Genomic DNA, 922,746 nt, shown 5'->3' with positions numbered 1-922,746 from the left:
AGTGTCATGCCAAAGGGGGAATTGAGATTTTCCAGGAACACTGTCCGTGTCTCCGCGACGCCGTCGTGGTCGGCGTCACGCAGCAATGTGATGCGATTCGCGCTCGGCACGCCGGCGCCGGCACGGCCCATGACTTTCTCCATGACCCAGCCACGAATGCCCTTGGCGTCGTCCGGCTTGGGCGGCGCGTTGGTTTCCGCCACCAGCACGTCGCCATTGGGCAGCACATACAGCCAGCGCGGATGGTCCAGGCCTTCGGCGAACGCCGCTATTTGGGTGCCGGCGGCGGCCGTGGGCTTCACGCCTTCGGGCCAGCCGATGGCGGGGGCGATATTGACGGTGGGGATCAGGGTTTTGTTCGGTTCGGGCAACTGGGGCGACGGTCCGGTACCGTCGGAGACCTGGAGGGTGGAGCTTTCACCGCAGGCAGCGAGGGTGCCGGCGACCATGATGAGTAGGGCGAGTCTTGTTTTGTGCATGGTGTACTCCTTGATACCTGTAAGGGTAGAGGAGGGCGACGGTGCGATGGTTCAAGTACACCACCAGCTTTAATTGACGCTCCACCCCCAACCCACTAACCTTCGCGGCTTGTTCCAGGTGCTCTGTGGCGTGCGCGTCGACAGAGTGAAACAGGGAAGCCGGTGAGCGAGCGCACTTGTACACAGTGCTGCCGCGATCCCGGCGCTGCCCCCGCAACGGTAAATGAGTCAAGGCGCTGCCTTTATTGCCACTGTATCCATGTGATATGGGAAGGCGCAGCGTTGGCCTGCTGTGCATGCACAGGCCACTCATGAGCCCGGAGACCGGCCTGAAACATCCAACAGCATCACGGTGGGCGATGCTTGGCTGTCTGTTTTTTGTTTTTTCCTGCCCGCCGTTTTTGTCCAGCCCCAACGGAGAGCTGTCATGACCGATTCCCCCGACCGCGACGAACGCCACCTGGCGCGCATGCTGCGCAAAAAAGCCGTGATCGACGAACGCATCGCCAATTCCCCCAACGAGTGCGGCTTGCTCCTGGTGCTGACCGGCAACGGCAAAGGCAAGAGCAGCTCCGCGTTCGGCATGCTCGCCCGGGCCATGGGCCACGGCATGCAGTGCGGCGTGGTGCAGTTCATCAAGGGGCGCCACAGCACGGGCGAAGAGTTGTTCTTCCGCCGCTTCCCCGAGCAGGTACGTTTCCATGTGATGGGCGAAGGCTTTACCTGGGAAACCCAGGACCGCCAGCGCGACATCGCCGCCGCCGAAGCGGCCTGGGCGGTGTCCCGCGCGATGCTGCAAGACCCGAGCATCGGCATGGTGGTGCTGGACGAACTCAACATTGCTCTCAAGCACGGCTACCTCGACCTCGACCAGGTGCTCGGCGACCTGCAAGCTCGGCCACCGATGCAGCACGTGGTGGTCACCGGCCGTGGCGCCAAGCCCGAGTTGATCGAGATGGCCGACACCGTCACCGAGATGGGCATGCTCAAGCACGCATTCCAGGCCGGCATCAAGGCACAGAAGGGCGTCGAACTTTGAATCAGCCCCGTCATTGCCCGGCCGTATTGATCGCCGCACCGGCGTCCGGCCAGGGCAAAACCACCGTCACCGCCGCGCTCGCCCGTTTGCACCGCAACCTGGGGCGCAAGGTGCGCGTGTTCAAATGCGGCCCGGATTTCCTCGATCCGATGATCCACGAACGCGCCAGCGGTGCGCCGGTGTATCAATTGGACATGTGGATGGTGGGCGAGCAGGAAAGTCGCCGGTTACTGTGGGAAGCGGCAGGTGAAGCGGACCTGATCCTGATCGAAGGCGTGATGGGCCTGTTTGACGGAACTCCGTCCAGCGCCGACCTGGCGCGCCATTTCGGCGTGCCGGTATTGGCCGTGATCGACGGCACGGCCATGGCCCAGACCTTCGGCGCGTTGGCGCTGGGCCTGGCGCGCTATCAGCCGGATCTGCCGTTCGCCGGCGTGCTGGCCAACCGCGTCGGTACCCTGCGCCATGCGCAATTGCTCGAAGGCAGCCTCACCGAGGGCCTGCGCTGGTACGGCGCGTTGTCCCGTGAGACCGGTATCGAATTACCCAGCCGCCACCTTGGTTTGGTGCAGGCCAGCGAATTGAATGACCTGGATGTGCGCCTGGACGCCGCCGCCCAAGCCCTGGGCAGCAGTTGCGAAGTCGCCTTGCCGCCGCCGGTGACCTTTGCCGCGCCGGAAGTGATCGAGGCCGAGCCACTGCTCAATGGCGTGCGTATTGCTGTGGCCCGCGACGAAGCCTTCGCTTTTACCTACGGTGCCAGTCTTGACCTGCTGCGGGCAATGGGCGCCGAGCTGAAGTTTTTCTCGCCCATTCACGATCGCGCATTGCCTGATGCCGACAGCCTCTACCTGCCCGGCGGTTACCCGGAACTGCACCACCAGGCGCTGTCGCAAAACACCCCGATGCTTGACGCGATCCGCGCTCACCATGCGGCCGGCAAACCCTTGCTTGCCGAGTGCGGTGGCATGCTCTACCTGCTGGACTCGCTGACCGATGTCGACGGCACCCGCGCCGAACTGGTCGGCCTGTTGCAGGGCGATGCGGTGATGCAAAAGAAACTGGCGGCGTTGGCGTTGCAAAGTGTCGAGCTGCCGGAAGGCACGTTGCGTGGCCATACCTATCACCATTCCCTGACCAGCACCGAATGCCAGCCGATTGCTCGTGGCCTGAGCCCCAATGGTGGGCGCGGGGCAGAGGCGGTTTACCGACAAGGGCGGATGACGGCTTCCTACGTGCACTTTTACTTTCCATCCAATCCATCGGCGGTGGCCGCATTATTTGCGCCGGACCTTGAGACCGCTATCGCAGGCAAGCCAGCTCCCACCTTGGATAGTGTTTCAACTCGGGCAATTGTGGGAGCGGGCTTGCCCGCGATAGGGCCATGACTGACAACGCCTTCCCCCAGGCCGACCGCGACGCCGTTTACCGCGCCATCGCCGAACGCCGCGACATGCGCCACTTCAGCGGCGGCACGGTAGCCCCCGAGTTACTGCACCGCCTGCTCCAGGCTGCGCACCAGGCCCCCAGTGTTGGCTTGATGCAGCCCTGGCGCTTTATTCGCATCAGTGACCGTCACCTGCGTGGGCAAATCCAGCAACTGGTGGAGGAAGAGCGCATCCGCACCGCCGAAGCCCTGGGCGAGCGCTCCGATGCGTTCATGAAGCTCAAGGTCGAAGGCATCCACGATTGCGCCGAAGTGCTGGTGGCTGCGTTGATGGACGATCGCGAGCGGCACATTTTCGGGCGGCGTACCTTGCCGGAAATGGACATGGCCTCGCTGTCCTGTGCCATCCAGAATCTGTGGCTGGCGGCCCGCGTCGAAGGGCTGGGCATGGGCTGGGTCTCGCTGTTCGAGCCGCAGGCGCTCGCCGACCTGCTGGGTTTGCCGCCTGGCGCAAAACCCCTGGCTGTGTTGTGCCTGGGACCGGTGGCCGAGTTTTATCCGGCACCGATGTTGCAGCTTGAAGGCTGGACCGAGCCTCGGCCGCTGAGTGACATGTTGTATGAAAATGTGTGGGGAGTGAGTCAATGAGTGTGGCCTTGCTGTGTGTCGCTGCAGTGGCGCTGGATGCGCTGCTGGGCGAGCCCAGGCGCTGGCATCCGCTGGTGGCGTTCGGCAATTTCGCCGGGCGCATCGAACGACGTTTCAACAGCGGTGGCCGCGGTTGGCGCAGCCATGGCGTGACCGCGTGGTTTATTGCCGTGGTGCCGCTGACCCTGCTGGCCACGGCGTTGTCGTGGGCGCCGTATATCGGCTGGGCCCTGGAGATCCTGGCGTTGTACCTCGCCCTCGGCATGCGCAGCCTCGGCGAGCATGTCGTCCCGGTGGCCCAGGCCCTGCGCAGCGATGACCTTGAAGAAGCGCGCACACGCGTGAGCTACCTGGTCAGCCGCCAGACCAGTGAGCTGGACCGCACCGAAGTCGCCCGCGCGGCCACTGAGTCGGTGCTGGAAAACGGCAGCGATGCGGTGTTCGCCGCGCTGTTCTGGTTTGTGGTCGCCGGCGTGCCGGGCGTGGTGCTGTATCGCCTGAGCAACACCCTCGACGCCATGTGGGGTTATCGCAATGAACGCTTTGAGCGCTTCGGTTGGGCGGCGGCAAAAATCGACGATGTGCTGAACTATATTCCCGCGCGCCTGGTGGCATTGACGTACGCCGTGCTGGGCAAGACGCGCCTGGCGCTGCGTTGCTGGCGCACCCAGGGGCCGACCTGGGACAGCCCCAATGCGGGGCCGGTGATGGCCGCCGGTGCGGGCGCCCTGGGCGTTGAGCTGGGTGGCGCGGCGATCTATCACGGCCACGTGCACCAGCGCCCGCAACTGGGCGAAGGCCCGGCGGCGGATGCCGATTCGATTGATCGGGGCTGGCAACTGGTGCAGCGCGGCGTATGGTTGTGGCTGCTGATCCTCTGCGTGGGAGCGCAATACTATGCTTGAACACGGCGGCCGGCTGCGCAAGGCAGCGATTGAATACGGGATAGCCGAGGCCGAGTGGCTGGACCTGTCCAGCGGCCTCGCGCCCTGGCCCTGGCCGATCCCCGAGATTCCTCTGCGGGCCTGGGCGCGTCTGCCGGAAACCGACGACGGCCTGGAGCAGGCCGCCAGCGCCTATTACGGCGCTGCGCACCTATTGCCGGTGCCAGGCTCACAGGCGGCCATCCAGTTGCTGCCACGCCTGCGCCGCTCCGGCAAAGTCGGCGTACTCTCGCCGTGTTATGCCGAGCACGCCGAGGCCTGGCGCCGAGCCGGTTACGTGGTGCGCGAAGTGCAAGAGCAGGAAGTCGATTTCTTCCTCGATGTGCTCGATGTGCTGGTGGTGGTCAACCCCAACAATCCCACGGGGCTGAGCCTGGCTCCCCAGCGTTTGCTCGACTGGCATGCCCGGCTGGCCCAGCGCGGCGGTTGGTTGGTGGTGGACGAGGCGTTCATGGACGTAACGCCCGAACTGAGCCTCGCGGGCCAGGCGCATCAGGTCGGCCTGATTGTGCTGCGCTCGTTCGGTAAGTTCTTCGGCCTGGCCGGCGTGCGGCTGGGCTTTGTATTGGCCGAGCGCAAGCTGCTCAAGTTGCTGGCCGAACAGGTCGGCCCTTGGGCGGTCAGCGGGCCGACGCGGGTGCTGGGCCAGGTATGCCTGCGCGACAGCGCCGGGCATGCACGGCAGCGCGCGCGGTGCACCGAGGCCGCCCAGCGCTTGTTCGACATGCTTGAGGGGCACGGCTTCCACCCCCAGGGTGGCTGCGCCTTGTTCCAGTGGCTGATCACGCCTCACGCCGAGCGCATGCACGCGTTCATGGCCCAGCGCGGCATCCTGCTGCGCCTCTTCGTGCATGACAGCAGCCTGCGTTTCGGCCTGCCCGGCACCGAGGCCGACTGGCTGCGCCTGGACCAGGCCCTGGCCGCCTACAAGGCCGCGACATGACTACGCTGATGGTGCAAGGCACTACCTCTGACGCCGGCAAGAGTACGTTGGTGACGGCGCTGTGCCGCTGGCTGGTACGCCAGGGGGTGGCGGTCGTGCCGTTCAAGCCGCAAAACATGGCGCTCAACAGCGCGGTGACCGCCGAAGGGGGCGAAATCGGCCGCGCCCAGGCGGTGCAGGCCCAGGCCGCCAACCTGGCGCCGCACACCGACATGAACCCGGTGCTGCTCAAACCCAACAGCGACACCGGCTCCCAAGTGATCATCCACGGCCGCGCCGTGACCAGCATGAACGCGGTGGCCTATCACGACTACAAAGCCATCGCGATGCAAGCAGTGCTGGCCTCCCATGCGCGGTTGAGCCAAGCCTACCGCGTGGTGATGGTCGAAGGCGCGGGATCGCCTGCGGAAATCAACCTGCGCGCCAATGACATCGCCAACATGGGGTTTGCCGAAGCGGTGGATTGCCCGGTATTGCTGATCGCCGATATCAATCGCGGCGGGGTGTTCGCCCACCTGGTCGGCACCCTGGAGCTGCTTTCGCCGACGGAGCAGGCGCGGGTCAAAGGTTTCATCATCAACCGTTTTCGCGGTGACATCGCCCTGCTGCAGCCGGGCCTGGATTGGCTGCAAGCGCGTACGGGCAAACCCGTGGTGGGTGTGTTGCCCTACGTGATGGACCTGCATCTGGAAGCCGAAGACGGCATCGACAAACGCCAGGTCGACAAGGCTGCCCAAGTGCTCAAGGTGGTGGTGCCGGTGCTGCCGCGCATCAGCAATCACACGGATTTCGACCCGCTGCGCCTGCATCCGCAGGTGGACCTGCAATTCATCGGGCCGGGCCAGCCGATCCCCGCTGCCGACCTGATCATCCTTCCCGGCTCGAAAAGCGTGCGCAACGACTTGGCCTATCTGCGCGCCAATGGCTGGGATGTCGCTGTGTCACGGCATCTGCGCTATGGCGGCAAAGTGCTCGGCATCTGCGGCGGCCTGCAGATGCTCGGCGAGCAGGTGCACGACCCGCTGGGCCTGGAAGGGCCGGCCGGCTCGAGCGACGGCCTGGGGTTGCTGGCGTTCAGTACCACACTTGCGCAAGAGAAACAGCTGCGCAATGTGCGCGGGCGCCTGTTGCTGGAGGATGCCGAGGTCAGTGGTTATGAGATCCATGCGGGCGTGACGTCCGGCGAGGCCTTGGCGAATGCGGCGGTGCGCCTGGACGACGGGCGCAGCGATGGCGCCCGGAGTGACGACGGACAAGTTCTCGGGACGTATCTGCATGGCCTGTTTGAAACCCCGGCGGCGTGCAGCGCCTTGCTGCGCTGGGCGGGGTTGCAGGACGTGCAGAACGTGGATTATCACGGCTTGCGCGAGCGGGATATCGAGCGCTTGGCGGATCTGGTGGAAAACCATCTGGACACTGAATTGTTGCGCAAGCTATGCGGGGTTTGACTGTGTGTGGGAGCTGGCTTGCCTGCGATGCGGGCAGCTCGGTGTATCAGGAGCAACCGGTTGATGCCATCGCAGGCAAGTCAGCTCCCACATTTGACCGCGTTGTAAATAGAGGTGTGACGCCATGCTGCAACTAATCCTCGGCGGCGCCCGTTCCGGCAAAAGCCGTCTCGCCGAAAAGCTCGCCGGCGACAGCGCCTTGCCGGTCATTTACATCGCCACCAGCCAGGCGCTGGACGGCGAGATGAACGAACGTGTCGCCGTGCATCGCCAACGTCGCCCCAGCCACTGGGGCCTGATCGAAGAGCCCATCGAACTGGCGCGCGTGCTGCGTGAAAATGCGGCGCCCGGGCAGTGCCTGCTGGTGGACTGCCTGACCCTGTGGCTGACCAATCTGCTGATGCTCGAAGATCCCGCGCGCCTGGCGTTCGAGCGTGACCAACTGTTGGAGACCCTGGCTGTGTTGCCGGGTGAAATCATTTTTGTCAGCAACGAGACCGGCCTGGGCGTGGTGCCAATGGGCGAATTGACGCGCCGCTATGTGGATGAAGCCGGTTGGCTGCATCAAGCCTTGGCCGAGCGGTGTCAGCGTGTGGTCCTGACCGTTGCCGGCCTGCCCCTGACTTTGAAAGGTACTGCGTTATGACGGACAGCTGGTGGCTCAACCCTTGTAAGGCGCTTGACGCTCAAACGTACGAAGAAGCCCTGGCGCGCCAGCAGCAATTGACCAAGCCGGCCGGTTCCCTTGGCCAATTGGAAGCGCTGGCGGTGCAATTGGCCGGCCTGCAGGGCCAGGTCAAGCCGTCGGTGGATCAGCTGTGGATCGCCATCTTCGCCGGTGACCATGGCGTGGTTGCCGAAGGCGTGTCTGCGTTTCCCCAGGCAGTCACCGGGCAGATGCTGCACAACTTTGTCACCGGCGGCGCGGCCATCAGCGTATTGGCGCGGCAGTTGGATGCACCGCTGGAAGTGGTCGACCTGGGCACGGTGACGCCAGCCCTGAACCTGCCCGGTGTGCGTCACCTGAATATCGGCGCGGGCACCGCCAACTTCGTCAACGGCCCGGCAATGACCGAGGCCCAGGGGCAACTCGCTCTGCAGGCCGGTCGCGACAGTGCGCGGCGCGCGCTGGCAGCGGGGGCTCAGCTGTTTATCGGCGGCGAGATGGGCATCGGCAACACCACCGCCGCCAGCGCGCTGGCCTGTGCGTTGCTCGATTGCCGGGTCAGTGACCTCACGGGGCCAGGCACCGGTCTGGACGCTCAGGGCGTCAGCCGCAAGGTGGCGGTGATCGAGCGTGCATTGGCCTTGCATGCCGGCCAGCGCGGTGATGCGTTGCACACCTTGTTCAATCTCGGCGGCTTTGAGATTGCTGCGCTGGTGGGTGCGTACCTGGCGTGCGCCCAGGACGGCATGGTGGTGCTGGTGGACGGGTTTATCTGCAGCGTCGCGGCGCTGGTCGCTACGCGCTTGAACCCGGCCTGCCGTGAGTGGCTGGTGTTCGGCCATCGCGGTGCCGAGCCTGGCCATCATCATGTGCTGCAAAGCCTTGACGCGCAGCCGCTACTGCAACTGGGCTTGCGCCTGGGCGAAGGCAGCGGCGCGGCGTTGGCGGTGCCGTTGATGCGCCTGGCCTGTGCGCTGCACGGGCAGATGGCAACCTTCGCCGAAGCCGCCGTGGCGGACCGCCCGGCATGACCTTGCGCCTGGACCTGCTGCGCCACGGCGAAACCGAGCTGGGCGGCGGCTTGCGCGGCAGTCTGGACGATGCCCTTACCGCCAACGGCTGGGCGCAGATGCGCGCGGCGGTGGAGCAGCAGAGGCCGTGGGACCGCCTGGTTAGTTCGCCGCTGCAACGGTGCGCACGGTTTGCCGAGGAATTGGGCGCGCGGCTGAACCTGCCGGTGACGTTGGAAAAAGACCTGCAAGAGCTGCACTTCGGCGCTTGGGAAGGGCAGAGTGCGGCGGCCTTGATGGAGACCGACGCGCAAGGGCTGGGTCTGTTCTGGGCCGATCCCTACGCTTTTACGCCGCCCCAGGGCGAGCCTGTCGCTGAGTTTTCCCAGCGGGTGCTCGGCGCAATCGCACGCTTGCATCGAGCCCATGCCGGTGAGCGTGTGTTGCTGATCAGTCATGGCGGCGTGATGCGGCTTCTGCTGGCGCAGGCGCGCGGCTTGCCTCGGGAGCAACTGTTGAATGTCGAGGTCGTTCACGGTGGGTTATTCGGCCTGCACGTTTGCGCGGGCGGCGTCCTCAAGGAAGCGGTGTAAGCATGCTGCCGTTCTGGATCGCCGTGCAATTTCTCAGCAGCCTGCCGATTCGGCTGCCGAGCATGCCGCAACCCCAGGAGTTGGGACGCTCCCTGTTGTTTTATCCCGTGGTCGGCTTGTTGTTCGGCCTGTTGTTGTGGGCCTTGAATACGGCTTTGATGGGCGCACCGCTGTTGCTGCACGCCGCGCTGCTGCTGACGGCCTGGGTGCTGCTCAGCGGCGGCCTGCACCTGGACGGCCTGGCGGACAGCGCCGATGCCTGGCTCGGCGGCTTCGGTGACCGCGAGCGTACCCTCACGATCATGAAAGACCCGCGCAGTGGACCGATTGCCGTGGTCACGCTCGGGTTGGTGTTGCTGCTTAAATTCACCGCGCTGGTGGCCTTGATCGAGCAACACAACGGCGCTGCACTGATCCTGGCGCCGCTGATAGGGCGCGCCTCGATGCTCGCGCTGTTTCTCACCACGCGCTATGTGCGTGTCGGCGGATTGGGCCAAGCGTTGTCGGATCATTTACCCAGGATCGTCGGCCAACAGGTACTGATCCTCAGTGGCCTGGCCTGCATGTTGATCGGCGGTTTCAACGGCGGGCTGGCCGTATTGTTCGCTGCCCTCTGTTTTGTGGCGCTGCGCCGGCTGATGATCAAGCGCCTGGGCGGCACGACGGGCGACACCGCTGGGGCGCTGCTGGAGTTGCTCGAAATGGCGGTTCTGGTCGCGCTGGCGCTGTAACACTTTCTTGCATTTCCTTAATCGCGGGTATATACACCTTCCATGCTTGCCTCCCAATGTTTGTGCACCAACCTGCGACGTGCCGCCCGTGGCGTCAGCAGGCACTACGACGGCGCCCTCGATGGCTTCGGGATCAACGTCGCCCAGTATTCTTTGCTGTGCAACCTGCAGCGACTTGACCAGCCGAGCATTTCCAGCCTGGCCGACGCCATGGGCTTGGACCGCAGCACCTTGGGTCGCAACCTGCGGGTGCTGGAAGGCGAGGGGCTGGTGCGGTTGGTGGAGGGCGATGACCTGCGCAATCGCCTGGTGATGTTGACCGGGGAGGGTGAAGCACGACTCGCTGCGGCATTACCCGCCTGGGAAGCGGCACAGCGGAAATTGATCGATCGACTCGGCGCGCAAAAACGCGAAACCCTGTTGGCCTTGCTGGACGAACTCGCCTGAACGCGGGTTTGTCGCCTACAAACGGGTATATACCCGCAGCGGAGAATAAGAAATGACCTCGATGTGGCGCACCAGTGGCTGGATTCTTTTAGGAAGTGCGCTGATCCTGGCACTGTCGTTGGGCGTGCGGCATGGTTTCGGCCTGTTCCTGGCGCCGATGAGCAGCGAGTTCGGCTGGGGCCGTGAAACTTTCGCCTTCGCCATCGCCTTGCAGAACCTGATCTGGGGCCTGGCGCAGCCGTTCACCGGCGCCTTGGCCGACCGTTTTGGTGCCACCAAAACAGTATTTGTCGGCGGCGTCCTGTACGCGGTGGGCCTGGTGTTGATGGGTATGTCCGATTCGGCGTTGACGCTGTCCCTCAGTGCGGGCTTGCTGATCGGGATTGGTCTGTCCGGCACTTCGTTCTCGGTGATCCTGGGCGTGGTCGGCCGTGCCGTTGCGCCGGAAAAACGCAGCATGGCGATGGGCATCGCGAGTGCCGCCGGCTCCTTCGGTCAGTTTGCGATGGTGCCGGGCACACTGGGGTTGATCAGTTGGCTGGGCTGGTCGGCCGCGCTGCTCGCGCTGGGCCTGATGGTGGCGTTGATCCTGCCGCTGGTCGCCATGCTCAAGGACCGGCCGTTGCCGGCAATGGTCGGTCAGCAAAGCTTGCGTGAAGCGTTGAAGGAAGCCTGCTCCCACTCCGGTTTCTGGCTGTTGGCCTTCGGCTTTTTTGTCTGTGGTTTCCAAGTGGTGTTTATCGGCGTGCACCTGCCGGCCTATCTGGTGGATCAGCACCTGCCGGCCACCACCGGCACCACGGTGCTGGCGCTGATCGGCTTGTTCAATATCTTCGGCACCTACACCGCCGGCTGGCTCGGTGGGCGTATGTCCAAGCCGCGCTTGCTGACCGGTTTGTACGTGCTGCGGGCAGTAGTGATCGTGCTGTTCCTGTGGGCGCCGGTCACCGAAGTCACGGCCTACCTGTTCGGCATGGCCATGGGCTTTTTGTGGCTGTCCACCGTACCGCTGACCAACGGCACCGTCGCGACGCTGTTTGGTGTGCGAAACCTCTCGATGCTCGGTGGGATCGTGTTCCTGTTTCACCAGATCGGTTCGTTCCTGGGTGGCTGGCTGGGCGGAGTGGTCTATGATCGGACCGGCAACTACGATTTGATCTGGCAGGTGGCGATTCTGTTGAGCCTGCTCGCCGCCGCCCTGAACTGGCCGGTGCGCGAGCGGCCAGTGGCACGATTGCAAGCGCAGATGGAGGCGGCATGAGCATAGCGATACGCGGTGTGATACTCCTGGCGGGGCTGGGTTTGCTTCTGCTGGGCTGGCTGGGCTGGCAACACGGCGGGCTGGCGTTGATGCAACTGGGTATGTCGATCTGTTAAGTTCGTAGCCTGAACACTGACAAGGACATAACCATGCCGATGCGTTGGCTCGCTGTACCCGTCCTCATGGCCGTTGCGAGTGCCGCAATGGCCGCCGGTTGCCCGCCGTTGCTGGAAGGGCAATTGCCCAAGCTGCGTGCCAAGGAATCCATCGACCTGTGCCAGCGCTTTGCCGGCAAGCCCCTGGTCATCGTCAATACCGCCAGCTTTTGCGGTTTCGCCCCGCAATTCAAAGGCCTTGAAACCTTGTATCAACGCTACAAGGACGAAGGGCTGGAAGTGATTGGCGTGCCGTCCGATGACTTCAAGCAGGAAGCCAAGACGGGCGAAGAGACTGCCAAGGTGTGTTACGTCAATTACGGCGTGACCTTCACCATGACCGAGCCCCAGAAGGTCAAGGGGCCGGATGCGGTGCACCTGTTCAAGGTATTGGCGCAGCAGAGCAACGCGCCGAAGTGGAATTTCTACAAGTATGTAGTGGATCGGCAGGGCAAGGTGATTGCCGACTTTTCCAGCTTGACCAAGCCGGACAGCCCGGACCTGATCAAGGCGGTGGAACAGGCGATAGCGTCCAAACGTTGAGGGTCAGCCATTAAAAAGCCCCGCTTCCTTCGCAGGAGGGCGGGGCTTTTTTACACCGGTCTGTGTCAGAAGGTGTAGGTCATGCCCAGGCCGAAACCGTTGGCACTGTTTTCGTACTTGGCGCGGTAGCTGGCGGTCGAAGGTGCATCGGCGGTCTGGTTGACCTTGATGTCTTCTTCTTTCAGGTAGGAGTAAGCCAGGTCGACGGTCATGTTATCCATGACTTTGTAGCCCAGGCCGACGCTGAAGATCGTACGGTCGCCCGTCGGGATGCGCGGCGAACGATCGGTGTTGTTGGTCGGCGACTGGTCGAACGTCAGGCCGGTACGCAGCACCACTTGCTTGGTCAACTGGTACGAGGTACCCACCGCGTAGGCCCAGGTGTCGTGCCAGTTCTGTTCTTCGGTAATGGAAGTGAGTTGGCCGGGCGCCAGCAAGCCGCCGGCAGCCGACACGCCTTCGTTGTCGACGGTGATTTCCTTCAGGCGGCTCCAACGCGTCCAGGTCGCGCCACCATAGAGTTTCCAGGCATCGGTCAGGTCTTGAGTGACCGACAGATCGTAGGACTCAGGGGTATCGATCTTCAGGGAAGCGTCGTAGCGGTTGTTACGCAGGAACGGCTGAGTCGCCGCCGGGCCGCTGACGGTGGTGTGGCCTTCCAGCTTGTATTTGACCTTGGAGTGGTAGGTCAGGCCGACACGGGTGGTATCGGTGGCCTGGACCAGTACGCCGACGTTGAAGCCCAGCGCAGTGTCGTCGCCCTTGATTTTGACGTTGGTATCGCTGACGGCGGGGTTCAGCGTCCGATCCGATTCCAGCACGCCGGAAATCCGGTTGAAAGTCGGGCCAAAACCGATGGATACGCGGTCGTTGAACGCATAGCTGACCGTCGGCTGGAAGGTCATCACCTTCACTTCGCTCTTGCTGCCGAAGCCACGGCCCTGGAAGCCGTTTTCATAGTCGGTCACCAGGCCGAACGGCGCATAGACACCGAAGCCGACAGCCCACTGATCGTTGAGTTTGTTGGTGTAGAAACCAAAGGGCACCGCGGTGAACGGAACCATGTCACCTTTGTTGGAGCCGCGAGAGTTGCCGCCGGTATCGCTGATATCGGTCGACGCATCAATCGCCGCAACACCACCGGTGATCTGCTGGCCGTTGAGGCGAGCCATACCGGCAGGGTTGCCATACACAGTGCTGGCATCATCGGCAGAAGAAGAGCGACCGGCGAAACCCGTACCCATCCCGCTGACGCTCTGTTCGTTCAGTGCGAAACCGCTTGCAAACAGGTGGGAGGATGCCATGGCAACGGCGAGGCTAAGTGTGGTCTTGAGCATTACTTTTTTCATTATTAGAACTCCGTGGTGATCACCGCTGCGGAAAGTAACAATAATTTTGAGATCGCGCTATAGGCTGTAATGCAGGAGATAGAGCGTTTTTGTAGGACAATCCGACCAGAATTCTGGGTTTTTGGCGAATCTTGCAAATTGCCCGGTCAGCAAACCACGTGATTCATGGGCGAAACACAGGTCTGCCACGCTTGAGTGAAATCACGCAGGCGGCCTTGAGGGTGAAATATTTCTTTCCAGATACGCGCCATGGCCAGCACATCGCCGGGCGGTGGCAGTGCGGGGCTGTGTTGTTCCACCAGAAGCCAGGCGATGGCGGTGGCGTAACGCAGGTTCACCGTCAATTCGAGTTGCGGCGCGCTGAGGAACGCATGCTGGCTCGCCAGTCCGCGTACCAGGCTGGCGCGCTCGGGATCCAGCGCCAAGTAACCATCCCACAGGGCGCGGTGGCGCGGTTCGGTGATGCTGTACAGGCCGTGCCCGCGACGGTCATGCAAGGCGGAACCCAATTCCGACTGGCTGGCGGCAATGCCCAGCAGCAAGGATTCAGCCGTGGGATCCTGCCGGCCGAGGTACGACAAGGTTGGCCGGATCACATAACGACACAATTCGCTGGCAGCGATACCCATAGACGCCTCAACCCAAGAAAGTGGTCGGCGAGGCCTGAGAGGGGCTTGGCAGCGGTGGATCGGGTCTCAGGCTCGCCGGAAGCGGATCATGCCGCTTGAGTTGAAGTGTAGTGTCATATTTGTGATGTAAAGGATTGTTTTTAAAACATCTTAGCCATTCAGTTATAACGGTTATATCGTTCTGAACTTAGTGCAAAAGCTCAATACACAAATCACAGGCAATAAAAAACCCTGCTTGTTAAACAGGGTTTTTGTGTTTCAGCGACTCGGTCGATCAGGCGGTCAATGCCTGACGGGTACGCTCGATCACGGCCTGCAGCGGTTCTGCGCTGGAGTATTGATCGGGGTACAGGCGTTCGCTGTGACGAGCGATGCCGTGTTCGTTGACCAGGGTGAAGCTGAAGCAGCCTTTGCGAGCGGCCATGATCAGGCAGTTCATTGGAGCAAAAGCGTTGGTGAGGGTGCGGATGGCATCCTGAGTATGGATTTGAGCGTTCATAATTATTGGTGTTCCTACAAATGACACAGATAAGAACCGTGCCGTATTAAAACGTTCCAGTGACGTTGATCACCATTGATCAAACGAAGAACCCGACTGGAACAAAGCAGCCAGTTTGAAGCGCTATTAAATGAGGCGCGCTTGGGCTGGCAGGTAGGTACTTAGGAGGGCAGGCAACACAACAGGGGCAAAGGTTCTGGGCCCAGGGTGAAGATCCTGATCAATTTGCAGGTTGGTTCGGTCAGAGTATTGAAACTTCGCGACACCCTTTGCTTGTTCAAAGGCAGTGTCGTCGCAAGTGATACCTGGAAACCATCGAGGTGGTCGATCCCGTGTGGTACAAGGGAGTGGTTCGACCAGAATTGACTTTCAGCTTGGTACTAACGCCGCGGATAGTAACGGATTGAAACGGGCAAGGGAAGCGTATTGGCAAAAAAACTTCAATCAGCCGCCCAGCAGGCCCTGGTACACCAGCACCGCCGTCGCTGCCGCGAGTGAGCAGCCCAGCCCGTACGCGGCGAGGGTCAAGCGCAGGGACTGGCCGGTCTCGACCACTTTCATCACGTCGCCCATGTCATTGATCCGGCCTTCACCCAGTTCGATGCAAAGGCTGACGGCAGTAAAAGCTGCCGACAGCAGGATCGCAATGGCGAACAGCGCCCCGTCCGGTGACGGTAGCGCCGCATTGATCCCCAGGGAGACGGCGCAGATCGCCAGTAGCAACACGGCGAACACCAGCATTCCTTTCATCGACTCACCCCACCGTTTCGCTGTAGGGCGGGGAGTGTGGCGAGCCGGAACCGATTTGAAAAGTCTTTGCTTTGCCCATGCCGTAACAATTTTTGCGGCAAACGGCTTCAAAGAATGCCGTTGATATAACCATCGGATGGGTACTTGTGCACATTCGTGGCGATGCGTGTAACCCTACCGCCAGTTGCGCTGCAATGCCGCCATTTGCCTGTAATGGAAATTTAAGTCAATGAAAAATCGGGCTTTTTTTTATTGGTGAAAAAATCGTCAGTTTGACTGCGGCCCCCGTTCCATGGGGCTTTGCGCGGGTTGGAAGAGGGTTGTCCACTGAGTTATCCACAGCTTCTGTGGATTGTCCCGAGCGCTTGCTCTAGCACGGGCGTGCAGGGTTTTTCAGCTTTACCTGTGTGAAAAAAAGAGTAGAGTGGCGCGCCTTCCGTCCCGTCCCACAGTGCTTTATGAAGTTTCGCTCAGTATCACCTTCTGTTACCGACAACCCCCAGATTGTTACCGTCCCTAAGCGCTTTTCGTTGAAGGTCGCTTTGTGGTTACTCGACAGTCCACGCCTGGGCCATAGCACCAACGTCAAGCACTTCGCCGGGCGTTTGCTCAAGCAGCCGGCCCGCGAGGGCGTGGTTGTCGCTCAAAGCCGCCTGGGCCAACTGATGTGCCGTGAGTGCGGGAATGCCCGTGACCGCCGCATCGGCCATGACCTGCTGCGCCTGGCGGCGCGTGCCGGCGACCTGCGCGCCCAGCGTGAACTGGGCCAGGTCGAAGACTGAGCTGTCCTCACGCCCTGTGCTCCGTTAACCTTGTTTTTTTTCGGTAATGGCAGAATCGTCTATGGTTTTTGACTGGACCAGTATTGCCTTGGGCCTCGCTGGCGCTGCCGTGCCTTTATTGGCCGTATGCTGGCAACTCCAGCGACGACTGACCGCGCGTATGAACGGCTGGGAACTGCTTGAAGAGCGCCTCGCCACCGCGCTGTTGGCCCAGGAAGGCCTCGCCGCGCAGTTGGATGCCAGCCGCGATGAGATCAGTGACCTGAGCCAGGCTAACGCAGCCAAGCAAGCTGACCTGGCCGCCGTGCGCCGCGAAGTCGAATTGCTGCAGATCGACCGCGACAATGCCCGCGACGCCGCCCACGCCTGGAACCTCGACCGCAGCGCCAAGGAGACCGAGCTGCGCCGCCTCGATGCATTGTCGGCGGCCTTGCGCGCCGAACTGCGTGAGCAGCAGGAGAGCCATCAACAACGCCTCGCCGACCTGCAGGGCTCGCGGGATGAGCTGCGTGCACAGTTCGCCGAATTGGCCGGCAAGATTTTCGATGAGCGCGAGCAGCGCTTCGCCGAAACCAGCCAGGAACGCCTGGGCCAGTTGCTCGACCCGTTGAAGGAGCGCATCCAGTCGTTTGAAAAACGCGTGGAAGAAAGCTACCAGAACGAGGCGCGCGAGCGTTTTTCCCTGGCCAAAGAGCTGGAACGCCTGCAGCAACTGAACCTGCGCCTGTCAGACGAGGCCACCAACTTGACCCGTGCCCTCAAGGGCCAGAAAACCCAAGGCAACTGGGGCGAGCTGATCCTGGAGCGGGTGCTGGAACACGCCGGCCTGGAAAAGGGCCGCGAGTACCAGACCCAGGTCAGCCTCAAGGGGCCGGACGGCGAGCGCTTCCAGCCCGATGTGTTGATCATGTTGCCCGGCGACAAGCAGGTGGTGGTGGACTCCAAGGTCAGCCTCACGGCTTATCAACAGTACGTGGCGGCGGATGACGAGGTGATTGGCCAGGCAGCGCTGAAACAGCATGTACTGTCGCTGCGCAATCACGTCAAAGGCCTGGCCGGCAAGGATTACAAGCGCCTGGAAGGTCTGCACAGCCTGGATTTCGTGTTGCTGTTCGTGCCGATCGAAGCGGCGTTTTCCGCCGCGTTGCAGGCTGAACCGAACCTGTTCCAGGAAGCGTTCGACCGCCACATCGTGATCGTCAGCCCGACCACTTTGCTCGCCACCCTGCGGGTGATTGACAGCCTGTGGAAGCAAGAGCGCCAGAGCCAGAACGCCCGGGAAATCGCCGAGCGTGCCGGTTGGTTGTACGACAAGTTCGTGCTGTTTATCCAGGACCTGGATGAAGTGGGTAACCGTTTGCAACAGTTGGATAAGGCTTACAGCGCGGCGCGAAACAAGCTGACAGATGGGCGCGGGAATCTGGTCAGCCGGACCGAGCAATTGCGCTTGCTCGGTGCTCGGGCAAGTAAAAGCTTGCCGGCGGATCTGTTGGAGCGGGCGATGACCGATTCCGATGGCGTGGCGCATTTACCTGAATAGAATGCGGTCCTGTGGGAGCTGGCTTGCCTGCGATCGCAAGGGTGAATTCAACACCGCCATCGCAGCATGGCTATCGCAGGCAAGCCAGCTCCCACCTGCTGACCGATCAGGACCTGATTACAACGGCAAATGCCGACTTAACAAGGCCCGCAACGCCGCCGGCTTCACCGGCTTGGCCAGGTAATCCAACCCCGCCGCATGCACCTTGGCGACCGTCTCCGGGCGGCCATCGGCGCTGATGACCACGCCGGGAATCGGCTCGGCCAATTGCGCGCGCAGCCACCCCATCAGCTCCGTACCGGTTTCTCCATGGTCCAGGTGGTAGTCCACCAGCGCCAGTTGCGGGCGCATGCCTTCGGCCAGCAGCGCCGCGCATTGCGCCTGATCGGTGGCGGTCCATACTTCACAGCCCCAGCGCGTCAACAGGCTGCGCATGCCGATCAGGATGCTCTCTTCGTTATCCACGCACAGCACCTGTGCGCCGCTCAATGGCAAACCGGTTTCCTGGGGTGCCTTGAGCGCCGGGCTGGCCTGGTTACGCGCCAGCGGCACGCGCACGCTGAATACGCTGCCCTTGCCCGGCCATGAGCGCACGCTCAGCCGGTGGCCCAGCACGCGGCACAGGCCATCGGCGATCGCCAGGCCAAGTCCCAGGCCTTTCTCCGCGCGGGTCTGGTGGCTGTCCAGGCGCTTGAACTCTTCGAAGATCACCTTCTGTTTGTCCAGCGGGATACCCGGGCCGCGGTCCCAGACTTCCAGGCACAGTTCGCCCTTGCGTCGGCGTACGCCAAGCAGCACCGGGCCGTCGGCATAACGGAAGGCGTTAGTGAGAAAATTCTGCAGGATTCGCCGTAGCAACTTGATGTCGCTGTCGATACGCAACCGACTGCCGCGCAACCGGAAGCGCAGGCCTTGTTCCTGGGCGAGCGCCTTGAACTCCGCGCCCAAGGTGTCGAACAGTTCGTTAAGCATAAACGGCTGACGCTGTGGATTGATCTTGCCGTTTTCCAGGCGCGAAATATCCAGCAAATCGCTGATCAAGTCTTCGGCGGAGCGCAGCGAACTGTCCAAGTGTTGCACCAGTTGCCGGGCTTCGCTGGACAGGCCATCGTTCTGGTGGGAGAGGGCGGCGGAGAACAGACGCGCGGCATTCAGCGGCTGCATCAAGTCATGGCTGACCGCCGCCAGGAAGCGGGTTTTCGACTGACTGGCGGACTCGGCCACGCCCTTGGCGTCGGTGAGTGCCACGTTGAGTTGCGACAGTTCATGGGTGCGCTCGGTGACCCGTTGCTCCAGGCCTTCATTGGCCTCGGTAAGCGCCTTCTCGGCTTCGCGGAACGCGGTAATGTCAGTGAAGCTCATGACGAAACCGCCGCCGGGCATCGGGTTGCCGATCAGCTCGATCACCCGTCCATTGGGGAACAAACGCTCGGAGGTATGCGCGCGACCCTGGCGCATCCAATGCAGCCGTCGCGCCACGTGCACCTCGGCCTCGCCGGGCCCGCACAGTCCGCGTTCAGCGTTGTAGCGGATAATGTCGGCAATCGGTCGGCCTACGCTGATCAGCCCCTCCGGGTAGTTGAATAGCTCCAGGTAGCGTCGGTTCCAGGCCACCAGCTTGAGGGACTGGTCGACCACGCTGATGCCTTGGGTGATGTTCTCGATGGCGCCTTGCAATAACGCGCGGTTGAACTGGAGCACCTCCGACGCTTCGTCGGCGATGCGAACTACGTCCTCCAGCTGCATTTCCCGCCCTTCAATGGCGGCTTTCACCACGGCTCGTGTCGACGACGCGCCAAGTACACCGGCCAGCAAGCGTTCGGTGTGGGCGATCCAATCGTTGTCGGCATTCTGGTTGGGGTTGAAGCCTTTGCCCTGGCGATAGGCGAAGCGGATAAAGCTCTGCTGGGCGCGTTCTTCGCCGACAAAACGTGCGGCCAGGCTGAGCAGGTCGCTGATCTGCACCGACAGCATCGAGCGGGCATTGGCGCGCTGGCTGATTTCCTGGCCGATAAAACGCCCGGCTTGCCAGTGCTCGGACACCCGCGTGCGGGAGAACATCGACACCCAGACAAACAGCGTGAAGTTACCGGCCAGGGAGAACACGGTGCCTAGGGTCAGGGAGGTGACTGACAAACCGAACGGGTGGGAATGCAGCCACGTCAGGCCTGGGAAAAGGCTGAGGGACCAACCCAGGCTCCTCGCCGTGACCGGTAGGACGAGGGTGTAGAACCACAGAAAAGTGCCCGCCGCCAGCCCGGCGAACACGCCGCGTCGGTTCGCCTGTTTCCAATACAACGCACCGAGCATCGCCGGCGCCAGTTGAGTCACGGCGGCGAAGGCGATCTGGCCGATCGTTGCCAGGCTGGCGGTGGAACCCAGCAAGCGATAGCTCACGTAAGCCAGCAACAGAATGATCACGATACTGACCCGCCGCACCGACAGCATCCAGTGGCGGAACACTTCGAACGGGCGCTCGGCGCTGGAGCGGCGCAGCAGCCAGGGCAACAACATGTCGTTGGAAACCATGGTCGACAAGGCGATGCTCGCCACGATCACCATGCCGGTGGCCGCCGAAGCGCCGCCGATGAACGCTAGCACCGCCAGGGCCGGATGAGCTTCAGCCATTGGCAGGCTGATCACGTAGGAATCCGGCAGTACCGAGCTGGGCAACATCATCTTGCCGCCCAAGGCGATCGGTACCACAAACAGTGCGGCAAGAATCAGATATGCGGGGAACACCCATTTAGCCAGGCGCAGATCCTGGGGGTCGATGTTCTCCACGACCGTGACATGGAACTGGCGAGGCAGGCAGATGATCGCCATCATGGCCACGCCGGTCTGCACCACCATCGATGGCCAGTTGACGGTCTCTTTCCAGTATTCCTCCAGGCGGGGCGCCAACATGGCCTGGCTGAACAGGTCAGCGAAACCGTCATATAAGCCATAGGTCACAAACGCGCCAACGGCAAGAAAGGCGAACAGCTTGACCAGCGACTCAAACGCAATCGCCAGCACCATGCCACGATGGTGCTCCGTGGCGTCGAGGTTGCGCGTGCCAAAGACGATGGTGAACAGCGCCAGCACCAGCGACACGATCAAGGCCGTGTCCTGTGCGCGGGTGCCCGTGGTGTCGGCGCCGGCGCCGATCAGCAGGTTGACCCCCAACACGATGCCTTTGAGTTGCAGGGCAATATAAGGCAGTACGCCCACCAGGCAGATCAGCGCGACCACCACCGCCAGGGACTGGGATTTACCATAGCGCGCGGCGATGAAGTCGGCGATGGAGGTGATGTTTTCCTGCTTGCTGATCAGGATCATCTTCTGCAGCACCCAGGGTGCCAACACCAGCAGCAGCACCGGTCCCAGGTAGATCGGTAAAAAAGCCCACAACTGTTCGGCGGCCTGGCCTACGGCGCCGAAAAACGTCCAACTGGTGCAGTAGACGGCCAGCGACAGGCTGTACACCCAGGCACGCATGCGCGGCGGCAATGGCGCGCGGCGGCGGTCACCGTAGAAGGCGATGGCAAACATAATGGCCATATAGGCCAGGGCAACGGCGGCAATCAGCCCGCTGGACAGCGTCATGGTAACTCCGAGCATGGGAACGCCCGGGCATTCCGGGCCCGGTCGGACAGTCTCGCATGATGCCTGGGGTTAGTCAGTGTCGACCAAGGTCGCGTGGGATTTAATGTCGCAGGCGCGCTTAGCGCGGTGGCAGGGTTTTCTGGCGCAGGATGTAAACAGTCACCAGCACCGCACTGGTCAGCATGAACACCCGTGCCCAAGGCAGCGGCACCAGGTAACCGGAAAAGCCGATGCTCAGCCACATCAGGCCGATTGCGTAGACCTTGCCCTTGAGCGGGATGCCGTTGCCGTCAAGGTAATCGCGGATCCACGGCCCCAGGCGCGGGTGTTCCACCAACCAGTGGTAGAAACGCGGGGAACTGCGGGCGAAGCAGGCAGCGGCGAGCAGCAGGAAGGGCGTGGTCGGCAACACCGGCAGGAAAATGCCGATCACACCCAGCGCTACGCTGAGCCAGCCAATGGCCAGCAGCGCGTAACGCAGGAGCGGTGAACGATTGCCCATGGGCCTCACGGGCAAGCGGCTCAGTGGTGACGTGGCTTGAGGATCGCCGGTTTTTCGTCAGGGGCGTTGCACAGCAGGTACAGGGCGGTGAGGGCTTCCGGGATCTGTACGATCATGTCATCCATCAAATTGGCGTCGGCGGCGATGTCGGAGAACTCCGCTTCTTCTTCGAACAGGCCCGAACCGACCATGATCGGCAGCAGCATCTCGCTGACTTCTTCTTCGGCGGATTCGAACCAGGCGGCTTCGCGCAGGAACACGCCCTCCATGAAGCCGATGCACCAGCCGCGCAGGTCGGAATCGTCCGGGTCTTCGCCCAGGTCCAGCTCGCACGGCAGCTCGAATTCCTCATCGGATGCCAGTTGGCGACCGATGTGGGCCTTGAGGGCCAGCAGGGTCGATTCGATTTCTTCACGGTGCGCGTCGTCGGTGTAGTGAGGCTCCTCGGCGAACAGCGCGTCGATCCATTCGCGGTCGGGTACGACCTCGGAGCAGATCGACAGGGCGGTCAGGTAGCCGTGGGCGGCCACGTAGTCCAGCGCCTCGTCATGCAGCTCATCGGCGTCGAGGAAGGCTTGCAGGCGGGTTAGTTGCTCAGCGAAGGACATTGAAGGACTACCTTGGAAATAAACGATGCTGAATTCTAGGCCTTCTTGAGCGCCCAGGCCAGCCGCCATGCAGATTTGCCAGGTTTTAGAGACGGGCTGCAATTCGTCAGCGGCGCCCTTTGCCGGATGACGCTCGGGTATACTGCCGCGTTTTGTGATGCCCTTGCAGGCCAAGCGCCAGTCCGAGAAAAATTCGCTTACGGATTATTTTTCCTGAAACCGTGTTTTTTCGACCAGCCTGTACAGAGCAATTGCGGCACTATTTTGGAGTTATACATGCTCGAGCAGGCACAACGCGTCCTCAAGGACATCTTCGGCTACGACAGTTTTCGTGGCCGTCAGGGTGCGATTATTGAGCGCGTGGCCAGTGGCGGTGACGCGCTGGTCCTGATGCCTACCGGCGGCGGCAAATCGTTGTGCTTCCAGGTGCCGGCGTTGTTGCGCAGTGGCCTGGCCGTGGTGGTGTCGCCGCTCATCGCGTTGATGGACGATCAGGTGGCCACCCTGGAAGAACTGGGTGTGGCCGCCGCCGCCTTGAACTCCACCCTCAGCGCCGAGCAGCAGCGCGACCTGGCGGCGCGGATCAAGCGCGGTGAAGTGAAGATGCTTTACCTCGCCCCGGAGCGCTTGGTGCAGCCGCGCATGCTGGCGTTCCTGCAAAGCCTGGAAATCGCGCTGTTCGCCATCGACGAAGCCCACTGCGTGTCGCAATGGGGGCATGATTTCCGTCGCGAATACCTGCAGCTGGGCCAATTGGCGGAGCTGTTTCCCGATGTGCCGCGCATCGCCCTGACCGCCACCGCCGACAAGCGTACCCGCGAAGAGATCGTCGAGCGCCTGCATCTGCAAAACGCCGAGCGCTTCCTGTCGAGCTTTGACCGGCCGAATATTTTCTACCGGATCGTGCCCAAGGAGCAGCCGCGCAAGCAGTTGCTCGCATTCCTCTCCGAACGGCGCAGCGATGCGGGCATCGTCTATTGCCTGTCGCGCAAGAAAGTCGATGAAGTCGCGGCGTTCCTCTGCGAACAAGGCTACCCGGCGCTGCCCTATCACGCCGGATTGCCCAACGAGACGCGCTCGGCTCACCAGAAGCGCTTTCTCAACGAAGAAGGCCTGATCATGGTGGCCACCATCGCGTTCGGCATGGGCATCGACAAATCCAACGTACGCTTCGTGGCCCACATGGATCTGCCCAAGTCCCTCGAGGCCTATTACCAGGAAACCGGCCGCGCCGGCCGTGACGGTCTGCCGGCGGATGCGTGGATGGTCTACGGCCTGCAAGACGTGGTGATGCTCAAGCAGATGCTGCAGAACTCCGAGGGCGACGAGCGGCACAAGCGCCTGGAGCAGCACAAGCTCGACGCGATGCTGTCGCTGTGCGAGGAGACCCGGTGCCGTCGCCAGACGCTGCTGGCGTACTTCGACGAAGACATGCCCGAGCCTTGCGGCCATTGCGACAACTGCATTGACGGTGTGCAGACCTGGGACGCCACCGAACCGGCGCGTCAGGGCTTGTCGGCCATTTACCGCACCGGCCAGCGCTATGGCGTGGGTCATCTGGTGGACGTGCTGCTGGGCAAGGACAACGAAAAGGTGCGCAGCTTCGGCCACGAGAAACTTTCGGTCTACGGTGTCGGTAAAGCCCGTGCAGAGGGTGAGTGGCGCTCGTTGTTCCGGCAGATGGTGGCGCGCGGCCTGGTGGATATCGACATCGAAGGGTATGGCGGCCTGCGTCTGAATGACAGTTGCCGGCCGTTGCTCAAGGGCGAGGTCACCCTGGAGCTGCGCCGCGACCTCAAGCCGCAGACCACCGCCAAGAGCAGCACCAGTCAGGCCAGCCAGCTTGTCCGGGGGGAGGAGCGAGAACAGTGGGAAGCCTTGCGCACCCTGCGGCGCAAACTGGCGCAGGAACACAGTGTGCCGCCTTACGTTATTTTCCCGGACTCCACCTTGCTGGAAATGTTGCGTGAGCAACCGACCAGCATGGCCGAGATGGCGCGGGTCAGCGGGGTGGGCGCGCGCAAGCTGGAGCGTTACGGTCAGGCCTTCCTCGAAGTGCTCGGCGGCCAGGCCGAAGCGCCGAAGGAAGTCGCCGATATACGCCACGAACTGATCAGCCTGGCACGCGCCGGCATGACGCCGATCCAGATTGCCGGCCAGCTGCAATGTTCGGAGAAGAACGTCTACACCCTGCTCGCCGAATCCATTGGCAAGCAGCAGCTATCGTTGGAGCAGGCCCTTGATTTGCCAGAGGATCTGCTCGGCGAAATCCAGGACGCCTTCCTTGACGGAGAGGGCGAATTGCCACCGGTGGCGGAGATTGCACCGCTGTTTACCGGGCGTGTTCCCGAGGGTGTCTTGTACTGCGTTCGGGCGGCGTTGCAGTCGGAATTCGAAATTTAGGGTGCCAATTACGACAATGTAACAGATCAGTACATAGCACCTCTTGCCTAGCGGCAACGCTCATGCTTAGCTGACTAATAATTAGCCAAACTTTATTTTCAGTCTAAACCAAGAGTTTTTTATGCCGTTAACCGATCAACACCGATTTGGCATGCAGTTGGCGCAGATGTCCCGTGGTTGGCGCGCCGAGTTGGACCGCCGTTTGGCGGGGCTGGGCCTGTCCCAGGCACGCTGGCTGGTGCTGCTGCACCTTGCCCGTTTCGAAGAAGCGCCCACTCAGCGTGAGCTGGCGCAAAGCGTTGGCGTCGAAGGCCCGACACTGGCCCGTTTGCTGGACAGCCTCGAGGGCCAAGGCCTGGTGCAACGCCAGGCAGTGGTTGAGGATCGTCGTGCCAAGCGCATTCTGTTGTGTGACACCGCCCGGCCGTTAATCGAACAGATCGAAACCATCGCCACCGAGCTGCGGCATGAGTTGTTTGAGGGCGTGAACGAAGCCGATTTGAGCGTGTGCATGCGTGTGCACGGGCGCATCCTGGCGAATCTGGAAAAATCCTGACCTGTTAGAGCTGGCTTGCCTGCGATAGCATCGCCGCGGTGTAGCGGACATACCGAGTTGTCTGTATCGCAGGCAAGCCAGCTCCCACACAAGCCAGCTCTCATATTGGGTTTGATGTTGGTTTTTAGAACGTCTGCCCCAGGTTCAGGTACACCGCCTTCTGATTATCATCATTGAACCCATAGCTGAAGTTCAGCGGCCCCAACGGCGTATCAAAGCCCAGGAAAATACTCGCTGCGTTGATGTAGCCGCTGTCGAATTCATTGTCGTTGTTCCACGCCCGGCCACGTTCCAGTGATGCACCCAGGTACAGCGGGAAATCCAGCGGCAAATACGACCGTGGCGTGAGCCTGCGGTAGTACACCGCCCGCATCAGGCTGATGTTCTGGCCCGATATCGCATCCTGACGGAAGCCCGACAACTGCCGGGCACCCCCCAGCAGGAAGCTGGAACTGACCACATTTTCCGAGTCGTCCAAGGTGCGCCCATAGCGTCCGCCCAGCACCAAGGTGTCCGGGCCGTGGCTCATGGCCTTGTCCAGCTTGAACTCCCATTGGCGGTAGCGTTGGTCCGAGCCCAGGCCCGGTTCGAATTCACGGTAGGCCAGGCCGATGTCTTCACCGGTATGGGGGAAGTACACGTTGTCCAGGGAATCGAAGGAATACTTCAGCTCATAGAAGCCCTCACTGAAACTCACGCTGGGCAAATCCCGGTCGCCGATGCGCACATCCGCCTTGCCCCAGGCCTCGCCGACGCCGAAGCGGATCTCGCCGCTGTTGCCAATCTGCCTGCCGACGTTCAGGCCGAAACCGTAGCGTTCAAGGCGGTATTCGGAGATCGGATCGTTGTCCAGGATAAGCTCCACGTTCTGCGCCTGGGCCTTGATGTAAGGCGCGACAAAGTAACGCGAACCGGTGTCCATCGGCTGGTAGAACTCGCTGTACAGCTCTTGGCGGTCACCGATCTGCACCCGCGTCAGCCATTCGGCACCGAGGCGGTTGATGCCATTGATGCGGTAGCTCGCGCCCAGGTTGAAGGCGCTGTCGCCGCGCATGTCATCCGACAGGTTCAGGCCCAGGCGCAGGTAATCGGTGCCGCTGCGTTTGCCGCGCGCGCTGATCATCAAGGTGTTTTGCTGGCCTTTTTTGACCACGCGGTATTGCACCTGCTCGAAGTAATCCAGGCCGTACAGCGTGCCCATGTCCGACTGCAGGCGGCCCAGGTTCAGCGGCTCGCCCAGAGGTTGGCGGATGTAGTAACGGATCACATCGTCGCTGACTTTCGAGTCGTTCTCCACATCGATGGCGGTGATGACCGGCGTGCGTTCGCCCGGGGTGCGTGCGGCGATCAGTTGCGGGTCGACCTGACCGGCGGGGCGCAGGTGGGCGATGCGCGCATCGAGTGCGCGGGTGGCGCGGTAGCCGGCGTCGATCATGTCCTTGGCGCGGCCGAAGTCGGTCACGCCATACGCGGCCAGCGGCGGCTGGATCAGCACGTCCCTGGGGTGCAGGTCCTTGAGTTGTTCTTCCGAGTTGCGCCGGGTCATCAGGGTGATGGACTGGTTAAGCACATCGACCACCGTGGCCAGTTGCTTGCGCGAGCGCAGCGGGGTGCCGATGTCGACGACGATGGCGATGTCCACGCCCATTTCCCGCGCCACATCCAGCGGGATGTTGTCGGTCATGCCACCGTCCACCAGCAGCCGGCCGTCCAGTTCAACTGGCGCGAACACGGCCGGGATCGACATGCTGGCGCGGATCACCTGGGGCAGGTGGCCCTTGCGGAACACCACCTTTTCACCCGTGGTGATATCGGTGGCCACGGCCCTGAAGGGGATGGGCAACTTGTCGAAGTTCCGGGTGTTGCTGCTGTGGGCGAACATGCTTTCGAGCAGCAACGCCAGGTTCTGGCCCTGGATCACACCCAGTGGCAGGCCCAGGCTGCCGTCGTCGCGAAAGCTGAGTTTCTGCTTGACCAGGAAATCCCGATCATCCTGCTTGCGCCGGAACGGCACGTCTTCCCGCGGCGGTGCGTCGGACAGCGCCTGTTGCCAGTCGATGCTCAGCGCCAGCTTTTCCAGCTCGTCGATCTTGTAGCCTGAAGCGTACAACCCGCCGATCACCGCGCCCATGCTGGTGCCGGCAATCGCATCGATCTGGATACCTTGCTCTTCCAGTGCCTTGAGCACGCCAATATGCGCCAGCCCACGGGCGGCACCGCCCGACAGCACCAGGCCGATTTTCGGGCGTGGCGGTTCAATGGCGTCGGCAAAAAGGGGGAAGAGGCACAAAAGCAGGCAGGACCACAGGCGGCGCATCATGAATCTCGAGGCTGGGCGATAAAGGCCGGTATTATAGCCACTCGACCCTCATCCCTCGTTAGGCCTGGAGTCAGTCAAATAATGTCCGTGAGCAAACCCGAGATCGTCATCACCTATTGCACGCAATGTCAGTGGCTGCTGCGCGCGGCGTGGCTGGCGCAGGAGTTGTTGAGCACATTCGCCGATGATCTTGGCAAAGTGTCGCTGGCGCCAGCCACCGGTGGCGCGTTTCGCATCACCTGCGATGGCGTGCAGATCTGGGAACGCAAGGCCGACGGCGGCTTCCCCGAAGCCAAAGTGCTCAAGCAGCGCGTGCGCGACCAGATCGACCCTGAGCGCGACCTGGGGCACAACGACCGTACGCAATAGCCGTCGGCAATCAGGCTGTCGCAGCTGGCTGTTTGGCCTGGCTGGCGCTGCCCATCAACCCCGACAGCACAATCGCGACGATGATCAGCGCGCCGCCCAGCAGCATGCGCAACGTCGGGGTCTCGGCAAACAGCAGCCAGGCCGCGGTGATCCCGTAGACCGGCTCCATGGCAAACACCACCGAAGCGGTGCGCGCCTTGATCACCGCAAGGCTGGCCACGAACAGGCTGTGGGCCAGGCCGGTGCAGAACACGCCGAGCAAGCCGATCCACAGCCAGTCGATCGCGCGCACCTCCGCCAACCCAGGCGCTGCCACCGGCAACAGGCATGCCGCGACCACCACGTTCTGGCACAGCGCCGCCTGCACCGCCGGAATACGCCCGGAACTGGCGCGATTGTTCAGCGACAACAGGGAAAACAGCAGCCCCGAGGCGATTCCCCAGAGCAACCCGGCGGTGGCTTCGCTGGCGAGGTTGAAGTCCGGTGTGACCAGCACCAGACCGATGCTGACCAGCACCACCAGCAGCACCTCATTGGCGCGGATGCGCTCGCGGAAAATCAACCCTTCAAGGATCACGGTAAAGGCCGGGAAAGCCGTGAAGCCCAGGGTTGCAACGGCCACGCCGGCCACTTTGACGGCAATGAAGAACGTCACCCAATGCGCCGCCAGCAACACGCCACTGACCAGCAGCCGGCGCCAGTCACGCAGTTCGAGTGTTCTCCACGCGGTGCTGCTGGCGAACCGTGCGAATATCGCCAGGGCCAGCACGGCAAACACGGCGCGACCAAAGACAATGATGGCCGGTGAGGCGGCCGCCAGCTTGCCGAACACGCCGGTAAGGCCGAACATCAATGCGCCGATGTGCAGGGCGCCGAGGGCTGAGCGGGGGGTCATTGGGATCCTTGTATCGAGCGGGGTGACTGATGCGCAGTCTAGTGGGGCGGCTTGTCGGTGTCTGTCGTCCGGCTCGCGTTTTTTAGCGTCAGGCTCGTCCTACGTGTCGTGTACATATCCATTATTTAGGTAACGGCCACTGGCGGTTCCGCTTTTACAGCGGGTCACTTTTGGAAGGACCCAAAAGTAACCAAAAGGTCCTCGCCCCACCACTCGGTGCCTCGCCTAGGCTCGGCATGCCCGTAATCCGACAGTGATTTGGGGGGCCGCCGCCCACGCGCCATCCCTGGCGCGGGGGCGGCTAAACCGGCATCCCTGCCGGTTTACCCCCCAAATCAATGTCGAATTCCGGCCAGCGTGGTTGACGGGGCGATCCCAGATCAAAAGCAAAAGCGCGGCGGCCTTAGAGCCGACCGGTATTTGCTGTCGGTCTCGGTTCAAAATGTGGGAGCTGGCTTGCCTGCGATTGCATCAACTGGGTGTACCTGATGTACCGAGTTGTCTGCATCGCAGGCAAGCCAGCTCCCACAGAAAAGCAGATCGGTGGAGTGCCACCTAATCGGCTCTGGCTCTGGCTGTGCTTTCGCTTTTGATCTGGCTTTTGATTTTGATCTCAGGCGCCCCGTCAACCACGCTGGCCGAACGCAGGCTTGAATCCGTGGGTAACCCGGCAGGACGCCGGGTTAGCCGTCCTGGGCCATGGATGGCCCATGACGGCGGCCCACGGATTCAAGCCTGCGTTCGGGCATACCGAGCCTAAGCGAGGTACCGAGTGGTGGGGCAAGAGCCCTTTGGTTACTTTGGGGCTTTTCCAAAGTGACCCGCCGTAAGGGCGGAACCCATAGCCGCCGTGACCCAAATAACGGATATTCACACGGTCACCCCCAACGACATGGTCGGCCCAAAGGCCGCCACGGCAACAAAGCCCTACACATAACGCCGCAGAGAACTCGGCGAGGCCCCAAACTCACGCAACATCGCCGCAGCAAACGCACTCTGCGAGGTATAGCCGACCCGTTCGGCAATCGCGCCGATAGGCAACGGCGTCTTGCGCAAAAGCTCCAGCGCCATGTGCAGTCGCCGGCTGCGGATATAATCCATCGGCGTCTGCCCGCATTCGACCATGAAGCGCGCATGCAAACGCGCCACCGACAGGTCGGCAAGGCGCGCCAGGTCAGCCACTTGCAGCGGGTGCGCCGCGTGCCGCTCGATATGTGCATTGAACGCCGCGTACGGCAGGCGCCGCCCGGCCGGCGTCTGCGCCAGCGGATGATTGAGGCTCGCCAGCAACAGCACCGCGCCTTGCTGCACAATCAGCGGGTCCTCCACCGGGCTCTGTGCCAGCCACTGCACCAATTGGTTTTGCCGCGAGTCCAGCGTCAACCGAGCGGGTTGGTCGAGCAGGCGGCGACTGGCATCGGCGTGCTCGCCCAACGATTGCAGCACCCAGTGCTCGGTGGGCACATCCAGCACCAGGCAGCGGCTGCCATCACGGCTGCCGCAGGCGTGGTGGGCGCAGAAGGGCAGCACCATCACGCTGCTTTCGCGAACCTGGCTGCCACGTCCCTCGACTTCCAGGTCCAAATGCCCGGACAGGCCGAACACCAATTGCGCATGGTCATGGCTGTGCACGATTGGTGCTTCGAGGTAATGGCGTAGCGTGAGGGCAGGGCTCATCGCGGTCTCCAGGGCGGCAAGCGGCCAGTCTACAACGCTTCGCGGCTGCCGAGCGCTGTCATCAGACTGACGCATCGTTGTCATGGGCTATTAATCGCGGTGGCGCAAGCTCGCGAAAACACCGTCGAGGGATGCCCATGACCAGTGCCGAGTTCGTCAAGCCCAGCCGCAAGCAACGGGTTCGAACCCTGTGGATTTCCGATGTGCACCTGGGCACCCGGGATTGCCAGGCCGAACACTTATCGCAGTTCCTCAAAGGCTACCACGCCGACAAGGTTTACCTGGTGGGAGACATCATCGACGGCTGGAAACTGCGCGGCGGCATGTATTGGCCCCAGGCCCACACCAACGTGATCCGTCGCCTGTTGACCATGGCCAAGCGCGGCACCGAGGTGATCTACGTCACCGGCAACCACGACGAATTCCTGCGCCGTTACTCCAAGCTGATCCTGGGCAATATCCAGTTGGTGGACGAAGTGGTACACGTGACTGCCGATGGCCGCCACTTGCTGGTGATCCACGGTGACCAGTTCGACGTGATCACCCGCTATCACCGCTGGCTGGCGTTCCTCGGCGACTCGGCCTACGAGTTCACCCTCACGCTGAACCGTTGGCTGAACCATTGGCGTGCGCGGTATGGCTACGGTTACTGGTCGCTGTCGGCGTACCTCAAGCATAAGGTCAAGACGGCGGTGAGCTTTATCAGCGATTTCGAAGAAGCCATCGCCCACGAAGTGACCAAGCGCGAGCTGCATGGTGTGGTCTGCGGGCATATCCACCATGCGGAAATTCGCAAGGTGGGCGAGGTGGATTACCTCAACTGCGGGGATTGGGTGGAGTCGTGCACGGCATTGATCGAGCACTGGGACGGGAGTATCGAGTTGTATCGGTTGGCGGATGCGCAGGCGAAGGCGGCGCTGCTCAAGGCCGAAATGGTTGCGGGCTGAACCTGTGGGAGCTGGCTTGCCTGCGATAGCGGTTTATCAGTGAGCAATGTGGGGCTGACACACCGCTATCGCAGGCAAGCCAGCTCCCACAGTTTGATTCGGTTTATTCAGTTGCAGACGTCGGCGATGGCTTCAGCCAGCGACGCCAGACGCGTCGCATCAACCCCCGCCACATTGGCCCGCCCGGAACTGACCATGTACACGCTGTGTTTCTCGCGCAGTCGCTTGACCTGCTCGGCGCTCAAACCGGTGTAGGAAAACATGCCGCGCTGCGCCCCAATGTGCGCAAACCGCTCTGACAAACCATGGGGCGCCAGCGCTTCCACCAGCCCTGATCGCAAGTGTGCAATCCGCGAGCGCATGGCCTCGACTTCCTCGCTCCAGCGCTTTTTCAGCTCGGCATCGCCCAGGATGGTCGCGACCACTGCCGCCCCATGATCCGGCGGTGTCGACCACAGATTGCGCGCGGTATTCGCCAGCTGGCTGCGCACGTCAGTGAGCTTTTCGGCGTCCGCCGCGCACACGATCAGCGCGCCGACGCGGTCGCTGTACAGGCCGAAATTCTTCGAGCAAGAGCTGGTGATCAGGACTTCCGGCAATTCGGCGGCAAACAGCCGCACCGCCCAGGCGTCCTGCTTGAGGCCATCGCCGAAGCCTTGGTAGGCAAAGTCGATCAACGGCAACAGTTGGCGCTCGCGCACGATCTCGAGCACCTGGCGCCAATCAGCCTGGGACAGGTCGAAACCGGTCGGGTTGTGGCAGCAGGCGTGCAGCAGCACCACATCACCCTTCGGCACGCTGGACAGGGCGGCGAGCATCGCCGTCACGTCCAGGCGATTGTCAACCGCCACGTACGGGTAGTGGCTGACCTTGAGACCGGCCTTGGCAAAGAGGGTCTCGTGGATCGGCCAGGTCGGGTTGCTCAGCCACACGCCACGGCCGGGAAGGTTGTGGGCGATGAAGTCGGCGCTCAGGCGCAGCGCACCGGTGCCGCCCGGGGTCTGGGTGGCGCCGGCACGGCGTTCGCGGATCAGTGCAGAATCGAAGCCGAGTACCAGTTCGCTGATCAGCGTGCCGAACGCGGCATTGCCGTGTCCGCCGATGTAGGTCTTGGTGGCTTGCGTGTCCACCAGGCGCTGTTCGGCGAATTTGACCGCGTGCAGGATCGGCGTAAGGCCCTGGTCATCCTTATACACGCCCACGCCCAGGTCGAACTTGTTCGGGTTGGCGTCCTGGGCGTACAGGTCCATCAACCCCAGAATCGGGTCGCCGGGCACGCGGCCGATGGCATCGAAGTGCATTACTTGCGGCCCTCGGCGTCCTTGGCCACTTCGTCGGTGCGCGCGGCCATGATGAAGTCGTTGCGGTGCAGGCCCTTGATGGAGTGGCTCCACCAGGTCACGGTGACCTTGCCCCATTCGGTGAGCAGGCCTGGGTGATGGCCTTCGGCTTCGGCGATTTCACCCACGGCGTTGGTGAAGGCCAGGGCGAACTTGAAGTTCTTGAACAGGAAAACCTTTTCCAGCTGCATCACGCCGTCGCGCACTTCGATATTCCAGTCGGGGATCTGCTTGAGCAGTACCGGCAACTCTTCGTCGCTGACTTGCGGGGCATCGGCGCGGCAGGCTTCGCAGTGGGCTTGGTTCAAGGTGGTCATGTGAGGTGTCCTGAATTCGAATGATTGAAGATCAGTGGGCGTCACCCTAAAGCAACGCAAGGCCAGGGAAAAGACTCACCTGGCTACAAAACATGGGGTTCACGCAACCTTGGGTTGGGTGGCTGCTTTTGGGGTAAAAAGCGGGGCGTGCAACCCGAGCTGCATGCCGCGCTCGACCATGCCCATGATGTCTTCCTGCGCCACGTCGAACAGGCGCTTGAGTTCGGGCAGCACGAAGTACAACGGTTGCAGGATGTCGATGCGATACGGCGTGCGCATTGCCTCCAGCGGGTCGAACGCCTGGTGCTTGGGCTCTGAAGAAAGGCTGTACACCGTCTCTTTGGGCGACGACAGAATGCCGCCACCATAGATGCGCCGGCCTTCGGGCGTGTCCACCAGGCCGAACTCGATGGTCATCCAGTACAGGCGCGCCAGGTAGACGCGCTGCTCCTTGGTGGCCGCCAGGCCGAGCTTGCCGTAGGTGTGGGTGAATTCGGCGAACCAGGGGTTGGTCAGCAGCGGGCAGTGGCCGAAGATCTCGTGGAAAATGTCCGGTTCTTGCAGGTAGTCCAGTTCTTCGCGGGTACGGATGAAGGTGGCCACTGGAAACTGCTTGCTGGCGAGCAACTCGAAAAAGGTCTGGAAGGGAATCAGTGCCGGTACGCGGGCGACTTGCCAGCCGGTGGTCGCGGCCAACACCTTATTGACTTCGCCGAGTTGCGGAATGCGGTCGTGTGGCAGGTCGAGCTTATCGATGCCGTCCAGGTACTCCTGGCAGGCGCGACCCTCGATCACTTTCAACTGGCGAGTGATCAAGGTGTTCCACACCGCGTGTTCTTGCGGCGAGTAGTGGATAAAACCTTGCGCGTCGGGTTCGCGGGCCACGTATTGCGTTTGCTTCATACGGTTCTCCTGCTAGGCATTCGTTCTTGTTATGTCCTGCTATGGGCTTATTGATAACCCGTGAGCGGCAAGATTCCATCCGCCTGAACAGCCGCCATGTAGGACGAATTACCGGTTATCGTAAAGTATTCGTTACGTTTAGGCGGATGGCCGTGGTGTTGGGCTGGGAAATCCCTCGGAACTGTCACATAATCTTGACGACTATCTGCGCCCAGCGACAAAAAGACGCGGCGCCTATCCACCTTTCGAGCTTCTTCATGCGTATCAAAGTGCATTGCCAGAACCGCATCGGCATCCTGCGGGACATCCTCAACCTGCTGGTGGAGTACGGCGTCAACGTCGCCAAGGGCGAGGTCGGCGGTGAGCATGGCAACGCCATTTACCTGTACTGCCCTAACCTTGTGAACATGCAGTTCCAGGCGCTGCGCCCGCAGTTCGAGGCAATTGCCGGGGTATTCGGCGTGAAACGGGTCGGGCTGATGCCCAGCGAACGGCGGCACATGGAGCTCAACGCGCTGCTCGGCGCCCTGGAGTTTCCCGTCCTGTCGATCGACATGGGCGGCTCCATTGTCGCCGCCAACCGCGCCGCGGCGCAGTTGCTTGGGGTGCGGGTGGATGAGGTGCCGGGCATTCCGTTGTCGCGCTATGCCGAGGACTTCGACTTGCCGGAGTTGGTGCGCGCCAGCAAATCGCGGATAAACGGCCTGCGGGTCAAGGTCAAGGGTGACGTGTTCCTGGCAGACATCGCGCCGCTGCAGTCGTCCGAACACGATGACAGCGAGGCGATGGCCGGTGCCGTGCTGACCCTGCACCGTGCCGACCGCGTGGGTGAGCGCATCTACAATGTGCGCAAGCAGGAGCTGCGCGGCTTTGACAGCATCTTCCAAAGCTCCAAGGTCATGGCCGCCGTGGTCCGCGAAGCCCGGCGCATGGCGCCGCTGGATGCGCCTCTATTAATAGAAGGCGAAACCGGCACCGGCAAAGAACTGCTGGCGCGCGCTTGCCACCTGGCCAGCCCGCGTGGGCAATCGCCGTTGATGGCGCTTAACTGCGCCGGCTTGCCCGAGTCGATGGCCGAGACCGAACTGTTCGGCTACGGCCCGGGCGCCTTTGAAGGCGCACGCGCCGAAGGCAAGCTGGGGCTGTTGGAGCTGACGGCGGGCGGCACCTTGTTTCTGGACGGTGTAGGTGAAATGAGCGCGCGCTTGCAGGTGAAGTTGCTGCGCTTTTTGCAGGACGGCTGCTTTCGGCGGGTCGGCAGTGATGAAGAGGTTTACCTGGACGTGCGGGTGATCTGTGCGACCCAGGTGGACTTGTCCGAGCTGTGCGCCCGTGGCGAATTCCGCCAGGACCTTTACCACCGCCTCAACGTGCTGTCCCTGCACATTCCGCCTTTGCGCGAATGCCTCGATGGCTTGGCGCCGTTGGTTGAGCACTTCCTCGACCAGGCCAGCCGACAGATCGGCTGCCCGTTGCCCAAGCTGGCGCCCGCCGCAATGGATCGCTTGAGTCACTACCACTGGCCAGGCAACGTGCGGCAGTTGGAAAACGTGCTGTTTCAAGCGGTGTCGCTGTGTGAAGGTGGCACGGTCAAGGCCGAGCATATTCGCTTGCCGGATTACGGGGTGCGTCAGCCGCTTGGCGATTTCTCGCTGGAGGGGGGGCTTGAAGCGATTGTCGGTCGGTTCGAGAAGGCGGTGTTGGAAAGTTTGTATGCCGAGCATCCGAGCAGCCGGCAGTTGGGCAAGCGGTTGGGGGTTTCCCACACGACCGTTGCCAACAAGCTGCGCGATTACGACATTCTCAAGGCCGATCGCGGTTGAAAAGTGGGAGCTGGCTTGCCTGCGATAGCCATAGGTATCTACACAACTTTGTAGTGAGCGGGCTTGTCGAATCGTCGCACCGCCCGCGCTGGGTGGCGAAGCCGCCCCAAACCAGGCAACTGTGTTCTATCTGAAACACTGCAGTGTTCTTAGTTGGGCGGCTTCGCCACCCAGCGCGGGGCAAGCCCGCTCACTACAGGGATACTTTTCGGTCGTTGAGAGTTGTGTAGATACCTATGCTGCGATTGCGGTCATTCAGTCACAGATGAGCAATATGACACTTCCCAATCGCAGGCAAGCCAGCTCCCACATTGGATCTTTGGCGCCTTCAAGACCGGCGTTTGCCGTAAGCGGCAGTAGTCCGCCGTTTTTTCGACTCTCACCCAACCCTTAAATCCCCATAGCTGCCCGCAACCCCCCGTCCCGCCTGCACTTCACCGTCTTCTTCAAAGTTGGTTCGCAAATTGCTTAAGCCTCATCAGTACAGCGGTGGGCGGCAAGCGTCCGTCAGAAAGAGGAAGAAGCGTGGACAAGTACCTTTATGTGGCAATGACCGGCGCCAGTCAGAATGCTCTGGCGCAGAAGGCCCATGCCAACAACCTGGCGAACATTTCCACCAATGGTTTCCAACGTGACCTGGAGCAGGCGCGTTCGATGCCGGTGTTCGGTGACAGCTTTCCGGCGCGGGCGTTTGCCCTCACTGAGCGTCCGGCCACCGACTTCACGCCGGGCGCCATGATCGAAACCGGTCGCGACCTCGACGTGGCCGTCAGCGGCGACGGCTGGATGGCCGTGCAAACCCCGGATGGCGGCGAAGCCTACGTGCGCAGCGCCAGCATGAATGTGGATGCGCTGGGCGTGCTGCGTGCCGGCAACGGCATGCCGATCATGGGCAACGGTGGCCCGATTGCGGTGCCGCCCCAGCAGAAGATCGAAGTGGGCGCCGACGGCACCATCAGCATCCGCGCCATGGGTGAAGGCCCACGGGTGATGGCTGAAGTGGACCGCATCAAATTAGTCCAGCCCGACCTGAAGAACATGACCAAGGGCCTGGACGGCACCATCCACACCAAGGATGGCCAGCCGGCCCAGGCCGACGCGAACGTCACGCTGAACTCGGGCTTCCTGCAGGCGAGCAACGTCAATGCCGTGGAGGAGATGACCGCGGTGCTGGCGCTGGCCAAACAGTTCGAGCTGCACATCAAGATGATGAACAGCGCCAAGGAAGATGACCAGGCCATGACCCGCGTCATGCAGATGAGCTGACAGGCGATCACCGAATTCTAATTGTGTAACGCGGCGCCAACAAACAGGCGCGCAGAGGAGAACAGCATGCTTCCGGCTCTATGGGTTGCCAAAACAGGTTTGTCCGCTCAGGACACCAACCTGACCACTATTTCCAACAACTTGGCCAACGTATCGACCACGGGTTTCAAACGTGATCGCGCCGAGTTCCAGGACTTGCTCTACCAGATCAAGCGCCAGCCTGGTGCCCAGTCGACTCAGGACAGCGAGCTGCCATCGGGCCTGCAACTGGGTACTGGTGTGAAGATCGTCGGCACCCAGAAGAACTTCACCGCCGGTAACCTGCAGCAGACCGGCCAACCGCTGGACATGGCGATCAACGGCAAAGGCTTCTTCCAGATCCTGCAGCCGGATGGGACCACGTCCTACACCCGTGACGGTACTTTCCACCTGGATTCCAACGGCCAGATCGTCACCGCCAGCGGCTTCGCCCTGGAGCCTGCGATTGTGGTGCCTGCCGATGCGCAGACCTTCACCGTCGGCAATGATGGCACCGTCTCTATCACCGTGGCCGGCAACCCGGCGTCCCAGGTGATCGGCAACCTGCAGACCGCCGACTTCATCAACCCGGCCGGCCTGCAGGCCATGGGTGGCAACCTGTTCCTGGAAACCGCTTCCAGCGGCGCGCCGCAAATCGGCACCCCCGGCCTGAACGGTTTCGGCACCACGCTGCAAAGCACCCTGGAAACCTCCAACGTGAGCACGGTTGAGGAGATGGTCAACATGATCACCACCCAGCGCGCCTACGAGATGAACTCCAAGGTGATCTCCACCGCCGACCAGATGCTCTCGTTCGTCACGCAGAATCTGTAATCAAGTCTATGGGCGCCCTCGGGGGCGCCGGCAACACCGTGAGGTTAGGGTCATGAATCGCTTTGTTTCTGTTCTGGCATTGAGTGGGATCGCCGTGCTTGCGGGCTGTGTCGCCCCGACGCCGAAACCCAATGACCCGTACTACGCGCCGGTGTTGCCGCGCACGCCGTTGCCGGCGGCGGCCAATAATGGCTCGATTTACCAGGCAGGTTTCGAGCAGAACCTGTACAGCGACCGCAAGGCGTTCCGGGTCGGTGACATCATTACCATCACCCTGAACGAGCGTACCCAGGCCAGCAAGAACGCCAACTCCCAGGTCGGCAAGACCAGCAAGGCAGGACTGAGCCTGACCTCGCTGTTCGGCGCCGTGCCCAACGTCAACAACCCGCTGGGCGATGGCGACCTGAGCTTGAACGCCGGCTACAGCGGTGACCGTGCCACCAACGGCAAGAGCGCGGCAGGGCAGGGCAACAGCTTGACCGGTTCGATCACCGTGACCGTCGCCGATGTATTGCCCAACGGCATCATTGCCGTGCGCGGTGAGAAGTGGATGACCCTCAATACCGGCGATGAGCTGGTGCGCATTGCCGGCATGGTCCGCGCCGATGACATCTCCACCGACAACACTGTACCGTCCACGCGGATTGCCGATGCGCGCATCACCTACTCCGGTACCGGTGCTTTTGCCGATGCGAGTCAGCCAGGCTGGTTCGACCGTTTCTTCCTTAGCCCGCTGTTCCCTTTCTAGGTGGCCACTTTGAAACTCAAACAGCTGATGGCGGCCGCATTGTTGCTGAGCCTGAGCGCCGTTGCCCAGGCCGAACGCCTGAAAGACATCGCCAGCATCTCGGGCGTGCGCTCCAACCAGTTGATCGGCTACGGCCTGGTGGTGGGGCTCAGCGGTACGGGTGACCAGACCACCCAGACCCCGTTCACCCTGCAGACCTTCAACAATATGCTCTCGCAGTTCGGCATCAAGGTGCCGGCGGGTTCGGGCAACGTGCAGCTCAAAAACGTCGCGGCGGTGTCGATCAGCGCCGACCTGCCGGCGTTCTCCAAGCCGGGCCAGGTGGTGGACATCACCGTGTCGTCCATCGGTAACTCCAAAAGCCTGCGTGGCGGCACCTTGCTGATGACGCCCCTCAAGGGTATCGACGGCAACGTCTACGCCATCGCCCAGGGCAACCTGGTGGTGGGCGGCTTTGATGCCGAAGGTCGCGACGGTTCGAAGATCACCGTCAACGTGCCCTCGGCGGGTCGTATTCCCGGCGGCGCCACGGTTGAACGCACCGTGCCCAGTGGTTTCAACCAGGGCAACAGCCTGACCTTGAACCTTAACCGCTCCGACTTCACCACCGCCAAGCGCGTGGTCGACAAGATCAACGAAATGCTCGGCCCTGGCGTGGCCCAGGCCATCGACGGCGGCTCGGTCCGTGTGACGGCGCCGCTGGACCCAAGCCAGCGCGTCGATTACTTGTCGATCCTGGAAAACCTCGAGGTCGACCCGGGCCAGGCGGTGGCCAAAGTCATCATCAACTCGCGTACCGGCACCATCGTGATCGGCCAGAACGTCAAGGTCTCGCCGGCGGCGGTGACCCACGGCAGCCTGACCGTGACCATCACCGAAGACCCGATCGTCAGCCAGCCTGGGCCGTTGTCCAACGGCCAGACGGCGGTGGTGCCACGTTCGCGGGTCAATGCCCAGCAAGAAGCCAAGCCGATGTTCAAGTTCGGTCCCGGCACCACCCTGGATGAGATTGTCCGCGCGGTGAACCAGGTGGGCGCAGCGCCCGGCGACTTGATGGCGATCCTTGAAGCTTTGAAACAGGCCGGCGCCTTGCAAGCCGACCTGATCGTGATCTGAGGCAATGGCCATGGACATGCGCAAAAGTGGTATCAGCAGCACGGCGGACTCGGGGTCTTACTCCGACTTGAACCGGCTTAACCAGCTCAAGGTCGGCGACGACAAAAACAGCGAAGGCAACATGCGCAAAGTGGCGCAGGAGTTCGAGTCGCTGTTTTTGAACGAAATGCTCAAATCCATGCGTTCGGCTACCGAGACGTTGGGCAAAGATAACCCGATGAACACGTCTGCGGCCAAACAGTATCAGGAAATGTACGACCAGCAGCTGGCGGTCTCGATGTCCCGCGAAGGCGGCGGTATCGGCCTGGCCGATGTGCTGATGCGCCAGATGCAAAAAAACAAACCGGTGGAGGCCCAGGCCGCCACCCTGCAGGGCCCGGCAGCGGTTGAGCCTGTGAAGAAGGCCAATGTGCCGACCGAGATTGCTGCCGGTACCCAGGCGCAAGGTCCACTGGGCCGCTCCAACGGCCAGCGGCCGCTGTGGGCGATACGTGTGGCTGAACCGCAGGGCGGCGCCGCAGCCTCCCACAGCAACGACATCGCCTTGATGAACCAGCGGCGTATCGCGTTGCCGAGCAAGCTGGCCGATCGCTTGCTCGCCGGCATCGTGCCGACCACCCAGGTCGCCACCGAAGCCAAGGCCGCGCCGCTGCGCAACAGCGCCTTGCAAGACAATGTGGTCAACAGCGCCGCGCGCCGCGTTGGCGTGCCCAGCGACCGCATGCAGGTTTACAGCCGCGCCGTGGCCCAGCCTCCGTTGGCGCCGGCGAAGAAAGCCTTCAGTTCGCAGGATGAATTTGTCGCCACCATGTTGCCGATGGCCGAAGCGGCCGCCAAGCGCATTGGTGTCGATCCCAAGTACCTGGTGGCCCAGGCCGCGCTGGAAACCGGTTGGGGCAAATCGGTGATGCGCGCCCAGGACGGCACCAGCAGCCATAACCTGTTCGGCATCAAGGCCGGCCAGAGTTGGCAGGGTGAGAAGGCGCGTGCAATCACCAGCGAGTTCCGTGACGGGGCAATGGTCAAGGAAACGGCGCAGTTCCGTTCCTACGACTCCTACCAGGACAGCTTCCATGACCTGGTGACGTTGTTGCAAAGCAATGATCGCTATAAAGACGTGCTGAGTTCGGCCGATAACCCGGAACAGTTTGTACGCGAGTTGCAGAAAGCCGGGTACGCCACCGACCCGGCCTACGCCAGCAAGATTTCGCAGATCGCCAAGAACATGAACAGTTACCAGAATTACGCTGCCGCGGGCGCGACCACTCTTTTATAAGGTCTGAACCATGAGTTTGCTCAATATCGGGATGTCGGGGCTTAACGCCGCTCAAGGATCGTTGACGGTCTTGAGTAACAACATCGCCAACGCCAATACGGCCGGCTATTCGCGTCAGCAGACCACCCAGAGCGCGAATGCGTCGAACCCGTTCGGCGGCGTATTCATCGGCAGCGGCACCACCCTGGCCGACGTGCGCCGGGTGTACAACGAATACTTGGACACGGCCTACCAGAACAGCACCTCGCTCAACGCTGATGCCAAGGCGTACCTGGACCAGGTGAGTGCAGTGGATAAGACGCTGTCGGACAAGACCACCGGTATGTCGGCGGTGCTCAGCGATTTCTTCGCCGCGGTCCAGTCCGCCTCGGCCAGCCCGAACAATACGTCGACCCGCCAGATCCTGCTGACCAGCGCCCAGACGTTGAGCAACCGGTTCAACTCGATCTCCAGTCAGTTGAGCCAGCAGAAAGAAACCATCAACAGCCAGCTGACCTCCCTGACCGATCAGGTCAACCAACTGACGTCGTCGATTGCTTCGCTCAATAAACAGATCAATCAGGTGCAGGGTTCTTCGAACACCACGCCGGCCAACCTGCTGGATGCGCGCGCCGAAGCCGTGCGTTCGCTCAATGAACTGGTCGGTGTCACCGTCGGCGAAAAGAATGGCGTGTTCAGTGTCAGCACCGGCAGCGGCCAATCCCTGGTGCTGGGCGATCGGTCCAACACCCTGTCCGCCGTACCGAGCAAGAGCGACGCCAGCCAGTACACGATCCAGCTCAATGCCGCAGGCGGCGGTACGACCATGGACCTGGGCAATGTAATCAGTGGGGGCAGCATCGGCGGCTTGCTGCGCTATCGCAGCGATGTCCTGACGCCGGCCATCAATGACCTGGGCCGCATTGCGATCGTCACTGCCGACACGATCAACAGCCAACTGGGCCAGGGTCTCGACCTGAACGGCGAGTTCGGTGCGTCGATGTTCAAGGACATCAACAACGCGGCGTCCGTCGCCCTGCGCAGCGTGGGCGCCCAGGGTAACCAGGGCGCCGGTAGCCTGGGTGTGACGATCAAGGACACCAGCAAGCTGACCAACTTCGATTACAAGGTCAGCTTCAACGACCCGGCCGACCTCAACAAGGTCACCGTGCTGCGTTCCGATGGCAAGGCCATGGGTAACTTTGATATCAGCGCCACACCGCCCGCGGTGATCGACGGCTTTACCCTGGAACTCAAGAATGGCCCGATGCAGGCCGGTGACAGTTTCAAGGTCAGCCCGACCGCCAGCGGCGCCAAGGACATCGGTACCGTCCTCACCGACCCGAACAAGGTTGCGTTTGCCGCGCCGTTGAAAGGGGAGGCCAGTAAAACCAACCAGGGCACCGGCAGCTTTACCCCGCCGACTCTGACCCTGCCCCTGGATATCCAGGGCGGCGCCGATACCGCGCAACTGCGCGTCGGCATCGAGAGTTCGATGCCGGTGAAGATGGTCTTCGCCAAGCCTGCGGCCGATGGCACCCAGGCCTATACGCTCAATGACGCCAAGGGCGATCCGATCGGCTCCGGCACCATCATTCCGGGGCAGTCGAACAAGATCACCATCAACGTGCCGATGCGTGATGCCAGCGGCGCCCTGGTGGTGCCGGCCAAGAGCTTCGGCTTTGATACCTCGGTTGCGGGTTCGCCGGCGCCGGGTGACAGCACCACGTTTTCGTTCAATGCCACGGGCGAGTCCGACAACCGCAACGCCCAGCAACTGCTTAACCTGCAAACCAAGGCGACCGTGGGCGTGGCGACGGATGGCACCGGCGGCACCAGCCTGGTGGGTGCCAACAGCAAGTTGGTGTCCACGGTAGGCGCCAAGGCCGCTGCGGCCACCACGGACACCACCGCCACCAACGCGTTGTTGGCGGCCAACAAAAATGCGCGCAACTCCGTGTCCCAGGTCAACCTGGACGAAGAGGCGGGCGACATGATCAAGTTCCAGCAGTACTACACAGCGTCGTCGCAGATCATCAAGGCTGCGCAAGAAACCTTCAGCACGCTGATCAATAGTCTTTAAGGGAGTCTGGGACGATGCGCATTTCTACACAGCAATTTTTCGACACCAGTGCCGCCAAGTACCAGAACAACTATTCCGGTGTGGTCAAGGCACAAGAGCAGGCGAGCTCCGGCGTGCGCGTGCAAACCGCTGGGGATGACCCGGTGGCCGCGCAGCGTTTGCTCATGTTGCAGCAGCAGAAAGATATGCTGGCGCAGTTCAGCGGCAATATCACCAACATCCAGAGTGCGCTGACCAACGAAGAAAGCGTGCTGCAGGCAGTCACCCAGACGATCCAGGCGGCCAGCCAGTTGGCGTTGAAGGCCGGTGGCGTGACCAGCGATGCCGACCGCAAATCCATCTCGGTGGAGGTGGGTGCCCTTGAGGACCAACTGCTGGGCTTGCTCAACAGTAAGGATGCGTCGGGCAACTTTCTGTTCTCCGGCTCCAAGACCGACACCCCGCCGTACGCGCGCAACATTGACGGCACCTACAACTATCAAGGCGACGAAAACGAGCTGAGCCTGCAAGTGTCCGAAACCCTGAGCGTGCGCACGGGCGACACCGGCAAGACCATTCTGGAAGGGGCGGCCAACAACAGTCGCACCCAGACCCAGTACACCACGCCTGCGCCGGTGCCACCTGCGACCACGCCGTCTGCGGTGGATGACAAGAAAGTCTCCATTTCGGCCGGGTTGGTGACCTCCAGTGTCGATTACACCAAGTCGTTCGCCGACGGCCAGCCCTACAAGCTGACCTTCACCAGCAGCACCCAATACGTGGTGCGCGACAAAGACAACAACGACATCACCTCGCAGCTCCCAGGCAACGGTACCTTTGATGCCACCAAGGAAGGCAGCGCCAGCATCAACCTGCGCGGGGTCAAGTTCGATATAGCCGTCGACCTCACCGACATATCCACCGGGCCTGTTGCCGATGCGATGGTTGCAGGCCGCGAGTTCAGCCTGGCGGCCAAGCCGGACGTGTTCAACGTGTCGCGAACCGCGAGCAACGCCTCGGCGACCCAGTTGACCAACGCCACGGTCAGCAGCCCGGCCAACTATGCCAGCACCTTTCCGGCCAACAGCGGTGTGCTGATCAAGTTCAGCGACACTGACCCGTCGGCGTTCCAGGTGTTTGCGCAGCCGTACAGCGCCAACAGCAAGGCGATTGACTCGGGTGTCATCGACACGACGACCACGCCCAATTCCATCACGGCGGCCGGTGTGACCTTTGGCCTGAGTGCCGCGCCTGCGGTCGGCGATCAGTTTTCGGTCGGCGCCAGCACCCAGAAAACCCAGAGCGCCCTCGACACCCTGAGCCAGTTGCGCAAGGCCCTTGAACTGCCGGCCGATGGCATCCCCGGTGCACGGGTGAAGCTGCAGGATGCTTTGAACGCGGCGGTCAGTAACCTGACCAGTTCGGCCGACCAGGTCGACAACGTGCGTGGCTCCCTCGGTGCCCGGCAGAACGCGCTAAATGTGCAGGCCTCCGAGAATCAAAGCGTGGGCCTGGCCAACAAGACCACGATGAGTGCCCTGGCGAACATCGACATGGGCGAAGCGGCGATCAACCTGACCCTGCAGCAGACCATGCTGGAAGCCTCGCAGCTGGCCTTCGTGAAAATCTCGCAGTTGAGCCTGTTCAACAAGATGTAAGCGGCGTTACGTCAAGCGGCCCGCCCTGGAAACAGGGCGGGCCGTTGTCGTTTGTGGGGGTTAATGGTTTGAAGGTTTTGCATAAAGCACACAAAATTAGGTGACCTGCGGGTCATAAAGCGCATCTTCACTGTATCGTGTGAGAAGGACAAGTCGTCACAGGATCCTTGCGGGACGGCTTTCAGCGAGATTTTTATGGGGTTATCCCCTTTATTGTCAGCACGCCGGGCGTAGGTCCTGGGGTGTTCTCCAGCTATTTAGTATTGGGAAGCCACAATGATTGGCATAAAAAGCATCGCCAGTTACGTGCCGGCAGACGGTATCGATAACTACGCCCAGGGTGCGAAGTTCGCCAAGGATGAAGAATTCATCATTGGCAAGATCGGTTCAGCATTCCTGCCGCGCAAGGAAGCTGCGCAGGAAACCTCCGATCTGTGTGTCGAGGCGGTCAACGCTTTGTTTGCCAACAACCCCGATTTGAAGCGCGAGTCGATTGACGCGCTGATCGTCGTCACCCAGAACGGTGACGAAGAGGGCTTGCCCCACACCGCGGCCATCGTCCAGGACAAACTGGGCCTGCCGACGCATGTCGCGGCGTTTGATATTTCCCTGGGCTGCTCCGGCTACGTCTACGGCATCTACGCGATGAAGGGCTTCATGGAAGCCGCCGGCCTGAAAAACGGCCTGCTGGTCACTGCCGACCCGTACTCGAAGATTGTCGACCCGGAAGATCGCAACACCACCATGTTGTTTGGTGATGCGGCCACCGCCACCTGGATGGGCGAAGATGCGCCGTGGTTGTTGGGCAAAGCCAAGTTCGGCACCGACGGCTCCGGCGCGCCGCACCTGAAGGTCAGCAACGGCGTGTTTTTCATGAACGGCCGCCAGGTGTTCAACTTCGCCTTGCTCAAGGTGCCCGCGCACCTGCACGAGCTGCTTAATGAGTCGGATCTCAAGGCTGACGACATCGATGCGTTCTGTATTCATCAGGGCAGTGCGGCCATCGTCGATGCCGTGGCGCGGCGTTTTGAAGATGCGCCGGTGGACAAGTTCATCAAGGACATGGTCGAGACCGGCAACACCGTGTCGTCGAGCATTCCATTGCTGCTGGAAAAGCACGTGATGGACGCCACCTGGAAGCGCGTGGCCATCAGCGGTTTTGGTGTGGGCCTGTCGTGGGGTTCGGCGATTCTTTATCGCCCGTGACACGCTAACAGGCTGTATAAAAAACGCCCATGACCGAAAGGTGATGGGCGTTTTTTATTGGGCGATCGCCCTACATCTCTGTGGGTCTGTGGCGAGCGGGCTTGTTGTGGCAAGCCCGCTCGCCACAAGAGATTCGCAAGCTACTGAAAGTTATGTCCACTCAAGGCAGGCTTATAGGTCAGGAGGTGGGGGAGAGGTGTGAAATGTCGTCCGCCTCAGTGGTGATACTGATCGTGTAATCACCGGCGTTTTTTATTGGCGCCAGAAAGGTCAATGAATCCGGGGCTTTGGGCTGCTGTAACCCATTGAAATGCAAGGGGTGGCACGGTGCTAGTAAAAAATTTCAAAAAAACCCTCAAGCAACCGGCTCCCACGACGATAACTATTACGTAGGTTCTCAGGCCACACCCGGCGGTTGCCAGGGCCGGAAGCCGCAGTATCCATCCAACGAGGATTTCGTCATGGCTTTAACAGTAAACACCAACATTGCTTCGATCACTACTCAGGGCAACCTGAACAAAGCTGGCGGCGCCCTGGCCACTTCCATGCAGCGCCTGTCTTCCGGCCTGCGTATCAACAGCGCTAAAGACGACGCTGCCGGCCTGCAGATCGCTAACCGTCTGACCAGCCAGATCAACGGCCTGGGCCAAGCAGTCAAGAACGTGAACGACGGTATCTCGATCGCTCAGACCGCTGAAGGCGCGATGCAGGCTTCGACCGACATCCTGCAAAAAATGCGTACCCTGGCTCTGTCTTCGGCAACTGGCTCCCTCAGCCCTGACGACCGTAAGTCGAACAACGACGAATACCAGGCTCTGACTTCGGAACTGACCCGTATCTCGCAAACCACTACTTTCGGTGGCCAGAAGCTGCTGGACGGTTCGTACGGTACCAAAGCCATCCAGGTTGGCGCAAACGCTAACGAAACCATCAACCTGAGCCTGGAAAACGTTTCGGCCAACACCATTGGTTCGCAGCAAGTCAAAAGCAAAGCCATCGTGCCTAGCGCAACTGGCTTGGCTGGCGGCGCCATCACTGTTACCGGTAATGGCCAAACCAAAACCGTTAACTACGCTGCTGCTGCCTCGGCAAAAGATATCGCTGCCGGCCTGAACGGTTCTATCGGCGGCCTGACCGCTACCGCCAGCACTGAAGTTAAGCTGGAAGTGGGTGCTGCAACTCCGTCGAACTTCACCCTGGCTGTAGGTTCTAGCGGTGCAGTGAGCTTCGTGGGCGTTACCGACCTGGCTGGTCTGGCTGACCAACTGAAATCCAACGCTGCCAAGCTGGGTATCAGCGTCAACTACGACGAAGCTAACAAGAGCCTGTCGGTTAAGTCGGATTCCGGCGAAAACCTGTCGTTCGCTGGCGCTGATGCCAACGCTCAGGCCAACATCCTGGTTGGCGCGAAAGATGGCGCAGGTGCATTCGCAACCCCAGCTGCATTGGGTGCTGCCGCGATCGTTGTGACCGGTCAGGTCTCCCTCGATTCTGCCAAAGGCTACTCGCTGAGCGATGCCGGTACAGGTGTTTCGGACTTGTTCTCTGCCGCTACCGTGTCGTCGACCAAAACCACCATCGCTCAAACCGACGTGACCGACGCCGCCAAGGCCCAAAACGCCCTGGCTGTCATCGACAAAGCCATCGGCACCATCGACAGCGTTCGTTCGGGCCTGGGTGCTACCCAGAACCGTCTGACGACCACTGCAGACAACCTGCAGAACATTCAGAAGAACTCCACCGCTGCACGCTCCACTGTTCAGGACGTCGACTTCGCTTCCGAAACCGCCGAGCTGACCAAGCAACAAACCCTGCAATCGGCTTCCACCGCGATCCTGTCGCAGGCTAACCAGCTGCCATCCGCTGTACTGAAGCTGCTTCAGTAACACCAGCGCTTGGTAACTAACGGAAGGGCGCGTCTACGTGCCCTTCCGTTTTTTCGGTTTAGAGGAGATTGGACATGGACATGAGTGTAAAGCTGAACCAGTCTTATCCGCCGGTTGCCCCCCAAGGCGCACCTGTGCAGGTGACCGCCGACAAGAGCATTGCCAAGGTTCAGGAAGTGGCGCCCGCAGGCAAAGAGGCTGAGCGTGCCGACCTGGAAAAAGCCGTCACTGATATTCGCGAATTCGTACAAGCTTCCGAGCGTAAACTGGACTTTTCAATCGATGACTCCACTCATCGCGTGGTGGTCAAGGTCATCGCCACCGACAGCGGTGAAGTGATTCGCCAGATTCCGTCGGAAACGGCATTGAAACTGGCCCAGAACCTTTCCAGCGCAAGTCACTTGTTGTTTGACGACAAGGTCTGAGCTGGCATGAAATTTGTTGCTGTACTGTCTTGAGGTGTCATGAGTCAAGATAACGGCAGCCACCGAACAGGAGAGACGAAGATGGCAGGTCCAACCATAAGTGGTATCGGTTCGAACATCGATACGCAAAAGATCGTGACTGCCTTGGTCGATGCCGAAAAGGTGCCCAAGCAATCGCAGATCAATACCGCTTCTGCGAAGGCAACCACTCAGCTGTCTTCGATCGGCAAGATTCAGGCGGCGCTGGATGCCTTCCGTGGCGCCCTGGACACAATGGCCAAGGACAGCAGTTTCACTGGGTTGACCGGCTCGTCCTCGGATGAAAAAGTCGCCACCATGAAGGCCAGCAATACGGCGTCCAATGGCAGTTTCCGTCTGATTATCGATCAGCTGGCCCAAGCGTCGAAGCTGTCGACCACCACTTTCAAGAATGGTACCTCTTCGGTGGTCAATGCCACTGGCGCGGCGACCAAGCTGACCATTGCCCAGTCTGGCAAGAGCTACGACCTGAGCATACCTGCCGGGGCGACCCTGCAGCAGGTGCGCGACTCGATCAACACGCAGTTTTCGACTGCGGGCCTGAGTGCCAACATTCTCACCGACTCGAACGGTTCGCGGTTGATCCTGACGTCCACCAAGATGGGTACCGGTTCTGACATCACCCTGTCCGGCAACTCCGGGCTCGATGTCGGTGCGACCGTGATCGACCCACCCAAAGATGCCAAATACAGCATCGATGGCATTCCGGCTGTTTCCACGAGCAACACCATCACGGGCGCCTTGAGTGGCGTGGACATCACGTTGGTAACGGTTTCGCCGACCAAGATTGCCAATGATCCTGACTCTGAGCGCACTGCCACGCTTATTACCGTCAGCACCAACAACACGGCACTCAAGTCCGGCGTGAAGGGTTTCCTGGATACCTACAATGCGCTGATGACCGCCATAAACGCAGAAACCAAGGTCACCAAGAACGCGGATGGCAGCACGACCCCGGCGACCCTGACCGGCGATTCAACCATGCGCTCGCTGCAGTCTGCGATTCGCAACGAGTTCAACATGCTCTCCGGGACAGGCCAGCTCAAGTCCCTGGCTCAGTTTGGTATGACGACCAGTTCCACCACGGGTTTGCTGACGCTGGATGATAAGAAGTGGGACGCGGCGGTGAAGACCAACGCGGCCGATATCAACAGTATGTTCACCGGCCCTACCGGTATGCTGGCGCGCATGAAAAGTGCTACCGAAGATTACGCCAAGGCCACCACTGGCGTCTTGGCCACGCGCTCGTCATCTCTATCGGATTCGTTGAGAGACATCGGCAAGCAGCAAGCGGCCCTGGAAGAGCGCATGACCCTGCTCACCAGCAGCCTCTCCGCCAAATACAACGCCATGGACACCCTGGTCGCTCAGCTGCGCCAGCAAAGCACCAGCGTCATGACCACGCTCAATGCCTTGAACAACCCAAAGACCAATAATTGATCCCTTGAGTGGATAACGGCCAGACACTTGTCTGGCCTTTTTTTATCGTTGACGACTGGCCCTAAAGCTTTTTGCGGGCCAGTCGACATATTGGTTACTGAATTCCTTTTCGCTGTCGCCTGTCACGAGGTAGAAACATGAATCCCATGAGAGCCCTTCGCCAATACCAGAAGGTCAATTCCCATGCTCAGATCTCCGAAGCCAGCCCGCATCGCCTGGTGCAGATGCTGATGGAAGGCGGGCTGGATCGCATGGCCCAGGCCAAGGGTGCGCTGGCGCGAGGTGATATCGCCGCCAAGGGCCTGATGCTCGGCAAGGCGATCGATATCGTGATCGGCCTGCGTGACGGCCTGGATGCAGAAAAAAGTGATAACCCGGCTTACGTCCAGCAGTTAGAAAGTTTGTATGCATATATGACAAACCGACTGATGGAAGCGAACCTGCATAACGACGCCGACATGATCGACGAAGTGGCGCGCTTGCTGATCACCGTAAAAGAAGGCTGGGACGCCATCGCGGCGCCACAGGCAGCAGCAGAATAAGGCCTCGGGCCTTGAGGAACACGTCATGAGCCAAGCACTGCAACGCATTGATGAAACCCGTGAGGCGCTGATCGGCGCGCTGGCGGACCGTAACTGGGACGCCATCGGCGAGCTGGACATGGGCTGTCGTGGCGTGATTGACGAAGTGCTCAGCGAAGTGCCGGTGGATGAAGATGCGCTGCGCGAGAAGCTTGAGAGCCTGTTGACGGTGTACCAGCAGTTGCTTGAGGTGACGACGGGCGAGCGCCAGGCGATTTTCGAAGAGATGTCGCAGATCAACCAAGCGAAGAACGCGTCAAAGGTCTACCATCTGTTCGGTTGAAGCAGGCGCAGTTAATCCGACCGGCGCGTCATAAATTTGACCGTGCCAGCTTTTTTGACTTAACTAGTGCTGTTTTAAGATTTCAGACGTCTATAGAGTAAGAAGTCCTACAGCCGTCTCGATTGCTCTCACCGAGCAGGAAGTTTTACTAGGGAAGTTGCTATTGCATGTGGCGTGAAACCAAAATTCTGCTGATCGATGACGATAGCGTCCGCCGCCGCGATTTGGCGGTGATTTTGAATTTTCTTGGGGAAGAAAATTTGCCCTGCGGCAGCCATGATTGGCAGCAGGCGGTCAGCTCGTTGTCATCGAGCCGTGAAGTCATCTGTGTGCTGATCGGGACGGTAAACGCTCCTGGCGCTATTTTGGGCTTGTTAAAGACACTGTCTTCCTGGGATGAGTTCCTTCCGGTGTTGCTAATGGGCGATATTTCTTCTGTCGACCTGCCGGAAGACCAGCGCCGCCGCGTGCTCTCCACCCTGGAAATGCCGCCCAGCTACAGCAAATTGCTCGACTCCCTGCACCGCGCCCAGGTCTATCGCGAGATGTACGATCAGGCCCGCGAGCGCGGTCGCCACCGCGAACCCAACCTGTTCCGCAGCCTTGTGGGCACCAGCCGCGCCATCCAGCATGTACGCCAGATGATGCAGCAAGTGGCCGACACCGACGCCAGCGTGCTGATCCTCGGCGAGTCCGGCACCGGCAAGGAAGTGGTTGCGCGCAACCTGCATTATCACTCCAAGCGCCGCGACGGGCCTTTTGTGCCGGTCAACTGCGGGGCGATCCCTGCGGAGCTGCTCGAAAGCGAATTGTTCGGCCACGAGAAGGGTGCCTTTACCGGGGCGATCACCAGCCGTGCCGGGCGTTTCGAGCTGGCCAACGGCGGCACATTGTTCCTCGACGAAATCGGCGACATGCCGCTGCCGATGCAGGTCAAGCTGCTGCGCGTGTTGCAGGAGCGCACTTTCGAGCGCGTGGGCAGCAATAAGACCCAGAGCGTCGACGTGCGCATCATCGCGGCGACCCACAAAAATCTCGAAAGCATGATTGAGATCGGCAGCTTTCGCGAAGACCTGTACTACCGCCTTAACGTATTCCCCATCGAGATGGCTCCGCTGCGTGAGCGCGTGGAAGACATCCCGCTGCTGATGAACGAACTGATCTCGCGCATGGAACACGAAAAGCGCGGCTCGATCCGTTTCAATTCCGCCGCGATCATGTCCCTGTGCCGCCACGCCTGGCCGGGCAACGTGCGAGAGCTGGCCAACCTGGTGGAGCGCATGGCGATCATGCACCCTTACGGGGTGATCGGTGTGGTCGAGTTGCCGAAGAAATTCCGCTATGTCGACGATGAAGACGAGCAACTGGTCGACAGCTTGCGCAGCGACATGGAAGAGCGGGTTGCCATCAACGGCCATACCCCGGACTTCGGTTCCACCGCCATGCTGCCGCCAGAAGGCTTGGACCTGAAAGACTACCTCGGCAACCTGGAGCAGGGCCTTATCCAGCAGGCCCTGGACGACGCCAACGGCATCGTCGCCCGTGCCGCCGAGCGCCTGCGTATCCGTCGCACCACCCTGGTGGAGAAGATGCGCAAGTACGGCATGAGCCGCAAAGAAGGTGATGAACAGGCGGATGATTGACGCCTGTTTTTCAAGCCACTGATTTTGGGTGTCCGGCCTCGCCAATACTGTTCCGTTTTTGACGGCGTCTGTTGCCGTCATACTGCGTTGCAGCTCCTCCCCATAGCCAGCTATGAGTCGTCGCTGCGCCTTGTCTGACGGCAACAGCCACTCGTCAAAACGAAACTGTATTGGCGAGGCCGGGCACCCTGGTTTTTTTTCGGCACGGGTATTGCTACAGCCCTCGCAACGTTCCGTTTAACTGACGGTCAGCCAGCGAGAGAGCATGATGCCCCACGCCGCCCAAGTATCTTCAACCCCAGCCATCCCGGGGCTCGTTCCGTCTGTAGAGCCGCTGGCCCGCCAGGGGCTTGAACACGCGTTCTCGCAGTTCAGCCAGATGTCGAGCCAACTGACCGACTCCTACAGCCTGCTCGAAGCCCGGGTTTCCGAGCTCAAGGGCGAGCTGGCCGTGGTCAGCGCCCAGCGCATGCAAGAACTGGCCGAAAAGGAACGCCTGGCCAACCGCCTGCAAAACCTGCTCTCGCTGTTGCCGGGCGGCGTGATCGTCATCGATGAAGAGGGCCGCGTGCGCGAAGCCAACCCGGCCGCCTGCGACATGCTCGGCCTGCCGCTGGAAGGGCAGCTGTGGCGCCATGTGATCACCCGCTGCTTTGCGCCGCGTGAAGACGACGGCCATGAAATTTCCCTCAAGGACGGCCGCCGGTTGTCCATCGCCACCCGTTCCCTGGACGCGGAGCCCGGCCAGCTAGTGCTGCTCAACGACCTGACTGAAACCCGGCACCTGCAAGACCAGTTGGCGCGCCACGAACGGCTGTCGTCCCTGGGGCGCATGGTCGCTTCCCTGGCGCATCAGATCCGCACGCCGCTGTCGGCTGCATTGATCTACGCCAGTCATTTGACTGACGAACAACTGCCCGCCGCGACCCACCAGCGCTTCGCCGGTCGCCTCAAGGAGCGCCTGCATGAGCTGGAGCACCAAGTGCGCGACATGCTGGTGTTCGCCCGGGGTGAATTGCCGCTGACCGAGCGCCTCACGCCGGCCGAGTTGATGCAGGCCCTGCAAGCGGCCGCCGCCACCCATATTCATGAAGCCCAGGTGCGCTGGCAATGCGACAGCCACCTCGGTGAGCTGCTGTGCAACCGCGACACGCTGGTCGGTTCACTGCTCAACCTGATCGAAAACGCCACCCAGGCCAGCGGCACCGGCGCGCGGCTCAAGGTGCACCTGTACAACCGCGGGCAAACCCTGCGCCTGTGCATCAGCGACAGCGGCAGCGGTATCGAGCCGGCCGTGTTGCGCCGCTTGGGCGAGCCGTTTTTTACCACCAAGACCAACGGCACCGGCCTGGGCCTGACCGTGGTCAAGGCCGTGGCACGTGCGCATCAGGGAGAATTGCAGCTGCATTCGCGCCTGGGGCGTGGTACCTGTGCATTGATGACCTTGCCGCTGTTTTCATGCGCGGCAAGCGCGGAGTAAAGAGGATATGGCTATCAAGGTTCTGTTGGTGGAAGACGATCGCGCCCTGCGTGAAGCATTGGCTGACACGCTGCTGTTGGCGGGCCATGACTACCGGGCGGTCGGTTCTGCCGAGGACGCCTTGGAAGCGGTGGAGCAGGAGTCCTTCAGCCTGGTGGTCAGCGACGTGAACATGCCTGGCATGGATGGTCACCAATTGCTAGGCCTGCTGCGCGCGCGCCAGCCGCAGTTGCCGGTGCTGTTGATGACCGCCCACGGCGCCGTCGAACGCGCGGTCGACGCGATGCGCCAAGGCGCGGCGGATTACCTGGTCAAACCGTTCGAACCCAAGGCGCTGATCGAGCTGGTCGCGCGGCATGCCCTGGGCGTGATCCCGGCCACTGAAGGCGAGGGCCCGATTGCCTTCGAACCGGCCAGCGCACAATTGCTGGAGCTGGCGGCCCGTGTGGCGCGCAGCGATTCCACCGTGTTGATCTCCGGCGAGTCGGGCACCGGCAAGGAGGTGCTGGCGCGTTATATCCACCAGCAATCGACCCGTGCCAAGCAGCCGTTTATCGCGATCAACTGCGCGGCGATCCCCGACAACATGCTTGAAGCCACGCTGTTCGGCCATGAAAAAGGCTCGTTCACTGGCGCCATCGCCGCCCAGGCGGGCAAGTTCGAACAGGCTGACGGTGGCACCATTCTGCTCGATGAAATTTCGGAAATGCCCCTGGGCCTGCAAGCCAAGTTGCTGCGCGTATTGCAGGAGCGCGAAGTGGAACGCGTGGGCGCACGCAAGCCGATCCAGCTGGATATCCGCGTGGTCGCTACCACCAACCGCGACCTGGCGGGCGAAGTGACGGCGGGGCGCTTCCGTGAAGACCTGTTCTACCGGCTGTCGGTGTTCCCCCTGGCCTGGCGCCCATTGCGCGAGCGCCCGGCAGACATTATTCCGCTGGCCGAGCGTCTGCTGAACAATCACGTCAAAAAAATGAAGCATGCCCAGGCGCGCCTGTCGGCCGAGGCCCAGGCGTGCCTGATCGCGTATCCATGGCCGGGCAATGTGCGCGAACTGGACAACGCGATCCAGCGCGCGCTGATCCTGCAACAGGGCGGCCTGATCCAACCCCAGGATTTCTGCCTGGCCATGGGCAGCGGCGCGGCGCCCTTGCCCACGCTGGCGCCCGCGCCACTGGTGGCGGAGGCGGAGCCCGCCGGTGCCCTGGGCGACGACCTGCGCCGCCGCGAATTCCAGATGATCATCGACACCCTGCGTGCCGAGCGCGGCCGCCGCAAAGAGGCCGCCGAGCGCCTGGGGATCAGCCCGCGCACCCTGCGCTACAAGCTGGCGCAGATGCGCGACGCCGGGATGGACGTGGAAGCGTATCTGTTCGCCACCTGACTTCACCCCATAGCCATAGCTCCCTACACACCTTGTAGTGAGCGGGCTCGCCCCGCGCTGGGTGGCGAAGCCGCCCCAATGTAGACACCGCCGAGTACCAGATAGAACAAGGTCGCCTGGATTGGGGCGGCTTCGCCACCCAGCGCGGGCGGTGCGACGATTCGACAAGCCCGCTCACTACAGGGCGATTTCTAGCGGCGTGCCGGTAACCGGGCCGACAAGGTTTGTCGCCTTTTCTTACGAGCTGAACCAGAGCTGGCACCCTTGTTGCTACCTCCCTTAGTAATCGCTGCGTAGTGTCAAAAATTTGCGGGTTGTCGGAGAGAGAAGGTCATGAGCCAAGGTATTGAGTTCAATCGGTTGATGTTGGATATGCGCTCCATGCAAATGGACGCCATGGCTCAGCCGAAATCCGTCGCGCAGGTGCCGCAACTGGGCCAAAGCAGTTTTGCCGACATGCTGGGTTCGGCCATCAATAAAGTCAGTGACACCCAACAAGCGTCCAGCCAGTTGGCCAACGCCTTCGAGATCGGTAAAAGCGGCGTGGACCTCACCGACGTGATGGTCGCTTCGCAAAAAGCCAGCGTGTCCTTCCAGGCCTTGACCCAGGTGCGTAACAAGCTGGTTCAGGCCTATCAAGACATCATGCAGATGCCGGTTTAAGGACGAGATTTAAGTCATGGCAGAAGCAGTCGTGGACAACGTACCCGCCAAGGCAGAAGGCAAGGCGCCGCTGTTTGGCCTGTCGTTCCTGGAAAACCTCTCGGAAATGACCATGTTGCGTCAGGTCGGCCTGATGGTCGGCCTGGCTGCCAGCGTGGCGATTGGTTTTGCCGTGGTGTTGTGGTCGCAGCAGCCCGATTACCGGCCGCTGTACGGTAGCCTGGCGGGCATGGATTCCAAGCAGATCATGGAAACCCTCGCCGCCGCCGACATCGCCTACACCGTGGAGCCCAACTCCGGCGCCCTGCTGGTCAAGGCCGACGATGTGGCCCGTGCGCGCATGAAGCTTGCGGCCGCCGGTGTGACGCCGTCGGATGCCAACATCGGTTTTGAGATCCTCGACAAGGACCAGGGCCTGGGTACCAGCCAGTTCATGGAAGCCACCCGCTACCGTCGTGGGCTGGAAGGCGAACTGGCGCGCACCATCTCCAGCTTGAACAACGTCAAGGGCGCCCGCGTGCACTTGGCCATTCCGAAAAGCTCGGTGTTCGTGCGCGATGAGCGCAAGCCGAGCGCTTCGGTTTTGGTGGAACTGTTTTCCGGCCGCTCCCTGGAGCCTGGCCAAGTGTTGGCGATCATCAACCTGGTCGCCACCAGCGTGCCTGAATTGAGCAAATCGCAGATCACCGTGGTCGACCAGAAGGGCAACCTGCTGTCCGACATGGCGGAGAACTCCGCATTGACCCAGGCCGGCAAGCAGTTCGATTACAGCCGCCGCATGGAAAGCATGCTCACCCAGCGTGTGCATAACATCCTGCAGCCGGTATTGGGCAACGACCGCTACAAGGCTGAAGTGTCCGCCGACGTGGACTTCAGCGCCGTCGAGTCGACGTCCGAGCAGTTCAACCCGGACCAGCCCGCGCTGCGCAGCGAGCAGTCCACCAGCGAACAACGTACCGCCAGCAATGGCCCGCAAGGTGTGCCGGGAGCCCTGAGCAACCAGCCGCCGGCGCCAGCGTCAGCCCCGCAAACCACCGGTGGCGCCGCGGCGACCGCCGGCGCGATTGCGGCGGGCCAGCCTTTGCTGGACGCCAACGGCCAGCAGATCATGGACCCGGCCACCGGCCAGCCGATGCTCGCGCCGTACCCGGCGGACAAGCGTAACCAGTCCACCAAGAACTTCGAGCTCGACCGTTCCATCAGCCACGTCAAGCAGCAGCAAGGCCGCGTCAATCGCCTGTCGGTGTCGGTGGTGGTCGATGACCAGGTCAAGGTCAATGCGGCTGACGGCGCGGTGACACGTGCGCCGTGGAGCGCCGACGAATTGGCGCGCTTCACCCGCCTGGTGCAGGACGCCGTCGGTTTCGACGCCAGCCGTGGCGACAGCGTCAGCGTGATCAACATGCCGTTCTCCGCCGAGCGTGGCGAAGTCATTGCCGAAGCCGCGTTCTACACGCAGCCGTGGTTCTGGGACATCGTCAAACAAGTGCTGGGTGTGTTGTTCATCCTGGTACTGGTGTTCGGCGTGCTGCGTCCGGTGCTCAACAACATCACCGGCAATGGCAAGAACAAGCAACTGGCGGCCTTTGGCGGCAGCGACGTCGAATTGGGTGGCATGGGCGGCCTGGACGGCGAACTGGCCAACGACCGCGTCAGCCTCGGTGGCCCGCAAAGCATCCTGTTGCCGAGCCCGAGCGAAGGCTATGACGCTCAGTTGAACGCAATCAAGAGTCTGGTAGCAGAAGACCCGGGCCGTGTGGCCCAGGTCGTGAAAGAGTGGATTAACGCAGATGAGTGATCGAGCCGCTGTTGCCAAGCTCTCCCGGGTCGACAAAGCCGCCGTGCTGCTGCTGTCGCTGGGCGAAACCGATGCCGCCCAAGTGCTGCGTCACATGGGCCCCAAAGAAGTCCAGCGCGTCGGCGTGGCCATGGCGCAAATGCGCAATGTGCACCGCGAGCAAGTCGAGCAGGTGATGAGCGAGTTCGTCGAGATCGTCGGCGACCAGACCAGCCTGGGCGTCGGCTCCGACAGCTACATTCGCAAAATGCTCACCTCGGCGCTGGGCGAAGACAAGGCCAACGGCCTGATCGACCGCATCCTGCTCGGTGGCAACACCAGCGGCCTCGACAGCCTGAAATGGATGGAGCCACGCGCCGTCGCCGATGTGATCCGCTACGAGCACCCGCAGATCCAGGCGATCGTGGTGGCGTACCTCGACCCGGACCAGGCCGGTGAAGTCCTCGGCCACTTCGACCATAAAGTGCGCCTGGACATCATCTTGCGCGTGTCGTCGCTGAACACCGTGCAGCCGGCGGCCTTGAAAGAATTGAACACCATCCTGGAGAAGCAGTTCTCCGGCAACTCGAACGCCTCGCGTACCACCTTGGGCGGTATCAAGCGTGCGGCCGACATCATGAACTTCCTCGACAGCTCGGTCGAAGGCCAGTTGATGGACTCGATCCGCGAGATCGACGACACCCTGTCCGGCCAGATCGAAGACCTCATGTTCGTGTTCAACAACCTCTCCGATGTCGACGACCGTGGCATCCAGGCGTTGCTGCGCGAAGTGTCCTCCGACGTGCTGGTGCTGGCCCTCAAGGGTTCGGACGAAGGCGTCAAGGAAAAGATCTTCAAGAACATGTCCAAGCGCGCCTCGGAACTGTTGCGCGACGACCTGGAAGCCAAGGGCCCGGTGCGCGTCAGCGACGTGGAAACCGCACAGAAAGAAATCCTCACCATTGCCCGCCGTATGGCCGAAGCCGGAGAAATCGTTCTCGGCGGGAAGGGCGGCGAAGAAATGATTTAAGGCGCCTCTGATGTCGAGCAAAGATGAGGCACCCAGCGACCTGATTCGCGCCCGCGACGTCGGCGGGTTCGACATCTGGTCGCTGCCCAGTTTCGATCCGCACGTGCCGGAGCCCGAGCCGGAACCGGTGATCGAACCGCCGGTGGAAATGGAAGAAGTGCCCCTGGACGAAGTCCAGCCACTGACCCTGGAAGAGTTGGAAAGCATCCGCCAGGAGGCCTACAACGAAGGCTTCGCCGCCGGTGAAAAAGACGGTTTTCGCAGCACCACCCTCAAGGTGCGCCAGGAAGCGGAGGCGGCGCTGAGCGTCAAGCTGGCCAGCCTGGAGCGCTTGATGGGCGGCCTGTTCGACCCCATCGCCGAGCAGGACTCACAGATCGAAAAAGCCATGGTCGGCCTGGTGCAGCACATCGCTCGCCAGGTGATCCAGCGTGAACTGGTGCTCGACTCCAGCCAGATCGAAAGCGTCATGCGCGAAGCCCTCAAGCTGCTGCCCCTGGGCGTCGGCAATGTGCGGCTGTACATCAATCCGCAGGATTTCGAACAGGTCAAGGCCCTGCGCGAGCGCCATGAAGAAACCTGGCGCATCGTCGAGGACGCCGCGTTGCAGCCCGGTGGCTGTCGCGTCGAGACCGAGCATAGCCGCATCGATGCCACGGTGGAAACCCGCATCAGCCAGATCATGGCCAAGCTGCTGGACCAGGCCCACGAGCAGGTGTTGAACCCGGCCGAACCCGACCTGAGCCTGGACCTGGACGCCGCCGATGCGCCTTGATCGCACCAGCTTCGCCAGGCGCTTGAGCGGTTACACCGACGCCACGCAGTTGCCCGGCCAGCCAATCCTCGAAGGACGCTTGTTGCGCATGGTCGGCCTGACCCTCGAAGCCGAGGGCCTGCGTGCCGCCATGGGCAGCCGCTGCATGGTGATCAACGACGACAGCTACCACCCGGTGCAGGTCGAAGCCGAAGTGATGGGCTTTTCCGGCAACAAGATTTTCCTGATGCCGGTGGGCAGTATCGCCGGCATTGCGCCCGGTGCCCGCGTGGTGCCGTTGGCCGACACCGGCCGCCTGCCGATGGGCATGAGCATGCTCGGCCGCGTGCTCGACGGCGCCGGCCGTCCGTTGGACGGCAAGGGCGGCATGAAGGCCGAAGACTGGGTACCGATGGACGGGCCCACCATCAACCCGCTCAACCGCAACCCCATCAGCCAGCCGCTTGACGTGGGTATTCGCAGCATCAACGGTTTATTGACGGTCGGCCGTGGCCAGCGTCTGGGCCTGTTCGCCGGTACCGGCGTGGGTAAATCGGTGTTGCTGGGCATGATGACGCGCTTTACCGAGGCCGACATCATTGTGGTGGGGCTGATCGGCGAGCGGGGCCGTGAGGTGAAGGAGTTCATCGAGCACAGCCTCGGCGAAGAAGGCCTCAAGCGCTCGGTCGTGGTCGCCTCGCCGGCGGACGATGCGCCGCTGATGCGCCTGCGCGCCGCGATGTACTGCACGCGCATCGCCGAATATTTTCGCGACAAGGGCAAGAACGTCCTGTTGCTGATGGACTCGCTCACGCGTTTCGCCCAGGCCCAGCGGGAAATCGCCCTGGCCATCGGCGAACCGCCGGCGACCAAGGGCTATCCGCCGTCGGTGTTCGCCAAGCTGCCCAAGCTGGTGGAGCGCGCCGGTAACGCCGAGGCCGGCGGTGGTTCGATCACCGCGTTCTACACCGTGCTGTCCGAAGGCGATGACCAGCAGGACCCGATTGCCGACTCGGCGCGGGGCGTGCTCGACGGGCACATCGTGCTCTCGCGGCGGCTGGCCGAGGAAGGGCATTACCCGGCCATCGACATCGAAGCGTCCATCAGCCGGGTGATGCCGGCGGTGGTCACCCCGGAGCACATGGCCCGTGCGCAACAGTTCAAGCAGTTGTGGTCGCGCTACCAGCAAAGCCGCGATTTGATCAGCGTCGGCGCCTACGTGGCCGGTGGTGATCGCGAGACCGACCTGGCCATCGCCCTGCAACCGCAACTGGTGACCTACCTGCGCCAGGGCCTCAACGACAACATCAGCATGGGCGAGAGCGAAGCGCACCTGCAGTCGATCTTCGCCCCCGCGCCGGGCGGCTAAGCCATGGCCAACAGCCGCGCCGCACGCCTGGCTCCGGTGGTGGACATGGCCGAGAAGGCCGAGAAAACCGCCGTGCAACGCCTGGGCTACTTCCAGGGCCAGGTGCGCCTGGCCGAAAGCAAGCTGGGCGACCTGGAGCGTTTTCGCAGTGAGTACCAGCAGCAATGGATCGACCGTGGTGCCAAAGGCGTATCGGGCCAATGGCTGATGGGTTACCAGGGCTTTCTCAATCAGCTGGAAACCGCCGTCGGCCAGCAGCGCCAGAGCCTGGCATGGCACCAGAACAACCTGGATAAAGCCCGCGAAAGTTGGCAACAGGCGTTCGCCCGTGTCGAAGGGCTGCGCAAGCTGGTGCAGCGTTACATCGACGAGGCAAGAGCGCTGGAAGACAAGCGCGAGCAAAAACTGTTGGACGAGCTGTCACAGCGACTGCCGCGACAATCGCAGTTCTAACGGTGTGCTGCCTTGCCTGTTGTGGTCCATTTTGTTGTAGTGAGCGGGCTTGCCCCGCGCTGGGTGGCGAAGCCGACCCATAAAGAAGACACCTCGGTGTTTCAGAAAAATCTGAGTCGACTGGTTTGGGGCGGCTTCGCCACCCAGCGCGGGGCAAGCCCGCTCACTACAGATAGCTTATGCGCCTTCCGGGTTTGCTCAGGTCCGGTTCACCTGCTAAACCTTCCTTCATTGCCAATGACAAGGAAGCAGTCGCATGTCAATCGAGTCAGAAGTCTCCCTGGACGGGAAGAAGTTGATAATCGCCATCAAGGGCCGGTTCGATTTCGGCAGCCACCAGGCCTTTCGTGAAGCCTACGAGCGGTTCTACAAGGTGCCTGAGGCATACGTCGTCGATTTGAAGGAAGCCACGTACATCGACAGTTCGGCCTTGGGCATGCTCCTGTTGCTAAGGGACCACGCCGGTGGCGATGAGTCAGATGTCAGCGTGATCAATAGCAACCCCGACGTGCGCAAGATCCTGGCGATCTCCAACTTCGACAAGCTGTTCGACATCAATTGAGCGTCCTGGCCCCCCTCGAGACGCTGACGATTCTGATCGCCGAAGACAGCGCCGCCGACCTGCTGCTGTTGTCGACCATCGTGCGCCGCCAGGGTCACCAGGTACTCACTGCCACCAACGGCGAGCAAGCCGTTGAGATCTTCGCCCGCGAGCGTCCGCAACTGGTGTTGATGGATGCCTTGATGCCGGTGATGGATGGCTTTGCCGCCGCGCGATGGATCAAGCAGTTGGCCGGTGAAGCGCTGGTTCCGATTATCTTCCTCACCTCCTTGCGCGAAAGCGCCGACCTGGCCGAGTGCCTGGATGCCGGCGGCGATGACTTTTTGCCCAAGCCTTACAACCCGCTGATCCTGGCGGCCAAGATCAACGCCATGGACCGCTTGCGTCGGTTGCAGGCCACGGTGCTGGAGCAGCGTGACCTTATCGCCAAGCATCACGACTACCTGCTGCATGAGCAGCGGGTGGCCAAGGAAGTGTTCGATAAGGTCGCGCATTCGGGCTGCATCAATGCCGCGCCGAACATTCGCTACCTGCAATCGCCTTATGCGCTGTTCAACGGCGACTTGCTGTTGGCGGCCTACACGCCTTCGGGTGACATGCACGTGCTGCTCGGCGATTTCACCGGCCACGGGCTGCCGGCCGCAGTGGGCGCCATGCCCCTGGCGGAGGTGTTCTACGGCATGACTGCCAAGGGCTACGGCCTGGCGCAGACCCTGCGCGAGATGAACGCCAAGCTCAAGCGCATCCTGCCCGTGGACATGTTCTGCTGCGCCACGCTGTTGAGCCTGAGCACCCATCGGCGCGTGGTGGAAGTGTGGAACGGCGGCATGCCTGAAGGCTATGTGCATGACATTGCCACCGGCACGCGCACGCCGCTGGAATCGCGGCATTTGCCCTTGGGCGTGCTGTCGGCCGACGCCTTTGATGATCGCACCGAAGTCTGGCCCATGGCCCTGGGCGACCGGGTGTTCCTGCTCTCCGATGGCGTGCTGGACACCGCCGACCCCAATGACCAGCTGTTTGGCGCAGAGCGCTTGCAGCAGGTGTTCGCCGCCAATCGCGAGCCTGATCGGTTATTTGACGAGATCGAGCAGGCCCTGGCGGCGTTTCGAGGTGTGGCGCGCGATGACGTGAGCATGCTGGAAATCACCCTGCAACCCGGCGAGTCGCTTCGCGCGGCGGGGCCGTTGTACGCCGACAGCGGGCAGTCGTGTCCGCTGAATTGGTCGGCGAACTTCGAGTTTCGCGCCGAGACCTTGAAACGCTACAACCCGTTGCCGTACCTGCTGCAATTGCTGCTGGAGATCCACGGCCTGCGTGAGCAAAGCGGGGCGCTCTACAGCGTGATGGCCGAGCTGTATTCGAATGCGTTGGAACACGGCGTGCTGGGCCTGGATTCGCGGCTCAAGCGCGATGCCGCGGGGTTCGCCGAGTATTATCGCCAGCGCAATGAACGCCTGGCGCACTTGAGCAGTGGTCACGTGCGCGTGCAGCTGCAGGTGCTGCCGACGGAAGGGGGCGGTCGCCTGAGCTTGTGTATCGAAGACAGCGGGCCAGGTTTTGACGTGGAACAGGTACTGGCGCGGACGCTGGACATCGACCGTCTGTCTGGCCGGGGCCTGAGCCTGGTGCGCCAGCTGTGCAGCGCTGTACGCTGGTCGGAAGGCGGGCGCCGTGTCTGCGTGGAGTTTTCCTGGGAGGCTCTGGCATAATCCACCGATTCTTGATCAAGGAGCGAACAAGTGGTTGATATGCATCTGGACCCGGCGGTGTTGTCGAGTTTGCAGGAGGTCATGGAAAGCGAGTATCCCAAGCTGCTCGAGACCTTTCTTGATGATTCCGAGAAGCGCGTCGAGGCCCTGCGCACGGCGCGCGATGACGCCAAGGCGTTGGGGCGGATCGCGCATAGCTTCAAGGGCAGCAGTGGAAATCTCGGGGCGGTGCGGCTGGCGCAGTTGTGCCAGCGACTTGAGGCGGAGTCCGCCGGCGCCACTGCGGACCTGGGGGCATTGGTGGACCAGATTGATCAGGAGTTTGCGTTCGTCAGGCCGTTGTATGAGTCGGAGCGCCAGCGCTTTCAGCTCTGACCCAACCGCTTTCAAACCTGGCCCGACTTTTGCTCTATGTCTTCGTACTGCATCCCCGATCCCCATGCAGTGGAGACCTTTACTTATGCCAGTCGCCCCGAATTCGCTCCTTCAGGCTGCCCCTGCGGCCAAGCCTCAAGCGCCCGCCGCCAATCCTCCGGCAGTGGCTGCGGACCCACGGGACAAGGGCCCTGGCTTCGCTCAAGTGTATGCCAGCCAGGGTGCCAAGCCCTCCGCCAAGCCTGACGACAGCGTGGCCAAACCCGCGCGGGACAAGCCGGCCGACGCCAGCGCCAAGCCTGTGGCGGGCGGCGACAAGCCTGCCGCCAGTACGCCAGCGGTTGCCGATAGCGGCAATACCTTGCCTGCCAGCCCGCCGGCCAAGACCGATGACAGTGCCAGCAGTGATGACGACGCAGCTGTCGACCCGAGCCTGGTACAACTGCCCCCGGTTGAGCCGGTGGTCGACCCGGCGTTGATCGCCAGCGTCACCCCGGTGGCCGTGCCGGTTCCGGCGCAAACCCCGGCGCCCGCCGCCACCACGGATGACCAGGCCCTGCCGGTGGTGGCAGCGCCGATCACGGCGGCCGAGCCGGCCAAGCCGACTTTCGATCCGCAAGCCGATCCCCTGGACGCCATGCCGGCTGTACGCCTGGCGATGGAGCAGGGCGGGCACGTGTCGGCCAGCAGCCAGGCCGCGGCGAAAACCGCGCCGCCCGCGTCCCAGGATCAACCAACCGCCGCGCAGAACTTCACCGCAGGTCTGGCCGCTATGGTCGACCAGCAAGCCACCAAGGACAGCACCGAGGGCGGCGATAAGGCCTTCAGCGGGCTGATCGAAGAGGGCCTCAAGGACCTGAAGGGCGCCAGCAGCGACACCCGTGTCGATGATTTCGCCAATCGCCTGGCCGCGCTGACCCAGGCCGCCACGCCGAAAACCGCCAATGCCTTGCCGCCGGTAGCCAACGCACCATTGGCCATGCACCAGAGCGGCTGGACCGACGAGATCGTCAACCGCGTGATGTACCTGTCCAGCGCCAACCTCAAGTCGGCGGAGATCCAGTTGCAGCCGGCTGAACTCGGCCGCCTGGACATCAAGGTCAACATGACCGCCGACCAGCAGGCCCAGGTCAACTTCATGAGCGCGCACCCGGTGGTGCGTGAAGCCCTGGAAAGCCAGTCCGGCCGATTGCGGGAAATGTTTGCCCAGCAGGGCATGGGGCAAGTGGATGTGAATGTGTCCGACCAGTCCCGTGGCCAGGAACAACAGCAACAGGCGCAGGCCCGTGGTGTGAGTGGCGGCGGTGGACGCGGTGGCGACAACGGCGACAGCGGCAATGCCATTGATGTGGCTGAAGCGGTAACGCCGGTGACCTCCACCGTGGTCGGCTCCAGCGCCGTCGATTACTACGCCTGATTTGAACCAAACGCAGGCCAAAATGTGGGAGCGGGCTTGCCTGCGGCCTGTAGTGAGCGGGCTTGCCCGCGCTGGGTGGCGAAGCCGCCCCAAACCAGGCGACTCGGTTCTACCTGGAGGTCGGCGGTGTTTTTATTGGGGCCGCTTCACGCCCAGCGCGGGGCAAGCCCGCTCACTACACACCGCCATCGCAGGCAAGCAGCTCCTACATTGGGTTTGTGGTTTTGCTTCTTCCCTTAAGTGCCAGACAACTCTGGCATAACACTTGCTCTTGCCTTCCCGTAGATCTATGAATCCCCGAATAGTGACGGATTATTGGCATGGCGAAGAGCGACGACGCAGCAGCAAAACCACCCGCGGGCAAAGGCAAGCTCAAGCTTATCCTGATGATTGTCGCAGGCCTGCTCCTGGCCATCGGCGCCTCGGTGGGCGGCACTTGGTACATCATGCACAGCAGCGCCGCCAAACCGGCGCCTGCCGCCGAAACCGCCACTAACGTCAAGCAACCGGCAATCTTCGAGCCGATGCTTCCGGCCTTTGTCGCCAACTTCAATCAGAACGGCCGTCAACGCTACCTGCAGGTGAGCATCACCTTGCTGGCGCGAAACCAGTCGGACCTGGATGCCCTCAAGGTGCATATGCCAGTGATCCGCAACAACCTGGTAATGCTGTTCTCAAGCCAGGGCTTCGACACACTCGCAACGCCAGTGGGCCAGGAAATGCTGCGTCAGAAGGTCACCGCCAGTGTGCAGGAAGTGGCCCAGAAAGAACTCGGCAAAGTCGTGGTCGAGCAGGCGCTCTTCACTAACTTCGTATTGCAGTAGGATCACGACATGGCCGTGCAAGACCTGCTGTCCCAGGATGAAATCGACGCGCTGTTGCATGGCGTCGACGACGGTCTGGTACAGACCGAAACGGCTGCCGAGCCCGGCAGCGTCAAAAGTTACGACCTGACCAGCCAGGATCGCATCGTCCGCGGACGCATGCCGACCCTGGAAATGATCAACGAGCGCTTCGCCCGCTACACCCGCATCAGCATGTTCAACATGCTGCGCCGTTCGGCGGACGTGGCGGTGGGCGGCGTGCAGGTGATGAAGTTCGGTGAATACGTGCACTCGCTGTACGTACCCACCAGCCTCAACCTGGTCAAGATCAAGCCGCTGCGCGGCACCGCGCTGTTCATCCTCGACGCCAAGCTGGTGTTCAAGCTGGTGGACAACTTCTTCGGCGGTGACGGCCGTCACGCCAAGATCGAAGGCCGCGAATTCACCCCCACCGAGCTGCGGGTGGTGCGCATGGTGCTGGAGCAAGCCTTCATCGACTTGAAGGAAGCCTGGCAGGCGATCATGGAAGTCAGTTTCGAGTACATCAACTCGGAAGTGAACCCGGCCATGGCCAACATCGTCGGGCCCAGCGAAGCCATTGTGGTGTCCACCTTCCACATCGAACTCGATGGCGGCGGCGGCGACCTGCACGTCACCATGCCGTACTCGATGATCGAGCCGGTGCGCGAAATGCTCGACGCCGGCTTCCAGTCCGACCTGGACGACCAGGACGAACGTTGGGTCAAGGCCCTGCGCGAAGACCTGCTGGACGTCGACGTACCGCTGAGCGCCACGGTTGCCCGTCGCCAGTTGCGTCTGCGCGATATCTTGCACATGCAGCCGGGCGACATCATCCCGGTCGAATTGCCACAAGAAATGATCATGCGCGCCAACGGCGTGCCGTCATTCAAGGTCAAGCTGGGTTCCCACAAGGGCAACCTGGCGCTGCAAGTGGTGGAACCGATCAACCGTCGGTGATGCACCCTAATCAATTTATGAATGTTTGCTCCGCCGAGGACATGTAATGGCTACCGAACACGAAAACACTTCCGCCGAAGACCAGGCCCTGGCTGACGAATGGGCGGCTGCCCTGGAAGAAACCGGCGATGTTGGCCAAGATGACATCGACGCGCTGCTGGCCGCCGACGCCGCCACCGCGCCGGCCGGCAACCGCCTGACCATGGAAGAATTCGGCAGCGTGCCGAAGAACAACGACCCGGTGACCCTCGACGGCCCGAACCTGGACGTGATCCTGGACATTCCGGTGTCGATCTCCATGGAAGTCGGCAGCACCGAAATCAACATCCGCAACCTGCTGCAACTCAACCAGGGTTCGGTGATCGAGCTTGATCGTCTGGCCGGCGAGCCGCTGGACGTGCTGGTCAACGGCACCCTGATCGCCCACGGTGAAGTGGTGGTGGTCAACGAAAAGTTCGGCATCCGCCTGACGGACGTGATCAGCCCGAGCGAACGCATCAAGAAGTTGCGCTGATATGAAACGCTTGCTGGTGGCACTTCTTGTCGCGCTGCCGTTGGATGCCTGGGCAGCCGAGCCGGTGGCTCAGGCCGCCGCCGCGCCTGCCGTGGGCAGTGTCGGCGGGCAATTGACGCAGCTGGTGCTCGGCCTGTTGCTGGTGGTCGGCTTGATCTTTGCGCTGGCCTGGCTGATGCGCCGGCTACAGAACGCAGGGCCGGGCAACGGCCAGGTGATCGAGATGATCGGCTCCCGTGCCCTTGGCCCGCGCGATCGACTGGTGTTGGTGCAAGTGGGCGAGGAGCAGATTCTGCTGGGCATCACCCCGGGCCGCATCACCCCCCTGCACGTGCTCAAGACACCGGTGGACGTGGCCGAGACCAAGGCCGCCACGCCAGAATTCGCCCAACGCCTGATGGAGTTGCTGGGCAAGGATCAGAAGGATAAGAAGTAATGCGCGTTTTATTGGCGCTCATGCTGTTGCTGGCCGCGCCGCTGGCGTTTGGCGCCGACCCGTTGTCGATCCCGGCGATCACCCTGGGCACCAATGCGGCAGGGGCGCAGGAATATTCGGTCAGCCTGCAGATCCTGCTGATCATGACCGCGCTGAGCTTCATTCCGGCGTTTGTCATGCTGATGACCAGCTTCACGCGCATCATCATCGTGTTCTCGATCCTGCGCCAGGCCCTGGGCCTGCAGCAGACGCCGTCGAACCAGATCCTCACCGGCATGGCCTTGTTCCTGACCATGTTCATCATGGCGCCGGTGTTCGACAAGGTGAACCAGCAAGCGCTGCAGCCCTACCTGGCGGAAACCATCACCGCCCAGGTGGCGATCGACCGCGCCCAGGTGCCGATCAAGGACTTCATGTTGTCGCAGACCCGCTCCAGCGACCTTGAACTGTTCATGCGCCTGTCCAAGCGGACCGACATCGCCACGCCGGACCAGGCGCCGTTGACCATTCTCGTACCGGCATTCGTCACGTCCGAATTGAAGACTGCGTTCCAGATCGGCTTCATGATCTTCATTCCGTTCCTGATCATCGACCTGGTGGTAGCAAGCGTGCTGATGGCCATGGGTATGATGATGCTCTCGCCGCTGATCATCTCGCTGCCGTTCAAGATCATGCTGTTTGTGCTGGTGGACGGCTGGGCGCTGATTATCGGCACCCTGGCCGGCAGTTTCGGCGGGGTATAGGGCTATGACACCCGAAGTCGCCGTCGACCTGTTCCGTGAAGCGCTGTGGCTGACCACCGTGATGGTCGCCGTGCTGGTCATACCCAGCCTGTTGGTGGGCCTGCTGGTGGCGATGTTCCAGGCCGCGACGCAGATCAACGAACAGACCCTGAGCTTCCTGCCGCGCCTGCTGGTGATGCTGGTCACGCTGATCGTCGCCGGCCCGTGGCTGGTGCAGACCTTCATGGAATACATCCTGCAGTTGTACGGCAGTATTCCGCAGTTGATCGGCTGACCCGATGCAGTCCTTGCTGGCATTGACCGACACCCAGATCAGTACGTGGGTGGCGTCCTTCATCCTGCCGCTGTTCCGGGTCACGGCCATGTTGATGGCCATGCCGGTGTTCGGCACGACCTTGGTACCGCGGCGGGTGCGCCTGTACTTTGCGGTGGCGATTACCGTGGTGATCGTGCCGGGGTTGCCGCCGATGCCGCCGGTGAATGCCATCGACCTCAGCGCGTTGCTGCTGATTGCCGAGCAGATCCTGATCGGCACACTCATGGGCTTTTCCCTTTCGCTGTTTTTCCAGGCCTTTGTGATCGCCGGGCAAATTATCTCGGTCCAGATGGGCATGGGCTTCGCGTCGATGGTCGACCCTACCAACGGCGTCTCGGCGGCGGTGATCGGGCAATTCCTGACCATGCTGGTGACCTTGCTGTTCCTGGCCATGAACGGCCATCTGGTGGCCTTTGAGGTAATGACCGAGAGCTTCACCACCTTGCCGGTGGGGTCGGGGCTGGTGGTTAACCATTTATGGGAAATCGTCGGGCGGCTGGGCTGGGTGTTCGGCGCCTCTCTGTTGTTGGTGCTGCCGGCGATCACTGCGCTGCTGGTGATCAACATCGCCTTTGGCGTGATGACCCGCGCGGCACCGCAGTTGAACATCTTTTCCATCGGTTTCCCGTTGACCCTGGTGTTGGGCATGTGGATTTTCTGGGTCGGCCTGGCTGACATTCTCAATCAGTATCAACCGCTGGCGACTGACGCCCTGCAGTTCTTACGTGATCTGGCACGGGCGCGCTGAGCCATGGCCGAGAGCGAGAGTGGTCAGGACAAGACAGAAGACCCCACGGAGAAACGCAAAAAGGATTCCAGGGAAAAGGGCGAGATTGCGCGCTCCAAGGAACTCAATACCGTCGCCACCATGATGGCCGGCGCCGGCGCCTTGTTGATCTACGGCGGCGGCCTGGCGCTGGACTTGATGGAGTTGATGAAGCACAACTTTGCCTTGCCCCGCGAAGTGCTGCTCAACCCTGACGCCATGGGCCAGTACTTGCTGCACTCTGGCAAGATCGCGCTGCTGGCGGTGCAGCCGATTCTGATCACCTTGCTGCTGGCCGCGCTGATCGGCCCGGTCGCCCTCGGCGGCTGGCTGTTTGCCGCGGGCAGCATGGCGCCCAAATTCAGCCGCATGAACCCCGGCGCCGGGCTCAAGCGCATGTTCTCCGCCAAGGCCCTGGTGGAGCTGCTCAAGGCCCTGGCCAAATTTATCCTGATCCTGTTTGTGGCGCTGGTGGTGTTGTCGTCCGACATCGACGACCTGCTGCTGATCGCCCATGAGCCGCTGGAATCGGCGATCATCCACAGTGTGCAGGTGGTGGGCTGGAGCGCGCTGTGGATGGCCGCCGGGCTGATCATCATCGCGGCGGTGGATGCGCCGATCCAGTTGTGGGAGAGCCACAAAAAGCTGCTGATGACCAAGCAGGAAGTGCGCGACGAACACAAGGATTCCGAAGGCCGGCCCGAGGTCAAACAGCGTATTCGCCAGCTGCAGCGTGAAATGTCCCAGCGCAAGATGATGGCGGCGGTGCCCGACGCCGACGTGGTCATCACCAACCCGACACACTACGCCGTAGCGCTCAAGTACGACCCGGAGAAGGGTGGCGCGCCGATGCTGCTGGCCAAGGGCAGTGATTTTACCGCGTTGAAAATCCGCGAAATTGCCGTGGCCAACGACATCCTGCTGTTGGAGTCGCCGGAGCTGGCGCGCTCGATTTTCTACTCCACCGACCTTGACCAGGAAATCCCCGCCGGGCTCTACCTGGCCGTGGCCCAGGTGTTGGCGTACGTCTATCAGATCCGCCAATACCGCGCGGGCAAGGGCAAGCGCCCGGACCCGCTCAAGGACCTGCCGATTCCGCCGGATTTGCGTCGCGATTCCTGACGGTCGCGCTCCTGTAATTGAGCGTTTGCCTGTCAACGTTGACAGTAGCCAATACGCCGCCTGCACGGTTTGATAGAGCGATGAGGCGCGCGGCCCTGCGCGGCTCGGGAGACGGTGATGGAGAGGCCTACGGTCAGGTGGTTTGATGCGGTCAAAGGCATCGGCTTTATCGCCCGGGATCGCGATGGCAACGAGGTTGCCGTTCAGTCTACCGGCACTCAACGCAGTGACGTCCCGCCAGCCCCAACCAAACCGCGAAAACCCCGCAAGCGCAAAAAGTCATCGGATGCATGAAGTGAACCGTGGATTGCCACCGTGCCATTCGTCTTAAACCCCTTCTACCTGTCAACTTTGACAGTAGTCAGCGTTAGACGCTTGCGGTTCCATAACGCCAGATACTGCGCGCGGGTAGTCAAGAGATGCGGGAGGGTGATCATGGAAGTGGTGATGGGCACGATCAGTTCTTATAGCCGCGCCACCGGAGAAGGTTTGATCGAACTGGACGGTGGGCGGGAGCCGGTACTGGTGGACCTGAGGAGCTCGGCAGGTCGGCGGTTTAGAAAGGGCCAGCGGGTTCAATTTTCCAGAATCCATGGTCCCAAGGGCATCTATGCGTTTCGTCTGAAACTCATTCGCATGCCCCGTGCAAATCTTTGAAAGTGACGGCAGGAGAACGGTCATGGCGACAGGTATGGTGAAGTGGTTTAACGCGGAAAAAGGGTTTGGGTTTATTCAGCCCGAAGACGGCAGTGCGGATGTTTTTGTCCACTATTCAGCCATCCAAGGTTCTGGTTTCAAAAGTTTGGAAGAGGGGCAAAGAGTCGAGTACGACACGGCTCAGGGCCCAAAAGGCCTGCAGGCCGAGAACGTGCGTAATGCCTGACCCGGTCTCAAGGCGAACAGGGTCAACCTGTGGGAGCTGGCTTGCCTGCGATAGCGGTGGGTCAGCTAATGCATTTGTTACTGATGCACCGCAATCGCAGGCAAGCCAGCTCCCACACTTGAATCGGGGTTAGCCCGTCGCAGTCGACGGCTCAACGCCCTCCAGCACCCGCTCGGCCAGTAACTGCGCCACTTCAATCAACTGCGCTACACCCAATGCGCCTTCGCGCCGCGAGCTGTCCAGTTCGAAGGCAAAGTTGCAGGTCAGGGCGTGGGCTGACGCCAGTGTTTCGGTGAGGTTGACCAGCAGGTCTTCGGTGGGGATACCGTCTTTTACACGCAATAGCACGACGGGTGCGTCGTTGGCGTCGAGTGGGGGATTTGGGGTGGGTTTGATCATTGTGAAGTTCCTAGAAAGTGGAGCTGCCACTGATCGCCGCGACGCGATGGAGGGTGGCAGCTGTACGCAGGTTCGCGGACCGGTCCAGGAACAACAACCCGGCATACCCGAAGGTATCCCGCGCACAGCCGCCATAGCGCCGCACAGTAGACGATAAAAAACCGCTTACTGAAAGGCAGAGGGTGCTTTTGTTCCGTAGCAAACCGGGCCGCGACGCCCGACCACTGCGTTTGCAGCGGTGTACGGAGACTAGAGATCGAGTTTCCTAGGGGCAACCTCAAAACGCTGTCGGAAATTTCCTCGGCAGCACTGGGCTATACACAAATCCAAAGGTGGGAGCTGGCTTGCCTGCGATAGCGCTGGGTCAGCTAATGCATCTGTCACTGATACACCGCTATCGCAGCATGGGTATCTACACAACTTTCAAAAGCTATCAAATCTCCCTGTAGTGAGCGGGCTCGCCCCGCGCTGGGTGGCGAAGCCGCCCCAAACCAGGCGACTCGGTTTTATCAGAACACTGCGGTGCCCTTATTGGGGCGGCTTCGCCACCCAGCGCGGGACAAGCCCGCTCACTACAAAGATGTGTAGATACCCACGGCTATCGCAGGCAAGCAATCTCCCACACTGGAGCCGCGCCATAGCCGGCAACGTGGACGTTCTACGTGGGAGGGAGCCGCGAAGACTACCGTCCTGCCAATCACCGCCTATCTGAAATTTCATTCGACCTGTCAACGTTGACAGTAGTCCGCTCAAATTTTCTAGGGTTGACTAAGGGAGTGGTGCCGCACACGGGGTGCGGTAACGCAAGTGAACCAAGGAGAGTCATCATGGCAACTGGAACCGTAAGCGTGGTCGATTCAAACAATGGCTTTGTAATTATCTCCCCGCGCAGTGGCGGTGGGGTTATCACCGTCGACGAACAAGGCCTTCGAGAAGCTGGTTTGACCGATCTTAAAATGGGTGATGAGGTGTCTTACGAAATAGGAGCCGGCGGTCAAATTCAGCATCTAAAACGCGCGTAGGTGTTAAACCTCCTCGAGAGAATTCCCCACCGGTATTCCTCTAGAGCAAAAGTTGGAAGGCTTCTTGCAATACCGCCTCCAGGACGCCCCGCGGCGTCAAAACTTTGCTTCAAGGAAACGAGGAATACCGGTGGTGGATCGCTCTCAAATGTTCGGCACGGCCCGTACCACCCTGACTGACCTCTCCCGAGGCAATCTGGGTGTGCCGTTGTTGTTGCTGGTGATGCTGGCAATGATGATGTTGCCGATGCCGCCGTTCCTTTTGGACGTGTTCTTCACCTTCAACATCGCCCTGTCCGTCGTGGTGCTGCTGGTGTGCGTCTACGCCCTGCGGCCGCTGGATTTCGCGGTATTCCCGACGATTCTGCTGGTGGCGACCCTGTTGCGCCTGGCGCTGAACGTGGCTTCCACCCGCGTGGTGATGCTCCACGGCCAGGACGGTCACGCCGCCGCCGGTAAGGTGATCCAGGCCTTCGGTGAGGTGGTGATCGGCGGCAACTACGTGGTCGGTATCGTGGTGTTCGCGATCCTGATGATCATCAACTTCGTGGTGGTGACCAAGGGCGCCGGGCGGATTTCCGAGGTGAGCGCGCGTTTTACCCTCGACGCCATGCCCGGCAAACAAATGGCCATCGACGCCGACCTCAACGCCGGCCTGATCGACCAGAACCAGGCCAAGTCGCGCCGCCTGGAAGTGGCCCAGGAAGCCGAGTTCTACGGCTCCATGGACGGTGCCAGCAAGTTCGTGCGCGGTGACGCCATCGCCGGCCTGCTGATTCTGTTCATCAACCTCATCGGCGGCATCGCGGTCGGTATCTTCCAGCACGGCATGACCTTCGGCGATGCGGGCAAGGTGTACGCCTTGCTGACCATCGGTGACGGTTTAGTGGCGCAATTGCCATCACTGTTGTTATCCACAGCAGCGGCCATCATGGTGACCCGTGCTTCGGGCTCCGAAGACATGGGCAAGCAGATCAGCCGCCAGATGTTCGCCTCGCCCAAGGCACTGGCCGTGGCGGCGGGCATCATGGCGATCATGGGCATCGTGCCGGGCATGCCGCACGTGTCGTTCCTGAGCATGGCGGCCCTGGCCGGTGGCGGTGCCTACCTGTTCTGGAAGAAGCAGAACGCCGTGAAGGTCCAGGCCCTGCAGGAAGTCGCGCGTCAGCAGGAGCTGCTGCCATCCCCGGCCCGCGCCCAGGAAACCAAGGAGCTGGGCTGGGATGACGTGACCCCGATCGACATGATCGGCCTGGAAGTCGGTTACCGCCTGATCCCGCTGGTGGACCGCAACCAGGGCGGCCAATTGCTCGCGCGGATCAAGGGCGTGCGCAAGAAGCTGTCCCAGGACCTGGGCTTTTTGATGCCCACCGTGCATATCCGCGACAACCTCGACCTGGCGCCCAGCGCCTACCGCTTGACCCTGATGGGCGTGATCCTGGCCGAGGCCGAGATTTACCCGGACCGCGAGCTGGCGATCAACCCGGGGCAGGTGTTCGGCAGCCTCAACGGCATCACCGCCAAAGATCCGGCTTTTGGCCTGGAGGCGGTGTGGATCGAAATCAGCCAGCGCAGCCAGGCGCAGTCCCTGGGTTACACCGTGGTGGATGCCAGCACCGTGGTCGCCACGCACCTCAACCAGATTCTGTACAAGCACTCCCATGAGCTGATCGGCCACGAGGAAGTCCAGCAATTGATGGGTTTGCTCGGCAAAGCCTCGCCAAAACTCGCCGAGGAGCTGGTGCCGGGCGTGCTGTCGCTGTCGCAGTTGCTCAAGGTGTTGCAGGCGCTGCTGGCCGAACAGGTGCCCGTGCGCGACATTCGCAGCATTGCCGAGGCCATCGCGAACAATGCCGCCAAGAGTCAAGATACTGCCGCGCTGGTGGCCGCGGTGCGCGTCGGATTGTCGCGTGCAATCGTGCAAAGCATTGTAGGGCTTGACTCCGAGCTGCCTGTGATCACCTTGGAACCCAGGTTGGAACAGATATTGCTCAATAGTATTCAGAAGGCAGGTCAAGGCCAGGAAGAAGGCGTTTTGCTGGAGCCAAGCATGGCTGAGAAGCTGCAGCGTTCGTTGATCGACGCCGCACAGCGCCAGGAAATGCAGGGCCAACCGGTGATCTTGCTGGTGGCCGGTCCGGTCCGCGCGATGTTGTCGCGATTTGGACGTCTGGCAGTACCGAATTTGCACGTTTTGGCTTATCAGGAAATTCCTGACAATAAGCAAGTGACTATCGTCGCGACAGTAGGGCCCAACGGCTGAGGGTAGTGGGTTATGCAAGTGAAGCGTTTTTTCGCCGCCGATATGCGTCAGGCCATGAAACTGGTTCGTGATGAGCTGGGCGCCGACGCCGCGATTATCGGTAACCGTCGTATTGCCGGCGGTGTCGAGCTGACGGCTGCCCTGGACTACACCCCCCAGGCCCTGGCGCCGCGTGTGCCAAACATGGAGCTCGAAGACGAGCTGCGCAAGACGGCCTCGCGCATTGTCTCGGCCCAGGCTGAACTGAGCATGCGCGGTGACAGCGATGCCACCACCAACCGCCAACTGTTCGCCGGCCTGCCGCTGACCGCGGCCGAACCCTTGGTCGAGCCGACGTTCAAGGAGCCGCCGCGTCCGGCAGCGCCTGCACCGGCCGCTGCTGTCGACCCGCGCGTGTTTGACTCGATGCGCTTTGAACTCAACGGCCTGCGCGAGCTGCTCGAAGTGCAGCTTGGCTCGCTGGCCTGGACCCAACTGCAAGGCAGCAAGCCGCAACAGGCCAACCTGTGGCGCCGCCTGCAGCGCATTGGCCTGTCCGGCCCGTTGTCCCGCGACCTGCTGGCCTTGACCACCGAGATCCAGGAACCTCGCCAGGCCTGGCGCATGCTGCTGGCTCACTTGGCGCGCATGATCGCCACGCCGGAAATCGAACCGCTGGAAGAGGGCGGTGTGATTGCCATGGTCGGCCCCGCCGGCATGGGCAAGACCACCACCCTGGCCAAGCTGGCCGCGCGCTACGTGCTCAAGTACGGCGCACAGAATATCGCGCTGGTGAGCATGGACAGCTACCGCATTGGTGCCCAGGAACAGCTCAAGACCCTGGGCCGCATCCTCAATGTGCCGGTGACCCACGTCGACCCGGGCCAATCCCTGGCCAATGCCCTCGACCCGCTGCTGCGCAAGCGCGTGGTGCTGATCGATACCGCCGGCCTGCAAGCCAGCGACCCGGCATTGCGCATGCAGTTGGAAAGCCTGGCCGGGCGTGGCATCAAGTCGAAAAATTACCTGGTGCTTGCAACCACCAGCCAGAAACAGGTTCTTACCGCTGCGTACCATAGCTACAAGCGCTGCGGCCTGGCCGGTTGCATCCTCACCAAACTCGATGAAACCGCGAGCCTGGGCGAAGTGCTGAGCCTGGCCATCAGTCATGAATTGCCGGTCGCCTACCTGACCGACGGCCCGCGGATCCCGGATGATCTGCATCTGCCGCGCCGTCATCAATTGGTCAGCCGTGCAGTCAGCGTGCAAATGCAAGAAGAGCCTAGCGAGGAAGCGATGGCCGATATGTTCGCCGACCTTTACCACAACCCGGCAAAACGGGTGGGATAAGTCAGGATGAACACCGTGAAATGTATCTACATCGATGGTCTGCAAGCGATTCACGCGGCCAAGCCATGTAGCCTGCGTCTAAGCAAGACAAGGTAAAGAAATAAAATGGGCAGCATGCATCCCGTACAGGTGATCGCGGTGACCGGCGGCAAAGGTGGCGTCGGGAAAACTAACGTGTCAGTGAATTTGTCCCTGGCCCTGGCAGAGCTTGGCCGCCGCGTCATGCTGCTGGATGCTGACCTGGGGCTGGCGAACGTCGACGTTCTGCTGGGGCTGACGCCCAAGCACACCCTCGCCGACGTGATCGAGGGCCGTTGCGAGCTGCGCGACGTGCTGTTGCAGGGCCCGGGTGGCATCCGCATCGTGCCGGCCGCCTCCGGCACCCAGAGCATGGTGCACCTGAGCCCGGCGCAGCATGCCGGCCTGATCCAGGCGTTCAGTGATATCGGCGACAACCTCGACGTGCTGGTGATCGACACCGCCGCCGGGATCGGCGAGTCCGTGGTCAGCTTTGTGCGCGCCGCGCAGGAAGTGTTGCTGGTGGTCTGCGATGAACCCACCTCGATCACCGACGCCTACGCCCTGATCAAACTGCTTAACCGTGACTACGGCATGAACCGCTTCCGCGTCCTGGCCAACATGGCCCAGAGCCCGCAGGAAGGGCGCAACCTGTTCGCCAAGTTGACCAAGGTCACGGACCGCTTTCTCGATGTCGCCTTACAATACGTTGGCGCAGTTCCCTACGACGAGTGTGTGCGCAAGGCTGTGCAAAAGCAGCGTGCGGTCTACGAAGCGTTCCCTCGTTCCAAATGCGCCTTGGCGTTCAAGGCTATTGCCCAGAAGGTCGATACCTGGCCGTTGCCCGCCAATCCGCGGGGGCATCTGGAGTTTTTCGTCGAGCGATTGGTGCATCAGACGAGCGCAGGACCGGTGCTATGACAGCGAACGGCTACAACGCCTACAAGAAATCCGCCCGTGACAGCCAGGGCGAGTTGATCGAGCGCTACGCGCCCTTGGTCAAGCGCATTGCCTATCACCTGTTGGCACGCCTGCCCGCGAGCGTCCAGGTCGAAGACTTGATCCAGGCCGGCATGATCGGCCTGCTCGAAGTGTCGACCAAATATGACGCGAGCAAGGGCGCCAGTTTCGAGACGTATGCGGGGATCCGTATCCGTGGCGCGATGCTCGACGAGGTGCGCAAGGGTGATTGGGCGCCGCGTTCGGTGCACCGCAATACGCGCATGGTCAGTGACGCAATTCGCGCAATTGAAGCAAAAACCGGTCGCGACGCTAAAGATCACGAAGTTGCGGCCGAACTCCAATTGAGTCTCGACGATTATTACGGGATTTTGAACGATACCTTGGGCAGCCGCCTGTTCAGTTTCGACGACCTGTTGCAGGACGGCGAGCATGAAGGGCTGCACGAGGACGGCGCGAGCGCTCATATGGAGCCATCGCGCGACCTGGAAGATGAACGCTTCCAGGGAGCGTTGGCGGACGCGATTGCCAATTTGCCGGAGCGTGAGCGGCTGGTGTTGGCGCTGTACTACGACGAAGAGCTGAACCTTAAGGAAATCGGTGAGGTCCTGGGGGTCAGCGAATCGCGGGTCAGCCAGTTGCATAGCCAGTGCGCAGCCCGCTTGCGGGGGCGTTTGGGAGAGTGGCGAGCGCGCTGACAGGCAGTGTGGGGGGCACTGCAGACGATACCGCGAGGGCGCCGAGCCTTCGCGGGTTCGGCCCGTGGAGCCCCCGGCAGTCCTTTTTGTGTAATGCCTGTTGATTGAAATGGCGCGTCCAGGTGCTGGGCGCGTTTAAGACTGCTTGGAGGTCGAATTGGACAAGAACATGAAAATCCTCATCGTTGATGACTTCTCAACGATGCGGCGGATCATAAAAAACCTGTTGCGTGACCTTGGGTTCACTAACACGGTCGAGGCGGACGACGGCATTACGGCGATTCCGATCCTCAACAGCGGGAGCATCGACTTTCTGGTAACGGACTGGAACATGCCTGGCATGACCGGTATCGACTTGCTGCGCCACGTGCGCGCCGACGAAAAACTGCGCAGCCTTCCCGTGTTGATGGTAACCGCCGAAGCCAAGCGTGAGCAGATCATCGAAGCCGCCCAAGCCGGGGTAAACGGTTACGTGGTCAAGCCATTCACTGCATTGGCCTTGAAAGAGAAGATCGAAAAAATCTTCGAACGCATCCACGGCTAATGCCATCGCGGGGGAGCTATGGAGCATAAAGAAACGTCACAGGGCGACTTTGAGTCGACCCTGAAAAAGCATGCTCACCAGTTGGTCGACAGCCTTGAAAAAGGCCAGTTCGGCGACGCGGTGCAGTTAATCCATGAGCTCAACCAGACCCGTGACCGCGGCCTGTACCAGGAAGTGGGCAAGCTCACGCGCGAGCTGCACAGTGCGATCGTCAATTTCCAGATTGACCCGCATATGCCCCAGGCCGAAGAAATCTCGCAAATCACCGATGCCACCGAACGCCTGTCCTATGTGGTCAGGCTGACCGAGGCGGCGGCCAACCGCACCATGGACCTGGTGGAAAACGCCACGCCCCTGGTCAATGGCATGGCCACCGAAGCCCAGGCGCTCAGCGTTGACTGGGGCCGCTTCATGCGCCGCGAAGTCGGGGCTGAAGAATTTCGTGAATTGGCGCGTCGGGTCGAAGGGTTCTTGTCACGCAGCGAGCAGGAAAACCGCACGGTTTCCAGCAACCTCAACGACATTCTGCTCGCCCAGGATTACCAGGACCTCACCGGCCAGGTGATCAAACGTGTGACCCAATTGGTCACCGAAGTGGAAAGCAACTTGCTCAAATTAGTGCTGATGGCAGGCCAGGTCGACCGCTTTGCAGGCATCGAACATGACCGCGAAGCGATCCTCTCGGAAAAAGATCCACAAAAACATCTCGCCAAGGGTGAAGGTCCGCAGATTCATGCCGATAAACGTGAAGACGTTGTATCGGGTCAAGATGATGTCGATGACCTGTTATCCAGTTTAGGCTTCTAAGGAGCACACCCATGAGCTTCGGCGCCGATGAAGAAATCCTTCAGGATTTCCTTGTAGAGGCCGGCGAAATTTTAGAGCAACTGTCCGAACAACTGGTCGAGCTGGAAAGCCGACCGGATGATGCGAACCTGCTCAATGCAATTTTTCGCGGTTTTCACACTGTAAAAGGGGGCGCCGGCTTCCTCCAGCTCCATGAGCTGGTGGAGTGCTGCCACATCGCCGAGAACGTGTTCGACATCCTGCGCAAGGGTGAGCGTCAGGTTGACTCGGAATTGATGGACGTGATTCTCGAAGCACTGGATGCGGTCAACGGCATGTTCAGCCAAGTGCGTGAACGTGCACCGGTTACCGCCGCCACCCCGGAACTGCTGGCCGCCCTGGCGCGCTATGCAGAGCCTGCCGATGTGTCCGCGGCGCCGGTGGCGCAAGCCGAGCCCGAGCCTGTAGTGCAAGCCGAGCCGGATGTGACCGACAGTGAGTTCGAGCAACTGCTCAACTCCCTCAGCGCAGTGAAGGCCGAGGCAGAAGCACCGGCCGCCGTTGCGCCGGCCGCGGCACCGACCAGCGAAGACATCTCCGACGCAGAGTTCGAATCCCTGCTCGACCAGTTGCACGGCAAAGGCCAGTTTGCGGCCGACGCCGTGGCACCTGCGGCTGCCGCTGCCGCCGCTGCGGATGCGCCGGCCGCCAAGGCCAGCACCGACATTACCGATGACGAATTCGAAGCCTTGCTCGACCAACTGCATGGCAAGGGCACTTTCGTGGCCGACGCCTTGCCGAAGGTCGCCGCCACGGCTGCTAGTGCCACTGCTGCAGCGCCTGCCGCTGCCGGTGCCGCCCCGGCTGGCGATGGCCTGATTTCGGATCATGAGTTCGAGTCGCTGCTGGACGAATTGCACGGCAAGGGCAAGTTCAGCGAAGTGGCCCCGGCCGCTACAGCCGCACCGGTTGCCGCCAAAGCGGCCGCCCCGGCGCCGGTGGCCAAGCCTGCGCCAGCGCCTGCGGCCGCACCTGCTCCGGCGCGTGCCGCCGCGGCACCGGTGGCCGACAAGCCCGCCACTGAAGCCGAAACCACCGTGCGGGTTGATACCGCGCGCCTGGACGACATCATGAACATGGTCGGCGAGCTGGTACTGGTGCGTAACCGCCTGGTGCGACTGGGCCTGAGCAGCGGCGATGAAGCCATGCAAAAGGCCGTGTCGAACCTCGACGTGGTCACCGCCGACCTGCAGACCGCCGTGATGAAAACGCGGATGCAGCCGATCAAGAAAGTCTTCGGCCGCTTCCCGCGCCTGGTTCGCGACCTGGCGCGCCAGCTCAAGAAAGAGATCAACCTGGAGCTGGTGGGCGAAGAAACCGACCTCGACAAAAACCTGGTCGAGGCCCTGGCCGACCCGCTGGTCCACTTGGTGCGCAACGCCGTCGACCACGGCGTGGAAACCCCGGAAGAACGCGAAGCCTCGGGCAAGTCCCGTGGCGGCAAGGTGATCCTGGCGGCGGAGCAAGAGGGCGACCACATCCTGCTGTCGATCACCGATGACGGCAAAGGCATGGACCCGGCCATTCTGCGCAATATCGCCGTCAAGCGTGGCGTGATGGACAAGGACGCCGCCGACCGCCTGACCGACACCGAGTGCTACAACCTGATCTTCGCCCCAGGCTTCTCGACCAAGACCGAGATTTCCGACGTGTCGGGCCGTGGTGTGGGCATGGACGTGGTGAAGACCAAGATCAGCCAGCTCAACGGCTCGATCAATATCTACTCGACCAAGGGCCAGGGCTCGAAGATCGTCATCAAGGTGCCGTTGACCCTGGCGATCATGCCGACCCTGATGGTGATGCTGGGCAACCAGGCTTTCGCTTTCCCGCTGGTCAACGTCAACGAGATCTTCCACCTCGACCTGTCGCGCACCAACGTGGTGGACGGCCAGGAAGTGGTGATCGTGCGCGACAAGGCATTGCCGCTGTTCTACCTCAAGCGCTGGCTGGTCGCCTCGGCTGCCCATGAAGAGCAGCGCGAGGGCCATGTGGTGATTCTCTCCGTGGGCACTCAGCGTATCGGCTTTGTCGTCGATCAACTGGTGGGCCAGGAAGAAGTGGTCATCAAGCCTTTGGGCAAAATGCTGCAGGGAACCCCGGGCATGTCGGGCGCGACCATCACCGGTGACGGTCGGATCGCGCTGATTCTCGATGTTCCGAGCATGCTCAAGCGTTACGCCGCTCGGCGTATTTGATTCTGGTGGGTCAGGGCGGTATTGCCCGCCCCACCTAACGGAGTGTTTATGGCAGTCAAGGTCCTGGTGGTGGACGATTCGGGCTTCTTCCGCCGACGCGTCTCGGAAATTCTCTCCGCCGATCCAACGATCCAGGTGGTCGGCACGGCCACCAACGGCAAAGAGGCGATTGATCAAGCCATTGCATTGAAGCCCGATGTAATCACCATGGACTACGAGATGCCGATGATGGATGGCATCACGGCAGTTCGGCACATCATGCAGCGCTGCCCGACCCCGGTGTTGATGTTCTCCTCGCTGACCCACGAAGGCGCCCGGGTGACCCTGGATGCGCTGGACGCCGGCGCGGTGGACTTCCTGCCGAAGAATTTCGAAGACATCTCGCGCAACCCCGACAAGGTCAAACAGATGCTGTGCGAGAAGGTGCACAGCATTTCGCGCAGTAACCGCCGCAGCCTGTTCAGCGCGCCGACGCCCGCCGCAACCCCAGTGCCAGCGCCTGCTCCAGCGGCCTCGACGAGTGCTTATGCACGTCCCGCCCCGGCGCCGATTGCGCGGCCGGCGGCGACCGCGCCTGTGCGTACCGCCGCGCCTGCTGCTCATTCGCCCGCGCCCAAGCGCAAAGCCTACAAGCTGGTCGCCATCGGCACGTCCACCGGCGGCCCGGTGGCCCTGCAACGCGTCTTGACTCAGCTGCCGGCCAACTTTCCGGCGCCGATCGTGTTGATCCAGCATATGCCCGCCGCGTTCACCAAGGCTTTCGCCGAGCGCCTGGACAAGCTGTGCCGCATCAGCGTCAAGGAAGCCGAGGATGGCGACATCCTGCGTCCCGGCCTGGCGCTGCTGGCGCCGGGTGGCAAGCAAATGATGGTGGATGGTCGTGGCGCGATCAAAATCCTGCCCGGCGATGAACGCCTGAACTATAAGCCGTGCGTGGACATCACGTTCGGGTCGGCGGCCAAGTCCTACGGCGACAAAGTTCTGGCGGTGGTGCTCACCGGCATGGGCGCCGACGGCCGGGAAGGCGCGCGCCTGCTCAAGCAGGGCGGCAGCGCCATCTGGGCCCAGGACGAAGCCAGCTGCGTGATTTATGGCATGCCCATGGCCATCGTCAAGGCTGACCTGGCCGACGCCGTCTACAGCCTGGATGACATCGGCAAGCACCTGGTGGAGGCCTGCCTCTGATGGATGTACTGAGCCTGATCGGCATCATCATGGCGTTTGTCGCGATCATCGGCGGCAACTACCTCGAAGGCGGCCACCTCGGCGCCCTGGCCAACGGCCCGGCGGCGCTGATCGTGATCGGCGGCACCGTGGGCGCGGCGTTGCTGCAGGCGCCGATGAGTTCGTTCAAGCGGGCGATGCAGATCCTCATCTGGATCATCTTTCCACCCCGTGTCGATTTGGCCGGCGGCATCGACCGCGTGGTCAACTGGAGCCTCACCGCACGCAAGGAAGGCCTGCTGGGCCTGGAAGGCGTGGCCGATGCCGAGCCGGACAGCTACGCGCGCAAGGGCCTGCAATTGCTGGTGGACGGCGCCGAGCCGGAAGCGATCCGCAGCATCCTGGAGGTGGACTTCTACACCCAGGAAAGCCGCGACATCAACGCCGCCAAAGTCTATGAAAGCATGGGCGGCTACGCGCCGACCATCGGCATTATCGGTGCGGTCATGGGCCTGATCCACGTGATGGGCAACCTGGCCGACCCTTCGCAATTGGGCAGCGGGATTGCCGTGGCGTTCGTCGCCACCATCTACGGCGTGGCCAGTGCCAACCTGGTGTTGTTGCCGGTGGCCAGCAAGCTCAAGTCGATTGCCATGCGCCAGTCCCGTTATCGCGAAATGTTGCTCGAAGGCATCCTGTCGATTGCCGAGGGCGAGAACCCGCGTTCCATCGAATTGAAGCTCCAGGGCTTCATGGACTGATGGCCATGAACCTCTGCTTCCCTGTAGGAGCGAGCTTGCTCGCGAAAATCGTCAACGATAACGCGGGTATCCTGAATAAACGCGTTGCTCTCGGGTTTTTCGCGAGCAAGCTCGCTCCTACAGGTGATTCGTTTTGTGGAGGTAATTGCCTGTGAGCCGTCGCCGTCGCGAACCTGAAGAACACGTCAACCACGAACGCTGGCTGGTGTCCTATGCCGACTTCATTACCTTGCTGTTTGCGTTTTTCGTGGTGATGTACTCCATCTCTTCGGTGAACGAAGGCAAGTACAAAGTCATTTCCGAGGCGCTGATCGGGGTGTTTTCCGATTCTGATCGCGCGCTCAAGCCAATCCCGATTGGCGACGAGCGACCCAAGACCGTGACCCCGGCCAAGCCGCTGGTCAACGACAGCGACGAAACCGCCGCCGGCGTCGGGGGCACCAGCGATCCGCTCAAAAGCATCGCCGATGACATCAGCGCTGCGTTTGGCGATTTGATCAGCTCCAACCAGATGACCGTGCGCGGCAACGAGTTGTGGGTGGAGATCGAGCTCAATTCCAGCCTGCTGTTCGCCAGCGCCGATGCGATGCCCAGTGACCAGGCGTTCACCATCATCGATAAGGTCGCGGCGATTCTGCAGCCGTTCGAGAACCCGATCCATGTTGAAGGCTTTACCGACAATGTTCCGATCAGCACCGCGCAGTACCCGACCAACTGGGAACTGTCGTCGGCCCGCGCCGCGAGCATCGTGCGCATGCTGGCGATGCAGGGCATCAACCCGGGTCGCCTGGCGTCGGTGGGGTATGGGGAGTTCCAGCCGGTGGCCAATAACGCCACGCTGGAAGGTCGCTCACGCAACCGCCGGGTCGTGCTGGTGGTGTCACGCAACCTGGAAGTGCGCCGCAGCCTGACGGGCACCGGCACCGCCAACGCAACACCGGATGCGGCCTTGAAGCGGGCTGGCACACAAACTGCACCGGCCCTTGTAAAGCCGCCGGTTCGTCAGAGTGCCGTCAATTCTCCGTCGCCGGCTCAATAACCTTATGCAATGTCTCGGTCGCGCGTGTGCCTGCCGGGAGGAATCAACCGAATGAGAGTCTGGGCAGTTGCCAATCAAAAAGGTGGAGTCGGCAAGACCACCACCTCCATCGCCTTAGCCGGTTTGCTGGCCGAGGCGGGCAAGCGTGTGGTCGTGGTGGACCTGGACCCTCACGGCTCCATGACCAGCTATTTCGGCTACGACCCGGACGCGCTGGAACACAGCAACTATGACCTGTTCCTGCACAAAGGCAGCGTGCCGGCCGATTTGCCTGGGCAACTGCTGTTGCCCACCAGCCACGAGCGCATTTTCCTGCTGCCGTCCAGCACCGCCCTGGCCACCCTTGAGCGCCAGTCGCCGGGGCAGAGCGGCCTGGGCCTGGTGATCGCCAAGACCCTGGCGCAGCTGTGGCAGGACTTCGACTACGCGATCATCGACAGCCCGCCATTGCTTGGCGTGTTGATGGTCAACGCCTTGGCGGCGAGCCAACAGTTGGTGATCCCGGTGCAGACCGAGCACCTGGCGGTCAAAGGCCTGGAGCGGATGGTCAGTACGCTGGCGATGATCAATCGCTCACGCAAACAGCCATTGCCCTACAGCATCGTGCCGACTTTGTTCGACCGCCGCACCCAGGCTTCGCTCGGCACGTTGCGGGTACTGCGCGACGCCTACCCGCAGAGCATCTGGAATGGCTACATCCCGGTGGACACGCGCCTGCGTGACGCCAGCCGCGCAGGGCTTACGCCGTCGCAGTTCGACGGCAAGAGCCGTGGTGTGCAGGCCTACCGCGTGTTGCTCAAGCATTTGCTGTCGCAGCAGCTTGTGGCGCAGGTGGCGTGATGAATCGGCCTACCGAACTCAAGACCCGGCCGCAACTGGCACTGGAATCCTACCTGGATGCCTTGTTGCAGGAAGCGACCGCGGAAGAACTGCCGGAAGCGATTCTGGTGCTGGAGCCGGCCGTGGAGCCTGCAAGCACGCTGGATGAATTCCAGCTGGCGGTGCTCGAAGAGCAGGCGCGTGATGCGCAGGTGGTGGTGCCGATCACACCGGTTGTGACCGCGCCTGCCGTGGTTGCCCCGGTGATGGTCGAGCCGCTGGTGCAAGTGCACCTGCCGCCGAGCATCACGCCGCCGCCGGTGACGGGCGATGGTCGCCCGAGCTGGGCGGCCGAGCCGTTCGAATGCCTGCTGTTCGACGTCGCCGGGTTGACCCTGGCGGTGCCGCTGGTGTGCCTGGGCTCGATCTATTCGCTCGAAGGCCAGGAACTGACGCCGCTGTTCGGGCAACCGGAGTGGTTCCTCGGCATCCTGCCCAGCCAGGCCGGCAATTTGAAAGTCCTCGATACCGCGCGCTGGGTCATGCCCGACCGCTACCGCGACGACTTCCGCCAAGGCTTGCAATACGTAATCTCGGTGCAGGGCTACGAGTGGGGGCTGGCGGTGCATCAAGTCAGCCGCTCGTTGCGCCTGGACCCGAACGAAATCAAATGGCGCAGCCACCGGGGCCAACGGCCTTGGCTGGCGGGCACCGTGATCGAACACATGTGCGCGTTGCTCGACGTCGCCGAACTGGCCGAGTTGATCGCCAGCGGTGCGGTCAAGACGATGCCGGTGGCCAAACGCAGTTGATTGAACAATAAGGGCCGCACGCGAGTGCGGTCAAAGAAGCACACACGCCGTGTCGAACGGTATTTGAAGGGGTCAGAGAAATGAACAAGTCAGCGTCCGCACAAGGTTTGGATGATCCGATCCTGCAATGGGTTACCTTCAAACTGGACAACGAGTCCTATGGCATTAACGTGATGCGCGTGCAGGAAGTGCTGCGCTACACCGAGATCGCGCCGGTACCGGGTGCGCCCAGCTACGTGCTGGGTATCATCAACCTGCGCGGCAACGTGGTGACAGTCATCGACACCCGCCAGCGTTTCGGGCTGGTACCGACCGAAGTCAACGACAACACCCGTATCGTCATCATCGAAGCCGACAAGCAAGTGGTCGGGATCATGGTCGACAGCGTGGCGGAAGTGGTCTACCTGCGCCAGTCGGAAGTGGAAACCGCGCCGAACGTGGGTAACGAAGAATCCGCCAAGTTCATCCAGGGCGTGTGCAACAAGAACGGCGAACTGCTGATTCTGGTTGAGCTGGACAAGATGATGAGCGAAGAAGAATGGTCGGAACTGGAGAGCATCTGATTGTTTCTTGAGGCCGTGGTAATTGTCCTGGCCCTGTTGTGGGCCGGGACCTTGGCATTCCTGCTGCGCCATGTGCGCCAGCAGCGCGAATTATTGCTGCAGCAGGCCGAGCGTGACGCCGTGCGTGACCGGCGCATTCTCGAGTTGCTCAAGCGTGTGGATCATTACCAGCAGAGTGCGGTGAAGGTCGGTGACGAAGTGCATGAACTGCGCGCCATTCTCGCGCCGTTGCCGGATAAGCTGGCGCAGATCGAGCAGCGTGATCCTTCGAGCGTGTCGTTCGCCCAGGCTGCCAAGCTGGTGGGGATGGGAGCTACGGTGGATGAGCTGACGCAGTCGTGTGGGTTGACCCAGGCCGAGGCGCAGTTGATGAGTAAGTTGCATAAAAGTTGATCAGCCGCCGGTTCGCTGAACAACGTGTCAAACCCTTGAGCCAGAGCCTTCCCGCTCGACCCTGAGGGTGCTGAACGCTGCTGCTTTTGCGGATCATGTCACAATGCTATGTTTTTCATGGCACTTATTCGTCTTTGTGGTGACCAAGCCTGCGCATGTAGGAAGTTTCACTTACAAGGATGCGAAATGTCTTTCGACGCGTTACCAAAAACAAAGCCGTCTGTTTTGCTGCATTCCTGCGTAGCCACCGGTATCACGTTCGGTCTGCTCGCCAGCGTTGCTGCGCTGGCGGCCGAGCCTGTAGCGCCCGCTCAACAACTACTCCTGCAGCAACAGCGTGAGCGTGCGCAGCGCGAACAGTTGGAGCCTTCGCCGGATGTACGTCTGCAAGCGCCGCAAGACACTGACGGCAGCCTGCGGTTGTCGCGCACTGAATCGCCCTGCTTCAAGATAAACCGCGTGATCCTCACCGGCGACCAGGCCGAAGATTTCCAGTGGGCCCTGCGCGCCGCCAACCCGTCGAATGATCCGGTGCAAGGGCGTTGCATCGGTGCCGGCGGCATAAATCTGACGATGAAGCGTATCCAGAACGCAATTATCGCCAAGGGCTTCATCACCACCCGCGTACTGGCCCAAGCCCAGGACCTGAACCAGGGCACCCTGTCGCTGGTACTGGTACCCGGCCGCATCAAGCAAATCCGCTTCGCCGAAGGCACCTCCTCACGCGCCAATTACTGGAACGCGATGCCCGCGTCCGCCGGCGACGTGCTTAACCTGCGCGATATCGAGCAGGCACTGGAGAACTTCAAGCGTGTGCCCACCGCCGAAGCCGATGTGCAGATCAAACCGGCCGAGGGCGAGGATGCGAAGCCTGGGGAGAGCGACGTGGTGATCGCTTGGAAGCAGGCCATTCCGGTACGGGTCAGCCTGTCGGTGGACGACTCCGGCAGCAAGCAAACCGGTAAATACCAAGGCAACGTCGCCTTGTCGCTGGACAACCTGGCGACGCTCAACGACCTGTTCTATATCAGTTTCAACCATGACTTGGGCGGCGGCGAAAGCGGCGACCGCGGCTCCAAGGGACATACCGTGCATTACTCGGTGCCCTATGACTATTGGCAGTTGAGCCTCACCTCCAGCGAATACGACTACCACCAGACGATTGCCGGTGCCAACCAGACTTACTCCTACCAGGGCCGTAGCCGCACCAATGAGATCCAGGTCTCGCGGGTGATCTACCGCGATGCCGTGCGTAAGACCAGTGTGTCCTTCGGCGGTTGGAGCCGCACCTCCAGCAATTTTATCGAAGACACGGAAATCGAGTTGCAGCGTCGGCGCATGGCCGGCTGGCAGGCCGGGATCAACCACCGTGAATTCATCGGTGTCAGTACCCTCGATTTGGGCGTGGGCTATCGCCGCGGCACCGGGGCCCGCGATGCGTTGCGCGCACCGGAAGAAGACACCGGCGAGGGCACCTCTCGCTCCCAGATCATTTCTGCCAACGCGCAATTGCAAGTGCCATTTACCCTGGCCAGCCAACGTCTGCGCTATGTCGCCGGCTGGCGCGGGCAATGGAACCGCACGGCGCTGATCCCGCAGGACCGGTTTTCGATCGGCGGACGTTACACCGTGCGTGGTTTCGACGGCGAGCAGATCCTCTCGGCCGAACGGGGTTGGACGTTCAGCAACGACCTGGGCCTGAGCCTGGCCAACACTGGCCAGGAACTTTACCTGGGCGTGGACTATGGCGAAGTCGGCGGGCATTCCACCCAGTACCTTTCGGGCCGGCGCCTGGCGGGGGCGGTGGTGGGTCTGCGCGGCGGCTACAAACAGTTTTCCTATGACATTTATACCGGCAAGCCCCTGGAGAAACCCAAGGGCTTCCAGACCGCCGACGTAACCAGTGGCTTCAGCGCCAACTGGTCCTTTTGAAGGAGCGCAGCATGCATCGTGGCAGCCTTGAGGTACTCGCCCCCGAACGGGCCGACACCTCCCTCGACGAAGCGCAGGTGCTGGGTTCGGCGGTGTGGCTGTGGATGCACTCGAGCGCCCATCGCGATGCGCCGTTGCACAGCCTGCCGACCTTGCTGCTGCCGGCCATCAAGGCGCGCCAGTTCATTCTGATGAGCGAAGGCGGGCGGCCGGTGTTTTTCCTGTCGTGGCTCAACCTCAGTGCCGAGGCCGAGGCACGTTATTTGAGCGAGCCGGCGGTGTGCCTGCCGCCGGAAGACTGGAACAGCGGCGACCGTATGTGGGTCAACGACTGGGTTGCGCCGTTCGGTCACACCCCACGGGTGATGAGCCTGTTGCGTCGGCGCGTGTGGGCCACGCGTATCTGTCGTTCGTTGTACCACCGGGGCGAAGAGCGCGGTTTGCGCGTGATGAATTTCCAGGGGATCGCCGTTTTGGACCTGGAGGCGAAAGCCTGGTTTGCCACCCACCCGTTACCCAGCGACGCGCTCTGATCTGCCACTGCGCAAAGGACTTGCATGAATAAGCATCTGTATCGAATTGTATTCAACAAGGCGCGCGGCCTGATGATGGTCGTGGCCGAAAACGTCAAGAGCGCGTGCAAGGCACCCGGCACCATGGGCGCTGTGTCGGGCGCCGGCAGCGTGGTGGCGACCTTTACGCCGCTGCGTTTTGCGCTGATGGTCGGCATGGGCTGGGTCGCCCTGGTGGCGCCCGCCCAGGCCCAGGTGGTGGCCGACGGCTCGGCGCCCGCCGGCCAGCGCCCGACCATCGGTGCCGCCGGCAACGGCGCCCCGGTGGTGAACATCACGGCGCCGAGCGGGGCAGGGGTGTCGCGCAACACCTACTCGCAGTTTGATGTGGACAAGCGCGGGGTGATCCTCAACAACGGCGCGACCAACAGCCAGACCCAGCTGGGTGGCTGGATCGAAGGCAACCGTGCGTTGGCCAACGGCAGTGCGCGGGTGATTCTCAACGAAGTCAATTCAAGCAACCCCAGCCAATTGCGCGGGTTTGTCGAAGTGGGCGGCTCCAAGGCCCAGGTGGTGATTGCCAACCCGTCGGGCATCGCCTGCGACGGTTGCGGCTTCATCAACGCTGACCGGGCGACCCTGACCACCGGCCGCGCACAGTTCGAGAACGGCCTGATTAGCGGTTACCAAGTCTCGGGCGGCAAGGTCAGCATCAACGGTGCTGGCATGGACAGCACCCGTGCCGACTACACCGAGATCATCGCGCGCACCGTCGAGGTCAACGCGGGGATCTGGTCCAGGGACCTGAGCATCAAGGCCGGGGCAACGGACAACACACAGTCGGACGTCCCGGCGGTCGCCATCGATGTGGCGCAACTGGGCGGCATGTATGCCGGCAAGATTACCCTGGTGGGCAACGGTGCCGGTGTCGGCGTGCGCAATGCCGGGCAGATCGGCGCCAGTGCCGGTGAAGTGGTGATCGGCAGTGACGGGCGTATCGAGAACCGTGGCCAGATCAGCAGCGCCACGCAACTGACGGCCACGGCCGACAAAGGCATCGACAACAGCGGCACGCTGTTTGCCCAGACCGACCTGCACCTGCAAACCGCTGGGGACATCGACAACAGCGGCATCGTGTCGGCCAAGGGCAATACCCGCGTGACGGCCACGGGCGCGCAGTCAGCGATTCGCAGCCACGCCGGTTCCGCACTGGCCGCCGGTGTCGACAGCGACGGCAAGCTCGGTGACACCGGCTCGCTGACCCTGACTTCGGCCGGAACCTTGAGCGCCAAGGGCCAGAACCTGGCGGCCGAGAAGCTCACGGCCACGGCGGCGCAGGTTGATCTGAGTGACAGCACCACCTCTGCCGGCAACGTGGCGTTGACCAGCACCGCCGGCAACCTTGACCTGAGGCGTGCGCGCATCACTGCCGCGCAGGCCCTCAGCGCAGACGCGAGTCAGACCTTGCTCAGCGATGCGGCGCAGGTCGGCGCGGCGCAGATCACCGTCAACGCGTTGGACTTTTCCAACGTCGCCGGCAAATGGGTGCAGACCGGCAAGACCGGCATGCGTGTCACCGTGACGCGCAACCTGGATAACAGCAGTGGCACCCTCGCCAGCGGCGGGCGCCTGGACGTCACGGCCAATGCCCTGGTCAACAGCGCCGGCCTGGTGCAATCCGGTGGCCTGGAGGACCTGCACGTCACCGCCCATGAGCGGCTGGATAACCAGAGCGGCAAGCTGCTGACCGCCGCGCAGATGTACCTCAATGGCGGCACCCTCGAAAACCGCGGCGGGCAAATCACCGCCGGCGGCACGATGGACGTCAATGCCGGCCAGTTGAACAACAGCGCCGGCACGGTCGCGGCGGCCCGGACCTTGACGGTCAACGCGGACAGCATCCTCAACAACGGCGGCACCCTCGGTTCGGTCGCGGGCGACCTGCTGCTGACCAGCCGCACCCAGCCGTTGGACAACACGGGCGGCCGCCTGGAGTCCACCAAGGCCCTGACCCTCAACGTCCAGGGCCTGAGCAATACGGGCGGCGTGATTACCGGCGCGCAATTGCTGATCGACACCCACGGTCAGCAGTTGAATAACAACCGGGGCACGCTCAACGCCAGCGACACGCTGACGGTCGACAGCGGTGTGCTGCTCAATGACGGCGGCATCGTGCAGGCCAAGTCGAGCCTGTTGCTGGACACCCACGGCCAGTTGCTGAGCAACCGCAACTCGGGCAGCAACGGCGGCATTCTTGGCCAGGACACGGTCACGGTACGCGCCGGGCAATTGCTCAACGACCAGGGCTTTATCGGCAGCGCCAAGGCCCTGGATGTCGGTGCACAATCGGTGAGTAACCAGGCCGGCCTGCTGCGGGCCGACGGCCATCTGCTGCTCACCGCCGGGAGTGTCGACAATAGCTCGACCCAGGGCGCCAACCAGGGCATCAAGGGCCAGTCCATCACCCTCGATGCCGATAACCTCACCAACCGCGTCGGCTCCATCGTTTCCGATGCGGTCATGAGCGTCACCGGTCGCGGCACCCTGGATAACACCCAGGGCGTCGTCTCCGCCGGCATTCTGCTGACCGTGGCCGACCGCGATCTGGCGCAGAAAGCCCTGGCCGTGAGCAACGAAGGCGGCACGCTGATCGCCGGGCAAGCGCTGCGCGTGGACAGTGCCAACTACAGTGGTAGCGGCCGGGCCTTGAGCCTGGGCGACCTGACGTTCCGGCTGGCCGGCGACTTCGTCAACAGCGGCCTGTTCCAGGCCAACGGCGGCCTGACCGTCGAGACCGGCGGGCGCCTGACCAACCAGGGCACCTTCCAGGCCGCTAACTTGTTGCGCGTGAACAGCAACACCCTCGACAACACCGGCAGCGGCCTTATCAGCGCGCGCCAGGTGGAAGTCAATGCGGGCGGGCAGCTCGACAACCGTGGCTTGATCGACGGTGAAATCACCCGGGTCAACGCCGCGACCGTGAACAACCTGGGCACCGGACGTATCTACGGCGATCACCTGTCCATCGCCGCCACCACGCTGAACAACACCCTTGAAGGCGGGGCCGCTGCGACGGTTGCCGCGCGCAACCGCCTGGACATCGCCAGTCAGTACGTGAACAACCGCGAGCATGGCTTGATCTTCAGTGCCGGCGATCTGGTGATCGGCAGCGCGCTGGACGCCAACGGTAACGCCGTCGGCCAGGCGCAGGAACTCAACAACGCGAGCGCCACCGTTGAGGCCCTGGGGAATCTGGGGGTCAACGCCAGGGTGATTCGCAACACCAACGAGCACTTTGCAACCGAGACGGCGGTGGTATCGCGCGGGGTATTGCAGGAGTTCCAGCTATCAGGCTCGACCAACCGCTACGGGCCTGGCGACGTGTCCACCTATAACGACGAAGTGCAGCATCTGGTCACGCCGGAAGGCGTGAGGGACCGCTGGAACCGCTACGACTACACCCGTGAAGTCACCGAAACCCGGATCACCCAGTCTGACCCTGCGCAGATGCTGGCCGGTGGCAACCTCACCCTGATCGCCGATCAGGTCATCAACGACAAGAGCCGGATCATCGCGGGGCAGGCCCTGAACGGCAGCATCGGCAGCATGACCAATACCGAGGTGGATGGCCAGCGCATCACCACCGACAACGGAACCCTGACCAACTTCTATCGCATCCAGCGCAAAGGCCGCGACCGTCAGGGCCGCAGCGTCACTACCTACACCCCGGCACCGCTGATCCAACAAATCAAGCTGACCCCGACCGTGTTCACCGAGTACGCGGCGATCAACGGCAGCGGGACACAGGTCGGTGCGTTGGTGTTGGCCAACGTCACCGATCAGACCGCCGGCACCGGCGACCTGTCGGGGGTTGGTCGAACCTACGCGGTTACGCCGATCAGCCAAGTGCAGGCGCTGACCCAGCAGAATGCCACCAGCGGTGTGGAGCAGATCCGCACCGGCGGTTTTAACCCGGACCTGCCCGACAGCAGCCTGTTCCACACCCACCCGACGAGCACCGTCGGCTACCTGGTGGAGACCGACCCGCGCTTCGCCAATTACCGCCAGTGGCTGTCTTCGGACTACATGCTGCAGCGCCTGAACCTGGACCCGGCGGCGACCCAGCAACGCCTGGGCGACGGCTTCTACGAACAGAAGCTGATCCGCGAGCAAGTGGCGCAACTCACCGGGCGCCGGTTTGTCGACGGCTACGCCAGTGACGAAGAGCAGTACCGCGGCATGATCGACAGTGCGGTGACCCTGGCCGATCAGTGGAAGCTGATTCCGGGCGTGGCACTGACCGCCGCGCAAATGGCCCAACTGACCAGTGACATCGTGTGGCTGGTGTCCAAGGACGTCACCCTGGCCAGCGGCGAAGTCCGCCAGGTGCTGGTGCCGCAGGTGTATGTGCGGGTTCGCGAAGGCGATGTGGACGGTTCCGGTGCACTGATGGCCGGGCGCACGTTGAACCTCGATGTGCGCGGCGACCTGGTCAACTCCGGCAGTATGTCCGGGCGCGATGGCGTAAACATCAGCGTGCAGAACCTCGACAACCTCGGTGGCCGTATCCAGGGCAACGACGTCAGCCTGAATGCCAGCCGGGACGTGAATAACATCGGTGGTGTTATCCGCGCCAACAGCAGCCTGGCCGTCAATGCCGGCAACGACCTGAATGTGCGTTCGATCAGCACCGACAGCCAGAGCGACCAGGGCACGCGCACCGCGTTGTCGCGGGTGGCCGGGCTGTACGTGTCGGCCCCGGCGGCGAACCTGATTGCCACGGCCGGCAACAACATCAACCTGCAAGGCGCCGAGGTCAGCAACACCGGCGTCGGCGGCAAGACCTCGCTGGTGGCGGGCAACGACATCAACCTGACCACGGTGAGCGAGTCCTACACCCAGGCCAACCAGTGGGATGGCAGCAACTGGCGCAAGGAAGCCGGGCGCAATGAAGTCGGCAGCGCGGTGAAAGCCACTGACGATATTCGCCTGGGGGCCGGGCGCGACGTGCAGGCGCGCGGTGCGGTGGTCAACAGCGAGGCGGGGGCCGTGGTGGTCAGCGCGGTACGCGACATCAATGTCGAGGCCAGCGAGCGTTTTGACAGCGCCGATGAGGCGCACAAGGTCACCGGCAGCAACGGCATGTTCTCCAAGAAGACCACCACCACCCGTGACACGGTCAGCCAGACCCGTGCCCAGGCCGCCACCCTGAGTGGCGAGCAGGCGGTGCTGCAGGCCGGCAACAACATCACCCTCACCGGCAGCAACGTGGTGTCGACCTCGGGCACGGTGCTGGCGGCGGGCAATGACATCAAGGTCCTCGCCGCCACCGAACAGTTGGATGAATCCCACAGCAAGGATGTGAAAAAGAGCGGGATGTTCAGCGGCGGTGCGATTGCCGTCACCATTGGCTCGCAGCAGCAGACCAACAAGGACCGCAGTCAGCAGACCACGGCAGCCGCCAGCAGCCTCGGCGCCACCGACGGCAACGTGCTGGTCAGCGCGGGCGGCGAATACCGCCAGGTGGGCAGCAACGTCGTGGCGCCCAAGGGTGATGTGTCGATCCAGGCCTCCGAGGTCAACATCCTCGAGGCGCGCAACCTCAGCTCGCAGCAACAGGAACAACGCTTCAAGCAGACCGGCGTGAGCCTGACCCTGACCAGCCCGGTGGTGAATGCGGTGCAGACCGCGCAGCGCATGAAGCAAGCCTCCGAGCGCACCGACGACAAGCGCATGAAAACCCTGGCCGCGCTGAGCACCGCGTGGTCCGCCAGCGATGCCTACACCCAGGTCGCGGCCGATCCGGCGGCCATGGGCGGAATCAACCTGAGCATTTCCCTGGGCACTAATCAGAGCCAGAGCAAGAGCGAACAGAACGGCAACACCGCCGCCGGCTCGACCGTCGCGGCAGGCAACGACGTCTCGATCATTGCCAGCGGCGGCACGCGCAATAACGACTTGACGGTGCAAGGCAGCCAGATCACCGCCGGCAACGATGCGTTGTTGCAGGCCGACCGCAATATCCTGCTGGTGGGCGCCGAGAACACCATGGAGCAGCACAGCACTAACAAGAGCATCAATGGCAGCATCGGCATCGGTATTTCGTTCGGTGGCGAGAAAAACGGCCTGAGCTTCAACGCCTCGGCGTCCCAGAGCCGTGGCAATGCCGACGGCAACGACCTGGTCTGGAGCAACACCCACGTGACAGCGGGGGATCAGGTCAGCCTGATTTCCGGCAAGGACACGACCCTGCGCGGCGCGGTGGTCTCGGGCACCACGGTCAAGGCCGATGTCGGCGGCGACCTGAATGTCGAGAGCCTGCAGGACACCAGCACCTTTGCCTCCGAGCAGAAGAGCATGAGCGCCGGGATCAGCATCTGCATCCCGCCGGTGTGTGCCGGTGCCGCCACGGCCAGCTTCAGTTCCACGAACACAAAGCAGAAGTCCAACTTCGCCAGTGTCATCGAACAATCGGGCATCCGCGCCGGCGACGGCGGGTTCGACCTGAATGTGCGCGGCAATACCGACCTCAAGGGCGGCGTGATCGCCAGTTCCGACAAGGCCATCGCCGACGGCAAGAACAGTCTGACCACCGGCACCCTGACCGTGTCGGACATCCGCAACGTGTCCGAAGCCAGTGCCAAGACCTCCGGTGTCGACCTCAGCTCGGACATGCTCGACGGCAAGCTCGGCACCGCCAAGGCGCTGCTCGCCAATAGCCTGAACAATGCCTCGGAGTCCGACTCCGAGGCCACCGACACCCGCAGCGCCATCAGCGCCGGCACCCTGGTCATCACCAACGCCGAACGCCAGCGCGTGGTCGCCGGCATGAGCGTCGACGAGACCATTGCCGACCTCAACCGCAACACCGAGGCCGCCCACGCCGCCGTGGATCGTCTGGATGTGGCGGAAATGGGGCGCAAGGTCGAGGCCGAGCAGGAGATCAAGCGTGAGCTGTATCGCCAGGTCTCGTTGCTGGCGGATGAGGCGTATCGCAAGATTTTCCTTGAGAAGGCCAGGGTCTATGAGGTCATGAAGGATGAGAACGGCAATGCGATGCGCGATGAAAACGACAAGGTTCGCTATCGCGAGCTGAGCGCCGAAGAGAAGCAGCACCTCAAGCCCGGCCCGGACGGCAAGGTGCACATCGCCAACAACGGCATCTTCAACGACGCCGACGGTGCGGCCAAATATGCCGAGCAGCACAGCTCGGCTGGTACCGGGCCGCAGTACCTGATCCACTTCGAGAAGGCCAACAACTTCACCTCGGAGCTGATGATTGCGGCGTACCAGAAAAATCTCGAGAACGATTTCTGGGGCTTGTCCAACGCGACCGTGCAGACCAAGGAATACATGGTCCAGTTCGGTCAGGGCGGGCTGCACATCGACGGTCACAGTCGGGGCACCATGACCACGGGCAATGCCATGGAGTCGCTGGCACGTGATCCCGCCAACGTGGGCATGCTGAGCGATACGGCGATGAATTTCTTCGGTGCCGCGTATGGGGTGCAAAAAGCCGATACGTTGCTGGGGGTATTGCAGGATCGCTCCAGCGTGACCTCCGCAGAGCAACGCGAGAATATGGGGCTGCAGTACCAGAATCACAATTTCGACCCGGTGGCCCGCGCGCCCCTCGTCGGTTTCAACCCCGGGACCGGCGGTAACATTCCCGAGGGCAGTAACCGTGTGTGGGAATGGCTGAAGGTCTTTGGTGCCGAACACACCGCGCATAACTGCTATGCCAATGGCGGCCAACAGTGCGCCAAGTACTGGACCAATTCGCCCAACGGCCAACCGGAGTTCATCAGGGTCAAACCGCAGTCATGATGGATACCCCTGTACCAACGTCGCTGATAAGGAAGAGTCCCATGGTCGCTATGAAACTGCTGTTGAGTGTTTGCGTGTTGTCACTGATTGGCTGCACGGGCAGGGGCTTTCAGCCGCCGCCGGGTGAATTCACCCAATGGAAAAAAAGCGGGGTTTCTCAGCAGGGCGTCAAAGACGCCATGCGGGCCTGCGGGTATACCAACCTGGATGGCGCGGGGGACCGTTCGCCCATCGATGAAAAACTTATGCGCTTTTATTGCATGAAGGACGCAGGCTTCAAACGCAACGATGACCTGGACCTGTGCAAGCTTGGCCGCATTGGTGAGTCCCCGGTGTGCGACGGCCGCCGTTAATCTTCGACTAAAAAGGAAGCAAGAGATGAGCAAGATACGCAATGGACTGTACGGCAGCGCACTGCTGCTGGCGGCGGCCACCCTGGGTGGGTGCGCGTCTTCGGCGGCCATCACCGGCGAGCCCGGGGTGAACATGGGTGACAGCTACCAGCAGGTGCTCGCGGTGGTGAGCCGCAACAACGCGGTGACCAAACAGGTCGACGGCCAGGGGTTTCGGGCCGAGGGCTATTCGAAAATGTTCAAGGATTGCCGCATCAAGTACTTCATGTTCCAGGGCACCGATGGGCTGCAGCGCGTGAGCTACGAGCCGGCGCCGCAGTTGTCGGTCAGCCAGAACTGCCGTCAGCCCTGACCGGCGCCTTGTCCTTTTTGAGTTGAATGCCCATGACCGTTTTACCTGCCGTTCCCCTGACGCTGCTGGTGCTGCTCACCGGGTGCGGCCAGGTGGCGAATATTCGCTCCCTCAGCACTGCCTATGCGCCGCCGCAATCGGGTGAGACCGCGCGCGTCCGGGTGATTACCGACGGCATGGTGCGCGCGGTGCCGGGGCGTGATTGCCTGGACTGGAATGTGCCGGGCGCTGGAGTGATGGCGTCGGTGAAATCCGGCTTCCCCGACCATAACGGCGAAACACTCGGCATGCCCGGACCGGTCTACACGTGGAACGCAGCGGTGACGTCGGAGCTGTTGGTGCCGGCGAACAAGCCGATTGCGTTCCACTACCTGGGCCGCCTGCAGTATTCCCGGCAATGCTTCAGCACCATGAGCTTCGTACCGCGCCCCGGTGCGGATTACATGGTGCAGGGCTCAATGTCGGCGAACTGCTCGTTCCAGCTGCATGAACTGCCGGCGGGCGCCAAGCAATGGGTGGCCGTGAACCCCCCGCCCACCGGGAAAATAGCCATGTGCAATGCGATGGACAATTTTTAGCCCGCCAATTAATTTCCAGGCTCACTGACTTTTTCCTACTCCTTAAAGGTCAACATCCTGCATGCACCTATGAACCAGGAGTTTTCCCATGAGCATCCCCAAGGCACTGTTGATCCTCCACGGCAAGCAAGCCCTCAACGAGGACGTGCGAGCGGCCGTGCAGGCCCGGCGCGAGCAGGGTGGGGAGCTGGCGGTACGGGTGACCTGGGAGGGCGGTGACGCCGGGCGGCTGGTTAACGAAGCGTTGGCCGACGGCTATACCCACATCATTGCCGGTGGCGGCGACGGCACTTTGCGCGACGTGGCCGAAGCCATGGCGCTGGCCAAGACCGACGCCAGCCTGGTGTTGATGCCGCTGGGCACCGCCAACGATTTCGCCAAGGCCGCCGGTGTACCGCTGGAACCCGGTCCGGCGCTGGCGCTGCTGGACGTGCCGGCCCGGGCAATCGACCTTGGTCAGGTCGGCGGGCAGATCTTCCTCAACATGGCCACTGGCGGCTTTGGCAGCCAGGTCACCGCCAATACCTCGGAAGACCTGAAGAAGATCCTCGGCGGCGCGGCGTATCTGTTCACCGGGCTGTCGCGCTTCAGTGAGTTGAAAGCCGCCTATGGCGAACTGGAGGGGCCGGATTTTCACTGGAAGGGCGAGCTGCTCGCGCTGGGCATCGGCAATGGTCGTCAGGCGGGTGGCGGGCATGAGCTATGTCCTGGTGCCATGGCGGATGACGGGTTGCTGGACGTCAGCATCCTGCCGGCGCCTCAGGAGGTGGTCGGCACGCTTCGCGAGCTGATGACCAACGGCTGGGGCCTGGACACCATGTTCGTCCGCGCGCGCCTGCCCTGGGTGAATATCAAGGTTGCGCAGGGCCTGTACATCAATCTCGATGGCGAGCCGCTGGAGGGCGATGACCTGCACTTCGAAGCCTTGCCCAAGGCTTTGCGCGTGCACCTGCCGGTCGATTCGCCGCTAGTCGTCAAGGCTGATGATCTGCTCGCGCACCGCGAATAACACCAGGCCCGCCACGTCGAAGATCTGCAGGCGTTTCATGATCTGCGAGCGGTGGGCTTCCACGGTCTTGATGCTCAACCCCAGGCCGTGGGCGATTTCACGCGTGGATTTGCCGCGCACGATCAGGCGCAGGATCTCCAACTGCCGAGCGGTCAGGTTATGACTATGAGCCGCAGGCGTGGTCGGGCCCTGGCTGCGCTCCAGTGCCTGGTTGATTACGGTGTGGGCAATCGCCGGGCTCAGGTAGCGTTCGTTATTGCACAACGCCCGCAGCGCGTGTTCCAGCTCGTTGGCGGTGGTGTCCTTTAGCAGGTAGCCATGGGCGCCGGACTCCAGCGCGCACATGATCAATTGCGGGTCGGTGTGCATCGACAGGATCAACACGCGGCTCTGGGGGTAGGCACGCTTGAGTTGCTGTAAGGCGTCCAGGCCGCCGGTGTGCTTCATCGACAGGTCCAGCAGCACGACATCGGGCAGCAGCGTGCTGAACTGCTCCAGCAACTGCGCGCCATCGCTGGCTTCGCCGATCACCGTGTAGCCGGGAATGTCCTGCACCAGCGCGCGTACGCCGGCCCGGATCAGTGCGTGGTCGTCCACCAGGAGTAATGTGCAGCTCACTCGAAAACCTTAGGGGAACTGGCCCGTTCGAGGGCGCGGGGCGCCCAGGGCAAGAGTACGTCGATCCGGGTCCCTTTGCCCGGTTGGCTGCTGACCGACAAGGTGCCGCCCAACTGATCAACCCGCTCGGACATGCCGGCCATGCCCCGTTGGCCTTCCAGGCCTGGGTCGGCGGCTGGCGAGAAGCCCTGGCCGTCATCGCAGATACTCAGCGACAGGCCCTCGGGCAGGCGTTGCAGGCGGACCAGCAGATTGCGCGCCTGGGCGTGACGCAGCATGTTGGTGACCGCTTCCTGGGTGATGCGAAAGGCCGCCACGGCCATTTCTTCCGGGATGCCGGTCAACCGCTGCTGGCATTCCAGGCTCCAGCACACCGGTGTGTTTTCCAGGGTCTTGAGCAGGTGCGCACGCAGGCTGGCTTCCAGGCCCAGGCTGGCCAACTGGCGGGGGTTGAGGATGGCAGAGACGTCACGCACCTTGGCCAGGGTTTCATTCAACGTGTCGCACAGCACCGTGCACTGGCTTTGCAGGTCTTCGGGCAGGCGACGCTTGAGCCATTCGCTTTGCAGCTTGGCGGCGGTGAGGAGTTGGCCGATATCGTCATGCAGTTCGCGGCTGAGGCGGTGGCGTTCGTTTTCCTGCACTTGCAGCAAGCGGTCAGCCAGCTCTTGGGGCTGGAACTTGATGGACGTGCGTGAACGCCGCTGCTGCAGGGCGAGCACCGCCAGGGTGGCGAGGTTGAGCACAATCGCCAGTAATGGCAGCGGCGCGGCGTGGGAATAGACCCATAGGCTCAGCAACAGCGAACCAAGGCACAGGGCGGTGATCCAGCGGCGTGCATGGCTGCAGGAGGCGGACCTGGCGATGAGGGTCTTGAGGCTGGCAGACATAGCGGATGAAGCCAATGAGGGTTCGCTGCGGGAAGAGCGGTCACGGCGGCTGACCGGGCTCTGTTTGGAATACGTAGTCGAATCGTCTTTATGCATATGAAGTGAGTCACTTCGAGCGGAGCATAGTACCACCACTATTACCGTTGGTCGCCTGATGCTGTGCCCGGCCGAGTTATTAACCGCGCAAATACTCCGGGCGGTATTCCCAGAGTTCTTGGAGTGGGGCGCTCTATTATTTGTGTGTGAAATAGTGGCTAATTGGGATCATTTGCGCGCTATTCCAGCCAGTGAATGGGTTAGCGCTGTCGTTATTCAGATAACATCGGCTCAAGCACGACCTTCAGCCGATCAAGAGACGCGGTGTACAGGCTGCGCAGGTTTATAAATAAACGCTTTCTGCGGGATTTGCAGCGTGACCGTAGCAATCAATTTCGCTTGCTCGCTTTCATCCATGCCCAGTTCGCCCGTGCGGGTATCGATCAGTTCCAGTTGCCAGGCCAGCAACGTCAGGCACGCGTGCAAGGCATCCAGCGCCTGGTCATGCAATTGCAGGGGGCAGGCGGCATTGGCGATCAGGTATTGGATGTGCCGGGAAAATTCGCTGATGGCCTGCAGGGCCAGACTGTCGGCCTTCTCGGCCAGTTTGGCGAGGCTGGACTTCATGCAATCGATGGCATCGCTGTCGTCGCGAATCAGCTGCAGGTGACTCAAGCACTCTTCTGACTTGGCCAGCAGTGTTTGTGCATCCAACAGGAATTCGGGAAGTGTGGTCTGCCATTCATTTGCGCTGTTCATCATGCAAGTCTCCACAACATAAGGTCGGGTGATGAGATGCCGCACCGGGTGAATGGCATAAAACTAGCGCTGAAATATGAATGATATCTGTAGGCTGCTTCTGAGTTTTCAGTAGGACGTTTATGAGAGTGTAGGCGACGGCTATGCGCGACCCTCATGAATGGGGCCGATTGTGCACCTTCGATTGCTGACGTCCGGATGTCTGGGAGACCCGCGGGTCGAGGGCTTGGTATGGCAAACAAAAGCCTGACTCCATTCATGCAGTGAGAATGGCGTCACATTAATGGCTATTAGATATTGCGAATATCAGGTTGGGCCTGATTGCGCATAGGGGAATCCCTTACATGGCGGAACCTTGCGTCGAATCGAATGTCGCGCAACGAGGCTGTACCGCTCTGTGTAGAAGGCAATGCAGTAAACCATGATGTCAGTGTGACATCAATGTATTTACGTGGCATTTTGCAGAGGGTCAAGGTCTGGCGTTCGCCGCCGATAACCACCTCATGTGAACCGCACAACCCCTTTTACGCATCAGGAGCTTTCAATGGCCGGCATTCTCGACACGGTAGATCAACGCACGCAACTGGTGGGTGAGAATCGCCTGGAGATCCTCATGTTTCGCCTGGCCGGGCGCCAGTTGTTCGCGATCAACGTGTTCAAGGTGCAGGAAGTCCTGCAATTGCCCAAGCTGACCTTGATGCCCCAGCGTCATCCCTTCGTGTGTGGCGTGGTCAATTTGCGTGGCCAGACCCTCCCGGTGATCGACCTGTCCCAGGCCATCGGCATGCGCCCACTGGTGCCGGGGCCCAACAGCACCATTATCGTCACCGAATACAACCGTTCCGTGCAGGCGTTCCTGGTGGGCGGCGTGGACCGCATCGTCAACATGAACTGGGAAGCCATCCTGCCGCCACCGGTCAGTGCCGGGCGCCAGCATTACCTCACCGCCATCAGCAAGGTCGACGACCAGTTGGTGGAAATCATCGACGTGGAAAAAGTCCTGGCCGAGATCGTGCCGTACAACGCCAAGGTTTCCCGTGAAAAACTTGAAGACCCGGTACTGGAGCGCGCCCGTGGCCGCGAAGTGCTGCTGGTGGATGACTCCAACGTGGCCCTCTCGCAACTGCGCGACACCCTCGGCCAGTTGGGCGTGAAGATGCACATCGCCAGCGACGGCCTCAAGGCCTTGAACATGCTCAAGGGCTGGGCCGACAGCGGCCAGGTGATGACCGACAAGCTGCTGATGATTTTCACCGACGCCGAAATGCCCGAAATGGACGGCTATCGTCTCACCACCGAGATCCGTAACGACCCGCGCCTGCGCAAACTCTACGTGGTACTGCACACTTCGCTGTCGGGCAGCTTCAACGACTCGATGGTGAAGAAGGTCGGGTGCGACAACTTCCTGTCCAAATTCCAGCCCGACAAGCTGGTGGATGTGGTGCGTCAGCGTTTGATGCTGGACGAAGTGCCCGCTTCGTAGTGAGCGGGCTCGCCCCGCGCCGGGTGGCGAAGCCGCCCCAATAAATCCGCCGCGCAGTTCGAGGAAGGACCGGGCCGCCTGGTTTAGGGCGGCTTCGCCCCCCAGCGCGGGGCAAGCCCGCTCACTACGGGATATAGTGTGGGCTCTATTGGTTCAGGAATGCAGGCCCATGCTTCGTCTCAGCGCGTTGTACCGTTACCCCTTGAAGTCCGGCAAGGCCGAAATACTGCAGCAGGCCCGCCTGGATAAGCTCGGGGTGGACGGCGATCGACGCTGGATGCTGGTGGACGAAGCCAGCGGGCGTTTCCTCACGCAGCGCGCCGTGGCGAAGATGAGCCAATTGTCGGCGCTGTGGAACGGCAGCGGTGGTCTTACCCTGAGTTCGCCGGGTTGCGCGCCGCTGAACGTGGCGCTGCCCGGCGGCGACGCTGCGTTGCGTGGTGTAACCATCTGGCGTGACACCCTGCGCGTGCCGGATGCGGGCGATGAAGCCGCCGCCTGGGTCAGCGACTTCATCGGCAAGCCGACGCGCCTGGTGCAACTCCCCTTGGAACGCGCGCGGGCCACCGATGCCGGATACGGCCAGGACGATGACCAGGTAGGCTTTGCCGATGGCTACCCGTTGCTGTTGATCGGCCAGGCTTCCCTGAACGATTTATGTGCGCGCATCGGTCGCCCGATGGACATGCTGCGCTTTCGTCCCAACCTGGTGATCGAAGGCGGCGACGCCTTTGCTGAAGACGGCTGGAAACGCCTGCGCATCGGCGATGTGGAGTTCCGAGTGGTCAAGCCGTGCTCGCGCTGCATCCTGACCACCATCGACCCGCAGACCGGTGAACGCAGCGCCGACCGCGAACCCTTCGCCACGCTGGAGACCTATCGCAAGACCGAGCAGGGGGCGATGTTCGGCCAGAACTTGGTCAACGATGGCAACGGGCGCCTGGAAGTCGGGATGCCGGTGACGATCCTCGAATAGTGTTCCTGGTCCATGAAAAATGCCCGTCTCTGGGGAGACGGGCATTTTTTATGCCTGCAAAGAAACCTTAGCTGCGGTATTCGCACAGGTAAGCGGTGTCCACGGCGACCTTCAACTGGAACTTGCTGTTGGCCGGCACGTTGAACTGGCTGCCGGCGGCGAAGGTTTCCCACTCGGCGTCAGGCAGTTTGACGACCAGGGCGCCGGAGACCACGTGCATGATTTCCCGTTGGTCGGTGCCGAATTCATACTCGCCGGGGGCCATGACGCCGATGGTCGCCGGACCTTCTGCGGTGCCGAAAGCGATCGACTTGACGGTGCCGTCGAAGTACTCGTTGACTTTAAACATGGGCGGTTCCTCGGAAAAGGGTCTGGAAAGGTCGGCCAGTATGCCCAAGGGCAGGGGAGCTGCCTAGACCGGCAAAATCAGCGGCAGCAGGCGCGCGGTGTTGCGCGCATCTTCCAGCGCCCGATGTTGCTGGCCATGGAACTGCATCCCCGCCAATTGCAGGGCGCCGTTGAGCCCCAGGGGCTTGTCCAGGCGCCTGGCCTTGGCGAAGCGCTGCTTGAGGTTTACATGGCGCGTGTCGGCGAGCGCGCTGGCCAGGCCATGGCGCTGCCACTCCAGCTCCAACTGCCTGCGGTCATAATCGCCCCAACTGGCCCAGCCTTCCAGGCGCGGCCGGTGCTGGCCCAGCCAGCGTTCGAACAATGGCCACACCTCGGTGATCGGCGCCGCGCTATCAATGTTCGCTTGGGTGATGTGCGTCAGTTGCCGACAGAAGGGCGTCAGCAGTGGCCGGCGCAGCGGCCGTACAAAGCGCTGGAAATGATCCAGCTCGCGCCCCTGGCGGTTGACCAGGCTCGCGCCGATCTCGATGACTTCCATCTCCGTCACGGGCCAGCCGCCTTCATCCGTTGTGGCTTCAAGGTCAATAATCAGCCAATGAGGCATCGCGCAGGTTCCCGTACTCTTCCCTTTCTGTTGGGGATAGAGCGTAGCCCGGCCCTGTAGTTCCGCCAAGCGCTTGCTTGGTTGGCCGGCACGGCCTAAATTGCCGGCCAACACGAGCGTAGAAGTAAGGAGAGAGGCATGGATGAGCACAACGCCCTGCGGGTGATGCGCACCATGGTCGACGGCGGCCAATTGACCGACCCCGACAGCGCACGGGGCAAGTTGCTGCAGACGGCGGCTCACCTGTTTCGAAACAAGGGCTTCGAGCGTACGACTGTGCGTGACCTGGCCAGCGCCGTGGGCATCCAGTCCGGCAGCATCTTTCATCACTTCAAGAGCAAGGACGAGATCCTGCGCGCGGTAATGGAAGAAACCATCCGCTACAACACCGCGATGATGCGCGCGTGTCTTGAAGAAACCACCGACGTGCGCGAACGGGTGCTGGCGCTGATTCGTTGCGAATTACAGTCGATCATGGGCGGCAGCGGCGAGGCGATGGCGGTGCTGGTGTACGAATGGCGCTCGCTGTCGACGCAAAGCCAGGCCCAGGTGCTGGCCCTGCGCGACGTATACGAAGGGATCTGGCTGCAGGTGCTGGGAGAGGCCAGGGCGGCAGGTTATATACGCGGCGATGTGGTTATTACCCGGCGGTTTCTCACCGGCGCCCTGTCCTGGACCACCACCTGGTACCGCGCCGAGGGTAGCCTGACGCTCGAACAATTGGCTGAAGAAGCCTTGCTGATGGTGCTCAAAGCCTCGCCTGACGCAAGCTATTAATTTGCGGGTGGAAAGTTGTCTCTCCAGGCAAAAACGCCTAGCTTATCGCCATTAGCCTTTTGAACGGTGTGTGCCTTGATGTTTTCGCCACGGCGGCTGGCTGCAGGACTTACCTTTTGGGCATTGGGCAGCGCTTGGTGCATACCGGCCTCGGCTGCGCAGATGGTGAGGATCGGCGCGGCGCATTTTCCTCCTTATACCGTGCGTCCGGAGCAGGGCGCCGACACCGGCCTGCTGCCGCAACTGATCGTGGCACTGAACGCCTTGCAAACCGATTACCAGTTTGTGTTAGTGCCCACCTCTATCCCGCGGCGCTTTCGCGATTTCGAGCAGGGTCGGGTCGACATGGCCATCTTCGAAAACCCGGACTGGGGTTGGCAGGAAATACCCCACGTTGCCGTCGACCTGGGGCTGGAGGACGCGGAGATTTTCGTCGCCCAGCGTGAGCCCGGTCGCGGCCAGGCCTATTTCACTGACTTCAAAGGCAAACGGCTGGCCGTATTCAGCGGTTATCACTACGCCTTCGCCCACTTCAACCCCGACCCCAAGTACATGGTCGAGCACTTCAACGCCACGTTGACTTACTCCCATGACAGCAACCTGCTGATGGTCGCGCGCGGACGTGCCGATATCGCCTTGGTGACCCGTTCGTACCTGAGTGACTTCCTGGTGCGCAATGCGGATATGGCCGGGCAGTTCCTGGTGTCGGAGCGCATCGACCAGGTGTATCACCACTACGCATTGCTGCGCCCGAAAGCGCCGATCACGGGCGAAGCGTTTTCCGGGCTGCTCAAGCGCCTGCGGGACAATGGCCAGATGCTGAAGATTTTCGAGCCGTATCGCATCGACATTACCCCTGTGCCCTGACGGGCACGGCACCGAGGGTGATTGTGTGTGGGGAGCTACCTATCCTTGTAGTGAGCGGGCTTGCCCCGCGCTGGGTGGCGAAGCCGCCCCAATAAACACACCGCATTATTCCTGACAAAAATTGAGCCGCCTGGTTTAGGGCGGCTTCGCCACCCAGCGCGGGGCAAGCCCGCTCACTACAGAAGATTTGTCAGCTTTTGAGATACCTATGTGCATCGCAGGAAGGCCAGCTCCCACATAGGCTCGCCTGCACGTCAAACCCGCCGCGCGAACGTATCGCTGTGATTGCCCGACACCTTGCGGCAGTGCACCAGCGCATCCCGGATCATGAAGTTCACCAACGTCGGCGACACCCCCAACTCCTTGGCGATGTCCTTTTGCGGCACGCCGTGCAAGCGGTACATCTCGAACGCATAGCGGGTGCGCTGGGGCAGCTCCGTCAGGGCGTCGGCGATGTTTTCCAGGGTGCTGAAATTGATGTGCGAGGTTTCCGGTGAAGCGCCGTGAATAACCACATTCAAGCCTTCCTCTTCGGTCCCTGAGTATTTGAGTTCCAAGGCCTGCTTGCGATAGTGATCGATCGCCAGGTTGCGCACGATCTGAAACAGGTAACTGAGCTGGGCCTTGAATGACGACGTGATCGTCGGCGCTGACTGCAGCCGGAAGTAGGCGTCCTGCACTACGTCTTCGGCACGGGAGCGGCACCCGGTAATACGTGCCGCGATCTTCACCAGGATCAACCGATTATCGACGAATGCCTGGAGAAGCGGTGAGTCGCACCTGCCTGTGGATACTTGTTCCGTCATGGAAATTCACCTTGTCGCAAAAGAGGTTAGGGGAGGGCGTCCTTGCTGAGGCCTCCTACACATCGGGCAACAAATTATGCTTAATGATAATTATTGTCAAATGAGAAGGCGAACTAATCTTATGCTTTCTTGTTCGGTGTGAACCACGTCTCGCACGTACCCGGCGACTAATTATTTGCCGCTGCCGTCCGTTCTTCTGGGTGACAGGCCGTTAGTAAAACGGCCAAGGATCAGCACCCGCAGGAGGACGAAATGGGTTTCTATCGTGCATACAGCGTGTTTCAGTTTGGAGTTGTCGCCGGATGAGTACGCCGACCCGACTGCGCCTGTTCTGCCTGCCCTATTCGGGCGCCAGCGCCATGGTTTACGCGCGTTGGCGGCGAGCGCTGCCGGAGTGGTTGCAGGTGTGCCCGTTGGAATTGCCCGGCCGTGGCATGCGCATGGATGAGCCGTTGCAGCGCGACATCAAGGCCTTGGCTGCGCAACTCGCGGACGAAATCAGTCACGATTTGAGCGGCCCTTATGCCCTGTTCGGCCATAGCCTGGGCGGCCTGCTCGCGTTCGAACTGGCCCACGCGCTGGGGGCGCGCAAGGTGCCGGCGCCGCTGGCGCTGTTTGCCTCCGGCACGGCCGGGCCGGCGTGTCGCGATGTCAGTGAATACGCCATCGAAAAGACCGACGAACAACTGATCGCCCGCTTGCGCGAACTGCAAGGCACCGCCGAAGAAGCCCTGGCCAACCCTGAGTTGATGCAATTGATGCTGCCGATCCTGCGCGCCGATTTCCTCCTGTGCGGCAGCTTCACCTATGGCCAGCGCGCGCCGCTGGACATGCCGATCCACGTGTTCGGCGGCAAACAGGACAGCGTGCGCGCCGACCAGTTGCTCGACTGGCAGATCGACGCGGCCAGCGGCTTTTCGTTGGACATGTTCGACGGCCACCACTTCTTCCTCATGCAACACGAAAGCGCCGTGCTGCGCTGCCTGCGGCGCTACGCCGACGAACACCTGGCCCGCTGGCGCAATGGCTCCGCACGGCACCTGGCTGCCGGTTGAAAGCCCGCCCAATTCCCGAATTTCCCGCAAGCCGATTTCAGGCAGGAACCCCATGATGGACGCCTTCGAACTTCCCCTCACGCTGGCCCAGTCCCTTCAGCGCCGTGCCGCGCAGACCCCGGACCAGGTCGCCCTGCGCTTCCTGGCCGAGTCCGCCGAACACAACGTGGTGCTCAGTTACCGCGACCTGGACCAACGCGCCCGCACCATCGCCGCCGCCTTGCAAACCAGTGCGAGCCAGGGCGACCGTGCGGTGCTGTTGTTCCCCAGCGGCGCGGATTACGTCGCGGCGTTCTTTGGTTGCCTGTATGCCGGGGTCATCGCGGTGCCGGCCTACCCGCCGGAGTCAAGCCGCCGTCATCATCAGGCGCGTCTGCTGTCGATCATCAGCGATGCCGAACCGCGCCTGTTGCTGACCATCGCCAGCCTTGCCGACGGCCTGGCGCAGATCGAAGATGCGCCGCCCATAATGAGCGTCGATCGCCTGGAAAGTGCCGGCGACTGGATCGCCCCCGCTCTGCGCCCCGACGACATCGCCTTCCTGCAATACACCTCCGGCTCGACCGCGTTGCCCAAGGGTGTGCAGGTCAGCCACGGCAACCTGGTGGCCAACGAAGTGCTGATCCGTCGCGGCTTCGGCATCGACCTCAACCCGGACGACGTGATCGTCAGCTGGCTGCCGCTGTACCACGACATGGGCCTGATCGGCGGCCTGCTGCAACCGATCTTCAGCGGCGTGCCCTGCGTGCTGATGTCACCGGCCTACTTTCTCGGCCGACCGTTGCGCTGGCTCGAGGCGATCAGCGAGTACGGCGGCACCATCAGCGGCGGGCCGGATTTCGCTTATCGCCTGTGCAGCGAGCGGGTCAGTGAATCGGCGCTGCAACGCCTGGACTTGAGCCAATGGCGCGTGGCGTATTCGGGCTCCGAACCGATCCGCCTCGACACCCTGGAATGTTTTGCCGAGAAGTTCGCCGCCTGCGGTTTTACGCCGAACAATTTCTTCGCCTCCTATGGCCTGGCCGAAGCGACCTTGTTTGTCGCCGGTGGCACCCGGGGCCATGGCATCCCGGCGCTGCGTGTCGATGAGCAAGCGCTGGCCGCCAACCGCGCCGAGCCCGGGCAGGGCAGCGCAATCATGAGCTGCGGCACCAGCCAGCCGGAACACGCGGTACTGATCGCCGACCCGCACACCCTGAGCGAACTGGCCGACAACCGCGTGGGCGAGCTCTGGGCCAGCGGCCCGAGCATCGCCCACGGCTACTGGCGCAACCCCGAAGCCACCGCCAGGACCTTCGTGCAGCACGCCGGGCGTACCTGGCTGCGCACCGGCGATTTGGGCTTTGTCCGTGACGGCCAGGTGTACATCACCGGCCGCCTCAAAGACCTGCTGATCGTGCGCGGCCACAACCTCTACCCTCAGGACATCGAGCAGACCATCGAGCGCGAAGTGGAAGGGGTGCGCAAGGGCCGGGTTGCCGCGTTTGCCGTGAATGACCAGGGCCTGGAAGGCATCGGCATTGCCGCCGAAATCAGCCGCAGCGTGCAGAAAGTCCTGCCGCCCGAAGCGCTGGTCAAGGCGATCCGTCAGGCCGTCGCCGAGGCGTATCAGCAAGCGCCGAGCGTGGTGGTCTTGCTCAACCCCGGTGCCTTGCCCAAAACGTCGAGCGGCAAGGTGCAACGCGCCGCGTGTGCGCTTCGCCACAAGGATGGCAGCCTCGACAGCTATGCACAGTTCCCCGGTCTGCAAGCGCCGGCGAGCAATGCGGCGCTGGCATCTGACCTGCAAAACCGCATCGCCGCGATCTGGTGCGAGCAACTGCACGTCGCCTCCGTCGCCGCCGATGATCATTTCTTCCTGCTCGGCGGCAACTCCATCACCGCCACCCAAGTGGTCGCGCGCCTGCGTGAAACCCTGGGCCTGGAGCTGAACCTGCGCCTGCTGTTCGAAGCGCCAACCCTGCAAAGCTTTGCCGCCAGCGTCGCGCAGTTGCAGCAGGACGGCGGCGTTGCCCAAGGTGCGATCCGTCCCCTGTCGCGCCAGGATGAACTGCCCCAGTCCCTGGCACAAAACCGCCTGTGGATCACCTGGCAACTGGACCCGCACAGCAGCGCCTACATCATTCCCGGCGCTCTGCGCCTGCGCGGCGAGCTGGATGAAGACGCCGTGCGCACAAGCTTCGAGCAATTGATCCAGCGCCACGAAGCCCTGCGCACCCGCTTTTACGAGAGAGACGGCCAGGCCTTCCAGCGCATCGATGCCAAAACCGCTTTCGAACTGCACGTCATCGACCTCAGCGACCTGCCGACGGCCGAGCGCGAAGCGCGCGCGCAACAGCTGCGCGAGGACGAAGCCCGCACCCGGTTCGACCTGGAAAAGGGCCCGCTGCTGAGGGTGACCCTGATGCACCTCGACGATGAAGATCACCAATTGCTGGTGACCCTGCACCACATCATCGCCGACGGCTGGTCGCTGACTATCCTCATGGATGAGTTCTCACGCCTGTACGCCGCCTTTGTCCAAGGCCAGACCCTGGAACTGCCACCCCTGGCCCTGCACTACGCCGACTACGGCAGCTGGCAGCGCCAATGGCTGGCCGAAGGCGAAGGCCAGCGCCAGCTGGCGTACTGGAAAGCGCAACTGGGCGAGGAGCATCCCGCCCTGAACCTGGCCACCGACCACCCGCGCGCGGCGCAACAGCGCAACAGCGCTTCGCGGCACACCGTGCGTCTGGATGCCGGCCTCAGCCACGCCATTCGCCACACTGCTCAGGCCAGCGAGTCCACCTCGTTTATGCTGTTGCTGGCGGCGTATCAAGTGCTGCTCTACCGTTACAGCGGCCAGCGCGATATCCGCATCGGCGTGCCCAACGCCAACCGCCCGCGCCAGGAAACCCAAGGCCTGGTTGGTTTCTTCATCAACACGCAGGTCATGCGCGCCGAGCTGGACGGGCGCTTGCCGTTCAACGCGCTGTTGGCCGCCACCCGCGACACGGCATTGGGCGCCCAGGCGCATCAGGACTTGCCGTTCGAGCAACTGCTGGAAGCGTTCCCCCAGGCCCGCGAACAAGGCCTGTTCCAGGTCATGTTCAATCACCAGCAACGCGACCTCAGCGCCTTGCGCCGCCTGCCGGGGCTGCTCGCCGACGAGCTGGCGTGGCACAGCCGCGAAGCCAAGTTCGACCTGCAACTGCACAGCGAAGAAGACCGCAACGGACGCCTGAGCCTGTCGTTTGACTACGCTGACGAACTGTTTGACGCCGCCACGATCGAGCGGCTTGCCACGCACTACATCAACCTGCTGCAAGCGATCTGCGAACAACCGCAACACGCCATCGGCGACCTCGCACTGATGCCACGCGACGAACAGCAGCCATGGTGCCAGGCACCGTGTGCGCCGGCGCAACAGTGGCTGCCCGAGTTGCTCAACCAGCACACCACGGACAACACCGCGCTGGTCTGGCAGGACGGCCACCTGACCTTTGCCCAACTGCACACCCAGGCCAATCGCCTGGCCCATTACCTGCGTGACAAAGGCGTCGGCCCGGACGTGTGCGTGGCCATCGCCGCCGAGCGCTCGCCGCAACTGCTGATCGGCCTGCTGGCGATCATCAAGGCCGGGGGCGCGTACGTGCCGCTCGACCCGGATTACCCCGCCGAGCGCCTGGCCTACATGCTCAAGGACAGCGGCGTGCACCTGCTGCTGACCCAGACCGCGCTGCTCGAGCAGGTGCCGAGCGCTGAGGGCGTGTGTGTGATTGCAATGGACAGCCTGCACCTGGACAGCTGGCCGACCCAGCCGCCGGGCCTGCACCTGCACGGCGATAACCTCGCCTACGTGATCTACACCTCCGGCTCCACCGGCCAGCCCAAAGGCGTGGGCAATACCCATGCGGCCCTGGCCGAGCGCTTGCAGTGGATGCAGGCCACCTATCAATTGAATGAAACCGACGTGCTGCTGCAAAAGGCGCCGATCAGTTTCGACGTGTCGGTGTGGGAATGCTTCTGGCCGCTGATCACCGGTTGCCGCCTGGTGCTGGCCGGCCCTGGCGAGCACCGTGACCCGCACCGTATCGCACAGTTGGTGCGGCAACACGGCGTGACCACGTTGCACTTTGTGCCGCCGCTGCTGCAATTGTTTGTCGACGAACCCCTGGCAGCCGAATGCACCAGCCTGCGTCGCCTGTTCTGCGGGGGCGAAGCCTTGCCCGCGGAACTGCGCAACCGCGTGTTGGCGCAACTGCCGGCGGTGCAGTTGCACAACCGTTATGGCCCGACTGAAACCGCGATCAACGTGACCCACTGGCATTGCCACGCCGAAGACGGCGAGCGCTCGCCGATTGGCCGCCCGCTGGGCAATGTGATCTGCCGTGTGCTGGATGAGCAGCTCAACCCCGTGCCGCTGGGCGTGCCGGGTGAACTGTGCATCGGCGGCATCGGCCTGGCCCGGGGTTACCTTGGTCGTGCCGGGCTGACGGCCGAGCGTTTTGTCGCCGACCACTCGGGGGCGCGCCTGTACCGCACTGGTGACCGCGCCCGCTGGAGCGCCGACGGCGTGCTCGAGTACCTCGGTCGCCTCGACCAGCAGGTCAAGCTGCGCGGTTTTCGGGTGGAACCGCAGGAGATCGAAGCGCGCCTGCTGGCCCTGGCCGGCATCGCCCTAGCCGTGGTGCTGGTGCGTGACGGGCAATTGATCGGCTACTTCACCGCCCATGGTGAACTCGACGAACAACAGGTCAAAACCGCCCTGGCCGCCGAGCTGCCGGAGTACATGGTGCCCGCGCTGTTGATACGCCTGGACGCCATGCCCTTGAGCCCCAGCGGCAAGCTGGACCGTCGCGCGCTGCCGGAACCGGTGTGGCAAACCCGCGAACACGTCGAACCCCAAACCCCTTTGCAGCAGCAGATCGCCGCGATCTGGCGCGAAGTGCTGGGCTTGCCGCGCGTTGGTCTGCGTGATGACTTCTTCGCTCTCGGCGGCCACTCGTTGCTGGCCACGCAGATCATCTCCCGCACCCGTCAGGCCTGCGACGTTGAGCTGCCGTTGCGCACCTTGTTCGAAGCCAGTGAGCTGGGTGCATTTGTCGCGCAAGTCGGCCTGATCCAGGCGTCGGGCCAACGCAACCAGCAGACCGCCATTGCCAGGGTCGACCGCAGCCAACCGGTGCCGTTGTCCTATTCGCAGCAGCGCATGTGGTTCCTGTGGCAGATGGAACCGGACAGCCCGGCCTACAACGTCGGTGGCATGGCGCGCCTGCGTGGCGTGCTGGATGTGGGGCGTTTCGAGGCCGCGCTGCAGGCGCTGATCATGCGTCACGAAACCCTGCGCACCACTTTCCCGAGCGTCGACGGCGTAGCGTGCCAGAAGGTCTCGCCGCAGACTGGCCTGCGTATGGACTGGCAGGATGTCTCCGGCCTCGGCGAATCCGAGCGCCAACGGCGTCTGCAGCAACTGGCCGATCAGGAAGCGCATACGCCGTTCAACCTGGAAACCGGGCCGTTGCTGCGTGCCTGCCTGGTCAAGGCCGGCGAGCAGGAACACTACCTGGTGCTGACCCTGCATCACATCGTCACCGAAGGCTGGGCCATGGACATCTTTGCCCGTGAACTCAGCGCGCTGTACGAAGCCTTTATCGACGAACGCGAATCGCCGCTGGCAGCGCTGCCGGTGCAATACCTGGACTACAGCGTGTGGCAGCGTCAGTGGCTGGCGTCCGGCGAACGCCAGCGCCAGCTGGATTACTGGACCGCGCAACTGGGCAGCGAACATCCGCTGCTCGAGCTGCCGGGCGACCGTCCACGGCCGCCTGTGCAAAGCCACCGGGGCGAGCTGTACCGCTTTGATTTGAGCGCTGACCTGGCCGCCCGCGTGCGCGCCTTCAACGCCGAGCGCGGCTTGACCCTGTTCATGACCATGACCGCCACCCTGGCCGTGTTGCTCTACCGCTACAGCGGCCAGAACGACCTGCGCATCGGTGCGCCCGTGGCTAACCGCATTCGCCCGGAAAGCGAAGGCTTGATTGGCGCGTTCCTCAATACCCAGGTGCTGCGTTGCCAGCTCGACGGGCAGATGACTGTCGCGCAGTTGTTCGAGCAGGTGCGTCACACCGTGATCGAGGGCCAGTCCCATCAGGACCTGCCATTCGACCATTTGGTCGAAGCCCTGCAACCGCCGCGCAGCGCGGCCTACAACCCGCTGTTCCAGGTGATGTGCAACGTGCAGCGCTGGGAATTCCAGCAAAGCCGCCAACTGGCCGGCATGAGCGTGGAGTACCTGGCCAACGATGCGCGCGCGACCAAGTTCGACCTCAACCTGGAAGTCACCGACCTCGACCATCGCCTGGGTTGCTGCCTGACCTACAGCACCGACCTGTTCGACGAGCCGCGCATCGCACGCATGGCCGGGCATTGGCGCAACCTGCTGGAGGCGTTGATCGCTGATCCGCAACAACGCCTCAGCGAACTGCCGTTGCTCAGCGTCGCCGAGCAACGTGCATTGCACGACAGCCTGGGCATCGAAGCGGGCGAACGCCGTCTCGACCAGTGCCTGCATCTCCTGTTCAGCCAGCAGGCGGCAGCCCGAGGCGATGCGCCCGCGCTGACCTTTGCCGGCGTAACCTTCAGCTACCGTGAACTCGACGCCCGCGCCAACCGCCTGGCGTGGATGTTGCGCGAGCGCGGCGTCGGCCCGCAGGTGCGCGTCGGCCTGGCGCTGCCGCGCTCCCTGGAAATGGTCGTCGGCCTGCTGGCGATTCTCAAGGCCGGCGGCGCCTATGTGCCGCTGGACCCGGAATACCCGCTGGACCGTCTGCACTACATGATCGAAGACAGCGGCATCGGCCTGCTGCTCAGCGATGCGGCCATGTTCCAGGCCCTCGGCGAACTGCCGGCGAGCGTGGCGTGCTGGTGCCTTGAAGATGATGTGCCGCGGCTTGCCGATTACCCGTGCGATGAGCTGCCGTTTATCAGCCTGGCGCACCATCAGGCCTACTTGATCTACACCTCCGGCTCCACCGGCAAACCCAAAGGCGTGGTGGTGCGCCACGGTGAAATCGCCATGCATTGCCAGGCCGTGATCGAGCGCTTTGGCATGCGCCCGGACGATTGCGAACTGCACTTTTATTCGATCAACTTTGACGCCGCCACCGAACGGCTGCTGGTGCCGCTGCTCAGCGGTGCGCACGTGGTATTGCGTGCCCAGGGCCAGTGGGATGCGGAAGAAATCTGCGCGCTGATCCGCACCCATCGCGTCAACATTCTGGGTTTTACGCCCAGCTACGGCAGCCAGTTGGCGCAGTGGCTGGCGACCCGGCAGCAAACCTTGCCGGTGCGCATGTGCATCACCGGCGGCGAGGCGCTCACCGGTGAGCACTTGCAGCGCATCCGCGCGGCGTTCCAGCCTCAGGTGTTCTTCAACGCCTACGGCCCGACCGAAACCGTGGTGATGCCGCTGGCCAGCCTTGCGCCCGAGCGGTTGGAGGAGGGCGCCGGCAGCGTGCCAATCGGCAGCATTGTCGGTGCGCGCGTGGCCTATATTCTCGACGCCGACCTGGCGTTGTTGCCGCAAGGGGCGAGCGGCGAGTTGTATGTCGGCGGCGCCGGTCTTGCCCAGGGATATCACCAGCGTCCCGGCATGACCGCCGAGCGTTTTGTTGCCGACCCGTTTGCCCGCAATGGCGCGCGGCTGTACCGCACCGGCGACCTGGTGCGCCAGCGCGCCGATGGCCTGGTGGAATACCTGGGGCGCATCGACCATCAGGTGAAGATCCGTGGTTTCCGCATTGAGCTGGGCGAAATCGAAACCCGCCTGCTGGAACACCAAGCCGTGCGCGAAGCGGTGGTGCTGGCGCTGGATGCGCCGAGTGGCAAACAGCTGGTGGCGTACCTGGCCAGCGACGCCGACCACGCCACGTTGCGAGACGCGCTGAAGATGCATCTCAAGGCGCACCTGCCGGATTACATGGTGCCCGCGCACCTGATCGTACTGGACAGCATGCCGCTGACCGCCAACGGCAAACTCGACCGCCGCGCCTTGCCGCAACCCGACCCCGAGGCCAACCGCCAAGCCTATGTGGCGCCGCGCAATGGGCTGGAAAGCAGCTTGGCGGCGATCTGGTGCGCGGTGTTGAACCTGCAGCAAGTCGGCCTGGACGATAACTTCTTTGAGCTGGGCGGCGACTCGATCCTGTCGATCCAGGTGGTCAGCCGTGCGCGGCAGGCGGGCATACACTTCAGCCCGCGTGACCTGTTCCAGCACCAGACCGTGCAGACCCTGGCCGCCGTTGCCACACGCACCGAGCAGGTCACGGCGGAGCAGGGCGTGCTGACCGGCCGCTCGGGCCTCACGCCGATCCAGCATTGGTTCTTCGACACACCGATTCCACAGCGTCAGCACTGGAACCAGGCGCTGGTCCTCAAACCGCTGCAACTGCTGCAGCCCCATCGGCTGGAACAGGCGCTGCTGGCGGTATTGGAACACCACGACGCCCTGCGCCTGAGCTTCAGCAAGCGCGACGCGCAGTGGCACGCCGAACACCTGGCGGTGCCCCAAGGCGGGGTGCTGCTGCAGGCGCAAGTGCGCGACATGGCGGACTGCACCGCCTTGTTCACCGACACCCAGCGCAGCCTCGACCTGCAACGCGGCCCGCTGCTGCGCGCCTTGCTGGTGGAGGGTCCCGAGGGCCAGCAACGCCTGCTGATCGCGATCCATCACCTGGTGGTGGATGGCGTATCGTGGCGCGTGTTGCTGGAAGACCTGCAGACGGTCTACCGCCAACTCAGCGATGGCCAGTCCGTCAGCCTGCCGGCCAAGACCAGCGCGCTGCGCGATTGGGCCACGCGTTTGCAGGCCTATGCCGGCAGCGAGTCGCTGCGTGAAGAGTTGAGCCTCTGGCAGGCGCAACTGGCCGGGCCTGACACGGCATTGCCGGTGGCCCGTGCGCAAGGCTCGCTGCGCCACCGCGACGCCGACAGCGTCAGCGTGCGCCTGGATGCCGAACACACCCGCCAGTTGCTGCAACAGGCGCCGAGCGCCTATCGCACCCAGGTCAACGACCTGCTGCTGACCGCCTTGGCGCGCGTGGTGTGCCGCTGGAGCGGCCACGCCTCGACGCTGATCCAGCTCGAAGGCCACGGCCGCGAAACCCTGTTTGATGACATCGACCTGACGCGCAGCGTCGGCTGGTTCACCAGCGCTTATCCGCTGCGCCTGACCCCGCAAGCGACCCAGGGCGACTCGATCAAGGCGATCAAGGAACAACTGCGTGGCGTGCCGCACAAAGGGTTGGGCTTTGGCGTGCTGCGCTACCTGGCGGACGAGGCGTGTAAACAGAGCATGGCCGCACTGCCGAGCGCGCCGATCACCTTCAACTACCTGGGCCAGTTCGACCAGAGCTTCGGCGCCGATGCGCTGTTCCATCCGCTGGAGGAATCCGCAGGCCTGGCCCATGACCCGGACGCGCCGCTGCCCAATGAACTGAGCGTCGACAGCCAAGTGTACGGTGGTGAACTGGTGCTGCGCTGGACCTTCAGCCGCGAACGGTTTGACCCGCACACGATCCGCGAACTGGCCGATGCCTACCTGGCTGAACTGCAAAGCCTGACCCGGCACTGTATCCGAGACGACGCCGGCGGCCTCACACCGTCCGACTTCCCACTGGCGCGCCTGACCCAGTCGCAGCTCGACAGCCTGCCGGTGCCGGCCAGCGCCATCGAAGACGTCTACCCGCTGACCCCGATGCAGGAAGGCCTGCTGCTGCACACCCTGCTCGAACCGGGCACCGGCCTCTACTACATGCAGGACCGCTACCGCATCAACAGCGCCCTGGACCCCGAGCGTTTCGCCCAGGCCTGGCAAGCGGTGATCGCCCGCCACGAAGCCCTGCGCGCGTCGTTCTGCTGGAATATCGGCGAAGACATGCTGCAAGTCATCCATAAACCCGGCAGCACGCCGATCGACTACCTGGACTGGAGCAACGACCCGGAAAACGAGCACGAACCACGCCTGCAAGCGTTGCTCAAGCAGGAGCGCGAAGCCGGTTTCGATCTGCTCAACCAGGCGCCGTTCCACCTGCGCCTGATCCGCGTTGGCGAGGCGCGCTACTGGTTCATGATGAGCAACCACCACATCCTCATCGATGCCTGGTGCCGTTCGTTGCTGATGAATGACTTTTTCGACCTTTACGCGGCCCTCGGCGAAGGCCGCGACGCGCAACTGGCCGCGCCACCGCGCTACCGCGACTACATCGCCTGGCTGCAACGCCGGGACCTGAATGAGGCGCGCCAGTGGTGGCAACAGAACCTGCAAGGCTTCGAACGCACCACGCCGATCCCGAGCGACCGGCCGTTCCTGCGCGAACATGCGGGCCACAGCGGCGGCATGGTGGTGGGTGACTGCTACACACGTCTGGATGCCCGCGACGGTGCGCAACTGCGCGAACTGGCCCAGGCCCATCAGTTGACCATCAACACCTTTGCCCAGGCGGCATGGGCCCTGGTGTTGCGGCGTTTGAGCGGCGAGCGCGACGTGGTGTTCGGCGTTACCGTCGCCGGCCGCCCGGTGGACATGCCCGAGATGCAACGTACCGTCGGCCTGTTCATCAACAGCATCGCGCTGCGGGTCAAACTGCCCGCGGACGATCAGCGTTGCAGCGTGCGCCAATGGCTGAGCGGCCTGCTCGACAGCAATATGCGGCTGCGCGAGTACGAATACCTGCCGCTGGTAACCCTCCAGGAACACAGCGAACTGCCCAAGGGCCAGCCGCTGTTCGACAGCCTGTTCGTGTTCGAAAACGCCCCGGTGGAAGTCTCGGTGCTGGACCGTGCGCAGAGCCTGAATGCCACCTCGGACTCGGGGCGCACCCACACCAACTTCCCGCTGACCGCCGTGTGCTATCCGGGCGACGACCTGGGATTGCATCTCTCCTATGACCAGCGTTACTTCGACGAAATCACCGTGCAAGGCATGCTCGGCGAGTTCAAGCGCTTGCTGCTGGCGCTGGTGCAGGGTTTCCATGGCGACATGGCCGACCTGCCGCTGATGGGCGAGCAGGAGCGTGAGTTCCTGCTCAACGGCTGCAATCAGAGCGAGCACGACTACCCGCTGCACAGCAGCTACATCGAGTTGTTCGAAGCCCAAGTGGCCGCGCATCCGCAGCGCATCGTCGCCAGTTGCCTGGACCAGCAATGGAGCTATGACACGCTGAACCGGCGCGCTAACGGCGTGGGCCACGCGCTGAGGGCGGCGGGCGTCGGCCTGGATCAACCGGTGGCATTGTTGGCCGAGCGTAACCTCGACCTGCTCGGCATGATCATCGGCAGCTTCAAGGCCGGTGCCGGTTACCTGCCGCTGGACCCGGGCCTGCCGAGCCAGCGGCTGCGCAGCATCATCGAGCTGAGCCGCACGCCGTTGCTGGTATGCACCGAGGCGTGCCGCGAGCAGGCCATCGCATTGCTTGAGGGCTTTGACTGCCAGTTGCTGGTGTGGGAAGAAATACCGGCGCGTGGCGAAAACCCCGGCATCTACAGCGGCCCGGACAACCTCGCCTACGTGATCTACACCTCAGGTTCCACCGGCTTGCCCAAGGGCGTGATGGTTGAACAGCGCGGCATGCTCAATAACCAACTGAGCAAGGTGCCGTACCTGGCCTTGAGCGATGCGGATGTCATCGCGCAAACCGCTTCGCAAAGCTTCGATATTTCCGTGTGGCAGTTCCTCGCCGCGCCGCTGTTCGGCGCGCGGGTGGACATCGTGCCGAATATGATTGCCCACGATCCCCAAGGCTTGCTCGCCCATGTGCAGGCCCAGGGCATCACCGTGCTGGAAAGCGTGCCCTCGCTGATCCAGGGCATGTTGGCCCAGGACCGTATTGGCCTGGATGGCCTGCGCTGGATGCTGCCGACCGGTGAAGCCATGCCGCCGGAGCTGGCGCGCCAGTGGTTGCAACGTTATCCGCAGATTGGCTTGGTGAACGCCTATGGCCCGGCCGAATGTTCCGACGACGTGGCGTTCTTCCGCGTCGACTTGGCCTCGACCCGTGGCACTTATCTGCCGATTGGCACGCCGACCGACAACAACCGCTTGTACCTGCTCGATGGTGCTTTGGAGCTGGTGCCCCAAGGCGCGGTGGGCGAGTTGTGCGTCGCCGGTACGGGTGTCGGTCGCGGCTACGTCAGTGACCCGCTGCGCACCGCCCCGGTGTTTGTGCCCAACCCGTTTGGCGCACCGGGCGAGCGGCTCTACCGCAGCGGCGACCTCGCGCGCCGGCGCAGTGACGGCGTGCTGGAGTACGTCGGTCGTATCGACCACCAGGTGAAGATTCGCGGCTACCGCATCGAACTCGGCGAAATCGAAGCGCGTCTGCACGAACAACCGGAGGTGCGCGATGCGGCAGTCGGCGTGCAGGAAGGCGTCAACGGCAAGCACCTGGTCGGCTATCTGGTGGCGGCGGATGCCTCTCTGAGCCCAAGCGAACGCCTGGACCGCATCAAGCAACGCCTGCGCGCCGAACTGCCGGACTACATGGTGCCGCTGCACTGGCTCTGGCTCGACGGCCTGCCGCTCAACGCCAACGGCAAACTCGACCGCAAGGCCCTGCCGGCCCTGGAGATCGGCCAGCTTCACAGCCACGACTACCTGGCGCCGCGCAATGAACTGGAAACCACCTTGGCCACCATCTGGGCCGAGGTGCTCAAGGTCGAGCGGGTAGGGGTGGCGGACAACTTCTTCGAACTGGGCGGGCACTCGTTGCTGGCCACGCAGATTGCCTCGCGGGTGCAGAAAACCTTGCAGCGCGATGTGCCGTTAAGGGCGATGTTTGAGTGCAGTACGGTGGCGGAGTTGGCGGGGTATATCGAGGGGCTGGCGGGGAATGAGATCAGTGCCGGGACGGTGGATCGGTTGAGTGATTTGATGGCGGAGCTGGAGGGGTTGTGAGAGGGCCGTTGGTCAGTATATGCCTGGTTTTGCGTCAGAACTGTCAATTTTGACAGTAGGCAAAAGAAAGGCAAAAGAGCTTATTGAGGCGAGTCCCTCAGCCTCGGCCGGGCTGAGGGTAGAACCCTTGGAACACGGAGCTCTTGTCATGGCTAAAAAGAAAGCAACGCATGAAATTACGTCAGATCCCGTCGAAGTGACAACGCCGAAACCGGTCAAACTCAACGTATTGGAAGTGGCGGCCCCCCTAATTTCCAGCAAAGTGGACGGAACGATTACCCCGCCCCGAATTCGAGGTTCGACCATGAAGGTCGACGCACGCATGGATGCCGGCGACATCACTTTTACGTTTGAAACAAAAGAGAAGCCTGGACCTGAGTTTGAACCCATTATTGATTCGAGCGGCGAATCGGGGGCGAGACAAACTGCTATTCCACAGAATTACTTGACGTTGGCCATGGGGTTCACGCTCCTTGTTTCGTACAAAGGGACCTCACAAGGCAAACCGGTGCAGTCCCTTGTCGAACAAGCAGGTGTGTCGTTTTACTCTGCAGACGAAAGTAAAGCCCTGGCTCCTAGGTTGCATCATAGGAAAATCGTCCATAACACACCTACCTATGACATGAAGGACCATGAGGGGGATGAGCAGGTTAATTTACCAGTCCATTACCTTGCCAAAGCGGGAAACAAGGTTTACTGCACGATTGCCACCGAGCAGGACGCCGCTCGGCACGTTTTCTACCACTTGGTAGCTGGTTATACGCTGACGGAGGAAGATGCGTCGGGGGACCGTGTACTCCACTTCTTCATTCGACGTGGTTGGTTGGCGCGGCGCAAAGCCTTTAGGGTACTCACGATCCAAACCGGTTGGATCATGAGTGGATTACCGGCCGACGACCCGGCTGATGTTCCTGCCCACCTGGAGACGCAACTACCGGCTAACGCTCTCGAAATCCCGTATCGCGATTCTGTCGCCTTGATTGTAGATCGCGGGATTGATAAGCCGCCGCCACATTTGCGCCAATCGGTGTTGTACAACCTTGAGTGGCACCTTAACCCCGTACTCACTGAAAACGGTGGCGAGGTCGATGCCCCCAACCTGGACACCTATGCAGGCGACCATGTCTGTTTCACCCTGAGCGGGCCTGGGTACGGCTCCAAGCCGCTCAGCTGTGTGACCATTGTCAACGACGGCGATATGGCGAGCGTTGCACTGTCAGCCTGTGACATTGCTTGTTTCTTCAATAAAAAAATGACACTGACCTATACCCTTGAATCCCCGAATAGTGAGGAGCCACAGTCATCACCCGAACAGGTCGTCAATGTGTCATTGCCTGAATTTCCTCATTCTGAAATTGACCAGGCCACGGGCAATATTGTGGGCCTCAATACCTTTAAAGGGGACGCAACGGCTCTGGTACCGATATGGGGGTATATCGAGTGTTCGAAATGTTGCTGGATGTGGATCACGGGTGAGCGTGAGGATGGCAGTGCCTATCGTTTTGATATTTTGATGGATGCGCCTGTAACAGATGCTTGGAAAGCGAATGGCGTCGTTACGCCTATCCCGAGGGCTGAGCTGCAAAAGCTGGCTGATTGCAGCACCTTTGAAGTGCATTTTGCGGCGAGCTTTTGTGAGCACTCTGAGTTGGCGGATGCTCACGAGTTTCCTGCAGAAGCCTTCACAATTGAGCAAGAACCTTTGGTCTTGCCAGAGCCTGAAGTGACGGAAGCGGTGGGCTCCAACTTGACCGCTTACAATGGGCGCATTGGCGTACACGTTGAAGTAAATTACGTCGGCAATAACCCCAAGCACTCCATCAGTCTCTGCTGGAAAAGACCGGATGGCACTTGCTGGCCGTTGGTATCGAAACCGGGCAGCTCCTCGGGAGCTGTCATCTTCGCACCGCCTGCGGAAGCAGTGATCGAGAGTATGGGGGCAACGGTGGAAATCGTTTACACCGTTACGACCGCGTGTAAGGTGCAGACGTCTCCTCCGTTGAATTTGACGATCAGTCTTCCAGTGCGTCTAGAAACTCCGAATGCGTTGGAGGCCGTTCCGGCGAGGACTCAGAACGGTGTTTTGGACCTGAGGACTTTTACCGGAAATGCCAGTTCTCTTGAAGATACGATGTGGTTTTTGCGGGCTGGTCATATCTGTTGGTTGGACGCAACTGGGACGAAAAAGGACGGCACGACCTATTCTTTCCCTGTCTACGCGGCCAGGGTCATTACTGCTGGTGAGTTGACTGCGGGGGTGGCCGCTCCTCTATTGCGACCTGAGTTGGATAAGCTGAAAGACGTTACCAACTTGACCTTGGTGTTTAGAGTGACGACGGATGGCAGTGCAAACAAAAACAATGCGGTCGTCTGTCCATCAAGGGTGTTGATCGTGCGTGTCATCACGATGGTTACGGAAACATTTGAGAGTCTTACGGGAGGCTACTACCCCGCGGGTACCATTTTGAACACGCCGCTCATGACTGTCAGACATAGCTCGGCGACCCTGGGTGTCCATGGTGCTTTCAGCAGCGAACCAGGTATGACTTCTGGAAACGCTATCGCTTTTTCCTGCTCCGCAGGCGAGGGGCATTTGCCACGTCAGCAAGTAGTTTTTGCACTTAAAGCAGGCTACCAGCGGATAGAACTTGCCTATATGCGGCATGTTTATTACGGCAAGTTTGAGTACTTCGATGCTTCGGGAGCCAAGCTCGGCGAGCGCGTGCTTTCGGCAGGCTTTCCCATGAATAGTTGGGTTGATTTCTCAGCTCCAAGTGGGCAACTGATTACAAAAATTGTGGTGTCCACAGAGCAGCACTCGTATACCGATAATTGGAGGCTCTACAGCTAAGTGTTGGATAGAGGCCTCCTTCCAACATCAGAAGGAGGCTTCTATTTGATTAACAGCCCCTTTGGCAGTAAACGGTGGCGCTATTTTGGCCCCATGATCTTGCCTAGTTTCTCCGGCGAAGGCGCCCCCTGCTGTTGTTGCAACCCACCCTTGTCATCCCGGTAGAAAATCGCTGGCGTCGCCGATAACTCCAGCTCTTCCATCAACTTCATATTTGCATCCAGCTTTGCCTCGATATCCGCCGGGATCTTGTCCAGTGCCTGCAACTTGCTGCCCTTGCCGGCGGCTTCATGTTCCTGCAGGGCTTTTTGCGGGTCTTTGGCGGCAAACAGCGCGGCGGATTTGCCGGGGCTGTCTTCGCGGATGATGCCGACCATGATGTGGCGCAGCTGAACCTTGCCGGCTTTTACCCACGGGCGGGCCTGTTCCCAGAACATGTTGCAGTAGGGGCAGTTGGGGTCGCTGAACAGGTAGACGGTGCGCGGCGCGTTGACGTCGCCGTCCTGGATCCAGCTGCTTTTTTCCATCTTGGCCCAGACTTCCTTGGCCATGGGCGCGTAGACCAGCTTGTCCAGGGGCGCGCTGCTCAGGTCGTTGCCCTGGGCGTCGTACAGGTTGCCGGCGATCACGCTTTTGCCGTCGGCGGTCAGGTACAGCGCCATGCCGCGGTTCTGGTATTGCGCGGCGTAGCCCTTGAGCCCGCTGGGCGCGTCGAAGGTGCCAAGGATTTTGGCGCCCTTGGCCTCGATCTGTTTGATCGGTGCCGGCCAGTCTTCGGCGTGGGCCAGGGTGGCGGCCAGCGTCAGTGGCAGCAGGGTCAGCAGGTGGCGGAGGCGGGGCATGTGGGTTTCCTTATCGTAGCGGTGTCGAAGGGTTCCATGGCGCGGGCCAGGCTGGCTTGGGACAGCTCGCCGAGGTGGCTGTTGATCAGGCGGCCGTCGGCGGTGTAGAACAACGTGGTGGGCAGCGCCATCGAACCCACGGCCTGGCCGAGGCGGCCGCTGGCGTCGAACAGCACGTTGTCGAGGTTCAGGCCTTGGGTGGCCAGGTAGGTGCTGACGCTTTGCATGCTTTCGGCCTGGTTGACGAACAGGAAGGTCACATCGGGGCGCTGGTGCTGGGCGCGTTCCAGTACCGGCATTTCGCGACGGCACGGCGGGCACCAGGTGGCCCAGAGGTTGATCACCAGCGGGCCGCCCTTGTAGTCAGCCAGTTGCACGACCTCGCCATCGGCATTGCGCAAGGTGATGTCCGGCAGTTGCGTGCCCTTGTCGTACAGGCTCAGGGACACGCTGGCCATGCCCCAGAACACCAGGCCGGTGATTACCCCAGCGCCCAGCGGCTTGCGCAGGGCCGGGCGGCGCCAGCCGTAGGCCAGTGCGCCGAGGACCAGTGCGATGACGCCGGGCCAGGCGAGGAAACCGCCGTCGCGCAGGTCGACCATCTGCAGCGGGTCGTGGCGGTAGTCGCTCCAGTACATCAGCACAAAGCTGACGCGGGCGACCAGCATGCCCAGCAGGAACAGGCTGAACAGCACCGATTCCGGGTTTTCACCGCCACGCTTGGCCACGCGCCAACCCACCAGGGTGGCCAGAATCAGCGCGCTGATCAGCAGCAGGTGATTCAGGGCGATGGCGAAGGTGCCGATGGTCAGGGTCAGCATTCAGAGGGCGTCCCGGGTTTGCGTCCAGCGTTGCAGGAAGGCGGCGGCATCCACTTCGCCGGTGATGCGTTGGGCGCGGCGTTCTGCGCCGTCCGGGCCGATCCACACGAAGCTCGGTGGGCCAGGCACTTTGTAGCGGCCGAGCAGCTCGCGGCTGGCGGCGTTGTCAGCGGTGACGTCGAGGCGCAGCAGACGCACGTCTTTCAGGGCGTCGAGCACTTCAGGTTTGCCGAATACCTGTTTTTCCATGATCTTGCATGACACGCACCAGTCCGCGTAATAGTCCACCAGCACCCACTGGCCCTGGGCCTTGGCGCTGTCGAGCTGGTTTTGCAGCACGGCAGGGTCGTTGATCGTCATGAAGGCGTCGTGGGCGGTCGATGCGGCGGCGGCCCGCGAGCCGCTGTAGACCTGCAGTGGTTGCCACAGGTCATCGCTGCCACCCGCCGCGCCCACCACCAGCGCGGCGCCCCACAGGCCGAGCACCAGGGAGCCGGCGCCAAACACTTTGGCGGCCAGGCCGTATTCGCGGGCCAACGTCCAACCGCAGTAAGCCATCACCAGCGCGAGTGCGCCCCACAGGCCGATCCACAGGGTGTCGCCGACCACTGGGCGAATCATCAGCACGGCGGTGCCGAGGAACAGGAAGCCGAAGATGCCCTTGAGCACATTCATCCAGGTACCCGGCTTGGGCAGGAAGCGGTTGCCCACGGTCACCAGCAGCAACAGCGGAATGCCAATACCGATGCCCATGGCGAACAGGATCAGGCCGCCATGCAGCGCATTGCCGGTCTGGGCGATATAGAGCAGGGCGCCGGCCAGGGGGGCGGTCATGCACGGGCCGACCAGCAGGCCGGACAGTGCGCCGAGAACGCCCGCACCCACCAGGCTGCCGCCGCTTTGTTGACGACTGACACTGTCGAGGCGGTCACGCAGGAACGCGGGCAGTTGCAGTTCAAAGAAGCCGAACATCGGCAGGGCCAGAATCACGAACAGGGCCGCGAAACTGCCGAGGATCCACGGCGTTTGCAGCAACGCGGCGAGGTTGCCGCCGAGCAATGCGGCCAACACACCCAGTGCCGCATACACCAGCGCCATGCACACCACGTAGCTGCTGGCCAAGGCAAAGCCGCGACGGGGGCTGGCGCCGCTGCCCACCACCAGGCCGGCGAGAATCGGCAGCATCGGCAAGGAGCACGGTGCAAACGCCAGCAGCAGGCCCAGGCCAAAGAACAGCAGCAGGCTCCAGCCCAGGCTGCGTTGCTGCAAGCCGCTGGCCAGGCTCTGGTCCTGGGCTTGGGCTGTGGCCGCCGCCGCGGGGTTGCCGCCCAGGTCCACGGTGATCGACTGCGGCGGGTAGCACAGGCCCGCATCCGCGCAGCCCTGCCAGCCCAGCTTGACCTGGCCGGTGGCGCCGGCCGGAATCTTCACTTCCAGGCCCTGGCGATACACTTGCTGCTCGCCGAAGAACTCATCGCTATGGGCTTCACCCTCGGGCAGCACGGGTTTTTCGGCCAGGCCGTCGAACTTCATGCGCTGCTGGTAAAGGTAATAGCCATCGGCAATCTGCCAATACAGCTGGGTTTCGCCGCTTTCAAGACGTTCGGAGGTAAAGGTGAAGGCTTTGCCCACCGGGAGGAAGTCGGGTTTTGTTTCAAACGGGTTGCCCGGCGCGGCCTGGGCGAACCCCGCGAACAACACCAGCAAAAAGGTAAACAGATGCCGCATGGTCAAGCCTTAGTCGATGCAAGTGAGGCACACAATGTGTGGCGTTGATTAACCGATGATTAACCCAGGCTATTCTAGAGGGAGTGTGGCGGGTTTAGCGGCATAATCTGCGCTTAATCCGCCGCACCTTTAATCACCCCCATCTTTCCTGAAGGGTTCACCATGCACGTACTGGTCTGTGAAGACGACGAACTGATCGCCAGCGGCATCGTGGCCGGCCTGACCGCCCAGGGGTTTACCGTCGAGCGCGTGGCCACGGCCGGCGCCGCGCGGGCCATGCTCAGGGCGGCCACGTTCGACATCATGGTGCTCGACCTCGGCCTGCCCGACGAGGATGGCCTTAAGCTGCTGCAGCAGCAGCGCAGCCAGGGCCTGGAAATCCCGGTGCTGATCCTCACCGCGCGCGACTCGGTGACCAACCGCGTCGACGGCCTGCAAGCCGGCGCCGACGACTACCTGCTCAAGCCCTTCGACCTGCGCGAGCTCGCCGCGCGCCTGCAAACCCTGCTGCGGCGGGTGGCGGGGCGCCGGGTCAACCTGATCGAACATGGCCGCCTGGCCTACGACCCCAGCAGCCGCGAAACTTTCTTGGGCGGCCAGCCGGTGGACCTGTCGCGCCGTGAGCAGGCGCTGCTGCAAGCCCTGCTGCACAACAAGGGCCGCGTGCTGTCCAGCGAGCAGCTCAAGGACAGCGTCTACGGCTTCAATGACGAGTTGGAAAGCAACGCCTTGAACGTGCATATCCATCACCTGCGGCGCAAATTGGGCAACGGCATTGTCGAGACCGTGCGCGGCCTGGGCTACCGCCTGGGCCCGGCTGACGGGGGCGAGGACGCCCCGTGAACAGCCTGCGCCTGCGCCTGACGTTCAAGCTGGGCGCCGCCTTTGTGCTGATCTGGGCCTTCGCGGCGGCCTGGATGCTCAACGATTTGCGCAACCAGATGATGTTCTCCCTCGACCAGCGCCTGGTGGCCTCGGCGCGCATGGTGGCAGGGCTCACCGAGCAGATGCCGGGGTTGGCCAGTGAGAGCGCTGGCGCGCATTCCCATGGCAGCTTGAATATACCGGGGGGCATGGCGTGCCAGGTCAGCTCCTTGCGCGGCGAAGTGCTGGCGCGCAGCCACGCCACCCCGGATGAAGGGCTGGAGTCGCGGGTGAGTGGTTTTCGGGACCAAGTGATCGATGGCGTGAATTGGCGCAGTTTTACCCTGTCCCGTGGCGACCTGTTGATCACCACCGCCGACCGCCAAGTGGAGCGCGAGGCGCTGAACCTGTCGATCCTGCTGGCGGCGTCGGTGCCGGTGGGGGTGGCGATGCTGGGCTGCCTGTGCCTGTTGTGGCTGGGCATCGGCCAGAGCCTGCTGCCGCTCAACCGCATGCGTGATGCGTTGATGCGTCGCAGTGCCGACTCCCTTGAGCCGCTGCAGATCCACCCGCTGCCCAGCGAACTCAAGCCGTTGCTCGACACCCAGAACCAACTGTTGCAACGCATCGCCAAGACCCTCGAGCGCGAACGCCGCCTCACCGGGGACGCGGCCCATGAACTGCGCAGCCCGCTGACGGCGATCAAGACCCACCTGCAAGTGGCGCGTATGACCGAGGGCGCGGCCCGCGATCAGTCCCTGGCCCACGCCGAGGAGGGCGCCGACCGCCTGCATCGCACCCTGGAGCAATTGCTGTTGCTGGCGCGAGTGGAAGGCAGCCTGTCATTCGACGATGGGCTGCAATCCAGCGCCGAAGAAGTGGCACGGCTGGCAATCCAGGACGCGAACGCCGGCGACAACGCGCGCATTGACTTAATCCTGCACGACAACCTCTGCACCACCCCCGTAGACATGCCGGTCGGCCTGGCGGTCGCGGCCCTGCGCAACCTGCTGGACAACGCCTTGCGCCACACCCCGACGGATACGCGGGTGGAACTCAGCGTGTTTACCCACGCCGATAACGTGGTGTTCCGCGTCCGTGACCACGGCAAGCAAATCTTGCCCGAGGACCTGCAATACCTGACCCAACGCTTCTGGCGCAATGGCAACAGCGAAGGCTGCGGGCTGGGCCTGGCGATCGTCCAGGCCATCGTGCAGCGTTGTTCGTGCTCGCTGAAGTTCGACAGCCAGGCGGATGGCCTGCGCGTCGAATTGGGCATGCCGCTGCGGCGCTGATCACTTTTCTTTCGAGTGCCAAATAGTTACCGCCATCCTGAAGATCAAGCCTTCAGGATGGCGGTAATTTCTTTGCGCTTGAACGGGCTGAACGACTCGGCCTGAATTGAAAAGGATGGTTCTTATGTTGGTCATTGATACCAGTTTTCCTGCCACGGGCTTCAACGAACGTAACGGCGAGCCTGTTGAGCAGGTGATTTTGCATTACACCGCGGCGCCCTTTGGCTCCTCCCTGCGCACCCTGACCCGGGACGGGGTCAGCGCGCACTATCTGCTGCCCGATCCAGATGAGCCAAGCTACCGCGCTGCCGGTTATGAAGAGCTGCGGGTGTTTCGCCTGGTGGCGGAAAAACAGCGCGCCTGGCATGCCGGGGTCAGCCATTGGGCGGGGCGCGATAACCTCAATAGCCGTTCGATTGGCGTCGAAATCGTCAACCTGGCGCGGTATGACGGCGGGGTGTTCACTTTTCCGTCATACGGCGAGGAACAGACTGACGTGTTGATAGCGCTGGTTCGCGACATCCTTGGGCGTTATCCACAAGTTGGGCCCACCGACATCCTCGGGCATTCGGACGTGGCGTATGCGCGCAAGAGCGATCCGGGGCCGCAACTGCCCTGGCGTCGCTTGCATGAGGCAGGCGTGGGTGCCTGGTTCGATGAGACGACGCGGGCGATGTATCAACGAAGGTTTTGCACCGGGTTGCCCTCGGAAGTCGAGGTGGAGCGGGCGTTTCAGCGCTACGGCTATGCGCCGGCGAAGAATCGGCAGGGGTTTGAACAGAGAACGCGGGCGTTTCAGATGCACTTTCGCCCGCGTGATTACTGCGGGGTTCTGGACGCAGAGACCTGCGCGATTCTGTACGCGCTAAATGAAAAGTACCTCGGACTCTGAAGCGGAACGCGGCCCAAATGTGGGAGCGGGCTTGCTCGCGAAGGCGGAGTATCAGTCAATACATGCATGACTGAGCCACCGCTTTCGCGAGCAAGCCCGCTCCCACAATTGGATCTTCATCCGTCAGTTAACGATCACGGTCACTAAATCCCTCCCTCACTGGTGCGTTTCCAGAACAGGAAATCCGTGCGCATGCCCCTTGGGCCAGACGCCAGCGGATCGGCAGTTTGGTCATCATCAGCGTATTGAGGGATCGAGAAATGTCAGTCGCTACCAGCCGTATCGAAGACGCCCAGGTGCATGAAACGCTCTACCAGTTCGACGACACCCCGCTGCTCGCCCGTCAGCGCCAGCAGGAGTCCAACGCCCGCAGCTACCCGCGCCGTATACCTTTGGCGCTGAAACGCGCCAAAGGCATCTACGTGGAAGACGTCGAAGGCCGCAGTTTCATTGATTGCCTGGCCGGCGCCGGTACCCTGGCGCTGGGGCATAACCACCCGGTGGTGATCGAGGCCATCCAGCAGGTGCTGGCCGATGAATTGCCGCTGCATACCCTGGACCTGACCACGCCGGTCAAGGACCAGTTCGTGCAGGACCTGTTCGGCCTGTTGCCGCCAGCGCTGGCACGGGAAGCGAAGATCCAGTTCTGCGGCCCCACCGGCACCGATGCCGTCGAAGCCGCCTTGAAGCTGGTGCGTACCGCCACCGGGCGCAGCACCGTGTTGTCATTCCAGGGCGGTTACCATGGCATGAGCCAGGGCGCGTTGAGCCTGATGGGCAGCCTGGGGCCGAAAAAACCCTTGGGCGCGTTGCTCGGCAATGGCGTGCAATTCCTGCCGTACCCTTACGACTACCGTTGCCCGTTCGGTCTGGGCGGCGCGGAAGGTGTGCGGGTCAACCTGCATTACCTGGAAAACCTGCTGAATGACCCGGAAGCGGGCGTATTGCTGCCGGCCGCAGTGATCGTCGAAGTGGTGCAGGGCGAAGGCGGGGTGATCCCGGCTGATCTGGACTGGCTGCGCGGCCTGCGCCGCATCACCGAGCAAGCGGGCGTGGCGTTGATCGTCGATGAGATCCAGAGCGGGTTCGCCCGCACGGGCAAGATGTTCGCCTTCGAACACGCGGGCATCATCCCGGATGTGGTGGTGATGTCCAAGGCCATCGGCGGTAGCCTGCCACTGGCGGTGGTGGTGTATCGCGACTGGCTCGACACCTGGCTGCCGGGTGCGCATGCCGGGACCTTCCGTGGCAACCAGATGGCGATGGCGGCGGGTTCGGCGGTGATGCGCTACCTCAAAGACCACGACCTGGCCGGCCACGCGGCGGCCATGGGTGAGCGCCTGGGTGAACACCTGCGCATCCTGCAACGCGACTTCCCGCACCTGGGGGATATTCGCGGCCGCGGGCTGATGCTCGGCGTGGAACTGGTTGAGCCCGATGGCCTACTCGACATTCAAGGCCACCCACCCATCCATCGCCAACTGGCGCCGCTGGTGCAGCGCGAATGCCTCAAGCGCGGGCTGATCCTTGAGCTGGGCGGGCGGCATGGCAGCGTGGTGCGCTTCCTGCCGCCGCTGGTGATCACCGCCGCCGAAGTCGACCGGGTCGCGGATATCTTCGGGCGCGCGTTGGCGGCGGCGGTCGCCGGCCTCTAATTTTTTGCCAGGGTTGTACGTTTCTACAGATATCAGTGCTGCGCACGGTGCGCAGCCCGTCTTTTAGCGATGGAGAACAGCAATGACCTCAGTATTTGACCGCGACGACATCCTGTTTCAGGTAGTGGTCAACCATGAAGAACAGTATTCCATCTGGCCCGACTACAAGGCCGTGCCGGAAGGCTGGCGCACCGTGGGCAAGAGCGGCATGAAGAAAGAGTGCCTGGCGTACATTGAGGAGGTCTGGACTGATATGCGGCCGTTGAGTTTGCGGCAGAAGATGGATGGTGCTGCCCTGGCTTAATTGCCGCAGATCGAAGGTGGGAGCTGGCTTGGCTGCGATGGCGGACTCTGGTTGGAATGAGTACATATCCGTTATTTATGTAACGGCTGCTTATGGTTTCGCTCTTACAGCGACTCACTTTTGGAGGGACCCAAAAGTAAGCAAAAGGTCCTCGCCCCACCACTCGGTGCCTCGCCTAGGCTCGGCATGCCCGTAATCCGACATTGATTTGGGGGGCCGCCGCCACGCGCCATCCATGGCGCGGGGCGGCTAAACCGGCGTCCTGCCGGTTTACCCCCCAAATCAATATCGAATTGCGGCCAGCGTGGTTGACGGGGCGATCCCAGATCAAAAGCCAAAGCGCGGCGGCCTTAGAGCCGACCGATAATGTGAGTCGATCCCGGTTCAATGTGGGAGCTGGCTTGCCTGCGATGGCATCAACTGGGTGTACCTGATGTACTGAGTTGTCTGCATCGCAGGCAAGCCAGCTCCCACAGAAAAGCAGATCGGTGGAGTGCCACCTAACCTGCTCTGGCTCTGGCTCTGGCTCTGGCTCTGGCTCTGGCTCTGGCTCTGGCTCTGGCTCTGGCTGTGCTTTCGCTTTGATCTGGCTTTTGATCTTGATCTCACGCGCCCCGTTAACCACGCTGGCCGAACGCAGGCTTGAATCCGTGGGTAACCCGGCAGGACGCCGGGTTAGCCGTCCTGGGCCAAGGATGGCCCATGACGGCGGCCCACGGATTCAAGCCTGCGTTCGGGCACACCGAGCCTAGGCGAGGTGCCGAGTGGTGGGGCAAGAGCCCTTTGCTTACTTTGGGGCTTTTCCAAAGTGAGCCGCCGTAAGGGCGGAACCAACAGCGGCCGTGACCGCAGGAATGGATATGTACCCGGTCAAACCCAACTCCCAGACCCCATTGCCTACTGGACACTCTTCTCTTTTCCCCCCGCCCCAGCAGCCCCCGTCACCACCTGCACACTCAACCGCGGCGTCGCCAGGTCCAGCCCGGCTTCATCCAGTTGACGCTTGAGCGACAGGTTGAACGCCCGCGACACTTCCCACTGCTTGATCGGCGCGGTCTTGAAACGTGCACGCAGAATCGCGCTGCCCGACTCGAAGCTCTCCACGCCCTGAATCTCCAACGGCGACCAGATGTTGCGGCGTTGCAGGGGGTCGTTGCGCATTTTCTGGCCGACATCGCGCATCAGCTTGATGGCGTCGTCGATCTCCATGTTGTAAGGGATCGCCACCCGGAAGATCGCGTAGCCGAACTCGCGCGAGTAGTTCTTGATGCTCTTGATCTCGCTGAACGGGATGGTGTGCACGATCCCGTCGATGTCGCGCAGGCGCACCGTGCGGATCGTCAGGCCCTCGACGGTACCGAGGTGGCCGCCCACGTCCACATAGTCATCGATCGCCAGGGAGTCCTCGATGATGATGAACAAGCCGGTGATCAAGTCCGCCACCAGCGATTGCGCACCAAAGCCGATGGCCAGGCCGATCACACCGGCACCGGCCAGCAGCGGCGTGACGTTCATGCCCATGTTCGCCAGGGCGACGATGGCGGCGATGATAAAAATGGTTACGAACAGCACGTTGCGGATCAACGGCATCATGGTCTGCGCGCGAGCGTTGGCCAGCCCTTTGCGCGAACGGGTGAGCGCATGGTGGATCGCGGTGTCGCTGAGAATCCAGATCAGCCAGGCAAACAGCAGGGTCCCCGCCAGGCCGAACAGCTTGACGCTGACCTCATGGCCATCGCCTTCGGTAAAGCGAATCAGCGACAGGCCCCACACCCGCAGCCCCAACTCGATAAACACCAGCCACACCGCCAGGTGCGCCAAGGTGTAGAGGAAGCCTTTGAGGCGCTCGGAGTACAGCGCGTGGCGCTTGTGCCCGCGTTGCGGCTTGAGCGCGTGGCGGCGTACCAGACCGTTGATCACCATGCACAACACCAGCAGCACCGTGCACAGCAGTGACTGGCGCAGGGCGGTGCTGGTGTCGCCGGCCGAGACGAACGTAGCGAACAGCGAAATGCCCACCAGCAGCAACGCGGGGATGTACCAGAACGAACCGATGATTTCGATCGTGTCGCTGAGGGCGCGGCGCGTGAGGCGGCGTGACAACGGCTGGTTGCGGATCAGGTGAGCGATGGGGCGACGGAAACGCAGGATGAACACGCCGGTCGATAAAGCTGCCATCACATTGGCCACGGTCGCGGCGGTGTGGGACAGGTGTTGCCCAAGGGCTTGTACCAGCCTGGGATCGCTCAGGGCTTCACCGAAGGCGGCAAAACTGCCGATCCACCAGAGAGGGCGGAACGCCTGGTGACGCAGGATGTACAACGCGCGATGGCGATGGGGGCCGTCGAGCACGGAAAAGGCAATCACGCAGATGGCGGAGAAGCAGGTGCCGACCACCAGCGCATAGGCCAATACCATCGCCAGGGACTTGCCCAGGGACGAGGGCAGGGCGTAGCTCAGGTACACGGTGATCACCAGGGCGATCAGCCAGGGGCCCAGTTTGCGCAGGGCGAAACGCACCATGTCCCAGGTGCGTGGGTGCTGCGGCAATTCCTCGGGCAGGCCGAAACGTTCGCGCACGCGGTGGCTCAACCAGATCAGCGCAGCGGCGAGCAGGCTCCAGACCGCCAGGATCAGGGCAAAACCGAAAATGATCGGCAGCCATTCCTTGGCCGGCAGCATCAGCGCACTGAGCTCTTCCTTGGCCAGGTCGACCTCGTTGGACCAGCGCCCCAGCGGGCTGTCGGCACCGGAAAACTGCTGCTCAAAGCCCGACAGCGTACTGCCGATCAGCCCCAGCACCCCCAGCTCTGCGGCGGGCTGGGCTTTTTGCGTGGCCGCGCGCAGCTTCTTCAGGTCGCTCAGCAATTGGGTGCGCTGCTGGTCGTTCTCCAAGGTCTTGATGACCTCGTCCAACGACTGGCCCAACGGCACCTCGGCCTGGGGTTGAGCCTTGGTGCCGCCGCCCAGCATGCCGGGCAAGCCGACGGCTTGGGCAGGGGCGCACGGCAGCAGTACGAGCAGGGCAATCAATAGCGAGCAGGGCAGGGCGAACAGACGGGAAAGCACGAGGCGGGCAACCTTGAAGACGGCAGGTCGATCGAGTGTACGAGGGCAAGCGTCATTCGGCCAGTTTGGCGAGAATCTTGTATACCACCGTGCCCAGGATCAGCAGCATGCCGACCCACATGCCAAACACGCCGAGGGGCTTGTCACGAAAGTTGAAACCCACGGCCAGCAAGAGCATGCCGATCAGGATCGGGATCAGCATGGCGTGGAAGGCGGACATGGAAATCATGGGATGACGGCCTTGTCGGAGTGGGAATACTGACAAGTCTAGGCGGGATTGGGGAAAGTGGGGTTGATGTGTATCAGGTAGCGTTCGGTGTTTTTGAAATCGCCATCGCGGGCAAGCCCGCTCCCACAGTGAATTCGTTCCAAATGTGGGATCGGGCTTGCCCGCGATGGCCGCGCTACGGTCTCAAGGCAAATCATGGCTCGCGTAGAACGCGCCCAACACCTTCACCAGATGTGCCAGGTCATGGCTGCCGCACAGCTCCCGGATGGAGTGCATGGCAAACGTCGGCAGGCCGATGTCCACGGTGCGTACACCCAAGTGGCTGGCGGTGATCGGCCCGATGGTCGAGCCGCAACCCATGTCGCTGCGCACCACGAAGCTTTGCACCGGTACTTCCTGGGCCATGCACAGATGGCGGAAGAACCCGGCGGTTTCGCTGTTGGTGGCGTAACGCTGGTTGCTGTTGACCTTGATCACCGGGCCCGCGTTGAGCTTGGGGCCGTGGTTGGCGTCGTGCTTGTCGGCATAGTTGGGGTGCACGCCATGAGCGTTGTCCGCCGACACCAGCAGGGATTTCTGGATCGTGCGTACGAACTCTTCACCTTCGGGCAACAGGCGCCGCAGGGTCTGTTCGAGCATCGGGCCGTCGGCGCCGCAGGCCGAGCAGGAGCCGACTTCTTCGTGGTCGTTGCACACCAGCACGCAGGTTTCTTCGCTGTCGCTGGTGAGCAGGGCTTGCAGGCCGGCGTAGCACGACAGCAGGTTGTCCAGGCGCGCACCGGCGATGAAGTCGCCGTTCAGGCCGATCACCGCGGCACTTTGGGTATCGTAGAAGCTCAGCTCGTAGTCGAGCACCACGTCGGCGTTCAGCCCGTGTTCGCGGGCCAACTGCTCGGTGAGCACAGCGCGAAAGTCCACGCGCTCGTCACCGGCAAATTGCGCGAGGATCGGCGGCAGTTCGGTCTGCGCATTGATCGCCCAACCCTGGTTGGCTTCACGGTTCAGGTGAATCGCCAGGTTGGGGATGATAGCGATGGGCAGCTTGAAATCGATCAACTGGCTTTCGACCTTGCCGTCGCGGCGGAAGGTCACGCGGCCGGCCAGGGACAGGTCGCGGTCGAACCACGGCGCCAGCAGCGCGCCGCCGTAGACTTCCACGCCCAACTGCCAGAAGCCCTGGCGTTGCAGCTCGGGCTGGGGCTTGACCCGCAGGCATGGGCTGTCGGTGTGGGCGCCGACCAGGCGGATACCGCCCTGCAGCGGCGAGTGGCGGCCGAGCTTGAAGGCGATGATCGAGGAATCGTTGCGGGTCAGGTAATACCGGCCGTTAGCTTCGGTGGTCCAGGTTTCGCGCTCGTCGAGGCGCTGGTAACCGGCCGCGTCCAGGCGCTGGGCCATCGCGGCAGTGGCATGAAAAGGAGTAGGGGAGGCCTTGAGAAAGTCGATCAGGCCTTGATTCAACGCTTCGCGCATAAATAGCTCCAGACAGCAGTGTGCGGAGTTTACCGTATTGACCACGTATTTGGAGCGAACCTGCATGGCTGAGAACAACACAACCCTCTGTGGGAGCTGGCTTGCCTGCGATAGCGGTCTATCAGTGAAAGATGTTGGGCTGACACACCGTTATCGCAGCATAGGTATCTACACAACTTTCAAGGCTCACAAATCCCTGTAGTGAGCGGGCTTGTCCCGCGCTGGGTGGCGAAGCCGCCCCAATAAAGACACCGCGCAGTTTCAGACATACGCCATTCGCCTGGTTTGGGGCCGCTTCAGCCCAGCGCGGGGCAAGCCCGCTCACTACAAAAATGCGTAGATACCTATGGTTATCGCAGGCAAGCCAGCTCCCACAGGGTATGTATGCATTTGCAGTTTTAGAACGGCGCAGGGCACTCGAAGCGCAGGCGCTCGCCGCTTTGCGGATGGGTGAAGCTCAACATGCTTGCGTGCAGGCACAGTCGTGGCCACGCAGCCAAGGCTTGTTCATGGGCATACAACCCGTCCCCCAGCAGCGGATGACCGATGGACAACATATGCACGCGCAATTGGTGCGAACGCCCGGTAATCGGCGTCAGCTCCACACGGCACCAGTCGCCGCAACGCTCCAGCACTTTCCAGAACGTCAGCGCATGCTTGCCGAACTCATGGTCCACCACATGCCGTGGCTTGGTCGGCGGGTCGTAGCGCAGCGGCAAATCGATGCCGCCGCTGTCCAGTTCCGGCTGGCCCCAAGCCAGGGCGGTGTAGGCTTTTTCGGTTTCACGGTCATGAAACTGGCGCGACAGTTCGCGATGGGTATCGGCGTCCCGGGCCAGCAGGATGATCCCCGAGGTTTCCCAGTCCAGGCGATGGACAATGCGGGCTTCGGGGTAGCCGTTTTCCTGCAGGCGGGTGATCAGGCAGTCCTTGTTGTCATCGGCGCGACCCGGCACCGAGAGCAGTAGGGTCGGCTTGTTCACCACCAGGACGGCGGCATCCTGATAGAGGATATGGATGTTGGACAACGGCATTAAACAGCCTCGTAACAAACGCCAACGGCGGCTCGCCCACCCGGCCCTTGAAAAGGGTTGCGGGTGAACGAGCCGCCGTGGCGGCCGCCTGTTCGATCAACGATCAGGCAGGGTGATATTGAGTTCCAGAATCGAGCAGCTGCCGTCATTTTCCAGAGCGACATGCACGTCATCGTTGCCGATATTGACGTACTTGCGGATCACCTCGACCAGTTCCTTCTGCAAGGCTGGCAGGTAGTCCGGTGTGCTGCGTTGGCCGCGTTCGTGCGCCACGATGATCTGTAGACGCTCTTTCGCTACCGACGCGGTACTTGGCTTTTTGTTGGCGCGAAAGAAGTCGAGAAATTTCATTGTTTAGTTGCCTCCAAAGATACGCTCGAAGAATCCCTTCTTCTTGACATCGAGGAAGCGGTGTTCCACGGTCTTGCCGAGCAAACGATCAACGGCGTCGCTGTACGCCTGGCCGGCGTCGCTCTGGTCGTCGAGGATCACAGGGACACCCTGGTTGGAAGCCTTGAGGACGGCCTGGGATTCTGGAATCACGCCCAGCAGGGTCACGGCGAGGATGTCCTTCACGTCTTCAACGCCAAGCATTTCGCCATTGCTGACACGCTCAGGGTTGTAGCGGGTGAGCAGCAGGTGCTCCTTGATCGGGTCTTCGCCTTTCTCGGCGCGCTGGGACTTGCTGGCCAGCAGGCCGAGCATGCGGTCCGAGTCACGTACGGAGGAGACCTCCGGGTTGGTCACCACGATGGCTTCGTCGGCAAAATACATCGCCAGGTGAGCACCGGTCTCGATACCGGCCGGCGAATCGCAGACCACGTATTCGAAGGTTTCCTTCAGCTCGGCCAGAACTTTGCCTACGCCTTCTTTGGTCAACGCGTCTTTGTCGCGGGTCTGGCTGGCGGCCAGTACGTACAGGTTCTCAAGGCGCTTGTCCTTGATCAGGGCCTGCTGCAGGTTGGCTTCGCCGTTGACCACGTTGACGAAGTCATACACCACGCGGCGTTCGCAGCCCATGATCAGGTCGAGGTTACGCAAGCCGACGTCGAAGTCGACAATCACTGTCTTGTGGCCGCGCAGCGCGAGACCGGTACCGATAGCGGCGCTGGTGGTGGTCTTACCCACACCACCCTTGCCGGATGTAACCACGAGAATCTTGGCCAAGGTGTTTCACCCCTAAGGAAGAAGGACGTTTCAGTCCCTGAAAAACATCTCTTGGAACTCGCTGCAGGCGGACAGCCTTTGTAGGAAAAAGATGTGGTTTCCCGCAGGGAAACGCCAACTTCCAATTAGTCCTACACAAGTATTGCCGGTTTCGCTGTGCTATCAGAGTTTAGAGATGCTTGGAAAATGCGGCAGTATCCGTTAAAGACGAATGATGTTCAACACATCGCCCGACAGGTTGACCTGCACCGAAGCGCCCCACAGCGGATCACGGCGCAAATCTTCGGCAACCTTGTACTGGCCTGCGATGGATACCAACTCAGCGGTCAACTGCTGGCAGAAAATACGGGCCTTGGTATCACCCTTGATGCCGGCGAGCGCACGGCCCCGCATCGGGCCGTATACATGGATGTTGCCATCGGCAAGAAGTTCCGCCCCCGGGCTGACCGAAGAGATGATCACGAGGTCGCCACCCTGGGCGTAAATCTGCTGCCCGCCGCGTACGGGCGAGGTGATGATCTTTGTAGGCCTGATCGTCGGCTCCGGTGGTTTTTCTGGTTTTTTCTTTTCTTCACCGACCAATGGTTCAAGCGGACGCTCGCGCGCGCCGGACGGTGGCAGTACTGGCAGTTCAATAGCGATGGCGGCAGCGATGTCTTCAATGCGGCTGGCGCGAATCGCCAGAGTGCGCAGGCCATGGGAGCGGCACACGCGCATCAGGCCGGGCAGGTCGATGCTGCCTTGGCCTGCGGGCAGTTTGTCCAGGGCCAGCACCAGCGGGGCATTGTTGAAGAAATTCGGCGCCAGGGCGACCTTGGCGGCGAGCTGGCGGTCCAGGGCGTCGAGGTCGTTGCGGGCCAGTTCCAGCACGGTGATGGCGAGCATGCTGCCCTTCAGCTGGAACACGGGATCTTGGTCTAGCGGTTCGGTTTGGCTCATGGTCGGCAAAAGCGGCTTGTCACGAAAAGTGTCGAGACTTATAACGAGAACATCCACGGGCCGCAAGCCGAGTCGAACCGTTGTAGAATGCGCGGCCCTGTCTTTACCGGAATCTGTAATGGATCGCCCGCGTTTTCGCACTGTATTCTTTCACCCGCGTTTCTGGCTGTTGTGGCTGGGGCTCGGCGTGCTGTGGCTGGTTACCCAACTGCCGTACCGCGCGCTGTTGACCATTGGTCGCTTGCTCGGTGCCGGCATGTACCATGTGGCCGGCGAACGTCGCCGCATCGCCGCGCGCAACCTGGAATTGTGCTTTCCGGAAAAATCCGCCAAGGCGCGTAAGCGCTTGCTCAAGGAAAACTTCGCTTCCACCGGCATCGCCTTCTTTGAAATGGCCATGAGCTGGTGGTGGTCGCGCCAGCGCCTGGCGCGCCTGGCCCATGTCGAAGGCCTGGAGCATCTCAAGCAGGCCCAACTGGATGGCAAGGGGGTGATCCTCATGGCGCTGCACTTCACCACCCTGGAGATCGGCGCCGCGCTGCTCGGGCAAAGGCACACCATCGATGGCATGTACCGTGAGCACGGCAACCCGTTGTTCGACTATATCCAGCGCCGTGGTCGCGAGCGTCACAACCTCGATTCCCTGGCCGTGGAGCGCGAGGATGTGCGCGGCATGCTCAAGCTGCTGCGCGCCGGCCGCGCCATCTGGTACGCACCGGACCAGGACTACGGCGCCAAGCAAAGCATTTTCGTGCCGCTGTTCGGCATCCAGGCCGCCACCGTGACCGCCACCAGCAAGTTCGCACGCCTGGGCAAGTCGCTGGTGGTGCCGTTCACCCAGGAGCGCCTGGCCGATGGCAGCGGTTACCGCTTGGTCATCCACCCGCCGTTGAGCGATTTCCCCGGCGAGAGCGATGAAGTCGACTGCCTGCGCATCAACCAGTGGGTCGAAGCCTCGGTGCGGGAATGCCCCGAGCAATACCTGTGGACCCATCGCCGCTTCAAGAGCCGGCCACCGGGCGAGCCCAAGCTGTACGAAAAACGCCGCTGATCAGGCATACCTTTCCCACATGGAGTGATGCAATGCGCCCAGCTGAACCGGTTACAGGCTTGATTCTTTCCGGCGGCGGGGCGCGAGCGGCGTATCAGGTGGGGGTATTGGCGGCGATTGCCGAATTGCTGCCGCCGGGCGCACCCAACCCGTTCCCGGTGATCGTCGGCACCTCGGCGGGGGCGATCAATGCGGTGAGCCTGGCCAGTGGCGCCATGGACTTTCGGGCCGCGATCCAACGCCTGACCGCCTTCTGGCAGAGCTTTCGCAGTCACTTGGTGCTGCGCAGCGACTGGCCGGGGGTGGTGCGCCAAGCGAGCCGTTTCTTTATCCATAGCCTGCTGGGCCTGGGTGCCCAAGTGCCGGTGGCCCTGCTCAACAGCTCACCGTTACGCGACCTGCTGCAGGAACGCCTGGACCTGGACGGCATCGACGAGGCCATCCGGCACAAGCACCTGCACGCGGTAGCCGTGACGGCCTTCGGCTATGAGTCCGGGCAAGCGGTGACCTTCTATCAAGGCGGCGGCACCATCGACGCCTGGTTGCGCCATCGGCGTATCGGCGTGCCCACTCGGTTGACGGTTGATCACCTGCTGGCCAGTTCGGCGATCCCGTTGCTGTTTGCCCCGGTCAAGCTCGACCAGGAGTTCTTTGGTGACGGCGCCGTGCGGCAATCGGCGCCCATCAGCCCGGCCTTGCACCTGGGCGCCACCCGCGTGCTGGTGGTGGGCGTCAGCGGCAACCCGCGCGGCAATGCCCCGGCAGCGCCGCGCGCCTTTACCGGCCAGGAGCCGACCCTGGCGCAAATCGGCGGGCATATGCTCAACAGCACGTTCATCGACAGCCTGGAAAGTGACATCGAATTGCTCGAGCGCTTGAACCAGTTCAGCGAGTTCCAGCCGACCGGCAGCGCGGCCCAGGGCGTGGCGCCGGTGGAAGTGCTGGTGATTGCGCCGAGCCAGCCCATCGATGAAATCGCCGCGCGGCACCGGCAGGAATTGCCGGCGGCACTGCGCATGTTCCTGCGTGGGCCGGGAGCGACCAAGACGAGCGGGGCGGGGGTGTTGAGTTATCTGCTGTTCGAGGCGGGGTATTGCAGCGAGTTGATTGAGTTGGGGCGCAAGGATGCGCTGGCCAAGCGTGAGGAATTGTCAAAATTCCTGGGCCTGGCATAGATCTAAATGTGGGAGCGGGCTTGCTCGCGAATGCGGTGTCAGCCAATGAATGTGCTGACTGACACACCGCATTCGCGAGCAAGCCCGCTCCCACAGGTTGTGTTTAGAAGTGATACTTGACCAGGAAGCTCGCCGTGTCCTGAGTCGTCTTGAACGCGCCCGAATCTTCGATCCCGTACTTGTTTTTCCAGTAGTCATATTCAAAACCGACATACAACTGTTTGTCGCCCCAATGCAGCGCCTTGCCCAGGTCATATTTAACCTGCGGGTTGAAGTGCAGGTTGGCGTGATAGGTGCCACGGGCATTCTTGTCGTTGTCCACCACCCAGTCCATGAAACCGTCGATCAACACATCGGAGTTGCCCACGGGAAGGGTGTACGACCACACCGGTGTGATCTGCCACACGCCGTCACCCGGGCGGTTGCCTTCGGTCTGGCGCTGGTAGAAGTTCAGTTGGAAGTAGTCGAAACCAGGGATGTTCAGGTCAAAGGCCGGGCCCAGCAGGTACGACTCGTTGTCGCCTTCGCCGAACTCGTAAGTGAAGGCCAGCAGCACATCCTTGATCGGGCCCAAGGACAGGTCTTTATCCAGAATCTTGCCGAACGACAAACGCGGGCTGAACTCGCCGTAGTAAGTATTCGGACCGACGTTGCCGTCTTCCTTGCCGTTGTAAAAGATGCGGTCAAGGAAGAAGAAGTTGTCGCCGTACTTCCACGCGTCGGCATGTTCGAACGTGACGGTCTGCTGGATCTGCGGGTTGACGGTAAAGTTCTTGCCCCACAGGTAAGTCAGGCTGTTGTTCTGCCACTGCAGCAAATCACCGGCCACGGCTTGGCCACCAGCCAGCAGGGATCCCGCCAGCATCAGGCCTTTGAACATAGGTTTCATTCGGTGCTCCCGAGTTAAAGTTTTATGTTTTTTAAGCTGGCGCTCTGGTGTGGCGCCTTTGGATTGGCTGAAAAACTCGTCTGATTGGTCAGCTTTATGGCTATAGCAAAAGCCGCGCCAAGGCGGTAGAAAACCGTCGATTCAAGCGGGCGCGGAGAATACTGGCTCCCACGTCTGGGCTCAAGTGCGCCGTTACAGCGCGCACAGGGCGACAATGGGGCATGCTTCAGGTGTGGGCGTGCTCAGCCGCAGGGCGCTCGGCCCCGCCGAGAATGTTGAAGAGGATATTCAGCGACAACGCGCTGAGGGTGGCCATGGCGATGCCACTGTGGGTAATCGGGCTCATCCACAGTGGCAGTTGCGCGAAAAACTCCGGGCGCACCACGGGGATCAGGCCCATGCCGATGCTCACCGCCACCAGCAATTGGTTGCGACGGTCGGCAATATCGGCCTCTTGCAGGATCTTGATCCCAGTGGCCGCGACCATGCCGAACATGGCGATCGCCGCGCCGCCCAGTACCGCCGGTGGAATCGACGCCACCAGGTACGCGGCCTTGGGCAGCAGGCTCAGCACGATCAGAAAGCCCCCGGCCATGATCGTCACCGAGCGGCAACGCACGCCGGTCATCTGCACCAGGCCGATGTTCTGCGCGAAGGAAGAGTGGGTAAACGTATTGAAGAACCCGGCAAAGAACGATGCGCCGGCGTCACACAGCAGGCCACGGCGCAGCATCTTGGGCGTGACGTCCTGGCCGGTGATCTTGCCCAGCGCGAGGAACATGCCCGTGGACTCGACAAAGATGATCACCACCACCAGGCACATCGACAAGATGGGCGCCAATTCAAACTTCGGCATGCCAAAGTGCAACGGCGTCACCACCTGCACCCACGGCGCCAGGGCCAGGCCACTGAGGTCGACCATGCCAAGCAGGCCGCACAACGCGTAACCCAGGCCCATGCCGATCAGCACCGAGATATTCACCCAGAAGCCGCGCATGAAGCGGTTGATCAATAGGATGGTGCCCAGCACCAGCGCGGCGATCGCCAGGTAGATCGGCGAGCCGAAGGTCGCGGCAGCGCTGCCGCCACCGGCCCAGTTCACGGCGACGGGGAACAGCGACAGGCCAATCGCGGTGATCACGGTGCCGGTCACCAACGGCGGGAAAAAGCGCACCACCTTGGACATGAACGGCGCAATCAGCATGCCAAAGAACCCGGCGGCGATGGTGGCGCCGAAAATGCCCTGCAAGCCGATGCCCGGCATGCCGGCCATGGCAACCATGCTGCCGACGGCGGCGAAACTGGCGCCCATCATCACCGGCATGCGGATGCCCAGCGGCCCGATGCCGAACGACTGCACGAGGGTGGCGATACCGGCCACCAGCAGGTCGGCATTGATCAGGAAGGCGATTTCTTCACGGCCGAGGCCCGCGGCCTGGCCGATGATCAGGGGCACGGCGACGGCGCCGCCGTACATCAGCAAGACGTGTTGCAGGCCTACCAGAATCAGTTGCAAGAGGGGCAGCCGCACCATGGCGGGCGCGGCGGGAATCTGCGGTTCGACTAACTCGGTCATGCAACACCTCGGATCTTTTTATTGTTGTGTGGTTTGGAACGCATCTCAATTGTGGGGGTACTTACACATCTTGTAGTGAGCGGGCTAGCCCCGCGCTGGGTGGCGAAGCCGCCCTAAACCCAGGCGCCTGAGTTCTGTCTGGCAGAACGCGGTGGCTGGATTGGGGCGGCTTCGCCACCCAGCGCGGGGCAAGCCCGCTCACTACAAGGAATTTGTGGCAAGCCAGCTCCCACATGGGAACGGTGTGAAACAGTCAGTTGGTGCGGGCTCCTTGGTTGATCCAGGTGCCGATCAGGTCTCTTTCCTGCTGGGTCATCTGGGTAATGTTGCCCAGCGGCATGATCTGACTCGCCACGGCCTGCGCTTGAATACGCGCCGCCTGTTGCTGGATCTGCTCCGGCGTGTCGAACATCACGCCGGCTGGCGCCGTGCTGAACAGCGGGCTGGTGGGCTTGGCCGAATGGCACACCGTGCAGCGCTGCTCGATCACGTGATGCACCTGGCCGAAATCCGTGGTGGCCTGGGCCGGTGCCGGCTCAGCCGCCGGTGCCGCGGGCGCCGCGGGCTTCAAGCCGCCGCCCAGCGCGGTTTCCGGCAATGGCTGGTACTCGATGGCCGCAGGCGCCTTGGCCACTTCGACGGCCGGCTTGGGACCGGTCACGTAGGCCAGGCAAATCATTGCCAACGCGCCCACCGGCAAGGTCCACGCATACTTCTGGCTGTTGTGGCGGGTGTTGAAGTAGTGCCGCACCAACACCGCCGCCACCGCGATACCCGCCAGGATCAGCCAGTTGTATTGGCTGCCATAGGTGCTCGGGAAATGGTTGCTGATCATGATGAACAGCACCGGCAGGGTGAAGTAGTTGTTGTGGCGCGAACGCAGCAAGCCTTTGGCCGGCAGTGCCGGGTCCGGCGTGCGGTTCTCGGCGATGGCCGCCACCAGTGCACGCTGGGCGGGCATGATGATACGGAACACGTTGCCCACCATGATCGTCCCGATCACCGCACCCACATGCAGGTACGCACCGCGTCCGCTGAACACCTTGCTGAAGCCATAGGCTGCGGCAATCAACAGCACGAACAGGATCAAGCCGAGCAGGGCCGGGCGTTTGCCCAGTGCCGAGTCACAGAGAAAGGAGTAGATGAACCAGCCGACGAACAGTGAGCCGATGCCCAGCAAGACGCCTTCGGTGCCGCTGAGGCTGCTGCCGGGGGCCAGCAGGTACAGCGTCGGGTTCCAATAGAACACCACGCACAGCAGCGCTACGCCCGACATCCAAGTGAAATAGGCTTCCCATTTGAACCAGTGCAGGTTGTCCGGCATGCTCGGCGGGGCCAGTTTGTATTTTTCCAGGTGGTAGATACCGCCACCGTGGATCGCCCACAAGTCACCGGCCAGGCCGTTTTTGGGGTTGACGCGGTTAAGGTTGTTTTCCAGCCAGACGAAGTAGAACGAAGCGCCGATCCACGCGACGCCAGTGATCATGTGAACCCAGCGCACGCTCAGGTTCAGCCATTCCAACAGATGTGCTTCCACAGTCTTTACCTCTCGCCTGTCACCCTTGTTGTCGGGTGATCCGGCCTTCTCTTATTGGTGGGGGGCGAGGATCAACCGCTCATCCTCTTCAAAAAAATGCTCATCGCAGTTATTGCCTGTGCCACTGCGATCAACCACCAGGAAGTCATCCCGCTTTTCGATCGTCAGCACCGGGTGGTGCCAGACGCCGCGATGGTAATTGATGCCCTGCCTGCCGTTGGTGACGAAGGCGCGGACCAAGCCTGATACAGGTGCATCGCCAACTGGCGCGACCACGATCAGAAAGGGGTTGCCGAGCAGCGGGATGAAGGCCTGGCTGCCCAGCGGGTGTCTCTCCAGCATGCACACGGTCAGCGGCATGTACTGCGCGTCGGCGCGGAAGATGCTGATGATGGCGTGGTCTTCAGGCTGTGCTGTTTCGACCGTCGCCAGCTTGTGAAAGCGCATGGTCGACCCGTTGTTGATCATGAAGTGATCGCTGCCGTCGGTTTCGATAACGTCTCCGAAAGGGGCGAAGGCTTCTTTGGTCAGGGGTTCGATCATCAGTGTGCGCATGGCTGTCTCTTATCCGGAGGCTGTGTGTTTGTTTTGCTTCTGTAGTGAGCGGGCTTGTCCCGCGCTGGGTGGCGAAGCCGCCCTAAACCCAGGCGCCTGAGTTCTGTCTGGCAGAACGCGGTGGCTGGATTGGGGCGGCTTCGCCACCCAGCGCGGGGCAAGCCCGCTCACTACAAAGCAGCGTCTATTTCGACACTTTACCCAGGACCCGCAGGCGACTCACACCACCATCCGGGAACACATTCAGGCGAATGTGGGTAATCGGCCCCAGTGCCTTGATCTGCTCGGCGAAGGTATGTTCGGCGTGCATTTCCAGCTTCTGCGCCGGCAGCAGTTCGCGCCAGAACAGCGATTGGGTTTCGATCTGGCTGTCGGTGCCGCCCTTGACGAACGCGCCCTGGATCGAGCAGGTGTCCGGGTAGTTGCCCTTGAAGTGCAGAGTGTCGACGATGATCTTTTCGATCTCGCCAGGGTGGCCTAGCGCGACGATCACCCAATCATTGCCTGGCGTGCGACGCCGTGCGGTTTCCCAGCCATCGCCCATGTTGATGCCACGGCCTGGGTTGAGGATGTTGCTCATGCGCCCGAAGTGTTCATCGGAGCAGGCCAGCGCGCGGCCGCCGTTCAGTGCGGCGGCCAGGTCGACCTGTTCGTTGTCGCCCACCGCGGACCAGTCGCGGAACGGCACGCCGTACACGCGCAGACGGGCCACGCCGCCATCCGGGTAAATGTTGAAACGCAGGTGGCTGAACGCCTGCGCGTTGTTGATCTCGTGATAGTGGTGGCTGTTGCCTTGCAGCTCGACGGCCGACAGCACTTCCACCCACTGGGTGTGCTCGTCAGGCTCGCCCGAGGCCAGGAAGCAGGCTTCCAGCGATGCCGACGGCGGGTAGTTGCCGGTGAAGAATGAAGTGTCGATGTCCACGCCTTTGATCGAACCGGGCACGCCCAGTTGGATCACCGCGCTGTCGTAGCCCTCGAAACGCTTGCGGCGCGACTCCCAGCCGTCCATCCACTTGCCGTTGTCATCGAAAACGCCCTCCTTCCACACGGCCGGGGTCGGCTGGAACAGGCGGTTGGCGTCGGCGAACCAGTCATCGGTTACCGAGATGATCTTGGTGCCCAGGCGGGCGTCGGCCAGGTTGACGAATTTTTCGAAAGGTACGGCGTAAGCTTTCATTCTTCTTGTCTGCCTTAGATGGAGTGGCTGGGGATGGTCGTTAGAGGGTCAGTAATCGGAACAACGCGATCTTGTTGATCTCGGCCAGCGCGCAATTGAATTCGGCTTCAACCGAGTGGTGAATGCGCGTTTCGAACGCCGCCAGGATCTGATGCCGGTTGCTGCCTTTTACCGCCATGATGAAGGGAAACTTGAACTTGGCCTTGTAGGCCTCGTTCAGCTCGGTGAAGCGAGAAAACTCGTCGCTCGAGCATTGGTGAATCCCCGCGCCAGCTTGCTCATCGGTGCTGGCTTGGGTCAGTTCGCCCTGGACGGCAGCTTTGCCGGCCAGGTCGGGGTGAGCGTTGATCAGCGCCAGTTGGCTTTGGTGATCAGCGCTCAACAGGATGTCGCTCATGCGCTGGTGCAGGGTTTCGATCTGGTCGATCGAAGCATCCTGGCCCAGGTCGAAGGCCTTTTCGGCCACCCATGGCGAGTGTTCGTAGATGTCGGCGAAGGCGGCGACGAATTCATCGCGGCTCAGGCTCGACGGCTTGAGGGTCTGGAATGCAGTCATTTCGCGGCTCCCGTGTACGGGTGGGTTTCCTGCCAGTGGCGGGCAATGTCCACGCGCCGGGTGAACCACACCTGTTCATGCCCTTTGGCGTACTCGATAAAACGCTTCAACGACGCCAGGCGTGCCGGGCGGCCGATCAGGCGGCAATGCAGGCCGATGGAAAGCATCTTCGGCGCTTCGGCGCCTTCGGCATACAGCACGTCGAACGCGTCTTTGAGGTACTCGAAAAAGTCGTCGCCCTTGTTGAAGCCCTGCACCTGGGTGAAACGCATGTCGTTGGTGTCCAGGGTGTAGGGGATCACCAGGTGCGGCTTGCCGGTCGGGTTGTTGGGTTCCCAGTAGGGCAGGTCGTCGTCATAGGTGTCGCAGTCATAGAGGAAGCCGCCTTCCTCCATCACCAGCCGCCGTGTATTGGGGCCGGTGCGCCCGGTGTACCAGCCCAGCGGGCGCTCGCCAGTGAGTTCGGTGAGGATGCGGATGGCTTCGAGCATATGCTCGCGCTCCTGGGCCTCGTCCATGTACTGGTAGTCGATCCAGCGGTAGCCGTGGCTGCAGATCTCATGGCCGGCGTCGACCATGGCGCGGATCACGTCCGGGTGGCGCTGGGCGGCCATGGCCACGGCGAAGACGGTCAGCGGAATATCGAATTGCTTGAACAGCTTGAGGATGCGCCACACCCCGGCACGGCTGCCGTATTCGTACAGCGACTCCATGCTCATGTTGCGCGCGCCTTGCAGCGGCTGGGCCGAGACCATCTCCGAAAGAAAGGCTTCTGACTCCTTATCGCCGTGCAAGATGTTGCGCTCACCGCCTTCTTCGTAGTTGAGTACGAAAGACAACGCGATGCGTGCCTTGCCCGGCCAGTGGGGGTGAGGAGGGTTACTGCCGTAACCGATCAGGTCGCGTGGGTAGTCAGCGCTCACTGCAGTCTTCCTTCTTGTTCGTGGTAGCAGGTAGGTGTGGCGGCCGGGCAGTGAAATGACTGGATGGCGTCACAGCGATGAGTGATTGTATACAACTTATCGTCGACTTTGTAAGCCTGCATTTCTGCATTTTTTCCGCGAGGTGCTGTGTTGAAGGTGAAGCAAGAAACTTGCCTGATTGGTCAGCTAATGGACAAAAGGTCGTTAAAAAGCAAGGATTACCTGTCGATTGCAGAGGCAGGCAATAACAATAAGCGGATCCAAAGCTTTGTGATTTTTATTGTGTACAATTTTTTTAAAAAGTGTCTTAATCAGCCATCGCCGACTTTTTCGATGCCCTGAAAAGGTGCGGATCACTCTATGACTAACTTCGGGAGGCGCGTAACCGCCATGGGACGTTTGACCACACACGTTTTGGACGCCGCGCACGGCTGCCCCGGCAGCGCGATCAAGGTTGAGCTGTATCGCGTCGAAGGCACGCAACTGGAACGGGTTGCCACCACCTTGACCAACAGCGACGGCCGCTGTGACGCGCCACTGTTGCAAGGCGACAGCTACCGCAGCGGTGTCTACCAGCTGCAATTCAGCGCCGGTGACTACTACCGCGCCCGTGGTGTGCAGTTGCCCGAGCCCGCTTTCCTTGACGTGGTGGTGTTGCGCTTCGGCATCAGCGCCGAACAGGAGCACTACCATGTCCCGCTGCTGATTTCGCCCTACAGCTACTCCACCTATCGCGGTAGCTAGCGTCACCTCGCTTCACGCCCCCAAAGCGCTTCGTTGGTTGTTTGCCCGCTCACACTGCGGGCTTTTTTTTGCGCACTCAACTATCTAACACCCCTTGAGCACCTGCGTTACCTAGGCTGGTTTTCCCTCAATCAGAGAAAATACCATGGCCTCGGTTACCGAGAACTCGTCCGCTGCTCCCGTTTCCAGCCCTCCGTTCGACACCGACATCTACGAGGTCAACGAAGCTGAGGTATGGGCCATTCGCGACCAATTGACGCTGCAAATTAACGCCTCTACCCAGCCCAGCCGCCTGATCAATCAGATTTGCCTGGCCGACATGCGTTGCAGCGAGTCGTCGCAGACGCTGACACATTTGCTGGGGCGCTCGCCGACAGTCTTGAAGGTGATTCGCGCCGAGCTGCACAAGGCGTTCACGGAGGACCCGGATGACCTGCTGTTTACAGTGCCCGCGAAGGACGATGAGCCCGAGAAAGTCGACAGCCTGACAAGTCGGGCATTGTCGTCGCTCTTCGAGCCCGTGATTGAGCCCCGTGTCACCTCGTCAGCCACCTTGAGCCTCAAAGGCAAGCCCGGCTATCGATTGACGTTGACGCCGTTGCAAGCACTTCAACGGTTGGATGCGATGAGGCTTTTTGAGCGATTGGTCCGCGCGGCCGCTAATTATTGGGACACGTTGGCGTACGGTTCCTGGCTGACACGCCGGGAACGCTGGGTAGCGTTGCACGCGGAACTGTTCGCCGACCGTGCCTTGATCGCGCTGCAACTGGATGAGCTGTCGAATACCGGAATGGCCATGGTCCAGGCCGTGATTGATGCCCCGAGCGCTGAGGCGCGTCAGCGCGCCGGTGCGGATTGGGCCTGTGTGCGAGTGGGCCAGCTACTCTGGCCAGGTACGCCCGCAACAGTGATTCCAGGTGCGTTACATATCTACCGTGAGGGTGACCCCAGCGGTGTGCCTCACATCATTTACCTGCCAGGTATTGCCCGCAATTTCTACGAGTACCCTTCGTTTGTCGCGCTTCAGTGCGGTGTGCTGGAGCTGAGCCAGTCGCGGTTTGACGAACTCTGGCAATGCTTGCCCTTGAATCGTCGCCAAGGGCTGTGCCGCCCTGCGGATTTGTCCCCTGCGTCCACCGTGGCACGTGGCTCGGAGATTCTGGAGGATGCATTGGCGCTGGGGGCGCAAGAGCTGCTGAGGCAGCAATGGAATAATGAATTGGCCTGTGTTTCGACGATTTATCACAAGCAGGTATTTGCCCTAGAGCGACCGAAGCCGCTGGATGTCGGCGCTTTCCTCAAGTATGTGGAGGGCAACAGGAAACGACTGGTCGGCAGAGCTCGGCTCGGCGAGCTGCGTGACGAATTGCTCAAGTGGGACCACCAGCGACGCAGCAAGGAAATTATCTTTGCCAGTACCGCGCCCGGTTTGGCTCTGCGCACGGCAGAGCAGCAGATCAAGCGTTACGAAAAAGGCCTGGTCGCGCTGCTGGATCCGCAAGATCCAAGCGCCGAGACACCGGCCTACCAGGAAATCGTTGCGTTGCTGGGCCAACTCAAGATTCACGCCCAAACCGTGAATGCACTGTCGCAGGGTGCCCGGCAACGGTTGCTCAACCTTGACTTTTGGTCTGCGCGTCCCGGCGGGCACGAGGCGCCCAGGCGGGTTGTGTCGTTTATGCGAGCCCAAACCGAGGCCTTGCGCTGTGAGGTGCAGGTGCAACACAGGCTTAAGCTGCTGAGTACGGCGCATCGTGACTTGGTGATTGAAGTGGTGGAGCAGCCTTTGGCCGCCCGGCGCCTTGGCAGTCAAACCCAGGTGCTGTCGATCGCTATCGGCAGCGAGCTGGATGCCTTTTACTCGCTCCTTAACATCTGGGTGGTGACGACCGCAGCGGCGGTGAGGGTCCCGCTTCGCCAACTTCCCGTGGTGCTATACGCTTTCGGAGAAGAGGGCGGGGTGATACCGTTTTACGGACTGGACGCACTTACCCGCGGTGTCAAGACAAGCCTCGTCAGTCGGGACGGTTCCGTGCTGTGGCGCAGTGTCGCGCGCGATAAGCGTAACGACATACGCGCACATGCGGTGCGTGAAACTCTGGAAGTACGCTACGTGCCCATCCATCAGAAGCCGGCATTGGCCTCCATCAAGAAGCTCCTTGGAAGCTGTGATCGCTTGTACAAAAGCACCGATGACATCACGCGTATTTTCAGCGAGGTCAAAAATGCCGAGCTGAGCCGCGAGCTGCTGCTGACTGAGCTGGAGCAACAATTGCAGGTTCCCGTCAACAGCGCGCTGAGCCGCGCGCAGGCGAATATTGAGTTGCTGCGCAAGGTCGCGCGTGAAGCTAAAAAACTGCCGGCATGGTTGGCAGGGGCAACGCGTGCGCAACGTAGACACTTCAGACGCTCGCAGAAGCTTTATACGATCAGCGCCTGGGCATTTTTAACTCGGCTTGAACAACGTCTGCCGGACTTGAACACGTATGCGCGCCATGCGTTGACCGCCCGTTTGCGTCGTGACGGAATCGCCCTGGGAATTGGGCTGGACGAGCCCTTTATAGCGATGTCCGGTGATATTCACGGCACGTATTGCGATCATAAAGACGCTTGTCTCCTGAAAGACCCGCAAAAAACATTGCCCCCGTCTTCTTCATGCAGAGCCTTCAGTCTGCTGGCGCTGGCGCTGCATAACCTGGACCCGCTGGCACCCTGGACGCAGCATAAATTAAACCGTGCTTGCCCGCTGCGATGGACGTGGCCAGACAGCCTCTCGACGGGTCATTTAAGACAACTCATCTCTTCGCTGGATATCGGCGGCCGGTACGACGCGTTGATCAACGAGGTTTTTTACCCGCCCGTTAATCCCAACCATCCGCTCAGCGAAGGACGTATCCCCGAGTTATTGAATCGCGCATTGCGCGCCGGTGTTGAACACCATCTGTTTTCAGCGGCGCAACAGGGGCTGTCGGCGCAAGCGCAGAGCGTATTGCGCACCGCAATGGCCGCACGCACGCCCCAGGACATGTTGAACAACCAGCACGAGTTACAACTGCACGTGGTTCATTTGGTGGGACATACCCTGCTGCATGACCGCTATGTCGCAGGGATAGTGGTCATGCAGGACAAGCGCTCGCAGCGTTGCGTGGTCTATTGGCCGCAGGCCCCGTTCGCCCTGGCGCTCACTGAGTACAGCAGCCTTGAAAAGGCCAGCGCTGAATTGAACCGTCTCGGCGCATTGCCAGATAACGTCAAGGCGCTGGCACGACAGGTCGCTCCCGGCTGGGCCTTTCAGGCGACCCATTCTCTGTTTGATCCAGCGGCTATCAACATCCTTGACGTATCCCCCGTTATTTCCTTTGTGAAAGGGATTTGGCGATGGACTCGAAGCTCCCGCGTGAAGCATCTGGAACCCTCGCTGTCGCTTGATGTAATAGAGGAACAAGTGCTCGAGCAGATTGCCTGTGATCCGCAGGACTGGCTGGCGATTGTCGCCACATCCAACGGCGATGCCCAGGCGTTGCTATACCGTGGCAAGGTGCAGGAGTTGCAGCGCCAGACACAAGCGGCCAGTTACTCCAGTAAGGCGCTGGAGGAATACCGAATCCGCCGCCTTCGCGACGACAGAGTCGCCAATATTCGGATGCTGTTAAGTACCTTTGTTCCAATACTCGGAATATTTAGTGACATTCATGCGTTATACGATGCGGCGCGGCGTTATCAGCATTCGGGCGATCCCAGTGATAAGCGATTGTTGGCCGATACGACAAAATTCTTTATGGTCAATCTGATCACGACTTTTGTACCGGGCCCCAAGAAGACGGGGGTTGCGGTGGCTTCCGCCATTCGGCCTGCTCTGCCCGCGGCGTTGGGGCGGATCCGCCATTGGCGTGTGGAGCCGGGAGGCATTGCCCGTTCGGCGTCATCTGTAAAGCAACTTCAGGCGCTGGAGCGTTTCAAGATCAAATCGGTGCCTGAGGGTGCCGTGGCGTTGAAAGGGCCGGGTCAAACGGGTGTCTACGCCAAACATGGCGAGTTGTTTGTGGCGGATAACACACACCATTATCCGGTTTACAAACGGGACAGCGAGCAATGGTTTCGCCTGAAAAATCGGCAGTCGCCGGGTCAGGACGAGCTGATTCTGGATATCCACCAGTCCAGGGAGTGGTTACTCGGCGCGGACGCACCTCCACCGGTGGCCGGAACGAGTTCGAGCGTGCTTAGCCCGTGGACAGCCCCGGTACCGCCGCCGCCGGACTGGTGGCCACCCGTGTTGCGCAGGACTACGGAAAGCCAGATACTCCAATCCTCCACCACGTCCACCCACTGGCTGGATTGGCGTACGCAGATTCCGAACCCTCAGCAGTTGACTTCCCCGTCGCCCGGGATCTTTCACGTCCCGGTAGATAATCGAGGATTTTCCTACAATGTTCTTCGTTTGGCCCCGCCCTATACGAGTCTGAACGATCCTTTGAGCGGTTATTACCGATTGCTCCCCCAGGGGGGGCAGGTGTCTCTAGGTAATATCGTGTTTATCACAAAGGATGAACCACTGGTTTCATTGGCCCGCGTTGATATTGAACGTTGGACAAGCACAGCACGGCATGAACAGCCCCTGCCTGCGTCGCGCACGCCAACGGGCGGGTGGCAGCTCCATGCCCCTCTGTTTGATAGGTCGCTGCCGGAGTCTGTCGGCACGGCGTTTCCCACCATGACCATCAAAAGCCGAGATTTTACAGTGGCACGGATGATCGAGTTATCAGGTCCGGAGCGCCCTGCAACGGCCAGTCATATGCTCAATGTGCGTGCGACGTTAGACGACTGGCTGCCCCCGGCCCCCGCGCAACCGGGGCAGACGGATGATTTGCTGAGAATGCTGCGGCCCACCGACAGGCAAGTCAAATCGATATTCATCGGTATGGAAGGCGAGGCGCCGGGCTTTACGCGCGTCGACTTCAGGACCACGGGTTTAGATCCCACGCTTCGATCCCCGTACCCCAAGCGGGCGGCTCAGCGCAACATCGCGATGCGCCAGGCCATCACAGACGTGTTGCAGCAGCAAGGCTTTGACGTGCAAGACGTGTTGGTTAGCCATTTCAATAAGCCCACGCATGAATTGATCGTGACTCATCCTCTTTCCAATAACGTTTACTACTTGTCAATCCATTGGACGTACGGTGGGACGATCGATTTGAAAACGCGCCTGACGGATCGGTGGTTAACTGAGACTATCCGCAGTAATCCGGACGTGCTTCCACTGGCAAGCGTCAACAGCGCCATGGGCGAAAACCGTCTCGTCCCGATCGTTGCGGGTATTCAGTGGAGCAGTCAGGCGGGGCGCGAATCGAGTGTCTATTTTGCCAAAGTCAGCCGGTCCTAGCCTTTATCAGTGCCATTACGCCAGCGCCACCGAATAACCCGGCACTGACGCGGTTGAACCAACGCTGGCCACTGCCGTTGCGCAGGTAGCGCGCTGCGCCCTGTGCACCCACACCGTATGCCAATTTGCAGAGCAGATCGAGCACGACCCAAGTGAAGATCATGCTCAGCAGTTGCGCTAGAAATGGCTGTTCGCTGCTAAGAAACTGCGGCAAAAACGCGGCAAAGAACAGAATGTCCTTGGGGTTGCTCGCGCCCAGCACGAAGGCCCGGCCGAACAGCGCACGAAACCGTGGCACGGGCGCGCTGTACGGTACCTCGGCGGCTTGAGCCGGTTGTCGCGATTGCTGCCAGCTCTGCCAGGCGAGGTAGAACAGGTACACCGCGCCGACAATCTTCAAGGCGCTGAACAACTGCTCCGACGCCAGCAGCAGGGCACCCAGCCCCAGTGCCGAGGCGCTGAGCAGGCAGATCGAGGCAAACACCCCACCGAGAAACGCTGGATACGAGCGGCGCAGGCCATAGTTGAGGCTGTTGCTGATCATCAGCAGGGAGAGTGGCCCCGGTATCAGGATCACCACCAAGGCTGCGCCGCTGAACAGTAGCCAGGTTTCCAGGTTCATCCATTGCTCCTTACAGAAATATGAATTTGGCGATAAAGATCGCACACAGCACCCACAGGCTCACGGAGATTTCGCGGTACTTGCCGGTGCCGGTCTTGAGCGCCACGTAGGTGATAAAACCCAACGCAATGCCGTCGGCGACCGAGAAAGTCAGCGGCATCATGATCGCCGTGACAATCGCCGGAATGCTGTCGGTGGCTTCGTCCCAATTGATATGGGCCATGCTTGCCATCATCAGCATCGCCACGTAGATCAGCGCGCCGGCGGTGGCATAGGCCGGGATCATGCCGGCCAGCGGTGCAAAAAACATCGCCGCCACAAACAACACGCCCACGGTCACGGCGGTCAGCCCGGTACGGCCGCCAGCGGCAACACCGGCGGCACTTTCCACGTAGCTGGTCACCGGCGGCACACCGACCATGGCGCCAAACACGCTGGAAGCGCTGTCGGCTTTCAACGCGCGGGACAGGTTATCGATCTTGCCATCAGCGTTGACCAGGCCGGCCCGTTGCGCGACGCCCATCAGTGTACCTGCGGTATCAAACATGTGTACAAAGAGAAAAGCAAATACAACGCTGATCATGCTGATATTGAATACACCTTTTACGTCCATCGCCATCCAGGTCGGCGCCAGGCTTGGCGGCGTGGCGAGGATGCCATTGTATTGCACCAGCCCCAGGCCCCAACCGGCCAGCGTGACGGCGATGATGCTGATCAGGATCGCGCCGAATACACGGTGATAACTGAGGATGGCGATCAGCAGGAAGCAAATGGCCGCCAGCAACGGTGCCGGTTCATGCAATGAGCCGAGCTTGATCAACGTGGCCGGGCTGTCGACGATGATTCCGGCAGTCTTCAGGCCGATCACCCCGAGAAACAGGCCGACACCCGCGCCCATGGCGTGGCGCAGGCTCACGGGAATGCTATTGAGCAGCCATTCGCGTACCCGCGAAAGGGTCAGGGCCATGAACAGCACGCCGGAAATGAACACGGCCCCCAGCGCGGTTTCCCAGGTGTAGCCCATGGTGCCGACCACGGTGTAGGTGAAAAACGCATTCAGGCCCATGCCCGGCGCCAGGCCCACCGGCCAGTTGGCATACAGGCCCATCAACAGGCAGCCCAGCGCGGCGGCGATGCACGTGGCGACGAACGCGGCACCGTGATCAATGCCGGCGTCGGCCATGATATTGGGGTTGACGAAGATGATGTAGGCCATGGTGATAAAGGTCGTGAGGCCGGCGATCAGCTCGGTCTTCACTGTGGTGCCATGCAAGCGCAGTTTGAACAGGCGTTCCAGCCAGCCGTTGTGGGGCGGGGAAAGATCCAGCGTAGGGGCTTCGGATTTGCGGCTATCCACAGCAAGTACTCCTCAAGAGTTTTATTGTTATTTCCAGCGCGGGCCACGCAAGTGGGTAACCGCGCTGTGAGGTACTGGCGGGCTTTGTTGACCAATAGGTCAGGAACTCGCACGAAGCGAATTATGCTTTTGTATACAAAGAAAGCAAATAATGTTTTCGAATAGTGCGATGAAAAGCTAGTTCACGGCACTCAGTGCCTGATTGACGGCCAGCCACCCGGCCACGGCGGCTTCGCCGGCTTCACTGAAGGCGCGCTGCAACAACTTGACCTGCTCACGGCGCAGCGACTGCTCGAAGCGCAGCCCCTCGTCGGTCAGTTCCAGCAGGCGTTTACGCTTGTCGGTCTCGGACGCCACGCTGTGCACCAAGTGCATTTCCTGCAACTGACGCAGCGGGATGTTCAGTGCCTGCTTGCTCACGCCCAGCAATTCCAGCAGTTCCTTCACGCTTAACGTCGGGTAGCGCGCAATAAAAAACACGATGCGCTGATGCACCCGGCTCAGGCCGCGGCGCTCGAGCATTTCGTCGGCCTTGGCGGTGAACGCCTGGTAGCCGAAGAAGAACGCTTGCATGGCTTCTTGCTGGGCGATGGGGTTTTTAAGGTCAAGCATATTGACGTATCCGTGTGAGTCGTCGTAATTTCGGTCAACCAGTTTGACGTATTTTCCCCAGGCTTCGCTACCGGTGACCTCCATGGCCTTCTCTGAACGTGTTACGCGCCTCAAAAGCTCCTTGATCCGTGAAATCCTCGCGGCGGCCCAGCGACCGGAAGTGATGTCGTTCGCTGGCGGCTTGCCCGCCGAAGCCATGCTGCCGGCGCTGAACTGGGACGACATGCCGCTGAACATCGGCCAATACGGCATGAGCGAAGGCGAGCCGCAGTTGCGTGAACAGCTCGCTGCCGAGGCGCGTGCCCTGGGTATCCACTGTCAGGCCAGCCAGGTGCTGGTGGTCAGCGGTTCCCAGCAAACCCTCGACCTGGCGGCCAAGCTGTATATCGACAACGGCACGCAGATCCTGCTGGAGGGCCCGACTTACCTGGCGGCCTTGCAGATCTTCCAACTGTTCGGCGCCGATTGCCTCACGGTCCAGCTGGAAGCCGACGGCCCCGACCTGGGCGCGTTGCGCAGCAACCTCGAACGCCATCGCCCGGCGTTCATCTACCTGATCCCCACCTTCCAGAACCCGTCTGCGGTGCGCTACAGCGAGGCCAAGCGCGAAGCCGTCGCCGCGCTGCTCGATGAGTTCGGCGTGACGTTGATCGAAGACGAACCCTACCGCGAGTTGACCTTCGACGGCGCCAGCGCCAAACCCATTGTCGCCCGCCTGCAAAAAGCCAGCTGGATCTACACCGGCACGGTGTCCAAGACCTTGCTGCCCGGCCTGCGTGTCGGCTACCTGATCGCCAGCCCAGACCTGTTCCCCCACCTGCTCAAGCTCAAGCAGTCGGCGGACCTGCACACCAACCGCGTCGGCCAATGGCAGGCGATGCAGTGGATCGGCACGCAAAAATACCAGCAACACCTGGTGGAGTTGCGCAGTTTCTATCGCGACCGCCGCGATGCGTTCCAGGCCGCACTGGCGCACCACTTCGCCGACCTGGCCGACTGGCAAGTGCCCCAAGGCGGATTATTCTTCTGGCTGACCTTGAAACAGCCGCTCGATACCCGCACCTTGTTGGCTCACGCGCTCGACCAGAACGTCGCGTTCATGCCCGGTGAACCGTTCTTTTCCGAGCCGGACCAGCACCTGGGCTCGTTGCGACTCAATTTCAGCCATATCGACCCGGCCCGCCTGGACGAAGGTCTCAAGCGCCTGGCCGCGGTGGTCCGTCAAGCACAGCACGCGCAAGCGGCATAAGGGGAGCCCCATGTACAAGGTTTATGGCGATTACAAGTCGGGCAACTGCTACAAGGTCAAATTGATGCTGAGCCTGCTGGGCATCCCGTACCAATGGGTCGATGTGGACATCCTCAAGGGTGACACCCAGACCGCCGAATTCCTGGCCAAGAACCCCAACGGCAAGATCCCCGTGCTGGAGCTCGAAGACGGCACGTGCCTGTGGGAGTCCAACGCGATCCTCAACTTCCTCGCCGATGGCAGTGAGTTCCTGCCCACCGAGCCGCGCCTGCGTACGCAAGTGTTGCAGTGGCAGTTTTTCGAGCAATACAGCCACGAGCCGTACATTGCGGTGGCGCGGTTTATCCAGTTTTACCTGAACATGCCGCAGGATCGCCTGGAGGAATACAAAACCACCCATAAGGGCGGATACAAGGCGCTGAAGGTCATGGAGCGTCAGTTGCAAGCCACGCCATTCCTGGTGGGCGAGCAGTATTCGATTGCCGATATCGCCTTGTATGCCTACACCCATGTGGCGCATGAGGGTGGGTTTGATCTGACGCCTTATCCGGCGGTGCAGGCATGGTTGACGCGTGTGGCCAGCCATCCTAAACATATCGCTATGCTGGATTAAACGCAGGTTCGACTGTGGGAGCGGGCTTGCTCGCGAAAGCTGTGGTTCAGTCAAATCATCAGTGACTGACATTCCGCTTTCGCGAGCAAGCCCGCTCCCACATTAGCGCTGCGCTGTGTCAGATAATTCGTCTTTGAGCAGATCAAAGCAGCGCTGTGCGGCCGGGCTTAGTGCAACCCCGCTGCGACTGATCAACCCGATCTCCCTATTCACCCCAGGATGATCGATGTGGATGCGCTTCAACCCCTCCAGACTGTCCGCCGCCGACTCGGGCAGCACACTGATCCCCAGCCCCTGGCGCACCAGTGCCAACACCGTCGACATGTAGTTGGCTTCCATGCCGGCGTTCATCGTCAGCCGTGTCTCGTCGAATAAGGCATCCACGTGTTCACGCACGCTGCTGTCGCGCCCGGTGAGGATGATCGGCTGGTCCGCCAGTTGCCCCAAGGTCAGTTGGCGATGGCGGGCGAGGGGATGATCCTGCGGTACAAACGCACACAATCGGTCATTCAGCACCGCTACGAATTCCAGGCCATGGCTGAGCCGCGCGCGTACGCCAATGCCGAAATCCACTTCGCCGGAACGCACCTGGGCATGAATGCGATGGGCCACCAGGTCATGCAGGCGCACGTCGATCCCGGCAAAACGCTCACGAAACAGGCGCAGCACCGGCGCCAGCGTGCCGGCGCACACCGAGGGCAGGGCGGCAAGGGTGACCACGCCCCGGCGCAGCGCGGCGAGGTCACGGGAGCCGGTGACGATGTTATCCAGGTCCAGCAGCAGTTTTTCCATCGGCCCGCGGGCTTCCTGGCCCGCGGCGGTGATGCTGACGTGGCGCGGGCTGCGGTCGAGCAGGGCGACGCCGAGCCAGTCTTCCAATTGTTGCACTTGCACCGTGAGCGCCGAGGGTGACAGGTGCAGCTCATTGGCCGCCTTGGTGAAACTGCCTGTGCGCGCCACCGCAAGGAAGGCCTGGATGTGTTGGATGCTGTTCTTCATAGGGAATGCTTCATTTTGTTTTTCCGAACGCCAGCAGGTGAATATTCCAATTTACAAAGACTACCGCGCTTCCAATACTCCGTGGAAAACAATAACCGGCCACCAAGGCCGCCCTGGAGTAACCCATGCTCGCAACCCTGGGTGTCATCACCATCCTGTGCCTGCTCGCTGCCGTCATGAGCAAACGCCTCTCACCGCTGGTGGCCCTGATCGCCTTGCCGATCATCGCCGCACTGCTTGGCGGGTTCGGCCTGCAGACCAGCGCCTTTATCATCACCGGCATCAAGAACGTCGCCCCCGTGGTGGGCATGTTTGTGTTCGCGATCCTGTTTTTCGGGATCATGACCGATGCTGGCATGCTCGACCCCATCATTGATCGCATCCTGCGCACGGTAGGGACGCGTCCTACACGAATTGTCGTAGGTACCGCGACCTTGGCGCTGCTGGTGCACCTCGACGGCTCCGGCGCGGTGACCTTCCTGGTGACGGTGCCCGCCATGCTGCCCTTGTATACCCGGCTGGGGATCGATAAGCGCATCCTCGCGTGTGTCTGTGCGATGGCGGCCGGGGTCAACTTCCTGCCCTGGACCGGCCCGGTGCTGCGCTCGTCGGCGGCCTTGCATGTGCCGGTGGCGGATTTGTTCCAACCACTGATTCCGGTGCAGATCGTCGGCCTGATCTTTGTCTTCGCCTGCGCCTGGTGGCTGGGCCATCGCGAAGAAAAACGCCTGGGCCTCGGCGCCGGTTCCAGCGTGGACGCCATGCCGCAGCGGGTGCTCAGTGACGACGACATCAAGCTGCGCCGCCCGCGTCTGTTCTGGGTCAACCTGATTCTGACGGTGCTGGTGATGGTGGTGATGATCGCCGGCTGGGTCGATCCGGTGGTGATGTTCATGCTCGGTACGGTGATCGCGCTGTGCATCAACTACCCGAACGTCGACGCCCAGCGCGCCCGTATCGATGCGCATGCGAAGACCGCGCTGACCATGGCCAGTATCCTGCTGGCGGCCGGCGTGTTCACCGGCATCATGCAGGGCACCGGCATGCTCAAGGCCATCGCCGAAGTGGCGGTGGCGCAGATTCCGGCCGGCCACGGCAAGCTGATCCCGGCGGTTGTAGGCTTTATCTCCATGCCGTTGAGCATGCTGTTCGATCCTGATTCCTACTATTTTGGCGTGATGCCGGTAATCGCGGAGGTCGGCAAGGCTTTGGGCGTCGATCCGTTGCAAGTGGCCCAGGCCTCGTTGCTGGGCGTGCACACCACCGGTTTCCCGGTCAGCCCGCTGACCCCTGCGACCTTCCTGCTGGTGGGCCTGTGCAAGATCGAATTGGCCGATCACCAGCGTTTTACCATTCCGTTTCTGTTTGCCGCGTCGGTGTTGATGACCCTGACCGCGTTGCTCCTGGGAGTTATCTGATATGAAAACCTTGCGCATCGGTTCCGGCGCCGGCTATTCCGGCGACCGTATCGAACCTGCCGTGGAACTGGCCGAGCAGGGCGACCTCGATTACCTGGTGTTCGAGTGCCTGGCCGAACGCACGATTGCCTTGGCGCAACAGGTGCGAATCAGCGATCCCAGCGGCGGTTACGACCCCTTGCTCAGCGAGCGCATGCGCCGCGTGTTGCCCTTCGTTGGTACGCAGGCCGGGCGTCGCCGTCTGCGGGTTATCACCAATATGGGCGCGGCCAACCCGGTGTCGGCGGCCATTGAAGTGCGGCGGATCGCCGCCGCGTTGGGCCTTGACCTCAAGGTGGTCGCTGTCGTCGGCGACGACGTGCTGAAGGCATTGCAGCCCGAATTTTTGCTGGATAACGGCCAGACCGTCGGCGCCTTGGGCGAGCGGCTGATTTCGGCGAATGCCTACCTGGGCGTCGACGGCATCCTGCAGGCTTTGCGCGCAGATGCCGACATCGTCATAACCGGGCGCGTGGCTGACCCATCGCTGTTCCTGGCGCCGCAGATGTTTGAATTCGGCTGGGCGGAGGACGATTGGCAGCGCCTGGGGCGCGGTACGTTGGTGGGGCATTTGCTCGAATGTGCCGGGCAAGTCAGCGGTGGGTACTTTGCCGACCCTGGTTTCAAGGACGTGGACGACCTGGCTCGGCTGGGCTTCCCCCTGGCTGAGATCAATGCCGACGGTGCAGCCGTGATCACCAAGGTTGCCGGTTCCGGTGGGCGGGTCAGCCGTGCCACCTGCACTGAACAGCTTATCTACGAGGTGCACGACCCGGCCGCGTACCTCACGCCGGATGTGACGGCGGATTTTTCCCGGGTGGGGTTTGTCGAGGAGGCCGTTGATCGCGTTCGCGCCCAGGGCGCCGGCGGTCGTGCGCGACCCGAGCAGTTGAAGGTCAGCGTCGGCTACCTGGAAGGTTGGATCGGTGAAGGGCAGATGTCCTACGGCGGCCCCGGCGCTGTCGCACGAGCCCAATTGGCAAGGGATGTGGTCCTCAAGCGTCTTGAATTGATCGGCGTGAAGATGCAGGACGTGCGCGCCGAGCTGATCGGCATGGACTCGCTCCATGGCCCGCGCAGCGGCGTCGAGCCCTGGGAAGTGCGCCTGCGCGTGGCCGCGCGCTGTGAGGAACGCAGCGAAGCCGTGCGTGTGGGCAATGAAGTGGAAACCCTCTACACCAACGGCCCGTCGGGCGGCGGCGGCGCGAGCAAAAGCGTGCGCCAAGTGGTGGCGGTAGCCTCGTTGCTGCTGCCGCGTAACGTGGTCAACCCGAGGATCGAAGCATGAAGCTGCACACGCTGGCCCATTCCCGCACCGGGGATAAGGGCGACACGTCGAATATCTCGATCATTGCCTATCGCGCCGAGGATTATCCGTTGCTGTGCGAACACTTGACGGCCGAGCGTGTGGCCGAGTTCTTCGCCGGCTTGCTGGAAGCAGGCGCGGCGCCGGTGAAACGCTATGAATTGCCCAACGTGCAGGCGTTGAACTTCGTGCTGCCGGGGATCCTGCGCGGTGGCGTCACCCGTTCGCTGGCGCTGGATGCCCACGGCAAGTGCCTGGGGTCGGCGCTATTGGCTTTGGAAATACAGGATTTAAGACCGGCGTAGATCCTGTGGGAGCTGGCTTGCCTGCGATGCAGACGACGCGGTAGCTCAGGTGTGCCGAGGTGATGCCATCGCAGGCAAGCCAGCTCCCACAGGGGTTTGCAGTGTCTGTCAGACCGCGGCAAACCGCTGGTCCAGGTACTCGATGATCGCCTTGGAGTCATACATCCAGGTGGTCTGGCCATTTTCTTCGATCCGCAGGCACGGCACCTTGATCTTGCCGCCTTGCTCCAGCAGGGTCTGGCGGTCCTGTGGGTTGTTCTTCGCGTCCTTCAACGCCACCGGCACATTCAGGCGGTGCAGGGTGCGGCGGGTCTTCACGCAGAACGGGCACGCGTGGAACTGATACAGGGTCAATTCCTTGGCCGCTGCGTTCACCTGCGCCTGTTGCTCGGCGCTGCGTTGTTTTTTGCGTGGGCGGGTAAGGTAGTCGCCCGCGATGATGAGTTGGCCGAGACCCACTCGAAGTGCTTTGACGAACATGGCTGAAACCTCTTGCCCATGACAGAAGGGGCCGCAGCTTACCTGATTTTTGCCAGGCGAAAAAAAACCGGCGATGAACGCCGGTTCTTTCCTGCGCAGCCCGTTACTTGATCAGGCTGAGAAACTCGCTGCGGGTGGCCGCGTTTTCGCGGAACTCACCGAGCATCACCGACGTGATCATCGACGAATTCTGCTTCTCGACCCCGCGCATCATCATGCACATGTGCTTGGCCTCGATCACCACGGCCACGCCCAGGGCACCGGTCACCTGCAGCACCGCATCGGCGATCTGGCGGCTGAGATTTTCCTGGATCTGCAGGCGACGCGCATACATGTCGACGATCCGCGCGACCTTCGACAGGCCCAGCACTTTGCCGCTCGGGATATACGCCACGTGGGCCTTGCCGATAAACGGCAGCAAATGGTGTTCGCACAACGAGTACAACTCGATGTCCTTGACCAGCACCATTTCGCTGTTGTCAGAGCTGAACAAGGCACCATTGGTGACTTCTTCCAGTGTCTGCTCATAGCCGCGGCAAAGGTACTGCATCGCCTTGGCGGCACGTTTTGGCGTGTCGAGCAGGCCCTCGCGGGAAACGTCCTCGCCGAGCTGGCCGAGTATCGCGGTGTAGTTTTGTTCCAATGTCACAGGGCTGTTTCCGTATGGGTTTCAGAACGGTACGGTGTATGCCTGTACCAATGTGAAGCGCAGTTTTCAGCGGGTGTAACGCATAGGGTGCTGATTGATGGCGCACATAGTAGCTTAGGTGCGCCGACAGTTGTATTCCTTGGCGATCCCGGTGTTAGAGTCAGCCATCTTTGAGGGGGACCTGATGACACCGCTGGAGCGAAGCATTTCTGAACGTGCCGTACTCTTTGCCAAGGCAAATCGTACACAAATAGCCAGGGAATTGGCCTGCCTGAGTCGATATCCGGGTGAAGAGTATCCAGTGTCAGTCTTTATGGCCGGTTCCCCTGGCGCAGGCAAAACAGAAGTTTCGAAGTCTTTCATCCGTTTGATGGAGGCCCATGGATCGACTGCTCTTCGTATCGATCCTGACGACTTTAGAGAATATTTCCCTGAGTACACAGGTGGGAACTCAAGTCTTTTCCAGCGTGGTGTAACAGCCATCGTGGAACGGACCGTCGACCTTGTTTATCAACAGCGCCAGTCGTTCCTTTTGGATGGAACACTTGCGAATCTTGATGTTGCCCGAAAAAATGTTCAGCGTGCTCTCGATAAGAAAAACCGATCGGTTCAAGTGATCTATGTTTATCAGAAACCGACGTTAGCCTGGGAGTTTGTGTTGGCACGTGAAGCTATCGAAGGAAGGAACATTCCCTGCAAGGAGTTTGTTCGTCAGTTTTACGCATCAAAGGCGACGGTTTGTCAGCTAAAGCGCGAGTTTCAGGATCGCCTTCAGGTCGACGTGCTCATCAAGGACACGGACGGTGGTGATGCAGAGGTCGGTATCGACCTTTCGGCTGACGACGTTGACGAGTTTGTCAGGCAGCCCTACCATCCAGATCAACTTGAGCAAATCTTGACCGGAGCAGCCTTATGAAAGGCGGAATCACGGAATCGGTAGAAAAATATCAATCAACGACCATGTCGGACTTTTTCCGCAACTGTTCGGTAGAAGAAAAGCGTGCGGTGTATCGAAGCGCAGCCAATACTGCGATAACGATGCAAAAAGCTGTGATCTCTTTAGCCGAAGAAAAGAAGTCTCAAAAGGTTAATAGCAACTAGACATCCAGCTCATTGAGCCAAAGCCCAGCCTGAGTGCTGGGCTTTTTCATGTTCACTCGTCGCGCCCTTCCATCATGGTGCGCTTGAGCATCACATACACCGCGCCCGCGCCGCCGTGGCGGGCCTGGCACGAGGTAAAGCCGAGCACCTGGGCGTGTTGGCGCAGCCAGGTGTTGACGTGACTCTTGATCATCGGGCGCTTGCCGTCCAGCCGCACGGCCTTGCCGTGGGTGACGCGCACGCAGCGGATTTCGAATTTGGTCGCTTCGGCAAGGAAGGCCCACAGGGTTTCCCGGGCTTTCTCCACGTTCATGCCGTGCAAATCAAGACTGCCCTCGAACGGGATCTGGCCGGCCTTGAGCTTGCGCATCTGGCTTTCCTGCACGCCATCGCGGGCCCACATCAGCTCGTCTTCGGGGCCGACGTCGATCACGAATTGGTCCGACAGGCCGTCCACGGTGGTGGCGTCGGTGCGCACGGTCGCGGCCTGGCGCAGCTTGGCGATCTGCGCCCGGTCGGCCTTGGGTTTGCCGGTGTCGGCACGGTCATGCTTGATCGGCTTGACGCCGCGCAGCTCGTTCTTGAACAGGGAAAAATCGTCGTCTTGCATGGTGGCCTCCGCGAAGGGCGGGCAGTTTACCTAAATCGCGGCGGCCAGGGCGCAGGAAACGCTATCCAAGCGCCATCAGTCGTGCTTTTTCATCAGGTGCGAAGCGATGTTGAGCGACAACGGCTGGCGCATTTTCCGACGGCTGCGCCGCCATAACCACACGCCCAGCCACAGCATCAGCAAGCCGATCGCCAACAGAATCGCCGAGCCGCCAGGGCTGGCATTCAGCTCGCCAAGCGCCGGCGAATGACCAAACAGGCCGGCGCCACCAGCGCCGGCCAACAGCAAACCTACCATCGCCAGCAGCGCGGCAATGCCGGCCACCAGGCGCAGACGCCAGTTGCTCGGGCCCTTGGGGCGCAAGCGACGAGCATCAAAACCATCGGATATCTTCATTCCGACCTTTCCTCCAGGGTATCGGCCCTTCGACCGGACAATACACAGGTTGTTCCGGGGCGAGGGGTAAATGCGCCAAATGAAAGGGCTTTGCGGATGAGCGGGGCAATAAACATTGCCGCGTCGCTCGTCGGCGCTTGTTTAAATCAGATCAGGTCTTTGGTCAGCGCAAGGGTGGCGAAGTTGTCGGCCATGATCGCCATTTCGGTCTGCTGTACATGTTCGGCGCTGAGGACGCCGCCTTTGTAAGGCAGGTCACGGGTGGCGCAGGCATCTTCGACCAGGGTGCAGCGAAAGCCCAGGTTTTTGGCGGCGCGCACTGTTGTGCTGACACTGGAATGGCTCATGAAACCGCAGACGATCAGGTCCAGGGAACCAAGATCCTGCAGATGCTTTTCCAGGCCGGTGCCGTGAAAGGCACTGGGCAACAGCTTGCCGATGATGGTTTCGTCACCTTCAGGTTCGAGCCCCGGGATGAACTCGCCGCGCTCGCCCTGGGGGTCAAACAGGCCGCCCACCGTGCCCAGGTGGCGCACGTGCACAATCGGGCGCCCGGCGTTGCGCGCCGATGATACAAGCTGCTTGATGTTGTTGACCGCCGCGTCCATGCCGGACAGGGCGAGCGGGCCGCTGAGGTATTCCTTCTGGGCGTCGATGATCACGAGGGTCGCATGGCTGAGGTTCGCTGCTGCGTAACCACGACCGCTGAGTTGAAACATCGTCTTTGGAACGGACATTCTGGGGCTCCTGTGAGGGGGGCTTTTGCGACATTGTCCACTGGCTGAGCGGTTCTGTGAATCGCTACCATCGTAAGGTACGCCGTTGCTGGCGTGCAGCCCTGTCAAGAGGTGCGCCTGTTTAACACAATGACGCTAATTCAGATGAAATCCGACGGGTGGCAGAGGCTTTTTCGGACATCGTCGGTACAGGTGAAGGCTGTTAGAATCGCCAGTCGTTTTTTCCAGGAGCTTGCCCCGTGACCACTTCCCGCCTGCGCACCTTGCGCGATCATATCCGTTGGGCTGTCAGCCGTTTCCATGGGGAAGACCTGTTTTTTGGCCATGGCACCGACAACGCCTGGGACGACGCACGGCAACTGGTGCTCGGCGCGTTGCACTTGCCTTGGGAAATTGCCGACAGCTACCTCGACTGCAACCTGGAAGAAGAGGAAGTTGCCCACCTGCAACGGTTGCTGCATCGCCGCATTCACGAACGCGTGCCGACCCCTTACCTGATTGGTGAGGCTTGGTTTTGCGGCCTGTCGTTTATCGTCGATGAACGCGTGCTGATCCCGCGCTCGCCGATCGGCGAGCTGATCGAAAACCGCTTCGCACCCTGGCTGGCGAAGCCGCCGGCACGCATCCTCGACCTGTGCACCGGCTCCGGCTGCATTGGCATCGCCTGCGCCTACGAGTTCCAGGACGCCGAAGTAGTGCTGGGCGACTTGTCCTTCGAAGCCCTGGAGGTGGCCAACCAGAACATCGAACGCCACGGCGTCGACCAGCGCGTCTACACCGTGCAGGGCGACGGCTTCGACGGCTTGCCGGGCCAGCGCTTTGACCTGATCGTGTCCAACCCGCCGTATGTGGATGCCGAGGACTTCGCCGATATGCCCGACGAATACCAGCACGAGCCTGAGCTGGGCCTGGCCTGCGGCGACGATGGCTTGAACCTGGTGCGGCGCATGCTGGCCGAGGCGGCGGACCATCTGACCGAGAAGGGCTTACTGATGGTTGAAGTGGGCAACAGCCAGGTGCACGTCGAGGCGCTGTACCCGGAAGTCGACTTCGCCTGGCTGGAGTTCCAGCGTGGCGGGCATGGGGTGTTCATGTTGACGGCCGAGCAGTGCCGCCAGCATCAGGCGGTGTTTGCCGCCAGGGTCTGACGGCAGGAACGCGGTCAGTTTGGGAGCTGGCTTGCGATAGCCAAAGATATCTACACAATTTCAACGGCTGACAAATCTCTCTGTGGCGAGCGGGCTTGCCCGCGTTGGGCTGCGCAGCAGACCCAGTCAGCAGAATGCGGTGTATCAGACGTTCCGCAGAGCCTGATTTTAGGGCTGCTTCGCAGCCCAACGCGGGGCAAGCCCGCTCGCCACAGAGGAAACCGAAGCTGACCCACCGCTATCGCAGCGATGCGGCGACCCGACAAGCCAGCTCCCACAGGTTGATCGCATTTCAACGGGCTATCGGTGCGTGGCAATCCAGATCAACAACCCCGCCTGAAACACCGTAAACGCCACCAGGCAGGTGATGGTAAAGCGCAGCCCGCTGTCTTCACGCTTGAACTTGGTGACCTTTTCCTCTTCCTTGCGCAGCTTCACTTCCTGCTCCGCGAGGTTGTGATCGGCTTGTTGCAGCATCTGCGCCGCCTCCAGAATCTCCACGAACTGCACCTTCTCGGTGTTCCAGCTCTCCAGCACATCGCCGACTTTGCCCGGCTGCACGGTGCCCTTCAGATGCTGAACATCGGCGTAGGCCACATCAAAACCGTGGATGCGCAGGAAGTGATCGCGGCGCAGGCGCGTGGATTCGTTCAGCGCGTCCTTGTTGGACAGGTCAACGCCGTCGACGCGATAGTGCGACCATTTCTTTTTCGCCCAGGCGGCCCCTTGGGCCACCAGGAAGCGGCCGATCCCACGGTTGACCGGTTCGATTTCCAGGCTGTTGCCTGGGCCGAAATGCACGCGATGCTTGTCGTGGTCGACCCAGATATCCAAGTGATTCTGCTCACGCCGCACGCGCTGTCCCGGCAACTGAATGACCATGCGCAGCAGGCTGTGGTGTTTGTCATGGCGCTCGGCATAGCCGAACTGCACGAACCGCAACGGTCGCACCCCTGTGGCGCGGTCAATGGCCAGGGGCGCCAGGCGCAGCATCTTGAAATGCTCGGCCTGAACATCCGCCCACGGCAGGGCCGCCGCGTCGACGGCCTCGGTTTTTTCAGCCGCGGTTTCGGCGGTAGATTCCGGTGTTGCTTCAGTGGTTGTCATGCGGCGCGATCCTGTCCAAACCCAGCAAGTCGACAGTCTTTTTACTGTCGACTTTGGGCTTATCGGCCGTTTTCCCCAGGACTGGAGGCCAATTGCCGCTTAGTGGGGTTGAAGGCCGTCGATAAAGCGCACCAGGCGGCTGCCCAGCTCGGCGGCGAGGGGCAATTGCGGGTCGTTGTAAGAGGCCAATTGCTGTTTTACATCGTTGGGCACAATGCGCATCACGTGGTTCATGCCTTCGATCACCGCCAACTGTGCGTCGGGCTTGGCCTTTTTCAGTTGCTGGGCGTCGCCCACACCGACCTGAATATCGTGGGTGCCCTGGATGATCAGCGCCGGCATGCGCAGCTTGGCAAAGGCGGCCGACGGGTCGGCGCGGAACAGGCTGATCAGGTACGGCTGCACGCTGGGTCGGAAAATGCCTTCGAGCGGGCCAGGCACATCCGCATCCACTTGGCCTGCCTTGAGGTGATCGAGGATTTGATTGCTGCGCAGCAGCAGGGCAGGGGGCAGGTGATCGGCCAATTGCTGGCGAATGACCTGGTCGACCGGGCGCGCGCTGCCGGACAGTGAAATCACGCCCGCCGGGTCCAGTTGCGGCGCGGCGAGGGCCGCCACCAGGGCACCTTCGCTGTGGCCGAGCACGATCAAGGGGCCCATGCGTTTGTCGGCCTTGAGCAGTTTGCCCCAGGCCACGGCGTCCGCGACATAGGCGTCCAGGGTCAGGTTGCGTTCGTCAGGCGTGGCGGCCAGGCTGGCCGCCACGCCACGCTTGTCGTAGCGCACGCTGGCGATGTTATGCCGGGCCAGTACCCAGGCCAGGCGCTTGAGACTGTCGTTGCGCGCGCCGTCGGCGCTGTTGCCGTTACGGTCGGTGGGGCCGGAGCCGGCGATGATCAGCACCACCGGCACGGGCTTGTCCGATTGCGGCAACAGCAGCGAACCAAACAGCTCGCCGCTGCCGGTGTCCAGGCTGATGGGACGTTGCAGTACCACAGGGGAGGCGGCCTGGGCCACGGCGGTCAACAGGGTGAGGGTAAACAGCAGAACTCGCAGCATCATCGCGCCATCATTGGAGAGGTGCCGGTTGGACCAGGGTCTACCGGTAAGGTTTCGAGGATGAACTAGTCGGTTGGCCTGCGTATACTGGCGGCCTTAAGTTATTACAGTTGACTTGATTCAACTGATTTCACGGAGCGCCCTGCATGTCCGGCAATACCTTCGGCAAGCTGTTCACTGTCACCACCGCGGGCGAAAGCCATGGCCCGGCGTTGGTCGCCATTGTCGATGGCTGCCCGCCGGGCCTCGAGCTGTCTCTGGAGGACCTGCAGCGTGACCTGGACCGCCGCAAGCCCGGCACCAGCCGCCACACCACCCAGCGCCAGGAGCCCGACGAAGTCGAGATCCTCTCCGGCGTGTTCGAAGGTCGCACCACCGGTTGCGCCATCGGCCTGCTGATCCGCAACACCGACCAGAAGTCCAAGGACTACTCGGCGATCAAGGACCTGTTCCGCCCGGCCCACGCCGATTACACCTACCACCACAAATACGGCGAACGCGACTACCGCGGCGGCGGTCGCAGCTCGGCCCGCGAAACCGCCATGCGCGTGGCCGCCGGTGCCATCGCCAAGAAATACCTGGCCACCCAGGGCATCGTTGTTCGCGGCTACATGAGCCAACTGGGCCCGATTGAGATCCCATTCAAGACCTGGGACAGCGTGGACGACAACGCCTTCTTCAGCCCCGACCCGGACAAAGTGCCGGAGCTGGAAGCCTACATGGACCAGTTACGCCGCGATCAGGATTCCGTGGGTGCTCGGATCACCGTGGTTGCCGAAGGCGTAAAGCCCGGCCTGGGCGAGCCGATCTTCGACCGCCTCGACGCTGAACTGGCCCACGCGCTGATGAGCATCAACGCCGTCAAAGGCGTGGAAATCGGCGCCGGCTTCGCCTGCGTGTCGCAACGCGGCACCGAGCATCGCGACGAGCTGACCCCCGAAGGTTTCCTCAGCAACAACGCCGGCGGCATCCTGGGGGGTATTTCCTCCGGCCAGCCGATCGTTGCGCATCTGGCGCTCAAGGCGACGTCGAGCATCACCACGCCGGGCCGTTCGATCGATGTGCACGGCAACCCAGTGGACGTGATCACCAAGGGCCGCCACGACCCGTGTGTCGGCATCCGTGCCACGCCGATTGCCGAGGCGATGATGGCCATCGTGCTGATGGACCATCTGCTGCGCCATCGCGGGCAGAACGCCGATGTGCGCGTAAGTACGCCGGTGCTGGGCCAACTGTGACGGCCTGGCGGTGACCACGCTCCCCTACTGGCGCCTCTCCAGCTTCTACCTGTTCTACTTCGCCCTGCTCGGCGCAACCGCGCCGTTCCTGGCGCTGTACTTCGACCACCTGGGGTTCTCCAGCGCGCGTATCGGCGAACTGGTGGCCATCCCCATGCTGATGCGCTGCGTGGCGCCCAACCTGTGGGGCTGGCTGGGCGACTACACGGGCCGGCGCCTGGCCATCGTGCGCTTCGGCGCGGTGTGCACCCTGGCGAGTTTTTCACTTATTTTCGTCAGCCACACCTACGCCTGGCTGGCGCTGGTCATGGCGCTGCATGCGTTCTTCTGGCACGCGGTGCTGCCGCAGTTCGAAGTGATCACCCTGGCCCATCTGCAAACACAGACCGCACGCTACAGCCAGGTCCGGCTGTGGGGCTCGATTGGTTTTATCCTCACCGTGGTGATCATGGGGCGGCTGTTTGACTGGCTGAGCCTGGATATCTACCCGGTGGTGGTCGTGGTGATCATGGCCGGCATCATCGGCGCCAGCCTCTGGGTGCCGAACGCGCAGCCGCTGGTCCAGGGTAATCGCCTGGCGGGCGAAGGCTTTCTCAAGCAATTGCGCAGCCCCGGCGTGCTGGCGTTCTACGCCTGCGTGGCGCTGATGCAAATGAGCCACGGCCCGTACTACACCTTTCTCACCCTGCACCTCGAACAACTGGGCTACAGCCGTGGCGTGATCGGCTTGCTGTGGGCGCTGGGGGTCGTGGCGGAAGTGCTGATGTTCCTCGCCATGAGCCGCATCCTCTCGCGCTTTTCGGTGCGCCGCGTGCTGCTGGCCAGTTTCCTGCTGGCGGCCCTGCGCTGGTTGTTGCTGGGGGCGTTTGCCGAGTTTTTCTGGGTGTTGTTGCTGGCGCAGGTGATGCACGCCGCTACGTTCGGCAGCTTTCACGCAGCGGCGATTGCCTTTGTGCAGCGCAGTTTCAGCGACAAACAACAAGGCCAGGGTCAGGCGCTGTATGCGGCGCTGGCCGGCACCGGCGGTGCGCTGGGCGCGCTGTATTCAGGCTACAGTTGGAACCTGTTGGGGCCGGCCCTGACCTTCAGCATCGCCAGCGTCGCCGCCCTGGCCGCCGCCGTTATCATCGGTCTTCGATTGCACGAGCAGAACCAAGGAACCCTTCAATGAGTTATGTCGCTGTCTACTCCGCCGCTGCACCGGACACCCCCAACAAAGTCCTGACCCATTTCGATGACATCGCCGCCACCTTGGCCGAGCACGGTGTGCGCTTCGAGCGCTGGCAACCCCGCCCGATTGAGCCGGGCGCCAGCGATGCTGAATTGATCGCGGCATACCAGGCGCAGATCGATGCGCTTGGCTACAACCGTGTGGAAGTGCTGCGCGTCACCGGCGACCCCACGCAGCAAGCTGAGCTACGCGCCCGGTTCCTGGACGAGCGCCGCTACAGTGAAGACGATGTGCGTTTTTTTATTGCAGGCCAAGGATTGTTCGCCCTGCACATCGGCGACTACGTATATGCCCTGCGTTGTGAGAAAAACGACCTGCTGGTGATTCCGGCCGGTACGGCGCACTGGTTCGATATGGGCGAGAACCCGCACTTCGTGGCGTTGCGGCTGTTTGATACAGCACCAGGGTGGGTACCTGCGTTCACGGGTGACGATATTGCCCGGCGCTTTCCCGGATTGGACGATTAGTCGTTCTATCGGGAACATCAATCCCCACATGTTGGAAGTTACTGTGGGAAGAAACCTAAACCTCTGTAAGGCCTTGCTGTTTATCGCGGGGCTTGCGCATGACTGCCGTCCGTTATGTAACTCTCTGCGGCCTTAACGTTTGTATCGCCTGTCAATAGGAGCAATCCGAAAGGTGATGGAGCGTCAGCCATTGAAAAGGAGAGAATTGATGCGAGGTCCAGAGGACGCGTTTCTACCATCGTATTCAGTGCCCAATGCGGTCAGACGACGCTTGAGCTTGTCGGGCAAGCCGCTGACGCCGGCAGAGCTTGAAATCCTGCGCTGGGCTTCGGAAGGCAAGACGGTCTGGGAGATCAGCCAGATACGCGCCACCTCGCAAGCCACGGTGAAATTCCACCTGCGCAATATCTACTGCAAACTGGACGTCAACAACCGCGTGCAGGCGATGAACGAAGCCGCGCGTCAGGGGCTTTGCTGAAGGCATGAAAAAGGGCCGCGACACTCAACGGTGTCGCGGCCCTTTTTGGTGTCGCTTGTCTTAAGCCGAATGGTAAGTCGGCAGGGCAAAGCGATTCTGGCTTTGCAACATCGAAATCTGCGGCAAGTCGCTGGCTTGTTCAGCCAGGTCGCGGCGAATGGCGCTGATAACCCAGGTCAACTGATCGGCAGTGTGCAACTGCTGGTAGGAGATCGAGCGCTTGACCTGTTTGCCTTCACTGTTACGCAGTGTCAACAGGATGCCGCCGTCGGGGCGTGGCTGGGTGGTGACGTCGTAGTTGGAGAATACTGAGGCGAATTTATCTTGGATCAGGCTCATGTCTATCAGCTCCATTGGCTCAAGTTGGCAAGCATGGAGTGATAGGTGCAGTGATTGTGCCAGCTTGTGCTTTATAAAAAATATCTTATAAAACAACAAGTTAAAAAATTGTCCGATTTTCGATTTCGTGCAATTTGCATGAAGGGCCATCATGCATCCTGCATTTTGCGTTGTTGGCCATGAGTGAACAGCGCTGCGCTTACTCTTAAAGACTGTCTTTACGCCGCTAAATTCCCTCCTGCCGCGGTCGCTTATCGGGATACAAAACTTTTCAAATCCTACATGTACAGCTGAAGAGGGGCTGACGTACTTTCCAGCAAGGTTTCAAGAAGAATAAGAAAAAGGACGTTCCCATGAGCCACTCGCCAAACGACATGATCACCTGGGGCAAGATGCTGCGTAAGGTGCCTGCCATTGTGCGTGCCCTGCCGCGCGTCGTGCGCGGCATGCGTGCCGCCAATGTCAGCGATCCCCATCAGCCTTGCGGCCTGGGCTGGCAGTTTGAGCAAGCGACCCTGCTTAACCCGGAAGGTGCTGCGTTGTTGTACGCCGAGCGCGTGCTCAGCTACAGCGAAGTCAACCAATGCGCCAACCGTATCGCCCATCACCTTAAAGGCCGGGGCATCCACAAGGGCGACGTGGTGGCGATTTTTATCGAGAACCGTCCCGAATTGCTGCTGAGCGTGCTGGCCGTGGCCAAGCTGGGCGGCGTCTGCGCCATGCTCAATACGGCGCAAACCCAAGCGGCACTGGTGCACAGCCTGAAGCTGGTCAGCCCGGTGGCGATTGTGGTGGGGGAGGAGTTGGTGGCCGCCTATGAGGCGGTGCGTAGCCAGGTGGCAATCGAGGCGCAACGCACCTGGTTTGTCGCCGAGCAGCAGGGTAATATGCTGCCCCAAGGTTACATCGACCTGGTGGCCGCCAGCGCCGAAAGCCCGGTGGACAACCCGGCCAGCGCCGCGCAGATCTTCTTCAACGACCCTTGCTTCTATATCTACACCTCCGGCACCACGGGCCTGCCCAAGGCCGGGATCATGAAACACGGCCGCTGGACCAAGACCGCTGTCAGCTTCGGCAACATCGCCCTGGACATGGGCCCGGATGACGTCCTCTATTGCACGCTGCCGCTGTACCACGCCACCGGCCTCTGTGTGTGCTGGGGCTCGGCCATTGTCGGGGCTTCGGGGTTTGCCATCCGCCGAAAATTCAGTGCCAGCCAATTTTGGGACGATGCGCGCAGGTTCAAGGCGACCACTCTTGGCTACGTCGGTGAGTTGTGCCGTTACCTGCTCGACCAGCCCGCCCGTGCGAACGACCGTGACAACCGCGTGACCAAGATGGTCGGCAATGGCCTGCGCCCGGGCGCGTGGGCGCCGTTCAAGCAACGCTATGGCGTGGATCATATCTGCGAGTTGTACGCCGCCAGCGACGGCAATATCGGTTTTACCAACGTACTCACTTTCGACAACACCATTGGTTTTTGCCTGCAGCATTGGGCGCTGGTGAACTTCGCGCCTGACAGTGGCGAGCCACTGCGTGGCAGCGAGGGCTTCATGCGCAAGGTGCGAACCGGCGGGCAGGGCCTGTTGTTGGCCCGGATCGATGAAAAATCGCCCTTTGATGGCTACACCGACCCCGAAAAGAACCGCAAGGTGATCCTCTGCGACGTGTTCGCGAAGGGCGATCGCTACTTCAACACCGGCGATCTGGTGCGCAGCATGGGTTTCGGCCATGCGCAATTTGTCGACCGCCTGGGCGACACCTATCGCTGGAAGGGCGAAAACGTCTCCACCACCGAAGTGGAGAACGTCCTGCTGCAACATCCGCAGATTGCCGAAGTCGTGGCCTATGGCGTGGAAATCGACAACACCAACGGCCGTGCCGGCATGGTCGCCATCACGCCGAGCGAGTCCCTGGCCGCCTTGGACATGCACGAGCTGCTGCAATTTGCCCACCGCCAGTTGCCGCACTATGCGGTGCCGTTGTTCCTGCGGATCAAAGTAAAGATGGAAACCACCGGCACCTTCAAATACCAGAAGGTGCGGCTCAAGGAAGAAGCGTTCGACCCGGACAAGACCGGCAATGACCCGGTCTACGCCTGGTTGCCGGGTTCGGATTGCTACGTGCCTGTGACGGGGCCATTGCTCGCGCAGATTCAAGGCGGGCAGTTGCGCTATTGATTCTGCCTATGGCGGTTTTTCGCAAAAAAACCATGACAGGCGGGAACTCCCTCGCGACACTGGCGCCTATCCAGTACCCGCACAAGGAGCCCCACATGTCAGACCAAGCCAAACAAATGACCGATGACGAAGCCGCCGAATTTGCCGAGCAGGTTTTCGACGTGGCCCGCAAAGGCGACGCTGCCATGCTTGCCGCACTGCTGGCGAAGGGTTTGCCGGCCAATTTTCGCAACCATAACGGCGACACCCTGCTGATGCTCGCGGCCTACCACGGCCATGTCGAGGCGGTGAAAGTGCTGCTGGAGTTCAAGGCCGACCCGCTGATTGCCAACGACAAGAACCAGTTGCCCATCGCCGGCGCGGCGTTCAAGGGCAACCTGCCGGTGGTCAAGGCGCTGATCGAAGGCGGCACGCCGATCGAAGCCGCGTCCTCCGATGGCCGCACCGCATTGATGATGGCGGCGATGTTCAACCGCGTGGAGATGGTCGATTACCTGCTCGGCCAGGGCGCAAACCCCAAGGCTACCGATGCCCAGGGCGCCACTGCGTTGGCGGCGGCGCAGACCATGGGCGCTGTGGATACGGCGGCGCAGTTGCAGAAACTGGTGTAGGCTACGCGCCCTTAAAAACCAGCCCGCCACAGGACCACGCCCATGAAAACCGCCCTCGTCGAACTCATCAGCAAAATCAGCGCCGGCGTCATGGGCGAGGACGAGGTGGCGCGTATCGCCGATGAAGCGGCCCAGGCGTACGCGGATCCTGCGGCGTTTCTGGCGGCCAACCCGGACATCAACTACGACGACACCTTCCCGATTCCTTTGGGTGAGTGGATCGTGGTCGGTAGCCTGCCGGATACGGTGCTGTTCCAGGCCGACAGCTATGGCGATCTGTTCGCGCAGATCGTTGCGTCGTTCGGGCCGGGTGTCGCGTTCAACCTCAAGCCCAAACAATTGGCCAAGACCGACGCCCTCACCGCACTGAACCGCATCCAGATCCAGATGAGCGCCCTCAGCGCGGACGATGGCGGCTACGTGCTGCTCGATTTCAGCCAACCACTGGATGACGAGATCCAGGCCGTGCTGGTCTATGGCAACGACCTGCCGCGCGTGCTGGCGTTGTGTGCCGAAGTCGGCATCAAGGGCGAGCCGTCCCTGGAAGCGCTGAAGATCGCCGTTCACGTCTGAAATAATACGGAACCCCTGCCAGGGCTGACTATCCTACAAGTGCATGCCCTCACTTAGGAGCGACACCATGGGTTCCACTTTTAATGGCTTGATCGGTCTGATCATCCTGGCGCTGGACATCTGGGCGATCATCAATGTATTCAAAAGCGGCGCGAGCACAGGTGCCAAGGTGCTGTGGATTCTGCTGATCCTGTTGCTACCGGTGCTGGGCTTGATTATCTGGGCGATTGCCGGGCCGCGGGGTAACGTGCGGATCTGATTGCACTTCACTTTGAAATGGGCTCGGTCAATGTGGGAGCGGGCTTGCTCGCGAAAGCGGTGGGTCAGTCATGAATAGGTTGACTGATCCATTGCATTCGCGAGCAAGCCCGCTCCCACATTTGTTTTTATGTACCCTTGAAATTTTTGTATCGAAATATTGGCTACACAGAATTTTCACACAGCGTTTTAGACAATTCTCTTCGCTTCGCTTTCCTGTAGGACGCTTCTGTCAGTTGCCGGGAAAAACGTTACAACACGGTTTTTCCTCAGTAATCAATAGCGTTGATGGCATTGATCGGGCACCATTTGCGCCAACGCGCTAACCCCCCCCGTTCCTACACGCTTGGCGTGGGCAGAATGCCGCTGCAATATTTCGCAACTTAAACTTCCAATGGGTCCTAAAACGACATGGCAAACCCGGACGCCCTGAATCAGCAGCGTGCTTCAAATCGCCTGCTGCAACCGACCGTCAAATCCCATCTGGCGTACACGCTGCTTTGCGCGCTGGTAATGATGGTGATGTTTTCTCTGCTGCGCCTGGCGCTGCTGGTCTACAACCGCGAAATGATCCTCGACACGCCGGCCTCGACCTTCCTTGAAGCGTTTGCCAACGGCCTGCGCCTGGACTTGCGTCTGGTGGTGTACCTGGTCATCCCGTTGCTGCTGGCACTGTTCAGCGTACGGGCGATGGCCGCTCGCGGGTTCTTCCGTTTGTGGTTGACCGTCGTGTCCAGCATCGCCCTGTTCCTGGGCCTGATGGAAATGGACTTCTACCGCGAGTTTCACCAGCGCCTCAACGGCCTGGTGTTCCAGTACGTGAAGGAAGACCCGAAAACCGTAATGAGCATGCTCTGGTACGGTTTCCCGGTGGTGCGTTACCTGCTGGCCTGGGCCGTGGGCACGCTGCTCCTGAGCATCGCCTTCAAAGGCGCCGACCGTGCGACACGCCCGCGCGGCCCGTTCAGTGGCGGCAGCATCGGCACTCGCCCGGTGGCGCCGTGGTACACGCGTATCGCGGTGTTCGTGGTCTGCCTGTTGATCGCCGTGGTGGCCGCACGTGGCACCCTGCGCCAGGGTCCGCCGCTGCGTTGGGGTGACGTCTACACCACCGATTCGAACTTCGCCAACCAGCTGGGCCTCAACGGCACCTTGTCGTTGGTCGGCGCGGCCAAGGCACGTTTCTCCGAGCATCGCGACAACACTTGGAAAGCCACGCTGCAACAACCGCTGGCGACTCAGACCGTGCGCGACATGCTGGTGCTGCCGACCGAAAAACTGGTCGATACCGACACCGCCGCCGTGCGCCGCGAATTCACGCCACCGGCGGAGAAAACCCTGCCGATCAAAAACGTCGTCGTGATCCTGATGGAAAGCTTTGCCGGACACTCGGTAGGCGCCCTCGGTCGTCCAGGAAACATCACGCCGTACTTTGACAAACTGTCCAAGGAAGGCCTGCTGTTCGACCGCTTCTTCTCCAACGGTACCCACACACACCAGGGGATGTTCGCCACCATGGCGTGCTTCCCGAACCTGCCGGCGTTCGAATACCTGATGCAGACCCCGGAAGGCAGCCACAAGCTGTCGGGCCTGCCGCAGCTGCTCAGCGCGCGTAAGTTTGATGACGTGTATGTCTACAACGGCGACTTCGCCTGGGACAACCAGTCCGGGTTCTTCAGCAATCAGGGCATGACCAACTTCATCGGCCGCAACGACTTCGTCGACCCGGTGTTCTCCGACCCGACGTGGGGCGTTTCCGACCAAGACATGTTCAACCGTGGCCTGGAAGAGCTCAAAGCCCGTGAAGGCGGCAAACCTTTCTATGCTTTGCTGCAAACCCTGTCCAACCACACGCCGTATGCCTTGCCGACGCCATTGCCGGTGGAGAAGGTCACGGGCCGTGGCAGCCTGGACGAGCATTTGACCGCAATGCGCTACTCCGACTGGGCCCTGGGCCAGTTCTTTGAAAAGGCGCGCAAGGAGCCGTATTTCAAGGAAACCCTGTTCGTGATCGTAGGCGACCACGGCTTCGGCAACGAGCAGCAGATCACCGAGATGGACCTGGGCCGCTTCAACGTGCCGATGTTGATGATCGCACCGGGCATGCAGGAAAAGTTCGGCGAGCGTGACCACACCGTCGGCACTCAGATCGACATCGTACCGACCATCATGGGCCGCCTGGGTGGCGAAACCCTGCACCAGTGCTGGGGCCGCGACCTGCTGAACCTGCCGGAAGGCGACAAGGGGTTTGGTGTGATCAAGCCGTCGGGCAGTGATCAGACGGTGGCGCTGGTCACCGGCGATCGCATCCTGGTATTGCCCAAGGAAATGCCGCCCAAGCTTTGGCAATACGAGCTGGGCGCCAATCCGACCGGCAAGGTGATCGCCGAGTCGCCCGACGAAGGCGCATTAAGACAGAAGCTTGAGTCGTTCCTGCAAACAGCGACCAAGAGCTTGTTGGATAACACCGCCGGCGTGGTTGACGGCAAGCCGGACTAATTGACCGGCAATAAAAAAGAGGCCTCTAAAGGCCTCTTTTTTTTACCCGGCGTTTATATCTTACCGAGCAACAACAACACCAGCAGTACGACCAACACGACACCCAGAATACCCGACGGGCCATAACCCCAGTTACGCGAGTGAGGGAATACTGGCAGACCACCGACCAGCAGGAGGATCAAGATAATGATCAGGATGAGGCTCATGGTTTTTCTTCCTTATTGGCTTTCTGCAAAGACCGGTTTATTCAGCAATAGGCCCGACAGCTTGAACGGACGCCTTAACAACTCCGACTCATGCGCTTAATGAAAAATTCAGTATTTTTTTAAAGCATTTCGCGCACTGGCCTATTTCTTTTAATGCGTTCGCAAATTCGCCTTGTTAGTTAAAAAAAAGTGAACTTAGGCTGTACGCAACTTTGCGACCCGGCTGCTGGTTTGCCTGGGGCATTCAGCAGTCTGATGGTGGATGGGAGCCGTCACAACCTTCGCTACACTGGCGGTCACTTCCTCTGTGAACCACAAGGCTATTTCCTATGCAAAATCGCATGATGATCACTGGTGCCGGGTCCGGCCTGGGTCGCGAAATCGCTCTGCGCTGGGCTCGCGAAGGCTGGCAGTTGGCCTTGTCGGACGTCAGTGAGCCCGGTCTGCAGGAAACCCTCAAGCACGTGCGCGAGGCAGGTGGCGATGGTTTTACCCAGCGCTGCGATGTGCGCGACTACAGCCAGCTCACTGCATTTGCCCAGGCCTGCGAGGAGAAACTGGGTGGCATTGATGTGATCGTCAACAACGCTGGCGTGGCTTCGGGTGGGTTCTTCGCCGAACTGTCCCTGGAAGACTGGGACTGGCAGATCGCGATCAATCTGATGGGGGTGGTCAAAGGGTGCAAGGCCTTCCTGCCGCTGCTGGAAAAGAGCAAGGGGCGCATCATCAACATCGCGTCCATGGCCGCACTGATGCAGGGGCCCGCCATGAGCAACTACAACGTGGCCAAGGCCGGTGTGGTGGCACTGTCGGAAAGCCTGCTGGTGGAACTCAAGCAGCAGGAGGTCGGGGTGCATGTGGTCTGCCCATCGTTCTTCCAGACCAACCTGCTGGACTCCTTCCGTGGGCCGACCCCGGCGATGAAGGCCCAGGTGGGAAAATTGCTGGAGAGTTCACCGATCACGGCAGCGCAGATTGCCGATTACATCTACCAGCGCGTCGCAGCCGGCGAGTTCATGATCCTGCCCCACGAACAAGGGCGCATGGCCTGGGCCTTGAAGCAGAAGACCCCGCAGTTGCTGTATGACGAGATGACCACCATGGCCGACAAGATGCGCGCCAAGGCGCAGGCTGTCAGGGGCTGATCAGGTAGTAGTCTGTCAGGTAAGTTACCTGGGCATGTAGGTGGTGCCTGATTTAGCTGCAAGCCATTGATGACCCCACAGCCAGCGCGCATGGTCGACGTCCTGCCACTCCAAAAGGACAACTGCCATGCTGGTCTTAAGCCGCACTGTAGGCGAAGCCATCGCCATCGGTGATGACATCGCCGTGCACATTCTCGAATTGAACGGTACCCAGGTGAAAATCGGCGTTGAAGCGCCGGCCGAGGTGCAGGTTCATCGTGCGGAGGTGTACCACAAAATCCTCAAACGCCAAGCCGCAGAGCTCCACGCAGATCCACACGAATCTCTGTAGTGAGCGGGCTTGCCCGCGCTGGGTGGCGAAGCCGCCCCAAAACCAGGCGCCCCGATTTTTACCTGACACACCGCGGCGGTCCGATTGGGGCGGCTTTGCACCCAGCGCGGGCGGTGCGACGATTCGACAAGCCCGCTCACTACAAGTTAAAGAATCCCCCTCAATCGAACAGATGCTTGGGTACGTCGTGCTTGAGCATCAACTGGCATTGCTCGCTTTCCGGGTCGAACACGATCAGCGCCTGGCCTTTGGTCAGCGCCTGGCGCACGCGCAGCACGCGGGTCTCCAGGGGCGTGTCGTCGCCATTGTCGGTACCGTCACGGGTCACGAAGTCTTCGATGAGGCGGGTCAGGGTGTCGACTTCAAGTGCGTCGTAGGGAATCAGCATACAAGCCTCGGGTGATGGATCCCGGCGATGCTACTGCGCCGGGACCGCAGTTGCCAGTATCAGGACTTGTTACCGACCAGGCTGTCCACCGACGGTACCCGCGTGTCGCTTTCCATCTGCGTCTCATGTTCGATCTGATGACTGAACCGATCCAGGGAACCCTGCGCAGGTTGCGCATCGCTGGCGAACACGGGCGGGCTGAGGATGTAGGCGCCCAACAGGCGGCTCAGCGCCGCCAGGCTGTCGATGTGCGTGCGCTCGTAGCCATGGGTTGCGTCGCACCCGAACGCCAGCAGGGCGGTGCGGATATCGTGGCCGGCGGTGACGGCCGAATGGGCGTCACTGAAGTAGTAGCGGAACATGTCGCGGCGTACCGGCAATTCGTTATCCGCCGCCAGGCGCAGCAAATGCCGCGATAAATGATAGTCATACGGCCCGCCGGAATCCTGCATCGCCACGCTCACCGCGTGCTCGCTGGAATGCTGGCCCGGGGCGACCGGCGCGATATCGATGCCGACAAACTCACTGACGTCCCAGGGCAGGGCGCCCGCTGCGCCACTGCCGGTTTCCTCGGTGATGGTGAACAGCGGGTGGCAGTCGATCAGCAAGGGTTCGCCGCTGTCGATAATGGCCTTGAGCGCGGCGAGCAGGGCGGCGACGCCGGCTTTGTCGTCCAGATGACGCGCGCTGATGTGCCCGCTCTCGGTGAACTCCGGCAGCGGGTCGAACGCCACATAGTCACCGATGCCGATCCCCAGGGAATCGCAATCGGCGCGGGTCGCGCAATACGCGTCCAGGCGCAGCTCCACATGGTCCCAACTCACCGGCATTTCATCCACGGCGGTGTTGAACGCATGCCCGGAGGCCATCAGCGGCAACACGCTGCCACGGATTACCCCGTTATCGGTGAACAGGCTGACGCGGCTGCCCTCGGCAAACCGGCTCGACCAGCAGCCCACCGGCGCGAGGGTCAGGCGACCGTTGTCCTTGATCGCCCGCACGGCGGCACCGATGGTGTCCAAGTGCGCGGACACCGCACGGTCGGGGCTGTTTTTCTGGCCCTTGAGGGTGGCGCGAATGGTGCCGCGCCGGGTCATTTCAAAGGGAATGCCCAGCTCTTCCAGGCGCTCGGCGACGTAGCGCACGATGGTGTCGGTAAACCCGGTGGGGCTGGGAATGGCGAGCATTTCCAGCAGTACTTTTTGCAGGTAATTAAGGTCTGGTTCGGGGATGGTTCGGCTCATAAAGACTCCTGATTGCTTGTAAGGATATGGCGCCCTCAAGGGCCCCATCGCGGGCAGCCTATTTCTCAAGCCGTCGGTTGACTGTGGGGAAACAACAAATCCACAAACCGCTCCGCAGTGGGTTGCGGTTCGTGGTTGGCCAGGCCGGCCCGTTCGTTGGCTTCGATGAACACGTACTCGGGTTGGTCGGCGGCAGGCACCAGCAGGTCCAGGCCCACCATGGGGATGTCCAGAGCGCGGGCCGCGCGCACGGCGGCGTCCACCAGCGTGGGGTGCAGGATCGCGGTGACGTCCTCAAGGCAACCGCCGGTGTGCAGGTTGGCGGTGCGGCGCACGGCCAGGGTCTTCCCACGCGGGAGGATGCTGCTGTAGTCGTAACCGGCGGCTTTCAAGGTGCGTTCGGTCTCGCCATCCAGGGGGATTTTGCTCTCACCGTCAGTGGCAGCCTGGCGCCGGCGGCTCTGGGCTTCGATCAAGGCACCGATGGAATGCTGACCGTCACCCGTCACTTCAGCAGGGCGGCGAATCGCCGCCGCGACCACTTCGAAGCCGATCACCAGGATGCGCAGGTCCAGGCCCTCGTGAAAGCTTTCCAGCAGCACCCGGCTGTCGAACCGCCGCGCCACTTCAATCGCCTGCTGCACCTCTTCGATGCTCTGCAAATCCACCGCGACGCCCTGGCCCTGTTCGCCATCCAGCGGCTTGACCACGATGCGCTGGTGCTCGTCAAGAAACTCCAGGTTGTCATCAGGGCTGCCCGCCAGTTGCTGCGACGGCAGTTTCAAACCGGCCGCTTTCAATACCTTATGGGTCAGGCTCTTGTCCTGGCACAGGGTCATGCTGATGGCGCTGGTCAGGTCGCTCAAGGATTCACGGCAGCGCACGCGGCGCCCGCCATGGCTGAGGGTGAACAGGCCCGCGTCGGCGTCGTCCACGTGCACGTCAATCCCGCGTCGATGGGCTTCTTCGACAATGATCCGCGCATACGGGTTGAGCCCCTCTTGGGGCCCGGGCCCGAGGAACAGCGGCTGGTTGATGCCATTCTTGCGTTTGATCGCAAAGGTGGTCAGTGCGCGAAAGCCCAGCTTGGCGTAGAGGTTCTTGGCCTGGCGGTTATTGTGCAGCACCGACAAGTCGAGGTAGCTCAGGCCACGGCTCATGAAGTGTTCCACCAGATGGCGCACCAGCACTTCGCCCACGCCGGGGCGGGTGCACTGCGGGTCGACCGCCAGGCACCACAGGCTGCAACCGTGTTCCGGGTCGTGAAAGGCCTTTTGGTGGTTCAGGCCCATCACGCTGCCAATCACCGCCCCGCTGTCTTCATCTTCGGCCAGCCAATACACCGGGCCACCCTGATGCCGGGGCGTGAGGCGTTCGGCGTCAACCGGCAACATGCCGCGTCCTTGATAAAGGCGGTTGACCGCCGCCCAGTCGGCCTGGGACTGTACGCGGCGAATACGGAACCCGCGAAACACCCGGGTTGCCGGGCGATAGTCGCTGAACCACAGGCGCAAGGTATCGGAAGGGTCGAGGAACAACTGCTGCGGATCGATCCCGAGGATCTGCTGGGGCGCCGCCACATACAGGGCGATATCGCGCTCGCCGGGGCGCTCGTTGAGCAGCTCCTGGGCCAGGCTCGCGGGCTCGGGAAAGGTATGGCCGATCAACAAGCGGCCCCAGCCGCAATGCACCGCAATCGGCTCGGCGGCCAATGGGCTGCCATCTTCGGCCAGTCGCGCTTGCAAGCGTTCGTAAGTGGGCGCCTGACCCTTGAGCAAGCGTTGGCTGTAAGCCGCTGAATGGGGTTTCATCAATCAGATTCCTTGTTCGCTGAGCCACAGGTTCAGCGCTGCCAACTGCCAGAGCTTGGAGCCGCGCAATGGGGTCAGCTGGCCGTGTGGGTCGGTGAGCAGGCGGTCAAGGGCGCTGGCGTTGAACAAGCCGCGATCCTGGCTCGGGTCCAGCAACAGCTCTCGTACCCAATTCAAGGTTTCGCCCTGCAAATGCTTGAGGCCTGGCACCGGAAAATAACCTTTCTTGCGGTCGATGACTTCGCTTGGAATCACCCGGCGCGCGGCTTCCTTAAGTACCTGCTTGCCACCGTCGGGCAGCTTGAACTTGCCCGGTACACGGGCCGACAGCTCCACCAGGCGGTAGTCCAGAAACGGTGTGCGCGCTTCCAGGCCCCAGGCCATGGTCATGTTGTCCACGCGTTTGACCGGGTCATCCACCAGCATCACCGTACTGTCCAGGCGCAAGGCCTTGTCCACCGCGGCATCCGCGCCAGGCATGGCGAAATGCTCGCGCACGAAGTCACCGGCGGCGTCATTGGCCGTCAGCCATTTCGGCGCGACGGTGGCGGCGTAATCTTCATAGCTGCGGTCGAAGAACGCGTCGCGGTAGGCGGCGTACGGATCGCTTGCGCCGTCCACCTGCGGGTACCAATGGTAGCCGGCGAACAGTTCGTCGGCGCCCTGGCCGCTCTGTACCACCTTGCAATGCTTGGCCACTTCCCGCGACAGCAAGTAGAAGGCGATGCAGTCGTGGCTGACCATCGGCTCGCTCATGGCGCGGAACGCCGCCGGCAGTTGCTCGATGATCTCGCTCTCGGCGATACGCAGTTGATGGTGGCGGGTGCCGTAGTGCTTGGCGATCAGGTCGGAATACTGGAACTCATCGCCACGTTCGCCGCCGGCGTCTTCGAAGCCGATGGAAAAGGTCGACAGATCCTGCACGCCGACTTCGCGCAGCAGGCCGACGAGCATGCTCGAATCGACACCGCCGGAGAGCAACACACCGACGTCCACGGCGGCGCGTTGGCGGATGGCCACGGCTTCGCGGGTGCTGTCGAGGACGCGGTCGGTCCAGTCTTCCAGGTTCAGGTTTTTTTCATCTTCATGGGGACCGTAAGGCAGGGTCCACCAGGTTTTCTGTTCGGTCGTGCCGTTGGCTTCGATGCGCATCCAGCTCGCCGGCGGCAGTTTTTCGATGCCAGCGAGCAACGTGCGCGGCGCAGGCACCACGGCGTGGAAGTTCAGGTAGTGGTTGAGCGCCACCGGGTCGAGGATCGGGTTGATGTCGCCGCCTTTGAGCAGCGCCGGCAGCGCCGAGGCGAAGCGCAAACGCTGGGCGGTGCGCGACAGGTACAGCGGTTTCACGCCCAGACGGTCACGCGCGATGAACAGGCGCTGGGCGTCGCGCTCCCAGATGGCGAAGGCAAACATGCCGTTGAGCTTGGGCAACAGCGCTTCGCCCCAGGCGTGATAACCCTTGAGCAACACTTCGGTGTCACCGCCGGAATAAAAGGCGTAGCCGAGGGCTTCCAGTTCTTGGCGCAACTCCGGGAAGTTGTAGATCGCGCCGTTGAAGGCCAGGGAGAGGCCCAGCTGCGCATCGATCATCGGCTGGGCCGAGCCATCCGACAGGTCCATGATTTTCAGGCGTCGGTGGCCCAGGGCAATCGGCCCTTGGGCATGGAAACCCCAGGCGTCGGGACCTCGGGGCGCCAGGTGATGGGTGATGCGCTCAATGGCCGCCAGGTCGGCAGGTTGGGCATCGAAACGTAATTCTCCAGCTAATCCGCACATAAATTCCTTACCGGTTTTTCCGTTGGGGAGGGTCATGACTTAATGCGCCAAAAGGGCGCGTACCCAGAAACTGACCCGCGCCAATTCGTGGAGTTTTAGATCGATAAGTTATAAGGCGCATAGCCATTTGCCGTGTTGCGCGGCTGTCGAGGCGGCGTGGCGTGCAGCGAAACGGCGGTAAGCCTGTATTTTTCAGCGGCAAAATGTGCGGGTATCGGGACCTGATTCAAGCGGCTATTTGAATCTGTTTTAGTACCGCGCAGGCCTATCGTAGCCAGTCATCACTGACTGCAAATAAGGATTGCTGCGATGACGGAAAAACGTGATTTATATGACCTCGTCACCCCCATGGCCGAGGCCCAACTGGACGCTGCGTTGCTGGACATGACGGGCGATCTCGACAAGGTCAAGGTCTTGCACGCTACATTGCCGCATTGGCTGGTCCGCGCCAGGCCGCAGCTTTTGAGTGATCTGCAGCAGGCCCATGCCGACAGCGCACAGGTGCGCGAGAACCTTCGAGAGCGCTTGAGTCGCCTGCAGCCGCTGGATAAATTCTGCGTCGAGCAACTCAAAACCTGCCTCGCGGCCCATGGCCATACCACCCTCGACGTTGAGCGCGACTATCTGGAAATACCCAGGCGCGAACCCCTGAATTTCGCGCCGAGCATCACCGGTCTGCTGATCGAGACCGCTGCCCTTGAACGGCGCAGTCTGGTCAGGGCGGCCATGCAGAATTTTTCCGCGGCCGAAGCACAGGCAGATGGCCTGCCGCAAGGCTCGGTATTACGAACGGCGCAAGAGGAGCAAGTGATTGCCGGGTTAACCGCCGCGCAATTCGTCCAGCATTGTCGGGCGCTCGACCTGGGCGGTGCCTACCAGGCGCACATTCGAGATGTGTTCGAGTTGCCGGCGCCCGGCGAGACGCCCGTGAGCCTGAGCTATAACCAGGCCGCACTCGCCGTTGGGCAGGGCAAGGCCAGCGATATGCAGGTGGATCTGCACATCGCCTTGGCCAGGGGCCACATCAGTGAAGCGACCCATGCCCGGCTGCTCAAGCTGATCAAGGCCGATCTGCCGGCGGGTCCTGTTGAGTCGGCGCCCCTGGGAGAGCGGCTGATCTGGCAAGGCCTGAATATCGACGGTGCGTGCCTATGGAGCGTGCTGCTGTTTGGCGATGCCGAACCTGGCAAACTGCCGAGCGGCGCGGTCACGGTGTACCTGCCCAACGAGCCCGTGCGGCCCTGGTATGAGTACCCGTCGCTGGACGACTTCAAGCAATACCTGGCGTTGAAACTGCAGGTGCGACCCTACCGGAAGTTCTTCAAGGCTTACCTGAGCGAAGCACAGCGTCTGGATTTTTTCCGGCGTTTTGATCAGGACCACAGCCTGGGGGACGTCACGCCTTCGTCGGTCACCAGTAACTTCAGTGATTTCTTCTTCCGGGCTTGCATCGGCAAGATCCAGCTGGATTCGCAGGTACTGGCCGTGCCGGTGGCGGAGGTTGACGAAGAGGCGCGCCAGCAACGTCTGCTGGACTATTTGAACGTGGGCCTGGATGTGCTCAACCTCGCGGCGTTCGTGGTGCCGGTGCTGGGCCAATTGATGATGGGCGTGGCCGTGGGGCAATTGCTTGGCGAGGTATTCGAGGGGGTGGAGGACTGGAACCACCACGACCATGCCCAAGCGCTGGAGCACTTGATCAACGTGGCGCAAGGCATCGGCAGCATGCTCCTGTTCACTGCGGGAGGACACGTAGTCGGATCGATCATACGGCCGGTCGCCACGTCGGCGCCGTTTTTCGAACAGGTTGAGGCGGTTACGCGACACGATCACCAGCCCCGCTTATGGCGCCCGCGTCTGTCGTCTTATCGTCAGCTTGGCGAAATGCCACAACCCTGGCTGGCAGATGGCCGTGGCGTGCATCAGGCGCAGGGCAAGTCGTATGTGAAGCTCGACGGCGAGGTTTACCACGTTGACTACGACCCCGCCGTTGGCGAATGGCGGATCAACCATCCCACGCGGCCGGGCGCCTATCGCCCGCCCGTGCGGCACAATTTTCAAGGCGGCTGGCAGCATCTGTTCGAACGGCCCGCGCAATGGCAGGAGGCACGCTACAACCTGCTGCGCATCGACCCCCAACTGAGTGATCTGCCCACCGAAGCCCTGGATAGCCTGGCGGCGATCACTGAGCTTGAAGTCGGCGGTCTGCAGCGTCTGGCGCAAGCGCACGAGCCGTTGCCCGAGCGCTTTCATGACAGCGTGGCGCGTTATCGTCAGCATCTTGAGGTGGAAGCGCTTTGCAGCGCCCTGGAGAGTGGCGAAACCCCCGCCGCCCGTACCGGGCGTACGCAGATGCTGGCCTTGCCCCTGGTGGAAGGGTGGCCGCCTGGACGTTTCTTTGAACTGCTCGACAGCCATGGCAATCGGTTGGAAAGCTATCCCGACCTGTCGCCGTTTGATTTTTCGGACCAGAGCATCCACATCACCGAGCAGCAGCTCTACAGCGGGCAAGTGATGTCTACGCTGCTGGAGGCCCTGAGCGTTGAGCAGCGCGAGACCTTGCTCGGCGAAGCGGTTGAGCTTGAGCAGGCGCAACCCTTGCTGATGCGCCGGCTGCTCACGGCGGTCAGGCGCAACCATCGCGAACTTTCGCGCCAGTTGTACGCGCGCCTTAACGGCGCTGCTCTTGGCGAACTTGCGCCGTTGTGCGCCGGATTTGACGGCTTGTCCAATCGGGTTGCCTGGGAACTGTTGGCCGGCGCCTCCACGGCGCAGCGCCGTTATTTGCGCAGCACCGGCCGGGTGCCGCTGATGCTCGCCCAGCGCACGCGCGAAGCCCTTGACGTGATGGCTATGGATCAAGCCCTGATGGGCCTGCATTGGCCGTTCCTGGCTGACGCTGCCACCCATCGAGTGGCGGTCGGCATGCTTGAACGGTTGCAAGGCTGGCCCAGGGACCTGTTGCTACAAGTGCGCGAGGCCAGCCTGGACGGCGAAGTGCTGGAGCAGACCGGTCCGGCCACCGCTTCGGTACGTCGCACCGTTGTGCGTAGCAACCACGGTTTTCAAGCCTTTGACGAGCAGGGTCAAGACCTCGATACCTGGGTGGACGGGCCGTTGGGCTTGTACCAGGCCATCCTGGACAGCTTGTCCGCCGCGCAACGCCGAGCCATGAAGCTGCAGGGTGAAACACCCGCCGAGCAGCTGCGCTATCGGTTGAGTCTCAAGGCCCGTGACGAGCGCCAGCGCTTGCCGCGCTACTTGTGGCCCGAGCGCCCCGTGCCTGAGGAGCTGCCTGACGCCTGTGCACTCGCCCAGGTACGCCCGCCAGCCGAGTTCGCCCCAGCGCTGGTGCGCAAAGTCAAAAAACTCTACCCCGCACTGACTGAATATCAGGTGGCGGACCTGCTGCGTAACAGCGGTGACGATCACCTGAGCCGGGCCAAGGCCATCGAGGCCCTGGAGCAGCAGTTCCAGAGGCTGCACCAGGCGCTCAAGCGCTGGCGCAGCGATACCTCCGGGCACCGTGACCAGGACGGGCCCTTGTGGGATTACCGTTTAAGCCGCCATCAGGCGATGCGGGCCATCGAGCGCAGCTGGCGCGGGCTGTCCATGTGTAAGGACCAGCAGCTCAAGGAGGTGCCTGGGCTGGTACTGGATGGCATCATCCTCGGCGCGTTGCCTGCGCTGCCGCCCGACGTGCGCTTTGACCAGGTGCAGCACTTGTCTTTGCGCGACATGGGGCTGAACGACGATGTGGCTTATTTTCTCAAGCACTTCAAGGGGCTGCGCACCCTCGAACTCAACGGTAACCAGCTCTCACGCTTGCCCGAAGCGCTGTCATTGATGCCTGAGCTCGAGCACCTGTACCTGGCCGGCAATCGACTGTTGCTGACCGAGCACACGCGCAAGAAACTCGCCGATCTGCGCGGGTTGAAAACCCTGAGCATGGCCGGCAACCCGCTGCTGAATGCGCCGGATGTCGGCCATCTGTTCGACCTGCGCGCCCTGATCCTGCGTGATTGCCAGCTCAAGGAGTTTCCCGCCGGGGTGCAGCGCTTGCCGTACCTGGAACATGTTGACCTGCGCCAGAACAACATCAGCACATTGCCTGACTGGTTGCCCAGCCTGCCCCGCAGCGTGGCTCAGGCGTTCAACCTGCGGCACAACCCGTTGTCGGCCACCAGCGAGGCAGGGTTGCGCAGCCTGCGCCGACGCACCGGCCTGGGGTTGGGCTTCGTTCACGATGACATCGGTCGGATCAACGAGCAGAAAGCCCGTGAACTGTGGATGGTCGATGAGCGCATGGTCGATTTTGCCGAGAAGGATTTGGTGTGGACCGGGCTGAAAAACGCGCCGGGTTCTGACGGCCTGTTCAGGCTGCTTGCAGAGATGGGCGGAACTGCCGACGCCCAACAGGTGCGCGAAGATCTACAGCGGCGAATCTGGCGCGTGTTGGACGCGGCGGCGGGCGATGCCGAACTGCGCGAAGAACTTTTTGATCGGGCGGCCACGCCACTGAACTGTGACGACGCCGCGGCCGTCAATTTCAGCAACCTGGAGATAGTGACTGAAATCGGCGAGGCCAGGCGTTTATTGGCCAATGGGCGCATCACCGCGCGGCCTTTGTTGAAGCTGGCAAGAGGCTTGTTTCGCCTCGATCGCCTTGAGCGTATTGCCCGCCAGCACAGCAGTGAGCATCCGGCGAGCGATCCGCTGGAGGTCAGCCTGGCTTATCGAACCGGGCTGGTGGACCGCTTCTACTTGCCCGGTCAGCCGCAGCACATGCGCTTTGCCCGCCTGGGCGGGGTAACGCAAGCGGCCCTGGACAGCGCCGAGGGCGAGGTCAAGACTGCCGAGCTGTCCCCGGAATTGATGACATTCATGCTGGACTTGCCGTTCTGGAAGGACTACCTGCAGCGCACGTTTGCGAGGCGTTTCGAAGCCGTGAACGGCCCTCTAGAACAGCGCATGCTCGAGGTCTTCGAGCAGCGCCTGACCCTGGATGACGCGACCTACTTTGCGCGTGCCAACGATATTCTCGCCGAGCAACAGTTGCTGCAAAAGGCCGAGCTCCAGCGCCTGACCGAGGAGTGCATCCGGCTGGATGACTTGCAGTTGTGCGCCAGCATCGTTCCCTGATCATTCGTGGGCCTCTAATACAGCCTGGTTGATCAGGCTTTGCCCGGCTTGCCCCGGATCAGGCCGCGCACGGCGAAGCGGTTAGGGTGGCAGGCTTCGGCCACGCGGGAGGGCAGGGGCAAGGGTTCGTTGTCGAGCCAGGCGGCGATCAGCTCAGCGCACAACGGCGCGGTGATCAGCCCGCGCGAGCCGTGGCCGCTGTTGATGTACAGCCCTTCCAGCCAGGGGCAGGGCGCGTCAGGGACGTGTCGGGCATCCTTGCTCAACGCGGCGTAGGCGCGCTGGAACGCCTCGCTCTCGGCCAGCGGTCCGACGATGGGCAGGTAATCCGGGCTGGTACAGCGAAAGGCGGCGCGGCCTTGCAACTGCTCGGGCGGCAGTTGGTCGGTGGCCAGGCGCTGGGTCAAATCCTCGGAGATATCCCGCAGCATCTGCAAGTTGCCGACATGTTCGGCGACGCTGGGCACCAGGTCGTCGCTGCTGAAATTAAAGCTCGCACCCAGGGTGTGTTCGCCCAGGCGCGCCGGGGCGACGTAGCCCTCGGCGCAAACGACGGTGGCCAACGCCTGGCTGGCGGGCGTTTGCGGCAGTCGGGTGATTTGCCCGCGAATCCGCTTGAGGGGCAACTCGGCGCTGAACGGGAAACCCTTGATCTCGGCGGCGCCGGCGAGCACCACCACCGAGGCGCTGGCCAGCACGTTGTCGCCGTCGCGCGCCTGCCATTGGTGGTCGGTGCGATGCAACTGCAGCGCATTGTGATGGGTCAGCACCTCGATCAGCGGGTGGGCAGCCTGCCAGGCGCACAGCGCGGGCGGGTGCACCCAGCCGCCTTCAGGAAAAAACAGGCCGCCCTGGGCCAGCCCGATGCCCGCGCGTTGTTGAGCCTCATCGCAGTCGAGCAGGTGCAGCAGTTGCGGCGCGAACGCTTGGGCCAATTGTGCCTGGCGCTCGGCTTCCTTGGCGTCAAACGCCAGTTGCAGCACGCCGCAGCCGTCCCAGTCGACACCCCGGTGCAAATGCTCCAGCAGGCGCCGCGTGTGGCCGAAGCCGCTGAGAACCAGCTGGGACAAGGCCGTGCCATGGGCGGAAAGCTTGAGATAAAGCACGCCTTGCGGGTTGCCCGACGCTTCCTGCGCCAGGGCCGCGTGACGTTCCAGCAGGCTGACGCGCCAGCCCCGGGCCGCGAGGCTGGCGGCGGTGGCGCAACCCGCCAGGCCGCCACCGATGACCAGTGCATGGCGCTCGCCGTCGAGGGCCGGCGGGCGCGCGAACCAGGGCTTGGCGGGCGCGGGACGCGGTGTGTCCTCGGGCCAGTCGAGAAACTCGCCGCGCAGGATCTCCCACTTGTGGCCGATCCCTGGCGTGCGCTTCATCTTGAACCCGGCCGCGTTGATCAGCCGCCGCACCCAGCCGGTGCTGGTAAAGGTGCTGATGGTCGAGCCGGGGGCCGCCAGGCGCGCCAGTTCGGCAAACAGTTCGGCGCTCCACATGTCGGGGTTTTTCGCCGGAGCGAAGCCGTCGAGGAACCACGCATCGATCTGCGCGTCCAGTTGCGGCAATTGCTCCAGGGCATCGCCGATCAGCAGGGTCAGGGTCACGCGGCCGTTGTCCAGCACCAAGCGCTGGAAGCCTGGGTGGATCGCGATGTACTGCGCCAGCAGTTGCTCGGCAAAGGGTTGCAGCTCGGGCCAGAGGGCGAGGGCGCGTTGCAGGTCGGCGTGGCTCAGCGGGTACTTTTCCACGCTGACAAAATGCAGCCGCGCACCCGGCATGGCGTGCTGTTGGAACAGTTGCCAGGCGCACAGGAAATTCAAGCCGGTGCCGAACCCCGTTTCGCCGATCACCAGTCGCCCGCCCGCCGGCAAAGCGGTAAAGCGCGCCTGCAAACGGTTTTGTTCAAGGAACACATAACGGGTTTCTTCAAGGCCCGACTGATCGGAAAAATACACGTCGTCGAACACCCGCGAGTGCGGGCGGCCTTGGTCATCCCAGTCGAGCTGGGCGTGGGTGATGGGGGTCATGGGCGGCTCGGTAAAGACAAGGCGGCCATTCTAGCCGATCAACCGGCAATGAATTGACCCATGGCAAGTGCGAATGGAATTTCCTCTCTCGCCTTGCTGCCCAATCCGCTAGTCTTGAGCCATCTTGAAACGGAGCTGCCCATGTTCGAATCCGCCGAAATCGGTCACGCCATCGACAAAGACACCTACGACGCCGAAGTGCCGGCCCTGCGTGAGGCGCTTCTTGAAGCGCAGTACGAACTGCAGCAGCAGAAGCGCTTCCCGGTGATCATCCTGATCAATGGCATCGAAGGCGCCGGCAAGGGCGAGACGGTCAAGCTGCTCAATGAGTGGATGGACCCGCGCCTGATCGAGGTGCGCACCTTCGACCAGCAGACCGACGAAGAACTGGCGCGGCCACCGGCCTGGCGCTACTGGCGCCAACTGCCCGCCAAGGGCCGCATGGGCGTTTTCTTCGGCAACTGGTACAGCCAGATGCTGCAAGGCCGTGTGCACGGGCAGATCAAGGATGCGCGCCTGGACCAGGCCATTGCCGGCGCCGAGCGCCTGGAAAAGATGCTCTGCGATGAAGGCGCGCTGATCTTCAAGTTCTGGTTCCACCTTTCCAAGAAGCAGATGAAGGCGCGGCTCAAAGCGCTGGCCGACGACCCCCTGCACAGCTGGCGCATCAGCCCGCTGGACTGGCAGCAATCGGAGACCTACGACACCTTCGTGCACTTCGGCGAACGCGTGCTGCGCCGCACCAGTCGCGACTATGCGCCGTGGCATGTGATCGAGGGCGTCGATGCGCATTACCGTGGGCTGACCGTGGGCAAGATCCTGCTCGAAGGCCTGCAAAACGCCTTGAAGCTGCCCAAGCTCAAGGCCAGCGGCATGAACCCGGCGCCCTTGCCCTCGGCGGTTGACCAGATGAGCCTGCTCGACAGCCTCGACATGACGCTGCGGCTGGACAAGGACGATTACGAAGAACAGTTGATTACCGAACAGGCCCGCTTTTCCGGCCTGATGCGCGACAAACGTATGCGCAAGCACGCGTTGGTCACGGTGTTTGAAGGCAACGATGCGGCGGGTAAAGGCGGGGCGATCCGGCGCGTCGCCGCTGCGCTGGACCCGCGCCAGTACCATATCGTGCCGATTGCCGCGCCCACCGAAGACGAGCGTGCCCAGCCCTACCTGTGGCGGTTCTGGCAGAAAATCCCGGCGCGGGGCAAGTTCACCGTATTTGACCGTTCGTGGTACGGCCGCGTGCTGGTGGAGCGCATTGAAGGGTTTTGCACCACGGCCGATTGGATGCGCGCCTACGGTGAGATCAACGACTTCGAGGAGCAACTGCGCGATGCGGGGGTGATCGTGGTCAAGTTCTGGCTGGCCATCGACAAGCAGACCCAATTGGAACGCTTCCAGGCCCGCGAGGAAATCCCCTTCAAGCGCTTCAAGATCACCGAGGATGACTGGCGCAATCGCGATAAATGGGATGTTTATCGCACGGCGGTTGGCGATATGGTTGACCGCACCAGCACCGAAGTGGCGCCCTGGACCTTGGTGGAAGCCAATGACAAACGCTGGGCGCGGGTCAAGGTGCTGCGCACGATCAACCAGGCGCTGGAGCAGGCATTCGCCAAGTCTGATAAGAAGAAAAAGAAATAATCCCTGCCGAACAGGCTTGTAGTGAGCGGGCTTGCCCCGCGCTGGGTGGCGAAGCCGCCCCAACCCAGGCGACTCGGTTCCAGCTGAAGCACCGCGGTGGCTTTATTGGGGCGGCTTCGCCACCCAGCGCGGGGCAAGCCCGCTCACTACACGTCAGTTCGCAGCCATGCTTTTGTATAGATGGGGTGAATGATCGTCGCGGTTGAAGAGAACTGGATCTATCCTCGATCCCTCTCCCAACTATAACAAGATCGAGGTAGCCCATGCGTGAAGTAGTGATCGTCGACAGCGTGCGAACCGGCCTGGCCAAGTCCTTTCGCGGCAAGTTCAACCAGACTCGCCCGGATGACATGGCGGCCCACTGCGTCAACGCGCTGCTCAGCCGCAACGGCATCGACCCGGCAACGGTGGAAGATTGCATCGTCGGCGCCGCCTCCAACGAAGGCGCCCAGGGCTACAACATCGGGCGCAACGTGGCCGTGTTGTCGCAACTGGGTACGGGGACTGCCGGCATGACCCTCAATCGCTTCTGCTCGTCGGGCTTGCAGGCGATCGCGATGGCGGCCAACCAGATCGCCTCGGGTTGCAGCGACATCATGGTGGCGGGCGGCGTCGAGTCCATCAGCCTGACCATGAAAAGCGTCAACACCGACAACCTGATCAACCCGTTGCTCAAAGAGCAGGTGCCGGGCCTCTATTTCCCCATGGGCCAGACCGCCGAAATCGTCGCCCGCCGCTACAATGTCAGCCGTGAAGAGCAGGACCTCTACGCGCTGCAAAGCCAGCAGCGCACCGCCCAGGCCCAGGCGGATGGCTTGTTTGACGATGAAATCGTGCCGATGGCGGTCAAGTACAAGGTCGAGGACAAGCACACCGGTGCGGTGCAGGTCCTTGAAGGTGTGGTGGACCGCGATGACTGCAACCGCCCGGACACCACGTTGGCCAGCCTCGCCGGGCTCAAACCGGTGTTCGCCGAAGACGGCTCGGTGACGGCGGGTAACTCGTCGCAGTTGTCCGACGGTGCGTCGATGACCCTGTTGATGAGCCTTGAAAAAGCCCTGGAGCTGGGCTTGAAGCCCAAGGCGTTCTTCCGTGGGTTTGCGGTGGCCGGCTGCGAACCGGACGAAATGGGCATCGGCCCGGTGTTCTCGGTGCCCAGGCTGCTCAAGGCCAAGGGCTTGCAGGTGGCGGACATTGACCTGTGGGAACTCAACGAGGCGTTTGCGTCCCAGTGCCTGTATGCGCGTAACCGCCTGGAAATCGATAACGCCAAATACAACGTCAATGGCGGCTCGATCTCCATCGGCCATCCATTCGGCATGACCGGCTCGCGGCAGGTGGGGCACCTGGTGCGTGAGTTGCAGCGGCGCGACCTGCGCTATGGCATCGTCACCATGTGCGTGGGCGGCGGGATGGGCGCAACGGGGCTGTTCGAAGCGGTGCGTTAGTTTCCACTGAAGAAACCGGATCAACTGTGGGAGCTGGCTTGCCTGCGATAGGCATGGGTATCTACACAACTTTCAGAGGCTGACTTCACCCCCACACTTGAACGGTGTCGTATCCCAACCCGGTCACTTGCCCCTAGAATGTCTGTTCCACTTCCTCTGGCACTTTGGGGCATTCATGCACATCTCTTCCGGCCGCTGGGTCTATGGTTTTCTCCTGACCCTGCTGACCGCGCTGCTCTGGGGCATTCTGCCGATCAAACTCAAGCAGGTCCTGCAAGTGATGGACCCGGTCACCGTCACCTGGTTTCGCCTGACGGTGGCCGGTGGATGCCTGTTCGTCTACCTGGCGCTCACCAGGCGCTTGCCCAGCCGCAAGGTGCTGGGCCCCAAGGGCGGCTGGCTGGTGGGCATGGCCGTGTGCGGCCTGGTGGGCAATTACGTGTTGTACCTGGTGGGCCTGAAAATGCTCAGCCCCGGCACCGCACAATTGGTCGTGCAGATGGGGCCGATCTTTTTGATGGTGGCCAGTGTGTTTGTGTTCAAGGAGCGTTTCAGCCGCGGGCAGGTGCTTGGGTTGCTGGTGCTGATGGTCGGGTTCGGCCTGTTCTTCAATCAACGCCTGCTGGAGTTGCTTACGTCACTGGGCACCTACACCGCCGGCGTGCTGACCGTCTTGTTGGCCACGTCGATCTGGGTGTTCTACGCCCTCGGCCAGAAACAGTTGCTGACGGTATGGAATTCGCTGCAAGTAATGATGGTGATCTACCTGTTCTGCGCCGTATTACTCACGCCCTGGGCCCACCCCCTGGAGGCGTTGGATCTGAGCCCGTTGCAGGGCTGGCTGCTGTTGGCGTGCTGCATGAATACCCTGGTGGCTTATGGCGCCTTCGCCGAAGCGCTCGCCCACTGGGAAGCCTCACGTGTCAGTGCGACGTTGGCGCTTACGCCTCTGGTGACGTTTGTCGCGGTGGCCTTGGCGGCGTGGCTGTGGCCCGCCTATGTGCACGCCGAAGAGATCAACGCCCTGGGGTATTTCGGGGCGCTGATCGTGGTGCTGGGGTCGGCGATGGTCGCGTTGGCGCCGTCGTTGCTCGCCGGGCTCAAGGCTCGGCGTCTACGCTTGGCGTCCTAGGCGCCGAGCATGTCTTGCGGGCGAACCCACTGGTCGAACTCTGCGTCAGTCAGGTAGCCCAGTTGCAAGGCGGCTTCGCGCAGCGTGAGGCCTTCGGCGTAGGCTTTCTTGGCGATCTCGGCGGACTTGTCATAACCGATATGCGGGTTGAGCGCCGTCACCAGCATCAGGCCCCGTTCCAGGTGTGCGGCCATTTGCTCGGCGTCAGGCTCCAGGCCGGCAACGCAATGCTCCTGAAAGTTGTTGCAGCCGTCGGCCAGCAAACGAATCGATTCCAGCAGGTTGTGGATGATCACCGGCTTGTACACGTTCAACTGCAAGTGCCCTTGGCTGGCGGCCATGCCGATGGTCACGTCATTGCCCAGCACCTGGCAGGCCAGCATCGACAGCGCTTCGCACTGGGTAGGGTTGACCTTGCCCGGCATGATCGAACTGCCCGGTTCGTTGGCCGGCAATTTAACCTCGGCCAACCCGGTGCGCGGGCCCGAGCCCAGCAGGCGCAGGTCGTTGGCGATTTTCATCAGGGCCACGGCCAGGGTTTTCAGCGCGCCGTGAAGGGTGACCAGCGGCTCGTGGCCGGAGAGGGCGGCGAACTTGTTCGGGGCCGTGACGAACGGCAAGCCTGACAGCGCCGCCAGCTCCGAGGCGATCGCTTCGCCAAACCCCTGCGGTGCGTTGAGCCCGGTGCCGACGGCGGTGCCGCCCTGGGCCAGCTCGCACACCGCGGGCAGCGCGCTGCGGATCGCACGTTCGGCGTAATCGAGCTGGGCGATAAACGCCGAGAGTTCCTGGCCGAAGGTAATCGGCGTGGCGTCCATCATATGGGTGCGGCCGGTTTTCACCAGGTTCATATGCCGCGCCGCCAGTTCGGCCAGGCCACCGGACAGTGTCGCGATCGCCGGCAACAGGCGCTCATGCACCGCCTGCACGGCGGCGATGCTCATGGCGGTGGGGAAGCAGTCATTGGAACTCTGGGAACGGTTGACGTGATCGTTGGGGTGCACCGGGCTCTTGCCGCCGCGCGGGTTACCGGCCAGCTCGTTGGCGCGGCCGGCGATCACTTCGTTGGCGTTCATGTTGCTCTGGGTGCCACTGCCGGTCTGCCACACCACCAGCGGGAACTGGTCGTCATGTTGGCCGGCCAGCACTTCGTCGGCGGCCTGTTCGATCAGGCGGGCGATGTCGGCGGGCAGGTCGCCATTGCGGTCGTTGACCCGTGCCGCAGCCTTCTTGATCAGGGCCAGCGCGTGCAGCACCGGCAGCGGCATGCGCTGCTCGCCGATGGCAAAATTCACCAGCGAACGTTGGGTCTGGGCGCCCCAGTAAGCATCATCCGGGACGTGGACTTCTCCCAGGCTGTCGGTTTCGATACGGCTCATCGGGCACACTCCTTCAGGTCGGTTTGCGCAGTTTAGGCCCTGATCGACCCAGCGGGTTCCAAAAAAGACTTTTCATCGGATTCATCCGCCACAAAAGCGGGGCCGACAAGGGATGGGGTTGAGCCGTGGCGTTTTTTAGGCGCAGAATGGGCGCCCTTGGGGTCTTACCTCGCCTGCTAGAAAGGAAACTCGATGATTCGTCTTCGTGCCATCTGTACCGCGGTTGCTCTGGTTTGCGCCAGCGGCCAGGTTTTTGCCGATACCGCCAGCCACAACGCCAGTGCCGAAGCCTTCCTCACCCTGGCCCATGCCGACAAGCTGGGTACCCCGGTGTACATGCAAGTGCAGCAAATGTTCGCCCAGCGTTTCGAACAGACCAAGGCGCCTGCCGCCAAGCAGTCCGTGCTGGACAGCTACCAGGCCAAGGCCAACGCCGCCCTGGACCAGGCCATCGGCTGGCCGAAGCTGAAGCCGGACATGGTCAAGCTCTACACCACCAACTTCAGCGAATCGGAACTCAAGGACCTGGTTGCCTTCTACCAGTCGCCACTGGGCAAGAAAGTCCTGGAAAAAATGCCGCAACTGACCCAGCAATCGGCCCAGATGACCCAGGCCAAGCTGGAAAGCGCCGTGCCGGTGGTGAACAAGCTGTTGGAAGACATGACCAACGAGCTGTCACCTAAAGCCGCCGCACCGGCCAAGAAGAAGTAAGCAGCAATGACCATGCAACAGCGTATCGAAACGGCGCTTGCCGCCCTGGGCTCCGGCCACTTGAGCGTGCTGGACGAAAGCCATATGCACAGCCGTGGGTTACAAACCCATTTCAAGGCCGTGCTGGTCAGCCCGCAGTTCGAGGGGCTCAACCGCGTCAAGCGCCACCAGAAGGTCTACGCCACCCTGGGTGACCTGATGGGCGAGTTCCACGCGCTCGCGCTGCATACCTACACGCCTGATGAATGGGCGAAAATCGACGCAGCCCCGGCCTCGCCGACCTGCGCCGGCGGGCACTGACTCAAGGCACGGGTGTCTCTGACACCGGGCATTTGTTAGAATCCGCAACGCGCCGCTCAGACGGCGCGTTTTTTTTGCATCCGGTTCACCCTTTACGAGGGTAGCCACCTGGAGAGAACACCCATGACTCAACCGATTGTGGTGGCGGCACTGTATAAGTTCGTCACCCTCGAAGATTACGTCGCCCTGCGCGAGCCACTGCTGCAGGCGATGGTCGACAACGGGATCAAAGGCACCTTGCTGATCGCCGAAGAAGGCATCAACGGCACCGTTTCCGGCAGCCGTGAGGGCATTGATGGCCTGATGGCCTGGCTGAAGAAAGACCCGCGCATGGTCGACATCGACCACAAGGAATCCTACTGCGACGACCAGCCGTTCTACCGCACCAAGGTCAAGCTCAAGAAAGAGATCGTGACCCTGGGCGTCGAAGGCGTGGACCCGAGCAAAAAGGTCGGCACCTACGTCGAACCCAAGGACTGGAACGCGCTGATCAGCGACCCGGAAGTGCTGTTGATCGACACCCGCAACGACTACGAAGTGTCCATCGGCACCTTTGAGGGCGCGATCGACCCGAAGACCACCAGTTTTCGCGAATTTCCCGACTACATCAAAGCCAACTTCGACCCGGCCAGGCACAAGAAAGTCGCGATGTTCTGCACCGGCGGCATCCGCTGCGAGAAGGCCTCCAGCTACATGCTCAGCGAAGGCTTCGACGAGGTCTACCACCTCAAGGGCGGCATCCTGAAGTACCTTGAAGAGGTGCCGCAGGAAGAAACCAAATGGCAGGGCGACTGCTTTGTGTTCGACAACCGCGTGACGGTGCGCCACGACTTGAGCGAAGGCGACTACGATCAATGTCATGCCTGCCGCACACCGGTCAGCGTGGAAGACCGCGCGTCCGAGCACTATGTGGCGGGCATCAGCTGCCCGCATTGCTGGGATAAGCTGCCGGAGAAAACCCGGCGCAGTGCGATTGACCGGCAAAAGCAGATCGAGCTGGCCAAGGCCCGCAACATGCCGCACCCGATCGGCTTCAACTATAAGCAAACCCCTTCCGAGGCCTGAGCCATGTCCGCGCGCCTGCTCTATGTGATGGACCCGATGTGTTCCTGGTGCTGGGGTTTCGCCCCGGTGGCCGCCGCGTTGGTGGAGCAGGCCCAGGCGGCCGGGGTGCCACTGCACCTGGTGGTGGGCGGTTTGCGCACCGGCAGCGGTGCGGCGCTGGAACCGACGACTCGGCGCTACATCCTGGAGCACTGGCAGGCGGTCACTGATGCGACCGGCCAGCCGTTCACGCGCGAAGGCGCATTGCCGGAGGGCTTTGTGTACGACACGGAGCCGGCGTGCCGCGCCATCGTCACGGCACGCAGCCTGGCGCCGGATTGTGCATGGACACTGCTGGGGCTGATCCAGCGCGCGTTTTACGTCGAGGGCCGCGATGTGACCCTCGCCAGTGTGCTGGTGGAGCTGGCCGAGCAGGCGGGTATCCCGCGTATCGAATTTGCCGGTGCCTTCGACCGCGCCGAGCAGCATGCCGCCACCGCTGCGGATTTCACCTGGGTGCAGGATTTGGGTATCGCCGGTTTCCCGACGCTGCTGGCCGAGCGCAATGGCCAGTTGGCCTTGCTGACCAATGGTTACCAGCCGCTGTCCGAGCTGTCGCCTTTGCTGGGCCGATGGCTGGAGCGAGCCACCTGTGCATGACCAGCCCAAGCGCACCGACCGACTGACCTGGGCGGAAATTCGCCGCCTGGCCCTGCGTCACAAAAAATCCCTGTGGATCGCCAATGGCGTCGCCGTGCTGGCGACCCTGTGCAGCGTGCCCATCCCTCTGCTTCTGCCGTTGCTGGTGGATGAAGTGCTGCTGGGCCATGGCGATGCGGCGCTCAAGGTGATGAACCATGCGCTGCCGCTGGGCTGGCAGAAGGCAGCCGGTTACATCGGCCTGATGTTGCTGGTAACCCTGTGCCTGCGTTGCGGCGCGTTGGTGTTCAACGTGGTGCAGGCGCGGCTGTTTGCGCGGTTGGCCAAGGACATCGTATACCGCATCCGCGTGCGCCTGATCGAGCGGCTCAAGCGCATTTCTCTGGGCGAATACGAAAGCCTGGGCAGCGGCATAGTGACCACGCACCTGGTGACTGACCTGGACACCCTGGACAAATTCGTCGGCGAAACCCTCAGTCGCTTCCTGGTGGCCATGCTCACGCTGGTGGGCACCTCAGCGATCCTGGTGTGGATGCATTGGCAACTGGCCTTGCTGATCCTGCTGTTCAACCCGCTGGTGATCTATGCCACGGTGCAGTTGGGCAAGCGCGTCAAACACTTGAAGAAGCTGGAAAACGACAGCACCTCGCGCTTCACCCAGGCCCTGACCGAAACCCTGGATGCCATTCAGGAAGTGCGCGCCGGCAACCGCCAGGGGTTTTTCCTCGGGCGCCTGGGCCAACGCGCCCAGGAAGTGCGTGATTTCGCCATCCATTCCCAGTGGAAAACCGACGCGTCCAGCCGCGCCAGTGGCCTGCTGTTCCAGTTTGGTATTGACATCTTTCGTGCAGCGGCAATGCTCACGGTGCTGTTTTCCGACCTGTCCATCGGCCAGATGCTCGCGGTGTTCAGCTACCTGTGGTTCATGATCGGCCCGGTGGAGCAACTGTTGAACCTGCAATACGCCTATTACGCGGCGGGTGGAGCGCTGACGCGGATCAACGAACTGCTGGCCCGCGCCGACGAACCGCAGTACGCCGGCGGTGAAGACCCGTTTACCGGGCATGAGACTGTCGGCATCGAAGTGCGCGGGCTCAATTTCGGTTATGGCGAAGACCTGGTACTGAACCAGTTGAACCTGGCCATCGCACCCGGTGAGAAGGTGGCGATCGTCGGCGCCAGCGGCGGCGGCAAAAGCACGCTGGTGCAACTGTTGCTCGGGCTCTATACGCCGCAAGCCGGCAGTATCCGGTTTGGCGGTGCCACCCAGCAGGCGATCGGCCTGGAGACCATCCGCGAGAACGTCGCCGTGGTGCTGCAACACCCTGCGCTGTTCAACGATACCGTGCGCGCCAACCTGACCATGGGCCGCGAGCGCAGTGACCAGGCCTGCTGGCAGGCACTGGAGATTGCCCAGCTCGATGCTACCGTCAAGGCATTGCCGATGGGCCTGGACAGTGTGGTGGGGCGCTCCGGGGTTCGGTTTTCCGGTGGGCAGCGTCAACGCCTGGCGATTGCGCGCATGGTGCTGGCCGAACCGAAAGTGGTCATCCTCGACGAAGCGACCTCCGCCCTCGATGCCGCCACCGAGTACAACCTGCATCAGGCACTCGCGCGCTTCCTCAGCGGGCGTACTACACTGATCATCGCCCACCGCCTGTCGGCGGTTAAGCAGGCCGATCGAGTATTAGTGTTCGACGGTGGTCACATTGCCGAGGACGGCGATCATCAGCAATTGATTGCCGATGGCGGCTTGTACGCCAAGCTCTACGGGCACTTGCAACAAGTACGTTAATTTAGCCTAGGCTCAGCTATCGGAAGCGGATTTTCGCGTGCGTATCCAGCAGTGCATGTGTAAGGGACTTCATGAAGCAAAAGCGGACTTTCGGAACGCCAAGGCTGTTGGGCATCGTATGGCCTTTCATCGCAGTGGTACTGTTCCAGGCATTGTTGGGCTGTGTCAGTCTCTTCATGCTCTCAGCGGTACGTGGCTATGTGGCCGGCGAGAGCCTGTGGTCCAAAGGCCAGAAAGACGCCATCTATTACCTCACGCTTTATGCCGATAATCGCGATGAAGCGACCTACCTCAAATACCTTCAGGCTATCGCCGTGCCTCAGGGCGGCCATGAGCTGCGCATCGCCCTGGATCGTCCCACACCGGATCTTGCGGCGGCTCGCCTGGGCATTCTCAAGGGCGGCAACCACCCGGATGACGTCTCCAGCCTGATCTGGCTGTACCTCAATTTTCGCCATTTCAGCTACCTGGAAAAGGCCATCGAGCTGTGGACCGTGGGTGACGGCTACCTGGTACAACTCGATGAACTGGCCCGCGAGATGCACGGCGCGATCCGCCGCGACCAGGTCAGCGCCAACGATGTGCGGCAGTGGAAGGCGCATATCATTGCGATCAATGAAGGCGTAACGCCGGCTGCCAAGGCCTTCAGCGATGCCCTGGGCGAAGGCTCGCGGATGATCCTGCGGTTGCTGCTGACCACCAACCTGGCCACAGCCCTTGGCCTGATCGTGCTGGCGCTGTTGCGCACGCATAAGCTGCTGGCCCAGCGCCACGCCTTTGCCGACGCCCTGCAACAGGAAAAAGAACGCGCGCAGATCACCCTGGAGTCGATTGGCGACGGGGTGATCACCACCGACGTCGACGGCGCCATCGCCTATATGAACCCGGCGGCCGAGGCGCTGACCCACTGGAAGTCGGCCCAGGCCCAAGGGCTGCCGCTGGCCGCATTGTTCAACCTGCTGGATGATAATGCCCAGCCCGACGGGTTTACCCTGATCGACCATATCGTCAAGGGCCGGCTCAGTGGCGGCAGCGAACACTCAAAAACCATTCAGCGCCTGGATGGCAGCACAGTCTCGGTGACACTGGTGGGCGCGCCGATCCGCAGCGCCGGCAAGGTCACGGGGGCGGTGCTGGTGTTGCATGACATGACCCAGGAGCGGCAGTACATCGCCAACTTGTCCTGGCAGGCGACTCACGACGCCCTGACCGGCCTGGCCAACCGCCGCGAGTTCGAATTCCGCCTGGAACAGGTACTGCATCCCGCCGCGCAGCAGCAGGGCGGGCGGCATGCATTGATGTTCCTCGACCTGGACCAGTTCAAACTGGTCAACGATACCTGCGGCCACGCGGCGGGCGATGAACTGTTGCGACATATATGCGCGTTGCTGCAGTCGGATCTGCGTGAAGGCGACACCCTGGCGCGGCTGGGGGGCGATGAGTTCGGCATCTTGCTGGAGAATTGTCCGGCCGCGGTGGCAGAAAAGGTCGCTGAGAGCTTGCGCCACACCGTGCAAAGCCTGCACTTTGTGTGGAAGGGCCGGCCTTTCATGACCACCGTCAGCATCGGCCTGGTGCACCTGGGTCAGACCCCGACCACCTTGGAAACTTCCCTGCGCGCCGCCGACATGGCGTGCTACATGGCCAAGGAAAAAGGCCGCAACCGTGTGCAGGTGTATCACGCCGACGACTCGGAACTGTCCGTGCGCTTTGGCGAAATGGCCTGGGTGCAACGTTTGCACATGGCCCTGGAAGAGAACCGGTTCTGCCTGTACGCCCAGGAAATCTCCCCCCTGGGGCAGGTCGATGGAGGTAATGGGCATATCGAGATCCTGCTGCGCCTGCATGATGAGGCGGGCCGCATTATCCTGCCCGACAGCTTTATCCCGGCCGCCGAGCGCTACGGCTTGATGACGTCCCTGGACCGTTGGGTGGTGGAGAATGTGTTCCAGATCATCGCCCGTTGCCTGCAGGAGCGGCCGGGCCGACCGATGGCCATGTGTGCGATCAATTTGTCAGGCATCACCATTGGCGATGACGACTTCCTCGAGTTTCTGCACGAGAAGTTCCAGACCTACAATATTCCGCCGGGCATGATCTGTTTTGAAATCACCGAAACCAGCGCGATCGCCAACCTGGGCAGTGCGATTCGCTTTATCAATGAACTCAAGGCTTTAGGCTGCCATTTTTCCCTGGATGACTTTTGTGCCGGAATGTCCTCATTCGCCTATCTCAAACATTTACCTGTAGACTTCCTGAAGATCGATGGAAGTTTCGTAAAGGATATGCTGGACGACCCGATTAACCGCGCGATGGTCGAAGTGATCAACCACATCGGCCACGTCATGGGTAAGCGCACAATTGCAGAATTTGTCGAGACACCGCAGATCGAACAGGCCTTGCTCGAAATCGGTGTGGACTACGCTCAGGGCTACCTGATCGAACGACCGCAATTGTTTACCTTTGATAGTTTGCAGTGTCGACCTGTGCGGCCGCAGCCTCTGTTATTCAAGGCGCCCGGCACGTTCCGCTGAAACATTTGCTGGTCTGTACAATCACACTTAAAAAGGAGCCTTAACAGTGATCGACACATTCAACAGAACCGGCCCGCTTATGGAAGCCTCGAGTTACCCCGCCTGGGCTCAGCAATTGATCCTGGACTGTAGCGAGAGCAAGCGTCGCGTTGTTGAACACGAACTCTACCAGCACATGCGTGATAACACGCTCAGCGCCAAGACCATGCGCCACTACCTGATCGGCGGCTGGCCTGTGGTGGAACAGTTTGCCTTGTACATGGCACAGAACCTCACCAAGACCAAATTCGCCCGCCATCCCGGTGAAGACATGGCGCGCCGCTGGCTGATGCGCAATATCCGCGTGGAACTCAACCACGCCGACTATTGGGTGCATTGGGCCCGTGCCCACGGTGTGAGCCTGGAAGAGTTGCAGGCCCAGGACGTGCCGCCGGAACTGCACGCACTGAGCCATTGGTGCTGGCACACAAGCTCCGCCGATTCGCTGATCGTGGCCATTGCCGCGACCAACTATGCAATCGAAGGGGCCACGGGTGAATGGTCCGCCGTGGTGTGTTCCACCGGCGTCTACGCGCAGGCTTTCCCAGAGGAAGAACGCAAGCGTGCAATGAAGTGGCTGAAGATGCATGCCCAATACGATGACGCCCACCCATGGGAAGCGCTGGAAATCATCTGCACCCTGGCGGGGATGAACCCGACCCAGGCATTGCAGGTAGAACTGCGCCAAGCCGTGTGCAAGAGCTACGACTACATGTACCTGTTCCTGGAAAGCTGCATGCGCCTGGAGAAAGACAAGGCGCCGGTGGTGGTGCGTGAGCGCCAGGCGCGGGTCGCCAGCGAAGCGTGACGCGAGGCGATGGCGGGGGTTTCTACCCCGCCATCGCCAAGCGGTTGCGGCCTGCGCGCTTGGCCACGTACAAGGCGCTGTCGGCGCGGCGCAGCAGGCTTTCGGCGGACTCAGCGGCCAGCAGGGTCGAACAGCCCAGGCTCACCGTCAATTCGACCCGCGTTCCATCTGCCCAATAATCCTGGGCCTGTGTCGCCTGGCGCAGGCGTTCACCGATCATCGCCGCCGCGTCCCGGCCGGTGTTGGACAGCAAGACCAGAAACTCTTCCCCGCCAAACCGAAACACCATGTCCACGTTGCGCAACTGGCCCTTGATCGCTGCGGCAACGGCGCGCAGTACGCTGTCGCCGGCGGCGTGGCCGTGGGTGTCGTTGATGGTCTTGAAGTGGTCGATGTCCAGCATCAGCAAGGACAGCGGGTTCAGGTGCCGGCGCGCCATGTCGATTTCCCGTTGCAGGGTCTGGTCCATGGCAATGCGGTTGCCGGTCTGGGTCAACGGGTCACGCAGGGCACTGCGGGTGGCGGCGCGGTAGAGCAAGGCGTTGCGCATCGGGTAGAGCAGGGTGGCCAGCAGGGATTCGAGCTGGCCGAGTTCTTCTTCCGACAGGCGCTGGTTGCGACGAAAGATCAACTCGCCCAGGTGCTCGCCTTCATGGCTCAGGCTGTAGCTCATCGAGTGATGACCGCGGTGGCCCAATTCCAGGCGCAGGTCGCTGGCCTGGTGGCGGTATTGCAGGGCGTCCAGGGGCACCAGGCGTTGGATCTCACGAAAGAACACCGCGAGGATGCGCTCCGGCTCCAGGCTGGTTTGCAGCTGCAGGCCCAGTTGCTGGCGCAATTGAGTGACCGTCGTGGGTCGGCGCGGCAGAAGGGATGGCTGACCAAATCCCAGGCGTTGCAATTTGGCACTGTCAAAGTCAATTGCGTTGGTCTGGGTAGGTGTTTTCATAAGCGATCGGCCTCTAAGCACTTAGCTGTCTTACAGGCTCGATGAGAGTGGCGAGTGCCAAGCGTCTTACTGTTCCGTCAGTTCCGTAAAACATTGGTTACAGTCTAGACCGCTTTGCAAAGGGTTATCACCCCTGGGCACCGCCGCACGTCTTGTCATCGCTTGACCTGCTTGAAAAGGGTTAGAGCGATATTCATGCCAAATGTTTTAAATAAATAAAAACCTTATAAATCAATCAACTGTTTTTATCGGGCGAAAACGTTCACCGAACTATGACGCCAGTTATTTGGCAAGTAAGGACCGGCGCTGGGGTTTTTCGCGGATTTAATTGTCTCGCGAATAAACAACGCCGGGATTCACGCCACAGAATGGAGTGGCGTCAGACCAGGGTGGAGCGGTCGATCTGTGCGATGGAGGTGACGCCGGTCAGGGTCATGGCCACGCGCATTTCCTTGGCAAAGATGTCCAGCAAGTTTTCCACGCCGTGCTGGCCATCGGCGGCCAGTGCGTAGGCGGTGGCGCGGCCCAGCAGGCACGCCTTGGCGCCCAGGGCGAGCATGCGTACCACGTCCAGTCCGGAGCGGATGCCGGAGTCCACCAGCACCGTGAGGTCATCGCCCACCGCGTCGGCAATCGGTGGCAGCGCCCTGGCGGTGGACAGCACGCCGTCCAACTGGCGGCCACCGTGGTTGGAAACCACGATGCCGTCGGCGCCGAAACTCACCGCATCCTTGGCGTCCTGAGGGTCGAGGATGCCTTTGATGATCATCGGGCCTTTCCAGAATTCGCGAATCCACTCCAGGTCTTTCCAACTGATCGACGGGTCGAAGTTGTTGGCCAGCCAGCCGATGTAGTCTTCCAGGTGGGTGGGTTTGCCGAGGTATCTGGAAATATTGCCGAGGTCGTGCGGACGACCCATCAACCCAACATCGAACGCCCATTGTGGCTTGGTGACGGCCTGCAAAATGCGCCGCTGTGCCGCGAACGGGCCGGACATGCCCGAGTGAGCATCGCGGTAGCGCGCGCCGGGCGTGGGCATATCCACCGTAAATACCAGCGTTGTCACGCCCGCCGCCTGGGCTCGCTCCAGCGCGTTGCGCATGAAGCCGCGGTCTTTGAGCACGTAGAGCTGGAACCAGATGGCTTGCGGGCTTTGTGAAGCCACTTCCTCGATTGGGCACACCGACACCGTCGACAAGCAGAACGGGATGCCTTTGTTCGCGGCCGCTTTCGCCGCCTGCACTTCGCCGCGCCGCGCATACATGCCGGTCAGGCCCACCGGGCTGAGGATCACCGGCATGTCCAGCGCCTGGCCGAACACCGTCGTCTTGAGGCTCAGGCTGTCCACATTGCGCAGGACGCGCTGGCGCAGACTGATCTCGGCCAGGTCCGAACTGTTCGCACGCAGCGTGTGTTCGGCGTAGGCCCCGCCATCGATGTAGTCGAACAGAAAGCGCGGCAGCTTGCGCTTGGCTGCTGCGCGGTAGTCGGAGGCGGACGAGATGATCATGAAAAAGGTCTCCACAAGGCAAGGCGGATCAGCATAGGTAAAAACATGGCATGATAAAAACAACTTTTATCGCTGCAAGCTAGTCGTCAAAGGAATACTGATGAACCTGAGAACTTTACGCGCTTTTGTCGAAGTGGTGCGCCAGGGCGGCTTCTCCCAGGCCGCCGAGGTGGTCGCCCTGACTCAGTCCACGGTGAGCAAGGCGGTCAAGACCCTCGAAGACGAACTGGGCACGCCGTTGCTCAATCGCCTTGGCCACCGCAACGAACTCACCGCCGCCGGCGAGATCGCCTACCGTCGCGCCCTGGTGTTGCTCGCCGAACATAACGACCTGGTAGCCGAGATCAACGACTTGCGCGGTCTCAAGCGCGGCGTGCTGCGCATCGGCCTGCCGCCGGTGGGCTGCGGCGTGCTGTTTGCGACGATGTTCGCGACCTATCGCAGTCGCTACCCCGACATCGACATCGAGCTCACCGAATACGGCAGCAAAAAACTGCGCGAGTGCCTGGAAGCGGGGGAGGTCGACCTGGCGGCGCTCCTGCTGCCGATAGACGAAGACTTCGACTACCAACCCGTGCGCAATGAACCGCTGATGGCCGTGCTGCCCATCGATCATCCCCTGGCCGGGCGCGGCCGCATCGACTTCACCGACCTGGCGGATTCAGCCTTCATTCTGTTTGAAGCCGGCTTCGCCCTGAACGCCAAGATCCTCGCCGCCTGCGAGCGCAAAGGCGTCACGCCCAGAGTCACCGCGCGCAGCGGGCAGATCGACTTTATCGTCGACCTAGTCGCCGCCGGCCTGGGCGTGGCATTCCTGCCGCGCATGCTGGCGCACAAGCATCAACACGCTGGCATCGCGCTGATCACCTTGGACGAACCCCACACCGACTGGCACATCGCCCTTGCCTGGCGCGCCAGTGCCCACCTGCCGCCGGCGGCCTTGGCCTGGCTGGAGCTGGCCAAGGAGCACGCGGTTTCAACCGACCCTGCGGTTTAGTCGCGGCCAGGGCCAGAGAAGGCTTGACTTCTCCTTTTCAATCAGTAACATACGGCGCATTCCGCGATAGCTCAGTTGGTAGAGCAAGTGACTGTTAATCACTGGGTCCCTGGTTCGAGTCCAGGTCGTGGAGCCAGATAGAGAAAGCCTGCAGAGATGCAGGCTTTTTTTTGCCTTGGATTTTTCTGGGGTGATCAAAGCGCACAGCCTCATCTACAGGAATTCCATAATGAAAAATAAGGAAGCTGAAGATAAGCCTTCAGCGAAATTGGTAAAGACGCTCGCCGTTTTAAAAGAGCTCAGCACCTGTAAGCCTCGAAGAGCATCAGAGCGGCGTACGGGCGCAGAGAAAAAAGCAGAGTTGCTTTCCAAGTGGAGCCTGATTTTAGCAGCGGCGTTCTTGGCTCCGCCGGCGTTGCTGGGCTATTTCATGGATTCAACCAAAGCGTTGTCGGATGGGGTCCAGTTTGCTGCTCTGGTGGCGATAGCGTTGTCTATGTCACTAGCGCTGCTGTCGTTCGTGGCTCCGATTTTTGCTTCAGCGTGGGTGCTCTTCCGATGGGAGAAGGTGACATACGAAAACCTGCGGGGCGACATCATTCATGAGCAAAGCATTGCAAACCGTTTGCGGCGGCACGGCATCGATGCGCTCACCGAAGCTAAAATGTGGCTTGAGCTGAAGATCAAGCGCATTGAGGCGCGTGTGACGTGGTTTTTTGGGGATAAGACGGCGGCACTGGGCTTGCTCGCAACGGCTTACGTATTCTCGGAAAAATTCGGAGGTTTTCCTTGGATAGAAAGAACCCTTCGTGCCGGCCCTGGGCTTAGCAATATTGGGGATACTGTGCTGCTTTGCACTGCGGCTTTGATATTTGGACTTTCGATTGGCGCAGTGTTTATTAAGCGGATTGCTGCCCGGTACGGGTACCAAGTTGAGTTGATTGATCTTTCGCTTCGATAGTGGGCAACGCAGCATGGGAGGGCGCATCGCCCTGCCATCAGTGACGTCGGACCGGGAGCATCGAGCATCAGGGTGGTAAATACCTTACAGTTGATCCTCTTTGAGAGTAGCGCCTGCTGATACCCAGGTTGCCCTGGGAGCGAAAATAGGAGGCAGACCGCCATTCTAATCGTCTCGCTGCCAGGGCAAGGCAGATTCGACTGCCGTAGGCGTTTTGGATCACAAATCACAGTCTTCGACTTGAAAATAGAACCCAACCCAGCGAGAGGGGTCTGCTCCTTTATCAGAACTCGGGAATACATCGAATGTCCGCGCAAAATAGCCTAGTGGTACTTGCTCGGGGAGGCTACGCCGCTCGGGGAGTGCTTTATCTGATCATCGGTATCTTCGCACTGCTGGCAGCACATGATTCGACAAAACCGAAAGACAGCCACAAGAGCCTGGAAGCACTGCTAAACCAACCATTTGGCTATTTTTTAGTTGGGCTTGTGGTGGCGGGTCTGCTCGCATTTTCGGCTTGGCGCGTCCTGCAAGCTACGCGTGATGTCGATCATCACGGCAAAGAACTCAAAGGCCTGGTGATTCGCACAGGTCTGTTGGCGGGAGGTATGGTCAACGGCGCTTTAGCGCTTTTTGCATTGAGCCTGCTCATTAGCGGGATTGGAAGTTCGGGTAAATCCAGCGGGCAGGCCAAAGACTGGCTGGCGCATGTTTTGTCTTGGGATCATTCAAATTTGATGGTGTACCTGATCGCACTCGTTCCGCTTGGCGTAGGTATTGCTCACATCATCAAGGGAGGAAAGGCGTCGTTCGAAAAATATTTTGAGGCCGATGAAGACGTCATGCAGTATGTCCGTCCTGTGTCTCGATTCGGCCTAGTTGCCCGTGGGGTCGTGTTTCTAGAGATTGCGGTGCTGCTGGCAATCAGCGGTTCCACTTATCAAGCCATGGATCCACCTGGTATGAAGGAAGCACTGGACGCGCTCCAAAATCTACCAGCCGGTTGGTTGATTTTGATGGTGATGGCATTAGGGCTGATTGCGTTCTCGGTTTACAGCTTCGCTGAAGCCTTCTGGCGCAAGATCAATATGGATGTGCCCGCAATACCGAGACCGTAGAGTGCCCACCTTGGCAGGGGTTGGGACAATTGCCGTGGTCAGCATGACCCCAATCCCGCCCCCCTTTGTTTCAGGTGAATAGCTATGTGTCGGTCGACACGGGGTTACACCTCGCTCACCTGGACAATCGTCTTGCCAAAATTACGTCCCTTGAGTTGGTCGATCAAGGCTAGCGGCGCGGTATGCAACCCACGGGTAATCTGCTCGCGATACCCCAATTTGCCGTCGACCATCCACTGGCTCGCCTCCTCAAGAAAGTCAGCGAGTTGCGCTTCAGCATATTCCGTCTGGATGAAACCGCGCAGGGTCAGGCTCTTGCCCATAATCTGCGCCATCGTGTTGGACAGACGATCAGTGTTTTCCTGTGAACCGGACGGTTTCTCGTATTGAGAAATAACCCCACAGACAGGCACGCGAGCATAAGTATTCAACAGCGGCAGCACGGCATCCCAGATTTTTCCGCCCACACTTTCAAAATAAACATCAATCCCGTCCGGGCAGGCTTTGGCCAGTTGTTCGGCAAAGTCTGGCGCGTTGTAATCGGCCACTGCGTCGAACTGCAGGTCGTCCTTCACGTAGGCGAGTTTCTGCGCGCCGGTTGTGATGCCTACCGCTCGAGCACCACGCAGACGGGCGATTTGTCCGACCATAGAGCCGACCGCACCGCTCGCAGCCGCAACCACTACGGTTTCGCCGGGCTTGGGCTTGCCAATGTTGCGCAAGCCCGCATAGGCCGTGAAACCGGTCATTCCAAGTACGCCCAGTGCAGTGGAAGGCGGTGCCAATTCTGGATCAAGCCGACGCAGGTCGCTGCCGTCTGAAAGGGCGAAGCGTTTCCACCCGGAAAAAGCCAATGCCCAAGCACCGACTTGCCAATCAGGGTGGCGGGACTCCCTCACGCGGGACACCGTCGCGCCGACGATGACCTGATCGATTTCGATAGGATCGTTATAGGATATTTCAGCCCTCATCCACCAGCGCATGTAAGGGTCGATTGAAAGGTAAATGGTTTCCAGCAGCACTTCGCGCTCGCCAGGTATCGGTACTGCTACTTCCTCAAGGCGAAAGTCGGAGGGCTGCAAATCCCCATTTGGACGTGCCGCCAGCACGACCTGCTGATTCGATGGTTTTGTCATTACATACTCTCTTGCTCAGGGTTGATCAATTGACCGGTAGGCAGCGCTTTCTACACTCACATACACAGTGTATGCGATTAATGTATTAACATACGCAATGCATGTCAATGCATTAGTGATTTACAAGGAGAGCTCGATGGCGCGACAAAAACGTGCAGACATGATTGCGACAACACGCAGCAAACTGATCGCTGCGGGTCGGAAAGCGTTTGCAGAAAAGGGCTACGCCGACACCGCCATGGAGGATCTGACGGCGGATGCCGAGCTGACACGCGGCGCGCTGTATCACCACTTTGGCGGCAAGAAAGGCCTGCTCGAAGCCGTGATTGCCCAGATAGACGAGGAGTCATCCGCGCGCCTGCGTGCGGTCGCAGAACAGGCCAATACGCCCTGGGAAGGCTTCGTTGAGGAGAGTGTCGAGTGGATCAAGCTGGCGCTTGAGCCGGAAATTCAACGTATTGTCCTGCTTGATGGCCCTGCAGTTCTGGGAGACCCGGCGCGGGCTGCCAGCCAAAGCGCTTGCCTGGCCAGCACGATGCACAGCATTGAACTGTTGATCGATCAGAACGTTATCAAACCGGTGGATGCACAGGCGACTGCCTATCTCGTCAATGGCGCAGCCTTGAATGCTTCTCTGTGGATCGCGGGTGCGGCTGATCCGCATCGGGCATCGACGCAAGCAATCGCCAGCTTTCGTGTCTTGCTGTCAGGCCTGCTGCGATAAATGTGCAAGGTGGGCGAGCGGCCCGACAATTATTCATTGGTCGTTGATCGACCCGAATGATCCGTTCAATCACCTACCCACTTTTTTGGAACGCCTGCCTGTGCAGACCCTCGAACCATCAAGCGTTCTTCTTTACGCCGTGGGAGCGGTTCGGGTGATCCATGCATGACAATAAAAGTTCAGGGTTAATGGGAAGGCTGTGGCGCTCGCCCCTCAAGTTGGCGCATGTGCTGATTCTGTGGCTTTCGTCTGCCTTCAGACCCGAGGGGCCCCGTGAGCGTCTGCTGCGGCGTTGCATGAAAGAACGCCGCGTTCGGCCAGAGCATTCGCACAAAGGCCGCAACGCCCATCGCGATAATGACCAGACGAATTGAGCAACACTGACTTAGTATAGGGATCCCTTTCGTTAACGAGGTTTTCCATGATGCGACGTCTTGTTCTCGTGGCCCTATTGCTTCAGTGCTTCAGCGCGTTGGCGGACGACGCGATTGTGCCGGTCAAAAAGTGGACGTTGCTCGACCAGAACGACAAAGCCTATACCCTCGACGACGATGCCCAGGTGCTGCTGGTGGCCCGTAGCATGGCGGCGGCGAAACTGGTGAACGCGGCCATCGAAGACTCACCCGCCGGCTATCTCGAAGCGCGCCACATGATTTATGTCGCAGACATTGAAAAGATGCCTTCCCTGGTCAAGATGGTGGCCGTGCCGGCGATGCGTTCAGCCAAATACCGGATCCTGCTGGACCGTGACGGCCGGGTCGCCAGTGAGTACAAGGGCGACCGTGATTCGGTTCAGTGGCTGACGCTCAAGGGCGGCGCGGTCGTGCAGGAGCAGCGGTTCACCGACGGCGTGGCGCTCAAGCAGGCCATCGCGCAGCGACCACAGCTCTGATCAGAGCGTGATCGTTGCTTTTTTGAAGACCATCGCCATGAAGCCGGCAATCATGTCGGCATCGTCGAAGACCTGACGCAGGTTGCGCTCGGCGTTGGAAAGGTGGGTGCGCAGTTGCTCCCTGACCTTTTCCACGCCGTAGATGGAAACGAAGGTGGACTTGCCCACATCCTTGCCCTGGTCCTTGCCGCTGTCCGGGCAGTTGTCACACAGGTCGTCATACAGCTGGAAAGCCTGACCCAACTCGAGGGCAAAGTTCTGCAAGACCGCTCGTACGCGTTCGTCGCTGTTGCTGATCAGCCAGGCCATGTCCACGATGGCGCCGAATAAAACCCCGGTTTTGAGATTGTTGGTCAAGGCGATCTGTTCGGGACTGCGCAATTGCTGGCCGTCACGCAGGTCCTGAAACTGTCCACGCACCAGCCCCTGCATGCCCACCGCATTGGCAGCCAGCTCGACGAGCTGGGTCCTGATCGCGGGCGCCAATTCGCTGATGGACGCAATCACACCGAACGCGCGGCTCAACAAGGCGACTGCGGTCAGAATCGCCACATCTTCGCCGAATTTCAAATGGACGGTTGGCCGGCCGCGCCTGAGTGACGCGTTATCCATGCACGGCATGTCGTCGAGTACCAACGAAGCAGCGTGGATCAGCTCGACCGCGCAGCCCAGGTCCAGGGCGCAGTTGCCTTTATGCCCGAGGCCGTCGGCGACAAGGATCAGCAGGATCGGGCGCATGCGTTTGCCGGGCGCCAACGTGGATTCGCGCATGGCGAGCGCCACCAGATCGCGCTCGTTGCGGCTTTCGGACAGTAACTCATCCAGGCGCTTCTCGATGGACGCGCGTACCTGAGAAAGGCGCTCGGTAAAACCGAGATCGAGGATGGCGCCGGGTTGCGTGGTCATCGATGTATTTACCTCTGCTGTTGCGAATGGGCGTCCGCACCGGTGGCTTAGACCTGCCACGCTAAAAGTTGGGAACGACTGCGCATCGGAGGTGCCTCAGTCTTAGCGGCAAAAAACTTATGCGGTCATCACTTATTTGTATAAGTTAGCTTAATAACTGACAGCGTCGAGTACAAAATGATTCAAGCAAGGTGGGGCTTGTAATGAGTGATAACGATCTGAGTAGACGCAAGGACGATCATCTGGACATCGTGCTCAACGCAAGCGCCTGCCCAAGCGGCATGGGCACCGGCTTCGACACCGTGCAGTTCGAACACTGCGCGCTGCCTGAGCTGGACCTCGACGCCATCGACTTGGGCAGCGGGCTGGTCGGCAGGGCGTTGCGCGCGCCCTTGCTGATCAGTTCCATGACGGGGGGCGCCGAGCGTTCCACTGCCATCAACCGCCATCTGGCCGAGGCGGCCCAGGCGCTTGGCATCGCCATGGGCGTCGGCTCGCAGCGGGTGGGGCTCAGGAGTGGCAATGACCAGGGCCTGACCCGCGAGCTGCGGCGTCTGGCGCCGGACATTGCGTTGCTGGGCAATATCGGCGCCGCGCAATTACTGGAGCGCGATGGCCTCGACCTGGCGCGCCGGTCGGTGGACACGCTGCAGGCCGACGCCTTGATTATTCATCTCAACCCGTTGCAGGAAGCGGTCCAGGCCGAAGGCGACCGCAACTGGTGCGGGGTGCTGGAGGCGATCCGGCGCACCGTCGAAACCGTCGGGGTGCCTGTTGTGGTGAAGGAGGTCGGCGCCGGGATATCAGCGCAGGTCGCATTGGCGCTGGCTGGTGCCGGTGTGCAGGTTATCGACGTCGCGGGGCTGGGCGGTACGAGTTGGGCCGCGGTCGAAGCTGCGCGCGCCGTGCGGCCGCAGGATCGACAGGTAGCCGAAGCTTTCGCCGGTTGGGGCATTCCCACCGCCACCAGCCTGCAAAACGTTAGGCGCGCATTGCCCGGCATGCCCTTGATTGCCTCCGGTGGCATCCGCAACGGCGTCGACGCGGCCAAGGCCATCTGCCTGGGCGCCGATGTGATTGGCCAGGCGGCAGGCGTTCTGCGTGAGGCCACCCTGTCGACGGCGGCGGTCATCGAGCATTTCGACGTCGTCATCAGGCAGCTGCGCATTGCCTGCTTCTGCACCGGCTCGGCCAATCTTGCGGCACTGCGGCGCGCGCGTCTGCTGTCCACCGCCCCCTTATTGCCCCAGCGCCCATGAGTCATTTCGGGGTCGTCGCGCCGGCGTTCTATAGCCATTTCCAGGCGTTCCAGGCGTTGGCCTCTGCGCTGATCGACCGTGGTCATCGCGTGACGTTTTTTCAGCAGGCCGATGCGCGCCGCTGGCTCACCGACCCTCGTGTAGGGTTTCATGCCCTGGGCGCCGCCAGCCATCCGCGGGGCAGCCTCGCCGGCGTGTTGCGCCGGGCCGCGACATCAAACAATCCTCTGCGGCTGCGTGGTGTGATCCGCGATCTGTGCGCGACCACCCGCATGCTGTGCCGCGAATTGCCCCAGGCGCTGACCCAGAACCGCATCGATGCGCTGCTGTGCGACCAGATGGAAGCCGCCGGTGGCCTGGTGGCGGAGGCGCTGGACGTGCCGTTCATTTCCGTGGCCTGTGCACTGCCGGTCAACCGCGAGCCTGGGATTGCGTTGGCCGTTATGCCGTTTGCCTATGGCACCGATGAGCGCAGCCGACGCCTGTACGAAGGCAGCCAGCGGGTGTATGACTGGCTGATGCGGCCGCTGCGCGACGTGATTCGCGTTGCCTGCCGGGACTTGGCGATTGAACCGCGCGATGCCCTTCATCAGTGCCTTTCGCCTTACGCGCAAATCAGCCAGACGATTGCCGGGTTCGACCTCCCGCGCCAGCAGTTGCCTGCGACCTTTCATGCCGTTGGCCCGTTGCGAACGCCCGAGCATCATGCGCCGGGCGACTGGGCGATCGACCCTGAGCGCCCGTTTATCTTCGCCAGCCTGGGCACCTTGCAGGGGGGACGCATGAACATGTTCCGCCAGATCACCAAAGCCTGCGCACGGCTCGACGCACAGTTAATGGTCGCGCACTGCGGGGGCCTGGACCCTGCGCAGCAAGCGCGCCTCATGCGCAGCGGGGCAACCTGGGTGGTGGATTTTGCGCCGCAACAGTGGGTGCTCGACAAGGCGGATGCGGTGATCACCCATGGCGGCCTGAACACGGTGATGGATGCGATCAAGGCCCGCACACCGGTGCTGGTCATGCCCATTGGTTTTGATCAACCAGGCGTGGCCGCGCGGGTCAGCCATGCCGGCGTGGGCCTGAACCTGAGCCGACGCGCGCGCGCGCCGAAGATTCATGACGCGTTGACCCGACTGCTGGAGCATCCCCTCGAACCTTTGCACCGCCTCGCGGCGGAACTGGACCAGGCGGGCGGCACGCGACGGGCGGCCGATATTATCGAAACGGTTGTGCGCACCGGCAGGCCCGTGTCCGTGGAGACCTTGCCATGACGTATGACTTGATATTGGCCGGTGGCGGTCTGGCCAATGGCCTGATCGGCTGGCGACTCAAGCAACTGCGACCTGAATTGAACGTGCTGTGCATCGAAGAGCAAGCCAGCATCGGCGGCAATCACACCTGGTCGTTTCATGACGGCGACCTGAACCCGGCCCAGCATCAATGGATCGAACCGTTGGTGGTGCGCCGTTGGCCGTGTTATCACGTGCATTTCCCGGCGCGATCACGGCGCCTCTCTTCCGGGTACGCCAGCATCACTTCCGAGCGCTTTGCCGAGGTCATCCAGGCCGCACTCGGTGACAACCTGCGCACTGGCCAGCGCCTAACGCAGGTGACACCGCAGTCAGTGACCCTCGCCACCGGCGAAACGCTTCAGGCCCAGGCCGTCATCGACGGACGTGGCGTGCGGGAAAGCCAGCAGATGGTACTCGGGCGCCAGGCATTTCTCGGCCAATTGCTGCAATTGCACGCACCCCATGGTCTCGAAGCACCGATCATCATGGATGCCCGAGTGGCCCAGGGGCAGGGCTATCGTTTCGTGTATGTGCTGCCGTTCAGCGCGGATACGCTGTTGATTGAAGACACTCACTACGTGGACCGCCAGGCATTGTCCGCCGACCAGCTTCGCGCCCACATCGCCGATTACGTCAGCGAGCAAGGCTGGAGCGTCGCCGCCTGCCTGCGTGAAGAGGCGGGCGTGTTGCCCATCACTTTGGCGGGCGATTTCACCCAGTTCTGGGGTGAAACAAAGGGGCAGCCGCTATCGGGCCTGCGCGCCGGATTATTCCACTGCACCACCGGCTACTCGTTACCCCACGCCGTGCGCCTGGCTGACAGGATCGCGCAACAACGCGACCTGAGTGCGCACGCGCTCGATAAAAGCATACGGGCCTTCGCGCATCAGGCCTGGCGCCGCCAGCGCTTCTACCGCCTGCTCAATCGCATGCTGTTTCTGGCCGGGCAACCTGAAGACCGCTGGCGGGTGATGCAGCGTTTCTATGGCCTTCCAGAAGGCTTGATCAGCCGCTTCTATGCCGGCAACAGCAGCGTTGCAGACAAACTGCGGGTGGTCTCCGGCAGCCCGCCTGTGCCGGTCATCGAAGCCATGCATGCAATGTTCCGTTACTTGCCCAGACACTACGAGAATCGAGAATGACCGACGCAAAAAAGGCCATCGTGATTGGCGCCGGATTTGGCGGGCTTGCCTTGGCAATCCGGCTCCAGGCTGCCGGCGTACAAACGACCTTGTTGGAAAAGCGCGACAAGCCCGGCGGCCGCGCTTACGTGTATCAGGATGAAGGGTTCACCTTCGACGCGGGCCCCACCGTGATCACCGACCCGACGGCGATCGAGGCGCTGTTCACTGCTGCCGGTCGAAGAATGGCGGACTACGTCGAACTGCTTCCCGTGGCGCCGTTCTACCAGTTGTGTTGGGAGGATGGCTCGCGTTTTGATTACGCCAATGACCAGGCGGCGCTGGATCGGCAGATCGCCCAGTTCAACCCACGTGACGTGGCAGGCTATCAACGCTTCCTGGCGTACTCCAAGGCGGTGTTCCACGAGGGCTATCTGAAGCTGGGCGCGGTGCCGTTCCTGTCGTTTCGCGACATGATCCAGGCCGGGCCGCAACTTGCCCGGCTGCAGGCCTGGCGCAGCGTGTACGCCAAGGTGTCGAGCTTTATCGAGGACGAGAGGTTGCGTCAGGCGTTCTCGTTTCACTCGCTGCTGGTGGGCGGCAATCCGTTTGCCACGTCGTCGATCTATACCCTCATTCATGCGCTTGAGCGCGAGTGGGGCGTGTGGTTTCCCAAGGGCGGCACTGGCGCGCTGGTGAACGCACTGGTCAAGCTGTTTGAGGACATCGGAGGGCGCGTTGAACTCAACGCCGACGTGGCCAGCATTGAGGTGGCCAATGACCGCGCCACCGGTGTGCGCCTTGAGGACGGACGACATTTCCACGCCGACTGCGTCGCCTCCAACGCGGACGTGGTGCACACCTACGACCGGTTGCTGGGCGCGCATCCGCGGGGAGAGCAGGAAAGCACTCGCCTCAAGGGCAAGCGCTTCAGCAACTCGCTGTTTGTGATTCACTTCGGGCTCAAGCGCCCGCAGCCGCAGTTGCAGCACCACACCGTGTGCTTCGGGCCGCGTTATCGCGCGCTTATCCAGGAGATCTTCAAGGGCAAGGCGCTGGCCGAGGACTTTTCGCTGTACCTGCATGCGCCTTGCATCACAGACCCAAGCCTTGCGCCACCGGGCTGCTCCAGCCACTACGTGCTGTCCCCGGTGCCGCACCTGGGCAATGCGCCGATTGATTGGGACGTCGAAGGGCCGCGCTATCGGGATAGGATTTTCGACTACCTCGAAAAACACTACATACCGGGGCTGCGCGAGGACCTGGTCACCTGCCGCATCTTCACGCCGACGGATTTTCAACACGAACTGAACGCGCACCTGGGCTCTGCATTTTCCCTTGAACCCATCCTTACGCAAAGCGCCTGGTTCCGCCCGCACAACCGCGACGCCAGGCTCGGCAATGTCTACCTGGTCGGCGCGGGCACGCATCCTGGCGCTGGCGTGCCCGGCGTGATTGGGTCCGCCAAGGCCACCGCCGGACTGATGCTGGAGGACCTGCACCCGTGACCGCTGCTCAAGGTGATGATCAGACATTGCTCGACCATGCGACCCGAAGCATTACCGTCGGCTCCAAGAGCTTCGCGGCGGCGTCGCGGCTGTTCGACCCGGCCACGCGCCGCAGCGCCGTGATGCTGTATGCCTGGTGTCGACACTGCGACGACGTGATCGATGGCCAGGAGGCCGGCCACGCGGCAACGCCCGTTGGGCAGGATGAAGTCAATCAGCGGCTCGCCGCGCTGGTGGCCCAGACGCATGCGGTATTCGCCGGCCAGCCCGTCGAGACCGAGGCGTTCGCGGCGTTTCGTGAAGTGGTAATCCGTCATCGCCTGCACGAGACGTACGCGTTGGAGCATCTGTCCGGATTCGCGATGGACGTTCAACAACGGGATTATCAGCGCATCGAGGACACGCTGGACTATTGCTACCACGTTGCCGGCGTGGTCGGGCTGATGATGGCGCAAGTCATGGGCGTGAGCGACGAACAGACCCTGGACCGCGCGTGTGACCTGGGCATGGGCTTTCAATTGACCAACATCGCCCGGGACATCGTCGAGGACGCAGGCGTGGGCCGCTGCTATCTGCCGCGAGAGTGGCTGGACGAATTCGCGATACCGCAGCAGCACCTGACCGAGCCTGAGTATCGAGCAGCCCTGGCCGTACTGGCGCAGCGCCTGGTCGACAGGGCGGAGCCTTTCTACGTCAGCGCCGAGGCGGGCTTGACCGCCTTGCCGTGGCGCTCGGCCTGGGCGGTGGCGACGGCCAGCGGGGTTTACCGGGAGATCGGTATCAAGGTCAAGCAGCGCGGCAGCAAAGCCTGGGACACGCGCGTCTCGACCTCCAAGCTCGATAAGCTGCGCCTGGTGCTGGTGGGGCTCTGGCGCGCCATCAAGTCCCGTGGCCGCCGCTGGCCGGGTCGACCCGCTGATCTTTGGCAGCGTCCCCGTCACGCTTTTCCAGCGGGCCACCATGCAGCGCGCGAAGCTGGCGCCGAAGTGTCGCAATAGACGGCGCGTACAAAAAACCGAAAGAGACGCACCCGCCCTTGCCGGAAACGGCATGGTGCATCCGATGCGCCTGGTAAAGGCGCTTCAGATAGCCGTTTCTCGGCACGTACCGTAACGGCCAGCGCTTGTGCACCAGGCCGTCGTGGGCGAGGAAGTACAGGAAACCGTACGCCGTCATGCCTGCGCCTATCCACTCGAGCGGGTGCACGCCCTGGCTGCCGAGGGCAATCAACACGATGGCGAACAGCGCGAACACCACCGCATACAGATCATTCTTCTCGAACCATCCCGTCCGGGGTTCATGGTGAGAACGATGCCATCCCCAACCCCATCCGTGCATCACGTACTTATGGGCCACGAACGCGAAGGCTTCCATGCCGATCAGGGTGGTCAGGAACACCAGAGCGTTGAACATCATTTGAGTCACCCATGATAAGTCAGCTGTTCAGACTCGTTTCAGCGCGCAACGTTCTGAGTGTGTGCTCAATGGTAGGCGCTACCGCGTTGCGGAGCACCCAATGTGAGTACCCGCCCCCATTTTACCGCGCCCGTTGCTAACCCCAAGCCCTTCCGCCCGCCGTAAAAGCAGCCCCCTCAATGTGATAAACCTGCGGCTCGTGCGAAAAATATTTCTCCAGGGCCTGCATGAACACCTGATGATCCTCGCTCGCTTCAAACCCCGGTGTGTGGTCCTCGATCGATTGCCACCGCACGATAAGATTGAATTGCTCAGGTGTTTCAATTCCTTGTGCGAGCATGTGACCCAAGTAGCCTTTTGCACGGCTGAGCAATGGCGTGACGTCGGAAAACGCGCGCCTGAACCTGTCGATATGTTCTTTGTGAACGGGGAGCAGGGCGATTTCGTAAATCATAGCGTCACGCCTTGGAGGGGCTCGACGGCAATCGCGATTTTCCCTCGAATCCCGTTGTTGGGGCTCTCCAGCCGCGCATGGGCGAGCGCAATGTCGGCAAGCGCATAGACGGCGCCAACGTGGGGTCGCAGTCGGCCCTGCGCGACCAGTGTGCTCAACTCATCCAGCTTGCCGCGGTTCTGTCGGGTGAACACGAAGTGATAACTCGCATTCTTGCCCCAGGCCTGGATCAGGTTTTGCGGTTGTGCCGTGTCTACGATCGAGACGACGCGGCCCAGTTGTGCGAGGGCGTCGGGGCTGCGCGAAAGGGCATTGCCGCCGAGGGTGTCGAACACCACATCCACGCCACGGCCACCCGTTTCCCGCAGGACGGCGTCAACGTAGTCTTCCTTTTCATAGTCGATGATCACATCGGCGCCCAGGCTTCGGACGAACTCAATGTTGGCTTCGCGCACGGTGGTGAACACTCTGGCGCCGATGGCTTTCGCCAGTTGGATCGCCACATGACCGACGCCTCCTGCACCACCCTGAATCAGGATGCTTTCTCCCACCCGAAGCATGGCACGCACAGCCAGCGCTTCCCATGCGGTGCCGCCAACCAGGCTCAGGCTGGCCGCTTCAAGGTGAGTCAGTGTGGGAGGCTTCTTCGCGACAATGCTTTCGGCTGCCACGTGGTACTCGGCGTAACTTCCGGGACCGTCGAATATCTGCGGGGTGTACCAGACTTCGTCGCCTGGCGCGAAGCTCGTCACGCCCGGCCCGACGGCTTCGACAACGCCGGAGACGTCGTGGCCGGTAATGGCCGGGAGTTCCACCAGGCTGGCGTAGTCGCCACGTCGAACCTGGTAATCCAGCGGATTGATGGAGGTGGCGTGTACGCGGACCAGGACCTGACCAGTGTACGGCACCGGCTTGGACACCTCGCAGAGTTCGAACGAATCCGGGCCGCCAAACGATTTAAGGAGCATGGCTTTCATTGTCATACCTCGTTTCGATAAAAAGGGATATCGGGAATTCTCGATATCATGGGATAAAAAATTACAGATCCTTACCGATGATCTCGGCAAGCGCATTGATGGTTGCTTCGTTTCGTTTGTAGTAGGTCCACTGCCCGATGCGCCGGGTTTCGATCAGGCCGGCCCGATGCAGCGTCGCCAGATAATCTGACACGGTTGACTGCGACAGCCCAACGCCCTCCTGAATACTGCTCACGCAAACGCCCACGGTATGAACGTCCCCTTCATCCTGTGGGGGGAAGTTTTTTTCGGGATCCTTCAAACCTTTCAGGATTTCAAGTCGAGTACGGTTTGAGAGGGCTTTGAATATTTCGAGTAGGTCCATGGCGTGAGGATATCGAGATTTACCGATATGTCAATGCCAATGGTTTGCTGAGCATCGATCTGCTCAGGATCGTGCCGGAGGAAGCCAAACCCAAGCGTATTGCGATTGGTGGTGCTGCCAAGGCTGATGTGGAATCCATCAGCGAGCAGTAAGTTGTACAACTGGAGGCGCCCATTGCGGCGCCTCCAGCTTTTGATGGATTGCGAACCGGCGCATTCCGAACCTCGCAAGCGTCGGCGCCAATGCCAACTTCGATCCCTCAACACCCCCTTTAAATGCCAGAATCTCCCCACAGGATCGTTTTGGAGAGCTCCATGCTTGGCAAATTTGAACAACGGCTCGACCCTTTCCCGCCTGATGAAACACCGCCACCCCCCGACGGCCTGGCGCGGTTTCTGTGGGCCTGCACGCGTGGTGCGCGGGGTTATATCCTCTTGCTTGCGCTGCTCAGTGCCGCTGTGTCGGTTTACGAAGCCTGGCTGTTTTCGTTTCTCGGGCAGGTCGTGGACCTGTTGTCGACCTGGCAGGCCGGCGGCGAAGCGGCGGGGCAGGAAAGCCGTGTGCTGTGGGGCATCGGCATTGTGTTGATGATCAGCATCGGGCTGGTGGCGTTGCGCACGATGGTGCAGCACCAGGTGTTGGCGATTAATTTGCCGTTGCGCCTGCGCTGGGATTTCCATCGGCTGATGCTGCGCCAGAGTCTTTCGTTTTTCTCCGACGAGTTCTCCGGGCGGGTCACGACCAAGGTGATGCAGACGGCGCTGTCGGTGCGCGAGGTGTTGTTCACCCTGATCGAGATCGCGCCGGGGATCGGCGTGTATTTCATCGCGATCATCACGCTGGCCGCCGGTTTCGATCCAAGGCTGATGCTGCCTTTCATTGCGTGGCTGGCGTTGTTCGGGCTGGCCATGCGCTATTTCGTGCCGCGCCTGGGCAAAGTCGGGCAGGAGCAGGCCAATGCGCGGTCGTCCATGACCGGGCGTATCTCGGATGCCTATACCAATATCACTACGGTGAAGCTGTTCTCCCATTCAAAGCGCGAGGCCCATTTTGCGCGGGCGGCGATGGAGGATTTCAAGCAAACCGGCTTTCGCCAGATGCGCCTGGTCAGCCAGTTCGAAATCGTCAATCAGGTATTGGTGGTCGCGCTGATCATGGGCGCTGGCGGGTATGCGCTGTGGTTGTGGCACCAGGGCGAAGTCGGTACCGGCGCCGTGGCGGCGATTACGGCCATGGCGTTGCGCATCAATGGCATGTCGCACTGGATCATGTGGCAGATGACCGGGCTGTTCGAGAACATCGGCACCGTGCAGGACGGCATGCAAACCTTGTCCCGCGGGCCCAAGGTGCAGGATGCGCCGCAGGCGACCGCGCTGGTGACCACCGGCGGCGCGGTGACGTTCGACGACGTGAGCTTCAATTACAACGGCGAGCGCCAGGTGCTCGATGGCCTGAGCCTGAGCATTCGCGCGGGGGAAAAAATCGGCCTGGTGGGGCGCTCCGGTGCCGGCAAATCGACGCTCATCAACCTGCTGCTGCGGTTCTACGACGTGGACAAGGGCGCGATTCTGATCGACGGGCAAAACATCGCCCACGTCACGCAGGACAGCCTGCGCAGCGCCATCGGCATGGTCACCCAGGACACGTCCCTGCTGCACCGCTCGATTCGCGAGAACATCGCCTATGGCCGTCCCGATGCGACCGACGAGCAAATCCGCAGCGCGGCGGCCAGCGCCCAGGCCGATGGGTTCATCAGCCAGTTGAGCGACAAGCAAGGCCACAACGGCTACGACACCCTGGTCGGCGAGCGTGGCATCAAGCTGTCGGGCGGCCAGCGCCAACGCGTGGCGATTGCCCGGGTCATGCTGAAGAACGCGCCTATCCTGCTGCTGGATGAGGCGACCAGCGCGCTGGACTCGGAAGTCGAAGTGGCCATCCAGGAAAGCCTGGATGAAATGATGCAGGGCAAGACCGTGATTGCCATCGCCCATCGGCTGTCGACCATCGCGGCCATGGACAGGCTGATCGTCATGGATAACGGGCGCATCATCGAACAAGGCACCCACGCCGAACTGCTGGAGAAGAACGGCACCTATGCCCGGCTGTGGCATCACCAGAGCGGCGGGTTCCTGGGGGAGGATCAGGGCGTGGCGCAAACCGTGGAATAGGCATGAGTGGGGGGGCCGCTGCCGATCAGTTAAGCGAACGCAATACTCAAAGCAACGACGGTCCAAATGTGGGAGCGGGCTTGCCCGCGATACGTCAGTCCAGCAAACATTGATGTTGACTGGCCCACCGCAATCGCGGGCAAGCCCGCTCCCACAGGGGATTTGCGCTTGACTGACGGGCATTGAGGGAAGGCAGGGCACGGCATTGAAAATTTTTTTGTGAGCCACGCTTGAAAATTTTTCCCCTGAACCTACATAGGTTTTACGCGATGCCGAAGACGGGTCGCGTATCAAATCACTTGGAGAAAACTCAGGAGATTTTGCAATGGCTACTACGCTTTCCTTGGCTCCACTGTTCCGTCATTCCGTTGGGTTTGACCGGTTCAACGACCTTTTCGAATCGGCGCTTCGCAGCGAGGCCGGTACCACCTATCCACCTCACAACGTGGAAAAACACGGCGATGACCATTACCGAATCGTCATTGCGGCCGCAGGCCTGGTTGAGGATGACCTGGAGATCCAGGTGGAGAAAGGCGTGTTGACCGTCTCCGGCGGCAAGCGCGAACACGATGAGAGCATCACCTACCTGCATCAAGGTATCGCCCAGCGCGCGTTCCGGCTGTCGTTCCGCTTGGTGGACCATATCGAAGTGCAGGGCGCACAGCTTGCCAATGGTTTGCTCAGTATCGATCTGATCAGGATCGTACCGGAGGAAGCCAAGCCCAAGCGCATTGCGATTGGTGGTGCTGCCAAGGCTGATGTGAAATCCATCAGCGAGCAGTGAGTTGAACAAACCGGAGGCGCCCATCGCGGCGCCTCCGGTTTGTCGTTAATCCCGATAGGGGGATCCCCAACTTCTCCAACGTCGGTACGAACCTCACAGGTCAGCGCTGACTATATGGTCACGCTGAACCGCTGCGATTTGTTAATCAGTTTGAGCACCGGTGAAGGGCTGTTTCAGCAGATCGTCCTTGAGCAATGCGAGCAATTGCGTTGGTACATTTTTCAAATCGAACAAAGAGATTTCTGCGATCCTGATGCGGACCATTGTATCTTCCACCATGAAGTGTTTGCGTTCACCTTCGAGGTTGCCGGTGCTGGGATCCCAGGGATAAAGCAGAAGGATGGACGCACATTCGTGTCGCCCCGCGTAGGCATACATCTGGTAAATATCAGACTGTAAAACCCCTGCTTTGCGCTGATTGGGTTTCAGCCGTTTCCACTTGGTGTCCACAATACAAGAAATCGCTTCTCCGTCCATGATTACGATATCGGGACGTAATTTGAATAATCGGTGTTGGGTATTTTTGTCTTTCACCAGGAAGCGAGCGGAGTGTTGAAGCTGTACCCGATTTGGATGCTTGCGGAGTATCTGTTGCAGGCTCTTGCCGATGTATCCTTCGAACAAGTCGTTCATGTCGAACAACAGCGCGAATGACTGTTGTCCGCCGCTATAAACATCTGAGGTATTGCCTGCAATAAACAATTTCGCTAATTCCCAGCACATGCGAAAGCGTTCTGAGCTTCGGTCTAGGGCAATTTTTCCAATATCGAGGCGATTAAGCGAGACATCGCTGACGTTTGAGAACAGCGGCATTATTTCCTGTGCTGCCTGACGGGTGCGTTCCGAATGCGCAAGCGTCAGCATACGCATGATCACCCATTTGAAGGCCCAGTTAAGCGCATGATTTTCATCGAGTTCGTCAAACTCGCAGGCCATGCGCTCCTTGTGAATGAAGTTGCGGGAGATCTGCTGTTCAAGCATCAGCCGTCCGCGAACTACAGGAAGGTCATCCTCTTCGACCCGGTAACGTTTTACCAAGCCGTGACGTAGTTGTGTGGCCAGGGTATGACAGAAAAACCGCATCAACAGGTCCAGCCAGCTTCCAGAAGTTTGCGTCAGTGCCGCGAGGTTTGTGTGGCTCAAATCGAGGTCGTGGGTGACTAGTAACATCTTTAGAAGGTTCTGCCGAACAACTGGCAAATCGTGCTCGCCAACGGGCTCTATTTTAGGAAGGAACTCTAGGAGTCGATCACTCACTTGGACACTTCCCACAAACTGGCGCGGGCGCACAAGGGTTCGGGAGACGTGCTCGATTATGCGAATGTTTAATTGCTTGCCGAGCGCTTCCAACCTGTCCAGCTCCACGTAGGTCAATTTCTGATCCGTGGGGCTGTCAAGCTTTGAACACAGTGGAATAGGCTGATATTCACGGAAGCTCACGGAAGTCATTCGTAAACTGCTCGAATCATTTCAGGCGTGAGGCGGGCTGCGATGTCGTAACATGCACGTGTGGAGTGCAGGTCGAAATCCTGGCCAAAAAGTTCCTGAGCATCGTTTTCAAGTTCACGCACGATGTGCAGCTTTTTGGGCTTGGACTCTCCATCCTTGAAGATCATGCGGATCTTGGCCCAATCGTCGAAGAAGTATTCTTGCAATAAAGGAATGATCCGGTTGAAAAATCTATGTTCCAAACCGGCAAAGTCCCGAATGTCAGTCAAATACGCATGCCCCAATGTACTGTTCCGTCCTAGCAGGAAGATTATCCGCCGGTTCATCGTATTGAGCAGAGTTTGCAGATTGACGGTGTCTATCAATTGCTGTGGCAATATCGAGGCATCTGGCATCAATTCGTTGAAATCAAAACGACGGCGCAATGCCGTGTCCAGCAGAGCGATCGAGCGGTCGGCAGTATTCATGGTGCCCAGAAGGTACAGGTTGGGCGGCAGGCCGAATGGTTGTTCTTCCGGGCTGTAAGGCAGGCGCACGGTCAAGGCGTTTGGCATGCCCAGACGCTTGTCATCTTCTATAAGTGTGATCAGCTCGCCGAAGATTTTTGCGATGTTGCCACGGTTTATTTCGTCAATGACCAGCACGTAACGCTTGAGCGGCACCTGGGTCTGGGTGATGGGGGTTCCTAACCGGTTATCCACGTCCTCAAGCAGCTTGAGTGCTGCGTAGTAAAACGATTGGGTGTGATGATCGATGTCGCGAGGTTTGTGGATCGACGCGCGCTGCGGCCAAAGCCTGAGCAGTTGAGAACGCGCGATCTGGAATTGCGTGGGAAACCCGTCCTGACGCATCAACAGGCTCTGGCCGCGCACTGCTACACGCACCTCCACGTTAGCGCCGCGAAACAGGCGGGCATTTATGAAGCCTTCGTCTTGCACTTCTTCCACGACTTGCTTGAACGCGGCATCGAATCGATCGGTATCGCTTGGCGCCCTCCCGGCGGGTTGACGACTTGCTTTCCAGTTTTCGGCAGCGGCGTCTGCAATACGTTTGAGCACACCGGGTTCAACGTCGTAGGACAATTGGCCTGCCGTGGTGGCAGGGCGGATGCCTTCCACAAAGTCCTGATAGGAGTAGGAAGGGTGAAAGGTTACGAACTCAATCTGGCCTGCCTCACGGTAAGCGTCAAAACGTTTTTTGGTGTCCGCGTAGGCCACTGGACTGAGCACGTCGGCGATCTCTACAGCCTCTACGATGGCTACAGCCTGCGCGACTGAGCGGTAGGTTTTTCCTGTTCCCGGAGGGCCGAAGAGAATACGGTTCAATGGCCCGGGCTCAGCCTGCCGAAATTGGTTGCTAGGGGTAGGCGAAGTTGATCCGGCGAGAGGCTTCATGTTCATCAGGTCATCCAGACTTAGATCAAAGTAGGGTTTGAGCAATGTCTGCTCAAATTCCGGCAGTTCGTCCTCGGGAACAGAGAAAAAAGTTGAGTTGCCCTGCGGCGTCCACTTTTTCTTGCTGTCGACGTATGCTGTTGAACGAATCGCGTGCTTGAGCAGTTGATAAGGGCGTTGCAGCCAACCGTCCTCATCTAAAACGGCAGGGCCACAAAAGCGTGCTAGTCCTTGTACGGCGTTGCCATGGCAAAGATAGAACAATGCGTTGTCTGCCTTTTCCCGGAAGGCATCACTTTGACTGGCCTGAGTGTCCTGATGGATCATCGCTAGGCGGCCATTTGCAAAGCTTTCACGCTGCTTCGCGGTGAACGTCTTTGTACCGTGGGAAAGCTTCCATATTCTGGTGTTCGGGGGGGCCAGAGTTGGGTAGTCCTTGTTCTGCTCGTCCATTTCCACGTTGGGCTTCCGATGAATGAATAAGAGTCTCGGTAGAGGGTAGCAAATTGCCTTCCGGCAGCACCTGCACAAATTGATAGACCTTAGTCGTGCTCAGATGATGAGATTCACAAGTCTGTAAGGCGCTATCAGCGATGCGTTTAACGAACTGACTAACTTTATGCTGTATCTGGACGAATGGGCGGTGCGGTAGAGGCGGCAACGTCCCAGGTCAGCAAGAGTTGGCTGATCGCCGCGTCGAGGGTCGCGTGGGGCACATTGTCCCGCGCCAGGATCGAAACACCCTGCAGGAAACTATCGAACACCGCCGCCATTGCTGCCGGGTTGATCGTGTCCGGCAATTGCCCCATACGCACCGCGCGCGCTACGCACGCCACAATCCCGGCCCGCGTGCGTAGCCGCGACTGCGTCAACCCATCCGCTACCCGTGCATTCTCCGGGCTCGGCGCACTCATTACCCCCAGCGCCACCATGCAGCCTTTTGGATGTCCGTCTGCGCATTGCATGCGTACAGACTGGCGCAACGCTGTTTCAACCGCCTGACGCGGTTGCAGGCTTTCATCCCACAAGCATTCGGTGACCTGGGCGTAGGTCGTCAGATAGCGCTGCACGCATTCGTCGAACAGCGCCTCTTTGGAGCCGAACGCCGCGTAGAAACTCGGCGCGGAGATACCGCCACCCAGGCCCGCCTTGAGCTGAGCGAGGGAAGTGGCATCGTAGCCGTGCTGCCAGAACAGGTGCATGGCCTGTTCCACGGCCTGTTCGCGGTCGAAAGTGCGGGGGCGGCCCATTTGTGCCATGTCAGGTCTCCGGTGGATAGCGAGATAAATACTAGTCGATACATAAGTCGTTGACAATGTGCGTCAGCTAGTCGCAACATCTGTATCGATCAGTATTTAAGTTCGCTCAAGGAGTTGCCCGTGACACCCTCACTGACCTTATCGGCGTCATCCGACCGCCTGCCCATCGGTGCCTTGCTCGCCCTGGCCATGACCGGTTTTATTTGCATCGTCACCGAAACCCTGCCGGCCGGTCTCTTGCCGTTGATCAGCGACGGCTTAGCGATCTCCCCGTCGATGGCAGGGCAGATGGTCACCGCTTATGCGTTGGGCTCGGTGCTGGCGGTGATCCCCATGACCATCGCCACCCGGGGCTGGCGCCGGCGCAATGTGCTGCTGCTGACCATCGTTGGCTTCCTGCTGTTCAACTCGATCACGGCGCTGTCCTCCCACTATGGCGTGATCCTGGTGGCGCGCTTCTTTGCCGGCGTGGCGGCAGGGTTGGCCTGGAGCCTGCTGGCCGGTTATGCCCGGCGCATGGTCGCGCCGCAGCAACAGGGCAGGGCGTTGGCGTTGGCGATGGTCGGCACGCCGATTGCGTTATCGCTGGGTGTACCGCTGGGGACCTGGCTGGGCGGGCTGGTGGGGTGGCGCACCACGTTTGGCCTGATGTCGGTGATAAGCCTGGCGCTGATTGCGTGGGTGCTGGTGAAAGTCCCGGACTACGCGCCGCAGCCCGCCCATCAACGTGTGTCGTTGCGTAAGGTACTGACCACGCCGGGGGTACGGCCGGTGCTGGCGGTGGTGGTCAGTTGGATGCTGGCGCACAACATTTTGTACACCTACATCGCCCCATTCGTGGCGCCGGCGGGCCTTGCCGATCGGGTCGACCTGGTGCTGCTGGTCTTCGGGGTGGCTGCGCTGGTGGGGATCTGGTTGACGGCCAAGCGGGTCGAGGCGTTGCTGCGCAAGACCGTGCTGGTGAGCTTGATGATGTTTGCGCTGGTCTGCGCGGTGTTCGGCTTGATGGGCAGTGCGCCTTCGGTGATCTACCTCGGCGTGGCCGTATGGGGCCTGAGTTTCGGCGGCGCCGCCACCTTGCTGCAAACCGCGCTGGCCGATGCGGCGGGCGACGGCGCAGATGTGGCGTTGTCGCTGAACGTGGTGGCGTGGAACAGCGCGATTGCCGGCAGCGGCGTGGTCGGTGGGGTGCTGCTCGACCGCTGGGGCGTAGCGGTGTTTCCGTGGGCGATGCTGGTGTTGCTGGCGGTGGCGCTGATGATCACAGCGGCGGCGCATGCCCATGGCTTCAAACCGGGGCGACGGTCTGCCCATGGGCCGGCGGTGGTGGGGCATTGAGGCGAGCAGGGCCTGAGCGGACGGGCGCAGAGGATCTGCCCGCCGCTGCAGTCAGTCAGGCCGGGTTGAGGTCATCTGGGATCAACCGCGCTGCACGCAATGTGTCGAACACATCGAAAAACGCCTGATCGCTGGCCTGGTAGGCGGTGAACCCCATCATGCGGCTTTTGGACATGTCCGTGACCACTTCGATTGGCCGCCCGAGGTCTGCGTCGGTGTGCCAGGGCGAGATCAGCCGGCTGATATCGGTTTCCTTCAGCCCGTGCGCCGCCGTGATCTGGCGCCAGCTGTCCTGGTCATCGGCCATCTGCTGCTCCAACGGCGCGGGCGTTGCGGGAAAGTCGGCCGGGGTGAGGCCGAAGTAGTCCGCGATCCGGCCCCACATCCATTTCCAGCGAAACACATCGCCGTTGGTGATGTTGAACGCCTGGTTCGCCGCCGCCTGTGTGGTGGCGGCCCACAGCTGCTGTTTGGCCAGTTGCCGCGCATCGGTCATGTCGGTGAGGCTGTCCCACTGCACGCGCGAGCCGGGGAATACGAAGGGGCGCCCGGTGTGTTTGCAGATGCTGGCGTAGACGGCCAGGGTGGTCGCCATGTTCATCGCGTTGCCTACCGCCACGCCAGTGACGGTATGCGGGCGATGCACGCTCCAGGTGAAGCCGTCCTTTTCAGCGGCGGCGAAGACTTCGTCCTCCTGGGCGTAGTAGAAATTTTCCACGTCGAGACGGCCTTGCTCCTCGCGAAACGGGGTTTGCGGCAGGCTGCCCTTGCCATAGTTTTCGAACGGGCCGAGGTAGTGCTTCAGGCCGGTGACCAGCGCCACATGCTGCACCGTCCCGGCGGGGCGCACGGCATCCAGCACGTTGCGCACCATGGCGGCGTTGACGCGGATGTTCTCGGCTTCCGTGGCCTGGCGCGACCAGGTGGTGATGAATATACGGGTAGGTTTGAGCTCGGCCAGGGCCTGTTGCAGCGAGGCCGGGTCTTGCAGGTCGGCGGCGACCGGGATCACCCCCGGTACCGGCGAGGGACGGCGGGACAAGGCGGCGACTTGCCAGTTTTGCTCAAGCAGTAATTGGGTAATGGCGCTGCCAACGATGCCGCTGGCGCCCACGACTAATGCGGTCTGGGTCATAGGATTCTCCCGAGAATGTAGGTTTGTGAGCCTTTGTGTGTAGGAGAGGTTCAACCTGATCTGTAGGGCTGCGCGCACTAAACCTGTTTATGAGGGTCCATAGGCCCCGCACGGTCGTCCCTGGCCGTCTGTTCATCCTCAGGTAAAAAGATCTAAGCATGCTCCTACGCACTTTTGCAGTTGGCCTGTCGGCCCTGGTTCTGTTCTCCACCGCAGCACAGGCGCGTGGCCCGATCGACCTGTATTCCGCTGCGCAACGACAGCTCTCGTTCGACAGCTGCGCCGAGTTGTTCCCTGCTGCCACGCCGATCAAGACGGCCACCGTTCCTGCGTCGATGAAACCCCTGGCGCTGTGCTCCAACAGCTTTGCGGTGTTGTATTCGCAGACCAGCAAAACGCCGTTGCTGGTGGTCGAGCGCCTCAACGCGCGCCAACTGCGCGACGCCAAGGGCGAGGAGCGCACCAATCATTTCTACGCCGACCCGCGCATTCCCGTGGCCGGGCGTGCGCAACTGAGCGACTACCGCGACCAACACCCGGCGATGGACCGTGGGCACCAATCCCCGGCCGCCGACGCGCCGAGTGCCTTAGCCATGGCGCAGTCCTTCGCGCTGTCGAACATGGTGCCGCAAGACCCCACCAACAACCGCAAGATCTGGAGCAAGGTCGAGGCCGACGTACGCAAGTTCGCCACGCGCGCCGGCGGCGACGTGTATGTCTTTACCGGGCCGCTGTTCGATGCGGGCCATGGCACCATTGGCGACAACAAGGTCTGGGTGCCGACGCGGCTGTTCAAGCTGGTGTACGACGCCTCGTCCCAGCGGGCGTGGGCGTATGTGTTGCCTAATGCAGAGACACGCATCCAGCGACCGATGGACTACGAGGCTTTTGTCAAAAGCACGGGGCTGAAATTGCTGGGCAACCTTCCGGTTCGGGGCTCGGTGGGGCGGACGTAACTCGCCAGCGGTGCGGTGCACGGCCAACATTTTCCTCGCCTGACCCACCGCTTTCGCAGCCTCGCTAAAGCTCGACAGCTCCCACAGGGGCGGCTTTTGTTGGTTGGATTTGCGTTGTAGCGTCCGGCGCAATCTCAGGCGCGACGAAGACCAAATGTGGGAGCTGTCGAGCCCCGGCGAGGCTGCGAAGGCGGCGGCATGGTCGACATTTTCCTCGCCTGACCCACCGCTATCGCAGCCTCGCTAAAGCTCGACAGCTCCCACAGTGGGGCGGCTTTTGTTGGTTGGATTTGCGTTGTCGCGGCTGGCGCAATCTCAGGCGCGACGAAGATCAAATGTGGGAGCTGTCGAGCCCCGGCGAGGCTGCGAAGGCGGCGGCATTGTCGACATTTTTCTCATCTGACCCACCGCTTTCGCAGCCTCGCTGAAGCTCGACAGCTCCCACAGGGGGTCGGCTTTTGTTGGTTGGATTTGCGTTGTCGCGGCTGGCGCAATCTCAGGCGCGACGAAGATCAAATGTGGGAGCTGTCGAGCCCCGGCGAGGCTGCGAAGGCGCCGGCATGGCCAACATTTTCCTCGTCTGACCCACCGCTTTCGCAGCCTCGCTAAAGCTCGACAGCTCCCACAAGTGGATATTGCTTCAAAGGGTTATACTTACCCCCCGCGAAATCACCTCTCAAACAGACCGAGATACCCCATGAGCACCTCTGTCCCTCTCATCCACGCGCGCAAACCCGTCGCGCCGCTGGTGGCCTTCATCATTCTGGTACTGGGCGCCCTGTTCCTGCAAAACAGCGTTGGCTCGCGCCAGGTGCTTTTGCTGGTGGTCGGCGCCGCACTGGGCCTGACCCTCTACCACGCCGCCTTCGGCTTCACTTCTGCCTGGCGCGTCTTTATCAATGAGCGCCGTGGCGCCGGCTTGCGCGCGCAGATGGTGATGCTTGCGCTGGCGGTGCTGCTGTTCTTCCCCGCGCTGGGCGCGGGGACTTTGTTCGGCCAACCGGTGGCCGGGCTGGTGGCGCCGGCCGGGGTGTCGGTGGTGTTCGGCGCGTTCATCTTTGGCATCGGCATGCAGTTGGGTGGCGGCTGTGCGTCGGGCACGCTGTTCACGGTGGGCGGCGGTAACGCGCGCATGCTGGTGACACTTTTATTCTTTATCTGCGGCTCGTTGATCGCCACGCACCATGTGGACTGGTGGTTCGCGCTGCCTGCGTTTCCCGCCGTTTCCATCGTCAAGAGCTTTGGCGTATTCCCGGCCTTGCTCGCCAGCCTGGCCATGTTCGCGCTCATTGCGATGGTCACGGTGCGCCTGGAAAAGCGCCGCCACGGTCAGCTGGAAGAGGGTGTGAAAAGCGAGCACCAGGGCCTGCGCCGTTTCCTGCGTGGACCCTGGCCACTGCTGTGGGGCGCGATTGGCCTGGCGTTGCTCAACTACGCCACCCTGGCGCTGGCAGGGCGCCCGTGGGGCATCACCTCGGCGTTCGCGCTGTGGGGCGCCAAGGTGGCGAGCGGGTTGGGGGTGGACGTCAGCGCCTGGGCATTCTGGCAGATGCCCGGCAACGCCAAGGCCTTGGCCGCGCCGGTGTGGGAAGACATCACCAGCGTGATGGACATCGGCATCGTCCTCGGCGCGCTGCTGGCGGCCGGCCTGGCTGGCCGCTTCGCCCCCAGCCTGAACATCCCGGCGCGTTCGCTGATCGCCGCGGTCATCGGCGGCCTGCTGCTCGGTTACGGTTCGCGCCTGGCGTACGGCTGCAACATCGGCGCCTACTTCAGCGGCATCGCTTCGGGAAGCCTGCATGGCTGGGTGTGGCTGGTGGCGGCATTCATCGGCAACAGCGTGGGCGTGCGGTTGCGGCCGTTTTTCTTTGCCGGTGAGCAGCGGCCGAAGGCGGTGCTGAGCGGGTGCTGATCAGTGCGCGGGTTCTCGCTCGCGCTGAAGATCCACCGTGGGAGCTGTCGAGCCCCAGCGAGGCTGCGAAGGGGCCGGCACTGCTGGCGTCTTCATCATCTGCCGGCCGCCATCGCCGTTTGGCTGAAGCTCAAGTCGGTGCCGCACGTTGATCAGCTCTCCCGGGGAAGGCCTGAGTCTTCTGCCGCTTGCGCAGCGAGCTTTTCCCGGTCAGCTTTGCTGATGTACTGATCCTTGCTTTTCGGCGCCAGTTTGGCGCTGGCTTTTTTGGCTTTGGCCTTGAAGAGTTGCTTGAGTTTTTTCTGGCGGTTCATGTGTTCTACCCGAGTGGCAATGGCGCGGGATGATACCAGCTTAAAATCCGACGCCGGCCCTGGGTCGTTTTTTATTGAGTAGCGTTTTCTTTTAATGGGATTTTGTACGGACCAGAAACGCTGTGATCAATTCCACAACCTGCTGCTGAATCGCCTCCCGTGGCCGACCTCCCTGGCCATCCCGGCAAATCATCCCATCCCCCGGCGAGTCCTCTTCAATCAACGCCATGCCGCCCGGCTTGCAGATCGCCATAAAACTGAAGTGGGTCGCATCGCTAATCTCCACATACTGCGTCGACGCTTTGGGCATGCGCCTGACCATGTCAGCCGACTCCAGTTCGGGCGACATATCCTCCGTAGGCACGCCGCCCGCAATCACCAGCGCCGCCACCGGCAACGCGGCCAGGCTGGCGTCGGTGAAGCCGCGCGACAGGCCCAGGTCCAAAGACACGATGGCGGTGACGCGTTTATCGCTCAAGTCCTTTGCCAGTTCGGCCTTCGCGGCTGGGGTGCCGGCAGGGTTCATCTGCTTATAGCCGATGCAGCCGCCTAACTTGGGGTGGATGGCGCAGTCCCGGGCAAACAGCACGGGATCAAAACGCGCACCGGCGATCTCCATCACCGTCCAGCCGCCGATGGAATGCCCCACTGCGGCAATTCGCTGCTTCGCCACCGCGCCAAAGTGCTCTGGCTGAGCCAGTACCGCATCGATGGCGCGGCTCAAGTCTTTGGGGCGTTGCCACAACTGTGCGGCCGCTTGCGGGCTGCGATCCTTGCTGGTGGTGCCGGGGTGGTTGACCGCCGCGACGATATAACCCTGGTGCGCCAAGGCGCTGGCCAGCCACACCTGGTTGCCCCAATTGCCGCCATACCCATGGGAAAGCACCACCAACGGATACTCACCCGCAGCCGGCGGTGCGTCGGGCACGCCGGGGGCACCGACGAAGACGGGGTTGTCGGCGATCAGCTCGGGGGTGGCAGCGGTAGCGGCGGGGTACCAGACCACCATCTGTAATGGGCGATTGTTTTGCGCGTCGGGCAGGGTGGTGCTTCGAAAACCAACGGCGGTTTCCTCAGCCGACGCAGGAGCGGTCAAGCAGAGCAAAAGGAGCGCGGCGAGGGTGGTTTTCACTGTTTATCGTCCTTGATATGAGGTGGCGCAGCATGTACCCAAACAGGCCGTTTGGGTAGAGGGCAGGCGGGACTAGGAAGTAGCTCACGCATTCCTACTTTAGAGTCTGACGGAGTTGTCCTTCGTTATTTTAGGAAGTGCATGGCTTTCTTCGGTTAATTAATCGTGCAATGGTAGAGGCGTGAATCTTACAGCTGGCTTGATTTGAACCTTAAGTGTTAATACATGACTCTATGGTGATGATTATGAAAAGCTTGATGGCGCTTCAAAACAGCAAAGGCGCATGTCAGTTCCCGATAGCCTTGTTTGCAGTTTTTATGATTCTTACACAGGTTGATGCATCTGCTGCGGAGTACACGATTAGTAAAATGAAGGCGCCCAGTCCGGTACTTATATTGTCTAATTCTAATATTGATCCCGGTGTAGGGTTCGCGATCTTCGATATTTTGTACCCCGACATTCCTGCGGGAACACTCGTGGGGCCCAAGCAGCTGTTGGAGATTAGTTGGCGTACAACTTACTATCTTGGCACGATCAATGAAGACGTCGAGTTGTGTTATTTTCTGCCGTTCAGTTCTCAAAACAGCTGTGAAAAAATCTATCCAAATGCTTCCGGGACATTGATGCTTTTTAATGATCAAGCCTTCGGTCATGGTTCAAAGGTTGTAATTAATCATAAAGTCCTAGGTGGCGCGCGACCTTACGCTCGTCCCGCTGGTGTGGACTCGGTAAGTTTTAAATATAGGTACTGATGAGGTGTCGAACGCTCACGCTCGTTTTCGGTGATGCGCGTTTTAATGAATGTTCATAGGTAAGGTGAATACCCATGATTAACGTCAGTTCATCTACGTCCTCGTCTAACACCCGCCCGGCAAACGATGCCGCCAGCGTTGTTGCCCGGCGCCCGGTGTCGCCGGAGGACAGCAAAAATGCCGCATCCATTTCTTCAAATCGTGGCACTTCCACTACGGTTTCAATCCTGGCACTTCAATTGAGTGACGCGGCAACGCGGGCTGCAGCCAGTGTGGAGCAGAAAAGCACCGATCCGCTCGACCCGATCACAGGCGAAGAATATTTCGCCAACAACACGCAACACGACGCAGAAATACCCAATACCACCCACCCGGAACTGTTGGCACGGGCGCGACAGGCGACTGACTTCCTGAACGGCCACGATACAAACCCCTTCAACGGGCTTGGGCGCGATCAACTCAACCTGATCGCCCGCGATGACAGTGGCGCCTTTACTGTTAACGAGCGACGCACAGCTTGGGAAACGATGCACTCGATGGAGTCTCCAACTGCGTCGAGTTCGAAGTCGGTCTCTGTCAATGGCCGTGACATCATGGTTTCGCGCTTGTTCAACAATCGCGAACCCCCCGTCGCCTTGCCACCGGCGACCTTTGAAAACGTCACTCAAAGACGCAGCGAATTCCTGACCCTTGATGATCGCGCCTTGATCGGGGACATGTACGCCTATGCACAGTCGCAAGGCGCGGATCTGGCTTACGTCGATCGATTGGTCATGTCACTCAGCACCTACCGTTATTACAGCGACGGGCGTCAACTCAGTGGCAATAATGGCTACGACACGGACGGGTATCGAGTGATCTTGGATTTCAAGCCGGAGGACGCCGCAACCGCCTCCAGCATACTCAACGGTTCGGCAATCAATAGCACCCGTATCGACCAGGGCTTTTTGCGATACATTCTGAGCCCGGACCACGGATCGTTCATCAACATTGGCGGCATACCTTTCCTGGAGCGGATGGTAAAAAAATTCTCCAGTGAGGGCGCGGATCAACCTCCACTTGGCAGTGAGTTCACCACCTTCAAAAGAGCCAGAGTCGAAGATCATGTCGTCAGCACCACGCACAAGGATATAAGGCTCCCACCTTCCAAAGCAGTCACGCAGGTCGTCAACGGTGTATGGAGCCTCACCGAGTACGGCAAGGCCGAGGGTTACAGGCTGGATAAGGCCACCCGCCAGGTGTACAAGCCCGCCGAGCCCCCAACGGATCAAACGCAACAGCGTTCAACCCTGGACGGTCCCGCCGGCGAGGCGCGCACCAATAGCCTCTTCCAAGCCCTCGCCGACACGGGTGAGCAGCCCAAGACACGATGGCTCTGGCCCGGTCACCTCTTCAAACTGATGAAAAACTTCAAGCCCTGAGGCCTGGCACATTTCGTCGCCTATCGGATAGCTGACCGCCGTTCACGCTTGGTATTGGCCAACACAGCCCCATAACTACCCCTGTATCCATTAAACGCAAGGGCAGACCATGACCAACCAAACCGAAACCGCCATCCTCGCCGGCGGCTGCTTCTGGGGCATGCAGGACCTGTTGCGCCGCTACCCAGGCGTGCTGAGCACGCGCGTCGGCTACACCGGCGGCGATGTGCCGAACGCCACCTACCGCAACCACGGCAACCACGCTGAGGCCATTGAGATTGTGTTTGATCCGGCAGTGATCACTTATCGACAGATTCTCGAGTTCTTTTTCCAGATACACGACCCGAGCACGCCGAATCGACAAGGCAATGACCTTGGGCCCAGTTACCGTTCGGCGATCTATTACCTGAGCGAACAGCAACGGGACATCGCCAACGATACGGTTGCCGACGTTGATGCCTCGGCCTTGTGGCCGGGGCCGGTGGTGACCGAGATCGAGCCGGCGGGGCCGTTCTGGGAGGCGGAGCCGGAGCATCAGGATTACCTGGAGCGCATCCCGAATGGGTACACGTGCCACTTTATTCGGCCGAATTGGACGTTGCCCAAGCGGGCTTGAAGAGAGCGGCACGCTCGGGAAAGGGCGCCGCATTCGGGTTTGTCCGCGCCAGTGCCTACGCGTGGGTCAGCCCGGTCAAGGTGTCCGCAATCGTCTTGGTGCGCTGCGCCGTGCCTTCCGTCTCGCGGCTGGACGCCTCCAGCGCATCGAGCATCTCGCGCAGCGCGCCCACGCCGGTGGACTGGTCTTCGATCTGCTGCGCCACGCGCTGAATCTCACTGGACAACAGGTCAATATCCACACCAATGTCCGCCGCATTCTTACGCGTGATTTCCGCCAGCTTGCGCACCTCGTCCGCCACTACCGCAAAGCCGCGGCCCAGGTCGCCGGCACGCGCCGCTTCAATGGCGGCGTTGAGCGCCAGCAAGTTGGTCTGCCCGGCGATCTGCTGGATCACCTGCACAATCGACTGGATGCGCAAACTCGACCCGGCCAGGGTGCGCGCGCCTTCCACCGCGACATCCGCCTGGCTGGACAGCCCCTCCACCGTGGCCCCGGCCTGGGCAGACACCGTGTTCTGCCGGTCAATGGTGCCTACCAAGTCATCCATTGACGCATGCAACTCACCCGAATAATGCTTGAGCTGCGCGGCGATGTCTTCCTGCTGACGCTCGGCCTGGGCCAACACCAGGCCCAGATCCGCCAGGCCCTCGAACACCGGCAGGATATTGCGGTCCAGCCCGCGGGTATTCAGGGTGGTGCTGAAGTCATTGTTCTTGAACGCGGCAATCTGCTTGACCACCACATGGTTCAACCCCGCCAGCTTCTTCACCTGGCGCCGTAGGAAAAACGCCTTGAACTCGCCGTAATGCGCGATGAAATTGTCCACGTACTCGTCGGTAAAACTTGCACCCTTGGCCACGCGAAAGAAGAAAATCGCCGTCAGCGTCTGGTTCAGGTTCAACCCCAGAATCTCCCCAAAGGTCGAAAACCCCGCAAGTGGCACATCGCCAAACGTGCCGGCCATGCTGCCCAGCTCGGCGCCGTTGTTCAGCCGACGCAAGATGCAGTCGTTCAAGATACCCGCCACCGGCTGGCCACCCTTGCCGCGCAAGAACTGCTCGTAGTCCAACCGCGTCGCCTCGCGCAACGGCGTGCGCCGCACCATCACCAACTCCTCGCCGGGCGCCACGTCGCAAAACAACTGCACAATCTGCTGCTCATAGTCGATGCGCGCAATCGAGCGCACGAACAACTCACTGCCCACCCGAATCGCAAACGAATAATCCGCCAGCTTCGCCTCCAGCGCCGGGGGCGTGCAATTGAACGCATCACACAGCGCCTGCACCATGCTCTTGATACTGCCGTGGCTGTCGATCACCTGGTCAATCGTGCGGTCCTCCACCGACGCCGTCAGCACACTGAAGCTCACATCCGCCGGCTTGAAGTTCTGGCTCTTGAACACCCCAAACCGCACCTGCGCCGCCGTCTTCAAGAACACAATCTGCGCATGGTTCTGATAACTGCGCTGGCCGTCATGGATCAATGTCTTCTGAAAATCCGCCTTCCCCCCGGCCGACCCGCCCACAAACAAACACGGAAACCGCCCCGACTCGTACAGCGCCTCCATGAAAAACGATTCCGACGCCGACAACCCATCAAACACCACATACGCCAACGTATCGCGATGATCGATCGACGTCCGCACCTGCACGCGCTTGATGTTGCTCACCAACTTGGCGATCCGCTCCTGCATCCCCAGGCGCTTGCCACCGCTGCGAATGTCCTCACACTCCAACGGCACCATCACCACCTCGGCCGAAGCGATCACACTGTCGTCGAACAGCTGCAACACGATCCGGTCCCAGCGCTCGCCCGTGGCGCAATACAGCGAATTGGGCGCGTTGCAGAGTTCGCCGGACGTGGTGCAGAGGCTGAGGGTGGCGTGGGGGAAGCGGCGTTTGAGCTTGGCGGCGATCTGGTCGATGTCCAGGTGCGGGGAGATGAAACCGGTGATCAAGGTGGGGCTGATGCGCAGCGCGGCCAGGGACGCGTCGAGTTCTTTGGCGGTGCAGGTGAGGGTGGCGGTGCCTTGGCGGGCGGGGTTGGATTTTTTGAGGAGGTTGAGTGGGTTCATGGTGGGGAGGGGCTCGATTCGTTTGGACACGCGGGGAGGCGTGTGGATAGTCAGGGTATCGGCGGGTGGGGTGGGGTCAGGAGGGGGAGTTTGAGGGGTGCGACGGATGGACGCGGACGGCTAATTACAGCCCCTTTTTGAAAGGCAGAATTCGGCCAGAGGCAGTCCTTAAATCTCGGGATGCTACCGGCTTGACAGCGAAATTTCGCAGTGGACGAGTACATACCTGACCCATTTTCCCTCACACCACTATAGTCCCTTTAACTAACATGACTTTGCGGGGCCGGAGGTCGGCGCCCACCGCGCCCGAGGCGATGCTCGAATGACTCTGGGCGTGCTGTGCTACCTGCAACGTCGCACCAATGGGCGTAAACCAAAAAACTAGTCTATCTTTAGATAACAAGTATATGCTGCCAAAGCTAATTCAATTTTTCACATAGCTAAAAACAAGCGCCTTATATCTATTGAAAGTATTCATCAGTGCCAATAAGATGATTCTGCAACAACTAAAATAAATATTAACCTCAAGGAGAAATATTATGGCGCTTAAACCAGGCCCAAAGCCAATTGCTAAGTCAACCGGTGAACTTGATCAGCGTCGCCGTGATAACAAAGACACGCAGGGAAACAAACCCGACTTGAAACCTAGCAAGTCCTCAAAAAAATAGGTTTTCGCTGGCAGAGGCTACCTTAATGGTAGCTTTCGTCATTGGAGCTTGTAGGGGATGAATGCATAGCCTGTGATTTCGCCTTGGCTGACGATCATTACCCGCTCTATGAGCGCTATAACAACATATTGAATATCATCATTGCTGCATGCCTGAGAGTTAAAATACCCGGGTTTTCTATATAACCTCCAGGCTCGCTGCGGACAATTTTTTCAACTCTAGCGGTGACGAAATTGCCCCTAATTCGCAAAGAAACTGAGAGACCGCTTTTGGGCGATTCTGTTGAAAAAGTCGGCCATGGTTTCCGCGGCAGAAAAATAAGCGCTTGAGATTAAAATCTTTACTTTGTGCAGAGGATTTCGGGCTCAGATTTCGCGTAGCTGCGCGCAAAAAATGCATTTTGAGCAGTCAGTACGAGGGCAGTCTGGAAGTACCGACTTTTTCAACACAATCGGGCGGTTGCTGCCTCTCGCGACAGGCGGCATCGTACAGTATCAGCCGCTCACATCTGACGCCTTTCGGCCAGTAGTTGACCTAGCGTTTCACTGGGTCCATGTCCCCGAATTGGTACCGTACTGTGCCACAGACCGGCATCTCCAGGGTGAGTCAAAACGCTGTAGTGGGGCGTTCAGCCTGCAAGTCAATGACCGACGTGTTGCCAGCCCGTAAAGAACAGCGCATTTACGGCCTTCGCTAGCATGTATGCGCAATCGGGGAACGCACACAACGCGGTTCCGACTAGCGTCAGCATCGTTGCAACGATCATTGTGCCGACCTGTCCTGCCAGCGCGTAGGGAAGTGTAACTTCCTCGTGGTAGCGAATGTTATCGAAGCATAGGCGCATATGCGTTTTCAGCGTGGCAAGCTCAAATGCGGCGCTATCATGCTTATCTTGAAGCGCTCTTAGGTCCTGGCGTAGCGAAGCCAATTCACGGTGCTCCTCGCTAGGGTAATTTCGTATTGCCGTGGTATTGCTGAAGGAGAACGACTTGTTCTCAACGACCGCGGGTGTAGGCACAAAGATTGCGCGCACAGCTTGAATCTTCGCCGTGGCGGCTAAGGCGATGGTGACTAAGCCGGAGAGCACGGCCAGAAACAGGCCAAAACCCAGCATGTAGTTATTTTCGGCGAGTCCGAGCGCCGTAAAGATCGCCGCGACCAGCATTACTATCAGTGCCATCCTTAGAACTGTTTTCATTGACCTCGCCTACGCATTTTTCGGGACGCCAGTATGAGCGGCTCCAAGCGAGGAATCCAGACGACTGAGGCGGAGCGTCAACCTATTGCGGCGTGGCGCACTCCTCAGCCTACTCAGCCGATGCGGGTTATCGCCCGGTCGAGTCCAGACCGTCCTTATTAAGGTTCGTACTCAGTGTGCAAAATTGCACTCTACTTACGCACTCGTTTGCATTTGACCTGACCATTCATTTGCGTTCGATCGGATCACCGATTGCATTGAATTTGACGCAACCCGCGTCTCAAATATAACCGGAAAGAACGACCCGAAGCGGGCGCAGTCGAATGGCTCTATGGGTCGTTAGCAGACGAAATCGAACGGCCGCTTCTGGCCGATTGTGTTGAAAAAGTCGGTACTTCCAGACTGCCCGCGTACTGACTGCTTAAAATGCATTTTTTGCGCGCAGCTACGCGAAATCTGAGCCCGAAATCCTCTGCACAAAATAAAAGATTTCAATCTCAAGCGCTTACTTTTCTGCCGCGGAAACCATGGCCGACTTTTTCAACAGAATCGGCCGAAAGCCCTTCGCGCATATTTGCTTTCGGTAGGGGAGATTTTTTTGACTAGAACAGTCCCCTTGCCAAGAGCTTAGAAGTCGGAATTGTTTACCCGCAGGTAAATCGCCGAGCCGTCGTAATAGTGGTCACAACGCCTCAGCGATCTATCGAGTCCGAAACGTTAGCCACCCGCTCCAGCACCCTCCCGCGCCATCAACTTGTCCACCAACAACACCCCCAGTTCACTCAACTGGTGAATCGCCAACGCCACATCCCGTTGCTTGCCCGTCAGATCATCCGACAGGTCAAGCAACAACGCGGTCACTGAAGAAAAAGTTTCATAGCTATTGGCAATCAGCGTTTCACTGCTGGCATCGTCCGCAACGCTGAATAGCGTTGTCGAAGGCGGGGGAGGTGGCACTGGCGGTTCGGTGCCGGTGTTGAGGTAGTGATCAATCGCACGATGCGCAGCCTGATTCAGTTTCAGGTCGGGACCGGTTGGAGGGTTGGGCGTTATTTTGAACATGGTGCAATTCCTGAGTGGGGCCGCCACCCTTTCGCTACTACACAAGAAGGGTGGCAGCTGTACGCAGGTTAGTAGACCGGGGAATTACACAAAGCCGGCGCACCCGAAGGCGCCCTACGCACAGCCACCATCAGGCACAGATAGGAACGTCTGATAGATGAAGCTCATGCACTAAGTGTAATTGACCCAAGGGCTACTAAACCCGATCACTGAGTTGTCAGCGACCGAGCCACCTTAGAGACGCCCACTCAAGCGCACAAGCCGGCGGATTCTGACGCAACTGTAGGCAATGCGGCAAGGTGCTGAAGTTCGGCGTAGGACACGTCTTAGGCTTTCCTACACGTATTTCAAGGCTGAAAAATTTCTTGTAGTGAGCGAGTAAGCCCGCTCACTACAAAGTGGATTCCATGTACCAGCCTGATCGAACTTCGCGGAAGTCGTGACTTGTGGTTCAGGCAGGATCATCTACACGCCGCCCTCCGACTTACGACCCGTTTCGACAGGGTTTTTCGTCTGACGTAATTCATCGACTGGTAAGTCTGGACCCACCGCTGCATGACTGTCAGAGCTCAGCCGCGACCTTCTCAATCATCTCCCTCGATCCGCTTCAGTACCGTGGCGGTCATGTGGGAAGAGGCGACGATGGCCGGCACCGCAAACATCTGCGGCAGTGTCAGCGCCAGGGTGCGTTGCTTTCCGAGTTGGGCCAATGCCTGATCCACCAATCCGTATCGATCGCCCTCTGGAGAGGCCAGCACATGGGACAGCGCAAGGTAAATGTCTAACTTCGCTCAATCAACGCCGTAGTCAGGGGAAACCCCCTGAGGTTGCGGTCTGATTGATCATTTTTTATGTTAAACATGGGCAATGTTAAATTTTTGGTCTTCATGACCCTTCTAGGGAAGTCCATCAGCGTTGGCGCGGCGCAGCAAAAGCCCTGTCGAAAAGGCTTTCGCTATACCTGCAATCAAACCACGACCTATCAGAGAGCCCGTCCCATGATCGATCTAAGCACTTGGAATCTGACCATCCCGGTCGGCGCGCCTGCCCGAGTCATCGACACGTCGCGCCTGGTGGACGGTTACTCGGATTCGTATTTCCGCTCCGGCAATACGCTGTTTTTCTGGGCGCCGGTGACGGGCGGGACGACATCCAACTCCGAGTTTCCACGTAGCGAACTTCGCGAGACCTACAAGAGCGGTGAACTGCGCAATTGGACGTACCCCGAAGCCGATCACCGGATGACGGCCAGCCTGTCAGTTAACCAGGTGCCGTCGGAAGGCAGGGTAGTGATCGGGCAGATTCATATCTACCAGGGCAATGGCCCGCTGCTGAAGGTCGAGTATGTCTATGACAAGGCCAGGAAGACCGGCAGCGTGATTGCCAACTATCGCCTCAAGCCGGGCAGCACAGACACCAAGGTGGTGGTGGCCGAGGATGTCGAGCTGAACGAGCGGTTCACCTACGAGGTTCGCTTGAGCTCGGCGGGCTATCTGCATGTGAGTTCGCAAGGATATCGGTGGGGCAAGCAACTCAGCAAAAGCTGGCAGAACAAACAGCTGTACTTCAAGGCTGGGGTATACACCTTGGATAACACCGGCTCCAAGACCGAAGGCGGGCAGGTGACGTTCAACAAGCTGGAGGCCAAGCACAGCAAGGGTTGATTGGCATGCTTGACTACACCCTCCTGGACAAGCGGTAACTCGAAATCGATGATGATCGACAACCTGGGCCAGCGCTCGGCTAACCGCAGGCAAATCGCCGAGTCCTCGTAACAATGGTCACTGCGACTCGGCGACCTATCGGGTTCGCGAAACGTTAGCCACCCGCTCCAGCGCCTTCGCGCTCCATCAACTTGTCCACCAGCAACACCCCCAGTTCACTCAATTGGTGAATCGCCAACGCGACATCCCGCTGTTTTCCCGTCAGCTCATCCGACAGGTCAAGCAGCAGCGTGGTCACCGAAGAAAAGGTTTCATAGCTATTGGCAATCAGCGTTTCACTGCTGGCATCGTCCGCAACGCTGAACAGCGTTGTCGAGGGTGGGGGAGGTGGCACTGGCGGTTCGGTGCCGGTGTTGAGGTAGTGGTCAATCGCACGATGCGCCGCCTGATTCAGTTTCAGGTCGGGGCCGTTTGGAGGGTTAGGCGTGACTTTGAACATGTGTGTTGTACCTGTTTTAGGGCCAGCACCTTTTCGCTACTAAACGAAAGGGTGGCGGCTGGACGCAGGTTAGTAGACCGGGGAAACACACAAAGCCGGCGCGCCCGTGGGCGCCCTGCGCACAGCCACCATCAAGCACAGACAAGAACATCTGATTGATGAAGCTCATGCACTTTATGTTGTCACTCGGGCTACTAAACCCGATCACTGAATTGTCAGTGACCGAGCCACCTTAGAGACGCCCACTCAAGCGCACAAGCCAGCGGATTCTGACGCAACTGTAGGCAATGCGGCAAGGTGCTGAAGTTCGGTGTAGGACACGTCTCAGGCTTTCCTACACAGCCTTCACGGCTGAAAATCCCTGTAGTGAGCGGGCTTGCCCCGCGCTGGGCTGCGAAGCAGCCCTAAACCAGGCGACCGGGATTTATCTGGAACACTACGGCGTCTATATTCGGGGCTGCTTCGCAGCCCAGCGCGGGGCAAGCCCGCTCACTACAAAGTGGATTACGGAGGAGGTGACACCAAGGTCACACCACCGCAGTCGCAATCGTCCTGGAACGCCAGGCAAAAGCCAACGCCATCAACAGTCCCAGACCCGCCATTGCCGCTCCTGCCAGGGAAATCGCCGGATAACCCATCCCGGCGTTGATCACCGCTCCGCCCAGCGCGGCGCCAATCGCATTGCCTAAGTTGAAGGCGCCGATGTTCACCGCCGAGGCCAGGTTGGGCGCGTCCTTGGCCGCTTCCATGACGCGCATCTGCAGCGGCGGCACCAGGGCGAAGCTGGCGATGCCCCATATCAGGATGGCAATGGCGGCCGGCAGTGGCCAACGCATCAGTACGGTGAACGCCAGCAAGACGACGATCAACACGCTCAGCGAAACGATCAAGGTGCGATCTATCGAGCGGTCGGCGGCCTTGCCGCCCCACATGTTGCCCAGCGTCAACCCCACGCCGAACAGCACGAGCATGGCGGTGATGTAAGCAGTGGAGGCATGGGTCTCATTGCTGAGGATCGGCGCAATGTAGGTGAAGACGGTAAACATTGCACCCGAGCCGACCACGGTCAGGGCCAACGCGCCCAGTACCGGGCCACGGCCCAGTACTCGAACTTCAGCCAGTACACCGAGGCTTTTGGGCATCTGCAGGTTGGGCAGGGCGAACCACAACGCGGCCATCGTCATCACACCCAGACCGGTAATCCCCCAGAACGCGGTACGCCAGCCGAACAGTTCGCCAAACCAGGCGGCCAGTGGCACACCGCCGATGGTCGCCAGGGTCAGCCCCATGAACATTGCCGCAACCGCCCCGGCACGTTTCTCCGGCGCGACCACGCTGGCCGCGACGATAGAGCCCACGCCAAAGAACGCACCGTGGTTCAGTGAGGTCACCACCCTGGCGACCATGAGGCTGTAGTAATCGGTGGCCAGGGCTGACATCAGGTTACCCAGGGTGAAAATCGCCATGAGCCCGATCAGCAGATAGCGCCGGGGAATCCTGCCGGTGGTCAACGTCATCAGCGGCGCGCCGAGCAGTACGCCCAAGGCGTAAGCACTGACCAACAGACCGGCGGCGGGAATCGAAACGCCCAGATCCGCAGCGATGCCCGGCAACATGCCCATGGGGGCGAACTCGGTCACGCCGATGCCAAAGGCACCGATGGAGAGTGCAACAAGGGGGGGATTGATACGCATGAAAGGCTCCTCATCTGTGCCGTCAATGCTACGATCCAGTCTTTCAACTTAGTAGATGGTATTTTTGGCAATCACCTTTGCGCAGGGAGCACAAGTGGACTTCAACGGCAGGTCAGGTGAAATGGGCGTGTTCGTCACCGTGGCTCAGGAGGGCAGCCTGTCGGCCGCCGCTCGTGCATTGGGGCTCACACCCTCGGCGGTCAGCCGGATCATCGCGCGTACCGAACAACGTCTTGGTACCCGCCTGCTGTTGCGTACCACCCGATCGATTACTTTCACCGCCGAGGGCGAGGCGTTCCTGCGCGGTGCGCGGCGTATCCTGGCCGACATGGCGGAGGTCGAAGAAGCTATCGCCGACCAGGGCGTACCCAGGGGCCGGCTGCGGGTCAGCGCCGCCCTTGGCCATGGGCGGCAGGCCATCGTTCCGTTGGTGGCCGCTTTTAGCGCGCGTTATCCGAACATCGTCGTCGACCTCACCCTCGGCGACGAAGTGGTCGACATCCTCGGCGGGCAGGCCGACGTGGCGGTACGCTTTGGCCATCTACCCGACAGCCCGCTGACCGCGCGCAAGATTGGTGAAATCGGCCAGGTAGTGGTGGCATCACCCGAGTACCTGCAGCGTCACGGCATCCCGCTGGAACCGGAGGACCTGCTGGGGCACAACTGCCTGCGCTTCAACTTCCGGCGGGCTGAACCCAACTGGCCGTTCATCCGCGATGCAAGAGGGTTTTCTCTGAAGGTCAGCGGCAACATCGAATGCAGCAGTGGTGAAGCGTTGGCACAACTCGCGCGCGTAGGGGCCGGCATTGCGCGCATCGGCGAGTTCAGCGTGAGCGAGGATCTGCGGCGCGGCGACCTGGTACCGCTGCTGGAAGCCTGGAACCCCGGCGACCGGGAACCGATCCATGCGGTGTTCGTAGGTGGCCCGGCCATGCCGGCGCGAGTGCGGTTGTTCGTGGACTTCTTGCTGGAACATCACCGGATGTAAGCGGTGGCATCACCTGATGCTGTTCCTTACATGGGCTTTCAGGACACCGCAGACTGTCTTAACCTGCGACTCAACCCAGGCGTGTTACCCGTAACACGCTTGAACGCCCGACTGAACGCCGCCTGAGACGTATAGCCCAAACGCTGCGCCACCTCTTCAATCGGCAGCCTTTCCAGCGTCAGCCACTGGCTGGCAAGCCGCATTCGCACTTCGGTGACGTAGCGCAGCGGGGTCATGCCAATCGTCAGTTGAAAACGCTCCGCAAACACCGAGCGGGACGTATTGCATTGCTCCGCCAATTGCTCGACGGTCCAGTCGCGCCCCGGTTGCTGATGCAGCGCCAGCAGCGCACCTGCCAGGCGCGGATCGCGCAGGGCGGCGACCAGGCCGGAGGCATTGCCGCAGGCGCATTCGACCCAGCCGCGGACGACCATGGCGGCGACCACGTCGGCCAGTCGCGCGAGGATGCCGGCGAAGCCGACGCGCGCGGCGCTGACCTCGCGCTCCATGGTGCTGAGGATAGGCACCAGCCCGGGGTAACGCTGGCCGCCGGCATCAATCAGCATAAGGCCCGGCATCAGTTTGCCAAGGCCATGCAGGCTGCCCAATTCGAATTCCATGCAGCCACTGAACACCAGCGTGGTCGGCGTGGGGCCGGCATCGGTTCCGGTGTCCACCGCGCTGACCGTGTCGCCGAGGGGCTCGCCGTCCAGGAGGTCGATGTCCTGAACAGGTGCGTCCGTATGCGAGAGCAGTTGATGAGCCGCGCCATGGGAGATGAACACGGCGTTGCCGGCTGACAGCGCATAGGTTGTGCCGTCCTCCATGCGCAGCACCGCGTCGCCGACCGCCAGGAAGTGGAACCAGGCATGCCCAGGCTTGGCAGCGAAGCCCAAGCCGAAGGCCGGGCCCGCCTGGATACGCCGGTACTCGACACCGCGCAGGCGCATACCGCGCAACAGCTCGTTGATGAGATCGGAGGAGAGCGCAAATTGATCTGTCGGCATTGTTCAGGTGTTTCAGTCAATAAATCGAGGTTTTCGATCATAGATCATCCAGATCGTCGCGCCTAGACTGCGGGTCGCCATAAAGATTGGGAGATCCGTGCAATGACTGACCTTGTATGCAACGCCGTACCCGACAGCCGTTCTGGCGCCGGGCCGGATGCAGAACCTGCAACCCCCGCGTGGATGGCCGTCTTCTCGCTGGCCATGGGCGTGTTCGGGTTGCTGACCGCCGAGTACCTTCCGGCCAGCTTGTTGACGCCGATGGCGACTGAGCTGGGGGTGTCCGAAGCGCTGGCCGGCCAGGCGGTAACGGTGACCGCCGTGGTGGCGCTGTTTGCCGGCCTGTTGGTGCCGGGCCTGACCCGCAGTATCGATCGCCGCTGGGTGCTGCTGGGGTTTTCCACCTTGATGATCGCCTCCAACCTGCTGGTGGCCATTTCCTCCAGTTTCGCCGTGCTGTTGGTGATGCGTATCTTGCTGGGCATCGCCCTTGGCGGGTTCTGGAGCATGGCGGCGGCGGTGGCGATGCGCTTGGTACCGGGTGCTTTGTTGCCGCGAGCGCTTTCGATCATTTTCAGTGGCATTGCCATCGGGACGGTGGTTGCGGTACCGCTGGGCAGTTTCCTGGGTGGGCTCTATGGCTGGCGCAGCGCGTTCTTTGCCGCGGCGGCGGTAGGCGTGGTGACCTTGGCGTTCCAGTCGTTCACGCTGCCGAGCCTTGCGCCGCGTCGGCCGGCACGCCTGCGTACGGTGCTTGAGGTGTTGCAGCGCCCGGGTATCGCCGTGGGCATGTTGGGTTGTGTGCTGGTGCACAGCGGCCACTTCGCGATGTTCACCTATATTCGGCCATTTCTCGAAGGCACGACCGGCATTGGGCCGCAAGGGCTGTCGCTGATGCTGCTGGGGTTTGGCGTGGCCAACTTTGTCGGCACGCTGGTAGCCGGGTGGCTGCTGCCCCGTCACCCGCTGGCCACCCTGGTGTTGATGCCCGCGCTGGTGGGCGTTGCGGCGCTGGCATTGGTCCTGTTGCCGGCCTCGGTGCCGGGGCAGGCCGTTTTGTTGGCCGTCTGGGGCCTGGCCTTTGGTGGCGTGCCGGTGGCGTGGTCGAACTGGGTCGCCAGCGCGGTCCCTGACCAGGCGGAAAGCGCAGGCGGCATGGTGGTGGCCTCTGTGCAGTCGGCCATCGCCACAGGCGCAGCCGCTGGCGGTGCGATGTTCAGCCTCGGTGGCAGCGCAGGCGTATTCGTCGCGGCGGCCGTGCTGATGCTGCTGGCGGCACTGCTGATTGCGCTGCGTGTGCGGGTCCCTTCCGCCCACGGCGCTGCCCGGGACAGGCCGGCGCTGCACCTTTGATCCAGCTCCCCATGCCGCCTCGATCCCGTCCGTAACCCGGAGATACACCATGAACAATACGACGTCTCACCAAGGACGCCTCAAATCCCTGCGCGCGGCCAGTGTCGGCAATGCGCTTGAGTGGTTCGACTGGACTCTCTACGCAACCTTTTCGGTGTACCTGGCGAGCAATCTGTTCGACAAGACCGATGCCCGCTCGGCCATGCTCGCAACCCTTGCCGTGTTTGCGGTGGGGTTTGTCGCGCGTCCTGTCGGCGGCTGGCTGTTCGGCCGGCTGAGCGACCGATTGGGGCGCCGCACCGTCATGGTGATCACGATGATGCTGCTGGCAATCAGCAGCCTTGGCATCGCGGTAATCCCCGCCTACCAGAGCATTGGTCTGTATGCCTCGGTCGCGCTGCTGTTTTTCCGGCTGATGCAGGGGCTCGCCCATGGCGGCGAGACAGGCGTTTCCTACACCTATGTCGCCGAGATCGCCCCAAGCAAACACCGTGGCTTGTGGTCCAGTTCGGTCTACGTCGGGGTGACGCTCGGCGTGATGGCGGCGACCGCCGTGGCGGCGGCGCTGACCTGGCTGCTGGGCGCGCAGGCCATGGGCGACTATGGCTGGCGGATCGGCTTCGCCATCGGTGGGCTGCTGGGTATCTATGCGCTGTTTTTGCGCCGCGGTGCGCAGGAGTCCCACGTGTTCGTAGAGCAGCAGGGGCTGGCTCGGCCGCCGCGCAAACTTTCCAGGGGCGAAATGCTGCGCGTCGCACGCAATATCGTGATGCTCGCAGCGGCCGCCAATGTCACCTACTACGCCTGGGTCACGTTCGGTGCTTCGACGGCAATTGCCCAGGGCATGGACCCTACGGGCGCCTATGTGGCCAGCCTTTTGGCGCAGGTTCTCTGTGTGTGCTGGTTGCCGATCTGCGGAATGTTGTCCGATCGGGTAGGCCGCCGGCCCATGGTCATCGCCTGGGGCCTGGGCGTGATCGGGCTGACCTATCCCATTTCGATCATGGTGACCACTGAGCCCTACACGCTGTTCCTGGCTCAGGTCCTGGGGCTGGGCGCCTGGTCGTTGATTGCGGCGATCTTCCCCGCCGTGCTCTGCGAGCAGGTGCCAACCCAGGCGCGCGCGCAGGGCGTTGGGTTGGTGTCGTCGGTGTCGGTGGCGATCTTTGGTGGCTCCGCCCCCTATTTGCACAGCTACCTTGGCGGCGCTGACCTTGGCTATCTGTACGTCTGCTATGTCATGGGATTGGGCGTGGTCACCGTGCTGGCAGGTGTGCTTATCGACGAAACGGCGGGCGTCGATCTTGCGCACATCCAGGCGCCCGGCGCCCGGGTGGCTGCAGGCGCACGGTCGTCGATGGCCGCTCAGGACTAATTCAATTGGCGGGTCTATCCGCAGTATCAGCCGACCCAAGGAGTGCAATGTCCATGAACTCAGCAACAAACCTTGAAAACACCGCTGCACGCGGTGAAAGGCCGGGCGCCGGTGTGACGGTCAGCCAGACGTCGGGGCCACGTCAGGCGGCGCGCGAGACCTGGGTCGAAGTCCCTACCGAGTCAGGCCCGGCGGCCGCCTGGTGCTACTCGGATCGCCGCGCCTACAGCCCGGCGGATTCGGTGCGCCTCTATGTGTCTTCGAACCGCTTGCAAGTGAAACTCAGGATCTACCGTGATGGGGCCGTGGCTCGCACGCTGCATGAAACCGGCAGCCTCGCCGCTCGATTTCATCCCGTGCCCGAACGTGCCTATGAGCATGGGTGTGGATGGCCGGTCTTTATGCAATGGTCAATTCCGGCTGATGCCGAGCCAGGTGGCTATGTCGTGGAAGTGCGGGACAGCGCTGACAGCGTGCTCGGGCATCACCTGTTCATCGTCAAGGCGGCGCGCAAGCGTGCCGATGCCTTGGTGCTCGTCGCGGCCACTTCGACCTGGGCCGCTTATAACGACTGGGGCGGCGCCAATCATTACTTCGGTGTTCATCCCGGTACGCCGCGTGGCCGCGCGCCGTTGCTGTCGGCACAACGGCCCTGGGCGCGAGGGCAGGTCTGGCTGCCCGAGGGCGCGCCACGCTCGATCAACGCGACCCGGCAACGCAAGCCTGGGCCGGCGCGTTACGAGTTCATCGAATGGGCCTCGCTCAACGGCTACGCCAAGTACTATGCGCTGGCGGGGTGGGCCTCCTACGAAAGACCGTTCGTGGTCTGGGCCGAACAGCAAGGCTATACGGTCGACATCCTGACCCAGGACGATTTGCACCACGACCCGCATGCGCTCCAGGGCTATCGCTGCGCCGTCTTCGCAGGGCACGACGAGTACTGGACGCGGGAGATGCGCGACCAGGTCGACGCGTTTGTCGAAGGGGGCGGCAATGTTGCGCGCTTCGCCGGCAATTTCATGTGGCAGATTCGTCTGGAGGATGAGGGCCAGCGGCAGGTGGCCTACAAATACGACGCCGGCGCACTGGATCCCATGGCCGCTACCGACCCTCATCGGCTGACCGGCGCGTGGGAAGATCCGAGGGTGGATCACCCAGGCGCGAAGACGTTTGGGGTGAATGCAGTGCGGGGGATCTACGCCGGTTTTGGCGCAATGGCGCCGCGCAACCCTCGTGGGTACACGGTCTTCAGGCACCAGCACTGGGCGTTTGCGGGCACGGGCCTGGGTTACGCCGATATGTTTGGAGACGAAGCCAACATTTTTGGCTATGAGGTGGATGGCCTGGAATACACCTTTGTCGACGGTCTCCCGGAACCGCTCGGCACCGACGGTGCGCCCGTTGGGCTGCAGATTCTCGCCATGGGCTGGGCGACCAACGCCGAGCACGGCCGCGCCGAGGATGCCTATTCATTCATGCTCGGTGATGGCGATGCCCGGTTTCGTGCGTCGATCCTGGCGCCCGACCTTAGTGAGGCCAACATCAGTCTGCATAGCCGCGGTGCTGGCATGGTGGTGCACTTTCAAAAAGGTCGAGGCCAGGTGTTTACCGCCGCCACGTGCGAATGGGTACAGGGGCTTATACAGGCAGACATCTACACCGTAATGATCACGAAAAACGTGCTCGATCGTTTCCTGCGCACGCGGTAGGAGGCGAAATCGCCGGGTTGTTGTGGCGGTGCTCACAACGACTCGGCGAACTAGGGGCCTCAGGGTCTGTCCCTTATTCGCACGCAGGTTCAGCTTGAGCAAACGGGTCGCTCGCCCAACCGTTCTACCAACCTTACAAGATAACCGTCGGGATCCTGGACGATGAATTCGCGCTGGCCTACCTCTACATTTTCAGCCCTGTACCAAGTGTCCTTGCAGGCTCGATAGAGTGGAAAACCCGCCTCATCAAGCTTGCAGATAATGGGGGCAACAGCCTCAACATCTATCTGCAGGTTGATACCCCGTCCAAACGGCTTGACCAATGGCGCAGTCAACCATTGACCCGCGTCCGGATCAATCTGCTCAAGCATGATTTGGGCGCCATCCAAATCCAGATAGGCAAACCCGTCTTCCGGACGTTGATAGGCTATTTTGAAGCCCAGGCAAGAAACCCAAAAAGCCAGGCTGTTATCCAGATGGGTGACCATTAACTCCGGAACCAGTTTGTTACGTTCGAACATAAGATGACGTCCATTTCCCAAGGCTTATTTCAACTACTTTGTCGCGTGGGGCGGCTGTCTGGCACCTTAGTAAAAATCATAATAAAGCGCCCATTCCCCGGTTTTTACGTGCTTCCAGAACATCAGGCTGCCACTGTCGATCACATTCAGGTTGATCTTGGCATCCGATGAAATCTGGAACACAAACTCGAAGCCTTCACCCGGATCCACCCCCGGTTGGCAGAACGAGGGGTAACCGCCGATCTTGTGTTCGTAGGTGTGGGTGACCAGGTCGTAATAGCTTTGTATCGCGCCCGCGCGTTCCAGCTTCACTATCGCTTGCTCAAGGTCCGCCGGAACGCCGCCGCCATCCCACAGCGGATAGTCCTCCAGCACCGCTTGCGCTTTCAGTGGGAACGGCTTTAGAAAAGAACCCTCTACCGGCAGTGCCTTGCGCACCAAGTTGTCATCTGGCCCGTATTCGCGGATGACCCAGTTATCTCCCATCGGCTCGAACTGCTCGGGAAACGGGTTTGAAATAAACACCGTCAGCACACGGACCCCGGCCAACAAGTGGCTGTTGAAGGGCAGGGTGGGCAGATAGAACTGCGCATAGGGAAGCAACGGTTGCCCGGCCTGATTGGTCGGTACATTTTCCTCGGGACGAAACAGAAAGACGCTGCCCAACCAGCTTTCTTCATCGGTACCGGCAGGGCGGAAACCACCGGCGCTGAATTTTACGGCGGGACGGACCAGTTGTTGTTTGATTTGCTGAATGTCCATGGTGATGCTGCCTTCCGTGATTTGTTGACCTACTACTCAGGGGTTGGCTTTCAACCGCCCCAGCACCGCCGTCCGCAGGCAACCCCAGGCGATGAACCCAATAACCAGTACCTCGGCTACACCCATGAGCACATTGAATGAAAAGGCGATCGGTTGCTCAGCCCAGTAGAACGTCGTATACCCCGAGCGAAACCCGTTGATCCGAAGTCGTCCGCTGAGCACCGCGGGCACCAATGCAACAACTTGGGTCAGCTCCAGCACCGCCAGGAAAGCACCCACCAAGGTGAGCAGGGCGCGTAGGGGAATGCCGAGTTGTTCAGTGGGTTCAACCGCAGGCGCGGGACCTTTGGTTTTGCGCAACCTGGCGCTCTTGGCGGGCGACGGGGCAGGTCGATAGGGCGCTGGCTTGCCGGCCGCCGACCCAATGACGACCTCGGTGGGCAGGGCGACGTTCAGGTAGTCGGCCAGCGCCTGCAGCCACGCATCGGTGCGCTTGTTTCCCGGCACCACCGGGACGTTATCGGTGGTCAAGCGCTGCTCGCTGCCGTCGCGCATCACCAGCCATAGCTGGGTGCAGGCGGGCTCGGCCTGTTCGCGGCGGCGCAGTTCGAGGGCGCGTGCCGTGTCGATTCTGAAGACCGACCCGATACGTTCGCGACGCCCGAAGAAGTTTTGCGTGCGCCGCTTGCCTTCACCGTCGGCGCGCGACAACAACAACGACTCGCGCACGCCCATGTACACCATCAGCGCCAGACCCAGGGCAGGCATCAGGAGCAGCGCGAGCACCAGCAGCAGGGTCGACAGTGGGTCCAGGTCCGCCAGTTGTGATTGCCATTCGGTGAGCCAGAATCCGACGCATGCCAAGGGCAGGATGAAGGCAATTGCGCCGACCAGCAGCACGACCATGCTCTGCACTCGGTTGCATGAGTGGATGTGCAGGTCACCGTTGGCGGTGCGTTCGAAGCGGTGCCCAATTAGCATGCCGGGGTCTCTATGCACTGGCTTCAAGGCCGGCGCGCAGGCCGGGGTCGAGGTTGATGCCGCGCAGGATACCCTATGCCGGCCCCGTCGCGATTGCCCTCGATTAGATTGAACACCCGAAAACCCAGGCCGCCTAACCCTGACAGGCCACTTGACTGCATCGCCAGATGCAAGCGGCGTTTACCTGGCTGCGGCTGGCCATGCGAGACAACGCAGGCGCCGACGCAGGCTGCAAAAGGGGGTTTCAATGACCGAGGATTTCGCAGGTTTTTTCACCACGTACACCATTCTGGGCATTTCGCTGGCCAACTGGGCCCTTGCCATTTGCGCCGCTGCGCTCAGTTACTGGCTGGCAAGAACCGCCATCCGTTTTGTTTTTCGCAAGGTCCAGGCCAGGGCAAGTGTCGACAATGGCCATCTGAGTTATATCGCCAGCCAAGTACTGTCGGCGACCAGCACCACATTGCTGCTGTTGGCCTCGATCCTGGTCGGGATTGGTCTGTTGGATTTGCCGGAGCGCTGGCTTGGCCGGGTCAGCAGCCTGTGGTTTGTGGTGGCGGCGTTGCAGATCGGCCTGTGGGCCAACCGCGCCTTGGCGCTTGGGTTGCACCGCTACTTTTCTCGGCACAGCGCCAATGGCACGTTCCAGGCGAGCGCCCTGGCCACCCTGAGCCTGTGGGGCGTCAGGGTGTTGCTATGGGCGGTGATCCTGCTCGCGATGCTGTCGAACCTGGGCGTCAATATCACTGCGTTTGTCGCCAGCCTCGGCGTGGGCGGTATCGCGGTGGCGCTGGCGGTGCAGAACATTCTGGGCGATGTGTTCGCCTCGCTGTCCATTGCGGTCGACAAACCCTTTGAAGTCGGCGACTTCATCGTGGTGGGCACGCTCGCCGGTACGGTTGAGCATGTGGGCCTCAAGACCACGCGCATCCGCAGCTTGGGTGGCGAACAGATAGTCATGGCCAACGCCGATATGATCGGCAGCACCATCCAGAACTACAAGCGGCTGCAGGAGCGGCGGATCGTGTTCGAATTTCGCCTGACCTACGACTGCTCCACCGAGCAGATCCGGCAGGTCACGCAACGGGTGCAGGACATTATCAAAGGTGAAGAACTGGCCAGGTTCGACCGCTGTCATTTCAGGAGTTTTGGTGAGAGCGCGCTGGAGTTCGAGACCGTCTATATCGTTCTGGACGCGAGCTATAACGTCTATATGGATGTGCAGCAACGGATCAACCTGAGCATCATGGAAGCGGTCGCCGAGCTGGGTGCTTGCTTTGCATTCCCGTCGCGCACTGTGCATGTCGCTTCGCTGCCCGAGGCGGCGGCAGTGCCTGCTCGGACGCAGTCTTCAGCGCGCGCCGAGCCTGCATGAAACGGCAGGGTAGGGCGCTCTGATCGGGCGGCCTACCGCGCTTCAGGCTTGCGCTAATACAGTTCAGTTAAGCGCATCTCCTGTGGGAGCGGGCTTGCCCGCGATAGCGGTGGGCCAGTCAACATCATGTTTGCTGGGCTGACGCCTTCGCGAGCAAGCCCGCTCCCACATTTGATCGTCGTTGCTTTGAGCATCGCGTCTGCTTAACCGATCGGCATTAAGGCTTGCGCGTCATCTCCAGGCAAAACATCTTGCGGTACTCAGACGGCGACGTTCCCAGTTGCGCGCCAAAGTGCTGCCTGAGCGACAATGCCGTGCCAAAACCCACTTCTCCCGCGATGCACTCAACTGGCAATTGCGTGGTTTCCAGCAACGCCTGTGCCCGGGCGACGCGCTCAGCGTTCAGCCATTTGGACACGGTGGTCCCGGTGGCTTCCTTGAACCGGCGGGTAAAGGTACGCCGGCTCATCTTTGCGCGTTCGGCCAGGACATCAAGGGACAAGTCGTCGGCCAGGTGCGCGCGCGCCCACGCCAGCACTTCAGACAAATGCGTTTCGCTGGATAAGTGCGGTACCGGATGTTCCACATATTGCGCCTGGCCGCCCTGCCTATGGGGCGGCGTCACCAGCATTTTAGCGGTGCGGTTCGCCACATCGGCCCCCAGTCGCTGGCGCACCAGGTGCAGGCAGCAGTCGATGGCCGCGACGGTGCCCGCGGAGGTAATGATGTTGCCGTCGTCCACATACAGCACTTCCGGGCGGAAGCGAGCCTTGGGGAAACGTCGCGCGAACTCATCGCGAACCGCCCAATGGGTGGTGACTTGCTTGTCGTCCAGCAGGCCCGCGTCGCCCAGCACAAAGGCGCCCAGGCACAAACCTACGATGAGCTTGCCTTGGGCGTTGGCCATTTGCAGCGCGCTCACCAGTTGCGCAGAAGCAACGACTGACTGGTGGCCCCACGCGGGGATGATGATGACGTCGGCTGTGTGCATCAGTTCCAGGCCGAGGTTCACCGACAGGCCGAGGCCTTGGTCACTGCTGACCATGCCCGGCACTTCTGCGCAGTAATCAACCAGGTAGTGAGGCGCATCGGGCGCCGATTGGGCGGTGCCTAACACCATGCCCGGCACGGAGAGATGAAACAGGCTGACGCCGTCAAAAGCGAGCACGGCAACACGTATGGGCGGCATGGGAAAACCTTGGGGGCAGTGAGGAGTGGCGTGGCCCGATTATATCGATATATGTCATCCAGGCCACTGTTGGCTATTCAGGTGTTCGGCAAAAATGAACGCCTCGATACATCAACAGGACCTGACTTATGAAATTCAGCACACTCCCCCTGGCCCTCAGCATTGCCTGTGGCGCAGCCGCTACCCCCGTGTTCGCGGGTTCGAACCTGCCCGATGCTGCCCACGAAGTGGATCTGCAGCAGGTGCGTAACGCCACGGTGAAAATTTCCTACGGCGGTACCACGTTTCTGATCGACCCGATGCTGGCCAAGAAAGGCACCTACCCGGGGTTTGAAAACACCTACCGCAGCCACCTGCGCAATCCGTTGGTGGATTTGCCCGAGTCGCCGGCCGAGGTCATCGCCGGGGTCGATGCGGTCATCGTCACTCACACGCACCTCGACCACTGGGACGATGCCGCGCAACAGGCGCTGCCCAAGGACATCCCATTGTTCGCCCAGCATGAAGAAGACGCGCAGTTGATTCGTTCCCAAGGCTTCAAGAACGTGCGCGTGCTCAAGGACGAAGCGGAGTTCGGCGGCGTCAAAATCACCAAGACCGGCGGGCAACACGGCACCGACGAAATGTACGCGGTGCCGGCGCTGGCCAAGCCGTTGGGCGAAGCCATGGGCGTGGTCTTCCAGGCGCCGGGCTACAAGACGCTCTACCTGGCCGGTGATACGGTATGGCGTAAAGAGGTCGACCAGGCCATCGAGCAATTCCATCCGCAAGTGATCGTGCTCAACGCCGGCAAAGCCATGATGAGCGGCTTCGAAGGCTCGATCATCATGGGCGAGGAAGATGTACTGCGTGCGGCACAGACCGCGAAAGACGCGAAGATTGTGGCGGTGCACATGGACGCCATCAACCATATGTCCCTGACCCGCGAACAACTGCGCAGCTACGTCAAGAAGCAGGGAATTGAGGGGCGGGTGGATATTCCCGAAGACGGCGCTTCATTGGCCTTTTGACCCAAAATCCATGGGACTGTAGTGAGCGGGCTCGTCGAATCGTCGCACCGCCCGCGCCGGGTGGCGAAGCCGCCCCAATGAAGGCGCCACCGAGTTACAGGTAAAACCGAGTCGCCTGATTTGGGGCGGCTTCGCCACCCAGCGCGGGGCAAGCCCGCTCACTACAAGCCTTCGCGCGACCGCTTACCGATTGTTCTTGTCCAGAAACGCCCGAATAACCGGAATGATCTCCTGACCATGCGTCTCCAGTGCAAAGTGCCCGGTGTCATAAAACCGGATATCCGCTTTTGGAAGATCACGCTTCCAAGCCTCGGCCCCGGCCGGCAGGAAGAACGGATCATTCTTGCCCCACACCGCCAGCAACGGCGGTTGGTACTGGCGGAAGTACGCTTGGAACGCCGGGTACATCGCTACGTTCGAGGCGTAGTCCAGCACCAGGTCGAGCTGGATTTCGGCATTGCCGGGCCGGGATATCTGCAAGCCTTCCAGCGTGTAGCCATCGGGCGAGACCGAGCTTTTGTCGGCCACGCCCTCAAGGTATTGCCACTTGATCGAGGCCGGGGTAGGGAAGTCATGCAGGGCTTCACGATTCTGCTGGGTGGGCGCGTGCCAATAACGTTGGATCGGCGCCCAGCCGGCACCCAAGCCTTCTTCATACGCGTTGCCGTTCTGGGAAATGATTGCGGTCACCCGCTCAGGGTGGGCAACGGCCAGGCGCCAGCCCACGGGCGCACCGTAGTCGTGGACCATGAGCGTGTATGTGTTCAGCTTGAGCTGTTCAGTGAACTCACCAATGGTCTTTGCCAGTTGGCTGAAGGTGTAGGCGTATTTGCCGCGCGGCGGAGCTTCGGTGTAGCCGAAGGCCGGCAGGTCCGGCGCGATCACGTGGTAACGGTCGGCGAGTGCAGGCATGAGGTCGCGGAACATGAAGGACGAGCCGGCGAAGCCGTGCAACAGCAGGACGGTCGGCGCGTCCGGGTTGCCTGCCTCACGGTAGAAGACCTTCACGTCGCCGACCTGCGCATGGCGGTAATGCACTTGATTGTCTGCAGCGGACGCACCGCTGATCAGCAGGGAGGCGGTGAGCCCGGCAGCGGCAATGGATTTGGACGAGGTCATGATGGGTTTCCTGTGTAACCGGTTAAGTGGTGGTTTGAAGGTTATGCTTGGGTCTGGTAACCTGTCAAACATATTTTCATTAGTTACAGGCTGCCCATGAATTCGATCAGCACTGCCCCAGGCGCACTTTTTCTGGCTGACAACCTGGCGCTCGACTTCATCAATACGCAGTACGGTGTGGGTGATCAGCGCCATGACTGTTTTATTGATGATCAAGGCGTCATGAGCTGGCTGATGCAGGCGGGACTGTTGCGCGAGCACGCCGAGCCGAAGGCGCCGCCGGGGCTGCTGGCCCTCGCACGTGAGCTGCGCGCGTGTTCAAGCGCTGTGGTGAATGCTGCAATGACCGGCGTTCCCGTTGATCTCACGGTGATCAACCAGGTGCTTGAAGTGGGTCGCCCGGTAAGCAGGCTGGAATGGGCGGCGGATACAGCGGCGTTGCGCGTCGCCACTCAGCCCAAAGACAGCAGTGCGGCCAGCCTGCTCTGGCCGGTGGCCGACGCCTTGGCCAGCCTGGTCACGCACGACAAGTTCGAATTCGTGCGCCAATGCGAGGCCCATGATTGCGTGCTGCTGTTTCATGACTTGAGCAAGTCACACCGCCGCCGCTGGTGCAGCATGGCGACCTGCGGCAATCGGATGAAGGTGTCGGCTTTTCGGGCCAGGAAGAAGGCCTGACGGATCCGTTGGAGGCAAGCTGCAGGAGCGAACCCGCCCCTGCAGGGCAGGTTATTCTTTGCGGGCGCTGTTTCCCGTAGAGGTGGAAACCTTCGCCACACCCACCCGCCACTGCGCGGGCGGCAGCACCCCGTTGACCAGGTAATTGCCCACAACCCGCGACTTGTATACCCGCGGATTGTGGTTCGCCAAGGTGCGCGCATTGCGCCACAACCGGTCCAGCGCTTTGTCGCTGGCGGTGGCACTGGCGCCCAGCGCATCGAACAGCGCGGTGGTGGCCGCCAGCGTCGCATCCACCACCGGGTTGACTGCCAGGCACACTTCCAGCTCCGCCAGCGCCACCTGCGGGTCGTCATCGTGCAGCGGCTGGTCATGGGCGACCACGTAACGCGCCGTGCGCTCCAGGCGTTGCGCCGCCTGCTGCGCGATGGCTTGCGCGGCGTAGGCTTGGCTCGCCACCTCGCCGATCACCTGCAGCAGTTGCACGTCCTGCGCGGCGGTGTCGGCATTGCCGGTGGTAAACGTACGGGCCCGCCGGCTGAGTTCTTCGGCGCCACTCAGTGCAGCGCGGCGGGCGATGCCGGCGAGGGTGCTGAGGTGGTAGAGCTGGAAGAACGATTGGCCGTGGCCAAAGCGCTGCTGGGTCGGGCGTAGGTCGTCGTCCATCACCGGTGCGTTGTCGAACATGCAGGTGCCGCTCGCGGTGAGGCGTTGGCCGAAGCCGTTCCAGTCATCCACGATCTGCACGCCGGGCGCCTTGAGGTCGACGACCACGCTGTAGTGCGTGCCGTCTTCACCGGTAGCGATGGTGTTGATCAGGTCACTGTAGAGCGCGCCGGTGGTGTAGAACTTTTTGCCGCTGATGCGCAACGCACCGTTAGCGTCGCGGTGCAGGCGGGTTTCGAAATCGCCCCGGGCCTGGGTGCCGACTTCGGTGCTGCCGGGGGAGAGCAGGGCGCCCTGGCCGAGGCGATCAAGCCATTTGGCGCGCCAGTCGAGGTCCTTGGCGCTGAGTACGTCTTCGCAAAAACCGAAGTGGCCGCGCAGGGCCTGGGTAATGTTGGAGTCGGCGGCAGACAGCTCGGTGAGCAGGGTGAGCAGCTCGACCAGGGTGGCGTCCTGGCCGCCATAACTGACCGGCAGACGCCAACGGGGCAAGCCCAGGGCGTTCAGTTGCTGGATCACCGAGGCGAGGTTGCCGCGCGTCTGATCCGCCTCGGCGGCCTGCGCGAGAATCTGCGCAAACAGCGGGCGAAACGGCGCGGCCAGTTGTTCGTAGCGGGCGGTGGGCGGTGCGCCCCAGATATTCAAAGCGGGAATCGACATTGCAATGGACCTTGCTGAAAGTGGTTCAGGTGCTGGGGTCCAGTGGTCTGGTGATGGCACCCTAACCCAAGGGTGGCGAAATTTTTAATACGAAAAGTAGCTAGCGAGCTGCAAGCCAGTTCTATCGATAGTGCACAACAGTATTAAACCCGGCGCTTTTATTGCGATAGCTTCTACGGCGAACGACCAGACTGCATGCTCACAGATGGTTGCAACCGACCAACTACCCTGTGGGTGATTTTCATGATCAACCGTCGAACACTGCTCTCTCTGCTGGGCCTGGCCTCGCTCTCTTTGTACGGCGCGTCAACATGGGCGGCGCAGCCTCAAACACTGATTGTGGGCGATCAGTTCTTCTCCAATCGCATCGTGCTGGAGCTCTCCGGCGAGCTCAAAGACCTGCCCTATAAGATCGACTTCAAACGCTTCAACACCGGCTCTCCCGTGGCCTCGGCGGTTGCCAGCGGCGCGCTGGACGTGGGCATCGTCGGCGATACCCCGGTGATCAGCCTCGCCGCCAACGGCGCGCCGGTCAAAGTGGTCGCCAGCACCCAGACCAGCCTCGACGGCGTGGGCATCGTGGCGCGCAAGGGCATTCATTCGGTGGCGGACCTCAAAGGCAAGACAGTCGCCATCTGGAACGGCTCGTGGAGCCAGCAACTGGCGTACAAGGCGCTGGACGAAGCCGGTGTGCCGCGCAGCAGCGTCCATTTCAAATACCTGTTGCCGGCCGAAGCGAGCCTGGCGCTGACCCAGGGCGACATCGACGCCTTCGGTACGTGGGAACCCTACGTGTCGCTGCAGGAAAAAGAAGGCAGCACCCTGATCCGCAACGCCAAGGGCCTGATGAGCGCGCCGACTTACATCGTGGCGTATGAACCGGCCCTGGCGCAGAAAAGCGCGATTATCAAGGACTTCATCGCACGCCTCACCCGTGCGCGGGTGTGGAGCGCCACGCACGTTGATGAGTATGCCGAGGCATGGTCCAAGGCCAATCAGTCGGCGCCGGAAATCGCCAAGGTGTGGTTCAAGCGCGATGCGATCAAGGTGCTGCCCATCTCGCCGAAGATTGTCAGCGAAGCCCAGGCCACAGCGGATTTCCTGGTGGATGCGCAGATGCTGAAGCAGCGGTATGACGTGACGCCGTTGTTTGATCGGGCGCTTTAAACGCGCAGGAAACAAGCACTCATAGTATCGGCCGAACGTTTGTACGGTGCTGAACTAGGATTTTTTCTTCCGGAGCTCATCGGAAACAAAAATTCACTGGCATCGACGAGGAGTAGCCAGTAGGCTACAAGTGATACTTTGACTAACTTAATCGGCAGGACGCCGGAGTTTGATACATGGCTCGACGGCATGAGGGATATTTGTGGGAAAGTGGCTGTTCTGACTCGGCTGGACAGAGCCGAAGAAAACAATTTTGGCGATTGCGAGCCGGTAGGCGGTGGCTTGAGTGAAATGCGGGTGTTCGTCGGGCCCGGCTACAGGATGTACTTTGTACGGACGGGCATCACCGCTTACCTGATGCTGTGGGGTAGCGATAAAACCGACCAGAAGAGAGGAATCAAACGGGCAAAAGAGATTCTCGATGCCCTGAGAGGTAGATGAAATGAGTGAATCGAAATTCAAACCAGAGGACATGCCGATCCTCGATCTTGATACATCCGGCACCAGCGTCTATGAAGCGTCACGCTTCCTCGACAGCCCTGAAACGATCAGCGCGTACCTCGCGCAAAGCATGAGGTCTCAAGACCCTCGAATACTCATGAAGGCGCTGGCCGAGGTTGCCAAGGCGCAAGGAGTGAATAAAGTTGCCGAGGCCGCGGGAGTTAATCGCGAGAGCCTTTACAAGACGCTGAAAGGCGGCTCAAAAACGCGCTATGAAACGATCCAAAAGTTGATGGTTGCGTTGGGGGTCGAGCTGACCGTGCAGCCAATCCAACGACCACTATCCGTAAAGTAACTAAGTCCAAATGTGGGAGCTGTCGAGCTTTGGCGAGGCTGCGAAGGCGGCGGCACTGTCAACATCTTCATCAGCTGACCCACCGCTTTCGCAGCCTCGCTAAAGCTCGACAGCTCCCACAGGGGATTCTGCTCTGCAGCGGGATTTCGGTTGTACCTGCGAGCGCGATATCAGCAACACCAGCGCTCAACTGTGGGAGCTGTCGAGCCCTGGCGAGGCTGCGAAGGCGGCGGCACTGGCAACATCTTCATTGGCTGACCCACCGCTTTCGCAGCCTCGCTAGAGCTCGACAGCTCCCACATTCTTGAGGTATCAGCGAACCAGGCACGGTTGCTTGTTGTTGAAGCGCCAGCCCGGAATCAGGAACTGCATCGCCACGCTGTCATCCCGCGCGCCGAGGCCCATGCCCTTGTACAGTTCGTGGGCCTTGGCCACGGCGTCCATGTCGATGTCCACGCCCAGGCCTGGCTTGCTCGGCACTTTCACGTAGCCGCCTTCGATTTGCAGCGGCTCGCGGGTCAGGCGCTGGCCGTCCTGCCAGATCCAGTGGGTGTCGATGGCGGTGATGTCGCCCGGCGCGGCGGCGGCGACCTGGGTGAACATCGCCAGGGAAATATCGAAGTGGTTGTTGGAGTGCGAGCCCCAGGTCAGGCCCCACTCATGGCACATCTGCGCCACGCGCACCGAGCCTTGCAGGGTCCAGAAGTGCGGGTCGGCCAACGGAATGTCCACCGATTGCAATTGGATCGCGTGGCCCATTTCGCGCCAGTCGGTGGCGATCATGTTGGTGGCGGTTTTCAGGCCCGTCGCGCGGCGGAACTCGGCCATGACTTCGCGGCCCGAGTAGCCGTTTTCGGCGCCGCACGGGTCTTCGGCGTAGGCGAGCACGTGGTGCTGGTCGCGGCACAGGCGGATGGCTTCTTTCAACGACCATGCGCCGTTCGGGTCGAGGGTGATGCGTGCATCCGGGAAGCGTTCGGCCAGGGCGGTGACGGCTTCGATCTCGGCATCGCCGCTGAGCACGCCGCCCTTGAGCTTGAAGTCGTTGAAGCCGTATCTGGCCTGGGCGGCTTCGGCCAGGCGCACCACGGCGTCGCTGGTCAGGGCCGTTTCGTGGCGCAGGCGGAACCAGTCATCATCGCTGTCGGCTTCGTTGCGATAGGCAAGGTCGGTTGCGCTGCGGTCGCCGACATAAAACAGGTAACCGAGCATTTTCACCGCATCGCGCTGCTGGCCTTCGCCGAGCAGCGCAGCCACCGGAACGTCGAGAAACTGACCGAGCAGGTCGAGCAGCGCGGCCTCCATGGCGGTCACGGCGTGGATGGTGATGCGCAGGTCAAACGTCTGCAGGCCGCGCCCGGCCGAGTCGCGGGAAGCAAAAGTGCTGCGCATCTGGTTGAGCACGCGCTGGTACTGGCCGATGGGCTGGCCGATCACCAGGCTGCGGGCGTCTTCCAGGGTTTCGCGGATGCGCTCGCCGCCGGGTACTTCGCCTACGCCAGTGTTGCCGGCGCTGTCCTTGAGAATGACGATATTGCGTGTGAAATAAGGCCCATGGGCGCCGCTCAGGTTGAGCAGCATGCTGTCGTGGCCGGCGACGGGGATGACCTGGAAGTGGGTGACGACGGGAGTGTTCATGGCAAATTCCTGAAGTGACTTAAAGAGGTTTGCTGATGGCAGCGCCGCTGGCCGAGGCGTCGGCTGGCGTCAGTGCGACCGAGGGCTTGGTCTTGGCAAAGAACACCAGGATCGCTGCAAGCACGGAAGTGCCGGCCAGGCCGTAGAGACCGCCCTGGATCGAGCCGGTGGTCTGTTCCAGAAAACCGAAGGTGGTCGGTGCGACGAAGCCACCCAAATTGCCGATGGAGTTGATCAGCGCGATCACGGCAGCGGCGATACGCACGTCCAGGTAACCCTGGGGAATCGGCCAGAACAGCGACGACGCCGACTTGAAACCGATGGCCGCAAAACAGATCGCCACAAAGGCGAAGACCGGCCCGCCGGTGGTGGACATGAACATGCCCGCCGCGGCAATCAGCAGCGCCGCGGCGACCCAGGCCTGCTGGAACTTGAACTTGCCCGACAGCGAGGCGAAGGCGTACATGGCGATGATCGAGATCAGCCACGGGATCGAGTTGAAGAAGCCGACCTGTACGTCACTCAAGTCCCCCATTTTCTTGATGATGCTTGGCAGCCAGAACGTCGCGGCGTAAATCGTCAATTGGATGCAGAAATACAGCGCGCAGAACAGCATGATCTGGCGGTCCCTGAGCAGCTTGCCGATGGTCGGTTTGACGGTGGTGAGGGCCTCGCGATCGCGCTGTTCCTGGTCAATGGCATTGACCAGGGCGTCCTGTTCTTCGCGGGTCATCCATTTGGCGTCGTGGGGTTTGGAGTCCAGCCAGAACCACACAAAGAAGCCGATCACCACCGACGCCAGGCCTTCAATGGCAAACATCCATTGCCAGCCGTGCAAGCCAAACCCTTCGATCTGCAGCAGCGCGCCCGACAGCGGCCCGGAAATCAGCGACGCAATCGCCGAGCCACTGAGGAAAATCGCGATGGCTTTACCGCGCTCCACGCCGGGCAACCAGCGCGTGAAATAGTAGATCACTCCCGGGAAGAACCCGGCTTCGGCCACGCCCAGCAGGAAACGCAGGATGTAGAAGTGGGTTTCGTTCTGGATGAAGGCCATCAGGGTCGCGACGATGCCCCAGGTGAACATGATGCGGGTCAGCCAGATACGCGCGCCGACCTTTTGCAGCAGCATGTTCGAGGGCACTTCGAACAGCGCGTAGCCGATGAAAAACAGCCCGGCGCCGAAGCCATAGGCCGCTGCGCCGATGCCCAGGTCATGCTCCATGTGCGTACGCACGAAGCCGATGTTGACCCGGTCGATGTAGTTGAGGATGAACATGATCACGAACAGTGGGAGCACATGGCCCTTCACTTTCTTCACGGCGCGCGCGAGCACCGGATCACTGTCTGGTACGGCAGATACCTGGCTTGAGTGGCTCACAATTGAAACTCCCCCTGATTTATTTTTATGCGGGTTTGCGTGTCTTGTTGAAGGACATCATACAAGTAGGATTCTTTTGGCTGCAATGTGTTAGTGATTGTTTTGTTCGTTTGATGGCAGGGTAGGGTCGTTAAATTAAGATTTAACTTAATAATTACAGATATTTAGATTTGTTTTTCAAGGCGGCGCATTCTTTGGCGTCTCCAGAAGCTGGCGCTTGGAGAGTAGGTCGGGAGCTGAGTTGTCATACAAGGTAATGGTTTGTTGAATCGACCTGAGACCATCCCCAGGCCGGATGTTAAGCTCCCCCAGCTCAACCCCCGTGGACCTCCCGCAATGCCCATTGAACGCGCAGCCCCGCCCCGTAGACGCTCCACCAACCTGGCCCAGGGCGTGGTCGATGCCCTGACCCAGCGCATGTTGCTCGGCCAGTTGAAGCCGGGTGAAAAACTGCCGTCCGAATCCACCATCGTGCAGGAGCACGGCGTGAGCCGAACCGTCGTGCGCGAAGCGCTCTCGAAGTTGCAGGCGTCGGGATGGGTCGAGACCCGTCACGGCATCGGTACCTTTGTACTGCAGCAGCAAGCCCAGCAAGGTTTGCGTCTGCACGTGGATACCGTGGCGAGTGTGCGCAACATGCTGGAGCTGCGCCTGGGCCTGGAGGTTCAAGCCGTGGCGCTGGCGGCGTTGCGTCGAACCGATGAGCAACTGGGCCACATGCGCCAGGCGCTCGACGACTACCAGGCCTCCCTGGCCAACAACGACAGCTGCGTGGAGGAAGACAAGCGCTTTCACCAACTGATCGCCGAAGCCACCGGCAATACCTTCTTCACCGAAATCATGCTGCACCTGGGCAATGCGATGATCCCGCGCACCCAAGTGAAGGTCGATGAGCGTGGCGGTGCCGACTTTGCCGAATTGGGGCAATTGGCGAACCTGGAACACGAGGCGATCTTCAATGCCATCAAGCGCCAGGACCCGGACGCCGCCCGCGCTGCCATGGTGCTGCACCTGACCAACAGCCGGGACCGTTTTTCGGGGGAGCAGCGTCGGTGAACGAACACACACTATCGATGCGCCTGGAACGCGTGGCGGCCAACGTGCCCTCGGGCGCGCGCCTGGCCGATATCGGCTCCGATCACGGCTACTTGCCGGTGGCGTTGATGCGCCGGGGGGTAATCGTCGCTGCGGTGGCGGGGGAGGTGGCGACGACGCCCTTCCATGCGGCGCGGCGCAAGGTGCGCGACAACGGTCTGGAGCCACGGATAACGGTGCGCCTGGCCGATGGCTTGGCCGCAATCGAACCCGACGACGGGATCACTGCGATCAGCATGTGCGGCATGGGCGGCGAGACGATTCGCGACATCCTCGAGCGTGGCAAGGCGCACCTGAGCGGGCAGGAACAACTGATCCTGCAACCGAACGGTGGCGAGCAACCGTTGCGGCAATGGCTGATGGACAACGGTTATTCCATCGTCCGTGAAGAGCTGCTGCGGGAGAACCGTTTTTATTACGAAATCATCGTCGCCGAACGCGCCGAACCGGTGGCGTATACCGCTGAGCAGTTGTATTTCGGCCCGTTGCACATGCAGACGCGCAGTCCCGTGTTCCTGGCCAAGTGGCAGCGCATGCTGAGCCAGAAGAGAAAGACCCTGGCCAGCCTGGGGCGGGCGCGGCAGGCGGTGCCGGAGGAGAAGGTGCAGGAGATTGCCAGGCAGGTCGGTTGGATCGCCGCGATACTCAGTGGCTATAAGGAGGTAGAGGCGGGCGGGTGAGGTGAGCGTGTAGTGTTCTGTTAACGTGCACCAATAGTTACAGAAACCCTCAGTTCACTGGGTCCTTTTGCCCCATTTATGTGCGCGCCGGGTTATTTATTGGGCGCCGGCCCCGCTGGTTCGGGGCACTCAACCAACGGCCCATATCTTGCTTGTGCTTGCCAATCAATGACATGGCATTTTGCCGTTAGTCATTTCAAGGCTTGGCCCAACGGTGCACCGTCTGGGTTGTTTTTGGGAGTGGTCGGACATGCACAGCCTTTTATCACCCGGTATCCGCCTGCTCGGCCGTTTCGGTTTTGCGCGCAAGTTCCAGATCCTGTTTTTCCTGTTCATGCTGCCCCTGGCGGGTAGCCTGTGGATGATCGGCTCGGACTATCGCGACAAATTGGCCGTGATTTCCAGTGAGCAGTCCGGCATTCGCCAACTGTTGGCCCTGGACGCGTTGGATGGCCAGTTGACTGCCCAGCGCAACCTGGCCGCGCGTTGGAAAGCCGCGGATATCCTGCACGCCCCGACCCCGGCGGCGAAGGCGGCGATGGACAAGGTCGATGCCAACTTTCCGGTGATCCAGCAAAGCCTGCAAGCCGTGGGCGATTCACTCAAGGCCCAGAACGCGGGTGCCGATGTCATGGCGCGCTTCGATGCGCTGCAGGCCACAGTCAAGGGCATGGACTCCCCCTCCCTGCGCACCGTAGGGTGGTGGCCGGACGGTTACGACCGTTTCACCTCTTCCCTGACGGCGATGCAAGCGCTGCGCGAGCAGATCACCTTGGACGCGGGGCTGATCCTCGATCCCTGGCTGGAAACCTACATGCTCATGCAGATGGGCACCCAGCAAACCCCTGACCTGATCGAGCGCATCGGCCGGATGGCCAGCGTCGGGCAGTCTTCGATCTCCTCGGGGCAGTTCACCCTGCAAAGCCGTTTGCAGATGCGCGACTTGCGCAGTCGCATCGGCGATGCGCGGGACCAGTTGGCCAAGGCCGCGGCCTCGCTCAAGGCCAAGCAATATTCCGGGATGGAACCTTGGACGGCGCAGTACGATACCAGCCTGCAGTTGCTCGATAATGAACTCAAAATGCTCGACGACGGTGTGTTCGGCGGCAGCATCAAGCTCGACACGGCCGGTTTCGAGCGCAGTATCGACGCGATGCTCGACTCGCTCGGCGCACTGCGCGTCCAATCGCTCACGTCCATGGATGCGCGCCTGGGCTACTACCGCGAACACGCGAACCGGCAGTTCATCCCGTTGGCGGCGACATTCAGCCTGCTGGCCTTGGCTGCGCTGTACCTGTTCATGTGCCTGCAAGCGTCTATTCGTCGCAGCGCCAGTGGCATCACCACCCTGGCCGAGTCCCTGCGCGACGGCAATCTGTGCGTCGAGGTAGCAGTGGAGGGGCGTGACGAACTCGCTGCCATCAGCACGGCGCTGAATGTCGCGGTGGTGCAATTGCGCGCCAGCCTGCTGGGCGTCAATCACGAGACCCAGCAACTCGGCTCAGCCGTGCTCACGCTCAATGCGCAATCGGGCAGTACCCTCACCGAAGTCGAAGACCAGCAACATCAGATCAGCCAGATCGCCGCGGCCGCTACGCAGTTGGCCGCCACTTCCCTGGGCGTCGCGCGCAGTTGCGAGCAAGCCTCGGGCAGTGCCCAGCACACCCGGCGCATCGCCGAAGACAGCAGCCGCGACAGCCAACGCACCACCGCCAGCATCCAGCAACTCAACCAGCGCCTGACGGACACCGCGGATGCGCTGGCGCAAGTCAGCCAGCAGGGCCAGCAGATTCAATCGGTGGTCGACACCATTCGCGCCATCGCCGAACAGACCAACCTGCTGGCGCTCAACGCCGCCATCGAAGCCGCCCGCGCCGGCGAGCAAGGCCGTGGCTTTGCCGTGGTGGCCGATGAAGTGCGCAGCCTGTCGCAACGCACCCAGGCCTCCACGGCGCAGATCGCTGGCACCGTGGACAGCCTGCGCGCGACCGTGAGCCAGGCGGTCACCCTGATGGGGGCGGCCTGTGAACAAGCGCTGACTGACGCCGCGTCCGTCACCGGGCTGGGCACGCGCCTGGGCGAGATCGCCGGCGCGGTGCAGAACGTCACCGACACCCTGGCGCAGATCGCCACGGCGGTTGAGGAGCAAGCCGCAACCGCAGACGAGGTGAGCGGCAATATCCAGCAAGTCGACCAGGCGGCCGGGCGCTTGCTCGACGGCGCAAGGGCCGTCAACCGAGCGGCCGACACCCTGAGCAAGGGCAGCCAGGCGCTGAGTGACAACACCGCGCGGTTTCGTCTGGGCTGAGCTGGTTTCAACTCCCTGACCCAACCCCTGTGGGAGCGGGCTTGCTCGCGAAAGCGGAGTGTCAGTCACTGCACCTGACACTGACCCACCGCTTTCGCGAGCAAGCCCGCTCCCACATTGGGCCTCCAGCGTTTTCACTACCTTCTCAGGCCAGCCATCTGAACCTTCGGCCGCTACAGGGCTCACTTGTTAAGTCCCTTGCCGAAAGGAATTCGCATGCCTGCAACGACCCTCGCCCCCGTGACCCGCGAACTGAGCCTGCGCGCCGTCATCACCGGCACCGTCCTCGGCATCCTGCTCACGCCGTCCAACGTGTACGCCGGCTTGAAGATCGGTTGGTCGTTCAATATGTCGATCATTGCCCTGTTGGTCGGCTACGCCATCTGGCAAGGCTTGGCCAAGCGCTCCACCGAGCAATTGCCGTGGACGTTGCACGAAAGCAACATCAACCAGACCGTGGCCTCGGCTGCCGCGTCGATCATTTCCGGCGGGCTGGTGGCGCCGATCCCTGCCTACACCTTGCTCACGGGCAACCAACTGGACGCGCTCCCGATGATTGCCTGGGTGTTCTCGGTCAGCTTCCTGGGCATCTGGATCGCCTGGTACCTGCGCCCGTCATTGCTCAATGACAAGGCGCTGAAGTTTCCCGAAGGCATGGCCACCCTCGAAACCCTGTTGCACATCTACAACCACGGCCGCGAAGCCGCGACGCGCTTGAAGGTGCTGCTCAGCGCGGCGTTGCTGTCGGGGTTGGTCAAGTGGGTGGACACCTTCCTGTGGGCCTTCCCGCGTTGGTCGCCCAGCGCTCAGTTGGAGCGCCTGACCTTTACCGCCGACCCTTCGCTGTTGCTGGTGGGCTTCGGCGGCATCATTGGCATTCGCGTGGGGCTGACCCTGCTGTTCGGTGCCTTGCTTGCCTGGGGCGGCCTGGGGCCGTGGCTGTTGGCGCAGAACCTGGTGACCTTGCCCGCAGGCAGCCAAGGCCCGCAATTTGCCGCGCTGGTGGAGTGGTTGCTCTGGCCGGGCGTGAGCCTGATGGTGTGTTCCACCTTGGCGTCACTGGCGATTCGTCTCTGGGCCTTGCATCGGTCCACCCGGTCCCTCGGCGGCCCGACCTGGACGGTGCCAAAACCTGGGCCCGCGGCAGGTTTTGTCGTCTCGATCATCCTGGTGGTCAGCCTGCAGGCGGCGCTGTTCGGCATCAACCTGTGGATGGCCTTGCTCACCATTCCGCTGGCGGTCTGCCTGGCTGCCGTTGCCGCGCGCGTGGTGGGCGCCACCGGTATTCCCCCCATCGGGGCCATCGGCCAACTGTCTCAACTGAGCTTTGGCATCGTCGCGCCGGGGCAGGTGCCGATCAACCTGATGAGCGCCAACACGGCCGGCGGCTCGGCCGGGCAGTGCACCGACTTGATGAATGACTTCAAGGTGGGCAAGGCCATCGGAGCCACGCCGCACAAACAGGTGATCGCGCAGATCCTGGGGATTTTCATCGGCAGCATCGTCGGTGTGTTCGCCTACCTGGCGCTGATCCCCGACCCACAAACCATGCTGCTCACCGAAGAATGGCCGGCGCCGGCGGTCGCCACTTGGAAAGCCGTGGCGCAAACCCTCACTCACGGGCTGGACTCATTGTCGACCGACATTCGCTGGGCGATTGCCATCGGTGGCGCGGTTGGCGTGCTGCTCGGCGTGCTCGACAGCCTGTTGCCCGCCCACCGTGCGCGCTGCCTGCCCAGCGCCGCGGCATTGGGCCTGGCCTTTGTGCTGCCGGCCTCGGTGTCGCTGATGATGGCCCTGGGCGCCGTGCTCACCTGGCTGGTGAGTTGCCGCTGGCCGAGCCTCACCGAACGCTTTGCGATTACCGCCGCCGCCGGGTTGATCGCCGGAGAGAGCATCACCGGCGTCGGCGCTTCCTTGTGGGCGATGATGGGCAGCGGCTGAGGGCAACAAGGCTCGGCGGGGCTCGCGCCTGCCGATCAGGCTCAGGCGGTTTTCACATTCATGGTGATCTTCGCGGTGAACACCTTCACTTCGCCTTCATCGAAGATAGCTACCGGCACGATCTTGTCCCCGGCGGTTTCCCAATCAATGCCACTGCCATCCGCCACGGCGCGGATGTTCGACTTGGCCTTGGCCAGGTACTCCACGGTCATGCCCTTGGGGATCCATTTGGCGCCTGCGGGGATGGAGGCGTCGGTCATCATCCCGCCCGCAAGCTCGGCCGCGTTGCACAAGGCGATGGCGTGCACGGAGGCCAGGTGGTTGGTGATTTCCTTGCGAAACGGCACTTCGACCACGGCGTGCCCGGGGCGCAACTCGGTGATGGTGGGGCTGATGGTACTGAAGTAGGGCGCCATCTGGCACGCCAGGTTGCTGAACGCAGACGCACCGACGCTATTGAACATGCTGAGAGCCTGACTCATGGAATATCCTCATAATGGGTTAACAGAATAATATTCTGTAGCGGAACAATATTCCGTATATTCCGGGGGTGTCAAGCCATGTCTTCTCTACGGGCTGCCGTGGCTTTAGACTGCGTCCATTTGGCGAGCCACTTCATGCACGCACCTGATCTGATCGAGCGTTCCTTCCCGGGCCGGCGCAGCGACCTCAAGCGCAGCATCCTGCGCGAGGCCCTGGCCTGCTTTAACGAAGTGGGGATCGAAGCCACCAATATCGAAACCATCCGCGCGCGGTGCGAGACCAGCGTGGGCGCTATCTACCACCATTTCGGCAACAAGGAAGGCATTGTCGCCGCGCTGTTCTTTGCCGCGCTGGAGGACCAGGCCGCCCTGCGAGAGCGCTACTTGCAGCAGGCGCAGACTGCCCAGGCGGGCGTGGAAGCCCTGGTGCGCAGTTACGTGGAGTGGGTCGACGCGCAACCCGAATGGGCGCGGTTTGTGTTCCAGAGCCGTTTCGCCGTGGCCAATGGCCCGTTCAAGGACGAGTTGCTCAGCCGCAATAAACAGCGCAATCGGCAATTGACCGAGTGGATGAGCGACGAAGGGCGCCGAGCGGCGTTCAGTCATGTTCCCGCCGAGCTTTTGCTGTCGCTGATCATCGGCGCGGCGGAGAGCTACGCCCGGGCATGGTTGTCTGGCCGGGTCAAGAAAAGCCCGAACGAGTACGCGCCGTTGCTGGCGCAGGCGGCATGGGCCTCGATCAGCCAGACGTCTGCATAAATTTAATATCGGCACTCCCGGGCGCTGGCGTAGTCTCTTCCAGGACCCCCTTTCCCGGAGCAAGCCATGATCATCGTCCACCACCTCAACAACTCACGCTCGCAGCGCATCCTGTGGCTGCTCGAAGAACTTGGCCTGCCCTACGAGATCAAGCGCTACCAGCGCGACCCCAAAACCAACCTTGCGCCGCCTGAGCTCAAGGCCATTCACCCGCTGGGCAAATCCCCGGTGATCGAAGACGGCGGCCAAGTGCTGATCGAATCCGCCGCCATCATCGACTACCTGATCCGCCGGCACGGCCAGGGCCGCCTGCAACCGGATCCGGCCAGCGCGGCCTACGATACGTACGTGCAGTGGCTGCACTTCGCCGAAGGCTCGGCCATGCTGCCGTTGATGCTCAATCTTTATGTCGGCCGCCTCGGTGATGCAGGTGCGCCGCTGCACCCGCGTATCGAGTCGGAAGTGGCCAATTATTTGGGTTACCTCAACGACGTGCTGGGGCAGACGCCGTACCTGCTCGGCGATGAGTTGAGCGGTGCGGATATCCAGATGAGCTTTATCGGCGAAGTGGCCGGGGCCCAAGGCAAGTTGCAGGCTTATCCGAACCTGGCGGCGTGGGTGCAAAGGTTCCAGGCACGGCCTGCGTATCGCAAGGCGGTGGAGCAGGGCGGGGAGTATGCGTTTGCCAAATGACCGGGGCTGCCGCGAAGGCGGCGGCACTGCTGGTGTTCGGGTGGCCTTGCCAATGCATGGCTGAGGCCCGCCTCATCGCACGCGCGTGCGGCTCTGCACCGCCAGGTCCAACGCCTTCTGCATGTCCAGCCGCGCCGAACGGCCTACGTCCTTGTCGTTGAGCTGGTAATTGCGCTCCGACGGCAGAATCGGCGCGGTCAGGTCCTGCGCGTCGCTGCGTTCGAAGTCATTGTTGTCGCCGATACTCATGGCACTGCGGCGCAGCAACATGCGCAATTGCTCGGGCTGAAGCTGCGGGTTGATCGACAGCATCGCTGCCAGCAACCCCGCCACCATCGGCGTGGCGTAGGACGTGCCGCAATGCACCGCGCCTTCCTCACCCGCCTTTGCCGTAGACGCGTGCGCGCAGGCCGCAGCCGTGATGTCCACGCGCATGTCCACGTTCGAAGAACTGCGGGTGACTGCATAGGCCGGCTCATCAACGGCGACCCCTTCGCGTTCACTGCGCTGGTGCCCGCCAACCACCAGCAATTGCTCGGTGATAAAGGAGGAGGGCAGGCGATAGTCATCCGTGCCGGAAAACGCCGAGCCGTTGCCTGCTGAGTTCACCACGATCACGTCCGGATGCTCCTTGCGCAGCCACAGGAAAAACTCCTCCAGCAACTCCTCATACCCGCTCATGGCGATACCCGAGCGCAGCAGTGAATCCACCTCATCGCCGTAGACGTCCTTGGCGCCGACGCGATGGATCCCCCAGCTCCAATTGAGCACCCGCACACCGTCCTCCACCAGGTTGACCGATGCCGCGATATTGGCCGTGATGCCGGCGTCGGAATTGCGGTCGACAATCACATCGAAACCACCGCTGGCCTTATCCAGCCCACGCAGGAAACCGGTGTTGCCGCCATCGTCCCACTTTGCCGCCAGGATCCCGGCCACGGTAGTGCCATGCCCGTCAGGCTCCCGCGTATCCCGTGCGTAGACACAGGTGCGCTGGGGCGCACAGCTGCCCAGGTAATCAGCAAAATCCGCCGTGTCGAAATCCACACCGCGCTCGATCACGCCCACCCGCACCGGCTGCGGCACAATCGGTGTGTGCCGCCCGGGAAGCCGGCGCTGGTAGTAGGTCACTGCATCGAGAAAGCGGTTGGCCGCCCATTCGTCAGAATCCGCCGCGGGTTTGCTCGGCGCCTCCGGGCGGGGCGCGGCTTGCTCGGATTCTTCGGCGGCCGACTCTTCAATCACCACCGCATCCACGCTGGTTTCACTGCCCAGGCGCAGCACCAGCGCATCACGCTCAACCAGATCCTTGGCCGGCAGGCGCAGTTGAAACAGGTTCAACGGTGCGATACTGCCGACCACCGTGGCCCCGTATTTGTGGGCCAGGCGCTCGGCTTCCTGGCGACCATCGTGGTCCTCTTCGATCAGCACGCTGACCAGGTCGACGTAGGTGGTCAGGCCGTCCATGTTCTTCGCCACTTCGCTCGGCTTAGCGGCGACGACATGGCTGTTGCGCAGGGTCAGCCAGGCCGCGTTGCTGCGGCGGGCGCCGTCTTCGAGCCAGAGCGGGCCGCTTGGGTGCAGCGTGCTGTCCAGGCGCAGGCGCAACTGATTGCCGTCGCGTTGCAGCGCGTCCGGCGGCAGCGCCTTGCCGGCCAGTTTCAGTTGCGGCGTTGCAGCGCCCAACCCGCCAACCTTCAGGCACCAGTCCTGCAGGCGGTTTTCCAACAGGTCGCCGCAGCGTTTCAGATTTTCCAGGCGCAAGGGCTCCTGGGCGACCGCGCTGGTGCTGGCGGCCAGGGTGAAGAAGGTTGCGAGGACAGCGGGGCGTAGGGGCATGGTGCAGGCTCTTGGCCGGGGTGATGGTGTTCGGACTGCGAGAACAGGCGCTTCGTTCAGAGGATGGGAATGCCATCGCAACCAACAGCTCCCACAGGGATTCGCGGTGTCGGCTGGATCTCGGTTGTGCCCGCGAACACGATCTCTACAGCAGCGCAGCTCAACTGTGGGAGCTGTCGAGCCCCAGCGAGGCTGCGAAGGCGGCGGCACTGCTGGCATTTTCTTCGCCTGACCCACCGCTTTCGCTGCCGCGCTAAAGCTCGACAGCTCCCACACACTCAGTAGTTGAACTCCGTTCCCGGCGCCCACTCCTAACTCATAACGCGCTTCATAGGACGAGGACGCCGCGATGATCAATCAGCAGCTTCACACCCAAACGCCCGGCGCGGTCTTCGAAACCGACCTGCCTGCGCGCTTGGACCGGCTGCCTTGGGGCCGATTTCATACGCTGCTGGTATTTGCTTTGGGCATTACCTGGCTGCTCGACGGTCTGGAGGTGACCCTGGCCGGTTCGGTGTCCGGCGCGCTGAAAGACAGCCCAGGCCTGCAGATGAGTAACTTCGACATCGGCCTGGCCGGCGGTGTGTACATTGCCGGCGCCGTACTCGGTGCCTTGCTGTTTGGCTGGCTCACCGACCGCCTGGGCCGGCGCAAGTTGTTCTTCATCACCTTGTGGCTCTACATCGGCGCCACGGCGGCCACCGCGTTTTCCTTCAATCTGGAAACTTTCCTGCTGTTCCGCTTCCTCACCGGCATGGGCATCGGCGGCGAATACACCGCGATCAACTCGACCATCCAGGAGTTCACCCCCGCGCGTTATCGCGGCTGGGTCGACCTGACCATCAACGGCACGTTCTGGCTCGGTGCGGCGCTCGGCGCCGGCGGTGCCATTGTGCTGCTCGACCCGCACGTGGTCGGCGGCGACCTCGGCTGGCGCCTGTGCTTCGGCATCGGTGCGGCGCTGGGCCTGATCATCCTGATCATGCGCCTATGGCTGCCGGAAAGCCCGCGCTGGCTGCTGATCCACGGCCGGCACGACGAAGCGCGCCGCATCGTCGAAGGCATCGAAACCGGCCTGCGCGTACAGGGCCATGACCTGCCCGCCGTCAGCAGCCCTCCCTTGCGCCTGCATGCCCGCGACCACACGCCGTTGCGCGAAATCTTCCATACCCTGTTCGTCAGCTTCCGCCGCCGCGCCCTCGTGGGCATGACCCTGCTCACCGCCCAGGCGTTCTTCTACAACGCCATCTTCTTCACCTACGCCTTGGTGCTCACCGACTTCTACCAAGTGCCCGCCGAGAAAGTCGGCTGGTACGTCCTGCCGCTGGCCCTCGGCAACTTCTGCGGCCCGCTGCTGTTGGGACGGCTATTCGATGTGATCGGCCGCCGCATCATGATCAGCTCCACCTACGCGATCTCCGGCGTGTTGCTGGCGTTGAGCGGTTACGCCTTCCAGCAAGGCTGGTTCGATGTGACCCAGCAGGCGGTGGCGTGGATGGTTATCTTCTTTTTCGCCTCGGCGGCGGCCAGCTCGGCGTACCTGACCGTGGCCGAGACGTTCCCGCTGGAAATCCGCGCGCTGGCCATTGCGGTGTTCTACGCGTTCGGCACCGGGCTGGGCGGGATCATCGGGCCGACATTGTTTGGGCAGTTGATCCAGACGCAGCAGCGCGGGAGTCTGTTGATCGGGTACCTGTTCGGGGCAGCGCTGATGTGCGGCGCGGCGCTGGTGCAAGCGATCTGGGGCGTTGCGGCGGAGCGCCAGGCGCTGGAGAGCGTGGCCAGGCCGTTGTCGCAGGCAGGGGATTGAGCGTGCGGCAGGGTCCTCAGTGCTCCACTGACCCAGCCGTATCAACGCAACCTTGTAGTGAGCGGGCTTGCCCCGCGCTGGGCTGCGTAGCAGCCCCAATAAAGACACCACCGAATGCCAGATTAAAACCGCGTCGCCTGGTTTGGGGCGGCTTCGCCACCCAGCGCGGGGCAAGCCCGCTCACTACAAGCTGTCGAGCCCCGGCGGTACTTATCTGCCCGACTTGATCTTCGTCCAGGCCCGCGTGCGCGCGCGTTCGGCATCACGGCCCAGGGGCTTGAGGGTATAGAGCGTGGCCATGGCTGCCTCGGTGGGGTACAGGTTGGGGTTGTTGCGAATCGATGGGTCAACCTGCTCGGTGGCGTCCTTGTTGGGGTTGGGGTAACCGACAAAATCGCTGATCGGCGCGATCACCTGCGGCTGCAGCAGGTAGTTGATAAAGGTGTAGGCGTCCTGCGGGTTGCCGGCCCCCTTGGGGATGGCGAGCATGTCGAACCAGATCGGCGCGCCTTCCTTGGGCAGGCGCATGTCGACGGTGACGCCGTTCTTGGCTTCCTTGGCGCGGTTGGCAGCCTGGGAAAAGCTGCCGGAGTAACCGACGGCCACGCAAATGTCGCCGTTGGCGATATCGGCCATGTACTTGGATGAGTGGAAGTAGGTGATGTAAGGGCGGATTTTCATCAACAGCGCCTCGGCCTTGACGTAGTCCTTGGGGTTGCTGCTGTTGGGGTCCAGGCCCAGGTGTTGCAACGCCAGGGGCAGGATTTCCGAGGGCGAATCGAGCAAGGCCACGCCGCACTGTTTGAGCTTGCTGATGTTCTCTTCCTTGAAGATCAGGTCCCAGCTGTCGACCGGCGCGTCAGCCCCCAGCGCCGCCTTGACCTTGTCCGGGTTGAAACCGATCAGGATGGTGCCGTACATGTAGGGCACGGCGAATTTATTGCCGGGGTCGTTGGCTTCGATCAGCTTCATCAGCTTGGGGTCAAGGTGGTTCCAGTTCGGCAACTGGCTGCGGTCCAGGGGTTGGAACACCCCGGCTTCAATTTGCTTGGCCAGGAATACGTTGGACGGCACCACCACGTCGTAGCCGGCGTTGCCGGTGAGCAGCTTGGCTTCAAGCGCTTCGTTGGTATCGAAGATGTCGTACACCAGCTTGATCGCAGGGTTCTGCGCCTTGAAGTCCTCCAGCGCCTTGGGCGTGATGTAGTCGAACCAGTTATAGACCTTGAGGGTTTTCTCCTCGGCGTGGGCCATGCCACTGGCAACGGCCCCGCAGAGCACGAGTGACTTGAGCATGTTCATTGGGCTGCCCCTTCATAACCTTCGAGAACGTTGACGGCGTTGATGCCGATTTCTTCCACCGCGTAGCCGCCTTCCATCACGAACAGCGTGGGCTTGCCCAGGCCGGCGATGCGGGCGCCCATGGCCAGGTAGTCCGGGCTGTCGAGCTTGAATTGCGAAATCGGGTCGTGCTTGAACGTATCCACGCCCAGGGAGACCACAACGATGTCGGCGCCATAGCGCTCGATCTCTGCACAGGCTTGTTCAAGCGCCGCACTCCAGGCTTCCCAACCGGTGCCGGCCGCCAGCGGATAGTTGAAGTTGAAGCCTGCCCCGGCGCCTTCCCCCAGCTCGTCCGCATACCCCAGGAAAAACGGAAACTCCGCCTCCGGGTGGCCGTGGATCGAGGTGAACAGCACGTCATTGCGGGCATAAAAAATCGACTGGGTGCCGTTGCCATGGTGGTAATCCACATCCAGGATCGCGACCTTGTTGTAGCCCTGGTCGAGGAAAGCCTGAGCGGCGATGGCGGCATTATTGAGGTAGCAATAACCGCCCATCAAGTCGTTGGCGGCATGATGCCCCGGCGGGCGGCACAGGGCGAAGGCGCTGCGAGCGCCTTGCTGGATAGCGGCCTGGGCGGTGAGGGCAACCTGCGCCGCGCTGTAGGCCGCTTGCCAGGTGCCGGCGGTAATCGGTGCGCCACCGTCGAAGCTGTAGTAGCCCAATTGGCCGTGCAGACTGGTGGGCAATACGGGTCGCAACGTACGCGCGGGCCAGGTGTAGGGCAGCAGGTCGCCGTCCTGGCCGAACTCGGTCCAGCGCGCCCAGGCTCCCTGGAAAAATTCCAGATAGTCGCGACTGTGGATGCGTTGCAGCGGTGCCAAGCCAAAGTCCTGCGGTGCCTGCACCGGGCCCAGTTGACGGTCCTTGACCCGTTGCAGCACATGGTCGGCACGCGAGGGCATTTCAAAGCAGGGCATCAGTTGCCCGTCCATCAGTTCGCAGCGGCCGTGGTGCAGGTGATGATCATCGGAGTAGATCGTCAGCATGTTGTTGTTCTCCGCAGGCTGTATCGGTGCATGCAGTCTTGCGGTGAGCGCGGTGTTTGAGAACGTCGGGAGCGGCCAAAAGGGGATAAATCTGGCCAACGTGTTTGTCCGTAATTCGACCCTTTATGGGGCGTTACCCGCGATATCGGCTCGGCGCGACGCCACTCCAGCGCACAAAGGCGTGCCTGAAGCTTGCGGTCTCGCTGAAACCCAGGGCCTCGGCGATTCGGTGGATTGGCCAGTGGTCTTCGGCCAGCAATTGCTTGGCGCGTTCGAAACGAAGCTCGTCGAGCAGTTCCTGGTAGCTGCAGCCCAGCTCATGCAAATGTCGACGCAGGGTGCGCGCCGAGCAGTTCATTTGAACGGCCAGCCCGTCCAGCCCTGGCGCGGCGTGCAGTTGCCCGGCCAGCAGCTGGCGGATTCGCCCCAGCCAGGCCTCGCGCCCAGTAAATTCGGTGTTCTGTTTGCGACAGCGCTCGGTTATGGCCTGGTGGGTTACCGCGTCGGCCAGCGGCAACGCTTGCTTGAGCCACCGTTTATCAAAGGCAAACCCGTTGGTCGTGGCCTGGAACTGTAACGGGCAGTCGAAACACTCGGCGTAACGCGCGCGATAATCCGGCGCATCGTACTCAAACCGAGCGCCCAGCAACGGCAGCGGGTGGCCGAGCAAGTCGTCGCAGATCACCTTCAACGACGCCAGGCACAGCTCCACATTGAACGCGGTGAGCGCCGGGTTTTCGCGGTAGTCGCCGGCGGTAAACCAGACCTGTTCGCCGTCCTCCTTAAGGCTCAGTTCGAACAGTGTTCCCAGCAGCGCCGGATAGCGCAGGGCCAGGCGCAAAGCGTCACCGAAAGTGGCACTGGTGAGCAGGGCATAGCCGAGCATGCCGTAGGACGAAACATGCATTCGCCGGCCCACGCTCAGGCCGATATCGCGCTGCAGCGCCACGGCGTTGGCGCACACTTGCATCTCCTGATGCGTGGCGATGCGCGTATCGGCACGGCTCAAGTCCGCCGCGCAGATACCGCTGCCGGCCAACAGCGTCGCGGCGGGCCAGCCTTGCGCCTCGAACGTGCTGAGTACCAGCGAGACCGCATTGAGGGTGGTGAGGTGCGAGTGCAACATAGGGGCTTCCAGCCTGGGGGTGGCGGGAGGTGCAGCAAGTTATGTGCCGAAGCCCTACAGCAGCATTACGGGCGTTGTCGCGTTTTTAAAGACTGCGGATTTTGGCGATGCTTCCAGATAAAGCATCGCTATCCATGAGCAGTCAGTAGGGCGAGGCACTGCTGGCGGTGGATGCCGATAAGGCGCCAAGACCGAAGTCGTTTGCCAATCCGCGCGTCGCCCGTGCCAGCAAGGTGAGATCCAGCCCCACGGCGACAAAGCTGGCGCCCAGTTCGAGATAGTGCCGGGCGAGCCTGGCATCGCCTGTCAGCGTTCCGGCGGCCTTGCCACTGGCAGCAATGGTGCGTATGGCGTTCTCTATCGCTTGCTGCACTTCAGGGTGCTCAGGATGCCCGCGATGCCCCATTGATGCGGCTAGATCAGCCGGTCCGATGAAAATACCCTGCACGCCGTCGACGGCGCAGATGGCTTCAAGATTCTCGAGTGCAACCCTGGATTCCACCTGCACCAATAAGCAGACGTCGTCATTGGCTGTCTCCAGGTAGTTTGCATGAGCGCCCCAACGCGAAGCACGCGCTGCCGCAGCACCAACGCCTCTTGTCCCTTGCGGTGGGTATCGGGTCGCGGCGGCTAGAGCAATGGCTTGCTCGGCGGTATCGACCATGGGCACCAGCAACGTTTGAACGCCAATGTCGAGCATCTGTTTGATCATTGCCGGATTGCCATCAACCGTGCGGGCCACGGGGTGGGTCGGGTAAGGCGCAACAGCCTGCAACTGTGCCAGTGTGCTGCGCACATCGTTTGGCGCGTGTTCACCGTCGATCAGCAGCCACTGGAAGCCTGCTGTGGCGCAAATTTCGGCGCTGTAGGCATTGGCCAGTGAAAGCCAGAGGCCGATGACCTTGTCGCCGCGCGAAAGCGCGGTCTTGAATGGATTTGCCATGATTGTCTGTACTCCCCTCGTTGTCGTTGTCGGAACTAGTTCAGGCCGCCCTGACACAGGTATTTGATATGCATGTAGTCCTCCAGGCCGTAGCGTGAACCCTCGCGGCCATACCCCGACTCTTTGACTCCCCCAAACGGGGCAGCCTCTGCGGCGAGAGCACCTTCGTTGATGCCCACGATGCCCGATTCCAGGGCCTCGGCTACGCGCCAGACGCGTTTAACGTCTTGGGTGTAAAAATAGGCTGCCAACCCGAACGGCGTGTCGTTGGCCAGTTCGATCACTTGCGCTTCAGTTGTGAAGCGGAAAATGGGGGCCACGGGCCCGAATGTCTCTTCATTGCAGAGTTCCATGTGCGCGGTCGCATTGATTAATACGGTCGGCGCGTAGTAGTTCGGACCGTCGGCCACATCGTCACGGATACGTCGACCGCCGGTGGCGATTTCTGCACCTTTTGAAACAGCGTCATCCACATGGCGGGCGATCTTGTCGATAGCGCGCGCGTTGATCATCGGACCAATCTGAGATTCGCCGTGGGAGGCTGGTCCAACCTTCAGCGCGCTGACTCTTGCCACCAGTTTTTTAACGAATTGGTCGTGAACAGCGCTCTGCACATAGATCCGATTGGGGCACACGCAGGTCTGACCGCCGTTACGAAATTTGGACACCATCAGGCCGTCCACGGCTGCATCCAGGTCCGCATCGTCAAAAACAATGAAGGGAGCATTACCGCCCAGTTCGAGCGAGCACTTTTTCAAGGTGTCGGCTGACATTCGGGCCAGGTGTTTGCCCACTGGCGTCGACCCTGTGAAGGTGATTTTGCGCACCCGTGAATCAGCCAGCCAAGCGTCGACCACTTCGGGTGTACGCTCGCGCGAAGCGGTAACAATGTTCAGTATGCCTGCCGGAAAGCCTGCTTCCTCAGCCAGGCGTACAAGCGCAAGGGACGTCAGTGGCGTGTCTTCGGCGGGCTTGCAGACAACCGTGCAACCGGCTGCCAGTGCGGGTGCGATCTTGCGGGCAATCATCGCCGCCGGAAAATTCCAGGGCGTTATCGCCGCGACCACACCCACGGGTTCCTTGATTGCCATCATGCGTCGACCCGCGACCGGCGCCGGGATCACATCGCCATACGAGCGCGTCGCTTCCTCGGCAAACCACTCGACATAGCTGGCGGCGTAGACCACTTCACCTCGTCCCTCAGCCAGGGGTTTTCCCTGCTCCAGCGAGATGAGTCTGCCCAGATCCTCCTGATGCTCAAGAATCAGATCGTTCCAGCGTTTGATCAGTTGCGCGCGCTGTTTGGCAGGAGTGGCGCGCCAGGCTGCAAAGGCCGAATGCGCGGCATCGACAGCTTCACGGGCGTCAATGGCGTTGCTGTCGGGCACTTGGGCGAGATAGCTGTCGTCGGCCGGGTTGGTGACAGCCAGAAGCGCCCCCGGATCTCTGTTGGTCCAACGGCCACCGATGAAATTCTGCGTTCTAATCAGGTCGGTGCGGGTCAGTTTCAAGCTCATGTCGAGGTTCCTTAAATGTATGTGGACGGGCTGGATCAGCTGACGATGCCCAGGTGCCAGGGCACGAATTCGTGATCCCCAAGCCCCAACAATTCGCTCTTGGTCGAGGCACCTGAAGCAGCCTCCAGAATGTGCTCAAAGATGCGTTGACCCATCTGCTCAACCGACAGCTCACCGTCCAGAATAAGGCCGCAATTGATGTCCATGTCTTCTTCCAGGCGGGTGAACATCGCGGTGTTGCTGGCGAGTTTGATCGTTGGCGCCGGCTTGCTCCCAAACATCGAGCCTCGGCCGGTGGTGAAGCAAATGAGGTTGGCACCGCTGGCGATTTGACCGGTTGCGGCAACAGGGTCGTAGCCGGGTGAATCCATGAACACGAGGCCGGCCTTGTCAATCGGCTCGGCGTACTCGTACACCGCCTGCAACGGTGTTGTGCCGCCTTTCATGGCAGACCCCAGCGATTTTTCGAAGATATTGGCCAGCCCGCCCGCCTGATTACCAGGCCCAACGACGCCATTGAATTGCCCATTCTGACCCCGCGTGTATTCCTCCCACCAGGCCAGGCGGTCCAGCAGCTTCTGACCCACCTCGGGACTGATCGCACGTCGCGTCAGCATGAACTCCACACCGTGGATTTCGGGTGTCTCGGACAGAATGGCCGTGCCGCCATGACGCACCAGAATATCCATCGCAGCCCCCAATGCCGGGTTGGCGGTGATGCCTGAAAAGCCATCGGAGCCGCCGCATTCCAGTCCGATCTTCAGGTGCGCCGCACTGACCGGGACACGCTTGATAGCGTTGGCTTCGGGCAGCATCGCTTCGATCGCCGCGATGCCTTGAGCGATGGTTGCACGCGTGCCGCCGGTATCCTGCATCACAAATGTGCGCAGATTACTATCAGGCACCAGTTGCTGAGCCTCGACGAGGCTGGCCACCTGGTTTCGCTCGCAACCCAGTCCGACGATCAGTACAGCCGCCAGATTGGGATGGCGCGCATACCCCGCGATGGTGCGCTGCAGGACGTCGAAATGATGACTGGGAGAGGACATGCCGCATCCGCTCGTCTGGGCGAATGCGACGACGCCGTCGACGTTCGGGTAGGCGGCGAGCCGCTCGGGCGTGAAATGCTCGGCGATTTTCTTGATCACGGTCGACGAGCAGTTCACCGACGACAGCAGTCCGATGAAGTTGCGCGTGGCAACACGGCCGTCTGCTCGCACGATACCCATGAAGGTCGCGCGTTTATCGGGTGCTACGTAGTCCACAGGGCGCACGTCCTCACAGAAGCCCGGCTCCCGGTTGAAATCGATGAGTGCGATGTTGTGGGAGTGAACGTGCTCGCCCTTGAGAATATTGCGCGAAGCGACACCGATGATCGTGTCGTACTTACGCACCGGTTCACCCGCCATGATGTCCTGCGCCGCGATCTTGTGCCCGGCCGGCACTTGCGCCCGGATGCGGACGCCCAGTTCGGGCAGCTCGTCTCCCAGGCCGATCAACTGGCGAGCGACGAGGACGTTGTCATTGGCATGCAGACGTATCAGTCTGTGAGGGGCATGGGTCGCGGTAGTCGTCATAAAACAGTCCTGGCATCCAGATTACGGCTGAAAAGTTGAAACGCAGGTGTCATCCCTGCGTCGGCGCTTCAGGTATCAGCGGCTATAGGGTTCACTCGACACCTGCGAGGGGGAGGGGGCGTGCTGAGGCTCGCTCGGCGTGGACGCAACGATGGGTTCGACCTTCTTCAGCAGCAGGGCGTAGTTCAGGATGCCAAGCATTCCGAGCACCGCCGAGAAGACCAACGCCATTTTGAACGACCCGGTCGAGGCAACGATGAAGCCGGTAATCACCGGCCCCAGGACGCCGCCAAAGTTCGCAACCATGTTCTGCAGCCCGGCTACGGTGGACGTCATGTTCTTCGGCGCTACATCACCCGGCAGCGCCCAGACTTGCGAAGCCGCGACAGTGGTTCCGGCCTTTGCGATGCACAGCAGCAGGACAGTGAGCCAGACCGACGTGGTCAGTGGCGCCAGACCGATACACAGCGCCATCGAAAGCCCCACGATGAGAAACAGTTTGCGTGTCGCGGTGAGCGACAGGCGTCCACTGTGGACCACCCTGTCGGAGAGCCATCCGGCAGCGATCTCGGCGAAGAGGCCGCAAATCAGCGGAAGCGAAGCGACCATGCCCATCTTGAGCAAGCCCATCCCCTGTTCCTGCACAAGGTACGTGGGCAGCCAGGTGATGAAGAAGTACGAGATGTAGTTGATGGTGAAGAAGCCCAGGCACATCGCCCAGATATTGCGGTGCTTGAGCAGTTCGTACCATTTCATCGGGATCGTGGCATCGACACCGTGCTGCTGGGCTTGACCACCGCGGATGTATTGCACCTCGGCAGCGTTGGCGCTTCTGTGTTTTTCCGGAGTGTCCGAGAAATACCACCACCAGATCAGGCTCCAGACGAGGCCGGCCAGGCCCACGATCACGAACGTCATGCGCCAGTCGAACGCCATCATCAAGGTCACAATGAGCGGCATCGCCACGGCACCGCCGAATTTCGAGGCGCTGTCAAAAAGACCTGAAATGGTTGCCCGCTCCCTGTCCGGGAACCACTTGGACGCGATCCCTGCATTGGCTGGGTAAGCGCCGGCTTCACCGACGCCCAAAGCCACTCGCAGTCCAACCAGGGAGGCAAAGCCTGTCGCAAGTCCTGTGGCCGCCGTCGCGAGCGACCAGGAGCCTACGGCAATCCCGAGCCCCATTTTCTGCCCGAACTTGTCGGCCACCCAGCCAGCAGGAATTTGTAGCAGCGCGTAGGACCAGAAAAAAGCGGACAAGACGATACCCATCATCTCGGGGGTCAGGCTGAACTCTTTGATGAGTTCGGGTGCTGCGACTGAGAGAACGGTGCGATCAATGTAGTTGATGGCGATGGCAAACCACATCAGGGCTGCCACGACCCAACGAGCGTTGGATTTTTTCCCTTGATTCACCACGGGTTCATTTAACGGTTTGGCGGTACCTGGAGTGCGCATTGCTTGTCTCCGATCATTGTTTTTGTTTTTCGATACTGACCCGTGGCTACATTGCTGAACAATGAATAAGCGGACATACTTCATAGCCTTTTTGACATCTATGCTCCTTCTGCCGGGGATAATGCTGGTGAGTGACATCGATAGAGTTTTGCGCTCCAACCTTAAACTCAAACACCTGCAGCTTGTGGTTGCGCTGGATGAATTCCGTCATCTTGGGCGGTCCGCGGAATTTTTGTCGCTGACCCAGCCGGCCGTCAGCAAGTCGCTTGCGGAAATCGAAAAGATGTTCGGACTCGAGTTATTCATCCGCTCAACGCGAGGGACCCGGCCGACTGCCTACGGCGAGCAGGTTGTCCGATTTGCGCGTTCGGTACTTGTGGATTTTGACCGTACTTGTGACGACATCGCTTCAGTCGCCAGTGGAGGCGCCGGGCGTATCCGCGTTGGCGCTATGGTCGTTGCCACACCTGGATTGCTGGTGGGCGCCGTCAGCCGCCTCAAGCTCAGTTCGCCACACACGACGGTGTCGATCGAGGAGGGTGATCTCACGCGCCTGTTGCCGAGGCTGCGCACAGGCGAGCTCGATTTCATCGTGGGTCGGCTGGAGCCAGGCTACAGCTCTCCGGACCTTGAAACGCAGGCGTTATACGCCGACTCCATGCGAGTCGTCGTCGCTGCCGATCATCCGCTGGCCACAGTGGCCCGACCCACCTGGCATCATCTGGCGACGCTTCCCTGGGTCGTTCCCCCGGCCTGGGCATCCTCGCGGATCAAGCTGAACCAGATGTTCTACAAACACAGTCTGCAACCCCCGGCTGACATCATCGAAACCTCGTCCTTTCTGGTGACGATGACGTTCATGAGGAAAAGAAACTGCGTCTGCTTCGTCGCGAGTAAAGTCGCGGATTACCTCGAATCCGTAGGCCTGGGCCACACCCTGCCGCTGGAGGTGCCGATCGAGTTACCGCCGGTGGGTATCATTCTTCTGAGTAACGGGCTGAGAACCCCCGTTGCAAGTACTCTCATCGATGCTCTGCACGAACAGGCGATGGGCATCAGGGGCGAGACCGCGCCTGAGTGAATGCACATGCAACGGTGGTAGCGAGGGGCGAGTATGCCCGCCACTCTCTGCTTCAGACCGCGGCAGCGATGGCCTTGCCCAGCGATTCCGTGTTGCCGGTGCCACCGATGTCGGCGGTCAAGGGCGCATGCTCCGGGCCCATCGCAAGCACGGTTTCGATCGCGGTCAGCACTGCGGCGCCTGCTTCGGGATGGCCCAGGTGCTCGAGCATCATCGCACCGCACCAGATCTGCCCGATCGGGTTGGCGATGCCTTTTCCGGCGATATCGGGCGCCGAGCCGTGCACCGGCTCGAACAGACTCGGGAAGTTGCGTTCCGGGTTGATGTTGGCCGAGGGAGCGATGCCGATGGTGCCGGTGCAGGCCGGGCCCAGGTCGGAAAGGATGTCGCCGAACAGGTTGCTGGCCACCACCACGTCGAACCAGTCCGGGTGCAGGACGAAGTTCGCGGTGAGAATATCGATGTGGTACTTGTCGACGTTGACGTCCGGATATTTCTTGCCCATTTCCACGACGCGTTCATCCCAGTAGGGCATGGTGATCGCGATGCCATTGGATTTGGTGGCCGAGGTCAGGTGCTTCTTCGGACGGCTTTGCGCCAGGTCGTAGGCGAACTTGAGGATACGGTCGACGCCGACGCGGGTCATCACGGTTTCCTGCAGCACGATCTCGCGGTCGGTTCCGGGGAACATCCTGCCACCGACACTGGAGTACTCGCCTTCAGTGTTCTCGCGCACCACCCAGAAGTCGATGTCGCCGGGCTTGCGGTTCGCCAGTGGGGCCTTCACGCCGGGCATCAGGCGGCAGGGGCGCAGGTTGACGTACTGGTCGAATTCACGACGGAACTGCAGCAGCGAATCCCACAAGGAAATGTGGTCAGGCACAACATCCGGCCAGCCCACGGCACCGAAGTAGATCGCATCGTAGCCCTTGAGGGTATCGAACCAGTCGTCCGGCATCATCTTGCCGTGAGCCAGGTAGTAATCGGCGCTGGCGAAATCGAACCAGTCCCATTGCAGTTCCAGATTGAACCGGGCCGCCACAGCGTCGAGCACACGCACGCCTTCGGGCATCACTTCCTTGCCAATGCCGTCGCCGGGGATCACTGCAATTTTGTACTGGGTTCTGCTCATGGATTCGACTCCTGGGTTGATTAGGGCATGGAACTCAGTGTATGCAGGATCTCTGCATTAATAATTGGCTCTGCTGGAAAGCCATTCTTAGTTTTAAGGAAAGAATCCATGAGCATGATCGATGACCTGAGTTTCTTTCAGCAGGTGGCTACACGCGCCAGCCTAACGGAAGTGGCTCGCCATCTGGGGCTGTCGCTGCCTGCCGTGAGCAAACGGCTCAGCCAACTGGAGGCCAGACTTGGGGTGCAGTTGTTACAGCGCACTACGCGCCGATTGTCGCTGACCTCAGAAGGGGTGCTGTACCTGGAGGGAAGTCGCCCGATTCTGCGCCAGCTCGAGGAATTGGAGAGTGCGCTCGGCAGCCGTCAGCCGACCTTGCAAGGCCGGTTGCGGATCAATGGCACGCTGGGTTTCGGGCGGCAGCATCTCGCCCCCGTGGTATCGAGCTTCGCCCGGCTTCATCCGGAGCTTGAGATTTCTCTCGAGCTGACCAGCCAGCCACTGAGCATGCTGGACGACCAATTCGATATCGGCGTGTGCATGGGCGAGCCGCCGGACTCACGATTGGTCGGCATTCGCCTGCTGGAGAATCCACGCATTCTCTGTGCCTCTGCGGCATACCTTGAAGCGATGCCTGAACTGACGCGTGTGGCGGATCTGGGGCAGCATAACTGCATTGTTCTGCGCCAATTCGGCAGCGATTACGCGATTTGGCGCTTCAGCAAGGATGGCCAGAATTACTCGCACAAGGTCAGCGGGACGCTGTCGAGCAATGATGGCGAGGTGGCATTGAGTCTGGCGCTGGACGGGCATGGATTGATCCTGCGTTCGCGCTGGAATGTTCAGCAACACCTTGAAAGTGGGCGCCTGCAGGCCGTATTGACTGATCACCAGGCACCGCAGGCTGATGTTTTTGCGGTGTATCAGCACCGGCAGCATATTCCCCGGCGCATCTCGGTCTTCGCCCGTTACCTTGCGCAGGCGCTGGCGGAGCGTTTGCCGTTCGCGGCACTCAAGTAGCCGGTACTCGGAAAGACTGAAGTTCATGGTTAGGCACGCAATTTTTCAGTCCTGTCTTGGCGATCAGATGCGCAAACAGCCAAGGCGGGTTGACGGCGAACAGAAAAGCGTTCTGCCATTTGCTATGGCACATGTGGTCCCGACCTGGGGGGGCGCCCGTGAAGAGTTTGAGTCGACGGCCGCAGCGCAACGATCGCTGTGCCTTCACTTGTTCTACGTTACAGATGCAATCGAACGTTCGATTTCAGCCGAAAGCGGCCCCTTTTTTTCGCAACCGGTCTACCATGCCAACCCCGGCAGTGGTTCATGCGCTACCGACCCCATTCTTAAAGGTGCTGCAATGTCCATCGACCAAATCTCCCTGCCTAAAGGCGTAGGCCCCCACGCCATCAAGCTTCTCGAAGCCATCACCGGCGCGTCCACCCACGAAGAACTCAACCGCGCCGGCGGTAAAGCCGAGGGTTTCGTGCTGGGCCTGGAATCCACCAAGGCCATCAAAAGCCAGATCGCCGAGTCGATGTATGTGGCTTACGACGACGCGGCAAGTAATCGGGCGGGTGAGTTGAAGGGCTGACCGCCTGGCGTCACACCTGATACAGCGCTCGAATCTCCTCTACCGCCCGCTCTCCGATCACCACACACGGCGCCATCGTGTTGCCGCTGGTCACGTGCGGCATGATCGAGGCGTCGGCAATCCGCAGGCCTTGCACGCCGTACACCAGCAGGCGGCTGTCGACCACCGACATCGAATCCCGACCCATTTTCGCGGTGCCGCATTGGTGCCAGTAGGTCACGGCCGCATTGCGTGCGTAGTGTTCCAACGCGCGCGTGTCGAGGTTGCCCGGCAAGCATTCACCTTTGACCAGGCCTTTGAAGGCGGCCTGCGCGCCCAGTTCCTGGACGAAGCGCAGGTTGTCCAGGGCGCTGCGCAGGTCGTCCGGGTGCGACAGCGTGTTGGGTTGGATGATCGGCGCGTCGTCAGGGCGTGGGCCGGACAAGGTGACGTGACCACGGCTCTGCGGGTGGGCGAGGCCGGCGAACATGGTCCAGCCATGGTCAGGCACGCCCAGGTGTGCGTTTTCGGCGCTGGGCACGGGGAATTCGGCTTGGCAGTGGAACATGTCCGGCAGGCGCAGGGCGCTGTCACTGCTCCAGTACAGGGTGGCTTCGGAACCGCCATGGCCGATGGGTTGTGGCGTGGTGTACGCGAAGATGGCGGCAAAGGACACGTGGTCCTGATGGTTGGCGCCGACACCGGGCAGGTGCTGGATCACCGGGATGCCGTGGCGCCGCAGTGCCTGTTCAGGCCCGATGCCGGATTGCATCAGCACCTTGGGCGTATTGATCGCGCCGAGGGACAGGATCACCTCGTGGTCGGCGTAATAGCGCTGGATTTGCCCCTGGTTCAGCGCCTCAACTCCAACCACGCGTTGACCTTTGAACAGCAGCCGGCTCACCAGCGTATCGGTCAAGACGGTCAGGTTAGGCTGGCCGCGTCGCGGGTGGACGTACGCGCGGTAGATGGAATGGCGCTTGCCATTCTTGATGATCAGGTCGTTGAAGGCGGCGCCGCCTCGACCTTCCATCATCAGACCGTTGGGGTTGTCGAAGGTGGGGATGTCCATCGCGTTGGCGGCGTCGAGCATGGCGTGTGCGATCGGCTGGGCGGGCGCGGCACACTGGACATGCACCGGGCCGCCGGTGCCGCGTCGGCTGGGGTCGGCGTTGCCCTGGTAGTCCTCGATGCGCTGGTACAACTTGAGCACGGAGGCGTAACTCCAGGCCGGGTCGCCGCTTTCGGCGGCGAAGTCCTCCCAATCGTTTTTATGCCCGCGCGCCCACAACATCACGTTGATGCTCGACCCGCCGCCCAGGCCGCGACCCATGTTGAGCGGGATCTGCCGGTCATTGATGTGCGGGTTGGCGGCGGCGGTGAAGTTCCAGTCACGCTCAGTGCCCAGGTTCAATGGCCAGTGGCCGGGCTGCTCGATATCGGGGTGCTCGTCGTCGCTGCCTGCTTCGATCAGCAGCACGCGGCCCCCAGGGTTTTCTGCCAGCCGACCCGCGACCACGGAGCCGGATGCGCCGGCGCCACATACAATGAAGTCGAACGTATTGTCAGGCATGAATCCATTTCCATCCGTTTGATGTGCGCAAGGCCAGGCACTTACTTTTTCGTGGGTTCTTGATAAGTGCCTGGCCCATGGTAAGAATGCCGGGCGTTACTGGCTTTGCTGCACCGCCTGGATGATCACCTTGGCCACATCGGCCGGGCGTGATTGTTGAGGCACATGGCTGGCCTGGATCTCAGTGACCTGGGCGCCGATTTTTTTCGCGAAGGCGCGCTGCAGGTCAGGCTGGATCATGCGGTCGTCGCGGGCGACCACGTACCAGGATGGCTTGCCTTTCCAGGCGGCGGCGCTGGTTTTGTCGTCAAACGCCGAGGCGCGGATCGGCCCCTGGGTGGCGGCCATCACGGCAGTCTGTTCTGCCGGCAGGTCCTGGGCGAAGCCGGTGGCCATGCCTTGGGCGGTCATGTAGAGGAAGCCGTTTTTATCGGCGGTAATGTCTTTGACGCCGGCCGGGGCGGGGTAGTCCTTGCCCAGGTCTTTGCTGGCCTGGCCGGCATCCGGGGCGAAGGCGGCGACGTAGACCAGGCCGCGTACTTTCTGGTCGGTGCCGGCCTGGCTGATCACGGTGCCGCCCCAGGAATGCCCGACCAGTACGACGTTGCCGTCCTGGTTGTTGAGCACGCGCTGGGTGGCGGCAACATCGTCGGCCAGCGAGGTGAGCGGGTTTTGCACCACGGTGACCTTGATGCCTTGGGTCTGCAGCAGCGGCACCACCTTGGCCCAGTCGGAGCCGTCGGCGAAGGCGCCGTGCACGATCACCACCGAAGGTTGGGCGGCGAAGCTGGCGCTGGCGAAGATCGAGGTGGTCATGGCGAGTGCGAGAGCGATTGCTTTGGGCTTGAACATGGCGGTGTCTCCTGTTGGGGTGTCGCCAGTGTCGGCATTGCGCGGCGGTACGGGTATCGGTCGTTTATCCGAGGCCGGCCATTTAATGAGTGCGGAGAAACAAATGGACGAAACGGACTGCATTGAAATGGACGGCGCGATCCTGGCCCTGTCCATGGTCGGCGACCTGAGCATGGGCCAGCCGTTTGGCCAGTCGCGGCGAACGGCGCGCCTGGTGCAGTTGCTGGGCCAGGCCTGCCACGGTGACGGCGACCACATCGACATCGGCCGCCAGGTGGCATTGCTGCGGTGGTCGGGCTGCACGGCGAATGCGGACGGTTTCAGCGAACTGTTGGGCGACGACGTGCAGGGGCGCAACGCGATGCTCAGTCAGACCCTTGATGCAGCCGGCGCGCGCGCCGTAGGCCAGGCGACGTCGCTGGCGCAGGTGCATTGCGAGGTGTCCGGCGATATCGCCCGGACCTTGGGGCTCAGCGCCGGCGTGGAACTGGGCCTGCGCAATGTGTTCGAGCAGTTCGACGGCGGCGGCAGGCCCTTGGGCTTGCGCCATCCGCAGGTGCCCGAAGTGGTTTACCTGGTGGTGCTGGCGGGCGACCTGGAGATTCTGTCGCGGGTTCATGGCCTGGAGATGGCGTTGCAATGGATCGCAGGCCAGCGTGATCAACGGTATCCGGCCACGCTGATCGCCGAACTCACGCGCCACGCCGGGGATTGGCTGGAACAGTTGCGTTCGATGCAGCAAGAGCCTGCTTGCGCGCGCACCGAGCAACGCGAAGTGCCCTTGACGTTGGTGGGCGACGTGATCGATCTCAAGTTGCCCTGGCTCGCCGGCTATTCGCGGCGCTCGGCGGAATTGGTACGCGTGGCGGCGGGGCTGTCCGGATTGTCGCAGTCCAGCGCCAATCACCTGAGCCAGGCGGCGTTGATCCACGGCATCGGCCGCGCCGCAGTGCCCAATCGCATCTGGAATACGCCCGGCGCGCTGCTCGACGGCGACCTTGAACAGGCCCGGTTGGTGCCTTACTGGACCTCACGCGTCTGCGGCCAGATCCCGGCGCTTACCGTGCCCGGGCAATTGGCGGCCCACGCCTACGAGCGGCTCGACGGCAGCGGCTACTTCCGCAGCCTCAGCGGCGACGCGCTCACAGACGAGCACCGCTTGCTGACTGCCACCTTGGCCTGGACCGCGTTGCGCAGTGATCGCCCCTGGCGCCCGGCATTCAGCGAGGACGCTGCTGCGCGCCTGATGCTGGATGAGGCGCAACAGGGCCGTTTCGACACGCGCGCCTGCCAAACCGTGATCGCTGCGGCGCGTGGCGAGCTTTCGGTCAAAGCCTGCAAGGCCAGCCATGGCCCGCTCACCGAGCGCGAAACCGAGATTTTGCAGCGCATCAGCAAGGGCGGCAGCAACAAGGAAGTCGCGCGTCAGCTCGGCATCAGCCCGAGCACCGTGCGCACTCACGTCGAGAGCGTGTTTCGCAAACTGCACTGCACCACACGAGCGGCGGCGACGCTCAAGGCGCTGACGTTGGGGTTGATTTGAACTCCTCACGGACAGTTATTCGAACGCCTTTGTAGTGAGCGGGCTTGCCCCGCGCTGGGCGGCGAAGCCGCCCCAAACCAGGCGACGCGGTTTTATCTGTAAATCGGCGGTGACTGTATTAGGGCGGCTTCGCCCCCCAGCGCGGGGCAAGCCCGCTCACTACAGGCGTTGGCGTTAGGGTTGAGTGAGCACTGCACTCTGCTGGATCGCCGCGTCGTTGTATGTGGCATATGACGATGCGGCGAGTCATCAGGCGGGTGAGTTCAAAGGCTGGGTATTAAGCGGAGCAGGGCGCTTCGCGGTCGAGGAGTTTGGCGGTGAGCAGTACACCCAGTTCGCTCAGTTGGTGGATGGCGAGGGCGATGTCGCGGTGTTTGCCGCACAGGTCTTCGGACAGGTCGAGCAGCAGGGTGCTGACGGAGGTGAAGGTTTCGTAGCTGTTGGTGATGAGGGTTTCGTTGCTGGCGTTGGGAGCGACGCTGAAGAGGGTGGTTGGATCAGTAGCCATTGTTAAGTTCCTTGCTTGAGGCCACGACCCGGTCGCTACTAAACAATAGGGCGGTGGCTGTACGCAGGTTAGTAGACCGGTGGAACCTAACAAAACCGGCGCGCCCGAGGGCGCCCTGCGCACAGCCACCATCAAGCGCAGACGGGAAGGTCTGATCGATGAAGCTCGTGCACCTGTTAGGTTGAACCGTGGGCTACTAAACCCGATCACCGAGACATCGGCGACCGGAGCACCTTAGACACGGCCACCCCAGCGCACAAGCCGGCGGATTCTGACGTACGCGTAGGCAATGGAGCAAGGTGCCGGGTGGCTTTGGGATTTGTCTGAAGGACGTGGGTATCCATACGATCTGTAGTGAGCGGGCTCGCCCCGCGCTGGGTGGCGAAGCCGCCCCAAACCAGGCGACGCGGTTTTATCTGTAAATCGGCGGTGACTGTATTGGGGCGGCTTCGCCCCCCAGCGCGGGGCAAGCCCGCTCACTACACTACGGTGTAAAAGGCACGCGGCGTTGGTGTAGGCTCAGCGGCCCGAACGCCGCTGAAAGCACAAGGAATGCCCATGACATTGACCGTCAACACCCTGCTCGAACTGGCCATGGCCAACCCGATCAACGCCGAAATCACCGCGCGTTTGCCGGACCTCGGCGTGGACCAGTGCTTTCTCACGGCGGGCTGTCTGTTCCAGGCCGTATGGAATCATCAGTCGAACCTGCCGGCCGCCCAGGGCGTCAAGGACTACGACGTTTTTTACTTTGATACCGACCTGTCCTACGAGGCTGAGGACGCCGTGATCCGCGCGGCCGAGGTGCTGTTCCAGGACTTGGGCGTCAACGTCGAAGTCAAGAACCAGGCGCGGGTTCACCTCTGGTATCGCGAGCGGTTTGGCCGCCCGTATCCGCAGTTGCACACGGCCAAACAGGGGATTGATCGTTACCTGGTAGCGGGTACGTGCATCGGCTTGGAGATTGCCACGGCTGAGCTGTACGCGCCGTACGGATTTGAGGATGTGGCGCAGGGTGTGCTGCGCATCAACCCGCTGCATCCGGAGCCTGCGTTGTTTGCGCAAAAGGCCCGCAGTTACCAGGCGCGTTGGCCGTGGCTGAAGATCATCGAGCCGGGGTTAGCCCAGTAATCCTCCCACAGCGCCGCAGCCCGCCACGACCAGCCAGGGTGGCAGCCGGCCTACCGTCAACGCTGCCAGGGCGATCAGCGCCAAGGCGAAATCCGCCACGCTAAAAATCGCGCTGGTCCACACCGGCTGGTAAAGCGCCGCGAGCAAGAGCCCCACCACCGCCGCGTTGACCCCGGCCAGTGCGGCTTGGGTGCGTGGGCTGCGGCGCAGGGTGGCCCAGAAGGGCAGCGCGCCCAGCACCAGCAGAAACGACGGGGCAAAGATCGCCAACAGGCCAATCACACCCCCCAGCCAGCCCGTCGGCGCATGATTCATCGACGCGCCAAGGAAGGCGGCGAAGGTGAACAGCGGGCCCGGCACGGCTTGCGTGGCACCATAGCCGGCGACGAATACGTCATTGCTTACCCACTGCGGTGTCACCACTTCGGCTTGCAGCAGCGGCAACACCACATGGCCGCCGCCGAATACCAGCGAACCGGTGCGGTAGAAGGCGTCCACCAAGGCCAGGGTGGGGTTGGCCAGCCACCCGGCCAGAAGCGGCAGGCCCGCCAGCAACAGCGCAAACAGCCCTAACCACAAAGCGCCGGCGCGGCGGCTGATGGCGATCGGCAGTGCGTCATGCTCGGTACTGGGCGCGGGCTTGAACAGCAGCAGCCCGGCTACGCCCGCAACGGCGATGACCCCGACCTGGCCCCAGGCGGACGGTTCCAGCAGCGCCGCGCAGGCCGCCATCAGCATCAGCGTAATACGCGTCACGCCCCGGCACAGGTTGCGCGCCATGCCCCACACGGCTTGGGCCACCACCGCCACGGCGACGACTTTAAGGCCGTGCAGCACGCCGGGAGGAAGGGCGTTGCCATAATGGGAAAGGCCCATGGCGAACAGGATCAAGGCGATGGCCGACGGCAGCGTAAACCCGGCCCAGGCAGCGGCGGCGCCAGCGTAGCCCGCGCGGGAAAGGCCCAGTGCAATGCCCACCTGGCTGCTGGCCGGGCCGGGCAAGAATTGGCACAGCGCGACCAGGTCCGCGTAGCTGCGTTCGCTGAGCCAGCGCCGCCGGGTCACGAACTCAGCGCGAAAGTAACCCAAGTGGGCGATGGGCCCGCCGAACGAGGTGAGGCCCAGGCGCAGGAAGATAAGGAACACCGACCAAGGGCTGTTCGGGGGGCAGGCAAGGGCGTTGGCCAAGGTCGGATCTCGATGGGAAGACAAGCGGTGGCAGGTGTGTCCTGGCACCATAACCAATTTTGATGACGCGCAGAAGAGACGGCATTTTTTCGGCCTTCATTGAATTTTTCAGTGCGGGTTCGAGTCATTCAAGCAGAGCGTTGCTTTCTACCATTCCACCTCAAGGACTGACGATGACCTTCTTTATCTTCCTGCTCGCCTGCGCCGCCGCCGCCAGCACCGGCATTCTCTTCAAGCCGGGTGCCTGGTATGAATCGTTGGTCAAGCCCAGCTTCACCCCGCCCAATTGGCTGTTTCCGGTGGCCTGGACGATCATCTACCTGCTGCTGGCCTGGGCCGGTTATCGCCTCAGCCTGATCCCGGGCAGCCAGATCGTGTTGGCCTTGTGGGCGGCGCAGATTGCCTTGAACACACTGTGGACGCCGGTGTTCTTTGGCGCCCATCGCCTGTTCGCGGGGATGGTGATTATTGTGCTGTTGTGGCTCACCGTGGCCGCGATGGTGGTGTTGGCGGTGCGCCTGGACCTGATCACCGGCTTGATCCTGTTCCCTTACCTGGCGTGGTTGTGTGTGGCGGCGGCGTTGAATTTCTCGATCCTGCGCAATAACCGCTGATGGCTCACACACTCTGGCCCGCCAGTGAGCCTGAACTGGCCGAGATGCGCCGCTTCAACCGGAAACTTGCCTGGTTGCCACGCTTCAAGATCCGCAACCGCGTCACGCCGCGTTTGATCCAGGCGCTGTTGCGGGCCAGCCAGAAGATCAAGCGCGCACCTGCGGTGGAAATAAAGCAGGTCAACGGGGTCCCGGTGCGCATCCTGCGGCCGAGCGGCAAGCCCAAAGGTGTTGTGCTGGACATTCACGGCGGCGGTTGGGTGATCGGCAACGCGCAGATGGATGACGACCTCAACCTGGGCATGGTCAACGCATGCGACGTGGTGGTGGTGTCGGTGGATTATCGGCTGGCGGTCGACACGCCGGTCGAAGGGTTGATGGAAGACTGCCTGGCTGCCGCGCGGTGGTTGCTGACCGCCGCTGAGTTCGCCGACCTGCCGGTGTTCGTCGTTGGCGAATCGGCCGGCGGGCACCTGGCGGCGGCGACCTTGCTGGCCTTGAAACAATGGCCGGAACTACTCAAACGTATAAGCGGGGCGGTGCTCTATTACGGCGTCTACGATCTGACCGGCACACCCAGCGTGCGCACGGCGGGGCCGCAGACGCTGATGCTGGATGGGCCGGGTATGGTCGAAGCGCTGCGTATGCTGACGCCGGGGTTGAGCGATGACGAACGTCGCCAGCCGCCGTTGTCGCCGCTGTATGGCGACTTTAGCGGGCTGCCGCCGGCGTTGATGTTTGTGGGTGAACTGGATCCGCTGAAGGATGACACACTGTTGATCGCCGAACATTGGCCAGAGGCAGAAGCGCATCTGTTGCCGGAGTCGGCGCATGGGTTCATCCATTTTCCGGTGGCGATGGCGGCCAGCGTGCTTGCCTGCAGCCACACATGGATAGCGCAGCGGATGCTCCTGATAAACGTGTAGTGAGCGGGCTTGTCCCGCGCTGGGTGGCGAAGCCGCCCCAAAACCAGTCGCCCTAATTTTACCTGACACACCGCAGCGGCCCGATTGGGGCGGCTTCGCCACCCGGCGCGGGGCAAGCCCGCTCACTACAGGGGGTTGTCAGACCGGGCGTAGGGCAGTTGAACTTGAAACCTGATCATCTGGTCAGGTCATTAAACGGCCCATTTTCCATCACTTGGATTTTTCCATGCGCGAATACACGCTCAGCTACCTGTTCAACGGCGAACCCCGTACCCAGGCGTTCGAACTCAAGCAGCCCGAGTTGCCCGAGCATGAGGCAGCGCTGCACTTGCTGCAACTGCACTTCGGCGATGCGGAAAATGGCTTGATCCTGCCCCCTACGGATGCGGCGCCGGAGGAAATTCTGCAGCAGGCGCAGGTGATGGGGATTACTCGGATCGAGGTGCTATGAAACGCCGCCGATCAATGTGGGAGCTGGCTTGCCTGCGATAGCGGTGGGTCAGTTAGCCCATCCTATCCTGGTCCGCCGCCATCGCAGGCAAGCCAGCTCCCACATTTGTACTGGGTGAATTTTTCAGTTCGGGCGCAACCGCAGGATCTGCGCGCCATCGAACGGGTCTGTGAGGTAGTGCCCCTGCACGCCAAACGTCTGCTGCAACCGTTGCGGCGTCAGCACCTCCAACGGGTGACCCAGCGCCACCAACCGGCCGTGGTCCAGTACCGCCAGCCGGTCACAGGTCAGCGCCTGGTTCAGATCATGCAGCGCAATCAAGGTGGTCACCGGCAACCCCTGTATCCCCTTCAAGATCCCCAGTTGATGCTGGATATCCAGATGATTGGTCGGCTCATCCAGCAGCAGGATCTGCGGGCGTTGCGCCAGTGCACGGGCGATGTGCACGCGCTGGCGTTCGCCGCCGGAGAGGCTGCGCCAGGCGCGCTGGCTCAGGTGGGTGGCGTCGACGTCATGCAGCGCCTGATTGACGAAGGCGTCGTCCTCGCTGGACCAGGGGCTCAGCGCCGACAACCACGGCGTACGGCCCAACGCCACGGCGTCGAACACGCGGATGGCATCGTCGGTATCGGCCTGTTGCTCCACTACCGCCAGTTGCTGCGCGATGGCGCGGCGCGACAGCCCGTCCAGGCGCGCGCCCCCAAGCCGTACTTCGCCGCAGGCCGGTGTACGCAAACCGGCGAGCAGTTTGAGCAGGGTGGATTTGCCGGAGCCGTTCGGGCCGACAATTCCCAGGGTTTCACCCTGCTGAACGTCCAGATGAATATCACGCAATAACTGCGCCTCGCGCACCTTGAAACCCAGGCCGGTGCAGCTCAGTACTGTCATCGCGCATTCCTCCGGCCGATCAGGATCAGCGCGAACACCGGTGCGCCGACCAGCGCCGTGACCACACCGACCGGAATCACCTGGCCTTTTATCAGCGTGCGCGACAGCACATCCGCCGCGATCAAAAACAGCGCGCCGCCCAACGCACTCGCCGGCAGCAGACGCGAATGGCCGGTGCCGAGCAACAGGCGCACGGCATGGGGAATCACCAGCCCGACAAAGCCGATGGAGCCGACAATCGACACCATCACTGCGGTCACCAGCGCCGCGCAGCCCACCAGCACAAACTGCACCCGGCGCACGGGAACGCCGAGGGACGCCGCCGAGTCACTGCCGAAGGTGAACGCATCCAGCGCGCGACGATGCCACAGGCACACCGCCAACCCTGCGACCGCCACCGGCACCGCCAGCCACACCGAGGGCCAGCGCACGCCGCTGAGGTTGCCCAGCAGCCAGAACAGGATGCCGCGCGCCTGTTCGGAACTGGCGGACTTGGTGATCAGGAACGCGGTGAGCGCATTGAACAATTGCGAACCAGCAATGCCGGCGAGGATGATCTGGCCGGTGCCGCTGGCCGAACCGCTGGCGCGCGCGAGCAGGATCACCAGGGCGAACGCCGCCATCGCGCCGGCAAACGCACCGGCCGACAACGAAACCAGCCCGCCGCCCACGCCCATCAACGCCACCAGCACCGCGCCGGTCGAGGCACCGGCGCTGATGCCCAGCAGGTACGGATCGGCCAGGGGGTTGCGCAACAACGACTGCAGGATCACCCCGCACGTCGCCAGCCCCGCACCGCAGGCGGCGGCGACCAGCGCGCGTGTGAGGCGGTAGTTCCACACCACGCCTTCATCGATGGGGTCCAGCACATAACCGGCGGCCCACAGCTTGTTGGCCAGTACCTGCAGCACCACGTGCGGTGAGATGGCGGTTTCGCCGATGGCCACGCCGGCGAGCACGGCGATCAGCAGCAAGGCCAGGGCGAGTAGGGTGCGGATCATTTGGGCAGGTCGTAGCCGTCGATGGCGGCCGCCAGTTGTTCAAGGCCGTCGAACGTGCGAATGCTGGCCTGCAGCGCCATGGCGTCGAGAATGATGATGCGGTTGTTTTTCACCGCGTCCATGTTGCGCGTCACCGGATCGCTGCGCAAAAAGGCGAGTTTCTTTTCATGATCGTCGGCGGGGTAGCGACGGCGGTCCATGCGTGCGATCACCAGGAAGGTCGGGTTGGCCTTGGCGATGGTTTCCCAGCCGACGGCGGGCCACTCTTCATCGGACTGCACCACGTTGTGCAAGCCCAGCGTCTGCAGCATGAATTCGGGAACACCTTTATGGCCGGCCACGTACGGGTCGCTGGCCAGTTCGGAACTGGAGAACCACACCAGCGCGCTGGCGTGCTTGAGGCCTTTGCCCTGCACCGTGGCGACGGACTTGGCCAGACGCGCCTTGAGTTCGTCATTTAACTGCTGGCCGCGATCCTGTACGTCGAAAATTTGCGCCAGTTGGCTGATGCTTTTGTAAATCGTCTCGATGCGAAACGGCTGCAGCCGCGTGCCGTCGGCACCCACCAGGTTGTCCTTGCCTTCGCAGTCGGAGGGCAGCAAGTAGGTGGGAATCTTCAGTTCATGGAATTGCTCGCGGGTGCCTACCACACCGTGCACGCCGACCACCCATTCCAGCTCGGCGGCCACCAGTTGCGGGCGTTTGGCGATCACCGCTTCGAAGCTCGGCTCGTTGTTGGCCAGCCGCTCGATGGTGTCGTTCTGTGCCTTGAACTGCGGCAGTACGCTGTTGAACCACAGCGACGTGCCGACCACGTTGTCGCCCACGCCCAAGGCATACAGCATCTCGGTAGCCGCCTGGCCGATGGTCACGCTGCGGGCGGGCGCCTGCTGGAACGAGAGAGTGCTGCCGCAGTTTTCCACGGTCAACGGGTAGTGGGTAGGCGCGGCGTGGGCCAGGGCACAGAAGCCGATGCTGGCGAGCAGGGCGGTAACGCGTGGCAGCATGGAGCGATCTCCGGGTGAACCGTACGTGGAGCTGGGGAGATACGGTAGCGGAAATACACCCTCGAGCGCTGTGGTACAGGCGGGCAAGAATGTCCTTCCCGGACACCCCGCCGGTTAGTGATTGAGCGTGTGCCGGCAGGTCTCCTGACTGATGCGTCGTCGCCACGCTCCAGCCTTCCCGGACGGAATCCAGTGGCATCAAGGAGCAGGCTCGGCACCTACAGTTGCGGGGGCAGTTCCGATTGGCGCGCAGGTACCGCGCTTCGGATTCCCTATTAGTCCCGTTTGGGAACCGGCGGCCGCATGGTAGTTGAAAACCGGGGGGCAGGCCATGGGTAAGCCATGTCGTGTGCGGCTTTGTTTCAAAACATGAGATTGAGCCAGGTCGCACGTTTATTGAAGGACAATCGATAAACGCCACGTTTAGACGGCGTGATCTCAACGTTCGTCGCGAAGGGCTGAGCATGCAGCACCTGGACTACTTTTCCCTGCACCTGTTCATATTGGTCTGTGAAGAAGGCACCATCGGCCGGGCCAGCGAGCGGGCGTTTATAGCGCCTTCAGCGGCCAGCAAACGTATCTCGGATATCGAGCAACGTTTTGGCACGGTGCTGCTCAAGCGCAGCAAGCGCGGGGTCGAGCCTACGTCGGCGGGCTTGGCGCTGTTGCGGCATGCGCGCGGTCTGACACGCGCCATGGAACGGCTCGACAGCGAACTGGGGGAGTACCTTGGGGGCGAAAGAGGGCATGTGCGGGTGCTGGCGAATGTGTCGGCGATGACTGAGTTTCTTCCGGAAGAACTGTCGACGTTCATGCTGCACAACCCTCGGGTCCAGGTGGATATGCAAGAACGCTTCAGCCTCGACGTCACACGTGGCGTGCTCGACGGCAGCGCCGACCTGGGAGTGTGCCGCCGTCCGGTAGCGTGCGGTGAGCTGCAGCTGTTGCCGTACCGCCAGGATCATCTGGCCGTGGTGGTCGGCACGGACCATGCCTTGGCCAGTCACGCGTGCGTGGGGTTCCAGGAAACCCTGGCGTTCGATCACATCGGCTTGTCGTCTTTTGCCACGCTCAACACGTTTTTGCGCCGCGAGGCCGAGCAATGCGGGCAGGCGCTGCATTACCGCGCCTGCGTGTCGTCGTTTCATGCGGCGTTGCGCCTGGTCCAGTGTGGCCTGGGGCTTGCCCTGTTCCCGCGGGAGGCGGTGATGCGTTACGCGCCGCTGTTTGACGTGCGCATCATCGCCTTGTCCGATGCCTGGGCCTTGGGCGAACTGGTGATCTGCCTGCGCGACCGCGATGCGTTGTCGGCACCCGCGCAACGCTTGCTTGAGCACCTGTTAAACGGTGTGGCTTGTTGCGCGGGCGAGGCACCGCTGATCCATCGTGACTGGCGATAGATCACCCCGTAGATTGCGTCTTTTCGTTTATGCATAGCCTCTCTAGCCTCGACGCACATTAACTAGAAAGGGGTAGCGCCATGTCCGGACTTCCATTGCACGGGGTGCGCGTCGTCGAACTGTCCCATATGGTCATGGGGCCGACGTGCGGGATGATTCTGGGGGACCTGGGCGCTGAGGTGATCAAGGTCGAACCGGTGGCCGGCGATGGAACACGGCGCTTGCCTGGCGCCGGCGCGGGCTTCTTTCGCGCGTTCAACCGCAACAAGTCCAGCCTGGCCCTGGACATCGAAACCCGTCAAGGGCGCGAGGCGATGCTGGCGCTGATCGACACCGCCGATGTGTTTATCGAGAATTTCCGCCCGGGCCGCATGCGGCAACTGGGCCTGGACTACGCTGCTTTGCAGGCCCGTAACCCGCGCTTGATCTATGCCGCGCATAAGGGCTTCCTCAGCGGCCCCTACGGCAACCGCCTGGCCCTGGATGAGGTGGTGCAGATGATGGCGGGCCTGGCGTACATGACCGGGCCGCCGGGCAGACCGCTGCGAGCGGGCAGTTCGGTCAACGACATCATGGGCGGGATGTTTGGCGTGATTGGCGTCCTGGCGGCGTTGAGGGAGCGAGACCGCTCCGGCAGAGGGTGCGAAGTACAGGCCGCGCTCTACGAGAACTGCGTCTTACTGGCGGCGCAGCATATGCAGCAATACGCAGTGACCGGGAAAATCCCCGAGCCCATGCCCAGCCGCATCAGCGCGTGGGCGATCTACGACGTGTTCGAATTTGCCGAGGGTCAGCAGATGTTCCTGGCCGCCACGGGAGACCGGCAGTGGCGAGCGCTGTGCCAATTGCTTGGCCTGGGTGAACTGCTCGCCGATCCGCTTCTGGCCACCAACGCTGAACGGGTTGCGCAACGCCCGCGGCTGTTGGGGCAACTGGCGGGGATTTTTGCCAGCATGCCGGCGCAGGCCCTGGCCGCACAGCTGCAAGCGCATGACGTTCCCTTCGCCCTGATCCGCCAACCCCACGAACTGTTCGACGACCCGCACCTGTTGCAGAGCGGCGGTCTGGCGCCGTTGCAGTTGGAGGACGGTGGCTTCACCTCGGTGCCCTTGCTGCCGTTTTCACTCGCGGGGCGACGCCTGCAGCCACGCCAGCCGATGGCCCGCATCGGCGAACACTCCCACCCAATCATGAAAGCACTCGGCTACAGCGATTTACAGATCGCCCAACTGTGCGCGGCAGGCGTACTCAACATTGCTGCCCCAGGCTGATTCAGCACCGTTTCCGTCTCCCCAATAATGACAATAATGGAGAACACCCATGAAGACGATTACCGCGTCCGCGCGCGACGATTACACCCTCGACGAACTGCAGCTATACCGCAAGGTTGCCCTGCGCATCCTGCCGCTGACCATGGTCTGCTTTCTGTTTTCCTATTTTGATCGCATCAACATCAGCTTCGCCAAGAGCCAGATGCAGGCGGCGTTCGGCTTGTCGGACGCCGCCTATGGGTTGGCCGCGAGCATGTTTTTCGTTGGCTACGTGCTGTTTGAAGTGCCCAGCAGCCTCGGCGTGCGGCGCTACGGTGCGCCGGCCTGGGTGTGTCGGATCATGGTGTCGTGGGGGCTGGCGACGGCCGCAATGATGTTCGCCTACAGCCAGTACACGCTTTATTTTCTACGTTTTCTGATTGGCGTGATGGAGGCCGGTTTCGGCCCTGCCATCCTGTTCTACCTGGCGTGCTGGTTTCCCAAGAAAACCTTGGCGAAAATGAACGGCATCTGGTTCCTCTCCGTACCGTTGGCCGGCGCGGTGGGCGGCCCGGTGGCCGGAATGGTACTCAGCGCCATGGACGGTGTGCTGGGGTTGGCCGGTTGGCATTGGCTGTTTGTGATTTCCGGCCTACCTTGTGTCGGCCTGGGGGTGCTGGTGCTGTGGAAGCTGGACCGTGATATCGACGCCGCGAAATGGCTGAACGCCGACGAAAAAGCGATGCTCAAGGCCAACCTCGATCACGGGCGCAGCACGAAACCGGAACACGCGTCGTTATGGCGCGTCTTGTTGACACGCGAAGTGGCGGTGCTGGCCGCGGTGTACTTTGTGATCAAAATGGCGTCGTATGGCATCAACTTCTGGATGCCAGACCTGATCCGTTCCTCGGGCATCCGTGATTCGCTGTGGATCGGCCTGCTCTCGGCGTTGCCCTATGCCGTGGCGTGTGTCGGCATGATTGCGGTGACGCGGCTCTCGGACCGAAGCGGCGACCGCAAGCGCTACCTGGTGATGTGCCTGATGGCTGCCGCCACGGGGTATGTGCTGGCTTGCCTGCTCTCTGGTTCACCTTGGGCAATGATGATCGCGCTGGTACTGGCCACGGCGGGGACCTTTATCGCCATCCCGATTTTCTGGACCATTCCGCAGTCGACGTTTTCCGGGATTGCCATCGCCAGCGGCGTCGCCGCTGTCAACTCCGTGGGGCAGTTGAGCGGGCTGGTGACGCCGGTGATGGTGGGTAAGATCAACGACCTCAGCGGAACGAGCTACATGGGCATGTTATCGATCGCTCCGGTGATTGTGCTCGGGTGTCTAGTGGTGGTGCGGTACGTACGCAACCCGCAGCGCTGATCCCGCATAGGCAACTGCCCGGTCAGACACGAATGTCGTCCGGGCCCTGTATCAGCGCTTCGATGCGCGTGCCGGTGGCGCGCTCTTCATTGCTGAAGCCGTCGTAGTCGGCCAGGTTGGCGAAACGGATGCCGGTCAGGCGCTCGATCTGGATCACGCTGCGCTGGTAGGTCCTGAGCTGGCCGAACATCAGGTCGAGCTGGCCCAGTTCGCGGCTCTGGTCAATCATGTAGGCGCTGGCGGAGGGCTTGCCGTCATCGCTGAGGTAAGCGACGACTTTCCAGAACGCCTTGGGAATTTTAACGCCCCGGTACACGCGGTCGTCGTCCCCGAACACTGGGCCGGTGAATACGGTGGCGCGGGCTTTCCAGCGTTGGGTGTTATCGAGGATGTAGTCCTCCAGTTCCAGCCAGGTCTTCTGGTTGAACCCGCTCATCTGCGGCGAGCAATTGGTGAAATGAAAGGTGTCGAAGTTGGCGGTCTTCGCCTCGTCGCCCCAGTTGGGGTCTTGCCGGCGTACCAGGTGGCCGCGATCAAGGCCGTTGCCGGCGTACAGGTCTTCGCCCACCTGTGCATCGATGGGCAGGCGGCCGTCGTAGGCCCAGGTGTCGTTGCTGCGGGCGACATCCACGTGCTGCGCGCCATCGATGTTGGCGCCTACATACAGCGCCAGCCGCCGCGAGCGTGACATCGTCACCGAAAAGTGCGTGTAGTCCAGGCGCTCGCCGCCGTTTTTCTGCGTCTGTACATCGCTCGCCAGGCGTTGCTCGACCGTGGGCCAGGGCACCACGAAGCCGCCGAGGAAATCCTCGGCATAGCCGCGCCGGTCCTTGAGGTCCTTGGCGGCGGTGACGCGGGGCGTCGCCGCCCTGGCCTCCAGCAGGGCAGGGCTGGGCGCGAGCAACGGGTGCAGGTCGGCGAGCCTTGGGCGGTGGGAAAGATCGATTTTGGCTTTAGGTGCTGGCATCGGTAAGTCCTCCTTGAATAAACACGACTGCAACATAGCTTAATGACAATTGATGAGGCGCATTGAACCCAGGAAGCTATCCTGAATCGATTACTTGGACGTTGTCACATGCCAAAGGGAGTCAGCCCATGTGTGTTCGCCAGCCTCACCGTCATCCGATTTTCTGCCTGATCCCACCGTACATGCTCGACCAGATCGCGCGCAACGGCGATAAAACCCAACGCGACGTTGCGTTACGCACCCGCGCCAAGGACAGCACGTTCCGCTCACTGCGCATGGTCGCGGTGCCGGCCAAAGGGCCCGCGCACATGGCCCTGGCCATGGGCGCCGGCAAGCGTCGCTCGATCTACAGCGCCGAGGGCACCGACAGCCTGCCGGGCACGCTGGTGCGTGGCGAAGGCCAACCCGCCAGCGGTGACGCAGCGGTGGACGAGGCCTACGATGGCCTGGGCGCCACCTTTGATTTTTTCGAACAGGTCTTCGACCGCAACTCCATCGACGATGCCGGCATGGCGCTGGACGCCACGGTTCACTTCGGCCAGAACTACAACAACGCGTTCTGGAACTCCAGCCAGATGGTGTTTGGCGATGGCGATGAGCAACTGTTCAACCGGTTCACCATCGCCCTCGACGTGATTGGCCATGAATTGGCCCATGGCGTCACCGAGGATGAGGCAAAGTTGATGTATTTCAACCAGTCCGGGGCGCTGAACGAGTCGCTGTCGGACGTGTTCGGCTCATTGATCAAGCAGTATGCGTTGCAGCAATCGGCGCAGGACGCCGACTGGCTGATCGGCAAAGGGTTGTTCACCAAAAAGATCAAAGGCACCGCGTTGCGTTCGATGAAAGCCCCCGGCACCGCGTTTGACGACAAACTGCTAGGCAAGGACCCTCAGCCTGGGCACATGGATGATTTTGTCCAGACCTACGAGGACAATGGCGGGGTGCACATCAACTCGGGTATTCCCAACCATGCGTTCTACCAGGTGGCGACGAAGCTAGGCGGGTTCGCCTGGGAGCGTGCGGGGCGTATCTGGTATGACGCGCTACGCGATGCGCGGCTGCGCCCGAACTCCGGGTTCCTGCGCTTTGCGCGCATCACGCACGATATCGCCGGTCGGCTCTACGGCGTGGGCAAGGAAGAACAGAAGGCGGTCAAGGACGGTTGGCAAGCGGTCGGCATTACGGTCTGACGTGAGGAACAACCATGCAAATTTCGCTCAAGGAAAATGGCGGGCCTGGGTTTTTCCCAGGTTTGGCCAAGCCGCGTACGGTGAAGCTGGACGCGCTGCCCGAACAAGACCAGCAGGAGTTGCGGCAATTGATCGACGCGTCGGATTTCTTCCAGTTACCGCAAAGTAAAGCACCCGCTCCCGGTAATCCAGGCCAGGTGCATTACACCCTGACCGTGACGGAAGGGGAGCGGGCGCATACCGTTTGTGTGCTGGCACCGGTGAAGTCCCAGGCGCTGGACGGGCTGGTGCAGTGTGTTCGGCGGCATATTCGCTGCTGAAGTTTCGGCTGCCCCTGATTAGTACCGTTCTAAGCAGTCGAAGCTGGATTTGAGGGGTATGCGGATCTGCTTTTCTGTGGGAGCTGGCTTGCCTGCGATGCAGACAACTCGATACATCAGGTACATCGAGTTGATGCCATCGCAGCGGTGCGGCGATCCGACAAGCCAGCTCCCACAGTTGATCTGCGGTGTTTTCACGAGCTTGCTCGCTTGGCTTACTTACGATCCAGCCACACAGTCTGCGCATTGCAGAATTCGCGTACGCCGAAATGCGACAGCTCACGCCCGAAACCGCTCTTTTTCACCCCACCAAACGCCACCCGAGGGTCGGAGACGCTGAAGGCGTTGACGAAAATCCCGCCAGTTTCCAGTTGGTCGGCCATGTCGCGTGCCTTGGCCGGGTCGGTGGTGAAGATGCTTGCGGTGAGGCCGAACTCGCTGTCGTTCGCCAGGGCCACGGCGTGGTCGGCGTCGCGGGCGGTGATGATCGAGGCCACCGGGCCGAACAGTTCCTGTTTGAACGAGGTCATCTGGTCGGTGACGTTGGCCAGCACGGTGGGCTCGTAGTAGTTACCGGCGCCCGGCACTTTATTACCGCCCAGCAGTAAGGTCGCGCCTTCTTCCAGCGTGGCCTGGACCTGGCCGTGCAGTTCGTCGCGCAAGTCGAAGCGCGCCATCGGGCCGATGTAGGTGGTGGCCGAAGTGGGGTCGCCCATCACCAGGGCACGGCTGGCTTCAAGGAATCTGGCGGTAAAGGCTTGCACCACACCCGCTTCGATGATCAAGCGCTTGGCGGCTGCGCAGACCTGGCCACTGTTCTGGAAACGGCCGATCAATGCCGCTTGCACGGCGGCGTCGAGGTCGGCGTCGTTGAGCACGATGAACGGATCGGAGCCGCCCAGTTCCAGCACACATTTTTTCAGCGCGGCGCCGGCCTGGGAACCGATGGCCACGCCGGCACGCACGCTGCCGGTCAGGGTGACGGCGGCGATGCGCGGGTCGGCAATGGCCTTTGACACGCCGTCGTTGGCCACGTTGATCACTTCGAGCAGGCCTTCAGCGAAGCCGGCTTTGCGGAACGCCTGCTGGATCAGGTAGGCGCTGCCCATCACGTTCGGCGCATGCTTGAGCACGTAGGTGTTACCGGCCAGCAGGGTCGGCACGGCGCCGCGCAGCACTTGCCACACCGGGAAGTTCCACGGCATCACGGCGAGGATCGGGCCCAGCGGGCGGTATTCGATCCGCGCGCTGCCGTTGTCCACCAGGGTCGCTTCCGGCGCGAGCATGGCCGGACCGTGGGCGGCGTACCATTCGCTCAATTGCGCGCATTTTTCGATTTCGGCACGGGCCTGGGCGATCGGCTTGCCCATTTCCAGGGTGATGGTCTGGGCCATTTCTTCGGCCTGCTCACGCAAGGCGCTGGCCAGGCTCAGCAGCAACTCGGCGCGCTGGCTGACCGGCTGGCGGCGCCAGGTGCGGAAGGCTCGGGTGGAACGGTCGAGGGCGGCGTCCAGTTGCGACGCGCTTTCGTAGGGGTAGCTGGCAACCGTTTCGCCATTGGCGGGGTTGATCGACAAGGCGTGGGTCTGGTGGGAAATAGCGTTCATGGCACCGTCCGGCTGAATGATTGAGATGGGCCCAGCCTACGGGGCTGTATCTTTTCTGGAAACTGAATAATATTAAGCAATATATTCACGATTGGAGAATGACTTGGACCTGGTGCAGCTGGAAATCTTCAAGGCCGTTGCCGAGCAAGGCAGCATCAGCGCCGCCGCGCAGTTGATTCATCGCGTGCCGTCGAACCTGACCACGCGCATCAAGCAACTGGAGCAGGACTTGGGCGTGGAATTGTTTATCCGCGAGAAAAGCCGCCTGCGCCTGTCACCGGCGGGCTGGAATTTCCTCGGCTACGCGCGGCGCATTCTCGACCTGGTACAGGAAGCTCGGGCCACGGTGGCGGGGGAGGAGCCCCAGGGCGCGTTCGCCCTCGGCTCGCTGGAAAGCACGGCGGCCGTGCGCATTCCGGCCTTGCTGGCGGCGTATAACCAGAAACACACCAAGGTCGAGCTGGACCTGAGCACCGGGCCCTCGGGCACGATGATTGAAGGCGTGCTGTCGGGACGCCTGACCGCGGCCTTTGTCGATGGCCCGGTGCTGCACTCGACGCTGGAAGGCGTGGCCGTGTTTGAAGAGGAAATGGTGGTGATCGCGCCGCTGCACCACGCACCGATCACGCGCGGGCAAGACGTGAATGGCGAGAACATTTATACGTTTCGCTCGAACTGCTCGTACCGGCACCACTTCGAACGCTGGTTTTCACAGGATGGCGCGGCGCCGGGCAGGATCTTCGAGATTGAGTCGTACCACGGCATGCTGGCCTGTGTCAGCGCCGGGGCGGGTCTGGCATTGATGCCGCGCAGCATGCTGGAAAACATGCCGGGCTTTGCGGCGGTGAGTGTGTGGCCGTTGGCGGACAGCTACCGCGTGTTGAATACCTGGCTGATCTGGCGCCGGGGCACGGTGTCGCAAAGTTTGAACAGTTTTGTGAAGCTTCTGGAAGAACGCGATCTGATCGCGCCATAGATCCAGTGTGGGCGCTGGCTTGCCTGCGATAGCATCAGCCGGGTCTGCCTGATACACCGCGGTGCTGGCATCGCAGGCAAGCCAGCTCCCACAGTTTGATCGTTATCAGCCCCCGAATTGCAGGGTGCCCATGGCCAATTTGGCCACGATGGCCGTGGCACCTAATTGCACCAACCACAGCGCCAGCCCACCCAGAAACACCCCCAGCGCCACTTGCAGCACCAGGCTTTTCTGGCGCTTGGCTTGCGGCGCGCGTGGGGTGAAGTGGTCCAGTTCGTCGCGGTCGGCACGCAGGTCCAGGTCGTCGTTTCTCATAGGGTTCTCACAGCAAAGGGGCGGTCGAGGTTCAGTCTAGGGGCTTGAGACGAAAAAGGGGAAGCCATCGGCTTCCCCTTCTTGTACAACGGCTACCGGTTACAGCACCTGAACGATTGCCTGTGTGACCGCGTTGATGTTCGACTGGTTCAACGCCGCCACGCAGATACGCCCGGTATCCAGGGCGTAGATGCCGAATTCGCTGCGCAAGCGGGTGACTTGCTCAACGGTCAGGCCGGAGTAGGAGAACATCCCGCGCTGGCGGCCGACAAAGCTGAAGTCGTGGCCCGGCGCAGCCTTGGCCAGTTCGGCGACCATCTGCTCGCGCATGCCACGGATGCGCAGGCGCATCTCGGCCAGCTCGGCTTCCCACTGGGCACGCAGCTCAGGGCTGTTGAGCACCGCTGCGACGATGGCCGCGCCGTGGGTTGGCGGGTTGGAGTAGTTGGTGCGGATCACACGCTTGACCTGGGACAGGATGCGCGCGCTTTCTTCCTTCGAGTCGCCGACGATGGACAGCGCGCCGACGCGTTCGCCGTACAGCGAAAACGATTTGGAGAACGAGCTGGACACAAAGAAGGTCAGGCCGGATTCCGCGAACAGGCGCACCGCAGCGGCGTCTTCGTGAATGCCGTCGCCAAAGCCCTGGTAGGCCATGTCGAGGAACGGCACCAGGTTCCGGGCCTTGACCACGTCCAGCACGTTTTGCCAATCGGCCGGGCTCAGGTCGACGCCGGTCGGGTTGTGGCAGCAGGCGTGCAATACCACGACGGACTGTGGCGGCAGGGCGTTGAGGTCTTCGAGCAGGCCGGCGCGGTTTACGTCGTGGGTGGCGGCGTCGTAGTAGCGGTAGTTCTGCACCGGGAAACCGGCGGTTTCGAACAGGGCGCGGTGGTTCTCCCAGCTCGGGTCGCTGATGGCGACCACGGCGTTTGGCAGCAGTTGCTTGAGGAAGTCGGCGCCCAGCTTCAGCGCGCCGGTGCCGCCAACGGCTTGCACGGTGACAACGCGGCCGGCTTCGAGCAGGGGCGATTGCGCGCCGAACAGCAGGGTTTGCACAGCCTTGTCATAGGCGGCGATGCCGTCGATCGGCAGGTAGCCACGGGCGGCGTGTTGCGCCACAAGAGTGGCTTCCGCTTCGGCAACGGCACGCAAGAGTGGAAGCTTCCCCTCCTCGTTGCAGTAAACGCCCACGCCAAGGTTGACCTTGGTGGTTCGTGTGTCGGCGTTGAATGCTTCGTTGAGGCCCAGGATTGGATCGCGTGGTGCCATTTCGACAGCGGAGAACAGGCTCATTTTTGCGGCAGCTCTATGGGGGAAGGGAGGGACGTGTCGCGCTCCAGCCGAATGCACTAGAGCGGTGCACAAACGGGGAGCTAGTATAGAGGCCATCACGGGCGAGGGCGACAGCGGAAAAGGCTTTTCGGCCAAGTTTTTCGGTTTATTTGCCGACCGTTAGTCTTATTGCAGCCGAGATCGGACAGGGCGCGTAGGACGACTACCTTGAAACCCGACACATTCGCCTCCACTTCTATGGCTATCATGGTTTTTTCCTACTGCGCGCTTTGAATTTTCGCGGGTGGTGGTCTATTTCGTCCTCGACGGGTCTACAGTCCGGGGGTGATTACACGAGGTACGTTATGTCGGATTTCCAACTCGTCACCCGCTTTGAACCCGCTGGCGATCAGCCGGAAGCCATTCGCCAGATGGTCGAAGGCATCGAGGCCGGCCTGGCCCACCAGACGCTGCTCGGGGTGACCGGTTCGGGCAAGACCTTCAGCATCGCCAACGTGATCGCGCAGATCAACCGCCCCACGCTGGTGCTGGCACCGAACAAGACCCTGGCCGCGCAGCTGTACGGCGAGTTCAAGGCGTTCTTCCCGAACAACGCGGTGGAATACTTCGTTTCCTACTACGACTACTACCAGCCCGAAGCCTACGTGCCGTCCTCCGATACCTTTATCGAGAAGGACGCCTCGATCAACGACCACATCGAGCAGATGCGGCTGTCGGCGACCAAGGCGTTGCTGGAGCGCAAGGACGCGATCATCGTCACCACGGTCTCGTGCATCTACGGCCTGGGCAGCCCGGAAACCTATCTGAAGATGGTGCTGCACGTCGACCGCGGCGACAAACTCGACCAGCGCGAGCTGCTGCGCCGCCTGACCAGCCTGCAATACACGCGCAACGACATGGATTTTGCCCGCGCCACGTTCCGCGTGCGGGGTGATGTGATCGACATCTACCCGGCCGAATCCGACCTGGAAGCGATCCGCATCGAGCTGTTTGACGATGAAGTCGAGAGCCTGTCGGCCTTCGACCCGTTGACCGGCGAGGTGATCCGCAAACTGCCGCGCTTCACCTTCTATCCGAAAAGCCACTACGTGACGCCGCGCGAAACCCTGATGGGCGCCATCGAGGGCATCAAGGCCGAATTGGCCGAGCGCCTGGAGTACCTGCGCGCCAACAACAAACTGGTCGAAGCCCAGCGTCTGGAGCAGCGCACGCGCTTCGACCTGGAGATGATCCTCGAGCTGGGCTACTGCAACGGCATCGAAAACTACTCGCGCTATCTCTCGGGCCGCGAGTCCGGCGCACCGCCGCCGACCCTTTATGACTACTTGCCGGACGATGCGCTGCTGGTGATCGACGAATCCCACGTCAGCGTGCCGCAGGTCGGCGCCATGTATAAGGGCGACCGTTCGCGTAAAGAGACGCTGGTGGAGTACGGTTTCCGCCTGCCGTCGGCGCTGGACAACCGGCCTATGCGCTTCGATGAGTGGGAAGCGATCAGCCCGCAGACCATCTTTGTGTCGGCGACGCCCGGCAACTATGAGGCCGAACATGCTGGCCGGGTGATCGAACAACTGGTGCGCCCGACGGGCCTGGTGGACCCGGAAATCGAAATCCGTCCGGCGCTGACCCAGGTCGACGACCTGCTCTCGGAGATTGGCAAGCGCGTGGCCCTGGAAGAGCGGGTATTGGTCACCACGTTGACCAAGCGCATGTCCGAAGACTTGACCGACTACCTGGCCGACCACGGCGTGCGCGTGCGCTACCTGCACTCGGACATCGACACCGTGGAACGCGTGGAAATCATCCGCGACCTGCGCCTGGGTACCTTTGACGTGCTGGTGGGGATCAACCTGCTGCGTGAAGGCCTGGACATGCCGGAAGTGTCACTGGTGGCGATTCTCGATGCGGACAAGGAGGGCTTCCTGCGCTCCGAACGCTCGCTGATCCAGACCATCGGTCGCGCGGCGCGTAACCTCAATGGCCGTGCGATTCTGTACGCGGACCGCATCACCGGCTCCATGGAGCGCGCGATCGGCGAGACCCAGCGCCGTCGCGACAAGCAGATTGCCTACAACCTCGAACATGGCATCACGCCCAAGGGCGTGTTCAAGGACGTCGCCGACATCATGGAAGGCGCCACTGTGCCCGGTTCGCGCAGCAAGAAGCGCAAAGGCATGGCCAAGGCCGCCGAGGAAAGCGCCAAGTACGAGAACGAACTGCGCTCGCCGAGTGAAATCACCAAGCGGATTCGGCAACTGGAAGAGAAGATGTACCAGTTGGCCCGGGACCTGGAGTTCGAGGCGGCGGCGCAGACGCGCGATGAGATTGGCAAGTTGCGCGAGCGGCTTCTGGCTGTCTGATCTGCATTGACTGGACTGGCGTCATCGCAGGCAAGCCAGCTCCCACAGTTTGATCTGTGAATACATTCAAATGTGAGAGCTGGCTTGCCTGCGATGGCAGCACCTCGGTCTCCCAGAATCCCCCACGCGGGTGTTACCATCCGCCCCTTGTTTCAATTTTCAGTTATATCGCCCATTCGAGACCTGCCATGACCACCGTCCGCACGCGCATCGCGCCATCGCCTACTGGGGATCCCCACGTCGGCACTGCTTACATCGCCTTGTTCAACTACTGCTTTGCCAAGCAGCACGGCGGTGAATTCATCCTGCGGATCGAAGACACTGACCAGCTGCGTTCCACCCGCGAGTCGGAACAACAGATTTTCGATGCCCTGCGCTGGTTGGGCATTACCTGGGCGGAAGGCCCGGACGTCGGCGGCCCTCACGGCCCGTATCGCCAGAGCGAGCGCAGCGACATCTATAAGCAGTACACCCAGCAATTGGTCGATATGGGCCACGCCTTCCCGTGCTTCTGCACCAGCGAGGAGCTGGACCAGATGCGCGCCGAGCAGATGGCCCGTGGCGAAACCCCGCGTTACGACGGCCGCGCGTTGTTGCTGTCGAAAGAAGAAGTGGCGCGGCGCCTCGCCGCCGGCGAGCCCCACGTGATCCGCATGAAAGTGCCGAGCGAAGGCGTGTGCGTGGTGCCGGACATGCTGCGCGGCGACGTCGAGATCCCGTGGGACCGCATGGACATGCAAGTGCTGATGAAGACCGACGGCCTGCCGACGTACTTCCTGGCCAACGTGGTCGACGACCATTTGATGGGCATTACCCACGTATTGCGTGGCGAAGAGTGGCTGCCATCGGCGCCGAAACTGATCCTGCTCTACGAGTATTTCGGCTGGGAACAGCCGCAGCTGTGCTACATGCCGCTGCTGCGTAACCCGGACAAGAGCAAGCTGTCCAAGCGCAAGAACCCGACTTCGGTCACCTTCTATGAGCGCATGGGCTTTATGCCGGAAGCCATGCTCAATTACCTGGGCCGCATGGGCTGGTCGATGCCGGACGAGCGCGAGAAGTTCTCGCTGCAGGAAATGGTCGACCACTTCGACCTGTCGCGCGTGTCTCTGGGCGGGCCGATCTTCGATATCGAGAAGCTGTCGTGGCTCAACGGCCAGTGGCTGCGTGACCTGCCGGTGCAAGAGTTCGCCAGCCGCGTGCAGCAATGGGCGTTGAACCCCGAGTACATGATGAAGATCGCGCCGTTGGTGCAGGGCAGGGTGGAGACCTTCAGCCAGGTCGCTCCGTTGGCCAGCTTTTTCTTTGCCGGTGGCGTGAACCCGGATGCCAAGCTGTTCGAATCCAAGAAGCTCTCCGGCGACCAGGTGCGCCAGTTGATGCAACTGATCCTGTGGAAACTGGAAGGCCTGCGCCAATGGGAGAAGGAGGCGATCACCGCGACGATCCAGGCGGTGGTCGAATCCCTGGAATTGAAGCTGCGCGACGCCATGCCGCTGATGTTTGCCGCGATCACCGGGCAGGCAAGTTCAGTGTCGGTGCTCGATGCAATGGAAATTCTCGGCCCGGACCTGACCCGTTTCCGTCTGCGCCAAGCCCTTGATTTGCTGGGTGGTGTGTCGAAGAAAGAAAACAAGGAATGGGAAAAGCTGCTGGGCGCTATCGCTTAAGCAGGCCACCGTAACGGTGAAACCCCGGTTTTCCGGGGTTTCACCGGTAAGTGATTGTTATCCCGGCAAAAAACTTTGGAAATTGTTGAAAATAAATTTGACACACTTCCAAACCGCCATTAAGATTCGCCCCGTCCTCACCGATGAGGGGCTATAGCTCAGCTGGGAGAGCGCTTGCATGGCATGCAAGAGGTCAACGGTTCGATCCCGTTTAGCTCCACCAATTTGCAGGTTCAAGGCTTGGCCACACCGGCCTTGAATTGATCAGTTCTCAGCACTGATCCGTTGTACAGAAGGTTTTGTCCCCTTCGTCTAGTGGCCTAGGACACCGCCCTTTCACGGCGGTAACAGGGGTTCGAGTCCCCTAGGGGACGCCAGTTTCAACAAGCAGCTCGAAAGGTCTGCTGCGTCGCGAGACGAAAAATCCGGGGCTATAGCTCAGCTGGGAGAGCGCTTGCATGGCATGCAAGAGGTCAACGGTTCGATCCCGTTTAGCTCCACCAATCTACAGGTTCAAGGCTTGGCCACACCGTCCTTGAACAGATCGGGCATCGCTTGATCAGGTTGTACAGAAGGTTTGTGTCCCCTTCGTCTAGTGGCCTAGGACACCGCCCTTTCACGGCGGTAACAGGGGTTCGAGTCCCCTAGGGGACGCCACGATTACCCGCTTTGCGGGATTTTTAAGGGTCATTCAATTATTGAATGGCCCTTTTGTTTGTCTGGCGTTTGGCCAATTCTTCTTCTCCCCTGCGTGTTCTCTTCTGACCAATGGTCATGCCTGTCGCTTGCCAAATATTATTGTGATAATAATATTCAACCCTTGAGAAACGGAGGCTTTGATGAGCGATAAAAAAGCGCAAACCCGCGAACGTATTCTGCAAGCCGCCAGCGCCGCGCTGATCCAGCGTGGCCCGGCCGAGCCGAGTGTGGGTGAAGTCATGGGTGCGGCGGGGCTGACCGTCGGTGGTTTCTACGCACACTTTGAAAGCAAGGACGCGCTGATGCTGGAGGCGTTCACCGAATTGCTGGCCAAGCGTCGCGCGTCGATTGACGACATCGATCCACAGCTGGCCGGGGAAGAGCGTCGCAGCCTGGTGGCGGCGTTCTACCTGTCGCGCAAGCACCGTGATTCCACGGCTCAGGCCTGCCCGATCCCGGCGACCGTCGGCGAGATGAGCCGTTTGCCGGATGAATTTCGCCAGGCGCTGAACGAGCACTGCGAACTGATGGCCGCGCAACTCGCCGTCAGCCCTGAAGACACCGACAAAGCGCTGGCTGACATGGCGCTGATGATCGGTGGCCTGGCCTTGGCCCGCGCGTTGGGGCCGGGGGAATTGTCTGACCGCGTGCTGCGCGCCGCCAAGTCGGCCGTACGCTAGAAGAGGGCTCTGCTGATGGGCACGCTGACCTGGGTTCGTCGCATCAACGGCACGCTGGGCCATCTGGCCCCGCAAACGGTCGCCAACAACATGCGTCGTGCCTTCATGACGCCGCGCACGTTGCCGCCGCGTGACTGGGAACTGCCGCTGCTGGCGCAATCGGAGCGCATCACCTTGCGCTTCGGCTTGTCGGCCTTGCGTTGGGGGCAGGGGCCCACGGTGCTGTTGATGCACGGTTGGGAAGGCCGGCCCACGCAGTTCGCCAGCCTGATCACCGCGTTGGTCGACAACGGTTATTCGGTGATTGCCCTGGACGGCCCCGCCCATGGCCGTTCGCCAGGGCGCGAAGCGCATGTGTTGCTGTTCGCCCGCGCCATGCTGGAGGCCGCCGCCGAATTGCCGCCGCTGCACGCCGTGATCGGCCATTCCATGGGCGGCGCCAGCGCGATGCTGGCGGTGCAGTTGGGCTTGCGCACCGAGGCGTTGGTGAGTATCGCCGCGCCGTCGCGCTTTCTGGATGCGCTGCGCGGCTTTACCACGATGGTCGGTTTGCCGGCACGGGCACGCTCAGCGTTTATCCAGGAAGTCGAGCTGACGTTCGGAATGCCGCTCAAGCATCTGGATGTGGCTCATTATCAGATGAATATCCCCGGCCTGATCGTGCATGCCGAAGACGATACCTTCGTCCCCGTCAAAGCCTCTCAAGCCATTCACGAAGCCTGGTTCGACAGCCGCCTGCTGCGCCTGGAGCAGGGCGGCCACCAGAAAGTGCTGGCCGACCCACGGGTGATCGACGCGACGCTTTCGCTGCTGGCCGGCTGTGGTTTACAGACGCTGCAAACGGCCTGATACACTCTCCCCGCCGACATTAATCGACGGGGAGCAAGGCATGGGCTGGGATTTGGCAACGCCGTTTATCATCGATCTGCAGGTTGCTCCTGAAGACATCGACGGCCTGGGGCACGCCAACAACGCGGTGTACGTGTCCTGGCTGGAGCGCTGCGCCTGGCGCCACTCCCAGCGCCTGGGCCTTGACCTTACCGAGTATCGCCGCCTGGACCGCGCCATGGCGGTGGTGCGCCACGAGATCGACTACCTGGCCGCGGGCTACCAAGGCGATGAGCTGCAACTGGCCACCTGGATCGTCGACTGGGACCGGCGGCTGAAGATGACCCGCCGCTTCCAGCTGTTGCGCCCGCGTGATGGGGTCACCTTGCTGCGCGCGAACACCACCTTTGTCTGCATCGAACTGTCCAGCGGCAAGCCCAAGCGCATGCCGCCGGAGTTTCTCGACGGTTATGGCCCCGCCCTGACCGGGGGTTAACGGTTGTTGTGGGAAACCCAGTAAACTGCGCCACGATTTTTGTTGAGTGTTATCCATGCAAATTGCTTTGGCGCCCATGGAGGGGTTGGTCGACAACATCCTGCGGGACGTGCTGACCCGTGTCGGCGGTATCGACTGGTGTGTGACCGAGTTCATCCGTGTCAACGATCGCCTGCTCACGCCTGCCTATTTCCACAAGCTCGCCCCCGAACTGCTGCACGGCGCCCACACCGCTGCCGGCGTGCCGCTGCGTGTGCAGTTGCTGGGCTCCGACCCGGTGTGCCTGGCGGAAAACGCCGCCCTGGCCTGCGAACTGGGCTCGCAAGTGATTGACCTGAACTTCGGTTGCCCGGCCAAGACCGTCAACAAGTCCCGTGGCGGTGCGGTGCTGCTCAAGGAGCCGGAGCTGCTCAACCAGATCGTCGAACACGTGCGCCGCGCGGTGCCGGCCCATATTCCGGTGACCGCCAAGATGCGCCTGGGCTTCGACAGCCCGGACGGCGCCCTGGTCTGTGCCACGGCCCTGGCCGAAGGTGGCGCGGCGCATATCGTGGTGCATGCGCGCACCAAGACCGATGGCTACAAGCCGCCGGCCCATTGGGAATGGATCCCGCGGGTGCAGGACGTGGTCAAGGTGCCGGTGTTCGCCAATGGCGATATCTGGAGCGTGGAAGACTGGAAGCGCTGCCGCGAAATCAGCGGTGCCGAAGACATCATGCTGGGCCGTGGCCTGGTGGCGCGTCCGGACCTGGCGCGGCAGATTGCCGCCGCGCGGGCGGGCGAGGAGGTGGTCGAGATGACTTGGGCGCAGATGCAGCCGATGCTCCAGGATTTCTGGACCCAATCGGTGGCGCAACTGACTGAGCGTCAAGCGCCGGGGCGTTTGAAGCAATGGCTGGCAATGCTGACGCGCAATTACCCGGAGGCCGTGGACCTGTTTACGCTGATGCGTAGGGAGACCGATCTGGGGCAGGTCGGACGGTTGCTGGGCATGCCTGGGCAACATGCACAGATCATGGTGTCGCAAGATTAGGTGCATATATATAAGTGTTTCATCCTTCGCTGTAACGGGCGCCGAAAGGCGCTTTTTTTTGTCTGAACGATTACCTTGGGCCGCAACAGCACGCTGTTTAGACGGGTGTGCAGTGATGATGGATGGTGCAGGGAACAGTGTTGTTGCGGGATATATGCAATTAAGCATGAGCCGTTGAGTTGATTGCTACGAGGTTTTAATTAACTTAGGCATGTCGGTCGGTTAATTAGATAGCTGTGCGCGCAACTAACATACGTCGTGCGTTTTAAAAAGGTTTGTTGTTGTCTTGAAGTTGCGTTCGCGCCACGGTGTTGCCTTAAGTGTCAGTTGCTGGGGCGCGTGGCGTGTGCAAAGTCTCGATTGTTAATGGATTGTCCATAGGCAAACATCCCTGTCGGGCATTTGGTTTCCTTATATAAGTTTGGAGTCGTCGGAACTCATCGTGGTTTCAACCCACGAATCTTGCGAGCTTGTTGAGCTCACCGTTGTTTTCCCACTCAGTCAATAAGTGTCGCGCGCCAGCCAATGCGCTAGTTGGGCGGCCTGAGGAATGTTAAATGTCTAATGTATCGACCAAACCCTTCGCGCCGATGAATGCAGAATATGCGAAACCTCATCAGCCATCCGTGCCAGTAAATAAGCCGCTCGAAGTATCTTCGTCGGCGAGCAGTGTGAGTGAGTTTCTACAACATACGGGTCGGGCGGCAGAAGAAAACACCGTCACCGTGAACAAAGAAACCATGGAAAGGCTATTTGCCATGTTTGAATACGCGGTCAAGGCCATGCGTAGCATGCTCGCCGGCATGGGGGTGCTGCCCAAGTTACCCGGTGAACAGATAGCTCAGGCTCAAAGCAAGCTTGGCGCTGACTCCAAGGTCGTTTCGCATGCAAACGCCAAGCCTCACATCGAGCCTCAAACGGATGCCAAGCCACAGGTGAAGCCCGGCCCGGACGTGAAGGTAAGGCCGTTCGGGCGTACTCAACTGGCGACTGGCCCTGACGGTCAGCTCAGCGCCAGGCCGGCGACGCCGCCGCTCGCTGAATCCGCGCAAACCAACAAGCCGTCTGCAGATATCAACGTGTCGGTGCAGGTCCAGAATTGTCATTGCCCGCAGACAGGCGAAAAAGTTGCGCGCGAACCCGCGCTCACCCCAAGAATTGATGCGCCATCCTCTTCACCGGTAGCGGTGACCACGCAGATCGACAACCCGCCGTCGCCACAGTCAACGGCCAATCCGAAGCGCGATGATACGCCATCGCCGCAGCCTCACGTCACCCCTGCAACCGTTGACAAGGCAGAACCCAAGCCGCCCGCGGAGCGGGATGCGACCACCTTGACCCCAGTTGAACCGCAGCCTGAGACACCTACTACACCGGACCTCACATCCCCTGCACCTGATGACTTGGAGGATGCTCCCGTCAGGCACTCCCGGAGGCGCCCCGATGAGCATCGCACCGCTGCCAGGCCAAGCCTGCGCTCACGCTACTGAGCCTGCTGCCCTGACAGATTGAACATAAATGTTGGCTCTCTGGCCCCTCGGCCAGGGAGCACTCAGTGAGGTGTGAAACATGTCATCGATAAGACGTAGAGAGTGCCAGCGGCCAACCCTGGATCTCAACCGGGCGCCTGGCTGTTCAGTTCGTGCGGCGACGAATGCGAGAGTCACGCACCGCCGCCGAACCGCGCGCCCTGCTCCCCGTACGGAAATCAAGCCCAAGGGCTTCGGCAATGGCCCCCACCCCGCGGCCCTGATGGGCATGCTGAGCGGCCTGTTCGGTGGGTTCTTCAAGCCGTTGCACAACCTTCTGTTTGGAGACACACGCCCGCCCGAGCCGAAGCACGACGACTTACCGCTGCCGCGCGTGCAGCCCCTTCCAGACGCGGCACCCTTCGATAAGCAAGACCCGTCCATTCACGGGCTTTCGACTAAGCGTAACGGTGTAAAGCCCAACAACATCTGGGATGGCTTTCGCCAAGGGAAACTTGGGAATTGCGTAACGGTCTCGGCGATCAAGGCGGCGATGGCGAAGTTCGGTCAAAGCCCGACCGATATTTTCAAGTCGGTTGAGAAAGTTGCGCAGGGTTATAAGGTTGTCATGCGCGATAATTTCGAGTTGCAGTTGAAACAGTCAGAGTTGGACCAGGCCAGCCTACGTTCCGGGTTTGTTTTATTGAATGACTGGGGAATGCTTAAGGATGCGTACTTTCTGTTTGCGTGTTCTGCCAAGCGTGCGCAGATGGAAAATAACGACGGATGGGCGCGCCGCAGTTTTGGAGCAGCGATAGACAGTCTTAATGATCGTGAAGACGAATGGGGACCGGGGGAAGGTTTAAAGCGTCTGGGATTGAAAGATCACATGCAGCGTGTTCCGGCGCTTGCCCTCGCTGACCGATCGTTGATCGGTATGGTCAACCGGCGCGGACACTCGGTAGCCGTGGTGGATGGGCGCGAGGAGAACTACGGCAGACAAGGCCGCCAGCCGACCGATGGGCAAGCCATCGCGTTGATCTAGCGTCGATCCTCCCACGTCTTTTTAAGGGCGCGTTCCACTACTTTCATAAACGAGTTAATGATATGCCTACGTTTGCAATTGAATCTTTCTCTCGATCAACCGGCTCGACGGCGCAATCAGCAAGCAGCACTCAAAAAGAACCTTTTGACCTTACCGCTTTTGAAGCCTCTGAACGCGGCTTCGGCGAGCATTTCAATGCGAGTTCCCACAGCGCAGTGATCAAACTGATGATGCTGACGTTTGGCGCGCACCCTGGCGATATGTTCAACGAGGTACAGGACAACGGCGACGGTTATGACGTGACAATGAAAGATGGTTACCGACTGCATGTTTCCAGGCAGGAGTTGCAACAGGCGGCCGCTGCTTCACGTTTTACCGGGGCTGACAGTGATGCACTGAACAGTGCCCATTTCGCGTTGGCGGTGTTCGCCAAGCGTAAACAGCTGCGCAGCGGCAACGGCGGTGATGTGCACGGTTTCGAGTCGGCCTTGACCCGTTCTTTGCAAGGTGAAACCACCTTTAACATGCTCAAGGGCATGGGTTTGTCCGGCCATCTCCAGTACGTACCCACCGCGACGGTTATCAGCAATGGCGGGTCGGGGGTGGCGGACAGCTACGATTTTGGCTCCTCGCTGATCCATGCCGGCCAGGCGCACCTTTTCGGCAGGCAGCGTTCGCCGGATCGTAGTGCTATGTACACGCTGGTAAGTGATGGCGCACCCAGGCCTCGCATCCTGCCTGCCCCCGTGAAACCTATTGTCCTGCCCAAGGTTGGCCCGAACACAACGGATACGCGACCTCAGGCCAACGAGGTTCTGCAGGGTTTCACCGTACCCACGGGAAATTTTGGCGAAACGTTCGACCTGAGCAGCCATACCGCAGTGATCAAGATGATGATGCTCAGGTTTGGTCGGTCTCCCTGTGAGATGTTACAAAAAGTCGAGAAGACGCAGAACGGGTACAACGTCACCATGAAAGATGGTTTTGAGGTGACTTTGTCAAGGCAAGAGTTGCAGCATACCGCCAACGTTTCGCGGTTTACCGGCCCCGACGCACAAATGGTCTGCAGTGCCAATTTCATGCTGACGGCCTTCGCCAAGCGCAAGCAAGCTGTGCGCGAGGTTCAGTTTGATGCGGCGTTGTCGGGCACTCTGGGGGGAGAAACCATTTACAACACTTTAAAAGGGATGGGCCTGACCGGCTTTTTACGTCTTGTGCCACCCGAAAAGCTGCGCGATCCCCACGGCATCGGTGTCGTCGGCCCCTCTAACTTTTCAGGTGCATTGGTGTTAGGCGGCATCAAACACAGCAGTGGTGAACAAGCGGCTGTCACAAAGGACTATGGCTATCAGCTTGCCTTAGATCAGCCTGTTGAGCCCAATGCCAGACCCGCGCAATTCCAGGCAGCCCCCATCGGCGCCAAACCTGCCGATATCTGGGGTGGCTTCTATCAGGGTGTGGAGGGCAATTGTGTCACGGTGTCGGCGATCAAGGCGGCGATGATGAAGTACGGCCAAAACCCTTTGGGGATCTTCAAGCGAATCACTGAGACGCCGCAAGGGTTCACCGTCACCATGCGCGATGGCTGCACGGTGCGCCTGACTCACGCCGAATTGGAAAGGGCGCGTGCGGCGGCCAACTTCTACGGGACGGACAAGGGGCTGGTTGACGACGCCGTGTTCCTTTACGCCGCGAGCGCCAAACGTGCCCAGCTGGAGAATCACGAGTTTCGCGCCGGCGCCGGCTTTGACGCGGCACTGAAAACGTTGAACGACGGTGAGATGCCCGGCGATGCGTTGCGCCGCCTAGGTCTGTACGCGTTCATCCGCCCGAGCAGCGTGCAGGAACTGGCGGCAGGTGTGCCCGGGACCCTGGCGAACTACGGACATTCGGTGGCCGTTGTTCAGGGCGCCTTTGATGATTATGGCGACAAGCGCGACTTGCGAGACACGCGCTGGATGCGAAAGGACGGCCGCGCGCTGAAACTGGTTTAACCCCGACTTTCCCCCGCCAGCAAACGCTCCCGGAACCCGATCAAGGGCAACGGCCGGCTGTGCAGATACCCTTGGTACAAATGGCAACCCAGGCCCTGCAGGAAGGCCAGTTGGTCCTGGGTTTCCACGCCTTCGGCAATCACCTCCAGGTTCAGGCTGCGGGCCATCGCCACGATGGCGCGGATGATTTCTGCGTCGTTGGGGTCATGGGTGGCGTCACGTACGAAGGATTGGTCGATCTTCAGCGCGTCCACCGGCAGCCGCTTGAGGTAGGTAAGCGATGAATAGCCGGTGCCGAAGTCATCCATCGCAAAGCTGACGCCGAGTTTCTTCAGGCGGCGCATTTTGCTGATGGTGTCGTCCAGGTTCTGGATCACGATGCCTTCGGTAATTTCCAGTTTCAGCAGGCTGAACGGCAGTTGGTGCTGCTTGAGGCTGCGTTCGACCCGCTCCACGAAGTCGTTCTGGCGAAACTGCCGGGGGCTGATGTTCACACACAGGCTGAAATTCAACGGGTCTATCAAGCCTTCCGCGATCAACAGTTCAAAGGCGGCGCAGGCTTCATCGAGGATCCAGGTGCCGACTTCAAGGATCAGGCCGCTGTCTTCAAGCACCTTGATAAATTCGGACGGCGATTGCGCGCCCAGTTGCGGATGCTGCCAGCGCACCAGCGCCTCGGCGCCGACAATCTTGTTGCCACGCGCATCCACTTGCGGCTGGAAGTGCACGCTGAACTCACCGCGCGACAGGGCCAGGCGCAGGTCGGTCTCCATACGCAGGCGTTCGCTGGCGGTTTTCTGCATGCTGTTGTGGAACATCTGCGTGGTATTGCGTCCTGAATCCTTGGCACGGTACAGCGCGATGTCGGCGCGCTTGAGCAAGTCCGCCGGCGTGGAGCCATGATCGGGAATCAGCGCCACACCGATACTCGGTGTGACTTGCAGGCGGTGGCCATCGAGGAACATCGGCTCCGAGAGCAGCTCGCGCAGGGTATCGGCCAGCCCCTGCACCTGGCGGCTGACTGTCATGCGCGAGCCCTCCAGGCCGCTGAACAGCACCACGAATTCATCGCCGCCCAGGCGCGCCACGGTGTCTTCCATGCGCACGCTGGCTTCCAGGCGCGCGGTGACGATTTTCAGCACCGTGTCGCCTACCGGATGCCCGAGGGAATCGTTGATGTGCTTGAAGTGGTCAAGATCAAGGAACAGCAGCGCGCCGCGCAGGTTGTGACGCTTGAGCAGGGCGATTTGCTGGCTCAGGCGGTCCATCAGCAGGGCGCGGTTGGGCAGGTTGGTCAGCGGGTCGTGGTAGGCCAGGTGGCGGATCTGCGCCTGGGCGTTTTTCAGCAGGCTCACGTCCCGGGCGGTCAGCAGCAGGCACGGGGTTTCATTCAAGGTGATGGGCTCCACCGAAACTTCCACCGCCAGCAACTCGCCGCGCTTGTTGTGCCAGAGCATTTCCAGGTGGCTGATACGGCCTTTGATCTGCAATTGGGCCAACAATGCGGCGCGTTGGTTTTCGTCGGCCCAGATGCCGATCTGGTAAAACGTCAGGCCAATGGCTTCCTCGGCGCGGTAGCCGGTCAGGCGGCAGAAGCCGTCGTTGACCTCCACATAGCGGCCGGTGTCGCGCTCGGTGATGGAAATCGCATCGGGGCTGGAATGGAACGCCTTGGCGAATTTCTCTTCGCTGGCCTTCAGGGCGGCTTCCGAGCGTTGTTGCTGGGTGATGTCCCGCAACGTGGTGACGATGCACGGCTGGTCGCCGACCTTGATCAGGCGGCTGGAAACCACGCAGGTGAGGCTCTGGCCGTCCTTGTGATGCACCACAAGCGCCACATTGCTCAGCGCCTGCTCGCGGATGACCCGCTCGATCCGCTGCAGGCGCTTGCTCGACTCATCCCACAGGCCGATCTGCTCGGCGCTTTTGTCGATCACCTCGGCGGCTGTCCAGCCAAAGGTCTGGGTAAAGGCGGGGTTGATCTCGATAAACGCGCCGTTGTCCAGGCAGGTCACACAGATCGGGTCTGGACTGGCCTGGAACAGGCTGGCGAATTTTTCTTCGGAGGCGATCAGGCGCTGTTCGCGTTCCACCTGGTCGGTGATGTCCAGCAGGGTGCCGGCCATGCGCAACGGTGCGCCGTGTTCATCGCGGTACAGGCGCGCACGGCTTTCCAGATAGCGCGAGCTGCCGTCTTCCATGGGCACGCGGTAAGTCAGCTGGTAGCTGCCGGCCGGGCCCTCGCGCAGGGTGCGATAGGCGTTGCGCATGTTCTCGCGCTCTTCGTCGGGCATGCCTTCGAAAAACGCTTCGAAGGATTCATGGAACGGTTCCGGCGGCAGGCCGTGCAATTGGGCGGCGCGTGCCGAGCCATAGAGCATGCCGGTGGGAATGTGCCAGTCCCAGGTACCCAATTGCGCCGAATCCAGGGCCAGGTCGAGGCGTTCCTGACTGTCCTTGAGCGCTTGTTCGGCATGCTTGCGCTGAGTGATTTCGCGAATCACGCCTATCATTTGGCGCCGGCCGGACTTGTCGGGCACCAGGCTGCCGCTGATCTCCAGCCAGTGCTGGGTCCCATCGGGCCAGGCAATGCGATGGTGCATGGCGTGCTCGGTCGGCTCGCCAGCCAGCACCGCATGAAACGCCCGCACCACCCTGGCACGGTCCCCCGGTGCCAGCAGGTCGAGGTAGTCCAGGTCCTTGGGCAACGGCTGGCGCGGGTCGAAGCCGAACAACGCCTGGGTGCCCCGCGACCAACTGATCCGGCCGGTGTCGATTTCCCAGCACCATGCGCCCAGCCGCGCAGCATTCAGCGCGGCCAGCAACTGCGGAGCACTTTCCCAGCTTTGTTCCGCCTCTTGAGGATCCAGGGCGTAGATACGCGGCAGGGGCGGCACGGAATTGAAGGGGTTGGGCATTGTCACAGGGCCTTGGCTCGATGGGCATTCGGCGCGGCTTTGATCAAACCTTGAGGCCGCACGGTGTCATGCCGGTATCCGTGGCAGATCGACCTGTGCATCCAATAGGCTCATGAAAGCCCGCGCAGCATTCGACAGCGTCCTTTCGGTGTGCACGATATAGCCTAGCTGGCGACTGAGCTGTATGCCCGGCAAAGCGATACTTGCCACCTGATCATCGAGCATGGTGCGCGGCAATACGCTCCAGGCCAGGCCGATGGACACCATCATCTTGATGGTTTCCAGGTAGTTGGTGCTCATCGCAATGTTCGGGGTGAGGCCCTGGGCCTCGAACAGCCGGCGGACGATATGGTGGGTAAAGGTGTTGCCGCCGGGGAAAACCGCCGGGTGCCCGGCAATATCGGCCAGGCTGATGTTGCCATTGCTGATCAGGCTGTGCTCGGGCGCCACCACGAAATCCAGTGGGTCGTCCCACACCGGGGTGGCCCGCACAAGGTGATGAGGGTCGGGCGCGAGGGTGATCACTGCCACTTCGGCACGGCCATGGAGGATTTCTTCGTAGGCCACTTCTGAATCGAGGAACTGAATATCCAACGCCACGTTCGGGTATTGCCGGGTAAAAGTGCGCAGCACCGGCGGCAGGCGGTGCAGGCCGATATGGTGGCTGGTGGCCAAGGTCAGGCGGCCGCTGACTTCGCCGGTGAGATTGGTGAGCGCGCGGCGCGTGTCGTCCAGCACGTTGAGGATCTGATAAGCCCGCGGCAGCAGGGCGCGCCCGGCTTCGGTCAAGCCGACTTCACGACCCAGGCGGTCGAACAATCGCACCTTCAATTGTTGTTCCAGGCCGGCAATGCGCTTGCTGATGGCGGGCTGGGTCAGGTGCAGGCGCTCACCGGCGCCGGAGAAACTGCCGGTCTCGGCGATGGCGATAAAAGCATTGAGGTTGGCCAGGTCCATTGGTATTCCAGTTGGTAATCCAAAGCATAAAAAATATGAATTTGAGTTATTTAATGTAGCGCCATACCATCAGCCTCACAAGCCAAAGGGTTATTGAATGTTTCAAGGCCCGGGGCATAGAAAGACCTGTGATGAGGACCAACTGATGGCCGGCAAAACGCTTTACGACAAGCTTTGGGATTCCCATGAAGTGAAACGGCGCGACGATGGCTCGTCGCTGATCTATATCGACCGTCACATCATCCATGAAGTGACCTCGCCCCAAGCGTTCGAAGGCCTGCGGCTGGCCGGGCGCAAGCCTTGGCGCGTCGACTCGATCATCGCCACCCCGGACCACAACGTGCCGACCACCCCGGAGCGCAAGGGCGGCATCGACGCCATCGCCGACACCGTGTCGCGTCTGCAGGTGCAAACCCTCGACGATTACTGTGACGAATATGGCATCACCGAATTCAAGATGAATGACGTGCGCCAGGGCATCGTGCATGTCATCGGCCCGGAGCAGGGCGCCACCCTGCCTGGCATGACCGTGGTCTGCGGCGACTCCCACACCTCGACCCACGGTGCGTTCGGCGCCTTGGCCCACGGCATCGGCACCTCCGAGGTGGAACATGTGTTCGCCACCCAGTGCCTGGTGGCCAAGAAGATGAAGAACATGCTGGTCCGCGTCGAAGGCAAGCTGCCGTTCGGCGTGACCGCCAAGGACATCGTCCTCGCCGTGATCGGCAAGATCGGCACCGCCGGCGGTAACGGCCATGCCATCGAATTCGCCGGCAGCGCCATCCGCGACCTGTCCATCGAAGGCCGCATGACCATCTGCAACATGTCCATCGAAGCCGGTGCCCGTGTGGGCATGGTGGCGGCGGACGAAAAGACTGTTGAATACGTCAAGGGCCGCCCATTCGCACCCGCAGGGGCCGATTGGGACGCCGCCGTAGAAGCCTGGAAAGACCTGGTGTCCGACGCCGACGCGGTGTTCGACAGCGTGGTCGAACTCGACGCTACGCAAATTAAGCCGCAAGTCAGTTGGGGCACCTCGCCGGAAATGGTGCTGGCCGTCGACCAGAACGTACCGGACCCGGCCCAGGAAACCGACCTGGTCAAGCGCGGTTCCATCGAGCGCGCCTTGAAGTACATGGGCTTGAAAGCCAACCAGGCGATCACCGACATCCAGCTGGATCGCGTGTTCATTGGTTCCTGCACCAATTCGCGGATCGAAGACCTGCGCGCCGCGGCGGTGATCGCCAAGGGCCGCAAGGTGGCCTCGACCATCAAGCAAGCCATCGTGGTGCCGGGTTCGGGCCTGGTCAAGGCGCAAGCCGAGGCCGAAGGCCTGGACAAGATCTTCCTCGAGGCCGGTTTTGAATGGCGTGAGCCGGGTTGCTCGATGTGCCTGGCGATGAACCCGGATCGTTTGGAGAGCGGCGAGCATTGCGCGTCCACCTCCAACCGTAACTTCGAAGGGCGTCAGGGCGCTGGCGGGCGTACCCACCTGGTCAGCCCGGCCATGGCCGCCGCCGCTGCCGTCAACGGTCGTTTCATCGACGTTCGCGAATTGATCTGAGGAGTATCCGATGCGTGCTTTTACACAACACACAGGTTTAGTCGCGCCGTTGGACCGCGCCAACGTGGACACCGACCAAATCATCCCCAAGCAGTTCTTGAAGTCGATCAAGCGCACCGGTTTCGGTCCGAATCTGTTCGACGAATGGCGCTACCTGGACGTGGGCTACGCCTACCAGGACAACTCCAAGCGCCCGCTGAACCAGGATTTCGTGCTCAACGCCGAGCGTTACCAGGGTGCCAGCGTGTTGCTGGCGCGGGAAAACTTCGGCTGCGGCTCCAGCCGTGAACACGCGCCGTGGGCCCTGGAAGAATATGGCTTTCGCAGCATCATCGCGCCGAGCTATGCCGATATTTTCTTCAATAACAGCTTCAAGAACGGCTTGTTGCCGATCATCTTGACTGACGAAGAAGTCGACGAGCTGTTCAAGCAGGTGGAAGCCGAGGTGGGTTACCCGTTGACCGTCGACCTGGCCGCGCAAACCGTGACCCGTCCGGACGGCAAGGTGTATCACTTCGAGGTGGACGCTTTCCGTAAGCACTGCCTGATCAACGGCCTGGACGATATCGGCCTGACCTTGCAGGACGGCGATGCGATTGCGGCGTTTGAGGCCAAACACCGGGCGAGCCAGCCTTGGTTGTTTCGCGATGCCTGAATCTTTGTAGGCCGCACTGGCCCCTTCGCGAGCAAGCCCGCTCCCACATTTTGATTTGTGAACACTTTCAAATGTGGGAGCGGGCTTGCTCGCGAAGACGGCAGTAAAAACACCACAAGCCCCAAGGAAAACCACCATGACCACCACCGCCCACACCCAAGTCGTGCAAAAACAATTCGGCGAGCAGGCCGCGGCCTACCTGAGCAGTGCCGTGCACGCCCAAGGCACCGAATTCGCGCTACTTCAGGCCGAACTGGCCGGGCAGGGCAGTGCGCGCCTGCTGGACCTGGGCTGCGGTGCCGGCCATGTCAGCTTTCATGTCGCGCCGTTGGTCAAGGAAGTGGTGGCCTACGACCTGTCCCAGCAGATGCTCGACGTGGTGGCCGCCGCTGCGCAAGCTCGCGGTTTCAGCAATATCAGCACCGTAAACGGCGCCGCCGAACGCCTGCCGTTCGCCGATGGCGAGTTCGACTTTGTGTTCAGCCGTTATTCGGCTCACCATTGGAGCGACCTTGGCCTGGCCCTGCGCGAAGTGCGGCGGGTGCTCAAGCCGGGCGGCGTGGCGGCGTTCGTCGACGTCTTGTCTCCGGGCAGCCCGCTGTTGGACACTTACCTGCAAACTGTTGAAGTGCTGCGCGACACCAGCCACGTGCGCGATTACTCCGCCGCCGAGTGGATGCGCCAGCTCAGCGAAGTCGGCTTGCACGTACGCAACAGCAGCCGCCAGCGCCTGCGCCTGGAATACGCCTCGTGGGTCGAACGCATGCGCACGCCAGAGGTATTGCGCGCTGCAATCCTTGAGTTGCAAGGGGCGATGGGCCAGGAAGTGCGCGATTACTACGAAATCCAGGCCGACGGCACGTTCAGTACCGACGTGCTGGTGGCCTTCGCCGAACGCTGACTGAATTTTCCCGACCTGCCCGTGGGTAGGTCGCTCGATGAAATGAGGAACCCATGAGCAAGCAGATTCTGATTCTCCCTGGCGACGGTATTGGTCCGGAAATCATGGCCGAAGCGGTCAAGGTCCTGGAACTTGCCAACAGCAAGTACAGCCTGGGCTTTGAGCTGAGCCATGACGTGATCGGCGGCGCGGCCATCGACAAGCACGGCGTGCCGCTGGCCGACGAAACCCTGGACCGCGCCCGCGCTGCCGACGCCGTGCTGCTCGGCGCCGTGGGCGGGCCGAAGTGGGACAAGATCGACCGTGACATCCGCCCCGAGCGCGGCCTGCTGAAGATCCGCGCGCAACTGGGCCTGTTCGGCAACCTGCGCCCGGCCATCCTCTACCCGCAACTGGCCGACGCATCGAGCCTTAAGCCGGAAGTCGTGGCAGGCCTGGATATCCTGATCGTGCGTGAGCTGACCGGCGGTATCTACTTCGGCTCGCCACGCGGTGTGCGTGAGTTGGAAAATGGCGAGCGCCAGGCCTACGACACCCTGCCGTACAGCGAGAGCGAAATCCGCCGGATCGCCCGTGTCGGTTTCGACATGGCCCGCGTGCGGGGCAAGAAGATCTGCTCGGTGGACAAAGCCAACGTACTGGCCTCCAGTCAACTGTGGCGTGAAATCGTTGAAGAAGTGGCCAAGGACTACCCGGACGTCGAACTGAGCCACATGTACGTCGACAACGCCGCCATGCAACTGGTACGCGCACCGAAGCAGTTCGACGTGATCGTTACCGACAACCTGTTCGGCGACATCCTGTCCGATCAGGCCTCGATGCTGACCGGCTCCATCGGCATGCTGCCGTCGGCGTCCCTGGACACCCACAACAAGGGCATGTACGAGCCGTGCCACGGTTCGGCGCCGGACATCGCGGGGCAGGGCATTGCCAACCCGCTGGCGACCATTTTGTCGGTGTCGATGATGCTGCGTTACAGCTTCAACCTGGCCGACGCGGCGGACGCCATCGAGAAGGCCGTGAGCCTGGTGCTCGACCAGGGCTTGCGCACCGGCGACATCTGGTCGCAGGGTTGCACCAAGGTCGGTACGCAAGAAATGGGCGACGCAGTAGTCGCCGCGTTGCGGAATCTGTAATCTCTCGGGCCCGCTTGCAGTTGTTGCTGCAAGGCGGCCCACTTTTTAACAAGGTGTAGTTGCGATGAAACGTGTAGGTCTGATCGGTTGGCGCGGTATGGTCGGTTCCGTGCTCATGCAGCGGATGCTGGAAGAGCAGGATTTCGATCTTATTGAGCCGGTGTTTTTCACCACGTCGAACGTGGGTGGCCAAGGCCCGTCCGTGGGCAAGGACATTGCCCCGCTCAAGGACGCCTACAGCATCGATGAGCTCAAAACCCTCGACGTGATTGTGACCTGCCAGGGTGGCGACTACACCAGCGAAGTCTTCCCCAAGCTGCGCGAAGCCGGCTGGCAGGGTTACTGGATCGACGCCGCATCGAGCCTGCGCATGCAGGACGACGCGGTGATCATTCTCGACCCGGTCAACCGCAAGGTCATCGACCAGCAACTGGACGCCGGTACCAAGAATTACGTCGGCGGCAACTGCACGGTCAGCCTGATGCTGATGGGCCTGGGCGGCTTGTTCGAAGCCGGCCTGGTCGAGTGGATGAGCGCCATGACCTATCAGGCGGCTTCCGGCGCTGGTGCGCAGAACATGCGCGAGCTGATCAAGCAGATGGGCGCGACCCATGCCGCTGTCGCCGATCAACTGGCCGACCCGGCCAGCGCGATCCTCGACATCGACCGCCGTGTGGCCGAAGCCATGCGCAGCGATGCCTACCCGACCGAAAACTTCGGCGTGCCGTTGGCCGGCAGCCTGATCCCGTGGATCGACAAAGAGCTGCCCAACGGCCAGAGCCGCGAAGAGTGGAAGGCCCAGGCCGAGACCAACAAGATCCTCGGGCGTTTCAAAAGCCCGATCCCGGTGGACGGCATCTGCGTGCGTATCGGCGCGATGCGCTGCCACAGCCAGGCGCTGACCATCAAGCTGAACAAAGACGTGCCGATCGCCGATATCGAAGGGCTGATCAGCCAGCACAACCCGTGGGTCAAGCTGGTGCCGAACAACCGCGACATCAGCATGCAGGAGCTGAGCCCGACCAAGGTCACCGGCACCCTGAATGTACCGGTGGGCCGCCTGCGCAAGCTGAACATGGGCAGCCAGTTCCTCGGTGCGTTTACGGTCGGCGACCAGCTGCTGTGGGGCGCGGCTGAACCGCTGCGTCGCATGCTGCGGATCCTGCTGGAGCGTTGATCGCTTGAGGCAATGGGAGAAACCCGCGTTCTGGTGACAGGCGCGGGTTTTTTATTGCGCTTGAGGCCGCTATCGCGGGCAAGCCCGGCTCCCACATTTTGATTGTGAACACCCGTCCAGTGTGGGAGCTGGCTTGCCTGCGATGGGCACGGGTATCTACACAACTTTCAACGGTGTGTGGCGAGGGAGCTTGTTTGGCGGCCTTTGGGCCGACCGTTTTTTTTTTGGGTTTGACCGAGTACATATCCGTTGCTGCGGTAACGGCGGCTTAGGGTTCCGCCCTTACGGCGGGTCACTTTTTGAAGAGCGCAAAAAGTAACCAAAAACGCTTCGCCCCACCACTCGGAGCCTCGCCTAGGCTCGGCATGCCCGTAATCCGACAGTGATTTGGGGGCCGCCGCCCACGCGCCATCCCTGGCGCGTGGGCGGCTAAACCGGCATCCCTGCCGGTTTACCCCCCAAATCACTGTCGAATTCCCGCCAGCGTGGTTGACGGGGCGATCGCAGATCAAAAGCAAAAGCGCGGCGGCCTTCGAGCCGACCGGTATTGATGTCGAACTCGGTTCAAAATGTGGGAGCTGTCGAGCCTCAGCGAGGCTGCGAAGGCGGCGCCACTGCTGGCATTTTCTGCGCCTGACCCACCGCTTTCGCAGCCTCGCTAAAGCTCGACAGCTCCCACAGGGGATGAAGTCAGCCTTTGAAAGTTGTGTAGATACCTATGCTGCGATGGGGTCATCAGCTACACCACAAAATCCAGGCCAATTGCCTCACCCCCCAGCCACCCGGTAAAGTGCCGCTCCCCCCGCAATGCCCGAGGCAGCCCCATGACCCAGACCTTTGATATCGCCGTGATCGGCGCCACCGGTACCGTTGGCGAAACCCTGGTGCAGATCCTCGAAGAGCTGGCTTTCCCGGTGGGCACCCTGTATCTGCTGGCGGGCAACAACTCGGCGGGCGCATCGGTGCCGTTTCGCGGCAAGAACGTGCGGGTCAAGGAGGTCGATGAATTCGACTTCAGCAAGGCGCAACTGGCGTTTTTCGCGGCGGGGCCCGCGGTCACCTTGAGTTTCGCCGCGCGTGCGACGGCGGTGGGCTGCTCGGTGATCGACTTGTCCGGCGCGCTGCCGGCCGAGCAGGCGCCGCCAGTGGTGCCCGAAGCCAACGCCCATGTGCTTGATGGCCTGGAAAAGCCGTTCCGGCTCGGCAGCCCAAGCCCGTCGGCGACCAACCTGGCCGTGGTGCTGGCGCCACTGCGGGGCCTGCTGGACATCCAGCGCGTGAGCGTCACCGCCAACCTGGCGATGTCGGCCCAGGGGCGTGAGGCGGTCGGCGAACTGGCCCGGCAAACTGCCGAGCTGCTGAATATGCGTCCGCTGGAACCGACCTTCTTTGATCGGCAGGTCGCCTTCAATCTGCTGGCACAAGTCGGCACGCCGGACAGCCAAGGTCATACCGCCCTGGAGAAGCGCCTGGTCCACGAGCTGCGCGCGGTGCTGGAATTACCTTTACTAAAGATTTCCGCAACGTGCGTTCAAGCCCCGGTGTTTTTTGGCGATAGCCTGACTGTGTCCCTGCAGTTGGGTGCACCGGCCGATCTCGCTGCAGTGAACCGCGCACTCGACGCAGCGCCGGGCATAGAGCGTGTGGAGGAGGGCGACTACCCCACCGCCGTGGGCGATGCCGTAGGCCAGGACGTGGTCTATGTAGGACGGGTCCGTGCAGGCGTGGATGACCCGGCGGAACTAAATCTGTGGCTGACGTCAGATAACGTACGCAAAGGCGCCGCACTCAATGCCATACAGCTGGCGCAGTTGTTGATAAAAGGCCTTGCGTAAAAGATACTTGGCGGCAATTTGTAGATTGATTCTAACCAGGCGCTATGCTTGGCCCTAAGCAGAACAGAAGCGCGTCGGTAACCTATCGGCTCGCCATGCCTTATGGCAGCGGTTACCAACCTTCTCGCAGGCCGGGGAGTGTTCAAACAAAGGATGAGGCTATGGTTCAAGTTCGCAAACTGGTGTTAGCAATAGCGGCCGCCTCGGCGCTGTCCTCCGGTATGGCGCAGGCGCTGCAGTTGGGGGAGATGACCCTCAAGTCGAAGTTGAACCAGCCGTTGGCGGTGGAAATCGAATTGCTCGATGTCGGCGGCCTCACCGCTTCCGAGATCACCCCGAGCCTGGCCTCGTCCCAGGCGTTCGTGGATGCGGGCGTTGATCGCCAGGCATTCCTCGATGACCTGACGTTCACCCCGGTGATCAACCCTAACGGTCGCAGCGTGGTGCGTGTCACCTCCAGCAAGCCGCTGCCGGATTCCTACGTACGCTTCCTGTTGCAGGTGCAATGGCCCAACGGTCGCCTGATGCGCGACTACAGTGTATTGCTCGACCCGGCCAAATTCGACCAGCCTGCGCCCACCAGCGCCGCGCCCGCACCGCGCCTGACTGCGCCGGCCAGTACCGCGCCGACGGCGAGCAAGGCGGCGCAGCACACCACCACGTCCCGCGATACCCTGTGGGAAATCGCTGCGAAGAACCGCAATGGCGGCTCGGTCCAGCAGACCATGCTGGCGATCCAGGCGCTGAACCCCGGCGCGTTTGTCGACGGCAACATCAATCGCCTCAAAACCGGCCAGGTCCTGCGCTTGCCGGATACCGTACAAAGCACCGCGCTGCCGCAACCCCAGGCGATCGCCGAAGTCAGCGCCCAGAATGCCGCCTGGCGCCAGGGCCGCCGTGCCGCCACCAACCCGACGGCGGGCAAGCAGCAGTTGGACGCCACCAAGCGCAGCCAGGCTGGCAACGCGCCAGCCAGCACCAATGCCAACGACAACCTGAGCCTGGTGTCGGCCGAAGCGGCCAAGCAGGGCGCCAAAGGCAAGACGGGCGATAGCGCAGCGCTGAGCGACAAACTGGCGATGACCCAGGAGCAATTGGACACCACCCGTCGCGACAACGAAGAGCTCAAAAGCCGCGCGGCGGACCTGCAAAGCCAGCTGGACAAACTGCAGAAACTGATTCAACTGAAAAACGATCAGCTCGCGCGTTTGCAGGCAGAAAAAGGCCTCCCGGCGGCGCAGGCCACAGCGGCAATGCCCGCTCAGTTGGCAGGCGAGCCGGCCGCCGCCGCTGCAGCGCCGGATGCCGCGACCGCTGCTCCTGCGCCCGTTACGCCCGCCCCCGAGCCAGTCAACGCGCAGGAGCCTGCACCGGCGAGCACCGAGGGCAAGTTCAACGAGCTGCTGACCAACCCGGTCGTGCTCGGCGTGCTCGGTGGCGCCGCGCTCTTGTTGGTGCTGCTGCTCCTGCTGTTGTGGGCGCGCCATCGCAATGCCCGCCGCGAAGAGGAAAAACACCTGCGTATGGCGCGGGCCCTGGCTGAAGAGCCGGAGTTCACCTCGAACATTGACCACGACCTGCCTCCGGACAGTTTCGAAGGACTGGAAGTGCCGCCGCCCAACGTCAAGCTGGCTGCCGCGCCTGTACCGGCTCCAGCGGTAGAGCCGGCCGTTGTCGTGCCTACCGTGGCCTCCGTGCTTGCGCCGCTGGCGGTTGCCGTCGCTGCGGTAAACTCCAGCGATGCGCTGGCCCAGGCCCAATCCCATATCGACCGGGGCCACCTGAACCAGGCCGCCGATGTGCTGGAACAGGCAATCAAATATGAGCCCAAGCGCAGCGACCTGCGCTTGAAACTGATGGAAGTCTACGGCCTGCAGAACGACAAGGACGGCTTTGTCACTCAGGAGCGTCAACTGGTGGCCAATGGTGAAAACCACGCCCAGGTCGAGCAACTCAAGAGCCGCTTTCCGGCGATGGCTGTGTTGGCGGCGGGTGTCAGCGCTGCGGTTGCCGCCGCCGCCCTGGACGCTCAATACGTCAAGGAATTGCTCGAAGACAAACCGGCTGCCGCAACGCCGGAGGCCTTTGACACCGACTTCGATTTGAGCCTGGACGAGCTGGAAGAAGCTTCCCCGGCCAAAATCGAGGACGATCAGCAGACATTCGAATCGTTGCTGCAGCAGCAGACCGAAGCCAATGCCGCCGCCGATGGCCTGTCGGACTTCGACCTGGACCTGCAACTGGATGCCCCGGCGTCGGCGCAATCCGATGACGACTTCCTTTCTGGCCTGCAAGAGCCGATCAAGGACGTGCCCGCCGTCGAACCGCCGACCCTGACCCCCGCCGCAGGGGATGATTTCGCCCTGCCCGAGGATTTCGACCTGTCTTTGGCTGATGAGCCGCAAGAGGCCGCCAAGCCAGATGCCTTCGCGTCGGAGCTGGACGATGTCAACGCCGAGCTCGATCGCCTTTCCCAAAGCCTGGAGCATCCGCCCATCGAGCCATCCTTTACCGCAGAAGACGCGGCACTGGGTGATGATGAACCGGAATTCGACTTCCTGTCCGGCACAGATGAAGTAGCCACCAAACTGGACCTGGCCCAGGCCTATATCGACATGGGCGATGCGGACGGCGCACGGGATATCCTCTCCGAAGTGCTGACCGAAGGTGACGAGACCCAGCGTGGCGAGGCCAAGGAGATGCTCGGCCGGTTGGTGTAACCGTCAATCGTTAGCGCAGCGGCGACCTTCGGGTCGCCGTTTTGTTTTGTGTGGTCAGTTCACGGAGCCTGGGAACGATCAAAAATCTCCTTGTGGCGAGCGGGCTTGCCCGCGTTGGGTCGCGAAGCGGCCCCAAAACCAGACGCTGACTTTCTCCAGGAACATCTCGGTGCGTTCACTGGGACTGCTTCGCAGCCCAACGCGGGGCAAGCCCGCTCGCCACAACAAGCTCCTTGCCACAAATTTTGTGTTCACCGGAAGTTGTGTAGATACCTGTGCGCATCGCAGGCAAGCCAGCTCCCACGCAATCCGGCATAATGCCCGCCTTTGCGCAACCCATCAGGCTCTCAGTTCTTGGCAAATATAGATAACGCGGCCGCCGAAATGGCGGCCGCAGGCTTTAACCGCATCGCCCTGGGCGTGGAATACAAAGGCTCGCGCTACCGCGGCTGGCAGCGTCAGGCCAGCGGCGTGCTGACGGTGCAGGAAACACTCGAAAACGCCCTGTCGAAAGTCGCCGACTCACCGGTATCGCTGATGTGCGCCGGGCGTACCGATGCGGGTGTGCATGCCTGCGGCCAGGTGGTGCACTTCGATACCCAGGCTGAGCGGTCGATGAAGGCTTGGGTAATGGGCGCTAATATCAATTTGCCCCATGACGTCAGTGTCACCTGGGCCAAGGTCATGCCGGCGCACTTTCATGCGCGTTTCAAGGCCATCGCCCGGCGTTACCGGTATGTGATCTACAACGACCAGATCCGCCCGGCGCACCTCAACCAGGAGATCACCTGGAACCACCGCCCGCTCGACGCCGAACGCATGGCCGAAGCAGCGCAGCATCTGGTGGGCGTGCATGATTTCAGCGCCTTCCGTGCCGGCCAGTGCCAGGCCAAGTCGCCGATCAAGCAAGTCCACCACCTGCGGGTGACCCGCCACGGCAAGATGATCGTGCTGGATATCCGTGCCGGCGCCTTCCTGCATCATATGGTGCGTAACATCGCCGGGGTGCTGATGACCATCGGCACCGGCGAGCGCCCGGTGGAATGGGCCAAGGAGGTGCTGGAAAGCCGTGTGCGTCGTACCGGCGGGGTCACGGCGCATCCGTTCGGCCTGTATCTGGTGGATGTGGAGTACCGTGACGAGTTCGAGCTGCCGGAGCGTTTCATCGGGCCACATTTCCTCACAGGTTTCAGCGAACTTGGCGGCTGACGCCTGGAAAAGCTTTTGTTACCATCCGGGACTTTCTCGGCTCAATCCCTGAGGTTTTCACGACATGTCAGCCGTTCGCAGCAAGATTTGCGGGATTACCCGCATAGAAGACGCGCTGGCGGCAGTTGAGGCCGGGGCCGATGCCATTGGCCTGGTGTTTTATGCCAAAAGCCCCCGGGCGGTGAATGTGCTGCAGGCGCGGGCGATCATCGCGGCACTGCCGCCGTTCGTCACCACCGTGGGCTTGTTCGTCAACGCCAGCCGCTGCGAACTCAACGAAACCCTGGATGCCGTACCGTTGGACATGCTGCAGTTCCACGGTGACGAAACACCGGACGAATGTGAGAGTTACCAGCGCCCGTATATCAAGGCGTTGCGCGTCAAGGCCGGCGATGACATCGCGGCGGCGTGCGCCGCCTATGCGGGTGCTCGCGGGATTCTGCTGGACACCTATGTCGAAGGCGTGCCCGGCGGTACGGGCGAAGCGTTCGACTGGTCGCTGATTCCCGCAGGCTTGAGCAAGCCGATCATCCTGGCCGGCGGGCTCGACCCGGCCAATGTCGAAGCGGCGATCGAACAAGTGCAACCGTATGCCGTGGATGTCAGCGGTGGGGTAGAGCAGGGCAAGGGCATCAAGGACCACGGCAAGATTCGCGCATTCGTGCAGGCCGTGCGCAACAGCAACGGTAGGATGTGACGGCTGGCAGTCTGCCGCCGTCCATAACTACCACTGTGTAAAACAGTCCAGCGCCGCCTGTGGGTGGCCTGGAAACGAAGTGGCAACCCTGCGCTTGCAGGTTGTCTGGAAGGCTGAGGACACACGCGGGAAAGGCCGGTCGAACGTCTGACCCCGTCCAGCCTGTGTCATCGCCACATATGAATTTAGCTCAAGGGCATACGCGGGGCTGTGTTCAAGCCACCGGTACTGGAGAAAGAAGCATGAGCAACTGGTTAGTAGACAAACTGATCCCTTCGATCATGCGTTCCGAGGTGAAGAAAAGCTCGGTTCCTGAAGGTCTGTGGCACAAGTGCCCATCCTGCGACGCGGTGCTGTACCGCCCGGAGCTGGAAAAGACCCTGGACGTTTGCCCCAAGTGCAACCATCACATGCGTATCGGCGCCCGCGCCCGCATCGACATCTTCCTTGACGCCGAAGGCCGCAACGAGCTGGGCGCCGACCTGGAACCGGTAGACCGTCTCAAGTTCCGCGACGGCAAAAAGTACAAGGACCGCCTGACCGCCGCACAAAAGCAGACCGGCGAGAAAGACGCGCTGATTTCCGTCAGCGGCAAGCTGCTGGGCATGCCGGTTGTGGTGTCGGCATTCGAGTTCTCCTTCATGGGCGGCTCCATGGGCGCCATCGTCGGTGAACGCTTCGTTCGCGCCGCCAACTACGCCCTGGAAAACCGTTGCCCGATGATCTGCTTCGCCGCCTCCGGTGGTGCGCGCATGCAGGAAGCCTTGATTTCGCTGATGCAAATGGCCAAGACCTCTGCGGTACTGGCGCGTCTGCGCGAAGAAGGCATCCCGTTCATTTCCGTGCTGACCGACCCGGTCTACGGCGGCGTGTCCGCTAGCCTGGCGATGCTGGGCGATGTGATCGTCGGCGAGCCAAAAGCCCTGATCGGCTTTGCCGGCCCGCGCGTGATCGAACAGACCGTGCGTGAAAAACTGCCGGAAGGTTTCCAGCGCAGCGAGTTCCTGCTGGAGCACGGCGCGATTGACCTGATCATCCCGCGCGGTGAACTGCGTCCACGCCTGGGCAGCCTGCTGGCCCAGATGATGGGCTTGCCGACCCCTGTTTACGTCGCGCCTAAAGTCGAGCCGATTGTCGTGCCGCCGGTGCCTGCAAACCTATGACCCAACGGACCCTGGGCGAATGGCTCGCCTACCTTGAGCAGTTGCATCCGTCCGCCATTGACATGGGCCTGGAGCGCTCGCAACAGGTAGCGGCCCGCCTCGGGTTGGGCCGGCCGGCGCCGCGTGTGATCACGGTGACCGGCACTAACGGCAAAGGCTCCACCTGTGCCTTTGTCGCGGCGCTGCTGCAGGCTCAAGGCCTGAAAGTCGGCGTCTACAACTCCCCGCACCTGCTGCGTTATAACGAGCGGGTGCAACTCAATGGCAGCGAAGCCACTGATGAGCAACTCTGCGAAGCCTTCGCCGCGCTTGATGCCGGCCGGGGCGAGATATCCCTGACCTACTTCGAGATGGGCACCCTGGCGGCGTTCTGGCTGTTCGAGCGTGCGCAACTGGATGTGGTGGTGCTGGAAGTGGGCCTGGGCGGGCGCCTTGACACGGTCAACGTGGTGGATGCCGACTTGGCGCTGGTCACCAGTATTGGTGTGGATCACGCCGATTACCTGGGTGATACCCGCGAGTCGGTGGCCTTTGAAAAAGCCGGTATCTTCCGCCATGGCAAGCCTGCCCTGTGTGGCGACCCTGAGCCGCCGCAGACCTTGCTGGACAAGGTGCGCGAGCTGGATTGCCCGTTTTTCCTGCGCGGGCGTGAATTCGATCTTGAGATCGCCGGGCAGCACTGGCACTGGCGTGGGCGTGATGCCCGAGGCCAGGTTGTGGAACTTCGCGACCTGCCGCTGCTGAACCTGCCGATGGAAAACGCCGCGCTCGCGCTGCAGGCGTATCTGCTGCTGGATCTGCCGTGGAGCGCTGAGCAGATTGCTGCCACCCTGCTGGCAACGCGCGTGGCAGGGCGTTTGGACCGTCGCGAGGTCGAATGGCAGGGCAAGCGTCTTACCCTGATGCTCGACGTAGGGCATAACCCCCACGCGGCCGAGTACCTGGCGCAACGCTTGTCGCACACGCCGCCGGTCGGTCGTCGCCTTGCCGTATTCGGTCTGCTGGCCGACAAGGACCTGGACGGTGTGGTTGCGCCATTGCTGGACCATGTCCAGGCGTGGGCCGTAGCGCCGCTGGATACACCGCGCAGCCGTCCTGCCGCCGAACTGCTGCTGGTCTTGCAGAACCTTGGCGCACCCGTGACGTCGTATGCAAGCGTGATCGATGCCCTCCAGGCGCAGTGCGCGGTTGCCACCCCCGACGATGAAGTTCTATTGTTCGGGTCATTTTATTGTGTTGCCGAGGCGCTCGAGTGGTTGGCCCGGCGCTCCACGGAGGAAGCTGCACATGGCATTACTGGATAGCGCATACAAGCAGCGAATGGTCGGAGCCCTGGTTCTGGTGGCGTTGGCAGTGATTTTTCTGCCGATGCTGTTCTCTCGCCAGGATGAAGAGCGCCAGGTCGTAGTCGAGGCCCCGGCCGCTCCACAAGCGCCTGCGGTGCCCCAGGTGCAGGTTGAGCCGGTGGTGGTGCCTGAGCCGCAGGCGTTGCCGGAAGAACAACCTGTGCCGAGCGATGACGAAGTGGCCGCTCAGCCGGCGCCGTCGATGCCGGTGCAGCCAAGCGTGCCGGTGGTCAAGCCGGCGCCGGCACCGACCGTAGCGGTCAAGCCTGCCGCGCCAGCGCCGGCGCCCAAGCCGGTAGCGCCGCAACCTGCTGCACCGGGCAAGCCGGACGTGGGCCAGAGCCGCATCGACCCAAATGGCTTGCCGATCAGTTGGTCGATTCAGGTGGCCAGCCTGGGTAATCGCGAAGGCGCCGACGCATTGCAGAAGAAGCTGCGTAGCCAGGGCTATAACGCCTATATCCGTAGCGCCGACGGCAAGAACCGCGTGTTTATCGGGCCGCTGATCGAGCGTGCCGAAGCGGATCGCCTGCGCGACTTGCTCGATCGCCAGCAGAACCTCAAGGGTTTCGTGACGCGTTTCCAGCCGGAGCGCGGTTAATACTGTAACGGTTCCAACTTGAAATGCAGGCCAAATGTGGGAGCTGGCTTGCCTGCGATGGCGGTGGTTCAGTCGACAGTGATGTCGAATGTGCCGCCCTCATCGCAGGCAAGCCAGCTCCCACATTGGTTTGGGGGTTGAATTAAGTTGGGCTCACCCCAAACTATTGATTTGCAAAGCACCCTCAATCACCGCTTACCGATAGCCCGACGCTCTGCTAAAATGCGCCGCCTTATCTGTCCGTAGGCTCAAACGTGCCATTTACCTGGGTTGATTGGGCGATTGTTGCAATCGTCGCCATCTCCGCTTTGATCAGTCTAAGCCGCGGCTTCGTAAAAGAAGCATTGTCGTTGCTGACCTGGATCATCGCAGGAGTCGTAGCCTGGATGTTTGGCGGTTCATTGTCGGTCTACCTGGCCGGATACATCGAGACACCTTCGGCCCGCGTCATTGCGGGCTGCGCCATCATGTTCATCGCCACGCTGCTGGTGGGGGCAATGGTCAATTATCTTATTGGCGAGTTGATACGTGTCACCGGCCTTTCCGGGACCGATCGATTCCTCGGCATGGTCTTCGGCGCCGCGCGTGGCGCGTTGCTGGTGGTCGTGGCGGTCGGGCTGTTGAGCCTGGGGCCGGTACAGCAGGATGCATGGTGGCAAGAGTCGGTACTCGTGCCAAAATTTCTATTGGTTGCAGATTGGTCCAAGAACCTCATTCTGGGGTGGAGCAGTCAGTGGCTGGCCAGCGGAATCAGCGTACCCGCTGATCTTCCGTTCAAGGAACACCTCTTGCCGGCCAAAACGCCTCAGTAAGCTGTGTTCAGTCAAGATTCATTAAGTAGGGGTTGCGTCGCATGTGTGGCATCGTCGGTATCGTCGGTAAGTCGAACGTCAATCAGGCGCTGTATGACGCGCTAACCGTCCTCCAGCACCGCGGCCAGGACGCTGCCGGTATTGTGACCAGCCACGACGGCCGGTTATTCCTGCGCAAGGACAACGGGCTGGTACGTGACGTGTTCCACCAACGTCACATGCAGCGCCTCGTGGGTCACATGGGCATTGGCCATGTGCGCTACCCGACTGCCGGTAGCTCGACGTCGGCCGAAGCTCAACCGTTTTACGTCAACTCGCCTTATGGCATTACCCTGGCGCACAACGGCAACCTGACCAACGTTGAACAGCTGGCCAAGGAGATTTACGAGTCCGACCTGCGCCACGTCAACACCAACTCCGACTCGGAAGTGCTGCTCAACGTGTTCGCCCATGAGCTGGCCCAGCGCGGCAAGCTGCAGCCGACCGAAGAAGACGTGTTCGCCGCCGTCACCGACGTGCACAACCGCTGCGTCGGTGGTTACGCGGTGGTGGCCATGATCACCGGTTATGGCATCGTCGGCTTCCGTGACCCGCACGGCATTCGCCCGATCGTGTTCGGCCAGCGTCATACCGACGAAGGCGTCGAGTACATGATCGCTTCCGAAAGCGTGTCCCTGGACGTGCTGGGCTTTACCCTGATCCGCGACCTCGCGCCGGGCGAAGCGGTGTACATCACCGAAGACGGCAAGCTGCACACTCGTCAGTGCGCCGTGGCGCCGAAACTCACCCCGTGCATCTTCGAACACGTCTACCTGGCGCGTCCGGATTCGATCATCGACGGTGTTTCGGTGTACAAGGCGCGCCTGCGCATGGGTGAAAAGCTGGCCGACAAGATCCTGCGCGAGCGTCCCGAGCACGATATCGACGTCGTGATCCCGATTCCCGACACCAGCCGTACCGCCGCACTGGAGCTTGCCAACCACCTGGGCGTCAAGTTCCGCGAAGGCTTCGTGAAGAACCGCTACATCGGGCGTACCTTCATCATGCCGGGCCAGGCTGCACGCAAGAAATCGGTGCGCCAGAAGCTCAACGCCATCGAGCTGGAATTTCGCGGCAAGAACGTGATGCTGGTGGACGACTCCATCGTACGCGGCACCACTTGCAAGCAGATTATCCAGATGGCTCGCGAAGCCGGTGCGAAGAACGTGTATTTCTGTTCCGCGGCGCCTGCGGTGCGTTACCCGAACGTGTACGGTATCGACATGCCGAGCGCCCACGAGCTGATCGCTCACAACCGCTCGACCCAGGACGTTGCCGACCTGATCGGCGCTGATTGGCTGATCTACCAGGACCTGCCGGACCTCATCGAGGCGGTCGGCGGTGGCAAGATCAAGATCGACCAGTTCGACTGCGCCGTGTTCGACGGCAAGTACGTGACCGGTGACGTCGACGAGGCTTACCTGAACAAGATCGAACAGGCGCGCAACGACTCGTCGAAGATCAAGACCCAGGCGGTCAGTGCGATCATCGATCTGTATAACAACTGAGTGACAACCGGCCCTGAGGGGCCGGTTTTGTATCTTAAATAAAGAATCGAGTAAGGAGGGCAGCATGAGTCAGGAATGGGATGCCGGTCGGTTGGACAGCGACCTCGATGGCGTAGCTTTCGATACCCTGGCCGTGCGCGCCGGCCAGCACCGTACCCCGGAAGGTGAGCACGGTGACCCGATGTTCTTCACCTCCAGCTATGTGTTCCGCACGGCCGCCGATGCGGCTGCGCGCTTTGCGGGGGAAGTGCCGGGCAACGTCTATTCGCGCTACACCAACCCGACCGTGCGCGCGTTCGAGGAGCGCATCGCGGCGCTGGAAGGTGCCGAGCAGGCGGTCGCTACGGCGACTGGCATGGCGGCCATCCTGGCGGTGGTGATGAGCCTGTGCAGCGCCGGCGACCACGTACTGGTGTCGCGCAGCGTGTTCGGCTCGACCATCAGCCTGTTCGAGAAGTACTTCAAGCGCTTTGGCATTGAAGTGGACTACGTGCCGCTTGCGGACCTGTCCGGTTGGGATGCGGCGATCAAGGCCAACACCCGGTTGCTGTTCGTCGAGTCGCCGTCCAACCCGTTGGCCGAGCTGGTGGATATCGCCGCATTGGCCGAAGTGGCCCACGCCAAGGGCACGATGCTGGTGGTCGACAACTGCTTCTGCACCCCGGCGCTGCAACAGCCGTTGAAGCTCGGCGCGGACATCGTCGTGCACTCGGCCACCAAGTTCATCGACGGCCAGGGTCGCTGCATGGGCGGTGTGGTCGCGGGTCGCAGCGAGCAGATGAAAGAAGTCGTTGGCTTCCTGCGCACGGCTGGCCCGACCTTGAGCCCATTCAATGCCTGGATCTTCCTCAAGGGCCTGGAAACCCTCAGCCTGCGCATGAAAGCCCATTGCGCCAACGCCCAGGCCCTGGCCGAGTGGCTGGAGCAGCAGGACGGTATCGAGAAGGTGCACTACGCCGGCCTCAAGAGCCACCCGCAACACGCATTGGCCCAGCGCCAGCAACGTGGTTTCGGTGCCGTGGTGAGCTTCGAAGTGAAGGGCGGCAAAGAGGGCGCCTGGCGCTTTATCGATGCGACGCGCCTGATCTCCATCACCGCCAACCTGGGTGACAGCAAGACCACCATTACCCACCCGAGCACCACCTCCCACGGGCGCCTGGCGCCTCAGGAGCGTGAGGCGGCGGGTATCCGTGACAGCCTGATCCGCGTTGCAGTGGGGCTGGAAGACGTGGCTGACTTGCAGGCTGACCTGGCTCGCGGGCTGGCGGCCTTGTGATCGAGTGGTCCATGGAAGCTGCGGCAGCCAGTAACGGGCGTGTCGCGCTGGTCACCGGCGCGGCGCGCGGCATTGGCCTCGGGATTGCTGCTTGGCTGATCAGCGAAGGCTGGCAGGTGGTGTTGACCGACCTGGACCGCGAGCGCGGCGCCAAGGTGTCTAAGGTGCTGGGCGAAAACGCCTGGTTCATCACCATGGACGTGGCCGACGAGAAGCAAGTGGCTCAAGGTGTCGCCGAGGTATTGGGGCAGTTTGGCCGCCTCGACGCATTGGTGTGCAATGCGGCGGTGGCCGACCCGCACAACATCACCCTGGAAAGCCTGGACCTGGCCTACTGGAACCGGGTCATGGCGGTGAATCTCAGCGGGCCGATGTTATTGGCCAAGCACTGTGCGCCGTACCTGCGTGCCCATGGTGGCGCCATCGTCAACCTGGCGTCGACCCGGGCGCGCCAGTCGGAGCCGGACACCGAAGCCTATGCGGCGAGCAAAGGGGGTTTGCTGGCGTTGACGCATGCCTTGGCGATGAGCCTTGGGCCTGAGGTGCGGGTCAATGCGGTCAGCCCTGGCTGGATCGACGCACGTGATCCTGCGGCCCGTCGCGCCGAGCCGTTGAGCGATACCGACCACGCTCAGCATCCGGCAGGCAGGGTAGGTACCGTGGAGGACGTGGCGGCGATGGTGGCGTGGCTGCTGTCGCGCCAGGCGGGGTTTGTCACCGGGCAGGAGTTTGTCGTGGACGGCGGCATGAGCAAGAAGATGATTTACAGCGAGTAGGGCAGGTAGCGCTGTTGAAGCAATTTTGTCTTTTTCAGAAAAACTTCAAGCGGGCTATTGACTTAGGTCCGCTACCTGCGTAAATTTCGCGGCCTCAACGAAGCAAAGGGTGATTAGCTCAGCTGGGAGAGCATCTGCCTTACAAGCAGAGGGTCGGCGGTTCGATCCCGTCATCACCCACCACTTCTTGAGAGTTTTGCCTCAGGGCAAGACGCAACGTTAAAGGTTGCACCGACGCGCAGCGGTAGTTCAGTCGGTTAGAATACCGGCCTGTCACGCCGGGGGTCGCGGGTTCGAGTCCCGTCCGCTGCGCCATATTTCCAGGTTCGATTTATCGGGCTTGAGATTGAACAGCCAAGGCTGATCAATCAGATGTTAAAGACGGTTGAGGGTTTACGCTCAACTGGTCAAGCGATACGCAGCGGTAGTTCAGTCGGTTAGAATACCGGCCTGTCACGCCGGGGGTCGCGGGTTCGAGTCCCGTCCGCTGCGCCATATCTGCCTCAAGGCCCACTGAACGCCTTGAAGCACAAAGAAAGCCACTGGCTACTTTGATCCGATAGCAAACACCCTGGTCGAAAGACCGGGGTTTTTTGTGTCTGCGGTTTGGCGTCAAGTCAGGCGCGGTCAATGTGGGAGCTGGCTTGCCTGCGATGGCATCGACGCTGTCTCACGATGAGTTCGCGTATCGGCATCGCAGGCAAGCCCTTCCCCAATCAGAATCCGAGCTTATCCCGCAACCCGTAATACCAGGCGCCCAGCGCTGCAAACGGCGTACGCAGCATTTGCCCGCCCGGGAACGGGTAGTGCGGCAGGTCGGCAAATGCATCAAAACGTTCCGCCTGCCCTCTGAGCGCCTCGGCCAGTACCTTGCCTGCCAAGTGCGTATACGTTACGCCATGGCCACTGCAGCCTTGCGAGTAGTAGATGTTGTCGCCCAGGCGACCCACTTGCGGCAAGCGCGACAGGGTCAGCAGAAAATTGCCAGTCCACGCGTAGTCAATCTTCACGTCCTTGAGCTGCGGGAAGGCCTTGAGCATCTTCGGGCGGATGATCGCCTCGATGTTCGCCGGGTCGCGCGCGCCGTACACCACGCCACCGCCGAAGATCAGGCGCTTGTCGCGGGTGAGGCGGTAGTAGTCGAGCAGGTAATTACAGTCTTCGACGCAGTAATCCTGCGGCAGCAGTGTCTTCGCCAGCTCATCGCCCAGGGGCGCCGTCGTGATCACTTGCGTGCCGCAGGGCATCGACTTGGCCGCCAACTCTGGCACCAGGTTGCCCAGGTACGCATTGCCCGCGACGATGATGAACTTGGCCCTGACCCGGCCTTCGGCAGTGTGCACCACCGGGTTGGCGCCGCGCTCGATACGCACAGCCGCCGATTGCTCATAGATCGTACCGCCCAGGGATTCCACGGCTGCCGCTTCGCCGAGCGCCAGGTTGAGCGGGTGAATGTGCCCGCCGCTCATATCCAGCAAGCCGCCGACGTAGTTGTCGCAGGCAACCACCTCGCGAATACGGCGCTCGTCCAGCAACTCCAACTGCGTATGGCCGTAGCGTTCCCACAGGCGTTTCTGCGACTCCAGGTGGCCCATGTGCTTGCTGTTGAGGGCAGCGAATACACCGCCGTCCTTCAAGTCGCACTGGATCTGATACTTGGCCACTCGCTCGCGAATGATCCGGCCGCCTTCAAATGCCATCTGCCCCAACAATTGCGCCTGATGAGGCCCGACACTGCGCTCGATTACATCGATATCACGGCTGTAGCTGTTGACGATCTGCCCGCCGTTGCGGCCCGAGGCGCCAAACCCCACCTTGGCGGCCTCCAGCACCGTCACGCGAAAACCGTTCTCCAGCAGGAACAGCGCGCTGGAGAGGCCGGTATATCCGGCGCCGATCACGCACACATCGGTTTCAACCTCGCCTTGCAGCACCGGGCGAGGTGGAGCGGCATTCGCGGAAGCGGCGTAATACGACTGGGGATAAGGGGTGTTCGCCATCCTGGAACCTCTGTTTTATATTTTTTACGAGTGCGCCGATCCTACCTGAGTTGAAAATTGCCTGCCAGCCACCCGAAATCCACAGGCGTGCCCCGTGCAAATAAAAAATTCGCATATTCATAGGGTTAGCTGCAAAAAAGATGTTGACACCCCTCCGGAATTCCGTAGAATGCCGCCTCACAGCAGGCACGTAGCTCAGTTGGTTAGAGCACCACCTTGACATGGTGGGGGTCGTTGGTTCGAGTCCAATCGCGCCTACCAAACAAAATCCGCTCTGCTGGGCGGTCTAGAGGGGTCACCGGAAACGGTGACCCCTTTTTGCTTTCTGTAATTTGCAAAACTTTTGCAAACCCCCCACCTCAAAACGCCAATTCGGCGCTCGCCTCCAAGTACTCGATCTTCGTCGCGCGTCTCCTTGCGAAAACGACGGCGCGTTATATGACGTGCGCACTGTCCAATCACCCACAAAATTTATTGGTTCGCAGCAACAATTTTTCTTGTTGGACACTTCCCATCCCCAGGCAGCAAAGTTGCCGCCACTGACGCTCGACCTTTCAGGTCAACAATAAAAAACCGAGCCGACTGCACGCCACCTCCTGCTGTGAACCCTTTGTTCACATCCTGCTGTAATGGCGCCGCAGCGCGCACTTAAGGACCTCATCGCCATGCAAACTGTTGTGAACCTATGGCCGTTGATCGGCGTACTTGTGATCGTGGTTGGCTTTGTTCTACGCATCAATCCTTTGTTGGTGGTCACCGCCGCCGCTATCGCCACCGGATTCGCCGCCCATTTCTCGCTGGAAAAAATCCTCGCCACCATGGGTGATGGCTTCCTTCAGACCCGTGCCCTGCAATTGATCCTGTTGTTGCCCCTCGCGGTCATCGGCCTGCTGGAGCGCCACGGGCTGCGCCTGCATGCGCAGAACTGGATTGCACGGTTCGAGCGCGCCACGGTCGGGCGCTTGTTGATCATGTATCTGTTTGTGCGCGAATCCACCGCCGCCATGGGCTTGACCAGCCTGGGCGGACACCCGCAGATGGTGAGGCCGCTGCTGGCACCGATGGCCGAGGGCGCCGCGGAAAAACGCTACGGCAAGCTGCCGGACAAATTGCGTCACAAGGTGTTGGCCATGTGCGCTGCGACGGACAACGTCGGACTGTTTTTTGGTGAAGATATCTTCGTGGCTTTTGGTGCGATCGCGTTGATGCATACCTTCCTGCTCGGCTCGGGGATTGATGTGGATCCGCTGCACATCGCGGTGTGGGGGATTCCGACGGCAATTTGCGCATTTATCATCCATGCGATCCGCCTGCATCGGTTTGACCGATGGCTCACCCGCGAAATGACGCCTGCCGCCGCCCCAAGGGAGGTCGCGCAATGATCATTTCGATTCAATACCTGTACTGGCTGGCCGGGGTCCTGCTGCTGATCACCGCGGGCATGATCCTGATGGACCGAACCCATCCCAAGCGCTGGTCGAGTGCACTGTTCTGGCTATTGTTCGCCGTTCCGTTCCTGATCGGCGAGCGGCTGCCGTCGGTGGCCATTGGGGCTGGCGTCGTGGTGATGGCATTGATCGCCGGTATGGGCGGCATCGGTCGTGGCAAGCATGCCGAGCTGCACGACAAGGATTCCCGTGCCAGCGCCGGTCGGTTGGGCCATAAGCTGTTTATCCCGGCATTGGCCATACCCCTCACCACCGTGATCGGCTCGGTATTGCTCAAGCACACCGAGATCGGCGGCGTACCGCTGCTGGACCCGAAAAACACTACCTTTGTCTCACTTGGCATCGGCTGCCTGATCGCCTTGGGCCTGGCCTGTTGGCTGACCCGTGATACGCCGGTGCAAGCCTTACGCGAATCCCGTCGCCTCACCGAAGCCCTGGGCTGGGCGATGGTGCTTCCGCAGATGCTAGCGATGCTCGGCTTGTTGTTTAACGAAGCCGGGGTCGGCACGGCCGTTGCCCATGTTACTACTACCTATATCAACCTGGATTTCAAGTTGGCGGCGGTGATGGTCTATGTGCTGGGCATGGCGTTGTTTACAGTGATCATGGGGAACGGTTTCGCGGCGTTCCCGGTGATGACCGGCGGCGTCGGTGTGCCGGTGCTGGTGGGTATCTATGGCGGCAACCCGGCGGTAATGGCGGCAATCGGCATGTTCTCGGGCTACTGCGGGACCTTGATGACCCCGATGGCCGCCAACTTCAATATCGTGCCGGCGGCGTTGCTGGAGCTGCCGGACAAAAACGCAGTGATCAAGGCTCAACTTCCAACGGCGTTGATGATGCTGGTGGTTAATATTGTCCTGCTTTACCTGTTGATGTGAGGCCGAGAATGCGCACTTTACTGCTGACGGGCTTCGAGCCCTTTGATCAAGATTCGGTGAATCCGTCCTGGGAAGCGGTGCGCCAACTGAACGGTGTGCAGTTGGACGATGATGTGCGGATTGTTGCGCATCGCCTACCTTGCGCGTTTGCCACTGCGGGTGAGTGCCTGTCCCGACTGATCGATGACTTGCACCCGGCCATGGTAATTGCTACCGGGCTGGGCCCTGGGCGCAGCGATATCTCTTTCGAGCGCGTGGCGATCAATATCAACGATGCCCGCATTCCGGATAACCTGGGCGAGCAGCCCATTGATACGGCAGTCGTGACGGACGGCCCGGCGGCGTACTTCACGACACTGCCGATCAAGGCGATGGTCAAGGCCGTGCGCGAAGCGGGCGTCGCGGCCTCGGTATCGCAAACGGCGGGGACGTTTGTGTGCAACCAAGTGTTTTATCTGTTGCAGCATGCCCTGGCCGGGACGTCCGTGCGCAGCGGGTTCATTCACGTACCGCTTCTGCCGGAGCAGGTGACGGGGGCCGAGCGGCCCTCGATGGAGCTGCATACGTTGGTGGCGGGATTGCAGGCGGCCGTACTGGCCGCGTGGCATACAGCCGTGGATGCAAAAGAGGCGGGCGGGCAGGTCAGTTGACCTGCCCGATTCACCTCAGGTTGCGAACAGTCGGGTGAGCCCGAAGGTAATGGCGCAGGCCAGACCTGTCATTGCGAATGCGGTTGCCACGTACCACTTGATGAGATTCAGTTCAGTGGTAGCCAGGTCTGCCCTGGAAGCGAAGTGCTTATCCATGGAGTCTGCCCTGCTCGAAACGGTGATCAGCTTTTCGTTCATTTCAGCCAGCCCCTTTTCCAGTAAACCTAATCGCATTTCCATTCTCGAATCTCCGTTATTCCCGTTACGGCTCTGCCTTGAGCCGCTTGGGAACCGAGAATAGTGTGGCCTCAGCCCAACGTTAAGAGACAAATCTTTGCAAAATAACACCAGGCTTCTGGTGCCGGCTGTTCAGTCCTCCCTCCTGGGAAAGAACAATTCAAAACACGTTACCCCCGCGTCACTGCTCACGCTGTACCGCCCGTTATGCAACTGCATGATGGTCGCTACAATCGACAGCCCCAACCCATTTGACTGCGCCGAGCGTTCCCGCGACTCATCGACCCGGTAAAACCGTTCGAACAGGCGCGGCAGATGCTCGGCAGCAATGGTTTCGCCGCGGTTGCTGACTCTGAGGTTGATGCCTTCCGTCGTGGGCACCGCCTGGATCATCAACTCGGTGCCCGGCGCACCATATTTGATGGCGTTGGCACACAGGTTGGCCAAAGCCCGGCGCAGCAGCATCGGCTCCGCCCAGATCACGCCTTCTGCGCTGGCACGAATGCTGATGTCCACGTCGCCCGCCAAGCCTTCGAAGTACTCGGCGATTCGTTCCACCTCATCCGCCGCACTGAGTTCCTGGCGTTGGCGCAGGGCGCTGGCCGGGTCGGTGCGGGCCAGGAACAGCATGTTGTCGAGCATCCGCGCCAGGCGTTCAAGCTCTTCGACATTCGACGCCAGCAGTTGCTGGTACCTCTCGGTGCTGCGGCTCTGTTGCAGGGCGACCTGGGTTTCTCCCAGCAGGTTATTGATGGGCGTGCGCAGTTCGTGGGCCATGTCGGTGGACACTTGGCCCAGTTGTACAAAGCCCTTGGCCAGCCGTTCGAGCATGGTGTTGAACGAATCAATCATCGGCAGCAGTTCATTTGGCGCGCCTCGGCTGTCGAGGCGTTCGGCGAGGTTGCCGACGCCGATACCCTGGGCGTGGCGGGCCAGGCGCCGTAACGGCAGGAGCCCGCGGTGAACGAGCAGGTAGCCGACCACGGCCAGGATGATTGCCGCGATGCTTGCCAGGATATAAACGCTCAACCGGTAGCTGGCGAGCACGGCGGTGCGTTCGGTCATCAAGCGCCCGCTGGTGACTTGAAGGCTGCCAAGGTCGCCGGAGCCGATGGAGGCGGCGACGGTGGAAAAAGGTACGCCGTTCACGCCGGGCAGATGGTGCACGTCGGCAAGGCTCAGCGCGTGATCTTTCGCGACAGGGGGCACGGACGGCAGATCAATGTTACCCGGGTTCACCAGCAGCAGCGGTTTTTGCCCCGGCGCCGCGATGCTCAATACCGACTCGTGGTTGCCCAGCATATTCTGGAACAATTCGGGCTTGGTCTTGATCAGGTCGAGGGTGTTGCTGTCGTTGAGCAAGTTGCGCAACTGATCGACGCGGGAAATCAATGCGGCATCGTCACGCATGATCAATTCGCGCTCCAGCTCGCGGTACAGTGCCACGCCCAAGGTGGCCAGCAGGGTGAAAGCGAGCAAGGCGAAGATCAGCGCCAGGCGAAGGGTCATCGAATAATGACGGCGTTTGTTCATGGTTGGGTATCGAAGCGGTAGCCGATGCCACGCACGCTGTGGATCAGCTTGAGCTGGAACGGATCGTCGATTTTCAGGCGCAGGCGCCGCACGGCCACGTCCACCACGTTGGTGTCACTGTCGAAATTCATGTCCCACACCCGCGATGCGATCAACGAACGGGACAGCACCTGGCCCTGATGGGTCGCGAACAAATGCAGCAGGGCGAACTCTTTGTTGGTCAGCGTGATACGCGTGCCGGCGCGGGTCACGCGGCGCTTGAGTACATCGATCTGCAGATCGGCGATCTGCAGGTGTTCTTCCTCCCGACTGGGGCCGCGGCGGGTCAGGGTACGCAAGCGTGCCACCAGTTCGGCGAAGGAGAACGGCTTGATCAGGTAATCATCGGCACCCAGTTCCAGGCCCTTGATGCGGTCGGCAATGTCATCGCGGGCCGTCAGGAAAAGTACCGGTGTGTCGGCCTCCTTGCGTAACCGGCGCAGCACTTCCCAGCCATCCATTTTCGGCATCATCACATCCAGCACGATCACATCGAACGGCGTTTCCAGGGCCTGGTGCAGGCCGTCCACGCCGTCACGGGCCAGGCTGACGGAGTAACCTAGCTCCTGGAGGCCGTTGAGCAGGTAGTTGCCGGCCTTGGGTTCGTCTTCGACTACGAGAATGTTCATGGGAAGTGCTCTGTCTCAATGCGTGGCGCCAGTGTAGCCCGATCAATTGTCACTGGCGCAACCGGTGGCCAGGACCTGGTAGTCCAAGACATGTTCGCGGCCCTGGCTGTCCAGGTACTTGAACTGCGCCGGGACGACGCCGCACTGGCCGTAGGTGTCAGTGCTCGACAGCACTTTAGCGACGTCCAAGTGGACAAAGAAGCCGGTTTTGTCGTGGATCACGGGTTCGGCGGCAAACACGGAACCGGTAGCGAGCAAAGCGGCAAAGCCGAGCATAAACAGCTTCATGGAGATATCTCTCTTTAAGGGTGGCTGCCAGGTGGTGGCGGTGAGTTCACAGTAACGAGGCGCCACTAACAGCCCACCAACAGGATGATGACAAGTGTGTAATGCAGTGCTTTTGCATCGCAGGGATCAGGGCTGGCGGCCGGAAGTCTCGAGGAGCAGGTCGGTGATTTCCTTGGCGCGGTACGTCGGCGGCGAAGTACGTTTACAAGCAAGAAAGTGATCCGTAGATTGCATTGGCCGATTATTTTGTTACAGCCCAAGAGGAAGCCGCGCAGTGTCCATCCGAGGTTCAGCCGTATTTAACCGCCGTTATCGTGCCTTTCTGTTTGATATGGATGGGACGCTGCTCAACTCCATTGCCGCCGCTGAGCGCGTGTGGAGTATCTGGGCTGAACGCCATGGCCTGGAGGTGGCAGCGTTTCTGAAGACCATTCACGGTGCCCGCGCGATCGACACCATTACCCGGCAAGCCTTACCCGGCGTTGATCCCGAGGTCGAGGCGCAGTGGATCACCGAGGCTGAAATCGAGGATGTGAGAGGGGTTGTCGCGATTCCCGGCGCTGTCACGTTTTTGAACAGCCTGCCGGGTGATCAATGGGCGCTGGTCACCTCGGCGCCCCGGGCGCTGGCGTTGCGTCGTTTGCAAGCAGCGGCAATAGCACCGCCGGCGGTGCTGGTCACGGCTGAAGATGTCGCTATCGGAAAGCCGGATCCCGCCTGTTACGTGTTGGGAGCGCAACGCCTGGGCGTCCCGGTGCAGGACTGTCTGGTGTTTGAAGACGCGACGGTCGGCATCCGCGCGAGCGAGGCTGCAGGGGCGGACGTAATGGTGGTGACGTCAACCCATCACACACCTATGGTCACCGAACACCCTTCGATTGACGGTTATCAACAGTTGAGCGTACAGCGCGACGCGAACGGCTTGTTGTACCTGCAGAACAGGGCGGGCTGATACGCAAACGCCGAGCCCGTTACCGCTCTCGGCCTCGTCCGGCGCGAACCGGGGTGGGCAGCTGCAGCCGATCATTCCTCATGCCCTGGCGTGACAGCACCATCTCCCTGAGAATTTCATTGGCCAGCCGCGCAATGGCTTCAGCGCCACGATAGTGCGCACGCACGATGCCTGTCACGGCGAAGTGGTCGGTTTCCGGGCCGCTGAGCACTGCTGAAAGAGTGCCGTCGGTGTGCAATGTGCAGGTCACGCTGTAGCTGGGCAGACGGGCAGCCAGCGCAGATTCGATCTGGGATTTAGTCAGGGTATCCATCTGGCTCAAGTGCCTTTAACTGATCGTGCAGGCCCAAGCATAGGTGGTGTCGCGATGCTGTAAATACAGGCCATCTGATATCGGAATGCGGCTCACCGTGTCGTTTGCCGGCATAGTCGACGCTGTACGGCTTTCTGAATAGATTTGAGGCAAAAGAGAAACAGGTATCCCCCAAGCATCAGCGCCAAGTCCAGCCAAGAATGGGTTTCAGTCGAGCCAACGCCTTCGAGGGTAAACCTCAAGCCAAAAGCCAGCCCAATGAAGACCAGCCCTATCAATAGGGCGATCATCCAAGACATGCGGGCAAATGGTGGTGCGGTTGTGGGCCTCATCGACGTGCTCCTGAATGCACACGGATGGCTGCTGTCAATCAGGAGATTCGGCCGTGAATGAAACGACAAGTTCCAGGCATGAAAACAGTTTCATCTTTGCAGGAAGATGGACACTTTAAGGCGGTCGGTCACGCAACAACGATCAGAGCAGTTCGAACGAGTTTTCGCCAGCCGTTACAGTTAACGAAAAGGCTGGCTACTGAAGGCCGCTTCAAGGTGTCTGGTTTTTGTCCGGTGCAGTCAGGCCAGCCTGGATGCGCTGGTAGATTTCCTCGCGATGCACGGCAACATCCTTGGGCGCGTTGATGCCGATTCGTACTTGCTGGCCGCTGACGCCCAGGATGGTGATCGTGATGTCATCACCAATGTTTATGCTTTCACCAACTTTGCGGGTGAGTATCAGCATGGACTTCTCCTTGATTACTTTTAAGGACACATGTTTCAGACAGGGCAGGTGTCGGATGTGTGTAGCTTACTGCTAAGCGCTTCCCTGTGACTGCCTCTTTTAGGACGCATAGAGGCGACATTAATTCCCATGGCGGCATCATACAGGTCTGCGATACATGATTCGCATTGTTTAAGCTAACGTTTATGACGGCCAGAATAGACAGTGGATGATAAAGTCGCCTCTTTATCTTTAGAGGAGCAGGGCAGTGCGTAAAGTAGCGATGGCAATGGCGGTGTTGGCATTGGCCGGTTGCGGTGAAGGCAAAAGCGTCGACGCACCCAAGCCCAAGCCTGCCGTGACCGAAAGCCAGCCCCAGACCGGCGCAGTTGCCGCCCAGGAATGGGACCTGCGCGTCGGCTCGCCGGACCACAAGCTGCAGGCGATCACCGATCTGACGGCCTGGTTGCTGGAGCATGGCTTCAATTTTTATATCGTGAAGGTGGACGGCAAGGACGAAGTGCTGCTGGGGCCGTTTGCGACCAAGGCTGAAGCTGAAGCCAAGCAGACCCTGCTCAATGAAAAAATGGCCCGCGCCAAGAAAACCGACACCGTGTCTGAGGTCATTGAACACAAGGCCGCGCAGTAAGCGCAAAGTGGGCGGCGGTTTCGCCCACTTTCAGCCGCAGGCTTTCAGGTTCACCGGGCCGACGAATTCATTGCCGCGCCCCATCACGCACGCCACGGTCTGGTTGCGTTGACGCTCCCAGGCCTGCACCGGGTAGGTCTTGTTCCAGGCTTCGTACAGCTGGCGATCCTGTTTCGACAGGCGCAAGCCGTACCGCTTGCTCATGTAGAAGTACGTACGAGCGATCATGCCCCGAATGGACGGGCGCGGCATGACCTTCCTGGCCTTGAAATCCACCTGGGTCAGGCATGAGCCGTACTGTCCGCTTTGCACCGGCAGCCAGCCGAAACTGAAGTTGTTGCGGTCCCCATTGACCTCGCCAATGCTCGGCACCAGGTTATGCAGGTCCGCTTCGGCGCGCTTGAACACGTCATCGTGCCGGGTACAGTTCTTGCGCCCTCCGTTCTGCCAGCACTGGCGCTGATGCCCGATCTGCCAGGCTGGAACGATATGCTCCCACTCGATGCGTGCCGCACGGTTGGCGTTTTTGCGTGGGATGTAGCCACAGGCTTTCAGGTCCACGCGGTTGCCCGTGTATTTGCACCCGCAATAGAACTCGGTGGATTGTGGGGCGTAAAGTTTCCAGGCGACTTTCTTGGCTTCGCTGAAGGTTCGGGGCGCTTGGGCATGGACGGCGACGGCGAAAAACAGGCCAAGCACAGCGATAAAACGGACACCCATTGACTCAATCTTCCTTCGGCACAACCCAGAAAATCTGCACGCCACCGTCATCCCGATAGGCGAGGGTGACGTTGTCGTTCTCCGCAATTTCTTCCAGCAAACGCGCCCATTCTTCCTCTGGCTCGTCTGGCAAACGGAAGATCAAGGCCGCCTTGGCTTTTTGGGCGTTGGTCGAATTGATGATCTTTTGCACACGAATGGCCAGGCGTTCGTAGGCACCAGGAGGGGTTGGCACTGCGGGAGAGGACTTTGCCACAAGGTATTCCTTAGTTTGCTGTACGCACATACAGTATTTAACTGTAGGTAATTTCGCAACTGCTTAAATTCCAAGCAGTTCGTCTGACAGCCGTTCAGGAATTTTTATGTAAGGCGGCGTAGGAAGTGCAGAAGCGAGCTTGTCGGAAAAGGAAGCTCGCTCCTGCGGACAGTTTCAGGAATCAGTATTCCCAGAACATCCGTTGCAGTTCTTTGCTGTCCTGGGTCTTGGTCAGGGCGACCATCGCGAGGATGCGGGCTTTCTGTGGGTTCAGATCGAGTGCGGCAACCCAGTCGTATTTGTCGTCAGGTTGTTCGGCATTGCGCAGCACCATGCCACCGGCATTGACGTGGGAAGAACGAATGATCTGTACACCTTGCTTGCGCAGTTCCACCAGTGCGGGAACCACTTTGGAGGATACCGAGCCATTGCCGGTGCCGGCATGGATGATGGCTTTGGCGCCCGCTTGAGCCAGGGCCTTGTAGGCCGTGTCGCTCACGTTGCCATAGCCATAGGCGATTTCAACATCGGGCAGGCTCTTGATGTTCTTGATATCGAATTCCGAATCCATGGTGTGGCGCTTGGCTGGCAAGCGGAACCAGTAGGATTTGCCTTCAACCACCATGCCCAGCGGGCCCCATGGGCTCTTGAATGCTTCGGTCTTGATGTTGATCATCTTGCTGACGTCGCGACCCGACTGGATCTCGTCGTTCATGGTGACCAGCACGCCCTTGCCGCGCGCCTCTTTGCTGCCGGCTACGGCAACGGCGTTGTACAGGTTGAGCATGCCGTCCGCCGACATGGCGGTGCCTGGGCGCATGGAACCGACCACCACGATTGGCTTGTCGGTCTTTTCCACCAGGTTCAGGAAGTAGGCGGTTTCTTCGAGGGTGTCGGTACCGTGGGTGATCACGATGCCGTCCACGTCCTTGCTGTCGGCCAGTTCGGCGACGCGGCGGCCCAGCTGCAGCAGGTTTTCGTTGTTGATGCTTTCGGACGCAATTTGCATCACTTGCTCGCCGCGTACGTTGGCAATCTGGCTAAGCTCAGGAACACCGGCGATCAATTGCTCGATACCGACCTTGGCCGCCTGGTAAGTGGCACTGTTGGCCGCGCTGGCGCCAGCGCCGGCAATGGTGCCACCAGTGGCGAGGATGACCACGTTGGACAGCTTGGTCTTGGTTTCGACTTCCTTTGCCTGGACGGCAACGGGGAACAGCAGCAGGAGGGCTAACGCGCCCGGAACAAAAGTTTTCAGTGCAGATTTCATTATTTTTCTCTCTGGTTTTTGATGAGTGCTGTAGCCGGTTCATCGAGAACACCCAGGCGGTTCTGAATGCCATGGGGTGAGGGGGTAGAGCAGGATACGTACCAGGCTTTCACTGCTTAGGAATATAAAATAACTTTTTGATTTGTAAGGAGTTCATCTGTTTTTGCGGGCGGTTTCAACAGGTGGCTGTCCGGCTTTCCGAACATATGAGCGTGTTACGTTCGGTTGTCCGAAAATTCGGTGGTTAATCCGTCAAGGTTGCAGGGGGCGCACGACTCAATCTGTCGTTTTAAGGAACGACCGGGAGTGGACGATGTTTAAGCGGCCCATTGTCACGGGACGAGCGAGGCGCTTGGATGAAAGGCTGCTTCTACCGTTGACAAATCTCGACAAGGTTCTCATAGTTTGAACAACGCAAACGTTTGCGAGATGTTTCACGGCCGCTTATGGCGTCGCGTCACAGCTCGTATCAGCTACCCGGGTGGGAAGGCTGCCGAAGTGCTCTTCGGTGCAAGCGTTGCTCACAATAATCATAAGATCGGAGTGAACCCATGAAGCTGCCATTTGCTGGACGTCTTCTTGCTGTCGCTGTGCTTGCCGCCGCATCCGCTGCCCTGCCTCTCTCTTCTGCATTCGCTGATGACGCTGCCGCCAAACCCAAGGTGGGCCTGGTCATGAAGTCCCTCGCCAACGAATTTTTCGTGACCATGCAGGACGGCGCCAAGGCCTATCAGAAAGACCACGCCGCCGATTTCGACATGATCACCAACGGGATCAAGAACGAAACCGATACCAGCGCGCAGATCGATATCGTCAACCAGATGATCCTCGCCAAGGTGAACGCCATCGTGATCGCACCCGCCGACTCCAAGGCGCTGGTCACCGTGCTGAAGAAAGCGTCCGATGCCGGTATCAAAGTCGTCAACATCGACAACCGTCTTGATCCGGACGTGCTCAAAAGTAAAAACCTCAACATTCCTTTCGTCGGCCCGGACAACCGCAAGGGCTCCAAGCTGGTGGGCGACTACCTGGCCAAGCAACTGGCGGCCGGCGATGAAGTCGGCATCATTGAAGGCGTGCCGACCACCACCAATGCCCAGCAGCGCATTGCGGGCTTCAAGGACGCGATGGATGCCGCAGGCATGAAAATCGTCTCCACCCAATCCGGCAACTGGGAGATTGACCAGGGCCAGAAGGTAGCCTCCGCGATGCTGAGCGAGTACCCGAAAATCAAGGCACTGTTGGCGGGTAACGACAACATGGCGTTGGGTGCCGTGTCTGCAATCCGCGCCGCCGGCAAGGCCGGCAAGGTCCAGGTCGTCGGCTACGACAACATCGAAGCCATCAAGCCGATGCTGCAGGACGGCCGCGTCCTCGCGACCGCCGACCAGGCCGCTGCCCAGCAAGCCGTGTTTGGTATCCAGAACGCGCTCAAGCTGGTCAAGGGTGAGAAAGTCGAGTCCAAAGACGGCGTGATCGAAACCCCGGTCGAACTCGTCCTCAAGAAGTAATCCTGGCAATGCCCAACAGCGTCCGCTCGTCCTGAGCGGGCGCCTGGAGATTTTCATATGTCATCTTCCGCCCCGAACGCTGTCCTCTCGGTCAGCGGTATCGGCAAGACCTATGCCCAACCGGTTCTGTCCGACATCACCCTGACGCTCAATCGCGGAGAAGTGCTGGCGCTGACCGGTGAGAACGGCGCAGGCAAAAGCACCTTGTCGAAGATCATCGGCGGGCTGGTTACGCCGACCACCGGGCACATGCAGTTCAATGGCCAGGACTTCCGCCCTGGCAGCCGCACCCAGGCCGAAGAGCTGGGCGTGCGTATGGTCATGCAGGAACTCAACCTGCTGCCAACACTGACCGTGGCTGAAAACCTGTTCCTGGATAACCTGCCCAGCCACTGCGGCTGGATAGACCGCAAGCACCTGCGCAAGGCCGCGATCGAGGCCATGGCCCAGGTCGGCCTGGACGCCATCGACCCCGACACCCTAGTTGGCAGCCTGGGCATCGGCCATCAGCAAATGGTCGAAATCGCCCGAAACCTGATCGGCGATTGCCATGTACTGATCCTCGACGAACCGACGGCCATGCTGACCGCGCGTGAAGTCGAGATGCTGTTTGAACAGATCACTCGCCTGCAGGCCCGAGGCGTGGCGATTATTTACATTTCACACCGGCTGGAAGAGCTGGCCCGTGTCGCCCAGCGCATTGCGGTATTGCGCGACGGCAAGCTGGTCTGTGTCGAGCCGATGGCCAACTACAACAGCGAGCAACTGGTCACCTTGATGGTCGGTCGCGAGCTGGGCGAGCACATCGACCTGGGGCCCCGGACCATCGGCGGCCCGGCCCTGACGGTGAAGGGCCTGACGCGCTCTGACAAGGTCCGCGACGTGTCCTTCGAAGTGCGCGCCGGTGAGATCTACGGCATCTCCGGCCTGATCGGCGCGGGCCGTACTGAGCTGTTGCGCCTGATCTTCGGCGCCGACCTGGCCGACAGCGGCACCGTAGCGCTCGGTTCGCCTGCCCAGGTGGTGAGCATCCGCTCCCCGGTGGACGCGGTGGGCCACGGTATTGCCTTGATCACCGAGGACCGCAAAGGCGAGGGGCTGCTGCTGACCCAGTCCATCAGTGCCAATATCGCCCTGGGCAACATGCCGGAAATATCCGGCGGCGGCGTGGTCAACAGCCGCGACGAAATAGCCTTGGCCAAACGCCAGATCGATGCCATGCGCATCCGCAGTTCCAGCCCGGCGCAGTTGGTGTCCGAGCTGTCCGGCGGCAACCAGCAGAAAGTCGTCATCGGCCGCTGGCTGGAGCGCGATTGTTCGGTGATGTTGTTCGATGAGCCAACCCGTGGCATCGACGTCGGCGCCAAATTCGACATTTACGCCTTGCTCGGCGAATTGACCCGCCAGGGCAAAGCGCTGGTGGTGGTGTCCAGCGACCTGCGTGAACTCATGCTGATCTGCGACCGCATCGGCGTGTTGTCCGCCGGACGCTTGATCGAGACGTTCGAGCGCGACAGCTGGACCCAGGATGAATTGCTCGCCGCCGCTTTCGCCGGCTATCAGAAACGTGATGCGCTGCTCAACGACGCAGCGCTTAGGGAAACTCCATGAAAACTTCAACTTCCCCCGGCAAGACCGGCGATAACTTCTACGGCCTGGGCACTTACCTGGGCCTGGCAGGCGCCTTGCTGGCGATGATTGCGCTGTTCTCGGTGCTCAGTGATCACTTCCTGTCCTACGACACGTTCAGCACTCTGGCCAACCAGATTCCAGACCTTATGGTGCTGGCGGTGGGCATGACCTTTATCTTGATCATCGGCGGCATCGACCTGTCGGTAGGCTCGGTGCTGGCGCTGGCGGCATCGGCGGTCAGCGTGGCGATCCTCAGTTGGGGCTGGAGCGTGTTTCCGGCTGCCGTGCTGGGCATGGGCTGCGCGGCGTTGGCCGGTACCATCACCGGCTCGATCACCGTGGCTTGGCGCATCCCCTCGTTTATCGTGTCCCTCGGCGTGCTGGAAATGGCGCGTGGCGTGGCGTACCAGATGACCGGTTCGCGCACCGCTTACATCGGTGATTCGTTCGCCTGGCTGTCCAATCCGATTGCCTTTGGTATTTCGCCGTCGTTCATCATTGCTTTGCTGGTGATCGTAGCCGCTCAGCTTGTACTGACGCGTACCGTGTTTGGTCGTTACCTGATCGGCATCGGCACCAACGAAGAGGCTGTACGCCTGGCGGGGATCAATCCCAAGCCCTACAAAATCCTGGTGTTCAGTCTCATGGGCCTGTTGGCCGGTGTGGCGGCACTGTTCCAGATTTCGCGCCTGGAGGCGGCAGACCCGAACGCCGGTTCCGGCCTGGAACTGCAAGTGATCGCGGCAGTGGTGATTGGCGGCACCAGCTTGATGGGTGGGCGCGGCTCGGTGATCAGTACCTTTTTTGGTGTGTTGATTATTTCGGTCCTCGCCGCCGGTCTGGCGCAGATCGGTGCCACGGAACCCACCAAGCGCATCATTACCGGTGCGGTGATCGTGATCGCCGTGGTCCTCGACACCTACCGCAGCCAGCGCGCCAGTCGGCGGGGCTGAACCATGGCAACGATCAAGGATGTGGCAGCGCTTGCAGGTATTTCCTATACCACCGTTTCCCACGTGGTGAACAAGACGCGCCCGGTCAGCGAGCCGGTACGCATTAAGGTCGAGGCAGCGATCAAGCAGCTCGACTATGTACCCAGTGCCGTCGCGCGTTCGCTCAAGGCCAAGACCACGGCCACCATCGGTTTGCTGGTGCCCAACAGTCTCAACCCGTATTTCGCGGAGTTGGCACGGGGCATCGAGGACTACTGCGAGCGTAACGGCTATTGCGTGATCCTCTGCAACTCCGACGACAACGCGCAAAAGCAACGCAGCTACTTGCGTGTGTTGCTGGAGAAACGTATCGACGGCTTGATCGTAACGTCGGTGGGCGGCGATGACAGTGGACTTGCCGCAGGCTTGAGCGCGGTGCGTACGCCCATGGTGATTGTCGACCGGGCGCTGGATGGCATTGACGTGGACCTGGTACGTATCGACCATGAGGAGGGCGCCTACCTGGCAACACGGCACTTGCTCGAACTGGGCCATCGCGACATCGCCTGTATCGGCGGCCCGGCGCATACCCGGGTTGCGCAAATGCGTCTGGCGGGTTATCACCGCGCGCTACGTGAGGCCGGCGTGCAAGTGGCCGCCGATCGCACCCAGGAAAGCGACTTCACCAGCACTGGCGGTTATGCTGCCGCCGTGAAGTTACTGGCGCAGAACCCGCCCAGTGCGATCTTCGCCAGCAACGACATGATTGGTTTCGGCGTGCTGCGTGCAGCTGCCGAGCGCAACATCCGCGTGCCGGGCGAGCTGTCGGTGATCGGTTTCGATGACATTCAAATGGGTCGTTACGTCTATCCGGCGCTGACCACGGTCGGGCAGTCGATCGTCCAATTGGGCGAGACGGCGGCCGAGCTTTTACTGCGAAGAATTGCAACACCCCAACTGCCGATCGATCAACGCATCGTGACGCCGAGCATCGTGTTGCGCGAGTCGACGGCGCCTGTCGCGGGTACGTTCGCCCAATACCGCTGAACCGAATTGATGAGTACTGATGTATGCCAGCAAAAGTAGTGGTAGTAGGCAGCTTGAACATGGACCTGGTTACCCGTGCCAGTCGGCTGCCGCGCGCCGGGGAAACCTTGATTGGCCAGACGTTTGCCACCGTGCCCGGCGGCAAGGGCGCGAACCAGGCGGTCGCCTGCGCGCGCCTGGGCGCCGATGTTTCGATGGTGGGTTGCGTCGGCACCGACGCCTACGGCACCCAGTTGCGCGATGCGTTGCAGGTGGAAGGCATCGATTGCCAGGCTGTCAGTACCGTTGCCGGCTCAAGTGGCGTGGCCTTGATCGTGGTCGATGACAGCAGCCAGAACGCAATTGTGATCGTGGCGGGCAGCAACGGCGAGCTGACACCGGCATCGTTACAGGCGTTCGACGCGGTGCTGCAGGCGGCCGACGTGATCGTCTGCCAGCTGGAAGTGCCGATGGACACTGTGGCGCACGCCCTCGAGCGGGGCCGTGAGTTGGGCAAGACAGTGATCCTCAACCCGGCGCCGGCCAGCGGCCCGTTGCCGGCCGAGTGGTACGCCTCGGTCGACTACCTGATCCCCAATGAAAGCGAAGCCACCGCGCTCAGCGGCGTGACGGTCGATTCCATCGAAAGTGCCAAGGTGGCGGCGACTCAGCTGATCCAGGCGGGCGCCGGTAAAGTCATCATCACCCTGGGTTCGCAGGGCGCGCTGTTTGCCGACGGCCAGGGCTTTGAGCACTTGCCGGCGCCGAAGGTCAAGGCTGTCGACACCACGGCGGCGGGCGATACCTTTGTCGGTGGCTTCGCCGCGGCACTGGCCAATGGCAAAAGCGAGGCCGAGGCGATCCGCTTTGGCCAGGTCGCGGCGGCGTTGTCGGTCACCCGTGCCGGCGCGCAGCCTTCCATTCCAACGCTGCACGACGTACAAGGTTTTGTGCCCTCATGAAAAAGACACCTCTGCTCAATATCGCGTTATCGCGTGTGATCGCTTCCCTGGGCCACGGTGACATCCTGGTGATCGGCGATGCCGGCCTGCCGGTGCCGCCGGGCGTCGAGCTGATTGACCTGGCGTTGACCCAAGGCATTCCGGATTTCATCAGCACCTTGCGCATCGTGCTCAGCGAAATGCAGGTGGAGAGCCACGTGCTCGCCGAAGAAATCCTGCTCAAGCAACCGCCGGCACTGGCCGACCTCGATACGCTCTCCGAGCAGGCCGCACTCGGTGAGCGGCGTTTGCTCAGCCATGAAGCATTCAAGCAACTGAGCCGCAAGGCCCGCGCCGTGGTGCGCACCGGTGAATGCCAGCCTTACTGCAACATCGCGCTGGTGTCCGGCGTAACTTTCTAGCGTTTCCAACGACAAGGAGTGTTTTATGCAATGTGGTCTCCCAACCCTGAAAAACCTGTTCCGGAGTGTCCTGCTTTTGTCCGCACTCACTGCCGCAAGCGCCCAGGCGGCGGAAAAGATCGACCTGATCATCGACACCGACCCAGGCGCCGATGACGTGGTGGCCTTGCTGTTCGCCATGGCCTCCCCGGATGAACTGAACATCCGTGCGCTGACTACCGTTGCCGGCAATGTGCGCCTGGACAAGACTTCCCGCAACGCGCGCCTGGCCCGCGAGTGGGCAGGGCGCGAGGACATCCCGGTGTACGCCGGTGCGCCGGCGCCACTGCTGCGCAAGCCTATCTACGCCGAGAATATCCATGGCAAGGAAGGCATTTCCGGCGTCACCGTGCATGAGCCCAAACAGGGCTTGGCTGAGGGCAATGCCGTTGATTACCTGATCAAGACCTTGAGCACTGCCAAGCCTCACAGCATCACCATCGCCATGCTCGGTCCGCAGACCAACCTGGCGCTGGCATTGACCCAGGCGCCGGACATTACCCAAGGCATCAAGGAAGTGGTGGTGATGGGCGGTGCGCACTTCAACGGCGGCAATATCACGCCGGTAGCGGAGTTCAACTTGTTCGCCGACCCGGTCGCAGCCGAGATCGTGCTCAAGAGTGGCGTCAAGCTGACCTATCTGCCGCTGGACGTGACCCACAAGGTCCTGACCAGCGAAGCGCGCCTGAAGAAGATCGCCGACATCAACAACACCGCGAGCAAGGTCGTCGGCGACATCCTCAACGAGTACGTCAAGGGCGACATGGAGCACTACGGCATTCCAGGCGGTCCGGTACATGACGCCACCGTCATCGCCTATCTGCTCAAGCCTGAGCTGTTCAGCGGCCGCCAGGCCAATATGGTGGTGGACAGCCGCGAAGGCCCGACCTTCGGCCAGACCGTCGTCGACTGGTACGACGGCCTGAAGCAGGAAAAGAACGTATTCTGGGTTGAAAACGGCGATGCCCAGGGCTTCTTCGATCTGCTGACCGAGCGCCTGGCACGTCTGAAGTAACGTGTTGACCGGTCGGCATTCGTCGGCCGGTTCCTATTCGCGCTCGGGGTCTTGCGCCCCCATATGGTCGGCCGGGTATTTTTCGAATATCTGGCCGATGAAGGCTTGCGCCGCTTGCGTGCCCAGTTCCTTGACCAGCAGGTCGATACCGATGATCGCCAATTCCTCTGGGCTGCCGGGGCTGTAGGAGCTCTGTCCCAGGGGCCACTTGGCTTTGATGTCGGCTTGGAGCGTTACGGTGGTCATGGATATCTCGCGGGGCTGAAAGTGCTGTGCAGTGCGCTGGAACGCGGTTCTAACCCGGGGAGTTAACCATTTTGCGTCGGGTTTGGCACTGATACTTAGGCATGAGGCGCTTCGGCATGGCGCCCGCGCTGTGCGACACTGTTGCCCTTTAATTGCCGGGGACACCACGTGCAGATCGACTTGAACAACCCCGAGAACCTCACCCTGGCAGCGGTGCGTCAGCTGATCGCCAGTGCCCGTGACGATGAACATACCCAGTTGCGTGTGACCAAGGCCGGCCTCGCCTATATCTCCTCAGGGAAGCTGGTAGGCGGTGTGGATATCGACGGGCTGCTGTTTCGCCTGGAGACCTGGGCAAAGGGCTCCGGGTATGTAGGAAACGTGGCTGCCAGTGACGAAGTCTGGGTGACGCAGATTTTCAATGCGCTGAAGCAGAACTGGCCGACGCCGGCTTTTGACTACATCGACATCTACTGATTTCGTTCATATCTGGTCACGATTGATCGGGCGAATGCCTGTCGAGAGTCAGGCAGACTGGCCCTGCTGCGGTTTACGTCTTGAAACCAATCCGACCAACCGCTGTCGCACGATCTCTGTCCATTTTTTATCATAGGAGGCTTCATGCCTTGGAAGCTCGCATCATTCGGTACTTTGTTGGCAGCACTCGCGTTGGCGGGTTGCAGCACCCCGGGTGCCTCTGAGCCAGCCAAAGACGCCGCCGTGACCGATGCCGGTCATAGCCGCTGTGAGGCGAAGGCCGCCGAATTCACCCTTGGCCAGAAGGCATCGCCCCAGCTGCTGGAGCAGGCGCGTACCCGTGCCGGTGCGCAGAACGCACGAATCCTCAAGCCCAACGACATGATCACCCTGGAATACCGCTCCGACCGCTTGAACCTCAACACCGACGACAACCTGGTGATCACGCGCGTCAATTGCGGCTAAGCTTCCAGGTTTTTGCAGCGCCCATAAAAAACCCCGTCACATGGACGGGGTTTTTTTAGCTCAGCGGAGAATTACTCGCCGCGAACCTGTGCAGCTTGCATACCCTTTTGGCCTTTCTCAGCCACGAAGGAAACGGTTTGGCCTTCTTTCAGGCTTTTGAAACCGTCGCTTTCGATAGCTTTGAAGTGTACGAACAGGTCGTCACCGCCACCTTGAGGAGTGATGAAGCCGAAGCCTTTTTCATCGTTGAACCATTTAACGGTGCCGGTTTGGCGATTAGACATGGTGTATCTCCAAGAAACATATATTTTCAGTAGTGCTGTGCTGCTCAGGCCAACTGGGCACACCGGGCTATCATAGTCGAAATGTTCGGCTTGGGAGCCCCCCCAAGGCATTGTTTGCTAATCAATAGCGTTGCGTTTAGCACGTTGATCGGCTGAAAGCCCCGATTTACGGGGCTTTCGCCCGAAATATCAGCTGATAAAAAAAGCCGTAAAAGCTGTGTAATTTGTGAGATTTGGCAGTTTTTGGGCTGTTTTTTCAGCAAAAAAGCGGTGCGATCAAGCGCAGATCTTACTTTTTCTTCACGACTTTGCAGGACGAAATAGCGGCGACCGCCTTGTTTTTGAGGTCGGCGCTGGCGTTCTGGTTGGTCATGAGCTCCTTGATTTCAGCAGTGCTCAATTCGGCGTTGATTTTGTCAGCGCCACATTCGCAATGAGCCTTGGCGGTTTTGGCGTCTACGTTCTGGCTGGCGGCCGCGCTGCAGTCGCTGACGAAGCTGTCGCGGGCACCGGCTGGCCAGTTCGACGGGGCTGCCGCCTGCGCGCCAAGGGAAAGGAGGGTCAGGGAAGCGGCGAGAGCGAGAGTAGAAGTAAAACGCATCATGAGGATGCTCCTTTGGGTCGAGGACGAACGGCGATTCTCAGTGGCTTTGAGGCAGTGCGTACAGCTCAAGTTCACTTTTGCGGCTATAAAGGCCGGAATTTGTGTTTACACCCGAAGGCGGCGGCGCGATGACCGTTCATCTGTGCTAGGATCTTGCGCTTGGCTATTTCCAGGCGCGCCATTGCCGCCTCGCCATGCTCTTTTTAGCTCACTCCAGTCACTCTGGTTCGATTATCGGTTGGCCGAAAGGCTCCTGCCGCTGTAAGGCAGGCGTTCATCATTGAACGGCCTGGTGTTGGATCTTGTACTGGCTCATCCCAACCCACGTGACCTTTGGTAGGGGTCACCACTAGGAGAGGAGGCGCCATGCCAACTATTACTCTTCCCGACGGCAGTCAACGTTCATTCGATCATTCGGTTTCCGTCGCCGAGGTCGCCGCATCCATTGGTGCCGGCCTGGCCAAGGCCACCGTGGCCGGCAAGGTCGACGGCAAGCTGGTCGACGCCAGCGACCTGATCACTTCCGATGCCAGCCTGCAGATCATCACGCCCAAGGATCAAGAGGGGTTGGAGATCATTCGCCACTCTTGCGCGCACCTGATTGGCCACGCGGTCAAGCAGCTGTACCCCACCGCGAAAATGGTGATCGGCCCGGTCATTGAAGAAGGCTTCTATTACGACATCGCCTACGAGCGTCCTTTTACGCCGGACGACTTGGCCGCCATCGAACAGCGCATGCACGCACTGATCGAGAAAGACTACGACGTGATCAAGAAGGTCACGCCGCGTGCCGAAGTGATCGACGTGTTCACCGCGCGTGGCGAAGACTACAAGTTGCGTCTGGTGGAAGACATGCCGGACGAGCAGGCCATGGGCCTGTACTATCACGAAGAATACGTCGACATGTGCCGCGGCCCGCACGTGCCGAATACGCGCTTCCTCAAGTCGTTCAAGCTGACCAAGTTGTCCGGCGCCTACTGGCGTGGCGACGCGAAGAACGAGCAACTGCAACGGATCTATGGCACCGCCTGGGCCGACAAGAAACAGTTGGCCGCCTACATCCAGCGCATCGAAGAAGCCGAGAAGCGCGACCACCGCAAGATCGGCAAGCGCCTGAACCTGTTCCACCTGCAGGAAGAAGCGCCGGGTATGGTGTTCTGGCACCCGAACGGCTGGACCTTGTACCAGGTGCTCGAGCAGTACATGCGCAAGGTTCAGCGCGAGAACGGCTACCTGGAAATCAAGACGCCGCAGGTTGTCGATCGCAGCCTGTGGGAGAAATCCGGGCACTGGGCGAACTACGCCGACAACATGTTCACCACCCAGTCGGAAAACCGCGACTACGCCATCAAGCCGATGAACTGCCCTTGCCACGTGCAGGTGTTCAACCAGGGCCTGAAGAGCTACCGCGAGTTGCCGATGCGCCTGGCCGAGTTCGGTGCCTGCCATCGCAACGAGCCATCGGGTGCGCTGCACGGCATCATGCGTGTGCGCGGTTTCACTCAGGACGACGCGCACATCTTCTGCACTGAAGAGCAGATGCAGGCCGAATCCGCCGCGTTCATCAAGCTGACCATGGACGTGTATCGCGATTTCGGCTTTACCGAAGTCGAGATGAAGCTGTCCACTCGTCCGGAAAAACGCGTGGGCTCCGATGAGCTGTGGGATCGCGCCGAAGCTGCATTGGCCGCTGCGCTCGACAGTGCGGGCCTTGCGTACGATCTGCAACCGGGTGAGGGCGCGTTCTACGGCCCAAAAATCGAGTTCTCGCTGAAAGATTGCCTTGGCCGCGTCTGGCAGTGTGGTACCCTGCAGCTCGATTTTAACCTGCCGATCCGTCTGGGAGCCGAATACGTCTCTGAAGACAACAGCCGTAAACACCCGGTTATGCTGCACCGGGCGATCCTCGGCTCGTTCGAACGGTTCGTCGGGATCCTGATCGAGCACTACGAGGGTGCATTCCCCGCGTGGCTGGCTCCGACCCAGGCAGTGATCATGAATATCACTGATAAACAGGCAGATTTTGCCGCTGAAGTTGAAAAAACTCTCAACGAAAGCGGGTTTCGTGCCAAGTCCGACTTGAGAAATGAAAAGATCGGCTTTAAAATCCGCGAGCATACCTTGCTCAAGGTTCCCTATCTCTTGGTTATCGGAGATCGGGAAGTCGAGATGCAGACTGTCGCTGTGCGTACTCGTGAAGGTGCTGACCTGGGCTCGATGCCCGTCGCCCAGTTCGCTGAGTTCCTCGCGCAAGCGGTTTCCCGGCGTGGTCGCCCAGATTCGGAGTAATTATTATTAAGCGTGAAATGAGACAAGATAAACGAGCTGCACCGAAAGCCCCGATCAACGAGAATATCTCGGCACGCGAGGTTCGGTTAATTGGCGCTGATGGCGAGCAGATTGGCATCGTCTCGATTGATGAAGCGCTTCGTATTGCAGAAGAGTCCAAGCTGGACCTGGTGGAAATCTCCGCCGATGCAATCCCACCTGTTTGTCGGGTGATGGACTACGGCAAATCTATCTTCGAAAAGAAGAAGCAGGTTGCCGCAGCGAAGAAGAACCAGAAGCAGATTCAAGTAAAAGAAATCAAGTTTCGTCCAGGGACGGAGGAAGGGGATTACCAGGTAAAACTGCGCAACCTGGTACGTTTCCTGAGTGATGGGGACAGGGCCAAGGTATCCTTGCGATTCCGCGGCCGTGAGATGGCCCACCAGGAGCTGGGGATGGAACTCCTCAAGCGGGTTGAAGCTGACCTGCTTGAGTACGGTTCGGTCGAACAGCATCCTAAGATGGAAGGACGCCAGCTTATTATGGTCATCGCCCCGAAAAAGAAGAAGTAATCAACAGGGCACGGCAGGCCTTCTGATTATGTTTATCAACTGAATGCGGAGTACCGAACATGCCAAAGATGAAAACTAAAAGTGGTGCTGCTAAGCGGTTTCTGAAAACTGCTAACGGCATCAAGCACAAGCACGCTTTCAAGAGCCACATCCTGACCAAAATGTCGACCAAGCGTAAGCGTCAATTGCGCGGTAGCAGCTTGCTGCATCCGTCTGACGTGGCAAAAGTCGAGCGCATGCTGCGCCTTCGTTAATTTTGGTTCAAGAATAGAGGAAGTAACTCATGGCTCGTGTAAAGCGTGGCGTCATGGCCCGTAAGCGTCACAAAAAAATTCTGAAACTTGCTAAAGGCTACTACGGCGCGCGTTCACGCGTGTTCCGTGTTGCCAAGCAAGCGGTAATCAAGGCAGGCCAATACGCCTACCGCGACCGTCGTCAGAAAAAACGTCAGTTCCGCGCTCTGTGGATCGCTCGTATCAATGCTGGTGCACGTGTTAACGGTCTGTCCTACAGCCGTTTCATCGCTGGCCTGAAAAAAGCGTCCATCGAAATCGACCGTAAGGTTCTGGCTGAACTGGCCGTGAACGAAAAAGCGGTGTTTGCCGCGATTGTCGAGAAAGCTAAAGCCACCTTGGCTTAAGTACCCCCGACAGTCACCAGGGCTGCTTCTGTAGCCCACGGTGGTAAACGTCATAAATAGGGGAAGAGCCTTCAAGCTCTTCCCCTATTTTGTATCTGGAGTCTGTACATGGAAAACCTGGACGCGCTCGTTGCCCAAGCCCTTGAGGCCGTGCAAAGCGCTGAAGATATCAATGCCCTGGAGCAAATCCGGGTTCACTACCTTGGCAAGAAGGGCGAATTGACTCAGGTGATGAAGACCCTGGGGAATTTGCCGCCTGAAGAGCGTCCGCAAATCGGTGCGCTGATCAACGTCGCCAAGGAGCGTGTCACAGAGGTGCTCAATGCGCGCAAGGCGTCGCTCGAGGAGGCCGATCTTGCGGCCAAGCTCGCCGCCGAGTCCATTGATGTGACCCTGCCTGGCCGTGGCCAGGCCTCGGGCGGCCTGCATCCGATCACCCGGACTCTGGAACGTATCGAGCAGTTCTTCACCCATATCGGCTACGGCATTGCCGAAGGCCCTGAGGTCGAAGACGACTATCACAACTTCGAGGCGCTCAACATCCCAGGCCACCACCCGGCCCGGTCGATGCACGACACCTTCTATTTCAACGCGAACATGTTGTTGCGCACCCATACCTCGCCGGTACAGGTCCGCACCATGGAAGCGAACAAGCCGCCGATCCGCATCGTCTGTCCAGGCCGTGTGTACCGCAGCGACTCCGATATCACCCACTCGCCAATGTTCCATCAGGTGGAAGGCCTGCTGGTGGATCGCGATATCAACTTCGCCGACCTCAAGGGCACCATTGAGGAATTCCTGCGGGTGTTCTTCGAGAAGGAGCTGGCGGTGCGTTTCCGTCCATCGTTCTTCCCGTTCACCGAGCCATCCGCTGAAGTCGACATGGAATGCGTGATGTGCAGCGGTAAAGGCTGCCGCGTCTGCAAACAGACCGGCTGGCTGGAAGTAATGGGCTGCGGCATGGTTCACCCCAACGTGCTACGCATGTCCGGCATCGATCCGGAAGAATTCTCGGGCTTTGCCTTCGGCATGGGCGTTGAGCGTCTGGCCATGCTGCGTTACGGCGTGAACGACTTGCGTCTGTTCTTCGACAACGACTTGCGGTTCCTCGCGCAATTTCGCTAGTCGTAACGAATCTTTAGGAGAGCAGGATGAAATTCAGTGAACAATGGCTGCGTGGCTGGGTAAGCCCGCAGGTAGGTCGCGACGAGCTGGTTGCCCGTCTGTCGATGGCCGGGCTTGAGGTCGATAGCGTTACACCGGCCGCCGGTGTTTTCAGTGGCGTTGTGGTGGGCGAGGTGCTGAGCACCGAACAGCACCCGGACGCCGATAAATTGCGGGTGTGCCAGGTCAGCAACGGCGCCGAAACCTTCCAGGTCGTGTGCGGAGCGCCGAATGTGCGCCCGGGCCTGAAGATCCCGTTCGCCATGATCGGTGCCGAGCTGCCGGGCGACTTCAAGATCAAGAAGGCCAAGCTGCGTGGCGTTGAGTCCAACGGCATGCTGTGCTCCCAGGCTGAACTGCAGGTGGGCGAGGGCAATGATGGCCTGATGGAGCTGCCGGCCGACGCGCCAGTGGGCCAGGACATCCGTGTTTACCTGGAACTGGAAGACGCCAGCATCGAGGTCGACCTGACCCCGAACCGTGGCGACTGCCTGTCCCTGGCGGGACTTGCCCGTGAGGTGGGCGCGCTGTACAACGCTCCAGTCACCCGTCCTGTCGTTGCCGCCGTGGCTGCCGTTCATGACGAAGTACGCCCGATCGAAGTGCTGGCACCCCACGCCTGCCCGCGTTACCTGGGCCGCGTAATCCGCAACGTCGACCTGTCCAGGCCGACGCCTCTGTGGATGGTCGAGCGCCTGCGTCGCGCCGATGTGCGCAGCATCGACGCCGCCGTCGACATCACCAACTATGTGATGCTGGAACTGGGTCAGCCGTTGCATGCTTTCGACCTTGCCGAAATCAACGGCGGCATCCGTGTGCGCATGGCTGAAGAAGGCGAGAAGCTGGTGCTGCTCGACGGTCAGGAAGTCAGCCTGCGTGCCGACACCCTGGTCATTGCCGACCATTCCCGCGCCCTGGCGATTGCCGGCGTAATGGGTGGCGAGCACAGCGGTGTGTCCGCGACTACCCGCGACGTATTCCTGGAAAGCGCGTTCTTCGACCAGATTGCCATCGCTGGCAAGGCTCGTTCCTACGGCTTGCACACCGATGCCTCGCACCGCTACGAGCGTGGCGTGGATTGGAAGCTCGCCCGTGAAGCCATGGAGCGTGCCACCGGCCTGCTGCTGGAAATCACCGGTGGCGAAGCCGGCCCGATTACCGAAACCGTCAACGAGCAGTACTTGCCGTCCGTTGCGCCGATCACCCTGCGGGCCAGAAGCGTTGAGCAAATGCTCGGCCTGGTGATCGAGCCGGTTGAAATCGAGCAACTGTTGTCGGCCCTTGGCCTGGGTATCCGCGCGAGCGGGGAAGGGCAATGGCAGGTTGAAGTACCAAGCCATCGCTTCGATATCAGCCTGGAAGTCGACCTGATCGAAGAGCTGGCGCGCCTCTACGGCTACAACCGCCTGCCGGTTCGTTACCCGCAAGCGCGTCTGGCGCCACAGCCAAAGGCCGAGGCGCGTGCGCACCTGCCTGAGCTGCGTCGTCTGCTGGTGGCCCGTGGTTACCAGGAAGCGGTGACCTACAGCTTCATCGATCCCAAGCAGTTCGAACTGTTCAATCCTGGCGTCGAGCCGCTGTTGCTGGCCAACCCGATTTCGAACGACATGGCCGCCATGCGTTCGTCCTTGTGGCCTGGCCTGGTGAAAGCGCTTTCCCACAACTTGAACCGTCAGCAAGACCGCGTGCGCATGTTCGAAAGCGGCCTGCGTTTTGTCGGCCAGCTTGGCGACCTGAAGCAAGAGCCGATGCTGGCCGGCGTGGTCTGCGGCAGCCGCCTGCCTGAAGGTTGGGCGCAGGGGCGCGACGCCGTCGACTTCTTCGACGTCAAAGCGGACGTGGAGGCGGTGCTGGGCTTTGCCGGTGCGCTGGATGCCTTCACCTTCGTACCGGGCACCCACCCGGCATTGCATCCAGGCCAGACGGCGCGCATTGAGCGCGAAGGTCGCCTGGTTGGCTTCGTCGGTGCTATTCACCCCGAGCTGTCGAAAACCCTTGGCCTGGACCGTCCGGTCTTCGTATTCGAACTGGTCCTGGCCGAAGTGGCTTGCGGCAAAATGCCCAAATTCAGCGAGCTGTCGCGCTTCCCCGAAGTGCGCCGCGACCTGGCCCTGATTGCCGACCGTGAAGTGGCCGCCACTGCGGTCCTGGACGTAATTCGTGAAAATGCAGGGGAATGGCTGACAGACCTCAGGCTATTTGACGTCTATCAGGGTAAAGGCATTGATCCGCATAGAAAAAGCCTTGCAGTTGGCTTGACCTGGCAGCATCCATCGCGCACTCTTAACGACGATGAGGTGAATACTACGACACAAAATATCCTCACCTCGCTCGAACAAAGGTTAAACGCCACGTTAAGGAAGTGACGTATGGGGGCTTTGACGAAAGCTGAGATGGCGGAACGTCTGTACGAAGAGTTGGGTCTGAACAAACGCGAGGCCAAGGAATTGGTCGAGCTGTTTTTCGAAGAGATCAGACACGCTCTGGAAGACAACGAACAGGTCAAATTGTCCGGCTTCGGCAATTTTGACCTGCGGGACAAACGCCAGCGGCCTGGCCGCAATCCAAAAACGGGAGAAGAAATCCCGATCACGGCTCGCCGTGTGGTCACCTTTCGTCCAGGGCAGAAGTTGAAGGCCCGAGTTGAGGCTTATGCTGGAACCAAGTCATAACGACGAGCTACCCGTCATCCCAGGCAAACGCTACTTCACCATTGGTGAAGTCAGCGAGCTCTGCGCGGTAAAACCGCACGTGCTGCGCTATTGGGAGCAGGAGTTTCCTCAACTCAACCCCGTCAAACGCACCGGGAACCGTCGGTATTATCAGCGCCAGGATGTGCTGATGATCCGACAGATTCGTGCATTGCTGTACGACCAGGGGTTCACCATCAGCGGCGCGCGGCAGCGCATGTCCGGCGATGAAGCCAGAGACGACACCACCCAATACAAGCAAATGATCCGCCAGATGATCGCCGAGCTCGAAGATGTGCTGGTGGTTTTGAAGAAGTAACTCAGGCTTTAAAAATACTTCCACATTTCAAAAGCTTGCGGTATATTCCGGTTCGCTTCGTTAAGAAGCGAACCCAGTAACACGCCTAGTCGGGGCGTAGCGCAGTCCGGTAGCGCACTAGCATGGGGTGCTAGGGGTCGAGTGTTCGAATCACTCCGTCCCGACCATATTTCCTGATTAAAATCAGACAGTTAAGCCGATCAGCTAGATCGGCTTTTTTGTGTCTGCGTAAAACCCGCGCAAAACTGCCCGGTGATTGTAAGGCGGTGTCGGATTTGGCACCGCAAGTAAAGTCTTCACAATGTTCGCAGGCGTTCATGGCTTAGCTGGCGGACTCTTCATCAGTTTATCCCTCGGCACTTTCCCGCGTGAGTCTCAAGCACGCTCGCCAGCGCAGAGGTGCGCTGGTCTCTTATCAAATTTCGTAAGGCCGAGCGGCCAACAATGTTGGCTGCGCTTTGAGGTTGCCTTGGCTCAGAGCCGGAACGTCAGAATCGTTACCTCCGATTGTTTACATTCATTGCGTATGATAAGTTGAATTAAACATTCATTCAGTATGTATGTTTTCTGGGTTCGTCGCGTTCCCTATCAGCGAACGGTCGCCCACTAGCTTCCCGCGATCAAAGGAACTCGCGTCTTGGGCGAGGCCTGAATTTCATCTAAAGGGATTTAGCAATCATGAGTTCACCTTCAGTCGCTTCGCCTGCAACGTCCCCGCGGTATCCATGGCTGGCAGTGGCCGCCATGGGTCTTGCTACATTTTCGGTTGTGACGACAGAAATGCTTCCGGTCGGTTTGCTGACAACCATTGCTGGCTCGCTTGAAACGTCCACTGGAAGTGCTGGTTTAATGATCTCGTTGCCCGCTTTGCTGGCAGCTTTTTTTGCACCGCTGGTGGTGATCGCAGCAGGCAATCTGGACCGGCGCTGGATTTTGTGCGGCTTGCTCGGCCTGTTGGTAATCGCCAATATTGCATCGGCCCTGGCCCCAGATATGCTGTGGATGCTGATTGCACGTGCGCTTGTCGGCTTCTGCATGGGAGGTATTTGGGCTGTCGCGGGGGGCTTGGCCGCTCGGCTGGTCCCGGCACACGCAGTGGGTCTGGCCACCTCCATTATCTTTGGCGGGGTCGCTGCGGCATCCGTACTGGGTGTGCCGTTAGGCGCGTTGATCGGTGATTTTGCCGGTTGGCGTTGGGCTTTCGGCTGTATGGCTATCTTCAGTGCCGGGGTGTTGTTGATTCACCTCTTCGCCATTCCCGCTTTGCCTGTTCACCACTCAGTCACCTTGCGCCAGTTCGCTGAACAGTTTGCCAACCGCAAGTTGCAAGCCGGTCTGGCACTGACCATCTTGTTGGTGGCCGGGCACTTCATGGCATTCACATTTGTCCGTCCGTTGTTGTTATCGGTCTCCGGATTCGATGCTCAATGGATCGGCGCGTTGCTGTTCGCCTATGGTGTTGCGGGCATCATTGGCAACTTCCTGGCGGGTATTATCGCCGCGCGTCGCACGGCCCTGACCCTGGTCTTTATCTCGCTGGGATTGTTGTTGGCGCCAGTGCTGTTCCTGACGATCGGAGACTCCCATGTGGGGGGCGGCTTAGTGTTGCTGGCCTGGGGGCTGGCCTACGGTGGCGTGTCGGTGGGCCTGATGACCTGGATGATGAAAGCGGCGCCGCATGCAGTGGAAATCGCTACTGCGCTTTATGTAGGTGTATTCAATATCGGTATTTTTCTGGGGTCGTGGTCGGGTGGGCAGGCGGTAGACAGGTTCGGTCTGGCCACCAATCTCTGGTTGGCCGCAGGTTTGGCCACAGTGGCACTGCTGCTGACGTTCGCGATCCGTTCAAGTGGCAAAAAAGCTCAGGCAATTTGCCCATAGGCTGGGCCCGAAAGGGTTTCGGTTGTTCGATTGGAAACCTATCCCCCCTCGTTTCACGCACGACTGTGATGGGGGGGAGGGTGCACGACGGTAAGTGGTCAAAAAACCTTGATCAATAACCATAGGCATCGCTGGCAGGAGAAGGGCGGTATGCGGGTTATACGGATTGCAATGCACACCGTGGCAGGCTTATTCGCGCTTGGCGCCGGTTTTTTGTTTTTGGGCGGACTGTGGTTGATAGTGCTTGGCGGGAGCTGGTTCTACGCAGTGGCAGGTTGTCTTCTTGGCTACGTTTCCTATTCGCTTATCAAACAGCACGCTCACGCTTTCAGCACGGCAATCGTCCTGTTGATTTTCAGTGTGATTTGGGCGCTGCTGGAGGTGGGCCTGGACTACTGGCAGTTTGTGCCGCGGGTGTCCTTATTTTTAGGCGTGGCTTGTGTTGTTACGTTGTTTTACGCGCAGCTTAGAACTCATGACGGCGTGCAAGGTGGACGCAAGATGCGAACGCCAGCGTCGATTGTGTTGTTCGGCATCGCGTTTGTCGGCATCGGGGCTGGTTTCTATCCGCATGCATCAGTTGTTTCAAAAGGCGTGCTGACGGCTGAGGGAGCATCCAGCGCCAACCCTCCTGTGGAACACGCAGTCAATCAGGATTGGCCTCAATATGGGCTTAGTGCACGGGGCACTCGATATTCAGAACTTGCTGAGATAGAGCGTTCGAACGTAACGGATTTACAGGTCGCCTGGGAGTTTAAAACCGGTGATGTACCCACCGCAGAAGCTGCCTTTCAGGGCACCCCGATAAAGATAGGCGACATGCTCTATGTCTGTACGCCCTACAGTAAAGTTATGGCGGTCGACGCTGAAATCGGTGTTGAGAGGTGGCGATTCGATCCACAAGTAGTTTCAAAAGAATGGCAGCGCTGCCGTGGCCTTGCGTCCCATTCGGCGCCTGACGACAGCGTCACGGGCAATGTGGATGGCAGCGCGGACGCCTTGTGTAAAACGCGTATTGTACTGACTACCCTCGATGCAAGGTTGTTCACGCTTGATGCCCGATCGGGTGAGGCGTGTCCTGGATTTGGTGAGCACGGTTACGTGGATTTGCTGAAGGGATTGAGCGAAAGGGCTAAAGACTCCTATTTCCCTACGTCAGCGCCCCTTGTTGCGGGTGACGTCATTGTCACCGGCGCGCGTATGCAGGATTGGGCCAGTGGTGGCGAGCCATCGGGTGTTGTGCGTGGTTGGGATATTAAGTCAGGACGGCTTGTCTGGGCATGGGACCCGGCTGCTCCCAAGAGGGGGCATCCGCTCCCGGAGGGGGAAACTTACGCGGATGAGACCCCCAATTTCTGGGGCACCGCCTCCTATGATTCTGAACTGGGATTGATCTACGTACCGACGGGTAATCAGACTCCAGATTTTTGGGGCGCTGATCGTTTACCGTCATCTGAAACGTACAATGCTTCAGTCGTCGCCATTGATGTGAAAACCGGGATTGATCGTTGGCACTTCAGGACGGTCAATCATGATCTCCATGATTATGATGTTGCCGCGCAGCCCATTCTTCATGACCTTGTAATGGGGAATGGAGAAAGTACTCCGGTCGTGATCGTTTTGACAAAAATGGGGCAAGTTTTTGTTTTGGATCGCCGTAATGGTCGTCCTGTTCTCCCCGTTGAATCACGTGCGGTCAGTGTGGAGGGTGCGCCTGTCGGCCAACATCCATCCGCTGTCCAGCCTTATTCACGAGCGTCACTTGACTACGGTCCGCTCACAGAAAAAAGTATGTGGGGGATCACCGCGCTTGATCAGCTGTATTGCCGCATTCAGTTTAAGCGTATGCATTGGAAAGGCGATTTCACGCCGATAAGCACACAAAAAACAATCATGTACCCCGGTTATTACGGAGGCATAAATTGGGGGGGCGGGGCGGTTGATGTAAGTTCAGGCCTGCTGGTTGTCAATGATATCCGCATTGCTCATTGGGCCCAATTTATCAAGCATGAGGATGCCCTGGCCGCTGGTTACAATCCTACTGGCGCTGCGGGTAATTACGCCCAACAGCGTGGGGCACCCTATGGCGTCGTTCACGGAATGTTCACCTCGCCACTCGGAGTGCCTTGCACTGCGCCGCCTTACGGCACATTGACAGCAATTGTGCTTCGGTCCGGAGAGATCGCATGGCAAGTCCCCATGGGCAGTACCGAAGACACGCCTTTGTTGGGCGCGATTACCGGATTACGTTTGCCTCTTGGAATGCCCACCATGGGCGGACCTCTTGTTACCCGTGGTGGGGTGGTTTTTTTCTCCGGTTCGATGGATCACTACCTCAGGGCCATGGATAGCGGGACCGGGAAGGAACTCTGGAAAAGTCGACTGCCCGTCGGCAGTCAGGCGACCCCCATGACTTACCAGGGTGGCAGAACGGGAAGGCAATACGTTGTTGTCACTGCGGGCGGTTCGCAAGGCCCAGAGCAAGAACGCGGAGACTATGTGATCGCCTACCGCCTCCCTTGATCGTTGTGCCGAAGCGGGGCTGCGTATGCAACTTACACATCGCTGCGCAGCGGACCACATCTGCATGTGGAAAAGAGAAAGAGATGAAGGGAAGCACGCACTATGACGTATGAGGTTTTTGAGCTCGGTGACATTCAGTTGCAATCGGGTCGTCGTCTGCGCGAGGCCCGATTGGCATACAAGACCTATGGCCGCCTTAATGACGCAAAGGACAATGTTATTGTCTATCCGACGTCCTTCGCAGCGACCCATGAAGATGCCGCCTGGTTGATCGGGCCAGGTCGCGCGCTGAACTCGGAAAAGTACTTCATTATCGTGCCAAACGCTTTCGGCAATGGCTTGTCCAGCTCGCCCAGCAACACGGCGGCGCCGCAGAACGGTAGTCGCTTTCCACACGTTACGATCCACGACAATGTTGTTCAGCAACATCGCTTGGTTACCGAATTGTTCGGTATCCAGAAAATTCGGATGGCCACAGGTTGGTCTCTGGGCGGAACTCAGGCTTTTGAGTGGGCCTGTGCCTTCCCGGACATGGTTGAGCGGCTGTTTACCTTTCAGAGCGCAGCACGCACGTCACGTCATTTGTATGTGTTTTTTGATAGCGTGCGCGCTGCGATCGAGCTGGATGCCGACTTCCGGGAGGGGTTTTACACGCTGCCACCGCAACGCGGCTTACGTGTTGCCGCGCGTGTCTATGCTGCCCTGGGGCTGTCTCAGGCATTCTTCCGCGACCGATTGGATGAGACCGCACTGGGTTACGCATCCATTGAAGACTTCCTGATTGATTTCTGGGAAGGGTGGTTCCTCAAGCGAGATGCCAACGACATTATTGCGCAACTCTGGAGCGGACAGCATGCAGACATCAGTGCAAATGCCCGTTACCAGGGCGATGTCAGTAGGGCATTGGCTTCGATCACCGCCGATACGCTGGTGATGCCTGCATCGAGCGATCTGTACTTCCCTGTCCGAGATGCCGAACACGAGGTCAGTCGGATACCCAAGGCCGAACTGCGCATATTGGAATCCGTCTGGGGGCACGTCGCTGGCGAAGGCCTGAATGATGCGGATACCTGGGTGATTGAACAGGCGATGATTAAACTTCTCGCACGCTAGCGCATATGGCGCTGTTTCACGGGGCACGGCGTGCTTGTTATCGAAGTACGCGAAAGTGACAATAGACACAGGCCGCATGTATAGCTGCGCCTATTCATGACTTCATGGACATCACAGGTCACGCCGCCTTCAGTGAGGAGATAACCGATGGTTCGCCGCACCCGCGCCGATATGGAAGAAACCCGTGCCCTGTTAATAGCCAAAGCGCGAGAGATGTTCAGTGAGCGAGGCTATGCGGACACCTCAATGGATGAGCTGACGGCTCAGGCGAGCCTGACCCGTGGCGCGCTCTACCATCACTTCGGTGACAAGAAAGGCTTGCTGTCAGCAGTCGTCGAGCAACTCGACGCTGAAATGGATGAGCGTCTGCAAGCCATTACTGACACTGCAGCAGATGCCTGGGACGGTTTTCGCCAGCGCTGCCGTGCCTATCTGGAAATGGCCCTGGAACCACAAATCCAGCGGATTGTGTTGCGCGATGCCAGGGCAGTACTGGGCGGCACCTCACCCGATGCACAGCGTCATTGTGTAGAGTCGATGCAGCGGACGATTCAGGTCTTGATCCAGCAAGGTATCGTGGTGGATGTCAACCCTCAGGCGCTGGCGTTGCTGATCTACGGCAGCCTTGCCGAAGCCGCGTTCTGGATTGCAGATTCGGAAGAGGGCGATAAGCGACTTGCGCAGAGTGTGGTCGCGCTTGAGTTGCTGCTGAGGGGCATCCTGGTTAAACCAAAGGCCGACCCCCAGTAGATGAGTTCGTCGCCAGAAGCAGGGGCACGCGCATCATCATTTGCTTAGCGGATCCAAGTGCACATCGCGCTAGGATTAAGAAACGAAAGCCACTCTATTGAGTGGCTTTTTTCTGCCGGTCATTCCAAGCGAAGTGCTTTAGCGTCGAGACTCACACGGAATACGCTCGCGTAAGCGAGTGTTCTCGCATCCGGCGGTGTCCCCAGACAGCCACCAGCAGTACCGCCGCTCCGGCTGCCAGAGCAACGTTGAATCCATAGCGAGCCCCTTCCATATCCACTAACTGGCCCGATGCCGCGGCACCCATTGCCACCCCGACATTCAAGCCCGCCAGCAACCAGGTCATACCTTCAGTCAATTGTCGTTCCGGTACGATTCGCTCAACCAAGGACATCGCTACGATCATTGTGGGCGCGAAGAATAGTCCAGCCACCAGTACCGCTGCGGACAGGCCGGCAATATTGCCCGCCATCAACAAGGGCAGTGTGGTTGCTGCCGTAGCCAGGCCACCCAACAGCAAGAGTGTGTGGAGCGGTGTTTTCAGTTTCAGCGCACCGAACAACAGGCCAGCGGCGCACGAGCCGATGGCATAACAGGACAGCACGATACTCGCGGCTGCCGGACTCCCCATCTGTTCAGCGAATGCGACACTTACGATATCAACCGTTCCAACGATGACGCCCATTGCGACCATCAGCAATGTTAATAGTCGCACGTCCGCCAGGCGAAAGATGGAGGCCGTTCTCGTTCTCTTTTCTTCGGCGGATTCCACTGGCGGCTCGGTGGATACTTGGGCCGCCAAAGCAAGCGTACCAATCGCCAGCATCACAACGGCCGCCAGCGGTCCGGCCTGGGGAAAGACGGCCACGCTCAATCCCACGGAAATCGGCGGCCCTGCGATAAACGTCACTTCGTCCAGTACGGTTTCGAGGGAATAGGCTGTTTGCAGGTGGGGCTCGCCTCGGTATATCGCCGTCCACCGGGCGCGAACCATGGCCGACATGCTCGGCATGAAGCCCGCTAACACTGCCGCCAGGAACAACGTCCAGTCAGGCGTGTGCCAGTAGGTGCAAGCCAGTAGTAGAAGCAGACCCACTACACTGAGACCAGCAGACAATGGCAGTACCCGGCGTTGACCATAACGATCCACCATTCGTGAAACCTGCGGTGACATCAGTGCATATGTCAGGACAAAGGTGGCAGAAACCGCGCCAGCCAGTGCATAGCTGCCACGCAACTGCGAAAGCATCGTGATAATGCCGATACCTGTCATCGGGAGCGGTAAACGGGCTAGTAGGCCTGCCAGGGAAAATGCCCTGGTGCCCGAGGCTTGAAACAGTATTCGGTACGGATTAGCCATGTTCGATACTCCTTATCGAGTGAGTAAAGCGTGTCTGACAGTCGTTGAATCGGGAGTTTACATTCACTGCGTATTATTAAAATCGTATAATCATACGAAGTGAATGTAAATGATTGGTTGGGCTGGCGCGCAAGCTCCACGGAGCCTTAAACTTCTGCTCAAGGGCGCCCATAGCTGAAATCAGGCACATAGAGTTGCGAGTCCAGTGTGGGTAACGCCTGTTTGCGGGGGAGGGCGAGCAGAGTGAGCAGGGTACCGGCGTGTACGGACCACAGGCCACGGAACAGGGTGCCGTTCTCGAATCGGTCGCTCACCCGGTCGGTGACGAGGCGCAGCGTAAAACACCCTTCGTCATCCCAGGAAGTGAGTTCGGATTCAGTAAATTCCATGTCGGTATGGCACAACGGAAACAGCGTCTTGAACAAAGTTTCTTTGGCTGAAAAACACAAGTAGAAGAACGTCAGCGCCCGTTCCCTGTCCATTTTTTTGAACTGGTTCAGCTCGGGCGGAGAAAGAACGTGATTGGCCATTTGTTCAAGTTCTGCGTGCTCAACCATCGGTTCAGCATCCAGGCCAATTGCGAGATAACGCTCCGCATCGCCCACACATGCCAGTGCGCACTCTTGAGTGTGGGTGATCGAACCCTTGAACTCCTTTGGGAATTTTGGATAGCGAGAGGGCTTGGCAATAGGCGGCCACACGCTATCGCCACCCAGTGCCTGAAGCGCCGCAGCCGAACAGATTCGGCCGGCTGCGAACTCCTTGCGTCGGGATGTCATGGCGCACGCCAGCCACTCCTCTGCCTGCGGCATATCGCGCTCGACGACGTCCTTTACCTGAATTGAAAACAATGCCATTCGAGGTAACGCCGGGTAGTTGAACGGCCATATGCGAAGAGCTGAACTCATGGCGTGCAGACCACGGTTCTGTCTTCTGTCATGCGCAGACGAGAATGGTAAAACCCTGGCGCTCCATAAGTGACATCTGAGGATGAGTTAACCGCGCCGCCGTGGATGTCAGTAAACACCGAACACTGACTGATGAAATAGTTACCGCAGAAATTTACGGACAGCAGGGCGCCAATGTCCGCCGAAACACACTTCATTGCCTTTTCAACATTTGCATCAATGGCGTAGAGCCCCAGTCCCAGCACACCAAACTCTTGGCCGACGTAGCTGAGTTCGCGGGCAACGGTCTTGAGGTCATCTTTGACGATAACAAAGGAGACCGGGCCTGCGACTTCGCTGGCGTAGTAGTCGAGACTGCTTGAAAAACCCGGTTGTACCGCAATCACAGAGGGCGTCAGTACCTGGGCATCAGCAAACTCAGGATCCTGCAGCAGCTCGCAATGGCGCAACACCTTGGCAAATCTGGCACCTTCGCATTGTCGAATATCGGCGACGGTTTGTTTGCCGATGATGACCCCGAGCAGATCACGTGGTGGCTGAAATCGTTGCAGCAATTGATCGATCCGAGCCACCAGGTCGCGCTGGAATACGTCAACCGTGATGATCTTGTCAGGTAACTGAATGCCGTCCTTGAGCACGTAGATGTTCTGCGGCGACGTGCACAACTGCGCTGAGTAAGAGCACAGACCGAATGCCAGATTCTCGATCATGCCATCGTAGTTGTCCGTAGAGTGCACAAACACGGAGGTTTGGGCGCTTTGCTGGGTCATGACGCGGGCGTGCCATGCATGCTGACGCAGCCATTTGCCAAATTCGGATTTGCCCATGTAATCAATCAGCTTCACCGCACGATGCTGCGCAGCCTTCCTGTAGTCAGCGTCGTTATCAGAGCAAAACAGGTTGATGATGTCTGCTGAAACACCCGCTTCGGCGCACACTGATTTAATCGCTTTTACGGTCAATGCCAGCGGCAGGATAGCTTCGGAGTGAGGGATGACAATGACAGGGCAACCCGCAGCCAATGAGGCGAAAACGCACGGGTATGCCCCCCAGGTGGGTGCGACCCGACCCGAATACACCAGAGAAAGGCCCGCAGGCTTTGGCTGGAAGTTGCGCAAAATACGCTGTGGTTGCGCGTCCCCTACGGTGAGTTCGGAGTCCACCTGTTGGGTCAGTTCTGCCGTTATTTGACAAATACGGGCAACGGATTCAAGCGCTCGTGCCTGGGCGTGAACAGCGTTCGCATGAAAGCCCATGAAGAAACCATGGCCACTGGTATGCATACCCACCTGAGAGAACAGGAACGTGTCTGCATGAATTCTCGTGATTGCTTCGCACAGCAATGCACTACGAAGCTCAACACTCAGGTGCTCCCATTTGCTCATCGAACGATTGGCCTTTTTAACCAGGCTATCGAAGTGTTCGGCACGGTATGAAATGCCTAATGGAAAGCCATAAGGCGACGTCTCCTTACCGACTCTCTTCTCCCCCAGGTCCGCTGAGCTGCGACGGTCGATCTGAAACTTGGAGTCGAGCAGGCGCTTGAACCTGATCTCCCCCTGTTCGATTTGAGCATGCTCGTAGTTCGTCAACTCATCGGAAAACGGGCTATAAGGCTGCCTGGAGTTCACCGCGACAATCGCGCTATTCATCATTGACCGATGCTGATCACGCCACATCTTCAATCTGCGTATGTTCATGATGCCTGGCCGATCTTTTGAGCTGATCCAAAGTCCGTCCCGGTAGGCATCTGGGCCGCAAACATCGCATCGAGTTCTGCGGTTGTGGCTGACTTTGCCATGTCCACAAAACTTTGTGCATCATTGCCCACGCTGTATTGAGCCAGAGGCTGCGCAGTCGTCAGCACGTCAAGGATGACTTCAGCGAAGTCGGCTTCGCTGGTGGTGGCAGCGCGGGCCAGCGCTTCGCTCTGCTTGAGAAACTCGGTGAATGAGCGAGCGTATATTTGCCTCGCCTCGCCGCTGACCTGATTCATGATTTCCTGGCCGGTTGCGAGGAACTTATCCCAGATAGGGGTGTAGATCGCGCCCGGCTGTACCACGCTGACCGTGACGCCAGAGTTGGCCAGTTCTCTACGGAGTGCATCAGTGAATGCCATTTTTGCAAACTGAGCGATGGAGTACGCACCCAGGTAAGGAACCGCAATGCTTCCCAGGCCGGACGTGATGTTGATGATGCGCCCGCAGTTTTCACGTAGCAGAGGCAGCATGGCCTGAGTGACCTGCAGTTGACCTATGACGTTCGTGTCAAGTTGTCGGCGCAACTCTTGCGGGCTAAGCATCTCGAGTGGGCTGGGCACGCAAATGCCGGCGTTGTTGATCAGGCCCCACAGAGGGTAGGCAGTGTTCTTTGCCGCGATTTTTTCCAATGCCTGCGCGACCGACGCCTCGTCGGTGATATCGAGTCTGACTTCCTCCACATTGGCTTGCCCGTTAAACACGCCGCGAATCTCCCTTGCGGCAGCGAAAACATGAAAGCCGTTGCGAGCAAGCATCAAGGCTGCCGCATGGCCCAGACCCGAAGAAGCACCGGTAACAAGTACGCTTTTCTTAGACATGACAATCCCTTATCTGGCTGAAAATTTCCGTTGGGTGACTTATTGGGCGTGTACTGCAAAATCGTCGAACAGCATTGACGCCTGCAGTCGTTCTCGCATGGTTTTTGCCGGCGCGAGCAGCATGCCAACGTCGCGTTTCAGTCGAGGAAGGAATTGGTCGTATTGCTCGACATCGCTCAGCGCCCTTGATGCGTCGACGATGGCTTTAGCCCGGGGTTGGCGGATCGACTCATATCGTCGCAACGCCGCTTGATGGTCTGTCGACGTCGACAGGACATGCCCAAGCACGGCTGAGTCCTCTATGGACAAGCCCGCGCCCTGGCCCAGGCTTGTGAGCATTGGATGAGCTGCATCGCCGAGTAACGTTGCGCGCCCCTTGGACCACGTCGCTGGAAAGGACCTGTCTTTTGCATCGACCGTGATGATGGCTTCGTTGGGCGTGGCGTGAATAATGTCGGAGACGATGGTTGGCCATCCCTCATAGACCTTGGCAACGTCTGCGCTTGTGCCTGACCAGCCAACAGCCTCCTGGTTCGACATATTGGCTGTTCCCCACCAGTAGACCCATCCACCTCCGATATCAATGATGCCAATCCGCTTGCCCTTGCCCCAGTAGTGCACGACATAGCCAGGGGTTATTTGCGGATGATCATATTTGACCAGTGCGAGCCAGCAGATGTATCCAGCCTCTTGTACCTGGCTGGGTATCCCCATCGCATCGCGCACCGCGGAATAGTAGCCATCAGCGCCGACCAGGATGTCGCCTGAGGCCTTGGACCCGTCTTCGAAGGTCACGTGTACAGCGTCATCCGTTTCGTCGTAGCTTGCAAATCGCTTTGCGTGTCTGATGTCTACCTCCCCCAGGTTGTCCAGCAAGGCGGTTTGCAGTTGCTGTCTGGAAATGCAGACGCTGGGAGAACCTTGCTCCTCGGCAATTTCCTGGAACGGAAGACGTTTGAGGAGAAATCCGGATTTATGACGGATCTCGAAGTTGCGAATTTCGGCTCCGTAGTGCTCCAGCCCAAGATCTATATCGAGCAACTTTTTCATTGCCGCGCTGGCGTTCGACATCACCGAGAGACCTGAACCGGTGGCTCTCATGCTGTCAGCCTTCTCGAAAAGACGCACTGACCATCCCACTTTTTTCAAGGCGGCTGCACACGATAAGCCGCCGATTCCGGTTCCGATAATGAGCGCAACAGGTTTGGTTTTCATGTTTTGACCCTGATCCATAGTTATCTGATTTCTTCAAGAATTGCCGTGACGAGCGCACCGACAAAAGGTTCTTCCATGATGGTCAAATGGTCACCGTCAACCTCAATCAGCTTGATCGTCCCCGAGGTTTTGGCTGCCCAACCATTGAGTGGATCGTTGTATTCACTGCGGATGGTGTCGTGCATATCCCGAAGAATAGGGGGGAGCGGTTCAATTGCCCGGATCAGGGTGATATCCAGTTCCGGGTACTTCGCCTCGTAGTTGTATTGCGTTGCCGCTTCCCAGTTAGTGCGATACACCTCGAACAGCCGCTGCATGACGGCTTTGGTACTACCGGCCGGAATCGCCCCAATGGAGATTGCGTGATCGGTGATGAAGTCGAAGCGCTCCTGAAGCGTGGCGATATGATCAGGCACAATTTGGACGGGGAGCTCGGAGCCTCTCGATGTCCAGAGCAGTTCCCAAAAAAACCAACTCAGCAATGCGTCATCACTGGCTTTGCCTTGGGCCTGTGAGCTAAGTGCCATGGTGTCCAGAATCAGTACATTTGCGACGCGCTCGCCTGCCCGTATCAACTGCTGGGCTATCTCAAATGCAATGAACCCACCGTAGGACCAGCCACCGATGACGTACGGACCTTCGGGCTGGATTCGACGCATTGCTTCAATGTACAAACTTGCTTGTGCCTCGACAGACGGGATGGGCTCAGAGCCTGCATCGACCCCCGAGGCCTGCAGTGCATAGAGTGGCTGTTCGGCGGGTAAATGCGGAAGCATGCGCAGGTACGAGAGAATATTGCCGCCCATGGGGTGGACAAGAAACAACGGTGTGCGCTGCCCGGTTTCGCGTAGCGGCACCAGTGGGTCGAACGTGAATGCGCCACCGCCTTTTTGAATCAGCACGCTGAGTTTTTCCATGGTCGGTGCACTGACAAAGGAAGACAGGGGCACGTTGATTCCGTACAACTTCTCAACCAACACAACCAAGCGCATTGCTGTCAGCGACGTGGCCCCGCAATCGAAGATGCTCTGTTGGGGGTAGATTTTCGGAGTCTTCAGAAGCTCGGCTGCCAACTGGCATAGCTTCATTTCGTACTCGCCGCTCGGCTCCCGGTAATTCACAGCGTTCCCCAGCTGGACGTTCAGCGTGCGCAGCGCAGCGTCATCCCTTTTGCCGCTTGGCGTGGTCGGCATCTGCGCGATCCAGGCCATGTGAGTTGGCAGCATGTACGTCGGCAATTCCTCGCTGAGGTAATGCCTGAGCTGGGACAGCACCACCTCGTCTTGCGACCCGCTTCCTGTCAAGTAAGCGACCAGGTAGGCGTCGTGCTCATCACGCGGCTTCGCGATTACCGCCACGTCAATGTGTTCGTTGCGGGTTTCAAAAAAGTTCAGGACTTTGAGTTCGATTTCCGACAGTTCAATTCTGTAGCCACGCACTTTGACCTGGTTGTCATTCCGGCCAAGGCTGATAACGGTGCCGTCGGCGCATTTGATACCGACGTCACCGGTTCGATAAAACAAATTGCCGGGTACATGATCGTGACGGATGAATTTCTTATCTGTTTCTTCTGGGGCTTTGTAGTAACCAGACGCCAGTGCGTCTCCGTAAACGCAGATTTCTCCCGGTACGCCATCGGGAATAACGTTGGCAGCGTCGTCAAGAATGAGGATGCCAACTCCGTCAATCTCGCTACCAATAGGAGGTAATGCCGGGAAGTAATCAGGGTTACCGCTCATGCTGTAGCGGGTCACCACATGGGTTTCGGTTGGGCCGTATTGATTTTCCAGAATCCCCCCGCGCAGATGTCTCATCAGTGCGCGAATCTCCTGGGTGACCCGCAATTGCTCGCCTGACGAGCCGACAACGCGCAGGCTGCCAGGAAACAGATCAAGGGCGACAGCCGCTTCCGCGAGTTGCTGCAGGGCGATGTAAGGCATGAATACGCGTTCCACGCACTTGCGATCCATAAACCTGAGCAGGGCCGAGGGATCACGGCGTTCCTCTTCGCTGATCAGGTGCAGCGTCGAACCCGCGCTTAGCGTTGAGAAAATTTCCTGGAACGAAACGTCAAAACTGAGCGGCGCGTACTGGAGCGTCGAGCCAACGGCGCCACTTGCCGATTTGTTCTGCCAGCCGACCAGATTCGCCAGTCCTCTATGGGGCATTGCGACCCCTTTAGGTGTGCCTGTAGAGCCTGACGTGAACAGAATGTAGGCGTTGTCGGTCGACTCAATCGCGATGTCTGAACAGCTGGCCTCGACCGTTTGTAAAAGGTCATTGGTGAGATCCAGGCGCACAGTACTGTCAGGTAGTTCGTTAACGCATGACCGGGTGACGACTACTTTTGGCGCTGCGATTTTCAGGATCAGTTCAATGCGTGCGGCGGGATAAGACACGTCGATAGGTAGGCAGATGGCCCCTGATCGCAGGGTTGCCAAGGCTGTGGCGATCTGTTCGAACGAGCGTGGCAATGCCAGGCCGACAACGTCCTGGCGCTGTACGCCTTTACTGCTGAGCAGAGACGCAATTCTGCCGGCGGTGTCCCAGAGTTGTGCGTAGGTCCACTGGGCATCTTCATAGGTAACTGCAACGGCCTGTTGCTGATGACGCACGGCCTGAAGGATCTGCGCAGGCACGGGAATGAATGCGTCCCTGGCCGGGCCCGAGGCGAGATAACCGGATTGCGCAATCGGCGACCTGAAGAGCGCTTCTGCATGGGGTTGAAAGGCCAGGCGTTTCAGCGCGTCATTGAAAAGCCGCGCAAAGACTTCACCTTGTTCGCGTGCATAGATTGCTCCGTCCATATCCACACGGATGGCGACCTCGGCTCCCGAGAACTCGCGCATGACGTTCACAAGGAGGGCAAAACTGGTCTCTTCCTGCGGATCGAAGGCTGCGATCTCGATGCCGGTTTGTGCGGCGACTTCCTCCAGTACATGGAAGTGGATGTAGTTGAATGCTGTGCTTATGGATACGCCTGCATTGTCTGTCTGAATTTCACTCAACGGGAATCGACGATGACGGTGGCTCGCCTTCTCGTGTCTGAAGATTGACTCAACCAGTTGTTGAGCGCTGACTTCGGCCAGGTTGACTCGCAACGGCAATGTGTTCAGAAACAATCCGAGAAGGTGTTCTGCGTGCCGGATCTCTGGGCGTGCGTGGGTCACAACACCGGTTAGCACGTCTCTCGTATTGCTCATTGACGCTATCGCCGAACAATGGGCAGCCAGGTAGAACGTCTTGATGGGCAGGTGAGAGCGTTTTGCCAGTTGCACCAATGCGTCATCAAGAGCGGGTTCAACAAAAAATCGGTACGAGAACATCCCGCTGTCCGCGCGCTCAAGGTGCGCCGCGAGTCCAATCGGCAGGGTGTTGGTAGCGCCTTCCAGATGGCCCTTCCAGTAGGCTCGATGCTCGCTACTATTTATTGCAGCGAGTTCGTCCTGAACAAACAGCGATGGGTTCGGTAAATCGTGGGTGGGATAACCCAGGCCTTCATCATTACCCCTCGCATAACAGAGGAGCAGTTCGCGAATCAGGTTCGCGACGCTACCTCCGTCAAGGATTGCATGATGGAAGCTGAGCACCAGGTCCAGAGGAGCGCCTGATTCGTTAATGAAAACGGCTACGTTGAACAGTGGCCCTGTGGCAAACGAATAGTTGTGCGCGGACCACGCCTGCATATGCTTGGCTATTTCCTGCTCATAGACGTTTGCCAGCGGCGTATTGACGGCCAGAACCTCGTCTACCGACAGGTCCTTGTGAATAAGCTGAAGCGGGGTGGAGTATTCGCCGATGTTGAACGTTGTACGCAATGCCGGGTGGCGCTGGATTAAACCTTGCAGGGCTTCGCGGAACTTCTGTTCAGACCAGTCCATTTTCAGGGTGTAACGGAAAACGTCTTTGTAGACCCGGCTTTGTTCTTGCTCTCGGCTATGGAAGAGGAGCCCCAGTTGCAGTTGTGAAATCGGATAGGCGTCTACGGCCAATTCTGCAAGGCGCTTGCGCTCATTGTCAGTCACCAGCTCAAATGCACTCAGTGCCGCCTTGGGCAGGGCCACGTTGTCTGCGGTAAGTTCCAGGAAGCGCCCCAGTTCTCGAACCGTGGTGTGGTCACTCAGATCGGACAAGTTGGCGTCATATCCGTGCTTCTCCAATTCCGAGCGTACCTTCAGCATCAGAATTGAGTCGCCCCCGATGGAGTAGAAATCGTCCTCTGCAATAATGTCCCTCTGACCGAGAATGCCGCCCCAGATATCGCTGACCAGGCGCTCTGTCACACTCAACTCTGCTTTTGGTGTGGTAGTTTGAGTGGTATTGGCCATCGCTAATGCTTGGCCACGGTCGAACTTTCCATTGGGGGTGAGTGGGATATGGTCAAGGGCTACGAACCGGGAAGGAAGCATGAACGCCGGAAGCGCGTTAGCCATTTTCTCACGCAATGAGCGCTCGGTTTGTGGTATGCGACTGACGAACAGTGCCACCAAATGGTTGCCTCGCTTATCGTCCTGCTCAACGACGACTTCGGCATTCAAAATGTTTGGCAAATTGAGCAGCGTGTTCTTGATTTCGCCCAATTCAATACGGTTTCCGCGGATCTTTACCTGGCCGTCCATCCTTCCCATATACAGAATAGAACCGTCGTTTGCCCACGCGGCGAGATCTCCGGTTCGGTACCAGCGACGCCCATCCTCCGGATCGGTAATGAAGCGTTCTGCCGTAAGTTCCGGGCGATTCAGGTAGCCTCTTGCCAACTGCACGCCGCCGATTTGCAGTTCTCCAGGTACGTTGACGAGCTGCCTGACACCATGTTGGGAGACGATACGTATTGACGTGTTGTTGATGGGGTAACCAATTGGCACTTCATCAATGTCCGAGTGGTCCAGCAGGTCCAGCTCATACCAAGTGACATCTACGGTCGCCTCGGTCGGACCATATAAGTTGATCAACCTGGGCGGCTGGGTATCGCCAGTGAACAGTTTGCGGAATTTATTCACGACGGCAGGGGAGAGCGCCTCGCCGCTGGTAAACAGGCAGCGCAGGCTCTGTACGCTGAGCAGTTGTTCTCGATCGTCTGCCAGCGCCTGGATGTAGGGTTCAAACATCGAAGGAACGAAATGGGCCACCGTAACGTTGTGATCGCTGATGGCTCTAATCAGCGCGCGAGGATCTCGCTGAGCCCCTTGCTCCAACAGGGCCACCGACGCCCCCATCATACTCCACCAAAAAAGCTCCCACACTGAAACATCGAACGAGATAGGGGTCTTTTGCAGGATCACATCGTTACTGGCGAGCGGATGAATCTCTTGCATCCATTCCAGGCGATTGATAACCGAGTGATGTTCAATCACGACGCCTTTCGGTCTGCCGGTCGAGCCCGACGTATAGATGATATAGGCGGGATCCTGAGGGCGAGCCTTGCTGACATAATTGACTTCGCGCGCCAGCTCGAAGGGGAGTACGTCGAGATCGAACCTGCGCAGATCATCACTGCTCATGACCTGAGGCAGGTTGGTGATCACCCGTTTCGCGTTGCTATCCTCAAGCATGTACTGAATACGGTCTGCGGGATATTCGCTATCGATTGGCAGGTAAGCCGCACCCGTTTTCAGTACGGCGAAGATCGCTGCCATGAGTTGTGGCGACCTGACCATTGATACCGCAACGACATCACCCGGGCCTACGCCTTGGTTTTCCAGTTCTGTGGCGATCGCCGAGGACCAATTGTCCAACTCGGCATAGGTGAAGGTTTTATGGTCGTGGTCACGCAACGCTATGTTGTAGGGGGTTCGTGCTGCCTGCGCTCGAAAAAGCGATATGACGGTGTCTTTTTCACTGTAAGACTTGGTGGGTCCTTCCTCGAAGGCCCGGAGTGTTTCAGCCTGCTCATAAGTCAGCAGGCTGACCTGGTCCAATGGTTTGTCCAGTTGGGGCAGGAAGCTATCCATCAACTGAAGGAACGCGTCGAGAAACACTGATGCGTGGCACTCTGAATCGAACGCCGCGCTGTTGAGGCAAATTTCCCCACATACGTCGGCGTTTTTTCCGTAGGTATGCAAGTGAATGGCCACCGCGTCTTGTGCGTGAACGTGGGCGGTGCTTTTGTGAGTCGACGACGGCACACCTTCATCTGACTGCGGGTAGCGTAGGTATGAAACCGTCGCATCGAACAGTTGTCGATTGTGGCCAGAACGCGCGATTTCAGAGACCAGTTGCCCAAAGGGAATGGACTCTCTTTCCTTGATAAAGCTGACCTGTCGCTTGAGTGAAACCGCAACGTCTCGAAGCGTGTGAGCGTGGCTGACTTGAATGCTGACGGGAAGCGTGTTGGCTCTTTGGGTGACGGCGGTGATGTCAGCTTCGCCCCGATTGAGGAAGGGCACCCCAAGCAAAAAATGCTCGCTGCCATATTGGCATGACAGCAACACCGCCAATGAGGCGGAAACGGTCATGAAGGGCGTCATGCCGATATCCAGGGCGTGCTGAACGTCTTCGGCCGAGATCGTGAATGTACGACGATAGCGCTGGGATGAGGAGAGCTTCGGACCGGACTTCGAAAAAAGTATGGGGTTCACATCCTTGACTGTGCCAGCTACCTCAAGGATTGCCTGATGAAGCGCTGCACTGTGCAGGGAAGGAGTTTTTGCGGCGTGGTGCTCAACGTAATCGTGAAGGCTCGATTGAGGAAGTGCTTCCCTTCCTTCGAAAACGTTCAAAATCTTTCTGGACAGTACGTCCAATGCCCAACTGTCGACCACGATGTGATGGGCTCGGATCATGAGCATCACCGAGGTACCAACCTGCCCGATAGCCGCCTCAATCAGCGGAGCGTGGGAGAGATTCCATGAGTGGCGGGACCATTCTTCGTAAAAAGCCGCCGAGCCGGATTCGTCGGTGAACTCAAATAGCTCTGCGACGATCTTGCACGATGTTTGTCGTACCGTCGGATGACCATCGTTGTCATGGTACGTCTTGAAGCAAGCGGGCTCAGATCGCAGAACGTTTTCAGCGACGAATTTCAACCTTTCCACGTCGATCAATCCTGGCAGACAAACGCACAAAGCCACGGTGAACTGGTGGCTGTGAGGGGCTTTTTGCGATTCAAACCAGATATCACGCTCAAACGGATTAAGCAGCTGAGCTGTGTGCGAGGCGGATTGTTTTTCGTCTACGGCACTGTTCATCGCGATCTAACTCCCTTTAGATGATTTAAGCGGCAGAAAGCGGAGAGCAGCTGACACGATTGTCAGATTTGTCTTACGTCCACTTCTACCAAATGAGAAGGCGGGCGAATAATGTCACCGAGTGACAAAATAAGTCAATAGGCATATTTCTTGTTATGTATTTTATTAAAATTGCGCAATTGTCATTTGATGGTAATAATGTTTGGTCGGGTACCGTGAGTTGACCTAATCGAGGAAACAGACGCGTGGCGGAAAAAGAAGAGGTAGGCAGACGTGAGCGCAAGAAGCTCATGTTGCGCGATGCCCTTATTTCAGCGGCTTATGAGCTTTTCGCTGAGAAGGGATTTGATGAAACACGAGTGGAGGACATCACCGAAAAAGTGGATGTCTCCGCTCGTACATTTTTCCGATATTTCTCCTGCAAGGAGGATGTCGTCCTGGATTATCAAGAAGCGGAGCATCAGGAGTTCATCGCTGCGCTTGGTGAGCGTCCTCCCCACGAACCGGTTGTGACGGCCTTGAGGCATGCCGCTGTAGATGTCGTCAGGAGTTGTGAGAAGGGATCGTATGGTTTTGATGCGGATCGTTTCATGACGCTTCAGGAACTGTTGAGAAGTCACCCTCTGATTCGTGCAAAAACTCTGCAAAATGGGGTAAATCGTCGAGATTCGATTGTTGCCCTTATCGCCGGGAGAATGGGGGTGGATGCAGAGAATGACATTCGTCCGAGCGTCGTCGCATGGGCGTTGGATTACGCCCACACAGCGGCCCATGACCTCTGGAAAAAAAGATCCTCCTCTGCGCTCTATTCGGATGTGCTTGATGAGATTTTTGTCATCGTTGAGGAGGGGTTCAACTTTCCTGCTCTTCAAGTCAGGTGATTTCCCCTCAATGAGAGGGGGCTTCAATTGTTCGTCGGACTATAGATGAGTTCAAATCAGTGACAGTCGTGGCGGGCGAGTTGTCATGGTCGAGCACCTGGAATATCCAGATTGTTCGGAAAGCACCATTCTGAGTCTCCCGTCAGGGTTTTGAGTTTTGAAAGAAACGCAGGGCGAAGGGAGAGAGGAAGGCATGGTGGTCTTGTTTCTTGCCACGGGTGCCTTTGACGTTTTCGCTTGGGAGGAACCAGGTCTGCTGGTCCAGATAGACATTTTTCCATTATGCTCATCGTATGGGGCATTACGTATATTTTGGGTAAACAGTTCGCTCTTCTCCTCGGGCCCTTCGCGGTAATGGCCTTCATATCCCTTGGGCCAACACGCAGGTTGTCGTTGAAAATGGAGCCACGAACCGTGGCCAGTTGAGCCGGTATGCGTATTTGAAAGACGTCCTCACGTGCCTGCCGACGCAGCATGCGAGTGAGATTGGCGCGTAGTATAAGGGCTCGCCCTTTTTGTCTCGTAGGTGCGTTCAAACCCATCACCCATTAAGGAAGTTTGGCTCGCATGATCCCGGTTGCACTGCCCTCCGTCGAACAACTGCTTTACCTTGCCCTTTTCTTCGCCGCGACGCTTTTCTGGTTAGGGTGGACGATACGGCTGGTGGTTCGATATGCCACAGGTCGCTGGCGCCGCCCCGTCCTACTGCCCTACACGCTCATCACCGCGTGTGCACTTTTTACCCTGTGGCAGTTCGCGGATTTTTATCTCCAGATGCGTAGCTATGAACGGGAGAGAGCGGCAAGCTATTTTCCGGAATTGGCAGAGCCGATGCGCCTTGGCCAGATCGACATGCCCAAAGGCACGAAACTCGAATTGGCCGTTGCGGATCAACGGGAATCCTTCAAACGAGCTGTGTTTCCGAGCCCTGTGCGTATGGTCGATATCGATGCCGTCGAGGTAGCCCGCTACATCGCGATTCAAACCAACGAAAAATACGAAACTGTGGGCTTTACGCCAGAGAACATGCGGATAACCGGCGACGGCACGACGATGCAGAACGGCTGGCGGTGTGATGCGCTGCAACCGGTGGAGTTTGAACTCAAGCCTGATGGCGGCGTATCGGCATTCAGCAACTGTAAGCTTGCCGATGGCAATGTAGTCGATGGCATCACCTTGCCCGGAGGCACGTTGCTCAGGGCTTCGACCGGCAATGTCTATGTCGATGGATTTGTAGATTCCGACCGGTGGGTTCTTGATATGCCGGAACACGTGCCCGTGCGGATCGATCATTTCGAGCTTGCGGATGCCACTATTGCCCTCGACGCAGAGCGAAAACTCTATGAAGTCAGAAGTGCGGTGCTTGCGAACGTTGCGACACTCGCAGAGCGCCGTTATGCGGCGGCAAGCGCTATCCGCTTCAATCCGCGGTATGTCCGGGAGGACTACCCGGGTGCCTGGTTGATAACCCCACCTCCGGGCGTCGACGGCTCACAGCCGCTGGCGCCTGAGACCATCGTGCAGCGCAGAGACGGAAAGGTGTTGGCCACGCTTACTGACTAAACGCTTGATCGTTAAGAGTCCCGCGCGCCAGCTCCCTGCCAATCACCCCACATCATCAATAAGTATATGCCGCAGCCCACGGCTGCATTGCTCGATACGCGCCTGAACCTTATAGACCTTACGCAGCATCTGTTCAGTAATGACTTCACCACTAAGCCCACTCCCCTGAGTGGTACCGTCAGCAATCACCAGGACCTGGTCGGCAAAGCGCAGTGCCTGGTTCAGGTCATGGATCGCGATAAACACGATGACCTCGCGTTGGCGTGCCAGCGTGCGCATGAAGGTCAATACCTGTACTTGGCGATGCATGTCCAAGGCGCTGGTGGGTTCGTCCATCAGCAGGATTTCGGGTTCGCGCACGAGGGTTTGCGCGATGGACACCAATTGTTGCTGACCGCCGCTGAGTTCCCCGAGGTTGCGCAATGACAGATCGGTAATGCTCATCGCCTCAAGAATCTCGTCAACCAGTTTCAGCTCGTCATCGTGAACCACCCAGCCCGGCGTGAGTTGCTTGCGCGCCAGCAGCACCGACTCGTACACCGTCAATCGCGCGTTGGCGTTCAGACCTTGGGGCATGTAGCTGATGCCCGTCGGGCCTTTTTTGGAGTCCTGCAAAATCACTTGGCCGGGGCCGTCGATCAGCCCGGCCATGCGTTTGAACAGAGTCGATTTGCCCGCCGCATTGGGGCCGACCACGGCGACCACCTGACCGCCGAAAAACATCGTCGTCGATACACCACGAATAATCTCGCGTTGGCCATAACGGGCGCCGAGGTTGTCCAGTTGTAGCTTCACCATGAGTTTTTCTTCCCGCCGAGAATCAGAGATATGAAGAACGGCACACCGATCAGCGAGGTGACCACGCCGATGGGGAAGATTGCGCCAGGGATCAGTGTTTTACTGACCACGGAGCTGGCCGAAAGAATCAGCGAGCCGGTGAGCAACGAGGCTGGCAGGAAGAAGCGCTGGTCTTCGCCGATCAACATGCGGGCAATGTGCGGGCCGACCAGCCCGATAAAGCCAATGGTGCCGACGAATGCCACCGGAAACGAGGCCAGCAGGCTGACCATGATCAGTGTCTGAAAGCGCAGGCTGCGTACGTTGATACCGAAACTGGCAGCCTTGTCGTCGCCCAGACGCAGGGCGGTCAGGGCCCAGGCTCGTTTGGCAAAGACCGGTAGGGTGATCAGGATCACCAGGCAGACCACTCCGAGTTTCGGCCAGGTGGCTTTGGTCAGGCTGCCCATGGTCCAGAACACCACGGCCGCCACGGCTTGCTCGGTGGCGAAGAACTGTACCAGCGCCAACAGCGCATTGAAGGTAAACACCAGCGCGATGCCGAGCAGCACGATGGTTTCGGCGGTGACGCCACGGCGCATGCTCAGAAAGTGAATCAATAGCGCCGAGAGCATGGCCATGATGAAGGCGTTGAGCGGCACCATGAACTGCGCAGCCAGCGGGAACAGCGCGACACCGAATGCCAGGCCGAGCGCCGCACCGAAACTGGCGGCGGCGGAAATCCCGAGCGTGAACGGGCTCGCCAACGGGTTGTTGAGGATCGTCTGCATCTGCGCGCCGGCCAGCGACAATGCCGCGCCGACCGCGACTGCCATCAACGCCACCGGCAAACGGATATCCCACATCACCACACGCACTTGTGGCGACGCACTGTCCGGCGAAAACAACGCGCCGAGCACTTCACTGAGGCTGTAGCGCGCAGGTCCCAGAGCCAGGTCGAGCAGCACGCTGCACAACAGCAGAACGACCAGCCCCGCAAGGATCAGGCGTTTACGCAGCACCAGTCGGCGATAGGTTTCGCGCGGTAGCACCACGGCATCGGTCAGGGTGTTCATGGCTTGACCTCGGGTTTGCGCAGGCTGACGAAATAGCCCGACTCATACGGCACTGGCAGAAAACGCTCATGCAATTCGCGAAATGAGGCATCCGGATCCAGATCGGTAAACAGCTCCGGGTGAAACCATTTCGCCAACTGCTGAATGGCCACGAACTGGTAGGGGCTGTTATAGAACTGATGCCAGATGGCGCGGAAGGCCTGGTTGTCCTGAGCCTTGATGCCTGCGTAGGCCGGTCGCTGCGTATACCACGCCAGTTTTTTTCGGGCCTCGGCCATGTCTGCGCCAGGGCCGACGCCGACCCAATGCCCACCGGGAGCAAAGGCTTCCCAGTTGGCGGTGGTGACCACGACGTGCTCCGGATTGGCGACGATGACTTGCTCGGGGTTCAACTGGCCGAACGTGGTTGGAATGATCCGGCGCGCGATGTTGTTTCCGCCGGCCATATCGACAAACAGGCCAAAATTTTCGTTGCCGAAACTCAAGCAGCAATCGTCGGTATAGCCGCCGATGCGCTCGATGAACACGTTCGGCCTGGGCGGGTGCTGTTTTTCGATCACATCGGTGACGCGATGAATCTGCTGATTGCGGAAATCTATAAAGGCTTCGGCGCGTTGCTCCTGGCCAAACAATTGGCCGAACAGGCGCATGGTCGGCTCGGTATTTTTCATCGGGTTGTTACGAAAATCGACGTACACCACCGGGATGCCGAGGGCGTCGAGTTTTTCGATGTAACGCGCATCTTCGGTGGCGTATTGCGCCTCGATGTTGAGGATGATCACGTCCGGGCGCTGCGAGATCGCCTGTTCGATATCAAAAGTGCCGTCTTCAAAGCCGCCGAAGGTAGGGATTTTGGCGATGTCGGGAAATTTGCGCAGGTAGGCGTTATAGGTATCCGGGTCCGATTGGATCAGGTCCTTGCGCCAGCCGACGATGCGTTCGATCGGGTTTGAGGTGTCCAGCGCGGCGACCAGATACAGTTGCCGGCCCTCACCAAGGATGACTCGCCTGACGGGCAGATGCACCTTCACTTTGCGCCCCAGCAAATCGGTCACTTCAGTGCGGGCCGAATCCGTCTCGGTGGCGTGGGCGTTGCGCGGCGCCAGCGCGAACAGGCTCAGCAGTCCTGCCAGTAACAACGCAGAAAAAGCGCGTCTGCGTCGATCGAAAATCACCATGGTCAAAGCCTTTGCAAAAGTCAGGTCGGTCAACGGCTCACACCGTTCGCCGGCTGAGCGTTTCAGAAGTCGACAGTCGCCGACAGTAATAAGGTGCGCGGTGCGCCTTGCGAGAACGCGCCATAAGAGGCGACGCCCGACCAGTACGCGTGGTCGAACACGTTCTGCACGGTGGCGCGAAACGTGGTCGGTCGGTCATCGATGCGAGTGCTGTAACGTGCGCCAACATCGAAGCGGGTCCAGTCATCCAGTTTTTGCGTGTTGGCCTGGTTCACATATTGGCTACCGGTGTGAATGGCACCACCGGTCAGCGTCAGGCCTTCCAGCCAGGTGGCGTCCCATTCGGCCCACAGGTTAGCCTGGATTTCGGGTACGCCGACGGGTTTATTGCCACGGTTGGCGGCCACGCCGGATTGGGTCAGTTCGGCATTGAGCAGGGTCACGCCACCGAGTAATCGAGTGCCGGGGGTCACTTCGCCGAATACATTCAGCTCCAGGCCACGGTTGCGCTGTTCGCCCTGCACCGAAAACGCGCCGGAGGCCAGTTCGCCGCTGGGCTTGGTGATCTGAAACAGGCTGAGGGTGGAGGTGAAGGTGCCGTAGTCGGCCTTGACGCCGAGTTCGTGCTGACGGGAAACGTAAGGGGCGAAGATCTCACCGGCGTTGGAAGCGGTCGAGGGCGCAATATCGCCCTTGCTCAAGCCTTCGATGTAGTTGTAATAGAACGAAACATGCTCCCAGGGTTTGAGCACTGCACCGAACAGCGGGGTAGTCCGACCGTCGTCGTAGGACGCGGTGACCGCACCGGCCGCGTTGTAATTGTCGGATTTGATCTTCTGTTTGCGCATGCCGAGGGTCAGTTGGACCCGATCATCGAACACCGACAGGGTGTCTGCCAGCGCCACGCCGGTCAGCTCGCTTTCAGACACTTTTGGCGTATCTGGCTTGGGGATGTCAGGTTTCGGCCGGTCTATCGGGTGATAAATATTCGACAGGATCGGCGCGCCGGAAATGATCCCGCGCGATAACACATCGCGATAACGACTGATCTGTACGGTGGTGCGGTGACTGATCGGCCCGGTGTCGAAGCTCAGGCGCGCACCGGTGTCGAGGGTGTAGCGCTCGACTTCGAATTTATAATAGCCGGGAATCGAAGAGGTATCGCCGGCCGAGTTGATGAGGGTTGGCGTCTGGTCGGACATCCGCGCGACATCGGATTTGCCGCCGCCGGCGTGAACGAAAACCGTCAATGCATCGTTGAGGTCGTATTCGCCGCTGAACAGCGCTGACTTGTCACGGGTTTGCGACCAGCCCCACGCCTGGCTGACGTTGGTGCGGCCGTTGGCGGCGGCCGGAATGTCCACGCCCGAGTCGATCAAAAAGGGTCGCGAAGCGGCGTCGAAACTTTCTTTCTGGTTGAGCCAGTCGAGGCTGGTGCGCAGGCGGTCGCCCTGATAGTCGAGCGAGATCGCACCGATATTGACGTGACGCGATTGATCGTCGATCACCGTATCGCCCTGTTGCGTCCTGCCGTTGATGCGCACGCCGAAGCGGCGCTCGTCGCCGAAACGTCGACTGATATCAAGGTGCCCGCCGAGCTGGGTGTTCATGGCGTAACTGGCGGTGAATCGGGTCAGGTCTTCGTCGAGCGAGCGCTTGGGCACCACGTTGATCACGCCGCCGACCGCGCTGTTGGGGGACATGCCATAGAGCAGGGCGCCGGGGCCTTTGACCAGTTCGATACGCTCGGCGTATTCGGTAAAAACCCGGTAGTTGGGCGCCACACCGTACACACCGTCGAAGGCCAGCTCACCGAGGTTGCCTTCGCCGACTGGAAAACCACGAATGAAGAACGAATCGACGATTCCCCCGGCCTGACCGGTGGAGCGTACGGATGAATCACGCTCCAGTACATCGCCGACAGTGACGGCCTGTTGATCCCTGATCAGCGCCGAGGTGTAGGTGCTGACGCTGAACGGCGCGTCCATCACGTCCGTATTGCCGAGAATGCCCAGACGCCCGCCGTTGGCGACTTGGCCACCGGCATACACCTCTTGCAGGGTATCGAGGCGCTTGCCGGTGCCGATGACCGTAGTCTCATCCAGCGTCACTCGGCGTTGCACCAGGGTGTAGGTGCCGTCGCTGCGCGACACCATGTCCAGGCCACTGCCGGCCAGCAAGCGATTGACCGCTTCCTGTGTGGTGTAATTGCCGGTCAGCGCGGGACTGCTCAACCCTTCGGTCAATGAGGGCTGGAACGACAGGGCTATGCCGGCGCCCACGGCAAAGCTCGACAGGGTCGCACCCAGCGGCCCGGCGGGAATGTTGTAGGCCCGGATCGCAACCGAGTCCAATTGCACTGGCACGGCGGCCAAGGCGAACGGGCAGACGGCACCGATCAGGACAAGGCTTAGCAACGCGCCGCGAATAGCTGATGTGAAGTGGTGATCCGGGCGCAGGCGGCGTGCAGCGAGCATGAATGGATGGACCTATAAACAGGACGGTAAGGTGCTTCTCCCTAATAGCCAGTCGACCGCAAAAAAAGTATCACCTGTACGGCGATTTTTTCTGACTCAGGCGGGGGACAGCATGACCCAGTAGCCATTCAGGCGGCCGCTGACGAGGATCGGGTAGGTTTGCGCCAGCATGTTCAAGGTGCGCTGGCTGTCTCTGATCGGGTAGGCGCCGGAAATACGCAGATTGGCGAGCGCCGGATCGAAGCGCACAAAACCGCGGCGATAGCGCGTGAACTCGGCGACGAAGTCGGCCAGGCGCATGTTGTCGGCCATCAGCATGCCTTGGGCCCAGGCGCCGACATAGCGGTCGGCGGCGGTGACCTGGCCAAAGGTGTCGCAAGTGAAGTCCGTGCGCTGACCGGCACTGATGATCAGCGGCGTGGTCTGGCGATTTTCGGCCAGCTCGACTTTCACCGCGCCTTCGAGCACGGCAAGGTGAGTACGCGATTGCAGCTCGCGCACGCTGAAACGCGTGCCCAGCGCTTGCATGCGGCCCTGCCGGGTGCTGATCAGAAAAGGCCGAACCAGAGGGGCGATGTCCGCAGCGGTCTGTACCAGTATTTCGCCTTCGCGCAGGTGAATGAGCCGTTGGTTGGTGTCGAACAGCACGTCGATCGACGTGTCGGTGTTCAGGGTGATTGTTGAACCGTCGGCCAGGGTCAGCTCGCGTTGCTGGCCCACTGCGGTGCGATAGTCGGCCGACCATTGCTGGGTTTCTGCCAGCTTCCAGCTGCCCCAGCCGGCCGGCAGGATCGCCAGCATCATCGCCAGTTTACCCAGTGCCGCGCGCCGCTCCGGGCTGCCTGGGCGGTCGAGTGCCGACATCGCCAATGACGGTGGCAGTCCGCCGAGTTTGGTCTGCAATAATTGCGCGCGCGCCCATGCACGACCACGCTCGGGCGTGCTGAGTTTCCAGCATTCCCATTCGCCGCGTTCGGTCTCATTGAGCTCGCCCTCAGTCATGCGGATCAACCAGTCGGCGGCTTCTTCCAGGGCCTGATGACCGAGGTGCGGCTCATGGCCGCGAGTGAGCATTCACTCCACCAGCAACAGGCATTGCACGAAGGCTTGCTTCATGTAGCGTTTGACAGTGATCAGCGAAACACCCAACTGCTCGGCGACGTCGGCGTATTTCAAGCCGCTTATCTGGGACAGCAGAAAGGCCTTTTTGACCAGCGGCGGCAGCGCGTCGAGCATCGCGTCGATTTCGTGCAGGGTTTCCAGCACCATGAAACGCAATTCCGGCGAAGGCACTTGCGGCTCGGGCAAATGGGCGAGGGCGTCCAGATAGGCGCGTTCCAGTGCCTTGCGCTGGTACCAGTTGACCAGAATGCCCTTGGCCACACAGGTTAAATAGGCACGCGGTTGCTCAATGACGGTGACCTGAGAGGCAAGGATGCGCGTGAAAGTGTCCTGCGCCAGATCCGCCGCATCCATGGCGTTCCCCAGTTTTTTTCGTAGCGTCGCGTACAGCCAGCCATGATGGCCGCTGTACAGGGCTTCGATCACGCGCAGGTGGTTGTCGCTATTCGCTGGAAGGGATTCGCTCATGGCTGCAGATTTTCATGCAATTGAGAAGTATTCCTAATGCTAGTTTACAACCCGGCTACGACGCAAGCGCAGATTGGTGTCCTGTTCAGGCATTTGGCAAACCGCGTAATGCGGCGATCATCGTGTCGATTTCCGCCTCGGTGTTGTAAGCATGCACAGAGGCGCGGCTGACCTCGAGCAAGTTCCGGTTCTGCATGTCCAGCAGGGTTGAGCGGGCTGTAGAGGTGCTGACATTGATGCGTTTTTCCTGACCGGCCAGCCACTGTTGAACCTGCTCGGCGCTGCTGTCCCGATGCGTAAAGGTCACGATGCCTGACTGCTGAAGGCCCAGGTCACGTGGCGTGATGCCCGGAATCTGCGCCAGTTGCCCGCGCAGGTACCCGGCCAGTTGTTGAATGCGTTGCCACATCGGCTCGATGCCTTGCGCAAGGGCATACTCGACCGCCGCGCCGAGGCCCAGCTTCGCCGCGACGTTGCATTCCCAGTTCTCGAAACGGCGTGCATCAGCGCGGATCCTGTACGCGTCGGCCGTCAGCAGGGACGCGGCATGCAGGTCGAGAAAGGCCGGCTCCAGGTTCTGGCACAGCGCTCTCTCGACATACAAAAATCCCATTCCACGCGGGCCACGCAAGTATTTACGGCTGGTGGCCGCGAGCATGTGACAACCGATTTTCTTCACGTCGATGGGCATCTGCCCGACGCCCTGGCAGGCATCGAGCAGAAACAGCACGCCGGCCGTGCGGGCAAGGGCGCCGATCTGCTCAATGGGCTGCACCGGTCCGCCATTGGTGGCGATCACCGGCAGGGAGATCAGCGCAACGCGATCGTCGTCCAGCATCTCCTTTAAGGCCGACAGCGACACCTGGCCCTGTTCATCATTGGGAATGGTGCGTATCTCGATGCCACGCTTGTGCTTGAGTTGCAGATAGGGAATGTAGTTGCCGGCGTATTCGGTGGTCGAGGTCAGCACCACGTCGCCGGTTTTCAACGGCAACGAATAAAAGGCCATGTCCCAGGCGCGGGTGGCGTTTTCGATCACCGCAATCTCATCGGGCCGTGCGTTGACCAGGCGACTGATGGCGCTATAGACGTTTTCCAGTTCAACCGCCTGCTGGCCGGCTGCTTCATATCCGCCAAATGTTGCTTCACGCTGAATGTGGCGAGTCATGGTGGCGATCACTGGTGCGGGCATCAGCGCCGCGCCGGCATTGTTGAAGTGGATCAGTTGCGCGACAGCGGGCGTGTCGGCGCGCAGTTGTTCAATGTTCAAAGGCAAGCTCCTTACTCAATCCCCGGGTGGGGCATGACTCGGTTGCATAGCCGCAGGCCAGTAGTGCAACGCAGCAATCGGTATCAGCGCCACCACGTAGGCCAGGCAAACGAACAGGTAGGTGTACTGCAAGCCATAGACCTGGCTAAGCAAACCGCCGGCCGAGATGCCGGCAATCGAGGCGAATTGCGCGGTGCCTTGGGCAATCCCCAGTACATGGCCCTGTTGCGAGCTATCGGCGGTTTTCGAGATCAGGGCCATCAGCACCGGTGTGGTAGCCCCCAACAGCACGCCCCATATGAAGTAGGCAACGACAAACACCACAGGATTACGCGTGACCCCGGCCACAGCCGTGAGGGCGATGCAGCCGATCACCACGTAGGTCATGCGCTGCAGGGTTTGCTGTTGAGTGCGGTGTTCGAAATAACGCGACCACGCCGTGGCCGAAAGAATGAAACCCAGCGCCAGCAAGCCGTAGCACAGGCCGACCACCGAGTTGCTGACGGCAAATACCGAACTGACGTACAACGAAAAAGAGGTCTGCGGCAGCATTCGCGCCAACAGCAGAATGCCCATCACGCCGAGCAGCGACAGTAACGGGGAGCCTTGCCAGATATTGCCTGATCGGCTCGCCGGCGTTGCCTTGTCCGCCCTCGGTGCTTTCTGCACTGGCGGTACATCCGGCAGGGTCACGGCCGCGATCACGGTGCACAGCGCACACAATGCCGACGCGATAATGTTGATCCAGAAGAACGTCGCGTAATCGAGGATCAACCCGCCCACGACTGCGCCCAGCAAGGAGCCGACGTTGGTCGAAATTTGCAGGATCGCGAAAAGCCGGGCTCGCCGCGAAGGCGCTTCGATACTCACGCCGTAAGCCTGCGCCGGGGCGATGTAGCCGGCGAACGCGCCTTGCAGAAAACGCAGGATCAAAATGACCCAGATATCGCTGAAAAGGGCCAGCCCAAGCTGGGTCAACGACAAGCCGGCGAGGGCGCGGATCATCATCAACTTATGGCCATATCGATCGCCGATACGGCCCCAGAATGCACTGGTCAGAATAATGCCGAGCATCGGCCCGACGTACACGGCGATGCTGGCGAAGCTGAACACCGACTCCGAAGAGGTCAGCCCACGCAGATGGACAGGCCAGAACGGCCCGCTCATCTCCATTGCGCCCATGGACACCAACTGGATCGCAAACAGAAGATAAATCAGGATTCGTACCCTCGAACCCTGGATGACACCTGCATGGGACATGGGACGACCTCGGTTAAACGCTGGCGAGCGGGTTGGACAGGGTGTGTTGCAAACGATAGTTGGAGTACTGCATCAGATGCATGCGCAGCAACGACCGGGTCGGCCATGGATCTTCCACGAACGCCTTGTGCTCGGTTTCCCACAGCGCGGGTTCGACGCGGTCGCGCACGGCTTCGAACGCAAGGTCGGTTTCCTCGCGCAATATCTGCCACAGCCGCGTGTTGTTCAACCCATACTCCTTGGTCAGCCAAAGGGCGATTTCATGCAGGTGGGTGAGGAACGCCGCGTCAAGCACGAACATGCGCACCGGTTCAATGTCGCCTGCGAACACCGTCGGTAGAATACCCGGCTGCACATGCGGCGCCAGGCTGTAGCCGCGTCCTTCCAGCAGTGGCGCATACGTGCGGCCGTCGCCAAAATCGCGGATCAGCAGACTACGTGCTTTGCCATCGGAGGAAAACAGCACCATGGTGTTTTGCTGGTGGGCTTCAAGTGCAACGCCATACAACAAATAGATCGCCACCACCGGGTGGGTGACCACCCTGGCATAGTCGCGGAACCAGTTTTCAACGTGTGCGGCATCCGCTCGCACGCCATCACGCTCGATCAGTTCGGTGAACAGCGGCCGACCGCTACCCGGTAATCGAGTGAACAATGACGCCACGGTAATCGGCAGGCAATCGTCGCTGCGTTCGAACGCTGGCTGACTCGCGCGATAGACCACTGACAGATGACGGCCGGGATGATCGTCTTGAGTGATCGCGTTCCTGTAACGCACGCCGATTTCTTCCGGGAAGATTTCCAGGCGCTGGTCGAAGCCGTTTTCGGTCTCCAGTATTTTTTCGATCACCGCGCTGATGCGCGGTCCCATGTGAATCGACTTGGCTTGCAGGCTGCGCAGTTCGCTGGTCATCCACACGGCAATGGGCAGCTTGATCAACGGCGCGCATTCGTCCAGCGCCGGCATCATCGTGCGGTACGACATGGTCGGCAGGGTTGGAATATCCGGTCCGTCGATGATCAGGATGCCGTTTTCGATTTCCGCCGCGAAGTTTTCCAGCACATAGGCCTGCAAATGCCAGCTATGGATCGGCAATGGCAGCCACTGATTTTCATCCAGGCCCTTGCTGTTGAGCGAGGCTTTCCATTGCACCCATTGGGCCGGAAAATTCTCGGCGAACCAGGTGCGGTAGTCGCTCACGTGCGGCATGCTTTCGCTCTTTGCATGATCGGCTCGCAACGCCGCGATACGCAGGGGGACCTGTGCGTTGAACTCCGGCGAGAGTTGCTCGACCTCCTCATCAGTCAAGCCAGGGCGCGCCTTCCATGTCGGGTAATACGGATGGCCTTCCAGCGAACCCCACTGGTCGAGCAAGATCGCAGCATCCTTGGTCTTGAGATGCTGGCGCAGGTAGTCGGTGAGGCTATCGAGCCCCTGATCCCTGGCGGCTTTTTGCAGCCGGGCGTTCCATTGCTGGCGATGTTGGCGGGCATGTGCGTCGTTGGTCAGGCTGTTTTCCATGTCGGCCTTGAGCCCGCTCATACCCTCATCAGTGGGGGCGAAGTCGAAGCTGTCGCGCAGCACATCGAGCATGTCCTGATGGCTGGTGATGACCTGGCGTACGCCTTCGTCAGTGACCAGCACCACGTCACCGTCATGGACCACGGTGTCGGCAGGGCCTTTGGCTATGTCGGAAAAAACCAGGTGGGCGCGGCTGCCCTTGAGTGGGTAGCTGGCCTGGTCACCTTCGGCGGAAAAAACCAGGGCCGAACGGTCGAGAATATTTTCCGCGAAAAGGCAGCGAATCAAGCGTCGCATGGCATTTTTGCGGGAGTAGGCAATCAGTGTCTTGAAGTCGTCCATATCAGCGGTCTGCTCGTCGGAATTGAATTGAAGAGATCAAGCCGCGGCGTTTGCCGCGCGTGGCCAGTGGCGTGGGAAGTAGTCGAGCGCCGAGTCGCGCAGGCCTTGCATGTAGGCAATGCTCCACTGCAAGACTTCCTCGATGTAGGGCACCTTAAGGTCGAAGCGCTTGGCCATTTCCACTAGCAGCACCAGCCCATAGGCGATGTCTTCATTGAAGGCGCGGCTCTCGCGCTCGATGACGTAGCCGGCGCGGTTGTCGGCGGCCGGCACCATCGGTGCGAGAATATTGTTGTAGGCCTGATTGGTGCGCAGAATCGACAGCATGCTGCTCTGGTCGCGGATCTGGTCACCGTAGGCCTCGACGATTTCCTGTTTCAAGGATTTGACCGAGGACAGGTCGATGCCCAGGCGCTGGCTGATCACCGCGCACAGCGCCTGGCTTTCCTGATCCATGCGTTCGAGGAAGTAGGCACCCAGCTCCGGACACTCGGACCACCAGCACATGCGTTGCGGGAAAATCTTGCGGTGCCACTGGCCATAAGGTCCGATCAGCCCGTAGATCACCGAGCTGTGCATGATCGGGTTACCCGGGGTCAGGGTGATTTCCAGGTAGTGGTCGAGCATGCTCACGCACGGGCCGTACAAGCGGGCCAGAATGCCCTGCAATTGCTGACGGGACGCCTGCGACTCGCGGGAATGGGTCGCCACATACAGCTGGCTCTTGCCTCCGCCCATTTTGATCGAGCGTCCCGGCGTCAGCTCGAATGCGGTATGGGGGACGTCTTTCATGCCCCAGATCACCAGGTTCGGGCGATCGGGCAGGATGGCTTCGGCCAGCCAGTCGAAACCGCAGAAGCCCGGAATAGCGCCGATGTACACCGGTTTGTTCGCGCTCAGATGCGGCACGATGGCCTGCAGGGTTTGTGGGCGGACGTGGGCGGGTACGGTAATGATGACGATGTCGGCATCTTCAATCGCTGCTTGCGCGTCGGCGGTCACCCGGTCCAGTCGAGCAGTCAAGGTTAAGCCGTCGGGCAACAAAGCCTGCATCGGCGTGTGGCGGGCGTGCTGTTCGATGATCTCCGGATTACGGGTGAGCATCGAAACCTGAACATTGGGCAGCTGTTTGAACAGGATGGCGTTGAGATGGCCGGTCCTGCCACCACCACAAATGGCGACTTTCAACAGATTCATCGAGAGGCGTTCCTGTGTGAAGGGTGGGTCATGCGACGCTCAGTTGCAGCGGCGCGGAAACTGACTCCTGCCAGTGGGTCCTGCCCAGCCAGGTTTCCAGTTGTGGTGCGATGCTGGGGTCGATCAGGTCGCGTTCCTGCAGCCATTGATCATCGAACACCGTATGCAGGTATTTTTCGCCGCCGTCGGCAATCGGCACGACCACGTTGCCGGTCAGCACGCCTTTGTGGATCAGTTCCAATGCCTTGAAAATGGCACCGCCGGTCGAGCCGCCGACCAGTAACGCCAGATGGCGGGCGATATAGCGGGCGGTTTCGAACGCCTGGGAGTCGGTGACCTGCACACCCAGATCGATGCAGCTGTAATCGAGCACCAGACCCACGGTGTCGCCGGCCGGCGTACCGGTGCCCGATTGGTAGTAGGGGTAGCCGGGATGGCCGAAGACGATCGAGCCGGCCGGTTCTACCGCGACGGTCACGATGTTGGGATCATGCAGTTTCAAGCCGCGGGCGATGCCGGTCATCGAACCGCCCGTGCCGACGCAGCCGACATAAGCACCGATGACGCCTTCAGCCTGGGCGATGGTTTCGCGCACGAAATCACTGTAGCCACCCGCATTGGCCGCGTTATCCGACTGATTCATGAACACGGCGCCGGGAATCTCGCTGGCCAGCTCCGCCGCCATTCGTTGGCGCTCGACCACTGCGACTTCATCCTCGCGATAGCTGCCTTTGACAAAGCGAATGTCGGCACCGAGCGCCTTCATCACGGCGATCTTGTCCTGGGCGGCGTGATGATCGACCACGGCAATAAAATGCAGACCGAATTCCACCGCCGTCATGGCCAGGCCAATTCCGGTATTGCCGGACGACGATTCGACCACCACCCCACCGGGTTTCAGGCGACCGGACTTGAGCGCGGCCAGCACCATGTTGCGCGCCATGCGATCCTTGATACTGCCACCGGGATTGTTCTTTTCAATTTTCAATAACAGCCGGGCGTTGGTATCCGGAACGTCAATGCCCAACATCGGTGTATTACCAATAAGCTCCGAGACTTTGTTTAAGATCATTTCAATGGTTCCCTTTTAGTAGTCCGGTGAAAACGCGTAGTGACCTTGCGTACAACAACTCGCCGTCAACCGCCGGGGCAGGGGGTGGCGATGAAACTCGTTTTCCAGCAAGTCCATCTGGTAACCGGCGGTATTCACATAAATCAATACATCGCCCGTTCGGGGTGTCGTTGAAAAATTGATAAGACGATAAGTAATGACGTCATCGTCCAGGCAACTATGGCCGGCGATATACGCTTGAATTGGGGTGTGGGGCGGTTGTTGCGAGCTGATCAGGATCGGATCAAGCAGGTACTCTGAGGCGAACCATGTTTCGCATGCACTGAAACTGCTGCCTTCAACAAAAATGACGGTTTTGTTGAAAGCAAGTTGCTTGGTGCGGGTGACGCGAAACAATGAAATGGCCGCTTGATCGACAAGACTCCGGCCGGGCTCCAGGGCCAGTGTTATATTCTGCAGCTTTAAATAGGTGGCGATGGACACTCCGGGTGAGTGCTCGGCGTCGAGCAATAACGCCAACCATTGCGGGGCTGTCAGGTCGCTGCCGTAAGGATAATAAGCCTCGGGAACTTTCTGGTTGTAATAATGGCTTGGCTTATTATCGTTCTGTAGGAACTGCGCATATATCTGCGGCTCGACATAACGTATCGGCAAGCCGCCACCGATATCGATCATCTGCGGATTCAAGCCCATTTCCCGAGCTGCCTCCACGAACCCGCTGATTTCACGCAATGCTTGTGCGCGGGATTCGACCCCATAGCCGCCCAGATGAAAATGAAAACCCTCAAAGTGAAAAATATCAGTGTGTTTTGTCAGCCGTTGGAGGCCTTCGAGCAAGTCTTGCGAACTCATGCCGAAGCGGCTCTGCGGACTTTCTTTCGGTCTGTAACGCAGTAAAACCCTGGCTTTGGTCGCAATAGGCTGTGCTTCGATCACATCGTGCAGATGTTCGAATTCTTCCAGCGAGTCGATGCTGATCAGCGAGCCTGTGCTAACCAGTGCTTGATGAAAAACAGCGGTTTTGGCCGGTCCGGTGGCGCAAATCCTGGCTCCAGGTGTACCGGCTCGGAGCGCTGCCTGCAGCTCGTGGACGCTCGACACATCGACGCCGACCCCCGAATTTGCCGCCGCTACGAGCAGGCTTTGAGACTTGTTGGCCTTGGCGCCATAGAAAATCGTATGAGGCACGCTGTACTGTTTCAATACCGCGAGCAAGGCTTGTGTATTTGACTCAAGCGCATGGGGCCAAACCAGATTCAAGGGTGAGCCATGTTGTTTGATAAGCGCTATAAGTTTGTCTGGGAGGTTATTGATAAGCTTGGAAATTACAGGGTCGATAAGCGGCTTTAACATGGCGGGCTGATGAACTTCAGTTAAGGGTTCGGCCGTCGGTGAATTTGTTATAGGCATAGCTGGCCCCTGGCGTCGAAAATAACGCAGCCAATGATGTATGTAACTAAGCGCGATCGCTCAGTTGCCGGTGTTTTACGCGTTACACACAAGGCTTACAGCAATAGGAGGCGGATGCCAGGCACTATCTGAAGTTGGATTCGTGATGCCGCCTGTCATAAATACTTCATGAAATAACTGCATGAAAACCCCATTCCATAAGGTTTTTAATAGCGTTCAGATTGGCCGTCTAATGGGTGGCCAATCCGCCAAAAACGATCAGTGGTGGGCATTGAAGTGCCATCACTGACAGGTACTTATCCCATGTGCTGAATATCCGTTCTTAAACGGAGCTAGTGTCTCTTGGTGGCGTGAACAATATTGCGAACAGGAACGATTATCAAGTAAGGTTTTCAAATATTTTCGAATAAAGACCTTCGGAAGGCGAATCAATGGTCGTGTATTTACACGCTCAAGAAAGCGTTCGCCCTGAAATAAAAAACGCCCCTTAATTCATTGAACAATAAGAAATTAAGGGTTGTTGCGAGAAGCCCTGAACCCGCAGAGAAACCTGCCTCGGAAGGGGCCGGAAAATGTTCAGAAACCACGAATGGTTCACGCCAAGGAGCAACGCCATGCAATTGGATCTACTCAGCAGCAAAACCCCACTCGCCATCAGCTACCTGTTCGTGCCGGGTAATCGTCCCGAGCGCTTTGTAAAAGCCGTCGAAGCGGGGCCGGACGCGATCATTCTCGACCTTGAAGACGCCGTGCACCCGGACAGCAAACCCGCCGCCCGAGCTGCCATCTGGGCTTGGCAAGAGGCTACCCCGAGCGTTGCCTGCGAGCGTTACATCCGCCTCAACAGCGTCAGCAGCGCGCTGTTCCGTCAGGACCTGAGATGGCTCAATGACATGCGCTACCCCGAGCGTTGCGACGGGATTTTCCTGCCCAAGGCCGAATGTCCCCAGGCCCTGGGCCGAACGGTCGAACATTTGCTGGCGTGGCGGACGGGACTGAAGGTCGTCGCGATCATCGAGACCGCCAAAGGCCTGCAGCAGGTCGAGTCGATTGCGGCGATCCCGGGCGTGGCGCGGCTGGCGTTCGGTTCGCTGGATTTTTCCCTCGATATCAACTGCAGCCAGATACCCGAGGCATTTCTGTTCGCCCGCAGCCGCATCGTACTGGCTTCGCGCACTGCCGATCTGCCGTCGCCAATCGACGGGGTCACGCCCGCAATCAACGATTTGGCGGTCGTTGACAAGGGCTCGCACTACGCGCGTTCACTGGGCTTCGGCGCCAAGCTGTGCATCCATCCCTCGCAACTGTCCACGGTGCAGCGCGCTTTCCTGCCGGACTCTCGTCAGTTGGCCTGGGCTGATCGGGTGATGAGAGCCGTGGCCACGGGCAGTCATGCCGTGCAGGTGGACGGTGAGATGGTCGATTTGCCATTGATTGAGCATGCCCAGCGTCTGCTCGAGCTTGCCCGCCTGCACGCGCCCATTGTCCACGCCGATGCCAGCTGAACCCTTGGCGAAACAGGAGATCACCATGGAATACGCCTATCAGATTGCGTTGCGGCCATTGTGCCAGGTGCTGCAGTCGGAGCAAGTCGACCCGGCCAATGTGACGCTGTTGCGTGAGGCTATCGCTCGCGCTGGACATTGGCTGGAGCCGATCATCGTCGAACGCTCGCGCGGCATCGTGATGGACGGAAATCACCGTCTCAACGCCGCTCTGCAACTGGGCTTGAAACGCGTGCCGTGCATCCAGCTCGACTACACCGATCCGCGGGTGCGCGTACGGTATTGGCAGACAGGGCAGGTGTTCGAAGTAGCGCAGATATTCAACACCATCGCCCGGGGAGAAATCTTCCCGTACAAGACGACCCGGCATGCGTTCGACCCCGCGTTGCCGGTGGTCGCAATACCTCTGGAACGGCTGTACGCCTAGCGCTTGCGGACCCATCCAAAAATAATTTTATCGAGGGTGATACTTTTCCGCCGATCGACTGGCAATAGGAGTGATTACCATTTTCTCTGTTGAAAAGGATTCTCACGTCATGCCTGTTGTCAGTCGCCCCTGCGGTGAGCGCGTGCTAACACTCGCCATTCGCACCGCCATGTTGAATATTGTTCTGGTCGCAGGAAGCGCCAGCGCCTGGGCTGCCAGCCCGGGGCAGCAGGATGTTGCCGCCGACCAGTCCTCGAATATTCCAACGGCGAAGCCGGCCGATGACGGCGTCGATACGCTCACACTCGACCCCACCAACATCAACGCGCGCTACAACGGTGCGAGCGCATTGCCGGAGGTACTGGCCGGCGGCCAAGTCGCGCGCGGGGCCCGGCTCGGCATGATGGGCAACAAGGACGTGATGGACACACCGTTCAGCGTCACCAGCTACACCGCCAAGACCCTGGCCGACCTGCAGACAGTGACAGTGGCCGACGCATTGGAGCGTGACCCTTCGGTGCGCTCGACCGGTCAGACGGGCGGCATCGTTGATTCGTTTTTCATTCGAGGCTTTCCGATCGGCGAAGGTAACCTGGGCGAACTGGCGTTCGACGGCGTCTACGGCGTGGCGCCCAACTACCGGGTCTTCACCGAGTATGCCGAGCGTGTCGAAGTGCTCAAGGGGCCGGGCGCGTTGATGTATGGCATCTCGCCGAACAGCGGCGTGGGCGGGGTGATCAACATCGTTCCCAAGCGTCCGCTCGACGAAGACCTGACACGGGTCACCACCTCTTACGCCTCGGACTCGCAGGTCGGCGCTCACCTCGACCTCAGTCGTCGATTCGGCTCGGAAAACCAGTTTGGTGTGCGCTTCAACGGCAACCTGCAAGGCGGCGATACCGCCGTCGATGATCAACACCGGGACCTGGGTATCGGTGCCATCGCCCTGGACTATCGCGGTGAGCGTTTGCGCCTGAACCTGGATTACATCAGCCAGAAAGAAAGCTGGGAGGGCGCTTCGCGACCCTTCACCATTGAGCCGGGCGTCGATGTTCCATCTGCCCCGAATGGCCGCACCAACCTGCCGCAGAAATGGGGCTGGTCGGATACCAAGGAGCAGTCGGCATTGCTCGGTGGCGAATATGACCTGAGCGATACGGTGACCGTGTTTGCCCATGCCGGTGGCGGCAAGTCAGACGTCAAGCGCCTGTCCGATCAGGTTCCTAAAATCCTCAACGACGCTGGCGACACCAGCAACACACCGGGCTACTACAAATTCAACGTTGATCGTTCGACGGCCGATGTCGGTATCCGTGGCGCATACGCCACCGGCCCGATCACTCATACCACTACGCTGATGGCGACGCAGTATCAGGATGAGTTGTCCCGCGGGATTACCAGCGGCACTGACATTCGTTCGAACATCTATCATCCGATCGATGTGCCCAAGCAATACATCGGCACGCCGAAGGTGTTGCGCATTTCCGAATCGGACCTGTCCGGCGTTGCATTCACTGACACCTTGTCCATGCTCGATGACCGCTTCCAGTTGACCCTTGGCGTGCGTCGGCAGGCAATCGAATCGCGCAACTACAACGCAGCAGGCTCGGTCAGCTCGAAATACAATGACAACGCCACGACGCCTCTGGTTGGCGTGGTGATCAAGCCCTGGGAAGACGTTTCCCTCTACTACAACTATGTAGAAGGCCTGAGCAAAGGTGACATCGCTCCGGGGACAGCGGCCAACGCCGGCGAAACATTTGCGCCTTACGAATCCAAGCAGCATGAACTCGGTGTGAAATATGAACACGGCACGTTCATGACCAGCCTGGCGCTGTTCCAGATCGAAAAACCGAGCGGTGAGATCGGCGCCGATAACCTGTTCTCGGTACAAGCCGAGCAACGCAACCGCGGGATCGAATTGAGTATGTTCGGCGAAGTGGCGCCAGGTACGCGCTTGATGGGGGGGGTGACCTTGCTGGACGGCAAACTGACCGATTCGGCCACGGCCGCCAACCGCGGTAACAAGCCGGTCGGTGTACCGGACGTCCAGGCCAACCTGTGGGCCGAATGGGATACGCCATGGCTGGAAGGATTTACCCTGACCGGCGGCGCCATTTATACCGACAGCCAATACGTCAATCAGGCCAATACCCAGGCGCTGGACGCCTGGACGCGTTTCGATGCCGGCGCACGTTATGCGACGAAGATCGAAGGTCGGCCGACCACCTTCCGGGCCACGGTGCAGAACATATTCGACCGCGAGTACTGGTCAGGCGTCGCCTCGTACGGCGCGTTTTCGCCGGGTTACCCGCGTACCCTGCAGCTGTCCGCTACGGTCGATTTTTAAAGTAGAAGGGCAGGCCGGCCTTGATCACCGATGGCACGTACAGGACTTGAGAGATCAACGCAGACCCTCGTGCGTGCCAACGCCATCCACCAAGCGCAGAATCCCCAGCGGATTGGCATTTTTCAGCGCATCCGGCAGCAAACTGTCCGGGTAATTCTGGAAGCAGATCGGCCGCAGGAAACGGTTGATCGACAGCGTTCCCACGGACGAGCCACGGGCATCCGAGGTGGCGGGGTAGGGGCCGCCATGCACCATCGCATCGCAGACCTCGACGCCGGTCGGGTATCCGTTGAGTAAAAGGCGACCCGCCTTCAGTTCCAGCACGGGAATCAACTCGGCGAATCCCTCCAGGTCCACGGGTTCGGCGATCAAGGTCGCTGTGAGTTGTCCTTGCAGACCTTGCAGTGCCTGCTGCAGCTGTTGCCGGTCTTCTACGGCTACAACGACGATCACCGGGCCGAACACCTCGTGCTGAAGCAGTTCGTCGTTATTGAGCAGCAGTTCGACGTCCGCTTCGAACAGCTGCGGGTGAGCCTGGCTACCGGTTTGAGGTTGTCCTGCTCGATGGTGGATCTGCGGATGCTGATGCAAGCGGCTCAGGCAATCTGAGTAATTGCACAGCCCGCCGGCGTTGAGCATGGTGTGTGGCGGCTGAGCGTTGACCTGCTGGGTCAGAACGTCGAGAAACGCATCGAACTCGGGCGAGCGTATGCCGATCAGCAGGCCGGGTTTTGTGCAGAACTGTCCCGCGCCCTGAACCACCGAGGCGCAGAGCTCGGCGGCAATTTGCGCGCCGCGAGCCTTGAGGGCTTCCGGCAGCACCAGTACCGGATTGACGCTCGACATCTCTGCAAATACCGGGATGGGTTCAGGCCGCGCCGCTGCCATGTCACACAGGGCTCGGCCGCCCTTGAGCGATCCGGTGAAACCTACCGCCTTGATCGCCGGGTGTTGCACCAGCCAGGCACCGACCGTGCCGCCGTAGATCATGTTGAACACGCCGGCAGGCATTCGGGTCTGTTCGGCGGCGCGAATGATTGCCGTAGCAACCCACTCCGCCGTGGCCATGTGCCCTGGGTGGGCCTTGAAGACCACCGGGCAACCCGCCGCGAGCGCAGCGGCGGTATCGCCGCCCGCTGTGGAGAAGGCCAGGGGGAAATTGCTGGCGCCGAAGACGGCAACCGGGCCGATGCCGATGTGGTACTGGCGCAAGTCGGGACGGGGCAGGGGCTGACGGTCAGGCAGGGCGCGATCGATACGCGCACCGAAGAAATCACCGCGGCGCAGCACCTTGGCGAACAGTCGCATTTGACCGCTGGTACGGGCGCGCTCACCTTGGATGCGCGCGGCGGGCAGCGCCGTTTCGCGGCAGACCGTGGCAATGAACGCGTCGCCCAGGGCGTCGAGTTCGTCGGCGATGGCGTCAAGAAACTCGGCCCGTCGAGTGGCGGGCAGGGTGCGGTACGCTGGGTAAGCGGTTGCCGCCGCCTGGGCGGCAGCGTCCACTTCCTCTTGAGTGGCTTCAATAAAAACCTCTGCAAGTGCCTCACCCGTGGTGGCGTCGAAACTGTGCAGCTGCGTGTGACCTTTGGCGCTGCGCGCGCCATTGATGAAGTTGTGTCCGCTATATGCGTTCATGGTAAGGCTCACTGTGGCTAGCGTGGCTTGATCGCGGCAGCAACCAAGCCGCGGCCGTTCAAGTTGTCGAGCAGGGCGCGATAACCCATCTGCCACGCGGGCGCGCGGTCACTGGTGGTGACCCGGTTGACCAGCGTGCCGAACTTGGCGCTGCTGATGGCGACCAGGTCGCCTTCCTTATGGGTAAAGCCTGCGCCGGGCAGGTCGCGGTCCTGCTTGGGTGCAAACAGGGTGCCGAGGAACAGCACGAAGCCGTCCGGGTACTGGTGGTTTTCGTTAAGGGTCTGGGCCACCAGGTCCAATGGGTCGCGGCTGATCTGGTTCATGGAACTGCTGCCGTCCATGACGAAACCATCCTGGCCGACCACACGCAATGCAACTTCCGCCGAACGCACATCTTCAATGCCGAAGGACTCATCGAACAGCCGGATAAAGGGCCCCAGCGCGGTCGACGCATTGTTGTCCTTGGCTTTGGACAGCAGCAGCGCACTGCGCCCTTCGAAATCGCGCAGGTTGACGTCATTCCCCAGCGTAGCGCCCTGGACCTTGCCGCGACTGGAGACCGCCAATACCACTTCCGGCTCGGGGTTGTTCCAGCCGGATTTCGGGTGGATACCCACGTCTGAGCCGTAACCCACCGCTGACAACGGCTGAGCCTTGGTGAATATCTCGGCATCCGGGCCGATGCCCACTTCCAGGTACTGCGACCACATGCCTTGGCTGATCAGCACTGCCTTGAGCGCGGCGGCCTGTGACGAGCCCGGTACGATGTCTGCGAGATCAGCACCGATGCTTTCAACCAGGGTCGCACGAATACTGTCGGCCTTGGCCGGGTCGCCCTTGGCCTGCTCTTCGACCACTCGCTCAAGCATGCTGGCGGCGAAGGTCACGCCGGCCGCTTTGACGGCTTGCAGGTCGATCGGCGCCAGTAACCAAGGCTGTGTTTCGTCGCGAACGGATGCATCACTGTTGATGAGCAGCGCGTCAAAGCTGATCAACGGCGCCTCCAGCGGCAGGCTGCGCAGGTAAGCCACCGGGTCATCCAGCTCAAGCAGCGCCGACACGGTCGCCACCCGGGCGCTGATGTCATAGACCTGTGCATCCTTGAGCAGCACGACGGCGGGGCCGGCACTGGCGCCCGGAATCCAGGCGCGGCTGATCCAGGTGCCCTTACCAAGGTCTTGAGCCGGAACGTTTAAACCCGACAATGTCGTTACAGCGGATGTCTGGGACATGGGCATCACCCTTTCTAAAAGAACGAATCAGTGGGAATGGCGTGGGTCGCCGCTACGTGCAATGACGCGTAGGTGCAAGGTCGCGGGTTCCAGGCAACCGCCGGTGGAAAGTTGGCCAACCTGTTGCCGGTAGAGTTCCTGCCACGGCGTTTGCGACGCTGGAATCGACGGCTTGAACGCCGCTTGGCGGCGCGCCATTTCGCTGTCATCCACCAGCAGATCGACCCGGCGCGCATTGAGGTCGACGCGCAGCCGGTCATTGGTTTGCAGCAAACCGATCCCGCCGCCCACCGCGGCTTCAGGCGACATGTTGAGAATCGACGGGCTGGCCGAGGTGCCGCTTTGGCGCCCGTCGCCCAGGCAGGGCAGGGAGTCGATGCCGCGTTTGATCAGTGCGGCGGGTGGCGCCATGTTGACCACTTCGGCGCTGCCCGGATAACCCACGGTGCCGCAGCCCCGAATGACCAGAATGCAGCGCTCGTCGATGTCCAGGGCTGGGTCGTTGATCCGGGCCTGATAGTCCTCGGGGCCTTCGAAAACGATAGCGCGGGCTTCGAAGCTGTTCTCCGCGCCGGGTTCGGACAGGTAGGTTTTACGGAAGGCTTCGCCGACTACCGACATCTTCATGATGGCGCTGTCGAAAAAATTGCCGCTCAATACAATAAACCCGGCGCGCTGGATCAAGGGATCGGCATACGCGTGGATCACATCCGTATCGCTGGCGGCGCTGTGGCTGACGATCTCGCCAATGGTCTTGCCCGACACCGTGGCGCATGCTTCATGCAGGCGGCCGGCGTTCTTCAGTTCGTGCATCACGGCAGGCACACCCCCGGCACGGTGGAAACCTTCACCCAGGTATTTGCCGGCGGGCATGCAGTTGACCAGCAGCGGCACGTCTTCGCCGACGCGTTGCCAGTCTTCCAGGCTGAGGTCGACGCCGGTGTGTCGTGCGATAGCGATCAGGTGCGGCGGGCAGTTGGTCGAGGCACCCAGCGCGGACGCCACGGCAATGGCGTTCTCAAAGGCTTCGCGGGTCATGATGTGCGAAGGCCGGATATCCTGGCGGACCATGTCGACGATACGCTTGCCTGTGGCGTAGGCCATCTGGCCGCGTTCACGATAGGCCGCCGGAATGCTCGCGCAGCCGGGCAGCGACATACCCAGCGCTTCGGCCAGTGCATTCATCGACAGCGCGGTGCCCATGGTGTTGCAGTGACCGATCGACGGCGAGGCCGCGGTGGTCATCTCCATGAAGCCTTCGTAGTCGATTTCACCGCTGGCCAGCAAGTTGCGCGCGTGCCAGAGCACGGTGCCGGAGCCGATCAACTGGCCCTTGTGGTGCCCATCGAGCATGGGGCCGCCCGACAAAACAATCGCTGGAATATCCACCGTCGCCGCCGCCATCAGGCAGGCCGGCGTGGTCTTGTCGCAGCCCGTGGTCAGCACCACGCCATCCAACGGATACCCATGCAGAATCTCGACCAGGCCGAGGTAAGCCAGGTTGCGATCCAGCGCCGCCGTGGGGCGCCGGGTTTGTTCGGCCATCGGGTGCACCGGGAACTCCATCGGGATACCGCCGGCATCGCGAATGCCCGCCTTGGTGCGCTGCGAGAGTTCGAGGTGGTGACGGTTGCACGGCGCCAGATCGCTACCGGTCTGGGCGATACCAATGATGGGGCGGCCTGATTGCAACTCCTCGCGCGTCATACCGTAGTTCATGAAGCGTTCAACGTAGAGTGCGGTCATGTCGGCATGATCGGGGTCGTCAAACCATTGTTGACTTCGCAGGGGCGCACGGGTGCTTTCAGGCATGGTTTTATCTCTTGTTAGAAGCATGTCGATTGAAAGTGAACACCCGCGGAACGATGAAGAAATGAGCATCAACCGGTGTTCGAATGCCTCGATGTTACCGGTAACATCATTTTTGTAAAGGCCCAATCTCGCTATTCGAGCGGGCGCTGCCTCCGTGCGTAACGAGCAGAGGTCGGCCATCCGGTGCCCATGTATAATCAGCTCCCATCCGTGTTGGAGGCGTTGATTCCCAGGGTCCGCCGGTCATTTTCAGGAAAACAGGACGTTCATGAGTTACGAGGATTCAGGCAAAACCACCACGCCGCCGCGAATGGCCGATGTTGCCAAACTGGCCGGCGTTTCGAAGATGACGGTTTCCCGGGTCCTGGCCGGTCGCGATGTGTCGCAGCGCACCCAAAAGTTGGTGCATGAAGCGATTGAAACCCTCGGCTATCTGCCTGATGCGTCGGCCGGAACCCTGGCCACCGGGCGTTCCGAATTTATTGTGGCGTTGGTGCCGTCGTTGGCCAGCTCGAACTTTGCCGACACCGTGCGCGGCCTGAATGACGCCGTCAGCGGGCACGGCCTGTGCCTGCTGCTGGGGGACACGGATTACCACCTGGAACAAGAGGCATTGCTGGTGCGTACGCTGCTGCGGCATCGACCGGTCGGGGTGATGTTGACCGGCAGCGCGCACTTGGACGAAACCCGCAGGCTGCTGCGCCAGGCGCAAGTTCCTGTTGTCGAGACATGGGACATTCCAGACGATCCCATCGAGCAATCGGTCGGGTTCAGTAACGTGGCCGCTGCGGCGGCGTTGTATGAGCACCTGCACCGGCAAGGTTATCGGCGCATAGGCTACATCGGCGGGGCATCGGTACTCGATCACCGTGGCCAGCAACGCCAGCAAGGCTACCTGCAGGCAGTCGCGGCAGCGGGGGCGCAGCCCAGGGTGATGGAGTACGGCGAGTCGCCTATCACCATGAGCCATGGCGGAGAATCCGTGAAGCGGCTGCTGGACAAGTGGCCGGACACCGACGCGGTGATGTGCGTCAGTGACCTGTCGGCGTTCGGAGCCATCATGGAATGCCATCGACAGGGTCGGCGCGTGCCCGGCGACATCGCAATCGCAGGCTTCGGTGATTTCGAAGTCTCGCGCTATTGCACGCCGACCATCACCACGGTCTCGGTTGATCCTTACCGAATCGGCCGTCGCGCCGGTGAATTACTGGTAGCCAGTGCCGCCGCACAGCGCCTTGGGCTGCCCCGTGCGCAAACGTGCGATGTCGTCGAATTCCAGATCATGGCGCGCGAAAGCACCTGAATTTTTTTGATCGAGCCCGCTTGCTTTGCCTCGAAAGTCATGGCTAAACTAAAAATGTTACCGGTAACATACCCACTTGCAGATTCCTTTCCCTGCGCATTGGCTTAGGCCAGCCCAGGTTGCTCAAGGTGGCAAGCTAAAACAAAAACAATCGGCATGACGACATGCCTTGAGGTCAACACATGGAATCAGTATCTCAGCGTCCTCTCGAAGGAGAGGGCTCGGCGGCGCTTACCCGCGAGGATCGTACCTACCGCAAAGTCATCCTGCGCATCCTGCCAATCCTGCTGTTTTGCTACATGGCGGCGTACCTGGACAGGGTCAATATTGGCTTTGCCAAGCTGGACATGCTCGATGACCTGCAATTTAGCAACACTGTCTACGCCCTCGGTGCGAGCATTTTCTTCTGGGGTTATTTCCTCTTCGAGGTCCCCAGCAATCTGTTCCTCCATCGCTTTGGCGCGCGCCTCTGGATCGCCCGCATCATGATCAGCTGGAGCATTGTCTCCATGGCGGTAGCCTTTACCGTGCCGCTGGCCAAGTTTTTCCACATCGAATCGGAAACCATGTTTTACCTGCTGCGCTTCCTGCTGGGTGTGTGCGAAGCGGGTTTCTTCCCAGGGGTGATTCTCTACCTCAACTACTGGTTTCCGACGCACCGCCAGAGCCGAGTCATGGCAGGTTTCCTGATGGCGATGCCGATCAGCCTGACCCTGGGTGGGATCTTGTCGGGGTGGTTGATGTCGGCGATGCAGGGTGTCCACGGGATGGCGGGCTGGCAGTGGATGCTGATTATCGAAGGGATTCCTTCACTGATCATGGCCGTCGTCGTGGTGACGCTGCTGGTCGATAAAATCGACAACGCCAAGTGGCTGACGACGGCAGAAAAGAACATGCTCAAAAACAACCTCGACCGAGAAAACACCCAGAAGGCCTCGAGCCTGCGCGAGGTGATCTTCAATGGTCGTGTGTGGTTGCTGGTGCTGATCTTGCTGACATTCAACACTGGCTTCTACGGGTTGGCGTTCTGGATGCCGACGATCATCAAGGCCACCGGCATTTCCAATACCTTGCATATTGGCTTGCTCACGGCCATCCCTTACTCCACTGCCATCGTGGCTATGACCCTCAATGCCTGGCACTCCAACAAAACCGGCGAGCGCCGATTGCATGCGGCTATTCCAGCGTTCATCGGTGGGATCGGGCTGATTTTCAGCGCCATCTTTGCCCATAACCTGCCGGTGTCGATTTTCTTCCTCAGCGTCTCCGCGTCGGGGTTGCTGAGCCTGATGCCGATCTTCTGGACATTGCCGGGCACGGTTTTATCGGGTGTGGCAGCCGCGGCAGGCATCGGCATGATCAACGCGATCGGCAACCTCTCCGGGTTCACCGGTTCGATGATTACGGCCATGGCGCAAACGCTGACCGGCGATATGAACAACGGCACCTATGTCTTGGGCGGCTGCCTGCTCGTCAGCTGTGTGCTGATCCTGTTGATCCCCAAAGCGATGCTTGCCAAGGACACCTCAAGGGCTGGCTGACGGCGTCTGCGCAACGCTACGCCAGCATGGTCTCAACCTGCGCGAGCGTGACACGCGGGACTACGTCGTGCGGAATTCTCGAAACCTCGGACAGGTTGTAAACCATGAAGTCATCGCCCATGACTTTGCGCGACATCAATTCAAACGACGGCAATATGCGGGTGCAATAGTGCTGATCCAGCCCACAGGGTGACTGTATGGATCCAGCGGTTTCGTAAAACCTTCCTGAACGCTCATCCAAGTCAACCCCCACCAGGAAGACCTGGGTGAAGCCCACGTGGTAGGCCAGCTGTATGGCCAGATACGCCACGGTTCTGGCATCAAAGAAGCCCTCGCTCATGTCTTTGCTGAACCCGAGCGGACGTTTACGAGCGGGGAGCCACGAATGATTGACGACCAGCGCGCTGCGTTTGCCCAGAGCGGATTCCAGCCATGAGGGCCTTTCGGCCTTTGAGAGCGGGTAGAGCCGTCCGGTTGGACGAGCACGAGAGGAGCGCGCGTGGTCTTCCCAAAGCGCTACGCTCTGGCTGACCTCCATCGCGTGCTTGAACAAATCCGGCTGTTGTTCCGAAAAGCTTCGGTCCGTACAGGCGTAAAAGTAAGGCTTTATGTCGGTATCCCGGAACATGGAAATAGCGCCATTCATCGTGATCATCGGCACGTGCGCAAATTTTTTGATGGGAAACGACTTGGCCGAAGGGCCTGAGGCAATGATGAACACCGCGCCTGACTCGATGTTCCGGCAGCGATTGAACGGGTGCACGGCCAGCGGGCGTGTGGTCGAGAGCCATGGCCCCGAGAAGGGCGTATAGAAAGCCTGTTTAGCATGGCACGCAGGTCCAGTGCCAAGGAGTGATGTCTGTTTCATCCGGCCCAACCGTCCAGTGAAATGTAAATATGTGTATCAGCGGACAGGTGGTTTGCGTCTGAGTTCCTTCTTTATGACTGCCTTGAGACGAACCGGAGCGGCGTAACCCCGTTCCTGTTACTTCTGCCCACTAACGGGGCATCTTCCTGAGCCGTTTGGTAGCAATTCCTACATCTTCCTTCCGCCACAGCCATCAGCGCTTTTTACCTATCTGATCCGAATCAACCACTTGGCTCGCCATAGCATTACCTGGCACACATCCTGCTGTTTTGCATTTATGGATAATTGGATACAAAAATTCAAAAGGTGCTGTCGATGCAATTTGCTCCCGCTTATGTTGACCGTCAGCCGCTCACCGCCGAAGAAGAGGCGTACAACTTCCTGCTCGACGCCATTTGCGGTGGACGCTACCGCAAAGGCGACCGGCTGATCGCCGAAGACATCGCCAGCGAGATCGGCATGAGCCGCATGCCGGTGCGCGAAGCCTTTCGGCGCCTGGATGCCCAGGGTCTGGTGACATTGCGGCCCAATCGCGGTGCTATCGTCAGCGGCCTGGATATCGACGAGCTGCATGAAGTGTTCGAAATGCGCAGCGCCCTCGAAGGCTTGGCCGTGCGCGTCGCGGTCGGGCGTATCGGTGAGCGCCAACTGGCCGCCCTGGAACGCATGCTTGACGAGATGGACGACTACCGCGACGAAAGCGCCGCATGGGTCAGCCGTCACCGCGCCTTCCATGAATACCTGTGCAGCCTCAGCGCCCGACCGCGCTTGATGAGGCAGATCTCAGCGCTGTATTCGCTGGTCGAAGCGCCCATGCGCCTGTGGCTGCAGCACGGCGAGAAACCCCTCAGCGCGCGCCAGGAACACGCGGTGATCCTTGACGCGATTCGTGCCGGTGACGCCGCTCGGGCCGAAGCCATCGTGCGCGAACACATCGAAGGCACCGTGCCGGCGCTGATCCAGTTCCTGCAAACCAAACAATAACAACGACCTGCTGTGTTTTGACTTTGAGTCCTGCCCCGTCAACCAACGAACTGGAGTGTCTGGTCATGCATAAATACCGCGCCTTGCTGGTGGCTGTCTCCCTCGGCCTCTGTACCCAATGGGCCACCGCCGCACCCCAGGTGCCGGAGCGCCTGAAGAACGTCGACAAACTCACCTACTGCTCGGGGATGGATTCACCGCCTCTGGTGTCTTTCGACGAAGCGCAGAAACCGCGCGGGCTCACCGTCGACCTCGGCCTGGAAATCGCCAAGCGCCTGGGCGACAAACAGGTGCAGTGGCGGGTGATTCCGTTCTCCGGCCTGGTGCCGGCGTTGCTCGCCCAGCAATGCGACATGATCGTCGACCAGCTGTTCGACAAGCCGGAGCGGCGGCAGGTGATCGACATCGTCAATTACATGTATTCCAGCCAGTCGGTGGTGGTGCCCAAGGGCAATCCCAAAGGCATCAAGACCCTGGATGACCTGTCCGGGCATAAGGTCGCCGTGCTCAACGGCTCCACCATCAAGACCCTGCTGGATACGCAAAACGAAAGCCTGGCCAAGGCCGGCAAGCCTTTGATGAAACTGGTGGTCTACAACACCGACACCGACGCCTTCCAGGCCCTGCGCATCAGCCAGGTCGACGCCTATGGCACCACCGTGGAAACCGCCGGCTATTACGCCGCGATGGCTCCCGACCTGTTCCAGGAAGGCGTGCCGGCATTCAGCCGCATCCTCACCGGCCTGGGCATGCGCAAGGACGACTCGCAACTGGGCGCCGCGGTGCAGCAGATCATCAGCGACATGCGCAGCGACGGCAGCTATGTGCAATTGCTCAACAAATGGCATGTCAGCAGCGACACACTCGACTGAGGCAACCCGCGATGAATTTCAATTGGGATGTGTTCTGGCAGTACCTGTTGCAGCCGAGCGGGGTGTACCTCACCGGGCTGTGGCTGACCTGCCTGATCGCGGTGTCGGCGATGCTGCTGGGCTGCGCGCTGGGGTTGGCGGCGGCGTTGTTGCGTTTGTCAAAGAACCCGCTGTTGCACCTGCCGGTGCGTTTTTATGTGTGGTTGATGCGCGGCACGCCGCTGCTGGTGCAGATCGTGTTCCTGTACACCGCCCTGGCCGCTGGGGGGATATTCCGCTTCGAGGATATCGAGCTGTTCGGCCTGGTCGTTCCCGGCAACATCCAGGCGGCGATCATCGCCCTGGGTTTGAATGAAGGCGCGTACATGGCCGAAATCATCCGCGCCGGCATCGGCGCGGTGGACAAGGGGCAATACGAGGCCGGGCGTTCCCTGGGCATGGGGTTTGGCAAGCTGATGCGGCGCATCGTGCTGCCCCAGGCGTTCCGGGTGATCGTGCCGCCGTTGGGCAATGAGTTCAACGTCATGCTCAAGAACACCACCCTGGTCAGTGTGATTGGTGTCCAGGAGCTGCTGCTCAGTACCCAGATGATCACGTCGGCGACCTTCCGCGTGTTCGAGCTGTATCTGGTAGTGGCCCTGTACTTCCTGACGCTGACTACCCTGTGGGGCTTCTTCCAGCATTGGCTCGAAAACCGCTTCGGCCAGTCCGACCGGCCCTGCGCGCCGCCGCCCGCCGCCAGCCGCATGTTCGGTCGCAGCGCCTTGAAACTGCTGAGGGGACGTTAACCATGGCGCACCAAAGTGAAGAGCTGATCATCGAAGCGCTGGATGTTCAGAAGTCGTTCGGGCACTTGCAGATCCTCAAGGGTATTTCCCTGCAGGTGCGGCGTGGCGAAGTGGTGGTGCTGATCGGCGCTTCCGGCTCCGGCAAGACCACCTTTATCCGCTGCATCAACCTGCTCGAAGATATCCAGGGCGGGCGCATTCGCGTCAACGGACGCGCCATGGGTTATCGCGAGCGCAGTGACGGCAGCCTGGTGCGTGACTCGGAGCGCAACATCGCGCGCCAACGCCGCGACATCGGCATGGTGTTCCAGCGTTTCAACCTGTTCCCGCACATGACCGCGCTGGAAAACATCATCGAAGCGCCGATCCAGGTGCTCGGTGTGCCGCGTGCCGAAGCCTTGGAACAGGCCCGTGGTTTGCTGGCGCGGGTCGGGCTGACGGACAAGGCCAACCACTACCCGTCAATGCTTTCCGGCGGCCAGCAACAACGGGTGGCCATCGCCCGCGCCCTGGCGATGAAGCCCCAGGCGATGTTGTTCGACGAACCCACCAGCGCCCTCGACCCGGAAACTGTCGGCGAAGTGCTGCAAGTGATGAAACAGCTGGCCGAGGAGGGCATGACCATGGTGGTGGTCACCCACGAAATGGGCTTTGCCCGCGAAGTGGCCGATCGCGTGGTCGTGCTCGACCAGGGTGAACTCATCGAGCAAGGGCCGCCGGAACAGATTTTCAGCCACCCCAGCCACCCACGTACCCGGGCCTTTCTCAGCCGCGTGTTATGACCTTTTTTGAAGAGCCTTTGCCATGTTGAATTTCTCCGCTCACGAATACCCCTATCCATCGCAGCGCCAAACTGTGTTCGCCAAGCGCGGCATGGTCGCAGCGTCCCAGCCCCTGGCTGCCCAGGCCGGCATCGAAATCATGCAAAAGGGCGGTAACGCGATTGACGCCGCCATCGCCACGGCGGCGGCGCTCACGGTCGTCGAGCCTACCGGCTGCGGCCTGGGCGGCGATGCGTTTGCCCTGGTCTGGTGCAAGGGCCAGTTGCACGGCCTCAACGGCAACGGCCACGCGCCGGCCGCCTTGAGTATCGAGGCGGTCAAGGCGGCGGGGCATGACCGGATACCGGTGTATGGCTGGACCCCCGTCACAGTGCCGGGCTGCCCATCGGCCTGGGCCGAGCTGTCGCAACGCTTCGGCAAGCTGCCGTTTGCCGAGTTGCTGCAACCGGCGATCAGCCTGGCGCGCGAGGGGTTCCCGGTGTCGCCGGTGGTCGCGCATCAATGGCAGATCGCCCTGAGTGAATACGCCCCGCACCGCGACGACGTGCTGCAGGCCTGGTTCGACACCTTCCTGATCGACGGCCGTGCGCCACGCGCCGGGGAGATTTTCCGCAACCCGGCCCAGGCGCGTACCCTCGAAGAACTTGCCGCCACCCGTTGCGAGAGCCTGTATCGCGGCGCCCTGGCCGAGCGCCTCGACGCGCATTCGCGCGCCAGCGGCGGCTACCTGCGCGCCAGCGACCTCAAGGACTACCGTGCCCAGTGGGTCGAGCCGATCCACGTCAACTACCGCGGCGTCGACGTCTGGGAAATCCCGCCCAGCGGCCAGGGCCTGGTGGCGTTGATGGCGCTGAAGATCCTCGAGGGTTTCAACTTCGATCACCGCGACAGCCAGCACACCTGGCATCGCCAACTGGAGGCCATGAAGCTCGCCTACAGCGACGGCCTGCACTACATCACCGATCCTCTGCACATGCGCGTGGCGGTGGCCGACCTGCTCAGCGATGACTACAGCGCCCGCCGCCGCAACCAGATCGGCGAACAGGCGCAGCCGCCCAAACCTGGCGCCCCCCACGCCAGCGGCACGGTGTACCTGGCCACGGCGGATGCCGAAGGCAACATGGTCTCGTTCATCCAGAGCAACTACCACGGCTGCGGCTCCGGCGTGGTGTTGCCCGACAGCGGCATCGCGCTGCAGAATCGCGGGTATGAGTTCAGCCTCGACCCAGCCCACGCCAACTGCCTGGCGCCGGGCAAGAAAACCTTCCACACCATCATCCCCGGCTTCCTCACCAAAGACGGCGAGGCGCTCGGCCCGTTCGGCGTGATGGGCGGCTACATGCAGCCCCAGGGCCATGTGCAGATGGTGATGAACCTGGTGGACTTCGGCCTCAACCCGCAAGCGGCATTGGACGCGCCGCGCTGGCAATGGCTGGGCGACATGAAGGTCGGCATCGAACAGGGCGCTTCCCGCGACCTGGCCAATGCCCTGGCGCGGCGCGGGCATCAGGTGCAGATCGCCAACGACCTCACCGACTTCGGGCGCGGGCAGATCATCCTGCGCGATCCTGCCACCGGCGTGTTGTGCGGCGGCACCGAGCCAAGGGCGGACTCGCACATCGCGGTGTGGTAAACGGGCCGAGCGCGACCTGCAAAACACCGCAGATCAAAATGTGGGAGCTGGCTTGCCTGCGATGGCCAAAGGTATCTACACATCTTTGTAGTGAGCGGGCTTGTCCCGCGCTGGGTGGCGAAGCGGCCCCAAACCAGACGATCTGGTTTCATCTGAAACACTACGGTGTCCTTATTGGGGCCGCTTCAGCCCAGCGCGGGACAAGCCCGCTCACTACAGGGAGATTTGTCAACTCTTGAAAGTTGTGTAGATACCTATGCTGTATCGAAAAAAAATGGCCGAAGCCTGTCCCCTTTTTTCACCTCGCCTGTCATTCCAGGCAAGTGAACAAAATCGAGAGCTTCCTCCCATGCCCGCAGTCCGACCCTTGCGCTTGCGCCCGTTGCTGAAGTTGAGCCTGCTGCTGAGCCTCAGCGCGAGCCCGTTATTCCCCTCCGTAAGCGTTGCCGAAGACGCCGCCACCCGCCGCAGCTACCAGGTGCCGGCCGGCAGCCTGAGCGCGGCACTTACCCGGTTCGCCGGGCTGGCGGGCGTCAACCTGTCGGTGGACCCGGCCCTGGTCAGCGGGCGCAGCAGCGGCGGTTTGTCCGGCGAGTACGGCGTGGAGGAGGGCTTTGCCCGTTTGCTGCAAGGCTCCGGCCTGCAATTGCAGCCCATGGGTGAGCAGGCCTATATGCTGGTGCCAGCGCCGGAAGGCAGCAGCCTGGAACTGGCGCCGACGTCGATTCTGGGCACTACCGGGCTGTACGACGGCGACACCTACGCCGGTGGCCAAGTAGCGCGCCGTGGCTCCCAGGGTTTGCTGGGCACGCGGGACTTCATGGAAACGCCGTTCAGCATGACCACCTACACCGCCGATGCGGCGAAAAACCAGCAGGCCCGCACCCTGGGCGACCTGATCGCCAGCGACCCGGCGGTACGCGCCACCAACCCCGCCGGTGGGCGTTATGAGCAGTTCACCATCCGCGGCTTCAGCCTGTTCAACAGCGATGTGTCGTACAACGGCCTGTATGGCGTGCTGCCGACCTACACCATCGACATGGAGATGGCCGACCGCGTCGACATCTTCAAAGGCCCCACCCAGTTGATCAACGGCATTTCACCGCGCGGCAGCGTGGGCGGCGGGATCAACGTGGTGCCCAAGCGCGCCACCGACAAGGACATCAACTCGTTCACCGGCAACTGGGCCTCCGACAGCCAGGCCGGCGGCGCGGTGGACGTGGGCCGACGCTTTGGCGAAGACAACAAGTTCGGCATCCGCTTCAACGGCGTGAAGCAGTCCGGCGACACCGAGTGGGACCACCAGAGCGTCGACCGCGAAATGGCCGTGCTGGGCCTGGATTTCCGTGGCGAACGCCTGCGCCTTTCCACCGATATCGGCCACACCGAACGCGACACCGACGCGCCGCAGGAACGCGTGCAGGTGGCGGCCGCGGCGCCGGTGCCCAGTGCCAACGATGTACGGCGCAACTATGCACAGTCCTGGAGCAAGGCCAGCACCAACGACACCTTTGGTACGGTCAACGGTGAGTACGACCTCAGCGATAACCTGATGCTCTACGGCGGTGTGGGCGCGCGCAAAAGCAACCACGACTTCCTACGTCACGCCGTGTCCGTGACCAATGCGGCCGGTGCGTTCAGCGTGCAGCCACGGGACTTCACCCGCGATGAAAACGTGCGCACCTACACCGCAGGCGTGCGCAACTGGTTCCATACCGGGCCGGTGAGCCATGAGGTCAACCTGGCCGCCAGCTACTTCTACATGGACTTCACCAACGGCGGCGCGCGTTATGCGCAAGCCACGAGCAACATCTACAACCCGGTGCAAATGCCGATGCCCTCGCGGCCGACGCGGTTTGATCCCGAGGTGTACACCGAAAACAAATTCAGCGGCGTGGCCTTGTCCGACACCCTGGGTTTTTTCGATGATCGCCTGCTGCTCACCCTGGGTGCGCGCTGGCAGCGGGTCAAGGTGGACGACTGGAGCGATGGCGTCAAAGGCCGCACCGCCTATGACGAAGAAAAGGTCTCGCCATCGGGCGGCCTCCTGTTCAAGGCCACCGATAAATTGTCGCTGTACGCCAACTACATGGAAGGCCTGAGCCAGGGCAAGATCGCGCCCTCGACCTCGATCAACGAAGACGAGATCTTCCCGCCGTTCATCAGCCGCCAGGTCGAAGTGGGCGCCAAATACGACGCCGGCGCGTTCGCCGTGACCGCCGCCGTCTTCCGGATCAAGCAACCGGCCTATGAAACCAACGCCACGTCGCGCGTGTTCGGCCCCAACGGCAAACGCCAGAACGACGGGGTGGAACTCAGCGTGTTCGGCGAACCGCTCAAGGGCGTGCGGTTGCTCGGCGGCGTGATGTACATCGACAGCCAGCTCAAGGAAACCACCAATGGCGCCTTCGACGGCAACCGCGCGCCGGCGACCCCCAAATACAACGTCAACCTCGGCGCCGAATGGGATGTGCCAGGCCTTGAAGGCCTGACGTTGACCAGCCGTGGCATCTATTCCAGTTCGCAGTACCTGGACCAGTCCAACGTCAAGCAGATCGACGCCTGGAACCGCCTCGACCTCGGCGCGCGGTATGGCTTCAAGGTGGATGACAAACACATCACCCTGCGCGCGAACGTGGAGAACCTGGCTGACAAGCGCTACTGGAGCTCGGCCGGTGCGTCGGATGACAGCGAGCCGGGGCTGACCTTGTCCACGCCGCGTACCTACCTGCTGTCCGCCACGGTCGACTTCTAACGGCTGTACACCGATCAAAAATGTGGGAGCTGGCTTGCCTGCGATAGCGGTGTATCAGCCACCCAATCTGGCACAGACACACCGCCATCGCAGGCAAGCCAGCTCCCACACGTGCGGCGTTAATGAGAATGTTTTTTGATCACGCCGCCTCAATATGGAATAGTACCCGCCGTTTTCCCCGGCCTGTCCCGCTGGGGTGCTTTAACGCCGAGGTCCTTGTCATGCGAATGCTGCGCTCCATCCCCACTCTTGCCGCCTGCCTCCTGGCGTTGTCTTCAAGCCTGCTGAGCGCCGCGCCCATCGACCTCAACGACGGCCAGCACGCGGTGCATCTGCCGGATGCGCCCAAGCGTGTCGTGGTACTGGAGTTTTCGTTTCTCGACAGTCTGGCCGCCGTTGACGTGACCCCGGTCGGCGCTGCCGATGATGGCGACGCCAACCGCGTATTGCCCCGTGTGCGCCAAGCCATCGGCCAGTGGACGTCCGTTGGTCTGCGCTCGCAGCCGAGCATCGAGGAAATCGCTCGGCTCAAGCCCGACCTGATCGTCGCCGACCTCAACCGCCACCAGGCGTTGTACAACGACCTGGCGAGTATCGCGCCAACCCTGTTGCTGCCGTCGCGCGGTGAGGATTACCAGGGCAGCCTGAAATCCGCCGAGCTGATCGGCAAGGCCCTCGGCAAAAGTGCGCAGATGCAGGCGCGTATTCAGCAGAACCGGGAAAACCTCAAGGCCATCGCACAACAGATTCCCGCGGGTGCCAGCGTGTTGTTCGGCGTCGCCCGTGAAGACAGTTTCTCGGTGCATGGCCCGGACTCCTATGCGGGCAGTGTGTTGCAAGCCATCGGCCTGAACGTTCCGTCGGTACGCGCCAATGCCGCGCCCACTGAATTCGTCAGCCTGGAGCAATTGCTCGCCCTCGATCCTGGCTGGTTGCTGGTCGGCCATTACCGCCGCCCGAGCATCGTCGACAGCTGGAGCAAGCAGCCGCTGTGGCAGGTGCTCGGCGCCGTGCGTGACCAGCATGTAGCCGAAGTCGATGGCGACAGTTGGGCGCGCAACCGTGGCGTGCTGGCCTCGGAGCAGATCGCCGAAGACGCCTTGGCGATTCTCAAGGGCGGTAAAGCCGTACTGAGCCAATAGGCATGGGGCGAGGTCTCGCGGCGGCAGGCATTGTGGTGCTGGGCGTCTTGCTGTTCTGGCTCTCGTTGTCGAGCTGGTCACCGTTCACGATCACGGCGACGGACGCCTGGAATGGGCTGATTCATCAAGGCAGCGTGGGCGGCAACCGGGCGTATATCGTCGCCCAACTGCGTGTGCCGCGCGCCGTGTGTGCCGCGTTGGTCGGCGCCTGCCTGGGCCTGGCCGGCGCGTTGATGCAGGGCATCACGCGCAACCGCCTGGCCTCGCCGTCCCTGTTTGGCGTGACCGCTGGCGCGGCGCTGGGATTGGCGTTGTTTTCGACCGGCCTGGTCGCACCGCCGTTTGCCGGTGGCGCGTTGCTGATGACGTGCCTGGGCGGCGCGCTGGCCTGGGTCACGGTGTTCAGCCTCGGCGGTGCCTGGTCGCCGACCACGGCCCAGGGACGCCTGGTATTGGCCGGTGTTGCGGTGGCGGCGCTGTGTGCGGCCTTGACCCGGCTCACGGTGATCCTGGTCGAGGCGCAGGCGCAAAGCGTGCTGAACTGGCTGGCCGGTTCCCTGGCCAATGCCGGCGCCGCGCAGGTGCAGTTGCTCTGGCCCTGCACCCTGATTGGCGGGTTGTGGGCACTCTGGTGTGCGCCACGCTTGAACCTGATCAACCTCGGCGAAGACGCCGCGCGCTCCCTGGGCGTGGGCATCGCCAGCCTGCGGTTGCAGGTGTTTATCGCCAGTTTGTTGCTGGTCGGGGCGAGTGTCTGTGCGGTAGGGCCGATCGGGTTTGTCGGCTTGATTGCGCCGAATATCCTTCGTCAGTTCCTGGGTAATGACTACCGCTGGCTGGTCCCGCTGAGCGCGGCATTGGGCGCTGTGATTGTGCTGGGCGCCGACCTGCTCAGCCGCGCGGTGGCCTTCCCGGTGGAAACGCCGGCGGGTGTAGTCACCGCGTTGATCGGTGCACCGTTTTTCCTGTTTCTTGCCAGGCGCGCCCTATGATCCGTCCACGACTGCGCCTCTGGCTGCTGCTGGGCCTGTTGGCGCTGGCAACGTTTATCAGCCTCAGCGCCGGCACGCTCTGGCTCACGCCCGGTACCGTATTCGACCGCCTGCTGGCCCACGACGCGCTTGACTTCGAGGTGTGGAACCACCGCCTGCCACGCAGCCTGATCGCGATCCTCGCCGGTGCGGCCTTCGGCCTGGCCGGGGCAATTGTGCAGGGCGTGATCCGCAACCCGCTGGCGTCGCCGGAAATTCTCGGGGTGACCCAGGGCGCCGGTCTGGCGCTGACCGTGGCGATCATCGGCTGGCCGCACTTGCCGGTTGCCTGGCTGCCGCTGGTGGCCTGCCTGGGCGGGGCCGGCGGCGCGTTGCTGCTGGCGCTGTACAACACCGGGGTGAGCTTTTCCGGCGTGCGCTTTGCATTGTCCGGGGTGGCGATTGCGGTGACCTTGTCCAGCGTCACCGAGTTTCTGATCCTGTCCCATCCGCTGGATATCAACACCGCCTTGCTCGCCTTGACGGGGAGTCTGTGGAGCCGTAATTGGCACCATGTGCTGCTGGTGCTGCCGTTCCTGGTGCTGGTCCCCGCAGGCCTGTGCCTGGCCAAGCCGCTGAACCTGATCGCACTCGGTGATGAAGCGGCCCACAGCCTCGGCACCGCGCTTGGCCGTACACGCGGGCTGGCGATGGCCTGCGCGGTGCTGCTCACCAGCCTGGGCGTTGGCGTGATCGGGCCCATCGGCTTTATTGGCCTGGTCGCGCCACACATGGCGCGCCGCCTGGTGGGCGGGCATCACCAGTACCTGCTGCCGGCCGCGATGCTGATCGGCGCGCTGCTGCTGGTGCTGGCCGATACGCTGGGGCGCACATTGATCGCGCCCAGCGAAATCCCCGCAGGGGTGCTCACGGCGGTGATTGGCGCGCCGTATTTTCTTTGGTTGCTGGCACGGTTCAAGGGCTGATGACATGAGTATTCTCCACGCACGGCAGCTCGACATCGGCTACGGCGCCACGCGCATCGTGCAGGGCCTGTCGTTCGCGCCGCCGGCGGGCAAGGTCACCGCGTTGATCGGTCCCAATGGCTGCGGCAAGTCCACCTTGCTCAAGGCATTTGCGCGCATCCTCAAGCCGACCCAGGGCGAATTGACCTTGGATGGCCAGGCCTACGCCAGCCTGTCCGCGCGCCAACTGGCATGCCAGATCGCGTTTCTGCCCCAGGTGCTGCCGGTGCCGGAGGGCGTCAGTGTGCGTCAGTTGGTCGCCTATGGCCGCAGCCCGCATAACTCACTGTGGGGACGTTTGAGCGGCAGCGATCAATCCCACGTGACCCAGGCCATGCAACGCCTGGAACTGGACAACCTGGCCGAGCGCGCGCTGGCCGACCTGTCCGGCGGCCAGCGCCAGCGCGCCTGGTTGGCGATGGTGTTGGCGCAGAACGCGCCGATCGTGTTGCTCGATGAACCCACCACCTACCTCGACATCAGTCACCAGGTTGAACTGCTCGACCTCATGGGCGAACTGGCCGCTGAAGGCAAGACCGTGATCACCGTGCTCCACGATATCAACCAGGCTTGTCGCTACGCCGACCATCTGGCGGTGATGCACGGCGGCAAGCTGGTGGCCGATGGTGCGCCGGCGCAAGTCATTAGTGCCGAGTTGATGCGCCAGGTGTTCGATGTTCAGGTGCAAGTGATGCAGGAGCCGGTCGCCGGCACGCCGATGTGCCTGGTGGAAAAAAGCACCCGCGCTCACTGAGGGTTCTTCAATCCTTTATTTGCGGCTCAGGGGCAATTTGGATACGGTGCAAGCCTGCCCACAAGGACGTCCCCCATGAAAGAACCCGCCCCCAAGACCCGTCGCGCCCCAAAAGGTGAAAAACGCCGTGAAGAGTTGCTGGATGCGGCCTTGCAGGTGTTTTCCCTGGAAGGCTACAGCAGTGCCTCGATGGCCCAGGTAGCGGCAATTGTGGGTATTTCGGTTGCCGGCCTGTTGCATCACTTTCCCAGCAAGATTTCCTTATTGATGGGCGTGTTGCAGCGTCGCGACGAGGTTAACCAGCGGATTGCCGATGAGGTGCGGGCCGAGAAATCGCTGTCCGGTCTGCTGGGCAGCCTGAGGGCGATAAACCGTTCGAACGCCACTGCGCCGGGGGTAGTGCGGGCCTTTACCATCCTGAATGCGGAAAGTCTGCTCGATACGCATCCGGCCTGGGAGTGGTTTCAGTCCCGTTATGCGGCGATTCATCAGCGCATGCAGGCGCAATTTGCCGACCTGGTGGCGGCGGGGGAGGTGCGCGGTGACGTGGACATCGCCGGGCTGGTGCAAGAAATCCTGGCGATGATGGATGGCCTGCAGATTCAGTGGCTGCGTTTTCCCGAACAGGTGGACCTGGTGGCGCGGTTCGATACCTACATTGCGCGGGTCGAGGCAGCCATCAGAATTCGAACGTAAACACGGTCAAATGTGGGAGCGGGCTTGCTCGCGAATGCGGTAGATCAGTCAAAGATGCACTGACTGACACACCGCTTTCGCGAGCAAGCCCGCTCCCACACTAGACCGCGCCGGGATCAGTTACCGCCAGCACTGCCCTGGCTGCTGTCATCGCTCATGTCATAGCCATCACCGTCGCTGGTGCCGCTGTCACCTTCATTCTGGTGCAGCACGCCGCCGGTCTTCACCGTCGAGTCACGCAGCGTCGAATTGAGCGCCGAGCGCGGCAACGGGTTGCTGGTGGTGGTCGACAGTTCTTGGCGGAATGGGTTGACCAACTTGGCGTTCAGGCGAATATCCTGGGACGACGCGCCCACGGACAGGTTGAAGCTGTCCGCATCCACCACCCATTGCTTGCTCGCCACGTCGTAGTAGGCCAGCGAGCGATCGTTGAGCTCGATCGTCACGCGCTTGCTCTCGCCAGGTTTGAGGAACACCTTCTTGTAGCCCTTGAGCTCCTTGATCGCACGCTCGACTTTCGGGCTGGCCTGGCCCACGTACAACTCGGCCACTTCGGCGCCCGCCACCTTGCCGGTGTTGGTCAGGTCGAACGACACCTTGATCGGCGCATCCGCCACTGCCACGCCTGGGCTCACCTTGATGTTGCTGTAGCCGAAGGTGGTGTACGACAAGCCATACCCGAACGGGTAGAGCGGCTTGATGCCTTTCTTCTCGTAGCCGCGATAGCCCAGGAACAGGTCGTCCTTGTAGCTCATCTCGGCCAGGGTTTCCTGGTTGTCGAATTTGGGGAAGGTCGCGTAGATCGGGTTGTCTTCGATGTTGCGCTCGATGCTGATCGGCAGCTTGGCCGACGGGTTGACCTTGCCCAACAGGATTTCCGCCAGGGCCTGGCCGCCGTTCTGCCCAGGGTAGAACGCGTGCAGCGCCGCGGGTACCTGGTCGATCCAGTCGCTCATCTTCAAGCCGGTGCCGCCGTGCAGGGTGACCACGGTGTTCGGGTTGACCTTGGCGATGCTCTGGATCAGCAGGTTCTGGTACTCCGGCAGGTCGAAGCTGTGGTCGAAGCCTTCGCCTTCGTATTCATTGCTGTTACCGGCGGCAACCAATACCGCGTCGTACTTGGCCAGGTCCTGTGGCGCAACCAGCGAAGCCCAGCTCATCTGCACGCCGACCAGGCCGCCCATGGTCGATAGGTAGCCGTTGCGACGCGAGTATTCCAGCTTGATGTCGACGGGTTTACCGGCCTCCAGATTGACCTTGGCGAACACCGGGATGGTCGGCGGGATGCTGTTGTTCGGCAGCGGTTTGCCGTCGCCGTTGTCGAGGACTTTCTGGCCGTTGACGTAAAGGCGCACCGCACCGTCGGCGCGGACCTTGAATACCTGTTCACCGCTGACGGTCGGGGTGATCTGGCCGCTATAGCGAATCGAGGTGGCGGCGGTATCACCGTTCACCGGCAGGCTGTCGGTGGACCAGTCGAGGTCGACATGCGCGTCGGTGCGGCTGGCGGCCGGGTCACCGGACCAGTTGCTGTTGCTGAAGAACTCGGTCTTCAGGCCTTTGACAGGGTTGCCATTGCTGTCGGCATGGCTCCAGCTGGAGGTGGCCGGGTCCAAAGACAGCCCGTCGATGAACTCGACCTTGGCGCCCGGCGCCAGTTGCTGCAGGCCGCTCAGTTCACTGATGTAGTTGGCGGCCATCACGTTGGCACTGCCAAAACCGGTGGGCGGCGCGTACTTGGCCAGGGTGCCGACCACGGCGATGCGCTTGACCTTCTTCGCGTCCAGCGGCAGCAGGCTGTTCTGGTTCTTCAGCAGCACGATGCCTTCGCGGGCGGCGTTCAGCGCCACGCGGTTACTGGTGGCGCTGTTCATGTTGTGGCTGGTCAACGGCGCCTTGCTGTCGAACTTGTACAGGTAGATCTGCTTGAGAATGCGGCGCACCTTGTCATCGATGGTCGCGCTGCTCAGTTCGCCACTGTCCAGGTACGGCTTGAGCACCGTGCTGTTCATCTGGTAGCCCATCATGTCCAGGTCGGTGCCGGCCTGTGCCGCCGGCAGACCGTTGACCACCGCGTTGTAGTCGCTCTGCACGAAGCCCGGGTAGCCCCATTCGGTTTTCAGAATGTCGCGCATCAGGTGTTTGTTCTGGCAGGCGAACTCGCCGTTCACCTTCTGGAACGCGCACATCATCATCGCGACCTTGCTGTTCTTCGAGGCGGACTCGAACGGCGGCAGGGTCATCTCGCGCAGCACGCGCTCGCTGATGATTTCATCAAGGTGGAAGCGGTTGCTTTCCTGGTCATTGGCGGCGTAGTGCTTGGCGTTGGCCCACACCCCGCGCGACTGGATGCCGTTGATCACCGCCGGCGCAAGGCTGGCGCCGAGGAACGGGTCTTCACCGGACAGATACTCAAACGCGCGACCGCTGTACGGCATGCGATACAGGTTGACGCCTGGGCCTGTGACGAACTGATAACCACCGCTGGCGGTGTCATAGCCCAAGGCCCGGCCCAGGTCGATGGCGCGGCGCGGGTTCCAGCTGGCGGCCAGGTTCGGCCCGGACGGGTACACCACGCCCTGCGCGTTACCTTCGCTGGTGTAGCGCACGCCCACGCCGCCGTCGGCGCCGTGAATCTGTGGGACGCCATACTGGGTCAGCGGCTTGACATCCCAACCACCGGTGCCGCCGATGTAGGCGAGTTTCTCCTCCATGGTCATCTTCGCCAGGGTTTTATCCGCGGCCTTTTCCGCGCGGCTCACGCGGCCCTCATCCAGAGCGGGACTGGTTGCCGCATGCACCTGGGACACGGCCAGCGCCAACAGGGCGAACGCCGACTGGGCACCGATCATTTTGCGTTTATTCATGGGTCTCTCCGACAACTGTTCAGTAAACATGGCGCGCCGAGAAGTGCGATTTCCGGTGCGCGCTCGTCACTTTTTTCTGGGCAATAGTTGCCCGTGATCGCAATTTTTAACCGATGGCTAATTGCAACTATTTGGCGAATTTCGCAGTTTTAAAAGTGTAATAATTATATTGATTGTTGTTATGAGTGATGCCTATGTGATATCGCCTGATAGCATTTTTGAATCGTAAAAACCGCATAATTAAGGCAATTCTTGCGGGTATAAGTCAAACGAAAGCTAATTTTTGCGTAAAATAAGAAATAATTTCTTACGTTCTGGAACTATTACTAAACCAACCAGTCGATTGGTTTAAGAAAATTTGTCGAGTCGTGGCTAACTAGTGGCATTGCTCGGTGGTTCTAAAGTGCCATGCCTTACACAGGCTGTAATACACAACGCTTTGGTGTAGGGTCTTGAACGAGTTCAAGGCGCCACTTGAGTGATCTGCTGTTTTTGATCTGGAGAACGTTGATGAAGATTTCCCTGTTGGGTGCCGGTTTTGTACTGAGCGTTGCGCTAAGCGGCGCGGCAATGGCGGCTGAGTCCACGGACGCTGATGCCACATCCGGGGCCGCCGATTCCACGGTGTTGACCCAGGCCCACGATGCCAAGGCGGCTAAAAAGCAGAAGGCCGAAACCACCAAGGGTGGCCGGCCGCTGAACAGCAGCCAGGCGACGCCGAAGACCTCTAACTAACGGGAAGTGCGGTCCCCCTGTGGGAGCGGGCTTGCCCGCGATAGCGGTGTATCAGCCAGCACATGCGGCAGCTGGTGCATTGCTATCGCGAGCAAGCCCGCTCCCACAAGTGTTTCCCACAGACCCTTGGCACATCGCCCCTCAGATTTTGACCCATGCCCAGCCCCTCAACACCCCTCGACGCCTGCCAACTGCACATCCCGCACACCGAACAGGTGTGCGCGTGGCTGATGCAACACGCCGGCTTGAAAACCGTTGACCTGGAGCGCGCCCGACGCCTGTCCCAGGAAGGCGGTGACACCGAGTTGCTCGGCCTGCTCACTCGGCTGGGGCTGGTCTCCGAAGTGGAACTGGCCCGGGCCTGGGCTGATTTGCTCGGCGCACCGCTGTTGCTGGCCGATGCCGCGCCACCGTTGCTGGACCCCTTGCCCCTGCTGACCGAACGCTTCATGCGCCACTACCAGGTGGTGCCCGCGGGCTGGAGTCAGGGGGGGCTGCGGGTGCTGGCGGCCAACCCGTCGCTGGTGTACCCGTTCCAGGCCATCGCCTATGCCTGTGGCGTACCCGTGTGGTTGGCCATCGGTCCGCGCAATGAAGTCGAGACCCTGATCGAGCGCTACTACGGCCAGGGCCGCTCGGCCATGGGCACCCTGATCGAAAACCTCGACGAGCAGGGCGGGGCGCTGGAAGACATCGAGCACCTCAAGGACATGGCCTCCGAAGCCCCGGTGATTCGCCTGGTCAACCTGATCCTGCAACGAGCAGTGGAACATCGCGCCTCGGACATTCATATCGAGCCGTTCGAAAACCAGCTCAAGGTGCGCTACCGCATCGACGGTGTGCTGCACGAAGCCGAGGCGCCGCCGTCCAGCTCGTCGGCGGCGGTGATTTCGCGGGTGAAGATCATGGCGCGCCTGGACATCGCCGAGCGGCGCTTGCCCCAGGACGGACGCATCATGCTGCGCATCCAGGGCAAGGAACTCGACTTGCGCGTGTCCACGGTACCCACCAGTTTCGGCGAATCGGTGGTCATGCGTTTGCTGGATCGTCAGACCGTGAGCTTCGACTTCCAGAGCCTGGGCTTTGACGGCCAGCGCCTGGAAACCTTTCTGGACGTGTTGGAACGCCCCCATGGCATCCTGCTCGTTACCGGGCCCACCGGCTCGGGCAAAACCACCACCCTGTACACCGCGTTGTCGCGCCTCAATACCGCCGAGCGCAAGATCATCACCGTCGAAGACCCGGTGGAGTACCAGCTGGAAGGCATCAACCAGATCCAGGTCAAACCGGCCATCGGCCTGGATTTTGCCGGCGCGCTGCGCTCCATCGTGCGCCAGGACCCGGACGTGATCATGATCGGCGAAATCCGCGACCTGGAAACCTGCCGCATCGCTATCCAATCATCCCTCACCGGCCACCTGGTGCTGTCGACCCTGCACACCAACAGCGCGGCAGCGAGTATCACGCGCTTGCTGGATATGGGCGTCGAAAGCTACCTGATCGCCTCGACGGTCAACGGCATCCTGGCCCAGCGCCTGGTGCGGCGTCTTGACCCGGCCACCCGCGAAGCCTTTGAAGCGCCGCCGCAACTGATCGCCGAACACGGCCTGGACCGGTTTACCGACCAGCGCCCGATCATGCTCTACCGGCCCCGCGCCGATGCACCCGGCGGTGGCTACCATGGCCGTAGCGCAATCACCGAACTGCTGGTGATGAACGAAGAACTGCGCGGCCTGTTGATGCGCCAGGCCGACGCCGCGACCCTGGAGCAGGCGGCCCGTCGTGGTGGCCTGCGCACCTTGCATGAAGAGGGGCTGCGCCAAGCCGTGGAGGGGGTCACGTCACTTGAAGAAGTGCTGCGCGTCACCCGTGGGGAGGGGGCGTGAGTCTGTTCAAATACCGCGCCCTCGACAGCCAAGGCCAGGCGCAAAACGGCACCCTGGAAGCCCGAGACCAGGACGCCGCCGTCGCCGCGCTGCACAAACGCGGTCTGCTGTTATTGCAGATCGATGCAGCGGGCGCCCAAGGGTTGCGCAAGGCCTTTGGCCGGGGTCAATTGAACGGCGCGGCGCTGGTCAGTTTCACCCAGCAATTGGCAACGTTGCTGGGCGCCGGCCAACCGCTGGAACGCTCGCTGGGCATTTTGCTCAAGCAGCCCGGCCAGCCGCAAACCCGTGCGTTGATTGAACGTATTCGCGAACACGTAAAGGCCGGTCAGCCCTTGTCCAAGGCGCTGGAAGAGGAAGGCAGCCAGTTCTCGCCGTTATACCTGAGCATGGTGCGTGCCGGCGAGGCGGGTGGCGCGCTGGAAGACACCCTGCGCCAGCTCAGCGACTATCTGGAACGCAGCCAGTTACTCAGGGGCGAAGTGATCAATGCCCTGATCTATCCGGCATTCCTGGTGGTGGGCGTGCTCGGTTCGCTGGCCCTGTTGCTGGCTTACGTGGTGCCGCAGTTCGTGCCGATCTTCAAGGACCTGGGCGTGCCCATCCCGCTGATCACCGAAGTGATTCTGGCGCTCGGCCAATTCCTCGGTGCCTATGGCCTGGCCGTGCTGGCGGGCTTGATCGTGACGATCTGGGCACTCGCCGCACGCCTGCGTGACCCCCAACGCCGGGAAAAACATGACCGCCGTATCCTCGGTATACGCCTCATCGGGCCGCTGCTGCAGCGAGTCGAAGCCGCCCGTCTGGCGCGCACCCTGGGCACCTTGCTCAGCAACGGCGTGGCGCTGCTGCAAGCCTTGGTCATTGCCCGACAGGTCTGCACCAACCGCGCCCTGCAGGCGCAAGTTGCCCAGGCCGCCGAATCCGTCAAGGGCGGCGGCACCCTGGCCAGCGCGTTTGGCGCGCAGCCGCTGCTGCCTGACCTCGCCCTGCAAATGATTGAAGTCGGCGAACAGGCCGGCGAACTCGACAGCATGCTGCTCAAGGTCGCCGACGTGTTCGACGTCGAAGCCAAACGCGGCATCGACCGCCTGCTCGCCGCGCTGGTGCCGTCGCTGACCGTGATCATGGCGGTGCTGGTGGCGGTGATCATGCTGGCGATCATGCTGCCGCTGATGAGCCTGACCAGCAATATATGAACCCTCAAGGATCCACACCTATGCGCCATACCCGATTCAAGCCCGCCCGCCGCCAGGGCGGTTTTACCCTGTTGGAAATGCTCGCGGTGATCGTACTGCTGGGCATCGTCGCCACCATCGTGGTGCGTCAGGTCGGCGGCAACGTGGACAAGGGCAAATACGGCGCGGGCAAGGCGCAACTGGCCAGCCTGAGCATGAAAATCGAAAGCTACGGACTGGACGTTGGCTCGCCGCCCAAGACCCTGCAACAACTGGTCGACAAGCCCGGCAACAGCGCCGGCTGGGCCGGGCCGTACGCCAAGCCGTCCGACCTCAAAGACCCGTTCGGCCATGCCTTTGGTTATCGCTTCCCCGGTGAACACGGCGCCTTTGACCTGATCTTCTACGGTCAGGACGGCCAGCCCGGTGGCGAAGGCTACAGCGCCGACCTGGGCAACTGGGAATAACCCGCGACCATGATCAGCCCCCAACGCGGCTTTACCTTGCTGGAAATGCTGGTGGTGATCGTCTTGATCAGCATCGCGGCCGGGTTGGTAGGGTTTGGTCTGCAGCAAGGCTTGCGCGCCGCGACAGAGCGTCAGGCCGTCGGGCAGATGGTCGAAGCGTTGCGCAGCACGCGGGCACGGGCGATCATCAGCGGCCGCACCGAAAGAACCCTGTTTGACCTGCGTGCGCTGAGCTTCCAGGCGCCGGGCCGGCCGTTGAAACACTGGCCGGCCGGTCTGCAAGTGACCCTGCACACCGCTGAGCACGCAGGCTCTGCGGTTGAGTTCTACCCCGATGGCAGTTCCACCGGCGGCAACCTGTTATTGGCCAATGGGAGCCGGCGTTGGCGCATCGATATCGGTTGGCTGACCGGCAGCGTGCAGTCCAAGGCGCTGCCATGAAACGCCAAAGCGGTTTCACGCTGCTGGAGATGCTCGCCGCGCTGACGCTCATGGCGATTTGCAGCAGCGTGCTGCTGGTTGCTTTCGGCCAAAGCGCGCGTTCGTTATTGCAGGTGGCCCACAGCGACCGGCTTAGTCATGCCGCCGTCAGTGTGATGGATCAGGAAGCGTCGGGGCCTCTGGTGGCCGGTGTGCGCAGCGGCCAGTTGGACGGCATCGACTGGCAACTGCGCATCGCCCTGCAACCCACGCGCATCGGTCAGCCACACTTGTTTCGCCTGGACCTCAGCGTCAGCGAAGGTCCGCGCCACGCCAGTTTCAGTACCTTGAAGCTGCGCGCGGCCAGTGACAGGGCAGGTCTATGAGACAGCATCAGCAGGGCTTTACCTTGCTCGAGATCATGATCGTGCTCAGTTTGCTTGGGGTGCTGCTGGCGCTGGTCGGCGGCGCGTTGCTGGGCGCCAATCGTGCGGTGCTCAAGGCGCAGCGCTACACGGTCAGCCTGGATGAAATGCGCGCCGCGCAACAGTTTTTGCGCACCGCCATCAGTGAGGCGTTGCCCCTGGATGTCACCGAGGACGACAGCCAGACGGATGGCTTTTTCGCCGGCAGCGCGCAGCGCATGCAGTTTGTCGCGACCTTGCCAGGGGTGCTCGGTGGCGGGATTCAGCGCTTCACCCTGCAGTTGACCGGCCCAGAGGCGAAACGCGATTTGCAGGTGGCGTTCGCGCGCTTTGAGCCCCAGGCGCAGGTCAGCGTGCCGGCCTCGCGCGGCGAACCGCAGGTGTTGCTCAAAAACGTTGAGGATCTGCAGTTCAGCTATCGCGGCGTGTCGCCCAAGGGCCAGGCCACCGGCTGGATCAACGAGTGGCCGTGGAGCAAGCGCCTGCCCTACGCGGTGCGCATTGACGCACGGGTGAACGGGCCGGTGCCGTGGGTCACCCAAGTGGTTGCGTTGCGCCTGAACCTTTCGGGCGGGGCACCGGAATGATCAGGCATCAGCGTGGTGTCGCGCTGTTGCTGGTGCTGTGGGTGCTGGCCCTGCTCAGTCTGTTGCTGGGCGGCCTGGCCGGCTGGGTGCAACTGGAAACCCGCCAGGCGGCCTGGCACCGCCAGCACACCCAGGCGGTGCTGGCCGCCGAGGCGGGCGTGGCGCTGGCCATGCAGGCACTGGCCGACCCGTTGCAGCGCAAGCAGTGGGTGGCTGACGGGCGAGAAATCCGCTTGGTGTTTGACGATGCCCAACTGCAGGTGAGCCTGCACAGCGAGCGCGGCAAGTTGTATTTGAATAGCGCCGAGGTGGCGGATTTCGCCCGCCTGGCCCTGGCCTGCGGCGCGACCCAGGCCCAGGCCAATCAACTCGCCAGGGCCCTGGAACAGCGCCGCAACCAGGGCCAGGCGCCGTTCCGGGTGGTGGAAGAAGTACGGCAATTGCCGGGCATGACCCAGGCGCTATACAGCGCACTGGTGCCCGAGATCAGCCTGTGGAGTGGGCTGGACCGGCCTGATCCGGCATTCGCCAGCCCGTTGATGCGCCGCGCGCTGAACCTGACGCATCAGAGCGCAGTGGGCGCCGACGCCGGTGATGTGCTGGTCATCGGCAGCCGCGCACAACGGCCCGGCGGCTACCACGCCCACGTGCGAGCCACGGTCTTATTGAGTCCCGCGCAAGGCAGCGCACAACCTTATCGAGTCTTACGTTGGCAAGAATGAACGAACAGTTATCCGCACGCCTGCAGTTGCTGGCGCAGCCCATCGCGCAACGCTGGCGCGGCAGCCTGCTGCAACTGGGGTGGCGGCTGTGGCTCAAGGAACTGCGTGGTTGCCTGCCGGTGTGGTTACTGCCAGACGATATCCCCGAGCAGGTCTATCGCTGGCCGTTGACCGCGCCCGTGGAAAAACCCCCTGGCCCCGCGCGTCAGGTGCTGCTGCTGGCGCCCGGCGCGGTGCTGATGCAAACCCTGCAACTGCCCCCGGCCGCCGCGCGCAACCTGTCCACGGTGGTGGGCTATGAACTGGACCGCTTTACCCCGTTTGATCCCGAGCAGCTGTATTTTGTCGCGCGTCAGGAGCGTCGCACGCCCACGCACTTGCAGGTGACACTGGTAGCGATCCTGCGCGAGCGCCTGGACCAGATGCTCACTGAGTGCGCGGCCCTGGGTTTGCATCCCCATGCGGTGGATGTGGACACAGGCGCAGGCACGCCCATGGGCATCGACTTGCTGCCGGTACCGTTGCGACCGCGTCAGCGACCGCAGGGCAAGGGCTTGCAACGCAGTTTGCCGTGGCTGTGCGGCGCCTTGCTGATTGCAGCGATGCTGCTCTGGCTCGAAGACCGCCAACGTGTGCTCGACGCCATGCAGCACAGCGTACGCGAGCAAAAAGCCCAGGTCGCCGAGGTCCAGGCGCTGCGCCAGCAACTGCTCAATACCCGTGGCGCCGCCCACTACCTGATCCGCCGCAAGGCCGCCCAGCCGCCGTTGGCGGCGCTGCTCAACGAGCTGACCGCTTGCCTGCCGTCCGATACCTGGCTCGATCAGCTGGAGGTCAACGACGGCGCCGACGTGTCCTTCTCCGGGCAAAGCGCCAAGGCCAGTGCCCTGATCACCCGGATCAAGGCCTGTCACAGCCTGGAAAACGCCCAGTTCGAAGGGGTGATTCAACCCGATGCGCAAACCGGCAAGGATCAGTTTTCCTTGCGCGCCCACTTGCACCAGGAGACAGGCGATGCGCCGACCACTGACACCCCGTGAGCGCCGTGGCGCAGCCCTGATCGGCTTGGCTCTGGTGCTTGGCGCCGCTTATTGGCTGCTGGTCGACAGTTGGTTCGCCGGCCCCTTGCGCGCCATGGATGAGCAGGCCGAGCACTTACGTGAACAGCAACAACGTTATGCCGGCGTATTGCGCCAGGGCGATAGCGTGCGCCAACAGTTGGAGCAAGCCCGCCAGGACCCGGCCAGCAGCACCAGCCTGCTGCCCGGTGATGACCCCAGCGCGGTCGCGGCGGACCTGATGCAACGCATCGCCGACCTGATCAACAGCCGCGCCGGTCTCGGTGGCGGCTGCAGCCTCACCCAGCGCATGCCCATCACCCCGGAACAGGACGACAGCGAGCCCTATCGCCAAGTCAAAGTCAGCCTGACCCTCAACTGCGCCATCGAACCCTTGACCGCGATTCTGCATGAGCTGGAATACCAGCGGCCTTTTCTGTTCATCGACGAACTGAGTATCCGGCGCCCGCCGAACGCACCTGCCACTGGCGGTGCCGGCCAGTTGATTGTGCATGTGTTGGTGCGCGGCTACCTGCAGCCGGCCGCCGCGCCGCAGGTGCGTCGATGATCAATGCATTGCGTCCCCTGGAGTGGCTGTTGCTTGGCATCGCCGGGCTGTTGGGCCTGTTGATGGTCGGCATCTTCAGCAGCATCGGCGATGCGCCGCAGTGGTTGCCGGCGCCTGCGCCGGATGCCCGCGCCAACGCTTCGGCCACCGTGCTGGTGGCCCCCGAGGCCACCCTGGAAAGCCTCGCGGGTACGTGGCAAACCCCGCTATTCAGCCCTGACCGCAGCCCTGATCGTACGGTCGGCCAGGCGTCTGTCTCCAGCCTGTCGAGCCTGACGCTGACCGGTATCGTCCTCGACGGCGACCTGCGTGTTGCGCTGCTCAAACGCGCCGACGGCCCGCCGCTGAAGGTTCATCAGAACCAGACCCTGCCCAACGGCTGGCGCCTGGAACAGCTCACGCCCCGCGAAGCCCGCTTTGTCCTCGACGGCCGCACGCAGACCCTGAGCCTGCGCGCACCGCGTCTGCCGGCGCCGTCCACGACCCCCCCGATTACCCTTCCTCACGAGTCCGCCCCTTGATCGATACTTTCCCCGGCGCTTTGCGCACCACCGTGTTTTGTCTGGCTACCGCCGTTTCCCTCGGTGGCTGCGGGACATTCCCCGAGCATCTCGACCCGGACGAGGCGCTGTTGCACGAAGCGATGCAAGGCACCGGTTCCCAGCGCCCGCCGGTAGACCCGGCCAGCGAACGGGCGCCGGTCGACAGCGGCCAACCCCAGGCCAAGACGCCGCCCCAACGCCAATTGATTCGCGGTAACCAACAGTTCGTGCGCCCGCCCGTAGCGGCGCCGGCGATGAAGGAGGAGGGCAGCGGCGACATCGTGTTCAATTTCGCCGACCAGCCGATCGAGGCGGTGATCAACAGCGTGATGGGCGACCTGCTGCACGAGAATTACAGCATCGCCCAGGGCGTGAAAGGCAATGTCAGCTTTTCGACGTCCAAACCGGTGAACAAACAGCAGGCCCTTTCGATTCTCGAAACCCTGCTGTCATGGACGGACAACGCGATGATCAAACAGGGCAATCGCTACGTCATCCTGCCCGCCAACCAGGCGGTGGCGGGCAAGCTGGTGCCTGAAATGCGCGTGTCGCAGCCCTCCAGTGGCTTGTCGGCGCGGCTGTTTCCACTGCGTTATATCTCGGCCACCGAGATGCAAAAACTGCTCAAGCCGTTCGCCCGTGAGAATGCATTCTTGCTGGTGGACCCGGCGCGCAATGTGCTGAGCCTGGCCGGTACTCCGGAGGAATTGGCCAACTACCAGGACACCATCGACACCTTCGACGTGGACTGGCTCAAGGGTATGTCGGTGGGCGTGTTCGGCCTGCAACGCGCCTCGGTGGCCGAGCTGATGCCCGAGCTGCAAAAAATGTTCGGCCCCGACAGCGGCATGCCCCTGGCGGGCATGGTGCGGTTCCTGCCGATCGAGCGGACCAACTCGGTCGTCGCGATCTCGTCACAGCCGCAATACCTCAGCGAAGTGGGCGACTGGATCCACACCATCGATGAAGGCGGCGGCAACGAGCCGCAGATGTACGTCTACGATGTGCGCAACATGAAGGCCACCGACCTGGCCAAATACCTGCGGCAAATCTACGGCACGGGCGCGATCAAGGACGATACCCCGGCCAAGGTCGCCCCCGGTTTGCGCACTGCGACGTTGTCTTCGCCAGGCACCAACAGCACCTCCGGCAGCACGCCCGGTGGCCTGAGTAACAACCTGAACAGCAACCAGCCGCCCGCCGAGGAGGAGCAGCAGGAGCCCGAAGCCGAGCAGGACAATCCGGAGCAGGGCACCACCGAAGACGCCCCGGCCAAGAGCCTCGACGCCGGCACCCGCATCACCGCGCAAAAAAGCAGTAACCAACTGCTGGTGCGCACCCGGCCGGTGCAATGGAAAGAGATCGAATCGGCGATCAAGCGCCTCGACAACCCACCGCTGCAAGTGCAGATCGAGACGCGCATCCTCGAGGTCAAGCTCACCGGCGAACTGGACCTGGGCGTGCAGTGGTACCTGGGCCGCCTGGCCGGTAATTCCAACAGCACCACCGTGGCCAACACCGCCGGTAGCCAAGGTGCGCTTGGCGCAGGCGGCGCAGGGTTGGGCGCGGCGGATTCGTTGTTCTATTCCTTCGTCAGCTCCAACCTGCAAGTGGCCTTGCACGCCCTGGAAACCAACGGCCGCACCCAGGTGCTGTCGGCGCCGTCGCTGGTGGTGATGAACAACCAGCCGGCGCAGATCCAGGTGGGCGACAACATTCCCATCAGCCAGACCACGGTCAACACCGGCACCTCCGACACGACGTTGAGCAGTGTCGAGTATGTGCAGACCGGGGTAATCCTGGACGTGGTGCCGCGCATCAATCCGGGCGGTCTGGTGTACATGGACATCCAGCAACAGGTCAGCGATGCCCAGGACCCACCCAACAGCAATGACCCACAAACCAACCCGCGCATCTCCACGCGCTCGGTATCGACCCAGGTGGCGGTCCAGAGTGGCCAGACGGTGTTATTGGGCGGATTGATCAAGCAGGACAATGCCGACAGCGTCAGTGCGGTGCCTTACCTTGGCAAGATTCCCGGGTTGCGCTGGTTGTTTGGCAATACCAGCAAATCCAAGGATCGTACCGAATTGATCGTGCTGATTACGCCAAGGGTCATCACCAGCAGCAGCCAGGCGCGGCAGGTGACGGATGATTACCGCCAGCAGATGCAATTGCTGAAGCCCACTCAGTAGGTTTGCCAAGCACGGTTCAACTGTGGGAGCTGGCTTGCCTGCGATGGTCATAGGTACTACGCATTTTTGTAGTGAGCGGGCTTGTCCCGCGCTGGGCTGCGAGCGGCCCCAAACCAGGCGAATTGGGTTTTTCTGAAACTGCTCGGTGTCTTTATTGGGGCGGCTTCGCCACCCAACGCGGGACAAGCCCGCTCACTACAGGCAGATTTGTCAGCCTTTGAACGTTGTGTAGATACCTATGCTGCGATGGCATCAACTGGGGGGCTGAGGTGCCGAGGTGTCTGCATCGCAGGCAAGCCAGCTCCCACAGGGATTTACTGTGTCGGCGGGGTTCCGGTTGTGCCTGCGAACACAGTCTCTGCCGCAGCGCAGATCAACTGTGGGAGCTGTCGAGCCCCGGCGAGGCTGCGAAGGCGGCGGTACTGCTGGCATTTTCATCGCCTGCCCCACCGCTTTCGCAACCTCGCTAAAGCTCGACTTCGCCCACAGAAAAACATTGAGCGCGGTAAATAGGCGCGCGTCGGTACGGCGACTCAACGTGCTCGCGAATGCAGTAGTCACTGACACCTTGCATGCGCGAGCACGCCCTCATCGATGTTTTGAAATCACACCGCCCATGTATTGGTTCAAATCGCGCAGGTCGTTAACGCGCCAGGCGAACGGCGGCAGCTTTACCCCATTCTCTCGCAGTGTTCGCGGGATCAAGTCTCCGTTGGGGCGAAGTATGATCGACGACACGATCACGCCCGGATAATCATTCAGGCGTTTTTTGAAGGCGGCGGTTGTCAGGTCAGGCGTCGGTGGGCTGCTTTTGTTGGCCAGCGGCCCCGTCCCCTTGATATCGGCGCCGTGGCAGATGGCACATCGCTGGGAATAGAGTGTTTTCCCGTTGACGTTATCCGCGCACGACGGCGACGTTTGAACGAGCGATAAAACGCCCAGCGAAGCGATCAGCAGCCGTTTCATTTCCTTATGACCTTTTGTCGAAATTCGATTTCATGTTTCTTCTGGGAAAGATCCCACAACTAAGTGGGACTTTTCATTCTTCCTGCCCGTTTTTTTCTTCCTAGGATGACGCGGTCGCTTGAACGCAAGCGAGACGGCAAGGCTGTTCCCATCAGCCGAAAGCCATCAGTGAATGCTTAGGAGTCAAAACATGAAGATGACCAGTGTGAGCAAACGCCTGCGCCGCTCGGCCTGGGCCGTGATCGTCGCCGGTGCATTGGCAGGCTGTGCCGCCACGCCGCCGCCTGCGGTAAAAATCTCCCTGGCCCGTGATTCGGTGGGGCGTGCCCTGGCGGCGCAAGCGACCCAGTTCGCCCCGCTGGAGATGAAGACCGCCCAGGACAAGCTGGCGCGCATGGAGCAGGCCATCGGCGAAATGAATTACGTCGAAGTCGACGCCTTGGCCGACCAGATCGAAGCCGACGCCAGCCTGGCCGAAGCCAAGGCCACTGCCGTGCGTAAACAACAGGTCTTGAAGCAGGCGCAAGAGGGCATCCAGGTGCTCAAGCAGGAAATGCTCAACGCCCCCGCGACTACCCACTGAGGATCCCCCATGCGTGCCACTTTAGTCATTCCCGTTCTTTCGGCCCTGGGCCTGGCGCTGGCCGGTTGCGCCACTCCCCCGGAAAATGCACAACTGCTGCAAGCGCGCAACCAGTTCTCCAGCCTGCAGGAAAAACCCGAGTCCAACACCCTGGCGGCGGTCGAAACGCGCATCGCCTCCAACGCGCTGGACCGCGCCAACCAGGTGTCGCTGCACAGCCGTACCGACCCGCAGATCGACCAGCTCGCCTACCTGGCGACGCAGAAAATCGCCCTGGCCGAGCAGACCATCATCAGCCGCAAGACCGACGCCCAACTCGATAACATCGCGGTCGACCGTACCCAGGTGCAGCTCGACGTGCGCACCGCGCAGCTCAAGGCGCTGCAAGCGATCAAAGCCCAGCCGACCGAGCGTGGCCAGGTGATCACCTTTGGTGACGTGCTGTTCGACACCGGCAAGGCTGACCTGAAACCGGGCAGTCAACGGGACTTGCAGGGGCTGGCGAACTTCCTGGTGCAAAACCCGGAACGCCAGGTACGCGTAGAGGGCTTCACCGACAGCACCGGTGGCGATGCCTACAACCAGCGCTTGTCCGAGCTGCGTGCCCATGCGGTCGCCCGTGGCCTGCAGCGCCTCGGTGTGGGGTTTGAGCGCATGGCGGTGGTCGGCTATGGCAAGCAATTCCCGGTCGCCGACAACCTGAGCGCGCCGTCACGCCAGTTGAATCGCCGCGTGGAAGTCATCGTGTCCAACGACGCTTCGGCGGTCAGCGCGCGGCGTTAAGCGCAATCAGTCAAAGCCGATGATGGCTTTGGTTTCCAGGTATTCCTCAAAACCAGGGACACCGTACTCCCGGCCGTTCCCCGAGCGCTTGTAGCCACCGAAGGGCGCCATGGGGTTCCAGGCCGGGTAGTTAAGATGCACTTGTCCGGCCCGGATGCGCGACGCAACCGCACGTGCAAGGTCAAGGTCCTGCCCTTGAACATGGGCGCCCAGCCCGTACACCGTGTCGTTGGCGATCGCGACCGCTTCATCGACCGTGTCATACGCAATGAGGCAGAGCACCGGGCCGAATATTTCTTCTTGGGCGATGCGCATGGCAGTCGCCACTTCAGAGAACACAGTCGGTCGGGCATAGAACCCCTTCGCAAAGCCCGGCGCACGCCCGGGCCCACCGCACACCAGTTTTGCCCCTTCATCCAGACCTGCCTGGATCATCGCTTGAACGCGATTGAATTGTGCTTGGTTGGCTATCGGGCCCAATTGGGTCGCCTCCAATTGCGGTTCACCGACGATCAGTGCATTGGCAGTCTGCGCCGCCAGGGCTTCGACCTCTGCCAGGCGGTTCCTTGGCACGATCATCCGGGTCGGCGCGCTGCATGATTGCCCGACGTTGCGAAACGCCGACAGCACGCCCAGCGGCACGGCCTTGGCGAAGTCTGCGTCGGGCAACAGCACATTCGGCGACTTGCCGCCCAACTCCTGTGTGACCCGCTTCACGGTCATGGCGGCGGCCTGCGCAACCAGCGCACCGGCACGGTTCGAGCCGGTGATGGAAATCATATCGATGTCCGGGTGGGCCGCGATGGCAGCGCCCACTTCCGGGCCGCTGCCGTTGACCAGGTTGAACACGCCGGGCGGCACGCCTGCGTCGTGCAGCAGTTGGGCAAAAAGCAGGGCGCTCAGGGGCGACAGTTCACTGGGTTTCAAGACGACGGTGCACCCGGCGGCGATGGCCGGGGCGACTTTTGCGGTGATTTGGTACAGCGGCCAGTTCCAGGGCGTGATCAGGCCGCACACCCCGATGGGCTCGCGTTCAATCGCAGTACCGTTCTCAACCGTGCGAAAGCGATAGCTGGATAGCACGTCACGTGCAACGCGAACGTGTTCGGCCGCCAGCGGCACCTGCATGGCCCGCGCAAAACCGATGGCGGCACCCATCTCGAGCGAAACGGCCTGCGCCAGTGCCTCTTTGCGCTCAAGGATCAGCTCATGGATTTTCCCGATGACGTGCGCGCGCGACTCGACGGAGCGAGCAGACCACCCGGGGAACGCTGCACGCGCCGCCGCGACCGCGCGGTCCACATCCTCGGCCGAGCCGCGCGCCACCTGCGCCACCACCTCTTCAGTGGCCGGGTTGACCACCGGCAAACTGGCCGGGACGGCAGGGCATGTCCAACGGCCGTTGATGTAAAACTGCTGGGACGTTGGCAGATCAACGCTGTCGCTATTCGAAGAGTGTGTGGGCATCCAACGGACTCCTTGGAGCGGTGATAAGCGCTGCGAACAGCGGGGCCGGGCGTCTGGATACGCTAACAAAACCACCCAGGCGAAAGATGCCGTAGTTCAAGCCTGCAAGGAATATTCTGCTGAATCCGGCAGGTCTGCTGTGCAGCATGCACGAAGCGTTGAAGCTGCGACCGGTCGCGCTGATCCGCTCACTTCACCGCATACACCTTGCGCACATAAACCGTGCTGGCCCAGGCGCACGGTGCGCCTTTGACCACGAAAACCGTGTCGCCGGGGTTGACGGTCACGTCGGTACCCTGGTCATCACGCAACGTGACGCTGCCTTCGAGCAGGTGCATCAGCTCATGCAGTTTGTGCGGGCGGCCGTGGCGGGTGTAGGGCGTTGAGTCCCAGAGGCCGATGCGCAACTCGGTGGTCGCGTCGTCGAACAGGTTGAGCGCGCGGCACTGCGGCGTGGGGCCGATCAGGATCGCCGGTTCCGGGGCGGCCGAGGGGTTGAGCAGGGTGTAGGGGTCGAGAAAGGTCAGGCCGGGGCGGGCCGGGGCGTCGGCCAGGTTGAGGGCGCAGAACGCCCATTCACTGTGGTCGCTCGCCTGCACGCTGAGGTGGGTGCCGCGGCCGATCACGGCGCTGGCGCCGACGCCCAGCTGCAACGTTTGTCCCGCGCTGCTGAGCGCCACGTGGCCGGCGTGCACCACCAGCGTCTCGCTGTGGGGGAAGTCTTTGATCACGGCTTTACCGCTGAACCGCACCCGGCCCGCGGACACACCGTCGTCGCCCAACCAGGCGAGTTGGCGGCTGTCGCCGAACGGATCCAGCGCGCTCAGCGCTGCGTGGTTGAAGGACGTGGCAACGCGGCTGCCATCGGCGCGAGCCAACAGCAGGATCTGGGGTGATGACATGAGAATTGCTCCGTGAGGAAGGTCAGCCGATCGCCTGGGTGATCAGCGCAAAAGGCTGTACGCCTTGGCTGGCCTGGGGCGGGGTGCCGAGGGCCATCTGTGCGACGGTGTCGATGTTCTTCAAGCCGGCGTGCTCGAGCCAGTCACTGAGGCCGCACGCCACGGGGATGTCGATGCGTACGAAGGTGTCGGGAACATGCGCCAGCAGCGTCGCGATCAGGTGTTTGGCCTGGTCGATGTTCTCGGCCACCACCGGGCCGATGCAACGGCCACGGCCAAACGGGCGTAGCAGGGCGAAGCCGCGTAACTGGCCATCGCGCTCGATGCCGACCGCATGTTCGACCTGCAGGTCGCGCAATACTTCACGGCGATCCAGGCCGCTGGCGGCTTTGGCCAGGGCCAGCAGCGTGGCGTGATCATCGGCGCCCAGCGCACGGCAGCTTTCGCCGGGCGCCAAGGCCGCAAGGTCGGGCACCAGCGCCTGGCCTTGATGTTGCTGAACCCGACCGAATTCGACAAAGCCCTGGCTGGCATACAGCGGCGCGCCGGCAAGGGTGGCGTTAAGGATGGGCGTGCGTGAATCGCAGGCGGCGAGGGCCTTTTCCATCAAACGGCGGCCGATGCCTTGGCCTTGGTAATCATTGCTGACGATCACCAGGCCGATGCTCGCGTAATCGCCTTGAGGGCAGGTGAAGGCGCTGCCGATCAGACGGTCGCCATCCATCGCCACGAAGCCGTCGCTGACCCGTTGCAACATCGCCCAGTCTTCCAGGCGATGGGGCCATTTGAGCTGCACCGACAAGGCATGGGCGGAGGGCAGGTCGGCCGCTGTCATCGGGCGGTAGATATAAGTGGGGTGTGGCAGGGCGGACATGGCGAGCCTCCAGGGAGCGTGGTTTTTTGCTTGGCGAGGGTGCTTGTATCCCATCTGGTCTGAAAGCTGGCAAGAGGGGCGCCTGCATTCGGTAGATTCCTCGGGCGGTTCGAGGCGGGACCACAGTTGCTACTTAATTGGTGCGGGCGCGCAGCAGCAAATGCTTTTGTAGTGAGCGGGCTCGCCCCGCGCTGGGTGGCGAAGCCGCCCCAAACCAGGCGACCCAGGTTCATCCTGATACTCGGCGGTGTCCTTATTGGGGCGGCTTCGCCACCCAGCGCGGGGCAAGCCCGCTCACTACAAGCGGCAGGTCAAGCAACCCGCCACACTTTCTGCCGCCCACACCCCCCATTCTTAAGCCTCCGCCACCAGGAAGCCCTCTAAAAGCGCACAAACAAAGGCCCTGCCCAAGCCTGGCGCGCGCCGCAAAGTCTGCTGAGGCCAGCCATCAAAACGGTGGTTTGTATTGAGCACAGGTCGTTTTAGACGGCATATGCTGATTTCACAGTGGTGTAATGAAGCTGTGCTGCAACGAGGCCGACGCGCCGCCAGGGCAGCGAACGCTTGCCACACTCAACTGACTTCAGGACCGCACTCAATGAGCTTTCTTCGTCCCAAATTCATTACGTTCGACTGCTACGGTACGCTGACCAACTTCCACATGGGCACCATGACCCGCGAGCTGTTCGCCGACCGCATCACACCCGAGCAGATGGACCAGTTCGTCAAGGACTTCTCGGCCTACCGCCTCGACCAGGTCATGGGCGACTGGCGCCCCTACGACGAAATCCTCAAGACCGCCCTGGCGCGTACCTGCAAGCGCTGGGGTATCGACTACCGCGAAGAAGGCCAACTGTATTACGACGCCGTGCCGACCTGGGGCCCGCATGCGGATGTGCCGGCCGGTCTGTCGAAGATTGCCGACAAGATTCCCCTGGTGATCTTCTCCAACGCCAGCGACAGCCAGATCATGTCCAACGTCGACATGCTTGGCGCGCCGTTCCACAAGGTGTTCACCGCTGAACAGGCGCAGGCCTACAAGCCGCGCCTGGCCGCGTTCGAGTTCATGCTCGACAACCTCGGCTGCGGCCCGGAAGACATCTTGCATGTGTCTTCCAGCTTCCGTTACGACCTGATGCCGGCCCACGACATGAAAATCAAGAACAAGGCCTTCGTTGCCCGTGGCCACGAGGTGCCGGGCAATGTGTTCTACGGTTACCAGCAGATCACCGATATCGGTGGCTTGCCGGCATTGGTCGGTCTGTAAACGCGCACCTTGAGGGCACGACATGGGCAGTGAATCCTATTGGCTCGACACCGCACCGGCGTTTACCGGCGCGCAACTGGGCGAGTTGCCCAGGCAGGTTGATGTGGCGGTGGTGGGCGGTGGATTCACCGGCCTGGCGGCGGCGCGCGCGCTGGCGCTCAAGGGTGCCAGCGTCGTGGTGCTGGACGCCGGACGGGTGATCGGTGAAGCCTCGGGGCGCAACGGTGGGCAGTGCAACACCGGGGTGGCCCAAGATTATGCCGGGCTGCATGCCAGCCTCGGTGCGGCCAAGGCACGCGCTTATTACCAAGCCTATGAAAGTGCGGTGCACACCGTTGTTTCGCTGGTCGAGCAGGAAGCGATCACCTGCGACCTGGTGCGCAACGGCAAGCTCAAGCTGGCGGCCAAGCCGATGCATTACGAAGGGCTGGCCCGCACCTGCGCGTTGATCCGCCAGGAGGTGGATGCCGATGTCGAGTTGCTCAGCGCCGAACAGACCCGTGCCGAAGTCAATTCGGCGCAGTTCCACGGCGGCTTGTTGCAACGCAACGGCGTGCAGATGCACGTCGGGCGCTTCGGCATCGGTCTGGCCGAAGCGGCGGCGCGACGCGGCGCGATGATCCACGAGCACATTGCGGTCAAGGACTGGAAACCCCAGGCCGGCGGCTACCAGGTCAACACCGCCAAGGGCTCGTTCCATGCCGGGCAAGTGCTGCTGGCGACCGGCGCTTGCCAGCACGGCGACCTGGGTTGGTACCGCCGGCGCATCGTGCCGGTGGGCAGCTTTGTCATCGCCACCGAGGTCTTGCCCCAGGTGCTCATCGATCAACTGCTGCCCCAACACCGCGCTTATGTGACCAGCCGCATGATCGGCAACTACTTTCGCCTGACCCCGGACAACCGCCTGCTGTTTGGCGGGCGTGCGCGGTTTGCCATGTCCGACAGCGTCTCCGACGCCAAGAGCGGCAAGGTGCTGCAGGCGGCGATGCTGAACATGTTCCCGCAATTGGCGGGCGTGAAGATCGACTATTGCTGGGGTGGGCTGGTGGACATGACGTCCGACCGCCTGCCCCGCGCCGGCCAGCATGGCGGCGTGTTCCATTCCATGGGCTACAGCGGCCACGGCGTGCAGATGTCGGTGCACATGGGCCAGGTGATGGCCGAGGTCATGGCCGGCAACACGGCGGCCAACCCGTGGGGCGAACTGGACTGGCCGGCGATCCCGGGGCATTTCGGCAAACCGTGGTTCCTGCCCTTCGTGGGGGCCTATTACCGCTTCCAGGACTATGTGCACTGACTTGCCGTTGTTGCGTCACCGTCGTTTGTGTTTCCAGGACGCTGCGGACATCCGCAGCACTCGATTCTTCCGATCATCGACAGGTAGCCTTGATATGACTGACAACAAAAACACCCCCGAGCTTATCTCCGGCCAGGACAGCCTGCGGGTATTCGAAAGCCTCAACCGTGGCATGTCGCGCCGCAATGCCCTGCAGATGCTCGGCGTGGCGGGTGTCGCCGCAGTCGGCGCAGGCAGCCTGTTCGGCGCCGCCGGCAAGCTGTTCGCCGAGGAGGCAACGCAGGCGGGCAAGGGCAAGCCAGGCGGCAGGATCCGCGTCGCCGGCATGTCCAGTTCCACCGCCGATACCCTCGACCCGGCCAAGGGCGCGCTGTCCACCGACTACGTGCGCCACTTCATGTTCTACAACGGCTTGACCCGTTTCGATAAGCACCTGGTGCCGCAACTGCAACTGGCCGAGCGGATCGACAACACCGACGCTACGCTGTGGACCATCACCCTGCGCAAGGACGTGACGTTCCACAACGGCAAGAGCCTCACCGCCGCCGACGTGGTGTTCTCCCTCAGCCGCCACAAGGACCCGCTCACCGGTTCCAAAGTCATGCCGCTGATGGAGCAGTTCGCCGAGATCAAGGCCAGCGGCCCGCACGAAGTGCAGATCCGCCTCAGCGCGCCCAACGCCGAACTGCCGTCGATCCTCGCCGTGTCGCACCTGTTGATCGTGCCCGAAGGCACCACCGACTTCAGCAAAGGCATCGGCACCGGGCCGTTCACGGTCGGCGAGTTCAAGCCGGGTGTGCGCTCGATTGCCGTGCGCAACAAGAATTACTGGAAACCGGGGCTGCCTTATCTCGACGAAATCGAATTCATCGCCATCGGCGACGAGCCGTCTCGGGTCAATGCGCTGTTGTCCGGCGATGTGCACATGATCAACGAGGTCAACCCGCGTTCCACCACGCGCATTGCCGCCAGTGCCAAACACCGTGTCGTCGATGCGCCGTCGGGCAACTACACAGACTTGATCATTCGCCAGGACCAGTTGCCCGGCAAAAGCCCTGAATTCACCCAGGCCATGAAGCTGCTGCTGGACCGTGAACAGGTCAAGTCCGCAGTGTTCCGTGGCTTTGCCGTGGTCGGCAACGACCATCCGATTGCGCCGGGTTCGCGTTACTTCAACACCGACCTGCCGCAGACGGTCTACGACCCGGAAAAAGCCAGGTTCCTGTTGAAGAAGGCCGGCATGGAAAAAATCACCATGCCGGTCATGGCGTCGCCTGCCGCTACCGGTTCGGTGGACATCGCCGTGCTGTTGCAGCAATCGGCCAAACAGGCCGGGCTCACCCTGAACGTGAACCGCCTGCCCAGTGACGGCTACTGGTCCAACCACTGGATGAAGCACCCGTTGAGCTTCGGCAACATCAACCCACGGCCGAACGCCGACGTGATGTTCTCGCAGTTCTTCCAGTCCAAGGCGCCGTGGAACGAGTCCGGCTGGCAGAACGAGCAGTTCGACCAACTGCTGATGCTGGCCCGTGGCGAAACCGATGATGCCAGGCGCGCCAGGATGTATGGCGACATGCAGGCCCTGGTCCACGACCACTGCGGTATCGGCGTGCCGGTGTTCATCAGCAACATCGACGGCGTCGACCAGCGCATCAAAGGCTATGACGCCAACCCGCTGGGCGGCTTCATGGGCTATATGTTCGCCGAGCAGGTGTGGCTGGACGCGTGAGGAGGGCAGTGCGATGAATAGCAATACCCTGTGGTTGATCGGCCGGCGCTTCGGCGCCGGGGTCGTGACCTTGTTGATCGTGTCCATGGTCGTGTTTGCGATCACAGCCGTGCTGCCGGGGGACGCGGCGCAACAATCCCTCGGCCAGTTCGCGACCCCTGAACAGGTGGCGGCACTGCGCCTGAAGCTGGGGTTGGACCAGCCCGGTGTGTTGCGCTACCTGCACTGGTTGATGAGCCTGCTCACCGGTGACATGGGCGTGTCAGTGTCCAATGCGATGCCGGTGGGTGAGTTGATGGCGGGCCGGGTGCCGAACACGCTGATGCTGGCGGGCGCAACGGCACTGGTGTCGGTGCCGGTGGCGCTGGTGCTCGGCATCGGCTCGGCGATGGGCCGCGGCGGGCGTATCGACAGCTGCCTGAGCTTCGTAACCCTGGCGATGGTCGCCGTGCCGGAGTTCCTGGTGGCCACCCTGGCGGTGCTGATCTTCGCGGTCAACCTCGGTTGGTTGTCGGCGCTGTCTTACGCCAGCGACATCACCTCGCCGCTGCAATTCATGCGCACCTATGCCTTGCCGGTGATGACGCTGTGCTGCGTGATCGTGGCGCAGATGGCACGCATGACCCGCGCCGCGGTGATCGACCAGCTCGACAGCCCCTACGTGGAAATGGCCCGGCTCAAGGGCGTCAGCCCGATACGCATCGTGTTGCGCCATGCCTTGCCCAATGCGATCGGGCCGATCGCCAACGCCATTGCCCTGAGCCTGTCGTACCTGTTGGGGGGTGTGGTGATCGTCGAAACCATCTTCAACTATCCGGGCATCGCCAGTTTGATGGTCGATGCCGTGACCAACCGTGACATGGCGCTGGTGCAAGCCTGCACCATGTTGTTCTGCGCGGCCTACCTGGCCTTGGTGTTGCTCGCCGACCTGTGCGCCATCCTGTCCAACCCGAGGCTGAGAAACCAATGAATACGCTCATTGCGAAATCAAAGCCTGTTTCGTCGGCCCTGGCGCTCGCCAAGGTGTCCAGCGGCCCGTCGTGGCTTGGGCTGCTGGGCGCCGTGGTGTGCGTGGCCTGGTTGCTGGTGGCGTTGTTCGGTCCCTGGCTGGCGCCGCACCCGGTGGGTGAGGTGGTGTCCGACAACATCTTCGAAGGCTTGAGCCTTGCCCATCCGTTCGGCACCGATTACCTGGGCCGCGACATGCTCAGCCGCGTGCTGGTGGGTGCGCGCTTCACGGTCGGCCTGGCGTTGGTCGCGGCATTGCTGGCCAGTGCCCTGGGCACCGGTTGTGCGCTGTTGTCGGTGGTCTCGCCCAAGTGGCTGGACGAAATCATCAGCCGCATCATGGATGCCTTTATCTCGATCCCGAGCAAAATGCTCGCACTGGTCATGGTCTCCGCCTTTGGCTCCTCCGTCACGCTGCTGATCTGCACTGCTGTCATCAGTTATATCCCCGGCTCGTTCCGCGTCGCCCGCAGCATGGCGGTCAACATCGAGGCCCTGGAATACGTGCAGGTCGCGCGCACGCGTGGCGAAGGCCGGTTGTACGTGGCCTGCATGGAAATTCTGCCGAATATGCTCAACCCGGTCTTGACCGACCTGGGCCTGCGTTTTGGCTACATCGTGCTGTTGCTCAGCGGCATGAGCTTTCTCGGCCTCGGCGTGCAACCGCCGGACGCTGACCTTGGCTCGCTGGTGCGCGAAAACATCGGCGGGCTCAACCAGGGCGCGCTGGCGGTCATCCTTCCGGCGCTGGCCATCGGCACGCTGACCATCGGTGTGAATCTGTTGATCGACTACCTGTCGTCCCGACGTAGTCGCCGCACGGGAGGCCATTGAAATGACCGAATTGATTCGTGTCGAAGACCTGCGCGTGGTCGCGTGTGGCGAACGCGGCGACGTCGAGATCGTCAAGGGCGTGAGTTTTTCCCTGGAAAAAGGTGAAGTGCTGGCGTTGATCGGCGAGTCCGGCTCGGGCAAGACCACCATCGCCCTGGCGTTGTTGGGCTATGCCCGGCGTGGCTGTCGCTTGTCCGGCGGGGTGGTGCAGGTCGGCGAACACGACATGCTCGCCCTCAGCGAAAAACAGCTGCAAGGCCTGCGCGGCAATCGCGTGTCCTATATCGCGCAAAGCGCCGCAGCGGCGTTCAACCCGGCCAAGAGGCTGATCGACCAGGTGGTGGAGGGCGCGTTGATTCACGGCCTGGGCACCCGCGCCGAGCTGCACGCCAAGGCGATCGGGCTGTTTCGCGACCTGGCCCTGCCCGACCCCGAACGCATTGCTCGACGCTACCCGCACCAGGTTTCCGGTGGGCAACTGCAACGGGTGATGGCGGCAATGGCACTGATCAGCGATCCGTTGCTGGTGGTGCTCGACGAGCCGACCACCGCGCTCGACGTGACCACCCAGATCGACGTGCTGCGCGCCTTCAAGCGTGTCGTGCGTGAACGCGGCGCCACGGCGGTGTACGTGTCCCACGACCTGGCGGTTGTGGCGCAAATGGCCGACCAGATCGTGGTGCTCAACGGCGGGCAGATCCTTGAGCAAAGCGCCACGGCGCCGCTGCTCCAGGCTCCGGCCCATGAATACACGCGCAGCCTGCTCGCCGCCGCACGCCCGGACACCACCCTTCGCCCGCCATGCGGCATCGCCCAGGACGTACCGTTGCTGACCATCAGCGGCCTCACCGCCGGCTACGGCAACAAGAACATGCACGGCATGCCGTCGATTCGGGTGCTGGAAGACATCGACCTGACCGTGCGACGCGGCCAGGCCATCGGTGTGATCGGTGAGTCGGGTTCGGGTAAATCCACCCTGGCCCGCGTGGTTGCAGGGTTGTTGACGCCGGCCCTGGGTGGCTTGACCTTCGATGGTCAACCCTTGGGCGGCAGCCTCGCAGAGCGTACGCCGGAACAGTTCAGGCGGATCCAGATGGTGTTCCAGAACGCCGACACTGCGCTCAACCCCATGCACAGCGTGGCGAGCATCATCAGCCGACCGCTGAAAATGTACTTCGGCCTCAAAGGCGCGGCGCTGCAATCGCGCATCGGCGAACTGCTCGACCTGGTGCGCCTGCCCCGCGACCTCGCCGAACGGCGCCCCAACGAACTGTCCGGTGGGCAAAAGCAGCGGGTCAACCTGGCTCGCGCCCTGGCGGCCAAACCGGATTTGATCCTGTGCGACGAAGTCACCTCGGCCCTGGATACGGTGGTCGGCGCCGCGATCCTTGAACTGCTGCGCGACCTGCGCCAGCAACTCGGCGTGTCGTACCTGTTCATCAGCCACGACATCTCCACCGTGCGCGCGCTGTGCGATGACATTGTGGTGATGTACAGCGGCCACAAAGTGCAGGCCGGCAGCCGCCAGTCGTTTGCCGAGGCGCCGTTCCATCCGTATACCGATCTGCTGATCCACTCGGTGCCCGAATTGCGCCAGGGTTGGCTGGAGCACTGCGGCGCCACCAGCGGCGCGCTGCCGCCGGTTGGCGAGCGCGCCAACGTGCAGGAACTGTGCACCTTTCTCGATCGCTGCCCGGTGCGCGTCGATGGCCTGTGCAACCGCACTGCGCCGAAGCGTCGCGCCCTGGACAACGGCGGTGAAATCCTTTGCCACCACGACAGCGCCCGGTTGCGCGACACGCAGCAGGGCGCCACCACCATGACCTTGGGAGCGTATGCATGAACGGGCGTTTTGTGAGGCTGGCCGAACAGGGCCGGCCGGCGGTCAGCCTGACGGTGGATGGCGCGCCTATCCAGGCCTTGCAGGGCGACACACTGATGGTCGCGCTGCTGACTCACGGCACTGCGCTGCGCCAGTCCGAATTCGACAGCGGACGCCGCGCCGGCTTCTGCCTGATGGGTGCCTGCCAGGACTGCTGGGTGTGGACCCGCGCCGGTGAACGCTTGCGCGCCTGTTCCAATGAGGTCCGTGACGGGCTGGACATTCTCACCACACAACCGGAGGCAACATGGCCACTGCACGGGTAGTCATAGTCGGGGCCGGACCGGCCGGCGTGCGCTGCGCCGAAACGTTGTTGGCGGCCGGCATCAAACCGATCCTGATCGATGAAAACCGCCGCGACGGCGGGCAGATCTACCGTCGCCAGCCAGAAGGGTTCACCCGCGACTACGCTACGCTGTACGGCAGCGAAGCCGCCAAGGCCCAGGACCTGCACCAGAGTTTCGACCGCCTGCGCGCGGCCATCGACTACCGCCCCGATACCCTGGTATGGAACCTCACGCCGGGACAATTGTGCTGCGTGAGCCAGGGCCGGCATCGCACGGTGGACTACGACGCGCTGATCCTCTGCACCGGCGCCACCGACCGCTTGATGCCCATCGAGGGCTGGCATTTGGCGGGCACCTACAGCCTGGGCGGCGCGCAGATCGCCTTGAAAAACCAGGCCGTGTCCATCGGCCATCGGGTGGTGTTCGTGGGCAGCGGGCCCTTGCTGTATCTGGTTGCCAGCCAATATGTCAAAGCCGGTGCCGAGGTGGCGGCGGTGCTCGATACATCGCCCCTGAGCCTGCGGTTGAAGGCCTTGCCCAAGCTGCTGGCGCGTCCGGGCGTGCTGTTCACCGGGATCAAGCTGCTGGCGCAGCTGTACCGCGCCAAGGTGGCGGTGCACCTGGGGATCAAGCCGCTGCAAGTACTCGGCGATGCAAGCCAGGGCGTAATGGGCGTGCGCTTCACCACCGGCAGCGGCCGGACCGCAACGGTGCAGGCCGATGCCGTCGCACTGGGCTATCACCTGCGGCCCGAGACCCAACTGGGCGACCTGGCCGGTTGCGCCATGGCGTTTGATCAGGCGTCGAGCCAATGGTGGCTGGCGACCGATGATGCCGGCCGCACCTCGGTCAAGGGTGTGTACGCGGCCGGCGACGGTGCGAAAATCCGCGGCGCCGACGCCGCCGAGCATGCCGGGCGCCTGGTGGCGTTGGCGTTGCTGGAGGACCTGCAGCAACCGGTGGACAGCGCTTTGCGTGACGGGCAACAGCAAGCCCTGGCGGTGATGGATCAATTTCGCCTTGGCCTGGCCCAGGCGTTCCCGTGGCCGAGCGAGCAGGCCAAGGCACTGCCCGACAGCGCCATCGTGTGCCGCTGCGAAATGATCAGTGCCGGTGAACTGCGCCGCACCGTGAACGAGAAGGGCGCCTGTGAAGTCAACCGCGCCAAGGCGTTCAGCCGCGTGGGCATGGGCCGTTGCCAGGGGCGTTATTGCGCCCAGGCCGGCGCCGAAGTGATTGCCGCCGCCGCCGGCGTGCAGGTGCAGGACGTCGGGCGCCAGCGCGGCCAGGCGCCGGTCAAACCGTTGTCGATGCTGATCGAGGAGGTCGCTCCATGAGTGTGCAAAAAGCCGATGTGGTGATTGTCGGCGGCGGCCTGATGGGTTCGGCGGCGGCGTTCTTCCTGCGCCGGGGCGGGCAGTCGGTGATCCTGCTGGAGCGCGACCAGATCGGTCAGTACGCCAGTGGCGTCAACTTCGGCAACGTGCGTCGGCAAGGTCGCTTTCTTGGCCAACTGGCCCTGGCCAACCGTTCATGGGCGCTGTGGAAGCGCCTGCCGGAACTGATCGACGATGACCTGGAATTCATCCCCAGCGGGCACATGCGCGTGTGTTACCGCGAAGACGAAATCGCCGAACTGGAGGCCTATGCCGCTGCACCGGAAGCGGCGCAACTGGACTTGCGGATCTATCGCGGCGCCGAGCTGCGCCAGCGTTTCGGCTTTTTGGGCTCCGACGTCAAAGGCGGCTCCTACGCGCCCCACGACGGGCATGCCAACCCGCGCCTGGCGGCGCCTGCGTTTGCCCGCGCCGCCAGGCGCCTCGGTGCGCGGATTGAAGAGCGCACCGAGGTCGCCGACGTGCAGAAGGTCGGCGGCGATTTCCATGTCACCACCACCGACGGCCGCCAGTATCACGGCGCGCAACTGTTGATCACCGCCGGCGCCTGGGGCCAGAAACTCTCGGCGCAGTTCGGCGAACCGGTGCCGCTGGATACCCATGGCCCACAGATGGCGGTGACCGAGCCTGTGCCTTACGCCTTGCCAACGGTGATCGGTGTGTACACCAAAATTCCCGAAGAGGTGATCTACTTTCGCCAGATCCCGCGGGGCAATATCGTCATCGGTGGCGGTTACCGCAGCAAGCCGGACATGCTCAACCGCCGCGCCTATGTGGAGCCGCGCAGCATCCTCAATCAGGCAAGCCAGATGCGTCGCCTGCTGCCGGGCGTCGGTCACCTGAACATTATCCGTGTGTGGAGCGGCATCGAAGGCTACCTGCCGGACGCGCTGCCGGTGATGGGCCCCAGTGGCACCGTCGACGGGCTGTTCTATGCCTTCGGTTTTTGCGGCCACGGCTTCCAGCTCGGCCCTGGCGTGGGGGATGTGATGGCCGAACTGCTCAGCACCGGCAGCACCAGCACCCCGATTGCGCCGTTCTCAATCACCCGGTTCGCCTTACCTGCCGAACAACGGAGCCAGGCCTCATGAAACCCCGCGTCCTCGAGATTCTCAAACAGCTGATGGCCTTTGACACGGTGTCGTCGGAATCGAACCTGGCCCTGATCGACTACGTGCGCGAGCTGCTGCTGACCAAGGGCATCGAGTCGTTGATCGTCAAGGACCAGAGCGCCAGGAAGGCCAACCTGTTCGCCAGCACCGGGCCCAAGGATCAGCCCGGCGTGTTGCTGTCCGGGCACACCGACGTGGTGCCGGCGGCGGGGCAGGCGTGGACCTTTCCCGCCTTCGCCGCCACCGTGCAGGACGGGCGTATCTACGGGCGGGGCAGTTGCGACATGAAGGGCTTTATCGCCCTGGCCATCGACGCCATGCTCGAGGCCGCCGACCACACCCTGAGCCGCCCGCTGCAACTGGCCCTGTCCCATGACGAGGAGATCGGGTGCGTCGGCGTACGGCGCCTGCTCGACGTGCTGCACCTGGCGCCGGTGCGGCCGTTTTTGTGCGTGATCGGCGAGCCGACCAACATGCAGTTCGTGCTGGGCCACAAGGGCAAGGGCTCCTACCGCACGTACTGCCGTGGCCAGGAAGCGCATTCGTCGTTGGCCCCGCGTTCGGTCAACGCCATCCATGTGGCCTGTGACTTCATCGCCGCCCTGCGTGAAAGCCAGCAGCAACTGCAAGCCCATGGCGCCCAGGACGCCGACTACGATGTGCCCTACAGCACCGTGCATGTCGGGCAGATTGTCGGCGGCAAGGCGCTGAACATCGTGCCTAACCTGTGCACCCTGGATTTCGAGGTGCGCAACTTGCCGGCCGACGACCTGGATCAGTTCCTGGATCAGATGCGCGAGCGTGCCGAAGTGATCGTGCGCAAGGCGCAAAAACTCTCCAGCGTCGCGGCCGTCGAGATCGAAACCGTCAACGTCTACCCCGGTCTCGATACCCACCCCAGTGTCGAGGCGGTACGCTTTCTCAGGCAATTCGCCGCGCCGGGTACCGGCACTGCCAAGGTCTCGTTCGGCACCGAAGGCGGCCTGTTCAAGCAGCGCCTGGATGTGCCGGTGGTGGTGTGCGGGCCAGGTTCCATTGAGCAGGCGCACAAGCCCGACGAGTTTATCGAAATCAGCCAGATGGACGCCGGCGAGCGCTTCCTGCAAGGCTTGCTCGGTTCGCTGACGGCCTAGCAGAGCCTGCCGTGCGGCGCGCAATTTCAGCACGCCACGCTGCTTTGATCGCGCTTTCGGCATCCTCATCCGCGGCGGTTGCCTAGACTGGAACCTGTCTCGGATCAGGACTCGACCATGCTCAAGGATCGCTTGCAAGACCCCAGCCTGCTGGCTGAACTCGCCTACGTGGATGGCCAGTGGATCACCGCCGACAGCGGTGCCACCCTGGACATCCGCGACCCCGCCAACGGCCAGTTGCTCGCGCAAGTGCCGGCGATGGACGCGGTGGACACCCGGCGCGCCATCGACGCCGCCGAACAGGCCTGGCCCGCCTGGCGCGCACGCCCTGCGGCCGAGCGTGCGGCGCTGCTGGAGCGCTGGTTCCAGGCGATGATCGACAACCTTGACGACCTGGCGCTGATCATGACCAGCGAACAGGGCAAGCCGCTGAACGAAGCGAAGGGCGAAGTGCGCTACGGTGCCGGCTTCGTCAAATGGTTCGCCGAGGAAGCGCGGCGGGTCTACGGTGAAACCATGCAGGCGCCCAGTGGTGATCGCCGCCTGTTGACGTTGAAACAACCGGTGGGCGTGTGCGCGGCGATCACGCCGTGGAACTTCCCCAACGCGATGATCACGCGCAAGTGCGCGCCTGCGCTGGCCGCCGGCTGCCCGATCATCGTCAAGCCATCGGACCTCACACCGCTGTCCGCCCTGGCCCTGGCCGTGCTGGCCGAACGCGTCGGCATTCCGGCGGGCGTGTTCAACGTCATCACCGGGCTGCCCGCCGGCATCGGCGCGGAGCTGACCGGCAATCCGGCGGTGCGCAAGATCTCCTTTACCGGCTCCACGGCCGTCGGCCGCCTGTTGATGCGCCAGAGCGCCGAGCACATCAAGCGCCTGAGCCTGGAACTGGGCGGTAACGCGCCGTTTATCGTGTTCGACGACGCCGACCTGGAGCAGGCGGTGGCGGGGGTGATGATCAGCAAGTTCCGCAACGCCGGGCAAACCTGTGTGTGCGCCAATCGCATCCTGGTGCAGGCGGGGATTTATGAGCGTTTCGCCGCGCGCCTGGTGCAAGAGGTGGGCAAGCTCACGGTCGGCAACGGCCTGGAAGACGGCGTGACCATCGGCCCGCTGATCAACCGTGCGGCGGTCGACAAAGTCGCGCGGCATATCGACGATGCCCTGGGCCAGGGCGCCAAGCTGCTTTGCGGTGCGATCCCCAGCGGCGCCAGCCAGTTCGTGCAACCCACGGTGCTCGGCGACACCCACGCCGGGATGTTGCTGGCCAATGAAGAAACCTTCGGCCCGGTGGCGCCGCTGATGCGCTTTACCGATGAAGCCCAGGCGCTCGCGCTGGCCAACGCCACGCCGTACGGCCTGGGCGCCTATTATTTCACCCAGGACCTGCAGCGCTCGTGGCGTTTCGGCGAAGCGCTGGAGTTCGGCATGGTCGGGCTCAACACCGGGATCATCTCCATGGAAATCGCGCCGTTTGGCGGCATCAAGCAATCCGGACTGGGCCGCGAAGGCAGCAAGTACGGCCTGGATGAATACCTTGAAGTCAAAGCCTTCCACATCGGCGGCTTGAACTGACAGTCAATGAGGGGTGATCCATGAGCAAGGCATTCAGAATCGCCGCGATTGCCGGCGATGGCATTGGCAAGGAAGTGTTGCCCGAAGGGCTGCGGGTATTGGCGCAGGCCGCCAAGGTCTGGGCGCTGGACCTGAGCATCGAAGTGCTCGACTGGGCCCACTGTGACTACTGCCTGGAACATGGGCAGATGATGCCCGAAGACTGGTTCGAACAGCTAAATGGCTTCGATGCGATCTACTTTGGCGCGGTGGGCTGGCCGGACAAGGTCCCCGACCCTATTTCCCTGTGGGGCTCGCTGCTCAAGTTCCGCCGTGACTTTGACCAGTACGTGAATATCCGCCCGGTGCGCCTGTTTCCCGGCGTTCCATGCCCGCTGGCCGGGCGTGAGCCGGGGGATATCGACTTTGTGGTCATCCGCGAAAACACCGAGGGTGAGTACTCATCCGTACTGGGATGAGCGCACCGCGTTGCCGGCGGCGAATGATCCCGAGGTCACCTGGGACAAGCAGCACATCGATATCCCGTGCGCGCGGTTTGTGCTGCAGCCGGACCGGTTTGATGTGGTGGTGGCGTCGATCTGTTTGGTGACATCCTGTCGGATCTGGGACCGGCGTGCGCGGGGACGATCGGCATTGCGCCCTCGGCGAACCTGGATCCGCAGCGGCGGTTTCCGTCGCTGTTTGAACCGGTGCACGGCTCGGCGCCGGATATTTACGGGCAGAACATTGCCAACCCGATAGCGATGATCTGGTCGGGGGCGTTGATGCTGGATTTCCTGGGCAATGGCGATGAACGCTATCGGGCGGCGCATCATGGGATTTTGCGGGCGATCGAGGCGGTGATTGCCGAAGGGCCGATCACGCCGGATTTGGGCGGGAAGGGTTCGACACAAGAGGTAGGGCTGGCGATTGCAGCCAGGCTGTGACGCAGTCAACGATGTGGAGCTCCCACACGAGATCTGCGTTGTCGGCGGGATTTCGGTTGTGCCTGCGAACACAATTTCTGCCACAACGCAGATCAATTGTGGGAGCTGTCGAGCCCCGGCGGTACTGCCAACATCTTCATTGCCTGACCCACCGCTATCGCAGCCTCGCTAAAGCTCGGGAGCTACCACAGGGATCTGCTTCGTCGGCGGGATTTCAGTTGTACCTGCGAATGCACTCTCAGCAACAACAGAGATCAACTGTGGGAGCTGTCGAGCCCCAGCGAGGCTGCGAAGGCGGCGGCACTTCTGGCATTTTCGCCGCCTGACCCACCGCTATCGCAGCCTCGCTAAAGCTCGACAGCTCCCACAGTGGTTCGGCTGTGTTAGATGGATTTGGGTTGTACCTGCGAATGCACTCTCAGCAACAACAGAGATCAACTGTGGGAGCTGTCGAGCCCCAGCGAGGCTGCGAAGGCGGCGGTACTGCTGGCATTTTCATCGCCTGACCCACCGCTTTCGCAGCCTCGCTAAAGCTCGACAGCTCCCACAGTGGTTCGGCTGTGTTAGATGGATTGGGTTGTACCTGCGAATGCACTCTCAGCAACAACAGAGATCAACTGTGGGAGCTGTCGAGCCCCAGCGATGCTGCGAAGGCGGCGGTACTGCTGGCATTTTCATTGCCTGACCCACCGCTTTCGCAGCCTCGCTAAAGCTCGACAGCTCCCACAGTGGTTCGGCTGTGTTAGATGGAATTGGGTTGTACCTGCGAATGCACTCTCAGCAACGACGGAGATCAATTGTGGGAGCTGTCGAGCCCCGGCGAGGCTGCGAAGGCGGCGGCACTGCCAACATCTTCATTGCCTGACCCACCGCTATCGCAGCCTCGCTAAAGCTCGGGAGCTCCCACAGGGATCTGCTTCGTCGGCGGGATTTCAGTTGTACCTGCGAATGCACTCTCAGCAACAACAGAGATCAACTGTGGGAGCTGTCGAGCCCCAGCGAGGCTGCGAAGGCGGCGGTACTGCTGGCATTTTCGCCGCCTGACCCACCGCTATCGCAGCCTCGCTAAAGCTCGACAGCTCCCACAGGGGCTTGGCTGGGTCAGGTGGAGTTGGGTTGTGCCGGCGAGCACAACTTCGGCAACGACAGCTTCCCTATTTTGATTATCAGTAACCCAGTGATCGATCCACCTCGCCCACCATCGGCTCACCGCGTTCGAACCGTCGGATATTCTCCAGCAACACCCCGAACGCACTGTGCGGTTGGGTCATCGCCGCAATGTGGGGCGTGAGCACAATCTGCGGATGATCCCAAAACGGATGACTCGCCGGTGCCGGCTCTTCCTGCAGCACATCCAGCACCGCGCCACTCAGCTGCCCGCTGCCCAGTGCCTCCAGCAAGTGCGCTTCCACCAGATGCCCGCCACGGCCCATGTTGATCAATGCCGCTCCACGGGGCAGTTGGTCAAACAGATGATGGTTGAGAATCCCTCGGGTCTGCTCCGTCAACGGCAGCACACACAACAGAATGTCGCACTGGCTCAGGAATGCCGGCAGTTGCTCTTTACCGGCGTAGCAGTCCACCCCCGCGATCTGATGCGCACTGCGCGCCCAGCCCGACAAGGCAAACCCCAGCGGCGCCAGCGTCGCCAGGATCTGCTGCGCCTGGGCGCCCAAGCCCATCACGCCCACGCGGCGGTTGGCCGCCGGCTGCAACAGGTGCGCCTGCCAGCACCGCGCAACCTGTTGCTGGCGGTAGCGCAGCATATCCCGGTGCAGGCTGAGCACCGCCCAACTGGCGTATTCGCACATGCCACGGGTAATGCCGGGGTCCAGCAGGCGCACCACGGGCAAGTCAGGCGGCAAACGCGAAAGGTCGAGCTGATCGACCCCGGCCGACAATGCAAACAACACTTTCAGGTTGGGCAGCACTTGCGCCACATCGTCCGGTGCCGTCCAGGCGGCGAGGTATTCGATTTCTGCGGGGTTGCCGAGGTCTGGCCAAGCGCGCCAGGCAATATCCGGCGCCTGTTCGGCAAAGAGCGCCTGCCAGTGTTGGCCACGTACCGGGTCGGCTTTGTAGAGCAAGGCCATGGGGATTTCCTGCGCGATGAAGGTAGCGGTCATCATCGCCCAAAGCCCGGCGCAGGATCTGTTGAAACGCGGGGGCAAAACAGTCGATCCGAATGTCCTGCGGGGCAAGTTCGGCGTAGTGCGTTGCCCGCACACCGTAATCTGAACAGCATCGCAACCACCTTCCGGTTGCCGGACTCACGATGGGAAATGCCATGAACAGCAAAGTCGACGAAACCCCTCATTTGCTCCGTCAGCGCGAGCAGTTTGTGCCGCGTGGTCTGGTCACCGCGCACCCGCTGGTGATCGACCGCGCCCAGGGCGCCGAGCTGTGGGATGTGGATGGCAAGCGTTATCTGGATTTCGTCGGCGGCATTGGCGTGCTCAATATCGGCCATAACCACCCCAAGGTCGTCGCTGCCGTGCAAGCCCAGTTGCAGAAGGTGTCCCACGCCTGTTTCCAGGTGGTGGCCTACCAGCCTTACCTCGATCTGGCCCAGCGCCTGTGCGAAATGATCGGCGGGCAAGAGGCCTATAAAGCGGCGTTCTTTACCTCGGGTGCCGAGGCGGTGGAAAACGCGGTGAAGATCGCCCGCGCCCATACCAATCGTTCGGCGGTCATCGCCTTTCGCGGTGGGTTCCACGGCCGTACCTTGCTGGGCACCACGCTCACGGGCATGAGCCAACCCTACAAACAGAACTTCGGGCCGTTTGCGCCGGAAGTGTTCCACACGCCTTACCCGAACGCGTATCGCGGCGTGACCAGCGATGTCGCACTCAAGGCCCTCGATGAATTGCTGGCGACCCAAGTGGCGCCGGAACGCGTGGCGGCGATCCTCATCGAGCCGGTGCAGGGCGATGGCGGTTTCCTCGCCGCGCCGCCGGAGTTTCTCCAGGCGTTGCGCGCGTTGGCGGACAAGCACGGCATCGTGTTGATCCTCGACGAGATCCAGACCGGCTTCGGTCGCACCGGCACCTGGTTCGGTTTTCAGCACGCCGGCATCCAGCCCGACCTGGTCACCGTGGCCAAAAGCCTGGCTGGGGGCTTGCCGTTGTCCGGGGTGGTCGGCAAGGCGCAGATCATGGACGCACCGCTGCCCGGCGGTCTCGGTGGCACCTATGGCGGCAATGCCTTGGCCTGCGCGGCGGCGCTGGCGGTGATCGATGCGTTCGAACAAGAGCAATTGCTGGCGCGCAGCCAGGTGCTGGGCGAACGCCTGCGCCAGGGCCTGCTCGGTTTGCAGGCGCGCTATCCGGCTATCGGCGACGTACGCGGTACCGGTTTCATGCTCGCCATCGAATTGATCAAGAATGACCCGGCGCGCACCCCGGATGCCGACCTCAACCAACAGGTGATCGATGCCGCCCGCGCCGGTGGCTTGCTGGTGATCAAATGCGGTGTGTACCGCAACGTGCTGCGCTTCCTCGCGCCGCTGGTGACCACTGAAGCTCAGGTTGACGAAGCGTTGCAGATGCTCGACGCGGCCTTGGCACGGGTCTTGAACTGAGGCTGTGCCCGCTACGGGCCAAACGCATCAAGGAGGCTTGACCGACCATGGGGCTGACAGATTATCGAGCGCTGCTGATCGATTGCGATGAAGTGCTGGTGGACCGCGACTCGGGGGTTTGGGCGGCCTTGCAACCGCTGCTCGACAACCGTGGCGGGCAGCCCTCCAGGGAACAGGTGCTGGCCGAATTCAACGACGTGGTGGCCACGTTCTATCCGCGCTTCGCCGAGCTGGGCTTCAGTGGCGTGTTGTGTTTCGCCCATCGCCAACTCGCCGAGACGTGGGGGCAGCACGCCAGTTGGGAGGAGGGCATGAGCTTTGCCCGTTCGGCGGGCAACTGGTCATTGTTCGAGGATGCGCCGGGGGCGATGTTGTACTTGCGCAAGTTCTACCGCCTGTTGGTCCGCGGCGACCGCGATGCGCAAGACCGCGGCGTGTTGTGCGAGCGGCTCGGGATTGCACCGGAAGACTTCATTTCCCTGGCCGAGGACCCACAATGGCTCAATCGCCAAGGCGCCGAGGTGCAACCGACGTTGCATATCACTCGACCATCGGTCGGCACTCAGGTGGCGCTGGACCGCTGCCTGATCGGCCGCCACCGCGCCCGGCAGCCTTCGCCGTGCGCGGCGGACTACTGCATCAACAGCATGGCGGATCTGGTGGCGCAGCATCAGCTGTCTTTACGGCGCTGATTTTGCTAGAAGATTGTCTTACAAACGGCAGTCAAGAGGTACGCAATGGAAGGGCAAGTCAAGCTGGACCGGATCGACATCAGCATTCTGGTCGAACTGCAAAAAGACGGCCGGATGACCAATGTCAGCCTCGCCGACGCCGTGGGCCTGTCCGCCAGCCCGTGCCTGCAGCGGGTCAAGCGGCTGGAATCGGCAGGCTATATCTCCAGCTACAAGGCGCACTTGAACCTTGCCAAGATTACCGATTCGGTCACGGTGTTTACCGAGATCACCCTCAGCGACCACAAGCGCGAAGACTTCGCCAAGTTCGAATCCAACATCCGCCTGGTCGACGAAGTTCTTGAATGCCACCTGATCAGCGGCGGCTACGATTACCTGGTGCGCTTCATGACCCGCAGCATCCAGCACTACCAGGAAGTGGTCGAAAGCCTGCTGGACAAGAACATCGGTATTTCCAAGTACTTCAGCTATATCGTGATCAAATCCCCGGTGCTCAAGGACGGCGTGCCGCTGCGCAAGTTGCTGCGGCATTGAAATCGCCTGCCCGGCAGGCGACCTCGGTTTATACGCCCCTGCTTATGTGGCTGAAGGTTGGGTACGCCGCACCGGACGATTGTTTGCATCCACCGTCCAATGAGGTTCGCCGGGCTTGATGCAGGTGCCGCCCACCCAACGCTCGTGCGAAGCATGGTCGGGCCAATAGGCCTGTGCCTTGAGGACCCCGTGGCCCAACGGGGTCAGTGCCAGCGGGCGTTGTGGCCAGTCCTGGTGCGTCTCGGTTTCGGTGAGCAACGGTTGCTCGCCGTCGATCAACGGCCGCAACAGCGCATGAAACATCATGTCCCCCAGGAAGGGCAGCGGCTCGAGCTTACTCATCAATTCGGCGAACACCCGGCCGAAGGGTACCGGCCCGGCTTCGGCAATGTAGGTCAGGGCCAGGCGTTCGGTCAGCGATAAGCCATCCCGGATACCCGGCAATTCCTGCAACTGGCGCAACAGCGCAGGCGCCAGCAAAGGCAGGGCGGCGTGGGCGCCATGGGCCAGCTTGGCCAAGGCCTCGGGTGACGGTGCGCAATACGCCGACCAGGCCTGTTTGGCCAATTGCACCGCGTCGTCATCGATCAGGCGTCGCTGCGGCCAGAGCCAGGCCAGCACATCAGGGGCCAGTTGGCCGATGCCGATAAAGCGTTCGACCCCCGGGATACGGTCGACTTCGATCAGCTCCAGCTTGCGCGGCGTCTGCGCCAGGCCCGCGAGCGCGCGAATCAGGAACAGTTGGTCGTAGGCATCCGCTTCGCACCACAACACGCTGTGCTCGGCGGTGCCCAAGGTGGCGAGCTGGTCGTATTCGTCGGCGACGCGGCGAGCTACCTGCGCTGGGTCGATGGCAAATGCCTGGCTGATAAAGGCGCTGCGCATGGCGCGGAATTCGTCGTCTGGCACGTCGCGAACCGGGCCCATGCACAGCGGGTCGCTGAGCATCTGGAATTGCCCCTTGAACCCGGCTACTTGCAGGCTGCGGGCAATGTCATTGCCGCAGCGCCAGTGCGTGGTGCGGGCTTCATCGCTGGCTGCGAAGTCGGGGTGGCGGCTGGCGAAGTCGATGGCATCCACATGCGCCTTGAGCTTGGGCCAACTGTTGAAACCCAGCTGTTTGGCAATTTCCCACTGAGCCTGGGACAGGGTGGCGTTCGGGTCCTGGGCTTTGAGGCGCGGCAACAGTTCCTTGGCGCGCTTGCGCTGCTGCTCCAGGTTGAGGCGGCCATTGGTGTTGAAGTCACGGGACATACGATCTCCTTGCACAAACCTTTTCCGCTTCAAGGTGGGGAGTCGTAGAAAAAGAGGGTGTTGCAAGGTCTTGGGCGCAGCCCTTTCCGCGGAAGGTGGCGTAGAGAGCGCCAGGCGGGAAATATAGGAGGTGTCGTGTTCGATTGCAAATCACGGGGGGGCACCTAGGGCGAAAATGTGGGAGCAAGCCGGCTCCCACATTTTGATCTTCGGTGTGTCAGGCCTGCGCTACTTGTCCTTACGCGCATCCATGGTCTTCTGATGCTCCGCCAGAAACGGCTGTTCCGCCGGGTCGAAGCGGTCGATCCCGGCGGTGAATCGATGCCAGTACGGATACAACGGCTGGCGTCGTGTCACCGCTTCAATCCGCGAGGATTGCTCCTCGGTCAGCTTCAGTTCGGTGGCCGCCAGGTTGTCGCGCAGGTGCGCTTCGGTGCGGGCGCCGATGATCAGCGAGGTGATGCCCGGCCGATCCTTGAGCCAGGCCAGGCAGGTGCGCGCAACCGAGACACCGTGCTCATCGCCGACGGAGGCGAGGGTCTCGATGATGTCCAGCGCGCGCTCCTGGTCATGCACATAGGGTTCCGGCCAGCCGCTGCCCTGGCGGGTATTGGCGGGCGGCTTGTGCCCGCGACGGGTCGAACCGGTCAACAAACCTTCGCCCATCGGCCCCCACACCAGGGTGCCCACGTGCTGGTCCAGCGCCAGCGGCAGCAACTCATACTCGGCCTCGCGGGATTCCGGGGTGTAGTAGATCTGCTGGGTGATGGGCTTGAGCATGCCGTGCAGCTCGGCCTTGCCCAGGGTTTTCATCATTTGCCAGGCGGTAAAGTTACTGGTGCCGAAATAGCGGATTTTGCCCGAGCCCACCAGCAGCCGCAGCGCTTCGAGGGTTTCCTCGATGGGCGTCATGCCGTCCCAATTGTGCAGTTGGTACAGGTCGATATGGTCGGTGCCCAAGCGTTTCAAACTGGCTTCACACGCCCGAATCAAGTGGTAGCGCGATGAGCCGGAGTTGTTCGGGTTCTTGTCCACGGGGCTGCGGCCTTTGGTGGCCAGCAGGATCTCGTTGCGCTTGTCGCCCAGGGCCTGGCCGACCACTTCTTCGGCCAACCCGTGGGAGTAGAGATCGGCGGTGTCGACCATATTCACACCCGCGTCGAACGCGATGTCGAACATGCGCCTGGCTTGGGGGACGTCCACCGATCCGCATTGTTCAAATTCGGCGCGACCGCCAAAGGGCACGGTACCCAGGATGATTTCGGATACCAGCAGGCCGGAATGGCCCAGTTGTCGGTATTGCATGTCGCCTCCTACTTTGCATTGCACGTGAAGGTGTGAACGACGGGGGTGGCGATAGTTTGAATTTTTTATGAAAACTTCGTGCGGCCGTCTCACCAACGCGCCGTCCGGATTGCTTCATCCGGTGAAATGCTGGATTGTGGATCCTGGTGATTCCACTGGTGCGCGCCATGAACCCGATCGAACAAACCCCCTGGCATGCCGGCGAACGGCAGATGCAAGCAGCGGTTGGCGTGGCCGACCGGATGGCGATGATCGGGCCCAAGGTCATTCGCGATCACTTGCCGGAACAACATCGGGATTTCTATCCCTTGTTGCCGTACCTGATGCTGGGGGTGGTGGACGAGCAGGGCATTCCTTGGGCGACGATGATTGAAGGCGCACCAGGCTTCGCCCACTCGCCGGACCCACTGACGTTGCAGATCGACAGCCTGCCGTCGGCAGGCGATCCGGCGCGTAACGCCCTGCAGCCTGGCGCATCGGTCGGCTTGCTGGGCATCGACCTCAACACCCGCCGCCGCAACCGCATGAACGGGCGTATCGGCGCGCTCGATCATGAGGGCTTTTCGGTCGACGTGGTGCAGACCTTCGGCAACTGCCCCAAGTACATCCAACTGCGGCCAGTCGACGCCGTCGCCCGCAAACCCGGCACCCTGGTCGAACGCTTGAACGGGCTCGACGAAGCGGCACAGGCCTTGATCCGCAACGCCGACACCTTCTTCGTCGCCAGCTACATCGAGGCCCATGGCCAGCGCTCGGTGGACGTTTCTCACCGAGGCGGCAACACCGGCTTTGTGCGGGTCGAAGGCAACGTACTGACCATCCCCGACTTCGCCGGCAACCTGTTCTTCAACACCTTGGGTAATTTGCGGGTAAACCCGGTGGCGGGGTTGTTGTTCATCGATTTTGCATCGGGCGATGTGCTGCAGCTGTCCGGACGCACATCGTTGATCCTCGACGGCCCGCAAGTGGCGCTGTTCGAGGGCGCCCAACGCGTGTGGACGGTAACTGTGGAACACACAGTCCGGCGCCCGGCGGCGTTGGCGTTGAGGTGGGTGTTTGCGGAGTTTTCGCCGTTCAGTCTGGGGATGGGGCGTTGGTAGCCTGTTTCATACCGTAATAGGCGGAAAATGATTGCCCTCCTGTTTCTTGGCTGTAGTGAGCGGGCTTGTCGAATCGTCGCACCGCCCGCGCTGGGTGGCGAAGCCGCCCCAACCGGAACGCCACGGTGAGACAGGTAAGACCGGGTTGACTGGTTTTGGGGCGGCTTCGCCCCCCAGCGCGGGGCAAGCCCGCTCACTACACATATCCTGTGACCAGTTTGTGACGGTTCGCTGGAAATCGTGAGCTAGCGTTGATGCTCTTAGGGAACTGTTCCAGGAGCGAAGGATTTGCGCCCAACACCTCAAACCCACCGTCTGCGTCACGGTCGTTACTCGGAGCACGGACGTAGCTACCTCATCACCGTTGTCGTTCATCACCGCCAGCGTTTGTTTACCGACCTGTTCCTGGGTCGCCTGCTGGTTGCAGAGTTTCGGCAGGTTCATGAAATTGGCCTGGTCGATTCCATGGCCTGGGTGATCATGCCCGATCACATCCATTGGCTGTTTGAGCTGAAACAACAGACATTGGGCGACGTCGTTCGGCGTATCAAATCGCGCAGTACGCTGACGATTAACAGGCGTCGCCGAAGCAAAGAACGGGTCTGGCAGCCCGGTTATCACGATAGGGCTGTGAGTGCGGAAGATGATATTCGTACGATGGCGCGCTACATCATTGCAAACCCGTTGCGCGCTGGCCTGGTTGAGCGAGTGGGCGACTACGCGTTATGGGACGCCGCCTGGCTCTGACGTAGTGAGCGGGCTTGCCCCGCGCTGGGTGGCGAAGCCGCCCCAACCGGAACGCCGCGTGAGCCAGGAGAGACCGAGTTGACTGGTTTTGGGGCGGCTTCGCCCCCCAGCGCGGGGCAAGCCCGCTCACTACATTACGCTGTCAGTTGATCAGTCCTGCGTTCTTGACGGGTAACCGCGGATACAGGATCAGTTCCAGACAGCCTTTGTAGTATCGCTTGCCCCCAGGCGGCAGTTGCCCTGCCTCGCGCATTTCACTGGTGCTGCTGACCCGCATCAGTACACCCACGGAGCCGTGCTGGCGCGCCTCGTTGAGCCAGGCCTGAACCTGTTCCAATTCCACTTTGCGATGCACCGCGCCGGCGTATTGCAGGCCGTAGCGCAACTCACCCTCGGTGTCGTACAGCGTCACTTCCGGGCGCTGCAGGCGCCAGGCCAGGGCGCTGGCGCTGCCGAGTTCATTGCTCAGCAGGGCGTTGGTCTGCTGCAGTTCCTGCAGGTGCTCAAGCACAAACTGGTCGGGCATTTCGTTGTTTGCGATCCAACCCGGCATGCTCGCCGGCAGCAGTATCACCAGCAGGCCGATGCCCAGGGCCGGCATTGCCCACAGCGTCAGCGGGCGAAACGCTTGCAGCAGGTTACTGAGGACCCACCCCAGCAAGACGATAAACGCCAGGGACAGGCTGAACATCTCGGCGTGGCTGTTGCTGTACAGCGGCCGGGCGATTTGCAGGTAGATCAGGCCGATCATGGCAACCAGGCCAATCACGAAGTTGAGCAGGCCGTTGAGGCAAATTGTGCGGGCGCGGCCGCTGCTGATCAGGTCGACCAGGGTATGGCCCATCAGCAATGCCAGGGGCAGCAGGCACGGCATGATGTAGGTGGGCAGTTTGCCGTTGCTCAGGCTGAACAACCCCAGGGGCAATAGCAGCCATAAGGACAGGAAGAGGATCGCGGGGTGGCGTTTTTCCTGCCAGGCCTTGCGCAAGGTGGCGGGGAGCAGCCCTGCCCAAGGCAGGCACGACACCGCGATGATCGGCAGGAAGAACCACCAGGGCCGCACGTGTTGCGCGTTGTCGGCGCTGAAGCGGCGAATGTGTTCATTCCAGAAAAAGAAGCGCCAGAAGTCCGGTTCCTGGAGATGGACCGCCAGCATCCACGGCAGGCTTACCAGCACCGCCACCAGCACGGCCAATGGGCCATGGCGCAGTAATTCGCCCAGCCGGCGTTGCCAGAGCATGTAAGGCACGGCAATCAGCACCGGCAGCACCCAGGCCAGGAAGCCTTTGGTCAGCAAACCCATGGCGCAGGCCAGGCCCACGACCGCCCAGGCCCCTAGACGGCCACGCAGTGTGGCACTGTCGAGCGCAAACCACAGGGCCACCAGGCTCAGGTTGACCCAGAGGGTGAATGGCGGGTCGAGGTTGGAATAGCCCGCCTGCCCCGCAACCAGCCCGAAACTCAGGTAGAGCAGGGCGCAGGCAAAGCTTTTGCGTGGGTCATTCCACAACCGGCGAGCGATCAGGTAGGCGAGCAGCACGCTCAGACCGGTCGTCACGGCGGAGGCGATGCGTACACCGAACAGGTTCTGGCCGAACACCGCCTGGCCCAGGGCGATCAACCAGTAGCCGCCGGCGGGTTTTTCGAAGTAGCGGATACCCATGAAATGCGGCGCTATCCAGTTGCCGCTCTGGAGCATCTCCTGGCTGATCTGGGCGTAGCGGGTTTCGTCGGGCGTCCATAAACCGTGCAGGCCCAGGGGCAGCAGGTAAAACGCGGCAAAGGCCAGCAACAGGATCGGCAGGGGGGGTAATCGAGTCATGCAGACGTCGCTCCCTGACGTTTAGTGGTGGGTCGTTGACGCAAAGAACTGAAAGAGAAAGAGGTCACAGCATTCACTGGGTTGCGGAAGGAATTCATGACGTCCTTGATTAAAAGACGCAGCTAAACATGCCAGAACAGCGCTGTCTTTTTACTGAACAGGCAGGCGGGAGAGTGGCTAGAGATGCTTCAGTGCGGCCGGCCAGTCCGGGTTGTTGACGATACCCAACGGCTTGAACGTGCCGTTGGGCAACACCTGCACGAACAAGGCGCTGCCGTACTGGGGGAACGTGGCGTGGGGAAAGCCCAGGGTGCTTTCGAAGTCGGCAATGCAGCCGCTGTGCGTGACGAAAACCAGGTTGCGCCCCGGGGTTTTGTGGCTCAGCAGTTCTTCGCCCATGGCCGCGCCACAGACGGCTTGCTGGCCGGAGGTCAGCTCGTTTTTGCCGAACATGAAACGCAAGGTCTGGGCGGTGCGGATGGCCGGGCTGGCGAGTACGTCGCTACCGTCCATGCCCAGTGCTCTAAAGGCATTTCCCAGGTTTTGCGCCTGCTGGCTGCCGTTGATGGTCAGGCCTTCAACAGGTCCAAGGCAAGGGTTGGCCGAGCGGTCGCAGCGTTCTTCATGACGCACCAGCACGATCAGGTCGCCGTCACGCCACAGGGGCAGCACGTGAGATGTCAGCAGGCGCTTGCCGATGCCCAAGTCCGTTGGCGAAGCGTGCCAGAGCAGGTTGCCGGCGAGCAGCAAGCCCACCACGGCGGTCCCTAGCCACAGTCGTTGCAGGCGCTTGATAAAGGCCCATCGCGAACGCGGTTTGGTCAAGGTAAGGTTAACCACATCATCACCATGGGCAGTGTCGTGTCAGTGAGTCGCAACGTTTTGGCGGATGCCCGTAGTGGAGCTGGAAGCTGGCACAGGGGGGCTGTCTTTTCGCTGAACAGGTTGCGGTTGAAAGTGGTCAAGCGTAATAGCCGGACGTTGCCGGCGAATGACCACGGCCGGCAATGTAGAGCGGGCCGAGTGGGCAGCCGGTGAAATCCATGTGAAAAATTTGCGTGGCGTTGAGCGACAGCCGTTATCCTCGATAGCCACCATCAAGCGAGTGTTGTCATGTTGCAGGTGCACGGTGTGTTTAAAAGCTACGCCACTCCCCAGGGGCCGTTGGCGGTGTTGGCCGGTGTGGATCTGCACCTGGCCGAGCGCGGCAGCCTGGCGTTGATGGGTGAGTCGGGCAGCGGCAAGAGCACCCTGTTGCACCTGGTGGCGGGGCTGGATCGGGTGGATGGCGGCAGCATCCAGGTCGGTGAGCAACGCCTCGACGCACTCAGCGAAACGCAACTGGCCCATTGGCGGCGTACGCAAATCGGCCTGGTGTTCCAGCAGTTCAACCTGATCGGCAGTTTGCGGGTCGAGGACAACCTGGCGTTCCAGGCGCGGCTGGCGGGCCGGTTTGACCGGCAATGGCAGGCGCAGTTGGTGGAGCGCCTGGGCCTGGGCGATCTGCTCAAGCGCTACCCGGAGCAACTCTCCGGCGGCCAGCAGCAACGGGTGGCCGTGGGCCGCGCACTGGCGTCGCGCCCCGGCCTGTTATTGGCCGACGAGCCCACCGGCAACCTTGACGAAGCCACCAGCGACGAGGTGCTGCAATTGCTGCTGGACCTGCTGCGCGACAGCCCCACCAGCCTGTTGATGGTCACCCACAGCCCGCGCATCGCCGCGCGGCTGGACCAGCAGGTGGTGCTGCACCGCGGCCGTGTCGTCCCCGCGAGCGGCGCGTGAGATGGCAGTGTTCCAGTGGACCTTGCGCGCGCTGCTCAGCCATTGGCGACGGCACCCCGTGCAGTTTTTCAGCGTGCTCACCGGCCTGTGGCTGGCCACCGCACTGCTGATCGGCGTGCAAGCCCTCAACAGCCAGGCGCGCGACAGCTACGCCCGTGCCAGCCAGTTGATCGGCGGTGAACCCCAGGCCAGTCTCAGCGCGCCGGACGGTGCCAGTTTCCCCCAGGCGCTGTTTGCCCAGTTGCGCCGCGCCGGGTGGCCGGTGTCCCCGGTGGTGCAGGGGCGGGTGCAGCTCAAGGGCCTGGAAGACGTGCGCCTGCAATTGATGGGCATCGACCCGCTGTCGTTGCCCGGCAGTGGCGCGGTGGCGGGGCAGCGCTTGAGCCAGGCGCAGATGCTGGCATTTTTTGACCCGCCGGGGCGCACCTGGATTGCGCCGCAGACCTTGCAGGCCTTGGGTCTGCACGAGGGCCAGCAGCCGACCACCCTGAGTGGCCACTCGCTGCCGCCGCTGCAAGCCCAGGCGCAGATGGCGCCCGGCCTGTTGCTCACCGACATCGGTTTTGCCCAACCCGTGCTGGACATGCCCGAGCGCCTGTCGCGCCTGCTGCTGGACAACACCTTCGCCGCCGGCCAGCCCACGCCGCCCGCCGGGTTGCAACTCCTGCAGGGCGAGGAGAATAACCTGGCGCGCCTCACCGAGAGCTTTCACCTTAACCTTGATGCACTGGGCTTCCTGTCCTTTGTAGTGGGGTTGTTTATCGTGCACGCCGCCATTGGCTTGGCCCTGGAACAACGGCGCGCGCTGTTGCGTACGTTGCGGGCCTGCGGGGTGAGTGTGCGTATGTTGATCCTCAGCCTCAGCGTAGAACTCGGTGTGTTGTCGCTGTTGGGTGGCGTGCTCGGAGTGGCCAGCGGCTACCTGCTGGCCAGCCTGCTGCTGCCGGATGTGGCCGCCAGCCTGCGTGGCCTGTATGGCGCCGAGCTACCGGGGCAATTGAATTTGAGCCCGTGGTGGTGGGCGGCGGGGCTCGGCTTGAGCCTGCTCGGTGCCGTGTTGGCGGGAGCCAGCAGCCTCTGGCGGGCGGCGCGCCTGCCGTTGCTGGCACTGGCCAACGCCCAGGCCTGGCACGAGGCACACGGTCGCTGGTTGCGGCGTCAAGGTTGGGTGGCCGGTGCAACGTTGCTGACCGCCGTGCTGGCGCTGTGGCTGGGTGACAGCCTGGCCGCCGGTTTTGTGCTGATGGCCACGTTGTTGCTGGGCGCCGCCCTGGGTTTACCGGTGGTGCTCAATGGCTTGCTCAAGGCGGTATTGGGGCGCAGCCGTTCGGTGCTCGGCCAATGGTTTCTCGCAGACTGCCGCCAGCAATTGCCGGCCTTGAGCCTGGCCCTGATGGCGTTGCTCTTGGCCCTGGCCGCCAATATCGGCGCAGGCTCCATGACCTCGGGGTTTCGTCACACCTTCAACAACTGGCTGGAGCAACGGCTCACCGCCGAGCTGTACCTCAACCCGCAAGACCCGGCGCAGGCGCAGCAGCTCTGCGGCTGGCTGGCCCAGCAACCGTTGGTGCAGGCCGTACTGCCCACCTGGCAGGTCGCGGTGCACTTGCAGGGCTGGCCGGCGGACCTGTTTGGCGTGGTCGACGACCCGACCTATCGCCAGCATTGGCCGTTGCTCGAGGCGAGCCGTGAACCCTGGGACCGCTTGCAGCAAGGCGACACGCTGATGCTCAGCGAGCAACTGGCGCGCAGGCTTGGTGTGCAGCTCGGTGATACCGTGAGCATCCCAACGCCTCAGGGCGCATGGGCGCCCACGTTGGTGGGCATCTACGCCGATTACGGCAACCCCAAGGGCCACATCCTGGTCAATGCCCGCCACTTGCTGGCCCAATGGCCGGGGCTGGCGCCGGCGCGTTTCAACCTGCGGGTGGCACCGCCGGATGTAGCGCCGTTGATACGTGAAGTGCAACGTGAATTCGCCCTGGAAGACAGTCGCATCATCGATCAACAACAACTCAAGGGCTGGTCGAGCCAGGTGTTCGAACGCACGTTCGCCGCCACGGCCGCGCTCAACAGCCTGACCTTGGGCGTGGCCGGCGTAGCGCTGTTCATCAGCCTGTTGACCCAGAGCCAGAGCCGCCTGGGCCAACTCGCACCGCTGTGGGCGCTGGGCGTTACGCGGCGGCAATTGATGCTGCTCAACCTGGGCCAGACCTGGCTGCTGGCGGTGCTTACGCTGCTGCTGGCCTTGCCCCTCGGGCTGCTGTTGGCGTGGTGCCTGGACGCGGTGATCAATGTGCAGGCGTTCGGTTGGCGCCTGCCGTTGCAGGTGTTCCCCTGGCAGCTCGCGCAATTGCTGGGGCTGGCGCTGCTTGCGACCTTGCTGGCCTCGGCCTGGCCGTTGTGGCAGTTGTACCGCAGCCGCCCGGCGGATTTGTTGAGGACGTTTGCCAATGAAGATTAACCCCCTGTGTCGAGCCCTGCTCACTGTAGGAGCGAGCTTGCTCGCGAAGGTATTTCAGGCACCGCGTGCAGCCAGGGGTGACGCGTTATCGTTGACGAGCTTCGCGAGCAAGCTCGCTCCTACAGGGTTGGTTTTGTTGTTGCTGAGCGCCTGTGACAAGGCCCCCATCCCCGAGGAGAGCTTTGCCGGCCTGGGCAGTGATGCGGCTGACTTCGTCCAGGTGGTGCCCGGCAAAGTGTTCAGCTTTCCCGAAGACCATGGCCCTCACGCCGGTTATCGCATTGAGTGGTGGTACGTCACCGCCAACCTCAAGGATGCGCAGGGCAATCTATTCGGCGTGCAGTGGACGCTGTTTCGCAACGCCCTCAAGGCCGGGCCGACGCAGGCAGGCTGGCGCGATTCAACCCTGTGGCTTGGCCACGCGGCCGTCACTTCCGCCACCCGCCACTATGCGGCCGAACGCTTTGCCCGAGGTGGCGTCGGCCAGGCCGGCGCCCAGGCGGTACCGTTCGACGCCTGGATCGACGACTGGACGTTCGCCACCCGCCCCGGCGCCGCCAGCCCATTGTCGGACATGCAACTCAAGGCCGGCGGCGCGCAGTTCGCCTACGACCTGCACCTGACTTCCACACGCCCATTGGTGCTGCAGGGTGACAACGGCTACAGCCGCAAATCCGACCAGGGCCAGGCGTCGTATTACTACAGCCAGCCGTTTTTCAACGCCAAGGGCAGCGTCAGCATCGACGGCAAGGTCTATCAAGTTACCGGCCCGGCCTGGCTCGACCGCGAATGGAGCAGCCAACCACTGACCGCCAGCCAGACCGGTTGGGATTGGTTCTCCCTGCACCTGGACCGTGGCGAGCAGGTGATGCTGTTCCGCGTGCGCCAGACCGACGGGGCGTCCTACCTGACCGGCACCTGGATTGATCGCGAGGGCCGTACCCAAACCCTGCGCAACGCCGATATCCAGTTGACGCCGCTGGAAACCACCGACATTGACGGTCGCAAGATTCCCACACGCTGGTCGCTGAAAATTCCTGGCAAACAACTGGATATCACCACCCGGGCCGTCAACCCCAACGCCTGGATGAACCTGAGTATTCCGTATTGGGAAGGGCCGGTGCAGTTCGAGGGTGGGGTGGGTTACCTGGAGATGACCGGGTATTAGGGCGGTTTCTGTAGGCTCTATTTCTTCGCTGCGTAGGCAGCTTCCCAAATGTAAATTTGCCCTCCCAGGACTTGTGTCCGGGGCGCAGGCGCTTGCTTATATTTCGACGCCATCTTGATTGCATCCTGGATGTGGGGCATGGCGCAGGGCTATATCAATGACCAGACGACGGACTACAGCAGTTTGAAAATTCGCTTGGTGGGGCGCGCGCTCAGCAGGCAGCAGTCTGAGCATTTTGATGTGTTGAACCGGCACCTGCGTCCTGGGTTGGTGACCCCAGGGCAGCTGGTGATTATTCCCGATGCCTACGGCGTGAGTTGCTCGGCTGAGGAAGCCTGGTTGATGCGCCATGCGCAAGAGGTTCGGCGCAACCTGGAACTGAGTTCAGCGGCCAGCACCGCGATGCTCGACAACTACGACTTGCTGCAAAGCTTCATGACGAAGGGTTCGATTGGCATCGGCAGCGCGACGTCGTCCTGGGCGCGGCACCTGAATGAAGTGGCGCAAACGCTGGAGGACATCGAGCGGTTGCATCAGCGGTTGAAAGACGGCGGTTTGGACCGGGCGGCATTTATCCAGCAGCGCCAGGCGCTGTTCCGACGCCTGGATTTGCAACTGCAAGGCGCGGCACGGTTTGGTACAGGGTTGCGGGGCAATGAGTCGTTGAAGAAGGTGTTGGGGATTTCGACCAAGGGCTATTTGCACAAGGGTGAGATCGCGGGGTATGCGAAGCGGATTCGTGAGATTGCGCAGACGTCGAAGTGGTTGGGCAAGGGGACTTATGTGGGGTTGGCGCTGGATGTTGGCGTGACGGGGTTGGAGATCAGGGAGGCGTGTGTGACGGGGAGGGAGGCGCAGTGTCGCAGGGCGAAATATGTGGAGACGGGGAGGTTGGCGGGTGGGGTGGCAGGGGCTGCGTTTCTGGGTAGGATTGGCGCAAAAGCTGCTGTTCGAGCATGCAAAATGATTTTAGGTGTTCGACTTAAAGGAAACGGTGAACTCGCTTGCGGAGTCATTGGAGGTGTAGCGGGAGGGACTACCGGAGGCGACTTCGCCGGCGATCGCGGCGCGTTTCTAGGAGGAATGATCCTAGAGATGAACGGTGATTTGATATTCCAGCCAGATGGGACTTAGTTATGGGTTTTTTTCTCGTCTACACCATTGTGTGGTTTGTTTGGCTGTTCGTTTCTTTGGGGGTGATGATTTTTGCTGAATATAAAAAGCTCGACGAAGTGGAAAGTTACTTCAGTGAAAACGAAAGGGTCCGCGACAATAAGCGCTTCTGGAGCCGAAATCAGTGGATCGACAGGCAGTATCGCATGTTGCTGCTTTCTGAATTTTTTTCCGACTCAAAGCACTATTTGAAAGCCGGTGTTGTGACTGAGGCCGAACTGGCGTCTGTTCCTTTAGCACTCAAGCGCTGGATGGTGTGGCCTTATTACATCGGCTACGTTTGGGTCCTCGAGACGGCAGTCTGGGCCTTGTGGCGCTGGTGGTGCGACATCCCCATTCCATAGGGTTAGTGTTTTTCATCAAAAAATACTGTACATGCGTACAGCATTATCCTACATTCCATCCCAGGTGACCGGATGTCACCTGACCTTCAGTTTTTAACTATGGATGGATAAAAAATGAAATCGAAAAAAGCCTTTATGCTCGGCGCGGCCCTGGCGGCCTCCTGCTTCGTTTCGGCCTTTGCCCTGGCCGAGCAAACCCCTCAAAGACTCAGCGCAGAAGCGGTCAGGCAGGCCGTGGACAAAGCGCTCAAATCCGGCGGCAAGCTGGACGCGGCAACGGTCCCGGCCAGCCTCAAGCAAAAACTTCAGGCGGCCCAGACCGGCCAGTCCAAGGCTGTCACCCAGACGGTCAAGACTGCGCCTTTCACCACCGTGATCGGCGAGCTGAAAAAACCGAGCCAGGCCGCGCCGAAAAGTGCTGCCGTCGCTGCCTTCGAGCCGCTGTTCCCCACCCTGGACATCAATACCCTCTACACCATTGACGGTGTAGGGCAGGGTGAGGAGTTCGCCTATCACTTCAACCTGGCGCAGAACGCGCGGATCCAGGTGCAACTGGTTAATCAGAGCGCGGGCACCGATATGTCGCTGACGCTGTTCCAGGACGACGGCCAGGGTAACCTCAGCGTAGTGGGTTCATCGGACGCCGCGGGCAGTGCCGATGAATACCTCGACGGTGTGTTGCCGGCCGGTGATTACTACTGGTACATGGTGGCCAAGGTGGCGAGCAGCTCGCAGTTCAGCTTTGGCGTGGCGGTAGACGCCAACATCGATGCCTACGAGCCCAACGACACGGCGCAGACAGCCTTTGTGCTGCCGGACTCGATGAACAAGGTCACTGGCAACCTCGACAACGCCAACGATGTCGATTACTTCGACTTCAAGGCGGTGCGCGGCCAAAGTGTGAGCATGTACCTGGCCGGCGACGAGAGCGGCAGCCGTGAGCAGTGGGTGTTCGACCGTTTCGATGGCACCAGCTGGGTCACCGTGCCAGCCGGCTCCACCTCGACTTACCCGAGCGTCACGCCGGGCACTACCGTGAAGGTGCGTGTGCGGGCCAATCCTGCCGTGGCACAGGACCCGACCAAGGCCTATCAGCTGAGCCTGGGTTCCACACCGCGTTTGAACACCTCGGACGTGAAGGGGGACAACATCGTGCGGGTTCCGGCATCGATATACTGGATGGCGACCCAGGCCGCACGGACCTTGACCTGGTCCACCAACTGGTCCGACTCCACGGGTACACCACTGCTGGGTGTCACGCCGGTGTTGCGTGTCGACAAGCACTTCGAGGGGGCCGATTTCAATTGGACCGACTTCAAGGCCACCACCGACAGTTCGGGCACGTCCAAGGCCACCGCCGGTCTGGGTGAGTGCTTCGGCGAAAACCGTGTGCAGTTCGCGGATAGCAGCACGGGCGTTTCCTACAACTGGGACACTACCTTCAACTTCGGTGGCTGGCGTATCGAGCTGGACGAGTTTCCAGGTGTGGGCGTGGGGGGCGACAACGTGCCTTACGTGACCTTCGGGCATATCTGCAGCCAAAACATCATCCATTGAATCAGCGGTGTAAATAAAAGGGGGGCAGCCTGGCAGGGCTGTCCCCTTTTTGCTTCTTGAACGACTGAAAAGTATCCCTGTAGTGAGCGGGCTTGTCCCGCGCTGGGTGGCGAAGCCGCCCCAATAAAGGCATCGCCGAGCTTCAGGTAGAATCCGGTCGCCTGGTTTGGGGCGGCTTCGCCACCCAGCGCGGGACAAGCCCGCTCACTACGAAGATGTGTAGATACCTATGCTCATCGGGGGCAAGCCCCTCCCTTCGTACCTAGACTGACCAATGGCCCCTTGCGCAGCCCTCATTTCCTTGCTAGCTTCTGACAAAATGTTAACGATAACATTTGCTCTAAAAATAAAAACAAAACAGAGAACCACGCCATGAAAATGCTCTCGAAAACCCTGTGTTTATTGGCTGTAAGCATCACCCTCGGCACCGCTGCTCCCGCTTTTGCCGAGGCTGCCAAGCCGATCCGCATCGGCGCCTCCTTCCAGGAAATCAACAACCCCTATTTCGTCACCATGAAAAACGCCCTGGAAGAAGCCGGGGCGACCATCGGCGCGACATTGATCATCACCGACGCCCGTCATGACGTGTCCAAGCAGGTCAGTGACGTCGAAGACATGCTGCAAAAAGGCATCGATATCCTGCTGATCAACCCCACCGATTCGGTGGGTGTGCAGTCGGCCGTCAAATCCGCCCACGCCGCCGGTGTGGTGGTGGTGGCGGTAGATGCCCAGGCGGAAGGGCCGCTGGACTCCTTTGTCGGTTCGAAAAACTTCGACGCCGGCTTCCAGGCCTGTGAATACCTGGCCAAGAACATCGGCGGCAAAGGCAATATCGCGATCCTCGACGGCATCGCCGTGGTGCCGATCCTGGAGCGCGTGCGCGGTTGCAAAGAGGCGGTGGCCAAGCATCCGGACATGAAGATTGTCAGCATCCAGAACGGCAAGCAGGAACGTGACCAGGCGCTGACCGTTACCGAGAACATGCTGCAGGCCCAGCCCACCCTCAAGGGCATTTTCAGCGTGAATGACAACGGCTCGCTCGGCGCATTGTCCGCCATCGAGGCCAGTGGCATGGACGTGAAACTGGTCAGCGTCGACGGCGCGCCGGAAGCGATCAAGGCGATCCAGAAGCCCGGCAGCAAGTTCATCGCCACCTCGGCGCAATACCCGCGCGATCAGATCCGCCTCGCCCTCGGCATCGCCCTGGCCAAGAAGTGGGGCGCGCAGGTGCCGGCCACGGTTCCGGTGGACATCACCCTGATCGACCAGGCCAAGGCCAAGGATTTCAGCTGGTAAGTCACCCAGGTCCCACGCAACCCGTGGGGCTTGAGGTTTCCTTCTGAATACGAGGTCGGCGGCATGAGCAGTCTTCTGAAGCTGGAAAACATCTGTAAGCGTTACCCGGGCGTACAAGCGCTCAAGTCCATCAACCTGCAGGTCGAGCGCGGCGAGATCCATGCCTTGCTCGGCGAAAACGGCGCGGGCAAGTCCACCCTGATGAAAGTCCTCGGCGGCGTCGAGCATCAGGACGAAGGCCGGATTCTGATCGACGGCCAGGCGCAGCACTTTTCGACTTACCGCGACGCGATTGCGGCCGGCATCGGCATTGTGTTCCAGGAATTCAGCCTGATTCCCTACCTCACGGCGGTGGAAAACATCTTCCTCGGCCACGAGTTGAGCAACCGTTTCGGCCTGTTGCGTAAGCGCGAAATGGTTGAGGCCTCCGAGGCCTTGTTCAAGCGCCTGGGCGTCAGCATTAACCTGCAATGTGCGGTCAAGCACCTGAGCGTGGCCGAGCAGCAGTTCGTCGAAATCGCCAAGGCCCTGGCCCTGGATGCGCGCCTGCTGGTGCTCGATGAACCCACCGCAACCCTCACGCCCAGCGAAGCCGAGCTGCTGTTCGGGATCATGCGCGAGCTCAAGCGCCAGGGCGTGGCGGTGATTTTTATCTCCCATCACCTGGAGGAGATTTTCCAGGTGTGCGACCGCATCAGCGTGTTGCGCGACGGTGGCAACGTGGGCGTCACCGAGGTGGCCGACAGCGACATCGACCGCCTGGTCGAGATGATGGTCGGGCGTCGCCTGGAATGCAGCTTTCCGCCCAAGCCCACTACCGAACGCGGCCCGCTGCTGCTGGAGGTCAAGCACATCCAGCTGGTGCGCAATGGCCCGCGCAACAGTTTCCAACTGCACAAGGGCGAGATCCTCGGCTTTGCCGGATTGGTCGGCTCCGGCCGCACCGAACTGGCCCTGGGCATGATGGGCGCGTTGCCGTCGGTGAGCAAAGACGTGTGGCTGCGCGGCGAAAAAATCACCCTCGACGACCCGGCGCAAGCGCTCGCCCACGGCATCGGCCTGCTCCCGGAAAGCCGCAAGAGCGAAGGGCTGATCACCGACTTCAGCATTCGTGAAAATATCTCGCTGAACAACCTGCCCAAATACCAGAACGCCGCGGGCCTGATCGACAAAAGCCGCGAATGCGCAAGCGTCGAGGGCCTGATGAAGCAACTGTCGATCAAAGCCCCGAGCAGCGAAAGCCGGGTGTTCAACCTCAGCGGCGGCAACCAGCAAAAGGTCGTGATCGCGCGCTGGATCAACCACCACTGCGACGTGCTGGTGTTCGACGAACCCACCCGTGGCATCGACGTCGGCGCCAAGGCGCAGATCTACGCGCTGATGCGCAGCCTCACCGAACAGGGCTACGCAATCATCATGATTTCTTCCGAATTGCCGGAAGTCATCGGCATGTGCGACCGCGTCGCGGTGTTTCACAAGGGCGCCATCGTTAAGGTACTGGAAGCGTCCGCCGTCAATCCTCAAGAGGTCATGCGCCATGCAACAGGGGGCTCAAGTGAATCCGTCCATTAGTACCGGCGACAGCAGCCGGTTGCGCCTGAACCTGGCGCGGCTGCTGCGTTCGCCGGCGTTTTATCCGTTTGTGGGGCTGGTGGTAGTGACGCTGGTGATGATCCTCGCCAGCGACACCTTCCTCACCGCCAGCAACCTGTCGAACATCGCCCGCCAGGTGTCGATCAACGCAATTATCGCGGTGGGCATGACCTGCGTGATTCTCACTGGCGGCATCGATTTGTCGGTGGGGCCGGTGATGGCGCTGTCCGGCACGCTCACCGCCGGCTTGATGGTCGCCGGCCTGCCGCCAGGCCTCGCGATTGGCGTGGGGATGCTGGTCGGCGTGGCCTTCGGCATCGGCAACGGCCTGTTCGTGGCCTACCTGCACATGCCGCCGATCATCGTCACCCTCGCGACCATGGGCATCGCCCGGGGCCTGGGCCTGATGTACACCGACGGCTACCCGATTTCCGGGTTGCCGGACTGGTTTGCGTTCTTTGGCCGCGAAAGCCTGTTCGGCATCCAGGTGCCGATCCTGATCATGCTGATCACCTACCTGGCCGCCTATGTGCTGCTGCAACACACGCGCATCGGCCGTTACATCTATGCCATCGGCGGCAATGAAGAAGCGGTGCGTTTGTCCGGCGTACGGGCGGCGCGCTTCAAGTTGCTGGTGTACGGCATCAGCGGCCTCACGGCGGCGATTGCCGGGCTGGTATTAACCTCACGCCTGATGAGCGGCCAGCCGAATGCCGGCGTGTCGTTCGAACTGGATGCGATTGCCGCCGTGGTGCTGGGCGGCGCGTCGATTGCCGGCGGGCGCGGGGTGATTGTGGGCACGTTGCTCGGCGCCATGCTGCTGGGCGTGTTGAACAACGGGCTGAACATGCTCGGCGTATCGCCCTACGTCCAGAGCGTCATCAAGGGCGGGATCATTTTGCTGGCGATCTTTATCAGCCGTCAGCGCCATCAATAAACTCCTCAAGACAGGTCAGAAATCATGGACAAGCTCACCCAAATGCAAGCCGTCGTCTGCCACGGCCCCAAAGACTATCGCCTGGAACGCATCGGCAAACCCCAGGCGCGCGCCAATGAACTGGTGATCCGCATCGCCGCCTGTGGCATCTGCGCCAGTGACTGCAAGTGCCATTCGGGCGCGGCGATGTTCTGGGGCGGCGACAACCCGTGGGTCAAGGCGCCGGTGGTGCCGGGGCACGAGTTTTTTGGCTATGTGGAGCAAGTGGGCGAGGGCGCCGCAGAGCACTTCGAGGTCGCGGTGGGCGACAAGGTGATCGCCGAGCAGATCGTGCCGTGCGCCAAGTGCCGCTTCTGTAAATCCGGCAAGTACTGGATGTGCGAAGTGCACAACATCTTCGGCTTCCAGCGTGAAGTGGCCGAAGGCGGCATGGCGCAGTACATGCGCATTCCCAAGACGGCCATCGTGCACAAGATTCCCGAATCGGTGTCGCTGGAAGACTCGGCGCTGGTGGAGCCCATGGCGTGCTCGATCCACACGGTCAACCGCGGCGATGTCCAGCTCGACGACGTGGTGGTGATCGCCGGTGCCGGCACCCTCGGGTTGTGCATGGTCCAGGTCGCTGCGTTGAAAACCCCGAAGAAACTGGTGGTGATCGACATGGTCGACGAGCGCCTGGAACTGGCGAAAAAATTCGGCGCCGACGTGGTGATCAACCCGACGCGCGACAATGCCCGCGCGATCATCAACGGCCTGACCGACAACTACGGTTGTGACGTGTACATCGAAACCACCGGCGTGCCGGCCGGCGTGACCCAGGGCCTGGATCTGATCCGCAAGCTCGGGCGCTTCGTCGAGTTCAGCGTGTTCGGCGCCGAGACCAGCGTCGACTGGTCGATCATCGGCGACCGCAAGGAACTGGACGTGCGCGGCGCCCACCTCGGGCCTTACTGCTACCCGATCGCCATCGATCTGTTCGAGCGCGGCTTGGTGACGTCCAAAGGCATCGTCACCCATGACTTCCCGCTGGATGATTACGCCGAAGCGTTCGAGTTGGCCAACTCGACCAAGTCGATCAAGGTGCTGTTGAAGCCGGTGGCCTGACGATGAACTACGTGATGGGTGTCGACATAGGGACCCAGAGCACCAAGGCGCTGCTGGTCGATGCGCAAGGCGCGATCATCGCTCAGCACAGTCAGGGGTATCGCGTGGATACCCCGAAAGTGCGCTGGGCCGAGCAATGGCCGCAGGTCTGGCTGGACGCCGTCGAGGCCTGTGTGTCGCAGTGCATGGCCAAGGCCGGCGTGGCGGCGCACCAGGTCAAGGCGCTGTGCATCAGCAGCCTGTATGGCGGCTCGGGGATTGCGGTGGATGCGCAGATGACACCGCTGCACCCGTGCCTGATCTGGATGGACCGCCGCGCCGGCGAACAGGTGGCCTGGGTGCGCGAGCAGGTGGACCTTGAACGCTTGTTCGAGGTCACCGGCAACTCGGTGGACAGCTACTACGGGTTTACCAAGATGCTCTGGCTCAAACAGCACCAGCCGCAGGTGTGGGCGCACACCCGTTACCTGCTGCCGCCCAACAGTTATATCAACTGGTGCCTCACGGGTGAGCTCGCGGTGGACCATAGCAGTGCCGGCAATATCGGCGGTGTCTACGACGTGAAGGCGCGCGGCTGGTCCGGCGAGATGCTCGATGCACTGGGCATACCGCAGGCGATGATGCCTGAACGCCTGGTGTATTCCGGTGAAGTGGTCGGTGGCTTGTTGCAAGACTGGGCATTGCGTCTGGGCCTGCAGGCCGGCACGCCGATCCTGGCCGGCGGCGTCGATGCGGCCATGGCCACGTTGGCGGCGGGCGTTACGCAGCCGGGTAACCATGTGGCGATGATCGGCACCAGCATGTGTTGGGGCTACCTGAACCAACAAGTGGACGCCCATCACGGCTTGGTCAGCATGCCCCATGTCTACAACGGCCACCGCGACCTGTACATCTTCGGCGGCGCGATCACGGCCGGCGCTTCGGTCAGCTGGTTTCGCGAGCAGTTCTGCCAGGCCGAGGAGCAACAGGCCAAGGCATCCGGCCAGGACAGCCTGGTGCTGCTGGAACAGAGCGCGATGAACGTCCCGGCGGGCAGCGAAGGCTTGCTGTTCCTGCCGTACCTGATGGGCGAACGCAGCCCGGTGTGGGATGACCGCGCCAGTGGCAGTTTTGTCGGGCTGAACCTGTATCACAGCCGTATTCACCTGTACCGCGCCGTGCTTGAAGGGGTCAGTTTTGCCCTGCGGCATAACATCGAAGCCGGCACCCGCGGCGCGCTGGACCCGCGTTTGATCGTGGTGGGCGGCGCGAGCCATTCGGACCTGTGGATGCAGATCATTGCGGACGTGACGCGGTACCCGGTGTACACGATTGTCCAGGAGGTGGAGGCGGCGTTGGGGGCGGCGTTGTTGGCGGCGCATACGGTGGGGTTGGTGAGTGATGGCGCGATGGAGAAGGGCTGGGTGCAGCTGGCGTTGAGGGCTGAGCCGAAGGCGGAACATGTCGAGGCGTATGACCTGGCGTTTGCCGAGTACCTGAAACTGTATCCCGCCTTGAAACCGATCATGCACAACCTGCAAACCCACTGATTCACCACGGTCTGAAAAATGTGGGAGCTGGCTTGCCTGCGATAGCGGTGTATCAGTCGCAAATGTGCTGGCTGAACCACCGCTATCGCAGGCAAGCCAGCTCCCACATTGGATCTTCATTGTTTTTGAGATATCTATTCATGAACGCAACCTTTGACTTCACCCACCACCGCATCCTCGTCACCGGCGCCAGCAGCGGCATTGGCCGCGAAATCGCCCTGCAGTTGATTGCCAGCGGCGCCGAGGTCTTTGCCCTTGGCCGCGACGCGCAGGCCCTGGCCCGGCTCGGTTGCCATACCCTGTGCCTGGACATCGCCGACAGCGCCGCCCTCGACACAGCCCTGCAAGATCTGCCGCCGTTGCACGGCCTGGTCAATTGCGCCGGCATTTCGCGGCTGGAGCCGGCGGCGGCGATCAGCGCCGAGGCGTTCGACCAGGTGATGAACGTCAACGCCCGCGCCGCCGCGCAAGTCGCCAGTCGAGTGGCGACCAAGATGATCAAGGCACAGATCGCCGGCAGCATCGTCAACGTCTCCAGCCAGGCCGCGCTGGTGGCGCTGGACGATCACCTCGGTTACTGCGCGTCCAAGGCGGCGCTGGATGCGATCACCCGCGTGCAATGCGCCGAATGGGGGCGCTTCGGAATTCGCGTCAACAGCGTCAACCCTACGGTCACGCTGACGCCGATGGCGGCTATGGCCTGGTCCGAGCCGTCCAAGCGCGACCCGGCGCTGGCGGCCATACCGTTGGGGCGTTTTGCCGAAACCGTGGAAGTCGCCTTGCCGGTACTGTTCCTGCTGAGCCGCGCCGCCAGCATGATCAGCGGCGTCAGCCTGCCCATCGACGGCGGCTACACCAGCCGCTAGCCGTTTTCCAGGCGACCGGCGATCACCACCTTGTCCCGTGGCTTGTGCGGGTCTTGCAGGCGGTCAAGCAACAGGCGCACCGCACTGCTGCCGGCCAGCGACGCATCATGGGCCACGCAGGCGATGGGCACGCCGAAGATATCGGCGAAGGGCAGGCGGTCGATGCCGCAGATGGTCAGGCTGTCGTGGGGGATGTTGTGCATGCGCAATGCGCGCAGCGCGCCGAGGGTGATCAGTTGGTTGAAGCCCATGATCGCGTCCGGCGCCGCGTGCTCGGCGAGGTAGTCGAGGGTATGCAGGTAGGACGGCATCAGCGTGTAGTCGCCGGCCTGCACTTCGACCTGCACCTGGGGGTGTTCGGCCAGCACTTCGCGCAGGCCCTTGAGGCGCTCGACGGTGATGCGCGAGTGCTCGGGCCCGGTCAGCACCAGCAGGCGCTTGAGATCGGGTGTCTGACGCAACAGGTAATGCGCGGCCTGGATGCCGCTGTGGTAGTTGTCGAGCACCACGCGGCTGAACGGGCTGTCATGCAGCGTGCGGTCAAGCAGTACCACCGGGGTCTTGCCGTTGCCCAGGCGTTCCAGGTAGTCGGGTTGGTAGCTCGGCTCGTCGGAGACCGGCGACAGGATGATCCCCGCCACGCGGTAGCCCAGCAGGGTGTCTACCGCCTTGCTTTCCAGTTCTTCCAGCTCGTCGGTGTCCACCAGCATGATGGTGTAGCCGTGCTGCTTGGCCTCACGGGAAATCGCCTTGATCATTTCGCTGTAGAACGGGTTGTCCACGGACGCGGTGATCACGCCGATGATCAGGCTTTCACTGCGCTTGAGCCCGCGCGCGAAGGCGTTGGGCACGTAATCCAGCTCGCGGGCCACTTCGAGGATGCGGGCCAGGGTGGCGGGCTTGACCAGGTCGGGTTTGCTCAGCGCACGGGACACGGTGATGGTGGTCATGCCGACGCGTTTGGCGATGTCGCTGATGGTGACGGGCTTTTTCTTGTTCATCGATAAGGCTGCGAAAGGACACACCCGCAGGCTAGCATGCGCGCGGGTACAGGGTGGTTCAAATCAACGGGTCCCAGCGCTGTGACCAGTCACTTTCGGCCTTGACCACTTCGCGCAGCAACGTCAGCGCCTGTTGCAACACCGCCGAATCCCGCGCCCGCGAATACACCAGGTAGGTGGGGAAACTGAATTCCGGCGCCTTGGGCACACGCTGCATCACGCCGCTGTCCAGGTAGCTCTGCACCACGCGGGTACGGAAATAGCCGGCGCCGCCGTTCTCCAGGATGTACTGCAACGCCAGCGGCCCGAGGTTGAAACTCAGCGCAGCGCGAGCCTTGTCGGGCAGCGCGGCGTCATGCTGCTGGCGAAAGCCCGGGCCCCAGTCGATATACACATAGGGGTCCGGCTTGCTGACCAACTGCACCAGGATCAGTTTTTCTTCCAGCACCTGCTCCACTTGCAAGCCCGGCCAGTATTGCGGTTGGAACACCAGGGCGGCGTCGAGGACACCCAGCTCCAGTTGGCGCAGCAGGTAGTCGCCTTCACGCACTTCGGTGCGCAGCGCGTGCCCCGGGATGTGCTGGCGCAGGGCCTGGGCCCAGCCAAGCATCAATGGATTGCACAGGCTGACCTCGCCACCGATGTGCAGCACATTGCGATAGCCCTCCGGCAACGGCAGGTCACGCTTGGCGGCTTCCCAGGTTTGCAGCAACTGGTTGGCGTACACCACGAACGCCTCGCCGTCGGCGGTCAGCCTGGCACCTGCGCGGTTGCGCACGAACAGCGTGCTGCCGAGCTGGTTTTCCAGGTTTTTCACCCGTGCGGTGATGGCGGTCTGGGTGACGTGCAGTTTCTCGGCGGCGGCGGCCAGGCTGCCGCAGCGGGTGATTTCGAGGAAGGTGCGTGCCAGTTCGATGTCCATGAAGCCCCCGGGAGATGAAGGGACGCATTGTAGAGTGATGGCGGCCTTCGGGCCGACGGTTTTTTGCGTCTGACCGAGTACCTATCCGTTGCTGCGGTGACGGCTACTTAGGGTTGCGCAAGGGCGAAACCAATCGCCGCCGTGATCCAAAAAACGGATATGTCCAAAATCGCGGCGCACCGCTCAGGGGGGGGCTGCACCGGCGCCAGGCTCGCTGAGGTGATTCCATGGGGGATTAGAGAAACCAGCGATATTCGCGCGCATGGATCTCCTGCTGGAAGGCCAGGTGATCCTGGCGTTTGTTCTCGCAATACACGTCGACAAATTCAGCCCCCAGCTTATCGCGCAACACCGGCTGATGCTGCATGGCGCGTACGGCGTCGAGCATTTCCAGGGGAAAGTCGGTGCCGCTGGTGCGGTCTTCGTTCAGCGGCGCAATGGGTTCGCGCTTGGCTTGCAGGCCATGCTCCAGGCCGATCAGGATGGCTGCGAGCACCAGGTACGGATTGGCGTCGGCACTGGCCAGGCGGTGCTCGATGCGCAGGTTGCGCGGGTCGGACTCGGGGATGCGCACGCAGGCGTCGCGGTCTTCAAAGCCCCAGCTGGCGCGAGTCGCCGCATTCACCGTGGCGCCGAGGCGGCGAAAAGCGTTGTGGTTGGGCGAGAAGATCGGCATGCAATGGGGCAGTAATTCCAGGCAACCGGCCACCGCATGGCGCAGCGCCTGTTGCTGGTGCGCCGCCAGCAGGTTGTTGCCCGCGCCGTCATACAGGCTCACATGCACATGCATGCCGCTGCCGGGGTGTTGCAGATAGGGTTTGGCCATGAAACTGGCGCGGTAGCCGTGTTTGCGCGCCACGCCGCGGGTGCTGCGACAGAACAGGGCCGCCCAGTCGGCCGCGCGCAGGCCATCGCTGTCGTGGCCGAAGTTGATCTCGAACTGGCCCGGGCCGATTTCGGCGGTGATCACCGTGATATCGATGCCTTGGTCCTTGGCGGTCCGGGCCATGTCATCGAGCACTTCGCTGAAGCGTGACAGCCGTTCGATATGCAGGTTGGGTTGATCGTCCGCGTCACCGCTCAGCGGGTCACGGGCGAATTGCGGCAGGCCGTTGGCGAGTTTTTTGTCAAACAGATAGAACTCCAGCTCGAACGCCACCACCGGGTGGATGCCCTTGTGCTGCAGGCGCTCCAGCACCTTGGCCAGCACTTCGCGGGGCTCGAATTCGATGGGGGCATCGGTGCCGTCCGAGGTGATCAGCATCTGGCCCAGTGGCTGCGATTCCCAGCTCACTGGCTTGAGCGTGCCCGGTACCAAGCGACGGTTGGCATCCGGGTCGCCGTCGTTGAAGCAATAGTCGCCAATCTTGAACAACCCGCCCTGGGCGCCCAGCAGCACGGCGTTTTGCGGCAACTTCAACGGGCTGCCGGCGGCGACTTTTTCCAGCATCTCGATGGGGTAACGCTTGCCGTAGAAATGCCCGGGAATGTCCAGGGCGATCAGGTCGACATAACGCACGTCTGGATGGTTCTGGCGAAAGCTCCGTACTTCGGCCAACAGTGCTGTGGAATGGCTTTTCACGGGTGTTGCTCCTAGTTGTAAACCCACAGCACGCGGGCGGGCAGGTCAGTCAGGTTGGCATAGCGGCATTGGGCGAAGCTGGCCAGGTGGAAGCTGTCGCCTGGGCCGAGGGTGACGGCGTCGCCTTCACCCTCGACCCACAGCGTCAACTGGCCCTCCAGCACAAAACCCGCCTGTTCGGCGCGGTCGCTCATGGTGTGTTCGCCGCTGTTGGCACCGGGGGCCAACAGGCTATCGAGCATTGAAAAGGCCCCGGTCATGCTTGGCGAGACGAGAATGTCGGTGATGCCATTGGCGTAATACAGCGTGCGCCGTTCGTTGGGACGGGTGATCCAATCCACGGCCTTGGGTTTGGGCTGGCTGTAGAAATAGGTAGTGGGCACGTCGAGGGCGTGGCTGATGGCGGTCAAATCGGCCACGGTCGGGCGCGACAGGCCGCGTTCGACCTGGGACACGAAACCCACCGAACGCTCGATTTTTTGTGCGAGCTGGGCGAGGGTCAGCTTCTTGTGCTTGCGCAGGTCGTGGATCAGCGCGGCGAGGGTGGCGAGTTTTTCTTGTTGGCTCATGAAATTTATTTCGATTAATTTCATGAAAATTTACAGGATTTATTTCACGTGGGCAATGCCTTCATTCGACCCAGAGCCAGGTGTGGGCGGCAGGCACATTTCCATGGATAGTTTTTGATTGATTGGACGTTCCCACTTGGTTAGTGAGAACGCCCTTAACCACAGTACTTTCCTTTATATAACGTCAACGCTAAAAAGTACCCCGGTCTGCCCATGGACGTCCAAAGACCTTCTCCCAGTGTGCGATGTACTCCGGACTGCCCACTGTCCAAGTGGGTGCATTGGTGATATTCCCCGACGAATCTACTACACCGCCCGGTACCAAGGTTCCCGGCACTGCGCCGCCTGGCATTGCGCCGCCCGGCACTGCGCCGCCTGGCACTGCGCCGCCCGGCACTACGCCGCCCGGCACTGCGCCGCCTGGCACTGCGCCGCCCGGCACTGCGCCGCCCGGCACTACGCCGCCCGGCACTACGCCGCCCGGCACTACGCCGCCCGGCACTACGCCGCCAGGTACCACGCCGCCAGGTACTACATGATATTGGGGGACTTCTCCAGTATAAGCCGACATAACGGGATTGTTGCTGGCGTCGCCTGACATGCCAAACACGCCGCCGCTCGTTGGCAGAACACTATTACGACTACCGGTTAAGTTTACGGGCACGAACCCGAGAGTTTTCACGACAAACCCCAACGTTTTCTCCTTGGACTGAGTAGGAGGCAATGGTGGAGTGGAGGTGGAGGATGGTGGATCCGGTACCCAACTGATATCCGCAGGATCCGCAGTCTCAGTAGAGCCGTCTTGATGTGTAAAGGACACCGCGTCGTCATTGATGTCAGTAAGTTGTCCTACTCGCGTTGTACCAAAAAGCTCGTAGCTTATAAAATCACCTTTTCTGAAAGTTACTAAGTAGGTGCGCGGTTCATTTACGTAATCATAGATACGAGCCATTTCTTCTGCTCCAAAGTAATAGATATAGAGTGCTAAATTGCTTTCGCAAGCATAGGACTATGTGTGTTTTCCGAATCGAGGCTGTCGATGATTGTGCATCCTCAATATATTAAGAGTATTGGTTTTTATAGTTGCCGCGCCACTGTTATATTTGACAGTTTTTTAAATCGATTCGAATGGTATTCGATAGCAAAAAACAATAAGGGAGTAGGCAGTACTTCAATATTTTTCTCAGTGATAAATAGATCAATTTTCCTCAGCTCCCCTCTGCCATGGAGTTCTCAAGGACTGCGCGAATCACCCGATGTTTGGATTTGCTCAGGCTCAATCCAAGTGAATGATCCCGCGCGCCACCGGCCTGTCCACCGCCAGCTTTGTAGTGCAAGCCGGCGATACCCCCCAGTAAACCGTGCAGCCTTCGAATATCAACACCCGTGACCTGAAAGAAGGTGACCGTGCCCCGGATATCCTGATGCGCAAGAAATCGGCTGTCAGTGACTGGAAAAAAGCGCGGTCTCAAGCAGCCCGAGGAAGACAGCCAATGGGCGCGGGCGCGACGAGGCCTGATCGTCGCGCCAGGCGTTTCAAGGTCGGAAGATAAAGGGTTTAACGTCCCATCCTCCGCTGAGTTGGGCACCGCCTATGAGCGGGACCAGATGCCCGTTCGCGCGGGCTTGCTCAAGTATTTCCCTTACGACTGACGACTGGCGCAACAGCTGGGAGGCCGTTGGGGGCTCCGGGACGTAGTGACGGGCCGATACCAGGGCGGAATCCGTGCGGTTTACGGTCAGCCAATACACGGTGGGGCGTCCTTCGCGGCGAAAGATCAACTCATTGGCATGGCGGGCGCCGAACATTTCATAGTGACTGTCTACCAGCAAGGCTCGGATCAGCTCTCTGACGCGTCTAATGTTGGGCGTCGCTACCACATTGGCCGTCAAGCTGGCGTCCACGCGGTGGGTCCGGAACCAGACGATGTCAAAGCGTGCGGTTGAGTGCAGTGGCCACGCACGTGCGTGCGGTATTTGCGGCACGGGCGTAAGCAGCGTCAGCGGATCGCTCATCAGGGTCGAGGGCAACCCTGGCGGTGCCGCAGCCGTGTGGCGCGACCAGATGGTCCAGTCGTGCAGTGTGCGTATCAGTCGGGAGTAGCCGCTGGCATTCAGTCCTGTCGGGCTGCTGTGGTTGAACAGTGCCGCCCCCAGGCGGGTAAGCGAGTGCGAGGTGATGCTGGGGAAGATGCGGCTCAGTTGGCGCGCCACAGGGGCGGGAAACGGCAACTGCGAGCTGATGAGCCAGCGCTGCAGCGAACCGCTGTATTCCACGATCCTGGGTTGATCGTAGGGATAGCGGTGCAGGAGGTCTTCGAACTGCACAAATGTCGAGCAGGCGCGGTCGCTCGGGACGATAACGGCTCTGGACCCGGTGACGGCGGACGCTTCGCCGCCCGCCAGGATCGGGTAATAGCGGCCATCCATCTGCACGTATTCGGTGGACACCTGGCCCGGCGTGACGTCGCGCTTGCGCCAGATCCCCGAACGTCCAGCGACCGCCTCTACCGCTTGGGCATCGAAGTGTTGCCCCCAGTCGATAAAACGCTCCTCGGGTGGGCGTGCAGGTCGCGATGCAGGCAATCCGGTTGGGGCGTCCGGCGCACGGCTGGGCCCCGGCACAGGCTCGATGGCCACCGGCATCGAGCCGGGCACCTCTCGCCCCTCCAGCCGGATCCTGAGACGCTCGGATGTCACCCTGAGGTATGGGATAAATTCATCGAGCTGGTTGGGCGCGTTCCTGAGCTGCTGAACCAGGGCGGTCTGCAGTTCAAGCTCACGGTGTACCGGAAATACAAACGAATCCAGTACTCGCTGGGCCTGTGCCGGATTCAGGTGAGGGAACAGGTCCATCAGCGCTCTTTGCGGTCCGGTCGGGAAGGGCGCGCCGCCGCGCAGGCCCAGGTGCGGCGAACGAATTTCCCACAGGCCTTGCGGGTTGCGATAAAGCGGCTGGCCTTTATAGGCACTGGGTGCGCGTCTGGGGTCCTTGAGTCGCCATACCTGGGCATCGCTGTCGCGGGCGATTGAATACCAGCGGCCGTTTTCCTCGAGGAAGTGCCGGGGCGCCTGGTAGGTGCCCGCTTCCACGACATCCCGTACGTAAATGTGCTGCGTCTCCCAACCTTGCAGAAGCTTGACATCTTCAGGCGGTTTTTTCAGCGCCAGCTTGCGGTCCAGACCTGAGCGCGCGCTCGTCAGCGTACGCGGGCGTGCCAACTTGGCGCCGCCCACGGCGCCGTCCAGCACCGCGCCCACCAACTCGCCCAGTGCCCGCACGATGTACTGCGCAGCGCCTGCGCGATCACCCTGTTGCGCCGAGTCCACGGCATTGATTACCGAGAGGCAGCTTCTGGCCAGGCCGATGGGCAGCATGACCTTCACCGGAAAAAACATCGTCGCAATGTCCAGGCCTGCCGTTATCAGCGTCGTGGCGCTTTCGTAATTGGCTTCCTGGGTGCTGGTTGACTGCGCATTCGCGTCGTTGATCACCGCCGACGCTTCGGTCTGGTAGGCCTCTTCGAGGACGTTATCGGCGATGCGCGCCAGGGCGATGACCGGATCTTTGGCGCCGCCTTTGAGCAACTGCCTGATTCTGCGTTGCGCGGTCAGGGCCACGCGGCCGACCAGGTAATCCTGCCAGGCGCTGTGGTTGATGAAGTCTCGGTGCATGGCGGAGGCATCAGTGTATTCGTGAAACACGCGCCCGCTTGGGCTCATGGGAGTGTAGACCACCCGCGAGGCAACCCCCTGTGAAGCGGCTGAAAACACCAGCACGCCGCGCACGCGTTCGCCGCGCAGCTTCAACGCGTTGACGATGATGCGATGCCCTTCGACGCGCGCGCGTTTGTCGTCATCCGTCGGCCCGGCAAGCACACTCGTCACCCAGTTGAAGCCTCGGTCCAGTCGGTCCGCCAGGAAGTCGCCGGCGATTTTTGCCTCCAGCGCGTCAACCTGCAGTTGCAGCGCCATGACCTCGGTGTAGCGTTGCTGCTCGGCCTGGGCCGATGGCGAGGTGATCAGGCGTGCCTTGAGAAACTGCTCGTAGCTGTTGCCGATATTGACAGTGCGCACCAGGTCTTTGACTTGCGCGACCGTCAACGCGGTAAAGGGCGCCTGTTTTTTATCGGTCAGGCGGGAAAAGTTGGTGAAGTTGAGGTCCAGCCACTCGATATTTTCCAGGGCAAGTTCAGTCAGCGTCAGTTCACGGGTAGTGAAGACCGGCGTGCCCGGCGCGGATGGCTGCGGTTTGCCGCCGGCCACGTAGCTGCCGATCAGCCGTGGCGCATAGGTTTTGGTGTGGATGAGGATGTCATCCGGGTCGACCATCAGGCCGTGTTCGGCCTCAAGCACCCGACGCAGTTGTTCATTGCTGTACGCCAACAATGAAGCCGGGTCGCTGTACTGCGACAGCGATGGCAGGGCTTGCGGTCCGGATAGCCTCAGCAAGTGCTCGGCGTAAGCGTGTACAGCCTGTTCCCATTGCTGTTTGTCGTCCGCGGTCGCGGCCTTGAGAAATTGCTCAAGCTGCCGGCGGGCCTTTTTCCGTTGCCGGGCGGCGAGTAAGCCGGCGGCGTCGAAAGCGGGCGTGATATCGGTTGTTCGGTCAAGGCTGTCGGGCAGTTGAGTGATGTCCAGTTCACTCGCCAGCCGCTGGTAATGGGCGACCATCCAAGTGAAGTTTTCTTCGACCTGGGTGCGTAGCGAATCAATGGCATCGCTGAAAACCGACTCCAGCCGTTCGGTATAGCGAAACTGCCCGCTGAGGTTCTGTTGCTGATGAAACGCCAGGCCGGAGGCCCGGTCGTACTCGCTCATCAGGGCCAGGATGTCTGAGAATTCGAGAGGGCTGTTCAAGCGTCGATGCAGTTCCAGGTCGAGGTTGGCCAGCGAGTCAAACGCCTCAAACCCGCTGGCCGGCAGGAATAAAAGCACCGGGCCGACGTTGGCCTGGGGTGCCACCTCTCGGGCCGCTGGCGTTTGCACCTCGTCTTCGGGGCGCGCCTGTGGCGTTTCGTGGTCGCGGGACGTGATCACAAAGGCGCCGTACAGCGGGATATCACTGGACAGCTTGTCCCTGACTGTCAGCCCGTAGGCGCAAGGCTTGTCGCCCTTGAGCGCTTGGCGGGACAGTGCATCCGGCGTGCGCGCGACCTGCATCAGCAGCAGCTCGCTCGCGCCCTCGACGACGCCGTCGATCTTGAGCAATTCAATCTCGGCCTTCATCAGCTCAAGCCGCTTTTCGCCCAGCCACTGCAGGCAGGAACGGGTGTCGGCACCCTCTGCGGGGCCGTCCCAGTACTCGGCCTGGTGTGCCTTGAACCGAGCCGTCAGGTCGCCGGCGAGGGTATTGAGGAAATCGTCGAACGCGGCCGGAGTGAAGCCCAGGTCCGGTGCGCTGTCTTCGCCGCTGGAACTGAGATGAAACGCGGTGGTTTGGTTGGCATAGGCAGCCGGCGTCTGGCTGGCAATGCGTTTGACTACCGCATCCATCAGCGTCGGCAGTAAAGGCTGTACGTCCAGGACTTGGGCTGCGGGCAGCGCTGTGTCCTCGGTGTCGTGCGATGAAACCTGGGCAGGTTTATCCGGCGCATCGACCGGGGCCGCCGCGTCGATGCGGATGAAGGTTTTGTCCACGGCCACCGGCGCGGGTAATGTCGGGAATGTTTGATTGAAGACGTGTTGCACGCACTGGGCAAAGGTCGGCTGTTGCGCCAGTACTTCCAGTATCTGGGCGTTCAGCGTCTGGATTTTTTTCGTCAGCCGGCTCGTCAGCGAAGTATCGCGAGCGTTGAGCGCAGAGATCAAGGGATCTGGGGGGAGCAGGGTGCTGTAGCGCATGAAGATGGCCTGGAAAGCGAAGTGAATGGCCATGTTGCCGGGCGTTTGATCAACCCATGCGTTACACAGGTAGTGCGCCGCACGTTCGGGCTGAATGATTTCGCGCGGCAGCGGTCCGAACCTGGGTACGCGTCATTCATTCAAGGAGCACCCATGAAATCCACATCCCTCGTTGCCTGCCTGCTGGTCGCCGCCAGCCTGTCCACCGCAAGCTTTATCGTGCAAGCCGGCGATACCCCTCAAGAGACCGTGCAGCCTTCGAATATCAATGCCCGTGACCTGAAAGAAGGTGACCGCGCCCCGGATATGCTGATGCGCAAGGAATCGGCGCTCGGCGACTGGAAAAAGCGCGGGCTCAAACAGCCTGAGGACGAGAGCCAGTGGACGCGGGTTGGCGATAAATACGTGCTGCTCAAGACCACCAACGGCACCATTCTTGAGATCACACCCGTGAAAAAATGACGGTGCCCGTTGCGCCTGCTCTGGGTTAAGGTAACCGGCTTATAAACGCCGCGTTACCTTCAAGAAAGAGAGCAGGATGCTTGCCACAATAAGAAACTACCCTCGCACCGTGAACCTGTTGCTGAGCGCCACGTTGATGCTCACGCTGGCCAAGGCCATCACGTTTCCGTACCTGGTGATCTACCTCACGAGCCACTTCGATCTCGACATCACCCAGGTCGGTCTGGTCATCGGCAGCTCGCTGATCGTCGGCTCGCTCCTCAGTGTGTATGGCGGATTCCTGGTCGACCGCATCAACAGTTATCGCTTGCTGCTGGGCCTGAGCGTGCTGTTTGTGCTGGGTTTCATCGGCACGGTGCTCGCGCAGCATATCTGGGCGTTCTACAGCTGCCTGATCATGATCAACCTGGCTTACGCGGTGATCGATATCGCGGTCAAAGCCGGCTTCGCCAGCCTGTTGCCTGAAGGTGCGCGCAGTGAAGTGTTTTCCATCAAGTACACCCTGACCAACATCGGTTATGCCGTAGGGCCTTTTTTTGGCGCGATGATTGCCAAGCTGGACATCAGCTTGCCGTTTATCCTCTCGGCGCTGCTGGGGGCAGGGTTTTTCCTGCTGTATTGGCGTTGGGGGGACCGCACGCTGGCCACTGTCGATGCGGCGCAAAAGCCGATTCCGTTCCTCGCCGTCGGCCGCGTGTTGCTGCGCGATCGCCGCCTGGTGTGCTTCACCCTCGGCGGCGTGCTCAGCGCCGTGGTGTTCGGCCAGTTCGTCGCCTGGCTGTCGCAGTACCTGGTGATCACCACTACGGCTGAATACACCTACACCGTAATCAGCACCGTGCTGACCACCAACGCAGTGCTGGTGATTGCCTTGCAGTACGTGATTGGGCGGCGCATTTCCCACCGCTACCTGGGCCAGTGGCTGATCGCCGGCTTGGGCATGTTCATGCTGGGGATCATCGGTTTCGCGCTGGCCAATAGCGTGCTGTGGTGGGTGCTGGCGATGGCGGTGTTCACCGTGGGGGAGATCATTGTGTTTCCCGCCGAGTATATGTTTATCGACCGTATCGCTCCGGATCATCTGCGCGGCATGTACTACGGCGCGCAAAACCTGTCCAACCTGGGCGCCGCCCTGGGGCCGGTGTTGTGTGGGCTGGTGCTGGCCAGCCTGCCGCCGCAGGCCATGTTCTACATGCTGGGGGCGTTTATCGTTGGGGGCGGGGTGTTCTATTTCATCGGGGCGTCGTTGAAGGCCAGTCATCCAGCGTGAGCTTGCCCACGGTGTTGCTTTGCAATTCGTAACGCAGTTCTTCCACCATTTTTTCGACTTCTTGCGGGGTCTGCAGCCGGTTGGTGCTGATCCCGGTCACCACCAGGTCGACACGGCCGGTTTCGGCATCGTAGACCTTGAGGGTGAGGGACGCGTCCCGGCACAGGGTAAATTCACACGTCAGCGGCGACAGGCCTTCTTCGATGCAATTTCGCAGTTGGGCGAGGGTAAACATGTGGCTTCCTTCGGGGACGAATGTTCGACCCCTGAAGGTTATTGCTTGCCCTGCACGCCAATAAGGCGAATTCGCACTAGGCGCACTAGTGCATTTGCACTTTTCATGAGCGCTTCTTGAGGCGCACTTCACCGGCAAACAGCCCGCGTTCCCGGGCCCAGACGATGGCGGCGCTGCGGCTGTGCACCCCCAGTTTGGAATAGACCGTGGCCACATGGTTACGCACGGTGTTGGGCGCCAGTTTCAGGCGCGAGGCGATTTCCTTGTCGGCCAAGCCTTCACAGATCAGACCCAACACATCGCGTTCACGGGCCGTGAGGTCAGTGAATGCGATATTCGGCTGGTTAGGGCTGTTGACGCTCTTGGCGTTGGCCAGTTTTTCGATGAGTGTCTGGCTGAACCACGAGGCGTCCTGCATCACTTCCTCGATGGCGGCCACCAGTTCCAGCTCGGAGCGTTTGCGTTCGGTGATGTTCATCATCACCAGCAAGTAGCACGGCGCGTCCTGGATGAGCACGGTGTCGGCGGACACTACGCAGTCGATCACCTCGTTACCTTTCTTGCGCACCTTGAGATCCAGACCATCGAGGTTGCCGGACTTTTCCAGGGTGGCGAACAGGTGGTCGCAGGCAGACTTGCTGTCGATAAAGTCGATGTCTTCGATGGACTTGCCGATCAGCTCTTCGCTGATATAGCCGGTGATGCTCATGAAGGCTTCGTTGACGTCCACCACCTGCCGGTTGTCGGCGCTGCACACCAGGGTCGGCACCGGCGTCAGGCGGAAGGCCTTGGCAAAGCGTTCCTCACTCTGGCGCAGGGCGATTTCTGCTTTGCGCCTGGGCTCCAGGTCCATGAAGGAAAACAGCATGCAATCCTCTTCGTTCATGTCCAACGGCTGGCCGGCGACAATCACCAGCTTGGTGCCGCCTCTGGGAAGCCTGAGTTCGGCCTGCATCTGGGGGATGGTCGCGCCTTCGCCCAGGCGCTGGATGGCCAGGTCCTTGCGTTCGGCCTGCTCCAGCACATCTAGTTCATAGACGGATTTACCGATGACCTGGTCGCGGTTGTAGCCGGTCATCTCCAAAAAGCCCTGGTTGACCTTGATGTAGCGCAAGTCGCTCAGGCGGCAGATCACCGCGGGCGCCGGGTTGGCGTTGAAGGTTTTTTCGAAACGCTGCTCGGCACTGGCCCACTCGGTGGCGTCGCTGAGGATCAGTACCAGCAACTCCGGTTCGCCCTTGGCGTCGGTGATGACCAGGCTGCGCACGCGGTGCACCCAGGTCTTTGCCTCATCGTCGGCGGGCGTGACTTCCACCACCACATCGCTGAATTCATCCCCCGCTGCCGCTCGGGCAAGGGGATAGCTGTCCGGCTGCAGGGGGTGGTTGTTGCGATAGCGCAGGGTGAAACGCTCGGCATACTGCTGCCCATCGGCGCCCAGCCCCATCACATCGCCCACACCGTGCATGGAAAGCGCGGCCTCGTTGGCCCACAGGATAGTTTGATCGACCTCGGCCAGAATCACGCCGTCGGACAGCCCGGAGATGATCTGCTGCAGTTGGCGGCGGTTGGTTTCTTTGGCGAGGACATCCTGGGTCATAAGTTCTCCTGGGGTTGGGCGCATACGCATGAAAGTTAGGACATTTGTGCTTCAGGATAGTGCAGAGAAATCGCGCGGGGACGGGGGTGCGAATGCACTGGGGGGTGGTGCATCTCGGCGCGCCTTCTTCGCTTAGCGTGGAAACGCCGGATGCCGGTCGTACCCAAGCATCTGGTCGTAAAGATCAATGCGTCGATCCCTTTGCAGATCGTTGAGGCGGTTCCAGATCGGCGCGCTACGCGCCGTACTCAGGTCGATATTGGCAAACAAAATTTCCTGGCGGTCGGCCGACGCTACCTGGCCGATGGGCCAGCCATTGGTGCCAGCAATCAACGAACACCCCAGGTAGCGCGCATCGCGCTCCTCACCGATTCGGCTGGCGGCAGCAATAAACACGTTATTGACGTGTGCCGCCGTCATCGTCAGGTAGGACGCCATGCATCTTCCGGCCTCATCGAACAAAGGGGGCGGGGTCCATACCCAGTTGTTCAGGCTGCAAATGATATCGGCGCCTTGCTGGCTGAGAATGCGCGGTACTTCGGGAAACCAGATGTCCCAGCAGATCAGCATGCCGATACGCCCGATGGGGGTGTCGAAGACTGGGAAACCTGTGTTTCCGGGCGTGAACCACAATTTTTCCAGATTCCAAAGATGAGCTTTGCGGTACTTGCCGATAAACCCGTCCGGGCCTATCAGCACGCTGGTGTTGAATAGTTGCACACCATCGATTTCGCTCAGGCCCGCTGCCAGATAGACCTGGTGCCGGGAAGCGAAATCGATCCACGCCTGCATGCTTCGCCCCTCAGGAACGACTTCGGCATGCTCAAAGGCATCTTGGCGGTTGGCGAAGAAATAACCGCAGTTTGAAAGTTCCGGTAGCACGATCAGATGGGCGCCGCCGTTCGCAGCTTCCGTGGCCAGCTCAAGGCTGCGTCGCAGGTTTGCCGTGCGGTGCTGCGTTCCGACTTGGGGATCAAACTGCACGACAGACACACGGACAGGGCTGGTAGCTTGGTTCATTGCAGGGACTCTTATGGGGAATGCTCTCCATAAGAGGCGATAGGGCGGTAGGGCGTAAATCAGGTGCTTCCGATTGGATTGTCGGTAGGCGGCTGCCAATCGCGAGCGTTTATTCGCGGCAAGAAGCCAAGCCTCTTGCCGCGCCGCGCTTAGCTCGGCTGCATGCACTCCAGCGACCGGTCCACCATCACACTGGCCATGTCCACCAGATGCATGACCGAAAGCACCAGCGTGCGTGAAGTACCGTCCAATTGATCACCCGCGGTCTGTGCGGCGACGGCCGCGCAACGCAACACGCTGCTGGCGTGAGCCAGGGCGTCTTCGAAGCTGAGGTCTGGGGTGGTGGTGAAGAAGTGCGGTGCTGAAGCGGGTGGTGCGGGGACAGGGTTGTCCATGGCTCAACTCCTAATCTAAGTTGGAATGTCACCACCATCGCTACCAAACGACTTTAGGGTGGTGACCGTACGCAGATTGGTAGACCGGTGATTAGGACCCGGTGCACCCGAAGGTGCCCTGCGCACGGCCACCATAACGCAGGGCCGAAAAAAAGCGCCTTGCAGAAGGGGGCGCTTAGCGCCTAATCACTCGTGGTCTACCAAACCCCGAGTCACTGAATTGGCAGTGACCGACGAAGACTAGCCACGTGATTCGAGCGGCGCAAGCGGTTGGGATTCTCTCGGAAACGTCCTGCGAGTTAAAGGGAAATGTCACTGATGCGGCGCTTCCCGCACTTGCCAAACACACCTGATTCCGGGAAAACTTCAAGGCTTTGTGCATCCAACGCATAGGTATCTATACACCATTATCGTAGTGAGCGGGCTTGCCCCGCGCTGGGGCGCGAAGCGGCCCCAAACCAGGCGACATGGGTTTATCCTGCGACTCCGCGGTGTCTTTATTGGGGCCGCTTCGCGCCCCAGCGCGGGGCAAGCCCGCTCACTACATGTTGCGCGTGCGTGTATATACCCAGGCATTCAACGAGAACCCCATGAGCAACAACGAACTCCAAATCACCGACATCCGCCCCGGCACCGGCAAAACCGTGGTCAAGGGTGCGCTGATCACCACCCAATACACTGGCACCCTGGAAGACGGTACGGTGTTTGATTCTTCCTGGGAACGCGGCAAGCCGTTCCAGTGCGTGATTGGCACCGGGCGGGTGATCAAGGGCTGGGACCAAGGGCTGATGGGCATGCAGGTCGGCGGGGTACGCAGCTTGTTCGTGCCGGCGCACCTGGCCTATGGCGAGCGGTCGATGGGCGCGCATATCAAGCCCAACAGCAATCTGCGCTTCGAGATTGAGTTGCTGGAAGTGCTGACGCGGGATGATTAAAGGCGGGTAAACATGGACGTTGATTCATATGTGCTGCCGGGGTGCTTCCTTAAGGGCATTCAGGTGGTTGAGTTGGCCTCCAGTGATGAGGCCGAGCTGCAGCGGTTTTTTGAGCGGGCGCCGGATTATTTCATCGCGGTCAATGGCGAGCCGGCCACGCCGACGCAAGCGCACGAAGAACTGCAGGAGCCATTACCCGCCGGGTGGACCTGCCGCCGGATGTATTGGCTGGGGTATCGCGATGCTGAAGGGCGGTTGGTCGCGGTGGTGAACATTGCGGCGGATTTGTTGGCCCTCGGCGTCTGGCATATCGGGCTGTTGCTGGTGGATGTGCGTCTGCATGGCTCCGGGCTGGCGCAACGGCTGCATGCGGACCTTGAGGTGTGGGCTGTGCGCAACGGCGCGCGATGGTTTCGGTTGACGGTGGTCATCGGCAATACCAGGGCCGAACGCTTCTGGCCCAGGCTTGGGTATGTGCAGGTGCGCATCCGAGAGGGCGTCACGATGGGGCGGCAATTGAATAATGTGTCGATTCAGGTGAAGGCGCTGGCGAGTGGCCGGGTTGATGAGTACCTGGCGTTGGTTGAGCGGGATCGACCTGCGACCGCATAGTCAGGAATGTACATCGTCCCCTGTGGGAGCTGGCTTGCCTGCGATGCAGACAGCTCGGTACATCAGGCATACCGAGTTGACGCCATCGCAGCATAGGTATCTACACAATTTTAGCTCGACCCTGAAACTCCATTGAATGGGCCGTTGTGGCGAGCGGGACAAGCCCGCTCGCCACAGAGAGATCTGTCAGCCGTTGAAAGCTGTGTAGGTATCTATGACCATCGCAGGCAAGCCAGCCCTCACATGGGTTCAAATAAGCGCTTCCTGAACCCATCCTGAAGAATCCTCTTATTCCCCGCGCGGGCACTTTCCTACGGTTTGGTCGGGGCGTAAGCTTCGCGCGTTTTCATCAATTGCGGAGACCCTCAGTGGGTACTTGTTCGAGTGACAGTAGTCGGCCGGTTCTGGTAACCGGCACGGACTTGGCAAGGTAACGCGCATGCTTTCGATGCCGTTGTCTCGCCAATAAAAAGCGAGAAGCGGCATCCCGGCAACGGCCATTCCTGGCCGTTGCCCCGAATCCCTCTCATCGACGCTGACCAGCACCTGACTGACCTCGGGATGCTACGGACGCGCCTGCCTTTTGCGGCGGGCGGGCCAAGCTGACTGTGCCTATGAAGCGGGCGCGGTGCAGACGGCCGTACCTGCACGACGGTTTCCTCGCGCAGGAGTAACACCATGAACTTCACTGTCTTGAAAGAGTTCTTTGCCGGCTTTCTGCGGACCCGGCACATCGCCCGGCATTTCCGCCGCCTGGCGATGCTTGAAACCGTGACCGACGCCAGCGTCAGCCGCGAAGTACCGCCGACCCTGGCGCAAACCCTGGTCGCTGCGGCCAACAACAGTGCTGTGCAATTGCTCGGTACGCTGGGCAGTCATGGCGAGGGTCTGAACACCCAGGAAGCCGACGCACTGCGCGTGCAATACGGCCTCAACGAAGTCGAGCACGAGCAGCCGCTGCCTTGGTGGATGCACCTCTGGCACTGCTACAAAAACCCGTTCAACCTGCTGCTGACGCTGCTGGCGGTGATTTCCTGGCTGACCGAAGACATGAAGGCCGCCACGGTGATTTTCTCCATGGTGGTGCTGTCGACATTGCTGCGTTTCTGGCAGGAGGCCAAGTCCAACAAGGCCGCCGATGCCCTCAAGGCGATGGTGAGCAATACCGCCACGGTGCTGCGCCGGGACGAAGCCAAACGCGTCGAATTGCCGATCAAGCAACTGGTGCCGGGTGACCTCATCGTGCTGTCGGCTGGGGATATGATCCCCGCCGATTGCCGCGTGCTCACTGCCAAGGACCTGTTCGTGAGCCAGGCGGCAATGACCGGGGAATCGATGCCGGTGGAGAAGTTCGCCGAGCAACAGGACGCCAAGACCCGCAACCCGCTGGACTTGGAAAACATCCTGTTCATGGGCACAAACGTGGTGTCCGGCGCGGCGACGGCGGTGATTCTGACCACCGGCAATAGCACCTACTTCGGCGCATTGGCACAGCGCGTCACGGCCACCGACCGCGCGACCACCTCGTTCCAGCAGGGCGTCAACAAGGTCAGTTGGTTGCTGATCCGCTTCATGTTCGTGATGGCGCCGTTGGTGCTGTTTATCAACGGCTTCACCAAGGGGGATTGGACCGAAGCGCTGCTGTTCGCGCTGTCGATTGCCGTGGGCCTGACCCCGGAAATGCTGCCGATGATCGTCACGTCCACCCTGGCCAAGGGCGCGGTGTTTCTGTCGCGCAAAAAAGTCATCGTCAAGCGCCTGGATGCGATCCAGAACTTCGGCGCCATGGACGTGCTGTGCACCGACAAGACCGGCACGCTGACCCAGGACCGGATCTTCCTGGCACGCCATGTCGACGTGTGGGGTAAAGAGTCCGACGACGTACTGGAAATGGCCTACCTCAACAGCTACTACCAGACCGGCCTGAAAAACCTGCTGGACGTGGCGGTGCTGGAGCACGTGGAGGTCCATCGCGAGCTGAAGGTCGGCACTGCGTTCCACAAGGTCGATGAGATCCCGTTCGACTTCAACCGCCGCCGCATGTCGGTGGTGGTGGCGCAGCAAGGTTTACCGCACTTGTTGATCTGCAAGGGAGCGGTGGAGGAAGTGCTCTCGGTGTGCAGCGCTGTGCGCCATGGCGAGACCAACGAGGCACTGAGCGACGAATTGCTGGCACGTATTCGCCAAGTCACCGCCGCGTTCAACGAAGAAGGCCTGCGCGTGGTCGCCGTGGCGGCGCAACCGATGGCGCCGGGGCGCGACACCTACAGCCTGGCGGATGAGAAAAACCTCACGCTGATCGGCTACGTGGCCTTCCTCGACCCGCCGAAGGAAAGCACCGCGCCGGCCCTCAAGGCCCTCAAAGCCCACGGTGTCGCAGTAAAAGTGCTGACCGGCGACAACGAACTGGTCACCGCAAAGATCTGCCGCGAAGTGGGCCTTGAGCAACAGGGCCTGCTGATGGGCAACGATATAGAAGACATGACCGACGCCGAGCTGGCCAAGGCTGTAGAAATCACCAATGTGTTTGCCAGGCTGACGCCGTCCCACAAGGAGCGCATCGTACGTCTGCTCAAGGCCAACGGGCATGTGGTGGGCTTCATGGGCGATGGCATCAACGACGCGCCAGCGCTGCGCACGGCGGATATCGGTATTTCGGTGGACAGTGCGGTGGATATCGCCAAGGAAGCCGCTGACATCATCCTGCTGGAAAAGAGCCTGATGATTCTGGAGGAGGGTGTGCTGGAAGGCCGCCGTACCTTCGCCAACATGCTCAAGTACATCAAGATGACTGCCAGTTCCAACTTCGGCAATGTGTTCTCGGTGCTGGTGGCCAGCGCGTTCATTCCGTTCCTGCCGATGCTGCCGATGCATCTGCTGGTGCAGAACCTGCTGTACGACATTTCACAGATCGCGATCCCGTTCGATAACGTCGATGCAGAAATGCTCAGCAAACCACAACGCTGGCAACCGGGCGATGTCGGGCGTTTCATGCTGTTTTTCGGGCCGATCAGTTCGATCTTCGACATCATCACGTTTTTGCTCATGTGGTACGTTTTCGATGCCAACACGCCCGACCACCAGACCTTGTTTCAGTCCGGCTGGTTCGTGGTGGGGCTGCTGACCCAGACGCTGATCGTGCACATGATTCGTACGCCGAAAATTCCCTTCCTGCAAAGCCGTGCGGCAATGCCATTGATGGTGATGACCGGGGGGATCATGGCGGTGGGGATTTTCCTGCCGATGGGGCCGCTGGCGCACTACTTCAAGTTGCAGGCGCTGCCATCGCTGTACTTCGTGTTCCTGCCCCTGATCCTGCTGGCCTACATGGGCCTGACCCAGGCGGTGAAGGGCTACTACATCCGTAAGTTTGGCTGGCAATAACCGAGGATGCGCCCGTCAGTCCCCGCTGTCGGGCGTTCATCGCCACAAGGCCTACTATGCTATAGCGAGGAAAAGTCCTACAAGCAATTGAGACTATCCCTTCATTTTATAAGGCAAGCCATTGCTAAGGTTGCACGCTTGCGCCCCGGGAACAAGGGCGTAGCTCTACGTGTTTACCGTGCTTTATCAAAAGGAGGGGTCTGTACTGCCTGAAGTGTCATGCAGAGTAATCAGCACCGTTTGTCGGAACTGTTACTTCTCACAGGTAGATAGGTCCCGTGTGATATGTAAGCGTACTGATCCCTCGGGGAGTCTTATGAGCAAAGCGTTAATTGTTGATGATCACCCTTTTATACGCGCCACCGTGAAGTACCTGCTGAAGCAGGAAGGCTTCGATGAAATCTATGAAGCCGGCAACGGCGCCGACGCCATGCAGCTTGCGCGTGAGCAGCGCGTGGATCTGGTCATCCTCGACCTGGCAATGCCCAAGCTTGGCGGGCTTGAGGTGATCACTCGGATCAAGGCGCTGGGCCTGCCTTGCAAAATTCTGGTGCTGACCTCGTACCTGGCCGTGTTCTTCTCGACCCGCTGCATGCGTGCGGGGGCGATGGGCTTTGTCAACAAGACAGGTGAACTCGATGAACTGCAGAAGGCGATCAGGGCGATCAGGTCCGGTTACAGTTGCTTCCCCAGCGTGGCCACCAGTTCAGTACGCCGCGACGATTTGCAGACGACCGAAAAGGAACTGGTGGACGCGCTGTCCGACCGCGAATTGACGGTGCTGCAAAAACTCGCCCTGGGCCTGGGCAACAAGGAAATCGCCGAGGACATGCTGCTGAGCCACAAGACCATCAGCACCTACAAGACGCGACTCAAGGAGAAGTTGCGTATGTCCTCGGTGGTGCACCTGTCCAAGTTCGCTCAGCGCAATCATCTGATCTGAAATGAACACCGCGCGGCTGTTGATCGTCACGGTCATCTTGCTGACGGGGCTGCTGCCCGGTGCAGCGATGGCCCTGGATGAGCCACATGCACTGCGGCTCTTCGGCCATTCCACCCTCGAAAACCCACGCCTGGAGCTTGAAGAAAGCGACTGGCGCTGGCTGCGCGAGCGGCGCCTGCTGGTGATGGGGGTGTCGGCGCCGGACTACGCACCTTTCGACCTGAGCAACGACAATGATTTTGAAGGGATCACCGCTGACTATACGTGGCTGGTCAGCCTTATTTTAAACATCCCTATCGAGGTCCGACGCTACGACACCCGCGATGAAGTGATTGAAGCACTCAAGCGGGGCGAGGTGGATCTGGTCGGCTCGGCCAATGGCTATGAAGCGGCGGATACGGACCTGGTACTGTCGCGCTCGTATGCCAATGATCAACCCGTACTGGTGACCCGTGCGGGTGACAGCCATTCATTGAGCGCTGACCTGGCGGGCAAGCGTGTAGCGATGCTCTACCACTACATGCAGCCGGACGCGGTCCAAGCCTTTTACCCGAAGGCGCAGTTGCTGCTGTATGGCTCGACCCACCAAGCCATTGGCGCCGTGGCGTTCGGCCAGGCCGATGTCTATCTGGGCGACGCCATCAGCACCCGCTACCTGATCAACAAGAACCATCTCAATAATGTCCGCATGGCAGATTTTTCCGCACTGGAGGTCAACCCGTTCGGGTTTGCTTTCACCGAGGACAACATCCGCCTGCTGAACATCATCAACGCCGCGCTGGCCGTTATCCCGGCTGGCCTGCAGATGGAAATCCTGCGCCGCTGGAGCGCCGGCGACAGTGGTTTCCTGGCCGCCGACCGGTTGCGCCTGAGTGAGAATGAGCAGCGCTGGATGGAGAAGCATCCAAGGGTGACCGTTGCGGCGCTCGACAAGTTCGTGCCGCTGTCATTCTTCACTGAGCGAGGGCAGTTTGTCGGGTTGAGCGACGAGCTGCTGTCGCGGATCAGTTTGCGCACGGGTTTGAAGTTTGAAGTGGTGCAGGGCAGTTCGCTGTCTCAACAGATCGACGAGGTCAGTAGCGGTAAAGTGGATATGCTGGCGGTGATCACGCCGAGCGTCGAGCGCTCGGAAAAGCTGAGCTTTACCCGGCCGTACCTCTCCAGCCCCTATGTGCTGGTGGCGCGCGCCGGAGACGAGCACTTGGTGACGCTGGAGGACATGCCCGACAAACGCCTGGCGTTTATTGGCGGCAACAGCCTTGCCGCGCAAATTGCCCGAGCCTATCCAGGCATCGAATTTGTCAATGTCGAGAACCCTGAGCAGGCCATGGATTTGGTCGCCAAGGGCGGTGCGGATGCAACCGTTATTTCGCTGATCAGTGCACGCTACATGATCGCGCGCCATTTCCGTGATCGCTTGCATATCACCAGTACCGTCGGTACGGAACCCGCGCGGATTGCCTTCGGTGTCAATCGCAGCCACCTGGAGCTGCACTCGATCCTCGAAAAGGCGCTGTTGAGTATCACGCCGGAAGAAATGGACGAACTGACCAACCGCTGGGGCAGCGAGATAATTATCGAAGACAGCTACTGGGACCGTCATCGCGACGTGATTATCCAAGGGTTCGGCCTGGCTGCGCTGCTGTTGCTGATCACACTGGGCTGGGTGCTGTACCTGCGTAATCTGATTCACAAGCGCGCCCAGGCCGAGCGGGCCTTGAGCGACCAGATGCGTTTTATGAGCGTGCTGATCGATGGCACGCCGCACCCGATTTACGTGCGTGATCGTCAGGGCCGCTTGATGGCTTGCAACAACGCTTACCTTGATGTGTTTGGCTTCAAGCTGGAGGACGTGATTGGCAAGACCGTGGTGCAAACCGACACCGGCAACCCGCCCCAGGCGCAGTCGTTCCATGCCGATTACTTGAGCCTGATGGAGCGGGGCGAGCCGCAGATTCAGGACCGTGTGCTCAAGGTTCCCGGTGGCGGTGTGTTGACCATCTACCAGTGGATGCTGCCGTACCGTGACAGTAACGGCAACGTCGTGGGCATGATCGCCGGCTGGGTCGATGTCAGCGAACGCCAGCGCCTGTTGGGCCAGTTACAGGAGGCCAAAGAGGAGGCCGACGCCGCTAACCGTGCCAAGACCACCTTTCTGGCAACGATGAGTCATGAGATCCGTACGCCCATGAATGCGGTGATCGGCATGATCGAGTTGGCCCAGAAAAATGCCGAGCAGGGCCGCGTCGATCAAGATGCGCTGGAGGTGGCGTCGATGGCGTCCCGGAGCCTGTTGGAACTGATCGGTGATATCTTGGATATTGCGCGGATAGAGTCCGGCCACCTGTCCCTGACCCTGGCGCCTGCCAACCTCCGCGAACTGTTGGCGTCCGTGGCGCGCGTCTTCGAGGGGCTGGCGCGGGACAAGGGGTTGACGCTGCAAGTGGAGTTCGACCCGCTGACCGACCGACAGGTGCTGATCGACCCTCTGCGTTTCAAGCAAGTGGTGTCCAATCTGCTGGGCAATGCCATCAAGTTTACCGCCGCCGGCCAGGTGCGCTTGGGCGCCCAGTGCCTACCGGCTTTGCCCGGCGATCAGTTGAAACTGAGATTGTATGTGGAGGACACCGGCATTGGCATCAGCGCCGAAGACCAGCAGGGTTTGTTCAGCGCGTTTTTCCAGGCCAGCAATAATGAGCAATCGGCGCGCAGCGGCTCCGGCCTTGGATTGGTGATCAGCCGCAACCTGTGCGAAATGATGGGAGGCCAGTTGCGCTTGAGCAGTGTGCTGGGCAAAGGGACGCGGGTGGACGTGACGTTGGCGCTGACGGTGACCACGGCGGCACCGGTTTCCCCGCCTGACGAACGTGTTCCACCGACGCAGGCATTGAACCTGTTGGTGGTCGATGACTATCCGGCAAACCGGCTGCTGCTGTCTCGACAGTTGAGGTTCCTGGGGCATGACATCGTCACTGCCGAAGATGGCGCCAAGGGCTTGGCACTGTGGCTGGCCGGGAGCTTTGATGGGGTAATCACCGACAGCAACATGCCGGTCATGGATGGCTACACATTGGCGCGTAATATCCGAGCCCAGGAGAAGCAGCGTGGCCTGGCACCCTGCCTGCTGTTGGGTTTTACCGCCAATGCACAGCCGGATGAGACCGAGCGCTGCAGGCAAGCGGGCATGGACGGTTGTCTGTTCAAACCGACCGGGCTGGATGATTTGCGCGCGGCATTGGCCTCGCGCACTGCAGCAGCCGTCAGGGATGAGCACGAACCCGTGTGTGATTTAAGCGCGCTGACCTCGTTGACAAGCGGCGACGCTTCTGTGCTCGACGAGCTGCTGGCGGCTCTGCTCAGTAGTCTCGCAGAGGATCGCTCGCGGCTGCTGACGCTGCAACAGCATGAGGCGGAATTCGCCACGCTGCATGACTTGGCTCATCGCATAAAAGGTGGGGCTCGCATGGTCAAGGCCCAGGCGTTGGTCAATTGCTGTGAAGCCTTGGAAGGCGCATGTGAAAATGCTGACCGCGATGCAGTGACGCCAGTGGTTGAGGCTTTATGCACAGCGATCGACGGTTTGCGGCATAGCCTGAGCCTGCACATCAAGCGGGACTGACGCCAATGGATAGCCATTCGGTGAATTTGGGAGAACTCCTACATGGAACGGGAACAAGCCTGATTTTGCCTCCAGGATATGTCTGGAAAATGGGCCGCACTCACTGACGAGTACTGCCTGCCCAGGGGTTCGACATGCCAAACAAAGCACTGACCATCCTGATTGCCGATGAACAGCACCTGCAACGTCTGCACATCGAAAAAATGCTTAATCGGTTGGGATACCACCGGATCGTACCGGTGCAAACCTTTGAAGAGGTGCAATTGCTCACCGCCATACCGGCACAGCCCTTTGACGTACTGATCATCAATGCCGCGCTGGCGGTTGACACGTGCGGACCCCAGCCCCAGGCGCATCATGTGCTGATCTACGATCATCTGGACCTGGGCCTTGAAGCGCCCGGCGGTACAACGCCTGCGGTGCTGGTGCGGTTGCCCGGCGTACCGGACAATGTCAGCCTTGAACACTTCATGGACATCATCGACCCACCCGCGGCCACTACCGGCCTGCGGGTGTTGCCTTGGCTGCGGGAATTATCCCGCACAGCCGTGCCAGCGGCTTAATCCCATCTCGGTGCGATACCCTTGGGGCTGGTCAGGCGATGGCCGCGATCCAGCCCGGCGAGCTGCTCCATGTCGGCAGCGCTCAAGGTCAGTTGCAGGGCCTTGAGGTTGCTTTCCAGGTTGGCGCGTTTGGTCGACGACGGAATGACCGCATAACCCAACTGCATGGCCCACGTGAGGGCCACTTGTGCCGGCGTAGCGTTGTGGCGCTCAGCGATTTGCTGGATCACCGGGTCCTTGAGCACTTCGCCGTAGGCCAGGGTCATGTAGGAAGTGATCTGGATACCGTTGGCGGTCGCGAACTCAACGACCTTGCGATTCTGCAGGTAGGGGTGCAACTCGACCTGGTTGGTGGCGATATGTTCTGCCCCAACGGCAGCAATCGCTTGCTTCATCAGGTCGACCGTGAAATTGGAAATGCCGATCTGGCGGGTCAGGCCCAGGCGCTTGGCTTCCAGCAGTTGGCCCATGAATTGGGCGACGGGCACCTGGTCTTCCGGCGACGGCCAGTGGATCAAGGTCAGGTCCAGGTAGTCGGTTTTCAGTTTGCGCAAGCTTTCACGCAGGCTGGGAATCAACTGGCCTTCGGCGAAATGGGTGATCCAGATCTTGCTGGTGATAAACAGCTCGTCGCGCGCAATGCCGCTGCCCGCAATCGCCTGGCCCACCTCGGCTTCGTTCTCGTAGATCTGCGCGGTATCGATGGCGCGATAGCCCAGTTCCAGGCCGGTGCTGACGGAATCGATCACCACCTGGCCTTGCAGGCGGAAGGTGCCAAGGCCGAAGGCCGGAACGTTTTGCGTTGAGATAGACATCAGTAACTCCTGAAGGGTTGTGAACAATGGAGTCGAGTATCCGCCCGTCGTTCCTTAGGAAAAACCGCCGAATTCGAAAAGGACTTTTTACCTCAGGACACAAATCTTCAGGTGCGCAGGCTTTGTACTGAATCGCACACAGTCCAAATGTGGGAGCGGGCTTGCTCGCGAAGGCGGTGGGTCTGTCAGTACATCTGTCACTGATACACCGCTTTCGCGAGCAAGTCGAATCGTCGCACCGCCGCTCCCACATTTTGATCTTCATCAGTCGGTTGGTTTGTGCTGTTTGCGCAAACGCTCGGCCGCACTGCGCAACAACTGCTCGGTGGCATTCCAGCCCAGGCAACCATCGGTCACGGACACGCCGTATTTCATGGATGCGCTCAACGGTTGGCAGCCTTCGAACAGATGACTTTCGAGCATCATGCCGATCAGCGCCGTGTCACCCTGTAGTCGTTGCTCCAGTACCTCGTTGAACACCGTCGGTTGACGCAACGGGTCTTTGCCGCTGTTGGCATGGCTGCAATCGACCATGAGGCGCGCTGCCACCTTGGACTTGGCCAGATCTTGCTTGACCTGCGCCACGTTATGCGCGTCGTAGTTCGGCCCGCGGTGGCCGCCGCGCAGCACCAGGTGGGTGTCCGGGTTGCCCGGGGTCTGGATGATCGCCGGGTGGCCCTGGCTGTCGACACCGAAGTGGCGGTGCGGGTGGGCGGCCGAACGCATCGCGTCACAAGCAATCGCCACGCCGCCGTCGGTACCATTCTTGAAGCCCACGGGCACGCCCAGGCCGCTGGCCATTTCGCGGTGGATTTGCGATTCGGTGGTGCGTGCACCAATCGCAACCCAACTGAGCAGGTCATCGAAGTAACCGGCGGCCATGGGTTGCAGCAGCTCGGTGGCGACCGGCAGGCCCAGGCGCAGCATTTCGCGCATCAGCTCGCGGGACAGGGTGAGGCCGGCGGCCATGTCGTCGCTGCCATCCAGGTGCGGGTCGTAGGCCAGGCCTTTCCAGCCGATGGTGGTGCGCGGTTTTTCGACATAGGCGCGGATCACCAGCAGCATCTGGTCGCTGACTTCAAGCGCGAGCTTCTTCAGGTTGCGCGCGTATTCCATCGCCGATTTCGGATCGTGGATCGAGCACGGACCGACGATTACCAGTAAACGCGAGTCTTCGCCATGGAGAATGGCGTGCACGGCTTGGCGATGGGCATGGACTTGTTCGTTGAGGAACGGGCTGAGGGGCAACTGATGCTTGAGTTCGAGGGCGCTGGGCAAGCGCTGGGTCAGGGCTTCATTGGCGCTGGTCAGGGTGTGGATCGGCAGAGCGGCGGTGGCGGAGTTCATATTCAAGGCTTCCTGGGCAAGCGGCGGGCTGGTCCCGCGCGCTTGGCCCTACTGGGGTGTTCGACAATTGGCCGGGTTGGCGACGTGTGTTGGCTTGCCACCAATAGGTGACCGATCGGAGGCGGCAGGCTGTCCCGAGCGGAGCTGGCTAAATCGCCATGCGGTGCAGATGTCGTAGCGGTAATAGGTGGCGTAGTTCATGTGTAGGTCCTTTAAGTGTTCTTGCAAAAAGATGAGGCCTGAAAAAACAAAACCCCCGGTCGGGGAGCCGACCGGGGGTTAGATTTCTCTGGTAGGCGACCCCTTGAGCAGTGGGCGCCGATTTCAGGTATCAGGCGCGCCAGTGGCTAAACCAATACCCAAAATAAAAGCTGACAGCTGCGCTCGAACCGTTCACGCGGGTAGCCGACACCGAGCGCGGGGCGCTGGCAGCAGGGCAAAGCGGAGTGTGGGTGAGTTGCAACATGACATGTCTCCAAATGATGGGTAGGAGCTTACTAGAGGCATGCAGACGGACTCAATCATTAATTTCTATTGCGTAAGGGACTCATCGCTATTGGGCGAGATATGCTTGCAACCTTGATGATGATTGCTTGGACGCGACCATGACTGCTTTGACCCTTGCTGCTGCTCAATCCATTTCCATCGCGGGCGACTTGCCGGCCAATATTGAGCGGCATCTGATAGTCATGCAGGCGGCAGCCGAGCACGCTGTGCAGTTGCTGGTGTTCCCGGAGCTGTCGCTCACCGGGTATGAGCCATCGTTGGCTGCCGGTTTGGCAATCGCGCCGGATGATCCTGTCCTGGGCCCCCTGCGTGAAATGGCCCGGGAGCTGGGACTGACGGCAGTGGTGGGAATGCCGATCCGCCAGGCGCCCGAGGCCGGCGTGTCGATTGCTGCGTTGGTGCTTGGCGCGGATGGTTCCCTGGCGGTCTACACCAAGCAGCATCTGCACCCAGGCGAAGAGGTTGCGTTTGTCCCGGGGCAGGGCGGCGCGCCCCTCGAATGGGGCGATGACAGGATTGCATTGGCCGTGTGTGCGGATTTTTCCCACCCCAGCCATCCGCGCCTGGCGGCAAAGGCGGGCGCCACTATATATGCCGTCGGCGCGCTGATCAGCGAAGGCGGCTGCGCAACGGACAGCGCACTGCTTCAGGGTTATGCCGCCGAGCATGGCCTGCTGGTGTTGGTGGCCAACCATGGTGGCCCATCCGGTGGCTACGTTTGCGCCGGGCGCAGCGCTATCTGGTCCGCTAATGGCAACTTACTCGCCGCTGCCCCTGGGATGGGGGATGCGTTGGTGATTGCTCACCGCAATGACGAGGGGTGGGCTGGCCAGGTGGTGGTTCTCTAATGGCTTTTCACTTGCGCGCGGCCACAGACCAGGACCTCCCGTTTGCACGAACGCTGACCTTCGAGTCCATGAGCCGCTACTACCGGCAATATGACTTGGTGTGGTCCAGCACGGGCTTCGACGTCGCCTGGGCTGGCCGGGAGAACTGGCTGATCTGCGACAGCGACGTCGTGATGGGGTTTGTCAGCCTCAGCCGCGACAGCCAGGCGCTCTATATCCGCGAATTGCACTTGATAGAGGCGTTTCGTGGACTCGGCGCGGGCAGTTGGGTATTGGAGCAGATGGCGCTCAAGGCGCAGGCGCTGGGCTTGTTACGCTTGACCGTCTTCAAGACCAATCCGGCCAGGAGGCTCTATCAGCGCCGAGGGATGAGCATCGTGGGTGAAGAGGATTGCTTCTGGCGCATGGAGCGTGTCTGTCAGTCGAGCTAAACCAGGCGGTGAATGCCTGCAAACGCATACTGGTTTGCTCAAGGAAGGCCAGGCTGCGATCCGCCGCTTGGCGCCAACTCTGGCCGAGCATTCAGTGTGCCGTACGGGAAACCAGGCCGTGCCCCAGGATTTCTGACCTTGCGCCCAGCAAATAAAGGCGTTTGCCTCTCAATGGTCGGTTTGTGTGTGTTGAAACCCTATATATATGACGCTGCAGCTAGGTCTGCGCCTTGGTTTTTTGCTAAGGTGTTCAGCAACCTATAAGACCATATCGCGAGGTGTCTGCTTGATTAGGGTGCTAGTAGTCGATGACCATGATCTCGTTCGTACAGGCATTACACGAATGCTGGCTGACATCGATGGCCTGCAAGTAGTCGGCCAGGCTGAATCCGGGGAAGAGTCCCTGATCAAGGCCCGGGAGTTGAAGCCAGACGTGGTGCTCATGGACGTCAAGATGCCCGGCATCGGCGGTCTGGGCGCCACGACCAAATTGTTGCGCAGTCATCCAGACATCAAAGTCGTGGTGGTGACCGTCTGTGAAGAAGACCCGTTCCCGACACGCTTGTTGCAGGCAGGCGCGGCCGGTTACCTGACCAAGGGCGCAGGCTTGGCCGAGATGGTCCAGGCCATTCGTCTGGTGTTTGCCGGCCAGCGTTACATCAGCCCGCAGATCGCCCAGCAGTTGGCCATCAAATCCTTCCAGCCCGTCAGTGACTCGCCGTTTGACGCGCTGTCGGAGCGGGAAATCCAGATCGCCTTGATGATCGTCGGTTGCCAGAAGGTGCAGACGATTTCCGACAAGCTGTGCCTGTCGCCCAAGACTGTCAACACCTACCGTTATCGCATTTTCGAGAAGCTCGCCATCAGCAGTGATGTTGAATTGACCCTGCTCGCGGTGCGCCACGGCATGGTGGACGCCAGCGCCTGACATGACCACACCGTTTGATCCAAGTGCCTTTCTCTCCACCTGCAGTGGCCGCCCCGGCGTATACCGCATGTTTGACAGCGAGGCGCGCCTGCTTTATGTCGGCAAAGCCAAGAACCTGAAGAATCGCCTGGCGAGCTACTTTCGCAAGAGCGGTTTGGCGCCCAAGACCGCTGCGCTGGTAGCGCGTATCGCCCAGGTCGAAACCACCATCACGGCGAATGAAACCGAAGCGCTGCTGCTTGAGCAGACGCTGATCAAGGAATGGCGGCCGCCCTATAACATTCTGCTGCGTGACGATAAATCCTACCCCTACGTGTTTTTATCCGATGGCAATTTTCCGCGCCTGAGCATTCACCGGGGCGCGAAGAAGCAGAAGGGCAAGTATTTCGGGCCCTATCCCAGTGCTGGAGCGGTCCGCGAAAGCCTGAGCCTGCTGCAGAAAACCTTTTTTGTGCGTCAATGCGAAGACAGCTTCTACAAAAACCGCACCCGGCCCTGCCTGCAATACCAGATCAAACGCTGCAAGGCGCCCTGTGTGGGCCTGGTTGAGCCAGCCGAGTACGCCGAAGATGTACGCCATTCGGTGATGTTCCTCGAAGGCCGCAGCAATGCGCTCACCGATGAGCTCTCCAGCGCCATGGAACACGCCGCCAGCAACCTGGACTTCGAAAAGGCCGCCGAACTGCGCGACCAGATCTCCCTGCTGCGCCGCGTGCAGGATCAGCAGAGCATGGAAGGCGGCACCGGCGACGTCGACGTGATCGCAGCGTTCGTCAACCCGGGCGGCGCCTGTGTGCACTTGATCAGCGTGCGTGGCGGGCGAGTATTGGGCAGCAAGAACTTCTTCCCGCAGACGGGCATTGACGAGGAGGTGGCCGAAGTCATGTCGGCCTTCCTCGGGCAGTATTACGTCAGCAGCCCCGAGCGCGACCTGCCCTCGGAGTTGATCGTCAACGTGGTGCATGAAGACTTCCCCACGCTGATCGAGGCGATCCACGAACTGCGCGGCCGCGAGTTGGACATCAGCCACCGCGTGCGCGGCACCCGTGCACGTTGGCAGCAAATGGCCGTGACCAATGCCGAACAGGCCCTGAGCGCGCGGCTGGCCAATCGACAGCACGTCGCCGCACGCTTCGACGCCCTGGCTGAAGTCCTCAACCTGGACGAGCCGCCGCAGCGCCTTGAGTGCTACGACATCAGCCACTCCAGTGGCGAGGCCACGGTGGCGTCCTGCGTCGTGTTCGGCCCGGAAGGTCCGATCAAATCCGATTACCGGCGCTACAACATCGAAGGCATCACTGCCGGCGATGACTACGCAGCCATGCATCAAGCCTTGACGCGGCGCTTCAGCAGGTTGAAGGAAGGCGAGGGCAAGTTGCCGGATATCCTGCTGGTGGACGGCGGCAAAGGCCAGCTGTCCATGGCCCGCGATGTGCTCACCGAACTGGCTGTGCCCGACCTGATCCTGCTGGGCGTGGCCAAGGGCACCACGCGCAAGGCCGGTTTCGAGACGTTGTACTTGAATGATGCCGCCCATGAGTTCACCTTGAAGGGCGACTCGCCAGCGCTGCATTTGATTCAACAGATCCGCGACGAAGCCCACCGCTTCGCCATTACCGGCCACCGCGCCCGCCGTGGCAAAACCCGGCGAACCTCAACCCTGGAAGGGGTGGCGGGGGTTGGCCCGACGCGGCGTCGCGATTTGCTCAAACATTTTGGTGGCTTGCAAGAGCTATCCCGTGCCAGCATTGACGAAATAGCCAAAGCACCCGGTATCAGTAAAAAGCTCGCTGAGTTGATTTATGCGAATCTGCACAGCGAATAGAATGCCTTTCCACCTCGTAGCCAGTTGTGCCGATGAATATTCCTAATCTGATCACCGTTCTACGCGTCCTGCTTATTCCCATTTTCATCCTGTTGTTCTATTTGCCGTACGAATGGAGCTACGTGGCCTCCAGTTCCGTGTTCGCCTTCGCGGCCGCCACCGACTGGCTCGACGGCTACCTGGCGCGCCGCCTGGAACAAAGCACGCCATTCGGCGCATTCCTGGACCCGGTGGCCGACAAGCTCATGGTCGCCGTCGCCCTGGTGCTGCTGGTGCAGGAACACGGCAACCTGTGGCTGACCCTGCCGGCCGCGGTGATCATCGGCCGCGAGATCGTCGTCTCGGCGCTGCGCGAGTGGATGGCCGAAATCGGCGCCCGCGCCCATGTCGCCGTGTCGAACATGGGCAAATGGAAAACCGCCGCGCAAATGCTCGCACTGGTCATCTTGCTGGCCAACCCGTCGGACTTCTCGTTCTGGGTCCTCACCGGCTACGCCTTGCTCCTGATCGCCGCAGGCCTGACCCTGTGGTCCATGCTGCAGTATCTGCGCGCCGCCTGGCCTCACCTGCGCACGACGGTTGAAAAGAAATAAAACTTTTTTGAATCAAGGTGTTGACGCGTTCTGATAATTCTATAGAATGCGCACCACCAAGACGCGGGAATAGCTCAGTTGGTAGAGCACGACCTTGCCAAGGTCGGGGTCGCGAGTTCGAGTCTCGTTTCCCGCTCCAAACTTTAAAAATGGACCTCTGAAAAGAGGTCCATTTTTTTCGTCCAAAGAAAAGTATTTTGACTTTCTGCGCGCTTCTTAAAACCCTCGAGTCCTTGAGCGCACATTCCTTTCGGCATCCCCCAGGTCGCGACAGTGGTTGCGCTGGAGCCCGAAGCGGATCAGGTTCTGTAGGTGCTGTGACCGAAGATCACCGCGCGGCCGGCTCATCAGCTTGCCAGCCACCACCCAACGCGGTGTAAAGATTGACCTCGGCCATCAGCTGCGCCAGGCGGTCGCTGATCAAACCTTGTTGCGAAGTGAACAGTGAACGCTGCGCATCAAGAAACGTCAGGCTGCTGTCGACGCCGTTGCGGTAACGGTTGCGGGCCAGGTTGTAGTAGTCCTGGGTGGCCTGCACCAAATCGCCTTGGGCTTGCAGTTGCTGCTCATAGGTGCTGCGCGCCGCCAGTCCGTCGGCGACTTCCTGAAATGCTGTCTGAATCGCCTGTTCATACTCGGCGATGGCGACGTCTTTCTGCAACTTCGCGTAATCCAGGCTCGCGCGCAGGGCGCCGGCATTGAAAATCGGCAGGCTGATCTGTGGCTGGAATGTCCACGCGCCGGAGCCCGCGTTAAACAATCCCGACAGATCGCGACTGGCAGTGCCAGCATTGGCAGTCAGGCTCATACTGGGGAAAAACGCCGCGCGCGCTGCACCAATATTAGCGTTGGCGGCTTTGAGCCGGTATTCGGCCTGGAGAATGTCCGGACGCCGTTGCAACAGGTCCGACGGCAGCCCGGCCGGAACAGGCGGCACCCGTTCGCTGGCCAGAGGAAGCGCCGGCAATTGCGCTGAAATCGGCGCACCGACCAGCAGCGTCAGGCTGTTCAGGTCCTGTGCGACCAGCCGCTGGTAGCGCGCCACATTGACCCGCGTACTGTCGACGCGGGTCCGCGCCTGGGCCTGCTCCAGCCCCGAGGACTTGCCAGCCTCGCGGTTGCGCGTGGTCAGGCGCAGGCTCTGTTCGTCGGCGGCGAGCGTGTTCTGGCTCAGTTCAAGCAGTTGCTGATCGGCGCGCCACGTCAGGTAGGCATTGGCAACGTTCGCCACCAGGGTCAACTCGGCACTGCGCCGCGCGTGTTCGGTGGCCAGCCAACCCTGCAAGGCTTGCTCGCTGAGGCTGCGCACCCGGCCGAAGAAATCCAGCTCATAGGCGCTGAAGCCAAGATTGACCGCATACGCCGAGGTGATCTGCGCCTGGCCGCCGGTGATGCTGGGCGGCATGCGTTGGCGCGACTGGTTAACGTTGGCCGACACCGCCGGTAGCAGGTCGGCGCGTTGAATGCGGTATTGCGCCTGGAACGCCTGAACGTTCAGCGCCGCCACACGCAGGTCGCGGTTATTGACCAGGGCAGTTTCGATCAGTTGCTCCATGGCCGGGTCGTTGAACAGCGTGCGCCAGTCTTCGCGGCGCGTGGCTGGCTGCGTTGCAATCGAGTACTGCGCGGCACTTGGCGATGACGGACGCTGATAATCCGGAATCAACGAACACCCGACCATCAGCGCCACCGCCGATAGCGGGGAAAGGCGTAACGCAGTCATGACACAGCCACCTTTCAGTCGCAGACACGGTAGAGATCGAGATGAGTTCAAGCCCCGGCCATCCATTTGGCCAGTCCATGGCGCCCGCTGACCCCAAGCTTGGCCGCGGCACGCTTGAGATAAGTCTCGATCGAGCTGTTCTTGACCCGCAGTTTTTCCGCCGTTTGCGGCACGGTGGCGCCGGTCAGCAGGCCCAGGCAGACTTCTTTCTCGCGGGCCGAGAGGACGATATCGCTCAGCGCCAGCCGGTCATCGAAGATTTGCGCGAGTGGCGCTTGGTCCGACTCGGCCGGCGCCGGGCGAGGCTGCCGGGCGAGTCTTTGCCGGGTCATCTGTGCATGCCGTTCGATCAGCGGCAGCAAGGTGTCGGACAGACTCTTGAGAAACGCCAGCTCCGGAAGGGAAAAGACCCGTTGGGTATGCGGCCGGTACACCGAAATCACGCAACGGCGATTGGAGGTACGCGACACCAGATTGCACTGATGCACGCCGTGTTGCGGATGGCGCGGCAACAGGGACGCTTTCAGCTGAATCAGCAGCGAGTCGTTCATCTTGATCATTTTCTGCAGGAGCGGATGATCGCGAGGCCGCTCGATCGCTGAGTTGCAGTTGCCGGCGGGGGGGAGGCCCGCACTGCCCAGTGGCTTGATCTCGAGCACGCTGGCCTGGCGCTCGTCCAATGTCCATTCACTGAGGTCGAGGCGGTTGACCGGCACCAGCGTGTCAACCAACTGGAACATATTGCTGGCGAAATGATCGTCGCCGATGCTGGCTATCAGCTCTCCGAGTTGCCAGTAGAAATGCGGGTTTTCCATGTTGCGAATACAACCGGTCAGATTCATGTCCTTCTCATCCCTGGTTCAGAGTCATCACCGCTTCGTCTGCCGCTCACGCAAAAGCCATCGCGCAATCCTCTCCTTGAACTGATCGAGCGAAATTTAATCTAGGCGCGTGCCCTTCGTCTGTAGCGGAAAACAGGGACACAAAGTGCCACTATTCCCGCTGGGATGCCCGCCGCAGACGCTTGCGTTAAATGGCGTTAATGACGTGCGGGTCGCGCCAAACGCCCGGGCTGTCGGCAGATGAGGTCGTTGCTCCGACGACGACTTAGCGAAAAACACTACTGAACCATGGCGTTTTTCCTACAGATGTTTCAGTCGTTTCCTCAGCGAACCGGCAAAGGCGCGCCCCAGGACGGCTTCCAGGGCGAGCGGGGCAGGGGCGCGCTGCGCTTGTCCGGGTTTCAGGTGTCATGCCAGAAACAGAGCCGATGCTTGAATAACCGGCAAATCACATGAGATGGATCTTATGCAGCCCACTTCTGCTCCCGCAGCGGACGAACTGTCCGCGCTTTGCGAAACCTTTGCGCTGACCGCCGCCCAACGGGATATCTGGCTGGATCAACTCAGTCGCGGTGATTCACCGCTGTACAACATTGGTGGATACGTAGAGTTGGATGGCCCGCTGGATCAGGCCCTGATGCAGGCGGCGCTGGCCTCTCTGGTCGCGAGCAACGACGCGCTGCGCACTGTCTTGCTGCCGGGCGCTGGCGCTGATGGCATGCCCCTGCAAACTTTTGCACGGACGATGGCGGTGGGGATGCCGCTGTTTGATCTTCGCGGGCATGACGAAGCGCAAGCAGCGGCCCGGGCATTGGTGCAACAGCAGATGGAGCAGATCTATCGCCTGGACGGCCAGCCATTGTTTCGTTTTTGCCTGATTCGTCTGGATGATGAGCGTCACTGGCTGGCGACCCAGGCCCATCACTTGATTCTCGACGGCTGGGGCTTTGGCCAGATGCTCAAGTCGCTGGGTGAAATCTACAGCACGCTGAGCGAGGGGCAATCACCGTCGATCTCGGCACCGTCCTATGTCGATTTCATTGCCGACGACACACGCTATCAGCGCTCGAATCGGCACGCTCGCGACCGCGGTTACTGGCTCGACAAGTACCGTTCGCCGCCGGAGCCGCTGCTGCTACCGCGGTATCGTCAGGGTGCCTGCCAAGGCACAAGACCCTCACAGGCGCATGTGCAAGCCATGCCCGCGTTGCTGCATCAGCGTATGCAGCAATCGGCGCGCCAGCTCGGTGCTTCGGCTTTCCATGTGTTGCTGGCGGCATTGCACGTGTATTTCAGCCGTACGGCGCAACGGGACGAGTGGGTGGTGGGCTTGCCAATTCTCAACCGTTCGGGCGCGCGCTTCAAAACCACCCTCGGCTTGTTCGCCCAGGTCAGCGCGGTACGCTTGGGGTTTGCCCAGGAGTTGCCATTTGCACACTTGGTGCGCGCGATCGCAGCTGAACTGAAGCAGGATCTGCGCCATCAGCGTTATTCCCTGAGCGAGATGAATCGCGCACTGGGGCTGCTGCGCGAGGACCGGGCCCAGCTGTTCGAAGTGTCGGTGTCGTACGAGCAGGACGACCACGATTATCGGTACGGCACGGCCTCGGCGCGCACCCTCAAAGTCTCCAATGGCCATGAAGCCACGCCGCTGGCGATCCATCTGCGCAGCAATCGCTTCAACGCTCAGGCCTGGCTGCACCTGGTTTACGACCAAACGTACTTTGATGCCACGGAAGTTGAAGCGCTGGGCGCACGGTTGCTGTTGATTATCGAGCAAGGTCTGGAGCAGCCGGGGTTGTCGACGGCGAATTTCTGCCTCAGCACAGCGCACGAATCGAGGCAATTGCAGCAATGGAACGACACGCGAGTGGACTTCCCGCAAGACCAGACAATTGCTCAGCGTTTCACTGCGCAAGCAGCGCAGCAACCCGACGCTATCGCTGTGGTTTATCAAGGGCAGCAATTGACTTATGCCCAACTCAACAGCCAGGCCAATGCCCTCGCCCGAGATCTGCTTGCACTCGGTGTACAGCCCGATGACCGCGTGGCCGTTGTCGCCCGTCGTGGCCTTGATACGCTGGCGGGACTGCTCGGTGTGCTCAAGGCCGGCGCGGCCTATGTGCCGGTTGACCCGGCGCACCCGAGCGAGCGCTTGAGCTATTTACTGACGGACTGCGCACCGCTGGCGGTGCTGACGCAGAGTGATTTGCGCTCACGCTTGCCGCATTTGCAAGTGCCGGTGATCGAGCTTGACCTGCGCGACTGGACGACCGGCAGCGATGCCGACCCCATGGTGGCGGGGTTGACCGTGGCGAACCTCGCCTACGTGATTTACACCTCAGGCTCCACGGGGCTGCCCAAAGGTGTGATGGTCGAACATCGCGCTTTGGGCAACCTCATCGACTGGCATTGTCAGGCTTTCAGCCTCGGCCCCGGCCAGCACACTTCCAGCCTCGCCGGATTCGGCTTCGACGCGATGGCCTGGGAAGTCTGGCCGGCGCTGTGTGCCGGTTCGACCCTGCACCTGGCGCCGGCCCATGACGGCAGCGAAGACATCGACGCGCTGCTGGGGTGGTGGTGCTCGCAACCACTGGATGTCAGTTTCCTGCCGACGCCCATCGCCGAATACCTCTTCAGCCGCGGACTCAAGCATCCGACCCTGCGCACGCTGTTGATCGGCGGTGATCGCCTGCGCCGGTTCAGCCGCGCGCAGTCGTTCGAGGTCATCAACAACTACGGCCCGACCGAGGCCACGGTGGTTGCCACGTTCGGCAGAGTCGAGCCCGGACAAGCACTGCATATCGGCAAACCCGTGAGCAACGCAACGGTGTACGTTCTCGATGAACAGCAGCGGCCGCTGCCGATCGGCATCACCGGCGAGCTGTACATCGGCGGCGTCGGTATCGCCCGCGGTTACCTGAATCGCCCGGATCTCACCGCCGAACGCTTCTTGCGCGACCCGTTCAGCGACGACCCGGCTGCGCGCCTGTATCGCAGCGGCGACCTGGTGCGTTGGCGCGCCGATGGCACGCTGGAATATCAGGGGCGCAGCGATGATCAAGTGAAAATCCGTGGTGTACGTGTCGAGCCGGGCGAAGTCGAGGCCGCGCTGAGTCATCACGATGCCGTTCAGGAAGCGGTGGTGCTGGCGCGCGACGGGCAGTTGCTGGCGTGGTTCAGCGAGCGCCGGCCGGTGGATGTTCTTGAGTTGCACGCGTATCTGCAAGCCCGCCTGGCCAGTGCCATGCTGCCGCAAGCGTACGTGCGCCTGACGGCGATGCCGCTGACCGCCAATGGCAAAATCGACCGCAAGGCCTTGCCGGCACCGGGGCCGGACGCTCTGGTCCGCCGCGACTATGCGGCACCGCAGGGCGAAGTGGAACGCGCAGTGGCGCAGATCTGGCAGGAGGTACTGCAGGTGACGCGAGTCGGGCGGCACGACCATTTCTTCGAGCTGGGCGGGCACTCGCTGCTGGCGGTCAACCTCATCGAACGCATGCGCCAGCTCGGCATGAGTTGTGATGTACAAGTGTTGTTTGGCCAACCGACGCTGGCCGCATTGGCGGCGGCCGTCGGCAGCGGGCGCGAAATCGAGGTGCCGGCCAATCGCATTGCGGCCGATTGCGCCACGATCAGGCCCGACATGTTGTCGTTGATTGAACTGGATCAGGCTACGCTCGACCGCATTGTGGTCAGTGTGCCCGGCGGCGCGGCCAATGTGCAGGACATCTATCCGCTGGCGCCGCTGCAGGACGGCATTCTTTATCACCACATCACTGCCGCGCAGGGTGATCCGTACCTGCTGCAATCGCATCTGGCTTTCGCCAGTCTGGAGCGCGTCGAAGCCTTCGCCGACGCGTTGCGCGCGGCCATGGCCCGTCACGATATCCTGCGCACCGCCGTGGTCTGGGAGGGGCTGGTCACGCCAGTACAGGTGGTCCTGCGCAAGGCTGAACTGCCGGTGCAGGAAATGACTATCGACCCCGCGCAGGGCGACGTGCTTGAACAATTGCATCAGCGCTTTGATGCGCGCCGTTACCGCCTCGACGTCAGCCAGGCACCGCTGCTGCGCTTGATGTTTGCCCGCGACCCAGCCAAGGCGCGAATTGTCGGTGTGTTGCTGTTTCATCACCTTGCGCTCGATCACATTGCGCTTGAAGTGCTACGCGCAGAAATGACCGCCAGCCTTGCCGGGCAGCGCTGGCCTTTGCCGCCAGCGGTGCCGTACCGCAATTATGTGGCGCAGACACGGTTGGGCGTCAGCGAAGCGGAACATGAAGAATTTTTCCGCGAGATGCTCGGTGATATCGACGAACCGACGCTGCCGTTCGGTTTGCGCGACGTACAAGGCGATGGTCGGGGTATCGAGGAGTCGCGGCAACAACTGGCCGGCGAGCTGGACGGGCGACTGCATCAGCAGGCGCGCCGGCTCGGCGTCAGCGTCGCCAGCCTGGTTCACCTGGCTTGGGCGCAGGTGCTGGCGGCGACATCGGGGCAGGAACGAGTGGTATTCGGCACGGTTTTGATGGGGCGCATGCAGGGCGGCGACGGCGCCGACCGCGCACTCGGGGTGTTCATCAATTCCTTGCCGTTGCGCGTCGATGTCGCTGCGGCTGCGCGGACCGCTGTGCAGACTACCCACCAGTGTTTGACCCGATTGCTCGGGCATGAACATGCATCGCTGGCCCTGGCCCAGCGATGCAGTGGCGTGGCTGCGCCGACCCCGCTGTTCAGTGCGCTGCTCAACTATCGCCACACCGACCGTCAGCTCGGCCATGCCGAAGGGCCGGACTGGCAAGGCATCGAAACCCTCGCTAACGAGGAACGCACCAACTACCCGTTGACCCTGAGCGTTGACGATTTCGGCGATGGCTTGCAATTGACCGCCAGGGCAGTGATCAGCATTGGCGCGCAACGCATCGGTGATTACATGCACATGGCCTTGGGCGGCCTGGTCGACGCACTGGAACAGGACGCGGACCTGCCGTTGAGCCGGCTGCCGGTTCTGTCACCGGCAGAGCGAGATCAGTTGCTGACCGGCTTCAACGCAACCGCAGTCGAATGCCCACTTGAGCAGCCGCTGCACAGGCTGTTCGAACAGCAGGTGCAGCGCCAGCCGGATGCGATTGCGTTGCAGGCCGGCGACTCGCAACTGACCTGGCGGCAACTCAACGAACAGGCCAACCGTCTGGCCCATCACCTGCGTGAACAAGGGGTGCAAACGGATGCACGCGTGGCGATCTGTGTCGAGCGCAGCCTTGAGCTGGTGATCGGTCTGCTCGCCATTCTCAAGGCCGGTGGGGCCTACGTGCCGCTGGACCCGGATTACCCGCTGGCGCGTCTGCAATTCATGTTGCGCGACAGCGCCCCGGTGGCGGTGCTGCTGCACGCTGCGACCCGCAGTCTACTGGGCGAAGTGGAGGTGGCCGTGGTCGACCTCGACCACAGCACCTGGGACGAGGCGCCAAGCGCCAATCTGCAGGTGCCGGGCCTGAGTGCGTCGAACCTCGCTTACATGATCTATACGTCGGGCTCCACCGGCACGCCGAAGGGCGTGATGATCGAGCACCGCAGTGTCTGCAACCTGATGCACTGGGGCTCGCAGATCCGGCCGCCGACCGCCGATGGCGCGCTGTTGCAAAAGGCACCGTTCAGCTTCGACAGCTCGGTGTGGGAGATTTTCTGGCCATTGAGCGCCGGTTTGCGGCTGGTCCTTGCGCGTCCCGATGGCAACCGCGATTCGGCCTACGTCACGCAGGTGATTCGCGAGCAACGCATCAGCGTGGTCAAGTTCGTTCCGGCGCTGTTGCAGCAGTTCCTTGAACAGGACGATGTCAGTGCCTGCACCAGCCTTACCGACGTGTTCTGTGGGGGTGGCGACCTCACCGTCGCCTTGGCCCGTGCCATGCGCGAACGCTTGCCGTGGGTGCGCCTGCATAACGTTTACGGACCGACCGAAACCACGGTCGACAGCGCCGCCTGGACCCTGGAACCCCATGATCCGGTGCCCGAGCGGGTCATACCGATCGGCAAGGCACTGGCCAATACGCGGCTGTATGTGCTTGACGGCAACGATCAGCCGGTGCCATTGGGCGTCGGCGGCGAGCTGCACATTGGCGGCATTGGCGTCGCGCGTGGTTACCACGGATTGCCCGGGATACAGGCCGAACGCTTTATCGATAGCCCGTTCGTGGCGGGGGACCGTTTGTATCGCAGCGGCGATCGCGTGCGTTATCAGGCGGACGGCAATCTCGAATTTCTCGGCCGCACCGACTTTCAGCTGAAGTTGCGCGGTCTGCGTCTCGAACCGGGAGAAATCGAAGCGCGGCTGATTGAGCATGTCTCCGTGCGCGAGGCCGTGGTGCTGGTGCGCGATGAGCGCCTTGTAGCGTATTTCACCGTGCGCGACGGCCACGCTGAGCCTTGCATCGAGCATTTGCGTGAGCATGTCTTGCAGCAATTGCCGGAGTACATGGCGCCGGCCGCCTTTGTGCGGCTTGCGGCGATGCCGCTGACGCCCAATGACAAGATCGATCGCAAGGCCTTTCCAGCCCCCGGCGCCGAACACTTGCTCAGCCGCGCCTACGTGGCGCCCGAGGGCGATATCGAACAGGCCGTGGCGCGCGTCTGGGCCGAGACGCTGGGCATTGAGCAGGTCGGGCGCAACGACAACTTCTTCGAGTTGGGCGGGCATTCGTTGCTGGCGGTGAGTCTTGTGGCGCGCATGCGGCAGGCCGGGCTGCATGTCGACGCCAGCACGCTATTCAGTCAGCCGACGCTGGCGGCACTGGCGGCGCAATCCTCGCGGCAAACGCACAAGGTCGACATCGCGCCGACCACCATTCCGCAGCTCAACCGCAAGCGGCGGATCTGATCCTGCACAGGGCTTTGCGCTCGCGCAGTAGCGTCTGGCGCTGCGGCGCGGAGCGGGACTTGTCCCGGCTTCCCATGCCAGACAGCGCTGCGCCGATGTTTTAGTTTTTCCGGGCTGCGCGCCGCGGGCACGGACTCGCCGCTGCGTGCGCTTTTTTTCTCGTCTTTACAGCAGGTTATCCCATGCATTTCAGCGAACTGTTGGCCGTTATTTCCACCCGTGCGATCCGCCTTCAACAGGAAGATGAAGACTTGGTCATTCTGGGCAGTGACGACGCGCTGGACGATGCGCTGTGGGACAGCCTCGCTGCCCACAAGGCGCAACTGCTGGAGTTGGTTGCCCGGCACAACGGCGATTGGTTGAGCCCGGCCTTTCGCATCACCCCGGACATGTTGCCGCTGGTGACGCTGGATCAAACCAGCCTCGACCGCATCGTCGCGGACGTGCCAGGGGGGGCAGCGAATCTTCAGGACATCTACCCCTTGGCACCTCTGCAGGAGGGCATGCTTTACCTGCATTTGTCCGCCGAGGCGGGCGACCCTTACGTTTCGCAGGCGCGATTTGCCTTTGCCAGCCGAGAGCGCCTGCAGGCCTTCGCCGACGCATTGCAATGGATGATCGGACGCCACGACATTTTGCGCACTTCGTTTATCTGGGAGCGCCTGGACGAACCGCTGCAAGTGGTCCAGCGCAAGGCTTCGTTGCACTGCGAAGAGTTTGAGGTGAGCGGCAGCGATGACGCGCTCGGGCAACTGCTGCGACGCCACGATCCGCAGCACTTGCGCCTCGATGTTCAGCAGGCGCCGCTGCTGCGCCTGGTGTTTGCCGACGATCCCGCCAATGGTCGCATAGTTGCCTTGTTGCTGTTCCATCACTTGATCATGGACCACCTTGCGCTGGATGTGATACGCCGCGAAGCGCAGGCCTTTCTGCTCGGGCAGAGCGCCCAGGTGGCGGCGCCGGTGCCCTATCGCGATCACCTCGCGCGCGCCAGGCTGGCCGCGAACAAGCCGGCCCATGAGGCGTTTTTCCGCGAGATGCTCGCCGACATCGACGAGCCGACGCTGCCCTGCGGATTGCGGGATGTAAAGGGCGACGGGCATTTGATCGAGGAAGCCTCGCTGATGCTCGACAGGGCCCTGAGTCTCCAATTGCGCGAGCAGGCGCGGCAGTTGGGGGTAAGTGTGGCCAGTGTCATGCACTTGGTGTTGGCGCGGGTTCTCGGCGAATTGTCCGGGCGAACGGCGGTGGTGTTCGGCACCGTACTGCTCGGGCGGATGGCGGCCGGCGAGGGCGGCGAACACGCATTGGGGATGTTCATCAACACCTTGCCGCTGCGGGTCGACGTCGGTGCCGACGATGTGCGCGCCGGCGTGTTGCTGACCCATCGTCGCCTGACCGGGTTGCTCGGCCATGAGCAAGCCTCGCTGGCGCTGGCCCAGCGCTGCAGCGCGGTGGCAGTGCCGACGCCACTGTTCAGCGCGATCCTCAATTACCGTCACAGCAGTGTTGACGAAGTTGCCGAGATCATCGATATCGCCCCGGGTGTGCAGGTATTGGGCGCGCGGGAGCGCACCAACTACCCGTTGACCGTCAACATTGACGATTTAGGCGAAGATTTGCGCATCACCGCCCTGGCCGAGGCCAGTCTTGGTGCGCAACGGATCGGCGAGTATCTGCAGACTACATTGCAAGGCCTGGTCGATGCCTTGCAGGCGGCCGCGCCCACGCCGCTGCACAGCATTCGCATCCTGCCGCAAGCCGAGCGCGAACAGCTATTGCACGGCGCCCATGCAACGCTCGCGCACTTCCCTGATACGCCGTTGATCCATCGGCAATTCGAAACTCACGCGCAGACCCGGCCGGACGCCACCGCATTGCTATTTGACGAGCAGACCCTCAGCTACGGCGAGCTCAATCGCCGCGCCAACCGGGTCGCCCATCACTTGCTGGCTATTGGAATTCGGCCGGACGATCGTGTGGCGATCTGCGTCGAGCGTGGCCCGCAAATGATCATCGGCTTGCTTGGCGTACTCAAGGCCGGCGCCGCTTATGTACCGATCGACCCGGCGTATCCGCAAGAGCGAATCGCCTTCACCTTGCAGGACAGCGCGCCGGTCGCGCTGCTGCTGCAAACCGCTACGCGGGCTCGCGTCGGTGCGCTCGACGTGCCGCTGATCGACCTCGACAGTCAGCATCTTCACGCCGAATCCGAAAGCAATCCGCAGATCGCCGGGTTGACCCCTGCGCATCTGGCTTACGTGATCTACACCTCTGGCTCCACCGGTTTGCCCAAGGGCGTCATGGTCGAGCATCGCAACGTGGCGCGGCTGTTTTGCGCTACGTCGCACTGGTTTCACTTCAATGAGCGCGACGTCTGGGCGCTGTTCCACTCGTTCGCCTTCGATTTCTCGGTGTGGGAAATCTGGGGCGCGCTGGCGTTCGGTGGGCAATTGCTGCTGGTCCCGCAAAGCGTCAGCCGTGCGCCGCAGGAGTGCTATGCGTTGCTATGCCGCAGCGGCGTGACCGTGCTTAACCAAACACCCAGCGCGTTCCGCCAGTTGATCGACGCGCAGGGCCGCAGTGTGCTGCAGCATTCGCTGCGGGAGGTGATTTTCGGCGGCGAAGCGCTCGAGCCGCAGTTGCTGAAACCGTGGTATGCCCGTGTCGGCAACGCCGGTACCCGGTTGGTGAACATGTACGGCATCACCGAAACCACGGTGCACGTGACCTGTCGCCCACTGCAGGCCACCGATGCGCAACGGCTCGGGGTCAGTCCGATCGGCGTGCCAATTCCCGACCTGCAACTGTACCTGCTCGACCCTCAAGGTGAACCGGTGCCGGTCGGTGTGACGGGCGAGTTGTATGTCGGTGGCGCCGGGGTGGCGCGGGGTTATCTGAATCGTGCGCAGCTTACCGCCGAGCGCTTCATTCGCGACCCTTTCAGCAGCGCCGCCGATGCGCGCCTGTACAAAACCGGTGACTTGGCCCGCTGGGCAGCCGACGGTAGTCTCGACTATCTGGGGCGCAACGATGATCAGGTGAAGATCCGCGGTTTTCGCATCGAACTCGGCGAAATTCAAGCGCGTCTGTCGGCCTGCGCCGGCGTGCGCGAAGCTGTGGTCATTGCCCGTGAAGACAGCCCCGGCGACCCGCGACTGGTCGCGTACTGGATCGCTGACGACGGCGAAGAACCGAGCGTGGCGCACCTGCGCGACGCGCTGCTGAACTCGCTGGCTGATTACATGGTGCCAAGTGCGTTCGTGCGTCTCGACGCCTTGCCGCTGACCACCAACGGTAAACTTGACCGCAAGGCGTTGCCGCCGCCGGACAGCGAAGCGTATGCGCGACGCGGATTCGAGGCGCCCCAGGGCGCGGTGGAAAGCCTGATTGCCGGCATCTGGCAAAGTTTGCTCGGTGTCGAGCAAGTGGGCAGGCATGAGAACTTTTTCGAGTTGGGCGGGCATTCGCTGCTGGCGGTCAAGCTGGTCGAACGCATGCGCCAGCACGACCTGCACTGCGATGTGCGGGTACTGTTCGGGCAGCCGAGCGTGGCGGCGTTGGCGGCGACCCTTGGTGTGGCGCAGGCTTATGCCGTACCGGCCAATCGCATCGAGCCCGGCTGCACGTCGATCACCCCGCAGCAATTGCCGTTGGCCAACCTCGATCAGGCCGGCATCGACACGGTGCTTGCCAGCGTGCCCGGCGGTGTCGCTAATGTTCAAGACATCTATGCACTGGCGCCATTGCAGGCGGGAATTCTCTATCACCACCTCGCCACGAACAGCGGCGACCCCTACGTGTTGCAGGCGCAGTTCGCGTTCGATGACCTGGCGCGGATCAAAACCTTTGTGCTTGCCATGAACCGCGTGATTGTGCGGCACGACATCCTGCGTACCGGCGTGGTCTGGGAAGGCCTGGAGGAACCGGTGCAAGTGGTCTGGCGCGAGGCACCGCTGAACCTTGAGCGGGTGGATGCCGACAGCCTGACCGGGGATGTGCTGGAGCAGATGCAGGCACGTTTCGATCCGCGTCACTATCGTCTCGATCTGAAACAGGCGCCGCTGATGCGTTTTGCCTACACCGAAGACCGGGCCAATCAGCGCTGGGTCGGCATCCTGCTGATGCATCACATGATCCTCGACCATACCGCGCTGGACGTGCTCGTGGCGCAAATAAGCGACCTGATGCACGGGCGCACGGAAGATCTGCCGCCAGCGGTGCAATATCGCAACTATGTGGCGCATGCCCGCGCGGGCAGCGATGAAGAGGCGCAAGTGCAATTTTTTCGCGACATGCTCGGCGACATCCATCAACCCACCCTGGCGTTCGGTGTGCAGGACGTGCTCGGCGATGGTAGCGCCATTGTCGACAGCCAGTTAGCCCTGGACGATGACCTTGGCCGACGTCTGCGCGAGTTGTCCCGGCGCCTCGGTATCAGCATCGCCAGCGTGGTGCATCAAGCCTGGGCGCAAGTCCTGGCGCGGGTTTCAGGCCAGCAGGACGTGGTTTTCGGCACCGTGCTGCTCGGGCGCCTGCAAGGCGGCGAGGGCGCTGATCGCGCGTTGGGCATGTTCATCAACACCTTGCCAGTGCGCGTCACTGTCGGCGCCGAATCGGTGCAGGACAGCGTGCGCGCCACCCATCAACGTCTGGCCCAGTTGCTCGGGCATGAGCAGGCTTCACTGGCGCTGGCCCAGCGCTGCAGCGGTGTCGCCGCGACGCTGCCGCTGTTCAGCACGCTGCTCAATTACCGCCACAGTCAGCCAGGCGCGGCCACGCCGGCCTGGGACGGCATAGAAATGCTCTGCTCGCGCGAGCGCAGCAATTACCCGCTGGTGGTCAGCGTCGACGACCTCGGTGACGGTTTCCTTTTGAATGTACAGGCGGTGCCGCAGGTGGACGGCGTGCGCGTTTGCGATTACTTGCAAACCGCTTTACACAGTCTGGTGGACGCTCTCGATGACTCGCCGACAGTGCCGGTGCGGCAGTTGTCGATTGTCTCGCCGGGCGAACGCCAGCAGGTATTGTTCGGTTTCAATGACACCGCGCAGTCATTCCCGCCGGCGCAGACCGTGCAGCGTTTGGTCGAAGTGCAAGCGTTGGCCAATCCCGACGCGTGGGCTGCGGTGCAGGGCGAGCAGCGTTTGAGTTATGCCCAGCTGAATCAGCGCGCCAATCGCCTGTCCCATCACCTGATCGACCTCGGCGTGCAGCCCAATGATCGCATCGCCGTGTGCCTGCGCCGCAGCCCGCAGATGTTCGTGGCATTGCTGGCGATTCTCAAGGCAGGCGGCGCTTATGTGCCGATCGATCCGGCCCATCCTCGCGAGCGCATCGCCTATCTGCTGCAGGACTGCGATCCGCTCGCAGTGCTGGCCGACGCCTCGACCCGCGCGTTGCTCGGCACCGTGCCATTGGTCGACCTGGACAGCGATGGCTGGGCGCATTTGTCCGACGACAACCCGCGGTTGCCAGCGCTGACTCCGGCCCATCTCGCCTATGTAATTTACACCTCTGGCTCCACCGGCCAACCGAAAGGGGTGATGGTCGAACATTGCACGCTGGAAAACCTCGTGCATTGGCACGCTGAAGCCTTCGATCTTCGCGCCGGCAGCCATACCGCCAGCGTCGCCGGGTTTGGCTTTGACGCCATGGCCTGGGAGGTCTGGCCCGCTCTGTGTGTTGGCGCCACTGTACATCTGCCGCCGGCATCGATAGGCAACGAACACCTTGATGAGTTGCTTGAATGGTGGCGCGCGCAGCCGTTGCAGGTCAGTTTCCTGCCGACGCCGGTAGCGGAATACGCGTTCAGTCGCGGGCTGGGCCATCCGACCTTGCGTACGCTGTTGATCGGCGGCGACAAGCTCAGGCAGTCCCCGGGTGACCAGACCTTTGAGGTGATAAACAACTACGGACCGACCGAAGCCACGGTGGTCGCAACGTCCGGGCGCATCGAGCCTGGGCAGGGGTTGCACATCGGTCGACCGATCGCCAATGCCAACGTCTATTTACTCGACAGTCAGCAACAACCGGTACCGGTCGGCGTCCAGGGTGAGCTGTATGTCGGCGGCGCCGGCGTCGCTCGCGGTTACCTGAATCGCCCGGCGCTGACCGCCGAAATGTTCCTCGAAGATCCGTTCAGCGATAAACCGCACGGGCGCATGTACCGCACCGGTGACCTTGCCCGTTGGCGGGCGGACGGCACGCTCGAGTATCTGGGGCGTAATGACGATCAGGTCAAACTGCGCGGCGTACGCATCGAACCCGGCGAAATCGAAGCCGCGCTCAGTGCGCATAGTGCCATCCAGGATGTGGTGGTGCTGGTGCGGGACGGGCGACTGCTGGCGTGGTTCAGCGAGCGCGGCGCGGTCGATATTGCCGACTTGCGTCGCCACTTGCAGAGCCGGCTGCCCGAAGCGCTGATCCCCGCCGCTTATGTCCGGGTCGAGGCGTTGCCGTTGACCGCCAACGGCAAGATTGACCGCAAGGCCTTGCCTGAGCCGGATCACGGTGCTTGGCTCAGCTATGAATACGCAGCGCCGCAAGGTCCGCTGGAACAGGCGTTGGCGCAGATCTGGAGCGATCTGCTCAAGATCGAACAGGTCGGGCGTCATGATAATTTCTTCGAACTTGGTGGGCATTCGCTGCTCGCCGTGAGCCTGATCGAGCGCCTGCGTCAGCGCGGTCTGAGCGCCGATGTGCGTGTGCTGTTCAGTCAGCCGACCCTCGCCGCGCTGGCGGCAACGCTGGGCAGTGGCCGCGAAATCGACGTGCCAGCCAATCGCATTGCGCATGACTGCCGTCACATCACCGCGGACATGTTGAGCTTGAGCGAGCTGGATCAGGCCAGTGTCGAGCGCATCGTCGCCAGCGTGCCGGGCGGTGCGGCCAATGTGCAGGACATTTATCCGCTGGCGCCGTTGCAGGAGGGCATTCTCTATCACCACCTCAGCGCCGGCCAGGGCGATCCGTATCTGCTGCAATCGAGCCTGGCCTTTGCCAACATCGACCGTCTGTATGCCTTCGTCAATGCCTTGCAAGGGGTCATCGAGCGGCACGATATTTTGCGCACCAGCGTGGTCTGGGAGGGGGTGCGCAGTCCGCAGCAAGTGGTCTGGCGACGTGCGCCGTTAGCGGTGGACGGCGTGACGCTGGACGCCGCCGACGGTGACGTGCTCGCCCAGCTGCAAGCGCGTTTTGCCGCCCGGCAATGGCGGCTCGATCTCGGCCAGGCGCCGCTGATGCGGCTGGTGTATGCCGACGATCCCGTGCACGAGCGAGTCGTGGCCATGCTGCTGTTCCATCATATCGCCCTTGATCACACCGCCCTGGAGGTGGTGCGTCAGGAGATGCAGGCCAGCCTGCTCGGCGACACTCAACCACTGCCGGCGCCAGCGCCGTACCGCAACTACGTGGCGCAGGCACGGCACGGCGTCAGCGAGCAGGAGCACGAAACGTTTTTCCGCGAAATGCTCGGCGATATTGATGAGCCAACCTTGCCGTTCGGTTTGCGTGAAATCGACGGTGATGGCCGCGATATTGAAGCGTATGTCAGTGCAATGCCACTTGAGTTGAGCCAGCGCTTGCGGGCGCAGGCGCGCAGCGTCGGGGTAAGCGCCGCCAGCCTGTTTCACCTTGCGTGGGCGCAGGTGCTGGCGGCCACGGCCGGGCAGCCGTGCGTGGTGTTCGGCACGGTGCTGCTCGGTCGCATGCAGGGCGGCGCGGGCGCTGATCGAGCACTGGGTATGTTCATCAATACCTTGCCGTTGCGCGTCGAAGTGAACGAGCACAGCGTCAGCACAGCAGTGCGCGCTGTGCATCAACGGCTGGCCGCGCTGCTCGGTCACGAACACGCCTCACTGGCGCTGGCCCAGCGTTGCAGTGCTGTTGCCGCGCCGTCGCCGCTGTTCAGTTCGGTGCTCAATTATCGTCACAGCGCCGCGCGCCAGTCCGATGAACCAGCGTGGCAGGGGATCGAATTTCTAACGCATGAAGGGCGCAGCCATTACCCGCTGACGCTGAGCATCAACGACCTGGGCGAAGGTTTCGATCTGTCGGTGCTGACGCGCCCCGAGGTCGGTGCGCAACAGGTCTGCGACCTGATGCACAGCGCGCTGGCGGTGCTGGTGTCGGCGCTGGAGCACAACCCGCAGCGGGCGCTGAATCGACTGTCGATCCTGCCGCCATGCGAGCGCGAACGGGTGCTCATGCAGTTCAACGCCAGCGCGGCGGCTTTCCCGCCAGCGCAAACCGTGCACCGACTCTTCGAAACGCAGGTCTTGCTCAACCCTCAGGCGGTGGCGGTGCAAGCAGGCGAGCAGCAACTGACCTATGCGCAGCTCAATCAACAGGCCAATCGCCTTGCGCACTATCTGCTCGAGCTGGGTGTCAGGCCCGACGCGCGGGTGGCGATTTGCACCCGGCGTGACCCGCACATGCTGCTGGCCATGCTGGCGGTGCTCAAGGCTGGCGCAGCCTATGTACCGATCGACCCGGCGCATCCGGCCGAGCGCATCGCTTACTTGCTGGCCGACAGTGCACCGCTGGCCCTGCTGGTCTCTGGCGTGGCGCTGGGCGCGGTGGCGGTGCCGGTGATTGACCTTGGTGATGAGCATTGGCTTGACCTGCCTGAACAGAATCCTGAGGGCGACGGTTTGACGCCACAGAATCTTGCCTACGTGATTTACACCTCCGGCTCCACTGGCCAGCCCAAGGGCGTGATGGTCGAACACCGTACCCTGGAAAACCTCGTGCACTGGCACGCCGCAGCCTTCGATTTGCACGCCGGCAGCCATACCGCCAGTGTCGCCGGTTTCGGCTTTGACGCCATGGCCTGGGAAGTCTGGCCGGCCTTGTGTGTGGGCGCGACCCTGCATTTGCCACCGGCATCGATCGGCAATGAACACCTCGATGAGTTGCTCGAATGGTGGCGGGCGCAGCCGTTGCAGGTCAGTTTCCTGCCGACGCCGGTGGCTGAATACGCGTTCAGCCGCGGGCTGAGCCATCCGACCTTGCGCACACTGTTGATCGGCGGCGACAAGCTCAGGCAATTCCCACGCAATCAGACCTTCGACGTGATAAACAACTACGGACCCACCGAAGCCACGGTGGTGGCGACGTCGGGTCGTATCGATGCGGCGCAGGCGTTGCACATCGGTCGGCCGATCGCCAATGCCAGGGTGTATGTCCTCGACGCACAACAGAACCCATTGCCAGTAGGGGTCAAGGGTGAGCTGTACGTCGCCGGCGCCGGCTTGGCCAGGGGATACCTGAACCGCGATGAATTGACCGCCGAGCGGTTCTGCGCCGACCCGTTCAGCGCCGAGCCCGGCGCGCGAATGTATCGCACGGGCGACCTGGTGCGTTGGCGCGCCGACGGCACTCTGGAGTATCTGGGGCGAAACGACGACCAGGTCAAACTGCGTGGCGTGCGCGTGGAACTCGGGGAAATCGAAGCGGCGCTGGTCAGTTATCCGACGCTGCGGGACGCCGTGGCACAGGTGCGTGACGGTCAATTACTGGCCTGGTTCACCGCGCGCGATTCGTTGGAACTCGACGACCTGCGCCAGCATCTGCAATCGCGCTTACCGCAAGCCTTGCTGCCGGCGGCCTACATGCAGTTGGAGGCCTTGCCGCTGACGGCCAATGGCAAACTTGACCGCAACGCCTTGCCGGACCCGAATCAAAGTGCATGGCTGAGCCGCACGTACGAAGCGCCGCAAGGCGCGGTGGAAATCGCGCTGGCTCAAATCTGGAGCGATGTGCTCAAGGTCGAACAGGTCGGCCGCCACGATAACTTCTTCGAACTGGGCGGCCACTCGTTGCTCGCCGTCAGCGTCATTGAGCGCATGCGCCAGATCGATCTGAGCACTGACGTGCGCGTACTGTTCAACCAGCCGACATTGACGGCGCTGGCGGCGGCCGTGGGGAGCGGTCGCGAAATCGAAGTGCCGGCCAACGGCATCGCGACGAACTGTGCTCACATCACGCCAGGCATGCTCAGCCTGCTGGAACTGGATCAGGCCAGCATCGAACGCATCGTCGCCACGGTGCCGGGCGGCGCGGCCAATGTGCAGGACATTTACCCGCTGGCGCCGTTGCAGGAAGGCATTCTTTATCATCACATCACCGCCAGGCAACACGATCCGTACGTGCTGCAGTCGCGTCTGATGTTCGCCAGTGTCGAGCGCGTCGAGGCCTTCGCCAGCGCGTTGCGTCAGGTCATGGCGCGCCACGACATCCTGCGCACGGCGATCGTCTGGCAAGGCCTGGCCGCGCCGGTGCAAGTGGTGTGGCGCGAGGCTGAATTGCCGGTGGAAGAAGTCACGATCGAGCAACTGTCGACGCGTTCGCTGGATCTGGGTCAAGCCCCGCTGATCCGCTTGTTGTACGCCCGCGATCCGGCCTCTGAGCAAGTGGCCGGTGTGCTGTTGTTCCATCACATCGCCCTCGACCACACGGCGCTGGAAGTCGTGCGCGAAGAAATGCAGATCAGCCTCTGTGGCGAACAGCGCCCCCTGCCGCCAGCGGTGCCGTACCGCAACTATGTGGCGCAGGCGCGGTTGGGCATCAGTGAGGCGGAGCACGAAGGGTTTTTCCGCGACATGCTCGGTGATATCGATGAGCCAACGCTGCCGTTCGGTCTGCATGAGGTCAATGCCGAGGCGGGTACTTACGCGGAAGCTGGGCTGGCACTGCCCGACGCGCTGGCGCAACGGCTGCGCAGTCAGGCGCGACAGAGGGGTATCAGCGTCGCCAGCGTGTTTCATCTGGCTTGGGCACGGGTGCTGGGCGCCACCTCCGGGCAGGAGCGCGTGGTGTTCGGCACTGTACTGATGGGTCGCATGCAGGGCGGGGCGGGCGCGGATCGCGGGCTGGGGATGTTCATCAACACCTTGCCGCTGCGCGTCGATCTCGGCGCACAAGCCGTGCAGGCGGCGCTTGCGGCCACGCATGGGCAACTCACCGGGCTGTTGGCGCATGAGCACGCTTCGCTGGCGCTGGCCCAGCGTTGCAGCCGGATCGCGGCACCGGCGCCGCTGTTCAGCGCGATGCTCAACTATCGCCACGGCAGCGCGACGCCCGCACAAGCGCATCCGGCGTGGCAAGGCATCGAAACCTTGCACAGCGAGGAGCGCACCAACTATCCGTTGAGTCTCAACGTCGATGACCTCGACACAGGTTTCAGGCTCACCGCAATCACCTCGGCCGAGGTCGGTGCGTTGCGCCTCTGCACGTATATGGAAACTGCACTGCACGGGTTGGTCGACGCGCTGGAGCAGACGCCGCAGCAACCGATCGATCAGGTGCCGGTATTGCCAGATGCCGAGCGCCAGCGCTTGCTGTTCGACTTCAACGCTACGGCCGTCGCTTACAACCTGCAGCAAACCTTGCATGGCCTGTTCGAGGCTCAGGTGCTGCGCACCCCGCATGCAGTCGCGGTGCAAATCGCGGGTCAGCACTTGGACTTCCAGCAACTCAACGAGCACGCCAACCGCCTGGCCCATCATCTTATCCAGCTTGGAGTCCAGGCGGATTCACGGGTGGCGATCTGCGTCGAGCGCAGTGTCGCCATGGTCGTCGGCCTGCTGGCGATCCTCAAGGCGGGCGGCGGTTATGTTCCGCTCGACCCGGACTACCCGGTTGAACGCATCGCGTACATGCTCGCCGACAGTGCGCCGGTGGCGGTGCTGGTGCAAGGCAGCACGGCGGCGCTGGCCGGCACGCTGACGGTGCCGGCGATCAATCTGGAGGAACAGGTCTGGGGTGACTTGCCGGCGACCAATCCGCAGATCAACGGCCTGACGTCGGCGCATCTGGCCTATGTCATCTACACCTCCGGCTCTACCGGTCAGCCCAAAGGTGTGGCCAACGAGCACAGCGCGGTGGTCAACCGTTTGCTGTGGATGCAGGACGCCTATGCGCTGACGCCGGCGGATACGGTGTTGCAGAAGACCCCGTTCAGTTTCGACGTGTCTGTGTGGGAGTTTTTCTGGCCGTTGATGACCGGTGCGCGCCTGCTGCTGGCGCGCCCTGGCGGGCACAAGGAGCCGGCCTACCTGAGTGAGCTGATCGAGCGCGAACATGTCACCACGGCACATTTTGTCCCATCGATGCTTGACGTGTTTCTTGCCCACGGCCAGATCGAGCGCTGTGCCGCACTGCGTCAGGTGATGTGCAGCGGCGAGGCGTTGCCCGGCAGTCTGGTGCGGCGGTTCAAACAGCACTTGCCGGCCAGCCAGTTGCATAACCTGTACGGTCCGACCGAAGCAGCGGTGGACGTCACCGCGTGGAACTGCGCCGGGCCGTTGCTGGACACCCCGGACAACACGCCGATCGGCAAACCCATCGCCAACACGCGAATGTATATCCTCAACGCGCAGCAACAACCAGTGCCGCAAGGCGTGGTTGGCGAGCTGTACATCGGTGGCGTCCAGGTGGCGCGCGGTTATCTGAACCGCGCCGAGCTCAGCGCCGAACGGTTCCTGCGTGACCCGTTCAACCAGCAGGCGCAAGCGCGCATGTACCGTACCGGCGATATTGCTCGCTATCGCGCCGACGGCAATATCGAATACCTGGGTCGCAATGATGATCAGGTCAAGATTCGCGGCCTGCGCATCGAGCTGGGTGAAATTCAGGCGTGCCTGTCCAGGATCGACGGCGTGCAGGAAGCGGCAGTGCTGGCCCGCGAAGACGTGCCAGGCAACAAACGCCTGGTGGCGTACTACACCGGTTCGCGTCTGGACATCGACCTCCTGCGCGCCGCATTGCTGCATGCGCTGCCGGATTACATGGTCCCTGCGACCTACATCCATCTGGAGCGCTTGCCACTCAGCCCCAACGGCAAACTCGACCGCAAGGCCTTGCCCGCGCCGAATCAGGACGCGCTTGTCAGCCGTCCATATGAGGCCCCGGTCGGCGCGGTGGAAATCACCTTGGCGCGGCTGTGGTGCGAGTTGCTCAACGTCGAACGGATCGGCCGTCACGACCACTTTTTCGAGCTGGGCGGGCATTCGTTGCTGGCGGTGAGTCTGGTCGGCCGTCTGCAACAGGAAGGCATGGAGGCTGACGTCCGGGCGTTGTTCGAACAACCGACGCTGGCCGGCTACGCCGCAATCACGGAAAGAATGGAGATCGTCCTGTGAACCTGAATCCTTTGTTGGCGACACTCAAAGCCCGAGACATCCAGTTGACGGTCACGGACGACCAGTTGCGCGTCAATGGCAACAAGCAGGCCCTGGGCGATCCGGCATTACTGGCGTCGTTGCGCGAACACAAGGCGGCGCTGATCGAACTGATCAAGGCAGGCGAGTATTCAGCCGCCCGCACCGGACAGGTCGAGGTGCCAGCTAATGGCATTGAGGCCGGTTGCACTTACATCACCCCGGCGATGCTGACCCTGACGCAACTGAGCCAGGAAGCCCTGGATCAACTGTGCGAAGGCATCCCCGGCGGGGCGGCCAACGTGCAGGACATCTATCCACTGACACCGTTGCAGGAAGGCATTCTCTACCACCACGTCAGCGCGCAGCACGGCGACCCGTACGTGATGCAGGCGCAATTTGCGTTCAGCGGGCCGCAGCGTTTGCAGGCGTTCGCCGATGCCTTGCAAACGGTCATCGATCGCCACGACATCTTGCGCACGGCGGTGGCCTGGGAAGGCCTCGACACGCCCTTGCAAGTGGTCATGCGCGATGCGCGCTTACCCTTGGAAGAAGTGGTGCTGGAGGCCGATGGCGGCGATGCGCTGGCACAGTTGCACGCACGCTTCGACGCCCGGCAGTTCCGTCTTGACGTAACCTGCGCGCCGCTGGTGCGCCTGGTGCATGCCTGGGATGCGTGCGAGCAACGCATCGTCGCGATGCTGTTATTCCACCACATGGCGATGGACCACTCGGCACTGGCGGTGGTCAGTGAGGAGCTGCAGGCCTGCCTGTGCGGGTACGCCGCGCGGTTGGGCCCGCCCGTGCCGTTTCGCAATTACGTGGCCCAGGCGCGATTGGGCATCAGCGAGGCGGAACACGAAGCGTTCTTCCGCGACATGCTCGCTGACATCGACGAACCCACCTTGCCGTACGGCCTGCAAGGCGTGCATGGCGACGGCAGCGACCTTGTCGAATCCAGCCAGGCGCTCGACTCGCAACTGGACCAACGCTTGCGAGCACAGGCACGACGGCAGGGGGTGAGCGTCGCAAGCCTGTTCCACCTGGGTTGGGGCCAGGTGCTGAGCGCCCTGACCGGGCAAACGAGCGTGGTCTTCGGCACCGTATTGATGGGGCGCATGCACAACGCCGAAGGCACCGAACGCGCGCTGGGCATCTTCATCAATACCTTGCCGCTGCGGGTCGACATCGCAGCGCTGGCCGTCAGGGAGGCGATCAAGGCCACCCACGCGCGGCTGACCACGCTGATGCGCCACGAGCATGCGCCGCTGGCACTGGCGCAGCGCTGCAGTGGGGTGGTTGCCTCGTCGCCGTTGTTCAGCACGCTGCTCAACTATCGCCACAGTGCCTCCAGCGCCAATGCCAGCGCCGAAGCACTCGCCGCCTGGGACGGCATCAGTGTGCTGCGTTCGCAAGAGCGCACCAACTACCCGCTGACGCTGAGCATCGACGACTTCGGCGACCGCTTCAGCCTCACGTTACTGGCCACCAGTGCTGTTGATGGTGAGCGTCTCTGCGCCTATCTGGTGCGCGCGGTGGAGCAGTTGCTGTCGACGCTCGAACACGCGCCGGACACCCCGGTGAGTCAATTGTCGGTGCTGCCGACCGCCGAGCGCGAACAGGTGCTGCGTGGGTTCAATGCCAGCCAGGTCGATTACCCACCGGCGCAGCCCATTCATCAGCGTTTCGAAGCACAGGTGCTGGCGCGTCCGCACGCGCTGGCTGCGGTGCATTTGGGTGAGTCGCTGACTTTTGCCGAGTTGAATCAGAGATCCAACGCCCTGGCGCATCAATTGATCGCTCTGGGCGTGCAACCTGACGACCGGGTCGCCATCCTCGCCCGGCGCGGGCTGGACGCAGTGGTCGGGTTGCTGGCGATCCTCAAGGCCGGCGCCGGTTACGTGCCGGTCGATCCCGCGCACCCGGCTGAACGTCTGCTGCATCTGCTGCGCGACAGTGCGCCAGTCGCCGTATTAACCAGCGCTGATCTGCGCGAACGTCTGCCGGGACTGGCAGTGCCCATGCTGGACCTGGACCCGCGCACCTGGCCGCTGGGCAGCACCCGTAACCCGCAACGGACGGATCTCGATGTCACGCACTTGGCTTACGTGATCTATACCTCCGGCTCGACCGGTTTGCCCAAGGGCGTAATGGTCGAGCACCGTACCCTGTCGAACCTGGTCGACTGGCACTGCGCCGCCTTTGACCTGTGTGCCGGCCGCCACACCTCGAGCCTCGCCGGCTTCGGCTTCGATGCCATGGCCTGGGAAGTCTGGCCAGCGCTGTGTGCGGGCGCCACGCTGCACATCGCCCCGGCGCATGACGGCAGCGAAGACATCGACGCCTTGCTTGACTGGTGGCGCGCGCAGCCCCTGGATGTGAGTTTCCTGCCCACGCCAGTGGCGGAATACGCATTCAGCCAACAGTTGGAACACCCGACGTTGCGCACGCTACTGGTCGGCGGCGACCGTTTGCGCCAGTTTTCGCGCAACCAGCGTTTCGACGTAATCAACAATTACGGCCCGACCGAAACCACGGTGGTCGCCACTTCCGGGCGCATTGACTGCGGTGATGCGTTGCACATCGGCAAGCCGGTGAGCAATGCCACGGTCTATCTGCTCGATAAGCAACAGCGCCCGGTACCGATTGGCGCGGTCGGCGAGTTGTACATCGGCGGTACTGGCGTAGCCCGGGGCTACTTGAACCAGCCGCAGCTGACGGCCGAACGCTTCCTGCGCGATCCCTTCAGCCACGCGGCACAGGCGCGCATGTACCGCTCCGGCGACCTTGCGCGCTGGCGCGGCGACGGCACGCTCGAGTATTTGGGGCGCAATGATGATCAGGTGAAAATTCGCGGCGCGCGTATCGAACCGCGGGAAATCGAGAACCGCCTCAATCAATTGCCCGGGATTCAGGAATCGGTGGTGCTGGTGCGCGAGGATCAGCCGGGGCAGCCGCGGCTGGTGGCGTATTTCACCGAACAGACGCAGGTGCAGGCGCTGGCCGTGGCCGAACTGCGCACGCTGCTGCTGACCCAACTGCCGGAATACATGGTGCCGTCCGCCTTCGTCAAACTCGACGGATTACCGCTGACCGCCAACGGCAAACTCGACCGCAAGGCCCTGCCGAAACCCGAGCGTTCGGCATTGTTCGCCCGAGAATATGCCGCGCCGCAAGGCGAAGTGGAAAACGCGCTGGCCGACATCTGGGCCGACGTGCTGCAGGTCGAGCGGGTAGGGCGCGCGGATCATTTCTTCGAATTGGGCGGGCATTCGCTGCTGGCCATGCGCATGGTCGCGCAGGTCAGGCAGCGACTGGGTGTCGAGCTGGTGCTCAGTGATCTGTTCGCCAACGCCGAACTGGCGGCGGTGGCGCAGGTATTGACCGAGGCCGGGCGCTGCACGCAACCGCCGATACTGCCGGTGCCCCGTGAAACGGCGCTGCCACTGTCGTTTTCGCAGCAGCGCTTCTGGTTTCTGGCGCAGATGGAGGGTGCCAACACCGCCTATAACATTCCGATTGCCCTGCGCCTGCGCGGTGCGCTGGACGACGATGCCCTGCAACGGGCGCTGGCGCGCATCGTCGCGCGCCACGAAACATTGCGCAGCCGCTTCGCGCCGCTGGATGGCAACGCTCAGGTGTTGATCGCTCCGGTCGACAGCGGCCTGCTGTTGCGCGTCGAGGATCTGCGCCACCACCCACAGGCGCAAGAGGCGTTGCAGGCGCTGATCCAGGGCGAGGCTTCGGGGCCGTTCGATCTGCTTGACGATCCGCTGATTCGCGGACGTCTGATACGTCTGGCCGATGATCACCATGTGCTGCTGCTCACCTTGCACCACATCATCTCAGACGGTTGGTCGATGGGCGTGCTCACCCGCGAACTGATGGCGCTGTATCAGGCGTTCAGTCGGGGCGAAGACGATCCGTTGCCGGCGTTGACCCTGCAATACAGTGATTACGCGGTGTGGCAGCGGCGTTGGTTGAGCGGCGAGGTGTTGCAGCGTCAGAGCGAATACTGGCAACGCACCTTGCGCGATGTGCCGGCCCTGCTGACCCTGCCCACGGATCGGCCGCGACCGGCGCAGCAGGATTACGCCGGCAGCAGCATTGCGCTGCAACTGGATGAGCGCTTGAGCGCCGGGCTCACGGCCTTGAGTCAGCGCCATGGCGTGACGTTATACATGACGCTGCTCAGCGCATGGGCACTGCTGCTCGGGCGTCTGGCCGGGCAGACTGACGTGATCATCGGTTCGCCGGTGGCCAACCGCACTCGGGCAGAAGTCGAGGGAATGATTGGCCTGTTCGTCAACACCCTGGCACTGCGCATCGACACCGGCGGTGAGTTGACCGGCGAAGCGCTGCTGGCGCGGGTCAAGGCGCTGACAGTCGAAGCTCAGGCGCATCAGGACCTGCCGTTCGAGCAAGTGGTGGAAATTACTCGGCCAGTGCGCAGCCTGGCGCACAGTCCGCTGTTCCAGACCATGTTCAACTGGCGCAACGGCGACGGCCCGGCACTGGCCTTGGGTGAGTTGACGCTGGAAGCCGTGGCCGAACCCAGTCACTTCGCCAAGTTCGATCTGACCCTGACCCTCGGCGACACTGCCGAGGGCATCGGCGGCTGGCTTGAATACGCCACGGCGCTGTTCGATGAAACTACGGTGAAGCGCTTTGCCGGTTACTTGCAGCAACTGCTGCAGGCCATGGTCAGCAACGACCAGGCGCTGCTCGCCCATGTGCCGCTGGTGCAGGACGAGGAGCGCCAGCGCTTGCTGGTTGATTTCAATGCGACCGAACGCGAATACCCACAGAGCGACACGGTACAGCGTGTGTTCGAAGCCCTGGCCTTGCAACAACCCCACGCCGTCGCAGCGCTGCATGGCGAGCAGACCCTGAGCTATGCGCAGTTAAACCACAGGGCCAATCGGCTGGCACATTATCTGCTCAGCAATGGCGTAAAAGCCGGCGATGCGGTGGCGCTTCTGTTGCCGCGCTCACTGGACTTGCTGCTCGCGCAATTGGCTATCGGCAAATGCGCGGCCGCCTGGGTGCCGCTGGATATTCACGCGCCGAGCGAGCGCCAGGCGTTCATGGTCGAGGATTGCCAGGCGTCTGTGCTGCTGACCCATAGCACAGCCACCCTGGACTTTGCCGTACGGCGCATCGATCTCGATCTGTTACAGCTTGACACTCAACCCCATCACAACCCGGATCTGCCGCAGTCGGCACAAACGCCGGCGTACATCATGTACACCTCAGGCTCCACCGGCATGCCCAAAGGCGTGATGGTGCCGCACCGGGCGATCACGCGGCTGGTGATCAACAACGGCTACGCCGATTTCAATCGGCAGGATTGCGTGGCATTCGCCTCCAACCCGGCGTTCGACGCGAGCACCATGGACGTCTGGGGTGCATTGCTCAATGGCGCGCGGGTGGCGATCATCGACCATGCCACTTTGCTCGAGCCGCAGGCGTTCGGCGACGAGCTGAAACGCAGCGGCGCGAGCATCCTGTTCGTGACCACGGCACTGTTCAACCAATATGTACAGCTGATTCCCGACGCCCTGAAGGGCTTGCGTATCCTGCTTTGCGGCGGCGAGCGCGGTGATCCGGCGGCGTTTCGCAAGTTGCGCGCCGAGGCACCTGATCTGCGTCTGGTGCACTGCTATGGCCCGACGGAAACCACCACGTACGCCACTGCATTTGCAGTACAGAGCGTCGCCGAAGAGGCCGACAGCGTGTCAATCGGCGGGCCGATTTCCAACACACAGGTGTATGTGCTCGATGCCTGTCAGCAACCGGTGCCGTTCGGCGTCACCGGTGAGTTGTACATCGGCGGGCAGGGCGTTGCCCTGGGTTATCTGAACCGTCCTGAGCTGACGGCACAGAAATTCCTCCACGACCCGTTCAGCAGCAGGCCCGATGCAACCATGTACCGCACCGGCGACCTGGTGCGCTGGCTGGCGCCGGGGCAGCTCGAGTGCCTCGGCCGCAATGACGACCAAGTGAAGGTTCGCGGCTTTCGCATTGAACTGGGCGAGATCGAAAACCGGCTGCTCAGTTGCCCGGGCGTCAAAGAGGCGGTGGTGCTGGCACGGCAAGACGGCAAGCAGACACGTTTGGTGGCTTATTTCACCGCAGACGATGCCGACCTGCAAAGCGCCACGCTGCGTGCCTTGTTGCAGGCACGGCTACCGGAATACATGGTGCCTTCGGCGTGGGTGCGTCTTGAGGTGTTGCCGCTGAACAACAACGGCAAGGTCGACCGCAAGGCCCTGCCGGTACCGACCCAGGCGGCAATGCTCAACCGTGTGTACGAGGCGCCGGGCAATCCCATGGAAACCCGTCTGGCCGAGTTGTGGAGCGAAATCCTTCAGGTCGAACGGGTTGGGCGTCATGACAACTTCTTCGAGCTGGGCGGGCATTCGTTGTTGGCGGTGCGGCTGGTCAACCAGATGCAGCAAACCGGTCTGTCGATGACCTTGGCCGAGCTGTTCCAGCACCCGAGCATTGAAGCGGCGGCTGCGCTGCTCGGTGAACGAGACGGTGTCATCGAGCAGGAACCGGGGCTGACCGTGGTTCGCGCAGGCGATCGCGGTACGCCATTGTTTCTGGTCCATGAATTCAGCGGCCGCGACCTGTATTTTCCGGCGTTGGGCCGGCACATCGGCGGCGATTTCCCGATCTACGGTCTGCCCGGTATCGACTTCGGCCAGACGCAATTACGCACCCTTGAATGCCTGGCGACGCGCATGGTCAAGATCATTCGTGGCAGACAACCCCACGGGCCCTTTCGATTGGCAGGCTGGTCGTTTGGCGGGGTGCTGGCTTACGAAGTCGCTCAGCAACTGTTGGGCCAGGACGAAGTCGTCGAGTTTATCGGACTGATCGACAGCTATGTGCCGCGCCTGGCCGATCCGCACAAGGCCCGCTGGAGCGATGCTCACGTGCACAAGCGCCAACTGCTCTTGCATTGCACCGCGCACTGGATCGGCCTTGGCGACGACGGCCAGCGCGGGCTGACGGCGCTGGCCGTGTTGCAAAGCGAGGTGCAAGCACTGACGTTCGCCGAACTGCTCGAACGCTGCCAGCGCCAGCAATTGCTCCATCCCGAGTTGGCGGCAGCCTCGGCGGAGGATACCTGGCACTACATCGATCGCGAGGTGGCGCACGGGCATGCGCTGGCGCATTACCGGGTCAATCCGTTGCCGTTGCCAGTGCACGTGTTCCGCGCGCAGCAACGCTCGACGGCGATGGAGCAGCTCAGCCCGACCCTGGGCTGGGCGCAGGAGTTGCCGGATGCCGAGTTGTGCTGCATCGACGTGCCCGGCGATCACCAAAGCATGATGAAAGCCCCGCACATTCAAGCGCTGGGCCTGGCAATGAGCCAGGCACTGGAAGGGGCGCAGGCACCGGCAGCGCCTGTGTATCAACCGCTGGTCACCCTTCAGACCGGCGATAGCGCACGGGCTCCGATCTTCTGCGTGCCGGGTGCCGGCGACAGCGTCACCGGCTTCATTCATCTGACCGAGGCCATCGGTCCCGATTGGCCAGTCCACGGCCTGCAACCGCGCGGGCTGGAAGGCGGCGCTGTGCCGCATAGTGAGGTCGAGGCAGCGGCGCGTTTTTATCGGCGGGCAATTGAGCAACTCTATCCGCAAGGCCCGCTGCACCTGATCGGGCATTCTTTCGGCGGCTGGGTGGTCCATGCCATGGCCGCGCAGTTCCAGGCGGATGGACGCGAAGTGGCGTCGTTGACCCTGATCGACAGCGAATCACCCGGCGGCAATGGGGTGGTTGGCAAGCCGTACACCGCGACCGCTGCGCTACAGCGGCTGATCGAGGCGCTGCAACTGTCGGCCGGCACTTCGCTGGGCATCGATGCTGAGGTATTCGCCGTCGCCGATGACGCCATGCAACTGCGTCTGTTGCACGAGGGCATGGTGCGTGCGGGCGTGCTGTCGGCGCGGTCGTCGCCGCAGTCTCTACTCGGTTCGACGCGCACCTTCGCCAGCGCCTTGCGCACGGTTTATCAACCGCGTCAGCGCTATAGCGGCCCGGTGCGATTGGCGCTGGCGGAGGATCCGACGCTGGACGCTGCCGGCAATCAGCGCGAGCAGGCGGCTATGGTCGAAGGCTGGCGGCGTGAGGCGAATGATCTGACGGTGTGGCGCGGGCCAGGCAATCATTTCACCCTGCTCAAGGCCCCCAATGTGTTCAGTTTCGCAGCATGGTGGCACGAGGGTCTGAAGCAGCCGGCCAGTGCAATGCTCTCCTGACTGACGTGTACGTCTTGCAGCCCGGTCGCTGGCCGGGCTCAACCCTTAACGGATTTGTGGTCATCTATGGAAAAGTCAAAGTTGCGCAAAGTCGCTCTGGGTGTGGTGTTGACGGCCATGGCCGGCTTGTTGCTTTACGCGGTGCAAGCGCCGGCGCAAGCGCCACAGTATTTGACCGCCACGGTGGAGCGCGGTGACATCGAGAACGCAGTGCTCGCGACCGGGCTGCTCGAAGGCATCAAGCAGGTCGATGTCGGTGCGCAAGTGTCGGGTCAATTGAAATCGCTGAAGGTCAAGGTCGGCGACAAGGTGAAGAAGGGGCAGTGGCTGGCGGAAATCGATCCGCTGGTGTTGCAGAACACGTTGCGTCAGGCCCAGGTCGACGAAGAAAACCTGCAAGCCCAAAAGCGCGCGACCCAGGCGCAATTGCGCCAGACCAAGGCGCTGTTCGAGCGTTACCGGAACTTGCAGGAGGACGCTTCGATCTCCCGCCAGGATTTCGAAACCGCACAATCGAATTACGAAGTGCAGCAGGCCAACCTGCTGTCCCTGGACGCGCAGATCAAGAGTGCGCATATCCAGATCGACACCGCCAAGGTCAATCTGGCGTACACGCGGATTATTGCGCCGATTGATGGCGATGTGGTCGGCATCGTCACACAGGAAGGCCAGACTGTCATCGCTAACCAGTTGGCGCCGATCCTGCTCAAGCTGGCCGATCTGGACACCATGACCGTCAAGGCGCAAGTGTCAGAAGCGGATGTGATTCACATCGCGCCGGGGCAGGAGGTGTATTTCACCATTCTTGGCGAAGACAAACGCTATTACGGCAAGCTGCGCGGCACTGAGCCGGCACCGCAGAATTTCCTCGAAACCCCGCCGGCCGGTACTGCGAAGCAAAACACGGCGGTGTTTTACAACGCGCTGTTTGAGGTGCCCAACCCGGATCATCGCCTGCGCATTTCCATGACCGCGCAGGTGCGGGTGGTGCTCGACACGGCCAAATCAGTGCTGACCATTCCGGTGGCGGCGCTAGGAGCGCGCAACAACGATGGCAGTTTTGCGGTGCGCGTGCTCGATGCCAAGGGCCAGGCCCAGGCGCGCGTTGTACGGGTCGGGATCAACAACAACGTCAAAGTTCAAATCAACGACGGATTGGTTGAAGGCGATCGGGTGGTGATCGGTGACCCGGTATCCGCTGTGGCGGGGGCCTGATCATGGCCCAAGCTCTGCTGCAACTGAGCGGCATCACTCGCAGCTTCACTGCGGGTGACCGCGAATTCCTTGCGCTGAACGCTATTGACCTGACGATCCATGCCGGGGAAATGATCGCGATCATCGGCGCCTCCGGCTCCGGAAAATCCACCCTGATGAACATCCTGGGCTGCCTTGATTACGCCACCGCCGGCAGCTACAAGATCAACGGCCGCGAAACCCGTGATCTTGACAGCGAGGCGCTGGCGGAACTGCGTCGCGACTACTTCGGTTTCATCTTTCAGCGTTATCACTTGCTGCCGCACCTGAGCGCCATGCACAACGTCGAAATCCCGGCGATTTACGCCGGAACCCCAGAGCCGCAACGCCATGCCCGCGCCCGTGAATTGTTGGCGCGGCTTGGCCTGGAGGGGCACCTGACGCACCGGCCCAGCCAGCTCTCCGGCGGCCAGCAGCAGCGCGTGAGTATTGCCCGCGCCTTGATGAACGGCGGTGAAGTCATTCTCGCCGACGAGCCGACCGGCGCTCTTGACACCACCAGTGGCAAGGAAGTCATGCACATTCTGCAGGAGCTGCACGCCGCCGGGCACACGGTGATTCTGGTGACCCATGACCCGAAAGTCGCGGCCAATGCCGAGCGCATCATTGAAGTCAGCGATGGCGAAATCCTCAGCGACCGCCGCAACGTACGTTGTAGTGAAGCGCCGGCGAGCGACGATCGGGTGGCGCCACAAGCAACCGCAGCACGGCGTCTGGTCGCCAGCCTCGGGCTGTTCAAGGAAGCATTCAACATGGCCTGGGTCGCGTTGATTTCGCATCGCATGCGTACCTTGCTGACCATGCTCGGTATCGTCATCGGCATCACCTCGGTGGTCTCGATCTCGGCGATCGGCGAGGGCGCCAAGCGTTATGTGCTCAAGGACATTCAGGCGATCGGCAGCAATACCATCGATATCTATTCCGGGACCAGTTTCGGCGACAGTCGTTCTGCCGCGATCGAAACCCTGGTGCCCGCCGATGTCGCGGCGCTCAATCAGCTGTATTACGTCGATAGCGCGACGCCGGTGGTCGGACGCAATCTGCTGTTGCGTTACCGCAACATCGACGTCGATGCCCAGGTCAACGGCGTCAGCGATCTGTATTTTCAGGTGCGCGGGATCAAAATGGCAGCGGGGATTCATTTCAGCGAAAGCGATGCGCGGCGTCAGGCCCAGGTGGTTGTCATCGATCACAAGACCCGTCAGCGTCTGTTTGGCGAGCAGGTCGATCCGCTGGGGCAGGTGATCCTTATCGGTAATCTGCCGTGCACCGTGATTGGTGTGACAGCGCAGAACAAGAACCTGTTCGCCGCGAGCAAATCACTCAACGTTTGGGTGCCCTACGAAACCGCTGCCGGACGTCTGTTGGGCCAGCGCTATCTGGACAGCATCAGTGTGCGTATCAAGGACGGTCAGCCGAGCAAAGTGGTGGAAGACAACGTCAACAAGCTGATGCTGCAGCGCCACGGCACCAAGGACTTTTTCACCAACAACCTCGACAGCATTATGCAAACCGTACAAAAAACCAGCCGCTCGCTGGCACTGCTGCTGTCTCTGATCGCGGTGATTTCGCTGGTGGTCGGCGGCATCGGCGTGATGAACATCATGCTCGTCTCCGTAACCGAGCGTACCCGCGAGATTGGTATTCGCATGGCGGTCGGCGCGCGGCAGTCGGACATTCGTCAGCAGTTTCTGGTGGAAGCGGTGATGGTCTGTCTGCTCGGCGGCGCCATCGGTATTTCCCTGTCGTATGCCATCGGCCATCTGTTCTCGGTGTTCATCAAGGAATGGGAGATGGTGTTTTCAATGGGCTCAGTGCTGACGGCGGTGTTCTGTTCGACCCTCATCGGCGTGGTGTTCGGCTTCGTGCCCGCGCGCAACGCTTCGCGGCTGGATCCGATCGAAGCGTTGGCACGGGATTGACGTCGCGGTGTCAGGCCGCGGGGGAGGCTGCACTGTTCTGTGGCGAATACATCCACTTCATCAACGAATGCCGGCCGCTGATGCCCAGCTTGATCGCCGCGCGCTTGAGATAGCTTTCCACGGTGTTGACCTTCAACTGTAACTGCCCAGCCAGTTCAGGTGCCGTGTGCCCGGCGAGCAGGCCGACGCACACTTCGCTTTCGCGGTTCGACAGCTTCAACCCCAGTTGCTGCAAACGCTCGTTGAAACGCAGGCGCAGAATGTCGAGCCCAGTGGTTTCGGCGATCGGCGCCAGACCTGGCGGACCCATCTCTAGCGGCTGCAGCGCGTTGATGTGTTTTTCCACCATAGGCAGCAGCACCGGGGAGATGTCCTGCAACAGGCTGCGCTCCTGAGCCGAAAACCGTTCCGACTGATCGTTGCGGTACACCGAAATCACGTAACGGTAACCGTCCTTGCGCCGGGTCAGGTGCAACTGCGCAGCGTCGGCGGCGGTCGACGAGGGCTCGGGCTGCCGCCTGTCGCTGTGTTCGCTGAAGAGGGTGTCGGCTCGCAGCGCTGCGTCTTTCGGTGGCTCGGGCTCACAGCGCTGTGTCACCGGTTCGACGCGCATCTGCCGGATATGCGTGGCGTCCACCGCCAGTTGGGCGCGGATCAGATCATGCAGCATGCGTGGGAAGTGGCGGCTACCGGTGCTGGCGATGACCTTGCCGATGTGCGGAAACAGGTTTGAGTTCATGTCTTCATCCTTGAATAACAAAGGGTGGTGCGTGTCCCTGCAGCTGCGGCGAAAAGCTTCTTGACCGGCAAAAGCGCTGCGGGCATGGATCCTATCCTAGTACAACGTTTCGATTTGCGTTTAATCAAACGCACAGGCGGGGCCGCAATGAAGCTACCGCTCTGCAGTCTCTGAAAGCGCCTTTCCTGTAGGGTTTTCTCGCCGGCCTGGCCTGTTTTTCATCTGTAGAACAAGTGTTCCGATGGCCACCAATGCCACACCTGCGCCCGCAACGGGTATATAGGCGAGCCCGACCTGGTTCAGCCCGCGCCGATGCCACCCAGCGCCGTACCGAGGTTGAACGAAGCAATATTGAGTCTCGAAGCCACGCCGCTGCTGGACTGCACGCGTGGTTACGGTGCAGTTTCCGGCAACTCCTGGCACCACTTGATGGAACGCAACGCTTCCTCGGCAGGCACAAGCGCGTAGCGCGAGTAAAACATTGTTCCACGGAAACGACGGCCGTCGACTTCACCCAAGGTCTGCCCATTCTTGTAGTCAAAGGTGCTGAGTTGATCGGCGACGCAATACACCTTTCCATTTTCGACGGTGATATCGAACCGCTTGTTAACCATACCGCTGATGATGGGTGGCGAGGTGGAGGCGACGCTGTGCTTGCCGGCGGGAATGCCGGCCCTGAAAAAACTACCGGAAGGCAGGCCGAGGTGCGATAGAAGTACACGGTGGCCTCATCCGCACGGGGCTGCCAAATGTTGGAGTTCGGTAAGTGTGCTCGCCATCCGGTTATGCTAAGCAGGAAAAAATTTCGATTTTCGAAGTTTTTCTATCAAGTCGATGTAATTCATAGGAATGAAAGCAATGTATTTAAATTTCATCACTCTGCTCACGCTCACATTGCTCACTGGTTGCGCAGCAATCCCCTACGAAAAGCCGCAAGACCAGCTGAGCATCCAGAAAGACTTGTCTGTAAAACCTGAGGAAATTGTCACAATGACCCAGGTGAGTTGGTGCTCCTACGCCTATGGAGAAGTGACGCCTTGCCACCCTCAGGAGGCGCTGGGGGTTCAGACTCGGACAAAATTGATATTGGCTAGTTACGACAAGCCCCACTACAAAACAATTGTTGAAGTACAAGCCAGCGATGTCATGTGCGCGCATCTACAGACGCCGGTAGACACCGCTCCAAATCTGATTTTGTTCGCCCAAGACTATGCCGTACAAATTTGGCCAGTAGAGCCCAGTTTTAAACCGGATATAGCGAAGAAAAAACTCATCGTGGCTACCATGCTCCAACCAGGCAAGCGAACTTTAGTGGGCACTGAAAAGGATTATGTGAAGGACACGGGGCAAGGGAGAGCAGGGATGACGATGACCTCTATCGTAAACCTCGTTAATCCTTGTTCGCTTTGAAACCGAAAAGGGTTTGTTCTGTAAATTCCATGTCGGTCTGGCACAGAGGAAGCAGCGTCTTGAACAAGGCTTCCTTGGCTGAAAAACATAAATAGAAGAACGTCAGCGCCTGTTCTCCCTCCATTTTTTTTGAACTGGTTCAGCTCGTTCGGAGAAAGGACATGATGGGCCATTTGTTCAAGTTCTGCGTGTGCCACCATCGGTTCAGCGTCCAGGCCTATAGCGATAGGGCTTGGCAATAGGCAGCCACACGCTATCGCCACTCAGTGCCTGAAGCGCCGCAGCCGAACAGATTCGGCCGGCTGCGAACTCCTTGCGCCTGGATGTCATCGCGCACGCCAGCCATTTTTGCCGCTGCTGCGCCCTTGCACACACTGTACCGTTCAGGTCCTGGCGGTCGGTTTTTGCGCATTTGCTGGCTGCTGCTACGGCGCCTCCTGCCGGGCAGGGCGTTCGGATCGACGGATTTCCCTGATCGCATACAACAGACAGCGCACCGCGTCACGGTCCTGATCTGACAATGAGCGGTAGTAGCGAACCAGACGCTCCTCATCCCGGTTGAGTGGGCGAGTCCGCAGGGAGGTGCCGGAGGCGGCGGGCAGCTGGAGAGATGAGGGGATGGTTGGCATGATCCTCGTCCTTCATACGTGGCAGGGGCGACTTGTCTCAAACGATTCCAATACATAGCGTTTATTGCCGAGCGGGGCTCGTATTTTTTCGTGACTGTTGGGATTTTCAGAAGGGGCTGTCGGAAGTGGGTGGCGAGGAAGTAGGGGAAATGCAACCGGTGCTTGAGCCCACCCGCGATATTCAGCACGCCTAAAAAGGGCAAGTCGCGACGCTCTCTCAGACGACCGAGACGCCATCGCAGTCGCTGATGAAAAGCAGGTTAGTTCGACCGACCCCCACGGGCGAGGAGTTGTTCAAGCGACAGTCGAAATCAGTCAGCCTTGAACCACGTTGGATGAAGCGCTGGAAAGTGTTCGCGCAGCCAATTCGCAAATGCCAGCACCTGTGGGGCGAGGAGGGTCCTGCTGGGATACAGCACTGAAACCTTGCGCCGTGCGGGGCGGTAAGGTTGCAGCACCTCCACCAGCTCGCCACTGGACAGCGCCGCGTCGACGGTGATGCCCGGTGCTTGAATGATGCCGAAGCCAGCCACGGCGCAGTGGACGTAAGCATTCGATTCGTTGACGGTGATGGCGCCGCGGCAGGTGAAAGGCTGATCCGCCCCTTTACCTCGAAAATACCAGGGAAGCGGCCTGTTGCTTTGCCCTGAGAGGAAGTTGACGCCTCTGTGGTCGACCAACTCGTCCAGCGTCTTGGGTTCCCCCCGCTCCTGGAGATAGCCTGGCGCTGCGCAGGTGACCATTTCGACCGCTCCAATGTGACGGGCCACCATGCTTGAGTCAGGCAGTTCGCCAATGCGCAATACGCAGTCGACACCTTCTGCGACCAGGTCGACGGCCCTGTCAGTGACACCCACGATGAGTTCGATGTCGGGGAACGTTGCGGTAAATGTTTTCAAGCTCTCGATAAAGCTTCGCTGGGAAAACGCGCTGGGAATATCAACACGCAGCCGGCCTTGCAACATGGCTCCGCTGGCATCGAACATTGACGTGGTGTTCGAGATGTCCGCCAGGATGCATTTGACCCGCTCGTAGAATCGCTCCCCTTCGGCCGTCAGATTGACCTTGCGGGTGGTGCGGTGGAACAAGCGTACACCCAGGGACGCCTCCAACGCCTGGATCGACCGGGTGATAGACGGGCGCCCCGTCTGTGTCGCCTCCGCCACCTTGGTAAAGCTGCCCGATTCCGCGAGCCGAACGAACACGCGCATTGATTGCAAGAGTTCCATCCAAACCTCCAATTCTGCCAATAGGCAGGGTTTTGTTGCCTGGCAGGGTAACAATCTTGTGCGTCGTTGAACATTTATTCCAAGCGCCTGAAGCGAAACAATGCACGGCACCAACAGGCTGCCGAACCGACCGCCTGGCGTGCACTTCGAATGGAGAAGGAAAAAATGAAAGCTTGGCTTCTGAAAGATTTTGGCCTGGACAACCTGCAGCAGGGAGAGGCGCAAACGCCAACGCCCAAGGCCGGTGAACTGCTGGTCAAGGTCGGCGCGGTGTCTCTCAACTTCCGCGATAAAGCGATTGTTGACGGTATCTACGAGCCGCATAAGGTCCCCAAACCCCTGATTCCGGTCAGCGACGCCGCCGGTACTGTGGTGGCAGTGGGCGAGGGCGTGCGCCGTTTTGCGGTGGGTGACCGCGTCAACTCCCACCTGTACTCCCGCTGGCTCGATGGCATGCCGGCGCACGACGAACCCGATTACTGCCTCGGCTCCCCCCTGCCTGGCGGCTTGGCTGAGTTCATGATCATCCATGAAGACAGCGCCGTTCGTGCGCCCGACGATATGAGTGACGAAGAAGCCTCGACCCTTCCAATCGCAGCATTGACGGCCTGGTATTCGCTGGTGGACTTCGGCCAGGTCGAAGCGGGCCAGACCGTACTGGTACAGGGCACGGGCGGTGTATCGATCTTTGCCGCTCAGATCGCCATGGCGCTGGGCGCGAAGGTCATCATTACGTCGAGTCGCGACGATAACCTCGAAGCGGTCATCAAACTGGGCGCGGTCGCTGGGGTGAACTACCGCAAGACGCCGGACTGGGCTGCACAAGTCCTGAAACTTACCGACGGCAAGGGCGTTGACCTGTTGCTGGAAGTGGCGGGCGGCGACGGTGTCAACGCTTCTGTTCAAGCAACCAAAGTGGGCGGTCGTATTGCTCAAATCGGTTTCCTGACTGGCCAGACCACCGCGTTGAACTTGATGCCGATGATCTTCCGCCAAACCACGATTCGCGGTATCGCCGTTGCGCCACGCTCGTCGTTTGACCGGATGAACGCGTTCCTCAACACCCACCGTATCCGTCCGGTAATCGACCATGTGTACCCGTTCGAACAAGCGCGTGAGGCTTACGAGCACTTGGCTCGCGGTCCATTCGGCAAGGTGGTGATCAAGGTCAGTTGAGCAAAAAGCAAAACCCGGCGATGGCCGGGTTTTGCTCCTGCATCACGCTTTTTTCGAGTCGATGTTGATCGCTGACAGCAGGGCCTCTCCAGGCGATGAAAGGCCGCATAAATTTTTGAATTTTCTCCAATTTCCGTTCATCCGCCAATGTCCGGGATTTTCGAACCAGTGTCTACGGCATCCGCTCGTACTTATAACGTCTTCGCACCTTAACCTGATCATCGCAGATGACGGGGCGACGACCTGTATCGGTACCTTTTTGAGTGACTGCTGGAGTTCAGGCAATGTGTGAATTTATCGTTCAACCCGGTTCTTCCCCAGACCTTTTGGAACTGCTGGCCGGCAGCGCAAGCGGACGTGTCAATGGCGCCGGCAGTGTTTTTTGCCCAAGCTTGCGCCCTGACACCGTCCCGGGTGTGGCCGAGGCCAGGAACATCATCAAGCCGAGCATGACCGTCAGCGCAATCCGCCTGCGCGACGGCCAGCTCGAATGCGTAAAGGTGCGCTGGGGATGGTCACCCGTCTGGACGATGGGAACGATGCCGCCGCGCACTCACTTGCCCTTGCACCTGGTGATGCGCTCGCGGGTGTTCGACCGCATCCGCAGCGAAGGGCGAGTGCTGGTCGCGGTGGACGGCTGGTACGATATCCCCGCAGCCACGCCCTCTCACCAGACCCCATCCTTGAGCTACACCACCTCCCGGCAATCGTCGCCGATGTTCCTGGCCGCCTTCGCTCAGATCAGTGAAAAGCCGTGCGGCTGCGATGGGCTGGTATTGATGACCTGCGGCGACCCCGCTAGTGCCGAACAGCGCCTTCTGGCGTTCAATGCAGAGCATGCACTCGGATGGTTGGAGCCGGACCTGCAGTGGGAGCAAGCGCTGCAGATGACAGCGCACATGGCCGTCGATGAACCGCAACTGGAACATGTACTGACCTCCCCGCGCGCGCTTCAAGGCGCAACGTTGCGCAGGGTTGATGCCGCGCGCCGCAGATAAACGCCGACCGGGAGAAACTCAAACGCCGTGTTTCTTGTCACGCGCTCGGTCCCACAAACGCACCTCCAGGCTGTTGTGTACTGCGGTCGCACAGACAGCAGCCTGGCCCGTTGCGACACTGATCTGCTTGAGCGAATTGACGACGTCGCCAACCGCATAAAGGCCTTCGACCGAGGTGCCTTGGCGAGCGTCGACCTTCAGCGCACCTTGCTCGTCGGCTTCGGCACCGAGTTGCACCGCCAACTCGGAAGCTATGTGGGAGCCCAGCGAGGGGTAGACAATGTCAAAGCAGAGGCTTTCACCTGTGCAAGTCGTCACCTGGACTTTTTCGTCGCGCATCTCGATGTGCTCGACACGATCACCGACGAGGTGAATCCCGGCGTGCCTGGCTACCGCCACGGCCGCTTCGCAGGCCTCGTTTTCGCCATGGACCAGCACCGTCACCCGGTCGGTGAAATTGCGCAGGAAAAGTCCATGATTGATCGCACAGTGCGCTTCGCCATACACCGCCACGTTATCGCCGTTGACTTCGTAGCCATCACAGATCGCACAGAGTCGGATCACAGACTGCGCAACGGCATCATAGGCGCCCTCCATGTGCGGCAGCGTGTCGACGATGCCGGTCGCCAGTACCACGCGACGCGCAGTCACCCGGCGGCCGTTGAGCTGGGCGACGAAGCCTGTGGGGTGCTTGAGCAAGCACTCTATCCTTGCTGACTCGATGAGCGCGCCGTAGCGCAAAGCCTGCTCTCGCAGCCGGGCGAGCAGATCCCGGCCGGATATGCCCGGTGGAAAGCCGGGGTAGTTATGGGTCAGTGGGATGAGGCTCGCACGACTGGGCCCGCCGTCGGCGATGAGGACCTGGCGGTGGAACCGACTCAGGTAAACACCCGTGGTCAACCCGGCGGGGCCGGCGCCGATGATCAGGCAATCAAAATCGACATGCCCCGCTTCGGCAGAAGCAGAGTCTGGTCGCGCGAACAGCGCGTTGTATTCATCCGGGTCCAAAGGCATCGCCTGTTCCTCGTAAGTGCGGTGTCATTAGCACTGGCTCGAAAGGATCGGCAAAGATTGCTCCAGCCGACAAATGGCCGTTGTTTATGCCTCGTTATCAACGACTTGCCCGTTTGTATCCTGCGCGGTCTGCACAGCTGAACTTGCATCGCGCGGCTATTTTCGAAACCCAGACAGACCCCTGTTTTTAACGCCATTTACAAGGAGCAGCTCAATGGATGCCCCCCGCCAAATCACCTATGAACAATTTCCGCCCATCGAGCGTCCTCGGCGCAGCGGCATGCTGGCAGTCGACGATCTGCATACATTGTATTGGGAAGAAAGCGGCAACCCCGACGGTGTGCCGGTCGTTTACCTTCACGGCGGTCCCGGCGAAGGTGCCCCGCCGACCAAACGACAATTCTGGGACCCGGACCACTACCGTATCGTGCTATTCGACCAGCGCGGCGCACTGCGCTCGACGCCCTTGGCGGAACTGCGCAACAACACCACCCAGGCGCTTGTTACTGACCTCGAAGCGCTGAGGGAACATCTGGGCATTGATCGTTGGTTGATCACCGGTGGCTCATGGGGGACCACCTTGGCACTGGCCTATGGCGAGGCGCATCCACAAAGCTGCCTGGGCTTCATCCTGCGCGGAGTGTTTCTGGGCACGGCCGACGAGATTGATTGGTTTATCTACGGCATGCGGCGCTTCTTTCCCCGCGCCCATGAAGATTTCATCAACTTCATCCCCGAAGCCGAACGCCACGATCTGTTGAAGGCCTACCTCGACCGCATGAAGGACGATGACGAGCAACTGCGCATGGACGCGATCCGCTGCTGGGTGCGTTATTCGGCAAGTTGTTCCTTATTGCGACACGACCCTGACGGCGTGGAGGAGCAAGCTTCGGATGACCAGACCAGCATCGGCATGGCTTGCCTGGATGCGTGGTACTTCAAGAACAAGCTGTTCCTGGAGGAGGATCAATTGATTCGGGACATAGCGGCAATCGCCCATCTGCCGTGCAGGATCATCCAGGGTGGCCATGACATGATCGCGACGCCCAATTCCGCCTTTCGCCTGCACAAAGCCTGGCCTGGCTCGGTGCTGACGATCGTCAATGATGCCGGGCATTCGCCGTCGGAAACCGGGATCATCAGCGCTTTGATTGAAGCAACCGAGCAGTTTAAGACCCGTGGCGCATTCAGCTGACGTTTGTATTTCGCACACAAAGGCCATTCGGCAATTACACAGATCAACTGTGGGAGCTGTCGAGCCCCGGCGAGGCTGCGATAGCGGCGGCATGGCTGGCATTTACTTCGCCTGATACACCGCTATCGCAGCCTCGCTAAAGCTCGGGAGCTGCCACAGGGGAATGGCTGTGTCAGGTGGAATGGGTTTACCTGCGAGCACAATCTCGGCAACGACACAGATCAACTGTGGGAGCTGTCGAGCCCCGGCGAGGCTGCGATAGCGGCGGCATGGCTGGCATTTACTTCGCCTGATACACCGCTATCGCAGCCTCGCTAAAGCTCGACAGCTCCCACAGGGGAATGGCTGTGTCAGATGGAATGGGTTTACCCGCGAGCACACTCTGGGCAACGACACAGATCAACTGTGGGAGCTGTCGAGCCCCAGCGAGGCTGCGAAGGCGGCGGCATGGCTGGCATTTACTTCGCCTGACCCACCGCTATCGCAGCCTCGCTGGAGCTCGACAGCTCCCCCAGGGGCTGTGTCAGGTGGAGTTGGGTTGCACCTGCGAGTTCTTCCGATGTCAGCCCAGCCGAATGTCGATATCAGGCCAACCTGTGACGCTTTCAGGCTGTTTTTGCTGAAGTCAGGCCGCGTAAGGTGACCCATCATTAAGAAATGATGATCGCCTGACGCTTGAGTCAGCACGCCTTGACGTCGATCACCGAGAACAAAAAAACAATGAATAGCCTCCCGTCCAACGATTCAAACGGCCAGCTGGCGCAAGGCTTCAAGCCGCGTCATGTCACCATGCTTTCGATTGCGGGCATCATCGGCGCGGGGTTGTTTGTCGGTTCCGGGCATGCGATTGCGGCGGCAGGGCCTGCGGTGCTGCTGGCCTATCTGTTTTCCGGCTTGCTGGTGGTGCTGGTGATGCGCATGCTGGGGGAGATGGCGGTGGCCAACCCGGATACCGGTTCATTCTCGACCTATGCCGACCAGGCCATCGGCCGTTGGGCCGGCTTTACCATCGGCTGGCTGTACTGGTGGTTCTGGGTGCTGGTAATTCCCATCGAAGCCCTGGCCGCCGGGCATATCCTCAACCAGTGGTTCCCGCAGATCGACGCTTGGCTATTTGCCTTGCTGTCGATCTTTTTGCTGGTGGTCACCAATCTGTTCAGCGTGTCCAAGTACGGCGAGTTCGAGTTCTGGTTTGCCATGGCCAAGGTCATCGCGATCATCGCCTTCATCGGCCTGGGCTTTGCGGTGCTGATGGGCTGGGTGCCTGAGCGAGAGGCCAGCGGGCTTGGCCAGTTGATGCAGGACCATGGCGGTTTCGCGCCCAACGGGCTGTCGGCGGTGGTCGGGGCCTTCATTACCATCATGTTCAGTTTTATCGGCACCGAGGCGGTCACCATCGCGGCGGCCGAGTCCAGCAACCCGGCGCAGAACATAGCCCGGGCGACGCGCTCGGTAATGTGGCGCATCGGTGTGTTCTACGTGTTGTCGATTTTTGTGGTGATCTCTGTAGTGCCCTGGAATGACCCACTGCTGGCGTCGGTCGGCTCGTATCAGCGGGCGCTGGAGCTGATGAATATTCCCCATGCCAAACTGCTGGTGGACGTGGTGGTGCTGATCGCCGTGGCCAGTTGCATGAATTCTTCCATCTACATTGCCTCGCGCATGCTGTTTTCCCTGGGCAAGCGCGGCGATGCGCCCCGGCTGATGAAGAAGACCTCGGCCGCGAGCGTGCCCCGGGCGGCAGTGATTGCCAGCACGGTCCTGGGGGCGGGCGTGACCCTGTTCAGCTACTTCATGCCGGCCGGGCTGTTTCAGTTCCTGTTGGCCAGTTCAGGCGCCATCGCCTTGCTGGTGTACCTGGTGATTGCCATTTCCCAGCTGCGCATGCGCAAGATCCTGCGGCAGCGCAACGTCACGCTGAGCTTCCAGATGTGGCTGTTCCCCTGGCTGACCTGGCTGGTCATCGTATTCATTTGCGCCGCGTTGGCGACGATGCTGGTAACGCCCGAACACCGCTTTGAAGTGTCTTCGACCATCGGCCTGGCCTTGATCATTTCGTTGATCGGATTGCTCACCGCACGGCAGCCCGAACCCTCGGCAAGCACCGCGGCCGCCGCCTCATCGCCATGAACGGTCGCCCTACAGGCAGCATCGTTTTCCTGCTGCTGGACCAGTTCACCCTGATGTCACTGGCCTCGGCGGTCGAACCCTTGCGCATGGCCAACCAGCTGTCGGGCCAGGAGCTTTACCAATGGCACACGGCGAGTGCCGACGGTAACCCAGTGTGGGCCAGTGACGGCGTGCCCATCACACCGGACGGTTCGATACTCAACGTGCCGTCGGCTGATATCGTGATCGTCTGCGGCGGCATTGGTATCCAGGGCACCGTGACGGGCGAACTGGTCAAATGGCTGCGCACCCAGGCACGTTACTCCAAGCGCTTGGGCGGTATTTGTACCGGCAGTTGGGTGCTGGCGCGGGCCGGCTTGCTCGATGGCTATGAATGCAGCGTGCATTGGGAATGGCTGGCGGCCATGCAGGAGGCGTTTCCTCGGGTGACACTCAGTACCAGCCTGTTCACCCTTGACCGAGACCGCCTCACCAGCTCGGGCGGTACGGCCCCATTGGACATGATGCTGCACCTGATCGGACGTGATCACGGGCACGAACTGGCGGCGGCCATTTCCGACATGTTCATGTATGAGCGAATCCGCAACGAGCAGGACCATCAACGTGTGCCCTTGAAGCACATGCTGGGCACCCAGCAGCCCAAGCTGCAGGACATCGTGGCGTTGATGGAGGCCAACCTGGAAGAGCCGATCGAACTGGATCAATTGGCCGCTTACGTGGCGTTGTCGCGTCGACAGCTTGAGCGCATGTTCCAGAAGTACCTGCACTGTTCACCCTCGCGCTACTACCTGCGGCTACGGTTGATCCGCGCACGGCAGTTGCTCAAGCAGACGCCGATTTCAATCGTGGAATTGGCGGTGCTGTGCGGCTTCGTGTCCACCCCGCATTTCTCCAAATGCTACCGGGAGTACTTCGGCGTGCCGCCCAGCGACGAACGTTCGGTGATGGACAGCGAACGCTCCATCGTGCCCAAGCCGGTTATCCGGCCGTCAGCTGCGCCCGTGCCAATGAACGTCATGGAGCAGGCACGGGGCGAGGCGACGTTTGCCAGTGTGAAAAACCTGAAACCCTGAACTCAGCGCATCTGCAGGATGATCGGGCTGCTGCTCGCCGGGTCGGTCTGCCCACGCAGCTTGCCCACTGCGGTTGCGTCCACCGCGCCACCGTGGTTGCCCCAGGCCCCGCGCATGTAACTGAGTACTTCGGCGATCTGCTGGTCGGACAATTGCTCACGGAACGCCGGCATGCGGTAGGCATCCGGTACGCCGGCGGTCACGACGCGTTGCGAGCCGTTGAGGGTGATGTTGATCGCAGAGGCGCTTTCCTTGGCCAACGCCGACGTGGCGCCGGCCAGGGGTGGCATCCATTCGGGCTGGCCCTTGCCGTCCAGTCCATGGCAGGAGGCGCAGCGGGTCGCATAGGTGTGGGCGCCGGGGACGTCCCGGCGCGCGGTCACCGCCTGATATTGCCAGGGCGTGCCGTCGCGCTGCGGGTCGCCGGGCAGTGCCTTGAGATAACGCGCGATGGCGGCCAGGTCGTCATCCTGCATGAACTGCGTCGAGTTGTTGAAGGCTTCGGTCATCGAGCCGTAGACCACGGCATGGGCGTTGCGGCCGGTCTTGAGGAACTGCACGATCTGCGCCTCGCTCCAGCGTCCCAGCCCGGTGTTGGGGTCCTGGCGCAGGCTGGGTGCGTACCAGCCGTCGAGCAGGGCGCCGGCGAGGTACGGCGCACCGGACTCGTCCAGGGCTTTTTCGTTGAAGGCCAGGCCGCGCGGCGTGTGGCAACTGCCACAGTGGCCCGGCCCTTGGACGATGTAAGCGCCACGGTTCCACAGGGCGTCCTGATCCGCCTTGGCGGCATAGGTCGCGGTGGGCGCGAATAGGCCGTTCCACAGTGCGATGGGCCAGCGCATGTTCAGGGGCCAGGGGATATCGCTGGGGATATTCGGCTGGTTGGCCGGTTGCACGCCCTGCATGAAGAACGCATACAACGCGCGCACGTCATCGTCGCTGAGCTTGACGTAGGAAGGGTAGGGCATGGCCGGGTACAAGCGTCGGCCACCCGGCGCCACGCCCTGGCGCACTGCGCGGTCGAAGTCGGCCAGGCTGTAGGCGCCGATTCCGGTGGCTTTGTCCGGCGTGATGTTGGTGGCATGAATCGCACCCAGCGGCGTGGCCATTTCCAGGCCACCGGCGAACGGCGCCTTGCCCGGCAGGCTGTGGCAGGCCACGCAGTCGCTGAGACGGGCCACGTACTCGCCGCGACTGACCCGTGCGGGCTCGAAGGTGGCGGCGGCCGGTTCCTGTGCGAACGGTGTTGCGGGCTCACGGGTGACGTACCAGGCCAGCAGGCCTGCCGCGACCAGGCAGGGCAGCGCCAGCCAGCCTGCGGTTCTTGCGAATCGACGGTTGTTCATGGGCGTTTCCTGTGGGTCAGCTGAAGGTGTGTCGGCTCAAGGGCAGGCTGCGAATACGCTGGCCGGTCAGTTGCGCCACGGCGTTGGCCACGGCCGGTGCCACGGCGGGCAGCGGCGGTTCACCGATGCCGCCCATCTTCTCGCCACTTTCGACGATCCGCACATGCACCCGCGCCATCTGCGCGGCCGCCAGGATCGGATACAGGTCGTAGTTGCGCGCCCGTGGCATGCCGTCCACGTATACCGCTTCTTCCAGCAACGTCTGGGATAAACCCAACGCCACGGCACCATTGACCTGAGCTTCGACAATCGCCGGGTTGACGATGCTGCCCGGGTCGATGGCTTGCCAGATATCGTGCACCTTGACCTGGCCACCCTCGATGGACACCTCGGCGATCACCGCCGCGTGGGAGCCGAACGGCGAAGCCATGGCCACGCCGCGCGCGCGTCGGCTGCCGTCCTCGGCGGTGAACGGGCCACGCTTCCAGCCGCCGGACAACTCGCCGACCGCGTGCAGCAGGGTGGTCAGCCGTGAATTGTCGCGCAACAGGTGCAGGCGCAATTCATAGGGATCCTGGCCGCCTTTGTCGGCCAGCTCATCCAGGAACGCTTCGTAGAAAAAGTCGTTGAGCGAATTGCCCACCGAACGCCAATAGCCAAGCATCGCCGGGCCTTTGACGTAGATCTGCGCGATGCGTTTGTGGGGGATGGCGTAGGCTTTGCCCGACAACCCTTCAAGGGCCGTGGGGTCGATTTTGTCGCCCTGTTTGCCGGCGATGGCCTCGCTCGGGCCTTCGGTGGCGCTGACGGCTTCGATTGCCAGCGGCAGGCCTTTGTCGTCCAGCGCGGCGCGGAACTTGACCACCGCCACCGGGCGCAATACGTCGCGCAAAAACTCTTCCTCACGGGTCCAGATCACCTTGACCGGCCGGCCCACAGCCTTGGCCAACGTAATGGCCTGGGGGTAGGGGTTGGCCGAGTCATACAGGAAATGCCGGCCGAAAAAACCGCCCAGCAGTGGTGAATGCAGGTTGATCTTCGCCACGTCGAGGCCGGTGCGCTTGGCGATGTCGGCGCGGAACATGTCCGGCGCCTGGTTGGGCAGCCAGATATCCAGCGTACCGTCGGCGTTGTAGCGGGCCAGGGCCGACGGCGGCTCCAACTGGGCGTGGTTGACGTATTGGTTGTGGTAGGTGGCTTCGATGCGGGTCTTGGCGCCTGCCAGCGCGCCGGCAACGTCTCCTTCATTCTCGTCGTCGCGGGCCGGGCCTTGTTGAGCGGCGAGGAAGTCGCGGTACTTGTCGCTGGAAAAGTCCGCCGGCATGACGCGTACGGTCGAGTCGGCCGCCGCTTCCTGCCAGTCGACCTGGACCGCTTCCACCGCACGCTTGGCGTGCCACCAGCGTTCAGCCACCACCGCCACCGCACCGGGCAGTACGTGCACCGAATGCACGCCTTTCATGCCTTCGACCTGGGACTGGTTGCGCAGGCCGCCCACGGTCATGCCCAGGCGTGGCGCATGCTGTACCGCAGCGTGGAGCATGCCGTCGACTTTCAGGTCGATGCTGTATTGCGCCTTGCCGGTGGATTTGTCGTAGGCGTCCAGACGCTTGACCGGCTTGCCGATCCAGCGGAACTGGCTCGGATCGCGCAGCTTGATGCTGGCCGGGTCAGGCACCGGCATGTCCAGGGCGCGCCCGGCCAGTTCGCCGTAACCCAGCGAGCGACCGGACGCAGCGTGTACCACCCGGCCGGGCTGGGTGCTCAACTCGGCGACTGGCACACCCAACTGCTCGGCGCCGGCCTGCAGCAACATGGCGCGGGCGAGGGCGCCGAGGCGACGCATGGTCGGGTAGCTCATGCGCACCGACATGCTGCCGCCGGTGATGCGCATGCCGTTTTCCATCACCACATAGGCCTCGCCGGGCGGGGCGGCTTCGACGATGAATGTGGCAGGGTCGGCGTCCAGTTCTTCGCCGACGATCTGCGCCATGGCGGTGTGGGTGCCTTGGCCGCCTTCCATGAAGGGGCTGAGCAGACGCACGCTGCCGTCCGGGCGAATCTCCAGGAACGCCGGCACCTGGGTGCCGCGCTCTGCGGCGGCCGCGGCCTGCACCCTGGCGGAGCCGAGCGGCAGGCCGAAACCGATCACCAGCGCACCCACGGCGGTACTCGCCAGGAAACGGCGGCGCGACAGGTTTATGGGTTCACCGGATAACAGGTCGGGCAGTTCGGGGCGCATGTTCATCAGACGCCCTCCTGCTTGGCCAAGTCGTGGACGGCCGTGCGAATCGCGTTATAAGTGCCGCAACGGCACAGGTTGATCATCGCCGCTTCGATCTGCGCATCGGTCGGCGCGGGGGTGTGCTTGAGCAGGGCAGTGGCCGCCATCACCTGCCCGGACTGACAGTAACCGCATTGCGCCACCTGGCGCTCGACCCAGGCCGCGACCACGCGCTTGCCCACTGCATCGGCTTCAATCGCCTCGATGGTAGTGATCTCCCGCCCGATCACGCCGGCGACCGGCGTGACGCACGAGCGCACCACATTGCCGTCCACCAGCACCGAACAGGCGCCGCACTGGGCCAGGCCGCAGCCGAACTTGGTGCCGGTCAGGCCCAGGTCGTCGCGGATCACCCACAGCAATGGCGTGTCGGCATCGGCGTCGACCTGATAGGCTTTTTGGTTGATTCGTAATTCCATGGTGGGCTCACCTGCTGATCATCGGTTGGTGCTTCGGGTTTCTTATAGGAGGCGATGGATCGCCCATCTTCGGACTCTAGCCCAGGATGCAAGGGGTATGTATGCGATTGGGGGCGTATTCAGAGGATCAGGCAAGCAATCGACAGGATTGGGTCAGTGTTGCGGTGGCCTTGGGGGCGACCGGGCCGTTGTTGTTGTTGTTGTTGTTGTTGTTGTTGTTGTTGTTGTTGACTGTGTACATATCCGTTATTTAGGTCACGGCGGCTGGCGGTTCCGCTCTTACAGCGGGTCACTTTTTGAAGGACCGGAATGCCGGCCCAGCAAAAAGTAACCAAAAAGTCCTCGCCCCACCACTCGGTGCCTCGCCTAGGCTCGGCATGCCCGTAATTCGACACTGATTTGGGGGGCCGCCGCCTACGCGCCATCCATGGCGCGTGGGCGGCTAAACCGGCATCCCTGCCGGTTTACCCCCCAAATCACTGTCGAATTCCGGCCAGCGTGGTTGACGGGGCGATTGCAGATCAAAAGCAAGAGCGCGGCGGCCTTCGAGCCGACCGGTGATAGGTCCGGTGTACTCGGTCAAAACTGTGGGAGCGGGCTTGCTCGCGAATGGGGTGGATCAGTGACAGATGTAGTCGCTGACACACCCCCTTCGCGAGCAAGCCCGCTCCCACAGTTTGATCTACACACATCAGGTAGACCTCAGACTGCTCTGGCTCTGGCTCTGCTTTTGATCTGCTCTTGATCTGGCTTTTGATCTTGATCTCAGGCGCCCCGTCAACCAAGCCTGCGTTCGGGCACACCGAGCCTAAGCGAGGTGCCGAGTGGTGGGGCAAGAGCCCTTTGGTTACTTTGGGGCTTTTCCAAAGTGACCCGCCGTGAGGGCGGAACCAATAGCCGCCGCTACCCAAATAACGGATATGTACCCGATCAACAACAGTCTGGTCGGCCCAAAGGCCGCCACGGAACCAAGCCCCCCGCCACACACCGCTGAAAGTTGTGTAGATACCCATGCTGCGATGGCGGAGTGTCTGCTTGCTCATCAATACCTGATCCACCGCTATCGCAGGCAAGCCAGCTCCCACAGGGGGTTGGTGGTGTTCTTGCTATTGCATAAACAACAAAACCGCCCGAAGGCGGTTTTGTGGGTGGAGCACGAACTTACTGATTGGCCAGCTTGTGTTCCAGGTAGTGAATGTTCACGCCCCCTTCGCAGAAGCCTTCATCACGGACCAGGTCCCGATGCAGCGGGATGTTGGTCTTGATGCCGTCCACCACGATTTCGTCCAGGGCGTTGCGCATGCGGGCCATGGCCTCGTCGCGGGTGGCGCCCCAGGTGATCAGCTTGCCGATCAACGAGTCGTAGTTGGACGGAACCTTGTAGCCGCTGTACAGGTGCGAATCCACGCGTACGCCGTTGCCGCCGGGCGCGTGGAAATGCTTGACCAGGCCTGGGCTCGGCATAAAGGTTTGCGGGTCTTCGGCGTTGATCCGGCATTCCAGCGAGTGGCCATGGATCTTCACGTCGTCCTGGGTGAAGGACAGCTTGTTGCCGGCGGCGATGCTGAGCATCTCCTTGACGATGTCGATACCGGTGACCATCTCCGACACCGGGTGCTCTACCTGCACGCGAGTGTTCATCTCGATGAAGTAGAAACGACCGTTCTCGTAGAGGAACTCGAAGGTACCGGCGCCGCGGTAGTTGATGTCGATGCACGCCTTGACGCAGCGTGCCAGCACTTCCTCGCGGGCCTTCTCGTCCAGGCCCGGTGCCGGGGCTTCTTCCAACACCTTCTGGTGACGGCGCTGCAGCGAGCAATCGCGGTCACCCAGGTGGATGGCATGGCCCTGGCCGTCGGACAGTACCTGCACTTCCACGTGACGCGGGTTGGTCAGGTACTTCTCCAGGTAGACCATCGGGTTGCCGAACCAGGCGCCCGCTTCGGAGCGGGTCTGCTTGGCGGCCTCGATCAGGTCTTCTTCCTTGTGCACCACGCGCATGCCGCGACCACCACCGCCACCGGCGGCCTTGATGATCACCGGGTAGCCGACTTCGCGACCAATGCGCAGCGCGGTTTCCTCGTCTTCAGGCAGCGGGCCGTCGGAGCCTGGAACGGTCGGCACGCCGGCGGCGATCATGGCGTCCTTGGCCGATACCTTGTCGCCCATCAGGCGAATGGTCTCGGCTTTCGGGCCGATGAAGGCGAACCCGGATTTTTCCACCTGTTCGGCGAAATCGGCGTTTTCCGCAAGGAAGCCGTAGCCCGGGTGGATGCCATCGGCGCCGGTCACTTCAGCGGCGGCGATGATGTTCGAGACTTTCAGGTACGAGTTCGCGGCCAGTGGCGGGCCGATGCAGATGCTCTCGTCCGCCAGTTTCACGTGCATCAATTCGGTATCGGCCGTCGAGTAAACAGCGACGGTCTTGATGCCCTCTTCCTTACAGGCGCGCAGGATACGCAGCGCGATCTCGCCGCGGTTGGCGATCAGGACTTTTTGCAGTTTCTTCGCAGGTTTCAACATCGAAGGCGCTCCGCGGTTCAAACGATGGTGAACAGCGGCTGGTCGTACTCAACCGGCTGACCGTTTTCTACCAGGATGGATTCGATGACGCCGGCTTTTTCAGCGGTGATGTGGTTCATCATCTTCATCGCTTCAACGATGCAGATGGTGTCGCCCACTTTCACCGTCTTGCCGACTTCAACGAAGGCTGGCGAGGTCGGTGCCGGGGTGCGGTAGAACGTACCGACCATTGGCGACTTGACCACGAAGCCGTTCAACGCAGGTGCGGCCGGGGCAGCAGGTGCTGCGGCGGCGGCAGGCGCAGCGGCAGGTGCGGCTGCCGGGGCCGGCGCTTGCATCTGTGGCGCATAGAACTGTTGGGCTGGCGTCTTGCTGTGACGGCTGATCCGTACGGACTCTTCGCCTTCCTTGATTTCCAGCTCGTCGATACCGGATTCTTCCAGCAGTTCGATTAGTTTCTTAACTTTACGGATATCCATGAATCATCAACTCCCAAGGGTCGGTCAGGGGCGCTTGGCCGGTTGTTCAAGCTGTTCCAGGGCGGCCTCCAGGGCCAGTCGGTAACCGCTGGCGCCAAGGCCGCAGATCACTCCTATCGCTACGTCGGAGAAGTAGGAGTGATGGCGGAAAGGTTCACGTTTGTGCACGTTCGACAAATGCACTTCGATGAATGGGATGCTCACCGCCAGCAACGCGTCACGTAATGCAACGCTTGTGTGCGTGAAAGCGGCAGGATTGATCAGGATAAAGTCCACGCCTTCGCCGCGCGCGGCATGGATGCGATCAATCAATTCGTACTCGGCATTGCTTTGCAGGTAGAGCAGATGGTGCCCGGCTTCACGCGCCCTGCGCTCAAGATCGAGGTTGATCTGATCCAGGGTGACTGCCCCGTAGACGCCCGGTTCACGGGTGCCGAGCAGGTTCAGGTTGGGTCCGTGAAGAACCAGTAAGGTCGCCATCGGCTGTTCCTTGTTATTGGTGTGGGTACGGCAGAACCCGGCGACTATGCCGCAAAGCCTTTGTGACTGTCCAGTTCTATGCAGTAGGCGGCACGATTAGCGAGGATTGCGCAAAGTATGTGACCAAGTAGTTGGATCTGGTCACTGGTAATACGGATCAGAGTACACAGGAGATCAATGTGGGAGCGGGCTTGCTCGCGAAGGCAGTATGTAGTGAGCGGGCTTGCCCCGCGCTGGGCTGCGGCCCCAATAAAGACACCTCCGACCTCCAGGTAGAACCGAGTCGCCTGGTTTGGGGCGGCTTCGCCACCCAGCGCGGGGCAAGCCCGCTCACTACAGGCCGCATTCGCGAGCAAGCCCGCTCCCACATTTTGATCGCCACATGGGTCTGGATATTCGTGAGCGAGGTGATCGCGTCAGACGCGAAAGGCCTGCACCGCCGTGTTGAGCTGCCCGCCCAGCACCAGCAGGTGTTCACCCTGGCGCCGGCCCTGGCCGATACGCAGCAAATTGTCTTCACCCAGCTGGTGAATTCTTTCACTGTTATCGCGAATCTCACTCACCGCGCCGCTCTGCTGCGCCGTCACATCGGCAATCCGCACGGCCGTGTCGGAAATGGTCCGGATCGCCCCGACGATTTCATCCAGCGCACCGTCCGCCGCCTGCGCCTGCTGGGCGGTGGCTTCGGCGTGTTCGACCTGGGCGCGCATGCCTTGCACGGATTGGTGCGCGGCAGTTTGCAGGCCGGCGATCAGGCCTTGGATCTCGGCCGTGGCGCCGGCGGTGCGTTGTGCCAGGGAGCGGACTTCATCGGCCACCACCGCAAAGCCACGCCCGGCTTCACCGGCGCGCGCGGCTTCGATGGCGGCGTTGAGCGCCAGCAGGTTGGTCTGGTCGGCGATTGAACGAATCACCGTGAGCACACCGCCGATGGTGGCGGATTCCTCGGCGAGTTTTTCGATCATCTGCGCGTTCTGCTGTACTTCGCCGACCAAGGCATGCAGCCCGGTCAAACTCAGGCCGATCACCCGCTGGCCTTGTTCCACCGCCTGCCCGGCGCTGCGGCTGGCGCCGGCGGCGTGGCTGGCGTCACCCGCCACTTGCTGGATGGTCGCTTCCAGTTCGCCCAGCGAGTCACGGATCTGCGCGGTATCCCCGGCCTGGCGTTCGGCGCCGTCATGCAGGCCGCTGCTCAGTTCGGCAAGGGCGCGGCTGCTGCCGGCGACTTCTTCGGCGTTGCCGCGAATGGTGCCCACCAAGTCCACCAAATAGGCACGCAAGCGGTTCAGGGACGCTTCGATATCGCGCAGCTCGCGATTGGTCTTGCCCAAGGCAATCGGCTGGCTGAAGTCGCCTTCGGCCCAAGTCGACAGTGCCGGGGCCAGGTTGGTCAGCACCCGTGCCAGGCGCCGCTGCAGCGTGTCGATCAACAGCGCGATCAGCAGAATCAAGCCGATCATCACGCCCTGCATCAGGCGCACTTCGCCCTGGATAATGCCGTGCTGGGCACGCACCACCGGTTCAAGGCCGGCGATGGCCTCTTGCACGGCGTTGATTTTCAGGTGGGTAGCGGCGGCCAGGTCGGCGCGTTTCTGGATCTGCTCGCGCGTGCGATTGAGTTCCGCGGGGTAGCGGGTCAGCAGTCCGTTGAGCTCGCGCTTGAGATCGACCCCGCTGTCCTGGGCTTCGGTTTTTTCGGTGTTTTCCAGGCCCATCAGCGCGGAAAAATCATCGGCGCCGGATTCGTTTTTCGCCTTGACGCCCAGCAACGGCAGTTGTTCCAGCAGGTCCGCCTGGCTGCGGATATTGCCGACTTCACGTTCCACATCAGTGGCGAGCTCCGCGCGCCCGCTGCTCACCAGTTTGTCGCGGGCCAGGGACAGTTTGCCCAAGTGCTGGGACGCGGTCAGCAGCGGTGGCAGGTAGCGTGCGGCTTCGGCGGAATTGACGCCAATGGCGTACTGGCTCAGTTGCTCCAGATTCGCGCCCAGTTCGCGTTCGGCCTGCAGCAGCAGGGCTTGCGGGTCGCCAGCGAGCTTGCCAGCGGCCAGCAAGTCGGTCTTGCTGAAGCCGTCAAGGTCTACCAGGCTGGGGCGCAGGTTTTGCGCGAGGTTTGCCGGCAGTTCATCCAGATCGTGCAACAGGCCTTCCAGGCTCTGGCTGGCGCTGCTCAGGCGCAGCGCATCGCCGCTGGCCAGGTAGTCGTCGATATTGCGCGCGGCCTGGTTCTGGAACGTCTGCGACAGCCCCAGGTAACGTTCCATCAGTAGATAAGGCCGCTCCAGCGCCCGTTGCGACCACCACAGCGTCGCCCCCAGCGCCAGGCACACGGCCACCAGAAGAAGGGTATTGAGATTGGTCAGCAGCTTCAGGCGCATGCGTGGTTTCAACCGACAGCAAAAGATAAGGGCCTGAAGTTATTGCGTTTCCATTACAGCGTTATGACTGAATCAGTCGATTCCGATGAAAAGATGGCACTTTGACTTGATCTGCGCGCCGCGTGTACGCGATTGCGTCCGGCGTGCTTGGCGCGGTACAGCGCTTCGTCGGCCTGGGCCGCCATCATCAGGCTGTCGGAACCGTCGCACAGCTCCACCAGCCCGGCGCTGAAGGTGCACCACAGATCCTGAGGCTGCGCCGGGTAATGGATTTCGGCAAAGCGACCGCGGATTTCGTCCAGCACCTGGCACGCCGATTCCAGGTCGGTGTCGGGCATCACAATAGCGAACTCTTCTCCGCCGTAGCGCCCGATATAGTCGGTCTTGCGCAGGCGTTGCTTGAGAAACAGCGCCAGGCTCTTGATCACGCGGTCGCCCATGGGGTGGCCGTGGCTGTCATTGACCCGCTTGAAGTGGTCGATGTCGAGCATGGCAAAGCTCAACGGCTTGTTTTCGCGGCGTGCGCGAAAGCTGCAGTCTTCGAGCAATTGCAGGATGTGGGTGTGGTTGTACAGGCCGGTCAGGCTGTCGCGCACCATGCGGGCCTTGAGGTTGCGCGCACGCGCGGCGCGGTTGCGCACGGTGGTGATCAGGTGGCGCGGCTTGATCGGCTTGGTGAGGAAGTCGTCGCCGCCTTCGCTCATGGCGTCCAGTTGCTTGTCCAGATCGTCTTCGGCCGACAGGTAGATGATCGGCACGCTGACGTAACGGTCGTTGTGCCGGATCACCTTGGCCAGTTCGGTACCGGTGCAGGCGGGCATGTACATGTCGAGGATGATCAGGTCGGGCTGGAAGTCCGCCAGTTCCGCCATGGCCTGGATCGGTTCGATCAGCGTGCGGGTGACGATGCCGGCGCTGTTGAGCAGTCGCTCGGTGTGCAGGGCCTGGGCTCGCGAGTCGTCGATGATCAGCACTTTATACGGCTCGTACTGGGCGATGCAGGTCAGCACTTCGATTTTTTCCAACAGGCTGGACGCTTCCAGGGTGCCGGTGAGAAATTCCTGACCCCCGGCGCGCACGGCGGCCAGGCGGGTGGGCGTGTCGGTTTCATGCAGGCTGAAGAACAACAGCGGCAGCTTGTGCTCGAGGCCCTCCTGGGCCTGCGTAGCAAGTTTGAGGCCCAGGCCTGGGCCGCAAAAATCCACATCCATCACAATGGCCGAAGGCAAACGCTCGGCCATCGATGCATGAAACGCCGCCACGCTGCCCAGGGACTGGGCGCTCATGCCAAAGAATTCCAACTGTTTGGCCAGGCGCTCGGCACGGTTGTGATCGGCCAGCATCACGTAGATCGGCTTACGCATCGGCGGCAGCGAGGTATGCTCCAGCTGGTCGCCCTGGCGCAGGCCGGTGCGCGACAGTCGCTGCATCAAGCGGTTGAGTTCGGTGATCAACTGGCTGCTCAGGCGCCCACGGTTCTCGTCTACCGCCTTGAGGGCCTCGCCGATATGCTGCGCCAACTGGCCGTGCTCGGGCTGTTCGAAACGCTCGGCAAAACGCAGCAGGCGCACATTGGCCTCGCTGAGTTCGCTGAGGTCTGTGCCGGACCATTCGCTGCGTTGCAGGCGCTGCCAGATCTCAAGAATTTGACGTGCCTGATGAATTACCCGCTGGGCAAAGTGCTGCTTGAGACGCTCACGGCTGGGGTCTTCTGGCTCGGTCATATCCTGACTACTAGTTAGGGTGCATGCTGAGGTCGACTGATGGCTCTATGCTAGCACCTCTTTTCCCCCGGATGAGTGCCACGCGTCAATAAACTGCGTATTCCGTAGCATTCAGTTGCTGACTGGAGGGTCGCGCGGCGTAAAAAGCGTGCATTCTTTATAGTCCATAGCCCACCGTGTGCCAGTTTGCCGAAAAGCCCCGCATGGGCGGGCACGATGGGGTAGGGTTGTGGTCGGAGTGTTTGAACGCACGCCATCAATTCAAGTGCATGAACTCAAGTGATTGAAAGGATATCGCCATGCTGGACTGGAAAAACCGTGCAGGCAGTGCCAAAGGCCCCGCGCCTGAGCCCAAGTCGGCCAACCGCAGCTATTTGCGCAACTTGCTGATGAGCCGGGCGTTGCTGAGCGTCATCGGCCTGTACCTCTTGGTGACCGGCGCTCTGGGCTGGTACTGGAGCGAAGAACCCGCGTTGTTTCCGGTCCAGCAAAACGCGCAGATCGCCGCCGAGAAAGACGGCAAGCAGATGGTGGTGGGTTTCACCACCGTGGAAACCCTCAAGACGGTGATGGGCACCCTGCTGCACAAGCCCGGTGGCTACATTGCCAACGACCGCTTCCCGCCAGGCTTGTGGATGGACAACATGCCGAGCTGGGAATACGGCGTGCTGGTGCAGGTGCGCGACCTGACCCGTGCCCTGCGTAAAGACTTCGCCCGCTCCCAATCGCAGTCGGCCGAAGACGCCGACTTGGCCAAGGCCGAGCCGCGCTTCAACTTCGACAACAAGAGCTGGGTGCTGCCGTCCAGCGAGTCGGAATACCAGGAAGGCATCAATTCCCTGAGCCGCTACGAAGCGCGCCTGTCCGACCCGAACCAGCGCGGCGCGTTGTTCTACGCCCGTGCCGATAACCTCAATAACTGGCTGGGCGACGTCGCCACCCGCCTGGGTTCGCTGTCGCAACGCCTGTCGGCCAGCGTTGGCCGGGTAAAGCTGAACACCGCACTTAAAACCGAAGCGCTGGCGCCGGGTGAGGTGCCCCAGGTCGATGAAGAAGTGGTAGAAACCCCATGGATGCAGATCGATAACGTGTTCTACGAAGCCCGTGGCCAGGCGTGGGCGTTGTCCCACCTGCTGCGTGCCATCGAAGTCGACTTTGCCGACGTGCTGGCCAAGAAAAACGCCACCGTCAGCGTGCGCCAGATCATTCGTGAGCTGGAAGCCTCGCAGGAACCGGTTTGGAGTCCTATGATTCTCAATGGCAGTGGCTTCGGCGTACTGGCGAACCACTCGCTGGTGATGGCCAATTACATTTCACGGGCAAACGCTGCAGTGATCGACTTGCGTCAGCTCCTCAACCAGGGTTGATGATGGACGCTACTCCAAAGGAGGCCGCACACCGCGCGGCTTCCGACGCTGAACTGATCCAATGGGTCGACGAGCACGACAATCTGCTGGGCACCCTCGTCCGGTCCGCCCTGCGCGAGCGCGGGCTTATCGGCCGCTGCACCTTTATCTTCCTGTTCAACTCCAAGGGTGAGCTGTGTGTGCATCGGCGCACCCTGAGCAAAGCCCTGTATCCAGGTTTCTGGGACACGGCGGCGGGCGGGATGGTCGCGGCGGGGGAAACCTATGCCGAGTCGGCGGCCCGTGAGCTTGAGGAAGAACTTGGCGTAAGGGGAGTGGAACTGACCGAGCATGACCATTTCTTCTTCGAAGACGGCGACAGCCGGCTTTGGTGCAGGTCTTACTCCGCCCTATGGGACGGACCACTGTGCCTGCAACCCGAAGAGGTCATGGAGGCGCGCTTTTTACCGATTGAAACGGTCTTGAGCGAGGTGCAGCAAAAGCCTTACTGCCCGGACGCTCAAGAAGGCCTGCGGCGTTATCTGGCGTTGCGTCGCTAAAGTTGCATGAAATGGCGCCATTTGGCCCTTAGCAACTTGGCTTTTTGCCGTTACACTGCGCCACTTTTCATCCCCTAGAGGATTGCCGGTGGCCAAGAAAGCCGCATCCTTCGCCGCCCTTGGTGGCCTGGTATTTTCCACCGACGCAGGTCGACACTGCCCGGACTGCCGTCAGCCCGTGGATGCGTGTACCTGCAAACAGACCCTGATCCCCGAAGGCGACGGTATTGCCCGCGTGCGCCGCGAAAGCAAGGGCCGTGGCGGCAAGACGGTGACCACCATCACCGGCGTGCCGCTTGCAGAAGATGCACTGAAGGAACTCGCCACCGCGCTGAAGAAGCGCTGTGGCACCGGCGGTGCGTTGAAGGACGGGGTTATCGAGATCCAGGGCGATCACGTCGAGTTGCTGTTGGCCGAGCTGATCAAGCTCGGTTACAAGGCCAAGAAGTCCGGCGGCTGAAAGCCTCTTCCCAGCCAGTGTCTAAACTCTGTCCCGCGTGTGGGGTCCTACCTTGCACGCAGGCAAATCGTCATTTTCATTCTTTAGACTGCGCCAGCCTCCGCGAGAGGTGGCGCCTTCGCCTTCATTTATAGGGGACTTCGATGTCCGTACGACGCACACGCAAAGACGATGGCAGCCAATGGACAGTTGCGGACAGCCGCAGTGTTTACGGGATTCGCCATTGGGGGGCCGGGTATTTTGCGATCAATGAAGCCGGTCGCGTAGAAGTCCGTCCGAACGGCCCGAACAGCACGCCGGTCGATCTGTACGAGCAGGTCGACGCGCTGCGCAAGAGCGGCCTGTCCTTGCCGCTGCTGGTGCGCTTCCCCGACATCCTGCAAGACCGTGTACGCCAACTGACCGGTGCCTTCGATTCGAACATCGCGCGCCTGGAATACCAGAGCAAATACACCGCGTTGTACCCGATCAAGGTGAACCAGCAGGAAGCGGTGATCGAGAACATCATTGCCACCCAGAACGTCTCCATCGGCCTGGAAGCCGGCTCCAAGCCTGAGCTGCTGGCCGTATTGGCCTTGGCCCCGAAGGGCGGCACCATCGTCTGCAACGGTTACAAGGACCGTGAGTTCATCCGCCTTGCGCTGATAGGCCAGAAGCTCGGCCACAACGTGTTCATCGTGATCGAGAAAGAATCCGAAGTCGGGCTGGTGATCGAAGAGGCCGCCAGCCTCAAGGTCAAGCCGCAGGTCGGCCTGCGCGTGCGTTTGTCGTCGTTGGCATCGAGCAAGTGGGCGGACACCGGTGGCGAGAAGTCCAAGTTCGGCCTGTCGGCGGCGCAGTTGCTGTCGGTGGTCGAGCGCTTTCGCGCGGCGGGCCTGGACCAAGGCATCCGTTTGCTGCACTTTCACATGGGTTCGCAGATCGCCAACCTGGCCGACTACCAGCACGGTTTCAAGGAAGCCATTCGTTATTACGGCGAACTGCGCAACCTCGGCCTGCCGGTCGACCACATCGACGTGGGCGGCGGCCTGGGTGTGGACTACGACGGCACCCACTCGCGTAACGCCAGCTCGATCAACTACGACATGGACGACTACGCCGGCGTGGTCGTGGGCATGCTCAAGGAATTCTGCGACGCGCAGAGCCTTCCGCATCCGCACATCTTCTCCGAAAGCGGCCGCTCGCTGACCGCCCACCACGCCATGCTGGTGGTGCAAGTGACGGACGTCGAGAAACACAACGACGAAATCCCGACCATCGAGAACAAGGAAAGCCTGCCGGAAACCGTGCAATGGCTGGTGGACCTGCTCGGCCCGACCGATATCGAGATGGTCACCGAGACCTACTGGCGCGCCACGCACTACATGAGCGACGTGGCCACTCAGTACGCCGACGGCAAGCTGACCCTGGCTGAAAAAGCCCTGGCCGAGCAATGCTACTTCGCCGTATGCCGCCGCCTGCACAACTCGCTCAAGGCCCGCCAGCGCTCGCACCGCCAGGTGCTGGACGAACTCAACGACAAGCTGGCCGACAAGTACATCTGCAACTTCTCGGTATTCCAGAGCCTGCCGGACACCTGGGCCATCGGCCAGGTATTGCCGATCCTGCCGCTGCACCGCCTGGATGAAGAGCCGCTGCGTCGCGCCGTGTTGCAAGACCTGACCTGCGACTCCGATGGCAAGATCAAGCAGTACGTCGATGAGCAGAGCATTGAAACCAGTTTGCCGGTGCATGCCTTGAATGAAGGTGAGGACTACTTGCTGGGCATCTTCCTGGTCGGGGCCTATCAGGAAATTCTCGGCGATATGCACAACCTGTTCGGTGACACCGACTCGGTGAACATCTACCAGCGCGAAGATGGTTCGGTGTACAGCGCAGGGATCGAGACGCACGACACGATCGAAGACATGCTGCGCTACGTGCATTTGTCGCCGGAAGAGCTGATGACGCATTACCGCGACAAGTGTGCGAGTGCGAAGATCAGTGCCAGCGAGCGTACCCAGTTCCTGGATGCGTTGCGTTTGGGCCTGACGCGGTCTTCCTACCTGTCCTCGTAAATGAAGTAACCTCGGATCAAATGTGGGAGCTGGCTTGCCTGCGATAGCGGTGTATCAGACAACAATCTTTTGCTGACACACCGCTATCGCAGGCAAGCCAGCTCCCACAACTTGACCTTGTTTCTTCAGTTATTGCCTAGCCACAGCCCCTGCCGATTCAACCGCCAGGCAATCGCCCAGAGCGTCAAACTGCGCACCGCCATAAACAGCAGGAAGGTCATCCACAGCCCGTGGTTGCCCAACCCCTGCAACGCCCAGGCGATGGGCAGCACCAGAACCACCGTCAACAGCATCCCATTGCGCATCTCCCGCGCGCGCGTCGCGCCGATAAACAACCCGTCCAGCAAGTAACTCCACACCGCAATCAATGGCAACACTGCCAGATAAGGCAGGTAGAGGTCGGCCGTTGCGCGCACGCTGGGGATATCGGTTTGCATGGCAATAAACAGATGGCCAGCCAGGGTGAACAGCAGCGCAAAGCCGACGCTGGCGATCAACGACCAGCCGCCCGCCACCACCAGCGAGCGGCGCAAGGCGTGGCGGTCATGGGCGCCAATGGCGTGGCCGCACAGGGCCTCGACCGCATGGGCTAGCCCGTCCAGTGCATGGGCGGTCAACAACAGGCCGTTGAGCAGCAAGGCATTGGCTGCCACGGTCGCATCGCCGAGGCGCGCGCCTTGCAGCGTGATCATGAAAAACACCGATTGCAGCGCGAGGCTGCGGATGAAGATGTCGCGGTTGACTGCCAGCAGCGGGCGCCAGCTTTGCCAGCGTTTCAAGGCTGCCCAGGCGATATGGCCGGGGTAGGCGCGCAAGGCTTTTTGCGTCAGCCCCAGGCCGAGCAGGGCGCCGGTCCATTCGGCGATCACCGAGGCGCGTGCGGAGCCGACCACGCCCCACTCCAGGCCCAGCACAAACCACAGGTTCAGGATGATGTTGACCAGGTTGGTGGTCAACAGGATCGCCAAAGGCGCGCGGGCGTTCTGCGTGCCGAGGAACCAGCCGACCAGCGCGTAGCTGGCCAGGGCGGCGGGCAGGCCGAACAGGCGGGTATGGAAAAAATCCTGGGTCAGTTGATTCAGTTCGGGGGAGGGCTGCATCCACTCCAGGGCCAGATGGCTGAGTGGAATGCCGATGGTGCCGAGCAGCATCGCCAGTCCCAGCGCCAGCAACAGACCTTGCAAGAGGATTTGCCGCAGTGCGGCACCATCCTTGCGCCCGGCTGCCTGGGCGGCGAACCCGGTGGAGCCCATGCGCAGGAAACCCATGGCCCAGGCCAGAAAGGTATACAGGCTCGCCCCGACCGCCACGGCCCCCAGTTGGTGGGCGTGGGGCAGGTGACCGATGACCATGCTGTCCACCAGGGCCACCAGCGGCACGGAGATATTCGACAGGATCATTGGCGCGGCCAGCGCCCACACCCGGCGGTGGGTGGGGCGGTGGCGCCAGTCGGTGAGTAAGGTGGGCATGCGGGCTCCTTGGGGGAGCGGCAGTGTACCGGCTTCAGCGACGCCGCCGAACCCCTGTGGAAGGGGCCGCTAGTGGACGACCCAACTGAGCAGCCACAGGCCGAGCAGCAACCAGATGATGCCCATGATGACCGAGGCGCGCATGAAGGCGCGAACGGCCGAATACAGGAAAAGCAGGCCGATGATCAGGGTGATGATGCTGATGATGGACGTATCCATGCCCAGGGTGCGCGACAGACCTTCGACGAAGTTACTGCCGGCGTGGGTCAAGGCGCCGAAGAGTCCGCTGAGCCCGTCGACGATAAAGCGGATGACGGAACCGAGCGCCTGGCCCAACCATTCGAAAAAACTTTCTACCTGCATGTGTGTGTCCTGATGAGAGGGTGGGCGTGTCTGTGTCTTTGGTTGTTATTGCAACAGGCTAGTTCCCTGCAAGCATAGAGGTTGCTCGCCTGAATTTGCGATTAATCATTCGAGGGGCTTAACGGTCGATTGTGCGAGTTGGCTCGCCTGCAATAGCGACCTCATGGCCACCACCGCTATTCACTTGCCTTCAACGCCCAACCCCCCGAAGCTATACCCCTTCAGGAGCTCACCGCATGAACCTCGAACACCTCACCGAACGCCTGCACCGCATCCGCGATACAAACCACTGGAAGCGGTTCCACAGCCCGAAAAACCTGGCCATGGCCGCCAGCGTCGAAATGGCCGAGCTGGTAGAAATTTTCCAATGGCTGACCGAAGACCAGTCGCGTCAGCTACCTGCGGATAAACTCGCCCACGCGGGGCAGGAAGTCGGCGATATCGTGCTGTACCTGCTGTTGCTGTGCAGTGAGCTGGGCCTGGACATGAATGAAGTGGTCAGCGCCAAACTGACCGACAGCGAACGGCGGTTTACCCATGAGTGATCGTCATTTCGACCAACTGGCCACGCGCTTCGCCGAGAAGATCTACGGCGGTGCCAAAGGCGCCATCCGCCTGGCGGTGCTCCAGGCGGACCTCACCGAAGCCTTGCCGCGACGTCCATTGCGCGTGCTGGATATCGGCGCGGGCCTGGGCCACATGTCGTTGTGGCTGGCCGAACAAGGCCATGATGTCACCCTGGCCGAGCCTGCCGAACCGATGCTTGAGGGGGCGCGGCAACGCTTCGCTGACGCCGGGCAAACCGCCACCTTTATCCACGCGCCCTGGCAAGACCTGCTCGGCCAGCTCACCGAGCCCTACGACCTGGTGCTATGCCACGCCGTACTGGAATGGCTGGCCGAACCCCATGCAATCCTGCCGGTGCTGCACCAACTCACGTTGCCCGGCGGCTGGTTGTCGCTGGCGTTCTATAACCGCGATGCGCTGATTTATCGCAACCTGCTCAAGGGCCACTTCCGCAAGATGCGCAAGAATGACATGGCCGGCGAAAAGCAGAGCCTGACGCCGCAACAACCGCTCGACCCACGTGAATTGGCGGCGCAACTCGACGGCCTCTGGCAGGTCGAAAGCCAAAGTGGTGTGCGGGTGTTTCACGATTACATGCCGGTGGAATTCCAGGCCCGCGCCGATTTGCAGGACCTTGTTGAGATGGAGCTCGCTCACCGTCGTCACCCAAGCTTTGCCGGGCTTGGGCGTTATTTGCACTGGATCTGCCGTCCGGTTTAAGCGGTCCAGTCTGCGGAGGTCGAAATGCGTCGTCTCTGTTTGATCCTGTTATCCCTGGGGTTGGCTGCCTGTTCAAGCCCCAACCCGTATGTCGCGGCATCCAAGCCGATCCCGCCGGCGCCGCCCCAGGCCGCCACCACCTTTGATGCCAGCGCCTACCCTGCGCCGGTGCGCGACTACGGCGCCTATCGCAATTGGGCCTGGCGCAACGGCCAACTGCCGGCGGGTACGGCCTGGGCAGACTCTGCGCAAGTTGCCGAAGCGGTCAGCGGCGCCCTTGACCAGCGCGGCCTGCGCCCGCGGCACGACAACCGCCCCGCCGACCTGCTGGTCAGCGCCGACGTGCGCCAGGAAAAACGCCTCAGGCAAGTGCGCGATGACTACGGCTACGGTTACGGCGGCTACAACCGCTATAACAATGGCTACGGCATGTACAACTCGATGCCGATCGTGCGTACCTACGAAGTCCAGGTCGTGGTGGTTCGTGTCGATCTGTTCGATGGCCGTACCGGTCAGCCGGTGTGGAGTGCCAGTGCGGAGACGGGCAGCCAGGGAAGTCTCAGCGAACGGGGAGACGCTTTACGCCAGGCGGTGCAAAAGGCAATGACGGCGTATCCTCCCCGTTAACAGCTATTCTCATTTCAAGCGCGGGTCGCGTTGTGGAGGAAAACCATGTTTCGTCGTATCGCTACGCTTGCCGTTGTAGTGCTGCTGGGCGGTTGCCAGACCAGCCAGGTCAACCACGATTATGATGCCAGCCGGGATTTCGGCGCCTACCGCAGTTGGGCCTGGAAAGACCCGGCCCTGCAATATCGCCCGGATGACCCGCGCATCAAGAGCGACCTCACCGAACAGCGCATTCGCCAGGCCGTGAGCGAACAGCTCGACCAACGCGGCTTGCGCCCCGCAGCGCCGGGTACCAAGGCCGACTTGAACGTTCAGGCCTACCTGATCGTCGAGGACCGCCAGCAACAGGTCACCACCAACTATGGCGGTGCCTGGGGCGGGCCATGGAATGGCTATTGGGGCGCACCGATGTACAACGAAACGCGCAACATCACCTACAAAGTCGCCACCCTGCAGATCGACCTGCTCGACGGCAAGGACGGCAAACTGGTCTGGCGCGGCAGCGACGAGCAAATGATGGCCAGCTCGCCGAACCCACAGGACCGCGACAACGCCATTCGCACCACTGTCACCCGCGTCCTCTCCAGCTATCCACCCCGCTAAGACCCTCACCCATTATTTGGGAGCTGAGAAGCAACGTGTAGTGAGCGGGCTTGCCCCGCGCTGGGGGGCGAAGCCGCCCCAAACCAGGCGACCCCGGCCTAGCTGAAACACGGCGGTGTCTTTATTGGGGCTGCTTCGCAGCCCAGCGCGGGGCAAGCCCGCTCACTACAATAAGGCCAGCTTCCACAGGGCCTCCGTCAGTCGTCAAATCTGGCAAGTGGCCGGCGCAGCCTCCAAGCCTTGTCTACACTCCAACCAACTACGGAGAGTAAGCGCTAAGGAGTGCCTGATGTCTCCCCGACTTGGTTCCAGGCAGCGTGGTGCAATTGGCTTGATGGCGGCAGGCACCTTGGCGGTGGCCCTGGTGTTCGTGGTGCTGACGGTGGACAGCGGCCGCCTCTACCTGGAAAAACGCAAATTGCAGTCCATCGCCGACACCTCGGCGCTGGAGACCGCCAGCCGTGGCGGCTTGTGCAGCCCCACCCATACAGCCAACAACTACGCTCTGGAGAACGCCGCCCGCAACGGCTTCACGGTGGTCGCGGGCGACGCCAGCCGTGGCCTGTCGGTGACTTGCGGCACATTGCCGACCAACGCAAACAATATCCGCGTCTTTACCCCGGATGCCACCAAAAGCGAGGCCGTGCGCGTGGTCGCGACACGCAGCGTGACGACCAGTATCGCCACCGGTATCTGGAATATGTTCAGTGCCACCCCTGCGCCGGCGCAAACCGTCCTGAGCGCGACGGCTGTGGCCGCGTATGCCCCGCCGGTGGCGCAGTTGACGATTCGCAGCAATCTGGGCGCCATAGACTCAGGTAAGTCGGATGTCTTGAACTTGGTCATTGGACGCCTCCTGGGAGGCAACCTGTCGCTTACCGCTGCGGGCTGGAACGGGTTACTTGGCACAAACGTGAATTTGCTCGGCTACTTGGACCAATTGGCGATCAAGTTGAACGTAAAAGCGGGTGATTACGATACGTTGCTTAAAACGGCAGTATCCGCCAATGAGCTGATCGAAGCTGCTGTGACGGTTTTGCAAAAGAACGGCTCGGTGGCAACGGCCATCATCAATGACGCGGTCAAGATCCAGGCAATTACGCCCAGTACCAAGCTGCTGACCGTAGGTGATTTGCTAAAAGTTGCGACGGGCACACCGGCTGCTGCGTTGAATACCAATGTTCAGTTGTTTCAATTGCTGGAGACCGTTGCTCAACTGTCCAGTAGCAAAAACGCGTTGAACGCCGCGACGCAACTGAATGTACCGTTGATAGGCAATGTCTCGGTCCAGACCAAGGTCATTGAGCCACCGCAGTTGTCGGCGATTGGTAACCCTGTATTAGCCAAAGCGGGGCTGTCAAAAACCCCGCCGACGGATCAGATTTTTGTGCGCACGGCACAAGTGCGTACCTTAGTGTCTATTCAACTGCCGGTACTCAAGGGGGTGAGTGCGCTCACGTCTGCTGTTTCGGCGCTGACGACCCCGGTTACAGGTGTAGTGAATAATTTGTTGCAACTCAAGCTGGTAGGGCTACTCGATCCGCTTTTGTGTCTGGTTCTGAAACCTTGTGACCGTACCGATCTTGAGCTGTTGACTGGCTTGGACATCAGCATTGAAGTCGCAAGTGCAAAATCTTATGTAACGGACTTCAGTTGTGCGAGCAATGCGACGAAGTCACTGACTGTGCAGGTAGGTACGGCGCTGGCGGACGTATCCGTCGGGAAAGTTGATTCTGCGCAGGCATTCTTCTCTGCGGCGCAGGCCGTTGTTCAGCCCGTTGCGTTGGTGGATATCGGGGTGCAGACATGTGCGGGGATTTTGGGATGTGCGCCGCGTAAGGCAGGTGCTGGAGGCAGTCTGTCGTTATCCGTTGTGCATGCGAATGTCGGTGGAAGCAGCCAAAGCCTGACTTTTTCGCCCGTTAACGAAATGAATCAGGCTCCAACCTATAAATCAGCCCTCCCAGCGTCAAACGTTGTAGGCGGTCTGGTCAATACTTTGGGCGGGACTCAGGTGTCCTACGTTCCACCGCCCGGCAAGACACCGAGCGGGGCCCTATCCAGCGTCTCGGGTTTGCTTGCAACCATCACGAATACATTAGCAACGGCGATAAAAAGTATTCTGTCGCCGTTGCTGGATCCGATTGTTAATGGACTGCTCAGCGCGCTTGGCATCAATTTAGGCAACGCCGAAGTCGGCGCCAACCTCAGTTGCCATATGGGCCGCGCCTACCTGGTGATCTAGATCACCGGCAACTCCACACAAAACCTCGCCCCGTGCTCCCCGTTGGCGACGCTCAAGCGTCCGCCCATGTTTTCCACGATCCCGTAGCTCACCGACAACCCCAGCCCCGTGCCCACGCCAATCGGCTTGGTGGTAAAGAACGGTTCGAAGATCCGCTCCAGCAACCGTGGATCAATGCCCGGGCCGTTATCCTCCACCCAGATGCGGATATGACGGCTGTCATGCTCGCAATGCATCGCGATGCACGGGCGGAACGCCGGATCGGTGTCCCGTTTGGTCAACAGCGCGTCACGGGCATTGACCACCAGGTTGATCAGCACCTGCTCAAGCTGATCGACGTAACCCTTGACCTGTACCGCAACGTCCGCTGGCGCGATACGTAACTCCACACCCTTGCCGCGCAGGCCTTCGCCGAGCAGCGACAGCATGCCTTCCACCGCCTGCGCCGGGTCGAAGGGGTGTTGTTCGATCTCTGAACGGCGGCCGAATACGCGCATGTGGTCCACGACGCGCGTGGCGCGCTGGACCTGGGCGTCGATGCGCTGCAGTTTTTCGGTGAGGTAGTCGGCCTGCGCATCGCCGCTGCTCACGCGCTTGAGCATGTTGACGATGGCCATGCGCATCACATTCAGCGGCTGGTTGATCTCATGGGCCAGGCCCGTGGCCATTTCACCCAGGGTGGCCATCTTGGCGCTTTGGGTCAGCTGTTGCTGGGAGCGCCGAACTTCGGTGTTGTCGCGTCCCACCGCCTGTATTTCCACCAGCCGGCCTTGTTCATCGAACACGCCACGGTCCGACCAGACCCACCAGGCATGTTCGCGGCCAGGCAGTTCCAGGCTGATTTCGGCGGTGCTGACCGGAAATTCAACGGTCAATTGGCCGATGCGTTGCACAAAGGCCTGGCGTTGTTCGTCGGACAGCCAATGGCCCAGGTTCAGCCCCGGCAGTTGCGCGGGCAGGCATTCCAGGTGGTTGGCCAGCGGGGTGTTGCCGAAGGTCAGGGTCAAGTCCGGGCGGTAGCGGCAGATCATTGCCGGGGAGTCCTCGACCAGAATGCGGTAGCGCTCTTCGCTTTGTTTGACCTGCTCGGCGGCGAGTGTTGCCTCGGTGACATCCAACCATAACCCGACCGCTTCGAGCGGCAAGCCGAGGTCATCGCGCAGTAACTTGGCTTCATCCAGCAGCCAATGGTACTGACCCTGTTTATCGCGCAGGCGATAGCGGCTTCGCACCGCGCCTTCTCGCAACAGCTGGCGGGTGCGTTCGAAGTAAAGGTCGCGGTCTTCGGGATGAATCAGGGAGGCCAGGCTGTCGTGGTTGCAGTCGGCCAATGTCCAGCCCAGCAGCGGTAACAGGCTGTCGCTGAAGAATGCCGGGTGCAGGGCACCGTTGACGTAGCGCTGCACATAGATCACCGCCGGTGAGCTGGCAATAAGGTTGTCCAGGCGTGCATGGGCGGCCGCGGCTTGCGTTTGCTGGTTCTTGATGTCGCTGATGTCGAGCATGAAGCCGATCCAGCGCCGGTTGTCGCCCACGCCCAGCACTTGGCCCTGTACGCGATACCAGAGCGGGTTGTGGTCGGCGTCGTTGCGTTGCAGGCGCACGCTGGCCAGCAGCGGTTTGCCCAGGGTTTGCAGGTCGTGCAGGCGACTGCCGAGTTCCTGGCGATCGGCGGGGTGGATCAGTTCCAGCCACTGGCTTAGCGTCTGGGGGCTCGGCCCATCCTCCGCACCGAGGCTGTGCAGTAACTGCGGTGCGAGCTGGATTTCATGGGTGTTCGGCAGCAGCTCCCACCAGCCGGTGCCGAGCAGCCCTTGCAGGGCTTCCATGCGCTCGAGCTGGCGGTGATAGCGCTGTTCGCGCAAGCGGCTCAGCAGCGGGGCGGCGAGGGCGGCAGTGAGGTTCAACCAGTCCCGTTCGCTGGTCTGCGATTGACCACTAAAGAAGCCGCAAAGCAGCCAGGCGGCGACGCCCCGGCTGTCGCGATACGGCACCAGGAGCCCATCGGCATTGCCGAAAATACCGTGCAGGCGCGGGTTGTCGCTACGCGCTTGGGCCAGGCTCAGCGGCGCGATGCCGTTGGCGCTGTCCAGGCAGGTGCCGAGGGCCTGGCCGGTCTGCCACAAGGCGGGGGCATCGTGGGCCGCGTAGTGGCTGTAGATCCGCCAGCCCAGGTCTTCTTCATCGAGCAACGCCAGGGCGATGCAGGGGACTCGCCAGCGCTGCGCCAGGCTGCGCAGGTGCTCGTTGAACACATCGGGCACACGGGGCAGGCTGCACACCCGTAGCTGCTCGCTCATCTGGCACGCCAGTTGGTGATTCTGCTCTCGGTGCTGGGCCAGTTGGCGGCCGGCGAGCAAGTCGCCAACGTCCTGCAGGCGCAGGCACCAGCCGGCACCCTCGGGTTCGATCCAGCCCCGGGTATGCAAGACCTGACCGGCAACCCCCTGGAAATCCAGGTCCAGGCTCTGGTGTTGCCAGTCGGCGGGGCTGCCTTCGATGCTCAGGGCGCTGCCGGCGCACAGCAGTTCACGCAGCAGCGGCCGGGGTTCGCCCACCGCCTGCGTCGCGAGTTGTGAGCGCAGGGTGCCGCTGATGGTCAGCACGTGGCCCAGGGGATCCAGTTGCAGGTGCAGTCCTGGCGTGGGCACGCCCGGTGGGACGAGAGGCGTGGCGCTGGTGCGGCCGAGCAGGCGCCCGAAAAGTTTATCCGCCGAGGTCAAAATTGGAGACTCGAACGGGCAGTCAGGTTGGCCGGCAGGTTCGGTACGGGGCCTATGCCTGGGACCACCAACGTCGGGAACACCGAATGCAGGCGGGTGGTGGGGTAGGAGATGGTGACGGTCAGCGTGGTGCCGTTGTAGGTGGCGCTGATCAAGTCTTCGGTGAATTGGAAGCTGGGTGGAATCCAGTCCAACTGCAGGATCGCCGTCGTCTTGGCGCGGTTGGCCACCTGCGTGCCGTAGGCGGTGCCGGCGGCCACCGGGTCCACCGACATGGCCTGGCGCACGGCCTCCGCTGCCGCCTGGTTGAACGACTGCATCAACAACATCGGCAGGCTGTAGCTGATCAACCCATAGAACACTGCAAAAAAGATCCCGAAGACCAGGGCGAACTCAATCGCCGCGGCACCTTTTTGTTTTCTAGGGAGGCTTGTTTTCATGACGGCGTCTACCCTGACGGCTACTACTGGATATCAGCATAGAATCAATCAGCGAAAAGGGATGTTTTTTACGTGATTCATGGCGTGGTGATACTGCTCTGGCTGGGACTGTGTGCGTCGCAGGATATCCATCAACGGCAAATTGCCAACGGCTTGACCCTGGGAGCAGCGCTGCTGGCGTTGATCTACCTGTCATGGGTGGGCGCTACCTGGCTGGGTGCGCCCGGCAGCGAAGGCGGCTGGGCGTTTGCCGTGGCGCTGTTGCTGACCTTGCCCGGTTATGCGCTGGGCCGCTTTGGTGCGGGCGACGTGAAATTGCTGGCCGCCCTGGCCCTGGCCAGTAGCCTGGATGCATTGTTGTGGTCGTTGATCGGTGCCGCCGTGTTCCAAGGCGCCTGGGTCCTTATCCGTCAAAGGTTTAGCGGGCGTCGAGGCGAGGCGGCCAGGCAAGCGTCAAAAAAACAGCCTTTTGCACCCTTTGTATTGACAGGGTTTGCGCTGTATTGGGTTTGGATCCATTAGTCGACCAGCGGCTCTAGCGCTATGTACAGAGTCAGAAAGTCCGTCTACGTTTATTGGGCAGATGTATAGGATTTTTCGTTAAAAGGGATAGGTCAACCTGTTGACTTTGCAGACATGGAGTTGCGTGTGAACAAGCTTACCTCGGCGGTAAAAGTGCTCGTGGTCGACGATCAGCCGTTGATTGTGGAAGAGCTCTGTGAATTTATTGAAAGCAACGGTTATCGCTGTGTGCCATGTGAGTCCAGCCGGCACGCCTTGCAGCGTTTTGGCGAAGACACCGACATTGGCCTGGTGTTGTTGGACCTGCACATGCCGGACATGGACGGCATCGAACTGGTGCAGGCCCTGCAGAAGGTGGCGGGCAGGGCGCGGGCGTTCGAGGCGATCATGCTGACCGGGCGTGCCGATAAACAGGATGTGATAAAAGCACTGCGCGCGGGGATCTCGGATTACTACCAGAAGCCGATCAACCTCGATGAGTTGCTCGAAGGCCTGCAGCGCCAGGAAGCGGCATTGGAGGAGCGGCAAAAAGAGCTGCAACTGGGGCGTTTGAACCAGAAGTTGCAACACCTCTCTGAATCCATCAATGACCTGTATCAGGACCTCGACAAAGTGCGCCGCAGCCCAAGCGCCGGCCAGGCGGAGAATGGCGAGCCGGTCGCCGAAGAAGCAAGGCCGGGGCAAATCCCTGGGATCTTCACGAAGCTGTCACCGCGCCAGCTGGACGTTGCACGCCTGGTGGGGAAGGGCCAGACCAACTATCAGATCGCCTGTGAGCTGGGGATCACCGAAAACACCGTCAAGCTGTATGTGTCCCAGGTGTTGCGCCTGACCCACATGCACAACCGCACCCAATTGGCATTGGCCTTGGCACCTAACCATCCGGCAATGGCCCAGCGGGTGACGGCGCACTAATTGCTGCCGCCGCCCGCCGATGCCCCGCCGACTGCCTGGTCGAAGAACTCCGGAATCGGATGTTTGTTGCTGTCCAGCCAACGCTGCAAGGCCTGTTCGCGTTCCGCGGGCGTGGTTCTTTGCGGCGTCGGCGAAGCCGCACGCCCGTTGACTTGCAACGTCAGCCAGTTTTCCGTCTCGGCTTGCTGCGCGGATGACGGGCCCGGTTCGATGGCCAGTGCGCTCAATGGCAGCAGCGCCAGGCCGACAAGGTAATGTGCTTTCATCACTCACTCCTCACTTGATGAATTATCGACCGTGCAGCGCTGACCGCCGCCACTTTGCGCGCCGCCGCACCGATACCCTGTAGCTGCTGCGCGCGGGCCTGGGCCTCGGTGACTTGCTCGGGGCTCAGGCCCATCTGGCTGACCACTTTTGCCGCTTGGCCCCAGTCGTCTTGATAGATCAACAGCGTCACCAGGTTGACGGCGGCCAGCGGGTCGCCCTGCTTGAGTTCGATAGCGGTCATGAATTCAAAGCGCGCGTCTTCCACGCGCAATTGGTTGAGGTACACCACGCCCAGGTCATTGCGGATTTTTTCGTCAGTCGGCGCCAGCCGCGCCGCCCGCTGCAGATGAGTCATGGCCAGGCCGTTGTCGCCCTTGGCCGCCGCCAGTTGCCCCAAGCCATGCTCGCCCTCGGCGGTCATGCAGGTGCCGAGCAGGCTGCGGTACAACGGCTCGGCCTCGCTGCGCCCGAGCAGGCGGTAGTTGCGCGCCTTGCGCTGTCGCACCTGGGGCAAGGCTTCGGGCAGGCTTTGCAGGTTGGCCAGGCTGGCGTGCAGCTTGCCTTCATTGGCCAAGTCATCGGACAGGTTGAGCGCCAGTTCCTGGTCCGAACCTGGTTTGGCGCAACTGCCGGATGAGGTCAGCGCGGCCCAGGGGGATTGGCCGTTTGTGGCGCAGCCGCCGAGCATCAGCAGGGCCAGGCCGGCAATCAATACTTTCATCAATCTCTCCTCAAAGGTGGCCTCAAAAATTGCTCAACGCGCGCGCGATGCCGATAAAGGCCGGGCCGCCAAGCACGATCAGCAAGGCGGGGAACAGAAACACCATCATCACCACCGACATTTTTGCCGACATCTTCGAGATGTACTCCTGCAGGCGGGTCAGGCGCCGGTCGTCGAGCAGTTGCTTGAGCGCCAGCAAGGATTTCATCGCGCCGCCGCCTTGCTGGATCAGCTGCTGCAGGATGATGCAGGTGTCAGTGAATTCATCCACTTCCAGCAAGCGCGCCGTCTTGCCCAGCTCTTCGCTCAGTTCCAGCCCGGAATCGACCCGCGCCAGGATCAGGCGCAGTTCATGGGTGAGCGCGGGGAGCAAGCGCTGGGCTTCGTTGCCCAGTACGCGCAGCGATTGTTCAATCGCCATGCCCGATTCGAACAGGATGCGCAGCAGCGGGATAAAGGTTGAGATCTCTTTGGCAATGGTCTGCTGGCGATGTTTGGCGGCTGCGGCAAGCACACGTTTGGGCAGCAGGTAGCCGATACCCAGGGCAAACATCGGGGCAATCCATGCAGGGTCCGCGTGAGGAAACAGCAATCGCTGGCCAATCAGGGTCAGGCCCAGCAGCACGATCGGCAAACCGATCTGGAAGGCAGCGAACAGCGAGCGCTGGTTGGCCTTGCGCCAACCGACGCGGTTCAGCAGGGTCTGGGTTTCGTTGTCCAGGCTGACCGAGCGCTGCGCCAGGGTGCTGCCGCCCAGTTGGCGCATGAACGTGCCGAGCTTGTCACCCGCCGCCATCTGCCCTTGCAAGCGTTCAGCCACCCGGCGCTCGCGACGGCGCCTCTCAAGCAACTGGCCGCCTACCAACACCAGGGCGGCAAGCAACATCAGGACGCTGGCGAGCAGGGCCATTTCAGACGCTCCTCAGCATGCGCCACATCACAAAAGTACCCCCGAGGTCCATGGCCAGTGCGCTGAACAGCATGAGGCGCCCCGTGTCGTCGTTCCACATGGTCATCAAGTAGCCAGGGTTGACCACCATGAAGTAACCGACGATCAGCACCGGCAGCCCGCCGAGCACGTAGGCGGTCATGCGCGTTTCGCCGGTCATGGCCTTGAGTTGACGGGCGCCCTGTTCCCGCTCGCGAATCATTTTGATCAGGTTTTCCAGCAGCTCGCTGGCGTTGCCGCCGTAGCGATGGTTGACCTTGAGCCCCAGGGCGAACAGACGAAATTCGTCGCGCTCAAAGAACTCGGCGAAATCGCTGACTGAATCCGGCAGGCTGACCCCCATGCGCACGTTGCGCTGCACACGGCCCATGGCATCCTTGAGTGGGTTTTCAATACCCTCGATGCCGCCCAGTACGGCATCGGCCAAGGTCCGACCGGATTTGAGGCTGCGTACACTGTGGTCCAACAGTTGTGGCAGCTGCTCGACCATGCGCTGTACGCGGCGCTGGTAACGCCAGGCTATATACAAGCGCAAAACCAGCGGCGGCCCCACGGTCATCGCGACCAGGCCCAGTCCGTCGGCAAGCAGCCAGCCGAACAGCACGCCAACCACCCAGAGACTCAACCACAGGCCCAGGCGGTCCGTGGGTTTGCCGAGCCCGGCGCGTTGGAACATAAGCTCAAGGCCTGTCCATGTCGTGGCGGTTTCCTGTTTCACTGGCTGGCCGAGGCCGAGGCGCTCCAGCACACGGTCCGTGCGAGCTTTACGCAGGCCATGCTGAAGCTGCCAGAACGACAAGCCGATCAGCAGCAGGCAGATGAGCAGCAACACCGGTCCCGTCATCATCTGCTCCCTAGGACTGCAAGGCCGACTCGCGGCGCAGTTTGTCGCCGGCCGGGTTCAGGGCCTCGCGCAGAAAACCCACACCGGTGCGCCGGTCCAGACGGAACAGGGTATTGGTGACATACACGTCGTCGCGCACGCCGACCACTTCCACCACCTCGCTGACACAGCGGCGGCCATCGGGCATGCGCGTCAGTTGGATGATCACGTCCAGCGCGGCGCAGATCATCTGGCGCAGGGTTTTCTCCGCGATCACGCGACCCGTCAGGCCTACCAGGGTTTCCAGGCGCAGCAGCGCGTCCTGGGCATTGTTGGCGTGCACGGTGCTCATGGAGCCGTCGTGGCCGGTGTTCATCGCCGTCATCACGTCGAGCACTTCCACGCCCCGGATTTCGCCGAGAATGATGCGGTCCGGGCGCATCCGCAGGGCGTTGCGGATCAAGTCGCTGGAGCGCACTTCGCCGTGGCCTTCGGCATTCGGCGGGCGGGTTTCGAGACGTACCACGTGCGGGTGGCCCAATTGCAGTTCGGCGACGTCCTCGATGGTCACCAGGCGCTCGTGGGGGTTGATCAACTGGCTCAGAATATTCAGCAAGGTGGTCTTGCCGGTGCCGGTACCACCGCTGATCAGGATGTTGCAGCGCTTGCCCACGGCATGCTGGAAGAACTCGAAAATGTTCTGGTCGATGGTCTGCATGGCGACCAGATCACTGCTCTTGAGCATGTCCTTGCGAAATTTTCGAATCGACAGGCACGGCCCGTCCAGGGCAATCGGCGGGATGATCGCGTTGACCCGGCTGCCGTCGGGCAAGCGCGCATCCACCATCGGCGAGGACTCGTCCAGGCGCCGACCCAATGGCGCGAGGATGCGTTGCATCACGCGCTCCACGTGGTGATCGTCGATAAAGCGCAGGTCACTCTGGTGCAGCAGGCCATCGCGTTCGACAAATACCCGGTGCGGCCCGTTGACCAGGATTTCGGTCACCGACGCGTCACGCAGCAGCACCTCCAGCGGACCGAAACCGGTGAGCTCGTCGACGATCTCTTCGGCCAGGCGCTCCATTTCATAGCGCGAGATCGCCAGGCGCATGCGCGTGATGTATTCGGACACCTTATCGATCACAAATTGCGCCAAGGTCTGGCGCGTGCCCTCGAGCAGGTTTTTACCCGACTCCTCGATGGCGTCGATGATGAAACGGTGCAGCACCAGTTTCAGCCCATCGTGATCGGTGTTACCGACGGCGCCGCGAGCCGGGCCACCAAACAGTTTTTCGTTCATTTTCTTGCTCCCAGGATGCGTTCAATCCAGCGCATCGAGGGTTTCGCAAGGCCCTCGGAGCGTTTTGCCAGGCGCTCGCCCAAGCTGCGTACGGCTTGGGACAAGGGTTCACGGGGCGCGAGGGCGAACAAGGTCTGGCCCTGGTTTTTCACGTTCAGGCGCAGCTCCGCGCTCAGGGGCAGTACGGCGACGCATTCGAGGCCGAAGCTTTTTTCGAGGGCGGCGGTATCAGGTGCGCAGCTTTTGATGTAGCGGTCCACCACCAGCCTGGCGTGCTCGAGGTTCATGCCCTTTTCGCGCCAGCGGTTGATTACGGCCAGGTTGCGACGGCAGTCCAGGACGTTCTGGTCGGTGCACCACAGCAGCTTGTCGCAGTGGCTGACAAAGGTGCGCAGCGCTTCGCTGTCGGGTTGCCCGGTGATATTCACCACGATGTGCTGGAAGTGTTGGCGCAGGGCGCTGAGCAGCATGAACAACTCGGCGGCGCTGGTGAGTTTGAGCGGCTCGTCACCGGTGGCGTACGCCAGGATGCGCAGCCCGTCCAGCGCGGTGGTGAACGCGCTGTTGATCAAGGTGGTATCGAGACGCCGCAAATGTCGCAATGCGTCACCGAAATTGAACGTGCTTTCCAGGCCCAGCAAGGCCAGGCTGTCACTGCGCGGCAGGCCCAGGTCGAGCAACAGCGTCTGCTGCCCGCGTTTCTGTACCACCAGCGCCAGGTGGGTTGCCAGCATTGCTCCATCGGCGTTGCTTTGAGTGCCAAACAGCACGGTCAGGCCGCCCAGTTGAGCGTTGTGCGCAACGGCGGGCAGGCGCTTGCTCAGGCGTCGCACCAGGCCGGCCACTTCGCTGGAGCGCGAGCCGTAGGCAACGAAGTCGCGGGCGCCGGCACGCATGGCGTTGAGTACCAGCTGGTTATCCATGCCATCGCCGAGGGCGACCACCGCGAGCATCGGCTTGGCTTCCAGGGCGCCTTCGATCAGCGCGCTCTGCGCCACCACGTTTTCCCGGTCCAGGCCGACAAACACCAGGCCGGCGAAGGTCACGTCCACCAGGGCGAGCAATTCGTCCAGGCTGCCGGTGCCGGCGCTGACGACCTGGCCAAGGGGAGCCAGTGCGCCTTGCAGCCACTCCAGGTCAGTGCTGTTGCGGGTGATGGCGAGGAAGGTCTGGCTCAGGCTATCGCTCATTGGGAAAGCCCGCTGCGCCGGTCGAAATTGCCGTTTTCGAGGAAGAACATCCGGTACCAGTTCGGGTCGTAGCTGCGCAGTTTTTCGCCGGGCAAGGACGGCAGCTGGGCATTGGCGGCCAGCGGCTGTACCAGGTGCGGGGTCACGATCATCAGCAATTCTTTTTCTTCGCGGCTGATAGTGGAGTCGCGGAAAAAAGCCCCAAGGATCGGGATATCGCCCAAGCCGGGAAACTTGCTGACGGTGGAGCGGTTGTTGGTGCTGATCAGGCCGCTGATCACAAAGCTTTCGCCATCGGCCAGGGACACGCTGGTGTCGGTGCGGCGCACCGTCAGGGCCGGCACCTGGATGCCCTGGATCTGCACCGCATTGCTGTAGTCCAGTTCACTGACTTCCGGCGCCACCTTGAGCGTGATGCGGTTGCGGTCGATCACCGTGGGGGTCAGTGTCAGGCGGATGCCGAATTCCTTGTATTCGATGGAAATGGTGTCGCTGCCGGCGCTGGGCACCGGGATCGGCACCTCGCCACCGGCCAGGAAGGTCGCGCTCTGGCCGCTCATGGCCACCAGGCTCGGGCGTGAGAGGGTGTAGGCGAAACCGCTGCGTTCCAGGGCGTTGATCATGGCCGAGACCCGGCCTCCGCCAAAACCGATGTTGAAGCTGTCCGGGCTCACCGGCAGTTTGAAGACGCCTTCGGAGGGCGACAGCAGGTTGGGGCTGCCGAGGAAAAAGTTGGTGCCCGTGCCCAGGAACCGGGTGCTGGCTTCCTTGAGCTTGGTGCGGCTGACTTCCACAAAGCGGATGTCGGTCTGCACCTGGCTGGGCAGCAGCGGATCTTCCGATGGCGACAGCGCCGGGCTGGTCAGCGCCGAGGTGGCCTTGCCCTTGACGAATACCATGCTTTGGCGCGGCGCGCTGGCGCAGGCGGTCCACACCATCAGGCTGGTGGCGCCGGACGAGACGCCGGTGAGCAGGAAGTGACGCTCGCCGTTGACCCGCACGTCGGCGATTTTCGGATCGCCGATGGCCAGGCGCGTAATTGCCACCGGCGACTGCAGCTCGTGTTGCAGGCCTTCTCCTACTTCGATCACTGCGGGCAACTGGCCGAGGGCACTGCAGTTGCCCGGCGCCGCCACGGCCATGCCGACCGTCAGGCTCGACAGAATCAAGGCCCAGGCCATGTGCGTGAAGAGGGGGGCATGGCGATGGCTCATTCAACGCATCCTTGCTTGATCACGGAGTTTGTGGCGCCGCCTGGGCGCCGCGAATCACTTCAACGCCACGGCGCACGCCGGGTGAGCCACTGGCCGGTGCGATTCGTGTTGGCGCGCCGGTCAGGGCCAACTGAGTGAATTGGTAGAGGTCGCGGTTGGCGCTTTCGAGTTTTTGCGGCGCATCGTTTTCCCCGGCCCAGTAGCGGCTGAGCCGTTGCTCCTCGGCGCTGCGCACGGCCAGGCGCAAGGTGCCGGCCTGAGCGGCGAGCATCAGCCGGCTTAACAAGGGCTCTGGCACTGCCAGCACCACGGTGCGTGCGGCGGCTCGACGTTGGGCGGCCTGGGCGCGTTCTTCAACCGTGACCGGCGGTGGCACTGCGGGTTGGCCGTCGTTGGCCAGGCCCAACTGGTCACCGACGCTGAGCAGGCGCATGGCCGGGAGGACGATCTGCGCCGACTGCTCGGCGTTGCTGGCGTCCTGGCGCAGGAACAGCAACACGTCCACGTAATCGCCAGGTGCCAGTTGGCCGGCTGCGCCGATCACCTCATCCACCGCAACAGCCAGTGCGCGTTCGTCTGGGCGGATCATCCGCGCGAGCGGGCCACCGCCACTGAAACTGTCTTCGGTGAGCCAAGTGCCGGCACCGAGCGTGCGCAACGGCACGCGGCCGATGGCCTGGTCGATCCGGTTCAGGCTGCCGGCGGGCACGGTGCGCAGTTTTTCCACGGCCAGGTCGGCTGCGGTCAGTGGAATCAGGGCCGGCACGTCATGCACCAGAACCACCACCGGTTGGCGGGTCTGGTCTTCAACGGCAGCGAGGCTATTATCGACAGAAACGACAGGTGCTGCGGCAGGCGCCGGTGGGCTACTTAACATCAGCCCCCAGTATCCGGCGATCAAGGCTCCGATCAGCAACAAGCCGGCCAGGACCATGCTGATGCGACTGTTCATGACGGCTCTCCCTATCCCGTTGCACTACACGCCCTGTTAATCCAATGGGCTACTTCGCAACATGGCTGTGATGAACATCTAACGATTTGGCTATTTGACGGTAGCTCAGCTAGGACGAAATGCCATTAAGGAGCCGAAAATTTATCAGGGTGACCAACTTCAGTCTTTTCGATCCCGAGTGTTTAGGGGGCATTAACGTGCGACTAATACTTTGTGATTAATGCGTTCTTACAGTTGTGAGGCTGAGGTTTGTTGACAATGCTCTAGTGGCACGCCGCAATTTTCTGGTGGTAGAGCCCTTCCGGCTTTCAGTGGCGTTTTAGGGAGAAGTCTTATGTTGCTTGACCTGATGTTGAAGTTTTATGCGCAAGCTCAACTTTTCTTTCGGCGCAAAGATGGCGCGTCGGGTATTGAATACGCAATTATCGTCGCGATGGTTGCATTGGTTATCGTCGCTGCAGGTGCGGGGTTGGGAGATAAGATTACATCCATCTTCGATAAGGTCTCTAACGGAATGACCAGCTCATAATCATCCGTTCATATTCTGGGCGCCCCCATTAAAGTTCATCCAAGTTCAGGTACCGCCATGAGCGCCTCTTCGCCCACCCGCCAGCAAATTCTCTTGGTGGACGACGAGGAGGACGCCCTGATTGAGCTTGCCGAATCCCTCGAGAATGAAGGGTTTGTCTGTTACACCGCGACTTCCGTCACCTTCGCCTTGCAAGAATTGACACTCCACCCCGATATCGCCCTGGTCATCACCGACTTGCGCATGCCCGAGGAAAGCGGGATATCCTTGATCAAACGCCTGCGCGAACACACCTCACGCTCGCACCTGCCGGTGATCGTGATGTCTGGCCATGCCGACATGGACGATGTGAGTGACTTGCTCCGTCTGCAAGTGCTGGATCTGTTCCGCAAGCCGATCTACCTGGTGCGGTTGCTCGATACGTTGAACAACCTGTTTCCCCTGTATAAATCCTTCCGATAGCCGTGGAAAAGCTTCCACATCAGGCCGGCTTTACGCGAGCGGCCGCCATTTGCCCACCATATGTTCAATATCGCCCGGGCCTTTCAACCAGAACTCACCGGCGGAACCGGGGGCGCTGCTTAATAACGTCACTTCACCAGGCAGGCGCACGGGCTTTTTGAACGCCACGTCTATCTCGATATTGGCAGCGGGCAAATGTTCGCCGAGGGCCGCGAGGGTGCGCGCCTTGTTCCACAGCCCGTGGGCAATGGCCTGCGGGAAGCCGAACAGCTTGGCGGTGAGGGCGCTGAGGTGGATCGGGTTGTAGTCGCCGCAAACCCGTGCGTAACGGCGGCCGATATCGGCGGGGGCTTTCCAGCGAGTCAGTTCGCTGACCTGGGTGGGGGAGGGTTGGATGAGGTCACTCCCAGGTTCGCCCTCCAGTTTCACGCCCCGGCACAGCATGCGGCTTTCGGCTTCCCATAACGGTCCAAGGGCGTCTTCGGCTGTCGTGATCAGGTCGAAGGTGGCGCCCTTGGGGTGAGGCGTGAGGTTCTGGGCGTGTACGCCGACGGACAACTCACTGATACCACCGAGGGGCCGATGGACGCGGATGCGGTTATTCAGATGAATCAGCCCCAGCAGCGGAAAGGGGAAGTTGTGGTCAGTCAGCAATTGCATCTGCAGGCCGAACGCCAGGATGTGGGGATAAGTCGCCGGCAGTATCGGGCCGTCGGCGAAACCGCAGACCTTGCGATACGCCGCCACGTGTCTGGGATCGATGCTCACCTGGCAGCGCAACCCTTGCTCGGGCAAGGTGCTGCCGGTGATCTTGCGTTTGAGCGCCGCCCGCCAGTACAGCGGCGGCAGGAACGGCGCAGTGCCTAAGGTCTTCCAATGCATGTTTATGCTCCCAGCAGACTTTGCCCACATACCCGCAGCGCCTGGCCGCTTACCGCACCGGAACCCGGTTGACCGAGCCAGGCCACCGCTTCGGCGACGTCCTGCGGCAGGCCACCCTGGCCCAACGAACTCATACGTCGCCCGGCCTCACGCAAGGCAAACGGAATATGCGCCGTCATCTGGGTTTCGATAAAGCCCGGCGCCACAGCGTTGATACTGATGCCGCGCGGTTTGAGCAGCGGCGCCCAAGCCTGCGCGAGGCCGATCAACCCTGCCTTGCTGGCGGCGTAGTTGGTTTGCCCACGGTTACCGGCGATGCCGCTGATCGACGCCAACAACACCACACGGGCGTTGTCGCGCAGGGTCCCGCTGTCGAGCAGCGCCTTGGTCAGCACTTGCGGCGCGTTGAGGTTGACCGCCAGCACGGCATCCCAGTATTCCGGGGTCATGTTGGCCAGGGTTTTGTCGCGGGTGATGCCGGCGTTGTGCACCAGGATGTCGAGGCCATCGGGCAGTTGCTCGATCAATTGGCTGGCGGCGTCTTCGGCGCAGATATCCAGCGCGACGGTCCGAACGCCCAGGCGCGCGGCCAGGGCTTCGAGGTCGGCCTTGGCCTGGGGCACATCGAGCAGGATCACCTCGGCGCCGTCGCGGGCCAGGGTTTGCGCGATGGAGGCGCCAATGCCACGCGCGGCGCCGGTCACCAAAGCCTTGCGTCCGGCCAGGGGCCGTGTCCAATCTTCGACCGGCGTGGCGCAGGCTTGCAGGCGAATCACCTGACCGGAAATATAGGCGCTTTTCGGTGAGAGGAAGAAGCGCAGCGCGCCTTCGAGTTGGTCTTCGGCGCCGTCGCCAACGTAGAGCAATTGCAACACACCGCCGTTGCGCAGCTCTTTGGCCAGCGAGCGGCTGAAGCCTTCCAGGGCGCGTTGCGCGCTGGCGGCAAACGGGTCGCCGAGGCTTTCCGGCGCGCGACCGAGGATCACCAGGTGCGCGCTGTTATCCAGGTTTTTCAGCAGCGGCTGGAAAAATTCGCGCAATTGCTTGAGTTGGTCGGTGTGCTGCAGATCGCTGGCATCGAATACCACGGCCTTGAGCTTGGGCCCATGGCCGGGAATCCAGGTCGATGCCTCGGTGCCATAGGTGTAAGTGGCATCGGTCAGTTTATTGGCGAACGCCTGCACCTGGGTTGCCAGCGCGCCACCCCCCAGCAGCAACGCGCCTTCGACCGGACGCAGGCGCCCGGCTTCCCAGCGCTCCAGGCGTACCGGCGACGGCAGGCCAATGGCGGCGACCAGGCGATGGCCGAGGCTTGAGTTGGCGAAGTCGATATAACGGTCAGACATGGAACGCTCTCCAAAGGCTGGGGTTCAAAGGGGTTGACCATTCGCGGGTCGCAGTCGTTCGATTAAGCCTAGGCTAGTCTGAGAGACTCACCCCACATCCATCAGGGAGCTTTCCATGACTCAAGTGCGCCGTGTCGCGATCATTGGCGGTAACCGCATTCCGTTCGCCCGCTCCAATGGCCCCTACGCCACGGCGAGCAACCAGGCGATGCTCACCGCAGCCCTGGAAGGCCTGATCGAGCGCTACAACCTGCACGGCCTGCGCATGGGTGAAGTGGCCGCCGGCGCGGTGCTCAAGCATTCACGCGACTTCAACCTCACCCGCGAATGCGTGCTTGGCTCGCGCCTGTCGCCGCAAACCCCGGCCTATGACGTCCAACAAGCCTGCGGGACCGGGCTGGAAGCCGCGCTGCTGGTGGCCAACAAGATTGCCCTGGGCCAGATCGAATGCGGTATTGCCGGCGGGGTGGACACCACGTCCGATGCGCCCATCGGCGTCAACGAAGGTCTGCGCAAGCTCCTGCTGCAGGCCAACCGCAGCAAATCCCTGGCGGACAAATTAAAGGTCCTGTTGCACCTTCGTCCCCAACACCTCAAGCCGCAACTGCCGCGCAACGGCGAGCCGCGTACCGGTTTGTCCATGGGGCAACACTGCGAGTTGATGGCGCAGACCTGGCACATTCCTCGCGCCGAGCAGGACCAACTGGCGCTGGAAAGCCATCAGACAATGGCTGCCGCCTACGCTGAAGGCTGGCACGACGATTTGCTCACACCTTTCCTCGGCCTGACCCGCGACAACAACCTGCGCCCCGACCTGACCCTGGAAAAGCTCGCCGCCCTTAAACCGGCCTTCGAGCGCAGCGAAAAGGGCACGCTCACCGCCGGCAATTCCACGCCGCTCACCGATGGCGCATCGCTGGTGCTGCTGGGCAGCGAAGCCTGGGCCAAGGAACGCGGTTTGCCGATCCTGGCCTACCTGCGCGATGGCGAAGCGGCGGCGGTGGATTTCGTCAATGGCGCCGAAGGCCTGCTGATGGCGCCGGTGTACGCGGTGCCACGCTTGCTGGCGCGCAATGGCCTGACACTGCAGGACTTCGACTACTACGAGATCCACGAAGCGTTCGCCGCCCAGGTGTTGTGCACGCTCAAGGCCTGGGAAGATGCCGATTTTTGCGCGACCCGGCTTGGCCTTGACGCGCCGTTGGGCGCCATCGACCGCAGCCGGCTCAATGTGAAGGGCAGTTCCCTGGCCGCCGGGCACCCGTTTGCCGCCACGGGTGGGCGGATCGTCGCCAACCTGGCCAAGTTGCTGGACGCGGCGGGCAAAGGCCGTGGGCTGATTTCGATCTGCGCCGCGGGCGGCCAGGGCGTTACCGCGATTATTGAACGTTGATTGCAACGTAAATTGGCCTATTGGATGCATTCTTGAGTGGTCAGAGGTCGGTAGCCTCTCCCACCGGCGCGCCGATTGCCGTATAACGAGTGCCACACGCGTGTTTGGTAATACAGGACCCACAATAAAAGCTGATGAAGACTCCTAAACGCATTGAACCCCTGATCGAAGACGGTCTGGTCGACGAAGTGCTGCGCCCACTCATGAGTGGTAAAGAAGCAGCTGTTTATGTGGTGCGCTGCGGCAACGAATTGCGTTGCGCCAAGGTTTACAAGGAGGCGAACAAACGAAGTTTTCGTCAAGCGTCCGAATACCAGGAAGGCCGTAAGGTCCGTAACAGCCGGCAGGCCCGGGCCATGGCCAAGGGTTCCAAGTTCGGCAAGAAAGAAACCGAAGATGCCTGGCAGAACGCCGAAGTGGCGGCATTGTTCCGCCTGGCCGGTGCGGGCGTTCGCGTGCCCAAGCCGTACGACTTCCTTGAGGGCGTGCTGCTGATGGAGCTGGTGGCCGACGAATACGGCGATGCGGCGCCGCGTCTGAATGACGTGACCCTGGAGCCGGACCAGGCCCGCGAATACCACGCCTTCCTGATTTCGCAGATCGTGCTGATGCTGTGTACCGGTCTGGTGCACGGTGACCTGTCCGAGTTCAACGTACTGCTCACGCCGACCGGCCCGGTGATCATCGACTTGCCCCAGGCGGTGGACGCGGCGGGCAACAACCACGCGTTCAGCATGCTGGAGCGGGACGTGGGCAACATGGCTTCCTATTTCGGGCGCTTTGCCCCGGAATTGAAGAAGACCAAGTACGCCAAGGAAATGTGGGCGCTGTACGAAGCCGGCACCTTGCACCCGGCCAGCATCTTGACCGGTGAGTTCGACGAGCCGGAAGAGTTGGCGGACGTGGGCGGTGTGATCCGCGAGATCGAAGCGGCGCGGCTGGATGAAGAGCGTCGCCAGGCGGTGCGCGCGGCGGATGAAGCGCCGCAGAGCAAGGTGTCGGACGAACCACCGCCGCCGCCGTGGATGCAATGATCTTCATATAAACGAAGATCAAAAATGTGGGAGCAGCATCTCTGTGGGAGCTGGCTTGCCTGCGATAGCATCACTGCGGTGTGAATGATATACCGAGGTGCCTGCATCGCGGGCAAGCCCGGCTCCCACAGGGTACTGCTCCCACATCTGGTTTTGTGTTTATTCAGTTAAGGCATCAGGTGCAGCAAGGGCCCGAAGCCAGCTCCTTGAGGATCGGACAATCCGGCCGGTCATCGCCCTGGCAATGCTCCACCAGGTCCTGCAACGTATCGCGCAGTTGCCCCAATTCCAGAATCTTCTGATTCAGCTCATCGATATGTTGGCGCGCCAGCGCCTTCACATCCGCGCTGGCTCGGTGCCGGTCCTGCCACAGGGTCAGCAGCTTGCCGACTTCCTCCAGGGAAAACCCCAGATCCCGCGAACGCTTGATAAACGCCAGGGTGTGCAGATCCTCCTGGCCGTAGATGCGATAGCCACTGTCGGTGCGCTGGGCGGCTTTGAGCAGGCCGATGGATTCGTAGTAGCGAATCATCTTGGCGCTCAGCCCGCTTTGGCGTGCGGCTTGGCCGATGTTCATGGGCGTTGATCCTCCAGAGCCTCTGGTTTCCAAGTCTTCAACAGTAAGGCATTGCTCACCACGCTGACGCTGGACAAGGCCATTGCCGCGCCTGCCAATACCGGGTTGAGCAGGCCGAACGCCGCGAGCGGAATACCGATCAGGTTATACACAAAGGCCCAGAACAGGTTCTGGCGGATCTTGGCGTAGGTCTTGCGGCTGATCTCCAGGGCGGCCGGCACCAGGCGCGGATCGCCGCGCATCAGGGTGATACCGGCGGCGTGCATCGCCACGTCGGTGCCACCGCCCATGGCAATGCCGATATCGGCGGCGGCCAGGGCCGGGGCGTCGTTGATGCCGTCACCGACCATGGCCACTACGCCGGTTTTTTTCAACTCGGCGACGGTGGCCGCTTTGTCGGCGGGCAGCACTTCGGCGTGCACGTCTTCAATACCCAGGGCCTCGGCCACCACGCGGGCACTGCCGCGATTATCACCGGTCAGCAAATGGCTGCTGATGTGACGGGCCTTGAGTTGTTGCACGGCCGCCAGCGCACCGGGCTTGAGGGTGTCACCAAAGGCGAACAAGCCCAGCACGCGCGGGGTTGCGCCTTGCTCGATCAGCCACGACAAGGTGCGCCCTTCGGCTTCCCAGGCTGCGGCGCGGGCATCCAGCTCACCCATGCTCAAGCCGCTTTCTTCCAGCAAGCGACGATTGCCCAGTGCCAGTGACTGGCCATCAAGCATGCCGGCGATGCCGCGACCGGTCAGGGATTGGCTGGCGCTCACGTCGGCGAGCGTCAATCCTTGCTCTTTGCACGCATCGAGCACGGCCTTGGCCAGCGGATGTTCGCTGCCGCGTTGCAGCGCGCCGGCGAGTTGCAACAGCAACGCCTCGTTGCCGTCGACTGCCGCCAAGTGGGCGATTTTCGGCGTACCGGAGGTGAGAGTGCCGGTCTTGTCGAAGACCACCGCGCTCACTTGGTGGGCGCGCTCCAGGACTTGGGCGTCCTTGATCAGGATGCCGTATCGCGCGGCGACGCCCGTGCCGGCCATGATCGCGGTCGGTGTGGCCAGGCCCAGGGCGCACGGGCAGGCAATCACCAGCACGGCGACGGCATTGATGATCGCAGTCTCCAGGGACGCGCCATACAGCCACCATCCCAGCAAGGTGGCAAACGCCAGCGCCAGCACGACCGGGACGAACACTTGGCTGACTTTATCCACCAGTTTCTGGATCGGTGCCTTGGCGGCCTGGGCGTCTTCCACCAGGCGGATGATCCGCGCCAGTACGCTTTCGGCGCCAAGCGCAAGGGTGCGCACGAGCAGGCGGCCTTCGCCGTTGATGGCGCCGCCGGCGATCTTGTCGCCGGGCTGTTTCGGTACCGGCAGGCTTTCGCCGCTGATCAAGGCTTCGTCGGCGTGGCTCTGGCCCTCGACGACTTCACCGTCCACCGGGAAGCGCTCGCCAGGTTTGACCAGCACCAGGTCGTTGAGCTTCAGGGCGTTGATGGCGACGTCTTCCTCACGGCCATCGAGTACCCGAACCGCTCGCTCGGGGCGCAGGGCCTCCAGGGCGCGGATCGCGCTGGCCGTTTGGCGTTTGGCGCGGCTTTCCAGGTATTTACCCAGCAGCACCAAGGCGATCACCACGGCCGAGGCTTCGAAATACAGGTGCGGCGCCGGGACGGTGAGCCATTGGTAGACACTCAGGCCATAACCGGCGCTGGTACCGATGGCCACCAGCAGGTCCATATTGCCGGCGCCGGCACGCACGGCTTTCCAGGCGGCGCTGTAGAAGCGCGCGCCAAAGATGAATTGCACCGGTGTGGCCAGGGCAAACTGTGCCCAGGCAGGCAACATCCAATGCAGGCCGAAGGGTTCCACCAGCATCGGCAGCACCAACGGCAGCGCCAGCAGAATTGCCAGCAGCAGCGCCCAACGCTCGCGATGCAGGCGCTGGGCCTGGTCAACCTCGGTGGCCGTTTCGCTTTGGGGCAGGGTGGCGGTGTAGCCGGCCTTGTCGACGGCGGCGATCAGCACGCCGGGGTCTATCGGGCCGAGTACTTCAACATGGGCACGTTCATTGGCCAGGTTGACGCTCACGCTCTGCACCCCCGGCACCTTGCCCAGCGCGCGTTCGACGCGGCCGGCGCAGCTGGCGCAGGTCATGCCGCTGATCGGCAGGTCAAAGGTGGTCGATCCATTCATCGGGCAGTCCTCCAGAAGACATTGTCCCTAGGATCAACCTTGACCTGTGGGGAAGGTCAAGGGCTTCAGTAGCCCAGTTTGGCGGCTTTGAGGTACATCCCGTCCGGGCCTTGGGCGATGCGCAGTTTGCGCACATCACCGGCTTTGAGCGTGATGTTCTGCGCAGGCGGTGCGAGCAGGCCGGGCAGGCAACCCGGCGACTGCCCCGGCAGCAGTTTCAGGCGCAGTGACACATCACCGGCAGGCAGGTTGAACGAGGTGGACTCTTCCTGAAACAGGCGGCCGGCCAGTTGATCCTGAATATAGAGCCCGATTTCACAGGTGGTCGGCACTTCCAGGCGCTCCCGGGAAATGATCAGCACCGCATAATCTTCTGCGGCAACGGCCTGTGGCGCGGCGGCAGACAAGCTCATCAAGCCGAGAAGGGCAAAAAATGACCAGCGCATGGCGAATGCTCCGTGGTTTGAATCGAAGAGGGGTGAAGCTTGGCCTTTGAAGCCACCGAATACCAGCCCGGCAGAAGTTTTCAGAACTTGACCTTGCCATCGTGGCAAGGTCGAGACTGCGCTCCAACCGCATCGGTATTGGTGTAGTGAGCGGGCTTGTCCCGCGCTGGGTGGCGAAGCCGCCCCAATAAGGACAACGCCGAATTGCAGATAGAACTCGGTCGCCTGGTTTGGGGCGGCTTCGCCACCCAGCGCGGGGCAAGCCCGCTCACTACATTGATTTATTGACTATCAAAGGAGTCTTGTCATGCAAGTATTCAGCGTAGAAGGAATGACCTGTGGCCATTGCGTTCGAGCGGTGACCCAGGCGGTGCAGGGCCAGGACCCGGCGGCCAGTGTGAAGGTCGACTTGGCGGCAAAGGAGGTTGGAGTCGAGAGCCGGCTGTCCGCCGAGCAAGTGATCGAGCTGATCACGCAAGAGGGCTACAGCGCCAGGCTAGCTTGAGACGCTCAAAAATAGTTAGCGAGCTATCGTGTTCAATGCACCCAAGCGCGGCTAGACTATCGGGCTGCCGTCTCACTTGGGTGCCCGATGAACCTTCGCATAATCCTGATTCTGGGAGCCTTGAGCGCCTTTGCGCCGTTGGCGATCGATTTTTACCTGCCAGGCTTCCCGGCCATGGCCAAGGCTTTCGCGACCGATGAAAAGCACATCCAGCTGACCCTGGCGGTGTATTTCGCCGGCCTGGCCATCGGCCAATTGATCTACGGCCCGCTGGCGGACCGCTTCGGTCGACGCGGCCCGCTGCTCAGTGGTGTCACCCTGTTTACCCTGGGCTCCTTTGCCTGTGCCTTCGCGCCATCCCTGGAGTGGCTGATCGGCGCGCGCTTCGTCCAGGCCCTCGGCGGTTGCGCAGGCATGGTGATTTCCCGCGCGGTGGTCAGCGACAAATGCGACGCGGTGGGCTCGGCCAAAGTGTTTTCCCAGCTTATGCTGGTGACAGGCCTGGCACCGATCCTCGCCCCGCTGGCTGGCGGGTTGATGGTGGGGTTGTGGGGTTGGCAGTCGATTTTTCTGGCACTGTCGATTTTCAGCGTGATGGCCGCCGTCGCCGTGGCGGTCGGGCTGCCGGAAACCTTTCCGGCGCATCAGCCGCGCCAGCCGTTGTCCGGCTCGCTGCGGCGCTACGCTGCGCTGCTGTCCGACCGGGTTTACCTGGGGTATGCCCTCACCGGCGGTATCTCGATTGCCGGGATGTTCGCCTACATCGCCGGTTCGCCTTTCGTCTTTATCCAACTCTACGGCGTGCCCGCCGAGCATTACGGCTGGCTGTTCGGCTCCAACGCCGCCGGCTTTATCCTGGTTGCCCAAGTGAACGCGCGGCTGCTGGCCAAACGTGGCCCGGCGTTTCTGCTGTCGCGCAGTGTGTGGGTCTACCTGGTGGCGGCCTTGACGTTGCTCGGTATCGCAGCCTTGCGCACCGATGCGCTGTGGCCATTGCTGGTGCCGCTGTTTATCTGCATCGCCAGCCTGGGCTGCATTCTGCCCAATACCTCGGCCTGTGCCATGAGCGGGCAGGGCGCCAGGGCCGGCAGCGCCTCGGCGTTGCTTGGCTGCATTCAGTTCGGTGTGGCGGCGGGGGCCGCATCGTTGGTGGGGGCGCTGCACGATGGCACCGCCATGCCGATGGCGATGGTCATCACCTTGTGCGGTGTGCTGGCGGTGACGATTGCCATGACGACCCAGCGCCTGCAACGGGCGAGAGCCTTGCAGGCGCAGGCCTGAGGAACGGCTCAGCCCGCCGCGGAGCGTTGCTGGCTGTTCGGGAAACGATGGGGCGCCTGGATGCGGGCTTGCAGGGTGTCGGCAAAGGCACGGGCCTCGGCCTCGGTGCGGAAGGTGAACACGTCCTTGTCCAGACGCACCTGCCATTGATTGCCTGCGGATTTTGCTAACGCTTTTATCAGGATTTTCATTGCTGACTTCCTCACGTAAAAGAATCGTGGCAAAGGCGGCCAATATAAACCCGAACACGCTCACAAGTATGACAAGGATCAACTCTCTGACTAGCGGTGTCGTCCGTTACCTACAGGGAGTAACGGACAACGCTGACAGAGATTTTTTCAGAACCCTTCCAGCACGATCTTGCCCCTGGCCTTGCCGCTCTCCAGCAGCGCATGGGCGCGTCGCAGGTTGGCCGCGTTGATCACACCGAAATGCTCGCCGAGCGTGGTTTTCAGGGTGCCGGCGTCGATCAGCTCGGCCACGCGATTGAGCAGGTTGTGCTGTTCGATCATGTCCGGCGTTTCAAACATCGAGCGCGTGTACATGAACTCCCAGTGCAGCGACAGGCTCTTGCGCTTGAGCTTGCTGACGTCCAGCGCCTTGGGGTCGTCGATCAGCGCCAGCTTGCCCTGGGGTTGCAGGGCTTCGACCAGTTGGTCCAAGTGATGGTCGGTCTGGGTCAGGCTGGCAACGTGGGTCACCTGCGGGTGGCCGGCGGCTTTCAGCGCCTCGCTCAGCGGTTGGCTGTGGTCGATCACCAAGTCGGCGCCGAGGGCCTTGGCCCAGGCTTGGGTTTCCGGGCGCGACGCGGTGCCGATCACCTTCAGGGCAGTAAGTTGGCGCGCGAGCTGGGTCAGGATCGACCCGACGCCGCCGGCGGCGCCGACGATCAGCAGGCTCTGCCCTTCATCCTCTTTGCCTTCGCGCACTTGCAGGCGTTCGAACAGCAACTCCCAGGCGGTGATGGCGGTCAGCGGCAGGGCGGCTGCTTCGGCAAAACCCAGGCTTTTTGGCATATGCCCGACGATGCGCTCGTCCACGGTGTGCAGTTCGCTGTTGCCGCCCGGACGCACCAGGGAGCCGGCGTAGAACACCTTGTCCCCGGCCTTGAACAGGGTCACTTCGCTGCCGACCGCCTTGACCACGCCGGCCACGTCCCAGCCCAGCACCTTGGCCGCGCCGTTTTCCGGAGCGACGTTCTGGCGCACCTTGGTGTCGACCGGGTTGACCGAGATGGCTTTGACTTCCACCAGCAGGTCACGCGGGCCGGCGACGGGCTCCGGCAGTTCGATGTCTTGCAGGGCATCTGGATCGGTGATTGGCAGTGAGGCGTAGTAGGCAATGGCTTTCATGAGGGCTCCGGAAAAAGGCAGTGATCAGGCAAGAAACTGCAGGCGCTTGAGTTCGAAGTGTTCGATCACATCAGCGGCCTGGACGCGAAAACTCTGGACATGCGCGCTCTGGTCGTGGTCGGCCAGCGCGGCGGCGTCGCTCCAGCGTTCGAGCATGTAGAAGGTTTCGGGGTGTTGCAGATCCTGGTGCAGGTCGTACTGCTCGCAACCGGCCTCAAGGCGAGTGGGTTCCAGCAGGCCGCGCAGCAACGTTTCCAGGGCGGCCTGTTGGCCCGGCTTGGCGATCAGCGTGGCGATGACGTTAAAGGCTGTGGACATATTCAGCTCCAGACACGTGATGAACGGGATACACGGATGATTGGCTATTTATCGGCGAGATAAAAGCGGCTAAAACAGAGGGCTGTTTCAACAAAATTTTGATAATGAGTGGAAATGCATGCTGCGTTTTGATGATTTGCAGTTGTTTGTGCGTGCCGCTGACCTCGGTAGCCTGTCCGCGGCAGCGCGGGTGATGGACCTGTCGCCGGCAGTGGCCAGTGCGGCGCTCAAGCGTATCGAACAGCAACTGGGGGCGCGTTTGCTGGCGCGCTCCACCCGCAGCCTGCGCCTGACCGCCGAAGGCGAGGGGTTCCTGGCCTATGCGCGCGCTGCGTTGAGCTCGCTGGACGAAGGGCGGCGCTTGTTGGCCAGCGGCCAGGACCATGTCAGTGGCGTGCTGCAGCTGTCGGCCCCATCGGACTTCGGGCGCAACCAGCTGCTGCCGTGGCTGGACGAATTCCAACGTGAGTACCCGCAACTGAGTGTGCGTCTGCTGCTGGGTGATCGGATTGCCGACCTGTTCCGCCAGCCGGTGGACATCGCCCTGCGCTACGGTGAACCCGAGGATTCCAGCCTTGTCGCGTTGCCCGTCGCCCCGGACAACGTTCGCGTGCTGTGTGCCTCCCCCAGTTACCTCGCGCGCCACGGCGAGCCGCGGCATCTTGAGCAACTGGCCCAGCACAATTGCCTGCTGTATATGCTTGGCCGCCGGGTCCACGACCATTGGCGGTTTCACGACGGCAAACGCGAAGTCAGCCTGACCGTCACCGGCGATCGCTTCAGTGACGACGCCGATGTGGTCCGCCGTTGGGCGGTGGCGGGTGTCGGCATTGCCTACAAGTCCTGGCTGGATGTGAGTACCGACGTGCTGGCCGGGCGTTTGCGCCTGATCCTGCCTGAGCTGCGTGGCGAGCGCACGCCGCTCAATCTGCTATGTGCCCACCGCGCGCAACTGAGCAAACCTATCAACCTGTTGCGCGAAATGCTCGTGTCCCGTTGTGCGACCTTGACTGCCCAATTGCCGGAGCGATCGAGCGCGACGTAACGCCTTCCATCAAAGCCGGAAATTTCACTCACGCCCTGTCCTTATCCGCGCTGTCAGACGCCGTGGAACCGGCGGCTTACGCCCCTATACTTTGGCGCCAACCTCAGCAAAAAAAATAAACCGACAGGGAGTGAAAGAATGGACGCCGCACCTTGCATCAGTCAGATCGCCAGCTTGCTCGCCGAGCCTAAACGCACCGCCATGCTATGGGCCTTGATGGACGGCTCGACCCGGTCGCCGGCAGAGTTGGCGGCACTTGCCGGCGTGTCATCGACATCCGCCAACGCACATCTGGCGCGACTGACCGCAGGGGGGCTGCTGCGGGTCGAGACCAGGCGTGGCAAGCGTGTATTTCGCGTCGCCGCGCCGGATGTCAGCGCGGCCATCGATGCCTTGGCCAGGACCACCATGGCGTGTGCCGCACGCAGCGCACCGGATGCGTTGCCACCGGCCCTGGCCGCGCCACCGTTGTTGCGTCATGCCCGGCTGTGCCATGGCCATCTCGGCGGCGAGCTGGGCGGGCAGTTGTATCAACATCTGCTGGAGGCAGGATGGATCGAGCGCTACGAGCAGCGCACCGATGTGACGGTCAAGGGCGCGCAGCACTTGGCAGGGCTGGGGATTTTCACCCAGGCATTGACGTCGCCGCTGGTGTGTAACTGTTTTGACTGGAGCCAGGAGCAGCCGCATCTGGGCGGTGCGTTGGGGGCGGGGTTGTTGCAACTGTTTTTACAGTCGAACTGGATCAGCGTAATCAACGAGTCGCAAGCGTTGCAGGTTCATGATGTCGGGCGGCTGGAAATTGCCCGTTTGGCCTTGCCAGGGTGACCATTCACAAAAATCCAATGTGGGAGCTGGCTCCCACATTTTAATCTGTGTTCAATCTGTTACGGCTTGACCAACCTGGCATCCAGGCTGTTCTGCGCGAGGCGTTTGGCCTGGTCCTGGGTCATGCCCAGCGAGGTGTACAGCGCGTGAAAGTTCTCGGTGACATAACCGCCGAAGTAAGCGGGGTCATCGGAGTTCACAGTGACCTTCACGCCACGCTCGAGCATGTCGAGGATATTGTGCTGGGCCATGTCGTCGAACACGCACAGCTTGGTGTTGGACAGTGGGCAGACCGTCAGCGGGATCTGCTCGTCGATGATCCGTTGCATCAGGCGTTCGTCTTCGATGGCTCGCACACCATGGTCGATACGCTGGATTTTCAACAGGTCGATGGCTTCCCAGATGTACTCGGGCGGGCCTTCTTCGCCGGCGTGGGCCACGGTGAGGAAGCCTTCGTGACGGGCGCGGTCGAACACACGCTGGAACTTGCTCGGCGGGTGGCCCATCTCGGAGCTGTCCAGGCCGACGGCCACGAACGCGTCACGGAACGGCAGGGCCTGGTCCAGGGTTTTCTCGGCTTCGGCTTCGCTCAGGTGGCGCAGGAAGCTGAGGATCAAACCGTTGGTGATGCCCAGTTGCTGCTCGCCATCCTTAAGCGCAGCGGCGATGCCATTGAGCACCACTTCGAACGGCACGCCACGGTCGGTGTGGGTTTGCGGGTCGAAGAAGGGTTCGGTGTGAATCACGTTCTGTGCTTTGCAGCGCAGCAGATAGGCCCAGGTCAGGTCGTAGAAATCCTGGGAGGTGCGCAGCACATCGGCGCCCTTGTAATACAGGTCGAGAAACTCTTGCAGGTTGTTGAAGGCGTAAGCCTTGCGCAGGGTTTCGACGTCGTTCCACGGCAGCGCAATCTTGTTGCGCTCGGCCAGGGCGAACAGCAGCTCCGGCTCCAGTGAGCCTTCCAGGTGCAGGTGCAGTTCAGCCTTGGGCAGGGCGTTGAGCCAATCGTACATGTTCTAAATTCTCATCAGGTGCAATGGCGGCATTCTACAGGCCATGGCTGAAATAATCGGCAAAACCTGACCAGCAGGAGAGTTTTGGTTTTTTCTACGCAATAGCGGCCCGACCTAAGATGTAACGAAACGTTAGCGGATTGGCGCAGTCTGTACCCCATCAATGACCGATTTGCCGTTTGGTAAGGCCCCCAATGCTCACATCCCTCAAGCAAGAAAAATTCATGCTGCTGGCGCTGATTGCCGCCATCGCCGCCTACCCGCTGGAACACTGGATGCTGCACAACGGGCAAATGGTAGCGCTGCTGGCCGGCCTCGCGTTGATCGGTTTTATAGTGATGGCGTCGATGCGCGTGGCCCATCACGCCGAGCAGCTTGCCGAAAAAGTCGGCGATCCCTACGGCACCATGATCCTCACCCTCGCCGCCGTGCTGGTGGAAGTGGTGATCCTGGCGATCATGATGAGTAATGAACCGTCGCCGACGCTGGTGCGTGACACCATTTATTCGGCGGTGATGCTCGACATCAACGGCATTCTGGGCCTGGCCGCGCTGATGGGCGGTATCAAGCATGGCGAACAGTCCTACAACGATGATTCGGCACGTACCTACAGCGTGATGATCCTCACTGCGATGGGCGTGTCGATGGTGGTGCCGGAATTTATCCCCGAAGCCGACTGGAAAATTTACTCAGCCTTCACCATCGGCGCGATGGTGGTGCTGTACACCCTGTTCCTGCGCATGCAGGTGGGGCCGCACAGTTACTTCTTCAGCTACAGCTACCCGGAAAAACGCCGCAAGAAAGTGCCCGAGGAAGAACACGCACCGGCGGTCAGCCTGGCGTTTTCAATCGGCACCCTGGTGTTTGGCGTGATTGTGATTGGCGCCCTGGCCGAAGTGATGTCCAAGACCTTGGACCTAGGCCTGGAAGGCACGGGGGCTCCGCCGGTGGTCACGGCGATTGTGGTGGCGGCCATTTCGGCTGCGCCGGAGATCTTGACGGCGTTGCGTGCGGCGCTGGCGAACCGCATGCAGTCGGTGGTGAATATCGCGCTGGGTGCTTCGTTGTCGACGGTGATCCTGACGGTGCCGGTGATGGAGGCCATGGCGCTCTACACCGGCCAGCCTTTCCAGATGGCGATGACGCCGGTGCAGACCGTGATGGTGTTTATCACGCTGATTGTCAGCGCGATAAACCTCAACGATGGCGAAACCAATGCCATCGAAGGGATGACTCATTTTGTGTTGTTTGCGACCTTCATCATGTTGTCGCTGTTGGGGGTGTAGGCACCGAAGAACTCAATGTGGGAGCTGGTTCCACATTGTGATCGGTGTATGGCTCAGGTCCCGGCGATCAGTTGCCGTGCCGCCTGGCTGTGATCGGCAATCAAGCCTTTCAAGTCCAGACCTTCCACTTGGCCGTCGATCACGCGCCACTTGCCAGCGATCATCACCCGATCGGCTCGATCCGCGCCACACAGCAGCAGCGCCGAGATCGGATCATGGCTACCGGAGAAACGCAACTCATCGAGTTTGAACAACGCCAGGTCGGCCTGTTTGCCGACGGCCAATTCACCAATATCCGTACGCCCCAGCAACTGCGCCGAACCTTTGGTCGCCCAGCCGAGCACGCCTTCGGGGGTGATCTTTTGCGCGCCGTAACGCAGGCGCTGAATGTACAGGGCCTGGCGTGCTTCAAGGATCATGTTGGAGGCATCGTTGGAGGCGGAGCCGTCCACGCCCAGGCCGATAGGCGCGCCCGCCGCGAGTAGGTCCAGGGTGGGGCAAATGCCGGACGCGAGGCGCATGTTCGAGCTTGGGCAATGGCAGATGCCGGTGCCCGCGGCGCCCAGGCGCGCGATTTCATCCGGGTTGAAGTGAATGCCATGGGCCAGCCAGGTGCGTGGCCCGAGCCAGCCGACGCTGTCCAGGTAGTCCACGGTACGCAGGCCGAAGCGTTGCAGGCAGAAGTCTTCCTCGTCGAGGGTTTCCGCCAGGTGAGTGTGCAGGCGCACATCCAGGCGGTCGGCCAGTTCGGCGCTGGCTTGCATGATTTGCGGGGTGACCGAGAACGGCGAGCAGGGCGCCAGGGCGATCTGGATCTGCGCGCCGTCGCCGCGCTGGTGGTATTCGCGGATCAGGCGTTGGCTGTCGTCGAGGATGACCTGGCCCTGTTGCACGGTCTGCTGCGGTGGCAGGCCGCCGTCAGCTTCGCCCAGGCTCATGGAGCCGCGGGTAAGCATGGCGCGCATGCCCAATTCGCGCACGCTCTGGACTTGCACATCAATGGCGTTTTCCAGGCCATCCGGGAACAGATAGTGGTGGTCCGCCGCCGTGGTGCAGCCGGACAGCAGCAATTCTGCGAGTGCGACCTTCGACGCCAGGGCTAGTTTTTCCGGCGTCAGCCGCGCCCAGACGGGGTACAGGGTTTTCAACCAGGGGAATAACGGCTGGTTGACCACCGGCGCCCAGGCGCGGGTCAGGGTTTGATAGAAATGATGGTGCGTGTTGATCAGGCCCGGAAGGACCACATGTTCGCGAGCATCGAACACCTGGCCGCAAGGCACGGCAGGTTCGCGCCCCCAGCCCAGCACTTCGGTGATGACACCGTCTTGCAGCACCAAGCCACCACGTGCGTCGAGGCCGTTGGCAGTGAAAATCGCGAGGGGGTTTTTTAACCAGATACGGGTCGCAGGCATTGGCCGGCTCCTCTGAATGATGGGTTCAGGTTTGCCAGCTCAGTGTTGCCCTGTCTGCTGATCCAGGGTCGCCGGTAAGGGCGCAGGCGGGAGTCTACCTTTGTAGGAGCGAGCTTGCTCGCGAAGATCGTCAACGATAACGCGAGCTGTCTGGTTTAACGCGGTGCCTGGCGGTTCTTCGCGAGCAAGCTCGCTCCTACGGTAGGGCGCGGGTTACCAGGCGATGGTGTCGCCTTTGTAATCGATGAAGTGATGGCCGCCTTTGCCGGTGTAGGCATTCACCTGATCCACCAGGCCGCGCACGCTGGTGTCGACATCAATGTGCGCGTTTTCGCCGCCCATGTCGGTCTTCACCCAGCCCGGATGCAGCGACAACACGGTGAGCTTATGGTCGCCCAGTTGGGTGACAAAGCTGTTGGTCATGGAGTTGAGTGCCGCCTTGCTGGCCTTGTACAGGGCCATATCGGAACCGTCCGGGATGGCCACGCTGCCCAAAACCGAACTCATGAAGGCCAGTACGCCGCTGTCCTTGCGGATCTGCCCGACAAAGCGCTGGGCCAGGTTGATCGGCGCCACGGCGTTGGTGAAGAACAGTTGGCCGACCTCCGCGAGAGTGGCGTGCCCCGGCTCCTGATTGGCGGGGCCCTTGACGCCGGCGTTGACGAACAGCAGGTCGAAGGTGCGGTCCTTTAGGCGCTGGTTCAGGGCGATCACGGCTTGCTGATCGTCCATGTCGAGTTTCTCGATCTGGACCGGGCCGACGGCTTTGAGGGCATCGGCCTTGCCTGGGTCGCGCACGGTGGCGGTGACGTCCCAGCCATCCTGAAGCAGTTGCTTGACCAGGCCAAGGCCCAGCCCGCGGGAGGCGCCGATGATCAATGCGGTTTTTGGCGTAGACATGAAAGCTTCCTTTAAGCGTCGCGGTTCAGGGAGATCACATAAGCAGTTTCAGCGTTGGAGCAGGATGCGCCCACGGCTCAGGTCGGCCAGCTGGGTTTGCAGGGTGTCGATATGCGCCTCACCCAAGGCGAGTTGCAACTCGACGCCGTTGGCGGTGAAGGCTTCTTGCAGCACCAGCCCGCCCAGTTCGACAACCCGCAGTTTCACCAGGTTCAGCTCGGCGAACCCACAGGCGCAACTCAAGGCGACGCGGCTGATCAGTTCAATGCGCTCGGCATTCTGCAGGCACTTATTCGCGCCGCCGCCGTAGGCACGGGCGAGTCCGCCGGTGCCCAACTGGATACCGCCGTACCAGCGAATCACCAGCACCGCGACCTGATCAAAGCCCTGCGCTTCGATGGCCGCCAGAATCGGGCGCCCGGCGGTGCCTCCGGGCTCACCGTCGTCATTGCTGCGGTACTGGTCGGCCAGCTTCCAGGCCCAGCAGTTGTGGGTGGCGTTCAGGTCGCTGTGCTGCTCGAAAAACGCCTGCGCATCCAACGGGCTGGTGATCGGGGCGGCGAGCGTGATAAAGCGGCTTTTGCGTATTTCTTCGCGAAACTCGCAAAGGCCGGTCAGCGTGAAAGGCATAAGTCGCTTCGTTTATTGGGCCGGCTTGATGCCGCAGCCCTTGAGAATGATTTGGATCAGGTTGGTGCCGGCGTCTTCCATGTCCTGCTTGGTCAGTTTGGTGCGACCGGTCACGCGGCAGATCTGGGTAGCGAAGTCGGCGTAATGCTGGGTGCTGCCCCACAGCAGAAAGATCAGGTGCACCGGGTCGACGGGGTCCATCTTGCCGGTGTCGATCCAGGCCTGGAACACCGCTGCCCGGCCACTGAACCAGGCGCGGTAGTCCTGGCCGAAATATTCGGTGAGGCATTCGCCGCCGCTGATGATTTCCATGGCGAAGATCCGCGAGGCCTGGGGTTGGCGCCGCGAGAACTCCATCTTGGTGCGGATATACCGAGTGAGGGCCACAGCCGGGTCGTCCTCGGCGGTCAGCGCGTTGAAGGTGCTGTCCCACAGCTCGAGGATATTGCTGAGCACCGCCACATACAGGCCCAACTTATTGGTGAAGTAATAATGCAAGTTGGCCTTCGGCAGCCCGGCGCTGGCAGCAATGGTGTTCATGCTGGTGCCTTTGTAGCCATGGCGCGCGAATTCGTCTTCAGCAGCCTGGAGAATCGCTTGTTCGTTCTTTTGCCGAATGCGGCTGGCCGGCTTGCTGGCGTGGTTGCTATGGGCAGGAACTTCGAGGCTCATGGAGGTTTCCGTGCTGATCGATGGAGACGACGTGTGCACAGATAACCCACCCTCACGCCTCAGACAAGTCCTGATGCAATAAAACCGTCAAAGCGGTTCCAGGCTGTCGCTTTCCGGCACTTTGTCTGCGTCAGCGGTAGTGGCTTTGCTTTCGGGGAGCAGCAGGCACAACACGATGGCGGTCAGCCCTCCGCTTGTAATGGCGGAGTCAAACAGGTTCTGCACCAGTGTCGGCATCAGGTGCAGCAGGTTCGGCTGGGCGGCGATGCCCAGGCCAACGCCAAATGAGGTGGCGATGATCAGCATGCTGCGCCGGTCCAGCGGTGCCTGGGCAAGAATGCGCACGCCGGCGGCGGCCACGCTGCCGAACATCACCAGGGTCGCACCGCCCAGCACCGGCTTGGGGATTTGCTGCAGCACCGCACCGATCAACGGAAACAAGCCGAGGCAAAACAGCACCACGCCGATGTACAGGCCGACGTAGCGGCTGGCCACGCCAGTGAGTTGGATCACGCCGTTGTTCTGGGCGAAGGTGGTGTTGGGGAAGGCGCTGAATGTGGCGGCGATCATGCAGCTGACGCCATCGCCGAGTACGCCGCCCTTGAGCCGACTTATATAAGAGGGCCCGCTAATCGGTTGGCGGGCAATCATGCAGTTGGCGGTGAGGTCGCCGACGGTTTCGATGCTGCTGATCAGATAAATCAGCGCGATCGGCAGGAAAGCGCTCCAGTCGAAATTGAAACCGAAGCGAAAGGGCATCGGCAGGCTGACCAGAGGCAGGTCCGGCAAGGCTTGAGGCACGAGTTTGCCGCTGAACCAGGCGGCCAGGCTGCCGAGCGCCAGGCCGATGATGATTGCCGAGAGGCGCACCCAGGGTGTGTTGGAGCGGTTGAGCAGAATGATCGTCAACACCACGAACAGACCCAGTGCCAGGTTGGTGGGGGCGCCGAAGTCGGGGGCGTTGAAACCGCCGCCGAGGTCAGTGATGCCGACTTTGATCAGGCTGATACCGATCAGGGTAATCACGATCCCGGTCACCAACGGCGTGATGACGCGGCGCAGTTGGCCAATAAAGCGGCTGAGCACAATCTGCACCACGGCACCGAAAAAGCACACCCCAAAGATCATCGCCATGATGTCTTCCGGGCTGCCACCGCGTTGTTTCACCAGGAAGCCCGCCGACAACACCGCGCCAAGAAACGCGAAGCTGGTGCCCTGCAGGCAGATCATCCCGGCGCCGATACCAAATGGCCTGCGCGCCTGGATGAAGGTGCCCGCACCGGAAACCATCAGCGCCATGCTGATCAGGTAGGGCAAATACGCCGTGAGGCCCAGTGTGGAACCGATGATCAAGGGCGGGGTGATGATCCCGACAAAGGCCGCCAGTACATGTTGCAGAGCAGCCAGGAAAGCCGGGGCAGGTTTTGGGCGGTCATTGAGGCCGTAGAGCAGGTCGCTGGGGCTTGAGGATTCTGGTGGCATGGCGGGCAAACTCGGGTCGGACGGTTCTAGGTCCTTGTGCGCTTGCAAAAAACTGTCCAGTTGCTCAACTTTTTGCCTGAGTCCCGAGTTAGCGTGTAGTTGCCAAGCTTTCGAGGAAGCTTTCCAGCACCAAATGGGGGCGACGGCCCTTGCGCGTGACCGATGCGAGGCTTAAATCGTAAAACCGTGTAGCCGGTTTCAGCGCGCGCAGTCGGCCTTGTTGTACCCAGAGGCTGGCGTAGTGATCAGGCAGGTAGCCAATGTAGCGGCCAGTGAGAATCAGAAATGCCATGCCTTCGCGGTCGGAGGCGCTGGCGGTGCAGTTGAGCGCCTGGTAGTGGGCCTGGATCTCGGCGGGCAAACGGAACGTCGGGGCGATGGCGTCCTGGGCGTCGATGCGCGCGTCATCCAGTTGCTTGTCGTCGGCATAGAATAGCGGGTGGCCGACGGCGCAGTAGAGCAACGAACGCTCGCTGTACAGCGGCTGGTACTCCAGCCCCGACAGGGCGCTGGCCTGGGGCACCACGCCAACATGCAGGCGGCCATCAAGTACGCCTTGCTCGACTTCGTTGGGGGCGATCATACGGATCTGGATCTGCACGTCCGGGCCGCGCTCCTTCAACTGCGCGAGCGCATGGGTGATGCGCATGTGGGGCAGGGTGACAAGGTTGTCGGTGAGGCCGATGATCAATTCGCCGCGTAAATGCTGATGCAGGCCGTTGACCTCAGTGCGGAAGCTTTCCAGGGCACTCAAGAGCTGCAGGGCCGACTGGTAGACCTCGCGGCCCTCTTCGGTCAGGGAGAAACCGGCGCGGCCGCGCTGGCACAGCCTGAGTCCGAGGCGCTGTTCGAGGTCACTCATTTGCTGGCTGATGGCGGAGCGGCCTATGCCCAACACGGTTTCCGCCGCTGAAAAGCCGCCGCACTCCACCACACTGCGAAAGATACGCAGCAAGCGGATATCGAAGTCGCTGACTTGGGCCAGTGGATCGGGTCGACGGCTGCTCATAGTTTAGTCAAGGCCTGACTGAAGGTTAGAAGAGTTGAATTTCACCGACTTTATCGTCGTGGCAATTTAGCCGCAACAACGCTTTTTCAATCCCGACGCTGCCTGTTGCCCTGCGAGGTTTTGCTGATGAACATGCCCGAAAACGCCCCATCGTCCCTGGCCAGCCAATTGAAGTTGGATGCGCACTGGATGCCGTACACCGCCAACCGTAACTTCCAGCGTGACCCACGCCTGATCGTGGCCGCCCAAGGTAGCTGGTTGACCGATGACAAGGGGCGCAAGGTGTATGATTCGTTGTCTGGCCTGTGGACATGCGGCGCCGGGCATACGCGCAAGGAAATCCAGGAGGCGGTCGCCAAGCAATTGGGAACGTTGGACTACTCGCCTGGCTTCCAATACGGTCATCCGCTGTCCTTCCAGCTGGCCGAAAAGATCACCGACCTGACCCCTGGCAACCTGAACCATGTGTTCTTCACCGACTCCGGCTCCGAGTGCGCCGATACTGCGGTGAAGATGGTGCGTGCGTACTGGCGCCTGAAAGGCCAGGCTACCAAGACCAAGATGATCGGTCGCGCCCGTGGTTATCATGGTGTGAATATCGCCGGCACCAGCCTGGGCGGCGTCAACGGCAACCGTAAGATGTTTGGTCAGGCGATGATGGATGTCGACCATCTGCCGCATACGCTGCTGGCGAGCAATGCCTTCTCCCGTGGGATGCCGGAGCAGGGCGGTATCGCGCTGGCCGACGAACTGCTCAAGCTGATCGAGTTGCACGATGCATCGAATATTGCTGCGGTGTTTGTCGAGCCAATGGCCGGGTCTGCTGGCGTGCTGGTGCCGCCGCAGGGTTATCTCAAGCGTCTGCGTGAAATCTGCGATCAGCACAACATTCTGCTGGTGTTCGACGAAGTGATCACCGGCTTCGGCCGCACCGGCTCGATGTTCGGTGCCGACAGCTTTGGCGTGACCCCAGACCTGATGTGCATCGCCAAGCAAGTCACCAACGGCGCGATTCCAATGGGCGCGGTGATCGCCAGCAGCGAGATCTATCAGACGTTCATGAACCAGGCGACGCCGGAGTACGCGGTGGAATTCCCCCACGGCTACACCTATTCGGCGCACCCGGTGGCCTGCGCGGCTGGACTGGCGGCACTGGACCTGTTGCAGAAGGAAAACCTGGTGCAGAGCGTCGCCGAAGTCGCGCCGCACTTTGAGAATGCGCTGCACGGATTGAAAGGCAGCAAGAACGTGATCGACATTCGCAACTATGGGCTGGCCGGTGCGATCCAGATCACCCCGCGTGACGGTGATGCGATCGTGCGTCCATTCGAGGCCGGCATGGCCTTGTGGAAAGCCGGCTTCTACGTGCGCTTCGGCGGTGACACCCTGCAGTTCGGGCCAACCTTTAACAGCAAGCCGCAGGACCTGGATCGCCTGTTCGATGCGGTCGGCGAAGTGCTGAACAAGATCGACTGATTTCTCCTTCTATATAGAACAACCTTTCAGGAGCCCTGCATGAGCCGTATCCAGCATTTGATCAACGGTGAGTTGGTCAACGACAGCGGTCGCAGCGCCGACGTGTACAACCCGTCCACCGGCCAGGTGATCCGCCAGGTGCCGTTGGCCAGCCGTGAAACCATCCAGCAAGCGATCGACTCGGCCAAGACCGCTTTCCCTGCCTGGCGCAATACGCCGGCGGCCAAGCGCGCCCAGGTGATGTTCCGTTTCAAGCAATTGCTGGAGCAGAACGAAGCGCGTATCTCGCAGTTGATCAGCGAAGAGCACGGCAAGACCCTGGAAGATGCCGCGGGTGAATTGAAGCGCGGCATCGAAAACGTAGAGTACGCGTGCTCGGCGCCGGAAATTCTGAAGGGCGAATACAGCCGTAACGTAGGACCGAACATTGATGCCTGGTCGGATTTCCAGCCGTTGGGTGTGGTGGCGGGTATTACGCCGTTCAACTTCCCGGCGATGGTGCCCCTGTGGATGTACCCGTTGGCGATTGTCTGCGGTAACTGTTTCATCCTGAAACCTTCGGAGCGCGATCCAAGTTCGACGCTGCTGATTGCACAGTTGCTGCAGGAAGCGGGTTTGCCCAAAGGTGTGTTGAGCGTGGTCCATGGTGACAAGGGCGCGGTGGATGCATTGATCGAAGCGCCGGAAGTAAAAGCACTGAGTTTCGTGGGCTCGACGCCGATTGCCGAATACATTTATTCCGAAGCGACCAAGCGCGGCAAACGCGTGCAGGCGCTGGGCGGGGCGAAGAACCACGCGGTGCTGATGCCGGATGCGGATCTGGATAACGCCGTGAGCGCATTGATGGGTGCGGCGTATGGTTCCTGCGGTGAGCGTTGCATGGCGATTTCGGTTGCGGTGTGCGTGGGCGACCAGGTGGCGGATGCGTTGATTGCCAAGCTGGTGCCGCAGGTCAAGGCGCTGAAGATCGGCGCGGGCACGTCTTGCGGCCTGGATATGGGGCCGCTGGTGACTGGCCAGGCGCGTGACAAGGTCAGTGGCTATATAGAAGACGGTGTGGCGGCGGGCGCGAAGTTGGTCGTCGATGGTCGCGGCTTGAGTGTCGCCGGGCATGAACAGGGTTTCTTCCTCGGTGGCAGCCTGTTTGATCGTGTGACGCCGGAGATGCGCATCTATAAGGAAGAGATCTTCGGGCCGGTGTTGTGTGTGGTTCGGGTCGATAGCCTGGAAGCGGCGATGCAACTGATCAACGATCATGAATACGGCAACGGCACCTGCATCTTCACCCGTGACGGCGAAGCGGCGCGTCTGTTTTGTGATGAGATCGAAGTGGGCATGGTGGGCGTCAACGTTCCACTGCCGGTGCCGGTGGCGTATCACAGCTTTGGTGGCTGGAAACGTTCGCTGTTTGGCGACCTGCATGCCTATGGGCCGGATGGGGTGCGTTTCTATACGCGTCGCAAGGCGATTACCCAGCGCTGGCCGCAACGGGCCAGTCATGAAGCGTCACAATTTGCGTTCCCGAGTCTTTAAGCTTTGCCGGGAAGCCGGCCCCTTTGGGGCCGGCTTCTTCGTTTCCGGGCTTTTTTGACCGATATGACAGAAATGCGAAAAAAGCAGTTGACGGCAGATCCTGGAAGTCTATAATTCGCCCCACTTCCGGCGCAGTCGAAACGGAAAACTCCTTGGTAAACAAAGAGTTATGCGAGATTCGACAGCGGCCTGCTTCGGTTCATCGAAGCCCGGAAGGAGTTGGTAGAGCGGTGTTGTTTGGCTCTATTAACGTTTCGATCTTCTCGGTCGAAAGCGGAGAAAAAGAGGTGTTGACAGCAGCGTGTAACGCTGTAGAATTCGCCTCCCGCTAACGAGAGATCGGAAGCGCAAGTGGTTGAAGTTGTTGAAGAATTCTTCGAAAACTTCTGAAAATAATCACTTGACAGCAAATGAGGCTGCTGTAGAATGCGCGCCTCGGTTGAGATGAAAGATCTTAACCAACCGCTCTTTAACAACTGAATCAAGCAATTCGTGTGGGTGCTTGTGGGGTCAGACTGATAGTCAACAAGATTATCAGCATCACAAGTTACTCCGCGAGAAATCAAAGATGTAACCAACGATTGCTGAGCCAAGTTTAGGGTTTCTTAAAAACCCAAAGATGTTTGAACTGAAGAGTTTGATCATGGCTCAGATTGAACGCTGGCGGCAGGCCTAACACATGCAAGTCGAGCGGTAGAGAGAAGCTTGCTTCTCTTGAGAGCGGCGGACGGGTGAGTAATGCCTAGGAATCTGCCTGGTAGTGGGGGATAACGTTCGGAAACGGACGCTAATACCGCATACGTCCTACGGGAGAAAGCAGGGGACCTTCGGGCCTTGCGCTATCAGATGAGCCTAGGTCGGATTAGCTAGTTGGTGAGGTAATGGCTCACCAAGGCAACGATCCGTAACTGGTCTGAGAGGATGATCAGTCACACTGGAACTGAGACACGGTCCAGACTCCTACGGGAGGCAGCAGTGGGGAATATTGGACAATGGGCGAAAGCCTGATCCAGCCATGCCGCGTGTGTGAAGAAGGTCTTCGGATTGTAAAGCACTTTAAGTTGGGAGGAAGGGTTGTAGATTAATACTCTGCAATTTTGACGTTACCGACAGAATAAGCACCGGCTAACTCTGTGCCAGCAGCCGCGGTAATACAGAGGGTGCAAGCGTTAATCGGAATTACTGGGCGTAAAGCGCGCGTAGGTGGTTTGTTAAGTTGGATGTGAAATCCCCGGGCTCAACCTGGGAACTGCATTCAAAACTGACTGACTAGAGTGTGGTAGAGGGTGGTGGAATTTCCTGTGTAGCGGTGAAATGCGTAGATATAGGAAGGAACACCAGTGGCGAAGGCGACCACCTGGACCAACACTGACACTGAGGTGCGAAAGCGTGGGGAGCAAACAGGATTAGATACCCTGGTAGTCCACGCCGTAAACGATGTCAACTAGCCGTTGGGAGCCTTGAGCTCTTAGTGGCGCAGCTAACGCATTAAGTTGACCGCCTGGGGAGTACGGCCGCAAGGTTAAAACTCAAATGAATTGACGGGGGCCCGCACAAGCGGTGGAGCATGTGGTTTAATTCGAAGCAACGCGAAGAACCTTACCAGGCCTTGACATCCAATGAACTTTCCAGAGATGGATTGGTGCCTTCGGGAACATTGAGACAGGTGCTGCATGGCTGTCGTCAGCTCGTGTCGTGAGATGTTGGGTTAAGTCCCGTAACGAGCGCAACCCTTGTCCTTAGTTACCAGCACGTCATGGTGGGCACTCTAAGGAGACTGCCGGTGACAAACCGGAGGAAGGTGGGGATGACGTCAAGTCATCATGGCCCTTACGGCCTGGGCTACACACGTGCTACAATGGTCGGTACAGAGGGTTGCCAAGCCGCGAGGTGGAGCTAATCCCACAAAACCGATCGTAGTCCGGATCGCAGTCTGCAACTCGACTGCGTGAAGTCGGAATCGCTAGTAATCGCGAATCAGAATGTCGCGGTGAATACGTTCCCGGGCCTTGTACACACCGCCCGTCACACCATGGGAGTGGGTTGCACCAGAAGTAGCTAGTCTAACCTTCGGGAGGACGGTTACCACGGTGTGATTCATGACTGGGGTGAAGTCGTAACAAGGTAGCCGTAGGGGAACCTGCGGCTGGATCACCTCCTTAATCGACGACATCAGCTGCTCCATAAGTTCCCACACGAATTGCTTGATTCATTGAAGAAGACGATAGAAGCAGCTTTAAGCTCCAAGCTGATAGCTCAAAGCTAATCAGTTGCGCTCGAAATTGGGTCTGTAGCTCAGTTGGTTAGAGCGCACCCCTGATAAGGGTGAGGTCGGCAGTTCGAATCTGCCCAGACCCACCAATTTTGTTATGGGGCCATAGCTCAGCTGGGAGAGCGCCTGCCTTGCACGCAGGAGGTCAACGGTTCGATCCCGTTTGGCTCCACCATTAACTGCTTCTGCTGTTAGAGTTTAGAAATGAATATTCTGAAGTGAATATTGATTTCTAGTCTTTGATTAGATCGTTCTTTAAAAATTTGGGTATGTGATAGAAAGATAGACTGAACGTTACTTTCACTGGTAACGGATCAGGCTAAGGTAAAATTTGTGAGTTCTCTTAACGAGAAATTCGAATTTTCGGCGAATGTTGTCTTCACAGTATAACCAGATTGCTTGGGGTTATATGGTCAAGTGAAGAAGCGCATACGGTGGATGCCTTGGCAGTCAGAGGCGATGAAAGACGTGGTAGCCTGCGAAAAGCTTCGGGGAGTCGGCAAACAGACTTTGATCCGGAGATGTCTGAATGGGGGAACCCAGCCATCATAAGATGGTTACCTTACACTGAATACATAGGTGTATGGAGCGAACCAGGGGAACTGAAACATCTAAGTACCCTGAGGAAAAGAAATCAACCGAGATTCCCTTAGTAGTGGCGAGCGAACGGGGACTAGCCCTTAAGTGGCTTTGAGATTAGCGGAACGCTCTGGAAAGTGCGGCCATAGTGGGTGATAGCCCTGTACGCGAAAATCTCTTAGTCATGAAATCGAGTAGGACGGAGCACGAGAAACTTTGTCTGAATATGGGGGGACCATCCTCCAAGGCTAAATACTACTGACTGACCGATAGTGAACTAGTACCGTGAGGGAAAGGCGAAAAGAACCCCGGAGAGGGGAGTGAAATAGATCCTGAAACCGTATGCGTACAAGCAGTGGGAGCCCACTTTGTTGGGTGACTGCGTACCTTTTGTATAATGGGTCAGCGACTTATTTTCAGTGGCGAGCTTAACCGAATAGGGGAGGCGTAGCGAAAGCGAGTCTTAATAGGGCGTCTAGTCGCTGGGAATAGACCCGAAACCGGGCGATCTATCCATGGGCAGGTTGAAGGTTGGGTAACACTAACTGGAGGACCGAACCGACTACCGTTGAAAAGTTAGCGGATGACCTGTGGATCGGAGTGAAAGGCTAATCAAGCTCGGAGATAGCTGGTTCTCCTCGAAAGCTATTTAGGTAGCGCCTCATGTATCACTGTAGGGGGTAGAGCACTGTTTCGGCTAGGGGGTCATCCCGACTTACCAAACCGATGCAAACTCCGAATACCTACAAGTGCCGAGCATGGGAGACACACGGCGGGTGCTAACGTCCGTCGTGAAAAGGGAAACAACCCAGACCGTCAGCTAAGGTCCCAAAGTTATGGTTAAGTGGGAAACGATGTGGGAAGGCTTAGACAGCTAGGAGGTTGGCTTAGAAGCAGCCACCCTTTAAAGAAAGCGTAATAGCTCACTAGTCGAGTCGGCCTGCGCGGAAGATGTAACGGGGCTCAAACCATACACCGAAGCTACGGGTATCACGCAAGTGATGCGGTAGAGGAGCGTTCTGTAAGCCTGTGAAGGTGAGTTGAGAAGCTTGCTGGAGGTATCAGAAGTGCGAATGCTGACATGAGTAACGACAATGGGTGTGAAAAACACCCACGCCGAAAGACCAAGGTTTCCTGCGCAACGTTAATCGACGCAGGGTTAGTCGGTCCCTAAGGCGAGGCTGAAAAGCGTAGTCGATGGAAAACAGGTTAATATTCCTGTACTTCTGGTTATTGCGATGGAGGGACGGAGAAGGCTAGGCCAGCTTGGCGTTGGTTGTCCAAGTTTAAGGTGGTAGGCTGAGATCTTAGGTAAATCCGGGATCTTAAGGCCGAGAGCTGATGACGAGTCGTCTTTTAGACGACGAAGTGGTTGATGCCATGCTTCCAAGAAAAGCTTCTAAGCTTCAGGTAACCAGGAACCGTACCCCAAACCGACACAGGTGGTTGGGTAGAGAATACCAAGGCGCTTGAGAGAACTCGGGTGAAGGAACTAGGCAAAATGGCACCGTAACTTCGGGAGAAGGTGCGCCGGTGAGGGTGAAGGACTTGCTCCGTAAGCTCATGCCGGTCGAAGATACCAGGCCGCTGCGACTGTTTATTAAAAACACAGCACTCTGCAAACACGAAAGTGGACGTATAGGGTGTGACGCCTGCCCGGTGCCGGAAGGTTAATTGATGGGGTTAGCTAACGCGAAGCTCTTGATCGAAGCCCCGGTAAACGGCGGCCGTAACTATAACGGTCCTAAGGTAGCGAAATTCCTTGTCGGGTAAGTTCCGACCTGCACGAATGGCGTAACGATGGCGGCGCTGTCTCCACCCGAGACTCAGTGAAATTGAAATCGCTGTGAAGATGCAGTGTATCCGCGGCTAGACGGAAAGACCCCGTGAACCTTTACTATAGCTTTGCACTGGACTTTGAATTTGCTTGTGTAGGATAGGTGGGAGGCTTTGAAGCGTGGACGCCAGTTCGCGTGGAGCCAACCTTGAAATACCACCCTGGCAACTTTGAGGTTCTAACTCAGGTCCGTTATCCGGATCGAGGACAGTGTATGGTGGGTAGTTTGACTGGGGCGGTCTCCTCCTAAAGAGTAACGGAGGAGTACGAAGGTGCGCTCAGACCGGTCGGAAATCGGTCGTAGAGTATAAAGGCAAAAGCGCGCTTGACTGCGAGACAGACACGTCGAGCAGGTACGAAAGTAGGTCTTAGTGATCCGGTGGTTCTGTATGGAAGGGCCATCGCTCAACGGATAAAAGGTACTCCGGGGATAACAGGCTGATACCGCCCAAGAGTTCATATCGACGGCGGTGTTTGGCACCTCGATGTCGGCTCATCACATCCTGGGGCTGAAGCCGGTCCCAAGGGTATGGCTGTTCGCCATTTAAAGTGGTACGCGAGCTGGGTTTAGAACGTCGTGAGACAGTTCGGTCCCTATCTGCCGTGGACGTTTGAGATTTGAGAGGGGCTGCTCCTAGTACGAGAGGACCGGAGTGGACGAACCTCTGGTGTTCCGGTTGTCACGCCAGTGGCATTGCCGGGTAGCTATGTTCGGAATAGATAACCGCTGAAAGCATCTAAGCGGGAAACTAGCCTCAAGATGAGATCTCACTGGAACCTTGAGTTCCCTGAAGGGCCGTCGAAGACTACGACGTTGATAGGTTGGGTGTGTAAGCGCTGTGAGGCGTTGAGCTAACCAATACTAATTGCCCGTGAGGCTTGACCATATAACACCCAAGCAATTTGACGACTCTAACGAGCATCAGATTGCGGTGTGTGAAGACGAGATGAACCGAAAGTTCGACGCTCACAAAACACCGAAAGCTGTCACATACCCAATTTGCTGAAGCGAGGCCATCTGGTCACGACTCAGTACCCGAATTTCTTGACGACCATAGAGCATTGGAACCACCTGATCCCATCCCGAACTCAGCAGTGAAACGATGCATCGCCGATGGTAGTGTGGGGTTTCCCCATGTGAGAGTAGGTCATCGTCAAGATTAAATTCCGAAACCCCATTTGCGAAAGCAGATGGGGTTTTGTTTTGGGCGGTCGGAAATCCAATCAGCCCACCGTGCCCAACAAATCTGCACAGTTATTTCTGAACCAGACCACTAGAATACGCACCTAATCTTTTTTTAGAGTCAGAGCCCTACTTATGCCCGATCCGGTTGATGCCCTTGAGGTGTCGGATTTAGCACTGGACGACCTGGTGGCTTGCCATGAGTGCGACTTGCTGATGCGCAAACCAGTGCTCGCCCTTGGCGAAAAAGCTCAATGCCCGCGTTGCGGCTACGAACTTTACGCACACCGTCATAATGTCGTTGAGCGAAGCCTTGCCTTGGTGTTGGCCGCATTGCTGTTGTACATCCCTGCGAACTTTCTGCCCATCATGCAGCTCAACTTGCTCGGGCAGTCCTCCGAAGACACCGTATGGACCGGCGTAGTCGGTCTGTTCGATACCGGCATGCAAGGCGTCGCCGCCGTGGTGTTCCTGTGCAGTATGGGCATTCCATTGCTCAAGCTGCTTTGTCAACTGGCTGTGTTGCTCAGCATCCGTTGGAACATCGGGCGCAGTTATGGACTGCTGCTATACCGCATCTACCATCACATGAAAGATTGGGGGATGTTGGAGGTGTACCTGATGGGCGTACTGGTGGCGATCGTAAAACTCGCCGACATGGCCTCCATTACACTCGGCCTGGGCCTGGTCTGCTTTGTCAGCTTGTTAATGCTTCAGGTATTACTAGAAGTGGTGATGTCGCCGCACCAGATCTGGCAAGCGCTGTCAGGAGAGGATGATCATGCGGGCGATTGATGCAGGCATTCTGGTTTGTACCGAATGTCACGAACTGAACAAACAAGACACCGATAGCGATGAGCAGACCTGCACCCGATGTGGTGCGCTGATTCATGCCCGTCGCCCCAACAGCCTCACCCGCACCTGGGCGCTGCTGATCACCGCAGCCATCTTGTACATCCCTGCCAACCTGCTGCCGATCATGACCGTCAACTCACTTGGGCAAGGGGAACCCAGTACCATCATGGCGGGTGTGATCCAATTGGTGCAGCACGGTATGTTCCCCATTGCTGCCGTCGTGTTCATCGCCAGTATCCTGGTGCCGACGTTCAAGCTGGTGGGCATCGGTCTGCTACTGTTCTCGGTGCAGCGTCACCAACCGCTGTCGGCGCAACAACGCATTGTGATGTACCGCTTTATCGAATTCATTGGCCGCTGGTCCATGCTGGATATCTTCGTGATCGCCATCCTGGTGGCGGTTGTTAACTTTGGGCGACTTGCCAGTGTCGAGGCCAATCTCGGCGCTGCGGCGTTCGCCAGTGTGGTGATCTTGACGATGCTCGCCGCAGTAACTTTTGATCCCCGACTGATTTGGGATAATACGGAGTCGGACGACGACCATGAGTGATTTGCCTAGAGCTAAAACCCGCCCAGCCTCCAATTGGTCGGCCATTTGGGTGTTGCCCCTGATTGCCCTGATCATTGGCGGGTGGCTGGGGTGGCGCGCCTATTCCCAGCAGGGCATCGATATTCAAGTGCGTTTTGAGAGCGGTGAAGGCATCCAGGTCAACAAGACCGAAGTGGTCTACAAAGGCATGCCGGTGGGCAAGGTCAAGGCCCTGGCCCTGGATGATGAAGGTAACAACCGCGGAGTCATCGCCACCATCGAGATGAACAAGGACGTCGAACAATACCTCAAGACCAACACGCGCTTCTGGCTGGTCAAGCCGAGCGTCACTCTCGCAGGTATAACCGGTCTGGAAACCCTGGTATCGGGTAACTACATCGCCGCCAGCCCCGGCGACGGTGAACCCACGCGCAAGTTTAAGGCGCTCTCCGAAGAGCCACCGTTGTCCGATGCAAAGCCCGGATTGCACCTGACCGTCAAGGCTGATCGCCTTGGTTCGCTCAACCGTGGCAGCCCAGTGTTCTACAAGCAAATCCAGGTGGGTCAGGTTAAAAGCTACCTGCTCTCCGAAGACCAGAGCACCGTCGAGATCAAGCTCTATATCGAACCGACCTACGCCAGCCTGGTACGCAAACACACGCGTTTCTGGAACGCCAGCGGCATCAGCATCGACGCCAACCTCTCCGGTGTAAAAGTACGTAGCGAATCACTCTCCAGCATCGTAGCCGGCGGCATCGCCTTCGCCACGCCGGAGAACCGCAAGGACAGTCCGCCGACCGATCCGAGCCTGCCTTTCCGTCTGTACGAAGATTTTGACGCAGCCGCGGCGGGTATCCGGGTCAAGGTCAAACTCACCGACTTCGAAGGCCTGCAGGCCGGCCGCACGCCAGTGATGTACAAAGGCATTCAGGTCGGCAGCCTGAAAACCCTGAAGATCAACCCCGACCTTTCTAGCGCCAACGCAGAGCTGACCCTAGACCCCCTGGCCGAAGATTACCTGGTCCAGGACACTCAATTCTGGGTGGTCAAACCGTCTATTTCCCTGGCCGGGATCACCGGGCTTGAAGCCTTGGTCAAGGGTAACTACATCGCCATTCGTCCCGGCGACAAAGGCACCGCTCCACAACGTGAGTACGTCGCCCGCGCCAAGGCGCCGCCCCTGGACCTGCGCTCCCCAGGCCTGCACATGGTGCTGCTGACCGATAACCTCGGTTCCCTGGACGTTGGCAGCCCCATCCTCTACAAGCAGGTCAAGGTCGGCTCGGTACAGAGTTACCAATTCTCGCGCAAGAACAAGCAATTGGTAATCGGCGTCCACATCGAGAAGGAATACGAAAACCTGGTCAACGGCTCGACGCGCTTCTGGAATGCCAGCGGCGTGACCCTGACCGGCGGTCTCACCGGCGGTATCCAGGTCAAGAGTGAATCCCTGGCGAGTCTGATGGCCGGCGGTATTGCCTTTGAAACGCCGGAGCCAAACGTCCCGCTGAAAAAGCGCATCCCGCGTTTCCGCCTGTTCGCCGACCGCGAAGCCGCCAACCAGCACGGCACCTTGGTGACCATCAAAGTTGACCGCGCCGACGGCATGCGCCCTGGCACGCCGGTGCGTGTCAAAGGCCTGGACGTGGGCAAGATTGAACGCGTCGACCTCAGTGCCGACATGCAGTCGGTGCTGCTCAGCGCACGTATCACCCAGGTAGCCGATCGTATTGCACGCGTTGGCAGCCAATTCTGGGTGGTCAAGCCTGAGCTGGGCCTGATGAAAACCTCCAACCTGGAAACCCTGGTCACCGGGCAGTACATCGAAGTGCAACCGGCTGCCAAAAACGCCGGCCCACAAAAGAGCTTCGTTGCGCTGGAGCAGCCCCCTGAGGCCGTCCGCCAGGAAGCGGGCCTGCGCCTGACGCTCAGCGCCGCACGCCGTGGCTCGCTGAAGGAAGGCGTACCCGTCACGTATCGCGAAGTCACCGTGGGCAAAGTCACCGGCTACGAGCTGGGCCAGACCGCCGACCGCGTATTGATCCACATCCTGATCGAACCCAAGTACGCGCCGCTCGTGCGCAGCGGCAGCCGCTTCTGGAACTCCAGCGGCTTTGGCCTCGACTTCGGCCTGTTCAAAGGCGCGACGGTGCGGACCGAATCCCTGGAAACATTGGTGGCCGGTGGCATCGCCTTCGCCACGCCCGACGGCGAGCGCATGGGCAATGCCGCTCGGCCGCAGCAAACCTTCCCGCTGTTCGACAAGTTTGAAGAGGAATGGCTGACCTGGGCGCCCAAGATTTCACTGGGTAAATAAACCGAGGCGCGCCCTTCGCGAGCAAGCCCGGCTCCCACAGTTGGGATGCATTGTCAGGAACAACGCATCCCAACTGTGGGAGCCGGGCTTACCCGCGATGAGGCCCTCAATATCACCACAAGTCCCAAGCCTGCAAAAAAGGCCGCGATCCATAAGATCGCGGCCTTTTGCATTTCAGCAGAACAAATCAGGCCTCACCCAACATCGGCTCATCCGCCTGCACGTTCACCGCCGCCTTCACCCCATCGTGACGACGAATATACTTCCAATCCGCCTCATCGATATAGATCCCGTTCGGCCCGCTGCCGCCTTCCAGGTCGATCGCCACCTGGGCAGACACCTGTGGCTTCACGCTCGCCAGGATCGGCACAAAGCCTAACTGCAAGCTGGTTTCCAGCAACGCCGCCTGGTTCTTCTCATCGATGTCCGCCGCTTCATCGAGGTAGTACGGCAAGCGCACCCGCCCGGCCTGGTCGCGGTCCATCAGGTGCAGCAACAAGTACATGTTGGTCAGCGCCTTGATGGTCATGGTGGTGCCGTTGGACGCCGCGCCATCGATGTCGGTGTGAATCACCGGCTGGCCATGCACCTTGGTGATCTCGAAGGCCAGCTCGAACAGGTCCTTGAGGCCCAACTGGTTGTGGTTGGCCGCTACCAGGCGCGCCAGGTATTCCTTGGCCTCTTCGTTTTTGTTGTCCTGCTCGGCGCTCTGGCTGAGGTCGAACACCGACAGGGTCTCGCCTTCTTCATATTGACCGGCACTGTGGATGATCTGGTCGATATGCTTGAGGGCTTCCTTGTTCGGCGCCAGCACGATGCGAAAGCTCTGCAGGTTCGATACCTGACGCTTGTTGATCTCGCGGTTGAACAAGGCCAACTGGTGCTCAAGGCTGTCGTAGTCGCTGCGGATATTGCGCAAGGTGCGCGCAATATCGGTGACCGCCGCGCGACGCGCCTTGCCCAACGTCAACGCTTCATCGGTACGGTGTGCATAGGCATTGATCAGCAACTGCAAGCGTCGCTCGACGTCGTCCTCGCTGTCGAACTTGGCCACGCCCTTGAGGCGCACCTGCGCATACAGCGCTTCGATCTGGCCATCGGCGCGCAGCAAACCTTGCCAGCTGTCCTGATAGTCATTGAGCAGCGGCAGCAGGTTGTCCATGGAATCGTCGACCGGGTCCATGAACGGTGTGCCGAACGGCAAATCCGCCGGCAGCAACTGACGACGGCGCAGCGCGTCATCCAGCGTGCGTTGCTTGGCTTCCATATCGCCGATCTGACGGCCGACCAGTTGCAGCTTGGCCGACAGTTGCTGAACGCGCTCGGTGAAGGCATCGCTGGAGCGCTTCAACTCATCCTGCGCCGCTTCCATCTGCGCCAGGCTTTCGAGTTTCTCGCCTTCTTCCGCACTTAAGGTTTGTGCGCGGCGGAAGTCTTCCAGAGCCTTCTGCGCGTCGAGGACCTGTTGGTACAGCGCTTCGGTCTGAGTCTTGCTCGCGGCGCGGTCAGACGCCACGGCCTGCTGAGTTTTGAGTTGCTTGAGCTCTTTTTCCAGGCGCTCTTTCTGGTCACGCAACGCCGCGCGATCGGCCAATGCCTGCAATGCGGGCGGTTCGATATGCGAGAGATCGACGGCCAGCCCCGGCACTTCAAAACGCTCGCCCTTGAAACCATCGAGGATCAGTTCCAGGGATTTGACCCACTGGCCGTCCTCGTCCAGCGTGATGCCGTGGGCGCCCAGCGGCAGGCTGAACAACGAACTGTTGAACAGACGCATCAGACGCTCGACATCCGGCTGTGAGAATTCTTCCCGCAGCTTGGCGTAACTGTTGTTGTCGGCATGATCAAGCTGCTGCTTGACCGATTTCAGGCGTTTTTCCAGGTCGCGCAAACGCTCGTCGAGGTCCTCGGCGCTGAACTGCCGGGATTGCGCCAGGGCACCGGCCAACTCATCGTGAGCATCCTTGGCCGCCAGCAGTTGCTGCTCCAGCATTTTCACGTCATCCACCAAGGCGAAGCGATGCTTGAGCACCGACAGCTCGCCCAGCCAGCGCTGGATGCCGCTGATCTCGCGCTCCAGGCGCATCAGCTCCTGGGTACCGCCGCGCTGGTCGTTCTGCAGGGCGTCCTGCTCGTTGCGATAGTGCTCGGCCTGGATCGTCAGTTCTTCCTTGCGCGCACTGGCGTAGTCCGACCAGGTGCCCAGCAGCGAATCCAGCAGCGGTGACAAGCGATGCAGCTTGCCGCGCAAGATATCGCGTTGTTTCACGCCGTTTGCGAGCGCCTCGACCAAAGGCCCGGCGGCCACCAGCGAGTTGTAGTCCTGCTCCATGCGTCGTACATCGCGGAAGGCTTCTTCGCACGCGGCGATGTAATCCACACTGCCGGAACGCAGGCTGTGTTCAAACGCATCCAGGAACAGTTGCTTGAGCTTGGCCGCGGTGATTTCGCGCATGTGCAGCAAGTTGATAAACAGCGCGCGGAAGGTTTTCAGGCTTTGCTCACTGGTGGAGCGCAGCGGAATCAGCGTCAGGTCCAGCGGGATCGACGTGTGGCCGCCCACCAGCAAGCGCCGCAGTTCATCGGGCTTGAGTTCGTAAGCTTTCAGCCCTTCGCGCTCGAGGTTGGTGAACAGCTCTTTCTGGCGCAGGCAGGTGTCGTTTTTCTGGTAGTGGGCCAGGTCCAGCTTGCCGGCATAGGCAAAGAACTGGTGACCGAAACCACCGCCCGGGCCGCGCCCGACCACGCCGATGACATGCGGGCCGTGAGGCAATGAGACTTCCACCAGGATGTAGCTGGTGTCGGTCGCAAAGTAGAAGCGCCGCGATTGCTCCAAGGTGTACTTGCCGAAGCTCATGTCCGACATGCGCGCCAGGATCGGGAACTGCAAGGCGTTGATCGACGCGGATTTACCCAGGTTGTTGGCGCCATACACCGACAGTGGCTCTTCCAGCGGGAACAAACCCAGGCTGTAGCCGGCGGTGTTCAATAGGGCGAAGCGGCGGATGCCGTAGCGTTCCTTGCTCATGCGTCGGTCTCCTGTTCTTCGGCAATGGCGCGGGCCATGGCGTCTTCTTCGCTCTCTTGTGCAAAGTCACTCAGATCGAGCGGATCATCGGTCTTCAGCAGCTTCTCGTCGCTGTCTTCATCGATGATCACCGGCGCCGGCAATGGCAATACGCTGTGTACGCTGGCGGCCAGGTCGCGGTCTTGCTGCACCGACAGGCATACATCGAGGAAACGGTGCATCGGCGGCAGGAAGCGGTAGATACCGTTGTCTTCGCTGGCAAAACCCAGCTGGGTCATGCGTCGCATGATTTTTTCTTCGAGTTCTTCTTGGGTCTGCACCTCGGCCTGGATAAACAGGTCGCGGTACTTCTCCAGCAGGGACGGCAGCTCATCGCGGCCGAGGCTGCCGCCGTCGAGCACGGCGATCGGGTCGCGGCCCTGGTCGGCCAGGTGCTCGACGAGGATGAAGGTGAACAACGCCAGGCGCTGGGCGGTCTTGTTCACCTGCGCGCTGGCAATCGCGGAGTCCGGCACGAAGTAATAGAAGCCACGGGTATCGCACACCAGCTCAAAGCCCAGGGCCTTGAACAGCGTGCGGTACTGATCCTGGAAGTTTGAGAGCTGCGCGTACAGCTCCGGATCGCGGCGGCTGACGTGGTAACCCTTGAACAGCTCGCGAAAGATCGGCGCCAGCTGGGACAGTTCGGATAGATCAAGATGCATAGGGGATGCTCGCAGTATTCTCGGCGGCGTCAGGCGTGGCCGGGAGCAGGGCGAATGAGCGCAGGCTGACCTGATGCTCGTGGGTGTAGTAATCGCGGCGTTCCAGGCGTTCACGCTTGAAACGTTTTTCGCGTGAGAGACGCGAGAACCAGTACAGCAATTCGTCGGTGGCGCCGTCCGGTTCCTGCTCCAGCAGCCAGGTCATGAGGTCCGGCATCGGCAGCGCATCTTCGCAGCGTTCGAGCATTTCCTTGACCGTGCGTGGCGCGCGCTGGGCTTCGCCTTTATGGGATTTGTGCGCCTTGGGGAACCGTGCCGGTTTCGGCTCGAAATTCGCCAGGGCGTACACATAGGCTTCTACCTGGCTCGCGCTGCCGAGGAAGGTGCTTTGCGGGCGGGTGAACATCGGCATCGCCGCTTGCGGCACTGCGTCCAGCCCTTTGCGGCGAATGGCCGACAGGGCCAGCGCCGCGCCACGGGTCACCGCGTTGTGCCGGCGCGCTTCTTCGCGCAACGGCAACAGCAGCTCGCGCGCATGACGCAAGGTCAACTGGGCGCTGGTCTGCATTTCGAGGATGCGCGCGTGGGTGCGCAGCAGCATGTCGTCGTCCACCAGATGGCCAAGGCGTTGCTGTTCGGTGAGCATGCGCAGCAGCACATTCTCGACCTTGCGCACGCCTTGCTCGAAGGCGCCGTCGGCGTTCACCAACTGAATCATCGGTTCGACGTATTCGTCCCAGGTCGCCAATACTTCGGCGTAGCGCTGGCGCAACGGGATCTGGCGGTCGCTGGTCTTGGCGCGGTCGGCCACGGCGGCGAGGGCCTGTTCGTCGTTGGCAAGTTTTTTCAGCACATCGCGCACGCGCATATCCAGCAGGCGCAGTTGGCGGGCCAGGTCGTGGCCATCGCGGATATCGAAGGCATCCTGGATATAACCGGCCAGGCGCTCGAGGTGGCGCAGATAGGCTTCGATTTCCAGGCACAGGCCAAGCCGGTGCTCCTTGCGAAGATACGCCAGGAAGTCGTGGATCTGCGCGTTGAGCTCGAAACGGTTCGGGCTTTTGGCCACAGGCACCAGGATGTCCAGGCGAATCCACACGTCCAGCAGGCTGGTGATGTCCTGGGGCGTGCTGTCCAGTTGTTGGGCGGCCAGTTGCGCGCGCAGTTCGCCAAGGCTCAAGGTGCCTTGGTCGAAGTGTTCGCACAGTGGCTCAAGTAAGGCCCAGTGTTCGGCGAGGGCGCGCAGGACGCGCTTGGGTTCGATCATCGGAATGGCCGGCTGGTTGGCGATTAAAAGTCGCGATTGTACTGCATCGGGCGCGGGATTTATCCACAGCCGGTCAGTGTGCAGTGGGCGATTGTTGCCGAACAGCGGTAGAATCCCCGCTCTTTAGTTATCCGCAAGTGGCCGAGCTGTGCTTACCGAGTCCCGACGTCGCGCTTACTTGACCGCCATGCAGGTGGTCAACTGGCTGCCCCGCACCGAACTGCCGTTTGCCGCGCCGTCGCGGCCCGAGCTGTTGCAGGCGCTTGAGCCCGATGAGGCGTTCCAGGCGTCGGGCGAGGAAGCGGCCGCGCCGGTCGCGGTGGTCAAGCCTGTGCCCGAGTCGCGCCCTGTGGTCGAGCGGGCCAGGGTCGAAGTGCCGCGCCCGTCGCCGGTCACCAAAACCGTAGTGGTCGAAGAGGTAGCCCCGGTGGTCAAGGCCCCGGTGGTGCCGCCACCGCGTTTCGCCCTGCAATTGCTGCGCGCCGGGCGCTGCCTGCTGCTGGTGGAATTACCCACCGGCGAACGCTTCCAGACCCGCGACCCCGCCTACATGCTGCTCAAGGATATGCTGCGCGCCGCCGGCCTGCCCGACAGCCCGCAAATCGTCGGCGACCCGGTGCGCTGGCCATTGCTGGTGCGCGGCACTATGGACCAGGGCCCCGAAGCGGCGCGTGATTTTGTGCAAGGCTTTGTGTCGGCGCGCCTGGAAGACGAACCCTGCGTGTGCCTGTGGCTGATCGGCCTGCCCGCCGTGCGGTTTGCCGGCCAAGCGAATGCCGAAGCCTGGTACCGCGAGCTGCAGGTCGAAGGCCTGGGCTCGGTATGGGCCCTGCCGGGCCTGGAATTATTAATGGAAGAGCCACAGCGTAAGGCTGATGTCTGGCAAGCCATGCGCCGGCTGATGGCGCGCTGGAAAACAACCGATGAGTGAGGCTTTATCCTTTCGCCCGATGACCGAGGCCGACCTCGACGCCGTGCTGAAAATCGAATACGCGGCGTTCAGCCACCCGTGGACCCGTGGGATCTTTCTCGACGGGTTGGGCAAGTACCAGATCTGGCTGATGTTCGAGGGTGAGCAGCAGGTGGGGCACGGCGTGGTGCAGATCATCCTCGATGAGGCGCATTTGCTGAACATCACCGTGAAGCCGGAAAACCAGGGCAGGGGGCTTGGCCTGGCGCTGCTGGAACACCTGATGTCTCGCGCCTATGCCGCCAATGCGCGCGAATGTTTCCTGGAAGTGCGTGACAGTAATACCGGGGCGTTCCGTTTGTACGAACGTTATGGTTTCAACGAAATTGGCCGTCGCCGCGATTACTACCCTGCTGTGGGGGGCCGTGAAGATGCGGTCGTGATGGCCTGCACCCTTGTCGATTAAGCATGTAAAACCCTTGGACACGCCAGAACCTGTGGGAGCCGGGCTTGCCCGCGATGCAGACACCTTGGTGTTTCAGTTAGACCGAGGTGATGCCATCGCAGGCAAGCCAGCTCCCACAGGGGCCTTTTTTACAATGAGTTTTGCGTTGTGTCAGCGCTTACCGTTTAGCGGGTCGAGATCGGCCAGTTCGGCCTCATCCAACCCATTTCCGCCGCCAATGTCATCTTCATCTACAACGCTTAGATCGTAATCCGCCGGACCGTCCTCGCCTTCTTCCCGTGCATCGCGCGCGCCGTCGTCGTGGATCAGCGTCTCGGGGCTCATGTCATCGTCAGTCGACTCATGGTCGGCGACCGACGCGCCGGTCATCCCGGCTTCGCGCACCCGCTCATCGGGCATCAGAAGCTCGCGCTCACCCGGCGGGATCTCCTCGCCGATCTCCGCCGTCTGATCTTCCTGGTCAAAGTCCAGTTCGCGCATCGAACCCATGCGATCTTCGTTGTCATCAATCGGTTCGGGCTGGGTAGCACCGTAGGGACGTCGTGATTCAGTCATGGCCAATCCTCATGCTGTGGGGCTTATAGTGTGTGGACAGGCTGCGCACCCCAAAGATTCAAGCTAATTGACACTTGGTTATTCACACGGAGGGCGTGACCCGGACGAGGGGTTGTCAGTCACAAAACTGCGCATCATTCCTGAGGCTTTCCCTGATGAACGAATTACAAGACCTGCTTGATAACAATGAACGCTGGGCGGACGCGATCAAACAGGAAGATCCCGAATTCTTCGCCAAGCTCGCCCGCCAGCAAACCCCGGAATACCTGTGGATCGGCTGCTCCGACGCCCGCGTACCGGCCAACGAGATTGTCGGCATGCTGCCCGGTGATCTGTTCGTGCACCGCAACGTGGCCAACGTGGTGCTGCACACCGACCTCAATTGCCTCTCGGTGATCCAGTACGCGGTGGACGTGCTCAAGGTCAAGCACATCCTTGTCACTGGCCACTATGGCTGCGGCGGCGTGCGGGCTTCGATGCAGGATCGTCAGTTCGGCCTGATCGACGGCTGGCTGCGCACCATCCGCGACCTCTATTACGAAAACCGTGACGTACTGGCCCAACTGCCAACCGAAGAAGAACGCGTCGACCGCATGTGCGAATTGAACGTGATCCAGCAGGTCGCCAATGTCGGTCACACCAGCATTGTGCAAAACGCCTGGCACCGTGGGCAGAGCCTGTCGATCCACGGCTGCATCTACGGCATCAAGGATGGGCGCTGGAAGAGCTTGAACACCACCATCAGTGGTTTCGAGCAGTTGCCGCCGCAGTATCGCCTGCGTCCATTGGGTGAAGTCTAAGGGCTGACGCGGCTGCGCTTGTGTCCAGCAAGCGCAGCCCTGCAGCTACAGCGCCGGGATCGCCGTAGCTGGAGTGGGAACAGGGTTCTTCAGTTGTTTCAACTGGGTCTTGACCGCCTGCGTGGTGCATTTGGCACTTGCCTCTGCCGGGGGCAGGTTGCGCACTGAGGTATAGAACAACTCGCACGTCTGTTCCTTGCGCGTGACCTGCCAGGTGTTCATGCACGCCTTGAGCGTCACATTCGGGTCGCTCTCGGGTTTTTGCCCCATGCCGGCCTGCCAGCAGGCGGCGCTCAAATCCTGGCCCATCACCTTCAAGCCGGCCTCGTCGGCTTTCTGCTCGTTGCCCTCGTAGGTATCGGGGCTTGCGGCATACCAGATGTAGCTCGGGTGGTTCGCCCCCAGCACCGACACGGTTTTTCCCGCTGCCGGACTGATCTGCGCCAGGCTCAATACACCAACCGTCTGCCCGTACTGTTGCTTGATCCAGCCGCGCACCGGCGCGCCAAAGGCTACCATCGGCAAAGCCCCTTTGTCGGACAGGCTCAGCTCCTGGACCATGCGCGTCTGGTAGTCGGTGAAGTAGCTATAGACGGTTTCCAGGTCCTTGCCCGCGTTGGACGGCGCGGCAATGGGTGCGATATCGATGATGGTCTGGTAAGCCGGGGTTTCAGTGGCAGGGATGCCATTTTCCGTGAGCAGGGTTGCCCAACGGTCGGTGGTGGCCGATTCCAGGTAATCCTGCGCTTGGGTCAGTGAGTAGTCTGGCGGGAAGTGCAGCAGCTCGATGCTTTTACGGTTTTCCAGGGCCATGCCCAGTGGCAGGAAAAGGTACCAGTTGTAGGCCCACTTGCTGTCGCTGTTGAGCCGGCTGGCGCCTTGATAGGCCAGGTCGGCGGTATTGAGCAACCGGGTGAGGGGTTGGCCATAAGTGTCCGGTACACCGCTGAAGGTCGCTGATACCTTGCCGTCCTGGGTTTTGACGCTGACTTTCGCCCGGCTGTACCCGTCCCGTTGCAGGCTCTGGTTCAGATAATGCTCGACAGTCTGTTCCAGCGTCCATGGCCGAAAGCAGATCACATTGCAGTTGTTGGGGTAAGCGAACAACTGAGTCACACGCTGCGTGCTGCCCAGCGGCACCTCGTTGTCAGCCTGTACGGCCGCACTTGCCATCAGTGCGGCCAATGTGAAGAACAACTTGGTCGGTTTAAACATGTGTTGTGTCCTTGTCAGCGAAAGCCCACTCTCCACACAGTAGCGGCTGACCAGGAAAACCGCGTGCTAAATCGCCAGGCATGTCGCTATTGGATAAGACACCTACCGGTTGAACTGCAGGGCGGCAGTCAGATCACCCATGGGTTTCTGGCCGCGGGCGATCATTGCGTCATCCCGCTGCTTGAGGCCGTCCAGTGTTTCGAGCTGGAACACACGGGTGATCAGACGCAGGATTGACGCCGTGTCATACACCGTATGGTCCACCGTGCCTTTGCGCGCGAACGGCGACACCACCAGCGCCGGAACCCGCGTGCCCGGGCCCCACCGATCACCTTTGGGCGGTGCGACGTGGTCCCACCAGCCGCCGTTTTCATCGACCGTCACCACCACCACCATGTTTTGCCACTGCGGGCTTTCCTGCAGCACCTTCAAGGCGCGCACGATATGGCGGTCGCCCGAGGCGATGTCGGCATAGCCCGCGTGCATGTTCAGGTTGCCCTGGGGCTTGTAGAAGGTGACGGCGGGCAGCTTGCCGGCCTGGGCGTCGGCGAAGAATTTGTTGGTGCCAGAATCATCACCCAGGCCGCCATCGCGCAGGCGCCTGTCGCGCTCGGCACGGTTCTGCGGGCCCTGCTGCTTGAAGTAGTTGAACGGCTGGTGGTGATACTGGAAGTTCGGAATCTTCGGAATACCGCCCGAGTCCTTGAATTGGTCCAGGGTCGCTTGCCATGCGCCGGCGTACCACGCCCATTCGACGTTCTTTTTCGACAATTTGTCGCCGATGTGTTCGTGGGTCTGCGGCACCAGCACGTTGGGCAGCTCCGGTTTTGAATAGTCCGGGTTTTGCGGGTCGCGAATCCAGGTCGGCCAGTAGGGCGGGGCCAAGGTGTTCACCACGTAGCCATCCGGGGTCAGGGCGCTGGGGCCAAACTGCGGCGGCCCCGTCATGGCGCTGGCCGGGGACGTGTCCAGCGGTTTGAGGCGCGGGTCGCTGGGGTCATCGCTTTGCAGCGTGGCGATCTGCGCTTTTGCGACCGATTGAGCGGCATTCGGATAAACCGGCGCGGTAGCGCTGATCAGGTACTGGTGATTGAGGAACGAGCCACCAAAGGCCCCCTGGAAGAAGTTGTCGCAGAGCACAAACTCCTTGGCCACGTCCCACAGGCGCAGGGAATAACGACTCTGGGCGTAATGGCCCATCACCAAGCCGCCGGAGTCGGCCCAGGCGACGAAATGATCATTTTTGCCGCCATTGATCTGCATTTGGTTCTGATAGAACACGTGCCACAAATCGCGTGTGACCAGGCTCAGGGGCAGGTCTTCAGCGTTAGGGCCCCTGAGGGCGAACGGTGCGTTGGGCAGGTTTTCCTGGAATTGCGCTCCACTGGCATAGGTCACCCCGTCCACTGTCTGCGGGCCGACTTGCAGCACACCGCCCCAGACAGGCGGCAGGGTGTTCAATACGCTGGCGTCACGGTCGCGTTGCTGTGTATCGGCGGCGGAAAGTGCCGACAGCGGCTTTTCGACGCCGGGAAAATCCGCAAATAGATTGTTGAAACTGCGATTCTCGGCGTAGATCACTACCACGGTTTTCACCTGGTCGCGCAACGCCTTGTCCAGTGCTTGCGGGGTAAGCGGCCGCGCTTCCGGTCTGCCCGGTGTTTCGCTGGTATTGCCGCAGGCACTCAAGGTCGCGCCGACCCCCAATACCGCGGCGCCCCCCAGGAAGCGCCGGCGACTGGTGTCTACCGGCGGCTGGGCCGCGGCATCGGAGGAAGGGCGGTCTTCGTGATCGTCACTCATTGCGGGAGTCCCTGGCGAGTTGTTGCAAGATATTTCGCCAGGACGGTAGCAACGCAATGTGACGGATCGAAGACAGTGAGTTGAATCAGACGATCACAGCAGGCGCAGCGCCAACTGGCTGCCAGCGCGCAAGTACTCCACCTGCGCCGTCACCGCGTCCCTGACGATGGCCTCGCCGGTGTCGGTGAGCTTGGCCTTTTTGGAATCAATGACACTGGTCTGCAATAGCTGCATGGCCACGTCGATCGATTTCTGAAAAGCGGTCACGTTGTTATGCAGGCCGAACTCCTTGATGACGGCGGCCATGCGGCGATCGGCATCGTCTCGCAAGGCGCTGTACTCAGTGACCGAAACTTCGTCGTCCTTGTAGATATCAGTGATTAACTCTTCCAGCGATTTGGATAGCGGCGTCATCGGATTGTCCTTGATGGGCTGTGGGTGGGAATCCGAATTAGGTTAATCAACGATCTTGGCGGGGGGAGTCAGGGGTTGCCGTCGATTCAAGTGCGATAAGTCCACGTGTCAGTTCAGAAAAGTGACTTTTAAGCTTGTCGATTGAACCTGCCTCAGATGTTTGAGCGGGTTTTGCCGAATCTCCCGTATACCTCGTCAGAGTGTTATGCATATGTCTACAGGCGGCTGGCGCTGCTAGACTGGAACGATACTAAACATCATCGAGGCGCACCGTGAAACCTTCCACCGCCCTTGACCTGCAGCGAGCTGCCGTCAGAGAAGTCGTCGGTCGTTTCCGCATCTCAAACCCCAGAGTATTTGGGGCTGTGTTACTGGGAACCGACCAAGAAGGCAGCGATCTGGATCTATTAGTCGATGCTCCGCCGGGAACCACGCTTTTTGATCTCGGTGGACTTCAGGTAGAGCTTGAGGATCTGCTTGGCGTCAATGTGGATTTACTGACGCCTGCCGATTTACCTTTGAAATTTCGCGCAAAAGTCTTGGCCGAGGCACGTCCGGTATGACAGCGAACCGTCTTGAGGATTATTTGAATCACGTCCGGCAAGCGGCTACTGATGCGATTACTTTTGTTCAAGGCTTGAGCAAAGAGGAATTTTCTGGAAGACAGGCGAACTCAACAAGCGGTAATCATGAGCCTGATCATCATTGGTGAGGCTTCGACCAAAATCATGATCCAGTATCCGGATTTCGCGGCCGGTCATTCACACATCCCGTGGCGAAGCATGCGCGGAATGCGCAATCGGATTGCCCATGGTTATTTCGACATCAACCTTGATGTGGTTTGGGACACGATCCAGAGCGCCTTGCCTGATTTACTGGAGCATCTGCCCATTGCTCCTGCATGAAGAGCACCTGTTGCAACAACAGGTGCTTCATCCGTTGATTAAGGCATCACCGGCGGCAAATACTTCAACGTCGTCCCCAACGCCCACAGCAGAAACAACACCAGCGGCGTGTGCACCAGCAACTGCACGAACGAAAACCCGATCAAGTCCCGCGCCTTCAAGCCCAATACCCCCAGCAGCGGCAGCATATAGAACGGGTTGATCAGGTTCGGCAGTGCCTCGGCGGCATTGTAGATCTGCACTGCCCAGCCCAGGTGGTATTGCAGGTCATTGGCGACTTGCATCACGTAGGGCGCCTCGATGATCCACTTGCCACCGCCCGACGGGATAAAGAAACCCAGTACCGCCGAGTACACGCCCATCAGCAGCGCGTAGGTGTCGTGGGAGGCGATGGAGGTGAAGAAGGTCGAAATATGGTGGGCCAGGGTCTGGCCGTCGCCACCCTTGACCACGGTCATCAGCGCAGCGATCGACCCGTACAACGGGAACTGGATCAGCACGCCAGTGGTGGTTGGTACCGCTCGAGCCACGGCGTCGAGGAAGCTGCGCGGGCGCCAGTGCAGCAGGGCGCCCACCATGATGAACAGGAAGTTATAGGTGTTCAGGCCCGAGATCGCGCTGATCGCCGGCTTGGTCGAGAACTCATGGAACAGCCAACCGGCCGCCAGGCAAGCCAGCAGGATGGTCAGCAGCGGGCTGTGCTCCAGCCATTCGCCCGGCCGGGTCGGCGCTTGTAGCTTGGGCAGGTTGAACGCGGGGTCGACCCCACAGGCCTTGGCGTCCCGCGCACTGTTCGGGCCGGGCGCGGTGGCGTAGGCGATAATCAGCGACACCACGATCAGCGCGAGCAACAGCACACCGGATTGCCACAGGAAAATGGTCTCAGTGAACGGGATCACGCCAGTGATCGACAGGATCGACGGCGGCAGGCTAGCGGGGTTGGCCTGCAACTGCGCGGCCGAAGACGACAGCCCCAGCGCCCACACCGCACCCAGCCCCAGATAAGCCGCGGCACCAGCAGCGCGATAATCCATGCGCAAATCCGTACGACGCGCCAGCGCCCGCACCAGCAAACCGCCAAACACCAGGGACAGGCCCCAGTTCAGCAAGGACGCGATCATGGAGATCAGCGCCACCCAGGCCACGGCCGAGCGGCCGTTCTTCGGGATACGCGCCAGGCGGTCGATCAGCTTCACCGCTGGCGGCGAACTGGCGACCACATAACCACCGATCACCACAAACGCCATCTGCATGGTGAAGGGGATCAGGCTCCAGAACCCGTCGCCAAAGGCCTTGGCCGCCTCGGCGGGTGCGGCGCCCATGCCCAGGGTCGCCACGGCGACAATGATCACGGCGAGGGCGGCGAACACCCAGGAGTCTGGAAACCAGCGTTCGGCGAAGTTGGAACAGCGCAGGGCAAATCGGGCATAGCGGCTTTCTTCGATAGCATCGGCCACGAGTCTTTCCTCTTGTCTTTATTATGGTGTTGGCACTTTCACGGCATGTTCCGCTACCGCCATTGATATGGGAATGCAGTTATCTTCATCGATCCATGAGGAAAACAAATATATCTGTCGTGATTGCCATCACTTGGCTCAGCTCATAACCTGCACGCCATTTTGTTTGTCTGCCGAGCCTTCACATGACTGCCTCCTCTTTGCCACAGGCGCAGCGTTTTTCCCGCTCCGACTACAAAACCCTGGGGCTGGCCGCCCTGGGCGGTGCCCTGGAAATCTACGACTTCATTATTTTCGTGTTTTTCGCGCTGACCTTGAGCCAGCTGTTCTTCCCGCCGGAAATGCCCGAGTGGCTGCGCCTGCTGCAAAGCTTCGGCATCTTCGTCACCGGCTACCTGGCGCGCCCGCTGGGCGGCATCCTGATGGCGCATTTCGCCGATCACCTGGGACGCAAACGCGTGTTCAGCCTGAGCATCCTGATGATGGCGTTGCCCTGCCTGTTGATCGGCATCATGCCCACCTACGCGCACATCGGCTATTTCGCGCCGCTGATCCTGCTGGCGCTGCGCGTGCTGCAAGGCGCGGCAGTGGGGGGAGAAGTGCCCAGCGCCTGGACCTTCGTTGCCGAACACGCCCCGGCCCGTCATCGCGGTTACGCCCTGGGCTTCCTGCAAGCCGGCCTGACGTTCGGCTACCTGCTCGGCGCACTCACTGCCACCTTGCTGGCGCAAGTCTTCACACCCGCCGAAATCCTCGACTATGCCTGGCGCTTTCCGTTCCTGCTGGGCGGCGTGTTTGGCGTGATCGGCGTATGGCTGCGACGCTGGCTCAGCGAAACCCCGGTGTTTCTCGACATGCAGGCGCGCCGCCAAGCCGCCGCCGAACTGCCTTTGCGCACCGTATTGCGCGACCACCGCGCCGTGTTGCTGCCGGCGATGATCCTTACCTGTGTACTCACTTCGGCCGTGGTGGTACTGGTCGTCATCACCCCCACCATGATGCAGAAAACCTTCGGCATGAGCCCCAGCCACACTTTCGCCCTGAGTGCCTTGGGCATCGTGTTCCTGAATATCGGCTGCGTACTCGCCGGGTTGCTGGTCGACCGCATCGGTGCCTGGCGCGCGGTACTTATCTACAGCGTGTTGCTGCCGGTGGGGATTGCGGTTCTGTACGCCAGCCTCATCAGCGGCGGCGTATGGCTGGGCGCGGCGTATGCCTTGGCGGGGCTCGGTTGCGGCGTGGTGGGCGCGGTGCCGTCGGTGATGGTCGGGTTGTTTCCGGCGCAGGTGCGGGTTTCGGGAATATCCTTCACCTACAACATCGCCTACGCGCTGTGGGCCAGCACCACCCCGCTGCTGTTGATTGCGCTGATGCCGACCAGCCCGTGGATCTGCGTGATTTATTGTGCGGTGATGGGGGCGGTGGGGGTGCTGAGCGTGGCGTTGTTTGGAAAGCGCCACACGTTAAAGGCCTGAGCCTTGAGTCAAGACGTGCCAAAGCAGCAACGTACCGGACCCCGCCATGCGCCGATACTCGCGCGCCGGGGTCATCGGGTATCGTAGGGTTTATTTTTTCTGCAGAGTCTTTTCAACCATGAGCCCAGCCCATCACCGTCGCCCCGTTCCGCTGTCCAAGGCCTACCGCTTGCTCAACCACGGCCCGACCGTGCTGGTGAGCGCCGCCCACAACGGCCGGCGCAACATCATGGCGGCCGCCTGGGCGATGCCGCTGGACTTCGAACCGCCGAAAGTCGCCGTGGTGTTGGACAAGGCCACCTGGACGCGCCAATTGCTGGAAGGCGCCGGCACCTTCGTGCTTCAGGTGCCTTGTGCGGCACAGGCGGATCTGGTGCAGACGCTGGGTAATACCACTGGCGCCGAAACCGACAAATTCGCTGCATACGGTTTACAGACGTTCATCGGTGAACATACCGAAGCGCCCTTGCTGGAAGGTTGCGTGGCCTGGCTGGAGTGTCGTCTGTTGCCCGAGCCTCATACCCAGCAGACCTACGATCTGTTCCTGGGCGAAGTGGTCGCGGCGTATGCCGATGAACGCGTATTCAGCGAAGGCCGTTGGCACTTCGAAGGCCATGATCAACGGCGCACCTTGCACCATGTGGCGGGCGGGCATTTCCTCACAATTGGCCAGCCGATTGATGGGCATCAGCTTCCACACTGACGGCCCCTCCCAGCGGTTCTGTCAGCGCCCGAGCATCTTCACCCAGCGCGACGGCGGCATGCCGTAGGTGCTGCGAAATTGCCGGGTCATATGGCTCTGGTCGGTGAAGCCGGCGGTCAACGCCGCATCAACCAGCGATTGGCCCTGAGCCAGCAGGCTGCGCACCAGGTCCAGCCGGCGCATGGTCAGGTAGCGATAGGGGCTGGTGCCGAACAGCAGGCGAAAATCCCGCGACAGGGCCCAGCGGTCGCGTCCGGCGTGGTCGGCCATTTCATCCAGGGTGATGCTGCGGCCCAGGGCGCCGTGGATGAATTCCCGGGCGCGCTCGGCGGCGACGTAGTCGAAGCGCTTGCGGCTGATGATGCCGCCCGAAACGTTGTTCAGCGCGTGGGCCAGGTCGAACAGTGCGTCCTGCTCCTGCAACGGGTCGATGGGGTTATCCAGGTTTTGCAGCAGCACTTCGCTGGCGCGGAACAGCCTGGGGTCAGTGGATAGGCCATTTAGGATAAACGGCAACGGCTTGCCGCCGAGAATATGCTGGATCAGCGACGGCTCGACGTAAATCATCCGGTATTTGAAGCCTTCGTCGCTGCCGGCGTGGCCGTCATGGGTTTCATCAGGGTGCAGCACCATGGTGGTGCCGGGCAGGCTGTGGACCATGGCGCCGCGATAGTGAAAGCTTTGCACACCCGTCAGGGTGCGCCCGATGGCGTAAGTGTCATGTCGGTGCGGATCGAAGGCGAAGCCGGCAAAGTACGCCTCGATCCGGTCCAGGCCACTGGCATGCGGGGCGCGGTGCAGCCAGTCGAGGGTGGCGGTGGGTTTGCCCATGGCGGCTTGTCACAAAAAGGGAGATGGAAACACGTTAACCCAGTCTGCAGCCCTTGTCTGCGGGGGTCTTGTACGATTGTGCAGGGTAGATTGTGTAGGGTAGTTACGAGGCCTATGATCGTCTTTCGTGCCTCGTGCTGATGGAGTTGCCTGCCATGGAATTTTTCAACCCCGCCTACGTGGCGCCCCTGATTTCGCTGGCTTTGCTGTGGACGGTGGCGGTAGTGACGCCTGGGCCCAACTTTTTCAACACCGCGCAACTGGCCGCGAGCTGTTCGCGCCACCATGGCGTGGTGGCGTCGGCGGGTATTGCCACCGGTACGGTCATGTGGGGGCTGGCGGGCGGCCTTGGCATCAAGTCGCTGTTTACCGCGGCACCGATGCTGTACCTGGCGTTCAAGATCATCGGCGGCTGCTACCTGATTTACCTTGGACTGAAACTGTTTCGGCGCTCGGCGCCGGCCATGGGCCAGAGTGTGCTGGCGCTGCAAGCCCGGCGCTCGCTGTTTTCCGCCTGGCGCCTGGGGTTGTTGGGTAACCTGTCCAATCCGAAGGCGGCCTTGTTTGTTGCCACCATCTTCGCCTCCACCATGCCGCCGTCACCGTCGCCGATGCTGTTGACCCTGGCGGTGATCACCATGGCTACCTTGTCGTTCAGTTGGTATTCCTGCGTGGCCCTGGTGTTTTCCAGCGAGCGCATGGCCAACTTCTATAGCCGCTCGCGCAAGTGGCTCGACCGCTTTGCCGGGAGTTGCTACATGCTCTTCGGTGCACACCTGGTAGCGAATCGCTGACTGCCCGCTCACTATAGAAGACCGCGTTTTTACCAAGGGCTGAGCGTCCACGAATAGGTCAAGCTCTTCATCTGCTCGGCGTGATGCGTTCTTCGGCGGTAGCTGTGAAAGGCTCCGTTGGATGAAATGTTCAATCGCCGACCGCTTCGCCTTCGCGCCGTGGGTCAGCGCCGCCGCTCAGCAACACCTTACCCTGGGCGTCCCGTGTACGGACGATGGCCTGGATGCCACTGGTCATCTCGATCTCGCTCAGCGCATGGCCCTTGTCTTTGAGTGCCTGTTTCAACGCTGGGCTGAACAGACCGGTTTCCAATTCGGTGGCGCCGTTGCGGCTGCCGAAGTTGGGCAGGCTGATGGCGGCTTGCGGGTCAAGTTTCCAGTCGAGCATCGCCACCAGGGACTTGCTCACGTACTCGATGATTTGCGAGCCGCCGGGCGAGCCCAGCGTGGCAAGTAACTCGCCACTCTTGCGGTCAAACACCAGAGTCGGCGCCATGGCCGAGCGCGGGCGCTTGCCGGGTTCGACGCGGTTGGCCACGGGCAGGCCATCTTCTACGGGGATGAACGAAAAGTCGGTCATCTGGTTGTTGAGCAAGAAACCCTGGACCATGACGTGGGCGCCAAACGCCGCTTCCACCGTGGTGGTCATCGACACGGCGCCGCCCATGTCGTCCACCGCCACCACTTGCGAGGTGGAGATACGCAGCGGTGAGCGATCCGGCGCGTACGCCACCTGGATGCCCGCCGGCAGGCCCGGCTTGGCGATACCCATGCTGCGCTCGCCGATTAACGCAGCGCGCTTGGCCAGATAGTCCGGTGCGATGAGGCCGGCGACCGGCACCGGGACGAAATCGGCGTCGGCAACGTAGAGCGCGCGATCAGCGAAGGCCAGGCGCCCGGCTTCGGCCAGCAGGTGCACGGCTTCTGTTGTCGGCTCGAGGCCGGCGGGCGATGGGCTGTTCACCGGTTGCATCGCGGCGATGGCCAGCCCTGGGTCGCGGGCTTGCAGCGCTTGCAAGGTGCCCAGGATTTGCGCGATGGCGACCCCGCCCGATGACGGCGGCGGCATGCCGCAGACTTTCCACTGCTGATAGTCCGTGCACAGCGGCGTGCGTTCCTTGGCGGTATACCCCTTCAGGTCCGCCAGGGACAGGCTGCCCGCGTTGCGATGGCCTTGCACTTTGCGCGCGATCTCATCGGCAATCGGACCGCGGTACAGCGCATCCGGCCCTTCCTTGGCGATGCGTTTGAACACCTCTGCCAGCGCCGGATTTTTCAACAGCGTACCGGTGGCTTTCGGCGAGCCATCGACATTCAGGAAGTACGCCGCCATGTCGGGTGATTGCGCGATATAACGGTCCGCCGCGATCAGGCTGTGCAGGCGCGCAGACATCGCAAAGCCCTGTTCCGAGAGCCGGATCGCCGGTTCGAACAGCTTGGCCCATTGCAGTCGGCCGGTCTTTTTGTGCGCCAGTTCGAGCGCCCGCAATACGCCAGGCGTGCCGACTGAACGGCCGCCTATCTGCGCCTCGGCAAACGTCATCGGTGTGCCGTCGGCCCTCAGGAACAACCGCTCGGTCGCCGCGGCCGGTGCGGTTTCACGGCCGTCATACGCATGCACATTTTCGCCGTCCCACAGCATGATGAACGCGCCGCCGCCGATGCCGGATGATTGCGGCTCCACCAGCGTCAGCACCGCCTGCATCGCAATGGCCGCATCTATCGCGGAACCGCCCATGCGCAAGATCTGGCGGCCGGCCTCGGCCGCCAGCGGGTTGGCGGCTGCGGCCATGTGGCGCTCGGCGTGTCGGGCAGTGAGGCCGGTGCGGTAACCCGAACCCAGCTCCGGCGCCGGTGGCTGTTGATTGGCCGGGTTGTGGCAGGCTGCCAGGGCCAGGGCTGCGGCAATCACTGACAGTTGACGGCGGGAAATCGAAAGCACGCGCTGAACTCCGTTCATTTTGAGAATGATCTGTGGTCCTTGAACAGTGCTTTTTACAGGTAATCCTGTCGTGCGGGTAGGGCCTCAAACTCCGCGATGATGTTCCTGCGGTTGTGAGGAAGGGTCGGGCGGAGCATGTCTGTGTCCGAAGCCGTCCAGCGCTTTTCGCCAGGCATAAAAAAACGGCTTACCTTTCGGTAAGCCGTTTTTAGTACTTGGTGGCTACACAGGGACTTGAACCCCGGACCCCAGCATTATGAATGCTATGCTCTAACCAACTGAGCTATGTAGCCAAGTGGCGCGCATTATTCGCGTAGAACGGGAATGCGTCAAGCATTTATTTTGAATTTTTATCTACGCTTTCAACTGTTTAAGCTGAATCACCGGGTCGGGCGCGATTCACCTTGCCGAGTCGCCAAAAAACCTCGCCGTGTTGGGCAGATATCCCTGCCGCCCAACCTGGGTGCTGGCTTTAAGGAAACGGCGAGTTGTGGGTGGCGCGTTTAAGCTGTTCGCGCGCCCTTGATAGCCGCGAACGAACAGTGCCGATGGGAATATCCAGTGCGTCGGCTGTGTCCTGGTAGCTGCCGTCGGTTTCCAGCGAGGCGTACAGCGTTTTGCGCATCTCCACCGGCAGGTGGTCAATGGCGCTCAAGGTTTTTTCAAGGCGACGGTTGACTTCGAACTCCCAATCCAGGTTGTGGTTGTCTTCCTGCCCGTGCCACAGCGACTCATCGAATTCGCAATGCACGGGCTTGGCGTAGAGGCGCCTGAAGTGATTGCGGATAAGGTTCTGCGCGATACCGCACATCCACGTGCTGAGCGTGGCATTGCCGCTGAAACGTTCCCGGTTGCGCCAGGCCTCCAGGTACGTCAATTGCAGAAGATCATCGGCATCTTCCGGGTTGAGAACACGCTTGTGAATGAAGCGCCGAAGTTTTTTTTGCTGATCGTCCGTCAGGTGAAGCATGAATTGAGGCGAGCTGCCAACGAGGTGCGCTAAAGCTTCAATAGGGATATTCATGATTTTTTCCTTGGGGTAGACGCAGTCGAAAGGATGTCGACGACAACCCCTTTTGCACTGGCTGTGCCAAGGAAAAGATTTCTATAACTGTCTGATTTGTATTGGTAAATATCCTGAAACAGTATGAATTTGCGCAGAGATTGGCATAGAGCCCCGAAGCGCTGCGCAAGTCTTTTCAAATTCGCCGTGAGATACGGCTGGATGGAACCGTTTGAGCTGGCCTTGCCACACAGGGAAACACTCTTCCTGTTCGGGTCTGTCCATGAAAGTCGAATCCTCCCCAGAAGTGCAAACGGTCTACCCGCTGGATAGACCTGCTGTCACCCAGACCTCTACGCCTGCGCCCGTCAACGGAATGGATGAACTTACTCACCTGTTCAGCCTGGAAGTGGCGAACAATAGTCAACCGTTGAGCCAGCGCAAGATGGGCGCGCGCGTGCCCCCGATCGAGCAGATGGCGGAGCTCTATCGTCAGTTGGGTCATCCAGCGAAGAGGACCCTGGCGATGATGTCTTTGCTGGCCAGGGAAGCGTTACGCCAGGGAGCTGACGTTGGCCCGTTGCTGGATCTTTCCGAGGGCGACCCTGCACGCGCATTCGTGGTGCTCAAGCACGTCGCGGCCCAGGCAGACGCCGAAGTGCGTCCGTCCGAAGCTGCCTTGGCGCGTGACGCCATCGTCAAGCTGGAGGTCCGTTTCAAAGGGCAGATTCAAGCCGGCCTGAACATCGCCTTAACGCTGCAGGCGGCCAGTGTCGACCCGCAAGAGCGCCAGGCGCTGCGTACGCTCTACTACGCCAGTGTGGTTACCCGACAGTCGTTGACGACGATGATGCAAGCGCTGCTGGGTGTATACGGCGGCGAGCGGTTGGCCGACGGGCTGAAGGTGATGCGCAAAGCCTTGGCGGACGACATCGCGGCCAAGGTGTCGTCGTTGCCGACACCTCTGTTGCGCAGCTTGTTGCTCGGCCTGCAAAGCTGTGGGCAGTTAAGCGGGGTGTTGGCGGGTTGTCATGCGCTGGTCCAGCGCCTGGGTATCAGTCACGACGCAGTGAGCCTGCTGCAGCGCATGCTGGGTTTCGCCAATACCGGTATCACAGCGGCTGAAATCATGCGGATGGGGGATGAACTGGCGGGTAGTCCGGACGGCAAGAAGTTGGTATCACTCAATGCGCTTTATCCCTTGGTACAACAACTGCCACTGGCGTTGTGGCTCGATAGCCGAGTACGCGAAGAAACCCTTCGTGGCTTTCTGACGGTGATGGGCGAAATGGACCGGATGACGCGCAGCCCCGCGCGTCTTCCAGATGACCTGAGGTCCATGGCGTGACTGCACTTTCGGCCATCAACCGCGTTCTGCTCAAGGTGGCGCAGCGCGCCGAAGTGCTGGGCGCCGTGGTGGTGATGGCCATCGTGTTCATCTTTATCGTGCCGCTGCCTACCTGGCTGGTGGACATTCTCATTGCGCTCAATATCTGCATCTCGTGCCTGCTGATCGTGTTGGCGCTTTACCTGCCGGGCCCCCTGGCATTTTCGTCGTTCCCGTCAATTCTGCTGCTGACCACCATGTTTCGCCTTGCGCTATCAATTGCGACGACGCGCTTGATCCTGCTGGAGCAGGACGCCGGTGACATCGTCGAGGCGTTCGGCAATTTTGTGGTCGGCGGCAACCTGGCCGTGGGCATGGTGATCTTTCTGATCCTGACCCTGGTCAACTTCCTGGTGATCACCAAAGGCTCGGAGCGGGTGGCCGAAGTGGCGGCGCGTTTCAGCCTGGATGCGATGCCCGGCAAGCAGATGTCCATCGACAGCGACCTGCGCGCCGGCTTGATTGACGGCATGCAGGCGCGAGACAAACGTGAGCAGTTGTCCCGTGAGAGCCAACTGTTCGGCGCCATGGATGGCGCCATGAAGTTCGTCAAGGGCGATGCCGTCGCTGGTTTGATCATCGTCGTGGTCAACCTGCTGGGCGGCTTCTCTACGGGTATGTTCCAGCACGGTTTGAGCGCTGCCGATTCAATGGCGCTGTACTCGGTGCTGACCATCGGCGATGGCCTGATTGCGCAGATTCCGGCGCTGCTGATCTCGCTCACCGCCGGCATGATCATCACCCGGGTGGCGCCGGACGGGCGCAAGGGCGTCAGCAACATGGGCGTCGAAATTGCCCGGCAAATGACCAGCGAGCCCAAGAGTTGGATGATCGCCTCGGTGGGCATGCTTGCATTTGCCGCGGTACCCGGCATGCCTACCGGAGTATTCATTTTGATTGCGCTGATAACCGGCAGCCTGGGGTACTACCTGATGCGCCAGCGCCAACGGCAGGAGCAACCCGACGCTGAAGCCGCCGAAGCGGTGCGCCCCGAGGAGAACGGCCGTGAAGATTTGCGCGGGTTCGATCCATCGAGGCCGTACCTGTTGCAGTTCTCTCCGGTTCTGCGAGGGACGCCTGAGGTGACTGACCTAATTCATTCGATTCGCCAGGCCCGCAATGCGATGGTCGCCAATATTGGCCTGACACTGCCACCGTTCGAAGTGGAACTCGATGACTCACTGGCCGATGATGAAATGCGGTTTTGCGTGCATGAGGTGCCGATGGTCAAGGCATCGGTGGTCAACCATGTGGCGGTCGAACGCAAGGCGCTGACGGTTGAGCCCGCGCACGGCACCCCCGGGCTGGCCGAACGCGATGAGCAGGATTGGCTCTGGTTGGCCCCGGACGACCCGCTGCTCGATGACCCGCAGTTGGAGCGCTTCACTGCGGCCAGCCTGATCGTCGAGCGCATGAAGCAGGCCATGATGCTCAGCGGGCCGCAGTTTTTGGGGGTTCAGGAGAGCAAGTCGATCCTCAGCTGGCTGGAGCACAACCAGCCGGAACTGGTCCAGGAGCTGCAGCGGATCATGCCGCTGTCGCGCTTTTCGGCGGTGCTGCAACGCTTGGCCAGCGAAGGTGTGCCGTTGCGGGCTGTGCGGCTGATTGTAGAGTCGCTGATCGAGTACGGCCAACATGAACGTGAACCGGACGCGCTGGCCGACTACGCGCGCATTGCGCTTAAAGCACAGATCTACCATCAGTACAGCGAAGCCGACGGTCTGCATGCCTGGTTGCTGTCGCCGCAGACCGAAAATGTCCTGCGTGAAGCGCTACGCCAGACCCAGACCGGGGTGTTCTTCGCCCTTGATGACGAACATAGCGCGACGTTGGTCGGGCTGCTCAATCAAGCCTTTTCCGTGCGTCAGAAACTCAAGAGCGTGATGTTGGTGGCGCAGGACTTGCGCAGCCCACTGCGTACGTTGTTGGTGGAAGAATTCAACCACGTGCCGGTGCTGTCTTTTGCCGAGCTGGGCAGCACTTCGAAGGTCAAGGTGCTGGGACGCTTCGACCTCGGCCAAGACGAGCTAATGCGCGGTGCAGCGGCATGAGGGGCTGGTCATGTCCGGCGCGCAGGGCTCGATGATGTTCGAGTTGCGAGTGCTTGATGGGCGCCATCAGGGCGCTGCGCTGCCATTGTTTGGCGATCAGTGGAGCATCGGTGCCGGCGCCGATGCTGACTTGGTGCTGACCGATCCAGGCATCGCCGAGCGGCATGCGCGGCTGCGACTTATCGAATCGAACTGGTCGGTGCAGGCCGAGGCGGGGTTGTTGCAGGATGCCAATGGCCAGACATTGGCACAGATCGCGCACCTGGCACTGAACGTCACCTTTTCGGTAGGGAGCGTGCGGCTGTGCGTCACCTTGGCCGATGAACCCTGGCCCCAGGCGCCGGCCCCTGCAGCGTCGCTGCCGCCGCAGGCCAACGAGCCGGCGCGGGTGCTCAAGCTCTCGACCATCTCGCAGTCGCAGCAGAAGCGGCTGATCAGCCTGGTTCTGGTGGTCACGGTCATCTTCGTTCTGGTGGGCATGGCCTCCACCGGGGAGCCTGAAGCCCAGGCCTCCTTGATGCCGCCCGTGGCACAGAAGCATGAACTGGCCTCACCGTTTGAGGTACGCCAGCAGTTGTTGAAGATGCTCGGCGAACGTGAGTTGAGCCAGCGCGTGAGTCTGCAAGTGATCAATGGGCAGGTCGCGCTCAGCGGGGACGTCTCGCAGGATGAAGTGGAGCTTGTCGCGCGCATGCTCAACCGTTTTGGCGAGCAGTTCGATAGCGCGGTGCCGGTGATCAGCCGTGTGCGCGTACGCGATGGGGTGTTGCCGTTCAAGATTGTGCAAATTGTGGGCGGGCCGAATGGTCATGTGGTGCTGGAGCAGGGCAGCCGGCTTTTTGTCGGGGATGAAGTGGACGGCCTGCGCCTGGTGCTGATCGACAACAGCAAAGTTGTGTTCGATGGCGTACAGCGTTTCGAGGTGCGCTGGTGAACGCCGAACTGCAAGCGCGCCTCGACGCCTGGCAGCAGCGCCAGACCCAGTCTTTGGCCGCCTTTGCGCCCGTGACGATGCGCGGTCGAATCCAGCGCGTGAATGGCATGTTGCTGCAGTGCCGGCTGCCCCAGGCACGTATCGGCGATTTATGCCAAGTGGAGAAAAAACCGGGCGACTACATGCTGGCCGAGATCATCGGTTTCGATCAGCAGGACGCCGTGCTCAGTGCGCTGGGCAACCTGGAAGGGGTGCAGGTCGGTGCCGGCGTGGAGCGTCTTGGGGTCTCGCATCGGGTGCACGTCAGCGAGGCATTGCTGGGCCAGGTGCTGGATGGTTTCGGGCGGCCGATCACGGGGGAAGGCCCCAGTGCGTTTGTCGAGGCGGATGTGCCGGACGCCAGCGCGGTGTTGTGCGAGGCGCCTTTACCCACCGAGCGACCACGCATCAACCGCGCGCTCGCCACCGGGGTTCGCTCGATCGACGGCTTGCTGACGCTGGGCGAAGGCCAGCGCGTGGGCCTGTTCGCCGGGGCCGGCTGCGGCAAGACCACCCTGCTGGCCGAGATCGCCCGTAACGTTGAGTGTGACGTCATCGTATTTGGCCTTATCGGCGAGCGGGGCCGCGAACTGCGCGAGTTTCTCGATCATGAGCTCGACGACCAACTGCGCTCCAAAGCGGTCCTGGTGTGCGCAACGTCCGATCGCTCCAGCATGGAGCGGGCGCGCGCAGCCTTCACGGCCACCGCCCTGGCTGAAGGTTTTCGGCGCAAGGGCAAACGGGTATTGCTGCTGATTGACTCCCTGACCCGTTTCGCCAGGGCCCAGCGTGAAATCGGCCTGGCTGCTGGCGAACCCCTGGGCCGCGGCGGCCTGCCGCCTTCGGTGTACAGCCTGTTGCCGCGGCTGGTAGAGCGCGCCGGGTTGACCCGCGAGGGTGTGATTACGGCGATCTATACCGTGCTGATCGAGCAAGACTCCATGAACGACCCGGTGGCCGACGAGGTGCGCTCGCTGCTCGACGGCCATATCGTGCTGTCCCGTAAGTTGGCCGAGCGTGGGCACTACCCGGCAGTCGATGTGCTGGCGAGCCTGTCGCGGATCTTGAGCAACGTCGCCGAGCCAGCGGATATCCAGGCCGGTACGGCGTTGCGACGGTTGCTGTCGGCTTATCAGCAGATAGAGCTGATGCTCAAGCTGGGGGAATACCAGCCTGGCAGCGATGCGCTGACCGACCTGGCCGTGGACAGTCGCCAGGCCGTCGATGGTTTTTTGCGCCAGGACTTGCGTGAGCCCACGCCGATGACGGCCACGCTGGAACACCTCAAGGAGCTGACAGCCAATGTCCCATTCTGACGTACTGCTCGGTGAAGTGGAGACGCTGCGGCGCCTGCGCCGGCACCGGGCCGACCGGGCCGAGCGTGCGCTGCGTGAAGCGAAGCGGGCAGAGCAGGCCCTGCTTGCGCATATCCGGCAGGCGCAGGATGCACTTGAGCAAACCCGGCAGGAGGAGGCCTTGCAAAGTGCGCAGTTGCTCAGCCGGCACCAGGGGCAAGTGCTGACCCTGCAGGCGCTGAAATCGTGGGGAACACAGGAGCGTTCGTTGTCTGCCAACACCCAGCGCGAAATGGGCCAGTTGGAGGCATTGAAGGGGCAGCGGGAAGAAAAGCAGACCCGCGTCGGTAGCGCCCAGAAACAAGTCAGCGAATGCCTGCGTCAGGTGGAAAAACTTAACGAGTTGTCCCTTTTACTGGCGCAGGAGCCGACATGAAACAGGTTTGCGATAAGCCCGCTGAGCGTCCACGCCTGCGTGAAACACGAGAGGACCGTGAGTCGGGAACGGCTGGCATGGTGCCAGCGGAATTGACGCGGTTATTCGCCATGCTGTTGACCGATGACGGTGATGGCTCCGGTGCGCACGCTTCGCCTTCGGGCACGAAGGAGTTGGGCAGTGTTGCCATGATCCAGGCGCTCGCCGAACAACTGGCGCCTCGTATTCAAGCAGTCTCGCAGTGGCCGCTTCAGGCCGTGTTGTACCTGCCTCGCCTGGGGCGGATCAACGCCCGCGTGCGCCGCGAGCAGGACGCCTGGAGCGTCGACCTTGAAGCGCAAGAGGATGCGACCGCACGCTGGCTCAGCGGCGTGCGGCAACCCTGTGAAGACCGGCTCGCGATGGCGCTGGGCCAGCCGGTCAGCCTGCACCTGCCCACTGTCGGTCGCGCATGATAATGCCGCTGCTGAGCTTGCCTGTGGTCAAGGGCGCCACGGTTGCCGCGCGTCGTCGACTGGGGCGCGGTCTTTGCCTGGCGTTTCAGGTGGCCGAGCAGCGTGGCGAATTACGGCTCGAACCGGGCTGTGCTCCCGCAGCGGGTGAGGCTGTGTGCTTTGAAACCGTGTGCGGCGTGCTGGCGCTTGCTGAGGCAGGACCGTTGCTCAGCCTGTTGGGCGAATGCCCAGTGACATTAGCCCGGTCCGGCAACGATCCGGATTCCTGGTTCTGGGCGCTGTTCCAGCATCACCTGAGCCCTCAAGTGAGAGCGCTGCTGGGCTATGTGCGATTACTGGAGGCCCCCCGACCCAAGGCGTTTGGCTGCCGACTCAGCGTGATCCTGGGTCAATCCCGGGTCGAGGGCTATGTGTGGCTGACCCCCGAGAGCTTCCTGACGTTGTGCGACGCCGGACCCTGGCGTGCCACGGCCGGGCCTCTGCCGGCGTCTTTTCCATTGGCCATTGCGGTGATCCTTGGGCGCGTGCAATTACCGATCGCGCAAGCCCGCAGCCTGCGGCCCGGTGATGTGTTGGTGCTGGAGCAGGCTTTTTTCCGCGCCCAGGGCGATGGCCATCTACACGTTGGCACCCGGCGACTGCACGGGTGCATTGACGATGACAGCGGGCCGTTGTGCCTGACCCTTACTTCAATCGAGGACGCCTCTGTGGACGAAGAATTCATAGCACCCCATTACGCCGGGGATGAAGAGGACGAGCCCGTGGTAGATGTATTCGGCCATGAGCCGTTCGATGAACTGAGCATGGCGTTGAACGTGCGCTGCGGCACACTCAATCTGACTCTTGGCGAGTTGCGCAACCTCGCGCCCGGTGCGGTGCTGGGCATTGCCGGCTACGCGCCGGGCATGGCTGGCCTCTATTACGGTGACCGGCCGATTGGCCAGGGCCAGTTGGTGGAAGTCGACGGGCGCCTTGGCTTGCAGTTATCCCGCGTGATGTTCGGACGATGATACTCCAGGGGTTGGACCCCTTAGTCCTGGCGGTATTTCTGGCGGCACTGTCGTTGATGCCCATGCTGTTGATCGTCTGCACCGCGTTCCTGAAGATCGTCATTGTGCTGATGATCACCCGCAACGCCATCGGTGTGCAGCAGGTGCCGCCGAGCATGGCCATCAATGGCATCGCGTTGGCAGCCACGCTGTTTATCATGGCCCCGGTGGGGTATGAGATCGCCGAGAACGTCAAAGCCTCACCTGTGGACTTGAGCAACGTGCAAATGTTCTTGCAGACAGGCAATGAGGCGATCAAACCGCTACGCGCCTTCATGCTGCGCAATATCGACCCGGATGTGCTGACGCACCTGCTGGAGAACACCGCACGCCTGTGGCCCGCGCAAATGGCGCAGGAGGTGCAGCGCGAGGACCTGATCCTGCTGATCCCGGCTTTTGTGCTGTCGCAACTGCAGGCTGGGTTCGAGATTGGTTTCCTGATCTACATTCCTTTCATCGTTATCGACCTTATCGTCTCCAACCTGTTGCTGGCGCTGGGCATGCAAATGGTCTCGCCGATGACGATCTCCCTGCCGCTCAAATTACTGTTGTTCGTGCTGGTGTCCGGTTGGTCGCGACTGCTCGACAGCCTGTTCCTTTCCTATCTTTGAGTGGCCTATGGAACCGATCGTGCTGTTCAAACAGGGCATGTTGCTGGTGGTCGTGCTGTCGGCTCCGCCGTTGATCGTGGCGGTGGTGGTCGGGGTGCTGACGTCTTTGGTGCAGGCGTTGATGCAGATACAGGATCAGACGCTGCCCTTTGGTATCAAGTTGGTGGCGGTGGGCATCACGCTGATCATGACGGGCCGCTGGATTGGTGTGGAGTTGATCCAACTGATCAACCTGACGTTCGACATGATCGGCCGCTCGGCCCTGAACTGAGGCCCTGCCCTTGTTGCTTTATCTCGAGTATCTGCCCAGCCTGGTGATCGGCATGGCGCGCATCTACCCCTGCGGCATACTGGTGGCAGCGTTCTGTTTTCAACACATACGTGGCATGCCGCGCCATACCCTGGTGATGGTCATGGCGCTGATACCTGCGCCGGGCATTCATGCCGCGTTGGCGGGCCAGGACTACTCGGCCATGCTACTGGGTGCGCTGATGCTCAAAGAGGTGTTCCTGGGCATTTTGCTGGGGGTTCTGCTGGCAATGCCGTTCTGGATGTTCGAGTCAGTGGGGGCGCTGCTGGACAACCAGCGCGGCGCCCTGGCCGGTGGTCAGCTCAACCCGTCGCTGGGGCCGGACGCGACGCCGATCGGGCACTTGTTCAAGCAGCTGGCGATTTTCCTGCTGATGGTGAGCCTCGGGTTGGGAACGTTAACCCAAGTCATCTGGGACAGTTACCTGATCTGGCCACCCACCGTGTGGTTTCCGCTCCCGGCTGCGAATGGCATGGACGTGTTCCTCGGCCTGCTGGGCGACACCTTCACGCACATGATGCTTTATGCGGCACCCTTTATCGCGGTGTTGCTGTTGCTGGAGTTCGGCATCGCGTTGCTGGGGGTCTACAGTCAGCAATTGCAGGTGAGCACGTTGGCACCACCGGTCAAATGCCTGGCGGGTATCGGTATCCTGTTGCTCTATTTTGCGCTGTTGCAGGACCTGATCGTTGGACGAATGGGGCTGCTGGGCGATCTCAAACATTCGCTGGGACAGTTAATCAAGGTCACGCTCCCATGAGTGATTCCGGCGAAAAAAAGCACCCGGCGTCAGCCAAAAAACTGCGTGACCAACGCAAGAAAGGCCAGGTCGCGCAAAGCCAGGACGTGGCAAAGCTGCTGGCGTTGACGGCTATCAGCGAGATTGCCTTGTTCACTGCCGAGACGAGCCTGCAGCGCTTCCAGCAATTGATGCTGCTGCCAATGTCACGCTTGACTCAGCCTTTTGCGCGAGCGTTGGAGGAGGTGCTGTTTGAAGGGGTGGTGGTGTTTTTTTCATTCGCTTTGCTGATGGCCGGGGTGGCAATTGCCGCCAAGCTGATCAGCAGTTGGATGCAGTTCGGGATGCTGTTTGCACCCGAGACCTTGAAGCTGGACTTCAATCGCCTCAACCCGATCAGTCAGATCAAGCAAATGTTCTCCGCCCAGCAATTGATGAACCTGCTGATGAGCATCGTGAAAGCCTGTCTTATCGCGTTGATTCTGTATGCAGTGATCTGGCCCTCATTGGGCACGCTGATCAACCTGGCCACCAGCGATTTGCAAAGTTACATCCTGGCGCTGATTGCGCTGTTCCGTCACCTGCTGCATGTGTGCCTCGGCATGCTCTTGGTGCTGGCCCTCATCGACCTGGTCATGGCGAAGCACTTTTTCGCCAAGCGCATGCGCATGACCCAGGTGGAGGTCATCAAAGAGTACAAGGACATGGAAGGCGACCCCCATGTCAAAGGCCAGCGGCGCTCGCTGGCATATCAGCTGGCCCAGGAAGAACCCAAGGTCAAGCTACCCAAGCTGGAAGAGTCCGACATGCTGGTGGTCAACCCGACGCACTTTGCTGTCGCCCTGTATTACCGCCCGGGTAAAACGCCGCTGCCATTGCTGGTCAGCAAGGGCACGGATGACGAAGCACGCAAGTTGATCCAGCGCGCCAAGGCGGCCGACGTGCCGGTGATCCAGTGCGTATGGCTGGCCCGCACGCTCTACACGAAGAAGCTGGGGGCAAGCATTCCCCGCGAAACCTTGCAGGCCGTGGCACTCATCTACCGCACCCTGCGTGAGCTGGATGATGAGGCCAGGCGCGAAACCCTGGAGCTGCCTGAGCTTGAGCAGCGTTGATCAGCGGCTTGGCGGCGAGTCCAGGGCGTGCAGATTGGCCAGCGACAGCATCCGGCTGAGGATCCTGTCGAGTTCAGCGTTGTTAGCCGGCATGGCATGCCAGATCACCAGAGCGTGCTGGGCGTTGAGGTAGACAAAACAACCATCGAATGCCAGTGCCTGCTCGAAGCGGCGTTCCAATATGCGCTGCAACTGCCCGGGCTGCACAGCTTCGCGAGCCACTTGCAGGGCCAGTCCCGGTCGGTTTCCTGCTTGCAACGCGCAGACCTTGATGCCGGGCGCCAGGGACAGGTGAGCGGCAGCGCCGCTCACCAGGGCGTCCAGGAATTCCTGGCGTTGATCGGACATAGGTTGAGGCTTCACCGTTCCAGCGAGACCGTCTGGTAATCCGCCCGCTCGCCGGCGGGGCCGGGCTCGACGCGCATCTGCGGCGGCCACCAGATCACCATCTTGTCCTTGGACGATTGCGGGCGCGAGCACGAATCACCCTTGCAGGTGGGAGTACAGCCGGTGAGGAGCACCGCTGCGCCGATCAGGGTCATGCACAAGAGTCTGAGTTTCATGGCGTAGCCTTCTGGGCGGGAGTGATCAAGGAAGGGCGCGGCGCGCTGAGGTGTTCGTCCTTCACGACGGGACGCATGGCGATAAAGACTTCGGCCTCTTCACCCGGCTTGAGCCAGGCGCGCGGCCACACGGTGACCGCCAGGGTCTGCGAATTGCTGCATTCCTTTTCGTCGATACGTACATTGCGTTTGAACTGGTTGCGCAGCACCACGACCGCTACGTTGTACTCGGGGCCGGCGAACCATTGGCTGCGCTCGGTATTCAATGCCAGCAAGTCACGGGTGCTGCACAAGGTGTTGAGCCCCAGCGGCATCGGCGCCGCTTTGAAAGCCTTGGGCACTTCCCCACTGACCAGGCGTGCCAGGGTGCTGATGATGTCACTGCGCTTGATCACCGGCGCGTGAGGCGAATAGCGCCTGGCCAGCGGCGTGAGCGCGGCTTGCAATTCGGCTTGGTCGGCTTGCGGCAAGTAGCGCGACGGGTCGTCCTGGTCGCCGATGACCCGTGGTGTAAGGATGAACAAGCGCTCACGCCGATTGTTCTGGCGCTCGGTCGAGGAAAACAGCAATTTGCCCAACAGCGGAATATTCCCCAGCAGGGGGATTTTGTTTTGTTTGTCGGTACTTTGCGTGACATGAAAGCCGCCGACGACCAGCGAACGTTTTTCCTCCATCACCGCTTGGGTGCTGACCTTGCCTCGGCGTACATCAAGGTGGTTCGGGTTCGGGTTGGGGTTGCTCTCGTCGAAATTACCGTCCTCTATATCCACTGCCAAATGGATCTGATGAACGCCGCGGCTGGTGGTAACCCTGGGCACGACTTGAAAGCTGGTGCCCACGGTGACCGGCAAAATAGTTGCGTTTTCGCGGCCGGGCGTGAGGTATTGGGTGCGGTTGAAGTCGATCACCGCCGGCTGGTTTTCCAGGGTGAGCACCGAAGGGTTCGAGACCATGGTCGCCAGCCCCTTGGCTTCCAGTGCGCGGATATCGGCGTTGAAACGGTCACGGCTTCCAATCGACACCTGCGACGAGGTGCCGGGTGCCATGTTGACGGGGCCCCGGAAGCGGCTGTTCTGGAAGCCCCATTTCACCCCGAATTCGCGCAATTGCGTGCGCTCGATATCGAGAATGATCGCATCGATTTCGATCAGTTTGCGCGCAACGTCAAGCTGGGTGATCAGCTCGCGGTACATGGCCTGGCGTTCCGGCAAGTCATAGATCAGCACCGCGTTATTGCGCACATCGGCTTCGACGCGTATTCGGCTGTTGGACACCGGGGCGCGTGGGGTCATCGTCGGGCCCGTGTCCAACTGTCCTGGATTGCCATTGGAACCGAGCATCTGGCCCAGCAGCGGGTTGCCCAACCGGGGCAGGTTTGGCGTGAGTGGAGCCGGTGGGACGGTGGGGCGTTGGTTCAGTGCAGAGAGCGACGAGGTGGAGCGAGGTTCCAGCAGCTGCCGCAAAATGGTAGCTACGCCGGGGACGGTGAGCTTCTCGCCGCGATAGTCCACATGGCGGTCCGCCGCATTGGCAAACTTCAACGGGTAACTCAGCACGCTCTGTTTTTCATCCGGCGAGCGGCGTTGGCTGCTGAACTGCTTGATCTGTTCGATATAACGCTTGGGGCCGGAGACCAGTACCACACCGTCTTCCGGCAACTCGCCCCAACCGAAACGGCTGTCGAGCAGGCCGATATCGGTCAGCGCCTGCTTGAGGTCGGCAATCGTCTCCGACGAGACTTCCAGTCGCGCGGACTCTTGCTGGTCCAGCGTACTGACGAATAGTGTGTTGTTGTAGAGATACCACTGAAAGCGGTGTTCAACGCCCAGCCTGTCCAGCATGGACTGCGGGGTATTCGCGCGGATCTTGCCGTTTACGTCGCCTTCCAGCAGGCCCTCGATTTGCAGTTGCGTACCAAAGGTCTGGGCGAAGTCTTCGAGTACTTCGCGTAGCGGTTTGTGTTCGGCCTCGTAGGCGTAGGCGGTGTTTTTCCATTCGGGGGGGATGGCGGCAAGGCTACTCTGCTGCGGTAACAGCAGCAAAGGCAGCGCAATCAGGCTGTACCAAGGCGCGCGCGCTGTAAAAGTTACGGTCGAGCTTGTACGCAAGCCTGTGTGCTTGTGTTTTTTGTTGGACATGACAGGTTCTCTATTTCAGTGCAGTGCAGTGCTTGCGTAACACGGTGGGTTGGAACTTGCTGCCAGAACTCGCCTGGCGAGCAATGACACTGCGCCAGGTGTCTCGCTGGTTGAGAAGTGCTTCGACAGCGTTCAGCAGTTGATCCTGACTGCAGCTGCGGGGCAGGCCCAGCACCAGCCAGAGATCGCCTGTCCCAGGACAAAGAGCCAGTGCGCCCTTGAAATGCGCCAGGCTGGCTTCTCCTAGACGTTGCCAGGCCTGCAACGGGTAAGTTGTGAGACCTGGGCGAGTCAGTTGAATACGCAGCAGCAGATGATATTCATGGCAATGCAGGCTCAGTTCGTCGTCGTTTTCATAAAGCCTTGCTTCCGATTGCTGGCCATTCAAGCAATCAAGCAAGGTTAGGCGCCAATCGCTAGGAGCTGTTTGCGAGGACATAGTTGAAAGTCTCGTTTTCGAAGCCGTGCAAGACTGACGCCATCGACATTTTTCTGCTTAGGTCGAGTGATTGCTGGGTCATCTCGGTGAACAGCATTCCCAACTCTTCGATGTCCTGCATGTCTTGAGCGTCAGTTCCAATTTTCCTGAGGTCTTTTTCACCCTGGGCCAGCCCCCTATAGAGCTTTGGAAGCAGGCGGTCGTCACCAATCATGGGTTATCTCCGGTAGGTTGCTACCTCATGTGTGGCCGCTGATGTGTAACAGGTTCCATCAGCTTGGGAATTCTTTTAAAAACAGCGCTCATTGGCACCGTGAGTCACTTGGGGGCTATCAGATGGTCCAGAGCATCGACCCAATTGATATGAAAGCCGCCGTCTTGTGTTTCGAGCAGCAATGACTGGGTGCTGACTTCGTTCGCGACCCGAAGTGTCCAAGGCACATCAATCAAACGAGCGAGCCATTGTTCGACGGCTTCTCGGTCCTGTGGATGGCACAGCAGGGTCGCGTTGACGGGCGGCAGTTGAGCCGCCAGCAGTTGGTTGAGTAGAGCCCTGACGCGTTGCGGGGGCGGGGTCTCATCCAGGAGACTGCGAATGGTGCGGTTGATCACTGAGGTGGCGACCTGTTCCAGGCCTTCATGCATCGCCTGGCGTTCCGACTCCCAGCGCTGCAGAAGTGGGGTGGCGCGTTGCCAGAAATGTTGGCCTGCCTCTTCCAATACACGCTCACACTGGGCTTGAGCTTGTTGTATGAGCGATTGTGCCTGGGCTTGGGCGTGCTCGATCAACTCGCGGGCCTGGGTGAAGTCGACAAGCATTTCCCGAGGAATCAGAGCTGACGGCAATTGCGCGTTAACGGTGTGCAACTCGATTTTTTTGGGGCAAAACATACTGGGTTTTCTCAGGTGGGCAGGCGCTGGGTTTCGTTGAGGTTGGTTGACGTTGCGCGCCAGAGCGCGGCTTGCCACATGGTGTCCAAGCGGCCGTGGGGGTTGGGCAACCTGGGGTGCGATTCCAGTTCAAGTACCCGCTGGCGGGCAAAGCTCAAGCGCAACCGCTGCCAGATGGCCGGTGATACCCAGGCGCGCAGGTAATGCAAAGGGTCGTCAACATTCACCGGTAACAGCACTTCTGGTGTCATCGCCTTGGTCAGGCGCTGGCACCAGAGGTGCTGTTCCCGGTTCAAGCGGCTGTCGCGGCTGGGGTTGTCTATTTCTTTGACCAACAAAAGGGCAAGGTCTTGTTGTGGCGCACTACAGGTCAGCAGCAGCTCAAAGATCGGGGCACAAGGGCGGGGAGGAAGTGCAGGTTCGATCTCGAACAGAAGGCTAACCCGCTGATGATGAGTGCGCGAAAGCACCTCTGTTTCCACAAAGTTGTTCTGCATGCTCCAATCGCGGTGCGCGTTTTTCCATGGGAAAGCCCACCATCGAACCCACATGAGGTCCTTATTCATGGGAAGGTGTGATTGCAGGCTCTAACGGCCGATTGTACGTGGCCCGTCGGCGCCAGAATAACCATGCAGCGCCTCCCAGCGCGAAGGCGATAAAGGGCGCGATGAGACTGGTGCGCCACAACACGAGATCCTGCTCCGGTACCAGGAAGGGCCCGAGGTAGGTGAGTTGCTGCTTCTCCTGATAGGCGGTAGCGGGCACGAAAACGACGGTCAGTTTTTGCGTGTTTTCTATCGCTGAGGCCATACCGGGGATGCTGCTGGCAACCATCCTTCGCACGCGGGGTTGAATGTTGTCGGGGTCCAGTCGCGGATCATGCTTGATGAACACCGAGGCGGATGCCGGTTGTACGGGTTCTCCGGGCGCTACGCGCTCAGGCAGCACAACATGGACACGCGCAACGATCACGCCATCGATCTTCGACAGGGTGGCCTCCAACTCTTGTGACAGTGCATAGATATAGCGCGCCCTTTCTTCCAGCGGGGTGGAGATTACCCCCTCCTTGCGAAAGATATCGCCTAAGGTGGAGCGGCCTACTTTGGGCAGACCGACGGCCTCCAGCGTACGAACAGCTCGGCTGATGTCGTTTGCCCGTACGCGAACAACCACGCCGTCCTTTGCCGCAATCTTCTCGGCGCGGATCTTCTTGTCCGCCAATTCAGCAACGACTTCGTTGGCGTCTTGTTCGGACAACTGGCGATGGAGTTCTACACGCTCACCGCAGCCGGCGAGCATCAATGTCGATAGGCAAAAGAGCGTGATGGAGAGATAGCGATGCATGCGACTATGCCAGGTTGGAGATTTTATCAATGCCTTTCACCAGTGTGCCGAGCACTTTGACTCGACTCACCACTTCAAAGTTTGCGAGAGCAAGTGAGTGTGGCAGCGCCATGGAATCCTCGGTCTGCTTGTTCCGCAGCCTGTCATCCACCCCTCTTTTCACGCGCCGGAACGGTGACTCGGAAACGCTCAGATTGAATAGGTTATCGGGCATAGAGGGGGCGATTCTTTTGTAGTGCCCAGCGGTAGAATCAAGTTGCGCGTTGAAGAAATTCATATCGGAGGTCTCGTTAAATGCAGCGGGCGACTCACCCTGAGCATCCCTGGATCTTTTTTGCACGCGCTCTGCGTCGTTGATGTACATAGGAAACTCCCTGGAGCCTGTCTAATGCAGCGATGTTAGTGACAGTGTTCTCCCCAGCGTCGGCTGGGGAGGACGGGATTGCTTAACGCGGATACGTCACTTTGCCTGCTGTGTTGGCGAGCGCGACGGAGAAGTCGACCTCCCTGTTCGTTTTCGAGACTGCGACACCATCTTTCAATTTTTCTATGGCAATGTCAGTTTGTTCTGCCCTGGCCAGCGCTCCAGCTTCGGCCAACCTTCTGGTGTCTGCATCATTGCTTGGAATAGTCATTTAAGCCACCTGCGTATTAAATAGGATGAAGTGCAGATGTTGCTTATCCAGCGTCTGCACTGTTTGTGAGCGATTGTGTCTGCCCGTATCCTAGGTGGCTGAGGCTGCGAGGTTCGTTCCTGATTTTTTACAAAGTACCTGTTTGTAAATGTTTCAGTTTTGTTTGAAAGGGCGGGCACGGGATTTGGGCTTAACTTGAATATTTTCGCTTACTTTCAAGGGGGGAGTATTTTCAATTGTTTCATTCGATAGTAAAGCGTGCGAAGTGCGACTCCCAACTCTGTCGCGGCACTGTCGACGCTATGTTCATGACGCTGCAGCGACTCCTCAATCAATACTTTTTCGATCTGTTGGAGGCGTGCCTTCAAATGGGTCTCTGCCTGTGGCGTATGGCTTGAAGGGAGCGGGGTCAAGCCCAAAACGAAGCGCTTGGCGGCTGAGCGAAGTTCGCGAACGTTACCCAGCCATCGGTGGCAGAGCAGTTGCTGCAACAACGTGCCTGCTGGCGTCAGCATCGGGCAGTTGAAGGCCTGTGCCTCTTGTTTGATCATGCTCAGGAACAAGGGAATGATAAGTTCCCGCCGCTCCCGCAGAGGAGGAAGACAAATATTGACAACGTTCAGGCGAAAATACAGATCCCGTCGGAAGGCACCTCGTTCCACCATCTCGTGCAGGGACTGCTGTGCAGAAGCGATGACACGCATATCCACCGCGATGAATCGGGTCGAGCCCAGCCGTTCGACCCCTCGAGACTCCAGTACTCGCAGCAGCTTGGCTTGGAGCGACAGCGGCATGCTATCGATTTCATCAAGGTACAAGGTGCCCAGATGGGCGGCCTCTACATAGCCGGCCCGCGATTGCATCGCGCCGGTATAAGCGCCGCTGTTAACACCGAACAATTGGCTTTCGGCGAGACTTTCCGGGATAGCTGCACAGTTTACGGCGATGAAGTTACCCCGTCGGCCGGAGAGGTGATGAATGCGCTGCGCCAAGGTATCCTTGCCAGTGCCGGTTTCCCCCAACAACAAGATGTCAATATTGAGCGTAGCAGTGCTGCTCAACATGCTCTTAATATCTGGATCGTCAATCAGGGAGATATCCGTCTCATTTTCCATGTGGTCGAACGCCGACATCGAATGATTACTCCATAATCAATATTGGGATACGGATTGCAGGCTTACTCCAGTAGATCGAATTTTATAAGTGTTGTCACTTGCTCTCGTTGTCGTAATTTGTCCAGTCTGTGTAGGATAAGTTAGATTGTTAGTTGGTATTTGCGGTGGGTGAACACGTGGATAGGAAAGATCTGAAGTTGTTCAAGCTTTCGCTGAGTCTTTAGTTTGAAAATTCATAAAGGGTCACCCACAAAAAAGCCGATGCATTGCATCGGCTTTTATTTGCGGCGTAAACCGCAGCTAATACCTACACGTTGAAACAGCAGGCATCAAAAAAACCCATCTCAAAAAGGCCATACTGGCAGATTCGCCACCAGGCGGACCTCGTCGTAGCTGCCGTCAATCTGCCCGCCTGTGGCCCGATGGTTGTAGACGATGGTGCGAAACACCGCGTTCTTCAGCGAGCCGGATTGCACCACATACGCCACCATTAAACCGTTTTCATCGTGTTTGGCATTGTCCAGTCCCCGAACGTTGTAACCGGTATTGCGTCCATTACGATCGCCGCTGTACCGGGTGCCGTCGATGTCCCAGCCCTTGGCGTGCCACAGGCTTGTAGTCAGGCCTGGCACCCCTAAGGACGCCAGATCCAGATCGTAGCGCAGTTGCCAGGACTTCTCGTTCGGCCCGTTATAGTCCGAGTACAACGAGTTGGCCATGTAATTGCCCGTGGACTCCCAAACATAGTCGAAGTACTCGTCGCTATACACCTGCTGCCAGGCGAGCGTCAGGCTGTGGGCCACATGAGACGCGGTAAAGGCCAGGCTGAAGGCGTCGTTGTCGATATAGCCCAGGCGTTGCCGGCCTTGATCCTCGGTATGGTAGTAATTCAGCGCGGTCTTGAGCGCTATCTGACGTCGATCGCCGATCAATTGGGTCACTCCCAGATAGGTCTGCTGCCACATGTCCTCGAAGCGCGAAGCGTAGAGGCTGACGTCCAGGCCGTAAGAGGTCTTGGCCATCCCGCCGAGATAGGAATACGCGACCCCGAATACGCCCTGTTGCCGAAAGTGGTGGTGAGTTTCTCACTGCCGGTACCGGTGCGTGGAATCGCCCGGTCGAAGCTGCCAGCCTGCAATGACAACCAATCGGCTTCATTAATGAACAGTCCCACACCCTGAAAGCTTGAGGGCAGGGCGCGATTGTCCTTGTAGCGCAGAATAGGGTTGTCGGTGAGCAAGCGCCCGGCCTTTATTTCAGTCCTGGAAAAACGCAACCGCAGGTCACCGACCCCCAATCGGCTCCAGGTCGGCGCCGCATCGCCGTCACTATCAACCAGCACTCGATCGCCGCCATTGGCGACACGCCCATGTCCTCGCTCCAGGTTGACAGCACTGAACAATGAGGCGTCCAGCCCGAAGCCGATCGGCCCCTGGGTATATCCGGAGCTGTAGTTGAGCATCGCGGTTTGCACCCAGGTTTCACGGATGCGGGTCCGCTCAAGACCATCGGCTTTCTTGATCCCCAGATAGGTAGAGCGTCGGGTCCGGATCACAATGGAGAAGGGGGGGCGCGATCCCAATAAACAAAATCCCCGTATCAGCAAGTGATTACGGGGATTTTGAGTTTACCGAGGTCCGTGTAGATGCAGGGTCCCCCGGTAGGCTTGGCCTCATGGTAGAGGCCCCGGGCATCGTTGATGCGGTTACAGCTTGTCTCTGGGTTGTGCAGCCCGGCAGCGAGCGGGGCTTGCGGGGTGATTAAAGGATTGTCTCGCAACCCTAAGCAATCACCTGCAATGCCAGCTACAACTAGACGTTGAAACGGAAGTGCATCACATCGCCATCTTTCACGATGTATTCCTTACCTTCCAAACGCCACTTACCCGCTTCCTTGGCCCCGGCTTCACCCTTGTACTGAATGAAATCGTTGTACGCGATCACTTCGGCGCGGATGAAGCCCTTCTCGAAGTCGGTGTGAATCACACCAGCGGCCTGCGGCGCGGTGGCGCCGACCTTGACGGTCCAGGCGCGGACCTCTTCGACACCGGCGGTGAAGTAGGTCTGCAGGTGCAGCATTTCGTAACCGGCGCGGATCACACGATTCAAGCCAGGCTCTTCCAGGCCCAGGGCCTCAAGGAACATGTCTTTTTCTTCGCCGTCATCCAGCTCGGCGATTTCCGCTTCGATCTTGTTGCACACCGGAACCACGATGGCACCTTCTTCGTCGGCGATGGCCTTGACCACGTCCAGCAGCGGGTTGTTCTCGAAGCCGTCTTCCGCGACGTTGGCGATGTACATCACAGGCTTGGTGGTCAGCAGGTGGAAGCCCTTGATCACTGCTTTTTCGTCGGTGCTCATGTTCTTCATCAGGCTGCGCGCAGGCTTGCCTTCGGTGAAGTGAGCGATCAACTGCTCCAGCAGGCCTTTCTGGACCACCGCATCCTTGTCGCCGCCCTTGGCGTTACGCGCGACTTTCTGCAGTTGCTTTTCGCAGCTGTCGAGGTCGGCGAAGATCAGTTCCAAGTCGATGATCTCGATGTCGCGCTTGGGGTCGACGCTGTTGGAGACGTGGATCACGTTCTCGTCTTCAAAGCAGCGGACTACGTGGGCGATGGCATCGGTCTCACGGATGTTGGCAAGGAACTTGTTGCCCAGGCCTTCACCCTTCGAGGCACCGGCTACCAGGCCGGCGATGTCGACGAATTCCATGGTGGTCGGCAGGATGCGCTTGGGGTTGACGATGGCCGCCAATGCCGCCAGGCGCGGGTCAGGCATGGCCACGATGCCGCTGTTGGGCTCGATGGTGCAGAAGGGGAAGTTCTCCGCTGCAATACCGGACTTGGTCAAGGCGTTGAACAGGGTGGATTTGCCGACGTTGGGCAGGCCGACGATGCCGCAATTGAATCCCATGGTGTTTCCCCTCGGTAAGAGTCAGGCCTTCTGGCTGTGCAGGTTTTTCATCGCGCGGTTCCATTCACCGGCGAAGATATCCGGCAGCACGCCGAGGGCAAAGTCGATGCTGGCATCGAGTTTTTCCTGTTCGGCGCGTGGCGCACGACCCAGGACGAAATTTGAAACCATACTGGCAACGCCTGGGTGGCCAATGCCGAGCCGCAGACGGTAGAAATTATTCTGATTACCCAGCTGCGCGATGATGTCGCGCAGGCCGTTGTGCCCACCGTGCCCGCCGCCCAGTTTGAGCTTGGCAACGCCGGGTGGCAGGTCCAGTTCGTCATGGGCCACCAGGATTTCCTCGGGTTTGATCCGGAAGAACCCCGCAAGCGCCGCAACCGCCTGGCCGCTGCGGTTCATGTAGGTGGTGGGAATCAGCAGACGAACATCCTGACCCTGGTGCGAAAAGCGCCCGGTCAGGCCAAAATATTTGCGATCGGCCGCAAGGTTCACACCTTGTGCGTGGGCGATGCGCTCAACAAAAAGGGCCCCCGCGTTATGCCGGGTCTGTTCGTATTCGGCGCCTGGATTTCCCAGGCCAACGATCAGTTTAATGGCAGTCACGACAGGGGCCCTTCCTTTGGAGTTGTGGATAACATCGCCAGACCTGGGTGCGGCGAAAGTGGACGACATTACATCATTTACTCAAGAGTAAACGCCGCGTTGTCGCCCGCTTTCTCGCTACGTTTCGGTCCGCGATGTTTCCTCATGCTCCTTCGTTGCAGAGCGTATTACTCTGCAGCGGGTTCGCCAGCTTCATCTTCAGCTACAACACGTGGCGCGTGGACGTTGGCAACAGCCTTGTCATCGTTGTGAGCCAGTGCAACGAACTCAACGCCTTTAGGGGCCTTGAGGTCGGACAGGTGAATGATGGTGCCGACTTCAGCGTTCGACAGGTCGACTTCGATGAACTCAGGCAGGTCTTTCGGCAGGCAGGTCACTTCCAGCTCGGTGGTGGTGTGGGAAACAACGCCACCTTTCTTGACCGGAGCTTCTTCGCCCACAAAGTGCACAGGCACGATGGCGGTCAGTTTCTGGCCGGCAACAACGCGAACGAAGTCAGCGTGCATGATGAACTGCTTGGACGGGTGACGCTGCATCGCTTTAACGATGACGTTCTGCTTGGTGCCGTCGACGTTCAGCTCGATAACGTGGCTGTAGGCAGCTTCGTTTTCGAACAGCTTGGCGATTTCCTTGGACAGGATGGTCACGGATTCAGCAGGCTTGTTACCACCGTATACAACGGCTGGGATGTTGGCGGCGTGACGCAGGCGGCGGCTCGCACCTTTCCCCAAGTCAGTACGCGCTTGTGCGTTCAGAGTAAAGTCATTCATGTTGTATCTCCAAAATAGCCATCATCGAGCGGCGTTTGCGACCAGCGCCGGACTCGACATGGGCAAAAAAGCCCCGCCCCAACAGAATGTCGGGGCGGGGCGCTTTTCGTCAGAGGATGTACCGAAGGTTTGACCCTTAGCGGAACATCGCGCTGATCGATTCTTCATTGCTGATGCGGCGAACCGCCTCGGCAACAACCGGTGCGATATCCAGTTGACGGATACGCGAACAGGCTTGAGCAGCAGCGGACAACGGGATGGTGTTGGTCACCACCAGTTCGTCCAGCATGGAATTTTCGATGTTCTCGATCGCTCGGCCAGACAGCACAGGGTGCGTGCAGTAGGCGAAGACTTTAGCCGCGCCGTGCTCTTTCAAGGCTTTGGCCGCGTGGCACAGGGTGCCGGCGGTGTCGACCATGTCATCAACTAGAATACAGGTACGCCCTTCGACATCGCCGATGATGTGCATCACTTCAGAGTGATTGGCTTTCTCACGGCGTTTGTCGATGATCCCGAGGTCCACGCCCAGGGATTTGGCAACAGCCCGTGCACGCACGACGCCGCCAATGTCCGGGGACACGATCATCAGGTTTTCAAAGCGCTGGTCTTCGATGTCATCCACCAGCACGGGGGAGCCGTAGATGTTATCTACTGGGATATCGAAGAACCCCTGGATTTGGTCAGCGTGCAGGTCAACCGTGAGAACACGGTCGATGCCTACCACGGTGAGCATGTCAGCCACGACTTTCGCGCTGATAGCCACACGTGCGGAACGCGGACGGCGGTCCTGACGGGCGTAACCAAAGTAAGGGATTACAGCTGTGATTCGAGTCGCTGAGGAGCGGCGGAAGGCATCAGCCATCACGACGAGTTCCATCAGGTTATCGTTGGTCGGAGCGCAGGTCGGCTGAATAATGAAGACGTCTTTACCGCGAACGTTTTCATTGATCTCGGCGGTAATTTCGCCGTCGGAGAACTTACCGACAGAGATGTCACCGAGAGGGATATGCAGCTGACGTACGACACGTCGAGCCAGATCGGGGTTGGCGTTCCCCGTAAAGACCATCATCTTGGACACGCGCAGTACCTAGAGGCTGAGGGTAACCTGGATGAGTATGGAAAATGGCAGGGGCGGCTGGATTCGAACCAACGCATGGCAGGATCAAAACCTGCTGCCTTACCGCTTGGCGACGCCCCTGTATCTGTTGCAACGAGTGCCTGGCACTCGATTCCTTTAGAGCAGATTTTGCAGCGTGCGATGCAACATCGAAACGTTGCTTCCCTTTGCTACAAACCCTGTAAGGGTCTCTGTAAGAAGGGCCGAGACTTTATCAGCTTCAGCTTTGCTTGGGAAGCCCCCAAACACACAACTTCCAGTTCCGGTTAATTTTGCTTCGGTAAATTTACCTAACAAATTCAAAGCGTTACGTACCTCTGGATAACGCCTTGCTACAACCGGTAAGCAGTCATTTCGACTGTTTCCCTTGGGAACGGGGCGCACTTTAATGGGAGGAGTGTTACGTGTCAACAGCGGATCTGAAAAAATTTCTGCTGTACTTACAGATACTTGCGGAACAAGCACGACATACCACAGCTCTTCGGGGTATTCCGGGCTCAGTTTCTCGCCCACGCCCTCGGCGAAAGCCGCGTGGCCACGCACGAAAACCGGGACGTCGGCGCCCAGTGTCAGGCCCAGTGCGGCAAGGCGATCGTGGTCCCAGCCCAGTTTCCATAAATGGTTCAGGCCGAGCAATGTGGTCGCGGCATTCGAGCTGCCACCACCGATGCCGCCGCCCATGGGCAGGATTTTTTCAATCCAGATATCAATGCCGAGGTTGCAGTCGGATTGTTCCTGAAGTTTCTTTGCCGCTTTCACGATCAGGTTGCTGTCGTGAGGGACGCCTTCAAATTCGGTATGCAGTCGGATCACGCCGTCGTCGCGTACGGCGAAGGTCAGTTCATCGCCATAATCGAGAAATTGAAACAGCGTCTGCAACTCGTGGTAGCCGTCTTCACGGCGACCGAGAATGTGCAGCATCAGATTGAGCTTGGCCGGGGAGGGCAGGGTCAGTGTTTGTGCGGACACGTCATTGCCCCAGCTTGCGCGGTTGCCAGTCCTTGATCACCAGCGTGACGTCCAGGTCGGTGCCATGCAGCTTGATGCGCTCGGGCAGCCAGTAACCGCCTTGTTCCACGTAGCTCAAGTATTCGACCTGCCAGCCATCCTGTTCCAGGCTGGCCAGGCGGCTGTCGCCATTGAGGCTCAGGCGGCTCTTGCTGTCAGGTGCGGGCAGACCGCGTACCCACCAGACCAGATGCGACACTGGCAGCTTCCAGCCAATCTGTTCTTCCAGCAGCGCCTCGGGCGAGGTCGCTTCGTAGCGGCCCTGGTTGGCCACCTCGAGGCTGACTTGCCCCGGGCGGCCGGTCAGGCGCGCGGCGCCACGGCCCAGCGGGCCCGACAAGCGAATGTCGTAGTAGTCCTGGCGCTGCAGCCAGAACAAGGTGCCGCTGCCGGAGTCCTTCGGTGCGCGAACCCCTACTTTGCCTTCGATCTGCCAGCCATCGATGCTGCTGAGCTGGTCCTTGTGCTGCTTCCATTGCGCCGGGTTGCCCTGGCCCTCAACGGATTCGCGAGCGCCAAAACCCGCGCAACCGGCGAGCAGGGCGATGAAGCTGAACATGACAATGTGGCGCAAGAACATAAGCTTAAAGGGTCTCGGATCCGGTCAGGCGCTTGATGGTGCCGCGCAGGATGGGGCTTTCGGGTTGTTGCTTGAGGAATTTTTCCCAGATTTGACGGGCTTCGCGCTGCTTGCCGTTGGCCCACAGCACTTCGCCCAGGTGAGCGGCGACTTCGTGGTCCGGGAAGCGCTCCAGCGCCTGGCGCAGCAAGCGTTCGGCTTCATCCAGGTTGCCCAGTCGGTAATTCACCCAGCCCAGGCTGTCGAGCACGGCGGGGTCTTCCGGGTTGAGCGTGTGGGCTTGCTCGATCAGGGCCTTGGCTTCGGCGTAACGCGTTGTGCGGTCGGACAGGGTGTAACCCAAGGCGTTGAGGGCCATGGCGTTGTCCGGATCGCGCTTGATGATCAGGCGCAGGTCCTTTTCCATCTGCGCCAGATCGTTGCGTTTCTCCGCCTGCATGGCGCGGGTGTAGAGCAGGTTCAAGTCATCCGGAAATTGCTGCAAGGCCTGGTGCAGCAATTTCCAGGCGCGCTCGCCCTGATTGTTGGCCGACAAGGTCTCGGCCTGGATCAGGTACAGCTGGATCGCGTAGTCCGGTTCGGCATCCCGCGCCGCGGCCAGACGTTTTTCCGCCTCGTCGGTGCGCCCGTTACCCATCAGGATATCGGCCTGGCGCAATTGAGCCGGCAGGTAATCGTTGCCAGGGCCGACCTGGGCGTACTCAAGCAGGGCGGCCTGCGGGTCGTTGCGCTCCTCGGCGATACGGCCAAGGTTCAAGTGCGCCGAGTCCACATGGCTTTCACGCTGGATCAACTCTTCAAGATAGCCCTTGGCCTCATCCCAGGCCTTCGCTTCCAGGCATACCAGTGCCAGGGAATAGCGCAGTTCGTCGTCGTCCGGGTATTGCTGGACCAGGTTGGCGAACTGCACCTTGGCGTCCTCCATGCGGTCCTGCTCCACCAGCATGCGCGCATAGGTCAGGCGCAGGCGTTTGTCATCCGGGTATTTCTTGATGCTTTTTTCCAGCAGCGGAATGGCTTCCTTGCCGCGATTGAGGTTCTGCAACAGGCGCGCGCGCAGCAGGATCGGGGCGATTTCGCCTTCTTCCGGCGGGTTCTGTTCCAGCAGCTTGAGCGCCGCGTCGGCTTCGTCGTCCTGTTGCAGCAGCAAGGCCTTGCCGAAAATCAGCTGGCTGTTTTTCGGGTGTTTTTGCAGCAGGCGGTCGAAACCCTTCATCAGGCCGTTGCGCGTGTCCTGGTCGGTGTCGGCCGCCGACAGCGCGAGGAAATCGAAATGGGTGTCGCCCTTGCCCTGCAGGACTTTCTCCATATACACCATGGAGTCGTCATAGCGCCCGGCGCGCGCCAGTTGAATGGCCGCCGCCCGCTGTGCTTCCAGATCATCCGGCGCATTTTTTGCCCAGATCAGCGACGTGTCCAGCGCAGCCTGGTCGGCGCCCAGGTACTCGGCGATGCGAAACGCGCGCTCGGAAATCCCCGGATCCTGGGTATTGATGGCCTGGGTCACATAATTATCCAGCGCAATATCAAAGCGATTGCGCTGGCCGGCCAGCTCCGCGCTCAGCAGGCTGAACACCGTTTCTTCACTGAATGAAGAATAAACCTTGGGCTTTTCAGGGGCGGGGGTGCTGTCTTCTACCGGTGGCGTACCGTCCGGCGACACGGGTGCCATGGCCTGGCAGCCGCTGAGGAAGACAAAAGCAAGGAGCAACGCGGAAGATCTATTCATATAGGAAGAGGACGACTAACCTGCGGTCGGATCATCATGACACAAGCCTTCGGCCAAACATAACCGAGTCTCAGTGGATGCCTTTATAGGCACAACGTATAGGGACAATAGACGACGGTGGTTGTTCTGAATCTTTCGAAGTAGGACAATTGTCGGCTTCCCGACATCATCAGCGATATTGAATGGCCTTCCTCGCACTCGGTATTAACCACAAGACTGCCTCCGTAGACGTGCGCGAGCGCGTGGCGTTTACGCCGGAGCAGTTGGTTGAGGCCCTGCAGCAGCTCTGCCGGCTCACCGACAGTCGCGAAGCTGCGATCCTTTCGACCTGCAATCGCAGCGAGCTTTATATAGAGCAGGAGCATCTCTCGGCGGATGTCGTGCTGCGCTGGCTGGCCGATTATCACCATCTGGACCTCGATGACCTGCGCGCGAGCGCTTATGTGCACGAAGAGGATGCGGCAGTTCGTCACATGATGCGGGTGGCCGCCGGTCTCGATTCGCTGGTGTTGGGCGAGCCGCAGATCCTGGGCCAGATGAAATCCGCCTACGCCGTGGCGCGTGAGGCCGGCACCGTTGGTCCGCTGCTGGGGCGCTTGTTCCAGGCCACGTTCAATTCGGCCAAGCAAGTGCGCACCGACACCGCCATCGGCGAAAACCCAGTGTCCGTAGCCTTTGCCGCCGTCAGCCTGGCCAAACAGATTTTCAGCGATTTGCAACGCAGCCAGGCCCTGTTGATCGGCGCCGGTGAGACCATCACCCTGGTCGCCCGCCATCTGCATGAGCTGGGCGTGAAGCGCATCGTGGTTGCTAACCGTACGCTGGAGCGCGCGAGCATCCTCGCCGAGCAGTTCGGCGCGCATGCCGTGTTGCTGGCGGATATTCCGGCCGAGCTGGTGCGCAGCGACATCGTCATCAGCTCCACGGCCAGCCAGTTGCCGATTTTGGGCAAGGGCGCGGTTGAGAGCGCGCTGAAGCTGCGCAAGCACAAACCTATCTTTATGGTGGATATCGCCGTTCCCCGGGATATCGAACCCGAAGTCGGCGAGTTGGACGACGTTTACCTCTATAGCGTCGACGACCTGCATGAAGTGGTCGCCGAAAACCTCAAGAGCCGTCAGGGCGCTGCTCAGGCGGCCGAGGAAATGGTCAGCACCGGCGCCGAAGACTTCATGGTGCGCCTGCGTGAATTGGCGGCGGTGGACGTGCTCAAGGCGTATCGTCAGCAAGGCGAACGCCTGCGCGACGAGGAGCTGGTCAAGGCCCAGCGCTTGCTGGCCAACGGCGGCAGCGCCGAAGACGTGCTGATGCAGTTGGCCCGGGGGCTTACCAACAAGTTGCTCCATGCACCCAGCGTACAATTAAAAAAGCTGACCGCCGAAGGCCGCCTCGATGCGTTGGCCATGGCTCAGGAACTCTTTGCCCTCGGTGAGGGCGCGCCAGATAGCTCTTCGGATAAAAAACTGCAATGAAAGCGTCACTGCTCAATAAACTGGACGTGCTCCAGGACCGTTTCGAAGAACTGACCGCCTTGCTCGGCGATGGCGAGGTCATTTCCGATCAGGCCAAGTTCCGCGCCTATTCCAAGGAATACGCCGAAGTCGAGCCTGTGGTGACGACCTATAAAAACCTGCTGAAAGTGCAGGCCGACCTTGAAGGCGCCCAGGCGCTGCTCAAGGACAACGACCCGGACATGCGTGAAATGGCCGTGGAAGAAGTCCGTGAAGCCAAGGAAAAGCTGGCCGAGCTGGAAGGCGATCTGCAACGCATGCTGCTGCCCAAGGACCCGAACGACGGACGCAACGTGTTCCTCGAAATCCGTGCCGGTACCGGCGGCGACGAGGCGGCGATCTTCTCCGGCGACCTGTTCCGCATGTATTCGCGTTATGCCGAGCGTCGCGGCTGGCGGGTCGAGATATTGTCTGAAAACGAGGGCGAGCACGGCGGCTATAAAGAAGTCATCGCCCGGGTCGAAGGCGATAACGTCTACGGCAAGCTCAAATTCGAGTCCGGCGCGCATCGAGTCCAGCGCGTGCCCGCGACCGAATCCCAAGGCCGCATCCACACCTCGGCGTGCACCGTTGCGGTATTGCCCGAGCCGGACGAACAGGAAACCATCGAGATCAACCCGGCCGACTTGCGCGTCGACACCTACCGCTCGTCGGGCGCGGGCGGCCAGCACGTCAACAAGACCGATTCGGCGATCCGCATCACTCACTTGCCTTCAGGCATCGTGGTGGAGTGCCAGGAAGAACGTTCCCAGCACAAAAACCGTGCACGGGCCATGTCTTGGCTGTCGGCCAAGCTCAACGACCAGCAGACCAGCGCCGCCGCCAATGCGATTGCCAGCGAACGCAAGCTGCTGGTGGGCTCGGGCGACCGCTCCGAGCGCATCCGTACCTACAATTTTGCCCAGGGCCGGGTGACCGACCACCGGGTCAACCTCACCCTTTATTCCCTCGACGAGATCCTCGCCGGTGGCGTGGATGCGGTGATCGAGCCGCTGCTCGCCGAGTACCAGGCCGATCAACTCGCGGCGATTGGCGAATAACAGGTGAACAAATGACCATCATCGCCAGCCTGCTGCGCGCCGCCGACCTGCCCGATTCGCCTACCGCGCGCCTGGATGCCGAATTGTTGCTGGGCGCTGCCCTGGGCAAATCGCGCAGCTACCTGCATACCTGGCCGGAAAAAATCGTCAGCAGCGAAGACGCGCTGACCTTTGCCGGCTACCTGCAGCGCCGTCGTGGCGGTGAGCCGGTGGCTTATATCCTGGGTCAGCAGGGGTTCTGGAAGTTGGACCTGGAGGTCGCGCCCCACACGCTGATCCCGCGTCCGGACACCGAATTGCTGGTGGAAGCCGCCCTGCAATTGTTGCCGGTCACGCCCGCCAAGGTCCTCGACCTGGGCACCGGCAGCGGCGCCATTGCCTTGGCCCTGGCGAGTGAGCGGCCGGCCTGGCAGGTCACCGCCGTCGACCGCGTGCTGGAAGCCGTGGCCCTGGCCGAACGCAATCGCCAGCGCCTGCACCTCAATAACGCCAGTGTGCTGAACAGCCATTGGTTCAGCGCGCTGCAAGGTCATACCTATGACCTGATCATCAGCAACCCGCCCTATATCGCCGACAACGACCCGCACCTGGCGGCGGGCGATGTGCGCTTTGAACCGGCCAGCGCACTGGTGGCCGGTCATGACGGTCTGGACGACCTGCGCCACATCATCAAACAAGCGCCTGCCCACCTGAATGCGGGCGGCCGGTTGTTGCTGGAGCACGGTTACGACCAGGCTTCGGCGGTGCGCGACCTGCTGTTGAGCGAGGGTTTCGAGGACGTACACAGCCGCGTCGACCTTGGCGGCCACGAGCGCATCAGCCTGGGGCGCCGGCCGTGCTGAGCGATCAGGAGCTGTTGCGCTATAGCCGGCAGATTCTGTTGCAGCATGTCGACATCGACGGCCAATTGCGCCTGAAAAACAGCCGCGCGTTGATTGTCGGTCTGGGTGGCTTGGGCGCACCGGTCGCGCTGTACCTGGCCGCCGCCGGTGTGGGCGAGTTGCATCTGGCGGACTTCGACACCGTCGACCTGACCAACCTGCAGCGCCAGATCATCCACGACACCGACAGCGTCGGACAAACCAAGGTCGATTCGGCCCTGCGCCGCCTGACCGCCATTAACCCCGGGATCACACTGATCGCCCACCGCGCCGCGCTTGATGCCGATTCCCTGACGGCGGCGGTAGGTGCGGTGGACGTGGTACTTGATTGCAGCGACAACTTCGCCACCCGCGAAGCGGTCAACGCGGCTTGCGTCGCTGGCGGCAAGCCTTTGATCAGCGGCGCGGCGATTCGCCTTGAAGGCCAACTGGCGGTATTCGACCCGCGTCGCGCCGAAAGCCCGTGCTACCACTGTTTGTACGGGCACGGCAGCGATACCGAACTCACCTGCAGCGAAGCGGGCGTGGTCGGCCCGCTGGTGGGGCTGGTCGGTAGCCTGCAAGCCCTGGAAGCCCTGAAACTGCTCGCTGGTTTTGGTGAACCCCTGGTCGGCCGCTTGTTGCTCATCGACGCCTTGACCACGCGTTTTCGCGAATTGCGCGTCAAGCGCGACCCCGGTTGCAGCGTGTGCGGGACCGAGCATGGTTAAGGACGCGCCCATTGGTGTGTTCGATTCCGGTGTCGGCGGCTTGTCGGTATTGGACGAAATCCAGCAATTACTGCCCCGTGAGTCGCTGCTGTACGTGGCCGACTGCGGGCATATCCCCTATGGCGAGAAAACCCCGGCTTTTATCCGCGAGCGTTCGCGGCGGGTCGCGGCGTTTTTTCGCGAGCAGGGCGCCAAGGCGTTTGTGATTGCCTGCAACACCGCAACCGTCGCGGCGGTTGCCGAGCTACGCCAGGACTATCCCGATTGGCCGCTGGTGGGCATGGAGCCCGCGGTCAAACCTGCGGCCGCCGCGACCCGCAGCGGCGTAGTCGGCGTGCTTGCCACCACCGGCACCCTGCAGAGCGCCAAGTTCGCCGCGCTGCTGGACCGCTTTGCCACCGATGTGCGGGTCATCACCCAGCCCTGCCCGGGACTGGTGGAACTGATTGAAACCGGCGACCTGAACAGCCCGGCCCTGCGCCAGATGTTGCAGGGCTACGTCGAGCCGCTGCTCAGCGCCGGTTGCGACACCATCATCCTGGGTTGCACCCATTATCCCTTCCTCAAGCCGCTCCTGGCACAGATGCTGCCCCCCAGCATCATCCTCATCGACACCGGTGCCGCCGTGGCCCGCCAGCTCAAGCGCTTGCTGGGCGAGCGCGACCTGCTGGCCGTCGGCAACCCTGCGCCTGCGCGGTTCTGGACCAGCGGGGATTTGCCTCATTTCAGAAACATCCTACCTACACTATGGAAATATCCCGGAAATGTGGGTAATTTCAGTTCGTGAAAATTTCGTGAAATAAACACGGTTTTCCACTGAACTTCTGCATTAACGGCGACTTCTATAGCAAGTCAGCCTGTACATAAAATCTTACAACGTCGTTAGAAGGGATGTTTCATATGAAGCGTTTTCTCTGTTTGGCTGCGCTTGCGGCCGCGGTAATGGGACACTCTTTTTCGGCGCAAGCGGCCGGGTTGGAGTTTGGACTGGGCGCTACCAGTGATTCGACGCTGACCTATCGGTTGGGGTTGACGTCCGATTGGGACAAAAGCTGGATGCAAAGTGACACGGGTCGCCTGACCGGTTACTGGAGCGGGGCTTATACTTATTGGGAAGGTGATGACCGTGCGGGCGCGAGCAGCCTGTCGTTCTCGCCAGTATTTGTGTATGAGTTTGCCGGGCAATCGGTCAAGCCTTACATCGAGGCCGGGATCGGCGTGGCGGTGTTCTCCCGGACCAAACTGGAAGACAACAACATCGGCCAGGCCTTCCAGTTCGAAGACCGCCTGGGTTTCGGCCTGCGCTTTACCGGCGGGCACGAAGTGGGCATTCGTGCCACGCATTATTCCAATGCCGGCATCAGCAGCAACAACGATGGGGTAGAGAGCTACTCGCTGCACTACACCATGCCGTTGTAACTCCCCGCCACATTGAAGATCCCCCTGTGGGAGCTGGCTTGCCTGCGATGGAATCGCCTCGGACCATCAGTTAGACCGAGGTGCCCGCATCGCAGGCAAGCCAGCTCCCACATTTGATTTTCGCCACATTCCCGGATCACCGATACGCCGTCGCAATCCCCTTGCGCTCTTCCAGGCACTCCGGCGCGCCCATCTCGAATTCCCGGCAAATCAGCGGCCGTCGCTCGTAAATCGTACACATCATCGTGTCTCGATCCAGGGCGGCGCACCAGCCGTCGTCCAGGCGCAGCATCACTTCGCCGCCCCAGTCGTCGGTGTCGATATAGCGCTCCGGCACGCCGGTGTCGGTGATCAGCATGACTTCCAACTGGCAGCAACAGGCCGCGCACGTGGAACAGGTGACGGCGGGTTCGGCGATTTGGGTGTGGGGGATGTGGGTCATGGCGGCAGCTTCAAGCTTTGAGCGCCAAGCTGCAAGTAAAAGCCGACCGGCTTCAGTGTTTTGTGGTGCAGCGAGCCAGCAGTATAAAGAGCAGAACAGCGCGTTGCATCGGCCAGTCTTAAGCACTGAAACGCCCGAGCAGCGGCGGGTTAATGGCCGAAGGCTTGGCCAGCAGCAACTGCGCGGTGCCAATGCTGCGTTCCATGAAGCCGCCTTCGCAGTAGCACAGGTAAAACTCCCACAGCCGCAGGAAGTATTCGTCGTAGCCCAATTCCGTAAGGTGGCCATGGGCGCGGTGAAAATTCTCGTTCCACAGGCGCAGGGTTTTCGCATAGTGCAGGCCGAAATCCTCCATGTGCAGCAGGTTCATGTCGGTATCGCGGCTGACAATGTGCAGCATGTTCTGCACGCTGGGCAGGGCGCCGCCGGGGAAGATGTAGCGTTGGATGAAGTCCACGCTGCGCTTGGCCTGTTCGAAACGTTGCTCGCGGATGGTGATGGCTTGCAGCAGCATCAGGCCGTCGTTCTTGAGCAAGTGCGCGCATTGTTTGAAGTAGGTCGGCAGGAAACGATGGCCCACCGCCTCGATCATCTCAATGGACACCAACTTGTCATAGTGGCCGGTAAGGTCGCGGTAGTCCTGCAACAGCAGCGTGACCTGATCTTGCAGCCCCAGCGCCTCGATGCGCTTTTCAGTGTAGGCGAACTGTTCCCTGGACAGCGTCGTGGTGGTGACCTTGCAGCCGTAATGCTGCGCCGCGTACAGCGCCATGCTGCCCCAGCCGGTGCCGATTTCCAGCAGGTGGTCGCTGGGCTTGAGGGCGAGCTTCTGGCAGATGCGCTCCAGTTTGTTCAGTTGCGCCTGTTCCAGGGTGTCGTCGGGCGTCAGGAATTGCCCCGCCGAATACATCATGGTCGGGTCGAGGAACGCTTCAAACAGGTCGTTGCCCAGGTCGTAGTGGGCGGCGATGTTTTCCTGCGAGCCCTTGCGTGTATTGCGATTGAGCCAGTGCAGGCCTTGGGTGAACGGGCGTGTCAGGCGTGCGAGGCCGCCTTCCATTGCGTCGAGTACGTCCAGGTTGCTGACCATGACGCGCACCACCGCCGTCAGGTCCGGGCTGCTCCAGTAACCGTGGATGAAGGCTTCGCCGGCGCCGATGGAACCGTTGGCCGCCACCAGGCCCCACACGGCCGAATCGAGGATCTGGATCTCCCCCAGCAGATGTGCTTCGCGTGCGCCGAAGACTTGCCGCTCGCCATCCTCGACAACCACCAACTGGCCGTGGCGCAGTTGGCTGAGTTGACGCAATACGCCCTTGCGTAACAGCGCGGCGGTCATGCCGTTGACGTTCAGGCGGCGGGTCTTGACCGATAAGCTAGTGGATTTCATGGCGGCGATCCTTGGTATACCCGACTGCGGTACGAGAGGCGCCATCGGCGGCCTGATGGGAAAAAATCGGTGTGCGTTTGAGCAACAGGCGCATGGCCTGCCAGTAGATCGCCAGGCAGGTCTTGGCGGTCATCCAGGGAAACCGCCAGAGGTAGCGGTGCAGGCTCGCGCGGTCGAGCGTTTGCTTTTGCAGGCTCAAGGTGGCGTCAAAGACTTTCTGTGCGCCCTGCCAGTCAGCCATGTGCACGCCGAGCCTGGCGGCGGGAGGGCTGAAGCTCATGCGATATTCCAGGTCGCGCGGCAAAAACGGCGACACATGGAAGGCCTTGGCTACGGCGAAATGCTGGTGCTCATCCGCGCCCAGCGCCTGGGCGGGCAGCACGTAGTGATAGCGCTCGCGCCATGGGGTGTTCGTCACTTCACACAGGATCGCGGCCAAACGTCCGTCGGCCTCAAAGCAGTAGAAGAAACTCACGGGGTTAAAAGCCAGGCCCCAACTGCGGGCCTGGGTCAGTAGGCAGATAACGCCCCGGGGCGTACGCCCCAGTGCCTTGCCGACTTCCTGGCGCACGGCATCGCTCAAACTCATGCCGGTGCGCGTCAATTCACGCAGGTAGTCCTGCTGGCGAAAACCGAAGGGCGCCAGGCGGCTGCGCCCGGCCAGCGGGGAAAGCCCGAGCACTTGATGCTCTTCGCTCAAATCCAGGTACAGCAGACCGATGCGGTAGCGAAAGGCATGGCCCTTGGGCGTAAACCGCCGATGGGCAATCCAGCCGCTGTAAAGGGCACTGTTCACAGGGTTTCCCCAAAAGCCTGGGCCACGCGCAATGCGCTGACCACGCCATCTTCGTGGAAACCGTTGGCCCAGTAGGCGCCGCAATAAAAGGTATTGCGTACGCCGGACGCTTCTTCCCAGCGCGCTTGCGCCGCCACCGCCGCCAGGCTGTATTGCGGGTGGGCGTAGGTATAGCGCGCCAGGACCTTGAGCGGGTTGATGATCGACGTCTGGTTGAGGCTCACGCAAAAGGTAGTGGCGCTGTCGATGCCTTGCAGGATGTTCATGTCGTAGGTTACCGCCGCCTGCGCCTGCCCATTGCCGTTCAGGCGATAGTTCCAGCTGGCCCAGGCCAGTTTGCGGTCGGGCAGCAGGCGGGTGTCGGTGTGCAGCACCACGTCGTTGTCGGCATAGGGAAGGGCGCCAAGAACGGCCTGTTCGGCTTGGCTCGGATCGGCCAGCAACGCCAGGGCCTGGTCGCTGTGGCAGGCGAAGACCACCCGATCAAACCGCTCACTGCCCGCGGTGCTGTGGATGACCACGCCGTCGTCGGTACGCTCGACTTTATGCACCGGGCAGTTGAGGCGGATCCGTTCACTGAAGCTGCGGGTCAGTGGTTCGATGTAGCGGCTGGAGCCGCCCTCGATCACGCACCATTGCGGGCGATTGCTCACCGACAGCAAACCGTGGTTCTTGAAAAAACGCACAAAGAACTGCAAGGGGAAACCGAGCATATCGGCCAGGGACATCGACCAGATTGCCGCGCCCATCGGCACGATGTAGTGCCGGATGAACCGCTCACCATAACCGCCCGCATTGAGGTAGTCGCCCAGGGTCATCTCGGCGCTGATGCGCTGTTCCTGCAGGTCCAGCGGTGCCTGACGATTGAAGCGCAGGATGTCGCGCAACATGCCCCAGAACCCCGGCGACCCGATATTGCTGCGCTGGGCAAACAGGCTGTTGAGGTTGTTGCCGTTGTACTCGAACCCGGTGTTTTCGTCACACACCGAGAAACTCATTTCGGTGGGCTTGAACGTCACACCGATCTGCCCCAGCAGGCGGATGAAATGGGGGTAGGTCCAATCGTTGAACACGATGAAGCCCGTGTCGACCGCGTAGCGTTTACCCTCGACGGTCACGTTGACCGTGTGGGTATGCCCGCCGATGCGGTCACCGGCTTCGAACAGCGTGATCTCATGCCGGCGGCTGAGCAGGTAAGCGCTGGTCAGCCCCGCGATGCCGCTGCCGATGATGGCGATCTTCACAGGTCGTCCTTTTTCGGCGGTGGGCTGCGCAGCATGCGTTTGCCGATAATGAGCTGTGCGCGGTTCGGCAGTTTCGACAGCGGCCAGAGAGTGGCGATAAACAACGCAGGGAAGGCGATTTCCAGCGGGCGTTTTTCCAGCTTGGCGAAGATATGCTTGGCGGCTTTGTCTGCCGACCAACTGAGCGGCATGGGAAAGTCATTGCGTTCGGTCAACGGCGTGTCGACAAACCCCGGGCTGATCACCGTGACGTCGATATTTTCCGGCGACAGGCTGATGCGCAGGGATTCGAACAGGTAGCGCAAACCGGCCTTGGACGCGCCGTAGGCTTCGGCGCGTGGCATCGGCAGGTAGGTCACGGCGCTGGCGACGCCGACCAGGTGCGGCCTGTGCCCGGCGCGCAATAGCGGCAGGGCGGCTTCGATGCAATAGCTGCTCGCCAACAGGTTGGTGCGCACCACGTGCTCGATGATGGAGGAGTCAAACTGCCTGGCGTCAACGTACTCACAGGTGCCGGCATTGAGGATCACGGTGTCCAGCGAGCCCCAGACCACACCGATGTGTTCACCGATTTCGCGCACGGTCTGGCTGTTGGTCAAGTCGCCGGCCACCACCAGCACTTGGCCGGGGTAACGTTGCGCGAGCGCTTCCAAGGGCCCTTTGGTGCGCGAGCTGAGCGCGACGTGAGCGCCGCTGTTGAGCAACTGCACGGCCAGCGCGGCACCGATGCCACTGCTGGCGCCGGTCAACCAATAACGGCGGGGCGGTGTAAGGCTCATCCGATTCTCCTTTTCAGCCAGCCAACGACCCTGCCCACCACGGGCAAGTGTTCGTACAACAGGGCGCCGGCATCGAAGTAGTCTCGATGGCGGTAAACCTTGTCTCGCCACATCAGGTGCGAGCAACCCTCCACCCGTATCACCTTGCCGTTGGCCAGGCGTGGGTGGCAAAAGCTCATTTTCCAGCGCAGATAGCCTTCGCCTGCGGCCACCTGGTCGAAACCGTGGAAGTCGAAGCGCAGCTGACTGACGTTGCCATACAGCTCGCCGAAATAACGATGCAGCGCGGGCAGGCCATGCACCTCGTGCAATGGGTCGGTAAAGGCGATGTCCTTGCTGTACAGGCTGTCGAGCAGGTGCAGGTTGTGCTTGTCCAGCGTCGCAAAGGCTTGGGCAAAACGGCGCAGGAAGTCACTCATGGTCGCCCCCTGCGGCCTGTCGTGAAGGCAGGCTGCGGAAAGCGGCCAACGCGCGTTCACGGGATTTTTTAAGGTCCACGATCGAGCGCGGGTAATCGGCCACGCCAAACAGGCCACCAGCGGCTTCAGGGTTGTGCACCTCTTTTTTATTCAGCGCGGCCAGCTCCGGCAGCCAGCGTTTGATGAAGAGGCCTTCGCTGTCGAACTTCTCCGACTGGCTCAACGGGCTGAAGATCCGGAAATACGGCGCCGAGTCAGTGCCGGTGGACGAGCTCCATTGCCAGCCACCGTTGTTGGCGGCCAGGTCGCCGTCGATCAAGTGACGCATAAAGAAGCGCTCGCCTTCGCGCCAATCGATCAGCAGGTTTTTGGTCAGGAACATCGCCACGACCATGCGCAGGCGGTTGTGCATCCAGCCGGTTTCAAGCAACTGACGCATGGCGGCGTCGATGATCGGCAGGCCGGTGCGCGCCTGCTGCCAGGCAGCCAGCTCCTCTGGCGCGTTGCGCCAGGCCACGGCCTCGGTTTCGGGGCGGAACGCGCGGTGGCGCGATACCCGCGGGTAACCCACCAGAATGTGCTTGTAGAACTCGCGCCACAGCAGTTCGTTGACCCAGGTGATCGCTCCCTTGTCGCCGCTTTCGAACTCGCCGCCGTTGGTTTGCAGCGCGGCGTGCAGGCATTGGCGCGGCGAGACCACGCCCGCCGCGAGGTAGGCGGACAGTTGGCTGGTGCCGGGTTTGGCGGGAAAGTCGCGCTCGTCCTTGTAATAGCTGATCTGTTGATCGGCGAAGGCATCGAGGCGGCGCCGGGCTACGTCTTCACCGGCGGGCCAGAGGGCGCGCAGAGCCTCGCTGGGCGACGCGAAACCTGCGACTGTCGGCGGGATCGCATCGCTCTTGAGCGGGGTCGGCGCCTGGGCCTTTGGCGGCGCGACCATTCGCGGGAGGGCGCAGTGCAGGCGGTTATAGCAGACCTTGCGGAACTGGCTGAACACCTGGAAATAGGTGCCGGTACGGGTCAGCACGCTGCCGGGTTGGAAGAACAGTTGGTCCAGGTAGCTGTGGAAAGTAACGCCTTGCCCTTCCAATAGCTTGGCCACGGCCGCATCGCGACGGCTTTCATGGATGCCGTATTCCTCGTTGACGTGCACCGACGCCACCGACAGTTCGCGGCACAGCTGGCTCAGTACGCCAGGTGCCTGGTCCCAGGTGGCTGCGGTGCGTATCAGCAGTGGAATGTTCAGTTCGCCCAGCGTCTTGCTCAGCGCTTGCAGGTTGCGCAGCCAGAAGTCCACTTTGCACGGCGCATCATCGTGGGCCAGCCACTGCTCGGGCGTGATCAGGTACACCGCCGCGATCGGGCCGCGTTGGCTCGCGGCGGACAGGGCGGTGTTGTCACGCAGGCGCAGGTCGGTGCGCAGCCAGATTAGATGCATTTAAAGAAGTCCACGCTGGATCAGTCGCTGGTGAGCCGACAACAGCTCCTCGGCGACGAACAGTTCAGGGATGTCATGGGTTAATGCCGCCAGCTCGGCCTGGTGGATGCAGACCGTCGGTCCGACCACCACTTTTGGGCAATCGATACCGCCCAGCAGCTTTGCGAATGCCGGCAACTGCAGCGGCTTGCTTGAATACAGCAGCACCGCGCGCGGTTGCAGGTGCTCCACCGCCAGGGCCAGCTCACCCGCGGGCAGCGGCCAATCGAACACTTCCACCGGGCAGTCGGCACTGCTGGCCAGCCAGGCGCTGAGCCACAGATGCGGTTCCAGCGGCAGGTCGGATTGATTGACCAGCAACAGGGGCGGGCCTTGCAACTGGCGATTGTTGTGGTAGATGCGTGCACCGAACTTGCTGCGCAGCCAGGACAGGAAAAATACCCGTTCCATCTGCGCGCCGAACTGGCCTTGCCAGCGTTGCTCCAGTTCCTGCAACAGCGGTAACAACAGCTGCTCGCACAAGGTGCGCGGCGGATAGAGCGCCATCGCCTGGTTGAAGACGTCGTCGACTCGGCGTTCCGTCAGCTCGCTGATGGCGTGCACCAGGTTCTGGCGCAAGCCGTGCCATTCATTTTCCACGGCATCCGGCAGGGCCTGGGCAGAGTCGATCAAGCCTTTTACCTGGCTGACCGGCACGCCGCGATTGAGCCAGGTGAGGATGGTATGGATACGTTGCACATGCTCGGCGCTGAACAGCCGATGCCCCTTGGGCGTGCGCTGGGGCACGATCAGGCCGTAGCGGCGTTCCCAGGCGCGCAGGGTGACGGCGTTGACGCCGGTCTGGCGCGCCACTTCGCGGATCGGCAACCAGCCGTCCTTGAGGGCTTGGGCAATGTCTTCGCCGGGTTCGTCTTGCAAGGCTGCTTTCATCGTCTAGATCGCATTACGTAGGCTGAGGTTTTCCGGGTGCGGCTGTAGGTAGGCCTGCTGCGCGATATAGCGGTCCGGGTGCTGGCGAAAGTGATGTTTGAGCAGGGTCAGCGGCACCACCAGCGGCACGATACCGTGGCGATATTGGTCGATGACGGTTTGCATTTCCTGCTTGTCATCGGCGCTGATGGCCTGCTTGAGGTAGCCGCTGATGTGCTGCAGCACATTGGTGTGGGTGCCACGGGTGGCGCACTTGGTCAGGCCGGTCATCAGGTCGCTGAAATAGCAACTGGCCAATTCGTCCAGGTCGGCGTCCTTGGCCATGCTGCCGAGCAGGTGGCCGAGGCTTTTGTAGTGCGCCGGGCTGTGAGCCATCAACAAATATTTGTAGCGCGAATGAAAGGCCAGCAGGCGGTGGCGGGTCATGCCTTGCGCGAGCAATTGCTGCCAGCTGGCATACACGAAGACGCGGGTCAGGAAGTTTTCCCGCAGCACCGGGTCGTTCAGCCGGCCGTCTTCTTCCACCGGCAGGTTGGGGTGACGTGCGCAAAACGCCTGGGCATAAATGCCGCGCCCGCCGCCGTCCACCGGGGTGCCGTTCTCGCGGTACACCTTGACCCGCTCCAGGCCACAGGAGGGCGATTTCTGCATAAAGATGTAGCCGCACAGGTCGGTGTGTTCCGAGGCCATCTGCCGGCCATAATCGTCCAGCGGCCGGGTCACGTTCAGCTCGCGATTGACCGTGCCCACGGCCTGCGGCTGGGCGGGGTCACCGACCAGGCGGATCGGTTCGCGCGGGATGCCCAGGCCAATGGCGACTTCAGGGCACAAGGGCACGAAGTCGAAATAGTCGACGAGGGTCTGGCTGCACAGCAAGGATTGTTTATGACCGCCGTTGAAGCGCACGTTCTCACCCAGCAGGCAGGCGCTGATGGCGATCTTCGGTTTGGTGGTGCCGGACATAAACAATCCCTCGACAAGATTCCTGTACAAGGTACGAATCTTGTACAACTAATCTCATCATAGATTCGATGCTGTACAAGTCAATTTTTTTGTATAGGTATTTTCGAGGCAGGTTTATTTCCAGCCGATTTTCCAGGCGTCGGCGTCTTGTAGAACCTGCCAGGCGAGGCGTTCAGCGCGATGGGTCATGAGGGCTTGCAGCTCGACCTCCAGCACGGTGCCTTCTTCGTCACGAAACAATTCTGTGACCATGAAGTGTTTTTCCTTGTTCCGTGGGCGTGCTGCTGTCCATTTTGACAGCAGCAATTTGGCGGGATTGATGCGGTTCATTGCAGGTGCTCGATCAGACGCCGTGCGGCTTCCTGGCCACTGAGCCATGCCCCCTCGACCCGGCCCGACAGGCACCAGTCGCCACAGACGTACAGCCCCAGGTCGGCGTCGGCAAGCACGCCGAACTCGTGGGCACCGGCCGGACGCGCATAGAGCCAGCGGTGTGCCAGGCTGAAGGACGGCGCGGGCATGGCGCTGTGCAGCAGTTCGGCAAATGCGCCGTGCAGGTACTCAATCACGCCTTCGCGGGGCAGGTCCAGGTGCGCCTTGCTCCAGGCGCTGGTCGCATGCAGCACCCAGGTGTCGAGACTGCTGTCGCGCCCGGGTTTGCTGCGGTTTCGCGCGAGCCAATCGAGGGGGCTGTCCTGTACGAAGCAACCTTCCATCGGCGTGTCCAGCGGCTGTTCAAAGGCCAGGGCGACGGCCCAGGTCGGTTCCATCTTCACCGCGGCTGCCACGCTCGCCAGCTTGGGCGCCGCAGCCAGCAGGGCGGTGGCCTGTGGCGCCGGGGTGGCAATGATGACCTGGCTGAACGGGCCGTGACTGCCGCCGTCGGCATCCAGCAAACTCCAATGCTGTTTGCCTTGGAAAACCTCGGTGACGCGGCAGCCGAACTGCACCGGCAGATCATCGAGCAAGGCGCGGGTGATTGCGCTCATGCGCGGTGTGCCGACCCAGCGGATCTGCTCATCGGGGGACGGCGTGAGCTGCCCGGATTTGAACTGGTAAAGCTGCGGTTGCCATTGCTCGGCAACCCCCAGCGCCTGCCAGCGCTGCACTTCGTTGACGAAGCGCCGGTCGCGGGTGGTGAAGTATTGGGCGCCCATGTCCAGCGCGCCGGCATCGCTGCGTTTGCTGGACATACGACCGCCGCTGCCGCGGCTTTTATCGAAGAGTTGTACAAGGTGCCCGGCATCTTTCAGCGCTCGGGCGGCGGAGAGTCCGGCGATGCCGGCACCGATAATCGCGATGGGTAGAGTCATGGTGAGCCTCGTTTACCGTTGCATACAGGCTACGCCGACACCAATAGCTGTACAATATTGTTTTTTGGTATAAGTTTTGGCGTACCTGATTGTTTGGCGTGGCCTATGGTTAAAGCTGAGGCTTTCACCGAAACCACGCCCGATTACACATTGATCCCTGCTTATAAAATAGACCAGTGATCGGCGGCGAACGTTACATGAGGAGCGTCCCATGCATATTTTGCTGACCGGCGGTACCGGCTTGATCGGTCGCCAACTCTGCCAACACTGGCTTGCCCAAGGGCATCGCCTGACCGTATGGAGCCGTCACCCCGAAGAGGTAGCCGCCCTGTGCGGCGCCGAAGTGTTGGGTGTGGCTCGCCTGGAGGAGGTGATCGGCGCGGTGGACGCGGTCGTCAACCTGGCCGGCGCGCCGATTGCCGATCGTCCCTGGACCCATAAGCGCAAGGCGCTGCTGTGGAGCAGTCGCATCAGCCTCACCGAAACCCTGCTTTCCTGGCTTCAGAGCCATGCGCAAAAACCTGCTGTGTTGATTTCCGGATCGGCGGTGGGTTGGTACGGCGATGGCGGCGAGCGCGAACTGAACGAAGCCAGCGGCCCGGTGCAGGACGATTTCCCCAGCCAGTTGTGCATCGCCTGGGAAGAAACCGCCCAGCGCGCCGAAGCCCTGGGCATTCGCGTGGTGTTGGTGCGCACCGGCCTGGTGCTGGCCGCCGAGGGCGGCTTTTTGTCGCGCCTGTTGTTGCCGTTCAAACTGGCGCTGGGCGGGCCTATCGGCAAGGGGCGGCAGTGGATGCCATGGGTGCATATCAAGGATCAAATCGCCCTGATTGATTTTCTTCTGCACAAGCCTGACGCCAGCGGTCCTTATAATGCCTGCGCGCCACACCCGGTGCGCAATCGCGAGTTTGCCAAGACACTGGGCCAGGTGCTGCACCGCCCGGCGTTCATGCCGATGCCGGCCTTTGCGTTGAAGGTGGGGCTGGGCGAATTGTCCGGCCTGTTGCTGGGCGGCCAGAAGGCGGTACCCGAGCGGTTGCTGGCCGCCGGTTTCACTTTCCAGTTCACTGAATTGCGTGCGGCTCTGGACGACTTGTCCAGCCGCCTCTGAAGATAGGATGTTGCATGACGGATCACGCGTTGTTACTGGTCAACCTGGGTTCACCGGCGTCCACTTCGGTGGCCGATGTGCGCAGCTACCTCAATCAGTTCCTGATGGACCCCTATGTGATCGACCTGCCGTGGCCGGTGCGCCGCTTGCTGGTGTCGCTGATCCTGATCAAGCGGCCCGAGCAGTCGGCCCACGCGTATGCCTCGATCTGGTGGGACGAAGGCTCGCCGCTGGTGGTGCTCAGTCGGCGCCTGCAGCAGCAAATGACCACGCAGTGGACCCAAGGCCCCGTGGAATTGGCGATGCGCTACGGCGAGCCGTCGATTGAAACTGTACTCACGCGCCTTGCCGCCCAAGGCATCCGCAACGTCACCCTGGCGCCGCTGTATCCGCAGTTTGCCGACAGCACCGTGACCACGGTGATTGAAGAGGCCAAGCGGGCGGTGCGTGAGAAGAAGCTGGACGTGCAGTTCTCGATTCTGCAGCCGTTCTACGACCAGCCGGAATACCTCGATGCCTTGGCTGCGAGCGCTCGGTCTTATATCGAGCAGGATTACGACCACCTGCTGCTGAGTTTCCACGGTCTGCCTGAGCGTCATTTGACCAAACTCGACCCGACGGGCCAGCATTGCTTCAAGGATGCCGACTGCTGCAAGAATGCATCTGCCCAGGTGATGAAGACCTGCTATCGCGCGCAATGCTTCAGCGTCGCCCGCGATTTCGCCCAGCGTTTGGGCTTGCCGGATGACAAATGGTCGGTGGCCTTCCAATCGCGCCTGGGCCGCGCCAAGTGGATCGAACCTTACACGGAAGCCCGCCTGGAAGCCCTGGCCAGGCAAGGCGTGAAAAAGCTGCTGGTGATGTGCCCGGCGTTTGTCGCCGATTGCATTGAGACGCTGGAAGAGATCGGCGATCGCGGGCTGGAGCAGTTCCGCGAGGCGGGGGGCGAGGAGCTGGTGCTGGTGCCGTGCCTGAATGATGATCCGCAGTGGGCGGCGGCGCTCAATACCTTGTGTGAAAGAGCCCCGATTACACTGTAACCAAGCCTTACGCTGTACCAAATGTGGGAGCAGGCAAGCCAGCTCCCACATTATTGATGTCGCTACAGGTTGAGGGTCAGGCTTACCATGAGGTTGCGCGGCTCACCCGGGTTGATCCAATAGTTGCTATAGGACCGTTCGTAGTACTTTTCATCAAACAGGTTGTTGAGGTTCAAGCCCACGGTCACATTCTCCGTGGCCTTGTAGTGGGCCAGCAGATCCACGGTGTGGTACGCCGGCAGCTCGAAACCCGTGCCGGCCTCACCCGAGCGATCGCCTACATAGGTGAATGCCGCGCCCAGGTCCGAGCCGCGCAACACGCCATCCTGGAATTCATACACGCCCAATAGACTGCCGCTGCGCTTGGCTACGCCGAGAATCCGGCTGCCAGCTGGAATGCTTTTTTCGCCTTTGGTGACTTCGGCGTCGATGTAGGCAAATGCGCCAATCACCCGTACGGCGTCAGTCACTTGCCCGGTCAGTTGCAGGTCGACGCCCTGGCTGCGCGCCTTGCCCACGGCGCGGTTGAGGTTGGTGGCCGGGTCCAGCGTGAGCACGTTTTCCTTTTCGATATGGAACGCGGCGAGGGTGGCGCTCAGGCGGTCGTCGAACAGCTCGCTCTTGATCCCCACTTCGTAACCCACGCCTTCTTCGGGCTTGAACGACTTGTTGTCGGCGCCCAGGCCGCTGTTGGGTTTGAACGAGGTGGAGGCGTTGGCGAACACGCCGATTTGCGGCGTGAGCTGATAGAGCAGGCCGGCGCGCTGGGTGAACGCATCGTGGGTTTGCCGGCTTGGAGGCGCGTTGCGCGTGAAGTCGTCGATACTCTGCTCGAAATGCTCGAAACGCGCACCGATCATGCCGCGCAGGCGATCGGTGAACACGATCTGGTCTTGCAGGTTCAGCGCATGGCTTTTGGTCTGTTCGAAGAAGTCAGTGCCTGCGGGTATGCCATTGGGTTTGGCTTGGCCGTAGGAGGGGTTGTAAATATCAATGGCATACAGGCTGCCGGGTACGGTGGTCACGCGCTCTTTCTTGCGGTAGTCCTCGTATTCGGTGCCGACCAGCAGTTCATGCTGCCAACTGCCGATGTCGAACAACCCACGCAGTTCAAGCTGGGTGATGCTGTCGTGCCAACCCATCGAGCGTTCGCGGTAGCGGCGGTTGATCGTCTGGCCATCGGGGTTCAGCGCACGGTTTTCCGAGGCGTCGCCCCACAGGCTGCCCTGTTTATAGTGGCTGGCCAGGCGCAGTTTCCAGGCGTCGTTGAGGTGGTGCTCGAGCGTGGCCTGGAGGCGGTTGTTATGGTTGTCGATATCGCCATCGTTGGGCTCGCCGAGAAAGGTGGAGCGCGACATGCCCGGAGCGTCGACGATGCCACGGTCGAAGGTGGAGCTGTGGCGGACGAATTCGCTTTCCACCAGCAGGCTGGTGTCCGGATCCAACTGCCAGCTGAACGAAGGGGCGACGAATACGCGCTTGCTCTGCACATGGTCGCGAAAGCTGTGGTTGTCTTCCACCGCCAGGTTGACCCGCGACAGCACCTTGCCTTCGCTGTCCAGCGGGGTGTTCACGTCCACCGCGGTGCGGTAGCGGTCCCAACTGCCGGCGCTGGTTTGCACAGTGGTGAAGGCTTCGGGCTGGGGTTTCTTGGTGACGATATTCACGGTGCCGCCAGGATCGCCACGCCCATAGAGGCTGGCGGCGGGGCCCTTGAGCACTTCGATGCGTTCGATATTGGCCGCGTCCGGTGTGCTCGGGTAACCACGGTTGGCGCTGAAGCCGTCCTGGTAGAACTCTGACGTGGTGAAACCGCGCACGCTGTATTCGTAGAGGGTGAGGCCACCGAAGTTGTTTTGCTTGGACACACCGCCGGCGAATTCCAGGGCGCGTTCCACGTTGGTGCTGCCCAGGTCTTTGAGCACCGTGGCCGGAATCACGCTGATCGATTGTGGGATATCGCGAATGGCCGTGTCGGTTTTTGTCGCGCTGGCGGAACGGGTCGCGCGGTAGCCGGTGACCGGGCCGGTGGCGGATTCATAGGCGTCAGTGGTGACACTGATAGCGTCGAGTTCCAGGGTGTTTTCTTCAGCGAAGGCGGGGTCGAGCAGCAAACCCAAGGCCAGGCCAGCCAGGGGGGCAAACTTTCGAGACGGCATGATAGAGCGTTCCAATGTCGATATTGAAACAATATAACATGACCAATGAGAATGGATTGCTTTGAAATATATTTTTACAGGTACCCGCGAACGGGTACCTGGGCGAGGGTGTTTATTCTTCTTCCTTGACCGGCGCGGGCGGTGGGCGCAGGCCGATTTCCGCCAGCAACTTGATCTCTTTACCGTTGCGCATCACCTGGATCGCCACCTTGTCGGTCGGTTTGATCCGCGCCACCTGGTTCATCGACTTGCGCCCGTCGCCTGCCGGTTCGCCGTTGATGCTGAGGATCACATCCCCCAGTTGCAGGCCGGCTTTCTGGGCCGGGCCGTCACGGAAGATCCCGGCGACCACGATGCCAGGGCGCCCGGTCAAGCCGAACGACTCGGCCAGTTCCTTGGTCAGCGGCTGAACTTCAATCCCCAGCCAGCCGCGAATCACCTGGCCGTGTTCGATGATCGACTTCATCACTTCCATCGCCAGCTTTACCGGGATCGCAAAGCCGATGCCCTGTGAACCGCCGGATTTAGAGAAAATCGCGGTGTTGATGCCCGTCAGGTTGCCATTGGCATCCACCAGCGCGCCGCCGGAATTGCCCGGGTTGATCGCGGCATCGGTCTGGATGAAATCTTCGTAGCTGTTAAGGCCCAACTGGTTACGCCCGGTGGCGCTGATGATGCCCATGGTCACGGTCTGGCCCACCCCGAATGGGTTGCCGATGGCCAGTGCCACGTCACCTACGCGCAAACCGTCGGAGCGGCCGAGGGTGATGGATGGCAGGTTCTTCAAGTCGATCTTCAACACGGCAAGGTCGGTTTCCGGGTCACTGCCCACCACGCGGGCCAGGGTTTCGCGGCCGTCACGCAGGGCCACCACGATCTGGTTGGCGCCGGTGGTTACATGGTTGTTCGTGAGAATGTAGCCTTCGGGGCTCATGATCACCCCGGAACCCAGGCTGGACTCCATGCGGCGTTGCTTGGGCCCGTTGTCGCCGAAATAGCGCCGGAACTGCGGGTCTTCAAACAGCGGATGGGCCGGTTTGTTGATGACCTTGGTGGTGTACAGGTTGACCACGGCCGGGGCGGCGATGGTGACCGCATCGGCATACGTCACCGGGCCTTGCACCACCGCGCTGGTCTGCGGCGCCTGTTGCAGGTTCACATCAAGGCTGGGTAGACCCACCAGCTCCGGGAAACGCTGAATAATCAGCATCGCGATCAGCACGCCAGCCAGCAATGGCCATCCAAAAAAACGCAGCGCCTTGAGCATCAAGTAAGTCCTGACAGGTTGCAGGGGGCGGGAGAGCGCCCATAATGTCGCGCATTATACGAGGCTGCGACGCCTGCGAACGGGATATTTAGGAGACTTTTATGGCCGTCCCCCTTACCACCCTCGTCGAGGAAGCAGACCGCTACCTCGGCAGTGCAAAAATTGCCGATTATTGCCCCAACGGCCTGCAGGTCGAGGGGCGTCCGCAGGTGATGCGTATCGTCAGCGGCGTGACCGCAAGCCAAGCTTTGCTGGACGCCGCCGTCGACGCCCAGGCCGATCTGATCCTGGTGCACCACGGCTATTTCTGGAAAGGCGAAAGCCCCTGCGTCATCGGCATGAAGCAGCGCCGCCTGAAGACGCTGCTCAAGCATGACATCAGCCTGCTGGCCTACCACCTGCCGCTGGACCTGCACCCCGACGTCGGTAATAACGTGCAGTTGGCGCGACAGCTCGACATCACCGTCGAAGGCCTGCTGGACCCGAGCAACCCCAAAGTGGTCGGTTTGGTCGGCTCCCTCGCCGAGCCCCTGTCGCCCCGCGACTTCGCCCGCCGCGTGCAGGACGTCATGGGCCGCGAACCGCTGCTGATCGAAGGCAGCGAGATGATCCGCCGCGTCGGCTGGTGCACCGGCGGCGGCCAGGGCTACATTGACCAGGCGATAGCCGCTGGCGTCGACCTGTACCTCAGTGGCGAAGCCTCGGAGCAGACCTTCCACAGTGCCCGCGAAAACAACATCAGCTTCATCGCCGCCGGTCACCACGCCACCGAGCGCTATGGCGTGCAGGCGCTGGGAGATTACCTGGCGCGGCGCTTTGCGCTTGAACACCTGTTTATCGACTGCCCCAACCCGATCTGACTATCACCTGGAACCCAATGTGGGAGCCCAAACCTGGGGGCATATTCATATACCGTTTCGATCTAGCCGGCGCCCTGATTAGAAGAAGGTGCTGTGCTAGCATGCCCCGCTCGAACACGGCCCGCTGGCCGTCCATAAGATCGTTTTTCCGTGAGTAACCATGGTCGACAAACTGACGCATCTCAAACAGCTGGAGGCGGAAAGCATCCACATCATCCGCGAGGTCGCCGCCGAGTTCGACAACCCGGTGATGCTCTACTCGATCGGTAAAGACTCCGCCGTGATGCTGCACCTGGCACGCAAGGCCTTCTTCCCGGGCAAGCTGCCGTTCCCGGTGATGCACGTCGACACTCGCTGGAAATTCCAGGAGATGTACGCGTTCCGCGACAAAATGGTCGAAGAGCTGGGCCTGGACCTGATCACCCACATCAACCCCGATGGCGTGGCGCAGGACATCAACCCGTTCACCCACGGCAGCGCCAAGCACACCGACATCATGAAGACCGAAGGCCTCAAGCAGGCCCTGGACAAGCATGGTTTCGACGCGGCGTTCGGCGGCGCCCGTCGCGATGAAGAGAAATCCCGCGCCAAAGAGCGCGTGTACTCGTTCCGCGACAGCAAGCACCGCTGGGACCCGAAAAACCAGCGCCCCGAGTTGTGGAACGTCTACAACGGCAACGTCAACAAGGGCGAGTCGATCCGCGTGTTCCCGCTGTCCAACTGGACCGAGCTCGACATCTGGCAATACATCTACCTGGAAGGCATCCCGATCGTGCCGCTGTACTTCGCCGCCGAGCGCGACGTGATCGAGAAGAACGGCACGCTGATCATGATCGACGACGAGCGCATCCTCGAGCACTTGTCCGACGAAGACAAAGCCCGCATCGTCAAAAAGAAAGTCCGTTTCCGTACCCTTGGCTGCTACCCGTTGACGGGCGCGGTGGAGTCCGAAGCCGAGACCCTGACCGACATCATTCAGGAAATGCTCCTGACGCGAACTTCCGAGCGCCAGGGCCGTGTCATCGACCACGATGGTGCCGGCTCCATGGAAGATAAAAAACGTCAGGGTTATTTCTAAGGGGTTGTCATGTCGCACGTATCTGATTTGATCAGCGAGGACATCCTCGCCTACCTGGCCCAGCACGAACGCAAAGAGATGTTGCGCTTCCTGACCTGCGGCAATGTCGACGACGGCAAGAGCACCCTGATCGGGCGCCTGCTGCACGACTCCAAGATGATCTACGAAGATCACCTGGAAGCCATCACCCGCGATTCGAAAAAATCCGGCACTACCGGCGATGACATCGACCTGGCGCTGCTGGTCGACGGCCTGCAGGCCGAGCGTGAGCAGGGCATCACCATCGATGTGGCCTACCGCTACTTCTCCACCGCCAAGCGCAAATTCATCATCGCCGACACCCCCGGCCATGAGCAGTACACCCGCAACATGGCCACCGGTGCATCCACCTGTGACCTGGCGATCATCCTGATCGACGCCCGCTACGGCGTGCAGACCCAGACCCGTCGCCACAGCTTCATCGCCTCGTTGCTGGGCATCAAGCACATTGTGGTGGCCGTCAACAAGATGGACATCAATGGCTTTGACCAGAGCGTGTTCGAGTCGATCAAGGCCGATTACCTGAAGTTCGCCGACGGTATCGCGTTCAAGCCCAGCACCCTGGCCTTCGTGCCGATGTCGGCGCTCAAGGGCGACAACGTGGTGAACAAGAGCGAGCGCTCGCCGTGGTACACCGGGCAGTCGCTGATGGAGATCCTCGAGACCGTCGAGATCGCCAGCGACCGCAACTACACCGACCTGCGTTTCCCGGTGCAGTACGTCAACCGTCCGAACCTGAACTTCCGTGGTTTCGCCGGCACCCTGGCCAGCGGCATCGTGCACAAGGGCGACGAAGTCGTGGTGCTGCCGTCGGGCAAGAGCAGCCGCGTCAAATCCATCGTCACCTTCGAAGGCGAGTTGGAACATGCAGGTCCTGGTCAAGCGGTGACGCTGACCATGGAAGACGAAATCGACATCTCCCGTGGCGACCTGCTGGTGCACGCCGACAACGTGCCGCAAGTGACCGACGCCTTCGACGCCATGCTGGTGTGGATGGCCGAAGAGCCGATGCTGCCGGGCAAGAAATACGACATCAAGCGCGCCACCAGCTACGTGCCGGGTTCCATCACCAGCATCGTGCACCGTGTGGATGTGAATACCCTGGCCGAAGGCCCGGCGAGTTCGCTGCAGCTGAACGAGATCGGCCGGGTCAAGGTCAGCCTGGACGCCGCCATCGCCCTGGACGGTTACGACAGCAACCGCACCACTGGCGCGTTCATCGTCATCGACCGCTTGACCAACGGCACCGTGGCCGCTGGCATGATCATCGCACCGCCGGTCACTCACGGCAGTTCGGCGCAGCATGGCAAGTTGGCGCACGTGGCCACCGAAGAACGTGCCCTGCGCTTCGGCCAGCAACCAGCGACCGTGCTGTTCAGCGGCTTGTCGGGCGCCGGCAAGAGCACCCTGGCCTACGCGGTTGAGCGCAAGCTGTTCGACATGGGCCGTGCGGTGTTCGTACTCGATGGCCAGAACTTGCGTCACGACCTGAACAAAGGCTTGCCTCAGGACCGTGCCGGCCGCACCGAGAACTGGCGCCGTGCCGCTCACGTGGCGCGCCAGTTCAACGAAGCGGGCCTGTTGACCCTGGCCGCGTTTGTCGCGCCGGATGCCGAAGGCCGTGAACAGGCCAAGGCACTGATCGGCGCCGAGCGCCTGCTGACGGTCTACGTGCAAGCCTCGCCGCTGGTGTGTGCCGAGCGTGATCCGCAAGGCCTGTACGCCGCCGGTGGGGATAACATTCCGGGCGAGTCCTTCCCGTACGACGTGCCGTTGAATGCCGATCTGGTGATCGACACCCAGGCCCTGTCGCTGGAAGAGAGCGTCAAGCAAGTGCTGGCGTTGTTGCGTCAGCGCGGCGCGATCTAAACCTCTCGACCAAAAAAAAGCCCGCCACCGAGAGATCGGTGGCGGGCTTTTTTACATCCTCAAGATCGGACTCAATCAATGTGGGAGCTGGCTTGCCTGCGATAGCGGACTGTCAGTTGATATAGGTGTAACTGACCCACCGCTATCGCAGGCAAGCCAGCTCCCACAGGTTGGTCAGTGTTTGCCTGGGAATTCTGTGTGCAGTTTTCCCAGCAACTGATCCTTCTCTTCCCACAACCGGTTGATCCACCCCTGGAACGCCAACCGATATTCCCCGTCCTGCTCATAATTCTTGCCAATGAACTCGGCCGGGATCTGCACTTCTTCAAACTGAACCACCACGTCCTTCACCTTCCCGCACAGCAAATCCCAGTACCCGGGACGCCCGGCAGGGTAGTGAATGGTCACGTTCACCAGTGACTTCAACTGTTCGCCCATGGCGTCCAGCACAAACGCAATCCCGCCAGCCTTGGGTTTGAGCAGATAACGAAACGGCGAGTTCTGCTGCGCATGTTTGCCCGGCGTGAACCGTGTGCCTTCGGCAAAGTTAAAGATGCCTACTGGATTGTGACGAAATTTCGCACAGGTCTTGCGCGTGGTTTCCAGGTCCTTGCCTTTCTTCTCCGGGTGTTTCTCCAGGTACGCCTTGGTGTAGCGTTTCATGAACGGAAAGCCCAGCGCCCACCAGGCCAGGCCAATCACCGGCACCCAGATCAGTTCCTGCTTGAGAAAAAACTTCAATGGGCGAATGCGGCGGTTGAGCACGTATTGCAGCACCATGATGTCGACCCAGCTCTGGTGGTTGCTGGTCACCAGGTACGAGTGCTGATAGTCCAGACCTTCAAGGCCTTTGAGGTGCCAGCGCGTGTGTTGCACCAGGTTCATCCAGCCCTTGTTGTTGGTCACCCAGGCTTCGTGGGTATGGTTCATCAGCCATTCGCTGAAGCGCTTGGCAAACGGCAGCGCCTTGAACAGCGCGACGACAAACAGGAACGAACACAGCAGGATCGTGTTCAGCGCCAGCAACAAGGACGCGATCACACCACGCACGGCGGCAGGTAGAAAATCCAGCATTTAGATATCCATAGGTCGGTTGGCGGCTTGAATCGCAGTGAGCGCGATGGTGTACACGATGTCGTCCACCTGGGCACCGCGTGGCAGATCGTTGACCGGTTTGCGCAGGCCCTGCAGCATCGGCCCGAGGCTGACGCAATCGGCGCTGCGCTGTACGGCTTTGTAGGTGGTGTTGCCAGTGTTCAGGTCCGGGAACACGAACACCGTGGCCTTGCCGGCAACCAGGCTGTCGGGCGCCAGTTGGCGGGCCACGGTTTCGTTGGCGGCGGCGTCGTATTGCAGCGGGCCGTCGATCAGCAGCGAACTTTGCTGTTCGTGGGCGAGCAGGGTGGCTTCGCGGACTTTTTCCACTTCCTCGCCGCTGGCCGAATCACCGCTGGAATAGCTGATCATCGCCACACGCGGCGTAATGCCGAACGCGGCGGCGGAATCGGCGCTTTGCAGGGCGATTTCCGCCAGTTCCGCAGCGCTCGGATGCGGGTTCATTACGCAGTCGCCGTACACCAGCACCTGTTCGGGGAACAGCATGAAGAACACCGACGACACCAGCGTGCAGCCCGGCGCGGTCTTGATCAACTGCAGGGCGGGGCGGATGGTATTGGCGGTGGAATGAACGACGCCGGAGACCAGGCCGTCCACTTCATCCAGGGCGAGCATCATCGTGGCGATCACCACGGTGTCTTCCAGTTGCTGCTCGGCCATCGGCGCGTTGAGGCTCTTGCTCTTGCGCAACGCGACCATCGGTTCGACATAACGCTGGCGAATCAGGTCCGGGTCGAGAATCTCCAGGCCTTCGGGCAGTTCGATGCCTTGGGCGCGAGCAACCGCTTCCACATCCGCCGGCTTGGCCAGCAACACGCAGCGAGCAATGCCACGGGCCTGGCAGATGGCGGCGGCCTGCACGGTCAGCGGCTCGCTGCCTTCGGGCAGCACGATGCGCTTGTTGGCAGCCTGGGCGCGCTGGATCAACTGGTAACGGAACACGGCCGGCGACAGGCGCATCTCCCGTGGCGTGCCGCAACGCTGGTGCAGCCAGCGCGCATCGAGGTGGCTGGCGACGAAATCGGTGATGATCTCGGCGCGCTCGCGGTCGTCGATGGGAATTTCTTTGTTCAGGCCATTGAGCTGGTTCGCGGTGTCGTAGGAACCGCTGCTCACCGACAGCACCGGCAACCCGGCCTGGAATGCACCACGGCACAGATCCATGATGCGCGGGTCGGGCAGGGTATCGCTGGTCAACAACAGGCCGGCGAGGGGAACGCCGTTGATCGCGGCCAGGCTGACGGCCAGGATGATGTCGTCGCGGTCGCCGGGCGTCACCACCAGCACGCCGGGCTTGAGCAGTTCCACGGTGTTGCGCATGGTGCGTGCGCAGATGATGATCTTGGTCATGCGCCGTGTTTCATAATCGCCGGCATTGAGGACCTGCGCGCCCATCAGGTCGGCGACATCGCGGGTACGCGGGGCGTTGAGCTCGGGCTGGTAAGGAATGCAGCCGAGCAGGCGGAAATCACCGCTGCGCAACAATGGGGAATGCTCTTTGAGGCGCGCTGAAAAAGCTTCCATGCTTTCGTCGGTGCGCACCTTGTTGAGGATCACGCCGAGCACTTTCGGGTCTTTCGGGCCGCCGAACAGTTGAGCCTGCAGTTCCACGCGGCCGGAGAGTTCAGTGAGCACTTCGTTCTCTGGGGCCGAGACCAGGATCACTTCCGCGTCCAGGCTCTTGGCCAAGTGCAGGTTGACCCGCGCTGCATAGCTGGCGCTGCGGGTCGGCACCATGCCTTCGACGATCAGCACGTCCTTGCCCACCGCCGCTTGCTGGTACAGCGTGATGATTTCTTCAAGCAACTCGTCAAGCTGGCCGTCGCCGAGCATCCGCTCGACATGTGCCAGTCCCAGGGGCTGTGGCGGCTTCAGGCCGTGGGTTCGCGCGATCAGTTCGGTCGAACGCTCGGGGCCGGTGTCTCCCGGATGCGGCTGGGCAATCGGCTTGAAAAAACCGACCTTCAGGCCGGCTCGCTCAAGGGTGCGCACCAGCCCGAGGCTGATGGAGGTCAGACCCACACCAAAATCGGTGGGCGCGATAAAAAAAGTTTGCATGCGAATTCTCTGGGGTTGCATGGCTTGGGTGGCGCTCTATGGCTGAGCGCCTACCGCGAATCAGGTGCCAAGGTTATCGTTATTCCGGCTCCTGCGCACACCAGCCGCAGGCAAAGGGCTGACCTATTTTTTCAAGACGTTGTGCAGGGTCGAGCACCCAGGCGCGCGACTGCCAGGGCGGCTGGTGACGTAAGTGCTGGGTGTGGCCGCAGGACAGGTCGGCCACCCAGTGTTGGTCGTCATCCTGGTGGAACCCGATGATGAAGGATGCCGTTGATCGGTTCCGTCCGTCCGGGTTCTGTTCGCTTTCGGGCAAATCCTTGTTTAGACTTGTCCGTTCTTCATTCTTATGCAAAAGGTCTCGCCCCATGACGATCGCCGCTAACAAGGCTGTCTCCATCGACTATACCCTGACCAACGACGCTGGTGAGGTCATCGACAGCTCAGCCGGCGGCGCGCCGCTGGTCTACCTGCAAGGCGCAGGTAACATCATCCCAGGCCTGGAAAAGGCTCTGGAAGGCAAGGCAGTTGGTGATGAACTGAACGTTGCCGTAGAACCTGAAGATGCCTACGGCGAATACTCGGCCGAGCTGGTCAGCACGCTGAGCCGCAGCATGTTCGAAGGCGTTGACGAGCTGGAAGTCGGCATGCAGTTCCACGCCTCTGCGCCGGACGGCCAAATGCAGATCGTCACCATCCGCGACCTGGATGGCGACGACGTGACCGTTGACGGTAACCACCCGTTGGCTGGCCAGCGCCTGAATTTCCAAGTGAAGATTGTTGCCATTCGCGACGCTTCCCAGGAAGAAGTGGCCCACGGCCACGTTCACGGTGAAGGCGGTCACCACCATTGATTGATGGTTTGATCAAGCGGTAGCCAAAACGCCCCGACTGGTTCGGGGCGTTTTTTTGCCTGTCTGAAAGCGTATTCAATCGGGTTGCCGGGCTTTTGTAGTGAGCGGGCTCGCCCCGCGCTGGGTGGCGAAGCCGCCCTAAATCCAGGCGCCGCGGTCTTTCTGAAAAACCGCGGTGGCCTTGTTAGGGCGGCTTCGCCACCCAGCGCGGGGCGAGCCCGCTCACTACAAGAGACAGTGGTAATTTTGGGGCACACACAAAAATGCCCCGGACCTTTCGGTACGGGGCATTTCTTAACTGTTTCACAACCAGGGTTGCGTTGCAGTTGTTACCACTTAGGCTGCAGCAGGAACGCTCATAGCCTTGATGTGGCCATTCAGGCGGCTCTTATGACGAGCGGCCTTGTTCTTGTGGATGATGCCTTTATCGGCCATACGGTCGATAACTGGCACAGCCAGAACGTAAGCAGCTTGGGCTTTTTCAGCGTCTTTGGTGTCGATGGCTTTAACTACATTCTTGATGTAGGTACGAACCATGGAACGCAGGCTGGCGTTGTGGCTGCGACGCTTCTCAGCCTGTTTTGCACGTTTTTTGGCGGAAGGTGTGTTGGCCACCGTCGAGCTCCTCGAAAGACTTTTTAGGAAATAGCAAACAAAATAGGCCGCGAATCATGCCGATGACTTGACGGGTTGTCAAGGGCGGCTGATGCGAACTGCTGAGTGGTCGATCTGAAGAGGCGGGTGATTTATTTCCGGCGCTTGACCTGTAAACTCGCGAGCTTTGGCTCTGTGCTGTTGCAGGCGCGCAGTATCGCATAAGTGGGCGCTTTGTTCGCCTGCTCTTTATCCATAGGCGCAAACTCTTTCAATGAATCTGCTCAAATCGCTGGCCGCGGTCAGCTCTATCACGATGATCTCCCGGGTTTTGGGATTTGTGCGTGACACCCTGCTGGCGCGCATTTTCGGCGCCAGCATGGCCACGGATGCCTTCTTTATTGCCTTTAAGCTGCCCAACCTGTTGCGGCGGATCTTCGCCGAAGGCGCGTTTTCCCAGGCCTTCGTGCCGATCCTGGCCGAATACAAGACCCAGCAGGGCGAGGAGGCGACGCGCACCTTTATCGCCTACGTCTCGGGCCTGTTGACGCTGGTGCTGATGCTGGTCACTGTCCTCGGCATGCTCGCCGCGCCCTGGGTGATCTGGGCCACGGCGCCGGGCTTTGCCAATACGCCGGAAAAATTCGCGCTGACCACTGATCTGCTGCGCGTGACCTTTCCTTATATATTGCTGATCTCCCTTTCGTCGTTGGCCGGGGCGATCCTCAATACCTGGAACCGGTTCTCGGTGCCGGCCTTCGTGCCGACCCTGCTGAACGTCAGCATGATCCTCTTCGCGCTGTTCCTCACGCCGTACTTCGATCCGCCGGTGATGGCCCTGGGTTGGGCCGTACTGGCTGGCGGCCTGGCGCAATTGCTCTACCAACTGCCGCACCTGAAAAAGATCGGCATGCTCGTCCTGCCGCGCCTGAACCTCAAGGACACCGGCGTATGGCGCGTGATGCGCAACATGTTGCCGGCTATCCTTGGCGTGTCGGTCAGCCAGATTTCGCTGATCATCAACACCGCGTTCGCTTCGTTGCTGGTGTCCGGCTCGGTGTCATGGATGTACTACGCCGACCGTCTGATGGAATTGCCGTCCGGCGTGTTGGGCGTGGCATTGGGCACGATCCTGCTGCCGACCCTGGCGCGCACCTACGCCAGCAAGGATCGCCAGGAATATTCGCGCATTCTCGATTGGGGCCTGCGCCTGTGCTTTGTGCTGGTGTTGCCCTGTGCGTTGGCGCTGGGGATCCTCGCCGAGCCGTTGACCGTGTCGCTGTTTCAATACGGCCAGTTCGATGCCCATGACGCCTTGATGACGCAACACGCCCTGGTCGCCTATTCCGTCGGTCTGCTGGGCATTATCGTGATCAAGGTGCTGGCGCCGGGCTTTTATGCCCAGCAAAACATCCGCACACCGGTGAAAATCGCGATTTTCACGCTGATCGTCACGCAATTGCTCAACCTGGTATTTATCGGCCCGTTGGCCCACGCCGGTTTGGCCCTGGCGATCAGTGCCGGTGCGTGCATCAACGCCGGCCTGCTGTTTTACCAACTGCGCAAACAGCAGATGTTCCAGCCGCAGCCGGGCTGGGGGCTGTTTGCCCTCAAGCTGCTGGTGGCAGTGGCGATGATGTCTGCCGTGTTGCTGGGCCTGATGCACGTTATGCCTGCCTGGAGCGAAGGCGGTATGTTGGAGCGCTTCATGCGTCTTGGCGTGCTGGTCGTGGCGGGGGTGGTGGTGTACTTCGGGATGTTGCTGCTGCAAGGCTTCCGCCTACGGGATTTCAATCGCAAGTCGTTGAGCTAGAGAGTTTGCCGCGATAAAGCGAGTGTTTTATCGATTCGATTCATTTGGCCTGCGGTGTTGCCTGTCGTCCGGGGCCGGGTGTGGTTATAATCGACCACTTTATGAGCAAGAAGCGCGTTATGCAGCTGGTTCGAGGTTTCCACAACCTGCGCCCCGAGCATCGGGGCTGCGTCGCCACTATTGGCAACTTTGACGGTGTTCACCGTGGCCACCAGGCTATCCTGGCCCGGCTGCGCGAGCGCGCGGTCGAGTTGGGTGTGCCCAGCTGCGTGGTGATTTTCGAGCCGCAGCCGCGGGAATATTTTACCCCCGAGACTGCGCCGGCCCGTCTTGCCCGCTTGCGCGACAAGCTGCAACTGCTGGCTGAAGAAGGCGTGGACCGCGTCCTCTGCCTGGCCTTCAACCAGCGTTTGCAAAGCCTGAGCGCCGCCGAGTTCGTCGACCGTATTTTGGTCGATGGCCTGGGCGTCGAGCATTTGGAGGTCGGTGACGACTTCCGCTTTGGTTGCGACCGCGTCGGGGATTTCGATTTCCTGCAACAGGCCGGCGTCAACCAGGGGTTTACCGTCGAAGCCGCGCAAACCGTTGAACTGGACGGCCTGCGCGTGAGCAGTACCCAGGTGCGTAACGCCCTGGCCGCCGCCGACTTCGCTTTGGCCGAGCGTTTGCTCGGTCGCCCGTTCCGCATTGCCGGTCGGGTCCTGCACGGCCAGAAGCTGGCGCGCCAATTGGGCACGCCAACCGCCAACGTGCAGCTCAAGCGCCGTCGTGTGCCGCTGACCGGGGTTTACCTGGTCAGCGTCGACATCGACGGCCAATCGTGGCCGGGAGTCGCCAACATAGGCGTCAGGCCCACGGTTGCAGGTGATGGCAAGGCCCACCTGGAAGTTCACCTTTTGGATTTTGCCGGTGATCTGTATGACCGGCGTTTGACGGTGGTTTTCCACCAGAAGCTGCGTGAAGAGCAGCGTTTCGCCTCCCTTGAGGCGTTGAAAACGGCGATCAATGCGGATGTCGCCGCCGCCCGTGCACTAGCCGCACCTAGCGCCCATCGCTAACCGAAGAGCCTTAAATGACCGACTATAAAGCCACGCTAAACCTTCCGGACACCGCCTTCCCAATGAAGGCCGGCCTGCCACAGCGCGAACCGCAGATACTGCAGCGCTGGGACAGTATTGGCCTGTACGGAAAGTTGCGCGAAATTGGCAAGGATCGTCCGAAGTTCGTCCTGCACGACGGCCCTCCTTATGCCAACGGCACGATTCACATCGGTCATGCGCTGAACAAGATTCTCAAGGACATGATCCTGCGCTCGAAAACCCTTTCGGGCTTCGACGCGCCGTATGTCCCGGGTTGGGACTGCCACGGCCTGCCGATCGAACACAAAGTCGAAGTGACCCACGGCAAGAACCTGGGCGCGGACAAAACCCGCGAACTGTGCCGTGCCTACGCTGCCGAGCAGATCGAAGGGCAGAAGTCCGAATTCATCCGCCTGGGCGTGTTGGGCGAGTGGGACAACCCCTACAAGACCATGAGCTTCACGAACGAGGCCGGTGAAATCCGTGCCTTGGCCGAAATCGTCAAGGGCGGTTTCGTGTTCAAGGGTCTCAAGCCCGTGAACTGGTGCTTTAACTGCGGCTCTGCACTGGCCGAAGCGGAAGTCGAATACGAAAACAAAGAGTCGTCGACCATTGACGTAGCCTTCCCGATCGCCGACGAGGCCAAGCTGGCCCAGGCGTTCGGCCTGGCGTCGCTGGCCAAGCCCGCGGCCATCGTGATCTGGACCACCACCCCGTGGACCATCCCGGCCAACCAGGCGCTGAACGTGCACCCGGAATTCACCTACGCCCTGGTGGACGTCGGTGACCGCCTGCTGGTGCTCGCTGAAGAAATGGTCGAGGCCTGCCTGGCCCGCTATGAACTGCAAGGTTCGGTGATCGCCACCACCACCGGCTCCGCGCTGGAACTGATCAATTTCCGTCACCCGTTTTATGACCGCCTGTCGCCCGTATACCTGGCTGACTACGTTGAACTGGGCTCGGGTACCGGCATCGTTCACTGCTCGCCTGCCTACGGCGTCGACGACTTTGTGATCTGCAAAAAGTATGGCCTGGTCAACGATGACATCATCAGCCCGGTGCAAAGCAACGGCGTGTACGTACCGTCGCTGGAGTTCTTCGGCGGCGAGTTCATCTTCAAGGCCGATGCGGCGATCATCGAAAAGCTGCGTGAAGTCGGTGCGCTGATGCAAACCGCCACCATCCAGCACAGCTACATGCATTGCTGGCGTCACAAGACCCCGTTGATCTACCGCGCCACCGCGCAGTGGTTTATCGGCATGGACAAACAGCCGACGAGCGGCGATACCCTACGTGTGCGTTCGCTCAAGGCCGTCGATGAAACCAAGTTCGTCCCGGCCTGGGGCCAGGCGCGCCTGCATTCGATGATCGCCAACCGTCCGGACTGGTGCATCTCCCGCCAGCGTAACTGGGGCGTGCCGATTCCGTTCTTCCTGAACAAGGAAAGCGGCGAGTTGCACCCGCGCACCGTCGAACTGATGGAAGTCGTGGCCCAGCGCGTTGAGCAGGAAGGCATCGAAGCCTGGTTCAAGATGGACGCCGCCGAACTGCTGGGCGACGAAGCGCCGCAGTACGACAAGATCAGCGACACCCTCGACGTGTGGTTCGACTCGGGCACCACCCATTGGCACGTGCTGCGCGGTTCCCACCCAATGGGCCACGAGACCGGCCCGCGTGCCGACCTGTACCTGGAAGGTTCGGACCAGCACCGCGGCTGGTTCCACTCGTCGCTGCTGACCGGTTGCGCCATCGACAACCACGCACCGTACCGGGAACTGCTGACCCACGGCTTCACCGTCGACGAAAACGGCCGCAAGATGTCCAAGTCGTTGAAGAACGTGATCGAGCCGAAAAAGATCAACGACACCCTGGGCGCCGACATCATGCGTCTGTGGGTCGCCTCGACCGATTATTCGGGCGAAATCGCCGTCTCCGAGCAGATCCTGGCTCGCAGTGCCGACGCCTACCGTCGCATCCGTAATACCGCACGCTTCATGCTGTCGAACCTGACCGGCTTCAACCCGGCCACCGACATCCTGCCGGCCGAGGACATGCTCGCCCTCGACCGTTGGGCCATGGATCGCGCGCTGTTGCTGCAGCGCGAGTTGCAGGAAAGCTACGGCGAATACCGTTTCTGGAACGTCTACTCGAAGATCCATAACTTCTGCGTGCAGGAGCTGGGTGGGTTTTACCTCGACATCATCAAGGACCGTCAGTACACCACCGGCGCCAACAGCAAGGCGCGCCGCTCGGCTCAGACCGCGCTGTACCACATCAGCGAGGCGCTGGTGCGCTGGATCGCGCCGATCCTGGCTTTCACCGCCGACGAACTGTGGGAATACCTGCCGGGCGAGCGTAACGAGTCCGTCATGCTCAACACCTGGTACGAGGGCCTGACCGAACTGCCGGCCGACTTCGAACTGGGCCGCGAGTACTGGGAAGGCGTGATGGCCGTGAAGGTTGCGGTGAACAAGGAGCTGGAAGTGCAGCGTGCGGCCAAGGCCGTCGGTGGCAACCTGCAAGCCGAAGTCACCCTGTTCGCCGAGGAAGGCCTGAGTGCCGACCTGGCCAAATTGAGCAACGAGCTGCGCTTCGTGTTGATCACCTCTACCGCCAGCCTGGCACCGTTTGCCCAGGCGCCGACGGACGCGGTCGCCACCGAAGTCCCTGGCCTCAAGCTCAAAGTGGTCAAGTCGGCCTTCCCCAAGTGCGCCCGCTGCTGGCACTGCCGTGAGGACGTCGGTGTGAACCCTGAGCATCCGGAAATCTGCGGTCGTTGTGTCGACAACATCAGCGGTGCTGGCGAGGTTCGCCACTATGCTTAGTAAAAGCATGCCTGATGCCGGTCGTTTCGGGCGCCTGGGCTGGCTCGCGCTGAGCCTGTTGGTGCTGGTCATCGACCAGGTCAGCAAGGCTCATTTTGAAGGCTCCCTGCAGATGTTCCAGCAAATCGTGGTGATCCCGGATTACTTCAGCTGGACCCTGGCCTACAACACCGGCGCGGCGTTCAGCTTCCTCGCCGACGGTGGCGGCTGGCAGCGCTGGCTGTTCGCCGTGATCGCGCTGGTGGTCAGTGCGGTGCTGGTGGTGTGGCTCAAGCGCCTGGGGCGCGATGACACCTGGCTGGCCATCGCCTTGGCCCTGGTGCTGGGCGGCGCGCTGGGCAACCTGTACGACCGCATTGCCCTGGGCCATGTGATCGACTTTATCCTGGTGCACTGGCAGAACCGTCACTACTTCCCGGCGTTCAATTTTGCCGACAGTGCCATCACCGTCGGCGCAATCATGCTGGCGTTGGACATGTTCAAAAGTAAGAAAACCGGAGAGACCGTCAATGACTGATCAGGTATTGGCCGGGCAACGCATCGGCCAGAACACGGAAGTCACCTTGCATTTCGCACTGCGCCTGGAGAATGGCGACACGGTCGACAGCACGTTCGACAAAGCCCCCGCCACCTTCAAGGTCGGCGACGGCAACCTGCTGCCGGGTTTCGAAGCGGCTCTGTTCGGCTTCAAGGCCGGTGACAAGCGTACCCTGCAGATCCTGCCGGAAAACGCCTTTGGCCAGCCCAACCCGCAAAATGTGCAGATCATCCCGCGGTCGCAGTTCCAGGACATGGACCTGTCGGAAGGCTTGCTGGTGATCTTCAACGATGCGGCGAATACAGAGCTGCCCGGTGTGGTGAAAACCTTCGATGACGCGCAAGTGACCATCGACTTCAACCACCCGTTGGCCGGTAAAGCCTTGACGTTCGACGTTGAAATCATCGACGTTAAAGCGCTCTGACTGAAGAATCCGGTTCCTGTGGGAGCCGGGCTTGTGTGGGAGCTGGCTTGCCTGCGATGCAGGCACCTCGGTACCTCAGCTATACCGAGGTGATGCAATCGCAGGCAAGCCAGCTCCCACAGGAGTCAGTCCCTCAAGGGCTGAGTCGATCCTATTTCTTGCCATGCAAGACACGAGGCACAGCATGCAAATCAAACTCGCCAACCCCCGTGGCTTCTGCGCCGGTGTGGACCGGGCGATCGAAATCGTAAACCGCGCCCTGGAAGTCTTCGGACCGCCGATCTACGTGCGCCATGAAGTCGTCCACAATAAATTCGTGGTCGAAGACCTGCGCGCGCGCGGTGCCATCTTTGTCGAAGAGCTGGACCAGGTGCCGGATGACGTGATCGTCATCTTCAGCGCCCACGGTGTCTCCCAGGCCGTACGTACCGAAGCGGCAGGCCGTGGCCTGAAAGTCTTCGACGCGACCTGCCCGCTGGTGACCAAGGTGCACATCGAAGTCGCGCGCTACAGCCGTGACGGTCGAGAGTGCATCCTGATCGGCCATGCCGGGCACCCGGAAGTCGAAGGCACCATGGGCCAGTACGATGCTGGCAATGGTGGCGCCATTTACCTGGTTGAAGACGAAAAAGACGTCGCCAACCTGCAGGTGCATAACCCCGAGCGCCTGGCGTTCGTGACCCAGACCACCTTGTCCATGGACGACACCAGCCGCGTGATCGACGCGCTGCGCAGTCGCTTCCCGGCCATTGGCGGGCCGCGCAAGGACGACATCTGCTACGCCACCCAAAACCGCCAGGACGCGGTCAAGCAACTCGCTGATGAGTGTGATGTGGTGCTGGTAGTGGGCAGCCCCAACAGCTCCAACTCCAACCGCCTGCGCGAACTGGCTGAGCGCATGGCAACGCCGGCGTACCTGATCGACGGTGCCGAAGATATGCAGCGCAGTTGGTTTGAGGGTGTCGAGCGTATCGGCATCACGGCGGGCGCTTCGGCGCCGGAAGTGCTGGTACGTGGTGTGATCCAGCAACTGCACGCCTGGGGTGCCACGGGCGCCGATGAGTTGGCTGGGCGCGAGGAGAACATCACCTTCTCCATGCCCAAGGAGCTGCGGGTTCGCTCGCTGCTCTGATGGCTCATCTGCCGGAGTCGCTCCGGCACAAGGCCTGTTCGGCCCTGTCGCTGCGCAGGCTGATGCGCCCGCTGGGCGCCACGACGACCTGAAACAGGCTCTGTGCCTGGTCCCTGGCACACACATGCACAGTGCCGGCACGAAACCCTCCGCCTGAAAACACCGGTTCGCCCAACCCGCTGAAGCGCACCTGGTTCTTCAGCGGCCCATTGCCCACGACCGGCACCTGCCCACTGTCCTGATGCTCCAGCAGCACTGGGTTTCTATCGTCCAGGTGGCCGCGTCCGCTTACGTCCACGATTACCCGCCAGCCTCGGCCCCAGTCTTCGTCCACAGCGTGAATGACCACCGCCTGGTTGCGGGCGATGGCTTCGGTGCGTGCATAACGCAGCCCTGCCGCCAGGGACTGTGCCGCGCCATGCCGTTGCTGTGATGCCAGCAGGCTCTTGAAGCCGGGCACGGCCAGGTTGGCCAGGATGCCGCTGACGATCAGTCCGAGCAGCAGTTCTATCAAGGTGAAGCCTCGTTGGCGCATGTGTCATCCCTCCGTGGATGTGGGTAGAGCCTTAGGTATAGCGCCCGGACTGCGCCGCTGGATGGTGGCCTTTATGTCCAAAGTATTTCCCTTTGTTCCTGGAGCGGCGCCGGTGAAAAACCGGCGCTAGTCTTGGGTCGCACAGCAGCTTTGAGCTGCTCTTTCTCGGCCCTCGACACGGATGACGACGGTAATGCTTGCCTGCCCCCACACCGGTTTTTCCCAGGATTTGCCTCGGCACCAAGTTGGCATGACGCTGATCGAGGTGCTGGTCGCAGTGCTGATCCTCGCCGTTGGCCTGCTGGGCGCGGCAGTGGTCCAACTCAACGCGCTCAAGTACACCGACCGTGCCAGGATGACCAGCCAGGCCAGTTTCATTGCCTATGACATGCTTGATCGCATCCGCGCCAATTCCGCAGCCGACTACGCATGGGGGCGGTCCGGGCGTGCCGGGGCGAGCATGGCTAACGCCAGCGTGCGCGACCTGGACCTGCATGATTTCGAGGCCAATATCCGTGGCTTTGCCGGGGAGAGCGGCAAAGGTTCGGTGGCGGTCAGCGCAAGCGAAGTGACTGTCAGCATCAGTTGGGATGACAGTCGAGGAGCTCACAGGCCGGGCGCGAGGGAAACCTTCACCCTCACCAGTCGTATCAGTGATGAGCCGGGGGTGGCCCGATGAGGCGTCGTAGTCGCGGTTTCAGCCTGGTGGAGCTATTGCTGGCCTTGGCACTGGGCTTGGTGCTGCTACTGGGCGCCAGCCAGGTCGTGATCAGCGCCAATGCCACCCACGCCAGCCAGCAGGCCGCCATGCTGCTGCAGGATGATGCGCGGTTCGTGCTGGGCAAGATGACCCAGGATATCCGCCAGGCCGGCATGTTCGGCTGTCTGGCCACGGGGGCCATCGACAACGCCCCGCCAGCCTTTGACCAGCCTGTCAGTTGGGCGGCCGGGGCCGGTGCAAAGTCGCTCACGCTGGTGACTGCGGATGTCGGTGATGAGAGCGGCAAGCCGGACTGGACCGTGTTGTCCGACTGCACCGGTACCGCCCAGGCATATGCAGCAAGCGCCCCCGCACCTGCGCCCGGCCAGATCCGTTTTGCATTGCGCCAGCTCACCTACACCTTTGAAGCGAGGCAATTGAAGGTCAGCACGCCTGCGGCTCCGGCCAAGGCTGTGTTGGTGGATAACGTGCAGGCATTCGATATCAGCTTTGGCGTGGCCGCCAAGCCTTCATCAATGGAGGTGGCGCGCTACGACGCGAGCCCGGCCGACCTGTCCCTGGTACGCAGTGTGCGCATCCTGATGACGCTGCAGGATCCGACCGGTCGGGTAAAAGATCAAACCTACAGCGTCGTAGCGGCGCTGCGAAACCGGCTGGGGTAGGGCGCATGATGCTGACGGAAGGTTTGCGCTTGCGCCAGGCAGGCATGGTGCTGCTGATCAGCCTGGTGTTCCTGTTGCTGGTGTCGCTGGTCGGTTTGTCATCGATGCAAGGCGCCATTACCCAGCAAAAGATCACCAGCAGCCTCTGGCACCGCAATCAGTCGCTGCAAAGTGCCGAAAGCGGTTTGCGGCACGGAGAGTCTGCCGTACGGCGGTCCTTTGCAGCGCTGCCGGTGTGCCAGTCGGTTGCCATCTGTGCGCCACCGCAAGCGGCTTTTTCGGTGCTTGGGCCCGGCGTGGACCCTGTTTCGGGCATGACGTGGGTGGCGCTGAAGGGCGGCCTGTACGGCATCCAGTTTCTGGGGCCTGCGGTAGGGCTGGCGCAGCTACCGCCACACACCCCGGCATCCGTTTATCGAGTGACCGCAGTCGGGCTGAGCGGCCAGGTGCGCACGGTGCTGGAGAGCGTTTATGCGCGGGTAGAAGAGGAGAGCGGCGCGCGATTTCGGCGTGTGGCATGGCGGCAACTTCAATAGGGAGCAATGGAATGGGCAGGGATAGCCAGGGGTTTACCCTGATCGAGTTACTGATCGCCGTGGCGGTCATCGCGGTATTGGCCGGGATCGCGTATCCCGGGTACACCGGCCACATGAAAAAGGCCTATCGCGCTGAAATCGTCGCGTTGCTGACGGAGCAGGCTCAGCACTTGGAGCGCTTTTATACGAGGAATGGCACTTTTATTGACGCAGACGGCGTCAGTGCGGGCAATGATCGCTATAGAATCAGCGCTGCATTGAACCCTCAGGATTTCCAGTTGGTGGCCACGCCTGCCGTCGACTCGGTAATGTTCGGCGACCCTTGCGGCGACTTCAGCCTGAGCAGCACCACTGCGCGGGAAAACCCGGGCGCGGCACCGGGAATGTCGCGCAAGCTGTGCTGGGGGCAATAATGAAGATGCTGGATGATTGGGCGCCGGGTGCGCTTGTTCCTATTTATCAGCTGGATCAAATGATGGCAGAGCAGCAGCGGGTAGTGATTGTCGGTGGCGGAGTCATCGGCTTGTTGACGGCGTTCAACTTGGCGAGCCAAGGGCAAGCGGTGGTGTTGCTGGAGCGCGCCGGGTTGGGCCAGGAGTCATCCTGGGCGGGCGGTGGCATTGTTTCGCCGCTGTATCCCTGGCGCTACAGCCCGGCAGTCACCGCGCTGGCGCATTGGTCCCAGGATTTTTATCCGCAGCTGGCGCAGCGTCTGTTTGCCGCGACGGGTGTTGACCCCGAGGTACATACCACTGGCCTGTATTGGCTGGACCTGGACGACGAGGCCGAAGCCCTGGCTTGGGCTGCACGGGAAGGGCGCCCATTGAGCAAAGTGGACGTCTCGGCTGCCCATGATGCCGTTCCGGTGCTGGGCGGCGGGTACTCCCAGGCGATCTACATGGCCAACGTCGCCAATGTGCGCAACCCGCGGCTGGTCAAGTCCCTCAAGGCGGCGCTGCTGGCGTTGCCCGGCGTGACCGTTCATGAGCAGTGCGAAGTGACCGGGTTTGTCCTGGACGCTGGCGATGTGGTGGGCGTGTACACCGCTGAGGGACCGGTGCTGGGCGATCAGGTCGTGCTGGCGGCAGGGGCGTGGAGCGGTGAGCTGCTCGGCACGCTGGGCCTGTCGTTACCGGTCGAGCCGGTCAAAGGCCAGATGATCCTGTACAAATGCGCCTCGGACTTCCTGTCGAGCATGGTCCTCGCCAAGGGGCGTTATGCGATCCCTCGACGTGACGGCCATATCTTGATCGGCAGTACCCTGGAGCATGAAGGGTTCGACAAGACTCCCACCAAAACAGCCCTGGAAAGCCTCAAGGCATCAGCGCTGGAGTTGATCCCCGCCTTGGCCGACGCCGAAGTGGTGGGGCATTGGGCCGGGTTGCGCCCCGGTTCGCCGCAGGGCATCCCGTACATCGGCCGGGTGCCGGGCTTCAAGGGGTTGTGGCTCAACTGCGGGCATTACCGCAACGGCCTGGTACTGGCACCAGCGTCCTGCCAATTGTTTGCCGATTTGCTGCTGGCGCGTGCGCCCATCATCGACCCGACGCCTTATGCGCCCGAGGGCCGGCTCAGCGCTGGATAGACTTCGGCCCTTGTTCCAGGTGCGCCTGTGTGCAATACCACTCCTGGCGCGAACTCAAGGCGCGATCCTGTGGCAGATGCACGCCGCAGTGGGCGCAGCGCACCATCAGTGCGGCGCCGGGCTCGCTGGCACGCTCTCGCTTAGCGGCCGGGCTTTTGAATGTGCGCCAGAACCATACCGCGGCGGCAATGACAGCTATCCAGAACAGTAGACGAAGCATGATGGGCGGTTTCTCGACAAGGAATGCGCCAGTTTAGCCAAGGACATGCCGGGCGCACAGCGCAATGATACCGCCCACAAAAAAGGAGCCTCGAAAGGCTCCTTTTTGATGGCGCAGGATGCAATCAGTCGAACACACCAAACGTCATGTAGCTGAACCACGAGCGGTCCTGGTTGTTGCCCAGGGCCTCTGGTTCTTCCTCTTCGATCACGTCGCCGTTCTCGTCGTGGGGCTTGAGGTCCGAAGGGATGGCGTCCTTGGCGTCCTGGTACTGTTTGACCACGTCCTGGTTGGCGCGGGTTTCGCCCGGCGGCAACGGTGGACGGGACTCGATCAGGCCCAGGGTGTACTTGCTCAGCCACGAACGGTTGTCCGCCTCGTCAACCTGGGGCACGAACTTGCCGTCGTTCAGGCTCGGGTGATCCGGGTAGTTGAGCTTCAGGGTTTCCAGGCTGGTGCTGGCCAGGTCGTCCAGGTGCAGGCGCTGGTAAGCCTCCGTCATCACGGCCAGGCCGTCACCCACCGATGGGGTTTCCTGGAAGTTCTCCACCACGTAACGGCCACGGTTGGCGGCCGCTACGTAGGCCTGACGGGTCAGGTAGTAGTGAGCCACGTGGATCTCGTAAGACGCCAGCAGGTTGCGCAGGTAGATCATGCGCTGCTTGGCGTCCGGCGCGTAGCGGCTGTTGGGGTAGCGGCTGGTCAGCTGAGCGAACTCGTTGTAGGAGTCGCGCGCGGCGCCCGGGTCACGCTTGGTCATGTCCAGCGGCAGGAAGCGCGCCAGCAGACCGACGTCCTGGTCGAACGAGGTCAGGCCCTTCATGTAGTAGGCGTAGTCGACGTTCGGGTGCTGCGGATGCAGGCGGATGAAACGCTCGGCGGCGGACTTGGCAGCTTCCGGCTCGGCGTTCTTGTAGTTGGCGTAGATCAGTTCGAGCTGGGCCTGGTCGGCGTAGCGTCCGAACGGATAGCGCGACTCCAGTGCCTTCAGCTTCGCTGTGGCGCTGGTATAGCTATTATTGTCCAAGTCTTTTTGAGCTTGTTGATACAGCTCGACTTCGCTCAGGTTTTCGTCGACGACTTCCTTTGTTGACGAGCAAGCAGCAGTCATGGCGAGGATGGCGATCAGCAGCAGGTGTTTCACTTGCATGGCGGCTTGCGTCCCTATGACGGCCGCTGTCTTGGGCGGGGCCGTCCTGTTATGATGAGCGCCCCGTTGAAAGCCTCGGGGCAAAAGACGCCGTATTTAACCACAAGCGCGCAGCCGAAACCAAAGGCTGTGCCACGCCTAGTCTGAGCATGTCCGATAAAATTGAACTTCGCGCAGAGGTGCCGTCCGAATTGGGCGGCCAACGCCTCGATCAAGTCGCCGCACAATTATTCGCTGAGCACTCGCGCTCGCGCCTTTCCGCCTGGATCAAAGACGGCCGCCTGACTGTGGATGGAGCGGTTATCCGCCCGCGAGACATAGTCCATGGCGGTGCGATCCTTGAGCTGACCGCCGAGCAGGAAGCCCAGGGAGAATGGGTCGCCCAGGACATCGAGCTGGACATCGTCTATGAAGACGACGACATCCTGGTCATCAACAAACCCGCAGGCCTGGTGGTTCACCCGGCGGCCGGGCACGCTGATGGCACCCTGCTCAATGCCTTGCTGCACCACGTGCCGGACATCATCAACGTCCCGCGCTGCGGCATCGTGCACCGTCTGGACAAGGACACCACCGGCTTGATGGTGGTGGCCAAGACCATTCAGGCACAGACGCAGTTGGTCACACAATTGCAAAGCCGCAGCGTCAGCCGTATCTACGAGTGCATCGTGATCGGTGTGGTGGTGGCCGGCGGCAAGATCAACGCGCCAATCGGTCGTCACGGCCAGCAGCGCCAGCGTATGGCGGTGATGGAGGGCGGCAAGCAGGCCGTCAGCCACTACCGTGTACTCGAGCGTTTCCGTTCCCACACCCATGTGCGGGTCAAGCTGGAAACCGGGCGTACCCACCAGATTCGCGTGCACATGGCGCACATCAACTTCCCGTTGGTCGGGGATCCGGCCTACGGCGGCCGCTTCCGTATCCCGCCGGCAGCCAGCCAAACCATGGTTGAATCGCTCAAGAGCTTCCCGCGCCAGGCGCTGCATGCACGTTTCCTGGAGCTGGACCATCCGACGAGCGGTAAGCGGATGAGCTGGGAATCGCCTCTGCCGGACGATCTGGTCTGGTTGCTGTCGCTGCTCAAGCAGGATCGCGAGGCGTTTATCGGATGAATGACCGGCTGATTCCTGACTGGCCTGCGCCGGCTCGGGTGAAGGCCTGCGTCACCACTCGCTCGGGTGGCGTCAGTCTGGCGCCGTACGACAGCCTCAACCTGGGCGATCATGTTGAGGATAACCTGCAAGCCGTGCTTGAAAATCGCCGCCGTCTTACCGATGCCTTCGCGATCCAGCCGGCCTGGTTGCGTCAGGTCCACGGCGTGAGCGTGGTCGAGGCTGACCCGAGCCGTACGGTCGAAGCCGATGGCAGTTGGACCAGCACGCCTGGCATCGCCTGCACCTCAATGACCGCCGATTGCCTGCCCGCGTTGTTCTGCAACCGCGCCGGCACCCGCGTGGCGGCGGCCCATGCGGGCTGGCGCGGCTTGGCGGCGGGCGTGCTGGAAGCAACGGTCGAGCGCCTCGATGCCAGGCCTGAAGACGTGTTGGTCTGGCTCGGCCCGGCAATCGGTCCGCAAGCCTTTGAGGTCGGCCCGGAAGTGCGTGAGGCCTTCATGCGGCAACTGCCGGCTACCGCCGAAGCCTTTGTACCCAGCCGCAATCCCGGCAAGTTCATGGCCGATATCTATCAGCTGGCCCGCCTGCGCCTGGCCGCGCGCGGCATCACAGAAGTGTATGGCGGCGGTTTGTGCACGGTGACCGACCCGCGTTTCTTTTCCTACCGGCGCAATTCGCGTACCGGACGTTTTGCCTCCCTTATCTGGCTTGACCGCTAGACTCTCCTGATCGGGTTCAACACTGATCCATATCACCCGTCGCTCGCTTGAATCCTCCAGAATCCACCCCATCTATAAGGGTATCTGGCAGGTTTCTTCATTCAGGAATGTTTTATAGCTCCGGCCTGCTCAAAAGGAAGGTGACTAATGCGTATTGATCGTTTAACCAGCAAATTACAGTTGGCACTGTCTGACTCCCAATCCTTGGCGGTGGGCCTCGACCACCCGGCCATCGAGCCTGCGCACTTGATGCAGGCGCTCCTGGAACAGCAAGGTGGTTCTATCAAGCCCTTGCTGATGCAGGTAGGCTTTGACGTCAACAGCCTGCGCAAGGAGTTGAGCAAAGAGCTCGACCAACTGCCAAAAATCCAGAATCCGACCGGCGACGTGAATATGTCCCAGGACCTGGCGCGCCTGCTCAACCAGGCAGACCGCCTGGCGCAGCAAAAGGGTGACCAGTTCATCTCCAGCGAGCTGGTGCTGCTTGCCGCGATGGACGAAAACAGCAAGCTCGGCAAGTTGTTGCTGGGCCAGGGCGTCAGCAAGAAAGCCCTGGAAAACGCCATCAACAACCTGCGTGGCGGCGATGCCGTCAACGACCCTAACCACGAGGAGTCGCGCCAGGCCCTGGATAAATACACCGTCGACCTGACCAAGCGCGCCGAAGAAGGCAAGCTTGACCCGGTGATCGGCCGTGACGATGAAATCCGGCGCACCATCCAGGTCCTGCAGCGTCGCACCAAGAATAACCCGGTGTTGATCGGCGAACCTGGCGTGGGTAAAACCGCGATCGCCGAAGGCTTGGCCCAGCGCATCATCAATGGCGAAGTGCCGGACGGTCTCAAGGGCAAGCGCCTGCTGTCGTTGGACATGGGGTCGCTGATCGCCGGTGCCAAGTTCCGCGGTGAATTCGAAGAGCGCCTCAAATCCCTGCTCAATGAGCTGTCGAAGCAGGAAGGGCAGATCATTCTGTTCATCGACGAATTGCACACCATGGTCGGCGCCGGTAAAGGCGAAGGCTCGATGGATGCTGGTAACATGCTCAAGCCCGCCTTGGCGCGGGGTGAGTTGCACTGCGTCGGTGCCACCACGCTCAACGAATATCGCCAGTACATCGAAAAGGACGCCGCCCTTGAACGGCGCTTCCAGAAAGTGCTGGTGGAAGAGCCGAGCGAAGAAGACACCATTGCGATCCTGCGTGGCCTGAAAGAGCGCTATGAGGTGCACCACAAGGTGGCTATCACCGACGGCGCGATCATTGCGGCGGCCAAATTAAGCCACCGCTACATCACCGACCGCCAGTTGCCCGACAAGGCCATCGATTTGATCGACGAAGCGGCCAGCCGTATCCGCATGGAGATCGATTCCAAGCCGGAAGTGCTCGACCGCCTGGATCGGCGCCTGATTCAACTGAAAGTCGAGTCCCAGGCGCTGAAGAAAGAAGAAGATGAGGCGGCGAAGAAACGCCTGGAAAAACTCCAGGAAGAAATCGTCCGCCTGGAACGCGAGTATTCGGACCTGGAAGAAATCTGGACCTCGGAGAAAGCCGAAGTTCAGGGCTCCGCGCAGATCCAGCAAAAGATCGAGCAGTCGCGCCAGGAACTGGAAACCGCACGCCGTAAAGGCGACCTGAACCGCATGGCGGAGTTGCAGTACGGGGTGATCCCGGACCTGGAACGCAGCCTGCAGATGGTCGATCAGCACGGTAAAAGCGAGAACCAGTTACTGCGCAGCAAGGTGACCGAAGAAGAAATTGCCGAAGTTGTCTCGAAATGGACCGGCATCCCTGTGTCGAAAATGCTCGAAGGCGAGCGCGACAAGCTGCTGAAAATGGAAAGCCTGCTGCATCAGCGCGTCATCGGTCAGGAAGAGGCGGTGGTCGCGGTATCCAACGCGGTGCGGCGGTCCCGGGCCGGGTTGTCCGATCCGAACCGTCCGAGCGGCTCGTTCATGTTCCTCGGCCCGACCGGCGTGGGTAAGACCGAGTTGTGCAAGGCCCTGGCCGAGTTCCTCTTCGACACCGAAGAAGCGATGGTGCGGATCGATATGTCCGAGTTCATGGAAAAACACTCGGTGGCTCGCTTGATCGGAGCACCACCAGGCTATGTGGGCTACGAAGAGGGCGGTTACCTGACCGAAGCCGTGCGGCGCAAGCCTTACTCGGTGATCCTGCTGGATGAGGTCGAGAAGGCACACCCGGATGTGTTCAACATCCTGCTGCAGGTGCTGGAAGATGGCCGCCTGACGGACAGCCACGGGCGTACCGTGGACTTTCGCAACACGGTGATCGTGATGACCTCCAACCTGGGCTCCTCGCAGATCCAGGAGCTGGTAGGGGATCGCGAAGCGCAACGCGCCGCGGTGATGGATGCACTGACCAGTCACTTCCGCCCGGAATTCATCAACCGGGTCGACGAAGTGGTGATCTTCGAGCCATTGGCGCGGGATCAGATCGCGGGCATTACCGAGATCCAGTTGGGGCGCCTGCGCGGGCGTCTGGCCGAGCGCGAGTTGTCGCTGGAACTGAGTCGCGAGGCGTTGGACAAGCTGATCGCGGTCGGTTACGACCCGGTGTACGGCGCACGGCCGTTGAAGCGTGCGATCCAGCGCTGGATCGAAAACCCGCTGGCCCAGTTGATCCTGTCGGGCAGCTTTATGCCGGGCACCAGCGTCGCGGCGACCGTGGAAAACGATGAAATCGTCTTCCACTGAGCCAGGCCTGCAGCGCGATAAGACAAGGCCCCGCATTGCGGGGCCTTTTTTTTCGATAGGGCGTTGAACTGTAAGGCAAAGGCTTGTAAAGTGCGCCCCGCAGCAACGTCAGCCCACGGGTTTCTTCTCCCCAAGAAGAAATCAGAAAGAAGCGCAAATCATTGTCTTAAAAGCAATTTAAAGGGTTGACAGGGGTTTTTAAGATTGTAGAATAGCGCGCCTCAGACACATGAACGTAGCGATACGGGCAAGTCGAAGAGAAGGTTACACCGCTGTAAAGTTGCACTTTGAAAGATGTAGTTCCGTGATAGCTCAGTCGGTAGAGCAAATGACTGTTAATCATTGGGTCCCAGGTTCGAGTCCTGGTCACGGAGCCAATTTCAAACCGGGGTATAGCGCAGTCCGGTAGCGCGCCTGCTTTGGGAGCAGGATGTCGGGAGTTCGAATCCCCCTACCCCGACCATATTTGGGTCGTTAGCTCAGTTGGTAGAGCAGTTGGCTTTTAACCAATTGGTCGTAGGTTCGAATCCCACACGACCCACCATTTTTGAGACCAGTTAACGCTGGAATCAGATCTTAAGATCAGAGGCCAAAAGCACTGATCGAAGAAGGCGACTGAAAGGTCGCCTTTTTTTTACCGGGGTATAGCGCAGTCCGGTAGCGCGCCTGCTTTGGGAGCAGGATGTCAGGAGTTCGAATCCCCTTACCCCGACCATATTAAAAATCCTCGTATCGAAAGATACGGGGATTTTTTTTGCGCGCACAAATCCTGAATTCACCGCAAGCAAATGTGGGAGCTGGCTTGCCTGCGATTGCATCACCTCGGCGTGCCTGATACACCGAGTCGTTTGCATCGCGGGCAAGCCCGGCTCCCACAGTGCTTTGTGGTGTTAGTGGAGCTTGAGTCTAGGCTCAGTGCCGCGCCCAATCTTGCTCCCCAACATCAACATCGCCGTACGGAAGAAGCCATACAGCGCCATCTGGTGCATGCGGTACAGCGACACATAAAACATCCGCGCCAGCCAGCCTTCGAGCATCACGCTCCCCGTCAGGTTGCCCATCAAGTTACCCACCGCCGAAAACCGCGACAACGAGATCAGCGAGCCGTAGTCGGTGTACTTGTAGCTTGGTAACTCCTTGCCTTCGATGCGCAGCTTCAGCGACTTGGCCAGCAACGAGGCTTGCTGGTGCGCCGCCTGGGCTCGTGGCGGCACGTTGCGGTCGGTGCCCACTTGCGGGCAGGCGGCGCAGTCGCCAAAGGCGAAGATGTTTTCGTCGCGGGTGGTTTGCAGTGTCGGCAATACTTGCAGTTGATTGATGCGGTTGGTTTCCAGGCCATCGATGTCCTTGAGAAAGCCCGGTGCGCGGATCCCGGCAGCCCAGACTTTGAGGCTGGCGGGGATGACCTGGCCGCTGCTGGTGATCAGGGCATCGGCTGTCACTTCACTGACCGCCGAGTTCGTCAGCACGGTCACCCCGAGCTTCTCCAGGGTCTTATGCACCGGCACGCCGATACGCTCCGGCAGCGCGGGCAGTACCCGCGGGCCGGCCTCGATCAGGGTGATGTGCATGTTTTCCGGCTTGATGCGGTCCAGGCCATAGGCGGCCAGTTCATGGGCGGCGTTATGCAGCTCGGCGGCCAGCTCGACCCCGGTAGCACCGGCGCCGACGATGGCGACGCTGATTTTTTCCACCACATCGGTCTGCCCGGCGTGGGCGCGCAGGTAGTGGTTGAGCAATTGCTGGTGGAAGCGCTCGGCCTGCTTGCGGGTATCGAGGAACAGGCAATGCTGCGCCGCGCCTTCGGTGCCGAAATCGTTAGTGGTGCTGCCGACCGCGATGACTAGGCTGTCGTAACCCAGCACACGTGCAGGCACCAGCTCACGGCCTTCTTCATCGAGGGTGGCGGCCAGCTGGATCTTTTTGTGCTCACGGTCAAGCCCGCTCATGCGTCCCAGTTGGAACTCGAAGTGGTTCCATTTGGCCTGGGCGACATAGTTGAGTTCGTCTTCCGACGAGTTCAGCGAGCCGGCCGCCACTTCGTGCAGCAGGGGCTTCCAGATGTGGGTCAGGTTGGTGTCCACCAGCGTGATGCTGGCGGTGCCACGCTTGCCCAGGGTCTTACCCAGGCGGGTCGCCAACTCCAGGCCGCCGGCGCCGCCGCCGACGATAATAATACGATGGGTCATGGGGATATCTCGCAAGGCTAAAAGAAATCGGAGCAGTTACCCCCGCGAGCGCCAGGCAGCTCATAGCGTCAGGTAACTCAAAAGGCGACTCAGCAGGCCGAGGCCGATCACCACTGCAAGCACTACACCAAGGAGCAGCCAGGGCCGGAAAGGCTTGCGCTCGACGCGGTGTTGAGAGAGTTGCAGATACTCTTCGACATGCTGTTGGTCATCGGGGTTCAGGCGGCTGGTCATAAAGGCCTCGTCAGGTAGACGTTGCAAAAGGGCACCGCGTTACAGTCGGCGGCATCAGAGGCTGATGCCCACGTCGAATACTACGCTGCGGCCCAGGTTATTGCGCAAGAAGTCCGGCGCGTCCGGGTGAGCGAACAGCACCCGTGCAAAGGTCGGCCCTACCAGGGACAACGATCGCCAGCCCTGGCGCAGGTATTCCGTCGGCGGAGGGAAGTGGCTGTTCAGGTCGAGCACCTCACGCTTGAGGCTGGCGAAGGCGACGATATCCAACTCGCCCAGGTCCATGCCGCGTTCTTTATAGTTATGCGCCTTCTTGCGCAACGTGGGCGCCAGGCGCAATAAAAATTCGTGGGCCGGGATGCGTCGCGGCTTGGCTTCGCGCCGCACCAGCTGGCTGAGGGAGAAGGCGCTGCGCCGACGCAGCAGTTCGTCGCGCCATTCATCGTTCAGCCGACGGCCTTCGTCCAGCACGAAAAACACCTCGAAACTGGCATCGCGAAACAGCACGTCCGGCGGTTCTTGCCCGGCGGCGTGAAACTCTTCGGCCCGGTAGGGCACGTTCAGGCCCTGCAGCAGCCGCTGGCAGACCCAACGCTCACGCTCCCATTTGCGGGCATTGGACAAGAACGCGTTGGCTTGTTCGGCCGCTACAGTGAGCAGGCGCAAATAATCTGAGTCATCCATGGTTAGCAGCTTAGCGCCCAAATCATGACCGCAGGAAGTCCCGCTATCAAACCTCGGTGTAGACTGGCCATTCGAGTGATATTTCCAACAGGGAGCGTGCTGCCGTGATCAGTGCCGCGATGCTGGCGCCGACAACCCTGGGTGTCGGCTGGCTGTTATTGACGCCCGTGGTGCTGTGGGCGATTCTGCGCTCACCCTGGGTCGAGTTGTTTGCCGACCGGCGGCGCCAGCATTTGCTGTTCGGCACGGTGTTCGCGCTGTTCATGCTGTGGCTGGTACGGCGGGATTTCGATACCGGTGTGTCTTACCACTTTATCGGCATGACCGCCGTGACCCTGCTGCTGGATTGGCCCCTGGCGATTGTCGGCGGCTTTGCCGCACAGTTGGGCTTGGTCTTGTTGGGGCGCCAGGACCTGGCCGCCCTTGGCGTCAACGGCCTGCTGCTGATCGTGCTGCCGGTGCTGGTCACTGAAACGTGCGCGTTGCTGGTCGAGCGCGCGCAACCGCGTAACCCCTTTGTGTATATCTTCTGCTCCGGTTTTTTCGCCGCCGCGCTGTCGGCCTTGCTCTGCCTGTTGATCGGGCTGGGGCTTTTGTGGTCCGACGGTCGCTTTGCCATGCCCGAATGGCTGGAGGACTTCGTCGGCTATCTGTGGCTGATCATCTTTCCCGAGGCTTTTATCAACGGCATGGTCATCAGCGCGTTGGTGGTGTTTTGTCCGGATTGGCTGGAGACCTTCAACCGTACCCGCTATCTATCCGCTCCCTGGAAAGATGACGACCCGTCGCGTTGATCCAGGTCAAATCCCGGGCAGCCGCGCAGGCTCATGCTCTCCGAAATTTTCAGGAGCACCAATCATGAGTGTGTACGAATGGGCACGGCAGGAGTTGCGCAGGAGCCAGGACGCAGCACAGGAAATCGGTTTCGACCCCGGCTTGACCTTGCGCGCCATGCTGAGCGCGGTGGTACAGCAGAGCAAGGGCGTGCGCAGTTTCGAGGACTTGGCCGACGAGCTGCAATACCTCGCAGAGAACCTCGACGACCAGCAGGAATACGCCTTTATGCGCCCTTAGTGGCGCGGCGGCAGGTCTTCGGAAAACAACTCGTCCTCGGCATCCGGAGCCACGGGAATCTTGTGTTCCTCAGCGGCCCAGGCGCCCAGGTCGATCAGTTTGCAACGGTCCGAGCAGAACGGCCGGTTGAGATTGGTCGCTTTCCATTCCACGGGTGCGCCGCAGGTTGGGCAGTCGACGGTCAAGGGTTGGCTCATGTTCGGCCTCCACGCAAAGTAAGGTAAAAGTGGTGCAGTCGCTCGACCTCGCTGTGCAGCCAGGCAAGGTCCCGGTCATTGACCAGTACGTCATCGGCATGGTTCAGGCGGTCTTCACGGCTGGACTGGGCCTTGAGGATTGCCTGTACCTGTTGTTCGTTGATGCCGTCGCGCTGCAGGGTACGCTGAATCTGCAGCGATTGCGGCACGTCGATCACCAGGATGCGCTGGGTCATGCTGTACTGGCCTGATTCGATCAGCAGCGGCGACACCAATATCGCGTAAGGCGACTGCGCGCGCGCCAGGTGGTCGCGAATCTCCTCGCCGATCAGCGGATGCAGCAGGGCTTCGAGCCAACGGCGCTCTTCGGGTACTTCAAAGATCAGCTTGCGCAATGCACCGCGGTCCAGCTGGCCGTCGGGCAGCAGCACGCCGGCACCAAAGTGTTCGGCGATGCGTGCCAATGCCGGCCGGCCAGGCTCGACCACCCAGCGGGCAGCATGGTCGGCGTCTACCAGATCGATACCCAGGTCGATGAAGTGCTGGGCGGCCGCGCTTTTGCCGCTGCCAATGCCACCGGTGAGCCCGAGAATCCAGGGTGTTGCAACAGAAGTGGTCATCTGAAACCGACAGACTGCAAATAGAAGTCGGTTATTTGACCACCCCAGAGCAATGCAATCCAGCCGGCAATTGCCAGATACGGACCAAATGGCATGGGTGTCGACGCCTGGGCCTTGCGCAGGCGCATCAGGATCAAGCCCACCACCACCCCGACCAGTGATGACATCAGCAGCGTCATCGGCAGGATCTGCCAGCCCCCCCAGGCGCCGAGCAGCGCCAGCAACTTGAAGTCGCCGTGGCCCATGCCGTCCCTGCCGGTGACCAGCTTGAACAGCCAGAACACGCTCCATAGGCTCATGTACCCGAGCGCTGCGCCCCATACGGCATCGGGCAATGTCGTCAGCAGGTCGAACCCGTTGACGATCAGTCCCAACCACAGCAGCGGCATCACCAGCACATCCGGCAACAGTTGATGGTCCGCATCGATCAGGCTCATCGCCAGCAACCCCCAGCTCAGCACCAGCACTGCGCCGGCTTGCCAGCCAAAGCCGAAATGCCAGGCCACCAGGGCCGAGATCAGCGCGCAGGCCAGTTCGGTCAGCGGGTAGCGGGCGCGGATCGCCCCCTGGCAATGGGCGCAACGGCCTCGGAGCGCCAGGTAACTGAGCAGCGGAATATTTTCCCAGGGGCGTATCGGATGGTTGCAGTGCGGGCAGCAGGAGTTGGGCTGCATGAGGTTGTAGGTCGGCCCGACGGGCTCGGCAGGCAGGCCGAGCACCTCATGAGCCTGGGCGCGCCAGTCGCGCTCGAGCATTTTCGGCAGGCGCCACACCACCACGTTGAGAAAGCTGCCGACGATCAGCCCCAATATCGCCGCCATGACGACAAACGCCCATGGGTATGCAACCAGCAGCAGGCTCAAAACGCGCTCCCCAGTTGGAAGACCGGCAAATACATGGCGATCACCAGGGCGCCGACAATGCTCCCCAGGACCACCATGATCAGCGGCTCCATCAGGCTCGTAAGGTTATCGACCAGATTGTCCACATCGGCCTCGTAATGGTTGGCAACTTTTTCCAGCATGCGGTCCAGCGTGCCCGACTCTTCGCCGATGGCGGTCATCTGGATCGCCATGGCGGGGAACAGGCCGCTGGCGAGCATGGATTGATTCAATGGCATGCCAGTGCAAACCTCGTGTCGCATCTGTTCGATGGCCTGTTTGAACGGCCCTGAGCCCACGGCACCGGCGACCGAGTCCAATGCCTGAACCAATGGAACGCCGGCGGCAAAGGTGGTGGAAAGCGTGCGGGCGTAGCGGGCCACGGCGGATTTGCTCAACAGTTTGCCTGCCAGGGGCACTTTCAACAAACCGGTGTCCACCCAAAGTCGCAAGGCAGGCAAGGTTCGATAGGCGTGGCGCAGTCCCATGCCTGCCGCCGGAACGCCGAGAGCCAGGATCCACCAGGCTCGCTGCATGAACTCGGACAGGGCAATCACCTGCAACGTGAAACCGGGCAGCTTGCCGTCGACCCCGGCGAACAGGTTCTGGAACTGCGGCACGACGTGAATCAACAAAACGCCGGTGACAAGGCTGGCCACCACCAGCACTGCCATCGGGTAAGTCATGGCTTTTTTGATCCTGGCCTTTAAGTGCTCGCTCTTTTCCCGATGGATCGCCACGCGTTCCAGCAGCGTTTCAAGCGCCCCGGCCTGTTCGCCGGCGGCCACCAGGTTGCAATACAGCGCATCGAAATAGCGCGGCTGTTTGCGCAGGGCTTCAGCCAGGCTGGAGCCGGCGGCGATTGGCTGCTTCAAGCCTTGCACCTGTTCACGCATCGCTCGGTTGTCGAAGCCTTCGCTGATGATGTCGAAGGCCTGCAGAAGCGCAATGCCGGCTTTGAGCAGTGTTGCCAGTTGGCGCGTGAACAGGGTGATGTCCGTCGGTTTGATCGACGGTGCCAGGCTCTGCAGCACTGGAGATTGCTTGCGCACCTGCTCCGGGCTGATACCTTGCCGGCGCAACTGAGCCTTGACCAGGGCAGGGTTGTGCCCTGTGGTTTGCCCGGACACCCTGCGTCCTTTGCGGTTGATGCCTTCCCAGGCGTACATCGTCGAAGCGTTGTCCATGTCTCGGTTCCGCACAGGTCGTCGAAGATTTATAGCGTAGTCAGGTGACGGATTCGGGCAGGCCGACAGCCCCGGATAAAATGTCAGAATATGCGTCTTGTGCGCGATCGAGCGCTTGCGGATGAGTACACTGGCGCCGCTGCACAACACGGGGCGCAGGAAGCGCCTTGTCATGAGTTCTATCCTGGAGAGTGAATGTGATACGTCAAAAAGGCTTTACCCTGATCGAGCTGTTGATCGTCGTGGCAATCATCGGCATCTTGGCCACCATCGGCCTGCCGATGTATACCACCCACCAGGCCAAGGCCAAGTTCACCGCCGGCCTGGCTGAAATCACCGCGCTGAAGCCTGGCTATGAAGACACCATCAACCAGGGCACCGTTCCCACCCTGGCCTTGATCGGCGGCACCAGCCCCACCGCCAATTGCCGGATCGACGTGGCAGGCGACCCGGCCACCGGGGCGGGCTCCATCAGTTGCGAAATACTCGATGCACCGGCACCGGTGCTGGGCAAGACCATCAGCCTGACGCGCAGCGCTGCCAGCGGTTGGAAATGCACCACCACCGCTGAAGCAAAATACGTCGCCAAGGGTTGCGGCGCCGCCGGCGCATAACTGCTGAGCCCTCCGCAGGGAAGTCGAGGTGTCAATGGGGTTATCCGTACAGCAACGTGGTGGTGTTTTTCTGGTAGCGGTGGTGTGTCTGCTGGTGTTGGGCATTTGTGCACCGTTCAGCGGGCATGATTTGCAGCGAGCGATGCAGATTGCCATCGGGGCTTGTGCGGTGCTCTATGGGCTGTCGGTCGCGCGCGTTGAGCCTCTGGTTGATCGGCCTACCGCACAGGGGCTGGCGCTGATTGTCGTGTTGGGCGTGGCGTCCGCAATGCTGGCCCATCAGCCGCTCTGGGCGCTTGCCGAAGTGGCGTTGTTTGTCAGCTGCGGCGCGATTGCCGTGGCGTTTGCCTTGCTGCGTCGCCACGGGGGAGAGCGTCTGGATCGTGCCTTGATCCTGATAGTGGTATTGCTGTGCCTGATCAAGTCGATTCAATACCTGTATGCGGGAACCCTTGCGTTCACCAGCGCCGAGCGGACGCTGGACCCTGACCTGTTGCTCTCGGGCTTTTCCAACAAGCGTTTCTACGGCCAGTTCCAAACGTTTACCCTGCCATTGCTGGCGCTTCCCTTGTTGATCCCTGCGCTTTCCCGTTTACTCAAAGCTTGGGTGTTTGTGTTGCTGTGCGGGTGGTGGCTGATCGCAATCGGCGGCGGCACGCGTGGCACCTGGCTTGGCATGGGCGCGGCGGGCCTGGTGCTGGCGGCGCTGGGGCCATGGGGGCGGCGCTGGCTGGGTTGGCAATTGGCCGCATTGCTTGGCGGGCTGTTGGTGTATTGGCTGCTGTTTACGGTGCTGGCCGATTACCTGGGGATCGCGGTCGCCAATGGCGCCGGTGACCGCCTCACCACCTCCCTGTCGGGGCGCGGCCCGATCTGGTGGCAGGCGTGGCATATGCTCACCGAGCGGCCCTGGTTGGGCTTCGGGCCGATGCATTTTGCCGATATCGCCAACAAAATTGCGGCGCACCCCCATCAGGCCTTGCTGCAATGGGCCAGCGAATGGGGCGTGCCATCGGCTTTGTGTGTCGCATTGTTGGCGTGGCGCGGGGGCTGGGCCACGTTCGGTGTGCTGCGTGAACGTGCGTTGAGTGCCGAGCGGGCAGACCTGCTGCGGCTGTGCTTGTTTGCCGCCTTGGTCGGCGCGCTGGTGCAGTCCATGGTCGATGGCGTGATTGTGATGCCCAACTCCCAGGTCTGGCTGGCGCTGGTGACGGGCTGGCTGATGGGGCTCCACGTGTGGCGGACGCCGCCAACCGTTGGAATGCCCCTGGCCTGGGCTGCATGGAAAACCCTGGGCGTGCTGGCCGTTGGACTGTTGATTTTTATTGCTGCGCGCGATGTGCCTCACATCAAGCAAGCGCAGCAGCAGTACCTGGACGCTCATGACACCTTGCTGCAACCCCGCTTCTGGGCCCAGGGTGTGATCGCCCGCTGACGGCAGCAAGTTGCCGGACGCCCGATGCGGTGCTAGCTTTAGCCCACCGCCCGTGTAGCTCAGCCGGTAGAGCAGCGCACTCGTAACGCGAAGGTCGCAGGTTCGACTCCTGTCTCGGGCACAAAGGCAACAAAAGGCAGCACCGTTTCAAAGGCAATGTTTTCAGATGATCCCAGAATGGTTCTGAAGGCCAGACGAGCCGGCATGTGAGCCCGCTCTTTTGTATCTGCGCAACCTTGATGACCCAGATGCATCCCCATTCCTCGATCTTAAGAGAACGCACATGACCACGACTGAAATGACCCAGCAAGCGCGGCACGAAGAAGCACTCAATAAATACCTTGAGGCCACGCCGCAGCTTAAAGAAGAGATCAAGGACCTGAGCGCCGACGATCAGCGCGACCAGATTCAGTGGGCATTCGAGGACGAGGCCGAAAGCCAGAATCTTCAGCCTTGGGAACTGACCCTCAAGTACACCTCGACACCGGAAGAATTCGAAACCGCCCGGCTGGCCTTGCACAAAGAGGCTGCCGAGGTGCTGGGCGTCGAATGGGACGAATATTGCGAAATGAATAACCTGGTGGTCTGAGGTTGTAGTGAGCGGGCTTGTCCCGCGCTGGGTGGCGAAGCCGCCCCAATAAGGACTTCGCTGAGTTCCCGGTAGAATCAGGTCGCCTGGTTTGGGGTGGCTTCGCCACCCAGCGCGGGGCAAGCCCGCTCACTACACGAGCTCGATGTTTAGATGCTGAGGCGCATCGACAGATCCACCGCTTTCACATCCTTGGTCATTGCACCAATGGAGATGTAGTCCACCCCGGTCTCTGCAATGGGCAGCAGTGTGCGCTCATTGATCCCGCCGCTGGCCTCCAGTTTCGCCTTGCCGCCGTTCAGGCGCACGGCTTCGCGCATATCGTCCAGGCTCAACTCATCGAGCATGATGATATCGGCACCCGCCGCCAGAGCTTCGTGCAGTTCATCCAGGCTCTCCACTTCGATTTCCACCGGCTTGCCGGGTGCGATCCCGTGGGCGGCCGTGATTGCCTGGGCAATGCCACCGCAGGCGGCGATATGGTTTTCCTTGATCAGGAACGCGTCATACAAACCGATACGGTGGTTATGACAGCCGCCGCAGGTGACGGCGTACTTCTGCGCCAGACGCAGGCCCGGCAGGGTCTTGCGGGTATCCAGCAGTTTGACCTGGGTGCTGGCGACAATATCGGCCAGGAACCGGGCGCGGGTGGCAACGCCGGACAGCAGTTGCAGGAAGTTAAGCGCGCTGCGTTCGCCGCTGAGCAGCGAACGTGCGGGGCCTTCAAGGTGGAACAGCACCTGGTCGGGGCTGACGCGGTCGCCATCGGCCACCTGCCAGTGCACGGCGACGCGCGGGTCCAACTGGCGGAAGACCGCATCCACCCAGGCGGTACCGGCGATCACCGCGGCGTCTCGGGTAATGATAGTGGCCGTGGCCAGCCGTTCGGCCGGGATCAACTGCGCAGTAATGTCGCCGCCGCCGATGTCTTCCAGCAGTGCGCGGCGCACGTTGGCATCGATTTCGGCGGTGAGGTCGGCAAGACGGAGATTCGGCATAACAGGCTCCACAGACAAAGTGCGCCGATTATAGGGGCAGTGTGCGTGCGAACCCAGGCTCACCTCTCATTTAGCCTGCAACGGCAGAGTTTGCTGGCGCAACCGGCCACATTTGCAAGATAATCCTGCGCCTTGCAATTGGCGTCATAGCTTTGACGTCCAGACCCATACCGCCGTTTCAGGAGGCCAGGATGCACAATGACGGAAAGGTGGTGCCGATCAACAAGGCACACGCTACGCCATCGCCGCTCGCCCGACTGCCGGTGGTGGTGTTGCAGGTCCGCGACAAGGCGGCGCAACAGTTGAAGCAAGGGCTGCAGGAGCTGTTCGATAACGCCGACGACACCTTGTTCGAAATGGCCGACAAGTCGCGCAACAATCTCGACCAGCATATTTTCTTTGAGGCCATGCGCGACCTGCGCCTCAAGCGCAAAAACTTCGAGCGCGTGTTCATGGAGCGCCTGTTTGGCGCTTTTGCCAGCCTGGGCCTGGCGGGGCGGGGCGAGGCGCAACTGGTGCCGGTGGTTTCCTATGAGGTGGCGTCAGGGGCATCCAAGGATGACCTGGAAAAAGCCGTAGCGCTTGAGGCCATGTTGGGCCGGGTGCGCCACCGTGACGGCCTGGCTCTTGGGCAACTGACCGCTCGGTTGAACGCTTTGCTGGGCAAGCGCCTGGATGACCGCGAGAACCCCCTGGGCCCCGCGTTGCTGTGTGAGTTTTTCCTGCACGCGGGGCGCAGCCTGGGCGTGGAAATTCGCGTCAAACTGATCATGCTCAAACTCTTTGAAAAATACGTGCTCAGTGACGCCGACCAACTCTACGGCGAAGCCAATCAATTGCTGGTCGCAACGGGCGTATTGCCTGAACTCAAGACCGTACCATCGCGTCGCCTTGAGGCGCGTGCGGCCCGTGATTACCCGCACGAAGAAACCTTGCCGGCCGCCGATCAGGCCGTCGGCGCAAATGACCAGGAAGCCTTCGCCGCGCTCCAGACATTGCTCACGGCGGTACGCGGTAGCGTTGCGCCGACGCTGGAAGCCAGCGCCGAAACCTTGCCCATTTCTACCCGTGACCTGTTGCGCCTGCTCTCCCACCTGCAGCAATACGTGCCGGAGCCTGAGGCCGAGGACGATTTCGACCTGCGTAACCAGCTTGAACAACTGCTCACCCGCGTCAGCGTCAAGAGCGGTAAATCGCGGGTGGTGGAAGAGGCGGATGAAGACGTGATCAACCTGATCGCGCTGCTCTTCGAGTTCATCCTCAACGACCGCGCGGTGCCCGATACCTTCAAAGCCTTGATCGGTCGCCTGCAGATCCCGATGCTGAAAGTGGCGCTGCTCGACAAGCGTTTTTTCAGTCGCGCCAGCCACCCGGCGCGGCGCCTGCTTAATGAAATCGCGGCCGCGGCCATTGGTTGCAGCGAGCGTGACCCCCTGTACCTGCGCATCGAGCAAGTGGTGCAGCGCCTGCTCAATGAGTTCGTCGAAGACCCGGCAATATTTTCCGAGCTGCTGTGCGAGTTCAGCGCGTTTACCGCCGATGAGCGGCGGCGCAGTGACCTGCTTGAACAGCACACCCGCGATGCCGAAGCGGGTCGCATGCGCACCGAAGCGGCCCGTCAGCGCGTGGCCGATGTGCTGAATAAACGGCTGCTGGGCAAGATCCTGCCGCGTCCGGTGGTGCAGTTCCTGCAACGGGCCTGGAGCCAGGTGCTGTTGCTGGCCAGCCTCAAGCACGGCGAGCAGTCGGTGCAATGGCAAGCGGGGTTGCGCACCATGGACGAGTTGATCTGGAGCGTCAGCCTGCAGCAAGACACCGAAGCCGGGCGCCATTTGGCGGAGCAACTGCCAGGCTTGCTCAAGGCCCTGCGCGACGGTTTGACCAGTGCCGCGTTCGACCCCTTCAGCACCCGCGAATTCTTTTTGCGCCTGCAGGCCCTGCATATCCAGGCGCCTGAAGGGGGCGATGAGTTGATCGAAGTCACTGAGCCGTTTGTGCTGAGCGCGACGTCAGCCGACCCGATCACCCTGCCGGACGATGATCCCGACCTCCACAAGGTTCATCAGCTCAAGGAGGGTAGCTGGGTGGTCTTCGAGGAAGACAATGCCGACGCACTGCGGTGCAAGCTGACGGCGATCATGGCGCCGGCCAACGCTTACATTTTTACCCGTCGCACGGGACTCAAGGTGCTGGAAAAGAACGCTGGCCAACTGGCGTTGGCATTCAAGCATGGCGCACTGCAGACCTTGGATGACGGCCCCTTGTTCGAGCGCGCACTGGCCGCCGTGGTGGGCAAGCTGCGTCAACTCAATCGCGGCAAGTGATCGCAACCAGAGGGTCGAACGCGGCATACTGGTCACCTGTTGTCTCGTTCAAGGAACCCGTATGCAGTTGGACCCCATCAGCGGTTGGTGCCAGGGCATCCGTCATTGCCCTTCACCCAACTTCAACGAGCGCCCCGCAGGCGAAATCTCACTGTTGGTGGTGCATAACATCAGCCTGCCACCGGCGCAGTTCGCCACTGGTAAGGTGCAGGAGTTTTTCCAGAATCGCTTGGATGTCACGGAACATCCCTACTTTGAAGGAATTGCCGACCTACGGGTGTCTGCGCATTTTCTGATTGAGCGCGATGGCGCGGTGACGCAGTTTGTGTCGTGTCTCGACCGCGCCTGGCATGCCGGGGTCTCGCAGTTCGAGGGGCGGGAAAGCTGCAACGACTTTTCCCTCGGGGTGGAACTGGAAGGCACTGATGATCAACCGTTCACCGACGCTCAATATGCGTCCTTGATCGACCTGACCCGCCAGCTGCTGGCCGCTTACCCAGGCATCACTGCCCAGCGCATTTGTGGTCATAGCGACATTGCCCCGGGACGCAAGACCGATCCCGGCCCGGCTTTTGATTGGACGCGCTTTCGCAGCGCCCTGCAGGATGGAGGACACGCACGATGAGTTTCCTGGTGTTGGTGCTGGCTGTATGGATCGAGAAATTCTCTGCCCTGCGCCAGCGGTTGCAGCGTGACAGTGGGTGGTTGCGCGAACTGGCCAAGCTGGAATCGAGCCCGCGCATGAGCAAGCGGCCCTGGCTGATTCTGGCGTTGCTGGTGCTGCTGCCGGTGGCGTTGCTGGCCTTGTTGTTGCTGGTGCTGGAGCCAGTGGCCTATGGACTGTTGGCGCTGCCGGTGCACCTGCTGGTGGTGATCTACAGCCTGGGCCGCGGTGATCTGCTCGCCGGGCTCGGTCCCTTCCGCGATGCCTGGCGTCGTGGCGACCTGCAAGCGGCCGAGCATGTGGCCGAGCGGGACCTGAGCTTGAACGCCGACAACGGCGAACAATTGCTTGAACGTGTCCAGGGCCATCTGGTGTGGCAGGCCTATCAGAGCTTTTTCGCGGTGATTTTCTGGTACTTCCTGCTGGGCCCGGTAGCGGCCCTGGCCTATCGCCTGCTTGCCCTGGCCAGTGAGCACAGCAAGAACCCGCTGGTCGCCGAGCGTGCCGGGCAACTGCGCCACGCATTTGACTGGGTGCCGGTACGCCTGCTGGCGGCCAGTTTTGCCTTGGTCGGCAACTTCGTCGCCGTCGGCCGCGTGATGCTGCACGAATTACTGAACTGGGACATCAGCGCCGCCCAACTGGTGGAAAAAGTCGGCTTGGCCGCCGCTGAAATTGCGCCACCTGCGCTGGGACCTGAGGGTGTCAACAGCCTGGACAGGCTGTGGGAACTGCTGCTGCGCGCGGCGGTGCTCTGGTATGCAGGGTTTGCGATCTGGACGGTTTTGCCCTAGTCGCGGACTGACCAATCTCTTTGTAGTGAGCGGGCTTGTCCCGCGCTGGGTGGCAAAGCCGCCCCAATAAGACCGCCTCGTTTTGTCAGGCAGAATGGGGTGGCAGGTTTTGGGGCGGCTTCGCCACCCAGCGCGGGCGGTGCGACGATTCGACAAGCCCGCTCACTACAGGCATTACCACTGGAAGAGCTCGCTTGCGTTACGTGTGCTCGCTTCAGCCAGAACCAGGGCACTGACGCCCATGCGTTCGGCCAGCGCGCTACAGATAGCCGGCAGATGCTCGGGGCTGTTGCGTTGGCCTGGGTACATGGCGGGCGCCATATCGGGGGAGTCGGTTTCCAGCACCACCGCGTCGAGCGGCAGTTGCGCCAGCACCTTGTGCATGCGCAGCGCCTGGGGCCAAGTGGCGGCGCCGCCCAGGCCCAGTTTGAAACCGAGCTTGATGTACTCGCGGGCTTCTTCGCGGCTGCCGGCAAACGCATGGATGATGCCGCCGCGGGGCAGGCGAATGCGCTTGAGGGTCGCGATGACCGCCGCGTGGCTGCGCCGCACATGCAGCAACGCCGGCAGCTGGAAATCCACCGCCAGCTTGAGCTGGGCTTCAAACAGGCTTTGCTGGCGTTCGCGGTCCGGTTGCTCGACAAAGTAATCCAGGCCAATTTCACCGACCGCACACAGTTGCCGATGGCCCTGCAGGCGAGTCAGCCAGTCGCCCAGTTCACTCAGGTCAGCAGGGCGATGCTCATCGAGGTACACCGGGTGCAGGCCAAAGGCGGCGAACAATCCCTCGTCCGCTTGCACCAGATCCCACAACCGCTGCCAGTTCCGCTGATACACCCCCAACACCACCATGCGCCGCACGCCCAACGCCCGGCTGTGGGCGAGGACTTCGCGGCGGTCGCTGTCGAAATCCGCGAAGTCCAGGTGGGTGTGAGTGTCGATCAGCTCCACGCTCAGGCCTCGTGAATACGCTGTTTGAAGGTGCGGCCGATGGCGTGTACGCCGGGTTGGTAGTGTTCTTCTTCGATAGCGGCCAGGGCCAGGCGCAGAGCAGTATCGGCAATCAACTGATGTTGCTGGGCCATGGCATTGACCGGCAGCGGCAGGAAATCCAGCAACTGGGTATCACCAAAGGTGCCCAGGCGCAGCGGGCGCGATTTGAGCGGGAAGTCATGCAGCGCATCGAATACGCCCTGCAACAGCACGTAGGAGGTGGTGACCAGCGCGTCAGGTAAATGCCCCAATTGATGCAGAAGCTGCTCCATCAATTGTCGGCCGCAGTCACGGCTGAAGGCTTCGCCGTGTTCGACGATCACCTCGCCGGTGAAGCCTTGGAGGGCTTCCCGGAAACCGGCGGCACGCGCCTGGCTGATGCTCAGCTCGGGCCGTGCGCCGATCAGCACGATCTGCTTGGGCAACGGCTGCAGCAGGCTGCTGGTCAATTGCTGGCACGCTTGGCGGTCGTCGCTGACCACCGAGCAAAAGTGATCCGACGCCATCTCCCGGTCGATCGCGATCACCGGCAAACCCTTGGCTTGCAGTTCGCGGTAACTGTCATCGCTGGCCGGAAGGCAACTGGCCACAAACAACGCATCGCAGCGCCGGGCGCGGAACAGTTGCAGCAATTGGCGCTCGCTGCCAGCGTCGTCATCGGAGCTTGCGATCAGCAACTGATAGCCGCGCGCCCTTGCGCCTTGCTCCAGGAGCTTGGCGATGCGTGCGTAACTGGGGTTTTCCAGGTCGGGCAGGATAAACCCCAAGGTGCGCGTGTGCCGGCTGCGCAGCCCTGCGGCCTGGGGGTTGGGGGTAAAGCCATGGGCTTGGACAACAGCGCGCACCCGTTCGACGGTGGCATTGCTGATGCGTTGCTGTTCGGCCTTGCCATTGATGACGTAGCTGGCGGTGGTCACGGACACACCGGCCAGGCGTGCGATATCACTGAGTTTCAAACCGGGATTTCCTTGTTTTCTGGCGCTCGCCCCGACATTTTGTCCAATCGTAACCGATTCCTGAACGCGACCCATGTCCTGGCTCAATCGCCGAGTGGTCCTTCAAGGATGCGCAATTAACGCGTAGTCTTCCATAAATTCTAGATTAAACGTTTCAGCCAGCGTATTTTTACGACGTTCGCGACTGAGTGGCTACTGCCCATTGACTGCTCAGTCAGTTATTTTGAACACCCCTTACACTGTTTGTTTAAAACAATACCTAGTGCACGACCGCACTAACTAGGAGAACGGCATGCTTGAGCTCACTGTAGAGCAGATTTCCATGGGCCAGGTGGCTGTGGATAAATCTGCTGCCTTGCACCTGCTCGCTGAAAAACTGGTGGCCGACGGCCTGGTCGCCGAGGGTTATCTGAGTGGTTTGCAAGCCCGTGAAGCCCAAGGCTCGACCTTTCTCGGCCAGGGTATCGCCATCCCCCACGGCACCCCCGAAACCCGCGACCAGGTGTTCTCCACCGGCGTGCGCCTGCTGCAGTTCCCCGAAGGGGTGGACTGGGGCGACGGCCAGATCGTATACCTGGCCATCGGCATTGCCGCCAAATCCGACGAACACCTGCGCCTGCTGCAACTGCTCACCCGTGCCCTCGGCGAAACCGACCTGGGCCAGGCGCTGCGCCGTGCCGGAACGGCCGAAGCCCTGCTGAAATTGCTGCAGGGCGCGCCGCAGGAACTGGCGCTGGATGCCCAGATGATCAGCCTGGGCGTGTCCGCCGATGACTTCGAAGAATTGGTATGGCGGGGCGCACGGCTGTTGCGCCAGGCCGATTGTGTAAGCAATGGTTTCGCCGCCGTGTTGCAGCAGGTCGACGCGCTGCCTCTGGGCGATGGCCTGTGGTGGTTGCACAGCGAGCAAACGGTCAAGCGTCCGGGTCTGGCGTTTGTCACCCCGGACAAGCCCATGCGTTACCTCGGCCAGCCGCTCAATGGCCTGTTCTGCCTGGCCAGCCTGGGTGAGGCCCACCAGACGCTGCTTGAGCGCCTGTGCGCCTTGCTGATTGAAGGTCGCGGCCAGGAACTCGGCCGCGCCACCAGCAGCCGCGCGGTGCTGGAAGTACTGGGCGGCGAATTGCCGCCGGATTGGCCCAGCGCACGCATCACCCTGGCCAACGCCCACGGCCTGCATGCGCGCCCGGCCAAGATCCTGGCGCAATTGGCGAAAAGCTTTGAAGGCGATATCCGCGTGCGCATCGTCGATGGCCCGGTGGGCGCGGTGTCGGTCAAAAGCCTGAGCAAGCTGTTGAGCCTCGGCGCGCGACGTGGCCAGGTGCTGGAGTTCGTCGCCGAGCCGACGATTGCCGATGACGCACTGCCCGCACTGCTGGCCGCGGTGCAAGAAGGCCTCGGCGAAGACGTCGAGCCGCTGCCGACCCTGAGCGAACAACCGCAAGTGCTCGATATCGAGCCGCTGCTCAGCGCGCCGCAGGCCGGCAGCCAGGTGCAGGCCATCGCCGCCGCACCGGGCATCGCCATCGGCCCAGCGCACATCCAGGTTCAGCACGTCTTCGAATACCCGCTGCGCGGCGAGTCCTCGGCGATCGAACGCCAGCGCCTGCAAAGCGCCCTGGCCGAGGTGCGCCGTGATATCCAGGGCCTGATCGAACGCAACCCCGCCAAGGCCATCCGCGAGATTTTCATCACCCACCAGGAAATGCTCGACGACCCGGAACTCACCGATGAAGTCGACACCCGCCTCAAGCAGGGCGAGAGCGCGCAAGCGGCGTGGATGAGCGTGATCGAAGCGGCCGCCAAGCAGCAGGAGTCGCTGCAGGATGCCTTGCTCGCCGAGCGCGCCGCCGACCTGCGGGACATCGGCCGCCGGGTGCTGGCGCAACTGTGCGGCGTCGAAACCGCCCCGGAACCCGGCGAGCCTTACATCCTGGTCATGGATGAAGTCGGCCCGTCCGATGTTGCGCGGCTTGATCCCGCGCGCGTCGCCGGCATCCTCACCGCCCGTGGTGGCGCTACCGCCCACAGTGCCATTGTCGCCCGTGCCCTTGGCATCCCGGCCCTGGTCGGCGCCGGCCCGGCGGTCTTGCTGCTGGCCTCGGGCACGCCACTGCTGCTCGACGGCCAGCGCGGCCGCCTGCATGTGGCCCCCGACGCCGCCACCCTGCAACGCGCCACGGTGGAGCGCGATACCCGCGAGCAACGCCTGCAAGCCGCCGCCCGGCAGCGCCATGAACCGGCGCTGACCCGTGACGGCCACGCCGTGGAAGTGTTCGCCAACATCGGTGAAAGCGCCGGTGTCGCCGGCGCAGTGGAGCAGGGTGCCGAAGGCATCGGCTTGCTGCGCACCGAACTGATTTTCATGGCTCACCCGCAAGCGCCGGACGAAGCCACCCAGGAAGCCGAGTACCGCCGCGTTCTCGACGGCTTGGCCGGTCGCCCGCTGGTGGTGCGCACCCTCGATGTAGGCGGTGACAAACCGCTGCCTTACTGGCCGATTGCCGAGGAGGAAAACCCCTTCCTTGGCGTGCGCGGCATTCGCCTCACCTTGCAGCGCCCGCAGATCATGGAAGCGCAATTGCGCGCACTGCTGCGTTCGGCGGACAACCGCCCGCTGCGCATCATGTTCCCCATGGTTGGCAGCGTCGATGAATGGCGTGCGGCCCGCGACATGACCGAGCGCCTGCGCCTGGAAATCCCGGTGGCGGACCTGCAGCTGGGCATCATGATCGAGGTGCCGTCGGCCGCCTTGCTTGCGCCGGTGCTGGCCAAGGAGGTGGACTTCTTCAGCGTCGGCACCAACGACCTGACGCAGTACACCCTGGCTATCGACCGTGGTCACCCGACCTTGTCCGCGCAAGCGGATGGCTTGCACCCGGCGGTCCTGCAACTGATCGACATCACCGTGCGCGCCGCCCATGCCCATGGCAAATGGGTCGGCGTGTGCGGGGAGTTGGCGGCGGACCCGCTGGCGGTGCCGGTGCTGATCGGCCTGGGTGTGGATGAGTTGAGCGTGTCGGCCCGCAGCATTCCCGAAGTGAAGGCGCGCGTGCGCGAATTCAGTCTGAGCCAGGCCCAGGGCCTGGCGCAAAAAGCACTCGCGGTGGGCTCGCCCGCCGAAGTGCGTGCCTTAGTGGAGGCCGTGTAAATGGCACATATTCTGACCCTGACGCTGAACCCGGCGTTGGACCTGACCGTGCGCCTGCCGCGCCTGGAGCCGGGTGCAGTCAACCGCAGCGAAACCCTGCTGACCCATGCCGCCGGCAAAGGCGTGAATGTGGCGCAGGTGTTGGCGGACCTCGGTCATCACCTGAGCGTCGGCGGTTTTCTCGGTGCAGCGAACCCCGAGGCGTTCGACGCGCTGATTGCCAGCCGCGGCTTTGGCGACGCGTTCATTCGCGTGCCCGGCGAAACCCGCAGCAATATCAAGATTGCCGAACAGGATGGCCAGGTCACCGACATCAATGCCCCGGGGCCGCTGGTGAGTGAGCAGGCACAAAAGGACTTGCTCAACATGATCGCGATCATCGGCCCCGGGTTCGACGCGGTGGTGGTCGCCGGTAGCTTGCCGCGCGGCGTCAGCCCGCAATGGTTTCAAGCAATGCTGCAACAGTTGAAAGACCTCGGCTTGAAAGTCGCCTTGGACACCAGCGGCGAAGCCTTGCGCGCGGGTCTGCAGGCCGGCCCGTGGCTGGTCAAACCCAACACCGAAGAGCTGGCCGAAGTCCTTGGTAATCCCACCGATGCAATCAATCAACTGCATCAACAGGGCGTGGAGCATGTGGTGGTTTCCGACGGTGCGGCGGGCGTGACCTGGTACAGCTCGGGTGCAACGCTGCACGCCACGCCGCCAACGGTGGAGGTGGCCAGTACCGTAGGCGCCGGCGACTCGCTGCTGGCCGGGATGCTGCACGGTTTGCTCAGTGGCGATACACCGGAGCACACCTTGCGCCGCGCCACGGCGATTGCCGCGATGGCGGTGACGCAGATCGGCTTTGGTATCAGTGATGACGCGCAATTGGCGCGTCTGGAAAGCGGCGTCCAAATACGCACGCTCACAGAACAATAAGAGGGTTTGTGATGAAGTTAGCCATTGTTACCGCCTGCCCGAACGGCATGGTCACCAGTGTGCTGTGCGCCCGCTTGTTGGACGCCGCCGCACAGCGCATGGGCCTGCACACCAGTGTTGAAGTGGTGGACGTGCAGCGCCCGGAACGCCAGTTGTCCCAGGCCACCCTCGACGACGCCGAATGGGTGCTGCTGGTCAGCAGCACGCCGGTGGATATGCAGCGGTTTGTCGGCAAGCGCGTGTTCCAGATTACCCCGGCCCAGGCGTTGGCGGATGTTGACGCGGTGTTGCGTCGCGGCGCCGAGGAGGCGCAGGTGTATGTCGCACCGCAGGAGGCGGCCAAACAGGCGCCACGTATCGTTGCGATTACCGCGTGCCCCACCGGCGTGGCCCACACCTTCATGGCCGCCGAAGCCTTGCAACAGACGGCCAAGCGCTTGGGCTACGACTTGCAGGTCGAGACCCAGGGTTCTGTGGGCGCGCGCACGCCGCTGAGCCCGCAGGCCATCGCCGACGCTGACGTGGTGTTGCTGGCGGCCGATATCGAAGTCGCCACCGAGCGCTTTGCCGGCAAGAAGATCTACCGCTGCGGCACCGGCATCGCCCTCAAGCAATCCGAAGCCACGCTCAACAAAGCCCTCGCCGAAGGTGCGGTGGAGAGCGCAGCCGGCGGTGCGGTGGCCAAAAAAGAAAAGACCGGCGTGTACAAGCATTTGCTTACGGGCGTGTCGTTCATGTTGCCGATGGTGGTGGCGGGCGGGTTGTTGATTGCCTTGTCGTTCGTGTTCGGCATTCATGCGTTTGAACAGGAAGGCACCCTGGCGGCGGCGCTGAAAACCGTGGGTGACCGTGCATTCATGTTGATGGTGCCATTGCTGGCGGGCTACATCGCCTACTCGATTGCCGACCGGCCCGGCATTGCGCCCGGCATGATCGGCGGCTTGCTGGCCGGCACCTTGGGCGCGGGGTTTATTGGCGGGATCTTCGCCGGTTTCCTCGCCGGCTACTGCGTCAAGCTGATCACGCGCGCGGTGAAGTTGCCCCAGAGCCTGGAGGCGCTCAAGCCGATCCTGATCATCCCGTTGCTGGCGAGCCTGTTCACGGGCCTGGCGATGATCTATCTGGTGGGCCCGCCTGTGGCGCGCATGCTTACCGGCCTCACCGACTTCCTTGCCACCATGGGCACCACCAACGCAGTGCTGCTGGGTGTTCTGTTGGGCGGCATGATGTGTGTCGACCTGGGCGGGCCGATCAACAAGGCGGCGTATGCGTTTTCCGTCGGGTTGCTGGCGGCGTCCAGTGGCGCGCCGATGGCGGCGACCATGGCGGCCGGCATGGTGCCGCCGATTGGCATGGGCATCGCCACGTTCCTGGCGCGACGCAAGTTCGCCCAGACTGAGCGTGAGGCGGGCAAGGCGGCGATGATCCTCGGCATGTGCTTTATCTCCGAGGGCGCGATTCCGTTTGCCGCCAAGGACCCATTGCGCGTGATCCCGGCCAGCATTGCCGGCGGCGCCTTGACCGGTGCCCTGTCGATGTACTTCGGCTGCAAACTGGCGGCGCCCCATGGCGGCTTGTTTGTACTGGTGATTCCGAATGCGATGAACCACGCGTTGCTGTATCTGCTGGCGATTGTCGCCGGCAGCCTGCTGACCGGGCTGGTGTATGCGCTGATCAAGCGGCCGGAAGCGGTGGAGCTGGCGGTTACACCCGCGTAAAACTGTGGGAGCTGGCTTGCCTGCGATAGCGGTGGGTCAGCTTGCACATTTGTGACTGATACACCGCTATCGCAGCATGGGTATCTACACATTTTTGTAGTGAGCGGGCTTGTCCCGCGCTGGGCTGTGAAGCGGCCCCAAACCAGGCGAATTGGGTTTGTCTGAAACCGCGCGGCGTCTTTATTGGGGCGGCTTCGCCACCCAGCGCGGGACAAGCCCGCTCACTACAGGGAAATTTGTCAGCCTTTGAAAGTTGTGTAGATACCTATGGCTATCGCAGGCAAGCCAGCTCCCACAGGGCGGTGTCATCTCTGCTTCATTCACCCGTGCTTAAGTTGCTCTTTTGATGACTCAAGAGGGCACCCGCATGAGCCACTTCGATCTTGGCCGCCGCCGCGTGATACAAGCCGTCGGTGCCGGTCTGTTGCTGCCGGGCCTGGCCCCGGCGGTGATCGCTTCGGTCAAGGACCGGCCGCAACTCACCGACGGCGTGCAGTCCGGTGACCTGCTCGGCGACCGCGCCATGATCTGGAGCCGCAGCGACCGCCCGGCGCGCATGGTGGTGGAGTGGGACACCCGCAGCGTGTTCAGCAACCCACGCCGGTTCATCTCACCCCTGGCCGACAATCGCAGCGACTTTACCGCCCGCGTCGAACTCACCGGACTGCCCACCGACCAGGCGATTTTCTACCGCGTGCACTTCGAAGATGCCCAGACCGGCATCCCCAGCGAACCCTGGTTCGGCCACTTGCGCAGCGTGCCGCAACAGCGTCGCGACATCCGTTTTGTGTGGAGCGGCGACACGGTCGGCCAAGGCTTCGGCATCAACCCGGACATCGGCGGCATGCGCATCTACGAAGCCATGCGCCTGCGCCTGCCGGACTTCTTTATCCACAGCGGCGACACCATCTACGCCGACGGCCCGGTGCCGGCGCAACTGGCCACCGAAGGCGGGCGCATCTGGCGCAATATCACCACCGAGGCCAAGAGCAAAGTCGCGCAAACCCTCGACGATTATCGCGGCAATTACCGCTACAACCTGATGGATGAAAACGTGCGCAGGTTCAACGCCGAGGTGCCGCAGATCTGGCAGTGGGACGACCACGAAGTGGTGAACAACTGGTCGCCGAGCAAGCCGCTCGATGAGCGCTACCAGGTCAAGGACATCAACACCTTGGTGGGCCGCGCGCGCCAGGCCTGGCTGGAATATTCACCGATGCGCCGACAGGCCGCCGACGGGGGCGGGCGGATTTATCGCAAGCTCGGGTATGGTCCATTGCTGGATGTGTTCGTGCTCGACATGCGCAGCTATCGCGGGCCCAACGACGACAACCTGGGCGCTGAAAAACCCTTTCTCGGTCGCGAACAACTCGACTGGCTCAAGCGCGAACTCAAAGCGTCCCAGGCGCAGTGGAAAGTCATTGCCGCTGATATGCCCATTGGCCTTGGCGTGCCCGACGGCGAAGTGAGCCCCGGCGTGCCGCGCTGGGAGGCCATCGCCAATAACGACCCGGGTGCGCCGCAAGGCCGCGAGGTGGAAATCGCCGAGTTACTGGGGTTTCTAAGGGCCCAACAGGTACGCAACCATGTGTGGCTGACGGCGGATGTGCACTACTGCGCGGCGCATCATTACCACCCGGACCGCGCGGCGTTCCAGGATTTCGAGCCGTTCTGGGAATTTGTCGCCGGGCCGCTGAACGCGGGGAGTTTCGGGCCCAACCCGTTGGACAAAACTTTTGGGCCGCAAGTGGTGTTTGAAAAAGCGCCGCCGGCGCAGAACACTTCACCATTTGCAGGATTCCAGTTTTTTGGCGAGGTGCAGATTGATGGGCAGACGGCGGAGTTGACCGTGATTTTGCGGGACTTGGATGGCGTCTCGGTGTTCGAGCAAAAGCTGCAACCCGCCTGAGTTAGAATGCGATCAAAAACTGTGGGAGCTGGCTTGCCTGCGATAGCGGTGGGTCAGCTTGCAGATGTGTTGCTGATACACCGCTATCGCAGGCAAGCCAGCTCCCACAGTTTGATCTTCAGTGTCTGTGAGGGATCAGTACACATCCCGACGATAGCGCCCCTGTTCGATCAACCGCTCCACGGCCTCGCTCCCCACTATATCCACCAGCGCCTGATCCACCCCGGCCGCCATCCCCTGCAAACTCCCGCACACGTAAATCGCCGCGCCTTCGTTGAGCCACTTGCGCAACACCTCGGCGGATTCGCGCAGGCGGTCCTGCACGTAGATTTTCTCCGCCTGATCGCGGGAAAACGCCAGGTCCAGCAACGCCAGGTCACCGCTGGCCAGCCAGCCTTGCAGCTCGTCCTGGCACAGGAAGTCATGGGCGATATTGCGTTCGCCAAACAGCAGCCAGTTGCGCTGCTGGCCGTCGGCAATGCGTGCCTTGAGCAAACTGCGCAGGCCGGCCAGGCCGGTGCCGTTGCCCACCAGGACCAGCGGCACCGGTGCGTCCGGCAGGTGGAAGCCACTGTTGCGGCGCAGGCGCAGGCTGATGCTCGAACCCAGGGCGGCGTGCTCGGTGAGCCAGCCGCTGGCCAGACCCAGGTTGCCGTCGGGGTGGCGTTCCTGGCGCACGATCAGTTCCAGCACACCTTCGCTTGCAATCGAGGCGATGGAGTATTCGCGCATGCCCAGAGGCACCAGTGCATTGACCAGAGCCTGGGCGTGCAGGCCCACCAGATGGGCGCGGTTGTCCGGCAGTTGGCGCGTGGCCAGGGCCTGGTTGAGCGTCTGTGGCATGTCGTCGATCAGTACGCCGTCGCTGCCGGCCAGGCCCAGGCCTTCGAGGAAGTGCTCGATGGCCCGGGAGCAATTGCGTGGCAGCACTTCCACCAGGTCGCCGGCTTGCCAACGGTGTGGCGATGGCGAGCTGAGGCCGAGCAGATAGACCTGCGAGCCGCTGCTACCGGGGTTGAGCAGGCGGCGTTGGCTCAGTGTCCAGTTTTCATACTGTGCAAGCGGCCAGGCCGTTGCGGGCGCGTGGCCGGTCAGTTGCCCGAGCTGCTGTTGCCAGTGCAGCAGCGCCGTGGTGTCGCCGCTGTCGACTTCGACAGGGGCGAACAACGGGTTGCCCCCTTGGTTGGTCAACCAGAAATGCAGGCGCCGGGCAAAGCCACAGAAGTGTTCGTATTGGCGATCGCCCAGGGCCAGCACCGAGTAGTTCAGGCCCTTGAGCGACAGGTCCTGCCCGAGCACGCTGCGCTCGAAACCACGGGCGTTGTCCGGGGCTTCGCCGTCGCCGAAGGTACTGACCACAAACAGCGCATTTTCCGACTGGCGCAGGTCGTCCTGGCTGACGCTGCCCAAAGGCTGCACCTTCACCGGCAAACCGGCCGCCTGCAATTGGCCGGCGGTCTGCCAGGCCAGTTGTTCGGCGAAACCGCTTTGGCTGGCAAAGCCGATCAGCCAGGCCGGGGCGTCGCTGGTATGGGGCGCTAGGCCTTTACGCGCATCACGCACCTGGCGTTTTTTGCGCCGACGGTCCAGGTACAGCAGCCAGCCGGTGATGAAGAACAAGGGCATCAGCACCGAGCTGAGCGTGAGGATGATCCGCCCCGCGAGGCCAAAGTAACTGCCAGTGTGCAGCGCGTACACGCTGGTCAGCAGCCGAGAACCGAGTGACTTGCCGGCATACCTGTCGTGGGCAGTGACCTCGCCGGTGGCCGGATCCAGGTTGATCTGGTTCACGGCGCGATCATGGGGCGAATCTTTCAGCAGGTAGTAAACCGTGGCCGGTTGCCCGGCGACGGCTGGCATGCGGATGTTATAGGCGCTCAAGCCTGGGCCGGCGTTGCTGTAGATGCTGCTCCAGATCGCGTCGTAGTTGGCCACTTGCGCCGCGCCCTCTGGCGTCGGGCCGCGCTTGCGCACCCGTTCGTTCTGTGGCGCGTCGGAGAGCAATCGGATCAGGCCCTGGCTGTACCAATCGTAGGACCAGGTCAGGCCGGTCAGTGCCGACAGCAGGTAGGCCAGCAGGCACCAGGTGCCGAACACCGAGTGCAGGTCCCAGTTGAAGCTGCGGCCCTTCTTACGCCAGTCCACGGCCAACCAGGCTCGCCAACTCGCCACTTGGCGTGGCCAGCGCAGGTACAAGCCGGACAGACAGAAAAACACCAGGATCAGCGTGCAGGCGCCGGTGATCTGCCGGCCGGTTTCGCCCATGACCAGAAAACGGTGAAACTGCAGAATAAACTCGAACAGGTCCTGGCCGACGACATCGCCCACGAAGTTGCCGGTGTAGGGGTCGAAGTAGCGCAACTGGGCGCGCGGCTCACCCGCCGGTGAGGTGAAGAGCACCCGCGCGGCGTTGCCGCTTTCGCTTTCCACCCAGAGCCGTGAGACGGTCTGGCCTGCGCTGGCCTCCAGCTTGCGCACCAGTTCGGCGGGCGGCAGTACCCCGGCTTCGCGTTTCTCCACGGTCAGCACGCTCGGGTTCAGCGCCCGCAGTATTTCATCCTGAAACGAGACCGCAGCCCCGGTGATCCCCATCAAGGCCAGCACCAGCCCGGCGGTAATGCCGAAGAACCAGTGCAACTGGAACAGGGTTTTCTTCAACACGTCTGACGGCCTCGTCTATCTGAATATGTAGGACAGGGCGCGCATTATGCCGTGCCTTGTCGAGAAACATTCCTTTTAAGCACAAAAAAGCCCACGACAGGTCGTGGGCTTTTGCTTGCCGCTGCGTTTATACGTAAAACGATTTCAATGGCGGAAAGCCATTGAACTCAACCGCGCTGTAGCTGGTGGTGTACGCGCCGGTCGACAGCCAGTACAAGCGGTCACCGATCGCCAGGTTCAGCGGCAGGCCGTACTTGTAGTTTTCATACATGATGTCGGCGCTGTCACAGGTGGGGCCGGCGATGACCACTTCTTCCATCTCGCCCTTCTTCTCGGTCCAGATCGGGAACTTGATGGCTTCGTCCATGGTTTCGATCAGGCCGGAGAACTTGCCCACGTCCGTGTATACCCAGCGCTCGACGGCGGTACGCGATTTGCGCGCCACCAACACCACTTCGCTGACCAGGATGCCGGCGTTGGCGATCAACGAACGGCCCGGCTCCAGGATGATTTCCGGCAGGTCATCGCCGAAGTCTTCCTTGAGGAAACGGATGATCTCTTGGGCGTAGGTTTCCAGGCTGTTGGTGCGGGTGATGTAGTTGGCCGGGAAGCCGCCGCCCATGTTGATCAGCTTGAGGTGGATGTTGTCCTCCTCCTTCAGGCGTTCGAAGATCACTTTGACCTTGGCGATCGCCGCGTCCCACACGCTGATGTCGCGCTGTTGCGAACCGACGTGGAACGAGATGCCGTACGGCACCAGGCCCAGGTCACGGGCCAGGATCAGCAGGTCCATGGCCATGTCGGTCTGGCAGCCGAACTTGCGCGACAGCGGCCAGTCAGCCGTGGTCGAGCCTTCGGTGAGGATGCGCACGTACACTTTCGAACCCGGCGCGGCCTTGGCGATGTTGCGCAGGTCGGCTTCGGAGTCGGTGGAGAACAGGCGCACGCCTTTCTCGTAGAAGTAGCGGATGTCCTTGGATTTCTTGATGGTGTTGCCGTAGCTGATACGGTCGGCGCTGACGCCGCGGTCCATGACCTTGTCCAGCTCGTAGATCGAGGCGATGTCGAAGCTCGAACCCTTGTCTTTCAACAGGTCGATGATCTCGACGGCAGGGTTGGCCTTGACCGCGTAATAGACTTTGGCGAATTCGAAACCGGCGCGCAGGTCATCGTAGGCCTGGCTGATCATCGCGGTGTCGATCACCACGAACGGGGTTTCTTGCTTGTCGGCGAACGCCTTCATTTTGTCAAAGGTGGCGCGCGCGAAATAATCTTCGACGTTGATCGACATGCTGGAGACTCCTAGGGGCAAACTGAAATTAGCAATGGGTGCAAATGAACGTCCTCCGTATCCCCACTTTGGTTCGCCTACTTCCCAAGGCATGTCGCCGAAAGCAAAAAGGCCATGGGAATGGATGCTTCCCTTGGCCTTGCTGTCTCGTCGTCAGTACTTGAGCCGGATGGATCGTTTCCAGCATGGACGTTCGGCGCGAACTTTAGGGCTTGATGGGCGTGGGATCAACAAAAAATGTCGCGTTTTTGCACGCGTTCGTCGCGCGACCGCGTGCAGCTACTTATGTAACCGACCGGTGTGACGGAATGATGTTCCCCGCAGGTGGGGAATTGAAGGTATTTCTGGATACACCGCAGGTCCAAATGTGGGAGCGGGCTTGCTCGCGAAAGCGGTGTACCAGTCAGCGAAATATTGACTGATGCACCGCTTTCGCGAGCAAGCCCGCTCCCACAGTTTCAACCGAGTTGTGTCAGATCAGGCCTGTGCGGTTTCGGCCGGCGAAACGATACTGGTCTTGCCGCCGCGCGACTTACCCGAACTCAGGTACTCGGCAATCGACTCCTGGGTCACTTCACCCAAAAACACCCGCTCCGCATCCATCACCGGCAACCACGAACGGTTGAACTCATACATGCGCGACAGCAGGATGCGCAAATGCTCGTCATACGCCGCCGTGGCGTTGAACTCGCGCAGGTACTGGCCGCAGGTACCGGTCTGACGGTGCAGGTCGCGCCGGCGTACATAACCCAGTGCCTTATTTTCGGCACAGGTGACCACCACGTAGCGACGGTCCAGTTCGTCCATCAGTTCCAGCGCTTCGGCCACCGGGGTTTCCGGGCTCACCGACGGCGCGTTGTCCGCCGCATCCTCGGCCTTCACCAGCAGCAGGCGCTTTAGGGTGCTGTCCTGGCCCACGAAGTTGCTGACGAACTCATCGGCCGGATGCGCCAACAGGGTGTCCGGATGATCGATCTGCAGCAGCTTGCCGGCGCGGAAGATCGCGATCTTGTCACCCAGCTTGATAGCTTCGTCGATGTCGTGGCTGACCATGATCACGGTCTTGTTCAGCGCGCGTTGCATCTCGAAGAACTCGTTCTGGATCATCTCGCGGTTGATCGGGTCGACCGCGCCGAACGGTTCGTCCATCAGCAATAACGGCGCATCCGCCGCCAGCGCACGGATCACGCCGATGCGCTGTTGCTGGCCGCCGGACAGTTCGCGCGGATAGCGGTGCAGGTACTGTTTGGGTTCCAGCTTGATCATGCTCATCAACTCGCGGGCGCGGTCGTGGCATTTCTGCTTGTCCCAGCCCAGCAGCTTGGGCACGACCACGATGTTTTCCTCGATGGTCATGTTGGGGAACAGGCCGATCTGCTGGATCACATAGCCGATGTTGCGACGCAGGGTCACTTCGTCGAGGTCGGTGGTGTCTTCGCCGTTGATCAGGATCTTGCCCGAGGTCGGCTTGATCAGGCGGTTGATCATCTTCAGCGTGGTGCTTTTGCCGCAGCCCGAAGGCCCCAGGAATACGCAAATTTCGCCTTCGTTGACGGTCAGGCTTACGTCGTTGACGGCGGACACAGTCTTGCCGTTGCTTTGAAACGTCTTGGTCAGGTTTTGAAGTTCGATCATTTGAGCAATCCTTTTGGAGTCAGCGAGCGTTGCAGCCATTGCAAGAGCAGGTCGGCGAAGATGGCCAGGAGACTGACCAGCACGGCGCCAACGATCAGCATCGACATGTCGCTGCGGCTGATGGAAGCCAGAATAAGTACACCCAGGCCACCGGCACCGATGGTGGCGGCGATGGTCATCACACCAATGTTCATCACCACGGCGGTGCGCACACCGGCCAGGATTACCGGCACGGCAATCGGCAGCTCGACCATGCGCAGGCGCTGGCCGAAGGTCATGCCGATGCCTTTGGCGGCTTCGCGAATACCCGGCTCCACGCCGGTGAGGGCCAGGTAGGTGTTACGCATGATCGGCAACAGGGAGTAGAGGAACACGGCGGTGATCGCCGGCATCGGCCCCAGGCCCTGGCCGAATTTGGAGTAGAACGGCAACAGCAGGCCGAACAGGGCGATGGACGGCACGGTCAGCAGCACCGTTGCGCTGGCTTGCAGCGGGCCGGCCAAGGTCGGGAAGCGGGTCATCAAGACGCCCAGGGGCACGCCTACGACGATTGCCAAGATGACTGCAATGCCGACCAGCGTAATGTGCTGCCAGGTCAGGTGCAGGACTTGGGCCCAATCAAGATGGGAAAAGGCGTTCAGAAATTCCATGTCTTCTCCTCTTATTGATTGATCGGATGCTGGCGCAGGAAATCGGCGGCAACAGCGGACGGGCTTTCATGGTTGACGTCGACCCGCGCATTCAGCTCGCGCATGGTGTTGTCGTCGAACAGGTCGGCCAGCGGCTTGAGTTCAGCCGCCAGTTGCGGATGCTGGTCGAGATACGCCTGGCGAATCACCGGCGCGGCGGTGTAGTCCGGGAAGTAGTGCTTGTCGTCTTCCAGCAGCTTGAGTTTGAAGGCATTCAGGCGACCGTCGGTGGTGTAGACCAGGCCGGCAAACACCTGGCCATTACGCAGCGCGGTGTAGACCAGCCCCGCGTCCATCTGCCGGGTGTTTTTGCGGGTCAGGTTCATGTCGTACAGCTTGACCATGCCGCCCATGCCGTCGGAACGGTTGGCGAACTCGGTGTCCAGGGCGACCAGGCGCGTGCCCTTGGTTTTTTCCGCCAGGGCCTGGGTCAGGTCGCTGATGCTGTTGATGTGCGGAAATTCCTTGGCCACGTTGTCGGGCAAGGCCAGGGCGTAGGTGTTGCTGAAACGCGACGGCGAGAGCCAGACCAGGCCTTTTTTCGCATCGAGTTCTTTCACCCGTGCGTAGGACTGTTCGCTGTCGAGTTTCTCGTCGATATGGTTGTAGGCCACCAGGGAAACCCCGGTGTATTCCCACAGCAGGTCCAATTGCCCGCTTTCCTGGGCGCTGCGCGCCAGGTTGCTGCCCAGGCCGCCGGTTATCTGGGCGTCATAGCCCTTGGTGCGCAGGTACTGGGACGTGATCTCGGCCAGCAGGGTCTGTTCGGTGAACACCCGCGCGCCGATGCGGATCACCGGTTTTTCAGCGGCCTGCGCGATGCCTGCAAACAGCAGGACGCAGCTCAGTATCAATGTCAGCTTTTTCATACGTATTCCTTTGCCAAGCCTCAAGACGCACGCAACCCGCGTTCCAGCCAGAGGCGGCTGGCCAGGGTCACCAGGCCGTCCAGCAGCAATGCCAGCAGTGCGGTGCACGCGGCGCCGAGCAGCAATTGCGGCTGATTGTTCAGGGCGATGCCGGGGAAGATCAGGCTGCCCAGGCTGTTGGCGCCAATCAGGAACGCCAGCGGTGCGGTACCGACGTTGATCGCCAGGGCCACGCGCACACCACCGATGATGATCGGCACGGCGTTGGGCAATTCCACGCGCAACAGCACCTGACGCGGCGTCATGCCGATGCCGGTGGCGGCTTCTTTCAGGGAACCCTGGACGTTTTTCAGGCCTTCGTAGGTGTTACGCACGATGGGCAGCAGGGAAGCGAGGAACAGCGCGAAGATCGCCGGGCCGCTGCCGATGCCGAGGACACCGAGGGCGATGGCCAGTACGGCCAGGGGAGGAATCGTGTTGCCGATGTTGAAGATCTGCATGAAGCGTTCTGCGCGCCCGACCATGTTCGGTCGGCTGAGCAGGATACCGGCGGGGATGCCCACAACGAGGGCCGCCAGCATGGAGACAAGAACCAGGATCAGATGAGCTTGCAGGTAGAACACTAAATCGTCGCGGTACAGTTCGATCGTGTTGATGCCGATCCAGTGGACCAGCAGGGCCAGGAGCGCGACGACAACCGCGCCTCCCATAAGCCCTTTGCCATAGCGAATAGCCACAGGCGGACTCCTTTTTTCTTCTGTCGACGAACACATTCCCGCGTGGCATGCCATGGCTGGCTGTCAGCGGAATGTGGTCGCGAAATGCAGCTCGCCAATGCCGTCAAAAGCGGCATGAGTTCGAGCCATAAGCGCTGCCCCGTCAGGCTAACTTGCTGATTTTTCAGCCCCTGGCACGAGTGCGTTGGCAGGGGAATGGACGTCTCCACCTTTTAAAAGGTTCCACACTTGGCCGCATTTAGCCACCCCCAACCGGGTGAACGGTGGTCCGGCGCGCCCGGTTTGCGCTATACTCGCCGCCCTTTTTTGACTCACCTGCCAGGCGATTTCCCATGACCCACCAGGCCGCCGAAGTCGCGAAACGCCGCACTTTCGCCATTATTTCCCACCCCGATGCCGGTAAAACCACCATCACCGAAAAGCTGTTGCTGATGGGCAAGGCGATCGCAGTGGCCGGCACGGTGAAATCGCGCAAATCCGACCGCCATGCCACCTCCGACTGGATGGAAATGGAAAAACAACGGGGTATTTCCATTACCACGTCGGTCATGCAGTTCCCGTATCGCGACCACATGGTCAACCTGCTCGACACCCCAGGCCACGAAGACTTCTCCGAAGACACCTACCGCACCCTCACCGCGGTGGACTCGGCGCTGATGGTTCTGGACGGCGGTAAAGGCGTCGAGCCACGCACCATCGCATTGATGGACGTGTGCCGGCTGCGTGACACGCCGATCGTCAGCTTCATCAACAAACTCGACCGCGACATCCGCGACCCGATCGAGCTGCTGGATGAAATCGAAGCCGTCCTGAAGATCAAGGCCGCGCCGATCACCTGGCCGATCGGTTGCTACCGCGACTTCAAAGGCGTGTACCACCTGGCCGACGACTACATCATTGTCTACACCGCCGGCCACGGGCATGAGCGCACCGATGTGAAAATCATCGAAAAGCTCGACTCCGACGAAGCCCGCGCCCACCTGGGTGACGAGTACGACCGCTTCGTCGACCAGTTGGAACTGGTGCAGGGTGCCTGCCATGAATTCAACCAGCAGGAGTTCCTCGACGGCCAGTTGACCCCGGTGTTCTTCGGCACTGCCTTGGGCAACTTCGGCGTCGACCACGTGCTCGACGCCGTGGTGGATTGGGCACCCAAACCCTTGGCGCGTGTGGCCAACGAGCGCACCGTCGAGCCGGTTGAAGAGAAGTTCACCGGCTTCGTGTTCAAGATCCAGGCGAACATGGACCCCAAGCACCGCGACCGTATCGCCTTCATGCGCATCTGCTCCGGCCGCTACGAAAAAGGCATGAAGATGCGCCACGTGCGCACCGGCAAGGACGTGCGCATCGGCGACGCCCTGACCTTCTTCTCCTCCGAGCGTGAACAGCTCGAAGAGGCCTACGCCGGCGACATCATCGGCCTGCACAACCACGGCACCATTCAGATCGGCGACACCTTCACCGAAGGCGAAGCGCTGGGCTTCACCGGTATCCCGCACTTCGCCCCGGAACTGTTCCGCCGCGTACGCCTGCGCGACCCGCTCAAGTCCAAGCAACTGCGCCAAGGCCTGCAGCAACTGGCGGAAGAGGGCGCCACCCAGGTGTTCTTCCCCGAGCGCAGCAACGACATCATCCTCGGCGCCGTCGGTGTGCTGCAGTTCGACGTGGTCGCCAGCCGTTTGAAAGAGGAATACAAGGTCGAATGCTCCTACGAGCCCATCACCGTGTATTCCGCACGCTGGATCGACTGCAGCGATAAGAAGAAGCTCGAAGAGTTCTCCAACAAGGCCGTGGAAAACCTGGCGATCGACGGCGGTGGGCACTTGACGTACCTGGCGCCGACGCGGGTCAACCTTGCATTGATGGAAGAGCGTTGGCCGGATGTGAAATTCCGCGCGACGCGTGAGCACCATTAAGCGCTGAGCGCTAGAAACAAGGGCGAAGCTGTGATGGCTTCGCCCTTTTTTTTGGCTGGCGCAAATCAAAAATGTGGGAGCGGGCTTGCTCGCGAAGGCGGTGCGTCATTCACCAGATGTACTGCCTGATCCACTGCTTTCGCGAGCAAGCCCGCTCCCGCATGTTGATCTTCATTCGTCATGGCACTGGCGAGAACTTGACATCCGGTCTAGCGTTTCTCATTCCGATGACAGAATAGGGGAACACCGTGCCTAGTGTTGAGCGCTTTATCTTTCTGGTATTGCTCGCCGCCCTGGGGTTCTCGAGCGCCCCAGCGCATGCAGGCGCGGGAACGCCCCAATGGAAAGACACCGGCCCGGTCACCAAGAAAAAGCAACAAGAGGTCAACTCCGGCAGCTGGCAACCCCAGGCCCAGCCCGCGCCCAAGGAAGACGCGGAAAACCCCTACAACGAAGGGGAAGACAGCGAAACCTATGATGACGGCGATACTTGATCCCTAGCGTAAACCCGGCGTTCCACACGTTGCCCCGGAATAGTTCCGGGGCGTATGCCTGCGCGTCCTGCGAACATCCAAGCAACGGTGTCACTACTTACGAATTCGAGGTCCACTTTTCGTCTGAGTTGATCAACGTGTACGCGCCCGGAGCGTTGAAACGATAAGTAAAAGTTGGAAGGGCCTATTCAACAAGGCCGTGAAAAACCAAGTCCTGATGGATGAGCTTTGACCGATTGGAGGCTAAATAATCCTCCAAGCCTGTTAGATGAAATTATTTATCCCTGTGATAACGCCTCTTAGACAATGTCTTCGAAGTAGGGCGAGTCTTCGATATGCCCTTTGGAACGTCCTTGGCTGGGGTGGACCGCGACAGATATCGTACAGGCAGCCCAGGACCGAATTAATCAAGTGACTTCGTTTGCGGCTGTTAAACGTATCGAAAAGTCTTTGGGTTCTGCGGCAGAATAATGGTTGTCCACTCGAAAAAAGCGGAGGCGCTGGAGGTGCTGTTAAAGACCGTGTACTGATGGCTTTTCATGTTGATATTGTTTGCGGTGAGCCGAAATGCCGAATCTAACAAAATACCCTATTAGATTCGGCATTTGCCGATCAGAGATGATGTGCTCATTGAGTACTGCTGAATTTACAGAAGGTCCGCGAAGTAATTACTTGTCAGGATATGTCCAGTTGACAGCCCGTTGTCTGGCACAAAACTAGGGCCATGGGCGGCAGTGAAATGGGTGTTTTGGGTATTAAGACATATTTCTCGTTCACCATTTATGTCGGTGCTCATTGTATAGGTTGTGCCTCGCATCACTGTATAGGCGCCGAACGAAGCTTTGATGGTTGACAACCGTTGATCCAGCTCCGCTTTTGTCATCATGAGCTTTTTGTCTAAAGACACGCCCCAGCGCGTTAAACACACCTCAGCGTAGTGACGCACGATATCGCCAGGTTCAAAGAATGTCTTGGGACCACTCACGCCGTTTGCTGCGGCATTACCGACTAATGTTGCATGCCGCCCAGCCATGGGGTAGATGTGCATTTTAGTGGTGGAGCTTGCGCCAGGAACCACGCAAGCAAAACCTAACGAGCGTTCATCTCTCGCATAAAAGCCGACATACTCTTTGACATTGTCGTGGATCACCGTTCTGTTGTTTTGTTGATTCAGCAAGCCAGGCACGGGGTCAATAGCGAAGATGTTAACCGGAATGTGCTGGAGTTGACTGTCCGCGAACATGGCGTTTGCAAGCATCGTGCAGCTGATACCGCCTCTGCTCCAACCTATCAAGTTAACCTGCGTCGGAATGACACCCCCTGTTCGGAATGTTTTGATGATCTGTTCTTGTAAGGCTTGTTGTGTGACGTGGCGAGAGCCATAGTTATATTTTCGCCAGAGCCAACTGCCTTCAGTTGTAACGTCCTCGATCGGCACTCCAGCATTCTTCAGTTGAGTGTAGTCTGCCTCTGTCAATGTCGTTCTCTGCCAGTCAAACGTTCCTTTCATGATGTTTGTTGCATGTTTAACATTCTCGTCCCATCCTAGACCAAATGCCTGTCCCGTAATTTTGCTATGGTTGCCTGAGTCCGTAAAAAGTTCGTCACTCTGCAGATTCCCACTGCCGGGTCCATTTATGATGATCCAGTCCGCGAACTCTCTGCCTTGGTTGTTTTGAGCCAGTGTAGATACAAGCTCACCGTTCCAATAGGCCGCTTTTGTGTCGTCGTACTTTGTCGAACTCGTGCCGCAAAAGTACACAGTAAAAATGGTCATTTTGAAATTCCTCGCCGTTAATCTAGGAAGTGCTCTGATAGTTGATCAGTAGCGAGGGCTGTGGAGTACTGTTATAAATGACAGTTTTTTAGATTTTTTTAGAATTATAAAAGTTGACGATAGCGTTTTTTAAAAAGTACACAGCGGCATCTTATATTCGCGTCAGTTAAGTCTGCCTATCGCACGATTCTTGGTCATCCCAAGTTCTGCTGTTTCTGAAAAATCAAAATGTGGGTAAATCACGATCGCCGACAAGTCAGTTCATCGATCATACGGGCCATGAGTCGACAGCGAAACCTACGACGACGGCGACACCTGATCCCTGGCGCAAACCCGGCGATCAGGACCAGGGCGGCAGCGAGGGTGACGACGACTCCACCACAGACGGCCCCGACAGCGATGACCCTGACGATGAAGGCGACAGCCAAACGTAGGCATCGCCAAAAAGAAAGCCCCTCCCGCCAGGCTGATGCGCAACCTGATGGGAAGGGCTGTAGAACACGTGTAATGCCCTGGGCTTAATCACTCAGGGCATTTTTGTTGCAGGGTCAGGCGACAAATTGCTCCGCGTAGTGGCACGCCACCTGGCGGTTATCCAACGGCCGCAACTGCGGTTCCTCGGTGCTGCACCGCGCCGTCGCATACGGGCAGCGCTTGTGAAACGCGCAACCCGATGGCGGGTTCAGTGGGTTGGGCAACTCGCCGACGATTTTGATCTTCGGCTTGTTCGGATCCGGATGAATGGTCGGGGTGGCCGACAGCAGCGCCTGGGTGTACGGGTGCAGCGGGCGGGCGTAGATGTCTTCCTTGGGGCCGACTTCCACCGGGCGGCCGAGGTACATCACCATCACGTCATCGGCCACATGCTGCACCACGGCCAGGTTGTGGGAGATGAACACGTAGGCGGTGTTGAACTCCTGCTGCAGGTCCATGAACAGGTTGAGTACCTGGGCCTGGATCGACACGTCGAGCGCCGAGGTCGGCTCATCCGCCACCAGCACCTTGGGTTGCAGCATCATCGCGCGGGCCAGGGCGATACGCTGGCGCTGACCACCGGAGAACATGTGCGGGTAGCGCTGGTAATGCTCGGGGCGCAGGCCCACTTGCTTCATCATCGCCTGCACTTTCTCGCGGCGTTCAGCGGCGGACAGGTTGGTGTTGATCAGCAGCGGCTCGCCGAGCTGGTCACCGACTTTCTGCCGTGGGTTCAACGAGGCATACGGGCTCTGGAACACCATCTGCACGTCTTTGCGCAATTGCTTGCGCTGGGCCTTGTCGGCGCCTGCGACTTCCTGCCCGGCGATTTTCAGCGAGCCCGAAGAGGGCTCTTCGATCAGCGTCAACGCACGGGCCAGGGTGGACTTGCCGCAACCCGACTCGCCGACCACGGCGAGGGTCTTGCCGGCTTCCAGTTCAAACGACACACCATTGAGCGCGCGGACCAGCGCATGGCCCTTGAACAGGCCACGGGACACTTCGTAGTGACGGGTCAGGTCGCGGGCGGTAAGAACGACGGCCATTACGCCACCTCCTGGTTCAAGGGGTAGAAGCAGCGCGCCAGGCTGTTGGTTTTCGGATCAAGGGCCGGGCGCTCGGTGCGGCAGTTGTCGCGTACATACGGGCAACGCGGCGACAGCAGGCAACCTTGCGGGCGGTCATAACGGCCGGGAACGATGCCCGGCAGCGTGGCCAGGCGCGTGGCGCCAAGGCTGTGCTCGGGAATCGCCTTGAGCAACGCTTCGCTGTACGGGTGCGCCGGGATGTCGAACAACTGTGGCACCTGGCCGACTTCCACCGCTTGGCCGGCGTACATCACACACACGCGCTGGGCGGTTTCTGCCACGACCGCGAGGTCGTGGGTGATCAGCACCAGGCCCATGTTCTGTTCTTTCTGCAGGGCCAGCAGCAGTTCCATGATCTGCGCCTGGATGGTCACGTCCAGGGCCGTGGTCGGCTCGTCGGCGATCAGCAGCTTCGGCTCGCCGGCAATGGCCATGGCGATTGCCACACGCTGGCTCATACCGCCGGACAGTTGGTGCGGGTAAGCGTCCATACGGCTGGCAGCGCCCGGGATCTCGACCTTTTCCAGCAGTTCGATGGCTCGCTTGCGCGCTTGCTTGCCGGACATCTTCAGGTGCAGGCGCAGCACTTCTTCGATCTGGAAACCCACGGTGTAGCTGGGGTTCAGCGCGGTCATCGGGTCCTGGAACACCATCGCCAGGTCTTTGCCGACGATCTGGCGGCGCTGGCGGTTGCTCAGCTTGAGCATGTCCTTGCCGTCGAAGTTCAGGGCGTCGGCAGTGACGATGCCGGGGTGCTCGATCAGGCCCATCAGCGCCATCATGGTCACGGATTTACCCGAGCCCGACTCGCCAACGATCGCCAGGACTTCGCCTTTGTCGACCGAAATGTCGAGGCCATCGACCACCGGCACGGCGGTCTTGTCGCCGAAGCGCACGTTGAGATTCTTGATTTCTAACAGTGACATGGGAATCTCCTCAGGCGGCGTTCTTGAGTTTCGGGTCCAGCGCATCGCGCAAGCCGTCGCCCATCAAGTTGATTGCCAGCACGCTGAGCAAAATGGTCAGACCCGGCAGGCTCACGACCCACCAGGCACGTTCGATGTAGTCACGGGCCGAAGCCAGCATGGTGCCCCACTCAGGGGTTGGCGGTTGTACACCGAGGCCCAGGAAGCCCAACGCGGCGGCATCGAGGATCGCCGAAGAAAAGCTCAGGGTGGCCTGGACGATCAGCGGTGCCATGCAGTTGGGCAGCACGGTGATGAACATCAGGCGCGGCAGGCCGGCACCGGCAAGGCGGGCGGCGGTCACGTAGTCACGGTTCAGTTCGCCCATCACGGCGGCGCGGGTCAGGCGCACGTAGGACGGCAGCGACACGATGGCGATCGCGATCACGGTGTTGATCAGGCCAGGGCCGAGGATCGCGACAATGGCCACGGCCAGCAGCAGCGAGGGCAGGGCCAGCATGATGTCCATCAGGCGCATGATGGTCGGGCCAAGCAAGCGCGGGAAGAACCCGGCGAACAGGCCCAGCAGGATGCCCGGGATCAGCGACATCACCACCGACGACAAACCGATCAGCAACGACAGGCGCGAACCCTGGATCAGGCGCGAGAGCAAGTCACGGCCCAGTTCGTCGGTACCCAGCAGGAACTGGATCTGCCCGCCTTCCAGCCAAGCCGGCGGGGTGAGCAGGAAGTCGCGGTACTGCTCGCTCGGGTTATGCGGTGCTACCCACGGCGCGAAGATCGCGCAGAACACGATCAACAACATGAACAACAGGCCGGCAACCGCGCCTTTGTTCTTGGAGAAGGATTGCCAGAATTCTTTGTACGGGGACGGGTACAGCAGGCTTTGATCGACTGCTGACACTTGAGTAGGTGTGGTCATGGTCATGATCTCAGCGCTGGTGACGGATGCGTGGGTTGGCGAAGCCGTAGAGGATATCCACCACGAAATTCACCAGGATCACCAGGCAGGCGATCAGCAGGATGCCGTTCTGAACCACTGGGTAGTCCCGCGCGCCGATGGCTTCGATCAGCCATTTGCCGATGCCGGGCCAGGAGAAGATGGTCTCGGTCAATACCGCACCGGCCAGCAGCGTGCCGACTTGCAGGCCGACCACGGTCAGTACCGGAATCAGCGCGTTACGCAGGCCGTGCACGAACACCACCCGCGCCGGCGACAGGCCCTTGGCCTTGGCGGTGCGGATGTAGTCTTCACGCAGCACTTCGAGCATCGAGGAGCGGGTCATCCGCGCGATCACCGCCAGCGGGATGGTGCCGAGCACGATGGCCGGCAGGATCAGGTGGTGCAGTGCGTCCCAGAAGGCGTCCGGCTCGTCAGCCAGCAGGGTGTCGATCAGCATGAAACCGGTGCGCGGCTCGATGTCGTAGAGCAGGTCGATACGCCCGGACACCGGGGTCCAGCCCAGGCTGACCGAGAAGAACATGATCAGGATCAGGCCCCACCAGAAGATCGGCATCGAATAGCCCGCCAGGGAGATGCCCATCACCCCGTGGTCGAACAGGGATCCTCGCTTCAAGGCCGCGATCACCCCGGCCAGCAGGCCCAGGATACCGGCGAACAACAGGGCGGCCATGGACAGTTCCAGGGTCGCCGGGAAGAGGGCGGTGAATTCGGTCCACACGCTGGTGCGGGTACGCAGCGATTCGCCAAGGTCACCCTGGGCGAGCTTGCCGACATAATCCAGGTATTGCGCATACAGCGGCTTGTTAAGGCCAAGGCGCTCCATTGCCTGTGCGTGCATCTCGGGGTCGACGCGGCGTTCGCCCATCATGACTTCTACGGGGTCGCCTGGAATCATGCGTATCAACGCAAACGTCAGCAACGTGATGCCGAAGAACGTGGGGATCAATAACCCCAGTCGGCGGGCAATAAAACTAAACATCTTGTGGTGTACCTCAATCAGCCGGTTAGGCAGGTCCGGCGCCGTCAATCGCGACGGCGCCGAGCGTTTTTCTTATTTACTTCACCTGGGTGGTGGCGAAGTTATTTGTACCCAGAGGGCTTTGGGTGAAGCCTTCTACGTTCTTGCGCATGGCGGTGAACAGTTTCGGGTAAGCCATGGGGAGCCATGGTTGGTCCTTGTCGAAAACGTCCTGTGCTTGTTCATAGAGTGCAGCGCGCTGGCCGGGTTCAGCGACGGCGCGGGCCTTGTCGATCAAGTCTTGGAACTCTTTGTTACACCAGCGTGCGTAGTTTTCGCCGTTTTTCGCAGCATCGCAACTCAGGTTTGGCGTAAGGAAGTTATCCGGGTCGCCGTTGTCACCTACCCAGCCAGCCGAAACCATGTCGTGCTCACCGTTCTTGGCACGCTTGAGCATCTCGCCCCATTCCATGACTTTGATATTCACCTTCAGGCCAATCTGCGCCAGATCCGCCTGCATGCGCTGGGCGCCGAGCATCGGGTTCGGGTTGGTCGGGCCGCCGCCGTTACGGGTGAACAGGGTGAACTCGGTGCCTTCCGGTACGCCGGCTTCCTTGAGCAGGGCGCGGGCCTTGTCCAGGTCGCGGGGCGGGTTTTTCAGTTTGTCGTTGAAACCCAGCAAGGTCGGCGGATAAGGGCCGGTGCCTACCACCGCATTGCCTTTGCCAAACAGGGCTTCGGTATAGCCGGCCTTGTCGAACGCGATGTTGATCGCGTGACGTACCCGCGCATCGCTCATGTATTTGTGGGTGGTGTTCAACGCGGTGTAACTGGTGGTCATCGCCGCCAGTTCATCGACTTTCAGGTTCGGATCTTTCTTGATGCTTGGAATGTCATCCGGCTTGGGGAACAACGCGATCTGGCATTCGTTGGCCTTGAGCTTTTGCAGGCGCACGTTGTTATCGGTGCTGATCGCCAGGATCAGCGGATCGACTGCCGGTTTGCCACGGAAGTAGTCAGGGTTGGCCTTGAACCGCGCCTGGGCGTCTTTTTGATAGCGGATGAAGATGAACGGACCAGTGCCGATGGGCTTGGCGTTGAGGTCATCGGTCTTGCCGGACTTGAGCAACTGGTCGGCGTATTCCTTCGAATGAATTGAAGAGAATGCCATGCCCAGGTCGGCCAGGAACGGTGCTTCAGGACGGGTCAGGGTGAAAACGACGGTGTGATCGTCCGTCTTCTCTACGCTCTTGAGCAGTTCCTTGAAGCCCATGCTTTCGAAGTACGGGTAGCCCACGAGGGACTTTTTATGCCACGGGTGATTCGGGTCCAGCTGGCGCTGGAAACTCCAAAGCACGTCGTCGGCGTTCAGGTTGCGCGTGGGTTTGAAATAGTCGGTGGTGTGGAACTTGATGTCGTCACGCAGGTGGAAGGTGTAGGTCAGGCCATCGGCGCTGATCTCGGGCAGGGCCTTGGCCAGCGCGGGAACGACTTCGGTGGTGCCGGGCTTGAAGTCCACCAGACGGTTGAACATGGTTTCAGCGGCGGCGTCAGCGGTCACCGCCGTGGTGTACAGGACCGGGTCAAAACCTTCCGGGCTGGCTTCGGTGCAGACCACCAGTGGTTTGGCCGAAACGCCGATCGCCACGCTCAACAGCGCGGCAGCCATGGCGGCTTGTAGCGGGAGCATTTTCATTCGGAACCCTCTGCAATCGATGGGACCAGTAAAAACGTAGACGGCGGGCTCGTCCTGAGCCCGCCGTTTACCTGGCGCTAATTAAAGAATGTTGAACGGGATGGTGGTGACCAGACGGAACTCTTTGATGCTGCCGTCGGACTGGAACTCGCTGCCGCGGTGCTCAACGTAGGTTGCGCGCACGGTAGTGGCTTTAAGCGGGCCGCTCTGGATGGCGTAGGAGCTGCCGACACCGTATTCCTGGTGTTTTTCGCCGTCCTGGACCTGGATACCGTCGTAGCCTTTGCCGACCACACCGCGGTTGCCGGTGTAGTGGGTGCCGTCGATGCCCCAGCCGCGAGCGGAGTAGACGTTGAACTTCAGGCCCGGCACGCCGTATTCGGCCATGTTGATGCCGTAGGCGATCTGGAACGATTTCTCGTTTGGACCGTTGAAGTCGGACGTCAGGGAGTTGGCCAGGTAGATGCCGTTGGTTTCGTGCAGGTAGTCGAAGTACTCGTTACCGTTAACCGCCTGGTAGGCGAACGTCAGGCTGTGAGCCTGGTGTGTCAGGCCCAGGGACAGGGAGTAGGTATCGTTGTCGATATCCCCCATCAGCTTTTTGCCTTCATCGACGGTTTTGTAGTAGTTCAGGCCGGTGGTCAGTGCCAGGGTCTGGCTGTCACCCAGTTCGTGGGTCGCGCCGAAGTAGTACTGGTTCCAGAAGTCCTTCACATTGGCGCCGAAGATGCTGGTCTTCAGGCTCTTGAACGGCTGGTAGTTGGCGCCCAGGGTGTAAACCTTGTCGGTTTCGACGTTGGAGTTGCTGGTGTACTCGGTACGGAATTTCGACAGGCTCTGTTCAGTACGCGGCGAAACGCGATCGAACACGCCGCCCTGGAACGACAGGTTGCTGAACTCTTCGCTGTTGAAGCTCACACCTTCGAAGCTCGAAGGCAGTGCACGGTTGCCGATGGTGTCGACGATGCCGCTGCTGAAGTTCTGGCGACCGGCGGTCAAGGTGGTGTTGGACACACGGAACTGCACGTTGGCCAGGCCCAGTTTGCTCCACTGGTCTACAGCGTTGCCGTCGGAATCAGCCAGCGTGCGGTTGGAGCCGCCTTTGATATCACGTTTGCTGCGATCCAGTACCAGGGCGTTGTATACCGCTACTTCGGTCTTGACGCCCACGGTGCCTTGGGTGAAACCCGAGCTGGCGTTGAGGATGGTGCCCTGCACCCAGTTGGTACGGTTGCGGTCGGTGCGGGTTACGCCATGCTTCTCGTAGCTGAAGGTGCCCCCACGGTATTTGCTTTCATGGGAGTACCAGTTACGCGTGGTGCCGCCCAGGCTGAAGTCTTCGATGAAGCCCTTGGCCTCGCTTTGCGCGCTGGTGCCGGCCAGTGTGGTCGGAACGAAGTCCTGGCTGACGGGTTCAGCATAGGCGGTGGCCGTGATGCTGCTGATGGCCAGGGCCAGAAGCGCTTTGCTGCTCAGTTTCATGTGTGAAGCTCCTTTGGTTCTCTTTTTAATGCCGGTCTTTTTTGGTGATCCGGCTATTGGGTGTGTAACTCTTTTCAAGCTTTGCAAACGTTTGCCGTAGGAAAAATCCTAATAAATGGCTGCACGTTTGCTGGAGAGCCAACGGCGCTCTCCTGCAATCCGGTTATTTTCTTATGGGGTAATGCTGACGCCCGAAAACACGTTGCGGCCGAAGGGGCTCACTTTAAAGCCTTCGACTTTGGTGCTTAACGGCTGGTTGACCGTCGAGTGGGCGACTGGGGTGATCGGCACCTGCTGCTTGAGCAGTTGCTGCGCCTGTTTGTACAGAACAGTCCGTTGTTCGCGGTCGGTGACGACCTTGGCTTGCTTGATCAGCTTGTCGTACGCCGGGTCACACCACATGGAGTAGTTGTTCCCGCCGATGGCGTCGCAGCTGTAGAGGGTGCCCAGCCAGTTGTCCGGGTCACCGTTGTCGCCGGTCCAGCCGATCAGGCTGATATCGTGCTCACCGTTCTTGGTGCGCTTGATGTATTCGCCCCACTCGTAGCTGACGATCTTGACCTTGAGGCCGATCTTGGCCCAGTCGCTTTGCAGCATCTCGGCCATCAGCTTGGCGTTGGGGTTATACGGGCGTTGTACCGGCATCGCCCACAGGGTGATTTCGGTGCCTTCCTTCACGCCGGCGGCCTTGAGCAATTCCTTGGCTTTTTCCGGATTGTAGGCGGCGTCCTTGATGCTGTCGTCGTAGGACCACTGCGTCGGCGGCATGGCGTTGACGGCCAGTTGCCCCGCGCCCTGGTACACGGCATTCAGGATGCTCTGCTTGTTCACCGCCATGTCCAGCGCCTGGCGCACTTCAAGCTGGTCGAACGGTTTGTGGCGCACGTTGTAGGCGATATAGCCGAGGTTGAAACCCGGCTTGGTCAGCAGTTGCAGCTTCGGATCGGCCTTGAGCGCATCGACGTCAGCCGGGCGCGGATGCAGGGTCACCTGGCATTCGCCGGCCTTGAGTTTCTGCACGCGCACCGAGGCGTCGGTGTTGATCGCGAAGATCAACTGGTCGAGCTTGACCCGGCTCGGGTCCCAGTACTGTTTGTTGCCCACGTAACGGATCTGCGAATCTTTCTGATAGCGCTGGAACACGAACGGGCCAGTGCCGATCGGCTTCTGGTTGATTTCGCTCGGCTTGCCTTCCTTGAGCAACTGCTCGGCGTATTCGGCCGACAGGATCGCGGCAAAGCTCATGGCGATGTTCTGCACGAACGCGGCGTCGACCGTGTTGAGGGTCATGACCACGGTGAGCGGGTCGGTTTTCTCGACCTTGGCGATATTCTTGTTCAGGCTCATCCCGTTGAAGTAGGGGAACTCGGTGGGGTAGGCCTTGCGAAACGGGTGGTCAGGGTCAAGCATGCGGTTGAAGGTGAACAGCACGTCGTCGGCGTTGAAATCCCGCGTTGGCTTGAATTCCTTGTTGCTGTGGAATTTCACCCCTTCGCGCAGGTGAAAGGTGTAGGTCAGGCCGTCGTCGGAAATATCCCATTTGGTTGCCAGCCCAGGCACGACATTGGTTGCACCTTTTTCAAACTCGACCAGGCGGTTGTACAGCGGCTCGGCCGCATCGTTATCGGTGGCGGTGGTGTATTGCGCCGTATCAAAACCGGCCGGGCTGCCTTCGGAGCAGAACACCAGGCTCTGCTTGTCGGCGGCTTGGCCCATCGTGGCCACAGCCAGCAGGCTGGTGCCGAAAATTGCGGATAGAACGGTGGTATGGCGCATGACGATCCCGATCCTTGTTTGTAGTTGTCATCAGCGAGCAACCGCCCTGGCAATCGGCCAGGGCGACATCACTGATCCCACACGCAGCAAGTGCCTTTCCGTAGAAGGGGCCTCTGCTGTCCTACGACGTTAGGGGTCGAGGACCTGGCAGTAAATGCACCGAATCGGATTGACCTTGTAGGCAACGGAGACACGGATCGCAGTTCGTTGCTGTAGGACGCAACTATTACGAGCGTGGTCTGTTTCCTACTGGCCAGGCGGATGCAATAACGGCGACGTTGTGAAACGTCGCCGCCAAGGCTTCTTACTTGCCGCTTACGCTCACGCCGTAGAAGGAATTCAAGCCAAACGGGCTGATCTTGAAGTCCTGCACGGTGGAGCGCATGGGTTGATACACCGTCGAGTGCGCGATAGGTGTCATCGGGACAGCATCTTTGAGGATATGTTGCGCCTGCTTATACAGCTCGGTGCGTTTGGCGACATCCGATGTGGCCTTGGCTTCTTTCACCACGCCGTCGAATTTTTTGTCGCACCATTTGGAGAAGTTGTTACCGGACAGCGAGTCGCAGCCGAACAGCACGTTCAGCCAGTTGTCCGGGTCACCATTGTCGCCGCTCCAGCCAATGATCATGGCCTGGTTCTCGCCACCTTTGGAGCGCTTGATGTACTCGCCCCACTCGTAGCTGGTGATTTTTACGTTGAGACCGATCTTCTTCCAGTCGTTCTGCAGCATTTCAGCCATCAGCTTGGCGTTCGGGTTGTACGGACGCTGAACCGGCATGGCCCACAGAACGATTTCGGTACCTTCTTTGATGCCGGCTTCCTTGAGCAGCGACTTGGCTTTCTCAGGGTCGTACTTGGCATCCTTGATGGTGGTGTCATACGACCATTGGGTCGGCGGCATTGCGTTGACGGCCAGCTGGCCGGCGCCCTGGTACACGGAGTCGATGATCTGCTGCTTGTTCACCGACATGTCCAGCGCCTGGCGCACGCGCAGGTCGGCCAGCGGGTTTGGCTGGTCGCTGCCCTTGACCTTGTCCATGACGTTGTAGGCGATGTAGCCCAGGTTGAAACCGGCCTGGTGCGGCAGTTTCAGGTCCTTGTCTTCGCCCAGCGCCTTGAGGTCGGCCGGACGTGGGAACAGGGTGATCTGGCATTCGTTTTTCTTGAGCTTCTGGATGCGCACCGACGGGTCGGTGGTGATGGCGAAGATCAGGTTGTCGATCTTCACGTCCTCAGGTTTCCAGTAGTCCTTGTTGCCGGTGTAACGAATATTGGAATCTTTCTGGTAGCTCTTGAACACGAACGGGCCAGTGCCGATTGGCTTCTGGTTGATGTCGGCAGGTTTGCCTTCCTTCAACAGTTGCGCGGCATATTCAGCGGACTGGATCGACGCGAAGCTCATCGCCAGGTTCTGGATGAAAGCGGCGTCCACGGTGCCAAGGGTGAACTTGACCGTGTTGGCGTCGACTTTTTCGATGTTTTTGATGTTGGTGTCCATCCCCATGTCCGTGAAGTACGGGAACTCGGTGGGGTAGGCTTTGCGGAACGGATCGTCCTTGTTGATCATGCGGTTGAACGTGAACAGCACGTCATCGGCATTGAAGGTACGGGTCGGCTTGAAGTACGGCGTGGTGTGGAACTTGACGCCATCACGCAAGTGGAAGGTGTAGGTCAAGCCATCCGGGGACACGTCCCAGCTGGTGGCCAACCCAGGAATCACGGCGGTGCCGCCGCGCTCGAACTGGGTCAGGCGGTTGAACATGGTTTCGGCCGAGGCATCGAAGTCTGTTCCGGTGGTGTACTGGCCTGGATCAAAACCGGCCGGGCTCCCTTCGGAGCAGAACACCAGGTTAGTCGCCGCATGGGCGAAAGGGGCTGCGGCCATAAGGCCAGCGCTAACTAAAAGCGGAAGGACTGCGTGTTTAAGCATGTTGGCCTCATGATTTGTTGTCATTTTTGGTGGTGAGGGCGACCTCGTGAGTCGGCCTGCGGATACTAATGCAGGCGCCATACCCATTGCAAGATGTTGAACCGTTGCCAGGGGCAAACAGTGGTACGAACGTACAGGAATGTCGCAATTATGAAAGTTTTGACATATTTGCGCATATTTCGAGGGTTTTTTCGGTGCACGCTTCGCACCAAAAAGCCCCAGCCAAGGCGTCTAGCGCACTCGGTTGGGGCGCGGCTGTTACTTATCTAGACTCACGCCGTAGAACGGCGTCAGCCCAAACGGACTGATCTTGAAGTCCTTGACTTCCTTGCGCAGCGGCTGGAACACCGTCGAGTTCGCAATGGGCGTTATAGGTACTTGTTCTTTAAGGATTTGCTGCGCCTGTTGATACCACTTGATGCGCTGCTCGCGGTCGTTGCTGACTTTGGCTTGCTGTACGAGCTTGTCGTAGGCCGGGTTACACCATTTAGCGTAGTTGCTGCCCTTGACCGCGGCACAACTGTAGAGCACGCCAAGCCAGTTATCCGGGTCGCCGTTGTCGCCGGTCCAGCCGTAAATCATTGCGTCGTGCTCGCCATTTTTGGCGCGCTTGATGTATTCGCCCCACTCATAGCTGACGATGTTGGCCTTGATGCCCACTTTTTCCCAATCCTGCTGGATCATTTGCGCGGACATGCGCGCGTTCGGGTTGGACGCGCGTTGTACGGTCATCGCCCACAGGTTGATGGTGGTACCGGGTGCAACCCCTGCTTCTTTTAGTAGCGCCCGAGCCTTGGCCGGGTCGTGCGGCGCGTCCTTGATGGTCGGGTCATAAGACCACTGCGCAGGCGGCAGGGCGTTCTGCGCCAATTGCCCGGCGCCCTGGTACACAGCTTTGATGATCGCCGGCTTGTCGATCGCCATGTCCAACGCCTGGCGCACCTTGAGCTGGTCCAGCGGCGGGTGGGTCACGTTGTAGGCCAGAAAGCCCAGGTTGAAACCGGCTTGCTGCAGCACGCGCAGATTCGGGTCCTGCTTCATCACCTCGATATCGGCGGGGCGCGGGTAGCCGCTGACCTGGCATTCGCCGGCCTTGAGCTTCTGCAGGCGCGATGCGGCATCCGGGGTGATGGCGAACACCAGGTTGTCGAGCTTCACATCCTCGGGTTTCCAGTAGCTTTTGTTGGCCACGTAGCGGATCTGCGCATCCTTCTGGTAGCGCTTGAACACAAACGGCCCGGTGCCCACCGGCTTCTGGTTGATGTCGGCTGCGTTGCCCTGCTTGAGCAATTGCGCGGCGTATTCGGCCGATTGCACCGAGGCGAAGCTCATGGCCAGGTTTTGCACGAATGACGCATCGACGTTATTGAGGTTGAAGCGCACGGTGTGATCGTCGAGTTTGTCGACGCGCTTGATCGTGGTGTTCAAGTCCATGTCGGTGAAATACGGCGACTCGGAGGGGTAGGCCTTGCGAAACGGGCTTTGCGCATCGAGCAGGCGATTGAAGGTAAACAGCACGTCATCGGCATCGAAATCGCGGCTGGGGGTAAAGTACTCGGTGGTGTGGAACTTGACGCCCTCGCGTAGGTGGAACGTATACGCCAGGCCGTCCTCGGACACTTCCCAGCGCGTTGCCAGGCCAGGTTCGACTTCGGTGCCACCGCGCTTGAACTGGGTCAGGCGGTTGAATACGGTTTCGGCGGACGCATCAAAATCGGTGCCGCTGGTGTACTGGCTGGGGTCGAACCCGGCGGGGCTGGCTTCGGAGCAGTAGACCAGGGTGGTGGCTGCGTGTGCCATGGGCATGAAAGCCAGGAGGCCGGCAGCGAGGAGGAGTGGTTTTAAGGCGATTCTTTCCATGGAGACCCCTGAAGTGGCAGGCATATGCAGTTGCGCAAACGAAAACGACGGTAACCGAGGTTACCGTCGTTCAAGGGTCTCAGGTAAGAGGCGATTGATCACGGCGTCTTGATACAGGCGCGTCGCGCATCGCCTGGGTGCCTACAGCTCTTGTGTGAATAAGCTCCTCATGGTGGGCGCAAGGCCATTGCCTGCGTAGTCCTGACGCTTGAATTCACTGACAGTGTATTCCGGCACCGCCGGGTTGTTGCCAAGTGCTCGGTGCCTGAAAGGGCTTGTGCCCCTGTTGAGGACGCGCTCCATTCCACGCTCGAAGGCCTGCGGATTGTCGAATGTCGCCAGGCCGAAGTTGGGATCAAAGTAAAACCATTTTGGGCTTTCTCCTTCCATGTTTACACCGGCCAGTACGGCATGGTCCGCTGAAGAGATTCGCAGGGTTTTTGACTCGGCGGTGTTGGCCAAGCCTGCAATGATTTCGCTATACGCTACCTGCTTGATGGGGGCCGCGTGGAAGTCTTCCAGTTCCGTCATCGCCTCTTGAAGCGTACTCAGGTTTTTTATGAAGTTGGCGCAGGCGGCATCGTTGGGGCTGGCCGCCGCTTTGAATAAATTGGCCAGGAAGGTCGTTTCCTGCCCTGATTCGATCGCCATCCCCATGGTATTGCTCATTGCAGCGCATTCTCCCCGAGAGGCCAGGTTAGTCTGGCTCAGGTAAAATTCTTGAGGCATGGGCGTCACAGTACCGCCAGCGCTTTGTATATCGCGTTGAAACGCGGGATAAGTTTCTTGAATCAATTTTATTTTCAGGCGTTCGATGGCTCGCGACAGGGCGCCGACTTCTTCGGCCGACCGCCAAGGTTCAGAGGCCATTTTCATGAGATCGGGGAGCGTCATGGAGGGGCTGTACCCCGGCACGTCGTTTAAATTTCTTGAGTTATAGCCGTTATCAAAGCTTGCCCGGCTCTTCGGCGCGCGTGAGGCGTTGTACTTTGTTTGAAAATCCCTGAACTCATTCTCCGTGAGGCCGGGTTGCGCGTCCCCTTTGGTCAACCAGTCGTAAACCCGACCGGTGAAACCATTGATGGGTTTCTGGGTCCTGGAGCTGGTCGGTAACTTTTGCTCCGGCGATGCAAAAGGGTCTTCAGCTTCCCCGGCGAAACCACCGACTGAAAACAGTGTGTTGAGTACGCCATCGAAGGCCTTGGACGCTCCGTCCTTGCGTTCTGCCTCGGTGTCGCCGGACGAGGCTTTTTCCGCGCCCAAGGCTACTTCGGCCAGGCCGGTGACTACCGCGATGGCCGCTGCCGGCGCCGCGATGGGCGCCAGCTTCGCCAATAAACCTGCGGCTACAGTAATGTCGTTGAGCCAAGTGTCCCGAATCACCTCACTGTTGGACTTGATCACAACGTCGGCGTCGCTTTTCATGCGCTCTTTGGCAGACGTTGCTAGTGTGGAAAATACGTCCTCTTCGATTGCCGAGTGACTGTTATTGACCGCCGGGTCCTTCAATGTGCCGTTGGCCATCTTTTCAAAGTGGGTATCCAGGCCCTCTGTCTTATCTGCAACGTGTGTGAACCACAGAACGGGCACCAATACTTCTGCCGCGCGGGCAGCGAAGCCGGCTTCATGGTCCTGGCGATAAATCAACGGAAAATGCGCGGCCAACGCTTCGCGCTTTTTGGGGTCCTTGGTTTGCTCAACAATCCATTGGTTCAGTTTTTCCAGAGAATCGAACCTCAGAAAGGCCGGATCGGCGCCTGGTATGTAGAGTACCTGGCGGCCATCGTCGGGCGCGCTGAATCGCAGAATGTCGCTGGAAGTGAAGCCATGGATATTTAGGGCATGTACTTGAACCTGGTCTTTTGCCGGTGCCTTGGTCTTGAGTTGTTCGACGGTCAGTGACGCCTTTTCATCAACTGAAAGGTTGGAGGCTGCGCCCATCACCAGGCGGTAGTCCTCGCGGCTGAATTTATGCTCGGGGGCTTGCAACGTGCGCTCGGCGGGTGGCCTGGCTTCATTGTCCTTGAGTTGCTTGCGGGCCTGGTGGACGAACTCGCCTTTGATAACGGTCTCATAGTCGCTGGTCTGGGTATTCCAGAAATGGTCGATTTTCTGAGTCATTTGCGCCTGAAAGTCAGTTTTCCAGCTCGCGTGCATGAGCGCGGACGGCGCAAGGGGGAATTGATTGTGGGACCCGTATCCATTCATAGCGCCTTGGCCGGGACCGTTCATGTATAAGCCGGCTTCCTGATCCAGATTGCCGGGAACACCATCATGCTCGTTGAAGTTTTTCAACAAGGCGTCCGGCAAGCGCTGCGAGGAGGCCAAGTCGTCATCACTGTGTTCCCAGCCGGTCACGGTGGCAGTGTCAGATGAGAGTGGTGTGTTGGCGCCTTTGAAACGGTTCAAGTAGATCGTGTCCGCGTCGACCTGTTTACCGGTCAATTGGAAAATAATCTGTTCTGCCCATTTTTTCGCTTCTGCCCGTGTATTGGGCAGGTGGGTGCCGACGTTGACGGCCAGGCGCTTATATTCCAATGCCTGCGGGGCACTGCGGTAGTAGATGGCGGCTTGTTGTTTTTGTACGTCCGCCGCTTGCGGCGAGCGGCTGCCGGCAGGGCGCGTGCGGTCGTCGACGGCAATAGGGTCAAAGGCATCCTTGTCTTGCAACTGCCTGATTTGCGCGTTGGCCTGGGAGGGATTGGCGGGTAGCGGTATGCCCTGAAAATTCGCCACCACCTTTGCACTGACCTCAGTGAAACCATCGCGTAATCGTACGCGTAAAACGCCCTTGTCCTCTGGCGAGATGACTTTCGCTGCGGCTAAGATCGGGCCTGACACTTGCCCCCAGCCTGATGCATCAGAGAGTGAAAAGGTTTTCACTGTGCCTCCCGCATCGGCAGACAGGGTGCCTTTGAACGGATCGATAGAAAGCAGGCTCGTGGGATCGATTTTCTGCTCGCGCAACCAATTTTGAACAACAGGATGCTCCAATTGCGCGCGGTACAGTCCAAGCCACTGGCCCAGGGAACTCTGGGGCGGGACCTTTACCAGCCCCGCATTGCCGTGAAGCGCTTTGCTCTGCACGGCGTGGAGGTAGGCATCGAGCAGCGCTTTCTCGTGAGGGGATGCGGATGCCGCCGCCCCTGTTTCTGTTTGCGCTACCTGTACGGGGGCTGATTCGGTGTCCCTTTTCGACCGGGCCGATACATCGCTGATGTGCTGTGACGGGAAAGAGGTCGCGTAGTGGGGAGTGATAGACATGTTTGGGGCCTCGTAAAATAAACAAACGTATGTGCAGTACTCCCTGTCGCTGCGGCATGGTCTGTGTAACTGGGGCCGGGTTGTGGGTTCCGACGAATACGCTGCGATATATGACGTGGCCGACAATCGGAAAAAATAAATCCGTCCTCTTTTAAGGCGATTCTTTACGTGGAGGCCCCTGAAGTGGCAGCCGCACAAGACTGCTTAAACAAAAAAAGCGGTAACCGAGGTTACCGCCCTTCACAGGTGCTTGGTTGAGGCTGCGCTTATCAGTCCAGCTTTGGCGTGATTTCTATGCGCGTCGGTGCGTAGGGCTCGATGACATAACCGCCGCTGCCGAGTTCGTTGCTGGCGCTTATGGTGACTGTCTTGGAAGATTTGGCCTGTATGTCCGTAACGGTTTCAATCTCGCGGCCGTCTAACTTGCTAAGAATAATGTCGGATTTTCCGGTGACAGTAGTTACTTTATTTGTGGGGTCAAAGTAGACGAAATAGTGCGGGTCACGCCCGCTTGCGAAGATGCCCCCCTTCAGTCGGGGTGTTTGAAACTCGTCCGGACCCGAACCTAATAACCATTGATTCGACACTTGAGATATTCGGGCCCTTAGCTCAGGGTCGGGTATGAATTTCTCAATAGCTTCAATATTCCTTTTTTTAATCGCAATTATTTCGTCGTCTGATGCAAGACGGCCGTTTTGAAGTTCGAATGCTGTTATGTCAGCGCCAGTGTCGCTTTCCAGTATGCTTCCGTCAGGTTTTTGCAATGTCAATTTTGAGCGATTCATGTCAACAATAAATAGATCGCTGTATGGGTTCGCGCCAAAGTCCAAATTGTTGGCTTCTGGTGGTGCTGTTGCGTGGGCCGGGTTTTCTGCACTCGTCCAGGAAATCTGCGGTACGACCTCTGCGTTTTCGGTTACAGCAACGCCATATGTGTATGGATAGTTGGCATCGAGACGCAAATACTCGTCCAGTTTTTCGGCGCCTTTCATTTTCGCGCCGTTCAACTCAAGGAAGTGATCTGCAATTTGTGGCGGGAGCTTGGGGTCGATACTTGGCGTTGGTGAAGACGGACGTTTCCATGGCCATATACCGCCATCTCCTTTGATCGCAGCCCACTGCCCGTCACCCACGGCATGAACCGTCTGCACCGGCTTGCGCGTAGCCGGATCGATAATCTGGACATAGTCATTGCTCAGCTTGAAATCACTCTTGATCTCGTAAAGCCTGGAAACGCCCGTGGCGTCCTTGTACTGGATATACCAGTGATCAACCTCGGCAGCGTCTTTATACTGATAAATTCCTTTGGTGTTGACCATCGCTCGTTCAAGAATCCGGGCACTGTCAGGCACTGCATGCGCACTGATATTGGCGGCCTGGGACGGCTGGATACGGTTGGCGATGGCTTCGCCCACCTCGGCGCTGGCGGGTATTTCACTGTTGGCCAGCACCGACTCCTTCAGCGATTTGCCGACAGCCGTTTCGCCTGCCGTCACCCCCTTGATCGCCTTGGACGCGCCACTCGCTAAGGCCGGCAGCGCGTTCAGCACGCCAAATACAATATGGTCGGCTCCGCCCGGCTTGCCATGTTTGAGGTCATCGGCGCCGATCCCGGCCTCGGCTGCGCCTGCGGCGGCGTAAAACACCTCCAGGGCCACCGCCACTTCCGGCATCACCAGGGTGAGCGGCGTCAGCATCAGGGCAATCTTGGTGGTCGTTTCCAGGACCTCAAGAATGGTCGCCTTGGTGACATCACCGTCGGTGGTTATTTCGGTCTCTGCATCGGCGTACGAACGCTCTTTCTGGCGTTGGGCAATCACCTTGAACGGGTCTTCGGACAGCGGTTCGGTGGTGATTAAGGTTTGTGGGTCGTATTCATTCAAGCGCTCAGTGATGCTTGCATCAGGGGCGTCTTTTTTTGACCAGCCACTGATGCCGACCAATGCTTGATTGACACCTTCGGAAAAGAACCGGTTGGCCTGATCGCGCATTTTGAAGTGCATCGACAAGGCTTCACGCTTGACCGGGTCGGCGGCTTGCTCGGCCAGCCAGTTTTTCATCTGCGCCGGGCTGTCGAAGCTGTGAATTGGCGAAGAGTTGCCGGGGATATACAGCAGCGTGGGGTTGCCCGGCTTACCGTCAGCCCCGATTTTTGTGGTTTTGTCGGTGATGTACAGCAGGTCGGTGGCTTGGAAACCGTTGATCTTGAGCAGCCCGATTTCCAGATTGGGGTCCTTGGCATGCGGGGCTTTCAGATTGTCGAGGGTCAGGCTCGACCAAGTGGTGTTTTCCGGTACGCCGGCCGCACGCATGATCAGGTTGGTGGCGTGCTCGCTCAGGCTGTCATTGTTGAACTGGGCCAGGGCGGCACCAATAAACGAGGCCTTGGCCGTTTGCGCATATTTTTGCTCATGGGCAGGCCAGAATCTGTCCAGGAACTCGGTGTAGGGCTGCTTCAGTTCGGTGTTCCACACGATGTCACGGAACGCGGCAGGCGTATGAGGCAGCAGCGTTCGCTCGTTGTAAAATTGATGGCGATCGGGATCGGCGCCGATAAAAATGCCCTCGTAGGTTTTTTGCTCGTGCACCTTGGTGTCGATGGCGTCGATCACTGCCGGTAGCGGAGCCAGCGGGGCGAGTCGTTGCAGCCAGGTGTGCAGGGTCGAGCGCTGTTTTTCATCCGGTGTCTGGTGCTCATCGTTTTTATTGGCGCGTTGGGCGTTATGCAGGGCTGCCTGGGTCAGGGATATCTGGTTGAGTACCTTGCCACCCGTGGGCTTGGGCTTCTTGGGGTCGTAGTTCAGCGTGGTAATGAAGGTATTGTCGGGATCTATGTCCTTGCCCCAGCGTTTCTTCAGTTCGGCCCGGATGATGTCGGCGGTACTTTGGCTGGGCGTCTTGAAGTCGGCGGTGGCAGTGGTGACGAACTTGTCCACTTGCTTGTTGTAGGGGAGGCCAGGAATCAGGGACTCATGGTGATTGCGCCGGTTTGGGGTTTTTTGACGGGGAGTGGGGTGAGCTGGAGCGGTAACGTCTGGCGTACTCGCGGTCTTGGGTTGATCGAGCGGTGGAACACTAACGGAAACAGGTGCGGTTGTTATCATCACGCAGGGCTCTCTGGAAATTGGACGCAATGGGCGTCTTTCAGGGTTCGCTATGTGCGTGGGCTATGGACCGGTCAGCGTTCCGGCGTCCTGGGGGCGAATAAGTTGCATAAAAAAACGGCGCTTACCCAAGGCAGCGCCGCCGTTTCCTACTTACATGTTATTGCAGGACTTCGATCACCCCGTCGGCGCTCATGCTGACCTGGCTGGTGCCGGCTTCGACTTCAGGCGTCGGCGCTGAATCCATCTGGGCTTTCATCATCATCGCCCCGCCCCGGGCAAACGGCTGTGGGTAACCATTGGTGTTGAAGTTCAGGTTCACGATTTTGTAACCCTTTCCCCCCAGCGCATCGGTGGCCAGTTGCGCGCGGGCCTTGAACGCGGCGACTGCGTCCTTGAGCAGGGCATCTTCGCTGCTCTTGCGCGTTGCGTCGGCGATGGCGAAGTCCATGCTGTCCATTTTCAAGGTGTTGAGGAGTTCACCGGTCAGTTTCGAGAGTGCCGGGAAATCGGCGCTTTCCAGGCGCAGTTCGGCGCGCTCACGCCAACCGGTGATCTTCTGGTTCTTGTTGTCGTAGATCGGGTAGCTGTTGCGACTGCCCTGGCGCAAGGTCACGCCTTTGACTTCACGGGCCTGGCCGAGGGCCTTGTTCATCGTTTCAGTGATTTCGGCGGCGAGCTTGGCCGGGTCGCTGTTCTGGGATTCGGTGTACAGCGTGACGATCATCTTGTCGCGGGCCACCTCCTGGCTGACCTCGGCGCGCAGGGAAATCTGGTTGTAATGCAGCTCATCGGCGGCCATGACTGGAAGGCTGGCGAGGACGCTGGTGCTGAGGGCGATAACGGCTGCGCTGCGAATGAAACGAGGCATGAGAGCTCCTTGGTATATGAGTGCTGGTTAAGACTGTAGACGGTGGCGTCGGGTTCTTCGGGTTTACAGATTACCTACAGGTTGTGGCGTCGCCGACGAACGGTCGTTCGCCTGGCCTGCGGCAAAGAGCCACACGCGGCGTGCCAGCATGCCTGCTTCGTTTATACTCGTGCCGATCCGCCTGCAGCGCTCAACGGGAGAGCACATGCTCGCCGCCGTAAAACTGACTTCCGCCACCCGCCAGAACCTCTGGCGCCTGACGTTCATTCGAACCCTGGTCCTGGCCGCACAGGCCGGCTCCGTCGGGCTCGCCTATTGGTTCGACCTGCTGCCGCTGCCGTGGCTGCAACTGGGCGTGACCCTCGGGTTCTCCATCGTGCTTTGCGTGTTCACCGCCATCCGGTTGCGCACCACGTGGCCGGTGACCGAGCTGGAATACGCCCTGCAACTGGCCTGCGACTTGTTTATCCACAGTGTGTTGCTGTATTTCTCCGGCGGTTCCACCAATCCGTTTGTTTCCTATTATCTGGTGCCGCTGACCATCGCCGCCGTGACCTTGCCGTGGCGCTATTCGGTGGTGCTGTCGGGCATCGCCCTGACGCTGTATACCCTGCTGCTGGCGCAGTTCTATCCGCTGCAAACCTTCCCGATCGCCCGGGAAAACCTGCAGATCTACGGCATGTGGTTGAGTTTTGCGCTGTCTGCCGCCGTCATCACCTTTTTCGCCGCACGCATGGCTGAAGAACTGCGTCGCCAGGAAGAATTGCGCGCCATTCGCCGTGAAGAGGGCCTGCGCGACCAACAACTGCTCGCCGTCGCCACCCAGGCCGCCGGTGCCGCCCACGAATTGGGGACGCCGTTGGCCACCATGAGCGTGCTGCTCAAGGAAATGACCCAGGACCATCACGACCCGGCCCTGCAGGATGACCTGAGCGTGTTGCAGGAACAGGTCAAGCAGTGCAAGCAGACCTTGCAGCAACTGGTGCGCGCCGCTGAAGCCAATCGCCGCCTGGCCGTTGAGATGCAGGACGTGACCCAGTGGCTCGACGAAGCGCTGAACCGTTGGCACTTGATGCGCCCTGAAGCCAGTTACCGTTTCCATCTGCTGGGCCAGGGCACCGTGCCGCGCATGGCGCCGCCACCGGATTTGACCCAGGCCCTGCTCAATCTGCTGAACAATGCCGCCGACGCTTGCCCCGAGGGCCTTGGCGTAGAGTTGGATTGGGATACCGAGGACGTGACCATCAGTATTCGTGACCATGGCGCAGGCGTGCCGTTGGCCATCGCCGAGCAGATCGGCAAGCCCTTCTTTACCACCAAGGGCAAAGGCTTCGGCCTCGGCCTGTTTTTGAGCAAGGCCAGCGTGACCCGCGCGGGCGGCTCAGTGAAGCTCTATAGTCATGAGGAAGGTGGCACGCTCACCGAGCTGCGCCTGCCCCGTGTCGCACGAGGAGATATCGATGAGTGACGAGATCCAAGTCGAAGGCGAAGAACTGCCGCACCTGTTGCTGGTAGATGACGACGCTACCTTTACCCGCGTGATGGCCCGCGCCATGAGCCGTCGCGGTTTTCGCGTGAGCACCGCAGGGTCTGCCGAGGAAGGCCTGACCATCGCCCAGGCCGACCTGCCGGACTACGCCGCGCTCGACCTGAAGATGGACGGCGACTCCGGCCTGGTGCTGCTGCCCAAGCTGCTGGAACTCGACCCGGAAATGCGCGTGGTCATCCTCACGGGTTACTCGAGCATTGCCACCGCCGTCGAAGCCATCAAGCGGGGCGCCTGCAACTACCTGTGCAAGCCGGCGGATGCCGACGACGTACTGGCCGCGTTGCTCTCCGAGCACGCCGACCTCGACACCCTGGTGCCGGAAAACCCGATGTCGGTGGACCGCCTGCAATGGGAACACATCCAGCGTGTGTTGACCGAACATGAAGGCAATATCTCCGCCACCGCCCGCGCCCTGGGCATGCACCGCCGCACCTTGCAGCGCAAACTGCAAAAGCGTCCGGTACGACGCTGAACCTAAGCTGAACAGTCTGCTTCAGGCCGTACGGAGCCATGAACCGATCCCCTATGATCGGTTCGAACGCCTGTAAGTTTTCCTACCGAGCCTGAACGATGAATCAGAACGCTGAGTACTCCGCGGTCAATGATGCTGTGCGCGGGCGGTTTTTCCGCCGAACCTGGGCGATGATCACACCGTATTGGCGCAGTGAAGAGAAGAGCAAGGCCTGGTTGTTGCTCGGTGCAGTGATCGCCCTGTCGCTGTTCAGCGTGGCGATTTCGGTGTGGATCAACCACTGGTACAAGGATTTCTACAACGCCCTGGAGAAGAAGGACACGGCGGCCTTCTGGCAATTGATCGGCTATTTCTGCGGTATCGCGGCGGTGGCCATTCTCGGCGCGGTGTACCGTCTGTACCTGACGCAGATGCTGACCATTCGCTGGCGCGCCTGGCTCACCGAGAAGCATTTTGCGCGCTGGCTCGACCACAAGAACTTCTACCAGCTGGAGCAGGGCGGTTACACCGATAACCCGGACCAGCGCATTTCCGAAGACCTCAACAGCTTCACCTCAAACACCTTGGGCCTGGGTCTCGGGCTGTTGCGCAATGTCGTCAGCCTGGTGTCGTTCTCCGTGATCCTGTGGGGCGTGTCGGGCAGCATTGACGTATTCGGCATCACCATCCCCGGCTACATGTTCTGGTGCGCACTGCTGTACGCCGGTGTCGGCAGCTGGTTGACCCATTTGATCGGCCGTCGCTTGATCGGCCTGAGCAACCAGCAGCAACGTTTCGAAGCGGATCTGCGCTTCTCCATGGTACGGGTGCGGGAGAATGCCGAAAGCATCGCCCTGTACAACGGCGAACCGAACGAAAAGCAGCGTTTGAGCGCGCGGTTCGGCAAGGTCTGGCATAACTATTGGGACATCATGAAGGTGTCCAAGCGCCTGACGTTCTTCACCGCCGGCTACGAACAGATTGCGATTGTCTTCGCCTTTATCGTGGCGGCGCCGCGCTATTTCGCCGGCAAGATCGAATTGGGCGAGCTGATGCAAATCAACTCGGCGTTCGGCAATGTGCAGGGCAACTTCAGTTGGTTCATCAGCGCCTACACCGACCTGGCCGCCTGGCGCGCAACCAGTGACCGCCTGCTCAGCTTCCAGCAGGCCATGAGCGACAACGAGCAACGTGCGGCGACTATCGATGTGCACGCGCAGGGCGATCGCCTCGTGGTGCAGGGGCTGGGCTTGAACCTGGCCGATGGCCGCCATTTGCTGACGGACGCCAACATGTGTGTGGAGCCGGGCGAGCGCCTGATGCTCAGTGGGCGTTCCGGCAGCGGTAAAAGCACGTTATTGCGCGCGATGGGCCATTTATGGCCCGCGGGGCACGGCAGCATCCGCTTGCCAGCGGCGCGCTATCTGTTCCTGCCGCAAAAACCGTACTTGCCGATTGGCACGCTGAAGGCGGTATTGAGTTATCCACAGGACGACAGCGTCTATCCGGCAGAACGTTATGCACAGGTCCTGCAAACCTGCCGTTTGCCGCATCTGGCCGGACGGCTGGATGAAGCCAATCACTGGCAGCGCATGCTCTCCCCGGGCGAACAGCAACGCCTGGCCTTCGCCCGCGCCTTGCTTTTCGCGCCGCAGTGGCTGTACATGGACGAAGCGACCTCGGCGATGGATGAAGAGGATGAAGCGACGCTGTACCAGGCGCTGATCGATGAGTTGCCGGGGCTGAGCATTGTCAGCGTCGGGCATCGCAGCAGCCTCAAGCGTTTTCATGGGCGGCATGTGCGGATCGAAGGCGGGTGGTTACAGGAGCAACAAATGGCTTGAAGTGATGCGCGGTTCAATGTGGGAGCCGGGCTTGCCCGCGATGGCGGTGTGTCAGTAGCAGGTGCATCAAATGACACACCGCTATCGCAGGCAAGCCAGCTCCCACACTGGATCTAAGGTGTTCTTAAATACCTGCCCAATAAAAAGCCCGGCTGATCATCGATCAGCCGGGCTTTTTTGTGTCGCTTGAAGCGCCTTACTTCTTCAAACCGTAATGCTCATCCAGCATGCCAGGGGCGTCCGGCGTTTTTGGCGCGTAGTCCCGTGGAGGCTCCTGGTTTTCCCGGGGTGGGGTCAGGCGTTCCCGTGGCGCTTGCGGTGCATCGGAATGCAGCGCGGCCAGCAGACGCTGGCGGGTGATGTCGTCGAGGGCCAGGCGGTTGGCGCCATCGGCGAGGTGATCCTGTACTTCCTGGTAGCTCTGGGTGAGCTTCTTGACCAGGGTCGCGGTGCTGTTGAAGTGGGTAACAACCTCGTTCTGATAACTGTCAAAACGTTCCTGAATGTCATCCAGCTGACGCTGCGTGCGGTTAGGCGCGGCATTCGGCAGCAGGCGAGCAACCAGGAATCCAATGGCGACACCGGCAACCAGGGCAAGAGTCGGCAACAACCAAACTAAGAGCGAGTGTTCCACGAGTCCTTCCTCTATAAACGGCTTTGCTTTACGTTAACGGCTCGGACCTGCGCTGTATACCGCGATTAACCTCGCAATGATGCCATGCACAGACTTTTAGCTAGACGAGTCGACCCTTTGAGAGGTCACGGAGTTCATCTCTTGCTCATGCGTGAAGCCCCTGTTTTGATCGATGGCCCGGTGGGCCAACTGGAAGCCCTGTACCTGGATCACCCCGAGCCACGTGGCCTGGCGCTGATCTGTCACCCTAACCCGGTGCAGGGTGGGACCATGCTCAATAAAGTTGTCTCGACCCTGCAACGCACCGCCCGCGATGCCGGATTGATTACTTTGCGTTTCAATTACCGTGGCGTCGGCGCGAGTGCCGGTTCCCATGACATGGCCACCGGTGAAGTCGACGATGCCGAAGCCGCCGCCGCCTGGCTGCGGGCAAAACACCCCGACCTGCCGATCACCTTGCTCGGCTTTTCCTTTGGCGGTTACGTGGCCGCCAGCCTCGGTGGCCGCCTGGAAGCCAAGGGCGAAAAACTCTCGACTCTGTTCATGGTGGCCCCTGCGGTGATGCGCTTGCGCGATACCGACGCGCTTCCTCAGGGCTGTCCATTGATCGTGATCCAGCCGGAAACCGACGAAGTGGTCGACCCGCAGCGGGTCTACGAGTGGTCCGCGGCCTTGAATCGCCCCCATGAGCTGCTGAAAGTGGCAGAATGCGGGCACTTTTTCCATGGCAAGCTCACCGATCTCAAGGATCTGGTCCTGCCGCGCCTCTCGAATTGATAGCAGTCTGATAAGCGATTACCCATGACGACTCGTACCCGCATCCTCACCGGCATCACCACCACCGGCACGCCGCACCTGGGCAACTACGCCGGTGCGATCCGCCCGGCGATCCTCGCAAGCGAAGACGCCAATGCCGACTCTTTCTACTTCCTGGCCGACTACCACGCCCTGATCAAATGCGATGACCCGCAGCGCATCCAGCGCTCGCGCATGGAAATCGCCGCGACCTGGCTGGCCGGTGGCCTGGATGTGAACCGGGTGACGTTCTATCGCCAGTCGGACATCCCCGAGATCCCCGAGCTGACCTGGCTGCTGACCTGTGTGGCCGCCAAGGGCTTGCTTAACCGCGCCCACGCCTACAAGGCCTCGGTGGACAAGAACGTCGAGACCGGCGAAGACCCGGATGCGGGCATCACCATGGGCCTGTACAGCTACCCGGTGCTGATGGCGGCGGACATCCTGATGTTCAACGCGCACAAGGTGCCGGTCGGCCGCGACCAGATCCAGCACGTGGAGATGGCCCGTGACATCGGCCAGCGCTTCAACCACCTGTTCGGCAACGGTAAAGAATTCTTCACCATGCCCGAGGCGTTGATCGAAGAAAGCGTCGCCACTTTGCCGGGCCTGGATGGCCGCAAGATGTCCAAGAGCTACGACAACACCATCCCGTTGTTCACCAGCGCCAAGGACATGAAAGAGGCGATCTCGCGGATCGTCACCGACTCGCGCGCGCCTGGCGAAGCCAAGGACCCGGACAACTCGCACCTGTTCACCCTGTACCAAGCGTTTGCCAGCAAGGCGCAGGAAGAAGAATTCCGTGGCGAACTGCTGCAAGGCTTGGGCTGGGGCGAGGCGAAGAATCGTCTGTTCCAGCTGCTTGATGGCCAGTTGGGCGAAGCCCGCGAGCGTTATCACCAACTGATGTCGCGCCCATCGGACATGGAAGACCTGCTGCTGGTCGGCGCGAAAAAAGCCCGTGCGGTTGCGGCACCGTTCCTGGCCGAGCTGCGTGAAGCCGTGGGCCTGCGTTCGTTCGTCAACGAGACTGCGGCGCCGGTTGTCGCGAAAAAGAAGGTGGCGAAAGCTGCGCGCTTCGTGAGCTTTCGTGAAGACGACGGCAGCTTCCGCTTCCGCCTGTTGGCTGCTGACGGCGAGCAACTGCTGCTTTCGCGCAACTTCGCCGACGGCAAAGCGGCGGGCGCGGTGACCAAGCAATTGCAAAGCGGTCATTTGGACATACGCACCCAAGCCCGGAGCTTCAGTGTATGGCTGGACGACGCCGCGGTGGCCGACAGCGCCGAGTTCGCCGACAGCGCCTCGCGCGATGCCGCCATCGCCGCCTTGCGTATCGCGTTGGCCCCTTCCGAGGATTAACCCGACCAAGGGTTGATTGCCATTATCCGGGGCCGTCGTTACAGTGACGGCCCGTTTTTGTTGCCTTGCTAACGAAATTATGACGCCCCTAGAACGATATCAAGCTGATCTGAAACGCCCTGAATTCTTCCATGACGCTGCCCAGGAAAACGCGGTGCGTCATTTGCAGCGCCTGTACGACGACCTGGTCGCGGCCTCGCAAAGCAAGCCGGGGATGTTCAGCAAGCTGTTTGGCAAGAAAGACCTCACGCCGGTCAAGGGCCTGTACTTCTGGGGCGGCGTCGGCCGTGGCAAGACTTACCTGGTCGACACCTTCTTCGAAGCGCTGCCGTTCAAGGAAAAGGTGCGCACCCACTTCCACCGCTTCATGAAGCGCGTGCACGAAGAGATGAAGACCCTGCCGGGCGAGAAAAACCCGCTGACCATTATCGCCAAGCGTTTCTCCGAAGAAGCGCGGGTGATCTGCTTTGATGAGTTCTTCGTCTCCGACATCACCGATGCCATGATCCTTGGCACCCTGATGGAAGAGCTGTTCAAGAACGGCGTGACCCTGGTCGCCACCTCGAACATCGTGCCCGACGGCCTGTACAAGGACGGCCTGCAACGCGCGCGCTTCCTGCCGGCGATTGCGCTGATCAAGCAGAACACCGAGATCGTCAACGTCGACAGCGGCGTCGACTACCGCCTGCGTCACCTGGAGCAAGCGGAGCTGTTCCACTTCCCGCTGAACGAGGCGGCCCACGAAAGCCTGAAAAAAAGCTTCCGCGCGCTCACGCCGGAATGCACCCAGGCGGTGGAAAACGACAAGTTGATGATCGAGAACCGCGAAATCATCGCGCTGCGCACCTGCGATGACGTGGCCTGGTTCGAGTTCCGCCAACTGTGCGACGGCCCGCGTAGCCAGAACGACTACATCGAACTGGGCAAGATCTTCCACGCGGTGATCCTCAGCGGCGTGGAGCAGATGAGCGTCACCACCGACGACATCGCGCGGCGCTTTATCAACATGGTCGACGAGTTCTACGACCGCAACGTCAAGCTGATCATCTCGGCCGAAGTCGAGCTCAAGGACCTCTACACGGGCGGTCGCTTGAACTTCGAGTTCCAGCGCACGTTGAGCCGCTTGCTCGAGATGCAATCCCACGAGTTTCTGTCGCGCGGGCACAAGCCTTAAACAAACTCCAGCACCCTGGAGGTCCACTGTGGGAGCCGGGCTTGCCCGCGATGGCGGTGTATCAGTCAATTTATTTGCTTGCTGATACTCCGCCATCGCAGGCAAGCCAGCTCCCACAGTGCTTTGTGTTTGCCTGAAGTTTATGCGGCTTGCTGAAACTGCTGCCGATACTGGTTCGGCGACAACTCCGTGTGCTGCCTGAACAGCCGCGCAAAAAAGCTCGCATCGTCGTAACCCACCTCGTAACTGATGGTCTTGATGCTCTTGCGGCTGCCCGAGAGCAAGCCCTTGGCCGTCTCGATGCGCAGTCGTTGCAAGTAATGCAGCGGTTTGTCGCCGGTGGCGGTCTGAAAGCGGCGCATGAAGTTGCGGATGCTCATGCCGTGTTCCCGGGCGACATCTTCGAAGCGGAATTTGTCGGCGAAATGCTCTTCAAGCCAATGCTGGATCTGCAGGATGATCACGTCCTGGTGCAGCTTCTGCCCGCCAAAACCAATGCGTCCAGGCGAATAGCTGCGCTGCACTTCGTAGAGAATGTCACGGGCCACGGCCTGTGCAATGTTGGCGCCGCAGAAGCGCTCGATCAAGTAGATATAGAGGTCGCACGCCGAAGTGGTGCCGCCGGCGCAATACAGGTTGTCGGCGTCGGTGAGGTGTTTGTCCTGATTGAGCTGCACCTTGGGGAAGCGCTCGCTGAAGGCGTTGAAGAAGCGCCAATAGGTGGTCGCCTCCTTGCCGTCGAGCAGGCCGGCTTCGGCCAGCCAGAACACCCCGGTGGCTTCGCCGCAGAGCACGGCACCGCGTGCATGCTGTTCACGCAGCCACGGCAGCACTTGCGGGTAGTGTGTGCACAAGGCATCGAAGTCATCCCAGAACGCCGGCAACACGATGATGTCGGCGTCTTCCAGGCCGCCGTCCACCGGCATGATCACATCGCTGAAACTGCGCACCGACTTTCCGTCGGGGCTGACCAGGCGCGTTTCAAACGCAGGGGTCAGGCCAAGGCCTTGTTGCTTGCCGTAACGCAGGCTGGCGAGGTGGAAGAAATCCTTGGCTTGCATGAGGGTCGAAGCGAATACCCGATCAATGGCCAAAATGCTGACGCGCCGCAGGGGCGTGGAGATTTGGTTAGACATGATTTCATTTATTCTTATAGGGGAAAGTGGTCACCAGACGGCTGGATCGTCTTATTTTTTGTCGCATGTGTCCAGTGTCCTGTGATGCCTTGTGGGCATAGTCTCTGTGGGCTGGTTTTTGTCCGACAATCCCTGCAGGTGACCCATGATTGCCAGAACCTTGTTCAGCCCGGAACACGAACTCTTCCGCGAAAGCGTGCGCACCTTTCTCGAAAAAGACGCCGCGCCGTTCCATGCTCAATGGGAGAAACAAGGCCATATCGACCGCAGCTTGTGGAGCAAGGCGGGGGAGGCGGGGATGCTGTGTTCCCACCTGCCGGAAGAATACGGCGGGCTGGGCGCGGACTTCCTGTACAGCGCGGTGGTGATCGAAGAGATCAGCCGGCTGGGCCTGACCGGCATCGGGTTTTCCTTGCACTCGGACATTGTCGCGCCCTACATCCTGCATTACGGCAGCGAGGCGCTGAAGCATCGCTACCTGCCCAGGTTGATCTCCGGCGAGATGGTCACGGCCATTGCCATGACGGAGCCGGGGGCCGGTTCCGACCTGCAAGGGGTCAAGACGACTGCCGTGCCGGACGGCGACGAGTACGTGATCAACGGCTCCAAGACGTTTATCACCAATGGCTACCTGGCCGACCTGGTAATCGTGGTCGCCAAGACCGATCCCAAGGCGGGCGCGAAGGGCACCAGCCTGTTCCTGGTGGAAGCCGACACGCCCGGCTTCGCCAAGGGCAAGCGCCTGGAAAAGGTAGGCATGAAGGCCCAGGACACGTCGGAGCTGTTCTTCCAGGACGTGCGTGTGCCCAGGGAAAATCTGTTGGGCCAGGCGGGCATGGGCTTCGCGTATCTGATGCAGGAGTTGCCTCAGGAGCGTTTGACGGTGGCGATTGGCGCCTTGTCATCCGCCGAGGCGGCGCTGCAATGGACCTTGGAATACACCCGTGAGCGCAAGGCGTTCGGCAAGGCGATTGCCGACTTCCAGAACACGCGCTTCAAGTTGGCGGAGATGGCCACCGAGATCCAGATCGGCCGTGTATTTGTCGACACGTGCATGGCGTTGCATCTGGAAGGCAAGCTGGACGTGCCCACGGCGGCGATGGCCAAGTACTGGGCCACCGACCTGCAATGCAAGGTGCTCGATGAGTGCGTGCAGTTGCACGGCGGTTACGGCTTCATGTGGGAATACCCGATTGCCCGGGCCTGGGCGGATGCGCGGGTGCAGCGCATTTATGCGGGGACCAATGAGATCATGAAGGAGATCATTGCGCGGGCGCTTTGATCTTGTGGTGCTTTTGAGGGCGCCATCGCAGGCAAGCCAGCTCCCACATTGACGGTGTTCACAATTCGGAAGGTGGGAGCTGGCTTGCCTGCGATAGCGGTTTAAAGATCAATCAAGGCGCAGGATTCGGATGATCCTTCTGAATCGCCTCAATCCCTTCCAGCACCTCTTTGGACAGTTTCAAGTCGGCACTGGCAATGTTGCTGTCCAACTGCGCAAGCGACGTCGCGCCAATGATGTTGCTGGTCACAAACGGTTGCTGCGTCACAAACGCCAGCGCCATCTGCGCCGGGTCCAGGCCATGTTCCCGTGCCAGCGCCACATAACGGCTGCACGCCGCTTCCGACTGCGGGTTGAAGTAGCGGCTGAAGCGGCTGTACTCCGTCAGGCGTGCCTTGGCCGGGCGCGCGCCGTCTTCGTACTTGCCGCTGAGCATGCCGAATGCCAGTGGCGAATACGCCAGCAGGCCGCATTGTTCACGTATCGCGACTTCCGCCAGGCCTACTTCGAAACTGCGGTTGAGCAGGTTGTAAGGGTTCTGGATCGACACCGCGCGGGGCCAGCCACGGGCTTCCGCCAAGGCCAGGAATTTCATGGTGCCCCACGGCGTTTCGTTGGACAGGCCGATGTGGCGGATCTTGCCGGCCTTGACCTGTTCATCCAGCGCCTCGAGGGTTTCCTCCAGCGGGGTGAGGTCGTCTTCGTCCTTGTGCTTGTAGCTCAATTGGCCGAAGAAGTTGGTGCTGCGCTCCGGCCAGTGCAGCTGGTAGAGGTCGATCCAGTCGGTCTGCAGGCGCTGGAGGCTGGCATCGAGTGCCTCGGCGATGTGCTTGCGGTTGTGGCGCAGGTAGCCGTCGCGGATGTAGTCGATGGTGTTGCCGGGGCCTGCGATCTTGCTGGCGAGGATCCAGTCGGCGCGGTCACCACGGCTTTTGAAGTAATTGCCGATGTAGCGTTCGGTGGTGGCATAGGTGTCGGCCTTGGGCGGCACCGGGTACATTTCGGCGGTGTCGAGGAAGTTGATCCCCGCGCCTTTGGCCCGCTCGATCTGCGCGAAGGCCTCTGCCTCGCTGTTCTGCTCGCCCCAGGTCATGGTGCCCAGGGCTATCGCGCTCACGTTCAGATCCGTACGGCCCAGCTGTCGATAATCCATCGGGTACTCCTTCAGGGAAAACAATCATAAAAGCAGGTTGAATTTTTTTTCGCAATCTGCATAATTGCCCACCTCTTTCTGCAGTGGAAGTGATGCGCCGCCTGCCGAAGAATCTTGCCGTTGAACGGACGCGCTGACCCGAGCCCCCGATAGCGTCTGTATCCGGCTGCCTTTGACCTTGTCAAAGTACGCACTATTCAGTAAGATCCGCCGTCTAATTTACAGGGCGGCCCCTGAGGCTATTAAAGAATGACAACTTTTACTGCAAAACCGGAAACAGTTCAGCGCGACTGGTTTGTCGTCGACGCCGCTGGTCAGACCCTGGGTCGTCTGGCCACTGAAGTCGCCAGCCGTCTGCGTGGCAAGCACAAGCCTGAGTACACCCCTCACGTTGACACCGGTGACTACATCGTGATCATCAACGCTGAGCAGGTACGTGTTACCGGCAACAAAGCGCAAGACAAAATGTACTACCGTCACTCCGGTTTCCCAGGCGGTATCAAGTCTTCCAACTTTGAAGGCCTGATCTCCAAGAAGCCTGAAGCCCCGATCGAAATCGCGGTCAAAGGCATGCTGCCTAAGGGCCCACTGGGTCGCGATATGTTTCGCAAGCTGAAAGTCTATGCGGGCGCTGTACACCCTCATGCTGCTCAGCAGCCCCAAGAACTGAAGTTTTAACGGAATAGTTCATTATGTCGGCGACTCAAAATTACGGCACTGGCCGTCGCAAAACCGCAACCGCACGCGTTTTCCTGCGTCCGGGCACTGGTAACATCTCGATCAACAACCGCACTCTGGACAACTTCTTCGGCCGCGAAACTGCCCGCATGGTAGTTCGTCAGCCGCTGGAACTGACCGAGACTGTTGAAAAGTTCGACATCTACGTCACCGTTATCGGTGGCGGTGTAAGTGGTCAAGCTGGCGCAATCCGCCACGGTATCACTCGCGCGCTGATGCAGTACGACGAAACCCTGCGTGGCGCTCTGCGCAAAGCTGGCTTCGTGACTCGTGATGCCCGTGAAGTTGAACGTAAGAAAGTCGGTCTGCGTAAAGCGCGTAAGCGTCCGCAGTACTCGAAGCGTTAATTCGCTTTACGTTCCACAAAAACGCCCAGCCTCTTCACGGAGCTGGGCGTTTTTTATTGCCTGCGATTTATGCATAAAAATCGCCGTGACAACTTGCCACATCCGTAGACCCCCTATACTACAAGGCCTGGGAGCTGAGCGCCGGGCAATTCCCTTGTCATACGTGGGGCTTTTCATTACCATTCGGCAAAATTTTTATAAGCAAAGATTCAATACTTAGTAGACGCCTGATTTAACAGGCCAAAAAGCTGATGGGAGAGGACTGAATGAGCAATGACGGCGTGAATGCAGGCCGGCGTCGCTTCTTGGTGGCAGCCACATCCGTGGTGGGTGCTGCAGGAGCGGTGGGGGCTGCGGTCCCGTTCGTGGGGTCATGGTTTCCCAGTGCCAAGGCGAAAGCCGCAGGTGCACCGGTGAAGGTGAATGTCAGCAAGATCGAGCCAGGGCAGCAAATGATTGCTGAGTGGCGCGGCCAGCCGGTGTTTATCGTTCGTCGCACAGAGGAAATCCTGGGGAATCTCAAGAAGATCGAAGGCCAGTTGTCTGACCCCACATCCGAGAAATCCGACCAGCCCGCCTACGCCAAGAACGAAGCACGTTCGATCAAGCCGGAGATCCTGCTGCTGGTGGGTCTCTGCACCCACCTGGGTTGCTCGCCTACCTTTCGCCCGGAAGTGGCCCCGGTCGATTTGGGCAAGGATTGGGTCGGCGGTTATTTCTGCCCCTGCCACGGTTCCCACTACGACCTCGCCGGCCGCGTCTACAAGTCCCAGCCTGCGCCCTTGAACTTGCCGGTTCCTCCGCACAATTACGAATCTGACGACATCATTGTCATTGGCCTCGACAAGGAGAACGCGTGATGAGCAAGTTCATGGATTGGGTGGATGCGCGCTTCCCCGCCACTAAAATGTGGGAAGACCATCTCAGCAAATATTACGCGCCAAAAAACTTCAACTTCTTCTACTTCTTCGGTTCCCTGGCACTGCTGGTGTTGGTCAACCAGATTGTTACCGGTGTCTGGCTGACGATGAGCTACACCCCGTCGGCGGAAGAGGCGTTTGCTTCCGTCGAGTACATCATGCGTGACGTCGAGTACGGCTCGATCCTGCGCCTGCTGCACTCCACCGGCGCCTCGGCGTTCTTCATTGTCGTCTACCTGCATATGTTCCGTGGCTTGCTGTACGGCTCGTACCAGAAGCCCCGCGAACTGGTCTGGGTCTTCGGCATGCTGATCTACCTGGCGCTGATGGCCGAGGCCTTCATGGGTTACCTGCTGCCCTGGGGCCAGATGTCGTACTGGGGCGCCCAGGTGATCATCTCGCTGTTCGGTGCGATCCCGGTGATCGGCAATGACCTGACCCAGTGGATCCGTGGTGACTACCTGATCTCGGGTATCACGCTGAACCGCTTCTTCGCCTTGCACGTGGTGGCCTTGCCCATCGTGATCCTGGGCCTGGTGGTGTTGCACATCCTGGCGCTGCACGAGGTCGGTTCCAACAACCCGGATGGCGTGGACATCAAGAAGCACAAGGACGAAAACGGCATCCCGCTGGATGGCATTCCGTTCCATCCTTATTACACCGTCAAAGACATCGTCGGCGTAGTGGTGTTCCTGTTCGTGTTCTGCTCGATCGTCTTCTTCTTCCCGGAGATGGGCGGTTATTTCCTGGAGAAGCCCAACTTCGAACAGGCCAACGCCTTCAAAACACCCGAGCACATCGCCCCGGTCTGGTATTTCACGCCGTTCTACGCGATCTTGCGGGCGATCCCCGACAAGCTCATGGGCGTGATCGCCATGGGCGCGGCCATTGCGGTGCTGTTCGTGTTGCCTTGGCTTGACCGCAGCCCGGTCAAGTCCATGCGCTACAAAGGCTGGCTGAGCAAGATCTGGCTGTGGGTGTTCTGCATTTCGTTCGTGATCCTGGGCGTGCTGGGCGTATTGGCGCCGACCCCTGAGCGGACATTGCTGTCGCAGGTCTGCACCTTCCTGTACTTCGCCTACTTCATTCTGATGCCGTTCTACACCCGGCTCGAGAAGACCAAACCGGTTCCGGAAAGGGTGACTGGCTGATGAAAAAGTTATTTGTTGCATTGATGCTTGCGGCGTTGCCGCTGCTGTCTTTCGCTGCCGAGCACGGCGCGGAGCTGGAAAAAGTCGATATCGACGTGTCGGACAAGGCCGCCATGCAGGACGGTGCGCGCACCTTCGCCAACTATTGCATGGGCTGCCACAGCGCCAAGTTCCAGCGCTACGAGCGTGTCGCCGACGACCTGGGCATTCCCCATGAAATGATGCTGGAGAAACTGGTGTTCACCGGCGCCAAGATCGGCGACCACATGAACATCGGCATGAAGCCTGCCGACGCCAAGACCTGGTTCGGCGCGGCACCGCCTGACTTGACCCTGGTGGCACGTGTACGCGGCACCGACTGGCTCTATGGCTACCTGAAATCCTTCTACGAAGACCCGGCGCGCCCCTACGGCGTGAACAACCGCGTGTTCCCGAACGTCGGCATGCCTAACGTTCTGGTCGGCCTGCAAGGCAAGCAAGTGGTAGGATGCACGCAGATCCAGGTCGTTGAAGACGGCAAGAAGCAATACGATCCGCTGACCGGCACGCCTTTGACCCATGAAGCGTGCGATCAGCTGAAGATAGAAACCCCAGGTTCGTTGACAAACGAGCAGTTCGACGAGAAGGTCAAGAACCTCGTGACCTTCCTGGCCTACTCGGCCAACCCGGTCAAACTGCAGCATCAGCGCATCGGTACTTATGTGTTGCTGTACCTGGCGTTCTTCTTCGTATTCGCCTACTTGCTCAAACGCGAATACTGGAAGGATGTGCATTGATCCAACCGTAGGCAATTGCTGTTAATCTTGCGCGCCCAGCGGCACCTCTGAAGTAGCGATCTGGTTGTTCCGGACGTTACAGAGATGCTCCCTGGGCGCGCTCGTTTTTGAGCTTTCGATAATTTCAACAAGCGAGGAGGACCGCCATGGGCGTGACCAACCGGTTGGCCTGTTACTCCGACCCCGCCGACCACTATTCCCACCGAGTACGCATCGTGCTCGCAGAGAAGGGTGTCAGCGCCGAGATCATCAGTGTGGAAGCAGGTCGTCACCCACCCAAACTGATCGAAGTGAACCCTTACGGCAGCTTGCCCACCCTGGTCGATCGTGACCTGGCGTTGTGGGAGTCAACCGTGGTGATGGAATACCTGGATGAGCGTTACCCGCATCCGCCTTTGCTGCCGGTGTATCCGGTGGCGCGTGCCAACAGCCGCCTGCTGATCCATCGGATCCAGCGTGACTGGTGTGGGCTGGTGGATCTGATTCTGGATTCACGCAGTAAAGAAGCGGCACGTGTGCAGGCGCGTAAGGAATTGCGCGAAAGCCTGACCGGCGTTTCGCCGTTGTTCGCCGATAAACCTTTTTTCCTCAGTGAGGAACAAAGCTTGGTGGATTGCTGCCTATTACCGATACTCTGGCGCTTGCCGATTCTGGGTATTGAACTGCCGCGGCCGGCCAAGCCGCTGCTTGATTACATGGAGCGCCAGTTTGCGCGTGAGGCTTTCCAGGCGAGTCTGTCTGGCGTCGAACGCGATATGCGCTAAGGCTTAAGGAGCCGCTGATGAACTCCAGTCGACCCTACCTGGTCCGCGCGCTCTATGAGTGGATTGTGGACAACGATTGCACCCCGCACATGCTGGTCAATTCCGAATTTCCTGCGGTTCAGGTACCGCAGGGTTTTGCCAGCGACGGGCAAATTGTGCTGAACGTATCGCCCAGCGCCGTGCGCCACCTGCACATGGACAACGAAGCGGTGAGCTTCGAAGGGCGTTTCGGCGGTGTGCCGCACACGCTGTACGTGCCAATTGGCGCTATTCTCGGCATTTATGCCCGGGAAAACGGCCAAGGCATGGTGTTCGATCTGGAGTCGCCTTTCGAGGATGACGAAATGGTCGAAAGCACAGACGGCGACGATCTGCCGCCACCAGACGCCGAGCCACCGCGTCCCAGCGGCCGGCCGAGCCTGAAAGTGGTGAAATAACCGGCGTTCTCCTCGGAGCGGGCCAAAAAAATGCCTCGACCTGTGTCGGGGCATTTTTTTGCGCGCAGGATATGGATGAAAGTCGTGCCTGGACGGTGATCGTACAACAGCCATGGGCTATGATGCGTGCTCAAGTTCGCCGAGAAAAATGGATCATCATGGATAACACCGCCACCGCCCCTCGTCTTCCCCGCAAGCGCCGCAGCCTTGCCCAGGAATTGGTCACGGTGTTGTCCGAGCAGATCCGCGACGGCCAACTCAAGCGTGGCGACAAACTGCCCACCGAGTCGGCGATCATGGAGGCCCATGGCGTCAGCCGAACCGTGGTGCGTGAAGCGATCTCGCGCTTGCAGGCGGCGGGGCAGGTAGAAACCCGCCATGGTATCGGCACCTTTGTGCTGGACACCCCAAGTCCAAGCGGCTTTCGCATCGACCCGGCTACCGTGGTAACCCTGCGTGACGTGCTGGCGATCCTGGAACTGCGGATCAGTCTCGAAGTGGAGTCCGCCGGTCTGGCCGCCTTGCGCCGCAGCGACGAACAACTGGCCGCCATGCGCGCAGCCCTTGATGCATTGAATGAAAGCGCGGCGCACGCCGGCGATGCGGTGGCCTCCGATTTTGCGTTCCACCTGGAAATCGCGCTGTCCACCGGCAATCGCTACTTCACCGACATCATGACCCACCTGGGCACCAGTATCATTCCGCGCACCCGCCTGAATTCGGCGCGCCTGGCTCATGATGACCAGCAGCACTACATGGGGCGCTTGAGTCGCGAGCACGAAGAGATTTATGAGGCGATTGCACGCCAGGATTCGGATGCGGCGCGGGCGGCGATGCGCTTGCATTTGACCAATAGCCGGGAGCGGCTGCGCCACGCCCACGAAGAGGCGGAGGCCCAGCGCGGTTAAGGATCGCCTGTAGTGAGCGGGCTTGTCCCGCGCTGGGTGGCGAAGCCGCCCCAATAAAGGCACCAGGGTGTTTCCAGATAAAACCAGGTCGCCTGGTTTTGGGGCGGCTTCGCGGCCCAGCGCGGGGCAAGCCCGCTCACTACAGGGTTGTGTAGTTACCTCTAATCAACTCACATCTTCGCAACGCAGCGCCTTGTTCTCACCCCCATAGCTCAACACCTCAAAGCTCAACACTGATGAATTGCAGTTGACGAATCTTTTTATAGTTGTACGATGACGTACGACATCACCAAAACCAACAATAACCTTTCGACAGAAAGTCTTTCCCAGGGTGTTCGAATAATGAATCCACAAGAACTGAAGTCCATCCTTTCCCACGGTTTGTTGTCTTTCCCCGTGACCGATTTCAATGCCCAGGGTGATTTTCACCAGGCGGGCTACATCAAGCGTCTGGAATGGCTGGCCCCGTATGGCGCCACCGCCTTGTTCGCTGCCGGCGGCACCGGTGAGTTTTTCTCCCTCGCCGCCAGCGAATACTCCCAGGTGGTGAAAACCGCCGTTGATACTTGCGCCACCAGCGTGCCGATCCTGGCGGGCGTGGGCGGTGCAACCCGCCAGGCCATCGAGTATGCCCAGGAGGCCGAGCGCCTCGGCGCCAAAGGCCTGCTGTTGCTGCCTCACTACCTCACCGAAGCCAGCCAGGACGGCGTTGCCGCCCACGTTGAAGCCGTGTGCAAGTCGGTCAAGATCGGCGTGGTGGTCTACAACCGCAACGTCTGCCGCCTGACCGCGCCACTGCTGGAACGCCTGGCCGAGCGCTGCCCGAACCTGATCGGCTACAAGGATGGCCTGGGTGACATCGAGTTGATGGTGTCAATCCGCCGTCGCCTCGGCGACCGTTTCAGCTACCTCGGCGGCCTGCCGACTGCAGAGGTTTACGCCGCCGCCTACAAGGCCTTGGGCGTGCCGGTGTACTCCTCGGCGGTGTTCAACTTCATCCCGAAAACCGCGATGGACTTCTACCACGCGATTGCCCGCGAAGATCACGCCACCGTCGGCAAGATCATCGATGACTTCTTCCTGCCCTACCTGGACATCCGTAACCGCAAAGCCGGGTACGCCGTGAGCATCGTCAAGGCCGGTGCAAGAATCGCAGGTTATGACGCCGGCCCCGTCCGTACGCCGCTGACCGATCTGCTGCCGGAAGAATACGAAGCCCTGGCCGCGCTGATCGATAAGCAAGGCCCGCAATAACTATCTATAAGGCCGCTGAGCAATCAGCGGCCTTTTGCGTGAAGGAGAAGATTCGTGTCCCAAGCCCTACGTTTTGAAAACTACATCAATGGCCAATGGGTGGCCGGCGCCGACTACTGCGTCAACCTCAACCCGTCAGAGTTGTCCGACGTCATTGGCGAATACGCCAAGGCGGATGTTGCCCAGGTCAACGCTGCCATCGATGCTGCGCGTGCCGCGTTCCCGGCCTGGTCCACCTCCGGGATTCAGGCTCGCCATGATGCCCTGGACAAAGTCGGCAGCGAGATCCTCGCGCGCCGCGAAGAACTCGGCACCCTGCTGGCCCGTGAAGAGGGCAAGACCCTGCCCGAAGCCATCGGCGAAGTGACCCGCGCCGGTAACATCTTCAAGTTCTTCGCCGGTGAATGCCTGCGCCTGTCGGGCGACTATGTGCCGTCGGTGCGTCCGGGCGTCAACGTTGAAGTCACCCGTGAAGCCCTGGGCGTGGTCGGTTTGATCACCCCATGGAACTTCCCGATCGCCATCCCCGCGTGGAAGATCGCCCCGGCCCTGGCCTACGGCAACTGCGTGGTGATCAAGCCGGCTGAACTGGTACCGGGCTGCGCCTGGGCCCTGGCGGAAATCATTTCCCGCGCCGGCTTCCCGGCCGGTGTGTTCAACCTGGTGATGGGCAGCGGTCGAGTGGTTGGCGATGTGCTGGTCAACAGCCCGAAAGTCGATGGCATCAGCTTTACCGGCTCCGTCGGTGTCGGTCGCCAGATCGCCGTCAGCTGCGTATCGCGCCAGGCCAAAGTGCAGTTGGAGATGGGCGGCAAGAACCCGCAGATCATTCTCGACGACGCCGACCTCAAGCAGGCCGTCGAGCTGTCGGTACAGAGCGCGTTCTACTCCACCGGCCAGCGTTGCACCGCCTCCAGCCGCCTGATCGTGACTGCCGGTATCCACGACCAGTTCGTCGCGGCCATGGCCGAGCGCATGAAGTCGATCAAGGTCGGCCACGCGCTCAAAAGCGGTACCGACATCGGCCCGGTGGTTTCCCAGGCCCAGTTGGACCAGGACATGAAGTACATCGAGATCGGCCAAGGCGAAGGCGCGCGGTTGGTCAGCGGTGGCGGCCTGGTGACGTGCGACACAGAGGGCTACTACCTGGCGCCGACGCTGTTTGCTGACAGCGAAGCCCAGATGCGCATCAGCCGCGAAGAAATCTTCGGCCCGGTGGCCAACGTCGTGCGCGTGGCGGACTACGAGGCGGCGCTGGCCATGGCCAATGACACCGAGTTCGGCTTGTCGGCAGGTATCGCCACCACGTCGCTCAAGTATGCCAACCACTTCAAGCGCCACTCCCAGGCCGGGATGGTGATGGTCAACCTGCCCACCGCCGGCGTGGATTACCACGTGCCGTTCGGTGGCCGTAAGGGCTCTTCCTACGGTTCGCGTGAGCAAGGTCGCTATGCGCAAGAGTTCTACACCGTGGTGAAGACCAGCTACATCGGCTCGTAACACGCAACACCTTGTGGCAACCGGCTCTTGTGGGAGCCGGCTTGCCTGCGATGGCATCAACCCGGTGTAACTGACGCACCGAGGTGACTGCATCGCAGGCAAGCCAGCTCCCACATGAAGCGGTTCCCATTGGCACACATAAAAATTACCCGCAAAAAAAATAATTAGTGGGAGTACTTCTACATGCAAGCGACCAAGCCGACCCACGTCCGCTATTTGATCCTGCTCATGCTGTTCCTGGTGACCACGATCAACTATGCCGACCGGGCCACTATCGCCATCGCAGGCTCCAGCCTGCAAAAAGACCTCGGCATCGACGCGGTCACCCTCGGTTATATCTTCTCCGCATTCGGTTGGGCCTACGTGGCCGGGCAAATTCCCGGTGGCTGGCTGCTGGACCGCTTCGGCTCGAAAAAAATCTATGCCTTGAGCATCTTCACCTGGTCCCTGTTCACCGTGCTGCAAGGCTATGTGGGTGAGTTCGGTGTCTCCACCGCCGTGGTTGCACTGTTCATGCTGCGCTTCATGGTGGGCCTGGCCGAAGCGCCTTCCTTCCCGGGTAACGCACGCATCGTGGCGGCCTGGTTTCCTACCGCCGAGCGCGGTACAGCTTCGGCGATCTTCAACTCGGCGCAATACTTCGCCACCGTGTTGTTCGCACCGTTGATGGGCTGGATCGTCTACCGCTTCGGCTGGCAGCACGTGTTTATCGTGATGGGCGTGATCGGTATCGTGTTCTCGCTGATCTGGCTGAAAGTCATCCACAGCCCGCGCCAGCACCCGATGATCAACGAGGCCGAGTTCAATCACATCGCCGCCAATGGCGCGATGGTCGACATGGACCAGGACAAGGGCAAGGGTAAGAAAACCGACGGTCCAAAGTGGGATTACATCCGTCAGTTGCTGACCAACCGCATGATGCTCGGTGTTTACCTGGGCCAGTACTGCATCAACGGCATCACGTATTTCTTCCTGACCTGGTTCCCGGTTTACCTGGTGCAGGACCGTGGCATGACCATCCTCAAGGCCGGTTTCATCGCCTCGTTACCGGCGATCTGCGGCTTTATCGGTGGCGTGCTCGGCGGCGTGATTTCAGACTACCTGCTGCGCAAGGGGCATTCGCTGACCTTCGCCCGCAAGGCGCCGATCATCGCCGGGCTGCTGGTTTCCAGCAGCATCATTGCGTGCAACTACGTCGACGTTGAATGGATGGTGGTGGGCTTCATGGCGTTGGCCTTCTTTGGCAAAGGCGTTGGCGCACTGGGTTGGGCGGTGGTGTCCGACACTTCGCCGAAACAAATCGCCGGCCTCAGTGGCGGCTTGTTCAACACCTTCGGTAACCTGGCCTCGATCACCACGCCAATCGTGATCGGCTACATCATCAGCACCACCGGCTCGTTCAAGTGGGCCTTGGTGTTCGTCGGCGCCAACGCGCTGGTGGCAGTGTTCAGCTATCTGGTCATCGTCGGCCCGATCAAGCGTGTAGTACTCAAAGAGCCACCAAGCAAGGGGCCAGAGTTGACCACCCTAACCGAAGCGCATTCCTGAGAGGCACCGTGATGCAGTTGATTGAACATGCCGACTCGCCGCGCTCGATTCGTTTGCACGCGCGCGACAACGTGGTGATCGTGGTCAATGACCAGGGCGTACCGGCCGGGACCGAGTTCCCGGACGGCCTGGTGACCGTGGATTTTATCCCGCAGAGCCACAAGGTGACCCTGGAAGATATCCCCGAGGGTGGCGAGATCATTCGCTACGGCCAGACCATCGGTTATGCCCTGGCGCCGATTCCGCGCGGCAGTTGGGTGCAGGAAGACCAGTTGCGCATGCCCACCGCGCCGCCGCTGGACAGCTTGCCGCTGTCCACCGAAGTGCCGCAGGCCCAGGCGCCGCTGGAAGGGTTCACGTTCGAGGGTTACCGCAACGCCGACGGCACGGTCGGCACGCGCAATATCCTCGGCATTACCACCACCGTGCAATGCGTGACCGGGGTGCTGGACCATGCGGTCAAGCGCATCAAGGACGAGTTGCTGCCCAACTACCCGCACGTTGATGACGTGGTGGCGTTGACCCACAGCTACGGCTGCGGGGTCGCGATCACTGCGACGGATGCCTACATCCCGATCCGCACCGTGCGCAACCTGGCGCGCAACCCGAACCTGGGCGGCGAAGCGCTGGTGATCAGCCTGGGCTGCGAGAAGTTGCAGGCCGGCCAGGTGATGCATGACAACGACAGCTCGGTGGACCTGAGCGAGCCCTGGTTGTACCGCTTGCAGGACTCCAGTCACGGCTTTACCGAAATGATCGAGCAGATCATGGAACTGGCCGAGGTGCGCTTGAAGAAGCTCGATCAGCGCCGCCGCGAAACCGTGCCGGCATCCGAGCTGATCCTGGGCATGCAGTGCGGCGGCAGTGATGCGTTCTCCGGGATCACCGCCAACCCGGCGTTGGGCTATGCCTCGGACTTGCTGCTGCGGGCCGGGGCGACGGTGATGTTTTCCGAAGTCACCGAAGTGCGTGACGCCATCTACTTGCTGACTTCTCGCGCAGAGACGAAGGAAGTTGCCGAAGAGTTGGTGCGGGAAATGGACTGGTACGACCGTTACCTGGCCAAGGGCGAGGCCGATCGCAGCGCCAACACCACGCCGGGCAACAAGAAGGGCGGGTTGTCGAACATCGTCGAGAAGTCCTTGGGCTCCATTGTCAAATCCGGTAGCAGCGCGATCAACGGCGTACTGGGCCCAGGCGAGCGTTTCAAGGGCAAGGGCCTGATCTTTTGTGCCACACCGGCCAGTGACTTCGTGTGCGGGACTTTGCAACTGGCGGCGGGGATGAACCTGCATGTGTTCACCACCGGGCGCGGCACGCCGTACGGGCTGGCGATGGCGCCGGTGGTGAAGGTGTCGACGCGTACGGAGCTGGCGCAGCGTTGGCCGGACCTGATCGATATCGACGCCGGGCGCATCGCCACCGGACGTGCGAGCATCGAGGCGCTGGGCTGGGAGTTGTTCCACTTCTACCTGGACGTAGCCAGCGGCAGGAAGCAGACGTGGGCCGAGCATCACAAGCTGCATAACGACATCACCTTGTTCAACCCGGCGCCGATTACCTGAGGGCTGGCGCGAACCTTGTGGGAGCTGGCTTGCCTGCGATGGCGGTGTATCAGTAACAGCTGTATTGCCTGAAACTCCGCTATTGCAGCATAAGTATCTGCACATTTTTGTAGTGAGCGGGCTTGTCCCGCGCTGGGTGGCGAAGCCGCCCCAATAAAGACGCCGCGCAGTTTCAGACAAACCCAATTCGCCTGGTTTGGGGCGGCTTCGCCACCCAGCGCGGGACAAGCCCGCTCACTACAGGGAGATTTGTCTGCCTTTGAACGTTGTGTAGGTACCTATGGCCATCGCAGGCAAGCCAGCTCCCGCATTTGGTCAGTGTTGCCCAGACGAGACGGGCTGCATGGCTTATCATTAGCCACCTACCGACGCTCACCAAGGTTCTCCCCGGCATGCTGGCAATTTTCCTCACTACCCTCACCATCACCGCGCCGGTGTTTGCCATGCTGTTCCTGGGCGTGCTGCTCAAGCGCATCAACTGGATCAACGACAACTTCATCCACACGGCATCGTCCCTGGTGTTCAACGTCACCATGCCGACGTTGCTGTTTTTGGGCATCCTGCATGCCGACCTGCATTCGGCGCTCAAGCCGGGCCTGCTGATCTACTTTTCCATCGCCACGCTGGTGAGTTTTGCCCTGGCCTGGGGCTGGGCGATTTTTCGCTGCAAGCGCGAAGACCGGGGCATCTACACCCAGGGCGCGTTTCGCGGCAACAACGGCGTGATCGGCCTGGCGCTGGCTGCCAGCATGTATGGCGACTACGGTATCTCCCTCGGCGCGATCCTCGCGGCGCTGGTGATTCTGTTCTACAACACGCTATCGACCATCGTGCTGGCCGTGTACAGCCCGGTGATCAAGTCCGATCCGTGGAGCATCTTCAAGAGTGTGGTGGCCAATCCGCTGATCATCAGCGTGATTCTGGCGGCGCCGTTTGCCTATTTTCAGATTGGCCTGCCGGGCTGGCTGGAAAAATCCATGCAATACCTCGCGGACACCACCTTGCCGCTGGCATTGATCTGTATTGGCGGCACGTTGTCCCTGGCGGCTTTGCGCAAGAGCGGCAAGATGGCGCTGAGCGCGAGCTTGATGAAGATGGTCTGGTTGCCGGTGGTCGCCACGATGGGCGCTTGGCTGCTGGGCTTCCGCGGGCCGGAGCTGGGGATTCTGTTCCTGTATTTCGGTGCGCCGACGGCCGCAGCCAGCTTTGTGATGGCCAGGGCGGCCGAAGGAAATCATGAGCTGGCGGCGGCGATTATTGTGATCACCACGCTGATGGCGGCGGTGACCACCAATATCGGGATCTTCGTGTTGCAGGCCGGTGGCTGGATCTGAGATTTGCAGCGCCCTCAAGGGCCAATCGCCGGCAAGCCAGCTTGCACACTTGAATGTGTTCACACATCAAAATGTGGGAGCTGGCTTGCCTGCGATAGCTACCTGACAGTCACTGCTGATCCGCCTGATACGCCTCAATCACCTCCTGCGCCGCCCGAAACGCATCAATCGCCGCCGGCACGCCCGCATACACCGCGCAATGCAGCAGTGCTTCGCGGATCTCCTCCACCGTACACCCATTGTTCAACGCACCGCGCACGTGCCCCTTCAGTTCCTGTGGGCACTTGAGCGCGGTAAGGGCGGCGAGGGTGATCAGGCTGCGGGTCTTCAGCGGCAAGCCTTCGCGGTTCCACACGCTGCCCCAGGCGTGTTCGTTGACGAAATCCTGCAACGGTTGGGTGAATTCGGTGGCGTTGCCCAGGGCGCGGTCGACGAACGCATCGCCCATGACCTGGCGACGCATTTCAACCCCAGGCTTTTTCTGATCGGTCATTGCGATTCCCTCTTGTGTTGGCGGCGCCAGGCTCGCAGCGTGCTGAACAACAGGAACGCCACCAGCATTGGCAGTACGTAATACAGCATCAGTTGTTCAAGCTTGTTGGCCAGCGGCATGCCGGTGGTGAAAGCCATCACGTGCAGCCCGTACGCCAGGTACAGGCCCAGCAGCACCAGGCCTTCGGCGCGGGTCATGCGGTAGCCGGTGTAGAACACCGGCAGGCACAGCAGTACCACGCCAAGCATCACCGGCAGGTCGAAATCCAGCGCATTGGGCGAGACCGAGAGTGGCGAGGGCGCGAGCAGCGCGGTCAAACCCAGGACGCCAAGCAGGTTGAACAGGTTGCTGCCGATCACGTTGCCCACCGCAATTTCCCGCTGGCCGCGCAGGGCGGCGATCAACGACGTGGCGAGGCATGGCAACGAGGTGCCGACGCCGATCAGTGTCAGGCCGATGACGCGCTCCGACAGGCCCAGATCGCTCGCCACATCGACCGCCGCGCCCAGCAGCATATGCCCGGCCAGCACCAGGACCAACAACCCGCCGAGCATCAGCAGCACGCTGCTCAGCCAGGGTGCGCGGGCCACGGTGTGCAGCGTGCGCGGGCGCCGGGAATGGCGGGTCTGGTAATGCAGCACGCCGAGGTAGGCGAGCAACGCCATCAGCAACAGCAGGCCGTCGACCGGGGTGAGCTCTTCATTGGCGGCAAGGATGAACACCAGCAACCCGGCGAGGATCATCACCGGAATGTCCAGCCGCACCAGTTGCCGTGAGACCCGCAGTGGAATGATCAGCGCCGACAGGCCCAACGTGACCAGGACGTTGAAGATGCTGCTGCCGATCACGCTGCCCACGGCGATATCGGTGTTGCCGGCCAGGGTGGCTTGCAGGCTGACGGTCATCTGCGGTGCGCTGCTGCCAAAGGCGACGATCGTCAGGCCAATGATCAGCGGCCGCACCTTGAGGCTCGCGGCCAGGCGCACCGCGGCGCGCACCAGGATTTCGGCGCCGACGATCAGCAGTAAAAGGCCGCCCGCCAGTTCCAGCAGGCTCCAGGGGGAGAGGGCGGTTAGTCCGAAAATGGCTGAGGCTCCATTGTCAGTTGCTCATGGCTTGTACGCGCACGCGTGCCGTACCGCTGCCGATCATACCCAGTTGCTCGGCGGCCTTGCGTGAAAGATCGATCAAGCGCCCACGGGTATGCGGGCCGCGATCATTGATGCGCACCACTACGGATTTGTCGTTGTTCAGGTTGGTGACCTTGACCTGGGTGCCGAACGGCAGGCGCCGGTGGGCGGCGGTCAGGCCGTTCTGGTTGAAGGGCTCACCGCTGGCGGTTCTTTTGCCATGGTGGCGAGCGCCGTAATAGGAGGCGGTGCCGGTTTCGTCGTAGCCGTTGGGATCGATGACGCCGCTGGCGCAGCCGGTCAGCCAGGCGAACACGGTCATAAGGCCGAGTAGACGCTTCATTTCAAATTGCCCCATAACAAATGTGGGAGCTGGCTTGCCTGCGATGCGCACGCCCCGGTGTTCTCAGGAGCACCGAGGTGATGCAATCGCAGGCAAGCCAGCTCCCACAGGGTATCCGGGTGGGAAGTGAGGTTTCCTCCCGGACCAGTCATTGCGATCAGCCTTCGAGCTTGCTTTTGAGCAACTCATTGACCTGTTGCGGGTTGGCCTTGCCCTTGGAGGCTTTCATCGCCTGGCCGACAAAGAAGCCGAACATCTTGCCGCGCTTGGCTTCGTCCGCGGCGCGGTATTGCTCGACCTGCTCGGCGTTGGCCGCGAGCATTTCATCGAGTACGGCCGAGATCGCGCCGCTGTCGGTGACTTGCTTGAGGCCGCGCTTCTCGATGATCTCGTCTGCGCTGCCTTCGCCGCTGGCCATCGCTTCAAACACGGTCTTGGCGATTTTGCCGGAGATGGTGTTGTCCTTGATGCGCAGCAGCATGCCGCCCAGTTGCTCGGCGCTCACCGGGGCCTCGTCGATTTCCAGGCCCTGCTTGTTCAACAGGCTGCCCAGCTCGACCATTACCCAGTTGGCCGCCAGCTTGGCATCACCGGCAATGCTCACGACCTTTTCGAAGTAATCGGCTTGCTCGCGGCTGGAGGCCAGGACGCTGGCATCGTAGACCGACAGGCCGAACTGCGCCTGGAAGCGCTCGCGTTTCTGCTGCGGCAATTCCGGCAGGGTGGCGCGGATATCATTGAGGAACGCGTCCTCAAGCACCACCGGCAACAGGTCCGGGTCGGGGAAGTAACGGTAGTCGTTGGCTTCCTCCTTGCTGCGCATGGCGCGGGTTTCGTCTTTGTTCGGGTCGTACAGGCGCGTTTGCTGGATGACCTTGCCGCCGTCTTCGATCAAGTCGATCTGGCGACGCACTTCGCAGTTGATCGCCTTCTCGATGAAGCGGAACGAGTTGACGTTCTTGATCTCGCAGCGCGTGCCGTATTCGGCCTGGCCCTTGGGGCGAATCGACACGTTGCAGTCGCAGCGCAGCGAACCTTCGGCCATGTTGCCGTCGCAGATGCCCAGGTAGCGCACCAGGGCGTGGATCGTCTTGACGTAGGCGACGGCTTCCTTGGCGCTGCGCATGTCCGGCTCGGAAACGATTTCCAGCAGCGGCGTGCCGGCACGGTTCAAGTCGATGCCGGTCGCGCCCGGGAATTCTTCGTGCAGGCTCTTGCCGGCGTCTTCTTCCAGGTGCGCGCGGGTGACGCCAACGCGCTTGATGGTGCCGTCTTCCAGAGGGATGTCCAGGTGGCCCTTGCCGACGATCGGCAACTCCATCTGGCTGATCTGGTAGCCCTTGGGCAGGTCCGGGTAGAAGTAATTCTTGCGTGCGAACACGTTGTGCTGGCCGATCTCGGCGTCAATCGCCAGGCCGAACATCACCGCCATGCGCACCGCTTCCTGGTTCAGCACCGGCAGCACGCCGGGCATGCCCAGGTCTACCAGGCTGGCCTGGGTGTTGGGGCCCGCGCCGAACGTGGTGGAGCTACCGGAGAAAATCTTCGATTGGGTGGCGAGCTGGGTATGAATCTCCAGCCCGATCACAACTTCCCATTGCATAGTGTTCTCCTCAGAAGCCGGTAGGGGTGCGGGTGTGCCAGTCAGTGTTCAACTGGTACTGGTGCGCCACATTGAGCAGGCGGCCTTCCTGGAAGTACGGGGCGAGCAATTGCACGCCGACCGGCAGGCCGTCGACGAAACCGGCGGGCATGGACAAGCCCGGCAAGCCCGCGAGGTTGGCGGTGATGGTGTACAGGTCTTCCAGGTACTCGGCGATCGGGTCGCCGGTCTTGGCGCCGATCTTCCAGGCCGGGTTCGGCGTGGTAGGGCCAAGGATCACATCGACTTCTTCAAACGCAGCCATGAAGTCGTTCTTGATCAGGCGACGGATCTTCTGCGCCTTGAGGTAGTACGCGTCGTAGTAGCCGGCCGAGAGGGCGTAGGCACCGACCATGATGCGGCGTTGCACTTCGGCGCCGAAGCCTTCGCCACGGGAACGCTTGTACAGGTCGGTGAGGTCTTTGGGGTTTTCACAGCGATAGCCGAAACGCACGCCGTCGAAGCGCGACAGGTTGGAGGAGGCTTCCGCCGGCGCGATCACGTAGTACGCAGGAATCGCGTGCTGGTTGTTCGGCAGGCTGATTTCCTTGATCACCGCACCGAGGCCTTCCAGCGTCTTGACACTGTTGTGCACCAGTTCGGCGATGCGCGGGTCGAGACCGGCGCTGAAATATTCCTTCGGCACGCCGATGCGCAGGCCCTTGAGCGAGGTGTTCAGGCTGGCGCTGTAGTCCGGCACGGGCTCATCGATGCTGGTGGAGTCCTGCTTATCGAAACCCGCCATGCCTTGCAACAAAATCGCGCAGTCTTCGGCGGTGCGAGCCAGTGGGCCGCCCTGATCGAGGCTGGAGGCGTAGGCGATCATGCCCCAGCGGGAAACGCGACCGTAGGTTGGCTTCAAACCGGTGAGGTTGGTGAATGCGGCAGGCTGGCGGATCGAGCCGCCGGTGTCAGTGGCGGTGGCGGCCGGCAGGAAGCGCGCGGCCACCGCGGCGGCCGATCCACCGGATGAACCGCCGGGTACGTGCGCAAGGTTCCACGGGTTTTTCACCGCGCCGTAGTAGCTCGACTCGTTGGCCGACCCCATGGCGAACTCGTCCATGTTGGTCTTGCCCAGGGTCACGGCGCCGGCGGCGGCCAGCCTGGACACCACGGTGGCGTCGTAGGGCGCCTTGAAGTTGTCGAGCATCTTCGAGCCGCAACTGGTGCGAATGCCCAGGGTGCAGAACAGGTCTTTGTGGGCGATGGGGGCGCCCAGCAGTGCGCCATTCTCACCGTTGGCGCGACGCAGGTCGGCGGCCTTGGCCTGGCTCAAGGCCAGCTCTTGGGTAAGGCTGATGAAGCTGTTGACCTTTGGATCGAGCTCGGCGATGCGCGCCAGCAGGGTCTTGGTCAGCTCTTCGGAGGAAAACTTTTTGTCGGCGAGACCGCGAGCGATCTCGGCCAGAGTCATGTGATGCATGAAAGGCTCTTTCCCTTTAGTCGATGACTTTCGGAACCAGGTACAGGCCGTTTTCGACCGCTGGCGCGATGGACTGGTAGGCCTCGCGATTATTACTTTCGGTCACGACGTCTGCGCGCAGGCGCTGGCTGGCTTCCAGCGGGTGAGCCAGGGGCTCGATGCCGTCGGTATTCACGGCCTGCATCTGGTCGACCAGCCCGAGAATGCTGTTCAGGGCTGCGGTGGTCTGTGGAAGATCGGCATCATTGAGGCCAAGCGAGGCCAGATGCGCGATTTTTTCCACGTCGGAGCGTTCAAGCGTCATGGGAATCTCCAGTGGAAAACAGAACGGAGGCTATCCGTGTGTTAGATTGTCGGAACACTACCGCATTTCTACGGTCATACGGCCGCGATTGTGGGGTTGGGTGCACAGAAAGTCGGCCAATTTAGCACATTGGCGCCTTGCCCAAAATCCCTGTCGTTGTTAGAGTTTGCCGCACTTTTTTACCCACGCGTTGCCTAGGGTCCCTTTCCCATGTTCAAGAAACTGCGTGGCATGTTTTCCAGCGATCTTTCCATTGACCTGGGCACTGCCAACACCCTTATTTACGTGCGCGAGCGCGGTATCGTCCTGAATGAGCCATCGGTTGTGGCCATTCGGACCCATGGTAATCAGAAAAGTGTCGTTGCCGTCGGCACCGAGGCCAAGCGCATGCTCGGCCGTACACCAGGCAATATTGCTGCCATTCGTCCGATGAAAGACGGCGTGATCGCCGACTTCAGTGTCTGCGAGAAGATGCTGCAGTACTTCATCAACAAGGTTCACGAAAACAGTTTCCTGCAGCCCAGCCCTCGTGTGCTGATCTGCGTTCCCTGCAAGTCCACCCAGGTGGAGCGTCGCGCCATCCGCGAATCGGCCCTCGGCGCCGGTGCCCGTGAAGTGTTCCTGATCGAAGAGCCAATGGCCGCTGCGATCGGTGCCGGCCTGCCGGTTGAAGAAGCGCGCGGTTCGATGGTGGTGGATATCGGTGGTGGTACCACTGAAATCGCCCTGATTTCGCTGAACGGTGTGGTGTATGCCGAATCCGTGCGCGTGGGCGGCGACCGCTTCGACGAAGCGATCATCACGTATGTGCGTCGCAACTATGGCAGCCTGATCGGTGAGTCCACCGCCGAGCGCATCAAACAGGAAATCGGTACCGCCTACCCGGGCGGCGAAGTGCGCGAAGTCGATGTTCGCGGCCGTAACCTGGCCGAAGGCGTGCCACGTGCCTTTACCCTGAACTCCAATGAAGTGCTGGAAGCGCTGCAAGAGTCGCTGGCCACCATCGTTCAGGCCGTGAAGAGCGCCCTGGAGCAATCGCCGCCGGAACTGGCTTCCGACATCGCCGAGCGTGGCCTGGTGCTGACCGGTGGTGGCGCCTTGCTGCGCGACCTCGACAAGCTGCTGGCCCAGGAAACCGGCCTGCCGGTGATCGTCGCCGAAGACCCACTGACCTGCGTTGCCCGTGGCGGTGGCCGTGCACTGGAAATGATGGATAAACACACCATGGACCTGCTCTCCAGCGAATAAGTCGTTTGCGGGTTTGTCCATGTTTCGCCCGCAGGCAGCACTTTGCAGTGCTGCCTGTTGGCGTTTATCTTCTTCAATCTGCATCCAGGCCGGTTAGATGCCGTATGAATAAAGCGAACATTTGCCTGGGAGGAGCGGCTTATTAAACCGCTTTTCGCCAAAGGCCCCTCATTGGGCGTGCGCCTGTTGGTGCTGGTCGTGCTGTCGGTCGCGCTGATGGTGGTCGATGCCCGCTTTGCACTGCTCAAGCCCGTGCGTAGCCAGATGTCGCTGGTGTTGATGCAGACTTACTGGATCACCGACCTGCCGCAACGTCTGTACCAGGGCGTGGCCAGCCAATTCGGCAGCCGCACCGAGCTGGTCGCCGAGAACGAAAAACTCAAGACCGAAAACCTGCTGCTGCAGGGGCGCATGCAAAAGCTCGCGGCCCTCACCGAGCAGAACGTTCGCCTGCGCGAGTTGCTCAATTCGTCCGCGCTGGTCAACGAAAAGGTCGAAGTGGCCGAATTGATCGGCATGGACCCCAACCCCTTTACTCATCGCATCATCATCAACAAGGGTGAGCGCGACGGTGTGGTTCTCGGCCAGCCGGTGCTCGATGCCCGCGGCTTGATGGGCCAGGTGGTCGAGCTGATGCCCTACACCTCACGGGTATTGCTGCTCACGGACACCACCCACAGCATTCCGGTGCAGGTCAACCGCAACGGCCTGCGTGCGATTGCCAGCGGCACCGGCAACCCCGAGCGCCTGGAGTTGCGGCATGTGGCCGATACCGCCGACATCAAGGAAGGTGACCTGTTGGTCAGCTCCGGCCTGGGTCAGCGTTTCCCGGCGGGCTACCCGGTGGCGACGGTGAAGGAAGTGATCCATGATTCCGGCCAGCCGTTCGCCATTGTGCGCGCCGTGCCGACCGCCGCCTTGAACCGCAGCCGCTACCTGCTGCTGGTGTTCAGTGACAATCGCACCCCGGAAGAGCGTGCCAACGACGCCGCCCAGGCCCAGGAAGCGGAAGACAAGAAGAACGGCACGGCGCCGGTCATTCCTTCCACCGTGCCCAAGCCTGCCCAGGCAACAACGCCCCCCCCTGCGGCCTCCCCGGCAGTGGTTGCGCCTGCCGCAACGCCCGTCAAGCCGGCGGCGCATCCGGCTAAACCGGCCGCGACCAAACCCCCCGCGTTGACGCCAGCCACTACCACACCGGCGGCTAAACCGCCTGCTGCCGCCCCGGCCGCGCGCCCGGCCACGACCGCCCCGGCAACCACGCGGCAGAGGGAGGAATAATGGCCAATACTCATTCGCGCAATGGCTGGATCGTCTGGTTGACCTTTGCCGTCGGCCTGCTGCTCAGCGTCTCGCCACTGCCACAGTTCATGGAAATCCTGCGCCCGCTCTGGCTGGCCTTGCTGCTGGCCTTCTGGTCGCTGAACCTGCCGCATAAAGTCGGCATGGTCACCGCCATGTTCCTGGGCTTGGCGGAAGATGTGCTGTATGGCACCTTGCTGGGCCAGAACGCGTTGATCCTGACCCTGATTACCTTCCTGGTGCTGTCGTTGCAGCAGCGCCTGCGCATGTTCCCGATGTGGCAGCAGTGCCTGGTGATCCTGGTGATCTTCGGCCTGGCGCAGCTTGTTCAGCTCTGGCTGAGCGCGTTGACTGGTAACCGTCAGCCTACGCTGGCGCTGGTATTGCCGGCCCTGGTCAGTGCCTTGTTGTGGCCATGGATCAGCTTTGGCCTGCGTGGGCTGCGTCGCCGCTATAAGATCAATTGAATGGATTGCGAGGCTCTGCCTGGTTATCGAACCCTACAGGGAGAGTCTGCAATGAATTCGCTATACCTGGCCTCGGGCTCCCCGAGGCGGCGTGAACTGCTGACCCAGATCGGTGTGCCCTTCACCGTGGTCAGCGCCGCTATTGATGAAACCCCTCTTACAAACGAATCCGCCGTTACCTACGTCGAGCGCTTGGCGCGCGGCAAGGCTGCGGCAGGTTTTGCTGCGCTTGAACACACTGCCGGGGCCTGTGTGCTGGGGGCTGATACGGCGGTGATCGTCGATGGCCGGATCCTCGGCAAACCGGTGGACCAGGCCGATGCCCTGGCGATGTTGATGGCCTTGGCGGGGCGTGAGCATGAAGTGCTGACCGCCATTGCGGTCACGGATGGCCAGCGCTGTGAAACCCGATGTGTCAGCAGCCGTGTGCTTTTTCGGGGGATTACTGTCGAGGAGGCTACAACCTACTGGCACAGTGGCGAGCCCCAGGACAAGGCAGGCGGCTATGCTATCCAGGGGCTCGGTTCAGTGTTTGTCGCCGGCCTCAATGGCAGTTATTCCGCAGTGGTCGGCCTGCCGGTGTGCGAAACCGCGCAACTGCTCGGCCGTTTCGGCATACCCTGTTGGCAAAACCTTACCGTGCGCTGAATGCCTCTACTTGAGCGCCCAGCCTTAAGCGATCGGTCACTATTGTGAAAACGCCTGAACGAGACCCAGCCATGAGTGAAGAGATTCTGATCAATATCACGCCGATGGAATCGCGCGTGGCGGTGGTAGAGAACGGTGTTCTGCAAGAGGTCCACGTGGAGCGCACCCAGAAGCGCGGGATCGTTGGCAACATCTACAAGGGCAAGGTTGTGCGCGTGTTGCCGGGGATGCAGGCTGCCTTCGTCGACATCGGCCTGGACCGTGCCGCGTTTATCCATGCTTCGGAAATTTCCCTGCGCGAAGGCCCGGCGGTCGAAAGCATCAGCGCCCTGGTGCACGAAGGGCAGAGCCTGGTGGTGCAAGTCACCAAGGACCCTATCGGCTCCAAAGGCGCGCGCCTGACCACGCAGCTGTCGATTCCGTCGCGGTACCTGGTCTATATGCCGCGCACCGCCCATGTCGGCATTTCCCTGAAGATCGAAGACGAAGCCGAGCGCGAGCGCCTCAAGAAGGTGGTCAGCGACTGTGTGGCCGCCGAAGGTATCAAGGAGGCCGGTGGGTTTATCCTGCGTACCGCCGCAGAGGGCGCGGGTGCCGATGAAATCCTGATGGACATCCGCTACCTGCGCCGGCTGTGGGATCAGATCGACGTCCAGATCAAGACCATCAGCGCGCCAAGCGTCATTTACGAAGACCTGGGCCTGGCTTTGCGCACGCTGCGCGACCTGGTCAGTCCGAAGATTGAGAAAATTCGCATCGACTCGCGGGAGACCTTCCAGCGCACCACGCAGTTTGTCGCCGAGCTGATGCCGGAAATTGCCGACCGCCTGGAACATTACCCTGGCGAGCGGCCGATCTTTGACCTGTATGGCGTCGAAGATGAAATCCAGAAGGCCCTGGAGCGCAAGGTGCCGCTCAAGTCCGGCGGCTATCTGGTGGTGGACCCGGCGGAAGCCATGACTACCATTGACGTCAACACAGGCGCGTTCGTCGGTCATCGCAACCTCGAAGAGACGATCTTCAAGACCAACCTCGAAGCGGCTACCGCGATTGCCCGCCAGCTGCGCCTGCGCAACCTGGGCGGCATCATCATCATCGACTTCATCGACATGGAAGATGAAGAGCACCAACGCCAGGTGCTGCGCACCCTCGAAAAGCAGTTGGAACGCGATCATGCCAAGACCAATATCATCGGCATTACCGAATTGGGCCTGGTGCAGATGACCCGCAAGCGTACCCGCGAAAGCCTTGAGCAGGTGCTGTGCGAGCCGTGCAGCAGTTGCCAGGGCCGCGGTAAATTGAAGACGCCGGAAACGGTTTGCTACGAGATTTTCCGTGAAATCCTACGAGAGGCACGAGCCTACCAGGCAGAAGGTTATAGAGTGCTCGCCAACCAGAAAGTGGTCGACCGGCTGCTGGACGAAGAGTCCGGCAACGTTGCCGAACTGGAGGGGTTTATCGGCCGCACGATTCGTTTCCAGGTCGAAACCATGTATTCCCAGGAACAATACGACGTGGTGCTGCTCTGATCCCCAATCGTTTTTCTTTTACGAGACGGGCAGACCTTGATCTGCCGTCCGACTACCGCCTTGAGGGTCGCCTGACATGGAGCGTCTGATACGCTTTTTTGCCGCTTTGACCCGTTGGGGCCTGGGCCTCTGCGCCTTGCTGCTGGTATTGGCTGCCGTGTATGTGAGCCTGGGTCGTGAATTGACCCCACTGGTGGCCGAATACCGTGCAGAAGTCGAGGCCAAGGCCCAGGCTGCGGTGGACATGCCCCTGCACATCGGCAGCCTCGAAGGCCGCTGGAGCGGCTTCGCCCCGGTATTGCTGGCCCATGACGTGATGGTTGGCGAGGGCAGCAGTGCCCTGCGCCTGGACCAGGTCGAAGTGGTGCCGGATATCTGGGCCAGCCTCATGGCGCGCGAAGTACGCATTGCGCATTTGCAAGTCAGTGGCCTGCAATTGAGCGTCAAGGAAGACAAGGACGGCAAATGGGCCCTCCAGGGCCTGCCGTTGCGCGACGACCAGCCACTGGACCCGGAGCAGTTGCTCACGCGCATGCAGCGGGTCAAGCGTGTGTCGCTGCTCGACAGCCAGGTGACGTTGCAACCGTTTGACCAGGCACCCGTGACCTTGACGTATGTCGGGCTGAGCCTGCATACCGGTATGAACCGTCAGCGTCTGGATGCGCGCTTGACCCTGCCCGATGGCCAGCCGCTCGCCCTGAGCCTGCGCACGCGTATCCGCGCCAGCCAGTGGAAGGAAGGCGAGGCCCAGGCCTACCTGAGTCTGCCGCAGAGCGATTGGGCCAAGTGGATCCCGGCCAAGCTGACCCAGCAGTGGAAACTCAGCCAATTCAAGGCCGGCGGCGAGTTCTGGCTGACGTGGGCCAAAGGCACCGTGCAAAGCGCAGTGGTGCGGCTCAACTCGCCTCAAGTCAAAGCCAGTTACGCCGAGCGCAAGCCCGTTCACCTCGAAAATCTCGCGCTCACCGCCTACCTGCAGCGCAGCGACACCGGCCTCAAGGTGCTGTTCGACTCCCTGGCGATGAACCTGGGAGAAACTCGTTGGGAATCTCGCCTGCAACTTCAGCAAACGCTGGCGACCGACAAGGACCAGGAGGTCTGGAACCTCCAGGCCGACCGCCTGGACCTCACGCCGATCACGCCGCTGCTCAACGCCCTGGCGCCGCTGCCGGAGGGGTTCGCCAAAACCCTCGAGCACCTCAAGGCCACCGGCCTGCTGCGTAATGTGCTGGTGGACTTTCGCCCTCAAGACACCACCGATCAAAAAGTCAGCTTCGCCGCCAACCTCGAGCGCATCGGTTTTGATGCCTACTCTGGCGCGCCGGCCGCGCGCAACGTGTCGGGCAGCATCAGCGGCGACCTGGGCCATGGCGAGTTGCGCATGGACAGCAAGGACTTCTCCCTGCACCTCGACCCGATCTTCGCCAAGCCCTGGCAGTACCTCCAGGCCAATGCACGCCTGACCTGGAAGCTGGACAAGCAGGGCTTCACGCTGATCGCCCCGTATATCAAGGTGCTGGGCGAGGAGGGCAAGATCGCCGCCGACTTCCTGATTCGCCTGCATTTCGACCACAGCCAGGAAGACTACATGGACCTGCGCGTCGGCATGGTCGACGGCGACGGGCGCTTCACCCCCAAGTACCTGCCGGCGGTATTGAGCCCGGCGCTGGATGAATGGTTGCGCACCGCGATTCTCAAGGGCGCGGTGGACCAGGGCTTCTTCCAGTACCAGGGTTCGCTGAACCACGACGCGTTGCCGGCTTCGCGCAATATCAGCCTGTTCTTCAAGGTGCGTGACGCCGAACTGGCGTTCCAGCCGGGCTGGCCGCATGTGAACAAGGTCGCGGGTGAAGTGTTCGTCGAAGAGAGCGGTGTACGCATACTGGCCAGCAAGGGCCAATTGCTCGACACCAAGGTCAAGGACATCTACGTCAATATTCCCCACGCACCTGCCGGTAAGGACAGCCACCTGTTGCTGACGGGTGGTTTTGCCGGCGGTTTGGGCGATGGTTTGAAGATCCTTCAGGAAGCACCGATCGGCACGGCATCGACGTTTGCCGGCTGGAAAGGTGAGGGCGATCTGCAAGGCAATCTCGACCTTGACATTCCGTTGACCAAAGGCGCCGAGCCGAAAATCGTGGTGGACTTCAAAACCGATAAGGCGCGCCTGCAATTGGCCGAGCCCACCCTTGACCTGACCCAGCTCAAGGGCGATTTCCGCTTTGACAGTACCAAGGGCCTCAGTGGCCAGAACATCACGGCCCAGGCGTTCGACCGACCGATCACCGCGCAGATCTTTGCCGACGGCAAGCCGGGCACTGTCAGTACGCGCGTGGTTGCCAAGGGCCAGGTGACGGTCAAGCGGCTGACGGATTGGCTGAACGTCACTCAGCCGTTGCCGGTCTCCGGTGATATTCCCTACCAGTTGCAACTGGACTTGAGCGGCGCCGACAGCCAACTGATGGTCAGCTCGAACCTCAAGGGCGTGACGGTGGATTTGCCCGCGCCGTTCGGCATGCCAGCCAGCCAGGGCCGTGACAGCGTATTTCGCATGACCCTGCAGGGCGCCGAGCGCCGCTATTGGTTCGATTATGGCGAACTGGCGAATTTCACCTTCGCCGCGCCGCCGGATAAATTCAATGACGGCCGAGGTGAGTTGTTCCTCGGTGATGGCGATGCCGTGCTGCCAGGTGGCAGGGGCTTGCGTATTCGCGGCGTGCTGTCGGAACTGGATATCGACCCCTGGAGAAAGCTCGTTAACCAGTACGCCGGGAACGACCCAGGTGGCAGTGCCAAGCAATTGCTTAGCGGCGCTGATTTCAAGGTGGGCAAGCTGACCGGTTTTGGCACCCAGTTTGATCGGGTGAACTTGCAATTGGATCGCAAGCAGGCGGCGTGGGGCTTGCAGCTCGACAGCCAGCAAGCCAAGGGCACGGTCAACCTGCCGGACGCCAAGGGCGCACCGATTGCGATCAACCTGCAATACGTGAAACTGCCGGCGGTGGACCCGACGGTGCAGGCGGACGAAAACGCTCCGGACCCCTTGGCGAGTATCGATCCAAAGGATATTCCGGCGCTGAATATCGCCATTGACCAGTTGTTCCAGGGCCCGGACCTGGTGGGTGCCTGGTCGCTGAAAATCCGCCCGACCGCCAAGGGGCTGGCCTTCAATAACCTGGACCTGGGCCTCAAAGGCATGCAGCTCAAGGGAGCCGGTGGTTGGGAAGGCGCCGCGGGTGCCAGCAGCAGTTGGTACAAGGGCCGCTTGGACGGCAAGAATATCGGCGATGTACTCAAGGGATGGGGTTATGCACCGACCGTCACCAGCCAGGATTTCCACCTGGACGTGGATGGTCGCTGGCCCGGTTCGCCGGCCTATGTAGGGCCCAAGCGTTTCTCCGGCAGCCTGGATGCGGCCTTTCGCAACGGTCAGTTCGTAGAGGTGGAAGGCGGAGCCCGGGCCCTGCGGGTGTTCGGCCTGCTGAACTTCAACTCCATCGGGCGCCGGTTGCGCCTGGACTTTTCCGACTTGCTCGGCAAGGGCTTGAGCTATGACCGGGTCAAAGGCTTGCTGGCTGCCAGTGATGGTGTGTTCGTGACCCGTGAACCGATCACCATGACCGGGCCATCGACCAACCTGGAGCTCAACGGCACCCTGGACCTGGTCGCTGATCGGGTTGACGCCAAGCTGCTGGTCACCCTGCCGGTCACCAATAACCTGCCGATCGCCGCGCTGATCGTGGGCGCGCCGGCCATTGGCGGTGCATTGTTCCTGATCGACAAGCTGATCGGCGACCGTGTTGCGCGCTTCGCCAGCGTGCAATACAAGGTGGAAGGCCCATGGAAGGACCCGAAAATCACCTTCGACAAGCCATTTGAAAAGCCAAACTGAGAGCCTGTGGAGTAGCATGGCCGCATGTCTTTCAGGGAGTGTCGGCCCATGTCCTTTGCCGTGATTCAAATGGTCAGCCAGAGCGATGTGCTGGCCAACCTGGCCCAGGCCCGGCGTCTGCTGGAACAAGCAGCGGCGGGTGGGGCGAAGTTGGCGGTGCTGCCGGAAAACTTCGCCGCCATGGGCCGCCGCGACGTGGCCGATATCGGCCGCGCCGAAGCGCTGGGCGATGGCCCGATCGTGCCATGGTTGAAACAGGCCGCCCGCGACCTCACCTTATGGATAGTGGCGGGCACGTTGCCGTTGCCGCCCAGGGATCAACCGCATGCCAAGCCCAATGCCTGCTCGCTGCTGATCGATGATCGCGGCGAAATCGTTGCCCGTTACGACAAGCTGCATTTGTTTGATGTCGATGTCGCGGACGCTCGCGGTCGTTATCGCGAATCCGACGACTATGCTTTCGGGGGGAATGTGGTGGTAGCGGATACACCGGTCGGCCGTCTGGGGCTGACGGTATGCTACGACCTGCGCTTCCCCGAGTTATACAGCGAGCTGCGCGCTGCAGGGGCCGAGTTGATTACGGCGCCTTCGGCCTTCACCGCGGTCACCGGTGCTGCGCATTGGGATGTGCTGATTCGTGCACGGGCTATCGAAACCCAGTGCTACCTGCTGGCGGCGGCCCAGGGCGGCGTGCATCCAGGCCCACGGGAAACCCACGGGCACGCGGCAATCGTCGACCCGTGGGGGCGGGTGCTGGCACAGCAGGACAGAGGCGAAGCGGTGTTGTTGGCCGAGCGCGATAGCAGTGAACAGGCGTCGATTCGGGCGCGCATGCCGGTGGTCAACCATCGGCGCTTTTTCTCGCAGGGCGCACAGCGGCCTGCTTCGGAACGATGAATTTAAGGCCATACCTATGAGCGAGTTGTTGTCCTCAGTCAGTGAACATCTCCTGGCACCCGGTGGCGTGACCATCGAAAGTCTGCAAACCGTGCTCGGCGATCTGGCCGGGCCGGGCATTGACGCGGCCGATCTGTATTTCCAGGGCCAGATCTCCGAGTCCTGGTCCCTGGAAGACGGGATCGTCAAGGAAGGCAGTTTCAATCTCGATCAGGGGGTCGGCGTGCGCGCGCAATCCGGTGAGAAAACCGGATTCGCCTACAGCAACGCGATCACGCTGGAAGCCTTGGGCCTGGCGGCGCGTGCTGCGCGCTCGATCTCCCGCGCCGGGCAAAACGGCACGGTGCAGGCGTTCAGCACTCAGGACGTGGCCCAGTTGTACGCGCCGGATAACCCACTGGAAGTGATCAGCCGTGCGGAAAAGGTCGAGCTGCTCAAGCGTGTCGACGCGGCCACCCGTGCCCTGGACCCGCGTATCCAGCAGGTCACGGTGAGCATGGCCGGTGTGTGGGAACGTATCCTGGTGGCGTCCACCGATGGCGGCCTGGCGGCGGATGTACGGCCGCTGGTGCGTTTCAACGTCAGTGTGATCGTCGAGCAGAACGGCCGCCGCGAGCGCGGTGGCCATGGTGGTGGCGGGCGTACCGACTACCGTTATTTCCTCAGTGATGACCGTGCCATGGGGTATGCCCGTGAAGCGCTGCGCCAGGCGCTGGTCAACCTGGAAGCGATTCCGGCACCGGCGGGTACGCTGCCGGTGGTGCTGGGTTCGGGCTGGTCCGGCGTGCTGCTGCACGAAGCGGTCGGGCATGGCCTGGAAGGGGACTTCAACCGCAAGGGCAGCTCGGCCTACAGCGGACGCATGGGCGAAATGGTTGCGTCCAAGCTCTGCACCATCGTCGATGACGGCACCCTGGCCGGGCGCCGTGGCTCGCTGAGCGTGGATGATGAGGGTACGCCGACCGAGTGCACCACCCTGATCGAAAACGGCGTGCTCAAGGGCTATATGCAAGACAAGCTCAACGCTCGCCTGATGGGCGTGGCGCGCACCGGTAACGGCCGCCGCGAATCTTATGCGCACCTGCCGATGCCACGCATGACCAATACCTACATGCTCGGTGGCGAAAGCGATCCGGCGGAAATCATCGCTTCGGTAAAACGCGGCATCTACTGCGCCAACCTCGGTGGCGGCCAGGTGGATATCACCAGCGGCAAGTTCGTGTTTTCCACCAGCGAGGCGTACCTGATCGAAGACGGCAAGATTACCGCGCCGGTCAAAGGGGCAACGTTGATCGGTAACGGTCCGGAAGCGATGAGCAAGGTGTCGATGGTCGGCAACGATCTGTCGCTGGACAGCGGCGTGGGCACGTGCGGTAAGGATGGGCAGTCGGTGCCGGTGGGCGTCGGCCAGCCAACACTGAAGATTGATGCGATCACCGTGGGTGGCACGGGGTCGTAAGCCGTGGAGCTTCGGGTGGCGAAGACCGCCACCCGGGGAAGAGGATCAGCGCAGGCCGCGTTGAGTCTCGTCCAGCTCTCGGATGTACTTGAAGATTTTACGGCTGGTGGCCGGCGCTTTGTTATGCGCCTGCTCGTGCTGGGCCTGACGGATCAGGGAGCGCAGTTGCTGGCGGTCCGCATCCGGATAGTCCAGCACGAATTTCTCCAGCACCGCGTCATCGCCCGCGATCAGGCGGTCACGCCAACGCTCCAGGTTATGGAAGCGTTCGTTGTACTGGCGAGTGGAGGCATCGGTTTGATCAAGCAAGGCCAGAATGGCGTCAGTGTCCTGATCGCGCATCAGTTTGCCGATAAACATGATGTGCCGTTTGCGCGCGATATTCGCGGTGTGCTTGGGCGCATCTTCCAGGGCCCGGCGCATTTCGTCGGTCAATGGCAGTTTTGCAATCAAATCTTTCTTGAGCGTTATAAGGCGCTCGCCAAGGTCAACCAGAGCATGCAGCTCACGTTTGACCTGGGTCTTGCTTTTCTCCCCATCGAGGGAGTCGTCGTAAGAATCAACCATGGTGGCAGTCCGCAAAGAAACGCCGCCATGATAACCAGTCGGGGGCCGCTTGTCCGGCCCGGTCGCTCGATGGCCTTAACCGAAAGCAGAATTTGAGTGGAGAAAACCATGAGTGCAGCCCAAAGCGTCGGTCCGCAAGCGTTACCGGCACTGCAGGAACAAGTCGAGCAGATCCTTGCCGAGGCCAAGCGCCAAGGGGCCAGTGCCTGTGAAGTGGCGGTGTCGCTGGAGCAAGGACTGTCGACATCGGTGCGCCAGCGGGAAGTGGAGACCGTTGAGTTCAATCGTGACCAAGGGTTCGGGATCACCTTGTATGCAGGGCAGCGCAAAGGGTCGGCCAGTACCTCGGCCAGTGGCCCGGAGGCGATCCGCGAAACCGTGGCCGCTGCATTGGCGATCGCCAAGCACACTTCTGAAGATGAAAGCTCGGGCTTGGCCGACAAGGCGCTGATGGCCAAGGACCTGAAGGATTTCGATCTGTTCCATGCCTGGGACATCACGCCCGAGCAAGCCATCGAACAGGCGTTGACCTGCGAAGCGGCGGCGTTCGACGCCGATCCCCGCATCAAGAACGCTGATGGCACCACGTTGAGTACCCATCAGGGCTGCCGCGTGTACGGCAACAGCCATGGTTTCATCGGTGGCTATGCGTCCACCCGTCATAGCCTGAGCTGCGTGATGATCGCCGAGGCCAATGGCCAGATGCAGCGCGATTACTGGTACGACGTGAACCGCCAGGGTGACCTGCTCGCCGATCCGGTCAGCATTGGCCAGCGTGCCGCGCAACGTGCGGCGAGTCGCCTGGGCGCGCGCCCGGTGCCAACCTGTGAAGTGCCGGTGCTGTTTTCCGCAGAGCTGGCCGGTGGCTTGTTCGGCAGTTTCCTGGGGGCGATTTCCGGTGGCAATCTGTACCGCAAATCTTCGTTTCTCGAAGGTGCGATTGGCCAGAAGCTGTTTCCCGAGTGGCTGACCCTCGATGAACGCCCGCATTTGATGCGCGCCATGGGCAGCACCTCGTTCGACGGCGATGGCCTGGCGACTTACGCCAAGCCGTTTGTCGAGAACGGCGAGTTGGTCTCCTACGTATTGGGCACCTACTCCGGTCGCAAACTCGGCCTGCCAAGCACTGCCAACGCCGGGGGCGTGCACAACCTGTTCGTCACCCATGGCGACGAAGACCAGGCGGCGCTGTTGCGGCGCATGGGGCGTGGCCTGCTGGTGACCGAATTGATGGGCCATGGCTTGAACATGGTCACCGGTGACTATTCCCGAGGTGCTGCGGGTTTCTGGGTGGAAAACGGCGAGATTCAATTTGCCGTCCAGGAGGTGACCATCGCTGGCAACATGCGCGACATGTTCAAGCAGATCGTCGCAGTGGGCAATGACTTGGAACTGCGCAGCAACATTCGCACGGGTTCAGTGTTGATCGAGCGGATGACCGTTGCCGGTAGCTGATCTTTCCAACGCTTCACCCAAGGCGCGCCATCTTGTAGATGGCGCGCTTTTTTTTGCGTGTATGGAACGGGGATTAATACATCACTCTTGTTTTGATTCTTAATATCATTTAATAATAAATCTCATTACCGAATGAGTGTGGATCATGAAGCCTGTCCTGCATGAGGATCCTTATCTTGAGAGCTGGCGCTGGATGAGTCGCCAGATTCGCTGCGGTCTTGACCCCAACGAGCCGCGCCTGATCGAACATTACCTCAATGAGGGCCGCTACCTGGCGTGTTGCACCGCCACCCATCCGTGGACGATCGCTGAAACCGCATTCCGCCTGCTGCTCGACACCGCCAGCGATATCGCGCTGCCCTGGCATTGGCGTTCCATGTGCCTGGATCAGGCCTGGCGTCCACTGCGCGACCTGGAAAAGCTCTCCCACTGTGCCTGCCGCCTCAAGCGTTGGCAGACCTTTGCCTGGCAATTGGCTACGTGCCAATTGCTGCCCTCCCTTTCCGTTACTGACCTGGTCCAAGGATCCTCCGATGAGTAATACCCGTATCGAACGCGACAGCATGGGCGAACTGCAGGTGCCCGCCGAGGCTTTGTACGGCGCCCAGACCCAGCGCGCGGTGAACAACTTTCCGATCAGTAACCAACCCATGCCGGCGCAATTCATTCGCGCGCTGATCCTGGCCAAGGCCGCTGCCGCCAAGGTCAACGTCGACCTCAAGCAAATCAGCGCAGGGCAGGGCAAGGCTATCGTCGATGCCGCCCAAGGTTTGCTCCAAGGCGATTTCATGCGGCACTTCCCGGTGGATATCTTCCAGACCGGCTCCGGCACCAGCTCCAACATGAATGCCAACGAGGTCATTGCGACCCTCGCGACCCGTCTGCTGGGCGAGGCGGTCAACCCCAACGATCACGTGAACTGCGGCCAAAGCAGCAACGACATCATTCCGACCACGATCCACGTCAGCGCCGCGCTGGTGCTGCATGAGCACACGCTGCCGGCGTTGCTGCACTTGGTTCAGGTGATCGAGCAGAAGGCCGAACAGGTCCACCCGTTCATCAAGACCGGGCGCACGCACTTGATGGACGCCATGCCGGTGCGCATGAGCCAGGTGCTCAATGGCTGGGCGCAACAGCTCAAGGCCAACATCGGGCATTTGCAGGACCTGCTGCCGAGCCTGCAGGCGCTGGCCCAGGGTGGCACGGCGGTCGGCACGGGAATCAACGCACACCCCGAGTTCGCCGCGCGTTTCAGCCAGCAACTAAGCACCTTGACTGGCGTGACCTTCACCCCCGGCAAGAACCTGTTTGCGCTGATCGGCTCCCAGGACACCGCCGTTGCTGTCTCCGGTCAGTTGAAAGCCACCGCTGTGTCGCTGATGAAGATCGCCAACGACCTGCGCTGGATGAACTCCGGCCCGCTCGCCGGCCTCGGCGAGATCGAACTGGAAGCCCTGCAGCCGGGCTCCTCGATCATGCCCGGCAAGGTCAATCCGGTGATCCCGGAAGCCACCGCCATGGTCGCCGCGCAGGTCATCGGCAACGACACGGTGATCACCGTCGCCGGCCAATCGGGCAATTTCGAGCTGAACGTAATGCTGCCGATCATCGCCCAGAACCTGCTCAGCAGTCTCGAATTGCTGGCCAATGCCAGCCGTTTGCTGGCGGACAAGGCCATCGCCAGCTTCAAGGTCAATGAAGCCAAGCTCAAGGAGGCGTTATCGCGCAACCCGATCCTGGTCACCGCACTGAACCCGATCATCGGTTACCAAAAGGCTGCCGAGATTGCCAAGACGGCCTATCAGCAGGGCCGTCCGGTGATTGATGTCGCCCTCGAGCACACCGACTTGCCGCGCAGCCAACTGGAAATCCTGCTGGATCCGGAAAAGCTCACCGCCGGCGGCGTGTAATCACCGACCCTGCTTTGGAGGCTCACCATGGAGCACTGGAAACGCACGATCGAACGGGCCAATCGCTGCTTTATGGCGGGCGAACTGGTGGATGCTCGCGAGGCTTACTTGCAAGCCCTGGCCCTGGCGCAAGTGTTGTTCGAACGCTGGGCGGACGCCGACGAAGCGGTGGCGGCCTGCGTCATTTCCCACCATAACCTTGCGGACCTGCACCTGCGCCTGAACCAGCCGGAAGAAAGCGCCGAATACCTCTGCGCCATTCACCAGCGTCTGTTGCAGACCATGCAGGACTCGCGTTTGAGCGCGCCATTGCGCGAAGCGGCCTTGCGTCAGAGCAGCAAGACTTACGTCGAGCTCCTGAACTTCATCAGCGATCACGGCGAGTACCCGCGCACCCATCGCTTGCTGGGTGGCGCTGCGGTGCAACCGACCACTTCCCTCTACGGAGCACATTGATATGACTTACACCCTGCCTGCCTTGCCTTACGCCTACGACGCCCTGGAACCGCATATCGATGCGCAGACCATGGAAATCCACTACACCAAGCACCACCAGACCTACATCAACAACCTCAACGCGGCCGTACAAGGCACCGAGTTTGCGGGCTGGCCGGTGGAGAAGCTGGTATCCAGCGTGCAGCAGCTGCCGGAAAAACTGCGCCAGGCGGTGATCAACCAAGGTGGCGGGCACGCCAACCATTCGTTGTTCTGGGCGGTGATGTCGCCCAAGGGGGGCGGTAAACCCGAGGGCGCGCTGGGCAAGGCGATTGACGAGCAGTTGGGTGGCTTCGACAGCTTCAAGGAAGCGTTCACCAAGGCGGCCCTGAGCCGTTTCGGCAGCGGCTGGGCGTGGCTGAGCGTCACCCCGCAAAAGGCCCTGGTGGTGGAAAGCAGCGGTAACCAGGACAGTCCGCTGATGAACGGTAATACGCCGATCCTCGGCCTGGATGTCTGGGAGCATGCCTACTACCTGCTGTATCAGAACCGCCGCCCCGAATACATCAATGCCTTCTACAGTGTAATCAACTGGCCGGAAGTTGCCGCGCGCTATCAGGCCGCTGTCGCCTGACTTTAACCTCATAACACGATCTAAGGCCGAATATGGGCACTGAAACACTGGCGATCAGCAGCGGGCGAATGTTTCGTTATGCGTTTGGCTCGCTGCTGCTATTGGCAGGTTCTGCATTGCTGGTGGCTCACGGGCTGGCCTGGCTGGACCTGGAACCGCGCATACTGCGCGCCCTGCAGGGCGGGGCCATCTGCGCGCTCGGCACGGCGCTTGGTGCCGTTCCGGTGCTGCTCATCCGGCGCATGCCGGTAGCGCTGAGCGATATGTTGCTCGGTTTTGGTGCCGGGGTGATGCTGGCGGCGACGGCGTTCTCGCTGATCGTGCCGGGCATTGCCGCGGCCGAGAGCCTTGGGCTGTCGCCCTGGGGCGCGAGTGGCTTGATCAGTTTCGGCATTATGTGCGGGGCATTCGGGCTGTACCTGGTTGATCGCAAGGTCTCCGGTGCCAGCCCGGAAATGCTGGTGGGCACGCCGGACAAACCGGTGATCCCGCCGCGCATCTGGCTGTTCGTGTTTGCCATCATTGCTCACAACATTCCGGAAGGCATGGCGGTGGGCGTCTCCGCCGGTGGCGGCATGCCGGATGCCGACAGCCTGGCCATGGGCATTGCGTTGCAGGATGTGCCGGAAGGGCTGGTGATTGCGCTGGTATTGGCCGGGGCAGGGATGTCACGGGTCAAGGCGTTCTTGATCGGCGCTGCGTCAGGTCTGGTGGAGCCGGTGTTTGCCGTGCTCTGCGCGTGGTTGGTAAGCCTGGCCGAGGTGCTGTTGCCTTTGGGCCTGGCCCTGGCCGCCGGTGCGATGCTGCTGGTGGTCACTCACGAAGTCATTCCTGAATCGCGGCGCAATGGTCACGAAAAGCTCGCCAGCCTTGGGCTGTGTATTGGTTTTTGCTTGATGATGGTGATGGATACCGCGTTGGGCTGAAGTCGTTGCGACCTCATGCCCGTCTCGAAAGGGTGAGTTCACTCACCCTCATCAAAGTAGTTGTTGATCAACGCCACTAAGGCCTCCATTGCTTCCTGTTCGTGCTCACCCTCCGTCTTCAAGTGAATCCTGGTGCCTTTGCCGGCCGCCAGCATCATCATGGCCATGATGCTCTTTCCATCGACCATGGAATCCGGTGTACGCCCAGCGCGGATCTGGCAGGGAAACTGGCCGGCCACACCCACGAATTTGGCCGAGGCGCGGGCGTGAAGGCCCAGCTTGTTGATGATTTCAATTTCCAGAGCGGGCATCGCGGCGGTGTTCCTTTCAGCTAAGGTCGCGGTGGCGGACCTGGACATTCTTGAGGGTTTTTTGCAGCACCTGGCCCAGGCGTTCGGTCAGGTACACGGAGCGGTGGTGACCGCCGGTGCAGCCGATGGCAATGGTGACATAGGCCCGATTACTGGCGGCGAAGCGCGGCAGCCATTTGAGCAGGTAGCTGGAAATGTCCTGGAACATCTCCTCCACATCCGGTTGCGCGGCCAGGTAATCGGCCACCGGCTGGTCCAACCCGGACTGTTCACGCAGCTCCGGCTTCCAGTAGGGGTTCGGCAAGCAACGCACATCGAACACCAGGTCGGCATCCACCGGCATGCCCCGCTTGAAGCCAAACGACTCGACGAGAAACGCCGTGCCTGGCTCCGGCTGGTTCAGCAGGCGCAGCTTGATGGCATCGCGCAACTGGTACAGGTTGAGGCTGGTGGTGTTGATCTTGAGGTCGGCCAGGTCAATGATCGGCCCCAGCAGCTTGGTTTCGTCTTCGATGGCTTCGGCCAGCGAACGCTGGGTGCTGCTGAGGGGGTGGCGCCGGCGGGTCTCGGAGAAGCGTTTGAGCAAGGTTTCTTCGTCGGCGTCCAGATACAGCACATCGCAATGGATGTGCTTGGCGCGCACTTCCTCGAGCAGTTCAGGGAAGCGTGAGAGGTGGCTTGGCAGGTTGCGTGCATCAATCGAAACCGCGACCAGCGGCTGCGCCAGCTCCGTGTGGATCAGCGCGCGCTCGGCCAGTTCCGGCAGCAGGCCGGCGGGCAGGTTGTCGATACAGTAGAAACCGTTGTCCTCAAGAACATTGAGAGCGGTGCTTTTACCCGAGCCAGAACGGCCGCTGACGATGATCAAACGCATGATTACTGCCCGCTCTGTTCATCCAGGACAACCTGGTACAGCGCCTCGTTGCTGCTGGCACTGCGCAGTTTGTCGCGTACTTCCTTGCGGTCGAGCATGCTGGCGATCTGCCGAAGCAGTTCCAGGTGTGCATCGGTGGCAGCTTGCGGGACCAACAGTACGAACAGCAGGTCGACCGGCGCACCGTCGATGGCATCGAAATCAATGGGAGCGTCCAGGTGCAGCAGCGCGCTGACCGGTGTCTCGCAGCCTTTGAGGCGGCAGTGGGGAATGGCGATGCCGTTGCCAAAACCGGTAGAACCGAGTTTTTCACGAGCAATCAGGGCCTCGAAGACATCTTGCATTTCCAGCTCAGGCACTTGGCTGCTGATCAGGTTGGCAATTTGTTCGAGGGCGCGCTTTTTACTGCCGCCCGGCACGTTCACAAGGGAACGGCCGGGGGTCAGGATGGTTTCAAGTCGGATCATGGGGGGAGAGTTAACGACCTGTACCTTGCATCAGGTGCAGATTCTTTTCCTTATGCTTTTTGAGTTGGCGGTCAAGCTTGTCGGTGAGCAAGTCGATCGATGCATACATGTCTTCATGCTCGGCATTAGCAACCACTTCGCCACCGGGAATCTGGAGGGTCGCCTCGATTTTCTGCTGAAGCTTATCGACCTTCATGATGACCTGCACGTTGGTGATCTTGTCGAAATGTCCTTCAAGCTTCTTCAGCTTCTGCTCGACGTATTCGCGCATTGGAGGGGTGACTTCCACATGGTGTCCACTGATGTTGACTTGCATACAGCTTCTCCTTCGTTGCCAGTGCATAAAGCGGCAGGTAAGGAATACCTGCCACTGGAACGCTGTGGCCCGCCCGTCACATCAAACGCTTACGCTCGCTGGAAGGCGCGATCCCGAGGGATTCGCGGTACTTGGCGACGGTTCGACGGGCGACCTGAATGCCTTGTGCCTCCAGTAAACCAGCGATCTTACTGTCACTCAATGGCTTTTTCTGATTTTCCGCAGCAACCAGTTTTTTGATGATCGCGCGGATCGCCGTGGACGAGCATTCGCCGCCTTCGGAGGTGCTCACATGGCTTGAGAAAAAGTATTTCAGCTCATATATGCCCCGCGGGGTATGCATGAATTTTTGCGTCGTCACCCGGGAAATCGTCGATTCGTGCATGCCTACCGCCTCGGCGATGTCATGCAGCACCAGCGGTTTCATCGCTTCGTCGCCATATTCCAGAAAGCCGCGCTGATGCTCGACGATCTGGGTGGCGACTTTCATCAGGGTTTCGTTGCGGCTTTGCAGGCTCTTGATGAACCAGCGCGCTTCCTGCAACTGGTTACGCATGAAGGTATTGTCGGCGCTGGTATCGGCGCGGCGCACAAAACCGGCATATTGCGGGTTGACGCGCAGGCGCGGCACCGACTCCTGGTTCAACTCCACCAGCCAGCGCTCGTTGTCCTTGCGCACGATCACGTCCGGTACGACGTATTCAGCTTCGCTTGACTCGATCTGCGAACCGGGGCGCGGGTTGAGGCTCTGTACCAGCTCGATGACCTGGCGCAGGTCGTCTTCCTTGAGCTTCATGCGGCGCATCAACTGGCTGTAGTCGCGGCTGCCCAGCAGGTCGATATAATCGGTGACCAGGCGCTGGGCTTCGGCGAGCCAAGCGGTCTTGGCCGGCAACTGGCGCAGTTGCAGCAGCAGGCATTCGCTGAGATTGCGCGCGCCGATACCGGCGGGCTCGAATTGCTGGATGCGGTGCAGGACGGCTTCGATTTCGTCCAGCTCGATATCGAGCTCCGGGTCGAATGCCTCGAGGATTTCCTCAAGCGTCTCGTCCAGGTAGCCCTGATTGTTGATGCAGTCGATCAGGGTCACGGCGATCAAGCGATCGGTGTCCGACATCGGAGCAAGGTTCAGTTGCCACAGCAAGTGGCTCTGCAAGCTCTCGCCAACCGAAGTGCGGGTGGTGAAGTCCCACTCGTCATCGTCATTGCTGGGCAGGCTGCTGGCGCTGGTCTGGTAGACGTCTTCCCAGGCGGTGTCGACGGGAAGTTCGTTGGGAATGCGTTCGTTCCAGTCGCCTTCCTCAAGGTTGTCCACCGTTGGGGCGGTTTCCTGGTAGGAGGGTTCCTGCACGTCGGAATTGGGTTTTTGCTCGATGTTGTCGGCCAGTGGGTCTGCATTATCGAAGTCGTCGCCTTCTTCCTGGCGTTCGAGCATCGGATTGGATTCCAGGGCCTCCTGGATTTCCTGTTGCAGGTCCAGGGTCGACAATTGGAGCAGGCGGATGGCCTGTTGCAGCTGCGGTGTCATCGTCAGCTGCTGGCCCATTCTCAGGACTAGCGATGGTTTCATGGCAGGGGCTTAACACCTTATTCGCCGGCGCAATGCGCCATCCACGACAGGGCGCGTGAGCGCCAAACATAAGCAAATTATATGCCTGATATCGGGGGCTTTGCCTAGAGCGCGGTAACAATAAAAATCCGGAGGTTTTCATTGACTCCCGCACACGTTGGCAAACGGTCTTCCACCGCCTTTTTCAAACAGGCAGGCTTACAGGCGGAACTCATGACCCAGGTACACTTCCTTGACCAGCTCGTTGGCCAGGATGGTGGCGGAATCGCCTTCGGCGATCAGCTGGCCATCGTTGACGATGTACGCGGTTTCGCAGATATCGAGCGTCTCACGGACGTTGTGGTCGGTGATCAGCACGCCAATGCCCTTGGCCTTGAGGTGATGGATGATCTGCTTGATGTCGCCGACAGAAATTGGGTCGACGCCGGCAAACGGTTCGTCCAGCAGGATGAACTTGGGTGCGGTGGCCAGGGCGCGGGCGATTTCCACACGGCGACGCTCACCGCCGGAGAGGCTCATGCCGAGGTTGTCGCGAATGTGGTTGATGTGGAATTCCTGCAGCAGGCTTTCCAGCTCCTTGCGGCGGCCGTCACGGTCGAGTTCCTTGCGGGTTTCGAGGATGGCCATGATGTTGTCGGCGACCGACAGTTTGCGAAAGATCGACGCTTCCTGCGGCAGATAGCCAATACCGGCGCGGGCGCGGCCATGCATCGGCTGGTGGCTCACGTCCAGGTCATCGATCAATACACGGCCCTGGTCCGCCTGGACCAGGCCGACGATCATATAGAAGCAGGTGGTCTTGCCGGCGCCGTTGGGGCCGAGCAAGCCGACGATCTGGCCGCTGTCGATCGACAGACTGACGTCGCGCACGACCTGACGGCTTTTATAGGCTTTGGCCAGGTGCTGGGCTTTCAGGGTTGCCATTACTCGGCCTTCTTCTTCGGCTGGATAACCATGTCGATGCGTGGGCGCGGTGCGCTGACCTTGGTGCCGTTGGCGCGGCCCGCCTGCGCGACCTGGGTCTGGGTGTTGTAAACGATCTTCTCGCCTTCGGTCGAGTTGCCGTCGGCGCTGAGGACCTTGGCCTGGTCGATCAGGACGATGCGATTCTGCTGCGCGTGGTACTGGATGGTCTTGCCATAGCCTTTCATCGGGCCGGGATCTTCTGCCTTTTGCTTCTGTTCGAAGTAGGCAAGGTTGCCGACAGAGGTCACGACATCGATGTCGCCTGCCGCGGTACGCGTCAGCGTCACCGTGTTACCGGTGATCTTCATCGAGCCCTGAGTGATGATCACGCCGCCTGTATAGGTGGCGACGCCTTGCTTGTCATCGAGCTGCGCATCGTCAGCCGAAATGTGGATCGGCTGCTGGCTATCGTTCGGCAGAGCCCAGGCGCTCACGCTTCCCAGTACTGCGCCCAGGCCGAGCAAAATAGGGAGAGTTTTAACGAGCCTCATACTGTCCTCTTACGTTCGATAGCAGGTGTATCCTGCTTTCTTTCAAATACGCTTTCATTCCCTTGCCAGTCGATACACCGCCAGCGCCGTCGATTCTAACGTCTTGCTCGGTCTGCGCATATTGCTTCTGTGGGAATACGGTCATGCGACTGCTGGTAATCACGGTGTCGCGGTTTTTATCGTCAGTGCGCGCAACGCGCACCGAATCGATCAGTTCCACCTCGGTACCGTCCGGGTTGACCTCGCCACGCTTGCTGGTGACGTGCCACGGGAACTCGGTGCCGCGGTAAATGTTCATGTCGGGGTTGGTCAGCAGCGTGATTTCGCTGGCTTTGACATGCTCGACCTTGTCCGAGGTCATCTCGTACTGCACTTTGCCATCAGGCAGGAACTGCACGCTCCTGGCATTGGTGGCGTAATAGTCGATAGTACCTTCGTCAACCTGCGCAGCAGGCTGGTCGAGAAAGCGCTCCGGGCTGATATTCCAGTAGCCCACCGCCAGGAACAGCGCGGCGATGACCCCGAATAGCAGGAAGTTGCGAATCTTTTTGCTCAGCATAAAACGCTCTATAAGTAGGCGGCGTGGGCCGCTTCAAGGCTGCCCTGGGCACGCAGGATCAGCTCGCAGAACTCGCGGGCGGCGCCTTCACCGCCACGGGCGGTGGTGATGCCATGGGCGTGCTCGCGAACAAACGCCGCCGCATTGGCGACGGCCATGCCCAGGCCCACTCGGCGAATCACCGGCAGGTCGGGAAGGTCGTCGCCCAGGTAGGCGACCTGCTCATAGCTTAGGTTGAGTTGGCCAAGAAGCTCGTCCAGGACCACCAGTTTATCCTCGCGGCCCTGATACAGGTGAGCAATTCCCAGGTTTTGTGCGCGGCGTTCCACAACGGGTGTCTTTCGGCCGCTGATAATCGCCGTTTGCACGCCCGCCGCCATCAGCATCTTGATGCCTTGGCCGTCCAGGGTGTTGAAGGTTTTGAACTCGCTGCCGTCTTCGAGGAAATACAGGCGGCCATCGGTCAGTACGCCGTCAACGTCGAAAATCGCCAGCTTGATGTTCTTGCCGCGTTGCAACAGGTCGTTGCTCATCTACATCACTCCCGCACGCAGCAAGTCGTGCATGTTCAAGGCGCCAATGGGGTGGTTTTCGCCATCGACGACCACCAGCGCAAGTATTTTGCTGTCTTCCATGATCTTCAGCGCTTCGGCTGCAAGCATGTCGGGGCGTGCAGTCTTGCCCTGTGGGGTCATGACTTCATCAATGGTTGCCGTCTGGATGTCGAGGTTGCGATCCAGCGTGCGGCGTAGATCGCCGTCGGTGAAAACCCCGGCCAGGCGGCCATCAGACTCCAATATCACGGTCATGCCCAGACGTTTGAGGGTCATTTCCATCAGTGCGTTTTTGAGCAGGGTGCCGCGCTGGACGTGGGGCAATTCATCGCCCGAGTGCATGACGTTTTCAACTTTCAACAGCAAGCGACGGCCCAGGGCGCCGCCCGGGTGGGAAAACGCGAAGTCCTCAGCGGTAAACCCGCGGGCTTCCAGCAGCGCCACGGCCAGGGCGTCGCCCATGACCAGCGCGGCGGTGGTGGAAGAGGTCGGCGCCAGGTTCAGCGGGCAGGCCTCATGGGCCACGTGAACGTTAAGGTTCACTTCGGCGGCCTTGGCCAGCGTCGATTCAGGGTTGCCGGTGACGCTGATCATCTGGATGCCCAGGCGCTTGATCAGAGGCAGCAGGGTCACGATTTCGTTGGTGGTGCCGGAGTTCGACAGTGCCAGGATGATATCGTCCTTGGTGATCATGCCCATGTCGCCGTGGCTGGCCTCGGCCGGGTGTACGAAGAACGCGGTAGTCCCGGTGCTGGCCAGGGTAGCGGCTATCTTGTTGCCGACGTGACCCGACTTGCCCATGCCGACCACGACCACGCGCCCCTTGCTGGCCAAAATCATCTCGCAGGCGCGTACGAAATCTGCGTCGATATGGGCCAGCAAGCCCTCTACGGCTTCAAGCTCAAGGCGGATGGTGCGTTGCGCGGATTGAATAAGGTCGCTGGATTGGCTCATGTCTGAAATCGTATAGCCTGACGAAAAGTCGGCGATTATAGCTGTAATGATCAATTCCCTCACGCAAGTTCGTCAGGGTTTATGCGCGATGCGCGTGAGATTCATCCCAAGCCACGTTTTTTCCCTGTCTGCAATCTGAACTAGCGCTGTTCCGGCCTTGGGCGCCTTGTACGAGCAGTGATATAGTTCGCCGCCAGTTCGGTCCGCCCTGCCCATGCGGCAACTATTGCGCAGCAATTGCACAAGCGTTGCAAACGTTTGTCGCAAGTGTGGTGTCTGAGTGAAAGGCTGCATCCCAAGGAGTTTAGATGAGTGCCGATAACGCCTACGCGGTCGAGCTGAAGGGTCTGTCCTTCAAGCGCGGGACGCGCAGCATCTTCAATAACGTCGATATCCGCATTCCCCGCGGTAAAGTCACGGGCATCATGGGGCCTTCCGGTAGCGGCAAGACCACCCTGTTGCGCCTGATGGGCATGCAATTGCGTCCCAGCGCCGGCGAAGTATGGGTCAACGGCCAGAACCTGCCCACGCTCTCGCGCAGCGATCTGTTCGATGCGCGCAAGCACATGGGCGTACTGTTCCAGAGCGGTGCACTGTTCACCGACCTCGATGTGTTCGAGAACGTGGCTTTTCCGCTGCGGGTGCATACCCAGCTGTCTGACGAAATGATTCGTGACATTGTGTTGCTGAAACTGCAGGCCGTAGGGCTTCGCGGTGCCATCAACCTGATGCCCGACGAACTGTCCGGCGGCATGAAGCGTAGGGTCGCCCTGGCGCGTGCCATCGCCCTTGACCCGCAGATACTGATGTACGACGAGCCTTTTGTCGGTCAGGATCCCATCGCGATGGGCGTGCTGGTGCGTCTGATCCGCCTGCTCAACGACGCGCTGGGCATCACCAGCATCGTGGTTTCCCATGATCTTGCAGAAACCGCAAGCATTGCGGATTACCTTTATGTAGTAGGCGATGGCCAGGTGCTGGGGCAGGGCACGCCAGAGGAACTGATGAACGCCGACAACCCGCGAATCCGCCAATTCATGACCGGCGATCCCGATGGCCCTGTGCCTTTTCACTTTCCGGCAGCGGATTACCGCTCAGATCTTCTGGGGAAGCGCTGATGCGCAAGACATCTCTCATCGAGAAGGTTCGCCTTTTCGGTCGCTCGGGCATCGACATTGTCGAAGTGCTGGGCCGTTCGACGATTTTCCTGTTTCACGCCTTGCTCGGCCGCGGTGGCATCGGTGGCGGCTTTGGGCTGCTGATCAAGCAACTGCACTCAGTCGGCGTGATGTCCCTGGTGATTATTGTGGTTTCAGGGATTTTCATCGGCATGGTGCTGGCGTTGCAGGGCTTCAATATCCTGTCCGGCTACGGTTCGGAGCAGGCAGTCGGGCAGATGGTCGCGCTGACGCTGTTGCGTGAGCTGGGGCCGGTGGTCACGGCGTTGCTGTTTGCGGGCCGCGCCGGTTCTGCGCTGACCGCCGAAATCGGCAACATGAAGTCCACTGAGCAATTGTCCAGCCTGGAAATGATCGGCGTGGACCCGCTCAAGTATATTGTCGCGCCACGCCTGTGGGCCGGCTTCATTTCCCTGCCTCTGCTGGCAATGATCTTCAGCGTGGTGGGTATATGGGGCGGTTCGTGGGTGGCGGTTGACTGGTTGGGCGTCTACGAAGGCTCTTACTGGGGCAACATGCAAAACAGCGTGACCTTCAGCGGTGACGTGCTCAACGGCATCATAAAGAGCATTGTCTTCGCCTTTGTAGTGACCTGGATCGCCGTATTCCAAGGCTACGACTGTGAACCCACCTCAGAAGGGATCAGTCGTGCCACCACCAAGACCGTTGTATACGCCTCGCTGGCGGTACTGGGCCTTGACTTCATTTTGACCGCCTTGATGTTTGGAGATTTCTGATGCAAAACCGCACTGTGGAAATCGGTGTCGGCCTTTTCTTGCTGGCTGGCATCCTGGCTTTATTGTTGTTGGCCCTGCGAGTCAGCGGCCTGTCGGCCAGCCCCACCGCCGATACCTATAAACTTTACGCGTACTTCGACAATATCGCCGGTTTGACTGTCAGAGCTAAAGTGACCATGGCCGGTGTGACGATCGGCAAGGTCACGGCAATCGATCTGGACCGCGACAGCTTCACCGGTCGAGTGACCATGCAACTGGATAAGAAGGTAGATAACCTGCCGACCGACTCCACTGCATCTATCCTCACCGCGGGTCTGCTGGGCGAGAAATACATCGGTGTCAGCGTGGGCGGGGAAACAGCCCTGCTCAAGGATGGCTCGACAATCCACGACACACAGTCGTCGCTGGTGCTTGAAGACCTGATCGGTAAATTCCTGCTTAATACGGTCAACAAAGACGCCAAATGAGGAATCTGTACATGATCTCTACCTTGCGACGTGGCCTTCTGGTACTGCTTGCAGCGCTGCCTTTGATGGCCAACGCAGCAGGTTCTGCACACGAACTGGTGCAGGACACGACCAACAAGATGTTGGCTGACCTGTCAGCCAACAAGGAAAAGTACAAACAGGACCCCACCCAGTTCTACAACGCGCTCAACACGATTGTTGGCCCGGTGGTCGATGCCGAGGGCATCTCACGCAGCATCATGACGGTCAAGTACTCTCGCAAGGCAACGCCTGCGCAGATGCAGACCTTCCAGGAAAACTTCAAGAAAGGCCTGTTCCAGTTCTACGGTAACGCGCTGCTTGAGTACAACAACCAGGGCATTACCGTTGCACCGGCCGGCGATGAGTCAGGCGATCGCACCAGCGTGAACATGAGCGTCAAGGGCAACAACGGCGCTGTCTACCCGGTGCAATACACGCTGGAGAAGGTCAACGGCGAGTGGAAGTTGCGTAACGTGATTATCAACGGCATCAACATTGGCAAGCTGTTCCGTGACCAGTTCGCCGATGCCATGCAGCGCAACGGCAACGACCTGGACAAAACCATCAATGGCTGGGCCGGCGAAGTCGCCAAAGCCAAGGAAGAAACCGATAAAGCTGCCGGGAAGCCCGCGCAATGACCGAGTCGGCTGTTCGTCTCGGCGACGCAGGCGAGCTGTTCATCAGCGGCGTGCTGGACTACCGCACCGGTCCTGGCCTGCGCAAGCAGGGCCAGGCACTGATCAAGACCAGCACTGCACCTGCGTTGGTGCTGGATTGTTCGGCGGTGACCAAGTCCAGCAGTGTCGGTTTGTCATTGCTGCTGTGCTTCATGCGTGATGCCGAGGCGGCCAAAAAGCCCGTCAGCATCCGCGCGATGCCTGAAGACATGCGAGAAATTGCCGAGGTTTCCGGTTTGACCGAGCTGTTGACGCATCCTTAATACACATTATTAGAGAAGCCCCCCGTCAGAGTCCTGCCATGCGGGGTTCGCAGGCGCGGGGCTTTTTTGTATGATGTGCGACCCGCGCGCACTGGGCGCCGATAGAGGTTGAGCATGCAGGCCCTAGAAGTTAAGAGCTTTCTTGAAGGAAAGCTGCCCGAAACGACCGTAGAAGTTGAAGGCGAAGGCTGCAACTTCCAGCTGAACGTGATTAGCGATGAACTGGCGGCACTTAGCCCGGTCAAGCGTCAGCAGCAGATCTATGCCCATTTGAACCCGTGGATCACCGATGGCAGCATCCATGCGGTCACTATGAAATTTTTCAGCCGCGCGGCCTGGGCCGAGCGCACCTGAGCCCCCAAGGCGTCGAGAGTTCTTATGGATAAATTGATTATTACCGGCGGTGCCCGCCTTGATGGCGAGATTCGCATCTCCGGTGCAAAAAACTCCGCCTTGCCGATCCTGGCAGCGACCTTGCTGTGCGATGGCCCGGTGACCGTGGCCAACCTGCCGCACCTGCACGACATTACCACCATGATCGAGCTGTTCGGTCGCATGGGCATCGAGCCTGTGATCGACGAAAAGCTCTCGGTTGAAATCGACCCGCGCACCATCAAGACCCTGATCGCCCCGTACGAGCTGGTGAAAACCATGCGTGCGTCGATCCTGGTGCTCGGTCCGATGGTCGCGCGTTTCGGCGAAGCCGAAGTCGCACTGCCTGGCGGTTGCGCCATCGGCTCGCGTCCGGTTGATCTGCACATTCGCGGCCTGGAAGCCATGGGCGCAGTCATTGACGTCGAAGGCGGCTACATCAAGGCCAAGGCGCCGGAAGGCGGCCTGCGTGGCGCCAGCTTCTTCTTTGATACCGTCAGCGTGACCGGTACCGAGAACATCATGATGGCCGCTGCCCTGGCCAAAGGCCGCAGTGTGCTGCAAAACGCCGCGCGCGAGCCGGAAGTGGTTGACCTGGCCAACTTCCTGAACGCCATGGGCGCGAAGGTTTCCGGTGCCGGCACCGACACCATCACCATCGATGGTGTTGAGCGCCTGCACACTGCAACCTACAAGGTGATGCCGGACCGCATCGAGACCGGTACCTACCTGGTTGCCGCCGCCGTCACCGGTGGTCGCGTCAAGGTCAAGGACACCGATCCGACCATCCTGGAAGCGGTCCTGGAAAAACTGCGCGAAGCCGGTGCCGAAATCACCACCGGCGAGGACTGGATCGAGCTGAACATGCACGGCAAACGCCCTAAGGCCGTCAACGTGCGTACCGCTCCGTATCCGGCGTTCCCGACCGACATGCAGGCACAGTTCATCTCCCTGAACGCGATTGCCGAAGGCACCGGTGCCGTCATCGAGACCATCTTCGAAAACCGCTTCATGCACGTGTACGAACTGCATCGCATGGGCGCGAAGATCCAGGTTGAAGGCAACACCGCCATCGTGACCGGCACTGAAAAGCTCAAGGGCGCGCCCGTCATGGCGACTGACCTGCGGGCTTCAGCCAGCCTGGTAATCTCGGCGCTGATCGCCGAAGGCGACACGTTGATCGACCGTATCTACCACATAGACCGTGGCTACGAGTGCATTGAAGAAAAACTGCAGATGCTCGGCGCGAAAATCCGCCGCGTACCGGGCTAGCCGACCACTGTCATTGTAGTGAGCGGGCTTGCCCCGCGCTGGACTGCGCAGCAGTCCCGTTTTGGGGGGCGCTACGCAACCCAGCGCGGGGCAAGCCCGCTCACTACAAGGCACCGGGCGGTATGCTGAATCTGTTTCAAATCGAGGCTGTAATGGCCTCGATCTGTGTCTGGCGCCGTTTGCGACCGGACAGCAATAGCCTGATGAAGGATTAACGTTTCCCATGTTGACCATCGCACTGTCCAAGGGCCGCATCCTTGACGATACGCTGCCGCTTCTGGCTGAAGCGGGCATCGTGCCGACCGAGAATCCGGACAAGAGCCGCAAGCTGATCATCCCCACGACCCAGGACGATGTTCGCCTGTTGATTGTGCGGGCTACCGACGTGCCGACCTATGTTGAACATGGCGCGGCCGACCTGGGCGTCGCCGGTAAAGACGTGCTGATGGAATACGGCGGCCAGGGTCTGTACGAACCCTTGGACCTGCGTATCGCCCTGTGCAAGCTGATGACCGCCGGCCGTGTCGGCGACGTCGAGCCAAAAGGGCGCCTGCGCGTGGCAACCAAGTTCGTCAACGTTGCCAAGCGCTATTACGCCGAACAAGGCCGTCAGGTCGATATCATCAAGCTCTACGGTTCGATGGAGTTGGCGCCGCTGATCGGCCTGGCCGACAAGATCATCGACGTGGTCGACACCGGCAACACCCTGCGCGCCAACGGCCTGGAACCCCAGGATTTCATTGCCGACATCAGCTCCCGCCTGATCGTCAACAAAGCTTCGATGAAAATGCAACACGCCCGTATCCAGGCGTTGATCGACACCCTGCGCAAAGCAGTGGAGTCTCGACACCGCGGTTGACTCACCCGCGTAGCTCACAAGCTGCGCCCGTCTATCCGCCTCATAGCCAGAATTCTCAGGTGCCCAAGCGGAGCGAACGGTAGTTTAGGGCGCCTGAGTTTTTGCCAATCCTATGAGGCCCTCGCTATGACCACGTCCACTGCAATTGCCCGACTCAACGCTGCCGATCCGGATTTCGCCCATCATCTGGATCATCTGCTGAGCTGGGAAAGCGTGTCCGACGATTCGGTCAACCTGCGCGTGCTCGATATCATCAAGGCCGTGCGCGAACGCGGTGACGCGGCGCTGGTGGACTTCACCCGCCAGTTCGACGGCCTGGACGTGCAGTCCATGTCCGACCTGATCCTGCCACGTGAACGCCTGGAACTGGCCCTGACGCGCATCACCGCGCCGCAGCGCGAAGCCCTCGAAGTGGCGGCCGCGCGGGTGCGCAGCTACCACGAAAAACAGAAACAGGAGTCCTGGAGCTACACCGAGGCCGACGGCACCGTGCTGGGCCAGAAGGTCACGCCGCTGGACCGCGCGGGCCTGTACGTGCCGGGCGGTAAGGCCTCCTACCCCTCGTCGGTACTGATGAATGCTATTCCGGCCAAAGTGGCGGGCGTGACCGAAGTGGTCATGGTCGTGCCGACCCCGCGCGGTGAAATCAACGAACTGGTGCTGGCGGCTGCCTGTATTGCCGGTGTCGACCGGGTCTTCACCATCGGTGGCGCCCAGGCCGTCGCGGCCCTGGCCTATGGCACCGAAAGCGTGCCGAAGGTCGACAAAGTGGTCGGCCCCGGCAACATCTACGTCGCCACCGCCAAGCGTCACGTGTTTGGCCAAGTGGGGATCGATATGATCGCCGGCCCGTCGGAAATCCTGGTGGTGTGCGATGGCCAGACCGACCCGGACTGGATCGCCATGGACCTGTTTTCCCAGGCCGAGCACGACGAAGACGCCCAGGCGATCCTGGTCAGCCCCGACGCCGAGTTCCTCGACAAAGTCGCGGCCAGCATCGACAAACTGCTGCCCACCATGGACCGCGCCGAAATCATCGAGAAGTCGATCAATGGCCGTGGCGCGTTGATCCAGGTGCGCGACATGGAACAGGCCATCGAAGTGGCCAACCGTATCGCCCCGGAACACCTGGAATTGTCCGTGGCTGACCCGCAAGCCTGGTTGCCGTCGATTCGTCACGCCGGCGCGATCTTCATGGGCCGCCATACCAGCGAAGCCCTGGGCGACTACTGCGCGGGCCCCAACCACGTGCTGCCGACCTCAGGCACCGCGCGTTTCTCGTCGCCGCTGGGGGTGTATGACTTCCAGAAGCGCTCGTCGATAATTTTCTGCTCGCCACAAGGCGCTTCCGAACTGGGCAAGACTGCTTCGGTCCTGGCCCGTGGCGAATCGCTGAGCGCCCACGCCCGCAGTGCCGAATACCGCATTCTTGAAGAGGGGAACTGAGACATGAGCAAATTCTGGAGCCCCTTCGTCAAGAACCTCGTGCCTTACGTACCCGGCGAACAACCGAAACTGACCAAACTGGTCAAGCTCAACACCAATGAAAACCCCTATGGGCCTTCGCCGAAGGCGTTGGCCGCGATGCAGGCCGAGTTGAACGACAACCTGCGCCTGTACCCGGACCCCAACAGCGACCTGCTCAAGCAAGCGGTGGCCAGGTATTACGGGATCGACGCCGGCAAAGTGTTCCTCGGCAATGGTTCCGACGAGGTCCTCGCGCACATCTTCCATGGCCTGTTCCAGCACGATTTGCCACTGCTCTTCCCGGATATCAGCTACAGCTTCTACCCGGTTTACTGCGGCCTCTATGGCATAAAGTCCGACCCGGTGCCGCTGGACGAGCAGTTCCAGATCCGCGTGGCAGACTATGCCAAGCCCAACGGCGGGATCATCTTCCCCAACCCGAACGCGCCGACCGGCTGCGTGCTGGCGCTGGACGCAGTGGAACAGATCCTCAAGGCCAGCCCGGACTCGGTAGTGGTAGTGGATGAAGCCTATATCGACTTCGGTGGCGAGACGGCCATCAGTCTGGTGGACCGCTACCCCAACCTGCTGGTGACCCAGACCCTGTCCAAATCGCGCTCACTGGCCGGTTTGCGTGTGGGCCTGGCCGTGGGCCATCCGGACCTGATCGAGGCGCTGGAGCGGGTCAAGAACAGCTTCAACTCCTATCCGCTGGATCGCTTGGCGATTGTTGGCGCGGCGGCCGCGTTTGACGACCGCGAGTACTTCGAGAAAACCTGCCGATTGGTCATCGATAGCCGCGACACGGTAGTCGCTCAGCTTGAGGCCAAGGGCTTTGAGGTGTTGCCGTCGGCGGCCAACTTCATCTTTGCGCGCCACCCACGACACGACGCAGCCGGCCTGGCGGCCAAATTGCGTGAGCAAGGGGTGATTGTGCGGCACTTCAAACAGGCGCGGATTGCGCAGTTCCTGCGGATCAGCATCGGTACGCCGGAGCAGAACCAGGCGTTGATCGATGGGCTCGGCGAGCTTTAACAGACGCTGAAATCAAATGTGGGAGCTGGCTTGCCAGCGAAGTATATCAAACGACAGATATGTCGCCTGTTACACCGCCATCGCAGGCAAGCCAGCTCCCACACTGATTCGCGTTGCGTCGGTTAAAGTAGTGGTTCATCCGGCTTCTTGTTCTTCCAACCATCATTGCCCGGCAGCAACAGGTTCAACCCGATCGCCACCACCGCACACAGGGCGATGCCCTTGAGGCCGAAATCATCCGGGCCGTCGCCGGTACCGACCAGCACACCGCCAATCCCGAATACCAGGGTCACCGACACAATCACCAGGTTGCGCGCCTCGCCGAGGTCGATCCTGTGGCGGATCAGGGTGTTCATGCCCACCGCTGCAATCGAACCGAACAGCAGGCACAGAATCCCGCCCATCACCGGCACCGGAATGCTCTGCAGCAATGCCCCGAACTTACCGATAAACGCCAGGCTGATGGCAAACACCGCCGCCCAGGTCATGATCTTCGGGTTGTAGTTCTTGGTCAGCATCACCGCACCGGTCACTTCGGCGTAGGTGGTGTTCGGTGGGCCGCCAAACAGGCCGGCGGCCGTGGTGGCAATGCCGTCACCCAGCAGGGTGCGGTGCAGGCCGGGCTTCTTCAGGTAGTCGCGACCGGTCACGCTGCCGACGGCAATCACGCCGCCAATGTGTTCGATCGCCGGGGCGAGGGCCACCGGGACGATAAACAGGATCGCCTGCCAGTTGAATTCCGGCGCGGTGAAATGGGGCAGGGCGAACCAGGGCGCGGCGGCGATCTTCGCCGTGTCGACCACGCCAAAGTAGAACGCCATGGCAAAACCCACCAGCACGCCGGAAATGATCGGCACCAGGCGGAAAATGCCCTTGCCGAATACCGCGACGATCAAAGTGGTGAGCAGCGCCGGCATCGAAATCATCATGGCAGTCTGGTAATGGATCAGCTCGGCACCGTCGCCGGACTTGCCCATTGCCATGTTCGCGGCAATCGGCGCCATGGCCAGGCCGATGGAAATGATCACCGGCCCGATCACCACAGGCGGCAGCAGCCGGTCGATAAAACCGGTGCCTTTGATCTTCACCGCCAAGCCCAGGAACGTATAGACGAAACCGGCCGCCATCACCCCGCCCATGGTCGCCGCGAGGCCGAACTGGCCCTTGGCGAGAATGATCGGGGTAATGAAGGCAAAGCTCGATGCCAGGAAAACCGGCACCTGGCGCCCTGTGACGACCTGGAACAGCAACGTACCCAGGCCTGCGGTGAACAGTGCGACGTTTGGATCAAGACCTGTGATCAGCGGCATCAACACCAGCGCCCCAAATGCCACGAAGAGCATTTGTGCGCCAGACAGGATCTGGCGCCAAAGCGGGTCGTTGAATTCATCCTGCATGCTCAACCGTCCTTCTGCTTGGTGCCGAAGATCTTGTCACCGGCATCGCCAAGGCCTGGGATGATGTAGCCGTGTTCGTTCAAGCGTTCGTCGATGGACGCCGTGTAGATCTGCACGTCCGGGTGGGCTTTTTCGACGGCGGCGATACCTTCCGGCGCGGCCACCAGCACCATGGCGCGGATGTCCTTGCAGCCGGCTTTTTTCAGCAGGTCGATGGTGGCGACCATGGAGCTGCCGGTGGCGAGCATCGGGTCGATGATCATCGCCAGGCGTTCATCGATTTCCGGGACGAGTTTTTCCAGGTAGGTGTGGGCCTGCAAGGTTTGTTCGTTGCGGGCCACGCCCACGGCGCTGACCTTGGCGCCCGGGATCAGGCTGAGGACGCCTTCGAGCATGCCGATACCGGCGCGCAGGATAGGCACGACGGTGATTTTCTTACCGGCGATTTTCTCGACCTGGACGGTGCCGGCCCAGCCTTGAATATCGTAGGTTTCCAAGGGCAGATCCTTGGTGGCTTCGTAAGTGAGCAACGCTCCGACTTCCTGAGCAAGCTCACGGAAATTCTTCGTGCTAATGTCGGCGCGGCGCATAAGGCCGAGCTTGTGTCGGATCAGCGGGTGGCGGATCTCGCGAGTGGGCATGGGAAAGGCTCCGGCGGCGGGCAAAAAAACCGGCCTAGATTAATCTATCCGAGGGTGTTGTCCTATAGACATCACCTACGTTAGTCCATAAAGGCTTGCTCGGAGCGCATGAGAAGCGTACCTTCGCCCGCTTTTCTTGCCACAGCACCCCTTGGAGAGCGCCATGTCCGCTGATCTCGAGCATATCCGTCAAATCATGCGCGAGGCTGACTGCCTGTACACCGAAGCGCAAGTCGAAGAAGCGATCGCCAAGGTCGGCGCACACATCACCCGCGAAATGGCCGACACCAACCCAGTGGTTTTCTGTGTGATGAACGGTGGTTTGATTTTCGCCGGTAAATTGCTGACTCATCTGCAATTCCCGCTGGAAGCGTCCTACCTGCACGCCACCCGCTATCGCAACGAAACCACCGGCGGCGACCTGTTCTGGAAAGCCAAGCCGGAAGTGTCGTTCATCGACCGCGACGTGCTGATCATCGACGACATCCTCGACGAAGGTCACACCTTGGGCGCGATCATCGACTTCTGCAAACACGCCGGTGCGCGTAAAGTGCACACTGCCGTGCTGATCGACAAAGACCACGACCGCAAGGCGCGCCCGGATCTTAAGGCCGATTACGTAGGCTTGCCGTGCATTGACCGCTACATCTTCGGTTACGGCATGGACTACAAAGGCTACTGGCGCAACGCCAACGGGATTTTCGCCGTCAAAGGGATGTAAGCCATGACCCGCTTTCTTGATCAGACATTGTTTGCCGAACTGGCCGAGAAAGCGGCCGCCAGCCCCCGTGGGCGGCATCACCACAACTTCCACCAGATGGACGAGCCGTGCCATCGCTTGGCCGTGGGCTTGCAACCCAGCACGTATGTGCCGCCGCATCGGCACCTGAGCGCGGACAAAGCTGAGACCTTGCTGGTGGTCCAGGGTAGCCTGGGCCTGCTGGTGTTCAGCGAAACCGGCGAAGTGCTCGCCAGGCGCGTGATGCAGGCGGGCGGTGAATGTTCCGGCGTCGATCTGCCGCCCGGCGTGTTTCATGGCCTGGTGGTGCTGGCGCCTGACACCGTGATGTTCGAATGCAAGGCCGGGCCTTATCGTCCGGTGGGCGAGGGCGAACTGGCTGAGTGGGCGCCGCGCGAAGGCGATGCGGGCGTGGCCGAGTATCAACGCTGGATGCTCGCCCAGTTCGATTGAGCTACAGTGCTGGGCTACCTCGCACGGAGCGGCCCATGAACCTGTTTTTGATACGCACCTGCGCCGCCCTGGCGCTGACCCTGAGTTTGCCTCTGGCCGCCGCACCGGCGCTGATGCACAGCCAGTTCCTGCCGCCCGACGACCTCACCGTGCGTACTGAAACCCCTGACCAGCAGCAATTGCTGCAGGTCACTGAGTACGCGGTGGTGGTGGGCAACCAGCGCCAGTCCAACCAGCAACCGATCCCGGTGACCTCGCCGCTGGTGATCCGCCTCAAGGGCAAGTCCCTGAACAAAGGCGCGAGCATTAGCCAGGTGGTGCTCAATTTTGACGCCGAGAGCAAAAGCCTGAAAAAGCCGGTGTACGACGACAAGAGCAAAACCTTGACCTTGTCTTACCCCCTTGCCCAATACCAAGTCATCGTTGATTTGCTGCGCAATGACACGGTGTATGTACAGTTTCTCAGCTATGCCAATGGGCATATCTGGGCCGACCTGCATACCGGCGCTGTTCGCGCCAAGTAATCCAGTCGATGCAGGCCCAGCCCTGTGAATGCATTTCCCTGTGGGAGCTGGCTTGCCTGCGAGCGGTGAATCAGTAACAGATGAGTCGGCTGACACACTGCTATCGCAGGCAAGCCAGCTCCCACAGGAGTGTTTGGTTGTTTTCGAAGGTGGTGTCTGGCAGGTAGACTTCTCTCCCCGTGTAATGTCCGCAGGCTGGAGTCGGTAATGCGTAAAGATAAGAAACAGGTGATTGGCGACGAAATCGGCGACGATCAGATCAAGTTGTTCCTGGACTTCGAGCCGGTCGACGCAACTTCACCCTCCCTGCACAAACTGATCAAGGCCTACCGTGGCCTGCGCATCGACGATTTCGAGCGTTTCCTGGGCTTTTTCAAGGAGGCCGGCCTGGACCTCGATGGCAAGGATGAGCAGGGCCAGACGTTCGTCGACCTGATCAAGGACCAGCGCAACGCCGCTGAGTACATTGAGCTGATCAATAACGCCCGCGGCTGATTTTCCGCGCCCATGAAAAAACGCCCCGAGCAGACTGTGTGAAAACACGCTGAAGGCGGCCTAAGCAAACGCCCCGACTTGTTCGGGGCGTTTGCTTTTGTGCAGGTAACAGGCGAAAAAAGGCTTTTCAGCCCATCAACTCCATCATTCGACGTACACCCAGCACATTGATCGCTCTTTTGAGGTTGTAGGCGCTCACTGCCAAGGCCATTTCCGCTCTTGCCCCCTCGCACTGTCGCAGCAGGAAGCGGCCGTTTCCAAACAGCCATTGCTTAAGGTTGCCGAAGGGGTGCTCAACGATTGACCTTCGGCTCACCATCATTTCGGGATTTGCCTGCATGCGCTGCTCCATTTATTCAGCTGTTTGAGCGTCAGCAGTTTGCCAGCAGGGCATCGGTACTGATCCTGCTGCGCATCGTAAGTAAAATCTTCTCGCTCGAAGAGTTCCTTCTCCTTGCTACGGGGGTTAACTGCTCGGTTGGGCGATACATACGCCGTAATGCCCGCCTCTTCACACGCCTGGAACTGCTTGCCATTGGAGTAGCCCGCATCGGCGGTCACGCTCAGTTCGCTCTGCTGCAACTGTTCTTTGGCAGCCTTGGCCATGGGCTCAAGTTGCTGCGTATCGTTGCCGTCTTGTGTCACGTCGTGATGCAGGATCAAGCAGTGTTCAGCGTCCACGGCGGTTTGTACGTTATAAGCCACCCGCGGGCCTTTGGGCGTGCGCATCATTCGGGCATCGCTTTCGCCGGTGTTGAACTGCTCGATCCCCATCGACTTCATCAGCGCCTGGCAGGTCAGGTTGTTCAGTTGCCGGGCTTCAAGTTGCTCCAGCGCTGTCTTGATGGCGCTACGGTCAATGGTTTCACCCGCTTCGGCTTTATCGGCCTCATCCAGTTCGGCCAGATATTGGACGATGCGCTTATCCAGCTTTTCCTGCTGGCGCTTAAGCTGTTTCACGTTCAGATGGCGCCGCGAAGAGGCTACCGCCTGAAATTTACTGCCATCAATGGCAACCAGGTCGCCAGTAATCAAACCGACCGTACGGCAGAACTGAACGAAGACCCGACACGTTGCACTGAACGCTTGTTTGTTGTCCTTGCGAAAGTCGGCAATGGTCTTGAAATCGGGTTTGAGGCGGTTGAGTAACCACATGACTTCGATGTTGCGCTGGCACTCGGCTTCGAGACGACGAGAGGAGCGGATACGCTGGAAATAGCCGTACAGATAGAGCTTGAGCTGATCTGCCGGATCGTAAGAGGGGCGGCCTGTGCTTTTGGGTACCGCCTTGTCGAACCCCAAGCGTATGAGATCGAGCTTGGCAACGAAGGCATCAATCACGCGAACGAGGTGATCCTCAGGGATTAAATCTTCCAGCGAAACCGGAAAAAGGCTGGTCTGATCGCGCGCTTGACCCTGGATGTAAGCCATAACAAAAATGCCCCGTATCTTTCGATACGGGGCATTCTCTTAAACCGCGACGCAGATTGCCAGGTTTTCACACAGTCTGCGAGGGGCGTTTTTTTTGCCGTCAAGACTTCAAGCGTAGCTCTCGGTCTCGGCGGCAGGCTCAACCAGTTCCAGGCTGATGTTGTTCTGCGTGTTGATCTTGCGATACAGCTCGGCATCCGTCTCCAGGACTTTCTCGCGGGCCGGGAAGATCTCGTGCAGCTTGGCCGCCCACTCACCGGCAGCTTTTTCCGGGAAGCAGCGCTCGATCAGTTCGAGCATGATCGAAACGGTCACCGAAGCACCCGGGGATGCGCCCAGCAGTGCCGCCAGCGAGCCGTCCTTGGCCGCTACCAGTTCGGTGCCGAATTGCAGCACGCCGCCTTTTTTCGGGTCTTTCTTGATGATCTGCACCCGTTGCCCGGCCACTTCCAGGCGCCAGTCTTCGGCTTTCGCCTCAGGGTAGAAACGGCGCAGGGATTCCAGACGCTGTTCCATGGATTGGCGCACTTCGCTGACCAGGTACTTGGTCAGGTCCATGTTGTCCCGCGCCACGGCCAGCATCGGGCCGATGTTGCCGGCGCGAATCGACAGTGGCAGGTCCATGAACGAGCCGTGCTTGAGGAACTTGGTGGTGAATCCGGCGTATGGCCCGAACAGCAGGGACTTCTTGCCATCTACCACGCGGGTGTCCAGGTGCGGCACCGACATCGGCGGCGAGCCCACGGCGGCCTGGCTGTAGACCTTGGCCTGGTGATGCTTGACCACTTCCGGGTTGTCGCAACGCAGCCATTGGCCGCTGACCGGGAAGCCGCCAAAACCTTTGCTTTCTTCGATGCCCGAGGCTTGCAGCAGCGGCAGCGCCGCGCCACCGGCGCCCAGGAACACGAATTTGGCATCCACTTCACGGCTGTTGCCGCTGTTGACGTCCTTGATGCTGACCGTCCAGCCGGCGCCGTTGCGCTTGAGGCCGGTAACGCGCTTGCAGTACTTGACCTGGGCATCCGGCGAACTGGTCAGGTGGCTGAGCAGTTGAATCGTCAGTGCGCCAAAGTTCACGTCGGTGCCGTTCATGACACGCGTGGCCGCGATTTTTTCATCGAGCGGGCGCCCCGGCATCATCAGCGGCATCCACTCGGCCATCTCGCCACGGTCTTCGGTGTAGTGCATGTCCGAAAACGCGTGGTGCCGGCTGAGGGTTTCAAAGCGCTTCTTGAGGAAAGACACGCCTTTGTCGCCCTGCACGAAGCTCAGGTGCGGCACCGGACTGATAAAAGACTTGGACGAGCCAAAGGTGCCCTTTTGGGTCAGGTACGCCCAGAACTGCTTCGACACCTCGAACTGGGTGTTGATGTGGACGGCTTTCTTGATGTCGATGGAGCCATCGGCGGCCTGCGGTGTGTAGTTCAGCTCACACAGCCCGGCGTGGCCGGTACCGGCGTTGTTCCACGGGTTGGAACTTTCCGCGGCACCCGAATCCATCAGCTCAACGACTTCCAGCTTGAGGCCGGGGTCGAGCTCTTTGAGCAGCACGGCCAGGGTGGCACTCATGATGCCGGCCCCTACCAGTACTACGTCGACTGCTTCGTTATGCGCCATTTAACGCGTCTCCAAAATCTGCAGCACCAAATTGACGGCATGGCTGCCAGGAGTGACGGGGCGGTTCACGTGTTGCCCCAGGTTACCCATGGCCAGGATCGCCATGTCCGATTCGCAATCTTTGCATGTTCAGCGCACGCTTGCTGCCAGCTAATCTGCCTATGAACGCATTCATGGGCGCCTGTGGCAATTCGACTTATGGTCAAAGCGTGCGATTCGTGCAATCAATCCGTAGCGGACAGGCTCAAGCTCCGGTTGTCGAGGCGTACTCGGTCCTGTGGGGTTGGGCTGTTCCAGACGCTGATGGTGCTTGTACAAACGCCAAACTATTCATTTGCTCGCCACACTCTTGTGAAGTTGTGAATACCCGTTTTTTCACGCTCTTTTGAAGACGTGAACCTCAAAAAAGGGCTGCCCCCGTCTGGCACCTGGCCCGCAACACCTTTGCCGACACGGCAAAACGGGCAAACAACTCAAGTGGCCGAGCGCAATGGCAGCTCTGGCAGATTCGGTAAAGGCGGGTGGTTTGCAAGGAATACAGCAAGCGCGCCAGCTTCACACGATCTGTGTGGGCGGCTCTCTGTGGGCGATTCTTGGGGCTAATGCCGAGGCATTAACGATGCTGCGAGGCCCGATCAGGAGACGTCCTTATAATCGGGGGGAGATTGTAGCGAAGAACGCCAGGGAAATGGGGGTGTTTTATGACTTTTATTAGCTGTTCGGTCAGGCGGCCAACGGCTGGTGCCGTTGCGACCGCGCCGGGCTTGGGCTGACGCGTGCACGCGCCGGCAGCGGATGGTGCATCCAGCTCAGGCGGATTTCAGCGATTTCCACCCAGCGCTCGCCTGCGGGGGGCTGGCTGCACTCTTTGAAGGCCTGGCAACGGCCTTGCGCATCAAGCAGGGCGAACTGGCGAAGGGCGGGCTTGCGCGTGAACAATGACCAGAGAAAATGCATGGTGATCAGCCTCCTGAAATTAAGGCCAAGCATGCCTGCCCAGGATGACGGGCCCATGTAACGGATGTGACATATCGGTGACATCGAACCGCTCCCGAGGGAAGGGGTCACAGGTTGTAACTGATGCTGGTTCCCCGCAGTGGCGCCCCGCTATACTGCCGGCCTGTCGGTACCTGATTTCTGGAGAGAAGCGCATGTTGCAACGCCTGTTGTTCGGTTTGATCACTGTGACCAGTTTGACCCTGGTTGGCTGCGCCAACAGCCCGCAACAACTGACCCCGGAGCCGAAAATCACCACGCAACTGGCCCCCGTGGGGCACGGCCAGCCGGTGTCGGTGCGTGTGGTCGATGGTCGCCCATCGCCTACGCTCGGCTCGCGCGGCGGCCTGTACCCGGAGACTGCGCTGATTTCGGTGAACGCTCAGGACGTGCTGCCCAAGCTGCAGGCCCAGGCTGAAGCTGCCGTGCGCTTGCTGGGGTTCACGCCCAGCGCCAACGCGCCGGGCGCTCCGCAGTTGACCGTCACCCTGGCTGAATTGAAGTATCAGTCGCCCAAAGAGGGCCTTTACGTGACCGAAGCCTCCATCGGCGCGACCTTCAAGTCAGACGTCTCCGCCGGTACCCGCCGTTACAGTGGTCGCTACGCAGCGTCGCTGAACCAGCGTTTCGGCATGTCGCCCAACCAGGACACCAACACCAAGCTGGTCAGCGATGTCCTGAGTGACGCCTTGACCCGTCTGTTCAAGGACCCAAGCATCGGTTCGCTGCTCAGCGCGCAATAACCGATCCTGTAAAAAACCGGGCATCAGTGATGAGCCCGGTTTTTTTTCGCCTGCGGTTTTACGCGGCGGTGTCGATACAGAAATCCAGCAGGCTCACCCCCGTCAACAGATCCGTCTCCGGCAAGTCCGCATGCTGATGCCCGCCAAGGGCGCAATACACCAGCCAGTGGCGGTCCTGCACGTTGAACGCCAGGCCGCCGATCAGCGCCTCTTGCTCGTCGCTCTGGGCGATCAGATACAACCGATCCTGGTTTTGCGCGTGCAGCATGACAAGCTCCTAAAGCGTCGAAGGGCAACAGAGTGGACTGTTAAGGTGACGTTCAGGTGACGCTGTAAATTACTGGATACAGTTGTCGTCCAAGGGGAGGAACGTTTCAGGCGGCGCAGGCCACTATCGTTCCGTTTTGTAGCTGAACCGATACCCCGGCACTGTTCTACCGAGGTTTACAATGGCCTTGCCCGCACTGTTGATCAACGTTGTTGCTTTAGCGGTGGCCTGCCCAGGGGCGGCGCTGCTGTTCATCACCCGCCTGCACGAACAGCGCGCGATGGCCGACCTGAGCGCGCAAAGCGAAGACCGCGCGATCGACCAGCCAATGTTGTTCCTGGATGTGCGCACCGAACGGGCGCATCGCCTGGCTTATCGCGTCGGGTTTGCGTGCCTGGGGCTGGCATTGGCCACTTCCTGGCTTAGCACCCGCTTGTAAAAACACCGCAAAACAAATGTGGGAGCTGGCTCCCACATTTTTTGATCGGTGTTACAGGGGAATCCCGGCCTTGACCCGATATTGATTGCGCACCGGCGTTGCATATTGCACCACCAGGTACGGTCGGTGCTCGGCGGGGCATTCATTCAGGCGGCGCTCCCATTCCGCCTTCGCCTTGGCCAGTTCGTCCGCCGGGAATATCTCGGCCGCCGTCGGTACCTGCAGTTGCGGGTCGGCGTCGCTCCATTGTGCATACGCCAGGTAATGCACCGGAAACAGGCGGTAACCGCCGAGAATCTGCCGGTCCATTTCCACGGCCAACAGCTTGGTATCTTCGAAACGCTCGGTGATCGGCGGTGCGAAGTTGATGTGGACCCGGCCCTTGTAGCCGGTGATGCCAAGGGCAATACTCACGTCATCCTCGCCGGGCGCCTTGCAGTAGGTGCCCGTGGTGGCGCGGATATACAACTCGCGCGCCTTGGCGGTATCGCAGGGGTCGTACTCGTAGCTGATGGACACCGGCGTCAGGTTCAACGACTGGATCACCTCGGCGAACGGCTCGTCCTTGCGGCTGACGTGGAACATCTTGAGGATCGCCGACTCGGTGCGATCATCCCCATCCTTGGCACGCCCTTCGGCCTGGGCGATCCAGATCGATTGGCCATCGTTGCGGATCGAGTGATTGATGTAGGCCGACAGCAGATTGAACGCGGCCATCTTTTCCTTACGCCCCGTGATCGAGCGGTGCACGATAAAGCTCTTGTTCAGGCGCATCAGGTCGCTGACGAACGGCTTTTGCAGCAGGTTGTCGCCGATGGCGATCCTGGGTGTCGGCAGGCCAGCGTGGTACACCGCATAGTTGACGAAGGCCGGGTCCATCACGATATCGCGGTGGTTGGCCAGGAACAGGTAAGCGGTACCGGACTTGAGCTGCTCGACGCCGGTGTAGGTCACGCCGTCGGTCGCCCGGTCAATGGTGTGATCGACGTAGTATTCGACTTTGTCCTGCAGCGTGGCCACGGTGGTGACGCCGGCGAATTCACGGCGCAGTTTTCGGGCAATCATCGGCTTGAGCACCCAGCCCAGGGCACCGGCAAAGCGCGGGAAGCGAAAGTGGGTCAGGATGTCCAGAAAGGCCTTGTCTCTGAACAGACGTGCCAGCACTGCCGGGACTTCGCTGTCGTTGTAAGGTCGGATGGTATCGAATTCGCCCATCATGCTCTCTTGTTAGAAACGGCTAGGGTAAGTAGAAGTAAATACCAGGGTGCGCCTGAGTAATGGGCTCAGCCGAACGATAACCCTGTAAATAGACCGGCGATTATACGCACAAGTCACCTTGGAGGCTGCGATGCTGGAAACTGCTACGTACGATTGCCCTTATTGTGGTGAACAGGTCGAGACCACGGTGGATTTGTCTGGTGGGGACCAAGTCTATATAGAAGACTGCCAGGTGTGCTGCCGCCCCATCACGTTCGACCTGCAGGTGCATGGCGACGAGTGGATGCTCGAAACCCGCAACGAAAACGAATAACAGGTACGCCGATGCAGCGAATCTACGAACCGGAAAACCTGATGGAAGGCGAGCTGCTGCAACAGATGCTCGCCAGCGAAGGGATCGAGGCGCATCTGGTGGGTCGCCATTTGCTCGGCGGCACTGGCGAGCTGCCCATCTTCGGCCTGCTGGGCCTGGAGGTGGATAACGACCAGGCCGCCTGCGCCCGTGAACTGATCACAGCGTACATCGGCGCGCAACCCGTACCGGGCGATGAACCCGACAGCTTCCCCGACGTGCTGGTCTGTTAGGCTGTCCGTCGGTTTACCCAAGAGTCGTGTTGCCCCATGTGTGGACGTTATGCCCTGTTTCGCTGGAATCCTGCCTTTGCGGCCTTGCCGGGCTTCCCGGCCGATCAGCAGGCCCAATGGAACATCTCCCCGAATGATTCGGTGCTGATCCAGCGCGCCACCGACGGCCAGCGCACCCTGGCCCGCGCTCGCTGGGGGCTGACGCCGCCGTGGCTGACTGATCTTTCGCGCACGCCGGCCCACGCCCGCGCCGAAACCCTGGCCGAACAACCGATGTTTCGCGAAGCGTTCCGCCAGCGCCGTTGCCTGCTGCCCGCCAACGGCTTCTACGAATGGCGCGGCACCCAGCGCAAACGCCCGTACTGGCTGACGCCGGGGGAGGGCTCCGCGTTGTTTTTTGCGGCGATCTGGGAAGCGTACCCGGTGCAGGAACAGGTGTGGCTGAGCACGGCGGTGGTGACGCAAGCAGCACAGAGCCAGCGCCGGCCATTGATTCTGGATGCAGCGGGGCAGGCAGCCTGGCTCAATCCCGAGACGCCGCTGCCGGTGTTGCAAGGCTTGCTGGCCAGCGAGCCTGCTGCGCTGCGCGAGCGGGTCCTGGCCAACCTTGTCAATGATCCCAAGCTCAACGGGCCGGAATGCCTGACCCCGGCTTGAATCATTGCGTTTTTCGCTGAGTCGACCGGCTTCATCGCAGGCAAGCCAGCTCCCACCTTTCGATCTGTGAACACGGGTCAAATGTGGGAGCTGGCTTGCCTGCGATAGGGCCCTCGGGTAGCCAAAAAAACCTGAACCTTGAACGGGTGGGTCAATCGCCGCTGCCGTTCCACCAGTTGATCAGTGAAATGTATCCGAAAAACAGCGTTTAAACCTCTGGTGTATCTGGCGCCGATACAATTCTGAGCCTACGATAGCCGCCATGTTTTCAGGGAGCGTGTTCATGAAGAAGTCATTGGCGGTAAGTGGGTTGGTTGCGGCGATGCTGCTGGCTGGTTGTCAGTCGGTCAATACCACCAGCGGCGGTGCCGTTGGGGTCGAGCGCAAGCAGTACATGTTCAGCATGCTGTCGAGTCAGGAAGTCGACCAGATGTATGCACAGTCCTACCAGCAGACCCTGGGCGAAGCCAGCAGCAAGGGTCAGTTGGACAAGACCAGCGCCAACGCCAAGCGCGTGCAGGCCATTGCCAAGCGGCTGATTGCCCAGGCGCCCACCTTCCGCCCCGATGCGGCGCAATGGAAGTGGGAAGTGAACCTGATCAAGAGCGACGAGATGAACGCCAACTGCGGGCCTGGCGGCAAGATCTTCGTGTACAGCGGCTTGATCGATAACCTCAAGCTTACCGATGACGAGCTGGCGGCGGTGATGGGCCATGAAATCGCCCACGCCTTGCGTGAACATGGCCGTGAAGCCATGTCAAAGGCATATGGGATCGAGATGGCCAAGCAGGGTGCCGGTGCGTTGTTCGGCCTCGGCCAGGACAGTCTGGCGCTGGCCGATACCGTGGCCAACTACGGCATGACCTTGCCCAACAGCCGCAGCAACGAAAACGAAGCCGACTTGATCGGCCTGGAGCTGTCGGCCCGCGCCGGTTACAACCCGAACGCGGCGATCACGCTGTGGAACAAGATGGCCAAGGCTTCGGAAGGTTCGCCACCGGAGTTCATGAGTACTCACCCGGCGTCCGACAGCCGGATTGCCTCGTTGCAGGCGGCGATTCCGAAGGTGATGCCGCTGTACCAGCAGGCCAAAAAATCCTGATCCACCGATAAGCACATGGCTGGATTTGTAGTGAGCGAGCTTGCCTCGCGCGGGGCAAGCCCGCTCACTACAGAACTGAGCGCCTTAGATCCACCCGCTGCTTTGCATAGCCTTGTACACCGCCACAACCGCCAGAATGAAAAACGCGGTCGCCGCGAGTCGACGTATCAAGGTCAACGGCAATTTCTCCGCCGCAAAATTCCCCGCCAACACCACCGGCACGTTCGCAATCAACATGCCCACGGTCGTCCCGATGATCACCAGCCACAACTCTGGGTACTGCGCCGCCAGCATCACCGTGGCAATTTGTGTCTTATCACCGATTTCGGCCAGAAAAAACGCGATCAGCGTGGTCAGGAACGGCCCGAATTTGCGGCTGGTACTGGCTTCATCCTCGTCGAGTTTGTCCGGCACCAGGGTCCAGAGCGCCGTGGCGCAGAAGCTCGCTGCGAGGATCCAATGCAACACCGCATCCGAGAAGAAACTTCCGAACCAGGCACCCACGGCACCGGCGGCCGCATGGTTGGCCAGGGTCGCGGCAACGATGCCGGCGATGATCGGCCAGGGTTTGCGAAAGCGTGCGGCAAGGATGAGCGCGAGCAGTTGCGTCTTGTCGCCGATTTCGGCCAAGGCAACGATTGCGGTGGGAACGAGCAGTGAATCCAGCATCAGGTAGGTTTCCAGGGGCGGGTCGACACGGCTATGACACGTACAGCCTTCCCGCCCCGGGTAAGGTGTGCGTGTCATAGGTCTTGTCAAACCCCGGTCCGTCTGTGCGGACTCCTGGGTCGCATACGCCATGGTCTGTTGACCAAGTATGTTGACGTATGCCGGACGAGCGTGGCGCTCGTGGGAGACTACTCCCCTAGGACGGAGCGGATTCTGCCTAGGCAAAACCCGTTCGGCAAGCGTTCTTTTTCAAACGGGCCTCAGCCGCGTTTGGCCCGGTAGATGCGAAAACCGTTGCCTTCGGCCTTGATCGCACAGATGCCCAAGTGCTCTTCGATCAAGGGCTGGTACTTGAGAAAACTGTTCGCGACCAAGCGCAGTTCGCCGCCTTTTGCCAGGTGTTTGCCGGCCTTTCGCAGAAGATTCTCCGTGGCGAAATAGTCGGTGTGTACGCCCACATGGAACGGCGGGTTGGTCAGAATCGCGTTCAAACCCTGCGGTGCCGCGTCGATGCCATCACCGGTCAGCACCTCGGCTTCCAGGCCGTTGGCGGCCAGGGTCAGGCGGCTGCTGGCGGCGGCAAACGCATCCACATCCAGCATCGTCACGGTGTTGTGCGGGTAGCGCCGCTTGACTGCCGCGCCCAGCACGCCGGCGCCGCAACCGAAGTCCAGCAGATGGCCGCTGGGCAGCTTGTCCAGATGCTGCAGCAACAACTCGGTGCCGCGATCCAGACGGCCGTGGCTGAACACACCCGGCAAACTCACTACTTTCAAAGGGCCTTCGGCCAAGGGCACTTCGAAGACCTGCGCCAGGCTCTCCAGCTCGACGGCCTGCGGAGCGTTGGCCACGGTGATTTGCCACAGCTGGCAATGCCGCGCGCTGTCGAGTTTGCGCGGCTTGCCGAAGGGGGCCAGTTGCTTGGCGGCGCTTTCGATGCCGCCTTTTTTCTCCCCCACCAGGAACAGCTCGGCGCCGGGCAGGCGCGCGGCCACCGCATTGAGCAGGTAGTCGGTGAGTTCCTTGGACTTGGGCAGGAAGATCACCGCCGCGTCAAACTCGCGCTCGGGCACGTTCACGCCGAACTGGCTGCGCTCCGGAAAGCGGGCGTCAAGCGCTGCCTGGTCGCCGGCATGCCAGCACCAGCCGTGAGCGTCGGGCAAGCGCCCCAGTAAATCATCGGCAGGCAAACCCACCAGCAGCAGCTTGCCCTGAAAAAGTTCGGCCTGGCGAAGCAGTACTTCACTGCGCGGATCCATGGTCTGCTCCTTGAAAAGGGGCGCAGTTTATCAACTCACGACGCGCAGCGGGGCGCCGCTGAAAAAGCCTCGGGCGTTTTCCGCCAACTGGCCGACGATGCGCTGGCGCGCTTCGCGGCTGCCCCAGGCGTTGTGCGGCGTAACGATCAGCCGAGGAATATCACCGGCCAGCAGCGGGTTGCCGTTGACCGGTGGTTCCACACTCAGCACATCAGTCGCCGCGCCGCCCAAGTGGCCACTGCGCAACGCATCCGCCAGCGCCTGTTCGTTGATCAAGCCGCCGCGTGCGGTGTTCACCACAAACGCGCCGGGCTTGAGCAGCGCCAGTTCACGGGCGCCGATAAAATCGCGGGTGTGTTCGTTGAGCGGACAGTGCAAGGTCAGCGCGTCGACCTGCGCCAACAGTTCGTCCAGCGGCACGCGATCAGTGCGAGCAGGGCGCCCGGGGATTGCGCCGAGCAGTACGCGCATGCCAAAGGCTTCGGCCAGGCGCGCGACGGCACTGCCCAGTTCACCATGGCCCAGCAGACCGAGGGTTTTGCCTTGCAACTCGACAATCGGGTGGTCCAGCAGGCAGAACTGCTTGGCCTCCTGCCACTTGCCGGCGCTCACGTCCCGTTGATAGTCCTTCAAGCGTGTCGTCAGGTTGAGCAACAGCATGATCGTGTGCTGCGCCACCGACGGCGTGCCGTAGCCCTGGCAGTTGCTGACGCAGATGCCATGGGCGCGGGCGGCGTCAAGGTCGATATTGTTGGTGCCGGTGGCCGACACCAGGATCAGCTTGAGTTCCGGGCAGGCAGCCAGTGTTTCACCGTTGAGTGGGATTTTGTTGCTGATTGCCACTTGGGCGCCTTGGAGGCGTTCGAGCACATTCTGCGCGGTCGTCTGCTCGAATAGCTCAAGCGCGCTGAAGCTGTCGCGCAGTTCGCTGAGGTCAAGGTCTCCCAGGTCCAGAGACGGGTGATCAAGGAAGACGGCGCGGCGATTGTTCGGCATCAACTGTACCTTTTGCGACAGGGTTCGAAGGCGTAATCTGCCGAGCCTACCAGATGAAATAATCCGTTACGTAATGGGAGTGAGCATGTACGCCGCCGAGTTTTTGACCGTAGCCCTGATTCACCTGTTGGCGGTGGCCAGCCCCGGCCCGGATTTCGCGGTGGTGGTACGTGAAAGCGTGACCCACGGCCGCCGCGCCGGGACCTGGACCGCACTGGGCGTGGGCTCGGCGATTTTTCTGCATGTGGGCTACTCGCTGCTCGGTATCGGCTTGATCGTGTCCCAGTCCATCGTGCTGTTCAATGCGTTGAAATGGGCCGCGGCGGCATACCTGCTGTATATCGGCTTCAAAGCCCTGCGCGCGCAGCCAGCCAAGCCTGCGGCCGAGGGAGAATTGCACCGCGAAGCGGGCGAACGCACCCCGCGCGGCGCGTTTACCGCAGGCTTCGTGACCAATGGCTTGAACCCCAAGGCTACGTTGTTCTTCCTCTCCCTGTTCACCGTGGTGATCAACCCGCACACGCCGCTGGCGATCCAGGCCGGTTACGGTGTGTACCTGGCGGTGGCGACGGCGCTGTGGTTCTGCCTGGTGGCCATGCTCTTCAGCCAGCAGCGCGTGCGCGCCGGGTTCGCGCGGATGGGGCATTGGTTTGATCGGACGATGGGAGCGGTGTTGATTGCCATCGGCGTGAAGTTGGCCTTTACCAGCATGAAATAGACACAGTTCTTGAGTGGCACGGCCAAAATGTGGGAGCTGGCTTGCCTGCGATGGCCATGTATCAGCCTGCATCTCCATTGACTGGTACACCGCCATCGCAGGCAAGCCAGCTTCCACATTGGATGTTCGCAGAATCATGACGATGGCTTAAAGCTAGCATTCACTGCCTCCTACAAATCATTCCTTTGGCTGATTTGGCTGAAACATAAGGTCTCTAAAGTGCAGGTCTTCAAGCCAAGACCGTGCAGTCATAAAAGGGATTCGTATGTTGCAGACCCGTGTCATTCCGCCCGCCGAAGGTGCGTATCAATACCCGCTCTTGATCAAGCGCCTGCTGATGTCCGGGACCCGCTACGAGAAGACCCGGGAAATCGTCTACCGCGACAAACTGCGCTACACCTACCCGACCCTGATCGAACGGGTCGCGCGCCTGGCCAATGTGCTGACCGCGGCCGGGGTCAAGGCCGGTGATACAGTGGCGGTGATGGACTGGGACAGCCATCGCTACCTGGAATGCATGTTTGCCATCCCGATGATCGGCGCGGTGATCCACACCATCAACGTGCGCCTGTCGCCGGAACAGATCCTGTACACCATGAACCACGCCGAAGACCGCTTCGTGCTGGTCAACAGTGAGTTCGTGGGGCTTTACCAAGCCATCGCCGGGCAGCTCACCACCGTCGACAAGACCCTGCTGCTCACCGACGGCGAATCCAGGACCGCCGAGCTGCCCGACCTGGTGGGCGAGTACGAAACCCTGCTCGCCGCCGCCAGCCCGACATACGACTTCCAGGACTTCGACGAACACTCCGTCGCCACCACCTTCTACACCACGGGTACCACCGGCAACCCCAAGGGCGTGTACTTCACCCATCGCCAACTGGTGCTGCACACCATCGGCGTGGCGACCATCATGGGCAGCGTCGACAGCGTGCGCCTGCTGGGCACCAACGACGTGTACATGCCGATCACGCCAATGTTCCACGTGCATGCCTGGGGCTTGCCTTACGTGGCCACCATGCTGGGTCTGAAACAGGTTTACCCCGGCCGCTACGACCCTGAATACCTGGTGGCGCTGTGGCGCAAAGAGAAGGTCACCTTTTCCCACTGCGTGCCGACCATCCTGCAAATGTTACTCAACGCCAAGGCTGCCCAGGACGTGGATTTCGGCGGCTGGAAAATCGTCATTGGCGGCAGCGCGCTCAACCGTACGCTGTATGAAGCGTCCAAAGCCCGGGGCATTCAGTTGACCGCGGCCTACGGCATGTCCGAAACCGGGCCGCTGGTGTCCTGCGCCCACCTTAACGAAGAGCTGATGGCCGGCACCGAGGATGAACGCACCACTTACCGCATCAAGGCCGGTGTGCCCGGGCCCTTGGTGGAAGCGGCGATCATGGACGGCGAGGGCAACTTTCTGCCCGCCGACGGCGAGTCTCAGGGCGAGCTGGTGCTGCGCGCGCCGTGGCTGACCGAAGGGTATTACCGGGAGCCGCAGAAGGGCGCCGAACTATGGGCCGGCGGCTGGATGCACACCGGCGACGTCGCCACGCTGGACGCCTTTGGCGTGATCGATATCCGCGACCGCATCAAGGATGTGATCAAGACCGGCGGCGAATGGATCTCGTCCCTGGCCCTCGAAGACCTGGTCAGCCGTCACCCGGCGGTACGCGAAGTAGCGGTGGTAGGCATCGCCGATCCGCAGTGGGGCGAGCGCCCGTTTGCCCTGCTGGTGGTGCGTGATGGCCATGTGATAGGGGCCCGCGAGCTCAAGGAGCACCTCAAACCGTTCGTGGAGCTCGGCCATTTGAGCAAGTGGGCGATTCCGAGCCAGATCGCCGTTGTTACTGAAATTCCCAAGACCAGTGTCGGCAAGCTCGACAAAAAACGTATCCGCATTGACATCATCGAATGGCAGGCCAACAACAGCACGTTCCTGTCCACCCTCTGATGCCCCTCGCCGTGCCCATTCGGGCACGGCAATGCTCTATCTCGCCGCTCTACTTGTGATTTGCGAATTTTCAGCCATCCTTCCCGCGTCGGCCTTCGCCGACATGGCGAAAGGGGCGTGGCAGACGGGTCGGTGATGCAAATCACACTTTAGAGGGATCAAGCACTACTCCCTGCTGGCTATAGTCCCTTCCAGAGTTTTTCAAGGATGTTTCGCTTCGGGCCAAGGGAGCCTGGTTGCCGAGCGGCATTGGAATCGTTGTATTCCGGCCGTTACAAGCATCACGAAAAGTACTCACTGCCATAACAATAATGCACATGGAGTAGCGTCGATGACCCAAGTAAACCAGTTCTGGCGCCGGGCAAGACTGCCCCTGGCCGTCAGTCTCGCTTCTACGCTCGCCGGGCCCGCATTCGGCGTCAGTTTCAATATCGGTGAAATCGAAGGGAGTTTCGACTCGTCGCTTTCGGTGGGGGCGAGCTGGTCCACGGCCAAGCCTAACCGCGACCTGATTGGTGCCAACAACGGCGGCCGGGGCCTGTCCCAGACTTCCGATGACGGTCACTTGAATTTCAAGCGAGGCGAAACGTTCTCGAAGATCTTCAAGGGTATTCATGACCTGGAGCTGAAATACGGCGACACCGGCATGTTTGTGCGTGGCAAGTACTGGTATGACTTCGAACTCAAGGATGAAAGCCGTGAGTTCAAGGACATCAGTGACAGCAATCGCAAAGAGGGCGCCAAGTCCTCGGGCGGCCAGATTCTCGACGCGTTCGTGTACCACAACTATTCCATTGCCGATCAGCCAGGCAACGTGCGCTTCGGCAAGCAGGTGGTGAGCTGGGGTGAAAGCACCTTCATCGGCGGCGGCATCAACTCCATCAATCCGATCGATGTGTCGGCTTTCCGGCGGCCGGGTGCCGAAATCAAGGAAGGCCTGATTCCGGTCAACATGTTCTATGTATCGCAGACCTTGACGGATAACCTGTCGGCGGAGGCATTTTACCAACTGGAGTGGGACCAGACTGTTACCGATAACTGCGGTACGTTCTTCTCGCAGCCGGACGTGATCTCGGATGGTTGCAGCGATAACCTGCGTGTATTGAACAAGCGTTCCACCATTCCTGGCGCGGCGTTGCCAACGTTGAACGCTCTGGGCGTGGACGTCAACAGCGAGGGCGTGCTGGTACGTCGTGGCCCGGATCGGGACGCGCGCGACAGCGGCCAGTTCGGCATGGCCATGCACTACAACTTCGAGCCGCTGGACACCGAGTTCGGCGCCTACTTCATGAACTACCACAGCCGTGCGCCGATCTTCAGCGCCCAAGGCGCGCCTTCCGCTGCGTACACCCGGCCACTGGGCCCGTTGGGCGCCTTGCGTCCGTTAATCGTGGCCGGCAGCTCGAATTACTTCGTCGAGTACCCGGAGGACATCCGTCTGTACGGCTTGAGCTTCTCCACCACCTTGCCTACCGGCACCGCCTGGAGTGGTGAACTGAGCTATCGGCCGAACGCGCCGGTACAACTGAGCACCACCGATATTCTCTTCGCCGGTGTGACACCGATTCCCGGCTTCGGCAATGCGTCGGTGCTCAAAGGCTCGCCAGGCCAGGATCTGCACGGATACAAGCGCAAGGAAGTCACCCAATTCCAGACCACCTTCACGCACTTCTTCGACCAAGTCATGGGCGCCAGCCGCCTGACAACCGTCGGTGAAATCGGCGTGACCCACGTGGGCGGCCTGGAAAGCAAATCCGAAGCCCGTTATGGCCGCGATCCGGTATTTGGCCCAGGCAGCCTGCCGGGTGGCTTCTGTAACGCCCTGAACAACTCGACCGCTACCGGCGCCGGCTTGCCCAACGCCGCCGGCTTGAACACTAACTGCAATAACGACGGCTACACCACCGCAACCTCCTGGGGCTACCGCGCGCGCGCCATCTGGGAATATCCAGACGTGTTCGCCGGCGTCAACCTCAAGCCAAACGTGGCCTGGTCCCATGACGTCAAAGGCTATTCGCCGGGCCCTGGCGGTAACTTTGAAGAAGGTCGCAAGGCGGTCAGCCTGGGCCTGGACGCCGAGTACCAGAACACCTACACCGCCAGCCTGGCTTACACCAACTTCTTTGGTGGCAAGTTCAGCACGGTGGATGACCGCGACTTCGTCGCCCTGAGCTTCGGCGCGAACTTCTAAGCACACGCTATTTCAAGTGCATGTATTTTCAGGAAGAGCAGAGTATGAAAATAACTAAAAGTCTGTTGCACGTGGGTGTGTTGGGACTGTCGATCCTGGCGAGCAACGTCATGGCGGCAGTGTCGGCGGATGAAGCCGCCAAGCTGGGCACCACCTTGACGCCGATGGGCGCCGAAATGGCGGGTAATGCGGCCGGCACTATCCCTAAATGGTCGCCGATGCCCGCCACTGCCGGCGCCGTGGACGCCAAAGGCTTCCTGGCGAACCCGTACGCCAGTGAACAACCGCAGTTCACCATCACCGCGCAGAACGTCGAGCAGTACAAGGACAAGCTGGCGCCGGGGCAGTACGCGATGTTCAAGCGTTACCCGGACTCGTTCAAGATGCCGGTGTATCCGACTCACCGTGGCGCCACCGTGCCTGCGCAAGTCTTTGCCTCGATCAAGAAAAACGCCACCAGCACCAATCTGGTGTCCGGCGGCAACGGCCTGGAAAATTTCGAGACGGCCGTGCCGTTCCCGATCCCGAAAACCGGCGTGGAGGTGATCTGGAACCACATCACGCGTTATCGCGGCGGCAGCGTGACTCGTCTGGTAACCCAGGCCACGCCGCAGACCAACGGCTCCTACAGCCTGGTGTACTTCCAGGATCAGTTTGTGTTCCGCGACAAGATGAAGGATTTCGATCCGAAGAATCCGGGCAACGTGCTGTTCTACTTCAAGCAGGAAGTCACCGCGCCGGCGCGTCTGGCCGGTGGCGTATTGCTGGTGCACGAAACCCTGGACCAGGTGAAGGAGCCGCGTTCGGCGTGGGTCTACAACGCCGGTCAGCGCCGTGTGCGTCGGGCGCCGCAAGTGTCCTATGACGGGCCGGGTACTGCCGCTGACGGGCTGCGTACCTCCGACAACCTGGATATGTACAACGGTGCGCCGGATCGCTACGACTGGAAGCTGGAAGGCAAGAAAGAGATATACATCGCCGCCAACAGCCACAAGATCGACGATCCAAAGCTCAAGTACGCCGACATCATCAAGGCCGGCCACATCAACCAGGACCTGACGCGCTACGAGCTGCGCCGCGTCTGGCACGTGGTTGCCACCTTGAAGGAAGGCCAGCGCCACATCTATGCCAAACGTGACTTCTACATTGACGAAGACACCTGGCAAGCGGCTGTGATCGATCACTACGACGGTCGTGGCCAGCTATGGCGCGTGGCAGAAGCGCATTCGGAGAACTACTACGACAAACAAGTGCCGTGGTATGCCCTCGAAACGCTCTACGACCTGCAGTCCGGTCGCTACCTGGCCCTGGGCATGAAGAACGAAGAGAAGCGCGCCTATGATTTTGGCTTCACAGCCACGACCGCCGACTTCTCCCCGGCGGCCCTGCGCCAGGCCGGTGTTCGCTAAGCTGCATTAACGCGCCAAAGTGGCAGCTGGCTCCTGTGGGAGCTGGCTTGCCTGCGATAGCATGGATATCTACACAACTCTCAACGACTGAAAAATCTTCCTGTAGTGAGCGGGCTTGTCCCGCGCTGGGTGGCGAAGCCGCCCCAAACCAGGCGACCGGATTCTACCTGAAGCTCGGCGATGCCTTTATTGGGGCGGCTTCGCCACCCAGCGCGGGGCAAGCCCGCTCACTACAAAGATGTGTAGATACCTATGCTGCGATAGCATCACCTCGGTATCACTGAAACACCGAGGCGACGCAATCTCAGGCAAGCCAGCTCCCACATTTTTTGTCGCAGTCTTTTCAGTGAGATTCAGTAAAAACCTACAAACCTGCCGCTTTTACCGCTAGTCTGCGGACATCTGCAATGCCGACAACAGCCTTCTACAAGAGCCCGGCGATGACTGATCTGTCCCGAATCCAAGGGCCTGCCGGTGTGGTAATCCCAACCCTGGAAGGCCGCTTCTACAGGCCCCCCTTGCCTGATGGCTACGTGCTGCGACCTCGCCTGTGCGAACGTCTGAGCGCCGGGCTGCAAGGGCGATTGCTGCTGGTCAGCGCACCGGCGGGTTTTGGCAAGAGTTCATTGGCGGTGGAGTTCTGCCAGGGCTTGCCGGCCCATTGGCAAAGCCTGTGGCTGGGCCTGAGCCCGCGAGACAACGACCCCGGCCGTTTCCTCGAGCGCCTGCTTGAGGGTTTGCAACAATTCTTCCCGCAACTCGGCGCCCAGTCCCTGGGCCTGCTGAAAATGCGCCAACGTCATCAGCCCTTTGCTTTCGAAGAATGGCTGGATGGCCTGCTCGATGAGCTGACCCTGCACCTGTCCACCCGCGCGCCGCTGTTGCTGGTGCTGGACGACTACCATCTGGCCCAAGGGCCGGTGCTCGACCGTTGCCTGCAGTTTTTCCTCAACCATTTGCCTGATGGTCTGGTCGTTCTGGTCACCAGCCGCCAGCGCCCGGACTGGCATCTGGCGCGGCTGCGTTTGTCGCGTCATCTGTTGGAGTTGCACGAACAAGACCTGCGCCTGACGCACAGCGAATCCCTGGCCGTGCTGGATCGCCACAGCAGTTCGTTGCGCGGCGAAGCCCTCGACAATCTTATCCGCCGCAGCGAAGGCTGGGTCGCCGGCCTGCGTTTCTGGTTGCTGGCCGCCTCCGAGGCCGGCGGCGACGGCGCCTTGCCCCAGAGCCTGAACGGCGGCGAAGGGCTGATCCGCGATTACTTGCTCGAAGAAGTGATCGATTGCCTGCCGGCCGAAGTACAGGCGTTCCTGTACGACACAGCGCCTCAGGACCGGTTTTGCAGCGGACTCTGCGACGCGGTGCGCGAAGCCCATGACAGCGCCGAAATTCTGCGTTACCTGCAAGCCCATCAAGTGTTTCTGGTGCCCCTGGACGAGCAGGGTCACTGGTACCGTTATCACCACTTGTTTTCCGACCTGCTACGCACGCGGCGCGCAAGCAGCAATGTGCTGCCGGCGGCCAGCCTGCACCTGCGCGCGTGCCGCTGGTTCAATGCCCAGGGCTTGATCGACGATGCGGTGGAGCAGGCGTTGCGCGCCGGGCACCTGGATGTGGCGGCCAACCTGGTGCAGAACCTGTCCGAAGAACAACTGCTGGCCGAGCAGAATGTGGGCATGCTGCTGCGTTGGAAAATGGACTTGCCCGACAGCCTGCTGATCAGCACTCCGCGCTTGATCGTGCTCTATAGCTGGGCACTGGGCCTGGCCTGCCAATTGGATGCGGCGGAAGAACTGTCCAGCTACCTCAGCCGCTTCCTGCCGGCACCGTCGGCCACCGCGCAAAAATCGATGCTGGCCCAGTGGCTGGCGCTGAGCGGGATCATTGCCCGGGGCCGGGGCGATCGCGAGCTGACCCTGCGCTATTGCAGCGAGGCACTGGAAAGCTTGCCGCAACGGCGTTACGGCCAGCGCTTGATGTGCCTTTCCACGCTCTCCAACCTGGCCATTGTCGATGCCGACCTGTGGCGTGCGCGCGGCTTGAATCGCGAATCCCTCGAGTTGGCGCAGCGCGTCGGCAACCCGTTGTTCGAGGCCCTGGCCCATTACGACCGGGCGCGGGTGTTGCAAGCGCGCGGCGAAATCCTGCGTTCCCTGGACGAAGTGCGTCAGGGCCTGCAGCGCCTGCACGGCCTGGCACCGCAGCGGTTGTATGCGGTGCGTGCGCGGTTATCGCTCTATGAAGGTTACTTGCTGCTGTTGCGCTTCCAGCCTGAAGCCGGTCTCGCCCGCTTGCGCGTCGGCCTCGCCGAAGCGCGCGCTTGCCGCGACATCAGTGTGTTGATCGGGCACTGCGTGATCGCCAGTTTCGAAGGCCGTCGCGGTGACTTCGCCAGAGCCTTCGCCGAACTCGCCGAGGCCGAGCGGCTGATGCACATCTGGGACGTTCCGCCGATCTACTACCTGGCGATGATCACCCTGATCAAATGCGAGTTATGGCTGGCCCAGGGCCGCACCGACCTGGCCGACGCCTGGCTGACCCGCCTGGCGCAAACCTACAACGGCGAGCAGGCCGCCGCTGCGCCCGAATTCCACCCGCATCTGCCCCAGCACATCGAGCTGCAGCAAGCGACGCTGGATGCCATCCGGCATCAACCTGACGCGGCATTGCAGCGGCTTGAAGCGTTGGCGCAACAGGCCCACAACAGCGGTCGCCAGATGATCGCCCTGATTGCGCTGACCCAGCAGACGCAACTGCTTCTGGAAAGTGGCCAGGAGGCCAAGGCGCGCCTGGTGTTGGCCCAGGCCCTCGGCGCCGGCGACGGCGGTGCCCTGCAACCCTTCCAGCGCTTGCTGGAAGGGCACCCAGGCTGGATGCGCGAACAACTGGGCAAAAATTCACACGGCCTGCTGAACCAGAGTCTGCTGGCACTGCTGCCGGCGGTGGTGGTAGCTGAGGCCGGGCAGGCTCACGAAACCTTGAGTACACGTGAGTTGGCGGTGCTGAAACTGATTGCCCAAGGTTGTTCCAATCAGGAAATCAGTAACCAGCTGTTCATCTCACTGCACACCGTGAAAACCCACGCCAGCCACATCAACAGCAAGTTAGGCGTAGAACGGCGTACCCAGGCGGTGGCGCGTGCCAAGGCAATGGGCCTGCTGGGGTAAACCCTGTGGTCTACGGAACGCTCGGGCACTGGCCCGATGAGCTGTCGACTACCTGGCGAACCTGCGCCGCGAAGCGTTTGAGGTTGTTCTGGTGGGCGAGTACCAGGTCGTCAATGCCCGGGCCCGCCGGGGACTGCAGGGTGGTACGGCAGGTCAGCGGCGCACGATCGCTGGCGGCGGCGGGCCGCAGGCGCCACTTGACGTCGAACAGTGCGTACTGACCAGGCACGGAGTCAAAGCGCTGAACTTCCAGGCGTAACAACATCGGTTGCCGGGCATGGCTGCTGGCAAATTGGTCCACCAGCGCGCTTCTCAATTCATCCACCAGGCTGGCCGCCCACCACTGGGTATCGAGGATCGTCACGCCACTGTTGCCTTGGCGAATCACGATCTGCGGTCGGTCGACTTGCGGCGGCACAACGACGCTTTCAATGCGGATCGCACCCGCGTCGTTTCCCGTGGTGTTGCTCCATTGTGCCGGGGTGAGGGTGTGAAAACTGATAGGTGTGCTGCTGCATGCCGCCAATGCGAGTAATGCGCTGAGCAGGGTGATCTTCAACGGTAACGTCATGGCGCTTGCTCCACGGTTCATTTGCGCGGTGGTCCTTGCAGGTCGAGGGGCGCGGCGTTGTCGGGGCGGCCGCGAATCAATGACTCCGGGTGTCGACCCAGGTAGTCCGACAGCTCGCGCAAGGAGCGCGACATGCGGCCCAATTCATCTAGGGTCTGGGTCAGCTGCTCACGTTGCGGTGAGTCTTCAGCCAGGGTCGAACTGGCCGACTGCAATGTCTTGCTCACGTCTGCCAGGGTGTTCTGGACGCTCGGCAAGGTCTTGGCGTTGAACTGGGTCAGGCCTTTGCGCAATTCCACAAGGTTGCTGTCGAGGTTGCCGGCGATGCGCTCGATCGGCAGTTGGTTGATCTTGTTGACGATGTTTTCGAGTTTTTCCTGCAGTTGCTCCAGGTTGCCGGGAATGGTCGGAATGCTGACCGGGCGCAGTGTGGGGTCAAACGCGACCTTCTCGGCTTTCGGGTAGAAATCCAGGGCGATGTACAGCTGGCCAGTGAGCAAATTGCCGCTGCGCGCCTGGGCCCTCAGGCCGTTTTCGATAAACGAGCCGATCAGCCGCACACCGGCGGCTTCGTCATTGGGGTCATGATTCATCGTCTTGAGCAATTTGGTATGGGCCTGACCAAGCAGTTGCGGGTAGATCACGATGCCGACATTGAGCGGAAAGCTGCGTTTCTTCGCGTCGAAATCCAGGTTGATCGACACCACCCGGCCGAACTCGACCCCAAGGAATTCCACCGGTGCACCGACCTTGAGCCCGCGTAACGCCTGATCGAAGCGCAGGCTCATATATTGCCCTTCGCCATTGGGCGGGGCGAGGGCGCTGAGCTGGTCGTCGAACAGCTCAAAGGTGCGCTCTTCACCGGCCGGCTTGTCGTTGGGGCTGTAGGGGGGGGCCAGGAATGCAATACCGCCGACCAGCAGGGAGGACAGCGATTCGGTTTTCAAGGCAAAGCCGTTGGCGCCTACGCTCAGATCGACCCCGCTGGCGTTCCAGAAACGCGTGTTTTCGGTGACGTAGACATCGTTGGGCGCATGCACGAACACCTCGATGTCGACGCCCTTGCCTTCGGCGTCCAGCTTGTAGGCCACGACTTGGCCGACTTCGATTTTGCGGTAATACACCGGCGAGCCGATATCCAATGAGCCCAAGGCTTGGGTGTGCAAGGTGAAGCGCTTGCCCGGTTCGCCATAGGTGATGGGCGGTGGGTTTTCCAGGCCGATAAACTGTTTGGCGCGGGTCTCGGACTGGCCGATGTCGGCGCCGATGTAGTCGCCGGAAAGCAGGGTGTCGATGCCCGACACGCCGCCGGCACCGATGCGCGGACGTACGACCCAGAACTGCGAGTCGGCGCGGGTGAAACTTTCGGCTTGCTTGGCCAGTTTCACGGTTGCGTTGACGCTTTTCTGGTCATCGCTCAAGGCCACCTCGGTCACCTGGCCAATCACCACGTTGCGGTATTTGACCTCGGTTTTATTCGCCGTCAAACCGCTGCCGGTCTTGAAATTGAGGGTGATGGTCGGGCCCTGCTGGAGCACGCTGTGGACCACCAGCGAAATCCCCACCAGCACCGCGACGATGGGTACGATCCAGACCAGCGAAACGCTGAAGCGCCGGGTTTTGATAGCAGGCGAGCCTGGGATCTGGGGCCTGTCAGGGGTGGGTGACGTCATCCGAGGTCTCCTTGGTGGGTGGGGTTTCCCAGATCAGCCTCGGGTCGAAGCTCATGGCGGCCAGCATGGTAAACACCACCACCAGGCCGAAAAACAGAATGCCCAGGCGCGGCTCGATGGTGCCCAGCGCCTGGAACTTCACCAGCGCGGCCACCAGGGCAACCACGATCACATCGAGCATCGACCAATAGCCGATCAGCTCGACAAACCGAAACATTTTTGAGCGCTCCTTGCGCGCCCAGGCGCTATTGCGCTGCACGGTGACCAGCAGCAGCGTCAACGACACGAACTTGATCCCCGGCACTGCGATGCTGGCGATGAAAATGATCAGCGCGATGTCCCACGCGCCATGCTGCCAGAACTCCAACACCCCACTCATGATGGTGCTGTCCGCACCCGAACCGAGCATGGTGGTGTTCATCACCGGCAACAGGTTGGCCGGCACATAGAAGACCAGTGCCGCCAGCATGTAGGCCCAGGTGCGGACCAGGGAATTGACTTTGCGCGAGTGCAGGGGGGCGCCACAGCGCTCGCAGTCCTGCGCGCCGTTGCTGATGTCGGCGGACAGACCGCAACTGTGACACAGGCACAGGTCAAGCTCGCGGGCTGTCGGCGGTGGGTTCATACGGTGTCCCATAGGTCGCGTACATCACGCCCGGCAATGCGGATCAGCAACAGGCTGAGCACCGCCAGGGCAAACAAGCCAATACCGGGGATCACATCCAGCATGCCGGCCAGCTTGAACACCGCCACCATCGCGCCGAGCAGGCACACCTCCAGCATGCTCCAGGGCCTCAGGGCCTCCAGCCAGCGCATGCACAGCTTGAAGGCGGGGGAGCGTCTGCCCCAGACGGCGAAACTCAGCACCCACGTCAGCAACAACAGTTGGAAAACCGGGGCGATGATGATGGAAATCGCGGCGACCAAGGCAATAAAGGTAATCGGCCCCAGGCTCAGCGCTACCACCGAATCCCACAGGGTGGCGCTATTTTTCAGGCCTTGCAGGCTGATACTCATCACCGGATAGAAGTTGGCGAAGGTCCACAACACAGCGGCGGTCAGGGTCAAGGCCAGGCGTTGTTGCACCGACAGGCCGTTGTAGCGCTGAAGCACACCGGCACAACGCACGCATTCGGCTTTTTGATGTTTGGCGAGCGTGACTTTCTCGTACACGCAGTCGCAGTGCTCGCAAATGATCAGTTGATTCGCCATGGGGCTCGCTCCAACGCGGCATGGTTGCGGTCATGGATTGTTCTGCAATGGCGCCGGGAAAGTTTAGCAGTTGGTTCTCAGGCGGTGCTCCCTTTCGGGCCGGGACTGTCGTTACCCATACGCTGTGCCGAATATGCCACAGCGCCCGCAGGAGCACAGATGAATATTGGCTGGTCACCCCAAGCGCCGCCCCGTTTACCCCATTTATGGGATATCACTTTGCGCTCTTCGCTATAACCTTATAAGCGACCGCCAATTAGACTTGAGCACGTGCAGTCCATGCCGTGATCGAGGATAACAACGTGCAAGAGATATTCAGCATCAACTGGCTGCTTTGGCTGTCAACCATGGCCCCGCTGACCCTTAGTGCTGGGCCCGGCAACTTGATGGTTGCGACATCCGGCGCACAAAGCGGCGTACGTCGTTCGGTGCGGTTCATCGTCGGCCTGGACATCACCTACTTCCTGTTGGCGGTGCTGGTCGGGCTGGGGCTTTACCACACGCTGATGAACAGCCCGCGGCTGGTGTGGGTCCTGCAAGTGCTCGGCAGTTTCTACATTCTGTGGCTGGGTGTACGCATGCTGCGTCGTCCGCTGAAGGCGCCCGGAGACAAAGCTATACACCTGCAGTTTCGCGACGGCATCGTCGTGCAATTGGGCAATGTGCAGGGCATCGTGATGCTGCTGGTGATGTTTTCCACCTTCATGCCCTCAGGAGAGACCAGCAGCAGCGCGGTGCTGATCTTGAGCACCGCGCTGATTTCGCTGAATTTTTTTGCCCATGTCGTCTGGGTATCGATGGGCTCGTCCGTGCAGAGGCTGATCCAGGCGCGGCCCAAGCTGCTGGTGTTCCAGAACGCGGTGTTTGGATTGATGCTGATCGCGGTGGCGGTTTGGATTTTCCTGCGTACCGGCCCGCTGTAGGGAAGTTGCATGACCCACGCCCAGGCCCTCCAACTACAGGACTACCTCATCCACAGCACGCTATTGCATCTCTGCCGTTTTGCTCTGGAACAACGCCGTCAGGTAGTCCACCACTTGATCGACGCGGCCCACGCCCTGCGTCGCCTGATTGCGCAGCAGCCATATATCGGAGCTGTGCAGCGGGCGGTCGGCCAGGACTTGGCGCAAGCCTGACTGGTGTGCGACATAGGTTGGCAGCGCGGCGATCCCCAGGTGAGCTTCCACCGCCTTGAGCTGGGCATTGAGATTGGACACGCGCATCCACGGTTTCTGCTCGCCGCTCACCTCATTGAGCCATTGCGCGAGCGGCATATAGGACATCTCCTCGGTCCAGCCAATCAGGTGATGGTCCTTCAGGTCATCCGGCGTCGCGGGCAGTTTATTGGCGGCCGCATATCCGTCGGAACAGAAAAGCCCCTGCATCAGCGTGCCGACCCGGCGCATGGTGAAGTTACCGTTTTCCGGCCTGCGCAGTCGGATAATGATGTCGCTATGGCTCTGCGTGAGTTTTGACGACACCGCCGTATTGATGAAGTCGAAGCTGATCTCGGGGTATCGAGCACGGAAGTCCGCCAGCCCGGGAATGATCAGGTGCGTGCCCATCAGCTCCGGGCAATCGATGCGCACCGGCCCGGCCAGCCGGTCATTTGGCTGCGACATCTGACGCTCCATGAGTTTGAAGCGCTCCTGGGTCTCCAGTGCCAGTGGCAGCAACGCTCTGCCGGCTTCCGTCAGGAAATAGCCGTTGGTCTTTTTCAGGAACAGCACGGTACTGAGCGAATCCTCAAGTGCGGCGATCTTGCGCGACACCGTCGATGCCGAAACTTTCAGCGAGTTTCCCGCCTCGGTCACGTTATTGGATTTGGCCACGAAGATAAAAACTTTCAGATCATCCCAGTTCACGTCGATGCCGTACTCAAAAATGGAAAATCGATCCCCACGTATTTCTGTTCGAAATAACGGGAGGCCACGGTACAGTTTTTTTCGATGGAGCGAACCCGCAGAGGAAACATGGATGATACGTAACTCGATGCGCACCCTTCCAGGGTTCATACAGCCATTTTTGAGCTGGCTGACCGCCAAGCCTCTACCTGAGGATCTTAACCAGGTTCGCACGCTCAAACCCATCCACCATATCCTCGTTTCAACGGGATTGATTGCATCGGGCGTGGTGTTGGCCGGCGTCGGTTACGTGCACGGCAGTGTAATGTTGTGGGTGCTGGGTTTTGTACTGGCCACCGGCGGTATCAAGCAGATGCAGGTGATGATTTGCCACAACTGCGCCCATGAGATGGTGTTTGAACAGCGTGAAACGAACGTGACCGTGGGCCGGATTATCTCCGGCGTATTGATGCTCAAACCTTTCGATACCTATAAGCGCGAGCACGCGCTGCACCACAGTTCCAAAACGCTGCTGACCGACGATGACGACACCCTGTCGTACTTGCAAGGGGTGGTGGGGTTAACACCGTCCGACAGCGTGACCACGATGTGGACCAAACTGGTCTGCACGGCGCTGTCACCGCTGGCGATCCTGCGCTCGTTCTGGAGCCGAGTGAAGGGCACCGCAACCGCGTCGAACCGCCGTGTCGCCGCCCTGACGCTAAGCTTCTGGGCCACGATCAGTCTGCTGGCGGCAGCCTTGGGCCATTTCGATCTTTTCATCATGGCGTGGGTGGTGCCGGTGTTCGCCGGCTATCACATCAGCACCACGTTCCGCCTGGCTGCCGAGCATACCTGGCCCAGCGTGGAGGTCCTGGAACGGCGCGGTATCGACTTCATCTGCGAAAGCACGACCGGCGTATTCATTGGTGAAGAGTTACGCATACCGCAGGCTGCGGGCGCTGTTCGCCGCACCGCCTGCATCAGCGTCTGGCTGATCAAAATGCTGGGTTTCCATTTGTTCATCCGCGTGTTCGTGATGGTTGGCGATACACCGTGCCACGACTTTCACCACCGGCGCCCCCGTTCCAAAGAGTGGCCCAATTACATCACCGCGCGCGAGCGCGACAGGATCGACGGCTCAAAACCGTTTCCGACCAACTACGCCGATTACTGGGGCTATATCAACGCCGTCACCGTCAACTTTCGCAACTTCCAGAACGCACTTCCGTATTACGCAAACAGAACAGAAACTTAAAAGGGATTTTAACGATGACGTTCAACAAAACCGCACTGCTCAGCACCGTGCCATCAGACTCCCATAGCTGGAATCTGGTGTTCATGGAATTCTTGCTCAATGACCTGGGCTACAAGGTAGAAAACCTGGGGCCCAACACGCCGATGGACGACGTGATTGCGCGGCTTGAGCGCAATGGCTGCGCAATCGTTGTGATCAGCACGGTCAATGGTCACGGCTACCTTGAGGGCGCCGAACTCGCCCGGCGCATTCGCAGCGAGACCCATCACGTCGACGGACTCTACATCGGTGGAAAAATCTGCACTGAAAACGACGCCCAGACCATCGCCCGGCACAGCGATACGCTTCGGGCCGCGGGGTTTGACGAGGTGTTCGACGACAGCGTGGCGAACAGTTTTGATGCCTTCCAGGCGCTCGTCAGCGCACAGTTGTTTCCTGCCCATTACCTGGAAAAGCGGGTCGCACGATGAGCGTGTACTCGGGGGCAGATAACACAGGGACCGGAAAAGGCCTGCCGACATGATCGACTTCAACACCCACGTGCTTGAGCAGTTTGACCTGCACGGCCCGGTGCTCCAGCCGCGCATGGGCTTCAGCGAACCCGGCCTGATGCAGTCCGGGCTTGACGCCACGGCGGCCAGTCGCGCGAACACCGTATGCACCATTACCCTCGATGCGTTCACCCGAGTGAATAACCTTGAGGCGGCGCAACGGGCGATCGACAGCGCGTCCATGCTTAACGGCTACCCGATCGTGAATCACCCAGCGGCGAAAACCCGCGCGATGCTCGACCAGATTCATGCCCGCTACCACCTGCCGGTGCAGATTCGCCATGGCTCGCCCGATCCGCTGCACATCTTCGAGCGCATGGTCGAAATCGGCTCGGCCACCACTGAGGGCGGGCCCATTTCCTATTGCCTGCCGTACAGCCGTACGCCGCTGCGTGAGGCTTTCGGCCACTGGGAAAAAGCCTGTCAGGTGCTTTGCGCAGGAGTGGAGCACAGCCACATCGAGAGCTTCGCCGGTTGCATGATGGGGCAGATGTGCGACCCGGTCATTCTAGTGGCGCTCAACATTCTCGAGGGCTTGTTTTTGCGCGCTCACGGAATCAAGACGTTGTCGTTCTCCTACGCCCAAGGCACCTCGCCCGTGCAGGACCGTGCCGCCGTGACGGCCTTGCAACAACTCGCCAGCGAATACTTCGCGCCAGGCAGCTACCACTTCGTCGGCTACGTGTTCATGGGGTTTTTTCCACGGACCCTGGGCGGGTTTTGCCGGATCACCGGCGATGCACTCGGCATGATTCGATCCACCGGCGTGCAGCGCGTGATCATAAAAACGCCGGTGGAGTCACGGCGTATTCCTCGGATCGAAGAAAACATCGCCGCATTGGAATACGCCAGCTATTGCCTGCACACGAAGGGTGTGTTGCCGGATGTCCCGTTCGACGCGCAAGAGCACGCGCGCATCCTGGACGCATCAAGGCGACTGATTGAAGGCACGCTGGCGCGTGACGCCGACTTGTCCGAAGCGATACTCAGCGCATTCGACAGTGGGTTTTTATCGATTCCCTATTGCCTCCACCCGGATAACAAACGCGGTGCGGGTACGGTGTTGACGGCGAACAATTACTACCAGGGGTTTGAGGGGGAGCGGGTGGAGAATGCCTTCTCTTTTCTGGCGGCGTTGCGGCAGAACATTCGGACGTATGATGGGGTGATGTGAATGGTGGATCTGCCGATTGCTACGTCTCGGGTAACCGGTGTAGTGACCAAAAGGCGGGTCGTCACAGGCTCATATCCTCTACGGCAGGCACGCTTTGTAGCAAAAACTCAGGTGGTGTTCAGCGTGCGTCTGCTACGGTTTGTGTGGCCACGGAATTTTTACCGTTTGTCGCGTTCCAAACTCGGCACAGGTCCATTGCCAATGTCCTTTGCACCTTAGAATGCAAAAGTAGGAGCTCCCTTCATGTTCACTTCGCGTCGTCTGCTTGTTGTCGCTACCGCCGTAGCCTTGTTGTCCGGCTGCGCATCCCCTAACCCCTATGACGGCAGCGGTCAGGGGCAGGCGAGCAATGAATCCGGCGGTATGAGCAAGACCGCCAAGTACGGTGGCCTGGGGGCCCTGGCCGGTGCCTTGGCCGGTGCGGCCATCGACCACAACCACCGTGGCAAGGGCGCGCTGATCGGTGCGGTGGTGGCGGGTGCCGGCGCTGCGGGCTACGGCTACTACGCAGACCAGCAGGAAAAGAAACTGCGTGAGAGCATGGCCAATACCGGTGTGGAAGTTCAGCGCCAGGGCGACCAGATCAAGCTGATCATGCCGGGCAACATCACTTTCGCGACCAACTCGGATGCGATCGCCAGCAGCTTCTACCAGCCGCTCAACAACCTGGCCAACTCCCTCAAGCAGTTCAACCAGAACACTATCCAGATCGTCGGTTACACCGACAGCACGGGTAGCCGCCAGTTGAACATGGACCTGTCCCAACGTCGTGCACAGAGCGTGGCCAATTACCTGACCTCCCAAGGCGTGAGCCCGACCAACCTGAGCGCCCGCGGTGCCGGCCCGGATAATCCGATCGCCAGCAACGCCGACGTCAACGGTCGCGCGCAGAACCGTCGTGTGGAAGTCAACCTCGGCCCGATCCCGGGTCAACAGTACGGCCAGCCAGGTGCCCAGCAACAGGCGCCACAGCAGAACAACCAGTTCCAGGGCAACCCGTACTCGCAATATCAGTAAACGATCGCCAATAAAAAGGGCGCCGTGCAGTCACTGCACGGCGCCCTTTTTTGTGGCTGTCGATCACGTCAATCGATGTATTCGAAAACCTTGACGATTTTCTGCACGCCGGACACACCCTGCACCAGGTTGGCGGCGCGAGTCGCTTCCGCCTGGGTAAGCAAGCCCATCAGATAAACAATGCCGTTGTCGGTGACCACCTTGATGCGCGAACCCGGGATCGCGTTGTCGGTGAGCATCTGCGCCTTGATCTTGGTGGTCAGCAGGGCGTCGTTGCTGATGGCCAGCAGGGTGATCGGGTCCATCACCTGCAATTCGTTGTGGACTTTTTTCACGCGCTGTACCGCGGCGGCGGCCTGCTCGGCCTGGGCCTTGAGGTCGGCGCGGGGGGTCTGGCCGGCCAGCAGCACGACGCCGTTGAAGCTGGTCACGACAATGCGCGAGGCACCGTTGCCCAGGTCTGGAGCGGCCTTGGCGACGTTGACTTCGACCTTGGTTTCGATCAACGAGTCATCAATCTTGCTGCCGAAGGTGCGGGTGCCCTTGTCATCCTGAATAGGGGTGTCACGTGTGGCGGTGATGGCCGTGCTGCAGCCGCTGATAGCGAGGCACAGGGTGATGGCCAAAAGGCTGAGGCGGTTAACGGTCATTCTTCACTCCCAAACAGTTGGCTGTCGATCAGATCGCACAGGCAGTGGATCGTCAGCAGGTGGACTTCCTGGATACGTGCGGTGACATTGGCCGGGACGCGAATCTCGACATCTTCCGGCAAGAGCAGCGAGGCCATGCCGCCACCATCGCGTCCGGTCAATGCTACGACAATCATTTCGCGATCATGTGCGGCCTGGATAGCTTGAATAATATTCGCCGAGTTGCCGCTGGTGGAAATCGCCAGCAGCACGTCACCTGGTTGGCCCAGGGCGCGGATCTGCTTGGAGAAGATCTCGTTGTAGCTGTAGTCGTTGGCAATCGAGGTGATTGTCGACGAATCGGTGGTCAAGGCGATGGCCGGCAGGCTCGGGCGCTCCCGCTCGAAGCGGTTGAGCAGCTCGGATGAGAAATGCTGGGCATCGCCGGCCGAACCGCCATTGCCGCACGAAAGCATTTTGCCCTCGTTGAGCAAGGCGTTGACCATCACCTGACTGGCTTGCTCGATGTGCGGTGCAAGTACGTCCATCGCCTGTTGCTTGGTGTCGATGCTGGCCTGGAAAAGCTGGCGAATTCGGGATTGCATGTCCATCTGTGTGACCTTAATTAGCGCGGCTGTATGGCACAGGAATGTGCAGCCCGCAAAGCAAAGAGCAAAAGTGTGGGTGAAGATGTCCGGCGAATCAGCTGTCGAAGGCATCTTTGAGCCAGTTCAGTTCAGCGATGCCAGACGGTGTGCTTTCAATGGCAACCACATCGAAACGGCAGGGGGAATCAGCCCAGCGATGCTCTTTTTGCAGGAAAAACTGCGCGGCAAGTATCAGCTTCTGACGCTTTCGCCCATCGATACTGGCGAGCGCGCCACCCCATTGTGCGTGTTTTCTGTAGCGCACTTCGACGAATACTACTGTATCGCCGTCAAGCATGACCAGATCAAGCTCGCCGCGTTTACACAACCAGTTCTGCGCCAGAAGGCGCAGACCCTGCTGCTGCAAGTGCTTCAAAGCTTGAAGTTCGGCGTCCTTGCCGCTTTGTGCGCTGGACCGCTCGGGCATCAGCGCGGGGTGTCTGGAAGGCGTTGGATGTCGCCGCCGACAAACTTGGCCCATGGCATCTGGCGATCAACGCGCTGGTTGGCGCTGATGCCCAGGTTGCCCGAGAGACCGTCAATACGGGTGTCCGGCAGTGCCTTGAGTTGCCCCAGACGCGGCGCCAGGCGGTAGGCGTCGACACCCATCGCATACAGGCGGCCGAGGCTGCCATTGGCTTGCGGCCATTGGGCAGCGACCTGGTTGCGCAGCGGGTCGGTGGTATTGAGCAGCCAAGGGGTTTCGCAGAACATCACGTTGGTCATGTCCAAGTACTGGTTCTTGTCGCCGCTGGCGCTGAACACGTGGGACGTGGCGTACACCGGCACATCACCGGCGTATTGGAAGTTCAGGGTCGGCTTGATCTGCTGGGCCAGTTGCGGTGTCACGGCCAGGAAGATGAACTCGATGTCCTGGCGACGCGATGGCTGCGCTGCGACGTCGGTGCCGACCGTGCTTTGCAGGCTCTTGGCGCGGCCTTCACTTTTACGCAACTGGAACAGGTCGGCGATCTGCTGGGCAAGGGCGACCGGCTGATCAACGTACTCAACGCCCATCACCGTGCCGCCATTGGCTTCCCAATCCTGACGGAAGGCCTTGTAGACGCGCTCGCCCCATTCGCCACGCGGCACCATCGCTGCGGCGCGATGCAGGCCATCGGCACGGGCGCGGCGTGAGACTTCGCGGGCTTCGTCTTCAGCGGCCAGTCCGAACTGGAACAGCTGCGCCGGGCCTTGATCGCCCTCGCTGTAGTTCAGCGCCAGGGTAGTGATTGGCAATTGAGGGCGTGCGCTGAGCTGTTTGACCAATGGCTTTTCCAGCGGACCGACCACCAGTTGCACACCGGCGGCCTGGGCCTTGGCATAGAACTCGTCGATGGAAGTCAGGCGCGAGCTGTCGTAGAACTCGATCACCGGCGGCTTCTGTCCGGCTTGTTCAGCCTGGTAGTGCGCAGCCATGAAGCCTTCACGCAACGCTTTGCCGACGGAGGCCAGAGGGCCGTCCTGTGGCAGCAGCAGGGCGATCTTGGTCAGGGGCTGGCTGGCCAGCTCCTTGAGCTTGGTCAGCGGCGTGGGCAGTTGCACGGCAGCCGGGTGGCCAGGGTTTTGCGCACGCCAGGTGTCGATGGCCGCCTGTTGCTGCTCCAGCGTGCCGGCGCCCTTGACCGATTGGGCCAGGGTGATCCAGCCGTCCAGCACCGGGTTGCCGCTGGCTTGCAGTTGTTCGGCCGGCAGGGCGGCAATCAGGGCCCAGATGGCTTCGTGGTTGCTGTTGGCCGCATCGCCGCTGAGCAACGGGGCCATGGCGACGCGCTCGCGGGCGGCGGCCAGGGTCTGGCCGTCGGCTTCATAGGCGCGGGCATGCACGCTGCCGGTACGGATCTGCTGTTTAGGCGGCAGGTCCTTCAGGCTTTGCAGGCTCGGGTGGTTCAAGGCGGTCAACGCCGCCTTGGGCTGGTTGCGCGCCATCGCCAGTTCGGCAGCCAGGGTGCTGGCAAACACCTGCGCGGCTGGCTTGAGGACATCCAGGGGCACCTGCGCAAGAATCTGCGATGAGCGTCCCGGGTTGTTCTGCTTGTAGGCCAGGTCTGCCGCACTCAGGCGCAGCATCGCGGCCTTTTCTGGCGTGTTGGCGGTCGTGGCCTGTTCGAGCAGTTGCTCGATACTGGCGTCCGGGGTCCGTGGAAGGTCGCCAAGGCTGGACGAGGGCGAGCTGGCGCAAGCAGCCAACAAGGCAGCAAGGCAGAGGGCGGAGAGCAGCCGCAGGCAAGCGATCATGTAAGTGTTCCTGATACCGATCAAATTAGCGTGGAAGTGTACCCAAGCACTGGCCCAGGCGCGATGTTACTGGTGTGAAACCGTTGATTTAGGTCGTGCAAATGTTGCAATCGGCGTTAAACAGCTGAAAAGGCATCGGCAGCGATGGCATATTTTCAAGGCGCCTACGCGCTACAATGTGGTTTTTGCCAACCATCGAGGTGTGCGTTTTGACTGCTCCAGGTCCTATGAATTCCACTGCAGGCTCGCTTTTTGTCGTGGCGACGCCCATTGGCAACCTGGACGACATCAGTGCGCGGGCGCTTAAGGTGTTGCGCGACGTCAAATTGATTGCGGCTGAAGACACGCGGCACTCCCAACGGTTGATGCAGCACTTTGGCATCAGCACGCCACTGGCGGCCTGCCATGAGCACAACGAACGCGAAGAAGGCAGCCGCTTTATCGTGCGCCTGCTGGCTGGCGACGATGTGGCGCTGATCTCCGACGCCGGCACGCCGCTCATTTCCGACCCGGGCTACCACCTGGTGCGCCAAGCGCGGGCGGCCGGTATCAATGTAGTGCCTGTTCCGGGTGCGTGCGCGCTGATTGCTGCGTTATCGGCTGCCGGCCTGCCGTCCGACCGTTTTATCTTCGAAGGATTCCTGCCGGCCAAGGCCGTCGGGCGCCGTGCGCGTCTGCAGGCGTTGAAGGAAGAGCCGCGCACTTTGATCTTCTATGAAGCCCCGCATCGCATCCTTGAATGTCTGCAGGACATGGAACTGGTGTTTGGTGGCGAGCGCCTCGCACTGTTGGCCCGTGAGCTGACCAAGACCTTTGAAACCCTCAAGGGCCTGCCGCTGGAAGAACTGCGCGCCTTTGTCGAAGGCGACAGCAACCAGCAGCGCGGCGAGTGCGTGGTGCTGGTGGCGGGCTGGACGGCACCGCAAACCGAAGATGCCGTGGGCACTGAGGCCATGCGCGTGCTGGACCTGCTGCTCAAGGAAATGCCGCTCAAGCGCGCGGCGGCCCTGGCCGCGGAAATTACCGGGGTGCGCAAGAATGTGCTCTACCAGGCGGCGCTCGATAAACAGAAAGCCGATTAGTTCCGGGGGGGTCAGCCGGTATTGCGTCTGAACGTGATGGCAAACCTGAACTTTTATTACTTGTCCTAAGTCCGCCGTGCCGTTAACCTGCGCGGCGGAGAGTCGATTGGACAGTCGCTGCCCTCTATGAAAATTAGGGGGGGGAGGAAAGTCCGGGCTCCATAGGGCGAAGTGCCAGGTAATGCCTGGGAGGCGTGAGCCTACGGAAAGTGCCACAGAAAATAACCGCCTAAGCACTTCGGTGCCGGTAAGGGTGAAAAGGTGCGGTAAGAGCGCACCGCGCGACTGGCAACAGTTCGTGGCATAGGTAAACCCCACTTGGAGCAAGACCAAATAGGGTCCCAAGGCGTGGCCCGCGCTGGGACCGGGTAGGTTGCTAAAGATGTCCAGTGATGGCCATCGTAGACGAATGACTGTTCACGACAGAACCCGGCTTACAGATCGACTCTCCACCTTTTTCCTTTTGCCCGAGTCTCGGGCAAAAAACGGTAGCAACGCAAGAATCCCTCCCTGCCAAATCATTGGCAGATGCGTCTTCGTAATACCAAAAAAATCTTACTCTTAATAAATTACTTTAACTTTGAGCTGTAGTGCTTTGAGCTTTCTGCGCTTGCTGGGTCAAAAACACCGTCGAACTCTGGTTTCTCCTCCGTTTACGCTCCTAAATCTCCGATCTGTAAGGCTTTTCCTTGAATCCGCGCCTTGACGGTGTGGTGGGCGCATTCCTATAGTGTGCGCAAGTGGCGGAAAGTGGCACAAAGTGGGTTTTTTGAACGTAAAACGCTAAAATTTGGAGAAACGCATCTGTGTTTCGCGGAGCTAACGCTATCAGTCTCGATGCAAAAGGCCGTCTCGCCATGCCGAGCCGGTATCGTGACGAGCTCATTTCGCGAAGTTCCGGACAGTTGATCATCACCATCGATGCCGTTGACCCTTGTTTATGTGTTTACCCGCTCGATGAGTGGGAGTTGATCGAAACCAAACTGCGCGCCCTGCCTTCATTGCGTGAAGAAAACCGCCGCCTGCAGCGTTTGCTGATCGGTAATGCCGTCGACCTCGAACTCGATGGCAGCGGTCGTTTCCTGGTGCCCCCGCGCTTGCGTGAGTACGCCAGGCTGGATAAGCGCGCAATGCTGGTCGGCCAACTGAACAAGTTCCAATTGTGGGACGAAGATGCCTGGGATGCTGTTTCCGCAGCTGACCTGGCGGCTATTCAACAACCGGGCGCCATGCCTGATGAACTGCGTGATTTGATCCTGTGACTATTGATAGCGGCTTTAACCACATCACCGTACTGCTTGACGAAGCCGTTGAGGCTCTCGCCGTACGCGCCGATGGCTGCTATCTGGATGGCACGTTCGGCAGAGGCGGGCATAGCCGCTTGATCCTCAGCCGGCTCGGGCCCGACGGTAAACTCCTCGGGTTCGACAAGGACCCCCAGGCGATTGCCACCGGGCAAGCGCTAGCGGCCGAAGACGGCCGCTTTGTCGTTGTGCAACGCAGCTTTGCCGAGCTCGGCGCCGAAGTCGCCGAGCGTGGCATGGCGGGCAAGGTGGCCGGGGTTTTGCTCGATCTGGGCGTCTCCTCGCCGCAGCTTGACGACCCGGAGCGCGGCTTCAGTTTCATGAATGACGGCCCGCTCGACATGCGCATGGACCCGACCCGTGGTGTCAGCGCCGCACAGTTCATCGCCACCGCGCCGGTGGAAGAAATCGCCCGTGTGTTCAAGGAGTACGGCGAAGAACGCTTCGCCGGCCGCATGGCGCGCGCCGTGGTCGAACGTCGCGAAATCCAGCCATTCGAACGCACCGCCGACCTGGCCGAAGTGCTCAAGGTCGCCAACCCTGCGTGGGAAAAGGGCAAGAACCCGGCCACCCGTGCGTTCCAGGGCCTGCGTATTCACGTCAACAACGAATTGGGCGACCTGGAGGCCGGCCTCGAGGCGGCCCTTGAGGCGTTGGAAGTGGGCGGTCGCCTGGTGGTGATCAGCTTCCACTCCCTGGAAGACCGGATCGTCAAACTGTTCATGCGCCGCCTGGTCAAGGGCGAGTCCGACAACCTGCCGCGCAACCTGCCGGTACGTTTCGAAGCCTTTGTGCCGAAAATCAAAATCCATGGCAAAGCGCAGTTCGCTTCCGAAGCCGAACTCAAGGCCAACCCACGTTCCCGTAGCGCCGTCATGCGCGTTGCCGAGAAATTGCGGTGAGCAAGCTTTTTGCCAAACCCCTCCCGGGCGGCAGCTTCTTCATGATGCTGCTGTACGTTGGCGTGCTGGTGTCCGCGATTGCGGTGTCCTACAGCGCGCACTACAACCGGCAATTGCTCAATACCCTGTATGGGGAATTGAGTGTGCGTGACAAGGCGCAAGCCGAGTGGGGCCGGCTGATCCTGGAACAAAGCACCTGGACGGCCCATAGCCGTATCGAAGTGCTGGCCACCGAACAGTTGAAAATGCACATTCCGGGCGCGGCCGACGTTCGCATGGTGGCGCCATGATGAAGCTCGAAGGCGCACTCTACCCCTGGCGCTTCCGTCTGATGCTGGGCTTGCTGGCACTGATGGTGGGCGCCATCGTCTGGCGGATCGTCGACCTGCAAGTGGTCGACCGCGACTTCCTGATCGGCCAAGGCGACGCCCGCAGCCTGCGGCATATCCCGATTCCCGCACACCGTGGCCTGATCACCGACCGTAACGGCGAACCCCTGGCCGTCAGTACCCCGGTGACCACCCTGTGGGCCAATGCCAAGGAACTCCAGGTCGCCAAGGACAAGTGGCCGCAACTGGCGGCTGCCCTCGGCCAGGACCCCAAAGCCTTGGCCGAGCGCCTGGAAGCCCAGGCCAACAAGGAATTCATCTACCTGGTTCGTGGGCTCACGCCTGAACAAGGCCAGCAAGTACTCGACCTTAAAGTCCCCGGTGTCTACGGCATCGAGGAATTTCGTCGTTTCTACCCGGCGGGTGAAACCACCGCGCACATGGTCGGCTTTACCGACATCGATGACCACGGCCGCGAAGGCGTGGAACTGGCCTACGACGAATGGCTCGCCGGGGTTCCCGGCAAACGACAAGTCATCAAGGATCGGCGCGGCAGACTGATCAAGGATGTCCAAGTCACCAAAAACGCCAAGGCCGGTAAGCCCTTGGCGTTGTCGATTGACCTGCGCCTGCAATATCTGGCGAACCGCGAGCTGCGTAACGCGATTATCGAGAACGGCGCCAAGGCCGGCAGCCTGGTGATCATGGACGTGAAGAGCGGCGAGATCCTGGCCATGGTCAACCAGCCGACCTACAACCCGAACAACCGCCGCAACCTGCAACCGGCGATGATGCGCAACCGCGCGATGATCGACGTGTTCGAGCCGGGTTCGACCATGAAAGCCATCTCCATGAGCGCCGCCCTGGAAACCGGACGCTGGAAACCCAGCGACAAGGTCGAGGTGTATCCAGGTACCTTGCAGTTGGGCAGGTATACCATTCGCGACGTATCGCGCACCGAAGGTCCAGTGCTGGATTTGACAGGTATCTTGATCAACTCCAGTAACGTGGGCATGAGCAAGGTCGCCTTTGATATTGGCGGCGAGGCCATCTACCGCCTGGCGCAGAAAATCGGCCTGGGCCAACCCACCGGCCTTAACTTTCCGGGTGAGCGCGTAGGCAACCTGCCGAACTACCGCGACTGGAAAAAAGCCGAAACCGCCACGCTTTCCTACGGCTACGGCCTGTCGGTGACCGCGATCCAGCTGGCGCACGCTTTCTCTGTGTTGGCGAATAATGGCCGGATGGTTCCATTGAGCCTGATCCACGTCGACGAAGCGCCGCAAGCCACCCAGGTGATCCCGGAGAACGTCGCCAAGACCATGCAAGGCATGTTGCAACAAGTGATCGAAGCACCGCGCGGCGTGTTCCGTGCCCAGGTGCCGGCGTATCACGTGGCCGGCAAGTCGGGCACCGCGCGCAAGACATCGGTGGGCACCAAGGGCTACGCCGAAAACTCCTACCGTTCGTTGTTCGCCGGCTTCGGGCCGATGAGCGACCCACGCTACGCCGTTGTGGTCGTGATCGATGAACCGAGTAAAGCGGGCTACTTCGGTGGCCTGGTATCGGCGCCGGTGTTCAGCAAAGTGATGTCCGGCACCCTGCGCCTGATGAACATCACGCCGGACAACCTGCCGCCGACCCAACAAGCGAACGCCGGTCCACCGGTCGCTGCAGTAAAAGCCAATGGAGGGCGCGGCTGATGTCTCTTAGCCTGAACAAGATTTTCGCCCACGCCGGTCGCGATCTGTTGATCCGCGAGCTGAGCCTGGACAGCCGTAATGTGCGCGCCGGTGACCTGTTCCTGGCCGTGCCTGGCGGTAAATTCGATGGCCGCGCGCATATCGCGGATGCGTTGCAACGTGGTGCGGCAGCCGTGGCCTATGAAGTGGACGGCGCCACTGTGCTGCCGATCACCGACGTGCCGCTGATTCCGGTCAAAGGCTTGGCCAGGCAGCTTTCTGACATCGCCGGGCGTTTCTACGGCGAGCCCAGCCGGCACCTCAACCTGGTCGGCGTCACCGGCACCAACGGCAAGACCAGTGTGACCCAACTGGTTGCCCAGGCCCTTGACCTGCTGGGCCAGCACTGCGGCATCGTCGGCACTCTGGGCACGGGCTTCTATGGCGCGCTGCAAAGCGGCCTGCACACCACGCCGAACCCTATTGCCGTGCAAGCGACCCTGGCCGACCTGAAGAAAGCCGGCGCCAAGGCGGTTGCCATGGAAGTGTCGTCCCACGGTCTGGACCAGGGCCGCGTGACCGCGCTGGCGTTCGACGTGGCGGTGATGACCAACTTGTCCCGCGATCATCTGGACTACCACGGCACTATGGAGGCGTACGCCGCCGCCAAGGCCAAGCTGTTCGCCTGGAATGATCTGAAATGCCGAGTGGTCAACCTCGACGACGCGTTCGGTCGCCAACTGGCTGCCGAGCAAAGCGAGTCGCGCCTGATCACCTACAGCCTGGAAGACTCCAGCGCCTACCTGTATTGCCGCGAAGCCCAGTTCAATGACGAGGGCGTGCGCGCCACCTTGGTCACGCCTCAGGGCGAACACCATTTGCGCAGCACCTTGCTCGGTCGCTTCAACCTGAGCAACGTGCTCGCCGCCGTCGGTGCGTTGCTCGGCCTGGATTACGCGCTGGATGAAATCCTCAAGGTCCTGCCCAAGCTCGAAGGCCCGGCCGGTCGCATGCAGCGCCTGGGTGGCGGCACACAGCCGCTGGTCGTGGTCGATTACGCACATACCCCGGATGCGCTGGAAAAAGTCCTGGTGGCGCTGCGTCCACACGCCAAGGGCAAGTTGCTGTGCCTGTTCGGTTGCGGCGGTGACCGCGATCGCGGCAAGCGCCCCTTGATGGCCGAGATCGTCGAGCGCCTGGCAGACGGCGTGCTCGTCACCGACGACAACCCGCGCAGCGAAGAGCCGTGCCAGATTTTCGACGACATCCGTGCAGGCTTCAACGACGTGTCCAAGGCCACTTTCGTCGCCGGTCGCGGTGCAGCCATCGCCCGGTTGATCGCCAGCGCCAGCGCTGACGACGTGGTGGTGCTGGCCGGTAAAGGCCACGAGGACTATCAGGAAATCAACGGCGAGCGCCATGCGTTCTCCGATCTGGTCGAGGCTGAACGTGCCTTGGCCGCCTGGGAGGTCGCCCATGCTTAAAGCGATGACATTCAGCGAGCTGACCCAGGCCCTTTCGGCCCGTGTATTGTCGAGCGATTGCAGCTTCGACGGCGTCAGCATCGACAGCCGCGCCATCCAGCCGGGTCAACTCTTCGTGGCGTTGGCCGGGCCGCGTTTCGATGGGCATGACTACCTCAATGACGTCGCCGCCAAAGGTGCCGCAGGTGCCCTGGTGCAGCGCGAAGTGGCGGACTCCACGCTGCCGCAATTGCTGGTGGCCGACACCCGTGTGGCCCTCGGTCAACTGGGTGCGCTGAACCGTGCCGCCTTTGACAAGCCGGTTGCAGCCATCACCGGCTCCAGCGGCAAGACCACGGTCAAGGAACTGCTGGCGGGGGTGCTGCGCACGCGCGGGCCGGTACTCGCCACCCGTGGCAACCTGAACAATGATTTCGGCGCGCCGCTGACCTTGCTCGAGCTGGCCCCGGAACACACGGCGGCCGTGATTGAGTTGGGCGCGTCGCGCATCGGCGAAATTGCCTATACCGTGGCGCTGACCAAGCCCCACGTTGCGATCATCAACAATGCCGGTACCGCCCACGTCGGCGAGTTCGGTGGCCCGGAGAAAATCGTCCAGGCCAAGGGCGAAATCCTCGAAGGCCTCGATGCTTCGGGCACGGCTGTATTGAACCTGGATGACAAGGCCTTCGAGACCTGGCTTGTCCGCGCCGCCGGTCGCAAGGTCCTGACGTTCGCCGTGCTCAACGCGGCGGCCGATTTCCACGCCTCCAATATCAGTGTCGATGCGCGTGGCTGCCCGTCCTTTACCTTGCACACCCCGCAAGGCAGTGAGCACGTGCAATTGAACCTGCTGGGCAACCATAACGTCGCCAATGCCTTGGCCGCCGCCGCTGCGGCCTACGCCCTGGGCGTGTCCCTGTTCGGCATCGCCACCGGCCTGGGCGCGGTGCAGCCGGTCAAGGGCCGTACCGTGGCGCAACTGGCAACCAACGGCATGCGCGTGATCGATGACACTTACAACGCCAACCCGTCCTCCGTTAACGCGGCGGTTGACCTGCTGCACGGCTTCGCCGGGCGCAAGGTGCTGGTGCTGGGTGACATCGGCGAGCTGGGCGACTGGGCTGAACAAGGCCACCGTGAAGTTGGCGCCCACGCCGTCGGTAAAGCTGACGCGCTCTACGCCGTCGGCCCGAACATGGCCCACGCCGTCAATGCCTTCGGCCCCGGTGCGCGGCATTTCGCGACCCAGGCTGAACTGATCCAGGCGCTGACGGCGGCTGAACACGACATACATACAACCATTTTGATCAAGGGATCGCGCAGCGCGGTGATGGAAAACGTCGTCGTGGCCTTGTGTGGCTCAAGTACGGAGAAACATTAATGCTGCTGCTGCTGGCTGAGTATCTGCAACAGTTCCACAAAGGCTTCGCGGTCTTTCAGTACCTGACCCTGCGCGGGATCCTGGGTGTGCTGACCGCGCTGTGTTTGTCGCTGTTCCTGGGGCCGTGGATGATTCGTACCCTGCAGAACCTGCAAATTGGTCAATCGGTTCGCAATGACGGCCCGCAGTCGCACCTGTCCAAATCCGGCACGCCGACCATGGGCGGCGCGCTGATCCTGTCGTCCATCGGTATCAGCACCTTGCTGTGGGCTGACTTGCACAACCGCTATGTCTGGACCGTGTTGCTGGTCACCCTGTTGTTCGGCGCCATCGGTTGGGTCGACGACTACCGCAAAGTGATCGAGAAGAACTCCAAGGGGCTGCCAAGCCGCTGGAAATATTTCTGGCAGTCGGTGTTCGGCCTCGGCGCGGCGATTTTCCTGTTCATGACGGCACCCAGCGCAGTCGAAACCACCTTGATCATCCCGATGCTCAAGGACGCCAGCATTCCACTGGGCATCGGCTTCGTGGTGCTGACCTATTTTGTGATCGTCGGCTCCAGTAACGCGGTGAACCTGACCGACGGCCTCGACGGCCTGGCGATCATGCCGACGGTGATGGTGGGCGGCGCGCTGGGCATCTTCTGCTACCTGTCGGGCAACGTGAAATTCGCTGAATACCTGCTGATTCCGTACGTACCGGGCGCGGGCGAGCTGATCGTGTTCTGCGGCGCGCTGATCGGTGCCGGCCTGGGGTTCCTGTGGTTCAACACCTATCCGGCCCAAGTCTTCATGGGCGACGTCGGCGCGCTGGCGCTGGGCGCGGCGCTGGGCACCATCGCGGTGATCGTTCGCCAGGAAATCGTGCTGTTCATCATGGGCGGCGTGTTCGTGATGGAAACCCTGTCGGTGGTGATCCAGGTGGCCTCCTTCAAATTGACCGGGCGCCGTGTGTTCCGTATGGCGCCGATTCACCACCACTTTGAACTCAAGGGCTGGCCCGAGCCGCGTGTGATTGTCCGTTTCTGGATCATCACCGTGATTCTGGTACTGGTCGGCCTTGCCACCCTGAAACTGAGGTAGAAACGAGTGTCCCTGATCGCTTCAGACCACTTCCGCATCGTTGTCGGCCTCGGCAAGAGCGGCATGTCCCTGGTTCGCTTCCTGGCGAACCGGGGCACGTCGTTTGCCGTGGCCGATACGCGGGAAAATCCACCGGAGCTGGTCACGCTGCGCCGTGACTACCCGCACGTGGAAGTGCGTTGTGGCGAGCTGGATGTCGAGTTTCTGTGCCGCGCCGATGAGCTCTACGTGAGCCCGGGCCTGGCCCTGGCGACACCGGCCCTGCAAGCCGCAGCGGCGCGTGGCGTGAAGCTGTCCGGCGATATCGACCTGTTTGCACGTAACGCCAAGGCGCCAATCGTGGCGATCAGCGGTTCCAACGCAAAAAGCACCGTGACCACCCTGGTCGGCGAAATGGCGATGGCTGCCGGCAAGCGTGTGGCGGTGGGCGGCAATCTCGGGATGCCCGCACTGGACCTGCTCAGCGACGACGTAGAGCTGTACGTGATGGAGTTGTCGAGCTTCCAGCTGGAAACCACTCACGACCTCGGTGCCGAAGTGGCAACCGTATTGAATGTCAGTGAAGACCACATGGACCGCTACAGCGGCCTGCCGGCCTATCACTTGGCCAAGCACCGGATCTTCCGCGGTGCCAGGCAATTTGTGGTCAACCGCCAGGATGCCCTGAGCCGTCCACTGATCGGCGAGGGCATGCCGTGCTGGACCTTCGGCCTGAGCAAGCCCGACTTCAAAGCGTTCGGCATTCGCGAAGAGAATGGCGAGAAATACCTGGCCTTCGAATTCCAGAACCTGATGCCGGTGCGCGAGCTGAAAATCCGTGGCGCGCATAACCAGTCGAACGCCCTGGCGGCGTTGGCGCTCGGCCATGCGGTTGGCTTGCCGTTCGACGCAATGCTGTCGGCGCTGCGAACCTTCGGCGGTCTGGAACATCGCTGCCAATGGGTCCGTGACCTGAACGGGGTCAGCTATTACAACGATTCCAAGGCCACCAACGTCGGTGCGGCCCTGGCTGCGATCGAAGGCCTGGGCGCCGATATCGACGGCAAGCTGGTGCTGATCGCAGGTGGCGATGGCAAGGGCGCCGACTTCAAGGACCTTAAAGGCCCGGTGGCTGCGCATTGCCGCGCCGTGGTGTTGATGGGCCGCGACGCCGACCTGATCGCCGCCGCCCTGGGTGACGCCGTGCCGCAAGTACGCGCCAATTCCCTGGATGACGCCATCGCCCAGTGCAAAGCCCTGGCCCAGCCGGGCGATGCGGTGCTGCTGTCGCCGGCGTGCGCCAGTTTCGACATGTTCAAGCACTACGAAGAGCGCGGCCAGCTGTTCGCCCGCGCTGTGGAGGCCTTGGCATGAGTATCGACTTCAGAAACATCATCAAGCCGTACCCGTCGCCGATCATTACCGGGCGCGGTATCGACTTGGATTTCCCGATGCTCGCCGGTTGCCTGGCGTTGCTGGGCCTGGGCCTGGTGATGATCACGTCCGCGTCCTCCGAAGTGGCCGCCGTGCAATCGGGCAACACCCTGTACATGATGATCCGCCACCTGGTGTACCTGGTGATCGGCCTGGGCGCGTGCATCGTCACCATGATGATCCCCATCGCCACCTGGCAGCGCCTGGGTTGGATGATGCTGATCGTCGCGTTCGGCTTGCTGGTCATGGTGATCCTGCCCGGCATCGGCCGCGAGGTGAACGGTTCGATGCGCTGGATCGGCTTTGGTGCGTTCAACGTGCAGCCGTCGGAAATCGCCAAGGTGTTCGTGGTGATCTACCTCGCCGGCTACCTGGTACGGCGTCAGAAAGAAGTGCGCGAAAGCTGGATGGGCTTCTTCAAGCCGTTCATCGTGCTGCTGCCCATGGCTGGCCTGTTGCTGATGGAGCCCGACTTTGGTGCCACGGTGGTGATGATGGGCGCGGCGGCGGCGATGCTGTTCCTCGGTGGCGTGGGCTTGTTCCGTTTCACCTTGATGGTGGTGCTGGCCGTGGTTGCCGTCTACCTTCTGGTCCTCGCGCAGCCCTATCGGATGGCGCGTCTGATCACCTTTACCGACCCCTGGTCCGATCAATTCGGTTCCGGTTACCAGTTGACCCAGGCGTTGATCGCTTTCGGTCGCGGCGAATGGCTCGGCGTCGGCTTGGGCAACAGCGTGCAGAAGCAGTTCTACTTGCCCGAAGCCCACACCGACTTCGTGTTCTCTGTACTCGCCGAAGAGCTCGGCGTGGTCGGTTCGCTGCTCACCGTCGCGCTGTTCGTGTTCGTGTGCGTACGCGGCATGTACATCGGCCTGTGGGCCGAGCGGGCCAAACAGTATTTCGCCGCATATGTGGCGTACGGCTTGTCGTTCCTGTGGATCGGCCAGTTCCTGATCAACATCGGCGTGAACGTCGGCCTGCTGCCGACCAAGGGCCTGACCTTGCCATTCCTCAGTTATGGCGGCAGTTCGTTGGTGATTTGCTGTGCTTGCCTGGGCTTGTTGCTGCGCATCGAGTGGGAGAGTCGAACCCACTTGGGCAGCGAAGACATGGAGTTCAGCGAAAGCGACTTCGCCGAGGAGCCGACCCATGGGCGCTAACGTGCTGATCATGGCCGGCGGCACCGGGGGCCACGTGTTCCCGGCCCTGGCGTGTGCGCGGGAGTTCCAGGCCCGTGGCTACAGCGTGCACTGGCTGGGCACGCCGCGCGGGATCGAAAACGAGCTGGTGCCCAATGCCGGCCTGCCGTTGCATTTGATCAACGTCGCCGGCCTGCGTGGCAAGGGCAAATTGTCCCTGCTCAAGGCGCCGTTCGTGTTGTTCAAGGCAGTGTGGCAGGCACGTCGAATCATTCGTGAATTGAAGCCGGTGTGTGTACTCGGCTTTGGTGGTTACGTGACAGGTCCCGGTGGTGTCGCCGCCAAGCTCGCCGGTGTACCGGTGATCGTGCACGAACAGAACGCCGTTGCCGGGACCGCCAACCGCCTGTTGGTGCCCCTGGCTGCACGGGTGTGCGAGGCCTTTCCGAAGACATTTGGCGCCTCGGACAAACTGCGCACCACCGGCAACCCGGTGCGCACTGAACTGTTTATGGATATCGCTCGCCAGGCATTGGTCGGGCGCAAGGCGCACCTGCTGGTCATGGGCGGGAGCCTGGGCGCGGAGCCGCTGAACACATTGCTGCCGCAGGCACTGGCGCAGCTCCCTGTGGAGTTGCGTCCGGAAGTCTTCCATCAGGCCGGCAAACATCACGGTGAAGTCACCGCCTCGCGCTATCGCGAGGCCGGTGTGGAGGCGAACGTACAGCCCTTCATCAAAGACATGGCCCACGCCTATGGCTGGGCCGACCTGGTGGTCTGTCGCGCTGGCGCGCTGACCATCAGTGAACTGGCTGCTGCCGGTCTGCCGTCCTTGCTGGTGCCCTTGCCCCATGCCATCGACGACCACCAGACCCGCAACGCCGAATATTTGGCCGGGGAGGGCGCTGCCTTCCTGCTGCCGCAAAGAACGACTGGCGCCGCCGATTTGGCCGCACGCCTGACCGAGGTTTTGATGCAACCGGAACGACTCAATAGCATGGCGAGCACCGCAAGCCGCCTGGCCAAACCTGATGCAACCCGCACCGTGGTCGATATCTGCCTGGAGGTGGCCCATGGTTGAGAATCAGAAAGCCATGCCGCAGCCGGAAATGCGCCGCATCCGTCGTATCCACTTCGTCGGTATCGGCGGCGTGGGCATGTGCGGCATTGCCGAAGTATTGCTGAACCTGGGCTACCAGGTGTCCGGCTCTGATTTGAAAGAATCGCCGGTCACCGATCGCCTGAAGTCCTTTGGCGCCCAGATCTTTATCGGCCACCGCGCCGAGAACGCCGCCGAGGCCGACGTGCTGGTGGTGTCCAGTGCCGTGAACACCTCCAACCCGGAAGTGGCCACCGCTCTGGAACGCCGCATTCCGGTGGTGCCCCGCGCCGAGATGCTCGCCGAGCTGATGCGCTATCGCCACGGCATCGCCGTCGCCGGTACGCACGGCAAAACCACCACCACCAGCCTGATCGCCTCGGTGTTCGCGGCCGGTGGACTGGACCCGACGTTCGTCATCGGGGGGCGCCTGAATGCAGCCGGCACCAATGCCCAGCTCGGCACCAGCCGCTACCTGATCGCCGAAGCCGATGAAAGTGACGCCAGCTTCCTGCACCTGCAACCGCTGGTCGCCGTGGTCACCAACATCGACGCCGACCACATGGCCACTTACGACGGCGACTTCAACAAACTGAAGAAAACCTTCGTCGAGTTCCTGCATAACCTGCCGTTCTATGGCCTGGCCGTGGTGTGCCTGGACGATCCGGTGGTGCGCGAAATCCTGCCGCTGGTCAAGCGTCCGACTGTCACCTACGGCTTCAGCGAAGACGCCGACGTGCGCGCAATCAATGTGCGCCAGGAAGGCATGCAAACCTATTTCACCGTACTGCGCCCGGACCGTGAGCCGCTGGATGTATCGGTAAACATGCCGGGCAACCACAACGTGCTGAACTCGCTGGCGACCATCTGCATCGCCACCGATGAAGGCGTCAGCGATGAAGCCATCGTCGAAGGCCTGTCGCGGTTTGCCGGGGTCGGCCGACGCTTCCAGGTCTACGGTCAACTGCCGGTCGAGGGCGGTGATGTGATGCTGGTGGACGACTATGGTCACCACCCCACCGAAGTCGCGGCCGTGATCAAGGCCGTACGCGGTGGCTGGCCGGATCGCCGTCTGGTGATGGTCTACCAGCCGCACCGTTACAGCCGTACGCGCGATCTGTACGACGATTTCGTCAATGTATTGGCCGATGCCAACGTGCTGCTGCTGATGGAAGTGTACCCGGCCGGTGAAGAGCCGATTCCGGGCGCCGACAGCCGCAAGCTGTGCAACAGCATCCGTCAGCGTGGCCAGTTGGACCCGATCTACATCGAGCGAGGCGTGGACCTGGCGCCCATCGTCAAGCCGCTGCTGCGTGCCGGTGACATTCTGCTGTGCCAGGGCGCCGGTGATATCGGTGGCCTTGCGCCTAAATTGTTGGCGAGCCCACTCTTTGCTGCGACCAAGGGGAAGTCGAAATGATCACTGACTACGCCTCCCTGTTTTCGACCATGGCACCGGCTGATTTTGGCCGCGTAGCGGTGTTGTTCGGCGGTAAAAGTGCTGAGCGTGAAGTGTCGCTCAAGTCTGGCAACGCCGTGCTCCAAGCGCTGCAAAGCGCGGGCGTGGACGCATTCGGCATCGACGTGGGCGATGACTTCCTCGCCCGCCTGCAGGCCGAGAAGATCGATCGCGCCTTCATTATCCTGCATGGCCGTGGCGGTGAAGACGGCAGCATGCAGGGCCTGTTGGAGTGTGCCGGCATCCCTTACACCGGCAGTGGAATTCTTGCGTCGGCGCTGGCGATGGATAAGCTG

At 61.1% G+C, this 922,746-nt stretch carries 793 protein-coding genes, 20 tRNA genes, 3 rRNA genes, 1 other RNA gene, 8 pseudogenes and 3 riboswitches (2 of these 828 running past the window's edge); of the genes and pseudogenes, 495 read left to right on the top strand and 330 right to left on the bottom strand.

Annotation, left to right across the window (positions count from 1 at the left end):
- On the bottom strand, nt 1–479 hold the start of the coding sequence (locus tag KVG91_RS04840) for a PQQ-dependent sugar dehydrogenase (RefSeq protein ID WP_169376555.1). The gene continues 835 nt to the left of window position 1, outside the view; only the first 479 of its 1,314 coding nucleotides appear in the window; it begins with the start codon at nt 477–479; its stop codon lies beyond the left edge, outside the window.
- Between the two features lie 99 nt (nt 480–578).
- Nucleotides 579–826: riboswitch (cobalamin riboswitch) on the top strand.
- 80 nt (nt 827–906) lie between these two features.
- On the opposite strand from KVG91_RS04840, the gene cobO reads away from it, so the two are divergent.
- From cobO to KVG91_RS04775, 13 genes are all read left to right on the top strand, one after another.
- Entirely contained in the window at nt 907–1,518 is a 612-nt protein-coding gene (gene cobO, locus KVG91_RS04835) for a cob(I)yrinic acid a,c-diamide adenosyltransferase (RefSeq protein WP_169376554.1), read from the top strand.
- Nucleotides 1,515–2,906 carry a cobyrinate a,c-diamide synthase gene (locus tag KVG91_RS04830; protein WP_169376553.1) on the top strand — a complete coding sequence of 464 codons (1,392 nt, stop codon included), beginning with the start codon at nt 1,515–1,517 and terminating at the stop codon, nt 2,904–2,906. Before cobO ends, KVG91_RS04830 begins: the two co-directional genes overlap by 4 nt.
- Complete coding sequence (gene bluB / locus KVG91_RS04825) at nt 2,903–3,553, top strand: 5,6-dimethylbenzimidazole synthase (RefSeq protein WP_169376552.1); 651 nt, start codon at nt 2,903–2,905, stop codon at nt 3,551–3,553. The genes KVG91_RS04830 and bluB overlap by 4 nt, the downstream gene beginning before the upstream one ends.
- Entirely contained in the window at nt 3,550–4,458 is a 909-nt protein-coding gene (cbiB, locus tag KVG91_RS04820; RefSeq protein WP_169376551.1) for an adenosylcobinamide-phosphate synthase CbiB, read from the top strand. The genes bluB and cbiB overlap by 4 nt, the downstream gene beginning before the upstream one ends.
- On the top strand, nt 4,451–5,440 hold the full coding sequence (gene cobD / locus KVG91_RS04815; RefSeq protein WP_169376550.1) for a threonine-phosphate decarboxylase CobD: 990 nt from the start codon (nt 4,451–4,453) through the stop codon (nt 5,438–5,440). Before cbiB ends, cobD begins: the two co-directional genes overlap by 8 nt.
- Nucleotides 5,437–6,888 carry a cobyric acid synthase gene (locus KVG91_RS04810; RefSeq protein WP_169376549.1) on the top strand — a complete coding sequence of 484 codons (1,452 nt, stop codon included), beginning with the start codon at nt 5,437–5,439 and terminating at the stop codon, nt 6,886–6,888. The genes cobD and KVG91_RS04810 overlap by 4 nt, the downstream gene beginning before the upstream one ends.
- A gap of 124 nt (nt 6,889–7,012) precedes the next feature.
- On the top strand, nt 7,013–7,534 hold the full coding sequence (cobU, locus tag KVG91_RS04805; RefSeq protein WP_169376548.1) for a bifunctional adenosylcobinamide kinase/adenosylcobinamide-phosphate guanylyltransferase: 522 nt from the start codon (nt 7,013–7,015) through the stop codon (nt 7,532–7,534).
- Entirely contained in the window at nt 7,531–8,586 is a 1,056-nt protein-coding gene (gene cobT, locus KVG91_RS04800; protein WP_169376547.1) for a nicotinate-nucleotide--dimethylbenzimidazole phosphoribosyltransferase, read from the top strand. The genes cobU and cobT overlap by 4 nt, the downstream gene beginning before the upstream one ends.
- Nucleotides 8,583–9,158: an alpha-ribazole phosphatase family protein gene (gene cobC, locus KVG91_RS04795; RefSeq protein WP_169376546.1), complete on the top strand. Its 576-nt coding sequence runs from the start codon at nt 8,583–8,585 to the stop codon at nt 9,156–9,158. The genes cobT and cobC overlap by 4 nt, the downstream gene beginning before the upstream one ends.
- A gap of 2 nt (nt 9,159–9,160) precedes the next feature.
- Nucleotides 9,161–9,889, top strand: coding sequence for an adenosylcobinamide-GDP ribazoletransferase (locus tag KVG91_RS04790; protein ID WP_169376545.1), 729 nt, complete (start codon nt 9,161–9,163; stop codon nt 9,887–9,889).
- Between the two features lie 42 nt (nt 9,890–9,931).
- Nucleotides 9,932–10,336 (top strand): MarR family winged helix-turn-helix transcriptional regulator, encoded by a 405-nt coding sequence (locus KVG91_RS04785; protein WP_169376544.1) that lies wholly within the window; start codon nt 9,932–9,934, stop codon nt 10,334–10,336.
- A 61-nt stretch (nt 10,337–10,397) separates the two neighbouring features.
- Nucleotides 10,398–11,597 carry an MFS transporter gene (locus KVG91_RS04780; protein ID WP_169376557.1) on the top strand — a complete coding sequence of 400 codons (1,200 nt, stop codon included), beginning with the start codon at nt 10,398–10,400 and terminating at the stop codon, nt 11,595–11,597.
- Between the two features lie 149 nt (nt 11,598–11,746).
- Complete coding sequence (locus KVG91_RS04775; protein WP_169376543.1) at nt 11,747–12,295, top strand: glutathione peroxidase; 549 nt, start codon at nt 11,747–11,749, stop codon at nt 12,293–12,295.
- Between the two features lie 65 nt (nt 12,296–12,360).
- On the opposite strand, the gene KVG91_RS04770 is transcribed toward KVG91_RS04775, so the two are convergent.
- The 4 genes from KVG91_RS04770 to KVG91_RS04755 all read right to left on the bottom strand — a co-directional run bounded on the left by KVG91_RS04770 (nt 12,361) and on the right by KVG91_RS04755 (nt 15,522).
- Nucleotides 12,361–13,644 (bottom strand): OmpP1/FadL family transporter, encoded by a 1,284-nt coding sequence (locus KVG91_RS04770; RefSeq protein WP_169376542.1) that lies wholly within the window; start codon nt 13,642–13,644, stop codon nt 12,361–12,363.
- A 146-nt stretch (nt 13,645–13,790) separates the two neighbouring features.
- Nucleotides 13,791–14,273, bottom strand: coding sequence for a hypothetical protein (locus KVG91_RS04765; RefSeq protein ID WP_076952949.1), 483 nt, complete (start codon nt 14,271–14,273; stop codon nt 13,791–13,793).
- A gap of 274 nt (nt 14,274–14,547) precedes the next feature.
- Nucleotides 14,548–14,772 (bottom strand): hypothetical protein, encoded by a 225-nt coding sequence (locus KVG91_RS04760; RefSeq protein ID WP_005790139.1) that lies wholly within the window; start codon nt 14,770–14,772, stop codon nt 14,548–14,550.
- A gap of 444 nt (nt 14,773–15,216) precedes the next feature.
- Nucleotides 15,217–15,522 (bottom strand): hypothetical protein, encoded by a 306-nt coding sequence (locus KVG91_RS04755; protein ID WP_076952950.1) that lies wholly within the window; start codon nt 15,520–15,522, stop codon nt 15,217–15,219.
- A gap of 458 nt (nt 15,523–15,980) precedes the next feature.
- Here KVG91_RS04755 and KVG91_RS04750 point away from each other — a divergent pair, with 458 nt between their 5' ends.
- Complete coding sequence (locus KVG91_RS04750) at nt 15,981–16,304, top strand: sel1 repeat family protein (RefSeq protein ID WP_169376541.1); 324 nt, start codon at nt 15,981–15,983, stop codon at nt 16,302–16,304.
- Nucleotides 16,305–16,479: 175 nt separating this feature from the next.
- Nucleotides 16,480–17,844: a DNA recombination protein RmuC gene (gene rmuC / locus KVG91_RS04745; RefSeq protein WP_169376556.1), complete on the top strand. Its 1,365-nt coding sequence runs from the start codon at nt 16,480–16,482 to the stop codon at nt 17,842–17,844.
- Nucleotides 17,845–17,961: 117 nt separating this feature from the next.
- Here rmuC and KVG91_RS04740 read toward each other — a convergent pair whose 3' ends face one another.
- The 3 genes from KVG91_RS04740 to KVG91_RS04730 form a co-directional block, all read right to left on the bottom strand.
- Nucleotides 17,962–21,432, bottom strand: a complete 3,471-nt coding sequence (locus tag KVG91_RS04740; RefSeq protein ID WP_169376540.1) for a hybrid sensor histidine kinase/response regulator — start codon at nt 21,430–21,432, stop codon at nt 17,962–17,964.
- A gap of 118 nt (nt 21,433–21,550) precedes the next feature.
- Entirely contained in the window at nt 21,551–21,934 is a 384-nt protein-coding gene (locus tag KVG91_RS04735) for a YbaN family protein (RefSeq protein WP_169376539.1), read from the bottom strand.
- Between the two features lie 20 nt (nt 21,935–21,954).
- A complete protein-coding gene (locus tag KVG91_RS04730) occupies nt 21,955–22,542 on the bottom strand; it encodes a UPF0149 family protein (protein ID WP_076952955.1) in 588 nt (195 codons plus the stop codon).
- Nucleotides 22,543–22,818: 276 nt separating this feature from the next.
- Between KVG91_RS04730 and recQ the strand changes: the two genes are divergently transcribed.
- Both recQ and KVG91_RS04720 read left to right on the top strand, forming a co-directional pair.
- Complete coding sequence (recQ, locus tag KVG91_RS04725) at nt 22,819–24,945, top strand: DNA helicase RecQ (RefSeq protein WP_169376538.1); 2,127 nt, start codon at nt 22,819–22,821, stop codon at nt 24,943–24,945.
- Between the two features lie 121 nt (nt 24,946–25,066).
- On the top strand, nt 25,067–25,501 hold the full coding sequence (locus tag KVG91_RS04720) for a MarR family transcriptional regulator (protein WP_076952957.1): 435 nt from the start codon (nt 25,067–25,069) through the stop codon (nt 25,499–25,501).
- A gap of 124 nt (nt 25,502–25,625) precedes the next feature.
- Here the strand turns inward: KVG91_RS04720 and KVG91_RS04715 are convergent, their stop codons facing one another.
- Nucleotides 25,626–27,818, bottom strand: coding sequence for a patatin-like phospholipase family protein (locus KVG91_RS04715; protein WP_169376537.1), 2,193 nt, complete (start codon nt 27,816–27,818; stop codon nt 25,626–25,628).
- A gap of 84 nt (nt 27,819–27,902) precedes the next feature.
- On the opposite strand from KVG91_RS04715, the gene KVG91_RS04710 reads away from it, so the two are divergent.
- Complete coding sequence (locus tag KVG91_RS04710; RefSeq protein WP_169376536.1) at nt 27,903–28,190, top strand: SelT/SelW/SelH family protein; 288 nt, start codon at nt 27,903–27,905, stop codon at nt 28,188–28,190.
- A 10-nt stretch (nt 28,191–28,200) separates the two neighbouring features.
- Here the strand turns inward: KVG91_RS04710 and KVG91_RS04705 are convergent, their stop codons facing one another.
- Together KVG91_RS04705 and KVG91_RS04700 are read right to left on the bottom strand one after the other, a co-directional pair.
- Entirely contained in the window at nt 28,201–29,085 is an 885-nt protein-coding gene (locus KVG91_RS04705; RefSeq protein WP_169376535.1) for a DMT family transporter, read from the bottom strand.
- A 927-nt stretch (nt 29,086–30,012) separates the two neighbouring features.
- Nucleotides 30,013–30,762: an AraC family transcriptional regulator gene (locus KVG91_RS04700; protein ID WP_169376027.1), complete on the bottom strand. Its 750-nt coding sequence runs from the start codon at nt 30,760–30,762 to the stop codon at nt 30,013–30,015.
- Nucleotides 30,763–30,899: 137 nt separating this feature from the next.
- Here KVG91_RS04700 and KVG91_RS04695 point away from each other — a divergent pair, with 137 nt between their 5' ends.
- On the top strand, nt 30,900–31,709 hold the full coding sequence (locus tag KVG91_RS04695) for a UDP-2,3-diacylglucosamine diphosphatase (RefSeq protein ID WP_169376028.1): 810 nt from the start codon (nt 30,900–30,902) through the stop codon (nt 31,707–31,709).
- Between the two features lie 107 nt (nt 31,710–31,816).
- On the opposite strand, the gene KVG91_RS04690 is transcribed toward KVG91_RS04695, so the two are convergent.
- The 3 genes from KVG91_RS04690 to phhA form a co-directional block, all read right to left on the bottom strand.
- The gene (locus KVG91_RS04690; RefSeq protein WP_169376029.1) at nt 31,817–33,010 is read right to left on the bottom strand and encodes an amino acid aminotransferase; all 1,194 of its coding nucleotides are present in this window, start codon (nt 33,008–33,010) and stop codon (nt 31,817–31,819) included.
- Nucleotides 33,010–33,366: a 4a-hydroxytetrahydrobiopterin dehydratase gene (locus tag KVG91_RS04685; RefSeq protein WP_169376030.1), complete on the bottom strand. Its 357-nt coding sequence runs from the start codon at nt 33,364–33,366 to the stop codon at nt 33,010–33,012. The genes KVG91_RS04690 and KVG91_RS04685 overlap by 1 nt, the downstream gene beginning before the upstream one ends.
- A 99-nt stretch (nt 33,367–33,465) precedes the next feature.
- Entirely contained in the window at nt 33,466–34,269 is an 804-nt protein-coding gene (gene phhA, locus KVG91_RS04680) for a phenylalanine 4-monooxygenase (protein ID WP_169376031.1), read from the bottom strand.
- Nucleotides 34,270–34,526: 257 nt separating this feature from the next.
- Between phhA and KVG91_RS04675 the strand changes: the two genes are divergently transcribed.
- From KVG91_RS04675 to KVG91_RS04495, 37 genes are all read left to right on the top strand, one after another.
- Entirely contained in the window at nt 34,527–36,092 is a 1,566-nt protein-coding gene (locus KVG91_RS04675; protein WP_169376032.1) for a sigma-54-dependent transcriptional regulator, read from the top strand.
- A 525-nt stretch (nt 36,093–36,617) separates the two neighbouring features.
- On the top strand, nt 36,618–37,358 hold the full coding sequence (locus KVG91_RS04670) for a flagellar basal body rod protein FlgF (RefSeq protein WP_169376321.1): 741 nt from the start codon (nt 36,618–36,620) through the stop codon (nt 37,356–37,358).
- 66 nt (nt 37,359–37,424) lie between these two features.
- Nucleotides 37,425–38,210 carry a flagellar basal-body rod protein FlgG gene (gene flgG, locus KVG91_RS04665; RefSeq protein WP_169376322.1) on the top strand — a complete coding sequence of 262 codons (786 nt, stop codon included), beginning with the start codon at nt 37,425–37,427 and terminating at the stop codon, nt 38,208–38,210.
- A 52-nt stretch (nt 38,211–38,262) separates the two neighbouring features.
- The gene (gene flgH / locus KVG91_RS04660) at nt 38,263–38,958 is read left to right on the top strand and encodes a flagellar basal body L-ring protein FlgH (protein ID WP_169376323.1); all 696 of its coding nucleotides are present in this window, start codon (nt 38,263–38,265) and stop codon (nt 38,956–38,958) included.
- A gap of 27 nt (nt 38,959–38,985) precedes the next feature.
- A complete protein-coding gene (locus KVG91_RS04655) occupies nt 38,986–40,074 on the top strand; it encodes a flagellar basal body P-ring protein FlgI (protein ID WP_217894908.1) in 1,089 nt (362 codons plus the stop codon).
- Between the two features lie 4 nt (nt 40,075–40,078).
- On the top strand, nt 40,079–41,350 hold the full coding sequence (gene flgJ / locus KVG91_RS04650) for a flagellar assembly peptidoglycan hydrolase FlgJ (RefSeq protein WP_169374664.1): 1,272 nt from the start codon (nt 40,079–40,081) through the stop codon (nt 41,348–41,350).
- Nucleotides 41,351–41,360: 10 nt separating this feature from the next.
- Nucleotides 41,361–43,412 (top strand): flagellar hook-associated protein FlgK, encoded by a 2,052-nt coding sequence (gene flgK, locus KVG91_RS04645; RefSeq protein ID WP_169374663.1) that lies wholly within the window; start codon nt 41,361–41,363, stop codon nt 43,410–43,412.
- A gap of 14 nt (nt 43,413–43,426) precedes the next feature.
- Nucleotides 43,427–45,049 carry a flagellar hook-associated protein 3 gene (locus KVG91_RS04640; RefSeq protein WP_169374662.1) on the top strand — a complete coding sequence of 541 codons (1,623 nt, stop codon included), beginning with the start codon at nt 43,427–43,429 and terminating at the stop codon, nt 45,047–45,049.
- Between the two features lie 276 nt (nt 45,050–45,325).
- Entirely contained in the window at nt 45,326–46,255 is a 930-nt protein-coding gene (locus KVG91_RS04635; protein ID WP_169374661.1) for a ketoacyl-ACP synthase III, read from the top strand.
- A 461-nt stretch (nt 46,256–46,716) separates the two neighbouring features.
- Nucleotides 46,717–48,141 (top strand): flagellin N-terminal helical domain-containing protein, encoded by a 1,425-nt coding sequence (locus tag KVG91_RS04630; RefSeq protein WP_169374643.1) that lies wholly within the window; start codon nt 46,717–46,719, stop codon nt 48,139–48,141.
- A 74-nt stretch (nt 48,142–48,215) separates the two neighbouring features.
- Complete coding sequence (locus KVG91_RS04625; RefSeq protein ID WP_169374641.1) at nt 48,216–48,566, top strand: flagellar protein FlaG; 351 nt, start codon at nt 48,216–48,218, stop codon at nt 48,564–48,566.
- 81 nt (nt 48,567–48,647) lie between these two features.
- A complete protein-coding gene (gene fliD / locus KVG91_RS04620; RefSeq protein WP_169374640.1) occupies nt 48,648–50,045 on the top strand; it encodes a flagellar filament capping protein FliD in 1,398 nt (465 codons plus the stop codon).
- A gap of 137 nt (nt 50,046–50,182) precedes the next feature.
- Nucleotides 50,183–50,587 carry a flagellar export chaperone FliS gene (gene fliS, locus KVG91_RS04615; RefSeq protein WP_076952977.1) on the top strand — a complete coding sequence of 135 codons (405 nt, stop codon included), beginning with the start codon at nt 50,183–50,185 and terminating at the stop codon, nt 50,585–50,587.
- 25 nt (nt 50,588–50,612) lie between these two features.
- Complete coding sequence (locus KVG91_RS04610; protein WP_169374639.1) at nt 50,613–50,909, top strand: flagellar protein FliT; 297 nt, start codon at nt 50,613–50,615, stop codon at nt 50,907–50,909.
- 167 nt (nt 50,910–51,076) lie between these two features.
- Nucleotides 51,077–52,552, top strand: a complete 1,476-nt coding sequence (locus tag KVG91_RS04605) for a sigma-54 dependent transcriptional regulator (RefSeq protein ID WP_169374638.1) — start codon at nt 51,077–51,079, stop codon at nt 52,550–52,552.
- A gap of 268 nt (nt 52,553–52,820) precedes the next feature.
- Nucleotides 52,821–54,032, top strand: coding sequence for a sensor histidine kinase (locus KVG91_RS04600; RefSeq protein ID WP_169374642.1), 1,212 nt, complete (start codon nt 52,821–52,823; stop codon nt 54,030–54,032).
- A 7-nt stretch (nt 54,033–54,039) separates the two neighbouring features.
- Nucleotides 54,040–55,416: a sigma-54-dependent transcriptional regulator gene (locus KVG91_RS04595; RefSeq protein ID WP_169374637.1), complete on the top strand. Its 1,377-nt coding sequence runs from the start codon at nt 54,040–54,042 to the stop codon at nt 55,414–55,416.
- A 333-nt stretch (nt 55,417–55,749) separates the two neighbouring features.
- Entirely contained in the window at nt 55,750–56,079 is a 330-nt protein-coding gene (gene fliE / locus KVG91_RS04590; RefSeq protein ID WP_076952981.1) for a flagellar hook-basal body complex protein FliE, read from the top strand.
- A 16-nt stretch (nt 56,080–56,095) separates the two neighbouring features.
- Complete coding sequence (fliF, locus tag KVG91_RS04585) at nt 56,096–57,877, top strand: flagellar basal-body MS-ring/collar protein FliF (protein WP_169375081.1); 1,782 nt, start codon at nt 56,096–56,098, stop codon at nt 57,875–57,877.
- Nucleotides 57,870–58,886 (top strand): flagellar motor switch protein FliG, encoded by a 1,017-nt coding sequence (gene fliG, locus KVG91_RS04580; RefSeq protein ID WP_017527617.1) that lies wholly within the window; start codon nt 57,870–57,872, stop codon nt 58,884–58,886. Before fliF ends, fliG begins: the two co-directional genes overlap by 8 nt.
- A 10-nt stretch (nt 58,887–58,896) precedes the next feature.
- A complete protein-coding gene (gene fliH, locus KVG91_RS04575) occupies nt 58,897–59,661 on the top strand; it encodes a flagellar assembly protein FliH (RefSeq protein ID WP_076952984.1) in 765 nt (254 codons plus the stop codon).
- Complete coding sequence (fliI, locus tag KVG91_RS04570) at nt 59,651–61,009, top strand: flagellar protein export ATPase FliI (protein WP_169375080.1); 1,359 nt, start codon at nt 59,651–59,653, stop codon at nt 61,007–61,009. The genes fliH and fliI overlap by 11 nt, the downstream gene beginning before the upstream one ends.
- Before the next feature lie 3 nt (nt 61,010–61,012).
- On the top strand, nt 61,013–61,462 hold the full coding sequence (gene fliJ, locus KVG91_RS04565) for a flagellar export protein FliJ (protein ID WP_076952986.1): 450 nt from the start codon (nt 61,013–61,015) through the stop codon (nt 61,460–61,462).
- A 256-nt stretch (nt 61,463–61,718) separates the two neighbouring features.
- Nucleotides 61,719–62,024, top strand: coding sequence for an STAS domain-containing protein (locus tag KVG91_RS04560; RefSeq protein WP_169375079.1), 306 nt, complete (start codon nt 61,719–61,721; stop codon nt 62,022–62,024).
- On the top strand, nt 62,021–63,736 hold the full coding sequence (locus KVG91_RS04555) for an ATP-binding SpoIIE family protein phosphatase (protein WP_169375078.1): 1,716 nt from the start codon (nt 62,021–62,023) through the stop codon (nt 63,734–63,736). Before KVG91_RS04560 ends, KVG91_RS04555 begins: the two co-directional genes overlap by 4 nt.
- Before the next feature lie 30 nt (nt 63,737–63,766).
- Nucleotides 63,767–64,111 carry an Hpt domain-containing protein gene (locus KVG91_RS04550; protein WP_169375077.1) on the top strand — a complete coding sequence of 115 codons (345 nt, stop codon included), beginning with the start codon at nt 63,767–63,769 and terminating at the stop codon, nt 64,109–64,111.
- 85 nt (nt 64,112–64,196) lie between these two features.
- Nucleotides 64,197–65,528, top strand: coding sequence for a flagellar hook-length control protein FliK (locus KVG91_RS04545; RefSeq protein ID WP_217894870.1), 1,332 nt, complete (start codon nt 64,197–64,199; stop codon nt 65,526–65,528).
- Between the two features lie 320 nt (nt 65,529–65,848).
- Nucleotides 65,849–66,352: a flagellar basal body-associated protein FliL gene (gene fliL / locus KVG91_RS04540; RefSeq protein WP_169377176.1), complete on the top strand. Its 504-nt coding sequence runs from the start codon at nt 65,849–65,851 to the stop codon at nt 66,350–66,352.
- 9 nt (nt 66,353–66,361) lie between these two features.
- A complete protein-coding gene (gene fliM / locus KVG91_RS04535) occupies nt 66,362–67,330 on the top strand; it encodes a flagellar motor switch protein FliM (protein WP_169377175.1) in 969 nt (322 codons plus the stop codon).
- Between the two features lie 46 nt (nt 67,331–67,376).
- On the top strand, nt 67,377–67,844 hold the full coding sequence (gene fliN, locus KVG91_RS04530) for a flagellar motor switch protein FliN (protein ID WP_169377174.1): 468 nt from the start codon (nt 67,377–67,379) through the stop codon (nt 67,842–67,844).
- Nucleotide 67,845: 1 nt separating this feature from the next.
- Nucleotides 67,846–68,280 (top strand): flagellar biosynthetic protein FliO, encoded by a 435-nt coding sequence (fliO, locus tag KVG91_RS04525; protein ID WP_169377173.1) that lies wholly within the window; start codon nt 67,846–67,848, stop codon nt 68,278–68,280.
- Entirely contained in the window at nt 68,280–69,023 is a 744-nt protein-coding gene (gene fliP, locus KVG91_RS04520) for a flagellar type III secretion system pore protein FliP (protein WP_076952995.1), read from the top strand. Before fliO ends, fliP begins: the two co-directional genes overlap by 1 nt.
- A 4-nt stretch (nt 69,024–69,027) precedes the next feature.
- Nucleotides 69,028–69,297 carry a flagellar biosynthesis protein FliQ gene (fliQ, locus tag KVG91_RS04515; RefSeq protein WP_169377172.1) on the top strand — a complete coding sequence of 90 codons (270 nt, stop codon included), beginning with the start codon at nt 69,028–69,030 and terminating at the stop codon, nt 69,295–69,297.
- Nucleotides 69,298–69,301: 4 nt separating this feature from the next.
- Nucleotides 69,302–70,087 carry a flagellar biosynthetic protein FliR gene (fliR, locus tag KVG91_RS04510; RefSeq protein WP_169377171.1) on the top strand — a complete coding sequence of 262 codons (786 nt, stop codon included), beginning with the start codon at nt 69,302–69,304 and terminating at the stop codon, nt 70,085–70,087.
- Between the two features lie 3 nt (nt 70,088–70,090).
- Nucleotides 70,091–71,227: a flagellar biosynthesis protein FlhB gene (gene flhB / locus KVG91_RS04505; protein WP_169377170.1), complete on the top strand. Its 1,137-nt coding sequence runs from the start codon at nt 70,091–70,093 to the stop codon at nt 71,225–71,227.
- 435 nt (nt 71,228–71,662) lie between these two features.
- Entirely contained in the window at nt 71,663–71,884 is a 222-nt protein-coding gene (locus tag KVG91_RS04500) for a cold-shock protein (protein WP_169377169.1), read from the top strand.
- A gap of 22 nt (nt 71,885–71,906) precedes the next feature.
- Entirely contained in the window at nt 71,907–72,110 is a 204-nt protein-coding gene (locus tag KVG91_RS04495; RefSeq protein WP_169377168.1) for a cold-shock protein, read from the top strand.
- Between the two features lie 129 nt (nt 72,111–72,239).
- Here KVG91_RS04495 and KVG91_RS04490 read toward each other — a convergent pair whose 3' ends face one another.
- Entirely contained in the window at nt 72,240–72,509 is a 270-nt protein-coding gene (locus KVG91_RS04490) for a DUF6124 family protein (RefSeq protein WP_169377167.1), read from the bottom strand.
- Between the two features lie 827 nt (nt 72,510–73,336).
- Between KVG91_RS04490 and KVG91_RS04485 the strand changes: the two genes are divergently transcribed.
- From KVG91_RS04485 to yegS, 22 genes are all read left to right on the top strand, one after another.
- On the top strand, nt 73,337–73,531 hold the full coding sequence (locus tag KVG91_RS04485; protein ID WP_169378039.1) for a cold-shock protein: 195 nt from the start codon (nt 73,337–73,339) through the stop codon (nt 73,529–73,531).
- 148 nt (nt 73,532–73,679) lie between these two features.
- The gene (gene flhA / locus KVG91_RS04480) at nt 73,680–75,794 is read left to right on the top strand and encodes a flagellar biosynthesis protein FlhA (protein ID WP_178115249.1); all 2,115 of its coding nucleotides are present in this window, start codon (nt 73,680–73,682) and stop codon (nt 75,792–75,794) included.
- A gap of 12 nt (nt 75,795–75,806) precedes the next feature.
- Complete coding sequence (gene flhF / locus KVG91_RS04475; RefSeq protein WP_169378040.1) at nt 75,807–77,123, top strand: flagellar biosynthesis protein FlhF; 1,317 nt, start codon at nt 75,807–75,809, stop codon at nt 77,121–77,123.
- A 105-nt stretch (nt 77,124–77,228) separates the two neighbouring features.
- Nucleotides 77,229–78,062, top strand: a complete 834-nt coding sequence (gene fleN / locus KVG91_RS04470; RefSeq protein ID WP_003192912.1) for a flagellar synthesis regulator FleN — start codon at nt 77,229–77,231, stop codon at nt 78,060–78,062.
- The gene (fliA, locus tag KVG91_RS04465; protein WP_015885174.1) at nt 78,059–78,799 is read left to right on the top strand and encodes an RNA polymerase sigma factor FliA; all 741 of its coding nucleotides are present in this window, start codon (nt 78,059–78,061) and stop codon (nt 78,797–78,799) included. The genes fleN and fliA overlap by 4 nt, the downstream gene beginning before the upstream one ends.
- 169 nt (nt 78,800–78,968) lie before the next feature.
- Nucleotides 78,969–79,343 carry a chemotaxis response regulator CheY gene (locus KVG91_RS04460; RefSeq protein WP_015885173.1) on the top strand — a complete coding sequence of 125 codons (375 nt, stop codon included), beginning with the start codon at nt 78,969–78,971 and terminating at the stop codon, nt 79,341–79,343.
- 18 nt (nt 79,344–79,361) lie between these two features.
- The gene (locus KVG91_RS04455; protein ID WP_025855886.1) at nt 79,362–80,150 is read left to right on the top strand and encodes a protein phosphatase CheZ; all 789 of its coding nucleotides are present in this window, start codon (nt 79,362–79,364) and stop codon (nt 80,148–80,150) included.
- Between the two features lie 11 nt (nt 80,151–80,161).
- Nucleotides 80,162–82,384, top strand: a complete 2,223-nt coding sequence (locus KVG91_RS04450; RefSeq protein WP_169378041.1) for a chemotaxis protein CheA — start codon at nt 80,162–80,164, stop codon at nt 82,382–82,384.
- A gap of 48 nt (nt 82,385–82,432) precedes the next feature.
- Nucleotides 82,433–83,569 carry a protein-glutamate methylesterase/protein-glutamine glutaminase gene (locus KVG91_RS04445; protein WP_169378042.1) on the top strand — a complete coding sequence of 379 codons (1,137 nt, stop codon included), beginning with the start codon at nt 82,433–82,435 and terminating at the stop codon, nt 83,567–83,569.
- Complete coding sequence (locus KVG91_RS04440; RefSeq protein WP_169378043.1) at nt 83,569–84,309, top strand: flagellar motor protein; 741 nt, start codon at nt 83,569–83,571, stop codon at nt 84,307–84,309. Before KVG91_RS04445 ends, KVG91_RS04440 begins: the two co-directional genes overlap by 1 nt.
- A 151-nt stretch (nt 84,310–84,460) precedes the next feature.
- Nucleotides 84,461–85,348, top strand: a complete 888-nt coding sequence (gene motD / locus KVG91_RS04435; protein WP_169378044.1) for a flagellar motor protein MotD — start codon at nt 84,461–84,463, stop codon at nt 85,346–85,348.
- A gap of 51 nt (nt 85,349–85,399) precedes the next feature.
- Entirely contained in the window at nt 85,400–86,188 is a 789-nt protein-coding gene (locus tag KVG91_RS04430) for a ParA family protein (RefSeq protein ID WP_169378045.1), read from the top strand.
- The gene (locus KVG91_RS04425) at nt 86,188–86,979 is read left to right on the top strand and encodes a CheW domain-containing protein (protein WP_169378046.1); all 792 of its coding nucleotides are present in this window, start codon (nt 86,188–86,190) and stop codon (nt 86,977–86,979) included. The genes KVG91_RS04430 and KVG91_RS04425 overlap by 1 nt, the downstream gene beginning before the upstream one ends.
- 80 nt (nt 86,980–87,059) lie before the next feature.
- The gene (locus KVG91_RS04420; protein WP_010564003.1) at nt 87,060–87,542 is read left to right on the top strand and encodes a chemotaxis protein CheW; all 483 of its coding nucleotides are present in this window, start codon (nt 87,060–87,062) and stop codon (nt 87,540–87,542) included.
- On the top strand, nt 87,543–87,935 hold the full coding sequence (locus KVG91_RS04415; RefSeq protein ID WP_169378047.1) for a DUF2802 domain-containing protein: 393 nt from the start codon (nt 87,543–87,545) through the stop codon (nt 87,933–87,935).
- A 186-nt stretch (nt 87,936–88,121) separates the two neighbouring features.
- A complete protein-coding gene (locus tag KVG91_RS04410; RefSeq protein ID WP_225926947.1) occupies nt 88,122–89,867 on the top strand; it encodes a ShlB/FhaC/HecB family hemolysin secretion/activation protein in 1,746 nt (581 codons plus the stop codon).
- A gap of 11 nt (nt 89,868–89,878) precedes the next feature.
- Entirely contained in the window at nt 89,879–90,400 is a 522-nt protein-coding gene (locus tag KVG91_RS04405) for a toxin-activating lysine-acyltransferase (RefSeq protein WP_169378048.1), read from the top strand.
- 24 nt (nt 90,401–90,424) lie between these two features.
- Nucleotides 90,425–98,206, top strand: coding sequence for a hemagglutinin repeat-containing protein (locus tag KVG91_RS04400; protein ID WP_169378049.1), 7,782 nt, complete (start codon nt 90,425–90,427; stop codon nt 98,204–98,206).
- A 41-nt stretch (nt 98,207–98,247) separates the two neighbouring features.
- Nucleotides 98,248–98,559 (top strand): hypothetical protein, encoded by a 312-nt coding sequence (locus tag KVG91_RS04395; RefSeq protein WP_169378050.1) that lies wholly within the window; start codon nt 98,248–98,250, stop codon nt 98,557–98,559.
- Between the two features lie 25 nt (nt 98,560–98,584).
- Nucleotides 98,585–98,911, top strand: coding sequence for a hypothetical protein (locus KVG91_RS04390; protein ID WP_169378051.1), 327 nt, complete (start codon nt 98,585–98,587; stop codon nt 98,909–98,911).
- 32 nt (nt 98,912–98,943) lie between these two features.
- Nucleotides 98,944–99,489: a hypothetical protein gene (locus KVG91_RS04385; protein WP_169378052.1), complete on the top strand. Its 546-nt coding sequence runs from the start codon at nt 98,944–98,946 to the stop codon at nt 99,487–99,489.
- Nucleotides 99,490–99,577: 88 nt separating this feature from the next.
- On the top strand, nt 99,578–100,498 hold the full coding sequence (gene yegS, locus KVG91_RS04380; RefSeq protein ID WP_217894869.1) for a lipid kinase YegS: 921 nt from the start codon (nt 99,578–99,580) through the stop codon (nt 100,496–100,498).
- Here the strand turns inward: yegS and KVG91_RS04375 are convergent.
- The 3 genes from KVG91_RS04375 to KVG91_RS04365 form a co-directional block, all read right to left on the bottom strand.
- Entirely contained in the window at nt 100,457–101,116 is a 660-nt protein-coding gene (locus KVG91_RS04375) for a response regulator (protein ID WP_169377244.1), read from the bottom strand. The two genes, yegS and KVG91_RS04375, sit on opposite strands and share 42 nt — an antisense overlap.
- Nucleotides 101,113–102,006, bottom strand: coding sequence for a sensor histidine kinase (locus KVG91_RS04370; RefSeq protein ID WP_169377245.1), 894 nt, complete (start codon nt 102,004–102,006; stop codon nt 101,113–101,115). The genes KVG91_RS04375 and KVG91_RS04370 overlap by 4 nt, the downstream gene beginning before the upstream one ends.
- 348 nt (nt 102,007–102,354) lie before the next feature.
- Nucleotides 102,355–102,804: a hypothetical protein gene (locus tag KVG91_RS04365; RefSeq protein WP_178115179.1), complete on the bottom strand. Its 450-nt coding sequence runs from the start codon at nt 102,802–102,804 to the stop codon at nt 102,355–102,357.
- A 541-nt stretch (nt 102,805–103,345) separates the two neighbouring features.
- Here KVG91_RS04365 and KVG91_RS04360 point away from each other — a divergent pair.
- A complete protein-coding gene (locus KVG91_RS04360) occupies nt 103,346–104,284 on the top strand; it encodes a chemotaxis protein CheV (RefSeq protein ID WP_169377246.1) in 939 nt (312 codons plus the stop codon).
- 169 nt (nt 104,285–104,453) lie between these two features.
- Nucleotides 104,454–105,260: an MOSC domain-containing protein gene (locus KVG91_RS04355; protein WP_169377247.1), complete on the top strand. Its 807-nt coding sequence runs from the start codon at nt 104,454–104,456 to the stop codon at nt 105,258–105,260.
- A 67-nt stretch (nt 105,261–105,327) separates the two neighbouring features.
- Here the strand turns inward: KVG91_RS04355 and ppnP are convergent, their stop codons facing one another.
- Nucleotides 105,328–105,609 (bottom strand): pyrimidine/purine nucleoside phosphorylase, encoded by a 282-nt coding sequence (gene ppnP / locus KVG91_RS04350; protein WP_076953015.1) that lies wholly within the window; start codon nt 105,607–105,609, stop codon nt 105,328–105,330.
- A 63-nt stretch (nt 105,610–105,672) separates the two neighbouring features.
- Nucleotides 105,673–106,215, bottom strand: coding sequence for an exonuclease domain-containing protein (locus KVG91_RS04345; protein WP_169377248.1), 543 nt, complete (start codon nt 106,213–106,215; stop codon nt 105,673–105,675).
- 138 nt (nt 106,216–106,353) lie between these two features.
- On the opposite strand from KVG91_RS04345, the gene KVG91_RS04340 reads away from it, so the two are divergent.
- Nucleotides 106,354–106,992, top strand: a complete 639-nt coding sequence (locus KVG91_RS04340) for a TetR/AcrR family transcriptional regulator (protein WP_169377249.1) — start codon at nt 106,354–106,356, stop codon at nt 106,990–106,992.
- A 78-nt stretch (nt 106,993–107,070) separates the two neighbouring features.
- Nucleotides 107,071–107,859, top strand: coding sequence for a substrate-binding periplasmic protein (locus tag KVG91_RS04335; protein WP_217894868.1), 789 nt, complete (start codon nt 107,071–107,073; stop codon nt 107,857–107,859).
- A gap of 254 nt (nt 107,860–108,113) precedes the next feature.
- On the opposite strand, the gene KVG91_RS04330 is transcribed toward KVG91_RS04335, so the two are convergent.
- Entirely contained in the window at nt 108,114–108,665 is a 552-nt protein-coding gene (locus tag KVG91_RS04330) for an RNA polymerase factor sigma-70 (protein WP_169376471.1), read from the bottom strand.
- Nucleotides 108,666–108,967: 302 nt separating this feature from the next.
- Here KVG91_RS04330 and KVG91_RS04325 point away from each other — a divergent pair, with 302 nt between their 5' ends.
- The 3 genes from KVG91_RS04325 to KVG91_RS04315 all read left to right on the top strand — a co-directional run bounded on the left by KVG91_RS04325 (nt 108,968) and on the right by KVG91_RS04315 (nt 125,505).
- On the top strand, nt 108,968–109,720 hold the full coding sequence (locus tag KVG91_RS04325; protein WP_169376472.1) for a thioesterase II family protein: 753 nt from the start codon (nt 108,968–108,970) through the stop codon (nt 109,718–109,720).
- A gap of 52 nt (nt 109,721–109,772) precedes the next feature.
- Nucleotides 109,773–122,654 (top strand): non-ribosomal peptide synthetase, encoded by a 12,882-nt coding sequence (locus KVG91_RS04320; protein ID WP_169376473.1) that lies wholly within the window; start codon nt 109,773–109,775, stop codon nt 122,652–122,654.
- A 148-nt stretch (nt 122,655–122,802) separates the two neighbouring features.
- Nucleotides 122,803–125,505, top strand: coding sequence for a hypothetical protein (locus KVG91_RS04315; RefSeq protein ID WP_169376474.1), 2,703 nt, complete (start codon nt 122,803–122,805; stop codon nt 125,503–125,505).
- 80 nt (nt 125,506–125,585) lie between these two features.
- Here the strand turns inward: KVG91_RS04315 and dsbG are convergent, their stop codons facing one another.
- Genes dsbG through dsbD form a run of 3 tightly spaced genes read right to left on the bottom strand, consistent with a single transcriptional unit; the run spans nt 125,586 to nt 128,896 of the window.
- Nucleotides 125,586–126,347, bottom strand: coding sequence for a thiol:disulfide interchange protein DsbG (gene dsbG, locus KVG91_RS04310; protein WP_169376475.1), 762 nt, complete (start codon nt 126,345–126,347; stop codon nt 125,586–125,588).
- Nucleotides 126,323–127,168: a TlpA disulfide reductase family protein gene (locus tag KVG91_RS04305; protein ID WP_169376476.1), complete on the bottom strand. Its 846-nt coding sequence runs from the start codon at nt 127,166–127,168 to the stop codon at nt 126,323–126,325. The genes dsbG and KVG91_RS04305 overlap by 25 nt, the downstream gene beginning before the upstream one ends.
- Nucleotides 127,169–128,896 carry a protein-disulfide reductase DsbD gene (gene dsbD, locus KVG91_RS04300; RefSeq protein WP_169376477.1) on the bottom strand — a complete coding sequence of 576 codons (1,728 nt, stop codon included), beginning with the start codon at nt 128,894–128,896 and terminating at the stop codon, nt 127,169–127,171. It abuts the gene before it with no gap.
- Between the two features lie 162 nt (nt 128,897–129,058).
- Here dsbD and KVG91_RS04295 point away from each other — a divergent pair, with 162 nt between their 5' ends.
- The 5 genes from KVG91_RS04295 (at nt 129,059) to KVG91_RS04275 (ending at nt 133,906) form a co-directional block, all read left to right on the top strand.
- Nucleotides 129,059–129,739 carry a response regulator gene (locus KVG91_RS04295; RefSeq protein WP_076953027.1) on the top strand — a complete coding sequence of 227 codons (681 nt, stop codon included), beginning with the start codon at nt 129,059–129,061 and terminating at the stop codon, nt 129,737–129,739.
- Nucleotides 129,736–131,055 (top strand): ATP-binding protein, encoded by a 1,320-nt coding sequence (locus KVG91_RS04290; RefSeq protein ID WP_169376478.1) that lies wholly within the window; start codon nt 129,736–129,738, stop codon nt 131,053–131,055. The genes KVG91_RS04295 and KVG91_RS04290 overlap by 4 nt, the downstream gene beginning before the upstream one ends.
- A 124-nt stretch (nt 131,056–131,179) precedes the next feature.
- Nucleotides 131,180–131,947, top strand: coding sequence for an N-acetylmuramoyl-L-alanine amidase (locus tag KVG91_RS04285; protein ID WP_169376479.1), 768 nt, complete (start codon nt 131,180–131,182; stop codon nt 131,945–131,947).
- A 260-nt stretch (nt 131,948–132,207) separates the two neighbouring features.
- Nucleotides 132,208–133,602, top strand: a complete 1,395-nt coding sequence (locus KVG91_RS04280; protein WP_169376480.1) for an aspartate aminotransferase family protein — start codon at nt 132,208–132,210, stop codon at nt 133,600–133,602.
- A gap of 82 nt (nt 133,603–133,684) precedes the next feature.
- The gene (locus tag KVG91_RS04275; RefSeq protein WP_102061965.1) at nt 133,685–133,906 is read left to right on the top strand and encodes an MbtH family protein; all 222 of its coding nucleotides are present in this window, start codon (nt 133,685–133,687) and stop codon (nt 133,904–133,906) included.
- A gap of 897 nt (nt 133,907–134,803) precedes the next feature.
- Here KVG91_RS04275 and KVG91_RS04270 read toward each other — a convergent pair.
- The 7 genes from KVG91_RS04270 to minC form a co-directional block, all read right to left on the bottom strand.
- Nucleotides 134,804–136,975 carry a mechanosensitive ion channel domain-containing protein gene (locus KVG91_RS04270; protein ID WP_169378667.1) on the bottom strand — a complete coding sequence of 724 codons (2,172 nt, stop codon included), beginning with the start codon at nt 136,973–136,975 and terminating at the stop codon, nt 134,804–134,806.
- Nucleotides 136,976–137,027: 52 nt separating this feature from the next.
- The gene (locus KVG91_RS04265) at nt 137,028–137,204 is read right to left on the bottom strand and encodes a hypothetical protein (RefSeq protein WP_169378666.1); all 177 of its coding nucleotides are present in this window, start codon (nt 137,202–137,204) and stop codon (nt 137,028–137,030) included.
- A 183-nt stretch (nt 137,205–137,387) separates the two neighbouring features.
- Complete coding sequence (locus KVG91_RS04260) at nt 137,388–138,677, bottom strand: M18 family aminopeptidase (protein WP_169378665.1); 1,290 nt, start codon at nt 138,675–138,677, stop codon at nt 137,388–137,390.
- A gap of 398 nt (nt 138,678–139,075) precedes the next feature.
- Complete coding sequence (locus KVG91_RS04255) at nt 139,076–139,711, bottom strand: RluA family pseudouridine synthase (RefSeq protein ID WP_169376877.1); 636 nt, start codon at nt 139,709–139,711, stop codon at nt 139,076–139,078.
- Between the two features lie 96 nt (nt 139,712–139,807).
- Nucleotides 139,808–140,062, bottom strand: coding sequence for a cell division topological specificity factor MinE (gene minE / locus KVG91_RS04250; RefSeq protein WP_003175252.1), 255 nt, complete (start codon nt 140,060–140,062; stop codon nt 139,808–139,810).
- A 3-nt stretch (nt 140,063–140,065) separates the two neighbouring features.
- On the bottom strand, nt 140,066–140,878 hold the full coding sequence (gene minD / locus KVG91_RS04245) for a septum site-determining protein MinD (RefSeq protein WP_017737535.1): 813 nt from the start codon (nt 140,876–140,878) through the stop codon (nt 140,066–140,068).
- A gap of 201 nt (nt 140,879–141,079) precedes the next feature.
- The gene (minC, locus tag KVG91_RS04240) at nt 141,080–141,817 is read right to left on the bottom strand and encodes a septum site-determining protein MinC (protein WP_169376876.1); all 738 of its coding nucleotides are present in this window, start codon (nt 141,815–141,817) and stop codon (nt 141,080–141,082) included.
- A gap of 118 nt (nt 141,818–141,935) precedes the next feature.
- Here minC and KVG91_RS04235 point away from each other — a divergent pair, with 118 nt between their 5' ends.
- Nucleotides 141,936–142,868, top strand: coding sequence for a lipid A biosynthesis lauroyl acyltransferase (locus KVG91_RS04235; protein ID WP_169376875.1), 933 nt, complete (start codon nt 141,936–141,938; stop codon nt 142,866–142,868).
- Nucleotides 142,869–142,900: 32 nt separating this feature from the next.
- Nucleotides 142,901–144,043 (top strand): patatin-like phospholipase family protein, encoded by a 1,143-nt coding sequence (locus KVG91_RS04230; protein WP_169376874.1) that lies wholly within the window; start codon nt 142,901–142,903, stop codon nt 144,041–144,043.
- A gap of 103 nt (nt 144,044–144,146) precedes the next feature.
- On the opposite strand, the gene KVG91_RS04225 is transcribed toward KVG91_RS04230, so the two are convergent.
- From KVG91_RS04225 to puuE, 7 genes are all read right to left on the bottom strand, one after another.
- Nucleotides 144,147–144,932, bottom strand: coding sequence for an outer membrane protein OmpK (locus KVG91_RS04225; protein WP_169378599.1), 786 nt, complete (start codon nt 144,930–144,932; stop codon nt 144,147–144,149).
- Between the two features lie 226 nt (nt 144,933–145,158).
- Entirely contained in the window at nt 145,159–146,508 is a 1,350-nt protein-coding gene (locus tag KVG91_RS04220) for a nucleobase:cation symporter-2 family protein (RefSeq protein ID WP_169378598.1), read from the bottom strand.
- A gap of 253 nt (nt 146,509–146,761) precedes the next feature.
- A complete protein-coding gene (locus tag KVG91_RS04215) occupies nt 146,762–148,045 on the bottom strand; it encodes a urate hydroxylase PuuD (protein ID WP_217894867.1) in 1,284 nt (427 codons plus the stop codon).
- A 51-nt stretch (nt 148,046–148,096) separates the two neighbouring features.
- Nucleotides 148,097–148,600 (bottom strand): ureidoglycolate lyase, encoded by a 504-nt coding sequence (locus KVG91_RS04210; RefSeq protein ID WP_169378478.1) that lies wholly within the window; start codon nt 148,598–148,600, stop codon nt 148,097–148,099.
- 184 nt (nt 148,601–148,784) lie between these two features.
- Entirely contained in the window at nt 148,785–149,780 is a 996-nt protein-coding gene (alc, locus tag KVG91_RS04205) for an allantoicase (RefSeq protein ID WP_169375074.1), read from the bottom strand.
- A 40-nt stretch (nt 149,781–149,820) separates the two neighbouring features.
- A complete protein-coding gene (gene uraD / locus KVG91_RS04200; RefSeq protein WP_169375073.1) occupies nt 149,821–150,336 on the bottom strand; it encodes a 2-oxo-4-hydroxy-4-carboxy-5-ureidoimidazoline decarboxylase in 516 nt (171 codons plus the stop codon).
- On the bottom strand, nt 150,333–151,259 hold the full coding sequence (gene puuE / locus KVG91_RS04195; RefSeq protein WP_169375072.1) for an allantoinase PuuE: 927 nt from the start codon (nt 151,257–151,259) through the stop codon (nt 150,333–150,335). The genes uraD and puuE overlap by 4 nt, the downstream gene beginning before the upstream one ends.
- A gap of 390 nt (nt 151,260–151,649) precedes the next feature.
- Between puuE and uraH the strand changes: the two genes are divergently transcribed.
- Both uraH and KVG91_RS04185 read left to right on the top strand, forming a co-directional pair.
- On the top strand, nt 151,650–152,003 hold the full coding sequence (uraH, locus tag KVG91_RS04190; protein ID WP_169375071.1) for a hydroxyisourate hydrolase: 354 nt from the start codon (nt 151,650–151,652) through the stop codon (nt 152,001–152,003).
- A 145-nt stretch (nt 152,004–152,148) separates the two neighbouring features.
- Nucleotides 152,149–157,383, top strand: coding sequence for a dermonecrotic toxin domain-containing protein (locus KVG91_RS04185; RefSeq protein ID WP_178115012.1), 5,235 nt, complete (start codon nt 152,149–152,151; stop codon nt 157,381–157,383).
- Here the strand turns inward: KVG91_RS04185 and KVG91_RS04180 are convergent.
- The 3 genes from KVG91_RS04180 to KVG91_RS04170 all read right to left on the bottom strand — a co-directional run bounded on the left by KVG91_RS04180 (nt 157,370) and on the right by KVG91_RS04170 (nt 159,974).
- Entirely contained in the window at nt 157,370–158,005 is a 636-nt protein-coding gene (locus KVG91_RS04180; RefSeq protein WP_169375070.1) for a LysE family translocator, read from the bottom strand. The genes KVG91_RS04185 and KVG91_RS04180 overlap by 14 nt on opposite strands.
- A 10-nt stretch (nt 158,006–158,015) precedes the next feature.
- The gene (locus tag KVG91_RS04175; protein WP_169375069.1) at nt 158,016–159,362 is read right to left on the bottom strand and encodes an NCS2 family permease; all 1,347 of its coding nucleotides are present in this window, start codon (nt 159,360–159,362) and stop codon (nt 158,016–158,018) included.
- A gap of 177 nt (nt 159,363–159,539) precedes the next feature.
- Nucleotides 159,540–159,974, bottom strand: coding sequence for a MarR family winged helix-turn-helix transcriptional regulator (locus tag KVG91_RS04170; RefSeq protein ID WP_169375068.1), 435 nt, complete (start codon nt 159,972–159,974; stop codon nt 159,540–159,542).
- Between the two features lie 82 nt (nt 159,975–160,056).
- Here KVG91_RS04170 and KVG91_RS04165 point away from each other — a divergent pair, with 82 nt between their 5' ends.
- Both KVG91_RS04165 and KVG91_RS04160 read left to right on the top strand, forming a co-directional pair.
- Entirely contained in the window at nt 160,057–161,223 is a 1,167-nt protein-coding gene (locus KVG91_RS04165; RefSeq protein ID WP_169375067.1) for an aminotransferase-like domain-containing protein, read from the top strand.
- A gap of 10 nt (nt 161,224–161,233) precedes the next feature.
- Nucleotides 161,234–161,836 carry a glutathione S-transferase family protein gene (locus tag KVG91_RS04160; protein WP_169375066.1) on the top strand — a complete coding sequence of 201 codons (603 nt, stop codon included), beginning with the start codon at nt 161,234–161,236 and terminating at the stop codon, nt 161,834–161,836.
- A 102-nt stretch (nt 161,837–161,938) separates the two neighbouring features.
- Here the strand turns inward: KVG91_RS04160 and KVG91_RS04155 are convergent, their stop codons facing one another.
- Nucleotides 161,939–162,835: a LysR family transcriptional regulator gene (locus KVG91_RS04155; protein ID WP_169375065.1), complete on the bottom strand. Its 897-nt coding sequence runs from the start codon at nt 162,833–162,835 to the stop codon at nt 161,939–161,941.
- A gap of 125 nt (nt 162,836–162,960) precedes the next feature.
- Here KVG91_RS04155 and KVG91_RS04150 point away from each other — a divergent pair, with 125 nt between their 5' ends.
- The 3 genes from KVG91_RS04150 to KVG91_RS04140 are packed head-to-tail and all read left to right on the top strand — an operon-like array spanning nt 162,961 to nt 165,903.
- Nucleotides 162,961–164,253: a CitMHS family transporter gene (locus KVG91_RS04150; protein WP_169375064.1), complete on the top strand. Its 1,293-nt coding sequence runs from the start codon at nt 162,961–162,963 to the stop codon at nt 164,251–164,253.
- A gap of 1 nt (nt 164,254) precedes the next feature.
- Nucleotides 164,255–165,580, top strand: coding sequence for an acyclic terpene utilization AtuA family protein (locus KVG91_RS04145; RefSeq protein ID WP_169375063.1), 1,326 nt, complete (start codon nt 164,255–164,257; stop codon nt 165,578–165,580).
- Nucleotides 165,577–165,903 carry an AtuA-related protein gene (locus tag KVG91_RS04140; RefSeq protein WP_169375062.1) on the top strand — a complete coding sequence of 109 codons (327 nt, stop codon included), beginning with the start codon at nt 165,577–165,579 and terminating at the stop codon, nt 165,901–165,903. The genes KVG91_RS04145 and KVG91_RS04140 overlap by 4 nt, the downstream gene beginning before the upstream one ends.
- Before the next feature lie 108 nt (nt 165,904–166,011).
- Here KVG91_RS04140 and KVG91_RS04135 read toward each other — a convergent pair whose 3' ends face one another.
- A complete protein-coding gene (locus tag KVG91_RS04135) occupies nt 166,012–166,383 on the bottom strand; it encodes a glutaredoxin family protein (protein ID WP_169375061.1) in 372 nt (123 codons plus the stop codon).
- A gap of 103 nt (nt 166,384–166,486) precedes the next feature.
- Nucleotides 166,487–167,032, bottom strand: coding sequence for a GTP cyclohydrolase I FolE (gene folE / locus KVG91_RS04130; protein WP_003175229.1), 546 nt, complete (start codon nt 167,030–167,032; stop codon nt 166,487–166,489).
- Between the two features lie 184 nt (nt 167,033–167,216).
- Here folE and KVG91_RS04125 point away from each other — a divergent pair, with 184 nt between their 5' ends.
- Both KVG91_RS04125 and KVG91_RS04120 read left to right on the top strand, forming a co-directional pair.
- Nucleotides 167,217–167,948 carry a zeta toxin family protein gene (locus KVG91_RS04125; RefSeq protein WP_169375060.1) on the top strand — a complete coding sequence of 244 codons (732 nt, stop codon included), beginning with the start codon at nt 167,217–167,219 and terminating at the stop codon, nt 167,946–167,948.
- On the top strand, nt 167,945–168,133 hold the full coding sequence (locus tag KVG91_RS04120; protein WP_169375059.1) for a hypothetical protein: 189 nt from the start codon (nt 167,945–167,947) through the stop codon (nt 168,131–168,133). Before KVG91_RS04125 ends, KVG91_RS04120 begins: the two co-directional genes overlap by 4 nt.
- A gap of 52 nt (nt 168,134–168,185) precedes the next feature.
- Here KVG91_RS04120 and KVG91_RS04115 read toward each other — a convergent pair whose 3' ends face one another.
- The 3 genes from KVG91_RS04115 to KVG91_RS04105 form a co-directional block, all read right to left on the bottom strand.
- Nucleotides 168,186–168,743 carry a Smr/MutS family protein gene (locus KVG91_RS04115; protein WP_016976371.1) on the bottom strand — a complete coding sequence of 186 codons (558 nt, stop codon included), beginning with the start codon at nt 168,741–168,743 and terminating at the stop codon, nt 168,186–168,188.
- A gap of 75 nt (nt 168,744–168,818) precedes the next feature.
- Complete coding sequence (locus KVG91_RS04110; protein WP_169375058.1) at nt 168,819–169,139, bottom strand: hypothetical protein; 321 nt, start codon at nt 169,137–169,139, stop codon at nt 168,819–168,821.
- A 146-nt stretch (nt 169,140–169,285) separates the two neighbouring features.
- Nucleotides 169,286–169,876, bottom strand: a complete 591-nt coding sequence (locus tag KVG91_RS04105; protein WP_169375057.1) for a cysteine hydrolase family protein — start codon at nt 169,874–169,876, stop codon at nt 169,286–169,288.
- A gap of 239 nt (nt 169,877–170,115) precedes the next feature.
- Here KVG91_RS04105 and prmB point away from each other — a divergent pair, with 239 nt between their 5' ends.
- Nucleotides 170,116–171,024, top strand: a complete 909-nt coding sequence (prmB, locus tag KVG91_RS04100) for a 50S ribosomal protein L3 N(5)-glutamine methyltransferase (protein WP_169375056.1) — start codon at nt 170,116–170,118, stop codon at nt 171,022–171,024.
- A gap of 300 nt (nt 171,025–171,324) precedes the next feature.
- Here prmB and KVG91_RS04095 read toward each other — a convergent pair whose 3' ends face one another.
- Together KVG91_RS04095 and KVG91_RS04090 are read right to left on the bottom strand one after the other, a co-directional pair.
- The gene (locus tag KVG91_RS04095; RefSeq protein WP_169375055.1) at nt 171,325–172,131 is read right to left on the bottom strand and encodes a hypothetical protein; all 807 of its coding nucleotides are present in this window, start codon (nt 172,129–172,131) and stop codon (nt 171,325–171,327) included.
- Between the two features lie 99 nt (nt 172,132–172,230).
- Nucleotides 172,231–173,193 (bottom strand): alpha/beta hydrolase, encoded by a 963-nt coding sequence (locus KVG91_RS04090; RefSeq protein WP_169375054.1) that lies wholly within the window; start codon nt 173,191–173,193, stop codon nt 172,231–172,233.
- Between the two features lie 143 nt (nt 173,194–173,336).
- Here KVG91_RS04090 and aroC point away from each other — a divergent pair, with 143 nt between their 5' ends.
- The 4 genes from aroC (at nt 173,337) to KVG91_RS04070 (ending at nt 176,604) form a co-directional block, all read left to right on the top strand.
- The gene (gene aroC / locus KVG91_RS04085) at nt 173,337–174,428 is read left to right on the top strand and encodes a chorismate synthase (RefSeq protein ID WP_169375053.1); all 1,092 of its coding nucleotides are present in this window, start codon (nt 173,337–173,339) and stop codon (nt 174,426–174,428) included.
- A 10-nt stretch (nt 174,429–174,438) separates the two neighbouring features.
- The gene (locus tag KVG91_RS04080; RefSeq protein WP_169375052.1) at nt 174,439–175,599 is read left to right on the top strand and encodes an MFS transporter; all 1,161 of its coding nucleotides are present in this window, start codon (nt 174,439–174,441) and stop codon (nt 175,597–175,599) included.
- Nucleotides 175,596–176,126, top strand: a complete 531-nt coding sequence (locus tag KVG91_RS04075) for a 1,2-dihydroxy-3-keto-5-methylthiopentene dioxygenase (RefSeq protein WP_169375051.1) — start codon at nt 175,596–175,598, stop codon at nt 176,124–176,126. Before KVG91_RS04080 ends, KVG91_RS04075 begins: the two co-directional genes overlap by 4 nt.
- A 208-nt stretch (nt 176,127–176,334) precedes the next feature.
- Nucleotides 176,335–176,604, top strand: a complete 270-nt coding sequence (locus tag KVG91_RS04070; RefSeq protein ID WP_169375050.1) for a response regulator transcription factor — start codon at nt 176,335–176,337, stop codon at nt 176,602–176,604.
- A gap of 60 nt (nt 176,605–176,664) precedes the next feature.
- Here KVG91_RS04070 and KVG91_RS04065 read toward each other — a convergent pair whose 3' ends face one another.
- Nucleotides 176,665–176,943, bottom strand: a complete 279-nt coding sequence (locus KVG91_RS04065) for a DUF3509 domain-containing protein (protein WP_010208870.1) — start codon at nt 176,941–176,943, stop codon at nt 176,665–176,667.
- A gap of 353 nt (nt 176,944–177,296) precedes the next feature.
- Between KVG91_RS04065 and KVG91_RS04060 the strand changes: the two genes are divergently transcribed.
- The 5 genes from KVG91_RS04060 to KVG91_RS04040 all read left to right on the top strand — a co-directional run bounded on the left by KVG91_RS04060 (nt 177,297) and on the right by KVG91_RS04040 (nt 183,064).
- Nucleotides 177,297–179,123 carry a long-chain-acyl-CoA synthetase gene (locus KVG91_RS04060; RefSeq protein ID WP_169375049.1) on the top strand — a complete coding sequence of 609 codons (1,827 nt, stop codon included), beginning with the start codon at nt 177,297–177,299 and terminating at the stop codon, nt 179,121–179,123.
- A 95-nt stretch (nt 179,124–179,218) separates the two neighbouring features.
- Nucleotides 179,219–179,734 (top strand): ankyrin repeat domain-containing protein, encoded by a 516-nt coding sequence (locus KVG91_RS04055; protein WP_169375048.1) that lies wholly within the window; start codon nt 179,219–179,221, stop codon nt 179,732–179,734.
- 42 nt (nt 179,735–179,776) lie between these two features.
- Complete coding sequence (locus tag KVG91_RS04050; protein WP_169375047.1) at nt 179,777–180,307, top strand: hypothetical protein; 531 nt, start codon at nt 179,777–179,779, stop codon at nt 180,305–180,307.
- A gap of 67 nt (nt 180,308–180,374) precedes the next feature.
- Nucleotides 180,375–180,566 (top strand): PLDc N-terminal domain-containing protein, encoded by a 192-nt coding sequence (locus tag KVG91_RS04045; protein ID WP_003172956.1) that lies wholly within the window; start codon nt 180,375–180,377, stop codon nt 180,564–180,566.
- Between the two features lie 410 nt (nt 180,567–180,976).
- Nucleotides 180,977–183,064 (top strand): LTA synthase family protein, encoded by a 2,088-nt coding sequence (locus KVG91_RS04040; protein ID WP_169375046.1) that lies wholly within the window; start codon nt 180,977–180,979, stop codon nt 183,062–183,064.
- 53 nt (nt 183,065–183,117) lie between these two features.
- Here the strand turns inward: KVG91_RS04040 and KVG91_RS04035 are convergent, their stop codons facing one another.
- On the bottom strand, nt 183,118–183,270 hold the full coding sequence (locus KVG91_RS04035; protein WP_003192767.1) for a DUF3309 family protein: 153 nt from the start codon (nt 183,268–183,270) through the stop codon (nt 183,118–183,120).
- 329 nt (nt 183,271–183,599) lie between these two features.
- On the opposite strand from KVG91_RS04035, the gene KVG91_RS04030 reads away from it, so the two are divergent.
- Together KVG91_RS04030 and csrA (KVG91_RS04025) are read left to right on the top strand one after the other, a co-directional pair.
- Nucleotides 183,600–184,415 (top strand): SDR family oxidoreductase, encoded by an 816-nt coding sequence (locus KVG91_RS04030; protein ID WP_169375045.1) that lies wholly within the window; start codon nt 183,600–183,602, stop codon nt 184,413–184,415.
- 127 nt (nt 184,416–184,542) lie between these two features.
- Complete coding sequence (gene csrA, locus KVG91_RS04025; protein ID WP_169375044.1) at nt 184,543–184,746, top strand: carbon storage regulator CsrA; 204 nt, start codon at nt 184,543–184,545, stop codon at nt 184,744–184,746.
- Nucleotides 184,747–184,906: 160 nt separating this feature from the next.
- On the opposite strand, the gene KVG91_RS04020 is transcribed toward csrA (KVG91_RS04025), so the two are convergent.
- The 4 genes from KVG91_RS04020 to KVG91_RS04005 form a co-directional block, all read right to left on the bottom strand.
- Nucleotides 184,907–185,134, bottom strand: a complete 228-nt coding sequence (locus KVG91_RS04020) for a YheU family protein (RefSeq protein WP_003192759.1) — start codon at nt 185,132–185,134, stop codon at nt 184,907–184,909.
- Between the two features lie 59 nt (nt 185,135–185,193).
- Nucleotides 185,194–186,378, bottom strand: coding sequence for an osmoprotectant NAGGN system M42 family peptidase (locus KVG91_RS04015; protein ID WP_169375043.1), 1,185 nt, complete (start codon nt 186,376–186,378; stop codon nt 185,194–185,196).
- Between the two features lie 65 nt (nt 186,379–186,443).
- The gene (gene ngg, locus KVG91_RS04010) at nt 186,444–188,189 is read right to left on the bottom strand and encodes an N-acetylglutaminylglutamine synthetase (protein ID WP_169375042.1); all 1,746 of its coding nucleotides are present in this window, start codon (nt 188,187–188,189) and stop codon (nt 186,444–186,446) included.
- A 3-nt stretch (nt 188,190–188,192) separates the two neighbouring features.
- The gene (locus KVG91_RS04005) at nt 188,193–189,965 is read right to left on the bottom strand and encodes an N-acetylglutaminylglutamine amidotransferase (protein ID WP_169375041.1); all 1,773 of its coding nucleotides are present in this window, start codon (nt 189,963–189,965) and stop codon (nt 188,193–188,195) included.
- A 309-nt stretch (nt 189,966–190,274) separates the two neighbouring features.
- On the opposite strand from KVG91_RS04005, the gene KVG91_RS04000 reads away from it, so the two are divergent.
- Nucleotides 190,275–195,107 (top strand): NEL-type E3 ubiquitin ligase domain-containing protein, encoded by a 4,833-nt coding sequence (locus KVG91_RS04000; protein ID WP_169375040.1) that lies wholly within the window; start codon nt 190,275–190,277, stop codon nt 195,105–195,107.
- Between the two features lie 32 nt (nt 195,108–195,139).
- Here the strand turns inward: KVG91_RS04000 and mnmC are convergent, their stop codons facing one another.
- Entirely contained in the window at nt 195,140–197,128 is a 1,989-nt protein-coding gene (gene mnmC / locus KVG91_RS03995; RefSeq protein WP_169375039.1) for a bifunctional tRNA (5-methylaminomethyl-2-thiouridine)(34)-methyltransferase MnmD/FAD-dependent 5-carboxymethylaminomethyl-2-thiouridine(34) oxidoreductase MnmC, read from the bottom strand.
- Nucleotides 197,129–197,269: 141 nt separating this feature from the next.
- Between mnmC and pap the strand changes: the two genes are divergently transcribed.
- The 3 genes from pap (at nt 197,270) to KVG91_RS03980 (ending at nt 201,355) form a co-directional block, all read left to right on the top strand.
- Entirely contained in the window at nt 197,270–198,775 is a 1,506-nt protein-coding gene (gene pap / locus KVG91_RS03990) for a polyphosphate:AMP phosphotransferase (protein WP_169375038.1), read from the top strand.
- Between the two features lie 263 nt (nt 198,776–199,038).
- On the top strand, nt 199,039–200,223 hold the full coding sequence (locus KVG91_RS03985) for a thiolase family protein (protein WP_169375037.1): 1,185 nt from the start codon (nt 199,039–199,041) through the stop codon (nt 200,221–200,223).
- A gap of 175 nt (nt 200,224–200,398) precedes the next feature.
- Nucleotides 200,399–201,355 carry a DMT family transporter gene (locus KVG91_RS03980; protein ID WP_169375036.1) on the top strand — a complete coding sequence of 319 codons (957 nt, stop codon included), beginning with the start codon at nt 200,399–200,401 and terminating at the stop codon, nt 201,353–201,355.
- Here KVG91_RS03980 and KVG91_RS03975 read toward each other — a convergent pair.
- A complete protein-coding gene (locus tag KVG91_RS03975) occupies nt 201,352–202,734 on the bottom strand; it encodes a class II fumarate hydratase (RefSeq protein WP_169375035.1) in 1,383 nt (460 codons plus the stop codon). The genes KVG91_RS03980 and KVG91_RS03975 overlap by 4 nt on opposite strands.
- Nucleotides 202,735–202,926: 192 nt before the next feature.
- On the opposite strand from KVG91_RS03975, the gene KVG91_RS03970 reads away from it, so the two are divergent.
- The 7 genes from KVG91_RS03970 (at nt 202,927) to KVG91_RS03940 (ending at nt 210,625) form a co-directional block, all read left to right on the top strand.
- Complete coding sequence (locus KVG91_RS03970; RefSeq protein ID WP_169375034.1) at nt 202,927–203,445, top strand: DUF2059 domain-containing protein; 519 nt, start codon at nt 202,927–202,929, stop codon at nt 203,443–203,445.
- A gap of 6 nt (nt 203,446–203,451) precedes the next feature.
- Nucleotides 203,452–203,745, top strand: a complete 294-nt coding sequence (locus KVG91_RS03965; RefSeq protein ID WP_169375033.1) for a BolA family protein — start codon at nt 203,452–203,454, stop codon at nt 203,743–203,745.
- 123 nt (nt 203,746–203,868) lie between these two features.
- Complete coding sequence (gene trhO / locus KVG91_RS03960) at nt 203,869–204,810, top strand: oxygen-dependent tRNA uridine(34) hydroxylase TrhO (protein ID WP_169375032.1); 942 nt, start codon at nt 203,869–203,871, stop codon at nt 204,808–204,810.
- Nucleotides 204,811–204,846: 36 nt separating this feature from the next.
- The gene (locus tag KVG91_RS03955) at nt 204,847–205,449 is read left to right on the top strand and encodes a DsbA family protein (RefSeq protein ID WP_178115016.1); all 603 of its coding nucleotides are present in this window, start codon (nt 204,847–204,849) and stop codon (nt 205,447–205,449) included.
- Nucleotides 205,442–207,244: an ABC transporter ATP-binding protein gene (locus tag KVG91_RS03950; protein ID WP_169375030.1), complete on the top strand. Its 1,803-nt coding sequence runs from the start codon at nt 205,442–205,444 to the stop codon at nt 207,242–207,244. The genes KVG91_RS03955 and KVG91_RS03950 overlap by 8 nt, the downstream gene beginning before the upstream one ends.
- 71 nt (nt 207,245–207,315) lie before the next feature.
- Nucleotides 207,316–209,778, top strand: coding sequence for an EAL domain-containing protein (locus tag KVG91_RS03945; RefSeq protein ID WP_169375029.1), 2,463 nt, complete (start codon nt 207,316–207,318; stop codon nt 209,776–209,778).
- A 79-nt stretch (nt 209,779–209,857) separates the two neighbouring features.
- Nucleotides 209,858–210,625: a TenA family transcriptional regulator gene (locus KVG91_RS03940; RefSeq protein ID WP_178115014.1), complete on the top strand. Its 768-nt coding sequence runs from the start codon at nt 209,858–209,860 to the stop codon at nt 210,623–210,625.
- 22 nt (nt 210,626–210,647) lie between these two features.
- Here the strand turns inward: KVG91_RS03940 and KVG91_RS03935 are convergent, their stop codons facing one another.
- Nucleotides 210,648–211,574, bottom strand: a complete 927-nt coding sequence (locus KVG91_RS03935) for a GGDEF domain-containing protein (RefSeq protein WP_169375027.1) — start codon at nt 211,572–211,574, stop codon at nt 210,648–210,650.
- A gap of 379 nt (nt 211,575–211,953) precedes the next feature.
- Nucleotides 211,954–213,084, bottom strand: coding sequence for an FMN-dependent L-lactate dehydrogenase LldD (gene lldD, locus KVG91_RS03930; RefSeq protein WP_169375026.1), 1,131 nt, complete (start codon nt 213,082–213,084; stop codon nt 211,954–211,956).
- 100 nt (nt 213,085–213,184) lie between these two features.
- On the opposite strand from lldD, the gene KVG91_RS03925 reads away from it, so the two are divergent.
- From KVG91_RS03925 to KVG91_RS03910, 4 genes are all read left to right on the top strand, one after another.
- Nucleotides 213,185–214,081, top strand: a complete 897-nt coding sequence (locus KVG91_RS03925) for a LysR family transcriptional regulator (RefSeq protein ID WP_169375025.1) — start codon at nt 213,185–213,187, stop codon at nt 214,079–214,081.
- A gap of 60 nt (nt 214,082–214,141) precedes the next feature.
- A tRNA-Asn gene (locus tag KVG91_RS03920) sits at nt 214,142–214,217 on the top strand.
- A gap of 93 nt (nt 214,218–214,310) precedes the next feature.
- A complete protein-coding gene (locus tag KVG91_RS03915; protein ID WP_169375024.1) occupies nt 214,311–215,042 on the top strand; it encodes a hypothetical protein in 732 nt (243 codons plus the stop codon).
- 305 nt (nt 215,043–215,347) lie between these two features.
- Nucleotides 215,348–216,160 (top strand): DUF1206 domain-containing protein, encoded by an 813-nt coding sequence (locus KVG91_RS03910; protein WP_169375023.1) that lies wholly within the window; start codon nt 215,348–215,350, stop codon nt 216,158–216,160.
- Nucleotides 216,161–216,264: 104 nt separating this feature from the next.
- On the opposite strand, the gene KVG91_RS03905 is transcribed toward KVG91_RS03910, so the two are convergent.
- Complete coding sequence (locus KVG91_RS03905; protein WP_169375022.1) at nt 216,265–217,296, bottom strand: NADP-dependent oxidoreductase; 1,032 nt, start codon at nt 217,294–217,296, stop codon at nt 216,265–216,267.
- 136 nt (nt 217,297–217,432) lie between these two features.
- Here KVG91_RS03905 and KVG91_RS03900 point away from each other — a divergent pair, with 136 nt between their 5' ends.
- Together KVG91_RS03900 and KVG91_RS03895 are read left to right on the top strand one after the other, a co-directional pair.
- A complete protein-coding gene (locus tag KVG91_RS03900) occupies nt 217,433–218,020 on the top strand; it encodes a TetR/AcrR family transcriptional regulator (RefSeq protein ID WP_169375021.1) in 588 nt (195 codons plus the stop codon).
- Nucleotides 218,021–218,444: 424 nt separating this feature from the next.
- On the top strand, nt 218,445–218,912 hold the full coding sequence (locus KVG91_RS03895; RefSeq protein WP_169375075.1) for a hypothetical protein: 468 nt from the start codon (nt 218,445–218,447) through the stop codon (nt 218,910–218,912).
- On the opposite strand, the gene KVG91_RS03890 is transcribed toward KVG91_RS03895, so the two are convergent.
- On the bottom strand, nt 218,913–219,818 hold the full coding sequence (locus KVG91_RS03890; protein ID WP_169375020.1) for a polyprenyl synthetase family protein: 906 nt from the start codon (nt 219,816–219,818) through the stop codon (nt 218,913–218,915). It lies immediately after the preceding gene.
- A gap of 203 nt (nt 219,819–220,021) precedes the next feature.
- Here KVG91_RS03890 and fni point away from each other — a divergent pair, with 203 nt between their 5' ends.
- From fni to KVG91_RS03865, 5 genes are read left to right on the top strand one after another with little or no spacing between them, the layout of a single operon-like run.
- Complete coding sequence (gene fni, locus KVG91_RS03885; RefSeq protein ID WP_169375019.1) at nt 220,022–221,077, top strand: type 2 isopentenyl-diphosphate Delta-isomerase; 1,056 nt, start codon at nt 220,022–220,024, stop codon at nt 221,075–221,077.
- Complete coding sequence (locus tag KVG91_RS03880; RefSeq protein WP_169375018.1) at nt 221,074–222,348, top strand: glycosyltransferase; 1,275 nt, start codon at nt 221,074–221,076, stop codon at nt 222,346–222,348. The genes fni and KVG91_RS03880 overlap by 4 nt, the downstream gene beginning before the upstream one ends.
- Nucleotides 222,345–223,511, top strand: coding sequence for a lycopene beta-cyclase CrtY (gene crtY / locus KVG91_RS03875; protein ID WP_169375017.1), 1,167 nt, complete (start codon nt 222,345–222,347; stop codon nt 223,509–223,511). Before KVG91_RS03880 ends, crtY begins: the two co-directional genes overlap by 4 nt.
- The gene (locus tag KVG91_RS03870) at nt 223,508–224,998 is read left to right on the top strand and encodes a phytoene desaturase (protein ID WP_169375016.1); all 1,491 of its coding nucleotides are present in this window, start codon (nt 223,508–223,510) and stop codon (nt 224,996–224,998) included. The genes crtY and KVG91_RS03870 overlap by 4 nt, the downstream gene beginning before the upstream one ends.
- Nucleotides 224,995–225,996, top strand: coding sequence for a phytoene/squalene synthase family protein (locus KVG91_RS03865; protein WP_169375015.1), 1,002 nt, complete (start codon nt 224,995–224,997; stop codon nt 225,994–225,996). Before KVG91_RS03870 ends, KVG91_RS03865 begins: the two co-directional genes overlap by 4 nt.
- On the opposite strand, the gene KVG91_RS03860 is transcribed toward KVG91_RS03865, so the two are convergent.
- The 4 genes from KVG91_RS03860 to KVG91_RS03845 all read right to left on the bottom strand — a co-directional run bounded on the left by KVG91_RS03860 (nt 225,878) and on the right by KVG91_RS03845 (nt 228,209).
- Nucleotides 225,878–226,414, bottom strand: a complete 537-nt coding sequence (locus KVG91_RS03860; RefSeq protein WP_169375014.1) for a sterol desaturase family protein — start codon at nt 226,412–226,414, stop codon at nt 225,878–225,880. The genes KVG91_RS03865 and KVG91_RS03860 overlap by 119 nt on opposite strands.
- Nucleotides 226,415–226,550: 136 nt before the next feature.
- Nucleotides 226,551–226,868, bottom strand: coding sequence for an antibiotic biosynthesis monooxygenase family protein (locus tag KVG91_RS03855; RefSeq protein ID WP_169375013.1), 318 nt, complete (start codon nt 226,866–226,868; stop codon nt 226,551–226,553).
- Nucleotides 226,865–227,845 carry a zinc-dependent alcohol dehydrogenase family protein gene (locus KVG91_RS03850; protein WP_169375012.1) on the bottom strand — a complete coding sequence of 327 codons (981 nt, stop codon included), beginning with the start codon at nt 227,843–227,845 and terminating at the stop codon, nt 226,865–226,867. The genes KVG91_RS03855 and KVG91_RS03850 overlap by 4 nt, the downstream gene beginning before the upstream one ends.
- A 61-nt stretch (nt 227,846–227,906) precedes the next feature.
- Nucleotides 227,907–228,209 carry an ArsR/SmtB family transcription factor gene (locus KVG91_RS03845; protein ID WP_169375011.1) on the bottom strand — a complete coding sequence of 101 codons (303 nt, stop codon included), beginning with the start codon at nt 228,207–228,209 and terminating at the stop codon, nt 227,907–227,909.
- A gap of 32 nt (nt 228,210–228,241) precedes the next feature.
- Between KVG91_RS03845 and KVG91_RS03840 the strand changes: the two are divergent.
- From KVG91_RS03840 to KVG91_RS03830, 3 genes and pseudogenes are all read left to right on the top strand, one after another.
- A pseudogene (locus KVG91_RS03840) lies at nt 228,242–228,361 on the top strand (heat-shock protein); the annotation flags it as partial.
- A gap of 162 nt (nt 228,362–228,523) precedes the next feature.
- Nucleotides 228,524–230,377, top strand: a complete 1,854-nt coding sequence (locus KVG91_RS03835; RefSeq protein WP_169375010.1) for an ABC transporter ATP-binding protein — start codon at nt 228,524–228,526, stop codon at nt 230,375–230,377.
- A 325-nt stretch (nt 230,378–230,702) separates the two neighbouring features.
- Nucleotides 230,703–231,161, top strand: a complete 459-nt coding sequence (locus KVG91_RS03830; protein ID WP_169375009.1) for an Hsp20 family protein — start codon at nt 230,703–230,705, stop codon at nt 231,159–231,161.
- A gap of 141 nt (nt 231,162–231,302) precedes the next feature.
- Here KVG91_RS03830 and KVG91_RS03825 read toward each other — a convergent pair whose 3' ends face one another.
- The 3 genes from KVG91_RS03825 to KVG91_RS03815 form a co-directional block, all read right to left on the bottom strand.
- Complete coding sequence (locus KVG91_RS03825; protein ID WP_169375008.1) at nt 231,303–232,601, bottom strand: McrC family protein; 1,299 nt, start codon at nt 232,599–232,601, stop codon at nt 231,303–231,305.
- A 5-nt stretch (nt 232,602–232,606) separates the two neighbouring features.
- Nucleotides 232,607–234,457 carry an McrB family protein gene (locus tag KVG91_RS03820; RefSeq protein WP_225926988.1) on the bottom strand — a complete coding sequence of 617 codons (1,851 nt, stop codon included), beginning with the start codon at nt 234,455–234,457 and terminating at the stop codon, nt 232,607–232,609.
- A gap of 164 nt (nt 234,458–234,621) precedes the next feature.
- On the bottom strand, nt 234,622–235,263 hold the full coding sequence (locus tag KVG91_RS03815; protein ID WP_169375006.1) for a TetR/AcrR family transcriptional regulator: 642 nt from the start codon (nt 235,261–235,263) through the stop codon (nt 234,622–234,624).
- A 120-nt stretch (nt 235,264–235,383) separates the two neighbouring features.
- On the opposite strand from KVG91_RS03815, the gene KVG91_RS03810 reads away from it, so the two are divergent.
- Entirely contained in the window at nt 235,384–236,601 is a 1,218-nt protein-coding gene (locus KVG91_RS03810; RefSeq protein ID WP_169375005.1) for an MFS transporter, read from the top strand.
- Nucleotides 236,602–236,656: 55 nt separating this feature from the next.
- Here the strand turns inward: KVG91_RS03810 and KVG91_RS03805 are convergent, their stop codons facing one another.
- The gene (locus KVG91_RS03805; protein ID WP_169377221.1) at nt 236,657–237,736 is read right to left on the bottom strand and encodes an SDR family oxidoreductase; all 1,080 of its coding nucleotides are present in this window, start codon (nt 237,734–237,736) and stop codon (nt 236,657–236,659) included.
- A gap of 158 nt (nt 237,737–237,894) precedes the next feature.
- Between KVG91_RS03805 and KVG91_RS03800 the strand changes: the two genes are divergently transcribed.
- Entirely contained in the window at nt 237,895–238,692 is a 798-nt protein-coding gene (locus KVG91_RS03800) for a DNA/RNA non-specific endonuclease (RefSeq protein WP_169377222.1), read from the top strand.
- A gap of 697 nt (nt 238,693–239,389) precedes the next feature.
- Nucleotides 239,390–240,604 (top strand): YeeE/YedE family protein, encoded by a 1,215-nt coding sequence (locus KVG91_RS03795; protein WP_169378060.1) that lies wholly within the window; start codon nt 239,390–239,392, stop codon nt 240,602–240,604.
- A gap of 152 nt (nt 240,605–240,756) precedes the next feature.
- Here KVG91_RS03795 and KVG91_RS03790 read toward each other — a convergent pair whose 3' ends face one another.
- Both KVG91_RS03790 and KVG91_RS03785 read right to left on the bottom strand, forming a co-directional pair.
- The gene (locus tag KVG91_RS03790) at nt 240,757–240,918 is read right to left on the bottom strand and encodes a DUF2986 domain-containing protein (RefSeq protein ID WP_169378059.1); all 162 of its coding nucleotides are present in this window, start codon (nt 240,916–240,918) and stop codon (nt 240,757–240,759) included.
- A 91-nt stretch (nt 240,919–241,009) separates the two neighbouring features.
- Complete coding sequence (locus KVG91_RS03785) at nt 241,010–242,050, bottom strand: alpha/beta hydrolase family protein (RefSeq protein WP_169378058.1); 1,041 nt, start codon at nt 242,048–242,050, stop codon at nt 241,010–241,012.
- 245 nt (nt 242,051–242,295) lie between these two features.
- Between KVG91_RS03785 and KVG91_RS03780 the strand changes: the two genes are divergently transcribed.
- The 3 genes from KVG91_RS03780 to msrA all read left to right on the top strand — a co-directional run bounded on the left by KVG91_RS03780 (nt 242,296) and on the right by msrA (nt 244,839).
- Nucleotides 242,296–242,802, top strand: a complete 507-nt coding sequence (locus KVG91_RS03780) for a hypothetical protein (protein WP_169378057.1) — start codon at nt 242,296–242,298, stop codon at nt 242,800–242,802.
- A 74-nt stretch (nt 242,803–242,876) separates the two neighbouring features.
- Complete coding sequence (locus tag KVG91_RS03775; RefSeq protein WP_169378056.1) at nt 242,877–244,223, top strand: hypothetical protein; 1,347 nt, start codon at nt 242,877–242,879, stop codon at nt 244,221–244,223.
- 109 nt (nt 244,224–244,332) lie between these two features.
- Entirely contained in the window at nt 244,333–244,839 is a 507-nt protein-coding gene (gene msrA, locus KVG91_RS03770) for a peptide-methionine (S)-S-oxide reductase MsrA (protein WP_169378055.1), read from the top strand.
- A gap of 55 nt (nt 244,840–244,894) precedes the next feature.
- Here msrA and KVG91_RS27925 read toward each other — a convergent pair whose 3' ends face one another.
- The 5 genes and pseudogenes from KVG91_RS27925 to KVG91_RS27785 form a co-directional block, all read right to left on the bottom strand.
- On the bottom strand, nt 244,895–245,389 hold the full coding sequence (locus KVG91_RS27925; RefSeq protein ID WP_256664870.1) for a methyl-accepting chemotaxis protein: 495 nt from the start codon (nt 245,387–245,389) through the stop codon (nt 244,895–244,897).
- A 372-nt stretch (nt 245,390–245,761) separates the two neighbouring features.
- Nucleotides 245,762–246,916 (bottom strand): annotated as a pseudogene (locus KVG91_RS27920) (FIST signal transduction protein); the annotation flags it as partial.
- A gap of 1,308 nt (nt 246,917–248,224) precedes the next feature.
- Entirely contained in the window at nt 248,225–248,782 is a 558-nt protein-coding gene (locus KVG91_RS03760; protein WP_169375977.1) for a hypothetical protein, read from the bottom strand.
- Between the two features lie 717 nt (nt 248,783–249,499).
- On the bottom strand, nt 249,500–249,844 hold the full coding sequence (locus tag KVG91_RS03755) for a DUF6124 family protein (protein ID WP_169375976.1): 345 nt from the start codon (nt 249,842–249,844) through the stop codon (nt 249,500–249,502).
- Nucleotides 249,845–250,428: 584 nt separating this feature from the next.
- Nucleotides 250,429–250,554 (bottom strand): hypothetical protein, encoded by a 126-nt coding sequence (locus KVG91_RS27785; protein ID WP_256664824.1) that lies wholly within the window; start codon nt 250,552–250,554, stop codon nt 250,429–250,431.
- Nucleotides 250,555–250,842: 288 nt separating this feature from the next.
- Here KVG91_RS27785 and KVG91_RS03750 point away from each other — a divergent pair, with 288 nt between their 5' ends.
- Nucleotides 250,843–251,508 carry a polysaccharide lyase family 7 protein gene (locus KVG91_RS03750; protein WP_169375975.1) on the top strand — a complete coding sequence of 222 codons (666 nt, stop codon included), beginning with the start codon at nt 250,843–250,845 and terminating at the stop codon, nt 251,506–251,508.
- 154 nt (nt 251,509–251,662) lie between these two features.
- Here KVG91_RS03750 and KVG91_RS03745 read toward each other — a convergent pair whose 3' ends face one another.
- Both KVG91_RS03745 and KVG91_RS03740 read right to left on the bottom strand, forming a co-directional pair.
- Nucleotides 251,663–252,007: a DUF6124 family protein gene (locus KVG91_RS03745; protein ID WP_169375974.1), complete on the bottom strand. Its 345-nt coding sequence runs from the start codon at nt 252,005–252,007 to the stop codon at nt 251,663–251,665.
- 527 nt (nt 252,008–252,534) lie between these two features.
- Nucleotides 252,535–253,701: an MFS transporter gene (locus tag KVG91_RS03740; protein WP_169375973.1), complete on the bottom strand. Its 1,167-nt coding sequence runs from the start codon at nt 253,699–253,701 to the stop codon at nt 252,535–252,537.
- Nucleotides 253,702–253,795: 94 nt separating this feature from the next.
- Here KVG91_RS03740 and KVG91_RS03735 point away from each other — a divergent pair, with 94 nt between their 5' ends.
- Entirely contained in the window at nt 253,796–254,689 is an 894-nt protein-coding gene (locus tag KVG91_RS03735; RefSeq protein ID WP_169375972.1) for a LysR family transcriptional regulator, read from the top strand.
- A gap of 38 nt (nt 254,690–254,727) precedes the next feature.
- Here KVG91_RS03735 and KVG91_RS03730 read toward each other — a convergent pair whose 3' ends face one another.
- Complete coding sequence (locus KVG91_RS03730; protein ID WP_169375971.1) at nt 254,728–255,696, bottom strand: AraC family transcriptional regulator; 969 nt, start codon at nt 255,694–255,696, stop codon at nt 254,728–254,730.
- A gap of 102 nt (nt 255,697–255,798) precedes the next feature.
- Between KVG91_RS03730 and KVG91_RS03725 the strand changes: the two genes are divergently transcribed.
- Genes KVG91_RS03725 through KVG91_RS03715 form a run of 3 tightly spaced genes read left to right on the top strand, consistent with a single transcriptional unit; the run spans nt 255,799 to nt 260,133 of the window.
- Nucleotides 255,799–257,049 carry an MFS transporter gene (locus KVG91_RS03725; protein WP_169375970.1) on the top strand — a complete coding sequence of 417 codons (1,251 nt, stop codon included), beginning with the start codon at nt 255,799–255,801 and terminating at the stop codon, nt 257,047–257,049.
- 49 nt (nt 257,050–257,098) lie between these two features.
- Nucleotides 257,099–258,424, top strand: coding sequence for an MFS transporter (locus tag KVG91_RS03720; RefSeq protein WP_169375969.1), 1,326 nt, complete (start codon nt 257,099–257,101; stop codon nt 258,422–258,424).
- Between the two features lie 53 nt (nt 258,425–258,477).
- Nucleotides 258,478–260,133, top strand: a complete 1,656-nt coding sequence (locus KVG91_RS03715) for a N,N-dimethylformamidase beta subunit family domain-containing protein (RefSeq protein WP_169375968.1) — start codon at nt 258,478–258,480, stop codon at nt 260,131–260,133.
- A gap of 89 nt (nt 260,134–260,222) precedes the next feature.
- Here the strand turns inward: KVG91_RS03715 and KVG91_RS03710 are convergent, their stop codons facing one another.
- From KVG91_RS03710 to KVG91_RS03700, 3 genes are all read right to left on the bottom strand, one after another.
- The gene (locus KVG91_RS03710; RefSeq protein ID WP_169375967.1) at nt 260,223–260,654 is read right to left on the bottom strand and encodes a bleomycin resistance protein; all 432 of its coding nucleotides are present in this window, start codon (nt 260,652–260,654) and stop codon (nt 260,223–260,225) included.
- A gap of 66 nt (nt 260,655–260,720) precedes the next feature.
- The gene (locus KVG91_RS03705; RefSeq protein ID WP_169375966.1) at nt 260,721–261,416 is read right to left on the bottom strand and encodes a DUF1963 domain-containing protein; all 696 of its coding nucleotides are present in this window, start codon (nt 261,414–261,416) and stop codon (nt 260,721–260,723) included.
- Between the two features lie 36 nt (nt 261,417–261,452).
- Nucleotides 261,453–262,397, bottom strand: a complete 945-nt coding sequence (locus KVG91_RS03700; protein ID WP_169375965.1) for a hypothetical protein — start codon at nt 262,395–262,397, stop codon at nt 261,453–261,455.
- A 247-nt stretch (nt 262,398–262,644) separates the two neighbouring features.
- Here KVG91_RS03700 and KVG91_RS03695 point away from each other — a divergent pair, with 247 nt between their 5' ends.
- The gene (locus tag KVG91_RS03695) at nt 262,645–263,772 is read left to right on the top strand and encodes a mechanosensitive ion channel family protein (RefSeq protein ID WP_169375964.1); all 1,128 of its coding nucleotides are present in this window, start codon (nt 262,645–262,647) and stop codon (nt 263,770–263,772) included.
- Nucleotides 263,773–263,989: 217 nt separating this feature from the next.
- Here KVG91_RS03695 and KVG91_RS03690 read toward each other — a convergent pair whose 3' ends face one another.
- A complete protein-coding gene (locus tag KVG91_RS03690; protein ID WP_169375963.1) occupies nt 263,990–264,961 on the bottom strand; it encodes a GlxA family transcriptional regulator in 972 nt (323 codons plus the stop codon).
- Between the two features lie 128 nt (nt 264,962–265,089).
- Here KVG91_RS03690 and KVG91_RS03685 point away from each other — a divergent pair, with 128 nt between their 5' ends.
- Nucleotides 265,090–265,971, top strand: coding sequence for an MBL fold metallo-hydrolase (locus KVG91_RS03685; RefSeq protein WP_169375962.1), 882 nt, complete (start codon nt 265,090–265,092; stop codon nt 265,969–265,971).
- Between the two features lie 183 nt (nt 265,972–266,154).
- On the opposite strand, the gene KVG91_RS03680 is transcribed toward KVG91_RS03685, so the two are convergent.
- Entirely contained in the window at nt 266,155–267,090 is a 936-nt protein-coding gene (locus KVG91_RS03680; protein ID WP_169375961.1) for an alpha/beta fold hydrolase, read from the bottom strand.
- A 96-nt stretch (nt 267,091–267,186) separates the two neighbouring features.
- Here KVG91_RS03680 and KVG91_RS03675 point away from each other — a divergent pair, with 96 nt between their 5' ends.
- Nucleotides 267,187–267,768, top strand: coding sequence for a CGNR zinc finger domain-containing protein (locus KVG91_RS03675; RefSeq protein WP_169375960.1), 582 nt, complete (start codon nt 267,187–267,189; stop codon nt 267,766–267,768).
- A 51-nt stretch (nt 267,769–267,819) separates the two neighbouring features.
- On the opposite strand, the gene KVG91_RS03670 is transcribed toward KVG91_RS03675, so the two are convergent.
- A complete protein-coding gene (locus KVG91_RS03670) occupies nt 267,820–269,094 on the bottom strand; it encodes an acyl-CoA dehydrogenase family protein (RefSeq protein WP_169375959.1) in 1,275 nt (424 codons plus the stop codon).
- Between the two features lie 243 nt (nt 269,095–269,337).
- Here KVG91_RS03670 and KVG91_RS03665 point away from each other — a divergent pair, with 243 nt between their 5' ends.
- The 3 genes from KVG91_RS03665 (at nt 269,338) to KVG91_RS03655 (ending at nt 271,057) form a co-directional block, all read left to right on the top strand.
- On the top strand, nt 269,338–270,261 hold the full coding sequence (locus KVG91_RS03665; RefSeq protein ID WP_169375958.1) for an ABC transporter substrate-binding protein: 924 nt from the start codon (nt 269,338–269,340) through the stop codon (nt 270,259–270,261).
- 138 nt (nt 270,262–270,399) lie between these two features.
- Nucleotides 270,400–270,702, top strand: a complete 303-nt coding sequence (locus tag KVG91_RS03660; RefSeq protein ID WP_169375957.1) for a type II toxin-antitoxin system RelE/ParE family toxin — start codon at nt 270,400–270,402, stop codon at nt 270,700–270,702.
- Between the two features lies 1 nt (nt 270,703).
- A complete protein-coding gene (locus KVG91_RS03655; protein ID WP_169375956.1) occupies nt 270,704–271,057 on the top strand; it encodes an addiction module antidote protein in 354 nt (117 codons plus the stop codon).
- 312 nt (nt 271,058–271,369) lie between these two features.
- On the opposite strand, the gene gudD is transcribed toward KVG91_RS03655, so the two are convergent.
- Nucleotides 271,370–272,695, bottom strand: coding sequence for a glucarate dehydratase (gene gudD, locus KVG91_RS03650; RefSeq protein WP_169374937.1), 1,326 nt, complete (start codon nt 272,693–272,695; stop codon nt 271,370–271,372).
- Between the two features lie 19 nt (nt 272,696–272,714).
- Complete coding sequence (locus KVG91_RS03645; protein ID WP_169374938.1) at nt 272,715–274,076, bottom strand: MFS transporter; 1,362 nt, start codon at nt 274,074–274,076, stop codon at nt 272,715–272,717.
- A 336-nt stretch (nt 274,077–274,412) separates the two neighbouring features.
- On the opposite strand from KVG91_RS03645, the gene KVG91_RS03640 reads away from it, so the two are divergent.
- The 4 genes from KVG91_RS03640 (at nt 274,413) to KVG91_RS03625 (ending at nt 280,103) form a co-directional block, all read left to right on the top strand.
- On the top strand, nt 274,413–275,132 hold the full coding sequence (locus KVG91_RS03640; protein WP_169374939.1) for a FadR/GntR family transcriptional regulator: 720 nt from the start codon (nt 274,413–274,415) through the stop codon (nt 275,130–275,132).
- Complete coding sequence (locus tag KVG91_RS03635; RefSeq protein ID WP_169374940.1) at nt 275,129–275,851, top strand: tRNA (adenine(22)-N(1))-methyltransferase; 723 nt, start codon at nt 275,129–275,131, stop codon at nt 275,849–275,851. Before KVG91_RS03640 ends, KVG91_RS03635 begins: the two co-directional genes overlap by 4 nt.
- 250 nt (nt 275,852–276,101) lie before the next feature.
- Nucleotides 276,102–278,159, top strand: a complete 2,058-nt coding sequence (locus tag KVG91_RS03630; protein WP_169374941.1) for a methyl-accepting chemotaxis protein — start codon at nt 276,102–276,104, stop codon at nt 278,157–278,159.
- Nucleotides 278,160–278,375: 216 nt separating this feature from the next.
- Nucleotides 278,376–280,103, top strand: a complete 1,728-nt coding sequence (locus tag KVG91_RS03625) for an OPT family oligopeptide transporter (RefSeq protein ID WP_169374942.1) — start codon at nt 278,376–278,378, stop codon at nt 280,101–280,103.
- A gap of 41 nt (nt 280,104–280,144) precedes the next feature.
- On the opposite strand, the gene KVG91_RS03620 is transcribed toward KVG91_RS03625, so the two are convergent.
- On the bottom strand, nt 280,145–280,585 hold the full coding sequence (locus KVG91_RS03620) for a hotdog fold domain-containing protein (RefSeq protein WP_169374943.1): 441 nt from the start codon (nt 280,583–280,585) through the stop codon (nt 280,145–280,147).
- Nucleotides 280,586–280,720: 135 nt separating this feature from the next.
- On the opposite strand from KVG91_RS03620, the gene KVG91_RS03615 reads away from it, so the two are divergent.
- On the top strand, nt 280,721–281,344 hold the full coding sequence (locus KVG91_RS03615) for a TetR/AcrR family transcriptional regulator (protein WP_169374944.1): 624 nt from the start codon (nt 280,721–280,723) through the stop codon (nt 281,342–281,344).
- Nucleotides 281,345–281,410: 66 nt separating this feature from the next.
- Nucleotides 281,411–282,037, top strand: coding sequence for a glutathione S-transferase family protein (locus KVG91_RS03610; RefSeq protein ID WP_169374945.1), 627 nt, complete (start codon nt 281,411–281,413; stop codon nt 282,035–282,037).
- A gap of 72 nt (nt 282,038–282,109) precedes the next feature.
- Here the strand turns inward: KVG91_RS03610 and KVG91_RS03605 are convergent, their stop codons facing one another.
- Entirely contained in the window at nt 282,110–283,876 is a 1,767-nt protein-coding gene (locus KVG91_RS03605; protein ID WP_169374946.1) for a S8/S53 family peptidase, read from the bottom strand.
- 349 nt (nt 283,877–284,225) lie between these two features.
- On the opposite strand from KVG91_RS03605, the gene KVG91_RS03600 reads away from it, so the two are divergent.
- Nucleotides 284,226–285,686 carry an MFS transporter gene (locus KVG91_RS03600; RefSeq protein WP_169374947.1) on the top strand — a complete coding sequence of 487 codons (1,461 nt, stop codon included), beginning with the start codon at nt 284,226–284,228 and terminating at the stop codon, nt 285,684–285,686.
- 210 nt (nt 285,687–285,896) lie between these two features.
- On the opposite strand, the gene KVG91_RS03595 is transcribed toward KVG91_RS03600, so the two are convergent.
- The 7 genes from KVG91_RS03595 to KVG91_RS03565 form a co-directional block, all read right to left on the bottom strand.
- A complete protein-coding gene (locus KVG91_RS03595) occupies nt 285,897–286,988 on the bottom strand; it encodes a polyamine ABC transporter substrate-binding protein (RefSeq protein WP_169374948.1) in 1,092 nt (363 codons plus the stop codon).
- Nucleotides 286,985–288,019 carry a histone deacetylase family protein gene (locus KVG91_RS03590; protein ID WP_169374949.1) on the bottom strand — a complete coding sequence of 345 codons (1,035 nt, stop codon included), beginning with the start codon at nt 288,017–288,019 and terminating at the stop codon, nt 286,985–286,987. Before KVG91_RS03590 ends, KVG91_RS03595 begins: the two co-directional genes overlap by 4 nt.
- A 133-nt stretch (nt 288,020–288,152) precedes the next feature.
- Nucleotides 288,153–289,145 (bottom strand): AraC family transcriptional regulator, encoded by a 993-nt coding sequence (locus KVG91_RS03585; RefSeq protein ID WP_169374950.1) that lies wholly within the window; start codon nt 289,143–289,145, stop codon nt 288,153–288,155.
- A gap of 142 nt (nt 289,146–289,287) precedes the next feature.
- Nucleotides 289,288–290,088: a 4-hydroxy-2-oxoheptanedioate aldolase gene (gene hpaI / locus KVG91_RS03580; protein ID WP_169374951.1), complete on the bottom strand. Its 801-nt coding sequence runs from the start codon at nt 290,086–290,088 to the stop codon at nt 289,288–289,290.
- A gap of 35 nt (nt 290,089–290,123) precedes the next feature.
- Nucleotides 290,124–291,605: an NAD-dependent succinate-semialdehyde dehydrogenase gene (locus tag KVG91_RS03575; protein WP_169374952.1), complete on the bottom strand. Its 1,482-nt coding sequence runs from the start codon at nt 291,603–291,605 to the stop codon at nt 290,124–290,126.
- 35 nt (nt 291,606–291,640) lie between these two features.
- On the bottom strand, nt 291,641–293,182 hold the full coding sequence (locus tag KVG91_RS03570) for a UxaA family hydrolase (protein WP_169374953.1): 1,542 nt from the start codon (nt 293,180–293,182) through the stop codon (nt 291,641–291,643).
- A 75-nt stretch (nt 293,183–293,257) separates the two neighbouring features.
- Entirely contained in the window at nt 293,258–294,640 is a 1,383-nt protein-coding gene (locus KVG91_RS03565) for an MFS transporter (protein WP_169374954.1), read from the bottom strand.
- A gap of 121 nt (nt 294,641–294,761) precedes the next feature.
- Between KVG91_RS03565 and KVG91_RS03560 the strand changes: the two genes are divergently transcribed.
- Complete coding sequence (locus KVG91_RS03560) at nt 294,762–295,721, top strand: LysR substrate-binding domain-containing protein (protein ID WP_225926944.1); 960 nt, start codon at nt 294,762–294,764, stop codon at nt 295,719–295,721.
- Nucleotides 295,722–295,773: 52 nt separating this feature from the next.
- Here the strand turns inward: KVG91_RS03560 and KVG91_RS03555 are convergent, their stop codons facing one another.
- The gene (locus KVG91_RS03555; protein WP_169374955.1) at nt 295,774–296,853 is read right to left on the bottom strand and encodes a tartrate dehydrogenase; all 1,080 of its coding nucleotides are present in this window, start codon (nt 296,851–296,853) and stop codon (nt 295,774–295,776) included.
- A 108-nt stretch (nt 296,854–296,961) separates the two neighbouring features.
- On the opposite strand from KVG91_RS03555, the gene KVG91_RS03550 reads away from it, so the two are divergent.
- Together KVG91_RS03550 and KVG91_RS03545 are read left to right on the top strand one after the other, a co-directional pair.
- Nucleotides 296,962–297,873, top strand: a complete 912-nt coding sequence (locus KVG91_RS03550) for a LysR substrate-binding domain-containing protein (RefSeq protein ID WP_169374956.1) — start codon at nt 296,962–296,964, stop codon at nt 297,871–297,873.
- 340 nt (nt 297,874–298,213) lie between these two features.
- Nucleotides 298,214–298,447, top strand: a complete 234-nt coding sequence (locus KVG91_RS03545; protein ID WP_169374957.1) for a hypothetical protein — start codon at nt 298,214–298,216, stop codon at nt 298,445–298,447.
- Nucleotides 298,448–298,457: 10 nt separating this feature from the next.
- Here KVG91_RS03545 and KVG91_RS03540 read toward each other — a convergent pair whose 3' ends face one another.
- Together KVG91_RS03540 and KVG91_RS03535 are read right to left on the bottom strand one after the other, a co-directional pair.
- A complete protein-coding gene (locus KVG91_RS03540) occupies nt 298,458–299,999 on the bottom strand; it encodes a GMC family oxidoreductase (RefSeq protein ID WP_169374958.1) in 1,542 nt (513 codons plus the stop codon).
- A 96-nt stretch (nt 300,000–300,095) separates the two neighbouring features.
- A complete protein-coding gene (locus KVG91_RS03535; protein ID WP_169374959.1) occupies nt 300,096–300,851 on the bottom strand; it encodes an alpha/beta hydrolase in 756 nt (251 codons plus the stop codon).
- A gap of 103 nt (nt 300,852–300,954) precedes the next feature.
- Here KVG91_RS03535 and KVG91_RS03530 point away from each other — a divergent pair, with 103 nt between their 5' ends.
- Entirely contained in the window at nt 300,955–302,394 is a 1,440-nt protein-coding gene (locus tag KVG91_RS03530; RefSeq protein WP_169374960.1) for an HD domain-containing phosphohydrolase, read from the top strand.
- Nucleotides 302,395–302,671: 277 nt separating this feature from the next.
- Here KVG91_RS03530 and KVG91_RS03525 read toward each other — a convergent pair whose 3' ends face one another.
- The gene (locus KVG91_RS03525) at nt 302,672–302,902 is read right to left on the bottom strand and encodes a DUF6124 family protein (RefSeq protein WP_169374961.1); all 231 of its coding nucleotides are present in this window, start codon (nt 302,900–302,902) and stop codon (nt 302,672–302,674) included.
- Nucleotides 302,903–303,460: 558 nt separating this feature from the next.
- Between KVG91_RS03525 and KVG91_RS03520 the strand changes: the two genes are divergently transcribed.
- The gene (locus tag KVG91_RS03520) at nt 303,461–304,033 is read left to right on the top strand and encodes a nucleotidyltransferase family protein (protein WP_169374962.1); all 573 of its coding nucleotides are present in this window, start codon (nt 303,461–303,463) and stop codon (nt 304,031–304,033) included.
- On the opposite strand, the gene chrA is transcribed toward KVG91_RS03520, so the two are convergent.
- Nucleotides 304,022–305,221, bottom strand: a complete 1,200-nt coding sequence (gene chrA / locus KVG91_RS03515; protein ID WP_225926943.1) for a chromate efflux transporter — start codon at nt 305,219–305,221, stop codon at nt 304,022–304,024. The two genes, KVG91_RS03520 and chrA, sit on opposite strands and share 12 nt — an antisense overlap.
- A 173-nt stretch (nt 305,222–305,394) precedes the next feature.
- Here chrA and tspO point away from each other — a divergent pair, with 173 nt between their 5' ends.
- The 3 genes from tspO to KVG91_RS03500 all read left to right on the top strand — a co-directional run bounded on the left by tspO (nt 305,395) and on the right by KVG91_RS03500 (nt 307,212).
- Nucleotides 305,395–305,835: a tryptophan-rich sensory protein TspO gene (gene tspO, locus KVG91_RS03510; RefSeq protein WP_169374964.1), complete on the top strand. Its 441-nt coding sequence runs from the start codon at nt 305,395–305,397 to the stop codon at nt 305,833–305,835.
- Nucleotides 305,835–306,761, top strand: a complete 927-nt coding sequence (locus KVG91_RS03505) for an alpha/beta hydrolase (protein WP_169374965.1) — start codon at nt 305,835–305,837, stop codon at nt 306,759–306,761. Before tspO ends, KVG91_RS03505 begins: the two co-directional genes overlap by 1 nt.
- Before the next feature lie 226 nt (nt 306,762–306,987).
- Nucleotides 306,988–307,212, top strand: a complete 225-nt coding sequence (locus KVG91_RS03500) for a hypothetical protein (RefSeq protein ID WP_169374966.1) — start codon at nt 306,988–306,990, stop codon at nt 307,210–307,212.
- 123 nt (nt 307,213–307,335) lie between these two features.
- Here the strand turns inward: KVG91_RS03500 and KVG91_RS03495 are convergent, their stop codons facing one another.
- The 3 genes from KVG91_RS03495 to KVG91_RS03485 are packed head-to-tail and all read right to left on the bottom strand — an operon-like array spanning nt 307,336 to nt 310,108.
- Nucleotides 307,336–308,100, bottom strand: a complete 765-nt coding sequence (locus tag KVG91_RS03495) for an ABC transporter ATP-binding protein (protein ID WP_169374967.1) — start codon at nt 308,098–308,100, stop codon at nt 307,336–307,338.
- Nucleotides 308,097–309,101, bottom strand: coding sequence for a FecCD family ABC transporter permease (locus tag KVG91_RS03490; protein WP_169374968.1), 1,005 nt, complete (start codon nt 309,099–309,101; stop codon nt 308,097–308,099). The genes KVG91_RS03495 and KVG91_RS03490 overlap by 4 nt, the downstream gene beginning before the upstream one ends.
- Nucleotides 309,098–310,108 (bottom strand): ABC transporter substrate-binding protein, encoded by a 1,011-nt coding sequence (locus tag KVG91_RS03485; RefSeq protein ID WP_169374969.1) that lies wholly within the window; start codon nt 310,106–310,108, stop codon nt 309,098–309,100. Before KVG91_RS03485 ends, KVG91_RS03490 begins: the two co-directional genes overlap by 4 nt.
- 117 nt (nt 310,109–310,225) lie before the next feature.
- A riboswitch (cobalamin riboswitch) is annotated at nt 310,226–310,420 on the bottom strand.
- 152 nt (nt 310,421–310,572) lie between these two features.
- On the opposite strand from KVG91_RS03485, the gene KVG91_RS03480 reads away from it, so the two are divergent.
- The 3 genes from KVG91_RS03480 to KVG91_RS03470 all read left to right on the top strand — a co-directional run bounded on the left by KVG91_RS03480 (nt 310,573) and on the right by KVG91_RS03470 (nt 314,133).
- Nucleotides 310,573–311,508: a LysR substrate-binding domain-containing protein gene (locus KVG91_RS03480; protein ID WP_169374970.1), complete on the top strand. Its 936-nt coding sequence runs from the start codon at nt 310,573–310,575 to the stop codon at nt 311,506–311,508.
- 80 nt (nt 311,509–311,588) lie between these two features.
- The gene (locus KVG91_RS03475; protein WP_169374971.1) at nt 311,589–312,779 is read left to right on the top strand and encodes a CaiB/BaiF CoA transferase family protein; all 1,191 of its coding nucleotides are present in this window, start codon (nt 311,589–311,591) and stop codon (nt 312,777–312,779) included.
- A gap of 49 nt (nt 312,780–312,828) precedes the next feature.
- Nucleotides 312,829–314,133 (top strand): MFS transporter, encoded by a 1,305-nt coding sequence (locus KVG91_RS03470; protein WP_169374972.1) that lies wholly within the window; start codon nt 312,829–312,831, stop codon nt 314,131–314,133.
- A 22-nt stretch (nt 314,134–314,155) separates the two neighbouring features.
- Here KVG91_RS03470 and KVG91_RS03465 read toward each other — a convergent pair whose 3' ends face one another.
- Nucleotides 314,156–315,100 (bottom strand): DNA/RNA non-specific endonuclease, encoded by a 945-nt coding sequence (locus KVG91_RS03465; RefSeq protein WP_169374973.1) that lies wholly within the window; start codon nt 315,098–315,100, stop codon nt 314,156–314,158.
- 128 nt (nt 315,101–315,228) lie between these two features.
- Between KVG91_RS03465 and KVG91_RS03460 the strand changes: the two genes are divergently transcribed.
- Nucleotides 315,229–316,293 carry a M4 family metallopeptidase gene (locus tag KVG91_RS03460; RefSeq protein ID WP_169374974.1) on the top strand — a complete coding sequence of 355 codons (1,065 nt, stop codon included), beginning with the start codon at nt 315,229–315,231 and terminating at the stop codon, nt 316,291–316,293.
- Nucleotides 316,294–316,307: 14 nt separating this feature from the next.
- A complete protein-coding gene (locus KVG91_RS03455; protein WP_169374975.1) occupies nt 316,308–316,613 on the top strand; it encodes a protealysin inhibitor emfourin in 306 nt (101 codons plus the stop codon).
- A gap of 215 nt (nt 316,614–316,828) precedes the next feature.
- On the opposite strand, the gene KVG91_RS03450 is transcribed toward KVG91_RS03455, so the two are convergent.
- The gene (locus KVG91_RS03450) at nt 316,829–318,220 is read right to left on the bottom strand and encodes an aldehyde dehydrogenase family protein (RefSeq protein ID WP_169374976.1); all 1,392 of its coding nucleotides are present in this window, start codon (nt 318,218–318,220) and stop codon (nt 316,829–316,831) included.
- Nucleotides 318,221–318,323: 103 nt separating this feature from the next.
- Between KVG91_RS03450 and ptrR the strand changes: the two genes are divergently transcribed.
- Nucleotides 318,324–319,196 (top strand): putrescine utilization regulator PtrR, encoded by an 873-nt coding sequence (gene ptrR, locus KVG91_RS03445; protein ID WP_169374977.1) that lies wholly within the window; start codon nt 318,324–318,326, stop codon nt 319,194–319,196.
- A gap of 105 nt (nt 319,197–319,301) precedes the next feature.
- On the opposite strand, the gene KVG91_RS03440 is transcribed toward ptrR, so the two are convergent.
- Both KVG91_RS03440 and KVG91_RS03435 read right to left on the bottom strand, forming a co-directional pair.
- Nucleotides 319,302–319,511: a hypothetical protein gene (locus KVG91_RS03440; RefSeq protein WP_169374978.1), complete on the bottom strand. Its 210-nt coding sequence runs from the start codon at nt 319,509–319,511 to the stop codon at nt 319,302–319,304.
- A gap of 99 nt (nt 319,512–319,610) precedes the next feature.
- Nucleotides 319,611–320,807, bottom strand: coding sequence for an amino acid aminotransferase (locus KVG91_RS03435; protein WP_169374979.1), 1,197 nt, complete (start codon nt 320,805–320,807; stop codon nt 319,611–319,613).
- 344 nt (nt 320,808–321,151) lie between these two features.
- On the opposite strand from KVG91_RS03435, the gene uvrB reads away from it, so the two are divergent.
- From uvrB to KVG91_RS03370, 13 genes are all read left to right on the top strand, one after another.
- The gene (gene uvrB / locus KVG91_RS03430) at nt 321,152–323,167 is read left to right on the top strand and encodes an excinuclease ABC subunit UvrB (protein WP_169374980.1); all 2,016 of its coding nucleotides are present in this window, start codon (nt 321,152–321,154) and stop codon (nt 323,165–323,167) included.
- A gap of 188 nt (nt 323,168–323,355) precedes the next feature.
- Complete coding sequence (gltX, locus tag KVG91_RS03425; RefSeq protein WP_169374981.1) at nt 323,356–324,837, top strand: glutamate--tRNA ligase; 1,482 nt, start codon at nt 323,356–323,358, stop codon at nt 324,835–324,837.
- Nucleotides 324,838–324,984: 147 nt separating this feature from the next.
- Nucleotides 324,985–325,060 (top strand) — tRNA-Ala (locus KVG91_RS03420).
- A gap of 78 nt (nt 325,061–325,138) precedes the next feature.
- Nucleotides 325,139–325,214 (top strand) — tRNA-Glu (locus KVG91_RS03415).
- Nucleotides 325,215–325,264: 50 nt separating this feature from the next.
- Nucleotides 325,265–325,340, top strand: a tRNA-Ala gene (locus KVG91_RS03410).
- Between the two features lie 78 nt (nt 325,341–325,418).
- Nucleotides 325,419–325,494 (top strand) — tRNA-Glu (locus KVG91_RS03405).
- A 182-nt stretch (nt 325,495–325,676) separates the two neighbouring features.
- Nucleotides 325,677–326,216, top strand: a complete 540-nt coding sequence (locus KVG91_RS03400; protein ID WP_169377665.1) for a TetR/AcrR family transcriptional regulator — start codon at nt 325,677–325,679, stop codon at nt 326,214–326,216.
- 15 nt (nt 326,217–326,231) lie between these two features.
- Entirely contained in the window at nt 326,232–327,065 is an 834-nt protein-coding gene (locus tag KVG91_RS03395; RefSeq protein ID WP_169377664.1) for an alpha/beta hydrolase, read from the top strand.
- 40 nt (nt 327,066–327,105) lie between these two features.
- Nucleotides 327,106–327,540, top strand: a complete 435-nt coding sequence (locus KVG91_RS03390) for an acyl-CoA thioesterase (protein ID WP_169377663.1) — start codon at nt 327,106–327,108, stop codon at nt 327,538–327,540.
- A gap of 55 nt (nt 327,541–327,595) precedes the next feature.
- Nucleotides 327,596–328,573: a tRNA dihydrouridine synthase gene (locus KVG91_RS03385; protein WP_169377662.1), complete on the top strand. Its 978-nt coding sequence runs from the start codon at nt 327,596–327,598 to the stop codon at nt 328,571–328,573.
- 557 nt (nt 328,574–329,130) lie between these two features.
- Nucleotides 329,131–330,063, top strand: a complete 933-nt coding sequence (locus tag KVG91_RS03380) for a hypothetical protein (RefSeq protein ID WP_169377661.1) — start codon at nt 329,131–329,133, stop codon at nt 330,061–330,063.
- Between the two features lie 262 nt (nt 330,064–330,325).
- A complete protein-coding gene (locus tag KVG91_RS03375; RefSeq protein WP_178115217.1) occupies nt 330,326–331,087 on the top strand; it encodes a hypothetical protein in 762 nt (253 codons plus the stop codon).
- A gap of 62 nt (nt 331,088–331,149) precedes the next feature.
- On the top strand, nt 331,150–333,081 hold the full coding sequence (locus KVG91_RS03370) for a hypothetical protein (RefSeq protein WP_169377660.1): 1,932 nt from the start codon (nt 331,150–331,152) through the stop codon (nt 333,079–333,081).
- On the opposite strand, the gene KVG91_RS03365 is transcribed toward KVG91_RS03370, so the two are convergent.
- Together KVG91_RS03365 and KVG91_RS03360 are read right to left on the bottom strand one after the other, a co-directional pair.
- The gene (locus KVG91_RS03365) at nt 333,078–335,999 is read right to left on the bottom strand and encodes a GGDEF domain-containing phosphodiesterase (protein ID WP_169377659.1); all 2,922 of its coding nucleotides are present in this window, start codon (nt 335,997–335,999) and stop codon (nt 333,078–333,080) included. The genes KVG91_RS03370 and KVG91_RS03365 overlap by 4 nt on opposite strands.
- Nucleotides 336,000–336,065: 66 nt before the next feature.
- A complete protein-coding gene (locus KVG91_RS03360) occupies nt 336,066–336,956 on the bottom strand; it encodes a LysR family transcriptional regulator (RefSeq protein WP_076953525.1) in 891 nt (296 codons plus the stop codon).
- A gap of 145 nt (nt 336,957–337,101) precedes the next feature.
- Between KVG91_RS03360 and leuC the strand changes: the two genes are divergently transcribed.
- The 19 genes from leuC (at nt 337,102) to KVG91_RS03265 (ending at nt 356,866) form a co-directional block, all read left to right on the top strand.
- The gene (gene leuC / locus KVG91_RS03355; protein WP_169377658.1) at nt 337,102–338,520 is read left to right on the top strand and encodes a 3-isopropylmalate dehydratase large subunit; all 1,419 of its coding nucleotides are present in this window, start codon (nt 337,102–337,104) and stop codon (nt 338,518–338,520) included.
- A gap of 10 nt (nt 338,521–338,530) precedes the next feature.
- Complete coding sequence (leuD, locus tag KVG91_RS03350; RefSeq protein ID WP_169377657.1) at nt 338,531–339,175, top strand: 3-isopropylmalate dehydratase small subunit; 645 nt, start codon at nt 338,531–338,533, stop codon at nt 339,173–339,175.
- Nucleotides 339,176–339,311: 136 nt separating this feature from the next.
- Nucleotides 339,312–340,076, top strand: coding sequence for a class I SAM-dependent methyltransferase (locus KVG91_RS03345; protein ID WP_169377656.1), 765 nt, complete (start codon nt 339,312–339,314; stop codon nt 340,074–340,076).
- 53 nt (nt 340,077–340,129) lie between these two features.
- Nucleotides 340,130–341,212, top strand: coding sequence for a 3-isopropylmalate dehydrogenase (gene leuB / locus KVG91_RS03340; RefSeq protein WP_076953532.1), 1,083 nt, complete (start codon nt 340,130–340,132; stop codon nt 341,210–341,212).
- Nucleotides 341,213–341,276: 64 nt separating this feature from the next.
- Complete coding sequence (gene asd, locus KVG91_RS03335) at nt 341,277–342,389, top strand: aspartate-semialdehyde dehydrogenase (protein ID WP_032888280.1); 1,113 nt, start codon at nt 341,277–341,279, stop codon at nt 342,387–342,389.
- Nucleotides 342,390–343,213: 824 nt separating this feature from the next.
- Nucleotides 343,214–344,224 (top strand): aspartate-semialdehyde dehydrogenase, encoded by a 1,011-nt coding sequence (locus tag KVG91_RS03330; RefSeq protein WP_169376854.1) that lies wholly within the window; start codon nt 343,214–343,216, stop codon nt 344,222–344,224.
- Nucleotides 344,225–344,385: 161 nt separating this feature from the next.
- Nucleotides 344,386–346,944, top strand: a complete 2,559-nt coding sequence (locus KVG91_RS03325) for a FimV family protein (RefSeq protein WP_169376855.1) — start codon at nt 344,386–344,388, stop codon at nt 346,942–346,944.
- Nucleotides 346,945–347,328: 384 nt separating this feature from the next.
- Complete coding sequence (gene truA, locus KVG91_RS03320; protein WP_169376862.1) at nt 347,329–348,153, top strand: tRNA pseudouridine(38-40) synthase TruA; 825 nt, start codon at nt 347,329–347,331, stop codon at nt 348,151–348,153.
- 64 nt (nt 348,154–348,217) lie between these two features.
- Nucleotides 348,218–348,850 carry a phosphoribosylanthranilate isomerase gene (locus KVG91_RS03315; protein ID WP_169376856.1) on the top strand — a complete coding sequence of 211 codons (633 nt, stop codon included), beginning with the start codon at nt 348,218–348,220 and terminating at the stop codon, nt 348,848–348,850.
- Between the two features lie 242 nt (nt 348,851–349,092).
- Nucleotides 349,093–350,013 carry an acetyl-CoA carboxylase, carboxyltransferase subunit beta gene (accD, locus tag KVG91_RS03310; protein ID WP_169376857.1) on the top strand — a complete coding sequence of 307 codons (921 nt, stop codon included), beginning with the start codon at nt 349,093–349,095 and terminating at the stop codon, nt 350,011–350,013.
- Nucleotides 350,010–351,317, top strand: a complete 1,308-nt coding sequence (gene folC / locus KVG91_RS03305; RefSeq protein ID WP_169376858.1) for a bifunctional tetrahydrofolate synthase/dihydrofolate synthase — start codon at nt 350,010–350,012, stop codon at nt 351,315–351,317. The genes accD and folC overlap by 4 nt, the downstream gene beginning before the upstream one ends.
- Entirely contained in the window at nt 351,301–351,960 is a 660-nt protein-coding gene (locus tag KVG91_RS03300) for an SPOR domain-containing protein (protein WP_169376859.1), read from the top strand. Before folC ends, KVG91_RS03300 begins: the two co-directional genes overlap by 17 nt.
- Nucleotides 351,961–352,214: 254 nt before the next feature.
- On the top strand, nt 352,215–352,772 hold the full coding sequence (locus KVG91_RS03295; protein ID WP_169376860.1) for a CvpA family protein: 558 nt from the start codon (nt 352,215–352,217) through the stop codon (nt 352,770–352,772).
- A gap of 41 nt (nt 352,773–352,813) precedes the next feature.
- Nucleotides 352,814–354,319 (top strand): amidophosphoribosyltransferase, encoded by a 1,506-nt coding sequence (purF, locus tag KVG91_RS03290; RefSeq protein WP_076953551.1) that lies wholly within the window; start codon nt 352,814–352,816, stop codon nt 354,317–354,319.
- Nucleotides 354,320–354,383: 64 nt separating this feature from the next.
- Nucleotides 354,384–355,595 carry an O-succinylhomoserine sulfhydrylase gene (locus KVG91_RS03285; RefSeq protein WP_169376861.1) on the top strand — a complete coding sequence of 404 codons (1,212 nt, stop codon included), beginning with the start codon at nt 354,384–354,386 and terminating at the stop codon, nt 355,593–355,595.
- 11 nt (nt 355,596–355,606) lie between these two features.
- Nucleotides 355,607–356,371 carry an SDR family oxidoreductase gene (locus KVG91_RS03280; RefSeq protein WP_076953555.1) on the top strand — a complete coding sequence of 255 codons (765 nt, stop codon included), beginning with the start codon at nt 355,607–355,609 and terminating at the stop codon, nt 356,369–356,371.
- Nucleotides 356,372–356,478: 107 nt separating this feature from the next.
- Nucleotides 356,479–356,554: transfer RNA gene (locus tag KVG91_RS03275), tRNA-Val, on the top strand.
- A 55-nt stretch (nt 356,555–356,609) separates the two neighbouring features.
- A tRNA-Asp gene (locus tag KVG91_RS03270) sits at nt 356,610–356,686 on the top strand.
- Nucleotides 356,687–356,789: 103 nt separating this feature from the next.
- Nucleotides 356,790–356,866: transfer RNA gene (locus KVG91_RS03265), tRNA-Asp, on the top strand.
- Nucleotides 356,867–357,087: 221 nt separating this feature from the next.
- Here KVG91_RS03265 and KVG91_RS03260 read toward each other — a convergent pair.
- A complete protein-coding gene (locus KVG91_RS03260; RefSeq protein WP_169378225.1) occupies nt 357,088–358,371 on the bottom strand; it encodes an NAD(P)/FAD-dependent oxidoreductase in 1,284 nt (427 codons plus the stop codon).
- A gap of 184 nt (nt 358,372–358,555) precedes the next feature.
- Between KVG91_RS03260 and KVG91_RS03255 the strand changes: the two genes are divergently transcribed.
- The 4 genes from KVG91_RS03255 (at nt 358,556) to pcp (ending at nt 361,350) form a co-directional block, all read left to right on the top strand.
- Nucleotides 358,556–358,632 (top strand) — tRNA-Val (locus KVG91_RS03255).
- A 404-nt stretch (nt 358,633–359,036) separates the two neighbouring features.
- Nucleotides 359,037–359,753, top strand: coding sequence for a DUF969 domain-containing protein (locus tag KVG91_RS03250; protein ID WP_169378226.1), 717 nt, complete (start codon nt 359,037–359,039; stop codon nt 359,751–359,753).
- Complete coding sequence (locus tag KVG91_RS03245; protein ID WP_169378227.1) at nt 359,750–360,700, top strand: DUF979 domain-containing protein; 951 nt, start codon at nt 359,750–359,752, stop codon at nt 360,698–360,700. Before KVG91_RS03250 ends, KVG91_RS03245 begins: the two co-directional genes overlap by 4 nt.
- 8 nt (nt 360,701–360,708) lie before the next feature.
- Nucleotides 360,709–361,350 (top strand): pyroglutamyl-peptidase I, encoded by a 642-nt coding sequence (pcp, locus tag KVG91_RS03240; RefSeq protein WP_169378228.1) that lies wholly within the window; start codon nt 360,709–360,711, stop codon nt 361,348–361,350.
- A gap of 15 nt (nt 361,351–361,365) precedes the next feature.
- On the opposite strand, the gene KVG91_RS03235 is transcribed toward pcp, so the two are convergent.
- The 4 genes from KVG91_RS03235 to KVG91_RS03220 all read right to left on the bottom strand — a co-directional run bounded on the left by KVG91_RS03235 (nt 361,366) and on the right by KVG91_RS03220 (nt 364,076).
- Nucleotides 361,366–361,590 (bottom strand): hypothetical protein, encoded by a 225-nt coding sequence (locus KVG91_RS03235; protein WP_169378229.1) that lies wholly within the window; start codon nt 361,588–361,590, stop codon nt 361,366–361,368.
- Nucleotides 361,591–361,719: 129 nt separating this feature from the next.
- On the bottom strand, nt 361,720–363,120 hold the full coding sequence (locus tag KVG91_RS03230) for a heavy metal sensor histidine kinase (RefSeq protein ID WP_169378230.1): 1,401 nt from the start codon (nt 363,118–363,120) through the stop codon (nt 361,720–361,722).
- Nucleotides 363,117–363,788: a heavy metal response regulator transcription factor gene (locus KVG91_RS03225; protein ID WP_169378231.1), complete on the bottom strand. Its 672-nt coding sequence runs from the start codon at nt 363,786–363,788 to the stop codon at nt 363,117–363,119. The genes KVG91_RS03230 and KVG91_RS03225 overlap by 4 nt, the downstream gene beginning before the upstream one ends.
- Before the next feature lie 42 nt (nt 363,789–363,830).
- Nucleotides 363,831–364,076: a DUF2790 domain-containing protein gene (locus tag KVG91_RS03220; RefSeq protein ID WP_169378232.1), complete on the bottom strand. Its 246-nt coding sequence runs from the start codon at nt 364,074–364,076 to the stop codon at nt 363,831–363,833.
- Between the two features lie 274 nt (nt 364,077–364,350).
- On the opposite strand from KVG91_RS03220, the gene KVG91_RS03215 reads away from it, so the two are divergent.
- A complete protein-coding gene (locus tag KVG91_RS03215) occupies nt 364,351–365,028 on the top strand; it encodes an HAD-IA family hydrolase (RefSeq protein ID WP_169378233.1) in 678 nt (225 codons plus the stop codon).
- Nucleotides 365,029–365,047: 19 nt separating this feature from the next.
- Here the strand turns inward: KVG91_RS03215 and KVG91_RS03210 are convergent, their stop codons facing one another.
- The 3 genes from KVG91_RS03210 to csrA (KVG91_RS03205) all read right to left on the bottom strand — a co-directional run bounded on the left by KVG91_RS03210 (nt 365,048) and on the right by csrA (KVG91_RS03205) (nt 366,079).
- The gene (locus KVG91_RS03210; protein WP_169378234.1) at nt 365,048–365,341 is read right to left on the bottom strand and encodes a hypothetical protein; all 294 of its coding nucleotides are present in this window, start codon (nt 365,339–365,341) and stop codon (nt 365,048–365,050) included.
- Between the two features lie 92 nt (nt 365,342–365,433).
- The gene (locus KVG91_RS27495) at nt 365,434–365,673 is read right to left on the bottom strand and encodes a hypothetical protein (protein WP_225926942.1); all 240 of its coding nucleotides are present in this window, start codon (nt 365,671–365,673) and stop codon (nt 365,434–365,436) included.
- 211 nt (nt 365,674–365,884) lie between these two features.
- Entirely contained in the window at nt 365,885–366,079 is a 195-nt protein-coding gene (gene csrA, locus KVG91_RS03205; protein WP_003192511.1) for a carbon storage regulator CsrA, read from the bottom strand.
- A 262-nt stretch (nt 366,080–366,341) separates the two neighbouring features.
- Here csrA (KVG91_RS03205) and KVG91_RS03200 point away from each other — a divergent pair, with 262 nt between their 5' ends.
- The gene (locus tag KVG91_RS03200) at nt 366,342–366,707 is read left to right on the top strand and encodes an SPOR domain-containing protein (protein ID WP_169378298.1); all 366 of its coding nucleotides are present in this window, start codon (nt 366,342–366,344) and stop codon (nt 366,705–366,707) included.
- A 30-nt stretch (nt 366,708–366,737) separates the two neighbouring features.
- Here the strand turns inward: KVG91_RS03200 and KVG91_RS03195 are convergent, their stop codons facing one another.
- The 3 genes from KVG91_RS03195 to KVG91_RS03185 form a co-directional block, all read right to left on the bottom strand.
- On the bottom strand, nt 366,738–367,427 hold the full coding sequence (locus tag KVG91_RS03195) for an endonuclease (protein ID WP_169378235.1): 690 nt from the start codon (nt 367,425–367,427) through the stop codon (nt 366,738–366,740).
- 4 nt (nt 367,428–367,431) lie between these two features.
- Nucleotides 367,432–367,683, bottom strand: coding sequence for a DUF1654 domain-containing protein (locus KVG91_RS03190; protein ID WP_217894866.1), 252 nt, complete (start codon nt 367,681–367,683; stop codon nt 367,432–367,434).
- Nucleotides 367,684–367,864: 181 nt separating this feature from the next.
- Entirely contained in the window at nt 367,865–368,953 is a 1,089-nt protein-coding gene (locus KVG91_RS03185) for an asparaginase (protein WP_169378237.1), read from the bottom strand.
- A gap of 551 nt (nt 368,954–369,504) precedes the next feature.
- Here KVG91_RS03185 and KVG91_RS03180 point away from each other — a divergent pair.
- The 7 genes from KVG91_RS03180 to KVG91_RS03150 are packed head-to-tail and all read left to right on the top strand — an operon-like array spanning nt 369,505 to nt 376,471.
- Complete coding sequence (locus KVG91_RS03180; RefSeq protein ID WP_169378238.1) at nt 369,505–370,464, top strand: sugar ABC transporter substrate-binding protein; 960 nt, start codon at nt 369,505–369,507, stop codon at nt 370,462–370,464.
- A 57-nt stretch (nt 370,465–370,521) separates the two neighbouring features.
- On the top strand, nt 370,522–372,075 hold the full coding sequence (locus KVG91_RS03175) for a sugar ABC transporter ATP-binding protein (protein ID WP_169378239.1): 1,554 nt from the start codon (nt 370,522–370,524) through the stop codon (nt 372,073–372,075).
- On the top strand, nt 372,072–373,049 hold the full coding sequence (locus KVG91_RS03170) for an ABC transporter permease (RefSeq protein ID WP_169378240.1): 978 nt from the start codon (nt 372,072–372,074) through the stop codon (nt 373,047–373,049). Before KVG91_RS03175 ends, KVG91_RS03170 begins: the two co-directional genes overlap by 4 nt.
- A 3-nt stretch (nt 373,050–373,052) precedes the next feature.
- Complete coding sequence (locus KVG91_RS03165; protein WP_169378241.1) at nt 373,053–374,075, top strand: LacI family DNA-binding transcriptional regulator; 1,023 nt, start codon at nt 373,053–373,055, stop codon at nt 374,073–374,075.
- A 23-nt stretch (nt 374,076–374,098) separates the two neighbouring features.
- Nucleotides 374,099–375,016, top strand: a complete 918-nt coding sequence (gene rbsK / locus KVG91_RS03160; protein WP_169378242.1) for a ribokinase — start codon at nt 374,099–374,101, stop codon at nt 375,014–375,016.
- On the top strand, nt 375,013–375,417 hold the full coding sequence (gene rbsD, locus KVG91_RS03155) for a D-ribose pyranase (protein ID WP_169378243.1): 405 nt from the start codon (nt 375,013–375,015) through the stop codon (nt 375,415–375,417). The genes rbsK and rbsD overlap by 4 nt, the downstream gene beginning before the upstream one ends.
- A gap of 25 nt (nt 375,418–375,442) precedes the next feature.
- A complete protein-coding gene (locus KVG91_RS03150) occupies nt 375,443–376,471 on the top strand; it encodes a nucleoside hydrolase (RefSeq protein WP_169378244.1) in 1,029 nt (342 codons plus the stop codon).
- Nucleotides 376,472–376,504: 33 nt separating this feature from the next.
- Here KVG91_RS03150 and KVG91_RS03145 read toward each other — a convergent pair whose 3' ends face one another.
- Entirely contained in the window at nt 376,505–376,717 is a 213-nt protein-coding gene (locus KVG91_RS03145) for a hypothetical protein (protein WP_076953603.1), read from the bottom strand.
- Nucleotides 376,718–376,885: 168 nt separating this feature from the next.
- On the opposite strand from KVG91_RS03145, the gene KVG91_RS03140 reads away from it, so the two are divergent.
- Nucleotides 376,886–377,194: a hypothetical protein gene (locus KVG91_RS03140; protein WP_169378245.1), complete on the top strand. Its 309-nt coding sequence runs from the start codon at nt 376,886–376,888 to the stop codon at nt 377,192–377,194.
- 144 nt (nt 377,195–377,338) lie between these two features.
- Entirely contained in the window at nt 377,339–377,659 is a 321-nt protein-coding gene (locus KVG91_RS03135; protein WP_169378246.1) for an I78 family peptidase inhibitor, read from the top strand.
- Nucleotides 377,660–377,730: 71 nt separating this feature from the next.
- Here KVG91_RS03135 and KVG91_RS03130 read toward each other — a convergent pair whose 3' ends face one another.
- A complete protein-coding gene (locus tag KVG91_RS03130) occupies nt 377,731–377,943 on the bottom strand; it encodes a cold-shock protein (RefSeq protein ID WP_003234260.1) in 213 nt (70 codons plus the stop codon).
- A 289-nt stretch (nt 377,944–378,232) separates the two neighbouring features.
- Nucleotides 378,233–378,547, bottom strand: coding sequence for a hypothetical protein (locus tag KVG91_RS03125; protein ID WP_083735310.1), 315 nt, complete (start codon nt 378,545–378,547; stop codon nt 378,233–378,235).
- 366 nt (nt 378,548–378,913) lie between these two features.
- Between KVG91_RS03125 and thrS the strand changes: the two genes are divergently transcribed.
- The 13 genes from thrS to KVG91_RS03060 all read left to right on the top strand — a co-directional run bounded on the left by thrS (nt 378,914) and on the right by KVG91_RS03060 (nt 392,467).
- Nucleotides 378,914–380,836 (top strand): threonine--tRNA ligase, encoded by a 1,923-nt coding sequence (gene thrS / locus KVG91_RS03120; RefSeq protein ID WP_025857830.1) that lies wholly within the window; start codon nt 378,914–378,916, stop codon nt 380,834–380,836.
- Entirely contained in the window at nt 380,836–381,387 is a 552-nt protein-coding gene (gene infC, locus KVG91_RS03115; protein ID WP_015884933.1) for a translation initiation factor IF-3, read from the top strand. Before thrS ends, infC begins: the two co-directional genes overlap by 1 nt.
- Nucleotides 381,388–381,446: 59 nt before the next feature.
- Nucleotides 381,447–381,641, top strand: a complete 195-nt coding sequence (gene rpmI / locus KVG91_RS03110) for a 50S ribosomal protein L35 (protein ID WP_002553160.1) — start codon at nt 381,447–381,449, stop codon at nt 381,639–381,641.
- A gap of 29 nt (nt 381,642–381,670) precedes the next feature.
- On the top strand, nt 381,671–382,027 hold the full coding sequence (rplT, locus tag KVG91_RS03105) for a 50S ribosomal protein L20 (protein WP_003234252.1): 357 nt from the start codon (nt 381,671–381,673) through the stop codon (nt 382,025–382,027).
- Nucleotides 382,028–382,135: 108 nt separating this feature from the next.
- A complete protein-coding gene (pheS, locus tag KVG91_RS03100) occupies nt 382,136–383,152 on the top strand; it encodes a phenylalanine--tRNA ligase subunit alpha (RefSeq protein ID WP_169378247.1) in 1,017 nt (338 codons plus the stop codon).
- 26 nt (nt 383,153–383,178) lie between these two features.
- Nucleotides 383,179–385,557: a phenylalanine--tRNA ligase subunit beta gene (gene pheT / locus KVG91_RS03095; protein WP_169378248.1), complete on the top strand. Its 2,379-nt coding sequence runs from the start codon at nt 383,179–383,181 to the stop codon at nt 385,555–385,557.
- A 3-nt stretch (nt 385,558–385,560) separates the two neighbouring features.
- Nucleotides 385,561–385,863 (top strand): integration host factor subunit alpha, encoded by a 303-nt coding sequence (gene ihfA / locus KVG91_RS03090; RefSeq protein ID WP_002553164.1) that lies wholly within the window; start codon nt 385,561–385,563, stop codon nt 385,861–385,863.
- Nucleotides 385,844–386,200 (top strand): MerR family transcriptional regulator, encoded by a 357-nt coding sequence (locus KVG91_RS03085; RefSeq protein ID WP_169378249.1) that lies wholly within the window; start codon nt 385,844–385,846, stop codon nt 386,198–386,200. The genes ihfA and KVG91_RS03085 overlap by 20 nt, the downstream gene beginning before the upstream one ends.
- Before the next feature lie 90 nt (nt 386,201–386,290).
- Nucleotides 386,291–386,367: transfer RNA gene (locus KVG91_RS03080), tRNA-Pro, on the top strand.
- A gap of 511 nt (nt 386,368–386,878) precedes the next feature.
- Complete coding sequence (locus KVG91_RS03075) at nt 386,879–388,081, top strand: MFS transporter (protein ID WP_169378250.1); 1,203 nt, start codon at nt 386,879–386,881, stop codon at nt 388,079–388,081.
- A 171-nt stretch (nt 388,082–388,252) separates the two neighbouring features.
- Nucleotides 388,253–390,604 carry a membrane-bound PQQ-dependent dehydrogenase, glucose/quinate/shikimate family gene (locus KVG91_RS03070; protein ID WP_225926941.1) on the top strand — a complete coding sequence of 784 codons (2,352 nt, stop codon included), beginning with the start codon at nt 388,253–388,255 and terminating at the stop codon, nt 390,602–390,604.
- A 102-nt stretch (nt 390,605–390,706) separates the two neighbouring features.
- Nucleotides 390,707–391,717, top strand: coding sequence for an alpha/beta fold hydrolase (locus KVG91_RS03065; RefSeq protein ID WP_169378251.1), 1,011 nt, complete (start codon nt 390,707–390,709; stop codon nt 391,715–391,717).
- Nucleotides 391,718–391,864: 147 nt separating this feature from the next.
- Nucleotides 391,865–392,467: a TetR/AcrR family transcriptional regulator gene (locus tag KVG91_RS03060; protein WP_169378252.1), complete on the top strand. Its 603-nt coding sequence runs from the start codon at nt 391,865–391,867 to the stop codon at nt 392,465–392,467.
- 151 nt (nt 392,468–392,618) lie between these two features.
- Here KVG91_RS03060 and KVG91_RS03055 read toward each other — a convergent pair whose 3' ends face one another.
- The 6 genes from KVG91_RS03055 to KVG91_RS03030 form a co-directional block, all read right to left on the bottom strand.
- Nucleotides 392,619–393,827, bottom strand: a complete 1,209-nt coding sequence (locus KVG91_RS03055; RefSeq protein WP_169378253.1) for an MFS transporter — start codon at nt 393,825–393,827, stop codon at nt 392,619–392,621.
- Nucleotides 393,828–393,985: 158 nt separating this feature from the next.
- Nucleotides 393,986–394,684 carry a 4'-phosphopantetheinyl transferase family protein gene (locus tag KVG91_RS03050; protein WP_169378254.1) on the bottom strand — a complete coding sequence of 233 codons (699 nt, stop codon included), beginning with the start codon at nt 394,682–394,684 and terminating at the stop codon, nt 393,986–393,988.
- Nucleotides 394,685–394,731: 47 nt separating this feature from the next.
- The gene (locus tag KVG91_RS03045; protein ID WP_169378255.1) at nt 394,732–396,435 is read right to left on the bottom strand and encodes an aldehyde dehydrogenase family protein; all 1,704 of its coding nucleotides are present in this window, start codon (nt 396,433–396,435) and stop codon (nt 394,732–394,734) included.
- A complete protein-coding gene (locus KVG91_RS03040; protein ID WP_169378256.1) occupies nt 396,432–397,313 on the bottom strand; it encodes an SDR family NAD(P)-dependent oxidoreductase in 882 nt (293 codons plus the stop codon). The genes KVG91_RS03045 and KVG91_RS03040 overlap by 4 nt, the downstream gene beginning before the upstream one ends.
- A 39-nt stretch (nt 397,314–397,352) precedes the next feature.
- On the bottom strand, nt 397,353–398,528 hold the full coding sequence (locus tag KVG91_RS03035; protein WP_169378257.1) for an FAD-dependent monooxygenase: 1,176 nt from the start codon (nt 398,526–398,528) through the stop codon (nt 397,353–397,355).
- A 20-nt stretch (nt 398,529–398,548) separates the two neighbouring features.
- Nucleotides 398,549–405,715: a non-ribosomal peptide synthetase gene (locus tag KVG91_RS03030; protein WP_169378258.1), complete on the bottom strand. Its 7,167-nt coding sequence runs from the start codon at nt 405,713–405,715 to the stop codon at nt 398,549–398,551.
- Nucleotides 405,716–405,960: 245 nt separating this feature from the next.
- Between KVG91_RS03030 and KVG91_RS03025 the strand changes: the two genes are divergently transcribed.
- Nucleotides 405,961–406,596 (top strand): TetR family transcriptional regulator, encoded by a 636-nt coding sequence (locus KVG91_RS03025; protein ID WP_169378259.1) that lies wholly within the window; start codon nt 405,961–405,963, stop codon nt 406,594–406,596.
- Between the two features lie 104 nt (nt 406,597–406,700).
- Here KVG91_RS03025 and KVG91_RS27490 read toward each other — a convergent pair.
- A pseudogene (locus KVG91_RS27490) lies at nt 406,701–406,876 on the bottom strand (site-specific integrase); the annotation flags it as partial.
- A 287-nt stretch (nt 406,877–407,163) separates the two neighbouring features.
- On the opposite strand from KVG91_RS27490, the gene KVG91_RS03020 reads away from it, so the two are divergent.
- On the top strand, nt 407,164–408,159 hold the full coding sequence (locus KVG91_RS03020) for a hypothetical protein (protein WP_169378260.1): 996 nt from the start codon (nt 407,164–407,166) through the stop codon (nt 408,157–408,159).
- A 42-nt stretch (nt 408,160–408,201) separates the two neighbouring features.
- On the opposite strand, the gene KVG91_RS03015 is transcribed toward KVG91_RS03020, so the two are convergent.
- The 12 genes from KVG91_RS03015 to KVG91_RS02960 all read right to left on the bottom strand — a co-directional run bounded on the left by KVG91_RS03015 (nt 408,202) and on the right by KVG91_RS02960 (nt 423,330).
- On the bottom strand, nt 408,202–408,957 hold the full coding sequence (locus KVG91_RS03015; RefSeq protein WP_169378261.1) for an ABC transporter ATP-binding protein: 756 nt from the start codon (nt 408,955–408,957) through the stop codon (nt 408,202–408,204).
- Nucleotides 408,951–410,012 (bottom strand): FecCD family ABC transporter permease, encoded by a 1,062-nt coding sequence (locus tag KVG91_RS03010; protein WP_169378262.1) that lies wholly within the window; start codon nt 410,010–410,012, stop codon nt 408,951–408,953. Before KVG91_RS03010 ends, KVG91_RS03015 begins: the two co-directional genes overlap by 7 nt.
- Nucleotides 410,009–411,190: an ABC transporter substrate-binding protein gene (locus KVG91_RS03005; RefSeq protein WP_169378300.1), complete on the bottom strand. Its 1,182-nt coding sequence runs from the start codon at nt 411,188–411,190 to the stop codon at nt 410,009–410,011. Before KVG91_RS03005 ends, KVG91_RS03010 begins: the two co-directional genes overlap by 4 nt.
- A gap of 62 nt (nt 411,191–411,252) precedes the next feature.
- Nucleotides 411,253–413,667 carry a TonB-dependent receptor gene (locus tag KVG91_RS03000; protein ID WP_169378263.1) on the bottom strand — a complete coding sequence of 805 codons (2,415 nt, stop codon included), beginning with the start codon at nt 413,665–413,667 and terminating at the stop codon, nt 411,253–411,255.
- A 96-nt stretch (nt 413,668–413,763) separates the two neighbouring features.
- Nucleotides 413,764–414,741: a FecR domain-containing protein gene (locus KVG91_RS02995; RefSeq protein ID WP_169378264.1), complete on the bottom strand. Its 978-nt coding sequence runs from the start codon at nt 414,739–414,741 to the stop codon at nt 413,764–413,766.
- Nucleotides 414,742–415,257: a sigma-70 family RNA polymerase sigma factor gene (locus tag KVG91_RS02990; RefSeq protein WP_169378265.1), complete on the bottom strand. Its 516-nt coding sequence runs from the start codon at nt 415,255–415,257 to the stop codon at nt 414,742–414,744.
- Between the two features lie 85 nt (nt 415,258–415,342).
- Nucleotides 415,343–416,527: an aminotransferase class V-fold PLP-dependent enzyme gene (locus tag KVG91_RS02985; RefSeq protein WP_169378266.1), complete on the bottom strand. Its 1,185-nt coding sequence runs from the start codon at nt 416,525–416,527 to the stop codon at nt 415,343–415,345.
- A gap of 15 nt (nt 416,528–416,542) precedes the next feature.
- On the bottom strand, nt 416,543–417,787 hold the full coding sequence (locus tag KVG91_RS02980) for an MFS transporter (protein ID WP_169378267.1): 1,245 nt from the start codon (nt 417,785–417,787) through the stop codon (nt 416,543–416,545).
- A gap of 13 nt (nt 417,788–417,800) precedes the next feature.
- Nucleotides 417,801–419,651 (bottom strand): IucA/IucC family protein, encoded by a 1,851-nt coding sequence (locus tag KVG91_RS02975; protein WP_169378268.1) that lies wholly within the window; start codon nt 419,649–419,651, stop codon nt 417,801–417,803.
- Between the two features lie 36 nt (nt 419,652–419,687).
- Nucleotides 419,688–420,848 (bottom strand): NAD/NADP-dependent octopine/nopaline dehydrogenase family protein, encoded by a 1,161-nt coding sequence (locus tag KVG91_RS02970; RefSeq protein ID WP_169378269.1) that lies wholly within the window; start codon nt 420,846–420,848, stop codon nt 419,688–419,690.
- 28 nt (nt 420,849–420,876) lie between these two features.
- Complete coding sequence (locus KVG91_RS02965) at nt 420,877–421,920, bottom strand: PLP-dependent cysteine synthase family protein (RefSeq protein ID WP_169378270.1); 1,044 nt, start codon at nt 421,918–421,920, stop codon at nt 420,877–420,879.
- Between the two features lie 15 nt (nt 421,921–421,935).
- Complete coding sequence (locus KVG91_RS02960) at nt 421,936–423,330, bottom strand: Y4yA family PLP-dependent enzyme (RefSeq protein WP_169378271.1); 1,395 nt, start codon at nt 423,328–423,330, stop codon at nt 421,936–421,938.
- Nucleotides 423,331–423,944: 614 nt separating this feature from the next.
- Here KVG91_RS02960 and KVG91_RS02955 point away from each other — a divergent pair.
- From KVG91_RS02955 to KVG91_RS02945, 3 genes are all read left to right on the top strand, one after another.
- Complete coding sequence (locus KVG91_RS02955; protein WP_169378272.1) at nt 423,945–424,835, top strand: HpcH/HpaI aldolase/citrate lyase family protein; 891 nt, start codon at nt 423,945–423,947, stop codon at nt 424,833–424,835.
- Nucleotides 424,836–424,860: 25 nt separating this feature from the next.
- Nucleotides 424,861–425,262, top strand: a complete 402-nt coding sequence (locus KVG91_RS02950; RefSeq protein ID WP_169378273.1) for a ParB N-terminal domain-containing protein — start codon at nt 424,861–424,863, stop codon at nt 425,260–425,262.
- A gap of 109 nt (nt 425,263–425,371) precedes the next feature.
- Nucleotides 425,372–427,612, top strand: a complete 2,241-nt coding sequence (locus KVG91_RS02945) for a TonB-dependent receptor (protein ID WP_169378274.1) — start codon at nt 425,372–425,374, stop codon at nt 427,610–427,612.
- A gap of 54 nt (nt 427,613–427,666) precedes the next feature.
- Here the strand turns inward: KVG91_RS02945 and KVG91_RS02940 are convergent, their stop codons facing one another.
- The 3 genes from KVG91_RS02940 to KVG91_RS02930 are packed head-to-tail and all read right to left on the bottom strand — an operon-like array spanning nt 427,667 to nt 432,297.
- Complete coding sequence (locus KVG91_RS02940; RefSeq protein WP_169378275.1) at nt 427,667–429,250, bottom strand: aldehyde dehydrogenase (NADP(+)); 1,584 nt, start codon at nt 429,248–429,250, stop codon at nt 427,667–427,669.
- A 17-nt stretch (nt 429,251–429,267) separates the two neighbouring features.
- Nucleotides 429,268–430,485: a fumarylacetoacetate hydrolase family protein gene (locus KVG91_RS02935; RefSeq protein ID WP_169378276.1), complete on the bottom strand. Its 1,218-nt coding sequence runs from the start codon at nt 430,483–430,485 to the stop codon at nt 429,268–429,270.
- 27 nt (nt 430,486–430,512) lie between these two features.
- Nucleotides 430,513–432,297, bottom strand: a complete 1,785-nt coding sequence (locus KVG91_RS02930) for an IlvD/Edd family dehydratase (protein WP_169378277.1) — start codon at nt 432,295–432,297, stop codon at nt 430,513–430,515.
- A 268-nt stretch (nt 432,298–432,565) separates the two neighbouring features.
- Here KVG91_RS02930 and KVG91_RS02925 point away from each other — a divergent pair, with 268 nt between their 5' ends.
- On the top strand, nt 432,566–433,600 hold the full coding sequence (locus KVG91_RS02925) for a LacI family DNA-binding transcriptional regulator (protein WP_169378278.1): 1,035 nt from the start codon (nt 432,566–432,568) through the stop codon (nt 433,598–433,600).
- A 182-nt stretch (nt 433,601–433,782) separates the two neighbouring features.
- Complete coding sequence (locus KVG91_RS02920; RefSeq protein WP_169378279.1) at nt 433,783–435,141, top strand: MFS transporter; 1,359 nt, start codon at nt 433,783–433,785, stop codon at nt 435,139–435,141.
- A gap of 16 nt (nt 435,142–435,157) precedes the next feature.
- On the opposite strand, the gene KVG91_RS02915 is transcribed toward KVG91_RS02920, so the two are convergent.
- Nucleotides 435,158–436,009, bottom strand: a complete 852-nt coding sequence (locus tag KVG91_RS02915) for a lipopolysaccharide biosynthesis protein (protein WP_178115266.1) — start codon at nt 436,007–436,009, stop codon at nt 435,158–435,160.
- A 315-nt stretch (nt 436,010–436,324) separates the two neighbouring features.
- Here KVG91_RS02915 and KVG91_RS02910 point away from each other — a divergent pair, with 315 nt between their 5' ends.
- The 11 genes from KVG91_RS02910 (at nt 436,325) to KVG91_RS02860 (ending at nt 448,411) form a co-directional block, all read left to right on the top strand.
- The gene (locus KVG91_RS02910; RefSeq protein ID WP_169378280.1) at nt 436,325–436,993 is read left to right on the top strand and encodes a GntR family transcriptional regulator; all 669 of its coding nucleotides are present in this window, start codon (nt 436,325–436,327) and stop codon (nt 436,991–436,993) included.
- Between the two features lie 65 nt (nt 436,994–437,058).
- Nucleotides 437,059–437,865: an ABC transporter substrate-binding protein gene (locus tag KVG91_RS02905; RefSeq protein WP_169378281.1), complete on the top strand. Its 807-nt coding sequence runs from the start codon at nt 437,059–437,061 to the stop codon at nt 437,863–437,865.
- Between the two features lie 11 nt (nt 437,866–437,876).
- The gene (locus KVG91_RS02900; RefSeq protein ID WP_169378282.1) at nt 437,877–438,653 is read left to right on the top strand and encodes an amino acid ABC transporter permease; all 777 of its coding nucleotides are present in this window, start codon (nt 437,877–437,879) and stop codon (nt 438,651–438,653) included.
- A 2-nt stretch (nt 438,654–438,655) separates the two neighbouring features.
- Nucleotides 438,656–439,435 carry an amino acid ABC transporter ATP-binding protein gene (locus KVG91_RS02895; RefSeq protein ID WP_169378283.1) on the top strand — a complete coding sequence of 260 codons (780 nt, stop codon included), beginning with the start codon at nt 438,656–438,658 and terminating at the stop codon, nt 439,433–439,435.
- Between the two features lie 22 nt (nt 439,436–439,457).
- The gene (locus KVG91_RS02890) at nt 439,458–441,068 is read left to right on the top strand and encodes a gamma-glutamyltransferase family protein (RefSeq protein WP_169378284.1); all 1,611 of its coding nucleotides are present in this window, start codon (nt 439,458–439,460) and stop codon (nt 441,066–441,068) included.
- 349 nt (nt 441,069–441,417) lie between these two features.
- Nucleotides 441,418–443,823, top strand: a complete 2,406-nt coding sequence (locus KVG91_RS02885) for a TonB-dependent receptor (RefSeq protein ID WP_169378285.1) — start codon at nt 441,418–441,420, stop codon at nt 443,821–443,823.
- A 227-nt stretch (nt 443,824–444,050) separates the two neighbouring features.
- Nucleotides 444,051–444,965: a Fe(3+) dicitrate ABC transporter substrate-binding protein gene (locus KVG91_RS02880; RefSeq protein ID WP_404822401.1), complete on the top strand. Its 915-nt coding sequence runs from the start codon at nt 444,051–444,053 to the stop codon at nt 444,963–444,965.
- Between the two features lie 2 nt (nt 444,966–444,967).
- Nucleotides 444,968–445,957 carry an iron-dicitrate ABC transporter permease FecC gene (gene fecC / locus KVG91_RS02875; RefSeq protein ID WP_169378287.1) on the top strand — a complete coding sequence of 330 codons (990 nt, stop codon included), beginning with the start codon at nt 444,968–444,970 and terminating at the stop codon, nt 445,955–445,957.
- Nucleotides 445,954–446,922 carry an iron chelate uptake ABC transporter family permease subunit gene (locus tag KVG91_RS02870; protein WP_169378288.1) on the top strand — a complete coding sequence of 323 codons (969 nt, stop codon included), beginning with the start codon at nt 445,954–445,956 and terminating at the stop codon, nt 446,920–446,922. Before fecC ends, KVG91_RS02870 begins: the two co-directional genes overlap by 4 nt.
- A 4-nt stretch (nt 446,923–446,926) precedes the next feature.
- On the top strand, nt 446,927–447,715 hold the full coding sequence (gene fecE / locus KVG91_RS02865; RefSeq protein WP_169378289.1) for a Fe(3+) dicitrate ABC transporter ATP-binding protein FecE: 789 nt from the start codon (nt 446,927–446,929) through the stop codon (nt 447,713–447,715).
- Nucleotides 447,716–447,790: 75 nt separating this feature from the next.
- Complete coding sequence (locus KVG91_RS02860; RefSeq protein ID WP_169378290.1) at nt 447,791–448,411, top strand: TetR/AcrR family transcriptional regulator; 621 nt, start codon at nt 447,791–447,793, stop codon at nt 448,409–448,411.
- Between the two features lie 116 nt (nt 448,412–448,527).
- On the opposite strand, the gene KVG91_RS02855 is transcribed toward KVG91_RS02860, so the two are convergent.
- Nucleotides 448,528–451,278 carry a beta-glucosidase gene (locus tag KVG91_RS02855; protein WP_169378291.1) on the bottom strand — a complete coding sequence of 917 codons (2,751 nt, stop codon included), beginning with the start codon at nt 451,276–451,278 and terminating at the stop codon, nt 448,528–448,530.
- 510 nt (nt 451,279–451,788) lie between these two features.
- On the opposite strand from KVG91_RS02855, the gene KVG91_RS02850 reads away from it, so the two are divergent.
- The 12 genes from KVG91_RS02850 to gspD all read left to right on the top strand — a co-directional run bounded on the left by KVG91_RS02850 (nt 451,789) and on the right by gspD (nt 462,061).
- Nucleotides 451,789–452,013 carry a hypothetical protein gene (locus KVG91_RS02850; protein ID WP_169378292.1) on the top strand — a complete coding sequence of 75 codons (225 nt, stop codon included), beginning with the start codon at nt 451,789–451,791 and terminating at the stop codon, nt 452,011–452,013.
- Between the two features lie 155 nt (nt 452,014–452,168).
- The gene (gene gspE / locus KVG91_RS02845; RefSeq protein ID WP_169378293.1) at nt 452,169–453,899 is read left to right on the top strand and encodes a type II secretion system ATPase GspE; all 1,731 of its coding nucleotides are present in this window, start codon (nt 452,169–452,171) and stop codon (nt 453,897–453,899) included.
- A complete protein-coding gene (gene gspF, locus KVG91_RS02840; RefSeq protein ID WP_169378294.1) occupies nt 453,896–455,098 on the top strand; it encodes a type II secretion system inner membrane protein GspF in 1,203 nt (400 codons plus the stop codon). Before gspE ends, gspF begins: the two co-directional genes overlap by 4 nt.
- Before the next feature lie 20 nt (nt 455,099–455,118).
- The gene (gene gspG, locus KVG91_RS02835) at nt 455,119–455,544 is read left to right on the top strand and encodes a type II secretion system major pseudopilin GspG (protein ID WP_024076412.1); all 426 of its coding nucleotides are present in this window, start codon (nt 455,119–455,121) and stop codon (nt 455,542–455,544) included.
- Nucleotides 455,545–455,553: 9 nt separating this feature from the next.
- Entirely contained in the window at nt 455,554–455,985 is a 432-nt protein-coding gene (locus KVG91_RS02830) for a GspH/FimT family pseudopilin (RefSeq protein WP_169378295.1), read from the top strand.
- Nucleotides 455,982–456,350 (top strand): type II secretion system protein, encoded by a 369-nt coding sequence (locus KVG91_RS02825; protein ID WP_169378296.1) that lies wholly within the window; start codon nt 455,982–455,984, stop codon nt 456,348–456,350. Before KVG91_RS02830 ends, KVG91_RS02825 begins: the two co-directional genes overlap by 4 nt.
- Nucleotides 456,347–456,976, top strand: a complete 630-nt coding sequence (locus KVG91_RS02820; RefSeq protein WP_169378297.1) for a prepilin-type N-terminal cleavage/methylation domain-containing protein — start codon at nt 456,347–456,349, stop codon at nt 456,974–456,976. The genes KVG91_RS02825 and KVG91_RS02820 overlap by 4 nt, the downstream gene beginning before the upstream one ends.
- The gene (locus KVG91_RS02815) at nt 456,973–457,698 is read left to right on the top strand and encodes a type II secretion system protein GspK (protein ID WP_217894865.1); all 726 of its coding nucleotides are present in this window, start codon (nt 456,973–456,975) and stop codon (nt 457,696–457,698) included. The genes KVG91_RS02820 and KVG91_RS02815 overlap by 4 nt, the downstream gene beginning before the upstream one ends.
- Nucleotides 457,695–458,738 (top strand): type II secretion system protein GspL, encoded by a 1,044-nt coding sequence (locus KVG91_RS02810; protein WP_169375412.1) that lies wholly within the window; start codon nt 457,695–457,697, stop codon nt 458,736–458,738. Before KVG91_RS02815 ends, KVG91_RS02810 begins: the two co-directional genes overlap by 4 nt.
- Nucleotides 458,713–459,324, top strand: a complete 612-nt coding sequence (gene gspM / locus KVG91_RS02805) for a type II secretion system protein GspM (RefSeq protein ID WP_217894864.1) — start codon at nt 458,713–458,715, stop codon at nt 459,322–459,324. The genes KVG91_RS02810 and gspM overlap by 26 nt, the downstream gene beginning before the upstream one ends.
- Complete coding sequence (locus tag KVG91_RS02800; RefSeq protein ID WP_169377667.1) at nt 459,321–459,845, top strand: DNA utilization family protein; 525 nt, start codon at nt 459,321–459,323, stop codon at nt 459,843–459,845. Before gspM ends, KVG91_RS02800 begins: the two co-directional genes overlap by 4 nt.
- Nucleotides 459,842–462,061, top strand: coding sequence for a type II secretion system secretin GspD (gspD, locus tag KVG91_RS02795; RefSeq protein ID WP_169377668.1), 2,220 nt, complete (start codon nt 459,842–459,844; stop codon nt 462,059–462,061). Before KVG91_RS02800 ends, gspD begins: the two co-directional genes overlap by 4 nt.
- 588 nt (nt 462,062–462,649) lie before the next feature.
- On the opposite strand, the gene KVG91_RS02790 is transcribed toward gspD, so the two are convergent.
- On the bottom strand, nt 462,650–463,027 hold the full coding sequence (locus KVG91_RS02790; protein ID WP_169377669.1) for a cytochrome c: 378 nt from the start codon (nt 463,025–463,027) through the stop codon (nt 462,650–462,652).
- A 190-nt stretch (nt 463,028–463,217) separates the two neighbouring features.
- Between KVG91_RS02790 and KVG91_RS02785 the strand changes: the two genes are divergently transcribed.
- The gene (locus tag KVG91_RS02785) at nt 463,218–463,610 is read left to right on the top strand and encodes a DUF4398 domain-containing protein (protein WP_169377670.1); all 393 of its coding nucleotides are present in this window, start codon (nt 463,218–463,220) and stop codon (nt 463,608–463,610) included.
- A 9-nt stretch (nt 463,611–463,619) separates the two neighbouring features.
- On the top strand, nt 463,620–464,393 hold the full coding sequence (locus KVG91_RS02780) for an OmpA family protein (RefSeq protein WP_169377671.1): 774 nt from the start codon (nt 463,620–463,622) through the stop codon (nt 464,391–464,393).
- A 6-nt stretch (nt 464,394–464,399) separates the two neighbouring features.
- Here KVG91_RS02780 and KVG91_RS02775 read toward each other — a convergent pair whose 3' ends face one another.
- The 3 genes from KVG91_RS02775 to KVG91_RS02765 all read right to left on the bottom strand — a co-directional run bounded on the left by KVG91_RS02775 (nt 464,400) and on the right by KVG91_RS02765 (nt 467,636).
- A complete protein-coding gene (locus KVG91_RS02775; RefSeq protein WP_169377672.1) occupies nt 464,400–465,860 on the bottom strand; it encodes an aldehyde dehydrogenase family protein in 1,461 nt (486 codons plus the stop codon).
- A 188-nt stretch (nt 465,861–466,048) separates the two neighbouring features.
- Nucleotides 466,049–466,762, bottom strand: a complete 714-nt coding sequence (locus tag KVG91_RS02770; protein WP_169377673.1) for a cupin domain-containing protein — start codon at nt 466,760–466,762, stop codon at nt 466,049–466,051.
- 22 nt (nt 466,763–466,784) lie between these two features.
- On the bottom strand, nt 466,785–467,636 hold the full coding sequence (locus tag KVG91_RS02765) for a GNAT family N-acetyltransferase (RefSeq protein ID WP_169377674.1): 852 nt from the start codon (nt 467,634–467,636) through the stop codon (nt 466,785–466,787).
- A 598-nt stretch (nt 467,637–468,234) separates the two neighbouring features.
- On the opposite strand from KVG91_RS02765, the gene KVG91_RS02760 reads away from it, so the two are divergent.
- From KVG91_RS02760 to KVG91_RS02705, 12 genes and pseudogenes are all read left to right on the top strand, one after another.
- Entirely contained in the window at nt 468,235–468,903 is a 669-nt protein-coding gene (locus tag KVG91_RS02760) for a haloacid dehalogenase type II (RefSeq protein WP_169377675.1), read from the top strand.
- Nucleotides 468,904–468,925: 22 nt separating this feature from the next.
- Complete coding sequence (locus KVG91_RS02755) at nt 468,926–470,200, top strand: NAD(P)/FAD-dependent oxidoreductase (RefSeq protein WP_169377676.1); 1,275 nt, start codon at nt 468,926–468,928, stop codon at nt 470,198–470,200.
- 94 nt (nt 470,201–470,294) lie between these two features.
- Complete coding sequence (locus tag KVG91_RS02750; RefSeq protein WP_217894863.1) at nt 470,295–471,932, top strand: ABC transporter substrate-binding protein; 1,638 nt, start codon at nt 470,295–470,297, stop codon at nt 471,930–471,932.
- A 13-nt stretch (nt 471,933–471,945) separates the two neighbouring features.
- Complete coding sequence (locus tag KVG91_RS02745; RefSeq protein ID WP_076950953.1) at nt 471,946–472,902, top strand: ABC transporter permease; 957 nt, start codon at nt 471,946–471,948, stop codon at nt 472,900–472,902.
- On the top strand, nt 472,899–473,774 hold the full coding sequence (locus KVG91_RS02740) for an ABC transporter permease (protein WP_169377374.1): 876 nt from the start codon (nt 472,899–472,901) through the stop codon (nt 473,772–473,774). Before KVG91_RS02745 ends, KVG91_RS02740 begins: the two co-directional genes overlap by 4 nt.
- Nucleotide 473,775: 1 nt before the next feature.
- Nucleotides 473,776–475,617: an ABC transporter ATP-binding protein gene (locus KVG91_RS02735; RefSeq protein ID WP_169377375.1), complete on the top strand. Its 1,842-nt coding sequence runs from the start codon at nt 473,776–473,778 to the stop codon at nt 475,615–475,617.
- Nucleotides 475,614–475,922, top strand: coding sequence for a (2Fe-2S)-binding protein (locus tag KVG91_RS02730; RefSeq protein ID WP_169377376.1), 309 nt, complete (start codon nt 475,614–475,616; stop codon nt 475,920–475,922). Before KVG91_RS02735 ends, KVG91_RS02730 begins: the two co-directional genes overlap by 4 nt.
- Nucleotides 475,904–477,280: an FAD/NAD(P)-dependent oxidoreductase gene (locus tag KVG91_RS02725; RefSeq protein WP_169377377.1), complete on the top strand. Its 1,377-nt coding sequence runs from the start codon at nt 475,904–475,906 to the stop codon at nt 477,278–477,280. Before KVG91_RS02730 ends, KVG91_RS02725 begins: the two co-directional genes overlap by 19 nt.
- Nucleotides 477,277–478,431: an NAD(P)/FAD-dependent oxidoreductase gene (locus tag KVG91_RS02720; protein ID WP_169377378.1), complete on the top strand. Its 1,155-nt coding sequence runs from the start codon at nt 477,277–477,279 to the stop codon at nt 478,429–478,431. The genes KVG91_RS02725 and KVG91_RS02720 overlap by 4 nt, the downstream gene beginning before the upstream one ends.
- A complete protein-coding gene (gene argE / locus KVG91_RS02715; protein WP_169377379.1) occupies nt 478,428–479,585 on the top strand; it encodes an acetylornithine deacetylase in 1,158 nt (385 codons plus the stop codon). Before KVG91_RS02720 ends, argE begins: the two co-directional genes overlap by 4 nt.
- A 117-nt stretch (nt 479,586–479,702) precedes the next feature.
- Nucleotides 479,703–481,163 carry an NAD-dependent succinate-semialdehyde dehydrogenase gene (locus KVG91_RS02710; protein WP_169377380.1) on the top strand — a complete coding sequence of 487 codons (1,461 nt, stop codon included), beginning with the start codon at nt 479,703–479,705 and terminating at the stop codon, nt 481,161–481,163.
- A 20-nt stretch (nt 481,164–481,183) separates the two neighbouring features.
- A pseudogene (locus tag KVG91_RS02705) lies at nt 481,184–482,089 on the top strand (isocitrate/isopropylmalate family dehydrogenase).
- A 1,166-nt stretch (nt 482,090–483,255) separates the two neighbouring features.
- Here the strand turns inward: KVG91_RS02705 and KVG91_RS02700 are convergent.
- On the bottom strand, nt 483,256–484,182 hold the full coding sequence (locus KVG91_RS02700; protein WP_169375541.1) for a 2-hydroxyacid dehydrogenase: 927 nt from the start codon (nt 484,180–484,182) through the stop codon (nt 483,256–483,258).
- A 194-nt stretch (nt 484,183–484,376) separates the two neighbouring features.
- Between KVG91_RS02700 and gabT the strand changes: the two genes are divergently transcribed.
- Genes gabT through KVG91_RS02685 form a run of 3 tightly spaced genes read left to right on the top strand, consistent with a single transcriptional unit; the run spans nt 484,377 to nt 486,895 of the window.
- On the top strand, nt 484,377–485,669 hold the full coding sequence (gene gabT, locus KVG91_RS02695; protein ID WP_169375529.1) for a 4-aminobutyrate--2-oxoglutarate transaminase: 1,293 nt from the start codon (nt 484,377–484,379) through the stop codon (nt 485,667–485,669).
- A gap of 47 nt (nt 485,670–485,716) precedes the next feature.
- Nucleotides 485,717–486,361, top strand: a complete 645-nt coding sequence (locus KVG91_RS02690) for an HAD family hydrolase (RefSeq protein ID WP_169375530.1) — start codon at nt 485,717–485,719, stop codon at nt 486,359–486,361.
- Nucleotides 486,362–486,406: 45 nt separating this feature from the next.
- Complete coding sequence (locus tag KVG91_RS02685; RefSeq protein WP_010449292.1) at nt 486,407–486,895, top strand: Lrp/AsnC family transcriptional regulator; 489 nt, start codon at nt 486,407–486,409, stop codon at nt 486,893–486,895.
- A gap of 42 nt (nt 486,896–486,937) precedes the next feature.
- Here KVG91_RS02685 and KVG91_RS02680 read toward each other — a convergent pair whose 3' ends face one another.
- Together KVG91_RS02680 and KVG91_RS02675 are read right to left on the bottom strand one after the other, a co-directional pair.
- The gene (locus KVG91_RS02680; RefSeq protein ID WP_169375531.1) at nt 486,938–488,149 is read right to left on the bottom strand and encodes a DUF1835 domain-containing protein; all 1,212 of its coding nucleotides are present in this window, start codon (nt 488,147–488,149) and stop codon (nt 486,938–486,940) included.
- Between the two features lie 228 nt (nt 488,150–488,377).
- Nucleotides 488,378–489,454 carry an aldo/keto reductase gene (locus KVG91_RS02675; RefSeq protein WP_169375532.1) on the bottom strand — a complete coding sequence of 359 codons (1,077 nt, stop codon included), beginning with the start codon at nt 489,452–489,454 and terminating at the stop codon, nt 488,378–488,380.
- Between the two features lie 167 nt (nt 489,455–489,621).
- Here KVG91_RS02675 and KVG91_RS02670 point away from each other — a divergent pair, with 167 nt between their 5' ends.
- Complete coding sequence (locus KVG91_RS02670; protein WP_169375533.1) at nt 489,622–490,554, top strand: pyridoxamine 5'-phosphate oxidase family protein; 933 nt, start codon at nt 489,622–489,624, stop codon at nt 490,552–490,554.
- 288 nt (nt 490,555–490,842) lie between these two features.
- The gene (locus KVG91_RS02665; RefSeq protein ID WP_169375534.1) at nt 490,843–491,301 is read left to right on the top strand and encodes an REP-associated tyrosine transposase; all 459 of its coding nucleotides are present in this window, start codon (nt 490,843–490,845) and stop codon (nt 491,299–491,301) included.
- 142 nt (nt 491,302–491,443) lie between these two features.
- Here KVG91_RS02665 and arnT read toward each other — a convergent pair whose 3' ends face one another.
- Nucleotides 491,444–493,123 (bottom strand): lipid IV(A) 4-amino-4-deoxy-L-arabinosyltransferase, encoded by a 1,680-nt coding sequence (arnT, locus tag KVG91_RS02660; protein ID WP_169375535.1) that lies wholly within the window; start codon nt 493,121–493,123, stop codon nt 491,444–491,446.
- A 177-nt stretch (nt 493,124–493,300) separates the two neighbouring features.
- The gene (pmrG, locus tag KVG91_RS02655) at nt 493,301–493,963 is read right to left on the bottom strand and encodes a lipopolysaccharide core heptose(II)-phosphate phosphatase PmrG (RefSeq protein WP_169375536.1); all 663 of its coding nucleotides are present in this window, start codon (nt 493,961–493,963) and stop codon (nt 493,301–493,303) included.
- Nucleotides 493,964–494,236: 273 nt separating this feature from the next.
- On the opposite strand from pmrG, the gene KVG91_RS02650 reads away from it, so the two are divergent.
- From KVG91_RS02650 to KVG91_RS02595, 12 genes are all read left to right on the top strand, one after another.
- Nucleotides 494,237–494,905: an ABC transporter ATP-binding protein gene (locus KVG91_RS02650; RefSeq protein WP_169375537.1), complete on the top strand. Its 669-nt coding sequence runs from the start codon at nt 494,237–494,239 to the stop codon at nt 494,903–494,905.
- Nucleotide 494,906: 1 nt separating this feature from the next.
- Nucleotides 494,907–497,369: an FtsX-like permease family protein gene (locus KVG91_RS02645; RefSeq protein WP_169375538.1), complete on the top strand. Its 2,463-nt coding sequence runs from the start codon at nt 494,907–494,909 to the stop codon at nt 497,367–497,369.
- A 133-nt stretch (nt 497,370–497,502) separates the two neighbouring features.
- A complete protein-coding gene (locus KVG91_RS02640; protein ID WP_225926940.1) occupies nt 497,503–498,537 on the top strand; it encodes a lipocalin-like domain-containing protein in 1,035 nt (344 codons plus the stop codon).
- 138 nt (nt 498,538–498,675) lie between these two features.
- Entirely contained in the window at nt 498,676–499,671 is a 996-nt protein-coding gene (locus tag KVG91_RS02635; RefSeq protein ID WP_169375543.1) for a hypothetical protein, read from the top strand.
- Nucleotides 499,672–499,673: 2 nt separating this feature from the next.
- Nucleotides 499,674–500,054, top strand: a complete 381-nt coding sequence (locus KVG91_RS02630; RefSeq protein WP_169375539.1) for a hypothetical protein — start codon at nt 499,674–499,676, stop codon at nt 500,052–500,054.
- 114 nt (nt 500,055–500,168) lie between these two features.
- Nucleotides 500,169–501,611 (top strand): hypothetical protein, encoded by a 1,443-nt coding sequence (locus KVG91_RS02625; protein WP_169375540.1) that lies wholly within the window; start codon nt 500,169–500,171, stop codon nt 501,609–501,611.
- A gap of 372 nt (nt 501,612–501,983) precedes the next feature.
- Nucleotides 501,984–502,907: a substrate-binding domain-containing protein gene (locus KVG91_RS02620; RefSeq protein ID WP_169374356.1), complete on the top strand. Its 924-nt coding sequence runs from the start codon at nt 501,984–501,986 to the stop codon at nt 502,905–502,907.
- Nucleotides 502,908–502,970: 63 nt separating this feature from the next.
- On the top strand, nt 502,971–504,479 hold the full coding sequence (locus tag KVG91_RS02615; RefSeq protein ID WP_169374357.1) for a sugar ABC transporter ATP-binding protein: 1,509 nt from the start codon (nt 502,971–502,973) through the stop codon (nt 504,477–504,479).
- Nucleotides 504,445–505,437, top strand: coding sequence for an ABC transporter permease (locus KVG91_RS02610; protein ID WP_169374358.1), 993 nt, complete (start codon nt 504,445–504,447; stop codon nt 505,435–505,437). Before KVG91_RS02615 ends, KVG91_RS02610 begins: the two co-directional genes overlap by 35 nt.
- 24 nt (nt 505,438–505,461) lie before the next feature.
- On the top strand, nt 505,462–506,541 hold the full coding sequence (locus KVG91_RS02605; RefSeq protein ID WP_169374359.1) for an alcohol dehydrogenase catalytic domain-containing protein: 1,080 nt from the start codon (nt 505,462–505,464) through the stop codon (nt 506,539–506,541).
- A gap of 2 nt (nt 506,542–506,543) precedes the next feature.
- The gene (locus KVG91_RS02600) at nt 506,544–508,070 is read left to right on the top strand and encodes an FGGY-family carbohydrate kinase (RefSeq protein WP_169374360.1); all 1,527 of its coding nucleotides are present in this window, start codon (nt 506,544–506,546) and stop codon (nt 508,068–508,070) included.
- A 140-nt stretch (nt 508,071–508,210) separates the two neighbouring features.
- Entirely contained in the window at nt 508,211–508,936 is a 726-nt protein-coding gene (locus tag KVG91_RS02595; protein ID WP_169374361.1) for an SDR family oxidoreductase, read from the top strand.
- Here the strand turns inward: KVG91_RS02595 and KVG91_RS02590 are convergent.
- From KVG91_RS02590 to KVG91_RS02575, 4 genes are all read right to left on the bottom strand, one after another.
- A complete protein-coding gene (locus KVG91_RS02590) occupies nt 508,933–509,937 on the bottom strand; it encodes a LacI family DNA-binding transcriptional regulator (protein ID WP_076950922.1) in 1,005 nt (334 codons plus the stop codon). The two genes, KVG91_RS02595 and KVG91_RS02590, sit on opposite strands and share 4 nt — an antisense overlap.
- Before the next feature lie 58 nt (nt 509,938–509,995).
- On the bottom strand, nt 509,996–510,859 hold the full coding sequence (locus KVG91_RS02585) for a LysR family transcriptional regulator (protein ID WP_169374362.1): 864 nt from the start codon (nt 510,857–510,859) through the stop codon (nt 509,996–509,998).
- Nucleotides 510,860–511,094: 235 nt separating this feature from the next.
- On the bottom strand, nt 511,095–512,441 hold the full coding sequence (locus KVG91_RS02580; RefSeq protein ID WP_169374363.1) for a glutamine synthetase family protein: 1,347 nt from the start codon (nt 512,439–512,441) through the stop codon (nt 511,095–511,097).
- 11 nt (nt 512,442–512,452) lie between these two features.
- A complete protein-coding gene (locus tag KVG91_RS02575) occupies nt 512,453–513,010 on the bottom strand; it encodes a helix-turn-helix domain-containing protein (protein ID WP_169374364.1) in 558 nt (185 codons plus the stop codon).
- Nucleotides 513,011–514,299: 1,289 nt separating this feature from the next.
- Between KVG91_RS02575 and KVG91_RS02570 the strand changes: the two are divergent.
- Nucleotides 514,300–514,513 (top strand): annotated as a pseudogene (locus tag KVG91_RS02570) (RcnB family protein); the annotation flags it as partial.
- 33 nt (nt 514,514–514,546) lie between these two features.
- Here KVG91_RS02570 and KVG91_RS02565 read toward each other — a convergent pair.
- The gene (locus KVG91_RS02565) at nt 514,547–518,887 is read right to left on the bottom strand and encodes a dermonecrotic toxin domain-containing protein (RefSeq protein WP_169374365.1); all 4,341 of its coding nucleotides are present in this window, start codon (nt 518,885–518,887) and stop codon (nt 514,547–514,549) included.
- A gap of 120 nt (nt 518,888–519,007) precedes the next feature.
- Between KVG91_RS02565 and KVG91_RS02560 the strand changes: the two genes are divergently transcribed.
- Both KVG91_RS02560 and KVG91_RS02555 read left to right on the top strand, forming a co-directional pair.
- Complete coding sequence (locus KVG91_RS02560) at nt 519,008–519,316, top strand: RcnB family protein (RefSeq protein WP_169374366.1); 309 nt, start codon at nt 519,008–519,010, stop codon at nt 519,314–519,316.
- A gap of 76 nt (nt 519,317–519,392) precedes the next feature.
- Nucleotides 519,393–520,586 (top strand): MFS transporter, encoded by a 1,194-nt coding sequence (locus tag KVG91_RS02555; RefSeq protein WP_169374367.1) that lies wholly within the window; start codon nt 519,393–519,395, stop codon nt 520,584–520,586.
- On the opposite strand, the gene KVG91_RS02550 is transcribed toward KVG91_RS02555, so the two are convergent.
- From KVG91_RS02550 to KVG91_RS02535, 4 genes are all read right to left on the bottom strand, one after another.
- A complete protein-coding gene (locus tag KVG91_RS02550; RefSeq protein WP_169374368.1) occupies nt 520,549–520,821 on the bottom strand; it encodes a DUF1652 domain-containing protein in 273 nt (90 codons plus the stop codon). The two genes, KVG91_RS02555 and KVG91_RS02550, sit on opposite strands and share 38 nt — an antisense overlap.
- 103 nt (nt 520,822–520,924) lie before the next feature.
- Nucleotides 520,925–522,421: a PAS domain S-box protein gene (locus KVG91_RS02545; protein WP_169374369.1), complete on the bottom strand. Its 1,497-nt coding sequence runs from the start codon at nt 522,419–522,421 to the stop codon at nt 520,925–520,927.
- Between the two features lie 132 nt (nt 522,422–522,553).
- Nucleotides 522,554–523,441, bottom strand: coding sequence for a nitrilase family protein (locus KVG91_RS02540; RefSeq protein ID WP_169374370.1), 888 nt, complete (start codon nt 523,439–523,441; stop codon nt 522,554–522,556).
- Between the two features lie 149 nt (nt 523,442–523,590).
- On the bottom strand, nt 523,591–523,836 hold the full coding sequence (locus KVG91_RS02535) for a DUF6124 family protein (RefSeq protein ID WP_169374371.1): 246 nt from the start codon (nt 523,834–523,836) through the stop codon (nt 523,591–523,593).
- Nucleotides 523,837–524,426: 590 nt separating this feature from the next.
- On the opposite strand from KVG91_RS02535, the gene KVG91_RS02530 reads away from it, so the two are divergent.
- From KVG91_RS02530 to KVG91_RS02505, 6 genes are all read left to right on the top strand, one after another.
- On the top strand, nt 524,427–524,771 hold the full coding sequence (locus KVG91_RS02530) for an FKBP-type peptidyl-prolyl cis-trans isomerase (protein ID WP_169374372.1): 345 nt from the start codon (nt 524,427–524,429) through the stop codon (nt 524,769–524,771).
- Between the two features lie 12 nt (nt 524,772–524,783).
- A complete protein-coding gene (locus KVG91_RS02525; protein ID WP_169374373.1) occupies nt 524,784–525,383 on the top strand; it encodes a GNAT family N-acetyltransferase in 600 nt (199 codons plus the stop codon).
- A 678-nt stretch (nt 525,384–526,061) separates the two neighbouring features.
- The gene (gene mgtA / locus KVG91_RS02520) at nt 526,062–528,767 is read left to right on the top strand and encodes a magnesium-translocating P-type ATPase (RefSeq protein ID WP_169374374.1); all 2,706 of its coding nucleotides are present in this window, start codon (nt 526,062–526,064) and stop codon (nt 528,765–528,767) included.
- Nucleotides 528,768–529,083: 316 nt separating this feature from the next.
- Nucleotides 529,084–529,710: a response regulator transcription factor gene (locus tag KVG91_RS02515; protein WP_169374375.1), complete on the top strand. Its 627-nt coding sequence runs from the start codon at nt 529,084–529,086 to the stop codon at nt 529,708–529,710.
- Nucleotide 529,711: 1 nt separating this feature from the next.
- On the top strand, nt 529,712–533,329 hold the full coding sequence (locus KVG91_RS02510; protein WP_169374376.1) for a transporter substrate-binding domain-containing protein: 3,618 nt from the start codon (nt 529,712–529,714) through the stop codon (nt 533,327–533,329).
- A gap of 134 nt (nt 533,330–533,463) precedes the next feature.
- Nucleotides 533,464–533,892 (top strand): ANTAR domain-containing protein, encoded by a 429-nt coding sequence (locus tag KVG91_RS02505; protein WP_169374377.1) that lies wholly within the window; start codon nt 533,464–533,466, stop codon nt 533,890–533,892.
- Here the strand turns inward: KVG91_RS02505 and dkgB are convergent.
- On the bottom strand, nt 533,889–534,707 hold the full coding sequence (dkgB, locus tag KVG91_RS02500) for a 2,5-didehydrogluconate reductase DkgB (protein WP_169374378.1): 819 nt from the start codon (nt 534,705–534,707) through the stop codon (nt 533,889–533,891). The two genes, KVG91_RS02505 and dkgB, sit on opposite strands and share 4 nt — an antisense overlap.
- A 264-nt stretch (nt 534,708–534,971) precedes the next feature.
- Nucleotides 534,972–536,054 (bottom strand): 3-deoxy-7-phosphoheptulonate synthase, encoded by a 1,083-nt coding sequence (locus KVG91_RS02495; protein ID WP_169374379.1) that lies wholly within the window; start codon nt 536,052–536,054, stop codon nt 534,972–534,974.
- A 605-nt stretch (nt 536,055–536,659) separates the two neighbouring features.
- Here KVG91_RS02495 and KVG91_RS02490 point away from each other — a divergent pair.
- From KVG91_RS02490 to KVG91_RS02465, 6 genes are all read left to right on the top strand, one after another.
- Nucleotides 536,660–537,409 (top strand): carbon-nitrogen hydrolase family protein, encoded by a 750-nt coding sequence (locus KVG91_RS02490; RefSeq protein WP_169374380.1) that lies wholly within the window; start codon nt 536,660–536,662, stop codon nt 537,407–537,409.
- A complete protein-coding gene (locus tag KVG91_RS02485; RefSeq protein WP_169374381.1) occupies nt 537,409–537,840 on the top strand; it encodes a GNAT family N-acetyltransferase in 432 nt (143 codons plus the stop codon). Before KVG91_RS02490 ends, KVG91_RS02485 begins: the two co-directional genes overlap by 1 nt.
- 286 nt (nt 537,841–538,126) lie before the next feature.
- On the top strand, nt 538,127–538,768 hold the full coding sequence (gene gacA, locus KVG91_RS02480) for a response regulator transcription factor GacA (protein WP_032886613.1): 642 nt from the start codon (nt 538,127–538,129) through the stop codon (nt 538,766–538,768).
- Between the two features lies 1 nt (nt 538,769).
- Entirely contained in the window at nt 538,770–540,593 is a 1,824-nt protein-coding gene (gene uvrC, locus KVG91_RS02475; protein ID WP_169374382.1) for an excinuclease ABC subunit UvrC, read from the top strand.
- Nucleotides 540,594–540,625: 32 nt separating this feature from the next.
- Nucleotides 540,626–541,186, top strand: coding sequence for a CDP-diacylglycerol--glycerol-3-phosphate 3-phosphatidyltransferase (pgsA, locus tag KVG91_RS02470; RefSeq protein WP_034119069.1), 561 nt, complete (start codon nt 540,626–540,628; stop codon nt 541,184–541,186).
- A 63-nt stretch (nt 541,187–541,249) separates the two neighbouring features.
- Nucleotides 541,250–541,325 (top strand) — tRNA-Gly (locus KVG91_RS02465).
- Nucleotides 541,326–541,514: 189 nt separating this feature from the next.
- Here the strand turns inward: KVG91_RS02465 and KVG91_RS02460 are convergent.
- The gene (locus tag KVG91_RS02460; RefSeq protein WP_169374383.1) at nt 541,515–542,909 is read right to left on the bottom strand and encodes an efflux transporter outer membrane subunit; all 1,395 of its coding nucleotides are present in this window, start codon (nt 542,907–542,909) and stop codon (nt 541,515–541,517) included.
- Between the two features lie 47 nt (nt 542,910–542,956).
- Nucleotides 542,957–543,751, bottom strand: a complete 795-nt coding sequence (locus tag KVG91_RS02455; RefSeq protein ID WP_169374384.1) for a helix-turn-helix transcriptional regulator — start codon at nt 543,749–543,751, stop codon at nt 542,957–542,959.
- Nucleotides 543,752–544,217: 466 nt separating this feature from the next.
- On the opposite strand from KVG91_RS02455, the gene KVG91_RS02450 reads away from it, so the two are divergent.
- The 5 genes from KVG91_RS02450 to KVG91_RS02430 all read left to right on the top strand — a co-directional run bounded on the left by KVG91_RS02450 (nt 544,218) and on the right by KVG91_RS02430 (nt 575,246).
- Nucleotides 544,218–550,628, top strand: a complete 6,411-nt coding sequence (locus tag KVG91_RS02450) for a non-ribosomal peptide synthetase (protein WP_169374385.1) — start codon at nt 544,218–544,220, stop codon at nt 550,626–550,628.
- A gap of 182 nt (nt 550,629–550,810) precedes the next feature.
- A complete protein-coding gene (locus tag KVG91_RS02445) occupies nt 550,811–563,776 on the top strand; it encodes a non-ribosomal peptide synthetase (RefSeq protein ID WP_169374386.1) in 12,966 nt (4,321 codons plus the stop codon).
- Nucleotides 563,773–572,070 carry a non-ribosomal peptide synthetase gene (locus tag KVG91_RS02440; RefSeq protein ID WP_169374387.1) on the top strand — a complete coding sequence of 2,766 codons (8,298 nt, stop codon included), beginning with the start codon at nt 563,773–563,775 and terminating at the stop codon, nt 572,068–572,070. The genes KVG91_RS02445 and KVG91_RS02440 overlap by 4 nt, the downstream gene beginning before the upstream one ends.
- A gap of 66 nt (nt 572,071–572,136) precedes the next feature.
- Entirely contained in the window at nt 572,137–573,285 is a 1,149-nt protein-coding gene (macA, locus tag KVG91_RS02435) for a macrolide transporter subunit MacA (RefSeq protein WP_169374388.1), read from the top strand.
- Nucleotides 573,286–573,287: 2 nt separating this feature from the next.
- Nucleotides 573,288–575,246: a MacB family efflux pump subunit gene (locus KVG91_RS02430; protein WP_169374389.1), complete on the top strand. Its 1,959-nt coding sequence runs from the start codon at nt 573,288–573,290 to the stop codon at nt 575,244–575,246.
- 10 nt (nt 575,247–575,256) lie between these two features.
- On the opposite strand, the gene KVG91_RS02425 is transcribed toward KVG91_RS02430, so the two are convergent.
- Both KVG91_RS02425 and KVG91_RS27485 read right to left on the bottom strand, forming a co-directional pair.
- A complete protein-coding gene (locus KVG91_RS02425; RefSeq protein ID WP_169374390.1) occupies nt 575,257–575,985 on the bottom strand; it encodes a helix-turn-helix domain-containing protein in 729 nt (242 codons plus the stop codon).
- 392 nt (nt 575,986–576,377) lie between these two features.
- A complete protein-coding gene (locus KVG91_RS27485; RefSeq protein WP_225926939.1) occupies nt 576,378–576,599 on the bottom strand; it encodes a hypothetical protein in 222 nt (73 codons plus the stop codon).
- Between the two features lie 244 nt (nt 576,600–576,843).
- On the opposite strand from KVG91_RS27485, the gene KVG91_RS02415 reads away from it, so the two are divergent.
- On the top strand, nt 576,844–577,395 hold the full coding sequence (locus tag KVG91_RS02415; protein WP_169374391.1) for a hypothetical protein: 552 nt from the start codon (nt 576,844–576,846) through the stop codon (nt 577,393–577,395).
- 204 nt (nt 577,396–577,599) lie between these two features.
- Here the strand turns inward: KVG91_RS02415 and KVG91_RS27915 are convergent, their stop codons facing one another.
- Together KVG91_RS27915 and KVG91_RS02405 are read right to left on the bottom strand one after the other, a co-directional pair.
- Nucleotides 577,600–577,770, bottom strand: a complete 171-nt coding sequence (locus KVG91_RS27915) for a hypothetical protein (RefSeq protein WP_404822323.1) — start codon at nt 577,768–577,770, stop codon at nt 577,600–577,602.
- 565 nt (nt 577,771–578,335) lie between these two features.
- Complete coding sequence (locus KVG91_RS02405) at nt 578,336–579,235, bottom strand: LysR family transcriptional regulator (RefSeq protein ID WP_169374397.1); 900 nt, start codon at nt 579,233–579,235, stop codon at nt 578,336–578,338.
- 183 nt (nt 579,236–579,418) lie between these two features.
- Here KVG91_RS02405 and KVG91_RS02400 point away from each other — a divergent pair, with 183 nt between their 5' ends.
- Nucleotides 579,419–580,429: a zinc-dependent alcohol dehydrogenase family protein gene (locus KVG91_RS02400; protein ID WP_169374393.1), complete on the top strand. Its 1,011-nt coding sequence runs from the start codon at nt 579,419–579,421 to the stop codon at nt 580,427–580,429.
- Nucleotides 580,430–580,713: 284 nt separating this feature from the next.
- Nucleotides 580,714–581,427, top strand: a complete 714-nt coding sequence (locus KVG91_RS02395; protein ID WP_169374394.1) for an SOS response-associated peptidase family protein — start codon at nt 580,714–580,716, stop codon at nt 581,425–581,427.
- An 18-nt stretch (nt 581,428–581,445) separates the two neighbouring features.
- Here KVG91_RS02395 and KVG91_RS02390 read toward each other — a convergent pair whose 3' ends face one another.
- Complete coding sequence (locus KVG91_RS02390; protein ID WP_169374395.1) at nt 581,446–582,441, bottom strand: NAD(P)/FAD-dependent oxidoreductase; 996 nt, start codon at nt 582,439–582,441, stop codon at nt 581,446–581,448.
- Nucleotides 582,442–582,655: 214 nt separating this feature from the next.
- Between KVG91_RS02390 and pip the strand changes: the two genes are divergently transcribed.
- The 3 genes from pip to gbdR all read left to right on the top strand — a co-directional run bounded on the left by pip (nt 582,656) and on the right by gbdR (nt 586,839).
- The gene (pip, locus tag KVG91_RS02385; protein WP_169374396.1) at nt 582,656–583,636 is read left to right on the top strand and encodes a prolyl aminopeptidase; all 981 of its coding nucleotides are present in this window, start codon (nt 582,656–582,658) and stop codon (nt 583,634–583,636) included.
- A gap of 720 nt (nt 583,637–584,356) precedes the next feature.
- Complete coding sequence (gene gabP, locus KVG91_RS02380; protein WP_169377369.1) at nt 584,357–585,766, top strand: GABA permease; 1,410 nt, start codon at nt 584,357–584,359, stop codon at nt 585,764–585,766.
- A complete protein-coding gene (gbdR, locus tag KVG91_RS02375; RefSeq protein WP_169377370.1) occupies nt 585,763–586,839 on the top strand; it encodes a choline metabolism transcriptional regulator GbdR in 1,077 nt (358 codons plus the stop codon). The genes gabP and gbdR overlap by 4 nt, the downstream gene beginning before the upstream one ends.
- A 2-nt stretch (nt 586,840–586,841) precedes the next feature.
- On the opposite strand, the gene KVG91_RS02370 is transcribed toward gbdR, so the two are convergent.
- The 8 genes and pseudogenes from KVG91_RS02370 to KVG91_RS02335 form a co-directional block, all read right to left on the bottom strand.
- Complete coding sequence (locus KVG91_RS02370) at nt 586,842–588,185, bottom strand: c-type cytochrome (RefSeq protein WP_169377371.1); 1,344 nt, start codon at nt 588,183–588,185, stop codon at nt 586,842–586,844.
- A 16-nt stretch (nt 588,186–588,201) separates the two neighbouring features.
- Nucleotides 588,202–590,433 carry a xanthine dehydrogenase family protein molybdopterin-binding subunit gene (locus KVG91_RS02365; RefSeq protein WP_217894862.1) on the bottom strand — a complete coding sequence of 744 codons (2,232 nt, stop codon included), beginning with the start codon at nt 590,431–590,433 and terminating at the stop codon, nt 588,202–588,204.
- Entirely contained in the window at nt 590,433–590,888 is a 456-nt protein-coding gene (locus KVG91_RS02360) for a (2Fe-2S)-binding protein (protein ID WP_169377679.1), read from the bottom strand. Before KVG91_RS02360 ends, KVG91_RS02365 begins: the two co-directional genes overlap by 1 nt.
- A gap of 1,161 nt (nt 590,889–592,049) precedes the next feature.
- The gene (gene accC, locus KVG91_RS02355) at nt 592,050–593,411 is read right to left on the bottom strand and encodes an acetyl-CoA carboxylase biotin carboxylase subunit (RefSeq protein WP_076954502.1); all 1,362 of its coding nucleotides are present in this window, start codon (nt 593,409–593,411) and stop codon (nt 592,050–592,052) included.
- Nucleotides 593,412–593,428: 17 nt separating this feature from the next.
- Nucleotides 593,429–593,890, bottom strand: a complete 462-nt coding sequence (gene accB / locus KVG91_RS02350; RefSeq protein WP_027607997.1) for an acetyl-CoA carboxylase biotin carboxyl carrier protein — start codon at nt 593,888–593,890, stop codon at nt 593,429–593,431.
- Nucleotides 593,891–593,914: 24 nt separating this feature from the next.
- A complete protein-coding gene (aroQ, locus tag KVG91_RS02345) occupies nt 593,915–594,370 on the bottom strand; it encodes a type II 3-dehydroquinate dehydratase (protein WP_169376036.1) in 456 nt (151 codons plus the stop codon).
- 416 nt (nt 594,371–594,786) lie between these two features.
- Nucleotides 594,787–595,302 (bottom strand): annotated as a pseudogene (locus KVG91_RS27910) (methyl-accepting chemotaxis protein); the annotation flags it as partial.
- A 1,499-nt stretch (nt 595,303–596,801) separates the two neighbouring features.
- A complete protein-coding gene (locus KVG91_RS02335) occupies nt 596,802–598,472 on the bottom strand; it encodes a response regulator (protein ID WP_169377647.1) in 1,671 nt (556 codons plus the stop codon).
- A gap of 299 nt (nt 598,473–598,771) precedes the next feature.
- Here KVG91_RS02335 and KVG91_RS02330 point away from each other — a divergent pair, with 299 nt between their 5' ends.
- From KVG91_RS02330 to speA, 4 genes are all read left to right on the top strand, one after another.
- Nucleotides 598,772–599,839 carry a DUF2333 family protein gene (locus tag KVG91_RS02330; protein WP_076954497.1) on the top strand — a complete coding sequence of 356 codons (1,068 nt, stop codon included), beginning with the start codon at nt 598,772–598,774 and terminating at the stop codon, nt 599,837–599,839.
- A gap of 2 nt (nt 599,840–599,841) precedes the next feature.
- Nucleotides 599,842–600,378 carry an NUDIX hydrolase gene (locus KVG91_RS02325; protein WP_169377648.1) on the top strand — a complete coding sequence of 179 codons (537 nt, stop codon included), beginning with the start codon at nt 599,842–599,844 and terminating at the stop codon, nt 600,376–600,378.
- 88 nt (nt 600,379–600,466) lie between these two features.
- On the top strand, nt 600,467–600,838 hold the full coding sequence (locus tag KVG91_RS02320; RefSeq protein WP_169377649.1) for a translation initiation factor Sui1: 372 nt from the start codon (nt 600,467–600,469) through the stop codon (nt 600,836–600,838).
- Nucleotides 600,839–600,981: 143 nt separating this feature from the next.
- The gene (gene speA, locus KVG91_RS02315; protein WP_169377650.1) at nt 600,982–602,895 is read left to right on the top strand and encodes an arginine decarboxylase; all 1,914 of its coding nucleotides are present in this window, start codon (nt 600,982–600,984) and stop codon (nt 602,893–602,895) included.
- A 125-nt stretch (nt 602,896–603,020) separates the two neighbouring features.
- Here speA and KVG91_RS02310 read toward each other — a convergent pair whose 3' ends face one another.
- Complete coding sequence (locus tag KVG91_RS02310) at nt 603,021–604,364, bottom strand: MATE family efflux transporter (RefSeq protein WP_169378371.1); 1,344 nt, start codon at nt 604,362–604,364, stop codon at nt 603,021–603,023.
- 69 nt (nt 604,365–604,433) lie between these two features.
- On the bottom strand, nt 604,434–604,727 hold the full coding sequence (locus KVG91_RS02305; protein WP_169378370.1) for a hypothetical protein: 294 nt from the start codon (nt 604,725–604,727) through the stop codon (nt 604,434–604,436).
- A 236-nt stretch (nt 604,728–604,963) separates the two neighbouring features.
- On the opposite strand from KVG91_RS02305, the gene KVG91_RS02300 reads away from it, so the two are divergent.
- From KVG91_RS02300 to KVG91_RS02280, 5 genes are all read left to right on the top strand, one after another.
- Nucleotides 604,964–605,272, top strand: a complete 309-nt coding sequence (locus KVG91_RS02300; protein ID WP_169378369.1) for a MazG-like family protein — start codon at nt 604,964–604,966, stop codon at nt 605,270–605,272.
- Nucleotides 605,265–606,014, top strand: a complete 750-nt coding sequence (locus KVG91_RS02295) for a methyltransferase (protein ID WP_169378368.1) — start codon at nt 605,265–605,267, stop codon at nt 606,012–606,014. The genes KVG91_RS02300 and KVG91_RS02295 overlap by 8 nt, the downstream gene beginning before the upstream one ends.
- Before the next feature lie 24 nt (nt 606,015–606,038).
- The gene (locus KVG91_RS02290; RefSeq protein WP_169378367.1) at nt 606,039–606,641 is read left to right on the top strand and encodes a DUF4136 domain-containing protein; all 603 of its coding nucleotides are present in this window, start codon (nt 606,039–606,041) and stop codon (nt 606,639–606,641) included.
- 45 nt (nt 606,642–606,686) lie between these two features.
- Nucleotides 606,687–607,244, top strand: a complete 558-nt coding sequence (locus KVG91_RS02285; RefSeq protein WP_169378366.1) for a DUF4136 domain-containing protein — start codon at nt 606,687–606,689, stop codon at nt 607,242–607,244.
- A 289-nt stretch (nt 607,245–607,533) separates the two neighbouring features.
- Nucleotides 607,534–609,489 (top strand): pilus assembly protein TadG-related protein, encoded by a 1,956-nt coding sequence (locus KVG91_RS02280; RefSeq protein WP_169378365.1) that lies wholly within the window; start codon nt 607,534–607,536, stop codon nt 609,487–609,489.
- On the opposite strand, the gene KVG91_RS02275 is transcribed toward KVG91_RS02280, so the two are convergent.
- The gene (locus tag KVG91_RS02275) at nt 609,486–612,212 is read right to left on the bottom strand and encodes a PAS domain-containing sensor histidine kinase (protein ID WP_169378364.1); all 2,727 of its coding nucleotides are present in this window, start codon (nt 612,210–612,212) and stop codon (nt 609,486–609,488) included. The genes KVG91_RS02280 and KVG91_RS02275 overlap by 4 nt on opposite strands.
- A complete protein-coding gene (locus KVG91_RS02270; RefSeq protein WP_169378363.1) occupies nt 612,209–612,652 on the bottom strand; it encodes a TadE/TadG family type IV pilus assembly protein in 444 nt (147 codons plus the stop codon). Before KVG91_RS02270 ends, KVG91_RS02275 begins: the two co-directional genes overlap by 4 nt.
- Before the next feature lie 72 nt (nt 612,653–612,724).
- On the opposite strand from KVG91_RS02270, the gene KVG91_RS02265 reads away from it, so the two are divergent.
- Nucleotides 612,725–613,174, top strand: a complete 450-nt coding sequence (locus tag KVG91_RS02265) for a prepilin peptidase (RefSeq protein WP_169378362.1) — start codon at nt 612,725–612,727, stop codon at nt 613,172–613,174.
- A gap of 126 nt (nt 613,175–613,300) precedes the next feature.
- Nucleotides 613,301–614,089 carry a response regulator transcription factor gene (locus tag KVG91_RS02260; RefSeq protein WP_169378361.1) on the top strand — a complete coding sequence of 263 codons (789 nt, stop codon included), beginning with the start codon at nt 613,301–613,303 and terminating at the stop codon, nt 614,087–614,089.
- On the opposite strand, the gene KVG91_RS02255 is transcribed toward KVG91_RS02260, so the two are convergent.
- Genes KVG91_RS02255 through cpaB form a run of 8 tightly spaced genes read right to left on the bottom strand, consistent with a single transcriptional unit; the run spans nt 614,086 to nt 621,505 of the window.
- Nucleotides 614,086–614,355, bottom strand: coding sequence for a DUF3613 domain-containing protein (locus tag KVG91_RS02255; protein ID WP_169378360.1), 270 nt, complete (start codon nt 614,353–614,355; stop codon nt 614,086–614,088). The two genes, KVG91_RS02260 and KVG91_RS02255, sit on opposite strands and share 4 nt — an antisense overlap.
- A complete protein-coding gene (locus KVG91_RS02250; RefSeq protein ID WP_169378359.1) occupies nt 614,355–615,077 on the bottom strand; it encodes a tetratricopeptide repeat protein in 723 nt (240 codons plus the stop codon). Before KVG91_RS02250 ends, KVG91_RS02255 begins: the two co-directional genes overlap by 1 nt.
- Before the next feature lie 22 nt (nt 615,078–615,099).
- Nucleotides 615,100–615,987, bottom strand: coding sequence for a type II secretion system F family protein (locus KVG91_RS02245; RefSeq protein WP_169378358.1), 888 nt, complete (start codon nt 615,985–615,987; stop codon nt 615,100–615,102).
- 1 nt (nt 615,988) lies between these two features.
- Nucleotides 615,989–616,870, bottom strand: a complete 882-nt coding sequence (locus tag KVG91_RS02240) for a type II secretion system F family protein (RefSeq protein ID WP_169378357.1) — start codon at nt 616,868–616,870, stop codon at nt 615,989–615,991.
- 10 nt (nt 616,871–616,880) lie between these two features.
- Nucleotides 616,881–618,149 carry a CpaF family protein gene (locus KVG91_RS02235; protein ID WP_169378356.1) on the bottom strand — a complete coding sequence of 423 codons (1,269 nt, stop codon included), beginning with the start codon at nt 618,147–618,149 and terminating at the stop codon, nt 616,881–616,883.
- The gene (locus KVG91_RS02230) at nt 618,146–619,339 is read right to left on the bottom strand and encodes a pilus assembly protein (RefSeq protein WP_217894861.1); all 1,194 of its coding nucleotides are present in this window, start codon (nt 619,337–619,339) and stop codon (nt 618,146–618,148) included. Before KVG91_RS02230 ends, KVG91_RS02235 begins: the two co-directional genes overlap by 4 nt.
- The gene (locus KVG91_RS02225) at nt 619,336–620,553 is read right to left on the bottom strand and encodes a type II and III secretion system protein family protein (RefSeq protein WP_169375528.1); all 1,218 of its coding nucleotides are present in this window, start codon (nt 620,551–620,553) and stop codon (nt 619,336–619,338) included. Before KVG91_RS02225 ends, KVG91_RS02230 begins: the two co-directional genes overlap by 4 nt.
- Before the next feature lie 19 nt (nt 620,554–620,572).
- Nucleotides 620,573–621,505 carry a Flp pilus assembly protein CpaB gene (gene cpaB, locus KVG91_RS02220; protein ID WP_169375527.1) on the bottom strand — a complete coding sequence of 311 codons (933 nt, stop codon included), beginning with the start codon at nt 621,503–621,505 and terminating at the stop codon, nt 620,573–620,575.
- A gap of 334 nt (nt 621,506–621,839) precedes the next feature.
- On the opposite strand from cpaB, the gene KVG91_RS02215 reads away from it, so the two are divergent.
- A complete protein-coding gene (locus KVG91_RS02215; protein WP_169375526.1) occupies nt 621,840–622,034 on the top strand; it encodes a Flp family type IVb pilin in 195 nt (64 codons plus the stop codon).
- Between the two features lie 57 nt (nt 622,035–622,091).
- A complete protein-coding gene (locus KVG91_RS02210; protein WP_169375525.1) occupies nt 622,092–622,496 on the top strand; it encodes a response regulator in 405 nt (134 codons plus the stop codon).
- Between the two features lie 30 nt (nt 622,497–622,526).
- On the opposite strand, the gene KVG91_RS02205 is transcribed toward KVG91_RS02210, so the two are convergent.
- A complete protein-coding gene (locus KVG91_RS02205; RefSeq protein ID WP_169375524.1) occupies nt 622,527–623,378 on the bottom strand; it encodes a MaoC family dehydratase in 852 nt (283 codons plus the stop codon).
- 2 nt (nt 623,379–623,380) lie between these two features.
- Nucleotides 623,381–624,724, bottom strand: a complete 1,344-nt coding sequence (locus tag KVG91_RS02200) for a 3-oxoacyl-ACP reductase (RefSeq protein WP_169375523.1) — start codon at nt 624,722–624,724, stop codon at nt 623,381–623,383.
- 115 nt (nt 624,725–624,839) lie between these two features.
- Here KVG91_RS02200 and KVG91_RS02195 point away from each other — a divergent pair, with 115 nt between their 5' ends.
- Together KVG91_RS02195 and KVG91_RS02190 are read left to right on the top strand one after the other, a co-directional pair.
- The gene (locus tag KVG91_RS02195) at nt 624,840–626,117 is read left to right on the top strand and encodes an acetyl-CoA C-acetyltransferase (RefSeq protein ID WP_169375522.1); all 1,278 of its coding nucleotides are present in this window, start codon (nt 624,840–624,842) and stop codon (nt 626,115–626,117) included.
- Between the two features lie 134 nt (nt 626,118–626,251).
- Nucleotides 626,252–627,151, top strand: coding sequence for a PA4780 family RIO1-like protein kinase (locus tag KVG91_RS02190; RefSeq protein ID WP_169375521.1), 900 nt, complete (start codon nt 626,252–626,254; stop codon nt 627,149–627,151).
- A 175-nt stretch (nt 627,152–627,326) separates the two neighbouring features.
- Here KVG91_RS02190 and cueR read toward each other — a convergent pair whose 3' ends face one another.
- The 3 genes from cueR to KVG91_RS02175 all read right to left on the bottom strand — a co-directional run bounded on the left by cueR (nt 627,327) and on the right by KVG91_RS02175 (nt 630,363).
- A complete protein-coding gene (cueR, locus tag KVG91_RS02185; RefSeq protein ID WP_169375520.1) occupies nt 627,327–627,728 on the bottom strand; it encodes a Cu(I)-responsive transcriptional regulator in 402 nt (133 codons plus the stop codon).
- Entirely contained in the window at nt 627,725–629,917 is a 2,193-nt protein-coding gene (locus KVG91_RS02180) for a heavy metal translocating P-type ATPase (RefSeq protein ID WP_169375519.1), read from the bottom strand. The genes cueR and KVG91_RS02180 overlap by 4 nt, the downstream gene beginning before the upstream one ends.
- A 65-nt stretch (nt 629,918–629,982) precedes the next feature.
- Nucleotides 629,983–630,363 (bottom strand): hypothetical protein, encoded by a 381-nt coding sequence (locus tag KVG91_RS02175; RefSeq protein WP_169375518.1) that lies wholly within the window; start codon nt 630,361–630,363, stop codon nt 629,983–629,985.
- Between the two features lie 307 nt (nt 630,364–630,670).
- Between KVG91_RS02175 and KVG91_RS02170 the strand changes: the two genes are divergently transcribed.
- Complete coding sequence (locus tag KVG91_RS02170) at nt 630,671–630,868, top strand: heavy-metal-associated domain-containing protein (RefSeq protein WP_169375517.1); 198 nt, start codon at nt 630,671–630,673, stop codon at nt 630,866–630,868.
- 87 nt (nt 630,869–630,955) lie between these two features.
- Nucleotides 630,956–632,149: a multidrug effflux MFS transporter gene (locus tag KVG91_RS02165; RefSeq protein ID WP_217894860.1), complete on the top strand. Its 1,194-nt coding sequence runs from the start codon at nt 630,956–630,958 to the stop codon at nt 632,147–632,149.
- Nucleotides 632,150–632,157: 8 nt separating this feature from the next.
- On the opposite strand, the gene KVG91_RS02160 is transcribed toward KVG91_RS02165, so the two are convergent.
- From KVG91_RS02160 to KVG91_RS02150, 3 genes are all read right to left on the bottom strand, one after another.
- The gene (locus KVG91_RS02160; protein WP_169377166.1) at nt 632,158–632,340 is read right to left on the bottom strand and encodes a hypothetical protein; all 183 of its coding nucleotides are present in this window, start codon (nt 632,338–632,340) and stop codon (nt 632,158–632,160) included.
- Nucleotides 632,341–632,487: 147 nt separating this feature from the next.
- On the bottom strand, nt 632,488–633,501 hold the full coding sequence (locus KVG91_RS02155; RefSeq protein WP_169377165.1) for a zinc-binding alcohol dehydrogenase family protein: 1,014 nt from the start codon (nt 633,499–633,501) through the stop codon (nt 632,488–632,490).
- Between the two features lie 24 nt (nt 633,502–633,525).
- On the bottom strand, nt 633,526–633,819 hold the full coding sequence (locus KVG91_RS02150) for a putative quinol monooxygenase (RefSeq protein WP_169377164.1): 294 nt from the start codon (nt 633,817–633,819) through the stop codon (nt 633,526–633,528).
- A gap of 118 nt (nt 633,820–633,937) precedes the next feature.
- Between KVG91_RS02150 and KVG91_RS02145 the strand changes: the two genes are divergently transcribed.
- Both KVG91_RS02145 and KVG91_RS02140 read left to right on the top strand, forming a co-directional pair.
- Entirely contained in the window at nt 633,938–634,864 is a 927-nt protein-coding gene (locus tag KVG91_RS02145) for a LysR family transcriptional regulator (RefSeq protein WP_169377163.1), read from the top strand.
- 138 nt (nt 634,865–635,002) lie between these two features.
- Nucleotides 635,003–635,692, top strand: coding sequence for an ArsR/SmtB family transcription factor (locus KVG91_RS02140; RefSeq protein ID WP_169377162.1), 690 nt, complete (start codon nt 635,003–635,005; stop codon nt 635,690–635,692).
- Between the two features lie 59 nt (nt 635,693–635,751).
- Here KVG91_RS02140 and KVG91_RS02135 read toward each other — a convergent pair whose 3' ends face one another.
- On the bottom strand, nt 635,752–636,705 hold the full coding sequence (locus KVG91_RS02135) for an adenosine deaminase (RefSeq protein ID WP_169377161.1): 954 nt from the start codon (nt 636,703–636,705) through the stop codon (nt 635,752–635,754).
- Between the two features lie 194 nt (nt 636,706–636,899).
- On the opposite strand from KVG91_RS02135, the gene KVG91_RS02130 reads away from it, so the two are divergent.
- Complete coding sequence (locus KVG91_RS02130; protein WP_169377160.1) at nt 636,900–637,991, top strand: calcium:proton antiporter; 1,092 nt, start codon at nt 636,900–636,902, stop codon at nt 637,989–637,991.
- A gap of 53 nt (nt 637,992–638,044) precedes the next feature.
- Here the strand turns inward: KVG91_RS02130 and KVG91_RS02125 are convergent, their stop codons facing one another.
- The 6 genes from KVG91_RS02125 to KVG91_RS02100 all read right to left on the bottom strand — a co-directional run bounded on the left by KVG91_RS02125 (nt 638,045) and on the right by KVG91_RS02100 (nt 644,096).
- Nucleotides 638,045–639,403: an 8-oxoguanine deaminase gene (locus tag KVG91_RS02125; protein WP_169377159.1), complete on the bottom strand. Its 1,359-nt coding sequence runs from the start codon at nt 639,401–639,403 to the stop codon at nt 638,045–638,047.
- 213 nt (nt 639,404–639,616) lie between these two features.
- Nucleotides 639,617–640,303 carry an SDR family oxidoreductase gene (locus KVG91_RS02120; RefSeq protein WP_169377158.1) on the bottom strand — a complete coding sequence of 229 codons (687 nt, stop codon included), beginning with the start codon at nt 640,301–640,303 and terminating at the stop codon, nt 639,617–639,619.
- 48 nt (nt 640,304–640,351) lie between these two features.
- Nucleotides 640,352–640,933: an IMPACT family protein gene (locus KVG91_RS02115; protein WP_169377157.1), complete on the bottom strand. Its 582-nt coding sequence runs from the start codon at nt 640,931–640,933 to the stop codon at nt 640,352–640,354.
- 12 nt (nt 640,934–640,945) lie between these two features.
- On the bottom strand, nt 640,946–641,605 hold the full coding sequence (locus tag KVG91_RS02110) for a TetR/AcrR family transcriptional regulator (protein WP_169377156.1): 660 nt from the start codon (nt 641,603–641,605) through the stop codon (nt 640,946–640,948).
- Nucleotides 641,606–641,692: 87 nt separating this feature from the next.
- Entirely contained in the window at nt 641,693–643,087 is a 1,395-nt protein-coding gene (locus KVG91_RS02105) for a uracil-xanthine permease family protein (protein ID WP_169377155.1), read from the bottom strand.
- An 88-nt stretch (nt 643,088–643,175) separates the two neighbouring features.
- Complete coding sequence (locus tag KVG91_RS02100) at nt 643,176–644,096, bottom strand: LysR family transcriptional regulator (protein ID WP_169377154.1); 921 nt, start codon at nt 644,094–644,096, stop codon at nt 643,176–643,178.
- Nucleotides 644,097–644,222: 126 nt separating this feature from the next.
- Between KVG91_RS02100 and KVG91_RS02095 the strand changes: the two genes are divergently transcribed.
- The 10 genes from KVG91_RS02095 (at nt 644,223) to KVG91_RS02050 (ending at nt 656,677) form a co-directional block, all read left to right on the top strand.
- Entirely contained in the window at nt 644,223–645,572 is a 1,350-nt protein-coding gene (locus KVG91_RS02095) for an aspartate aminotransferase family protein (protein WP_169377153.1), read from the top strand.
- A gap of 39 nt (nt 645,573–645,611) precedes the next feature.
- Entirely contained in the window at nt 645,612–647,105 is a 1,494-nt protein-coding gene (locus KVG91_RS02090) for a CoA-acylating methylmalonate-semialdehyde dehydrogenase (RefSeq protein ID WP_169377152.1), read from the top strand.
- Between the two features lie 625 nt (nt 647,106–647,730).
- Nucleotides 647,731–649,267: ribosomal RNA gene (locus KVG91_RS02085) — 16S ribosomal RNA — on the top strand.
- 122 nt (nt 649,268–649,389) lie between these two features.
- Nucleotides 649,390–649,466 (top strand) — tRNA-Ile (locus tag KVG91_RS02080).
- Between the two features lie 10 nt (nt 649,467–649,476).
- Nucleotides 649,477–649,552, top strand: a tRNA-Ala gene (locus tag KVG91_RS02075).
- Nucleotides 649,553–649,788: 236 nt separating this feature from the next.
- A 23S ribosomal RNA gene (locus KVG91_RS02070) occupies nt 649,789–652,680 on the top strand.
- A gap of 157 nt (nt 652,681–652,837) precedes the next feature.
- Nucleotides 652,838–652,953, top strand: a 5S ribosomal RNA gene (rrf, locus tag KVG91_RS02065).
- The 16S, 23S and 5S rRNA genes sit together here with 2 tRNA genes alongside, the layout of an rRNA operon.
- Nucleotides 652,954–653,111: 158 nt before the next feature.
- A complete protein-coding gene (locus KVG91_RS02060; protein WP_169377525.1) occupies nt 653,112–653,771 on the top strand; it encodes a paraquat-inducible protein A in 660 nt (219 codons plus the stop codon).
- The gene (locus KVG91_RS02055; protein ID WP_076951019.1) at nt 653,758–654,381 is read left to right on the top strand and encodes a paraquat-inducible protein A; all 624 of its coding nucleotides are present in this window, start codon (nt 653,758–653,760) and stop codon (nt 654,379–654,381) included. The genes KVG91_RS02060 and KVG91_RS02055 overlap by 14 nt, the downstream gene beginning before the upstream one ends.
- Nucleotides 654,374–656,677: a PqiB family protein gene (locus KVG91_RS02050; RefSeq protein WP_169377524.1), complete on the top strand. Its 2,304-nt coding sequence runs from the start codon at nt 654,374–654,376 to the stop codon at nt 656,675–656,677. Before KVG91_RS02055 ends, KVG91_RS02050 begins: the two co-directional genes overlap by 8 nt.
- 187 nt (nt 656,678–656,864) lie before the next feature.
- On the opposite strand, the gene mksF is transcribed toward KVG91_RS02050, so the two are convergent.
- From mksF to mksB, 3 genes are read right to left on the bottom strand one after another with little or no spacing between them, the layout of a single operon-like run.
- Complete coding sequence (mksF, locus tag KVG91_RS02045) at nt 656,865–659,705, bottom strand: Mks condensin complex protein MksF (protein WP_169377523.1); 2,841 nt, start codon at nt 659,703–659,705, stop codon at nt 656,865–656,867.
- Complete coding sequence (gene mksE, locus KVG91_RS02040) at nt 659,702–660,409, bottom strand: Mks condensin complex protein MksE (RefSeq protein ID WP_169377522.1); 708 nt, start codon at nt 660,407–660,409, stop codon at nt 659,702–659,704. Before mksE ends, mksF begins: the two co-directional genes overlap by 4 nt.
- On the bottom strand, nt 660,399–661,676 hold the full coding sequence (gene mksB, locus KVG91_RS02035; protein ID WP_169377521.1) for an Mks condensin complex protein MksB: 1,278 nt from the start codon (nt 661,674–661,676) through the stop codon (nt 660,399–660,401). The genes mksE and mksB overlap by 11 nt, the downstream gene beginning before the upstream one ends.
- Nucleotides 661,677–661,863: 187 nt before the next feature.
- On the opposite strand from mksB, the gene KVG91_RS02030 reads away from it, so the two are divergent.
- Both KVG91_RS02030 and rimI read left to right on the top strand, forming a co-directional pair.
- Entirely contained in the window at nt 661,864–662,607 is a 744-nt protein-coding gene (locus KVG91_RS02030; protein WP_169377528.1) for an energy transducer TonB, read from the top strand.
- Nucleotides 662,600–663,052, top strand: coding sequence for a ribosomal protein S18-alanine N-acetyltransferase (gene rimI / locus KVG91_RS02025; RefSeq protein ID WP_003188286.1), 453 nt, complete (start codon nt 662,600–662,602; stop codon nt 663,050–663,052). The genes KVG91_RS02030 and rimI overlap by 8 nt, the downstream gene beginning before the upstream one ends.
- 150 nt (nt 663,053–663,202) lie before the next feature.
- On the opposite strand, the gene KVG91_RS02020 is transcribed toward rimI, so the two are convergent.
- A complete protein-coding gene (locus KVG91_RS02020; RefSeq protein ID WP_169377520.1) occupies nt 663,203–663,607 on the bottom strand; it encodes a serine kinase/phosphatase in 405 nt (134 codons plus the stop codon).
- A gap of 155 nt (nt 663,608–663,762) precedes the next feature.
- Between KVG91_RS02020 and can the strand changes: the two genes are divergently transcribed.
- The gene (gene can, locus KVG91_RS02015) at nt 663,763–664,407 is read left to right on the top strand and encodes a carbonate dehydratase (RefSeq protein WP_053134092.1); all 645 of its coding nucleotides are present in this window, start codon (nt 663,763–663,765) and stop codon (nt 664,405–664,407) included.
- Nucleotides 664,408–664,452: 45 nt separating this feature from the next.
- Here can and KVG91_RS02010 read toward each other — a convergent pair whose 3' ends face one another.
- The 3 genes from KVG91_RS02010 to KVG91_RS02000 form a co-directional block, all read right to left on the bottom strand.
- Nucleotides 664,453–665,622 (bottom strand): hypothetical protein, encoded by a 1,170-nt coding sequence (locus tag KVG91_RS02010; RefSeq protein WP_169377519.1) that lies wholly within the window; start codon nt 665,620–665,622, stop codon nt 664,453–664,455.
- 102 nt (nt 665,623–665,724) lie between these two features.
- Nucleotides 665,725–667,425: an acid phosphatase gene (acpA, locus tag KVG91_RS02005; protein WP_169377518.1), complete on the bottom strand. Its 1,701-nt coding sequence runs from the start codon at nt 667,423–667,425 to the stop codon at nt 665,725–665,727.
- Between the two features lie 93 nt (nt 667,426–667,518).
- A complete protein-coding gene (locus tag KVG91_RS02000; RefSeq protein ID WP_169377517.1) occupies nt 667,519–667,839 on the bottom strand; it encodes a hypothetical protein in 321 nt (106 codons plus the stop codon).
- A gap of 272 nt (nt 667,840–668,111) precedes the next feature.
- Here KVG91_RS02000 and KVG91_RS01995 point away from each other — a divergent pair, with 272 nt between their 5' ends.
- Both KVG91_RS01995 and KVG91_RS28200 read left to right on the top strand, forming a co-directional pair.
- The gene (locus KVG91_RS01995; RefSeq protein WP_169377516.1) at nt 668,112–668,402 is read left to right on the top strand and encodes a nucleotidyltransferase family protein; all 291 of its coding nucleotides are present in this window, start codon (nt 668,112–668,114) and stop codon (nt 668,400–668,402) included.
- A 126-nt stretch (nt 668,403–668,528) separates the two neighbouring features.
- Entirely contained in the window at nt 668,529–668,744 is a 216-nt protein-coding gene (locus tag KVG91_RS28200; protein WP_217894859.1) for a HepT-like ribonuclease domain-containing protein, read from the top strand.
- Nucleotides 668,745–668,782: 38 nt separating this feature from the next.
- Here the strand turns inward: KVG91_RS28200 and KVG91_RS01985 are convergent, their stop codons facing one another.
- Nucleotides 668,783–670,201, bottom strand: coding sequence for a short-chain fatty acid transporter (locus KVG91_RS01985; protein ID WP_169377515.1), 1,419 nt, complete (start codon nt 670,199–670,201; stop codon nt 668,783–668,785).
- A 185-nt stretch (nt 670,202–670,386) separates the two neighbouring features.
- Here KVG91_RS01985 and KVG91_RS01980 point away from each other — a divergent pair, with 185 nt between their 5' ends.
- Nucleotides 670,387–671,676 carry an MFS transporter gene (locus tag KVG91_RS01980; RefSeq protein WP_169377514.1) on the top strand — a complete coding sequence of 430 codons (1,290 nt, stop codon included), beginning with the start codon at nt 670,387–670,389 and terminating at the stop codon, nt 671,674–671,676.
- Nucleotides 671,677–671,794: 118 nt separating this feature from the next.
- A complete protein-coding gene (locus KVG91_RS01975; protein WP_169377513.1) occupies nt 671,795–672,379 on the top strand; it encodes a flavin reductase family protein in 585 nt (194 codons plus the stop codon).
- Nucleotides 672,380–672,400: 21 nt separating this feature from the next.
- On the opposite strand, the gene KVG91_RS01970 is transcribed toward KVG91_RS01975, so the two are convergent.
- Nucleotides 672,401–673,210 (bottom strand): AraC family transcriptional regulator, encoded by an 810-nt coding sequence (locus KVG91_RS01970; protein ID WP_169377512.1) that lies wholly within the window; start codon nt 673,208–673,210, stop codon nt 672,401–672,403.
- A gap of 155 nt (nt 673,211–673,365) precedes the next feature.
- Here KVG91_RS01970 and KVG91_RS01965 point away from each other — a divergent pair, with 155 nt between their 5' ends.
- Nucleotides 673,366–674,004, top strand: a complete 639-nt coding sequence (locus tag KVG91_RS01965) for a LysE family transporter (RefSeq protein WP_169377511.1) — start codon at nt 673,366–673,368, stop codon at nt 674,002–674,004.
- Between the two features lie 130 nt (nt 674,005–674,134).
- On the opposite strand, the gene ggt is transcribed toward KVG91_RS01965, so the two are convergent.
- The 3 genes from ggt to KVG91_RS01950 all read right to left on the bottom strand — a co-directional run bounded on the left by ggt (nt 674,135) and on the right by KVG91_RS01950 (nt 676,970).
- Nucleotides 674,135–675,964 (bottom strand): gamma-glutamyltransferase, encoded by a 1,830-nt coding sequence (ggt, locus tag KVG91_RS01960; protein ID WP_169377510.1) that lies wholly within the window; start codon nt 675,962–675,964, stop codon nt 674,135–674,137.
- 198 nt (nt 675,965–676,162) lie between these two features.
- Nucleotides 676,163–676,239, bottom strand: a tRNA-Met gene (locus tag KVG91_RS01955).
- A gap of 179 nt (nt 676,240–676,418) precedes the next feature.
- Nucleotides 676,419–676,970, bottom strand: a complete 552-nt coding sequence (locus KVG91_RS01950; protein ID WP_169377509.1) for an RNA polymerase sigma factor — start codon at nt 676,968–676,970, stop codon at nt 676,419–676,421.
- 262 nt (nt 676,971–677,232) lie between these two features.
- Here KVG91_RS01950 and KVG91_RS01945 point away from each other — a divergent pair, with 262 nt between their 5' ends.
- Genes KVG91_RS01945 through sctU form a run of 11 tightly spaced genes read left to right on the top strand, consistent with a single transcriptional unit; the run spans nt 677,233 to nt 687,370 of the window.
- Entirely contained in the window at nt 677,233–678,297 is a 1,065-nt protein-coding gene (locus KVG91_RS01945) for an HrpJ domain-containing protein (protein WP_169377508.1), read from the top strand.
- Nucleotides 678,294–680,387, top strand: a complete 2,094-nt coding sequence (gene sctV, locus KVG91_RS01940) for a type III secretion system export apparatus subunit SctV (RefSeq protein WP_169377507.1) — start codon at nt 678,294–678,296, stop codon at nt 680,385–680,387. The genes KVG91_RS01945 and sctV overlap by 4 nt, the downstream gene beginning before the upstream one ends.
- 34 nt (nt 680,388–680,421) lie before the next feature.
- Nucleotides 680,422–681,321 (top strand): FHA domain-containing protein, encoded by a 900-nt coding sequence (locus tag KVG91_RS01935; RefSeq protein WP_169377527.1) that lies wholly within the window; start codon nt 680,422–680,424, stop codon nt 681,319–681,321.
- Nucleotides 681,318–682,676, top strand: a complete 1,359-nt coding sequence (locus KVG91_RS01930; protein ID WP_169377506.1) for a FliI/YscN family ATPase — start codon at nt 681,318–681,320, stop codon at nt 682,674–682,676. The genes KVG91_RS01935 and KVG91_RS01930 overlap by 4 nt, the downstream gene beginning before the upstream one ends.
- Entirely contained in the window at nt 682,663–683,091 is a 429-nt protein-coding gene (sctO, locus tag KVG91_RS01925) for a type III secretion system stalk subunit SctO (protein ID WP_169377505.1), read from the top strand. The genes KVG91_RS01930 and sctO overlap by 14 nt, the downstream gene beginning before the upstream one ends.
- Complete coding sequence (locus KVG91_RS01920; RefSeq protein WP_169377504.1) at nt 683,088–683,546, top strand: type III secretion system HrpP C-terminal domain-containing protein; 459 nt, start codon at nt 683,088–683,090, stop codon at nt 683,544–683,546. The genes sctO and KVG91_RS01920 overlap by 4 nt, the downstream gene beginning before the upstream one ends.
- A complete protein-coding gene (locus KVG91_RS01915) occupies nt 683,543–684,556 on the top strand; it encodes a FliM/FliN family flagellar motor switch protein (RefSeq protein ID WP_169377503.1) in 1,014 nt (337 codons plus the stop codon). Before KVG91_RS01920 ends, KVG91_RS01915 begins: the two co-directional genes overlap by 4 nt.
- Nucleotides 684,553–685,206, top strand: coding sequence for a type III secretion system export apparatus subunit SctR (gene sctR / locus KVG91_RS01910; protein WP_169377502.1), 654 nt, complete (start codon nt 684,553–684,555; stop codon nt 685,204–685,206). The genes KVG91_RS01915 and sctR overlap by 4 nt, the downstream gene beginning before the upstream one ends.
- Before the next feature lie 7 nt (nt 685,207–685,213).
- Nucleotides 685,214–685,477: a type III secretion system export apparatus subunit SctS gene (gene sctS / locus KVG91_RS01905; protein WP_169377501.1), complete on the top strand. Its 264-nt coding sequence runs from the start codon at nt 685,214–685,216 to the stop codon at nt 685,475–685,477.
- A gap of 10 nt (nt 685,478–685,487) precedes the next feature.
- Nucleotides 685,488–686,276 carry a type III secretion system export apparatus subunit SctT gene (gene sctT, locus KVG91_RS01900; RefSeq protein ID WP_169377500.1) on the top strand — a complete coding sequence of 263 codons (789 nt, stop codon included), beginning with the start codon at nt 685,488–685,490 and terminating at the stop codon, nt 686,274–686,276.
- Entirely contained in the window at nt 686,273–687,370 is a 1,098-nt protein-coding gene (gene sctU, locus KVG91_RS01895) for a type III secretion system export apparatus subunit SctU (protein ID WP_169377499.1), read from the top strand. Before sctT ends, sctU begins: the two co-directional genes overlap by 4 nt.
- On the opposite strand, the gene KVG91_RS01890 is transcribed toward sctU, so the two are convergent.
- The 20 genes and pseudogenes from KVG91_RS01890 to KVG91_RS01795 form a co-directional block, all read right to left on the bottom strand.
- Complete coding sequence (locus tag KVG91_RS01890; protein WP_169377498.1) at nt 687,371–687,718, bottom strand: transcriptional regulator; 348 nt, start codon at nt 687,716–687,718, stop codon at nt 687,371–687,373. It abuts the gene before it with no gap.
- 11 nt (nt 687,719–687,729) lie between these two features.
- On the bottom strand, nt 687,730–687,933 hold the full coding sequence (gene hrpT / locus KVG91_RS01885; protein WP_169377497.1) for an HrpT family type III secretion system protein: 204 nt from the start codon (nt 687,931–687,933) through the stop codon (nt 687,730–687,732).
- Entirely contained in the window at nt 687,930–690,071 is a 2,142-nt protein-coding gene (gene sctC / locus KVG91_RS01880) for a type III secretion system outer membrane ring subunit SctC (RefSeq protein WP_169377496.1), read from the bottom strand. The genes hrpT and sctC overlap by 4 nt, the downstream gene beginning before the upstream one ends.
- Nucleotides 690,072–690,081: 10 nt before the next feature.
- The gene (locus KVG91_RS01875; protein ID WP_169377495.1) at nt 690,082–690,510 is read right to left on the bottom strand and encodes a type III secretion protein; all 429 of its coding nucleotides are present in this window, start codon (nt 690,508–690,510) and stop codon (nt 690,082–690,084) included.
- Nucleotides 690,488–690,724, bottom strand: a complete 237-nt coding sequence (locus KVG91_RS01870) for a hypothetical protein (RefSeq protein ID WP_169377494.1) — start codon at nt 690,722–690,724, stop codon at nt 690,488–690,490. The genes KVG91_RS01875 and KVG91_RS01870 overlap by 23 nt, the downstream gene beginning before the upstream one ends.
- A gap of 104 nt (nt 690,725–690,828) precedes the next feature.
- Nucleotides 690,829–691,401: a type III secretion system stator protein SctL gene (gene sctL / locus KVG91_RS01865; protein ID WP_169377493.1), complete on the bottom strand. Its 573-nt coding sequence runs from the start codon at nt 691,399–691,401 to the stop codon at nt 690,829–690,831.
- An 11-nt stretch (nt 691,402–691,412) separates the two neighbouring features.
- Entirely contained in the window at nt 691,413–691,967 is a 555-nt protein-coding gene (locus KVG91_RS01860; protein ID WP_225926938.1) for a type III secretion protein, read from the bottom strand.
- Entirely contained in the window at nt 691,960–692,745 is a 786-nt protein-coding gene (sctJ, locus tag KVG91_RS01855; protein ID WP_169377492.1) for a type III secretion system inner membrane ring lipoprotein SctJ, read from the bottom strand. The genes KVG91_RS01860 and sctJ overlap by 8 nt, the downstream gene beginning before the upstream one ends.
- Before the next feature lie 4 nt (nt 692,746–692,749).
- Nucleotides 692,750–693,109: a hypothetical protein gene (locus KVG91_RS01850; RefSeq protein ID WP_169377491.1), complete on the bottom strand. Its 360-nt coding sequence runs from the start codon at nt 693,107–693,109 to the stop codon at nt 692,750–692,752.
- Nucleotides 693,110–693,191: 82 nt separating this feature from the next.
- Entirely contained in the window at nt 693,192–693,380 is a 189-nt protein-coding gene (locus KVG91_RS01845; protein WP_169377490.1) for a hypothetical protein, read from the bottom strand.
- 215 nt (nt 693,381–693,595) lie between these two features.
- Complete coding sequence (locus KVG91_RS01840) at nt 693,596–694,513, bottom strand: sigma 54-interacting transcriptional regulator (RefSeq protein ID WP_169377489.1); 918 nt, start codon at nt 694,511–694,513, stop codon at nt 693,596–693,598.
- A 326-nt stretch (nt 694,514–694,839) separates the two neighbouring features.
- Nucleotides 694,840–696,041: pseudogene (locus KVG91_RS27865) on the bottom strand (OprD family outer membrane porin); the annotation flags it as partial.
- 265 nt (nt 696,042–696,306) lie between these two features.
- On the bottom strand, nt 696,307–697,407 hold the full coding sequence (gene ychF, locus KVG91_RS01830) for a redox-regulated ATPase YchF (RefSeq protein WP_057725888.1): 1,101 nt from the start codon (nt 697,405–697,407) through the stop codon (nt 696,307–696,309).
- A gap of 21 nt (nt 697,408–697,428) precedes the next feature.
- Nucleotides 697,429–698,013 carry an aminoacyl-tRNA hydrolase gene (gene pth, locus KVG91_RS01825; protein ID WP_003171596.1) on the bottom strand — a complete coding sequence of 195 codons (585 nt, stop codon included), beginning with the start codon at nt 698,011–698,013 and terminating at the stop codon, nt 697,429–697,431.
- A 167-nt stretch (nt 698,014–698,180) separates the two neighbouring features.
- A complete protein-coding gene (locus KVG91_RS01820; RefSeq protein WP_076951058.1) occupies nt 698,181–698,783 on the bottom strand; it encodes a 50S ribosomal protein L25/general stress protein Ctc in 603 nt (200 codons plus the stop codon).
- A gap of 136 nt (nt 698,784–698,919) precedes the next feature.
- Nucleotides 698,920–699,861 carry a ribose-phosphate pyrophosphokinase gene (locus KVG91_RS01815; protein WP_003208392.1) on the bottom strand — a complete coding sequence of 314 codons (942 nt, stop codon included), beginning with the start codon at nt 699,859–699,861 and terminating at the stop codon, nt 698,920–698,922.
- A gap of 45 nt (nt 699,862–699,906) precedes the next feature.
- Nucleotides 699,907–699,981: transfer RNA gene (locus tag KVG91_RS01810), tRNA-Gln, on the bottom strand.
- Between the two features lie 36 nt (nt 699,982–700,017).
- The gene (ispE, locus tag KVG91_RS01805) at nt 700,018–700,821 is read right to left on the bottom strand and encodes a 4-(cytidine 5'-diphospho)-2-C-methyl-D-erythritol kinase (protein ID WP_178115218.1); all 804 of its coding nucleotides are present in this window, start codon (nt 700,819–700,821) and stop codon (nt 700,018–700,020) included.
- Between the two features lie 49 nt (nt 700,822–700,870).
- The gene (lolB, locus tag KVG91_RS01800; protein ID WP_169377681.1) at nt 700,871–701,488 is read right to left on the bottom strand and encodes a lipoprotein insertase outer membrane protein LolB; all 618 of its coding nucleotides are present in this window, start codon (nt 701,486–701,488) and stop codon (nt 700,871–700,873) included.
- A 4-nt stretch (nt 701,489–701,492) separates the two neighbouring features.
- Nucleotides 701,493–703,217, bottom strand: a complete 1,725-nt coding sequence (locus KVG91_RS01795) for a tetratricopeptide repeat protein (protein WP_169377682.1) — start codon at nt 703,215–703,217, stop codon at nt 701,493–701,495.
- Between the two features lie 182 nt (nt 703,218–703,399).
- Between KVG91_RS01795 and hemA the strand changes: the two genes are divergently transcribed.
- The 6 genes from hemA (at nt 703,400) to KVG91_RS01765 (ending at nt 708,778) form a co-directional block, all read left to right on the top strand.
- Nucleotides 703,400–704,689, top strand: a complete 1,290-nt coding sequence (hemA, locus tag KVG91_RS01790; protein ID WP_169377683.1) for a glutamyl-tRNA reductase — start codon at nt 703,400–703,402, stop codon at nt 704,687–704,689.
- Entirely contained in the window at nt 704,686–705,768 is a 1,083-nt protein-coding gene (gene prfA, locus KVG91_RS01785) for a peptide chain release factor 1 (protein WP_169377684.1), read from the top strand. The genes hemA and prfA overlap by 4 nt, the downstream gene beginning before the upstream one ends.
- 11 nt (nt 705,769–705,779) lie before the next feature.
- Nucleotides 705,780–706,610 carry a peptide chain release factor N(5)-glutamine methyltransferase gene (gene prmC, locus KVG91_RS01780; RefSeq protein ID WP_169377685.1) on the top strand — a complete coding sequence of 277 codons (831 nt, stop codon included), beginning with the start codon at nt 705,780–705,782 and terminating at the stop codon, nt 706,608–706,610.
- Nucleotides 706,604–707,359, top strand: coding sequence for a molybdopterin-synthase adenylyltransferase MoeB (locus KVG91_RS01775; RefSeq protein ID WP_169377686.1), 756 nt, complete (start codon nt 706,604–706,606; stop codon nt 707,357–707,359). Before prmC ends, KVG91_RS01775 begins: the two co-directional genes overlap by 7 nt.
- The gene (murI, locus tag KVG91_RS01770) at nt 707,352–708,146 is read left to right on the top strand and encodes a glutamate racemase (RefSeq protein ID WP_169377687.1); all 795 of its coding nucleotides are present in this window, start codon (nt 707,352–707,354) and stop codon (nt 708,144–708,146) included. The genes KVG91_RS01775 and murI overlap by 8 nt, the downstream gene beginning before the upstream one ends.
- A gap of 113 nt (nt 708,147–708,259) precedes the next feature.
- A complete protein-coding gene (locus tag KVG91_RS01765) occupies nt 708,260–708,778 on the top strand; it encodes an acyloxyacyl hydrolase (RefSeq protein WP_065875195.1) in 519 nt (172 codons plus the stop codon).
- Nucleotides 708,779–708,914: 136 nt separating this feature from the next.
- On the opposite strand, the gene KVG91_RS01760 is transcribed toward KVG91_RS01765, so the two are convergent.
- From KVG91_RS01760 to KVG91_RS01710, 11 genes are all read right to left on the bottom strand, one after another.
- Nucleotides 708,915–709,220 carry a YkgJ family cysteine cluster protein gene (locus tag KVG91_RS01760; RefSeq protein WP_076951068.1) on the bottom strand — a complete coding sequence of 102 codons (306 nt, stop codon included), beginning with the start codon at nt 709,218–709,220 and terminating at the stop codon, nt 708,915–708,917.
- 118 nt (nt 709,221–709,338) lie between these two features.
- On the bottom strand, nt 709,339–710,610 hold the full coding sequence (locus tag KVG91_RS01755) for an SAM-dependent methyltransferase (protein ID WP_169377688.1): 1,272 nt from the start codon (nt 710,608–710,610) through the stop codon (nt 709,339–709,341).
- Nucleotides 710,597–711,406, bottom strand: coding sequence for a DUF1365 domain-containing protein (locus KVG91_RS01750; RefSeq protein WP_169377689.1), 810 nt, complete (start codon nt 711,404–711,406; stop codon nt 710,597–710,599). Before KVG91_RS01750 ends, KVG91_RS01755 begins: the two co-directional genes overlap by 14 nt.
- Nucleotides 711,403–712,650, bottom strand: a complete 1,248-nt coding sequence (locus KVG91_RS01745) for an NAD(P)/FAD-dependent oxidoreductase (RefSeq protein ID WP_169377690.1) — start codon at nt 712,648–712,650, stop codon at nt 711,403–711,405. Before KVG91_RS01745 ends, KVG91_RS01750 begins: the two co-directional genes overlap by 4 nt.
- Nucleotides 712,647–713,429 carry an SDR family NAD(P)-dependent oxidoreductase gene (locus KVG91_RS01740; protein ID WP_169377691.1) on the bottom strand — a complete coding sequence of 261 codons (783 nt, stop codon included), beginning with the start codon at nt 713,427–713,429 and terminating at the stop codon, nt 712,647–712,649. Before KVG91_RS01740 ends, KVG91_RS01745 begins: the two co-directional genes overlap by 4 nt.
- Nucleotides 713,426–713,848, bottom strand: coding sequence for a nuclear transport factor 2 family protein (locus KVG91_RS01735; RefSeq protein WP_169377692.1), 423 nt, complete (start codon nt 713,846–713,848; stop codon nt 713,426–713,428). Before KVG91_RS01735 ends, KVG91_RS01740 begins: the two co-directional genes overlap by 4 nt.
- Nucleotides 713,841–715,286 (bottom strand): deoxyribodipyrimidine photo-lyase, encoded by a 1,446-nt coding sequence (phrB, locus tag KVG91_RS01730; protein WP_169377693.1) that lies wholly within the window; start codon nt 715,284–715,286, stop codon nt 713,841–713,843. Before phrB ends, KVG91_RS01735 begins: the two co-directional genes overlap by 8 nt.
- The gene (locus tag KVG91_RS01725; RefSeq protein WP_169377694.1) at nt 715,287–716,216 is read right to left on the bottom strand and encodes a MerR family transcriptional regulator; all 930 of its coding nucleotides are present in this window, start codon (nt 716,214–716,216) and stop codon (nt 715,287–715,289) included.
- A gap of 3 nt (nt 716,217–716,219) precedes the next feature.
- Entirely contained in the window at nt 716,220–717,179 is a 960-nt protein-coding gene (locus KVG91_RS01720; protein WP_169377695.1) for a YbgA family protein, read from the bottom strand.
- Nucleotides 717,180–717,293: 114 nt separating this feature from the next.
- Nucleotides 717,294–717,509: a TIGR02450 family Trp-rich protein gene (locus KVG91_RS01715; RefSeq protein WP_169377696.1), complete on the bottom strand. Its 216-nt coding sequence runs from the start codon at nt 717,507–717,509 to the stop codon at nt 717,294–717,296.
- A complete protein-coding gene (locus KVG91_RS01710; RefSeq protein ID WP_169377697.1) occupies nt 717,506–718,492 on the bottom strand; it encodes an NAD(P)/FAD-dependent oxidoreductase in 987 nt (328 codons plus the stop codon). The genes KVG91_RS01715 and KVG91_RS01710 overlap by 4 nt, the downstream gene beginning before the upstream one ends.
- 211 nt (nt 718,493–718,703) lie before the next feature.
- Here KVG91_RS01710 and KVG91_RS01705 point away from each other — a divergent pair, with 211 nt between their 5' ends.
- Nucleotides 718,704–719,603: a TIGR01777 family oxidoreductase gene (locus KVG91_RS01705; RefSeq protein ID WP_169377698.1), complete on the top strand. Its 900-nt coding sequence runs from the start codon at nt 718,704–718,706 to the stop codon at nt 719,601–719,603.
- A 14-nt stretch (nt 719,604–719,617) separates the two neighbouring features.
- Entirely contained in the window at nt 719,618–720,643 is a 1,026-nt protein-coding gene (gene hemH, locus KVG91_RS01700) for a ferrochelatase (protein WP_169377699.1), read from the top strand.
- Nucleotides 720,644–720,705: 62 nt separating this feature from the next.
- Here the strand turns inward: hemH and KVG91_RS01695 are convergent, their stop codons facing one another.
- Both KVG91_RS01695 and algW read right to left on the bottom strand, forming a co-directional pair.
- Nucleotides 720,706–722,802, bottom strand: coding sequence for a TonB-dependent siderophore receptor (locus KVG91_RS01695; protein ID WP_169377700.1), 2,097 nt, complete (start codon nt 722,800–722,802; stop codon nt 720,706–720,708).
- Nucleotides 722,803–722,914: 112 nt separating this feature from the next.
- Nucleotides 722,915–724,069: a Do family serine endopeptidase AlgW gene (algW, locus tag KVG91_RS01690; RefSeq protein ID WP_169377701.1), complete on the bottom strand. Its 1,155-nt coding sequence runs from the start codon at nt 724,067–724,069 to the stop codon at nt 722,915–722,917.
- Nucleotides 724,070–724,170: 101 nt separating this feature from the next.
- On the opposite strand from algW, the gene KVG91_RS01685 reads away from it, so the two are divergent.
- The 3 genes from KVG91_RS01685 to cysN all read left to right on the top strand — a co-directional run bounded on the left by KVG91_RS01685 (nt 724,171) and on the right by cysN (nt 727,915).
- Nucleotides 724,171–724,929 (top strand): Nif3-like dinuclear metal center hexameric protein, encoded by a 759-nt coding sequence (locus KVG91_RS01685; RefSeq protein WP_169377702.1) that lies wholly within the window; start codon nt 724,171–724,173, stop codon nt 724,927–724,929.
- Between the two features lie 160 nt (nt 724,930–725,089).
- Entirely contained in the window at nt 725,090–726,007 is a 918-nt protein-coding gene (gene cysD / locus KVG91_RS01680) for a sulfate adenylyltransferase subunit CysD (RefSeq protein WP_169377703.1), read from the top strand.
- 9 nt (nt 726,008–726,016) lie between these two features.
- Nucleotides 726,017–727,915: a sulfate adenylyltransferase subunit CysN gene (gene cysN, locus KVG91_RS01675; RefSeq protein WP_169377704.1), complete on the top strand. Its 1,899-nt coding sequence runs from the start codon at nt 726,017–726,019 to the stop codon at nt 727,913–727,915.
- 174 nt (nt 727,916–728,089) lie between these two features.
- Here the strand turns inward: cysN and KVG91_RS01670 are convergent, their stop codons facing one another.
- From KVG91_RS01670 to KVG91_RS01660, 3 genes are all read right to left on the bottom strand, one after another.
- Nucleotides 728,090–728,989 (bottom strand): acyltransferase, encoded by a 900-nt coding sequence (locus KVG91_RS01670; RefSeq protein ID WP_169377705.1) that lies wholly within the window; start codon nt 728,987–728,989, stop codon nt 728,090–728,092.
- Entirely contained in the window at nt 728,990–731,089 is a 2,100-nt protein-coding gene (gene pta / locus KVG91_RS01665; protein ID WP_169377706.1) for a phosphate acetyltransferase, read from the bottom strand.
- Between the two features lie 79 nt (nt 731,090–731,168).
- Nucleotides 731,169–731,459 (bottom strand): DUF3565 domain-containing protein, encoded by a 291-nt coding sequence (locus KVG91_RS01660; RefSeq protein WP_318840885.1) that lies wholly within the window; start codon nt 731,457–731,459, stop codon nt 731,169–731,171.
- Here KVG91_RS01660 and KVG91_RS01655 point away from each other — a divergent pair.
- Entirely contained in the window at nt 731,458–731,943 is a 486-nt protein-coding gene (locus KVG91_RS01655) for an FKBP-type peptidyl-prolyl cis-trans isomerase (protein ID WP_169377708.1), read from the top strand. The two genes, KVG91_RS01660 and KVG91_RS01655, sit on opposite strands and share 2 nt — an antisense overlap.
- 336 nt (nt 731,944–732,279) lie before the next feature.
- On the opposite strand, the gene rpsT is transcribed toward KVG91_RS01655, so the two are convergent.
- Nucleotides 732,280–732,558: a 30S ribosomal protein S20 gene (rpsT, locus tag KVG91_RS01650; protein WP_169377709.1), complete on the bottom strand. Its 279-nt coding sequence runs from the start codon at nt 732,556–732,558 to the stop codon at nt 732,280–732,282.
- Nucleotides 732,559–732,811: 253 nt separating this feature from the next.
- Here rpsT and murJ point away from each other — a divergent pair, with 253 nt between their 5' ends.
- The 6 genes from murJ (at nt 732,812) to ispH (ending at nt 740,348) form a co-directional block, all read left to right on the top strand.
- A complete protein-coding gene (murJ, locus tag KVG91_RS01645) occupies nt 732,812–734,350 on the top strand; it encodes a murein biosynthesis integral membrane protein MurJ (protein ID WP_169377710.1) in 1,539 nt (512 codons plus the stop codon).
- A gap of 119 nt (nt 734,351–734,469) precedes the next feature.
- Entirely contained in the window at nt 734,470–735,408 is a 939-nt protein-coding gene (gene ribF / locus KVG91_RS01640; protein ID WP_169377711.1) for a bifunctional riboflavin kinase/FAD synthetase, read from the top strand.
- 14 nt (nt 735,409–735,422) lie between these two features.
- Nucleotides 735,423–738,254, top strand: coding sequence for an isoleucine--tRNA ligase (gene ileS, locus KVG91_RS01635; RefSeq protein ID WP_169377712.1), 2,832 nt, complete (start codon nt 735,423–735,425; stop codon nt 738,252–738,254).
- A 7-nt stretch (nt 738,255–738,261) separates the two neighbouring features.
- A complete protein-coding gene (gene lspA / locus KVG91_RS01630; RefSeq protein WP_169377724.1) occupies nt 738,262–738,771 on the top strand; it encodes a signal peptidase II in 510 nt (169 codons plus the stop codon).
- Nucleotides 738,764–739,216 (top strand): FKBP-type peptidyl-prolyl cis-trans isomerase, encoded by a 453-nt coding sequence (fkpB, locus tag KVG91_RS01625; protein ID WP_169377713.1) that lies wholly within the window; start codon nt 738,764–738,766, stop codon nt 739,214–739,216. Before lspA ends, fkpB begins: the two co-directional genes overlap by 8 nt.
- 184 nt (nt 739,217–739,400) lie before the next feature.
- Entirely contained in the window at nt 739,401–740,348 is a 948-nt protein-coding gene (gene ispH / locus KVG91_RS01620; protein ID WP_076951092.1) for a 4-hydroxy-3-methylbut-2-enyl diphosphate reductase, read from the top strand.
- A 4-nt stretch (nt 740,349–740,352) separates the two neighbouring features.
- Here the strand turns inward: ispH and KVG91_RS01615 are convergent, their stop codons facing one another.
- Complete coding sequence (locus KVG91_RS01615; RefSeq protein WP_169377714.1) at nt 740,353–740,883, bottom strand: GspH/FimT family pseudopilin; 531 nt, start codon at nt 740,881–740,883, stop codon at nt 740,353–740,355.
- Between the two features lie 193 nt (nt 740,884–741,076).
- On the opposite strand from KVG91_RS01615, the gene pilV reads away from it, so the two are divergent.
- The 5 genes from pilV to thiO all read left to right on the top strand — a co-directional run bounded on the left by pilV (nt 741,077) and on the right by thiO (nt 744,387).
- Nucleotides 741,077–741,562, top strand: a complete 486-nt coding sequence (gene pilV / locus KVG91_RS01610) for a type IV pilus modification protein PilV (protein WP_169377715.1) — start codon at nt 741,077–741,079, stop codon at nt 741,560–741,562.
- Nucleotides 741,559–742,266 carry a prepilin-type N-terminal cleavage/methylation domain-containing protein gene (locus KVG91_RS01605; protein WP_169377716.1) on the top strand — a complete coding sequence of 236 codons (708 nt, stop codon included), beginning with the start codon at nt 741,559–741,561 and terminating at the stop codon, nt 742,264–742,266. Before pilV ends, KVG91_RS01605 begins: the two co-directional genes overlap by 4 nt.
- A 5-nt stretch (nt 742,267–742,271) precedes the next feature.
- Nucleotides 742,272–742,802, top strand: coding sequence for a PilX N-terminal domain-containing pilus assembly protein (locus KVG91_RS01600; RefSeq protein WP_169377717.1), 531 nt, complete (start codon nt 742,272–742,274; stop codon nt 742,800–742,802).
- Nucleotides 742,803–742,813: 11 nt separating this feature from the next.
- Nucleotides 742,814–743,215: a type IV pilin protein gene (locus KVG91_RS01595; protein WP_169377718.1), complete on the top strand. Its 402-nt coding sequence runs from the start codon at nt 742,814–742,816 to the stop codon at nt 743,213–743,215.
- A 62-nt stretch (nt 743,216–743,277) separates the two neighbouring features.
- On the top strand, nt 743,278–744,387 hold the full coding sequence (thiO, locus tag KVG91_RS01590; protein WP_169377719.1) for a glycine oxidase ThiO: 1,110 nt from the start codon (nt 743,278–743,280) through the stop codon (nt 744,385–744,387).
- Here the strand turns inward: thiO and KVG91_RS01585 are convergent.
- Nucleotides 744,374–744,607 carry a PP0621 family protein gene (locus KVG91_RS01585; RefSeq protein WP_169377720.1) on the bottom strand — a complete coding sequence of 78 codons (234 nt, stop codon included), beginning with the start codon at nt 744,605–744,607 and terminating at the stop codon, nt 744,374–744,376. The genes thiO and KVG91_RS01585 overlap by 14 nt on opposite strands.
- A gap of 124 nt (nt 744,608–744,731) precedes the next feature.
- Nucleotides 744,732–745,757: an outer membrane protein assembly factor BamD gene (locus KVG91_RS01580; RefSeq protein ID WP_169377721.1), complete on the bottom strand. Its 1,026-nt coding sequence runs from the start codon at nt 745,755–745,757 to the stop codon at nt 744,732–744,734.
- Nucleotides 745,758–745,906: 149 nt separating this feature from the next.
- Here KVG91_RS01580 and rluD point away from each other — a divergent pair, with 149 nt between their 5' ends.
- The 7 genes from rluD (at nt 745,907) to KVG91_RS01545 (ending at nt 751,018) form a co-directional block, all read left to right on the top strand.
- The gene (rluD, locus tag KVG91_RS01575; protein ID WP_005784662.1) at nt 745,907–746,869 is read left to right on the top strand and encodes a 23S rRNA pseudouridine(1911/1915/1917) synthase RluD; all 963 of its coding nucleotides are present in this window, start codon (nt 745,907–745,909) and stop codon (nt 746,867–746,869) included.
- A complete protein-coding gene (gene pgeF / locus KVG91_RS01570) occupies nt 746,866–747,591 on the top strand; it encodes a peptidoglycan editing factor PgeF (protein WP_169377722.1) in 726 nt (241 codons plus the stop codon). The genes rluD and pgeF overlap by 4 nt, the downstream gene beginning before the upstream one ends.
- A 147-nt stretch (nt 747,592–747,738) precedes the next feature.
- Nucleotides 747,739–750,303: an ATP-dependent chaperone ClpB gene (gene clpB / locus KVG91_RS01565; protein WP_169377723.1), complete on the top strand. Its 2,565-nt coding sequence runs from the start codon at nt 747,739–747,741 to the stop codon at nt 750,301–750,303.
- A gap of 301 nt (nt 750,304–750,604) precedes the next feature.
- Nucleotides 750,605–750,680 (top strand) — tRNA-Asn (locus tag KVG91_RS01560).
- Between the two features lie 9 nt (nt 750,681–750,689).
- Nucleotides 750,690–750,766 (top strand) — tRNA-Pro (locus KVG91_RS01555).
- A 5-nt stretch (nt 750,767–750,771) separates the two neighbouring features.
- Nucleotides 750,772–750,847: transfer RNA gene (locus KVG91_RS01550), tRNA-Lys, on the top strand.
- A gap of 94 nt (nt 750,848–750,941) precedes the next feature.
- Nucleotides 750,942–751,018, top strand: a tRNA-Pro gene (locus KVG91_RS01545).
- 175 nt (nt 751,019–751,193) lie between these two features.
- On the opposite strand, the gene KVG91_RS01540 is transcribed toward KVG91_RS01545, so the two are convergent.
- Genes KVG91_RS01540 through KVG91_RS01530 form a run of 3 tightly spaced genes read right to left on the bottom strand, consistent with a single transcriptional unit; the run spans nt 751,194 to nt 753,410 of the window.
- Nucleotides 751,194–752,492 (bottom strand): NAD(P)/FAD-dependent oxidoreductase, encoded by a 1,299-nt coding sequence (locus KVG91_RS01540; RefSeq protein ID WP_169377252.1) that lies wholly within the window; start codon nt 752,490–752,492, stop codon nt 751,194–751,196.
- A gap of 60 nt (nt 752,493–752,552) precedes the next feature.
- Nucleotides 752,553–752,726 (bottom strand): DUF3094 family protein, encoded by a 174-nt coding sequence (locus tag KVG91_RS01535; protein ID WP_169377253.1) that lies wholly within the window; start codon nt 752,724–752,726, stop codon nt 752,553–752,555.
- A gap of 54 nt (nt 752,727–752,780) precedes the next feature.
- Nucleotides 752,781–753,410 (bottom strand): DUF1780 domain-containing protein, encoded by a 630-nt coding sequence (locus tag KVG91_RS01530; protein WP_169377254.1) that lies wholly within the window; start codon nt 753,408–753,410, stop codon nt 752,781–752,783.
- 104 nt (nt 753,411–753,514) lie between these two features.
- On the opposite strand from KVG91_RS01530, the gene KVG91_RS01525 reads away from it, so the two are divergent.
- Both KVG91_RS01525 and KVG91_RS01520 read left to right on the top strand, forming a co-directional pair.
- The gene (locus tag KVG91_RS01525; RefSeq protein WP_217894858.1) at nt 753,515–754,204 is read left to right on the top strand and encodes an energy-coupling factor ABC transporter permease; all 690 of its coding nucleotides are present in this window, start codon (nt 753,515–753,517) and stop codon (nt 754,202–754,204) included.
- Between the two features lie 64 nt (nt 754,205–754,268).
- On the top strand, nt 754,269–754,484 hold the full coding sequence (locus tag KVG91_RS01520; RefSeq protein WP_003171680.1) for a hypothetical protein: 216 nt from the start codon (nt 754,269–754,271) through the stop codon (nt 754,482–754,484).
- Here KVG91_RS01520 and yacG read toward each other — a convergent pair.
- Genes yacG through KVG91_RS01500 form a run of 4 tightly spaced genes read right to left on the bottom strand, consistent with a single transcriptional unit; the run spans nt 754,481 to nt 757,369 of the window.
- Nucleotides 754,481–754,681: a DNA gyrase inhibitor YacG gene (yacG, locus tag KVG91_RS01515; RefSeq protein WP_003188437.1), complete on the bottom strand. Its 201-nt coding sequence runs from the start codon at nt 754,679–754,681 to the stop codon at nt 754,481–754,483. The genes KVG91_RS01520 and yacG overlap by 4 nt on opposite strands.
- A complete protein-coding gene (coaE, locus tag KVG91_RS01510; protein ID WP_169378811.1) occupies nt 754,678–755,301 on the bottom strand; it encodes a dephospho-CoA kinase in 624 nt (207 codons plus the stop codon). Before coaE ends, yacG begins: the two co-directional genes overlap by 4 nt.
- A complete protein-coding gene (locus tag KVG91_RS01505; RefSeq protein ID WP_169378810.1) occupies nt 755,298–756,164 on the bottom strand; it encodes a prepilin peptidase in 867 nt (288 codons plus the stop codon). Before KVG91_RS01505 ends, coaE begins: the two co-directional genes overlap by 4 nt.
- On the bottom strand, nt 756,161–757,369 hold the full coding sequence (locus KVG91_RS01500; RefSeq protein ID WP_169378809.1) for a type II secretion system F family protein: 1,209 nt from the start codon (nt 757,367–757,369) through the stop codon (nt 756,161–756,163). The genes KVG91_RS01505 and KVG91_RS01500 overlap by 4 nt, the downstream gene beginning before the upstream one ends.
- 200 nt (nt 757,370–757,569) lie before the next feature.
- Here KVG91_RS01500 and KVG91_RS01495 point away from each other — a divergent pair, with 200 nt between their 5' ends.
- The 4 genes from KVG91_RS01495 to KVG91_RS01480 all read left to right on the top strand — a co-directional run bounded on the left by KVG91_RS01495 (nt 757,570) and on the right by KVG91_RS01480 (nt 760,007).
- Complete coding sequence (locus KVG91_RS01495) at nt 757,570–757,983, top strand: pilin (protein ID WP_169378813.1); 414 nt, start codon at nt 757,570–757,572, stop codon at nt 757,981–757,983.
- A 34-nt stretch (nt 757,984–758,017) separates the two neighbouring features.
- Nucleotides 758,018–759,418: an O-antigen ligase family protein gene (locus KVG91_RS01490; protein WP_169378808.1), complete on the top strand. Its 1,401-nt coding sequence runs from the start codon at nt 758,018–758,020 to the stop codon at nt 759,416–759,418.
- A 48-nt stretch (nt 759,419–759,466) separates the two neighbouring features.
- Nucleotides 759,467–759,539: transfer RNA gene (locus tag KVG91_RS01485), tRNA-Thr, on the top strand.
- A 162-nt stretch (nt 759,540–759,701) separates the two neighbouring features.
- Nucleotides 759,702–760,007: a DUF6388 family protein gene (locus KVG91_RS01480; protein ID WP_076951111.1), complete on the top strand. Its 306-nt coding sequence runs from the start codon at nt 759,702–759,704 to the stop codon at nt 760,005–760,007.
- A 149-nt stretch (nt 760,008–760,156) separates the two neighbouring features.
- Here the strand turns inward: KVG91_RS01480 and nadC are convergent, their stop codons facing one another.
- The gene (gene nadC, locus KVG91_RS01475) at nt 760,157–761,005 is read right to left on the bottom strand and encodes a carboxylating nicotinate-nucleotide diphosphorylase (protein ID WP_169378807.1); all 849 of its coding nucleotides are present in this window, start codon (nt 761,003–761,005) and stop codon (nt 760,157–760,159) included.
- A 191-nt stretch (nt 761,006–761,196) separates the two neighbouring features.
- On the opposite strand from nadC, the gene KVG91_RS01470 reads away from it, so the two are divergent.
- The 3 genes from KVG91_RS01470 (at nt 761,197) to ampE (ending at nt 764,787) form a co-directional block, all read left to right on the top strand.
- Nucleotides 761,197–763,329: a DUF1631 domain-containing protein gene (locus KVG91_RS01470; RefSeq protein WP_169378806.1), complete on the top strand. Its 2,133-nt coding sequence runs from the start codon at nt 761,197–761,199 to the stop codon at nt 763,327–763,329.
- A 61-nt stretch (nt 763,330–763,390) separates the two neighbouring features.
- On the top strand, nt 763,391–763,954 hold the full coding sequence (gene ampD, locus KVG91_RS01465; protein WP_169378805.1) for a 1,6-anhydro-N-acetylmuramyl-L-alanine amidase AmpD: 564 nt from the start codon (nt 763,391–763,393) through the stop codon (nt 763,952–763,954).
- The gene (ampE, locus tag KVG91_RS01460) at nt 763,951–764,787 is read left to right on the top strand and encodes a regulatory signaling modulator protein AmpE (RefSeq protein WP_169378804.1); all 837 of its coding nucleotides are present in this window, start codon (nt 763,951–763,953) and stop codon (nt 764,785–764,787) included. Before ampD ends, ampE begins: the two co-directional genes overlap by 4 nt.
- Nucleotides 764,788–764,961: 174 nt before the next feature.
- Here ampE and KVG91_RS01455 read toward each other — a convergent pair whose 3' ends face one another.
- Entirely contained in the window at nt 764,962–765,738 is a 777-nt protein-coding gene (locus tag KVG91_RS01455) for a TatD family hydrolase (protein WP_169378803.1), read from the bottom strand.
- Between the two features lie 2 nt (nt 765,739–765,740).
- Nucleotides 765,741–766,736, bottom strand: a complete 996-nt coding sequence (gene cra / locus KVG91_RS01450; RefSeq protein ID WP_169378802.1) for a catabolite repressor/activator — start codon at nt 766,734–766,736, stop codon at nt 765,741–765,743.
- 292 nt (nt 766,737–767,028) lie between these two features.
- Here cra and ptsP point away from each other — a divergent pair, with 292 nt between their 5' ends.
- The 4 genes from ptsP (at nt 767,029) to KVG91_RS01430 (ending at nt 774,435) form a co-directional block, all read left to right on the top strand.
- A complete protein-coding gene (gene ptsP / locus KVG91_RS01445; RefSeq protein WP_169378801.1) occupies nt 767,029–769,887 on the top strand; it encodes a phosphoenolpyruvate--protein phosphotransferase in 2,859 nt (952 codons plus the stop codon).
- On the top strand, nt 769,888–770,808 hold the full coding sequence (gene pfkB / locus KVG91_RS01440; RefSeq protein WP_169378800.1) for a 1-phosphofructokinase: 921 nt from the start codon (nt 769,888–769,890) through the stop codon (nt 770,806–770,808). It abuts the gene before it with no gap.
- 11 nt (nt 770,809–770,819) lie between these two features.
- On the top strand, nt 770,820–772,526 hold the full coding sequence (locus tag KVG91_RS01435) for a PTS fructose-like transporter subunit IIB (protein WP_169378799.1): 1,707 nt from the start codon (nt 770,820–770,822) through the stop codon (nt 772,524–772,526).
- 367 nt (nt 772,527–772,893) lie between these two features.
- Nucleotides 772,894–774,435 carry an alkaline phosphatase D family protein gene (locus KVG91_RS01430; protein WP_169374492.1) on the top strand — a complete coding sequence of 514 codons (1,542 nt, stop codon included), beginning with the start codon at nt 772,894–772,896 and terminating at the stop codon, nt 774,433–774,435.
- Nucleotides 774,436–774,570: 135 nt separating this feature from the next.
- On the opposite strand, the gene KVG91_RS01425 is transcribed toward KVG91_RS01430, so the two are convergent.
- The 6 genes from KVG91_RS01425 to KVG91_RS01400 all read right to left on the bottom strand — a co-directional run bounded on the left by KVG91_RS01425 (nt 774,571) and on the right by KVG91_RS01400 (nt 782,353).
- On the bottom strand, nt 774,571–777,096 hold the full coding sequence (locus tag KVG91_RS01425) for a PepSY domain-containing protein (protein WP_169374493.1): 2,526 nt from the start codon (nt 777,094–777,096) through the stop codon (nt 774,571–774,573).
- Between the two features lie 127 nt (nt 777,097–777,223).
- Entirely contained in the window at nt 777,224–778,387 is a 1,164-nt protein-coding gene (locus KVG91_RS01420; RefSeq protein ID WP_049710035.1) for a type III PLP-dependent enzyme, read from the bottom strand.
- Nucleotides 778,388–778,864: 477 nt separating this feature from the next.
- On the bottom strand, nt 778,865–780,022 hold the full coding sequence (locus KVG91_RS01415; protein ID WP_076951124.1) for an osmoprotectant ABC transporter ATP-binding protein OsmV: 1,158 nt from the start codon (nt 780,020–780,022) through the stop codon (nt 778,865–778,867).
- Complete coding sequence (locus tag KVG91_RS01410; protein WP_027604864.1) at nt 780,019–780,672, bottom strand: ABC transporter permease; 654 nt, start codon at nt 780,670–780,672, stop codon at nt 780,019–780,021. Before KVG91_RS01410 ends, KVG91_RS01415 begins: the two co-directional genes overlap by 4 nt.
- 11 nt (nt 780,673–780,683) lie before the next feature.
- Nucleotides 780,684–781,580 (bottom strand): glycine betaine ABC transporter substrate-binding protein, encoded by an 897-nt coding sequence (locus KVG91_RS01405; protein ID WP_169374494.1) that lies wholly within the window; start codon nt 781,578–781,580, stop codon nt 780,684–780,686.
- 20 nt (nt 781,581–781,600) lie between these two features.
- Nucleotides 781,601–782,353, bottom strand: a complete 753-nt coding sequence (locus tag KVG91_RS01400) for an ABC transporter permease (RefSeq protein WP_370879572.1) — start codon at nt 782,351–782,353, stop codon at nt 781,601–781,603.
- Between the two features lie 296 nt (nt 782,354–782,649).
- On the opposite strand from KVG91_RS01400, the gene KVG91_RS01395 reads away from it, so the two are divergent.
- A complete protein-coding gene (locus tag KVG91_RS01395; protein WP_049710031.1) occupies nt 782,650–784,233 on the top strand; it encodes a peptide chain release factor 3 in 1,584 nt (527 codons plus the stop codon).
- 248 nt (nt 784,234–784,481) lie between these two features.
- Nucleotides 784,482–784,727 (top strand): hypothetical protein, encoded by a 246-nt coding sequence (locus tag KVG91_RS01390; RefSeq protein ID WP_169374495.1) that lies wholly within the window; start codon nt 784,482–784,484, stop codon nt 784,725–784,727.
- A gap of 646 nt (nt 784,728–785,373) precedes the next feature.
- On the opposite strand, the gene KVG91_RS01385 is transcribed toward KVG91_RS01390, so the two are convergent.
- The 13 genes from KVG91_RS01385 to KVG91_RS01325 form a co-directional block, all read right to left on the bottom strand.
- A complete protein-coding gene (locus KVG91_RS01385) occupies nt 785,374–786,504 on the bottom strand; it encodes a hypothetical protein (protein ID WP_169374496.1) in 1,131 nt (376 codons plus the stop codon).
- 548 nt (nt 786,505–787,052) lie between these two features.
- The gene (locus KVG91_RS01380; protein ID WP_076951129.1) at nt 787,053–788,024 is read right to left on the bottom strand and encodes a peptide ABC transporter ATP-binding protein; all 972 of its coding nucleotides are present in this window, start codon (nt 788,022–788,024) and stop codon (nt 787,053–787,055) included.
- Complete coding sequence (locus KVG91_RS01375; RefSeq protein WP_169374497.1) at nt 788,024–788,992, bottom strand: ABC transporter ATP-binding protein; 969 nt, start codon at nt 788,990–788,992, stop codon at nt 788,024–788,026. Before KVG91_RS01375 ends, KVG91_RS01380 begins: the two co-directional genes overlap by 1 nt.
- Before the next feature lie 10 nt (nt 788,993–789,002).
- A complete protein-coding gene (locus tag KVG91_RS01370; protein WP_169374498.1) occupies nt 789,003–789,914 on the bottom strand; it encodes an ABC transporter permease subunit in 912 nt (303 codons plus the stop codon).
- 10 nt (nt 789,915–789,924) lie between these two features.
- The gene (locus tag KVG91_RS01365; RefSeq protein ID WP_003171721.1) at nt 789,925–790,935 is read right to left on the bottom strand and encodes an ABC transporter permease subunit; all 1,011 of its coding nucleotides are present in this window, start codon (nt 790,933–790,935) and stop codon (nt 789,925–789,927) included.
- Nucleotides 790,936–791,011: 76 nt separating this feature from the next.
- Nucleotides 791,012–792,610 carry an ABC transporter substrate-binding protein gene (locus KVG91_RS01360; RefSeq protein WP_169374499.1) on the bottom strand — a complete coding sequence of 533 codons (1,599 nt, stop codon included), beginning with the start codon at nt 792,608–792,610 and terminating at the stop codon, nt 791,012–791,014.
- 81 nt (nt 792,611–792,691) lie between these two features.
- Nucleotides 792,692–794,092 (bottom strand): OprD family outer membrane porin, encoded by a 1,401-nt coding sequence (locus tag KVG91_RS01355; RefSeq protein WP_169374500.1) that lies wholly within the window; start codon nt 794,090–794,092, stop codon nt 792,692–792,694.
- Nucleotides 794,093–794,263: 171 nt separating this feature from the next.
- Nucleotides 794,264–795,808: an ABC transporter substrate-binding protein gene (locus KVG91_RS01350; protein WP_404822400.1), complete on the bottom strand. Its 1,545-nt coding sequence runs from the start codon at nt 795,806–795,808 to the stop codon at nt 794,264–794,266.
- Nucleotides 795,809–796,172: 364 nt separating this feature from the next.
- Entirely contained in the window at nt 796,173–797,801 is a 1,629-nt protein-coding gene (locus KVG91_RS01345; RefSeq protein WP_169374502.1) for an ABC transporter substrate-binding protein, read from the bottom strand.
- A gap of 258 nt (nt 797,802–798,059) precedes the next feature.
- On the bottom strand, nt 798,060–799,661 hold the full coding sequence (locus tag KVG91_RS01340; RefSeq protein WP_169374503.1) for an ABC transporter substrate-binding protein: 1,602 nt from the start codon (nt 799,659–799,661) through the stop codon (nt 798,060–798,062).
- Between the two features lie 141 nt (nt 799,662–799,802).
- A complete protein-coding gene (locus KVG91_RS01335) occupies nt 799,803–802,925 on the bottom strand; it encodes a dermonecrotic toxin domain-containing protein (RefSeq protein WP_169374504.1) in 3,123 nt (1,040 codons plus the stop codon).
- Between the two features lie 269 nt (nt 802,926–803,194).
- Nucleotides 803,195–806,029 carry a dermonecrotic toxin domain-containing protein gene (locus tag KVG91_RS01330; protein WP_347709281.1) on the bottom strand — a complete coding sequence of 945 codons (2,835 nt, stop codon included), beginning with the start codon at nt 806,027–806,029 and terminating at the stop codon, nt 803,195–803,197.
- Between the two features lie 160 nt (nt 806,030–806,189).
- Nucleotides 806,190–806,900: an SIMPL domain-containing protein gene (locus KVG91_RS01325; protein WP_169374506.1), complete on the bottom strand. Its 711-nt coding sequence runs from the start codon at nt 806,898–806,900 to the stop codon at nt 806,190–806,192.
- Nucleotides 806,901–807,105: 205 nt separating this feature from the next.
- Between KVG91_RS01325 and KVG91_RS01320 the strand changes: the two genes are divergently transcribed.
- From KVG91_RS01320 to KVG91_RS01310, 3 genes are all read left to right on the top strand, one after another.
- Nucleotides 807,106–808,368 carry an ATP-binding protein gene (locus KVG91_RS01320; RefSeq protein WP_169374520.1) on the top strand — a complete coding sequence of 421 codons (1,263 nt, stop codon included), beginning with the start codon at nt 807,106–807,108 and terminating at the stop codon, nt 808,366–808,368.
- Nucleotides 808,361–808,921, top strand: a complete 561-nt coding sequence (locus KVG91_RS01315; RefSeq protein ID WP_003171731.1) for a response regulator transcription factor — start codon at nt 808,361–808,363, stop codon at nt 808,919–808,921. The genes KVG91_RS01320 and KVG91_RS01315 overlap by 8 nt, the downstream gene beginning before the upstream one ends.
- Before the next feature lie 98 nt (nt 808,922–809,019).
- Nucleotides 809,020–810,744, top strand: coding sequence for an ABC transporter ATP-binding protein/permease (locus KVG91_RS01310; protein ID WP_169374507.1), 1,725 nt, complete (start codon nt 809,020–809,022; stop codon nt 810,742–810,744).
- 196 nt (nt 810,745–810,940) lie between these two features.
- Here KVG91_RS01310 and KVG91_RS01305 read toward each other — a convergent pair whose 3' ends face one another.
- On the bottom strand, nt 810,941–811,378 hold the full coding sequence (locus KVG91_RS01305) for a YhcB family protein (protein ID WP_169374508.1): 438 nt from the start codon (nt 811,376–811,378) through the stop codon (nt 810,941–810,943).
- Nucleotides 811,379–811,525: 147 nt separating this feature from the next.
- Here KVG91_RS01305 and KVG91_RS01300 point away from each other — a divergent pair, with 147 nt between their 5' ends.
- The 3 genes from KVG91_RS01300 (at nt 811,526) to zapE (ending at nt 814,706) form a co-directional block, all read left to right on the top strand.
- A complete protein-coding gene (locus KVG91_RS01300) occupies nt 811,526–812,155 on the top strand; it encodes an alpha/beta hydrolase (protein WP_169374509.1) in 630 nt (209 codons plus the stop codon).
- A gap of 24 nt (nt 812,156–812,179) precedes the next feature.
- Nucleotides 812,180–813,532 (top strand): tryptophan--tRNA ligase, encoded by a 1,353-nt coding sequence (locus KVG91_RS01295; protein WP_169374510.1) that lies wholly within the window; start codon nt 812,180–812,182, stop codon nt 813,530–813,532.
- 79 nt (nt 813,533–813,611) lie between these two features.
- The gene (zapE, locus tag KVG91_RS01290) at nt 813,612–814,706 is read left to right on the top strand and encodes a cell division protein ZapE (protein WP_169374511.1); all 1,095 of its coding nucleotides are present in this window, start codon (nt 813,612–813,614) and stop codon (nt 814,704–814,706) included.
- A 140-nt stretch (nt 814,707–814,846) separates the two neighbouring features.
- Here the strand turns inward: zapE and KVG91_RS01285 are convergent, their stop codons facing one another.
- The gene (locus KVG91_RS01285) at nt 814,847–815,767 is read right to left on the bottom strand and encodes a GlxA family transcriptional regulator (RefSeq protein WP_178114970.1); all 921 of its coding nucleotides are present in this window, start codon (nt 815,765–815,767) and stop codon (nt 814,847–814,849) included.
- 220 nt (nt 815,768–815,987) lie between these two features.
- Here KVG91_RS01285 and KVG91_RS01280 point away from each other — a divergent pair, with 220 nt between their 5' ends.
- A complete protein-coding gene (locus KVG91_RS01280) occupies nt 815,988–817,124 on the top strand; it encodes an acyl-CoA dehydrogenase family protein (protein ID WP_169374512.1) in 1,137 nt (378 codons plus the stop codon).
- 112 nt (nt 817,125–817,236) lie between these two features.
- On the opposite strand, the gene KVG91_RS01275 is transcribed toward KVG91_RS01280, so the two are convergent.
- Nucleotides 817,237–818,277 carry an NADP(H)-dependent aldo-keto reductase gene (locus tag KVG91_RS01275; protein ID WP_169374513.1) on the bottom strand — a complete coding sequence of 347 codons (1,041 nt, stop codon included), beginning with the start codon at nt 818,275–818,277 and terminating at the stop codon, nt 817,237–817,239.
- A 249-nt stretch (nt 818,278–818,526) separates the two neighbouring features.
- Between KVG91_RS01275 and rplM the strand changes: the two genes are divergently transcribed.
- The 13 genes from rplM (at nt 818,527) to KVG91_RS01210 (ending at nt 831,519) form a co-directional block, all read left to right on the top strand.
- On the top strand, nt 818,527–818,955 hold the full coding sequence (rplM, locus tag KVG91_RS01270) for a 50S ribosomal protein L13 (RefSeq protein ID WP_003171742.1): 429 nt from the start codon (nt 818,527–818,529) through the stop codon (nt 818,953–818,955).
- A 14-nt stretch (nt 818,956–818,969) separates the two neighbouring features.
- Complete coding sequence (gene rpsI, locus KVG91_RS01265) at nt 818,970–819,362, top strand: 30S ribosomal protein S9 (protein WP_003171743.1); 393 nt, start codon at nt 818,970–818,972, stop codon at nt 819,360–819,362.
- Nucleotides 819,363–819,628: 266 nt separating this feature from the next.
- Nucleotides 819,629–820,222 (top strand): ubiquinol-cytochrome c reductase iron-sulfur subunit, encoded by a 594-nt coding sequence (petA, locus tag KVG91_RS01260; RefSeq protein ID WP_003188524.1) that lies wholly within the window; start codon nt 819,629–819,631, stop codon nt 820,220–820,222.
- On the top strand, nt 820,222–821,433 hold the full coding sequence (locus tag KVG91_RS01255) for a cytochrome b (protein ID WP_003188526.1): 1,212 nt from the start codon (nt 820,222–820,224) through the stop codon (nt 821,431–821,433). Before petA ends, KVG91_RS01255 begins: the two co-directional genes overlap by 1 nt.
- Entirely contained in the window at nt 821,433–822,209 is a 777-nt protein-coding gene (locus KVG91_RS01250; RefSeq protein WP_169374514.1) for a cytochrome c1, read from the top strand. Before KVG91_RS01255 ends, KVG91_RS01250 begins: the two co-directional genes overlap by 1 nt.
- Nucleotides 822,210–822,355: 146 nt before the next feature.
- Nucleotides 822,356–822,973, top strand: coding sequence for a glutathione S-transferase N-terminal domain-containing protein (locus KVG91_RS01245; RefSeq protein ID WP_155583525.1), 618 nt, complete (start codon nt 822,356–822,358; stop codon nt 822,971–822,973).
- Between the two features lie 17 nt (nt 822,974–822,990).
- Nucleotides 822,991–823,410 carry a ClpXP protease specificity-enhancing factor gene (locus KVG91_RS01240; RefSeq protein ID WP_169374515.1) on the top strand — a complete coding sequence of 140 codons (420 nt, stop codon included), beginning with the start codon at nt 822,991–822,993 and terminating at the stop codon, nt 823,408–823,410.
- 158 nt (nt 823,411–823,568) lie between these two features.
- The gene (locus tag KVG91_RS01235; protein WP_169374516.1) at nt 823,569–824,318 is read left to right on the top strand and encodes a FadR/GntR family transcriptional regulator; all 750 of its coding nucleotides are present in this window, start codon (nt 823,569–823,571) and stop codon (nt 824,316–824,318) included.
- 342 nt (nt 824,319–824,660) lie between these two features.
- Nucleotides 824,661–825,572 (top strand): 5-dehydro-4-deoxyglucarate dehydratase, encoded by a 912-nt coding sequence (gene kdgD, locus KVG91_RS01230; protein WP_169374517.1) that lies wholly within the window; start codon nt 824,661–824,663, stop codon nt 825,570–825,572.
- 54 nt (nt 825,573–825,626) lie between these two features.
- The gene (locus KVG91_RS01225; protein ID WP_169374518.1) at nt 825,627–827,072 is read left to right on the top strand and encodes an aldehyde dehydrogenase family protein; all 1,446 of its coding nucleotides are present in this window, start codon (nt 825,627–825,629) and stop codon (nt 827,070–827,072) included.
- A 183-nt stretch (nt 827,073–827,255) separates the two neighbouring features.
- Entirely contained in the window at nt 827,256–828,620 is a 1,365-nt protein-coding gene (locus KVG91_RS01220; protein WP_169374519.1) for an MFS transporter, read from the top strand.
- 11 nt (nt 828,621–828,631) lie between these two features.
- Nucleotides 828,632–830,185 carry a galactarate dehydratase gene (gene garD, locus KVG91_RS01215; RefSeq protein ID WP_169374521.1) on the top strand — a complete coding sequence of 518 codons (1,554 nt, stop codon included), beginning with the start codon at nt 828,632–828,634 and terminating at the stop codon, nt 830,183–830,185.
- 392 nt (nt 830,186–830,577) lie between these two features.
- Nucleotides 830,578–831,519, top strand: a complete 942-nt coding sequence (locus KVG91_RS01210; RefSeq protein WP_169374777.1) for an AEC family transporter — start codon at nt 830,578–830,580, stop codon at nt 831,517–831,519.
- 109 nt (nt 831,520–831,628) lie between these two features.
- On the opposite strand, the gene KVG91_RS01205 is transcribed toward KVG91_RS01210, so the two are convergent.
- The 6 genes from KVG91_RS01205 to gatC all read right to left on the bottom strand — a co-directional run bounded on the left by KVG91_RS01205 (nt 831,629) and on the right by gatC (nt 836,854).
- A complete protein-coding gene (locus tag KVG91_RS01205; protein ID WP_169374778.1) occupies nt 831,629–832,012 on the bottom strand; it encodes a carboxymuconolactone decarboxylase family protein in 384 nt (127 codons plus the stop codon).
- Nucleotides 832,009–833,055 (bottom strand): calcium/sodium antiporter, encoded by a 1,047-nt coding sequence (locus tag KVG91_RS01200; RefSeq protein ID WP_169374810.1) that lies wholly within the window; start codon nt 833,053–833,055, stop codon nt 832,009–832,011. Before KVG91_RS01200 ends, KVG91_RS01205 begins: the two co-directional genes overlap by 4 nt.
- Nucleotides 833,056–833,113: 58 nt before the next feature.
- Nucleotides 833,114–833,485: a septal ring lytic transglycosylase RlpA family protein gene (locus tag KVG91_RS01195; protein WP_169374779.1), complete on the bottom strand. Its 372-nt coding sequence runs from the start codon at nt 833,483–833,485 to the stop codon at nt 833,114–833,116.
- 157 nt (nt 833,486–833,642) lie between these two features.
- Nucleotides 833,643–835,088, bottom strand: coding sequence for an Asp-tRNA(Asn)/Glu-tRNA(Gln) amidotransferase subunit GatB (gene gatB, locus KVG91_RS01190; RefSeq protein WP_169374780.1), 1,446 nt, complete (start codon nt 835,086–835,088; stop codon nt 833,643–833,645).
- A gap of 10 nt (nt 835,089–835,098) precedes the next feature.
- Nucleotides 835,099–836,550 (bottom strand): Asp-tRNA(Asn)/Glu-tRNA(Gln) amidotransferase subunit GatA, encoded by a 1,452-nt coding sequence (gatA, locus tag KVG91_RS01185; protein WP_169374781.1) that lies wholly within the window; start codon nt 836,548–836,550, stop codon nt 835,099–835,101.
- 16 nt (nt 836,551–836,566) lie between these two features.
- Nucleotides 836,567–836,854 carry an Asp-tRNA(Asn)/Glu-tRNA(Gln) amidotransferase subunit GatC gene (gene gatC / locus KVG91_RS01180; RefSeq protein ID WP_010213142.1) on the bottom strand — a complete coding sequence of 96 codons (288 nt, stop codon included), beginning with the start codon at nt 836,852–836,854 and terminating at the stop codon, nt 836,567–836,569.
- Between the two features lie 210 nt (nt 836,855–837,064).
- On the opposite strand from gatC, the gene mreB reads away from it, so the two are divergent.
- From mreB to tldD, 8 genes are all read left to right on the top strand, one after another.
- Nucleotides 837,065–838,102: a rod shape-determining protein MreB gene (gene mreB, locus KVG91_RS01175; RefSeq protein ID WP_002555108.1), complete on the top strand. Its 1,038-nt coding sequence runs from the start codon at nt 837,065–837,067 to the stop codon at nt 838,100–838,102.
- A gap of 141 nt (nt 838,103–838,243) precedes the next feature.
- Nucleotides 838,244–839,383, top strand: coding sequence for a rod shape-determining protein MreC (mreC, locus tag KVG91_RS01170; protein ID WP_169374811.1), 1,140 nt, complete (start codon nt 838,244–838,246; stop codon nt 839,381–839,383).
- Nucleotides 839,383–839,871: a rod shape-determining protein MreD gene (gene mreD, locus KVG91_RS01165; RefSeq protein ID WP_169374782.1), complete on the top strand. Its 489-nt coding sequence runs from the start codon at nt 839,383–839,385 to the stop codon at nt 839,869–839,871. The genes mreC and mreD overlap by 1 nt, the downstream gene beginning before the upstream one ends.
- A gap of 51 nt (nt 839,872–839,922) precedes the next feature.
- Nucleotides 839,923–840,519, top strand: coding sequence for a Maf family protein (locus KVG91_RS01160; RefSeq protein ID WP_169374783.1), 597 nt, complete (start codon nt 839,923–839,925; stop codon nt 840,517–840,519).
- A gap of 71 nt (nt 840,520–840,590) precedes the next feature.
- A complete protein-coding gene (gene rng / locus KVG91_RS01155) occupies nt 840,591–842,048 on the top strand; it encodes a ribonuclease G (protein WP_076951166.1) in 1,458 nt (485 codons plus the stop codon).
- A 76-nt stretch (nt 842,049–842,124) separates the two neighbouring features.
- The gene (locus tag KVG91_RS01150) at nt 842,125–845,940 is read left to right on the top strand and encodes a YhdP family protein (RefSeq protein ID WP_169374784.1); all 3,816 of its coding nucleotides are present in this window, start codon (nt 842,125–842,127) and stop codon (nt 845,938–845,940) included.
- 48 nt (nt 845,941–845,988) lie between these two features.
- A complete protein-coding gene (locus KVG91_RS01145; protein WP_169374785.1) occupies nt 845,989–846,837 on the top strand; it encodes a carbon-nitrogen hydrolase family protein in 849 nt (282 codons plus the stop codon).
- Between the two features lie 16 nt (nt 846,838–846,853).
- Nucleotides 846,854–848,296: a metalloprotease TldD gene (gene tldD, locus KVG91_RS01140; RefSeq protein ID WP_169374786.1), complete on the top strand. Its 1,443-nt coding sequence runs from the start codon at nt 846,854–846,856 to the stop codon at nt 848,294–848,296.
- A gap of 45 nt (nt 848,297–848,341) precedes the next feature.
- Here the strand turns inward: tldD and yjgA are convergent, their stop codons facing one another.
- Nucleotides 848,342–848,863, bottom strand: coding sequence for a ribosome biogenesis factor YjgA (gene yjgA / locus KVG91_RS01135; protein WP_169374787.1), 522 nt, complete (start codon nt 848,861–848,863; stop codon nt 848,342–848,344).
- A 108-nt stretch (nt 848,864–848,971) separates the two neighbouring features.
- On the opposite strand from yjgA, the gene pmbA reads away from it, so the two are divergent.
- The 6 genes from pmbA (at nt 848,972) to KVG91_RS01105 (ending at nt 854,223) form a co-directional block, all read left to right on the top strand.
- Complete coding sequence (gene pmbA, locus KVG91_RS01130; protein WP_169374788.1) at nt 848,972–850,318, top strand: metalloprotease PmbA; 1,347 nt, start codon at nt 848,972–848,974, stop codon at nt 850,316–850,318.
- A gap of 145 nt (nt 850,319–850,463) precedes the next feature.
- Nucleotides 850,464–850,859 carry a FagA protein gene (locus KVG91_RS01125; RefSeq protein ID WP_169374789.1) on the top strand — a complete coding sequence of 132 codons (396 nt, stop codon included), beginning with the start codon at nt 850,464–850,466 and terminating at the stop codon, nt 850,857–850,859.
- Complete coding sequence (locus KVG91_RS01120; RefSeq protein WP_169374790.1) at nt 850,852–852,228, top strand: class II fumarate hydratase; 1,377 nt, start codon at nt 850,852–850,854, stop codon at nt 852,226–852,228. The genes KVG91_RS01125 and KVG91_RS01120 overlap by 8 nt, the downstream gene beginning before the upstream one ends.
- A 27-nt stretch (nt 852,229–852,255) precedes the next feature.
- Nucleotides 852,256–852,684, top strand: coding sequence for a hypothetical protein (locus KVG91_RS01115; RefSeq protein ID WP_169374791.1), 429 nt, complete (start codon nt 852,256–852,258; stop codon nt 852,682–852,684).
- A 1-nt stretch (nt 852,685) separates the two neighbouring features.
- Nucleotides 852,686–853,297, top strand: coding sequence for a superoxide dismutase (locus KVG91_RS01110; RefSeq protein ID WP_169374792.1), 612 nt, complete (start codon nt 852,686–852,688; stop codon nt 853,295–853,297).
- 32 nt (nt 853,298–853,329) lie between these two features.
- Complete coding sequence (locus KVG91_RS01105; protein WP_169374793.1) at nt 853,330–854,223, top strand: ZIP family metal transporter; 894 nt, start codon at nt 853,330–853,332, stop codon at nt 854,221–854,223.
- 38 nt (nt 854,224–854,261) lie between these two features.
- On the opposite strand, the gene KVG91_RS01100 is transcribed toward KVG91_RS01105, so the two are convergent.
- From KVG91_RS01100 to KVG91_RS01055, 10 genes are all read right to left on the bottom strand, one after another.
- A complete protein-coding gene (locus KVG91_RS01100; protein WP_169374794.1) occupies nt 854,262–854,534 on the bottom strand; it encodes an HPr family phosphocarrier protein in 273 nt (90 codons plus the stop codon).
- Between the two features lie 16 nt (nt 854,535–854,550).
- A complete protein-coding gene (rapZ, locus tag KVG91_RS01095) occupies nt 854,551–855,408 on the bottom strand; it encodes an RNase adapter RapZ (protein ID WP_169374795.1) in 858 nt (285 codons plus the stop codon).
- A gap of 2 nt (nt 855,409–855,410) precedes the next feature.
- Nucleotides 855,411–855,875 (bottom strand): PTS IIA-like nitrogen regulatory protein PtsN, encoded by a 465-nt coding sequence (gene ptsN, locus KVG91_RS01090; protein WP_169374796.1) that lies wholly within the window; start codon nt 855,873–855,875, stop codon nt 855,411–855,413.
- Nucleotides 855,876–855,885: 10 nt separating this feature from the next.
- Nucleotides 855,886–856,191, bottom strand: coding sequence for a ribosome hibernation-promoting factor, HPF/YfiA family (gene hpf / locus KVG91_RS01085; RefSeq protein WP_057724572.1), 306 nt, complete (start codon nt 856,189–856,191; stop codon nt 855,886–855,888).
- A 76-nt stretch (nt 856,192–856,267) separates the two neighbouring features.
- The gene (locus KVG91_RS01080) at nt 856,268–857,761 is read right to left on the bottom strand and encodes an RNA polymerase factor sigma-54 (RefSeq protein WP_076951180.1); all 1,494 of its coding nucleotides are present in this window, start codon (nt 857,759–857,761) and stop codon (nt 856,268–856,270) included.
- A 198-nt stretch (nt 857,762–857,959) separates the two neighbouring features.
- Nucleotides 857,960–858,685 (bottom strand): LPS export ABC transporter ATP-binding protein, encoded by a 726-nt coding sequence (gene lptB, locus KVG91_RS01075; protein ID WP_003171806.1) that lies wholly within the window; start codon nt 858,683–858,685, stop codon nt 857,960–857,962.
- Nucleotides 858,685–859,218, bottom strand: coding sequence for a lipopolysaccharide transport periplasmic protein LptA (lptA, locus tag KVG91_RS01070; RefSeq protein ID WP_169374797.1), 534 nt, complete (start codon nt 859,216–859,218; stop codon nt 858,685–858,687). The genes lptB and lptA overlap by 1 nt, the downstream gene beginning before the upstream one ends.
- Nucleotides 859,205–859,777 (bottom strand): LPS export ABC transporter periplasmic protein LptC, encoded by a 573-nt coding sequence (gene lptC / locus KVG91_RS01065; RefSeq protein WP_169374798.1) that lies wholly within the window; start codon nt 859,775–859,777, stop codon nt 859,205–859,207. The genes lptA and lptC overlap by 14 nt, the downstream gene beginning before the upstream one ends.
- An 8-nt stretch (nt 859,778–859,785) precedes the next feature.
- Nucleotides 859,786–860,310, bottom strand: coding sequence for a KdsC family phosphatase (locus tag KVG91_RS01060; RefSeq protein ID WP_169374799.1), 525 nt, complete (start codon nt 860,308–860,310; stop codon nt 859,786–859,788).
- The gene (locus KVG91_RS01055; protein ID WP_169374800.1) at nt 860,311–861,285 is read right to left on the bottom strand and encodes a KpsF/GutQ family sugar-phosphate isomerase; all 975 of its coding nucleotides are present in this window, start codon (nt 861,283–861,285) and stop codon (nt 860,311–860,313) included.
- A 308-nt stretch (nt 861,286–861,593) separates the two neighbouring features.
- Here KVG91_RS01055 and KVG91_RS01050 point away from each other — a divergent pair, with 308 nt between their 5' ends.
- The 10 genes from KVG91_RS01050 to hisC all read left to right on the top strand — a co-directional run bounded on the left by KVG91_RS01050 (nt 861,594) and on the right by hisC (nt 869,633).
- Complete coding sequence (locus KVG91_RS01050) at nt 861,594–862,403, top strand: ATP-binding cassette domain-containing protein (protein WP_169374801.1); 810 nt, start codon at nt 861,594–861,596, stop codon at nt 862,401–862,403.
- Nucleotides 862,403–863,200: a lipid asymmetry maintenance ABC transporter permease subunit MlaE gene (gene mlaE, locus KVG91_RS01045; protein WP_169374802.1), complete on the top strand. Its 798-nt coding sequence runs from the start codon at nt 862,403–862,405 to the stop codon at nt 863,198–863,200. The genes KVG91_RS01050 and mlaE overlap by 1 nt, the downstream gene beginning before the upstream one ends.
- On the top strand, nt 863,200–863,667 hold the full coding sequence (mlaD, locus tag KVG91_RS01040; protein ID WP_003171814.1) for an outer membrane lipid asymmetry maintenance protein MlaD: 468 nt from the start codon (nt 863,200–863,202) through the stop codon (nt 863,665–863,667). The genes mlaE and mlaD overlap by 1 nt, the downstream gene beginning before the upstream one ends.
- A gap of 11 nt (nt 863,668–863,678) precedes the next feature.
- The gene (locus KVG91_RS01035) at nt 863,679–864,326 is read left to right on the top strand and encodes an MlaC/ttg2D family ABC transporter substrate-binding protein (protein WP_076951188.1); all 648 of its coding nucleotides are present in this window, start codon (nt 863,679–863,681) and stop codon (nt 864,324–864,326) included.
- Nucleotides 864,323–864,628 (top strand): STAS domain-containing protein, encoded by a 306-nt coding sequence (locus KVG91_RS01030; RefSeq protein ID WP_169374803.1) that lies wholly within the window; start codon nt 864,323–864,325, stop codon nt 864,626–864,628. Before KVG91_RS01035 ends, KVG91_RS01030 begins: the two co-directional genes overlap by 4 nt.
- Nucleotides 864,629–864,742: 114 nt before the next feature.
- Nucleotides 864,743–864,982, top strand: a complete 240-nt coding sequence (locus tag KVG91_RS01025) for a BolA family protein (protein ID WP_003188597.1) — start codon at nt 864,743–864,745, stop codon at nt 864,980–864,982.
- Between the two features lie 24 nt (nt 864,983–865,006).
- Nucleotides 865,007–866,272 carry a UDP-N-acetylglucosamine 1-carboxyvinyltransferase gene (gene murA, locus KVG91_RS01020; protein WP_076951190.1) on the top strand — a complete coding sequence of 422 codons (1,266 nt, stop codon included), beginning with the start codon at nt 865,007–865,009 and terminating at the stop codon, nt 866,270–866,272.
- A 223-nt stretch (nt 866,273–866,495) separates the two neighbouring features.
- Entirely contained in the window at nt 866,496–867,131 is a 636-nt protein-coding gene (hisG, locus tag KVG91_RS01015) for an ATP phosphoribosyltransferase (RefSeq protein WP_003188599.1), read from the top strand.
- A gap of 126 nt (nt 867,132–867,257) precedes the next feature.
- On the top strand, nt 867,258–868,577 hold the full coding sequence (hisD, locus tag KVG91_RS01010; RefSeq protein ID WP_169374804.1) for a histidinol dehydrogenase: 1,320 nt from the start codon (nt 867,258–867,260) through the stop codon (nt 868,575–868,577).
- 3 nt (nt 868,578–868,580) lie between these two features.
- Nucleotides 868,581–869,633: a histidinol-phosphate transaminase gene (gene hisC / locus KVG91_RS01005; protein WP_169374805.1), complete on the top strand. Its 1,053-nt coding sequence runs from the start codon at nt 868,581–868,583 to the stop codon at nt 869,631–869,633.
- A 122-nt stretch (nt 869,634–869,755) separates the two neighbouring features.
- Here hisC and KVG91_RS01000 read toward each other — a convergent pair whose 3' ends face one another.
- Both KVG91_RS01000 and upp read right to left on the bottom strand, forming a co-directional pair.
- Complete coding sequence (locus KVG91_RS01000; RefSeq protein WP_169374806.1) at nt 869,756–871,030, bottom strand: uracil-xanthine permease family protein; 1,275 nt, start codon at nt 871,028–871,030, stop codon at nt 869,756–869,758.
- 2 nt (nt 871,031–871,032) lie between these two features.
- Nucleotides 871,033–871,671: a uracil phosphoribosyltransferase gene (gene upp, locus KVG91_RS00995; protein ID WP_076951195.1), complete on the bottom strand. Its 639-nt coding sequence runs from the start codon at nt 871,669–871,671 to the stop codon at nt 871,033–871,035.
- A 163-nt stretch (nt 871,672–871,834) separates the two neighbouring features.
- Here upp and KVG91_RS00990 point away from each other — a divergent pair, with 163 nt between their 5' ends.
- The 4 genes from KVG91_RS00990 to KVG91_RS00975 all read left to right on the top strand — a co-directional run bounded on the left by KVG91_RS00990 (nt 871,835) and on the right by KVG91_RS00975 (nt 873,882).
- Nucleotides 871,835–872,392, top strand: a complete 558-nt coding sequence (locus KVG91_RS00990) for a hypoxanthine-guanine phosphoribosyltransferase (RefSeq protein ID WP_034102221.1) — start codon at nt 871,835–871,837, stop codon at nt 872,390–872,392.
- Between the two features lie 3 nt (nt 872,393–872,395).
- A complete protein-coding gene (locus tag KVG91_RS00985; RefSeq protein ID WP_169374807.1) occupies nt 872,396–872,863 on the top strand; it encodes a WbuC family cupin fold metalloprotein in 468 nt (155 codons plus the stop codon).
- 35 nt (nt 872,864–872,898) lie between these two features.
- Nucleotides 872,899–873,387: a hypothetical protein gene (locus tag KVG91_RS00980; protein WP_169374808.1), complete on the top strand. Its 489-nt coding sequence runs from the start codon at nt 872,899–872,901 to the stop codon at nt 873,385–873,387.
- Nucleotides 873,388–873,594: 207 nt separating this feature from the next.
- Nucleotides 873,595–873,882 carry a PA4642 family protein gene (locus tag KVG91_RS00975; RefSeq protein ID WP_169374809.1) on the top strand — a complete coding sequence of 96 codons (288 nt, stop codon included), beginning with the start codon at nt 873,595–873,597 and terminating at the stop codon, nt 873,880–873,882.
- A gap of 127 nt (nt 873,883–874,009) precedes the next feature.
- Here the strand turns inward: KVG91_RS00975 and KVG91_RS00970 are convergent.
- The 3 genes and pseudogenes from KVG91_RS00970 to KVG91_RS00960 all read right to left on the bottom strand — a co-directional run bounded on the left by KVG91_RS00970 (nt 874,010) and on the right by KVG91_RS00960 (nt 877,887).
- Nucleotides 874,010–875,313 (bottom strand): annotated as a pseudogene (locus KVG91_RS00970) (IS1182 family transposase).
- A 108-nt stretch (nt 875,314–875,421) separates the two neighbouring features.
- On the bottom strand, nt 875,422–876,930 hold the full coding sequence (gene mqo / locus KVG91_RS00965) for a malate dehydrogenase (quinone) (RefSeq protein ID WP_169374449.1): 1,509 nt from the start codon (nt 876,928–876,930) through the stop codon (nt 875,422–875,424).
- 723 nt (nt 876,931–877,653) lie between these two features.
- The gene (locus tag KVG91_RS00960) at nt 877,654–877,887 is read right to left on the bottom strand and encodes a hypothetical protein (protein WP_169374448.1); all 234 of its coding nucleotides are present in this window, start codon (nt 877,885–877,887) and stop codon (nt 877,654–877,656) included.
- 194 nt (nt 877,888–878,081) lie between these two features.
- Between KVG91_RS00960 and KVG91_RS00955 the strand changes: the two genes are divergently transcribed.
- Nucleotides 878,082–878,669: a YajG family lipoprotein gene (locus tag KVG91_RS00955; RefSeq protein WP_169374447.1), complete on the top strand. Its 588-nt coding sequence runs from the start codon at nt 878,082–878,084 to the stop codon at nt 878,667–878,669.
- A 58-nt stretch (nt 878,670–878,727) separates the two neighbouring features.
- On the opposite strand, the gene KVG91_RS00950 is transcribed toward KVG91_RS00955, so the two are convergent.
- Nucleotides 878,728–878,937 carry a hypothetical protein gene (locus KVG91_RS00950; RefSeq protein WP_076951202.1) on the bottom strand — a complete coding sequence of 70 codons (210 nt, stop codon included), beginning with the start codon at nt 878,935–878,937 and terminating at the stop codon, nt 878,728–878,730.
- Nucleotides 878,938–879,118: 181 nt separating this feature from the next.
- On the opposite strand from KVG91_RS00950, the gene KVG91_RS00945 reads away from it, so the two are divergent.
- Nucleotides 879,119–879,376: a hypothetical protein gene (locus KVG91_RS00945; protein WP_169374446.1), complete on the top strand. Its 258-nt coding sequence runs from the start codon at nt 879,119–879,121 to the stop codon at nt 879,374–879,376.
- 51 nt (nt 879,377–879,427) lie between these two features.
- Here the strand turns inward: KVG91_RS00945 and KVG91_RS00940 are convergent, their stop codons facing one another.
- Entirely contained in the window at nt 879,428–880,591 is a 1,164-nt protein-coding gene (locus KVG91_RS00940) for a 1-acyl-sn-glycerol-3-phosphate acyltransferase (protein WP_178114964.1), read from the bottom strand.
- A 133-nt stretch (nt 880,592–880,724) separates the two neighbouring features.
- Between KVG91_RS00940 and KVG91_RS00935 the strand changes: the two genes are divergently transcribed.
- From KVG91_RS00935 to KVG91_RS00920, 4 genes are all read left to right on the top strand, one after another.
- Nucleotides 880,725–880,907 carry a CPXCG motif-containing cysteine-rich protein gene (locus KVG91_RS00935; RefSeq protein WP_169374444.1) on the top strand — a complete coding sequence of 61 codons (183 nt, stop codon included), beginning with the start codon at nt 880,725–880,727 and terminating at the stop codon, nt 880,905–880,907.
- 11 nt (nt 880,908–880,918) lie between these two features.
- Nucleotides 880,919–881,179, top strand: coding sequence for a putative signal transducing protein (locus KVG91_RS00930; RefSeq protein ID WP_169374443.1), 261 nt, complete (start codon nt 880,919–880,921; stop codon nt 881,177–881,179).
- A 36-nt stretch (nt 881,180–881,215) separates the two neighbouring features.
- Nucleotides 881,216–881,836 (top strand): SOS response-associated peptidase, encoded by a 621-nt coding sequence (locus KVG91_RS00925; protein ID WP_169374442.1) that lies wholly within the window; start codon nt 881,216–881,218, stop codon nt 881,834–881,836.
- Nucleotides 881,837–882,119: 283 nt separating this feature from the next.
- Nucleotides 882,120–882,938 carry a M48 family metallopeptidase gene (locus KVG91_RS00920; RefSeq protein WP_169374441.1) on the top strand — a complete coding sequence of 273 codons (819 nt, stop codon included), beginning with the start codon at nt 882,120–882,122 and terminating at the stop codon, nt 882,936–882,938.
- Between the two features lie 84 nt (nt 882,939–883,022).
- Here the strand turns inward: KVG91_RS00920 and KVG91_RS00915 are convergent, their stop codons facing one another.
- The 3 genes from KVG91_RS00915 to KVG91_RS00905 form a co-directional block, all read right to left on the bottom strand.
- On the bottom strand, nt 883,023–883,607 hold the full coding sequence (locus KVG91_RS00915; protein WP_076951209.1) for a TMEM165/GDT1 family protein: 585 nt from the start codon (nt 883,605–883,607) through the stop codon (nt 883,023–883,025).
- Between the two features lie 88 nt (nt 883,608–883,695).
- Nucleotides 883,696–883,817: riboswitch (yybP-ykoY riboswitch) on the bottom strand.
- Nucleotides 883,818–883,867: 50 nt separating this feature from the next.
- Nucleotides 883,868–884,866: a class I SAM-dependent methyltransferase gene (locus tag KVG91_RS00910; RefSeq protein ID WP_169374440.1), complete on the bottom strand. Its 999-nt coding sequence runs from the start codon at nt 884,864–884,866 to the stop codon at nt 883,868–883,870.
- A 30-nt stretch (nt 884,867–884,896) separates the two neighbouring features.
- Complete coding sequence (locus tag KVG91_RS00905; protein WP_169374439.1) at nt 884,897–885,862, bottom strand: 2-hydroxyacid dehydrogenase; 966 nt, start codon at nt 885,860–885,862, stop codon at nt 884,897–884,899.
- Nucleotides 885,863–885,947: 85 nt separating this feature from the next.
- Here KVG91_RS00905 and KVG91_RS00900 point away from each other — a divergent pair, with 85 nt between their 5' ends.
- The 5 genes from KVG91_RS00900 to KVG91_RS00880 all read left to right on the top strand — a co-directional run bounded on the left by KVG91_RS00900 (nt 885,948) and on the right by KVG91_RS00880 (nt 895,298).
- Nucleotides 885,948–886,580: a LysE family translocator gene (locus KVG91_RS00900; protein WP_010213066.1), complete on the top strand. Its 633-nt coding sequence runs from the start codon at nt 885,948–885,950 to the stop codon at nt 886,578–886,580.
- Between the two features lie 265 nt (nt 886,581–886,845).
- Entirely contained in the window at nt 886,846–888,528 is a 1,683-nt protein-coding gene (locus KVG91_RS00895; RefSeq protein ID WP_169374438.1) for a fatty acid--CoA ligase, read from the top strand.
- 331 nt (nt 888,529–888,859) lie between these two features.
- The gene (locus KVG91_RS00890) at nt 888,860–890,719 is read left to right on the top strand and encodes a DUF1302 domain-containing protein (RefSeq protein WP_169374437.1); all 1,860 of its coding nucleotides are present in this window, start codon (nt 888,860–888,862) and stop codon (nt 890,717–890,719) included.
- Between the two features lie 44 nt (nt 890,720–890,763).
- On the top strand, nt 890,764–892,128 hold the full coding sequence (locus tag KVG91_RS00885; RefSeq protein ID WP_217894857.1) for a DUF1329 domain-containing protein: 1,365 nt from the start codon (nt 890,764–890,766) through the stop codon (nt 892,126–892,128).
- Nucleotides 892,129–892,568: 440 nt separating this feature from the next.
- Nucleotides 892,569–895,298 carry a LuxR C-terminal-related transcriptional regulator gene (locus tag KVG91_RS00880; protein WP_169378341.1) on the top strand — a complete coding sequence of 910 codons (2,730 nt, stop codon included), beginning with the start codon at nt 892,569–892,571 and terminating at the stop codon, nt 895,296–895,298.
- A gap of 10 nt (nt 895,299–895,308) precedes the next feature.
- Here KVG91_RS00880 and KVG91_RS00875 read toward each other — a convergent pair whose 3' ends face one another.
- From KVG91_RS00875 to KVG91_RS00860, 4 genes are read right to left on the bottom strand one after another with little or no spacing between them, the layout of a single operon-like run.
- Nucleotides 895,309–895,869, bottom strand: a complete 561-nt coding sequence (locus KVG91_RS00875) for a PqiC family protein (protein WP_169378340.1) — start codon at nt 895,867–895,869, stop codon at nt 895,309–895,311.
- A gap of 17 nt (nt 895,870–895,886) precedes the next feature.
- Complete coding sequence (locus KVG91_RS00870; RefSeq protein WP_169378339.1) at nt 895,887–897,542, bottom strand: PqiB family protein; 1,656 nt, start codon at nt 897,540–897,542, stop codon at nt 895,887–895,889.
- Nucleotides 897,523–898,167, bottom strand: a complete 645-nt coding sequence (locus KVG91_RS00865) for a paraquat-inducible protein A (protein WP_169378338.1) — start codon at nt 898,165–898,167, stop codon at nt 897,523–897,525. The genes KVG91_RS00870 and KVG91_RS00865 overlap by 20 nt, the downstream gene beginning before the upstream one ends.
- A complete protein-coding gene (locus tag KVG91_RS00860) occupies nt 898,164–898,754 on the bottom strand; it encodes a paraquat-inducible protein A (RefSeq protein WP_169378337.1) in 591 nt (196 codons plus the stop codon). The genes KVG91_RS00865 and KVG91_RS00860 overlap by 4 nt, the downstream gene beginning before the upstream one ends.
- Nucleotides 898,755–899,056: 302 nt before the next feature.
- Between KVG91_RS00860 and KVG91_RS00855 the strand changes: the two genes are divergently transcribed.
- The gene (locus KVG91_RS00855) at nt 899,057–899,677 is read left to right on the top strand and encodes a LysE family translocator (RefSeq protein ID WP_169378336.1); all 621 of its coding nucleotides are present in this window, start codon (nt 899,057–899,059) and stop codon (nt 899,675–899,677) included.
- A gap of 60 nt (nt 899,678–899,737) precedes the next feature.
- Here KVG91_RS00855 and KVG91_RS00850 read toward each other — a convergent pair whose 3' ends face one another.
- On the bottom strand, nt 899,738–900,619 hold the full coding sequence (locus KVG91_RS00850; RefSeq protein WP_169378343.1) for a LysR family transcriptional regulator: 882 nt from the start codon (nt 900,617–900,619) through the stop codon (nt 899,738–899,740).
- 160 nt (nt 900,620–900,779) lie between these two features.
- On the opposite strand from KVG91_RS00850, the gene KVG91_RS00845 reads away from it, so the two are divergent.
- The 4 genes from KVG91_RS00845 to KVG91_RS00830 all read left to right on the top strand — a co-directional run bounded on the left by KVG91_RS00845 (nt 900,780) and on the right by KVG91_RS00830 (nt 904,598).
- The gene (locus tag KVG91_RS00845) at nt 900,780–901,856 is read left to right on the top strand and encodes a fatty acid desaturase (protein ID WP_169378335.1); all 1,077 of its coding nucleotides are present in this window, start codon (nt 900,780–900,782) and stop codon (nt 901,854–901,856) included.
- Between the two features lie 14 nt (nt 901,857–901,870).
- Entirely contained in the window at nt 901,871–902,326 is a 456-nt protein-coding gene (locus KVG91_RS00840) for a cobalamin B12-binding domain-containing protein (protein ID WP_169378334.1), read from the top strand.
- Between the two features lie 49 nt (nt 902,327–902,375).
- Nucleotides 902,376–903,581, top strand: a complete 1,206-nt coding sequence (locus KVG91_RS00835) for a methylaspartate mutase (RefSeq protein ID WP_169378333.1) — start codon at nt 902,376–902,378, stop codon at nt 903,579–903,581.
- Nucleotides 903,582–903,824: 243 nt separating this feature from the next.
- On the top strand, nt 903,825–904,598 hold the full coding sequence (locus KVG91_RS00830) for an OmpA family protein (protein WP_169378332.1): 774 nt from the start codon (nt 903,825–903,827) through the stop codon (nt 904,596–904,598).
- Nucleotides 904,599–904,666: 68 nt separating this feature from the next.
- Here KVG91_RS00830 and KVG91_RS00825 read toward each other — a convergent pair whose 3' ends face one another.
- The 4 genes from KVG91_RS00825 to KVG91_RS00810 all read right to left on the bottom strand — a co-directional run bounded on the left by KVG91_RS00825 (nt 904,667) and on the right by KVG91_RS00810 (nt 908,112).
- Nucleotides 904,667–905,248 carry a BON domain-containing protein gene (locus KVG91_RS00825; RefSeq protein ID WP_012722284.1) on the bottom strand — a complete coding sequence of 194 codons (582 nt, stop codon included), beginning with the start codon at nt 905,246–905,248 and terminating at the stop codon, nt 904,667–904,669.
- A complete protein-coding gene (locus KVG91_RS00820; protein WP_003171862.1) occupies nt 905,245–905,838 on the bottom strand; it encodes a phosphoheptose isomerase in 594 nt (197 codons plus the stop codon). The genes KVG91_RS00825 and KVG91_RS00820 overlap by 4 nt, the downstream gene beginning before the upstream one ends.
- Before the next feature lie 91 nt (nt 905,839–905,929).
- Nucleotides 905,930–906,301, bottom strand: a complete 372-nt coding sequence (locus KVG91_RS00815) for a YraN family protein (protein WP_169378331.1) — start codon at nt 906,299–906,301, stop codon at nt 905,930–905,932.
- Nucleotides 906,301–908,112 (bottom strand): penicillin-binding protein activator, encoded by a 1,812-nt coding sequence (locus KVG91_RS00810; protein ID WP_169378330.1) that lies wholly within the window; start codon nt 908,110–908,112, stop codon nt 906,301–906,303. The genes KVG91_RS00815 and KVG91_RS00810 overlap by 1 nt, the downstream gene beginning before the upstream one ends.
- A gap of 227 nt (nt 908,113–908,339) precedes the next feature.
- Here KVG91_RS00810 and rsmI point away from each other — a divergent pair, with 227 nt between their 5' ends.
- The 14 genes from rsmI to KVG91_RS00740 all read left to right on the top strand — a co-directional run.
- The gene (gene rsmI, locus KVG91_RS00805; protein ID WP_169378329.1) at nt 908,340–909,194 is read left to right on the top strand and encodes a 16S rRNA (cytidine(1402)-2'-O)-methyltransferase; all 855 of its coding nucleotides are present in this window, start codon (nt 908,340–908,342) and stop codon (nt 909,192–909,194) included.
- 98 nt (nt 909,195–909,292) lie between these two features.
- Nucleotides 909,293–909,647: RNase P RNA component class A (gene rnpB / locus KVG91_RS00800), an RNA gene on the top strand.
- 353 nt (nt 909,648–910,000) lie between these two features.
- Nucleotides 910,001–910,456 carry a division/cell wall cluster transcriptional repressor MraZ gene (gene mraZ, locus KVG91_RS00795; protein ID WP_004371993.1) on the top strand — a complete coding sequence of 152 codons (456 nt, stop codon included), beginning with the start codon at nt 910,001–910,003 and terminating at the stop codon, nt 910,454–910,456.
- The gene (rsmH, locus tag KVG91_RS00790; protein ID WP_169378328.1) at nt 910,453–911,400 is read left to right on the top strand and encodes a 16S rRNA (cytosine(1402)-N(4))-methyltransferase RsmH; all 948 of its coding nucleotides are present in this window, start codon (nt 910,453–910,455) and stop codon (nt 911,398–911,400) included. The genes mraZ and rsmH overlap by 4 nt, the downstream gene beginning before the upstream one ends.
- Complete coding sequence (ftsL, locus tag KVG91_RS00785; RefSeq protein ID WP_076951227.1) at nt 911,397–911,690, top strand: cell division protein FtsL; 294 nt, start codon at nt 911,397–911,399, stop codon at nt 911,688–911,690. Before rsmH ends, ftsL begins: the two co-directional genes overlap by 4 nt.
- Entirely contained in the window at nt 911,690–913,432 is a 1,743-nt protein-coding gene (locus KVG91_RS00780) for a peptidoglycan D,D-transpeptidase FtsI family protein (RefSeq protein ID WP_169378342.1), read from the top strand. The genes ftsL and KVG91_RS00780 overlap by 1 nt, the downstream gene beginning before the upstream one ends.
- Nucleotides 913,432–914,895, top strand: a complete 1,464-nt coding sequence (locus tag KVG91_RS00775) for a UDP-N-acetylmuramoyl-L-alanyl-D-glutamate--2,6-diaminopimelate ligase (protein ID WP_169378327.1) — start codon at nt 913,432–913,434, stop codon at nt 914,893–914,895. The genes KVG91_RS00780 and KVG91_RS00775 overlap by 1 nt, the downstream gene beginning before the upstream one ends.
- Entirely contained in the window at nt 914,888–916,258 is a 1,371-nt protein-coding gene (locus KVG91_RS00770) for a UDP-N-acetylmuramoyl-tripeptide--D-alanyl-D-alanine ligase (RefSeq protein WP_169378326.1), read from the top strand. Before KVG91_RS00775 ends, KVG91_RS00770 begins: the two co-directional genes overlap by 8 nt.
- Nucleotides 916,258–917,340: a phospho-N-acetylmuramoyl-pentapeptide-transferase gene (mraY, locus tag KVG91_RS00765; RefSeq protein WP_169378325.1), complete on the top strand. Its 1,083-nt coding sequence runs from the start codon at nt 916,258–916,260 to the stop codon at nt 917,338–917,340. The genes KVG91_RS00770 and mraY overlap by 1 nt, the downstream gene beginning before the upstream one ends.
- A gap of 6 nt (nt 917,341–917,346) precedes the next feature.
- On the top strand, nt 917,347–918,693 hold the full coding sequence (gene murD, locus KVG91_RS00760; protein WP_169378324.1) for a UDP-N-acetylmuramoyl-L-alanine--D-glutamate ligase: 1,347 nt from the start codon (nt 917,347–917,349) through the stop codon (nt 918,691–918,693).
- The gene (gene ftsW, locus KVG91_RS00755) at nt 918,690–919,913 is read left to right on the top strand and encodes a putative lipid II flippase FtsW (protein ID WP_169378323.1); all 1,224 of its coding nucleotides are present in this window, start codon (nt 918,690–918,692) and stop codon (nt 919,911–919,913) included. The genes murD and ftsW overlap by 4 nt, the downstream gene beginning before the upstream one ends.
- Nucleotides 919,903–920,973, top strand: a complete 1,071-nt coding sequence (murG, locus tag KVG91_RS00750) for an undecaprenyldiphospho-muramoylpentapeptide beta-N-acetylglucosaminyltransferase (RefSeq protein ID WP_169378322.1) — start codon at nt 919,903–919,905, stop codon at nt 920,971–920,973. Before ftsW ends, murG begins: the two co-directional genes overlap by 11 nt.
- The gene (murC, locus tag KVG91_RS00745; protein ID WP_169378321.1) at nt 920,966–922,411 is read left to right on the top strand and encodes a UDP-N-acetylmuramate--L-alanine ligase; all 1,446 of its coding nucleotides are present in this window, start codon (nt 920,966–920,968) and stop codon (nt 922,409–922,411) included. Before murG ends, murC begins: the two co-directional genes overlap by 8 nt.
- A protein-coding gene (locus tag KVG91_RS00740; protein WP_169378320.1) for a D-alanine--D-alanine ligase crosses the window boundary here: on the top strand, nt 922,408–922,746 show its 5' portion. The gene runs 642 nt beyond the window's last position; 339 of the gene's 981 nt are visible here — the first part of the coding sequence; the start codon lies at nt 922,408–922,410; its stop codon lies off the right edge, out of view. The genes murC and KVG91_RS00740 overlap by 4 nt, the downstream gene beginning before the upstream one ends.

The sequence above is a fragment of the Pseudomonas azadiae genome, assembly GCF_019145355.1.
In the GTDB taxonomy this organism is placed as follows: domain Bacteria; phylum Pseudomonadota; class Gammaproteobacteria; order Pseudomonadales; family Pseudomonadaceae; genus Aquipseudomonas; species Aquipseudomonas azadiae.
Note: the sequence above shows the minus strand (reverse complement) of the source record. Positions and strands in the feature narration are given on the sequence as shown.

Bases quoted from the DNA above. Each gene is read 5' to 3' on its own strand.
- cobO (WP_169376554.1), top strand. From the start codon at position 907: ATGACCGATTCCCCCGACCGCGACGAACGCCACCTGGCGCGCATGCTG.
- bluB (WP_169376552.1), top strand. From the start codon at position 2,903: ATGACTGACAACGCCTTCCCCCAGGCCGACCGCGACGCCGTTTACCGC.
- cbiB (WP_169376551.1), top strand. From the start codon at position 3,550: ATGAGTGTGGCCTTGCTGTGTGTCGCTGCAGTGGCGCTGGATGCGCTG.
- cobD (WP_169376550.1), top strand. From the start codon at position 4,451: ATGCTTGAACACGGCGGCCGGCTGCGCAAGGCAGCGATTGAATACGGG.
- KVG91_RS04810 (WP_169376549.1), top strand. From the start codon at position 5,437: ATGACTACGCTGATGGTGCAAGGCACTACCTCTGACGCCGGCAAGAGT.
- cobU (WP_169376548.1), top strand. From the start codon at position 7,013: ATGCTGCAACTAATCCTCGGCGGCGCCCGTTCCGGCAAAAGCCGTCTC.
- cobT (WP_169376547.1), top strand. From the start codon at position 7,531: ATGACGGACAGCTGGTGGCTCAACCCTTGTAAGGCGCTTGACGCTCAA.
- cobC (WP_169376546.1), top strand. From the start codon at position 8,583: ATGACCTTGCGCCTGGACCTGCTGCGCCACGGCGAAACCGAGCTGGGC.
- KVG91_RS04790 (WP_169376545.1), top strand. From the start codon at position 9,161: ATGCTGCCGTTCTGGATCGCCGTGCAATTTCTCAGCAGCCTGCCGATT.
- KVG91_RS04785 (WP_169376544.1), top strand. From the start codon at position 9,932: ATGCTTGCCTCCCAATGTTTGTGCACCAACCTGCGACGTGCCGCCCGT.
- KVG91_RS04780 (WP_169376557.1), top strand. From the start codon at position 10,398: ATGTGGCGCACCAGTGGCTGGATTCTTTTAGGAAGTGCGCTGATCCTG.
- KVG91_RS04775 (WP_169376543.1), top strand. From the start codon at position 11,747: ATGCCGATGCGTTGGCTCGCTGTACCCGTCCTCATGGCCGTTGCGAGT.
- KVG91_RS04770 (WP_169376542.1), bottom strand. From the start codon at position 13,644: ATGAAAAAAGTAATGCTCAAGACCACACTTAGCCTCGCCGTTGCCATG.
- KVG91_RS04765 (WP_076952949.1), bottom strand. From the start codon at position 14,273: ATGGGTATCGCTGCCAGCGAATTGTGTCGTTATGTGATCCGGCCAACC.
- KVG91_RS04760 (WP_005790139.1), bottom strand. From the start codon at position 14,772: ATGAACGCTCAAATCCATACTCAGGATGCCATCCGCACCCTCACCAAC.
- KVG91_RS04755 (WP_076952950.1), bottom strand. From the start codon at position 15,522: ATGAAAGGAATGCTGGTGTTCGCCGTGTTGCTACTGGCGATCTGCGCC.
- KVG91_RS04750 (WP_169376541.1), top strand. From the start codon at position 15,981: ATGAAGTTTCGCTCAGTATCACCTTCTGTTACCGACAACCCCCAGATT.
- KVG91_RS04740 (WP_169376540.1), bottom strand. From the start codon at position 21,432: ATGACGCTGTCCAGCGGGCTGATTGCCGCCGTTGCCCTGGCCTATATG.
- KVG91_RS04735 (WP_169376539.1), bottom strand. From the start codon at position 21,934: ATGGGCAATCGTTCACCGCTCCTGCGTTACGCGCTGCTGGCCATTGGC.
- KVG91_RS04730 (WP_076952955.1), bottom strand. From the start codon at position 22,542: ATGTCCTTCGCTGAGCAACTAACCCGCCTGCAAGCCTTCCTCGACGCC.
- recQ (WP_169376538.1), top strand. From the start codon at position 22,819: ATGCTCGAGCAGGCACAACGCGTCCTCAAGGACATCTTCGGCTACGAC.
- KVG91_RS04720 (WP_076952957.1), top strand. From the start codon at position 25,067: ATGCCGTTAACCGATCAACACCGATTTGGCATGCAGTTGGCGCAGATG.
- KVG91_RS04715 (WP_169376537.1), bottom strand. From the start codon at position 27,818: ATGCGCCGCCTGTGGTCCTGCCTGCTTTTGTGCCTCTTCCCCCTTTTT.
- KVG91_RS04710 (WP_169376536.1), top strand. From the start codon at position 27,903: ATGTCCGTGAGCAAACCCGAGATCGTCATCACCTATTGCACGCAATGT.
- KVG91_RS04705 (WP_169376535.1), bottom strand. From the start codon at position 29,085: ATGACCCCCCGCTCAGCCCTCGGCGCCCTGCACATCGGCGCATTGATG.
- KVG91_RS04700 (WP_169376027.1), bottom strand. From the start codon at position 30,762: ATGAGCCCTGCCCTCACGCTACGCCATTACCTCGAAGCACCAATCGTG.
- KVG91_RS04695 (WP_169376028.1), top strand. From the start codon at position 30,900: ATGACCAGTGCCGAGTTCGTCAAGCCCAGCCGCAAGCAACGGGTTCGA.
- KVG91_RS04690 (WP_169376029.1), bottom strand. From the start codon at position 33,010: ATGCACTTCGATGCCATCGGCCGCGTGCCCGGCGACCCGATTCTGGGG.
- KVG91_RS04685 (WP_169376030.1), bottom strand. From the start codon at position 33,366: ATGACCACCTTGAACCAAGCCCACTGCGAAGCCTGCCGCGCCGATGCC.
- phhA (WP_169376031.1), bottom strand. From the start codon at position 34,269: ATGAAGCAAACGCAATACGTGGCCCGCGAACCCGACGCGCAAGGTTTT.
- KVG91_RS04675 (WP_169376032.1), top strand. From the start codon at position 34,527: ATGCGTATCAAAGTGCATTGCCAGAACCGCATCGGCATCCTGCGGGAC.
- flgG (WP_169376322.1), top strand. From the start codon at position 37,425: ATGCTTCCGGCTCTATGGGTTGCCAAAACAGGTTTGTCCGCTCAGGAC.
- flgH (WP_169376323.1), top strand. From the start codon at position 38,263: ATGAATCGCTTTGTTTCTGTTCTGGCATTGAGTGGGATCGCCGTGCTT.
- KVG91_RS04655 (WP_217894908.1), top strand. From the start codon at position 38,986: ATGGCGGCCGCATTGTTGCTGAGCCTGAGCGCCGTTGCCCAGGCCGAA.
- flgJ (WP_169374664.1), top strand. From the start codon at position 40,079: ATGGCCATGGACATGCGCAAAAGTGGTATCAGCAGCACGGCGGACTCG.
- flgK (WP_169374663.1), top strand. From the start codon at position 41,361: ATGAGTTTGCTCAATATCGGGATGTCGGGGCTTAACGCCGCTCAAGGA.
- KVG91_RS04640 (WP_169374662.1), top strand. From the start codon at position 43,427: ATGCGCATTTCTACACAGCAATTTTTCGACACCAGTGCCGCCAAGTAC.
- KVG91_RS04635 (WP_169374661.1), top strand. From the start codon at position 45,326: ATGATTGGCATAAAAAGCATCGCCAGTTACGTGCCGGCAGACGGTATC.
- KVG91_RS04630 (WP_169374643.1), top strand. From the start codon at position 46,717: ATGGCTTTAACAGTAAACACCAACATTGCTTCGATCACTACTCAGGGC.
- KVG91_RS04625 (WP_169374641.1), top strand. From the start codon at position 48,216: ATGGACATGAGTGTAAAGCTGAACCAGTCTTATCCGCCGGTTGCCCCC.
- fliD (WP_169374640.1), top strand. From the start codon at position 48,648: ATGGCAGGTCCAACCATAAGTGGTATCGGTTCGAACATCGATACGCAA.
- fliS (WP_076952977.1), top strand. From the start codon at position 50,183: ATGAATCCCATGAGAGCCCTTCGCCAATACCAGAAGGTCAATTCCCAT.
- KVG91_RS04610 (WP_169374639.1), top strand. From the start codon at position 50,613: ATGAGCCAAGCACTGCAACGCATTGATGAAACCCGTGAGGCGCTGATC.
- KVG91_RS04605 (WP_169374638.1), top strand. From the start codon at position 51,077: ATGTGGCGTGAAACCAAAATTCTGCTGATCGATGACGATAGCGTCCGC.
- KVG91_RS04600 (WP_169374642.1), top strand. From the start codon at position 52,821: ATGCCCCACGCCGCCCAAGTATCTTCAACCCCAGCCATCCCGGGGCTC.
- KVG91_RS04595 (WP_169374637.1), top strand. From the start codon at position 54,040: ATGGCTATCAAGGTTCTGTTGGTGGAAGACGATCGCGCCCTGCGTGAA.
- fliE (WP_076952981.1), top strand. From the start codon at position 55,750: ATGAGCCAAGGTATTGAGTTCAATCGGTTGATGTTGGATATGCGCTCC.
- fliF (WP_169375081.1), top strand. From the start codon at position 56,096: ATGGCAGAAGCAGTCGTGGACAACGTACCCGCCAAGGCAGAAGGCAAG.
- fliG (WP_017527617.1), top strand. From the start codon at position 57,870: ATGAGTGATCGAGCCGCTGTTGCCAAGCTCTCCCGGGTCGACAAAGCC.
- fliH (WP_076952984.1), top strand. From the start codon at position 58,897: ATGTCGAGCAAAGATGAGGCACCCAGCGACCTGATTCGCGCCCGCGAC.
- fliI (WP_169375080.1), top strand. From the start codon at position 59,651: ATGCGCCTTGATCGCACCAGCTTCGCCAGGCGCTTGAGCGGTTACACC.
- fliJ (WP_076952986.1), top strand. From the start codon at position 61,013: ATGGCCAACAGCCGCGCCGCACGCCTGGCTCCGGTGGTGGACATGGCC.
- KVG91_RS04560 (WP_169375079.1), top strand. From the start codon at position 61,719: ATGTCAATCGAGTCAGAAGTCTCCCTGGACGGGAAGAAGTTGATAATC.
- KVG91_RS04545 (WP_217894870.1), top strand. From the start codon at position 64,197: ATGCCAGTCGCCCCGAATTCGCTCCTTCAGGCTGCCCCTGCGGCCAAG.
- fliL (WP_169377176.1), top strand. From the start codon at position 65,849: ATGGCGAAGAGCGACGACGCAGCAGCAAAACCACCCGCGGGCAAAGGC.
- fliM (WP_169377175.1), top strand. From the start codon at position 66,362: ATGGCCGTGCAAGACCTGCTGTCCCAGGATGAAATCGACGCGCTGTTG.
- fliN (WP_169377174.1), top strand. From the start codon at position 67,377: ATGGCTACCGAACACGAAAACACTTCCGCCGAAGACCAGGCCCTGGCT.
- fliO (WP_169377173.1), top strand. From the start codon at position 67,846: ATGAAACGCTTGCTGGTGGCACTTCTTGTCGCGCTGCCGTTGGATGCC.
- fliP (WP_076952995.1), top strand. From the start codon at position 68,280: ATGCGCGTTTTATTGGCGCTCATGCTGTTGCTGGCCGCGCCGCTGGCG.
- fliQ (WP_169377172.1), top strand. From the start codon at position 69,028: ATGACACCCGAAGTCGCCGTCGACCTGTTCCGTGAAGCGCTGTGGCTG.
- fliR (WP_169377171.1), top strand. From the start codon at position 69,302: ATGCAGTCCTTGCTGGCATTGACCGACACCCAGATCAGTACGTGGGTG.
- flhB (WP_169377170.1), top strand. From the start codon at position 70,091: ATGGCCGAGAGCGAGAGTGGTCAGGACAAGACAGAAGACCCCACGGAG.
- KVG91_RS04500 (WP_169377169.1), top strand. From the start codon at position 71,663: ATGGAAGTGGTGATGGGCACGATCAGTTCTTATAGCCGCGCCACCGGA.
- KVG91_RS04495 (WP_169377168.1), top strand. From the start codon at position 71,907: ATGGCGACAGGTATGGTGAAGTGGTTTAACGCGGAAAAAGGGTTTGGG.
- KVG91_RS04490 (WP_169377167.1), bottom strand. From the start codon at position 72,509: ATGATCAAACCCACCCCAAATCCCCCACTCGACGCCAACGACGCACCC.
- KVG91_RS04485 (WP_169378039.1), top strand. From the start codon at position 73,337: ATGGCAACTGGAACCGTAAGCGTGGTCGATTCAAACAATGGCTTTGTA.
- flhA (WP_178115249.1), top strand. From the start codon at position 73,680: ATGTTCGGCACGGCCCGTACCACCCTGACTGACCTCTCCCGAGGCAAT.
- flhF (WP_169378040.1), top strand. From the start codon at position 75,807: ATGCAAGTGAAGCGTTTTTTCGCCGCCGATATGCGTCAGGCCATGAAA.
- fleN (WP_003192912.1), top strand. From the start codon at position 77,229: ATGGGCAGCATGCATCCCGTACAGGTGATCGCGGTGACCGGCGGCAAA.
- fliA (WP_015885174.1), top strand. From the start codon at position 78,059: ATGACAGCGAACGGCTACAACGCCTACAAGAAATCCGCCCGTGACAGC.
- KVG91_RS04460 (WP_015885173.1), top strand. From the start codon at position 78,969: ATGAAAATCCTCATCGTTGATGACTTCTCAACGATGCGGCGGATCATA.
- KVG91_RS04455 (WP_025855886.1), top strand. From the start codon at position 79,362: ATGGAGCATAAAGAAACGTCACAGGGCGACTTTGAGTCGACCCTGAAA.
- KVG91_RS04450 (WP_169378041.1), top strand. From the start codon at position 80,162: ATGAGCTTCGGCGCCGATGAAGAAATCCTTCAGGATTTCCTTGTAGAG.
- KVG91_RS04445 (WP_169378042.1), top strand. From the start codon at position 82,433: ATGGCAGTCAAGGTCCTGGTGGTGGACGATTCGGGCTTCTTCCGCCGA.
- KVG91_RS04440 (WP_169378043.1), top strand. From the start codon at position 83,569: ATGGATGTACTGAGCCTGATCGGCATCATCATGGCGTTTGTCGCGATC.
- KVG91_RS04430 (WP_169378045.1), top strand. From the start codon at position 85,400: ATGAGAGTCTGGGCAGTTGCCAATCAAAAAGGTGGAGTCGGCAAGACC.
- KVG91_RS04425 (WP_169378046.1), top strand. From the start codon at position 86,188: ATGAATCGGCCTACCGAACTCAAGACCCGGCCGCAACTGGCACTGGAA.
- KVG91_RS04420 (WP_010564003.1), top strand. From the start codon at position 87,060: ATGAACAAGTCAGCGTCCGCACAAGGTTTGGATGATCCGATCCTGCAA.
- KVG91_RS04410 (WP_225926947.1), top strand. From the start codon at position 88,122: ATGTCTTTCGACGCGTTACCAAAAACAAAGCCGTCTGTTTTGCTGCAT.
- KVG91_RS04405 (WP_169378048.1), top strand. From the start codon at position 89,879: ATGCATCGTGGCAGCCTTGAGGTACTCGCCCCCGAACGGGCCGACACC.
- KVG91_RS04400 (WP_169378049.1), top strand. From the start codon at position 90,425: ATGAATAAGCATCTGTATCGAATTGTATTCAACAAGGCGCGCGGCCTG.
- KVG91_RS04395 (WP_169378050.1), top strand. From the start codon at position 98,248: ATGGTCGCTATGAAACTGCTGTTGAGTGTTTGCGTGTTGTCACTGATT.
- KVG91_RS04390 (WP_169378051.1), top strand. From the start codon at position 98,585: ATGAGCAAGATACGCAATGGACTGTACGGCAGCGCACTGCTGCTGGCG.
- KVG91_RS04385 (WP_169378052.1), top strand. From the start codon at position 98,944: ATGACCGTTTTACCTGCCGTTCCCCTGACGCTGCTGGTGCTGCTCACC.
- yegS (WP_217894869.1), top strand. From the start codon at position 99,578: ATGAGCATCCCCAAGGCACTGTTGATCCTCCACGGCAAGCAAGCCCTC.
- KVG91_RS04370 (WP_169377245.1), bottom strand. From the start codon at position 102,006: ATGTCTGCCAGCCTCAAGACCCTCATCGCCAGGTCCGCCTCCTGCAGC.
- KVG91_RS04365 (WP_178115179.1), bottom strand. From the start codon at position 102,804: ATGATGAACAGCGCAAATGAATGGCAGACCACACTTCCCGAATTCCTG.
- KVG91_RS04360 (WP_169377246.1), top strand. From the start codon at position 103,346: ATGGCCGGCATTCTCGACACGGTAGATCAACGCACGCAACTGGTGGGT.
- KVG91_RS04355 (WP_169377247.1), top strand. From the start codon at position 104,454: ATGCTTCGTCTCAGCGCGTTGTACCGTTACCCCTTGAAGTCCGGCAAG.
- ppnP (WP_076953015.1), bottom strand. From the start codon at position 105,609: ATGTTTAAAGTCAACGAGTACTTCGACGGCACCGTCAAGTCGATCGCT.
- KVG91_RS04345 (WP_169377248.1), bottom strand. From the start codon at position 106,215: ATGCCTCATTGGCTGATTATTGACCTTGAAGCCACAACGGATGAAGGC.
- KVG91_RS04340 (WP_169377249.1), top strand. From the start codon at position 106,354: ATGGATGAGCACAACGCCCTGCGGGTGATGCGCACCATGGTCGACGGC.
- KVG91_RS04335 (WP_217894868.1), top strand. From the start codon at position 107,071: ATGTTTTCGCCACGGCGGCTGGCTGCAGGACTTACCTTTTGGGCATTG.
- KVG91_RS04330 (WP_169376471.1), bottom strand. From the start codon at position 108,665: ATGACGGAACAAGTATCCACAGGCAGGTGCGACTCACCGCTTCTCCAG.
- KVG91_RS04325 (WP_169376472.1), top strand. From the start codon at position 108,968: ATGAGTACGCCGACCCGACTGCGCCTGTTCTGCCTGCCCTATTCGGGC.
- KVG91_RS04320 (WP_169376473.1), top strand. From the start codon at position 109,773: ATGATGGACGCCTTCGAACTTCCCCTCACGCTGGCCCAGTCCCTTCAG.
- KVG91_RS04315 (WP_169376474.1), top strand. From the start codon at position 122,803: ATGGCTAAAAAGAAAGCAACGCATGAAATTACGTCAGATCCCGTCGAA.
- dsbG (WP_169376475.1), bottom strand. From the start codon at position 126,347: ATGCCCCGCCTCCGCCACCTGCTGACCCTGCTGCCACTGACGCTGGCC.
- KVG91_RS04305 (WP_169376476.1), bottom strand. From the start codon at position 127,168: ATGCTGACCCTGACCATCGGCACCTTCGCCATCGCCCTGAATCACCTG.
- dsbD (WP_169376477.1), bottom strand. From the start codon at position 128,896: ATGCGGCATCTGTTTACCTTTTTGCTGGTGTTGTTCGCGGGGTTCGCC.
- KVG91_RS04295 (WP_076953027.1), top strand. From the start codon at position 129,059: ATGCACGTACTGGTCTGTGAAGACGACGAACTGATCGCCAGCGGCATC.
- KVG91_RS04285 (WP_169376479.1), top strand. From the start codon at position 131,180: ATGTTGGTCATTGATACCAGTTTTCCTGCCACGGGCTTCAACGAACGT.
- KVG91_RS04280 (WP_169376480.1), top strand. From the start codon at position 132,208: ATGTCAGTCGCTACCAGCCGTATCGAAGACGCCCAGGTGCATGAAACG.
- KVG91_RS04275 (WP_102061965.1), top strand. From the start codon at position 133,685: ATGACCTCAGTATTTGACCGCGACGACATCCTGTTTCAGGTAGTGGTC.
- KVG91_RS04265 (WP_169378666.1), bottom strand. From the start codon at position 137,204: ATGATTTCCATGTCCGCCTTCCACGCCATGCTGATCCCGATCCTGATC.
- KVG91_RS04260 (WP_169378665.1), bottom strand. From the start codon at position 138,677: ATGCGCGAAGCGTTGAATCAAGGCCTGATCGACTTTCTCAAGGCCTCC.
- KVG91_RS04255 (WP_169376877.1), bottom strand. From the start codon at position 139,711: ATGCCGTTGTCCAACATCCATATCCTCTATCAGGATGCCGCCGTCCTG.
- minE (WP_003175252.1), bottom strand. From the start codon at position 140,062: ATGAAATTTCTCGACTTCTTTCGCGCCAACAAAAAGCCAAGTACCGCG.
- minC (WP_169376876.1), bottom strand. From the start codon at position 141,817: ATGAGCCAAACCGAACCGCTAGACCAAGATCCCGTGTTCCAGCTGAAG.
- KVG91_RS04235 (WP_169376875.1), top strand. From the start codon at position 141,936: ATGGATCGCCCGCGTTTTCGCACTGTATTCTTTCACCCGCGTTTCTGG.
- KVG91_RS04230 (WP_169376874.1), top strand. From the start codon at position 142,901: ATGCGCCCAGCTGAACCGGTTACAGGCTTGATTCTTTCCGGCGGCGGG.
- KVG91_RS04225 (WP_169378599.1), bottom strand. From the start codon at position 144,932: ATGAAACCTATGTTCAAAGGCCTGATGCTGGCGGGATCCCTGCTGGCT.
- KVG91_RS04220 (WP_169378598.1), bottom strand. From the start codon at position 146,508: ATGACCGAGTTAGTCGAACCGCAGATTCCCGCCGCGCCCGCCATGGTG.
- KVG91_RS04210 (WP_169378478.1), bottom strand. From the start codon at position 148,600: ATGCGCACACTGATGATCGAACCCCTGACCAAAGAAGCCTTCGCCCCT.
- alc (WP_169375074.1), bottom strand. From the start codon at position 149,780: ATGAAAGCTTACGCCGTACCTTTCGAAAAATTCGTCAACCTGGCCGAC.
- uraD (WP_169375073.1), bottom strand. From the start codon at position 150,336: ATGACTGCATTCCAGACCCTCAAGCCGTCGAGCCTGAGCCGCGATGAA.
- uraH (WP_169375071.1), top strand. From the start codon at position 151,650: ATGGGACGTTTGACCACACACGTTTTGGACGCCGCGCACGGCTGCCCC.
- KVG91_RS04185 (WP_178115012.1), top strand. From the start codon at position 152,149: ATGGCCTCGGTTACCGAGAACTCGTCCGCTGCTCCCGTTTCCAGCCCT.
- KVG91_RS04180 (WP_169375070.1), bottom strand. From the start codon at position 158,005: ATGAACCTGGAAACCTGGCTACTGTTCAGCGGCGCAGCCTTGGTGGTG.
- KVG91_RS04170 (WP_169375068.1), bottom strand. From the start codon at position 159,974: ATGCTTGACCTTAAAAACCCCATCGCCCAGCAAGAAGCCATGCAAGCG.
- KVG91_RS04165 (WP_169375067.1), top strand. From the start codon at position 160,057: ATGGCCTTCTCTGAACGTGTTACGCGCCTCAAAAGCTCCTTGATCCGT.
- KVG91_RS04160 (WP_169375066.1), top strand. From the start codon at position 161,234: ATGTACAAGGTTTATGGCGATTACAAGTCGGGCAACTGCTACAAGGTC.
- KVG91_RS04155 (WP_169375065.1), bottom strand. From the start codon at position 162,835: ATGAAGAACAGCATCCAACACATCCAGGCCTTCCTTGCGGTGGCGCGC.
- KVG91_RS04150 (WP_169375064.1), top strand. From the start codon at position 162,961: ATGCTCGCAACCCTGGGTGTCATCACCATCCTGTGCCTGCTCGCTGCC.
- KVG91_RS04145 (WP_169375063.1), top strand. From the start codon at position 164,255: ATGAAAACCTTGCGCATCGGTTCCGGCGCCGGCTATTCCGGCGACCGT.
- KVG91_RS04140 (WP_169375062.1), top strand. From the start codon at position 165,577: ATGAAGCTGCACACGCTGGCCCATTCCCGCACCGGGGATAAGGGCGAC.
- KVG91_RS04135 (WP_169375061.1), bottom strand. From the start codon at position 166,383: ATGTTCGTCAAAGCACTTCGAGTGGGTCTCGGCCAACTCATCATCGCG.
- KVG91_RS04125 (WP_169375060.1), top strand. From the start codon at position 167,217: ATGACACCGCTGGAGCGAAGCATTTCTGAACGTGCCGTACTCTTTGCC.
- KVG91_RS04120 (WP_169375059.1), top strand. From the start codon at position 167,945: ATGAAAGGCGGAATCACGGAATCGGTAGAAAAATATCAATCAACGACC.
- KVG91_RS04115 (WP_016976371.1), bottom strand. From the start codon at position 168,743: ATGCAAGACGACGATTTTTCCCTGTTCAAGAACGAGCTGCGCGGCGTC.
- KVG91_RS04110 (WP_169375058.1), bottom strand. From the start codon at position 169,139: ATGAAGATATCCGATGGTTTTGATGCTCGTCGCTTGCGCCCCAAGGGC.
- KVG91_RS04105 (WP_169375057.1), bottom strand. From the start codon at position 169,876: ATGTCCGTTCCAAAGACGATGTTTCAACTCAGCGGTCGTGGTTACGCA.
- KVG91_RS04095 (WP_169375055.1), bottom strand. From the start codon at position 172,131: ATGACAACCACTGAAGCAACACCGGAATCTACCGCCGAAACCGCGGCT.
- KVG91_RS04090 (WP_169375054.1), bottom strand. From the start codon at position 173,193: ATGATGCTGCGAGTTCTGCTGTTTACCCTCACCCTGTTGACCGCCGTG.
- aroC (WP_169375053.1), top strand. From the start codon at position 173,337: ATGTCCGGCAATACCTTCGGCAAGCTGTTCACTGTCACCACCGCGGGC.
- KVG91_RS04075 (WP_169375051.1), top strand. From the start codon at position 175,596: ATGAGTTATGTCGCTGTCTACTCCGCCGCTGCACCGGACACCCCCAAC.
- KVG91_RS04070 (WP_169375050.1), top strand. From the start codon at position 176,335: ATGCGAGGTCCAGAGGACGCGTTTCTACCATCGTATTCAGTGCCCAAT.
- KVG91_RS04065 (WP_010208870.1), bottom strand. From the start codon at position 176,943: ATGAGCCTGATCCAAGATAAATTCGCCTCAGTATTCTCCAACTACGAC.
- KVG91_RS04060 (WP_169375049.1), top strand. From the start codon at position 177,297: ATGAGCCACTCGCCAAACGACATGATCACCTGGGGCAAGATGCTGCGT.
- KVG91_RS04055 (WP_169375048.1), top strand. From the start codon at position 179,219: ATGTCAGACCAAGCCAAACAAATGACCGATGACGAAGCCGCCGAATTT.
- KVG91_RS04050 (WP_169375047.1), top strand. From the start codon at position 179,777: ATGAAAACCGCCCTCGTCGAACTCATCAGCAAAATCAGCGCCGGCGTC.
- KVG91_RS04045 (WP_003172956.1), top strand. From the start codon at position 180,375: ATGGGTTCCACTTTTAATGGCTTGATCGGTCTGATCATCCTGGCGCTG.
- KVG91_RS04040 (WP_169375046.1), top strand. From the start codon at position 180,977: ATGGCAAACCCGGACGCCCTGAATCAGCAGCGTGCTTCAAATCGCCTG.
- KVG91_RS04035 (WP_003192767.1), bottom strand. From the start codon at position 183,270: ATGAGCCTCATCCTGATCATTATCTTGATCCTCCTGCTGGTCGGTGGT.
- KVG91_RS04030 (WP_169375045.1), top strand. From the start codon at position 183,600: ATGCAAAATCGCATGATGATCACTGGTGCCGGGTCCGGCCTGGGTCGC.
- csrA (WP_169375044.1), top strand. From the start codon at position 184,543: ATGCTGGTCTTAAGCCGCACTGTAGGCGAAGCCATCGCCATCGGTGAT.
- KVG91_RS04020 (WP_003192759.1), bottom strand. From the start codon at position 185,134: ATGCTGATTCCCTACGACGCACTTGAAGTCGACACCCTGACCCGCCTC.
- KVG91_RS04015 (WP_169375043.1), bottom strand. From the start codon at position 186,378: ATGAGCCGAACCATCCCCGAACCAGACCTTAATTACCTGCAAAAAGTA.
- ngg (WP_169375042.1), bottom strand. From the start codon at position 188,189: ATGAAACCCCATTCAGCGGCTTACAGCCAACGCTTGCTCAAGGGTCAG.
- KVG91_RS04005 (WP_169375041.1), bottom strand. From the start codon at position 189,965: ATGTGCGGATTAGCTGGAGAATTACGTTTCGATGCCCAACCTGCCGAC.
- KVG91_RS04000 (WP_169375040.1), top strand. From the start codon at position 190,275: ATGACGGAAAAACGTGATTTATATGACCTCGTCACCCCCATGGCCGAG.
- mnmC (WP_169375039.1), bottom strand. From the start codon at position 197,128: ATGACCCCCATCACCCACGCCCAGCTCGACTGGGATGACCAAGGCCGC.
- pap (WP_169375038.1), top strand. From the start codon at position 197,270: ATGTTCGAATCCGCCGAAATCGGTCACGCCATCGACAAAGACACCTAC.
- KVG91_RS03985 (WP_169375037.1), top strand. From the start codon at position 199,039: ATGCGTGAAGTAGTGATCGTCGACAGCGTGCGAACCGGCCTGGCCAAG.
- KVG91_RS03980 (WP_169375036.1), top strand. From the start codon at position 200,399: ATGCACATCTCTTCCGGCCGCTGGGTCTATGGTTTTCTCCTGACCCTG.
- KVG91_RS03975 (WP_169375035.1), bottom strand. From the start codon at position 202,734: ATGAGCCGTATCGAAACCGACAGCCTGGGAGAAGTCCACGTCCCGGAT.
- KVG91_RS03970 (WP_169375034.1), top strand. From the start codon at position 202,927: ATGATTCGTCTTCGTGCCATCTGTACCGCGGTTGCTCTGGTTTGCGCC.
- KVG91_RS03965 (WP_169375033.1), top strand. From the start codon at position 203,452: ATGACCATGCAACAGCGTATCGAAACGGCGCTTGCCGCCCTGGGCTCC.
- trhO (WP_169375032.1), top strand. From the start codon at position 203,869: ATGACTCAACCGATTGTGGTGGCGGCACTGTATAAGTTCGTCACCCTC.
- KVG91_RS03955 (WP_178115016.1), top strand. From the start codon at position 204,847: ATGTGTTCCTGGTGCTGGGGTTTCGCCCCGGTGGCCGCCGCGTTGGTG.
- KVG91_RS03945 (WP_169375029.1), top strand. From the start codon at position 207,316: ATGAAGCAAAAGCGGACTTTCGGAACGCCAAGGCTGTTGGGCATCGTA.
- KVG91_RS03940 (WP_178115014.1), top strand. From the start codon at position 209,858: ATGGAAGCCTCGAGTTACCCCGCCTGGGCTCAGCAATTGATCCTGGAC.
- KVG91_RS03935 (WP_169375027.1), bottom strand. From the start codon at position 211,574: ATGAAAACACCTACCCAGACCAACGCAATTGACTTTGACAGTGCCAAA.
- lldD (WP_169375026.1), bottom strand. From the start codon at position 213,084: ATGATCATCTCGTCCGCCTCCGACTACCGCGCAGCAGCCAAGCGCAAG.
- KVG91_RS03925 (WP_169375025.1), top strand. From the start codon at position 213,185: ATGAACCTGAGAACTTTACGCGCTTTTGTCGAAGTGGTGCGCCAGGGC.
- KVG91_RS03915 (WP_169375024.1), top strand. From the start codon at position 214,311: ATGAAAAATAAGGAAGCTGAAGATAAGCCTTCAGCGAAATTGGTAAAG.
- KVG91_RS03910 (WP_169375023.1), top strand. From the start codon at position 215,348: ATGTCCGCGCAAAATAGCCTAGTGGTACTTGCTCGGGGAGGCTACGCC.
- KVG91_RS03905 (WP_169375022.1), bottom strand. From the start codon at position 217,296: ATGACAAAACCATCGAATCAGCAGGTCGTGCTGGCGGCACGTCCAAAT.
- KVG91_RS03900 (WP_169375021.1), top strand. From the start codon at position 217,433: ATGGCGCGACAAAAACGTGCAGACATGATTGCGACAACACGCAGCAAA.
- KVG91_RS03895 (WP_169375075.1), top strand. From the start codon at position 218,445: ATGCGACGTCTTGTTCTCGTGGCCCTATTGCTTCAGTGCTTCAGCGCG.
- KVG91_RS03890 (WP_169375020.1), bottom strand. From the start codon at position 219,818: ATGACCACGCAACCCGGCGCCATCCTCGATCTCGGTTTTACCGAGCGC.
- fni (WP_169375019.1), top strand. From the start codon at position 220,022: ATGAGTGATAACGATCTGAGTAGACGCAAGGACGATCATCTGGACATC.
- KVG91_RS03880 (WP_169375018.1), top strand. From the start codon at position 221,074: ATGAGTCATTTCGGGGTCGTCGCGCCGGCGTTCTATAGCCATTTCCAG.
- crtY (WP_169375017.1), top strand. From the start codon at position 222,345: ATGACGTATGACTTGATATTGGCCGGTGGCGGTCTGGCCAATGGCCTG.
- KVG91_RS03870 (WP_169375016.1), top strand. From the start codon at position 223,508: ATGACCGACGCAAAAAAGGCCATCGTGATTGGCGCCGGATTTGGCGGG.
- KVG91_RS03860 (WP_169375014.1), bottom strand. From the start codon at position 226,414: ATGATGTTCAACGCTCTGGTGTTCCTGACCACCCTGATCGGCATGGAA.
- KVG91_RS03855 (WP_169375013.1), bottom strand. From the start codon at position 226,868: ATGATTTACGAAATCGCCCTGCTCCCCGTTCACAAAGAACATATCGAC.
- KVG91_RS03850 (WP_169375012.1), bottom strand. From the start codon at position 227,845: ATGAAAGCCATGCTCCTTAAATCGTTTGGCGGCCCGGATTCGTTCGAA.
- KVG91_RS03845 (WP_169375011.1), bottom strand. From the start codon at position 228,209: ATGGACCTACTCGAAATATTCAAAGCCCTCTCAAACCGTACTCGACTT.
- KVG91_RS03835 (WP_169375010.1), top strand. From the start codon at position 228,524: ATGCTTGGCAAATTTGAACAACGGCTCGACCCTTTCCCGCCTGATGAA.
- KVG91_RS03830 (WP_169375009.1), top strand. From the start codon at position 230,703: ATGGCTACTACGCTTTCCTTGGCTCCACTGTTCCGTCATTCCGTTGGG.
- KVG91_RS03820 (WP_225926988.1), bottom strand. From the start codon at position 234,457: ATGGACGAGCAGAACAAGGACTACCCAACTCTGGCCCCCCCGAACACC.
- KVG91_RS03815 (WP_169375006.1), bottom strand. From the start codon at position 235,263: ATGGCACAAATGGGCCGCCCCCGCACTTTCGACCGCGAACAGGCCGTG.
- KVG91_RS03805 (WP_169377221.1), bottom strand. From the start codon at position 237,736: ATGACCCAGACCGCATTAGTCGTGGGCGCCAGCGGCATCGTTGGCAGC.
- KVG91_RS03800 (WP_169377222.1), top strand. From the start codon at position 237,895: ATGCTCCTACGCACTTTTGCAGTTGGCCTGTCGGCCCTGGTTCTGTTC.
- KVG91_RS03795 (WP_169378060.1), top strand. From the start codon at position 239,390: ATGAGCACCTCTGTCCCTCTCATCCACGCGCGCAAACCCGTCGCGCCG.
- KVG91_RS03790 (WP_169378059.1), bottom strand. From the start codon at position 240,918: ATGAACCGCCAGAAAAAACTCAAGCAACTCTTCAAGGCCAAAGCCAAA.
- KVG91_RS03780 (WP_169378057.1), top strand. From the start codon at position 242,296: ATGAAAAGCTTGATGGCGCTTCAAAACAGCAAAGGCGCATGTCAGTTC.
- KVG91_RS03775 (WP_169378056.1), top strand. From the start codon at position 242,877: ATGATTAACGTCAGTTCATCTACGTCCTCGTCTAACACCCGCCCGGCA.
- msrA (WP_169378055.1), top strand. From the start codon at position 244,333: ATGACCAACCAAACCGAAACCGCCATCCTCGCCGGCGGCTGCTTCTGG.
- KVG91_RS27925 (WP_256664870.1), bottom strand. From the start codon at position 245,389: ATGGATGACTTGGTAGGCACCATTGACCGGCAGAACACGGTGTCTGCC.
- KVG91_RS03760 (WP_169375977.1), bottom strand. From the start codon at position 248,782: ATGAAAACAGTTCTAAGGATGGCACTGATAGTAATGCTGGTCGCGGCG.
- KVG91_RS03755 (WP_169375976.1), bottom strand. From the start codon at position 249,844: ATGTTCAAAATAACGCCCAACCCTCCAACCGGTCCCGACCTGAAACTG.
- KVG91_RS03750 (WP_169375975.1), top strand. From the start codon at position 250,843: ATGATCGATCTAAGCACTTGGAATCTGACCATCCCGGTCGGCGCGCCT.
- KVG91_RS03745 (WP_169375974.1), bottom strand. From the start codon at position 252,007: ATGTTCAAAGTCACGCCTAACCCTCCAAACGGCCCCGACCTGAAACTG.
- KVG91_RS03740 (WP_169375973.1), bottom strand. From the start codon at position 253,701: ATGCGTATCAATCCCCCCCTTGTTGCACTCTCCATCGGTGCCTTTGGC.
- KVG91_RS03730 (WP_169375971.1), bottom strand. From the start codon at position 255,696: ATGCCGACAGATCAATTTGCGCTCTCCTCCGATCTCATCAACGAGCTG.
- KVG91_RS03725 (WP_169375970.1), top strand. From the start codon at position 255,799: ATGACTGACCTTGTATGCAACGCCGTACCCGACAGCCGTTCTGGCGCC.
- KVG91_RS03720 (WP_169375969.1), top strand. From the start codon at position 257,099: ATGAACAATACGACGTCTCACCAAGGACGCCTCAAATCCCTGCGCGCG.
- KVG91_RS03715 (WP_169375968.1), top strand. From the start codon at position 258,478: ATGAACTCAGCAACAAACCTTGAAAACACCGCTGCACGCGGTGAAAGG.
- KVG91_RS03710 (WP_169375967.1), bottom strand. From the start codon at position 260,654: ATGTTCGAACGTAACAAACTGGTTCCGGAGTTAATGGTCACCCATCTG.
- KVG91_RS03705 (WP_169375966.1), bottom strand. From the start codon at position 261,416: ATGGACATTCAGCAAATCAAACAACAACTGGTCCGTCCCGCCGTAAAA.
- KVG91_RS03700 (WP_169375965.1), bottom strand. From the start codon at position 262,397: ATGCTAATTGGGCACCGCTTCGAACGCACCGCCAACGGTGACCTGCAC.
- KVG91_RS03695 (WP_169375964.1), top strand. From the start codon at position 262,645: ATGACCGAGGATTTCGCAGGTTTTTTCACCACGTACACCATTCTGGGC.
- KVG91_RS03690 (WP_169375963.1), bottom strand. From the start codon at position 264,961: ATGCCGCCCATACGTGTTGCCGTGCTCGCTTTTGACGGCGTCAGCCTG.
- KVG91_RS03685 (WP_169375962.1), top strand. From the start codon at position 265,090: ATGAAATTCAGCACACTCCCCCTGGCCCTCAGCATTGCCTGTGGCGCA.
- KVG91_RS03680 (WP_169375961.1), bottom strand. From the start codon at position 267,090: ATGACCTCGTCCAAATCCATTGCCGCTGCCGGGCTCACCGCCTCCCTG.
- KVG91_RS03675 (WP_169375960.1), top strand. From the start codon at position 267,187: ATGAATTCGATCAGCACTGCCCCAGGCGCACTTTTTCTGGCTGACAAC.
- KVG91_RS03670 (WP_169375959.1), bottom strand. From the start codon at position 269,094: ATGTCGATTCCCGCTTTGAATATCTGGGGCGCACCGCCCACCGCCCGC.
- KVG91_RS03665 (WP_169375958.1), top strand. From the start codon at position 269,338: ATGATCAACCGTCGAACACTGCTCTCTCTGCTGGGCCTGGCCTCGCTC.
- KVG91_RS03655 (WP_169375956.1), top strand. From the start codon at position 270,704: ATGAGTGAATCGAAATTCAAACCAGAGGACATGCCGATCCTCGATCTT.
- gudD (WP_169374937.1), bottom strand. From the start codon at position 272,695: ATGAACACTCCCGTCGTCACCCACTTCCAGGTCATCCCCGTCGCCGGC.
- KVG91_RS03640 (WP_169374939.1), top strand. From the start codon at position 274,413: ATGCCCATTGAACGCGCAGCCCCGCCCCGTAGACGCTCCACCAACCTG.
- KVG91_RS03630 (WP_169374941.1), top strand. From the start codon at position 276,102: ATGCACAGCCTTTTATCACCCGGTATCCGCCTGCTCGGCCGTTTCGGT.
- KVG91_RS03625 (WP_169374942.1), top strand. From the start codon at position 278,376: ATGCCTGCAACGACCCTCGCCCCCGTGACCCGCGAACTGAGCCTGCGC.
- KVG91_RS03620 (WP_169374943.1), bottom strand. From the start codon at position 280,585: ATGAGTCAGGCTCTCAGCATGTTCAATAGCGTCGGTGCGTCTGCGTTC.
- KVG91_RS03615 (WP_169374944.1), top strand. From the start codon at position 280,721: ATGCACGCACCTGATCTGATCGAGCGTTCCTTCCCGGGCCGGCGCAGC.
- KVG91_RS03610 (WP_169374945.1), top strand. From the start codon at position 281,411: ATGATCATCGTCCACCACCTCAACAACTCACGCTCGCAGCGCATCCTG.
- KVG91_RS03605 (WP_169374946.1), bottom strand. From the start codon at position 283,876: ATGCCCCTACGCCCCGCTGTCCTCGCAACCTTCTTCACCCTGGCCGCC.
- KVG91_RS03600 (WP_169374947.1), top strand. From the start codon at position 284,226: ATGATCAATCAGCAGCTTCACACCCAAACGCCCGGCGCGGTCTTCGAA.
- KVG91_RS03595 (WP_169374948.1), bottom strand. From the start codon at position 286,988: ATGAACATGCTCAAGTCACTCGTGCTCTGCGGGGCCGTTGCCAGTGGC.
- KVG91_RS03590 (WP_169374949.1), bottom strand. From the start codon at position 288,019: ATGCTGACGATCTACTCCGATGATCATCACCTGCACCACGGCCGCTGC.
- KVG91_RS03585 (WP_169374950.1), bottom strand. From the start codon at position 289,145: ATGTTGCACTCGCACCTCACCACCCTCAATGCGGTCTCGCTGGTACTC.
- hpaI (WP_169374951.1), bottom strand. From the start codon at position 290,088: ATGGCAAATCCATTCAAGACCGCGCTTTCGCGCGGCGACAAGGTCATC.
- KVG91_RS03575 (WP_169374952.1), bottom strand. From the start codon at position 291,605: ATGAGCTTGAAACTGACCCGCACCGACCTGATTAGAACGCAGAATTTC.
- KVG91_RS03570 (WP_169374953.1), bottom strand. From the start codon at position 293,182: ATGACGACTACCGCGACCCATGCCCCTCACAGACTGATACGTCTGCAT.
- KVG91_RS03565 (WP_169374954.1), bottom strand. From the start codon at position 294,640: ATGCGCACTCCAGGTACCGCCAAACCGTTAAATGAACCCGTGGTGAAT.
- KVG91_RS03560 (WP_225926944.1), top strand. From the start codon at position 294,762: ATGCTGGTGAGTGACATCGATAGAGTTTTGCGCTCCAACCTTAAACTC.
- KVG91_RS03555 (WP_169374955.1), bottom strand. From the start codon at position 296,853: ATGAGCAGAACCCAGTACAAAATTGCAGTGATCCCCGGCGACGGCATT.
- KVG91_RS03550 (WP_169374956.1), top strand. From the start codon at position 296,962: ATGAGCATGATCGATGACCTGAGTTTCTTTCAGCAGGTGGCTACACGC.
- KVG91_RS03545 (WP_169374957.1), top strand. From the start codon at position 298,214: ATGTCCATCGACCAAATCTCCCTGCCTAAAGGCGTAGGCCCCCACGCC.
- KVG91_RS03540 (WP_169374958.1), bottom strand. From the start codon at position 299,999: ATGCCTGACAATACGTTCGACTTCATTGTATGTGGCGCCGGCGCATCC.
- KVG91_RS03535 (WP_169374959.1), bottom strand. From the start codon at position 300,851: ATGTTCAAGCCCAAAGCAATCGCTCTCGCACTCGCCATGACCACCTCG.
- KVG91_RS03530 (WP_169374960.1), top strand. From the start codon at position 300,955: ATGGACGAAACGGACTGCATTGAAATGGACGGCGCGATCCTGGCCCTG.
- KVG91_RS03525 (WP_169374961.1), bottom strand. From the start codon at position 302,902: ATGGCTACTGATCCAACCACCCTCTTCAGCGTCGCTCCCAACGCCAGC.
- KVG91_RS03520 (WP_169374962.1), top strand. From the start codon at position 303,461: ATGACATTGACCGTCAACACCCTGCTCGAACTGGCCATGGCCAACCCG.
- tspO (WP_169374964.1), top strand. From the start codon at position 305,395: ATGACCTTCTTTATCTTCCTGCTCGCCTGCGCCGCCGCCGCCAGCACC.
- KVG91_RS03505 (WP_169374965.1), top strand. From the start codon at position 305,835: ATGGCTCACACACTCTGGCCCGCCAGTGAGCCTGAACTGGCCGAGATG.
- KVG91_RS03500 (WP_169374966.1), top strand. From the start codon at position 306,988: ATGCGCGAATACACGCTCAGCTACCTGTTCAACGGCGAACCCCGTACC.
- KVG91_RS03495 (WP_169374967.1), bottom strand. From the start codon at position 308,100: ATGACAGTACTGAGCTGCACCGGCCTGGGTTTCAAGGTGCGCGAGGCG.
- KVG91_RS03490 (WP_169374968.1), bottom strand. From the start codon at position 309,101: ATGATCCGCACCCTACTCGCCCTGGCCTTGCTGCTGATCGCCGTGCTC.
- KVG91_RS03485 (WP_169374969.1), bottom strand. From the start codon at position 310,108: ATGCTGCCACGCGTTACCGCCCTGCTCGCCAGCATCGGCTTCTGTGCC.
- KVG91_RS03480 (WP_169374970.1), top strand. From the start codon at position 310,573: ATGCAGCACCTGGACTACTTTTCCCTGCACCTGTTCATATTGGTCTGT.
- KVG91_RS03475 (WP_169374971.1), top strand. From the start codon at position 311,589: ATGTCCGGACTTCCATTGCACGGGGTGCGCGTCGTCGAACTGTCCCAT.
- KVG91_RS03470 (WP_169374972.1), top strand. From the start codon at position 312,829: ATGAAGACGATTACCGCGTCCGCGCGCGACGATTACACCCTCGACGAA.
- KVG91_RS03465 (WP_169374973.1), bottom strand. From the start codon at position 315,100: ATGCCAGCACCTAAAGCCAAAATCGATCTTTCCCACCGCCCAAGGCTC.
- KVG91_RS03460 (WP_169374974.1), top strand. From the start codon at position 315,229: ATGTGTGTTCGCCAGCCTCACCGTCATCCGATTTTCTGCCTGATCCCA.
- KVG91_RS03455 (WP_169374975.1), top strand. From the start codon at position 316,308: ATGCAAATTTCGCTCAAGGAAAATGGCGGGCCTGGGTTTTTCCCAGGT.
- KVG91_RS03450 (WP_169374976.1), bottom strand. From the start codon at position 318,220: ATGAACGCTATTTCCCACCAGACCCACGCCTTGTCGATCAACCCCGCC.
- KVG91_RS03440 (WP_169374978.1), bottom strand. From the start codon at position 319,511: ATGAGAAACGACGACCTGGACCTGCGTGCCGACCGCGACGAACTGGAC.
- KVG91_RS03435 (WP_169374979.1), bottom strand. From the start codon at position 320,807: ATGAGCCTGTTCTCCGCTGTCGAAATGGCACCACGCGATCCAATCCTG.
- uvrB (WP_169374980.1), top strand. From the start codon at position 321,152: ATGTCGGATTTCCAACTCGTCACCCGCTTTGAACCCGCTGGCGATCAG.
- gltX (WP_169374981.1), top strand. From the start codon at position 323,356: ATGACCACCGTCCGCACGCGCATCGCGCCATCGCCTACTGGGGATCCC.
- KVG91_RS03400 (WP_169377665.1), top strand. From the start codon at position 325,677: ATGAGCGATAAAAAAGCGCAAACCCGCGAACGTATTCTGCAAGCCGCC.
- KVG91_RS03395 (WP_169377664.1), top strand. From the start codon at position 326,232: ATGGGCACGCTGACCTGGGTTCGTCGCATCAACGGCACGCTGGGCCAT.
- KVG91_RS03390 (WP_169377663.1), top strand. From the start codon at position 327,106: ATGGGCTGGGATTTGGCAACGCCGTTTATCATCGATCTGCAGGTTGCT.
- KVG91_RS03385 (WP_169377662.1), top strand. From the start codon at position 327,596: ATGCAAATTGCTTTGGCGCCCATGGAGGGGTTGGTCGACAACATCCTG.
- KVG91_RS03380 (WP_169377661.1), top strand. From the start codon at position 329,131: ATGTCTAATGTATCGACCAAACCCTTCGCGCCGATGAATGCAGAATAT.
- KVG91_RS03375 (WP_178115217.1), top strand. From the start codon at position 330,326: ATGGGCATGCTGAGCGGCCTGTTCGGTGGGTTCTTCAAGCCGTTGCAC.
- KVG91_RS03370 (WP_169377660.1), top strand. From the start codon at position 331,150: ATGCCTACGTTTGCAATTGAATCTTTCTCTCGATCAACCGGCTCGACG.
- KVG91_RS03365 (WP_169377659.1), bottom strand. From the start codon at position 335,999: ATGCCCAACCCCTTCAATTCCGTGCCGCCCCTGCCGCGTATCTACGCC.
- KVG91_RS03360 (WP_076953525.1), bottom strand. From the start codon at position 336,956: ATGGACCTGGCCAACCTCAATGCTTTTATCGCCATCGCCGAGACCGGC.
- leuC (WP_169377658.1), top strand. From the start codon at position 337,102: ATGGCCGGCAAAACGCTTTACGACAAGCTTTGGGATTCCCATGAAGTG.
- leuD (WP_169377657.1), top strand. From the start codon at position 338,531: ATGCGTGCTTTTACACAACACACAGGTTTAGTCGCGCCGTTGGACCGC.
- KVG91_RS03345 (WP_169377656.1), top strand. From the start codon at position 339,312: ATGACCACCACCGCCCACACCCAAGTCGTGCAAAAACAATTCGGCGAG.
- leuB (WP_076953532.1), top strand. From the start codon at position 340,130: ATGAGCAAGCAGATTCTGATTCTCCCTGGCGACGGTATTGGTCCGGAA.
- asd (WP_032888280.1), top strand. From the start codon at position 341,277: ATGAAACGTGTAGGTCTGATCGGTTGGCGCGGTATGGTCGGTTCCGTG.
- KVG91_RS03330 (WP_169376854.1), top strand. From the start codon at position 343,214: ATGACCCAGACCTTTGATATCGCCGTGATCGGCGCCACCGGTACCGTT.
- KVG91_RS03325 (WP_169376855.1), top strand. From the start codon at position 344,386: ATGGTTCAAGTTCGCAAACTGGTGTTAGCAATAGCGGCCGCCTCGGCG.
- truA (WP_169376862.1), top strand. From the start codon at position 347,329: ATGGCGGCCGCAGGCTTTAACCGCATCGCCCTGGGCGTGGAATACAAA.
- KVG91_RS03315 (WP_169376856.1), top strand. From the start codon at position 348,218: ATGTCAGCCGTTCGCAGCAAGATTTGCGGGATTACCCGCATAGAAGAC.
- accD (WP_169376857.1), top strand. From the start codon at position 349,093: ATGAGCAACTGGTTAGTAGACAAACTGATCCCTTCGATCATGCGTTCC.
- folC (WP_169376858.1), top strand. From the start codon at position 350,010: ATGACCCAACGGACCCTGGGCGAATGGCTCGCCTACCTTGAGCAGTTG.
- KVG91_RS03300 (WP_169376859.1), top strand. From the start codon at position 351,301: ATGGCATTACTGGATAGCGCATACAAGCAGCGAATGGTCGGAGCCCTG.
- purF (WP_076953551.1), top strand. From the start codon at position 352,814: ATGTGTGGCATCGTCGGTATCGTCGGTAAGTCGAACGTCAATCAGGCG.
- KVG91_RS03285 (WP_169376861.1), top strand. From the start codon at position 354,384: ATGAGTCAGGAATGGGATGCCGGTCGGTTGGACAGCGACCTCGATGGC.
- KVG91_RS03280 (WP_076953555.1), top strand. From the start codon at position 355,607: ATGGAAGCTGCGGCAGCCAGTAACGGGCGTGTCGCGCTGGTCACCGGC.
- KVG91_RS03260 (WP_169378225.1), bottom strand. From the start codon at position 358,371: ATGGCGAACACCCCTTATCCCCAGTCGTATTACGCCGCTTCCGCGAAT.
- KVG91_RS03250 (WP_169378226.1), top strand. From the start codon at position 359,037: ATGCAAACTGTTGTGAACCTATGGCCGTTGATCGGCGTACTTGTGATC.
- KVG91_RS03245 (WP_169378227.1), top strand. From the start codon at position 359,750: ATGATCATTTCGATTCAATACCTGTACTGGCTGGCCGGGGTCCTGCTG.
- pcp (WP_169378228.1), top strand. From the start codon at position 360,709: ATGCGCACTTTACTGCTGACGGGCTTCGAGCCCTTTGATCAAGATTCG.
- KVG91_RS03235 (WP_169378229.1), bottom strand. From the start codon at position 361,590: ATGGAAATGCGATTAGGTTTACTGGAAAAGGGGCTGGCTGAAATGAAC.
- KVG91_RS03230 (WP_169378230.1), bottom strand. From the start codon at position 363,120: ATGAACAAACGCCGTCATTATTCGATGACCCTTCGCCTGGCGCTGATC.
- KVG91_RS03225 (WP_169378231.1), bottom strand. From the start codon at position 363,788: ATGAACATTCTCGTAGTCGAAGACGAACCCAAGGCCGGCAACTACCTG.
- KVG91_RS03220 (WP_169378232.1), bottom strand. From the start codon at position 364,076: ATGAAGCTGTTTATGCTCGGCTTTGCCGCTTTGCTCGCTACCGGTTCC.
- KVG91_RS03210 (WP_169378234.1), bottom strand. From the start codon at position 365,341: ATGGATACCCTGACTAAATCCCAGATCGAATCTGCGCTGGCTGCCCGT.
- KVG91_RS27495 (WP_225926942.1), bottom strand. From the start codon at position 365,673: ATGAGGCCCACAACCGCACCACCATTTGCCCGCATGTCTTGGATGATC.
- csrA (WP_003192511.1), bottom strand. From the start codon at position 366,079: ATGCTGATACTCACCCGCAAAGTTGGTGAAAGCATAAACATTGGTGAT.
- KVG91_RS03200 (WP_169378298.1), top strand. From the start codon at position 366,342: ATGGCAATGGCGGTGTTGGCATTGGCCGGTTGCGGTGAAGGCAAAAGC.
- KVG91_RS03195 (WP_169378235.1), bottom strand. From the start codon at position 367,427: ATGGGTGTCCGTTTTATCGCTGTGCTTGGCCTGTTTTTCGCCGTCGCC.
- KVG91_RS03185 (WP_169378237.1), bottom strand. From the start codon at position 368,953: ATGAAATCTGCACTGAAAACTTTTGTTCCGGGCGCGTTAGCCCTCCTG.
- KVG91_RS03180 (WP_169378238.1), top strand. From the start codon at position 369,505: ATGAAGCTGCCATTTGCTGGACGTCTTCTTGCTGTCGCTGTGCTTGCC.
- KVG91_RS03175 (WP_169378239.1), top strand. From the start codon at position 370,522: ATGTCATCTTCCGCCCCGAACGCTGTCCTCTCGGTCAGCGGTATCGGC.
- KVG91_RS03170 (WP_169378240.1), top strand. From the start codon at position 372,072: ATGAAAACTTCAACTTCCCCCGGCAAGACCGGCGATAACTTCTACGGC.
- KVG91_RS03165 (WP_169378241.1), top strand. From the start codon at position 373,053: ATGGCAACGATCAAGGATGTGGCAGCGCTTGCAGGTATTTCCTATACC.
- rbsK (WP_169378242.1), top strand. From the start codon at position 374,099: ATGCCAGCAAAAGTAGTGGTAGTAGGCAGCTTGAACATGGACCTGGTT.
- rbsD (WP_169378243.1), top strand. From the start codon at position 375,013: ATGAAAAAGACACCTCTGCTCAATATCGCGTTATCGCGTGTGATCGCT.
- KVG91_RS03150 (WP_169378244.1), top strand. From the start codon at position 375,443: ATGCAATGTGGTCTCCCAACCCTGAAAAACCTGTTCCGGAGTGTCCTG.
- KVG91_RS03145 (WP_076953603.1), bottom strand. From the start codon at position 376,717: ATGACCACCGTAACGCTCCAAGCCGACATCAAAGCCAAGTGGCCCCTG.
- KVG91_RS03135 (WP_169378246.1), top strand. From the start codon at position 377,339: ATGCCTTGGAAGCTCGCATCATTCGGTACTTTGTTGGCAGCACTCGCG.
- KVG91_RS03130 (WP_003234260.1), bottom strand. From the start codon at position 377,943: ATGTCTAATCGCCAAACCGGCACCGTTAAATGGTTCAACGATGAAAAA.
- KVG91_RS03125 (WP_083735310.1), bottom strand. From the start codon at position 378,547: ATGATGCGTTTTACTTCTACTCTCGCTCTCGCCGCTTCCCTGACCCTC.
- thrS (WP_025857830.1), top strand. From the start codon at position 378,914: ATGCCAACTATTACTCTTCCCGACGGCAGTCAACGTTCATTCGATCAT.
- rpmI (WP_002553160.1), top strand. From the start codon at position 381,447: ATGCCAAAGATGAAAACTAAAAGTGGTGCTGCTAAGCGGTTTCTGAAA.
- rplT (WP_003234252.1), top strand. From the start codon at position 381,671: ATGGCTCGTGTAAAGCGTGGCGTCATGGCCCGTAAGCGTCACAAAAAA.
- pheS (WP_169378247.1), top strand. From the start codon at position 382,136: ATGGAAAACCTGGACGCGCTCGTTGCCCAAGCCCTTGAGGCCGTGCAA.
- pheT (WP_169378248.1), top strand. From the start codon at position 383,179: ATGAAATTCAGTGAACAATGGCTGCGTGGCTGGGTAAGCCCGCAGGTA.
- ihfA (WP_002553164.1), top strand. From the start codon at position 385,561: ATGGGGGCTTTGACGAAAGCTGAGATGGCGGAACGTCTGTACGAAGAG.
- KVG91_RS03085 (WP_169378249.1), top strand. From the start codon at position 385,844: ATGCTGGAACCAAGTCATAACGACGAGCTACCCGTCATCCCAGGCAAA.
- KVG91_RS03075 (WP_169378250.1), top strand. From the start codon at position 386,879: ATGAGTTCACCTTCAGTCGCTTCGCCTGCAACGTCCCCGCGGTATCCA.
- KVG91_RS03070 (WP_225926941.1), top strand. From the start codon at position 388,253: ATGCACACCGTGGCAGGCTTATTCGCGCTTGGCGCCGGTTTTTTGTTT.
- KVG91_RS03065 (WP_169378251.1), top strand. From the start codon at position 390,707: ATGACGTATGAGGTTTTTGAGCTCGGTGACATTCAGTTGCAATCGGGT.
- KVG91_RS03060 (WP_169378252.1), top strand. From the start codon at position 391,865: ATGGTTCGCCGCACCCGCGCCGATATGGAAGAAACCCGTGCCCTGTTA.
- KVG91_RS03055 (WP_169378253.1), bottom strand. From the start codon at position 393,827: ATGGCTAATCCGTACCGAATACTGTTTCAAGCCTCGGGCACCAGGGCA.
- KVG91_RS03050 (WP_169378254.1), bottom strand. From the start codon at position 394,684: ATGGCATTGTTTTCAATTCAGGTAAAGGACGTCGTCGAGCGCGATATG.
- KVG91_RS03045 (WP_169378255.1), bottom strand. From the start codon at position 396,435: ATGAACATACGCAGATTGAAGATGTGGCGTGATCAGCATCGGTCAATG.
- KVG91_RS03040 (WP_169378256.1), bottom strand. From the start codon at position 397,313: ATGTCTAAGAAAAGCGTACTTGTTACCGGTGCTTCTTCGGGTCTGGGC.
- KVG91_RS03035 (WP_169378257.1), bottom strand. From the start codon at position 398,528: ATGAAAACCAAACCTGTTGCGCTCATTATCGGAACCGGAATCGGCGGC.
- KVG91_RS03030 (WP_169378258.1), bottom strand. From the start codon at position 405,715: ATGAACAGTGCCGTAGACGAAAAACAATCCGCCTCGCACACAGCTCAG.
- KVG91_RS03020 (WP_169378260.1), top strand. From the start codon at position 407,164: ATGATCCCGGTTGCACTGCCCTCCGTCGAACAACTGCTTTACCTTGCC.
- KVG91_RS03015 (WP_169378261.1), bottom strand. From the start codon at position 408,957: ATGGTGAAGCTACAACTGGACAACCTCGGCGCCCGTTATGGCCAACGC.
- KVG91_RS03010 (WP_169378262.1), bottom strand. From the start codon at position 410,012: ATGAACACCCTGACCGATGCCGTGGTGCTACCGCGCGAAACCTATCGC.
- KVG91_RS03005 (WP_169378300.1), bottom strand. From the start codon at position 411,190: ATGGTGATTTTCGATCGACGCAGACGCGCTTTTTCTGCGTTGTTACTG.
- KVG91_RS03000 (WP_169378263.1), bottom strand. From the start codon at position 413,667: ATGCTCGCTGCACGCCGCCTGCGCCCGGATCACCACTTCACATCAGCT.
- KVG91_RS02995 (WP_169378264.1), bottom strand. From the start codon at position 414,741: ATGCTCACTCGCGGCCATGAGCCGCACCTCGGTCATCAGGCCCTGGAA.
- KVG91_RS02990 (WP_169378265.1), bottom strand. From the start codon at position 415,257: ATGAGCGAATCCCTTCCAGCGAATAGCGACAACCACCTGCGCGTGATC.
- KVG91_RS02980 (WP_169378267.1), bottom strand. From the start codon at position 417,787: ATGTCCCATGCAGGTGTCATCCAGGGTTCGAGGGTACGAATCCTGATT.
- KVG91_RS02975 (WP_169378268.1), bottom strand. From the start codon at position 419,651: ATGGACGACTTCAAGACACTGATTGCCTACTCCCGCAAAAATGCCATG.
- KVG91_RS02970 (WP_169378269.1), bottom strand. From the start codon at position 420,848: ATGAATCTGTTGAAAGTCGCCATTTGTGGTGGTGGCAGGACCGGCCAT.
- KVG91_RS02965 (WP_169378270.1), bottom strand. From the start codon at position 421,920: ATGATCTTAAACAAAGTCTCGGAGCTTATTGGTAATACACCGATGTTG.
- KVG91_RS02960 (WP_169378271.1), bottom strand. From the start codon at position 423,330: ATGCCTATAACAAATTCACCGACGGCCGAACCCTTAACTGAAGTTCAT.
- KVG91_RS02955 (WP_169378272.1), top strand. From the start codon at position 423,945: ATGCAATTGGATCTACTCAGCAGCAAAACCCCACTCGCCATCAGCTAC.
- KVG91_RS02950 (WP_169378273.1), top strand. From the start codon at position 424,861: ATGGAATACGCCTATCAGATTGCGTTGCGGCCATTGTGCCAGGTGCTG.
- KVG91_RS02945 (WP_169378274.1), top strand. From the start codon at position 425,372: ATGCCTGTTGTCAGTCGCCCCTGCGGTGAGCGCGTGCTAACACTCGCC.
- KVG91_RS02940 (WP_169378275.1), bottom strand. From the start codon at position 429,250: ATGAACGCATATAGCGGACACAACTTCATCAATGGCGCGCGCAGCGCC.
- KVG91_RS02935 (WP_169378276.1), bottom strand. From the start codon at position 430,485: ATGTCCCAGACATCCGCTGTAACGACATTGTCGGGTTTAAACGTTCCG.
- KVG91_RS02930 (WP_169378277.1), bottom strand. From the start codon at position 432,297: ATGCCTGAAAGCACCCGTGCGCCCCTGCGAAGTCAACAATGGTTTGAC.
- KVG91_RS02925 (WP_169378278.1), top strand. From the start codon at position 432,566: ATGAGTTACGAGGATTCAGGCAAAACCACCACGCCGCCGCGAATGGCC.
- KVG91_RS02920 (WP_169378279.1), top strand. From the start codon at position 433,783: ATGGAATCAGTATCTCAGCGTCCTCTCGAAGGAGAGGGCTCGGCGGCG.
- KVG91_RS02915 (WP_178115266.1), bottom strand. From the start codon at position 436,009: ATGAAACAGACATCACTCCTTGGCACTGGACCTGCGTGCCATGCTAAA.
- KVG91_RS02910 (WP_169378280.1), top strand. From the start codon at position 436,325: ATGCAATTTGCTCCCGCTTATGTTGACCGTCAGCCGCTCACCGCCGAA.
- KVG91_RS02905 (WP_169378281.1), top strand. From the start codon at position 437,059: ATGCATAAATACCGCGCCTTGCTGGTGGCTGTCTCCCTCGGCCTCTGT.
- KVG91_RS02900 (WP_169378282.1), top strand. From the start codon at position 437,877: ATGAATTTCAATTGGGATGTGTTCTGGCAGTACCTGTTGCAGCCGAGC.
- KVG91_RS02895 (WP_169378283.1), top strand. From the start codon at position 438,656: ATGGCGCACCAAAGTGAAGAGCTGATCATCGAAGCGCTGGATGTTCAG.
- KVG91_RS02890 (WP_169378284.1), top strand. From the start codon at position 439,458: ATGTTGAATTTCTCCGCTCACGAATACCCCTATCCATCGCAGCGCCAA.
- KVG91_RS02885 (WP_169378285.1), top strand. From the start codon at position 441,418: ATGCCCGCAGTCCGACCCTTGCGCTTGCGCCCGTTGCTGAAGTTGAGC.
- KVG91_RS02880 (WP_404822401.1), top strand. From the start codon at position 444,051: ATGCTGCGCTCCATCCCCACTCTTGCCGCCTGCCTCCTGGCGTTGTCT.
- fecC (WP_169378287.1), top strand. From the start codon at position 444,968: ATGGGGCGAGGTCTCGCGGCGGCAGGCATTGTGGTGCTGGGCGTCTTG.
- KVG91_RS02870 (WP_169378288.1), top strand. From the start codon at position 445,954: ATGATCCGTCCACGACTGCGCCTCTGGCTGCTGCTGGGCCTGTTGGCG.
- fecE (WP_169378289.1), top strand. From the start codon at position 446,927: ATGAGTATTCTCCACGCACGGCAGCTCGACATCGGCTACGGCGCCACG.
- KVG91_RS02860 (WP_169378290.1), top strand. From the start codon at position 447,791: ATGAAAGAACCCGCCCCCAAGACCCGTCGCGCCCCAAAAGGTGAAAAA.
- KVG91_RS02855 (WP_169378291.1), bottom strand. From the start codon at position 451,278: ATGAATAAACGCAAAATGATCGGTGCCCAGTCGGCGTTCGCCCTGTTG.
- KVG91_RS02850 (WP_169378292.1), top strand. From the start codon at position 451,789: ATGAAGATTTCCCTGTTGGGTGCCGGTTTTGTACTGAGCGTTGCGCTA.
- gspE (WP_169378293.1), top strand. From the start codon at position 452,169: ATGCCCAGCCCCTCAACACCCCTCGACGCCTGCCAACTGCACATCCCG.
- gspG (WP_024076412.1), top strand. From the start codon at position 455,119: ATGCGCCATACCCGATTCAAGCCCGCCCGCCGCCAGGGCGGTTTTACC.
- KVG91_RS02830 (WP_169378295.1), top strand. From the start codon at position 455,554: ATGATCAGCCCCCAACGCGGCTTTACCTTGCTGGAAATGCTGGTGGTG.
- KVG91_RS02825 (WP_169378296.1), top strand. From the start codon at position 455,982: ATGAAACGCCAAAGCGGTTTCACGCTGCTGGAGATGCTCGCCGCGCTG.
- KVG91_RS02820 (WP_169378297.1), top strand. From the start codon at position 456,347: ATGAGACAGCATCAGCAGGGCTTTACCTTGCTCGAGATCATGATCGTG.
- KVG91_RS02815 (WP_217894865.1), top strand. From the start codon at position 456,973: ATGATCAGGCATCAGCGTGGTGTCGCGCTGTTGCTGGTGCTGTGGGTG.
- KVG91_RS02810 (WP_169375412.1), top strand. From the start codon at position 457,695: ATGAACGAACAGTTATCCGCACGCCTGCAGTTGCTGGCGCAGCCCATC.
- gspM (WP_217894864.1), top strand. From the start codon at position 458,713: ATGCGCCGACCACTGACACCCCGTGAGCGCCGTGGCGCAGCCCTGATC.
- KVG91_RS02800 (WP_169377667.1), top strand. From the start codon at position 459,321: ATGATCAATGCATTGCGTCCCCTGGAGTGGCTGTTGCTTGGCATCGCC.
- KVG91_RS02790 (WP_169377669.1), bottom strand. From the start codon at position 463,027: ATGAAACGGCTGCTGATCGCTTCGCTGGGCGTTTTATCGCTCGTTCAA.
- KVG91_RS02785 (WP_169377670.1), top strand. From the start codon at position 463,218: ATGAAGATGACCAGTGTGAGCAAACGCCTGCGCCGCTCGGCCTGGGCC.
- KVG91_RS02780 (WP_169377671.1), top strand. From the start codon at position 463,620: ATGCGTGCCACTTTAGTCATTCCCGTTCTTTCGGCCCTGGGCCTGGCG.
- KVG91_RS02775 (WP_169377672.1), bottom strand. From the start codon at position 465,860: ATGCCCACACACTCTTCGAATAGCGACAGCGTTGATCTGCCAACGTCC.
- KVG91_RS02770 (WP_169377673.1), bottom strand. From the start codon at position 466,762: ATGTCATCACCCCAGATCCTGCTGTTGGCTCGCGCCGATGGCAGCCGC.
- KVG91_RS02765 (WP_169377674.1), bottom strand. From the start codon at position 467,636: ATGTCCGCCCTGCCACACCCCACTTATATCTACCGCCCGATGACAGCG.
- KVG91_RS02760 (WP_169377675.1), top strand. From the start codon at position 468,235: ATGAGCTTTCTTCGTCCCAAATTCATTACGTTCGACTGCTACGGTACG.
- KVG91_RS02755 (WP_169377676.1), top strand. From the start codon at position 468,926: ATGGGCAGTGAATCCTATTGGCTCGACACCGCACCGGCGTTTACCGGC.
- KVG91_RS02750 (WP_217894863.1), top strand. From the start codon at position 470,295: ATGACTGACAACAAAAACACCCCCGAGCTTATCTCCGGCCAGGACAGC.
- KVG91_RS02745 (WP_076950953.1), top strand. From the start codon at position 471,946: ATGAATAGCAATACCCTGTGGTTGATCGGCCGGCGCTTCGGCGCCGGG.
- KVG91_RS02740 (WP_169377374.1), top strand. From the start codon at position 472,899: ATGAATACGCTCATTGCGAAATCAAAGCCTGTTTCGTCGGCCCTGGCG.
- KVG91_RS02735 (WP_169377375.1), top strand. From the start codon at position 473,776: ATGACCGAATTGATTCGTGTCGAAGACCTGCGCGTGGTCGCGTGTGGC.
- KVG91_RS02730 (WP_169377376.1), top strand. From the start codon at position 475,614: ATGAACGGGCGTTTTGTGAGGCTGGCCGAACAGGGCCGGCCGGCGGTC.
- KVG91_RS02725 (WP_169377377.1), top strand. From the start codon at position 475,904: ATGGCCACTGCACGGGTAGTCATAGTCGGGGCCGGACCGGCCGGCGTG.
- KVG91_RS02720 (WP_169377378.1), top strand. From the start codon at position 477,277: ATGAGTGTGCAAAAAGCCGATGTGGTGATTGTCGGCGGCGGCCTGATG.
- argE (WP_169377379.1), top strand. From the start codon at position 478,428: ATGAAACCCCGCGTCCTCGAGATTCTCAAACAGCTGATGGCCTTTGAC.
- KVG91_RS02710 (WP_169377380.1), top strand. From the start codon at position 479,703: ATGCTCAAGGATCGCTTGCAAGACCCCAGCCTGCTGGCTGAACTCGCC.
- KVG91_RS02700 (WP_169375541.1), bottom strand. From the start codon at position 484,182: ATGGCCTTGCTCTACAAAGCCGACCCGGTACGTGGCCAACACTGGCAG.
- gabT (WP_169375529.1), top strand. From the start codon at position 484,377: ATGAACAGCAAAGTCGACGAAACCCCTCATTTGCTCCGTCAGCGCGAG.
- KVG91_RS02690 (WP_169375530.1), top strand. From the start codon at position 485,717: ATGGGGCTGACAGATTATCGAGCGCTGCTGATCGATTGCGATGAAGTG.
- KVG91_RS02685 (WP_010449292.1), top strand. From the start codon at position 486,407: ATGGAAGGGCAAGTCAAGCTGGACCGGATCGACATCAGCATTCTGGTC.
- KVG91_RS02680 (WP_169375531.1), bottom strand. From the start codon at position 488,149: ATGTCCCGTGACTTCAACACCAATGGCCGCCTCAACCTGGAGCAGCAG.
- KVG91_RS02675 (WP_169375532.1), bottom strand. From the start codon at position 489,454: ATGCAATACCGACAACTGGGCCATTCCGGCCTGCTGGTATCCGAAATC.
- KVG91_RS02670 (WP_169375533.1), top strand. From the start codon at position 489,622: ATGAACCCGATCGAACAAACCCCCTGGCATGCCGGCGAACGGCAGATG.
- arnT (WP_169375535.1), bottom strand. From the start codon at position 493,123: ATGACTCGATTACCCCCCCTGCCGATCCTGTTGCTGGCCTTTGCCGCG.
- KVG91_RS02650 (WP_169375537.1), top strand. From the start codon at position 494,237: ATGTTGCAGGTGCACGGTGTGTTTAAAAGCTACGCCACTCCCCAGGGG.
- KVG91_RS02645 (WP_169375538.1), top strand. From the start codon at position 494,907: ATGGCAGTGTTCCAGTGGACCTTGCGCGCGCTGCTCAGCCATTGGCGA.
- KVG91_RS02635 (WP_169375543.1), top strand. From the start codon at position 498,676: ATGGCGCAGGGCTATATCAATGACCAGACGACGGACTACAGCAGTTTG.
- KVG91_RS02630 (WP_169375539.1), top strand. From the start codon at position 499,674: ATGGGTTTTTTTCTCGTCTACACCATTGTGTGGTTTGTTTGGCTGTTC.
- KVG91_RS02625 (WP_169375540.1), top strand. From the start codon at position 500,169: ATGAAATCGAAAAAAGCCTTTATGCTCGGCGCGGCCCTGGCGGCCTCC.
- KVG91_RS02620 (WP_169374356.1), top strand. From the start codon at position 501,984: ATGAAAATGCTCTCGAAAACCCTGTGTTTATTGGCTGTAAGCATCACC.
- KVG91_RS02615 (WP_169374357.1), top strand. From the start codon at position 502,971: ATGAGCAGTCTTCTGAAGCTGGAAAACATCTGTAAGCGTTACCCGGGC.
- KVG91_RS02610 (WP_169374358.1), top strand. From the start codon at position 504,445: ATGCAACAGGGGGCTCAAGTGAATCCGTCCATTAGTACCGGCGACAGC.
- KVG91_RS02605 (WP_169374359.1), top strand. From the start codon at position 505,462: ATGGACAAGCTCACCCAAATGCAAGCCGTCGTCTGCCACGGCCCCAAA.
- KVG91_RS02600 (WP_169374360.1), top strand. From the start codon at position 506,544: ATGAACTACGTGATGGGTGTCGACATAGGGACCCAGAGCACCAAGGCG.
- KVG91_RS02595 (WP_169374361.1), top strand. From the start codon at position 508,211: ATGAACGCAACCTTTGACTTCACCCACCACCGCATCCTCGTCACCGGC.
- KVG91_RS02590 (WP_076950922.1), bottom strand. From the start codon at position 509,937: ATGAACAAGAAAAAGCCCGTCACCATCAGCGACATCGCCAAACGCGTC.
- KVG91_RS02585 (WP_169374362.1), bottom strand. From the start codon at position 510,859: ATGGACATCGAACTGGCACGCACCTTCCTCGAAATCACCCGCTGCGGC.
- KVG91_RS02575 (WP_169374364.1), bottom strand. From the start codon at position 513,010: ATGAGCCAACAAGAAAAACTCGCCACCCTCGCCGCGCTGATCCACGAC.
- KVG91_RS02565 (WP_169374365.1), bottom strand. From the start codon at position 518,887: ATGGCCATTCACTTCGCTTTCCAGGCCATCTTCATGCGCTACAGCACC.
- KVG91_RS02560 (WP_169374366.1), top strand. From the start codon at position 519,008: ATGAAATCCACATCCCTCGTTGCCTGCCTGCTGGTCGCCGCCAGCCTG.
- KVG91_RS02555 (WP_169374367.1), top strand. From the start codon at position 519,393: ATGCTTGCCACAATAAGAAACTACCCTCGCACCGTGAACCTGTTGCTG.
- KVG91_RS02550 (WP_169374368.1), bottom strand. From the start codon at position 520,821: ATGTTTACCCTCGCCCAACTGCGAAATTGCATCGAAGAAGGCCTGTCG.
- KVG91_RS02545 (WP_169374369.1), bottom strand. From the start codon at position 522,421: ATGACCCAGGATGTCCTCGCCAAAGAAACCAACCGCCGCCAACTGCAG.
- KVG91_RS02540 (WP_169374370.1), bottom strand. From the start codon at position 523,441: ATGAACCAAGCTACCAGCCCTGTCCGTGTGTCTGTCGTGCAGTTTGAT.
- KVG91_RS02535 (WP_169374371.1), bottom strand. From the start codon at position 523,836: ATGGACAACCCTGTCCCCGCACCACCCGCTTCAGCACCGCACTTCTTC.
- KVG91_RS02530 (WP_169374372.1), top strand. From the start codon at position 524,427: ATGAGCAACAACGAACTCCAAATCACCGACATCCGCCCCGGCACCGGC.
- KVG91_RS02525 (WP_169374373.1), top strand. From the start codon at position 524,784: ATGGACGTTGATTCATATGTGCTGCCGGGGTGCTTCCTTAAGGGCATT.
- mgtA (WP_169374374.1), top strand. From the start codon at position 526,062: ATGAACTTCACTGTCTTGAAAGAGTTCTTTGCCGGCTTTCTGCGGACC.
- KVG91_RS02515 (WP_169374375.1), top strand. From the start codon at position 529,084: ATGAGCAAAGCGTTAATTGTTGATGATCACCCTTTTATACGCGCCACC.
- KVG91_RS02510 (WP_169374376.1), top strand. From the start codon at position 529,712: ATGAACACCGCGCGGCTGTTGATCGTCACGGTCATCTTGCTGACGGGG.
- KVG91_RS02505 (WP_169374377.1), top strand. From the start codon at position 533,464: ATGCCAAACAAAGCACTGACCATCCTGATTGCCGATGAACAGCACCTG.
- dkgB (WP_169374378.1), bottom strand. From the start codon at position 534,707: ATGTCTATCTCAACGCAAAACGTTCCGGCCTTCGGCCTTGGCACCTTC.
- KVG91_RS02495 (WP_169374379.1), bottom strand. From the start codon at position 536,054: ATGAACTCCGCCACCGCCGCTCTGCCGATCCACACCCTGACCAGCGCC.
- KVG91_RS02490 (WP_169374380.1), top strand. From the start codon at position 536,660: ATGACTGCTTTGACCCTTGCTGCTGCTCAATCCATTTCCATCGCGGGC.
- KVG91_RS02485 (WP_169374381.1), top strand. From the start codon at position 537,409: ATGGCTTTTCACTTGCGCGCGGCCACAGACCAGGACCTCCCGTTTGCA.
- uvrC (WP_169374382.1), top strand. From the start codon at position 538,770: ATGACCACACCGTTTGATCCAAGTGCCTTTCTCTCCACCTGCAGTGGC.
- pgsA (WP_034119069.1), top strand. From the start codon at position 540,626: ATGAATATTCCTAATCTGATCACCGTTCTACGCGTCCTGCTTATTCCC.
- KVG91_RS02460 (WP_169374383.1), bottom strand. From the start codon at position 542,909: ATGACTGCGTTACGCCTTTCCCCGCTATCGGCGGTGGCGCTGATGGTC.
- KVG91_RS02455 (WP_169374384.1), bottom strand. From the start codon at position 543,751: ATGAATCTGACCGGTTGTATTCGCAACATGGAAAACCCGCATTTCTAC.
- KVG91_RS02450 (WP_169374385.1), top strand. From the start codon at position 544,218: ATGCAGCCCACTTCTGCTCCCGCAGCGGACGAACTGTCCGCGCTTTGC.
- KVG91_RS02445 (WP_169374386.1), top strand. From the start codon at position 550,811: ATGCATTTCAGCGAACTGTTGGCCGTTATTTCCACCCGTGCGATCCGC.
- macA (WP_169374388.1), top strand. From the start codon at position 572,137: ATGGAAAAGTCAAAGTTGCGCAAAGTCGCTCTGGGTGTGGTGTTGACG.
- KVG91_RS02430 (WP_169374389.1), top strand. From the start codon at position 573,288: ATGGCCCAAGCTCTGCTGCAACTGAGCGGCATCACTCGCAGCTTCACT.
- KVG91_RS02425 (WP_169374390.1), bottom strand. From the start codon at position 575,985: ATGAACTCAAACCTGTTTCCGCACATCGGCAAGGTCATCGCCAGCACC.
- KVG91_RS27485 (WP_225926939.1), bottom strand. From the start codon at position 576,599: ATGGTTAACAAGCGGTTCGATATCACCGTCGAAAATGGAAAGGTGTAT.
- KVG91_RS02415 (WP_169374391.1), top strand. From the start codon at position 576,844: ATGTATTTAAATTTCATCACTCTGCTCACGCTCACATTGCTCACTGGT.
- KVG91_RS02405 (WP_169374397.1), bottom strand. From the start codon at position 579,235: ATGCGCGTGTTCGTTCGGCTCGCGGAATCGGGCAGCTTTACCAAGGTG.
- KVG91_RS02400 (WP_169374393.1), top strand. From the start codon at position 579,419: ATGAAAGCTTGGCTTCTGAAAGATTTTGGCCTGGACAACCTGCAGCAG.
- KVG91_RS02395 (WP_169374394.1), top strand. From the start codon at position 580,714: ATGTGTGAATTTATCGTTCAACCCGGTTCTTCCCCAGACCTTTTGGAA.
- KVG91_RS02390 (WP_169374395.1), bottom strand. From the start codon at position 582,441: ATGCCTTTGGACCCGGATGAATACAACGCGCTGTTCGCGCGACCAGAC.
- pip (WP_169374396.1), top strand. From the start codon at position 582,656: ATGGATGCCCCCCGCCAAATCACCTATGAACAATTTCCGCCCATCGAG.
- gabP (WP_169377369.1), top strand. From the start codon at position 584,357: ATGAATAGCCTCCCGTCCAACGATTCAAACGGCCAGCTGGCGCAAGGC.
- gbdR (WP_169377370.1), top strand. From the start codon at position 585,763: ATGAACGGTCGCCCTACAGGCAGCATCGTTTTCCTGCTGCTGGACCAG.
- KVG91_RS02370 (WP_169377371.1), bottom strand. From the start codon at position 588,185: ATGAACAACCGTCGATTCGCAAGAACCGCAGGCTGGCTGGCGCTGCCC.
- KVG91_RS02365 (WP_217894862.1), bottom strand. From the start codon at position 590,433: ATGAACATGCGCCCCGAACTGCCCGACCTGTTATCCGGTGAACCCATA.
- KVG91_RS02360 (WP_169377679.1), bottom strand. From the start codon at position 590,888: ATGGAATTACGAATCAACCAAAAAGCCTATCAGGTCGACGCCGATGCC.
- accC (WP_076954502.1), bottom strand. From the start codon at position 593,411: ATGTTGAAACCTGCGAAGAAACTGCAAAAAGTCCTGATCGCCAACCGC.
- accB (WP_027607997.1), bottom strand. From the start codon at position 593,890: ATGGATATCCGTAAAGTTAAGAAACTAATCGAACTGCTGGAAGAATCC.
- aroQ (WP_169376036.1), bottom strand. From the start codon at position 594,370: ATGGCGACCTTACTGGTTCTTCACGGACCCAACCTGAACCTGCTCGGC.
- KVG91_RS02335 (WP_169377647.1), bottom strand. From the start codon at position 598,472: ATGACCGAGCCAGAAGACCCCAGCCGTGAGCGTCTCAAGCAGCACTTT.
- KVG91_RS02330 (WP_076954497.1), top strand. From the start codon at position 598,772: ATGCTGGACTGGAAAAACCGTGCAGGCAGTGCCAAAGGCCCCGCGCCT.
- KVG91_RS02325 (WP_169377648.1), top strand. From the start codon at position 599,842: ATGGACGCTACTCCAAAGGAGGCCGCACACCGCGCGGCTTCCGACGCT.
- speA (WP_169377650.1), top strand. From the start codon at position 600,982: ATGTCCGTACGACGCACACGCAAAGACGATGGCAGCCAATGGACAGTT.
- KVG91_RS02310 (WP_169378371.1), bottom strand. From the start codon at position 604,364: ATGCCCACCTTACTCACCGACTGGCGCCACCGCCCCACCCACCGCCGG.
- KVG91_RS02305 (WP_169378370.1), bottom strand. From the start codon at position 604,727: ATGCAGGTAGAAAGTTTTTTCGAATGGTTGGGCCAGGCGCTCGGTTCC.
- KVG91_RS02300 (WP_169378369.1), top strand. From the start codon at position 604,964: ATGAACCTCGAACACCTCACCGAACGCCTGCACCGCATCCGCGATACA.
- KVG91_RS02295 (WP_169378368.1), top strand. From the start codon at position 605,265: ATGAGTGATCGTCATTTCGACCAACTGGCCACGCGCTTCGCCGAGAAG.
- KVG91_RS02290 (WP_169378367.1), top strand. From the start codon at position 606,039: ATGCGTCGTCTCTGTTTGATCCTGTTATCCCTGGGGTTGGCTGCCTGT.
- KVG91_RS02285 (WP_169378366.1), top strand. From the start codon at position 606,687: ATGTTTCGTCGTATCGCTACGCTTGCCGTTGTAGTGCTGCTGGGCGGT.
- KVG91_RS02280 (WP_169378365.1), top strand. From the start codon at position 607,534: ATGTCTCCCCGACTTGGTTCCAGGCAGCGTGGTGCAATTGGCTTGATG.
- KVG91_RS02270 (WP_169378363.1), bottom strand. From the start codon at position 612,652: ATGAAAACAAGCCTCCCTAGAAAACAAAAAGGTGCCGCGGCGATTGAG.
- KVG91_RS02255 (WP_169378360.1), bottom strand. From the start codon at position 614,355: ATGAAAGCACATTACCTTGTCGGCCTGGCGCTGCTGCCATTGAGCGCA.
- KVG91_RS02250 (WP_169378359.1), bottom strand. From the start codon at position 615,077: ATGAAAGTATTGATTGCCGGCCTGGCCCTGCTGATGCTCGGCGGCTGC.
- KVG91_RS02245 (WP_169378358.1), bottom strand. From the start codon at position 615,987: ATGGCCCTGCTCGCCAGCGTCCTGATGTTGCTTGCCGCCCTGGTGTTG.
- KVG91_RS02240 (WP_169378357.1), bottom strand. From the start codon at position 616,870: ATGACGGGACCGGTGTTGCTGCTCATCTGCCTGCTGCTGATCGGCTTG.
- KVG91_RS02235 (WP_169378356.1), bottom strand. From the start codon at position 618,149: ATGAACGAAAAACTGTTTGGTGGCCCGGCTCGCGGCGCCGTCGGTAAC.
- KVG91_RS02230 (WP_217894861.1), bottom strand. From the start codon at position 619,339: ATGAGCGATAGCCTGAGCCAGACCTTCCTCGCCATCACCCGCAACAGC.
- KVG91_RS02225 (WP_169375528.1), bottom strand. From the start codon at position 620,553: ATGAGCCATCGCCATGCCCCCCTCTTCACGCACATGGCCTGGGCCTTG.
- cpaB (WP_169375527.1), bottom strand. From the start codon at position 621,505: ATGAACAGTCGCATCAGCATGGTCCTGGCCGGCTTGTTGCTGATCGGA.
- KVG91_RS02215 (WP_169375526.1), top strand. From the start codon at position 621,840: ATGTTGCTTGACCTGATGTTGAAGTTTTATGCGCAAGCTCAACTTTTC.
- KVG91_RS02210 (WP_169375525.1), top strand. From the start codon at position 622,092: ATGAGCGCCTCTTCGCCCACCCGCCAGCAAATTCTCTTGGTGGACGAC.
- KVG91_RS02205 (WP_169375524.1), bottom strand. From the start codon at position 623,378: ATGCATTGGAAGACCTTAGGCACTGCGCCGTTCCTGCCGCCGCTGTAC.
- KVG91_RS02200 (WP_169375523.1), bottom strand. From the start codon at position 624,724: ATGTCTGACCGTTATATCGACTTCGCCAACTCAAGCCTCGGCCATCGC.
- KVG91_RS02195 (WP_169375522.1), top strand. From the start codon at position 624,840: ATGACTCAAGTGCGCCGTGTCGCGATCATTGGCGGTAACCGCATTCCG.
- KVG91_RS02190 (WP_169375521.1), top strand. From the start codon at position 626,252: ATGAAGACTCCTAAACGCATTGAACCCCTGATCGAAGACGGTCTGGTC.
- cueR (WP_169375520.1), bottom strand. From the start codon at position 627,728: ATGAACATCGGCCAAGCCGCACGCCAAAGCGGGCTGAGCGCCAAGATG.
- KVG91_RS02180 (WP_169375519.1), bottom strand. From the start codon at position 629,917: ATGAATGGATCGACCACCTTTGACCTGCCGATCAGCGGCATGACCTGC.
- KVG91_RS02175 (WP_169375518.1), bottom strand. From the start codon at position 630,363: ATGCGCTGGTCATTTTTTGCCCTTCTCGGCTTGATGAGCTTGTCTGCC.
- KVG91_RS02170 (WP_169375517.1), top strand. From the start codon at position 630,671: ATGCAAGTATTCAGCGTAGAAGGAATGACCTGTGGCCATTGCGTTCGA.
- KVG91_RS02165 (WP_217894860.1), top strand. From the start codon at position 630,956: ATGAACCTTCGCATAATCCTGATTCTGGGAGCCTTGAGCGCCTTTGCG.
- KVG91_RS02160 (WP_169377166.1), bottom strand. From the start codon at position 632,340: ATGAAAATCCTGATAAAAGCGTTAGCAAAATCCGCAGGCAATCAATGG.
- KVG91_RS02155 (WP_169377165.1), bottom strand. From the start codon at position 633,501: ATGAAAGCCATTGCCTACTACGCCTCACTGCCAATCACCGATCCAGAT.
- KVG91_RS02150 (WP_169377164.1), bottom strand. From the start codon at position 633,819: ATGTCCACAGCCTTTAACGTCATCGCCACGCTGATCGCCAAGCCGGGC.
- KVG91_RS02145 (WP_169377163.1), top strand. From the start codon at position 633,938: ATGCTGCGTTTTGATGATTTGCAGTTGTTTGTGCGTGCCGCTGACCTC.
- KVG91_RS02140 (WP_169377162.1), top strand. From the start codon at position 635,003: ATGGACGCCGCACCTTGCATCAGTCAGATCGCCAGCTTGCTCGCCGAG.
- KVG91_RS02135 (WP_169377161.1), bottom strand. From the start codon at position 636,705: ATGTACGATTGGCTCAACGCCCTGCCCAAGGCTGAACTGCACCTGCAC.
- KVG91_RS02130 (WP_169377160.1), top strand. From the start codon at position 636,900: ATGCTCACATCCCTCAAGCAAGAAAAATTCATGCTGCTGGCGCTGATT.
- KVG91_RS02125 (WP_169377159.1), bottom strand. From the start codon at position 639,403: ATGCCTGCGACCCGTATCTGGTTAAAAAACCCCCTCGCGATTTTCACT.
- KVG91_RS02120 (WP_169377158.1), bottom strand. From the start codon at position 640,303: ATGTCTACGCCAAAAACCGCATTGATCATCGGCGCCTCCCGCGGGCTG.
- KVG91_RS02115 (WP_169377157.1), bottom strand. From the start codon at position 640,933: ATGCCTTTCACGCTGACCGGCCTTTGCGAGTTTCGCGAAGAAATACGC.
- KVG91_RS02110 (WP_169377156.1), bottom strand. From the start codon at position 641,605: ATGAGCCTCGAAGTTCCTGCCCATAGCAACCACGCCAGCAAGCCGGCC.
- KVG91_RS02105 (WP_169377155.1), bottom strand. From the start codon at position 643,087: ATGCCACCAGAATCCTCAAGCCCCAGCGACCTGCTCTACGGCCTCAAT.
- KVG91_RS02100 (WP_169377154.1), bottom strand. From the start codon at position 644,096: ATGAGCAGCCGTCGACCCGATCCACTGGCCCAAGTCAGCGACTTCGAT.
- KVG91_RS02095 (WP_169377153.1), top strand. From the start codon at position 644,223: ATGAACATGCCCGAAAACGCCCCATCGTCCCTGGCCAGCCAATTGAAG.
- KVG91_RS02090 (WP_169377152.1), top strand. From the start codon at position 645,612: ATGAGCCGTATCCAGCATTTGATCAACGGTGAGTTGGTCAACGACAGC.
- KVG91_RS02060 (WP_169377525.1), top strand. From the start codon at position 653,112: ATGCCCGATCCGGTTGATGCCCTTGAGGTGTCGGATTTAGCACTGGAC.
- KVG91_RS02055 (WP_076951019.1), top strand. From the start codon at position 653,758: ATGCGGGCGATTGATGCAGGCATTCTGGTTTGTACCGAATGTCACGAA.
- KVG91_RS02050 (WP_169377524.1), top strand. From the start codon at position 654,374: ATGAGTGATTTGCCTAGAGCTAAAACCCGCCCAGCCTCCAATTGGTCG.
- mksF (WP_169377523.1), bottom strand. From the start codon at position 659,705: ATGAGCAAGGAACGCTACGGCATCCGCCGCTTCGCCCTATTGAACACC.
- mksE (WP_169377522.1), bottom strand. From the start codon at position 660,409: ATGCATCTTGATCTATCCGAACTGTCCCAGCTGGCGCCGATCTTTCGC.
- mksB (WP_169377521.1), bottom strand. From the start codon at position 661,676: ATGATCGAACCCAAGCGCGTCCTGCGCGCCCTCGCCGAACACTGGGCC.
- KVG91_RS02030 (WP_169377528.1), top strand. From the start codon at position 661,864: ATGCAGGTGGTCAACTGGCTGCCCCGCACCGAACTGCCGTTTGCCGCG.
- rimI (WP_003188286.1), top strand. From the start codon at position 662,600: ATGAGTGAGGCTTTATCCTTTCGCCCGATGACCGAGGCCGACCTCGAC.
- KVG91_RS02020 (WP_169377520.1), bottom strand. From the start codon at position 663,607: ATGACTGAATCACGACGTCCCTACGGTGCTACCCAGCCCGAACCGATT.
- can (WP_053134092.1), top strand. From the start codon at position 663,763: ATGAACGAATTACAAGACCTGCTTGATAACAATGAACGCTGGGCGGAC.
- KVG91_RS02010 (WP_169377519.1), bottom strand. From the start codon at position 665,622: ATGTTTAAACCGACCAAGTTGTTCTTCACATTGGCCGCACTGATGGCA.
- acpA (WP_169377518.1), bottom strand. From the start codon at position 667,425: ATGAGTGACGATCACGAAGACCGCCCTTCCTCCGATGCCGCGGCCCAG.
- KVG91_RS02000 (WP_169377517.1), bottom strand. From the start codon at position 667,839: ATGACGCCGCTATCCAAATCGCTGGAAGAGTTAATCACTGATATCTAC.
- KVG91_RS28200 (WP_217894859.1), top strand. From the start codon at position 668,529: ATGAGCCTGATCATCATTGGTGAGGCTTCGACCAAAATCATGATCCAG.
- KVG91_RS01980 (WP_169377514.1), top strand. From the start codon at position 670,387: ATGACTGCCTCCTCTTTGCCACAGGCGCAGCGTTTTTCCCGCTCCGAC.
- KVG91_RS01975 (WP_169377513.1), top strand. From the start codon at position 671,795: ATGAGCCCAGCCCATCACCGTCGCCCCGTTCCGCTGTCCAAGGCCTAC.
- KVG91_RS01970 (WP_169377512.1), bottom strand. From the start codon at position 673,210: ATGGGCAAACCCACCGCCACCCTCGACTGGCTGCACCGCGCCCCGCAT.
- KVG91_RS01965 (WP_169377511.1), top strand. From the start codon at position 673,366: ATGGAATTTTTCAACCCCGCCTACGTGGCGCCCCTGATTTCGCTGGCT.
- ggt (WP_169377510.1), bottom strand. From the start codon at position 675,964: ATGAACGGAGTTCAGCGCGTGCTTTCGATTTCCCGCCGTCAACTGTCA.
- KVG91_RS01950 (WP_169377509.1), bottom strand. From the start codon at position 676,970: ATGAATATCCCTATTGAAGCTTTAGCGCACCTCGTTGGCAGCTCGCCT.
- KVG91_RS01945 (WP_169377508.1), top strand. From the start codon at position 677,233: ATGAAAGTCGAATCCTCCCCAGAAGTGCAAACGGTCTACCCGCTGGAT.
- KVG91_RS01935 (WP_169377527.1), top strand. From the start codon at position 680,422: ATGTTCGAGTTGCGAGTGCTTGATGGGCGCCATCAGGGCGCTGCGCTG.
- sctO (WP_169377505.1), top strand. From the start codon at position 682,663: ATGTCCCATTCTGACGTACTGCTCGGTGAAGTGGAGACGCTGCGGCGC.
- KVG91_RS01920 (WP_169377504.1), top strand. From the start codon at position 683,088: ATGAAACAGGTTTGCGATAAGCCCGCTGAGCGTCCACGCCTGCGTGAA.
- KVG91_RS01915 (WP_169377503.1), top strand. From the start codon at position 683,543: ATGATAATGCCGCTGCTGAGCTTGCCTGTGGTCAAGGGCGCCACGGTT.
- sctR (WP_169377502.1), top strand. From the start codon at position 684,553: ATGATACTCCAGGGGTTGGACCCCTTAGTCCTGGCGGTATTTCTGGCG.
- sctS (WP_169377501.1), top strand. From the start codon at position 685,214: ATGGAACCGATCGTGCTGTTCAAACAGGGCATGTTGCTGGTGGTCGTG.
- sctU (WP_169377499.1), top strand. From the start codon at position 686,273: ATGAGTGATTCCGGCGAAAAAAAGCACCCGGCGTCAGCCAAAAAACTG.
- KVG91_RS01890 (WP_169377498.1), bottom strand. From the start codon at position 687,718: ATGTCCGATCAACGCCAGGAATTCCTGGACGCCCTGGTGAGCGGCGCT.
- hrpT (WP_169377497.1), bottom strand. From the start codon at position 687,933: ATGAAACTCAGACTCTTGTGCATGACCCTGATCGGCGCAGCGGTGCTC.
- sctC (WP_169377496.1), bottom strand. From the start codon at position 690,071: ATGTCCAACAAAAAACACAAGCACACAGGCTTGCGTACAAGCTCGACC.
- KVG91_RS01875 (WP_169377495.1), bottom strand. From the start codon at position 690,510: ATGTCCTCGCAAACAGCTCCTAGCGATTGGCGCCTAACCTTGCTTGAT.
- KVG91_RS01870 (WP_169377494.1), bottom strand. From the start codon at position 690,724: ATGATTGGTGACGACCGCCTGCTTCCAAAGCTCTATAGGGGGCTGGCC.
- sctL (WP_169377493.1), bottom strand. From the start codon at position 691,401: ATGTTTTGCCCCAAAAAAATCGAGTTGCACACCGTTAACGCGCAATTG.
- KVG91_RS01860 (WP_225926938.1), bottom strand. From the start codon at position 691,967: ATGAATAAGGACCTCATGTGGGTTCGATGGTGGGCTTTCCCATGGAAA.
- sctJ (WP_169377492.1), bottom strand. From the start codon at position 692,745: ATGCATCGCTATCTCTCCATCACGCTCTTTTGCCTATCGACATTGATG.
- KVG91_RS01850 (WP_169377491.1), bottom strand. From the start codon at position 693,109: ATGTACATCAACGACGCAGAGCGCGTGCAAAAAAGATCCAGGGATGCT.
- KVG91_RS01845 (WP_169377490.1), bottom strand. From the start codon at position 693,380: ATGACTATTCCAAGCAATGATGCAGACACCAGAAGGTTGGCCGAAGCT.
- KVG91_RS01840 (WP_169377489.1), bottom strand. From the start codon at position 694,513: ATGTCGGCGTTCGACCACATGGAAAATGAGACGGATATCTCCCTGATT.
- ychF (WP_057725888.1), bottom strand. From the start codon at position 697,407: ATGGGATTCAATTGCGGCATCGTCGGCCTGCCCAACGTCGGCAAATCC.
- KVG91_RS01820 (WP_076951058.1), bottom strand. From the start codon at position 698,783: ATGAATGACTTTACTCTGAACGCACAAGCGCGTACTGACTTGGGGAAA.
- ispE (WP_178115218.1), bottom strand. From the start codon at position 700,821: ATGCTGCACATTCTCGGTCGCCGTGAAGACGGCTACCACGAGTTGCAG.
- lolB (WP_169377681.1), bottom strand. From the start codon at position 701,488: ATGTTCTTGCGCCACATTGTCATGTTCAGCTTCATCGCCCTGCTCGCC.
- KVG91_RS01795 (WP_169377682.1), bottom strand. From the start codon at position 703,217: ATGAATAGATCTTCCGCGTTGCTCCTTGCTTTTGTCTTCCTCAGCGGC.
- hemA (WP_169377683.1), top strand. From the start codon at position 703,400: ATGGCCTTCCTCGCACTCGGTATTAACCACAAGACTGCCTCCGTAGAC.
- prfA (WP_169377684.1), top strand. From the start codon at position 704,686: ATGAAAGCGTCACTGCTCAATAAACTGGACGTGCTCCAGGACCGTTTC.
- prmC (WP_169377685.1), top strand. From the start codon at position 705,780: ATGACCATCATCGCCAGCCTGCTGCGCGCCGCCGACCTGCCCGATTCG.
- murI (WP_169377687.1), top strand. From the start codon at position 707,352: ATGGTTAAGGACGCGCCCATTGGTGTGTTCGATTCCGGTGTCGGCGGC.
- KVG91_RS01765 (WP_065875195.1), top strand. From the start codon at position 708,260: ATGAAGCGTTTTCTCTGTTTGGCTGCGCTTGCGGCCGCGGTAATGGGA.
- KVG91_RS01760 (WP_076951068.1), bottom strand. From the start codon at position 709,220: ATGACCCACATCCCCCACACCCAAATCGCCGAACCCGCCGTCACCTGT.
- KVG91_RS01755 (WP_169377688.1), bottom strand. From the start codon at position 710,610: ATGAAATCCACTAGCTTATCGGTCAAGACCCGCCGCCTGAACGTCAAC.
- KVG91_RS01740 (WP_169377691.1), bottom strand. From the start codon at position 713,429: ATGAGCCTTACACCGCCCCGCCGTTATTGGTTGACCGGCGCCAGCAGT.
- KVG91_RS01735 (WP_169377692.1), bottom strand. From the start codon at position 713,848: ATGAGTGACTTCCTGCGCCGTTTTGCCCAAGCCTTTGCGACGCTGGAC.
- phrB (WP_169377693.1), bottom strand. From the start codon at position 715,286: ATGCATCTAATCTGGCTGCGCACCGACCTGCGCCTGCGTGACAACACC.
- KVG91_RS01725 (WP_169377694.1), bottom strand. From the start codon at position 716,216: ATGAAAGCAGCCTTGCAAGACGAACCCGGCGAAGACATTGCCCAAGCC.
- KVG91_RS01720 (WP_169377695.1), bottom strand. From the start codon at position 717,179: ATGTCCGGCACCACCAAACCGAAGATCGCCATCAGCGCCTGCCTGCTG.
- KVG91_RS01715 (WP_169377696.1), bottom strand. From the start codon at position 717,509: ATGAACCGCATCAATCCCGCCAAATTGCTGCTGTCAAAATGGACAGCA.
- KVG91_RS01710 (WP_169377697.1), bottom strand. From the start codon at position 718,492: ATGACTCTACCCATCGCGATTATCGGTGCCGGCATCGCCGGACTCTCC.
- KVG91_RS01705 (WP_169377698.1), top strand. From the start codon at position 718,704: ATGCATATTTTGCTGACCGGCGGTACCGGCTTGATCGGTCGCCAACTC.
- hemH (WP_169377699.1), top strand. From the start codon at position 719,618: ATGACGGATCACGCGTTGTTACTGGTCAACCTGGGTTCACCGGCGTCC.
- KVG91_RS01695 (WP_169377700.1), bottom strand. From the start codon at position 722,802: ATGCCGTCTCGAAAGTTTGCCCCCCTGGCTGGCCTGGCCTTGGGTTTG.
- algW (WP_169377701.1), bottom strand. From the start codon at position 724,069: ATGCTCAAGGCGCTGCGTTTTTTTGGATGGCCATTGCTGGCTGGCGTG.
- KVG91_RS01685 (WP_169377702.1), top strand. From the start codon at position 724,171: ATGGCCGTCCCCCTTACCACCCTCGTCGAGGAAGCAGACCGCTACCTC.
- cysD (WP_169377703.1), top strand. From the start codon at position 725,090: ATGGTCGACAAACTGACGCATCTCAAACAGCTGGAGGCGGAAAGCATC.
- cysN (WP_169377704.1), top strand. From the start codon at position 726,017: ATGTCGCACGTATCTGATTTGATCAGCGAGGACATCCTCGCCTACCTG.
- KVG91_RS01670 (WP_169377705.1), bottom strand. From the start codon at position 728,989: ATGCTGGATTTTCTACCTGCCGCCGTGCGTGGTGTGATCGCGTCCTTG.
- pta (WP_169377706.1), bottom strand. From the start codon at position 731,089: ATGCAAACTTTTTTTATCGCGCCCACCGATTTTGGTGTGGGTCTGACC.
- KVG91_RS01655 (WP_169377708.1), top strand. From the start codon at position 731,458: ATGACGATCGCCGCTAACAAGGCTGTCTCCATCGACTATACCCTGACC.
- KVG91_RS01660 (WP_318840885.1), bottom strand. From the start codon at position 731,459: ATGGGGCGAGACCTTTTGCATAAGAATGAAGAACGGACAAGTCTAAAC.
- murJ (WP_169377710.1), top strand. From the start codon at position 732,812: ATGAATCTGCTCAAATCGCTGGCCGCGGTCAGCTCTATCACGATGATC.
- ribF (WP_169377711.1), top strand. From the start codon at position 734,470: ATGCAGCTGGTTCGAGGTTTCCACAACCTGCGCCCCGAGCATCGGGGC.
- ileS (WP_169377712.1), top strand. From the start codon at position 735,423: ATGACCGACTATAAAGCCACGCTAAACCTTCCGGACACCGCCTTCCCA.
- lspA (WP_169377724.1), top strand. From the start codon at position 738,262: ATGCCTGATGCCGGTCGTTTCGGGCGCCTGGGCTGGCTCGCGCTGAGC.
- fkpB (WP_169377713.1), top strand. From the start codon at position 738,764: ATGACTGATCAGGTATTGGCCGGGCAACGCATCGGCCAGAACACGGAA.
- ispH (WP_076951092.1), top strand. From the start codon at position 739,401: ATGCAAATCAAACTCGCCAACCCCCGTGGCTTCTGCGCCGGTGTGGAC.
- KVG91_RS01615 (WP_169377714.1), bottom strand. From the start codon at position 740,883: ATGCGCCAACGAGGCTTCACCTTGATAGAACTGCTGCTCGGACTGATC.
- pilV (WP_169377715.1), top strand. From the start codon at position 741,077: ATGCTTGCCTGCCCCCACACCGGTTTTTCCCAGGATTTGCCTCGGCAC.
- KVG91_RS01605 (WP_169377716.1), top strand. From the start codon at position 741,559: ATGAGGCGTCGTAGTCGCGGTTTCAGCCTGGTGGAGCTATTGCTGGCC.
- KVG91_RS01600 (WP_169377717.1), top strand. From the start codon at position 742,272: ATGATGCTGACGGAAGGTTTGCGCTTGCGCCAGGCAGGCATGGTGCTG.
- KVG91_RS01595 (WP_169377718.1), top strand. From the start codon at position 742,814: ATGGGCAGGGATAGCCAGGGGTTTACCCTGATCGAGTTACTGATCGCC.
- thiO (WP_169377719.1), top strand. From the start codon at position 743,278: ATGGCAGAGCAGCAGCGGGTAGTGATTGTCGGTGGCGGAGTCATCGGC.
- KVG91_RS01585 (WP_169377720.1), bottom strand. From the start codon at position 744,607: ATGCTTCGTCTACTGTTCTGGATAGCTGTCATTGCCGCCGCGGTATGG.
- KVG91_RS01580 (WP_169377721.1), bottom strand. From the start codon at position 745,757: ATGCAAGTGAAACACCTGCTGCTGATCGCCATCCTCGCCATGACTGCT.
- rluD (WP_005784662.1), top strand. From the start codon at position 745,907: ATGTCCGATAAAATTGAACTTCGCGCAGAGGTGCCGTCCGAATTGGGC.
- pgeF (WP_169377722.1), top strand. From the start codon at position 746,866: ATGAATGACCGGCTGATTCCTGACTGGCCTGCGCCGGCTCGGGTGAAG.
- clpB (WP_169377723.1), top strand. From the start codon at position 747,739: ATGCGTATTGATCGTTTAACCAGCAAATTACAGTTGGCACTGTCTGAC.
- KVG91_RS01540 (WP_169377252.1), bottom strand. From the start codon at position 752,492: ATGACCCATCGTATTATTATCGTCGGCGGCGGCGCCGGCGGCCTGGAG.
- KVG91_RS01535 (WP_169377253.1), bottom strand. From the start codon at position 752,726: ATGACCAGCCGCCTGAACCCCGATGACCAACAGCATGTCGAAGAGTAT.
- KVG91_RS01530 (WP_169377254.1), bottom strand. From the start codon at position 753,410: ATGGATGACTCAGATTATTTGCGCCTGCTCACTGTAGCGGCCGAACAA.
- KVG91_RS01520 (WP_003171680.1), top strand. From the start codon at position 754,269: ATGAGTGTGTACGAATGGGCACGGCAGGAGTTGCGCAGGAGCCAGGAC.
- yacG (WP_003188437.1), bottom strand. From the start codon at position 754,681: ATGAGCCAACCCTTGACCGTCGACTGCCCAACCTGCGGCGCACCCGTG.
- coaE (WP_169378811.1), bottom strand. From the start codon at position 755,301: ATGACCACTTCTGTTGCAACACCCTGGATTCTCGGGCTCACCGGTGGC.
- KVG91_RS01500 (WP_169378809.1), bottom strand. From the start codon at position 757,369: ATGGACAACGCTTCGACGATGTACGCCTGGGAAGGCATCAACCGCAAA.
- KVG91_RS01490 (WP_169378808.1), top strand. From the start codon at position 758,018: ATGGGGTTATCCGTACAGCAACGTGGTGGTGTTTTTCTGGTAGCGGTG.
- KVG91_RS01480 (WP_076951111.1), top strand. From the start codon at position 759,702: ATGACCACGACTGAAATGACCCAGCAAGCGCGGCACGAAGAAGCACTC.
- nadC (WP_169378807.1), bottom strand. From the start codon at position 761,005: ATGCCGAATCTCCGTCTTGCCGACCTCACCGCCGAAATCGATGCCAAC.
- KVG91_RS01470 (WP_169378806.1), top strand. From the start codon at position 761,197: ATGCACAATGACGGAAAGGTGGTGCCGATCAACAAGGCACACGCTACG.
- ampD (WP_169378805.1), top strand. From the start codon at position 763,391: ATGCAGTTGGACCCCATCAGCGGTTGGTGCCAGGGCATCCGTCATTGC.
- ampE (WP_169378804.1), top strand. From the start codon at position 763,951: ATGAGTTTCCTGGTGTTGGTGCTGGCTGTATGGATCGAGAAATTCTCT.
- ptsP (WP_169378801.1), top strand. From the start codon at position 767,029: ATGCTTGAGCTCACTGTAGAGCAGATTTCCATGGGCCAGGTGGCTGTG.
- pfkB (WP_169378800.1), top strand. From the start codon at position 769,888: ATGGCACATATTCTGACCCTGACGCTGAACCCGGCGTTGGACCTGACC.
- KVG91_RS01435 (WP_169378799.1), top strand. From the start codon at position 770,820: ATGAAGTTAGCCATTGTTACCGCCTGCCCGAACGGCATGGTCACCAGT.
- KVG91_RS01430 (WP_169374492.1), top strand. From the start codon at position 772,894: ATGAGCCACTTCGATCTTGGCCGCCGCCGCGTGATACAAGCCGTCGGT.
- KVG91_RS01420 (WP_049710035.1), bottom strand. From the start codon at position 778,387: ATGTCGATCAACGTCGAAGATTATTTCGCGCGCGCCACCTTTGACAAA.
- KVG91_RS01415 (WP_076951124.1), bottom strand. From the start codon at position 780,022: ATGATCGAACTTCAAAACCTGACCAAGACGTTTCAAAGCAACGGCAAG.
- KVG91_RS01410 (WP_027604864.1), bottom strand. From the start codon at position 780,672: ATGGAATTTCTGAACGCCTTTTCCCATCTTGATTGGGCCCAAGTCCTG.
- KVG91_RS01405 (WP_169374494.1), bottom strand. From the start codon at position 781,580: ATGAAAAAGCTGACATTGATACTGAGCTGCGTCCTGCTGTTTGCAGGC.
- KVG91_RS01400 (WP_370879572.1), bottom strand. From the start codon at position 782,353: ATGTGTTCGTCGACAGAAGAAAAAAGGAGTCCGCCTGTGGCTATTCGC.
- KVG91_RS01395 (WP_049710031.1), top strand. From the start codon at position 782,650: ATGACCCACCAGGCCGCCGAAGTCGCGAAACGCCGCACTTTCGCCATT.
- KVG91_RS01385 (WP_169374496.1), bottom strand. From the start codon at position 786,504: ATGACCATTTTTACTGTGTACTTTTGCGGCACGAGTTCGACAAAGTAC.
- KVG91_RS01380 (WP_076951129.1), bottom strand. From the start codon at position 788,024: ATGGCCGTCGTTCTTACCGCCCGCGACCTGACCCGTCACTACGAAGTG.
- KVG91_RS01375 (WP_169374497.1), bottom strand. From the start codon at position 788,992: ATGTCACTGTTAGAAATCAAGAATCTCAACGTGCGCTTCGGCGACAAG.
- KVG91_RS01370 (WP_169374498.1), bottom strand. From the start codon at position 789,914: ATGACCACACCTACTCAAGTGTCAGCAGTCGATCAAAGCCTGCTGTAC.
- KVG91_RS01365 (WP_003171721.1), bottom strand. From the start codon at position 790,935: ATGTTTAGTTTTATTGCCCGCCGACTGGGGTTATTGATCCCCACGTTC.
- KVG91_RS01360 (WP_169374499.1), bottom strand. From the start codon at position 792,610: ATGAAAATGCTCCCGCTACAAGCCGCCATGGCTGCCGCGCTGTTGAGC.
- KVG91_RS01355 (WP_169374500.1), bottom strand. From the start codon at position 794,092: ATGAAACTGAGCAGCAAAGCGCTTCTGGCCCTGGCCATCAGCAGCATC.
- KVG91_RS01350 (WP_404822400.1), bottom strand. From the start codon at position 795,808: ATGGGCCAAGCCGCCGACAAGCAGAGCCTGGTGTTCTGCTCCGAAGGC.
- KVG91_RS01345 (WP_169374502.1), bottom strand. From the start codon at position 797,801: ATGCTTAAACACGCAGTCCTTCCGCTTTTAGTTAGCGCTGGCCTTATG.
- KVG91_RS01340 (WP_169374503.1), bottom strand. From the start codon at position 799,661: ATGGAAAGAATCGCCTTAAAACCACTCCTCCTCGCTGCCGGCCTCCTG.
- KVG91_RS01335 (WP_169374504.1), bottom strand. From the start codon at position 802,925: ATGTCTATCACTCCCCACTACGCGACCTCTTTCCCGTCACAGCACATC.
- KVG91_RS01330 (WP_347709281.1), bottom strand. From the start codon at position 806,029: ATGATAACAACCGCACCTGTTTCCGTTAGTGTTCCACCGCTCGATCAA.
- KVG91_RS01325 (WP_169374506.1), bottom strand. From the start codon at position 806,900: ATGCCTCGTTTCATTCGCAGCGCAGCCGTTATCGCCCTCAGCACCAGC.
- KVG91_RS01320 (WP_169374520.1), top strand. From the start codon at position 807,106: ATGCTCGCCGCCGTAAAACTGACTTCCGCCACCCGCCAGAACCTCTGG.
- KVG91_RS01315 (WP_003171731.1), top strand. From the start codon at position 808,361: ATGAGTGACGAGATCCAAGTCGAAGGCGAAGAACTGCCGCACCTGTTG.
- KVG91_RS01310 (WP_169374507.1), top strand. From the start codon at position 809,020: ATGAATCAGAACGCTGAGTACTCCGCGGTCAATGATGCTGTGCGCGGG.
- KVG91_RS01300 (WP_169374509.1), top strand. From the start codon at position 811,526: ATGCGTGAAGCCCCTGTTTTGATCGATGGCCCGGTGGGCCAACTGGAA.
- KVG91_RS01295 (WP_169374510.1), top strand. From the start codon at position 812,180: ATGACGACTCGTACCCGCATCCTCACCGGCATCACCACCACCGGCACG.
- zapE (WP_169374511.1), top strand. From the start codon at position 813,612: ATGACGCCCCTAGAACGATATCAAGCTGATCTGAAACGCCCTGAATTC.
- KVG91_RS01285 (WP_178114970.1), bottom strand. From the start codon at position 815,767: ATGCAAGCCAAGGATTTCTTCCACCTCGCCAGCCTGCGTTACGGCAAG.
- KVG91_RS01280 (WP_169374512.1), top strand. From the start codon at position 815,988: ATGATTGCCAGAACCTTGTTCAGCCCGGAACACGAACTCTTCCGCGAA.
- KVG91_RS01275 (WP_169374513.1), bottom strand. From the start codon at position 818,277: ATGGATTATCGACAGCTGGGCCGTACGGATCTGAACGTGAGCGCGATA.
- rplM (WP_003171742.1), top strand. From the start codon at position 818,527: ATGACAACTTTTACTGCAAAACCGGAAACAGTTCAGCGCGACTGGTTT.
- rpsI (WP_003171743.1), top strand. From the start codon at position 818,970: ATGTCGGCGACTCAAAATTACGGCACTGGCCGTCGCAAAACCGCAACC.
- petA (WP_003188524.1), top strand. From the start codon at position 819,629: ATGAGCAATGACGGCGTGAATGCAGGCCGGCGTCGCTTCTTGGTGGCA.
- KVG91_RS01255 (WP_003188526.1), top strand. From the start codon at position 820,222: ATGAGCAAGTTCATGGATTGGGTGGATGCGCGCTTCCCCGCCACTAAA.
- KVG91_RS01250 (WP_169374514.1), top strand. From the start codon at position 821,433: ATGAAAAAGTTATTTGTTGCATTGATGCTTGCGGCGTTGCCGCTGCTG.
- KVG91_RS01245 (WP_155583525.1), top strand. From the start codon at position 822,356: ATGGGCGTGACCAACCGGTTGGCCTGTTACTCCGACCCCGCCGACCAC.
- KVG91_RS01240 (WP_169374515.1), top strand. From the start codon at position 822,991: ATGAACTCCAGTCGACCCTACCTGGTCCGCGCGCTCTATGAGTGGATT.
- KVG91_RS01235 (WP_169374516.1), top strand. From the start codon at position 823,569: ATGGATAACACCGCCACCGCCCCTCGTCTTCCCCGCAAGCGCCGCAGC.
- kdgD (WP_169374517.1), top strand. From the start codon at position 824,661: ATGAATCCACAAGAACTGAAGTCCATCCTTTCCCACGGTTTGTTGTCT.
- KVG91_RS01220 (WP_169374519.1), top strand. From the start codon at position 827,256: ATGCAAGCGACCAAGCCGACCCACGTCCGCTATTTGATCCTGCTCATG.
- garD (WP_169374521.1), top strand. From the start codon at position 828,632: ATGCAGTTGATTGAACATGCCGACTCGCCGCGCTCGATTCGTTTGCAC.
- KVG91_RS01210 (WP_169374777.1), top strand. From the start codon at position 830,578: ATGCTGGCAATTTTCCTCACTACCCTCACCATCACCGCGCCGGTGTTT.
- KVG91_RS01205 (WP_169374778.1), bottom strand. From the start codon at position 832,012: ATGACCGATCAGAAAAAGCCTGGGGTTGAAATGCGTCGCCAGGTCATG.
- KVG91_RS01195 (WP_169374779.1), bottom strand. From the start codon at position 833,485: ATGAAGCGTCTACTCGGCCTTATGACCGTGTTCGCCTGGCTGACCGGC.
- gatB (WP_169374780.1), bottom strand. From the start codon at position 835,088: ATGCAATGGGAAGTTGTGATCGGGCTGGAGATTCATACCCAGCTCGCC.
- gatA (WP_169374781.1), bottom strand. From the start codon at position 836,550: ATGCATCACATGACTCTGGCCGAGATCGCTCGCGGTCTCGCCGACAAA.
- gatC (WP_010213142.1), bottom strand. From the start codon at position 836,854: ATGACGCTTGAACGCTCCGACGTGGAAAAAATCGCGCATCTGGCCTCG.
- mreB (WP_002555108.1), top strand. From the start codon at position 837,065: ATGTTCAAGAAACTGCGTGGCATGTTTTCCAGCGATCTTTCCATTGAC.
- mreD (WP_169374782.1), top strand. From the start codon at position 839,383: ATGGCCAATACTCATTCGCGCAATGGCTGGATCGTCTGGTTGACCTTT.
- KVG91_RS01160 (WP_169374783.1), top strand. From the start codon at position 839,923: ATGAATTCGCTATACCTGGCCTCGGGCTCCCCGAGGCGGCGTGAACTG.
- rng (WP_076951166.1), top strand. From the start codon at position 840,591: ATGAGTGAAGAGATTCTGATCAATATCACGCCGATGGAATCGCGCGTG.
- KVG91_RS01150 (WP_169374784.1), top strand. From the start codon at position 842,125: ATGGAGCGTCTGATACGCTTTTTTGCCGCTTTGACCCGTTGGGGCCTG.
- KVG91_RS01145 (WP_169374785.1), top strand. From the start codon at position 845,989: ATGTCCTTTGCCGTGATTCAAATGGTCAGCCAGAGCGATGTGCTGGCC.
- tldD (WP_169374786.1), top strand. From the start codon at position 846,854: ATGAGCGAGTTGTTGTCCTCAGTCAGTGAACATCTCCTGGCACCCGGT.
- yjgA (WP_169374787.1), bottom strand. From the start codon at position 848,863: ATGGTTGATTCTTACGACGACTCCCTCGATGGGGAGAAAAGCAAGACC.
- pmbA (WP_169374788.1), top strand. From the start codon at position 848,972: ATGAGTGCAGCCCAAAGCGTCGGTCCGCAAGCGTTACCGGCACTGCAG.
- KVG91_RS01125 (WP_169374789.1), top strand. From the start codon at position 850,464: ATGAAGCCTGTCCTGCATGAGGATCCTTATCTTGAGAGCTGGCGCTGG.
- KVG91_RS01120 (WP_169374790.1), top strand. From the start codon at position 850,852: ATGAGTAATACCCGTATCGAACGCGACAGCATGGGCGAACTGCAGGTG.
- KVG91_RS01115 (WP_169374791.1), top strand. From the start codon at position 852,256: ATGGAGCACTGGAAACGCACGATCGAACGGGCCAATCGCTGCTTTATG.
- KVG91_RS01110 (WP_169374792.1), top strand. From the start codon at position 852,686: ATGACTTACACCCTGCCTGCCTTGCCTTACGCCTACGACGCCCTGGAA.
- KVG91_RS01105 (WP_169374793.1), top strand. From the start codon at position 853,330: ATGGGCACTGAAACACTGGCGATCAGCAGCGGGCGAATGTTTCGTTAT.
- KVG91_RS01100 (WP_169374794.1), bottom strand. From the start codon at position 854,534: ATGCCCGCTCTGGAAATTGAAATCATCAACAAGCTGGGCCTTCACGCC.
- rapZ (WP_169374795.1), bottom strand. From the start codon at position 855,408: ATGCGTTTGATCATCGTCAGCGGCCGTTCTGGCTCGGGTAAAAGCACC.
- ptsN (WP_169374796.1), bottom strand. From the start codon at position 855,875: ATGATCCGACTTGAAACCATCCTGACCCCCGGCCGTTCCCTTGTGAAC.
- hpf (WP_057724572.1), bottom strand. From the start codon at position 856,191: ATGCAAGTCAACATCAGTGGACACCATGTGGAAGTCACCCCTCCAATG.
- KVG91_RS01080 (WP_076951180.1), bottom strand. From the start codon at position 857,761: ATGAAACCATCGCTAGTCCTGAGAATGGGCCAGCAGCTGACGATGACA.
- lptB (WP_003171806.1), bottom strand. From the start codon at position 858,685: ATGGCAACCCTGAAAGCCCAGCACCTGGCCAAAGCCTATAAAAGCCGT.
- lptA (WP_169374797.1), bottom strand. From the start codon at position 859,218: ATGAGGCTCGTTAAAACTCTCCCTATTTTGCTCGGCCTGGGCGCAGTA.
- lptC (WP_169374798.1), bottom strand. From the start codon at position 859,777: ATGCTGAGCAAAAAGATTCGCAACTTCCTGCTATTCGGGGTCATCGCC.
- KVG91_RS01060 (WP_169374799.1), bottom strand. From the start codon at position 860,310: ATGAGCAACGACCTGTTGCAACGCGGCAAGAACATCAAGCTGGCGATT.
- KVG91_RS01055 (WP_169374800.1), bottom strand. From the start codon at position 861,285: ATGAGCCAATCCAGCGACCTTATTCAATCCGCGCAACGCACCATCCGC.
- KVG91_RS01050 (WP_169374801.1), top strand. From the start codon at position 861,594: ATGAGTGCCGATAACGCCTACGCGGTCGAGCTGAAGGGTCTGTCCTTC.
- mlaE (WP_169374802.1), top strand. From the start codon at position 862,403: ATGCGCAAGACATCTCTCATCGAGAAGGTTCGCCTTTTCGGTCGCTCG.
- mlaD (WP_003171814.1), top strand. From the start codon at position 863,200: ATGCAAAACCGCACTGTGGAAATCGGTGTCGGCCTTTTCTTGCTGGCT.
- KVG91_RS01035 (WP_076951188.1), top strand. From the start codon at position 863,679: ATGATCTCTACCTTGCGACGTGGCCTTCTGGTACTGCTTGCAGCGCTG.
- KVG91_RS01030 (WP_169374803.1), top strand. From the start codon at position 864,323: ATGACCGAGTCGGCTGTTCGTCTCGGCGACGCAGGCGAGCTGTTCATC.
- KVG91_RS01025 (WP_003188597.1), top strand. From the start codon at position 864,743: ATGCAGGCCCTAGAAGTTAAGAGCTTTCTTGAAGGAAAGCTGCCCGAA.
- murA (WP_076951190.1), top strand. From the start codon at position 865,007: ATGGATAAATTGATTATTACCGGCGGTGCCCGCCTTGATGGCGAGATT.
- hisG (WP_003188599.1), top strand. From the start codon at position 866,496: ATGTTGACCATCGCACTGTCCAAGGGCCGCATCCTTGACGATACGCTG.
- hisD (WP_169374804.1), top strand. From the start codon at position 867,258: ATGACCACGTCCACTGCAATTGCCCGACTCAACGCTGCCGATCCGGAT.
- hisC (WP_169374805.1), top strand. From the start codon at position 868,581: ATGAGCAAATTCTGGAGCCCCTTCGTCAAGAACCTCGTGCCTTACGTA.
- KVG91_RS01000 (WP_169374806.1), bottom strand. From the start codon at position 871,030: ATGCAGGATGAATTCAACGACCCGCTTTGGCGCCAGATCCTGTCTGGC.
- upp (WP_076951195.1), bottom strand. From the start codon at position 871,671: ATGCCCACTCGCGAGATCCGCCACCCGCTGATCCGACACAAGCTCGGC.
- KVG91_RS00990 (WP_034102221.1), top strand. From the start codon at position 871,835: ATGTCCGCTGATCTCGAGCATATCCGTCAAATCATGCGCGAGGCTGAC.
- KVG91_RS00985 (WP_169374807.1), top strand. From the start codon at position 872,396: ATGACCCGCTTTCTTGATCAGACATTGTTTGCCGAACTGGCCGAGAAA.
- KVG91_RS00980 (WP_169374808.1), top strand. From the start codon at position 872,899: ATGAACCTGTTTTTGATACGCACCTGCGCCGCCCTGGCGCTGACCCTG.
- KVG91_RS00975 (WP_169374809.1), top strand. From the start codon at position 873,595: ATGCGTAAAGATAAGAAACAGGTGATTGGCGACGAAATCGGCGACGAT.
- mqo (WP_169374449.1), bottom strand. From the start codon at position 876,930: ATGGCGCATAACGAAGCAGTCGACGTAGTACTGGTAGGGGCCGGCATC.
- KVG91_RS00960 (WP_169374448.1), bottom strand. From the start codon at position 877,887: ATGCATTTTCTCTGGTCATTGTTCACGCGCAAGCCCGCCCTTCGCCAG.
- KVG91_RS00955 (WP_169374447.1), top strand. From the start codon at position 878,082: ATGTTGCAACGCCTGTTGTTCGGTTTGATCACTGTGACCAGTTTGACC.
- KVG91_RS00950 (WP_076951202.1), bottom strand. From the start codon at position 878,937: ATGCTGCACGCGCAAAACCAGGATCGGTTGTATCTGATCGCCCAGAGC.
- KVG91_RS00945 (WP_169374446.1), top strand. From the start codon at position 879,119: ATGGCCTTGCCCGCACTGTTGATCAACGTTGTTGCTTTAGCGGTGGCC.
- KVG91_RS00940 (WP_178114964.1), bottom strand. From the start codon at position 880,591: ATGGGCGAATTCGATACCATCCGACCTTACAACGACAGCGAAGTCCCG.
- KVG91_RS00935 (WP_169374444.1), top strand. From the start codon at position 880,725: ATGCTGGAAACTGCTACGTACGATTGCCCTTATTGTGGTGAACAGGTC.
- KVG91_RS00930 (WP_169374443.1), top strand. From the start codon at position 880,919: ATGCAGCGAATCTACGAACCGGAAAACCTGATGGAAGGCGAGCTGCTG.
- KVG91_RS00925 (WP_169374442.1), top strand. From the start codon at position 881,216: ATGTGTGGACGTTATGCCCTGTTTCGCTGGAATCCTGCCTTTGCGGCC.
- KVG91_RS00920 (WP_169374441.1), top strand. From the start codon at position 882,120: ATGAAGAAGTCATTGGCGGTAAGTGGGTTGGTTGCGGCGATGCTGCTG.
- KVG91_RS00915 (WP_076951209.1), bottom strand. From the start codon at position 883,607: ATGCTGGATTCACTGCTCGTTCCCACCGCAATCGTTGCCTTGGCCGAA.
- KVG91_RS00910 (WP_169374440.1), bottom strand. From the start codon at position 884,866: ATGGATCCGCGCAGTGAAGTACTGCTTCGCCAGGCCGAACTTTTTCAG.
- KVG91_RS00905 (WP_169374439.1), bottom strand. From the start codon at position 885,862: ATGCCGAACAATCGCCGCGCCGTCTTCCTTGATCACCCGTCTCTGGAC.
- KVG91_RS00900 (WP_010213066.1), top strand. From the start codon at position 885,948: ATGTACGCCGCCGAGTTTTTGACCGTAGCCCTGATTCACCTGTTGGCG.
- KVG91_RS00895 (WP_169374438.1), top strand. From the start codon at position 886,846: ATGTTGCAGACCCGTGTCATTCCGCCCGCCGAAGGTGCGTATCAATAC.
- KVG91_RS00890 (WP_169374437.1), top strand. From the start codon at position 888,860: ATGACCCAAGTAAACCAGTTCTGGCGCCGGGCAAGACTGCCCCTGGCC.
- KVG91_RS00885 (WP_217894857.1), top strand. From the start codon at position 890,764: ATGAAAATAACTAAAAGTCTGTTGCACGTGGGTGTGTTGGGACTGTCG.
- KVG91_RS00880 (WP_169378341.1), top strand. From the start codon at position 892,569: ATGACTGATCTGTCCCGAATCCAAGGGCCTGCCGGTGTGGTAATCCCA.
- KVG91_RS00875 (WP_169378340.1), bottom strand. From the start codon at position 895,869: ATGACGTTACCGTTGAAGATCACCCTGCTCAGCGCATTACTCGCATTG.
- KVG91_RS00870 (WP_169378339.1), bottom strand. From the start codon at position 897,542: ATGACGTCACCCACCCCTGACAGGCCCCAGATCCCAGGCTCGCCTGCT.
- KVG91_RS00865 (WP_169378338.1), bottom strand. From the start codon at position 898,167: ATGAACCCACCGCCGACAGCCCGCGAGCTTGACCTGTGCCTGTGTCAC.
- KVG91_RS00860 (WP_169378337.1), bottom strand. From the start codon at position 898,754: ATGGCGAATCAACTGATCATTTGCGAGCACTGCGACTGCGTGTACGAG.
- KVG91_RS00840 (WP_169378334.1), top strand. From the start codon at position 901,871: ATGACGTTCAACAAAACCGCACTGCTCAGCACCGTGCCATCAGACTCC.
- KVG91_RS00835 (WP_169378333.1), top strand. From the start codon at position 902,376: ATGATCGACTTCAACACCCACGTGCTTGAGCAGTTTGACCTGCACGGC.
- KVG91_RS00830 (WP_169378332.1), top strand. From the start codon at position 903,825: ATGTTCACTTCGCGTCGTCTGCTTGTTGTCGCTACCGCCGTAGCCTTG.
- KVG91_RS00825 (WP_012722284.1), bottom strand. From the start codon at position 905,248: ATGACCGTTAACCGCCTCAGCCTTTTGGCCATCACCCTGTGCCTCGCT.
- KVG91_RS00820 (WP_003171862.1), bottom strand. From the start codon at position 905,838: ATGGACATGCAATCCCGAATTCGCCAGCTTTTCCAGGCCAGCATCGAC.
- KVG91_RS00815 (WP_169378331.1), bottom strand. From the start codon at position 906,301: ATGCCCGAGCGGTCCAGCGCACAAAGCGGCAAGGACGCCGAACTTCAA.
- KVG91_RS00810 (WP_169378330.1), bottom strand. From the start codon at position 908,112: ATGATCGCTTGCCTGCGGCTGCTCTCCGCCCTCTGCCTTGCTGCCTTG.
- rsmI (WP_169378329.1), top strand. From the start codon at position 908,340: ATGAATTCCACTGCAGGCTCGCTTTTTGTCGTGGCGACGCCCATTGGC.
- KVG91_RS00780 (WP_169378342.1), top strand. From the start codon at position 911,690: ATGAAGCTCGAAGGCGCACTCTACCCCTGGCGCTTCCGTCTGATGCTG.
- KVG91_RS00775 (WP_169378327.1), top strand. From the start codon at position 913,432: ATGTCTCTTAGCCTGAACAAGATTTTCGCCCACGCCGGTCGCGATCTG.
- KVG91_RS00770 (WP_169378326.1), top strand. From the start codon at position 914,888: ATGCTTAAAGCGATGACATTCAGCGAGCTGACCCAGGCCCTTTCGGCC.
- mraY (WP_169378325.1), top strand. From the start codon at position 916,258: ATGCTGCTGCTGCTGGCTGAGTATCTGCAACAGTTCCACAAAGGCTTC.
- ftsW (WP_169378323.1), top strand. From the start codon at position 918,690: ATGAGTATCGACTTCAGAAACATCATCAAGCCGTACCCGTCGCCGATC.
- murG (WP_169378322.1), top strand. From the start codon at position 919,903: ATGGGCGCTAACGTGCTGATCATGGCCGGCGGCACCGGGGGCCACGTG.
- murC (WP_169378321.1), top strand. From the start codon at position 920,966: ATGGTTGAGAATCAGAAAGCCATGCCGCAGCCGGAAATGCGCCGCATC.